Raw genomic sequence first — 915,724 nt, 5'->3', positions numbered from 1 at the left:
TTAGCTAACGCTTCCGAGGACTTCATGAACGAATCCACTCCACCGCCGGTCATCATGCCGGGCGGGAATGCGATTCAACCCCGCATTGTGCTGTGGTGTATCACCATTGTTGCCGTGGGGCTTTCGTTATTCCAACTCTATTCTGCGGGTATTCAACCCCTGGGTCTCTTCTATCAGCGCAGTATCCACCTTGCGCTGATCATGCTGTTGGCGTTTCTGATGTTTCCGGCTTTTGGCCCTCACCGTAAACGCGGTGTGCTGGGCTGGGGGATCGATTTTATCTTCTTCGCCGGGGCGCTGATCACCGGGGGGTACCTGGTGCTCAACCTGGACGCCATTTTCAGCCGCGCCGGATTCTGGAACGAGACGGACATTCTGGTGGCCTGTATTGCCACGGTGACCGTACTGGAAGCCAGCCGCCGTGCGGTGGGCCTGGGCATGACGATTATTGGCCTGCTGGCGATCATCTATGCCTTTGCCGGGCCGCGGGGCGAGCTGCCCTGGCTGGGCGAGTGGATGCCCGGCATCATGGCTCACCGTGGCTACAGCCTCGACCGCGTGGCGGGTCAGCTCTACCTGGGGCAAGAGGGCATCTTCGGCCTGCCGCTGGGCGTGGCCGCCACATATATCTTCATTTTCGTCCTGTTTGGCGCGTTTCTGGAAAGCACGGGCGCAGGCAAGTTCTTCATCGACATGGCTTACGCTGCCACGGGCAGGCAGCGTGGTGGCCCGGCAAAGGCGGCGGTGCTGGCATCGGCGGGCATGGGGTCGATTTCTGGCAGTGCCATCGCCAACGTGGTGACCACCGGAGCGTTCACCATTCCGCTGATGAAGAAGCTGGGCTACAAGCCGAAGCAGGCGGGAGGCATCGAGGCGGCGGCTTCTACCGGTGGGCAGATCATGCCGCCGCTGATGGGGGCCGGGGCGTTCCTGATTGCCGAGTACACCAATACGCCGTACCTGGAAATCGTCAAGATCAGTATTCTGCCGGCCATCATGTACTTTGCCACGGTGTATCTCTTCGTCCACATCATCGCCTTGAAGCAAGGCATGCAGGGCATGCCCAAGAGCGAGCTGCCGCAGATGCGCCAGGTAATGAAGGATGGCTGGCATTTCCTGCTGCCGCTGGCGGTGCTGGTATGGCTGCTGGCCATGAGCATGTCGCCCATGCGGGTGGGCTACTACGCGGTGGTGACCATGGTCGCCGTGGCGGTGATCCGCTATGCGCTGTGGTACTTCTTCGTGGCTCCCAAGCAGGGCCAACCCGTGACCTTCGAGCGCACCAAGGGGGTGCTGTGGGCCGGGCTGGTGAAGCTGGTTCAGGGGCTGGAGCTGGGTGCGCGCAACGCCGTGGCGGTCTCGATGGCCTGTGCCGTGGCAGGGATCATCGTGGGCGTCGTGGGGCTGACCGGCCTGGGGCTCAAGTTCTCCTCCATGATGCTGGCCTTCTCTGGCGGTAACCTGGTGCTGGCACTGTTGATGGTTCTGTTGGCGAGTCTGATTCTGGGCATGGGTCTGCCCGTGACGGCCAGCTATATCGTATTGATCGTGCTGGTCGGCCCAGCCTTGACTGCCGAGTTCGGCGTGCCGCTGCTGATCGCTCACCTGGTGGTGTTCTGGTACTCCCAGGACTCCAACGTGACGCCTCCCATCGCCTTGGCAGGCTTTGCCGGGGCAGCGATTGCGGGCAGTAAACCCATGGAAACCGGCGTGCAGGCGTGGAAGTTTGCCAAGGGGCTCTACCTGATCCCGCTGTTCATGGTGTTCAACCCGGAGATCATCGTGGGTGGGCCGGTACCGGTGGTGATCTGGAACGGCGTCATCGCCATTCTGGCGCTGGGGGCGTTTGCCGCGTCGCTGGAGGGCTACCTGTTCACGCGCATGTCTTGGGTGCCGCGTCTGGCCATTGGCGGCGCGATCTTCGCAGTGTTCTACCCCAGCCTGTGGACAGAAATCGCAGGCGTGGTGGTCATGGCGGTGGTCATTGCGGCCAACTGGCAAGCCAGCCGACGTGAGGCGCTGAGCGTAGCGAGTTAACGGCCATCCCTAACAGAAAGCCCGGAAACCTTGAGAGGTTCCCGGGCTTTTTCATGCCTGCGGTTCAGGTTGGACTGTCGACCACAGGGCGGGCTGGCGGGCAGTTAGAAGATCGATTCTGCTGCGCCTGAGCCCTGTGAGCCGCTGGCTTCTTCCAGCTCCTGGCTGATCCGGCGTGCCTGGTAGTCGGGCAAGTGGTCACGGTGGAACAGCTCGGAAATACCGCCCGGCTGGTCATCGTGCAGGCGACGTCCCGTTTCCGAGTCTACGCGTGCCGAGACCACCGTGTCGGGGCGATCCGGAATCGCCGACGGTGAGCCTGCCAACGCATCCCCCATGAACTCGATCCAGATGGGCAGGGCGGCATTGGCACCATACTCGGCGATGGTTTCATTGCTGTCCTTGCCGACCCAAACGGTGGTCACCAGCGCGCTGTTGAAGCCCGCGAACCAGGCATCTCGCTGGCTGTTGGTGGTGCCCGTCTTGCCCACGATATCATCGCGGTTCAAGCTGAGCGCCGCACGGCCAGTGCCCGAGGTGATGACGTCGCGCAGCATGTCACGCAGGATATACACCGCCGCTGCATCAGCCACGCGGGGGGCAATCGGGTAGGTCTTGCCGTTGATCTCCACGGTTTCCTGGCCTTCGGCACAGCTGGCACAGGCCACCTGCGGGGTGGCTTCGTCGATCAGCTCGTTGTCGTCATCGCGGGTAATCCGGTCGATGAACCAGGGGGAGACCTGGAAGCCGCCGTTGGCAATCACGGCGTAGGCATTGGTCATTTCCAGCGGCGTCAGGTCGGCACTGCCCAGCGCCAGCGACAGGCCACGTGGCAGGCGCTGGGGCGCAAACCCGAACCCTTCCAGGTACTGGATGGTGTGATCCAGCCCCATGGTCTGCAGCACACGAATGGTGACCAGGTTGCGAGAGCGAGCCAGCGCAGGGCGCAGGCGCATGGGGCCCTGGAAGTCACGGCTGGAGTTCACCGGGCGCCACAGGGCGTTGCTGCCGTCGTCCAGCACTACGGGGGCATCATTGACCACGCTGGCGGCGTTCATTTCGCCATCTTCCAGTGCCGCCAGATAGATGAACGGCTTGAAGATGGAGCCCGACTGGCGCTGAGCCTGTACGGCGCGGTTGAACTTGCTGGCGTTGAAGTCGAAGCCACCTTGCAGGGCCAGAATCGCACCGGTACGCGGGTCCTGGGCCACCAGGGAGCCTTCGGCATCCGGGCGTTGAGAGAGACGCAGGGAGCCGTCGTCATTCTCGATGACACGAATCAGGTCGCCACGCTCGGCAATCTGGCTGGCGCTGCTGGGTTCGGCACCTCGGCTGCGCGGGCTGAGGTAGGGGCGCGCCCAGCTCAAGCCGCTCCAGGCGATGGTGTGCAGTTCACCGCCACGGGTGAGTACCTGCATTTCGCGGCCACTGCTTTCGACCACGATGGCGGGACGCAGCAGGCCATAGTTGGGCGTGCGTTCGAGTACCTGCAGCCAGTTGCTCACGTCGCCATCGACACCTTCCACTTCCGTCTGGCTGCGCTGGGCGGCCTGACGAGCGGTCTGGCGAATTTCAGGTGACTCCGAGAGCTCCTCTTCGAGGCCCTGGGTATTGGTCTGCTCCTGGGCTTCGACCAGGCTAGGGGCGATTTCGCGCTGTTCGGCACCGCGCCAGCCGTGACGCAGGTCATAGGCAATCAAACCGTTGGCCAATGCCTGGCGGGCGAAAGGCTGCATGGTGCTGTCGATGGTGGTGTAAATGCGGTAGCCGCCGGTATAGGCCGCATCGCCAAAGCGCTCGATGGCGTACTGACGGGCCATTTCAGAGACATAGGCCGCATCCACCTCGGTTTGGGTGAAGTGGCGACGAGCGGTGACCGGGTCCTGCACCGAGGCTTGGTAAGCCTCGTTGTCGATGTAGCCCAGTTCGCGCATGCGGAACAGGATCCAGTTACGACGAATCAGCGAGCGCTCGGAGTTGGCCAGCGGGTTGAAGGCAGATGGCGCCTTGGGCAGGCCTGCAATCATGGCAGTTTCGGCCAGGCTCAGCTCGGCCAGCGGCTTGTTGTAGTAGGTCTCCGCCGCTGCGGCGATACCGTAGGCGCGGTTGCCAAGGAAGATCTTGTTGACGTAGAGCTCGAAGATTTCCTCTTTGCTGAGCACTTTTTCCATCTGCAGGGCCAGCAGGATCTCGCGTATTTTACGCGTGAACGTCTGGTCCAGTGTCAGCATGTAGTTACGCGCCACCTGCATGGTGATGGTGGAGCCACCGGACTGGATGGAACCCCCGCTCTGAACGAGCTCGACCGCTGCTCGGGCCAGGCCGCGCGGGTCGACACCGGCATGGTTGAAGAAGCTGGCATCCTCGGCGGCAATCAGCGCGTTGACCATGTTGTCCGGGATGTCATCGAAGTCGATCGCCATGCGGCGCTCTTCGCCAAATTCGCCAATCAGCTTGCCGTCATTGGTGTAGATACGGAGCGGCGTGTGCAGCTCGAAATTCTGCAGTTGCCGAACGTCGGGCAAACCCGGAGAGAAGTAGATCGCCGCGCCGATGACCGCCAGTACCGTGGCGCCCATCAGCGCAACGACCAGCGAAAATAGCGACAGCACTAGAGTTCGTAAAAACGTCATGAACAGTGGGCACCCATGAAAAGAGAGTAGGTATGGTGGTGTAACCGCCATAGCGCGCAATGGCTGCCATTATAGGAAGGGGAAGCAGCGGCCACCAGTGTTGATATGGCGTAGAGGCATTGGCGTGTGCCTTAAGCAAAAATCATGTAACCTCGAAACTTGCACGATAGGCAGGCGGAGCCGGACTCAACATGCGCTTACTAGCACCCAGTAAAGGGTTGATTGGTGTCGATATTACCTCGGCGACCGTCAAGCTGCTCGAACTCAAGCAGTGCAATGACAATTTTCAGGTAGAAAGCTACGCCGTGCGCCCCCTGCGTGAAGGCGCAGTGGTCGAGCGACGCATCCGAGATATCAACGATGTGGCCAACGTGTTGAGCCGGGCAGTGGAGCATGCCAAGCCTTCGACCCGCAAGGCCGCCGTCGCCGTTCCTGCCAGCGCTGCGATTACCAAAACGCTGCAATTTCCCGTCTCGCTCAGCGAAGACGAGATAGAAGAACGGATCATCGCCGAGTCTGACCGCCATATCCCCTTTCCGTTCAGTGAAGTGGCGTTCGATTTTCACTGCCTGGGCCCTGCGCCTTTCGATGAAGAGCAGCAGCAGGTCATTCTGGTGGCTTGCCGTCAGCAGGATGTCTCCCAATTGACCGAAACTCTGGAGCGTGCAGGGCTCGAACCCGCTGCCGTCGACGTGGAAACCTTCGCCATGGAGCGCTCGTTGGCCGAGCTGCGCCGCCAGCTGAAGGTGGATAGCGACCCCAACGCCTGCGTAGGCCTGGTGGATGTCGGGGCCAACATGAATGCCTTCCATGTAGTGCGCGGTGGCCATATCGTCTACAGCCGCGACACGGTGTTTGGTGGCCGACAGCTGACCGATGCCATCCGTGACTACTATTCGCTCAGTATCGAAGAAGCCGGGTTTGCCAAGAAACGCGGTGGCTTGCCCGATGACTATCAGGAGAAAGTGCTCAATCCCTTTCTCGACACGGTCGTCCAGCAGGTAGGGCGCTCCTTGCAGCTTTATTACACCGCTGGCCGCCAGCATGAAGTGCAGCATATCGTTCTGGCCGGCGGGTCGAGCGTGATACCCGGCCTGGCAGAGCGCATCTCCGAAGATAGCGGCATGACGGTGACCATTGCCAATCCGTTTCAACGCATGCGGATCAACAAGCGTCTCAATATCGAAGGGCTCACCAACGATGCACCGGCCATGCTGACCGCGGGTGGGCTGGCCATGAGGGCCGGGCTATGAGCATCACCATCAACCTGCTGCCCTGGCGTGAGGCGCGACGGCAGCGACGCACGCGACGCTTCGCGCAACTGGTCATCCTGATGTTGCTGCTGGGCGTGGGGCTTGGACTGGGCGCTTCGCAACTTTATCAGCAGAAGCTGGCGGCGCAGCAGCAGCGCAATGCGTACATCACGCAACAGCTCGAGCGTTTGAACAGTGAAATTGCCGATGTGCAGCGCTATCAGGCCTCGGTAGCTCGCCTGGGTGAGCAATTGACGCTGTTTCAAACGCTGCAGGGCGAGCGGGCCAGCACGGTCAAGTTGTTCAATGACATCGCCGCCAGCGTGGTCGATGGCGTGGTGTATCAGCGTCTGGCGCGCAGTGGTGACCGTGTCAGTATTTCGGCCATGGCCGGTAACGAGCGGCAGGTATCCGAGCAGCTTCGTCAAATCGCCGACATGCCAGGCTTGGGAGTGCCGCTGTTGTCGGAAGTCGCCAGCGGCCAGGATGGCACCAGTCGGGTTTTTCAGTTCGAGGTGGTGCAAGTGCTGCCCGGTAGCGAGGAGTCAGCACCATGATCTGGAGCCGACAGCGGTGGCGTGACGAGTGGCAGCGTCTGCAGAGCGTCGATTGGCAAGCGCTGGATGTAAAAGAGGCGGGCGAGTGGCCCACCTTGTTGAAAGGCCTGTGCTGCTTGCTGGCATTCGTCATCGTGTTCGGCGGTCTGAGCTGGTGGCTGGTCGGCGAGAAGCGTATTGCGCTGGAAGCGGCGCAGCGTCAGGAAGTGCGTTTGCTGGGTGAGTATCGTGGCAAGGTGGGTGAAGCGGCTTTCTTGCCGGAGGTACGCGACCAGCTGACGCTGTTGGAAGAGCAGATTTCCTCGATGCGTGCCATGCTCCCCACCAGCGCCGAGATCCCCACGCTGCTGGACGGTATCAGCGATGCTGCGGTGAGCAACAATCTGACCATCGAGACCATTCGCCTTCGCCCCACGGTACTCAATACCCACTATGTCGAGCACCCCTTCGATATCCAGGTGAGGGGCGGCTTTCATGAGCTGGCACGCTTCGTGGCGGATATCAGCCAGCAGGCGCGGATCATCACCCAGCAGGATGTCACTCTAGTGCCTATCGAGCAGGGCAGTGATACGCTGCGCATGTCGCTGCTGGCGCGCACCTATAGCTATATAGATGATGCAGAGCAGGGGGGCACACCATGAAGCGTTGGCCCGTCCTGGTAGGGTGCCTGTTACTGCTGGCTGGCTGCGGGGATGCCAACCTGGCTCAGTTGGACGAACAGCTCAATGACATTCGGCGTAGCCCAGCGGGGCAGCCGCCGATAGAAATACCGACGATTCCCGATTACCGAGTGGTCGATTATCGTTATAGTGATGCACGTAGCCCCTTTTTAGCACCCGAGAGCATTCGTACGCAGGCCTCGTCGGCCTTGCTGGAAAGTGCCCTTGCCCCGGACCAGCAGCGCCCTCCCGAGCCGTTGGAGCAGTTTCCGTTGCCATCGCTGCGCCTGGTGGGCACGCTGCGCATGGGCGGTCAGCAGGTGGGCATGATTGCCGCTCCGGATGGCAGTGTGACCAGCGTCAGGGTGGGCAACTACCTGGGTACCGACCATGGACGCATCACGGCCATTGAACCGCAGCAGGTGCGGCTGACCGAGCGCATTTTCAATCAGCAGCAAGGCTGGCAGGAGCGCCCGGCGGCGCTGACGTTGGAGTAAGCCGCAAGCGCCCTGCCACATAACGTGTTTCGACCTTTTTCAGTTACTGGATGACTTTTTATGGCCATCACGCTCCGCCAAATAACGCTTTCCCTGTTTGCCATGATGCCTGCGCTGGCCTGGGGCTCCGTGCTCACTGCGCTGGACGTTCGAGAAACCTCGCGTGGCGACGTGGAGCTGCTGCTGCAGTTCAGCGGTGGCGTGGCGGAGCTGAGCGGCTATCGCCTGGATGCGCCGCCGCGTCTGGCGCTGGACTTGGCCGATACGCAAAGCGGCTTGGCACAGCGTCGCATTAATGTCGGCAGTGCAGGCGTCGAACGCATCACGGCGCTGGAAGGCAATGGCCGAACGCGGTTGGTGGTCGACCTGAGCCAGCCGTTGGAATACACCTCACGGGTCGACGGCGACCGGTTGAGGATTACGCTCTCGCCTGATGCCTCGCCTCAGGGAGGCCTGGAAACGTCGCAAGGCCCCCAGGTCAGTGATATCGACTTCCGCCGCGGTACGGATGGCTCGGGGCGCCTGTTGGTGACCTTCGACCGTGACGGTGTCGTCACTCAGGTGCGTGAAGGCAGTGGGGGGCGCGTGATTGCCGAATTGCGAGACGTGGACATCCCCGATGCCTTGAACCAGATTTACGATGTCACCGATTTTGCTACGCCGATTACCCGCATCACGCCCCGTTCCGGGCAGCGTGACACGCTGCTGGAGCTGCAAACGGAAGGCCCTTACGCCATGTTGTCCTCGCAGAGTGGCCGCACGTTGACCATTGAGGTCCAGCCGGTGAGCCAGGCACCGCAGCAGCAGCGCGAGCGCGAAGGGCAGTCGTTCACGGGTGATCGCCTGAGTCTCAACTTTCAGGATATCGAAGTGCGTGCCGTGCTGGCGACGCTGGCCGAGTTTACTGGCCTGAACCTGGTGGCCAGCGACAGCGTGACGGGGCGCGTCACCTTGAACCTGAACGAAGTCCCTTGGGACCAGGCGCTGGCATTGATTCTGCAAAGCCAGGGGCTCTCCAGTCGCGAGCAGGGCAATGTCATCGTGGTGGCCCCCGCCAGCGAGCTGGCTGACCTGGAGCGGCAGGAGATCGAGGCGCGCAACCAGCAGCAGACCCTTGCCCCGCTGATCACCGAGTTCGTCGAGGTCAAGTACGCGCGGGCAGAAGACCTGGCGCAGCTGCTGCGCGGTGGTGACGGGTTTGGCTTGTTGACCGACCGTGGCCGCGTCAGCGTCGATCAGCGTACCAATACGCTGCTCATTCAAGACACGGCGGAACAGGTGCGCGACATCATGCGTACCCTGGACAGGCTGGATGTGGCGGTGCGTCAGGTGCAGATCGAGGCACGTATCGTGATTGCCCGAGATACCGCTTCCCGGGAGTTGGGGGTGAACTGGGGCGTCTCCAGCACCCGAGGCTTCCTGGAAAACGATGCCGGGCAGTTCGTGCCGCGCAACATCAATCCTGGCGGCCTCAACCGTGCCCAGGGTGGGCTGGCCGTTGACCTGGGCTCTACCGCCGCGGCCAGCACGGGCTTCAGCTTTGGTTATCTCTCGGGGGATATTCTGCTCGACCTGGAGCTGCGCGCCCTGGAAAGCGAAGGCAAGAGCCAGACCATTTCGCAGCCACGCGTGATTACCGCCAACCAGCGCACGGCCACCATCCGCCAAGGCGAAGAGCGTGCCTTCCAGAGCGTCGATGCCCAAGGCAACCCCGATACCGAGTTCAAGGAGGCGGAGCTGTCGCTGGAGGTCACGCCGCAAATTACCCCGGACAACCGTATCATCATGGATCTGGTGATCAAGAACGACAGTTTCCGGGAAAGCGAGTTTGGCGGCGAGCCGCCCATCGACACCAATCAGATCGAAACTCAGGTGTTGGTGGACAACGGTCAGACGGTGGTACTGGGCGGTATCCTGACCACCGAGCAGCTGAGCCAGATGGCCAAGACACCGCTGCTGGGTGATCTGCCCTTTATCGGTCGGCTGTTCCGCTATACCGAAGAGAGCAATGAAAAGGTAGAGTTACTGGTCTTTATCACTCCCCGATTACTTGATGATGGTTTGGCGGTTCGCTGATGCAGGATTTACCCAATATTTTTTTGATCGGCCCCATGGGGGCTGGCAAGAGCACGATAGGTCGCCTGTTGGCGGCGGAGCTGTCGCGCTCCTTTCATGATAGCGACCATGCCATACAGGATCGTTGCGGTGCCGATATCCCGTGGATTTTCGACGTGGAAGGGGAGCCCGGTTTTCGTCAGCGCGAAATCCAGATGATCGATGAGCTGACACGGCTTGCTGGCGTGGTGGTGGCCACCGGAGGTGGGGCGGTGCTGCGCGAAGAGAATCGCCGTGCACTGCGTGAACGCGGTACCGTGGTATACCTGATGACCACCGTAGAGCAACAGCTCAAGCGCACGGCCAAGGACCGTAATCGTCCGCTGCTCCAGTGTGCCGATCGGGAGCAGGTGCTCAACGACATGTTCGCCACCCGTGACCCCCTCTATCGCGCCACATCCGATATTACCGTACGTACGGATCGACGCAGTCCGCGTGCCGTGGTCAATGAAATTCTGCGCCGGGTCCACCGGCTGGTCGACCCGCTGGAAGCAACAGGCACAACGCAAACAAAGGTATCGTCATGACACAGCCCTCAGGCATAGAACGCACTCTGAACGTGGATCTGGGTGAGCGAAGCTACCCCATTCATATCGGCGTGGGGTTGTTGAATCGCCCTGAGCGGTTCGTGCCTTACCTGGCGGGTGAGCAGGTCATGGTGATCACCAACGAGACCGTTGCGCCGCACTATCTCGACGCGCTGTGCCAAAGCTTGCCCGAGCACCTTGACGTACGCACGCTGGTGCTGCCCGATGGCGAGCAGTACAAGAGCATCGAACAGGTCAGCCGTATCTGGGATGCCTTGCTGGAGGCGGGGTTCAACCGCCGCTGTACGCTCATTGCGCTGGGCGGTGGAGTGATTGGCGACATGGTGGGCTATGCGGCGGCCTCCTATCAGCGCGGCGTCGCGTTCATTCAAGTGCCCACCACCCTGCTCTCGCAGGTGGACTCCTCGGTGGGCGGGAAGACCGGGGTGAACCATCCGCTGGGCAAGAACATGATTGGCGCTTTCTGGCAGCCCAAAGCCGTCATCGTCGATATCGATACCCTGGTCACGCTGCCGCCCCGGGAGCTGTCGGCGGGCCTGGCAGAAGTCGTGAAGTATGGCTTCATTCGTGACGAAGACTTTTTGGGCTGGTTGGAAGCGCACATGGATGCCCTGCGTCAGGTGGAGCCAGGCATCGTGGCCGAGGCGATTGCCAGAAGCTGCCAGATCAAGGCCGACATCGTGGCCGAAGACGAAACCGAGCAGGGGGTTCGCGCACTGTTGAACCTGGGGCATACCTTTGGCCATGCCATCGAAGCGCATCAGGGGTATGGCAACTGGCTGCACGGTGAGGCGGTGGGGGCGGGCATGGCCATGGCGGCCACGCTGTCATGCCAGCTGGGCTGGATCACGGAGGATGCGCTGGCGCGCACTCGGTCGGTGATCGAAAGTGCCGGGCTACCGCTGGCCGCGCCGCATGATATGAGCGCCGATGATTTTCTGGTGCGCATGCGCCTGGACAAGAAAAACGTCGATGCGCGCCTGCGGCTGGTGCTGCTCAAGGCGCTGGGGGATGCCTGCGTCAGCGATGCCACGCCCCCGGAACTGCTGACCGAGCTGCTGACCGACTACCCTCGCGCCTAGGCTTTGTACGAAAACTGCCTACGCTCGCCCATACGGCGTTAAAAATCGGCTCAAAGTACTCATTTACACCTTGTAAACTCCGTCTTTTCGCCGATTTTTGCCTTGTCTGGCCATCGCTCGCCGACTTTTCGTACAAAGCCTAGCGAGGTAGCGTCGGATGCTGACCATGCGTCAGTCATGACATTGGCAAAGCCCGCCCAGCCACGGCGGGCTTTTTATTGGCTGTCAGTATCCAATCAGCATGGCTTATGCGCTATCGGCATGGGTTTTTTGCTTTATTTTAGACCAAAGTCTAATGCTTTGTAGGCATCGTTTAAAAATCGTGCAATGACTGTGCAAGTGCTTGAAGTGTATGTATTTTTTTGTAGTTTGAGCATGCAACTACAGGATTTGACAAGGTTTTTTTGCAGTTGGCGAGTTCTGGGTGATTGCGCTACGCGGCTGCAAATCGCTATGCTGAGCAACCATTTTCTTGCAGCAGCGGATGCGGGAAAGCCCTTATTTCAGGCGGGTAATAAGAGCCATAAAAAAAGAAAAACCCGAAATAATACCATAAAAACGCTGCTGGTAAAATACGCTGACTAGAGGCACGCCCAATGAATAGAGGTCTTCACCAGCCTGGCGAGTTTCGCGATAACTGTGGTTTTGGCCTGATTGCCCATATGGAAGGGCAGGCCAGTCACGACTTGCTGAAAACGGCCATTGAATCACTTACCTGCATGACGCATCGCGGTGGTATCGCGGCAGACGGCAAAACCGGCGACGGTTGTGGTCTGCTGCTCAAGATGCCAGCGCAGTTCATGCGTGCGGCAGCTCAAGAGGCGCTCGGTGTGGCGCTGGGCGAGCGCTTTGCCGTGGGCGTGGTATTCCTGCCTGACGACGATGCGCGTGCCAGCAAGGCCAGGGAAACCCTGGTCGGCGAGCTGAGCGCCCGCGGCCTGGACGTGCTGGGCTGGCGAGTCGTGCCCACCGACTCCAGTGTCTGTGGGCCCATGGCACTGGACTGCCTGCCGCGTATCGAGCAGCTGTTCGTGGCGCCCGGCAGCAGCGACAACTTCGATGTCGACCTGTTCATGGCGCGCCGCTATGCCGAGCAGGCCCTGCGCAGTGATGAAGACTTCTACGTGGCGTCGCTTTCCAGCGAAGTGGTCTCCTATAAAGGCCTGGTGATGCCGGAAGACCTGCCAGCTTTTTACAAGGACCTGAACGACCCGCGCCTGGAAACCGCCATTTGTGTTTTCCACCAGCGCTTCTCGACCAACACGGCGCCGCGCTGGCCCCTGGCGCAGCCGTTCCGCCTGCTGGCACATAACGGTGAAATCAACACCATCGAAGCCAACCGCGGCTGGGCGAACTCGCGCAAGGCGAACTTCGTCAACGAGCGTCTGCCCGATATCGCCAAGCTGGATGAAATCGTCAACACCACCGGCTCCGACTCCTCCAGCATGGACAACATGCTGGAAGTGCTGCTGACCGGGGGGATGGAGCTGCACCGCGCCGTGCGCATGATGGTGCCACCTGCCTGGCAGAACGTGGAAACCATGGATGCCGAGCTGCGGGCGTTCTACGAATACAACTCCATGCACATGGAGCCCTGGGATGGCCCCGCTGGCGTGGTCATGACCGACGGCCGTCAGGCTGTGTGTATGCTCGACCGTAACGGGCTGCGCCCGGCGCGCTGGGTGATCACCAAGAATGGCTACATCACGCTGGCGTCGGAAATCGGCACCTACGGCTATCAGCCGGAAGACGTGGTGGCCAAAGGTCGAGTCGGCCCTGGTCAGATGCTGGCCGTGGATACCCACACCGGCGAAGTGCTGCACACCCAGGACATCGATGACCGCCTGAAATCTGCCTACCCCTACAAGCGTTGGCTGAAGCAGGAAGCCAGCTACCTGGAGTCGGCGCTGACCGAGCTGGCGCGGTTCCAGACCATGGATACCGACGCCCTGAACGTCCAGCAGAAGATGTTCCAGGTGACCTTCGAAGAGCGCGACCAGGTGCTGCGTCCGCTGGCAGAAAGCGGCCAGGAAGCCGTCGGGTCCATGGGCGACGATACGCCCATGGCGGTCCTGTCGAGCCGTCCGCGCCTGCTGACCGACTTCTTCCGTCAGAAGTTTGCTCAGGTCACCAACCCGCCCATCGACCCGCTGCGCGAAGCGATCGTCATGTCGCTGGAAACCTGCTGCGGTGCCGAGCTGAACGTCTTCAAGGCCACGCCGGAGCACGCGCACCGTTTGATCCTGACCACGCCGGTGCTGTCGCCACGCAAGTTCACTGCGCTGGTGAGTCAGGATGACCCGGCATTTGCCAGCCATCTGCTGCCGCTGGGTTACGACCCGGAAAGCACCAGCCTCCAGCAAGCCATCGTGGCGCTGTGCCAGGAAGCCGAAGCGCAGGTCAAGGCGGGCAAGGTAATTCTGGTGCTGAGCGATGCCGAACTGCCCAAGGGCCAACTGCCCATCCAGGCAGCCCTGGCCGTAGGTGCCGTGCACTCGCACCTGGGGCGTCTGGCGCTGCGCCCGAATGCCAACATCGTGGTCGAAACCGGCTATGCCCGCGACGCCCACCAGATGGCCGTACTGTTCGGCGTGGGCGCCACGGCGGTCTACCCGTGGCTGGCCTATCAGGTGATGGCCGACATGCACCGCACTGGCGAACTCACCGGTAACCCGGCAGATGCCCGCGAGAACTACCGCAAGGGCCTGCAGAAGGGGCTGTTCAAGATTCTTTCGAAGATGGGTATCTCGACGCTGGCGTCCTACCGTGGCTCCATGCTGTTCGAAGCCGTGGGCCTGGCCGATGAAGTGATGGATACCTGTTTCGTCGGCATGGCGTCGCGCATTCAGGGCACCGGCTTTGCCGAGCTGCAGCTGCAGCAGGAGCTGCTGGCCAAGGATGCCTGGATTCCGCGCAAGGGCATCTCCCAGGGCGGTATGCTCAAGTACGTGCACGGCCACGAGTACCACGCCTATAACCCGGATGTGGTCAAGGCGCTGCAAGCGGCGGTGCAAGAGGGCAGCTACACCAAGTGGAAGAAGTTCGCGCAGCTGGTGAACGAGCGCCCCGTGGCCACCATTCGTGACCTGCTGAAACTCAAGCCTGCGGCCACGCCGATTCCGCTGGAAGAGGTCGAGCCCATCGAAGCGCTGATTCCACGCTTCGACAGCGCAGGCATGTCGCTGGGCGCACTCTCCCCCGAGGCCCATGAGGCGCTGGCCCAGGCCATGAACGAGGCCGGAGGTCGCTCCAACTCCGGGGAAGGCGGTGAAGACCCAGCCCGCTACGGCACCATCCGCAGCTCGAAGATCAAGCAGATCGCCTCTGGCCGTTTCGGCGTGACGCCGGCCTACCTGGTCAATGCAGACGTATTGCAGATCAAGGTTGCCCAAGGGGCCAAGCCCGGCGAAGGCGGCCAGCTGCCAGGCGGCAAGGTCAATCAACTGATTGCCCGCCTGCGCTACTCTGTGCCCGGCGTGACGCTCATTTCGCCGCCGCCGCACCACGACATCTACTCCATCGAAGACCTGGCGCAGCTGATCTTCGACCTGAAGCAGGTCAACCCTGATGCCCAGGTGTCGGTGAAGCTGGTCTCCGAGCCCGGCATCGGTACCATTGCCACCGGCGTTGCCAAGGCCTACGCGGACCTGATCACCGTATCGGGCTACGATGGCGGCACGGCGGCGAGCCCGCTCACCTCCATCAAGCACGCCGGTTCCCCCTGGGAGCTGGGCCTGCCGGAAGTGCATCAGGCACTGCGGATCAATGGCCTGCGCGACAAGATTCGTCTACAGACCGACGGCGGCCTGAAAACCGGACTGGACGTCGTCAAGGCGGCCATTCTTGGGGCCGAAAGCTTCGGCTTTGGCACGGCGCCCATGGTGGCGCTGGGCTGCAAGTTCCTGCGCATTTGCCATCTCAACAACTGTGCTACCGGTGTCGCTACTCAGGATGACTTCCTGCGCGGCGAGCATTTCCGTGGCACCGTGGACATGGTGAAGAACTACTTCCGCTTCATTGCCGAGGAAGTGCGCGAGCTGATGGCCATGCTGGGCGTGAGCAAACTCACCGACCTGATTGGCCGTACCGACCTGCTGGAAGTGCTGGAAGGCAACACCGCGTCGCAGCGCAAGCTGGACCTGACGCCGCTGCTGGCCAACGATTTCGTGCCTGCCGACGCGCCGCAGTTCTGCGTGGTCAGCCGCAACGTGCCCCACGACCCCGGTGCCAAGAACCAGGAAGTGCTGGCGGCGCTGAAAGAGGCCATCGACACCCAGTCCGGCGGCACCTTCGATTTCACCATCACCAACTGCGACCGCAGCGTGGGCGCGCTCACTTCGGGGGCGATTGCCAAGCGCTACGGCGAGGATGGCCTGGAAGCGGCGCCGGTCACCGCGCGCTTCAAAGGGGTGGCGGGCCAGAGCTTTGGTGTCTGGAACGCGCGTGGTTTGAATCTCTACCTGGAAGGCGACGCCAACGACTACGTGGGCAAGGGGATGAACGGTGGCAGCATCGTGATCGTGCCGCCCAAGGTCAGCCAGTTCGAAAGCCACAAGACTGCCATCATCGGCAACACCTGCCTCTATGGTGCCACCGGCGGCACGCTGTTTGCGGCGGGTACGGCAGGCGAGCGCTTTGGCGTGCGTAACTCTGGCGCCACGGCGGTGATCGAAGGCGCCGGGGACCACTGCTGCGAATACATGACCGGCGGCCTGGTCTGTGTGCTGGGTGAGACGGGCGTCAACTTTGGGGCAGGCATGACCGGTGGTTTTGCCTACGTACTGGATGAAGATCGTACCTTCGTGGACAAGTACAACCACGAGCTGGTCGAAATCCACCGGGTGAATACCGAAGCGATGGAAGCCTATCGTCGTCACCTGCGCGAAATGATCGAAGCCTACGTGGCGGCGACCGGCTCTGCGCGTGGTGCGGCGATTCTGGAAGACTTCAGCGACTACGCACGCCACTTCTGGCTGGTGAAGCCCAAGGCCGCCAGCCTGGGTAGTCTGCTGGATCAATCCCGGCGTCAGCCGCAATAACCGTCCGCGCCTACGCTTCGAGGAGAGAGATCATGGCCAACCGTTTGAATAACGATTTTCAGTTCGTCGACGTGGGTCGTAAAGACCCCGAGAAAAAACCGGCACATACCCGTGCCAAAGAGTTCGCGGAAATCTACGAGCCCTTCAAGCCCACCGATGCGGCCAGTCAGGCGCATCGCTGCTTGCACTGTGGCAACCCGTACTGCGAATGGAAGTGCCCGGTACATAACTACATTCCCAACTGGCTGCAGCTGGTGGTGGAAGGCAACATCATCGAAGCCGCCGAGCTGTCCCACAAGACCAACTCGCTGCCGGAAGTGTGTGGCCGCGTGTGCCCGCAGGATCGCCTGTGCGAGGGCGACTGCACCCTGAACGATGGCTTTGGTGCCGTCACCATCGGCTCCGTAGAGAAGTACATTACCGATACCGCCTTTGCCATGGGCTGGCGCCCGGACATGTCCAAGGTGGTCTGGACCGACAAGAAGGTCGCCATTGTAGGGGCGGGGCCTGCGGGCCTCGGCTGTGCCGACATTCTGGCGCGTAACGGCGTCAAGCCCGTGGTGTTCGACAAGTACCCGGAAATTGGCGGCCTGCTGACCTTCGGTATCCCGGAGTTCAAGCTGGAAAAGAACGTCATGGAGCGCCGCCGCGCGGTCTTCGAAGAGATGGGCGTCGAGTTCCGCCTGAATACCGAAATCGGCACTGACATCGAGTTCGAGACGCTGCTGCAGGAGTACGATGCGGTGTTCCTGGGCATGGGCACCTACAAGTACATGCAGGGTGGCTTCCCCGGCGAAGACCTGCCCGGTGTCTACAAGGCGCTGGACTTCCTGATTGCCAACGTCAACCGCCGCCTGGGCTTCGAAAAAGACCCCAGCGACTTCATCTCCATGGAAGGCAAGCGGGTCGTGGTGCTGGGTGGTGGCGATACCGCCATGGACTGTAACCGCACCTCGATTCGTCAGCGTGCTGCCAGCGTGACCTGTGCCTATCGCCGCGACGAAGAGAACATGCCGGGTTCGCGCCGTGAAGTGGCCAACGCCCGGGAAGAGGGCGTCGAGTTTTTGTTCAACCGTCAGCCGGTGGCGGTGGTCGGGGACGACAAGGTCGAGGGCGTGAAGGTCGTGCGGACGCGCTTGGGCGAGCCGGATGAAAACGGTCGCCGTCGCCCGGAAGTGGTGCCCGGCTCCGAAGAGATCATTGCCGCCGATGCGGTGGTGGTGGCCTTTGGCTTCCAGGCAAGTCCGGCCCCATGGTTCAAAAGCGCCAATATCGAGGTCAACGACTGGGATCTGGTCAAGGCACCCGAGCATGGCCAGTATGCGTTCCAGACCAGCAACGAGAAAATCTTTGCTGGTGGCGATATGGTGCGCGGTTCGGACCTCGTGGTCACGGCCATTTATGAAGGCCGCCAGGCCGCCGAAGGCATTCTGGACTACCTGAACGTTTAAGCGTGTAACGAGGTGGCTGATAAGGGGTGCCTGAGGCACCCCTTTGCCCAATAAATCGGCCTCCCACTGCTTATGGGTAGCCAGTGGTTGGTGTGGGAGGCAGCTTTAGCTCGCGACCCGGCACGGTGGCCATTTCAGTTCAAATTGAGCCGAAGGGTGTAATCTGCTATTCTGTCGTCCCATCCTGGTGTGGCTTTCTGTTACGCCTTTTGATCACGTTTCGACAGGTTTTCCATGACACGATATATCTTCGTGACCGGCGGCGTTGTGTCCTCTCTTGGCAAGGGCATCGCGTCGGCCTCGCTGGCGGCGATTCTCGAGGCTCGCGGCCTTAAGGTCACCATGCTCAAGCTCGACCCGTACATCAACGTGGACCCGGGCACCATGAGTCCTTTCCAGCACGGCGAGGTGTTCGTCACCGAGGATGGCGCCGAGACGGATCTGGACCTGGGGCACTATGAACGCTTCATCCGTACCAAGATGACCCAGCGCAACAACTTCACCACCGGCCGAGTGTACGAGCACGTACTGCGCAAGGAGCGTCGTGGTGACTACCTGGGCGGCACGGTACAGGTCATTCCCCATATCACCGATGAGATCAAGCAGCGTGTCTACGCCGGCGGCGAAGGCTTCGACGTGGCGCTGGTGGAGATCGGTGGCACGGTCGGCGATATCGAGTCGCTGCCCTTCCTGGAGTCCATTCGTCAGATTCGCAGCGAGTTGGGCGCCAGCCGCGCCATCTACATGCACCTGACCCTGGTGCCCTATATCAAGACCGCTGGCGAAACCAAGACCAAGCCGACCCAGCACAGCGTCAAGGAGCTGCGCTCCATCGGTATCCAGCCGGACATTCTGATTTGCCGCAGCGAAGTCGAGCTGGAAGAGAGCGAGCGTCGCAAGATCGCGCTGTTCACCAACGTGGAAGAGCGTGCGGTCGTGCCGCTGCAAGACGCCGACACCATCTACCGCATTCCGCTGATGCTCCACGAGCACGGTCTGGACGATATCGTCTGCGACAAGCTGCGCCTGGAAGCGGCACCGGCCGATCTTTCCGAGTGGATCAAGGTACTCGATGCCAAGCTCAACCCGCTGAAATCCATCAGCATCGCCATGGTCGGTAAGTACATGGAGCTGCTGGATGCTTACAAGTCATTGAACGAAGCGCTGATCCACGCCGGTATCCAGGGGCGTATCAAGGTCAACGTGGACTACATCGACTCCGAAGATATCGAGCGTCACGGTACCGAGCGCCTGGCTGGCAAAGACGCCATTCTGGTGCCGGGCGGCTTTGGTGAGCGTGGCGTCGAAGGCAAGATTCTGACCGCCCAGTTCGCCCGTGAAAACAACATCCCCTACCTGGGTATCTGCCTGGGCATGCAGGTGGCGGTGATCGAGTTCGCACGTAACGTGGCAGGCTGGAAAGACGCCAACTCCACCGAGTTCACCCACGACACCAAGCACCCGGTAGTGGGGCTGATTACCGAGTGGATCAACGCCGAAGGCAAGATCGAGCTGCGCGATGCGGCCTCTGATCTGGGCGGCACCATGCGTCTGGGTGGCCAGGTGTGTCACTTGACGTCAGGCAGCAAGGCGCGCGAGGCGTACGGCGCTGACGAGATCGTCGAGCGCCATCGCCATCGCTTCGAAGTCAACAACCAGTTCATCGACGAGCTGGAGCGTGCAGGCCTGGTGATTTCAGGCAAGAGCGTGGACCAGTCGCTGGTGGAGATGGTCGAGCTTGCCGATCATCCCTGGTACGTGGCGTGTCAGTTCCATCCGGAATTCACCTCCACGCCGCGTGATGGCCATCCGTTGTTCTCCGGGTTCGTCAACGCCGCGCTCGAGTACAAGACGGCACGTACCCGTTCCCACGCCACACCTCAGGAATAAAGGGGGAAGCATGTCTTCTCAATCCCAATTCCCAGAGCATCACATCCACGTTGCCGGCTTAACCGCCGGCAATTCTTTGCCACTCATGCTGCTGGGCGGCATGAACGTGCTGGAGTCGGCGGAACTGGCCGATGAAGTCGCGCAGGCTTACGTGGCCGTGACGCAAAAGCTGGGCATGCCGTATGTTTTCAAGGCCAGTTTCGACAAGGCCAACCGCAGCTCGATTCACTCATATCGTGGCCCTGGGATGGAGAAAGGGCTGCAGATACTGGCCGATATCAAGGCGCGCTATAACGTGCCCATCATTACCGATGTGCACGAGCCCTGGCAGGCTGCGCCTGCGGCCGAGGTAGCCGATATCATCCAGCTTCCGGCTTTCCTGGCGCGCCAGACCGATCTGGTGGTGGCCATGGCCAAGACGGGCGCTGCCATCAACATCAAGAAGCCTCAGTTTCTGGCACCCCATGAAATGCGCCATATCCTCAGCAAGTTTCAGGAAGCGGGCAATGACCGACTGATGCTCTGCGAGCGCGGCACCAGCTTTGGCTACAACAACCTGGTGGTGGACATGCTGGGCTTTGGCGATATGAAGCACACCGGCTATCCGGTGTTTTTCGACGTGACCCACGCCCTGCAGCGCCCCGGTGGCCGTGCCGACAGCGCCGACGGCCGCCGTGCCCAGGTGGCCGAGCTGGCCCGAGCGGGCGTGGCGGTAGGCCTGGCGGGGCTGTTTCTGGAAGCCCACCCGGACCCGGACAACGCCAAATGCGACGGCCCGTGTGCGCTGCCGCTGGAGCAGTTGGAGCCCTTCCTGACGCAGCTGGCGCAGTTGGATGCCTTGGTGAAAGGCTTCGACCCTTTGACCATCCGTTAATCGCTGCGATAAACCGTGGTATACATTGGACCTAACCTCCATCAGACCGACAACCAAAGGACACTGTCATGACCAAAATTGTTGAAATCAGTGCGCTGGAAGTGCTCGATTCGCGCGGCAACCCGACCGTTCAGGCAACCGTGCGTCTGGAAAGCGGCGCCGTAGGCAGCGCCTGCGCGCCCAGCGGTGCCTCTACCGGCTCCCGCGAAGCACTCGAGCTGCGTGATGGCGACAAGGCGCGTTACCTCGGCAAAGGCGTGTTGAAAGCCGTGGACGCCGTGAATGGCAAGATCCGTGATGCGTTGTTGGGGATGGATGCACGGGACCAGCGCGGTCTGGATGACGCCATGCTGGCGCTGGACGGCACCGACAACAAGGCCACCTTGGGCGCCAACGCCATTCTGGCCGTGTCGCTGGCCGCTGCCAAAGCCGCTGCCAACGCCAAGGGCGTACCGCTTTATGCGCACATTGCCGAGCTTTACGGTCAGCCAGGCCAGTACAGCATGCCGGTACCGATGATGAACATCCTCAACGGTGGTGAGCACGCCGACAATAATGTGGATATTCAGGAGTTCATGGTGCAGCCGGTCGGCGCTGCCAACTTCCGTGAAGGCCTGCGCATGGGCGCGGAAATTTTCCACGCGCTGAAGAAAGTGCTGTCTGCCAAGGGGCTGTCTACCTCGGTAGGGGATGAGGGTGGCTTCGCGCCCAACCTGACATCCAACGCCGAGGCACTGGCCGTCATCAAGCAGGCGGTGGCCGATGCCGGTTATACCCTGGGCAGCGATGTCACCCTGGCGCTGGACTGTGCTGCCTCCGAATTCTACAAGGAAGGTCAGTACGACCTGGCCGGAGAAGGCAAGCGTTACGACTCCGAAGGGTTTGCCGACTACCTGGCGGGCCTGTGTGCGGACTACCCCATCGTCTCTATCGAAGACGGCATGGACGAATCCGACTGGGCGGGCTGGAAAGCCTTGACCGACAAGCTGGGCGACAAGGTGCAGCTGGTGGGCGATGACCTGTTCGTGACCAACACCAAGATCCTCAAGCGTGGCATCGACGAGCAGACCGGTAACTCGATCCTGATCAAGTTCAACCAGATTGGCTCGCTCTCCGAAACCCTCGATGCGATCAAGATGGCCCAGGACGCTGGCTTCACGGCGGTCATCTCTCACCGCAGTGGTGAGACCGAAGACACCACCATTGCCGACCTGGCCGTGGGCACGTGTGCAGGACAGATCAAGACCGGCTCGCTGTGTCGTTCTGACCGTGTGGCCAAATACAACCGTCTGCTGGTCATCGAAGCAGAGCTGGGGGAAGTGACCTACCCCGGTTTGAAGGCCATCAAGGGCCAATAAGCGAAAAACCAGAGGCGGCGTGTAAGAGATCTCTCAAAAATTTGTAAGAGATCTCTTACAAATGCCGACGACATTCGCTCGAAACCTTGTAAGAAAAAGCGAAATTTTTCACTAATCCAACTTTAAGTGATTGTCTTGGTTGGGTTTTATGAAAGAAAGGCGAGCCCCTTGGGCTCGCCTTTTGCGTATTGGGTCCGCTTGAGAAGTTGCGCTGTTCTGCCACAATGCATTCAGGACAAGGGGAGGCAAGGATGCTTCAGGCAGGATGCAACGGGATGTATGCAGGTGCGCCGGGTGACACAGTGATGTGAGCCCTGGCAAGGAAGTCACCTGAGGAGGTTGACCCAGGGAGTGGTCAGAGGAAGTGCTTGGAGCGGGCGGCCTACGGGCCGCCTTTTTTTTGCGTGCGCATTAGTCAGGCCAAAAAAAACCAGCGCGAACGCTGGTTCTCAGGAAATGCCGTGTCGCTGCGATCAGCGCTCCAGCTTTTCGAGCTTGCCGGGCTTGCCGTCCCACTCTTCGGCATCGGGCAGCGGGTCTTTCTTCTCGGCAATATTGGGCCACACGTCGGCCAGCTCGGCGTTGATCTCGATGAACTGCTCTTGCCCATCCGGTATCTCGTCTTCCGAGAAAATGGCCTCGGCGGGGCACTCCGGCTCGCAGAGGGCGCAATCGATGCACTCATCCGGGTGGATGACCAGGAAGTTGGGGCCTTCATAGAAACAGTCGACCGGGCAAACTTCCACGCAGTCGGTGTACTTGCATTGGATGCAGTTCTCGGTAACGACAAACGTCATCTCACTATCCCTCTTGCGGGACCGGAGCGTTCTCCGGTCGTGTTTAATCGCGAATGGTTATAGATTAGCCGTTTTTTATAAGCTAAATGTGGCGCCATTTTAGTAGTGCTGCCCCATGGCGGCAAGCGCCAGGCATCAATCTCACCCGTGTTTACAGCATCGAGCGCCACTGGTAGAGCAGATCCAGCGCCTCGCGTGGTGATAAATCGTCGATGTCAGTGCTGGTCAGTGCGTCCACTACCGGATGTGGCGCGCTGGCAAACAGGTCGTTCTGCTGAGGCGCCTGGGAGCCTGACAAGGGCCGCTGCTGAGTGTCCACGTCGCGCTGTTCCAGCGTCATCAGCTTCTCCCGTGCGCGACGAATCACCGGCCCCGGCACCCCGGCCAGTTGAGCGACCTGTAGCCCGTAGCTCTGGCTGGCGGGGCCGGCTTCGATGCGGTGCATGAAGACGATGCCATCCCCGTGCTCGGTGGCCGTCAGGTGAATGTTGGCCACCCCCTCGGCCTGCTCGGGCAGCGCGGTCATTTCGAAGTAGTGCGTCGCGAACAGCGTCAGCGCGCGGGCCCGGGCCAAATGTTCGGCGCTGGCCCAGGCCAGCGACAAGCCGTCGAAGGTGCTGGTGCCGCGCCCGATCTCGTCCATCAGTACCAAGCTGTGCTCGGTGGCATTGTGCAGGATATTGGCGGTTTCGGTCATTTCCACCATGAAGGTGGAGCGCCCGCCTGCCAGGTCATCGGAGGAGCCGATACGGGTAAAGATGCGATCGACGGGGCCAACCTCGGCGGCATCGGCAGGCACGAAACTGCCGCTGTGTGCCAGGAGGGCAATGAGTGCCGTCTGGCGCATGTAGGTCGATTTACCCCCCATGTTGGGGCCGGTAATGATCAGCATGTGCTGTTCAGGCGTCAGCATGACGTCGTTGGGCACGAACGGTTTGTCGCTGACCTGCTCCACGACCGGGTGGCGGCCCGCGGTAATGGTAATGCCCGTGGTCGCGACCAACTGTGGGCGCACCCAGTTGAGCGCCTCGGCGCGTTCGGCAAAGGCGCACAGCACGTCCAGCTCGGCCAAGGCCCGCGAGGTGGCTTGCAGGGCATGCAGCTGCTCATTCAGGGTGGCCAACAGCTGTTCGTAGAGCCATTTCTCTCGGGTCAGTGCGCGTGACTTGGCGGACAGTGCCTTGTCTTCGAACTCTTTCAACTCGGGAATGATGAAGCGTTCGGCGTTTTTCAGCGTCTGGCGACGAATGTAGTCTGCAGGCGCCTGCTGGGCCTGGGAGCGGGGCAGCTCGATGAAGTAGCCATGGACGCGGTTGTAACCCACTTTGAGGTTGGCCAGGCCGGTGCGCTCGCGTTCGCGCAGTTCGAGCTGGACCAGGTAATCGCCCGCGTTCTCGGCCATGCCCCGGTGTTCATCCAGCTCGGCATCGAAGCCATCGGCAATCACGCCGCCGTCACGAATCACCACCGGTGGGTTGTCGACCAGGGCTCGGTTCAGCGTCTCGGCCAGCGTCGGGTAGGGGCGGATGTTCGGTGTCAGGCCGTCCAGAGCGCTACCGGTATCGATATCGGCCAGCAGCGCTTCCAGGGTAGGCAGCGTGGTGAGGGCGTCACGCAGTCTTGCCAGGTCACGTGGGCGAGCGCTGTACAGGGCAACCCGGGCGAGAATCCGCTCCACGTCGCCTACATCGCTCAGCGTCTCGCGCAGGCTCATGTAAGCGGCATCGATGGAGAGCAGGGCAACGCCCGCCTGGCGTCCTTCGACGATGTCTCGTTGGCGCAGGGGGCGGTTCAACCAGCGTTTGAGCAACCGTGAGCCCATGGCGGTGGCGCAGGTGTCCAGTACGCTGGCCAGGGTGTTGTCGCCGTTGCCGCCGAGGTTGATGTCGATTTCCAGATTGCGGCGGCTGGCCGCATCGATCACCACCGCGTCGTCGCGATTCTCCACGCTGATGGACGTGACATGGGGCAGCCGCGAGCGCTGGGTGTCCCGGGCATAGTCGATCAAGACGCCTGCGGCCACCAAAGCGGTGGAGAGATGCGCGCAGCCAAACCCGCGCAAGTCGCTCACTTCGAACTGGTCGCACAGGCTGCGCGTGGCGCTTTCCAGGTCGAATAGCCATTCACCCTGGCGGCGCAGGCTGCGCTTGTGCGACCAGGCGTCGGGCAGCGAAAGGCTTTCAGGCACCAGCAGTTCGGCAGGTGACAGGCGGGTCAGCTCGGCCAGCATTTCGGCCTCGCTCTCTACCTCCAGCACGTTGAAGCGCCCGCTGGAAAGCTCCAGCCAGGCAAGCCCCCAGCCTTCCTTGCCCGGGGCCACGGCCACCAGCACGTTGTCGCGTCGGGCATCCAGCAGCGCCTCGTCGTGCAGCGTACCAGGGGTCACGATGCGCACCACCTGGCGCTCGACAGGGCCTTTGCTGGTGGCGGGGTCGCCAATTTGCTCGCAAATGGCCACCGATTCGCCACCCGCTACCAGCCTGGCAAGGTAGCCCTCGGCGCTGTGATAAGGCACGCCTGCCATGGGGATCGGCTTGCCGCCCGACTGACCGCGCTGGGTCAAGGTGATATCCAGCAGCGCTGCTGCCCGTTTGGCGTCGTCAAAAAACAGTTCGTAGAAGTCCCCCATGCGGTAGAACAGCAATACCTCGGGGTGCTCGCGTTTGATTTTCAAATACTGCGCCATCATCGGCGTATGGGCGGGGCTGGCCTGTGACATGAGCGTCCTGATTGAGCGTGGCGCAGACCTGAACGGCATGCGGCATGTTCGTTGGGCAATTTCGTTGAGAAAGCTAAACGCAGTATTCTACGCTACCCTAAGGTCTTACATGAAGGAGTCACCATGGCCCCCAGTGTTTCCAGTCTCAAGAATCTCGATTTATCACTGTTGGCTCAACGACTTGGGCGGCTTTGCCAGCAGCTGCACGTCGAAGTGACCACCGCCGAGTCGTGCACGGGAGGTGGCATTGCCAGCGCCATTACCTCCACGGCCGGTAGCTCGGCTTACTTCACCGCAGGCTATGTGACCTACTCCAACGCTGCCAAGACTCGCCTGCTGGGGGTCGAGCCTGCGCTGCTGGAAGCCCATGGCGCGGTCAGTGAATCGGTCGTGCGGGCCATGGTAGCGGGCGCCTGTCGTGACAGCGGTGCCGACCTGGCCGTAGCGGTCAGCGGGGTTGCCGGGCCGGAAGGCGGTAGCGAGGAGAAACCGGTGGGCACCGTGTGGCTGGCCTGGGGCGATGCCGAGAGCCAGCAGGCAGAGCGTTTTCATTTTCCAGGTGACCGCCAGGCGGTGCGCGAGCAGGCGGTCCGTGAAGCTCTGGCAGGGTTGGTCGCTCGGCTTTCTGCCCTGGCCGCCAAGAAATAATCGTTAAAGTTGCCGCCGAGGATTTGTTTCATCGCTGATCTTTGGCATACTACTGGCTAATTATACAGCTTGTTATGAGGAATCTCTGCATGGCTCAGGAAGACAACCGCACAAAAGCGCTGAACGCGGCACTCAGCCAGATCGATCGTCAGTTCGGCAAGGGCACCGTCATGCGTCTGGGCGATGCGCCTCGCGTCGTCATGCCGTCTGTCTCCACCGGTTCGCTGGGGCTGGACATTGCGCTCGGCATCGGCGGGCTGCCGTTTGGTCGTGTCGTCGAAATCTTTGGCCCAGAGTCATCCGGTAAAACCACGCTGACCCTGTCAGTCATTGCCCAGGCGCAAAAGCAGGGCAAAGTGTGTGCCTTCGTGGACGCCGAGCACGCGCTGGACCCCAGCTACGCCGAAAAACTCGGCGTCAACCTGGACGACCTGCTGGTCTCCCAGCCCGATACGGGTGAGCAGGCGCTGGAAATCACCGACATGCTGGTCCGCTCGGGCGGCGTGGACGTGATCATCATCGACTCCGTGGCGGCGCTGACGCCCCGTGCCGAGATCGAAGGCGAAATGGGTGATTCCCACGTGGGCCTGCAGGCGCGTTTGATGTCCCAGGCGCTGCGTAAAATCACCGGTAACATCAAGAACGCCAACTGTCTGGTGATTTTCATCAACCAGATCCGCATGAAGATCGGCGTGATGTTCGGCAGCCCCGAAACGACCACCGGGGGTAATGCCCTGAAGTTCTACGCCAGCGTGCGCCTGGATATCCGCCGTACGGGCTCCGTGAAGTCTGGCGACGAAGTCACGGGTAACGAAACCCGCGTCAAGGTCGTGAAGAACAAGGTCGCACCGCCGTTCCGCCAGGCAGAGTTCCAGATTCTCTACGGCAAGGGCATTTATCACGCAGGCGAAGTCATCGACCTGGGCGTGCAGTGCAGCCTGGTAGACAAGGCGGGCGCCTGGTACAGCTACAAGGGCAGCAAGATCGGCCAGGGCAAGGCCAATGCGGCCCAGTACTTGGAAGAGCATCCCGAGATCATGGAAGAGATCGAATCTCAAATCCGTGAGCAACTGCTGGCCAAGGTAGAGCCGAAGAAAGAAGAAGCCCCAGCAGCAGATGTGGCAGCCGAGGGTGATGACGATCTGCTTTGAACCAGGCTGTTGGCGTTGTCGGGCAGGAGACGTGAATGTTTTCTGCTAAAGCCGATGCTTCGCCAAGAGAGTGGGCGATTCAGTGGCTGGCTCGGCGCGAGTACTCCCGCGCCGAGCTGGCCCGCAAGCTCGAGCAAAAGGCCTTCGAGGCTGACGAGATCAGCGCCTGCCTCGATGCGCTGGCCGAGCAGGCGCTGCAGTCGGACGAGCGTTTTGCCGAAAGCTTCATCCGCTCACGCATCGCTCGCGGACAGGGAGTGATTCGCATCAAGGGAGAGCTGCGCCAGCGCGGTGTCGATGCGCAAACCTTTGCCGCTGCGCTGGTGGCGGTGGAAGCGCGCGAAGCCGTGGACTGGTTCGAGCTGGCCCGCCAAACGTTGGAGCGCCGCTTCAGCTCGCCGGGCGAGACGCCCAAGGAGCGCGCCAAGCGAGAACGTTTTCTGGCCGGGCGTGGCTTCGATTTCGAGCAAATTCGCTATGCAATCTCCTGTTTGTCGCCCTCTTCTTAACCCGTTCAGGGGTTTCATCTGCCTGCTCAGGGCTGTCTAGTACCTCGCTCAGGGTTGTTTATAAGCCCGCTCAGGGCTGTCTATAACCCCGCTCAGGGCTGTCTATAACCCCGCTCAAGGCTGTTTATAAGCCCGCTCAAGGCTGTTCACCACGCGGTTCCCACCCTCTATATTATCGTGCCACCCGCCCTCTATTTATTGTGTCATTAGGGGCTCTGCCACTATCTGCGGCTTTAGTCGTTTGACAACTGCGTTATAATGGGCGTTTTGCGACCCCAGCGGGTAGCGGCGACAGCGCCCTGGGGCATCACGCTTTCTTGTCACGGATACCCTATGAAAAGCGCAGAACTCAGACAGGCCTTTCTCGATTATTTCGAACAGCAGGGGCACACCGTTGTGCCCACCGGCTCCCTGGTGCCGGGCAACGACGCGACGCTGCTCTTCACCAATGCGGGCATGGTGCCCTTCAAGGATGTGTTCCTAGGCCGAGATCCGCGACCCTATGTTCGTGCGGCATCTGCGCAGCGCTGCGTGCGTGCTGGCGGCAAGCACAACGATCTGGATAACGTCGGCTACACCGCCCGCCACCACACTTTCTTCGAAATGCTGGGCAATTTCAGCTTTGGCGACTATTTCAAGCGTGATGCCATTCGCTTTGCCTGGACGTTCCTGACCGAGCGTCTGGGGCTGCCTGCCGAAAAATTGTGGGTCACGGTGTTCACCGAAGATGACGAGGCCTACGCCATCTGGGCCGATGAGATTGGTGTGCCACGCGAACGCATTGCGCGCATTGGTGCCAAGGACAACTTCTGGCAGATGGGCGACACCGGCCCCTGTGGCCCATGCTCCGAGATCTTCTTCGATCACGGCCCGGAAGTCTGGGGTGGCCCGCCCGGAACGCCTGAGGAAGACGGTGACCGTTTCATCGAAATCTGGAACCTGGTCTTCATGCAGTACGACCGTTCAGCCGATGGCACGCTGCACCCGCTGCCCAAGCCGTCGATCGATACCGGCATGGGGCTGGAGCGCGTGGCGGCCGTGATGCAGGGCGTGCACTCCAACTACGAGATCGACCTGTTCCAGAACCTGCTGCAAGCCGCGGCCAAGGCGACCGGGCATCATGACACGACGGCGCCATCGCTGCGCGTGATTGCCGACCATATTCGCTCGTGCGCCTTCCTGATTGCCGACGGCGTGCTGCCTTCCAACGAAGGGCGCGGCTACGTACTGCGTCGTATCATCCGTCGCGCCATTCGCCATGGCCACAAGCTGGGCGCGGCCGAGCCGTTCTTCCACAAGCTGGTGAGCGCGCTGGATGCCGAAATGGGCGATGCCTACCCCGAGCTGCGTAAGGCCAGCGAGCAGATTGCTCGCGTGCTGCTGAAAGAGGAAGAGCAGTTCGCCCGTACGCTGGATCATGGCATGGGGCTGCTGAATGCTGCGCTGGAAGAGTTGCAAGGCGACGTGCTGCCCGGTGAGACCGTGTTCAAGCTGTACGATACCTACGGTTTCCCCTTCGATTTGACCGCCGACGTGTGCCGCGAGCGGGAAGTCACCCTGGATGAAGAAGGCTTCCAGCGTGAACTGGAAGCGCAGCGTGAACGCGCGCGTGCCGCCAGCCAGTTTGGGGCCGACTACACCGCCTCCATCGAACTGGAAGGCGAGACGCAGTTTACCGGCTACGAGCAGTTGGAAGATCGGGCCACCGTGACGGCGCTCGTGGACAGCGAAGGCAATGCTCTGGCGGCCCTGGAAGCGGGCCAGAAGGGCACCGTGGTGCTGGACCGCACGCCATTCTACGGCGAGTCCGGCGGCCAGGTGGGCGACACGGGCTACCTGCACGTCGATGGTGGCCGCTTCCAGGTCACCGATACTCAGAAGCAGCGCGGCCATCACCTGCATCAGGGGGTGATGGTGGAAGGCTCGCTGAGCGTGGGTGCCCACGTACGCGGTGAAGTGGACGCCAGCCTGCGCAGCGCGACCATTCGTAACCATTCGGCGACCCACCTGCTGCACAAAGCGCTGCGTATGGTGCTGGGCGATCACGTTCAGCAGAAAGGCTCGCTGGTCAACGCCGAGCGCCTGCGCTTCGACTTCAGCCATTTCGAGCCGATGACCGCTGATCAGCTCGCTGAAGTGGAGCGTATCGTCAACGCTCAGATCCTGGCCAATGCCCCGACGAAGATCGAGCAGATGAGCCTGGCCGATGCCAAGGCCAAAGGCGCGGCGGCACTGTTCGAGGCGAAATACGCCGACAACGTGCGCGTACTGACCATTGGTGCCGACGATTTCTCCATCGAGCTGTGTGGCGGTACTCACGTCAGCCGCAGCGGCGACATCGGCTGCTGCCATGTGGTCAGCGAAGTGGGTATTGCCTCCGGCGTACGCCGCATCGAGGCGATCACCGGAGAAAACGCGCTGGCGTACTTCCGCGAACAGGAGGCCCGAGTACAGCGCCTGGGCGAGCGTTTGAAAACCAAGCCCGAGCAGGTAGAAGCGCGCGTGGAATCGCTGGTCGAGCGCAACCGCAGCCTGGAGAAAGAGCTGGAGCAACTGAAGGCCAAGCTGGCCAGCGCGGCAGGCAGCGACATGCTCAGCCAGGTTCAGGAAGTGGCTGGCGTGAAGCTGCTGGTCACTCAGCTCGAAGGCGTCTCTGGCAAGGACTTGCGCGGCGTGCTGGATCAGCTCAAGAACAAGCTGGGCTCGGGCGTCATCATGTTGGGCGTGGCCGATGCCGATGCTGGCAAGGTCAGCCTGATTGCGGGCGTCACGGACGATCTGACTGGCCGTGTGAAGGCTGGCGAGCTGGTCAACCATGTGGCCTCCCAGGTCGGCGGTAAAGGGGGCGGTCGTGCCGATATGGCTCAAGCGGGCGGTAGCCAGCCCGATGCGCTGCCAGGAGCGTTGAATAGCGTTCCGGCCTGGTTGGAAAACACGCTTAGCTAAAAAGGAAGGCCGGTGGCATTATTTGCTGCCGGCCTTTTTGTTCGTCAGGAAAATTGGCAATAACAACATTCACCCTCCATTCCCGAACGTAAAGGAAAAACGGCATATGGCACTATACGTACAGAAGTTCGGCGGCACTTCGGTGGGCTCTGTCGACCGTATCAAAGCCGTGGCGGAAAAGGTCAAAGGCTTTCGTGACCAGGGGCACCAGGTCGTCGTCGTCGTCTCTGCGATGAGTGGCGAAACCAACCGCCTGACCGATATGGCGCATGCCCTGAACGAAGACCCCGCCCCGCGTGAAATGGATATGCTGCTCTCGACAGGCGAGCAGGTCACCATCTCTCTGTTGGCCATGGCGCTGCAGCACATTGGCGTCTCGGCAACGTCCCATACCGGTGCACAGGTAGGCATTCATACCGATAGCGCGTATACCAAAGCGCGTATCCAGCGTATCGAAACCGATGACCTGAAAGCCGATCTGGATGCTGGCAAGGTCGTGGTGGTCGCCGGTTTCCAGGGGGTGGACGAAAACGGCAACATCACCACGCTGGGACGTGGCGGCTCGGACACCACTGGCGTGGCGCTGGCAGCGGCCCTGGGGGCCGATGAGTGCCAGATCTATACCGACGTGGACGGTGTCTACACCACGGACCCACGCGTCTGCTCCAAGGCTCAGCGCCTGGAGAGCATCACGGTAGAGGAAATGCTTGAACTGGCCAGTCTGGGCTCCAAAGTGCTGCAGATTCGCGCGGTGGAATTCGCTGGCAAGTACAACGTACCGCTACGGGTACTGTCGAGCTTTGAAGATGGCCCTGGCACCCTGATTGTTGCAGACTCTGACCAAGACGAGGACTCTATGGAAGAACCGCTAATCTCCGGTATCGCGTTTACCAAGAACGAAGCCAAGCTGACCCTGCTGCACACGCCCGATGTGCCCGGCGTTGCCTCTCGAATCCTGGGCCCCATTGCCGACGCCAATATCGAAGTGGACATGATCGTCCAAAATGTAGCACCGGCCGGTGACTACACCGATTTCACTTTCACGGTAGCAAAAGGTGACTACAAGGCCACCAAGAAGCTGCTGGAAGAGACCGTCATTCCCGATCTCGGCGGCGGCGAACTGCGCGGCGACGACAACATTGCCAAGGTGTCGCTGGTGGGCGTAGGTATGCGCTCGCATGCTGGCGTGGCATCGAAAATGTTCCGCGTGCTGGCCGAAGAGAACGTGAATATTCGCATGGTATCGACGTCTGAGATCAAGATTTCCGTGGTGATCGACGAAAAACACATGGAACTTGCGGTCAATGCCTTGCACAAGGCATTCGGCTTGGACAAGGCCGATATCGAATCTGAATAACAATTGTCCCTCAAACCTTCTACGCTGAAGGTACTCGCTACCGAGTGGTGGTGGGCTTCCATTCAACGGGAGGTTAAGGTGTCATAGGGTTAAAGCCATTGGTGGCAGGGGTCACCATGCCGCATAATGGCGTGGTGACGCCACCGGCGGACACATCCCGTTGTATAAAAACGTCTGAGAAGGAGATCAGCCATGCTCATCCTAACCCGCCGCGTTGGCGAAACGCTGATGATCGGTGATGAAATCACCGTCACAGTGTTAGGTGTGAAAGGTAATCAAGTGCGCATTGGTGTGAACGCACCAAAAGATGTCGCGGTACACCGTGAAGAGATCTATCAGCGCATTCAGCGTGAACGTAATAGCGAAAGCGAAGCAGAATAAATGGCCGCCAGTGTCGCGCTCACAAAGGGCGCTTTAGCGGTAACTATCAGGTCGGCGCGAAAAAAAATCGGCACAGGGGTGGACACCAGCCCTCATAATCGGTAACATTCGCGCCGTGCTGTTGAGGAGAGGTGGCCGAGTGGCTGAAGGCGCTCCCCTGCTAAGGGAGTATAGGGTTTATAGCCCTATCGAGGGTTCGAATCCCTCCCTCTCCGCCAGCCGCACCATGTAACATTGTTTGATACGTAGCATCGTTCGATACGCGCCCGTAGCTCAGCTGGATAGAGTACCTGACTACGAATCAGGTGGTCGGAGGTTCGAATCCTCCCGGGCGCGCCAAGTTGCAAACGTAAGGTTTTGATGTTACAGTAGTTTCATTGCTTTTCGAGAAAAGCATGACTGTCAAGCGCCCGTAGCTCAGCTGGATAGAGTACCTGACTACGAATCAGGTGGTCGGAGGTTCGAATCCTCCCGGGCGCGCCAGATTCCAAAACCCGCTCTCTTATCAGAGGGCGGGTTTTCTGCTTCTAGCCTGATCGACGTGGCTCGCGCGTTGATCTTGCGATCGTGTAAAGCGCCCCCGCATCTTGCGGAAGGGCGCTTTTTTTTGCTCGTTAGTTTATGGTTCGGTGGGTTCAGGTTCGATAGGTTCTGGTTCGATAGCTTCTTGTTCGATAGCTTCTTGTTCGTAGCGTTGGGTTCTGTGCCAGAGGGCGAAGCGTTACGGCACCAGGCTGTCGAGCAGTATGTCCAGGTCCGTGACCCGCTTCAGGCGCTGAAAGTGCTGCTCGGCTTCGGCATTGCCTTGGCGCATTTGTGCCAGCCACTGTTTCACTAGAGAAACCACGACGCGATCCGGTAGCTGCTGACGCTGATGCTCGGCGTACTCTTGTAGCACGCTGGCACGCATTGCCCAGGTGGTTTCTGGCAGCCGCTCGCCGGTTTCCTGCCAGTGGCGAATACGTGGGGCCAGCCAGGGGTCTGCCAGGGCGCTGCGGCCCAGCATGACGTCACGGCAGCCCGACAGCGTGCGCGCCTTCCAGTAGTCCTCCAGCGTCCATATATCGCCATTGGCCACCACGGGGATGTCCACGTGATGACGAACCTTGCCGATCCACTCCCAGTGCGCGGGCGGGCGGTAGCCCTCATCGCGGGTTCGGCCATGTACCACCAGCCGCGCGGCGCCGCCTGCCTGGGTTGCCTGGGCGCAGGTCACGGCCAGGCGTCGATTGGCGAAGCCCAGGCGTATCTTGGCGGTTACCGGGATCTCGCCTGCCAAGGCATCGGCCACCGCCCTGACGGCCTGATAGACCCGTTCAGGCTGGCGCAGCAGAGAGGCCCCACCGTCGTGACGATTGACCAGCTTGGCTGGGCAGCCAAAGTTGAGGTCGACGCTGATGGCGCCCAGCGCCAGCGCCTGGCGAGCATTTTCGGCCAGTGCGCTGGGGACGGAGCCGAGCAGCTGCAGGTGCACCGGAATACCGCTTGGGGTGGCCACAGGGCGTTGCTGGAGCTCGGGGCAGTGCTTGTAGAACACTCTAGGCGGAAGGCGTGTATCCACCACCCGTACGAACTCTGTCACCGTCCAGTCGAAACCAGGCTGACGGGTGAGCAGGTCGCGGGTGAGCGCGTCGATGACCCCTTCCATTGGCGCAAGGCCGATCTTGCCTTTATGTAGTAAATTAACAACCATGACTTCCACTATGGCGCGATTGCATTCTATTCTGGATGTGGCAGGTTAGTGTATTACCCTTACTCCGCCAAGCGCCTCTGAGGGCGTTTGGTGTGCCAACCACCTTAAACAACACGGAGAGCACGCTATGCAAGGGTCGGAGTTGCTCCAGGAGGGGCTCGCCCTGATGGGGCTCGGCATGGGGTTTGTTTTTGTTTTTCTTACGGTTTTGGTGGTCAGCGTAACGCTGATGTCGAAACTGGTAGGGCGTTTTCAACCGGCGGTGGCGGCTCCCGCTGCTGGCCGAAAAAAACGTCCGGCCACTGCTCAGGCCGGGCCTGACGACGAGGTCGTGGCCGTGATCAGTGCTGCAGTGCATCGTTATCGAGCCGCCCAGCGCCGCTGAGTACGAATACAGAAAGCGCCATGGCGGCGTTTCAAGAATAAATTTTGCTAAATTTACTACAAATCAATAATGCTAAACGGTGAGTCACGACCATGAACGACGTAAAACGCCCGTTAGGAATCACTGATGTTGTGCTGCGCGATGCCCACCAGTCGCTATTCGCGACTCGGCTGCGGCTCGATGACATGCTGCCTATCGCCGAAAAGCTCGACAAGGTCGGGTACTGGTCGCTGGAGACCTGGGGCGGCGCCACCTTCGATGCCTGTATTCGTTATCTGGGTGAAGACCCTTGGGAGCGCATTCGTGCCCTGAAAGAGGCAATGCCCAACACGCCGCAGGCAATGTTGCTGCGCGGGCAGAACCTGCTGGGCTACCGTCACTATGCCGACGATGTAGTCGACAAGTTCGTCGAGCGTGCCAAAACCAACGGCGTGGATGTATTCCGCGTGTTCGACGCCATGAATGACCCGCGCAATCTGGAGCGTGCCATCAAGGCGGTGCGCGCCGTGGGTGGTCATGCCCAGGGGACCATTTCCTATACCGTCAGTCCGGTACATACCCTGGATAGCTGGGTAGATCTTGCGAAGACCATTGCCAACATGGGCGCAGATTCTCTGGCTATCAAGGATATGGCGGGACTGTTGACGCCTTACACGGCGTTCGACCTGGTGACGCGCCTGAAGAAAGAACTCTCCATTCCCGTCCACCTGCACTGCCACGCGACCACCGGGCTCTCGACGTCCACCATTTTGAAGGCCGTAGAAGCCGGCATCGATAACGTGGATACGGCCATCTCATCGATGTCGATGACCTATGGACACAGCCCCACCGAATCCGTGGTGGCGATGCTCAAGGACACGGACCGTGACACGGGGCTGGACCTGGAGCTGCTGGAAGACATTGCCGGTTACTTCCGTGAGGTACGCAAGAAGTATGCGGCATTCGAGGGCTCGCTGCGGGGTATCGACTCACGCATTCTGGTGGCGCAAGTACCGGGCGGCATGCTGACCAACATGGAGAGCCAGCTGAAAGAGCAGGGCGCTGGCGACAAGCTGGACGACGTGCTGGGTGAAATTCCGCGCGTACGTGAAGACCTGGGCTTCATCCCGCTGGTAACGCCGACCTCGCAGATCGTGGGCACCCAGGCTGTGATGAACGTCATGATGGGCGAGCGCTACAAGTCGATTTCCAAAGAGGTCCAGGCGCTGTTGAAAGGCGAATACGGCTCGGCACCTGCCCCCTTCAATGCGGAACTGCAAAAGCGCGTGCTGGAAGGCGGCGAGCCGATCACCTGCCGTCCTGCGGACAACCTGTCACCAGAGATGGAGCGCCTTGCCACGGAGCTGAAAGAGAAAGCCAGTGCCGACAAGCTGCGCCTGGCAGAAGGCGAGCGGCAGGTGGATGACGTGCTGACCTACGCACTCTTCCCGCAAATTGGCCTCAAGTTCCTCAAGAACCGTGACGACAAGCAAGCCTTCGAGCCCGCGCCACAAGTAGAAACAAAGGCAGCCGTGCCTGCCAAGGCAGAACCGGCTGCACCTGCTGCTGTGGTCAACAGCGGTCCGGAAACCTATACCGTCAAGCTCAACGGCAAAGCCTATGTGGTCGAGGTATCTCCGGGCGGCGATATTGGCGAGATCAAGGAGCAAGCTGCCGCCAGTGGAGGCGCTAGTGCTGGAGCGGGTGCGGCAGAAAGCGCTGGAGGTAGCGGCGAAAGTATCGATGCGCCGCTGGCAGGCAATATCTTCAAGGTCAACGTACGCCCCGGCGACCAAGTGGCCGAAGGCGACGTGGTCATCATCCTCGAAGCCATGAAAATGGAGACCGAAGTGCGTGCCAGCAGCGCAGGAACGGTATCCAAGGTCAATGTCAGCGAGGGCGATAGCGTCGCCGTTGGCGATGCGCTGATCGAGCTTTAAGGGCACCCGCATGGACAAACTAATCACCTTATGGGAAGGCTCCGGGCTCTATAACCTGGAGCTTGGCCAGGCGGTCATGATTCTGGTAGGGCTGGGGCTTTTGTACCTGGCGATCTATAAGAAATTCGAGCCGCTGCTGCTGGTGCCGATTGGTTTCGGTGGCATCCTGGCCAATATTCCGGAAGCCGGGCTGGCCATTTCGGCGCTCGATCAGGCCATCGAGGTGGCCAAGCCTGCCGTGCTGCAACAGATGGCGGCTGCGCTGGGCGTTACCCTGGACCCCTTGGCGGGGGTCGAGGGGTGGCGTGAGGTGCTGAAAGCCGTCGCTCACGATACGGCGGCCTACGATCAGCTACGTGTGGCCAAGGATATTGCCCTGGGCGCAGGCTACAACGATGGCATGCTCTACAGCTTCTATCGTGTTGCCATTGCCTCGGGCATTGCACCACTGCTGATCTTCATGGGCGTAGGTGCGATGACCGACTTTGGTCCTCTGCTGGCCAACCCGCGTACGCTGTTTCTGGGGGCGGCCGCCCAGTTCGGGATTTTTGCCACGCTGTTTGGTGCAGTGCTGCTTACCTCTCTGGGCGTCATGGACTTTTCGCTCAATCAGGCGGCCGCCATCGGCATCATCGGTGGGGCGGACGGGCCTACGTCGATCTATGTGTCCAGCGTCCTGGCGCCAGAGTTGCTGGGGGCCATTGCCGTCGCGGCCTATGCCTACATGGCGTTGGTGCCACTCATTCAGCCGCCGATCATGCGGCTGTTGACCACCGAGAAAGAGCGCAAGATCACCATGACGCAGCTGCGTCCGGTCTCCAAGCTTGAGAAGGTGATCTTCCCGCTGATGCTGCTGATTGCCGTCGCGCTGTTCTTGCCGGATGCAGCGCCGCTGCTGGGCATGTTCTGCTTTGGCAACCTGATGCGTGAGTGTGGCGTGGTGGAGCGGCTGTCGGACACCGCGCAGAATGCGCTGATCAATATCGTGACCATCATTCTGGGCTTGTCCGTGGGCTCCAAGCTGATGGCCGACAGTTTCCTGACGTTCGAGACGTTAGGGATTCTGGGCCTGGGCATCGTTGCCTTTGGTATCGGGACGGCGGCGGGTGTATTGATGGCGAAGCTCATGAACATGGTCAGCAAGATGCCCATCAACCCGTTGATTGGCGCGGCTGGCGTTTCGGCAGTGCCGATGGCGGCGCGGGTTGCCAACAAGGTGGGGCTGGAGGCAAACCCGCATAACTTCCTGCTGATGCATGCCATGGGGCCGAACGTGGCCGGGGTGATCGGCTCGGCGGTGGCCGCCGGGGTCATGATCAAGTACCTGGGATAGAACGGGTGACTGGGATAGAGTCGAGTTGAACCTGAGTCCTTTCACGGCTTGCCGAGCTTTCATCGGCAGGCCGTGTACTTACTTACAGCGCTTCGAACGCCACGGTCGTTTTCAGTCGATTCTCCAGGCTGCCGATATCCAGCGCTACATCGCTGGGCCAGCCGATGGTCAGGCACACGCCATGCCCATCGTACTCAGCCTGTTCCACAGGCAGTGCCTGCTCTTCACACCAGGCTCGGGCCTGCGCCTCATGGGCGAAGCCAACACGTAACCGATAGCTGTCGCGCTCGATCACCTCCCGGGTAGGCAGTGTTTCCAGCCCCGCGTTGACGGCCTGGGCGTAGGCTCTGGCCAACCCACCGGTGCCCAGCTTGGTACCGCCAAAGTAGCGAATGACCACGCAACCCACTTCCCCTAGCTGGCTACCTTGCAGCGCCTGAAACATGGGGCGACCCGCCGTGCCGCCGGGCTCGCCGTCATCCGAAAAGCCAATGCGGGTCTGCTCCCCCGGTGGGCCGGCGATAAAGGCGGTGCAGTGGTGGCTGGCATTGGGGTGGGCGGTTTTGGCGGCCTGGAGCAGGGCATCGAAGGCGCTGGTGCTGGGGGCATGGCATAGCCAGGTCAGAAACTGACTTTTCTCTACTTCGATCTCGGTAGAGTGCCACGCCTCGGGAGCGATGTCAGGAATGTGGTAACGCAAACAGAACTCCTCGCCAACATAAGGACGAATCAGTGATGCTGAGTCTGCCGAGTGTGGTGTGCCACGCCCATGACCATGCCCAGCACCTGGATATCACCATTATGCAGGAATAGCACGGGCATCGCTGCATCTTCCGGGCACAAGTGGACCCCCAGGCGGGTAATGGATAAATGCTTCAAGGGAAACTGGTGGTCGTTGATGGTCAGGGTGGCCGTTTCCTGCTGGGTGTCGTGCTGATGGCGATGAATGATGAGCAGATCACCGTCGAAGAGCTGGCTGGCCTGCAAGCGGTCGCCACGAATGCGTAGGGCATAGGTGTTGTGCCGGGTCACTTGACCGTCCTGGTTTACCTGGCGAGGGGGAGAGGCAAGGCGCTGACGCAGGTTAGACGGTGGCAGCGGTTGAGAAGGTACGTGAGACGTTATCTGGGGGGCGAAGCAGATCGTCATTGTGTGTTCTCCCATGTAGCGCCTGTGCCAAGGCGGTCGAGTGAGCGAATGGATAGGCGTGGTTGAAGAGGTGTCTATCCATACAGTAGTTACAGTATAAGCCTGTTTTTGCATACAGTACTAGTGCTGTTTGAAGCGTGGCTTTTGTGGCGAGGGCTTGAGCTGTGTCATGCTGCGACCCCAGGCCGCAGAGCGTGACTGGCGAAAAAGCGCCTTTCCGTGTAGAGTTCGACCCAAAATTAATGCGTCTGGAGAGTCTCTTGAGCCTGTGCCTGCAAGCCCGACAACTGGCCTGTGAACGCGATGATCGTTGGCTATTTGAAGGACTTGACCTCGACATCAAGGGCGGCGAGATCGTCCGCATCGAAGGCCCCAACGGCAGTGGTAAAACCACGTTGTTGAAGATCCTCTCCGGCCAACTGACCGACTACCGTGGCGAGCTATTCTGGAACGGTGCCCCCATGCACCAGACCCGTGAACATTTTCTCGCAAACCTACTCTATCTAGGGCACGCCCCCGGCGTTAAAGCGGGCCTCACGCCGTTGGAAAATCTGGCGTGGTATCAAGCGCTCAATGGTGAAAAAGGCAGCGATCAACAGCGTGAGCAAGCGCTGTTCGAGGTTGGTCTGGTGGGCTTTGAAGATGTCCCGGCAGGACAACTTTCCGCTGGTCAGCAGCGGCGTATTGCCTTGGCAAGGTTGACGCTGACGCCGCGCGCGCTATGGGTCCTGGATGAGCCTTTCACGGCGATTGACCGCCACGGTGTCATGGCGTTGGAAGCGCAGCTGGTCGCACATGCTCAGTCTGGCGGCTGTGTTCTGGTGACGACCCACCATGCACTGACCGAATCATCGGTGCTGAGACGTATTCAGCTGGGCTAAAAAGGAGTCAGCGTTGCAACGTTCACACGCCCTATCTTCACACGCCCTATCTTCACACGCCCTGTCGAGTGCCCCTGAGGTGGTCCTGCATACCCCGCAGGGGGGGGTTGGAGTGGCCATTCATGCCACGCTCAAGCGCGACCTGACGCTGATGTTGCGGCGCAAGGGTGAGGTGCTGAACCCGCTGGTGTTCTTTGCACTGGTCATCACGCTGTTTCCCATTGGCATCTCGCCTGACCCTGTCTTGCTGGCCAGCATTGCGCCGGGACTGCTGTGGGTAGCGGCGTTGCTGGCGGCCCTGCTGTCGCTGGATAGCCTGTTTCGCAGCGATTACGAAGACGGCAGCCTGGAGCAGCTGCTGTTGGCCCCTCAGCCGCTGGCGGCGCTGGGGCTTGCCAAGGTGGCCGTGCATTGGCTGTTGACCGGGCTGCCACTAGCGCTGATGGCGCCGGTGCTGGGTATCATGTTGTCGCTACCAGCAGGCAGCTACGGGGTGCTGGCGCTGTCGTTGGCGCTGGGCACCGCGAGCCTGAGCCTGATAGGGGCCATTGGCGCGGCGCTGACCGTGGGGCTGGCCAAGGGCGGGGTACTGCTGTCCCTGCTGGTGCTGCCGCTGTATATCCCGGTTCTGATTTTTGGGGCGGGCGCGGTACAGGCCGCCATTCTGGGTGATGGGATGGCCGCTCACCTGGCCATACTGGGGGCGCTGCTGGCGGTGTCGCTCATGCTGGCACCCTGGGCGATTGCCGCGTCGCTACGCATCAGTATTAACGGTTAAAGGATGGGAAGACCATGTGGGGCTTTATAAATAAACTGCGATCTCCCAAGTGGTTTTATGCGATCAGTGCCAAGCTACAGCCCTGGTTCTGGGTGGCAGCCGCGCTGTTGCTGGCCGTGGGCAGCGTATGGGGGCTGGTGTTCGCACCCGCCGACTACCAGCAGGGCAACAGTTTTCGCATTATCTACGTGCATGTGCCTGCTGCGTTTCTGGCCCAGTCCATCTTTGTCTCCATGGCCATTTCCGGGCTGGTGTTCATGGTCTGGAAAATCAAGGTCGCCGACATGCTGGCCACCGTGATTGCCCCGCTGGGCGCTGCCATGACCTTCATCGCGCTGTTTTCCGGCGCCGTCTGGGGCGTGCCCACCTGGGGCACCTGGTGGATGTGGGATGCTCGGCTCACCTCGATGCTGATCCTGCTGTTCCTTTATCTTGGGGTCATCGCTCTGCGTGGCGCCTTCACCAGCCGTAACAGCGGGTCGCGGGCGGCTTCCATGCTGGCCATGGTGGGCGTGATCAATATTCCGATCATCAAATACTCCGTCGATTGGTGGTACACCCTGCACCAGCCCGCTACGTTCACCATCACCGGGCGCGCGGCCATGCCCATGGAAATGTGGGCGCCGCTGCTGATCATGGTGCTGGGCTTCTACAGCTTTTTTATCGCGCTTGCCTTGATGCGTACCCGCAGTGAAATTCTGCGCAGGGAAGCCAACAAGCGCTGGGTGCGTGAACTCGCCGAGGAGGTGAGCCAGTGACCTTTGCCTCGCTGAACGAATTCTTTGCCATGGGCGGCCACGGTCTCTATGTGTGGGCCGCCTGGGGCGTAACTGCGCTTCTGATGTTAGGGATCCTGCTGCACGCTCGCCTGGAGCGGCGCCAGTTGATCAAGGGAGTCAAACGCCGCATGCGTCGTGAAAAAGCGCAGCGCACGGCTTCCCCCTACGGTACTACGGCTGCGCAGAACCCGGTTAACTCTGCTCAAGGGGATGTGTGCAATGACGCCTAAACGCAAGCAAAAGCTGTTTATCTTTCTGGGTCTGGTCTCGCTGACCGCCATCGCCGTGGGGCTCACGCTGTATGCGCTGCGCGCTAACATCAACCTGTTCTTCAGCCCGGTACAAATCGCCCAGGGGGACGCCCCTCTGGACCGCCAGATTCGTGCCGGTGGCATGGTCCGAGAAGGCTCGGTACTGCGTGACCCCGACAGCCTCGACGTAGCGTTCACGGTGACCGACTACGTGGACGATGTCGAGGTCTACTACAGCGGCATCCTGCCCGACCTGTTCCGTGAAGGGCAGGGCGTGGTGGTGGTGGGCCAGCTGCAGGCCGATGGCCGACTCTACGCCGATAAAGTGCTGGCGCGTCACGACGAAAACTACATGCCGCCGGAAGTCGCCCAGGCACTGAAAGAAGCGGGCTATTCGCCCGCTGATTTCCAGGCCAAGGCCGCCGAAGTGGGTAAGCGCCTGGAGCAGCAGGGCGTTCCACAAGCAAGCGATTACTAACGGCTTATCCCTGCAATATTCGGTAATGCTTACTGCCAATGCGGAGCGCTCATGCTGATTAAAATGATTCCTGAAATTGGCCACTTTGCGCTGGTCATCGCGCTATTGATGGCGATCGTGCAGGCCGTGATGCCGCTGCTGGGAGCCGCCACCCGCCGCCCCCTCTGGATGGCCTATGGCTACCCCATGGCAACCGGCCAGTTCCTGTTCGTGGCCATTGCCTACCTGTGCTTGACCACCAGCTACATGCTGGATGATTTCAGCGTGGCCAACGTGGCCAACAACTCCAACTCCCTGCTGCCCTGGTACTACAAGTTCAGCGCCGTCTGGGGCAACCATGAAGGTTCGGTCCTGCTCTGGAGCCTGATGCTGGCAGGCTGGGGCTATGCGGCTTCGGTGTTCTCCAAGGAGTTGCCTCGGGACATGGTGGCTCGGGTGCAGAGCGTCATGGGCATGGTGTGTGTCGGCTTCCTGCTGTTCATCCTGATGACCTCCAACCCCTTCGAGCGGCTGCTGCCCAACATGCCCGCCGACGGCGCTGACCTGAATCCGCTGCTGCAGGACTTCGGCCTGATCGTCCACCCGCCGATGCTTTACATGGGCTACGTGGGCTTTTCGGTGGTGTTTGCGTTTGCCATTGCGGCGCTGCTGGGGGGGCGTCTGGATGCCGCCTGGACCCGCTGGGCGCGCCCCTGGACCAACATTGCCTGGGCGTTTCTGACCGTGGGCATCGCGCTGGGTAGCTGGTGGGCCTATTACGAGCTTGGCTGGGGCGGCTGGTGGTTCTGGGACCCGGTGGAGAACGCTTCGCTGCTGCCCTGGCTGACGGGCACGGCGCTGGTGCACTCGCTGGCGGTGACCGAGAAGCGCGGCTCGTTCAAGAGCTGGACCGTGCTGCTGGCCATCTCGACCTTCTCGCTCTCCTTGCTGGGTACGTTCCTGGTGCGTTCGGGCGTGCTCACCTCGGTCCACGCATTTGCCAACGACCCATCCCGTGGCTTCTTCATCCTGATGTTGCTGGCCATCACGGTCACCCTGTCGCTGCTGGTATTTGCCCTGCGTGCTCCGCGGGTCAGCCACAAGGTGGGCTTCAACTGGCTTTCTCGGGACTCCTTGCTGCTGATCAACAATATCCTGCTGGTCATCATGACCGTGACGGTACTGCTGGGCACCGTGTATCCGCTGATTCTGGATTCGCTGGGGCTGGGCAAGATCAGCGTCGGGCCTCCCTACTTCAATGCCCTGTTCGTTCCGCTGACCGTGGTGATGTGTATCTTCATGGGCCTTGGCCCGCTGGCCCGCTGGAAGAGCATGAGCGGCAAGGAGCTGTGGCGCAAACTGTGGCTGGCGGGTGCTGCTTCGCTGGCACTGGGCATCGCTATGCCGCTGGTGTATGGCCGTGAATGGAACCTGTGGGTAGCGCTTGGCATCATTTCGGCGCTGTGGATCGTGCTGTCCATGGTGCGCGACCTGTTCGACAAGACACGTCACGCCAGTTCGTTCGTGGCGGGCCTGCGCAAGCTGTCGCTCTCCTATTGGGGCATGGTGCTGGGCCACCTGGGCGTGGCGGTCACCATCGTGGGCGTGGCCGTGGTGTCGAACTACAACATCGAGCGTAACGTGCGCATGTCGCCGGGTACGACGGTGGAAGTTGCCGGGTACCAGTTCACCATGACCGAACTGACCAATCGGCGTGGCCCCAACTTCCTGGCCGATACCTCGATCATTCAGGTTCAGCGCGGTGAAGAAGGACGCAGCTTCGTCATGCGGCCGGAAAAACGCCTCTACCTGGCCACCGGCATGCCCATGACCCAGGTAGCGCTGCGCCCCGGTTTCTTCCGTGATCTCTACGTGGCCATGGGCGAAGACCTGGGCGATGGCAGCTACGCCATGCGCGTGCAATACAAGCCCTTCGTGCGCTGGCTATGGCTGGGTGGCTTGCTGATGGCCTTCGGTGGCCTGCTGGCCGTCATCGACAAGCGCTACCGCCGAGTCAGCGTACGCCAACCTGAGACTGCCCGAGCCCAGCCCGCTCAGGAGGCGCCGGTATGACGCGACGTTTGCTACTGTTACTGCTGCCCATCGGTTTCCTGGGCATTGCGCTGTTTCTCTATCAAGGGTTGGGGCAGGACCCTTCCCAGCGGGATTCGGCCCTCATGGCGCGGGAGTTTCCTGAGTTTCAGGCCACTACCTTGCGTGACGCCGAACGCCAGGTCGACCAGTCGCTGTTCATCGGCGAATTGACGCTGGTCAACGTCTGGGGTGAGTGGTGCCCGGCCTGCAAGCAAGAGATGCCGCAGCTGCTGTCACTGGCGGATCACGGTATCCGCATGGTGGGCATCAACTATCGGGATACCCGCGAGAAAGGCCTGGAGTTTTTGACCGAATTCGGCGACCCCTTCGAGATCAACATCTTTGACCCGGATGGCAGCCTCGGTTTCGACCTGGGCGTGTACGGCGCGCCGGAAACCTTTCTGGTGGATGCCGAGGGCGTGATCCGCTATCACCACAAGGGCTATGTCTCCCCGGAAGATGTCCGTGACCGTATCCTGCCGGAGGTAGAAAAATGGCGATAATTCGTTGGATAGTGACGGCCATGCTGCTGGCCACCGCCGGTAGCGTCATGGCCGGCGGAATCGAAGTGCGCGAGTTCGATGATCCGGTACTGGAAAAGCGCTACCGCGACCTGACCGCCTCCATGCGCTGCCCGCTGTGTGAAAACCAGGCCATCGACGACTCCGATGCGCCCATCTCGGCGGACATGCGCGAGCGCGTCTACGTGCTGCTGAACGAAGGCCAGGCCGATATCGAAATCATCAACCACATGGTGCAGCGTTTCGGCGATTACATTCTCTACAACCCGCGTCTGGAGAACCGCACCTATTTGCTGTGGGGGTTGCCCATCGTTCTGGTGGTGATTGGCCTGGTGGTCGTCATCATGGTGGTGCGTGCCCGCCGCAACGCCTCTGCCAAGGCCCTGAGCGCAGAAGAACGCGCCCGCCTGAATGCCCTGATTAACCGCGAGAGGTCGTCATGACACCGGTCTGGATTGCGATTGCTTTACTGCTGATACCTGCGCTGTGGCTGCTGGTGGCACCCATGCGCGGCGCTCGCACGCTGCGTGACCAGTTGGAAACCTTCGAGGCCAACGACACCACGGCCGAGCAGAACGTGGCGATTTTTCAGCGCCGTCTGGCCTCGCTGGAGGCCGCCCGGGATCGGGGAGACATCGACGACGCGCGCTATCAGGAAGATCGCCTGGAGCTGGAGCGTAGCCTGCTGGAAGACACCGTCGTCGAGACCCGTCGGCCGCTGAAGTCTGCCAGTGCTGGCCGCTTGATGGTGCCGCTGGTGATGGTGGCCGTGGTCGGTGCCAGCACGTTCTGGTACCAGCAGTATGGTGCCGAAGGCGACCTGACGCTGTACGCCATCCAGCAGGAAGTGCGTCAGCACCCTGAAGGCTCGCTGAGCATGTTCACCGAGCGGATGGAAGCCGAAGCCGAGCGCCAGCCCAACAACCCCAACGTGTGGAGCGCGCTGTTTCCCATTTACCGCGACACCGGCCAGCCCGAAAAGGCCGAGGAAGCGCTGGAGCGTCTGTTGGCTATCGAAGGGCGTATCCCGCCCCTGCTGGCGCAAATGGCACAGCTGCAGTTCTTCATGGCCGAGCGTCAGTTGACGCCGGAAGTGCAGGCGCTGGTAGACGAGACGCTGGAGCTCGACCCGCGTCAGCCCACGGTGCTCGGCCTGCTGGGTATTCACGCCTTCGATAGTGGCGATTACGAAACGGCCATCGACCGCTGGCGCCGGGCCGTGGCCAACATCGAAAATCCGGAAACGGCGGCCTCCCTGCGCGACGGTATCCGTGTGGCTCAGGAGCGGATGGGTGTCGTACCGGAAAATGCCGATGCTGCGGCCGCACAAAGTCAGGGAATTCGGGTGAATGTCTCGCTGGACGCCGAGCTGGAAGGCAGCGTCAGTGACGACGCCACGGTGTTCATCACCGCTCGCGACATGGACGGTGAGCTACCGCCTCTGGCGGTGATTCGTGCCCAGGTCTCAGAGCTGCCGATGACGGTAGTGCTGGACGATGCGGCGGCGATGTCGGCGGATGCCCAGATCTCACAGGTGCGTGAAGCGCGCCTGATGGTGCGCGTGTCGCCTTCGGGCCAGGCCACGCCGCAACCCGGGGACCTGTTCGGTGACCTGGAGAGTGTCACGGTAGGCCCGATCACGGACGATGAAGCGGCCGAGGTGGTCATCAACCGCGTTTTTGAGTAACCTCCGCGACTTTCGCTGCAGGAAAGGATCACAATGCGCTTAACCTCCATTCGTCTTGTCGGGTTCAAGTCCTTTGTCGATCCGGTCACCGTCCCCTTCGATGGCAATATGACCGCCATCGTGGGGCCCAACGGGTGCGGCAAGTCCAATATCATCGACGCCGTGCGCTGGGTCATGGGCGAGTCGTCTGCCAAAACCCTGCGCGGCGAATCCATGGCCGACGTCATCTTCAACGGCTCGACGGGGCGCAAGCCCGTCGGGCAGGCCTCTATCGAACTCAAGTTCGACAACCGCGACGGCGGCATGGGCGGTGTCTATGCCCAGTACGCTGAAATTGCCGTCAAGCGCCTGGTCACCCGAGACGGGCAGTCCAACTACTTCTTCAACGGCCAGAAGTGCCGCCGCCGGGACATCGCCGACCTGTTCATGGGGACCGGCCTCGGCCCGCGTTCGTACGCCATCATCGGCCAGGGCATGATTTCGCGGCTCATCGAAGCGCGCCCCGACGACCTGCGTGCCACCCTCGAAGAGGCTGCCGGTATCTCCAAGTACAAGGAGCGTCGCCGGGAAACCGAAAACCGCATGCGCCGGACCCAGGAGAACCTGGAGCGACTGGACGACATCCGCGACGAGCTGGACAAGCAGCTGGAGCGCCTCAAACGCCAGGCCGAAGCCGCCAAACGCTATCAGGAACTCAAACAGCAGGAGTATCGCCTCAAAGGCGAGCTGGCGCTGCTGCGTGGGCGCACCCTGCGTGCCGAGCAGTCGCACCAGGAAAGCCGGGTGCGCGAGCTGGAAATTGCCGTCGAGAAAGACGTGTTCGGCGTGCGCCAGTGCGAGACCCGGCTGGAGCAGGCCCGCGAACAGCATGACGAGCTGGCCGACGTGCTGGATCGTCACCAGCAGCAGTTTTTCGAGACCACCACCCGCATCGCCCGGCTGGAACAGGACCAGGCCCACCGTCGCAGCCGTAAAGCGCAGCTGGCCAGCGACATCGCCACAGCCCGCCGCGACCTGGATGAGCAGCGGCTGGTCAGCGAAGGCGACCGCGAGCGACTGTTCGCCATCGACGAACGCCTGGAAGACGTACTGCCCGAATACGAAGCCCTCGAAGAGCAGCTGGCGGAGCTGGAAGAGACCCTGGCGTCGGCCAGCCCCGCCCTGGAGGCCGCCGAGCAGCAGTGGAGCGATGCCGAAAATCGCTGGCGCGAAGCCAGCCGCGATGCCGACCGCCGCCAGGATCAGCTGCGTGATCTGGAGCAGCGAATTGCCCGCCTTCAGGCCGAAGGCCAGCGCCGCCGCCAACAGCGTGGCGAGCTGGCCGACATGGCCGCCCTGCGCCAGGAGCACGCCGAGCATCACGCTCGGTTGACCGAGGCCGACCAGCGCGCCGCCACGTTCCAGAGCCAGCGCGAGCAGTGGCAGCAGCGCTTCAGCGATGCCAAGGCGGCTTACCAGCAGGCCCAGCAAGCGCGAGACCAGCAGCGTCAGGCGCTCAGCCAGCAGCAGGGCGAGTTGGCATCGCTGCAAGCATTGATCGATGCCGCCCTGGCGGACCACGACCCTCAATCTGGTGAGGCGCTGGCAGCATACGGTTTGGCCGAGGCACCGCGGTTGGGCGAGGCCATCGACGTGTCGGCGGGCTGGGAGCGAGTGATTTCCTGGCTGTTGGCCCCTTGGCTCAACGCGCGGCTGGTGGCTACCCAACAGCTGCAGGCGCTACCCGAAGCACTGGCCACCGACTGGTGCCTGATCGACCAGGCGCTGCCCGCCGGGCTGCCCAATACGGGCCAGCGGCTGCACGCACTGGTCACCGGGGCGGGGGCCTTGAGCGAGTGGTTGGCGAGCATTCACTTCGTCGACAGCGCGGATGACATTGAGGCGCTGCTGCCCAGCCTGGCCAAGGGTGAAAGCGTGGTCAGCCGCGATGGTGTCTGGCGTGGGCGGGGGTGGCTGCATCAGCAGGCCAACGGCGAAGGCGTGGATGCCCTGCTGGTGACCCGCCGCCGCTTCACCGAGCTTGCAGAGCAGCGCGCCCAGGCCGAAGAGGCGCTGGCGCTGCTCGATGCGCAGTGCGACACGGCCAGCGAGGCGCTGGACGCGCTGGAGGAGCAGCGTGAGCAGCAGGCCGAGCAGGAGCGTGATCACGCCAGCGCCCGCCAACAGCTGGCCATCCAGGAGCAGCGCCTGGCCCAGCGGCTGGAGCATCTGCAAGGCCGTGCCGCCGAGCTGGACGATGAGCTGGCCCAGCTGCAAGAGGATGAGGCGGAGTTAACGCTTACTTTGGAAGAGCAGCGCGCCCGCTGGCATACCGCCATGGAGCAGCTGGAAGCCGCCTCCGAAGCCCGAGAAACCAGCGCCGAGCAGCGCCATCAACAGCGTGAGCAGCGCGAGCGGCTCAATCAGCAGCACGCCCCGCTCAAGGCACGGCAACAGGCGCTGGCGCTAGAGCGGGAAAGGTTGAAGGCCGAGCGTGACAGCCTTCAAGCCCAGCAAGCCCGCTCCAGCGATAGCGAGGCGCGGCTGACCCTGCGCATTGCCGAGCTGGAAGAGTCGCGGGAAATGCTGGTAGAGCCGGATGAACTCGCCAGCGAAGAGCTGGAAGAGCTGCTGCATCAGCGCGAGCAGCAGGAGCGCCGCCTGAACGAGACGCGCCAGCAGGCCCAGGCCCTGGCCGAGCAGCTGCGCAATGACGAGCTGGCCCGCCAACAGCACGAGCGCAATCTGGAGCAGAGCCGCGAACAGCTACAGCAGCGGCGCATGGATGTGCAAGCGCTGGCGCTCAAGGCGGCCACCCAGGACGAGCAGCTGGCGGAACTGGGGCATAATGCCGATGAACTGGCCGAGACGCTGCCCCAGGACGCCAGCGAACCCACCTGGCAGGAGCGGCTGGAGAATACCTCCGAGAAGATTCGTCGCCTGGGCGCCATCAACCTGGCGGCCATCGAAGAGTATGACCAGCAGGCGGAGCGGCGTAACTACCTGGAAGCCCAGCATGCAGAGCTCAGCGAAGCGCTGGAGACCCTGGAGCGCGCCATCAAGCGCATCGACCAGGAAACCCGGGTGCGCTTCAAGGAAACCTTCGAACAGGTCAATAGCGGGCTGCAAACCCTGTTCCCCCGAGTGTTCGGCGGTGGGGCTGCCTGGCTGACCCTGACAGGAGACGACCTGCTGGAAACCGGTGTGGCGATCATGGCACGCCCACCGGGCAAGAAGAACAGCACCATTCACCTGCTATCCGGTGGCGAAAAAGCGCTCACGGCGCTGTCGCTGGTGTTTGCCATCTTCCAGCTCAACCCCGCGCCGTTCTGTATGCTCGACGAGGTAGACGCGCCGCTGGACGATGCCAACGTGGGGCGCTATGCCAAGCTGGTCAAGGAGATGTCGGAGAACGTCCAGTTCATCTACATCACCCACAACAAGATTGCCATGGAAGCCGCCGAGCGCCTGATGGGGGTGACCATGCAGGAGCCCGGCGTCTCGCGGCTGGTGTCGGTGGGCATCGACGAAGCCGCCGCGCTGGTGGATTAGCCTTCGCCCAGCTCCCGCATCACCGCGTACAGCGCCGATTTCGCTTCGAAGCCCACGCCGGGAATGTCCGGTAACCCCACGTAGCCATTCTCGACGCGAATGCCGTCGGCAAAGCCACCGAAGGGCTGGAAAACATCCGGGTAGGACTCGTTGCCTCCCAGGTGCAGCCCCGCCGCGATATTCAGCGACATTTGGTGGCCACCGTGAGGCACCACGCGGCGTGAGGACCAGCCAAGCTCATCCATGACTTGCAGCGTGCGCATGTACTCCACCAGGCCATAAGAAAGTGCGCAGTCGAACTGCACGAAATCTCGGTCTGGGCGCATGCCGCCATGACGGAGCAGGTTGCGCGCATCCTGATGGGAGAACAGGTTTTCGCCGGTGGCCATGGGCAGGCTGTAATGGTTGGCCAGTTCCGCCTGCAGCGCGTAATCCAGCGGGTCTCCGGCCTCTTCGTACCAGAACAGGCGGTAAGGCTTCATTGCCTCGGCGTAGGCAATGGCCGTTGGCTGGTCGAACCGCCCGTTGGCATCGACCGCCAAGCGGCTGCCATCGCCCACCACCTCCAGCACGGCCTCGATACGGCGCAGGTCTTCATCCAGAGAGGCCGCGCCAATTTTCATCTTCACTACCTCGTAACCGCGGTCCAGGTAGCTACGCATCTCATCTTGCAACTTGGAATGGTCTTTGCCGGGGTAGTAATAGCCTCCTGCCGCATAGACCCACACCTTGTCGTCGGCCTGCCCGCCGCGATACCGGTCGGCCAGCAGGCGATACAGCGGCTTGCCCTCGATTTTCGCGACGGCATCCCAGATGGCCATGTCGATCGTGCCTACCGCCACGGAACGCTCGCCGTGGCCGCCTGGCTTCTCGTTGGTCATCAGGGTTTTCCAGATCGCGAACGGGTCCAGGTTGTCGTTCGCATGGTCGATCAGGCTGTCCGGGTCGGCCTCCTTGATGCGATCCAGGAAACGGTCGCGCATCAGAGCGCCCTGGCCATAGCGTCCGTTGGAGTTGAATCCGTAGCCAATCACAGGCTTACCGTCACGGATGACGTCGGTGACGACCGCCACCACCGAACAGGTCATCTTGGAAAAGTCGATGTACGCATTGGCGATGGGGGAGGCGATAGAGACGGTTTTCTCACGAATTTCCAGAATACGCATGGCAGGCTCCTCAAACAGTGGTCGCATCACCATAGGGGGTGACAGTGGCGGCTGACTAATGCTATTAGTCAGTTACCCCATGCTGAAATGGCATTGCCCGCGATGGAACTGAACTGGTTGGAAGACTTCAATGCCCTGGCCGAACACGGCAGTTTCATCCGTGCCGCCCAGGCGCGCCATGTGACGCAACCCGCGTTCAGCCGCCGAATCAGAGCGCTGGAGCAGTGGATGGGGGTGGCCCTTTTCGTGCGCACGCCCCAAGGCACCACGTTGACCGAGGCGGGCCAGCATATTCAGGCCAGTGTCATCGATGCCGCAGGGCGACTCTATCGTTTACGCAGTGAAGCTCAGGAAGTTGCCCAGCGCGCGACGGCGGCGCTCCAGTTTGCGGCCACTCATTCACTCTCGTTTACTTTCTTTCCGCGCTGGATACGCCAACAAGAGCAAAGTGCCGCGCTGCATGCCGTACAACTTCACTCCGATACCATGGCCAACTGCGAGCAGCTCTTACTGCGCGGAACGGCACAGTTTTTATTGAGCCATCGAGACCCCGCCGTCGACTCGCCTCTGGAAGCGGAACACTTCGAGAGTCTCACCGTCGGTCAGGATCGATTGATTCCTCTGGTGGGTCGCGAGCTGGGGCTTGGCGCGGCTTCCTCTTTTTTTCCTTATTTAGCGTACACTGACGCCTCGGGGCTAGGGCGCATCTTGCGCCATCGTCTGGGTCAGCGGCAGCCAGCCACACTCTCCTCCCAGGCCCATTTCAGCAGCCATCTGGCCGCCGTGCTGATGTCCATGGCCATCGAGAACAAGGGGTTGGCCTGGCTGCCTGAAAGTCTTTCCGAACAAGAAGTTGCGGAAGGGCGCCTGGTGCGCGCGCTGCCCCCGGAGTGGGACGTGCCGGTGGCCATACAGCTGACACGGCCGCGCCAGTTGGCCAGCCCTTTCGCCAGCGCGTTTTGGCAAACGCTGGTGGCTACTCAGAGAGGTCAGAAAGTGACCACTCGATAGCGGCACTTTATGGGCTTGATAAGGTCTTTAGATTGGCCTAAAAAGCGTATATGCAAGTTTAAAAGTGCAAATGCCTGCAAAAAGTGGCCCTTTTTGTAATAATCGCGCTATGCTTGGCACTAAACGTATCTTGATAAGAAGGTCCCCCATATTTGGGTGCCGCGCACGCGCTGCATCTGGTAACCGGTTAGTTGACCCATGGAATGCTCGACATGGAATTAAGAGAGTGGTTAATCATTCTAGGACTGGCTCTGGTGTCGCTCATCGTCGTTGATGGTGCGCGAAGGCTTCAGCGTCAACGGCGTGTCCCGCAGCTGGACCAGGCTGGCAAGGATCTGCCCGCCGTCAAGCCGGAAGAGTTGAGTGACGAGGCCAAGGAAGCGGAAATCAACTGGGAACTGCCCAATGGCGGTGCTCGGGTCGTCAAACCCGCCGATTACAGTGGCCTGGGCCAAAAGCCCAAGTTGAAGCGTCAGGACCACCCCGGGCCTTCCAAAGTCCTTTCTGACTTCCGCCGCTCGTTTGCTCAATCCGTGACCGCAAACGCAAAGTCGTTTACTTCGAAGTCTTCCAAACCTGCCGTGGCCCAAGCGGCAGCAGCGAACGGTGAGACCGCCAAGCGCAGCGAGCCCCCAAAGGCGGCTCCATCGCGTGCCGAACCGTCGATGTCCCCGTCGCCCGTCTCAACACCAGTTGCACACAGTGTCATGCCCGAGGCAGCGTCCGCTGCTTCCCGAGAAGCCGCCCATAGCGAGCCCCGCCGTGAGCCCAGCCTGTTCGCGGGTGAGCCGACGTCTCAGCATGAAGCTGTAGCTCCAGAAGCCACTGTTTCAACTGTTTCAGAAGCCACTGCTCCAGAAGCCATCGCTTCAAAAGCCATTGCTTCAGAAAGCACCGTCTCAGAAGCCAAGACTCCAGAATCTCTGGTGTCAGAAGAAACTGCAGCCCCAGAAGCTGTGGCTCCTGAAGCTATCGCCGTGGCGTCTGCTGCTCCGGTTCCCGTCGAGTCAGCCATCCAGCAGCAGCCTTCTCCAGAAACGGCTGCTCCTACGGTGTCCGAGCCTGCGGTTGAGCCCGTATCCACTACACCGGCTGCCGAAGACGACCACAAAGCCACGGCGGCCGCTGTCGCTGAGAGCGTCGAGCCTGTTCTGTCCGCCACGGACACGCCGGAAAGCACGCCGCTGAGTGCCGTAGAGCCGGAACCCGATGCCGAGCCGGTGCTGCGCGCCGAGCCGGAAGATGCCGTCTTTGCCAAGTCCTCCGAGACGCCTAGGCGTCGGCAGCTGCGTTCGGATATCGCAGGCGACGTGGACGAGCTGGATGACGACGAGGTAGACCGCTACCGTCTGGTCGACTTCGAAGGTATTGGCCGCTCCTTCAAGCGCCGTATCATCGAACGCCGCAAACAGAAAGCGATCAAGAAAGCCGAAAAAGCCAAGCGTGCCGAAGCGCTGGCCAAGCAGAAAGCCGAGCGCAAAGCCCTGGAGGCCGAGCAGCGCCGCGTGGCCAAGGAAGCGGCAGAAGCAGAGAAAGCGCGCATTGCTCAGGAAAAAGCCCAGGCTCGCGAGCTGGCGGCGACGGACGCTGCTGCCAAACGCACCTCGCGTGGCAAGGCCCCGGCGCTGGACAGCTACGATGACGCCGACCGCTACGCAGCCCCCGCCGCTGTCCGCGGTGCCTATGACGATGGTGCTTCCCATCATGATGACCGCTATGCGGCTTATGATGCAGGTCGCACCGATGCTGCCGACTACGATGATGCCTACGCAGAATTCGATGGTGCCTATGAAGAGCCTGCCTATGAGGCACGCGAAAGCGTGGTACGCGCTCATCCGACGCTGGAGAAAGCGCTGCGCCACGACGTCAACGGCGAACACGCACGAGAAACCCTGGCCGATGCCGAAGAGATGATCGTCATCAGCGTGCTGTCTCGCGACCCGGAAGGGTTTGACGGCAGCAAGCTTCTTGAACTGATGATGGCGTGTGGCCTGCGTTACAGCCGTACCATGGGTGTCTTCCACCGGTTCGAAACCGAAAGCGCCGAGAGCGAGCTGCAGTTCTCCATGGTGAACGTGCTGAAGCCCGGCACTTTCCCCATCGAAGAGATGGACGAGTTCGTCACCCCAGGCATCACCTTCCTGATGCCGCTGCCTGGCGCGCTGGATAGTTCGGCTGCCTTCGAGGCCATGGTGGAAACCGCCATGGTGGTGGTACGTCACATGGGCGGTGAATTGAAAGACGAGAACCGCAGCGTCATGACGGCGCAAACCATCGAGTTTGCCCGCCAGCGGGTGCGCGAGTTCGAGCGTCGCCATCGACTGCATCGCCAGTTGCAGGCACGCTAAACGTTTCTGTCATGCCCACACCCGCCTTCTACCCGAAGGCGGGTGTTTTTGTTATTGCCGTTTCGATTGCTACGCGTTTTTAATACTGTCCATTTTTATGTCGCACTGACCCCTTTTTTCATCTGTTTCGGAATGCCCGCATGAGTTCGCTAGACCCCGCCCTGCTAGAAGAGATTGGCCAACTGCGCGCTGATCTGGATGACGCCAATTATCGCTACTACGTGCTGGACGAGCCCACGCTGACCGATGCCGACTACGACCGCAAGCTGCAACGTTTGCAGCAGATCGAGGCAGAACACCCTGACCTGATATCGCCAGACTCGCCCACCCAACGAGTGGGTGCGGCCCCGGCGGAAGGCTTTCCGGAAGTGGCCCACGCCATTCCCATGCTGTCGCTGGACAACGCCTTCAGCCGTGAAGACATCATCGCCTTCGCCCAGCGGGTGGCCGAACGCCTGGAGTGCCAGCCCGAGGAGATCGAATTCAGCTGCGAACCCAAGCTGGATGGCGCAGCGGTCTCGCTGGTGTACGAACAGGGTGTGCTGGTCAGCGGTGCAACGCGCGGCGATGGGCGTACGGGCGAGGGCATTACCTCCAACCTGCGTACCTTGCGCTCGGTGCCGCTCAAGCTGATGGGAGGCACGTTGCCCGAGCTGGTGGAGGTGCGTGGCGAGGTCATCATGTGCCACGCCGGGTTCGAAGTGCTGAACCAGCGTGCCCGAGACGAGGGCAGCAAGGTGTTTGCCAACCCGCGTAACGCGGCAGCAGGCAGCCTGCGCCAACTCGACCCGCGCATTACTGCAACGCGACCGCTGGAGTTCCACGCCTATCAGGCGGCGCGGTTGGAGCCCGAGATGGGCGATACCACTCATAGCGCCTTGATGGCCAGGCTCTCCCAGCTGGGGTTCAAAACCAGCACCGAGCTGAGCGTGCTGCAAGGGCCAGTTGCCGTGGCCGACTACTGTGAACGGCTGGGCGAAAAGCGTGACCAGCTGGGCTACGACATCGACGGCGTGGTGATCAAGGTCAACGACCTGCGCCACCAGCGGGAGCTGGGCTTCGTGGCCCGCGCGCCACGCTGGGCGGTGGCCTTCAAGTTTCCTGCCCAGGAAGAGGTCACGCTGCTCAACGACGTGGAGTTTCAGGTCGGCCGTACCGGCGCGATTACCCCGGTGGCGCGGCTGGAGCCGGTCACGGTGGCCGGGGTGACCGTGTCCAACGCCACGCTGCACAATGCCGACGAGATCGAGCGGCTGGGAGTCATGATTGGCGACACCGTGGCCATTCGGCGGGCGGGGGACGTGATTCCTCAGGTGGTACGTGTCGATGTCGAGAAGCGCCAAGCCGAAGCCCGCGCCATTGTATTCCCTGACCAGTGCCCGGTGTGTGGCTCCGAGGTCGAGCGCCTGGAAGGCGAGGCGGTGGCCCGCTGTTCCGGCGGCCTCTACTGCGCGGCGCAGCGCAAGGAAGCGCTCAAGCACTTTGCCAGCCGCAAGGCCATGGACATCGACGGCCTGGGGGAGAAACTGATCGAGCAACTGGTCGAGCAGGACTGGGTCAAGACCCCCGCCGAGCTGTTCCACCTGACCGTCGAGCAGCTCAAAAGCCTGCCGCGCATGGGTGAAAAGTCTGCCACCAACCTGGTCAATGCGCTGGAAAAAGCCAAGCAGACCACGCTGCCACGGTTCATTTACGCACTGGGCATTCGTGAGGTGGGCGAAGCTACCGCTGCCAACGTGGCCAACCATTTTGGCACGCTGCAAGCCCTTCAGGAGGCCGACACGCCCGCGCTGGAAGCGGTCAACGACGTAGGGCCCATCGTGGCGAAACACATCCATACCTTTTTCCGGCAGCCGCACAACCTCGACACCCTGGATGCGCTGATTGCGGCGGGGGTCGTCTGGCAGGAAACCGAGGTGGCCCAGGGGCCCACGCCGCTGGAAGGCCAGTCCTGGGTGCTGACCGGCGCCATGGAGAGCATGACCCGTGACGAAGGCAAGGCGCGTTTGCAGGCGCTGGGGGCCAAAGTGGCGGGCAGCGTGTCCAAAAAGACCACCTGCCTGGTGGCCGGTGAGGCCGCGGGCAGCAAGCTTACCAAAGCCGAGGAACTAGGCGTCGAAGTGATCGACGAAGCCACCTTTATCGAGCGTTTGAGCGCGTGGGAGCAGAGCGAATGAGCCGTTTCATAGAAGTACCCGCCCGCATGCTGCCGCCCGAGACGCTGGATGCGCTGCTGGAAGCGTTCGTGACCCGCCAGGGCTACGACACCACCGATACCGGCGAAGGCATGCGCGGCTGGGTCGCCGAGGTCAAGCGGCAGCTGGAGCGTCACGAGCTGATCATCGCCCATGACCTGGAGCTGGAAATGACCGAAGTGATGACGCTCGCCCAATGGCGTGCCTTTGGGCGAGAGCTGGCCGATGACGAGGAAGAAGGCGATTACTGAGCGCGGATCAGCGCACTGATCAGGCGCCTTCCCGGGTGCAGGTGGTCCACCAGCGGCTGCTCCAGGGGGAGCGGCTCATCGCACAGGCTGGAAGCCAGCACTTCGGCGCACAGCGGCGCGCTGGCCAGCCCACGAGAGCCATGGGCAGTGGAGATCCACAGCCCGCCATGGTGTTGGCCTGGGGTCTCCGGCACCTTCGAGGCATCCTTGGCCAGCGCCGCGTAGGCCGTGCGCCACGCCGCCGCGTCGGGCACTGGCCCGGCATAGGGTGTCTTGTCGGGGCTGGCGGCGCGCACGGCGGCTCGGCCCGCCAGGGCGCTGGGCGTCAGCGGCCCTGTGGCGGCCTCCAGCGCCGCGACCCAGTCGGGCAAGGCCTGGCGCAGCTCGTCAATATTGCGCTGATGGTCTGCGTCGGCGGTGTGGGTGGTGGCATCGTTGGGCACGAAGCTGGCGCCGAAGGTGAGCACGCCTTCCAGCGGCGGCGAGACATAGCCCCCCGCACACACCACGCGCTGCGGAGCCGCCGTGCCCTCCGGCAGCGGCAGCTCGCTCACCTGGCCACGCACCTGCTGCAGCGGCAGCTCCGCCGTCTGGGCGAAACGGTTGGCCAATGACGCCGTGGCAATCACCACCTGGTCGGCGGCCAGGGTGTCGCCGTTGGCCAGGGTGTCGCCGTTGGCCAGGGTGATCTGCCAGCCCGCTGGCGTGGCGTGCAGCGCCGTGGCTTCCCCGTGGCGCAGGGTGATGCCGGGGTGTTGCAGCAGTTGCTCGCACAGCCGTTTGGGCTGTACCCATCCCGCCTGTGGGTAAAAAAGGCCCTGTGCTGCTGCCGTGGGCACTCCGGCCAGCGCGTCGGGGGCCTCGCTGGCCGCGACCAGCGTTTCCGGCAGCGGGTGGTGGGCCATGAAGCGCTGCTGGCGGCTCGCCTCTTTCTCGCTCAAGGCCAGCTGCACCACGCCGCAGGGCTGCCAGAGCGGCGGCTGCTGTGGCCCCGCGGCCGCGAGTTGGCCCAGCCAGCGCTGGCTGTAGAGCAGCCCCGCCAGGTAGAAGCGGCTCTGCAGGTTGGTTTCCACCGCAAGCTTCACGTACAGCGCCCCCTGTCGATTACCCGACCCGCCCGCGCCGGGCTGCTCACGCTCCAGCACCGTTACCTGGCGGCCGCGCCGTGCCAGGGCGGCCGCCACGCTGCTCCCGGCCATGCCTGCGCCAATCACCACGATGTGCTGTGAGCGAAGGGTGGGCGGTGGCGTAAACCACGGCGTCCGCTGGCGGCGGTTGTCCACAGGCGGTGTGGCAATACTGCCGGCCAGCATTTCCCGCTTGCGACCGAAGCCAGGCACCTTCTGCCAGGCGAAGCCTGCGGCTTTCAGGCCGCGCTTGACGATCCCCGCGCAGGTAAAGGTGGCAAAGGTGGCCCCGGGCCGCGAACGGGCCGCCATGGCAGCAAACAGCTCGGGCTGCCACATCTCCGGGTTTTTGGAAGGGGCAAAGCCATCCAGGAACCAGGCATCCACCTGGCCTTGCAAGGCTTCAAGCCGTTCGGTGGTGTCGCCAAAGTGCAGGTCCAGGGTGACGCGTTCGCTCAGGTGCAAACGGTGAACGCCGCTGACGGGATCGGGCCAAAGGGCGCAGAGCGCCTGTGAATAACTGGCCAACGATGGCCAGGCGCTCAGGGCACGCGCCAGGGCAGTGTGGCCCAACGGGAATTTTTCGGTAGAGAGCAGGTGCAGCCGTGCCCCTGGCGGGGCGTGGCGTTCGAAGCAGGCCCAGGCACACAGCATGTTCAGCCCGGTGCCAAAGCCGGTTTCCCCAATCACGAATGCTCGGGGTGCCTGCCACTCGGCAAACCGCTGGGGCAGGTGGTTGGCCGCCAGAAAGACGTGTTCGGTTTCCGCGCGACCGTCCTCCCGGGAAAAGTAGACGTCACCGAAGGCATCAGAGTGCGGGGCATCGTCGTTCCAGGAGAGCGTCGGGGCGGTCATGGCCGCCAGCGGGGGCAGGTCAGTGGGGCGCTGGGTCACGCGAATATCCGTGGTGGTCGAAGGGTGAACGAAGGTGGTCAAAAAATGATCAATTTGTTCAGCAGGGCGCTATCTCTGGCTTATAGAAAAGCGTCCGCCGTGTTTTCACAGAGTTTTCCACAGGCTCTGTGAAAAAGCAGGCGGACCCTCCACAGTCGCCCTTGTGGGTCAAGGCAAAACTTTCTTGAACGGCTTAACAATTACCTTGGCATAGACCCCGGCAATGATGTAAGGGTCGGCATCCGCCCAAGCCTTGGCCGCTTCCAGGCTGTCGAATTCGGCCACTACAAGGCTGCCGCTAAAGCCCGCTTCGCCGGGGTTGTCGGTGTCGATGGCCGGGTGGGGGCCAGCCAATACCAGACGGCCTTCGTCACGCAGCGCTTCCAGCCGTGCCAGATGGTCCGGGCGGGCGGCCAGTCGGCGCTCCAGGCTATTGGCCACATCTTCACTGATAATTGCATACAGCATGGGGATAACTCCTTGAAGGCAGTGCGGTTGGGGAAGCCTTGCAATCGCTCCCGGCATTGACCGCGTGCTGGTTAACGCGCACCATGGCGAGCTGTTGTTGTACCACACGCCTATTCTGACAAACTCGCCACACGGCGTCATGCTAATGCCACGACTTCCTGAAGCTTTTCCCCCTGCACTGCCCCGTGTGTTCGATGCCGATCAGCGCTACCCGGTCGATTTGCACATGCACTCTACCGCCTCGGATGGGTCGCTGCCGCCTGACGAGCTGGTGGCGCTGTGTGCCGCCCGAGGCATGACGCACATTGCCCTCACCGACCACGACACCATGGACGGCACGGCAGAAGCCAGCTTGGCCGCCGAGCAGGCGGGCCTGTGCCTGGTGCCCGGCTGCGAGTTATCCACGCGCTGGCAGGGCATCAATATTCACGTGGTGGCGTTGATGCCGGGCGGCCTGCAGGGAGCGCTGGTGGAGGGCCTGGAGCAGCAGCGCCAGGCGCGTATCCAGCGGGCTGAAGTGATTGCCGAGCGGCTGGAGAAAATGGGCCTGCCCGATGCGTTGGCCAAGGCCCGCGCCCAGGCAGGCAGCGACCGCCCGCTGGGGCGCCCGGATTTTGCCCGTGCCTTGGTGGCGGAAGGCGTGGTGGCCGACTGGGCCGGAGCCTTCAAGCGCTACCTGGGCAGCGGCAAGAAGGGCGATGTGAAAGCCCACTGGCCCGAGATTGCCGATGCCGTGGGCTGGGTGGTGGCGTCCGGCGGCGTCGCGGTGCTGGCCCACCCGCTGCGCTACGGGCTGACCCGGCGCAAGCGCGGCCTGTTGCTGGATGCTTTCACCGCCGCAGGGGGCGAGGCGGTCGAGCTGGTCAGCGGCCAGCAAAACCCGGACAGCACTCGCGACCTGGCGCGTCAGCTGGTGGAGCGCTCGCTGTACGCCTCGCTGGGCAGCGATTTTCATTTTCCCGGCAGCCACGCCGCCCCCGGCAGCATGAGCGTGGTGCCACGTACCGCCGCGCCGCCCATCTGGGAACACCCTCGGCTGGCGCACATGCGCGATGCCGCGCCGGGCATGCTGGCGGCTGGGTGATCACGCGCCGTATCGGCTAAGCTGTAGGTATCGCGCCAACGAATGTGCAACGAACGGACCGCCGAACGGCAGGAGCAAGCGATGAGCCAATATTTCCAGATTCACCCCGAGAACCCGCAGAAACGGCTGATCGATCAGGCCACCGAGATCATTCGCAAAGGGGGCGTGGTGGCGTACCCCACGGATTCCGGCTATGCGCTGGGCTGCCACCTGGGCGAAAAGAAGGCCATCGAGAAAATCAAATGGCTGCGCTCGCTGGACGACAAGCACAACTTTACCCTGATGTGTTCGGACCTTTCCGAGATCGGTACCTACGCCAAGGTAGACAACGCCGTGTTCCGGCTGCTGAAAGCCCACACGCCGGGGCCTTACACCTACATTCTGGATGCCACCACGGAAGTGCCGCGCCTGCTGCTGCACCCCAAGCGCCGTTCGATAGGCGTACGCGTGCCGGACCATCGGATTACCCACGCCTTGCTGGAAGCGCTGGGTGAACCGCTGATGAGCGTGACGCTGATTCCGGTGGGGGAAACGCTGCCCATGAGCGACCCGGAAGAGATCCGTGAGCGCTTTGGGGCGCATCTGGATCTGATCATCGACGGCGGCGCTTGCCACCTGGACCCGACCAGCGTCATCGACCTGCGCGAACTGCCGCCGACCATCGTGCGGGAAGGGCGCGGCGACACCACGCCTTTCCAGTAGCGTTTCACTCGTTCTCTTTCACTCGTTCTCTTTCACAAGCCCTTTTTCCAGCTGCCATGACGCCAGCGCCTCCCGGCGCTGGCGTCATTGTTGGGGGGCTTCCTCGGGCGGTTCTTCCTTGGGCTTGCGCGGGTCTTCGCTCTCTTCGTCCAGCCAGGTGCCACAGCGCAGGCAGTAGCGGGCGCGCTTTTCGTGGCGGTCGTGGCCGCAGCCGGGGCAGGCTTCTTCCGAGTAGCGGTCTTCGCGGATGGAGCGGATCACCTGGGCCGAGAATACCCCGGTAGGCACGGCAATGATCGAGTAACCAATCAGCATCAGGATGACGGTGATGGCCTTGCCCAGCGGGGTGGCGGGCACGATGTCGCCGTAGCCCACCGTGGTCATGCTGACGATGGCCCAGTAGATGGAGATCGGGATGCTGGTGAAACCTGCCTCGTCGGACTCGATGGTGTACATCAGTGCGGCAAACAGCGTCACCAGCATCAGAATGCTGAAAAAGAACAGCAAAATCTGGCGCAGGCTGCGCTTCAGGGCATCCAGCAGCAGCCGTGCTTCGCCGACGAACTCCATCAGGCGCAGGATGCGGAAAATGCGCAGCACGCGCAGAATCCGCACGATCACCAGCGCATGGGCGCCGGGCAACAGCAGCACCAGCCAGGTGGGGATGATCGCAATCACATCGACCACCCCGTAAAAGCTCTTGAGGTAGACGGTGGGCCGCTCCAAGCAGTAAAGGCGCACCAGCAGCTCAAGGCTGAACAGCAGCGTGAACATCCACTCCATGTAGAAAAACAGCGTGTCGTAGCGCTGGGCGTACTGCTCTACGCTGCCCAGCAGAATCACCGCCACGCTCAGCAGGATGGCGATGATCAAGGCGATATCGAACGCTTTGGCCCCCGGGGTATCCGACTCGAAAATCACGTGGAATAACCGCGTGCGCAATCCTTCGGCACCGGGGCTGAGGTCAAAGCTCATGGTTTCGTCCTGAAATAAGCGGCCAAGGGGGATGCGTTTCAGCGTAGCGCGGTTTGCTGACCAAGGCGACGGGCCAGCGTCAACGCTGCAACGCCGTACGCCGCCGTGGGCTGGCCGGTGGTGCCCAGCTCGGCCGTCAGCGTGATGGCCTCGCGCCGTGCGGCGTCATCCAGCGTTGGGTGCTGGGCCAGTTCACTCAGCGCCTGTCGGGCCGCCGCCAGGTGCTCGGGGTGGCCACTGTCATGGAAGGCGTCCAGCGCCACGGTGGCACGGTGCAGCCATGCGCTGGGGGTGCTGGCCTCGGGCAGCGTCCACTGCTGCTGGCCCAGGGCATTGCCTCGGGCGGCCTTGCTGCTGTCGGAAGGGCGCAGTGCTACCTGCTCTGCCAGTGCCAGGGCCAACCCCCATAGCGCATCGGCGCTGCCCTCTTTCAGCTCCAGTTCGACCTCGCCAATAGGGGCTCGGGCGCTACCCGCCACGATCTCCCCTTCGTCCACCACCAGCTCGATGGCGCTGCCTTGCCATGCCAACTGCCAAGTACGGCGGTGGAAATCGGTGCTCAGCGTGGGTTGCAGCGCCGCTATCTGTTCGGCCAACGGCCCTTGAAACGGCGGCAGCTCGGCCAGCCCGGCCTGGTCGAGAGCGTGCTCGTCCAGCGGCCACTCCCACTCTTCACGACGCGATAACCCGCCGCCGCCCTGGCCTGCGGTCTTGACCGTTTGCAGCACGCGCTGGCCCAGTCGGCGCAGCCGAACGGCGACCCGGCCAGCGGCCAGATGGCCCTGGGGAGTATCGAAATAGGTGTTGGTCAAGGCCTGCTGCTGGGGCGGCTCTGCCAAGAGCGGATGGGCCAGCAGCGCGTCGAGCGCGCCGGGCCCCAGGGCCAGCTTCAGTTCGACTTCCTGAGGGGCTGCCGGATGAGGGTGTTGGGTCATGACGCTTCCTGCCAAGTGGTCTATGTTGCTTATTGATGACGGTTGAATGAACTTTTTATGACGAAGCCGAGCGCACTCTTTATACTGTCGCCCGCCATTTCCAGGCTCCCCGAAAACAGGCTAAAGGCTCTATGGTAACCTCCAACCCTTTTTCCGCGATGTTTGGCCGCTCGCCATTCCAGCCGCTGCTGGCCCACATCGTCAAGGCCAATGAATGCGCCGACCTCCTCCTGCCGTTCTTCGAAGCGACCCTTGCCGGTGACTGGGACGCCGCCGCCGAGCTGCGCGAGCAGGTGACCTCGCTGGAGCACGAAGCCGACACCCTCAAGACCGAGCTGCGGCTCAACCTGCCCAACAGCATGTTCCTGCCGGTATCGCGCTCGGACCTGCTCGACTTGATCAGCGTACAGGACAAGATCGCCAACAAGGTGCGTGACATTACCGGCATCATGCTGGGCCGTAAAATGCGCGTGCCCGACGAGCTGGCCGATTTGATGCGCGAGTACATGGCCACCAGTGTGGCCTGCGTGGCCCAGGCGCGCCAGGCGCTGGAAGAGTTGAAGGACCTGCTGGAGTCCGGCTTTGGGCGCAACGTCTCGGACGTGATGCAGAACATGATCCGCGAGCTGCACGTGCTGGAGCACCAGGCGGATGATCAGCAGGTGGCGATTCGCCGCCGTCTTTTCGAGCTGGAAAGCCAGCTTCCCCCCGTGGACGTGATCTTCCTCTACAAGATCATCGACTGGGTCGGCGAAGTTTCCGACCGCGCCGAACGCGTGGGCAGCCGCCTGCAGATTCTGACCGCACGCTAAGGGGCTCCCATGCAGATTATTGCTCAGCACGGTGACATCTTTATCATTCTGGCCTGCCTGTTTGGCTTCTTCATGGCCTGGGGCGTGGGTGCCAACGACGTGGCGAACGCCATGGGCACCTCGGTGGGATCGAAAGCGATCACCATCAAGCAAGCCATCATCATTGCGGTCATCTTCGAGTTTCTGGGGGCCTGGCTGGCCGGGGGCGAAGTCACCGCCACCATTCGTGGCGGCATGCTGGACCCGGCACTGCTGGAAGCCAACCCGCAGCTGCTGGTATACGGCATGTTGTCGGCCCTGCTGGCGGCGGGTATCTGGCTGATGATTGCCTCGGCCCGAGGCTGGCCGGTGTCGACCACCCACTCGATCGTGGGTGCCATCGTGGGCTTTGGTGCCGTGGGCCTGGGCGTGGAAGCCGTGGCCTGGAGCCGCGTGGGCACCATTGCTTCCAGCTGGGTCATTTCGCCGCTGCTGGCGGGCACCATCGGCTTCGTGCTGTTCAAATCGGTGCAGTACCTGATTTTCGAGAACAAGGACCCGTTTGCCGCCGCCAAGCGCTACGTGCCGGGCTATGTGTTCCTGGTAGGCTTCATCGTCTCCATGGTCACCCTCACCAAGGGGCTGACCCACGTGGGGCTCGACCTGAGCTTTGGCCAGAGCTTCCTGCTCTCGATTCTGATCGGCATCGTGATCATGGGCGTCGGGGTGGTCATGCAGCGGCGTATCAAGTACGTGCAGAGCGCCAGCGACCACTTCGGCTATGCCAACGTGGAGCGGGTGTTCGGCGTGCTGATGATCTTCACTGCCTGTGCCATGGCGTTTGCCCACGGCTCCAACGACGTGGCCAACGCCGTTGGCCCGCTGGCGGCGGTGATCAGCGTTGTGCGCAGCGACGGCGTGATCGACAGTGCCGCGCTGGTGCCCTGGTGGGTGCTGGTGCTGGGCGGTGGCGGCATCGTGGTGGGCCTGGTGACCTACGGCCATAAGGTGATTGCCACCGTGGGCACCGGCATTACCGAACTGACCCCCAGCCGTGGCTTTGCCGCCACGCTGGCGGCAGCCACCACCGTGGTGCTGGCTTCGGGCACCGGGTTGCCCATCTCGACCACCCACACGCTGGTCGGGGCGATCCTCGGCGTGGGCCTGGCCCGCGGCATGGCGGCGCTGAACCTGCGGGTGATCGGCACCATCGTCATGTCCTGGCTGATTACCCTGCCCGCCGGGGCTGGGTTGGCCATCGTGTTCTTCTTCATGTTCAAGGGCATGTTCGGCTGATACACCTCTCCCCAGGCTAACGCTTGGCGGGTATACGGCGGCACCTTCGGCAGCCGGTCTCGACAGGAGATCGCTGCAATAGAAAGTGCCGCTGTTTTTTATGCTCTGTTAAAGTAAGCGTGATCACTTTCATTCACCTGCTGCCGGAGAGCGGCCCTTGGACACACGTTTCCCCTTTGTCGACTGGTTTCGTAATGCCTCCCCGTACATCAATGCCCACCGGGGGCGAACCTTTGTCATCCTGATTGAAGGCGAAGCCATGGCGTCGGGCCGAGGAGAGCAGCTGATTCAGGACCTGGCCTTGCTGCACACCCTGGGCGTGCGCCTGGTGGTGGTGTTCGGCATTCGCCCCCAGGTGCATGAAGCGTTGACGGCCGCCGGGGTGGAGCCCACTCGGGTGGATGGCCGCTGGGTCGCCGACCGCGCCGTGATGGCCCATGTGGAGCAGGTAGCGGCGCACCAGCGGCTCTGGCTGGAAGCGCGGCTCTCGTTGGGGCTGCCCAGCACGCCGCTGCACGGCGTGGAGCTGAGCGTGATTTCCGGCAATCTGGTCACCGCCAAGCCGCTGGGCGTGCGCGAAGGCGTGGACTTCGATCACAGCGGTGAGGTGCGCCGGGTGCGCGCCAGCGCCATCGAAGGGTTGCTGGAGAAGGGCTCGCTGGTGCTGCTGCCGCCGCTGGGGTTCTCCAGCACCGGGGAAGTGTTCGACCTGGATGCCTCGGAAGTGGCCCAGCACGCCGCCGTGGCGCTCAAGGCAGACAAGCTGATTCTGCTGGGCGAATCCGAAGGCCTGGAAGACGAGCAGGGCGCGCTGCTGCGCCAGCTTTCACCTTTCGAAGCCGAACCGCGCTTGCAGCAGGCCGTGCCCGGCAGCGAGCTTGCGCGCCATCTCAACGCCGCCTGCACCGCCGCCCGGGAAGGCGTGGCCCGCACGCACCTGCTCTCCTGGCGCAACCATGATGCGCTGCTGGGGGAGCTGTTCACCCGCGACGGCGTGGGCACCATGATCACCCAGCACCGCTACGAGCAGCTTCGCCCGGCCACGCTCAATGACGTGGCGGGCCTGCTGGAGCTGCTGGAACCCCTGGAGCGGCGCGGCATGCTGGTGGCCCGCTCCCGGGAGCGTCTGGAGCATGAAATCGACGACTACATGGTCATCGAGCGCGACGGCATGGTGATCGGCTGTGCGGCGCTGCACGTCTTCCCCGAGACCACCGTGGGTGAGCTGGCCTGCGTGGCCGTGCATGGCAACTACCGGGGCGGCGAGCGCGGCGAGCGACTGGTCGAAGCCCTGGAGCGACGCGCCCGCCAGCGGGGGCTTTCCGATATGTTCGTGCTCACCACCCATACCGCCCACTGGTTCGTGGAGCGCGGCTTCCGCGCCGCCAGCCTGGAAGACCTGCCCCCCCTCAAACGCGAGGCCTACAACCACGCCCGTAAATCCAAGGTGCTGGTGAAGAATCTGGCGGGTTAGTATTAGCGTGAGGAGTGAGGAGTGAAGAGCCAGTAGCAGTATCGTAGCGCGTGGTAACGAGCGCAGCGAGGCACCCGCGAAGGGGCGGCGAAGAGCCGCCCCGGAAGGCTGCTCAGGTATTCAGAATCACGCCACCGTTCAGGTGCAGTGTTTGGCCGCTCATGTAGGATGACTCTTCACAGGCCAGGTACACGTAGGCCGGGCCGATTTCACTGGGCTGTCCGGCGCGTTTCATCGGCACCTGATTGCCGAACTCCGCGACTTTCTCTTCATCGAAGCTGGCCGGAATCAGCGGTGTCCAGATGGGGCCGGGAGCCACGGCGTTGACACGGATGCCTCGGTCCATCAGCGACATCGCCAGCGAGCGTATCAGCCCCTGAATGGCGCCCTTGGTGGCGGTGTAGTCGATCAGCGTGTCATTGCCCTTGAAGGCATTGATGGAGGAGGTGGCGATGATGGTGTCGCCTTCGCTCAGATGGGGCAGTGCCGCTTTGGTCAGATAGAAGTGGCTGAACACGTTGGTCTGGAAGGTGCGTTGTAGCTGGTCGTCCGGGATATCGGTGATGTCGTCCCAGTCGTACTGCTCGGCTGCGTTGTGAATCACGATATTGATCTTGCCGAACTCCTGCCGGGTGCGGTTGACGATTTCTCGGCAGAAGCTGGGCGCAGCCACATCGCCTTTCAGCACCAGGCAGCGGCGGCCTTCGGCCTCTACCAGCCGCTTGGTCTCTTCGGCGTCGCGGCTCTCCTTGAGGTGCACGATCACACTGTCGGCCCCTTCACGGGCGTAATGCACCGCAATGGCTCGGCCGATGCCGCTGTCGCCACCGGTGATGATCGCCACTTTATCCAGCAACTTCTCGGCACCGCGATAGCTGTCGCGAATGTACTCGGGCTCGGGGCGCATGGCATACTCATCGCCCGGCTGTTTTTGCTGATGCTGTGGGGGTTGCTGTTGGTCGCTCATGTGCGGTCACTCCTTTTTAGGCACAGACACGTAACTCCTAAGGACACACGACGCTGCGATGAGCGCTACCACCCGCATCCTGGGGTGCAGAGCGCTCCAGCGCCGTGTTTACAACGTAGACCAAAGGCGCAGGCCGGGGCAAATGCCGAAGAAGGCCATTCACTGCCGATAGCGACAATTAATAAATGCTATTTAAACACTGCATGCGTGGGTGCCAAACGGGCCTGGAAGGGGGTAACTCGCTGCTTTGGAAAGAGAAGCCTGAAAACCAGGCAGGGCATTACACGGCCCTGCGGTGCGGCCTTCATGGCAAGCGGACGGGGAGCGGCTATAGTGAGGGAGGCAACACACACCACCAAGGATCAGGAGGTAGCATGTCCCCGGATAAATACGACCAGAAGCAAGAGCAGAAAAAAGATCAGCGCGACGATCATCACGACGACGCCAACCCGATGCCGGATACCCATCACGTCAATCCTTCCCCGGACGAGTCATCGGACAAAAAGTAATCACCCGTGCGGCGCTATTTCTGATAGCGCCGTTTTACTTCCACGTTCAATCGCCCCTCACCCAGCTTCAATTTGAGCAGCTGGCCCGGCTGAGTATCCTGGGCGCGGCGCACGATCTGGCCTTGTTCGTCCTGGGCGATGGCATAGCCACGGCCTAGTACCGCCAGCGGGCTGACCGCGTTGAGTGCCCGGGCGGCGCTGTGCAGGCGTGCCTGGCGCGCTTCCAGCTGGCGCTGCATGGCGCTGGCCAGGCGGCGTTGCAGGCGTTCGATGCGCTCACTTTCTGCCCAGTGCAGCCGGGCCATGTCCTGGCTGGCCAGCCGACGGCCGAGCTGGCCAAGCTGGCGCTGCTGCTGGCTCAGCGTGAACTGCATGGCGCGCGCTAGCCGCTGGGCGAGGGCTTGCAGGTGCTGGCGCTGGTGAGCCAGCCGCTCTCCCGGGTGGCGGAGCCGAGCGCGCAGGGCGTCCAGCCGCTGGCTATCGCGCTCCAGGCGGGTTTGCAGGGCACGCTGCAGGCGCTGTTCGGCCTGTTGGAGCTGGCGCTTGAGGGCGTGCTGGTCGGGCACCAGCCGCTCGGCGGCGGCGGAAGGGGTGGGGGCGCGCATGTCGGCGGCGAAATCCGCCAGGGTGACATCCACCTCATGGCCCACGGCAGACATCACCGGCAAACGGGAGTGGAAGATGGCCCGGGCCAAGTGCTCGTTGTTGAACGCCCACAGGTCTTCCAGGCTGCCGCCGCCTCGGGTGATCAGCACCGCATCCTGGGCGGGGTCGAGTCGCGTCTGGCGGTTGAGCAGCGCCAGGGCAGAGATCATCGCCGGGGCTGCCTCTGCGCCCTGAACCGGCACGGGAATCAACGTCACGTCGGCCAATGGCCAACGCGCTGCCAGCACCGCCAGCACATCGCGGATGGCGGCGCCGCTGGCGGAGCTCAGAATCAGCAGCTTGCGGGGCGGAAAGGGCAGCGGGCGGGCGTTGGCAAATACCCCTTCGCCTTCCAGCTGCGCCTTCAGGCGCTCGTAGGCCGCCAGCAGCTCGCCCAGCCCCGCCGCCTGCACGGCGTCGGCGATCAGCTGGTAATCGCCGCGGGGCTCGAACAGCGAGACCCGGCCGCGCAGCTTGACCTGGTCGCCATCGCGCATGGGGGCCGATACGAACCGCGCCCGCTGGCGAAACAGCGCGCAGCGCACCTGGGCGCGGTCATCTTTCAGCGTGAAGTAGATATGCCCGGACGCCGGGCGCGACACATTGGAAAGCTCGCCTTCCACCCACACATCGCCCAGGTCGCTCTCCAGCGCCTTGCGCGCCTTGAGGTTGAGTTGACTGACCGATAGCAGGGGGGCGTTGGGAGCGCTCATGGGAGTTTCCAGTCGCGGGTGAAAGCGGGGATGCGGCCGCTTATTAGACAATACGTGCAGGGCGCACAGCAATGGCCCTGGCGGGTTCTCTGGCGTACCATGCGCGCGGAAGGCGGCGCTGCAAGATAAACGTCATCAAAATGTCACAAAACCATGCTAGGGTGCCCGCCGACACAAAAGTGTCACGAAAGCGTCACAATAGATGTTCACCAACAGGGCAGATTGCTCATGTCGAATCTCGGACCTTCACAAGATCGTCCTGCGCTGGCTCGCCAAGCGCCTCACGAAGTGCCCGCCTGGCTAAGAGGTATCTACGCTGGCTTGTGCTTGTATCTGTTCCTGGCTGCTCTGAACGTTCTGGGTGCGGGGTTAGGCACCTTCGGCAGCGACAGCGATGTTCTGACCCGCGCCTTCGCCTATGGCCAGAACCCCTTCATCGCCTTGATGGCGGGCGTGCTGGTCACCATGGTCGTGCAAAGCTCCTCGTTCACCTCGGCGCTGATCGTGACCCTGGTGGCCAGTGGCGAAATGACCCTGGGCACGGCGGTGTTCGCCATCATGGGGGCCAACATCGGTACGGCCGTCACGGGCGTCATCGTGGCGCTGGCCAACGTGCGTATCAAGCGTAACTTCCGCCGCTCGTTCACCGCGGCGCTGATGCACGACCTGTTCAACATCCTCACGGTGCTGCTGATCTTCCCGGTGGAGTGGCTGACCGGCATGTTCCACGAGCGCGGCTACGGCATCTTCACCCGTTTGGCGGCCTGGCTGGCGGACCTGATTGGCCTGGAAGAAGTCGCCCGCCCCAACAGCCCCATCAAGACCATTACCGCCCCGGTGGTGGATGCCGCCAACTGGCTGGGCGCGGCGCTGATGCCTACCACCGCTGCCGCCGGGCTGATGGTGGCTGGCATCGGCCTGCTGCTGATGTTCACCGCCCTGGTGTTCATGGTGCAGAACCTGCGCGGTGCGCTGCTGCGCCATATGGATGGCCTGTTCCGTACCTACTTCTTCCGTACCGATGCGCGGGCCTACGGCGTGGGCGTGATCTCGACCGTGCTGGTGCAGTCCAGCTCGATCACCAGTAGCCTGATGGTGCCGCTGGCGGGGGCCGGGGTGGTGCGCCTGCGCCGCGTGCTGCCGTTCATGATGGGGGCCAACCTGGGCACCACCGTGACCAGCGTACTGGCGGCGACCGCCAACCCGATTGCGGCGGCAATGACGGTGGCGCTGTTTCACGTTATCTTCAACCTTACCGGCACCGCGATCTGGTGGCCGCTGCGGGTCATTCCGCTGCGTATTGCCACCTGGTATGGACGCCTGGCAGGGCAGCACATTCGCTATGCGTTCCTGTTCCTGATCGGTGTGTTCCTGATCGTGCCGCTGGTGGGCATCACGCTGACCGAATTCTTTATCCGCCTGCGCTAAGCGCGGCCAGTTGAGAGGTTTCCCCATGTTCAAACAGCTTTTTAGTGCGCTTACCTCGGAAACCAGCATCGACCAGGCCTACGCGGACCTGACCCAAATGCTGGAGCATGGCGCCTGGATGTTCTCACGGGCCAACGAGGTGCTGTACAGCACCGTGGCCGCCGAGGACGTACGCACGCCCCTGTACGAGCGCGACGTGGCGGTCAACGAGCTGGAACGCTCGATTCGCCGCAAGGTGCTGCGCCACCTGACCGTCAACCCCGGCCACGATGTGGCCATTTGCCTGGCGTTGATGAGCGTGGCCAAGGACGCCGAGCGTATCGGCGACTACTGCAAGAACGTCTTCGAGGTAGGCGCGTTCTACACCGAAGGCTTCCATGTAGACCGTTACCAGAAGCCCCTGGACAGCATCTCCGAGCGCTTGCGGGGGCTGTTCAGCGAGCTGATTGCGGCCACGCGCAACTCCGACGAGAAAAAGGCCCACGGCATCATCACTGCCACCCGGGAGATTCGTCACATCAGCGACGAGCTGATCGAATCCCTGCTGCGGGAAGAGGACAGCATCGAGTTCCACGAAGCCGTGGCCTACTCGCTGCTGGCGCGCCACTACAAGCGCGTGGCCTCGCACTTGGCCAACATCGCCACGGCGGTGACGGGCCGCCTGGAAGACCTCGACTTCCCCAGCGAAGCCGACGACCGCGCGCTGGACTAAACCGCCCGCGCCACACCGCAGTGGGCTTCGCCAAGGCCAACGCAGAGGGCCACCTTCAGCAGATCATCGCAGGATGGTTTGCTGGGGTGGCCCTCGAAACGTTATAATGGGCGATTAACCTTTCACGCCCCATCTTCCCACTTTACATTGGGTGTTGCCGCTATGCTACGTATGGCCCAAGAAGCGCTTACGTTCGATGACGTACTTCTCGTTCCTGGCTTCTCCGACATTCTGCCCAAGGATGTCAGCCTCAAAACCCGCCTGACTCGTAACCTCTCGCTGAATATTCCCCTGCTGTCTGCCGCCATGGACACCGTGACCGAAGCGCGTCTGGCAATTGCAATGGCCCAGGAAGGCGGCATCGGCATCATCCACAAGAACATGACCATGGCCCAGCAGGCCGCGGAAGTGCGCAAGGTGAAGAAGCACGAAAGCGTGATCGTCAAAGACCCGGTCACCGTGAGCCCCAAGGCCAAGCTGGAAGACCTGCTGGCCATGGCCCGCGAATACGGCTTCTCCGGCTTCCCGGTGGTGGAAGGCGAAACCCTGGTGGGCATCGTCACCGAGCGTGACATGCGCTTCCAGCCCAACGTGGGCGACAGCGTGGCCGACATCATGACGCCCCGCGAGCGCCTGGTCACCGTACCGGAAGGTACCGAGCTTGAAGTCAGCAAAGCCAAGATGCGCGAACACCGCATCGAAAAAATGCTCATCGTCGATGACGCTTTCCACCTGCGCGGCCTGGTGACCTTCCAGGATATCGAAAAAGCCCGCACCTACCCCATGGCCGCCAAAGACAGCGATGGCCGCCTGCTGGTAGGTGCTGCGGTGGGCACCGGCCCGGAAACCCCTGACCGCGTGGCGGCCCTGGCCGAAGCAGGCGTCGATGTGATCATCGTCGATACCGCCCACGGCCACTCCAAGGGCGTCATCGACCGCGTCCGCTGGATCAAGGAACACTTCCCGCAGATTCAAGTGATCGGCGGCAACATCGCCACCGCCGCCGCCGCCACTGCGCTGGCCGAAGCGGGTGCCGATGCGGTGAAAGTGGGCATTGGCCCCGGCTCCATCTGCACCACGCGTATCGTGGCTGGCGTGGGCGTGCCGCAGATCAGTGCCGTGGCCAACGTGGCCGAAGCGCTGAAGCCCTTCGACATTCCGCTGATTGCCGACGGCGGCGTGCGCTTCTCCGGCGATTTGGCCAAGGCCATTGCCGCTGGCGCAAGCGCCGTGATGGTAGGTGGCCTGCTGGCCGGTACCGAAGAAGCACCGGGCGAAGTGGAGCTGTACCAGGGCCGTACCTACAAGGCCTACCGTGGCATGGGCTCCATGGGTGCCATGTCGCAGAGCCAGGGCAGCGCCGACCGCTACTTCCAGGACAAGGACGCCGGAGCCGAGAAGCTGGTGCCGGAAGGCATCGAAGGCCGCGTACCCTACAAGGGCATGATGAGCGCCATCGTTCACCAGCTGATGGGCGGCCTGCGCGCCTCCATGGGTTACACCGGCTGCCGCGACATTCAGGAAATGCGCACCAAGCCCGAGTTCGTACAGATTACCGGCGCTGGCTTCAACGAGTCTCACGTTCACGACGTGCAGATCACCAAGGAAGCACCCAACTACCGGGTGAGCTAACCAGCGCAGTTAGTGACACGGCGGCGGGCATTGCCCCGCCGTCTGCTTTTTAGGCAATGCGGGCATTCCGCGTTATAGAGGCTTCGCCATGAGTGACATTCACGCCCACAAGATTCTGATTCTCGACTTCGGCTCCCAGTACACCCAACTGATTGCCCGCCGCGTGCGCGAGATCGGCGTATTCTCTGAAATCCGCGCCTTCGACATCACCGAAGAAGAGATCCGCGAATACAACCCCAACGGCATCATCCTGGCCGGTGGCCCGGAATCCGTCACCGAGCTGGACTCCCCCCGCGCTCCCGAGTGCGTGTTCGAAATGGGCCTGCCGGTGTTTGGTATCTGCTACGGCATGCAAACCATGGCCGAGCAGCTGGGCGGCAAGGTGGAAGGCTCCAACCAGCGCGAGTTCGGCTACGCCCAGATTCGTCTGGATGCCGAAACTGCCCTGTTCAAGGACATCAAGGACCACGTAGACCCAGCCACCGGCAACGCCCTGCTGGACGTGTGGATGAGCCACGGTGACAAGGTCGCCAAGGCCCCGGACACCTTCACCGTGACCGCCTCTACCCCGAGCTGCCCGATTGCGGCCATGGCCTGGGAAGAGAAGCAGTTCTACGGCGTACAGTTCCACCCGGAAGTGACCCACACCCTGCAAGGCCAGCGGATTCTCGAGCACTTCGTGCTGGATATCTGTAAAGCCGAAAAGCTGTGGACGCCCGCCCAAATCATCGAAGACCAGGTACAGCGCGTACGCGAGCAAGTCGGCGACCGCCACGTACTGCTGGGCCTTTCCGGCGGCGTAGACTCCTCCGTGGTAGCCGCGCTGCTGCACAAGGCCATTGGCGAGCAGCTCACCTGCGTATTCGTCGACAACGGCCTGCTGCGCAAGAACGAAGGCGACCAGGTCATGGAAACCTTCGCCAAGCACATGGGCGTGAAAGTGATCCGCGTGGACGCCGAAGAGCTGTTCCTGGAGAAGCTGCACGGCGAAAAAGACCCGGAAGCCAAGCGCAAGATCATCGGCAACACCTTCATCGACGTGTTCGATGACGAAGCCAGCAAGATCGAAGGCGTGGAATTCCTGGCCCAGGGCACCATCTACCCGGACGTGATCGAATCCGCCGCCTCCAAAACCGGCAAGGCGCACGTGATCAAATCCCACCACAACGTGGGTGGCCTGCCGGAAACCATGAAGCTCAAGCTGGTGGAGCCGCTGCGCGAACTGTTCAAAGACGAAGTGCGCAAACTCGGCCTCGAACTCGGCCTGCCTTACGATATGGTCTACCGCCACCCGTTCCCTGGCCCCGGCCTGGGCGTGCGCATTCTGGGTGAAGTGAAGAAAGAGTACGCCGACATCCTGCGCGATGCCGACGCCATCTACATCGAAGAACTGCGCGCCGCCGGTTGGTACGAAAAAACCAGCCAGGCCTTCGCCGTGTTCCTGCCGGTGAAATCCGTTGGCGTGGTCGGCGACGGCCGCCGCTACGAATGGGTCATCGCGCTCCGCGCCGTCGAAACCATCGACTTCATGACCGCCCGCTGGGCCCACCTGCCCTACGAGCTGCTGGAGAAGGTTTCCAACCGGATTATCAATGAGCTGGAAGGCGTGTCGCGGGTGACCTATGATGTGAGTAGTAAGCCGCCTGCTACGATTGAGTGGGAGTGAGATGTAATCATTCCACCTAAGAGGTATGAGGTACAATGATTGCTAAGGGCCTGATAGAAAAGGGCCCTTTTTAGTTGATATATATGATTTGCTTTGAAAATTTTATTTGGAAATAAAATTGAATGATTTAACTTTAAAAAACGAATCTAATTTAAAAGATACTTATGTAAAGTATATAGATGATACTTTGTTAAATCTTTTTAAACGTTATGAAGAAAATGGCCAAGCTATAGAGGTGAGTTTTAGAGATTTAGTGTATTGGGTGCCATATTCTGATTCGTTGACTCACTATATACACTCATATCCCGCAAAACTCCTTAAGCATATCCCTATTTTTTTTATAAATTCAAATGTTATTCTACCGGCACAAAATAGTTTAGTTTTAGATCCCTTTTGTGGTACTGGGACAGTTTTGTTAGAATCAATAATTGGTGGGCATGATGCTATAGGATGCGATGCAAATCCTTTGGCGAGGTTAATAGCCGAAGTGAAAACAAAGTCAGTCTGCCCTGAGTTGCTAAAATCAGAGTGCATATCTGTTTTAAAAAAAGCTCGTAGATTTAGGAAGGGAGAACATGTACATGTAGTTAATCAGGACTTATGGTTTCCAAAGAAAACTCAGCATGACATATCAAAAATAGTTAGAGCAATAAATGAAATCGAAGATGAGCCAGCTCAGAGCTTCATGAGAGTTACTCTATCAAATATTATCAAAAAAATAAGTTATTCAGACCCTCGACTAAGTGTCCCTGTTCGGTTAAAGATTGATAAATATAATGATCATGAAAAGCAGAAGGCAATATCTAGGATTAGTCAGATAGAAGATGCAGATGTTTTTAATATTTTCTCAAATCAGTTTCAGGAAAATTTACATAGGCTTGGAAATTTAATTAGTCTAAAAGTCGAGAATAAAGCTAGAGTTGTGGGGAATGATGCGCGAAAAATCACGGTAAATCTGGAATCACGAGATTTAATTTCAAATAATAGTGTGGACTTAGTGCTTACTTCTCCGCCTTATGTAGGAGCACAAAAATATATAAGGTCTTCATCGTTAAGTTTAGGATGGTTAGGTTTTTGTCAAAATCAAAGTTTGAGGGACATTGAAAAACAAAATATTGGAAGAGAACATTATTCGAAAAAAGAATATGAAGCTCTTGAAGTTATAGGAAACGAAGAAATAGATGCTGTATTAACAAAAATACGAAATATAAATCCATTGCGAGCACATATATGCGCTAATTATCTTCAAGAAATGAGAGAAGCATTAAAAGAATGCTATCGCGTCTTGAAAGAAAACCGTTATTGTGTTTTAGTGGTAGGGGATAATGAAGTTTGTAAAATGCCATTCGAAACAAGGAAGTATCTCCAGTTTCTAGCTGAAGAAATTGGCTTTTCTACCAAATTGTTATTAATAGATGGCATTCGCTCCCGAGGACTAATGACCAAGAGAAATAAAACTGCTAGTATTATAAACTCTGAGTGGATCTTGGTGCTTCAAAAATGAACGAACTAACGACAGTAGAGAAGCTTGAAACAAAAATAATGAAACTTTCTCAAACAGTATGGGAAAATAAAGTTAATGAATCTAATCTCCAAAATTGGTTAGATAATTTTACAGCTCATACTAATATTAGAAAATGCGAAAAAACTCAAGCGCTTTTCCTCTTGAGTAACTTTATGTATTTTGGAGTAAGGGAGATTAGGGAGCTTCTTAGGTCAGTTTATAGGGATAAATTTTATAATCCATTAGTGCAGACAATACGGAAAGATAATAACAATACAATTGATTTCCAGAGTATTAAACAAGTTATTGATATTGAATTATCAAAGACTCGTTTTTTGGGAGTAGGTAATCCATCAGAGAGTGGAACGCATCTTCTATACTTTTTCCGACAAGAAAACGAACTAGATAAAAATAAATTTATGCATGTGCATGAGATTTTTTCGTTTAATAGAAGTCGGCATGGGGCTTTAGATATGAGTCTTGCTGACCAAAATATAAAGAGATATATATTTATCGATGATGTTTGTGGTAGTGGCGATCAAGCTGTAAATTACTCTAAAAAAATAGTAGATGAAATTAAAAATATTGATTCCAATATTGAGGTTTATTACTATACTTTATTTGCTACAAGTAAAGGAATTGAGAAAGTAAAAAATGAAACTAGCTTTGATAGAGCAGATAGTGTTTTCATATTAGACGAAACTTTTAAATGTTTCTCGGATAAATCTAGATATTTCAGTAATGCTGGGGACGATTTTTGTAAAAATGAGATAAAAAAAACTTGTGAAAAATATGCAAGATTAATCTCTATGCATCCGGCTGAGCTATTAGGTTATGGTAACGGGCAGCTACTTTTAGGCTTTTATCATAATACTCCGGATAATACATTACCTGTTTTTTGGCAAACTAAGAATTGGAATCCTATTTTCAAGCGCTACACGAAACTATATGGCAATATGTTTTGAGGGAATGATATGGATCTGCTTCAAAAAAACCCATTTACAACATTGAAAGCTAATGATTTAGATGATGGTGATATTAATGAGCAGTGGGTCGATCTTGAAGGAGATGGGCTGGTTGATTTGTTTTCCCCATCTCATTATTTATCTCAGTACTTAGTTGGTGGTAAAGGCAGCGGTAAAACTCATTTAATGAGATATTTTTCTTATAAATCTCAGGCCTTAAGAAATAATAAAAATGCATTAAAAGGAATATCTCAAGATGGTTACTTTGGCGTTTATTTTCAAGCTAGTGGCTTAAATGGATCACGATTCGATAATTTGCCATATGACATTAATCTAAAATCTGCTTTGTTTGAATACTCTTTCGAACTTTGGTGTGCAGCACTAGTAATGGAGTCAATTTCCTATCTTTATAGTAAAGATGATCAGTTGCTAAACTGTCCAAATGATTTTTGCAATGATGTGCTTTCATTAATAGGTGGTGAAAGAAAACATAGTTTGAATAAAAATTTAACTGAGGTGAAAAATTGGCTTATTAACACTTCTAAAGCAGTGGATTCTGAAATTAATAATGCTTTTTTTAAGGAAAAATTAGATATAGAAATCCTTGTTTCTAGAGGAGATCTGGTTTTTGGAATACCTAAGTTATTGCAAAAACACTCCCCTTATTTTAAAAATGTTTCTTTTTTATATTTAATTGATGAAATGGAAAATATTAGTGAAATACAACAAAGATATATTAACTCTTTACTCAGAGAGAAAAAACTCCCAGTATCTTTTCGTCTAGGTTTTCGTACACATGGTATAAAAACTTTTGAAACGTTAGGCTCTGGTGAAGAAAATAGAGAGGGGCATGAGTTCGAGACCATCAGGCTGGACAATATTTATAATGAATCTAGAAAGTATGAAGATTTTGCCTTTAATCTTATATTTAATAGACTTCTGAGGGCAGGGTTTATCGTAAATAATGATTTTGATAGTTTGGATAAAAAGAAATTTTTCTTAAGAGAGATGTTTGAAAATCCAAATATTGAAAAGAATATTAATTTATCGAAAAGTAAAAAAGCTGGCATAAGCGCAGTTCTTAAAGCATTTAACTCAAGAATTGCTACCAAAGTTCCGAAAAACATTGCAGTGTCTATTTCGAGAAATTTATCTTATCCCAGTAATCGACTAGTAGAATTGGCTGCAGTTCATATTTTTTCTCAAGAATGGTCAAAGAAAAAAAGATCTATTAATGAACTAATAGAGATATCCGAGAAGATTAAATATGAAATTAGTATGCTTTCAAATCTCGAAGGTGAATCAATAATAGCTAAGAAAATAAAATATTATAAAAATAATTATGTGGCATCTTCTTTACGTGCATCTGTTGGAAATAATCTGGATGAGTATTTAGGGATCGATAACTTACTAGCAATGACTAAAGGGTTTCCGCGCCATATACTTACACTATTAAGAAATGTATACAAGATAGAGGTTTTTCAAGGCAAGATGCCGTTCTCTCCGGATGATAAAATCTCATTGAGAGCTCAGAAAATTGCATTAAAGGAATCTTCTGACTGGCTCCATGATGATTGCGTTACGGAAGGAGCACTTGGCAGCAGTGTTGCAGTAGCCTTATCTAGGCTATGTGAGATTTTACGTATTGAAATGTATTCTGATAAACCAGTCGAATGCTCTGCTTCAGGATTCATCATCGATAGAAATTCCATTAGCGAAAAAGCAAAAGAAATTTTAGATTGGGCTACGCTTGTTAGAGTGTTAATTAAGTCAGATTCACCTAGACAAGAAAAAAATTCGCAAAAAATTGTTTCTAATTATTATGTTAATGGCTTACTTTGCCCTAAATGGGGGTTATCAGTGCGTAGACGTGGCTCTCTTGCAATAACGGCTGAAAATTTTAATAAAATCTTCGATCCAGATTTAGAAGAAGAATTTAGTGAATATAGAAGAGAATTTTATAATTCTAGATACTTGCCATTTGAGATTGTCTCTGATGTCTGCGCTGTTGATGAAAAAAATAGTAAGCAACTAGGTCTGGAGTTTTAATGCACTATTCAATGTATTACAGAGAAGAGATGTATGTGGACGGGTTATGGCCAACATACGATGTTTTTATTTCTGCATATAACGCTAGTGAAAGGGTGCGGAAAATTTTTGAAAAATCCAACTCATTGAAAAAGTTCTGGCTTATTTTCCCTGAATATGAATTTTCGGAATTTGAGTATCCATCACATGCGAACGTAGTAATAGTTAAAGAAGGCAATGAAGCTTTACAGGTGAGCGACTTCATCGGTAAGATTAAATTAAGAGATTTTAAAAATAAAAATATATGCATTGATTCAACTGGTTTTTTGAGGGCACAGCTTCTTTTTTTGATGGCTTTTTTAAAAAAATAATGGTTTTAAAAAAGTGGATTTTATTTACAGTGAACCAAGCTATTATACTAAAAAAGAGTATACTGTTTTTTCAAGCGGCTCCGTATCAGAGACGCGACAAGTTATAGGGTTTCAAGGGGGGAACGATATTTCAACCAAGAAGGACTTAATGATTGTCGCAGCTGGTTATGATGTAAGTTTAATATCAAAGGCCGCCCAGTATAATGAAAATGCTGAAGTAGTACCTTTATTAGGCTTTCCTTCTTTAAGTGCGGATATGTTCCAAGAGAATATGTTACGTACAGAAAGTGCTGATGAATCGTTCTCACTAGATGCTCTACGAGCCCCAATGTTTGCTCCCGCATATGATCCTTTTGAAACGGCAGCTATTTTGTCTTCGTATATTTTTAAGAATAAATGCTTAGAAGAATATGGGCATATTTATCTTTGCCCTTTATCAGCCAAACCACAAGTTTTAGGTATTGGGCTTGCGTACTTAAATAGTTTTTCAGACCAGCCGGTAAGCGTTCTTTATCCATTTACAAGTAATTATTCAAAAGAGACAAGTGTAGGGTTGTCTAGAATATGGAAATATACAATAGAGTTTTTCTAATTAGCTTTTATTTATTATGGCTTAAGGTTGGTAGTTTAGCCAGCCTTGGCTAGATGGCCCAGTAATATAAGTGACGAGCTACTGTTTGATCCGTTTGATAGTTTTTCTACTGTTATTTTTAAGGGTGTTTTTGAATAAATACCACTTCTGGTGAAATTTAATTGTTATCAGGTGATGAGTAGCTAGAAGAGAAAAGAGCTGACTTTGGGAAATAGGATATTTTTTCAATTGAATCTAAAATTTATTTTATGTGGCATTTTGTAGTTCCCTCTTGAATTTCTGCACACCCTATGCAGCTAATGCTGGGCGTGCTCTGGTTACCAAATACCCCAATGACTGATGTGGCCGTCTTCGTTGTAGTACCTGATTCAGCGTCTAATGATCGCTCTGGCTGACCTAGCGCTTCAAATCGGTGTAGCTAAGCATACTCCTCCTTTAAGGAGCGCAAGAAGCGTTTCACCTAGCCGTTTTGCTCCGGCGTGTAGGGCGTTGTAAACTCCTGATTCAGTCCATAGGCCCTGACGGTGCTCGTGTAGTGCCTAATCAAGCAAGCAATAGGCGAGCATACCCATCGCTTTGTGCGGAGTAGCATCATTTCGATGCACTCTTAGCCCATCAGAGAAAAGATGACGTTGGGCGTAGCTGACATAACCCGCACGGATATCTCCAAGATGCTTACCCAGTGGGTGATGTCGCCGAGGCAAGCCCATCCACTAGCCCATGAGCCGAATATCAACCATAATCGGCTCATCATCTGAGCCGAATAGGCGGGGCAATCGGCTCATGTGCTTGGGGCAGCCAGGTTGGCTGCAAACTGAAGCAGCTGCCTTCCATAAGCCTCATTCACCTCTGCATCATCCTGAATCGTGATAGAGATTGCGTTGACGTGGCACCCACCTGGCGGGGTTACTTGATGGATGAATGCACATGACGCTTGATTATTTCGTGGCGAACTATGGCAGCCTCGGCTTGTTCGTGGGGGCGAGCCTGGAGGGTGAAGCCGTCGCGATGCTGGGCGGCATCATGATGCATCGGCACCTGATCGGGTTTGGTGAAGCGGTGGTCTCGCTTGCCTTGGGCGCTTTCCTGGCGGATCAGGTGTTCTTCCTGCTCGGGCATGGGTGGCGCAATAGCGCTATCGTGCGTTCGGTTCAGCGTAGCGCGGCGGGTGGGCGGGTACTGACGACGTTCAACGCCCACCCGAATACGTTCGCGTTCTCCTTGCGGTTCCTTTACGGGCTGCGCATGGCCGGTGCGGTGACCATCGGTACGACCAACTTTCCCTGGCCCCGTTTCATCGTGCTCAATGCGCTGTCGGCGCTGATCTGGTCGGCCGCCTGGGTCACGCTCGGTTATCTGTTTGGTCAGGCGCTCGCGCCACTGTTTGAGCGCCTGAGCAGCCTTTCCCATGTGGTGTTGGCAGGGGTGGCCGCTGTGCTGTGCGTCGCGGTCGTGGCCGTGGTGGCCACCCGGCGGAGAAGGGCCCAGCGCTTGAAGATGCGCGATTGAGCGCAGCCACCCCTGCACACGCATTACCCTATCGTTACCGCCTCCGCCGGGCTAAGCCGGTGAGCAGCCCCAGCGTGAGCGCTGCCATGCCGCCGGTGTAGGCGATCAGCGGCCACGCCGTGCTGCCATCCAGCATGACCACCACCGCAGTGCCCACGCCACCCACGATCAGGCTCTGCACACAGAAGTGCAGCGCCACGGCGGTGCCTGCCATGTCGCTGAAGGCGTGCAGCGCGCCGTTGGCGGTCACGGAAGTGATCAACACGATGCCCACGGCAGCGAGCCACATCGGTAAGACAAACGACCACAGGCTTGGCGTGAAGAACACTTCCCCCAGCCCCAGCAGGCCTGCGCTGGCCAGCAGAATCAGCGCGCCACGCAGGGCGCAGCCGGGAATGCCCCAGCGCGTCACGAAACGTTTGGCAAAGCGCGCCGTCACGATCATGGCCAAGGCCACCGTCGCAAAGGCCACGCTGAACCCCAACTCGCTAAAGCCCGCCCCTTCGATGAGCACTCGGGGGGCCGTCGAGAAGAACACGAAAAACGCCCCCATGGCGGTCCCGAACGCGACCGTATAGACCCAGAAGTGAGCGCTGTTGAGCACGCGCCCCATATCCGCCAGGCGGGTGGGGGCGTATGCCTTGCGTGTTTCATGCCATCTCGGGAAGGCGTAGCCGAGGGTCAGCAGGGCCAGAATGCCCAGGGTGATGAACAGGGCGCTCCAGCCCAGGTAACGGGCTATCAGCGCGCCCGCGATAGGCCCCAGCGCAGGCACCACCGCCAGCATGGCATTCATCAGGCTATAGATGACTGCGCTTTCCGGCGTGTTGGCGTACACATCGCGCACCGTGGCGAACATCGCGACCAGCATGGTGGCGGCCCCCATGGCCTGCACCAGCCTGAGTACCACGAATAGCCAGGCTTCCGTGGTGAACGCCAGGAATATGGAGACCGCCGCGAAAACGAGGGTGCCGCCGATCAGGATGGGGCGACGGCCCAGGCGGTCTGAAAGCGGGCCAAAGAGGATCTGGCCCACGCCCAGCATGATCATGTAGAGCGTCAACGTAAGCTGAACGACCTCGGGCGTGGTATCGAGAATGCCCGGCATGGCGGGCACCACCGGCAGGTAGATATCCATGCCGAGTGAGGCAAGCAGATTGAAAGGGGCCAGCAACGCCAGCGCCAGGGGTAGGCGATAAGCCCAAGGGCTTGGGTTTTGAATAGGCACAGGAAAAGCTCCGTACGAATCAGCGTATTCGACAGCGGCCTGCAGGGCATCGATGTGATGGTCAGGCTGCCGCAACAACGAGTGAAGCAGGGTTGTTGCGGCCTAGCGGTCTGCTTTTTTGGAACCCATGGGCGTGCTTTTCCTGTGATAAGTCGTGGCTGTCCTTGACGTCGTGAGCGTATCAGATCGTCACAGCGCTGTCTGTTGGCGTGAAACAGGCAATGCCCTCCCGCTACGGTGTGCTTTACGATCAACAACGCTTATTCACGGAGGAAATACCCATGGCCATTGGCGGCTGGATTGGGTTGCTGGATGACATTGCCGCGCTGGCGAAGCTGTCCGCCGCCTCGCTGGACGATGTAAGCGTGGCCGCAGGGCGAGCGACGGAGGCCGGACGCCGAGAAGAAAATTGGTGGTGGTGGGGGTGTTGCACCTTATTTCTGCCAATACGGCGCATGCCACGATGCCATCGCCCTGTACACATGCTAGGGGGCGCCTGGTACTTGAAGGTCGTCAATCAGTCAGAAAATAGGAAACGATATCCATCTCTTTATGAGGAATGCCAATGATTTCAATGCATTCATGGCCAATCAGATAAAAAATAACGTGCTGGCCTTGAGGGTAGCTAAAATAACCCTCTTTGATATCTGGGCGATGCCTTCCTGGCAGGGGATTTTCTGCGAGCCAGTGAAACCGTTTTTCAAAATCCCTTAGATAGGTATCCCGTTGGTTCTTGCCCCACTGCCATTCCGTATAGCGGCCGATATCTTTTAAATCGTCCCTTGCTCTCGGTGTGATACGGAATGTGAGCATTACGATTCGTTATCCAAATCGCTGATTAATGCATCCATTGAGAAATCGTCCACGAATTCACCAGCGCTCGCTTGCTCGGCACCTTGGGCTAGGTGCGTACGTAGCGCCTCAAGTTTGCTTTTGCGTTCTTCCATGGCACGTAATGCATCCCGCACCACCTCACTTGCGGAGCCGTAGCGACCGCTAGAGACTTCGTTTTTGATGAAGGCTTCCCAGTGTTCTCCTAGGCTAAGGCTAGTCGTTGCCATGATGTGCTTCCTATATTCAAAAATAACAAATATGAATATATGCGTGGCTGACTAGAATGACAAGTGGGCAGACCAGTGACGCTCTTTCTAATGTTGCTGCTGAAGATGGCGGACATTCTCCACGCCATGAAACCTATATACCGATGATTACTGAACGTCTTGAAACGGTAGCGCTAACACCTGTAGCAGCTGCTTTTTACGCTTCCTCTAACGATTCGCCGCCCGAACAAAAGTACTAGGAGATTGGCCGAGTACCTTGCGAAACATGTTGGAGAAAGCGGCAGGGCTGTCGTAGCCGAGTTCCAGTGCGGTTCGGGTAACGGAATTGCCGGAGAGCAGCTTGGGAATCGCCGCCATCAGGCAGGCTTGCTGGCGCCATACCCCAAAGGAGAGTCCGGTCTGCTGACGGAACAGACGATTAAAGGTGCGTTGACTGCAGTGCAACTGCCGAGCCCACTCTTCAGGAAGGGTGTGAATGCTCGGCTGGCCGAGAAAATCTCTGCACAGGCTGGCGAGTGGCAGGTCGTGGGGCAGGGGCGCAAATAGTGGCAGGGCCTCAGCCTGTTCCAGTTCGCATAGGAGTAGTCGAGCCAGAGCTCCGTCGCGGCCATTTTCATCATAGAGTGCGGGGATGTGGGCGGAAGCCAGCAGCAGGTGATGCAGGAGAGGCGTCACGACCAGCACCTCACAGCTGCTCGCAGCGCGTGGCGCGGCATGGGGCTCGATATAGAGGCTTCGAGTGCTCACCCCGTTCATGCGTACTTGGTGCCGCTTGCCCGCAGGTAGCCAGACACCGCTAAAGGGCGGCACCATCCAGGTGCCGTCATCCGTATTCACCTCCATAACGCCGGTCATGCCATAGAGAAACTGGGCACGGCGATGGGTATGAAAATCAAGGAGGGTACCGGGGCGGTAGTCCGTGCCGATGGCCACCATGGGCCGTGCCACATGATCTACCTCTGGAAGAGGTGTATTGAGCATTAGCGTTAACCTGGCTGAAACGCGTTGATGGTTGTCCTAACGACGAATGTCGGCCAATCCTCGCCAGCATATAGTGCCTGCTGTTTCGTTTCATCAGGAGAGTGCCGGTGTATAGCGTATTGCTACTTTGTGGCGGGGTGGCGGGAGTGACCACCGTATTGTTCGGTTTTGGTGGTGGGTTCGTGGTGGTTCCCTTGCTGTATACCCTGCTGATTTTCGTCCATGGGCCGGATAGTGGTGTCGGTCAGGCGGCTATGCATATCGCGGTGGCCACCTCGACGGCATTGATGGTGTTTGCGGCTTCCCTGTCCACATGGCGCCACCACCAACGGCAGACCGTGCAGTGGCACTTGGTGCGTCCGCTGGTGGGCTATATCGCCTTGGGCGCTGTGCTGGGCGCAGCGGCGGCCGTGTCGTTAAGTGGCGAGTGGGTGCGCTGGGCGTTCATTGGTTATTTAGCCCTCACGATTGCGGATGCCAGTTTGCGGCCCGGTTTTCTGCATCAGTCAGGGAGTGATGTGCGTCCTATGGGGCGAGGGGTGACGGCGATGACGGGGACATTGATTGGTGCAGTGGCCGCCTTACTGGGCGTTGGCGGCAGCGTGATGACCGTACCGCTCATGCGCCGGAGAGGCGCGAGTATGACGGCAGCCACTGCCATGGCCAATCCGTTGTCGTTGCCCATGGCGGTGAGTGGCACCGCGACGTATGTGTTGCTGTCGGCGAACCACCCTGCGTTGGGGGGCTGGTATGCCGGTTATGTGGATCTACGCGCCTTGCTGGTACTCGCAGTGGGCTCATGGCTCGGTATTCGCCTGGCGTCGACCTGGATTGGGCGCATTCCTGACCATCTTCATGCCAGAGTGTACCTGCTATTGCTGGCTATGGTGCTGGTAGTGATGGTGTTTATAGGTTGAAGCGGCCACACTTTTACTAGGCAGATTTATTTGGCAAAGATGTAAGAACCGTGTATGGCCATATTTGGTAATGTGTATTCCGAAGCTGAACTGGAGAAAGATATAAAGCGCCGAGTGCTGCGCTCTGGCGCTTGGTTTGGTGGGCAGGTTCTCACTGCCGATCATTCAGCAATCACGCCCCATGTGATCACGTCGATGGTGATGGTGTAGGCCAGCGCACCTCGAAACAGGAGCCGCCTTCGTCAGAAGGGTAGCATCTGGCCTCGCCATGGTGAGCTTTGGCAATCGCCGCCACGACTGCCAATCCGAGCCCGCTTCCTCGTTTGGCTGCCTGTGTACCGGTGTCGGTCTCCCGAGCATGTCGGAACGCGGTAAAAATATGGGTGGCATCGTCCGGCGGGATGCCTGGGCCAGCGTCGATCACACGCAATACACACGCACCCTCGTCTTGGCGCGTTTGGATGAGGACGGGGCCTGGCGATGCGTGCTGGCGAACGTTTTCCAGCAGTGCAAGCAGCGCTTGGCGAATACGAAACGGGTCGCAATGGACGCTTCCCGCTTGTAAATCGAGCGTTGGCTCATGCTGTGATGCATTCAGTGCATGCTGACAAAATTCGACGACCGACTCGATGTCAGCGGAAAGCTCGCACTGCTTGATCTCGATGTTCAAATGCCCACTTTCGGCCAGACTGACGGCACGAAGGTCTTCGATCAGCTGTGCCATGCCGTCGATCTGGGCCAGCAGGCTCAGAAACTGCGGTGTTTCAGGAGGGAACACCCCTTCTGCCAAGCCTTGCAGGCGGCCACGCAAGATAGTGACGGGCGTGCGCAGCTCATGGGCAATGGCTGCGTTCCAGAAGGTCATCTCTTGAGACATGCGCTGGAGCTGGTCTGCCAGTGCATTGAAGTCGTTGGCCAGCACGGCGGCTTCGCCCAGCGAGCGGTCTCCTGTGGTGGCTCGGGCGCTCAGGTCGCCCTGTGCCACCTTGCGAATGCCCAGCGTGACGGAGTTCAGTGGCACCAGGATACGCCGCGCCAGCTGTACGCCGACGATCATCGCGAAGGTGAGCCCGGTGAGCGTGGTCAGGGCGAGCCAGATCCATTCCGGACCGGTGGGGAACAGGCCGAAGTCGTCGAGCGAGTCCTGCCAGTAGCGAGACGCCAGAAAATAAAACAGATATGAGGTGACCACCACCAACAGGGTGATGCCGAAAGCCATCGCGGCCATGGTCAAGGCAATGGTGCGGCTCAACCCGACGAGCTTCATTCCGTGCCCCACAGGCGGTAGCCAACGCCGCGAATACTTGCTGGCATGCCGTTGATGCCCAGGTCTTCGAGCTTCTTGCGCAGCTTGCTGATATGGCTGTCCACCGTGCGCTCCATTGCTTCGCCTTCGGGTAGGCAGGCCGCCAGCAGCTCTGCGCGGGTGCAGACTCTTTTGGGTGCCCGTGCCAAGTGGGTCAATAGCCTGAACTCGGTGAGCGTCAGGGCCAACGTGTGCGAGGAGCCGTTCACCTGCACGGATGCTTCATGCTGCTCCAGGTCGATCTCGAAGGGCGGGATGCGAAGCACCTGGGGCGGGTGGTGGGCATCGTTCAGGGTTCGTCTCAGCACGGCCTGAGTCCGCGCAACCACTTCGGCGGGATTGAAGGGCTTTACGACATAGTCGTCGGCGCCGAAGCGCAGACCCATCAGTTTGTCGATGTCTTGATCCATGGCCGTCAACATGATGACCGGGGTGGGGCCTCGGTGGCGAATTTCCGACAGCACCTGCCATCCGTCCAGCTTCGGCATTTTCACATCGAGCAATACCAGGTCGGGTTTCATCGTGGCGTGCATATCCAGCGCCCTGCGTCCGTCCGCTGCGTGCAGGGTGCGCAGCCCCGCGCGTGCCAGATACGCCTGCAGGATATCGGCGATGTCAGGCTCGTCTTCGACGATGAGCACCAGGGCTTGCACGCCTGAGGTGGCAGGGGAGGGCTGATGAGTCGTATGCATGAGGGCTCGAAGACGATGAAATTCGTTCTCCATCATATCTCCACATACCGTCGACGTGAATCCCATGCTGGGCCGCTATAGTCCCTTCCATTCTATTGGCAGGCCTCTGCCTGTACTGAAGGAACTCGTCATGAAGCTTGGAATGGTATGCCGTCGTGGTGGTGTGGTCGCCTTGTTGATGACCTTGCTGGCAGGGTGTGAGCCTCAGGTGGAGGAGGTCGATGTGCCGTCTGCGCCTCGGGTTTCCGTCGAAACCCTGGCCGTAGGCGAGTGGGAGATTGCCGAGGACCTGCTCGGGCGGGTCGCGCCGTTTCAAGTGGCCGACATTCGCGCTCAGGTCGGCGGCATCGTTCAACGGCGTCTGTTCGAGCAAGGCCACGAAGTAGCCGCAGGGCAGGCCTTGTTCGAAATCAACCCGGCGCCCTTTCAGGCAGAGGTGGATATCGCCCAAGCCGCGCTGCAAAAAGCCGAAGCGGAGCTTGCCAATGCCCGTGCCCAGTCGGCGCGGCTGGAAACCTTGGTGCGGGGGGCATCGGTGAGCCGTCAGGCCTATGACGATGCTGTGTCCACTGCCCGCCAGGCCGAGGCGAACGTGTCGGAGGCCCGCGCAACGCTGTCACGTCGCCGCCTCGACCTGGCGTTTGCCACGGTGACGACGCCGATTTCCGGGCGCGTCGATCAGGCGATGGTGACCGAGGGGGCGTTGGTCGGCAGCGGCGAGAGTACTCCTTTGGCGCGGGTGCAAAACATCGACAAGGTCTATGTGGATGTTCGCCGCCCATCGTCCTCTCTCGATGGGCTCCAGGATGCCATGGCTTCTTACCCCGCTCTCGAGGGCGGCATGCCGATTACCCTGTTGGGCCGCGATGGTGCGCCTTATGACGTCGCCGCCCATCTGCTTTTTTCGGGTATCGAAGTCGATGCCAGCACTGGCAACCTGCTGCTGCGTGTGCTGGTGGAGAACCCGGAACGGAGGCTACTGCCTGGCATGTTCGTGCGTGCACGCGTGCCGTATGCCCGGTATGACGCGGTGCTGAGCGTCGCGCAGCAGTCCGTGGTGCGCATTGGGGGCAAGCCCTATGTGTGGGTGATGGACGACAGCGAACGGGTCGAGATGATGGCCGTCGAGCTTGCTGACGTGAAAGAGGGGCGCTACCGGGTTCAGGCCGGCCTGACCGAAGGCCAGAAAGTCGTCGTGGAAGGCGTCGAGCGCTTGGCGGACGGTGCACAGGTCGATCCAGTGAGCTGGGTGGCCCCTACACCCGACGGCGCCATTGCTGCCTCCATTCGCTGATATTCAGAACTCGCTCCAGGACTCTCTGCCATGCCCCAGTTCTTCATCCAGCGCCCAGTCTTTGCATGGGTGATCGCCCTGTTCATCATCTTGTTGGGTGTGATCTCCATTCCCTCGCTGCCGGTGGCGCATTATCCCTCCGTGGCGCCGCCGTCGGTGACCATCACCGCCACTTACCCTGGCGCAACCCCACAAACCATGAGCGACACCGTCGTCAGCCTGATCGAGCGTGAGCTTTCCAGCGTCAAGAACGTGCTGTATTACCAATCTACCGCCGATGCCTCGGGCTCGGCGTCGGTCACCGTGACCTTCAAGCCGGGTACCGACCCGGAGATGGCCCAGGTGGACATTCAGAACAAGCTCAAGGCGGTGGAGCCCCGTTTGCCTCAGGCGGTGCGTCAGGATGGGCTGAGCGTCGAATCCGCGTCGTCGAGCTTTTTGATGATCGTGGGGTTGACGTCAGAGGATGGGCGCTTCGATGAATTGGCCTTGAACGACTACATGGCGCGCAACATGGTCGAGGAGCTTCGGCGTGTCGATGGGGTAGGCAAGGTGCAGCTGTTCGGTGCCGAGCAGGCGATGCGTATCTGGATCGACCCGCAAAAACTCGCGGACTATGAGCTTTCGATCAACGACGTTTCCGCCGCGATTCAGGCACAGAACGCGCCCATCGTACCCGGTAGTATCGGGGCTTCTCCGGCTGTCCCTGGCCAGAGGGTCACCACGCTGCTGGTGGCCGACGGGCAACTGCGTACCCCCGAGGAGTTCGCTACGATTGTGCTGCGCGCAGACGAGAGCGGCGCTCAGGTGGTGGTGGGCGATGTGGCCAGGGTGGCGCTAGGGGCTCAATCCTATGGCTTCTCGAATCGTGAGAATGGGCAGCCCGCCACCGCTGCGGCTATCCAGCTCGCGCCTGGGGCCAACGCCGTACGCACGGCCGATGGCGTACGCGCGCGCCTTGCCGAGCTTGGCGCAAGCCTGCCTGCAGGGATGAACTATTCGGTGCCTTTCGACACGGCTCCCTTCGTCAAGGTCTCCATACAGAAGGTCATCCACACCTTGATCGAGGCGATGGTGCTGGTGTTTCTGGTCATGCTGCTGTTTCTGCAGAAGGTGCGCTACACCCTGATTCCTGCGTTGGTGGCACCGATTGCGCTATTGGGCACGTTCACGGTCATGCTGTTGGCGGGGTTCTCGATCAACGTGTTGACCATGTTCGGCATGGTCCTGGCTATCGGCATTATCGTCGACGATGCCATCGTGGTGGTGGAAAACGTCGAGCGCATCATGGCTTCGGAAGGGCTGCCTCCGAAAGAGGCCACTCAAAAGGCGATGAAAGAGATCACCGGCGCGGTCATCGGCATCACTCTGGTGCTGACCGTGGTCTTCGTGCCCATGGCTTTTTCGAGTGGTTCGGTGGGAGTGATCTATCAACAGTTCGCGCTGTCGATGGTGGTCTCGATTCTGTTCTCGGCGTTTCTGGCGCTCACGCTGACGCCAGCGCTATGCGCGAGCCTGCTCAGGCCCGTGGCTGCCGGTCATCATGACAAACGTGGCTTTTTCGGCTGGTTCAATCGTCGTTTCGATGTTCTGACCGGGCGCTATCAGCGCCAGGTGACCGGGCTGGTCGCTCGCAGCGGTCGGCTCATGGTGCTGTTCTTGGCGCTGTCGGGCGTGTTGCTGTTTGCCATGAGCAGGCTACCGTCATCGTTTTTGCCAGAAGAGGATCAGGGGTACTTCATGACCAGTATTCAGCTACCTGCCAACGCGACCACCGAGCGGACCTTGGAGGTGGTCAAGGCCTACGAGAATCATGTGATGTCACGTGCGGCGGTGAGCGGCAACATGTCCATCCTGGGCTTCGGGTTTTCCGGCTCGGGGGCGAATACGGCGCTGGCGTTCACCATGCTCGAGGATTGGGGGAAACGCGATGGCGCGACCACGGCGGAAGAAGCCGAGCTAGCCCAGCAGGCCATGGAGCGGCTCAACGAAGGCACGGTGATGAGCCTGTTGCCCCCGGCAATCGATGAGCTGGGCACCAAGTCGGGGTTTACTTTTTACCTTCAGGATCTCCGCAACCAAGGCCCTGCCGCCTTGAAGGAAGCGGAAACTGCACTGATCGCGCTAGCCGCGCAAAGCCAGGTCTTGAGCGACGTTTACGCCGATGGCCTGCCCGAGGGTGCGAGCCTTCGCCTGGATATCGACCGCCGCAAGGCCGAGGCTCTGGGCGTGCCCTTCGCCAATATTGGTGACATCCTCTCTGCTGCCATGGGGTCGTCGTACCTCAACGATTTCCCCAACCAGGGCCGTATGCAGCAGGTCATCCTGCAAGCGGATGCGCCGGCGCGTATGCAGATCGACGATGTATTGAGACTTCAGGTGCGCAATGTGCGAGGAGGCATGGTGGCGCTTTCCGAGGTGGTCACGCCGGTGTGGGACGAAACGCCGCTACAGTTGGAGCGGTATCTTGGCTATCCCGCCACGAGCATTTCCGGGAGTGCGGCGGCGGGCGCTTCCACCGGTCAGGCCATGGCCGAGGTGGAGCGCTTGGTCCAGCAGCTTCCCCCCGGTTTCGCCGTGGCCTGGACAGGCCAGTCCTTGCAGGAAAGGCAGTCTTCTTCCCAGGCACCCATGCTGATGGCCCTGTCGATTCTGGCGGTATTTCTGGTATTGGCGGCGCTGTATGAAAGCTGGTCTATTCCGGTCTCGGTCATGCTGGTGGTGCCGCTGGGGCTGCTGGGGGCAGTGGGTGCCGTGATGCTGAGGGGGCTGCCCAACGATGTGTTCTTCAAGGTTGGCATGATCACCGTGATTGGGCTGTCGGCAAAGAACGCAATCCTGATCGTGGAATTTGCCAAACAGCTTCGCGAGCAAGGCTGGGGATTACGGGAAGCGGCAGTGGAGGCCGCCAGACTGCGCCTGCGCCCGATCCTGATGACATCACTCGCCTTCGGTCTCGGCGTGGTGCCGTTGATGCTTGCCTACGGCGCCAGCGCCAATACCCAACACGCCATCGGCACCGGCGTGTTTGGCGGCATGGTCAGCGGTACCTTGCTGGTGGTGCTGTTCGTTCCGGTGTTTTTCGTGTTCGTGATGGGGCTTCAGGAGCGTGTGTTGGAGTGGCGCGCGCGCCGTCATGGCTAGAAAGCGGCTTGACGCCATGCTCATGGCCTCTTTTATTCAGGAGTGAAGGTCTGATGTGAGGAGCCCAATATACTGAGTTCGAGGGCATGGGTTATCGCGTACCATGGGGGCACACTCACTGCCGAGGCCCCCATGCCATGACCCGCGTTGCCATCTTCGTAGACACTCAGAACGTTTACTACACCGTACGCGACGCCTACGGAAGGCACTTCGATTATCGGCGTTTCTGGGCCAAGGCAACGGCGAACCGGGAGGTGCTGGCCGCCCGCTGCTATGCCATCGACAAGAGCGATGCCAAGCAGCGTGAGTTCCAGAATATCCTCCGTTCGATTGGCTTCGAGGTCAGGTTAAAGCCGTTCATTCAGCGCGCGGATGGTTCGGCCAAGGGCGATTGGGACGTGGGCATCACCCTCGATGCCATCGAATATGCCGAAAAGGCGGATGTGGTGGTGCTGGTCTCCGGCGATGGCGACTTCGACCTGTTGGCGCAGAAGATCCGTGAGGCCCACGGCAAACGGGTGGAAGTCTACGGCGTGCCCCAGCTCACCGCCGCCTCCCTGATCAACGCCGCCAGCCAGTTCATCCCCATCGAGGGTGACTTGTTGCTGGGGTGATACAGAATGCTGAGCTGATGGGCTGGTTTGCATAGGCTTGGTGTTCGCTCGCAGCGGAACGTGTACTCTTGGTTGTGTATCGGTTGCTAACGTGTGCTCAATTGGGGCTGCATGCGCAGTGAAGCAAGGCTATTCCTATGAGTCGTTATGAAGTTTCTGGTAGTGAAAGTGAGTATCAGCCGGGATCAGAAGATAAGGTGCTGAAGAATCTTGCCGGTATTGATGATCCGGCAGATATGAATACTGCAGAGACGGAGCTGCTTGCAGCGCTCTACATACAGGTGTTTGATACTTTCCCAGAAACGGTTGATTTAAAAAGAATTCGCCATTGGCATAGAGCTTGGCTAGGTAATGTTTACGATTGGGCGGGCCAATACCGAACCGTTGATATGTCTAAGCCCGATATTCGGTTTGCATCGCCTCTGCAAATTCATAGGTTGGCTCAAGTGTTCGAGAACCAGTATCTCGCTCGTTTTGCTACGTTACCTGAGATGGGAGACGAGCAACTGGTCAGCTTTCTTGCTGAAATGCATGTCGAGTTCATACTGATTCATCCATTCCGTGAGGGAAATGGCCGGATCTCACGTTTGCTGTTGGATGTGATGGCTGTCAAGGCGGGGGCTCAACCACTGGACTATAGCTTATGGAATGAGCACAAGGATTACTATTTCAAAGCGATTCAGGCTGGTCTGGAGGGCGACTACCAATTTGTCGAACGTTTAGTTCGTGATGTTTTGTCGGCGCAGTAACGTCGAAGGCATCGCCTCAGGAAGATAAGGTCAACTTGTTGAAAAGCCTTGGGCGAGACATCAGGCGTTTTTCAATCACCTCTGTACGCTCGCCTGTCTCGATTGCACTCGAGCTGGCGACGGCTCGCACAATACGCTCACGAGAAACGATTACTTTATCTGTGGGGGGCCTGCGAACCATTATCGCGCTCCTTGAGTCGTTCTGTTGAGCTCATTATAGCAGCTATCCCTTGATGATACTCCCCCGCTGATGACAGCAGGAGAGTGTTTGCTTATCACACCTCTTCCATACCCTCTACCAAAAAGACGCGGTAATCGGCGCCCAGGAAGCGGTGTTGGCGGGCTTCCTGGTAGGCGGGGCTTTGGTACCAGGCGCGGGCGGCGGCCATGTCGGGGAAGCGCAGGATCACGGCGCCTTCCATGGCGCTGCCTTCCAGCACTTCGAAGTCTCCGTAGAAGGCCAGCGGCTGCGGGTCGTGGCCTTCCCGAGCGGCTTTGGCCTTTTCGCTGTAGCGCTGCATTTCTTCGCTGTTGTGGGTGTGTTCACGGGTCAAAATGACATAAGCAGGCATTGTGTTTCCTTGTTGGTCGACGCTACGGCGTCTCGGTCGGGGGGGAGTCATCGGCTGGCGCCTCGGGGTCGGCGTCGGCCATCGGTTCGATTTGACGGTTTTCCAGGGCGGCCAACGCGACCTTGTAGCAGTCTTCGATGTGGCTGTTGCCCATGTATTTCATGGCGGTAAAACTGATGCCGCCCGCCACGGCGCTGCCAATCAGCGGGACGAATTTGCTGGTGCCTTTGGCGGCGACTTTGATGCCCATCTTGCCAAGCAGGGTCACGATCAGGTTTTTGGTGATGTACCTGCCCGCCATCTTGCTGCCGGTATTGGAGATGGCGGTCATGACGAACAGCTTGCTTTCGGTATCCAGACGGTCGATCTGCTCCGGCGTTAGCCCAAACTGGCTGTTGATCTTGGGGATGATGCGCATCAGGATCGCCACGTCCGAGCCAATGTCCAACCCCGGCACAGGAATCATCGCCGTACCTGCGGAGAGGCTGGCGCTGCGTGTAACCATGGCATGGCAGGACTTCTTGATGGCGTCGAGTTCTTCCCTTGTTTCGATCATTGCGCAATCCCTTTTGGCGATGGAGTGTCATCACCTTAGTCGATGTTGGCTTTCGCGACACGTTGTCTGCTGGGCGTTGTCTCGTCGCCAGTCGGCTCGACCAGTGAAGATGCTAATCGCTTTGCAGCCACTGGTGGGTAAACAGCTTGGTAGATTTTAGCGCTATAGTGGCGCCTCTTTCCTCTCACTGGCTGAACGCTTTTATCATATGACCTCATTCAGAGCCGCGCTACATCGGCAGTTAGCTCCTGAAGCTCGCCTTCAGCAGGGCTTGTCGGTCACTAATCGTATTATCTGTCTGTTGATTCTATTGGCATCGATCACGGCGATTCTGGAAACCGAGCCCACGCTGCGAGCGCTGTCACCGAGGCTGTTTTCGACGCTGGAAGCGATCTTCGTAGCCATCTTCATGGTCGAGTACCTGTTGAGACTTTATGCCGTTGGGGAGGACCTGCGCTATCGGGGAGTGACGGGGCGGGTGCGCTATGTGTTCTCGTTCTGGGCGTTGGTCGATTTACTGGCCATCGTGCCGTACTTTCTGGGCTTCATGGCCCACAACAACGCTTTCCTGCTGCGCCTTCTGCGCTTGGTGCGAATGCTGCGGCTTGCCCGTCTGGGCCGCTTCAGCCAGGCGTGGGCAGCCTTGGCGGCAGCGCTGAAGTCGCGCTCCCATGAGTTATGGCTCAGTGCAGGCGTGGCCGGTTTGCTGCTGCTGTTTTCGTCTTGCTGCTTGTATCTGGTAGAGGCCGCCGCGCAGCCTGAAGCGTTTGGCAGCGTGCCTCGGGCGCTGTAGTGGAGTATCGCCACGCTCACTACGGTGGGCTATGGGGACGTCACACCGGTCACGGCGCTGGGCAAATTTTTTGCGGGCTTAACGGCCGTGGCGGGCATTGGGATCATCGCCATGCCAACAGGGATATTGGCGGCCGCATTCAGCGATGCTTTTCAGCAGAAACGTGATCACCTATCGGAAAGATAACGCATGCCTAGCGCGGGTCTTTATAAATCTGCCTGCCTTGGATGCCTACTCAGGCAGCCTTGCAATGACCTTGATTTCAAAGTCGAATCCCGCCAGCCATGTGACGCCGACCGCCGTCCAGTTGGGGTAGGGCTTTGCTGGAAACGCGCGGGCCTTGGCTGCCATCACGGTAACGAATTGGGCCTCGGGGTCGGTATGGAAGCTGGTCACGTCGACGATATCCTCGAAGCTGGCACCGGCCGCTTTCAGGACATTGGCCAGATTGTCGAAGGCCAGCTGCACCTGGGCGGCGAAGTCTGGCTCCGGTGAGCCATCTTCACGGCTGCCTACCTGGCCCGAGACAAACAGAAAATCACCCGAGCGTACCGCCGCAGAGTAGCGGTTGTGATCGTACAAATCCTGGCGTCCGTTCGGGAAAACGACATCACGCTTAGCCATCAGTCTCTCCAATAGTGCTGTTCGTAGGTCGTGATCGACCCTTGATTCATGGTGGGAGCACTGTAAATCTGGCGTGCGTGTGGATAAACGCGGGATCATGATCAACATTGTTTGCTGTGGCCAAACAATCATGGAGGGAAGACAACTGTGGATCGCTTTGATGCCATGCAGGCGTTTGCCCGCGTGGTGGAAACCGGCAGCTTTACCAAGGCTGCTGACACACTGCAGATCAGCCGAACCAGTGTGACGCAGCAGGTTCAGTATCTCGAAGCGCGCCTGCGGGTCACGCTGCTCAACAGAACGACGCGAAAAGTGAACGTCACGGCTGACGGGGCGGCCTATTACGAGCGCGTCATCAAGCTGTTGGCCGAGCTGGATGATGCCGAGACCAGCCTTTCCAATGCCGCCGTTCTCCCTCGTGGTCGGCTTCGGGTCGATGTGCCTAGCCCATTTGCACGCATGATGCTGATACCCGCGTTGCCTGCCTTTCACGCGAAATACCCCGATATTCAACTGGAGATGGGGGTAAGTGACCGCATGGTGGATATCATCGGTGAGCGGGTGGATTGCGTGGTGCGGGGCGGCGAGCTGACCGATCTGTCCTTGATGGCGCGTCGTGTGGGCGAGTTGACGATGGGGGTTTATGCAGCTCCCAGTTACCTGGAAAAAGCGGGCTTTCCGTCGCACCCTGAAGCGTTGTCGGCGCCTCCGCATTATCTTGTGGGGTTTCGGTCGGTGCGTGCGGGAATCGCTTCTTCGTGCGTGCTGCACCGTGACGGTCAGCGTGTTCAGGCACAAGGCCGCTACATCGTTTCGGTCGATGATGGCAATGCCTGCTTGGCTGCGGGCGTGGCGGGGCTGGGGGTCGTCTGCCTCCCTGATTACATTGCCCAGGGGCATCTGGCGCGCGGCGAGCTGGTGCGCCTGTTCGAGGATTGGGACATCGCGCCCATGCCGATGTACATCGCCTTTCCCCCCAACCGACACGTCAGCGCCAAACTGCGCGTATTCATCGATTGGGTGGTCGAGGTCATGACGTTCTAGCGCTTGTGTTGGCGCTGGGGCTATCGGGTGTCTTTATAAATACGCCCGCCTTTCATGATCAGGCGCAGGTTCTGCTCGGGGTCGTTCAGGAAGTCCAGGTTGCGGCTGGGGTCGCCGTCGACCAACAGCAGGTCGGCCCAGGCGCCGGGCTCGATTTTGCCGAGCGTGCCGGGGTAGGGGTTGCGTGGGCCGGAAAGAGCCAGCAGTTCGCCGTTACGCCCGGTGGCCATGGCCAGTACGGTAAGCGGGTCGTAGAAGCGCGTGAGCTTGGCGAGCTGGCGCAATTGGTTGGACGTATTCTGAGGGCTGAACAGGATGTCGGTGCCCCAGGCGGTGTGGATGTTGAAACGCTGGGCCAGCTCGTAGGCACGGACGGTGCCTTCGGCGACTTGCCGCTGGGCTTCTCGGCGGGCGGCGTCTGGGTAGACGTTGGCATCTTCGTCTTGCAGAAAGGGCTGCAGGCTCCACCAGGCACCTTCACCTGCCATCATGCGGGCGGCTTCTTCATCGGCCAGCTGGCCGTGTTCGATGGATTTCACCCCGGCTCGCAGCGCTCGCTGTATGCCTCTGGAGGTGTAGACGTGCACCATCACGTAGGTGCCCCAGTCGTCGGCGGCTTCCACGGCGGCGCGCAATTCGCGTTCGGTAAACTGGGTGCTGTCGAGTGGGTCGTAGATGGAAGCCACGCCGCCGCCCGCCATCAGCTTGATTTGCGACGCGCCCAGCATGAGCTGCTCCCGGGTGCGTCGCAGGACTTCGTCTTCACCATCGGCAATGGCCGCGACGCCTTGGCGTTCCTGTTCGCTGAGCGGCGTGTTGCTGCCTCTGGGCACCTCGTGACGCAGGCGAAAGTCGCCGTGGCCGGAGGTCTGGGAAATCATGGCGCCTGCCGGAAAGATGCGGGGGCCATCGACGATGCCTTCATCGATGGCGCGCTGGAGGGCAAAGGCGGGGCCGCCCACGTCGCGCACCGATGTCACGCCACGCATCAGCGTGCGCCGGGCCTCCTGAGCTGCCACCAGGTGAAGGTAGCCCACATCGGCGGTCATGGCGGTGGTTTGGGTGATGGCGGCCAGCGTGGTGTGCCAATGGGCGTCGATGAGCCCAGGCATCAGCGTGCGTCCTCCACAATCGATGACTTCGGCCCCTTCAGCGGCGGCATCTGCGGGCAGAATCGCGCGAATGCGGCCCTCTTCGACTCGTACGGCCACGTCCCGTTGCAGCGCGCTGCCGCTACCATCGAACAGCTGTAGATGGGTCAACAGCAGCGGGCCATTCGCGGTGCGCGGCTGGGCGCTGGCCAGCGACGGCAGTTGCAGACCGGCGAACATGGCCATGACGGCTGCGGTGCCCCCCAATACCTGGCGACGGCTCACGTCGGCCATTACCCGTTCGTGAAACTGTTGCAGTAGCGGTGAACCGCAGCAGCAGGCGCCGTGGGCATGGGGGGCAAAGAGCGGGGCGTTCAGCGCAGCAACCGTCATGGGTAGCCTCGTGTGGGTGGGGTGCTATCTCTGCATCTTAGGGCAGCGGTGTGGATTAAGCGATGTTGGCCCTTAACGCGCTGCTAAACGTAATGCGGTGGCAGCCGCTCGGCCAGAAACTCCATGAACAGCCGCGTGCGATGGGAAAGCGTGGCCTGCCGGTAGTAGACGGCATGGATGGGCTGTGTGATCAGCGTGGTGTGGTCGGGCAACACTTCCACCAGTGCGCCACGCTGGCGTGGGGCCTGGGTCATGAAATCGGCCAGGCAAACGATACCGACGCCTGAGATTGCCAGCTCCAGCAGAGTGGTGCCGCTGGATGCCGCCAGGGTGGGCGTGATATGCAGCGGCTGGCCATTGGCGCCGTTCAACGGCCAGCGGTTGAGGTGGTCCAGCTGGCTGAAGCCGAGCAGGGTGTGCTGGGCCAGTTCCGCTACCTGAGAGGGGGTGCCATGGCGCGCCAGGTAGGCGGGGCTGGCCAGCACGCGCAGGGCGCTGTGGCCCAGGGGGCGCGCATGGAGCGACGAATCTTCCAGCGCGCCAATGCGAATGGCCAGGTCGACCCGCTGTTCCAGCAGGTCTACAAAGCGGTCATGGGTATCCAGCTCCAGGGTGATCTGCGGGTAGCGGGCGCGAAACTCCTCGATCAGCGGCACCACCACGAACTGCATGAAGCTGGGCGCGGCATTGATGCGCAGCCGCCCGCTGGGCTGCTGATGGCGATCTTGCACGGCCTCTTCGGCCGCTTCCACGGCGGCCAGGATGCTGCGGCAGTGGGCCAGAAAGGTGTCGCCTTCCTCCGTCAGCTCCAGCCGCCGGGTGGTGCGGCGCAGGAGCGTGGTGCCCAGTTTCTGCTCCAGCCGATGCAGGGCGCGGCTGACGCCGGAGACCGTCATATCCAACTGCTCGGCAGCGGCGGTGATCGAGCCACAGTCCACGACGGTAATGAAGGCTTGCTGCTCTTCCAGAGTACTTTTCATGGCTACCAGGCCTGGTCGTGGCAAGTGATTGTTGATTTTTGTGCAAGAGTCTCTTGCGGGGTGAGCGCTGTTTCCAAGGCATTGTTCACTGCACAATAGCGCCCACTCAATGGCTCGCAGTGAAACATCAAGCGAGCCAATCGACAACACAGTGAGGTGTCAGCCATGAAGATACTGTTGATCAATGGCGGTAAAGCGTTTGCCCACTCTGGTGGTGAACTCAACAATACGCTGCATGCCGTCGCAAAGGAAACCCTGCTGGAACTGGGGCATGACGTGCGCGAGACGGTCATCGAGCAAGGCTACGAGACTGCTGCCGAAGTACAGCACTACCTGTGGGCCGACACCATCGTGTACCAGATGCCCGGCTGGTGGATGGGCGCGCCCTGGACGGTCAAGCGCTATATCGATGAAGTCTTTACCGAGGGGCATGGCGCGCTGTACGCAAGCGATGGCCGTTCGCGTCAGGACCCTTCCAAACAGTACGGCAGCGGCGGGCTGCTGCAGGGCCGCCACTACATGCTGTCGTTGACCTGGAATGCCCCCGCCGAAGCCTTCGATGAGCCGGGCAACTTCTTTGAAGGGCGTGGGGTCGATGGCGTCTACTTTGCGTTCCACAAATCCCAGGAGTTCGTCGGGCTGGCCGCCCAGCCCACGTTCATCGCCAACGATGTCATCAAGGCACCGGACGTCGAGCGCGACAAGGCAGAGTATCGCCGCCACCTGCGTCGCGTGTTCGGTTAGGCACCATCGCACACGGGCGGTGAGCGCTTATCTACCGCCCGCATCTGGAGCGCGGCATGGCCGAGGGGGCCTTCAGCGCTCCCGTGCCAGGCTCTGTACCGTCAGGTCCAGAGCTTTGTACATATCCAGCCTGGCCGAAAGCCCCACGTCGGGATGATTGAGTTCATTGGCGCGCTCGGACGGCAAGATGGGGGCGGTCAGGTCGTCGGCATCCACCGGCTCGAAATCGTACTCCTCACCGATGGTCATGGCGCTGCGCCGTATCAGCATACGCAGCTGTGCAGGCGTCAGCGCAGGGTCGATGGACATCATGGCGGCGACCAGGCCTGCCACCAGCGGGGTGGCGTAAGAGGTGCCGCAGTGGGCGGGGCCTTGCTCGTCTTCTTGCAGGCTTGAACCGCGCACGCAGGCCGCCGCCGTGATATCCACACGCATGTCGATATTCGAGGCATCGCGTTTTTGGGCGTAGCGAGGGTCTTCTACGCTGACGTCCTGGTCGCTGCGCTCATGTCCTCCGACCACGAACAGTTGCTCCGTCACGAACGAAGAGGGCAGGCGATATTCGTCGCGGCTGGAAAACGACGATGCATTGCCCGCAGAGTTCACGACCACCACCTCCGGGTGTTCCCGGCGTAGCCAGAGAAAGAACTCTTCGAGCAGCTCTTCGTAGCCGCTCATGGCGATGCCCGAGCGCACCAGCGAATCGACCTCGTCGCCGTTGATATCGATGGCACCTACCCGATGAATGCCCCAGCTCCAGTTGAGTACGCGCGCCCCGTCCTCCACCAGATTGACCGAAGCGGCGATGTTGGCCGTGATGCCCGCATCGGAGTTGCGTTCCACGATCACGTCGAAACCTGGGCCAACGTCGTCGAGCCCGCGCAGAAAGCCACTGTTACCGCCTTCGTTCCATGCTGCGGCTAGAACGCCTGCCACTGTCGTGCCATGGCCGTCGGGTGTCGCGGCATCGCGGCCGTAGACGCAGGTTCGGCGGGTGTCGGCGCGACAGTCGCCCAGGTAGTCGGCGAAGTCGGGGGCATCGAAGTCCACGTTGCGCTCGATGACGCCAATGCGGATGGGCTGTGTGTCGATATCACTGTCTTGGCCAAGGCGTCGCTGGTAGAAGTTCACCGCATCCAGAAAGCGGTTCGATGCCCACTCCTGGTCGTCCGCCCTGGGCGGCGCGTCGGCTTCACGCTCAACGCTCTCTTCCGCGCCAGACTCTTCGATGACCACGGTATCCACGCTCACTTCGTTACCGAGCCGCAGTACCAGGGCATCGCGCTCTTCCAGGTCGTCGGCGGGTAACCGGAGCTGGTAGGTGTTGAGAGGCGGGATCATCCCGACCACTTCGGCCCCATACTTTTCCGCTAACCGCTGGGCTTCTTCGGCACCCTCGTGGCTCTCTTCGATGATCAGACTGACCAGATCGACGTAGGTGGTGATGCCATCCATGTTCTCGGCCACCTCCTGCGCGGTGGCCGCCACGACGTGGCTGGCCTTGAGGCTGACCCAGACAGGGTTGCTGGATTGGTCGTCTTGTTCCAGCCAGAGCGGGCCGCTTTGCACCTCATCCGCCTCCAGGCGGATACGCACCTCTCCCTCGTTCTCGTTCGCGTCATAGCGAAGCTGGCTCTGGGGAATGGACTCCCCGTTCAGCTTGGCTTGGAAATCCGAATGGTCGAGCCCTTTTACGATCAGGCAAAACTCCTGATGCGACGTGGCCAGAAGGTCGCCACAGCGCTGTAGCTGCTCCACACGAAGAGGCTGTTCTGCGGCAGCGCCGTGTGCCATGCAGAGAAGGAGCAGCGCAGGAATCCGCCGCGCCATGCTTCGATAGTCGACTGCCATGTCGTTGACTCCATGCTGGATACGGTGGGTAGCACGCAGCATAACCGTATGCGATGAACAGAACATGAACCTGTTTCTACGTGGGGGGGGATTACCTCATCAGCGGCTGAACCGAACACGCAGCTTGGGCAGCGTGCGTGCCACTGGCGGCAGGCGGGTCGCCATGATCAGAGCGGAAACGGCGGCATACACGGCCCATTCGCGCAGGTCGGCGCGTACCACCCAGAAGAAGTGCAGCAGTACCAGGGCGAGGATGACGTAGGCAAACTTGTGCAGGGGCTTCCAGCGTTTACCCAGCCGCTGCATCGACCAGCGGTTGGAGGTTGCTCCCAGCACGGCCAGCCCCAGCAGGGCGATCATGCCCACCACGATGTAGGGCCGCTTGACCAGCTCACTGCCCAGCAGGGCCCAGTTCAGCCCCAGAATGAACAGGGCATAGCTCAGCAGGTGAAGGGTCGCGTAAGCGAGGGTCCACAGCCCCAACTGCCGCCGGATCAGGTTGAAGCCTTTCCAGCGGGTGAGCTTGGTCAGCGGGGTCAGGCTCAGGGTCATCAGCAATAGCCAAAGCGCGCCAATGCCCAGGTTCAGTAGCAGGTAGCGCCCGGGTTCCGGGCCAGCGGCGTTGCTGGCCACCTGACCGCTCCAGTACAGCAGGGGGGCCAGCGCGGCCAGGAACACGCCGCCGCGCCATAGCCACCAGGTGCGTGGTGTGGCCATCAGTAGTTGGCTCTCAAGTCCAGGCCGGCATACAGCTCGGCCACTTCGTCGGCGTAGCCGTTGAACATCAGGGTGTCCATGGTATTGGGGCTGAACAGGCTGTTGGGCAGGCGGCGTTCGGTTGCCTGGCTCCAGCGGGGGTGATCCACTTCCGGGTTGACGTTGGCATAGAAGCCGTACTCGTTGGGGGCAATCAGCTGCCAGGAGTTCATCGGCTGCTCTTCGACCAGCGAAATGCGCACGATCGACTTGATGCTCTTGAACCCGTACTTCCAGGGCACCACCAGGCGCAGCGGTGCGCCGTTCTGGTTGGGCAGTTCGCGGCCATACATGCCCAGCGCCATCAGGGTCAGCGGGTGCATGGCTTCATCCATGCGCAGGCCCTCTACGTAAGGCCAGTCGATCAGCGAAAACGACGAGCGCTGGCCAGGCATCTGCTCTGGGTCCACCAGGGTTTCGAAGCGCACGTACTTGGCTTTGCTGGTGGGCTCGGCGCGGGTGATGATGTCGGCCAGCGGAATGCCCAGCCAGGGAATGACCATCGACCACGCCTCCACGCAGCGCAAGCGGTAGATGCGCTCTTCGAACCGGGTAGGGCTGACGAGGTCTTCCAGCGCAAAGCGACCGCCGTTGTTCACCTCGCCATCGACCACCACGCTCCAGGGTTCGGTTTTTAAACTGCCAGCCCGGCGGGCGGGGTCGGTTTTTCCGGTGCCGAACTCATAAAAGTTGTTATAGCCGCTGGCATCGTCGAAGGGGGTGAGAGTGTCTGTGTCGGGGTCGCTGGGGGTCACGGCTCCCCACTGGGTATCGCCGATCTTTTGCTGTAGCCACTCTGGGCCGCTGCCTGCTGGCACATCCGAATAGTCTGCATTGGCGCGGGCGTGCCCCGACAGCGCAAGCCCAGCTCCCAGCCCCGCCATGCCGCCCATGAATTGTCGGCGCGACAGATAGATGGATTCCGGGGTGACATCCGATTCTTTCAAATCACTGGGCTTGGCAATTTTTATCAGCATGGGGGAGCCTCTGCGTAGAAGAACATGTCCAAGGTGCAGGAAGAGCGTCACCTTTGACGATGGAGGAGAGGAGAAGTTCTCCACTTCTTTGTCAGTGTATAACCTTTATATCGCTATGGCGCTGTCAGGCGTCATGTCTTACTGGCCAAGGCCTTGGCCCCTGTGGACTCCATGCGTATGCCTTCAAGAGTTGATGAGCAGAACCCACTGAGCTACCCAACGAGCGCGGACTGGCACCAGCTGTTCATGCGGCTGCTGCCTTGGCTGGCTTGCCTGGCCCTTGCCGGTGCGCTGCTGTTTTTCGTGGCCTACCACTGGGCCGGCATGGGACGCTGGGCGCGGCTGGGCTTGCTGCAAGCCGTGCTGTTGCTGGCCGTGGGCATGGCGCTGTGGCAGGCCCGGCGGCCCAGGGGCAGGCAGTTGGCGCTATGCATGGCGGTGTGCGTGGTGGGTGTGCTGCTGGCGCTGATCGGGCAGGTGTATCAGACCGGGGCAGACCCGTGGCAACTGTTTGCGGGTTGGGCGGTATTGGCCCTGCCCTGGGTCGTCATGGCCCGCCTGAGCGGGCTGTGGCTGCTGTGGTGGGGGCTGGTGAACATGGCCGTCTGGCTCTATGCCAGCGTTTGGGGGTTATGGGGGGCGTTGGAATGGCCTCAGGTGGCGGGCCTGTGGGGACTGGCGGTGGTCAATAGCGTGGCGCTGGCCGGTTGGGAGTGGGGCGTGCAGCGGCGGGGCTGGCCAGCGGGCTGGGCGCTGCGCGTGCTGGCGTTGGGCAGCGGGGTGCCGGTGACCCTGCTGATGATGCACTGGCTGTCGGGCGCGTTGACCCACGCTTATCTGCCTGTGGCCGTATATGGCACCTGGCTGGCGCTGCTGTACGGGGTATATCGCTACCTTCGCCTGGAGTTGTTCATGCTGGCGGGAGGGTGCCTGTCGGTGATGGTGCTGGTCCTGTGGCTGATGGCACGTTATTGGCTGTCGAGTGACGGCTACGCGATTGGCCTGCTGATGATGGCCGTTGCCGTCACCGCGATAGGCATGTTGAGCGTGGCCTGGTTGAAGCGCATGGCGGGAGAAGGCCCGCTGCCATGGCTGCTGAGAGGTGTACAGGCCGTGGCCGGGTGGCTGGCCGCGCTGTGTTTGCTGGGGTTCGTGGCAACGCTGTTGGTGGCCGTCATCGACAGCGGCCCCCTGACGCTGATGATGGGGCTGGGCTGCCTTGGGCTTGGCTTTATCGTGCTACGGAAAATGCGCTCGCACGACGTGATGACGCATCTGGCGCTGGTCTTCAGCCTGACAGGGCAGTTTCTGGTGGCGTGGGCGTTGCTGGCGAGTAGTTGGGGAGCTGGCTCGGAGGGTGGTTGGAACAGTGCCTGGAAGAGCGTCTGGCTACTGTGGATGCTGCAGGTCGGCCTGGCCGTGGTGATGCCCAGCGCGTTGCACCGTTTCGTGGCGACGTTGCTGGCCTGTATAGCGCTGTATATGGCTCTGGCACTCCACGGTATGGGAGCTGCCGCCAGCGGCCTGATCCTGTTGGCGGTGGTCAGCGTTTGGCATGGGTATTCGTGGGGGCGTGGCCACCCGGAGGCGATGCACGCCTGGGGGCTGGGCTTGCTGATGGGCCTGATGGCCGTGCAAGGCGTGCTATACGCCCTGGCGCCCAGCGGGCTGGATAGCCTGCTGGGTACGGCGCCCCGTTGGCCAGGGCTGGTGCGCGGTGTCACGACCCTGCTGGCAGGGGGCGCCCTGCTGTGGGTGGTACATCGTGCGCTCACCGCGTGTGCCGTGCCCCCCGCTTCACGCAGGCTTGCCTATGCCGCTGCGTTGTTCACGGCTGGGGTGGCCTTCTACGTGCCGGGGCTGAGCGCCGGGCTGGCGCTGTTGTTGCTCGGATACGCCCTGGGTCAGCGGCTGGTGTTGGGCGCAGGCGTGGTGCTCTGGCTGGTGGCACTGGGGCACTATTACTACTGGCTGGACCTGTCGCTACTGGCCAAATCCGGGCTACTGCTGTTACTGGGAATAGCGGTGTTGGGGGCGCGTGGACTGCTGGCGAGGCGCGCACACGAGGCTGCCTTCAGACCACAGGAGCACCGTGCCCGTGCCAGTCGCTTCCGCTGGGCGCTGGTGCTCTCCACGCTGCTGGTGCTGGCGGCCGTCAATGTTGCGATCTGGCAGAAGGAGCGCCACCTGGCCGAAGGCGAAATCGTCTACCTGGCGCTGGCACCGGTGGACCCGCGTTCCTTGATGCAGGGCGATTACATGGCGCTCGACTTTGCGCTGGCCCAGCGGTTGCGGCAGGTGCTTTACGAGGATCACTCCCAGGCACTTCCTGACGCCCTGAATGGCGAGGTCGTGGTGCGTCTGGACGATGCGCAGGTCGCTCGTTTTCAGCGCCTGGACGATGGCTCACCCTTGGCCAGTGACGAGCGCCGTCTGGCGTTTCGCCTGCGTCATGGGCAGGTGCGCTTTGCCACCGACGCCTTCTTCTTTCAGGAGGGTCATGCCGAGCGCTACGAAGCGGCGCACTATGGCCAGTTCCGGGTAAATGCCCAAGGGGCGCTACTGCTGACGGGGCTTTATGATGAGGCGTTGCAGCGCCTGGGAGGGTTGGCACAGTGATCGCCCGCCGGGGCGTGACTTGCCTCACAGGCTAACGTGGTCTGTACTTGGTCCAACCATAAGCACGGATAGAGGCGAGAATGACGAAAGCACACGGATGGCGATACTGGCTAGTACTGCTGGTAGGGCTATGTTTCTCGCACATGGGCCTGGCGCAGAGCCAAGGCGACGAAAGCGAAGATGAGCGCTGGTTCACCGCAGACACGCTGAATGCCGGACTGGGCGAAGCGCCGGAAGAGGTCAAGCGGCTATCGCCCAGGGAGGCGATTCGCAGCTTCCTGACGCTCACCGAGGAGGGGGACTACGCGGCCGCCGCGCATCTGCTCAACCTGGCGGATATCGACTCGGGTGAGCAGCCCGGCCGGGGGGCCGAACTGGCCGAGCAGCTGGCCGAAGTATTGCGGCGCGGCGAGTGGCTCAACGCCTCCAACTTGTCCGGGCGTCAGGATGCGGCCATTGAAGACCCGTCCGGCCAGAACCCGATGACAGGCCAACCCCGACGTAATATCGAGCTGGCCTCGTTGCAGATCAATGGCGATGCGTACGATGTGCGCCTGGGCCGTTACCGCATCCCCGATGAAGACCCCGTGTGGCTGGTGATGCCGGAGAGTGTGTCAGCGATTCCCGAGCTGTATGAAGAGTACGGGCCTTCGGTGATCGAGCAGTATATCCCCGAACGGTTCAAGACCTCGTTCGGCATGCTGAAGGTATGGGAGTGGCTGGCCATTCCGCTGTTTTTGCTGACGGTGAGCGGAGTGGGCGTCGTGGCCTACTATGCCGTGAGGCTCGTGGCGCGCCTGTTGCCCTCCGGCGTGTCGACCATCTTCGCCGACCAGATCGGGGTGCCCGTTGCGCTGATCGTGATGGCGCTGTTCACTCAGGCACTGCTGGATTACGTGGTGTCGTTTTCCGCCGTGGCCACTACCACCTTCCGGGTATTGCTGATTGCCGTGATGGCCTGGGGCGCGGGCACCATCGCGCTACGCCTGGTGGATACCATCATGCTGCGCATGACGCGTCGCCTGGTGGGGGAAATCGACGATACCAAGCCCCGCGACAAGCGCCGTCTGCTGACCAGCCTGTACGCCTTGCGGCGTGGCATCATTCTGGTCACGGTGGTGTCGGTATCGGTGTACGTGCTGGGGCAGATCAAGCTGTTCGAATCCCTGGGCCTTTCGCTGCTGGCCTCGGCCAGCGTACTGGCCGTGCTGGTGGGCATTGCGGGCCAGGCGGTGCTGGGCAACATTCTCTCCTCTTTTCAGCTTTCGCTGGCCAAGCCGGTGCGCATCGGTGACCTGGTGATCTTCGAGGGCCAGTGGTGCTACGTAGAGGGTATCTTCTATACCTTCATCCGCCTGCGCTCCTGGGATGAGCGTCGCTTGATCGTGCCGGTGACCTACTTCATCTCGAAGCCTTTCGAGAACCTGTCGGTCAAAAGTGCCAAGATGTATCGCTTTCTGGAGCTGACGCTGCACTTGAGTGCCGACATCTCCAAAATTCGTGAAAAGTTTATCGAGTTTGCCGAGGCCGAAGAGTCCGTGGTCGAGCACCACAAGCTGCTGTGCTACGTCACAGGCCAAACGGCACATGCGCAGAGCGTCACCTGCTACCTGATGACCTCCGACCCGCTATCGGGCTGGACCGCCGAAATGAACATCCGCGAGCAGCTCATGGCCTACATCCGCGATGAGCACCCCGAATGGTGGCCCCGCGAGGTCATGGTCATCAGCCACCACGACGTGGCCAAGGGCCACGGCCAGCGCTCGGGAACCACGTCGAGCGCCCGCCAGGAAACCCATGAACGCACCCCCCGCGGGCCCGGCGAAGGCAGCAGCGACAACCGCGTAGACGCCAGCAGCGAAAGCAGCGCAGAAACCGGAGGCAACAGCGCACCCGACTAGGGGCGCATTTGCCTGTGCCTGTGTCTGTGAAAGTCCTTGCCGTTTGCCCCTCTAGTCGGCCGCGCTATTGAGTATCAAGGCTCACTGAGCTGCTGCTCTGCCAACCGTTTGGCGCCTGCGAAGTCGGCTTTGCCGGAGCCGAGGCGGGGCAGGGCAGCCGTCGTGAGCCAGTGGTCTGGAATCATCAGGTTGGGGGTGCCTTGGCTGCGCATGGCCGAGGCGGTTGCCTGGCGGTCCAGGGGTGTTTCCGATAGCAGTACCAGCCGCTCGCCTTTGCGTGCGTCGGGTAGGCTGACTGCCATCAAGGGGGTGTCGGCCTCTTCGAGGGCTGCGCGGACGGCGTTTTCCACGGCGGTCAGGCTGACCATCTCTCCGGCGATCTTGGCAAAGCGCGTGTAGCGGTCGATGAGGGTCAAGAAGCCGTCTTCGTCCATGTATCCTTTATCACCCGTGACGTACCACCGTTGCCCATCCAGCGTCTTGAGCGCCGAGGCAGTGCGTTCGGGGTCATGGAGGTAGCCCTGCATGACCTGAGGGCCACTGACGATCACCATACCGGCTTGCCCGGTGGGCAGTTCATCCAGGCTTTCTGGGTCGACCACTTTCACGCTGGTGCCCGGCAGCGGCATGCCCACCGTGCCCGGCTGATGCCCTTTTTGCAGCGGCTGCGAACGGGAGCCCAGCGTGTCGGGCAAGTTGACCGAGACCACCGGAGCGGTTTCGGTGGCCCCGTAACCTTCATAAATGGGCTTGCCGAACTTGGCCATGAAGCCTTCTCGCACGCGCTCATCCAGCTTCTCGGCACCGGCGACCACGATGCGCAGGCTGTGCAACTGCTCGGCTTGCACTTTGGGGTGACGGCTGAACAGCCGCAGCAGGCTGGAGGTGCCGAACATGATGGTGGCCTGGTGCTGGCTGACGGCCTTGGCAACCCCGGATACGTCGGTCGGGTCGGCGTGGCAGACCAGGGGCAGCCCTTCCACCAGTGGCAGCAGCTGAGTCACCGTGAACCCAAACGCATGAAATGTCGGCAGCGAGGCCATCACCACATCGTCGTGCTGGGTGTTCAGTACGTCGGAGGTTTGCTTGATATTGGCCATCAGGTTGCGGTGGCTGAGCATGACGCCCTTGGGCATCCCTTCGCTGCCGCTGGAGAACAGGATGGCCGCCGTGGCGCGGGCATCCTGTGCGCGGCAGAAGAGCGTTTGCAGCAGCCAACCGGGGAGGCAGTGAACGGCTAGCCAGGTCATCAGCCGCTCCCGGCGCGTCATGCTGGCCTGCAGGTCTTCCAGGTAAAGAACGCGAAGGCTGGCCAACAGCGGTGTGACGTCGAGGCCGCGCTGCTCCAGCCTGGTGACAAACCGCCGGGAGGTGAGCAGCGTGCGTACCTCTGCCTGCTGAAGTGCAAAGGCCAGTGCTTCCTGGCTGGCCGTATAGTTCAGGTTGACCAGCGTTTTTCCCGCCAACAGCGTCGCCATATTGGCCAATACCCCCGCCGAGCTGGTGGGCAGCAACACCCCGACGACGGGCTCCTGGGCACTGTGGCGCATCAGACGCTTGGCGATCAACAGGCTGCCCGTGAGCGCCTGGCCGGCACTCAATGCGCTACCCAACGTATCTGCCACGGCAGGCGCGCCGGGGCGGCGTTTGACGCTTTTGATCCAGGCGCAGGGCAGGCTGGGCAAGGTATCCATGGCGTGCAGCCAGGAGTGGGTGGCCTGTTCGAAAATGCGCCGCTTGAGCACATCGGCGGAGGTGTCTTTCGGCAGCGGCTTGCCAAAGGCGACCACCACGGAGCGGTGCAGCGGCGCGTTGCGCAGCTCCTTCAGCTTGCTGGAGGAGCGGGAGAACTGACTGCCCCACAGCCCGCGCAGATAGAAGGGCACGATGCACACACTCGGGTCGGCCTGCTGGCAGGCGCGCTGGTAGCCTCGGCGCAGCTCGCCCAGTTGGCCGTTATAGCTGATGGCACCCTCTGGAAACAGGCACACGACCTCGCCTGCATTGAGCATGTTGGCCACTTTGGCCAGCGCAATGTCGGCCTGCTCGCCGCGTTCGATGGGGATGCAGCCCAGGGCCTTGAAAAACCAGCGCAGGTACCAGCGTTGATAAATGGAGCGCAGCATCACGAAGCGCACGGGGCGTGGGCTGGCAATCTGCACCATGGCCCAGTCGATCCAGCTGATATGGTTGCCCAGCAGCAGCACGCCCCCCTGGGCAGGCAGGTTCTCCAGGCCATGCACTTCAACCCGGTAGCGGCGGGTGAGCAGAAACCCCAATACGAAGCGCACCAGGCTCTGCGGCAGTTTCAAGATAGTGTAAGCGCCGCCCGCCATGGCAACGCTGGCAATCAACAGCAGCAGATAGTGGCTATCGACCCCTGCCAGAGCGAACAGCGCGGTAAGCGCCAGAAAGCCCAGCATGGCCAGGTTCTGGATCCAGTTATTAGCGGCCATCACGGTGCCCAACTGGTGGTCGGCTGCATGGAACTGAATCAGCGCGTTCAGCGGTACGATGAACAGTCCGCCCATGATGCCGATGAACACGAAGTTCAACGCCTGGCTGGTGGGCGTCGTGAACAGGGGCAGGCACCACAGGCCGATGGCGACCCCAACGGCTCCCACCGGAATCAGCCCGGTTTCGATGCGGTTGCGGGACAGCGAGCTGGCCAGCAGCGACCCCAGCGCAATCCCGATCCCGCTGGCGGCCAGGATGGCTTGCAGCACCAGCGTGTTATCGATGGAAAGCGCATCCTTGGCATAGGACGGAAAGGCGGCCAGCAGCACCTGGCCCACCGACCAGAACGTGGCCAGGCCGATGATCGACAACCGCAGTACGGGCTGCTGGGCAATCAGTCGCAGGTTTTCCCTGAGGGCGGTGCCGCTGCGGTAGCGCGCCCAGGTCAAGGGGGTGGGCGCGGGGCGCGGTGGGTCCAGCGGCAAGCGGTACAGAGCGACCACCTGCAGGACGCTGTTGAGGACCAGCAGCCAACCCAACGGGGCAATGTGGCGCAGCAGCTCGTCAGGGGAGCCGCCGCCCGCAGGCACCCAGTATTCGAACAGCGCGGTAAAGGCCACGGTGCCTGCCAGTATCGCGGCGATGGTGACGGCTTGCACCAGCCCATTGGCCTCGGCCAAACGTGGCTTGCCAAACAGCCCTTTCACCAACCCGTACTTGGCAGGGGAGTAGAAGGCCGACTGAATGGCCAGCAGCAGCGTCATGGCAAACGCCAGCCAGAACCAGCCCTGGTAGTAAGCCGCCGTGATACCGAGCGACACCGCCACGGCCGCCCAGGCCGAGACGCGCAGCACGCTGACGCGGGGGATCCGGTCGGAAAGATGGCCCGCAGGGCTGAACAGCAGAATGAACGGCAGCAGAATCAGGCCATTCACCAGCGCCGTCAGCACCACCTGTTGCGTACCGTCGTAGCTTTTGAAAATCGTGTTCTGGATAACGATCTTGTGCCCTAGATCCACAAACGCATTGAGGAAAATGGCCATCAGGTAGGGCCAAGCGCCCGCGCTGCGCAGCAATGCTTGCATGGTGTCTCGCCTTGTTTGCCGGATGCTTGATACACCTGCGTGCATTGTGTTGTGCGGGCTTTCCGGTATCGTGGTCGGTTTTGAAACTGATCGTCTTGCAGGGTGATGCAGTATAGCGTGCTTGCGCATACGCTCGACAAGGCTGCCAAGAGAATCCCCATTGATGAATAGCACCCCCTTTCAGGCGTTGGCCTGCCCGCTCGATGGCGAACCGCTCTATCTGGAAGGCAATACGTGGCGATGTGCCGCCCGCCACGCTTTCGATGTGGCCAGACAGGGGTATGTGAACCTGCTGCCGGTGCAGCAGAAGCGCTCGACGGACCCTGGCGATAGCAAGCCCATGGTGGCTGCCCGCCAGCGTTTTCTGGCGGCGGGGCATTATCGGCCGATTGCCGAGTCGGTGAGCGAGATCCTCCAGCGCCATGCGCATGGGCAGGAGGCGTATCACTGCCTGGATGCGGGGTGTGGCGAGGGGTACTACCTGCGTGAACTGGCGGGGCGATGGCCTGCCGAACAGTCGCTGGCGCTGATGGGGTTGGATATTTCCAAGTGGGCGGTGCTGGCGGCTGCCAGGCAGGGGGCCGAGACGTGCCGTTGGGTGGTGGGAAGCAATGCGCAGCTGCCGGTACAGTCTGCCACGCTGGACAGCGTGCTGTGCCTGTTCGGCTTTCCGGTGCATGCGGAGTTTGCGCGGGTGCTCAAGCCGGGTGGGCAGCTGCTGCAGGTGGAAGCGGGGCCTGAGCATTTGCGAGAGCTGCGTGAAGTCATCTACCTGACCCTGAAGCCCGCCCGTGAAAAGTCTCCCGAGATGCCCGCAGGCTTTGTGGCGCATTCAGCGCATGAGCTGCGCTATGTGGTCACTTTGAAGGGGGCCGAGTCGATTGGCGATTTGCTGGCCATGACGCCTCACCTTTACCGCGCCAGTGCCGAAGGCCGTGAGCGAGCGGCGAATCTGGAGGCGCTGTCGTTGACCGTGGATGCACGACTCATCGTCTGGGAGCGAGTGTAGTTTGCAGATGACGCTCAAACGCAAAAAGGCCCGCCGAAGCGGGCCTTTCTGGTGGAACCCATCACACGAGGCGTGGGTTCCAGCAAATGCTCAAGTCCGAAGACTTAGGAGATTTGCTTGATGTTAGAAGCCTGCAGGCCTTTTTTACCCTGGGTAACGTCGAAAGAGACGTTAGCGCCTTCTTGCAGGGTTTTGAAGCCGTCAGACTGGATTTCGGAGAAGTGTGCAAACAGATCGTCGCCACCGTCAGAAGGAGCGATGAAACCGAAGCCTTTGGTGTCGTTAAACCATTTAACTGTGCCAGTTGCCATTGTGTAGATCCTTTGCGCTGATGCGCCTTAATAAAATTCCTGGTATGACCCAGATGAAGTAGCGGGTGAAACAAGGAATACAATATTCAGGCTAACGAAAAAGATCGTACGCAACTGAAACCATGCTGCTTGCTTACTAACCAACTGACGCTACAGTGTCATGCTTGCGCTGCCGGGTCAAAGCCTTTCGTGATTATTTTTTGAGTCTTGCCATGGGAAGCGCTATTTCCAGCCCATTTTCCACGTCTGGTCATCCTTGAGCGCCTGCCAGGGCAGCGTGGTTTCACGGTGGGAATGCACGGCTTCCAGCACGACATCGACGACCTGCTCTGCCTCGTCGCGCAGCAGTTGGGTCACGATGAAATGTTTTTCCTTGTTGCAAGGCGTGACCGCGGTCCATTTGCTGTGGTGTAGCTTGTTGGGGTTGATGCTGTTCATGGGAGCTCCGGCAATCGAAGAGAAAACCTGTGGCGTGGCTAGGGTGGTGGAGAACGGGGCCTTCATGCGCGTTGTAAAATGAGGCCCATGCGCCATGCTAAGCTAGGCCACGTCATGATGTTGCGACGCACGATGTAGACCGCTGATTTCTATCGCTGATTCCTACCAACGATTCACACCCACTATTTACATCAACCATTTACACCAACAGGGCACTCAATGAAATATCTATGGAAGCGCTATCTTCAGGCGTCGCTTATTTTACGCGTGACCATTGCGCTGGTTCTGGGCGTGCTGGTCGGCCTGGTGGGCGGCGAGTGGGTCGCCACATGGCTAGGCCCGGTCGGGGATTTGCTGCTGCGTCTGTTGACCTTTCTCATTGTGCCCATCGTGCTGTTCACGCTCATGGTGGGGGTGAATCAATCGCGTGAGGGGAGCGCCGGTCGGGTAGGGGGCAAGGTGTTCTTCTACTATTTGGGGTCCTCCGCCTTGGCGATCATGGTGGGCTTGAGCGTGGCGACGCTGTTCAGTCCTGGCAGCGGCATGACGCTGAATGATAGTGCGAGCTTTTCGGTTCCCGAGAGCCCTGGCGTGGTCGATGCTTTGCTGAACATCGTGCCCAGAAATATCGTGACGGCTTTTGCCGAGCTGAACATGCTGGGCATCATTTTTACCGCCTTGGTCTTTGGCATTGCCCTGCTGAAGTTGCGCCAATCCGAGCAACAGCATGCGCTGGGAGAACAGCTTTATCAGGTGATCGAAGGGCTGAACGAAGTCACCCTCAAGGTCATGGCTGGCGTGCTGCATTTCGTACCGATAGGGGTCTTTGCCATTGTCGCCAAGACGGTCAGCCAGCAGGGAATGGCAACCCTGGTATCGCTGGGGGATATGGTGATGGTGCTCTATATCGCCCTGGGGGTACAGCTGCTGATTTATTGCCTGATCATGATGCTTTTCGGAGTGAAGTTACGCACCTTCTTTCGTGAGGCGCGCACGCCCATGGCGACTGCTTTTGCGACGCAAAGCAGTGCAGGCACGCTACCCTTGACCATCAATGCAGCCCAACGCATGGGCATCCCGAAAAGCATCTATGGCTTCAGCTTGCCGCTTGGGGCAACGCTGAACATGGATGGCGCGGCAATTCGTATTGCCATTTCGGCGGTGTTTGCCGCCAACGTCATTGGTGCCCCGCTCGATTTCATGAGCATGGCCCAGATCGTGCTGATCGGCACGTTAGTGACCGTCGGGACGGCGGGTGTGCCCGGGGCGGGTATCATCATGATCGCGACGGTATTTGCTCAAGTGGGCCTGCCCATTGAAACCGTGGCGCTATTGACGGCAATCGATGCGTTGGTCGGCATGGGGGCCACGGCACTGAACGTGACGGGAGACCTGGTCGGCTCGTCCGTGATCAGCCGCAGTGAAGGGAACGACCTGAGCGAAGCGCCACCCGAAACGGATAGCCCCGCTGTTAACAAGCAGGCATGACCTTCGGAAAGAACCTCTGGAAAGAACTGCTGGAAAGATAAAGGGCGGGTGCAAAAACGCCGCCTTGCACGAGGCAAGGCGGCGTTTGTCAGACGGGGTGATACGAGCGGGCTAGTGCTTCAAGATGACATAGAACGCATGAAGGATGCCCGGTATGAAACCAAACAGGGTCAGCAGGATATTGAGCCAGAAATGTCCTTTTAGCCCGACTTCGAGAAACACCCCGAGAGGGGGGAAGATCACCGCAAAAATCATCTTGATCGGGTCTGTCGCTGTCAACGCCATAAAGCCTCCTTTGCTTTTTTAGCTAACCTATAAGACCAACCACTTACACTATCGTTCAGCTTAGGCTGAGCGCCAATCATTGGGAAGGGAATCCATGCATCGTTTTCAACTACCGTTTTCACGTACACCGCTGGCTCTGTTGTTGGGGTCGGTGGTGATGACCCCGGCGGCGGCGGAAACTGCGCCCGAGGCCAGTACCGTGCTGCCTGCCGTGGAGGTCAGCGCTCCCCGTTTGGCCCGTGAACTCTATGCGACCCCAGCGGCTGTTTCGACCCTCGACGCCCAGGAGATCCAGCAGGGGCAGCAGCGGGTGCGGCTGGATGAGTCGCTGAACAGGGTGCCCGGGGTATCGCTGCAGAACCGCGATAATTTTGCCCAGGGCCAGCGTATCGCCATTCGTGGTTTTGGTGCCCGGGCGCCGTTTGGCGTACGGGGGATTACGGTGATGGTGGATGGCATTCCGTATACCCTGCCGGATGGTCAAGCGCAGCTGGATGCCATCGACCTGGACAGCGCCGAACGGATCGAGGTGATTCGCGGCCCCTCATCGGTGCTCTACGGTAATGCTGCCGGGGGCGTGATCGACGTGACCACGGCCGATGGGCGCGACAACCCTGGCACTCGCATCCGCCTGGGGGCGGGCAGCCATGGCTATCAGAAAGTGGCGCTGCAGCACGGTGGCGCGCAGGGGGATTGGTCGCATCATGTCAGCTTGACGGCCCTCAACGTGGATGGTTATCGCGAGCAGAGCGCCACGGAAAAGTACCTGCTGAATGCCAAGCTGCGCCGTGAGTTGGGCAGTGAACGGGCACTGACGGCCATCATCAACGTGCTGGATAACCCGCGCTCGGAAGATCCCGGTGCCCTGACGGCCACCGAGGTTGCGCAGGGGCGCGATCAGGCTGCGCCCAACGCCCTGGCGCTGGATGCCCGGCAGCAGGCCGAACAGCAGGTGCTGGGGCTGCAATACGAAGACTTGGCGCTGGGGGACGGCGCCTTGTACCTGCGCGGTTTTGTGGCTCGTCGTGATTTCGAACAGCAGCTGCCGTTTGTCGGTGACAGCCGTTTGGGCTATCGCCGTGATTACATGGGGGCCAGCGCCGAGTATCACCAGGCAGCCATGCTGGGCGAGCTGCCCCTCGATTACGTGGTCGGCGTCGACCTTGCTCGCCAGGAGGATGACCGCTACCGCAATCGGGTCAATGCCGTGGGCGCGGTGGGGGATGCCTCGGCTGACGAAACCCAGCGTGCCACCTCCAGCGGCGTCTTTGCTCAGGGGGATCTGGCGCTTTCCGAGCAGGTGACGTTTTCGCTGGGCGCGCGCTTCGATCGTGTGGCGCTCAGGGTAGACGATGACTTTCTGGCAGATGGCGACCAGAGTGGCCGACGCTCCTTCAACGAATGGAGCGGCTCGGCCGGGGTGAGCTACCGTTACCTGCCGCAGCATCAACTCTATTTGAACACCGGCACCGCGTTCGAAACCCCCACCTTTGCCGAATTCGCCAACCCTGCGGGCGGGGGCTTCAACCCAGCCATCGAGCCGCAAAAAGCCTGGAATCGAGAAATCGGGATGCGCGGGTATGTCGAACCGCTGGCCCTGGATTACGATCTGGCGCTGTTTTCCGTGCGGGTGCGCGATGAGCTGGTGCCTTTCGATGAAGGAGGGCGCACCTTCTACGAGAACGCCAGCGATACCCAGCGTGACGGGATCGAGTTGGCACTGGGCTGGCAGCTGGCCGATGCATGGCGGGTGAACAGTGCCTTGACGCTGGCGCGCTACGAGTTCGATAACTTTGACGATTCAGGGGCGAATTTTGATGGCAATCGGCTCCCCGGCTTGCCCGAGCAGACCTGGATCAACCAGTTGACCTGGCAGCAACAGGAACGTTTTGCCACGCTGGAAACCGAATATATCGGTAGCCTGATGGCCGACAACGCCAATGCCACCCAAGTCGACAGCTATTGGCTGGTCAACCTGCGTGTAGGCGATGAGTGGCAGCTCAGTGGTGATACGCGGCTGAGCGCTTATCTGGGGCTACGTAACCTGTTCGACGAAGAGTACAACGACAACGTGCGCATCAACGGCACCTTTGGGCGTTTTTACGAGCCTGCGCCGGGGCGCAGTGTTCATGGCGGCGTCGAGCTGAGCTTTTAAGCCAAACCGATCGCTAAGCCAACACGATAGCGCTGTAGATAGCAGGGGGCAGCCTGGGCTGCCCCCTGAGCATAAGAGGGGGTGGTAGCGAAGCTTGGTGAGTTACAGCTTCACCAGCATCTTGCCCGTGTTGGCGCCTGAGAAGAGTGCCAGAAACGCCTCCGGGGTACTTTCCAGGCCTTCCTTGATGGTCTCCTGGTAGACGATGCGACCATCGGCCACCTGAGGCGTCACTTCATTCAGGAAGTAGCGATAGCTGGCCCAGTGATCCGCCACGATGAAGCCTTGCATCCTGGCCTTGCGGACCACCAGTTGTGACAGGTTGCGGGGGCCAGGCGCAGGTGCCTCGGCATTGTAGCCTTCGATCATGCCGCAGACGGCGATACGCGCCCCTTCGTTGAGCTGAGCCAACGCGGCTTCCAGGCAGATGCCCCCCACGTTTTCGAAATAGACATCGATGCCGTTCGGGCTGGCAAGCTTGATGGCGTCGCTGAGCTCCTGCGCAGTGCGGTCCTGATAGGTGACTGGCTCGACGCCGATGGACTCCAGCCAGGCCAGCTTGTGGGCCGCCCCGGCAATGCCCACCACATGGCACCCCTTGGCCTTGGCCAGCTGTACCGCCAGTGACCCCACGGCACCGCTGGCGGCACTGACCAGCACGTTATCGCTGGGTTTGCATTCGGCAATCAGGTTCAGGCCTGTCCAGGCGGTCATGCCCGGCATGCCCAGCACGCCCAGATAGGCTTGCTCGGGGGCGTCGCCTTCCGGCAGCGGGGTGACGCTTTCGCCCGGCAGTTGGGCAATGTCTCGCCAGCCGCCCATGTGGCTGACGCGCTGGCCTTCCTTGATATCGGGATGCCTCGACGCGATGACCTCACCAATGGCGCCGCCTTCCATGGGCTTGCCCAGCTCGAAAGGGGCAATGTAAGTGCGCATGCCCGTCATTCTGCCGCGCATGTAAGGGTCGACCGATAGCCAGCGATTCTGGATGCGAACCTCGCCCTCTTCCAGTTCCGGCAGCTCGGCACTTTCCAGCGCGAACGTAGAGAGGTCGGGTAGACCTGCGGGGTAGGTCGTGAGCGTGTAGAAACGAGAAATCATCATAGCCTCCTGCTGTCAGGGAATGCGGTAATCCTTGCCTCATAAAGACCATTAGCCTGCTTTCAGGTTCATTAGGCCATAAAAAAGCGGCCCCGCTGGGGGCCGCTTTTAGTCAGCAGGTTGCATGGCAACGCTGATCGTTTAAGGGGTAGCACACGCTCGCGGGTGTGTTATCCGTTAATCTACCAGAGTGATCATCACTGGGGCGGTGCCTCGGCGTACCATGCCTAGTGCGCGCGCCGCTCGCTTTGAAAGATCGATGACTCGTCCCTGAACGAAGGGACCACGATCATTGATCATCACTTCTACTTCCTGCCCTGTATCGGGGCGAGTGACCAGCACTTTGGTACCGAACGGGAGGCTTGGGTGAGCCGCCGTGAGGGCTTGCTGATCAAAGGTTTCACCGCTAGCGGTAAGGGCTCCCTGGAAGCGGTCACTGTAGAAAGACGCAACGCCTTCTTCTAGCTCCAGGTTTACTGCTGATTGACTGGCAACTGCTTGGTGAGCGGTAGAAAATACCAGCAGTGTGGCCAGGCAACTCGTTCGTACCAGGTGTTTTAGGGCTCCCATTGGAGTACCTCAGAGGTTCGTGTCGCGGACTCCGCTTTCATCGATGAGGCGCCAAATTGGCCAGGTGATAGTAGCCCGCGTATGGCGAGTCGGCAAGCTTTAAGAAGATCGGTGCAAATAGCTCCATAATTGCGTTTTTTGTAACGAATCATTATGCCTTTGTGTTTCAGTAAGTTAACGGAGGCGGTGCAAGGTGGAAACGAGCGTCAAAAGCGTGGGTTATTTTTATTGAAACGCTCACTTTAATGGATCGAAGCGCCTTATAATCCGATGACGCTATATCGGCGTTTTTGCCTACGATCAAGGATGCACCTATGGCCAAATCCTCTCCTGTTACTCTGCTGCTGGTCGCCGTGGGCGGCGTTGCGGTGGGTTACTTCGCAGCACAGTCTCTCTCTCAAACCCCCTCCACACCGGACACGGTGGAAGTTTTGGATGAGGTTGCCAGTGATTCAGGCTCCAGGTTCGAAGGGTTGGAGACCCTGGCGCTTGGCGAGCGTGGCCGAGGCGAAATCACCTCTGCCAATGAGCTGAACGGTAACGACGGTAGCCGCTTTACCCGCTACGTCATCCAGCTGGATGAAGATGCGCTGGTGGAGGTGTCGCTGCGCGGTGCCTTGCAAGGCATCGTGGCGCTGTACGATGATCAGCTGGAGCTGCTCTCCAGTGCCGATACCGTGCGTTATCGGGTGAAAGAGAGCGGCGACTACATGGTCGTGGTCAGCGGAGCCAATGCCCAGAGCTATGGCCCCTTCAGTGTCGAAGCTCGCACCATCGAACTGAGCGACTCCGACACATTGGCGGTGGGCACGCCCATGGATAGCTGGCTGGAGAGCACCCCCCGCGAAGTCACGTTGACCGTCGAAGAGGCGGGCATGTACCAGATCGAGATGCGTGCCGATGAATTCGACGCCTATCTGGAGCTACGTGGCCCCAACGGCTATTACCGGGAAGACGATGACAGCGCCGGTAACCTGAATGCCCGCATTGCCGATTTTCTGGAGCCGGGCGATTACACGGTGACCGCAAGAAGCGCTTTTGGTGATGGCAGCGGCCTGTTCACCTTGGCGGCAGAACCGCGTGAGCTTCCGGGCGATGGCGACCTGCGCAATGACGGTGCCATTCAGTCGGGTGAGTCGTTGAATGGCTGGTTCAGCGGGCAGCCCTTGAGCTACGAGCTCGAGATCGAAGAAGCCGGCATGTACCAGATCGAGATGAATTCCAGCGATGTGGATGCTTATCTCGTGCTGGAAGGTGCCAACGGCTATTACCGTGAAGACGACGACAGTGCCGGTAATCTGGACGCCCGTATTGCCGATTTCCTGGCACCGGGCAGCTATCAGATCACGGCCCGCACGGCGTACGGTACCGACAGCGGCCTGTTTACCCTGTCAGTGGCAACACGTGAGTTGCCAGAAGACGTAGAGCTGCGCAACGAGGGCGAATTGACCCCCGATGAAACCATCAATGGCTGGTACAGCGGCGAACCGTTGACCTATCAGCTAACCTTGACGGAGAGTTCGCGGGTAACGCTGGCGATGAACTCCACTGACTTCGATACCTATCTCGAACTGTATGGCGAAGGTGTCTCCTACAGTGACGACGACGGCGGTCAGGGAACCAACGCCCTGCTGGAGCAGGCGCTGCTACCGGGTACTTACACTGTGAGTGCCCGTGGTTTCAGCGCCAGCGGAAGCGGCATGTTCGAGCTGGAGGTAAGCGCAGAGCCTACGGAAATGCAGCCTGACACCTGAGTGGGCCAGTAGGTAACGCGGTGATCATGCCCCTGCTCTGTGCAGGGGCATTTTTTTATGCTGGTATGGGCAGCATCGCATTTACAAGGAGGTTGATATGGTACGTCTGACATCGGTCATGAGCGTGGGCACGTTGATGGCCAGCAGTGTATGGCTAACCGGTTGCCACACCTCGCAGCAACCTCAGGAGGAGCCGCTGGCATTGGCCACACTGGCCGTAGAGCAGCAGTTCGTGGCGCCCGGCTGTGAGGGGGAGCGCTGCTCGACGGTGCGTATTTCAGCACTGGAGTTCCCCCAGGATGAAGCACTGACGCAGCAGTTGCAGGAGCGTCTGCTGACCCTGGGCATGGGGATCACCGAAGAGCAGGCCGAGCCTGCCGCTTCCTGGGAGGCGTATGCCCAGCACTTTTTCGAACTGGCCGAAGAGGGCAACCGCTTGACGCCCCCGGAAATGACCAGTGAGGCCATGCTCGAAGCCACGGTTCATGCCCATCACGACGACCTGCTGGTGTTGGAGCTGAACAGCTACGTCTACCATGCCGGGCAGGCCCATGGGCTGCCCATGACGGCGTTCATGGTGATCGATGAGCGCCGCCGAGCAGTGGTCGAAGCCGAGGATATGCTGCTGGATGGGCAGGAGGCGGCCTTCGATGCGTTACTGACGGAGGCTCACCAGCGCTGGGCAAGCGACATGGGGCAGGATGAACAGTTCCTGGAGAACTGGCCGTTATCCCCCAGCCGCAACATTGCTCCGCTGGAGGAGGCATGGGAGGTCAAGTACAACGTATACGACATCGCGCCTTACGCCGTGGGTCAGCCCACCTTGACGATCCCCGTTGAAGCCCTCGACGGCGTGGCCAAGCCGCGTTTTATCGGCGCAGAGTAAAGGCTGCTAGCGGCCTGCTTTCAAACAGCCGACCACCACCAGCAGGGCGGCGCTGGGCAGCCGCCAGTCCAACACGCTGACGCCTGCCATGACCAGTAACAGGGCCGCCAGAATGGGCACCCCATAGGCCAGGCTGCCTACCAGGCTGGCATGGCCGAAGCGCACCGCTCTATCCCAGGCCACCATGGCGATGCCGTAAGGCCCGAGGCCCAGGGCAATGCCTGCAAGCAGGGCTTCTTGCTGGGGCAGCGCCGTGGGCCCTTCCAGCAGCATGCTGGCGGCAAAGGTCATGGCGCAGGCAATCAACAGCAGGCGGGGCAGTAGCGGCGTCAGCGAGACCGGCGCTGCCTGGCCTGTCCAGGAGTAGAGTGCCCAGCAGCAGGCGGCGAGCAGTGCCAAGGCGTAACCTGGTGCTGCCCCGCCAACACCGCTACCCAGTGCTTGTGGCACCAGCAGTAGCGCGGCCCCCATGAAGGCGATCAACGCTCCCGACACGCTGGCCAACGTCAAGCGGCCCGTGCGGTACCACTGGCTCAACAGGACGAACAGCACCGGCCAGGTATAGGTAATCAAGGCGGCTTCTGCCGCTGGGGCCCAACGCATGCCGATGAAGTAACTGCTTACCGCCCCGACGATCAGTAGTGGAACGCCCAGCCAGATACCGGCCTGCCAGCGCCACGTGCAGTGGCTCAGCGGCACCTTACGGCTCAAGGGCAGGGTGGCTAGCGCGCCTGCCAGCAGGGTCAGAGCAGTGAGTTGCAGCGGAGCGACCGTGCGCGCCAGCTCCGCCAGTAACGGGGCAATGCTCCATAGCGCGACAGCCACCAGCGCGGCGGCAACACTGTATTTGGGGGAAACCACGACCGGGGAGTGAAGGGGCTGCATCACGCGTCTCCTTGAACCTTGAAATTGACCTCTTGTGCGCAGCATACTCACGGCTCATTCATCAAGGTAACGATCTTTTATGATGGTTTTCATCAAGGATGGTGATGTATGCGTGCGCCCACGTTTGACCTGACGCTACTGCGAACATTGGTGGCCATTGCCGACACCGGAAGCGTCACCGCGGCGGCGACGCGGCTCGCGTACACCCAATCGACGGTCAGCATGCAGTTGCAGCGTCTTGAGGCCCAGCTGGAGATGCGACTGCATGAGCGTGATGGGCGGCGGCTGCGCTTTACGGCGGAAGGAGAGCGTCTGCTGGCCCATGCACGGCACTTGTTGGCCCTCAATGACGAGGCGTGGAGCGACATGCAGGCCCGTCAGGTGACGGGCGATTTGACGCTGGGGATTCCCGAGGATTATGCGTCGTTGCTGCCGTCGGTCTTCGCCTATTTCCACCAGCTCTATCCCGCCGTAGGGCTGACCGTGCAGTGTGGCACCAGCGCCCATCTGGTCGAGCAGGTGAAAACGGCGGAGCTGGACCTGGCGCTGGTAACGCGCCAGCGCCATTCACCGGGTGGGGAAGTCATTCGTCGAGAACCGCTGGTGTGGGCCGTGGGGGTGAATCAACAACCGCTGCTCAGCGACCCGGTACCCTTGGCGCTTTATACCCCAGGGGCCGATGTGTTCAGGGAAGTAGCGGAACAGGCGCTTCAGGCCGCAGGGCGCCACTGGCGCGTGGCGTATACCAGCCAGTCCATGGCCGGGCTGGCGCCCATCGTCACCGCCGGGCTTGCCGTGGTGGTGGTCACCCGCAGCATGCTGACCCCCTCGCTGCGCCCGCTGGACGAAAGCAGCGGGCTGCCTGCCTTGCCGATGATCGAACTGGCACTGCACCGAGCGCCGCATCGGCCCACCGAACCTGCCCGGCGGTTGGCAGAGCTGATTCGAGAACAGCTGGCCGTGCCCAGTGAGGGTTGATGTGCCGTGAGAAACAAGCGGTACGCAATTCCATGACTTACGCTATTCCAGGACTATAGTAATCTAACGCCGTGCCGCAAAGGCGGCGGGCTGATGATAACGATGTGACGGGGCAGGGAGTTTTGAATGCACGAGCTTGATCACTATATCTACCCTCACCGAGTGCTGCATTGGCTGGTGGCGGGGGCCGTACTGCTGGGGTTGGCCACTGGTCTGACGCTGGGCTTTCTGGGCTACGAGCGGACGTTGGCGTTGCTGGGCAACACGCTGACCAACTTGCTGTACACCAGCCACAAGACGTTGGGCATTGCTGTCTTGCTGCTGATGACGCTGCGTATCGTGACGCGACTGGCATTCGTCGTGCCCGACCATGATCCGCCGCTGTCGACCTTCGAGCGTCTGGTGAGCACCAGCGTGCATCATCTGCTGTATGCAGCGCTGGTCGTCATGCCGCTGTTGGGCTGGGCCGCCACGGCAACGGGCGGCTTTCCGGTGGAGTTCTTCCAGTGGCATTTGCCCGGGCTGTTGGGGCGTCACGAAGCGCTCTCGCAAACGCTGTTCATGTGGCACGAGCGGGTGGGCTGGGCGCTGGTAGTGCTGATCACGCTGCATGTGGCCGGGGCGCTGTTCCACTGGCGCATCAAGCGCGACAACGTGATGAAGCGCATGAGTCTGTTCGACTAAGCATATTCCCACCGTATCACAAGGAGCGTGATGACCATGGCCCAGCAGCTTGCTTTCGCTTTGGGACTGGCGGCCATTCATCTGTTCGCTGGTCGGCTTCAGCGGCTTAATGCGCTGCCGCGCAGCGCTTGGCTCTCGTTCGCGGGCGGTGTATCGGTAGGCTATGTCTTTATCCATATCTTCCCTGCCTTGAGCGACGCTCAAGACACCATCACCGAGCATGGGCCGCTGTTCATTCTCGAGCATAACGCCTACCTGACGGCCTTGGTGGGATTGGGCGTCTTTTATGGCCTGGAGCAGTTGGCCAAGCTCTACTCCCATCGTGATACGCCGCAGAAGCGGGTGTCATTGGGCAGGCTGCGGGGCGTGTTCTGGATCCATATTGGCTCCTTTGCGCTTTATAACCTGCTGATTGGTTATCTGCTGGTGTACCGCGACAATCAGATTCCGGAAGCCCTGTTCTTCTTCCTGGCCATGGGGTTTCACTTTCTGGTCAACGACCACGGGCTGGTGCAGCACCATCGTCAGCGTTATCTGATGAAAGGCCGTTGGGTATTGGCGGCAGCGGTGTTCGTGGGTTGGCTGATTGGCCATGCCATTCAGCTCACGGATGCCTTGATCAGCCTGCTGTACGCCTTCGTGGCGGGTGGGCTGGTGTTGAACGTGCTGAAAGAAGAGCTGCCGGAAGACCGTCACAGCCGCTTTTTACCTTTCGCGGGTGGCGCTGCGGTATGTGCGGGGCTCTTGATGTTTGCCTGAGCGTGGCTAACCTCTGGCAGAGTAGCGATAAGCGGCAGCGTCAGTGCGTGCCTTGGCGGCGTACATGTGCTGGTCGGCCTCGTGGATCATGCGCTCCAGCAGCGCGTCGTGGCCCTGCTCGTCACTGCGTTGATAGTGGTGCAGCCCGCTGACGCCGAGGCTGATACCGACGCAGACACTGACCCCGCAGGGCAGCTTGATGGGCGAGCGGATGGACTGCTCGATGCGTTGGCACACGCTGTCCAGGGTGTTGGGCTGCTGGCCACCCTCCAGCAGGACGATGAATTCATCGCCACCGAACCGAGCGCAGTGGTCCCCCAGTCGCGCTGCATGGACGAGCCGCTTGGCTACCTGTTGCAGCACGAAATCCCCGGCATCGTGGCCGTACTGGTCATTGATGGGCTTGAAACGGTCGAGATCGCACATGATCAGTGCCACCGGTTCATGGGTGCGATAGCTCTGGTCAAAGGCAGCCGCTGCGCAGCGTGTCAGCCCGTTGCGGTTCAACAGGCCCGTCAGCATGTCATGGTTGGCAAGCTGTTCCAGTGCCTGAGTTCGCAAGGCTACTTTGGCTTCCAGAATGGCCTCCTGCTTTTTGAGCATGGCCACCGTATCGGCCTGTGCCTGCGCCTTCTGGCGTTTGAGCTTGTTGAAGCGGGCGGCCAGGGCAAACGACAGTAGCAGCATTTCCAGCGCCGAGCCGATTTGAATGCCGTGCAAAGTAATGAAGTTGGCGGGCAGAACCCCCATGTTGCGTAGCGCAAATACCGCCGCACCCAGCAGGAAGATACTCCACGCCAATACGAAGAGGCGGGCACTGGGGACGCGCCGCCAACTGCCGTAGATGCCGCATACCAGCAGCAAAAGCGATGCGCTCAGCCCCGTGACATCCGTCAGCTGCAGTGCCCACGGAATGGGTAACACCAGTGACGCTGCCAGTGCCGTCCAGCAGTAAAGCCGAAACAGTGAAATGACGCGATGCCAGCGAGGGGTATAGTGCGCCATGTTCAAAAAGCTCTGGGCAAACAGCGTCGCTATGGCGGAGGCAAAGATAAAACCAATGGCCACCAGTCGCGGTGTCTGTTCGGCCAGAAAGCTCCAGAACATCAGTGTCCCAAGGCCGTTGAAGGTCAGAATGGCCAGGATGAAGCCGAATGCAAACAGGGCGTAGTGCAAAAAGACCCGTTCTTTCAGGCCAAAGAACAGCAAAAAGTTGTAAAGCCCCAAGGCGAGCAGCATGCCAAAGTAGGTGGCCAGCCAGAAGTTGTAACGATCGTTCTGCGCATGGAACGCATCAGGGGTCATCAGGCTGTAGCTCAAGAACTTGCTGCCGGAGGTATTGGCTTGCAGGTACAGCGTGACGCTTTCTCCTCCTTCCAGATGAATGGGAAAGACGATCTGGCGATAGGCCAGGGCACGCTCATTCACGGGCAGAGTGCTGCCCCCGAGCTGTACTTCGCTGAACTGGTCGCGCAGCGTATAGAGCGCAATCCTGTCGATGAACGGATACTCGAACTTGAGCATCCATTGTACTGGTCGTGGCGAGGCGTTGTGCAGACGAGTGGTCAGCCAGGTCTCTTCGGCGGTATAGCCAAAATGCAGGTCGGAGGTCTGTGATACGGGCGTGAAAGATGGGTCGAGTGCCAGCAGTTCGCGCAGCGTCAACGACTCAGGCGTGTGCCAGAAGCGGGTGGTGCCATTCAGGGAGTAAGACGCCTGATCCGGTGAAACAGACAGCGTCGGCACAGCCCCCGCAAGAGAGCTGATACCCGACAGGTACAGCAGCAGGATGACCAGCAGGCGCTTTCCCCAACCGTGATGACCCATAAGCATCGCTTTTTTGATTTTTTTTTTCTCCTCTCGGCAGGCCGCTGCAGGGTTCCCTTGGCCTGGGAGAGCGCTATACGTTGTCACTGGGTTTTCCCGATGACAGTAGTAGCAAATTAATCACGCCGCGACCAGTGCTCTGCCTTGGCATTAGCGGCGGGTGCTCCAACGATACAAACGTGAGTGTAGCCAGCTTTGAAGATGCAAGCATGAAGGTAAAGCAAGATTGGTGCTAAAACGTGAAGCGGCTCAGTCTTTCGGTCAGCCGATGCAGCAGGTCGCCACTGTGCCGCCAGAAGTGCCAGTACAGCGGTACCGTCAGTGAGCTGCCTGGCGCAATGCTGACTAACTGGCCGCTCTTTAACAGCGTGGCGGCCTGTAACTGAGGGACCATGCCATACCCCATGCCTGCTGCGGCAAGCCGCACGAAGCCTTCGGAAGAGGGGCACAAGTGATAGGGAAAATGCCCGTGGTAGCCACACTGCGCCAGAAAGCGATGCTGCAGCTGGTCATGTGGGCCAAACACGATGGCGGGTGCGTGTTGAAAGGCCGTGGCCGTTGGGCCATTCGGGAAGAAATGCGCCACGTAGCCGGGCGAGGCCAGCGGCAGGTACACCATTTCGCCGACCTTGATGCAGCGCGCGCCTGCCATGGGCGTGGGCGTTGCACACAGGCAGGCCGCCACATCGCCATCCTTCAGACGCTTCAAGCCGATTTCCTGATCTTCGATCACCAGATCCAGCAGGATGCCCTCGGCAAGACAGATTGGGGCAACGGCATCGGCCCACCAGGTACCGACGCTGTCAGCATTGACGGCGACTCTCAATCGGGAGGCTTGTTGATCCAGGGTGGGGAGGGTTTGCCGAAGGTCGCGTTCGAGCAGCCGTACCTGCTGGTAGTGAGTCAGCAGCCGCTGCCCAGCGGGAGTAGGAGTCAACTCGGGGTGACGTATCAGTACTGGCTGGCCCAGGCGCGTCTCCAGCGCTTTGATCCGCTGTGAAACGGCAGATTGGGATAGGCCGAGCAGCTCACCCGCGCGTTCGAATCCGCCGCCTTCCATGACCGCTGCCAGTGCTTGAAGAGATTTGTAGTCCACCATGGCCGTTCTATTCAGGGAGAAAGTGATGATCTTCCCTCAATACGCCACTGCGATGCCAGAACTCAATGGCGCTTGCGCGCCGCGCGGTCGCAGCCCTCCAGCGGGCAGTTGCTGCAGACGTCGAACTCCTCCAGCAAGTATCGCAGGCAACAAAGTTTGCGCACACGTTTGACGTCGTCGCTGCCGCTGGGCTGGTAGGTGCGTACTGGCTCGAAGAGTGGATTGCGTTGGCCGTTGAGCGTGCGCGACTCCAGCAGTGCCCGGGTCGCGGCCAAGGCGGAAGGCTTGACCAAGGGGTGAGTAGCGAGGGCATTGACGTAGTAATCCACATAGCCACCGGCGTTGCTCCAGAAGACGCGGGGAGCCGCTCCTGACAAGGCTGACAAGCGCTCGATGAGCGGCGCCCAGTGTTGCTCTATCAGCGTCGCGAAGCGTTGGCGGGTGTCCAAGGTGGTAAACCGTTCGCCTTCATGCGGAAGCCAGAGTCCTTGTGTGCCCCCCTGATTATTTTGCATCACATGGAGGTCGTCCAGCCCTACGGGTAAATCGCGGTCAAGCAGTAGATGTGCCGTCAATGTGGGGACGGTGACCGTACTGAAGTGCCACTTCGACCAGAGCGATGCAATGGCACGCAGGTCGCCACCTGGGTAACGGCTGGCGAAGTGTGCCATGTCCTCTTCCAGCAGCGCGGCATTACGCCATCGCGCAGCCTTGATGGCCCCTTGGGGGGGCACACCGCCGATCATGGGCACGGTAAAGTGCTCAAGTGGGCCCTGGTAGCAGTCGGCCAGGGTAGGCGGCGTGACGGTGTCGGGCTGGCGCAAGGCAAGTGGCATGACCAAACTCCAAGGCGTAAACGGGGCGCGAGGAAAGAGAGTCAGCATAAGCGATAATGCTTATCAGTTGAAGTACTGATTGAGAACGACTCTTTTTCCTGTGGGGGTGGAGTGGCGCCTACTGGGCGACGGCAATCCGGTGTTCTCCATTGGGGTGTGGCATCACCTGCATGGGTAGCCCGTAGATGGCTTCGAGGGTGGCGCCGTGCATCAGGACGTCGGGGGCGCCGTGTGCCAGCAGCTGTCCACTATGCAGAGCCATGAGCTCATCGCAGTAGCGCGAAGCCATGTTGATGTCATGGAGCACGATGATGACGCACAGGTTCAGTTCGTCGCATAGCGTGCGTACCAGTGCCAGCACTTCCATCTGGTGGGCAATGTCCAGGGCTGCCAATGGCTCGTCCAGCAATAGAAATCGGCTGCCTTGGGCAATCAGCATGGCTAGCCATACCCGCTGGCGCTCGCCCCCGGAAAGGGTATCTACCAGGCGGTCGGCAAAGGCCTCCGTATGCGTCAGGGTAATGGCGCGCTCGATGGCCGCTTTATCCCGCTGGTCGTGACGCCCCAGCAGCCCGTGCCAAGGGTAGCGGCCAAAGGCGACCAGTTCACGGCCAGTGAGATTTTCAGCGCTGGGCAAATGCTGCGGCAGGTAGGCCACCTGACGCGCAAACTCGCGCGTGCCCCAGGCACGCAACGGGCGATGGTCGAACAGGATATCGCCTTCGGTAACGGGCTGCTGCTGCGCCAACAGTTTGATCAGCGTCGACTTGCCCGAGCCATTATGGCCAATCAGACCGTATACCTTGCCCTCATGAAAGGTGTGCTCAATGGGTGCAAGGATCTGCTTGCCATTGATTTCAAAGGTGGCACCTTTGACCTCGAACATGAATGACTCCTGAAGATGGGTAGGACCTTAGCGTTCTATTCTAGTGCTAATGGTTCTCATTTTTAAAATAAAGATGCACTGATTCTACAACGGCAGGCACACGGCCAGGGCTATCTCGCCAGCCCTGGGGCGTTTGCCGGGCGGCTCCTGTGCATGATAATACAATTGTAGTGCTAATCGTTATCATTTAGAATCATCGCCGATGATTAAATCGGCAATGTTCCGTCCACTCGTTTTCCTCCAAGGTAAGGGTAAGACCATGATGGTGTTGGCTATCACGTCCAGTCTGGTGAGCGGTATGGCCATCACGAACGGGGGCTTGCCATGCTAGGTACCGCACGAGTTGCTCAACGTCTGGGAGGAGTATCACCCGCGAAAGCCTGCCTGCTGCTTAGCCTGCCGATGGTGGTGCTGTTTTGGGCCGGACTGGAAAGCCAAGGCGGAGTCACCTTGGGCCTGCGTGCCTTGGTGGCGCCTTCTTTCGAGAGTGTCGACGAGCTGCTGCTTTACTACGCTTGGTGGCCGCGCCTGTCGGTCGCGCTGCTGGCGGGGGCTGGCTTGGGATTGGCGGGTGTGCTGATGCAGCAAGTGCTGCGCAACCCGTTAGCTTCGCCGACGACGCTGGGGGTGGCATCGGGCGCTAACCTGGCGCTGATGACCGCCACTTTGCTGGCGCCGGGGTTGTTGGTGGCTGGGCGTGAGTGGGTCGCCTTGCTGGGCGGCGCGCTGGCCGTGGGGCTGGTTTTTCTGCTTTCCTGGCGTCGGGGGCTGGCGCCTATCGTGGTGGTGTTGGCGGGCCTGGTCGTCAATTTGTACCTGGGCGCGCTCTCGACAGCGCTGCTGCTGTTCAACCACGAGGCGCTGTCGGGGCTGCTGATCTGGGGGGCGGGGTCGCTGGCGCAAAACGGTTGGGACGGCGTGGCCGTGCTCTGGCCTCGGTTGGCGATTAGCTGCATTGCTGCCTGGTTCTTGCTGCGCCCGCTAGCAGTGCTGGAGCTGGACGACGCCAGCGCCAAGAGCCTGGGTGTCTCGTTGGCCTATCTGCGCTTTGCGGGGATGGGGCTGGCCGTCTTCATTACCGGCAGCATCGTCAGCGTGGTGGGCATCATTGGTTTCATTGGCCTGGCGGCGCCCAATATCGTGCGCATGGCCGGGGCGCGCCGATTGGGGTCGCGGGTGTTGTGGTCGACGCTGCTGGGGGGCGTGCTGCTGGCGACCACGGACCTGCTGCTGCAGCAGTTCGGTGGTATGGGGGCAGCCTTCATTCCCACCGGGGCGGTTACCGGTGCCCTGGGGGCACCGCTACTGATGTGGCTGATTCCGCGCCTGAAACTTCAGGGCGATCAGCCGCCCAGAGGGGCGAGCGTCGTTGCCCGCCGCCATGCTGCGCCGTCACGCTTGGTCACCGGATTGATCTTTGCACTCTTGGCGGCCACGCTGCTGGGGCTGCTCGTAGGCCAGGGTGTCGATGGCTGGTACCTGCTCTCGCCAGAGAGCTGGAATGTGATGCAGTGGCGCTTGCCACGGGTGATGGCGGCCGCTGCCAGCGGGTTGATGCTGGCCATTGCCGGGACGATACTCCAGCGCCTTTCCGCCAATCCCATGGCCAGCCCGGAAGTGCTGGGTATCAGCGGTGGCTGTGCCATCGCGCTGATTCTGGGCATTTTTCTGTTACCCACGCCCACCAACATGATGCTGATGGGGGTCGGCACGCTGGGGGCTTTCGCCACGTTGCTGGTGCTCGTGGGCATCAACCGCAAGAGCGGTTATCTCCCCGAGCGTTTGCTGCTCACTGGGGTGGCCGTCAGTGCCCTTTTCGATGCGGTACGCAGCGTGATGCTGGCGGGGGGCGATCCGCGTGGCCAGCAGGTCATTGCCTGGCTGGCGGGCTCCACCTACTACGTAGATGTCACCCATGCGGTGACGGTCGGGGGAGTGGCTGCGGTGCTGGCGTTGATTACGCTGCCCTTCACCCGCTGGCTGGATATCTTGCCCTTGGGCGCGCCGACTGCCAGAGCACTGGGAGTGACCCTCAACCGTGCCCGTTTGGCGCTGCTGCTGTTGGTGGCGCTGTTAACCGCCTGCGCCACCCTGGTGGTCGGGCCGCTGTCGTTCATTGGCCTGCTGGCGCCGCACATGGCACGCCTGGTCGGTTTCTCTCGGGCGGGGCAGCACCTGCTGGGGGCTGCGTTGATCGGCATGCTGCTGATGGTGCTGGCGGATTGGATCGGCCGACAGATCATTTTTCCCTATGAGATACCGGCGGGCTTGGTGGCGTCCTTGATCGGCGGCGCCTATTTCATGTGGGGGCTGCGGCGGTTGTGATTGCCCTCTCTATTGGTGGTGATATGAAAAAAGCCCAGGAGTCATGGTGATGGAGCTGTTGAAGATCGTATGGCGTGATTACCGCTGGCCCTTCGTCGCCGTGTTGCTACTGAGTCTGGCCAGTGCGGGCCTGGGCATTGGCGTCATCGCGTTTATCAATCAGCGGCTGCTGGGTTCCTTCGTTGATCCCTGGCGTATCCTGCCCGAGTTTCTGGGGTTGATCGCGCTACTGCTGCTCATAACCCTGGCATCGCAATTGGCGCTGACCACGCTGGGCCACCAGTTCGTTTATCGGCTGCGGGGGCAGTTGATCAAGCGCATTCTGGATACCCATCTCGAGCGTGCCGAGCAGATCGGCAGTGCGCGCCTGCTGGCGAGCCTCTCCACCGATGTGAACTCGGTCACCGTTGCCTTCATACGTTTGCCGGAACTGGTGCAAGGCGGGGTGCTGACGGTGGGTGCCACGCTTTACCTGTGGTGGCTTTCGCCTGCCATGCTGGGGATCTCCGCATTGTGGGTGATCGTGACGGTGGTCATCGGTATGCGTCTGGTGGCGCGAGTCTATGGGCACATGGCCAAGCTGCGCGAGATACAGGATCGTCTCTACGCGGATTACCAGGCCGTGATCGAGGGGCGCAAAGAGCTGGCGCTCAACCGCGACCGCGCCGAATGGCTGTACCGCGATGTCTATACGCCCAACGCCAAGGATTGTCGCCGTCATTACATTCTGGGCGATACCTATCATCTCAGCGCCGTGAACTGGTTCAACATCATGATGCTAGGGGCGATTGGCATCACCTTCTTTTTGGCCAATGGCCTTGGCTGGGCATCGGTGCAGGTGGCCACCACCTTTTCGCTGACTCTGCTGTTTCTGCGCGCGCCGCTGATACAGGCGATAGGCGCTTTCCCGACGCTGATCAACGCCCGAGTCGCGTTTGAAAAGATTCGTAGTCTGGAGCTGGCCGAGCACAGTGAAACCTTCGACCACACGGCCCTGCGCCACGATTGGCAGGAACTGACCCTGGAGCAGGTCTGCTACCGCTATCCGGATGAGGAGTCGCGCTCGGGCTTTGCCATTGGCCCTATCGATCTGACCTTGAAGCGTGGCGAGGTGGTCTTTCTGATTGGCGGAAACGGCAGCGGAAAATCGACCCTGGCGAGGCTACTGACCGGGCTTTACCACCCTCAGCGTGGCTGTGTCCGCGTCGATGGCAAGCCGCTGCGCGACCAAGACTGGACACGCTATCGACAGCACTTTTCGGCCATTTACACAGACTTGCACTTGTTTGACCGGTTGATGGGGCCAGGGGGCGAGGCACCCGACCCGGCCCTGGTGGAACAGTGGTTGGCCGCCTTGGCTATGCAGAACAAGCTCGATTTCGACGGCGACCGCGTCACCAACGTCAACCTCTCCCAGGGCCAGCGCAAGCGCCTCGCCATGCTGCTGGCGGTAGCCGAACAGCGCGATGTGTTGCTGCTGGACGAGTGGGCTGCCGACCAGGACCCTCAGTTTCGGCGCGTCTTCTACCGCGAGCTACTGCCGCAGCTCAGGGCGCTGGGCAAAACGCTGGTCGTGATCAGCCACGATGACCACTATTTCGACCAGGCCGACCGACTGCTGGAAATGCGCGGCGGGCAGCTCGTCGAGCTCTCCGGTGAGCAGCGCGCAGCCGCCAGCCGCGACGCGGTGGCCCGAGTGAGCGGATGAAAGCACCATGACGATCCCTCCCGCCGTCGGGCACTCGGCTTATCATACGGGTTGTCGAGAGTCACTGGGCCAGCTCTATCATCACCACCAGCCTTGGTTGCAGCAGTTGCTCAGGCAACGGCTGGGATGCGGCGAATCGGCGGCCGATTTGGCGCAGGATGCGTTTGTGCGGTTGCTGAAGACGCCGCGCCATTTCGATAGTTTCGATGGCACCCGAGCCTATCTCAGCCGCATGGCCAAGGGACTGTGCGTGGATCATTGGCGCCGTCAGGACATCGAGCGAGCCTGGCGAGAGACATTGGCCGTCCGCGCGGAAGTGGACATGCCCTCCGTCGAACACCATCAGATCGTCATCGAAACCCTGTGTGAAATCGACCGTATGCTGGCGCAACTGCCGGAGAAAGTCGTCAGTGCCTTTCTGGCCTCGCAGCTACACGGTAAACCCTATCGGCAGATTGCCGAGGAGCTGGGGGTTTCCGAACGGATGGTCAAAAAATATATGGCGCAGGCCATGCTGCAATGCGCGTTGATCGAAGCAGGCTTCGAGGCGAGCCTCTAGATGGAGACGGTTGCCCGCGACGATGAAGCCGCCAAACGTCGTGCGTTGGCGGAGGCTGCCGAGTGGTTTGCCGAGTGGTTTGCCGAGAGGCAAGCAGCGGAGCCGTCGGCCATGGCACATCGTCGTTGGCAGGAGTGGCATGAGGCCAACGACACCCACCGCTGGGCTTGGCAGCAAGTGGAAGGCGTCAGCCAGCGTTTCACCGCCCACCTTGATGATGCAGAGCGGCAGGCCGCCGACCGAGTCATCAGCTCGGCGCGACATCGGCGCCGAGGTCGGTGGCATCTGCTGAACGGGCTTTCCAGCCTGGTGGTCGTGGTCGTGCTGGCAGGGCTCTCCTGGCAGTGGACGCCGTTGCCTCAATGGGTAGCCTATTGGAGAGCCGATTACCGCTCTGCCACCGGCGACATTTACCGTATCGAACTGGAGGACGGCACTCAGGTATGGCTCAGTAGCGCGTCGGCGCTGAATGTCGACTACGCCGCTGGGTATCGTCGGCTACAGCTGGTGGCAGGCGAGGTGCTGATCGACACAGGGGATGCCCCCGAGCGCCCTTTATACATGGATACCCGTCATGCGCGACTGACTCCCCTGGGGACCCGTTTCAGCGTTCGCCAGCGCCAAGACGATGAGCTTTTGGCGGTGTTCGAGGGCGCGGTGGCTATTCAGACCCTTGGCGATGGCGGGCAGGCTGGCCAACGTCAGGTGGTCGATGCCGGGCATCAGGCCAGCTATTCCGCTCATGAGGTTAGCGGGCTCACGCCTGCCGAGGGGAGTCAGGCAGCTTGGGCCCAGGGTGTCTTGCTGGCGGAAGACATGTCATTGAAAGCCTTCGCCATGGAGCTGAGTCGGCTTCATCATGGCCGCCTGGAGGTCGATCCAGCGGTGGCAGAGCTGACCCTGTTCGGTGCCTTCCCCATTGACGACCTGGAGCGCACCCTGAGCATGGTCGAAACGACGCTACCCGTGAAGGTACACCGAGTCATGCCCTTTTGGGTCAAGATCGAGGCGGTGTCGGCTGACAAATAACAGTACGCCCAATATAAAAACACGTTCAGGGTTCCCCTTTTCGGCGTTGGTTCGATTCCTCTCCATAAGCCGTCAAACATCATCTGCAAGGGGAATCGATATGCCGCATCAGCGCTCTGTATTGCCTTCATCGTCGACTGTCACCCGTCTGTTGCCAAGGCGCCACCGCGCCCTCGCGCTGGCAGTGCACCTCACGGCTGTGGGCTGGTTGGTGACACCACTGCTGGCGATGCCGGCCATGGCGCAAACCAGCCAGCAGCAAGCTCGCGACTATGAGATCCCCGCTGGTCCGCTCAGCACGGTGATCAATCGGTTTGCCACGGAAGCGGGGGTATTCATCAGCGGTGCCAGCCAACTGGGCGAAGGGCGCCAGAGCCCTGGGCTGTCTGGGCAGTACAGCGTCGAGGCGGGGCTTGAGCGGCTGCTGTACGGAACCCACCTTGGAGCCGCGCGGCAGAGCGATGGCAGTTATCGGCTGGTAGAGCAGGCCGGTAATGAAGCGTTGCCGGTGCTTCATGTAGAAGCCGAGTGGTTGAGCCCCTCTGCCGTGGGGCCTGACCATGGCTATCGAGCACAGCGCAGTTTGACGGCCACCAAGACCGATACCGCGCTCGAGGACACGCCGCGTACGGTGTCCGTGGTGACTCGTCAACGCATCGAGGATCAGAACCCTCGAACACTCAGCAACATCTTGAGTTACGTGCCCGGTATTTCGTCGAGTGACTTCCCGGTGGGGGATGGCTTGGCAGGCGATATCTTCTTTATTCGCGGTATGAACCAGCGTGATTATGGCTACGGTACTTTCCGCGATGGCCTGCGTGTGCAACCCAACGCCTACTCCACGTCGGCAGAGCCCTATGGCCTGGAGCGGGTTGAAGTCTTCAAAGGGCCCACCACGGCGCTTTACGGTGAAAACGTGCCTGGCGGATTGGTCAACTTGGTCAGCAAACGACCTACCGCTGATCATCAAGGCGAGGTGAACCTGAGTTATGGTAGCCATGACCGCCGCCAGGTCTCGGCTGACGTGTCTGGCCCGCTGAATGCTGACGGGTCGGTACAGGGCCGAGTCGTCTTTTTGCATCGCGACTCGGATACCCAGATCGATAGCGTACAAGACGATCGCACCTACATCGCCCCCTCGTTGACCTTCGAGCTGAGTGATCAAGACCGGCTGACCGTGTTGGGCATGTACCAACAAGATGACACCGAGCTGCAGCTAGGGTTGCCAGCGGCGGAGACCCTGCTCGATCACCCTTCAGGAACGCTGAGCTCCCGCACGAACCTGGGCCATCCCGAGTGGGACACCTTCGAGCGGGAAGTCTGGTCGTTAGGCTATGAGTACGAGCACGCCTTCAACGAGGATTGGCGTTTTCAACAAAATGCCCGTTACTTGCGTTCTCACGTGAATCGTCGGGAAGTGTGGTGGAGTTACCCAGGCGATGGCTATGACGATGTCATTGGTGCTTACGGCAGAGACCGCGATAACGATAGCAGGACCTTGGCGATTGATAACCGCGTGGTAGGCAAATTTGGTAACGATACCGTTGAGCACACCTGGCTCGCCGGGTTTGGCTATGATCGAACCTCTTTTTCTCAGACCCAGGATGTGGGGTTCAGTACGCCTCAACTGATCAATATCTTTAACCCCCAGTGGAGTTCATCACCGCAAACGCTGCAGCGCTCTGAAGATGGTGAGGACGTCCAGGCGTTGACCGGTATCTACTCCCAGTTGCATAGCCAAATGGGGGGCTTGATTGCCCAGGTGGGTGGGCGCTTTGACTCGGCCAGGACGGAGTACAACAACCATCTGGCACCCGGAAGTGGCTTTTCTGTCACCGATGAGGAGTTTAGCTGGCAAGCAGGCTTGATGTATCAGTTCGACTCCGGTTTATCACCCTATGTGAATTATGCGACTACGTTTGTGCCCGCGCGCCAGATCTCTGTCGCCACCAACGAGCCGCTAGATCCCATTACAGGCCGCCAGTACGAGTTGGGCCTGCGCTACGACCTGCCTGACTCGGATACCGCCATTACGCTCTCGACCTACGATATCGTGATGAAGAATGACATCAACTACGACAGCGCCATCGGTGGCTACCGCAACGTGGGGCGTACCGATTCCAATGGTATCGAACTGGAGTTGGTCAGTGATGTCAGCGATGCGCTTAGCGTTGCCGCCGCATACACCTACACCGATGCGCGTATTGTCGAGGACGTGGCGTTTCCCCGTTATGAGGATAATCAGGTGGCTGGCGTACCTCGCCACAAAGCCTCCCTATGGGCCCACTATGAGGTTCTCCAAGGGCCCATGCAAGGCGCTGAAGTAGGGCTGGGCGTGCGCTACCTGGGAAGCTCCAACGCCTATCCTGACGCGAGCCTGGCATACGGCGATACGCTCGCCACGCGCGCCGTGACGCTCGTTGACCTTTCCCTCGGCTATGCCTTGGATGCGAACTGGCGGGTAGGGCTCAATGTGGAGAATCTCTTCGATAAACAGTATGTGGGCGAGTGCAACAATGCCGCCCGTTGCTACTGGGGCACTGACCGTACGGTCCTGGGCACGCTGTCATTCCGGTATTGATCCATGCTGCAGATCATGCGCAGGGCCATGTGCGGGCTGTTGCCCGCCATGTTGTTGGCGACTCCGGCGTGGGGTCAACACGACACGCTCGGTAACGTCATAACGCTGGACTATGCGATAGCCGAAACCTTGCACGCGCTGGGGGAACCGCCTGAAGCCTTGGGCGGTCTCTCGGGTTATCGCGTATGGTGGCGAGACCCTCAAGCGCTGCCCGCCGTAATGGAGCTGGGTAGCCGCCACCTGCCCAACCTCGAGTTGATACAAGACATTGCGCCTTCGCATATTCTGATCTCGCCACCCGCCCACGCCAATCTGGTGCCCCAACTGAGCCGCCTGGCCGCACTGAAAGAGTGGACAATCTATCAGCAGGGCACACCGTTAAGTGAGCGGTTGGATGGATTGACGGAGCAACTGGGAGAATTAGCAGGCGTACGCAGCCATGCAGATGAATATTTGCAGGGCGTCAGGGCCCAGTTTGAGATCTTGGCTACTCACTTTCAGGACCATGACCAGGCGACTCAACCGTTGGTGCTGGTCAGTTTGATGGATGAACGTCATGCCAGAGTGTTTGGCCAAGGAAGCCTGGAAAACCTGGTGCTGGAGCAGTTGGGCCTGCGCAATGGGTGGGATGGGGAGGTCAATCGCTGGGGGTTTGCGACCGTCACCGCCGGGCAGCTGTTCGAACTCGAAGGCCGAGTGATGCTGTTGGAAAGCCCTTATTCTGCGGCGGGGACACAGCAAACGCTGCTTGAACGGGGAATTTGGCAATATTGGCCGGCCGTGACCCGTCAGGAAGCCACGACGTTGTCCGTAGCCTATTGGCATTGGGGTGGCTGGCCCTCGGCATTACGCTTTGCTACCTCGCTGGTGGAAGCGCTGGGTCCGCACGAGATGCCGTGACCTGCAGGCTCATGTTGCTCGTGTTTGCCAATCGACAACTCATGGCTATAAGAAAAGCTAATGGCCTATTCGTAATATGATTTTTATTTATTGACGTTGCCGCCTATCGTAGCGCTTCACTTCTTGCAGCGGCGATAGGGATAGGTCATGTGGCAAAGCTATATAACGGGGCTCGTGGTATGCGGCGGGATCATCATGGCCATTGGTGCACAGAACGCCTATGTGCTGGGGTTGGCCATTCGTAGGGAGTACCACTGGTGGTCGGCGGGCGTGTGCATGAGTGCGGACATACTGCTGTTGACCGCTGGCATGTTTGGCGTCAGTGCGTTCCTGCTGACCATGCCCAATGCCATGGAAGCCCTGCGCTGGGTAGGGGTGCTGTTTCTGGGCTGGCTGGCCGCCCAGGCCTTGTGGCGTGCAGGCAGTGGCCGAGAGGGGCTGACCGCCAACCACGCACGCACACGCAGTTTACGCGGCGTGCTGTTGGCGACCCTGGCTGTCACGGTGCTCAATCCACAAGTGTATCTGGATACGCTGCTGCTGATTCCTGCCGTCGGGGCCCAGCAGGAGAGCGCCGGTGTGTTCGTGGCGGGCGCCGCGACGGCCTCGGTTCTCTGGTTCAGCTTGCTGGCCTGGGGTGGCTCGGCGCTTTCCCCCTGGCTCTCCCGCCCCGGCGCCTGGCGCGTCATCGATGGCGCCATTGGCGTGATGATGCTGGTGATTGCCGTGCACCTGGCCTTGGGGTCGACACTGCTATCGTGATGCCGCCGCGTCGAAGTAGCGTCCCATGACCTCCAGCACACGCTCGACAGCGGCGTCATCGATATCGCGATGGATCACCAGTCGCGTGGCGTAAAGCAGCTGGATCAGAATGTCGTGCTCTTTCAGCCAGGCAGCCAGCGAGGCCACGTGGGCCTGATCGACGCGCAAGAACACCATGTTGGTGGCGTGAGAGGTGACCTCGAGCCCGGGCAGCGCTGCCAACCCTTCTGCCAAACGCGCCGCGCGGCGATGATCATGGGCCAGGTCGGCCACGTGATGGTCGAGGGCATGCTGGCAGGCCGCGGCGATGATGCCCGCCTGGCGCATGCCGCCCCCTACCATCTTGCGCCAGCGCCGTGCGCGCTCGATCAATGCGTGCGACCCTACCAGCGCCGAACCCATGGGCGTGCCCAGCCCTTTCGAAAAGCAGAGTGACACGCTGTCGAACGGCTGGCACAGCTGCTTCAACGAGGTATCCGTGGCGACGGCGGCATTGAAGAGCCGAGCACCGTCCAGGTGCGTTGCCAGCCCGTGAGCGCGCGCCAGCTCGGTGGCCTGCTGAACGTACTCGGCGGGCAGCACTTTTCCACCGATGGTGTTTTCCAGCGCCAGGAGCCGCGTACGGGCAAAGTGAACGTCGTCGGCTTTGACGGCGGCAGCGATTTTGTCGAGTGGCAGGCTGCCGTCTGCGGCGTGTTCTATCGGCTGTGGCTGGATGCTGCCCAACACGGCGGCGCCGCCGCCTTCGTAGCGGTAAGTATGGGCATTCTGGCCCACGATGTACTCATCGCCGCGTTCGCAGTGCGCCATGAGCGCCACCAGATTGCTTTGAGTGCCACTGGGGAACAGCAGGGCAGCCTCCTTGCCCGTGCGCTCGGCAAGGGTCGCTTGAAAGGCATTGACCGTCGGGTCGTCGCCCCAGACATCGTCGCCCAGAGGCGCTGCCAGCATGGCTGCCCGCATCGCGGAGGTGGGGCGAGTGACCGTATCGCTACGTAAGTCGATCATCATGACTCCTTGTTCATAGCGTGGCCGTCGGGCAGATTACCGATAAACCACTATGGTTAATGGGTGACAGGATCACCCAGCATAGGCGAAAAAATGGATCTTAAAAGTGGCTACCCCTTCTGGACGGTCAGCAATGGCTTGTTGACCCGTTATCCTCAGCTTACCCATGATCTTCAGGTAAACATAGCCATCATCGGCGGCGGTATCACCGGGGCGTTGATCGCCGACGAGCTGACACGCCATGGCCATGACGTGGCCGTCCTCGAGCGTCGTGACGTGGGGTGGGGCAGCACGGCGGCCAGTACGGCGCTGTTGCAGTACGAAATCGATACACACTTGTATCACCTGGCGCAGCAATACGGTGAAGCGAGTGCCGTCATGGCCTATCAGGGGTGTGCCGAGGCGGTTCATGCATTGGCCGCCCGTGCGGCAGAGCTGGGCGATATAGCCTTTCGTCGCCAACAGAGCCTTTATTTTGCCAGTGACGCAGACCATCTCTCTTCTCTTCGGGACGAGTTTGCCATTCGCAAGCGGTGGGGGTTCGATGTGCAGTGGTGTTCGCCCGAGCAGTTGCAGGAGGCGTATGGCTTTAGCGCACCCGGCGGTATCCTCTCGCATCTGGCGGCTACCGTGGACCCTTACCGCATGGCTTACCAACTGCTCGATGAGGTCGTTGCCAGAGGTGGGCACGTATACGATCGAACGGCGGTGGAGTCGTTGGAGGCAGACGGGGCGACCATGGGGGTTCGTTTGCGCAACGGCGCCCTGGTACGCTGCCAGCAGGTGATCATTGCGGCCGGTTATGAAAGCCAGACATGGCTGCCAGAGCCAGTCGCCAGCAACCGCAGCAGTTACGTGTTCGTCACTGACCCTTTGCCAGGCGGCATGCTGGGCAAGCTTCGCGATACCATGGTCTGGGAATCGGCGCGCCCCTACCTCTATTTGCGCTCCACCCATGATGGGCGCTTGCTGGTGGGTGGTGAAGATGACGAGGAGGATATTCCTGAGCGCAGGGACGCGCGGGTGCTTGAAAAAGCGGCATCGCTGGCTGAAAGGGTATCTTCGCTATGGCCTTCTCTGCGCATGACGCCTGCCTTCAGTTGGGGGGGTACCTTTGCTGAAACCGAGGATGGGCTGCCTTATTTCGGGACCCATGAGGCGCTGGGGCCGAACGTGCATTTTGCCATGGCCTATGGCGGAAATGGTATTACTTACAGCATGATAGGTGCGCATCTCTTGAGAGCCCATCTTGAAGGCAGGCGGCATCCGCTGAGCGACTTGTTCTCCTTCGAACGGCGTCACCTGGCGCGCTGAACTTATCGTTCAACCACCAGACAAAGCCGGTAACCCACTGAGTCAACGCTATTGAATGAGACACCTATCATGAGCCCAGTACTGTATCTGAGGGCGCTGGAGCGCAACGACCTGCGTTTCGTGCACGAGTTGAATAATAACCAGAGCATCATGTCGTACTGGTTCGAAGAGCCCTACGAGTCCTTCGATGAGCTGGAAGAGCTCTATAACAAGCACATTCACGATAACGCAGAGCGCCGCTTCGTTGCCGAAGACAGTAGTGGTAGTGCGATTGGCCTGGTGGAGTTGATCGAAATCGATTACATCCACCGTAGCGCCGAGTTTCAGATCATCATTACGCCAGAGCATCAAGGCAAAGGGTTCGCACGTTCGCTGATACGGCAAGCGCTACACTACTCTTTCACCATATTGAACTTGCACAAGGTCTATCTGATCGTCGCGGTAGAGAACGTCAAGGCCATTCACTTATACGAGGAAAGCGGTTTTATAGAAGAGGGACATTTGGTGCAGGAGTTTTTCATCAATGGCAAATATCGTGATGTAAAGCGTATGTACATCTTGCAAGAGCGCTATCTGGCCGAACTCGAAGCGCAACAACCGAAAGATTGAGCCAGAACTCGGCCTCCATGATCGTTACCAGGCATAGGCTGCCCAGTAACGATCAAACCAGTAACGATCAAATTTGCCGCGTCTCTTGGCCGAGCTACATTAGAGCTGGGCTTCCAGACGGTCGGCGCGATCACCGGCAGCGGGGTGGCTGGAGAAGACGCTACGGCTGTAGCCATATTTGGCTTCGAGCTTGCGCAGTGCCGAGACGGAGGCTTCTGCACTCAGGTCGTGGCGGCGCATGAGTTCCAGGGCGAAGTCATCTGCTTCGTTTTCCTGGCGCTGTGAGAACTGAGCATTGACGAGTTTCTCACCCAGCGCACCCAGCTCGGAACTGGAGAGTGCCGCTGCGGTGGTGCTGCCGCTGGCAGCGGCTGCCTCACGCGCTGCTGAGGCGGCATAGGCGACTTGAAAAGCGCGCTTGGAGTGGCCGAGTACCACATGGCCAATTTCATGAGCAATGAACCTGATGATCGGAGGTTCAAAATGAATAAAGAGATGTCACGGGCAACGTGCTGATAATGAGAGAAAGGGAAGTGCGGTAAAAGAAAACGCTCCTGCGTGACGTATCTATATATACGCACTGGCGGAGCGTTTTGGGAAACCGTATGGCAAGGGTTATTGCTGGCGCATGTAGTCGACCAATGCGTCGAAGGCCGCACGCTGTTGCAGTGCACGTTTTGCCCATACTTCCATGACATCAGGGTTGGATTGGCTAAGGGTGGTCGGCATGGTACTCACTCCTGGAGCAGAGGTTGATGAATCGTTTTTGTTATACACAGCCTGCGTTGTGCGTTGCAGCAAATTAGCTGTGATATGAATATTATGCGCTTTTGAACAAGCTGGCTAGTCCAAAGGGTGTAGGTGTTTTGCCATAATCTGTAAGCGATTGCTTACATCTGAATCGAAAACGCACCTATTTTATTGAATGGAAAAGGTTTTCATAAAGAAAAGCAGCCGGCAGAGGATGCCGGCTTGAGGTGTTATCTTTTCGTCTAAGGCAGGGGAGAAATACAGAAACAGCCAATATGGCCGGTATGCCCGGTGCTATTGATCAGACGGATGCTGATCGACGTAGGCGCTGATGGCGTCATTGGCGGCCTGCTGCCACTGTGCGTGCTGGCACCAGAAGTTGACTACTTCCGTATCCTCGTTCGTGCGATCCACAGATAGTGTCATTGCGTACTCCTTTTGGGATATCGCTTGATCAGTATAGACGGTTTTTGCTGCTATGCAGCATTGCTTTCCAGACCACCCGTTCTGCAAAGCCACGTCACAGCAGCTAGGCTGAAGGTGTTGTTTGAACGTAATCGTCGCGAAAGGAGTCGCAAATGAGCGCAAATGTAGCTGAAATCATTGTCGAAACACTGCAAGACGCCGGTGCCAAACGGTGTTATGGCGTGGTAGGGGATACGCTGAATCACTTTACCGATGCCCTCCGGCAGAGCGATATCGAGTGGATAGGCGTTCGCCATGAGGAAGCAGGCGGCTTTGCAGCAGGAGGAGAGGCTTATATCACTCAGGAGCTGGCGCTATGTGCCGGTTCCTGTGGGCCTGGCAGCCTGCACTTTGTCAACGGTCTGTTCGATGCCCACCGTAATGGCTCCCCCGTGGTACTGATTGCCTCGCAAATAGCGCTGGGTGAAACCGGCAGCCAGTTCCCTCAGGAAGTCGATCAGAGCGCCATTTTTCAGCAGTACAGCGTGTTTTGTGAAACCGTCGTGTCGCCGGAACAGGCGCGCCGCATGGCCGCCATGGCTGCCCAGGTCGCCCTTGCCAAGCGTGGGGTGGCCGTGTTGATCGTGCCCGGCGATATCATGACGCAAACGCCCGATAGCACCCTGGGCTACCGTACCCACCGTTTCAGCTACTCCGTGCGCCCCAGTGCCGAGGCGCTGGTGCCTGCCGTCGAGCAGCTCAACAAGGGGGGCAATATCACCATCTTTGCAGGCGCAGGCTGTGAAGACGCCCGCGAGCAGGTCATGGCGCTGGCAGAAAAGCTCCAGGCGCCGATTGCCTGGACTTCCCGTGCCAAGGACTTCATGGAGTACGACAATCCTTACCAGGTAGGTATGACCGGGGTGTATGGCCTGGAAGGGGGCTACTATGCCGTCGCGGAGTGCGACACGCTGTTGCTGTTGGGGTGCAACTTTGCCTTCAGCCAGTTCTACCCGGAGCGCGCCTGTATTCTTCAGGTAGATAGGGACCCCGTTCAGATAGGCAAGCGTTACCCGGTGGATGTGGGCATCGTCGGCAGTACTCGGGACACCTGTGAAGCGCTGTGCCAGGTGGTGCAACCCAATACGCACACCCGGTGGCTGGAAAAATGCCGCAAGCGTTATGCCAAGTCGCTGGAAAAGTCGGCTCATCAAACCAGGGATAACGATACGATCCACCCACAAGAGCTGACCCTGGCCATCGACCGGCACGCGGCCGACAACGCCGTGCTGACCGCAGACACCGGCAGTGTCAACGTGTGGATGCTGCGCCATATTCGTGCCCTGGCGGGCCGCCGTACCCACTCCAGCCTTCAGCATGGCACCATGGCGAACGCTTACCCGCAGGCCTTGGGGATTCAGTTGGCCTACCCCCATCGCCAGGTGATTGCCATGTGTGGCGATGGTGGCCTGACGATGCTCATGGGTGATTTACTGACCCTGGTCCAGCAACGAATCCCGCTCAAGATCGTGGTGTACAACAACAGCTCCCTGAGCTTCGTGGAGCTGGAGCAAAAAGTGGAGGGGCTGTTGGATAGCTACACAGAGCTGCAGAACCCCGACTTTGGAGAAGTAGCCAAGGCCATGGGGCTGTGGGGGCGCCGGGTAGAGCAGCAGTCGGAGCTGGACATGGCCATCAGCCAGTGGCTTGCTCAACCTGGCCCCGCGCTGCTGGACGTAGTGGTCAACCCCATGGAGCTGGTCATGCCGCCCAAGGTAGAAGCAGGGCAGGTCGCCTCGACTGCGCTGTACTCGGCCAAGGCGGTGTTGAGCGGACGGATGGATGACGTGGTGCATCTGGTCAAAAGCAATTTCCTGAAGCGCTAGCGCGGCAGTGGCATGCTATGTTGTCAGCAGCTCACACAACACTGACAACACAAAGAGCCATGCCATGACCTCACACTCGGATGCAGTGACCGTTCATGACCGCTGGGTAGATACCCCCAGCGGTCGTCTGTTTACCCGCACCTGGCAGCCGTGCCATGCACGCTCGGCGGTGCCGATTCTGCTGTTTCACGACTCGCTGGGCTGTGTGGAGCTATGGCGCAGCTTTCCCGCAGCCCTTTGCCAGGCCACGCAGCACCCAGTCGTTGCCTACGACCGTGCGGGCTTCGGGCGTTCTGACGCTCGATTGGCGAAACCGCCGCATACCTTCATCGAGGACGAATACCGGCAAGCGGTTGCAGCACTGCTGGAGGCGCTGGCAATCACCCACTTCATCGCCCTGGGGCACAGCGTAGGAGGCTGCATGGCCGTTCACTGTGCAGGCCAACAGCCGGAGCGTTGCCGAGGCTTGATCACGATCGCCGCGCAGGCGTTCAACGAACCGCGCACTCGTCAGGGTGTCGAAGCGGCCAAGGAAGCGTTTCAACAGCCCGACCAGTTTGCCAAGCTAGCCAGGTACCATGGCGACAAAGCCCGCTGGGTACTCAACGCCTGGGTGGACACATGGCTAAGCCCCGCGTTTGCAGAGTGGTCACTCATCCCAGCGCTTGAACAAGTACAGTGCCCGACACTCGTGCTGCATGGCGAAAAAGATGAGTACGGGTCTCATCGTCAGCCAGAGCGTATTGCCCGCTATACCCAAGGCCCCGCTCACTGCGAAATGCTGCCCGGCATCGGTCATATTCCTCACCGGGAAGCCGAAGCTGTGGTGGTCGAGTTTGCCCGCCAATTTATCGCTCGCCTTGCCTATTAACGGCTTAAGCCCAAGTCCAAGTAAGCACCATGAGAGACGTTCTATGCGTTTAAGAGTTTTATCCGATCTTCATTTAGAGCATTTTGACGGACACCGTGAACTGCCGCCTGCCGAGGCGGATGTGGTGGTGTTGGCAGGGGATATTCATCGCAGAGCAGAAGGGTTGGCATGGGCACGGAAGCAGTTTCCCGACCTGCCGATTCTCTACGTGCCGGGCAACCATGAGTTCTACGGCACCTGCATGCCGCTGCTGCGCCAAGAGCTAGCGCTAGAAGCTGCTCGGTATGATATTGAGCTGCTAGATAATCGCAGCGTGACCATTGGCGAAGTACGCTTTTACGGCACGACGCTCTGGACAGATTTTGCGCTCTATGCCGACGACCCCACCCGCAATCCATTAGAGACCGAAGCGAAAGCACTGCGCTACATGCCCGATTTTCGCATCATTACCACGGCTCCCGGCCAAGTGTTCACTCCCCAAGCCAGCCAAGACATGCACCGTGAGGCGCTGGAGTGGTTGAGTCGCGAGCTTCAACAACCTTTCGATGGCCCCCGCGTCGTGGTGAGCCATCATGCCCCACTGCACGGTTGCATTCCCGAACAGTATATAGGCGACGCGCTCTCGCCCGCCTTTGCCTCCCACCTACCGCAACTGATGGGCAAGATGGACTTGTGGATTCACGGCCACGTTCACGAACCGGTGGATACACGACACAGCGGCACCCGCATTATCGCCAACCCGGGCGGTTATCCAGAGGAGTTTTCGCCGCCGCTGTTTCGACCTGATTGGGTGGTCACGGTAGGTGAATAAGGGCTGAAATGACGCGCTGCTCTATAACCTAGCTACACTCCTACCTGTGACGATAACAGTTGCTCATACAACTACAGGGAGTGATAGGCGATGGAATTTTTAGTTAGAGTACTTTTTCACTAACAGCCCACAAGAGGGCGCTGCCCAGCGGTTGTCAGCGGTGAACACCACGTCGCACACCACTGGCGAGTAGTAGCGGCGTACTTCTTCATCGATGCGCTGACGCAGCGCGTCTTGGTTTGCCAGTGTCGCCTCTGGGAGGTCTTTGGGGAGTACCACGTGGACGATGACGTAAAGCAGGCGGCCGGGGCGCACCATACGCACGCGCACCTCCAGGGTGTCGATATCGGCAAGGCCACGGGCTACGGCTTGGCGCACCGGTTCGGCGACGGCTTCTTCCGGAGTTTTGTTGAGCAGCTCTCTGAGCGCTTGCGATGCCATGCGCACGGGGACCCCCAGGCAGAGAACGACGACCGCAATGACCAAGACCGAATCGATGTAGGGAAGAACAGCCCGCCAGCCGAGACGATCAAATAGCATCACTAGGCAAAAAGCCACCAGTACGGCCCCTGAAATCACGCTATTGACCAGCCAGTTGAGTTTGTCGGCGGCCACCAAGGGGCTATTCACATGACGTTGACTACGCTGCATGACCCAGGCAGTGAGCGAGCAAGCGGCGGTCGCGAACAGCGCATAAATCACCGCAAGCCCTGCGGAAATTTCTCGCCCACCGGTAAGCAGTGCGGCCACGGCATCCACCAGTGCGAATATCGATACCCCCAAAATCAGCAAACCTTTGCATAAATTAACCAACGACTCGAAGTAGCTGTAGCCAAAGGGGTACGACTCGCTATCTGGGCGGCTGGCAAGCTTGCTGACCTTGATGGTCACCAGCGCTACGCTAAAGTAGATAAGATTGAACAAGCCATCCAATAGGATGGCCTGGGAGTTCGAGGCCAAGGTGGCCACAATACCGGCACAGCCAATGAGCAGCGCCATGAAGGCGGAAAAGGCTAACGTACTGGATTCTGTCTTCACGAACGTATGGCTCCCATGCCTACCGAATCAAGAGGCTGGCAAGCATAGCAACTTTGCCCTGATGATACCGCTGAATGAACGCCTCGCAGAGCTATTTGGCAACCGGGAAAGCGTTACTAGCCTTGAATAACGTTTTCCGTAAACGCCAAAACAGGAGGTTGATGCGATGCCATTTCTGAATGCAGGGACGGAGCAGGGCACACCGGTTGAGATTTATTACGAGGTGCACGGGGCAGGTAAACCGGTCGTCCTAATCCACGGCTGGCCTTTAAGTGGCCGCTCTTGGGAGAAGCAGGTGCCTGCGCTGGTGGATGTGGGCTACAAGGTGGTGACCTATGACCGCCGTGGTTTTGGCCGTTCGACCCAAGCGGATGGCGGTTACGACTACGATACCCTCGCCTCTGACCTAAAAAAGCTGCTCGATATCGCGCCGCTGAGCTGCTGCCCAACGCTTCGCTAGAGGTGATCGAGGGTGGCCCGCATGGGCTTAACGCCACCCATCCCGAGGCGTTCAACCAGGCGCTGATCCGGTTTCTGGATCAATACGTCGCATTCACTTTCAAACAGCCGCGCCGCCTGGAGAGGCGGCGCGGCTGTTTGCATTGCAGGGTAGCGTTATAGAAGCAAGCGTTTGGCTAGCCTTCCACCCACACCTCATCGCCCTTGAAAGCGACGTGCCAAGTGCGCAGCTTTACCTCATCCTCTTCCAGGCATTGGCCATCCTCTAGGCGGAAGTGCTGTTTGTAGAGTGGCGAGGCCACGACGGGGCTGCCTTTGATATCGCCGACGATGCCACGGGCAATCACATAGGCCTTCGAGAAAGGATCGAAGTGATCCAGGGCGTAGAGCTCTTGCGCGTGGCCGGGCAAATAGAACAGCGCCACTTGGGCGGGGCCTTCCGGTGTGCTCAGCCATGCGGCAACGCCGGAAAAGGCCACGAGGTCTGCTCTGGTGCAGAGCGGCTGCCAAGTGTCGTTGTGGTTCAATGGTTTGAGTGCGGTGGCGGTCATGGTCGTCCTCGATTCGGTGGTCACTGGGTTAAGCAGGGCGTAGCTGGCCGCGCTCGGAGGTCATGATGATGGAGGGGTCGGGCCGTGCATCGTTCACGAAGTTTCTAAAACGCTTGAGCTTTTCCGGGTCGCTGATGGCGTTGGCCCACTCGCACTGGTAGCTATCCACCACGTGCTGCATTTGGCGCTCTAGCTCATCGTTGATACCCAGGCTGTCTTCCAGAATCACCTCCTTCAGGTAGTCCAGGCCGCCTTCCAGGTTTTCCCGCCATACCGAGGTGCGCTGCAAACGGTCGGCGGTGCGCACGTAGAACATCAGAAAACGGTCAATGGTGCGGTAGAGCTGCTCGTCATCTAAATCGGTGGCGAAGAGTTCTGCATGGCGGGGGCGCATGCCGCCGTTGCCGCACACGTAGAGGTTCCAGCCGTTTTCGGTGGCGATAATGCCAATGTCTTTGCTCTGCGCTTCGGCGCACTCGCGGGTACAGCCGGAAACTCCGAACTTGATCTTGTGCGGTGCGCGCAGGCCCTTGTAACGGTTCTCTAACTGAATCGCCATGCCCACGCTGTCCTGTACGCCGTAGCGGCACCAGGTACTGCCGACGCAAGATTTCACGGTGCGCAGCGACTTGCCGTAGGCGTGGCCCGTCTCGAAGCCCGCCTCGATCAGTTCGCCCCAAATGGCCGGCAGGTCTTCCAGCCGTGCGCCGAACAGGTCGATGCGCTGGCCGCCGGTAATCTTGGTGTAGAGCTGGTATTTCTGGGCCACTTGCCCCAGCACCACCAGCTTATCCGGGGTGATTTCACCGCCCGCAATGCGCGGTACCACCGAATAGGTACCGTTTTTCTGCATATTGGCCATGAAGGTGTCGTTGGTATCTTGCAGCGGCACGTGGGCAGCGTCGGTAATCGGTTCGTTAAAGCAGGAGGCAAGAATCGACGCCACCGCTGGTTTGCAGATATCGCAGCCGAGGCGATGCGTCTCTTGATTGCCGTGTTTCTGCATCAGCTCGCTAAACGTCTTGATGCCTTCGACTCTTACAATGTCGTAAAGCCCTTGGCGGGTATGGGCGAAGTGCTCGCAGATCGATGTATCCACCTCGACGCCGCGGGCCACCAGTTCGTGGTCCACCACGCTTTTGAGCAGCGCCGCACAGCCGCCGCAGCCGGTGCTGGCTTTGGTGGCACCTTTAACGCTGCCAAGGTCAGCCGCGCCCGCGTCGATGGCACTGCAGATGCTACCTTTGGTCACGTTGTGGCAGGAGCAGATCATCGCCGTTTCCGGCAAGGCATCCGGCCCCAGCGCCGGGGCAGCACCGCTTTGTTGCGGCAGAATGAGCGATGCGGGTTCCTTAGGCAGCTCGATGCCGTTGGCGTAGTACTGCAACAGCGTGTCATACGCGCTGTTATCTCCCACCAGCATGGCCCCCAGCAGCTTCTTACCGTCGCTGGTGACGACCAGTTTGCGGTAGACCTGAGTGAGCGGGTCAAGGTATCGGAACATGCGGGCGCCAGGATTTTGGTTGCCGTGGGCATCGCCAATGGAGCCGACATCCACACCCAGCAGTTTTAGTTTGGTGCTCATATCGGCGCCGCTAAAACAAATATCGCCCCCCGTCAGCGTGGCGACGGCCGTTTTGGCCATTTGGTAGCCAGGCGCCACGAGGCCAAAGATACTCTGATTCCACAGCGCTACCTCGCCGATGGCGAGGATGTTCGGGTCGCTGGTGCGACACTGGTCGTCGATCACCACGCCGCCGCGCTCGCCGATGCTCAAGCCGCACTCTCGGGCGAGCGTATCCTGGGGGCGAATACCGGCGGAAAAGACGATCAGGTCGGTTTCCAGCACTTTGTCGTCTTGGAAGACCATACGCAGACGGCTGGTGTCGCCGGGTTCGATACGTTGAGTCGCACGCTCGGTGAGTACCTGAACCCCCAGGGCCTCGATTTTTTCTTTCAGCAGCTCGCCGCCTTCGCTATCCACCTGCATGGGCATCAGTCGTGGGGCGAACTCCACCACGGCGGTGTCCAGGTTCAGCCCGCGCAGCGCGTTGGCGGCTTCCAAACCGAGCAAGCCGCCACCCACGACCACGCCGTTGGTGGCGTTTTTGGCCGCTGCCTGAATGGCATCCAAGTCATCCAGGGTGCGGTAAACCAAGCAGCCTTCGCTGTCGTTGCCGGGAATGGGCGGCACAAAGGGAAAGGAGCCGGTGGCCAGCACGAGCTGGTCATACGCGTAGTGGCCCTGTTCGGTCACCACCAGCTGCTGTTCGCGGTCAATCGCGGTGACCGCTTCGCCGCTGCGTAATTGAATGCCGTGGGTGTGGTAGTAATCGGCGTCGCACAGCGCAAGCGACTCCGCATCGCGGCCGCTAAAGTACTCGGATAAGTGCACGCGGTCGTAGGCGCGGTGGCGCTCTTCGCCAAATATCGTCACCTCAAACCCCGCCAGCGCGCCGCTTTCCACGAGCTGCTCGGCAAAATGGTGGCCGACCATGCCGTTGCCTACAATGATCAGCTTTTGCTTGTTGGAAGACGTGGTTGGAGTAGACATTGTGTGATTCACCATAGCTAAGCCGCCTCACGGGTGAGAGATAAAGGGGATGACAGGGTGTCGAGAGGGTTATCGAAATGGTTATCGAGCGCTGTTTGGGCATCGGTTGCGCCAAACAGCAACAGGTGGCGGCACGCGGTTAGGTCGGTCGCGGCCAGCGCCTGCTCGAAATACCAGGGGCCGTGGCGGGTATCGCCATACAGCACCGCGCCGATAAGGCGGCCTTGATGGAGCAGCAGGCGGCAGTAGTCGCCGGTTTCCGGGTCTTGGTAACGAAGCTCTTCGTGCTTAGCGGCGGCCTCGGTGGGGCCAAAGGCAAACAGGCTGACACCGCTGACCTTGAGTTTGGTGGCCACGGGGGCTTCTTGATACGCCGCTGGCGTTTCACCACACAGCACGGCAGCAAGCACCTCCACCTGCCGCCAAATGGGTTCCACCAGCCCGTAAGTGTGCTGCTCGAACTGGCAGCATTCGCCCAGCGCATAAATGTGGTCGTCTGAGGTGGTGAGGTGCCCATCCACCACAATGGCGCGGTCGAATATAAGCCCGCTTTGCTGGCCTAGCTCCGCATTGGGGGTAATACCCGCCGCGACAATCACGCTGTCGGCAGCTAGCTTCCGGCCATCGCTCAGTGTGACCGACTGCACCTGCCCGTGGCCGTTACCCTCCAAGGCAGCAAGCGATGCGCCGGTTTCAATGATGATGCCACGCTCGCGCAGCGTGGCTTCCAGCAATTGGGCGGCGGTGGTGTCTAGCTGGCGGTTCATCAACCGCTCGCTGCGCTGTAAAACGCTGACGGTGAGCGCGCTACCGCCCCGTTTGCGCAGCCCTTCAGCAGCTTCCAATCCAAGTAAGCCGCCGCCAATCACCACGGCGTTGCCGCCTTGCTGAGCAATAGCTTCTAAGGCGTCGGCATCGCGTAGGTCACGAAACGTATGAACACCGTCAAGCGTGATGCCAGGCACCGCTGGCAGCGTGGGGCGCGAGCCAGTGGCCATCACTAATCGGTCATAGCTTAAGATGTCGCCGCGATGCGTGAGGAGCAGGCGGCGTTCGCGGTCGATGGAGGTCACGCGGTCGCCAAGCGTCAGTGTGATGTTGTTATCGGCGTACCAGGAGGCGTCTTGCAGAGTGAGCGCCTCAGGCGCCAGCTCGCCCGCCAGTAAAGGAGAGAGCAAAATGCGGTTATAGGCAGGTACCGGCTCCTCACCCACCACTGTGATACGGCGGGGGCGCTGCGGATGGTTAGCCAGCGCTTCAAGTAGTCGGTGGCAAGCCATGCCGTTACCGATAATGACGAGGTGTTCGTTCTGTGAGCACCGGGAAGCGGTTTCCATAGGTAGCTCCTGTGGTTGAAGCATATGTGGTTGAAACATAATGCTCAGCAAATAAAAAACGCCCCTGACACAGCCCTTTCAAGAAGGGGGTATCAGGGGCGTCGTTGCCCGTTGGCGTCGTTGATAACGCGCAGCAACCGCCGTTGGCTGCCGAACTGTCTTGTCTTATGGTGAGCAAAAAGCCCGCCAGCTTTTGCCGTCGGTGGATTTAATTCAGCCTAATCAGGGTATTAAGCGTTTTTGAGGAGGTGGCAGGCCGCTCATGGTTAGCTAGGCTTGCCCCACTTTGGTGCTTAAGCGGCGGTTAATGCACTCTCTTCAACCGCTTATTCGACAAAGAGCATTCCTTTGGCGAGGAGTAGAAATGCAGAGTGTGTTTTTAAGTTATTGTTTCTTAAATGCTTTAATGGTTATGGCGCAGCGTGGGCGCAGGGTTTGCAGTTATTCTAGTAACAAGTAACAACGGCTCAGTGCAGGGTCTTTGCCCATAACGATCACAACGACTAATTGCGTCGAATAATACCAACTGCAGCAAATCACTGATGAGTACGGCACCCGGTAAGCGGTGCCCCTGAGACAACGGCGTCCAGGCAGGCTTCTTTCGAGGCTGGCTTGGGCGTTTTTTGCTTTTTAACGCCGGAGGAAACTGCCATGCCACAGGCCAATCGGCTCGCCCGAACCACCTGCCCCTACTGCGGCGTCGGCTGCGGCGTGACTGCAACGCTTAAAAGCGGCCAGCTCATCGCCGTCAAAGGAGACCGCGAGCACCCAGCCAACTATGGCCGTCTGTGCGTGAAAGGCACCGCGCTGCACGAAACGCTGGGAGAGCAGGGGCGCTTGCTGAAGCCGCGCGTGGACGGCCAGGAGGTCTCTTGGGAGCAGGCGCTCACCACCACCGCCGAACGCTTGCAGGCGCAGCGCACTGCCCATGGCCCGCAGACGGTGGCAGCGTACTTATCCGGCCAGCTGCTGACCGAAGATTATTACGTCGCCAACAAGCTGTTCAAAGGTTTCTTGGGCACCCCGCATCTGGATACCAACTCACGGCTATGCATGGCGTCGGCCGTGGCGGGCTACAAGCGTGCCTTCGGAGCGGATGCCGTGCCCTGCCAGTATGAGGACCTGGAAGAGGCCGAGCTGGTGGTGCTGGTGGGCTCCAATCTGGCCTGGAATCACCCTGTGCTGTATCAGCGCCTGAAAGTCGCCAAGGAGCGTAATCCACTGATGCGCGTGGTGGTGGTGGACCCGCGAGTCACGGACACCTGTGATATCGCCGATCTGTACCTGGGCATCGCGCCAGGCAGCGACGCCTTTCTGTTCAACGGGCTGCTGGCCTGGATGGCGGCCCAGCAGAAGCTGGACGATGTCTATTTGCAGCGGCACACCGAAGGTATCGAGCAGGCGCTGGCCGCCGCCCAGCAGAGCGCCGGTAGCCTGCAAGCGGTTGCGAAGGCCTGCGACGTCGATGAAGAGCGGCTGGAGACCTTCTACTACTGGTTTGCCAGCCAGCTGCATGTGGTCACTCTGTACTCTCAGGGCGTCAATCAATCCTCCAGTGGTACCGACAAGTGCAATGCGATCATCAATTGCCACCTGGCGGGCGGCAAGATTGGCCTGCCAGGGGCCGGGCCCTTTTCGATCACGGGCCAGCCCAATGCCATGGGCGGGCGCGAAGTGGGCGGGTTGGCGAACCAGCTGGCGGCGCATATGGATTACCACACGCCCGGGGCACGCCAGCGTGTCAGCCGCTTCTGGTCCACGGAGCACCTGTCAGCCTCGTTGCCTGACGGGCCGGGCCACAAGGCGGTGGAGCTGTTCGAGGCCATCGAGCGAGGCGACGTCACGGCGCTGTGGGTCATGGCCACCAACCCGGCAGTGAGTCTGCCGAACGGTGAACAGGTGCGTCGAGCCCTGGCCAAGTGCCCGCTGGTCATCGTTTCGGAGTGTGTGGCCCATACCGACCTGCTGCCCTTTGCCGATATCGTGCTGCCCGCGTCGGGTTGGTCGGAAAAGGATGGCACGGTCACCAACTCCGAGCGGCGCATTTCCCGCCAGCGGGGAATGCTGCCTCCGCCGGGCGAGGCTCAACACGACTGGTGGATCATCTGCGAGGTGGCCAAGCGGTTGGGGTTCGCAGAAGCGTTCGATTATGCCCACCCCTGGGAAATCTTCGATGAGCATGCGCGGCTTTCCGGCTATGAAAATAGCGGTGCCTCTGCGCGGTTGTTCGACATCTCAGGCCTGAGCGGCCTGGGCCAGGCGGCGTATGATGCGCTGGCCCCCATTCAGTGGCCGGTCACTCGGCAAGCGCCCCACGGCACCCCGCGGCTGTTCGTGGATGGCCAGTTTGCCACGCCCAGCGGTCGTGCACGGCTGCTGCCGATCGATCCGCGTTTGCCCCAGCAGGCGCTTTGCGAGCGCTACCCGCTGCGCCTCAACACTGGCCGCGTGCGCGACCAGTGGCACACCATGACCCGCACGGCCCGTGCGCCTCGCTTGATGAACCATCGCGCCGAACCCTTCATCGAGCTGCATCCCGAGGACGCCGCCGAGCATGGGCTCGAAGCGCAGTCGCTGGCTCAGTTGAGCGCGGCCACGGGGGAGTATCGGGGGCGTGTGCGCCTTGCCCACGGGCAGCGCCGTGGGGAAGTGTTCGTGCCCATGCACTGGACAGACTGCTTTACGGGCCAGGGGCGCAGTAGCGCCTTGCTGCAAGGCATCACCGACCCGGTCTCGGGCCAGCCAGAATCCAAACAGGGCGCCGTGGCCCTGCGTCGGTTACCCATCGCCTGGCAGGCCACCTTGCTGGTGGCCCAGGCAGACGAGTCGCCCGCGTGGTGCGACAGCGATTATTGGGCGCGTATTCCCTTGTCAGGCTGTACGCGCTGGCAACTGGCGGGCTGCCAGCCGAGGGAGGATTGGCTGGCCACGCTCGCCCACTGGTGTGGAACCCCGGCCTCGCTATGGTGTGAAGACGCCGCCACGGGGCGCTTGCGAGCAGCCAGCGTGATCGATGGGCAGCTGCGCTGGTGGCTGATGGTCGGGCCGCCTGACGAGCTGCCAGGGCTTGCCTGGTTGGCTGAAAGATTTACCGATACCGCGCTCTCCAACGCTCAGCGGCGACGCCTGCTGGCCGGTTGTGACGATGGCGCAGCGGATGCTGGCCCGGTGGTGTGCAGCTGCCATCAGGTGGGGCAGGCCAGCATCGTCAAGGCTATTCATCAAGGGGATACCAGCCTCGAGGCGCTGGGCGCACGGCTGGCCTGCGGTACCCAGTGCGGGAGCTGTATCCCTGAATTAAACGCGTTACTCGAACAGGAGCGGCCACATGCGCACACTCGCCAAGCAACTGACCCAGAAATGGCCTGAGGCCCTCATGCGTTTTGGCCTGCGGGCCCTGGCGCCGCTGCAAGACGATGCTACAGCGAGCGTTCGCTTGCCGCTCAGCGGCGAGTGCCGGGCAGGTACGGTTTACCTGGTGGGCGCTGGCAGCGGAGACGTCGAGCTGTTGACGCTGAAGGCGGCGCGGTTATTGATGCAGGCCGATGCCGTGGTCTACGACCGTCTGGTCGGGGATGACGTGCTGGCGCTGATTCCCCCAGGCACCGAGCGCTACTACGTCGGGAAAGCCCGAGGTCACCACAGCGTGCCACAGGCCGACATCGGCCATTTGCTGGTGTCACTGGCTCAGGCGGGCAAGTCGGTGGTGCGCCTGAAAGGCGGTGACCCGAGCGTGTTCGGGCGCATGGGCGAAGAGCTGGCAGCGCTGGCGCAAGCCGCGTTACCGGCACACATCGTCCCGGGTATTACCGCCGCGTCGGCGGCCGCGGCGGGGATGGGAATTCCTTTGACCGACCGCAGCCATGCCCAGCAACTGCGCTTCATTACCGCGCAGCTGTGCCGAGAAGGCGGTACCCCTGACTGGGCAGCGCTGGCCCGACAGGATGAAACGCTGGTGTTCTATATGGGGTTATCCAAGGTGGAGGCCATTTGCCACAGCTTGCGCCAGGCAGGACTGCCAGACACCTGGCCCATCATGCTGGTCGCCAATGCCAGCCAGCCCGACCAGCAATCGCTGACCGGCACCCTGGCGAGCATGCCTGGCCAATTGAGGGACCGGCCGCTGCCATCGCCTTGCCTGATCATGGTCGGCAGCGTGGTCAGCATGGTGGCCCACAGCCCTGCGGCCCGGGGGGCGACGTTGGCGCGCTGACGCTTTCTCTTCAGCGCTTTCTCGTTGACGCTTTGGCTGGCGTTCACTGGGGGGAGCTGCAATCATGAGCCACGCTTATGAGGCAGGGGGCCACTCTTGCAACGCCGCACTCGACTCGTTTTCTATACCAGCTGCGTAGTAGCCGCTCTCTTCATGGTGGGCAGCGTGCTGTATCACAATGCTCAGCCGTCACCCAAGCGGCTGCTGGAGCCCGTATCGATAGACATGAGCACGCAGGACGAGGCGTTCATGCGCCACGCCTCGGTGAATCGCTGGCGGCCCATGTTGGAAGCAGGCGTGGCGTTCTACGAGTATCAGCCAGCCATGTATCACGCCAAGCTGATCAGTGTCGACGATCGCTTTGCCAGCATCGGGTCGACCAACCTCGACAATCGCTCGTTCAGGATCAACCAGGAAGGCAATCTCAACGTCTACGATGAGGAATTTGCCCGGTATGTGCGCCTGTTGGTGGAAGAGGATCTGCAGCAGGCGGAGCGCTACGACCTCGAGCGCTGGGAGAATCGCCCCTGGCGTAAACGGGTGGCCGGGTGGCTCAGCATGTTGGTGGGGGCGCATCTTTAGCAGCCATTTCCAGCAGACATTTCCAGTAGCGATTGCCGCTCCAGGGAACCAACCTGCCGCTTATCTGTCCAGAAGCGGACCAATGCTCGTTTGCAAGTCCGAAGGAATTTACATAGGTAAACGTATGAAAAAGCGACACGGTATCAAGGACAATGCCTTGAAAGCACAGCTGCGAACACCCATGTTCAAACTGCAGCAGCAAACGCCCAAGAAGGGCAAGGGCAGCTACTCGCGCAAAGGACGGGGAAGGTTGACTCGATCAACCGACAGAGGGCATCGCCAAGCCGCTTGACGCAGGCAGTTTGGCGATGCTTTCCCCAAGCATCACTGCACACGCTGACGCGTGATTGCAGACTCTCATCAGCTTCGCCGACCCAGGCACCTCGGGGTGTCGGTCGGCTTTTTTAATTGGCCACCTTCTCTACGGGTGTCATATGACAGGTCTCCAGGCGATAGCCTGACTGGTAGATACTGCGCAACCGAAGGCCGTGCGCCCATCCAGTTCCAGCTTGCGACGCAAACGGCTGACATGGGTATCCACCGTGCGGGTCGAGACATCCCCTTTGATCCCCCACACTAGTTCGAGCAGATGTGCACGGCTCAGCAACTCGCCGACTTTTGAGAAGAACAGCGTCGCCAGACGGTACTCTCGCTCGATGAGCTCCACCATATGCCCATCGACACTGATCGTATGTTCGACGGTATTGATATCGAACGCGCTAGGACAGTTGGCCGATGGGCGGGGCGTTTCATACCCTGCACGTCGGCCCAGCGCGCTGACCCGAGCAAGAAATTCCTTGGGGCGTAGCGGCTTGGCCAGAAAGTCGTCGGCTCCCTGTTCCAGCGCCTTCACCACGTCGTCCAGGATAGGCAAACGAGACTTGCTCGAAGCGCAGGCCGTCACCTGGCTGAATCCCCTGCGTGAGCCGGCGGTCTTCGGCAAAGAGCTGCTGAAAGATCGCCCGATAGCGCTGCAGGAACAGCGGAAGCGCCCCGGCCACCAGAATCAGCAGCGCCCAGGGCGAAAACTGCACCAGCAAGACGCCAAAGCTGACCAGTGAGATCGCATTCTGCAGCAGCCCGAAGGTTTTAGTGACCAGTGCCAACGGGCGTGTCGAGGCCTCTCGGCGAGCGCGATGAGGGCAATGATCGCGCCTTCCAGCGCCACCAGGCCCAGCACGGGGGTAATGGCTTCCCAAAGGCTCGGCGCCTCGGAGGCTTGGTAAGCTTCCATGGCCGCCAGCACGCCATCCCCGATCAGTTGGCCAACGTAGGCCGCCACGGCCGGCAGTACACCCGCCACCAGCGTACACAGCGCAAGCCCCAGCATCATCCAGCGTGACGTCTCCTATACCAGGCGCAGGGCATGCTGGCTGTAACGAAAGACGTTGAAAAACCCGCTTGATAGCGCGGGAGAGGAGGAGGGGGCAGGTTTCATGGAGACATCGCTGGGTGGCCAGAAGAAGAAACATCGGTGCCCATGATGCGCGGATTTGCCTGCAAGAGCCAGCCCGCCCTGGGAAGGGCGGGTGGGCAAGAAGCGCCAACGCGGAAATGCGTTAGAGCGGCAGCACGGCGCCGTCGGTACGAGGCTCTGTGCCCCCCTGAAGCACCCCGGTGTCCGAGTTGCGCAGGATGATCTGGCCACGGCCGAAGCTGAGTGAGTCAGCGACCTTGACGATGTGGTGCCCTCGTCGTGCCAGCGCCAGGGCCAGGTGGTTGGGGAAGTCGGCTTCGACTTCGACGGTTTTGCCGGCGGTCCATTTCCAGCGCGGCATATCCAGCGCTGCCTGCGGGTTCAAGTGGTCTTCCAGCATGGCCGTGACGACCTGAACATGGCCCTGAGGCTGCATGTAGCCACCCATCACGCCAAACGGTCCTACCGCCTGATCACCCTTGGTGATGAACCCGGGAATGATGGTGTGATAGGTGCGCTTGCCCGGCGCCAGTGCATTGGCATGCTCGGGGTCCAGCGAGAAGGACCAGCCGCGGTTCTGCAGGCTGATCCCCGTACTCGGCACGACGATGCCAGACCCGAAGCCTTTGAAGTTGCTCTGGATGAACGACACCATGTTGCCTTCGCCATCGGCTGTTGCCAGGTAGACGGTGCCGCCTTGCAACGGGTTGCCATGCTGAGGGTCCAGAGCTTGCTCGTTGATGAGAGCTGCACGAGCCTTCAAGTAGCCATCGTCGAGCATCTGTGCGACCGATGGCTGCATGGCTTCACCTTCGGTGATGTGCTTGAAGCCATCCACATAAGCCAGTTTGGTGGCCTCGATGCGACGGTGCAGGGTTTCCACAGGATCATGGGCAGCCGCGTCCAGGTGCTCCAGCATGCCGAGGGCCTGGAGCACGATCAAGCCGCTGCCATTGGGTGGAATCTCCCAGATATCATGCCCTTGGTAACGGACGCTGATCGGGTCTACCCACTCGGGCTGGTAAGCCGCCAGGTCCTCCTTGCGCAGCAGGCCCCCGTGCTCCTGCGAGAAGGCATCGATGGCATCGGCCAATTCGCCTTCGTAAAATGCTTTGGCATGGGTGTTGGCAATGGCGGTAAGGCTTCTGGCGTGGTCTGGCGACGCCCATAGCTCGCCAGGACGAGGTGCCCGCCCTTTGGGAGCAAAGGTGTCAAACCACGGTTTGAAGGCGGCATCGGGGTAAACGGCGTAGGTGTTGAAGGCCTCTTGCCACATCTGATGAATGATGGGGGTGACCGCAAAGCCCTCTTCTGCCAAGGCGATGGCAGGGGCGATCAGGTCGGCAAAAGGCAGTTTGCCAAAGCGTTCCGAGAGCGCCGCCCAGGCGGCCGGCGTACCGGGCACCGTGACCGGTAGCAAGCCATGGTTGGGCATGACATCGTGGCCTAGCGCTTTCAGGGCATCGATGGTGGACGCCTGAGGGGCAGGACCACTGGCATTCAGGCCGTGCAACTTGCCATCGACCCACACGATGGCAAAGGCATCACCACCGATGCCGTTAGAGGTCGGCTCCACCACGGTGAGCGCTGCTGCCGTTGCAATGGCAGCATCGATGGCATTGCCACCCTGCTGTAGGATGGTGGCCCCGACCTGGGCAGCCAGGGGCTGAGACGTGGCGACCATGCCACGTTTGCCATAAGTGGTCATGCGGCGCGAGGCGCTCGGGTAGAAAAGAGCATCGTTATGCATTATTCGTTTCCTGTGCAGTGAACAAGGGTTATCGAGATCAGAGTCAATGAGATGCAGGTGCCTGTTTCAGGCGCTTGGCCTTACGGTCCTGGTAGAGCGAAAACGCCACCGATGCGACGGCCAGCGCAAGAAACAGTGCCGACAGTGGGCGTGTCAAAAACGTCAGCCAGTTAGGGTCGAGTTCCAGCGCTCTGAACAGCTGTCGTTCCAAGTTGTTGCCCAGCACGACACCGAGGATCAAGGGCGTCAGCGGCACCTCGGCCTTCCATAGCAGATAGCCAATCATGCCAAAGATGAACAGCACCCAGATATCGAACAGATTGTTATTGAGGGCATAAGCGCCAATGGCGCATAGCATCAGTACGACGGGCACCAAAATTTGCTGGGGAATCAGTGAAATCTTGGCGAACCAACGCACCAGCAGCAGGTTGCACAGCACCATGACGACGGCGCTGATCAACAGCCCCGCGTAAATGGCACCGACCAATACCGGGTTCTGTTCGAACATCATGGGGCCGGGCGTTATGCCATGCAAAATGAGCACGCCCATCATGATGGCCATGGGCAGGTCGCCTGGAATGCCTAACGCCAGGGTAGGCACGAAAGCGCCTCCGGCGACGGCGCTGTTGGAGGCTTCGGACGCGACAATCCCGTTAGGCGTGCCGGTGCCGAAGGTTTCGGGTTGGCGGGAAAACTTCTTGGCCTGATCATAGCTGACGAAGTTTGCCACGGTGCCACCGGTTCCCGGCAGCGCGCCAATCAGGCTGCCGATCAGTGACGAGCGCAGGGTGTTCAGTTTTTGACCTGCCATGTCTCGCATAATCTGACCATAGGGGATGGCGACGTTGGTATCGACGCTTTTCCCGCTGCTGCCAGAGTCACGCATTTTTTCGATATTGCCGAGCAGCTGAGAAAAAGCAAAGATGCCAATCATCACCGGCAGCATTTCAAAGCCAGCCCCCAGGGCGGGTATGCCGAAGTCAAAACGCAGATTGCTGTTGCGGTCATAGCCCACGGTCGTGATCAAGAGCCCGATGGCCGCGGCCAGCAAGCCTTTCAATAGTGCGCCGTTGGAAAGCCCTGCCACCAGCGTCAGGGCGAACACGATAAGTGCTGTGATCTCCCAGGGGCGGAAATTCATGCTGAAGCTGGCAATCAAGGGGCCAAAGAACACCAGCACGGCAACACTGATCAAGGTACCCAGAAACGAAGCCATGACCCCGATGCCCAGCGCTCGCCCAGGCTCCCCCTTCTGAGCCATGGGGTAGCCATCGTAAACCGTGGTAATGGAGGAGGGAGTACCGGGAATGCCCAGCATGACGCCCGAGACGATGCCGCCTGAGTAACCACCCACGAAGACGCCCACCATCAATGACACCCCGCTGACCGGGTCCATGGCGAACGTGAAGGGAAAGACCACCAGGATGGCCATGGTAACTGTAAAGCCGGGAATGCTTCCCCCGACGATACCAAACAGAACACCAAGTACGATGAGCCCCAATACGGAAGGGCTACCGACCTCGGCGAGTGCCTGAAGAAAAAAGTGACTCATGTGAACGCCTCGCCGTTAGGGGAGCCAGACCTTGAGGCCATAGCGGAAAATGATATAGACCAACGGTACCAGCGTGCCGCTGATACCCAGATTGATCAGCCACTTGCGTCGCGAGTCCATACCTAGCAGCAGCGCCAGCGAGGCCACCATGAACCCCATCGTGGCAACGATGTACCCGAGTACGGGAAGCAGGGCGGCGTACAGCCCGAAGATCCCAAAAAGTGCCAGTACCGATTTCCGCCGGTTGAACCAGTGAGAAACCGCTGCCGACCACGAAGGGGGCGGCGTGGCAGGGGAAAAGAAGGTGCGCACAAGAAGCACCAGTGACAGCAGGGCAATGGTGACCAGCAATATGCGCGGAAAGAGCGCTGAGCCATAGGGCTGCCAACTGGTGGGGGGCCTGATGGAACTCGACTCCACCCACATGACAGCCACGATCAAGAGCAGCGCCAGCGCCAGTGCGCGGTCTTTGGTAAGCGTTTGCATTAGCGATGCCTCCACAGGCCCCTGGGGTGCTTGCCGCAGGGGCCAATGACAGAGTGAGACCTATAAAGCGTCAGTACGTGATGAAGCAGCTCTCTGCGAGTCGATCAGTTCTGAAAATCGATGTTTTCAGCTGCCGCAGATAGCGCTGCCTCGTTCTCCGTCAAAAACGCTTGATAGTCGTCGCCTGCCAGGAAGCGAACCACAGACCCGAATTCATTCTCGATACGGCTCTGCACTTGTTCGTTTTCCAGCGCTTGGCCGTACGCGGCAGCCACCGTGTCGAGGATTTCCTGAGGAGTGCCTTTGGGCGCAAAAATGCCGCGGCTGGTGGAGTGGTCCATCTCGATGCCCTGTTCTCGCAGGGTGGCTACGTCAGGCAAGCTGTCCAGCCGCTCGGGGTGAGCGATGCCTAGCGGCACAAAGGTGCCGTCCTGGTAGAAGGCGCCCCCGGACGGAAGATTGAACATGGCGAAGTCGATCTCCTGGGCCATCAGCGCAGAAACCTGCTCGCCGGTATCCGGGTAACCCACCAGGCGGATATCGGCCATATCGATTCCGGCCTCCTGGAAAAATTGTGCCCAGAAGAAGTGGTCCGTCGAACTGGGGATCATGCTGAAGCGCACCTGGCCTGGATTCTCACGCACGTATTCGGCGATGTCGGCAGCGCTTTCCACCGGGTGCCCGGCATAGGTCGTGGGAATGTTGATGGTTTGCGTCAGCAGAGCGATCGGCTCGAAGGCATCAAAAGAGTAGTCGACCGTTCCAGCCAGCTTGGAAAGGGCAATGGTGTCATGGCTACCCAGCAGGGTATAGCCGTTAGGCGTGGCATCCTTGACGTTACGCGAACCCAGTGTCGCGCCTGCGCCAGCCATGTTCATGGGTACGATAGATGTGCCAAGGTGCTGTTCGGCCTCTTGGGAAATCAACCGGAAGATGATGTCCGTGGCGCCGCCAGGACCATAGGGAATGACCAGCCGGATGTCCTGCTCCGGATAGTCGGCGAAGGCATTGGAAGTGAACGCCATGCTGGCGCTGAGGCCAATGGCTACCAGGGTAGTGCTGAGAGCAAGTGTCGAACGCGTCATGTGATACACCTTTTTTTGATTGAGTTGGTGTGGTGGGCCACTGCCTTTCAGCAGTGACAGGGTGAGCGCGTGGTCCCATTTCGGGTTCTTGTTGTATGCAGTGAAACGTCAAGATCAGCCCAGAAAGAGCCCTCCATAAACCAGTGCGCCGATGACAACGAAAGCGGGGTGGGTGTTGAATCGCACAAGCGCGATGGCCGCGACGATACCGATGATCAGGGTGTGGACGATGCCGCTGCTGGCGGTGCTTTCCAGCAGGAAACTGAGCGTGAGCCACGCCATCATGATGGCAATGACCGGGCGTACCCACTGGCTCATGCGCTTGACCCTGGGCGATTCACGGTGGCGGTAGAGCAGCCCCAGTGCTCCGATCATCAGCAGCAGGGAAGGAACCACCGTCGCGGCAACGGCAACGGCGGCACCTCCCAGGCCAGCGACTTCATAGCCGATATAGCCCGCCATCTTGGTGGCGATAGGGCTGGGAAGCGCGTTACCCAGGGCCAGGGTTTCGGCAAACCCCTGCGAACTCATCCAGCCGTAGCGGCCAACCACTTCTGCCTCGATGAGCGGGATGATGGCCGGCCCGCCACCGTAACCCACGATGTTGGGAATAAAGAATGCCAGAAACAGCTCCCAGTAGATCATGCGGCCTCCTTCGAGCGCGCTTGGCGGTTTGGCCGCAACAGCGCTGCCAGCAGAATGGCGCCGATGACGAAGCCTGGGTGAACGCCAAGCCAGTAGATGACGCCGCCCGCGACGACGGCCATGACAATACTGACCAGCCAGCCCAGCGCGGCGCGTGATTTATCGAAGAAATCCCAGGTGAGCTGGCCCATCATGACCATCACCACCGGGATCACGGCCTGCCCCATGCCCTGTATCCAGCCAATGTCGCGATAGCGACTGAAAGCACCCAGCATCACGACCATGGCGATCAGCATGGGCAACACCACTGCCAGCACGGAGAGCACGCACCCACTGATGCCCGCCACGCGGTAGCCAATGTAGCCTGGCATCTTGGTGGCAATGGGCCCCGGCAGGGTATTGCCAATCGCCAGTACATCAGCAAACTCCTCGTCGGTGAGCCACTGATGGCGTGTCACGACTTCTGCATGCACCAGCGGTATCATGGAGGGGCCACCGCCAAAGCCAAAAATGCCCACCCTGAAAAAAGCCCAGAAGAGCGCGGTTTGTTTCATGTGTCGAACGCCTGTGTAAACGTCTTCGAGGACGGCGTGGCAACGGCCGAAGCGGGGTCGAATGGCATGCGGATGACTCTTTGATCGTTTGTAGGTTAAAAAATCGATTATCTTGTCTAAAATAGAATATAGGTGAGCCTGTCGAGGGGCGTCAACACTTGGTCTCATCATCTCCGCCAACCGATGCAGAGAAAAACCTGCCTGAGGACTCGGTAATGAACAAACATATTCAGCTCTCCGCAGAGAAAGTGCCTGGCTCCATTTACGACGTTTTGCGCCGTGATTTGGTCGCGGGGCGTTTTGCGGCAGGGGAGAAGCTGGCCATCAATGCGCTCAAGGAGCAGTATCAGGTGGGGCTGAGCCCACTACGTGAAGCCTTGAACAAGCTGGCAGCTTATGGCCTGCTGATTCAGGAGAATCAGCGTGGTTTCAGAGTACCCAAGCTATCCCGAGAAGAGCTGGACGACATTGCTCGGATGCGCACCGAGCTCGAAGGCATGGCGCTGGAGCGTGCCATTGCCCACGGAGATGCGGTATGGGAAGCCGATCTACTGGCGGCGGCACACCGCCTCAAACGCGCCGATCTCACGCTGGAAAACGTCGAAGAGTGGGAGCGGCTGCACACCCAGTTTCATCGTACGCTGGTGGCGCCCTGCGGTTCGGTGTGGCTGCTGCGCTTCATCGAGCAGTTGCACGACCAGTTCGATCGCTACCGTCGGCTAGGCCCGAAAATGCCCACCATCCGTCAGGAACTGGACGATCAGCATCATCAGCTGGTAGAGCTTGCCCTGAAACGTGATGCGGTTGCTGCGCGGGCATTAATGGACGACCATATCCACAAATCCTACGAAGTCGCGCTGGCGCGATACCACCAGCATGCTTGATGGTAGGGTTCCAAAAGAGTGTTAGGGATCGTTTTTAAGAATCATTTTTTAGAGATGGTTTTTAGTAATCGTTTTTAGGAATAGCTTTATGGATACCGCTTCCTCTGCTTCGCATCACGCTGACGATGCCTTGGTCGTTGCCCAGACGCTCACTTGGGTGGCCAACTTCATCGTCGGGCACAATATCTGCCCCTTTGCCAAGCGTGAATTGGAGCGCGAGGCGGTGCGTGTGGAAGTCGTGCGCTCCAAAAAGGTGGATATTGCGCTGGAGGAGCTGGTCGCCGAGTTCGAGTGGCTGGATGCCCACCCAGAGGCAGAAACCAGCCTGCTGGTGTTTCCCACGCTGTTCAAAAGCTTCGACCACTACCTGGACTTCGTGGAACTGGCGGCACAGCTATTGGAACAGCTGGGGTATGAGGGCGTGTATCAACTGGCGACGTTCCACCCCGATTACTGCTTCGCCGATGCCGACCCCGACGAGGCCGCCAACTACTCCAACCGTTCGCCGCACCCGATGATCCACGTATTACGCGAAGCCAGCGTGGAAAAAGCCATCGAGTTCTACGGCGATACGGCGGCCATTCCGGAACGCAACATCACTTACCTCTCCGAGATGGGCCAAGATGCGCTGGAGCAGCAGTGGCAGCGCTGTTTTACTGGTCAGGTCGATAAATGACCAGGCGATGTTTGCCCTGGTGCTTGGCCTGATACAGCGCGTTGTCGGCATGGCGTATGACCTGTTGAATGTCCATGCCATGTTCGGGCCACACCGCAGCGCCCAGGCTGCAACCGACTTGGGCGGTCATGTTGCCGGGCAATTCGATAGGCAGTGCGATTTGAGTGAGTAAGCGCTGGCTGACTTCCTCGGCCAGAGAGTGACTGTTTTCTGGCGTGCTCTTGATGACCATGAGGAACTCATCGCCGCCCAGCCTGGCGACCACATCACCACTGCGCAGGGCGGTCTTCAAGCGCTGAGTGATTTCGATCAGCAATAGATCACCCGCATGATGCCCCAGTGTATCGTTGACGTTCTTGAAGCCATCCAGATCGAACATCAGCATGATCAGGTTCTGCTGTTGGCGCTGGGCCTCCGGCTGGGCATGCTGCAAGTACTGATTCAGAAAGGTGCGATTGGGCAGTCCGGTCAGTGGGTCGGTATTCACCAGGTCCGCCAGTTGATTGATGGTCTGGCGCTGGTCCTGCAGGCGCTCGACCATTTTGCGGATCGAGGTGGAGAGGCGCTCCAGCTCAGGTGATCCCGTTTCGATCTCGATGGCACAGCGGCTTTGGGCGGTTTGAATATGATCGGCTGAACGGGCCAAGCGCGTTAACGGGGCCACCAGGCGTGCTGCAAAAATCCAGCCGATAATCGAGAACATCAGCGCCATCAGTAAACCGGTGCCTAAAATGAGCTCCTGTACCCGCGCCACAGGGGCAAAGGCCGTGTCCACCGGCTGACGGCTAATGGCGATCCAACCCAAGCCAGGAAAGGCACCAAAGGCTTGGCTTGGTGCCAAGCCGGTCATGTAATCTTCACCATCGGGCCAGGTTTCAATGTCCCAAGTAGCACTGGACATCGTGCCACTGGCCGGGGCAAACGTGAGCGTTTCGCCCAGCAGGTCAGGGGGCCCCAGAATCACAGAACCCTCTTCAGAAAGCAGTAGTAGCTCCGTTTGCTGCTCACGCAGGGCGGGGGTGAACATCGAGGCTTTTACCTGTGCCGCCCAATCCCAACTGAGGTGCACGGCCAAGACCCCAAGTAGCTGGTCTTGCCCATTGAGCAGCGGTGCCGCGATATCCACGAACTTGATCGGCTCGCCGCTGGGATTGGGCAGCAGTTGGGCCAGCAGGACAGCCTCATGTACGTCGCCAATCCAGAGGGCTTGTCGGCCTTCCATGAACACCGGCCGAGCCGCGATGGACTGGCCTTCGAGTATGCCCCCTGTGGCGGCGACAACGACTCCTTCCGCGTCGGTCACGCCAATCCATGAGGTCACCTCGTAGTTGCGCTGTAGCTGTTCGAGTTGGAGGCGTGTCAACGGGGCATCGGAATTCCCCATGGCGTCACGAATGCCCAGGAGCAACTGCACCTCCTTGATGCGAGCATCCATGCTGCGGCTCAACTTATCTGCCATTTGATACGCCGTGTTGGCACTGGCGTCACCAATCTGACGTTCCAGATGAAACGCGGCTTCGCGAGAGGCGACCCAACTCAGCAACAGCGTGATGGTAAAGACGAGCGCCGTAATCAAGCCGATGATGCGTGTGCGAAGCGGCAGGCGGCGTAACGAAGTATAGGGTGTCGGCATGGGGAGGCCAGGGAGGCAGTCAGCAGCGGAAAAGGGCTACCCTATCGCAATTTTAATTTTTGTACGATAGAGCAGGGCAATGACGCAGGCCAGCTTGGCCTGCGTCATGGGGTTATCGATAGCGTGATGCCGCTAGAACGCCCTGGACGAGGCGGCGATCAAAACTCTTCCCATTCCGGCTCGGCGTGGGAAGGGGGGCGCTTGGATGATTGGGCGCTCGTGGCGGCTTGGCGTAGCCGCGGAGCCGGGCGAGACGTCGGGAGCGTGTGGCTGGCGCGTTGCGTTGAATGATGCAGCCGGAAAGCTGCCACCAGTTCTGCCAGTCGAGAGGCTTCATCTTGCAGCGACGCCGAGGCCGTGCTGGTTTCTTCCACCAGCGAGACGTTCTCTTGGGTGGCGGAGTCCATCTCGGCGATGGCGGTGCTGATCTGGCTGATGCCTGACTCTTGCTCTTTGGCCGCCAACGCCAGCTCTTGCATCATATCGTTGACCCGCACGATGGCCTGGTTGATCTCCTCCATGCTTTCGCCATTTTTCAGCGTTTGATCGGCGCCATCGGCAATGCGCGAAGAGATATCCTCGATCATGGTGCGAATTTCTTTCGAGGAGTTCGACGTCTTGGTGGCCAGCGAGCGTACTTCGCTGGCCACGACCGCAAAGCCGCGCCCGTGCTCGCCGGCTCGGGCGGCTTCTACCGAGGCATTCAATGCCAGGATGTTGGTCTGGAAAGCAATGGAGTCGATGACCTGAATGATTTCATTGACCTTTTGCGAGCTGCTTTCCAGGTCACGCATGAGCAGGCTGGTCTGCTCGGACTCCTGCTTGCCATTCGCGGCTTTTTTCGAGGCGTCTTGGGTCAAGCGTTCTGCCTGCGAAGCGGTATCGGCGTTCTGGCGCACGATGGACGAAATTTCATCCATGCTGGCGGCGGTCTGCTGAAGGGCAGCGGCCTGCTGTTCGGTGCGTGAGGCAAGATCCTGGCTGCCTCCGGCGATTTGGCGCGAACTGGCCGCAACGGCGCTGCTGCTTTGGGCCAGGGTGCCCACCATGGTTTGCAGCTTGGCCTGCATGTCATGCATGGCGCTGTACAGGCGACCAATCTCGTTATTGCCCCGCAATTCGATATCGCTGGTCAAATCGCCCTGGGCGATGTTTTCACACAGCTGAACGGCCCGCTGCAAGGGGCGTACGATCATTCGATTGATCCCGATCTGTACGCCAATGAACAGGGCAATGGCCAGGAAAATCAAGGCGCCGCTGAAGATCAAGGTTAAATGATGCAAGCGCTCAGCCTGGGCAATTTCTTCGGCAGCCAGCGCCTGCGCACGGCTATTGAACGCACGGATCGAGTCGGTCAAGGTATCGAATTCGGCATTGAAGCGCTCGCGATGTTGCGCCAAGCCGGTAAAGTTGGCCGCAGCCATATCATTGCGAAAGGCATCATTGATCATGCGCGGGTAATAATCGACGATGGCAGCAATCAGCGGTGCCCGAATGGCCGTGGGAGGCACTTCAATGGCAGTAAATTCGCTGAACCGCGTATCCGCGCGCTCCAATGCGGCACGGGCAAGTTCAAGGGCTTCTTGCGCTTGGCCAGTGGCACCCTCATCCATATAAGCGGTGTAGCGAGCCAGGCGCAGGCGCATCTCCATCAGGTTGACTTCTGTTCGGTTAATCGCGGCAACTTGTTGTGCTGCCACCTCGTCCAGTTCGCGCAGGCTTTCCATCACACTGAGTTTGGAAAGAATGCCCGTCGTGGCAATGGCCAGTAGAGCGATCAGCAACAGGGCAAGCACCGCTGCCAGGGAGTGTTTGACAGAGATATTTCGCATGGTGGTCTTCTCAGGTGCGATAGGGGGATCGAGTCAGGGCAGGCAGGGGAGGCCCGCTTTCTCATTATCGGCACATTTGGACGCTTTATGAGAGTGGGTGTGACATTTTTTTACTTTTATAAGATGTTGATTTTTAATATAAAAATTATTTTGTAATAATTTTGTTGAACAGTTTGAGAGAGTTGTATCGTTTTTGAATAAAAAAGGGCCCGTCATGTACGGGCCCTTGGTTTTCTAAGCTCGACAATAGGTTAAAACGCTTCCCATTCCGGGGTGGCCGAGCGGTGGGCGGGAGAGGCCAACGCAGGTGTCGGGGCTGCTTGAAACGCTCGCTTTATCGCTGGCGGGAGCCTGGTGCTGGCCTGATGATGACTGGCGCGTTCGAGTTTGAACTCGCCTACCAGTTCGGCCAAGCGTGAGGCTTCATCCTGCAAGGATACTGAAGCCGTGCTGGTCTCTTCTACCAGTGAGACGTTTTCCTGAGTCGTTGAATCCATCTGCGAGACGGCAGTGCTGATTTGGCTGATGCCTGCTTCCTGCTCCTTTGCCGAGAGCGCCAGCTCTTGCATCATGTCGGTGACGCGCAGAATCGCCTGATTGATCTCCTCCATGCTCTCGCCGTTTTGCTGAGCCTGGTTGGCCCCTTCCGCGATACGTTGGGAGATATCCTCGATCATGGTGCGAATTTCTTTCGAGGAGCTGGAGGTTTTGGTGGCCAGCGAGCGCACCTCGCTGGCCACGACGGCAAAGCCTCGCCCATGCTCGCCTGCACGGGCCGCTTCCACGGAGGCATTCAGGGCCAGAATATTGGTCTGGAAGGCAATGGAGTCGATCACCTGAATGATCTCGTTGACCCGCTTGGAGCTCTCTTCCAGGCCGTGCATCAACTGGCTGGTCTGCTGCGACTTTTGCTGACCCGTTTCGGCTTTCTTGGAGGCATCCTGCGTCAGCAGCTCCGCCTGGCTGGCGGTATCGGCATTCTGGCGCACGATGGAGGAGATCTCGTCCATGCTGGCGGCGGTTTGCTGGAGTGCCGCCGCCTGCTGCTCTGTGCGCGACGCCAGGTCCTGACTGCCGCTGGCGATTTGCTGAGAGCTGCTGGCCACGGCTGCGCTGCTTTGGGAAAGGGTGCCTACCATGGCTTGCAGCTGGCTCTGCATGTTTTGCAATGCTCGATAGAGCTGGCCAATTTCGTTATTACCGCGAGACTCGATGGTATTGGTCAGGTCGCCTTTGGCGATACTTTCACAGACAGTACCCGCCCGCTTTAGGGGGCCAACGACCAGTTTATTGATGCCTATCTGTACCGAAATATAAATCCCGATAGCCAGTGCGATAAGAATACAGCTCAGCACGGTAATGAACAGGCTGAAGCGCTCCGTATCGGCAATCAAGTCGTTCGATACTCCCTGAGCCAAGTCGTTAAAAAGGCGAACGGTTTCAGTGATGGCATCGAACTGTTGATTGATGCGCTCTCTGTGCTCCATGAGCGCATTGACGTTGGCACTGCTCAAGTCGCTTCTGAAGTCACTATTGAGAACCTGATGAAACAAGCTCTCGAACGAATTCAACAGGGTGCTGCGTGGGTCGTCTTGAGGAATGTCGGTGCTCAGTAGTTGATTGAGACGACTATCTGCCAATGCCAACGCATTTTGCGCCAGACGCAATGATTCTTGAGCTGCCTGGTGTTCCCCAGTACGTGAGTACTCACCAAAGCGCGCCAGACGGATACGTATTTCCATCAGGTTGACTTCGGTACGATTGATATAGGTGATTTGGTGAGCCGCTATTTCATTGACGTAGTTTAAATTTCGTACTGCACTTCTCTCACCAATAATGCCTGCGACAGCAATGATTAACAGCGCAATGAGTAACGCAGCCAAGGCCCCCGCCACTGCGAATTTGACGGACATGTTCTTGATCATTTCTTTTTCCTAGGGTAATTGCTTGGTCAGATTTGTATAGATTTATTTTAGTTATAGGGGCGTGACTTTAGATTTTGTCGTATTGATAGTAAAGCGTTTTAGGATGGAATGATTAAAATAAAAAAGGAGAGCCATGTTAGGCTCTCCTTAATTATTTAAGTCGATGTTATAACGTGGTCGTTAAAACGCTTCCCATTCCGGGGTGGTGGAGCGGTGGGTAGGAGATGCTAGTTTAGGCGCTGAGGCGACCTGGAACGCTCGCTGTACCGACAGTGGGAGTCCGGTGTTGGCGTGGTGCTCGCTGGCGCGTTTGAGTTTGAACTCGCTGACCAGCTCGGCCAGTCGTGAGGCTTCGTCCTGCAATGAGGCGGAGGCAGTGCTGGTCTCTTCTACCAGTGAGACGTTCTCCTGAGTGGCGGAATCCATCTGCGAGACGGCGGTGCTGATCTGGCTGATGCCGGCTTCCTGCTCCTTGGCCGAGAGGGCCAGCTCCTGCATCATGTCGGTGACGCGCAGAATCGCCTGGTTGATCTCCTCCATGCTTTCGCCACTTTCCTGGGCCTGGTTGGCCCCTTCCACGATACGCTGGGAGATGTCCTCGATCATGGTGCGAATTTCTTTCGAGGAGTTGGAGGTTTTGGTGGCCAGCGAGCGCACTTCGCTGGCCACGACGGCAAAGCCACGACCATGTTCGCCTGCACGGGCTGCTTCCACGGAGGCATTCAACGCCAGGATATTGGTCTGGAAGGCGATGGAGTCGATCACTTGAATGATTTCATTGACCCGTTTGGAGCTTTCTTCCAGCCCATGCATCAACTGGCTGGTTTGCTGCGATTTATGCTGGCCCGTTTCGGCTTTGCGTGATGCGTCCTGGGTCAACAGCTCCGCCTGGCTTGCGGTATCGGCATTCTGGCGCACGATGGAAGAGATCTCGTCCATGCTGGCGGCGGTTTGCTGGAGTGCCGCCGCCTGCTGCTCGGTGCGTGACGCCAGGTCCTGACTGCCACTGGCAATTTGCTGTGAACTGCTGGCCACGGCGGAACTGCTCTGGTTCAGCGTGCCAATCATCTCTTCCAGACGCTCCTGCATGTCGTCCATGGCGCTGTACAAGCGGCCCATCTCATTGCGCCCGCGGGCTTCGATATGGCTGGTCAGGTCGCCCTTGGCAATGTTTTCACAAATCTGCACGGCCCGCTGTAACGGCGATACCAAATGTCGATTGATGGTCACTTGCATCACGGCATAGATACCGAGTGCCGTGAGCACTAAAATACCGACAGTGATTCCCAATATTTGACTATCTCGTAATGTTTCACTGGTGACTTCCTCTCCTCGATCGAGCGCATAGTTATTGAAGTTGCTGACGGCATCTCCAAAGGCAACGAAGCCGTCGTTGATCGTTTCTTTGTAATTTATTAGCTCGCTATAGTTTCCATTGGCCAAATCGCTTCTGAACTCGGGGCGAGTTATATTGTTGTAGGCTTCATTAATGGCGGCTAAATACGTATGCCGCTGCGTGCCAGGCGTCGTGGGCACGCTATTGAGTCCTGCCATCCGTGTATCGGCAACCGACAGACTCGCCTGAGCATGGCCCAACGCAGTCGCTACGCGGCTCTCCAGGCCATTTGCGTAGTGTTGCGACAGACGCTCCAGGCGAACGCGCATCTCCATCAGATTGGCTTCTGCTCGCGCTGCCGCGCTAGACTGCTGAGCACTGATTTGATTGATTTCTTCGAGACTGAAAGCGGCTTCGCGCTCTCCCTTGTAGCCCAAGCCACCTACCACCACCAGCATGATCAGCAGCGCTACCAAGGCCCCTGAGATCAGCCGTTTGACCGATAGATTTTGCATGTCCCTTTCCTTTTGTGACCCAACGCCTGAAGTGACGTTAATGTGGGTGCTTCAAGATAGCAGTTGTTTGATTGGTTTTAACATAAATTAAAATTCTTGTTTTAAACTATAAGGTGCTATAGCTTGTCGGCGTCTTTTAGCGACTTTGTTTCTTTTGGTAATTATTTGATTTTTATTGTCATAATTTATGTAGTGTTGTCTTGTGTTGATATTTAATTAGCTAATTTATATTTGATTTAATGGTTTTGGGTAATGTGTGAGGTTTTTATAGGCACTATAGAGTTTGTCTTTTTTAGGTAAAGCTACTTTAACGATGCAGGCATGTGCTCAACCATGGATGCCGAAAAAGGGCTTATGGTGTCCACATTCATGCCCTTATTGCCTTGAATGATGCGTGTGGTTTTTCTCCGCTTGGCCTACGCTAGGGTAATCAGCCCATGTGAAAAATTGTGTCGTGTCAGCGGTGCTCAGCAGTATTTGGAAGCTGGTGATAATTCAATAAAAACAAATAGTTAATTTTTCGGGCTGTCTACATGGAAAAAACCTCCCTGATAATAGAGGTGTCCCATGCTACTCCAGAGCCGTTATGAGTTTCCTTCTGCCAAGGTCATTCGCGCCTTGCTCCAGCATACCCATGAGCTCTCCATTCACTCTGACGGCATGCCGAGCCCCCTGATCGCCGCCGTCTCGGAATTGGATCTCCTGACGGGAAGGTTGGTGCTGGAAGCCGAGTACGCAGGCCAGCATATCGAGCGCTATCTTGGGCAGGGCTGTGTCAATCTCGATATCGAAGCCGTGAAAGGGCAGTACCTGCTGGAACGCGAGGCCTACAGCCTCTCCAATGTGGCTGCCAAGTTGCTCAAGACCGATCGAGCTCATTACCGTTTCGAGTGCCAGCTACCTGAGTCGGTGTTCATTCATGATCACCGAGGTGCCATGCGCATACCGTTCATTCTGGGCATGCAGGCGCGCGTCAATCTCGAAGTTTATCCCCATCAGCTCAGTATCGATGGGCGTGTGCGCAACCTGTCGGTGGGCGGGTGTCTGGTCGATACGCGTCTGACGGATTGTCTGGCGTTGAGCGTCGATCAGGAGATTCCTGGTGTCACCCTCGAGTTTCCCAATGGCGAAAGTTTTTTTGCAGAAGGGTGTGTTCGTCACATTCGCCCTTTTGGGCATCATGGCCATGCGGCGATAGGGATTCAATTCGTGCGGCTTTCGGCAGCCCAGTCGGAGGCCTTGTTTCGATACGTGACCGAAGCCGAACACGAAGCTGGTTACCACACAGGGGCAAACGACAAGATGGATTACCATTCGACGCTGTTCATTGCCGGTGCCAAAGAGAAGAAAATTCAGCAGCGTGAGGCCCTGGAGCGAGACAAACGCTCACGCCAGACGCCCATGGAAAAAGGCGTGCTCGACGTATCGCATCATATGCAGGTGGGGCTGATGTATACCAAGACGCATGATGCATTCCCCGGTGAGGTGCTTTACGACTGCGTTGACACCCTGCGTTATCTGATCGAGTTGGACCGCAAGGCTCTGATGTTTGCGCTTGCCTGTTTGAGAGATGAACCCGAATGGGTGCGCCATGCGGTACAAGCGGCTTGCCAGTTGGCCGATATGCTGTTGACCAGAGACCCTTATGACCCCCAGATTCGCGAAGCGATGCTGGGCACTTTGATACATGACATGGGCAAACCGCTATTGGTGGGGCCTCAGTTGCCCTCGTTGAAAGTACACATGAACCCTGTACAGAAGGAGATTCTGCGCGGGCATGTGTCGGCACTGCGCCAGAGGCTCATGGAGCTCGACTGGAGCCCCAGTCCGGTGTGTCAGGAGATTATCGACAATGCCAACGAGCGTCTGGATGGTTCCGGCTACCCGAAGGGTAAACGCGGCGATCAGTTATCCGAGTTGATTCGCCTGCTCAGTGTCATCAAGGCCGTCAACAAACTGACCCACGGTCGCAATGGCATACCACCCAGAACGCCTCTGGACGCCTATCGCATGATTTATGAAGCGGACAGGGCGTACGATAAAACCATTCTGGTGGAGTATATTCAGGCCTACGGCCTGTATCCCATTGGCAGTCTGGCGAAGTTCTCGGGGGGCTTTCTGGCGTGGATCATGGACATCGATGGCAAAGGCATGCCCACCCAGGTTCAGGTCGTCAAGAACCTGCGTTTCCCCGATACCAATATGCATACCGTGATGGGGAAGGAGGACATGCCGCAAATAGGCAAGCTGGAAGGCGTGGTTCACCCCCGTGAATACGGGATAGAGCTCAAATCGTAAGCATCCGCGCGAAGTAAACTGGCTGGCCCACTGTACTAGGCATCTTTCACCAGCCGCTTGTGCATGACATAGGTGTCCACCAGCCCCTGCGACGGATGGCGAAACGCCTGGGGTACGGTGCCGACAATGGCAAACCCCAGCCGCTGCCACAGGGCGACCGCGACGTGATTGCTGGCCACGACGGCATTGAACTGCATCGCCTCGAAGCCAGCGTCACCGGCCAGCACCTGAGAGTGTTCGCACATGGCGCGGGCCACGCCTTGGCCGCGTGCATGGGGTGTCACCATATAGCCGCAGTTGCAGACATGCTTGCCGGGGCCTGCGGCATTGGCCTTGAGGTAATAAGCCCCCAGCAGCTGACCTTGCTTGTCCTTGACGGCCAGGCTGTGCAGCGGCAGCGTACACCATAGGTGGTAGGCATCATCAAAGGTGATGTCGGGGTCTATCGCGTACGTTTCCTGTGCCGCTACAATGGTCTGGAACGTTGGCCAGAACAGGGCGAAATCGTCGCGGGTCATCGGGGTAAATGCAAAACGCTGCATGAGTATTCCTGCATACAAGACATGGCATACGCTAGCATAAGCGGATGCCTGTAAGCGTCAACCGAAAGATGGGGAGCCGTCACATGACCCTCGAGAGTGCCCTGACCTATTTCGTGGCGATCTTCGTCTTCGCCATTACTCCTGGCCCCGGTATCTTTGCGCTGCTGGCCAAGGGGATGTCCCAAGGCGTGCGCGCCTGCTGGCCGCTGGCGTTGGGCATGACCGTGAGTGATGTCATCTATCTGATGCTGGCCTTCTATGGGCTGGCTGCCTTGGCAGAAAACTGGGGTGAAGCCTTCACCGTGTTGCGCTATGTGGGCGCGGCTTACCTGTTTTATCTGGGCTGGAAAATGTGGACGGCCAGCGTCACGCCCCCGAGCCTGGAAGGCGGTGCGCCCGTGGCGGCCACATCCGCTCGTGAGGCCCTCAAGGGGCTGACTCAAGGGTTCCTGATCTCGGCCTCCAACCCGAAGGTCATCCTGTTTTATATCGCGTTTCTACCCACCTTCATCGACCTGACCACGCTGAACCATGGCGACATGCTGCTGGTGGTTGGGCTTACCCTGGTGGGCTTGATGATGGGGCTGATGCTGGTGGCGTCGTTTGCCTCGTCGGCACGGCGCTTTTTCCAATCCGAACGCGCCCAGAAGGGCACCAACCGCACAGCAGGTTCCTTGATGCTGGCGGCAGGTGCTTTCTTGATTGCCAAAGGCTGAAAGTCACCAGGTGAACGTGTCAGGCGTCCTTGACGACTGACGCGACGATCTCATAACTGCGCAGGCGGTCCGCGTGCTGATAGAAGTCACTGTTGATCATCAGCTCGTTGGCCCCGGTACGTGCCTGGAAGTCGGCCAGCTGCTCCTTGACCGTTTCAGGGCCACCAATGATGGCCGCGCCAAGAAACTGGGCGACCTGGGCGCGCTCCATGGGGCTCCAGTCCAGATGATCGACCGGGGGTTGTGACTGCGTTGGACGGCCGCGAATCAAATTGAGAAACTTCTGCTGGGCAGTCGTGGCCAGATAGTGGGCCAGGTCGTCGCTGTCGGCCGCCATCACGGGTAATCCTACCATGGCGTAGGGTTCTGCCAGATGCTCGGAGGGCTGGAATTGGTCGCGGTACAGGCGCAGCGCTTCGAAGAGATAGCCCGGCGCAAACTGCGCAGCAAAGGCGAAGGGGAGCCCTAGCCTGGCGGCCAATTGGGCGCTGTAGCCACTGGACCCGAGCAGCCAGATGGGCACATGGGTGCCCTGGCCCGGCACGGCCTTGACGGTTTGCTGGGGCTGGGCTTCGCCCAGGTAGCGGCGCAGCTCTTCCAGCTGTTCTGGAAAGTCATCGACACCCGACTGGGCGTGCCGCCGCATGGCACGCATGGTCGCGCCATCCGAGCCGGGGGCACGGCCCAGCCCCAGGTCGATCCGGCCGGGGTAGAGCGTCTCCAGGGTGCCGAACTGCTCGGCCACCACTAGTGGGGGGTGGTTGGGCAGCATGATGCCGCCGCTGCCAACGCGAATGGTGGACGTTTGCCCTGCCACGTGGCCAATCAGCACGGCCGTGGCGGCGCTGGCGATACCCGCAATATTGTGATGCTCGGCCAGCCAGTAGCGCTGGTAGCCCAACCGCTCCGTGTGCTGGGCCAGGGCCACGCTGTCTTGAAAGGTCTCGGCGGCACTGCCGCCTTGACGAATGGGCGCCAAGTCCAGAACAGACAGCGCAGTGTTGGCAAGTTGGCTCATGGTGACACCTGCTTAAACGGTCATGGTCAAGCGGCTTGATTTATTAGCACGCTTTCGAATACACCGTTTATGCGGGTGCCCCTGGCAAATTGCAAGGTGCCAGACGGCCATCAATGGCGCTGGCGCTTGTCATCTTTACGCTGCAGCATCGCGGAAAGGTCGAGAATCGACTGGGCCATGTCGGCCATGCTACGGCTCTGGTCCATGGAGGTCTTACGGAGAAAGCGGTACGCCTCCTCTTCGCTCATGCCCTGGTGGGCCATGATCAGCCCCTTGGCACGCTCGATCAGCTTTCGTTCTCGCAGGGCCTTGCGGGTATTTTCCAGCTCGTCGCTCAAACCCTGCAGTCGGCTGGACTGAGCTTGAGCCAGCTCGATCAGCGACCGGCTGAGCGGCGAGTGGAGCGCGCTGGCCGTCAGGTCGCCCAAGGGTTGCGAGGGTGCCAGCATGAGCAGTTGCTCGCAGGGAGCGGGCAGCGGGTGGCCCGGGGTGCTGGTGGCGTGCTCCAGAGCCCTGCGGGCCTCGGCGATTTTGAGATGGCACAGGGCGGTCAGCTGCGTGTTGAGCGTATCTTCCACCGCCTTGATGGTATCCAGCCGCAGCGTGGTGAGTTCGTACCAGGTTTCGCCCAGCGAGTCGCTGACGCCCATGGGTGCGTTGGCGCGCTGGCAGGCGATATCGCGAAGCTCGCGGATGCCCGCCAACGTCTTGGGCGAAAGCGCCTGCTGCCAGGTAGCCAACGCCTCGGCGGTGGCAAATTCGGCAAAGGTGTCGAAACAGCGCTGCTGCGCGGCCATCAGCTGGTTGAGCAGCTCACGGTGCGCGTCATCGAAGTGCCCCAGGGTAAACCCGAAGGCGCCGCAGGCGCGCTCTTGCCCGGCCAGCTCCTTGCCCTGCATCAGGTGGAAGATGGCCACCAGTGCCCGCGTAATGTCGGGGTCTACGGCCGTGTCGGCGGCTTCGAAAACGATGGCCAGCAACCCGCTGATCAAGTGGTTGAACGCCTGCGTGGCCGCATCCGGCGAAATCGTGAACTGATCGATGGCGCGGCGCAGCGCCGGAAGTTCATCCAGGGCTTGCCACACACCCGCTATGCGGCGAAGCAGCCTGGCCTCTGCCTGTGCGCGAACTTCCTGGCCCAGCGCTTCCAGCCGCTGGCGCATGGCCGCCTCGGCACTTTGGCTGTGTTCGAGGTAGGTGGCGCGACGTGTCTTGAAGCGCTTCCCCTGGGAAGCCAGATAAATGGTCGAAGCGCCCCGTTCGCGCTGCAGAACGTGAATGAACTGACTGATATCGCTGACGATATCGGCGGTGGTGGCCAAATGATGAAGGTTGTCGATATCACAGCGCAGCGCGGTCAAGAGTAGCTGTTGGGCAGAAGACATAGTAGTTCCTTGTTACTCGCCGCCTGAAAAGACGGCGCCTCACTGGATGACCAGAGACGCGCCTGCTTAACTGCTAGCGTAAAGAGAGAGCGCCCTGTTCATGACGATCACCGGCGGCCTCACGGTAGGCCTTGGCTTCCTCGGCCTCGGTGGCATCGCTGAAGCGTACCACCAACACGCAAGAAGCCAGCAGCAGTACGGTAATGCCCAGATAAAAGAGCCCTTGCTGGTAGCTGAGGCTTTCATTACGAAACAAGAACGCGGCGGAGACGGCACCAATGTTGCCCCCGGCACCAACGATGCCCGCCACGGCTCCCAGTGCCTTCTTGTTGATGAAGGGGACGACCCCGTAAGTGGCACCTTCCGCCATCTGCACGAACAGGCTGAACACCAGCATGATGCCAATCGCCATGCTGAGCACGTGCATCTGCGAAAACGCAATCAGCGCGATGCCTTCGCAGATCAGAGCAATGAAGAGCCAGCGCACACGCCCCTTGAGGCCCGCCTGTTTGGCGAACAGATCGGAAAAGACGCCGCCCAGAGTGCGGGCAAAGATATTCATCAGCCCGAACAGGCCCGCAATGAGCCCCGCCGTGGCCAGAGTGAGATCAAAGGTATCGAAAAAATAGATGGCGGCGATGTTGTTGATGGTCAGCTCTACCCCGAAGCAGAGCCCGTACACTACAAACAGCGCCCAGACACGAATATCCTTGGCGGCAGCCATGAAGCTCTGCGCTGCGCCATACTCGCCGCTGGCTTCCGGTAGCTCTCCACGAGCGCGCAACTCGCTGAAATTGCCATCCGGGGCATCCTGGGTAAAGTACCAATAGGCGATACCCGTCAAAAACAGCACGACCCCTGGTACCAGCATGGCAAGCCGCCAGCCCAGCGCTTCGTTGACGCCCAGCATGAGTATTCCGGAGAAGATGAGTGGCATCAGGATTTGAGTCGTACCGCCCCCCAGGTTGCCCCATCCGGCGCTGGTGGCATTCGCGGTGCCCACCACATTGGGGGCGAACATCATGGTGGTGTGGTACTGGGTGATCACGAACGACGCGCCAATGGCACCAATGGCCAGACGAGCCAGCAGAAAGGTTTCAAAGCTGTTGGCCAGGCTGATCCCCATGACGGGAATGGAGCCCAACAGCAGCAGTCCCGTATAGGTCTTGCGCGGCCCGATGCGGTCGCAGAGCACCCCGATCAGCAGCCTGACCACCACGGTGATCGCCACGGAAGCAATGATGGTGTTGCCGATTTGGGTTTGCGTAAGAGACAGGTCTTCACGTACGACAGCCATCAGCGGGGCGATGCCGAACCAGCCAAAAAAACAGATATGAAAGGCAAACCAGGACATGTGGAATGCCCGCATCTGTGGCGTGGAGAAATCGAGCAGCCGAATACGGTTGGCTTTGTGGCGGATGTTCATGGGTGGCCTCGGGTAGCATGGAACGAGTTCGTCAACGCACAACGCCAAGGGCACTGCACAGAGACGGGAACATGCCTTCATCGTTGAAGGTCAGGTTCGACGCACTCGTACCCGGCTGGGCCTGGTCCACGCCTATAACACTGGAAATCACCAAGCAAATAATTCGCCACTAGCCATTTTTTAAATATAAAACATTGATTTAATGAATAACGATGGGTGCGCTGGGGGTGTGGTGCCAAGGGGAGTGAGCAGGGGCGCACTCGATTGGGGCAGTAGCGCCGAGTCGAGTGCGCCAAGTTGGCGCAATATCAGTGGGTGCCTGCTCTTGAAGGACTAGCCATGCAGGTACACGGCGTCGATATCCAGCGTCGAGCGCTCACCAATCGCCTCGAAGTGCTCGTTGAGCCACAGCTCTGCAGCCGCTTTGCCCTGGTCGAACAGGTGGCACAGGAACGGCCATTCGGCATTGAGCTTACTGGATACCGACAGGCTCTCCAGTGCCTTGTCGCCACTGATGCGATGAAACAGAGCCTGCTGGTAGCAGTTTTCGATGCCTTGCTCCTCCAGTGCATGCTTGAGCAGGGCAATCATGCGGACTTCCTTGATCAGCGCAGCGTTGAAGGTGATCTCGTTCAGCCGGTTCATGATGGCCGAGGCCGTGGTGGGCAGCTCATCGCGGCGGATGGGGTTGATTTGTACCAGCAGTATGTCGCGCGCGCTGCACTCTTCCATCAAGGGAAACAGTGCGGGGTTACCCATGTAGCCGCCATCCCAAAAGGCTTCGCCGTCAATTTCGACGGCCTGAAACATGAACGGCAGGCATGCCGACGCCATGACGGCATCGACGCTCATCTCTTCACGACGAAACACGCGTTGCTTGCCGGTACGGACGTTGGTCGCCGCGACGAAGAGTTTCAGCTGGTCGCACTGGCGCACGCGGTCGAAGTCGATATGCGATGCCACGATGTCTCGCAAGGGGTTCAGGTTCAGCGGATTGAGCTGATAAGGGGAAACCAGACGAGTCATCAGGTCCATGGCGACATAGCCCGGTGAATTATCCAGGCTCCAGTTGCCGGTCAGTACGTCCATGGGGGAGCGGCGGATGGGGCTCGCCATGCCGGCTCGGCTGACGGCTTTCCAGAAATCCCGCAACGCTTGCCGAGCCGTCTCCTTGCCGCCGCGGGTCAGCGCGTCGGCCATGACGACGCCGTTCATGGCCCCCGCGCTGGTGCCGCTGATGCCCTCGATGTCGATTCGGTCATCTTCGAGTAGTCGGTCCAGCACGCCCCATGTATAAGCGCCGTGAGCACCGCCGCCTTGAAGCGCCAGGTCGAGCTTTTTTGCTGATGCCATGTGATCCTTCCCATAGTGGCTAATAACCTGCCCCTAAGCATGGCATAAATGAGCACGTTCGGTAGCCTGGCTATCCACGCTGGTATCGGTTATGGCATTCCCGTCAATGGCGTAGGGGAGGGCAAGGGCGTGTCATAGACCGCTTCTTCCATGAGCCGATCCAGCTGTTCGGCCAACGTGATACTCGCTTCTTCCATGAGGGCCAGAGCGGCCAACTGTCCCGTGTGGTCTCCCTGCCTGGCCAGCCGCAGTGCTTCCAGGCCGCTTTCGTGGAAGCGCCGGTGCGGGACGGCCAAGGCGCGGTAGGCGTCCATCCGCTGATAGCGCTGGCCTTCGCCCGTAAAGTACCAGCAGCCCAGGGCGCAGTGCTGGTGGTCGCTCGGGTGTTCATCGACATTGGCTGACAGCAGTTGATGGTAGATATGACTTTTCCAGACGGCGTGTTCCAGCTTGGCGGCCTCCAGACAAGCCGTGGTGGTGCCGTGATGTATGACTTTATAGAGATGCCGAGCACGGTCACTGAGCTGTGTAATCACACGCTCGGCTGTGTCGGCCGTGCAGGCCAGGGCATTGGCCACTTCCCGCTGATGGGCAAGTACTCGGGCGTCCTCTTTCAGGCTGTGGCCTGCCTGTTCCAGCCATTGCTCCAACTGCTGGGCAAGCCGCTGAGTTTGCTCGGAGATATGCTGTATGTCCTGAGCAATCACCGGCCATACCGGCGTTGGCTGCGTTGAGGCAGGGTGATGGGCTGCTTCCAGTGAGGCGTTGACCGATAGAGCATGAGCATGACCAGCGCTGCGCGCCAGTTCCACCGCAATCTTGCGCAGGGACTGGAGTGCGGCTTCGCTGGCAAACGGCGCGGCATAATGCGCATCGGCCTGCGCCAGGCGTTGCCGCTGTTGGTGCAGTGTCTGGGTTGTCTGTTCGGCCACATGAAGCTGCTCGAACATATCGTTCAGCGTGGCTCGCTCACTGGCGAGCTGTTGAGCATGATCGGCAGCCCCTTTGCTGAGAGACTCCAGCATGCGAGCCCCTTTGGTTTGCAGCAGGCTGATGGCTTCGAAAGGCGTCATCAAGCTGAGGGTGCGGCAGCTTTGAGCACTGCGAGCAATGGCCAGCTCGGCCCGCAGGGCGGCGTTTTCCTGTTCCAGACGACGGATGGTTTGGTAAGGGTGCATGAAGGCAAACATGAGACACCTGCCGTGCAATGGTTTGTGATCTTTTGTATCAAATTATTGCAGGAGATGGCCTGTTTGCCTGGGAAAAAGCGTGTCTCGCGATGAAAATCACGCTTTAGGCGCCATAAAGGAGTAAGCGGGTCGTCTGGCCGTAACGGGTTATCTCATCTGTGCGAGCTGCAGGTGGTCATCTTGGCCGCAGCGCAGGAAGGAAGAGGTCGCCAGCCACTCTTCATCGGGATAGTAGGCAAATACGTACTGCTCTTCCTTGAGGCTGTCGATAAGCGGGTAGGTGATGTCTTCGCGAACGGCAGGGCAGCCATGGCTACGCCCGAGTCGTCCCGTCTGGGCTATGAACTCTTCGCTCACATACTCTGCCCCGTGAATCACGATCGCGCGTTGGAAAGCGAGGTCGTTCACCTCTGGCTCCAGGCCCTCCAGGCGCAGCGAGTAGCCATTGCGCCCGTAATAGCTGTTCATGGTGCGAAACAGCCCAATGCTGGATTGAAAGCTTTCCGGGACGTTCGAAAACACTTCTGCCACGGCATCACCCGACCCTCGGCCATGGGACACCAGCTCTTCGAACAGCAAGGCGTGCTGGTGCAGGTCGAAGACCCACAAGCGAGGCTCCGTGGAGGGCAGCGAGTAGTCGATGACGGCCAGGCGCTCGGCGTAGGGGTCGGCACAAGCGATGGCTTGTGCGGCCAGGCGGAGCGCCTCACCGGAGGCGCCAGGCGCCAGTTGTTGCAACTGATGATGAAGGGGCGACACGCCGATGGGGGGCTGGGAAGAGACCTGGGTATAAAAGCTGGCAGCCTGGAGTGGAGAAGCGCCAAGTAACAGGCTCGTGGCGGTCATCAGGGTCAACAAACGGGGGGTATCAGAGCGAAAACGGGTATACAAGCGTGAGAGCATCGAGTGTCATCCTGCCAAAAGTGCGATAAGCCCCCACCAGAAACGACCACGAACAGGCGCAAGCAGCTATGCTGAAAGAGAGCGTCAGGCTATTCGGTCGGTAATGGGAACTGCCGATATCATTGGGCATCAGCGCCGTACAGCGCTGCATCATAACGCAAGGAGAGGCGATGAACGATCATCCGCGACTAAGACAATGGGCGATAGGCGCTCTGCTTGGCCTTGTCCTGCCCGGCCCCTTGCTGGCGGTGGCAGCGGAGCCTGCTCCCCCTGGGATGCAACAAGCCTTGTCACAGCAGGTCGAGCGGGCAGGGGAGTCGCTGCCGGTGGCAGCGTTTTATCAGCTCAATGGCGGGCAGCCGGTATGGCAGGATGAAGCCCGCGTGGTGGCCCTGGTGCAGGGCCTGAATAGCTTGCTGGATGATGGCCTGACACCCGAGGATTACCGTGCGACGACGCTGCTGGAGGAGTTCCGTGCCAGCCGCGAATGGGACGCTGCCGCCCAGGCACGCTTCGATGTCGATGCCACCCGAGCCCTGTTGCTGGCGCTGGAGCATCTATCGTCGGGCAAGGTCAATCCTCGTCAGGTCGAACCTGGCTGGGATGCCTCGCGCCCAGAGCGCAGTTATGCGCTGCCTCGGGTACTGAGCGCCGTGGAGCGCCACGATGTCGAGTCGGCGCTGGCCATGGCCCGGCCCAGCTCACCCGAGTACGCCCAGCTTCGTCAGGCATTGAGCACCTACCGTCACTTGGCTGAGCAAGGCAGCGTGCCTTACCTGCCCGGCAGAGAGGTCTCGCTGCGCCCTGGCGACCGAGACCCGGATGTGGTCACGCTGCGCCAACGACTGACCCTGTGGGGTGCCTCGGGGCTGTTGGGAGCTGACAGCAGCGCCTACCCGATGATTGGCGTGCAGGGGGCGCAGCGTGATCAGCAGCTGTTCGATGACACCCTGGTGCAAGCAGTGAAGCATTTTCAGCGCCGCCACCAGTTGCAGGAAGATGGTGTCGTGGGGGAGCGTACCCGGCTGGCGCTGAACATGCCGGTGGCTTCACGGGTCGATCAGTTGCGGGTCAACCTGGAACGTGCGCGCTGGATACGCCCCTCCTTGCAGCGCGAGCCTCGGGTGTGGGTCGATATTGCGGGCTACCGGCTGCATTACTTGCGGCCTGACGGTCAGCAGTGGGATGCGCGAGTGGTCGTGGGCACACCGCGTCGTGAAACGCCGGTCATTCACTCCACGATCAGTCATCTGACCATCAACCCCAGCTGGACCATACCGCCTACCATCATGCGGGAAGACGTGTTGCCACGGGTACGTGAGGATATCGGTTATCTGGCCCAGCAGAACATCCAGGTGTTGAGCCCCTCAGGAGAAGCGCTGGATGCCCAGAGCATCGATTGGCAGCGCCCTGGAGGCGTCATGCTGCGTCAGGTGGCGGGTAGCCGTAACCCTCTCGGGAGGGTCGTGGTACGCTTTCCCAATAACGACATGATTTATCTGCACGACACGCCGGCACGCGGCTTGTTTCAGCGGGATCAACGGGCGTTGAGTTCTGGCTGCGTCAGGGTGGAAGGCGTGGCGGAGTTCGCCCAGATGCTGCTACAGGACAGCGGCAGTCGTCATCAGCTCAATGCGCTGATGAACAGTGGGCGCAGCGATCAGAACGTCAACCTGCCTCAGCGCATTCCCGTGGCGCTGCATTACCTCACCGCCTGGCCCAACCCCCAGGGGGAGGTAGAGTTTCGAGATGATATCTACCGCCGAGACCCGGCCCTGCTATCGGCGCTCTCCGCTCGCGACGCCTGATCCCCCTTCCACGTATGCTACATAAGCGACAGGCCGCCCCTTGGGGCGGCCTGTCGAACGGCTTAACACGGTGAGTCAAAGAGCTACGAAAGAAAGAACTACTGAACGGTGTCGCTATCGTCGTCACTGCTCTGGTTGCTAGCCACGCTGATGGTGCCGGTCTCGCCACTCTCCAGTGCTGCCAATACCGGTTCTGCCTGGCGCTGGAAGGCGATCAGGGTATCGCCACTCAGGCTGGTGTTCTCAGGCAGCTCGACGGTCATGGCGTTGACCGGCGTATTGTTGACGATGACCTCATAATGCAGGTGAGGGCCGGTACTGCGGCCCGTATTGCCGGACAGGGCAATGCGCTCACCCATGTCGACACGCTGGCCCTGGCTCACCATCGGCTGCGAAAGGTGCAGGTAGCGCGTGCGGTAGCCGTTATCATGGCGAATCACGATATAGCGTCCTGCCGCATGGTGATTGCCCACGCGCTCCACGCGGCCGTTGGCAGGCGCGATGATCGGCGTGCCGATCGGCATCGCAAAGTCGGTGCCGTTATGCGGGCTGACCCGCCCTGTCACCGGGTGAAGGCGGCGCGGGTTGAAGTGAGAGCTCAGGCGATAGTTGCCTTCGAACGGGCGACGGGCAAAGGCCGGGTCCAGGCTGTTGCCTTCCGGGGTGTAGAAGTTGTCGTCGGAAGGGTTGCGCACCACGGTCAGATCCATGCGCTCGCCGTCATATTTGACCGCCAGCACCCGTGAATCCAGCGTTTCGCCATCGATCATGTCAGACTCGACCAATACCTGAAACTGATCCCCCCGGCGGCTGTCGCGACGGAAATCGAGTTTCTTCTCCAACAGGCGGGTCAGCTCGGTGACCGAGCTGCTGCTCAGGCCGGTAGCCTGGGCAGAGCGTGCAAAGCTGCCGCTCACGCTACCCGCGTAAAGCCGCTGTACCGGCTCGCCCTGGCGTTCGATGGTGGTGATAGCAAAGTGTTCGCTGTCTCGTTCCAGCAAAATGCCGTCGCGGGTGTTGCGCATCATGCGCAGCGACAACAGTCGGCCTTCTTCATCCAGCTGGTAATCGAAGCTGTTGCCGGCGCGCCAGTTGGTCAGCAGGCGCTGGTCGGGCATGTCTTCCAGCAGCGCCAGTACTTCGCTGTAGCCTAGCCCCAGCTCGTTCTGAGCAACCACGGCAAAGGTTTCACCAGACTCGACGATATGCGTCTGCCACTCGGGCACGAAGGGCTCTTCAGCGGCCAGCTCGCGCTCGAGAAAGGAAATATCGTCGAACAGCTCGATATCGTAATCTTCGTAGGAAGTAGCATCAGCAATGTCGACGGTCGGGTCGGTATTGAGCATGCCGCTTGCAAGAGTGCCCACGATCACGGCCATGTGCAGCGCGCCGTCATCGAGCGCAACGGCCAGGGGAGGCACGCTGGCCATGGAGGCTTCGGCGCTGGTGATCACGTCGAGGTCGACGATCTCGGTTGCTGCCAATTCGCTGAGGGGAATATGGTCACGGGTGGCGTCGAGGGCGCGGGAGGCGCGATCGATCGCTTCTGCAACAGGCGTTCGCTCTTGCCGCAGCGAGGGGACACCAGGAGCAGAGTCGCTGGGGAGAGGAACAAGTACGCTCTCCAGCGGTGTGTGAGGTTGATTCAGGTCGTTATACGTCGTCACCAGCTTTTGTGCGCCCAGCACAGTGACCATGGTGGCCACTGGTAATAGTAACAATTTATGCGTGCGGGGCAGCGAATGGAGGATTCGCAACATGGGTAAATGGACCGCCGAATTTGTGAAGTAAACGTAACAAGAAAGTGAGCAAACTCGGGAACCATACCCCAAGGAGGCAGGGGTGAATAGACTGTATATCCATACACAAAACATACTTCTGTCGAAATATGCAAATATTCGACAATGAGAACCGCTCTCGAACGCCGTTCGCTAACAAAAGTAACGGCGTAAACTGCCTTCGATGACCGCCGCATGGCGTGATCATCTTCTTAACCATAGACGCAAATGAAGGGTTATTAAAGATGTGCGTAAGTTGTGTCTAATTAAAACGGCATTTTAAGCACTTACCGACCAAAATGAGCGCTTGAAACGGACGTTTTTCACGGGCCAGGAAAGCGCATCGCCCAAAACGCCCTCCGACCTCGCAAACGTGGCTTTTTGAGGGTAATTGCTAATATTTAGAATGTGTTTTTTTGTTTCTGTATGTTTGTTTTTTGAAACACGGCGATGTTCCTGTGAGCCCGCGTATTAGCCCTTGGTGCAAAATTTGCTGTCAGGCCACGTACTCTCGACGTTTTACTGGCATCCTATGTGTTGTTTTTTCGAAGGTGAAGCGGTTTGTTTCGCTGTTTAGCGTCGAGGAAATCGAAATGTCTCGGGTAACACTTGCACAGTGGCAGATGCTCGCCGCCGTGGTCGACCACGGTGGCTTTGCAAGGGCGGCAGAGGCGATCCACAAAAGCCCCTCTACGCTCAACCATGCGGTACACAAATTGGAAGAGCAGCTGGGTATCCAGGTGCTGGAGCCCGTGGGGCGGCAAGTGCGGCTGACGGAAGCAGGCGAACTGTTGCTGCGCCGTGCGCGACAATTGATCGAGAGTGCGGCGTCGCTGGAGGACGTGGCCTCGCGTTTGGCCGCAGGCCTGGAAGCGGAAATCGTCGTCGCCATCGATCAGATCTTTCCCGCAGCGGCCCAGGCCAGGGCGCTGGAGCGCTTTTCGGAAACGTATCCTCAAGTGCGCGTACAGCTGCATGAGAGCGTGCTCAATGGCGGCACCGAAATGCTCTATGACGGACGTGCCGACCTGGTGGTCACCGCCATCGAAGCCCAGGGGTTTCTCGGCGAGCCGCTGGTCAATGTGCGCTTTGTGGCGGTCGCTCATCCGCGCCACCCGCTGCATCAGTTGGGGCGCGCGCTGGATCTGCGTGACCTGGCCCAGCATCGCCAGCTGGTAGTGCGTGACTCGGCGCTGCGCCAGTCCACCAATGCCGGCTGGCTAAAGGCCGAGCAGCGCTGGACGGTCAGCCATGTGGGCACGTCATTGGACATGCTCAAGCGAGGGCTGGGGTTCGCCTGGATACCCGAAACCCGTATCCTCGAAGAGCTGACCAGTGGTGCGCTGAAGCCGCTGCCGCTGAGTGCAGGAGGCGTGCGGGAAGTCCCGGTGCAGCTTATCTTCCGTGACCGTGACCGGGCAGGGCCTGCGGCTCATGCCATGGCCGCTGCGTTAAGGCAGTCCGTCAAGGAGACGTGCAGCCAACATTCGATTCCCTCGAATGAAAGGCGGTAAAACATCCGCTTGAGCCCGCTCTCGTCGAGCGTATGCTGTAAACATGCCATTTCATACGTTCGCAACGGGAGAAACACCATGGGGTTATTGGTCAACGGCGAGTGGGTCGATCAGTGGTACGACACCAAAAAGCACGGCGGGGAATTCGTCCGTGAGTCGGCACAGCTGCGTCACTGGGTAGGAAATCCTGCCGACAGTGGCAGCGTGCTGGAGGGCGAGGCCCAGCGCTATCCTGCCGAGGCGGATCGTTACCACCTTTATATCTCCCTGGCATGCCCCTGGGCACACCGTGTGTTGATCATGCGTCAACTGAAAGGCCTGGAGCCCTTGATCGGCGTCTCCCATGTCAGCCCGCTCATGCTGGACAAGGGCTGGACCTATCAACAGGACGAGGGCTCCAGCGGCGACCCGATCAATCACGTCGAGTTTCATCACCAGCTCTATACCATGACCGACGCGCAGTACACGGGGCGAGTGACCGTGCCGGTGCTGTGGGACAAGCAGCGCAGCGCCATCGTCAATAATGAGTCGGCTGAACTCCTGCGCATCTTCAACCATGCCTTTGACGAGCTGACCGGCAATACGCTGGATTTCTATCCCTCCGACCTGCGTGCTGTCATCGATGAGGTCAACGCCGATGTGTACGACCACATCAACAACGGGGTTTACAAGTCAGGCTTTGCCACTGAGCAGAAGGTGTACGAGAAGCATGTCACTGCGCTGTTCGACGCGCTGGACCGCATGGAAAAGCGCCTGGGAGAGCAGCGTTACCTGGCGGGAGAATGGCTGACCGAAGCCGATATTCGTCTGTTTACCACGCTGGTGCGTTTCGACGCGGTCTACTACGGCCACTTCAAGTGCAATTTCAAACGCATCGAGGATTATCCGAACCTGTCCAACTACGTGCGTGAGCTCTATCAGTGGCCGGGCATTGCCGACACCGTCAACCTGGACCACATCAAGCGCCACTACTATTACAGTCACGACACCATCAACCCGACTCGTATCGTCCCCGCCGGGCCAGCGTTGGACTTTCAGCGCCCCCATGACCGTGAGCGCCTGCCAGGGCAGGGAGTACGCCGTCGCTGAATCCGTGCGACCACTCACGAAAATGGCCACCCGATGGGGTGGCCATTGCGTACGTATCGCTAGACGGGAAACATATCAGTTGGAGTTAACGGCGTCACGGGCGGACTGCCAGGCACTTTGCGCGCCATCACGCGTGGTTTCCCATGCATCGCGTGCGCCTGCCTTGGTTTGTTCCCACCAGTCGTGGTTGTAAGTAGGAAAGGCTTCCACTTCTTCGGACGTGGCTTGGAGCATGATCCGGTGCTCGGTATCGCCATCCGCTTCGGTGTGGGTTTCCAGCGTGAAGTGGTCGGTACCGACGACGATTTCACGTCCGCCCAGGCCCAGTACGGCACCACTTTCGACGACGAGTGCAGTGATGCGCATTTCCTCATCGAAAAGAATGTTTTCTACCTCACCGATCTCTTCGCCGGAACCGCCCGCGAAGTAGACGTCAGCATCCAGAATGTCTTCGGCTGAATACATGCCCTGTGGCTCGGTCTGTGCGTGGGCGCCCATTGCCATGCTGCCCAGAAGTACCGTGCCGATAGCCGTTGTCAGTAGTGATTTACGCATAGCTTCTCTCCATGTTGCTATTGAATCAGCCAAATAGTCATCTATTGGAAAATGGATACGCATTGGCCTGCCTGTACAGCGCCAATGCCGAAACGATCAGAGGCCGTCGGCCCACTCGTCTGCACGGCGCTCGGCTTCTTCACGGGCCAGCCCGTATTTCTGCTGAAGCTTGCCCACGAGCTGGTCTTTCTTGCCGCCGATTTGCGTCAGCTCATCATCGGTCAATTCGCCCCAGCTGGAACGCGCCTTGCCTTTTACTTCGGTCCATTTGCCTTCGATCTGATCCCAGTTCATATGCATCACTCCTTGAAGTTCGTGAACAACGTGAGGCACCTTTCAGGTTAGACCAATAGTGAACAAGTGCAAGTTTCAGGATGATATTGGTTAAAGTAAAAAAGCTGGTCAGCTCACCAGTGGGGTGGTAGGATGCGCGCTCCTCGCATGTGTTGACCCCTCCATCACGACGGCAAGCGTTGATTCGGTGGCCTTGTGGCACCAAGCCGAAACGTTTGCAGGAACATCCCCTCGACTGGATGTTCATTGCTGTGAAGATGGCGCGCCTCCAGCATTTCACCAGACGGGTGAAATCGGCGCAGTAAGGTCGCCACAGCGGTTGGCCCGCAGCGTGCGGTACTGCCAGCCGAATGCCAGGTGCGACCGGCGTCTCCGACTCCACTGATGACGATATCCGCTATGCGGAGCCTTGTTCTTTTGCTGCGCACCGTGACGTGCGGCATATGACAGAGTCAGAGACGCTTACGATGTTTTTTGCCGGTGATACCGGCCTACCAAGGTGTGATTAATGACCTCGATTTCTGTCACCTCGCCGAGCTTCGGTGATCTGGCTCTTTTGCCTGCCGTTCTGTCTGCTGTAGAAGCGCAGGGCTACGAAACTCCTTCGCCCATCCAGGCGCAGACCATTCCAGCATTGCTGGAAGGCCGCGATATGCTGGGTCAGGCACAAACGGGTACCGGTAAAACGGCTGCCTTTGCACTGCCGCTGCTGTCGCGTCTCGACATGCAGCGTCGCGAGCCCCAGGTACTGGTGCTGGCGCCTACCCGCGAACTTGCTCAGCAGGTTGCGGTTTCCTTTAGCAAGTATGGTCAAAACCTGCAGGGGCTCGAAGTGGCGACCCTGTGTGGTGGTCAAGAGTACCGTGAGCAGCTGGGCGCCTTGAAGCGCGGCGCTCAGGTCGTGGTCGGTACGCCCGGTCGTATCATCGACCACCTGGATCGCGGCAGCCTGAAGCTGGACGGTTTGTCTGCTCTGGTGCTGGACGAAGCCGACGAAATGCTGCGCATGGGCTTTATCGACGACGTAAAACGCGTGGTTGCCGATACCCCGAAAGATGCCCAGCGTGTGTTCTTCTCGGCCACGCTGCCGTCTGAAATCGAGCGCATCGTCAATCGCTATCTGGTCAACCCGGTCAAGGTGGCGATCGAATCGCGCACCACGACGGGAGAAAACATCGAACAGCGCCTGGTGCGTGTGGACGGTGGGGCCAAGCTGGAAGCGCTGGCGCGTATTCTGGAAGTGGAGCCGGTGGATGCGGCCATCGTGTTCGTACGGACACGTGCTGCCTGTACCACGCTGGTAGAGCAGCTGACGGCGCGCGGTGTCAACGCGGCTGGCCTGTCGGGTGACCTGGACCAGAGCCTGCGTGAGCGCACCATCACTCGCCTGAAGCGTGGCAAGGTCGATGTCCTGATCGCGACCGACGTCGCCGCTCGTGGTCTGGACGTTCCGCGTATCACCCACGTGGTGAACTACGATCTTCCCCAGGACGCCGAAGCCTATACGCACCGTATCGGTCGTACTGGCCGTGCGGGCCGCAGCGGTATCGCGATCACCTTCGCGGGCTTCCGTGAAGGCCGCAAGGTAGGCTGGATGGAGCAGGCAACGGGTCAGAAAATGACCGAAATGCCGCTGCCTGACGAAGCCGCTATCCGTGCGCACCGTGATGAAGTATTCCACCATCGCGTCGTGGCAGCCCTGACCAAGGGTGCCGAAGAGCAGCGCGCGCTGGTCGAGCGTCTGGTGGAAGAAGGTCACGACGCCGTCGAGCTGGCATGTGCCTTTGCTGCCATGGCTCGTGCTGACGAAGCGCCGATTGGCCGTCTGCAAGCACCGCGCAAAGAGCGTGCTCCGCGTGAGGGTGCCCCCGGCAAACCTGCTGGTGCTCGTCGCGAGCGCTCCAGTGCGCCCAGCGAAGGCATGACCCGCTACCGTGTATCGGTAGGCCATAAAGATGGCGTCAAGCCTGGCCAGTTGGTTGGCGCGTTGGCCAATGAAGGCGGTATCGAAGGTGCCCGTATCGGCCGTATCGATATTCGCAACGCCTTCTCGGTGGTCGAGCTGCCCAGCGGCCTGCCGTCTACCATTCTGGCCAAGATGGCACGTGCCCGTGTGGCCGGTCGCCCGCTGGAAATCAGCGAAGACCGTGCGCCCGAGCGTGCACCGCGCCGTCGTCGTGACGATGGCGATGCGCCGGTTCGCCGTCGCGAACGTGCGTAAACGCCTGCCGGGCGACTGATGTCGCCTTGGCTACCATCCCCCCATGCCTTTGGCATGGGGGGATTTTTTTTGGCTATCCTGAACGTCATCCTGGTGGCTCAGCGTCTGCTGGGCGCCAACCTCGAATCACCCGCAAGGAGGCCGCATGGACGCCGCATTACACGATTGGAACCTGACTCCCAAGCAGGCCATCGCACTCCAGTCCCAGCTTGCCAAGCAATTGGAAGCCGACGACCGTATCGACCCCGTGACGCACATCGCGGGGGTCGACATCGGTTTCGAAGAAGAAGGAAGCATTACCCGGGCGGCGGTGGTCGTGCTGGCGTGGTCGCCGGAGCAGGCGCCGCAACTGACTGTGGTGGAGCAGGTGGTTCACCGGGAACCCACGCGCATGCCCTACATCCCGGGCCTGCTGTCGTTTCGGGAAATTCCGGCGGCGCTGGGAGCCTTTGCCCAATTGAAAACACGCCCGCAGCTGGTCATGGTGGATGGGCAGGGCATCGCCCACCCTCGGCGGCTGGGCGTGGCAGCGCACTTGGGGCTGTGGCTGGACCTGCCGACCATCGGGATTGCCAAGTCGCGACTCACTGGGCGCCATGCCGACGTGGGAGAGGCCCGAGGCGATTGGGTGCCGCTCATGGCCGGGCAGGAAGTGATCGGTGCCGTGCTGCGCTCCCGTGCTCAGGTCAAGCCAGTGTTCGTGTCGCCGGGGCATCGACTGTCGCTGGCGACTTCGCTGGACTGGGTCATGCGCTGCCTGGGCAAGACCAAGCTGCCAGAGCCAACCCGCCTGGCCGACCGACTGGCATCGCGGCGCGACCAAAAGCGCACGACAGCATCGCAAACGCGCACTACAGCATCGCGATGAACCGGGTCAGCAGGCGCGTGGCGTCGGGGGTCTCCGCGACGTCTTGCAGCAGTTGATCCGTGTCTTCGCCCTGGTCGCGCAAGGCAGCGCGCTGGCGTTCGATATAAGCGCGCATCACCGGCGGTGAAAACTCGGGATGGAACTGAACGCTCCACTGGCGTGGCCCATAGCGCAGCGCCTGGTGGGCATCGTGGCAATTGTGCGCCAGGATGCTGGTGCCGGGGGGAAGCTGCATGACCGCCTGGGCATGGGTCAAGTGGGCCACGAAACACTCCGGGAGTTGCCCGAACAGCGGGTCCTGGCGGCCTGCCTGGGTCAGGCGTACGCTGCGTGTGCCGGATTCACGCCCCGCCGGGTGGTAATCACTCACACCGCCAAATGCAGCGGCCATCAGCTGGTGGCCATAGCATACGCCCAGCAGCGGCAGGTCGTCCGCCAGTGCCTGCTGTAACCAGGGCTTCAGCGCCTCGCTCCAGGGGAGCTGCTCACTGACCATGCTGTGGGAGCCGGTAATGATGGCTGCCACGATATCCTCCGGCGGCTGGCTGGTGAGGCGTGCATCCCATACATCGAGGGTCAGGTGGTCGGGCAGGGCGTCCTGCACCTGGTCGATGAACAGCTGTTCGAAGTCTCCGTGCTGATCCACCACTTCGGGGAAGGCGTCGCCGGTTTTGATAATGACTACAGAGGCCATGGTGTTCTCGCTAGCGTGTCGCGATGGATGAGGGATAGCCGAATCAGGGAGTTCCACGGTAAGCTGGGCCACTGATCGTCATTCCCCTTTTACCATACATTAGGAGCTTGATATGCAACAGATTACGCGGGCAGGTCAACCCATGGATGTGGCGGGCACCTTACCGGCGGTGGGGCAGGATGCACCGGCCATGACGCTCACCAACAGCAGCCTGGAAGACGTTACCCTGGCGACCTATGCAGGCAAGCGCAAGGTGCTGAACATCATCCCCAGCGTCGATACGCCTACCTGTGCAACGTCGACGCGACGCTTCAATGAACTGGCCTCGTCGCTGGACAACACCGTGGTGCTGGTGGTGTCTGCCGACTTGCCGTTTGCGGCCAAGCGTTTTTGCGGTGCCGAAGGGCTGGACAACGTGGAGACGCTCTCGACGTTCCGCCACCGCGAATTTCAGCAGGACTGGGGCGTGGCGCTATGCAACAGCAACATGGAAGGGCTCTGCGCGCGTGCCGTGGTGGTGCTGGATGCCGAGGATCGGGTGCTGCACAGCGAGCTGGTCAGCGAGTTGAAGAACGAGCCTGATTACGACGCGGCATTGGCTGCACTGAAAGGCTAGCGGGGCGCCTTGGCCGCCTTCACCAGCGCACGTATCAAACGCTGCTGGGGGCGGTTGAAGATCAGCCACTCCGGGTGCCACTGAACGCCTATCAGGAACGCATGCTCCGTGGACTCGATGCCCTGCACCAGCCCATCGCGGTCACGCGCCACGATCCGAATGCCCTTGCCTGCCCGATTGACCGCCTGATGATGAAGGCTGTTCACGCGACACCAGGTCACTCCCAGCAAGCGATAGAGCTGGCTGTCGCCCACGATGTCGACGGTTTTGCGGGGCAGTACCGTGCGGCGGCGCTTCAAGCCTTCGTGGGTGGTGTAAATGTCGGGGTCCAGGCTGCCGCCCAGATGCACGTTGATCAGCTGCGCACCTCGGCAGATGCCGAGTACTGGCGTATGGCGAGGTATGAAACGCTTCAGCAGGTCGAGTTCCAGCTCGTCACGAGCCGGGTCCAGGCGCACGTCCAGCTGCACTTCGCCGCCGTACAGGTGGGCTTGAATGTCGTCCCCGCCGCCAATGATCAGGCCGTCCAGATGCTCCGGCAAGGGGCGGGAAGGGGAAAGCCGCAGTGGCCTGCCGCCGTGACGCCAGACGGCAAACCAGTCGAAGCACCAGGCAAGCTGGCTTTTGTAGTCCGAGGTCGTGATGCCGATCAGAGGTCTAGGCATGGCCAAACAGTCTGCGCTTGAGGCGCTGCCACCAGGGCTGGCGCTGTTCGGCCATGTACTCCTGGCAGCGGGCGTGAAGGTTGTCCTGATCGTGGGCCAGCTTCTCTACCTCCACCCAGCGGTTCCACTCCATCACGCTGCCCCAGCCCGGCTGCGACAGCTGCGCATTGGGCAACCGATAATGGAAGGTGGGCCGTGGCTTGGTCAACTGGCCGTGCAGTAGCGGATGAGGGTGTTCCGGGCGCAGGTGGGCAAACAGCGGCAGCAGGTCCAGCTCGCGGTTACGGGTAGGGTTATCGGCCAGGTAGTCGTCGATGAAGGTGTCGAGGTCTGGCTGGTAACACAGATCCAGCACCTTGCGGGCGTACTCCTTGGGAAACGGGTTGGCGTGCGGCAGCATCTCTCGGGTGATATCCACCTTGATTTCCTGGCGTAGCCAACTGGCCAGCAGCAGGTAGGCGCGTAGCATGTCGAGCAGGTAATCGACCTCGCCGCGCTCGATCTCAGGGTTCAGGTGCAGGCCGAAGCCGTACAGCAGGCTGGCATCGGTGCCTTTGGCGCCTTTTTCCCGCAAGGTGTCGAACAGAGTGTCCAGCGCTTCGAGCTCTTCCCAGGGGATGGGAGGGCAGACGATTTCGGTGGGCACCAGGCCGGTCACCATGTCACCGATCAGTTCACGGGTCTTTTGGTGAAATTCCAGCCGTCGCTGATGCTGTTGGCGAGCCCACTCGCTGTCACTGTCCTGCTGTGCGTCCAACAACGTCTGGTCTGGATGGGCGTATTGAGTATCCAGTTCGATCTCGAACGCTCCCCAGCGTGTGTCGGCCACCTGTAGCCGATGGGGGCTGACCACGTTAAGCTCACCACCAAACAGTGCCTGCACCACCTCGGCCGTCTCGCGAGGGGGGAGCCCGGCAAACTCGATTTCGACGCCTACGCGTCGGGTCTGGCCGTCCGGGTTCAAGCGTTGGGGAGGAGCCTGCAGCGTCATCTCGATGTCCTGGAGGTGAACGTTTGTACGTTTAGCCTATCATAATCACACGCTTAGGCTGAGCAAGAGAAGGACACGATTCAACAGTCACTTTCCACGGGAGTCACGCGTGCGACAGCACTGGATAACCAGCATCGTTCTAGGGGCGCTACTCAGCCTGATGATCAGCGTCACCGCACACGCCCAGAGCGTCTCGCTTCCCACGCTGGGGGGCAGTAGTGACAGCGAAGCGCAGCCGGACGTCACCAGCGAAAATTTCCAGCGCTCCCTGAGCGACGTCATTGGCATGCTCGAAAGCGAGGATCAGCGCCGTGCGCTGCTGGACTCGCTGCGCGAGCTGCAGCTGAGTACCGAGGCCGTGGAAGACGAAGGCGTGGTGCGCCAAGGGTTGCTGGGCGCCCTGGCCGATACGCTTTCCGACATCGGTGAGCATGCCCAAGCCGGAGATTCGCCCATCGACGAGTGGTCACGGCAGCTGGTCCAGGGCGTCGAGGACCTGCGCGCCCTGAATGCCGGGGCTGACCAGGGCGACGCCATCCGGGCCGTGGCGGAAGGGGCCTTGCTGGCCGTGATCTGGAGCGGCCTGCTGGTCACGATGATTGCCTTTGGGCGGGTGGTGGCCACCCGCCGCGATTGGCCGCTGGACCTGCCTCGGGACCCCAAGGCCTGGCTGCTGGCGGTTCACTTCTTGCGGCGCATGCTTCCCTGGATACTGGCCTTCGTCATTACCTTGGGCGTCGGTCAACTGCTGCCCTACAGTCCTGGCCGTGCCCTGGTGCTGGTGGTGGCCTATATCTGCCTGTGTGGCCGAGCGCTATCGGTGGTGTTCGAAACGGTGGTGGCGTTCTTCAGTCGCGGGCACCGTTTTACCGCCGTGCAAGTATTACAGCACAAGGCGTTGCGAGGGCTGTTCGTCATCGGCGCGCTGATTGCCTTGGGAGATGCCGTCAACTCTACCCGCCTGATGGAGCTGCTGGGGACCGAGCTGTCGGGGCTGGTGTCGGTGCTGGCCAACATGCTGGCGGCGCTGCTGTCGGCGCGTTTCATCTTCAAATTCCAGCGCCCTATTCGTCATCTCATCTGTAACCGGCCTTACAAGCAGCGCCGCGATGCCAGTACGGCCGTGGAAATGATCCGTGCGCTGGGTGGGCTATGGCACATTCCTGCCCTGCTGATGGTGGGCGGCTCGCTGCTGGCCATTTTCATTACCGTCGGGGATGTGGGCACGGCGCTGGCACGCTCGATCATTTCCGCCAGTCTGCTGGTGCTGACCCTGGTGATTACCGGGCTGCTGCGTCGCCAGGAAGAGCGCTTGGGTAAGCGGCGCCATCGCCGTCGCTTTAGCCAATATCGCAAGCGACTCGAGCGGTTTGGCTTCGTACTGGCGCACCTGAGCGCCTGGATGATTTTTGCCGAGCTTTCCATGCAGGTATGGGGAGGCTCGCTGTTTGGGCTTGGCCAGCAGGCCGTGGCCAGTGCGCGTATTGGCCAGGCGCTGGTCAGTCTGGGGGCCACCGTGCTGTTGGCATGGCTGGTGTGGATTTTTGCCGATACCGCCATTCAACGGGCGCTGACTTCCTCCGCGCGTTCACGGGGGCGGCGTGTCAACCAGGCTCGCGCACAAACCATCACGCCGATGATCCGTAACGTGATTTTCGTCACCATCCTGATCATTGCGGTGATTGCTGGCTTGGCCAACCTTGGGGTCAACGTCACGCCGCTGCTGGCCGGTGCCGGTGTGATCGGTCTGGCGGTGGGGTTTGGCGCGCAAACCCTGGTGCAGGATTTGATCACCGGCATCTTCATCCTCATCGAGGACTCCTTGGCGGTGGATGACTTCGTCACCATCAATACGCACATGGGCACCGTCGAAGGGCTGACGTTGCGGACGGTCAGGCTGCGTGACCTGGACGGCGTGCTGCACATCATCACCTTCAGTCGTATCGAATCGATCCACAACATGTCGCGCCAGTTCGGTATTGCCTTGATGCGGATTCGCATTCCTTATGACATGAAAATCGATGACGCCATCACGCTGATGCAGGAAACGGCTCAGGAATTGCGCAAGGACCCGATGATGCGTCACTACATCTGGTCGCCGCTGGAGATGCAGGGGGTACAGGCCTTCGAAGATGGCTGCCCGATATTACGGATGCGCTTCCGCACCGCTCCTGAAATGCAGTGGGACGTGTCACGCGCCTTCAATCTGCTGCTGAAGCAGCGCATGGAAGCCCAGGAAATCGACTTGGGTGTACCGCGGCTCAGCGTGCGCATGGAGGCTCGCTCCGAGGCCCGTGGCGACGAGCCCCATGGTACCGACATGACGCTGCAGCACCGCCAGCAGGGCGACCTGGATGCGCCGCAGCATACCCCTGAGCCCCCTAAACCAGCGCCCAGGCCCACCGAGGCCGAAATCCGCCGTGACGAGCGGCAGCGCCCTGAAGGCTCAACGACTGCGCCGCCGCTATCTCGATCCCAGCCCAAGCCCCAGACTTAGCGCAATGCCAATGGCCAGCCCCAGGCCTGTGCCCAGCGCAAATAGCGTGACCAGCAGCCAGGGGCCACGCAGCCCTCGCCAACGGTTATATAGCGAGACGGCGTGGCTGACTCGGTCGACCAGTTCGTCATGGCGTGAAATGGCGTGGTCAGGGGGCAGCGAGAAATCATTGGCCACGTCGCCTTGCCAGTGCGCCCCGTGGGTCAATCCAAGGCGCGCGCGCAGGCGGCCGATGTCGCTCAAGGTGCCGTGCAGCGCATCGTAGGTTTCACGGTGCGGGGTCACCGTCAGTACCGAGGTGGCGTCCTGGCGCAGGGCGCTGTTGGGGCAGCGCGCCACGGCGGTGTCGATCTGCTGCTCATTGGCATTGGGGGGCAGGCTCAGGCGTTGATAAAGGTCGCGCATAATCCGGCGTCGGTCTCGTCACAATGGACACAGTGGAAGGTCGTGGTTTCAGCATGGCGGGCAGCATACGTCGCTGCCCCGTGACGCTTAGTAAGTTTGCATCAGATAATCATACGCGTTTTTGATGCGCTGAAAACGTGCCGAGGCCAGCGCCACCTGATGTTCGCTTTCCGAATAGAACCGGTCGGGGTGATGCAGTTGCGCCATGCGCCGGTAGGCCTTGCGCACTTCTGTCTTGCTGGCGCCTGGCATCAGCCCCAGCACGGCCAGCGCTCGGGTGGTGCGGTCGGGCGGTGGCGGAGGATTGGTCGCGCGCTGGTAACGCTCGCGGCGTGCCTGTTCTGCCCGGGCCTGCTCCTGCTGTCGGCGGGCGTGCTCACGACGAGCCTGTTCGGCGCGAGCCTGCTCTTGGCGCTGCTGCTCTGCACGTGCGTGCTCCTGGGCTTGCTCGGCGCGCTGCTTGGCCTGACGCGCTTCCTCCTTGCGCTGCTGTTTTTGCTGTTGGCGCTGCGCGCGTGCGTGCTGCTTGTCGGCCTTGGCGCGCTGCTGCTGTTCGGCCTGCGCCTGGGCGGCCTGTTCTCGCTCGGCGGCCTGGGCTTCCTGCTCGGCCTTGTGGGCGTAATACGCCGGGTCGTGCACCTGCCAGTAGGCATCGCGGCTGGGGTCTTCCGGGGCTCGCAGCGGCTTGCCGGTCAGTTCCTGAAACAGGGTGTTCAAGGTGGCGGGCACCACGTTCAGCAGGTCGGCCAGAAAGCGCAGGATATAGTGATTGGCCAGCGACAGCTCGCCATCGTCGGTGGCCACCGTGATGGCTTGATGCATCACGCTGAGGCTGCGCTCCCTGGAGCACTCCTTGCGCACGACTTCGGCGGCCAGTTGAATGGCGTGAAGGTCCTGGCTATGGGCAATGCTCATGACCGGGCCCAGCTCGTGCCCATGGCGAAACTGCGCGCTGACCTGGGCCAGCCGACGTCGGCGTTGCCCCTCGGAAACGTGCTGGCGATGCACGAGCACCCAGCCAAGCAGCAATAGCGTGGCCGTATCCACTTGGCTACGACTTTTTAGCAGCAGCAGCTCAAAGGGTGAAAAACGGGCGATGGGCATCCCTGGGCTCCAAGGCGAAGAAGTAAAGCGCTGATCCATGCCATGCGCTTCATGGCGCGGTCTTCACGGCACAGTCCTCATGGTACAGTCCTCATGGCGCAGTCTTGATGGTATGGCTCTGTGGTATCAAGGTGCGCTGGCAGACGACGCTCTGCCAGCCGTACTAGCGAGCTCACCATGGTATATCATCGAGTCTGGCATGAAAGCAGGAGATAAGTGAGGGTGATCAACGTTGAACGTAAAAATAGCTTCCAACTGCGCCTGTCTCGACGGCTGAAGGAAGAGACCTCACATACGCTGGATGTGTACTTGTTCGTGCCTCAGGAGCTGGGGCTGAGTACGCACATCATCTCCGAAGAAGCATTTTATCACGCTGCCATCAACGTCTCGCGCACTTACTACAGCGACGAGTACCATCTGCCGCTGGTGCATAGCCGCCTGGCCAGCCGTAACCAGCTGGGCAGCGACTCCTACCGCTTGAGCCTCAGTCTCTACGCCTACCAGTACGTGGTGGCCCTGGAGCGAACCACCCAGGGCATGCTCTCCACGGCCCGTAAACTGCGTCGCCTGCAGGGTGAGGAGAAGAGCAGCACCCACGACAAGGCGAGCGAGCTTTACGATCAGCTGGTCGAGATGAGCGACCTGAGCGACGGCATTCTCAAGCGCTTGCGGCGTAACCCGCCCACCGATGAACGGCTCTATAAATACTTTGCCAACATCGACAACTATCTTTCCTGGTTCACCGAGCAGCAGCTGTTGGCGCTGGTGGCCCACATGCCCAAGGGCGGGGAGTTCAGCGAGGTCAAACGACGCCTGGTGACCATCTGCCACCGCGAAGGCGAGTACCGCGAGCAGCAGGAGTACAACGCCGAGCGCGTACGCGATGACCCCACCCGCATGTCCAACAAGATGCGCCTGCTGCGTCGGCTGATCGAATACCCGATCACGCTGAAGCAGCGTGCGCTGGAGCTGGGTAGCGGCGAACAGAAAGCCGTCAAGGCCCTGGCCACCGCGGTGGTCATGGCCTTCGTGTCGCTGGGGGTACTGCACCTGCGCGACGTGATTGGCGACATCACCGCACTGTTCGTGCTGGCCATGGCGCTGCTCTACGCCATGCGCGAAGTGTTCAAGGACGACCTGCGCAATACCCTATGGCGATGGCTGAGAAGAGGCCGACCCAAGTGGCGGCGACAATACATCGACCCTACCCGCAATGCGCTGGTCGGACGGCAGCTCGAATGGTTCGACTACAAGCGCTATACCGCCCTCGACCAGGACATACAGCAGATGCGGCGGCGCACGGTGGCCCAGCGTGAAGAGGTGGTCATGCACTATCGCTCCAGCTCGCGCATGTCCCCCACACGCTTCTTGAGTGGTTATGAGCATACCCGCGAAACCCTGAGCATAGACCTCTCCATGCTGACCCGCCTGATGAGCAAGGATAAGCACCATATCTATCGCCTGAAAGAGGGGCAGGCGGTGCGGGAAAGCGTCGAGCGCCGCCACCTGTTCAACCTGGTGGTGCGCGAAACGGGCAGCGAAGATGCCCCTTACCTGGCGCGCTGGAAAGTCGTGGTCAGCCGCTCGGGCATCGTGGATGTCGAGCGCGTCGCCGAGAATCGCCCCGACGAAGCCCCTGTCTGAACAGCAATAGAACCTGACGCCAGCGCGTCGGTGGTGTTCGACTAAAATCCAATAAGTAAACGTTTACTCTTTTTGAGTAAACGTTTACTTTTCTCCTCAGCGCTCACTCTCGTGAGCAAGTACCTATCAACGCTGAGGAGAACGACATGACACTCCGAGTCACCGTATGGGGCGAAAACGTCCACGAACAAACCAACGACGTAGTGGCGCGTATTTACCCCACCGGCATGCACCAGTGCATCGCCGATGGGTTGAATGAAGCGGAAGCGCTAACGGCCACGGCGGTCACGCTGCAAGACCCGGCGCAGGGGCTTGACGAAGAGACGCTGGAGAATACCGACGTGCTGCTGTGGTGGGGCCACGCCGCCCACGGCGACGTGCTGGAAGAGACCGTCGACCGCGTGCAAACGCGCGTGCTGCAGGGAATGGGCTTGATCGTGCTGCACTCCGGCCACTACTCGAAAATCTTCAAACGTTTGATGGGCACTACCTGCTCACTGAAATGGCGGGAAGCCGGTGAGCGTGAGCGGCTCTGGGTAGTGAATCCTGGCCACCCCATCGTGCAAGGGCTCGGGGATTACATTGAACTGCCCCATACCGAAATGTACGGCGAACCCTTTGCGGTGCCCAACCCGGACGAGGTGATTTTCATCAGTGCCTTCGAAGGCGGCGAAGTGTTCCGCTCCGGCCTGACCTACAAGCGCGGTAACGGCAAGATTTTCTACTTCCGTCCCGGCCACGAAACCTACCCGATCTACTACGACGAGCAGGTAAAGCGGGTGCTCAAGAACGCCGTGGTCTGGGCGCAGCCGGAAGGCTCCCGGTGGATCGACAGCTGCCCCAACGTCCCCGCCGACCAGGCGCCCAACCCGGTCGAGATCAAGGGCGAAAGCTTGCACAAACCTGGTGAGGAGGGCTTCAAATGATCCGTATCGCGATTATTGGCGCGGGCAGCATGGCGGGGGAGCACGCCAAGCACTATGGCCGACTCGAAGGTGTCGAAGTGGTTGCCGTATGCGACCGTGATTTCCCCAAGGCGCAGGCCTTCGCCGAGCGCCATGGCATTGCCGATGTTTACCAGTCGCTGGACGACATGCTGGCCCGCGACGATATCCACGCGGTGAGCAATGTCACTCCGGATGGCGTGCATAAGGCCACGTCGCTGGCAGCCATTGCGGCGGGTAAACACATCCTGTGTGAAAAGCCCCTGGCCACCAATGCGGAGGATGCCCACGAGATGGTCGCTGCCGCCCAGGCCGCCAAGGTCATCAACATGGTCAACCTGAGCTACCGTGACGCCCCCGCCATTCAGCACGCCCGAGCGCTGATTACCGGCGGCGCCATCGGCACCGTTCGCCACGTGGATGCCAGCTATCGCCAGAGCTGGCTGGTCAGCAACGCCTGGGGGCGCTGGGATGAGGATAGCCAGTGGCTCTGGCGGCTCTCGGAAGCCCACGGCAGCAAAGGCGTGCTGGGCGATGTGGGCGTGCATATCGTCGATTTTGCCAGCTTCCCGGTGGGCGATATCACCCGCGTCAACTGCGAACTCACCTGCTTCGACAAAGCCCCGGACAACCGCATCGGCGACTACCTGCTGGATGCCAACGACACGGCGCTGATGCGCGTGCGCTTTGCCAACGGCGCCATGGGCACGATTCAGGCAACCCGCTGGGCAACCGGGCACCACAACTCGCTGACGCTGAGCGTTCACGGCGACAAGGGTGCGATCCGCGTGGATCTCGACGCCTCCAAGGATGACGTTCAGGTGTGCCTGAACGATGACGTGCATCCCGCTCGCTGGAGCACCGTCAAGGCGCCGCCCACGCCCAGCATCTACCAGCGCTTTATCGAGAGCATTCGCACTGGGGAAAACGACCAGCCCGACTTTGCCCGGGGCGCGGCCATTCAAACCGTGCTGGATGCCTGTTTCGTTTCCAGCCTGGAGGACCGCAGCCTGGCAATTGCCAGTTGATCAGCAGATTTCATCGAGCATATCTGACCGCAAGACACCCAATAACAAGATGAGGATTCCACGATGCGCTCAACATTGAAAACACCGTTGCTGCTGATGACGTTACTGCCTGTGGCACTGCCTGCTCTGGCCGCCGAGATCACCGTGGCCTGTGGCGATGGCGGGGCGGCGGATTTCTGCCCGGCGCTTGCCCAGCGCTGGGCAGAAGCCAACGGCCATCAGGTCAATATCGTCACCACGCCAGCCTCGCCCACGGAAAAGCTTTCGCTGTATCAACAGCTGCTGGGCAGCCAGTCTCGGGATGTCGATGTGCTGATGGTGGATATCGTCTGGCCGGGGCTGCTGGCAGAGCACCTGGTGGATTTGAACGAGTACCTGCCGGAAGGCGCCACCGAGGGGTTCATTCCCTCGCTGATGGACAACAATACCGTGCAAGGCAAGCTGGTGGCCCTGCCGTGGTTTACCGATGCCGGGCTGCTCTACTACCGCCATGACCTGCTGGAGCAGTACGGTGAAGAGGTGCCGCACTCCTGGCAAGCGCTCACCGACACCGCTCGGCGTATTCAAAACGCCGAGCGGGAGGCTGGTAATGAGCGCATGCATGGCTTCGTCTTCCAGGGGCGGGCCTACGAAGGGCTAACCACCAACGCCTTGGAGTGGGTGGCCAGCTACGGCGGTGGCACCTTTGTGGATGCCGACGGACAGGTCACCGTCAATAACCCTCAGGCCGTGGAAGCGCTGGCGCTGGCGGCTTCCTGGATAGGTGATATCAGCCCGGAAGGTGTACGCAACTACATGGAAGAGGAAGCGCGAGGCGTATTCCAGGCGGGCAACGCGGTGTTCATGCGCAACTGGCCCTACGCGTGGTCGCTGGGCCAGGCGGACGGAACGCCGATCCAGCACAAATTCAGCGTGGCGCCGCTGCCCAGTGGGCCTGAAGGCCAGTCGGTGGCCACCCTGGGCGGTTGGAACTGGGCGGTGTCTCGCTACTCGGCGCACCCTGACGTGGCCGCTGAGCTGGTGGCCTATCTGACCGCCGAAGCCCAGCAGAAAGCCCACGCCATCGAGTTTGGCCGTAACCCCACGCGCCCGGCACTGTATGAGGATGACGAGGTGCTGGCCGCGCAGCCGTTCATTGGCGAGCTCTACGAGACGGTCATGAAGGGCGTGCCGCGCCCCGCCAGCGTGACCGGCAGCGCTTACCCACGGGTGTCGAATGCCGTGTTCAACCGGATGCACGATGCGCTATCGGGCAACATGACGGCGGAGCAGGCCGTGCAGCAGCTGGAGGGAGAACTCTCGCGCCTGGGAAGACGCGGCTGGTAACGCAAGGGCTTGGCTGGCACGGGGTTGCTTGCTCAGGGGGCGGCGATTTTCCGCCCCGCTTTTTGTACAATCAAGCCCCCCAACGGCGGCTGAGGCCAGGCATGAAACAGCACACATCGAGCGCACCGGCGGCGACCATCCGCGAAATTGCCCGGCGTGCCGAGGTATCCATCGCGTCGGTCAGCCGAGCCTTGAACGGCAAGCCCGGGCTGAGCGACGCGCTGCGCGAGCGGATTCTGACCATCAGCCGTGAGCTGGCCTATCAACCCAGCGCCGCCGCCCGCCAACTGATCAGCGGTAAGGCGGCGGTGGTGGGGATCTCCCTTGGGCGACAGGATATCGAGCTGCGGCCTTACTACATTCTGCTCTACCAGCACCTGACCGTGGCCCTGCACCAGCAAGGCATGGTACCGGTGTTTTTTCACCACGATCAGACCCATGAGCTGCCCGAGCGGGCAGGAGCCGCGATCTTGCTGGGCGAAACGGCAGAAGATGCCAGGCCAGGCCTTCTGAAGGCAGCGGGCGTTCCCTTCGTACGGATTGGCAACGCAGGAGACGGCTTTTCGGTGGCCCCGGACGATGTCTCGGGCATTTACCAGATGACGCAGCACCTGATCGAACAGGGGCGAACGCGGATTGCGTTTGTGGGGGGAGAGCTGGACGTGCCGCGGCCTCTCAGCCGCCTTTCCGGGTATCAGCGTGCCGTCACCGAAGCGGGGCTCAGCGAACAGTTGATCAGCCTGCCGCATCGGCTGACCTCGGACTCCCTGACCAGCTATCGCCAGCTCAACCGCCTGCTCAAGGAGCGCGCAGACGCATCCTTGCCCTTCGACGCGCTGGTCTGTGCCACCGACGAGCTGGCGCTGGGCTGCGTGGCCGCTCTGGAAGACAGCGGTATTCGTGTGCCCAGCGAGGTAGCCGTCACCGGCTTTGACGACCTGCCCACCCTGGCCACGGGGTTGACCACGGTACGCCAGGACATTGCCGCCATTGCGGCAATGAGCGTGGAACTGCTGGGCGATGCGTTGGCAGGAAAAGCGCCCCGGCACGTGTCGCTGCCGGTGGCGCTAGTGCTGCGGGAAACTGCTTAACGCCCCGGCAGCTGCTCCGGCCCAAAAGCGTCGGGCAGCAGGCTGTCCATGGTGTAGGTTTTCAACACCTCGCCCTGTTTGGAGAGCACCATGATCTGCGTGCTGGGGGTGGCGAATTCGCGGATGCGCTGGCGGCAGTCGCCGCAGGGCGTGCAGAGGTGCTCGCCGGGGCCCATCACGTAGACCCTGGCCAGCTCGCGCTGGCCAGCGGTAACCATGGCAGAAATCGCCGAGGCTTCGGCACACAGCCCTTTGTAGTGGGCGACTTCCACGTTGCTACCGGCAAACTGCTGGCCGTCGGGGCACTCCATCACCGCCGCCACGGGGTGGTTGGAGTAGGGCGCGTAGGCGTTGCCCAGGGTGCTCAGCAGCGTGTCGACCAATGCCTGATCCGCGTGGCTCATGGCGCTATTCTCTCTTTGTGTTCAGGATGTCTATGGGCTCAAGACGCCGGGCATTACGCCTTGGCGGCGTCATCGCGCAGAACGGTGTCGAGGGCAATCACCATCATGTCGTTGAAAGTGGTTTGGCGGTCGGCACTGGAGAGCGAGTCACCTTTCAGAATGTGGTCGGAGACGGTGCAGATGGTCAGTGCACGGGCACCGAACTCGGCGGCCACGCCGTACAGGCCTGCGGCTTCCATCTCGACGCCGACGATGCCGTAACGCTTCATCAGCTCGGCCATGTCGGTCTGAGGGTTGTAGAACAGGTCCGCCGAGAAAATGTTGCCGACTTTCACGGCGACGTTCTGCGCTTTGGCGGCCGCCACGGCGTGGCTGGCCAGCTCGAAGTCGGCAATGGCGGCCAGGTCGTGGTCATTGAAGCGCATGCGGTTCACTTTGGAGTCGGTGCTGGCACCCAGCCCGATCACCACGTCGCGCACGTTGACATCGTCACGTACCGCGCCGCAGGAGCCCACGCGGATGATCGACTTCACGCCGTAATCGGTAATCAGCTCTTTGGCATAGATCGACACGGAGGGGATGCCCATTCCGTGGCCCATGACGGAAATCTCGCGGCCTTTGTAGGTGCCGGTGTAGCCGAACATGCTGCGCACGTCGTTGACCTGGCGCACGTTCTCCAGGTAGGTGTCGGCGATGTACTTGGCGCGCAGCGGGTCGCCAGGCATCAGGACGGTATCGGCGAAATCGCCCATTTCGGCGTTGATATGCGGGGTAGCCATGAAACTCTCCTATCTGAACAGGGAGCCTGAACCCCGCCGTGCGGGTTTCAGGCCGTGCACGTTGACGTGCCAGTGATGCGTTATCGGCGCTTAGGCCGCGTCAGGTAAAAAGCTCTCGCCGTCGGCCATGGCGTCTACGGCGAAGAACGCCGCGAGGGTTTGGCCAATGTCGGCAAAGGTGCCGCGCTCGCCCAACGGGCCGGGGGCGAAGCCTGCGCCGCGTACCATGATCGGCACGTATTCGCGGGTGTGCTCGGTGCCTTCCCAACTGGGGTCGCAGCCGTGGTCGGCGGTGAGCAGCAGCAGGTCGTCGTCATCGAGGGCTGCCAGCAGCTCCGGCAGGCGGGCGTCGAAGTGCTCCAGCGCGGCGGCGTAGCCCGGTACGTCCCGGCGATGGCCGTAGACCGAATCGAAATCCACGAAGTTGGTCATGATCATGGTCGGGCGGTCGCTGGTCTCGTTGGCGGTGCGCGCGACTTCCGCCAGGGTGGCATCCATCAGGGCATCGTGGCCGCTGGCCTTGACCTTGTGGGTAATGCCGCAGTGGGCGTAGATGTCGGCGATCTTGCCAATCGACACCACTTCGCCCCCGGCATCGGCGAGCTTTTGCAGCACGGTGGGGCTGGGCGGCTCGACGCTGTAGTCGCGGCGGTTGCCGGTGCGCGCAAAGCTTTCGCGGTCTTCGCCAATGAACGGCCGAGCGATGACGCGGCCAATGTTGTAAGGCTCCAGCAGCTCGCGGACGGTTTCGCACAGCGCATAGAGGCGCTCCAGGCCGAAGTGCTCCTCATGGGCGGCAATCTGGAACACGGAGTCGGCCGAGGTGTACACGATCGGCTTGCCGGTGGCGATATGCTCTTCGCCCAGGCGAGCGATGATCTCGGTGCCTGAGGCGTGGCAGTTGCCGATCACGCCGGTCAGCTCCGCTTCCCGAATGATGGCGTCCAGCAGTTCCAGGGGAAAGCTGTCGGTTTTATCGAGGAAGTAGCCCCAGTCGAAACGCACCGGCACACCGGCAATTTCCCAGTGGCCGGAAGGGGTGTCCTTGCCGCTGGAGATCTCTTTGGCGTGGGCGTAAGCGCCCGTCAGTTGGTCGGGCAAACTGACGCCTTCCGCCACGCTGCCAGTGGCGTCGCGGTGGGCGTGGAACAGACCTAGCGCGGCCATGTTGGGCAGCGACAATGGGCCGGAACGCTCGGCGGTGTCGGCTTCGCCACGGGCACAAGCGGCGGCGATGTGGCCCAGAGTATCTGACCCCTGGTCGCCAAAGGAGGCGGCATCGGGGGCGCTACCGATCCCGAAAGAGTCGAGTACCAGGACGATGGCGCGGCGCATCAGGCTTCTCCTCGGAAGGTCTCTTGCAACAGGGTGTCGGCGGTGGCGTCGGCATCGCCAATGGTGACCGCCCCACGGAGCTGAGCAGCGGCACGGGCCGCGGCCTCTTCCGTGCGGGCGTGGACGATGGCCAGCGGGCGCTGGCTATCCACACGGTCGCCGATTTCGACGATGTCGCTAAAGCCCACGCTGTGGTCGACGCTGGCGTCGTTACGCAGACGGCCGCCGCCCAGCTCCACCACGCTCATGCCCACGGCGCGGGTATCGAAACGCTGTACGATACCGCTCTGCTCGGGGTAGACCGCTTGAACGACCGGGGCGGTGGCCAGGTAGCTGTCCGAACGCTCCATGAAGTCGGCGGGGCCGCCCAGTTCGCGCACCATACGGGCAAACACTTCTGCCGCCGCGCCAGAGGTCAGCGCTTTGTCCAGCTTGGCGAGGGCTTCTTCGCGGTTGGCCACCAGCTTGCCCGCAATCAGCATTTCAACGGCCAGTTCGCGGGTGACCTGCATCACGCGGCTGTTGGCTCGCTCGCCGCGCAGCAGCGCCAGGGTTTCGACGATTTCTACCGCGTTACCGGCACACGGGGCCAGCGGCTGGCTCATGTCGGTGAGCAGGGCGGTGGTGGGTGTGCCTGCCTGGGTGGCCACGTTGGCGATGCTTTTGGCCAGTTCGCGTGACTTTTCCGGGGTGGGCATGAACGCGCCGCTGCCCACTTTGACGTCCATTACCAGGGCGTCCAGGCCAGAGGCCAGCTTTTTGCCCAGAATCGAGGCCGTGATCAGCGGGATGGATTCCACGGTGGCGGTGACATCTCGCACGCCGTAGATGCGCTTGTCGGCCGGGGCGAGGTTGCCGGTTTGGCCGATGATCGCCACGCCGGTGGATTTCACCACCTCACTGAAACGCTCGGGGGCGGGGTAGGGGTCGTAGCCGGGGATCGATTCCAGCTTGTCCAGGGTTCCGCCGGTGTGACCCAGGCCACGGCCGGAAATCATCGGCACGAAGGCGCCGCAGGCCGCGACCCACGGGCCCAGCACCAGCGATACCAGATCACCCACGCCGCCGGTGGAGTGCTTGTCCACGATGGGGCCGGGCAGGTTGAGGGAATCCCACTGCATGACGTGGCCAGAATCGCGCGTCGCGGTGGTCAATGCCACGACTTCTTCGCGGCTCATGCCATTCAGAAAGACCGACATGGTGAAGGCGCCGATCTGCGCATCGCTGATACGGTCATCGGCGATGCCCTGCACGAACGCCTTGATCTCTTCAGCGGGCAGCGGCTGGCCGTCGCGCTTCAGGCGAATCAGTTCTTGAGGGAGCAGCGCGTGGTGAGAAGCGTTGGACGACATTTAGTAGCCTCCGTTGGTGGTGGAGAGCAGCGCCGCGTCAGCGCCACCGTCGAGTGTGTTCAACAAGTTGCCCAGCAGGCTGGAGGCACCAAACCGGAAGTGTGCCGGGGTGACCCACTGCGGCCCCATGATGTCGGCTGCCAGCGCAAGGTACTCAGCGGCTTCTTCTGCGCTGCGTACGCCGCCGGCGGCTTTGAAGCCAACGTCTTTGCCGCTGGCCTTGATGGCCTTGAGCATGATCTCGGCGGCTTCCAGCGTGGCATTGACCGGCACTTTTCCGGTCGAGGTCTTGATGAAATCCGCGCCGCCTTCGATGGCCAGCTCACTGGCACGTTGGATCAGCGCAGGGTCCTTGAGTTCGCCGGATTCGATGATGACTTTCAGCAATGCCTGGCCACCACAGGCGGCCTTGCACATTTCCACCAGCTCGCGGCCAGTCTCTTCATCGCCTGCCATCAAGGCGCGGTAGGGAAACACCACGTCGACTTCATGAGCACCCGATGCCACGGCTTCTCGGGTTTCACGGGCCGCGCCCATGATGTCATCGCCCCCATGGGGGAAGTTGGTGACCGTGGCGATCTTGACCTGATCATCCAGCTTGTGGGCGCCCAGCGCGCGGGCTGCCGTGACGATGAACGAGGGGTAAACGCACACCGCTGCCGGGTGGCCGTAGGGGGTCTTGACCTGCTGGCACAGCGCTTCGATCACGCTGTCGGTGTCGCTGTCGTTCAGGCTGGTGAGGTCCATTAACGTCAGGGCGTGACGGGCGGCCTGGATAAGCTGGGGGGAAGCGGTGGCAGTCATGAAGTTCTCATCAATCGGTAAAAGACAAAACGGGCACTGCGTACTAAAGCAGCGCCCGTTGCGTTATCGCGTACTCGCTGCGTCAGGCGGTGAGGCTGCTCAACGCCAGGAAGAAACCGGCAATCGAGGCAGACATCAGGTTGGAGAGCGTGCCTGCCAGCACGGCTTTCACACCAAACCGGGCAATCTCCTTGCGGCGGGTCGGGGCAATGCTGCCCAGGCCACCGAGCAGAATGGCAATCGACGACAGGTTGGCAAAACCACACAAGGCAAATGACAGGATGGCCATGGTGTGGGGCGTCATCAATTGACCCGTGGCAGCCACCACCTGTTCCCCTTCAATGTAGGGAGCCAGGTTGATAAAGGCCACGAACTCGTTGACCACCAGTTTCTGGCCGATGAACGAGCCCGCCAGGGTGGCTTCTTCCCAGGGCACGCCCAGCAGGAAGGCCAGCGGGGCAAATAGCCAACCCAGAATCAGCTCCAGGCTCAATGCCTCGAAACCGAACCAGCCGCCCACGCCGCCCAGAATACCGTTGACCAGCGCGATCAAGCCGATGAAGGCCAGCAGCATGGCACCCACGTTGGCTGCCAGCATCAGGCCGGAAGTCGCGCCAGAAGCCGCTGCATCCAGCACGTTGGCGGGCTTGTCGTCCTGCTCTTTCAGCTCTTCATCGACCTTGGAAACGCTGTCGCTATCTTCCACGTTCTGGGTTTCCGGCATGATCAGCTTGGCGAACAGCAGGCCGCCAGGCGCCGCCATGAACGAGGCCGCCACCAGATACTCCATCGGAATGCCCAGCGCGGCATAGCCCGCCAGCACCGAACCCGCCACGGAAGCCAGGCCACCACACATCACCGCAAACAGCTGCGAAGGGGTCATGCGGGCAATGAACGGACGTACCACCAGCGGTGCCTCGGTCTGGCCCACGAAGATGTTGGCCGTGGCCGAAAGCGACTCGGTGCGCGAGGTGCCCAGTGCTTTCTGCAATGCGCCACCCAGAATCCGGATGACCCACTGCATGATGCCGACATAGTAGAGCACGGCAATCAGCGAGGAGAAAAAGATGATGACCGGCAGGACTTTGATGGCGAAGACGAAGCCGACATTGTCCACGTCAGCCAGCCCGCCAAACAAAAAGCCGATACCGTCATTGGCGTAAACCAGCACCTGGCTGACGCCTGCCGAAATGGCCTGCAGAACGGCCTGGCCAAACGGTACGTAGAGCACGAACGCACCGATACCCGCCTGGATCGCGAAGGCACCCAGCACGGTACGCAGGCGAATCGCCTTGCGGTCATAGGAGAAAACAAGCGCAATGGCCACCAGAGTGACCATGCCAACCAGGCTCATGATGAGGGTCATGGGAGTACCTTCGGAGCGTGAGAAGTGGGAGCGATTACAGCAAGTTTAGCTTGACTGAGTAAATCATCGCGTTCTGATAGGCGTCGGGTGTACCCAGCTTGTTCTCTGAGTAGCGATACTGCACGCCGGTAGTGATCAAGTCAGACGGGTGCCACCAAAGGCTCAATGCGCCGTTGGTCCCCACGCTCCCTGCGGTACCGTTGACGTAGTTCTGGGAAAGGTAGTCGCTGTCGCGACCGAAGGTCTGCTCGTGCCAGTTGGTCACACTGAAGTTCTGGTCCAGCGCGGTGAAGTCATAGCCCGCGACCCAGCCAGCCATGTAGCCGTTCATGCCCGTGTAGCCATCACTTTGAACCCTGGCAGCACCGATGAAGGGCTTGAACCACAGGCCGTTGGCGAACGTCGTGCGGTAGCCCAGGCCGAGAATCTGGTCCTGCTCGCGGCCATTGAAGCCGTAGTCGCGGAAGTCATAAACGTGGGCGTAAAGCGACAGCGGGCTGTCGCCCAGGTAAATGTGCGAGGTCACTTTGCCTGCGGTACGGAAGTTGTCCTTGCCGCCACTGGCTTCGTCGAACTGGTCGTTGGTCGGGTTCTCGAAATCGAAGAAGCCGTAGAACTCGCCCCAGCTAAAGCCGACGCCGCCTTCGATTTCAACGAACGTGAAGTCGCTCTTGGCGGCATTGCTCGCCGTGCGCGCTTCGGTGCCGTTGGACCAGTCCAGGTAGTTCAGGGAAACGTTGGCAAACGACCAGTGCGGGGTCATTGGGCCACTCGCTGCGTCATTGGCAACGGCCGGGGCTGCGGCCAGCGCACCAGCCAGGAAAACGCCAGCGCCAAGCGTGACGAGCGAAGAAACGTAAGAGGGGGATAAAGCGGTCATGAAAGCCTCAACAAAGGTTGTTACGGTGCCACGAGAGGTGGCATACCGACGTTGTGGGTCGTGCGGGCTGGCGTTGATGTTAAAATTATAACATCGAGTGTTATTTTTTTAACGTTGATTTGCAAGTATTGTCACATCAACGCTGCCAGGGTGTTTCATGCGCCTCATGGCGGCAAACAGAGTGGCGGGGGAGTGGAAATTCGCGGGGCGCTGGCTCAGCATAAGCGTTACCTGAGCGCTGAAACCCGATAACAAGATGAATCACAAGGAGATGCCTGTGAATGACCGGAGTGCCCAGCGCCTGGCCATGCTACAAGAAGCCCTGGCAAGCGGGGGAACCCTGCACCTGCGCGATGCCGCCGAGCTGTGCGGAGTATCGGAAATGACCATTCGCCGAGACCTCGCCACGCAGCCATCTCCCTTGAGCCTGCTGGGGGGACGGCTGGTGATGGCCAGCTACCCCGGCGTGACGCCGGTCTACGACCTCACCGAGCAGCAGGCCAGCCACTACCATGTCAAACATCGCCTGTGCCAGCGTGCCGCCAGTTTCATCGACGAAGGCGACACGCTGTTCATCGACTGTGGCTCCACGCTGATTCCCTTGCTGAGCCAGCTCAGCCATTTCCGCGAGCTGACCGTGGTGACCTACGCGCTGAACGTGGCCAACACGGTCGCCGCGTTGCCCAACGTGCGGCTGGTGCTGCTGGGGGGGCTGTTTCACGCCTCGTCGCAATCCTTCGGCAGCGACGGCATGCGGGACGCCATCGAACGCCTGGGCATCAACAAGGCGATGATTTCAGCGGCAGGGGTAGACTGCGAACGTGGAGTGAGCTGTTTTCACTTCCATGAAGTAGCCCCGAAGCAAGCGGCGATTGCTACCGCCATGCAGCGGTTGCTGGTGGTCGATGCCAGCAAGTTCGGCATCGTGCGGCCCGCCTATTTTGCCTCGCTGGCCGATTTCGACGTGGTGATCACCGACGACGAACGCGCCCCTGGCCTGCTGGAAAACCATCCCGCCAGCTCCCTCAGCATCAGCGTTGCCTAACACATTTGGCCGCACCTGGGGTGCGGCAAAGCGCCTCTTTCTGATTGACGGAGATCAATAGAAAATACTTTAGTCTTAATTTATACACGCAACGTGTGGTTAAGACTCGCTACCTACCCCTCCCGGTAGCGCATACCTTTCCCGGAGCATGTCAACCCTCGACGGTTTTGGGAAATGTATGGGGTAATAGTTAGCTTGCTACTTAGCTGGCTAGTTAGCCAGCCAGCAGCAGGCTGTATCAGCCACTCTCTCACGAGACTACACCCATGCAATTACCTACCCTTTGGCGCAGACGAGGCATTCTTGTGCTCGTTGTGCTGTGCCTGCTGTTGGCGGGCTGCAGTTCTGCATTGCTGGACCCAAAGGGGCAGATTGGCGTCGAGCAGCGCTCGCTGATTCTGACCTCCTTTGGGCTGATGCTGATTGTGGTGATCCCGGTGATCGTCATGACGCTGCTGTTTGGCTGGCGTTACCGGCGCAGCAACAGCGTTGCCAAGTACCTGCCTGACTGGGCCCACTCCAATGCCATCGAGGCTGCGGTGTGGAGCGTGCCTTGCGTGATCATCGCCGTTCTCGCCTTTCTTACCTGGAAAACCTCGCACTCCCTTGACCCCCACAAGCCCATCGAAAGCAGCGTAGCGCCCATGGAAATACAGGCGGTGGCGCTGGACTGGAAATGGCTGTTCATCTACCCCGAGCAGGGCATTGCCAGTGTCAATGAAGTGGCTTTCCCGGTGGATACGCCGGTGCGCTTCAGGGTCAGCTCTGGTTCGGTGATGAATGCGTTCTTCATTCCCCACCTGGGTAGCCAGATTTACGCCATGGCGGGCATGGACAACGACGTGCACCTGATCGCCGATGAAGAGGGCGTCTACCCAGGCCGCTCCACCAACTACAGCGGAGCCGGTTTCTCCGGCATGACCTTCGACGCCCACGTGACCTCGCCAGCCGACTTCGATGCCTGGGTGGCCAACGTGCGTGAAGCAGGTCAGACCCTGAGCTACCCCGAGGGCTACAACGCCCTGGCGGCCCCCAGTGAATACCACCCGGTCGAACACTACTCGGCAGTGGCACCCGCCCTGTACGAAACGATTCTGACCAGCTTCCACGGGGGTGGCGAAGGCCACGTCGGCCATGGTGGCCACAGTGACCATGCGGCACATAGCGACGCCCTAGGTGAAGCCCACGACAGCCATGGCGAAAGCGGTGAACTCGAGAGTGCCCAGGTGGCCTCCCATCACGCTGCCTATGGCCACGTTACCAATCAGCACGCTAGCGATGAGCACGCCATGGGCGGCCATCCTGACAGCGTAGAAGCCGGGGGTTGAACATGTTTGGAAAATTGACGCTCGACGCCATTCCGTATCACGAACCGATCATCATGGTCGTGGCGGCGTTCATGGCGATTGGCGGTGCGGCGCTGCTTGGCGCGCTCACCTATTACCGCAAGTGGGGCTGGCTGTGGAACGAGTGGTTCACCTCCGTCGACCACAAGAAGCTCGGTATCATGTATTTTGTGGTGGCCCTGGTCATGCTGCTGCGTGGCTTTGCCGATGCCATCATGATGCGTACCCAACTGGCCATGGCGGCCGGGGGTGCCGCAGGTTATCTCCCTCCTGAACATTACGATCAGATCTTTACCGCCCACGGTGTGATCATGATCTTCTTCGTTGCGATGCCCATGGTCATCGGCCTGATGAACCTGGTGGTGCCACTCCAGATAGGCGCCCGCGACGTGGCTTTTCCGTTTCTCAACAACTTGAGCTTCTGGCTGTTTGCGGTCTCTGCAGTGCTGGTGAACATCTCACTGGTGGTGGGGGAGTTCGCCAAGACCGGCTGGCTCGCGTATGCGCCTTTATCGGGGATAGAGTTCAGCCCTGGGGTGGGGGTCGATTACTGGATATGGGCCTTGCAGATATCCGGGATAGGCACGACGCTCACCGGCATCAACTTCTTCGTCACGATCCTGAAAATGCGCACCAAAGGCATGACCCTGTTCCGCATGCCGATCTTCACCTGGACATCGCTGTGCGCCAATATCCTGATCATTGCCTCGTTCCCCATTCTGACCGCGACCATTGCCCTGCTGACGCTGGATCGCTACTTCGGCATGCACTTCTTCACCAATGACTTTGGCGGCAACATGATGATGTACGTCAACCTCATCTGGGCCTGGGGCCACCCGGAAGTGTACATTCTGATCCTGCCCGCCTTTGGCGTGTTCTCGGAAGTCATCGCGACCTTCGCCCGTAAGCGCCTGTTCGGTTACAAGACCATGGTGTGGGCCACCGTGGCCATCACGCTGCTGTCGTTCATCGTCTGGTTGCACCACTTCTTCACCATGGGCGCCGGGGCCAACGTCAATGCCTTCTTCGGCATCATGACCATGGTCATCGCCATCCCCACCGGGGTGAAAGTGTTCAACTGGCTGTTCACCATCTTCCGTGGCAGCCTGGAGCTGACCTCGCCGGTGCTATGGACCCTGGGGTTCATCATCACCTTTACCCTGGGCGGCATGACCGGCGTGATGCTGGCGCTGCCAGCAGCCAACTTCGTCCTGCACAACAGCCTGTTCGTGATTGCCCACTTCCACAACGTCATCATCGGCGGCGTGGTGTTCGGCATGATGGCGGGCCTGACCTACTGGTTCCCCAAAGCGTTCGGCTTCACGCTGAGCGAAAAGTGGGGCAAGCGCTCGTTCTGGTGCTGGTTCATCGGTTTCTACGTCGCCTTCATGCCGCTTTACGTGCTGAGCTTCTTCGGTGCCGTGCGTCGCATGCAGTCCTACGCCAACCCCGAATGGCAGCCCTGGATGATTCTGGCCTGGGTGGGTGCCGTGATCATCATGATGGGCATTGCCTGTACCGTGATTCAGTTCTGGGTCAGCGTGCGCGACCGCAAGCTCAATGCCGACCTGACCGGCGACCCCTGGGATGGCCGTACGCTGGAGTGGTCCACGTCTTCCCCCGCGCCGTTCTACAACTTTGCCCGTTTGCCGGCAGTGGGCGACATCGACAGCTTCTGGTCGCAAAAACAGCGCAGTAACGAACAGCTCGAAGACGCGCCCTACACCGATATCCACATGCCCCGTAATACGGTGGCAGGCCCAGTGATCAGCCTCTTCGCACTGGTGCTGGGTTTTGCGCTGGTGTGGCACATCTGGTGGCTGGCGGGCGTCGGTGCGCTGGGCGTGGTGGTGAGTTTCCTCGCCCGTGTGTTCAACGATGACATCGACTACTACGTGCCCGCTGCCGAAGTGGAGCGTATCGAGCGTGAACATCAGCGCCGCAAAACCTCGGCACCCAGCAGTGCTGTCGATAGCGAACAAACCAACTATGTGGAGGCGCGAGCGTAATGGCCACGGATACCTTGCATCACGGGGCCACTGCAGAGCCCCACGAACACCACGATGCCGCAGGCACCAAGGTCTTCGGCTTCTGGGTCTACCTGATGAGCGATCTGGTGATCTTCGGGTCACTGTTTGCCACTTATGCCGTGCTCATGAAGGGCACGGCGGCGGGGCCTACGGCTGCCGATATTTTCGAGCTGCCGTTCGTGCTGGTCGAAACCTTTCTGCTGCTGTTCAGCAGTTTCACTTTTGGCATGGGCGTTTTGGCCATGAATGCCGAGCGGGTGGGGCAGGTCAAGGCGTGGCTGGCGGTCACCTTTGCCCTGGGGGCTGCCTTCGTCGGCATGGAAGTGTATGAGTTTCATCACCTGATTCATCAAGGGTATGGGCCAGACCAGAGCGCGTTTCTGTCGTCTTTCTTTACCCTGGTGGGCACCCATGGCCTGCACGTCACGGTGGGGCTGGTATGGATTCTGGTGATGCTGGTGCAGCTTTCCACCAAAGGCCTGACGCCCATGACGCGCCCGCGTATCCTGTGTCTCAGCCTGTTCTGGCACTTCCTGGATATCGTGTGGATCTGTGTGTTCTCGTTCGTCTACCTGATGGGGGTGCTTTGACATGAGCCAATCGTCATCACATTCAGCAGCGCATTCAACGACTTCCCATGGAAGCGTTAAATCGTATGTTGTCGGGCTTCTGCTATCTTTAGTGCTAACCGTGATTCCGTTTGCGGTTGTCATGAGCGGTGCGCTAAGCACCGCCGCGACGGTGGTGGTCATCGCTGTAACAGCCGTGCTGCAGATTCTGGTCCAGCTGGTCATGTTTATGCATATGAATACCAAAGCCGACGAGGGGTGGAATCTGATGTCCTTCGTTTTCACACTGACGATACTCGTCCTGGTGGTAGGGGGCTCTTTATGGATCATGCAGCATCTGCATCTCAACATGATGATCGGCTGAACGTGGCACCGAGCCGCTGGCGAGACCTGCTGGCGCTCACCAAGCCGGGCATCATTGGCGGTAACTTGATCGCCACGCTGGGGGGCTATTTTCTGGCCGCCCACGGCACCTTCGATATCGTCACGTTTGCCTCGGTGATGCTGGGCATTGCGCTGGTCATTGCCTCGGGCTGTGCCTGCAACAACGTCATCGACCGGGATATCGATGCACTGATGGCGCGTACGCGCCATCGCCCGCTGGCCAAGGGGCGTATCTCGATTACCCAGGCACTGGGTATTTCGGCGCTGCTGGGCGTGGCGGGGGTCGTGTGCCTGGCATTGGGCACCAATGGCTTGACGGTGGCGTTGGCGGTGATTGGCTGGGGCGTGTATGTCGGGGTCTACAGCCTCTACATGAAGCGCCACTCCGAGTACGGCACGCTGGTGGGCAGCCTTTCCGGGGCCATGCCCCCGGTGGTGGGCTACTGTGCCGTCACGGGGCAGTTCGATAGTGGTGCGCTGATGCTACTGGTGATTTTCTGCCTGTGGCAGATGCCGCACTCCTATGCCATTGCGATTTTCCGCTATGCGGATTATCAGCGGGCATCAATCCCGGTACTGCCGGTGGTACACGGGATCAAAATGGCCAAGCATCACATCCTGGGTTACATCGTGGCGTTCATTCCCGCCTCGCTGGCGCTGGTCTTGGCCAGTCAGGCGGGGATGGGGTATCTGTGTGTGGCGCTGGTCATGGGCGGCTACTGGCTCTACCTGGCACTACGCGGCTATCGGTTAGATGACGATGTTCGCTGGGCCAGGAAAGTGTTTGGGGTCTCCATTCTGACGATCACCGCGATGAGTTTGGTGATGGTGCTGGAAGCCATGGTGCCCATGTGGGTGTAATGCCTCCCAACGATTGAACCTGACGCAAAACCTGAAACGCCCCGAACAGTGAACTGTTCGGGGCGCTCTTTTTAGCGTGGCTTTCAGCGGATACGTGTACAGGGCTCGGCGAAAGCCTAGCCTTTCCGCTGGCTGGCCTGGATTGCGGTGAGGGCGATGGTGTAGACGATGTCGTCCACCAGGGCGCCGCGGGACAAGTCGTTCACCGGCTTGTTCAAACCTTGCAGCATGGGGCCCACGCTGACCACTCGGGCGCTACGCTGAACGGCTTTGTAGGTCGTGTTGCCGGTATTGAGGTCGGGGAACACGAACACGGTGGCCTTGCCCGCCACGGGGGAATCGGGAGCTTTCTGCTTGCCCACGCTTTCGATGGCGGCGGCGTCGTACTGCAGCGGGCCGTCGATGGCCAGGTGCGGCGCGCGCTCCTTGGCGATGCGGGTCGCTTCGCGGACTTTATCCACGTCGGCGCCGGTGCCGGAGTCGCCGGTGGAGTAGCTGATCATCGCCACCCGGGGCTCGATACCGAAGGCCTCGGCAGAGCGCGCGCTCTGCAGGGCGATTTCCGCCAGGGTTTCGGCATCCGGGTCCGGGTTCACCGCGCAGTCGCCGTACACCACCACCTGCTCGGGCAGCAGCATGAAGAAGATCGACGAGACCTGATTGTACTCCGGAGCCGTCTTGATCAGCTGAAACGCCGGGCGAACGGTGTTGGCCGTGGTGTGTACTGCGCCCGACACCAGGCCGTCCACCTCATCCAGCTGCAGCATCATGGTGCCCAGCACCACGTTGTCCTGAAGCTGCGCTTCGGCGGTCAGCTCGTTGAGCTTGCCTCGGCGGCGTTCGACCATGGGGTCGATGTAGCTGGCGCGGGTGCTTTCCGGGTCGATGATGGTCAGCGTATCCGGCAGCGTCAGGCCACGGTGATGGGCCACGCTTTCGATGTCTTCCCGCTTGCCCAGCAGGACGCAGTCGGCAATGCCACGGCGCTGGCAGATGATGGCGGCTTCGATGGTACGCGGCTCGTCGCCTTCCGGCAGCACGATGCGCTTTTTGGCCTGTTGGGCCAGCTTCACCAACTGATGGCGGAACGCCGACGGCGAGAGGCGTCGGGTGTAGCCACGGCTCAGCTTGGCTTTCAGCCACTCCAGGTCCATGTGTGCCGCCACGTAGCGTGCCACCTGCTCAGCGCGCTCGAAGTCGTCCATGGGAATTTCGCTGCTGAGCTGGCTGAGGTTCTGAGCCGTGGTCAGGCTGTCGGTTTCCACCGCCAGCACCGGCAGGCCGGTCTTCAGCGCCGGGCGGCACATCTCGATCATGCCGTCGTTGGGAAGGAACCCGTTGGTGAGCAGCACGCCCGCCAGCTGGGTGCCGTTCATGGTGGCCAGCGCCGAGGCCAGCACCACGTCGTCACGGTCGCCGGAAGCCACCACCAGGCTGCCGGGCGTGAAAATATGCAGCGCGTTGGCGGCGCTGCGGGCACACAGGCTGGTCGACAACACGCGGCGCTGTGCGGCGTCCCCTTCGTTGAGTACCTTGGCATTCAGTGCCCGCGCTACGTCCAGCGTGCGCGGGGCGCTCAGGGTCTTGCTGTAGGGCACCACGCCAATCAGGTGGAAGCTGTCGGTGGCCAGGGCCGGGGAGTAGCGGCGCAGCTCGTTGAGTACCGGCTCTTCCAACTGCGGCTTGATGGTGCCGGGGGCGGCGGAAAGGTCGTCCTCCTGCCCATAAGGCAGGTTCTTCATGCGCATCAGAATGCCGCCCAGGGTGCGGCTGGAGCTGACGCCGCCAAAGCTGCGGGCGTGCATGTCCAGCTCTTCCGCCAGGTGTTGGGGCTCGTTCAAGTCGCCGGTGCCCACCAGGATGATGCGGGCGTTCAGGGCATGCGCCAACTGCGCGTTGGTCTGGGTCGCGTAGGTAGTGTGCTGAGTCGGCACGACGCCTTCCACCACCACCAGGTCCAGAGCGCTGCCGTCACGGTACGCCTGCTGGGTGACCTGCTCGTAAAGCTCGACGACGTTTTCCATCAGCTCGTCGGTCTGGTCGTCGCGTAGCAGCCGCTCCAGGCGTGCCTGGGAAATAGGCGAGGGCGGGCGCTGGTTCAGCGTCCGCGAGACCAGCGCCGTCGAGCGGTCAAGGCCAGGGCCGTTCAGCTCGTTCTGCATGAACGGCTTCAGAAAGCCGGCTTTCAGGCCAATGGTGTCCAGCGCCTGAATCAGGCCCAGACAGGCCGAGGTCAAGCCTGCCCCCATGCTGGTGGGGACAAGCAGAATGGCTTGGGGTTGCTCGGAAGAGCTGTTCATTCAAGGGGTCTCCACGCAGTAGCGGGTTTCCATGGCAATGCGGCCCTCTTCATCGGTGGGGATCACCCACACTTCAGGGCCGTTATGGCTCGCGGTGTCCAATTTGCCTTCCTTGCCGCGAATGGTCGCTTCGTTGGCGGCTTCGTCCATGCTGAAACCGAAGTGGGGCAGCAGCGCCAGCACTTCACGACGTACGATAGGCGAGTTTTCGCCAATACCGCCAGTGAAGATCACGCCGTCTAACTTAGGTAATGCACAGGACAGCGCCGCCAGCGACTTGGCGATGCGGTAGCAGAACACGTCCAGCGCCAGCTTGGCACCGGGGTGGCCAGCCACGGCCTGGTCTTCCACTTCACGCATGTCGTTGGTCAGGCCGGAAAGGCCCAGCAGGCCGCTTTGCTTGTTCAGGACGTTATCGATCTCTTCCACCGACCAGCCCAGTTGGCGATGCAGGTGGGCATGCAGGCCGGGGTCGACGTCACCGCTGCGGGTGCCCATCACCAGGCCTTCCAGCGGGGTAAGGCCCATGCTGGTATCCAGGCTCTGGTTGTTCCACACGGCGCTGGTGGAGCAGCCGTTGCCCAGGTGGGCGGTCAGCCAGCCGCCTGCACCACGGCTGCTCAGTTCCCCGGTGCGCTGGCTGACGAACGCATGGCTGGTGCCGTGAAAGCCGTAGCGGCGAATGCCATGTTCGGTGTACAGCGCTTCCGGCAGCGCGTAGCGGTAAGCACGGGGCGGCAGTGTCTGATGGAAGGCGGTGTCGAAGACGGCCACCTGGGGCAGCTCGGGAAACACCTTGCGCGTGGCGGCAATACCCGCCAGATTGGCAGGGTTGTGCAACGGGGCCAGGGCTGCGGTGGTTTCGATGGCGGCAATCACGCTGTCGTCGATCAGCGCCGCCTGGGTGAAGTGCTCTCCTCCATGCACGATACGGTGGCCCACGGCACCGGGAACGCGGCCTTCCAGGCGCTCCAGAATGGCGTTTAGCGCTTCGGCGTGGTCGGCGCCGGGCAACGGCTGGGTGAAGCTCTCACCGGCGCTGTTCTTGCCTTTCAGGCGAGCGTCGCTGCTGCCCAGGCGTTCTGCCAAACCGGCTAGACGCGGTGCCTGAGGGTCTGAATCAATCAAAGCGTATTTAATGGAAGAAGAGCCACAGTTGATAACCAGCACCGGTGCGTTCATAACAACCTTTGTAAAGTAGTCAGGAGGAAAGGGGGATAGACTTTAGTTTAACATGCGGAGACTGAGAAAATCAGCGAAGAATTTAGTTAGCCTTCTATGTAAAATGTCGTCATCCTGTTCCTTATATAACCTAACGTGAGCCGTTTTGTTCCTATGTCGTCGATTTCCAGCCCCGCGCTTTTGCCCCGTCATCTCGCCATTCTGCTGATGATGTGTGTGGCCACCATGTTCGCCGCCAACCACGTGTCGGCGCGGCTGGCCTTCGATAACGGTACGGGGCTGCTGCTGGCGGTATTGATGCGTTCAGGGGTGGCCTGCGTCATCCTGCTGAGCCTGTTCGTGCTGCAGAAAAAGCGCTTCTGGCTGCCGCCCGGTGCCTGGCGCTGGCAGCTGGTGGTGGGGTTGTTGATCACCCTGCAAAGCGTCAGCCTGTATTCCGCCGTGGCTCGCCTGCCGGTGGTCATTGCCCTGCTGCTGGTCAACACCTTTCCCATTCAACTGGCGCTGCTTAGCTGGGCGCTGGGTGGCCCCAGGCCTTCGCTGCGCAGCTGCCTGATCATGGGCACCATACTGATTGGCCTGCTGGTGGTGCTGGATATTCCCAGCTGGTTGGCCAACGCCGATGCCATGGGCCCCGAGTGGTTGGCAGGCATTGGCTTTGGGCTGCTGGCGGCCTTTGCGTTTGCCTGTGCGCTGTGGATCACAGAACATCGCCTGGCAGGCGTAGGCAGTACCCTGCGTAGCCTGCTCACCATGCAGACCGTATTCGTAGCCATGATTCTTGGCGGGCTACTGGGGGCAGTGCCTGGCGGCATGAGCCTGCCCGACAACAGTAGCGGCTGGGTAGGGCTCATCATGCTGGCACTGCTTTACGGCAGCGCGTTTTCGGTGCTGTTCATCTTCGTGCCCCGCCTGGACATGGCGCGCAACGCCCCCGTGATGAACTTCGAGCCGGTGGCTTCGCTGCTGATCGGTTACCTGGTGCTGGGACAAATGCTCAGCCCCAGCCAGCTGCTGGGCGGCGCGGTGGTGGTGGGGGGCATCGTGGTGCTCAGCCTGTCGAAAGGCCGCTAGCACCCGCCACCGAACGCCGAAAAAAGGAAATTATATGCAAAGCATGGGGCGACATTTGCGTTCTCTCGGGGGTTGAGCCACACTTGCTTAGCGTAAGGAAACACTGTTTCTTAACTGAGGTGAACCCCATGAAAACGTCCGTTCTTTCCCTTGCCTCTGCGGCACTGCTGGTAGGCGCCGGTACTTTTGCGGCATCAGCTCAGGCCCAACAATCTTTCCAATACCCACAAGGATACGTGGGTGGCGATGCCATGTTCTGGAGCCTGGACCCCGACCGCGGCTCATCCCGCGACGACGTGGGCCTGCGCCTGCGCGGTGGTGCTCAGTTCAACGAGTTTTTCGCCCTGGAAGGCCACCTGGGCACAGGCGGCTCTGATGGCAACGTAGAGCTCGATTACCTGGCCGGTGTTTACGCCAAGGGTATTCTGCCCGTCTCGCCGGATGTACGCCTCTACGGCCTGGCCGGTGTCACTGAGGTCGATTTCGACCGTGACCGTGAAAGCGGCTTCTCCTATGGCGCTGGCGCGGAAGTGGACATTGCCGACAACCTGGCACTGGGCGCCGACTACATGCGCTACCTGGACAAATCCGCGTATGACTTCGATGCCGCCAGCATCGGCCTACGCTATCGTTTCTGACGCGACTACTTCTGGCATCATCATGTACAGGTAACGACCTGACAAACTCGTATCAAGGGAACCCCGCCCCGCTGATCTGCCGACACAGGCAGACGGCGGGGCTTTTTATTGGTGGGTAGGCACTTTGCTGAGTATGGGCACAGTTTTTCAGAGTTTCGGCCAAATGCTGCACCTGCGTAAATGATAAGGTCAAAATAAAGACAACAACGAAAATGGCCAGCGAACAAACCCATAACGCTCCATTGCAGAGGAAAAATCATGAATAAAATCAGTAAATTGGCTTTGGTCGTAGGCCTCAACGCAGGGTTGGTGATGACGGCCGGAGCGGCCGAGATGAACTGGCGAATGGCGACCCCATGGAGTGGTGGCCCTTGGCTCGAACGCGACGCCCAGATGTTTGCAGATCGCGTCAGTGAGCTTTCCAACGGCGAGATCGCCATCGAAGTGTATCCTGGCGGTACCCTGGGAAGCGCCTTGCGCGTCACCAATACGGTCAAGTCCGGCGTGGCTCAAATTAGCCATAACTACATCAACTATGACTACGGCACTGACCCCACGACGGCGCTGTTGGCCGGACACTCCAGTGGCCTGACGCCGGAAGAGTTCATGCTGTGGATGTATGAAGGGGGCGGGGTAGAGCTTTACGAAGAGTACCGTAGAGACGTGTTCGATGTAGTGGCCTTCCCCTGCGCCATCCTGGGTACCGAAATTTTCCTTCACTCGAACAAGCCTGTGCGTACCCTCGAAGATTTCCAGGGCCTACGCCTGAGAACCTCTGGCGCCTGGGCCGAGATCGCCTCCAGGCTGGGGGCTTCCACGGTGGTCATGGCCGGTAGCGATATCTACAGCTCCCTGGAGCGTGGCGTGATCGATGCTGCCGAGTGGGGGAGCCCGGAGATGAACCGGCCGACGGGTTTCCAGGAAGTTGCCCAGTACGTGGTCATTCCTGGCGTTCATCAGTCGGGAGGCTTCCTGGAGTGCCAGGTAAACAGCAATACCTGGGAAAGCTTGAGCGAGCAGCAGCAACAGATGCTGCGGCTGGCGGGCAAGATGTCCGTGTTCGAAACATGGTTGGCCAGCTCTTTTGCTGACCTGGATGCCTACCAGGAACTGGTCGATGGGCCGAACGAAATCATCGAGCTGGATCAATCGTTCATCGATGCCATCTATGCCGAAACAGAGCTTTGGGAAGATGAATACGCCGCCGAAAACGAATGGTTTGCCCGCGTTCTCGAATCCCAGCGCGACTTCAAGAACGACATGAACAACTGGTCCCAGTATCGCCTGCCAATTGGTGTGATGGGCCGCTGATCCCTTGGCACATGCATGAAACAAGGAGGCCTGACCAGGCCTCCCTTTTCGTTTGGCTGCCTATACGCTGAGAGTTGGTCATGAAACTGATTAAAGCAATCGAAGCGCTGACCCGCCTGTCGGGATGGTTGGGCGCATTACTGGTGTTTCCTCTTATCGGTGCCCTGATCGTGGAAGTGTTCAGCCGCTATGTGGCCGGCAGGCCCACGCTCTGGGCATTCGAGGTTAGTTACATGGTCATGGGGGCCATGTTCATGCTGGGCATGGCCAATGCCCTGAGAATTGGCCAACACGTCAGTGTCGATATCATGGCGCTGAAGCTTAGCCCCAAGGCCAATGCGGCAATACGTGCGGTTGGCTATGTCATGTTCTTGCCCGTGCTGGCGTGGCTGGTGTGGGAGCTATCGAAATACGCGCTGGGTGCGTTTGAAAGTAACGAGCGCTCAGGCCGTTCGGCCTGGAACCCGGTGGTATGGCCAATCTTCACCGTCTGGTTCATTGGCTTTGCCATCCTGGCCCTGCAAGTGGTTGCCGAGTTTCTGAAATCCGTCTGCTTGATCCGTGGCAAGGCACCCGTGGAGGGCGGCAACCATGAGTAGTTATCTCGCGCTGCTAATGTTTCCGGCGCTGATGGCGCTGATTATCTCGGGCTTTCCCATCGCCTTTTCCATGATCCTGGTAGCCACCGGGTTCGGGATCGTTCAGTTTGGTGATGTGGCTGCCTACCAGCTGTTGACCAAAATCGAAGATACCGCTTCGAACTCCATTCTGGCGGCGGTGCCTCTGTTCATCTTCATGGGCGCCATGCTGGAAAGGTCGGGAATCGCCGAGCGGCTGTTCGAAGCCATTCACATGTGGACCCGGCGGCTGCCCGGCGGGCTGGGCGTCGGTGCCATCATCATGGGCACCCTGTTTGCCGCATCAAGCGGTGTGGTCGGCGCCACGGAAGCCGTCATCGGCATGCTGGCCATTCCCGTCATGCTCAAGCATCACTACAGTAAAAGCCTCATATCGGGCACCATTTGTGCCAGTGGCTCTTTGGGAACGGCGATTCCGCCATCCATCACCGTGGTCGTGCTGGGCCCCGTGGCAGGCGTATCGGTGGGGTCGCTGTTCAGTGGCCTGTTGATTCCCGGCTTCTTGATGGCGGTGATGTTCCTGGTCTACATCGTCGGGGTGGCCTATCTGAAGCCTGACATGGCCCCCAGGGTGCAAGAGCAGGAGCCTGACGTGGCTTGGGGGGAAAAGATCAAGGTCACCCTGGTGGCGTTGGTGCCGACCATGCTGCTGATCTTCATCGTGCTGGGCACCATCCTGATGGGGCTGGCAACGCCCACGGAAGCCGCTGCATGCGGGGCGCTGGGGTCCATCGTGCTGGCGGCGGCGTATCGCAACCTGACGCTGGAAGTGCTGTGGAACTCCGCAATCAAGACGGTCAATATCTCGGCCATGATTCTCCTGATCGTTCTGGGGGGAAGCATGTTCGCAGGCGTGTTCTTCGCTTCTGGGGGGATGGCGACCGTACAAGCCTTGCTGATGGACACGGGACTCAGCCCATGGATGATTTTGGGTCTGATTCTGCTCATCGCGTTCATCGCCGGTTTCGTTCTCGACCTGATTTCCGTGGTGCTCATCATCATTCCCGTGGCCATGCCGATCGTGCGGATGCTTGGGTTCGATGAAATATGGTTCTGCGTTGCGTTCCTGGTCGTGTTGCAGACCAGCTACCTGACGCCACCGCTGGCGCCTGCCATTTTTTACTTGAGAGCCATTACGCCGCCGGAGGTCACCCTCAGGCACATGTACATAGGGGTCGTGCCATTCATTCTGGCGCAATTGGTCGTGTTGGCGCTGGTGTTGGCCTTCCCGCAGCTGGCGCTATGGCTGCCGGATGTCATGGGTGGTCCCTCCTGGCGCTGAACGTTTGGCGCTGACCAAGCCACCTGCCATTGACTGCCGCCGCAAGGCGGCAGTGTCGTTGTGGGGCGCCTGTATCCTGCCCGCATAGCTATGTTGTTAGCCTGCTAATTATTTTGTTAGACTAAAGTATTCCTTCTGATGCTTTCCTTGGGGCTTCCCGAGGGGCAGTGTGTGAGTACGCCAATGACTCCTGATCAACGTTTCAGCCGCTGGGTACGTATTGCGCTGGCGGTGTTTGCGGTGCTGTTCGTCTATTTTCTGGTAGCTGACAGCTTCATGCCGATGACCCCAGAGGCACGGGTAATGCGGCCGGTGACCCAGATAGCCCCGGAGCTGGGGGCGCCCGTGCAGGCGGTACTGGTGAACGACCACCAGCGGGTAGCCGCAGGGGACGTGTTGTTCCGGCTGGAGCCAGCACCGTTCGAGCTGGCCCGGCAGCAGGCCTTGCTGAACCGTGAGCAGGCCGAGCAGGAGAACGCGCGACTGCGGGCAGAGCTGGCGGCGGCCAGGGCATCGCTGGTGTCTGCTCAGGCAACTCTGGAGGAGCGCAGCGGTGAACGTCGCCGGGCCGAGGCGCTGCTGGGGCGGCAGGGCATCTCCCGCCAGCAGTACGACCAGCAGGTGGCCGCCGAGCATACCGCCCAGGCGGCCGTGACTTCCGCCCGCGCACAAATCGATAGCCTGGAGGTGCAGCTGGGGGAGGAGGGCGAGGCCAATCTTCGCCTGCGCCAGGCCAACAATGCGCTGGCCCGCGCCGAGCTGGACCTGGAAAGAACCCAGGTACGCGCCCGCGAGGCGGGCGTGGTGGCCAATCTGCAGCTTCAGCCGGGGGATTATGTGCCAGCGGGGCAGCCGGTGATTGCGCTGGTGGCCGACCGAGCAGAGATCGTCGCGGACTTTCGTGAAAAGAGCCTGCGCCATGTGAACGTGGGCGACGAGGCTCAGGTCGTGTTCGATGCCTTGCCAGGGCACATTGCCAAGGGCCGCGTTACCGCCCTGGAGGCGGGCGTACGCGAAGGGCAGCTGGCAGCCGACGGTCAGTTGACCAGCATTCCTACCTCCGACCGCTGGGTAAGAGATGCCCAGCGCATGCGCCTGCACATTGCGCTGGACGATCCTTTGAGCACCCACCTGGCCTCACTACCCCCCAGCGGAGCACGGGCAACGGTGCAGCTATGGCCGGGCCAGCATGCCCTGGCGGCGCCCTTCGCTTGGCTGCAGGCGCACCTGGTGAGCTGGCTGCACTATGTCTACTGACATATTTACTAACACGGTTTACTGACATGCCTACGTCTATGGTTCGGTTTAGCAGGCGGCTCACTCACCGATTCAAACAGGGTTTCCGTCATCCGCCCAAGGCGCGGCCCGCGAGCCGCCTGGACCAGAACGGCCTGCGCCAGTGCGTGCGCGTGGCGGGGGGCGGGCTGCTGGGGTTCGTGGTCAGCCAGCTGATGGGCTGGAACTACGGGGTGTTTTTCACCGTATTCCCGATGTTCCTGCTGGGCATGGTGCCTGTATTGAATGCTGGCATCATCCGTCAGTTTCTGGCCAATGGCAGTCTCAACGCGCTGGAAGTCAGTGTGGTGGTGGGGCTGTTGAAGCACATGCCGGTGGTGATGACGCTGGTAGTGCTGGGGCTGTTTCTGCTGCGCTTCTCCTTGATGGCCAGAGGGCCGCTGTTTCTGTTCGGTGCCAACGGCGTCTTGACGCTGAGCATACTACTGCACTTTGCCAGCTACCCCAGCGTAGACCTGGGCGATTTGCTGGCCAGCAACCTGATGGCCAGCGTGCTGGCCGTGTTCATCGCCATGCTGATGCATACCCTGTTCCCCGATACCGAGCCCCGCCAGCCGCCGCCCAGGGCAGCCAAGCCGCTTGCCCAGGTGCGCCATGAAACCCTGCTGGGCGGGATCACGGCCACGCTCTCGTTCGTGGTGTTCCAGGTGTTCGACCTGCAGGGTTCATTATCGGCGCAAATGGCCACCATCCTGATTCTGTTCACGCTGGGGTATCAGGGCGCTCGGGTGTCGGCGGCCAAGCGCGCCGTGGGCACCTTGCTGGGATGCAACCTGGCGCTGGCCATGCAGCTCGTTCTCTATACCCAAAGCCACCACTTCCTGCTGGTGATACTGCTCTATTGGCTGGGGCTGATGCTGTTCGCCCGCGAGCATATTCTGGAAGGCGGCGGCTCTGGCATCGGGTTTGGCGGCTTGACCACGCTGGGCATTCTGTTCGGGCAGTCGCTGGGGCCTCAGCAGGACCTGGTGTATAGCGCGCTGTACCGCTTCTCTTCCATGAGCGTGGCGCTGGTGGCAACGCTGGTAGTGATGGCGTGCGTGCAACGAGTGCTGAACCGCTTTGAGGCCACTCGGCTTGCTTGAAGGCCGCTTGAACAGGCACCAGGCCTTTGCAAAAAAGAAAATGGGCAACTTTGGCAATACCCGCTACGCTGATAACAGGCCGCACGGTCAGGTAGACCCGCAGTACAGCGGCCGCTTCCCTACTAACGGATTAGAGGTGTTCGTCATGGCAGGTACTTCAGATAAAGCAAAAGGCACGGCCAACAAGGCAGCAGGCAAAGTGAAAGAGGCGGCTGGCAAGGCGACGGGTAGCACCAAAACCGAAGCCAAAGGCAAAGCGCAGCAGGCCAAGGGCGAACTGCAAAAAGGCAAGGGAGAAGCCAAGGACAAGCTCAAGAAGTAATACGACAGCCACCGAGTATGTATTCGTTGCCGGATGGCTAGCCCCAAGGCCAACCGTTCAGGTTATCGATCCGGCGGCCAATACTCTTTCAAAAACAACACCGGAGCCCTTGGGCTCCGGTGTTGTTTTGTGCGAGCCGTCAAAGGGGCCAGCAGGCTTAGGCTTTGTACGAAAACTGCCTACGCTCGCCCATACGGCGTTAAAAATCGGCTCAAAGTACTCATTTACACCTTGTAAACTCCGTCTTTTCGCCGATTTTTGCCTTGTCTGGCCATCGCTCGCCGACCTTTCGTACAAAGCCTAGTGCCCGTGAGAGACGCCGGTGCCGCCCACCGCCACGATATTGAACGGTTTGCCTTCAAGGGCCATCTCATCGACCTTTTCGAAGGTTTCCGCACTGACGAAGTGCAGCGTTTCGGTAGCGGGGTCGGTGACCACGATATGCTCACCCGCCACGGCAATGCGTGGGCGCGGGTCGTTCCAGTGGCCATCCATGGAGTAGGGCTCGGTCAGGCGCAGCGACTGGGTCAGCTCGCCGTTCAGCACATCCAGTTGATGCAGCTGGCCATCTTCGGTGAACACATAGGCGTAGCGGGCGCGAATCGGGTCCACCGCAAAGTGCACGCGACGGGTAGGCAGTTGCACCAGCTGGAAGCCTACTTCACCTTCGGTGGGGTCGACCAGCAGCACGCGGTCTGGCCCGTAGTTACCCAGGAAGTACTGTAGCCCGGTGCCGCCCAGCAGAGTGGAAGCACTGCCTTCCGGCAGGGAGCTAGGGTAGGGCAGGTGGGTGATCTGGGGCGTGCCGTCTTCCGTGGCGATCAGCAGCAGGCCGGTGTGGCAAGCCAACGCATAGAGGCTGCCAGAGCCCGCCGAACCGTGCAGCCCAGGGCAGGCCACTTCGTCGCCGACCAGGTTGCCGTCGCTATCCAGCACCTTGGCACCGACCGGGCGTTGAGACGCATCTTCCGGGTTGACCACCGTCACTACCGCATGCTGGTGGAAAGGCACGGCCACCCCGTGGTGCGCCGCCTCCACCGGCACCGTACGGACCTCGGGGGACTCTGCCAACAGGCTGCTTTCGGTGAACAGGCGGGCTTCGTCTTCACCATCGAACCACTGGGCAATGTAGCCCTGGCGCTCGACGAAGTGGGCGGGGCGCTCTCCTTCCAGAACCGTGCTCAGCAGCGCCGGGGCGGCCACCTCGATATCGGCGTGGTCGCCGTGGTCATGGAAAGCGATGCCGGTATTGATCACCGACACCGTGTTTGCTGCCCCTTGCACGGCAAATACCGCCTCGCCGCTACGGGTGCGATGCAGCGCCGCCGGGCCTTCCAGCTCGAAGGTGTCCAGCAGCGACTTCTCCGTGGCGTCGATGACGTGGACCACGGCATCCTGCTGGTCGGCGACCACCAGCCGCCAGGCCGTGACGTTTTCATCGTCGCCATGGCTGTGGCTATGGCTATGGGAGTGGTCGTGGGCCTGCACGGCGGCACTGCCTACCGCGAAAGCGAGCGCGGTCAACGCTTTGCCTACAAACATCGGGGTCATCGTTTCTCTCTCCTTGAGCCCAGAAGGGGCGTGGTTAATCACCTGGGTGGCTACTGCAGCGCCGTCACCAGGGTGTAGACGTTATGGCGCATCATGTCGAGGTAGCTGGCCGCCGGGCCATCGTCCCGCGACAGCGCGTCCGAGTAGAGGGTGCCGCTGAGCGACAGGCCGGCCTCCTGAGCGATTTGCTCGACCAGCCGAGGGTTGGAAATGTTTTCGGCAAATACCGCCACGGCGCTCTGCTGCTCGATGGCATCGATCAGCTGCGCCACATGGGCGGCCGTGGCTTCGGACTCGGTGGAGACCCCGTGTGGGGCCAGAAAGCGCACACCGTAGGCCTCTTCGAAGTAGCGAAAGGCATGGTGTGCCACCACCACGGTACGCCGGGATTCGGGAATCCTGGCGATGCGCTCATGGATTTCCTGCTCCAGCGCTTCCAGGTCCTGTTCGTAGCGCTGCTGGTTGGTGCGGTAGGCGTCACAGCCTTCCGGATCCGCCTCGCAGAAGGCGTCGGCAATGCGCACGACATACGCTCTGGCATTGGGCACCGACTGCCACGCGTGTGGGTCGTAGGGCGCTTCATGGAACACCGCCCGGTCGCCATAAAAGTGGTAGTGCCCGCCCATGGGGTCTTCGAGATGCACCGCGTGCTCCGAGACGGTGACCACGCTGGCTTCGGTACCGCTGGCCTCGATCAGGCGGGTAAGAAAGCCCTCGAACATCAGGCCATTGATGAGCACCACGTCTGCCTGCGCCACCTGGCGAACGTCGGCGGGGGTGGGCTCGTAAACGTGGGCGTCGTCGTTGGCGCCCACGATGCTGGTCAGCGCGATGCGTTCACCACCGACCTGGCGGGCCAGGTCTTCGATGATCGAGAACGAGGCCACCACGTTCAGGGCGGGCTCATCGGCCATGGCGTTCAGGCTACCCAGCGCCATCATGCCCGCCGCCAGCAGAGAAGGTACGCGTTTCAACAGACCCACGGTGAGGCTCCTTGATTGAGTATATATGTTATAACATAACAATAAAGGGGCCGAACATCAAAGAAGCCGAACATCAAAGGGGCCGAACATCCAGTGGGTTGCTCCCCCCGCCCGCAGGCGGGGGGAGAGCGGTCACACCTCCTGGTACAGCTCGCTGCCTTCCCGGCGGAATTTCTCCGCCTGCTCCTGCATGCCGCGCTTCACCGCCTCGGCGTCGCTTTCGCTGGCATTTTCCGGGGTGCGGTCGCGGTAGGTGTCGCGCACTTCCTGGCTGATCTTCATCGAGCAGAACTTCGGCCCGCACATGGAGCAGAAGTGGGCCACCTTGGCGGAATCCTTCGGCAGGGTTTCATCGTGGAATTCTCGAGCGGTATCCGGGTCCAGGCCCAGGTTGAACTGGTCTTCCCAGCGGAACTCGAAGCGCGCCTTGGAAAGGGCGTTATCGCGCCGCTGCGACGCCGGGTGGCCCTTGGCCAAATCCGCCGCGTGGGCAGCAATCTTGTAGGTGATGATGCCGGTTTTCACGTCATCCTTGTTGGGCAGGCCCAGGTGCTCTTTCGGCGTCACGTAGCAGAGCATGGCGCAACCAAACCATCCAATCATCGCCGCCCCAATGCCAGAGGTAATGTGGTCGTAGCCGGGGGCGATATCCGTCACCAGCGGGCCGAGGGTATAGAAGGGCGCTTCGTCGCAGTACTCCAGCTGCTTGTCCATGTTCTCTTTCACCAGGTGCATGGGCACGTGGCCGGGGCCTTCGATCATCACCTGTACGTCGTGCTTCCAGGCAATTTTGGTCAGTTCACCCAGTGTTTCAAGTTCAGCGAACTGCGCTTCATCGTTGGCATCGGCAATGGAGCCGGGGCGCAGGCCGTCGCCCAGCGAAAACGCCACATCGTACTGCTTGCAGATCTCGCAGATCTCCTCGAAGTGGGTGTACAAGAAGCTCTCCTGATGGTGATACAGGCACCACTTCGCCATGATGGAACCGCCACGGCTGACGATGCCGGTGACGCGGTTGGCGGTGAGCGGCACGTAGCGCAGCAGCACCCCCGCGTGAATGGTGAAGTAATCCACCCCCTGTTCCGCCTGCTCGATCAGCGTATCGCGGAAGATCTCCCAGGTGAGGTTTTCGGCAATGCCGTTGACCTTCTCCAGCGCCTGATAGATGGGCACCGTGCCAATCGGCACCGGCGAGTTGCGGATGATCCACTCGCGGGTTTCATGGATGTTCTGGCCGGTGGAGAGGTCCATGATGGTATCCGCACCCCAGCGGATGCCCCAGGTCATCTTGTCCACTTCCTCTTCGATGGAAGAGGTAACCGCCGAGTTGCCCAGGTTACCGTTGATCTTCACCAGGAAGTTGCGGCCAATGATCATCGGCTCGCTTTCCGGGTGGTTGATGTTGTTGGGAATGATCGCCCGGCCACGGGCCACCTCATCGCGCACGAACTCCGGCGTGATCTCCTTGGGCAAGCTGGCGCCGAAGCTCTGGCCCGCATGCTGATGGCCCAGAATGCGCTCTACCTCTGCCGTACCCAACGCCTGGCGGCGCTGGTTTTCCCGCAGGGCGATAAACTCCATTTCCGGCGTGATGATGCCTTGGCGGGCGTAGTGCAGCTGGGTCACGTTCTTGCCCGCTTTCGCCCGGCGCGGGGTGCGGGTCAAATCAAAGCGCAGCTGGGCAAGGGTGGGGTCGTTGGCGCGGCGATTACCGTATTCCGAAGTCGGGCCATCCAGAAACTCGGTGTCGTTGCGCTCTTCGATCCAGGCCCGGCGCAGCTCCGGCAGGCCCTGGCGCAAATCGATGCGGGCGTTGGGGTCGGTGTAGGGGCCGGAGGTGTCGTACACCAGCAGCGGCGGGTTCTGTTCATCCACGCCGCTGGTTTTGGTGGGCGAGAGGGTGATTTCCCGAAACGGCACGCGAATATCCGGCCGTGAGCCTTCCACGTACACCTTGCGAGAGCCGGGCAGTGGGGCCACTGCGGCGGCATCGACCTGGGCGGTTTCGGCTAAAAAGTGCGCGGTTTTGCTTTTGACGGTCTTAGTCATGACGGTTGCTCTGTGTTGTAGGAGGTTATTCAGAAAGGTCTAAGCCCATCTGCCAGAAGTCGATTTCCAGGCGGGTGGCATCGCGGAAGATCTTGCTCAGCTCAGCAAAACGGGCAGGGGTGACATCCGCCAGGCGGGTATCGAGCCACGCAAGCTCTGCCTGCATGGCGGCCTGGAACTCCTCGCCTTCGTACATGGCGATCCAGGCATCGAAGGGGTTTTGCGCGCCGCGCAGCGTAGAGGGTTGCGCGTTTAGCCAGTTGGCGATTTCGCCGTAGCCGACGAGGCACGGGGCCAGCGCCACGTGCAGATCGAGCAGGTCGCCGCGATTGCCGGTATCCAACACATAGCGGGTGTAGGCCAGCGTGGCGCGGGCTTCGGGGAGTTCGGCAAGCTCCTGCTCGCTGATGCCCCACTCTTGGCAAAAGCCCACGTGCAGGCCCAGCTCCACATCCACGATGGCTTTCAGGCCCTCGTGGGCCTGGCGCAAATCCGCCAGGGTGGGGCTTTTGTAAGCGGCCAGCGCGTAGGCGCGGGCGAAGTGGATCAAGAACAGGTAATCCTGCTTCAGGTAGTGGCGAAACGACGACTCAGGCAGCGTGGCGTTGCCCAATTGGCGCACGAAATCGTGCTCGATGTAAGCGCGCCAATCGGCTTGGCAAGCGGTAGTGAGATCGGTAAAGCGGTAGCCCATATTAGATGCCTCCGGTGGTACAGCGAACCGGCGCACGGGCGAAGGGAGAGTGAGTTGGGGCAAGGAATCAGGTGAACACGGCGCACCCCAACCACCGCTTGATTCCTACGCCGGTACTAGCCGGATCAGGTTCAACGGGCCCCGCCGTGACGACTTGCTGTAGCAGCCAGCCGTATAGCGATCTCAGCCGGTTCCACCGGCACCCCGTCAAGCAGTATTCAGCGCAGTGTAGGAGGCGAGTGGGGGAGATGCAAGGGGGCGTTAACTTGATCGACCACAGGCTTCATGGAAGCATAATTGCCCTTCACTAACCCAATAGGCTTCTGACACCTGCAAATCCATTGCCTAGCAGCCTGTCGGTCTTTCCGTTGCACCGTGAGATACTGACCACCGTCATCGCCGAGCTGAGAAGATCGCCATGAGCCGCTTCATCCCTGTGGATCGCCAGACCGATTACCTGCTGCCGCCTTCGGTAGACGAGTGGTTGCCCGATGGTCACCTGGCGCGGTTCGTTGTCGATGTTGTCGAACAACTGGACCTCTCGACGTTGACCCGGCGTTACATGGGGCGGGGTTCCAAGGCACATCACCCGGCGGTGCTACTGAGCCTGCTGATCTACGGCTACGCCACCGGGGTGGTCTCCAGCCGCAAGATCGAGCGTGCCACCTATGACTCGGTGGCGTTCCGCTACCTGGCCGCCAATACCCATCCCGACCATGACACGCTGGCCACCTTTCGCCGCCGCTTTCTGCCGGAACTGGAACAGTTGTTCGTACAGGTGCTGCTGCTGGCCCGCGAGATGAAGCTGCTCAAGCTTGGCACCATCGCCCTGGACGGCACCAAGCTCAAGGCCAACGCCAGCAAGCACAAGGCGTTGTCGTATGGCCATGCCAAGAAGCTGGAGGCACAGTTCAGGGCAGAGGTGAAAGCGCTGACCGAGCGGGCCGAGTCGGCGGACAAGGAGGACGCGGCCGACGGCATGGATATCCCCGCCGAGATTGCCCGCCGTGAAGCCCGCCTGGCGGCCATCGCTGAGGCGAAGGCCAAGATCGAGGCGCGCGCCGAGGAGCGGGACGCCACCGAGCAAGCCGCCTATCAGGAAAAGGTGGCGCGGCGGGAGGCGCAGCGCAAGGCCGGCAAGAAGCCCCGTGGGCGTGACCCCGAACCGCCCACTGGTGGCCCGCGTGACAAGGATCAGATCAATTTCACCGACCCGCAGTCGCGCATCATGCCGGTCACCGGCAAGGGGTTTGATCAGTGCTACAACGCCCAAGCCGCGGTTGATACCGAGAGTCTGCTGGTGACCCATGTCCACGTCACGCAGGCGACCAATGACAAGCAGCAAGTCATGCCGCTACTGACGGCCTGGCAAGGTTACCCGGAAACGCTGGGAAAACCTGACCACCTGCTGGGTGATACCGGCTACTTCAGTGCCAGCAATATCCAGGCCTGCCATGACCATGGTATCGAACCGCTGTTGGCGATGAAGCGAGACGTCCATCACCTTCCGGTCTTTGAACGTTTCGCCGCGGATCCGCCTGCCCCGGAGAGCGAGGACCCCGTCGAACAGATGGCACACCGCTTGAAGACGCAGGCGGGCCGAGCGCTCTACGCATTGCGCAAACATACCGTGGAGCCGGTCTTCGGGATCATCAAACACGTGATGGGGTTCCGGCAGTTCTCGCTACGCGGACTGGATAAGGTCAGCGGCGAGTGGCGATTGGCCACCATGGCGTGGAATATCAAGCGGATGCACCGGTTGACGGCGGGCTGAGGGCTCGCCGCGCCCAACCGGCCAGCAGGCAAGGCGTCAGAACCGCCTTGCAGAAGCTGAGGGGCAGGTTAAGAGCCACACAACAGCACCAACACCAACACCAACACAGGGGGGGGTGAAGAACCCACGCCTCAGCTCATCCATTAACCTCAAGTCCGACAGACTGCTAGCACATGGGTGTATATTTGGGTGGTTTCGATACTTTTATGGCCCAGCAGCTCTTGAACAGTGCGAATGTCAGTACCTTGGCTTAGTAGCTGAGTGGCGAAACTGTGCCGCAAAGAGTGGCATGAGCCAGGGCGTGTTAAAGAAGATGAGCGCATGGCATATTTGACGGCTTTTTGGACGGCAGAGGCATGAATGTGATGTAGAACGACGCGCCCCTCTCATCGAAGCAAGGCCTGGAGGAAGGGAAAAGCCACTGCCATGCAAGTGAAATACCCGCGTTCGGATATTTACGGTCCAGAGCATATGGCAGTGACACAGGAATAGCGTTAGCTTCAAGGCGAGCATTCAGTTGTTGTTCTGCCATTTGTATATGCGTATGTAATGGCTGGACGCAAGAAGGCGGCAGTAGCGTGGTGCGGTCTTTGTTGCCTTTGCCTGCATACACCGTGATGATTTGCCTTGAGAAATCAATATTTTTGACGCGAAGCCGACAGGCTTCGGAGACACGTAAACCTGAGCCGTACATCAGTGAGGCCATGAGAAGCATAGAGCCAGACAAGTGCTGAAATACCTCCATTACTTCCTGATGGGAAAGCACCACTGGTAAGCGCTGAGGGCGCTTAGCTCGGCTAAATTGACCAATCTCGCCAAGCGGCTGGTCCAGCACATGGCGATAAAGGAAGACGATGGCATTGAGTGCTTGATTCTGTGTAGCCGCTGCCACGTGCCTTTCGATTGCCAGATACTCCAAAAATTGCCGTACTTCATGACCTGTTAGCGTGGCAGGGTGACGTAAATTATTGAACCGAATGTAAAATCGAATCCAGTAACAATAGGTTTTTTCGGTGCGTAAGCTATAGCGCTTGACCCTCATGGTTGCCTTGACGCGTTCCATCAGTTTCATGGGAGAATGCCTCAATAATTCTGTATATAAAAACAGTATTATTGAGACGAGCAAAACGCGCAAGCCCGCGAATTTTGGCTACATCGACAAAATTCTCTTTGCACGCTGTAGAATCAATGAGGTAGATTCGATTTGGTAGCTATGAAACCTCAGTCATTGTGATGTCACGTTCATTGAGGTTTCATGGCAGGGCGTATAATCACTGTTAGCAGCTTTCGGGTTGTTGTGGCTATATAGGTTTTCTGTTCTGGCTCTGCTCGCGTTCGGTTTTCATAGGGGCAAAGCCAAAAGGTAAAGTCCGCCAGTTTGTGGGTTAGCCGCTGGCGGCGAGGGCGGTAGCGTTGTTCCTTTGGTTCATTGGCTTCGCTTACAACAGATTTTTAAGTTCCGGTCATTTCGTTGTATCGTACTTTGCTGGTTAGGTTTTTTATTAACGGGTGCAGTGGCTTCGTTCAACATCGCGTGGCGTCAAGCCGCGAAAGTGTGGTGTTTGCTGCTAACAAGTTACTGCACCGGAAAAATAACTCGCTGGCGCTCGTCATTTTCCGGTGAGCAAAGCGTTAGGTTTTCATCATGTCTATTGAAACTCTGAGGAATCGCATAGCTCAGCTCGAACGAGAAAAGGCCAACCTCGAGAAATCGCTGAGCCGAGAGCGGGAGAGCGCACGAAAGAAGCAGGCTGAGATTGCGCAGATATCACGCTCGATCAACAAAAACACATCGTTGAGCATGTTGTCTTCAAAACAGCGTCAGATCGAGTCCAAGCAGAAGCAGTTGAGTGGCTATGAGAAAAAGGCCGCCGATTTGCAGAGTAAAGTTGCTGCGAAGGGCTCTGAAATTCTGAGGAAACTCAGTGAAGTGGATAGGGCCGAAAACCAGGCGCAGCGACGTAAGGATCAGGATGAAAAAAAACGACAAGACCAACAGCTTCGTCATTCGAAGCAGGTCACGAGGGAGCTTGAGCGCCAGTCACATATTCATAATCAGTTGTCATCAACTCCAATTATTGTGAAGTTCGCCGACTTGCCGAAGAAAATTACTGTACTGTTTATTGCGTCAAACCCAGAGGATCAAACACAGCTAAAGCTCGATGAGGAAATTCGAGCTATCACCAAGAAGATCCGGGAGTCGGAGTTTCGAGATGCAGTTGAACTTAAGTCTATTTGGGCCACGCGTCCGGATGACTTGCTTCAGGCACTCAACGAGCACAAGCCAACAGTCGTGCATTTCAGTGGCCATGGTTCCGACCAAGGAGATCTCGTGCTTCAGGACGATTCTGGGGGCACCAAACTGGTCTCACTTGAAGCCATAGTTCAACTTTTCAAGGTAATGGCTTCGGGGATCGAGCTCGTGGTGTTCAACGCATGCTATTCCCACGCTCAGGCTGAGGAAGTGACCAACCATGTTAAAGCTGCAATTGGCATGAATGATTCCGTCGGGGATGATGCAGCTCGCGTATTTGCGGCGCAGCTCTATTCAGCAATTGGATTTGGAAGAAGCGTTCGTGAGGCCTTTGAGCAAGCGAAGGTCGCGCTTCAACTTGAAGGCATCCCGGAAGAAGATATTCCTGAGCTGTTCCTAGCTGATGGAGTCGATAATGAGAGCTTGGTCCTTGTCCAACCTCAAACCTAACAAATCGTTGCAGCTGACATTTGACCCGCCACCGATTTTTGCTATCGCAAAAATCCGGCGTCGCCTCAAATGCAGCTGAACTCAGGCGTTATACCTCATAGGAGTGAAATTTGAACAGAGGAATATTTTCTTCAATATCTGACAACGAAGCCTATGTTGAAGCAGATAAGAAATGGACGGTAGAGCTTCAGAGGTTCCACAAATACTGGTATGACTTGGTAGTAAATCCTAATGAGGTCGCGGAATACTTTGATACAAGAAAGCTAATTGTCGATTATCTAAAAGGTGTAAAGAAATCTGTAGAGCAAAGCTTGGAAAAGCGATTTGTGTATTTTATTTGTTCCAGAACAAAGGTTAGATTTAACACCAAGAAGAAGCCTTTTTTCAACCCCTTCACGAAAAAGGTAAAAATTCATATCTTAGTAGGAAAGAAAGAAAAGAAAAGAAGTGTTTGTTGCAAGTTCTTCGACAGAGGGCTAGGGAAATTTTCCAACCCTAGGATAGATTTAACCGATAAATACATAACTATAACGGATTCAAACGGTGACCTTACCACTGCATCCATTCATGATTTTCTTGATGGTTCGAATATAAATTTAGGAATAAGCAGCAATGTTGAATATGTTGGGTACACTGAAAACCCCCACACCCGGCCTACAAATGGCTCTCACACAGGGCTGAGTGACACTCTCTACAAAGTATCAAACGAGGATTGTGACACCCTAATTTACTTTAACATTTTTAAAGTTGTTACAGAGACGGCCAGCAAGAACTTTATGCTTAACTTTGTCATTCCTAATTCAATGACGGATGAGATTGGGTCAGAACTTGAAGGGAAAGTAATAGAGAAATGTTTTATTTTTTACTTTGACGCCATTAATCAGAGTAGAAATAAGGAAAAAGAATTGTCTGAGCTAAAAAATAGCCTTATGAAAATGGCCCAAGAAAACAAAATAGGCTCAGTCACCTTTTACTACGAGTTCGAAAATGTAAACGACTATGCAATTTTTTCGTCGTCATTAGTTAAGCCTGATTGTTGCCATAGGTTCTCGGTGTGTTTAGAAAACGATAATGTTGAAGTAAAAAGATTCTGAGGCGGGCTTTGGGGATAGGTATAACAAGTTGCTGCACACGGATAAATTACTCGCTACGCTCGTAATTTACCGGTGAGCAAAGCGTTAAGGGTAAGAACAGGGTAATCATACGGAGACTGTGCTTTGACATCGGACAGCATAATCACAATAACTGGAACGCTAATAACTATAGCTAGCATGTGCGTGGCTATTTGGCAGGCGTCTCAGGCAAAAGATTACAAAGAACAAATTAAGTTTGATATTCGGAAAATAAATTTATCTGGCTCTTCTGAGAGGCTCAAGCGAGCTCAAGACGACATTCGCCGATTACCGACAAGCAGTCAAAATATACCTCGCGGAACAAAGGTCTCTGATTTAATTCAAAATATTAAAACTCAATTTGATTTCTCTTTAAGCGTGCTAGCTTCGGATGGAGAGGATAAAGACATTAGAGAAATGTTGAGTGAGGCCCAAAAAAAACTAAATAGTTATGAGGTTTCATGGAATGCAGGGAGTCCAATCCATCAGGATATGAATGATCTTCAAAGCTTGGTTCAAGATGCGATTTCACAGGCAAACTCAAGAATCTACGTATTAGAGGGTAAAGCATGAATATCGAAGAGCTAGCTGAAAGCATTAAGAAGTTACAATATCACGTAAAGATTCTTGGGGAGTGTATAGATTACGATAGGCATCCCGTCGAAGCCTTAATTTTATCTATGGACTGGGATGAATCTCAAATAGATAAAGCCCACGATATCTTTGAAAGATACGATGAGAAACTCAACAACAAAGAAGAAGTTAATTGGATGGAGTTTGAGATGGCATTAAGAGACGAGTTTTCAATTGGCTACCAGACTGTAAAATCCATCATACTGGCTTTTTATAGAAATCATCAGTGGGTGGAAGTTTGTCACGGCTATGCCATGAGCTTTGAGCCTACAACACCAGTAGAATTTCATAGTATTACAAGGAATGCTGACTAACCCCTTAACAATCGCATGTTGCCGGACTGGTTTTCCGCTTCGCTCCAAACCAGCCGCAAATCCGGGCGTTAGCTCTGAAGGAGGTTTCAACGCGTGACTAAGCTTTTTTTGAGCCTAGCCATCTTATTTTTCAGTGGAATTGCTATGGCCGACATAAATTCTGGAATTGAGGCATACAATGAAGGTAACTATTCAGTAGCTTTATCTGAGTTTGAAAATGCCTCTCAAGCTGGAGATGCCTTTGGGCATCACCTATTAGCAAGTCTCTACTATCAAGGTCACGGTGTAGAAAAAAACATTTCAAAAGCTGTAGCGCTATTCGAGCGCGCTGCAAGCGAAGGGTACGCGCCATCCCATGCAAATCTCGGCCTCATGTACCATTCAGGCGATGGGGTAGAGTTAAATTCCGAAAAGGCGCTGTTCCACTATAGCGAAGCCGCAAAAACTGGAGATTTCCAGTCGTCATTTAACCTCGGTCAAATATTCCGAAAAGGATGGCATGACGTTGCGCCATCATATGAGAAAGCAGCTTCGTATTATCGTTTTGGTGCTGGATATGGTCACGTCCCCAGTGTCAACGAATACGGATTGATGTTTGCACAAGGCCAAGGGGTCCCAAACGATTTCGTCGAATCATACGCCTGGATGCAATACGCATCTGAGCGAGGAGATCCATCAGCTGTAAAGAATCTGGACCAGTTAGTAGAGATTCTTGAAAGTCAGGGAAAACTGCAGCAAGCAATCTCCAGGGCTGCAGCTGTGAACGCGCAAATAGCCTCAAACTCTGCAGAGTAAGAGCTAACAAACGGCTGTTGTCGCCCCTTCGGGGCTGGGACGGCCTCTCCGCCGCTTTGCGGCTACAAGCCCGCCCCAAAGCCGGGCGTTAGCGCACTATGTGAATAAGCCCCCAATCCCTAATCTGCAGAGCTACCTATGACGGCCAAATCGAAAGACCTTCGTGTACAGCAGGTGAACTGTTTCTACAATTACGCAATTGGCCTTGATGTCACCCAGGTCGACCTCCTTAAAACGGCCAAGGCACTTTTAAAGTCGGGGACAGTGAGAACCGTTTGTTTCTCGGATCTGAAAGCCGTGTACCTTGACGAACATGGTGACCTCCAAGTTGAATGGCTTCGCCCGCAGGGGCGTCGCTGGGATAATAGTTGGACAGTCCAGTTTAGCGACACTTTGCCGCAGCATACCGCCGAGGATCTTATTTTCTGCTTGGAGTTGGCGTTCCACGAGCGGCGCATCGAAGGCGACGAAGCACGGCAAGTGCCTCCGCATATGCGAGCCGCACTACCTCCAGTAGTACTAGAGAATGACGACTTGACTCTGCCAGTCTACCCATGGCTAAAGCTTCATGCCGACGGGCTCATGTGCATTTGTTTTCAACTCGATACGACATGGGATGATCTGAGTGAGGAAGATTTCATCGGCGACGTCGTCAACTTGTTCCAGCGCTACTTTAAATCTGTTTGGGTAGATGCTGCACTTCAAAGAATAGATGGTGAACTGCATTTGCCTGATGCATTCGAGGGTGAAATTTCCATCGGTGGGCAGCGTGTATTTGATCGACAGACACGTAAGCTCGTCAAGAAGATGAGACAAACCGCAAGAACAACACTCTACGACTCCCTCAGTATGGACGGGCGACGGTTTGATTTGCATGGGGAGCCGTGGCTCCTGCATCAAATTGCGGGATCAGAGGATCAAGCGGAGTGGGAGGGAACGATCGACCTTTGCAGATCGATCTACGCAAATGCCGTAGCTTCACAAGTAGTCTCAACAGATTACAGAAAGAATGATGGAGTGGCAGGTGTACAGTTGTGGCAAGGTCGACCCTCGATTTCCTTAATGCGATTCGCCGGCCAGCCTGGAACCAAAGATCAGTTATTTGACATGTACGGCCAGTCGATGTCCCGTATCCTGATGCGCAGCGCTGGAATGAATGAACCTCCACAGCTCCCTCCTGACCTCCGGCCATTTAATGACTATTGCTTACACGGCAATCGAGCAGTTTTGCTCTGGACGTGGCTGCGGCCATGCAGTGAACCTGACAATGCTTGGGACAATCCCAATACCAGAGCCCATTTGTTAGAGAACCAGGCTAGAGCGGAACACTTCGAGTACCACAACATTCGTATTGCGCGTGCATGTGCCATAGCAGAAGGTCCCCCATCAGATGAACAACTCGTTTACGCGTACGAAACATTGGGCAATGCGGATTCTGTGCTTCACAAATCGAGCCAAGCTGGAGAAATAACTGATGCGCTTGAGCATTTGATGACTGCTGCCGGAACAAGAGGACTCATCGCGTCAGGCAAAGAACAGGCTAGATGGTACTTGGACGAGCGACGCTATAAGGCGGAAATGCGACGGTCCCGAATGGACCGATGGCTGACTGCGGTGTTTGGAATGGTGGGAGCGGCCGGACTGGCCGATCTAATCTTTAGACCCTTACTACAAACAACGTATCCTGGCTGGGTTGCTTGGTTCACTGGACTTTCTGCATTCGCGATTGCGTCATTTTTGATTGTGCTCTTGGTGATGTCTATATCGGCCTTTAACAAGAAGTGGTCAGAGTAACTTGTAGCCTTGGAAAACACGCGCTAACAATCGGCTGCACTGCGACCGATTTTCCGCCGCTTCGCGGCTCCAAACCGGCGCGTGAGCCGGGCGTTAGAAACAAGCAGGAAAATGATGGAATACGATACTTCTGACTGGTCGGAAGCCTCAATTAGGTTTCAATCGCAAGGTAAGGCGCCTAAGAGGTATGGAGAGGGGGCCTTTCGTTTTGGGGCAGCAATGACTTTGTCCGTCCTGTTGCCAAGAAGAGGATGGGAGCTAATAAAGTCGACGAAAAACTACGCATATCTGCGACCTCCGGAAATTTCTCGGGGAAATATATATACCCTACAAGCTAAAGTTCCTACTAAAGAACAAGCTCTTGAAATAGCTCGGCAGTGTTATGAAAAGGAAGAGTCGTGGATGGGGCAGATCGGAGAATGGCCCGCTTGGTATACACATAAACGAAGAAGAGTTATGAATGAGCTGGTTCCATCCGAGGACCGACGAAATATAACGGAAAAGTTTGCTTACGAATTGCCGCCTGAATCGTCTCTCCACATCGGTGAATGGGGTGTATGGGAGTTAAGGGTCGTGAAATCAGACGGCGGTTTTGAGGTTCACGAATCGGGTGAAATAAGTCGGGGCGAAATTCCGGAAATTGATGACATCCAGATCATTGAAGGGCAAGAGTTGTCCTATGAGTTGACCAGGTATGAGCGAAGTTCACAGGCAAGGCAACAATGTATCGAGTATCATGGGGTAAAATGTAAAGTCTGTGATTTAAATTTTGAGGATTTGTATGGAGATATAGGGCGCGGATTTATTCATGTTCATCACATTGTCCCTGTGTCGCATCAAAAAGGTGAGTACCAAATAGATCCGATTAATGATTTGGTCCCTGTATGCCCGAACTGCCACTCAATGATTCACAGGCGTGATCCTCCTTACAGAATAGAAGAACTTAGAGCGATACTTCGTAACCGTTTCTAACAATCGGCTGCACAGCGACCGATTTCCGCCGCTTCGCGGCTCCAAGCCGGCGCGTGAGCCGGGCGTTGAGGCTGTAGAAAAACCCCTTTAACAGCCAGGTTTTGGTAGGATCGGGAAAACAGACGGGGAGTGGTCAGCATGCCGCGCTTCAAGGTTTACAACTACGATCAGAACGCTATGGTGGTCATCAACTACCAGGATCAGCTTCAGCCTGGCACCTTCGAACACGCCGTGCACTACCTGATCGAGTACAAGCTCGACTTATCCGTTTTCCATCCCAAGTATCGCAACGACGCGACCGGTCGGTTGGCCTACGATCCGGCCATCCTGTTGAAGATCATCCTGTTTGCCTACTCAAAAGGCATCACCTCCAGTCGCGAGATGCAGTGGTGCTGCGATACCGTTTCCCACTTTACCACTCTGGCAAGCTTCGTTAGTTGGCATGCCGACGAGGTTGAAGCGCTCTTTAAACAAGTGCTGCTGGTGTGCCACGAACTCTTTGCCATTGACGGCTGCATTCGGCAATATTGGTACTACGAAAAGGCTGATCTAGTTCAGTCTACGGGGTAAGAAAAATGGGCAGGGGCAGTTATACTGCCTGGTTCACAACATTGAGAAGTTAGCGAGCTATGGTCATTTGACCGCTTCATGAAGGGCTTGGAGCGGGATAAATTGCTTTGTAAGAGCAAAATACTGCCTTCATCCAGCTTTTAATGGACGCTCAAGTGGTGGAATATCGATATTAATATTATCCAGCCAGATGGCTTGCTGGATCAGTAAATGATGACGAGAGGCGGTGGAGACGGCTCGAAATCGGGTTTTCCTACATCCCCGTTATGTTTTCGGAAGGTGATCGATGTTTAGGAATAAACTAGTGAATGATGATAAGCCTCTTGTCAGTCTGAGAATGGAACTTGTCGGAAATGCTGTCATCGCAATTCTCTGTGCCGTTGGAGCAGCGCTTATTGGCGAGCAAACCGATACAAAAATAGCCGCGAGAGCCGGGCTAGCACTTTGTTATGTTTCTGCTTTACTCGCTACCTACAAAATTATCTTGGCGCCGAGGTACAGGGGCCGGCTTAATCGAGTTCTTGATGCCATCGAAATGACTGAAAAAGAGAGAGACTTAAGAAGGTTTGATATTTACAGCGAGGAACAGAAAAAGGAAGTTGAATCTAGTTTTAGTCAAAAGTTAGAAAAAGAGTATCAAGAATTTCAATATTTTTACTCTTTTGATGAAAGAGCCAGAGCCAACCTGATTGTAAGCTTAATATTGATTGCTATCGGCAGTGTTCTTCAGATTTACGGAGCAACATAACCATGCCAGCCACGGCGACGGCTTTTGCATTGTGGCTTCGCCTCCATTCCAAAAACGCGCGTGCTGAGCGGCGTTATGCGGAGCGTTCGTCGTGGCGTTCGCGTACACTCGGTGAAAAGTTGAACACGCAAGAGGTGCGTCATGACTGGAATCACAGCCACTGCGGCGCGCAGCAACTTATATCGGTTGATCGACGAGACTGCCAAATCCCGCCAATCCATCGTTATCATGGGTAAGCGCCACAAGGCTGCCCTGATTTCCGAGGAAGATGGGGCTGCCCTTCAGGAAACACTTTACCTGCTCTCCTTACTCGGTGTTTGGCCCCCAGCGGTTTCGAATCAAATGCCCAGGCATTATTGGCGCGGGTGGCGGAAGACGATAAGAACCGGTGGTAAGGTACCGTCCGAAGTGCCCACCACTCTTGAGTAAGACCATGAGACATCCCGATACCGCTCTGCACATACGCACTTACGATGATGAAGTGACGCGGCATGCCCACGATCATCATCAGCTGGTGCTTCCCTTGGCCGGTACGCTGTTTCTTACTATCGATGCCAAGGCAGGAGAGGTGTCGCAACAGAGAGCGGCGATCATTCCGTCAGGTAGCAGCCATGGGTTTGCGGCCACGGCGGGCAATCGGTTTTTGGTGGTCGATGTGCCCGAGCGGTTGGCTCCCTCTCTAGATAGGCTGCCGAATTTCGTGGGGCTGGATGCGGCGCTGCGCCATTACGTTCATTTTCTGCATGCCCAGGCCGTTGGCGGGGCGGGCGTGCAGGCGACTCAGCATCACATGCTGCTATTGCTGATACAGCTGTTGCAGGAGCGCCATGGTAGCCGATTGCAGTTGGACCGAAGGGTGTATGCCGCGCAACAGTTTCTGCAAGACCACTTCCATCGTTCGGTTTCCATGGCCGAGGTGGCCAGCGCCGCGCATCTGAGCATTCGCCAGTTGAACGACCTTTTTCGCCAGCAGGTAGGCGCGACGCCTCATCAGTACCTTCTAGAGCTGCGCATGAACGAGGCATGGCGGCTGCTGGAGCAGTCCGATCTCAGCATTCAGCGGGTGGCGGAAGCGGTGGGCTACGCGTCGTTGTCGGCGTTCAGCGACCGCTTCCGGCGTCACTTTGGTCAACCGCCCAGCCATTTCCGCCGTCTCTCGACATAATACCGCCAGAACGCAAAAGCTCCCGTTAGCACTCTCCATTACGCTCTTTCGACACGGCGATCAAGAGAATGTAAGGGGAGATAGCCACATGCCAAACGTAAACGCGGCTACCTGGATCGGGGCCATTTCCGTGCTGCTTTGGGGCACGCTGGCGTTGTTGACCAAACTATCCGGCGGCGAGATTCCTGAGTTCCAGCTCATGGCCATGACCTTCGGCATCGCGTTTTTGCTGATGATGGGGCGCTGGGGGTTGGCTGGGCATACGGGCATTCGTTATACCCGACAGCCGTTGGCGGCCTGGTGTATCGGGGTTGGCGGGTTGTTCGGTTACCACTTTGCTTATTTCAAGGCGATGACGCTGGCGCCAGCGGTGGATGTCAGCCTGTTGGCTTACCTCTGGCCGCTGCTGATCGTGCTGCTCTCTGCGCTGTTGCCGGATGAGCGGTTGCGGGTTCAGTCCATCGTGGGGGCGTTGCTGGCTCTGCTGGGGTGCTGGCTGTTGATCAGCCGCCAGGCCGGGGGATTCGCGTGGGAGTACCTGCCGGGCTATCTGGTTGCCTTGGCGTGTGCGTTGATCTGGTCGTCTTACTCCGTGCTCAGCCGGTGGGTGCGCAGCGTGCCTACCGATGCCGTGGGCTGGTTCTGCGGCGTAACGGCGCTGCTGGCATTCAGCTGCCATGTGCTGTGGGAAGAGACGGTATGGCCGCAAGGGTGGAGGCAATGGGTGGGCGTCGCGGGATTAGGGCTCGGCCCCGTGGGAATTGCCTTCTTCACTTGGGACTATGGCGTCAAGCACGGCAACATCCAGCTTCTGGGCACCCTGGCGTATAGCGCGCCGCTGATCTCTGTGGTGCTGCTGATTCTGGCGGGCTACGGCGAGGCGACGACCACCGTGGTGAGCGCCAGCGTGCTAATCGTGCTGGGGTCGTTGGTGGCCGGTTGGGTGCGGCCTCGAAAGGTATCGCAGCGTAATGAATAGTAGGCTGTGCAGCAGTCGAGTTTGAGCACTGGAGCGTTGGTACCCGCAACTGGGAGCCGGTGACATTAGTGTCGTTGAATCCAGAGCGAAAAGTGGTCGCTGAGGCAGCGCGAATGGCGGCATAAAAAATCAGGCAGGCCGACAGATACCTTGACAGTTACCGATAGGCGAGATCCATGCTGCGACGAATCGGCGGTTTGGCGTTGCCTCGTAACACCTCAATTAACAAGGCGCAGCAGCTCGCGGCCTTTGGCCGCTGGACGCTCCTGACGTCGCGCAGATGTGCTCAGCGTTAAATCAGTAGTGATACCGCAGTTGGGCAACAAGCAAAGCATCGTCCGTGACCTTGTAAACGATGCGGTGTTCTTCGTTGATTCGCCGAGACCAGTAACCCGCGAGGCTGTGTTTAAGGGGTTCTGGCTTGCCGACTCCTTCAAATGGCTCTCGCTTGATTTCTTTGATTAGCTTGTTGATTCGGTTGAGAATCTTTTTGTCAGTTTTCTGCCAGTACAAATAGTCTTCCCAGGCGTTCTCGGAAAAGATGAGCTTCATTCAAGAAGCTCCTTTTCCTGACCGCCCCCTTGCTCCAACTCGGCAACGGATTCCAGTAAACGGCGGGCGTTTTTGGGCGCGCGCAGGAGGTAGGCTGTCTCTTGCAGCGCTTCATAGTCTTCGAGAGAGATCATGACCACGGATTGCGCCTTATTGCGGGTGATGATCACAGGAGAGTGGTCTTCACAGACCCGCTCCATGGTTTTTGCTAGGTTGGTTCTAGCGGCGGTGTAGCTGATGGCATCCATAAAGGGTACTCCTGTACGCGATATTGTTAATGTACAGAATAGCGTACAGGGTTGGGTTTGCCAATTGGCTTAGCCGCGTTCGGCTTTCTCCGCTTTAAAACAGCGGTTGAGCCGGTGATGCCCACGAATCGTATCCCACGCTAAGCCGCTGATAGGCGATTGCTCACACCATCATTAAGCCCTGCTTGCGTGTTGGCGGCGGATAGGCGGCATCCATCTGTGCCAGGTCCTCGTCATCGAGCCTGACCTTATCCGCATCAGCGTTCTGTTTGAGGTGGTCCAGGCTCACGGCTTTAGGAATCGCGATCACGCCGGGGTGGCGCAGTGCCCAAGCAAGCGCGATTTGCGCGGGGGTGGCGCTGTGTTTTTCAGCGATGCGTTGCAGGGTCGCGTCACGCAGGAGCGCGCCGCCTTGCCCGATAGGGCAGTAGGCCATCAGCGGCATGTTTTGCTGGGCTTGCCAGGGCAGCAGGTCGTATTCGATGCCCCGTGCTTCGGGGTTGTAGAGGACTTGGTTGGTGGCGCACGCGGGCGCGTTTAGCTCTTCCAGGTCGTCAACGTCGAAGTTCGATACGCCCCAACGCAGGATCTTGCCCTGCTCGCGTAGCCGCTCAAACGCTTCCACGGTGTCGCTCAGCGGGTACTGGCCGCGCCAGTGCAGCAGGTAAAGGTCAATCGTATCGGTCCCCAGTCGGCGCAGGCTGCGTTCGCAGGCGGCTTGAACACCTTGGGTGCTGGCATTGTGGGGGTAAACCTTGCTGACCAGATACGCCTGCTCGCGCCGCCCACGAATGGCTTCACCCACGATTTCTTCAGCACCGCCCTCGGCATACATCTCGGCGGTATCGATCAGCGTCATCCTCAAATCCAGGCCTTCACGCAGCGCCCTGACCTCAGCCTGCCGCTGCCTGGCATCCTCGCCCATGTGCCAGGTGCCCTGACCAATACGGGGTACGCTGGTGCCGCCTAGCTCAATCGTCTGCATATCTTGCTCTCCTGGTGGCATTCCTGTTGCAATGTGGTTCTGACTGCCCGAGGCCATCGCCGTTCATGCACCCAGCGTAGACGATCCGTGCCTCGAAAATTTTCTATTTTGTCTCTTCAAGGATACGTTGCTATAGTCTATTGAAGTAACAGGCGTTAGAGATACCATGCCGGAAATTGATGCGTTGCTAGGCCTTTCTTTTTGCTTGTATTTTTTTGATAACAAGCAACATAAGCTACCCCACCTTCATGTGAAGTATGGTAGCTACGAACTGATCATTGCGATTGAAACGGGTGAGTGCCTGGAGGGCTATCTACCTAACAAGCAGCGTAAGAGAGCGGAGAGCCATATTTTCGATCACCGTGAACAGTTGATGGTGATGTGGCACAAAGCAGTGAATGGCGAAAACCCGGGTAAGCTAGGTGACGTATGCTAAAAATCGTGGATGTTGATGTCATTTCAGGTCATGCCTTGGCGCTAACGTTCAGCGATGGCTACTTCGGCCGCGCTGATCTGACAGCTTACTTCAGTAAGCCTCCCTTTTCTGAGATCAAGGATTTCAAGCGTTTTTCCTTAACACCTGAAGGATCCCTCAATTGGAGCGGCAACGAGCTTTCTGCGGCAACACTGCGTGCTATTACCAAAGGTGAGCAAAAATCCACAGACGTTTTTGTTAACGTTCAAGAAATGGAAACCGTCATTAAGCAGGCTTCCTGGGAGTCGATGAAAGAGGGACGCGCCGATATTTTGCAAGCCGCCATTCGCTCTTATGTGGAACAATTTGGTCATAGTCAAGTGATTGCGAAAGCAGGTATCAAAAGTCGCACCAGTGCTTATCGTTCCTTAAAACCTGAAACCAGGCCCAATTTTGATACGCTGGTTCAACTGGGGCACGCAGTGATTGAGCTCGCGCAAGAGCGTGCTGTCAGTATCAACGAGTCTTCCATTTAAGCTGTATTCTGCGTTTACGCATTGAAGGTATTCGCACCCAGCGATTGAGCCAAAGGAACCCTCATGGCCGAATACACCGCTTCCATCCAGTGGGCCCGTGGGGCCGATGAAGCCTTTATAGATCAGCGCTATAGTCGTGGGCACGAGTGGGTGTTCGATGGTGGCGTCCGCGTGGCGGCGTCGTCATCGCCCCATGTGGTGCCGTTGCCCTACTCGGTGGAAGCCAACGTCGACCCGGAAGAGGCATTCGTGGCTTCGCTCTCCAGCTGCCATATGCTGTTCTTCCTCGCCCTTGCCGCGCAGCAGGGCTTGGTAGTGGAAAGCTACGTGGATGACGCGGTAGGTGTGATGGAGAAGGGCAGCGACGGGAAAATCGCCATGACCAGGGTGACCCTACGGCCCAAAGCGCTGTTTGCAGCGCAAGCACCTTCTGTCGAGACGCTCGAACAGCTCCATCACGCCGCCCATGAAAAGTGCTTTATCGCCAACTCCGTCAAGACCGAGGTCGTGACCGAGATTCAGCGTTGAAGCGGGGCTGTAGGGGCTGCGCAGGATGGCAAAACGTCCTGGCAGCGGTTAGCCTAAGCGGTTGATGGATACTCTCGTTAAGCGGATGGGCACTGCCATGGAACACTCCTCTAACGTCACGTTGGCGCTGGCCGACGCTTCGACATTCGATGCATTCAAGCAAGAACTCAAGGCCTCGTTCAGCGTGGCCGTGGAAGAGGCCTTTGGTGCGGTAGAGCCGGGACTGATTCCATCGGATGACGATATCGACCAATCCCTGACCGCCCCCGATGCCGTGGTGCATCACATCCTTCTGGATGGTGAGAAAGTGGGCGGTGCGATTGTCACCCTGGAGGCATCGACCCAGCGCAATACTCTGGATCTGTTCTACCTCTTGCCCAACTCCCTCGGGCGTGGGGTGGGCTACCGTGCCTGGCAGGCTATCGAGCAGGCGTACCCCGCCACGCGGGTATGGGTGACCCACACGCCGTACTTCGAAAAGCGCAACATCCACTTTTATGTCAACAAGTGTGGTTTCAAGATCGTCTCTTTTTACCACCGCGACTACCCCGCCCCAGGCGACGAGGCGCGGGGCAGCAAGGCACACAGGCTAGAGTTTTTTGGTTTTGAAAAAGTCATGATGTAAGCCCGCAAGAAAAGGATTTTAAAGTGACCGTAAGAGCAGCAGAAAGAAGCGATATTGCCGCCATGGCTGATGTGTATCAGGCCTGTTTCCCCCGCGAGAAGAACCATGTCCAGTGGATCGAGGCATCGTTTAACGCCTACCCGCGGGGCGTGTACTACGTGGTAGAAGTAGCGGGCGTGGTGCGTGGCTATATCCTGTGGTGCGTAAAGAACGGCTTTCGGGAAAAAAGCATCATCGAGCTGGAGCAGATCGGCATTCATCCCGACGCGGCGGGCCAGGGGCTGGGTAAGCGGCTCATCGTGGAGTCATTGGCTCCGTTCAAGGCCCACGTGCGTGGCCTGGGCTGCGGTGTCGGGGCGGTGATGGTAACCACCTCGGAAGGCAACTTCGCGGAAAAACTGTATCAATCGACCCTGGGGGTTTCCCGCGCGGCGGTGGTCAGCGGTTATGGCGCCGGGGATGAGGTGATTCTGTATAACCCCAGCATGGCGTAGCCAGCGATGGCGTGCGGAGAATTTTCAAGGAGCAGAACATGAAGGGCGAGTGCCTGTGTGGGGAAGTGGCGTTCACGATCGAGGGTGAGCTGCCTCACCTGTACCAGTGCCACTGTTCGTTATGTCGCAAGGCCACCGGCGCGGCGGCCAATGCGGCCACCTTCGTGCCGGGGGAGCAGTTTCAGTGGCGCTCGGGGCAGGGGAATATTCGCTCGTATCAGCGGGAAAGCGGCTATCGCAGCGACTTTTGCGCCACTTGCGGTAGTCCGGTGCCGAATCAACTGCGCAGCAGCGACTGGATGTGGGTGCCTGCCGGGCTGTTGGAAGGCGAGACCGATGCCAGGGTGGCGGTGCATTTGCACGTGGCCTCGGCGGCTACCTGGGAGCAAGAAACCACCCACTGCCAGCGTATCCAGGGCTCGCCCGAGAGTCTTCAGGCACTTCACGCTCTGCTTCAATAGGCATGTCATGCACGCACACTCACATCACTATCGTATTCGTGCCTTTCAGGCGGACGACATGGAGGCCGTGCTGGCTATTTGGCTGGCGGCGTCTATCCAAGCGCATGATTTTATCGAGCCTGACTTTTGGCACGCCCAGCGCGATGCCATGCGGGAGCGATACCTTCCCGCCTCAGAAACCTACGTAGCCGAAACCTCAGGCCAGGTGATGGGCTTCTATAGCCTTTACGAGAATACCCTGGCCGCGATTTTCGTGCAGCCAGAGGGGCAAGGCCGTGGCCTGGGCAGTGCGCTACTGGAAGATGCCAAACGCCGCAGAGCATGGCTGGAACTGACCGTCTATGCCCAGAATACGCCCAGCATTCGTTTTTACGAAGCGCGCGGCTTTGTGCACATGGGCGAACAGCAGGATGAACACACAGGAGCGCCGGAGCTGCTGATGCGTTTTAGTCCCTCGTAAGAATAGCGCTACACTCATGTTGTCTATTTTCCCTTACTGCCCAGGAAGGTTACCCATGAATCACCGCCAACCACGCTGGATGCGTGCTGCGCTGTCGGCGTGCGTGCTGTTTGCTTCGTCTGTTGCGATGGCGCAAGACGACCCCATTACCGCCGAGCTGGCGCGTATCGAACAGGCGCTGGACGCGCGCATTGGCTTTGCGGCGCATGATCTGGCCACGGGCCAGCGCTGGGAAGTGAACGCGGATGAGCGCTTTGCCATGTCCAGCACGTTCAAAACGCTGGCGTGTGGCGCGCTGCTGGAGCAGGTGGATGAAGGGCAGCTAGCGCCGGATACCGAGGTCAGTTTCGATGAGTCGGCGCTGGTGACTTACTCGCCGGTGACCGAGCAGTATGCAGGCCACCAGCCAATGACGCTGTTCGAGCTGTGCGATGCCACCATGACCACCAGCGATAACACGGCGGCCAACCTGATACTGGAAGCCCTGGGCGGGCCGGAAGCCATCACGGCTTTTGCGCGCCGCCTGGACGATTCCGTTACGCGGCTCGACCGTTTCGAGACCGAGCTGAACGAAGCTACGCCTGGGGACGAGCGCGACACCACCACGCCCAATGCGATGTTGGCCACGCTGGAAACGCTGGTGCTGGGCGATGTGCTCACCCCGGAATCTCGGCAGCAGTTGCAAGACTGGATGAAGGGCAACGCCGTGGCCGATGGGCTGTTTCGTACCGCCATGCCTTTCGATTGGGTGATCGCCGATAGAACCGGTGCAGGTGGCTATGGCTCTCGTTCCATCACGGCCATCATCTGGCCTCCTGAGCAGGCGCCCACCGTGGTCGTGTTCTACCTCACGGAAACAGACGCATCGTTCGAAGCGCGCAACGAAGCCATTGCGGCGTTGGGGGATGTGTTGCAAGCGTATCTGGATGAGCGCTGAACATCGCTCCTGATCACCCGCAGGGTGGCTCATGGCTACCCTGCGGGTGATGTACATGAGGCTACGCAGGTTACAGTGCCTGTAGCATATCAGTAACGCCACCGCCGGTATGCTCTATCAGCACCATCACTCCAATCCCGATCAATACCACCCCGCCCATCAGCTCTGCCCAGTGGCCCACGTAGCGCCCCAGTTTGTGGCCGAGCAAGGTGCCCATCGAGGCCATGACGGTGGTCGCCAGGCCGATGGCCAAGCTGGTGGTAATGATATCTACGTCGATAAACGCCAGGCTGGCGCCGACGGCCATGGCATCCAGGCTGGTGGCAATGGCGGTCAGTACCAGCAGCCAGAGCGTTTGCTTGCGGTGGGCTACCTGCTCTTCTTTTTTGAGCCCTTCGTACATCATGTGCAGGCCAATGGCGGTCAGCAGTACAAATGCGACCCAGTGGTCCCAGGCTTCCACGTACTGTTGAGAAGCCTTGCCTGCTACCCAGCCCAGCACTGGGGTGATCGCTTCGATGGTGCCGAAAATCAGGCCAATGCCCAGGGCATGTCGCCAGCGGGGTTTGGTCAGTTCGGCCCCTTTGCTGAGTGACGCAGCAAAGGCATCCGCCGACATGGAAACCGCTAAAAAGAGCAGGGCTACAGGTGTCATCGCAAACGGCTCACGTTATCTGAAGAACCAGTGAATACCTATACCCGAGTATGTGGGTCGGGTATTTGAATGGACGGAATCCTATCAGGTTTTAGAGTGATAACAAGCGCGTGATTAAAAAATAAAGTTTGCGTTAAGTAATAAATATAGCCTTGGCTAAGAATATGAATGTCAGCTTATTTTGTTGGTGTTTATTAATCTTGCAGGCAGGTTGAAACGAAGAAAAGGCCAAGCACGATGAACAGTCCGCTCTCATCGTGCTTGGTTCAGGGCTGAGCGTGTCAGATTAGCCCGCTAACCCCCACTCAATGGTGGGAAGTGCAGAGGCAAAGAAGGGGCGATCACCTTTTATCGTCACTCGCTCACCGCGACGTGCTTGCCCAGCGTAGTCGAAAATAGCGCGGTGCTGAGTGCAACGATTATCCCAGATGGCCAGGCTGTTGGGTGTCCAGTTCAAACGCACGGTCCATTCGGGGGCCTCTTGATGCTGGTAGAGAAACGCCAGCAAGGCTTGGCTTTCGGCATGGCCAAGCTCCACGATTTCCCGGGTGAAGCCACGGTTGACGAACAGGCTTTTGCGGCCTGTTTCCGGGTGTGTGCGTACCACGGGGTGAATGGCCTCCGGGTAGGTGGCCCCATTGTTGAAGCCAAACTGGCTGCGGTCTTTGGCCGCTTGATTGCCATAGTGCAGGCGGTAGGTTGCCTCTCCTGAGTGAACAGCGGTGAGGCCCTCCAAAAAACGCTGCAGGGCGGGAGAAAGCGCTTCGTAAGCAGCATAGCCACTGCTGAACAGAGTGTCTCCACCTCGTGCGGGAACTTCGCGCAGGTATAACAAACTGCCCAGCGGTGGCTCTTCATCGCAGGAAACATCCGAGTGCCAGTGCCCGCCGTTGACAGCACGCTTGCCGCTTCGAATGGCTTTGGGGTCATTCGAGGAGTTGGCATCGGCTTCGATGGGGAATATCTCTGGGTATCCCTCGGGAGCCTTGGCCATGGGGTGAATATGCAACTCGCCAAAGCGCTTGCCCAAGGCAATATGCTGGTCTCGGGTAAGCACTTGATTGCGCAGTATCAAGACCTGGTACTCCAGAAACAGCGCTTTGAGTGTGGAAAATCCCTCTTGGTCGAGGTGTGCTGCGTCGAGCCCTTCGACTTCTGCGCCAATATGACCACTGAGTGGGCGTACCGACAGGCCAGTGTTTTTATTTCGATTAGTCAGCATGTGGTTAGTCTCCTGGCCCCGTCTTATTCATGAGAGCTCTCAAAGTGACTCATTTTCGGCAGCTTGATGACCCTCTAACCGTTTTCGGGCTGGGGGGTACGATTTTCGGTAGTGTATTTACTTTGTCAGCGTAAAAACAGAAAGGTTTTGTGCCTGCTTTCAACTCTTTCACAGCTTTTCTTATCATTTAGGCAAGATAAAACCTCAGCCGTTCAGCCGATAACCTGTTTGTTGCGTGCCTCGGTTTAAGTTTGAGCCTGATGCAGTCGAGGCAAGTTTTTAAGCAGACTGGGCCACCATTTGCCGCCAGACTGTCCGATATGAACTGCTATTTTTCGCGCATGCACGGCCACGGTCGCTGCTGTTTTCAGGATCTGCTCGCGGACTTTGCGTATGCTCCAGCCCTTTTGTGTGACGCGCTCCATCAGCGCTCGCAGACTGTGCAGCATCTGATAAGCGTAGAGACTCAGCAGCAGGCTGACCTGATTGCGGCCCATCACCTGTTGCACGGTAGACGCACCACGGCAGGTAGAAGATAGGTGAACGTTGAGCGTGTCTTTCAGTTCGCCCATGTGCCCCTCAGCTTTCCCGCGTTTGCGGTACAGCTGCAGAATTTTATGCGGTGTCCAGTCTTTCCAGTCCAGGCTGGTGACTAGGAAAAAATGTTTTAAAAACAGATCATCCGGTTGCTCGCAGACCACTAAAATAATGCGGCGCGGCTTCTCCCAAGACTGTGCCTGATAGTAAAACTCATGGCACCACTCGCGTAGTTGATGGGTTGGCCGACCCACTGGGCGCTTGAGGTAGTGTGCCGCTTCGCGCTCAAGTACGGTATTGCTGGACAATCGACCAACATATTCAATATTGGCGTCATCCAGTGCCGAAAGTGTTGGGTTGCCAGTAAAACCCGCATCAAAACGAACTCTGACCTTGGTGCCGGTTGTCTTGCCAATCCGTTCAACCAGCTTGGGAATCCAGTGCTCAGCTTGTACTGCACAACCGCTGTTTCCCTCTCGTAACAGGCCGCCAACCATGTCGCCCGTTTCAGCGATAGAAGCCACCAGCGGTGAGTAGTGTGAATAACCAACATAGCTGTTGTAGCCCGTTCTGACTTGTTGGCCAAAAGTTTCAATGGGCAGGCCATCGACATCCAACGTGATCGATGACAATGGCTTGCCGCTGCGCATCGAAGACAGTCGCCACATGGCCATGTCGAGCAAACCGTCATGAAATGCAGACTGGTTGATATCTGTGGCCAACAGATTCAGAAGACGCGACAGGGTTGGCTGCGAAGGACGGGGCTGCTCTAGTGGCGTGGTGCTGCGCTGATCGCTGCAGGCCAGCTGCAAAACCGGGTCGTTTGCTAGTGTTTGCGTATCACTCAGATCGTCCCAGCCCAGCGCACGCTGAATCAGCAGAGTACGAAGCTGACTGGACAAACTATGTTGCACACGTGCGGGGTCACGATCATCAAGCAACTGCCGATCCAAGCTCTCAATCACACCGCTGCGATCGAGCACCTCGCGCAGCAAGAATGCACCGGCATCACTACTGGTTTTTTGTTCACTGAGCTGCACTGAAACAGATAAGTTGCAGGCTGGTTTCCAGCTTGGTAGTGTTTCACCCATGGCGAGCGGCCCTCTCTAATCAAGTTCTTGCCGAACATATTGATTATAAAGAATAAACCACTCGCCTTCTTTATTTTAGGTCAAGGCTCGTGAATAAGACGGGCTGGCGTAGGTGGCCGAGCCTTTTTTTGAAAAGCATCGTTTTGAAAAGCGTCGTTTTGAAAAGAGTTGCGTTGCTGTCGTGACACTATTGAAGACCCTTGAAGAGATTTCCAAATAACAAAATCGGCTAACGTTTTTATACGAAGCACATGGCGTTTTTTTGAATAACGTTTTCAGCCAGGGAGTGATAAGCGTGCTTAAAAGAGTCATTTCTGATAATGCCAGCCGCTCGTTAAGGTGGTGCCATCCATCACTTGGCTTGGAGCACTTTCATGAAACAACGACTGTTTTCTGCCGTTGGCGTATCAGGCACCCTATTGGCCGCCTCCTTGGCAACGGCGTCTCCGGTGTTTGCCGCCGAACCGCTGCGTATTGCCGAGCAGTTCGGCATTACCTATCTCTTGCTGCATGTTGCCCGTGACCAGTCGCTGATCGAAAAATACGCTGCCGAGCGAGGGGTAGACGTAGACGTTGAGTGGCTGCAGCTGTCAGGGGGTGCAGCGGTCAACGATGCGCTGTTGTCGGGCAGTATCGATATTGCCGGGGCGGGCGTTGGGCCGCTGTTGACCGTGTGGGACCGAACCCATGGCAATCAGAATGTCAAAGGCGTGGCGTCGCTGGGCGAGTTTCCCAATTTCCTGATCACCAATAACCCTGAGATACGCACGCTGGCCGACATTAGCGAGCGAGACCGCATTGCCGTGCCTGCCGTCGGCGTATCGGTGCAGTCACGTTTTTTGCAAAAGGCGGTGGCGGATGCCTTCGGCAATGATCAGTTCGATCGGTTGGAAGGCAACACCGTGGCGTTACCCAATCCCGATGCCACGGCTGCCTTGATTAGCGGTGGCACTGAAATCAACACCCACTTCTCAGCGATCCCTTTCCAGTATCAAGCGCTCGAACATGAAGGCGTGCACAAGATCACCGATTCGTACGAGATCATGGGCGGGCCGATTTCACCTACCGTTCTGTATGCCACAGAGGCATTTCGCGCTGACAACCCTGAGGTCTACGCAGCGTTTCTGGAGGCCCTGGAAGAGGCCAGAACCTTCATAGAAGAAGACCCTCGCGAAGCGGCTCACATCTATCAGCGCTTGAGCGGCACGCAGCTGGATATCGACTTTCTGGAATCGATCATTACCGATGAGCAAGTGAGTTTCTCGCTGGTGCCCCACAACACCTTCCCTCTGGCAGAGTTTCTGTTTGAGGTCGGCGCGATACGTAATGAGCCCACCTCATGGCAGGACTACTTCTTCGATGATATCCACGCTTGGGAGGGGAGCTGATGTCGATTGCACTGCGTAAACGCCATGTGCTGGGTGAGGCCTCGCTGGATCGTGAGGCTTACTCCCCAACGAAAACACCCATTGCCGCTGCAGCCCCCAGGCTGGAAGTCGACAACGTCACTTTGGAATACCGCACGCGTCAGCATGTCGTGAAAGCCACGCAGCAGGTGAGCTTCAACGTGCAGGAAGGTGACCGGTTCGTACTGCTGGGGCCTTCGGGCTGTGGCAAGTCTACGCTGCTCAAGGCCATCGCGGGCTTTCTTACCCCTGTGGAGGGCAGTATTCGCCTGGATGGTCATACCTTGCATGGCCCTGGCCCCGACCGCATCGTGGTGTTTCAGGAGTTTGATCAGCTACCGCCCTGGAAGACCGTCAAACAGAACGTCATGTTCCCACTGCTGGCCTCTCGCACGTTGGGCCGCAAGGCGGCGGAGTCACGTGCGCTGGAAACACTGGATAAAGTCGGACTGAGGCAGTTTGCCGATGCCTACCCGCACACGCTTTCCGGTGGCATGAAACAGCGCGTGGCCATTGCCCGAGCGCTGGCCATGCGGCCACGGATATTGCTGATGGATGAACCCTTTGCAGCGCTCGATGCGCTCACTCGGCGCAAGATGCAGGAGGAGTTGCTGGCCCTGTGGGAGCAAGAGGGCTTTACGCTGCTGTTCGTGACCCACTCCATCGAAGAGGCACAGGTCATTGGCAACCGAGTGTTGCTGTTGTCGCCCCATCCCGGACGAGTGCGCGCCGAGCTGGGCTGCGCTGACGATAGCTTGCACAGCCTGGGCAGCGAAGCCACGAAAGCGCGCACGCAAACCATTCATCGGCTGCTATTCGAACATGAGGTGGCGCCATGAGTGTGTTAGCCAATCCTGTGGAAGAGACCCAGGTCACGTCTTCCACGACCACGCGTTACAGCTATGTGGAAGGGCTTTACTGCCCGCGCTGCGCGGCCGAGTACGCCCATCAGCACGTTCAACAGCTTTGCCAGTGTGGCTCGCCGCTACTGGTGCGCTATGACCTCGAGGCGCTTGGGCGTTCATGGTCGAAGGAGGCGCTTGCCCTGCGCCCCTGGAACCTGTGGCGTTATCACGAGCTGCTGCCCGTGACGACACCAAGTGCCATCGTCAGTTTGGGGGAAGTGGTCACACCGCTGATCGAGTTGCCTTCACTGGGTGCCGACATGCGCCTGAATAATCTGGTCATGAAAGACGAAGGCCTGTTACCCACGGGGTCGTTCAAGGCGCGAGGGGCGGCGGTGGGCATTTCCCGCGCCAAAGAATTGGGGGTGACGCACCTGGCCATGCCAACCAATGGCAATGCGGGTGCCGCGTGGTCGTTATATGCCGCTCGGGCAGGCATCAAGGCCACCATCAGCATGCCACTGGATGCCCCCTTTATTACGCGCCAGGAGTGCGCTGCAGCAGGCGCCCGTCTAACGCTGGTCGATGGCGTGATCAGTGATTCGGGCAAACAAATTGCGGAGTGGGTAAACGCCACCGGTCATTACGATGCTTCCACGCTCAAAGAGCCGTATCGCATCGAGGGCAAGAAAACCATGGGCCTGGAGTTGGCCGAGCAGCTCGGTTGGCAACTGCCCGATGTGATTCTGTACCCCACGGGCGGTGGCGTTGGGCTCATCGGTATTTATAAAGCCTTGCAGGAGCTTCAAGCACTGGGTTGGGTGACCGGCAAGCTGCCGCGCTTGATTGCCGTGCAAGCCAGTGGCTGTGCGCCCATCGTCAAGGCGTGGCAAGAAGGCGCTCGGGTATCCGAGTTCTGGGAGCGCAGCCACACCCATGCGTTTGGTATCAACGTACCGAAGGCGTTGGGGGATTTTCTGGTGTTGGATGCGCTGTATGCCACTGGTGGGCGTGCCATTGCGGTGAGTGAAACGGCCATTCGCTGGGAGCAAACCCGAGCAGCCCAGTTAGAGGGCACCTTCGTATGTCCCGAGGGCGCCGCTGTGCTTGCCGCTGCCAGGGAGTTGAGCACGCTCGGCGAGATCGGCACTCATGAACGCGTGGTGGCGCTGAATACGGGCGCGGGCATCAAATACCCCGATAGCCAATCGTTTCAAGTCGACGTACTGGGTAAAGAAAGTGCTATTCCCGTTCTGGGAGAGACGACGGCCTCAGGAGATTCATATGAGCGTACATGACCTGCGTGGCTCCATCGACCCACGTGCTGATCGCTTCTTTGATTTGCCGCCTGTCGATGAACGCGATTTGAAAGTCACGCGCAGCGCTGGTCAACGACTATGGGATCAGAGCGTGGTGCGTAAAACCGTCATTCTGCTGTTATTGGTGGCCGCTTGGGAGGTGGTGGCCAGGGTGCAGAACAATCCGCTGATGCTTCCCAGTGCCATGGAAACCGCGAGTGCCCTTTGGCATGGATTGGCATCAGGCGTGTTGCTGGCAAGGGTGGGGGCATCGCTGAGCGTACTGCTGAAAGGCTTTGCGCTAGGCGCATTTCTGGCCTTGGCGTTGACGACATTGGCGGTGTCCACCCGTATTGGTCGCGACTTGCTGACCACCTTGACGTCCATGTTTAGCCCGCTGCCCGCCATTGCCCTGTTGCCGCTGGCGCTGCTCTGGTTCGGCCTGGGCGAGGCCAGCTTGATTTTCGTGTTGGTGCACTCGGTGCTGTGGGCCATGGCGATCAATATTCACGCAGGCTTTCAAGGTGTGTCAGAAACGCTACGCATGGCCGGGCGCAATTATGGTCTCAAGGGATTGCGCTATGTGGCGTTCATTCTGATTCCCGCGGCGCTGCCTGCCTTGCTGGCGGGGTTGAAAATTGGCTGGGCGTTTGCCTGGCGTACCCTGATCGCCGCCGAGATGGTGTTTGGTGCGTCGTCAGGCAAAGGTGGCCTTGGCTGGTACATTTTCCAGAACCGTAACGAGCTTTACACCGATAACGTCTTCGCAGGTTTGGTCGTCGTCATTGTGATTGGCCTGCTGGTGGAAAACATCTTCTTCGATAACGTCGAGCGCCTGACGGTGAAGCGCTGGGGCATGGTGCGCTGACATGTCTACCTAGCGAGCTGTTGGCTTTCCATATCCCTTCAACGGCTGCCTTGAGCTATTGTATGTTTGGCCATTTCCATCAGGCGACATATATGAAAGACAGCAGCAACAGCATGACATCGCGCGGTGAGAACGTCGTATTGACGCTTCGCGAGTTCAGTGGCGCCCTGGGGGACATGGGAACGCTGCTGCCGCTGATGTTGGGTGCGATTGCGATTGCGGGCATGGCCCCTGGGCCAGTGCTGCTGGGCTTTGCTCTCTTTTACCTGTTCACTGCCGGTTATTATCGGCTTCCCATCCCTGTTCAGCCCATGAAAGCAGTGGCGGCGGCCCTGTTGACGGCAGGCTTGGCGCCGTCCAGCCTGGCGGCTGCCGGTGTCATCATGGGCATCACGCTATTGGTGTTAGGGTTGACGGGCTGGATCAGCAAAGTGGCTCGCCTGGTGCCTCAATCTGTGTTGGCGGGTTTGCAGCTGGGCCTTGGGATCATGTTGGGCACGATGAGTCTGGGCTTGATGGCGTCAGCACCCTGGGTGGCTGGGGCCACGCTAGTGTTACTCGTCGGGCTGATGACGTTCACCCGTTGGCCAGCCGTGTTCATCGCGCTTTTGGCCGCTACGGGGTTGGCATACCTGCTGGGGGAATCGGGAGTCATGATCGAGCCTGATGGCATGGGCTGGGTGGCTGTACCTTCACTGCCTTCCATGTCGGAGTTGCACGAAGCGCTCTTTAGCCTCGTACTGCCGCAGCTATCCCTGACGTTTACAAATGCCATTCTGTTGACGGCCTTGTTGGCTAGCGATCATTTTGGTGATCGTGCTGCTCATGTGACTCCTGCACGTTTGTCGGTGACCAGTGGGTTGGCCAATACACTGTTGACGCCACTGGGTGCTTTTCCCATGTGCCACGGTGCCGGCGGCGTAACTGCGCATTACCGTTTTGGGGCGCGCAGTGGGGGAGCGCCATTGATGCTTGGTTTGCTGCTGTTGGGGTTGGTGGTGCTGCCGGGCAATGTGGGCCTGACATTACTGTCCTCCATACCGATGGCAGGTTTGGGGGCATTGCTGCTGGTGACTGCCTGGCAGTTGGCCATCACAAAGCGTTTGTTTGACTGTAGAGCGTCGTGTGTGCCGGTCATCGTGGTGACGGCTGCACTGACGGTGTGGGTCAATCCTTTCTGGGGGCTGCTTGCGGGGGGAGTGACGGAGTGGGGGCGCAAAATGGTGCTTCGTCGCTTGAGCGAACGCACTGCCTGACGCCGTTATGGCCCATCGATCCAGTCCATGATGTCCCGTGGGCCGAACCATGATGCACGCGGTGGCTTGGGAGGCCGCGAGTGGGCTGACACGCGAAGTGTCGTTCGCGGGGGCTTGAGCCACCCGCGAACGCACTGATGTGCCAGGCGCTTAACCGTTTGAAACACGTTCATCAGGCAGGAACACGCGGCTGTAAGTAGGACGGATCCAGGCATCGCCCCCCTGCTGAAGGCCCAGCGAGCGGTAGCGGTGTTTGCTGAGTTCGGCATGTACGAGGGTTTCGCTGTTATCCGTGCGTAGTTCAAGCCGCACGGTGGGCCCCACGACCGATACCAGTTCTATCTTGGCATGCAGGGCGTCTGCATGTTCCGATCCCGCGAACACCTCGATTTCGTGTGGCCGAACGTAGGCTTGCCCCTGCTCGTTTTTGTACCCTTCGAACTCTGGAGCGGGCAGGTGTACCTCCCCGATCTTGGCGATGCCATCATGCACACGTGCATGGAACAAGTTGACGTTGCCCAGGAACTGATAGACGAACGGATTGGCCGGGTGGTCGTACACGTCTTCTGGTGAACCATCCTGCTCTACGCGGCCTTTGTTCATTACAACAACCCGGTCTGAGACTTCCAGCGCCTCTTCCTGGTCATGGGTCACGAACACGCTGGTCACGTGGATATCGTCGTGTAATCGACGCAGCCAGCGGCGCAGCTCGGCACGCACTTTGGCATCCAGGGCGCCAAACGGTTCATCGAGTAGCAGTACTTTAGGCTCTACCGCCAGAGCACGCGCCAGTGCAATCCGCTGGCGCTGGCCACCCGAGAGCTGATGAGGATAGCGGTGTGCCGTCCAATCGAGCTGTACCAGCTCAAGCAACCGCATGACTTTCTGTTTGATCTCGGCTTTGTTGGGTCGCGTTTTCCGAGGGCGTACCGTCAAGCCATAGGCAACGTTTTGAAACACGGTCATGTGCTTGAACAGGGCGTAGTGCTGGAAAACAAAGCCTACGCCTCGTTCACTGACGTGCAGGTCTGTGGTGTCTTCGCCGTGAAAGCGGATTCTGCCGGTGTCTGGCTGCTCCAGTCCTGCAATGATCCGCAGCAGGGTGGTCTTGCCCGAACCCGAAGGGCCCAGCAGGGCGGTCAGCTCACCATCGCGAAAGGTCAGGCTGACATTGTCTACGGCCACGAAGTCGCGAAAGTGCTTGTTGACGTGATCGATCTCTATGCTCATGTGTCGTCTCTTGTAACGTAAGCGTTCGTGGTTCAGGCGGCGGCAAGCCGCTGCCGACGTTCTTCTTGCCACTCCACCACGCTCTTGATCGCAATGGTGACCAGGGCCAGGCCCGTGAGCAGAGAAGAGACGGCAAAGGCCGCGGTGAACATGTATTCGTTGTAAAGCACTTCGATATGCAGCGGCATGGTGTTGGTTTCACCACGGATGCGTCCCGACACCACCGCGACAGCGCCAAATTCGCCCATGGCGCGTGCATTACACAGAATCACGCCATAAATAAGGCCCCATTTGATATTGGGCAGTGTCACGTGCCAGAAGGTTTGCCAACCGTTGGCTCCCAGCGTCAGGGAGGCTTCTTCTTCCTCTTTTCCCTGCTGTTGCATGAGCGGAATCAGCTCGCGTGCGATGAAGGGCAGGGTGCCAAAGGCAATCACGATCACGATGCCGGGGACGGCAAAGATGATGCGCAGGTCATGGGCTGACAGCCACGGCCCCAGCCAGCCCTGTGAACCAAACAGGATGACGAAGATCAACCCGACCACCACGGGTGAAATGGCAAAAGGCATATCGATCAGCGAGATCAGGATGGGCTTGCCTCTGAACTCGAATTTGGCAATGGCCCAAGCGGCCGCCACGCCAAACAGCGTATTGAGGGGCACCACGATCGCGACGATCAACAGGGTCAGGCGGATGGCTGACATGGCATCGGGATCGCGAATGGCGTCGTACCACACGCTGATGCCTCGCTCGAAGGCGCCATAAAGCACGACCGAGAGAGGCAGCAACAGAAATAGCGCCACGAAGATCAGCGAGATCGTGATCAAGGTGACACGTATCCAGGCAGGCTCTTCGGTGGCTCTGCGCCAGCGTTTGGCTATGGTGTCATTGGTATCTATTACAGTGCTTGATGTGGCCACGTCGTAGGCTCCTTTATCCATGGCGTCGGCTTGTCCACCACTGCAGGCCGTTGATGACCAGCAGCATCAGAAAAGCGGCCAGCAGCATTACCGTGCCGATGGCAGCAGCGCCGTGGTAGTCGTACTGTTCGGTTTTCGCGACGATGAGAAGCGGTGTGATTTCAGTGCGAAAGGGGATGTTCCCCGAAATGAACACGACGGAACCGTACTCTCCCAAGGCGCGTGCAAACGCCAGCGCGTAGCCGGTCAACAGGGCTGGAAACAGCGCGGGGAAGATCACGCGACGAATCGTGGTGAGCCGGTCAGCCCCCAGGCTCGCTGATGCTTCTTCCAACTCGGCTTCCAGGTCCTCCAGCACGGGCTGCACCGTGCGCACCACGAAGGGCAAGCCGATATAGGTCAATGCAATGATGACCCCCAACTGCGTGTAGGCAACGCGAATACCGAACACGTCCAGGTATTGGCCCACCCAGCCGGTACTGGCATAGAGGGTAACAAGTGCGATGCCTGCAACCGCCGTCGGCAGAGCGAAAGGCAGGTCGACCAGGGCATCGATGAGCCGTTTGCCTGGAAAGCGGTAGCGTACCAATACCCAGGCAAGAAGCGCCCCGAAGACCAGATTGATGGTCGCGGCAATGAGTGATCCACCAAACGAAAGTTTGTAGGAGGCCACGACCTGGCGCTGGGTAATGGCGCTCCAGAAGGTGTCCCAGCTCATGGTCGTGGTGTATAACAAAAAGGCACCTACGGGGATCAGAAACACCAGGCCCATATAGAGCAGGGTGAACCCCATGGTAATACCGAACCCGGGAATGACTCGGCGTTTAACTACGGTGATCGACATATAGGCTTCCCACTAAAATGCCAGGAGGCATAACCCCCCTGGCAGATTGGTCAAACGCGATTATTGGGTGTTGATCGCTTCAAGAATGTCGTCGAAGACACCGCCATCGTTAAAGAAGCGTGGTTGGGCTTCTTGCCAGCCACCAAAGACGTCATCAATCGTGAAAAGCTCCAACCCTGGGAATTCTTCGCTGTACTCGGCCAAAATTTCCTGATTGCTAGGGCGATAATAATGTTTAGCCGCTAGGTGCTGCGCTTCATCAGAATAGAGATGTTCCAAATAGGCCTCAGCGACTTCTCGTGTGCCCTTTCGGTCCACATTGGTGTCAATGATGGTGACAGGTGGTTCTGCCAAAATACTTAAGGATGGCACGATAATTTCGTAATCACCTGCGCCCAACTGCTCTACAGATAGGATGGCCTCGTTTTCCCAGGCGATGAAAACGTCCCCCAAACGACGTTGTACGAAGGTGTTAGTTGCGCCACGGGCACCAGGATCTAGCACGGGAACGTTTTCGTAAACTTGACGAACGAACTCGTAAGTCTGTTCTTCATCACCATCGAACTGCGCTAATCCATAACCCCATAGCGCCAGGAAGTTCCACCGTGCACCACCTGATGTTTTCGGATTAGGGGTAATGACCTCTACGTCTTCACGTGCTAGGTCATCCCAATCTTGGATGTTCTTTGGGTTGCCATCACGAACCAGCAACACAATGGTGGAGGTGTAGGGCGAGCTGTTATTGGGTAGGCGCGACTGCCAATCCTGCGGTATCAGATTTCCGCGCTCATGAAGTGCATCGATATCGTAGGCAAGGGCAAGTGTTGCAACATCTGCATCAATACCATCAATAATGGCACGGCCTTGTGAGCCTGAGCCGCCGTGGGATTGGCGAACCGTGACAGTCTGGTCGTGCTCGGTTTGCCAATACGTATTGAATAAATCGTTGTACTCGCGATAGAACTCGCGGGTAGGGTCATAAGAGACGTTGAGCAGCTCGACGCGGTCGCTTTGCGCATGGCTGGGGCTGCTGACCATCACGCCGGCGACCAATGCGCTGCTGAACAGTACAGCGGCGGCCAGTTTGGTCAGCGGGTGGGCGTTGGAAAGCGTTTGACGGAATGACAAGGTTGGCATGTTTGCGGCTCCCAGGATGATCATGATGATCGTTTGTTGTGTCGATCAATGGTGTTGATGAACACAGCGTAAGGGAGAGTCGTTATGCAAATTAACCAATAAAAAAAGGATTGCTTATATTCTTTTGTGATTAAAGGGGCCGCCCTGCCAACACGCGCTGAACCGTCTCTTCGTCCAGGTTTTCGCGGCAGAGTTTCAAGAACTGATAGGCATATCCACGCAGGAAGTGGCCACGGCGCAGGGCAAGGTAGGTCGTGTTGCGAGGGAAGAGGGCGCTTGCATCCAGGAGTTTCAATCCTTGATCGCGCTGCTCGTGGTACGCCATGGAGGCAATGAGCCCAACGCCCATTCCCAGCTCTACGTAAGTTTTGATGACGTCTGCATCCAGCGCGGTAAGCACGATGTCCGGGTACACATCCGCTGCAGAAAAGGCGGTATCAATGCGTGCTCGGCCAGTAAAGCCTTCATGGTAGGTCACGATCGGGTGCTCGGTAATGCGTGCCAGGGTGAGCGGCAGGCCATCGTTGAGGGGGTGTTCCTCAGGCACCACGACTCCATGGTACCAATGGTAGAACGGGAAACAGGCAAACAGCTGCCCTTCCTCGTGCAGTGCCTCTGTGGCGATACCGATATCCACCTTGCCCGCTTTGAGCAGCGAGACGATCTCTTCCGGACTGCACTGATGAAGCTCGAGATGCACTTTGGGAAAGGCCTGTTTGAAACGGGCAATGATCGGTGGCAACGCATAGCGTGCCTGGGTGTGGGTCGTGGCAATGGCCAGGCTGCCCTGGTCTTCGTGGGTGAGCTGATGGGCCGAGCGCTTGAGGTTTTCGACATCGAGCAGGATACGCTCGATGAAGTCCATCAGCGTACTGCCCGCAATGGTAAGCCCAAGAATGCGTTTGCCACGGCGCTCGAAAAGCTCGACGCCGAGCTCTTCTTCCAGATCCCGAATATGTTTACTGGCACCAGATTGCGAGGTGAAAAGGGCGTTGGAAGCCTCGGTCAGGTTGAAATGCTGGCGTACCGTCTCACGCACGATGCGCAGTTGCTGTAAGTTCATAGCGAGCGTTACCCAGTCCATATGTGATTTGATATTCGTGAAAAGAATATTAAATCAATGCTCTTATTCCATAATTATATTTTGCGATATCTTTATCGCTCGCAGCGGAATGGCGCCGCATGGCAATCAGCCCGTGGTCGTGCGGCGCCGTCGATACAGCCACCATACGTCTACCCCAAAGGAGTAAGCCAGGCTGAGCAGGGCTCCCAGGGCCAGCAGGCTGGCGTAAAGGGGGGAGGTGAAGGGAGTCAGTGCCAACAGGAGTGCCGTGACCTGCCAGACACAGATCAGTTTACGGCGGAAGCTGTCGTACAACGGCGCCTCTAGCCAAGGCAGCAGCCATCCTGCTGCCACGAAGCCATAGCGCATTGCGCCAATCAGCAATACCCAGGGCCCCAGGGCTTCTGCGCGCATCAGGGCCAGGCATAACAGCAGGATCAGCAGGGCATCCAGCTCCATGTCAAAGCGTGCGCCAAAGGGCGAGTGGCTGTGGGTGCGGCGGGCAATCCAGCCGTCCACGCCGTCCAGCAGCAGGGCAATCACGGCGACACCCAGCCATAGCCCAATGGCCTGTTGAAAGGCGCCGCCCACCAGGGCGCCAGCCACCAGTGCCACCAGTACACCACGCCCGAGGGTGACTCTATTCGCCCAGCCCAGCGCACCGTAGGGCCAAAACAACAGCACTAGCGCGCTCATCACGGCATATAAGCCGACGGCTAACCACCAGTTGGCGGCACTCGCCATGAGCGGACCCATGAGCCATCCCATACCGCCCAGTAACAGGCCCCCCAGCAGCAGCTCCAGGCCGCTATGAAGCCGATTGAAGCGTGGCGATTCCGAAGTGTGTGAGGCTGGGGGCATGAAGGCTCTCGAAGCGGCATCGTCATCCGCAGTTGAAATTAGTGGTGCAATAATTTATCAATGTATCATTATTGTATAGATATGGCGCGCTGCTTGTGCTTTGCTGGTCAGCTGTCGAGCCGCGTCACGAAGGTTAATAAACGTTAATAGACCGTTTTCTTTTCTAAGCTAAGCTATAGGTTAGCCCTTGAAAAGTCGCCAACTCTTGCAAAGGCTTGGGTCAACGCAGGGAACTTGCGCTTCAACGATAAGGAAATGTCATGTCAGTGCCTGATACCGCTCAGGCCTTTTGGGTCACCCGCCCAGGCCACGGTGCAATCCAGTCCGAATCTCTCCCTGCCATGGGCCAAGACGATGTGCGTGTGCGTGCGCTTTACAGCGGCGTCAGTCGAGGCACCGAGTCGCTGGTGTTTCATGGCCGTGTGCCGAGCAGCGAGACCCAGCGTATGCGCGCGCCCTTTCAGGTGGGGGAGTTCCCTGGCCCTGTCAAATATGGTTATTGCAGTGTAGGCCGCGTGACCCATGGCCCTCAGGCGCTGGTCGACCAGACCGTATTTTGTCTTCACCCCCACCAGGACCGCTATATCGTCCCGGCCACCATGGTGGTGCCGGTGCCCGCTGACGTACCGGCTTACCGGGCGGTGCTGGCCGCCAACATGGAAACCGCCATCAACGGCGTGTGGGATGCCAACCCCATGCTGGGTGAGCGGGTATGTGTCGTGGGCGGCGGCGTCGTGGGTGCGCTGGTGGCTTACCTGTGCGCGCGTATTGCTGGGGTGCAGGTGCAGCTCATCGATATCAATGGCGAGCGTGAGGCGTTGGCCGATGCGCTGGGGGTGCCGTTTGCCCTGCCGGAGCAGGCCCCTGCGGATCAGGATTGCGTGATTCATGCCAGCGGTCATCCTGAGGGCCTTCGCCTGGCCATGTCATTGGTGGGCCAGGAAGGGCGCGTGATCGAAATGAGCTGGTTCGGGGAGGGTGACGTGGCGCTGCCCCTGGGCGGCGCGTTCCATTCCCAACGTTTGACCCTGCGCGCCAGCCAGGTGGGCCAACTGCCTGCCAAGCTGCAACCTCGCTGGAACTACCAGCGTCGCCTGGCCCTGGCGTTGCGCCTGCTGGCCGATCCGACGCTGGATGTCTTGATCAGCGGTGAGAGCAATTTCATGGACTTGCCTGCCTTGGCGCCGGCGTTGTTTGGCCCGGGCAGCAAGGCATTGTGCCATCGCATTCGTTACCCCGTTCAGGATGAACCTGAATAACCCAAGGAGTTGCCATGTACCGTTTATGTGTTCGCGACCATTTCATGATTGCCCATAGCTTCAAAGGGGAGATCTTCGGCCCTGCGCAGCGTACCCATGGGGCAACGTATGTGGTGGATGTCATCTTTCAGCGCCCCGCGTTGGATGAAGATGGCCTAGTCATCGATATCGGGCTGGCCAGTGAAACCGTCAAGGAAGTGTTGGCGGGATACAACTACCGCAATCTGGACGAGGTGAGCGAGTTTACCGGCCAGAACACCACCACCGAATTCATGGCCAAGGTGATTTTCGACCAGCTGGCCGAAGCGATTCGTGGCGGCAGGATGGGAGAGACTGCCAAGGGGCTGACCCGCATGGAAATCAAGCTGCATGAATCCCATGTGGCCTGGGCAAGCTACGAAGGCGAGCTATGAGCCAACGATTTACCCTGATCGTGGCCGGCGACCCTGGCCAGCGTACCGGCGGCTATCTTTATGATGCCCGCATCGTGGAGGCGCTGCGCGAGCAGGGCCACCAGGTGACGGTGGTGGGCCTGGAAGGGCGCTTCCCGCTGGCCGATGAGGTCGCGGCGAGCGCCCTGGCCCACGCGCTGGAGCAGCAGGCGTCAGGCGCCCGAGTGATACTCGATGGCCTGGCCGTAGGCGCGCTGCCCGACGTGGTCGCACGACATGCCGACAGGCTGGACCTGACCGCGCTGCTGCATCACCCGCTGGGGGATGAGCAGGGGCTGTCCAGCGATGAGCAGCAGCATCTGCACCGCAGTGAGCTGACGGGGCTTGGCTGCGTGGCGCGTATCATCGTGACCAGCCGTTTCACCGCGCGGCGCTTGAAGGCGCTGGCCGAGCAGTACGCCGTGCCGCTCACTGCGCCGATCAGCGTGGTGGAGCCTGGCGTGGCGCATGCCCCTATCAGCCCGGCGCCGCGTGAGGGTGAACCCCTGCGCTTGCTATGCGTTGCCACCCTGACGCCGCGCAAAGGGCAGGACGTGCTGGTGAAGGCGCTGGCAGAGCTGACCCATCTGCCCTGGCAGTGTGACTGCTATGGTGCCGAGCGAGACGCCGAGTTCAGCGCCAGCGTTCGCCAGCGCGTGGAAGAGCACCACCTGGGCGAGCGCATCGCGCTGCACGGTGAGTGTGATGCCGCCACCCTGGAAGCTGCCTATCACCGGGCTCACGCGCTGGTACTGCCTTCCTGGTACGAAGGTTACGGCATGGTGGTGACCGAAGCTTTGGCCCATGGCCTTCCCGTGATCACCACCACCGGTGGCGCCCTGAGCGATACGCTACCCGAAGGCGCTGGCTTGAGCGTTGCGCCTGGCGACGTGCCCGCATTGCAGGCGGCGCTGGAGCAGTTCTGCAGTGACCAGGCCCTACGCACGGCGCTGCGGGCAGGCGCTGCGGTCGCACGCGGAGAACTCAATGACTGGCAGGCGGCGGGTGCCCAGTTTGCCAGCGCGCTGAACATGGGGGCCGCGCCGAACATGCCCGCAGGCAGCCAGTTTGCATCCAGTTGGCTCAGCCAGCGCGAGCGTGTGGATAGCCAGTCGCGCAGCAGCGCGCTGGTGGCAGGTTTGAATGCCTGGCTGGCCAACCGTGACAGCGTCACCCTGGCAGATTTGGGCTGTGGGCGGGGCAGCAACGTACAGTTTTTGGTGCCCCGGCTGAGCGTTCCTCAGCGCTGGGCATTGTTCGACCACGACCCTGAATTGCTCAAGGAAGCCCGTGGCCGTGCCATGCAGCTCCACGATGCCCGTGGCCAGCCCGTCCAGGTGGCAACCCACTGCACCTCGCTGGCGACGCTGGCGCACCCTGCCTTGCTGGAAGCCGATGTGGTCAGTGCCTCGGCGCTCATCGATCTGGTCTCCCAGCCGTGGATCGATGCGCTGGCCGCCCAGTGCGCCGAGCAGCGGCAGGCGCTGCTGGTCAGTCTCAGCGTGACGGGGGAGTGGTGCTTCATCGATGCGGAGCACCAGCCACTCGATCACCCTGAAGATCGCTTCGTACTGGGCCTGTTCAATGCCCACCAGCAGCGTGACAAGGGGCTGGGCGAGGCGCTGGGAGGCCACGCCCATGCGGCGCTCGCGGAGGCGCTCAAGCGCCAGGGGTATAGCCTTGAAGAGGCTGCCACGCCCTGGCAACTGGCCGCAGGAGACACCACCCATGAGCCGCTGATTCGCTCGCTGATAGAGGGCTGGGCCGCCGCCGCCACGGAGCAGGCGCCGGAAGCGGCCACGCGTATTGCCGAATGGCGCACGGCCAGGCTGGACGCCGTGGAGCGTGGCCAATGGGGTGTGTGGGTAGGCCATCACGATCTGCTGGCGCTGCCAGCGGTGGCGGGGTAGTAGAGTGCTCGCGCGCGGCTGGCGTGCGCCCTGGGTACGACGTTGCCTGGTCAGCGGCATGCTGCTGCTGGCGGTCGCCTTGTGGGTCGAACCTGCCGATATCATGGCTGAAGTGCAGCGCTTCTCGCTGGGCTGGATGGCTCTGGCGCTGGCCATCAGCGTGCTGCAAGTCATGCTCAGTGCGTGGCGCTGGCAGCTCACGGCGGGGCTGATCGGTGTGCCGCTGCGTTTTGGCTACGCCCTGCGTGAATACTACCTGGCGCTGTTGGTCAATCAGCTGCTGCCAGGCGGGGTGCTGGGAGATGCTGGGCGCGCGCATCGCCATGCGGGCCAGGCCACTTCCCGTGGCAGCGCCTGGCGGGCGGTGGTGATCGAGCGCGCGTCTGGCCAGGTGGCCGTGGCGCTGCTCACGCTGGCAGCGCTGCTGGCATCGCCGCTGTGGCACGCTGCGCTGGGCCCTACGGTGTTGATGTCATTGGCGGCTGGCGCCCTATTTGGCCTGGCAGGACTGGCGCTGCTGATACATTGGGCGCGTCGCCAACGGCTGGCGCTACCGCGCTGGTGCCAAACTCTGGGGCGCGACCTGCGCCGGGGGCTGTTCCAGCGTCGCGTATGGCCCCTGCAACTGGGCTCGTCGCTGACCATCGTGATCAGCTATGGCGTGGTCATGCTGTGCGCGGCCAGGGCCATCGGTAGTCCGATACCTGCCTTTGAACTGCTGGCGTTGGCACCGGTACTGCTGCTTTCCATGCTGGTGCCGCTCTCGGTAGCCGGGTGGGGCGTACGCGAAGGCGCCGCAGCAGGTTTATGGATGCTGGTGGGCATGCCGCCTGCGCAAGGCGTGGCCATTTCGCTGGCGTATGGCGTACTGGTGCTGCTGTCCAGCCTGCCGGGGATCCCCGTGGCACTGGCTCGGCGCGGTCAAGCGAGCCCGGCAGGCCCTCCGGCCTCTTCGGCTTCGGGTGGTGGGGCCATGGGGGCTGCCGCGTCAGGTGTGGCGCAGCTCGACGTCGAACAGCGTGTCGGCGCCGCATCGGAACGAGCGCATCGTGGGGCGCAGCGCCTGCGCCAGGGTGTCGATAGGGGTCATCACCAGCCCGGGCCGCCCCGAACCAATCAACAGCGGGGCCACCAGCAGGTGCAGGCGATCCACGGCCTGGGCTTCGATGAACTGGGAAATGGTGATGCCGCCACCTTCCACCAGAACGCGGTGCAACCCGCGCTCTGCCAGCAGCGCAATGACATCGTGGGGCTGAAATTGACCATGGGCATTCAGCGGCAGGCAGCACTGCTCGGCAGCGCTGTTCAGCGGGGCTACCTGAGGCCCGGTGATGTGCAGCGTCGCCACGTCGCCTGGTTGAAACAGCGCCAGGGTGGTGGGCACGCGACCGCGCGGGTCCAGCACCACGCGAACCGGGTTGGGCCCATCGACATGGCGCACGGTGAGCTGGGGGTTGTCGGCCGCAGCGGTGCCGGCGCCCACCACCACGGCATCGGCCAAGGCGCGCAGCCGGTGCAGGTGCACCAGGCTTTCAGGGCCGTTGATGTAATGGGAATGGCCGCTTTCCGTGGCGATACGCCCATCCAGGCTCTGGCCCAGCTGCGCGACCACCCATTGTGGGCTGGCGGCCAGCGGGGTCAGGCAATCGAGCCACTGCTGAACGTCCGGCCCAGCGGCCTGTGGCGTCTGGGCCTCAGGGGGAAGAGTAGACGCCTCGGTCATGCGCCGTGCCGTGGCACTCAACGCGATCAACCATTCCCAGGCCGCCTCATCATTGAGGGCCGGGGAGTATCGAGCAGAAGAACTGGAGTCGGGCATAACGCTTCCCTATTGGATACACCCATTGATCATGCGGGGCCAGGTAGCGCAACGCAAGTGACCTTTGTTCAGACGACTAGGCAATCCGGAGGCCTACATGTATCACATTGAACGCGCCATTTTTGATATTCGCCGTGGTTTACCTGTCGTGATTCGCAGTGGTGAGCAGCGCTTGCTGGTGCAGGCGCTGGAGGGTAGCCGCTCGGTGGCGGCGCTGGCGGCGCTATCGGGCTCACGCCCGGCCATGGTGTTGACCCGCCATCGGCTGGAAGCCATGGGGTTGTCGCTCAAGGCCGACGCTGCCTGCCTGCCACTGGCCGAACAGGTCGGCGAGCATGAGCTGCACCAGCTGGCCCTGGCGCCTGGCCAGGCGCGTTCGAGCGCGCTGCTGAGCGGCTTGAAACCCGCAGGCGCGGCCGAGCGCGGTGCCGTCACCCTGATGCGCCGGGCGCTGCTGGTGCCTGCAGCCCTCACCGCTGACGTGAGCGAGCAGGCCAGCCATGCCGTGGCCGAGCAGGTGCGCCAGGGGCAGCTGCTGGAAGTCAGTGCCGAAGAAGCCCTGCAGTGCCTGGCCGGTGCGCCCGGCATGCTCAAGCGGGTCAGTGAAGCCAGCATACCGCTGGAAGACGCGCCGCATAGCCGCTTCGTGCTGTTTCGCGAGCCCGATGGCCTGCGCGAGCACGTGGCAGTGGTGATCGGCCAGCCCGAAGCCCAGCAAGGCCCCGTGCCGCTACGCATGCACTCTGCCTGTTTGACCGGTGACCTGTTCGGTAGCTTGCGCTGTGACTGCGGTGAGCAGTTGCGTAATGCCGTGGCCGATATCCAGGGGATGGGCGGTGGCGTGCTGCTGTATCTGGCGCAGGAAGGGCGGGGTATCGGCCTGGCCAACAAGCTGCGCGCCTATACCCTGCAAGACAGTGGCCTGGATACCGTGGACGCCGACCAGGTGTTGGGATTTGGCGATGATGAGCGGCAATACGCGGTGGCGGTGGATATGCTCAATGCGTTGTCGATTCATCAGGTACAGCTATTGACCAACAACCCGCTGAAAATGGCGGCCCTGCGGGAAGGGGGGATCGAGGTCGTCTCGCGTCAGGCCCTGTATGGCAGCGTGACCGATCACAACCATCGCTACCTGAGTGCCAAGGCCAACCGGGCCGGACATTTTCTGGACGACGTGCTGGAGAGCCGTGGCCACTGAAGCATCAGGCGTCAACCGCTGAACACTTAATCGTTGCCGCTGAGCCAGCACCCGGCCAGCGGCATTTTATGGTCAAGAGAGTCAGTTCAGGGCGGGCAGTCGAGCGGTTTCTTCCACCACGCGGGCCAGCAGGCCCGCATAGTGGCGCACCAATCGTTCGCCCAGGTCGGCGCTGGCGCCACGGGCATCGCCCGCCACTCCGTGGGGGCTCAGGTCTTCTGCCAACCAGGCATAGGCCGCGCTGCCTTCGGCGCCCAGCAGGCCACCTTCGGGAGGCGTGGCGGGAGGCGTGGGCGTATACCCTTCGGTGTCTACCCATTGGGGGGCCAGGTGCAGCATCATCGAGGTCTCCAGCAGCCCTCCGTGCAGCCCATGGCGCAGCTCATCGGCGGCCAGGGCACCTTCCAGCGGCGGCAGCCGAGTATAGGTCGCCTTGACCACGCGCATGGCGTGGCGCTGGCGCAGAGTCAGGGCCGCCAAGTCCATCACGGCCTTGTTGCCGCCATGGCTGTTGATCATCACCAGCTTATGGATGCCCGCCCGGGCAATGCTGTCGCCGTAGGCTTCCAACGTCTCGATGGCCAGCCTGGCGGGCAGGCTCAGGGTGCCTGAAAAGCTGGCGTGCTCATCGCTGGCTCCGATGGCCATGGGGGGCAGACAAAGCACCTCGATGTCGTCGGGGAGCTGCGCCAGCATGGCCGCCTGCAGGCCCTCGCCGATCATCAGGTCGGTGCCCAGGGGCAGGTGGGTGCCGTGCTGCTCGATGGCGCCCAGCGTGATGAGGGCGATGGGCTGGCGCTGGGCCAGGGCCTGAAGTTTGGGTGCGGTCAGGTGTTGCCATTCATGAACCATAACAGTCTCTTCAAGGTGATCGGTACGGCTGAGTGCTAGGCGTCGGTGAGTATCGGATGGTCGTGGCGGCAGGCGTAGATATCCCCCGACGCCAACTGTCCCGCTCCCTGGGCGAGCCATTGTTGCATGGCCTCTGGGGTTAACCACTGCTCGAAGAGGAATCGGCGGCGCTCGCCTGCAATGGCGTTGAAGCGATACTCCCCCAGCCGCTGTATCTCTTCCAGGCAGGCGTGGCTGACCTCCAGCATGCCTGCCACGAACTCAACGGAGAGGGCCGCAACGGGGTGATGGAGCCCCTGCAGTACCTCGGCCTCGAAGCCTTCCACGTCGATCTTGATAAAGCGCGGGGTGCCATAACGTTCGATCAGTGCGTCCAGAGTGGTCATGTCGACCTGGAGAGTCTGCTCCCAGCGCACGTGATGAAAGCCGGGGTTGCGCTCGCCTACCTGATGGCGCCAGTCGTTGGCCAGCGTGGACAGGGTGGGGTTGCCTTCGCTGATGGCGATCTCGGCGACGCCGAGCTGAGGCCCCACGGCCAGCGGCAGCAGGGTGATGTCAGGGCGTTTCAGCAAGCGCTGAAACCACTTGGCTAGCGCTGGCTGGGGTTCCAGAGCAATGACCCTGGCCCCCAGGGCTTGAAATGCCGCGCTGCGATCTCCCAGGTGTGCACCCACATCGAAGGCAATGTCGCCAGGCGCGATGAAGGGGCGATAAAGGCGTTGCAGGCTGCGCTGCCGCCCCGGCCGCCAGTAAATGAACAGCGAGCGAGCCATGCCGCCTGCGCGGCGCAGCGGTGCCAGGGTCAATGAAGGCATTTAATGAGGCTCCTTGGCACGGGAAGCGGCGTTTCGGCGCGAGGACAAGGCCTTCAACGGTTGGCTGGGCATGTCACCGAACTGCTCCCGTGGCGGCTGGTTGGGGGTGGCCGAGCCACTGACGATCAGACTTTGGGAGTGACGTGCGCACAGGTCGGCGAAGTCTTGCAGCAGGGGTGGGGTCGGGCAGCCGGTGGGGATATGCAGCAACCCCAGCCGTTGGCTGGCCACCCCGCCCCAGGTGCCGCTGCTGGAGTACTTCACCAGCGGAGCTGCCGCGACCAGGCCAAGCCAGGCAGGTGTCAGCCAGCCAAAGGCCGAGGGTGAAAAAAGGATCATCAAGCCTGCCCAGAGGCTGCCGCACAGCGTCATCCAGCCAGTGTGCCGCCAGCTTTCCCGCCAGCTCAGCGAGCGCTCGCCCCGATGCTGGGTCTGCCAATCGATGGCGCGCCCGATCAACACATTGATGATGAACAGGCTATGCCACGCCATCATCAACGGTGCGATCAGGGCGGCGAAGAGCATTTCCAGCAGCGTGCTGGTGATGAGAGCCAGGCGGCCATTGAAGGCGCGGGGGGCTTGCCACAGCGCCAGCACAAGGCCGAGTATCTTGGGCGCCAGCAGCATGCCGAGCGTCACGCTGAGCAGGCCAAGGGAGAGACTGTGCGGCAAGAGCGGAGGCGCGCCGTTGTCGATGGCCTGATAACCCACCATGAAGCTGGTGCACAGCAAGAGCCCAAGCCATACCAGCGATGAGAGATAAGCGAAGGCACCAAACAGAAAGTGCAATCGGCTAATCGGGTGAAACCCGGCACCGGTCAGCAGCCGAAGGTGCTGGAGGTTGCCCTGCAGCCAGCGTCGATCACGCTTGGCAAAATCCAGCAGGTTGCTGGGCATCGCTTCGAGGCTGTGATTGCCTGCCAAGGGCAGGGGCGAGGCGGCGGAGGCCGTGGCCGAGGTATCCAGCAGCACTTGCCAGCCGCCCCGCTTGAGGAGGGCGGCCTCGACAAAGTCGTGGCTCAATAATTCACCGCCCAACGGGGGTTTGCCAGGCAGGGTCGGCAACCCGGCATGGGCCATGAAGGCATGGGTGCGGATAATGGCGTTGTGCCCCCAGTAGTTGGCGGCGTCGCCCTGCCAGAAACTTTGACCTGCCGCCAGCATGGGGCTGTACAGCGCCGACGCAAACTGAATGAAGCGGCCGAACAGGGTGCGCTGACCTACCGGCAAGGGGACGGTCTGGATCAGCCCTACGCCCGCGTAGCGCTGCATCTGATGCACTAGATGCAGCAAGGTGGTGCCGCTCATCAGGCTGTCGGCATCCAGCACGATCATGTAGTCGTAGCGCCGCCCCCAGCGACGGCAAAACTCGGCAATATTGCCCGCCTTGCGGCCGCGATTGTCCGGCCGCCGCCGATAGTGCACGGCCACCTGGCCAGCCAGCCGCTGCTGCAAGGCGGCCACATGGGCGGCCTCTTCGGCGGCCTGGTCAGCCTGCTGCGTGTCGCTGAGGATGAACACCTCGAAATGCGCTTGTAACGGGGTGGCTGCATAGTGAGGGTTGCTGCTCATTTCCTGGAGCAACGAGCGACAGGTGGCTTCGAGACCGGCCAGAGTGGGGATGGGGGGCTCGGCATAAATCGGCATGATCAAGGCCGTTTTGCTGGATAGCGCATTGAGGGCTGGCCTATGAGACTGACGTTTCAAGGTCAGAGGGTCCAGCCGCAGGCTGCACAAGATGAAGCCGCATACCGCTCCCCAGAAGGCCAGGGCGATCCAGCTGAAGGTCAGCCCAAACAGCACCAGCATGACGATGCGCCAGCCGAGCGCCAGGTTGGCGACCACGTTGGCCATGACCAGGCAGCCAACCACGCTGGTGCCGATGACCAGCGTGGCCAGCAGCGTACGGCGGGCATTCAGCCAGGGAATGAGGGGGCCAAGAGACGTCGAACTAGGCATCGGGATACCATACGTAGTTCCAGCTCTCGGTCAGTGGCTCCCCGTCGTGGGTCAGGCGCAGGCGTATATCGCTGGGGCGATCGGAGGGCAAACGGAAGGTGGCCCGCCAGCCATGGTCGGGTAGCCGCTTCACCTGGGGAAGCTGGGCTTCGCCGTCCAGTACGCTGATGTCCAGCTCCGGTACGACCTCCTCGGCCAGCGTTTCCAGGGGGCCGCCCATGAAGTCGACCACCAGCTGGCGCTGGTCGGCAGATGCAGAATCGGCTTCTCCAGGGACGGCAGCACTGCCTTGGCGCGTGCGAATCACGCGGCCCAGAGCGTGCTGCTCGGGCTGAGTGTTCAGCGTATAGGTGCGGTAGTGAAGCCTGCGTGAATCACCCGCCTTCAGTGGCGCATCGGCTACCCAGTAGGCAACGATATTGTCGTGGGTTTCATCCGGCGTGGGGATCTCGACCAGCTCGACATGGCCCTCCCCCCAGTCGCCAATCGGTTCGACCCATTGGCTGGGGCGACGATGATAGTGAGCTTCCAGATCCAGATAACGATCGAAGTGGCGCTCTCGCTGCATCAGGCCAAACCCTTGTGGATCATGGTCCATGAACGCGGAGATACGCAGGGCCGAGGGGTTTTGCAGCGGGCGCCATATCCACTCATCCTGGCCGGTGTGAACCAGCAGCCCATCCGAGTCGTGTACCTGAGGGCGAAAGTCGTCGGGTCGTTGAGCCGTTGACTCCCCAAAGGTGAACATGCTGGTCAATGGGGCAACCCCCAGCTTGGCCACGTCGCTGCGAGCAAACAGCTCGGCTTCCACCTCGGCTTCGGTCTGTTCACCGGGTGTCAGCGTGATGCGATAGGCGCCGCTCAGCGATGGGCTATCCAGTAGCGCCATGAGCGTAACGCTCTCGTCATCCTGCTCGGGCTTGACCAGCCAGAATTCACGAAACGCCGGAAACTCCTCCCCCCGCTCGGAGGCGGTATCGATGGCCAGGCCCCGTGTGGAGAGCCCATACGCTTGCCCCTGGCCTACCAGCCTGAAGTAGCTGGCGCCCAGAAACACCGCAAATTCGTCCGCGTAGTCCGGGTCGTTGATAGGGTAGTGGAGCCTGAAGCCGGCATGACCGCTGCCGCTCAGGTCATGCTCCAGCAGTTCGCTGGCCGCACCGTCGTAGGTGAAGTCCTGTTTGGTGAACGCCAAGGGAGACAACGTCTCGCCATCCAGCACATTCAGCGTGATCGGCGTTTGAAACAGAAAGCCGCTGTGAAAAAGCTGCAGGCTGAACGGGCTTTCGTCTTTCCAGTAGGCGCGCTCCGGATCGAAGCGAATCTGCCGATAACCGTCATAGTCCAGCGATTGCAGCGCCTCCGGCAGGGTGGCTTCGGGTGCCTGATAGGGCGCTTCGGCCAACTGCTGGGCCTGCGCTATGATAGAGTCGAAAAGTACTTGTTCCTGGCTGGCCATGGCAGAGACAGAACACAACCAGCCCAGCGACATCATCCAGCTTGCAGCGGTACGACAGCCCATTATCGAGTTCCTTTCGTGGTCAACTCAAAGACGACAACAATGTGGTATGAAATAATTAAACAAAAGCTATACGCTTAACAAGTCATGTTTAGCAATGGGGGTGTGACGGAGTGCGAGAATCCGTTGAGTGGGCCAAGTCCTACTGCCTCCATCCATTGATCGACCTTTCTTTAAACTGGCCATGAGGTATCAATGCTGCGTCTCCTGTTAGCTATCTGCGTGGTCAATACATTACTGGTCATGCCACTGTGGTGGCGCTTTGGCACTTGGGGGGCGCCACTGCTGGCCTGGGAAGCCTGGGTGCTGGTACCCGCCCTGTGGTTGCTTCCTGTTCGACGCTGGCGACGTGCCGCTGGCGTGACGGTCGTCAGCGCCTTGGCCCTGTTCACGCTCATCAATCTTGGGGATGCTGCTACCCACACCGCTTTTGGTCGTTCGTTGAACCTGTATCTCGACGTGCCGCTGGTGCGTTCCGTTTACCACCTGCTTGTAGGTAATGTAGGCCAACTTGCGGCTATTTGCTTGATGCTACTGGCATTGGTGGTGCTATTGGTGGGCGTGTGGGGGTTGCTGCGCTTGTTGCTGCCCAGAGTGCCGCTTTCGCTGGCGCGCGGTCAGGGCAAGCTTGCCCTGGGCGTTCTGGTGGTGGCTGCGGGCTTGTTGCTGCTGGAGGCAAACCGCTACCGCTGGGTGCCCCATTCTACGCTGCCAGTAGTGCATACGGCACGTTTTCAGTGGCAGCAGGTGGTCTCGACCCATCAGGCAAGGTTGGCCTTCAGCGAACAGCTGCAGGCTTCGCCCATGGCCACCCAGGCGTTGCCTGGGCTGGAAGGGCGCGATGTGCTGCTGACCTTCATCGAGTCCTACGGCGTCACGGCGCTGGATGACCCGCGCTACAACCGTCAGATTCTGGCCACCCTGGCCGAGATCGAGACGCGCCTGGAACAACGCGGGCTATCGGTGGTGTCCGGATTGATGGATGCGCCGATTCGTGGCGGGCAGTCGTGGCTGGCCCACGCCACCACGCTCAGCGGCCGCTGGATCGACAACCAGCTGTGGTATCGGCTGATGCTCAATAGCGGCCACCCTACGTTGATCGATGATTTTCGCGCCACGGGCCAGCACACGCTGACCGTGATGCCTGCCATCACCCTGGCCTGGCCCGAAGGCGAAGCCTACGGTTTCGACCAGATCGTCGCTGCCAGGGACATACCTTACGCCGGGCCTCCACTCAACTGGGTCACCATGCCCGACCAGTTCACGCTGGACTATACCCAGCGCCACTTGCTGGGGGGCTCCCCGGTGTTTGCCCAGATTGCGTTGATCTCCAGCCATGCCCCCTGGACGCCCATCCTGCCCGTGCTGGAGAACTGGTCGATGGTGGGGGATGGCTCTATTTTCGCCCCGTGGGAGAACGCGGCCGACCCGCCCGAGGTGATCTGGCGCGATATCGAGCGTATTCGTGACCACTATGCCTGGTCTGTGGACTACGCTGTGAAAGTCACCGGGCGCTGGGCAGAGCGGGTGGCCGATGAGCAAACCCTGCTGATTGCCTTGGGCGACCACCAGGCGGCGCCTTTGATTACCGGAGAAAACGCCAGCGCGGCGGTGCCGGTGCATATCGTCAGCGGCGACCCTGAACTGTTGGCCCCTTTCGTGGCGCGTGGCTTCGTGAACGGCATGCTGCCTGACCTGTCAGCCACCTTCGATGCCCCACCCATGAGCCAGTTACGCCACTGGCTGCAAGAAGATTTTGGCGCAGCGGAACCGTTACCAGGTACGACACCGGGGACGACACCAAGGACGACACCATGATTCAACCCGTCATTCTCAGCGGCGGTAGCGGTACACGGCTGTGGCCGCTTTCCCGGGAACAGATGCCCAAGCAGTTTTTGCGCCTGACCGGCGAGCAGAGCCTGTTACAGCAAACACTGGCTCGGCTTGCGGACATCACCGCACAGCCCGCCATGTTGATGGGCCATCATGCGCATCGCTTTTTGATGGCCGAGCAGCTTCGCGAAGCTGGTCAGCAGGGGCAGGTAGTGCTGGAACCGGAAGGGCGCAATACGGCCCCGGCCATCGCCTGTGCCGCGCTGCTGGCACGCCAGACGGGGGACGACCCGCTTTTGCTGGTGCTGCCCGCCGACCATGTGATTGGCGATGTGGCCGCGTTCACCGACAGCGTGCGGCGGGCAACGCCGTTGGCCGAGCAAGGTTATCTGGTGACCTTTGGCGTCGTGCCGACTCATCCGGAAACCGGTTACGGTTACATTGCCTGCGGCGCGGCGTTGGGAGATGGCCACCATCTGGATGCCTTCATCGAAAAGCCCCCTCTTGAGAAAGCCAAGGCCCTGCTGGCCGAAGGCAATACGCTGTGGAACAGCGGCATGTTCCTGCTGCGGGCCTCGGATTATCTCGCCGAGCTGGCACGGCTACAGCCCGACATGCTGGCGGCCTGTCAGGCAGCGGTAGACGAAGCGCACCACGATCTCGATTTCCTGCGCTTGCACGAGGCCTCCTTCAAGCGCTGCCCCAGCGAGTCCATCGACTATGCGGTGATGGAGCACTGTGCCAGGGCCGCCGTCGTGCCGCTGGACGCGCGATGGAGCGACATCGGTAGCTTCGATGCGCTGATGGCCACGCACACCCCTGATGCGGCGGGCAACGTGGTGACCGGTGACGGCGTATTGCGGGATACCCAGCGCTCGCTGGTGGTGGCCAATCATCGCCTGGTGGCGACCCTGGGCGTCGAAGACCTGGTAGTAGTGGAAACGTCGGACAGTGTGCTGGTGGCTCGCCGCGATCATGCGCAGGGGGTCAAGCAACTGGTGGCGGCCTTGAGCGAGGCAGGGCGGCGCGAGCCCTGCTCGTCACCGCTGGTGCACCGCCCCTGGGGCAGTTTTCAGGCCATGGACAGCGGCCAGCGCTATCAGGTCAAGCACATTACCGTGCGCCCCGGTGCACGGCTGTCGTTGCAGCGCCATCATCACCGCGCCGAGCACTGGGTGGTGGTGAGCGGCACTGCCAAGGTCACCGTGGAGGAGCGCACCTTTCTGGTCAGCGAGAATCAATCGACCTACATCCCGATAGGGGCGCTGCATCGCCTGGAGAACCCCGGCAAGATTCCGCTGGAGCTGATCGAGGTGCAGTCTGGCAGCTACCTGGGCGAAGATGACATCGAACGGCTGGACGATGTTTACGCGCGCCACAGCGACGACTGAGCCCGCCGCTACTTCTTCAACACAGCCAGATGCTTCTTCACCACAGCCAGCTGCCAGGCCTTGCCGGGGGCTGGCCCTTGCGTACCGCCAGCCAGCCAAGCGTGCAGCGCACGCCCAGCCAAAGGGCCAGCAGCGGCCACAGCAGCGCGCCGAGAAACAGCAGGGTCAAGGTGAACGTGACCAGGAAATAGAGGCTGCCGATCCAGAACGTACGGATCAGGTAGCGGTAGTGGGCCTGCAGCCAGGGCGCTGCCTCGCGACGGTACACATACGCTACGATCACACCTATCAGCAGAGTGATGTTGGCGGTGACCAGCCCGGCCAGATACAGCGCATAGACGATCTGCGGCGGGCGCGTATCCTGTGGCGGGTTAGGCGGGTGGGGGGAAGATTCGGTCATGCCACTCTCGTTCAATAAAGGCGGAAATCGTTGGCGTTGGCGAGCCCTTGCTGCTCCTCCACGACCTTGCGGTAGCGCTTGTATTCCCATTGGTACTGGGGTGGGTCCAGGGCAATCGAGGCTTCCACGCTGGCGTTGACACCGGTGGCTGACAGCGTGTCGTCCTCGCTGTAGACCCGTTCGTCGGCATCCAGAAAGTGAATCTCGAACCCCTTGCCGGGAATACGTCGTGCCACTCCCGTGACCACGCGAGCCTGGGTCCGAGCGACCAGCTTGGGTAGCAAGGTGGCCGTGTAGGCCTCGTGCCCGTAGAACGGCGCGAATACGCCACTGCCCCAGGCGGGTTCCTGGTCGGGCAGGATGCCGATGGCTTCGCTGCGCTTCAAGGCTTTCAGCAGGGCGGCGACGCCACGTGGGTTGGTCGGCACCAGCTGTGCGCCCATGCGCTCCCGGCCGTGGCGCGTAATGGCTTCCAGGTCAGCGATCTTGGGCGGTTCGTACATGGCCGTGAACGGGAAGTGGCTGGAGAGCCAGAAGTTGAGCACTTCCCAGTTGCCAAAGTGGGGCGCCAGTACGATGACGCCGCGCCCTTCGGCCCGTGCGCTGTCCAGTTTGTCGCGCCCGTGCACGGCCAGAATGCTGGCTTCCACCTTCTCGGGAGGCGCCATCCAGGCGTGGCCAAGCTCCAGCATGGTGGCCGTGGAGTGCTGCAGGCTCTGAATCGCAAACGCCTTGCGCTGCTGAGCGGACTGGTCTGGAAAAACCCGAGCCAGGTTCAGCTCGGTCACGCGTCGCTCACGCCTGCTGAAGCGATAGATCTGAGGCCCCATGAAGGCTGCAATGCGCCATAGCCGAGTGACGGGCCAGCGGGAGAGCATGCGCCAAAGCCCGGCGATGGCACGGGCCTGATACTGCGCCCGGCGGGTGTGTAACGGTTCACTCATGGATCACAGCAGCCAACTGTCGACGTTGGAGGGCGCGCGCTTCTCTTGCAGCCCTTTGAAGCCTTTGACGCAGCGCACGATAAACCACACGGCAAAGGCCAGCAGCAGCGGGAAGCCGATGAGGATGAGCGTCAGCAGCGTGGCGATGCTGCCGTACAGTAGCCCGATCCAGAACGTACGAATTTGATAACGGTAGTGTTCGTCCAGCCAGACAGGGCCCTTGCCACGATACACGTAGGCAATGATCACTCCGATGACCGAGGTGAAGCCCACCACGAAGCTGGCCAGATAAAGGGCATAGATCACCATGGCCATGGTGGTGTCGGGGGCCGGTGAGGGCGTTTCAGGCGTGTCGGTGCGGTTGACCACTTCACCTTCGATGGGGGTGTCGTCACGCATGGGCGTTCCTTCTTTTCGATTCGACGATAGCATCCAGCGGATACCCTGTTGGCCCGCCATGATAGCGTGGGCAGGGCGACTTATCACCCGTCGACCCGCCCAGCATGGCGGTCTGGCTCAGGGCTGGCGTGCTGCTGGTCGACAGATTTCGAGCAGGTTGCCGTCGGGGTCTCGCAGATAGAGGGATTCGATGGGGCCGTTGGCTCCCTGGCGGGCGACCGGACCCAGCTCCACATCGACTTCGAGCGCGTCCAGGTGCTGCTTGAACTCATCCAGCGGCAGCTGGCAGCGCAGGCACAAGTCCAGGCTGCCAGGCGTTGGGGTGGCCGACACCGGGGCAATGTCAGTGTCGGTTTGATGCAGGCGCAGGGCCGTATCACCCAGCAACAGGTCGACCCGTTGGGCATCCCGATAACGCACATCCAGACCCAGCACACGGGAATAAAAGTCCACAGCGCGACCCATATCGGTCACGGTTACAACAAGATGGTCCAGACCTGAAAGCATGCCTCTTTCCTTAAATACGAACGTAAAACCAGAGAATACGATGATGCGACGCTGCCCGCCATGTCAGCGGCAGTCGCACGACCATCGCGCCGTCGCAAGGCCATGACTGGGTCATCGACAATGTCATCAGTTTGCCACGGTTGCATGGCTATGTGGTGTTTAAGGGGCACATGGGTCGCGCGATGGGCGCCGGGCAGCTATTTTGGGAAGGGCACCAAACGTCATTCAATGGCTTGGAGTAGATGAATTTCCTGCCAAGGAAGCATTCAGTTATCAAAAACACCAGACTGCTGGGCATGGGGCTGAAAAAGCATTGACTTTATGCCACTGGCAGCAATAATTGCGCGCCCGTTTTCTGCCTGCCGGTGCGATAGGCGTACAAACGGCCATCGATTCATACTCAATGCAATGTGAGGTACGCATGTCGCGGCAACTGCTGGCCATGGCGCTGGCGCCCCTACTCGGGCTGTTCATTCTGGGCATTGGCAACGGTTTTCTCGCCACCTTGATCACCATTCGACTGGACGCTGCGGGCGAGTCGGCCACGGTGATCGGTATCGTGTCGTCTGCCTATTTCATTGGCCTGGCCTTGGGGGCCATGTTCAATGATCGCCTGTTGCTGCGCATTGGCCATATTCGTGCTTACGGCAGTTTTGCATCGCTGGTGGCCGTCACCGTGCTGTTGCAAGGGTTGTTCTTCGACCCTTGGGCGTGGTTTGCCCTGCGTCTGGTGGGCGGTTGGGCCACGGTAGGCGTCTATCTGGTCATCGAGAGCTGGCTGTTGACCGCGGGCGACCAGAAAGTGCGTGGCCGCCTGCTGGCACTGTACATGATCGCGCTCTATGCCGCGGGCGTACTGGGCCAGCTGATGCTGGGCGTGACCAGCGCCATGGGTGACACTGCGCCCTTCATGGTGATCGGCCTGCTGGCGTCGCTGTCGGTACTGCCGATGGCCATGATTCCCCGCGTATCGCCGCTCATCGAACACGCCGAGCCGCTACCCCCGCACCGGCTGATCACCATGACCCCCACCGGTGTGATGGGCAGCCTGGGGTCGGGCATGGTGGTGGCGGCGGCTTATACGCTGCTGCCGCTCTATCTCCAGCGTATCGGCATGAGTGTCAATCAGGTGGGGCAACTGATGGCGGTGGTGATTCTTGGCGCCATGCTGCTGCAATACCCCATTGGCCGCTGGTCGGACCGCCACGACCGCCAGATGGTGCTGATCGGCATCAGCGCGTTCTGCGTGGTGATCTCGGCAGCCATGCTCTGGCTACCGCTCTCTACTCCTTTGTTGGTCGCGCTGCTGTTCCTGCTGGGTGGGGGCGTATTTGCGCTTTACCCGGTGGCCGTGAGCCACGCCGCCGACCGTGCACCCGCAGGGGCGCTGGTGCGCATGAGCCAGGGCCTATTGCTGATCAACTCCATCGGGGCCACCATCAGCCCGCTGATGATTTCGCCGGTGATGACCGCCATGGGCGATGCCGGACTGTTCTGGGCCTTTGGCTCGCTCAGCCTGTTCTTCGTGCTGTTCTTCACGTGGCGCCGCAGCGTGCGCCCGGCCCCGGTCCCCGTGGCGCCGTTTACCGCCACGACGCCCATGACCGCTGCCGGTGCTGAACTGGTGGTGACCGAAGAGCTGGTGCAGGGGGCGCTTGAGCATGAGCATCTGGAAGACCTTTCCGATGTGGTGCCGGAAGTAGAGGTCGCCGAGCCGGTAGTGGGGCCGCCCCAAGAAGACGAAAGCCACATCACTTATTACGACGACGTAGAAACCGAGGTGCGCAAATAAGCCGCTGAAGCGGCTATCAGGTGAGACCTTGGGCTAATGGTGCGCTGAAAGTAGTGAAACTACTATCGATGATAGTGTTTTTACTATTTCGCCGTATTTGCCCGAGGTTTTGCCATGAATTACTACGCCGCGCCGGTCCGCGATCTGCGCTTTGTGCTGGAAGAAATGCTGGCGCACCGCTCCCTGGCGCTGCCTGGGTTTGAAGAAGCCACGCCGGATCTCGTTGAAGCCGTGCTGGAAGAAGCTGCGAAGCTGGCAGGTGACGTCTGGGGGCCGCTCAATAGTACGGGAGACCGTCAGGGAGCTCAACGACACACCGATGGCAGCGTCACCACCCCCGAAGGCTTCGCGGCGGCTTACCTGGCGTATGTGGAGGGTGGCTGGAACGGCATTGGCGTGTCTGAAGCACTGGGCGGTCAGAACCTGCCCGAAGTAGTGGCCAGCGCGGTACAGGAGATGCTCCACGGCGCGAACATGGCGTTAGGGCTGTGCCCGATGCTCACCGCCGGTGCCATCGAGGCGCTGGCCCATCACGGCAGCGATGCCTTAAAAGCGACCTACCTGCCCAAACTGGTCGAGGGCTCCTGGACCGGCACCATGAACCTCACCGAACCCCAGGCGGGGTCGGACCTTTCCAAGGTGCGTACCAAAGCCGTTCCAGAAGGCGATCACTACCGCATCAGCGGTCAAAAGATCTACATCACCTGGGGCGAGCACGACGCTGCCGAAAACATCATTCACCTCGTTCTTGCCCGTAAGCCCGATGCCCCGGAAGGCAATAAGGGTATCTCTCTCTTTTTGGTGCCTAAATTCCTGGTCAACGACGATGGCTCGCTGGGCGAGCGTAACGATGTCACCTGCGCCTCCATCGAGCACAAGCTCGGCATTCACGGGTCGCCCACTTGTACTCTCAGCTTTGGTGAAAACGGCGGTGCCGTGGGCTATCTGGTGGGCGAGGAGGGGCGCGGGCTCAACCACATGTTCACCATGATGAACGAGGCGCGTCATAAGGTCGGTATTCAGGGCATCGGCGTGGCCGAGCGTGCTTGCCAACACGCGTTTGCCTACGCCAATGACCGCACCCAGGGGCGTTCACCCAAGCAGCGTGGCGGCAGCGACTGCACCATCAGCGACCACTTCGATGTGCGCCGTATGCTGCTGTCCATGCGTGCCCGTACCGATGCGCTGCGTGCGCTGGCCCTCTACTGCGCTGGCCAGCTGGATGTTGCCCGTCACGCGTCCGATGACGCCGAGCGCCAGTCGGCCCAGGCCTGTGTGGATGTACTGATTCCTATCGTCAAGAGTTTCTCTACCGACCAGGCCGTGGACATTGCTTCCATGGGGGTTCAGGTGCACGGCGGCATGGGCTATGTGGAAGAGACCGGCGCTGCCCAGCTGCTCCGAGATGCCCGCATCGCGCCCATCTATGAAGGCACCAACGGCATTCAGGCGCTGGACCTGGCAGGCCGCAAACTGCAGCGCGATGGTGGTGCCGCCTTGCTGGCCCTGTTGGCCGAGGTACGCAACACCGCTGACGAGCTGGGCAAGAGTACGCGGCTGAATGCCATGGGGCCGCTGCTGAGCGATGCCGCTGACGACCTGCAGGCCGCCATGGAGATCGTGCTGGAGCAGGGTAGCCACCCTGAACAGGGGCCGGATGCCGTGCAAGCCTACGCCACGCCGCTCTTGAACCTGGCGGGCCATGTGCTGTGCGCCTGGCAGATGGGCCAGGCGGCGCTGCATGCCCAGCAAGCCATTACCCAAGGCAGCGACGACCCGTTTTACCGCACCAAGCTGTGCAGCGCCGAATTCGTCATCCACCAGTGGCTGCCGGTCGGGCGTGCCCAGCGCGCGGTGATCGAGGCCGGCATGCAGTGTTTTAGCCAGTTTGACAGCCGCGTCGCCTACTGATCCCACTGCCGCCGCCTTCCAGGCGGCGGTGTTCATCAGGCATCGCCCATGGCGAGCGTCGCGCCCAATAAAACCCTCAGTAATAAAACCTTCAATAATAAAACCAAGAGTGCAAAACCGATCATGACCTCCATCTTTGAACAAGATCTACCACCGACAGCCGCCAATCACGTGGCGCTTTCCCCTCTAACGTTCATCGAGCGTTCGGCGGCGGTGTATCCCGATTACCCGGCCGTGGTGCATGGCCAGACGCGCCGCACCTGGGCAGAGACCTGGGCACGCTGCCGCCAGTTAGCCTCGGCGCTGGAAAAGCGTGGCCTTCAGCCAGGGCAAACGGTGGCCGCCATGCTGCCCAATGTGCCCGCAATGTTCGAGGCCCACTTCGGTGTGCCGCTGGCGGGCTGCGTGCTGAATACGCTGAATATCCGCCTCGATGCCGATGCCATCCGCTATATGCTGGCCCATGGCGAAGCCAAGGCGATTCTGGTGGATCCTGAGTTTGCCGAGGTGATTCAAGCGGCGGTGGCCACGTTGGAGAGCAAGCCGCTGATCATCGACGTGGCCGACCCGGAGTTTTTGGGTGAGACCCAAGGCATTGGCGAGCTGGAGTACGAGGCGCTGCTGGCCGAGGGCGACCCGGAGTACGCTTATCAACTGCCCAGCGACGAGTGGCAGGCGATTTCATTGAATTACACGTCTGGCACCACGGGCAAACCCAAAGGGGTGGTGTATCACCATCGCGGTGCCTACCTGAACGCGGTGAGCAATATTCTCGAGTGGGCCATGCCGCACCATCCTGTCTACCTGTGGACGCTACCGATGTTCCACTGCAACGGCTGGTGCTTCCCCTGGACCATTGCGGCCAATGCAGGCGTCAGCGTTTGCTTACGCAAGGTAGACCCCAAACGCATTACCGATTTGATCGCTGAAGAGGGCGTCACTCACTTTAGCGGTGCGCCAATCGTGCTCAATGGGTTGGTGAACCTGCCCGCCGAACAGAAGCGAGTGTTCGATCATCCGGTGAAGGTGACCACCGCCGGTGCCGCGCCACCCGCCTCGGTGATAGCCGGGGTAGAAAAGCTGGGCATTGAAGTGACCCACGTTTATGGCCTGACGGAAGTGTATGGCCCGGTCACGGTATGTGCCTGGCACGCGGCCTGGGACGAACTGCCGCTGGAGTCGCGGGCCAAACTCAAGTCACGCCAAGGCGTGCGCTACCACATGCTGGAAGCGCTCTGCGTCGCCGATCCAGTCACGCTGGAGCCCGTTGCCAAGGATGGCCAAACCATCGGCGAAATCCTGATGCGCGGCAACAACGTGATGAAGGGATATCTCAAAAACGCCGAGGCGACGGAAAAAGCGCTGGAGGGCGGCTGGTACCACACGGGCGACTTGGCGGTATGGCACGCCGACGGCTATATCGAGATTAAAGACCGCTCGAAAGATATCATCATCTCGGGCGGTGAAAACATCTCCACCATTGAAGTCGAAGATGCCATTTACAGCCATCCCGCGGTGGAAGAGGCCGCCGTGGTCGCGAAGCCGGATGAAAAGTGGGGCGAAACGCCCTGCGCGTTCGTCAAACTGAAAATAGGCTACGGCGAAGTCACCGAGGCGGATATCATTGCCCACTGCCGTAAGCATCTTGCGAGCTTTAAAGTGCCGAAAACGGTGGTTTTTAGCGAACTGCCCAAAACGTCCACGGGCAAAATTCAAAAATTCGTGCTGCGTGAAGAAGCCAGACAGCACCAGTCAGGGGAACAGCAATGAGCGAACAGCGGATTGGCGTGGTAGGCGCAGGCACCATGGGGCAGGGGATTGCTCAAGTGGTGGCCGCGAGTGGCTTTAACGTGCGGCTCTACGATGTCGCCGATGAGCAGCTCACCCGCGCCAAAAATGCAATCGATAAAGGGCTCGAGAAGCTCGTTGCCAAAGAGAAGATGACGGCAGAGGGCAAGCAGGAAGCGCTGGCTCGGCTTTCGACCACCACGGCGCTGGATGCGCTCAGCGACTGCAGCGTGATCATCGAAGCTGCCCCCGAGCAGCCCGCATTGAAAGAGAAGCTGTTTCGGGATCTCAGCCATTTGAGCAGCGACGCTATTCTGGCATCGAACACGTCGTCTCTATCACTGACACGGCTGGCGGCGGTCTGCGAGCGCCCTGAGCGGGTGGTAGGCATGCACTTCTTCAACCCGGTGCCGGTACTCAAGTTGGTCGAGGTGATCCGTGCCGAGCAGACCTCGGATGCCACCGTAGAGCGCATCGAAGCGCTGACCAAGGCGCTGGGCAAAACCGCAGTGCCGGTGGGCGATGCGCCAGGCTTTGCCGTGAACCGTTTGCTGGTGCCGATGATCAACGAGGCCGCGTTTATCGTGCAGGAAGGCACCGCCACGCCGGAAGCCATCGATGACGCCATGAAGCTGGGTGCCGCCCATCCCATGGGGCCGCTGGCGCTGGCGGATTTGATTGGCCTGGATGTGTGCTTGGCGATCATGGAAGTGCTGCAGGAAGGTTTTGGCGATCCCAAGTACCGCCCCTGCCCGCTGCTCAAGCGCATGGTGGCCGCAGGCTATCTGGGCCGCAAGAGTGGGCGTGGGTTCTATATCTACGAATAGCAGGCTGCGAGCTTAGGGGGCGACAAAAGAAGTGATTGCCACCCAACCAAGCGTTCGCTAGGGTTGAGTGGTAACCACTTCTACGCGCAATAACAATTAAGGAGCCGCCATGAGCGACGCAGTGATCGAGAAGGTTGATAACGATGGCGTGGTACGCCTGACCATTAATCGTCCCAAAGCCTTGAACGCGCTGAACAGCGAAGTGCTCAGCGCTTTGGAAGCGCATCTGGTCGAGTTGGAAGCTCACCCCAGCCTGCGGGCGGTATTGATTACGGGGGCCGGAGAAAAATCTTTCGTGGCCGGGGCAGACATCACCGAGATGCGTGATAAAACCCCGGAAGAAGCGCGCGCCTTTGCCAGCCAGGCACTGCGCACCATCAAACGCCTGGAAACCTTGCCCGTGCCGGTGGTCGCGCTGGTCAACGGGTTTTGCCTTGGCGGCGGCTGCGAACTGGCGCTGGCCTGCGACTGGGCCGTCGCCAGCGACAACGCCATCTTCGGCCAGCCGGAAGTCCTGCTAGGCGTCATTCCCGGCTTTGGCGGCACCCAGCGTTTGCCGCGCCGAGTCGGTCCCGCCATGGCCATCGACCTGGTGACGACCGGGCGCAAGATCGATGCCCAGGAAGCGCTGCGCATCGGCCTCGTCAACCGGGTAATGCCCCAGGCCGAGCTTGAGAGCTATGTTGAAGAGCTTACCAAGCAGCTGAAGGGTAACGGGCCGCAGTCGGTACGCGGCGCCAAGCAGGCCGTGCATGACGGCATGGATCAGGACCTCGATAGCGCCCTGGCCTTGGAAACCAGCCTGTTTGCCTTCTGCTTTGCAGGCCAGGAGCAGAAAGAGGGCATGAGCGCGTTTGTCGAGAAGCGTAAACCCAACTTCTAGGGTTTATTTTTCGAGTTTTACTTATTCAAGGGGGTGGCGCATGCGTCGCCCCTTATTTTATTCTCAGGCTTACTATTTTTCAGAGAAAGGAGTCACCGCGATGCAGTGGGCCGCTTTTGTGGTTGCCGCGCTGGGGTTTGCCTACTTGCCTGGGCCTGCGATGCTGTATACCGCTGCGCAAACCCTGGGGCGTGGCCGACGCGCAGGCTGGCTGGCGGTGGCGGGAGTGCATCTAGGCTGCTACGTGCATGTAATAGCGGCCGCGCTTGGCCTGGCCCTGCTGTTTGCCGCCATTCCGCCTGCGTATCTCGCCATGAAGATCATCGGTGGGCTCTATCTGCTCTGGATGGGGGTGCGCTTGTGGCGGCAGGGCATTCGCACGAGTGGCGATGAGCTGCCGTTGGCCACCACCCGGCGGGTGCTGCGCGATAGTTTCCTGGTAGAAGTGCTCAACCCCAAAACGGCGCTGTTCTTCGTGGCGTTCCTGCCCCAGTTCGTGCAGCCCGACAGCGCTTTGCCGGTGGCATGGCAACTGCTGTGGCTGGGGGTAGCCACCAACGTACTGTTTTCGTCGGCGGACGTGGTCGTGGTGTTGCTGGCCAGCCCGCTGCGCGCTTGGCTGCAAACGTCCAATAGCTCCACCCGTTGGGTACAGCGGATGGGCGGCGGCGTACTGATGGGGCTGGGCGGGAATACGCTGGTTCAGGCGGCACGCTAAAACGATCACTCGCAAGGCTATCAATCGCTAAAGCGATCAATGACGTGTTCACCACAAGGAGCGCACCATGTTTGATCTGTATATCGCCAACAAGAACTACTCTTCCTGGTCGCTGCGCCCTTGGGTGCTGCTGAAAACGCTGGAGATCCCCTTCAACGAGCATCTGATGCCGTTCGAAGGGGGCTTTGGCGAGAGCCTCGCGACCTTCAAGCGTTTTTCTCCTTCGGGGCTGGTGCCGTGCCTGGTCGATCGCGAACACGAGGTGGCCGTGTGGGACTCGCTGGCGATTGTCGAGTACGTGGCCGAAGCGCATCCTGACGTATGGCCACAGCAGCTTGCCGCACGGGCCTGGGCACGCTCCGCCAGTGCCGAGATGCATAGCGGCTTTGCAGCGCTGCGCGATGAGTGTTCGATGAACTGTGGTGTACGGGTAGCGATGAACGCGATGTCCCCTGGGCTGAAAAGCAACCTGGCCCGGCTGGATGCGCTATGGCAGGAGGGGCTTGAGCGTTTTGGTGGCCCTTTTCTGGCGGGTGAGCACTTTACCGCCGTGGACGCGTTTTATGCCCCGGTGGCGTTTCGCGTGCAAACCTTTGGCCTTCCGCTGGGCGATGCCTCGCTGGCCTACGTGCAGCGCCTGTTGGCTCTGCCTGCCATGCAGGCGTGGTATGCGGCGGCGCTGAAAGAGACCTGGCGGGAGCCCATGCATGAAGAAGAGACCCTGAAGCAGGCAACGCTGCTGAGCGACGAGCGGGCGACCGCCTAGTACTTTAAAGAAAGTACTGTACAGAAAGTGCTGTACTGAAAGTACCGTGCAGGAAGTACTGTTCAGGAAGTACTGTGCAGGAAGTGCCGGGCTGGAGGGAGGACGGCGCGGAGAGGGCGTAAATCCGCTACACTGACGCCTCTAATATTTCGCAACACGATTGAGAGTCATCAGATGGCGCTAAGTGCTACCCCCTACAAAGTGGATGTGAACCTGACCGACCTGGACCGCAACGTCTACGAAACGCTGCGGTTCACGGTGGCGCGCCACCCTTCCGAAACCGAAGAGCGCCTGTGCACACGGCTGATCGCTTACCTGCTGTGGTACAGCGAAGCGCTGGCCTTTGGACGCGGGCTCTCGGACGTGGACGAGCCAGCCTTGTGGGAGAAGAGCCTGGACGGGCGAGTGCTACACTGGATTGAAGTAGGGCTTCCCGATGCCGAACGCATGACCTGGTGTTCTCGGCGTGCCGAGCGGGTTTCCCTGCTGGCCTATGGCCGTGTCGACCTGTGGGAGAGCAAAGTGCTGCCTGCGGTCGCATCGCTGAAGAACGTTCACGTGGCCGGGTTACCCGCCGATGCGCTGTCTACGGTGGCGACGAACTTGCCCAGGGCCATCAACTGGGCCGTGATGATCAGTGATGGTGCGCTGTTCATTACCGATGAGAACGGCCAGCACGAAATCACCCCTGAATGGCTGCTGCGCGAACGCTGATCGAGGGTACTGGCGGTGAGGGATGACCGCCAGGCTCCGCGCAAGTGGAAACAGCGTTGAGCGAGCCATAGGCGACTATAAAAGTAGCTTGCTATCTTTTTGCAAGATTACATACAATCAGCAATGTTTGTTACTCAAGGAACGAGCCATGAAACCCTTTGCTGTATTACGTGCCCTGGTATTGCCGTTTAGCCTGCTGCCTGTGCTAGCCATGGCCAGCGACAGCGCCTTGACCCTCAAGCTCGAAAACGATGGCCTGGCCAGCAGTGATGACGGCCACTTCACCAGTGGCTTCGAGCTGAACTGGATGACGACGCCCTCCGAACAGAACTGGCTGCAGCGGCTTGCCGTGGCGTTGCCAACGGGGTTGATGGGGCAGGCTGACCGGGTGGCGTATCGCTTCGTGCACCAGATTTATACGCCCGATAACATCGAACGGCGCTCCCTGATCGAAGATGACCGCCCCTATGCAGGGCTGGTATACGGTGGTGTGTCGCTATATGAAGATGTGCCGGTGGGGCAGTGGCAGCGGGCCACCGATCTGCACCTGGATGTGGGCTTGGTGGGGCCCTCTTCCTTGGCTGACAGTATCCAGCGTGAGGTACACCGCGTCACCAATAGCGACCGCCCGCGGGGCTGGCGTAATCAGCTGGGTGACGAAGCGCTGATCAATCTGACGCTGCGCCGCCAGTGGTGGCATGACACTCCGCTGGCGGGCAAACAGTTTGCTCACGGCCCCAGTGTCGGCGCGGCGTTGGGCAACCTGTACACCTACGCCAGCGCTGGCTACAGCGTGCGCTGGGGAGACGACGCTCAAGGCATTCCTACCCTGACCCCCAACCCCGGTACGCGCCATCTGATGAGCGAGAGCCGTGGCTGGCAGTGGTATCTGTTTGCCAGCGTCGAAGGCTATTACATGGCCCATAATCTGACCCTGGACGGTAATACCGTGCGCGATAGCCATTCGGTAGACCGCAAGGAGTGGGTAGCCGATGCCTCCACGGGCTTGGCGCTGGCCTGGGAAGACTGGCAGGTGACCTACGCCGTCGTACAGCGCACCCGCGAGTTCGAAGGGCAGGATGAGCAGGATGTGTTTGGCGCCATGACGCTGACCAAGCGTTTCTAGTGCAGTGGGCCGACGCGCAAACGACCGAGAGGGGCAGCATGAGCAGCAAGTACCCACAGACACCGGATGGACGCTACTTCGTTGCCAAGAACCGGCTGTGGCGCTGCACCGATCCGCGTCTCTCGGAAGACACCCGGCGTCTTCATGTCAAAGCGTTGATGAAGGCGCGGCGTGCGGTGCGCAGTGCCCAACAGCATGACGATGAGCACGCGCTTCGCCAGGCACGCCAGGCCGTGCAGGAAGCCAAGGAAGCACTGGGTGAGCGGGGGCCTGTCTGGTGGCAGGATGGAGCACCGGACGAAGGTGGTCTCGCTCCCCACAACAGCTCTTATGCCGACTGGTGGGCTTCGCGCTCCTGAATCCCGGCGTGTGGTAATCTGCACGCCACTCTTACTGCATCGATAGGCACCCTGTGACCATCAAAGCCAATCTGTCCATTCTGGATATCGTGGGCCACCTGCTGGTGTGGCTGTTACTGACGATTTTTACGCTGGGGATCGCGCTGTTTTTCTTTCCGTACTCCTTTGCTCGCTTTGTCATCAATCGTACTAGCGTGGTCGACCATGCCAGTGGAGTAGAGCGAAAAATGGTCTGCGATATCAATATCTTCAGCAATATCGGCCATATCATCCTGTGGATGGTGATTTCGTTTATCACCTTGGGGATTGGCTATATCTTCTACTTTTACCGCGTCTGGAACTACGCGTTGAACAACTCACGCGTGCTGTAGTTCTGCCGGTTCCTCCGCCCGCTGCCTGTCAGCGGGCACCCCCTTTCACAGGTTCACGTTGGCAGCCATAGGTTCACGTTGACAACCCAACGTTCGGATTCTATATTTTGCGCGAATAAAAATTACTCTCATTAATATTACTATTCGCTCTGGGATCCAAGATGAACCATCTACCTACCTTTCGGCTGCGCACTTTAGGCGTGGCCGTTGCGCTGGCGGCGGTCACCACGTCGCTGCAGGCGCAAGAGAACCCCGTTGGCAATGTGAATCTGGAAACGGTGGAAGTCACCGCAGAGACGGCGGGCCGCTTCGGTTATATCGAAGCCGAACGCCAGCCTGGCGTCGGCAAGCTGGACGTGCCGATGGCCGAGCAGCCCTTTTCGATGTCGGTGATCGACCAGGAATTCATTCAGGACAGCGGTGCGAAGAATATTCAGGACACGCTGCTCTACACCCCGGGCGTCTATGCGGGGAATTTCGGCTTCGATACCCGTGGTGACAGTGCCAAGGTGCGAGGGTTGGACGCAGGCCGCTATCTGGACGGGTTACGCCAGATCTATGGTTCATACAACACCGTGCGCACCAATGTCTATGCACTGGAGAGCGTCGAGGTTCTGCGCGGGCCCTCGTCGATGCTGTACGGGCAGGCAGACCTGGGTGGCATCATCAACGGCGTTTCCAAGCTTCCCCAGGAAGAGCGCAGCGGTGAGATATGGGCACAATACGGCACCTTCGATCGCAAGCAGCTGGCCTTTGATTTTACCGGGGCCGCCGACGAGGAGGGCGTATTTCTCTACCGGATCGTGGCGCTCGTGCGTGACAGTGACACCCAAGTCGACCACGTCAGGGATGACGGGTATGTCCTGGCGCCTTCGTTTACCTGGCGCCCCAGTGACGATACCCGCGTGACGCTGCTGCTGAATCGCCAGGAGGACAGAAGCCAGGTATCTGCGCAGTTCCTGCCGCAGGTGGGCACTTTGCAGCCGGGCTCCTTGGGATTCATTGGCTCAGAGCGTTTCGTGGGTGAGCCCGGCTGGGACCGTTACGATAGCGAGAAAACCGAGACCACGCTGTTCGTTGATCAGCAGCTCAACGATGAATGGGCCTTCTCGGCCACGGCGCGCTACACCAACTCCAGCACCGAGACACGCGAGCACTGGGTCGATATCCCCAGCGTTCCGGATGCCAACGGTGAGGTCAACCGGACGATCTTCACGGCCGATGCCGACACCCGCATTTTGAACCTGGACGCTCGGCTTGCCGGTGAATTTGCCCTGGGGGCGACAGAACACACCCTGGTGGCCGGGATCGATCGTCAGGATGCCCGTTGGGCACAAGACAACTACAGCTCCGTGACGGGGGGTGGCGGTCGCTTCAACGTCTACCAGCCACGTTACGGTAATCTGCAATTGGATTCGCTGACGCCAACCGGTCGGCCCGATAACCGGATCGAGCAGGTGGGAGTCTATCTGGCCGATCACATCGAAGTGGGGCCGGTGGTGATCTCTGCGGGCCTGCGTCGTGACTGGGCCGAGAACCGCACGCTGGCGCTGTCGGGGCCCGATACGGTCAGCGACGAAGCGCAGACGACAGGGCGTATCGGGCTGATGTATCGCTTTGATAACGGCTTTTCACCTTACGTCAGCTACTCCGAAGCGTTCTCGATGAACCTGGGCAGTGACGGGACGGCAAATCCGAGCCCGCTCAAGCCTACCACGGGTGACCAGGAAGAGATTGGCTTCAAGTATGTGTCGCCTGATCAGTCGTTGGCGGTCAGTGCAGCGTATTTCGACATTACCCAGCAGAACCGGATCAGCGATGGCGCCACGCCCGGTGGCGTCGAGCAGGTGGGTGCCGTGGTGGATGGTTGGGAGCTGCAGCTCAACAAGCGTTGGCAGCAGTTCGAGACGCAGCTGGCTTATACCAATCTCAATGCCACCAATGATGCTACCGGCGCGAGGCTGCCCTACGTGGCTGAAGAGCAGGTCTCCTGGTGGAATCGTTTGTACGTGGGCAACCACTGGCGCGTGGGCGCAGGCGTGCGCTATGTGGGTGATAACGGAGGCGCTGCCGAAGCACCGCTGGTGCCTTCCAGCACGTTGTACGATGCGATGGTGGGTTACACCCTGGGCGAGTGGGATTTCTCGGTCGACCTGAAAAACGCCACCGACGAAGAGTACATCTCCTGGTGCCGCTATGACGGAGGCGACTGTGGCTACGGTGATCGCCGCAGCGTCACGGCCAACGTACGCTATCAGTTTTGATATACATGCCGCGTGAGATACGGCGGCATACCGCCACATGAACTCGCTACATGAACTCGCTACATCAACAACGGGGCCTGCGATGAGCAGGCCCCGTTGCCTTTTTGGGTCTCTTCGTGAGTCGACGCTTAGCGTGGCTGTTTGATCAGCAGCTTCACCAGCCGTCGCACGATAGGGGAGACCAGATTGATCACCGGCAGCGCGACGGCAAAGGCAAACAGCCACGCTTTGAGCCAAATCATCACGATCCCATCCACGAGTCCCACGTTATACAGCGTAATCACCAGCGACATGATGCATGACATGAACAGCGCCATGAGGCATGAAAATATCAGCTGGGCGTATTTCGGATCGAACATCGTACGTTTTCCTGATACGCGAATTAACGCTTGTCTTCGGTTTTTTCAGTGAAGTCGCTGGCATCGTGGCGTTCATGAAGCTGCTCATGGGGTTCTCCCCAGGTGCGGTTGACCATGCGGCCTCGTTGCACGGCGGGACGGGCATCGATCTCTTCGGTCCAGCGCAGCACGTGGGTGTAGGTGTGGGCCTCCAGAAATTCGGCTGCCTCATACACACGGTTCTTGACCAGTGCGCCATACCAGGGGTGGATCGCCATGTCGGCAATCGTGTATTCGTCGCCCGCCATATAACGGTTGTCTGCCAGGTGACGGTCGAGTACGTCCAGTTGGCGCTTCACTTCCATGGTGTAGCGGTCGATGGGGTACTGATACTTTTCCGGCGCATAGGCATAAAAATGCCCAAAGCCGCCGCCCAGCATCGGTGCGCTGCCCATCTGCCAGAACAGCCAGGAAAGGCATTCGGTACGCTTGGCGGGGTCGCTGGGCAGAAAGGCACCAAATTTTTCGGCCAGATAGAGCAGGATGGCCCCTGACTCGAAGACCCGCTGGGGTGGCTGAACGCTATGGTCCATCAGTGCCGGGATCTTCGAATTGGGGTTCACCTCCACGAACCCGCTGCCAAACTGGTCGCCTTCACCGATCTGAATCAGGTGGGCATCGTATTCGGCGTCGGTGATGCCTTTTTCCAGCAGCTCTTCGAGCATCACGGTGACCTTGACGCCGTTAGGCGTGGCCAGCGAGTAAAGCTGCAGCGGATGCTTGCCGACGGGTAGAGGTTTATCGTGGGTGGCACCTGCGACGGGGCGGTTGATGTTGGCAAATTTGCCACCGTTGCCGGGTTCCCATTGCCATACCTTGGGCGGCGTATAGGTTGGATCGCTCATGAGGTCCTCGCGTTTAGCGGTCATGCGTTGTCGTAGTGAATCTATTGGGGCGCTTGAGCCTGGCTACAAGGGTATGTCGTTAGCGAGTTAATTAAATGGCAAGGGCAGAACAAAGGCAACGCTGGGAGAAGGGGGGCAGGCTGCCTCTGACCTGCGAGAGACAGGCCAGAGGCGTTTCAAGCATTTACACCAATGTCAGAGTGACGTCGATGTTGCCACGGGTGGCATTGGAGTATGGGCACACGATGTGGGCTTTATCGACCAGCGACTGCGCAACATCTTTTTCCAGGCCCGGCAGGCTGATCTTGAGCTCCACTTCGATGCCAAACCCGGTAGGAATGGCACCAATACCCACGCTGCCATCGATCTGTGTGTCTGCAGGCAGCTTTACCTTCTCCTGGCTGGCAACGTGCTTTAAGGCACCCAGGAAGCAGGCGGAGTAGCCTGCGGCAAACAGCTGTTCCGGGTTGGTGCCAGCACCGCCAGCGCCCCCCAGTTCCTTCGGCGTGCTCAGCTTGACATCCAGAGCGCCGTCAGAAGATTTGGCGTGGCCTTCGCGGCCGCCAGTAGCGTGGGCATGGGCGCGATAAGCAATGGTTTCGATAGACATGGGCGTCTCCAAGGGTATGAGCGAGTTTGGAAAAAGAGATTTTAATTTAGCGCCATTTTAATTTGCACACAAGATAAATATGGAGTCACTCAAAAGACAGTGTCATTCGCGTTTACTGGTCCGACTGCAGGCGCTGACGAAGCGCAATCAAGTCGTCTTTCAGCTCACGCAAGGCGTCGGCAGAGTGTTCGCTGGCCTTGATGATGCAGCCCGGAATATGCTGCGCCTGGGCGCGTAGCGCGCGGCCCTTGTCGGTCAGCAACAGCTCGACCACACGCTCATCCTGGGTGCTGCGCTGGCGTTTGATCAACGCCTCGTTTTCCAGCCGTTTGAGCAGCGGAGTGAGCGAACCCGGATCGGTAAGCAAGCGCTTGCTCAATGTACCTACGGTAATCCCATCGTTTTCCCAGAGCACCAGCATGGCCAGGTATTGCGGGTAAGTGAGCCCTAGCTCCTTGAGCAGTGGCTTGTAGGTTTTGGTCATCATCAGCGACGTTGAGTACAGCGCGAAGCAGAGCTGCTGGTCCAGCTCCAGTTCGTTGCAGGGCTCAAGTTCTGTCATGTCTTCTCCGAGGTGTTGACGTGAAAGGTAATGTATCGTGCCCAGCGTCTACTTACTATCTGACTTTTTAGACAAACCCTAGACGTTGGTCGCAAATCACCATATTTGTTTTGACACGCTCAGAGGCCGCCGCTAGCCTTCATACACTCGATGTTACCGGTAACAATCAGCCTCTGGCCCGACACACCTTATCGGCAAGCCATCGAGCTACCGCATCGCTCGGCAGCCTGGCCATTCAAGCACTGGTCCTTCAAAAACTGGCCATGCACAACCCGGCCACTAACAACAATTCTGCGTGGAGAAACAACGATGACAACGATTTGGCGTAGCACATTGACCCTTTTGGGCGCCACCACTCTGACCTTTGGCATGGCGCATGCACAAGGCCCGGAGCTTTCCGCGCCGCCCGCCATCGAGGGCGAGGTTCTGGCAGACCATGGTAGCCATACGCTGCGCATGGGTATCGGGTTGTCCGAAACCTCCCCGCAGTTCTTGTCAAGCCAATATTTCGGCGAAATTCTGGCGCAGCGTACCGATGGTCGGATTACCGTCAATGTCTTCCCCAATAGCCAATTGGGGGATGACGTGCAGATGATGGAGATGCTGCAGACCGGAACGCTGGACATGACTTACCCTTCCAGCTCGGCCACGACCGGCTACGTGCAGGCGCTGTCGGTGTTCGATTTGCCGTTCCTGTTGCCCAGCCGTGAAGCCGCCATTGCCGTCATGCAGAGCGATGCGGCCCAGAACATGCTGGATGCTTTTGAAGGCACTGGCTTGAAAGCGCTGACGTTTTCCGAGAATGGCTACCGCCAGCTGTCGAACAGCGCCCGCCCGGTCGCGACCCCTGACGACGTGGCGGGCCTCAACGTGCGCGGCTTGAGCGTGCGCACCATGCAGAACCCGGTGCATCTGGCCATCTGGGAAGCGCTGGGCGCCAACCCGACGCCCATGGCCTTTGGTGAACTGTTCTCGGCGCTGGAGCAGGGCGTCGTGGATGGCCAGGAGAACCCCTGGAGCACCATCCTGACCTCGAACTTCAACGAAGTGCAGGATTACGGCACGGAAACGCGCCACGTCTATACGCCATTCATCATGATGCTCTCCGAGCGCACCTGGAACCGCATGGCGCCGGAGTATCAAACACTGGTGCTGGAAGCTGCCCGCCAGTCTGCCGAGTATGAAATTCAGCTCTCTGCCGAATACGACGACTGGTCTCGTGAGCAGTTGGAAGCGCGTGGCATGCAGATCACTCGGTTGGACGATGAGCAGCTGGCCGCTTTCCAGGAAGCCGTTCAGCCCGTCTACACCCAGTGGGCACCGCGTATCGGGGAAGACCTGATTGCTGAAATTCAGCAGATCGTGGCAGACCATACGTCTCAGTAAGCCATTGCCGTGGGTTTTCGGGCAGGCCAGTGGCCTGCCCGATTCGATAGTGCCCCAGGAGCTTTTATGACATCCCCCTCGCATACTCCCCAAGCCGAGCCTGTGCTGGCAACGCCTGACCCGACAGACCCCTCGACCTATCTGGACGACCCTAACCGACGGTGCCTGGAAATCGACACCGATGCGGCTCAGGGGCCCGCCCTGTTTCGCTGGATCACGCTGGGCATGGAGTATCTGATCGGCGCCATTCTGGTCGCGCTGATCGTCTCGGTATCCAGCAACGTGGTGGGGCGCTCGCTGTTCAATCACTCGCTTCCCTGGGTCGATGAGCTGGCGCGCATGCTGTTCATCTGGCTGGTCTTCATTGGTGCGGCGGCGGCCTTTGCGCGCTATGAGCATATTGCGGTGGATGCATTGGTACGCCGCCTGCCGCTGCGCCTGGCGCATCTGCTGTATGCGCTTCAGCACCTGATCATCACGGGGCTCATGCTGGTGATGGTGTGGGGCGGGTATCAGGTGCTGTCTCGCTCCAGTGGTCGTTCTGCCATTCTGGGCGTGCCGCTCAGTTGGGTCAGCCTGTCTCTGGTGCTGTGCGTGATCTTCATTGCCGCGGTGTCGCTGTGGCGGCTATGGGTCAGTTTGCGCCTGGTGCTCGCGCCGCGCGACCCATCCACCAATTCTGTGGGGGAGTAACCACTATGTTATGGATTTTTCTGGCGATCCTGTTCGCATCCATCGTGATGGGCCTGCCTATTGCCTTTGGGCTGGGAGTGGCGGCACTGGTCATGGCCATACTGTCGGACATTCCGCTGTCGATCATGATCGAGCAGTCCATCCGGGGCGTGAACAGCTTTCCCCTGCTGGCCATTCCGTTCTTCATTCTGGTGGGCGAAGTGATGAGCCAGGGAGGCATCGCGCGGCGCCTGATGGAGCTGGCAGGGGCGCTCGTCGGCTTCATGCGTGGTGGGCTGGGCCAGGTGGCCATCACCGGCTCGATGTTCTTCGGCGGAATCAGTGGCTCGGCGGTGGCGGACACGGCGGCGACCGGCTCCATGATGATTCCTTCCATGAAGCAGCAGGGCTACAGCGCAGCGGATGCCACGGCGATCAATACGGTCTCGTCGGTGATCGGGATCATCATCCCGCCCTCCATCCCTTTGATTCTCTACGGTATCGTCACGGAAACCTCGATCAGTCGCCTGTTCATTTCCGGTATCGTCCCGGGGCTGCTGATTGGCGGTGCGCTGATGGTGACGACGTTCCTGCTGGCCTCTCGGCAGGGCGGTGGCGTGCGGCAGTTCCGCTGGGACGTGCTGTGGCAGGCGTTCAAGGCGGCCTGGCTGGCACTGGTGCTGCCGGTGATCGTGATTGGCGGCATCATTGGCGGCGTCTTTACGGCCACGGAAGCGGCCGTGGCGGCGCTGCTCTATTCGCTGGCCATCTCCCTGCTGGTCTATCGGGAGTTCAAGCTGGCAGCGCTTGGCGGCATGCTGATTCGCACTGCCCGATTGACCGGCATGGTCATGATGTTGCTGGCGTTTGCCACCGTGATTGCGTGGTTCCTGACCATTAACATGGTGCCTCAGACGCTGGTGCGTCAGGTTCAGGCGATTACCCAGGAGCCTTTCCTGCTGCTGCTGATCGTGGCGGCGCTGCTGTTGCTGGTCGGGTTCGTCATGGATCTCACGCCCGCCATGGTGATCATGGCACCGATGCTGGCGCCCATCGTGACCTCGGTGGGGGTGGACGCGGCTTACTTTGGCGTTCTGATGGCCTTCGTTCTGGGTATCGGGTTGCTGACACCGCCGGTAGGCACCTGCCTGTACGTGGGGTGTGGCGTTGGCAAGGTGTCGATGGAATCGCTGGTCAAGGCCATGTTGCCGTATTACGCGGCGCTGCTGGTGGTGCTGGTGTTGTTGATTGCCTTCCCCGGGATCGTGACATGGTTACCCAACTTGACCGCCGTGCGCGGCAACTGACAGGAGAGCAGTGTGACGAGCACTTCACAGCGTATTCTTGTCATGGGGGTTTCGGGCTCGGGCAAGACTCATATTGGCCAGCAGTTGGCGTCTTCGCTGGGGGCCACGTTCATCGATGGAGATGACCATCACAGTGCCGCGAACGTGGCCAAGATGGCCAGCGGTACGCCGCTCAACGACGACGACCGTCAGGCGTGGCTGGCAACGCTATCGGCCCTGCTGCAAAGCTATCGCACCCGGGATGCCTCGGTAGTGGTTGCCTGTTCCGGGCTCAAACGGCGTTATCGCGACCGCTTGCGGCAGGGCGATGGTGACCTGCGTATCCTCTACCTGAAGGGTACGCCCGATGTGCTGCGCGAGCGGCTGGCCACTCGTGCCGGCCACTTCTTCAAGGGGGATGACATGCTGGCCAGCCAGCTGGCGGACCTGGAGCCGCCGCTGGCCGATGAGGCCGTCACGATGTCGATTGAGCTGCCGCCTCGCGTGATTGTCGAGCGCTTTTGTGCCACGCTATCCTCGCAGCCGCAGCGCTCGTCAAGCTAAAGGAAGGGATAGGCGACGGGTCGCAGGATTCGTTATGGTAAGACCCGTGCCCATCCACGATATCAGGCAGTGACGCCATTGAAGAAAAAACGCCCCACCTTGCAAGACATCGCCGACCGCGTTGGCGCCACCAAAATGACCGTGAGCCGCTGCCTGCGCGACCCGGAAGCGGTCTCGGAAGGGCTGCGCGAGCGTATCTTCAGTGCCGCGGAACAGATTGGCTACATTCCCAACCGGGCGCCGGATCTGCTGTCGCGGGCCACGAGCCACTCCATTGGCGTGCTGGTTCCTTCCTTGACCAATCAGGTATTTGCCGATGTGATCGTGGGCATCGAAGCGTATACCGAGCCTGCGGGCTATCATCTGATGCTTTCCCACTACGGCTACAGCCCCGAGCTCGAAGAGCGTAGCCTGGCCTCGCTGCTCTCTTATAATGTCGATGGCGTGATTCTCTCGGATCGAGACCATACGCCGCGCAGCTTGCGCATGCTGGAAACCGCGGGTATTCCTATCGTGGAGATCATGGATACCCATCGCCCCCCGCTTCAGCAGGCCGTCGGGTACGACAACGTGAGTGCCGCCTACGAAATGGTCAGCGAGATGATCAGGCGTGGCCGCCGCCACATTCTCTATCTGGCCGTGCGTCTCGATGAGCGGACGCGCCAGCGTGAGCAAGGCTATCGACAGGCCATGCAGGCGCATGGGCTATCACCCGTCACCTTGCAGCGTAGCCAGCGCTCCTCTTACACCGTGGGCGCTGCATTGATGCAGCAGATTCAGCAGGATTACCCTCAGGCGGATGGGGTGTTCTGCACCAATGATGACGTGGCGGTGGGGGCGTACTTCGAGTGCCTGCGCCAAGGAGTTGCCGTCCCCCAACAGATGGCCATTGCCGGTTTTCACGGTCATGATGTGGGGCAGGCCATGACGCCGCGTCTGGCCAGCGTCGTGACTCCCCGCGAAGCCATCGGCGAAAGGGCGGCTCAGGCCTTGCTGGCACGTATCCGTGGCGAAGGAGTGGACCAGCCCGTCATTGACCTGGGCTACCGTATCGAAGCAGGCGATACGCTATAGCTAGTCTGTGTGAGCTAATCTGTGTGAGGTAGTCTGTATGAGGTGGTCTGTGTCTAGTCACCGCTGTTTTTTTATTCTTCAAATGAGGCTGCCGTGAACATCACTCAACTGACGGTCTATCCGGTCAAGTCGCTCAAGGGGATCGACCTGCAACAGAGCGAGCTCTACACCCACGGGTTGGCCTGGGATCGGCGCTGGATGCTGGTCGATGCGCAGCAGCGTTTCGTCACCCAGCGTCAGCTGCCCGCCCTGGCCACCATAGGCGTGGCTCTCGATGAGCGCTCGCTGGTGCTATCGCACCCCTCGATGGCGCCTATCGCCATTTCACTGGATGAGCCGCAAGGTGATCTGCGTCAAGTGACCGTCTGGAACGATCACTGCAAGGCGCACCCGGAAGGCGAGGAAGTCTCTCGATGGCTGGAGGCTGCCTTGGGGGATGCGGCCCGGGGCTTGAGTCTGGTGCGCTTTGCCAGCGACTTTCCACGGCCCGTGGAAGCGGACTTCCTGGCGGGCGACAGCGCGGATACTTTCTTCTCGGACGGCTACCCTTTCCTGGTTACCACCACCGGCTCGCTGGATGCGCTCAATCAGGCGCTGGTGGCTGCTGGGCAGTCTCCCATCCCCATGAACCGGTTTCGGCCCAACATCGTGGTGGAGTGTGCCACCGCTTGGGCGGAAGACCGCTGGGCCGGGTTGCGAGTACCCACTGGTGGTATCGAACTCACCCTGCGCAAGCCTTGCCAGCGCTGCAAGATCACCACTGTGGATCAGCAGACCGGTGCGGTCCCTGCCCAAGGCGAGCCACTCAAGACGCTGCTGTCACTCAATACCCAGCCGCATCTGAAAGGCGCTTTTTTTGGCCAGAATGCCACGCTGACCAAGGGGCAGGGCGCCACTATTCGTGTGGGGGACGCCGTAGAGGCATTACCACGCGAGGTTTGAAGCGCAGCAGCCCCGTGGCCACGGCGGTGCCCATCAACGTAATTACCATGCCGAGCACTACCTGCAGCGAGAGCGTTTCTTCCAGCAGCAGATAGCCCCACAGCAGCGCGCTCACCGGCACCAGAAAGGTGACCGTGGACGTGGCGGTGGCCCCGGCGCTGGCTAGCAGTCCGAAATAAAGTAGAAAGGCCACGGCGGTGCTCAGCACCGCCAGGGCCAAGGCGTTACCCCAGGCCAGCGTGCTGATGGGCTCGCTGGGCCATAGCAGCAGTCCGGGGATCAGCAGCACGAGCGCCGACATGGCGCTGCTGCCCGCGGCCAGTACCCGCGTGGGCAAATGGCCCAGCCGGGTTTTCGAATAATTGCCCGCGACCCCATAGCAGAAGGTGGCACCCAGCACGGCCACGATGAACCAGCCATCTCCCCCCAAACTGAAGTCCAGACGATGTGCCGACAGCACATAAACTCCCACCAGCGCCAACGTCAGCCCCAGGTATTGCTGGCGCTTCACGGGCGTGGCAAAAAAAGCCGCCCCCAGCAGCGCGGTAAAAATAGGCGTGGTGGCGTTGAGCAGCGAGGTGAACCCTGCTTCCAGGCGCGTGGTTGCCAGTGCCAGCAGGGAAAAGGGCAGCACATGGCTGACCACGCCCAGCAGAAGTAGCGGCCCTTTATGCTGCCAGATCAGCCGGGCGTAGTGCAGGCTCAGCAGCAGCGGCACGAGCAGCAGGGCACCAATGGTCATGCGTATCCACACCAAGGGGACGGAGCCGAACTCCGGTGCCGCCACGCGCATGAAAATAAATGAAAGCCCCCATAACGAAGAGAGCATTATTAAGCGCAGCGCGTCGGCTGTTGACATGGCAGTTCCTTGAAATGAGCACCAGCGTGGAGAGCAACCGCTCAGCATAACCATAACATGAGTAAATGCGAATACGCCTTAGGGGTTAGCAATCTGGTTTGTCAATACCAGCGGCGTCATGGTTTTGGCGTTGACGCTTGGAAGTTTGGACTCTACTGTCTCAGCCAATACTGGTGGCTAATATTGACACACTGAGGATACACCGTGGATCTCGCGACGCTGATTGGTCTTGTGGGTGCTGCTGTACTGGTAGGGGCTTCTGTGATGCTGGGTACCTCGCCCGAGGTATTCATGAACCCTACTGGGCTACTGCTGGTCGTGGGGGGAAGTCTGTTCGTGGTGCTGGCCAAGTTCAGCATTACCCAGTTCAAGTTCGCGCTCAAGGCGGCGGCTCGGGCGTTCAAGTTTCAGCTCCCCAACATTCAGGACAGCATCGACGAACTCGTGGAGTTGGCCAAAGTGTCACGCCGCGAGGGCATGATTGCGCTGGAAAGCCGTGAAGTCAGCTCGCCTTTTCTCAAACAGGGTTTGCAGATGCTGGCGGATGGCTTCAGCGCCGATATGATCAAGGAGATGATGGAAAAAGAGCGCCTGCTGACACTGGAGCGCAACGAGGCCGGAGGCCAGGTGTTTTCAGCGCTGGGGGAGGTGTCTCCGGCCATGGGCATGATTGGTACCCTGGTAGGGCTGGTGCAGATGCTTTCCAACATGGGCGACCCGTCACTGATCGGGCCTGCCATGGCCGTGGCGCTACTGACCACCATGTATGGCGCGATGATCGCCACCATGTTTGCCAACCCTATCGCTGACAAGCTGTGGGTACGCATGAATCAGGAAGCCAAGATGCAGGAGCTATGGATCGACGCGCTGCTGGCCATCAAGGGCGACAAGAACCCTCGCGTGCTGGAGCAGATGCTGGCCCTCTATTTGCCGCCCGAGCATCGTGTAGAGTCCGACGAACGCAAGACAGCCGGCGAGCGGGGATAGGCCGGTGGCTAAAAAAAAGAGCAACATACCCGCCTGGATGGTGACCTATGCGGACTTGATGTCGCTACTGTTGTGCTTTTTCGTGCTGCTGCTCTCCTTTGCTGAAATCGATGCGCAAAAGTTTCGGCGCGTGGCCGAGTCGCTGTCACAGGCGTTTGGGGTGCAGCGGGATATCGAGGCGATGCAGGTGCCCATGGGCACCAGTGCGGTCATGCAGCACTTCTCCCCGGCAACACCTGACCGCACCTTGATAGAAGAGGTGCGCCAGCGCACCCAACAGCAGCAGCCCCAGTTGGAAACCATGCGCACCGTGCTGGAAAATCAGCAGCGACAGCGTAGCCTGCAAGTCGCCAACAGCATCGAGGCGCTGCTGGCGACTGCGCTACCCGAAGGGGTCGTGGAGATTGAAGTGGAGGAGGCGCGAGTCATCGTCAGAATCGCCGAAAATGGCACCTTTGGCTCGGGGACGGCCAACGTGACGCCCGCATTTGCTTCCCTCCTGGTGGAGCTCGCCAGCCTCATCAGCGGGTTGACCGGTACGCTATCGGTTCATGGGCACACCGATAACGTGCCTATCCGCACGGCGCAGTTTCGCAGCAACTGGGATATTTCCGCCATGCGTGCTGCCTCCGTGGCCAATGTATTGATCGAAGACGGCAATATGGCGCCTGAGCGTCTGATCATCCAGGGGTTTGCCGAAACACGACCGGTAGCCAGTAATACGACGGTAGATGGTCGGGCTGCCAACCGGCGTGTGGAACTGCTCATCGATGCCAGTGCGCCTGTCGAGTTGGCGGCGATGACCAGCGAGTCCTCGGGTGATATCACGCCGTGACATTCGGCAAGCCCCGGAGAAATCAGCTACCCTGAAAAGGCTGAGCGCTATCTTGCGCTCAGTTCGCCATTAGCGAACTACCCTGGGAAAGGAGAACAGAATGGATAGTAAAGCAAGCGCACGTTGGGAAGGTGGCCTGAAAGACGGCCAAGGCCATGTATCCACCGAGAGTGGAGCGCTGGACGCCAACTACTCGTTCAAACAGCGCTTTGAAGGTGCGCCGGGCACCAATCCAGAAGAGCTGATCGGTGCTGCCCATGCCGGATGCTTCTCCATGGCGCTCTCCATGATTCTTGGCGAAAAGGGCTACACGGCCGAGTCCATCGATACACAAGCACGCGTAACGCTGTCACAGGGCTCAAGCGGTTTCGATATTTCGAAAATACATCTCGAAGTAGAAGCCCAGGTAAGCGGAGCGGACGAAGCGGCTTTTAAAGAAGCAGCAGAAACAGCGAAAGCTAACTGCCCTGTTTCAAAGGTATTGAATGCTGATATTACCATGACGGCCAAGTTGAAAGGCTGATTTGATAACTTACGTTATGTAGTGGGCGCCAAGTACTTCTTTTTTGCTTTTGATGATGTGGTTTTTATATAAAGCGGTAATGGAAAGTCGTGGGTTGGCGCCCTGCTGGAAAGTGTTGTTCGTTGCCTTGAAAGTTGCGTGATGTCGATAAAGTGTCGTGATATTGATATTGATGCTTTCATACTAAAAAGGCCTTGGCAGTAGCCAAGGCCTTTTCTATTGCTTGCGAAGATCAGCGTTTAGTTACGCTCATACTCTTCGGCAGCTTCCAGTGCATCTTGTGATGCATTGACGCGAATGACGTAGTCGTCGCCATCATCGTCTTTGGTGAGCTCAAGAGAGTCCCACTCGATGGCAACATCTTTCTCACCCATGCCCAGGAATCCGCCTACACCAACGACAACGGCCTGGATTTGACCATCTTCATCGATGATCAGGTCAGAGATGGTGCCGATATCCTCATCATCTTCCACGGTGCTTTTCACGTTGTTGCCGGTCAGCGAATCAGCGTGAAACGTGTTTTCAGGTGCCGTGGTCAGGTAGGTGGCTTCGGCTCCCATGGTTTCCTGAGCGCTGACCGAGCCAGCGGCAAACATGAAAGCAGGCACCATCAACGTACCGAGGAAAGCAGGTTTGATCATTTTCATGGCTATTGCTCCTTGCGCTTGCATTAGGACACTGTGTGGTTGCACCGGTGTCTAAACAAATTAACGCTCATGGTCCATCAAGCAACATGGCTTGATAAAAGCAGCCTGTGACTGCTTTGCGCTATTCCGATAACGCACACCATCAACGTTACTCCTGATGCGATTTCCCATGTGGTTAACGTTAGATCAAAACGAATGTAGACGATGTTTTAATAAACGTTGATGTTAAGGAAAAAGCGATGTTTCATCTTGCGCGTCACTGCGTCAAGACACTTATCAAGGTAGACGCTCTATAATGTTTTGCAAGATGAATGGCCATCTTTTTGTCATGAGTCGACTTTAAAAAAGAGGCATGGGCGGGTCGAGAGCCCCTGCCCATGCGACAGTCTGTCGGATTGACCCATCGGTAGCCAGTCGGCATATTAACCGTAAAAAAGGAGAACCCATGACGACGACGACGCATCACCCTGCCGACCGGCGACTCAAACGCTCTTGTCTAGGCAGCCTGGCGGTCAGTGCCTGGCTGTTGATGACCAGTGCGTTGGCCAGTGCCAGCGAACTTCCCAAGGGGCACTTTCTGTTGCCCGAAACAGGTAACATGGTCGGCGAGAACTACACGGTCACGGCCAGTAATGAAGATACGCTGCTGGATATCGCCCGGGCTCACAACGTGGGCTACGAGGAGATCCGCATGGCCAACCCGGATGTCAGCATCTGGGTGCCCGGCGAAGGTACCGAGGTGACCATCCCCGGCCAGTTCATCCTGCCTGACGCGCCGCGTACCGGTATCGTGATCAACGTCGCCGAACTACGCCTCTACTACTACCCCGAGGTGGCGTCCGGCGAGCCAGCCGTGGTCGAGACCTACCCCATCGGCATTGGGCGTGATGCCTACAACACGCCTCTGGGCATCACCAAGACCACCATGCGACTCGAAAACCCGGCCTGGTACCCGCCTGCATCCATCCGTCGCGAGGCGGCCGAACGGGGCGACCCACCTCCTGCCGTCGTGCCCCCCGGCCCGGATAACCCGTTGGGGCAGTTTGCCATCCTGCTCGATATACCGGGCTATCTGATTCACGGAACCAACCAGCCGGACGGCATCGGCATGCGGGCCAGCCGAGGTTGCATCAGGATGCACGGGGACGACATCGAGTCGATCTTCTGGCGTGTGCCCGTCGGTACCCAGGTCAATATCATCGATGCCCCTATCAAGCTGGGCTGGGGCGAGCAGGGCAATGCTTATATTCAGGCGTTTGCTTCCACCGACGAGCAGGCGTTCGGCATGGACACTCTGCTGAACGTGATTGGCCTGATCGAAGAGCATAACGGCCAAGGCAGTGCCAACTACGAGCAGGTCAGCCGCGTGCTCGAAGAAGCCAACGGTCAAATCGTACCTCTCAGCTAATGCTCAGGGCGGTAGCGCAGCCACCAGGCCCAGCGCTACCGCCTGACGCACCCAGTCTGCCACATTGCCCGCCTGCATCGTTTTCATGGCCCTCAGCCGATAGACTTCCACGGTTTTAGGGCTCACCTCCATTTGCTCGGCAATTTCCCGGTTGGTCAACCCATGTGCCACGTGGGCCATGATCTGCTGCTCTTTCGGCTTGAGCGACCTGTAGCGCGCCTTCAGGCTAGCCACTTGCGCCTGGGCCTGATGCCGTTGGCGAGCGTGTTCCAGGGCTCGCTGCACGATTTCGATGATCTGCTGGTGGTTGAAGGGCTTCTCGATGAACTCGAACGCCCCGGCTTTCAGGGCGGCCACCGCCATGGGAACATCGCCGTGGCCGGTCATCATGATGATCGGCAGGGTGTCCTGTTGATCCAACAGCGCCTGCTGTACCTGGAGGCCGCTGAGGCCGGGCATACGCACATCCAGTAGCAGGACGGCTATGTGATCGCGCTGGGCCGCCAGAAACGCGTCTCCACTGGCAAAGGGCTGGGCAGTCAGGCCGACCGACGACAGCAGCCACACCAGGGATTCGCGCAGGGCGGTGTCGTCATCGACCACGGCAATGGTGGAAAGGGGCGGTTCCATCAAGTGTCTGTCTCCGTACGTAGCAGTACCTCAAAACAGGCCCCTTGGGGGCAGTCGCGAAGCGTCAGGGCGCCGCCCATGCTTTCCAGCAGGGTTCGGCTGATGGCCAGGCCCATGCCTAGCCCATCGTCCCGAGTGGTGTAAAAGGCATCGAAGATATGCGGGCGCTGGGTGTCGGGCACGCCTGGCCCTTGGTCTTCAACGCTCAGGGTCAGCTGCCGATGCCCGCTGGGTCGCGCGGTGATCACCACGCCAGGGCGGTCGGGCATGTCGCGGCTGGCGGTCAGTGCATTCAGCAGCAGGTTGACCAGCACCTGCTCCAGCGCGATGGGGTCGCCGTAGACCCTGGGGAGTTCGTCGGGTAGCTGGTGCTGCAAAGGAATGGCAGCCTGCTGATACTGCCACTCGCAGAGCTGGCAGGCCGCCTCGATCACCGGAGCCAGCGCGACCGGATACACACGATGGCTGCGTTTGCGTACGAAGCTGCGCAGATGTCGCAAACGTTGCGCCAGGCGTTCGACCTGCTGGTTGATACGTTCCAGCGGCAGGCGCAGCGCTTCGGCAGAGGGGGCAGGTTGCTGTTGGCACTGCATCAGCGCGCCGCTGGCGTAGTTGGCGATGGCGCCCAGCGGCTGGTTCAACTCGTGGGCAATGTTGGACGCCAGCTCACCCGCGGCCGCCAGCCGGTTGGCATGGGCAATTTGCTCCTGATGGCGGCGCGCCTGGGCTTCGGCCTGCTTGCGCGCGCTGATATCGCGGTTGATGAGCGCGAAGTGGCCGGGTTCGGCGCCCTGAGCCCGGTGGGCCAACACGACGCTGAGCACGGGCAGCAGGGCATCTGGCGCACGTATCTCCAGCTCGCCACTCCAGGAACCGTAACGCTCGACGGCAGGAAAAACCACCTGCCGGAGCAGCCGCAGCGACTCGCAGGAGTACACGGTGTCCAAGGGGACTTGCAGGGCCTCGGTGGGTAGCGCCAGGCAGCGCCGAGCGGCTTCGTTGGCGCTGAATACCCGCTGGTCAGGCCCCAGAAACAGCACGTAGTCGGTGGTGGACTCGACCACCTTTGCCAGGCGCTCCCGGGTGGCTTCGGCTTCGATGCGACGCCCCACATCCCGGGAGACGCAGAGAATGTCCAGCAGCTCGCCCGTGTTGGCGTCTCGACGGGTCCGGCTGGTGGTTTCAAACCACACGTAATGGCCCGCCTTGGCGCGAAAGCGATAGGTCTGCTGGTAGAACCCATCATGGTAATAAACCCGTGGCGACTTGTTGAGCAGCGCGCTCAGGTCGGCGGGATGAAAGAGCTGATAAGCCGAGACGCCAATCAACTCCTCGGGCGCGTACCCCAGCAGGTCGCGGGCGGCTTGAGAGGCATACAGAAACGTACCGTCTCGGGCATGCCGAGAGATCAGGTCGGTGGTGCTTTCTGCCAGCCACTGGTAGTGGCGCTTCTCCTCTTCCAGGGCGGCATTGCGCGCCTGCAACGAGGCGATTTCTGCTTGCAGGCGGGCTTCCAGCGGCGTGGTCATGGCGTTATCGCGCGGGGTCCAGCACGCCACCCAGCGAGGCATTGCGGCGGAACCAGCCAGCAATGCTGGTGCGCGGCAGGCGCGTGGGCAGCACTTCGTGGGGAATGGTTTCCGATAAAAAGCAGGCGAACGTTCCCGCTTCGGGCACGACCCGGGCCACTTCCCGGCTGGGGTCATCGGGGTCGTAGATGACCATTTCGCCTCCGCCATCGGCGGGCCAGTCGGGGGTGAGGTAGCCGACGGTCGAGATGACACGATTGGCCCGCCCGCGAAAGCTGTCCAGATGGCGTTGGTAAAAAGCCCCGGCAGGGTAGTGGGCAAAATGCGCCTCGTACTCGAACAGGCCAAGAAACAGCGCCTGATTCAACGAGCGCTGCAGCTCGGCCATGGCATCGAGATAGTGCCGCTGGGCTTCGCTTTCACGGTCCAGCCAGTGGATGGCGTCGCCGCGAATATCCTTGCGCAGCAGGTGCTGCTGACCGCGCCCAATGCCTGCTTCATCGAGCGCATCGTGGGCCGCCAGATGCAGCAGCTCGCCTTGCAGCGCCTGGCACAGGGCCGGGTCGATGACCCCCTGGCCCACGTACCAGCCCTGTTCTACCAGGGCGTCGACCAGGGCCACGTGGGCCTCTGGGGCAAGGGCATGGGGGCGGGTGTCCATGGAAGCGATCATTTGGTGTGTCTCGTGACTGGCTTGTCGTTGCGATTGATGGCGGCTGGGCGCTGAGGAGAGCGCCTTTCGGGGTAGTGGCGCAAGGCGCCGGCCGGGCGGCGGTAAAGGTCGATGTCCATGCCGAACCCCTCGGCCAGCAGCTCCACCAGCATCATGGCCGAGAGCCCCCAGATCACGTGGCTGTCTACTCGGTAGCTGGGCACGTAGTGAGCGACGCCATCCACGGTGATGACATCGGTATGGGTGCGCTGGTCCTCCAGAAAATGGCTGAGCGGCACTTCGAAAATGGCATCCAGCTCCGCCGGGTCTGCTACCAATGGCAGGTCGGGGGGGATCAGGCCTACCCAGGGGGTGACCCGTATCCCGTGCAGCGAAATCACATCGGACAGGCGCCCCAGCGGTTGCACTGCCTGCGGTGCTAGCGCAATCTCTTCCTGAGCCTCCCGCAGTGCGGTGGCGTAGAGGTCTGCATCGGTGGCTTCGCGCTTGCCGCCGGGGAAAGCGACCTGGCCGCTGTGGGTATTCAAGTGGCCCGCGCGGCGGGTAAACAGCAGCGTCGGCGACGGCCGCTCGACGATGGGCATCAAGACGGCGGCCTCTGGCAGAGTAACGTGGTCCAGCCGTTGAGGCGTATGCAGTTGCAGCTGTTTGCGCAGTTTCTCTAACATAGGGGATTCCCGTGACTTTGTTCTCTTTTACCCAGCCATGACGATCAGCGTCAAGCGCGTTGATAGCTCGCCCTTCCAGCCATAGAGAAAACGCGATGAACTTTTGTAGTCAGTGTGGTGAAAAAGTCCGCTTTGCGGTGCCTGAAGGAGATGACCGCCCCCGCTACCTGTGCGATGCCTGCGGTACCATTCACTACCAGAATCCGCGCATTGTGGCGGGTACGCTGCCGGTGAGCGGCTCGAAGGTCTTGCTGTGCAAACGCGCCATTGCGCCGCGCAAAGGGTACTGGACGCTGCCGGCAGGCTATATGGAAAACGCCGAAACCACGCAGCAGGCCGCATCCCGGGAGACCTGGGAAGAGGCCTTCGCCGAAGTCGCGCTGGGAGACCTGTACACCTTGATCGACCTGCCCCACATCAATCAAGTCTACATGATTTTTCGTGCCGACCTGGTGGGTGGCTTCAGTGCCGGATCAGAAAGCCTGGAGGTGGCGCTTTTCGAAGAGCACGAAATCCCCTGGGACGCGCTGGCCTTCCCCACCATCGAGCGGACCCTGCGGCACTACTTCGAAGATCGCCAGCAGGCGGAATTTCCGCTGCACATCAGCAAGATCACACCCGAAGACCGCGAACGCTACTTCGGCAGTGCCTGATGGGGCAGCGGAGGCGGCGCCTACAGGTTGGCCAGCTGCCACACGTCGTAGGCCACTTCCTCGTAGGGGTGGGCCAGCTTGAGGGCGGCAATGGCCGCCTGGATGTGCGCGTCGTCACAGACCAGCTCCACCTTGAACTCTTCCACCCGCTCCAGGGTGCCTACCTGACCGATATGCGGTTCGGCGCCCTCCATCGGCCGAAACTGGCCGGTGCCGCGGGTCTGGAAACAGACGTGCTCATAATCACCGATACGCCCCGCGCCCGCGTCGAACACGGCGCGCTTGACGCTCTCGACATGGTCGACAGGAACAAAAAAAGCGAGTTTATACATGACAATAAGCCTCTATTCGGGGAGCCTGACAAGGTGCCCATGTTAGCGGATAGGACACTACTGGTCTTGTCTTGAGCTTTGTATGATGGCGTTTTTGAGCATGAGGTGGCGAGCATTCCATGGATAAATTCGAGGTGAAGCTCGACCAGGCCGCCAGGGCGGCCTGGATGTCTTACGTCGGCGGCATGACCCAGGACGACATTGCCATCCAGTTGGGAGTCTCCAGGCCAGGCGTGCAGCGCTTGTTGGCGTTGGCTCGCCAGGAAGGGCTGGTGAAAGTGCATATCGATCACCCCATTTCGACCTGTATGGCCTTGGGCAGTGCGTTGCGATCACGGTTTGGCCTGACCTACTGTGATGTCGTGCCGGCCGATGCGCAGGCGCCGGAAGGGGCTGCCTATTACCTGGCCGTGGCAGGCGCTGAGCGCATCGCGCGGTTGGTCGAGCGCAGCGAACCGCTGACACTCTCGTTGGGCACGGGCCGTTCGGTGCGGGCGGCGGTGGAGGCGCTGAGTCGTGTGGAGCGTCCTCAGCACCGTTTCGTCTCGCTGGTGGGCAACGTCGCGCGTGATGGCTCGGCAAACCGCTATGATGCGGTCATGGTGCTGGCGGACAAAACCGGCGGCGAGCGTTTTCTACTGCCCGCCCCGGTCGTGGCGGAGTCGTTGGCCGAGAAAGAGGCCATGCTGTCCCAGCGGCTGTTCAGGGCCATTGCCGACGTGGCCCGGGAGTCGGAAGCGGCCTTCATCGGAATCGGGCGCATCGACCGGCAAGCTACCCTGTTCCAGGACCACTTCATCAGCGAGAGCGAGCTGGACGAGCTGCTGGGACGTGAAGCCGTGGGTGAGCTGCTGGGCTGGCCCCTGGACCGCGACGGGCAGGTGATCGACTGCTCCATCACACGGCGGGTGACCAGCCTGCCTCTGGAACGGTTCGGCAAGCACCTGATGGTGGGCATTGCCGGTGGACAGGACAAGGCGCCTGCCATTCTGGCGGCGCTGCGGGGCGGCTGGCTGAAGGGGCTGATCACGGATGAGCGTGCCGCCAGGCACATCCTTGCGGCATCCGATGCTGGCTGAGTGTGCAGGTGCAACATGCAAGCCATTGAATGAATTAGCGTAAAGTCTAAGAGGTCAGGCTTTGCTTTTTTTTGGCCTGCGTACGATCATTTGTTCGGTCGATGATCAATATGATCAAGGTAACAATAATGCCAATACCTGCCACAAGGAGAACCTCATGCGTCTTGCGCGACACTTGCCCATCACGACCCTAGCAGCCGCCATCGCGGTAGCAGGGCACGCCCATGCTCAGACAACGCTCACCGTGGCGACGGTGAACAATAACGACATGGTCATCATGCAGAGCCTGACCAGTGCCTTCGAGGAGGCGCATCCGGATATCTCTCTGGACTGGGTGGTGCTGGAGGAGAACGTGCTGCGCCAGCGCATGACGACGGATATTGCCACTGGTGGCGGGCAGTTCGACGTGATGACCATTGGCACCTATGAAGTGCCGATCTGGGCAGAGCGGGGCTGGCTCGAACCCCTGGTGGACCTGCCCGACGACTACCACGAAGACGATTTGCTGGCATCGGTGCGCGATGGCCTGAGCCTGGAGGGCACGCTGCATGCGCTGCCGTTCTATGCCGAAAGCTCGATGATGTACTACCGCACCGACCTGTTCGAACAGGCCGGTATCGAGATGTCCGAGCAGCCCACCTGGGAGCAGGTGCACGACTGGGCCGAGCAACTGCACGGCAGCGAGCCGGGGTTGGCGGGCATCTGCCTGCGTGGCAAGCCGGGCTGGGGTGAAAACATGGCCTTCGTCTCGACGCTGGTGAACACCTTCGGTGGCCGCTGGTTTGATGAGCAGTGGAACCCTGAAATCAATTCCGAAGCCTGGAACAATGCCATCGAGTTTTACGTCGATCTGCTGGGTAATTACGGGCCGCCTGGCGCCAGCTCCAACGGCTTCAACGAAAATCTGGCGCTCTTCTCCCGGGGCAACTGTGCCATGTGGGTCGATGCCACCTCGGCTGCTGGCAAGCTCTATGACGCGAATGAATCAGACGTCGCCGACGTGCTGGGTTTTGCCCCTGCGCCCATTGCCGAAACGCCCAAAGGCTCGCATTGGCTGTGGTCCTGGGCACTGGCTATTCCTGCCTCTTCCGAGCACAAGGAGGCGGCGCAGTCGTTCATCACCTGGGCCACGTCGCAAGAGTACATAGCGCTGGTGGGTGAAACCAACGGCTGGACCAACGTGCCCCCGGGTACCCGTGAGTCCACCTACGCCAATGCGCAGTACATCGAGGCGGCTCCCTTTGCCGACTTCGTGGTGAATGCCATCAAGGACGCCGACCCCACCGACTCCAGCCTGGAGCCCAACCCCTATATCGGCGTCCAGTTCGTCGGCATTCCCGAGTTCCAGTCGATTGGCACTCAAGTGGGCCAGACCATTGCGGCCGCTCTGACCGGCGACACCCCCGTGGCGCAAGCCCTCGATAACGCCCAGCGGGCCACCGAGCGCACCATGCAGCGCGCGGGCTATATCCAACGCTGAGCCCTGAAGGTGGCAGCGCTTTCCCCGCCAGGGGGAGGCGCTGCCCAGGCTCCTGGCGGGACCGTTTTTTGCAGGTATTGTCATGAATAGAACACGTGCTTCTGGCCGAACGGTCGGCGGGCTGAGGACGCTATCGCTTCAGGCGCCCGCAGTGACTCTTCTGCTGCTCTGGATGATCGTGCCCTTGGGCATGACAGTCTGGTTCTCTTTTCAGCGCTACAACCTGTTGATGCCGGAAATGACCGGCTTCGCGGGGCTGGAAAACTATGAGTATCTGCTCACCGACCCCGCGCTGTGGAAAGCCATGGCCAACACGCTGCTGCTGGTGGGCTGGGTACTGGTCATCACGGTGGTGGGCGGCACGCTGCTGGCGGTGCTGTTCCAGCAAGAGTTTGCCGGGCGGGGCATTGCCCGGGTGCTGGCGATTTCTCCTTTCTTCGTCATGCCCACGGTCAGTGCCCTGGTCTGGAAAAACATGATGATGCACCCCTCCAATGGGGTGTTGGCCTGGCTGTCGCAATCGCTGGGGCTTCCCGTCGTGGACTGGTTCTCGGCGCTACCGCTGACGTCCATCATCATCATCGTCTCATGGCAGTGGCTGCCGTTTGCGCTGCTGATTCTGCTGACCGCCATGCAGTCGCTGGACGAAGATCAGGTGGAAGCCGCACGCATGGACGGAGCGGGGCCGCTGGCGATTTTCTTCTTCATCACGCTGCCGCACCTCAAGCGTGCCATCAGCGTGGTGATCATGATCGAGATGATCTTCCTGCTGACGATTTTTGCCGAGATATTTGTCACTACCTCGGGTGGGCCGGGACTTGCTACCACCAACCTGGCGTATTTGATCTACATCCAGGCGCTGTTGGATTTCGATGTGGGCATGGCCTCGGCGGGTGGGGTGATCGCCATCATTCTCGCCAATATCGTCGCCATCTTCCTCGTCCGAATGGTTGCCAGAAACCTGGAAGATTAACGTCGGCTCTTTGGGCCTTGGGAGTCTCTGTATGACCCTGCATCGTAACGCCTCCGCCAACGCACGTTCGTTACCGCTGCGGCAGCTACTGCTGACCCTGCTGGGCTGGTCCGTGGCCTTGGTGATCTTTTTTCCCATCCTGTGGATGGTGCTGACCGGATTCAAAACCGAAACGGCGGCGATCGCCGACCCCAGCTTTATTTTTTCGCCTACGCTCGAAAGTTACCAGGCCGTTCAGGCCCGCTCGGGCTATGCCCGCTTTGCCTTGAACAGCGTGGCCGTCGCGTTTGGCTCCACGTTTTTAGCCTTGCTGATTGCCATTCCCTCGGCTTACGCCATGGCCTTCTTGCCCACCCAACGCACCAAAGGCACGCTGCTGTGGATGCTCTCCACCAAGATGCTGCCGCCGGTGGGAGTTCTGGTACCTATCTACCTGATTTTCCGCGATGTCGGACTGCTGGATACCCGTACCGGGCTGATCATCATCTACACCCTGATGAACCTGCCCATCGTGGTGTGGATGCTCTACACCTTCTTCAAGGACATGCCCAAGGACATCCTCGAAGCGGGCCGTATGGACGGCGCCTCTACCCTGCAAGAGGTATTTTTCCTGCTGCTGCCGCTGACCTTGCCGGGCATCGCTTCTACCGGGCTGCTGTCGGTGATCCTGAGCTGGAACGAGGCGTTCTGGAGTCTCAATCTCACCTCGTCGAAAGCGGCACCGTTGACCGCTTACATTGCCTCCTTCTCGAGCCCTGAAGGGTTGTTCTGGGCCAAACTGTCGGCGGCGTCCACCATGGCCATTGCGCCCATCCTGATTCTCGGCTGGATGACCCAAAAACAAATGGTGCGCGGCCTGACCTTTGGTGCCGTCAAGTAAAGGAATTTTCCATGGCAACCTTGCAACTGAAAAACATCACCAAGCAGTTTGGCGACACCCAGGTCATCAAGGGCATCGACCTCGACGTCAACGATCGTGAGTTCGTCGTGTTCGTGGGGCCTTCCGGCTGCGGCAAATCCACGCTGATGCGCATGATCGCCGGGCTGGAAAGCGCCAGTGACGGCGATATTCTCATCGATGGCCAGCGCATGAACGAGGTGGGCCCCGCCGACCGAGGGTTGGCCATGGTGTTTCAAAGCTATGCGCTTTACCCGCACATGACCGTCGAGGGCAACATGGGCTTCAGCATGCGCCTGGCCGGGGTGCCCAAAGAGGAGCGCCGCGCCAAGGTGCTGGAAGCCGCCCGGATCCTGCAGCTAGAACCGCTGCTGGACCGCAAGCCCAAAGCGCTCTCGGGCGGCCAGCGCCAGCGGGTCGCCATTGGTCGCGCCATCGTGCGCAATCCCAGCATCTTCCTGTTCGACGAGCCGCTCTCCAATCTGGATGCGGCGCTGCGGGTGCAGATGCGTATCGAGCTGGCGCGGCTGCACGAAGAGCTGGACGCGACGATGATTTACGTCACCCACGACCAGATAGAGGCCATGACCATGGCCGATAAAATCGTCGTGCTCCACGATGGCGTGGTAGAGCAGGTAGGCTCGCCCATGGAACTCTACCACCACCCGCGTAACCGGTTCGTGGCAGGTTTCATTGGTTCGCCCAAGATGAACTTCTTCAGCGTCGAGCAGCGCTCCCTTGGTGATGATGGTGTCACCGTGCGCCTGCCCGGTGGGCGACTCTGCACCCTTCCGGTAGCAGGTGAACGGCTCGCCAGCGACGAAGCGCTGGAGCTGGGCATTCGCCCGGAGCATCTGCAGTTGGATGAAAACGGCCCTTTGAGTGGCCAAATCAAGGTGCTGGAGCGGCTGGGTGGGCAAACCTCGCTGTACGTGCAAATGGGCGAGCTGCTGATAACGATCATGGCCGACGGTGACGTGGCCTACCGTGTGAACGATACCGTGACGTTCGGTTTCGATGCGCAGCGCGCGCATCTCTTCGACGCCCAAGGCCTGGCACTGGAGAGCCTTTCTCGCCATCCGTTGGCCAGCCTGACACGCCAGGACAACCGTGCCGCCAGCGAGCCAGAGCTACCCGGAGGGCACGCATGAAGACACTGATCTTTGATTGTGACGGTGTTCTGGTGGACAGCGAGTTTCTCGCCGAGCAGACCCTGGAAACCTACCTGACCCACTGGCTGCCAGACCTGGATATACCGACGCTGCTGGGGCAAGCCCTGGGCATGACGACGGCCGATATTCTGCACCATCTCGAGCAGCAGAGCCGCCATGCGCTGCCAGCGGATGCATCTGAGCAGGTGGATGAGGCCATCGAGTCGCGGCTGCTGCGTGAGCTGACCGCCATCGAGGGTGTGCACCGAGCGGTAAGTGGCATCAGTCTGCCCAAGGCCATCGTTTCCAACAGCCGTCGTCGCCGTGTGGAGGCCTCCCTGGCGACCACGCGATTGGCCGACGTATTGGGAGACGTGCCCATCTTCACCGCCGAGCAGGTCGACCACCCGAAACCAGACCCGGCCATTTATCACCTGGCCGCGAGCAGGCTTGGCTGCTCTCCTGAGCAGTGCCTGGTGGTGGAGGATAGCGTGGCCGGAGTGACGGCTGCCCGGGCGGCAGGCATGCAGGTGATTGGCTTTGTCGGTGCCAGCCATGTGGATGACCGCCAACATGCGCGACTGCTGGCCGCTGGCGCCTGGCGAATCCTGCTGCACATGCGTGGGCTGCACGCCTTGGTCGATGAGTGGCAACTCTACCTGCAAGGACACGATCACAATGAAACTACGCGATAAACGGGCCGTGATTACCGGCGGCGCTCGGGGGATCGGGCTGGCCATCGCTCGGCGCTATCTTCTGGAAGGAGCCAGCGTCGTGGTGGCCGACATCGATGCCCGGGCCGTCGACGAAGCGCTCATCACGCTCCAGCAGGATACCGACGCCGAACGGGTGATGGGCGTGGTGCTGAACGTATGCGATCAGGCGTCCATCGACGCCATGGTGAGCAAGGTCTCCGAGCGCTTTGGCGGTATCGACATTCTGGTCAACAACGCCGCGGTCTTCGACATGGCGCCCGTGCTGGAGGTCACCGAAGCCAGCTTCGACAAACAGTTCGCGGTGAACACCAAAGGCATGTTTTTCACCTTGCAGGCCGTGGCTCGCGCCATGGTGGCACAAGGGCAGGGCGGCAAGATCATCAACATGGCCTCGCAGGCAGGTAGACGAGGCGAGCCATTGGTGAGCGTTTACTGCGCCAGCAAAGCCGCCGTGATCAGCCTGACCCAATCCTGCGGGCTCGATTTGATCAAACATCGCATCAACGTCAACGGCATAGCCCCTGGCGTGGTGGATACACCGATGTGGGAAGAGGTCGATGCGCTGTTTGCCCGCTACGAGCACCGCCCGCTGGGTGAGAAAAAGCGCCTGGTGGGCGAGGCCGTGCCCTACGGGCGGATGGGGCTGCCGGAGGACCACACCGGTGCTGCCGTCTTTCTGGCCAGCCAGGACAGCGACTATGTCGTGGCCCAGACTCTCAATGTCGATGGTGGTAACTGGATGAGCTGAGATGCCAATGAGCCCTGATGTTGTTTCGTTGAGCCACCAACTGCTGGATGCCGCGCAAGGCCAAGCGCGCTATATGGTTGCCCTGGCCGGGCCGCCTGGTGCTGGCAAGTCTTACGGGAGTGCCCTGCTGTGCGATGCGCTCAATCAGCGCCAGCCAGGGGTGGCAGCGGTCGTGCCCATGGATGGCTATCACTTCGATAACGCTGTCCTGGGGGAAGAGCAGCTCCCGCTCAAGGGAGCGCCGCATACGTTCGACGTGGACGGCCTTCGCCACGACCTGGCGCGTATTCGTCGCGCTGACCGTCCGGTGGCCGTGCCCATTTTCGATCGCCCGCTGGACCTGGCGAGGGCCGGGGGGCGCTTGATCACGCCCGACCATCGCATCGTGATCGTGGAGGGCAATTATCTGCTGCTCGACCAAGAGCCCTGGCGAGCGCTGCGTTCTCTGTTCGACTGGACGCTGTTCATCGACGTGGAGGATGCCGTGCTGGCCGAGCGGCTGATACAGCGCTGGCTGTGCATGGGGCAGGACCTCGCGGGTGCCATGGAGCGAACCCACCAGAAAGACATGCTCAACGCGGCTCTGGTGAAAACGCGCAGCGTGTCACCTGACCAGCGCTGGCGACCATCCCTGTCCACCTTCTCGGAGAGTGACCATGACCTCGTTGAATAACCATACGTTGGCGGCCTTCGGCCAGGCCGTACAGAGACCTGCTTACGACCGACAGGCACTGACCCCCGGCATCGTGCATATCGGGGTCGGGGGCTTTCATCGTGCTCATCAGGCGATGTACGTGGATGCACTGATGAACCAGGGCGAAGCGCTGGAGTGGGGGATCGTGGGGGTCGGGGTCATGCCCGGCGACAAGCGCATGCAGCAGGTGCTGGCAGCTCAGGATTTCCTCTACACCCTGGTGGTGAAATACCCCGATGGCGAGTATCGGCCCCGGGTGATTGGCAGCATGGTGGATTACCTGTTTGCCCCGGAGGACCCCGACGCGGTGATCGAAACAATGGCGGACCCCGCCATCAGAATCGTGTCGCTCACGGTCACGGAGGGTGGCTACAACTTTCATCCGGTCAGCGGAGAGTTCAACCTGGACGCCCCCCAGGTGCGCGACGATCTCGCCCATCCAGAGCGCCCCTCCACCAGCTTTGGCCTTGTGGTGGAAGCCTTGGTGCGCCGCCGGGCACGGGGCATTGCGCCGTTTACGGTGATGTCCTGCGACAACATTCAGGGCAACGGCGACGTGGCCAAACGCATGTTCAGCGCCTACGCCCGCGCCCGCAGTGCAGAGCTGGGTGACTGGCTGGCTGCCGAGGTGGCGTTTCCCAACGCCATGGTGGACCGTATCACGCCGGTGACCGCGCCTACGGATATCGAAGAGCTCGCCCAGCGCTTTGGCGTTGAAGACGCCTGGCCCGTGGTGTGCGAGCCCTTTACCCAATGGGTGCTGGAAGACCACTTTCCCTTGGGTCGCCCGGCGTTCGAGAACGTTGGTGTTCAGGTCGTCGATGATGTCGAGCCCTACGAACTGATGAAACTGCGCCTGCTCAACGCCAGCCATCAGGCGCTCACTTATTTTGGTTATTTGGCGGGCTATCGCTACGCCCATGAGGTGTGCCAGGACCCGCTGTTCGTGGAGTTCTTGCTGGGGTACATGCGCGAAGAGGGTACGCCGACGCTGGCCCCCGTGCCGGGGGTAGACCTTGCAAGCTATCAGTTGACGCTGATCGAGCGCTTTGCCAATCCTCAAATCAGAGACACCCTGGCGCGGCTGTGCGCGGAAAGCTCGGATCGTATTCCTAAATGGTTGGTGCCGGTGATTCGCCAGCAGCTTGCCCAGGGCGGCGAGATCCAGCGCAGCGCTGCCGTGGTGGCCAGCTGGGCACGCTATGCCGAAGGGGTCGACGAGCAGGGCAACCCCATCGAGATCGTGGACCGCTTGCGAGAGCCGTTGATGGCCATTGCCGCCAATAACCGCACCCACCCGGCGGCCTTCGTGGAAAACCGCGAGCTGTTTGGCGACCTGGCAGAGCAGCCCCGCTTCCTTGATGCCTACCTGGAGGCGCTGAAGTCGCTGCATGAGCGGGGCGCACGGGCTACCCTTGAAGCTCTGGTCGCGTCGAAAGGAACCGTGTGATGTATATCGGGGTGGATTGCGGTACGCAGAGTACCAAGGTCGTGGTGGTGGATGTGGAGCGTGGCGTCATCCTGGGGGAAGGCAGCCGCCCGCACCGCCTGGACGAAGGCGAACACGGCCGCCGCGAGCAGTCGCCCGCCGAGTGGTTGGCGGCGCTCAAGGGGGCGTTTTCCGAGGCCATTCAGCGGTCGGGCATCGATGCCCGACAGGTACGCGGCATTGGCGTTTCCGGCCAACAGCATGGCATGGTGGCTCTCGATGCCGACGGCGTGCCGGTGTATCCCGCCAAGCTGTGGTGTGATACCGAAACCAGCGCGCAAAACAGTGCGCTGGTCGAGGCGTTGGGCGGTGAAGCGGGCTGCCTGGCGAAGCTTGGCCTGGTGCTGCAAACCGGTTATACCGCCTCGAAAGTGGCTTGGCTTCGCGAGCACCACCCGGACGCCTATCAGCGTATCGCCACGCTGCTGCTGCCCCATGACTACCTGAATTTCTGGCTGACCGGTGAGCGGGTCACCGAGGCAGGCGATGCCTCGGGCACTGGTTATTTCGACACCCGTACCCAGCGCTGGCAAAAAGAGGTGTTCGCCGCCATTGCGCCAGAACTCGACCCTGAGCGCGTGCTGCCACGCCTCATCGAGCCCCGAGAGCCGGTTGGTCGAGTCCGCCCATTGGTAGCGCAAGAGCTGGGGCTGAGCGATAGCGTGATCGTCTCTTCCGGCGGTGGCGATAACATGATGGGGGCGATTGGCACCGGCAATATTACCCGTGGCTTGATTACCTTGAGCCTGGGAACCTCCGGCACGGTATGTGCCTACTCGCCCGAGCCCGTGGTCTGCGACAGCGCCATGGTGGCCAACTTCTGCGCCAGCCACGGTGGCTGGCTGCCGCTGATCTGTACCATGAACGTCACGTCGGCAACGACCCGCGTGCGAGAGTTGTTCGGGCTGGATCTGGCGGCCTTTGGCGAGCGGGTGGCCAGCGCCCCGATTGGCGCCGAAGGCGTGACGGTACTGCCGTTCTTCAACGGGGAACGGGTACCCATGTTGCCGGATGCCGCTGGCGACTTTCTGGGCTTGACCAGCGTGAACATGACCCAGGCCAACCTGTGTCGTGGGGTGATGGAAGGCGCTACCTTTGGCCTGCGCTACGGGCTGGAACTGTTGGGAGAACTGGCCGCGGGTACCCGCCAGATTCGGCTGATCGGCGGCGGTGCGAACAGCCCCGTGTGGCGGCAAATGGTGGCCGACATGACCAATACCCAAGTGATCTGCCCTGAGATCACCGATGCCGCCGCTCTGGGCGCCGCCATTCAGGCAGCCTGGTGCGACCTGGGCCCCGAGGGCGTGAGCCTGGCCTCGCTCTGCGAGCGGTTGGTGCACCTGGACGCTGCCTCACTGGCAGAGCCGGAACCCCAGCGTGTGGCCGCGTACCATGAGGCGTATCAGCGCTACCTGGCGCTGTTGGCGCAGCGTCACTCGCTTTAATACCCATTGCTGCAAATGCCGCTCACTCCATGCACCATAACGCCAGCGCCTGTCTCATCGACAGGCGCTGGCGTGGCTGCAGGGCGGGGTGGCCCCAGGCGGCTTACCAGGATTTATAAGGCAGGAACTTGCCGTTCAAGGTGAGCAGCACGCGGTCGCCCTTGGGGTCTTCGATCTTTTCCATCTCCATGGTGAAGTCGATGGCGCTCATGATGCCGTCGCCAAACTTCTCCTGCACGACATCCTTGAGGGTTTCACCGTAAACGCCGACCACTTCGTACAGGCGGTAGATGAAGGGGTCCTGAGGAATGGCCTCATCCCACGCCTTGGTGGGGAAGGCGGTCAGCGCGGTGGCCACGTCGCCATCGACTTCCAGCACGTCGCACAGTTTATGGGCGACATCGGCACTGGCACTGTTCATGCCGTAGCAGGCTGACGCCACCCAGACCGGCGACATGCCGACCGCGCTGGCAATCTCGTCCCAGCTCATTTGCTTGCGTGCCTTGGCGGCGAGAAGGGTGTGACGCATTTCAAGCTTATCCATGACGGATCTCCTTGGGAGTAAATGTGACCAGCTTTTCTTGGGGCGGCACCGTCGTCGGTGCCGGAGTAGAGACGGGCGTGGCGCTGCCTTCTGCCAAGGTCACGGGGTTGACCGGTGTGGGGTAGCGCAGGCCCTTGCCGTCGAATTCCTGGGTGCGTAGCTCACTGGAGCGGTTTACCAGGAAGTCGACGAGGTAGTTGCGAATCGTATAAAAGTGGGGATGCTTGACGATCTCCGCCCGCTGGCGCGGCCGTGGCAGGTCGATTTCGACCGCTTCGGCAATCCGCGCCTGGGGGCCGTTGGTCATCAGGAAGATACGGTCGGCCAGCAGAATGGCTTCGTCCACGTCGTGGGTGATCATGAACACGGTCTGCTGGTCCTGGCTCCAGATCTTGACCAGTTCGTCCTGGATGACGCCACGGGTGAGGGCATCCAGGGCCCCAAAGGGCTCATCCAGCAGCAGCAACTTGGGCTTGGTGGCAAACGCACGCGCGATGCTGACCCGCTGGCGCATGCCGCCAGAAAGCTGGGCGGGCTTGCGGCCGACCACTTCTTTCAAGCCCACTAGGGTCAGGTATTTCATGCTGTGTTCGGTGATCTCGTGCTCGCTCCAGGCGGGCCAGCGGGCACGTACGCCAAAGCGCACGTTGTCCAGCGCGGTGAGCCAGGGCAACAGGCTGTAGTTTTGAAACACCACGCCACGTTCGAGACTCGGCCCATGGATCTCCTTGCCATCCATGACCATGGAGCCTTCGGAGAACTGATCCAGCCCGGCCAAGGCGTTCATGATGGTGGATTTGCCACAGCCGGAGTGGCCGATGATGCAGACGAACTCGCCCTTCTTGAGCTGAAAGCTGATGTCTTCGAAGACCGTGAGCGGTGCAGCGTCCTTGCCAGCGCCGGGGAAGCGTTTGGCGGCCTTCTGCACCTCTACAAAGGCATGACTCATGACAGGCTCCTTATTCGGCGTAGGTGACGAAACGGGCGACATAGCCCAGCGACATATCCAGCAGCATGCCGACGACGCCAATCATCAGGATGGAAAAGATCACGCTGGTCAGGTCCAGGTTGTTCCACTCGTTCCAGACGTAGTAGCCGATGCCGGTACCACCCACAAGCATTTCTGCGGCGACGATGACCAGCCAGGCAATACCGATGGAGATGCGCATGCCGGTCAGAATGGTCGGGGCCGCGGCGGGCAGAATGACCTTGAAGGCCGTTTGCAGCGGCGACAGTTCATGGGTGCGTGCCACGTTCACCCAGTCGCTGCGCACACCGGCCACGCCAAAGGCGGTATTGAGCAGCATCGGCCAAATGGAACAGATAAAGATCACGAAGATGGCCGAGGCTTCGGCATCCCGAATGATGAACAGCGCCAGAGGCATCCAGGCCAAGGGAGAAATCGGCCGCAAGACCTGAATGAACGGGTTGAGCGCTTTATACGCCAGCGGTGACATGCCAATCAGAAAGCCGATGGGGATCGCCACCACGGCGGCCATGAGATAGCCGCTGAGCACGCGGTAAAGGGAGTAACCCAGTTGGATGCCGATCCCCTTGTCGTTGGGGCCTGCATCATAGAAAGGGTTGGAAAGCTGCTCCCAGGCCCGCTCGAAAATCGCCGACGGCGGGGGAACGCGGGCCGTTTCATCGGCCCCGCCCAGCAGCAGTTCGTACTCGCTCAGCTCTTCCGTGCCGCCCAGCAGCGGCGAGCGGTCGAGTCCTTCCCATAGTCCCAGCAGCACGGCAAGCAGGACGAAGGCCAACAAGGCAGCCCGTGCATTCAGGCTGATGTTCCAGTCGGTGGTGGTGCGGTCCATTATTAGCTCCTGCGGATATCAAAGCTGGCCAGATACCCTTCGGGGTCGGTGTAGTCGAAGGTCTTGCCCATGATCTGGTAGTTGCGCGAGGTCTCTTCGGGGGCGTCGTAGCCCAGCTCGTTCATCACCGTGCGTGCTTCGCTGGCCAAAAAGACATCCCGGGCAATCTGCTGATAATCGACGCTGCCCTCGATGTAGCCCCAGCGCTTCATCTGGGTCAGGATCCAGACGGCCATGGATTGCCAGGGGAAGGGGTCGAAGTCGATCCGGTCCGGCACGTTCTGAACATTGCCCAGGCCATCGGCAAAGCGTCCTGTCAGCACCTGCTCGATCACCGTGACCGGCTGGTTCAGGTAGTTGGTCGGGGCAATGGCCTCGGCGATTTCCGAACGGTTGGCTGGGTCGGAGGAGTATTGGGTGGCATCGATGATCGCCCGCAGCAGCGCGCCGTAGGTGTTGGGGTTTTGCTGGGCAAAGCGAGCGCTGGTGGCAAAGGCGCAGCACGGGTGGCCGTCCCAGATCTCCTTGGTGAGCAGATGAATGAAGCCGATGCGCTCGAACACGGCGCGCTGATTGAACGGGTCGGGGGAGAGAAACCCATCGATGTTGCCCGCGCGCAGGTTGGCGACCATTTCGGGGGGCGGAATGACGCGAATCTGAATGTCCTGATCCGGGTCCAGGCCATGCTCGGCCACGTAGTAGCGCAGCAGGAAGTTGTGCATGGAGTATTCGAAGGGCACGCCGAAGGTGAAGCCTTTCCACTGCTGCGGGTCACGCTTGTCCTGGTGGTCGTTGTGCAGCACGATGGCTTGCCCATTGACGTTCTCGATGGCAGGCGTCACGAAGGCCCGCTGGGTCGAGCCTGCCCCCAGGCTCATGGCCAGCGGCATGGGGGAGAGCATGTGAGCGGCATCGTACCGGTCGTTCAGCGAGTTATCGCGAATCAGCGCCCAGCCCGCGGTCTTGATCACATTGACGTTCAGGCCGTAACGCTCATAGAACCCCATGGGGTGGGCCATGATGATGGGCGTGGCGCAGGTGATCGGAATGAAGCCGATGTCCAGCTCGGTTTTCTCCAGCGGGCCGAGGTTCTCCTTGACCGCCGCCTTGATCGACTCCATGGGCAGCAGCGTGGCCAGGGCCGCCGCCGCGGTGCCGCCACCCACCAGCTTCATGAATTGCCGGCGGTGCATGTCGCTATGGCCAAAGATGCCACGAACCAGCGCGCTCTCCACGACTCGATCCATGATCTGTTCGGCATTGCTGGGCGGCGCTTCGCCACCGGCCAGGGTGGCCTGATGGGAAGGTACGCTGGGGCGGGCAGGGTGGCACTGGTGGCAATCACACTGGCGGCCATGGATCAGCGATTGACGGTGATCGAAAGGGTTGCCGAGACTGCTGTGGTCATTGTTCTCTTTCATGGGCGTTCACCTCTCAGGAGCAAATGGGCTTCTAGCTGCGCCGTCTTGGTGCGAAACAGAGCGTTGCGGCACTGTTTCGTTAGTGCGACTTGTGTGCCACAACCGTCCGTTGTGTTTAAAGATTCATAAATTCAATGAGTTATGGTATTTGGTGGAATCTTGGAGGCCATGCTTGAAAACAACGATTTTTCGTTAATAACGATATTTCGTTGTTTAAATGACGAAATATCGTTATTGGCCCGTTGTTTGTATGGGTAGTGGGTATGTCGACGCCATCGCCAGGAGATGCAGATGCCCCCCATGCCCATGACGACCGAGCCGTTGATGAGCGAGCCGTCGCTCAAGCTCATGGCCAGCCATGCCCCGCTGGCCATGCTGGTGATCGACCCGCTGGCCGATGAGCTGGTGGCTGCCAATGCGGCGGCCTGCCAACTGTTGATGCTGGAAGAGGGCGATTGGCGGGCGTCTCCATTCAGCCATCGGTTGAGTGCCTCCTTGCCGCTTTGGGTCAGCTTTACCGATGAGGTATTGACTACCGGGCAGGCGTGGTCGGATGACCTGGTGGTGCTGGACAGCGTGCGTCAGCCACGCCGGGTAGAAGTCTTCGGTGAGCGTTTGCCGGACACCCCGCGGCTGTTGTTGACCCTGATCGATCGGCAGAAGGCCGAGCAGCGGCGCGCCCGCGCCGAGCTGGGGCGTCAGCATCGCCAGGGGGATGTAGGGTGGCAGCGCGTCGAGCAGGTGTTCGAGCGAATCGAAAGGCAGAACCAGCTGATTCTCAGCGCCGCCGGAGAGGGCATCTACGGGCTGGATGCGCAGGGCAGAACCACTTTCGTCAATCCAGCGGCCGAGCGTATTCTGGGCTGGAGCACCGAGGATATGGTGGGCCACGATGCGCATTTGATGTTTCACCATACCCATGCCGATGGCTCGCATTTCCCGGTGCAGCAGTGCCCCATTCATGCCTCGTTCAGCGATGGCCAGGTGCACCACGTCGACGATGAAGTGTTCTGGCACAAGAACGGTGAGGCGATTCCCGTCGAGTATACGAGCACCCCCATTTTCGAGATGGGGCGGCTGGTGGGGGCCGTGGTGCTGTTTCGCGATATCCGCGAACGCAAACGGGCAGAGCAGCAGCTGCGCGATGCCCTGGAGGAGGTCGAGTCGCTGAAGCGGCGGCTGGAGCTGGAGAACGAATACCTTCAGGAGGAGATCAAGGCAGAGGTCAATCACCGCAATATCGTGGGCAACAGCCCGGCGGTGGCCAAATTGATCCAGCAGATTGCCATGGTGGCGCCGACCGGGGCCAACGTCTTGATCAGCGGTGAGTCCGGCACGGGCAAGGAGCTGATCGCCAGGGCCATTCATGCCGGAAGTGGGCGCAGCGACCGGCCGCTGATTCGGGTCAACTGTGCCGCCATACCGCGAGATCTGTTCGAAAGCGAGTTCTTTGGCCATGTCAAAGGGGCCTTTACCGGGGCGATGCAGGATCGTCCGGGGCGTTTCGAGCTGGCCCACGGCGGCACGCTGTTTCTTGACGAGGTAGGAGAAATTCCGCTGGAGCTGCAGAGCAAGCTGCTGCGCGTATTGCAGGATCAGCAGTTCGAGCGAGTGGGGGACAACCGCACCCGCGAGGTGGACGTGCGCGTGATTGCGGCCACCAACCGTGATTTGAAAGAGATGATCGACGCCGGGCATTTCCGAGAGGATCTCTATTTCCGGCTCAACGTGTTTCCCATCGATTCAGTGCCGCTGCGCAAGCGCATCGAGGACGTGCCCTTGCTGGCGCGACATTTTCTGCACCGCGCCTGCTTGAAGTTCAACAAGCCGGGCGTGCGTATTCCTCCGGCTCAATTGGAGCTGCTGACCCTCTACCCATGGCCTGGCAATATCCGCGAGCTCGAAAACGTCATCGAACGACAGGTGATCGTGACCCAGGACCGCCGACTCTGCTTCGACGACCTGTTGCCGCCTGAGCCCAGTGTGCCGGGGCAGGTCATGGCGGAGCGTGACAAGGGCGCCGAGCCTCTTGCCGAGACACCGATGACCGAACAGGCGCTACAGCAGCACCAGCGGGACAACGTGTTGAAGGCGCTGGCAGCGACACAGGGCAAGATCTCTGGCGCGGGCGGGGCGGCTGAGCTATTGGGCGTCAAACCGACGACGCTGGCCTCCCGGCTGCAAAAGTGGGGCATCGACCCGCGTCGATTCAGGCGTCGTGAATGTAAAAAGCCCCCTGCCAACGGTGCATTGGACTAAGGTAAAAGGTGCTGGACTGGGCAGGCACTTTGTACACACAAATTCGCCAAGTTCAAGGCTAGCATACATACATGAATGTAACTATAATGCCCACTCTTTCAGACTGGCGCTGCGCGTCTTCCAACGTTGACACCTAGAGGCAATCCCATGCGACTAGCACACTGGGCAGTCAATGCCCCTTTACGCCCCTTGCTACTGGCCGTGCTGACCTCCTCCTTCATTCTGCCTGCCCAAGCGGCCGACCTGGTCACCATCACCCGCGATGCGTTGAACAACAACGCTGCCCTTGCCTCGGCACGCGCCGAATTTTCTGGCGTGGAAGCGGGCCGGGACGTGGCGCGCGGCGGCTTGCTGCCTCAGGTGAATGCCTCCGGTAGTGTCGTGCACAACCAGCAGTACGAAAGCCAGGGTTCTGCGCGGGGGGCGGGCGTCGGCGTGGGTGCCGACCAGGCCGCGGTGGGGGTCAGCGATGACCGTTACAACACCGCATCGCTGTCGTTGGAAGCGACTCAGGCGCTGTTCAATGCCGTGACGCGCCAGGAGCTCAACCAGGCCGAGCGCCAGATCGATCAGCAGGTCTACCTTTTGGCCGCGACGGAACAGCAGCTGCTCATCGACGTGGTCAGCGCCTACTTCGATATTCTGCGTGCCCATGAGGTTCTGGAAGCGCGTCAGGCGCAAGAGCGCGCCATTGGCCGCCAACTGGAACAGGCCCGCGAGCAGTTCGAGGTCGGGCTGATTGCGATTACCGAAGTGGAAGAGGCGCGGGCCAGCTTCGACCAGTCTCGGGCCGACCGCATTGCCGCCGAGAGCAGCCTGCAAGTGGCGTTCGAAGCGCTGGAACAGTTGACCGGGCAGCGTTACGCCAACATCGATGCCTTGGGCGACGCCATGCCGATTGCGCTCCCTGCGCCCACCGACCGTGACTATTGGGTCGACCAGGCACTGGAGCGCAACCCGCAGGTACTGGCCCAGCGGGCAGGTATCGAGCTGTCTCGGGCCGGTGTGGAAATCGCCCGGGCAGGGCGTCTACCCACCGTGCAGGCGTTCGCCAACTATCAATACTCGGACAGCGACAGCGATGTGGTCAGTGGCTACAACTCTTCTAGCCAGGTAGGCGTTTCCGCCAACCTGCCGATTTACACCGGTGGCAGCACCAGTGCGCGTATTCGCCAGGGCACCTTCCAGCTCGAAAGTAGCCAGTACGACTTCGAGTCCCAGCGCCGCACCACGATTCAACAAGTGCGCTCGCTGTACACCCAGGTCAGCAATAACGTGGAAACCGTGGATGCTCGCCGCCAGGCCATCGTGTCTACCCGCAGTGCTCTGGAAGCGACGCGCGCAGGCTACGAAGTGGGTACCCGCAATATCGTCGATGTGCTGAATGCCGAGCAGAACCTCTATAACGCCATCGCCAGCTACGCCGAAGCGCGCTACGACTACGTGGTGAATCTGATGTCGCTGCGCCAGCAGTCGGGCATGCTGGACGTGGCGGCCATCGAGGAAGTCAATGCCTGGCTGACCGGTGACAGCGTCAACTTCACCCTGCCTGAAAGCAACGCGCCTGATACTTACCAGCGCGCGATGGACATTGGTGCTCCTCCTACCCCAGGCGCCTGAGAGCGGCCAACGGGGGCACGCCTGCGATCCGTCAACGTACAGAAAAAATGAATGGGAATTCGACGCATGAAAAGAGTGATGCACTCCACCCGGGCGAGCCTGGTGACGCTGATCGCCGTGCTGGCGCTGACCGCTTGTGGCCAGGAACAGCCGTCCCAGGAGCAGCAGGGCCAGCAGCAGGAAGCGCCACCCCACGCGGTGGAAGTCGCTGAAGTAAGCCGTCAGGACATTCCGCTCAACAAGTCCTATCCTTCGCTGCTGCGTAGCGACAGTGAAGTCACGCTGGTGGCGCGGGTCAACGGCTTTCTGGAAGAGCGGCATTTCGAACCCGGGCAAATGGTCGAGGAGGGAGATCGCCTCTACACCATCGAGCCGGACTTGTACCAGGCCACGGTGAACCAGCGTGAAGCAGACCTGCAGAGCGCCCGGGCAGAGCTGGCACGCGCCCAGCGGGATGCGCAGCGTTTCGAGCAGCTGCTGAGCCAGAACTCGGTCAGCCGCCAGCAGTACGACCAGGCGCTGGCAGAGCAGCGGGTTGCGCAGGCCAGCGTGGCACAGGCGGAAGCCGCACTCACCAGTGCCAATCTGGACCTGGGCTACTCCAACGTCACCGCGCCCGTTTCGGGCATGATCAGCTTGAGCCAGATCAACGTGGGCAACCTGGTCACGTCAGGCACTGAGCTGGCCACCATCACGCCTCTGGACCCGCTGGAAGTGCGCTTTCAGCTACCCCAGCGCGATGCCTTCGAGCTGCGTCGTCAGTTGGCCGACAGCGCCGGTGACATGTCCTCCATTACCGCCCATCTCAGCGTGCCCGGGTTGGCGGGTAGCGCCGGTGGTGAGCTGGCGGGCCGCCTGAATTTCCTCGGTTCCCGCGTGGATACCGGCACCAGTACGGTGCAAGCATCGGCCACGTTCGACAATCCTGACGGGGAAGTACTGCCGGGCCAGTTCGTGCGCGTACGCCTTGAAGGCCTGAAGCGCTTCGACGTCATGGCGGTGCCTGAAATTGCCGTTACCCAAGGGTTGATGGGCCCTCGTGTCTTCGTGCTGGACGACGAAAGCAAGGCGCGTGAGCGGACGGTTCAACTGGGCGATGTGGCTGGCCCCTGGCAGATCATCCTGGATGGCCTGGAACCTGGCGAGCGCGTCGTGGTGGGCGACCCGGCGGGTCTCGAGCCGGGCATGGTGATCGACCCGGTGCGTTTCGATGGCGATGCAGAACAGCTGGTCGATGACGTGGAAGAAGCCGAAGCGCAGGAGCAGCAGGAGCAGGCCGAAGCGGCTGCCGAGATGTCCGAAGGCGCCGGTGATGCGCCCGCGGAAGGGGAAGAGGGTGCTCAATAATGAATTTCTCTAACTTCTTTATCAGTCGTCCGATATTCGCCACGGTGCTGGCGATTATCCTGACGCTGGTAGGCGCGATGGCGATGCGGATATTGCCCATCGAGCAGTATCCCAGCGTGGTGCCGCCCACGGTCTCGGTACAGGCGCAGTTCCCCGGTGCCGATGCGGAGACCGTGGCACAGACCGTGGCCGCGCCCCTGGCGGAAGCCATCAACGGCGTGGAGGACATGCTGTACATGACCTCCAACAGCGCCGACAACGGCCTGATGAGCCTGAGCGTGGCGTTCAACATCGGCACCGATGGTGATATCAACACCATCAACGTCAACAACCGCGTGCAGGGGGCCTTGTCCCAGTTGCCAGAGGCCGTTCAGTCTCAGGGTGTCACCGTGGAGCTGCGTTCCGACTCCATTCTGATGCTGGTCGCGCTGACCTCGCCCAGCGGTGACTACAACAACGTCTACATGCAGAACTATGCCACCCTCAACATTCTCGATGAGCTGCGCCAGGTGCCTGGGGTGGGCAACGCCGAGGTGCTGGGGGGCGGCGAGTTTGCCATGCGGATCTGGATGGATCCCGACAAGCTGGCCCAGTACGACCTGACCCCGAGCGAAGTGGCCAGTGCCATTCGCGCTCAGAACACCGAAATTCCGGCCGGTAATCTTGCCGCGACGCCCCAGAGCGAGCCGCGTGCCTATACCTACACCATTACCGCTGGTGGGCGTCTTTCCAGCCCGGATGATTTCCGCAACATCTTCCTGCGCACCAATGCCGATGGCTCTTCACTGCGCCTGGAAGACGTGGCACGGATCGAGCTGGGTGCCTCTTTCTACGGCGTGGATGCGCGGTTGAACGGCGCGACCATGACGCCCATCATCATCAACCAGCAGCCGGGCGCCAACGCGCTGGAAACGGCCAACTCGGTTCGGGCGACCATGGAAGATCTGGCTGAACGCTTCCCGCCGGGGCTCGAGTACGTGACGCCTTACGATACGACGCTGTTCATCGATGCGTCCGTCGAGACGGTGCTCAAGACGTTCATCGAAGCGTTCCTTATCGTTATCGTGATTCTGTTCATCTTCCTGCAGAACTGGCGCTTTACGGTCATCGCCATGTCGGTGGTGCCGGTCTCGGTGATTGGTACCTTTGCCGGCTTCTACCTGTTCGACTTCTCGATCAACCTGTTGACGCTGTTCGCGCTGGTGCTGTCGATCGGTATCGTGGTGGATGACGCGATTCTGGTGGTGGAGAACGTCGAGCGGGTGCTCAGCGAAGAGGACGATATCAGCGTTCGCGATGCCACCATTCGCGCCATGAAAGAGGTCGGCGGCCCGGTCATCGCCACGTCGCTGATCATGGCGGCGGTGTTCGTGCCGGTGGCCTTCATGGGCGGCTTCACGGGCCAGATCTACCAGCAGTTCGCGATTACCGTGGCGATCTCGGTGGCGTTGTCGGCGCTGATGGCACTGACCTTCACCCCGGCGCTGTCCGCGATCTTCATCAAGCACAACCTGCACAAGACCCGTCAGTCCGCTTTCAAGCGTGCGATTACCACGCCGCTGCGCCTGTTCGATCGTTTCTTTGCAGGCTTCACGGCGCTCTACATGTGGTTCGTGAAGAAGCTGGTGCGCTTCTGGGTGCTGGCGCTGGCGCTGACCGTGGCTGTCGGGGCGGGCTCTTACTGGCTGTATGCCAATACGCCCTCCACGCTGGTGCCCGAAACGGACCAGGGGATCGTGCTGGTCAGCGTGTCGCTGCCGGACGCTGCCTCGCTGGATCGTACCCAGAACTACATGGCCGAGCTAAGTGCTGCCATTGAAGATATCCCTGGCGTGCAGTACTCCTCGGCGGTGGCGGGGTATGACATTCTGTCCAGCGCGGTGAACACCGCACGCGGGATCATGTTCGTCAACATGCAGCCCTGGTCGGAGCGCGACCTGACCGCCAATGAGCTGGTGGGCCGTATCATGCAGCTGGGTGCCAGCATCGACGGTGGTTCGGCCATGGCCTTCAACGTGCCGCCCATCATGGGGCTGTCGACCACTGGGGGCTTCACCGGCTACCTGCAATCCTTCGACGGCGCATCGCCCCGTGAGCTGTATGAAGCTTCGCTGCAGATCATGGGGGCGGCGAACCAGCACCCTGCGCTGAATCAAGTATTCTCCACGTTCAACGTGAACGTTCCCTCGTTCCGGGCGGAGATCGACCAGCAGAAGGCGTTGAGCTACGGCGTGGCCCTGGAGAATATCTCTTCGGCACTTTCCAATACCTTTGGTAATGGCTTCGTCAACTTCTTCAGCTACCAGAACCGTAACTTCCAGGTGTATCTGCAGAACGAGGACGAGTTCCGCAAGACCCCCGAAGACATCAACAATGTCTACGTGCGGGGCGGCAACGGTGAGCGCATTCCGTTATCCGAGTTCGTGACGCTGGAGCGCCAGGTAGGGCCTTCGGTAGTGTCACGCTTCGGGGTGTACACCGGGGCGCAGTTCCAGGGCGGGGCGGCTCCGGGCTACAGCTCGGCACAAGCCATCGCGGCCATGGAAGAAGTCGTGCTGGAAACGCTGGGGCCGAACTGGGGCATGGGCTGGACCGGTACCGCGTATCAGGAGGCCAACCTGGGCAATACCGCCATGCTGGCCATCGTGTTCGGTATCCTGATGGTGTTCCTGATCCTGGCGGCCCAGTACGAGAGCTGGTCCTTGCCGCTGGCGGTCTTGACGGCCACCCCGTTTGCCTTCCTCGGGGGGATTGGCGGTATCGTGCTGCGCGGGCTGGATACCAGTGTCTACGTGCAAATCGGTATGCTGGTGGTCGTGGGGCTGGCGGCCAAGAACGCGATCCTGATCGTCGAGTTTGCCGAGCTGCAGCGTAAAGAGCAGGGCAAGACGATTCGTGAAGCCGCGATCACGGCGGCCGAGCTGCGCTTCCGGCCCATCGTCATGACCTCGCTGGCGTTCATCTTTGGTACGCTGCCGCTGGCCTTGGCCACCGGGGCCAGTGATGTCAGTAGCCACCATATCGGCACCACGGTGGCCGTGGGCATGGCGTCCGTCGCTATTCTGGGCAGCCTGTTCATTCCCAGCTTCTACGCCATGATTGCCACTGTTTCTGACTGGCTCTACCGCAAGCGTCATCCTGAACGCAAGGAGGATGAGCAGGCGGCGCTGGGTCACGATCAGACCTGACCTGATCGCCAGCGATCCACCAGACGGGCACCCCACGGGGTGCCCGTTTTTTGTGGGCGTCGGGCCAAAGGCTGACACGGGTCAATGCCCGAGCTACTGACATGGCTAAGATGAGCTAAGCTGAAAGTGACCATCGTTTTAGCCTGAGTAGCACAATAATGGTCGAAAATAGGCTCAGGCGAGAACAAGACCGGGCAACTTGCCCGGAGGAGAACACGCCATGCAAACCTTCATGTCTGCTGCTCTGCAGTTTCCGTCCATCGTCTTTGCCCTGCTGCTGATACTGGGCATTCTCTATTGGCTGCTGGTGTTGTTGCGACTGGCGCCGTTGGAGCTGTTCGAACGCGATAGCCTGCGCGATGACCACATGGCGAGCACGCTCGTCTCGCTAGGCTTTGCGGGTGTGCCCGCCTCACTGGCGCTGAGCCTGCTCGTTCTATTGGCAGGCGCCATCTCGCTGGCCGTCGAGCTGCTGGTGCTGCGCTGGCTACCGCTGGGCATGTTGAGAGTGCCTGTGGGTGTGCTGGTGCTGTGGGCTTCCTTTGCCGTTGCTTCGCCGCTGGCGGCTGCCGTGTGTCACGCCCTGCAGCGTGGGCTGCATCGCTACCCGCCGTTCCAGCGCCGTTGCCTGCTAGGCGCCACGGCGGTAGTGGCCGAGCGCGACCAGCAGGGCGTTGCCACTGCTCGGCTGCTCAATGAGCCAAACAGCGTGGTGCGCCTGCATTGCAAGGCGGGGGATTGCCCCCAGCCGGGTGAGCATCGGGTATTGGTCAAATATCTGGCCAGTGAAGGGGCCTACCGCAGCGTCATGGAGCAGGACTACCTGGATACACGGGTACGCCTCAACAAGCTGCGCTTGCAGCACAAGCATCACCCCAATGGCTACCCGACGTAACCAGCCCTATCTACTGCCTCTCAGGTAGCGCCACACATCTGCCAGCCACTGGCTGAACGTGCCAGTTGGCTGGGCAGGTGTTGCCGTGGAAGAGGCGGCTAACGGAGTCGTCAGAAAGTGCTGTATGGGCTTGACCTGCTGAGCGTCGTTGAGCATCGGCGCATGCCCGCAGCCCGGCACGGTCATGGTCACCAACGACGGCTGTGACTCGGCCATTTTGGGCAGCGTTTCGGCGGCCAACAGGGTAGAGGTTTCACCGCGAATGACCATGAGCGGGCAGCGTATCTTGGACCAGTCGGCCCAGGTATCCCGTGGTGTATCGTGAATAAACTGCTCGCCTATGCGTGGGTCGAAGTGGTAGGTCCAACTGCCATCGGGCAGGCGTCGTGCGCTATTGAGCGCCAGCTCGCGCCACTCCGCTTCGCTGGTGATGCCGAAGCTGGCATAGTGCTTGACCAGCTCTGCCTGCAGGTTGGCAAAGTTGTTGAAACGGTGGGTGACGCCAAAGTAGCTCGACAACGCAATCAGCCCTTCCTTGTCGAGCTCAGGCCCAACGTCATTGAGGACCAGCCGCGCAATGCGCGCTGCGTGTTGCTCGTCGGCGGCGATCAGCATACCAAGCAGCCCTCCCATGGAGGTGCCCAGCCAGTCCACCTGCTCCAACTGGTAGTGGTCCAGCAGCGCGATGGCGACGGTGACATAGTGGCTGTAAAGGTAGTCATGGGCGGGAAACAGCGACCAGCTCGATAGGCCGCGCCCTGGGGTGTCCGGGGCCAGTACGCGCCATTCGCTGCCGAGCTCGCGGGCCAGGGCGGCAAAATCACCGCCGTGACGAGCCAGCCCGTGCCAGGCAATCAGGGTTCGTTTGGCGTCAGGGTTCCAGATGCGAACCGCAATCTCCAGCTCACGTACGCGTACAAACTCCAAGGCATCCATACATGGCTCCTGTCATGTGGTGCCTGTAGTATAGATGCAATGCTGCGGTGCAGTAGAGCGTTTACTTGCGCATCATGCGGATCAGCGTATCGATGATTTCTGCGCCGCGCTCGGAGACAGAAAAAGCATCGGGTGTGCGCAGCCAATCATGAAACAGGCCGCCGAGCGCGCACTGCATCAGGCGGGTGGCCGTTTCCGGGCTGATATCTTCGCGCATATCCTGCTGTTGCTGGGCCAGTTGGAACACCGGCAGCATTTCGTCGAAGCACTCTTCGCCGATTTCATCCTGCATGGCAATGGGGTTGATATCGCTGAAGAATTCACAACGATGGAGCAGGATCGACAGAATACGCTGATGGGAAGGTTGTTCGATACGCTGCAAGCCCGCGTGGCAGGCCAGGCGAATGGCTTCCAGCGGTGAAACGTGTGGATCGGCGTTATTGACTTCATCGATCAATGACTGGAAGGGCATGCGCACCCGCTCCACCAGCGCCATGAACAGATCGCCCTTGTTCTTGAAGTGCCAATAGACGGCACCGCGGGTCAGCCCCGCATGGCGGGCAATCTGCTCAAGCGAGGTGCGAGCAACGCCTTTTTCGAAAAACACCTCTTCAGCCGCATCCAGCAGCGCTTCGCGCGTTGCCGCAGCCTCCGCTTTGGTTTTTCTTGCCATGGAACCTCACCTCACTCTCGACACGTATGCGGCGTATTTTATATGAACTCGCCGGTTTTTTACATTCAAAAGTGTATGGTTAATCAGAGAACTTCATAGCGTGCGTTAACAAAGATGTCGGATAATGCTCAATAGAGTTTTCAGACATCAGGTTTTCCAACCTTTTAGCTACTGCACGATGCTTGATCGAGGAGTTGTCATGGCGCGAGCGCCTTTTACGCTAGCCGGGCATACCGTACTGCCCGGCCAACGGTTACAGATCGATGTGCCGGTGGCACGCCTCTACACCCACACACCGCTGCATATTCCCGTCGAGGTGGTGCATGGCCGCAAAGAGGGGCCGGTCATGCTGGTCTGTGGCGGTATCCATGGGGATGAAATCAACGGCGTGGAAATCGTGCGGCGCGTGCTGCGCTCGAAGTCCATCAACAGCCTGCGCGGAACGCTGATTGCCGTGCCGGTGGTCAATGTGTTCGGTTTCTTGCAGCAGACCCGCTACCTGCCCGACCGCCGCGACTTGAACCGCTGCTTTCCAGGCAGCGAAAAGGGCTCGCTGGGGGGGCGTATTGCCGCGCTGTTCAGAGATGAGATCGTCGATCATGCGACGCATATCATCGACCTGCACACGGGGGCGATTCATCGCACCAACCTGCCGCAAATTCGTGCGCAGTTGACCCCTGGCAGCGAAACCGAGCGCATGGCCGATGCCTTTGGGGCCCCGGTCATTCTGAATGCCGAACTGCGGGAAGGCAGCCTGCGCCACTATGCCCAGAACCTGGGCATTCCCGTGCTGACTTATGAAGCCGGTGAGGCACTGCGTTTCGATGAGTGGGCGATTGCGCCAGGTGTCAAAGGCATTCTCAGAGTCATGCGCCGCCTGGGGATGCTGAGTGGCGAGCAGCGCCGCCGTACCCCCGCCCCCGCCGAGTTGGCCAATGGCTCCAGTTGGGCGCGTGCGCCTATCGATGGCATTTTACGGCCCCAGGTGCGCCTGGGGGCGCGCGTGGCCAAGGGCGAAGTGCTGGGCAAGGTAGCGGACCCCTTCGGCAATGATGAGGGCGAGGTGCTGGCCATGGCCGATGGCATCGTGATTGGCATGAGCCGCCTGCCGCTGGCCAATGAAGGCGAAGCGCTTTATCACATCGCTCGCTTCGATGAGATAGAAGAAGCCGAGACGGCCATCGAAAGCTTTCAATCCAGCCTGGAACCGCCTCCCGACTCCCTGTATTGAGCTTTTTTGATAGCAAATATTGATCGCTTCAATAGCCAACGTTAAGGCGCCATGGATGGCGATATGCCTGCTTGTTGACTATACCTGTGGGGGAGCCAGCCAGCGCAAAGGCGAAATGCCTCGTGCGCTGTGGGCCATTTCCAACGACGCAACGGCGTCTGGTCGAATGTGACAAGGAGGAAGCGCCATGAGTAGCCACCAGCACCCCACCACCAATGAAGCCGGTATTCCGGTTGCCAGCGACGAGCACTCGCTTTCGGTCGGGGCCGATGGTCCCATCGTCATGCATGACCACTATCTGATGGAGCAGATGGCGGCCTTCAACCGTGAAATGATTCCTGACCGTCAGCCCCATGCCAAAGGCAGCGGGGCGTTTGGTCATTTTGAAGTGACTCAGGATGTCAGCCAGTACACCAAGGCTGGCTTTCTACAGCCTGGCAAGAAGACCGATGTGCTGATCCGCTTCTCGACCGTGGCAGGCGAGAGCGGAAGCCCGGACACTTGGCGGGACCCCCGCGGGTTTTCCATCAAGTTCTACACCGAGGAAGGCAACTTCGACATGGTGGGTAACAACACCCCCGTGTTTTTCGTTCGCGACCCGATGAAGTTTCAGCACTTCATTCACTCCCAGAAACGCCGGGCTGACAACGGCCTGCGAGACCACGACATGCAGTGGGATTTCTGGACGCTGGTGCCCGAGTCGGCCCACCAGGTGGCATGGCTGATGGGGGACCGTGGCGTGCCTGCCACGTGGCGGCACATGAACGGCTATTCCAGCCATACCTATATGTGGGTCAATGAGGCAGGCGAGCGGTTTTGGGTGAAGTATCACTTCAAGACCGACCAGGGCATCAAGTGCATGACCCAGGAGCAGGCCGACCAGATGGCCGGTAGCGATGCCGACTACCACCGTCGCGACCTCTTCGAAGCCATCCAGCGGGGGGATCACCCTACCTGGACTCTGAAGATGCAAATCATGCCCTTCGAAGATGCCAAAACCTACCGCATCAACCCTTTCGACCTGACCAAGATCTGGCCCCATGACGACTACCCGCTGATCGAGGTGGGCAAGCTGACGCTGGACAGGAACCCCACTGATTTCCACAGTGAAATCGAGCAGGCCGCTTTCGAGCCCAACAGCATGGTGCCGGGGACGGGGCTGTCGCCGGACAAGATGCTGCTGGCAAGGGCGATCTCCTATGCCGACGCACACCGTGCTCGGCTGGGGGTGAACTACAAGCACATTCCGGTCAATACGCCCAAATGCCCGGTGCACAGCTATGGCCAAGGGGGCGCAATGCGTATTCGTCACGCCACCGACCCTACCTATGCACCCAACAGCAAGGGTGGCCCCAAGGCAGATGGGCAGCGCTTCCCGGAAGACGCCGTGTGGTCGACCGACGGCCAGTTCATGCGGACGGCCTATACACTCAGAAAAGATGACGATGACTGGCGCCAGGCCCACGCGCTGGTGCGCGACGTGATGGACGATGCCCAGCGCGAGCGGCTGGTGTCCAATGTGGTCGGGCATCTCTCGGGAGGCGTCTCTGAGCCGGTATTGGCCCGGGCGTTCGAGTATTGGCGCAATATCGACCAGGAGGTGGGAGAGCGTATCGAGCAAGGCGTTCGCGAGCAGTAGCCTCTTGAACGAAAACGCCCAGCGATCAGCTCGCTGGGCGTTTGCTTTGAGCAGCCCGTTGGCCGTCAGGCCACGGGCTGTTTTGTTGCTTGCTCTTCCACTGGCGGTGTATCGGTGTCCGGCTCGCGCACCAGGCCGAGTGCGTCATCGAACAAGCGTAACCCCGCACCCTCTTTATGGGCGTGTTCCGACAGGTGACGGCGGAACCGGCGCCCGCCCGGGCAGCCCTGGAACAGCCCCAGCAAATGCCGCGTAATATGATTCAGCTTGGCGCCCTCATCCAGGCGCTGCTGGATATAGGGGCGGAAGGCCGTGGCCGCTTCCAGGCGCGTGCGGGCCGGGCCGGGCTCACCAAACAGCTGCTCATCGACACCGGCCAGTAACCACGGGTTCTGGTACGCCTCACGGCCTACCATCACGCTGTCCACGTGCTTCAGCTGCGCCTGGCACTCGGCCAGGGTTTTAATCCCGCCGTTGATGCCAATGTGCAGCTCGGGGTGGCTCTGCTTCAAGCGATGCACCCGAGGGTAGTTCAGCGGTGGAATGTCACGGTTCTCTTTAGGGGATAACCCCTGTAGCCAGGCTTTGCGGGCGTGAACGGTAAACACGCTGCAGCCTGCCGAAGCCACGATATCAATGAACCGCGCCAAATCGGCGTCTTCATCCTGGTCATCGATACCAATACGGCATTTCACCGTCACCGGAATCGACACCGCCGCCTGCATGGCCTTGACTGCGGCGGCCACTTTTTCGGGGTGGCCCATCAGGCAGGCGCCAATCATGTTGTTCTGCACCCGGTCACTGGGGCAGCCCACGTTCAGGTTGACCTCGTCATACCCCCACGCCTCAGCAATCGCAGCACACTCCGCCAACTCTCCCGCATCGCTGCCCCCCAACTGCAGGGCAATCGGATGCTCCACCTCGCTGTACCCCAAAAAGCGCTCACGCGGGGAGCCGTGCAGCACCGCACCGGTGGTCACCATCTCGGTATACAGTAGCGCACGCTTGGTCAAGGTGCGAGCGAACGCACGGTAGTCTCTTGTGGTCCAGTCCATCATGGGGGCCACAGAAAACAATCTACCCCTGTCGGCACTGTTGTTGCTAATGAAATCAGTCATTTAAGAAATTCTGTAACTGTATGAATACACACATATGTTGCCACCTGATACCGTTAAAAACCGCCCTCAGTGTACCGCCAGTGTAGCCAGTGGCAGAGAACGCCCACTTTCCAAAAATCCTGGTACACCAATAGCGAGTTTTCAGAAGCGGCAAGGGGAGTGGCGGACTATTGTACGGAAGAAAGGCCATCCCTCACAGAGTAAACGCGCAGCACCAACGCTCGGGCTCAGAAGTGGGCAGGCCAGGTCTAGGATTTCATCACCGTGCTATCCGGTGGAGAGGATGTCTTGTTTGCCCTGTGCAATACCGTGCAACATCAGCTGGCGAGCAGAGGCCGTCCTGGAAAGCACTTCAAGCTGTTGAATCCGTTTCATCTCGGCACATGCGAGCTTGTTGAGCTGGGCCATCATGGGCTGCTGGCAGCCTCGCGTGGCATAATTCAGCTTAGGGTTAATGGTGTTGTGAGGGTTCATGGGTTAGGCTCTAAATATCAAAAACGATGTAATTTAACCCGCAGTGCTCGTGCACACGTGCCAGCTTGCGCTGAAGGAAGGGCTCGTCAACGTGCAGCGCGCTGGCCGAGCAGGGGCTAGACCCTGCCCAGGTGGTGGGCATCAAAGTGCGTGGCGATTCGATGGACGGCACCCTGGCTGATGGCTATTGGGTGCTGGTGGATCGCAGCAACCGCGACCCTAAGCAGGAAGGTGTGTTCTTGCTGCTGGTGAGTGGTGAGCGCCGGATTAAGCGGGTGCAGCGGTTAGCGGGCGGGGCACTGTACTTGATTAGCGATAACGACCATTACCAGCCGGAAATGATCAAGCCGCAGGATATGCACGATGTGGAAATCTTGGGGCGGTGTGTGGTTCGGATTGGGCGGGTGGTTTGATTTAAAGAAAGAAAGTACGGCGGACATTTTATTTGGATTGCCTTCCGAAGCAAATACTGCGATACTTTCTAATGCTTTAGCTGAGGCCCGAAAGCAGCAATTAATAAATATTGTCGGTGGGTAGTGAAATATCTATTAAATAGGCCAAATTTATATCTTTCGTTAAGAGTATATAGTCGCTAAAACTTTAAAAACCGAACTTATCTAATAAGCCCGGTTTGCTTTTTTATTCAACCCAAGTTTGCAATTTCATAACTCTGTTACATTGGGGTATGTTTTCAGCCATTTTATTTACTTCAGCTTCAAGTGTGTCAATACCTTTGGCTATGTCTGAAATTAAACTAAAATTTGCTCTAAATAACATTAAAAATATAGTCACACCAAAATGGCATGCATCATCGTTGGGGTCGGCATTAGTATAAATGCTTTTATCGAACTCAGTTAGCCAGCTAATATCTGCTGCGTCAGAGGCATGGAGGTCTTTATATATCCATTCGCGACTGTTATATTGAAGGCTATTTCTTAATCTTGCAAAGTCTTCTGCTGCCAGTCCACCACAAAAAGATAGAAACTCTCCATCAACAGGGCTAGCAGTCAATCCATCTAAGCTTTTCTTGCATAAGTCCCATATATGGACATGGCCTACTGTAGGGCAAGAAAATTTGTAGGCGCTAGCCTTGGTACTTCCATTTCCAGCCATATCAAAGAGCCAATAATCTCCATTTATTTTTCTTGAGTCCATCCATAAACCTAGTAATAGGCTAATCGATTTTGAAAGAAAGTATGCTGCTGTATAGGCTGTAATCTCAGGATAAGTTGTTTCTCTATTTTCCAGATCTCTATTGAAGCTGCGTAGCAATGCGCCAGCCTTATGGCTGAGAAAGATTGCTTCTCGCAAAGCTGTTGCTCTAAGGCTAGCAGCTCTGAACTGTACTGGGATCGATGGTGAGGTCGATGTCAGTACAGACTTATTCATTTGCGCAATATCTTTTATTGTGCTCTCTGGAGAAGCTCCGATGTTTTCATAGTCAACGAAGGCCGCGCGCCACTCCTTCTTAAGCTTACTCCAATCTCTACTTGAGATTCTTTGTTTTAAATTCCTGGGAAGCATATTAAAATAACCTCAAGCTACCTTCTTGTGATTTTTCATCACTCCAAGCTGCTTTAAGGGTTGTTTCAAAATCTCTACCTGCTTGCTTTTCTGCCTGTGTTCCGCTGCCTATTCTATCCCAATCAGAAAAGCTGAAGTCAGATATTTTACTTAAAACTTTTTCAATATCAGGTATCCGAAACGCTTGCTCTTGTTTTAAAACCAAGGAGAATGTGGGATACAAGGAGTTTAACATTGCTCCGAAACCTAAGGTTTGAAAAAAACGTTGCTTGTTATGACTGAATTCATTTGGGTAAACACTCTTGAGTGCACGGAAAAAATTGTCAATTATTATCGTCACTTCTTTTTGAGAGTAAGAGCTAAATAGTCCCTTTTCGTCAGCGACTAATGGATATACCTTGCGCACAAAGTTATTTAACGATATCTCCCCTTTTTTAGGCGAGGTAACAATTACAATACGCTCATAAAATGGTGATTCCGGATCTTTTCTAAGTACATCGGCAATCGCAGCAGCTTTTTCTTTGGCTACGTCAGTGCTGGATTTTACAGGTAATTGCTTAAGAAGATCGTAATATAAAGATGTCGGAACTCCTTTTGCCTCCCGATTTATGGTTACGAACTGCTGTATTTGCTCTTCAATTTTCAAATCCAAAAAAGCTACTACAGCAAGTTCAATGTTTATATCTTCTGCACTAGCTAAATCTGCACCTCGAAGGCGGTGTTGACCATCTATGACCCAGCCAGCATCTGAAGTGTCGTCGATGATCAGCTCTTTGCTTTCAGGATCAAACGTAGCCTTTTTATCATTAAAAGAAATAATGATTGCAGGTGCAATAGCATTACCTTTAAGAATGTATCGTTTAATATCAGTTGCTCGTGAATTTGATAGCGCTCGCTGATAACCATCATCTTTGTTTTCTGTTTTCTCGTTAATTTCGCATATATCCCAAAGCTTTTTCGCTGGCATTGAGAAAACATAAAGATTAGTGCCACTCTGCTTTAATTGAATCGCTGGTATGCGGAGTTTACTTTTACTCATAGTGACAGTTCCTGTGTAGGTTTGAGTATAATTGGGTCTTTAGCAACTGCTCCTGCTTTCGCTGGGTCCATGACTGGTGTTTCGATATCGCGATATCTTAGTAGCCCTTTTTTTGCCAAAGTCAATCTTTCCTTTGAGATTTCAAAGTATTTTTTATCAAGCTCAATACCAGTGAAATTTCTATCTTCGAGTATTGCAGCAGCACCAGTGCTACCAGAACCCATGAAAGGGTCAAAAACCATGCCGCCTTTGGGGCTTAGGGCTCTTATAATGCGCTGAGCTAACCCAATTGGAAATTGGCAAGGGTGTGCAGTTTTTTCCACGTGATTTGACTTTACGTTTGGTATAGACCAAAGATCTCCAGGGTTTTTGCCTAAGGGGTTGCAGCTATACTCTCCTTTTTTAGCACCTTTATAATATTTCTTGCCAGGATATTTTTGCTTTACTCTGACTGAATCTAAATCAAAATAATAATTTTCGCCTTTAGTAAACCAAAGAATTGTCTCATGACGTCCACTAAATCTGTTTCTACAGTTGGCACCGTGTTCAAAATGCCAAACTATTCTGTTTCTCAATTTTACATTTGGACAGACTCGTTTGAAAATTTCATATACTACAAAATCAAGGGGGATAATTTCACCTTTTGTTACATGATGGCCAACTTGCCAACAAATTGCTCCGCCAGGCTTTGTTTTGTTATATATGGCCTCTATAACAGGTTCGTTAATTTCTTTGAATCCCTCGATCGTTGTATGCACATCATAAGCTTTACCTATGCAATATGGCGGAGAAGTTAGTGTCAGATCGAGAGAATCATCTTCGATGTTGCTAATGATTTTAGTGCAATCATCGTTAGTGATGAAAAAATCCATTCTATCTCTCCAGCGTATACTCAACGTGCATTATCATACCATTGTGGTCGCCCTAGATCCATGTGTTTAGGGATTTTGTTGCAGTGGTTGAAATATCCCATTAGAATCAAACAGTTGTTTTTTTTTGAAATTTTTTGTTAGTGAGTGCTAACCTGGAGCAGCCAGGAAGTCGTTTGGAACAACGAATCTTCTGCTTGCGAATGAGTATCACTAACATAGTTTTTGATTGCGAACTACAGCGTCATTTTTAATGAGCTTCGTTAGCTTTGACAACTCACATGAAATCTATTTTTACCCTGCTCGTGAAGCAAGGTATGCCTTTGTGACTGTATAAGCCTCACTGAGCATCCATCCTTATACTATACACGCGCTTGCAGCCCACGTAGAAGTTGTTGCAGTCCATTGGCCCGATCATGTTGCCTTCATAATTCTTGTTGAGTGCTGTTTTTTTGTACAGAGTTGGGCGTTCGGGAGGCGACAGGCAAACGCTAATATTCGTCGCCAAATATGGAGCTAGCACAGGGCAATAGCATGCGAGTGACCTACTTGGGGCCTGCCGTGGTGGGTGTGGAGCACCCGGCGGTAGCGGAGATGGACCGGCGAAAATTTCCGCCGACCTGCTTTCTGGTGGAGATCAGCGAAGAGGTGCCCCCAGGTGGGCCATGGATGGAAGGCGACGTGCTGGTGGTGGACGAAGCGCGCTCTTATGGCCACGCCGATTTGGTGGTGGCGGAGGTAGAGGGCGAGTATCGGCTCTTCAAAACCCACCACGTGGGCAGCCGCTGCCGCTTGTTGCCGCCTTTGGGTGGGGAAGGGTGCTTTATCACGGCGACGCAGTTTCGTGGGGTGGTGGTGAGGCAGACGCGGTGTTGGGTGTTGTAGGCAATATCTTACGCACGAGTCAGCAATCGCTTACAGCCGTGCGCATGATTTTTTGAGAAGATAAATCAGTCGCTTGGAAGCACGCGGGACGGACTCCGCCTCGCCAGAAGGATGCGGCACCGATACCCCCGGCCATAGAATGGCTGGGGGTTTTTATTTGGGGCTTAGCTGGCTTGTTTGTACCTTGCCAGTTCGGCCATGGCGACGCGGGAGAGAAAGCCGGAGCGCGTTTTGTCGCCGGGGTGGCGGGCGACGAAGTCGTCGATCTGTTTGACCAGAAGGTCGGGCAGGGTGACGTTGATCTTGTGGCTTTTGCCCAGGTACGGGGTGATGTCGATATCGACGACGGCCCAGATCCAGCCGGTGAAGTCGGGGTTGTCCATGTGGTGTTCGATGGACGTGGCTTCGGGGAGGGGGTCGCCGTACTCGACCGCGACTTCCAGCCAACCACCGATGGCTTCTTTGGCGTTGGCCAGGGCCTCTTCGAAGGTGTCGCCTGCGGAGTGGCAGCCGGGCAGGTCGGGCACGACGACGCCATAGGCGTGTTGTTCGTCGCCGCGTTCAATGGCAATGGGAAATAACATGGCTCACCTCTATCAGCGGGGGCAGCCGTGGTTAGCCTCATTCGAAGCCAGCGCTCTGCCCGATTACGTTGGCCAATATGGAATATAGGGTCGTCTTAACCGTACACAAGAGACGTTTCACTATCCATAACCCCAACAATCCCGCGTGCCCTTCAGAGCACTTCTCAAGCCTGGTCTGATAGTGGGTAAATGCTTGCATCACTTTGCGTTTTTTGTGGTCAAAGGCGGTATGGTAGGTATCCGCCAACAACAAGGGGAAGACGTGGTGATGGGGAAAGCGCTAGGTTACGCAGGAGCCGCTCTGCTGGGTGCGTTGATGTTGCAGGGCTGCAGTGGTCCCGAAGAGGAGGCGCCGGCAGAGACGGTTCAGGTGGAAGAGACCGCCGCGGCCGAGCCAGTAGCGGAAGCCGAGCCTATCGAGCCGCTGGAGGTGGAAGTGTCGACCTCTGCTCAACTACTCTCTGACCGCCGATTGATGATTGCGGGCCAGACCAACTTGCCGGACGGAGCCCAGGTACAGGTCGTGGTCGAGCGTGAGCTGAGCCGCGTGCGCTGGCAGGCGCGTACTCAGGTCAGGGAAGGGCAGTTCGAAGTCGGGCCGCTGGGTACGGGAAGTGGGTTGCCGGATGGCGGTTACGTGGTGCGAGTACAGCTTTCCGAAGCCGCTGTTCAGCCAGCCAGCGTGCGGGCACGCATTGGTGATCTGGGTGAGCATTTGGCGGGAGAGCTGGTCAGCCAGTCCCGCCATGGGTTGGGTCAGGTGGCCACCTACTCGCGGCGTCTCTTGATAGGCAGTGAACCAAGACGAACGCGCGACCAGGTGGACGTGTTTGAGGACAATTAGGGACGGGGAGGTAAAGATGCTTTAGGCAGCACACCAGTGGGCAAGCAGAACGGCATGGATCGACGTGCTATTGGGCGCTTTTGTATAGTGCTCAATGACGTATTGATCATCCCGTTGTACCAGGTAATGCCCAGCCTTGTGAAACACGTGTGTCGGGCCGAGGAGCAGCAGGTCTCCCGCCGACGCTGGTGAAAAATCTGCTTCCTTGGCAGGGGTCACCATCACGCAAGGTGCTTTCCAGTCGATCTTCAACGGCAGGTGATGCGGCACGGTGATAGCAGTGGCCTGAACCTGTTCCCAGGGGAGGGGACCAGTATGGTTCAGGGTGAGCAGTTGCGGCGCGCTGTCTCCTTCCAATAGGGTAGCAAGCGAGCAATCCAGTGCGTCCGCGAGCGCCACCAGGCGTTCATGGCCGATCTGTTTGATTGCCCCAGATTCCCAATAAGAAATGGTGACATCCGACACGCCAACTTTACGTGCTAGGGCAGCTTTGTTGAGCTTGGCCCTAAGCCTCAGTTGCTTGATACGTGAGCCTAGCGATTCCATTTCATCTTCCTATCGATGAGCTAAATCAGCTCGTTAAATGTACTTCCACCTATTCGGTGGCGCTCAGAACACGCTGTAAACGATGAGAATCGTTCGCATGCATGAACACGAATCATGGGTACTTCACCATACTAAGCGATTGTGCTTTAACGCGCATCTTCCACACCGTGAACATTGAGCTTGGGTTATGACGCTTTTGAGGCAAACTCGTTCCCCTGCGGGTGCTGTTGGATATAGCTGGGGCGCGTATAATGTGGCGATGCATTTACCGCCACAAGGATAGATTGATGACCGTACGTACTCGTATTGCGCCTTCCCCCACTGGGGACCCGCACGTAGGCACGGCCTACATTGCGCTGTTCAACCTCTGCTTTGCCCGTCAGCACGGTGGTCAGTTCATCTTGCGCATTGAAGATACCGATCGGGTGCGTTCTACCCCTGAATCAGAACAGATGATTCTCGACTCGTTACGGTGGCTGGGGCTCGAATGGGACGAAGGCCCTGATGTAGGCGGCCCGCATGGCCCTTACCGTCAAAGCGAGCGCGGCGAGATCTACGCCCAGTATGCGCAGCAGCTTTTGGATGCAGGCCATGCCTTCAAGTGCTACCGCACCAGTGAAGAGCTGGACGAGCTGCGTGAATCCCGCAAGGAAGCAGGCCTGCATCTGGCCCTGAAGCCTGCAGACCTGGCGCTGGATGCCGCCGAGCAGGCGCGTCGTGAGCAGGAAGGCTGGCCGTATGTCATCCGCATGAACGTGCCCAGTAAAGGCGTCTGCGTGGTCAGTGACATGCTGCGTGGCACAATAGAAGTGGACTGGACGCAGGTGGATGCACAAATCCTGATGAAGTCCGATGGTATGCCCACCTATCACCTGGCCAACGTGGTCGATGACCACTTGATGGGCATCACCCACGTGCTGCGTGGTGAAGAGTGGATCAACTCGGCACCCAAGCACCAGCTGCTCTACGACTACTTCGGTTGGGAAATGCCCCAGCTCTGCCACATGCCGCTGCTGCGCAACCCGGACAAGTCGAAGCTTTCCAAGCGCAAGAACCCGACCTCGATCAACTATTATCGTCGCATGGGTTTCCTGCCCCAGGCCGTCACCAACTATCTGGGTCGGATGGGGTGGTCGATGCCGGATGAGCGCGAAAAGTTCAGCCTGAGCGAAATGATGGCTGAGTTCGACATTCAGCGGGTATCGCTGGGTGGGCCGGTATTCGATCTGGAGAAGCTGACCTGGCTGAACGGCGTTTATATTCGTGAAGACCTGGATGACGATGCGTTGCTGCTGGCGCTGCGCGAGTGGGCGTTCAACGATGCCTATGTCAAACAGATCCTGCCCCAGGTTCGCCCGCGGGTAGAGACGCTCTCGCAGGTGGTTCCGCTGGCGGGCCATTTCTTCTCTGGGCTGCCCTCGTTGGAAAAGCAGGATTTCGATGCTATCAAGCTGGAAGACGAAGAGTTGGTGAAGCTGCTGCAATTCCTGGTATGGCGCTTCGAAGCCGTCAATGCCTGGCACAAGGAAGCGCTGCTGACGGAAGTCAAACACCTGGCGGAACACTTCGAGCTCAAGATGAAGGCGTTTCTGGCGCCGGTGTTCATTGCCATTACGGGCAGTGCTTCCAGCACGTCCGTCATGGACGCCATGGCGATTCTCGGGTCGGACGTGACGCGGGCTCGCTTGCGCCACGCTATCGAGGTATTGGGTGGCGTATCGAAAAAGCAGGCGAAACGCTTCGAAAAAGAGTTCCGCGACCTGTAAACACTCGACCTGTACAGAGGGGCAGGGAGCGTCAGATGAGCGGCAAGCGAGATATTTGACGCTTCTTGCGAAAACAGGGTTGACGAAGGCGAGCGTAATCAGTAATATACGCTCCGTCTTCACGACATGTGGGGCCTTAGCTCAGCTGGGAGAGCGCAACACTGGCAGTGTTGAGGTCAGCGGTTCGATCCCGCTAGGCTCCACCATCATTAGCCCATGCTAACGATGTACCATGATGTAAAAAGGTAGATACGTCCCATTCGTCTAGTGGTCTAGGACACCGCCCTTTCACGGCGGGAACAGGGGTTCGAACCCCCTATGGGACGCCACCTTCTTCTGGTTTTTTGTATTTCCCCCTTTTTTAAAGTCTCGATAGCAACCCAATGTCGCGTTGCCTTTTCGGCTGCTTCCTGTTTGGCGTTTTAGCCAATTTATCGCTTTTTTTGTCAATATTGTGCTTGACTTGTCCACTTTTGCTCGTCTGGGTAAAGGGTTGTGCACAGCCTCGTGAATATGACATAAAAAATCAGCGTCTTAGCTTAATCTCTTTTAAATCAATGGCTTATGAGAGGTTAAAAAATGACCAATTTAAGGCTGGGTCACTGTTCATGGCGATTACGGGACGTTTTGTAGTGGTTGTGAACAGGGTTATCCACAGATAGTGTGGAAAACCCTGATCCGGCTGTCAGTGTCAAAATGTCAAGCGCTATTCGCCTTTGCGGAGACGCTTCAACAGCGAAGAGGTGTCCCACCGGCCACCCTGCATACGCTGGACGTCGGCATAGAACTGATCCACCAGTGCGGTGACGGGTAGCGTGGCGTCCAGTCTGCGCGCTTGCTCCAGGCAGATGCCCAGATCCTTGCGCATCCAGTCGACGGCAAAGCCGTGCTGGTACTCATCGGCGATCATGGTCTTGTGGCGGTTCTCCATCTGCCAGGACCCTGCGGCACCTTTCGAAATCACCTCGATCACTTGATGCTGATCCAGTCCTGCCTGTTCGGCAAAGTGCAGCCCCTCTGCCAACCCTTGTACCAGGCCGGCGATGCAGATCTGGTTGACCATTTTGGTGAGCTGGCCGCTGCTGGCGGGGCCCATGAGCGTGACAGCGCGAGCATAGTGGTCAAGCACGGGGGCGACGGCATCGAAAGGGGTCTGTTCACCGCCGCACATGATGGTCAGCGCGCCGTTTTCTGCGCCTTGCTGGCCGCCAGATACCGGGGCATCGATAAAGTGAAGGCTCTTCTGGCGACAGGCGGCATCCAGCTCCAGTGCCAGGTCGGCTGAGGCCGTGGTGTGGTCCACCAGATAGCTGCCTGGGGCCATGGACTGCAGCACGCCGTGTTCGCCGGTGGTGACCTGACGCACGTCGTCGTCATTGCCCACGCACACCAGCACCAGATCGGCGCCCTGGGCCGCCTCGGCGGGCGTGGCGTGGGCCGTGCCGCCGAACTGATCGGCCCATGCCTGGGCTTTGGCGGCCGTGCGGTTATAGACGCGGGTGGTCAGGCCCTGCTTGGCCAGGTGTCCTGCCATGGGGTAGCCCATGACGCCCAGGCCGATAAAGGCAACGGTAGTGATAGAAGACATAAAGCACCTTTGTTGTTGATGGGGGGAGTGGTGTCATGAAGGGGTAGGCTGCACGCAAAAGGCCACCCGTGGGTGGCCTTTGTGTCGTTCAGTCATCGCCGTACAAGCCGCCGATTACTTCTTGGGGTAGTCACGCTGGTCATGACCAATGTAAAGCTGGCGCGGACGACCGATCTTGTAGCTTTCGCTGAGCATTTCGTGCCAATGGGAGATCCAGCCAATGGTACGGGATACCGCGAAAATCACGGTAAACATGTTGGTCGGAATGCCCATGGCCTTGAGGATGATGCCGGAGTAGAAGTCGACGTTCGGGTACAGCTTGCGCTCGATGAAGTATTCGTCTTCGAGAGCGATCTGCTCCAGGCGCTTGGCGATCTTCAGCTGCGGGTCATCTGCCAGGCCCAGCTCGGCCAGTACTTCGTCGCAGGTCTCTTTCATGACCTTGGCGCGCGGGTCGAAGTTGCGGTAAACGCGGTGGCCGAAGCCCATCAGCTTGAACGGGTCGTTCTTGTCTTTTGCCTTGTCCACGAAGCGCTGAATGTTCTCTTCGGAATCGTCGCCGATTTCGTCGAGCATGTTCAGCACGGCTTCGTTGGCGCCGCCGTGTGCCGGGCCCCAGAGTGCCGCGATGCCCGCACTGATACAGGCAAACGGGTTGGCGCCGGTAGAGCCTGCCAGGCGTACGGTGGAGGTGGAGGCGTTCTGCTCATGGTCCGCATGCAGCATGAAGATGCGATCCATGGCTTTGGCGTACACCGGGTTGATCTTGTACTCCTCGCAAGGGTTGCTGAACATCATGTAGAGGAAGTTCTCTGCATAGCTCAGGTCGTTGCGCGGGTAGTTGAAGGGTTGGCCAACGTTGTACTTGTGCGACATGGCGGCCAGGGTAGGCATTTTGGCAATCAGGCGAATCGCGCTGATGACGCGGTCTTCTTCCTGAGTGATGTCCATGTGGTCATGGTAGAACGCTGCCAGACCACCGACCACGCCACACAGGATCGACATCGGGTGTGCGTCGCGACGGAAGCCCTTGAAGAAGTTGTTGATCTGGTCATGCACCATGGTGTGATTGCGAATGCGCGATTCGAAATCGGTGTACTGCTCTTTTGTGGGCAGTTCACCAAACAGCAGGGTGTAGCACACTTCGACGAAGTTGGATTCTTTTGCCAGCTGGTCGATGGGGTAGCCGCGGTGCAGCAGTACGCCCTTGCCGCCATCGATGTAGGTGATTGCGGACTGGCAGGAAGAGGTGGCCATGAAGCCGGGGTCGTAGGTAAACAGGCCTTCGGCGCCCAGGCCGCGTACGTCGATGACGTCGGGGCCAAGTGTGCCGGAATACATGGGTAGTTCGATCGTCTTGTCGAGACCGTCTACCGTCAATGTCGCTTTCCTGTCAGCCATGATGGCCTCCTTTCGAGTTCGGTTTGGGACGTAAAGTCGTTGTTTCGCATGCCGCGCCGGCGAAAAGGCTTGCCCACTATAGAAGTGTGCGACATTTTGTCAATTAGCCTAAATGCTAGACATGCTTATACAGGATGTGTTGTTTTGGATAATAATTGTATATGATTGGTCGGGATCTATAGTACCGAAGTGACAGAGGATTGACGATACGTTAACAGGCTTATCAAACCGTCCATCTAATGTCACTATAACCATGCTGCATCGCAAAATCGACTCAGACCATTGGCTATTTTCTTGCACCATGGTCGAGTTAAGTCTGAGATCGGTTTGTCAGCAGGGGCTAAGGTTCTTATAATCCACGGCGCGCGACCGGCAGGTAGGTGGTCGTGCCCGACTTGGCAACGGCCGAGCCCCTTCCAGCAACCACCGCCCGCTCGGGTTATGCCCGACCGTCGCTGAGCGGGCCAAGAGAGTGTGTATAACGCCGTGAATAGCAAACGACCCGTAAACCTAGACCTGACTACGATACATTTCCCACTGCCAGCGCTGACGTCGATTACGCACCGTATCACCGGCGTGATCCTGTTCGTCGGCCTGATTTTCGCTTTCTGGGCGCTGGGCAAATCCCTGTCATCTCCGGCTGGCTTTGACGCTGTCAGCAACGCCCTGGCGAACAACGTCTTCGCCAAGTTCGTTGCTTGGGGCCTGCTGTCTGCCCTGGCATTCCACTTCGTGGCAGGCATCAAGCACCTGCTCATGGATGCCAACATTGGCGTTACCCTGGAGGGTGGCGTGAAAAAAGCACAGGCTACGGTCGTAGTCAGTGCGGTTCTGATTATTCTGGCAGGAGTTTGGGTATGGTAACCAACATCACGAGTTTTGGCCGTAGCGGTTTGTCCGATTGGTTGATGCAGCGAGTATCTGCGGTCATCCTGGCCCTTTACACGGTCTTCATCGTCGCCTACCTGCTGTTTAACCCGAACCTGGATTACTACACCTGGAGCGGGCTGTTCGAGCAAACCTGGATGCGTATTTTCTCGCTGCTGGCCTTCATTTCCATTGCAGCGCACGCCTGGATCGGTTTGTGGACAGTCACTACCGATTACCTCAAGTCCACTCGCCTGCGCGTGGGTGCCCAGACGCTGATCATTCTGGCCATCTTCGTATACCTGGTGTGGGGCATCCAAATCCTGTGGGGAGCTTGATCTATGTCTAACCTTCGTAGCCTGACGTTTGACGCCATCATTGTGGGTGGCGGTGGCTCTGGCCTGCGTGCCGCTCTTGAACTGGCCAAGTCCGGTAAAAAGACAGCGGTACTGTCCAAAGTGTTCCCGACACGCTCCCACACGGTTTCTGCTCAGGGCGGTATCACCTGTGCGATTGCCTCTGCCGACCCGAACGACGACTGGCGCTGGCACATGTATGACACCGTCAAGGGCGGCGACTATATCGCTGACCAGGACGCTGCCGAGTACATGTGTTCAGAAGGCCCCAAGGCCGTCTTCGAACTCGAGCACATGGGCCTGCCGTTCTCGCGTTTCGACAATGGCCGCATCTATCAGCGTCCGTTCGGTGGTCAGTCCAAGAACTTTGGTGAAGGTGGTCAGGCCGCACGTACCTGCGCCGCCGCCGACCGTACCGGTCACGCGCTGCTGCACACCCTGTACCAGAACAACCTGAAGAATAACACCACGTTCCTGAACGAGTGGTACGCGGTGGATCTGGTCAAGAACGCCAACGGTGACGTGGTGGGCTGTATCGCCATGTGTATCGAAACCGGCGAAGTGGTGCACGTCAAGTCGAAAGCCACCGTGCTGGCGACCGGCGGTGCCGGACGCATCTACGCGTCGACCACCAACGCCCTGATCAACACGGGTGACGGCATCGGCATGGCGCTGCGCGCTGGTTTCCCGATGCAGGACATGGAAATGTGGCAGTTCCACCCGACCGGTATCTACGGTGCGGGCACGCTGGTCACCGAAGGTTGCCGTGGTGAAGGTGGTTACCTGGTCAACAAGGATGGCGAGCGTTTCATGGAGCGCTATGCGCCCAACGCCAAAGACCTGGCGGGCCGTGACGTTGTGGCGCGTTCCATGGTCATGGAAATCCTCGAAGGCCGCGGCTGTGGCGAGAAGGGCGACCACGTGTTCCTGAAGCTGGATCACCTGGGCGAAGAAGTACTTGGCAAGCGTCTGCCCGGCATCGTCGAGCTCTCCAAGACCTTTGCTCACGTCGACCCGGCCAAGGACCCGATTCCGGTCGTACCGACCTGCCACTACATGATGGGCGGTATCCCGACCAACATTCATGGTCAGGCGATCACCCAGGACGAGAGCGGCAACGACAAGATCGTCAACGGTCTGTTCGCGTGTGGCGAAGCTGCCTGTGTATCGGTACACGGTGCCAACCGTCTGGGCGGCAACTCGCTGCTGGATCTGGTGGTCTTCGGTCGCGCTGCGGGCATGTTCATCGAAGGCGCGCTGAACGAAGGTATCGAATATCTGGATGCCTCCGAGTCGGACATCGAAACCGCCATGAAGCGCATCACTCGCTGGAACGAATCTGAAGGCGGTGAAAGCATTCCTGAGCTCAAGGCCGAGCTGCAAAGCATCATGCAGAACTCTTTCGGTGTATTCCGTGAAGAGAAAAACATGCAGGAAGGTGTCAAACAGCTGGCGGAACTGCGTGGCCGCATCGACAATGCGCACCTGCCGGACAAGTCCAACGCCTTCAACACTGCCCGTGTCGAAGCGCTGGAGCTGGACAACCTGATGGAAGTGGCAGAAGCAACGGCGATTGCTGCCCTTGAGCGTAAAGAGAGCCGTGGTGCCCACTCGCGCTACGACTACCCCGACCGTGATGATGTCAACTGGCTGAAACACTCGCTCTACTTCCCGGCTAGCAAAGAGCTGAAGAAGCGCGACGTCAACTTCAAGCCGAAAACAGTCGATACGTTCGAGCCGAAGGTTCGCACCTACTAATCTCCGCACCGACGAGAGGGAGACACCATGTCAAATCTTCAGGTATCCGTGTATCGCTACAACCCGGAAACCGACTCCGCGCCCTACATGCAGGAGTTCCAGGTCGATACCAAAGGTCGCGATCTGATGGTGCTGGATGTACTGCACCTGATGAAAGAGCAGGACAGTGGCCTGGCCTATCGCCGCAGCTGCCGTGAAGGCGTGTGCGGCTCCGATGGCATGAACATGAACGGCAAGAACGGCCTGGCGTGCATCACGCCGCTGTCGGACGTCGTGAAAAACAACAAGCTGACTCTGCGTCCGTTGCCTGGCCTGCCGGTCATCCGTGATATGGTCGTGGACATGGGCTTGTTCTACAAGCAGTACGAGCGCATCCAGCCGTATCTGCAAAACGACACGCCAGCGCCCGCCATCGAGCGTCTGCAGTCGCCAGAAGAGCGCGACAAGCTGGACGGCCTGTACGAGTGTATCCTGTGTGCCTGCTGCTCCACGTCCTGCCCGTCGTTCTGGTGGAACCCGGACAAGTTCGTGGGCCCGGCGGGTCTGCTGCAGTCATACCGCTTCCTGGCCGACAGTCGCGATACCGCCACGCGTGAGCGTCTGACCAGCCTGGAAGACCCGTTCTCGGTATTCCGTTGCCGCGGCATCATGAACTGCGTGGCGGTATGCCCGAAAGGTCTGAATCCGACTCGTGCAATTGGTAAAATTCGTGAAATGTTGCTCGCAGATGCGACGTAACTCATTAATCCTGTGAAAAAAAAGCGACTACCACGTAAGTTGCATCACAAAGCTACTTAAATCGTGGCGCTTCGCTTGTTATCATAGGGGCTGTCATGGTGCGGCGACGCGCCGCACCATGGATCAGCCAAGTTTAAAAGCCGGTGCGACGAGTACCGGCTTTTGAGCATGAACTGGTAATGAAACGCGTCATCATACGTGTATGAACAAGGGCTACCGGCCTCAGGTCGGCGCCGCCGGCAAACGTCCCGCCCCGCCGGCAGGGCAATAGCGATGTCGTTGCACGCATGCAGCGATGCCGATACCACCCCATCAGTGCAGGGTGACCGAGAGATGCAACAAGGCATAATGGAGTTGATGTGGCGTTCCTCTCACGTTAGTGGTGGCAATGTCCACTACGTGGAAGCGCTTTACGAGCAGTACCTCGCCGATCCTGATTCTGTCTCAGACGAGTGGCGCAGCTATTTCGATCAGTTGCCGCGTGCTGAAGGCAGTGCCTCCCACGATGTTCCACTAAGCCCCATTCGTGATCAGTTCTACCAGCTTGGCCGTGAAAGTCGCCCAGGCCGGGTAGTCGCCGCGTCCGACAGCGGTGAAAACAAAAAGCAGGTCAAAGTCCTGCAGCTGATCAACGCGTATCGCTTCCGTGGCCATCAAAAGGCCAATATCGACCCGCTTGGTCTGCGTAATCCCACCCCCGTCCCCGACCTCGACCTGTCATTCCATCAGCTGTCCAAAGCTGATCTTGATACCGAGTTCCAGACAGGTTCTTTCTTCCTGGGTATTGATAAAGCACCGCTGCGCGAGATCGTCGACGCGCTGGAGCAGACCTACTGCCGCTCCATCGGCTGCGAAATCATGCACATCGTGGATACCGAAGAGAAGCGCTGGCTGCAGCGTCGTTTCGAATCGGTACGCAGCGCGCCCAAGTTCAGCGATGACGTGCGCAAGCACGTATTGGAGCGCCTGACGGCTGCGGAAGGTCTGGAAAACTACCTGGCCTCCAAGTACCCGGGTACCAAGCGCTTCGGCCTGGAAGGTGGCGAGTCGTTCGTACCGATGATGGACGAACTGATTCAGCGCGCCGGTGGCTACGGCACCAAGGAAGTCGTGATCGGCATGGCCCACCGTGGCCGCTTGAATCTGCTGGTCAACATCCTGGGCAAGAACCCTGCGGATCTGATCGACGAATTCGATGGCAAGAAAGTCATCGAGCGTGGTTCTGGTGACGTGAAATACCACCAGGGCTTCAGCTCCAACGTCATGTCGCCTGGTGGCGAAGTCCACCTGGCCATGTCGTTCAACCCGTCGCATCTCGAAATCGTCGCGCCGGTGGTGGAAGGCTCGGTTCGTGCCCGCCAGGATCGCCGCAACGACGCTGACGGAAGCAAAGTGCTGCCGATCAACGTTCATGGCGATGCTGCCTTCGCGGGGCAGGGTGTGGTCATGGAAACATTCCAGATGTCCCAGACCCGCGCCTACAAGACCGGTGGTACGGTACACATCGTCATCAACAACCAGGTGGGGTTCACGACCTCCAACCCGGCCGATGCACGCTCCACCGAATACTGTACTGACATTGCCAAGATGGTTCAGGCGCCGATTTTCCACGTCAACGGCGATGATCCGGACGCGGTCATTCACGCCACCCAAGTGGCCCTGGATTACCGTCAGCAGTTCAAGAAAGACGTCGTCATCGACCTGGTATGCTACCGCCGTCGCGGCCATAACGAGGCCGACGAGCCATCGGGCACCCAGCCGCTGATGTACGCCAAGATCAAGGACCACCCCTCCTCACGCACGCTGTATGCGCAGCGCCTGATCGAGCAGGGCGTACTGTCCGAAGACGACGCCAAAGCCATGGTGGAAACCTACCGCGATGATCTCGTGGCAGGCAATCACGTGGCCAACGCGCTGGTTCAGGAACCCAACAAGTCGCTGTTCGTCGACTGGGCTCCCTACCTGGGCCATGAGTGGACCGGCAATGCCGACACCACCTTCGACATGAAACGCCTGCAACAGCTGGCGGCGAAGATGTGTGAGATCCCCGACGGTGTCGAAGTACAGCGTCAGGTCGCCAAGATCTATGAAGACCGCCGCAAGATGCAGGCGGGCGGCATGGGGCTCAACTGGGGCTTCGCCGAAACGCTGGCCTATGCCACGCTGCTGGATCAAGGCCACCCGATCCGGATTACCGGTCAGGACGTTGGCCGTGGCACGTTCTCGCATCGTCATGCGGTGGTGCACAACCAGAAAGACGCGACGACCTACGTGCCGCTGCAGAACATGGCCGATGGTCAGCCCCGCTTCACCATCCACGACTCCTTCCTGTCGGAAGAAGCCGTGCTGGCGTTCGAGTATGGCTACTCCACCACGGCTCCCAACGATCTGGTGATCTGGGAAGCGCAGTTCGGTGACTTCTTCAACGGTGCCCAGGTCGTGGTCGACCAGTTCATATCCTCTGGTGAGACCAAGTGGGGCCGCCTGTGCGGCTTGACCATGCTGCTGCCCCATGGCTACGAAGGCCAGGGCCCCGAGCACTCTTCGGCACGCCTTGAGCGCTTCTTGCAGCTGTGCGCCGAGCACAACATGCAAGTGTGCGTACCGACGACGCCTGCCCAGATTTTCCATCTGCTGCGCCGTCAGGTGATTCGCCCGCTGCGCAAGCCGCTGGTGGTCATGTCGCCCAAGTCGCTGCTGCGCCACAAGGAAGCCGTGTCCAGTCTCGAAGATCTGGCCCATGGCAAGTTCCACATGGTGCTGCCCGACCAGGGCAACCTGGATGCCGAGAAAGTCACTCGTGTGATCATGTGCGCTGGCAAGGTCTACTATGATCTGGCCAACTGGCGTGCTGAGAACGAGCGTGACGATACGATCATCCTTCGTCTTGAGCAGCTTTACCCCTTCCCGAAAGAAGAGCTTCTGGAAGTGCTCCAGGCATATGCCAATGTGGAAGACATCGTCTGGTGTCAGGAAGAGCCGCTGAATCAGGGCGCCTGGTACTCCAGTCAGCACCACATGCGTGCCGTGGCCGACCTGTTGAAAGACGGCCTGGGTCGTGAGTTGAAATTCGCAGGGCGTCCTGCCTCGGCTGCTCCGGCAGCGGGCTACATGTCCGTCCACACTGAACAGCAGCGCCAGCTGGTGGAAGACGCTTTTAATATTTAAGCGTCCGCCAGGCTTAGAGAACATATAAGGGAAACGACATGGCTACTGATATCAAAGCGCCAACCTTTCCGGAATCCGTTGCCGAAGGCACCGTGGCCGCGTGGCACAAGAAGCCGGGTGACAGCGTCGAACGCGACGAGCTGATCGTTGAAATCGAGACCGATAAAGTGGTGCTTGAAGTCGTCGCACCGGAAGCGGGAACCCTGACCGACGTGATGGCCGAAGAAGGCGATACCGTCGAGTCCGAGCAGGTATTGGGCAAGATCGGCGAAGCGAGCGGTGCTGGCAGCAAGAAAGAGAGTGCCGCCAGCGATGACAGCGCCGAGAAGGCCGAGTCCAAAGAAGCCGCCAAGCCAGCCGGTGGCAAGCAGCACGACGTGAAGGCGCCCAGCTTCCCTGAGTCCATTCAGGAAGGCATCGTGGCGACCTGGCACAAGAAAGTAGGCGAAGCGGTCAAGCGTGATGAAGTGCTGGCCGACATCGAAACCGACAAGGTCGTGTTGGAAGTCGTGGCGCCTGCAGATGGTGCCCTGGCGGAAATCAAGGCAGAAGAGGGCAGCCAGGTTGAGTCCGAAGCGATTCTGGCAACCTTCGTAGAAGGCGGTGGCAGTGACCAGGCCAGCGCTTCTTCTTCTAGCAGCGCTTCCAACGACGCTGACGATGAAGGCGCCGATGAGAAGGTAGGTGACAAAGTGCTGGCACCGGCTGCTCGCAAGATGGTTGCCGAGCACGATCTGGACGTTTCCAAGATCGAAGGTACCGGCAAAGGCGGTCGCATTCTGAAAGAAGACGTTCAGAAAGCCGTCAAGGATGGTTCGGCCAAGAAAGCTGCCAAGTCCTCTGCGCCGGCCAAGGCTGCGGCGGCTCCGGCGGTGGCGGGTGAGCGCGAAGAGAAGCGCGTACCGATGACCCGTCTGCGCCAGACCATCGCCAAGCGCCTGGTTCAGGCACAGCAGACCGCGGCGATGCTGACCACGTACAACGAAGTGGACATGACGGAAATCATGGCCCTGCGTGCCCAGTACAAGGACACTTTCCAGAAGACCCACGATGTCAAACTGGGCTTCATGGGCTTCTTTGTAAAAGCCGCTTCCGAAGCGCTCAAGCGCTTCCCGGACGTCAATGCCTCCATCGACGGCACCGACATCGTCTACCACGGTTATCAGGATATCGGTGTCGCCGTCTCCACCGACCGTGGCCTGGTGGTACCGGTACTGCGTGATACCGACAGCATGAAGATCGCTGACGTCGAGCGCAGCATCGTCGATTTCGGCAAGCGTGGCCGTGACGGCAAGCTGGGCATGGACGACATGATCGGTGGTACCTTCACCATCACCAACGGTGGCACCTTCGGTTCACTGATGTCGACGCCGATCATCAACCCGCCGCAGACCGCTATCCTGGGCATGCACAAGATTCAGGATCGCCCCATGGCGGTGAATGGCAAGGTCGAGATTCGCCCGATGATGTATCTGGCGCTCTCCTACGACCACCGCATGATCGACGGTAAAGATGCGGTAAGATTCCTGGTGACTATCAAAGAGCTGCTGGAAGACCCGGCTCGCTTGCTGCTGGACGTATAACGAAGCGCGTTGATCCGCCTTCGCTGTTGATGAAACGTTCTCTGCAATCGCACTTTGCCTCCTGCCCGGTTTAGATCAACTCGGGAGGGGGCAACCAAGCTAAAGGAGCCAACATGGCTGACAAGTTTGATGTGATCGTTATCGGTGCTGGCCCTGGTGGCTACGTAGCGGCTATCCGCGCTGCGCAGCTGGGCCTGAAAACCGCCTGTGTTGAAAAATGGATTGGCAAGGAAGGCAAGGTCGTCCACGGCGGCACCTGCTTGAACGTAGGCTGTATCCCGTCCAAAGCGTTGCTTGAAGCGTCGCACAAGTTCGTTGAAGCCAAGCACGATTTCGACGACATGGGTATCGAAGCCGGTGACGTCACCATGGACGTCAAGAAAATGATGGCCCGCAAGGACAAGATCGTTAAGAACTTGACCGGCGGCATCTCTGGCCTGTTCAAGGCCAACGGCGTGACCGCCATCGAAGGTACCGGCAAGGTCGTATCTGGCAAGCAGGTCGAAGTCACCGATCTGGACGGCAACACCACCGCCTACGACGCCGACAGCATCGTCATCGCGGCAGGCTCCGTGCCGGTGGAAATTCCGCCCACGCCGCTGACCGAAGGCCTGATCGTCGACTCTACCGGCGCACTGGAATTCCAGGAAACGCCCAAGCGCCTTGGCGTGATCGGCGCTGGTGTCATCGGCCTGGAGCTGGGCAGCGTCTGGAACCGTCTGGGTTCTGAAGTCACCGTTCTGGAAGCGATGGACTCCTTCCTGCCGATGGTCGACACCACGATTGCCAAAGAGACTCAGAAACTGCTCAAGAAGCAGGGCCTGGATATCAAACTGGGCGCCCGTGTGACCGGCTCCGAGACCAACGGTGAAGAAGTCATCGTCAAGTACACCGATGCTGACGGCGAGCAGGAAATCACCTTCGACAAGCTGATCGTATGTGTCGGCCGTCGTCCTTATACCAAAGGCGTTGTGGCCGATGGCGTGGGCGTCGAGCTGGACGAGCGTGGCTTCATCTTCGTGGACGACCAGTGCCGTACCAACGTGCCGGGCGTTTACGCGATTGGCGACTGTGTTCGTGGCCCGATGCTGGCCCACAAGGCCTCTGAAGAGGGCATCATGGTGGCGGACATCATCGCCGGTCACAAGGCCGAGATGAACTACGACACCATCCCCAGCGTCATTTATACCTTCCCGGAAGTAGCCTGGGTCGGCATGACCGAGCAGGACGCCAAGGCCAAGGGTATCGAAGTCAAGACCGGTAGCTTCCCCTTCGCAGCCAGCGGCCGTGCCATGGCCAACAACGCCACCGAAGGCAGCGCCAAGATCATTGCCGATGCGGAAACCGACCGTATTCTCGGTATGCACATCGTGGGTCAGCACGCCGGTGAGATGATCGCCCAGGGCGTGATCGCCATGGAATTCGGCTCCAGCGCCGAAGACCTGGCATTGACCTGCTACGCGCACCCGACCATGTCGGAAGCCGTGCACGAAGCTGCTCTTGCGGTAGAAGGCCATGCGATTCATATGGCGAACCGTAAGAAGCGCAAGTAATTCGCTAAGCAACAACCAAGCGCCACCGTCAGGTGGCGCAACACTTTCAGCCCCGCGCGGTAATGTGCTGGCCACTGAAAGTACGGGGATGGTCAGGGCGGTACAGATACACTGTCACGCCAGCTGATCATCGTTCGAGTCACATGCAACCAATGGCATGAATCGATGAACCTTCACGAGTATCAAGGTAAACAGCTGTTTGCCGATTATGGTCTGCCAGTGTCCAAAGGCTTTGCCGTGGACACTCCCGAAGAAGCAGTAGAAGCGTGCAAAAAGATCGGCGGCGACATGTGGGTCGTCAAAGCCCAGGTTCACGCTGGCGGCCGCGGTAAAGCGGGCGGCGTCAAGCTGATCAAGGACCCGGCAGAAGCCAAAACCTTCGCCGAGCAGTGGCTGGGCAAGAACCTGGTCACTTACCAGACTGACGAAAAAGGTCAGCCGGTTGCCAAGATTCTGGTAGAGACCTGCACCAACATCGCCGACGAGCTGTACCTGGGCGCGGTCGTTGACCGTACCACTCGTCGCGTCGTGTTCATGGCCTCCACCGAAGGCGGTGTCGAGATCGAAACCGTCGCCGAAGAGACGCCGGAAAAGATCCTCAAGGCCGAAATCGATCCGCTGGTCGGCGCACAGCCCTACCAGGCGCGTGAGCTGGCGTTCGCGCTGGGTTTGGAAGGCGATCAGGTGAAGCAGTTCACCAAGATCTTCCTGGGTCTCTCCAAGCTGTTCCACGACAAGGATCTGGCGCTGCTCGAGATCAACCCGCTGGTGATCACCGACGAAGGCAACCTGCACTGCCTGGACGCCAAACTGGGCCTCGACAGCAACGCCCTGTACCGTCACCCGGACCTGCAGGCGATGCGCGATCCTTCCCAGGAAGATCAGCGTGAAGCCGACGCCGCGAAGTGGGAACTGAACTACGTGGCCCTCGACGGTAACATCGGTTGCATGGTCAACGGCGCTGGCCTGGCCATGGGCACCATGGACATCGTCAACCTGAGCGGCGGCAAGCCGGCCAACTTCCTGGACGTTGGCGGCGGCGCGACCAAAGAGCGCGTAGCCGAAGCGTTCAAGATCATCCTGTCTGACGACAACGTCAAGGCCGTTCTGGTGAACATCTTCGGCGGTATCGTTCGTTGCGACATGATTGCCGAAGGCATCATCGGTGCCGTTGAGCAAGTCGGCGTCAACGTGCCGGTCGTCGTTCGCCTGGAAGGTAACAACGCTGAATTGGGCGCTGAGAAGCTGGCGTCCAGCGGTCTGAACATCATCGCTGCTACCAGTCTGACCGACGCGGCTCAGCAGGTTGTCAAAGCAGCGGAGGGCAAGTAATGAGTATCCTGATCGATAAGAACACCAAGGTCATCTGCCAAGGGTTCACCGGTGGCCAGGGCACGTTCCACTCCGAACAGGCGATTGCCTATGGCACGCAAATGGTCGGCGGTGTTACGCCGGGCAAAGGCGGCCAGACGCACCTGGGCCTGCCCGTGTTCAACACCGTGAAAGAAGCGGTCGAGAAAACCGGCGCAGAAGCCAGCGTGATCTACGTACCGGCAGCGTTCTGCAAAGACTCGATCCTTGAAGCGGCCAACGCTGGCATCAAGCTGATCGTGTGCATCACCGAAGGTATCGCGACCCTCGACATGCTCGAAGCGAAAGTAAAATGCGACGAGCTGGGCGTACGTCTGATCGGCCCGAACTGCCCCGGCGTGATCACCCCGGGCGAATGTAAAATCGGCATCATGCCGGGTCACATTCACCAGCCGGGTAAAGTGGGCATCGTATCGCGTTCCGGTACTCTGACCTACGAAGCGGTCAAGCAGACCACTGACCACGGTTTCGGCCAGTCTACCTGTGTCGGCATCGGTGGTGACCCGATTCCGGGCTCCAACTTCATCGACATCCTGGAGATGTTCGAGAAGGACCCGAAAACCGAAGCGATCGTGATGATCGGTGAAATCGGCGGCACCGCTGAAGAAGAAGCCGCGGCCTACATCAAGGCCAACGTTTCCAAGCCGGTGGTTTCCTACATTGCCGGTGTGACAGCACCTCCTGGCAAGCGTATGGGCCATGCAGGCGCCATCATCTCTGGCGGTAAAGGTACTGCCGACGAGAAATTTGCTGCCCTGGAAGACGCCGGTGTCAAAACCGTACGCTCCTTGGCGCAAATTGGCGATGCACTGAAAGAAGTGACCGGCTGGTAAGCCGCGTACTTTTTCAGAGCGCTAAAAAAGGGCACCTTCGGGTGCCCTTTTTGCGTTTTATGAAGGCTGTCGGAGTATTGGAGTGGGTCAACCCTGGCGCAATAGGCGAGTGCTGTAGAGCAGTAGCAGCGGTGCTCCGGCAGCAAGATAAAGGTGGTAGCTGATGAGCCGCCACACCAATACGGCGGCCGCGGCCTGCTCACGTTCCATCAAGGGTAGCAGCAGGCTTCCCACCCCCACTTCAGCAGCCCCGGCACCGCCAGGAAGAAAGCTGAACTGGCTGGCAGCCATGGCCAGCATCTGGGTTAGAAAGGTCCAAAGCCAATCGGCATGCCCGCCGATGCCAATCACCGCCAGATAGAGCAAGCTGTAGCGCAGCAGCCAGTGCATGGCCGTCAGCACCAGCATGGCTGCCAGCGTGGCGTTAGGTAGTGCCAGTGTGATACGCAGCGCGTAGCGGCAGCGCAACAGTCGCCGGACCAGCCAGCGCCTGCGGCCAGGGCGGAGCCATGCCAACACTCCGATCAGCCATTGACGACGAGTCCGCAGCAACTTGGGTAGGTAGCTCATCATCAGCGAGACACCTACCGCTAACAGCACGAGTCCTAGTAGCGAAAGCTGAATCAACCCTTGGTGCGGCCATTGGGCGTTACCGAAAACTGATATTGCCACCAAGCCACTGAGCATCACCAGAAAGAACAACAGGTCGCACCCCTGGTCGATGAGGAACACCGCTGCGCCTTTTGAGGGAGAAAATCCCCGCTGGGCAAGTAGCAGCAGCAAGGTGGCCGGGCCGCCGCTGCCGCCGGGCGTTGCGCATAGTGCGCACTTGGCAGCCAGTTCAATGCCCAGCGCACCACGCTGACCAAGCTGACCAGCACGGCCGTTGAGCATCAGGCGCAGACGGGTGGCGTTCAAATTCCAGCATAGCGCCGCCATGGCGAACATGAGCAGCAGCAGGCCCAGAGGGAACTGCGCTACGTGTTCGAATGCCTGTCTGCCTCCTGCAAGCGACGTCAGTACCAGCGGTGCCACCAGAGCCGCTAGCAGTAGCACACCGTGAAGCGAGCGAAAGCGCAGCAGTCGTTGAGGTTTAGCGACGGAGGGCGAGGGCATGGGGCTGTTCGAGTCCACAGAGGTCGACATAGTGTGTGAGCAGCGAGCCAATCACGCTATCCCAGCTGAACTGACGCTCCACATAGTGGCGTGCGAAGCGTCCGCTGGCGACAATGTCATTGCGAAACAGCGCGGAACAGGCGTCCGCCATCGCGGCTGGGTCAAGTGGCTGGCAGAGCACCCCGGCTCCAAGCGGTACGTTTTCCATCAGTGCGCCCGCCCGGGCGCCAATCACTGGTATGCCACTGGCCATTGCTTCCTGTGCCACCAGTCCAAAGGTTTCCCGAGTCCCCGCATGCAGCATCGCATCGCTGCTGGCAAGCGCCCTGGCGACCTCATGGCTTCCGCAGCAACGGTTCACCACCGTGACATTCCTTGGCACTTGGGTGGGCATTCCAGGGCCCATCAACAGCAGATGGTAGTCGCTGCCAAGTGCTCGCATGGTGGCTAGCAGCACATCGATATTTTTTTCCCGAGAGAAGCGGCCAACAAAAATCAGCAGCTTCTTATTCTCAGGAATGCTCATGGCTGCTCGAAAGTCGGGGTCGCGTCGAGAGGGATGGAACTGCTCCAGATCGACCCCTAGTGACTGCACGCGTACGTTGGGAACACCCCATTCAGTCAGGCGTTCAGCCATGGCGTGGCACGGCGCCAGCACGCTATCAAAACGCTGGTAAAGGTCCACCACATAGCGAACCAGCCGCTGACGAACATGGCGGCCAAATCGGTCACCCATCAAGTGAGGTAAGTCAGAGTGGTAGAACCCCACGACTGGCACGCCCAAGTGTTGGCCAGCTTCCAGCGCTGCCCAGGCGGTGACGTAAGGGTCGCCTGCTTCGATCAACGTGGGGGAGAGATTGATCAGCGCATCTTGCCAAGGGCGACGGCGGACTGGAAATCGATAGCCTTGGCCAAGAGGTAGATGCAGCGCTGGCAACGTATGGTGATCCCCTAAGCTATCACGCTCAGCTCCAGGCACCAGCAGGCTTGTGCGCAGGCCTGCTGTTCGGGAGAGCACGCGATGCTTGGCCTGCAAGTAGGTGCGAACCCCGCCACTTGCTGGGGCGTGGAACATGGTCACATCGGTGATATGCAAGGTAACCTCCGAGCCACATAAGGGTCAAAGAATCACCTTAGGGAAGAAATACGTCAATTCTGCGACAATATCCTGGCGCGGTAGAAATAAAAACGCCACGGACGAACCGTGGCGTTAGCAGACGCTGGGCTGCAAATGAGTGATTAAACAGCGGGTTTCGCCACCAGCGAGCGGGTCTCTTCACGGGCTTCCGTGAGCGAGACACGCAGGCTGTCGCCCAGTTTGAAGCGCTCTTCGCCTTCGATCTGAATGCGGCCCTCTTTATCGTCGATCACCACCTTGTCGCGGTCGCTATGCATCAAGGGGGCTGGCACGAAGGCCGTGGCGCCGTTTTCGATCAGACGCACCCGCATGCCGCCACGATTGATGGCCATGATTTCGGCCTCGAAGGTATCCTGGTTCTGTGCTGCCGGGGTCAGGTAGCGAACGTAGAGCCAATCTTTCACGTCACGCTCGGCCATACGGTTCAGGCGGCGGCGTTCGGTGAGCTGCTCGGTGAGCTGCTGGCTGGCCTCTGCCGGGGCCTGTTCACCCTTGAGCACGCGCTTGATCAAGCGGTGGTTGACCATATCGCCATACTTGCGGATCGGCGAGGTCCACGTGGCGTAGGCGGGCAGCCCCAGGCCGAAATGTGGGCCAGGCTGGGCCGACATGCTGGTGAAGCCCTGGAAACGGCGCAGGCGGGCATCCAGCCAGGCGTCGTCACGGCTTTCCAGTGCGCGCTTGAGCTCTTTGTAGTGCGCCAGCTCGGTCAGTGCTTCCTGGGCCACGTCGATCTCCTGACTGGCGAGGAACTCCTGGGCCGCTTCGGCTTTTTCGGGCTCGAAGGCGCGGTGCACGTTGAAGATGCCGTGGCCGATATGGCTGGCCAGGAAGTCTGCACAGCAGGCGTTGGCCGCAATCATCGACTCTTCGATCATGCGGTTGGCGATGCGCCGGTCTTCGGTACGCACGCCCAGCACGTTGCCTGCTTCGTCCAGATCGAACACGTAATCCGGACGGTCCTTGAACACCAGCGCGTGCTCGTTGCGCCAGGCGGTGCGGGCTTCCGTCATGGCCTGCAGCGCTTTGAGCTGCTCGGCAATCTCTTCGGCCGGTGCCCAGTCGCCCTGGCCTTCGATCCAGTCAGAGACGCGCTCGTACACCAGCTTGGCGTGGGAGGTCACGTTGGCGGCAAAGAAGCGGTAGTCGCCCAGGCTGCCGTCGGCGTTGATGTCCAGCGTACACGCCAGGGCCGGGCGCTCCTGGCCTTCCCACAGCGAGCACAGGTCATCGGCCAGCTGCTCCGGCAGCATGGTGACGTTCTGGCCTGGCAGGTAAACCGTGAAGGCACGCACACGCGCTTCCAGGTCGGCCGCGTGCTCCTCATCCACATACGCCGTGGGGTCGGCAATGGCCACGCTCAGCTGCCAGCCGCCTTCCGGACGCGCCACCACGTGCAGGGCATCGTCCATATCGCGGGTCTTCTCACCATCGATGGTGAAGAAGGGGCGTTGCGTCAGGTCTTCCCGAGTCAGGCCCTCATCGCGCAGCGGCCAGTCGCTACCGGCATCCGGGCACTCCTGCTCCAGCGCGTGGCGCGCCAGGGTGACACGCCACGGCACGGCGGGGTTGTTGACCTTGGCGACCAGCTCGTCGATTTGGGCAAAGAAGCCGCGATCGTTCTCCTTGAGCGGGTGACGCACCAGACGCGCCACGACCCAGTCGCCGTCGCCAATGCTGTCTTCGTCCAGGCTGTTCTTGATGCGGGCTTTCAGCACATTGCGAATCGAGGGGTGATCGGGCACCACTGCCAGGCGGCCTTCGCGCTTTTGCACGCGGGCGATGAAGCGGTCCAGGCCCGCTTCGATCAGCTTCTCCGGCTCGACGGATTTTTTGTCGCCGTTCTCATGAATCACGGCTTCGACGCGGTCGCCGTGGAGCACCTGCTTCATGGCAGGCGGCGGCACGAAATAGGATTCGCCGCTGTCGGTTTCAAGAAACCCGAAGCCTTTTTCGGTGGCTTTGATCACCCCTTCGGCGCGGGGAGTGGTTTCACGGATCTGTTGCTTGAGCTGGGCAAGCAGGGAGTTATTTTGAAGCATGTGTTCGATCAGTTGGCGAGAGTAGGGTGCCACTATACGGATTCCCGTTGGCCGCGCCAATCGTTGCCCTTGGGTAAGTCACGCCCGCTCAGGCGGGTCAATGACTTACCCGCTTGCGGATGAATCGGTTAAGCTGAGGCTCACTTCATGCGCCACGCCCAAGGAGCCTGTATGACCCCACGCCTGATTGTTTCCGACCTGGACGGTACGCTGCTGGGTAGCGACCACCGGTTACACGACAGCACGGTAGACGTACTGCGCGCCCTGGTGCAACAGGGGCACCATGTGGCGCTGGCCTCGGGCCGTCACTACCACGACATGCGGGTGTTTCGTGAGGAACTGGCCATTCCGGCCCATTTGATCAGCACCAACGGTGCTTACACCCACGCCCCGGATGACCGCTTGATCAGCGCGTCTCACCTGGCACCTGAACATGCACACACTTTGATTCATCTGCCCAGGCCCCCGCAGGTGCGCCTGAGCCTGTATCGAGATGATGGCTGGCATGTCGATGCCGAAGCGCCGCACCTGCTGTCGCTGCACGCCTCCACCGGGTTCACCTATGACGTGGTGCCACCCGAACAGATGGACCGCCACGGGGTGGGCAAGGTGCTCTATCTGGGTGACCCCCAGGCGCTGGCCGAGCTGGAGGCCCAGGCCCACGCGGCACACGGTGAGGGGCTGCACATCACCTACTCCACGGTGGACTCACTGGAGATCATGGCGGGCGGGGTGAACAAGGGCGTTGCGCTGGCGGCGCTGCTGGAGTCATTGGGCCTCACCGCCGCCGACTGTCTCGCCTTTGGCGACAACCTCAACGACACCGAGATGCTGACCCTGGCCGGGGAGGCGCAGGTCATGGCCAACGCCCACCCGGCGCTGTTCGATCGTGTGCCCGATGCCCGGCGCATTGGCCATCACGGGGAAGCGGCGGTGGCCCAGTGGTTGGCTGAGCGTTTCGGGCTGTCGGGTTAGCTCTGCCACCTTAGTCGAGAGCCGCTTGCGGTAGCGACAGCGCTCCACCATCATCTAGCCCCTAAAACGATAACAACCCAGGGGCGCTTTCCACGATGACAACCACGCCTGCGACCTTGATGGTGGTCGATGATGACCCGGAAATCCGTGAGCTGCTGGCGGATTATCTGGGGCGCCACGGTTATCGGGTGTTCACGGCCGAAGGAGCGCAGGCGCTCTATCAGCAGCTTGCCGAGCAGACGCCGGATTTACTGATCGTCGATGTCATGATGCCAGGGGATGATGGCTTTACCATCTGTCGCGAGTTGCGCAAGCACAGCGACCTGCCGATCATCATGCTCACCGCCAGTGCGGACGATACCGACCGTATTCTGGGGCTGGAGCTAGGCGCCGACGACTATCTTGGCAAGCCCTTCAACCCCCGTGAGCTGCTGGCGCGTATCAAGGCCGTGCTGCGTCGAAGCCGCACGGCAGTGAGCCCTCAGGAGGCTCGCTGGGTGCGCTTTGGCGAGTGGCAGCTGGACCGGATGACCCGTGAGCTGGTGGACCAGGCGGGCGAGCGTACGGCTCTGTCAGGGGCCGATTTCCAGCTGCTTCAGGTATTTCTGGAACGTCCCGCCCAAGTCATTACCCGTGACGACCTGTACGCCTTGACTCGGGGCCGAGACGCCCCGCCTCTGGACCGTTCCATCGACGTGCACGTGTGTCGGCTACGCCAGCGGCTGGGTGAAGATGCCCAGCATTCGCAGCTGATTCGTACGGTGCGCGGGGCGGGCTACGTGTTGACCGCTCAGGTAGACACCGCCCTGTGAAGCGCTGGCGACGCTGGCTGCCTGCCAGCCTGCGCGGTCGTTTCGTGATCATCATGATTGCAGGAGTACTGGCCGCCCAGGTGGCCAGCTACGCGATCTGGACCTCGCAAATGCGCGCTAGCCAGCTGGAGCAGCTCGATGAGCTCTCCAGTAACATGGCCTTCAGCATTGCGTCCACCATGCGCTTTTTTCGTTCGCTGCCGGTGGACTATCGCCATATCGTGCTCGACCAGCTGCGCAACATGGGAGGCACGCGCTTTTTTGTCAGCGTCAACCAGCGGCGCATCCCCGTGGAGGACATTGGCAGCGGCCCCGAAAAAGCGGTGGTGGTGAACAATGTCCACACGATCCTCACCCAGCAACTGTCGATCGACGATGTCGTGGTGGAGTTCTCCCGCCCCGAGACCCTGCGGGTATTCAATAATGAAGTGCTGCTCTACGACTTGCCGCCGCGCTGGGGCCAGCACAGCCTGCTGATGGAGCCGCTGTCGCCGCCCATTCTGGTGGTGCAACTGGAGCTGGCCCCGGATACCTGGCTCTACGTGGCGACCCTGCTGGGCGTACCGGACATTTTCAGCGGTTACCGCTGGCTCTCTGAAGAGCGTCTGCTGGCGGGGCTGGTGGTACTACTGACCGTGCTGGCGCTGTCGCTGTTGGGCATCACCAGCGTGACCCGGCCATTGGCAAGGCTGTCGCGTGCAGCCCGTCGGCTGGGCGATGATCTGGACAGCCCGCCGCTGAGAGAGAGCGGCCCCAGAGAGGTGGCGGCCACCGCTGTTGCCTTCAACCGCATGCAGCGGCGTATTCGTGAGCAGGTAGAAGAGCGCGAACGGCTCTTTTCGGCGATTTCCCACGACCTGAAAACGCCCATCACCCGGCTGCGCTTGCGGGCCGAGATGCTCGATGACCCGCAGCAGCGAGAGCGCTTCTGCGCCTCACTGGATGAACTGGCGGAGCTGGTCAAGGGCGCGCTGGCCTCTGTGAAAGGGCTGGACCTCCACGAAGAGCCCGAACCCACTGACATGACGGCGCTTCTCGAGGCGTTGGCAGACGAGCTGCGTGTGCAGGGGAGCGACGTGCGGATCAGTGGTCAGGTGCCGCCGCTGACCGTCAAGCCGCTGGCCATGAAGCGGTGCCTGGCGAACCTGCTGGAGAATGCCGTGTTCTACGGCCAGCACGCCAACGTGGTATTGGAGGAGCAGGCGGGTGAGGTCAAGGTTCAGATTCATGATCGTGGCCCCGGTATCCCGGCGGAACAGAGGGAGCGGGTGTTCTCCCCCTTCGTACGCCTGGAAGCTTCGCGCAGCCGCCATACCGGGGGCAGTGGGCTGGGCCTGGGCATTGCGCGGCACATTGCTCGTGCCCATGGCGGCGACATTCGCTTGGCCAACCACCCCGCAGGGGGCCTCGTGGCCACCTTGACCCTGCCGCGCCAACCCACCGTGACAACCCTGTAAGCCTGACTATTACAAGGTTGTAATACTATGCAGGATTCGGTAACTCCCGTTGTGACGTAGGGTGACGTACTCTGCCATGAGCCGCTGCCTGCCAGTTGGGTTGTGCAGGTGGCGCGGCACTCTGTGTTCTTCATGACACCTCATAACAACAACAGCAGGAGCTATCTCATGCGTATTCCCTCACCCGTCTTCAAAAAATCTGCCCTCGCGCTGGCCCTGGCGGCTGGAACGGCCATGGCAAGTACTGCCCAGGCCAGCGAGGTGGAAGTGCTGCACTGGTGGACCTCCGGCGGTGAAGCCCGCGCCGCCAACGTGCTCAAGGAGCTGCTCGAAGCCGAAGGCTATGGCTGGCAGGATTTCGCCGTGGCCGGGGGCGGCGGTGAAACCGCCATGACGGTGCTGAAGTCTCGGGCCATGTCGGGCAATCCGCCGTCGGCTGCACAAATCAAAGGGCCGGAAATTCAAGAGTGGGGCGAGCTTGGCCTGCTGGGTGACTTGAACGACGTTGCTGAGGCCGAAGGCTGGAACGACCTGCTGCCGGGCATCGTGGCCGATATCATGCGTTACGACGGCCAGTACGTGGCCGTCCCCGCCAACGTGCATCGGGTCAACTGGCTGTGGGCCAACCCGGACGTGCTGGAGGCCGCAGGTGTCGAGATGCCCACCACGCTGGAAGAACTGTTTGCTGCCGGAGAAGCAATCCGTGAAGCGGGCTTCGTGCCGCTGGCCCATGGCGGCCAGGCGTGGCAGGACGCCACCGTGTTCGAAAGCGTAGTGCTGGGCAGCCAGGGCACCGAGTTTTATCAGCAGGCGCTGGTGGAGCTGGACCCGGAAGCCCTGGGGGGCGAGCAGATGGTTGCCGCGCTGGAAGATTTCAAACGCCTGCGTAGCCTGATGGATGAAGGCATGCCGGGGCGCGACTGGAACATTGCCACGGCCATGGTGATCGAGGGAGCCGCCGGTTTTCAACTGATGGGCGATTGGGCGAAAGGCGAGTTCACCGCAGCGGGCCTGACGGCGGGAGAAGATTACCTGTGTGCTGCCGCCCCGGGTAGCGAAGACGCCTTTACCTTCAATATCGACAGCCTGGCCATGTTCCGTGTCACCGATGACGAGGAGCGGGATGCCCAGCACACGCTGGCACGGCTGGTACTGGAACCTACCTTCCAGGAAGCCTTCAACCTGGCCAAGGGGTCCATCCCCGCGCGGCCTGACCTGGACATGAGCGATTTCGACAGCTGCGCACAGCAGTCGCTGGCAGATTTCCAGCGTACTGCCGAGCAGGGCGGGCTGGTGCCCAGCATAGCCCATGGCATGGCCGTGCGTGCGGATGTGCAGGGCGCCATCTTCGATGTGGTGACCAACTACTTCAATGACGCCAACATGCCCGCCGAACAAGCCGCCCAGCGGATGGTCAGCGCCGCCCAGGCAGCGGCCTTTTGATCACGTCACCCTGACGCGAAGCGCCAAACGCGCTTGACCTTGGTGATCGGCGCCGCCGCAATGGCGGCGCCGACGGATGACGGGTGAGGAATTCCCATGACGAAACCTACTACGCGTGCCGCGTTGCCGCCTACGGCGTCCGGTCGGCTGCAGGCGTGGCTGCCGAAGCTGGTGCTGGCGCCCTCTGTCGCGGTGTCGCTGTTCTTTGTCTATGGCTTCATGCTATGGACGTTCGTGCTGTCGCTGACCAACTCACGCATGCTGCCCAGCTACCAGTTCGTCGGTTTTGGCCAGTATGCCCGGTTGATGGCCAACGAGCGCTGGTGGGTCGCTTCCACCAACCTGATGGTATTTGGCGCGCTGTTCATACTGATCTGCCTGGTGCTGGGAGCGCTGCTGGCCATTCTGCTGGACCAGAAGATTCGCCAGGAAGGCGCGCTGCGCACGGTCTATCTCTACCCCATGGCGCTGTCGTTCATCGTCACGGGGGTGGTGTGGAAGTGGCTGCTCAACCCGCAGCTGGGCATTCAAGCCATGGTGCGCAGTTGGGGCTTCGAGTCGTTTCGCTTTGACTGGATCGTGGACCCCAATATGGCCATTTACACCCTGGTGATTGCCGCCGTCTGGCAGGCCTCCGGGTTCGTGATGGCGCTGTTTCTGGCGGGGCTGCGTGGTATCGACGACAGCATCGTCAAGGCCGCCCAGCTCGATGGGGCCAGCCTGCCGCGCATCTACTGGCGGGTGGTGATGCCCTGCCTGCGTCCGGTGGTGTTCAGCGCGGTGATGATTCTGGCGCATATCGCCATCAAGAGTTTTGATCTGGTGGTGGCGCTCACCGGCGGTGGCCCGGGCTATGCAACGGACCTGCCGGCCACGTTCATGTATACCCATGCGTTCAATCGGGCGCAGATCGGGCTGGGGTCGGCCAGCGCCATGCTGATGCTGGGGGGCGTGCTGGCCATCCTGATTCCGTACCTCTACTCCGAATTGAGGAGCCGCAAACATGGCTAACGTGATTCGTCGCCAAACGCTGGGCGCGCGGCTGCTGCGCGGGGTGCTTTATGGCGTGTTGGCATTGGCGGCCCTGTTTTACATTCTGCCGCTGGTGGTCATGCTGATGACCTCCATCAAGCCACTCAGCGAAATCAGCGCAGGCACCTTGCTGTCGCTGCCGCAAAACCCGACGCTCGAACCCTGGGCCAAAGCCTGGGGCGAGGCGTGTACCGGCATGCGCTGCGAGGGCGTGGGTGGCTACTTCTGGAACTCCTTTGCCATAGTCATCCCCGCCGTGCTGATCTCCACCGCCGTGGGCGCGCTGAACGGCTATGCGTTGACCAAATGGCGCTTCAAGGGCTCTGAACTTGTCTTCGCGCTGATGCTGTTTGGCTGCTTCATTCCGTTTCAGGTGGTGCTGCTGCCCATGGCGCAAACCCTGGGCTGGCTGGGGCTTTCCAGCTCGCGGGCGGGCTTGATTCTGGTGCATGTGGTATTCGGTATCGCCTTTACCACGCTGTTTTTCCGCAACTTCTACGTGGGCATTCCCAACGAGCTGGTGTCGGCGGCCAAGCTGGACGGGGCTGGGTTCTTTCGTATTTTCTGGCGCATTCTGCTGCCGGTGTCGGCGCCGATCATCGTGGTGTCGGTGATCTGGCAGTTCACCCAGATCTGGAACGACTTCCTGTTCGGTGTGGCGTTCTCTTCCCATAACACCCAGCCGGTCACCGTGGCCTTGAACAATCTGGTCAACACCTCCACAGGCGTACGTGAATACAACGTCGACATGGCCGCCGCCATGATTGCCGCGCTACCGACGCTGGTGGTCTACGTGCTGGCGGGCAAATACTTCGTGCGTGGGCTCACGGCAGGCTCCGTAAAGGGCTAATAACAATAGGATTTTGATCATGGCAGCGTTAGAAATTCACAACGTACGCAAAGAGTTTGGCAGCGAACGGGTGCTGAAGGATGTCAGCATCTCCATCGACTCCGGCGAGTTTTTGATTCTGGTGGGGCCGTCCGGGTGTGGTAAATCCACCCTGATGAACGCCATTGCCGGGCTCGAACCCGTCACCAGCGGCAATATCTATATCGACGGCGAGGATGTCACCTGGCGGACCCCCGCCGAGCGCGATATTGCCATGGTGTTTCAATCCTACGCCCTCTACCCCAGCATGACCGTGCGCCAGAACATCAGCTTTGGCCTGGAGATGCGCAAGGTGCCCAGGGCCGAACGGGAAGCGGCCGTGGAGCGGGTGGCCGACCTGCTGCAGATTTCCCACCTGCTGGATCGCAAGCCCGCCCAGCTGTCCGGTGGCCAACGCCAGCGGGTGGCCATGGGGCGCGCGCTGGCGCGGGAGCCCAAGGTCTATCTGTTCGACGAGCCGCTCTCGAACCTGGACGCCAAGCTGCGGGTAGACATGCGGACCGAGATCAAGAAGCTGCACCAGCGCTTGGGCACCACCATCGTGTACGTCACCCACGACCAGGTAGAGGCCATGACCCTGGCCGACTGCATCGCGGTGATGCGCGATGGGCATATCTTGCAGTTGGGTAGCCCCGACGAGGTCTATAACAACCCCGTGGACATGTTCGTGGCGGGCTTCATGGGCTCGCCGTCGATGAACTTCATCCGTGCCACGCTGGTGGCGGCCGGGGAGGGTTACGCCCTGCGCATTGCCACGCCAGGGGAGGCTGATCTGCTGCTGCCGTGGCCTGCCTCTCGCCATTCGCCAGGGCTGGTTGAGCGGCTGGAGAAATCGGTCATTCTGGGCCTGCGCCCGGAGCATTTCAGCGAAGAGGACCTGCGGCTCGCCGAGCAGGCGGAAGGCACCCTGCTGGAGGCCACGGTGAGCGTGGTAGAACCTACCGGGGCAGACATTCTGCTGCGTCTGCCGTTGGGCGAGCAGGAGATCACCGTGCGGGTCGGCCCCAAGTGCCCGGTCGCACCCGGCGAGCGTTTGGCACTGCGGGTGGATATGTCCCGGGCGGTACTGTTCGATGCCGACACCGAGCAGCGGCTGGCCTGAATCGCTGCCTGACGCGCTGTGACAGGCTTACTCCTTGTGCCGCGTGGCGGCAGGGGCGGGCTCTTTGTCCAGCCGTTTGAGCTGTCGCCAGAGATCCTGGCGCAGGTCGGCCAGCCGCGGCTGCTCTTCCGGGCTGAAAGCCACCGGCCGACACAGGCGCTGGGCGCGCAGCCCCAGGCGGGCGCTCAGCAGCCCCGTGGCCAGCCCCTGGCCTGCGCGTGCCGACAAGCGCCCTGCCAAATCCAGCGAGAGCATGTTGACGCTGGCATCGGTGGCCAGTTCGCTGGCTCCGGCAAAGGCCATGTTGTGCAACACATGGCGAAACAGCCGTAAGCGGCTGGCGTAGCCGAGCTCCAGCCCGTACAGGCGGCTGAGCCTGTCTACCATGGCCAGGCTGCGCCAGGCCACTAGGGCCATATCCACCAGCGTCAGCGGGCTGACCGCCACCATGATGGCGGTTTCACCCGACATGCGGGTAATCAAACGCTGGGCTTCCCGGTCTCGAGGGGCCAACAGGTGGTAGCGCAGCAGCGTATGGATCTCTTCCCCGCTATGGTGGGGCTGGCAGGCGCGCTGAAAGGCTAGCCAGTGAGGGTCGTCGTTGCCGAGCTTCAACTGCTGGCGGAGCTGTTCGGCCATGGCCAGCGCCTGCTTGCCGGAGCGCTGGGGCAGTTCGGCCAGATTGGCCCGCAGCCGGTCATGGCGCTTGAGCCGCCCCAGACGGCCAATTTCCTTCAACAGCGAGACACCGCCCAGGCCAATCAGGCTGATACCGAAGAGCTGCCAGGCCATGGTCAGCCACTGGGACTGGGCGAGCGCATCGGGGATACCGGTGACCAGTTCCACGGTGCCCAGCGTGGCACCGCCTGCCAGCGCAAACATCAGCCCCCAGCGGCGCTTGCGGGGAGCGCCCAGGGTTTCTTCCGGCAGGGCTTTCAGCTCGGCCTGGGTGGCCAGCGGCTGGTGGGTGTCCGTGGCGGCAAAGCGCTCGTGCTGACGCAGGGTCTCTGCGGCGGGCTCGGGGGGCGCTTCGCTATGAAAGTCGCGGCGGGGCTGAGGGTTGCTCATGACAGTTTATCTCCAATCAGCCAGTCGATCGCGGCGTCCATACGGATGTGGGGCAGCGCCTCGCCGTTGGCGGGCATCGGGCGGAAACTCGGGAAATCGAACCCCTGCTGCTGCCAGAAATCGGCCCTGGGCAAGCGGCTGGGCACGTCGCCTGGGTAGACCAGCACCTCTTCGTCTTCCAGGGTGGTGCCTTTGAGGGCCGGGCTGCGCTGACCGTCGTGGAGCACTTCCCGGGCCTCGGTGGCGCGGATGGCGGCCAGCGACAGCGCTTTGACGGGAATGTCCGCGTAGCGCAGGTCCTTGAGCGGCTCCGCCAGCAGCGCTTCCAGCAGGGTCACCACATGGGGGTGCTGGTCGGGGGTGACATGGTCGGCTTTGGTGGCGGCAATCGCCAGCCGGTCGATTTTGGGCGCGAACAGCCGGGTCAACAGGCTGCGCTTGCCGTAATCGAAGCTCTGCATCAGCTGATGCAGCGCTTTGGAAAGGTCCTCGAAACGCTCCGGCCCCGCGTTGAGCGCGCCGAGCACATCCACCAGCACGATCTGTCGGTCAAAGCGCCGGAAGTGGTCGCGATAGAAGGGCCGTACCACTTGCTGCTGATAGTAACGAAAGCGCGATGCCAGCGTGGCGTAGAGGCTCGTGGCCGGAAGCGCGTCGAGACGCTCCTGGGGAGTCTCCAGTCCAGGCAAGGGAAAGAACTGCAGCACCGGCGCGCCGTCCAGCTCGCCCGGCAGCAGGAAGCGGCCCGGCTGCAGGTCGGAAAAGCCCGCCTGCTTCGCGCGACGCAGCCCCAGCGCATAGGCCTCCGCCAGGCGTGCCAGGTGCGCTTCATCCGCCTCGGCGCTGGGGTCCAACTGCGCGGTCTCGGCCAGCCACTCACTGAACAGCGCCCGGCGGTGCGGCCCCAGATGCTGGGTCTGCTGCTGGCTCCAGCTGTAAAAGTCATGCTGCAGCAGGGGAAGATCGAGCAGCCACTCGCCGGGATAATCGAACAGGTCCAGGGTCAGGTGGGCGATCTCGGGGGTGAGCCAGCCCGGCCTTGCTGGGCGATAACGCAGCTGCAGGCGCAGCTCGCTGATGCCTCGGGTCGGCTCCGGCCAGCGCGGCGGGGTGTCGTTCAGCGCGCTCATGCCCGGGTCGTAGGGGAAGCGCGGCACGCCCATGTCAGGCTGGCTCAGCCGCTGGGCGCCCAGCAGCCTGCCTTCCCGGGCCACGGGCAGCAAGTCAAGCTGTGCTTCCACGCCGGCGTGGCGTAGCTGATTGACCAGCGAGGTCAGAAAGGCCGTCTTGCCCGCCTGGGAAAGGCCGGTGACGGCCAGACGCAGCTGGCGATCCCGGCTGCGTTCCAACAGGTTGCCTAGTTCACGACTCAACGGCTGGCGCATAACGACTCTCTCGCAGGCAGGGCATGGGAAGCAGGGCAGGGCGGCATCAGTAGCGTAGCATCAGCGTCAGCTGATAGAACATCGGCATCGTGGCAATCTGAAAGCCGATGACGGCAATCACATAGCCTGGCCACTTGCGCGACATTTTTTGTGCCAGCGTCAGCCCCACGATACACACCACCATACCCACAAGATTGAACGCGATGGTCGCGGCCTCAAGCATATCTTGAGGGTTCATAGTAGCTCCTTACTCGATGGCAGACAGGCCTACCTTACCAAGGGCTGGATGAATCCAGCATTAACCGCGACTTAATGTCGTACCCAGCAGGTGCTGGGCGCCGGGCACCAGCCATACGGGGTCCAGGCGCGTATTGGCCGCCTCTACGCAGACGAAATGGCGGCCCGCCTCGGCGGGGGTGTCGCTGGGCAGGTCGCTGTCGGGATGCCATACCACCGTCGAGTCGCTGGACTGCTTGGCGATGCGCAGAGCGCGTACACCGTCGTTGAGCAGGACGGCTTCGTTGGTATGGTAGATGCGGTCGACGGCGCCCCGGATGGCCAGCGTGCCTTGCTGCTGTGCTTCGCTGAAGTCGCGCAGCTTGTCCAGATAGCGGGCGCCGGAAAGCCCTTCCAGGCGGCACTGATGCACGTCATCGACAGCCAGGTAGGTATGCAGTGCGCCGCTGGTCTTGACCGGTGCCTCGCCGATGTTTTCGGTAATCAGCTCGACATTGAGGCGCTGGGCGTTGGCTTGAACCACCAGCCGAGCGGTCAGTTGGCTGTGCAGGGGCTGGGTGGGTGACAGGTGCACCTCGATGCCTTCCGCATGATCGTCCACGGCGTCCAGGCGCCACGGGGCGTGGCGAGCCAGGCCGTGGAAGGGGCCGTTGCGCTCGGGGCTCTCGTCGGCATAACGCTCGTCGGCAAACCAGGGCCAGCACAGTGGGATGCCGCCACGAATCGCTCCCGGCATCGCCTGGGGCGTGGGCGTCACCCATAGCCAAGCCTGCTCGTTGCGCGGTTGAAAGTGCAGCACCTGGGCACCCTGCAGGCTGATCACCATGCTGCCCCAGTCCATGTTGAACAGCGCGACGTCGCGCCCTTGCCAGGTAGCCGGTTGGTGGCCATCGACATCGGCAAGCAGCTGTGTGAGGGAGTCGGGAATCATGGGAAGTCCTTGTAAGAAGGCCTTGTGAGTAAAGGCAACAAATGGGCAGCACCCTGGCGCTGTGTGCTATGGTAGAACAACCATAGGCGAAAGTTAAAACCCCAGGCTAGGTAAAACCAAGGAGGATGTATGGGCTTTATTGCGTGGTTGATCATTGGTGGTTTGGCTGGCTGGATTGCTGGCAACATCATGCGCGGCGGCGGTTTTGGCGTGCTGGGCAATATCGGGGTAGGTATCATTGGCGCCTTGGTCGGGGGCTTCTTGTTCAGTCTTCTGGGCCTTCAGGCGGGCGGTTTCATTGGTTCGCTGGTGACGGCGACCGTGGGGGCCGTGGTGTTGTTGTGGGTCATCAGTAAAGTCAAAAGCGCTTAGCGCTTCTCTCGGTTGTTCCCTACGCTGCCCGGCCCTTGTGCTGGGCAGCGTTGTTTTGTGCGCGGGCTATCGGTCTTGGCGTTAGTTTCCGTTACACTATGGCGCTTTTGGCAGCCCTGCCTCCGCGCGGTATTGCTTTCATGGATCGCTTTCTGTTTCTTCGAGGTGTCTTTTGGCCGATGCACTAAATGCCTGGTGGGCTCAACAGCTGGTGCTGTGTGATTGGGCTTTCACACCGCACCCCTTGGCGGTAGATGCAGTGGCGGCCGAACAGCGCCTGCTGCAGCTGGGCATCACGGACCGCGGGACGTTGGCGGATCAGCTGTTTTTTGCACTGGGCGCGCCTGCCGGTCACGCAGACCGACTGCTGAGCGCCCTCGAGTGGGCCGCATTGGGTGGCGCCGCTGGCTGGCTGGCACCGGATCAGGCTCAGCGCTGGGCGCATCACGTGGCGCGGCGTATCACCACGGATTACAGCGACCTGCGCGGCTGGCTGGCCGACCTGCGCCGGGCCATGGGTGCCAAGGGCTGGGAAACCGGCGCCGATGACCGATTCATCGACGCCTGCCAGGCGCTGGCCGACCTTGAAAGCGACGGTGAGGGCATCACCTGGCCTGCGCTGGAGGCGGCTTTGGCTAAGTTGCCGCCGCCCGCCTCGCTGTGGCCCGATGCGCCTGAGGCGCGGCCCTGGCGGCTGGGCGCCCTGTTCCGGCCGGTGATGTGCTATCCCGCCAGCGCCGCCGACTGGCCCGAGGCCCGCGCCTGGATGGAGCGTGTCTGGCAGGTCTACGACCGCGAGCAACTGCTCGAAGTGATGCTATGGCTGAGCGCTCAGGGCGAGCGTCAGCGCTGGGACATCGAGGCCCGAGAGCTGTTGAGCATGGATCATGCCCAGCGTCAGGAGTGGCAGCGCGGTGTCGAGCAGGAGTCTGCCCATGCGCCCGTATTGACCACCTTCGTACATCAGGGGGAGCCCCTGGAGTGGGCGGCCTGGGACTGGCTGCGGCTGGTCGAACTGGCCTGGGCGGGCGTTTGCAGCGGCTGGCTGAGCCAAGCCGAAGCAGACGATCTGGCGGCCCACGCGGCTGACCTGGTTGGCCGTCGTTACCATGACTGGCATGCCATGCTGAAGGCTTACCTGCGTGGTCAGAGCCTGTTCGAGGGTGTCGATCGCCGGGGCATGACGCCTTCGCCACGCCACAAGCTGTTGATGCACGCCCCGTTCAGCCCATGGAAACAGGCGCCCAGCGCCCTGCTGGACGATGCCACCCGCGACGCTTCACGTCAGCGCATCCGCAGCTGGCGCAATACCCCTCATCATTGGCTGCTGGCGCTGGCAGGGGTGCGTGAACCCGATGTAATGCTGCGCCAACTGAACCCTGCGGCACCGATCAGCGAGCAGCGCCGCACCGATGCAGCGGTGTATCTGCAAGAGTCGTTGGGGCTGCATGCCGACGAAGGGCATCAAGTGCTGGCGCGCTACTGGTTGCCAGCTCAGGCACACCACCTGAATCAGCTGGCGGCAGATGCCGTCCATGGGGTGATGCCGCCTTCGCAGACCCATTTCGGCCAGCCTACCCCCGACGAGCTGAAGCAGCGCAATGCGGTGAAAGGCGTCAGCCGACACGCCGCCACCATTCACATGGCCGAGAAGTTCGCGTTCTATCTCCACATGGCGCTGGACAGTGGGCTGTTCGAGCGCGAACCGCTCATGGAGCATGCCAGCGCGTTGCGCAGCTGCCTGTGCCGTTTCTATGCCTCGCCCAAACGCTTGCTGGAAGCATGGTTTGCCTGGGAAAGCTGCCTGCCGGAGCCCGAGCACGACTCCTTGATCAGTGAAATTGCCTGGCACCTCGAGGATCCCGGCAGCCTGTTTCACTGGCTGAACTGGCAGCCAGACGCCTGGTGCGAGCCGGGTGAGCGGCCTACGCTGAGCCACTTTACGGCGATGTCTCTGGTGGGGCCATTGAATAGCGCCGTATGGAGCGAGCCACAGCTGGAGAGCCCGCGCGAATGTGCAGATATTCGCGAGTGGGTCGAAAGCCACTACCACCTGACCAGCGCCGACGACATGCAAGAGTTCCTCAGCTTCATGCTGGAGGCCGGGGACCGTCAGGAGTACCAGATCAATTACGCGCCCTACACGTTGAACCCTGAGCGGCTGGCGGCAGAAATCGCCATTCTCGAATCGGGCGACTGCGGCGAAGAGGAGCGCCACCATCTGCTACGGTTGCGCCGAGTGAGCGCCAACGAGGACGGCTGTAACGACGTCGACATGGCCGCGTGGGATATTGCTCAGCTCGTGGATCTGGCCATCGCTGCCCGGCAGTTGGGCTGGCTGGACAAGCAGGCCTTTGCCGACGTGCTGGATCGCGCCTATCAGCTGGCCGCAGACCATTATGCCGGTTGGCAAGAGTATGCGGCGGGGATGTACGCCGGGTTCTCGTTCTTCATGGGGGAAACTCCCGAGCGTGAGAGCTTTCTGGCGGGCTTTCGGCAAGCGCTGGTGGCCTGGCTATGCGGCGCCCCCATTCTGGCGGGGCCCTGGGCCAGCCTGGATTTTCCGGGCAATAAACCGCGCCATTTTGCGCCGCTGCATATCGATACGTTGCCGGGAGATCAACGTATTTTGCATTGAGACTCGCCAAGCATAGGAGAACTGGCTTATAGTCCAGGCTTTGTGTAAATGAGTTTTCTCATGCTCTGCCCACTTTTTCTTATACATTTGTCAAGAGGTTAATCGCATGGTTGCGTTGCCACACCCCGCTGTGACCGCTGTCCGTGTTGTAAGTGTTTGTGTTTTCGTAGCGTTGTTGGCTGGTTGTGCAGGCTCCGGCACACGCCAGAACATGGAGCCCCCCGAGGATTACTTCTCGATGGTGCTGCCAGGCATGGGTGGCGCCACGCCGCAGATGTCGCCAGCCGATCCGATCATGGCGCAATTGCGCAGCATGCAGACCCCACCACCTACGGTGATTCGCCAAGCCCTCCTCGAACAGCACCAGCGTTGGGCAGGCACTCCCTACCGAGTCGGGGGAACCACCGAAAGGGGTATCGACTGCTCTGCACTGGTCAGACATGTTTTCCGCGATACGTTCAATATGGAGCTTCCGCGCTCCACCCAGGATCAGGTGCATGAGGGACGCTCGATCGACCGCCAAGAGCTGCAGGCGGGCGATCTGGTCTTCTTCCGCCCCCCAGGACGCTACAATCATGTCGGGATCTACGTCGGTGACGGCCACTTCCTGCATGCTTCCACCTCGCAAGGGGTGATCATCTCGAGCCTGGATAACAGCTATTGGCAGCGCTACTACTGGCAGTCACGCCGAACGCTGGAACCGACCAATCTTGCTCAGCTGAATGGTCGGTTCGAACAATCCTATCTTCCGTAGCCTTGGGCCCCTTGTGTATCGGGGGCCATCGCGCCAATTGACCATGGACATGGCATGATTGAAGCGAAAACGCGCGCCTGGTGGCGCGCGACGGCAGCACTCTGCCTCGGCTCTTTTCTGGTATTCATCAACCTGTATGCCCCGCAGCCCTTGCTGCCCGAGTTGAAAGAGGCATACGGCGTTTCTACCCTGGGCATCAGCCTGCTGATGTCGGCTTCCACCTTGTCGTTGGCACTGGCCCTGCTGGTCTTTGGGCCGCTTTCCGATGCCATTGGCCGTGAAGCGATCATGCGTTTCACGCTGCTGTTGGCGGGTGGCCTGTCCCTGGCGCTGGCTTTCGCGCCCACCTTTGAAAGTCTGCTGCTGCTGCGCTTGCTGCAGGGCTTCGTGCTGGGTGGACTGCCCGCCGTGGCCATTGCTTGGATGGGCGATGAGTTCGACAAGCCCGCCCTGCTGAGCGCCGTGGGGCTCTATATCGGGGCCAATTCGCTGGGGGGCATCAGCGGCCGCATCGTTGGCGGGGGAGCGTCGGCAGTGGGTGGCCCAGGCGCTGCGTTTCTGGCCGTGGGCGCCATGACGATCATCGGCTGCGTGCTGTTCTGGCGGCTGCTGCCCAACAGCCGGGCCTTCCAGCCCAAGCGGTTCGAACTACGCCAGGCGCTGAGTGATCTGGCAGGCCACCTGCGTACGCCCGTATTGCTGGCAGCTTACTGTCTGGGCGGCATCAATTTTCTCATTTTCATCAATCAGTACAGCTACATCACTTTTCGCTTGGCAGAGGCGCCTTATCATTTGGCGGCCAGCGGGTTGGGGCTGATCTTCCTCACTTACCTGGGCGGTACTCTAGGCTCGACGGTCTCCGGTAAACTGGCCGGGCGTTTCTCTCCCGCCAGCTGTATTGGCATGGGCATCGTCATCCTGATGCTGGGGACGGCCATTACTCTGGCGGAGTCGCTGGTGGGGATTCTGGTGGGATTGACCATCAATGCGTTTGGCTTCTTTCTGGCCCACTCGCTGGCTTCCAGCTGGGTGGGGCGCTACGCCCAGGGCGCCAGGGGCAGTGCATCGGCGCTGTATCTGGTGTTTTACTACCTTGGGGCGAGTATCGGGGGCTTCTGGCTGGAGCCGTTCTGGCGTTGGGCGCAGTGGCAGGGGGTGGCCGTAGGGTCCTGGCTACTGCTGGCCGTGACCCTGATGATTGCGCTGGGGATGCGGCGCGTCGAGCGTCGTCTGGCCAGCGCTTAGTCGCTCCTTAGCTGTCCGTCGGCCAGGTGCAGGTGCCGGGTACAAAGCCGGTTCAATAGCGCCGTGTCGTGGCTGATGACCAGCACGCCCAGCCCCTGGCGTTCGGCGTGGGCCTTCACGGCTTGCCACAGGCTGAGTTGGGTCAGTGGATCCAGCATCGTCGAAATCTCATCGGCGATCAGATAGCGCACACCCGGGGCCAGGGCGCGTAGCACACACACCCGCTGCAGCTCGCCCCCGGACAGCTCCCCCGGAAAACGCTTCAGCCACGCGGGCCGAATACCGAACGCTTCCCTCAGCGTCTGTGGCGGTGTCCAGGCCTCTTCCAATAATCGTGCCACCCGCCAGCGCGGATTGACCGCCCGTTCCGGCGATTGAGGCAGCCACTGCACGGGGCGCAGGCCTCGTGAGGGCAAGGGCTTTCCATCGATGTGCAAAAAGCCGTGACGTGGTGCCCAGTGGCCCGCCAGTACTCTGCCCAGCGTCGACTTGCCTGCCCCGGAAGCACCGCTCAAACCGACCCACTCGCCCCGTGCCAGCGCCATCGACAGCGCCTGGAACAGCGGTGGCTCGCGGCCAAACCCGAAGGTGAGCTGGTGGGCTTCAAGCAAGGCTGGGCTCCTGAACATGAGGCTGGATGGGTAAGGTGCCGAAGGCGTTGTCGGGCAGCGCTTGCCAAAGTGCTTTGGCATAGGCGCTGTGCAGCTGCTCCCCTTGGCCATGAAAGGCCCGGGCCGAGGTCGTTTCCACGGCGCGTCCCTGGCGCATGATGGTCACCCGGTGGGCAATGGGCAAGGCATGGCGCAGGTCATGGGTGATCAGCAGGACAGCTTTGCCCTCTTTGGCCAGTGCCTGCAGGGTAGCCAGCACGCGGTCTCGCTGGGCCGGGTCCAGCCCGACGCTGGGTTCGTCGGCAATCACCACGCGGGCATGGCCGGCCTGGGCCATGGCCACCAGCACCCGCCTGGCCATGCCGCCGGAAAGCTCATGGGGGTAGCGCCGCGCCGCATGGGCAAGCTGGTAGTGCTGCAGCAGGTCGTGGCTGCGTGCTTGAGCGCTGACGCGGGAAAGGCCTGCGCGGCGAGCAGCCCAGCGTATCTGGTGCTGGCTGCGGGCCAATGGGTCCAGGGCGTTCAGGGTCTGTGGAATCAGCGTCAGTTCACGGCCACGCAGCTGGCGCTGGCGCTCGGGCGTCAAGAGGTCGCCCTGGAAGGTCAGAGTGCCGTGCTGCCGTGCTGCGGGCGGCAGCAGGCCCAGCAGGGCGTGGGCCAGCAGGCTTTTGCCGGATCCGGACGCGCCGACCAGGGCGTGTACTTCCCCCGCCTGAATGTCCAGCGAAAGCGATTCGATCACGGGTGACCACTCGCGCTTCCACCAGCGGGGGTAGTGGGGCAGGCTCAGGCTCCAGTCGGTGATCTCCAGCATGTTTGGCTCCCTTGATGGTTGAAAACGCTGGCCTTACAGGGCCTGGCGCAGCTGTGTGGCCAGCCGTTGAATGGCCAGCACCATCAGCAGCAGTCCTAGCCCCGGAAACACGCCCAGCCACCAATAGCCGCCGCTGAGATAGCGCATGGCGTCGGCCAGCAGCACGCCGATGGCGGGCTGGTTGGGGTCCAGGCCGACGCCGAGAAAGGTCAGAGCCGCTTCGTGCAGAATGGCGTGGGGAAACAGCAGTAACGCACCCACTACGCAGTGGGGCCAAAGGTGGGGCACGAAGTGCTGGGCGACGATGTACCCCGGCCCTTTGCCAAAGCCTTTCGAGAGCGCCACGTACTCGGCCTCGCGCAGGCTGAACAGCTCGGCGCGAAACACCCGCGCCAGGCCAGGCCAGTGGGTAATGGCCACGGCGATGATCACGGCCTGGGTGCCCCCGCCCAGCGCAAAGGCGATGAGCAGCAGTAAAATGAGGTGGGGCACGCTGAGCAGCGTATCGATCAGCAGCGACACCAGTGCATCCAGGGTGTTCGATAGCGCGGCCAGGCTGGCCAGCAGCAGGGCGATGGCCGTGCCCAGCAGGGCCGCGCTCAAACCGACCCAAAAACTCAGCGCCAGCCCCGCCAGGGTACGCGCCCATAGCTCCCGGCCCAAGGCATCGGTACCGAACCAGTGGAGCAGGCTGGGTGACTGTAAACGTGCCTCGAACTGCATCTGCTGGGGGCTGTCACCCAGCCACAAACGGCTGCTCAACAGCAGCATCAGCAGGGCACTGAAGAGCACCAGGTAAACGGCGGCGGCCAGGCGTGGCTGTGTGTTCATGGGCTGTGTGCCAGACGGATGCGCGGGTCGGTCACCCGTGCCAGGGCATCGGCGGTCAGGTTGCCGATACTCACGAACAGCGCGGTGAACAGGGCAATGGCCAGCAGCAGGGGAACATCGCTGCGCAGCCCCGCCGCCACGGTGGCCTGGCCCAGCCCCGGGTAGGCGAAGACCTGCTCCACGAGAATGGAGCCGCCAAACAGCTCGCCCAGCGAGGCAAAGGCCAGGGTGATGGCCGGGAGGCTGGCGTGGCGCAGCCCGTGCCGCCAGGCGATATCGGTGCGGCTAGCGCCCTGGGCAAAGGCGTGTAGCGCCGTGTCCGAGCGCATGAAGGCCACCATTCTGGCGCGGGTGTGCAGGGTGATGGTGGCCATGCTCAATAGCGCCAGGGTCGTCACCGGCAGCACCAGATGGTGCAGACGAGTGGCGAACGTGACGTCGCGGCTGACCACCCCCGTGGGGCCTGCGCAGCAGGTGGGGGTCCAGCCCAGGGTCACCGAAAACAGCAGCAGTGCCAGAATGGCCAGCCAGAAAGTGGGCGTCGAGGCGGTCACGAAGGCGTAACCGCTGATCAAGCGGTCGAGCAGCGAGCCTTCCCGGCTGCCTGCCACGATACCCAATGCCACGCCCAGCACCAGTGACAGCAGCCAGGCACTGAACAGCAGCCAGAACGAGCGCTGAAAGCGCAGGCTGATGACGTCACCTACCGGCTGTTGGTACACATGGCTCCAGCCCAGCTCGCCGCTGGCCAGTTGACGCAGCCACTGGCCGAACTGCACGGCTGCCGGTTCATCGAAGCCCCATTGTGCGGCGATCAGGGCGCGCTGCTCGGGGCTTACCTGGGCCATCTGCGGGCCCAGGTAGGCGTCGATGGGGTCGATGGGCGAGAGCATCATCAGGCCGAAGGCGAGACCGGCCACGCACAGCATGACCAGCCCCAGCCGCAGGCTTCTCAATAGCAGCCAGCGGGCTAGTGGCACGTCCAGCGCCACTCGAGCAGGTTGGCGGTAATCGGCCAGCCGTGTCCATGGGGGGCCACGCCCAGCTCGCCAACGTCCAGACACGGGTCAGTGGCATAGACATGGGTCAGGTTGACCATCCAGGCCCAGCTGGCGTCGCCCTGCAGGCCATAGCCGGTGCTGCCATCCCATTGGGCTGCTTGCCAGTGTGGGTTGGCTTCTTCGGCGCTGGCGGCGGCCTGGGCGGCCTCCAAGTGCTGGTCGACGCGCTCATTGGTGTAAAAGCCGCTGTTGTAGAAGCCAAACCCGGCGTGTTCGCTGTGGAAGAGATAGTAGATCTCTTGCGGGCTATGGCTGCCAAAGCCAAATACGATGGCATCCTGGTGCAGGGCTTCCCGCTGAATTTCATCCCAATGGCGGCCGGTGGGCTGCATCTCGATGCCCAGCGGGCGTACCATCTCCGCGCTGATTTGCGCGAGCTGCTGGCGAGTCGTATCACTGGCCGGGTAGGTGAGCCGGAAGCGAGCAGGCTGCCCTTCCTTGTAGCGCAGGCCATCGTCTGCGCGCAGCCAGCCTGCTTCCTCCAGCAGCGCATTGGCCTGCTCCAGGTCGAAATCGATGGTTTCATCGGGGTGCCCCCAGGGCAGGCCATCGGCAGGGCCATACGCCGGGCGGCCAAACCCGTTCAGGGCCACGTCCACCAGCGTGTCGCGGGATAGCGCCAGGTTGATGGCCTGGCGAATGGCCGGATCGGACGTGACATCGTTGCCAATCGGGGCACCGTTGGCCGCGCGCTCCCCGCTGTCGGGCTGCATGGGAAACAGAATCCCGCGATTATCGACGCTCTCCATCAGGACCCGCTGCATCTGGCCCGGCATGGTGCTGGCCAGCGCCTGGGGAATGACGGCCAGGTCGAGCTGACCTGCCTGAGCAGCGCTTAGCGTGCCTGCCTCATCGGTAAACAGAAATACCAGGCGCTCGAAGGCCGGAGCAGGGCCGTAAAAATAGGGGTTACGCTCGACGATCAGCTGCTCACCTTCCTGCCACTCCACCATGCGGTAGGGGCCAGAGCCCAGCGGCTGGCGGCCGTAACCCGCATGATGGCCATTTTCCCGCTCGGCATCAGGTACAATGCCCAGGGTCATCAGCTGGTCGATGAAGGTGATGCGAGGGGATTTCAGGGTAAGCGTGACGGTGTGGTCATTCACGGCGTCGGCATGTGCCAGCGCGCTGAGGTCGGCTCGGCCTCCCGCCGTGGCGGCGGCATTGAAGGTATATGCCACATCCCGAGCGGTGAGCGGCGTGTCATCGGCAAACCGAACGTCCTCGCGCAGATGCAGTGTCCAGGTCAACTGGTCGTCCGACAGGGACCATTCGGTGGCCAACCCCGCTTGAGGGGTAAAATCCTGGCCACGGGTGAGCAGCGTGGACTGAAACAGCGGGCTACCGTATTGCCCCCAGCCCAGCAGCGGGTCGAAGCCCTGGTCTGGCTCGCCGCCGATGGCAAGCACCAACTGCTCTTTGGCCAGCGCGGGAGCGCCGAGCGCCAGACATGTGCTGGCAATGGTCAGTAGTATCGAACGACGCATGGAGCACCCTGTGATGAATAAGTATGATGTTTTTACAATAACATCATACTCGTGCGGCGGGTAGTCAACAGGTCCATTCTACGCTCGGGTGAGCAAAGGAGAACGTATGCAACGTATTACCGTGACGCTGGATGAAGAGCTGCTGCGCGAGGTGGATGCCTTGATGCAGCAACGTGGCTATCAGAACCGTTCCGAGGCCATTCGAGACCTGACCCGCAGCGGGCTGACTCAGGCCAAGGAAGAGGTCGCGCCGGATGCCCCGTGCATGGGGGCTTTGGTGTATGTCTACGACCATGCGGCACGGGAGCTTTCCAAACGGCTGACCCGGCACTCCCACGACCACCACGACCTCACGCTGTCGACGCTGCATGTGCATATCAATCATGACAGCTGCCTGGAAGTGGCGCTGCTCAAAGGGCAGGGGAGTGCCCTGAAGCAGTTTGCCGACGAAGTGACCTCGTCACGCAGCGTACGCCATGGGCAGCTGGTACTGATTCCTGGCGAATAAGGGGCAGGGAAACGGCCACAAAAAAGGCGGCCTGCAGGCCGCCTGGATGACGATGGCTTACGCTCAGTGGTGAACGCCGCCTTCGCCGTGCACGTGTCCGTGCTGAACTTCTTCTTCGCTTGCTTCACGAACGGTAGCAATCTCAACGTCGAAGTTCAGGTGCTGACCTGCCAGCGGATGGTTGCCATCCACGACGACGGTGTCACCTTCCACTTTCGTGACGGTGACCATCAGCGGGCCGCCCTGGGTCTGGGCCTGGAACTGCATGCCCGGCTCGATGCTCTCGACGCCCTGGAAGGCATCGCGAGGAACTTCCTGCATCAGCTGCTCCTGAACTTCACCGTAACCCTCGGCAGGGGCTACCTTGACGTTCAGTTTGTCGCCTGCGGCGCGGCCTTCCAGCTCTTTTTCCAGGCCCGGGATGATGTTACCGGCACCGTGGAGGTAGGTAAGCGGCTCACGGCCTTCGGAACTGTCCAGCACTTCACCTGCATCGTTGGTCAGAGTGTAGTGAAACGCGACAACCGAGTTTTGCGCAATTTGCATTGAATAACCTTTCGGTGAGTGCATGTCCCAACATGGTAACGCGTGTGGGCTGGCTTGTCAGGGGGTAAGCCGGGTTTTTAACCCCCACGCCTTTGGCACTATTGCGCCCGGCAGTGACCAGCGATACCCTACCTTTACCCTTTTTCCATAAGCTAACGAAGTGTGATCGGAGCTTGATATGACTGTTTTCCTGATTTGGGTGGTAGCCTTCGTGCTGATTGCCTACTTTGCCAACAAGCGTTGGGACAATGGCTTTAGCCAAGGGCTGGACAAGCTGTTGCCCGGTGTCTTGAAGACCCATGGCGAGAATCGCCACTTGTGGGTAGCGGCCATTGCGATCCTGGGGGCCACCACACTGGTGCGTCCGGTCGATATTCTGCTGGTGGCTCTGCTGCTGGCGTTGATCGGATTCATCGTGTTCAAGCTGGCCAACTGGGCCAGCAACAAGGTGACTCACTAACCCTGCCCAATGGGTGGCATGTGCTGTACCTCGCCACCCGTTGTTCACGAATGGCCTGAAATGGCTTGAAGCAGACATGAAAAAGCCCGTCCACTCTGGTGGACGGGCTTTTTTTTCGAGACCGCACTTTTGCAGGCGCTGGTCAGCCATGACCCGCGCGGGTGCGAGGGGCGATCAGTAGGGGGCAACGCTCAGATTGGCGCCGCTGCCAATCAGGCGCACACGCTGGCCAGCCTGGAACTGACGGTCGGCACGTTGAACGACGACCACATCGGTACCGTCGTCACGACGCACTTCCATTTCCAGTGCATTGACGCGGTTGACGCGGTCTTCTGCCGCCGTGCCTGCTACGGCACCGCCCAGCGCGCCTGCCACGGTGGCCAGTTGGCGACCTGTGCCACCGCCCACCTGGTTGCCCAGAATGCCGCCAATCACGGCGCCACCGCCACCGCCCAGCAGGTTGCCGGTACGGCTATCGGCTTGAATCTGTACCGGACGAACGGCCACGATGGTGCCATAGCTGACGCTCTGGCCCGTCTGCGCCTGGTTGCCGCGGTACACATCGCCCGAGTAGGTGGATGTGTTGGCACAGCCAGCCAGTGTCAGGATGCTCAACGCTGCAACGGGTAGTAAACGTTTCATTCAAACCTCCAGTAAGAATCAGCCCATATGGCTGTGAACGTCCGCAGATCAATGCGTGCGTATCATTATAGAACGGCGTTCGCTAAAAGATAACCAAAGCGTACGCTTTTGACCAGCCGTTTGGAAAAAAGGTCACAAAGTAGAGTGTAGACAGGCATTAAGAAAGCAGTGTGCAAAAAATCGACAGGCCATGAAGCACGCCGCAAAAAACACCACGGGGAGCCGTGGCTCCCCGTGGTGCGTTGCAGTGGCTGTGTGTTTAGCCAAACTGGTTCATGGTGTTGTCCTTGCCGCCGGCTTTCAGCGCAGCCTCACCATGGAAGAACTCCTTGTGATCGTCACCGATGTTGGAGCCTGCCATGTCCTGGTGCTTGACCGTGGCGATCCCCTGGCGAATTTCCTGACGCTGGACGCCTGCCACGTAGGCCAGCATGCCTTCGTCGCCGAAGTAGCCCTTGGCCAGGTTGTCGGTAGACAGCGCCGCCGTGTGGTAGGTGGGCAGGGTGATCAAGTGGTGGAAGATACCCGCTTCGCGCGCCCCGTCACGCTGGAAGTTGCGCGTCCACTCATCGGCCAGCTGCCCCAGCTCGGTGTTGTCGTATTCGACGCTCATCAGCTTGTCACGCTGGTAGGCCGATACGTCCTTGCCCTCTTTCTCCCAGGCGTCGAAGACCTGTTGACGGAAGTTCAGCGTCCAGTTGAAGGAGGGCGAGTTGTTGTACACCAGCTTGGCGTCCGGCACGACTTCGCGGATGCGGTTCACCATGCTGGCGATCTGGCCCACATGGGGCTTCTCGGTTTCGATCCACAGCAGGTCGGCACCGTTTTGCAGGCTGGTGATGCAGTCCAGGATCACGCGGTCTTCGCCGGTGCCTGGCTTGAACTGGTAGAGGCCAGAAGCCAACCGTTTGGGCTTGACCAGCTTGCCGTTCTGCTTGATGACCACATCGCCGTTGTTGATGTCCGAGGCGTTCTCGATGACATCGCCATCCAGGAAGCTGTTGTACTGGTCGCCCAGGTCGCCTGGCTCATTGGTGACGGCGATCTTCTGGGTCAAACCAGCGCCCAGCGAGTCGGTACGAGCGACGATGACGCCATCTTCGACGCCCAGCTCCAGAAAGGCGTAACGCACGGCGTTGATCTTGGCCAGGAAGTCTTCATGGGGCACGGTGACCTTGCCATCCTGGTGACCGCACTGCTTCTCGTCGGATACCTGGTTTTCGAGCTGAATGCAGCAGGCGCCCGCCTGGATGAATTTCTTGGCCAGCAGGTACGTGGCTTCGGCGTTACCAAACCCGGCATCGATGTCGGCAATGATCGGCACGATATGGGTTTCGTAGTTGTCGATCTTGCTGATCAGCTCTTTTTCTTTGGCGTTGTCGCCTGCGGCCTTGGCGTCGTCCAGCGCACGGAACAGGTGGTTGAGTTCCCAGGCATCGGCCTGCTTGAGGAAGGTGTAGAGTTCCTCGATCAGGTTGGCCACCGAGGTTTTCTCATGCATGGACTGGTCGGGCAGTGGGCCAAACTCGGAGCGCAGGGCTGCCACCATCCAGCCTGAAAGGTACAGGTAGCGACGCTTGGTGGTGCCAAAATGCTTCTTGATGGAAATCAGCTTCTGCTGGCCGATGAAGCCGTGCCAGCAACCCAGCGATTGGGTGTACTGGGAGGTGTCGGCATCGTAGGCGGCCATGTCGTCACGCATGATCTTGGCGGTGTAACGAGCAATGTCCAGGCCGGTATGGAAGCGGTTCTGGGCACGCATGCGAGCGGCGTATTCAGGTTTGATCGCTGACCACTTGCCGCCTTGGGCTTCGCGCAGTTGGGCCATGGCTTTGATATCGTCGAGCAGTCCTGACATGAGCTGATTCCTCCAGGGTTATCGTCGTTCGCAGGCTAGCTTGTTGTTATGCTGCACCTGCGAGATAGCGTTCAGCATTGTGCAATTTTGCGGCGCTGTCTCTAGGCCAATCGTCTCTCAGTAAAACGTCGTGCCTCGGCGCTTGGCGTCACACAGCGACATGGCGTAAGAGCTGAGAGCCAACGTCGCTGCAGTGCAATAACTATCGGTCAGGCAGCTGCATTCAACAATTGTCACTTCGGGGCAGGGGGCGTTGTAGTCCGACGACATCGACTACGTCGAACGCCCTGTTTGTGTAGTCGTTTTTCGCCTGTTGGACGCAAAAAAAAGCGCCGCTTTCTCAGCGGCGCTATAACGCGTGTTCGATGGCCTGGTGGCGGGTTACAGCACCAGGGTCATTTCGCGGTGGGGGATGCCGGCATCCATGAAGACCTCGCCATGGGCTACGAAGCCTAAACGCTCATAGAAGGCGAGGGCGTGTAGCTGGGCGCTGAGGGCCGCGTGGCGATGGCCTGCCTCGCGGGCAGCGGCGATGGCAGCCTCCATGAGTCGATAGCCAATGCCCGCGCCCCGTGCGCTGCTCAACACCGCTACGCGACCAATATGGCCGTCGGGCAGCAGGCGCGCGGTACCCACCGGCTCGTCATTCAGCGTGGCGAGGAAGTGCAGGCATTCGCCATCCCGGCCATCCCACTCCTCTTCCTGAGGAACCTGCTGCTCATCGATGAAGACCACGCGGCGAATCAACGACGCCGCGTCGCCCAGTTCACGCCAGTCGCCTTGTTGCACGGTGGTGGCTGTGTTCACGCCTTACTCCTCGTCGTCTTCACCCATGAAGCCCAGGCTGCCGCTATTGATCAGCTGCGTGAGCAGCGCTGCCGCACCGTCCAGTTCCAGCACCTCGTCGTACATGGGCTCCGGGTCGGCGACCCGCTTGGCCAGCGCTTCCGAGCAGGCGTGCCCGTCGCCATCCACGAACAGCGTGGTGCCGGCGGCATCGCTGCGCCAGGCAAAGCGCGAACCGGGCATATGGAACAGCGGCTCGCCCTGTTGTAGCTGAGCAACAAGCGCGGCCTCGTCCAGCGGCTCGTCCAGTGGCATCAGCTGGTCGACGTACTTGGGCTGAGTCATGACGCGGCCAAACCACTGGGCCATCTGCTCCGGTTTGTCCAGCGTCGAGAGGATGAATTGACGCATACGCTCGATGGCGGCGTCGTCCAGTTCGCCCTGATGCTGGGCCGGTGCCATGCCCGCGTCGCTGTAACGCTGGGATTCCGACATCTGCTCGCCCACGTAGTCGGCGTAGGAGGTGATGGCTTCGTCGGCCGAGGGAGCACGAAAACCCACTGAAATGGTCATGCAGTCGTCGGTCTGGCTGACCCCGTGATGCGCCCAGCCCGGCGGCAGGTAGAGCATGTCGCCCGGTGCCAGGGTCCAATCGGAGTCGGGTTCGATCTCGAAGGTTTCCAGAATACGCAGGTCGATGCCCTGCACGATCGGCGCGTTGTCCGGCTGCTTGCCGCCCAGCTGCCAGCGGCGATGGCCGCGGGCCTGCAGCAGGAACACATCGTACTGGTCGATGTGCGGGCCGACGCTGCCGCCGGGGGGCGCGTAGCTCACCATGATATCGTCCAGACGCCAGCGGGGCAGGAAGTCGAACTCGTCCATCAGCGCAGCAATGGAGGGCACGTAGTGGTCGACGGCTTGCACCAGCAGGCTCCAGTGGCCTTCGGGGAGGCGCTCGAAGGTAGCGTCATCGAAGGGACCGTGGGATACCTGCCAGGGGCCGTCAGGGCCGTTCTCTTCCACCAGCCGCGCTTCCACGCCCGGTTCGCAGGCCAGGCCTGCCAGCTCATCGGGGTCGATGGGGCTGACGAAGTCCGGGATAGCGCCACGAATCAGCAGGGGCTTCTGCTGCCAGTAGTGGGCCAAGAAGTCGGCGGGTGTTAAATCACCCAGCAGGGTGAGTGGCTTATCGTGATGACTCATGGCGTTATCCTGAAGTGAGTGAGCGGCACGGAACGAAACGGCGTGCGTTTATAGGGCCGCCAGCCGTTGCGGAAGGGCTTCGGCCTGCGCCTTCGCATTACCAATATAGCTGGCGGGCGAAAGAGATTTCAGCTCCTGTTTCACGTCGTCGGGCAGTGCCAGGGTGTCGATGAAGGCTGCAAAGCCTGCCTGGTCGATCTGCTTGCCGCGGGTCAGCTCCTTGAGCTTCTCGTAGGGCTTCTCGATGCCGTAACGACGCATGACGGTCTGAATGGGTTCGGCCAGCACTTCCCAGCTGTTGTCCAGGTCTTCGGCGAGTCTGGCCGGGTTGGCTTCCAGCTTGCTGATGCCTTTCAGACTGGCATGGTAGCCAATCAAACCGTAGGCCAGGCCGACGCCGAGGTTGCGCAGCACCGTGGAGTCGGTCAGGTCGCGCTGCCAGCGGGAGATCGGCAGTTTCTGGGCCAGATGGCTGAGGATGGCGTTGGCCAAACCCAGGTTGCCTTCGGAGTTTTCGAAGTCGATGGGGTTGACCTTGTGCGGCATGGTGGAGGAGCCGATTTCGCCTTCAACGGTGCGCTGCTTGAAGTAGCCCAACGAAATGTAGCCCCACACGTCACGATCGAAATCGATCAGGATGGTGTTGTAGCGGCACAGGGAGTCGAACAGCTCGGCAATGTAGTCGTGGGGTTCGATTTGCGTGGTGTAGGGGTTGAAGCTCAGTCCCAGCCCTTCCACGAACGTGCGCGCATTGGCTTCCCAGTCGATATCCGGGTAGGTGGTCAGGTGAGCGTTGTAGTTGCCCACGGCGCCGTTGATCTTGCCCAGAATCTCGACGCTTTCGATCTGTTTGAGCTGGCGCTTGAGGCGGTAGGCCACGTTGGCCATTTCCTTACCCAGGGTGGTGGGGCTCGCCGTCTGACCGTGGGTGCGCGACAGCATGGGCTGGCCAGCGTGGGCGATGGCCAGCTTACCGATTTCATCGGCCACTTCATGCAGGGTAGGCAGCATGGCTTTCAAGCCATCGGCCAGCATGACCCCGTAGGAGAGGTTGTTGATGTCCTCGGAGGTGCAGGCAAAGTGGATGAATTCGGTGACCGCATGCAGCTCGGCCTGATCGGCAATCTTCTCCTTGAGGAAGTATTCGACTGCCTTGACATCGTGATTGGTGGTGCGCTCGATCTCTTTAATGCGTTCGGCATCGGCCACTGAAAACTCACGAATCAACTGCTCCAGGAAGGCCGTGGCGGCTGCCGAAAGCGGCGGCACTTCGACGATCTGGCTGTGCTCTGCAAGGCGCTGCAGCCAGCGCACTTCCACGATCACGCGGGCACGGATCAAACCAAATTCGCTGAAGTGTTCACGCAGCGCTGCGGCTTTGGCACCGTAGCGGCCGTCAACAGGGGAAAGAGCGGTCAAGGCTGAGAGTTGCATGGCTTGGTTTCCAGGTTGGTCGAGAGTCAGTGATCGAGAGTCGGTGGTCGAACATCAGTGGTCGGGGGCGTCAGGCTGGCGAGGCAGCGTGCGTCTACCCCAGCTCATCCAGAGCGCGGCGCAAGGCCTTGCGCTGAAACACCAGTTTCCAGCGTCGGCCACCCTGTTGGTGCCACAGCAGCGCAAAGCGGATACCGGCCATGAGACAGGCGCGTACGCGTTCGGGCATCATGCGGGTCTGCAAAAGCGAGGGGTCACCCTGTACCACGATGCGGGTCTTTAGCGTGGAGAGGGTTTCCTGATAGGTTTCCCCCAGGCTTGCAATCACGTTTTCGTGGGTCGTGCCGAAGTGCTCTGCCTGCCCCTGCACGTGGGAGAGTTTCTGGCCCAGCAGGTCCATCATGGCCGTGTCGTTACGCAGCTTGTTCATCAACAGCAGCAGCGAAAAGCCGTAGCGCAGCACCACCGGATTGGCCTGCTTGCGGCCTACCAGAGCTTCCAGCGTTTCGAGCCCCCGGCGCAGGTTGTTGGGGTGGCCGCCGTAAATGGCCTCGAAGCTTTCGGGGTTGGTATCCACCGTGGCATGGATCAGCGTGTCCCAAGCGCGGGTGTCTACCTGCCCGGTGCGGGCCAGTTCGTCCACCAGGCTGGCGGCCTGAAAGACCCCGGCCAGAGCCAAGGCCTGGCGCGCTGCCGGAGAGTCGGGAGCACGATGAATGGGGGTGGCGCTCATGCCGCGGCCTCCGTAGTGTTCCAGGTGGCGCGAATTACGCCGCCGCCCAGACAGATGTCGTTGTCGTAGAGCACCAGCGATTGGCCGGGCGTCACGGCCCACTGCGGGTCATCGAAGATGACTTCGACGCTGCCGTCGGCCTGGGCGCGGATCTCGCAGGGGCAGTCGCTCTGGCGGTAGCGCGTCTTGGCGGTAAACCGGCCCTGCTGGGCAGGTGGCTCGCCTGCTACCCAGTCCATCGCTTCGGTGGCCAGAGCATTGGTATACAGCAGGGCGTGCTGCTTACCTTGCACGGCGATCAGCACGTTGCGCGTCAGGTCCTTGCCTGCCACGTACCAAGGGTCTTCGGGGTAGTTGGCTAGTCCACCAATTCCCAGGCCCTGGCGCTGGCCGAGGGTGTAGTACATCAACCCCATATGTTGGCCAATCACATCGCCTTCCGGTGTTTCGATGGTGCCTGGCTGAGCGGGCAGGTACTGCTGCAGGAAATCACGAAAGCGACGCTCACCGATGAAGCAGATACCGGTGGAGTCCTTTTTCCTGGCCGTCACCAGGTCGTGTTGTTCGGCCAGGGCGCGCACGGCGGGTTTCTCCAGCTCGCCGACGGGAAACAGCGTACGCGCAATGGCCGCTTCAGGTACGGCATGCAGGAAATAGCTCTGATCCTTGTTGGCATCCAACCCCTTGAGCAGCCGTGGTCGACCTGCGCGCTCGCCCTGGCGCACGTAGTGGCCGGTCGCGATCTTGTCGGCGCCGAGCATTTCGGCGTACTCCAGGAACACCTTGAACTTGATTTCCCGGTTACACAGGATGTCCGGATTGGGAGTGCGCCCCGCCTTGTATTCGGCCAGGAAATGCTCGAACACGTTGTCCCAATATTCGGCGGCGAAGTTGGCCGTATGCAGTTTGATGCCCAGCTTGGCACAGACCGCTTCTGCGTCGGCCAGGTCTTCCTTGGCAGTGCAGTATTCGGTGCCGTCGTCTTCATCCCAGTTCTTCATGAACAGGCCTTCGACTTCGTACCCCTGCTGAAGCAGCAGCAGAGCCGAGACGGATGAATCGACGCCTCCTGACATGCCCACGATGACCTTGCCAGTGGCGTGAGCGGCGGTGTCGGGGGTGGCCTGGGTAGCGGTGCCATGGGTGGATGTCATGGGCATCCTCTGTTGAAGTGGTATGCAAGTGGGCGGCGATTATACACGATGGGAGCCGGATGCTTCGAGTGCTTCACTCGCGGATCACGTCCAGCGGGTAGTGGCGACCTGCCAGGGCATCGTCGATACGCTGCAGCACCAGCGGGCTGCGCAGCCGACGCTCGCTGGCCAGCGCGGCGATCTCGGCGCGGGTCAACCAGTGGGTGGCCAGGATGTCGTTATCCAGCGGTGTGCCGAGCGAGTAGCGCGGCGTGGCCACGAAGCCGTGGCTGTGAAAGGTATCGCCCTGTTCGGTATGCAGCACGTAGAGGCCCAGGTAGCCGGTGAGTGAAACGTGCCAGGCGGTCTCTTCCCGAACTTCGCGAAGCATGGCGGCCATCGGGCCTTCACCCAGTTCGATATGGCCCGCGGGCTGGTTGAACAGCGTCAGCGGGCCACCCTTGTCCTCTTCGACCATCAGGAAGCGCTCCCCTTCGCGAATCACGCAGGCCACCGTGCTTCGAATGATCGGGCGGCTCATCGCGGCTTTCTCCGAGTTTGGCGGGTGCGCGCCGTTTTGGCCGGTGCCTGACGCGGCGCGTGGAGGGTTTCCTTGCGCCACTCGCCGGGCGCCAGCCCCTCCAGCCGCCAAGGCCCAATGGCCGCGCGTATCAGGCGCAGGGTAGGGAAGCCTACCTCCGCCGTCATGCGGCGTACCTGGCGGTTGCGGCCTTCACTGATGGTCAGCTCCAGCCAGCTGGTCACCGGGTGGCGCTTGGGGTCGACGGCGGGGGTTCGATCAGGCAGGTCGGGAGGCGCTATGCGCCGCGCCTTGGCGGGTAGCGTCGGGCCATCCTTGAGCATCAGCCCGGAGCGCAACCCGTGAAGGGCGTCGTCGGTGAGCTGGCCTTCCAGCTGTACCCAGTAGGTCTTGGGCTGCTTGTGGCGAGGGTGGGCAATGCGGTGAATCAAGGCACCATCATCGCTGAGCAGCAGCAGGCCTTCGGAGTCGTAATCCAGCCGACCTGCGGCGTAGACCCCGGGCACGCTGATCACGTCGGCCAGGGTGGCGCGGCCCTCCCGGTCAGTAAACTGGGAAAGCATTCGGTAGGGCTTGTGCAGTAAATATAGCGTGCTCATGGTCTCGAATAGCGGGTCAGTTGATTTGTCGACAATCGCTCATGCGATTACCGTGCAGCGCTGGTATACTCCGGCGCAGCCGTTTGAGATGTACCGGCGTCGTTTTACCACCGAGTGACCATAAGGGGCAGCGCATACAGGATGCTCCACCCGCTTCGCGGCAAGGCTATTCGTTGTATGAGCCGCGTAGCTCAGGGTTTTTTATAATCACAGCGACTGAAAAGAAGAGGTTAACGCAAAATGTCTAAAACGCCGAAGATCATTTATACGCTCACCGATGAAGCTCCTGCGCTCGCTACCTACTCCTTGTTACCGATTATTGATGCCTTCACCGACTCGGCCGGTGTCGAAGTAGAAACCCGTGATATCTCTCTGGCGGCGCGTGTGCTGGCGCAGTTCCCGGACGTGTTGAGCGACGAACAGCGGGTCAGCGATGACCTGGCAGAGCTGGGCCAACTGGCCACCACGCCGGAAGCCAACATCATCAAGCTGCCCAACATCAGTGCGTCTGGCCCGCAGCTGAAAGCGACTATCAAAGAGCTGCAGAGCCAGGGCTACCCGCTGCCCGAGTATCCTGAAGAGCCCAAAAACGACGAAGAAGCCTCCATCAAGGCGCGTTACGACAAGGCCAAGGGCAGCGCCGTCAACCCGGTGCTGCGTGAAGGCAACTCTGACCGCCGTGCGCCGAAGTCGGTCAAGAACTACGCCCGCAAGTACCCGCATCGCATGGGTGCCTGGAGCGCCGACTCCAAATCCCACGTCGCTCACATGAGCGAAGGCGATTTCTACGGCAGCGAGCAGTCGGCGGTCATGGAAAAAGCGGGCACGCTGAAGATCGAGCTGCAGCAGAAGGATGGCGGCAGCGTCGTGCTGAAAGAGGGCCTGGCGGTAAAAGCAGGCGAAGTCATCGACGCTGCCAGCATGAGCAGCCGTCGTCTGCGCAGCTTCATCGCCAGCCAGATCAGCGATGCCCAGCAGAGCGGTGTGCTGTTCTCGCTGCACCTGAAGGCCACCATGATGAAGGTGTCCGACCCGATCATGTTCGGCATCGTGGTCGAAGAGTTCTACAAGGACGTGCTGGAGAAGCATGCCGAAGCGCTGAAGAGCGCAGGTTTCAACCCGAACAGCGGTATCGGTGACCTGTACAGCGCCATCGAGAAGCTGCCCAGCGACCAGCAGGAGGCCATCAAGGCCGACGTGGATGCGCTCTACCAGCAGCGTCCGGCCATGGCCATGGTCAACTCCCATAAAGGCATCACTAACCTGCACGTGCCCAGCGACGTCATCATCGATGCTTCCATGCCAGCGATGATCCGCGATTCCGGCAAGATGTGGAATGCCAACGACGAGCTGCAGGATGCCAAGGCAGTCATCCCGGACCGCTGCTACGCCACTATCTACCAGGCGGTGATCGAGGACTGCAAGCAGCACGGCGCCTTCGACCCCACCACCATGGGTAGCGTGCCCAATGTAGGCCTGATGGCCCAGAAAGCCGAAGAGTACGGCTCCCACGACAAGACCTTCCAGATGCCTGCTGATGGCACCGTGGTAGTGACCGACGACGCAGGCCAGACGCTGTTCAGCCACAGCGTGGAAGCCGGCGATATCTGGCGCATGTGCCAGACCAAGGACGCGCCGATTCAGGACTGGGTCAAGCTGGCCGTTACCCGTGCCCGCGCCAGCGGTGCTCCGGCACTGTTCTGGCTGGACGCCAACCGCGCTCACGATGCGCAGCTGATCAAGAAGGTCGAGGCCTACCTGAAAGAGCACGACACGGCGGGTCTGGATATCCGTATCCTGGCGCCGGTCGATGCCATGAAGGTTTCCCTGGAGCGTATCCGCAAGGGCGAAGACACCATCTCCGTCACCGGTAACGTGCTGCGCGACTACCTCACCGACCTGTTCCCGATCATGGAGCTGGGTACCAGCGCCAAGATGCTCTCTATCGTGCCGCTGATGAACGGCGGCGGTCTGTTCGAGACCGGCGCGGGCGGCTCTGCACCGAAGCACGTACAGCAGTTCCTGGAAGAGAACCACCTGCGTTGGGACTCGCTGGGTGAGTTCCTGGCGCTGGCTGCCTCGCTGGAGCACCTGGGCAGCACCTTCGGCAACGCCCGTGCGTCTCTGCTGGCCAAGGCGCTGGACGAGGCCAACGGCAAGTTCCTCGACAGCAACAAGTCGCCATCGCGTAAAGTGGGCGAGCTGGATAACCGTGGCAGCCACTTCTACCTGGCGATGTACTGGGCAGAAGCGCTGGCCGCTCAGGACCAGGACGCCGAACTGAAATCCCTGTTTGGCCGTCTGGCCGAGACGCTGCAAGCCAACGAGAGCGCCATCGTCGATGAGCTGAACAGCGTGCAGGGGCAGCCGGTGGATATCCAGGGATACTTCCACCCCAACGGTGAGCTGGCCAGCCAGGCCATGCGCCCGAGCAAGACCCTCAACGACGCGCTGGCTATGGTGGCCAAGGGCTGATCATGCGCTGAGCCGTCGCGCTTAAACGGCTGATCGACCCCTCGCCCGCCTTGCGGGCGAGGGTTTTTTATTCTCTGCTGTGTGATAATTTTTTACCTTTCATGAACCCTTGTTGATGGCAGGCGTCTTATACATGGGTGTACAGTCTGTAGAAGCCTGGACTGTAAATGCCTCGTCCTTGAGGTGACCCAAGGCCCTGACTGTCAGCAGCAAGAAGATGATGCATGTGACTTATGCCTAATACACAACGTCTGGACGTGACAGCGACTCTGCATGCAGGCATGACGCGTCCCGGTATGCCCGAGTACGAAGATGATCTGGCCGTACAGCCCGCCGAGCCTGCGCTGGCCCAGCCGCCTCTGTACAAGGTGGTGCTGCATAACGACGACTACACGCCGATGGAATTCGTCGTCGAAATACTGCAGGGCTTTTTCAATATGGATAACGAGAAAGCCGTACAGGTAATGTTGGCGGTGCATACCCAGGGGAAGGCGACCTGCGGCATTTTTACCCGCGACATTGCAGAAACGAAGAGTTATCAGGTGAATGAGTATGCCCGTGAGTGCGAGCACCCGCTGATGAGCGACATCGAGGCTGCGGATTGATCATGCTGCACCGCATGCAGCGTTGAAAAAAAGTAGCCTTGGGGCTTGCAACCACGCCATTTGTACCCGATGTTGAAAGTGCCGGTCGATTAAACTGATCCGACGCAAGCCCTAGGTGGCGACATGCCCTAGGTAGTAGCGAAAAGGGGACTGCCATGCTGAGCAAAGAACTTGAACTGACCCTGAACACGGCCTTCACCGTGGCTCGCTCGAAGCGCCACGAATTCATGACCGTCGAACATCTGCTCCTGGCACTGCTGGACAATGCCTCCGCGGTCGATGTGCTGAAGGCGTGCGGGGCAAACCTCGACAAGCTGCGGTCCGATCTGCAGGATTTTATCAACTCGACCACGCCGCTGATCCCGGAAGGGCAGGGCGACCGCGAAACGCAGCCTACGCTAGGCTTCCAGCGTGTGCTGCAGCGTGCCGTATTCCACGTCCAATCCTCGGGCAAGAGCGAAGTGACCGGCGCCAACGTGCTGGTGGCGATCTTCTCCGAGCAGGAGAGCCAGGCGGTCTACTTCCTCAAGCAGCAGAGCGTTGCTCGAGTGGATGCCGTCAACTACATCGCCCACGGCATTTCCAAAGTGTCGGGCCACGGCCCTGCGCCTTCGCCCTCCTCTCAGGAGAACGAAGACGCCGAGGAGGGCGGCACCGAAGGGGCTGCGCATCCGCTGACCGGGTATGCCACGAATCTCAACGAGCACGCGCGTCAGGGCAAGATCGACCCGCTGATCGGTCGTGACCACGAGCTCGAGCGCGTCGTGCAGATTCTGGCCCGGCGCCGCAAGAACAACCCGCTGCTGGTGGGTGAGGCGGGCGTGGGCAAGACGGCCATTGCCGAAGGGCTGGCCAAGCGTATCGTCGAAGAAGACGTACCGGACGTGATCGCCGATGCCGTCGTCTACTCCCTCGACATGGGCGCGCTGCTGGCCGGCACCAAATACCGCGGCGACTTCGAAAAACGCTTGAAGAGCCTGCTGGGCGAGCTGCGCAAGCAGCCCAATGCCATTCTGTTCATCGATGAGATTCACACGGTCATTGGTGCAGGGGCAGCGTCCGGTGGCGTCATGGATGCCTCCAACCTGTTGAAGCCGCTGCTCTCGTCGGGCGAACTGCGCTGCATCGGTTCGACCACCTTCCAGGAGTTCCGCGGCATCTTCGAAAAAGACCGTGCCCTGGCGCGTCGCTTCCAGAAGGTCGATGTGCTGGCGCCCTCGGTGGAAGATACCATCAAGATTCTCAAGGGGCTGCGTTCGCGCTTCGAAGAGCATCATGAGCTGAAGTACACCGACGGTGCGCTGGAGAGTGCCGCTCGTCTGGCGGATCGCTACATCAATGATCGTCATCTGCCCGACAAGGCCATTGATGTCATCGACGAGGCCGGTGCGCACCAGCGCATGCTGCCGCCGGAAGTGCGCGCCAAAACCATCGATGTGGAGCAGGTCGAAGCCGTGGTGGCGTCGATTGCCCGCATACCGCCCAAGAGCGTGTCGAGTTCGGATCGCAAGCTGCTCGAGAAGCTGGATCGCGACCTGAAAATGCTGGTATTCGGCCAGGACGAAGCCATCGATACGCTGTCGGCCGCCATCAAGCTGTCGCGGGCCGGGCTGAAATCCCCCGACAAACCGGTGGGCAGCTTCCTGTTCGCTGGCCCGACCGGGGTGGGCAAGACAGAAGTGGCCAAGCAGCTGGCGCACATCATGGGGATCGAGCTGGTACGCTTTGACATGTCCGAGTACATGGAGCGTCATACGGTGTCGCGGCTGATTGGCGCACCTCCCGGCTACGTGGGGTATGACCAGGGTGGCTTGTTGACAGAGGCCGTCACCAAACAGCCGCACTGCGTGCTGCTGCTCGATGAGATCGAAAAGGCGCACCCTGAAGTCTTCAACCTGCTGCTGCAGGTCATGGATCACGGCCGCCTCACCGATAATAACGGGCGCGAAGCCGATTTCCGCCATGTCATCCTGATCATGACGTCCAACGCAGGGGCCGAGCAGGCGTCACGGCGCTCCATTGGCTTCCAGAGTCAGGATCACTCCACCGATGCCATGGAGGTCATCCGCCGTACTTTCTCACCCGAGTTCCGCAACCGCCTGGACGGCATCATTCAGTTCCACGCCTTGCCGACCTCGGTGGTACGCAACGTCGTCGACAAGTTCCTGATCGAGCTACAGGCGCAGCTGGACGAGAAGCGTGTGCAGCTGGACGTGGACGATATCGCCCGCGACTGGCTGGCAGAGAAGGGCTATGATCCGGACATGGGTGCCCGTCCGATGGCTCGCTTGATTCAGGAGAAGCTCAAGAAGCCGTTGGCCGAGATGATCCTGTTTGGCGAGTTGGCCGAGCAAGGAGGCATCGTGCATGTCAGTCTGGAGGAGGGGGAGCTGCATCTCTCCACCGAGACGGAAATGGCGGACGCGCCCTAACGGGCGCGGTTCCTACGATACGCAGCGCCCTGTCTTTGACGGGGCGTTGTCGTTTTTAGCGAGCGGCGCAATACGCTAAAGCGCGATGCAGTACGGCACTATACGGCGCTACCGTGGCAGTACGGCAAGTGCGGTACAGCCTGCAGCGAAAGGCAGGGGAGAAGGTGCAGGCAAAAAACTGCGTTGCCTGCAGGAAATTAGCGCGAGCGATAAACGATGCGGCCTTTGGAGAGGTCGTAGGGCGTCAGTTCGACCTTGACCTTGTCGCCGGTCAGGATGCGGATGTAGTTTTTACGCATCTTGCCAGAGATGTGGGCAGTGACCACATGGCCGTTTTCCAGCTCAACACGGAACATGGTGTTGGGAAGGGTATCGACAATAACGCCTTCCATTTCAATATGATCTTCGCGTGCCATATTAGGCAGATCCTCACTTTTTTTACGTCGTGGTTGGTCAAATATTCACTTGTCGCGCATCGGCAAAGGTCCGATGCGCTCAGCAACAGCGCTATATTGTGCCGTAAGCCTGGCGTCAAGGCAAAAAAGCTGGCCTGTTTAACGAATTAAAGGCCGCCAATGGCGCCCGTCCAGCACCTCGATGGGTGAAAACGCCTGCTTATAGCGCATCTTGCGGCACTCCTCTATCCAGTAGCCCAGGTAAAGGTGCGGCAACTGTCTGCTTTCGCAAAGCGCGATGAGCTGCAGGATGGCGTAGGTACCCAGCGAACGTTTTTCCAGCGCGTCGTCCACTTTGAAAAACGTGTAAATGGCCGACAGCCCGTGCTCCAGTTGGTCGAAGGCGGCCACGGCCACCAGCTCATCTTCCAGCCGCAGCTCCATCAGATGGGCGTAGGGCTCCTGCAGCGTCAAGAAAGTACGGTACTGGTCACGACTGGGCGGGTACATGTCGCCGTCGGCATGGCGTAGCCGAATATAATCGGCGTACAGCGCGTAGTGGCCGGGGTCGAAGTGGGCGGGCATGACGCGCACCGTGATATCCATATTACGTTGCCAAACCTTGCGCTGGGTGCGGTTGGGCTTGAAGCCGTTGACGGGAATGCGCACCGAACGACATGCGTTGCAGCCTTCGCAGTGTGGGCGGTACAAGTGTCGCCCGCTGCGACGAAACCCGAGCAGGGATAGCGAGTCGTATACCCCGGGGACAGGCGACTCCTGTGGGTCGAGAAACAGCGTGGTCGCTTCCTTGTCGGGAAGGTAGCTGCAGGCATGAGGGACGGTCAGGAAGAAGCGCAGATCCCGCACGGGGCGGCGAGGAGCGTTACTACTCACGGCTTGCCTCCTTGGTTGGACAGTGACGCCGTCATCTCGCCCCGATGGCATTCGGCAGCGCATCGAGCCAGGGTGAAGCGGGTACGACAGGCGTCTGATCAGGGGTAGTGGGTAAGCAGAATGTTTTTTCCGGTAACCACTGTTCAAGATAGTTGATGAACGTGCGGCGAGCGACTGTTGTTGCGCCTAGGCTGGCTAAGTGGGGGGTGTGCATCTGGCAGTCGATCAGCTGGCCGCCGTGGGACTGCATGGCATATGCCAGATGGGCGAGAGCGATCTTGGAACCATCGGGCACGCGCGAGAACATGGATTCGCCGAAGAACACCGGCCCCATGGCCAGGCCATACAGGCCACCCACCAAATTCCCCGCCTGATGCACTTCGATGCTATGGGCGATGCCCTGGGTGTGCAGGGCGTGATACGCGTGGCGCATCTCGGCGGTGATCCAGGTGCCGGGCTCGCCCTTGCGCGGCGCGGCGCAGGCATCCAGCACGGCTAAAAAGTGTTGATCCAGGGTCACACTGAAGCCACCATGGCGCAGGCGTTTAGCTAAGCTGCGACGTAGCTTAAACTGTGCAGGCAATAACACCATGCGTGGGTCCGGGCTCCACCACAAAATGGGGTCGTCATCGCTGTACCAGGGGAAAATACCCTTTCGGTAAGCCTCGACCAGCCACGCTGGGGTAAGCTCTCCACCGGCAGCCAGCAGGCCGTTGGGCGACGCCAATGCCTGCTCGGTCGACGGGAAAAAGGGGGTTGGCGAAGAGAGCCAGGGTAGCATCGCTTGCTCCTGTGACATGTAGCTTGATTAGAAGCGCTGTGACGGCGGAAGGATGCTCGGTATGATGCAAACTCGCAAGTGGATTAAAGACACCAGTGTGGTGTAAAGGGAGAATCGCTTGAAAGTAAATAAGACGGTAGACAAGCGAACGCAGCGTAACGCGCGCCAGTCACCATCTCGTTCATCGACGCGTGTCACGGCGGCAAAGGACAAGGCGCGCCGGTTCGGCCTGCGCCTGCAGGGCTCGGCCCGTGAAGGCGTCGTGGTGGTGATGTTGGCCATCTGCGTCTTCTTGCTGTTATCACTGTTTAGCTATCACCCGGCAGATCCAGGCTGGTCTTACCAGGGGCCTGAGACGCAGGTACGTAACTGGATGGGCCCGGTCGGCGCCTGGCTGGCCGACGTGCTCTATTCACTGTTGGGGGCCAGCGCTCTATGGTGGCCTGCCATGTTTGGCTATTCGGCCTGGTGGTTGATGCGCTCACGCCAGGTGCGTTTCGAGCTGGACCCGGTGGCCATTGCCGTGCGGGCGGGTGGCCTCGTGCTGCTGATGTTTGGCACCACCACGCTGGGCGCACTGCATTTTTATCATCCCAACAGTATTTTGCCTTACGCTTCTGGAGGAATTCTGGGAGAAGGATTGGTGGGGACGCTGAAGCCGCTGGTGGGCAGCGGTGGGGTGGGCTTGATTGCTGCGGCGTTGATTCTGATTGGTTTTCCGCTGTTCAGCGGTACTTCCTGGCTGCAAGTGGCCGATGAGGTAGGGCGCAGGCTCTGCCGAGTGGGTGGCTGGTTCGGTGCGCGTCGTGCCAAAAGCCGCGAAAAGCGTGCCGAGCGTGCTGCCGTTCGCGCGGCAGGAAAAGCCGCGGCCAGCAAAGTGAAACAGCGCTCCTGGGTCGAGCCTAGCGATACCAGTACCGACCCAGAACCCGACCCGGACGATGCCTTCTATGCCACGCCTGAACCACAGGGCAGCAGTGCACCCATTTCAGCCCGCCGTGGCGATGACGAAGTAAGCGAGCGCTCACCTGCTCCGCGTCGTGAGCGTCGTGAACCTGGCCTGACGGCAACGGCCTCTGATAGCGATACCTCTATCCCCTGGGAGGCAGCGGCCGTGCTGAGCGAGCGCCATGCTGCACCGTCGAGCGCCTCATCGGCCCCTAGCCCCGAGCCAGCTGCACAGGCGCCTACTGCGCCCGTGCAGGAAGAGAGCGCTCCCGAGGTTGCAGTACCTGCCCGGGCGTTCGTCGAGGAGTCGGTCGAGCCGTCGCGTGTACCAATGATGTCGTTTTCCGCCACGGAGACGCCGTCTGCCGCGTCGCAGCCGACAGCGCCCGCTCAGCAGCCATCCGCTTCCCCCGAGCCCGTCAAGGTGCCGCGAGAGCCGAGTTTGCGCTTTGCAGAGCCGGAAGAGGCTGACACCTCAGCGCCCTGCTCAGAGGTTGACGAGCCGACAGTCGATGAGCCAGCTCTCGATGAATCAGTGGCCGATGAACCAGTGTCTGAGGAGGCGCCGCTGAGGGCCTCCCGAGAAGACGATGCCGCGCTGGCCGCGCCCACGTCGCTGAGCGCCCGCGACCCGGCCGATGAGACACGCCAGGAGGCGCCGCTGGCCGTCGTTCCCGAACATCTGGCTGCATCGACACCGGCTGAACCGACCCCGGTGCGCTTGGCGGCAGAGCCACGCCGCGAGCGGGTGCCCGAGGTCGTGCCCGAGCCGGTATGGGACGAGGATGACGAAGAGCTGCCTGTCAGCCCAGCACCGGTGGCGGCAGGGCCACGCCATGAGCCAACCCTGGCGGCAGATACGCCGCCGGAGGCAGAGCCCGATAACGGCCCTACGCTGTGGACCGTCGAGCATCTGCAGAGTCAGCGCCCCAGTTTCGAGACCCACGCCGAGCCCGAGGGGGAGGTGCCCAGCCTGCAACTGCTGACCCCACCGGAGCCCCATCAGCCCAACTATACCGACGAGCAGCTGGCAGATATGGCCGAACTGCTGGAAGTCCGGCTGCGTGAATACGGGGTCAAGGCAGAGGTCGTGGACACCTGGCCTGGGCCGGTCATCACGCGCTTCGAAATCAAGCCAGCCGCCGGGGTGAAGGTCTCCAAGATCAGTAACCTGGCCAAGGATCTAGCGCGTTCGCTGATGGTGAAAAGCGTGCGCGTGGTCGAGGTCATTCCGGGCCGTCCTACGGTCGGTATCGAAATACCCAACCCTCATCGGGCCATGATTCGGCTGCGTGAAGTGATCGACTCCGATCGCTACCAGCAGGAGAGCTCACCGCTGACCATGGCCCTTGGCCAGGATATCGGTGGCGGACCCGTGGTCGCCAATCTGGGTAAGATGCCGCATCTGCTGGTGGCCGGTACCACCGGATCGGGTAAGTCGGTCGGGGTCAATGCAATGCTGATCTCGATGCTGCTGAAGGCCAAGCCTGACGAGCTGAAGCTGATCATGGTCGACCCCAAGATGCTGGAGCTTTCGGTATACGATGGCATTCCGCATCTGCTGGCCCCCGTGGTGACGGACATGAAAGAGGCCGCCAACAGCCTGCGCTGGTGCGTGGCGGAAATGGAGCGTCGTTACAAGCTGATGGCTGCCATGGGGGTGCGCAACATTGCGGGCTTCAATGGTCGGTTGGAGGAGGCCGCCCGCGCCGGTGCCCAGGTGGCTGACCCTCTGTGGGAGCCGGAGCCCTGGGAGATGCACCAGACACCGCCGATACTGGAAAAACTGCCCTATATCGTGGTGGTCATCGATGAATTCGCCGACATGTTCATGATCGTGGGCAAGAAGGTGGAAGAGCTGATTGCCCGACTGGCCCAGAAAGCACGGGCGGCCGGTATCCACCTGATTCTGGCCACCCAGCGCCCCTCGGTGGATGTGGTGACGGGCTTGATCAAGGCCAATATTCCCTCGCGGATGGCGTTCCAGGTATCGTCACGAATCGACTCTCGTACCATTCTCGACCAGGGCGGTGCAGAGAGCCTGCTGGGGCATGGCGACATGCTCTACCTGCCTGCCGGATCGGGCCCGCCCAACCGGGTCCATGGCGCGTTCGTGGATGACGATGAAGTGCACCGGGTCGTCGATGACTGGAAGCGTCGCGGTGAGCCGGAGTACATCGACGAGATTCTGTCGGGCGGTGTTTCAGCCGATGCGCTGACGGGCCTCGAAGCCGAAGGCGTAGAGGGTGACGATGCCGAGCAGGATGCGCTGTACGATGAGGCGGTCCAGTTCGTCACGGAAACTCGCAAGGCGTCCATCTCGGCGGTTCAGCGCCGTTTCAAGATTGGCTACAACCGCGCGGCACGCCTGGTGGAAGCCATGGAAGGGGCAGGCGTGGTTTCCTCCATGGGGGGCAACGGCTCCCGCGAGGTGCTGGCACCGCCGCCGGTGGGCCATTGAGCCATCGATATTCGTCAATCATGCAACAAGCGTGAAAGTCGCGCCGCAGGTGCAACCCTGCGGCGTTTTTCGCGTCTGAATGGCATCAGGAGCAGCGCTTGCTCCGTGCCTCATCCGCTTTTGGCAATGATTGCCTAGGGAGAATCACTATGCGCGAACCTACTCAACGTCGCTCGCCTGCATTGGCATTGGCTGCTAGCGCACTGGGGCTTACCTTTGCCGCGCCCATGGCTTGGGCCGACGATGCTGCTGAACGGCTCACCGAACGCCTCGACCCTCTCGAGAACTACCACGCCAGCTTTGAACAGCAGATTCTCGACGGTAGCGGTCAGCGCCTGCAAAGCGCTCATGGCGAAATGTGGCTGTCACGTCCTGGCTTGCTGCGTTGGGAAGTCGATGCCCCTTATTCACAGATCGTCGTGTCCGATGGGCAAGATGTCTACCTGTATGACCCGGATCTTGAGCAGGTCACCGTTCAGGCCATGGATGACCGTGTTACGCACACACCGGCGTTACTGCTTTCCGGAAGTGCCACCGAGCTGACGGCCAGCTACGACGTGTTCTACGAGCAGCAGGATGGTGATGATGTCTTTACCCTGATTCCCACCTCTGCCGATACGCTGTTCGAAGAGCTCAGCATGGTGTTTGACCAACAAACCCTGACCGAACTGTGGATGATGGACAGCACCGGGCAGCGTACCTCGATTACCTTCAGCGGTATCACCCGCAATGGCAACATCGACCGCAGCCTGTTCGACTTCGACATTCCAGAAGGCACCGACGTCATTCGCGAAGAGTGGTAGGCAGCGTGCTTTCTGTTTAAAACGCTCTTTCCGCTTGGCATCTCTGTATTAGCATCTCTTGATCAGGCACCTTCGGGTGCCTGATCTGCTTGTTGGTCCTGCTGTTTTCTCCATGCCATGATCTCGGCAAAGCGTTTCTCCTGACCCAGCTCACTGGGTTCGTAAAAACGGGCTGCTGGTACTTTGTCTGGCCAGCAATCGTGTGCGCTGCCCGCCGGGTAGCCGTGGGGCTCGTGATGGGCGTAACGGTAGCCTTGCCCATGGCCCAATTGCTCCATGAGCTTGGTCGGGGCGTTACGCAGGTAGCTGGGGACTTCCAGCTGAGGCTGCTGTGCCACGAACTGTCGAGCACTTTTCCAGGCCTGGTCGATCCGGTTGCTCTTGGGGGCCACTGCCAGGTGAATGGCGGCATGGGCAATGGCGCGCTGGCCTTCGTAATCACCCAGCCGCAGGTAGGCATCCCAGGCGGCGATCACCAGTGGCAGTGCTCGTGGATCGGCATTGCCCACATCTTCCGAGGCAATGGCCGTCAAACGGCGCACGATATCCAGCGGATCGCCGCCTCCCTGAAGAAAGCGCGCCATGTACAGCAGGGCGGCGTCCGGGCGCGATGAGCGAACCGACTTGTGAATGGCCGACAGCAGGTCGTAGTAGGCATCCCCCTGTTTGTCGAAGGCGCTAGCCTGGTGGCCCACCACGTCGGCCAGCACCGCCTTACGCAGCACTTCACGGCCTTCGACGGCGTCGGTGAAGTCGCAGGCCGTCTCCAGCAGCCCCAGAGCCCGTCGGGCATCGCCAGCGCTGGCGTGGGCCAACGCTTCCAGCACCCCCGATTCCACCTGAATGCGCCGTTTGCCGAGCCCTCGGCTATCGCTGTCGAGGGCCTGCTGCATCACCTGTATCAGCTCTTGCTGAGAGAGCGCCTTGAGCACGTAGACCCGAGCGCGGGAAAGCAGCGCCGAATTCACCTCGAAGGAGGGGTTTTCCGTGGTCGCGCCGATCAGGGTCAGCAGCCCTGACTCCACGTGGGGCAACAGCGCGTCCTGCTGGCTCTTGTTGAGCCGATGAATCTCATCCAGAAACAGCAACGTGGGTGTCTGACGCTGGCGGGCGCCCTCGACCACCAGCCGAATTTCCTTGACCCCGGCCATCACGGCACTCAAATGCTCCAGGTGCGTGTCGGAGGCGCGGGCCAGCAGTTCGGCCAGGGTGGTCTTGCCCACGCCGGGGGGGCCCCAGAGAATCATCGAGCGAACGACACCCGATTCGGCCATGCGGCGCAGCGGCTTGTCTGGCCCCACCAGCGCCTGCTGGCCAACGTATTCGTTGAGGGTTAGAGGGCGCATGCGATAGGCAAGCGGCGCCTCCTCGGCGGGTTGGGCGTCAAAAAGGTCCATGGCAACTTCCGTTGTAAATCGTTACGTTGAACATTCAACGCTTAACAAGTGTCTGTGGTAAATAGCGCTGCGTCAGGCTACCTTTTGGCGTGACTGGGACGTTCGGCGTTGGTTGGTCAAATCCCCAGGCGCAAGACAAGGATTAACGCTAGTGTAGTAGAACCCTGCTCATGGTCGCGTACCTTGGCTTCTGTAGGGGAGGCATGAGGTATGACACTTATCAAAGGAGACGGCACGATGTTAAACCAACTGCGTCTGGATCATGCCAATATGGCGCGCATGCTGCATGTGCTTCAGCTCAGGCATAAAACGCTGGCTGACGGAGAGCGCCCGGATTTTCAACTGATGCGTGAAGTAGTCGACTACATCTTGTCTTACATGGATGGTTTTGCCGCACCTCTGGAGCGGATCTGTGTCGAGCGGCTACAGGTTCAAGCGCCGGAGCATCAGCCGCTGATGACCCAAATGGCCGATGACTACCGTGAGCTCAAGCCTCGGTTGATGCGCCTGTCCCATGATATCGACATGATCCTCATGGACAACATTCTACCCATGGACCGTTTCGCAGACGACCTGAAGGCGTATCTGGAAGCGCACCGCGCCTATCTGCGCCACGAGCGGGAAGGGCTGTTCCCGCTGATCGACCAGCACTTCACCTCCGACGAGCTGGAAGAGCTGCGCCAGGCACTGCCGGATGGCGCGGAGCAGGAGCTGGAACGTCTCCAATTGGCCTACCCTGACCTTTACGCCGAGTTGCGCGGTGCCGAGGTGCCCTCGCTGTAATTCCTGCGTTGCCCCCTTCAGCGCTGGACGGGGCGTGTTAAACTAGCGCCCCGTTTTGATTATCTATGCAAACGTTCATGCAAAGAGGGTAGCGCAGGGTGGGCAACGTATCCCCAATATCGATTGATCGGCCGGATAACCGCTGATGCCAGGCCCCGTACTGGTATTCGACTCTGGTGTGGGCGGGCTGTCCGTGGCTCAGTCGCTGCGTCAGCACTATCCCCATGCCTCGCTGTGTTACGCCTGCGATAATGCCTGGCTTCCTTACGGTCTGCGCGATGACGTCGTGCTGGCCAAACGCATCGTGACCGTTTGCCAGGCCGCCGTGGCCGCCTGCCAGGCCAGCGTGCTGGTGGTGGCGTGTAACACGGCCAGCACGCTGGCGCTGGAAGCGCTGCGTCAGGCGCTGGCGGTGCCGGTCATTGGTACGGTGCCTGCCATCAAACCCGCCGCGCAGGTCAGCACGACGCGCCATATTGGCCTGCTGGCCACCTCGGCCACGGTCAACCGCCCCTACACCCAAGGATTGATCGAAAGCTTCGCCAGCGATTGCCGCGTCACGCGGCTGGCGGCAGACCCGTTGGTGGTGGAAGCCGAAGCCTGGTTGGCAGGCAAGCCGCTGAACGCCGCCCGCATACAGCAGGCGTTGGCCCCGCTTTGGGAGGCGACCCAGGCGACCCCTGCCCTGGATACCGTGGTATTGGGGTGCACGCACTTTCCGTTGCTGCAGCCGCTGCTGGTGTCACTCTCCCCCGTACCGCTGGCCTGGGTGGACTCCGGGGACGCCATCGCGCGGCGCGTTGGACAGGTGGCCGCCACGCTGATCAGCAGCGTGCCGGATGGCCGCTGCTTTACCACGGCGCCTGCCGCTGCCCTGGCCGATGGCATGGCGCGGTACGGTTTCAGTGCCCCCCAACTGCTCGCGCTGCCCAACGCCGATTAGCGGCGCACTGCCGCCGCTAAGTTCAATTTTCCAGTCAATAGGAGCCACCTTGGCCATCCCCACCGTCGATCCGGCACGCTACGCCGAACAGCTGGCTGACAAACAAGCCTACGTGGAACAGATGTTCGCGGACTTTGCGCCGCCTGGGCTCGAAGTGTATCCCTCGCCCGCCAGTCATTATCGGCAGCGCTGCGAGTTTCGTATCTGGCATGAAGACGATGATCTGTTCTATGCCATGTTCGAGGTCGATCCTGACAATCCCAAACAGAAGCGGGTCATTCGTCTGGACCAGTTTGCCGTGGCCAGCGAACGCATCAACGAGCTGATGCCGCAGTTGCGGGATGCCTTTCTGGCCAGCGATGTGCTGCGCCGTCGGCTGTTTCAGGTGGAGTTTCTGACCACGCTGTCGGGAGAAGCGCTGGTCACACTGATTTACCATCGTCCGCTGGACGACGCCTGGGAAGAGCAGGCGCGCGCCCTGGAAACCGAGCTGGGCATCATGATCATTGGCCGTTCGCGAAAACAGCGCCTGGTGCTCAGCCGTGACCACGTCTGGGAGCGCCTGGAGGTGGATGGTCGTACGCTGCACTATCAGCAGGTCGAAAACAGTTTTACCCAGCCCAATGCGCATATCTGCCAAACGATGTTGAGCTGGGCCCGTGAAGTGACAGCCGGGCATCAGCAGGAAGACCTGGTCGAGCTTTATTGCGGAAACGGCAACTTCACCATTGCGCTGGCGGAGAATTTCCGACGCGTGCTGGCCACGGAAATCTCGCGCACCTCGGTGGCCAGCGCCAATGTCAACCTGGAAGCCAACGGGATCAACAACGCGCACGTGGCGCGCATGTCGGCAGAGGAGTTTGCGCTGGCGCTGAAAGGCGAAAAAGCCGGACGGCGAGTGGCGGAGATGGGGCTGGACGATTACCGTTTCACCACCGTGCTAGTCGACCCGCCCAGAGCCGGGTTGGACGAGCAGAGCTGCGAACAGCTCAGCGAGTACGCGCAAATCGTCTATATTTCATGCAACCCGGTCACGCTTGCCGACAATTTGGCGCAGCTCACCAAAACCCATCAGATCGAGCGTTTTGCCTTGTTCGACCAGTTTCCGTTTACCCATCACTGTGAGTGCGGGGTGCTATTGACACGGCGTAGCGCTTGAACGCAAGTGTCATGGGCCGCTTGTCAATAGTGCTCATGATGCACAAGCGGCATACACCATGAATAACATGCCAGATGGTTAGGGTGCTGGACGAGGGTAGCGTAAGCTATCTGGTAGCGTGGCCTAAAGGCCTATTGTCCTTCGTTTTTTTGGCCCAGGTTGTGGCCCCAGGCAGTCGAGGTGATGGATGCATTACGTTGCGATTGAAGAGAGTCGGCGGGATCTTTTGAAGCAGCTACAAGAGCGCCTGGAAGCGCGACTGGAGCCTGCGCGAGCGGCGGATGTCGAAGCCTTCGCGCGCCATTTCTACGCGACGGTGCCGGTCGAGGACCTGATCGACCGTCGTCTTGACGACCTCTATGGGGCCACGCTCTCGATCTGGCAGTTTCTCCAGCATCATGACCGTCAACACCCTAAAGTGCGTATCTTCAACCCCGATTTCGAAGAGCACGGCTGGCAGTCCAACCACACCTTCGTGGCCGTGCTGCATGAAGACATGCCGTTTCTGGTCGACTCGGTACGTATCGAGCTCAATCGGCGCGGATTGACCGTACATGCCATTCAGAACGCAGTGTTTGCGGTTGCCCGCGATGGCCAGCACCAGCTCAAGGTACTGACCTCGCCCAAGGATGAGCATGCCCCCGAGGCCCGCGAATCCTTGATCGTCATCGAGGTGGATCGTCATACCGATCCTGAATCTTTGGCCAACATCGAGCGCAACTTGCACGAAGTGCTGCGCGACGTGCGCACGGCAGTGGGTGATTACGACGCCATGTGCGGGCAGATCACCTCTGCCATCCAGGAGCTGGAAAAGAACTGTCCGCCGCAGATCGACCCCGACGACCACGAAGAAGCGATTGCGTTTCTCGAGTGGTTGCTGAAGGACAACTTCACATTCCTGGGGTATGACGAGTACCTGCTGGAAGGCAGCGAGCTGCAGCGTGATCCCAACAGCGTGTTGGGCGTGTTCCGCCTGGACCAGCCCCGCTACCGGGAGCGCATCCGCACCGAAGAGGGGGTGGATGAGCACAATGACTACGTGCTGGTGCCGCAGCTGCTCTCGTTTGCCAAGAGCGCCCATCATTCCCGGGTGCATCGCCCTACGTACCCCGACTACATCACCGTGGACCGCTACGATGATGATGGCAACGTAATCGGCGAGCGTCGCTTCTTTGGCCTGTTCACCGCGACCGTCTATAACGAGTCGCCGCGCAACATTCCGCTGCTGCGTCGCAAGCTTAAAGCCGTGACCGACATCGCTGGGTTCAACCCTCAGGGCCACAATGGCAAGCAGCTGCTGCAGGTGCTGGAAGTGTACCCGCGGGATGATCTGTTCCAGATCGGCACCGATGAGCTGGCCACTACCTCTCTGGGCATCTTGAACATCCGTGAGCGCCGGCAGGTACGCCTGTTCATTCGCGCCGACGTCAGCGGTAAGTTCTACTCCTGCCTGGTCTTCGTTCCCCGCGACGTGTTCTCGACCGACCTGCGCCAGCGTATTCAGAACATGCTGTGCGATGAGCTGGATGCGCACTTTGGCGATTTCAACACCTACCTCTCCGAGTCGGTGCTGGCGCGTATTCAGCTGATCCTGCGCTTCAATGGCGACACGCCCAGCCAGTACGACCTGAAGCGTCTGGAGGGTAAAGTGGCACGGCTGTCGCGCAGCTGGCGTGACGACCTGCACGCGGCCATGATCGAAGGGTTTGGAGAAGAGCGCGCCAACCACCTGCTGGACAATTTCCACGATGCCTTCTCGGCCAGCTACCGCGAAGACTTCAACGCCCGCACGGCGGTGTTCGACATTCAGCACCTGCTGAATCTGGACAATGGCGACACGCTTTCGCTCTCCCTGTATCGTCCGCTGGAAGAGCAGGCAGGCGGCATGAACCTGAAGCTGTTCCATCGCGAATCGCAGATCCCGCTCTCGGACGTGCTGCCGATGATGGAGAATCTCGGCCTGCGCGTGATCGGCGAGCGCCCCTACGATATCAATGCGCCTCAGCAGCGCTACTGGATACACGACTTCGAGCTGGAGCACAGCCAGGGCGCCAATCTGGGCGATATGCGCGACACGTTCAGCGAAGCGTTCAAGCGTATCTGGGCCGGCGAAGCCGATAACGATGCCTTCAATCGCCTGATCGTCGGGGCCGGTCTGGACTGGCGGGAAGTGGCCATGCTGCGCGGCTACGCGCGTTACCTGAAGCAGATTCGCTTTGGCATGTCCCAGGATTACATTGCCGCCACGCTGGCCAACTACCCGGTGATTACCCAGACGCTGGTGGAGCTGTTCCGCCTGCGCTTCGACCCGGCCCAACAGCAGCCCGGCCAGACCGACGACTGTCTGGCGCGTCTGAACGAGCACCTGGAAGGCGTTGCCAGCCTCAATGACGACCAGCTGCTGCGCCGTTTCATGGAGCTGATCCAGGCCACGCTGCGCACCAACTATTACCAGAAGACCGACGCGGGCCGCTTCAAGGATTACATTGCCTACAAACTGGAACCGTCGAAAGTGACCGGTATGCCCAAGCCGCGTCCGGCCTACGAAATTTTCGTCTGCTCGCCCCGTGTCGAAGGCGTGCACCTGCGGGGTGGCAAGGTGGCGCGCGGTGGCCTGCGCTGGTCGGATCGCCTGGAAGATTTCCGCACCGAAGTGCTGGGGCTGGTCAAGGCGCAGCAGGTGAAGAACGCGGTCATCGTGCCGGTAGGCGCCAAGGGCGGCTTCGTGTGCAAACGCATGCCTGAAAATGCCGACCGTGAAACTCAGCAGAAAGAGGGCATTGCCTGCTACCAGATCTTCATTCGGGCGCTGCTGGACGTCACCGATAATCTGGTCGGGGGAGAGGTCGTGCCGCCGAAGAACGTGGTGCGCCACGATGACGACGACACCTATCTGGTGGTGGCTGCCGACAAGGGCACCGCAACGTTCTCGGATATCGCCAACGCCATTTCCGTCGAGTATGGCCACTGGCTGGGGGATGCGTTCGCCTCTGGTGGCGCCAATGGCTACGACCACAAGAAAATGGCGATCACCGCACGGGGCGCCTGGGAGTCGGTCAAGCGCCACTTCCGCAACCTGGGCGTGAACACCCAGCAGGACCTGTTTACCGTGGTAGGCATCGGTGACATGGCCGGGGACGTGTTCGGCAACGGCATGCTGCTGTCGGACAAGATCCAGCTGGTGGGGGCGTTCAACCACCTGCATATCTTCGTCGACCCCAACCCTGATGCGGTAGCGGCGTTTGCCGAGCGTCAAAGGCTGTTCGACCTGCCGCGCTCCAGTTGGGAAGATTACAGCGCCGAGCTGATCTCTCAAGGAGGCGGGGTGTTCAGTCGCAGCGCCAAATCCATCGCCATCAGCCCGGAAATGCAGCAGGTGTTCGGAATCACCGAGGCGCGTCTGTCGCCCAATGATCTGATTCGCGCCATGCTCAAGGCCCAGGTCGACCTGATCTGGAACGGCGGTATCGGCACCTACGTGAAAAGCGCCGATGAAACCGATGCCGACGTGGGCGACAAGGCCAACGATGCGCTGCGTATCAACGGCAAGGAGCTGAACTGCCGAGTCGTGGGAGAAGGCGGTAACCTGGGTCTCACCCAGCGTGGCCGGATGGAAGCAGCCGCCAACGGCGTGCGGGTGTACACCGACTTCATCGACAATGCCGGGGGCGTCAACTGCTCCGACCATGAGGTCAATATCAAGATATTGATCGACGAAGTGGTCAAGCATGGCGACATGACCGACAAGCAGCGCAACCAGCTGCTGGCCGACATGACCGACGAAGTGGCCAACCTGGTCATTCTGGACAACTATCGCCAGACCCAGGCGCTGGACCTGTCGGAAATTCTTTCCCATCAGGGCATGGGGCCGTATCGCCGCTTCATCAGCGAACTGGAAGCCGCTGGTCAGATCGACCGCGAGCTGGAGTTCCTGCCCACCGACGAGGTGCTCAAGGAGCGTGCCAGCAGCGACCAGGGCATGCGTTTGCCGGAACTCTCGGTGCTGATCTCCTACGCCAAGAGCACCTTGAAGGGGGATTTGATCAATTCCGAGGTGCCCGACGACCCCTACATCCATCGCCATCTCGAGCGGCTCTTCCCGGCGGTGCTCACCGAGCGCTACCAGGGCGAGATGTACGAGCACCGCCTGAAGCGTGAAATCGTGGCCACTCAGGTCGCCAACGATCTGGTCGACCACATGGGCATCGTCTTCGTGCGCCGCTTGATGGACTCCACCGGCGCCGGCCGGGCCGATATTGCCCGGGCCTACGTGGTCGCCCGCGATGCCTTCAACCTGGCGGACCTGTGGGCGCAAATCGAAGCGCTGGACAACCAGGTCTCCAGCCGGGTGCAGTACTCCATGATGCTGGACCTGATGCGTCTGGTGCGTCGTGCCACCCGCTGGTTCCTGCGTCAGCACCTGGGGCTGTCGACTCAGGACACCATCGAGTACTTCGGGCCGCGTCTGGCCCAGCTGCAGGAGAGCATCGGTGAGCTGCTCAGCGGTGAAGAGCAGCAGGAGTGGCAGGCACGCTGCGACGAACTTCAGCAAGCCGGCGTGCCGGAGTCCCTGGCCGCTACGGTGGCTGCGGCACCGCGCCTGTACGCCAGCCTGGGGATCATTCAGGCGGCTCGCTTGACCAACGAGAAGCCCCAGCGGGTGGCGGAAGTCTTCCACGAGATTGGCAGCCGTCTGGAGCTACCGTGGATGATCCAGCAGGTCACCCAGCTGGAAGTGCGCGATGCCTGGCAGGCACAGGCCCGTGAAACCTTCCGTGACGATATCGATCGCCAGCAGCTGGCGCTGACCACCAGCGTATTGAAGCTGGAAGCGGGCAGCCGCGACACCCAGGAGCGCGTGGCCCAGTGGCTGGAGCAGCACGCCGAGCTGCACCGTCGCTGGTGCCGCTTGATCGAAGAGGTCCGTAGCGGCAGCGAAGGCGGTTTTGCCCTGTTTGCGGTCGCCGTCCGTGAGCTGGTGGACCTGGCCGAGAGCGACAGCGAAGCCTGACGCCTGACGAAAGGCCCACTCAAGGCCGCGCCCTGGTTCACCAGGGCGCGGCCTTTTCATTCTGCCTCGCTGGGCCAAGTGCGTTATACTGCGGCCGCCTCGCCAACAGCCCATCGCCCAGGAGTGTCTCGCTGATGTATACCCTTGCCCGCTCGCTCATGTTCCGCCTGGATGCGGAAACGTCCCACGGTCTGGCGCTTGGCGCGCTGGATACGCTGCACCGAGTCGGTGGCGTGAAGCGGCTGTATGGCGAGCCGATCAGCGACCCGGTCGAGCTGATGGGGCTGCGCTTTGCCAATCGCGTCGGCCTGGCAGCCGGGCTGGACAAGAATGCCGATCACCTGGATGCCCTGGGTGAGCTGGGCTTTGGGTTCGTGGAAGTGGGCACCGTCACGCCGAAAGCGCAGCCGGGAAACCCCAGGCCGCGTCTGTTTCGCCTGGCCGAACACGGGGCCATCATCAACCGCTTCGGCTTCAACAACAAAGGCGTCGAGCACCTGGTGGCACAGGTCAAGAAGCGCCACTATGGCGGTATCGTAGGCATCAACATCGGCAAGAATTTGACCACCTCGGTGGAGCAGGCGCTGGATGACTACCTGCTGTGTCTCGACGCCGTGCATGGGGTGGCCGATTATATCGCGGTCAATATCTCGTCGCCCAACACGCCGGGGCTGCGCACGCTGCAGTTCGGCGAGCAGTTGGATGCACTGCTGGGGCCGATTCGTGCCCGCAGCCAATCGCTGGACGACGCGCTGGGTCGCAAGGTGCCGCTGCTGGTGAAGATTGCCCCCGACATGAACGCAGAGGAAGTGGCGCTGGTGGCGGGCAGTATTTCTCTCAATAGGTTGGATGGGGTGATCGCCACCAATACCACGGTGTCTCGTGAGGCCGTTCAGCAGGACCCCCAGGCGCAGGAAGCCGGTGGGTTATCGGGCCGACCGGTGTTCGAGGCTTCCAATACGGTCATCCGGCTGCTGCGTGCCGAACTGCCTGACCTGCCGATCATCGGCGTGGGCGGCATCGACAGCGCGGCGGCAGCGCAAGCGAAAATCGAGGCAGGTGCCGACCTAGTGCAGCTCTATTCAGGCTTGATTTATCAGGGGCCGACGCTGGTGAAACAGTGTGCCGAGGCGCTCAAGGAGCAGGCTTCTGCCCACTGACAGGACAAGCGCGGGGGAGAGGTGGGCAATAAAGGGGTAGGCAATAAAAAGCCCGCTGGCTAGCGGGCTCCGTACTCCAAATGTCCGTGTAAAAGGTAAATAAATCAGGTCATGACCATGGGGTTTTTATGGATGCCGGAAACGCCGACCATGCCATCCCACTGGTCTCCGCGACCTTCACGCCAACCGCTCATCCAGTACTCGCGTAAATTGACATCTTGACTGGGGCAATCATCACGGGAGCGACCCGTAATACCCGCTTTATAGCCGTGAACATAAGCCCGCTGGAAGCGATCACGTTTTTGTCGTTTCATTGGCTAACCTCTTTTCACGAAAACCTTTGATAAGAAGCAAATGGCCAGCAAACGGGCAGCTCATTGTCTACCGAGCTCCTTTCAAGCGTCATCACGACGCCGACCATTGCTGCCAACTCTGCTTCGAGAGGTGACTTCAAGTCCAAGAGTGAGTCTTCGCCAGTACCTTGGTGTCTAGCACTCACGTGCTGAACAGGTAAAGCCGCCGACTCGACAAGCCGTGGGTCGTTACAGGAGTCTCCTTGCGGAAGTGCACAGTAATGACCCAGACAAGCAACGCATGCGTTTTTAGTAGCTACCCTTTTATTGATAGACCATCATGGGGTCACTTGTCGACCATCAAATTGTCATAAGACGTAAACTCATTTGACATATACAGGAATATCGCGCGGTGACGCGCGGCGAAGAACATGACCGAGCTGAGCCAAACACCCTCTTTGAATCTGCTGGCCACCTGCCCCAAAGGCATCGAAGGCCTGCTGGCAGACGAGCTGCAAGCGCTGGGCGCCGAGCCTGGTAAAACCACCGTGGCCGGTGTCTATTTCACTGCCGACCAGGCCACCGCCTATCGGGTCTGCCTGTGGTCGCGACTAGCCAACCGCGTCATTCTGCTGCTGGCCCGGGAAAGCATGATCGAGACCGCCGAGCAGGTGCGCGATGTGGTAGCACGCATTGCCTGGCGTCAGCATCTTGCACCAGGACGCACCCTGGCGGTGGATTTTCATGGCCGTAGCGAGCACATTCGCCACACCCGGTTTGGCGCGCAAACCGTCAAGGACGGGGTGGTGGACTCGCTGCAGCTCTCGGGGCAGGAGCGCCCCAATGTGGATACCAAAACGCCAGACCTGCGCCTTTATGCGCACCTGCATCGTGCCAACCTGAGCCTGGGTATCGACCTCTCAGGCGAGAGCCTTCACCGGCGCGGCTACCGGCGTGACGTCGGGCATGCGCCGCTCAAGGAGAACCTGGCCGCTGCCTTGCTGGTGCGTGCAGGCTGGCCCGAGCGCGCCAAGGCTGGCGAGCCTTTGCTGGACCCTTTGTGCGGGGCTGGCACCCTGCTGATCGAGGCCGCGTTGATGGCCGCCGACCAGGCCCCCAACCTCAACCGTGAGCGTTTCGGCTTTCATGGCTGGGCGGGGCATGAGCCTGCGCTCTGGAGTGAGCTCAAGCGCGAAGCCGAAGCGCGGGCGTCGATTGGCCGCAAGCGCTGCAGGAACCCACTGATCGGCTTCGACCAAAGCCCTGCAGCGCTGAGTGCCGCCAAGTCGAACGCCATGCGCGCGGGCATTCCTGCGCTGATCAGCCTGCATGGCCAAAGCCTGGCCCAGCTCACTCGCCCCGCCGACCTCACCGCAGAGCAGGGCCTGTTGATCACCAACCCGCCCTACGGCGAGCGTTTGGGCGAATTGCCGGAATTGGTCAGGCTCTATGCCCAACTGGGGGAAAAGGCCAAGGCGCTGTTCCCCGGCTGGATGCTGGCGCTGTTCACCGGCAATCCGGACCTGGGGCATCGCTTGGGGCTGCGCGCCCATAAGCAGTATGCGCTAAAGAATGGTGCGCTGGATGCCAAGCTGCTGATGATGCAGATCGGCGCAGCCAGGGAGTCTGCCGTGCCCACCGATTCCGCCACGGCAGAGGCCCCGGCGCCGGAACGGCCTGCCAAGCCAGCGGCGTCGGAAAATGCCCAGATGTTTGCCAACCGCTTGGCAAAGAATCAGAAACGCCTGAAAAAGTGGCTCAAGCAGAGCGGTGAAACCTGCTATCGCCTCTACGATGCCGATATGCCGGAGTATGCGCTGGCCATCGACCGCTATGGTGATCGCGTTCACGTGCAGGAGTATGCCGCGCCGGGCTCCGTGAACCCTGCTCAGGCACAAAAGCGGCTGTTCGACGCGCTGGAAGTGCTGCCTGAGGCGCTGGACGTGGACCCCAGCAAGATTTATGTGAAGCGTCGTGAGCGGCAAACCGGCGCCGCCCAGTACCAGAAGCGCGATGCCAGCGGCGAGCGTTTCGAAGTGCGTGAGGGGAGTGCGCGGCTGTGGGTCAACCTGCGCGACTACCTGGACACCGGGCTGTTTCTCGACCACCGCCCCGTGCGGCGTATGCTGGGCGACATGGCCAGCGGCAAGCGCTTCCTGAACCTGTTCTGCTACACGGCCACGGCTACCGTACAGGCCGCGCTAGGCGGGGCCAGCGACAGCGTCAGCGTCGACATGTCCAACACCTACCTGGAGTGGGCCAGAGACAACTTCAGCCTGAACCAGCTGGATCACCGGCGGCACCGGGTGGTCAGGGACGACTGCTTCCGCTGGCTGGAAACGGCCAATGCCGATTTCGACCTGATCTTCATGGACCCGCCGACGTTCTCGAACTCCAAGAAGATGCGCGATACGCTGGATATCCAGCGGGATCACCCAAGGCTGGTCGAGCTGGCCATGGCGCGTCTGGCGCCGGGTGGCGTGCTGGTGTTCTCGAACAACCAGCGGCGTTTCAAGCTGGACGACGCGCTGGTGCAGCGTTACGCAGTGGAGGAGATCACCGCGCGCACCTTCGACCCGGATTTCCAGCGTCGTACCAACCTGCATCACGTCTTTTTGATCAAGAGCCGAGCCGATGATTAAACTCTCCATCTACACCACTCTGGGCTGCCATCTGTGCGCTCAACTCGAAGCGCTGGTGACCACCCTGGCCAACCAGCCAGTGGACTTGCGGCGCATCGAAATCAGCGAAGACGACGCGCTGGTCGAGCGCTACGGCGTGCGTATACCGGTGTTGCTGGATGAGCAGGGCGAAGAGCTGGACCGGGGCTTCGACCTGGCGCGGCTGAGCCAATGGCTGGAGCAGCGAGGCTGGCTGGACGAAGCGGCGCTGGCGGCCCTGACCAACCCGCCAGCCCCGACGCCCCCAGTGGGGGCGCACCAGCGTAATGGGCGTCGGTTTCTGGGGTAGGCGTGCCTACAGCACGTCCAGCAGCGACAGCTGGCGCATGGCCTCCTGGCCTTCGGGGGTGTGGTCGGCGGCTTCCAGTACCTTGCGAAAGCCTCGCGAGGTCTGGATGGTGGACTCGTCCTCCAGCCACATCTGTGCCTGCGCCAAGGTGTCGGCCAACTGATGTTTCAGCCCGCCAAACTGGGTGCCGATCTGCCCCCAGGCGCGGCTGAAAATCCAGTCGCCGAACATATCCTGGTGAATGTGCACCAACACATAGTCATGGTCGGTTTCCCAGCGTACGATCACACCCATCTCCTTAACGCCATCATGTTCACGCCTGCACAGCAAGCCGTTGCGGGCGTATTGTAAAGCCCGGAAATCAAAACGCCTATGAAACTTGTCATCGATGCCAACATCCCCGCCGCCGACGCGTGCTTTGGCGGGCTGGGCACCTTGCACCGCCTGCCCGGGCGCGAGATTCGCGCGGCCGACGTGGCCGATGCCGACGCGCTCATCGTGCGCTCCATCACCCGGGTCGATGAGGCCTTGCTGGCCAACAGCCGTGTTGCCTTCGTCGGCACCTGCACCATCGGCACCGATCATATCGACTTGAACTACCTCTCAGCCCAGGGCATCGGGTTTGCCAGTGCGCCTGGCTGCAATGCCGACGCCGTGGTGGACTATGTGCTCAGCAGCCTGTTGACCGTGAGCGAGCGGGAAGGGTGGCCGCTGCTGTCGCGCCGTGTGGGAGTCGTCGGGGCCGGTAACGTCGGCAGCCGCTTGCTGACGCGGCTGAGCGCGCTGGGCATGGAAGTGCTGGTATGTGACCCGCCCCGCGCCGAGCAGGAAGGCCCTGAGGGCTTCGTGGACCTGGATACCCTGATCGAGCAATGCGATGTCATTTGCCTGCATACGCCGCTGGTCAAGCACGGCCCCCACGCGACGTACCATTTGTTGAACGCCGAGCGGCTCCAGGAACTGGCCCCGCAAACGGTGCTGGTCAACGCCGGGCGCGGGGACTGCATCGATGGGCTGGCACTGCGCAGCCGCCTGGCAGGCAAGGGCGACATCACCGCCATCCTCGATGTGTGGGAAGACGAGCCGGGCATCGATGCCGGCCTGAGGGATCTGGTGGCCCTGGCAACCCCGCACATTGCTGGCCATAGCCTGGACGGCAAGCTGCGCGGCACCTGGATGATTCAGCAGGCGCTGGCCAAACATTTCAATATGGCTGCTGGGCCTGCATTCGCCGATATCTGCCCACCACCAGCGCTTGCCTCGCTGACGTTACAAGCCCCTTTGGCACCTGAAGAGGCCCTTGAACTGTGTATTCGCGCGGTGTACGACGTTCGTTGTGACCACGACACGCTCGTTCGCAAGACGCATCTTTTCGGCACGGCCAAAGGCTTCGACGATTGTCGGGCGAACTACCCGTTACGACGTGAGTTCGCCTCGCTGACGGTTCGGCTGTCGGGGCAGGCGCAACCCCTAGAGAGCCTGCTGAGAGGGGCGGGATTTAGCGTAATGTTAGAATAAAAACCTACTGGTGGGGCTATGCATGTCTCTTTACACTGGCTAAAGCGAACTATATTTACCGAGAAGGCACATAAACGCAGTGACGCTAGGGGGCAGCAATGATACTACCTACAGAATCCATTGGCAGTATTCCCCGTTCAGAGAAGCTGATGGAAGCGCAGCGGCGGTTTGACGCTGGCGACATCGACAAGCCCACCATGGAGGCGTTTTATTACGAAGCCATCCAGCAAACGATCAGAGAACTCGAGGCGACGGGCTCTCCTATCATCACCGATGGCGAACAACGTAAATCCCATAGTTTCGCAACCTATTCGGTAGAGGGCGGGAAGAACTTCGCGCCGGATGGCCTCGAAATCCCCTTCAGCGACGGTCATGTACGGCGTTTGCCCCGTTTGATGGCTGGGCCATTTCGCTATGCCTTGTCTGCTGCTGACACGCTTTCGCTGAGCATGCCGCTCACGAGCTTGCCCATGAAGCAGGCCATCATTTCAGCCTCGGCGCTGAGTCTCATGTATCCCGTCAACGAACTCGAAGGCTACGACCGCGAAACGTTTCTGAACGATCTGATCGATGAGCAGGAAAAGGAGATTCGAGGCTGTTTCGATGTGGGTGCACAAAAGGTGCAGATCGACTTCACCGAAGGGCGATTGGCACTCAAGCTCGATCCCAGCGGGAGCGTACTGAGCAGCTTCATCGAGCTCAATAACCGCGTACTGGAGAGGTTCTCCAAGGACGAACGCCAGCGCATCGGTGTTCATACCTGCCCCGGGGCCGATCAGGACTGCACACATAGCGCCGATGTGGATTATGCCGAGCTTTTGCCAAGCCTTTTCGAACTCAAGGCCGGCAACTTTTATATCGCGATGGCCGGAGAGTCCAACCCGGAACGTGCGCTCAAGATTGTCGCGCGCTATTTGAAGCCTTGGCAACGCGCCTTCATTGGTGTCATCGACGTCAATCATCCGCGTATCGAAACGCCGGAAGAGGTGTGCGAACGGGTCCTTCAGGCCGCACGTTTCATTCCCCTCGAGCAGCTTGGCACCACTGACGACTGCGGTTTCTCACCATTTTGCGACGATGTGTCCACCTCCCGCGAAACGGCTTACGCCAAGATTCGTGCACGCGTGGAGGGAACGGCCATGGCACGAGAGCAACTGACGTCCCCACGGATGGCTTGAATGGGTGGCTCGTTATCCCAAAGCGTCGCCGTTTTCGATGCCAATGGTCGCTTGATCGACTGGAACTCAGGGTTTATCGAAGAGTTTGGCGATGCCGTCAAGGTGCTAGGCAAGGGCGCCAGCGCGCGCGATATTTACAATGCTTGCCTGCTGCCTGAGCGAGCCCTGGATCTCACCTGGGCGTTAGACGGTGCGCCACCGCCGCCGTTCGAGTATATCAATCACCGTCGTCGGCTTTTGGTCACTCAAAGCCTGGGGGGCAGTGGCCATGTCTTTCGCGTGGCTCACGATATGCAAGACTCGCCCCCTCTTCATCCGGCGATGCTCGATGAAAGCGCCGAGCTTTTACGCTCTACGGCGCTCAGGATCTCTGCAGCGATCATCAAGCGCCGTGAGCAGGAAACCCTGCGCCTTCATGAGCTGGCGCTCAAAGATGAGCTGACTGGAGTGGCCAATCGGCGTTACTTCAATACATTGCTGGATATCGAATGGCAGCGCTGCCGACAGGGAAGCTTGCCGATGTCGATGATCTTCATCGATATAGACTTCTTCAAGCACTACAACGATTTCTATGGACATCCCAGTGGAGACGAATGTCTCAAAGTCATCGCAGCAACATTGGCGGCGAACTTGACTCGGCCGGATGGCCTGGTCGCCCGCTACGGGGGGAAGAGTTTACCTGTTTGCTGCCGGGCACTGATCTGGCCGAGGCGACGCGCAAGGCCGTCGAGCTCGAGTTGGCCGTCAGGGCGCTGGCCATGGAGCATAAAAAATCGCTGGTTGCTCCAGTGGTCACCATCAGCCTGGGGGTCGCTACGGCGCTTTCTTTGAAGGATCATCCTTCATCGATGCTGGTACGTGCCGCAGATCAGCAGCTTTACGCAGCCAAGGCGGCGGGCAGGGGATGTGTGCGTGCGTCGCTTTCTGACAACGCAGTATTTCCGAATCAGAGATGGGTCTGAAACGTTACGGCGACCTTGAGACTTGCGTATCAAAGTCGCCGTGGTGCTAAGAAACCGGCGTGGCTAGCAACATCACTGACGGTAGGCGGCTTCTTTCAGGGCGCGAATGCGGTCGTCCAGCGGTGGGTGGCTGGCGAACATGCGCTCCATCAGCGAGCGGGTCTGGCCTTTGGTGATGGCCATGGCGCGCATCTGGTCGGGCATCTGGTCGGGCATTTCGGTTTCGGCCTTCAGGCGTGCCAGGGCGTTGACCATGGCGCCGGTGCCCGCCAGGCGTGCACCCGCTTCGTCGGCGCGGTATTCGCGGTAGCGCGAGAACCACGCCACGATGGCCGACGCAATGATGCCAAACACGATCTCGGCAATCATGACCACTGCAAAATAACCCATGAAGCCCAGACCGCCTTCACCGTCGCTGCGGCTTTTCAGGAAGGTGTCGATCAGGTGGGCGACGGCGCGGGCAAAGAACATCACGAAGGTGTTCACCACGCCCTGGATCAGCGCCAGGGTGACCATGTCACCGTTGGCCACGTGGCCAATCTCGTGGGCCAGTACCGCGCGGACCTCTTCGGGGCGCATGCGGTTGAGCAGGCCCGCCGAGACGGCTACCAGCGAGTCGTTCTTGTTCCAGCCGGTAGCAAACGCATTGGACTGCTGGGCCGGGAAAATGCCCACTTCGGGGGTCTTGATCCCGGCTTCACGGGAAAGCTCGGCCACGGTGTCCACCAGCCACTTTTCGGTGGCATTGGAGGGCGTTTCGATGATCACCGTGCCCGTGGAGCGCTTGGCCAGCCATTTGGACATGAACAGCGAGATGATCGAGCCCGCCATGCCGACGATGAAGCAGAACAGCAGCAGGCCAGTGAAGTTGATTCCCTGGCTGCGCAGATAGCCCTCGACGCCGAACAGGCGCAGCGTAAAGCTGGCCACCAGTACGACGGCGAGGTTGGTCGCCAGAAACAGCATAATTCGCATCATGGGTGGGTTTCTCCCTTCAGGTTTATAACGGGGTCTTGCTGGAATATGGCTTAGATGCGTGCCCGTCGCTACAGTTTCAAGTAGCTGTTTTTAATGCTGTAGCGACGGACATGAAGACTGAAATAACTATTGCCGATAGCGTGACAGGAAATTGGCAAAGCGATCCAGCGCGTCGCCCAGCTGGTCGGCCCAGGGCAGCGTCACGATGCGCACGTGGTCCGGGTCTGGCCAGTTGAAGGCCGTGCCTTGCACCAGCAGGATCTTTTCTTGCAATAACAGGTCCAGCACCAGCTGCTGGTCATTCTTGATATTGAAGACCTTGGGGTCCAAGCGCGGAAACGCGTAGAGCGCCCCTTTGGGTGTTACGCAGGAGACACCGGGAATGGCGTTGAGCTTCTCGATGGTGATGTCCCGCTGCGCCAGCAGGCGCCCGCCAGGCAGGATCAGGTCATTGATGGACTGGTAGCCGCCCAGCGCCGTTTGAATGGCGTGCTGGGCAGGTACGTTGGCGCACAGCCGCATGGAGGCCAGCATGGTCAGGCCCTGAATGAAATCCTTGGCCCGCTGTTTGGCCAGCGTGCCGGAAATGGTCATCCAGCCGGAGCGAAAGCCAGCGCAGCGGTAGCTCTTGGAAAGCCCGTTCATGGTGATGACCAGTTGATCGTCGTCGGCCAGCGCCCCCGTGGCGGTGTGCTCGACCCCGTCGTAGAGAATCTTGTCGTAGATCTCGTCGGAGAATACCACCAGATTGTGCTGTTTGGCGATCTCGAGGACTTCCCGCACCACTTCCGGAGAGTACACTGCCCCGGTGGGGTTGTTGGGGTTGATGATGACGATGGCCCGGGTACGGCTGGTGACCTTGGCACGAATGTCGGCCATGTCCGGCGCCCAGTCGGCCTGCTCGTCGCACAGATAGTGAACGCCGTGGCCGCCCGACAGGTGGGCAGCAGCGGTCCAGAGCGGGTAGTCCGGTGCCGGGATCAGTACTTCATCGCCATCGTTGAGCAGCGCCTGCATGGCCATGACGATCAGCTCGGACACGCCGTTGCCGATATAGATATCTTCGATACCGACGCCGGGGATCTGCTTGCGCTGGCACTCCTGCATGATGGCCTTGCGCGCAGAGTAGAGCCCTTTCGAATCACAGTAGCCCTGGGCGGTGGGCAGGTTGCGCATGACGTCCTGGAGAATCTCTTCCGGTGCCTCGAAACCAAAGGGGGCCGGATTGCCAATGTTGAGCTTGAGAATCCGCTGGCCTTCCTCTTCCAGGCGCTTGGCATGGTCGAGAACCGGGCCGCGAATGTCATAGCAGACATTGTGCAGTTTATGGGACTTCTTGAGCGTGTGTGATTCGTTAGGCTGCGCGGTGTCCATGGGGTGCGTTATCCAAAAGTGTCCATTGCCGTGGGAGTGACTGATTATTCGCCCATTATGCGTTGCTTGATGGCGAGCTGTCTTGGTCGATTTGCTCCACGGGCGGTGGAATGTCCTCGGGGGTTTCCAGCGTCAGCCTGCCCACCTTGCCGTCGCGCAGTTCATGCAGCAGCACTTCGGCGCCTCGGTGCAGGTCCACGGCGCCGCCAGGGCGCAAACCACCGCGCTTGCTGGCAATTTCGGTGAGGATGGCGTGGCCATCGAACCCGGCAATGGCCATAAAGTCGGGCTTCTGGGGGCCATCGGCATCGACCTCTGCCTGAGGGGTGGCAGGGGCTTCATAGCGGGGCAGCGCCTTGAGCTTGTAGCGGGCCGTCAGCGCGTCGGGGTAGCGTTTGGCGAGTTCGGCACAGGCCACCATGGCCACATCGGTATACTCGATGGCCGTGTCGCGAATGGCACCGCTGGCCGCCAGCCGGTAGGCACTGGCCTGATCCTCGATTTTGGGCCACAGCACACCAGGCGTATCGATCAGTGCCACGCGGCCATCGATGCGTACCTTTTGCTGGCGCTTGGTCACGGCGGGCTCGTTACCGGTCTTGGCGATCTTGCGTCCTGCCAGGCCGTTGATCAGCGTCGACTTGCCGACGTTGGGAATCCCCATGACCATCACACGAACATCACGGTCGGCACGCACCGCACCGGCCAGCTCATGGCAAAGCCGGGGAATGCGCTTCAGTTCCCGGGTGTTGGTGGTGGTGATGGCCAGCGCCCGTGTGTCGGCTTGGGCATCGAAAAACGCGACCCACTCGTCGGTACGCGCAGGGTCGGCCAGGTCGGCACGCGACAGAATCTTGAGGACCGGCTTGTGGCGGGTCAGCTCGGCCAGCATCGGGTTGGCGCTGGAGTAGGGGAGCCGCGCATCGAGCACTTCGATCACGACGTCGATTTCCGGCAGCGCGTCCTTGATCTGGCGGCGGGCCTTGTTCATGTGTCCTGGGAACCAGCCGAGCATGGGGATCTCCTGCAAGCACTAACATTCGGCATAAAAAAGCGGGCCGCCATTCTAACAGATGGTGCCCGCCTTGCTGCGCTTCGTTTGGGATCAATTATTCGTCGGGGTGAAACTCCAAAGAGACCGAGTTGATGCAGTAGCGCAGGCCCGTCGTTTGCGGGGGGCCGTCGGGAAACACGTGTCCCAGGTGGGCATCGCAGTGGGAACACACTACTTCGGTGCGAATCATGCCGTGGGAAGTATCGAGATGCTCTTCCACGCAGCGGATGCCCAGTGGCCTGTCGAAGCTTGGCCAGCCACAGCCTGCATCGAACTTGTGTTCGTTCTCGAACAGCGGCGCATGACAGCAGACGCAGTGGTAGATGCCTTGGGCATCGCTCACTTGATAGTCACCGGTAAACGGACGCTCGGTTCCCTTCTCCCGAGCGACGCGGTACTGCTCCGGGGTCAACTGCTGGCGCCACTCTTCAGGGGATTTCGCTATTTTCGCCATGGGGCTCTCCTCTCCCTCCGGTTGCTGATAAGCAGAGGCTTATGGGGCAGGCAGGATACCACCGTTATGCCTGACGCTATACCAGTGACAATGGCAGCCCTGCTCAGGTTCAGCATGTGCGAAAGTGGGCGATAGCGCCAGTACCGGGCCTAAACGCTGGCGGCGCCGCCGTTGCTGCGGGGGTCATGGGCGCTTTCGATCAGGCCATCCGGGTGGCGCACAATGCCGCCTGCGTGGCCCATGGTGTCGCTGAAGGCCTCTGGCAGTACTTCTACATCGTGGCCCGCCGTGGCGAGGGCGGTCACCAGGGCATCGTCGAAACGCGCTTCCAGCTTCAAGTTGGTGCTGGTCTCGCCCCAGGTGCGCCCCAATAGCCAGCGTGGTGCGGTAACCGCCTGCTGCAGTGGCATGCCATGTAGCGCGTAGCGGGAGAACACTGCGGCCTGGGTTTGTGGCTGGCCTTCGCCGCCCATGGTGCCGTACACCATGGTGCGCCCGTCTTCGAACAGGGCCAGTGCCGGATTGAGGGTGTGAAACGGCTTGCGCCCCGGGGCCAGGCCGCGCAGATGATTGGGGTCGAGTGAAAAACTGATGCCTCGGTTTTGCCAGAGCACGCCGCTTTCCGGCAGCACGACGCCACTGCCGAACTCCCAGTAGATGCTCTGAATGAAGCTCACCGAGCGGCCCTGGCTATCCACGGTGCCCATCCAGATGGTGTCGCCCGGCGCGGGCTCATGGGGCCAGGGTAGGGCGCTGGCCGGGTCAATGGTGGCGGCTTCTTCGGCCAGGCGTTCGGCGCTTAGCAGCGACTGCAGGGGGGCAGGCACCCGCTGGGGGTCGGTGACGTGGCTATCGCGCAGCATGAAGGCGCGTTTGGTGGCCTCGATCAAGCCGTGCAGATGCTCGAAGCCGTTGGGCTCGGCAGCCTTGAGGCGTTCGTAGATGCCCAGAATCATCAGCGAGGCCATGCCCTGGGTCGGGGCGGGCAGGTTGTAGAGTGTCGCGTCCTGCAGCTGTACCTGCAGCGGCGTGACCTGCTGGGCGCGATAGGCGTGGAAATCCTCCAACCGCAGCGGGCTGCCCAGCGCGGCCAGGTCCTGGGCCATGCTGGCGGCCAGTTCGCCACGGTAGAAGTCATCCAGCCCTACACTGGCCAGACGTTCGAGGGTTCGGGCCAGGCGCGGCTGGCGCAGCCGCTCGCCTTCCCGGGGGACCTTGCCATCGAGCAGGAAGGCTTCGTTGAAGCCGGGGCTTTGGCCAAGCCGCGCAAGGTGCTTGGCGGTCAGCGCCTCCTGGCTTTGGGAAACCGCCACGCCGTCGTCGGCATGGCGAATGGCATCGGCCAGCAGGGTCGTCAGCGGTAGCGCCGTGCCCCACTGGGCGGCCACGTTTAGCGCTTCCTGCCAACCGCCAATGGTGCCCGCCATGGTCAGGGCTGCCTGGGGGCCGCGTTCCGGGATGTGTGATTCGCCAGCGTAAAAATCGGCGCTGGCCAGCGCGGCGGCTGGCCCGCAGGCATCGATGGCAATGGGCGGCTTGCCTGGTTCGTGAATCAGCCAGAAACCGTCGCCACCCAGCGCGTTCATGTGCGGGTAGACCACGGCGATAGCCGCTGCGGCGGCCACCATGGCCTCTACCGCATTGCCGCCTTGTTTGAGCACATCGCGACCGGCACTGGCGGCCAGGTGGTGGGGGGCAACACAGCTGCCGCCGTAACTACGTTGTGTATGAAGCATGACGTTATCCTTTGTTATTAAGGACTACTGTTATTAGGGACTACTGTTATCAAGGGCTACTGTTATCAAGGGCTACCAGCCAATGGCGTCGGGTAGCCAGGTGGCAATGGCCGGGAAGGCGAAGACCAGCGCCACGGCCAGGAATTGCAGGCCAATGAAGGGCAGCGCGCCTTTGTAGATATCGAGGGTCGAAACCTCCTTGGGGGCCACGCCCTTGAGGAAAAACAGCGACCAGCCAAACGGTGGCGTGAGAAACGAGGTTTGCAACACCAGGCCCACCAGAATGCCCAGCCATACCATATCGATGCCCATTTGTACGAAGAAAGGCAAAAACAGCGGCAGGGCAATATAGGTAATTTCTATCCATTCCAGGAAGAAACCAAGCACGAACATCAGCAGCAGCATGAACAGCAGCGCGCCGAGCTCGCCCCCGGGGACCCAGTCGAACATGCGGCCCACGAGATGCTCGCCACCCAGCCCACGGAAGGCCAGGCCAAAGACCTGAGCGCTGATCAGAATGAAGAAGACCATGGCAGAAATGACCAGCGTGGCCTTGGCGACCTCGCTCAGCAGAGCCACCGTGAGCCGCCCAGAGCACGCGACGAAGACCAGCGCCCCGAGTGCCCCCATGGCAGCGGCTTCGGTGGGAGCGGCAATCCCGCCGATGATCGAACCCAGCACGGCAAACACCAGCCCCACCGGCGGCCCCACCACGGTAGCCACCTTGAACAATAGCTGCTTTTTGCTGAGCAGCGCGCGCTCTTCGGCGGGAATGGGGGGCATCATGTTGGGGTAGAGCCTGGCCAGCACCAGAATCGCCAGAATATAGATCCCGGCCAGGGCCAGCCCCGGCACCATGGCCGCCGCAAACATGGTGCCTACGGATTCACCGAGGATCTCCGCCAGCAGAATCAGCACCAGGCTCGGGGGGATGATTTGACCCAGCGTGCCCGACGCACAAATCATGCCGGTGGCCAGGGTTTTAGGGTAGCCACGGCGCAGCAGGGTGGGGAGTGTCAACAGGCCCAGCGTGACGATGGTCGCCCCGACGATACCCGTGGCAGCGCCCAGCAGTACGCCCACGAAGATGATGGCCACCCCCATGCCGCCGGAGAGTCCCCCGAACAGGTGACCGACCACGTCGATCAGCTCTTCGGCCAGCTTCGACTTCTCCAGCATGACCCCCATGAATACGAAGAGGGGGATGGCCATGAAGGTGTAGTTGGTGACCACGCCGTAGATGCGCGAGGGCAGCAGGTTGAACAGCATGGGGCCAAACCCCAGGTAGCCAAACACGAAGGCCGTGACGGCGATGCTGATGGCCACCGGAATACCGATCAGCAGCAGTACGAAAAAGGCGACGATCATGCCGATCGCTAGCCACTCATTAGGAGACATGCGTTATTCACCTCGGCTTGGAAGGGCCAACCCCTGGCGCAGTGCGTGGGCCAGGCCTTGCAGTGCCAACAGAAGAAACCCCAGAGGGATGAGCGATTTGAGCAGCCAGCGGAAGGGCAGGCCGCCTGGGTTGGGTGAGGTTTCGTTACGCAGATATGATTGCTCTACCCAAGGCAGGGTCAGCCAGGCGATGTAGAGCCCCATGACCAATAGCAGCAGGCCGCCGATCACTTCGATGGTGCGCTGTACCGCGACCGGGAAGCGCTCGTAAAACACATCCACCCGCACCTGTTCGCCCACGAACAGCAGGTACGACATGCCGAACAGGGCGATGGGGGAAATCAAGTGCCACTGCAGCTCCTGGAGCCAGACGGCGCCAATGCTGAACAGGTAGCGCATGACCACATCGCCCGCGACCAGGGCAACCAGCACCACGCAAATCCAGGCAGCGATCAAGCCAAACAGCCGGACCACCGCCTCGATTCCGTGGACAAGACGTTCCACGGCTTGCATATCACACCCCGATGATGTCGTTTAACCAGGCGCGTTCGCTGGGGCCTGCCCAGCGGTCATGGTTGGCCTTGAAGGCCATGTAGCTGTCGTGGACCTTGCGTACCAGCGGGTCGGAGTTGGCTTCGGTGGCTAGGGTATCCATCGTGGCTTCACGCAGCGCTTCGACCACCGGGGCTGGCAGGGGGCTTGCGGTAACGCCGTGGTTGTCCACCAGGTCGGCCATGGCCTCGCCGTTGACGGCTTCCGACCAGGTGACGCTTTCCAGACACGCCGCCATGCAGGCACTTTTCACGATCATCTTGAGGTCGTCGGGCAGGGCATCCCAATGCTGTTTGGAAATCAGCAGCTCACCGGTGGTGGCAGGCTCGTGCCAGCCGGTGGTGTGATAAAACTTCGCGGCATTCTGCAGCCCCATGCGGCGATCCTGGTAAGGACCCACGAACTCTGCTGCATCGATGACGCCACGCTCCAGCGCCGGGAAGATTTCACCGCCGGGCAGTACACGGGCATCGACCCCCAGCGCGGCATAGACTTTCCCGGCCAGGCCCGGAATACGCATGCGCAGCCCGTTCAACTGGCCGATGTCCTCGATGGGCTCACGGAACCAGCCGGTCATCTGCACGCCTGTATTGTTCAACGGCAGGGCGATCATGCCGTAAGGCTCATACACTTCTTCCCATAGCTCCAGGCCACCGCCGTGATACAGCCAGGCCATATGGCCCATGAAGCTCATGCCGAAGGGCACGGTGGTGAAGTATTGTGCGGCGAACGTGGTGCCCGACCAGAAGTAGCTGTTGGCGGCGTTCATTTCGATGGTGCCGCTCTGCACGGCCTCGAAGCCTTCGAAGGCCGGGATCAGTTCTCCTGCTGCAAAGTGCTGAATATTGAGCCGTCCGCCCGACATGGCGTTGATCTTGGCAATCACGTCCCGCGGGCTGCCGGGCCCTTCTACATAGAACGGAGAGCCTGGGCTGTAGGCATTGGTCATTCGCCAGTTGAACTGTTCGCTCGACTGCGCCTTGGCCAAGGAAGGGGCGCCCAACACCAGCCCCGCAGTGGATGTCAGAGCAGCGCTGGTAAGAAACTTGCGACGGGTAAAGGACATACAGCACCTCATGCAGTAAGGAAAGACGGCAGTGGTAGGGGAGCACCAATCGCCGAGGGACGCTGTGTACAAAGCAAGGGATATGCCAAAAAATCGATTTTATTTTAAATAAAAGATTTTTAGGGCTTTGTAGGATGCGCTGAACGGGTGGCGTGGTGTGCATGGGCAAGTTTCGTGCACCGTTATCGCGCAGGTTATTGCCGTCAGGCACCTTCGTTGCGCAGGCATAAAACGTTTCGATATCAGAGGGCTTGACAGTAAGAGGTGCGCTGATTAATATACGCGCCACCTCGACGAGGCAATGAAACGTCCCATTCGTCTAGTGGTCCAGGACACCGCCCTTTCACGGCGGGAACAGGGGTTCGAACCCCCTATGGGACGCCATCGTATCGTTTAGGTCATCGGAGTTGCGGGAATAGCTCAGTGGTAGAGCATCGCCTTGCCAAGGCGAGGGTCGGGAGTTCGAATCTCCTTTCCCGCTCCATAACGCGTATGTAATGAATCATACGTGTTTATACGTCCCATTCGTCTAGTGGTCTAGGACACCGCCCTTTCACGGCGGGAACAGGGGTTCGAACCCCCTATGGGACGCCAATCCGATTTTTAGCGACATCAAGCGGGAATAGCTCAGTGGTAGAGCATCGCCTTGCCAAGGCGAGGGTCGGGAGTTCGAATCTCCTTTCCCGCTCCAGTCGTCTGCGTGTACATGTGTCCCATTCGTCTAGTGGTCCAGGACACCGCCCTTTCACGGCGGGAACAGGGGTTCGAACCCCCTATGGGACGCCACTCGCATGACGCTGACACTTGGTTGTCGTCATCGGTTGCTGTAACCGGTTTCCATAAGTAATGCCGTTCATGTTGCGGGAATAGCTCAGTGGTAGAGCATCGCCTTGCCAAGGCGAGGGTCGGGAGTTCGAATCTCCTTTCCCGCTCCAATTTATGATCTACAGACTTCCACTGACGTCTGTAAGTCGTTGAAAAGAGGGCCGAAAGGCCCTTTTTTCGTTCCAGCAAAAGCCACTGAAATCCACCTACAGCCAGCGTTTTTAAGGCCAAAATTGAGGCCAAAGAATGCGGAGGGTGCCGGTTCCGGGTTGTTGCTGGGGTTGGATGGGAACAGGGACGAGCATTGAGCCTAAGTCGCGACTTAGGAGCTCAAAATGGCACTCTCTGATCTGACTGTGCGGCAAGCCAAGGCCGCCGACAAAACCTACAGCCTCCCCGACACCGATGGCCTCGGCCTGGTGGTTGCCCCCACCGGCGGCAAGTCGTGGCACCTTCGCTACTATTGGCTCGGCAAGCAAAAACGCATATCCCTGGGCAACTATCCAGAGGTCGGCCTGCGTGAGGCGCGCTCCTTGCGCGATGAGGCCCGGGCACTGCTGGCCAAGGGCATCAACCCCCACACCGATCGCAAGCAGAAGCGGCATGCGGTCAAGCTGGCTTCCGATTACACCTTCAAGGCGGTGTTCGACACCTGGGTCGAGCACCGCCGCAAGGAACTCAAGGAAGGCCGGCAAAGCACGCTCTCACAGATCCTCCGTATCTTCGACAAGGACGTGTTGCCCAGCCTTGGGAAGATGTCGATCTACGACATTCGCCGGCCCCAGCTTCTGGGCGTCCTGGCGAGGATTGAGCAGCGCAAGGCCTTCACTACCGCTGAAAAGGTTCGTACCTGGCTGGGACAGTTGTTCCGCTATGCCCTGGTCATTGTCGAGGGTATGGAAACCAATCCAGCCACGGACCTGGATGTGGTGGCCGAGCCCAAACCTCCGGTGAACCATAACCCTTACCTGCATCTGCCTGAGCTTCCCGCATTTCTTCAGAAACTTAGGCTATACAACCCTCGCGGCTGGCAAACTCAGCTCGGCATCCGGCTATTGCTTCTGACCGGGGTGCGCACCGGCGAACTGCGGCTGGCGACCCCGGATCAGTTCGATCTCGATCGCGGGCTATGGATCATCCCGCCGCAGATCGTCAAGCAGCTTCAGGACGAGATGCGCAAAGCCGGCAAGCGCCCGCAGGATGTGCCGCCCTACATCGTCCCGCTGTCCCTGCAGGCCACCGAGATCGTTCGCTACCTCCTGGGCGTGATGCGACCGGCCCAGCAATACCTGCTGACGCACCGCAGCGAGCTCAAGAAGCGCATCAGCGAAAACACCCTCAACGCCGCCTTGAAGCGAATGGGCTATGAGGATCGACTGACCGGCCACGGTATTCGTGGAACCATCTCGACGGCGCTCAACGAGATCGGTTACCCCAAGATTTGGGTGGACGCGCAGCTTTCACACTCCGATCCGAACAAGGTGAGTTCGGCCTACAACCACGCCAAATACGTGGAGCCGCGCCGCCGGATGATGCAGGACTGGGCCGACCGCCTGGATCTGCTCGAACAGGACCAGGTGGAAGCTGCAAGCGCGCATCTCACCATCCGTATCGATGGGGTGCCGGCGATGGCAGAAGCGGAAGATGCTGCCACCATTACGGGGGCTTCCTCCGCCGTTCCCGTTCCGCCCGTAGCGGCTACGCCCATCGTGGTGACGCCGAACACTGCCGGGGCCACGTTCCAGAGGCTGTCGCAAGTGCCTCCGCCCCCCAGTCGGGCGCCGGAGCCGGAAGTGTCTGCGATCCAGCGTGAGCGCGAAGAAATGCTCGCCATCTACGAATCGCCGAACAATCTGCCGGTTCCGCTGTTCGGCAAGCTGGCCGGGAAGTCCAAGGATCAGATCAACCGCGAACTGAAGGCCGGCAAGCTGCTGTCCATTAGCCTGGGCAACCGGGGGCAGCGCGTTCCCGATTGGCAACTGGTGCCGCTCAAGCACAAGCTGGCCTTGGCGCTCATGAAGCAGTGTCCGGAAGCAAACTCGTGGGAGCTTTTCCGTATGCTGACCCGGCCGCACCCGGAGTTGGGTGATCGTGCAGCCATCGATGTGGTGACGCCGGCCAATCTGGCCGCAGTTGTCCATACCATTGCGGACGATGAGCAGCAACCTGCCGATATTCCCGAGGCTGTCTTGCCAGGGTCTATCCCCGAGCAGGTGTGGCAGAGCGTTCGCCGGCTGGTAGATAGCACGTTGGTGCTTGAAGACGCTTGAAGGCCAATGGGATGACCTGGCGACCGGCGCGAGCCTGCCTCGGTCGCCAGGTTCGCGGTCAGGCGGTGCCTGCCTTGGCAATCTGCAGGGCCCTGTCCTCAAACCGTTTAGAAACGGCATTGGGTGATCCGTGGGGGCGGTGCAAATGCGTCACGATCTCGTAGGGGCCATCGGAGAGTGGTCGCATGGTGAGTCCTGTCCCTTGAGCACGCTCAATGCGTGATTGTGCTGATAGACCGACGCCATAGCCCGCCGTGACCCATAGAGCCAGCAGCTCGAAAGAAGTCATGTGTTGAATGCTCTGTTGGCCTTCTTGTGGAAAGGAGGACAGCCTCTGATCCAGCAAGGGGCAAGCCTCTGCCTGCCAGCGAAACACCGGGTAGTCCCGCAACTCGGCGGTTGTGAGCGTTGCCTGATTCAATAGAGGGAATCGCAACGGCATGGCAACGGCCATGTTTTCGCTCCACAGAGGCCGACTGCTCAGGACCGGATCGCTCAAGCCCTCAAGTGACATCCCCGCGTCGTAACGGCCTTCCCGAAGTCCAGCTACCAGATCATCGCCCTTGACCTCGAAAAACGCCATGATGACTTCCGGCTCCTCCGCTTGCTGCAGGGCAAGTAGCTTAGAGAGACGTGACGACGGCACACCAGGTGCTATCGCGAGCTTGAAATGGGAAACCGGGTTAGTGGCGTCGTGCATGAGAGCCCCATGTAAGCCATCGGATCAAAAAAATAACCCGATATCATAGCAATGAGTTAAATTTAACGTGGTTAAATTCTCTTGTCTGATCGACGCTTCTGTCAATGCAGAAGCGTCCAATTCAACGAGGCCGTCCCCCAGGCACAACCACATTTGAAGCCGAGCCAGCACTGGCCTTCGGGAAAGCGGTGCGCGCCGCGCGCGTGGAAAAAGGAATCGCTCAGGAAGAGCTGGCAACCCTAGCTGGAGTCGAGCGCTCGCACATGGGCAAGATCGAGCGTGGAGGACATATGCCTACGCTGGCTCTGATACTGAAAATCGCCGCCGCGCTCGGGCTAAGTGCTGCCGAACTGATGACTGTAACGGAGCGCAATCTTGGCTCTGGCACAGATTCTTGAGTCTGATCGTCTGCGGAGGGCTCCGTCAGTCGCTCAAACGGTCGCGTAGGCGAGCGATGAATCGCTCCAGCGAAACCGATAAACGGCTGTTTTCGGACCAAAGCAAGTAGGTAGTGATGACTGCAGATTCCATCGCCAAGGGACGGATTACAACATCCGGACGCTGGTAGCCTGCGATCCTAGTCGTCGTTGTGAAGCCCACGCCGTAGCCCGCGCCAACCAGGGTAAGCATCATGTCCAGCGAGGACGCGTGCTCGACAACATTCGGCTTGTGCTCCAGAGGCTGCAGGAGCTGCGACAGTTGCAGGCAGTAACCCTCGCACACCTGTGGATCGCACAAGATGAGTGGATGGCTCCCAAGCTCATGAAGTGGAACCTCTCTGTGGGCGAGTAGCTCGTGCCGAGCTGGCACGGCGACCACCAGCGGGTCTCGCCAGATCGGTTCTGCAACGATACCGTCACCAACGTCAGCGGTGTGCGCGAATCCGATCGTGAAGTCGCCGGATCGCAAGCCACGCAATTGCTCGGCTAAAGGTACTTCCGCCAGACGTATCTCAACCTCTGGCTCCTCAGCGCGACAACGGGCCAGAAACTCCGAAAGCCGAGGGTCGGTCGCACCATCGGAGACAGCGATGCGCAGGCTCCCTCGCATGCCTGCCGCGACCGCCCGGACGTTCTCCCGTGCATGCTCCAGGACAGTGAACAGCCTGCGGACATCCTGCAAGAACGCGGCGCCAGCGGGGGTCAGCGCAGTGCCTCGACGGTTTCGGTCAAAAAGTATTACCCCTAGCTCATCCTCAAGCTCTTTGATCGTTCGAGACAGGGGGGATTGTTCGATATGCAAGCGCTCCGCAGCACGTGTGAAATGCAGTTCTTCGGCGACCGCCACAAAGCAGCGCAGGTGACGAAGTTCCATGGTTGCGTCCTTCAGCAATCTTGGTCAATTCGGTTGGCCACGGCGCATGAATGCCGAAGTGTGCTCAGTGGATGAAGTAGCAGGTGCTCCCCTTCAGGGCAGGGTAAAAGGCCATTGATTTGATTAAACAATAATACATATGTTCATGTATTTTATCAAAAGAAAAGGCCTCCTGTCTCTGATCTGGAGCTTGATAAGGGATCGGGGCCGGCTTGATGACGGCGTGCTGCTTGGCTTCGTTGTAAATGCCATTGGCGCGAATCAGCAAGATTGCGCGTCAGTGACAGCGTGAGGGAACTTGGCAGCCGCTGCGTCCCGTCGATGCAACTACCACTTGACCTTCCAACCGTGGCAAGGACCAAACTGCCAAGCATCCCAACCCGAAAGGAGTTTTCCATGCAATTCCATCTCGATGACATGACCTGCGGTGGATGCGCCCGCACCGTGACGAAGACGATTCAGATGATCGACCCCAACGCCAGTGTCGTCACTGATCCGCCGTCCCGCCGGGTCGAGGTGCAAACCTCGGCATCCGAAGAGCAGATCGTCGCAGCCCTGCGCGAGGCTGGTTTCCCGCCGCGCGCGCAGTAACATCCGATCGCGGTCGACCTGAACGCAGGTTGGCCGCGATGCTGGCGCACGCGCCATGCTGTTGCTCAGTGCATCCCGAAATAGGCGACCTTGACCCACATCCACAGGGCCATCGCCACCATCATTAGGTTCTCTGTCAGGGACACGAAGCCCAGCGGTACATTGCTGTCCCCGCCCACGCAGGCGCACTTGAGTTCCCGGCGATCGACATAAACCGCCTTGAAGACCGACACGGCCCCGACAGTGCCGATGAACAGTGCCAGCGGAATCGACAGCCACATACCCACTCCCGCGACCATCAACACGCCAGCGATACCCTCTGCGAACGGGTAGAGATAGCCATACCGCACCCAGCGCTTGGCCAGCAGGTCATAGTTGAGGAACATCGTCGCGAAACTGTCCACGTCCTTGAGCTTCTGCAACGCCAGCAAGCACATGGCAAAGGCCACGAACCACTCTGCGGTCTGAATGCCCGGTAGCTGGCCGAAGGCGGCCCAACTCGCCCCGAGCGCCAGCGCGGCGGCCATGAGGAACAGCGCAACCACGGGGGTATAGGTCACAGCGTTCTTGTCCTTCACGGACATGCCGAAGAATTTGCGCAATTCGTCGTAGCCCCCTATGCGCCGCCCATTGATGAACGTCTGCGGCGTGGTTTCGACTCCATGCTCCTGCTTGAACGCATCCGTCTGCTCGCGGCTCGCAAGGTGCTTGTCCTCGACCTTGTAGCCCTTGCGTTTGAGCAGATCGAGCGATTTCAGCCCATAGGGGCAGGTATGGTCGGGCATGACCATGCGGTAGAGCGTGGCGTGCTTGAGCGCAGACATGCTGGACTTCTCCTGTGGGTTTTCCTTAAGGGAGGTCGGCGGAGCCGGCCGTCAGCAAAAGACTTCAGACTACCTCTCTACCTTAACCAGCCCTGGCGCAAGGATGTGCAGGCGCCTGGCTCACGGGCAGCTCGTCAGGCTGTTCTCCACCTGCCAGGACAACCCGACCACAGGCCGGCGTGCCTACGGCGGCACGCCAGGCCTTAGTGGTTCTCCTTGGCGTGGTTGATCGTGTACTTGGGGATTTCGACGGTCAGATCTTCTGTCGAAACGATGGCCTGGCAGCTCAGACGCGACTGCGCCTCCAGCCCCCAGGCCCGGTCGAGCAGGTCGTCCTCGCACTCCTCGACCTCGTTGAGGGAAGCGAAGCCCTTACGCACGATGCAGTGGCAGGTCGTGCATGCACAACTCAGCTCGCAGGCGTGCTCGATTTCGATGCCATTCTCCAGCAGCGCCTCGCAGATGGAGGTGCCAACCGGCACGTTCAACACAGCGCCCTCGGGCGCTAGGTCGGCATGGGGAAGAACAGTGATCTTGGGCATGACTCTCCTTGTCACTCAACGCGATCATGAGCGTTTCGCTAACGCCGCCCCCCGCGGGCGGCGCGGCACGGCACCCGTGCGTTTCTTGGGTTCCTCGTTGCTGTCGTCGGGCTGCTCAAGGGTATGCAGGATCGGGCAGTCGGGCCGTTCATCACCCGCGCAACAATGAATCAGCGCCTTGAGCGTTTCTGCCATCTGCAGCATGCTCTCGATGCGCCGATCCAGTTCGGCGATGTGCTGTTGGGCCAGGCGCTTGACGTCGGCACTCTGGCGCGACTTGTCGTTCCACAGGCCCAGCAGATTCGTGATCTCGGCCACCGAGAAGCCGAGATCGCGCGCGCGGCGGATGAAATGCAGCCGGTGGACATCGGCCTGGGTGTAGGCGCGATAGCCAGACTCGGTGCGATCCGCTGGAGGAATCAGGCCGATCTGCTCGTAGTAGCGGATCATCTTGGCCGAGACCTTGGATGCTTTGGATGCTTCACCGATGTTCATGGTCTTCCTCCTTTCTCAATGAGAGGTATCCGCCGCCAGCGGCGGCTGAAAGCCGCGCAGGCGTAGCGCGTTGCCCAGCACAAATACGCTGGAGAGCGCCATCGCGCCGGCGGCGAAGATCGGCGAGAGCAACACCCCATACGCTGGGTACAGCGCCCCGGCGGCCACCGGAATCAGCGCGGTGTTGTAGCCAAACGCCCAGAATAGGTTTTGGCGGATATTGCCCAGCGTGGCCTTCGACAGCGCGATGGCATTGGGTACGCCCCGCAGGTCGCCGGACATCAACACCACGTCGGCTGACTCGACCGCCACGTCGGTGCCGGTGCCGATTGCCAGGCCCACGTCGGCCTCGGCCAGCGCCGGTGCGTCGTTGATGCCATCACCCACGTAAGCAATCTGGCCGTGGCTGGCTTTCAGTCGGCGCACCGCATCCACCTTACCTTCAGGCAGGACTTCGGCCACTACCTCGTCGATGCCCAGTTGCTTGGCAATCGCCTGTGCAGTACGCGCGTTGTCGCCGGTGATCATTGCCACTTTCAGGCCAAGCTGATGCAGCGCGGCGATGGCGGCGGGCGTGCTGGCCTTGATCGGATCGGCCACGGCGATGATGGCGGCCAGGCGGCCATCGATCGCAGCGTACAACGGCGATTTGCCCTCGTTGCCCAGACGCTCGGCAGTGCCTGCGAATACACCGACGTCCAGGCCCAGCGAACGCATGTAGCGGTCGGCGCCGACCTCGACGCGGGAACCGTCCACCGTGGCCCGCACTCCCATGCCCGTAATCGACTCGAAATCGGTCATGGTCGGCAGCGCGATGCCACCTTCTGTCGCAGATTCGACGATGGCGCGCGCAATCGGGTGCTCCGAGCGAGATTCCACGGCAGCGACCTTCGCCAGCACTGGGTCGCGGCTGAAGCCTTCAGCGATTTCCAGGTCGGTCAGCACCGGGCGACCCTCTGTCAGGGTGCCGGTCTTGTCCACGGCCACCACCTTGGCATCCTTGAGCAGTTGCAAGGCCTCGCCCTTGCGGAACAGCACGCCCATCTCGGCGCCGCGGCCGGTGCCGACCATGATCGAGGTGGGCGTCGCCAAGCCCATGGCGCACGGGCAGGCGATGATGAGCACGGCTACGGCGTTGACCAAGGCGAAAGTCAGGGCGGGCGACGGGCCAAACACGAGCCAGATCAGAAAGGTCAGCAAGGCGACCAGCATCACTGCCGGTACAAACCACAACGTCACCTTGTCCACCACGGCTTGGATAGGCAGCTTCGAGCCCTGGGCCTGCTCGACCATGCGGATGATCTGCGCCAGCATGGTCTGCCCGCCCACGGCGGTGGCGCGCAGCGTCAGCGCGCCTTTCTGGTTGACGGTGCCACCGACCACCGTGCTGCCTGCAGCTTTTTCGACCGGGATCGGCTCGCCGGTGATCATCGACTCATCGACGAAGCTGCGGCCCTCGGTGATTTCGCCATCGACCGGCACGCGCTCGCCGGGACGCACTTCCACGATGTCGCCAAGGGCTACGTCGTTGATGGGAATATCCACCATACGGCCGTCACGCAACACATGGGCCTCCTTGGCCTGCAGCTTGACCAGCCGCTGGATGGCCTCGGAGGTACGACCCTTGGCGCGCGCCTCCAGGAAGCGACCGAGCAGGATCAGCGTCACGATGACGGCAGCCGCCTCGTAATAGACGTTCACCGTGCCTGCTGGCAGCAGGCCGGGCGCGAAGGTGGCGACCATCGAAAAGCCGAACGCGGCCATCGTGCCGACCGCGACGAGCGAGTTCATGTCCGGGCCCAGGCGCACGAGGGCCGGAAAGCCCTTCTCATAGAAGCGCCGGCCCGGAATGGCCAGCACCAGCAGGGTCAGTACGAACTGGATATACCAATTCTGCTGCATGCCGATGGTGCTCATGACCCACTCGTGCATGCCGGGAATCATGTGCGACCCCATTTCGAGCACGAATACCGGCAATGTCAGCAGACCGGCCAGGGTCAGGTCACGCTTGAGTTCGGCCCGCTCGGCGTCCTTCTTTTCCGCTGCTTCATCTTCGGCCTGTGCGCCGGTATCGACCAGGCGGGCTTCGTAGCCAACCTTGTCTACGGCCGCGATCAGATCTTCCACGGCAGCCAAGCCGCGCACGGTGGCGCGCTCGGTCGCCAGATTCACCGTGGCCTCCGTGACGCCTGGTACGGCTTTGAGCGCCTTCTCGACGCGGCCTACGCAGGATGCGCAGGTCATGCCGTCGATCGCTAGTTCGGTGACGCCGGTCGGCACCTCGTAGCCCACTTTCTCCACCGCCTGAATCAGCGCCATGCGATCAACAGGACCAGCCAGGCGGATGTCCGCCCGCTCGGTAGCCAGATTGACGGACACAGTGTCCACGCCCTCGACCTTGGCCAGGGCGGCCTCGACTCGGCCGACGCAGCTCGCGCAGGTCATGCCCTCGATGGGCAGGCTGATCGCAGCTGCTGTGGCGCGAGCATCACTCGTTATTGGCATGCTCATGGTTTATTTCCCGTAGTTGAGATTCGACATGAGGGAAGCTTAGGGTTTACCATCGTGGGAAGGTCAAGCGTATTTTTATGTGTACTGTCTGGTTTGGGAAAGCGCTGGCGAACAGAGGAGCGGCGGGTTCTGGTTGCCAAGCTTTCCCAGATCCCTGGCTGCGCATGATCGCTCTGCCGCAGCCTCGTTGATCCTGAAGGGCATGAACAGCCGTTCGAGAGCAGGAATTTTTGACAAATGACTTCACGCAAACCAGCAAGCACACCCCACGGCGCAAGCGCCGATCTGACATCCCTGTCGCACAATGATGTAACCATCCTGGCCGAAACCTTCCGCCTCCTGGGCGACCCTTCGCGGCTGAAAATCATGCTGTGCTGCATGAAGGGGTATACTTCGGTGGGTGACATCGCGGAAACCCTCGACCTCTCGCAATCACTGGTGAGCCACCACCTGCGGCTGCTGCGTGGAGCTCGGCTGGTCAAGGGCGTACGCCAGGCCAAGCAGATCTTCTATGAGGTGGCCGACCAGCACGTGAACCAAGTGCTGTTGGACATGGCCATCCACATCGCTGAAGACCATAACGACGAGTAGCCGAGCGCAACGTAAGGCCTACCATTACGCGCAGCAGTGGGTGTCGCTGCTGCAGGCATTCTCGCTAGGGCAGTGAATATCAAGGCAGCACACTGCAGGTTCACGACGTTGCCCTGTGACTACACTTAGCCTGAGCTTCAGTGGCATTATCCCCCCCAGGGGGATAGAATTTCCACATGGAAAAGACGCTCAAACACTCCACCCATCCCGATCTTGTGAAGCGGCTGAAACGCGCTGAGGGCCATCTTCGGCATGTCATAGGGATGATCGAAGGTGGGGAATCCTGCCTCGACATCGCCCGCCAGCTCGCGGCGGTGGAAAGCGCGGTGACGGCGGCAAAGCGCGTCCTGATCCACGACCACATCGACCACTGCCTGGTTCATGACGACGACTCCGTTCTGGCTGAAATGAAAGCGCTGACCAAGCTGCTCTGAGGTCATACGATGCTCAACGTCCTGAAAAACCGCACCTACCGCCACCTGTTCACCGCCCAGGTGATCGCGCTCGTCGGCACGGGCCTGATGACGGTGGCGCTCGGCCTGCTTGCCTATGAGCTGGCCGGGGCGGATGCCGGCGCGGTGCTCGGGACGGCGCTGGCCATCAAGATGCTCGCCTACGTCGGGGTCGCGCCGATCGCGCAGGCCTTCGCCGACCGGCTCCCGCGGCGGTCGTTGCTCGTAGCGCTAGACCTCGTGCGAGCGGCTGTCGCGCTGTGCCTGCCCTTCGTCACCGAGGTCTGGCAGATCTATCTGCTGATCTTCGTCCTGCAGGCGGCGTCCGCCGGCTTCACGCCGACCTTCCAGGCCACCATCCCGGACATCCTTCCCGACGAAGAGGACTACACGAAGGCGCTGTCGCTGTCCCGGCTGGCCTACGACCTGGAAAGCCTGGTTTCCCCGATGCTGGCCGCCGCGCTGCTGACTGTCATCAGCTTCCACAACCTGTTTGCGGGAACGGTGCTCGGCTTCCTCGTTTCGGCCGCGCTCGTGGTCAGCGTGCGGTTGCCCACGACCGTACCGGGTCCGCGCCGAGGCATCTGGGAGCGCACGACGCGCGGCACGCGCATCTATCTCGCCACACCACGCCTGCGGGGCCTGCTTGCGATCAGCCTGGCCGTCTCGGCGGCGGGCGCCATGGTGATCGTGAACACGGTGGTCCTCGTGAAGGCGCGCTTCGGCCTGGGAGAGGTCGAAGTGGCGTGGGCGCTGGCGGCGTTCGGAGGCGGCTCGATGGTGGCCGCCTTCGTCCTGCCGTCCCTGCTGGAGAAGGTGGCCGACCGGCCTGCGATGCTCACCGGTGCTGCGGTGCTGGTCATGGGGACGGCGATCGGCGCACTAGTGCCGAGCTACGCCCTGTTGCTGCCGCTGTGGCTGGTGATCGGCTTTGGCTACAGCGTGGCGCAAACACCATCCGGTCGTCTTCTGCGCCGCTCGGCCCACGCCGAGGACCGTCCTGCGATCTTCGCGGCGCACTTCGCGCTGTCGCACGCCTGCTGGCTCATCTGCTATCCGCTGGCTGGCCGCTTCGGTGCGGCCATGGGACTGCAATCGACCTTCGTCCTCATGTCCCTGATCGGCCTGGCCGGCGTGGGGCTGGCGCTGAAGTTGTGGCCCACCAGCGACCCGTCCGACCTGACCCATGACCATCCAAACCTGCCGGCGGATCACCCTCATTTGCGCACGCACGCGGATCAGGGCAGACATCATCATCCGCTGATCGTGGACGATCTGCACCGGGTCTGGCCGAGAGGATAGGCCTCTTCTCGGCAATGGCAGCACACCGGGCTATCTTGTCGCGGCGCTGCAACGCATCCGCCACGAACACTGGTATGGCTAAATAAAACACTTCACATGAGCATGTGTTCATGTGTTATATTTCCTCGCGTAGTCAAAATTTAACTTGCCCGAGGCTCCCATGTCCCACTCCCACTCTCACTCACATGACCATGGTCACGATCACGACCATGATCACAGCCATGTCCCAACTGTGACCAGCGCCAACCAGCGCAAGATTCTCATTTCCTTCGTGCTGATCTTCACCTTCATGATCGTGGAGGCGGTGGGCGGCGTGATTTCCGGCTCGCTGGCGCTGCTGGCCGATGCGGGCCACATGCTGACCGATGCGATGGCGCTGGCCTTGGCCTATGCGGCGTTCCGGTTCGGCAGCCGCGCCGCAGACAGCAAGCGCACCTTTGGCTATCTGCGCTTCGAGGTGCTTGCCGGCTTCATCAACGCCGTCACGCTCTTCGCCATCGTTGCCTGGATCGTCTATGAAGCATGGGAGCGGCTGCAAGCGCCCCCCGTCATCCTGGCCGGCCCCATGATGATCGTCGCCGTGCTGGGATTGCTGATAAACCTGCTCGTGCTGTGGATCATGACACGCGGCGATACCGAGCACGTCAACGTGAAAGGTGCCATCCTGCATGTGATGGGAGACCTGTTGGGCTCGGTGGGAGCAATCCTCGCTGCGGTCATCATCTATGTCACAGGTTGGACGCCCATCGACCCCATCCTGTCCGTTCTAGTGGCGGCGCTGATCCTGCGCAGCGCCTGGAAGCTGCTGGCCAAGTCGATCCACATCCTGCTGGAAGGGGCTCCCGAGGACGCTACACCGGAGAAAGTGGAGCAAGGCCTGGTGGGTGCTGTGCCGGGTCTGGCGGCTGTCAGCCACATCCATGTATGGCAGCTCACCTCCGGCCGGACGATGGCGACGTTGCAAATTCGTCCAACCCTGGATGAGGAAGCCAGGGTGGTGGCCAGGCTCGTCAAACAAAGGCTGCAAGAGCAGTTCAGCATAGAACATGCCACTGTAGAGATCGACTGGAATGCGGATGCCGACCAAGAGGTCTGCAGTCTGCGGCCAAGCGTCGAGCGCCACGGCGATGGCCACAGCCATCACGACGGCCATGGTCACGATCACGGTCACAACCACAGCCATGACCACGGCGACGACCATGACCACCATCACGCCGCGACAAGCCACAAGCATTGAGGCCATGCCAAGCGGATCACCATCTACTGGAGGGTTTGAATCTATGACAGCCCAAAAAACTACCAGCCCCGACACTTCACAAAGCTGTGCAACCACAGGCCACGGCGCTGCCATTGACCCTTTGGCACTTTCGCAAAGTGACGTTGCGGTTCTGGCCGAGACCTTTCGCCTGTTGGGTGACCAATCGCGGTTGAAGATTTTGCTCCATTGCATGCGCGGATCGGTCGCTGTGGGAGATATCGCCGACTCGCTCGATCTGTCGCAATCCTTGGTCAGCCACCATCTCAGGTTGTTGCGTGGCGCGCGTCTCGTGCGCGGCGAACGCCAGTCAAAGCACATCTTTTACGGCATCGCGGATCAGCACGTCAGCCAGGTGCTTCAGGACATGGCTTCCCACATTTCCGAGGATAGATCCGACGATTGACTGAGTGTGCAAATGTGTGCGGCACGCTCTGGCAAGGGGCGTGCCGTTTTTTTTGGTGGTCAATATCAGGGTTGAGGTCAGAGCCCTTCGTCGCTTTGCCTGAAACTGAGGTCTTGCCCCAGAACAGAAAAGACCTATCCGTATCTTCAAATAAACAATTGAACATATCTTCATGTGTGTTATCATTCGGCTATGGATCAACCGAAGGAGGCGTGAGCACCACGCCATTGTTTGTAACGTCAAGGAGTATTGATGATGTCCAAGAAATTTCACGTCGCAGTTCTGCTTTCCGCCTTCGTTGCGGCTGGTGCAGGCGCCCAACCCTTCGACGCGGGTGTTTCGCGCGCGGAAGTCAACGCTGACCTGGCGGCGTGGAAGCAGGCTGGACTGGATAAGCTTTCTGGGGGAGACGCCGGGCCTGACACTTTCAGCCCGGAATACCGCCAAGCTTACAAAAACTACCTGCAACTTCGTCTGGGAGCCGACTACCGTGAGCCCACCGCTTTGACGAGAGATCAGGTGCGTGCCGACCTGGCGCTGTGGAAGCGTGCCGGCCTGGACAAACTCGAACGCGGCGACGGCGGCGCCGACACGTTCGGCTCGCAATACCGCGCGGCATACAACACCTATCGCCACTTGCGCGACGGCGAGCAGTATCAGCAGGAGGTGGGGCTGACGCGAGCCGAGGTTCAAGCCGATCTGGCTGCATGGAAACGCGCCGGGCTGGATCGGTTCTGGGCTGGGGATCAAACCCCCGACACATCCAGCCCTGCATACCGTGTCGCCTTCCAGAACTACCTGCAACAGCGCCAGAACTGAGAGGACGTGCGCCGTACACCATAACTATCGGGGATCGCAGCCAAAAGGACGAACACGTCTTTTTTTCTTACCTAACACATGAACGTATGTCGATATGTTTGTTATTGGTAAAGCGGCCAGATCGGTCTGCGGCGCATTCCACCGTGTGAGGTATTCGGAGAAATTGGAGATCGATATGTCTTTGGAAAAAATAGACCGTAGCGAAGAAGCTGGGGAACACCTCGGCTTTCGCGTTGAAGGGATGGACTGCGCGAGCTGCGTCGGCAAGATCGAGACGGCCCTTGGCCGCCTCGACGGCCTGTCGGACGTGCAGGTCAATTTTGCGAGCGAGACGCTCACCTTGAGGCGCGAACCGCACAGCCGCGCGACTAAGCGGGATATCGCCAAGAAAATCCGGTCCCTGGGCTTCGACGTGCAGGAACTGCCCGCGTCCGAAGTGTCCCCGTCGCCCGTACCGCGCCAGGCGGCCCACGCGCATGACCATGGGCATGCTCACGACCACGGGCACAATCATGGGCACGGAAAGGCATGCGGTGATGACCACGGACACGACCACAAGCATAACCACAGCCACGAGCACGGAGCCTGCAGCGGGCATGACCACGCGGCGGCTGCTCCTGCCACCCGTACTGCACCCAGCACGCCACCCAACGTCTCCATGCGCGTCGAAGGCATGGACTGCGCCAGTTGCGTCGGCAAGATCGAAACGGCCCTCGCGCGCATGGCCGGCGTGTCCGACGCACGCATCAACTTCACCGCCGAGACGCTGGAGCTGACGCTCGTGTCCGGCGCCTCCACGCAGCTCGGCGACATCGAGAAGACTATCAAGAGCCTCGGTTTCGGGGTCTCCGATGTACGCCGTCATGACGGCTCTGATGCCGGCGCAGCGTCTGTCCCAGCCACTAGCGTTCAGGACCGCCGCTGGTGGCAGACGAAAAAAGGCAAGCATGTGATCGGATTGGGTGCGCTGATGGCTTCGGCCTATGCCATGACCCTGTTGCTGCCACTCTACGGCGAATGGATATTCGCTGCCGCCGTGATTGCGGGTGTCATGCCGTTTGCGCGCAAAGCGTTAGCGCTGGCGAAATCTGGTTCGCCTTTCTCCATTGAAACTCTGATGTCCGTCGCAGCGGTTGGTGCGCTGTTCATCGGTGAGGCTGAAGAGGCAGCGGCAGTGGTCTTCCTGTTCTCGGTTGGTGAGCTGTTGGAAAGCGTTGCCGCCGGTCGTGCCAGAGCCGGTATCAAGGCACTGGCATCACTGGTCCCCAAGACAGCGGTGCTGCTCGACCCTAATGGAGGCCAGCGTACCGTCCCGGCCGCCTCGCTGAAGGTCAATGACACTGTATTGGTCAGGCCCGGCGACCGAGTACCTGCCGATGGAGAAATCCTGCGTGGCGAATCCAGCCTCGATGAGTCGCCGATCACGGGAGAATCCGTGCCGCGTCAGAAGGCTGCTGGCAACACTGTTTTCGCCGGCTCGATCAACGTCGACGGTGTGCTGGAAGTCCGGGTGGAAAAGGCCGCGTCGGACAACACCATCTCGCGCATTATCCAACTGGTTGAACAGGCGCAATCCTCCAAGGCCCCCACGGCACGCTTCATCGAGAAGTTCAGCCGCTACTACACCCCAGCGGTGATGGCGATTGCCGCGCTGATCGTGGTGGTGCCTCCGTTGGCCATGGGAGGTGACTGGAGCACCTGGCTGTACCGTGGCCTGGCTCTTCTGTTGATTGCCTGCCCCTGCGCGCTGGTGCTCTCCACTCCGGCGGCGATTGCCTCGGGTCTTGCGGTTGCGACACGTCGAGGGCTGCTGATCAAAGGTGGCAACGCGTTGGAAACCATTGGCCGAGTCCGTTCCATCGCCTTCGACAAAACCGGCACGCTGACCGAGGGCAAGCCGCGCGTGACCGAGGTAGTTCCTTTTGGTCAGCTCAGGCAAAAGCAGGTGCTGGCGCTGGCCGCAGCCGTCGAGTCCGGGTCGAATCACCCACTGGCCAAGGCTATCGTCGTCCATGCCGAAAGCACGGATACGGTCATTCCCAAAGCATCGGAGGCATCAGCGATTGCCGGCAAAGCGGTGCGAGCTACTGTGGACGGCAAGATGCTGGCAGTGGGCTCCCCATCCCATGCGGGTCAGGTAGCTACGCTGTCGGCCCAGCAGCGTAAGGAAATCGAAGCGCTGGAGAACAGCGGCAAGACCGTTGCGGTTCTGTTCGACGAGCGTAGCAAGGAGACTCTGGGACTGCTTGCGTTGCGCGATGAGCCGCGCCGCGATGCACGCGAAGGTGTCGCTCAGCTCAAGGCCATGGGCGTTCGCTCCGTGATGCTCACGGGCGACAACCAGCGTACCGCACAAGCCATTGCCGACAGCCTGGGAATCGACTGGAAGGCCGAGCTGCTGCCGCAGGACAAGCTGGATCTGGTCAACAACATGAAGCGCGATGCCAAGGTGGCCATGGTCGGCGACGGTATCAATGACGCGCCGGCTCTGGCGACTGCCGACGTGGGTATCGCCATGGGTGGCGGTACGGACGTGGCCTTGGAAACCGCAGATGCGGCGCTGCTCAAGAGCCGCGTGACGGACGTGGCGCACTTGGTAGCGCTGTCACGCGCCACCATGGCGAACATCCATCAAAACGTGGTGTTTGCACTTGGCCTCAAGGGCTTGTTTCTGGTCACCACCGTGTTCGGCATGACGGGCCTGTGGGTCGCGGTTCTGGCCGATACCGGCGCTACAGCGCTGGTCACGCTCAATGCGCTGCGCCTGCTGAGGTTCAAGGGCGCCCAAAGTGTGGACGACGACCGCGACACCGGCCATCCGACACGCTCGCCTCAGCCACAGGCTGCGCACTGACGGCAGCGGCTGGACATAGGTCTGCATTGCTAAGCCAGTGTGCCGCATGTGCGCCGGAGGTGCCGATTCTCGTGACGTTGAGATTCGATGCCTCCGGCTTTCGCCATCACAAGGTCAACGGCGGAGGTCAGGGAAGCCGGGAAGTTTTTTCCTCGCAGGGGCTTGACCTTCCAATTATTGAAACCTCTAGAGTCCTCACCAACGCCGCACAGTGGTCTTGAGGCGGAGCACACAGCAAGGGTCATTATCATCATGCAAAAGAAAATTGGAGTAATTCTGCTGGCGGTGGCAATCGTCGCTGGCGTGGGCATTGCCGTTGTCAGCCGCAACGCATCCAACAATGAAGGGCCGGCTGCAGGCGGGCCTCCCGGCGCAATGGCGCCTCGGGTGCCGGTGGCCGAGGTGATCGTGCGCACCATGACACCGACGGTTGAGTTCACGGGCTACCTCGCCGCACCTGAAACGGTGGAGCTACGTTCGCGCGTCGGGGGCGCCATCGACGCGGTCAGCGTCCCTGAAGGCAGTTTGGTCAACAAGGGCCAGTTGCTGTTCCAGATTGATCCGCGCCCCTTCCAGGTCGCTCTCGACACCGCTCAGGCACAACTGCACCAGGCCGAAGTGCTGACAGCCCAGGCGCAAAGCGATTTCGAGCGTGCCGAGCGGCTGGTATCCACCGGTGCGGTATCGCGCAAGACATACGACGATGCTGTCTCCGCACGGAATGCACGACAGGCGCAGGTCCAGGCGGCAAAAGCCGCCGTGGCTGCCGCCCGGCTCGATCTGTCCTATGCGCGGGTGACCGCACCGATCGCAGGCCGGGTGGATCGCATGCTGGTGACCGAGGGCAATCTGGTCAGCGGTGGTGGCGCGGGCGCGGCAACGCTGCTCACGACCATTGTTTCGGTAGACCCGATGTACGTTTATTTCGACATTGACGAAGGCACCTATCTCAACCATATCGGCAATGCACGCCCTGACGCTGCCAAGCCAGAAAGCAGCGCCTTGGCCGTCCAGGTCGGCCTGGGCAAGGACAATAATTTTTCGTTCCAGGGCACGCTGGATTTTGTCGGTAACCAGGTCGATCGGGGCACAGGCACTGTCCGCGCCAGGGCAATCGTACCCAATCCAGACGGTTATCTGACGCCCGGCATGTTTGCGCGGGCCAGACTTGCTACAGGCACTGCGCGCCAGACCATTCTGATTGACGATCAGGCCGTCGGCAGTGACCAGGATCGCAACTATGTACTGGTGGTCGATGCTGAAAGCACGGCGCAATACCGGCCTATCCAACTTGGGCCGATGCGCGACGGGCTGCGTGTCGTCGAGAGCGGACTGAATGAAGGTGAACAGATCGTCCTCAAGGGGCTGGTGCGCCCCGGTATGCCCATCACGCCGAATGTCGTGCCAATGCAGCAGTCCACTGGCGCTGGCGACTCAAGCGACGCAGCGGTTGATGCGGAGCACTCTGACAGTCCGGCGGCTGATACCCGTCCTGGTGAGGAGGAGTCCCGCTCATGAGATTCCCTCATTTCTTCATCAACCGACCGATCTTCGCCGTCGTGCTCTCAGTGCTGATGCTGATTGCCGGCGCGATGACCGTGTTCCAGCTCCCCCTGAGCGAGTATCCCTCGGTTACCCCGCCCACAGTGCAAGTGACCGCCAGCTATCCGGGCGCCAATCCGCAGGTGATCGCTGATACGGTGGCCGCGCCGTTGGAGCAGGCAGTCAACGGCGTCGAAGGCATGATTTACATGGCCTCTCAGACGGCGACTGACGGCCAGATGGTGCTGACCATTTCGTTCGAGCAAGGTGTCGACCCCGACCTTGCCCAGATTCAGGTACAGAACCGCGTATCGCGGGCACTGCCGCGCCTTCCCGAGGAAGTGCAACGCATCGGGGTCGTTACCGAAAAAACCTCGCCCGACATTCTGATGGTTGTGCATATGCTCTCGCCGGGCAACCAGTACGACCCGCTCTATGTCTCCAACTACTCGATGTTGCATGTGCGAGACGAACTCGCACGACTGCCAGGCATTGCCAACGTGATCATCGGCGGTGAAGGCGAGTACGCCATGCGCGTCTGGCTCGATCCGACCAAAGTCGCTGCACGCGGTTTGACGGCAGGCGATGTGGTCGCGGCCATTCGCGAGCAGAACGTGGAAGTGGTTGCCGGCTCCGTGGGCCAGCAGCCCGATGCGTCGTCTGCCTTTCAGGTCAGCGTCAGTGCAATGGGACGATTGACCACCGAAGAGCAGTTTGGCGACATCGTTGTGAATGTCAGCGAGCAAGGCGCAGTGACAAGGCTGCGCGACGTGGCGCGCTTGCAGATGGGTGCCGACAACTATGCAATGCGTGGCTTGCTCGACGGCGAAAACGCGGTGGGCCTGAAAATCCTGACGAGTCCCGGCGCCAACGCATTGGACACCTCCGATGCGGTGCGAGCCACCATGGAGCGGTTGCAAGCGGATTTCCCCCAGGGACTGGAGTACCGCATTGCCTACGATCCCACGGTCTTCGTGCGTGCCTCGCTCAAGTCCGTGACGATGACGCTGCTTGAGGCCACGCTGCTGGTGGTACTCGTGGTGGTGCTGTTCCTGCAAACCTGGCGTGCCTCGATTGTGCCGCTGGTGGCAGTGCCGGTCTCCATCGTGGGCACATTCGCGCTCATGCACATGTTCGGTTTCTCGCTGAACACCCTCTCGCTGTTCGGCCTGGTGTTGTCGATAGGCATCGTCGTGGATGATGCGATCGTTGTCGTGGAAAACGTCGAGCGGCATATCCGCATGGGCAAGTCACCCAGGGAAGCGGCACGCGCCGCAATGGATGAAGTGACCAGTCCGATCCTGGCCACCACCGCGGTATTGGCTGCAGTCTTCATTCCCTCGGTCTTCCTGTCGGGACTCCAGGGCGAGTTTTACCGTCAGTTCGCGCTGACGATTGCCATCTCGTCCATCCTGTCGACGATCAACGCTCTGACGCTGTCCCCGGCGCTGTCCGCCGTCCTCCTCAAACCGCATGACGACAAGGCTCCCCGCGACTGGCTGACCCGGCTCATCGACGGCCTGTTCGGCTGGCTGTTCCGTGGCTTCAACCGCTTCTTCGACAAGGCCTCGAATGCCTATACCGGCATGGTGCGTCGCACCGTGCGTCTCAGCAGCATCGTACTGGTGCTCTACGCCGGTTTTCTCGGCCTGACCTGGGTGGGCTTCGACCAGGTTCCCAACGGCTTCGTCCCTGCGCAGGACAAGTACTACCTTGTCGGCATCGCCCAGTTGCCCACTGGTGCCTCGCTGGATCGCACCGAGGCCGTGGTCAAGGAAATGTCGCGGATCGCCATGGACGACCCCGGCGTGGAGACCGTGGTGGCCTTTCCTGGCTTGTCAGTGAACGGCCCTGTCAGCGTGCCGAACTCGGCACTGATGTTCGTCATGCTCAAGCCTTTCGAGGAGCGCCAGGACCCGTCCATGTCGGTGTACGCCGTTCAGGGCCGGCTGATGGGTCAATTCAGCCAGATTCCGGACGGTTTCGTGGGCGTTTTCCCGCCGCCACCCGTACCGGGCCTGGGGGCAATGGGCGGCTTCAAGCTGCAAATTCAGGATCGTGCCAACCTGGGCTCCGACATGCTGGCACAGGTTCAGGGCGAGATCATGGGCAAAGCGATGCAGACGCCGGAATTGGCCAACATGTTGGCCAGCTTCCAGACCAATGCACCTCAGTTGCAGGTAGACATCGACCGTGTGAAGGCCAAGACACAGGGCGTAGCGCTCACCGACATCTTCGAGACGCTACAGGTGAACCTCGGCTCCCTTTACGTAAACGATTTCAACCGCTTTGGGCGCTCTTATCGCGTCATGGCGCAGGCTGATGCACCGTTCCGTATGCAAGCAGAGGATATCGGTCAGCTCCAGGTGCGCAATGCAGCTGGGGAGATGATTCCGTTGAGCACCCTGATCCAGATCAAGCGAAACTCCGGCCCCGATCGAGTGATGCACTACAACAGCTTTCCATCGGCTGACATCAGCGGCGGTCCGGCGCCCGGCTACTCATCGGGTCAGGCTACCGACGCCATCGAGCAGATCGTGCGCGACACACTGCCGCCAGGAATGACCTACGAATGGACCGACCTGACTTATCAGGAAAAGTCGGCGGGCAACGCGGCAATGTACGTCTTCCCGCTAGCCGTACTGCTGGCCTTCCTGGCTCTGGCTGCACAGTACAACAGTTGGTCGCTGCCCTTCGCGGTGCTGCTGATCGCACCGATGGCATTGCTGTCGGCCATCGTGGGCGTGTGGCTCGCAGGCGGCGATAACAACATCTTCACGCAGATCGGCTTCGTGGTGCTGGTAGGACTGGCCGCCAAGAACGCCATCCTGATCGTGGAGTTCGCCCGCACCAAAGAGGATGACGGCGTCGATCCGCTGGCGGCTGTGCTCGAAGCTGCACGCCTGCGTCTGCGTCCGATCCTGATGACATCGCTTGCCTTTATTGCTGGCGTGGTTCCCCTGGTGCTGGCCTCCGGTGCCGGTGCGGAAATGCGTCACGCCATGGGCGTCGCCGTGTTCGCCGGCATGCTGGGGGTAACGCTATTTGGCCTGGTGCTGACGCCAGTGTTCTATGTCGTCGTGCGCAAGCTCGTTTTGCGCAAAGAGAAGCGCAAGGGGCAACAAGCAGCGATCGAGACGCATGCGTGAAAGTCTGGAGAACACTATGAAAACATCTATTGAAGTCCCAGGCGCATTGAAGAAACTGTCGCTCATTGCACTGGCCGCAGCACTCGCGGGCTGCTCCCTGTCGCCCAGGTACGAACGTCCCCAGGCGCCGATCGCTGTCAGCTATCCCACGGGATCAGCCTACGAACAGGCGACGCCGGCCGACGCCGATCAGGTGCTCACGGCAGACATCGGCTGGCGCGACTTCTTTCGCGACCCGCTGTTGCAGCAGTTGATAGAGCTCTCGCTGGAGAGCAACCGGGATCTGCAAATGGCCGCCCTGAACGTGGAGGCGGCGCGTGCAATGTATCGCATACAGCGCGCCGATCTACTGCCAAGCCTGGACGTCGCCGGCGGCAGTGTGGCCGAACGACTGCCCGCTGATATCAGTCCCACAGAAGCCACCCAAATCAACCGCCGCTACGACGTGGCCGGGGTGGCGACAGCGTGGGAACTGGATCTCTGGGGCCGCATCCGCAACCTCAGCGACCGAGCCTTGGCATCCTATCTGGCTCTCGATGAAACCCGCGTCGCCGCACAGATGAGCCTGGTATCCGAGGTAGCCATCGCCTATCTCACGCTGCGCGCGGATCAGGCGCTACTGAGTCTGACCAGCGATACCCTGGCCACACAGAAGCGCTCATACGAACTGACGGCTCAATTGGTGGAAGCAGGCAGCGCCACGCAACTCGACCTGCGCCTCGCGGAGATTTCACTGCGTACCGCCGAGGCCAACCATGCGGTTTATACCCGACAGGCAGCCAGCGACCGCAACGCCCTGGTACTGCTGTTGGGCCAACCGCTGACGACGGAACTGTCGCAGCAACTGGATGCGGCCACAACGCTGCCTGATGGCATCGTGCCAACCAGCCTGCCGAGCGGACTGCCTTCGGAGTTGCTCGTGCGCCGACCGGATATCCGCGCCGCCGAGCAGATGCTGCTTGGTGCCAACGCCAATATCGGCGCGGCACGGGCCGCTTTCTTTCCGACAATTAGCCTCACGGGTTCGGCAGGCACGGCCAGCGCATCGCTCGATGGCCTCTTCTATTCGGGCTCGCGGGCCTGGAGCTTCCTGCCACAGATCACGCTGCCCATATTCCGGGGAGGTGCGCTGCAAGCCAACCTTGACATGGCGCAGGTGCAAAAGCGCATCGATATCACCAACTACGAAAAGGCCATCCAGGTGGCCTTCAGCGAGGTCGCCGATGGGCTGGCGGGCCAGCGTACGCTCGATGATCAGATCCGCTCGGAGCAGCTATTGGTGGCAGCCAGCCAGAGCGCCTACGAATTGGCCGAACAGCGCTTCAAGGAAGGCATGGATGACAATCTCACCTTGCTCGACGCGCAGCGCACGCTGTACGGCACGCAGCAGACCTTGGTGCGCACGCGCCTGGCGCGGCTGAATAACCTCATCAACCTGTACAAGGCGCTGGGGGGTGGCTGGATCGAGCACACGATGCAATCGGGCAGCAGCGTGCAGCAGCCCACCCAGTCACCGGGATGAGGGCCGACGCGCAACGGTGGGCGAACCCACCGTTGCGCGTGGAGAGCGGAATGAGGATTGGCGAACTTGCGCGCTTGACCGGCTCGTCCCCGGAGAACATCAGGTTCTACGAAAGGGAGGGTTTGTTGCCCGCTCCCGAACGATCCAGCAACAACTACCGACAGTACGGGCAGGCTCATGTCGAGCGACTTCACCAGATTTGCAGTTATCGCGCACTGGGCATCGGGTTGGATGAAATGCGCAGCCTCCTGGATTGGGCACATAACGACACCGCCGAGTCTGATCTGTTTGAGCAAGCTCTCCAGGAACACCTCGCTAGGATCGAAGAGCGCATCGAGCAACTGACGCAGTTAAAGGAGCACCTGCTTGCACTGCGTGAGCGGCGTACCCCACGTCCTCATAAGTACCTTCGCCGTTGGTGTTAATACGTACTCCGAGAGGGAGAGAATAAGCATGAAAACCTGGATGTGCCTGATCTGCGGCTGGGTCTATGATGAAGAAGCAGGCTTGCCCGAAGAAGGCATCGCGCCTGGTACACGCTGGGAAGATGTTCCGCCAAACTGGGTCTGTCCCGAATGTGGCGCACGCAAGGAAGATTTCGAGCTGATTGAGATCTGATGGCTCTACGATGATTGCCGAATCCTGGCCTCGCGTCCTCCCACCTGACTAAGGCAATGTATTCCCCTTTCCCTGCAAGGGCGGAACCGGTGACTTGTGCATGATGTAGCGGGCAATGACGCTGATTTCTTCCTTGGTCAGCATGCCCGAGGTTCCCCAATTGTGTATATCCCCCATGCCGTAGGTGATGAAGGTATTGAGAGCGGCCTCGCCGCGAGCCTGGGTAATATCCGGCGTCAGCGGCTTGCCGGTTGCACCCTCGCGCAGTGCGCCGTGACAGACGACACAATGTTGGAAGTAGATATCGGTACCGAGTTGGAACTCCGCTTCGGTCATATCCGGCGCCCCGGGCGTCGCCACCATGCGCACTGGGCCTGAATCCGTCTCTGTGACCGCATTGCGCTCGGCGCTGCCCTCAGGGCTCGAGGGCTGCCGTTTCTCATCGGCCAGGGCGAGCCCGCTACTCAGGGCCGCAACAGCTACCACAACCGCCAATGGTTTGCAGAGCCAGGTTTTCTCATTCATATCGCATCCTCAAAATCCGCTGTTGCTCGAATGTCATTAGAGATGGCTAGTAGCTATGCCTAGTCCACCGGTGCAAGCCTATGGTTTGTCATCGTTGCAATGTCAAGCCGCGTCAACAGCGATGGAGTGCTAGGGGATTTGTCGCGGGCTGTTCCAGAGCAATCTGCCTTCCCCGGCACTACGAAGGGCTTGACCTTCCAACCATGGGAAGCAATACAGTGGCCCCATCAACCCAACTCAAGGAGTTTTTCATGAGGGTCAACAAGTTCAGCCTCTTGTTTATTGCGGCAGCGGTAGTGGCCGCAGGTGGCCTGATGGCCGTCCAGAAGAACCTGGAGCCGTCCAGCGCATCGGCACAACACAGTGCAAGCGGCGGGCATCAGGGGCACGCGATGCCTTCGGCTTCCGCCAACGACAGCCCCTCCACGACCGCGTACCGCGCCGTGAACGATCAGATGCACGCCGGGATGGGGGCAGAGCTCACCGGCAACGCCGACGTCGATTTCATGCAAGGCATGATTCCGCATCACCAAGGCGCGATCGACATGGCCAAGGTCGCCTTGCAATACGGAAAGGATCAAGAAGTCCGCACGCTGGCCCAGGAAGTCATCTCCGCGCAAGAAGGCGAGATCGCGATGATGAATGCGTGGCTGGCCGAACACGGCGATCAGGCAACCGCCAGCAGCTCGGGCGATGCTTCCATGGCCGCCTATCGTGCCGGCAACGACCGCATGCACGCAGACATGATGATCGACTTCACGGGCGACGCCGATGTGGACTTCATGCGCGGCATGATTCCGCATCACCAGGGCGCGATCGACATGGCCAAGGTGGTGCTGCAATACGGTCAGGATGCGCAGGTTCGCCAGCTTGCCGAAGAGGTGATCCGCGCCCAGGAGGGTGAGATCGTCATGATGAAGGAGTGGCTTGCCGCTCGGGACAAGTAAAGGAATGAACATGACTCAAGCCAATACCCCGCATGTCCTCATCTACAGCACTCCGACCTGCCCGGATTGTCGGGCGCTGAAGGAATGGCTGACCCAACAGGGCATCGCATTTGAAGAGCGCGACCTGACCGATCCGAAGATTGCCGAAGAGGCCAAATCACGGACTGGCGTTCGCGTAGCTCCTATCACGATCGTCGGCAATGAAGTCTTCTATGGCACCTTCGCGAGCCAGAAGCCGGGGCTGATGAAGGCACTCGGCCTTTCAGGGAGCCGCTGAAGGAGGATCAGGGTCACGGGCGAAGCCGCCGGCGTGGACTTCGGCTAGACCCTGTAAGCGCAGTTGCAGACACGCCTGAACGACCGTGAACCATTCTTCAGCCGAGGACGCTCCGCGCTTTCGCCCCCCCCCCCGGTCGTTGACATCACGAGAAGAAACCTCATGCGATCAGCATCTTCAGCTTCCTCCCTGCGCGTCGCCATTTCCGAGGACATCACGGTCGCCAACGACCTGCCGTTCGTCCTGTTCGGCGGCATCAACGTCATCGAGGATCTCGATACGACCCTGGCTGCGGCCGAGCACTTTGCGGAAGTGACACGCAAGCTGGGGATACCCTTCGTTTTCAAGGCCTCGTTCGACAAGGCCAATCGCTCGTCGATCCATTCTTTCCGAGGCGTCGGCCTGGATAAAGGTCTGCGGATTCTCGATGCGGTCAAGTCGCGGTTCGGATGTCCGGTATTGACCGACGTGCATGAGGTTGATCAGGCCACGCAGGTCGCTGCCGTTGCCGATGTGCTGCAGGTTCCGGCGTTCCTGGCCCGGCAGACCGATCTGGTGGTAGCCATCGCACGCACCGGGCGCGTGGTGAACATCAAGAAACCGCAGTTCCTCAGCCCTAGCCAGATCAGGCATGTCGTCCACAAACTGCACGAGGCCGGCAACCAGCGCGTTCTGTTGTGCGAGCGCGGCGCGCAGTTCGGCTACGACAATCTCGTCGTGGACATGCTGGGTTTCCGCGAAATGAGCGTAGCCAGCGGTGGCCTGCCGCTGGTGTTCGACGTTACCCATAGCCTGCAACGCCGGGAAGCCGGTGCAGTGGCTTCGGGCGGACGTCGCCATCAGTTGCCCGAACTCGCGCGGGCCGGCATGGCGGTCGGCATTGGCGGTTTGTTCCTCGAAGCGCACGCCGACCCGGCGCATGCACGCTGCGATGGCCCCAGCGCACTGCCGCTGGATGCGCTCGAACCGCTTTTGCGGCAGGTCAAGGCGGTGGACAAACTCGTCAAGTCGTTCGAGCCTCTTTGGATCGACTGAAAGGAACTGCGCGGCGCTAGGTGCTGCGCTTTGCGGTCTGGATCAGCACCACGCCGCCGAGGATCAGGGCCAATGCAAGCACCTCGATGCCAGTGACGCGCTCGCCCACCATGGCACCGATGATGACGGCGACGACCGGGGCGATGTAGGTCGCACCAGAGGCACGCACTGGCCCGAGCTTCTGGATGATGTAGTAGTAGATCAGGAATGCCCCACCGGTACCCAGCATGCCCAGCCCGATGATCGCGCCCAGCATGGCATGAACATCCGCCGAGATCGCCATGATGCCGTGAAGGTCGGTGATTACCAGCAAAGTCAGCACCGCCAGCCCTGTCTGCCACGTGGCCAGTGCCAACGGCGACAGGCCCAAGGGGGAGAGGTAGCGCCGCGCATAGACGAAGGACGCGCCAAGACTGAACGTCCCGGCCATCATCCAAAACACCCCGAGCAGCGAAACACCATGCGATCCCTCCCACGGGCGCGCGCTCAGGACGATTCCGACAAAGCCCAAGGCGATGCCTGCGGCCATGCGCCGGGTCGGACGCTCTTCGCGTAGGAACAGGAAGGCACACAAGAACGTGAAGATGGGGATGGAACCGCTCAGCAAGCCAGCGATGCTCGTGGGCAGCAAGGCAGTTCCAGCAACGAAGCCGTAGTAGTAGAAGCTCGTCGCCAGTACCGACATGACTGCGAAATGCGGCAGCACACGCCACTGATCGCGGGTAATGACCTTGGCCCGCCAAGCCATGACTGCCAGCGGCAAGAAGCCAAAGAAAGCACGCATGAACACCGTCTGCATAGGGGAAATCAGCTCGGTCGCCCATTTCATGTAGATGAAGTTCGTCCCCCAAATGAGGCCGAGCGCGGCAAGGGCCGCATAAGCGCGAAGCATGGTGTTCCCCCCTGTGGAATAAAGCCTGGAGCGCGCCTCCTTCAAAAAAGACCGCTCGGATGCGCTACGGCAAATGCCGAGCGAATCAGTTGAAAAATAGAAAGGTCAAGGATTGACCCACTGGCTGCTGGCCAGCCTGCCGTTCGCGCCATAGGCAAAGCATGCACGTCGGTTGTTCTGCCGCCGCAACTGAAACCAGTCCAGCACCTCGGTACGGAACGTCACCACGCCGAAATGCGCCTTGCCATCTGCTTCATGCGTGGCTGCGGGCGGAGCAGTGGCCTGCGGGTTGGCGGACAGCTCGTGCCACTTGGCACTGCGCACGTCGGTGTGGATCTCCAGCAGCCGCTGCGCAACGTCGGCACGGCGAAGCACCACCATGCGTGCCTGCGGCCTGGAAGCGGCATCCACCGAGCACAGGCTGACGTAGCGAAAACTGGCCTCCGGGTAATCCGCTGCCGCTGCAAGCTGTTCCCATGCTGAGTCGTTGATGTGCGCCAGCTCAGACGGCACGGGTAATGCCACCATCGACCCGGATGTTCTGGCCCGTGATGTAGCCCGCGCCGTCCGACACCAGGAAGGCGATCGTGGCGGCAATTTCCTCGACCTTGCCGTAGCGGCCCATTGGCACGCTGTCTCGTCGTACGTCGGTGGCGGGCAGGCTGTCGATCCAGCCAGGCAGGACGTTGTTTATACGAATGTTCTTCGCCGCATAGGCGTCGGCAAAGATCTTGGTGAAGCTCGCCAGCCCCGCGCGGAACACGGCCGAAGTCGGGAACATGTCGGCAGGCTCGAAGGCCCAGGCCGTGGAGATGTTGACGATGGCGCCGCCGCCCTGGGCCGCCATGATCGGCGCCACCAGGCGGGTCGGCCGTACGGCGTTGAGGAAATAGACTTCCATGCCCTTGCGCCAGTCCTCGTCGGTGATGTCGAGGATCGGCGCGCGCGGGCCGTGGCCGGCGGAATTGACCAGCGCGTCGATGCGGCCCCAGCGCTCCATGGCCAGATCGACGACCCGCTGCAGGTCGTCGTTCGACTGGTTCGAGCCAGTGACGCCCACGCCGCCGAGCTCCTGGGCCAGTGCTTCACCTTTGCCCGACGAGGACAGCACGGCGACGCGATAGCCGTCCTGGGCCAGCTTGCGTGCTGCGGCGGCGCCCATGCCGGACCCACCCGCAGTAATGAGCGCGATTTTTTCTACAGACATGAATAGCTCCTATATCTCGATCTATAGTCTAATTATCCCAAGGAAGAGGTAAAACTTCACGCGATGAATAAAAGCGGTAGCATGTAGAAAAACTACTGAGTCTGTATCCCATGATCCTGTCTCGCCGCAAGCTCCCCCCATTGAATGCGCTACGGGCCTTCGAGGCGTCCGGCCGCAGGCTGAACTTCCGCGCTGCGGCCGAAGAGCTGGGTGTGACGCAGGGTGCCGTCGCGCAGCAGGTGCGTGCGCTGGAAGAACATTTGGGCATTGCGCTGTTTCAACGTCTCGCACGCGGCTTGGCGCTCACCCCGCGCGGCGCGGCTTACCTTGTAGATATGACGCGCGCTTTCGACACCTTGGCCGAATCGACCGGGCGGCTGCTGGTGCGTCCCGACATGGTGACGATCAGCGTGACGCCTACCGTCGCCACCAAGCTCCTGATTCCGCGCCTGGCCGAACTGCAGACAGCTTTGCCCGAGGTGGAGCTGCGCACGGTGGCGACGGAAGCGTTGTCGGACTTCGACCGCGACCAGGTGGACATCGCTGTGCGGATGACTCGCGGAGCGTTTCCCGCAGATTTGGAAGCCCGGTTGCTGTTCCGCCAGGAGCTCGTGGCCGTGGCAAGTCCGCACCTGGCGAGCGGCCTGGCGCTTCCCCTTAGCTTGGAGCAGTTGCGAGCGCTACCGCTCCTGCATGATTCCCACGACCACTGGCCAGAGTTTCTGAAAACCGGCGGCAAGCTGCCAGGTCCGGTGTTCAATCAGACAACGCTGGCGCTGGATGCCGCTCTGGCCGGCCAAGGCGTGGCCTTGGCGTGCCGGGCATTCGTGGCTGCTGACCTTGATGCTGGCCGGCTGGTTCAGGTGACGGATGCGAGCGCGGTCATGGAACCCGACTATTTTCTCGTCCGCAAGCGGTCGCCGTCTCAGAGAAAGGCAGTGGATGCGGTGTGGGACTGGTGCGCGACACGGTTGGCTCTTCCTCAGAAGGCAGCTATTTGAGCGACAGGTATGGATTATTCGGGGGAACGGTGTCGAATATGTGCGCCGGCTCTTCGAGCAAGTAGCCATGCAGGCGTCGCGATTTGCGCGGCCCGGTGACTTCGCAGGTCCAGATGTTCAGACCGCTGGCCTGCTTGCGATGCAGTTGCAGCTTCTCGAAGCGCTTCTGTATCCACTGCCAGTCCTGCACCTTGTCCTGCTTGGCGAGCGCCGAGATACCGGGGTATTCCTGGGCGTAGCGCTGGAACAAACCAGGGCTGACCAGATAAACCGTGTCCGCCACGGTATGCACGAGCGCCTTGGCATCGTTGATGATGAGGCGACGGGACTGGATGCCGTGGCGAAGCCAGGCGATGAAATGCTCGCCGGACGGTTCCGCGCAGTCAGGGATTTCAGATACGTTCTTCAGCGAATTGACGACGGCATTCGTGGGTGGCTCAGCGGAAGACATCGCTCCTCCGCTGCCGTCCTGAACGGGCTGCTCTCGCTCCCCACTGCTTTCCTGCGCAGTCTCCTCGAACAGGGACAGCAGCTCATCCATCGCATCTGCGGTGGTTTCTTCTGTAGGCTGGTGCAAGGCACTGTCGGTTGATGCAGGCTTGAGCGGTGGCTGGCCGGCAACATCGGAAGTGCTACCGGCGTCAGTCGTGATGTTGCCTGCGACTTCATCCATGCCGATTGCAGGCTGTTCGGTGGCGTCGGCCTCGGAGGTCGTCTCCACCATCACCGTCCCGGCGAAGGGTTCAGGCCGCTCGTCCGGCTGCCAGATCAGCGCCGGCGACATCCGCAGCAGCGTAAAGCTGTGTGACCAGCCGCCCTCACTGCTGACCGTTGCGCGCCAGATGGCCTTGCCGTCCGGCGTCGACTGCAGCATGCCGTGATCCTGCAACACGTTGAAGACAGCCGTGTTGTTCGAGGGGATGCCGTCGATACCCTGCGACAGAAGGTGTGCGCGCAGCTTGTCCGAGACGGTCTTGCTCACCAGCCACAAGGCATCCTGTGTCAGCCAGCCATCCGATGCCTGGGGCTGGTTCAGCTTCAACTCTTCCTTCAGAAGATAGCGAAGGCCATCGATGAGCTTGCGCTGCAGGGCATGCTTGGGCGCAGCCATGGCGCGGCTAGGATCGCCCCCCAGCTCCTGGGCCACCGATGCACGGTCGGCCTGGACGACGAGTTCGCCCAGCACACCGGCGTGCTCGTACTGGCCAGCCAGCACATAGAGCAGTGGTGCCCAAAGCGCGGGGTAGCCACTGAGCCAGTCGAGGATGCCGGCATCGAGCAACTGATGGTAGAGCAAGCCGGTGGCGGCGCCATGCAGGCGATACTCGCGATCGTCCCGGTAGCGGAAGCGATAGGGATGCCTCAGCGGGCCGTGCCAGGGGTGCCAGACGCTGCCATCCTCATACTCGACATGCAGGTCGACGGCGATCTTGCCAATGTCGTGCAGCAATGCGGCATAGGCCGTCGCGGCCGTCCAGGCTTCTGCCTGCGCGGCTTGATCTTCCGGTGTTGCGCCGGCCGGCAGCAGATGCGACTGCCGCAATTTGAGAGCGAAGGCGACGATCTCCAGCCCATGGTCGAGCATGCCGCCGAGGTAAGCGTGGTGGTGGCTTTCCGATGCCGGAAACTGCTGTACCAGCTCGGCATAACGCTCCAGCGGCGCGCGGTACAACGCCGCGAACTGCTTGCGCGAGAGTGAGGTGCGCTGCCAGATGTGTTCCAGTAGTTTCTGCCGACGGGGCGTGGCAAGCAAGGACGCGGCCGGTTCCGGCCGCGTCAGCCCTTTTGATGGTGTGGCCGGCACCACTTCGGGCGATGGCGGCCGTTTTCGTTGGAACAGAGCGAGCATCACCGTGACCTGAAATGCGGGCGGAGCCGGGCCTTTTCCTTTTCCAGGTAGGGCCTTTCCCCTTGCGCCCCATTCCCTTGCCCTTTCCGCCCTTGACCCTTGTTCAAAGCCTTTACGTATAGGCGCGAACGGGTCATCGGACGACAAAGAAACGGATGCCGGTGCAGCCGCTTTTTCTTGCGGTGCCGGGTAACGCGGTTCTAGTCCCCGGTGGGTGCGGCGGCGAGGCCTGCGTCAAGGGCGTCGGCCTGCGCGATGAAGTCTTTCGGACGGCGTTTCTGGAAGGTGTTCAGGTTGGCGAGTTTCCAGCGCAGGGCTGGCAACTGGTCGGCATGCGGACATTGCAGCAGTGACCAGTCGGGTTGCGCCCGGCTCAGCCCACTCAGGAACTGCCGATGGGCATCGGTCAGTCGCCGCGGCAGCTCATGGCGCAGCCGGACACGGGTATCGAGCAGGGTTTCCAGCGAACAAGCCACTTCGGTCATGCCGACAAAGGCCCGTTCGTACTCGCTGGCGATGTCCTTGTCGTTGCCGAACAGCACTTCGTGGGTGGGCCGGTTGTGCCCCGCGAGATAGACCACGAAGCACTCAACCATCGCATCGGTCAGGCCGCCGGCCTCGAACAACTGCCAGACGTCGAACAGATCCCGAGGGTGCTGGCGATCCAGCGCGGCGACCAGCTTGCTGGCATAGAGTTCGTCCGGAGCCAGGGTTGGCACCTCGAACTCGACGCCAAACAGATCGCTGGTTCGGCTGCTCAACGAACTGCGTGCGATGGGCAACACAGTGCCGCGGAATACGACATTGACCTCGACTTTCACCTGACTGGTCTCGTTCTCCGCGATCAGCTTGGTGTCCCCGAGATCCTTGCTGCGAACCAGGCGTGTCTGCACGCCAAGACGTTCGACGCGCTGCGCGATGGCCGCCAACTCCTGGTTGATGGCCTGCAATGCCTGGTCTCGCGGCGTCTGCCAAGGCAGGTAGACCACATCGATATCCACCGACAGGCGGGGCATGTCCTGCAGGAACAGATTGATGGCAGTACCACCCTTCATGGCGAAGATGTCGTTGTCGAACACATCGGGAGCGATGTTCAGCAACAGACGGACGGTGTCGGCGTAGTGTTTATCCATGAGGGTTCAGACTCAGCAAGGTGCCGTCATCGAGCCGGCTCATCCAGCGCTTGTTGCTGCCGGTGCGCGCGGGGTACTGCTCCAGCAGCGCATCGACATCGACGACACCTGTCTCCCGTGCCCAGGTCAGGAACAGACGCACGGTCTTGACGTTGGTACAGCAGGCCAGCAGGCGCCCGAGTACATCCTTGCGCGGTGATCGCAGGCCGTCGAACAGGTTGCGGGCCTCTTCGAGGCTTTCCCGGGTGCCGGTCTCGTAGAGCAGTTCCAGAACGGCACGCTCCGGCACGGCTACCCGTAGTCCTTCCGCCTGGCCCGGTGGCGTATGCAGGGTCTTGCCGGCGAGCGTGTCGTCCGGCCAGTCGAACAGCCTGGCGTTGACGTACCGCGCCGGGAACCGCGTGGTGAACCAGGCCGGCAGCGCAAAGCGGGCATCGCCCCACAGCACCAGGGTTTCCCGGGAAGCCAGGTTGTGCCGTACTCCCTGCATAGCCAGGGCGCTCTTGCCCCCCACATGCAGGCCGGCGACCTTCTCCTGCAGGAACCGCAGGGCGCCGCTGACGTCGAAGTCGTCATTCGGGAAGGCATAGACGCCATAGGCCAGGCGCACCAGCCAGCCGCTCTCCGCGTAGCGGGCAGCCAGCTGGGGCGACACGCCGAAGGATTCGAGCATGGCGAGGTCGAACGGCGCTCCACGGGGGAGCTCCGCCAGCAGTCGCTTGATTACCTGATGTCTTGTATTTCCACTCATGGGATAAATATACTGCATCATCTAATCAAACGCCACGCCGAAACAGGGCAGTGCTTCAAAATTAGCCTCATGATTGAATTTGGTGTATAAATCTAATCAAAGCCATCTCCCTGGCTCGAAATCGCGCAGCAGACATGCCGCATTGCTGGCCGCATGGTGGTGGCCACCGGCGCACACTGGAGCAACGATGTAACGCAGACAACAGGTGACGATCATGAACACACGACCCCGTAGCAGTACCGCAGAACGCTTCGGCCGCTGGCTCGGCCGCGGCTGGCGGGGCTACATGCGCCGCGAGCGCCGGGTAGTCGCGTGGCTGGCTTCGGCTGGCGTGCCGACCGGTGCAGCGACCGTGCTGGTGTGGATCGTCAAGCTCGCTGTGCTGGGCGTGCTGCTCTATACCGCCTTCTGGCTGGCGCTGCTGCTGGTGTTCGCCACCGTGGCTGCCTGGGCCTCGGCAGCGAACACCTCGGACGAAGACGTCTGGCCTTTCACCGACATGGACGATCTTCGCAACACGCCGGGATACGACCCCAACCTCTACAACGACCACACCCACGTCGACTACAAGGACGACTGAGGTTCAGGGTCTACTTGAGCTTCCCGCCCGTCATGGCGCTGGCACCTTTACCGCCAGCCTGTGCGCCTCCCTTGGTGCCTTCGGCCATGCCTTGAATGGCCTGTCCGGCGCGAAAGCCGACCCATCCCAGCGCCGCGATCCAGAACCCGGGCAGTACCAGGAACATGGCGCCCATCACGAAGTTCAGCAGCATGTCGCCAAACGTGTTGTTCAGACCGATCAGCGGATCGAAGTTGGTATGCGGGCGGTTCCATCCGAACCCCCAGCCGTAAAGCGCATCAAGGATCGTGCTGTCGATCCAGCGCGCCAATTGCAGCCAGAAGTCGGTGAAGAACAACGCAAACTGGACGACGGTGAGCGTGACAACGGTCTTCAGGTCGTAGGTGCCGATCAGCAATACCATCGGGATGCAGATCACCAACGCCATCTTCAGGAACGCCAGCACCATGGGTAAGGCTTGGCGCACGACGTCCATTGCCGGGAAATAGGCAAGCCCGCCAACTGCCATCCCGACGTCACTGGCGGCGCGGTTGATGACGTTCGGCAGCGTCTTGTCGATCTGTCCGCCATAGTCGGTATAGACGCTGCCCTGATTGAGCTTCTGCTGGCGCGGCGAGGCAATGGTGCGGATTACCGAGTCATCCACTTCGGTGCGGCTCAGGAAGCCGGCCCAGCCGGCCAGGCGGTTGAGCAGGCTGGGATCGACTTGATCCAGCAGACGTGCGCGCAGGCCGTTGCCGCTGTCGTTCCACCACTGGCGGCAGGTCGGATAGCCGGCGCCGCTCGGCACCTGTGCCAGGCCGGCATCCCGGTTGCTGTCGTAGGCCCAGCCATCACGCGGTGTTCTGGCGCGGTAGGTGTCGTAGTAGCCGGGGTTGTTGAGGAAGAACTGCGAGCCGATCCAGGTGACGTCGTGCATCTGGGCTTCGTCGAGATTCGGGCGGTTCATGAACAGCTTGGCGCGCGAGGGGCCGTAGCAGTCGTGGGTGAAGTCGGCGACTTCCTGTGCCAGAACCGGGTCGTCGATGCGTGTGGCATTGACCTCCATGCGGATCTGCCGCAGGTCGGTTCCGCACGGAATGGCGGCGACCGACGCGCCGGTGATCGCGCGAGACAGCGCGTGCATGAACGCCCACCATACCGGTACGCGCGCGCTCTGGTTGTTGAGCGTGCTGAACGATTGCGACCAGCCGGTTTCGCCGGGCTCGGGCACGCTCACCTGGCATTGTGCCGAGCGTGCCTGGTCGTACTTGATGGTGTTGAGATCGACGTCGATGAAGGGGATGCCGGCGAACATCACCACGACGATCGCCACCCAGACGCGGTTCTCGATGCGCACCGAGGACAGTGCGCCCTTGTTGCCTTCGTCCGCGCCTTCGGATCGCGCCCGGAGCCATTCCTGAATGATGATCGCCACGAAGGGAATGGCGAACACACCGCTGGAAACGAGCACGGCCCAGATGCCGTTGTGGATGACCCACCCCAGCAGGGTCAGGTAGTACTCAAGGTAGTCCGTGGTGAACAGCGTCATGTGCCGGCCTCCTGCTACGCCGCCTGCATCAGCAGGCTGGCTTCAAGCGCGACGATCCCCGCCACGCCGGCGACTTCCGCGCGCAGGAGGCGACGCCTGGCTTCCGTGCCGGGCTCGCGCGCCAGCAGGCGCCGGCGCATCCAGATCCAGCCGTAGCCTGTCGTCCCATAGAGGCACAGTCGCCACAGAAAAAAATAGCCGGAGGCCTCGGCGAGCCAGCGCTCCCATCCGATAACGCTGCCGAGGTAGTGGATACCCGCGATATTGGCGGCCACGGCCGCCACGAGCAGCAGCGCCGTCCACAGCAGCAGCTTTCCCACCCTGCGGTTGAACAGCCAGCGCGGCCAAAGCCAAGTCGGGCTCATGGCGTGCCTCCCGGATTGGCCCGCTGCAGCTGGTCGAGGCGATCCGGCACGGGGTCGCCCTCATAGATACCCCGAGAACCGGCGGCCCTGGTTCCATGGCGCTGGATGATCGTCATGGGCGAGTTGTTGGCGAGCGTGCGGCGCAGTTCGAGCTCGGTCTTGAGGTTGGAGATCTCCCGGTCGAGCGCGTCGCTTTCCTGATCGACGGCGGCCGTCGCCAACTGGTTGGCAGCGACGTTCGGTTCCTTGCGCCCGGTCAGCAAGGTGCGCTGCAGCAGCAAGGCTTTCTCCAGCACCGATGCGAGCGCTACTTCCGAGGCCAGGCGTTGTGCCAGGACGTGCTGATCCGGCTCGTCGCGCAGGGCTTCGATGACGCCGCGGGTGATCGGCAGCGAGACGCTGCCGGCCTCGCGCAGGTTCTCGAAGGTGGTGTTGCGCGCGCCGCTGACCAGCTCTTGCAGCGTCTGCAGCTTGGTGTCGTACTCTTCCTGGATCAGGGGCGTCAGGCCCACGCCCGGCACGGTTTCGGTCTTGGTGCAGGCATCGCAGGTGCGCTGCTCCTGTTCGCCCAGCACCCGCGTGGCCCACTCGACGGCCTCTTGCGGCGAGGTCCAGGTCTGGCAGGCCAGACTGTTGCAGCTGGTCGGATCAATGGCGGACGTATCGGTCGCGCTGCGCCCGTTCACAAGGTTGTAGCCCGCGCGCGTCACGTCGCCCACCACCTTGATCGACGGTTGGCCAGCACCGCCGGCGTTGCTGCCGCCGACCCACGGTACGCCGTCGTTGCCCCGGCGCGTCTCAGCCTGCTCGATCGCCGATACCGCATCCGTGCTCGAAACGGCATCGCGCAACGCCATGCCTTCCGCCATCTGGCTCCAGCCAAGCTGACCACCCGCCATGTCGGCCATGCGTTCGGCCATCGACCTGCAGGTCAGCTTGGAGCGATCAAAATCCAACCTCGCCTGGAGGACGCCATTGGTCAACAAGTTATACAAGCCCGGGTCGGCCCTCTGGATGATCAATGCCGGAAGCGAGGCAACGGCGCTGGTCGCGCTCTGGATCACGTTGCTCATGATGTTTTGAAATCCATTCGTCAGCCCGTTGAGCTGGTTCTGGATGGTGGTGCTGATGCTCATGTCGCCGCAGACCAGATTGCTGTTCCACCCGACTCCGACCCCGAGGGAGCGCATGCCGGCCGCACCGCTCATTGAGACGGCATTGCCGCCGCCGATCGAGTACATGACCTCGTCGCCAATCACGCTGCCGCTGGTCTGGAAGCCGCCGCTCTGGGCAAGCGCCAGTCCGCTGGCAACGGCCAGTGCGCAGGCCAGCGCACCAGGACGCCAGAGGTGTGCGAGGCGGTGTGGAGTCGTCAGCTTGGGATGTTTCATGGCGAGATCCTCAGAAATCCACGCTGCCGAGGAACACCTGTCCGCGGCGCTGGCAGCAGCTGTACGGGCGCCACAGCGCCCAGGCGTAGTCGCCCTGTTGTGCCTGGGGCAGCGACCCGGCATGGGGAAACACGGTGCAGGTATTGGAAAGACGTGGTGTCAGCCGCTGCCACTTGCCGGTGCTGGCGTCGCTTTCGATCAACGCGCCGGCCGGCCAGTAGCCGTCGCGCGCGTTGGCCAGCAGTGGCTGGTACACATGCAGCTGGCCGCGGCGGGTCACGATGTCGCCGGCGCGCTGTGCAACGACCGCGCCGGCCTTGTAGTCGTCGGCCTGGTGCAGGAAGCCGCCCCTGGGATAGACGTTGCCCCACAGATTCAGCCCGAAGCGTGTGCCGATCTCGCGCATACCGGGGATCAGTGCCTCGGGATACACAGCTTCGGGCACGTTGTAGCGCCAAGCCAGGGTATCGAGCGTGCTGAGCAGATACGGCATGAAGGCGGTGCCGGCGCCCTGGCAGATGTAGCCGGAGGCGGAGGCGAACTGGCTGAACACCTGGCCGCCCGGATGGCCGATGACGTCGGCGTTCTTGAACTTCGCCAGATTATTTTCGTGATCCTCGTTGGTCGTGCCATCACCGCCTGCCTGGGCTGTGGGATTGGGCTGGCTCATCGCGCGCACCTCGACCCACGGGTTCTCACCGGTATTCGAGTAGCTCGACACCACGGCGTCGGGAACGTAATGCCTAACCTTGATGGAAGTGCGCACCGAGCAGCCCGACAGGGAGCAGTACAGCCAGTAGCAGATCCCGGTGACCCGGTATTCGAGGCAGTCCGGCGACAGGGTCGAGGAGATGATGGTGGCGGTGTTGAGAGCGAAGCTCGAAGTGGCGCTGCACAGCAGCGCGGCGGCGGCACCGAGCCGCAGGCGACGGGAAATCATGGTTGCTCCTCGCGGTAACGCTCGATGCGGGCCAGCGCTTGGTCGAGGTCGTCTTCCCCGTACACGACGTAACGCTGATCGACGATCACCGCCGGAATGCTGGTGATGCCCAGGCTCCAGGCATCGGTCACGCCCTGGTAAGCCTCTCGCATGCGCTGTTGCAATGCGTGGCCACCGTCGTTCAGGCGTCGCTGGACGAGCGCCGCGGCCTGTTGCGGATCGTTCGGCAACCGGGCCGACAGTTCCGCCTCGATGGCCTGCGCCGCGTCGAGCTGGATGACGCGATCCGCCGCCTGGGCGCCGGCCACCGGGTGGCGGGTATCCGTCACGATCCAGATCTCCGCTGCGGCCACGTTGCTGGTGACCAGCAGCAGCGCCGAAAGGGCCAGTGTCTGGCCGAGGTGTGCAAGAAAGGCGTGCATGGGTTTCGCGTCTCGAAGTGCATCGACCCCGGTAGTCGAACCCATGGTGCAGATGCGCACCACGAACAATGCGCACTGTGGCAAGCCCTGTTTTCTGGTGAGGCAAAGGAAGTAAAAAGGCGCATGGACCTGGGGACAGGCCCATGCGTGGGATGGGGCTTGGCAGACCCGCTCAGGTGTGGCTACAGCAAGCCGTTCTCGGCAAAGGAGTACGGTCGGCCCTCGCCGATGATGAAATGATCCAGCACCCGGATGTCGATCAGATCCAGAGCATCCTTGAGTCGGCGGGTAATCGCGCGATCGGCAGCACTGGGCTCTGAGTTCCCCGAGGGGTGCTGGTGCGCGAAGATGACGGCGGCGGCATTGGCTGCCAGCGCACGCTGGACGACCACCCGGGGATAGACTGATGCGCCATCGATCGTGCCGCGGAACAGCGGCTCGTAGGCCAGCACCTGGTGGCGTGTGTCGAGGAGCAGGACGGCGAAGATTTCATTGGGTTCGCCGACGAGCATCAAACGCAGGTAGTCGCACACGTCGCTCGGGTTTCGCAAGGCGGCACCCGCCTTGAACATGCGTCGCTCCAGCAGCGCAATTGCCTGTTGAACGATCCTGTCTTCGTGCGTATCGACAGCGACGGGATCGTGGTCCAACTCGGTACAGGAGTCTTCGAGAGTCAGTACGTCGGTCATGGGAACCTCCAATAGATGAGCGGAGGCACCCCCACGGAGGCGGAACCTCCATGGGCATGACGAAATGAAAAAACCACACATCCACCAGCGCGGACGCTGGCCGTTCGCCTCGGGATGCGTTGCGAACGAAGGTCAGCGCAGCAGTGCTGCGCCGTAGCCTCGAAGACCTCGGCTACCTGGGCATGTCGCCATCGTCGATGGCGGACAAACCTGCGGCGCGCGCCGGAGCCGCGTCCGGTGCGTCGCCCATCAGAAGATCCATCGCGGACAGCAGTGCATCGCCTTCGACCGGCCCTTGCAGAAGCAGCGACCGTCCGCTCTGGCGATCCTCCAGGCGCAGGCTGGGGGTGGCTGTGATGCCGCCGTGCGCACCTTGTTCGGCCTGGGCGCGCACGATGGCCTGCGGACGCCCGCTGTCCAGACAGTGTTGCAACGCCGGCGTCAGTCCTGGGTAGCGACTCCCCTCGGGGAGTCCCTGGCCGCCGCTGCGCGTGTGCTGGTACAGCCAACCGACGGCATCGAAGAACGCTTCATGCCCGCCGGTTTCACCCGCACATTCGGCCAGGCCCGCCAGCCCCGAGGCAGCCGGCTCGTGCGCTGCCAGCGGTAGGTGATGCCACTGCAGGCTGACGTCGGTCTGCTGGTCGATCCAGGTCTTCAGGCCTGGGTAGTAGTCCTTGCAGAACGGGCATTCCAGGTCGGCGTAGAACGTCAGCATGAAACGGGCGTCTGTCTGGCCACGGCGCCACGGCGGGCCGTCCGGGTGGTGCTGGACGACCGGGGAAGGCGCGGCGCCGGAGTTCTCGCGCAGCACCACGGCGAGCAGCGCGAACAGCAGCACCACAAGCACGCCGATGGCGCACAGCAACAGGCGCAGGCAGCGCCGGCGGCGTGCGGACGGTGATGGGTTCATTGAGCGATGGGGAGGCATGGCGTGCTCCGGGAGTCAGGAGAGCAGATCGGCGTATGGCAACGGCTCGATGCCGCGTGCCCGGTCGATGTTCTCGGACACCTTGAGCGCCGCTTCCAGCTCGCTGATGCCGAACTGCTGCATGAGCCGGTATCGCTCGGCTTTTTCTTCGGGTTCGGTCTGGGCCAACGCCAGGTAGAGGCTTGGCGGTACGGCCCTGAACAGCACCTCCATGTTCTTGGAGAGAATGACGCCCTCGGTGAATTTCCCGGCTTCCTTCCTGGCCGAGAGCATCAGGGCCTTCTGGGCCGGGTTCAACTCACGAAAACGTGCGATCTTCTCCACTTCGTCCGGGGGCATGCTCAAACACAGCCACCACTCAATCATATTGAGCATCGGCTCCGCCGCCCTGGGCAGATCGTCGATATTTTGCGTCGCCAGCCAGTACCAAGCGCCTAGCTTCCGCCACATTTTGGTGATCTTGACTACGTAGGGCGCGAGCAAAGGATTTTTCGTGACGACGTGGCCTTCGTCTGTCACGTTGAGGATCGGCCTACCGAGAAACTGATCGCGTTCCGCGATGTTGTTGACGGTGTTGATGAGCGAGATGTAGGCAATCGAGAGCTGGGCGTTGTAGCCCTCCCTGGCATAGGTGGCGAGATCGACGACCGTGATGTCGGCTTCCGGCCAGGGCGTGCCTGGGCGGTCGAACATTTCGCCGTCCGAGCCTTGCGTGAAGATGTCCATGGCATCTGCCATCTCCAGCAAACGTGTGCGCCGGCTGTCGGGCAGGCTCGAATCGTTTCCGCGATCACGCAGCGCATCACGCACGTCGCGCGTGAGTACATCACGGTCTTGTGCGACACAGTGGCGGGCGGCGTCCAGAATGCACTGGCGGATCAAGGAGCGATCGGCACGCGTCAGCCTGGCTTCCTCTTTGTCTTCACCACCCGTGATCATCAGTCGCGCGGTGATCTCAAGCTCACCAAGGACATCGCGCTGCTCGTCCGCATCGACGGCGGACTGATCGGCGGATTTTTCTTCGTCCAGCGCATCGGCATCCAGCGTCTGCACGTCGCCTGGTGCCTCAATCAACCGGCGCGCATCGGCGAACGGCGCGAGGCTCACGCCCGAGCCGGGCGCGAGCTTGACCCGATTCACCGACAGGCCCAACCGAGCGGCGAAGTCAGCCAGCAATCCAAAGGAGTTGCCGGCTTCCACAATGAACATGCGTGGGCGATAGATCGCGGCCACCTGGTTGAGGATGTTGTTGAGCGTGGCCGACTTGCCCGAGCCCGTGGGGCCGAACAGGAACAAGTGGGCGTTCATTTGCCGGTCCAACCTGCTGAACGGATCGAACGTGATCACGCCACCGCCGCGATTGAACAAGGTGATGCCGGGCCTGCCCGTACCCTGACTGCGTCCCCATGCCGGCGACAGGTTGGCCGCGTGCTGGGCGAACATCAGTTGCGTGTACCACTGCTTGCGGTCGGCGCCGGGGTTGTAGACGCAAGGCAGCCAGCGCAGATAGCTGTTGAGCGGGGCAACCTCGTCCTCTTCACGGACAGGCTGCAATCCGGCGTTGAGCATCACGTTGGCGAGCTGCAGGCCGCGCCGATCCAACTCGTCTTCGTCCTCGCCGCAGAGGTAGAACACCAGCGAACCGCGGTACAGCTTGTGGGCGCTGCCGATCAGCGAACGCGCCTCCTGCACGTCCTGGAGTGCCTGTTCGGATGCCAGGGTCTCGCCGACGGCTTTCTTCGCCAGGTGATTGAGGTGCGCTTCGAGTACGTCCTGCGGTGTTGCGACCAGCGTCAGGCACATGACGGCGCCTTCAGGCAGCTGGTCGAACAGCGTGTTGATCGCGTCGCCCTTGCGCGTTTCGCCGGTCAGATGGCCGACGGCTGGTGGCGTGCGCAGGCGGTCGGTGACCATGACCCGGTGCGGCAGGCCATCGAAGTACCACAGTCCCTGCTCGGCGTCGGAGCGTGGCTGACCGAAGAACACCCTCTGCGAGAAATCCTTGCCGCTGGCGAGTTCGATTTCGTCGGGTTCCGAGGCATCCGGATAGGTCGCCAGCCGATAGAAGCGTTCGCGGTCCTGTGCCGTCGGGCCGAGCATGGTGGGCCGGGGGTTGAACCAGCGCAGCAACCAGTCATGGATCTGCGGCGCTCCCAGCCGGCGCGTCTGGATGCCGGCATTGGACAAGCCGCCAATCAGGCGGTCGCACACGACGTTCAGCGCCTGCTCGGGCGTCTGGCCGCGGCGACCGGTCTGGCCCTCGGCCCGGCGATAGACCACCATGCGCACACGCCGGCTCTGGCCGCGCCACGGCAGGCGCGTGACCACGCTGTCCTCGAACAGTCCACCGGCCTTGGAGACGGCGCGCAGGTGATGGGCGAACGAAGTCAGGTAGAACTCGGTGAAGCGACTGCCCTCGGCACGCGGCTGGACGTAGCCGCGCAACGTGTCCAGGTACTGGTCGAAGTTGGCCTCGTCCTGGGCGTAGAGCTGGAGCACCCACGGATTCGCATCGAGTTCGTCGAAGCTGTCCTGCAGGGCGTTTTCCAGCGCGTCGCGCGCCTGCGCCAACCAGGCGGCCTCGCGGCCCTCGGTACCCAGCGGCGTCAACTCGAAGAAAGCGGCGACCGAGACACCATCCTCAAGCAGCATGCACTGCGAGTCCGGCAGGTACTCGACCCACGGCAGCAGCGCGACGAACGACGGTGCCACGTCGTACAGTGCCTGCTCGTCAGCCGCTGTGGCCGGACGGTCTTGCGCGACCGCCGCACCGGGTTCGGGAATACCGGCCTCGCACAGTGCGCGCACATGGCGCGTCCAGCCGTCCTGCCGGTCTTTGGTCGGTGCGGCATCGTCGGGAGCACGCCGGCGCCAGGGCAACGACCAGGCCATCAGTACGCCTCCGTGCGTTCGCCCGGCATCGCGTACTGGACACGCTGATACAAGGGAAAGACGGTCGAATAGCCCGGCACCGGCACGGGGTCGGTGCCAGCCAGGTGCGGGAATACATACATGACCAGATCCGGATTCGGCAGCCGCGGGAACTGGTGATGAATCTCGTTCGCCGCCGTGCGCGTGTAGCGCATCTGCTCGGCCGGAGCGGCCTGCACATCCGCCTCCGTCAATGGCCGGCGCAGGCTCTGGCGCGCATCGAGCAACTGGCGGCGGGCGACCTGGCCGCTGCCGCCGTCGCCGGCCTGCTGGTGCCAGATGTCCTGCATGGTGCGGCCACCGTGCGGCATCAGCTCTTCCTTGCTGGTGGCGCAGCCGGCCAGCGACGTCACTACCGCCACCAGCAGCAGCGGTTTAATCCAGATCGAGTGCATGAGCGTCTCCTACACGATGGTCGACGCGGCGGCCTTCGGGGTCGTAGTCGATGTGAAGGGGTTTTTCGAGATGGACGGCGACCTGGGCGCCCGGCTGGACATAGACCGCCGCGAAGGCTTGCCCATAGAGGCGGTTCACCCACTGCGACATGTCCTGCACGCCGCCGGCGAGGATGCGTCCGACCGCCTCGTTGGTGCTGATGCCGACCGTGCCGATCGAGCCGTCGGCACCGACATAGGACATCTGGCCACTGTCGGACTCGATCAGCGAGGCGGCACCCGCGCCCGCGGCGGTAATCAAGGCCTGAGTGCCGAGATACTGCTGCGCATTGCTGCGGCGTTCACCACTGACGCAAGGAATCCCATACGGGTCGCTGATCCAGCCCAGGCCATCCTGCTGGTTGTTCTGCTGGCTGCTGCGTTCGTTGTCTTCTGGAATGGTGCGAACGGTGCCGTCATGAAAGACGAATGTGATCGAACGCACCTGTCCCCTGACACATGACAAGGTCCAGTCGCCACTGGCCGTACCGCTGAACACCGCGCCAGCGACATCCGGGATATCAATCCCGTTCGCGGTCAGGTTGTCCGGGCCGACGAGGACTTTGAACGGAAATGGGTCGTTGACGGTGCCATCGATAGGAACCCGACCGATCAGCGCGGTCATCGCCACCGAGCCCATCAGGGTGGAGTTCGTCGGTACGGTGTAGACCGGCTGAGCCGTCTTGACGCCGGCCGCCCTGGCACCGGCATCGGCCACATGTTCGACGGTGGTCTCCAGTGTCTTCTGCGCCGGCCCGAAGCTGGTCGGGAAGCTCAGGCTTGTACCCGTGCGCCCGTCGGTCTGCCTGGCGTCATCCGGTTCCACCCAGCGAATGCCCTCGCCAGCGAAACTGTCGCCATCGCCTTCGCGCAGCCCCAGCCCGACCGGCAGATCGGCATGGCCGCCACCACCGATGTTCTCCAGACGGCGCTGCAGATCCTGCAACAGGCCTTCGGTCTGCCGGCGCTCGCCGGCCAGCTGCTCCTGGTCACGGCGCAATGCGGTGCGTTCGGCTTCCAGGGCCGTGTCGATACGCTGGTCGATCGCGCTTTCGCGCTGGCGCAGGCGCTGGTTCTCCTCGCGCTGGGTGCGGTTGTCCGCCGTCGCTGTCTGCAACTCAGTGCGCAGTTGCCGCACCTGCGCCACCAACGTGGCGACGGTATCGCGGGGCGTGTCGCCTTCGATGCCGAGTGCCTGCATCTCCTCGGCGGTGAGCTGCGGGTCAGCATCGACGATGGGGCGAGGCTGATCGCCGCCGCCGGAGAACAACCGGATGCCGAAGAACAGCACCAGCAAGGCGACCGGCAGCACCAGCCATTTGAGTAAGCCATTACTGCGCATCGCCGGACTCCTTGACGTCGTGACCGGGGACGGCCTGCGGCAGCAGCGCAGCCGGGTCGAAGCGATGGATCGCCGGCAGCAGCGATTGCGGCAGGCCGCGACCGCGCGTGACCAGATAGATGACCGTGGTGTCCTCCGGCGTGCCGCGCGGGCCGAGGGTCGGATGCTGGAAGGTGGCGGTGAGGAAATCCCCCTGCAGGACACGCGGATCGAGATCGATCCAGCCGCTACCGGCATGGGTCAGCCGCACGGCGGTCACCCACTGATCTTCCAGTCGCCATGCCGCCAGCGCCTCCGCATGCACCGGCAGGGTCGGCAGCAAGGTGTCCAGCGGCAGATCGCGGCGCAGGTTCACGCGCATGACGCCCGGCACGGGCTCCACGGTGCGCAGTGGTGCGTACAGGCTCTGGGCCGCATAGCGGGTCAGCACCACCGGCACCGGGGTTTCGCGCCGGGGCGAGCGTGCCTGCTCCGGAGACGATGCAGTCGCACCGGCCGCCTGCGCCTGGCCGTAGCGTTGCGGCGTGGCGTTGCCCTCGACGATGCGTACCGGCTCCAGCGGCGGCTCGCCGTCCTGGGCCGGTTCGGCGGCGATATCCAGCAGGATCAGTGCGCCGCTGTCCGCATCCTGAAGTTGCAGCCGCATCGGCTCGATCGGTTCGCTGGCGCGCAGATAGATCGCACCGCCGGCACTCTGCACGCGCAGCCGGTTGCCCACGCTCGCCGGCACGCCGACGCGCACATTGCGATCCACGAACACAATGCGTTCCTCGCCGACCTGCAAAGGCACGGCCAGCGGCAGCCGCTCCCAGTGCAGGATCTCCACGGCATGGGCCATGGGCACCAGCGCGCAGGCCAGCATGCCCAGCCAGACGAGAAGGCGGGTCTTCATGGGGAGTCTCCTTGCTGGCCCAGACCGCCGCGGGCCGGGGGTTCGGGTGTGGGCGCAGCGATGCGCTGTGGCGCTCCGTCGTAACAGTCGAGGGCGAGGCCGAAGGGATTACGCGCCGGATCGACGTCCGAGCGCTCGACCTTGATCGGGTAGCGCACCAGTGCGCGCTTGACCTGTTCCGGCCCGTGGTACTCGTCCGCACTGAGATCGAGTGTCACCACCCAGTTGCGATCGGACACTGTGCGCACGCGCGCAGTCGGGTTGTCGCCGTAGCCGCGTCCGGGGATTTCATACACGCCGCGCACCCGCTGGCGTAGTTCGCCGGTACTGCGGCGATAGTCGTAGTCGGCCTGCAGGAAGGCGCGGCAGGCGGGCGTGAAGTATGGCGAGAGCGCATGCAGGTTGCGCGCGTAGTCCTCTTCACCGTTGGTGGGCCAGCGATGCAACTGCTGCCACACGTAGAACGTGAAGGCATAGACGCTTTCCGGCGGCACGTCCCACCAGGGCCGGGTGCTGCCGGAACGCAGGTCGGGCGGTACATGAATGGTCAGGTCGCGCGGCGCGCTCCACCAGCCGCCGCCCATCACCAGCGCGATCAGCAGCAACGCGCCGGCACCCAGGCGCAGGGTCTTGATGTGTGCCTGCAGGTGCGCGACTTCGTTCCGGAAGCGGCTCATCGCGCAGCCCTCCGGTTCGACCAGTGGCCCGAGCGCGTGATCAGCGCGTGGCCGCCGATCCAGCCGGCCATCAGCGGATAGCGGGTCGCGATGCGCCATTGCAGTTGCCGATACAACCAGGTATCGGGCCTGCCGCGTTTCTGTCGGCGCAGGATGCCGCCGCCGACGAACACGCCGAAGGCGACACCCAGCACGACGAAGGTGGGCGCGATCGCGATGGTCGAGAACAGCCAGGCCAGCGGCACGCCGGCCAGGAATCCCCCTGCGCCGGACAGGCCACAGCAGACCCATAGTTCGTCCGCCGTCAGGCCGCGCACCACCACGGGGTGGCGATTGAGCCGGTGCGGCAGGAACGCCACCGTGCCGTCCGCCCGGATGTGCTGAAGCTCGGACATGGGCACGCCCTCAGAGAATCCCGGTGGCCTCGGTCAACAGCCAGATGCCGATAACCAGCAGTACGGCGCCGATGGCGACCGTGAGCCCGAACTGGCCCCATGTTTTCCTGCCGGTGTGGATCTCCGCGTAGGTGCCGTAGGCGTGATAGCAGACGCCGATGAACATCGAGGCCACGACCAGCAGTGCGACCAGCAGCACGATGTCATAGCCATAGTTGCGGATGGTCTCCATGATTCCGCCGCCGGTGCCGCGCGAGGGGTTCTCCAGTTGCGGCAAACCCTGGGCAAAGGACAGCGTAGGCAGCGTAATGAGGCTCAGTGCCAGCGCGGCGTGCTGGGCGAAGCGGATGCGGGGGAAACGAGCGGTTTTCATGGTCTGACCCTTGTGGTTACGAGAGGAGGAAAAAAGTCAGCACCAGGTACATCGCGAGAAAACGCACGACGACGCCGAGGAACTGACGCTGGTTGAGCTGGTTTTCCGCCCAACCGACGTAGGCGGTGCGAATGGCCCAGGCGCCCCACAGCAGCAGCACCGCGAACACGAGGCCGACGATCACCGTCGCCATCGCGCCGGGCGCGATGCTGCTGTTGGCCTGGAAGGCGCTGATCTGCGCGGGGGTCATGGCTGCGCCTCCGGCGTAGAGGGAGCGTCGGGCGCGGACTCGTTGCGGTAATCGCCGCTCAGTACGGCGGGGTCGCGCGGCTGGGCGCGGGATGGCGCGAGATGGAATTGGATGCCGGCGCGTACGCGCGCGAGGTCATCGAGTAGCCTCGGGTAGTCAAAGTGGTAGCGTTCGCCCGTTGCAATTGGGGTGTTCGCCGCGCTCTGTGCGACGAAGCGTTCCAGCGCGTCAAGCTGGCGCAATGCCGCAGCCAGCTCCTGGCGTTGGGCCGGCGTGCCGGCATGGGCCGCCAGCGGCAGGCTCGCCGCCAGGGCCGCCATCAGCAGGACGGCTACGCCGCGATGCGCGGCGCAGCGTGGAAACGTAAACACCATCGCGCCATTCCTCGGTTCGATCAGCAATGGCTCGATCGTGGCGAGGCAGGCGCTTCAAGACCGCAAACAATGAGAACTGCGCGGCTACCGTATTGGTGAATAGTGCTGGGGAAACGGCGGGAGGGGAGAGGCGAAGAAGCCCCGGATTGACCGGAATGCTGTTCACTTGAGTGGAGCAGCCCTACGATCCACCGGATACCGGGTTTTGAAAATCTTCACCGTCCTTGGTCTTCCCGGCTTTGGACGGTGATCCAGTCCCGCAGCGGGAAGCACCTCAGCGTGTTGCGGAGGTCATCCTGCGGTTCTGCCAGAGATAGTCGATCAACAGCAGCTACAGTTCTTGCCAGAGCACTGGCACCGCCCCGCCTGCTGGCAAGCCCAGTACCGCCAGCAAGAGCTGTTTGGAAGGCCATTCATCCATATCTCGCACTGCGATGACCCAGCGTGCCTGGGCTACGCGGGGTTGTGCGAGCAGCGCCTGAAAGTACACAGCATCGACATCCGACAGCGAGTGGCCGAGCACGACCACCTGTTCGACGGTGGCTAGGGAGCTGAAGAAGGAGGCGTTCTGGGCGATAAGGTCTGCCGAGTGTTTGAAGGTCGCCGAAAAATAGTCGTCGATGATGCCGTTGGCTTCCATCAGGCGCGTGTCGATTTCTTCGATATCGGGGCGATCATTCAGCGAGCGTCGGGTCGACGGACTCCAGGCATGGCCGAGGATCAGCGCATCGTCCGGTTGTGTTGCACAGCCGTGGATGAACAGCACCTGCTGAGGGTCGACGTCATAGACGGCGTTCAGTGTGCTGGTGTAGTTGAAGCTCAGGAACAGCGCCTGTCGATCCAGCCTGGACAGCCGTTGTGGGGTGGTATCGCTCGTAGGAATGGGCAGCGCACGAACCCAGTCGGCGAAATGCGCCTGCAGTTCCTTCGAGAGCCGATCAACGACATTTTCCACCTCATACTGGAAGTCATGATGCCCCGAGTCGCTCCAGTCTTCGTCGCTGTAGGACGCCATGAAATGGCCGAGGTTGTCGATCAGCATGTCCGCATCCAGCTCGGCCAGCGCCAGTTCCAGTCCGTTCCAGTTCTCTCCGGCCGGAAGGTACTCCTCCACTTCACGGTAAACGTCGCCGTCCGTACCCTGCACGTAGTCCTTGAAGTCTCCGAGGCCGGATGGGATGCCGTGCCAGAGGTCAAAGCCGTTTCCGATGATGTAGAGCGTGGTGGGTGCCATTTTGTTTTCCGTCGGGTTTCTTGTGCTGATGGTATGTGAGCCAGAAAGGAATTCAATCTATATTAGGGCAACGCTGAACAAGTCCCGCGCGCCGAGGTTGGGTCATTATGAATCAACGGCTTGCGAGGCCCGCAGTCAAAATTCGACCACTTGTTCCGCATTGCCTTAGCAGTGCGATGCGGGATATCGGTCATGGCAGGTGGTGGGCTCTCATGATTGAGGCGGCTGCATTATTTGATGTGTTCAAATTTCGAATTGGGAAAAGCAATGAATTGTCTGATTAAGCACAGTCATAGTTTTGTTGTTGAAAGTGTGGTCAAGCGATTGATCGAGGATGTCAGTGAGTACTCTCATTTACTGACAACGGACGATTGGCGGCTGCTGAGAAACTTGGAAAAGGCTGTTGGTGATAGGCAGATTTGCCAGAATGAATGCTTGGGGTGTTTGGAGTTCGCCAGAATGGTGAGCATGCTCTCCAACTTCATCAATGGGATTTTTAGCGCAAACAAGGAAAGCGAAGCAGTTGTCGCAGAGTTGCGCCGAATCTTTGCCGTTCCGAATGAGTCAGATCCTATTGTTCTTGCGCTGGATCTGGTTGTTTCTCCTGACTATGTGAAATCAAAAATACCCACAGAATCCATCCCGCTCTATGAAAAATACGTTGATGCGGTAAAGAGCGAGATTTCTCGCTTGGCGTTGGATCATTTCCACCATAAGCAGGCGAAGTGTCATGACACAATTTTGGCGTACGGAAATTTGGAGCAAGAGCAAGTGATTGCTTATAAGACGGAGGAAGCATCTGCTGGCGAGGAATTGTTTTACGTTGATCAGAATTTTGTTAGCAAATATGGAAGCGATCAAGGTTTCAGTCAGCAGATCGAGAATTTTAAAAACAAGGTTGGTTGCAAGTTTGTTTACAGCCCCTATGTTATTGAAGATGGCGTCAAAATGAGCCGCGTTCGACTTGCTGAATACTTTGAGACGATTGAAGTACTCACAGAAAACACCATGCTGGTGCGATCCGACGACGGCGTGATGCTTGCTAGGGAAGATATTCAGGTTACCTTCGATCGCGTTTTGCTCTGGAGAAATGCAACAAGGGCCGCTGAGGATTTGAAGGTGCAGAAGATGCACTGCAATCACTGGGGATATCCTCATTATTCAAGAGGGTCAAAATTGTCGAATCGGGTTAATAAAAATATTCATGTGTTCTTAGAATCCCTGCGCCCCTATCTGGATGACAGAAGTTGTGACTTTGATTTCAATGACGATGAGAGTGATCGGGCGCTGTGTCGCAGGCTATGTGCGGCAACGATCGGGAAATCTTTCTCATTGCAGGCGCTTGTTGACAGGTCGATCAGATATGAAGGCAATGCTGAATGCATGGCGTGCATTGGGGATCTGTGCGACTTCCTAGACTTGATAAACTATCAGACAGAGCCTCTTTCTGAACTGACCAAGATTCGGAGCAGTGTTCAGGATACAGAGCACTTGAAACATGCTTGGAAAGCCGACTATTTCGTGACTGATGACAAGAGGCTGCGTACACGTGGCGATTTTATTTATTCAGCCCTTGGATTAGGCACAAAGTTCATAAGCATCAAAGAGCTTAAAGAAAGGGTCGTCAGTGAGTTCAAGGAGTGATTGAACAGTCATTAGGCGCAGCCAAAGCTCTGTATCGGTATGGTGTCGATCACAAGTACTTCTTGAAACTGCTCGCGGTCAGGGCCACCGCAAATCCCAGCAACGCTGCGCTGGGTAGCAGAATCAGTAACGGATGCACCGAGATCGGCATCGCCAGGTAGATCACCCAGGGCAGCACCGCCAGCGGCAGCAGCGCGGCTTTCGCGCGGTGGTACACGAAACCCGATTCCCTGCCGGCGCCGAACTTGCGCACGTCGCGGCGCACCAGACCATCGACCAGCCCGACGAACACTGCCGTCAGCACCAGCGGCAGGGTCAGTACCAGCACCAGCAGACGCACCAGGAAGGTCAATGTGATGAAGGCGGCTGCGACCAGATAGCGCTCGGCCCAGACATAAGCCTGGCTGATGAAGTAGCGGAAATTGCGTGTTGGCGTCTGGCTTGGCGCACGGGCACGCTCGGCGGTCTCGCTCATCTTGTCGAGCAACCCGGTCTTGACGAATACCCACTCGTAGCCGGTGTCCACCAGGCGGTGGGCGGTTCGCCCCGGCTCCTGCACGATGACGCTGCGCGTGAAGTGGTTCGAGATATGCCCCAGTTCGTACTGCAGCATCGACTGCGCATGACGCCACCCTTGGTCTTTCCAGAACAGGTGCATGCCCACGCACTCGATCAGAATCGACAGCAGCAGCGAGGCGATCAGCACGCCAAACAGGCGCAGCGGCAAGGTGATCGCACTGGCGATCAGACCCTGCCGGCGCTGTTGCTGCCGCTGTGCGGTCGAGGCCGGATCGCTCATGATGCACTGCCCTGGTCGGCGGGATCGGCCGCGTCATCGTCCAGCAGCTCATCAGGCAGCGGTCGCTCCTGCAACGACGGGGAACCGAGGTTCTCCCACCAGCGACCGGCCTCGGTGTAGCTCTGGCGCATATAGGTCGCCAGTTGCTGCAGATCCTCGGGCATGGTCTCGTCCGGGTCGGGGGCCGGCAGCGGCATGCGGACTTTCCAGAGGTTGCCCCCTTGCATCAACGCAAAACATTGGCCCTTCGGCAGCTGCACCACATGCGAGGGCTCGATCATCGGCACGCTCGACATGCTGATGCGATCCTGCGTGTTGCTGGTGAAGTCGGTGGAACCGTGGATGTCGGAGCTATCGGTCGCGCCGCTGACGATGGTGGTGGTGTAGACCTCCACCTTGGGAAGCTGACGCGTCAGCAACTCGGCGGTGGCGGTTTCCCTGACCCTCAACATGAACAAATTATTGAAATTTCCGACCACCTGACCGGCCTTCGCCCGGTTGCCGATGCGCGCCTCGATGTCGCTCAGCGTCTGGGTATAGGCGGTGATTTGCAGTCCCGCACCACCTCCCTTGTTGATCATGGGTACAAATTCGGCGCCCATGAGTTCATTGAACTCGTCAGCATGGACGTTGATCGGCACCTTGACGTTCGAGCTACCTCCTGGAAGGCCATCGTCGATGCCGAACTTGTAGATATGACCGGCAACCGACACCATGTCGCTGAACATCGAATTGCCGACGGCGGCGGCCACCTCGGCGTCGGATAGCGCATCCAGGCCGACATAGACCACGGCCCGCTTCCTGACCACCTGCATCCAGTCGAAAATGGGCCTGGGGTCTTCCAGGTCGGAATAGTTTGGCGCCAGTAACTGGGAAATCTTGCCGCTGGTGAGCTTTTCCAACAACGGCAACAGGCTCGCGACGATCTTGTCGAAATACGTCTTGTCGTACCGGACCGCGCTGCGAAGACCGTCCAGTACCGGATCGTAGTTGCGCACCTGGCTCAGATATTGTTCGAGTGCCACCACGCGCTTCTCGCGCCCGATCATGTTCCTCGGAATGTTCCGCTCGTTGAGCTTGGCCTCGATCTGGACGATGACTTCCCAGGCCTTCGGTTCGGTGCGGGCGAAGAAATGGGCGGCGTACTCGATGAACAGCGCATCGATGTTGATGACATGGCGTTGGATCAGCAGGTAGTCCGGACGCTGCCCCAGCTCGATCAGCGCCCTGGCAACGATGTTCACGAACCGCCAAGCAAATTCGCGAAACGCCGCTGAATTGCCTTCGCCGGAAAGCTGGCCGGCGATGCGCGTGGCCACCTCGCTGATGCGGCCGAACCGCCCCACGGCGTTGTAGCGTGCGCTGATTTCCGGCCAGCCGAGGTGAAACACATAAAATTCGTTCTCGCGCCCGGCGCGCCGCGCTTCGACGAACATTCTTTTCAGAAGATCTGCGTCGCCCTTGGGATCGAAAACGATCACGACTTCATGCTCGCCCTGAGCATTCCTGCGGCGGATGTCCTGTGTGATGAACAGTTCCGCGAGCCGGGTCTTGCCCACTCGGGTAGTGCCCAGTACCAGTGAATGGCCGACGCGCTCCTCCAATGGCAGGCCGACGTCGACCTCATCCGGCTCGATCCCGTGCAGACGCGGCAGACCGCCAACCGGCGGCAAGGGCCTGACCGGATTGAACGGCACGTCCCAGCGCGTCAGCCGAGGCAACCGCGACAGTGGGAAAGGCGCGAACTCCAGACGCGCCTCAAGGTGCCGGGCCAACTGGTAAGCGGGAGGCGGCTCGACATAGCGGCGAAACTCAGGCCGGTACGTTTGCATGAGCCGGTGGGTGTGCTTCTGTTCCCAGCGGAATCCCTTGCCGACGAAGAGACGCTGCTGACTTACCGGCACGTTCCGGCTTGTCATGACGTAGTGCGGCAACCTGCGGATGTTGCGGCGGTAGCGCAGGATCACCTGCGCGTCATGCCAGCGCAGTGCGCCATAGGCGGCGAACGCCAGCGCGCTGCCGATGCCCATGGCCGGCGTCAGCGCGAACGACCACGGTGCCACCAGGCACAGAAACGCGGCGCCGGCGCAAACCGCCACGGTGTACAGCTCCACCGCTGGGCGCAGCAGGACTTCCACGGGCTGCGTCTGCGCCATGGCGTCACTGCTCGATACCGGTGGCGGTCACCAGCACCGGGTAATGCCGCAGACCCAGGCGCTCGGCCAGGTCGTCGGCGGATACCGGCGACAGGTTCAGGCCGGGCGCGAGCGCGCGCATTTGGGCCAGTGCCTGGGCCGTCTCGACATTGACCACCAGCCCCCAGGCGTTGCGTTCGCTCAGCGTATCGGCGTGCTGGCGCAACCAGGACTGCGAGGCCGCGTCGTCACCGACCAGGAAGAATGGTTGCAGTCCGGGCGCCTCGATGACGCGGCGTGCAACCGTTCCCGGCGTGAGCCTGGCGCTGCGCACCGGCAGCATGGCCGTCTCATCGACGGTGGCGGTCGGTGCCTCGGGAATGACGATGGAGGGGAGCGGCTGGTTCGTGGCGCGCGGTTGCAGGTCGAGCGCTTCGTAGTACGGTAGCGCGGACGCGCCGCCGCGATCCTCGACCACGATCAGGGGCGGTGTGGCGCGCACCGCGCTCATCGGCACGGTGGCGAGCATCACGACAAGAAGGCCGTGCGCGGCCCGGATGGAGGGGATCATCGGCTGTTCTCCTGGCGAGGTGCGTGTGCGGCAGCCTGTTGCGGGCCGAGCACGCGCTGAAGGTGTTGTGAAACGCTGCGCCGGTAGCGTGCCGCCGGTGCGCCGCCAGCCGGTCGGTGGTAGCGCCCGACGGCCAGCAGCCAGTCCTCTCCGGGCGTGTGTTGCTCCTTCAGGATGTCGGCGGCGATGCGCAGGTTGTCGTAGGGATCGAGCAGATCGCAGGGCTGGCGGTAGCGGTGCGGGTGGTAGCCGAGATTGATCTGGCCCAGCCCCACGTCGATGCGCGTAGGCGGCACCTCGCGCAGTGCCTGGCGCACACCCGCACACGCCTGTGCGCGCGAGGCGTAGCGGCGCGACTGCCCGGCGACGTTGAGCGACCAGGGCCACGGCACGATGCGACCACCCCGGCGCACGCCGCTCTCCTGTAGCGCCACGGCATAGAGCACCGTCGAAGGAATGTCGGCGCGCTGGGCCGCCAACTGGTAGGCCGGAGGTGGAATCTCCTGGGCCTGAACCGGCCCGGTCGCCAACACGGCGGCCAGCAGCACGCAGCACGGCCACCCCGGCATCAGGGCTGGCGCTGCCATTGGCCATCCACCTGACGCACCACCGCAGGCAGCTCACCGGACAGACCCAGCGCCAGCCAGCGGCCACCGTCATGATTGAGCGTGATCGATCCGCTACGCACGCGTGCCGGGTCGATCCGTGACTGCCTGGCCCACGCGCGAATGCGGGCGTCGTCCTGGCGGCTGCCCACCATGTATACGTCGAACTCGGCACCTGCCGTTTGCAGGCGCTGCACGATCTGGGCACACGGCACGCAGCCGTCCCGAACGAACACGGCGGTGCGGCCACTGCCGGTCAGTACGCCGTCTCCCGGCAGCGCATCTGGCAGATTCACCCGCTGGGCATCAGGGTGCAGGCGTTGCCAGGCTTCGTCGTATGCACGCTGGTACGCCAATAACTTCTCCACCCGGCGCGCTTCGACCTGCACTTGCAACTCGGCGTAGCGCCGCCGCTCTTCGTCCGACCGCGCTTCGATGCCCAGCGCGGTGAGCGGGTCGAGGTTGGGCGAATGGATGCCCAACGGCCCCTCCATCAGCTCGCGGTAGCGTCCCCATTCGTCGCCGCTCAGGCCCCAGTCCTGCGCCAGGCGTTCATTGTCTGCCTGGTCAACCTGGCTCTGCGCGACACGGGAAGGCTGTGCGGGCGTCACCTGGGTGGCGGACTGCTGCGCAAAGGCCGGCGCGCTTAACGCGGCCAGCAGGAACAGCATGGACAGTGTGCGACGTTGCATAGCGCCTCCCGATCAAGGAATCGCCAGCCGGCGCGTCTGGTCGCCGGCCTGGAACACGGCGGTGTTGCCGTCGAGGGTCTGCAACTGCCAGCGGCCGGCATGCTCGCCGGGCAGCAGCACCTGGATCTGTCCGGCCGAGAACGGCTCGGTAGTGGGGGCAATGGCGACGGCACGCTGTCCGGCGCGCAGCTCCGCACCGATCACGCGAAAGGGAAACGGCTCCGGTGCCGGTGTCGCCGTCGCCCTGGCGGGACGAGGCGCTACGGGTGCGCGCGCGGACGCCTGACGCTGCGCCTTGAGCTGCTCGATGTCGGCATGCAACGCCTGCAGATCGGCCTCGGTGGTGAAACCAGTCAGCGACTGTTCGAGCCGGATGATCTCGGCTTCTAGGTGCTGGCGGGTGTCCTGCAACGCTGCCGTGGTCGCCGCTTCCGGGCGGGCTTGCTGCGCCTGCAGGTCGTCGGCGAGCTCGCCGATGCGACCTTCGAGCACTTGCAGTTGGCGCAAGGCCGAATCGAGTTGATTCTGGTCGGCCAGATCGCCAGCGGCACGGAAGTTGACGAGCACCAGTGCGCTCAAGCCCACCATCCAGGCCCACAGCAGCAGGTACAGCACGAATGCCGCGCGTGAGCGCGACACATGGGTCGTTGCGCTCATGGCTGGCCTCCGTCGGCGATGGGAAAGGCCTGCGCTGGCGAAGTCACCGGCAGCATGTCGATCTCGGGATCTGCGCAAGGCTTGCCGGCAGGTACGAAGCAAACCTGGCGCGCCCGGTCATCGACCTGCACGTCCCAGGCCGGCCCGGCGAGCGTGAGCAGCGCATCGCGCAGTGTCATCGGTCCCAGATGCAGGTGCGCTGCCGGCAGCGGCAGCGAATACAGTTCGATCACCGCATCGGCGCTCTCGCAAAGCTGATAGCCGCTGCGCCGGAGCGCGTGGCGCAGGCCATCGCCCACCGTTGCCCGCGCATCCGCTGGTATCGCCACGTCGATGACCTGCAGCAGCAGGTCACGCTGGGCGGCAGTGGGGGCAAGCTCTACGAGCGTGTAGCGACCGTAGCGCACCACCGGAATCAGTTCGGGCGCCTGTGGCGCGACATCGGCCTCCTCGACAGGAGGATCGGCGGTCGGTACGGCGGTAGTGGCGCAGCCGCCGCTCAACATGGCGGCGATCAGCAGACTGCTGCCGGCCAGGCGCCGTGGAAGTTGGGTTGCTGGCATGGTTCGGCTCTCGATGTCGATGAGCCGATACCTTCGCCGTGGACGACATTCCGATCAGCAAACAATGCGCATCATGATTTGCCCCGTTTTGAAGGAAAAAAAGCCGGCGCCCCGAAGGACGCCGGCATGGGGAGGAACATCAGGCCGCGACGAGTTGCCGAGCCAGGGCGACCTCGATCGAGTCGCCGTCCTGGTTGAGCACGTCCAGCCCGGATTCCGGGACGTCGCCGGATGTGCTCTGCGAGACGAGGATTTTCTTCGCCATCAGGGCAAGGCACGTCATCTGCGACGTGGCCGCGTACCCCAGGTAGATCACCTTCACATACTGCTTCTGGCCGATACGCCATGACCGGCGCGCGGCTTGTTGCAGCGTGTAGATGTTCCACCCTGACTGCATAAAGACAATCGTGGGGAACTCCAGCAAATCCAGGCCGGTTTTCACCAGTTCCGGATTCGTGATGAGGATATCGATCCCGCGGTCCAACTGCTCGGCGATCCAGTCTTCTCGGCGGCTGGCATCGACGCTTGCGCGCAATACCGCCACTTTGAAACCTTCCTGCTCCAGCAGCATCTTCAACCGGCTCGTGGTGTCCCGCGTACCGGTATAGACCGAGTAGACCAACGTCTTGCGACCCGCCTCTTTCTCTTCGCGGCAGATATCGATCAGCTCACGTTCCTTGGGCATCAGCGCCAACTCATTGAACTGGGCCGGCGTGAAGGCCAACACCTCGCGTGTGCGCGGATGACGCACGGTTTCCGCTCGGAAGCAGCAGTCACTCCACGCCAACAGCACATTGAGCACCACACCCAGCAAGGTGGTATCCCGCTTGCGCAGGGCCTCCTTGAGTGCCTGGGTCAGGTTAGCGGCCAGGTTGCGATAGGTATCGGCCTGCTCAGTATCCATGGCCACTTCCCTGAACTCTTCGTCATACGGTGGCAGGACGCCGCCGATATCCTTGAGCTTGAGGAAAATCGTGTATGGCAACACGCATCTGAGCACGCCCTTCGGCCCGAACCCTGGGGCTTTGACGGTTCTGACGGTGACCTTCGAGCCTTTGGCGGTCTTGTGGGCCGGCCCGTCGCTCTCCGAGTAGATGTCCCGCAAGACACCGTGATCTCTCATGAACGCCATCGCGGCGGCATTCATGCTGCCGCTGGCGCTCGGACGGTAGCCGTCTTCGATCATCCTCCCGGGCAAGGCCCGGAACAGCAGATGGAACAAATCATCGGCGTAACCGCCCATGAGAGTGCCGGTCAGCAGCAAGGTCTTGCGAACCTTGGCCGCGATGACTCCCATCGCCTGGCCCTGCGCCGATCCGCCCGTTTTGTATTCGTGGGCTTCATCGGCGATGAGCAGGTCGAAGGTGCTTTGCGGCAGATACCGCTTCACGTATTCCGAGGGTTGATAACCGCCTTCTCCGAAGCCGAACTCCATCGAAGACATGGCGCGTTCCATGCGCTGCGCCTGCCGGTCGGAAAACACCAACTCCCCGCGGTCGTCCATCAGGTTGATGAAGTTGTGCAGGTTGTCGCCGAGCATCGACGCGAGAAACGAATCGCCGAAGGTCTTCATCAGCTTGTTGGCCGTAGCCTCGCCGATGGTCGGGATTCTTTTCAGGGCGCGCAGCACCGCCGAGGACTGATCGCTGCCGGACAGGGTTCGCGGGCGAACCAGCGTCCAGAGTGCGCCATTGCAAGCGTTGCACTTGCGGCGGATTTCTTCCGCCTCCAGCTCCAGAGGATTGACCGGCTCGCCGTCGAGGTCGGTGACCACCGTTCCGCAATGCGGGCAGGCGCCGACCAGACCGTGACGGGTGCGTTTGCGGGCGAAAGCGGGTTTCCAGTGGAATCCCATCCGCATCCGAACCCGGCCGATGATGAAGAACTCCTGCCCCTCTGCCGGCACGTTCAACTGCTCGCGCAGCTTGATGAGCTTGAGCAAAGTGTCCGGGCCATTGAGCACCCAGACTTTCGCACCGGCGACGGTTTCGAGGATTTCGCGCCGCCATTTGTAGACCAGATGAGGCGGGCTGAGAACGAGCGTGCGGCGATAGCCTTCCGCGTTGAGCACCGCCGCCAGCGCGATGCCGACGGTGGTTTTGCCCGTACCCATTTCGCCATTGACGATCGCCGCGCGCTCGCCCTGATTGACGAGCAGTTCGGCAGCCGCATGGACGACCTCGGCCTGGGCGGGAAACAACTGCCGCTTGAGGCTGGCGAGGACGAGCTGGCGGTTGGCACGGGGCACTCCGCTGTAGACCGGCGGGTTGGCCCGGTTCAACGAGTCCAGCAGTTCGTCGCCGAACTCCGTGACGAAGTCCTGCAGGCTGAACGACAGTTCGGTATCCGCAGGGTCGAGCAGATCGCCCATGATGGACGGGGTTGGTGCGGCGGGAGCCGCTTCGAGGGTTTGCGTGTGCATGGTGATGCTCCATAGAAAAATGGGGCACGCACCGCCCCCAGGGGCGGTGAAATGCCCCTGGGGGTTGAAGGTGGAAGGACGGCGTGCAGCCGCCCTGGATGGATCAGTACTCGCTGGGCAACAGCAGCGTGGTGACGCTGCGATCCCACTCGGTGATGATCCAGAGCTTCAGATCGGGTGCGATCTGATAGGAGGAAAACAGCCGGGCCTCGCCCGACTTCAACGCGGCATCGTTTTGTTGCCGGTCGTGTTCGTCGAGATCACCCCAGTCGGCACTGAGGTGACGGCACAGGTACGGACTCGGGTTGAGGCGTCCCTGTTCGACCAGACTGGCGACGCCGACGGTCATGACCGTCGCGCCGGGCGAGAAGCGCAGATTGGGGGCCGCGCTGATGGACATTACTGCTGCCATGGTGATAGCTCCTTCGATGAAAAAAGGGACCATGGCGTCCCCATCGGGGCGACATGGACCCCGGTGGGTGGATGAAACGAACTGGCGTTCGGTTGGATCAGTGGATGGTGAGAATCCGGCCGAGGGTGGCCGAGTCCGGGGACAAGTCCCAGGCACGGATCACGGGGACAAACTTGTCGGTGAGGATGCGTGTCTCCGCGATCGAACCGTCATCGCGTTCGCGATATTCGGTGGTCGTCGCCTTCTGCTTGTAGGTGTCGCCCTTCACGGCCAGAGTGCGACCGTTCTGTGATTGCACGACACCGGAGATCGCCCCGGCCGCAAGGGCCAGTGCCAGGTGCCATTGGGACAATGCGCGCGCCGGACGGCGCAAAGACTGCTGGGCCGCGCCCAGATGGGTCTCGAACGACGGCCACAGGCCATGCAGGCGCTGCACTTCGTCGGCGAACTGCGCCGGCTCCATGCTCAGACGGTAGAAGTGCTCCGGCTCGTGCTGGGCGGCGGGAGCCACATACGGAAGCGACGGCCACGTGGGCGGCAGTTCCTCCGCTTCCAGATCGCCTTGCCCGATCTGCAACAGGCGGGCACGAACATTCTTGACCTCATCGCCCACCAGTTCACGCTGGCGAACCCGGCGACCGAACACGACCACCTGCTTGAACTGCGTGTCCACCGCTCGGTAGATGCGCAGATCGGCAAAGTGCCGTGTGAGCCAGCCGACCAGCTCCTGGTCGAGCGTGTAGCTTGGGACGATGAACACCAGAATGCCGTCGTACTGCAGCAGTTGCAGCGTCCTCTGGTAGAACAGTTTTTCCAGCCGCGCGCGACCCTTGCCGTCGTAGCCGATATTGCCGTTCACATCCTTGGACAGATCCCCGTATGGCGGGTTGAGCCACAGCAAACCGAAGCTCTGGCGTGCGATCAGGGTGTCCATCAGGTCGCCCTGGATGCAGTGATCGACGAGCAGACGCGCATGGTTGGCGCGCTCCTGATCGAACTCCACCGCATAGGCGGTGACCTCATCACGCCCGAGGGCGTGCGCGGCCTCCGCGATGGCGACACCTTCGCCTGCACAAGGATCGAGAATGCACATCGGCCCGTCGCCGGGCGCCAATGCGCTGAGTGCTCGTTCGAGCGTGGGTTCGTCGGTCGGAAAGTAGCCGGCCTTGACGAAATTGCGGGCAAGCCGCGGGAACATGAGTGCCATGAGAATTCTCCTGTGGCGGGGATGAAGGACAGCGGGTGCGTGCGGGTTACACGCACCCGCCGAGGGTCAGGCCACCGCTTCCAGCGACCGTTGAGCGATCGCCGGCTGCGAAGCCGGATGGGCGGTCAGCACGCCTTGGCGGATCAGGCTGCCCAGCGCTTCGGTGAGCGCCGGCGCGTCCAGCCCCAGACGGAATCCCTGCAGCGGCCCGAGGGTCACTGGCAGGTCGCGGAGCATGTCGCGGTCTCGCAGCAGTGCCATCACCGTCTCCTGCCAGTGATCCAGCAGAGGTAGCGGGCACGTCTCCTTGACGAGCAGCCAGAGGCGCGAAGTGGGATCAGCCGCCGTGCGCGGCAGCAGGGCCAGCGCACTGGTGGTGGACTTGTCCGGCCGGACGCAGCGTCGGTCGAACAGCCAGAGATTGACGAGCGACCCGAACAGGGTGCGGCGATAACTGCGGGTCAGGCGCTTTTCCAGGCGCTCGACCGAGGGAACGAACACGGGCATGGAGCCGCCCTGATCGGTGATGAGATGGAACTGATCCAGTCCGTCCTCGGCTCGGCCCAACGTGAGCCTGGCGAGGAACTGCTGGATCGCAGTGTCCCGCGCCCAGACCGACAGAAAGACCAGGTCGCCGTCCTCACCGCAGACGCAGGCATCGGCCATGACATCTCCGCATTCGTCGATGCGGTACAGCGAAGGTGTGACATTGGATGAAGGGTGCATGGTGGTGTCCTCATGAAAGTTGAGGCAGCACCACCCGCAGGGGCAGTGACTGCCCCGGTGGGGATGAACGAACGCGGACGACTCAGAGCTCCCGTTCGGTGAACGAACCGTCGGTCTGATGCTTGGCTACACGGTTACCGGTATAGCTTTCGCGGTCACGCTGAACCTCGATGAACATGCTTTCCGGCACGGCAATCCGAAAATGGCGCAAGACCTCATGGTAGTAATCCAGGTCATGGTTGAACGGATCGCGCTCATGCAGATTGCTGTACAAGAAGTCGTCGCTCTCGACCTTCATGGTGTTGTCGATCAATTCGGCTGGCTTCTCGATGACCAGGAAGAAGTAATCCATCGGTCGGTCCCAGCCGAGCATGACAGTGATGGGAAATCCCTTGTGGAGTGTGTCGAAGTAGTGCCGACTCATGGTGAAGCTCCTCGATTGAGAGCCGGGAGCCTCCCCATCGGGACGGGCCCGGCGGGTGAGTGAAATGGCTCGCAGATGCGGTGAGAAAAACTGGTGCGAACTACGAACCGCAACCAGCCGGGCAGCAACCTAACGTGATTCCATGCGTGCAGTAGCCGTTCTCGGCGTTCCAGTCCCGGGTTTCCTGCCTTTCGGCAGGTGTTGCGTAATCCCATTCCTGCGCCGCGATTTGCAGAGCTTGTGCGCGCTGATCCTCGGGCAACCGACAGAGCTGCCGGTCAACCTCGAAACTGAAGAGTTCGACGTAGTGGTCGTAAGACAGTCCGCAACCCTTTTGGGCCTGTGCGGCTGCCGTCTCGCAGACGGCCTGCCATGCGGGTTCATCCAGCGCAGAGCGGGTATCCGCAGTGGACTGTGAGGGGGTATCGCAAGCGATGGTGGACATGATGGAGATCTCCAGAATGAAGCCGGAGTCCTCCCCCGGACGGGGAAGGAACCCCGGCGGGTGGTGAAGAACACCGCGGATGCGGCGGGACGATCAGGCTGCCTGCGGTTCGAGCTTCAGGTTCCATTGCTGGGCTGTCGCGTCGAAGGCGTAGCCCAACTGGTTGAGCCGCGCGATCTGCAGGCGCAGCGTGCGGCGATCGATGGTCGAGTCGAGCTTCACCGACTCTTCCAACGGCCAGAGGATGCCGAACAGCGCCGCGTCGTCGCTCTCGGGACCGCCAGAGGCGGCTGCGGTAGCGGACGGCGTATCGACGCCAAATGGCGTGGTGTCGATCAGTGGGTCTTTCGATGCCTGCACGGGCGCGGACGCCGGCTTGGGCTTCTTGGACTTCTCGGCTGCTGCCGGCGTTGCTGCCGGTGGCGTACCCGTCTCTTCATCGAGCGGATCGACGTCCTGCGCGGCGAAGGCGCGAGCCTCGGCCTTGCTCAGCTTGTCGATGCCCGACAGGGTCATGCCGTCCAGGTTGGCGCGGATCTCGAAACGCATGCCGTCGCCGACCGGATAGGCCTTCGGATAGATGTAGCGGATGACGAACTCGCCCTCGTACTTTCCTTCCGGATACTGCTCCAGCTCCGGGTCTTTGACATGGAACAGTCCAAGGCGGGTCGTGAGGCGACCGACCGTGAACCGTCCGTTGCGGCCCGGGATGGTGCGAATGGCGAGCTGTCCGCGGACGATAAGGGGTGGATCGGAATGAACGGCTGCTGTAGCCATGGCGAATCTCCTATGATCAGTCATGCAGCCGTCGTCACCAATGCGGGTGACGGACTGCGGGGGTGAAGGAACAAGGCCCCGGAAAGGGGCCTTGCGGGACGGATCAGAAGGAAGCCGCGAGTGCGGGTTCCTCGGCCTCGGGTGCCGTCACCGGCTCGTTCTGGACGGGCTCGGTGGCCGGCGCCTCGACGGTGCCTTCGGCGGCGTCCGCATCCTCGGTCGCGGAAACGTCCTCGGAGACGGGTGCCGGTGCGGCGGCCGGATAGACCTGCTGGCCATCGATCTTGACCAGGCCGATGTGGATCAGCTTGGATTCCAGACTCGCTGCCGGCTCACCGGCGCGCTCGCCCTTGGTGCGGAGATACGGATCGGCCTTCATATCGTTGAGGCGGAAGGCGATCAATATCTTGCGTTCGGCCTCGATGGCCTGCACGCAGCGGCGTACCAGATGCTGGGCGTCCGCCGTGGTGACGATGGTGTTGATGTACCGGTAGTCCGGCTCATCGACCGGGCCGGCCAGCGCCCCGATGGAGCACGACAGGAACGGATCGCCATCTTTCGGCGTGACCTCGCGCGGACGGTTGAGATAACCGATGCCGCGGGTGACCAGCTCGAACTGTTCGAGCTGCGCCAGTTCGGCACGATCGATCAGCTCGGCCTTCAGCAGTCGGCCCTTGAGGCTGGCCGCCGGATCGCCCTTGTGGTCGCCACTGGTGCGAATGTAGGCATCGCCCCACAGGTCGCCGATCCGGAACTTGACCAGCGGACGCTGCTTCGGGTCATCGACGCCGATGTAGCCCTCGACCAGTTTCTTGGCCTCGGCACCGGAGACTTTTACGTCGAAATAGCGGGTGATGGGGTCTTTGGCGGACCCGACGAGTGCTGCCACGGTGCAAGCCAGGAACGGCTGCGCACGGCGACCGCCACGAACGGGAACCTCTCGGACACGCTGCAGGCGGCCGTAGCCCTCGGTATGAAGATCGAAATAGCTCTTGGCGTTGGAAGTTGTATTGGTCATGGTGAATCTCCAATGAGAATGGAGCGGAGACACACCTGACCCGACTGCGCGGGGGTGTGTAACCCCGCGATGGGTTGATAAGGCGAAAGGACTAGCAAGGTGCATCCACCACCGGCAGGCCGGTGGTCGTTCGCACGAAGGGATGCGATGCGAACTGGCTCGGTCACGCGACGGGTGCCGCGCCGCAACCTCGAAGACCGATGGTTGCCTGGCATGCGCTGACGACGTCAGCAAGCATGGGGGAAGCCTCACACCGCGCGGTGTCGCGCACCATCGGGAATGGGTAATGTCGCCTGACCGTATTCAATCGCCGTAATCGCGGCGGGCCTCCCCGGCGAGGTCGGGCGGTCGTTCTGATGTGTGGCAAGTTCGGGGGGTGTGACAGGGGCCGGGGTGCCGTAAATGGCAAGCCCCCGCAAGCGGGGGCTGTGGAGGGTTCAGTGTCCTGCCGGTGTGGCAGGTACGGCCTGAAACGACAGATGCGTGGTCGTGGCAGATACTTCCAGGTCGTCCTGGCTGTTGAGTACGTGCATGAACACGCCATCCCCAACGTCCAGAAATTCCCCGAAATCGTCACCGCCGAACTCGGCGCGTGCCCGATCCCACCAGGTGTCGAACGGATCGACATCCGGGTTGCAGCCGATCGCATAGGCGATCAGCTTCTGGCGGCCATCGGGCCGGCGTTCGCCATGCTCGGCAAGGAAGTAAACGCCCTGATCCTTGACCAGGATGATCCGGCACCGGTTGGCGACGGCTTCGGCAAGAACGGCACGCAGATCTGCGCCTTTGAAACGTACGGTCATGAGAGGTCTCCCAGCGGATAGGCGCAGCCCCGGACACTGGCGCGAGGCCAGTTTCCGGGGCTGTTCCGTGGTGGATGAATGCACCGACGAAGCGGTACGGAAAAGACGAAATGCCGCCAACGGGATCAGCCGTGGTGGCGGCTCGCCTCGCACAAGGTGACGAAGCGGGCGTCATGGCCGGTCGCCAGCGGCAAGGCCACCGAACATGCCTGCTCGGTGCTGAAGCGCGTGGCCCGGCCGAGCTCGACCCAGCCCAGCGTGTTGCTCCAGTAACCAGCGCCGTCGTGGAGGGCCGACTCGTTGGGCGAATAGATCACCCAGATGCCGTCCACATCCCGCGTGCTCATGCAGCCACCGACCGCGGCGTGCGCCGTGCCGGTTTCTGCACGGTGCTGACGCGGATCTGACGCCAACTGCCGTCGTCGATCAGGCGTTCCAGCGTGTTGCCGAGGTAATCGAAGAACACCTCGTCCACGCGCTCGATCAGCTCACCGCCGCGGTGCAGTTCCACCGCGTAAAGGTCGTTGCCCCGTTCGTACAGCACGGTGACGCGCCCCTCGAATTTCGCCGTGGCCACGTTGAAGCTGATGGCCGGCGGCGTGGCGATGATGTCCTTGGGCAGTGGATCGACCCAGGTGAAGTCGCATGCACCGGCATCGACCAGCAGGTGCGTGATGCGCCGGTAGCCATCGGGTGCCGGCAGCGTCTCCAACTGTTCGATGAGCTGTTGCAGTTCCAGGCAGCGCGGCTCCGGGATCGGCAGTTTCGCCGGGGCTGAGCCGAGCACGAAGGTCTGCATCGTGTAGGGCTGGCCGTCGGAGGTGTACTCGGTACGCTCCTCGGGGTCGGGGGTATCTGCCCGCAGGCCGTCGAAGCGGCGTCTGGCATAAGGCTCGACCTGCACCTTGGCACCTTCTTCCGGTTCCTCGGTGACGAGCGTCCGGTCGAGCACCATGAACTGGGTGCGCCCGGTCTTGACGACGATGGCATCATCCGTTCTGGCAACGACCTTGCCCTCGAACGGTTTGGGATCGATGTGGAAGCCCAGGGACGATACCTTGGGCTCGCCGTCGAAGATGGCGAACTTGAAGCCGCGGGCATTGGACGGCACATGGCCGGAGACCAGCGTCGGGAGTTGCTGACGAACGAGTTGATGATCCATGGGGAAATCTCCAGAAAAACGGGACTTCCCGGCCACAAGGGACGGGTTGTCCCAAGTGGGTGGAATGGAAGGACGCCGTGCGTCCGGGGATGGATGAAAGCCTGCACGCCATCGGCATGCCGCGGTCTCGATGGCCTTGACCGCCTGGGATGTTGCCGGCTACGCCAGCGAACATGGCGGCAGGATGGCAGAGTCCATCCGACCCGGCCTTCGATAAACCGAACCGGCTTGCACCGCATTTCCGAGGCAGAAAAAAGCCCCTCAAATCGGAGGGGCTTGGATGGACAGGAAACGCCCGGTCAGCTGGGTGTATCGTCCTCTTCTTCAAAAACGGTCAGGCCGTCCAGCGCGCCGGCGTCGGCATCGAACACCAGCATCCTGACATCAGCCCGTCCGGCCAGTGCCAGTACGTCGGCCAGATCCTCGGGCATGCCCTTGGACAGGTGTTCCTGACGCAGTTGCTCAGCGGTGATGCCTTCGACGTACATCAGGTTCTCATCCGTCCAGGGCGTGGCGATCAGCTTGATGCCGACGGCTGGGCTGTACGGAATGCGGAAGGCAACGAACAGAAACCCGCTCGGGGTGGCGATATCCGCCAGTTCACACAGATAGCGGCCTGATGCTTCGGTGATGTGGGCTGTGCTGATCTCCCAGGCACGGCTGTAGACACCCGTCTCGAACTGCAGATTGCGGATCACACCCTGGGCCGACTCCAGCGTCGTGCAGTCGCCGATATGAACGAATGAGCCCTGGACGGTTCGACCCCAGATACCGTGGAATACGGCCTGGACGGTGCCGCTGCCGAAGCACAGCGTATCGATCTCGGGTGGTACTGCCTGGCCGTCGGTCATCATCGCGAAATCATCGTTGAAGATGCACGCGTGGTAGGCGACCTTGTCGTCCGGCAGATGGGCCTGCGATGAATGCAGCGGCAAAAAGGTTTGCGGGTGGCGATCGTCGTAACTGATGACGGCGACACGCCGAATCTCGAAACCATAATAGCCGCGGGCAAAGGGATTGGCTGGATTTTCCATGACTTGATTCTCCGATGAGAATAGGCATAGGGCCAACCCCCATCGGGGATCGACCCCAATGGGAAAGGAAGTGGTGCCGGCAGGCGGCACCGGTACGAATCAAAAGTCGTGTTGCGATCTATCCGCGCAGCAGTTCAGACAGACGGTGTTGCAACTGCTGTCGCCGCGTCTCGTCGGCGATGCCGACGAGCAGGCGTTGCGTTTCCCGGGCGAACAGATTGGCCGCAGCCTCCAGATCCTGAATCAGAAGGGCTTGCCGGATACGGTTGCCGAGATCGAGCACCTGACCGGAGGCACCGAAGGCCGAGAACTCGCGGCTGATGAAAGAACCGTCACCGCCGAAGTTGAAGAGGCGTGGTTTGCTGCAATACCAGCAACCCTCGAAGCGAATCTCCTTGAGGCCGTGACCATCGTCGAGTCGCGTGGCGATCAGGAACAGCGCGTCGAGATCCGAGTTGTCCTCGAAACGATGGTGTTCGATCAGGTGCTGCAGATCTTCGTCCTGGTCGGTGCCGAAATGCCTGGAAAGCACGGCCAGAACGTCGTCCATCGTGGGAACATCCTCGCTGGGCACGGACAGCCCCAGCGATTCGGCCAGTGCAACGAGGTCTTCGCAGATATCGTCCCAATGCGCGCCGCTGTCTTCGGCGATCTGGGCGATGTAGACCTCGCCGTTACCGGCGTATGAGGCATCCAGCTTCATACCGCCGAACAGTGCGGTAATCACCGGGGTGACCTGGTCGAGCACGAGGACGCCGGTGGCGTCGTAGTAGTTGTTTGCCATGGGATGGCTCCTGTGGTTGGTGAAGCGGAGCCAGTCCCAGCGGACATGGCATCCGCGGGGATGAACCCGAAACCGTGGCTTCGGGCAAAGGTGGAAAATCGCTATTCGCCGAAGTCGGTGGGGTCACCCAGGGACTTCAGCAGTTCGATCAGGCCGCAGTTGGCCAGGACATAGAACGCGTTGTAGTCGTCGCCCGTGGGAGCCTGTTCGCTGGCGTTGATCCGGGCATCCAGATCGAGGATGCTTTGCCGCACGCTGCGGGCCAGAGCCAGCGGTTCGGGCATGTCGTCCTGGACAGGCCCGTCCAGCGCGGCAAGCACGATCCGTGGTGACAGCGCATCCGGCAGGGACTCGAACACCGTGGGCGTGTCGCTGCGGCACAGGGCTTCGGCTTCGGTATTACCGATGTCGAAACGGACGATCTCGTCGTCGGCCGCGCCTTCGGTGTTGTAATCCACCACCGCGAATGGTGGCAGCGGAAGATGACCGGGCCAGTCCTGCACGACGATGGCCTGGACCAGGCCACCTTCGAGGACAACGGCAAAGGATGGGTTTCGGGACATGGGTCGCTCCATTGAGATGAATGGAGGGACACCATCCCGAAGGGACGGATGTCCCTCGCTGGGGGTTGAGAAAATGGCGGTGACCGGTCGTTTCGACCTACCAGCCGCTGTAGTTGAGTACCAGGTCGGCGATGACCTGACGGCGTTCCAGATCCAGGCCGCCGAGATCGGCAAGCCCCTCGAAGCCGCAGCGCTTGAGCATCGCAGCGCCCTCGCGGGCGTTGTAAAAGCTCACCATCGCGGACAGGAACATGCGCTGCCCGCCGCTCAGAACGCCGAGGGCGTCGTTGAGCATCAACAGGTTCGGGCGCAAGTCCCACTTGCTGGCGGCGCTGCGTAGGCCTTCGCGAGTGCCATCGCCAAACCACTCGGGGCCGGCGATTTCCGCACCACGCTTCCAGGCCTGGAAAAAGGCGTCGGGCGCACTCGCAAAGTGGCGCTCTTCACGCATGATCTGATCGACGACATCGGCTGGCAGAAGCTGATTCATGACGGTTTCCTCACGGGTGGGATCAGGGATTGGGCAACTGGGTCCAGCCGCCTCGGTCGAGGGCTCGCTGGGCTGCTGCCGAACTGCGGAAGTACTCGGTCGACTCGCGGGACACCGGGCCTTCGATGTCGCGCGTGCCGATGTAGTGGCCTGCCGCGCTGTGAAGCACTTCGAGGGGCAGGCGTTTGCCTGCGTAGATCAGGGCCAAATGGCCGAATGGGCTTTGCTGGAACATGGACGGACTCCTTTAAGAAGCGAGGCGGCCCGGCCCCTGACGGGATGGCAGCTCCCGCTGGCGGTGGATGAATCGGCATCGGCGCCTGGAGGGCGCGCGTCCGCGGACTGACTCGATGCGATGGCGGACTGGTGCGGGTTGCACGGGAGAGAAATCCCGCGGCAGCCTGAAACCCTGGCTGCTGGCATGGTGCTGACGAGGTCAGCGACACATGCGGGCAGATTCCGCCAGCGCCGGGCTGGCGTCATGCGCAAATGGAAATCCGGGGTGCCCCGATTGATAGGCGAAAAAAAGCCTCGCGAATTGCGAGGCGGTGGAGGCTCGAAAAGCCGGCGTCAGGACGATTCGCCGCCCAGGACGTGCTGCTTCCACAAGGCGAAAGCCTCGTCCGGCGGCAGCTCGGCCAGGATGACGATGGGGGTTTCCTGCCGTGCGCGCAGCGCCGCGAAGTACCCGGCGCGGTCGGCGATGGTTTTGAGCTTGATGCCTTTCAGGAACAAGAGCTTCCCGTTCTTGATGAACAGCACCTTGTTGGCAATGTCGCGGGCGTAGGCGGTACGCAGCTTGCGCTCGGCATGCTGTGCCTCGGCCAGATGATCGACCAGGTAGTCGAGTGTGATGTCGATGACCAGCGGATCGTCGTCCTCGCCGGAGATGCCGCCCTCCAGCGTATCGGGGGGCAGGCTCCTGGCGAAGGCCTCGGCTTCGGCCAACTTTGCAACCTGGCCGTCAAGTGACCGGATGAAGGTGGAACCGCCATGCCCGTCGTTGCGAGCCTCGGCGATGGCGACACCATCGAACAGCACGGTGGCGTTGAAGCAAAACGTCTCTTCGCTGGCGAAATCCGCGACCTTGAGGTGTTTCAGGGTGATGCGGTCTTGGGTGGTGATGGTTTCCATGGACATTCCTTGGGATCAATCGGGAAGCGCCACGCCCCAGCGGGACGAAGCGCTCATCCCGTGAGTTGGAGAAAGAGGCATCGATGCCCGCATGGGCAGCGTTCGCCCGAGCGATGCGACGGCGAACTGGCGGGTGGCATGGAGCGGGCTTCACGGCAGCCTTGAAACCCTGGCTGCTGGCGAATCGCCGACAACGCCGGCAACAGCGGATGCCAGCATCGGCTCCGGTACCGCCTGCGTCATTCGGAAACGGGAAATCAGCGCAGCCGGATTCGTCTGCACCCGTAGTGCGAGCGGGTCTTGCATCGGTTCGCAGGAAGAAGAAACGCCCCCGGGATCGGGGGCGCAGAGGTAGAAATGGCACCGGTCTCAGGCGGTGACCGCCTGCAATTTTCCGGTGTCGTCGAAGACCAACTGCACGGTGGCGCCAGCCAGCTTGGGTTGCACGCCGTGGCGCAGCGTATACGGCAGCAGCGCCTGGACTACGCGATCGGCCGATGGCGAGCAGCCTACGGCGATGAAGGTTTCGATCCGTCGTGCGTCCTCGTCCTCACGGTCCTCATCGTAGCGATCGTCGAACACATAGTCGGACACCAGCCCGGTTCTGGCCCCCGCCGAGGGGGTCAGGTAGAGCGTGTGCTCCTTGCGCACGGCCTCCACTGCATACTCCACCGCCCCGGGATGGCCCTCCAGCCCGACACGCAGGGTGTCGACCAATTCCAGTTCCACCTCGTAGTCGGCAAGTCCGGGATCGGCTTCCCGATGCAAGGTGGCGCCAGTGCTGACGCGAACCTGCTCAGGGCTGACAACTCTGACCAGATGCTTGAGCCAGTGGCCATCATCCAGACCGGGCTCGTCGAGCACAAACGCCTTGGCCGCTTCCAGATAGATCTCGGCGGTCGGTGCGGTTTCGTCGTCGGTCTCGATCTGCCAGACCCCCAGCACTTCCAGGGCCTGTCGGGCGATCACGCCGTTTCCGTCCAGATAACGCCGCCAGTACTGCCGATAGCCAGCCGGCTCTTCGTCCCAGTCCCGGAACCAGGCCAGAGGAACAAAGGGCACGTCGTTGAGCAGGTCAGCGTTTGACGAGTTGAGGCAGACATGCGCGTAGTGCGTAATGAAGTCGCTGGCGGTGAGCGCCTGCTTCTTCTCGATCAGTGCCTCGCGATAGGCCTGGTCGACCGCAGCCTGGATGCGCGGGTGATCTTCCGTCTCGTTCAGCAGGTGCTGCCGATCCGGGAGCTTCGCCAGCGTGTGGTCAGGTAGCAGGATGATCTGGCGTTGCTGGCTTGTGGGCAGCCTGTCGATAGGTCGTCCGCCGATGGGCAGTCCCTGAAGGAAGCAGTGCCACTGCGTGCGCGTACCGGACAGATTGATCAAGACCTTGCCCATGGGCGTCTCGCGCCAGTGCAGATCGGGCTTCGCCAGCGGGCGCGGCACTTCGACGCCGTTGAGCCAGACCGGCACCGGAAAGGCTTCGCACAGGCGCTGAAGCTCGTGCTCCACCCAGGTCGGCAGATCCTGTCCGGCCTGCACCGGCTTGACACCTTCGAGGTGGATGGCGGTGCCTTCCAGGTGGAAATCTGCGATGACCTCCTTGATCGGCTTGCCGGCAATGATCTCGTCGGTTCGCGCGCTGAACAGCTTGTCGCGCGAATGCACCGTCAGCGTCTCGGCAAAGTACAAGGTTGAGAGCACACCGAGTCCAAAGGCGTTCTCGCGTGCCTTGAGTTGCTGATCCCAGCCGGATTCGGCGATGAAGATCAGGGTCTGGAGGTCGGTGATACCGATGCCGTCGTCGGTGATGTTCAGGCTGTCCTGGTTCACCGTGATGTGGATCGCGCTGGCCTGGGCGCGGCGGGCGTTCTGCAGCAGTTCGCCCAGCATCGAGCTCTGGTTGAACGCATGGCGCAGATTGGCGATGAGGCTGTGCTGATTGGTCTTGAGACGAAGGGTTCTCATGAGATGACTCCTTGGATGATGGTTTGCACCGGCCAGGCGCAACGCGGCCCAGTGCGACGGGGCACGGGGCTGGCGGATGCCGGTAGGAACAGGAATGGGCCGGTCGGCCCGAGGGAGAAGCGGCATCGACGCCCGGGGTGGGCGCGTGTCCGCGGCACGATGCGATGCGGACAAGGTAGGTCGGTGCGGAGGGTCCGCGACGCAGCCTGTACGACCCTGGCTGCTGGCAACGGCTGACGAATCAGCGATGCAGGCCCGACGATGCGCCTGCCGTTGCGGGGTGTCGCCCATCAATACGCAGTCGTGCGCCCCGCGTTGTCCAGGGTCTGCAGCAGGCGCTGGCCCAGCCAGGCCATGCACGGCACCGCCATAGAGTTTCCGATGGCCTTGTAGCGCGGTGCATCGGCTGCGGGCTTGCCGCGGTACGGCACCTGCGTCCAGCCGTCGGGCATGCCTTGCAGGCGCTCACACTCGACCGGCATGAGCCGGCGCACCTGCCAGCGTGGCCAGCCTCCGGCATCGGGATCACTCAGGTCGTAGCGGAAATGGGCCTCACATCCGGACACCAGGACATGTCCCTTGTCGGCGCCGCCACAGCTTGCCCGCAAGGCCGGTGATACGCCGTTGCCCAGCTCTGCGGCCAGTCCTTCGGCGCGACCGCGCAGTGCGACGCTCAGCACCATCGGATGACCCTGACCGGGTTTGCCGCCACCGGTGGAGAGCGCACCGGCGATCTGGCCGTGGCCGGACGCAAAGCGTAGCTCGCCGCGCGAGTTCTCCGCGAAGGCGATCGCTGGCACCACCCCGGCATTCGCATGGCTGGTGCAATATCCGCCTGCGCGCAGGGTCGGTGCCAGTTCCACCGTCGCATCCGCGCCGTAACCCTGGGCGGTGAAGGCGATGATCGGCACGCCCTTGCCGGTGCCGTCCTCGCTGCTGCCCTTGCCGCCGTTTGCAGTGCTCAGCGTGTGGCTGATGCCGCCGGCGACCGATTGCGTCAGGAAGGTTTCGACCTCGAAGTCATTCTTCGGACCGGGTGCGGCGGTCAGGCAGGCTGCAACGTCGATGGGGCCGGCGGTGTTGCCTCCGCCGAACCCGAACGTCACCGTGACCTTGCCGTAAGGCGAGTTCAATCCGCCGTAATCGCCTGCTGGCGCAGGGCCATATCCAGCAGCGAGGGCAGCGTCTTGCCACGGCGCGAAGCCCGGCGAAGAATCCCCGCGCAGGCCTTCGCGCTCAAAAAGTACTTCGGCGGGATCGAAGTTGTCTCCACCACTTGCCACAAGAAACACACGACGGCGGCGCTGGGCGACACCGAAATATTGAGCATCGAGCACACGCCAGGCAACGCGGCGTTGGGGGCCAGACACACAACCTGCGTGCGTCCATTTTTCCCCTGGCGGCTGGAGCGGACGGCTTTCTCCGGCCAGTGCGCCCAGCAGGCAGCCGAAGGCATTGGAACGGTCGCTGAGGATGCCCGGGACGTTTTCAAAGACGAGCGTGGCGTGCGGCTGGCGGGATTCGAGGCGGCTTTGGTCGATGGCATTGGCAAGCTCCACATAGTTGAGGGTGAGTGCGCCGCGCGGGTCAGTGAGTCCCTGGCGGTTGCCGGCGACGCTGAACGCCTGGCACGGGGGGCCGCCGACCAGGATGTCGGGAGCCTCGACACGGCCGGCGCGGATCTCGCTGGCGATCCGCGTCATGTCGCCCAGGTTTGGCACTGCCGGATAGCGGTGCGCGAGCACGGCACAGGCAAAGGGGTCGATTTCAGAGAACCAGGCGGCTTCCAGGCCGAGCGGTTCCCAGGCGAGGCTCGCAGCTTCGATGCCGCTGCAGACACTGCCGTAGCGCAGTGCAGCGGGTTGTGGTTGAGGGTTCATGCGGGTGTCTCCTGTTCGTGCGACCGGGGCGGAATTGCCGGGTCGTCATGGCGGATAGGCAGGAGAAAAAACGCCGAAGGCTTGCCGCCTTCGGCTCGGAGGAGGAAACCACCCGTGTACTGATGCAGGATGCGGTCGTCGGTGGAACCGTTCGCTGTCTCAGCATTCACCCGACCCTTGTCGTGGCTGGGGTCGGCATCATCTGGCGCACATCCGCGCACAAAGGGAGCCCGTTCTTTTCACCGGTGGGCGCCGGTGTCGAATACTGCCAACCCCGAAGGGTCTCCTGATGCCTCGACCTGCCTGGACAGGCAAGGCATCAGGAGACCCTTCGCAGCGGGCGGAACTGTGGCTGACTGAGGGAATCCGCGAGTGCGTGATTCGAGGAACAATGCCTTCTCGCCCCAGGGGAAGGGGCGCGCACACCGCAAGAGAAGGTATCGCGTGCTGGGAGCCTCGCAGGGCTGCGGGGCGATGGTCACGCGACCGAGGTCGGCCAACGTGACGACAGGGTTTGTTGCCTCTCAGGAGGCTTTGGAGCCGCCGCGGCGCTTGCGCGGCGCCGCACGCTTGCCTGATTCGATGGGCAGCGTTCCCTTGCAATCGGGGTATTTGGCGCAGGACCAGAATGAACCGTTCTTGCCGCTACGCTGGCGCGTCGCGCCGCCGCACTGCGGGCAAGGTGGCCCCTGGGGAGTCTTGATGGACAGAGAAGCACCCCGGTACTGGGCAACCAACTGTGTGATCCAGGCCGCCTGTTTGGCGACGAAGGTATCGAGCGTGAGCTGTCCGCTCTCGATCATGTCGAGAGCCTGCTCCCACACCGCAGTTGTGCCGGGGTCGGCAATCGCGGCGGGTACGGTATCGACCAGCGTGAAGGCGGCGTCGGAAGCGCGAATGGCCCGGTTCTTCTTGAGCAGGTAGCCACGGCCCAGCAGGCCACTGATGATGTTGGCGCGGGTCGCTTCGGTGCCGATGCCCACGGTGTCTTTCAGTTTCTGCTTCAGGCGCGGGTCGGACACCAGCTTGGCGACGCCTTTCATGGCTTTCACCAGCTCGCCCTGGGTGAACGGGCGCGGCGGCAGGGTCTTGAGTGCCTTGAGATCGACCCCGGCCACCTGGCACGCCAACCCTTGTTGCAGGGTGGGTAGAACCTGGCTGCGAGGGGCTGCGCCATCACCGGCTTCGTCGGTCTGTGGCTCGGCCAGCACCAGGCGCCAGCCCGGCACGACCACCTGCTTGCCCACGGCCTGTAGTGTCTGGTCGTCGCAAGAGAGTCTTGCCGTCGTACGGTCGAATTCATGCGGCGGAAGAAACTGTGCGAGGTAGTGGGAGCGAACCAGGCGATAGACGAGCGATTCTTTCTCGCTCATCGCGGACAGGTTGGCGGGTTCGAGCGTGGGAATGATGCCGTGGTGGGCGCTGACCTTCGCATCGTTCCAGGCGCGCGAGTGCTGGGCGCAATCGAGCTGGTCGATGATCGGGCGCAGGCTCGGGTCGGTCTTGAGCAGGCTGTCGAGCACCGTCGGTGCTTCGGCGTGCATGCTTTCGGGAAGATAGCCCGAGTCGCTGCGTGGATAGGTGGTCGCTTTGTGCGTCTCGTATAGGGATTGCGCGATCTCCAGCGTTTCCTGGACATCGAGGCCGAATTGCTTGGAACAGACCTCTTGCAGTGTCCCGAGGTCGAACGGCAGCGGCGCGCCCTCGCGCATGCGTTCGGTCTCGACCGAGATCACCTGGGCGGCACCGGCGGCGCGAATGCGCTGCGCCGCCTGCTGAGCGACCGGCTCCTGCAAGCAGCGGTCTGCATCGTCGGTACTGGTCGATGGCGGCAGCCACTGCGCGGTAAATGTCTGGCCCGTGCAGAACAGCGCCACCTCGATGGACCAGAACGGCACAGAGACGAATGCCGCAATCTCGCGGTCGCGATCGACCACCAGCTTGAGTGTGGGCGTCTGCACACGTCCGACAGACAGCACGCCGTCATAGCCGGCCTGACGCCCCAGAAGAGTGAACAGGCGGCTCAGGTTCATCCCCACCAGCCAATCCGCCCTGGAGCGGGCCAGCGCCGAGTGGTACATGGGCAGCGTGTCGTCCGAGGGCTTCAGCTTGTCGAGTGCGGCGCGGATCGAGGCGTCGTTCAGTGCAGACAGCCACAGCCGTTGAATGGGGCCACGATAGCCACAGAGGTCGATGATCTCTCGTGCGATCAGCTCGCCTTCGCGATCCGCGTCCGTAGCGATGACCAGTTCGGTCGCCTTGGCCAATAGCCCCTTGACGACTTTGAATTGCGAGGCGGTTTTCGGTTTGACCTCCACCCGCCAGTGCGTAGGGATGATGGGAAGCTGCTCGATCGTCCAGCGTTTGAGCTGTGCGTCATAGGCTTCCGGTGGTGCGGCTTCGATCAGGTGACCAATGCACCACGTCACGGTGACGCCAGGGCCGTTGAGGCAGCCGTCACCGCGCTGCTTCGCACCCAAAATGCGCCCGATGTCCTTGCCTTGCGAAGGCTTCTCGCAGAGAAATAGCCGCATACCCGTCCATCCGAATCACTTTTTCGATGTATCTGGGCAGCAGCATGTGCGGACCACGCAGGATTGGCCGCAAACAAGGTGAATATGTCGTCACCCGCTTTGATCGCGGAAATGGTGGTATTTCCGGCGGGGTACGCTGAACGTGCGGAGCGTCGATGTGCGGGAGCTTCTTGCGCGAGGCGCGCGAAAATCGCTGGACGTTAGTGGAACCTCGCTGGCCGGAGGTCGGAAAAAACGGGGCGGGCCTGAGCAGGACCGCCCCTGGTGGAAGCGTTCATTCGGACGGAGGCGACGGTTCCGCGGCGGCCTGCTTCGGGCTGAGCGTGACCGCCTCAATGCGGTACGGCAAGATGCCGACACCGCGCGCATTGATGCGATAGGTGGTGCGCGGATTGTTCTGCTCGTCGGTCCAGTCGTCGCGCTCCTCGCGACCCAGCACCACCACGCGCATACCCTTCTGGAACAGGGTGGCGAAGTGCTCCGCGTCGCGGTGCCACCAATCAACCGGACGCCAGAAGCCGCCACGATCCTCGTAGCCGTCCTTGCCCGGAATCGGGTTGTCGAAGTACACGTTCAAGCGCAGCACGCGCCTGGGCTCTTCGTTGCCGTTCGGGTACTCGTGGAACTCCGGCGCGGAGCCGATGTTGCCTTCGTTGATGAAATTGGTGCTCATGACGGGGTCTCCGTGTGGTTGAAGCCAGCCTGGTGCTGGTCTGGGCAGTCGTGTGTCGGTGCTGTGGTCATGCCGATGGCCCTCGCTGGGAACCGCCGGCGCGGGCGAGTGCTTCGACCCGGCGCAGGTATGCGTCTTCGGCCTGGGCCATCTTGCTGGCGCACTCCAGGGCTTGCCGACCGAGGGTGTGCAGCAGACTGATTTGCATATTCAGCGTGATGCGCTGCTGTTCCAGGTCGAGCAGATCCTCCAGCAGGTTCACAGGCGTGGCCGTGGAAGCCATGGTCTCCTGCCACAGGGCGACACCCATGGCCGAGCGGTCGTGCCTGCGCCAGCGCAGAAAGGTCGTGCCTGCGCCAGTACGTTGCTGGGCCAGTTCCACGGACAGCAGACGGAAGGGATAGCCTCGCGCCTGCGCCAACACGCGCTGTTGCGCCAAGTCGATCAACTGATCCCTGAGCGCGTGACACTGGCTGGCCCAGATTTCGAGATCCCCTTTACTCTTAAAAGGTTTTAAAAAGCCTTTTAGATAGCCTGAGTGTTCCAACGGGATGAAGTCCGCCTGTTCCAGTGGCTGGAAGTACCGGCGTTGGTTCGGTTCGCGTACTGTCATGCTGATTCGCCCTCGTCGGATGAGGCCGCTTCGGCGGGGTCTGCCGCAGCATCCGGTTCGCCGGCTGGTTCGGCTTCGGGGGTGCTGCGCTGCTGCAGACCACGGCGGGCGATCGGCGGCGCGAAGCGGCTGAGCCGGGTGCCTTCGAGCACGTCCTGGGGCAATTCACCGTACTTCTCCAGCGCCGCCCGCGCTGCGGCATTCTTCGCGGCGAAGTCGTCGCGCGTGGTGCCGGAGTACCGGTACTGCTGCGCCAGCGAGAACAGGCTGCGCAACGAGTGCGCACCATCGTTGAGCCAGCGTTCGAGCGTCGAGCGATCGATCAGTGCGGTGTGGTGGGCGAGGATCAGACGCCGGGCCAGGTCGTCGTAGTCGGCCAGCAGATACACCGCCATGAAGCCCAACTGCGAGGACACGAACAGCGGCAGCTTGACCGGCTGAACGTTGAGGTTCTCGCCCAGGCTCAACGCCGGCGGCACGCCAGCCAGTGCCTGATCCACCTGCTGGCGCAGGGTTTGGAGCTGCTCTTTGGTGGTGGACAGCTTGTCTTCGACACGCAGCATCCACCAGTCCGAATAGGGGTCGTCCTGCTCGGCCCCCCGCTTGAGCTTGTTCATGATGGAGACGAAGCCGTTGAGGCCGATGATGCCGGGCCTGCCTTCGGCGGGTGCGCGGCCATGCCAGATCCGCGACGCATGGTGGGTGTGCAGGGTCAGCGACATCGCGCTGCGCAGCGACCCCAGGTTCAACTGGAGGGATTCGGTGGGACTGTTCTCTTGGGCCATGGTGACGACTCTCTGTGATGAAACGAGTCGCCAGCATCCGGGCTGACCGGAAGGCCGTCAGTCATCAAACCGAACCTGCCGCTTGCCTGTTTTTGCCGGCATGGTTCGACCGCCCGCGCCGCTGCGATGCTCTACGGGAAGGCTGTGTGTTGCGCTATACCCATGGTATAGGCAGCCATGGAACTCACTGGACGCTATTGAGGGCATGTACAGCCCAACCATGGTCACTGCGGCAGGAAGTCTGCGTGTTGCGCTATACCCGGGGTATAGACGACGGTGGAACATCTTGGATTGCAGAGCGATTGGCCGGTGTTTCTCGACACCTGCCTGGGATCGTCTCAGGACGAGCGCAGCAGTTCCTGCAGGCGTGCCAGGTGCGCCTTCGCGACCGCCGCATCAGCAGGTGTGGCTGGCGTTGGACTTGGCCTCGGCTCTGGTGTCCTGTCAACTGGCACCGCAGGTGCCTTCTGTCCCGCCCAGACACGAAACTCTCCCCGCAGGGCTTTCTGGATGATGCCGAACAGGTAACCAGTGGGATTGCGAATGGTCGTGGAAGCGCAGCGTGCATCCCATTCGTCCAGCAGGGCCTGCCGCAGATCGAGATCCACCGACTGCATCGCGGTCAACGCGCCGTTCTGCTGCTCCGCCTTGAGGGTCAGAAAACGCGTGGGCAACTGCAGTTTCTGCGATGCTTCTTGCGCGCGCGGTACTGTACGTATTTCTTTAATACTTTCTTTTATACGTACTGTACGGTCCAGCTTCGGATTCCGAAGTGCGCCGTTTTCCGGGCTTTTCGGCCCCGCTTCGGAATCCGAAGAGAGGCTCGCCAGATTCCGAAGACGGTCCTCGGCCTCGTCTTCGGAATCGTGGTCGCCATCGGTCTGTGGATAACTCGCTGTGCTGCTCCAGCCCTGCGCCGCCAAACGCTGCGACAGGATTTCCAGCCGGCTCGGCAGCACCTGGCCGCTGAGCATGGGGTCTTGCGTCAGCTCCTGCAGGGTGGTCGCGCCGACACGCTGAATGGACTTGCTGGCATGCGTCAGCGCCTGGCTGACCAGTTCCAGGTAATCGGCATCGAGCTGGATCGCTTCGTAGGGGCTGAGCGGTTCGTCGTGCAGAACGTAGAGATTGCCTTGGATGCGTCCGCTTCTGGGATCGCGCCGGCGTCGCACCAGGCTGATCCAGCGGGTCAGCCGCAGCACGGTCAGTGCACGGGCTACCGTCTCGTGCGAGGCCCGTTCGGCACAGGGCATCGAGGCCAGCCAGGGAGCGAGCTGGTCGTAGGTAGGCATGGCGGTGATGCCATCGTCCGCCAGCATCAGGCGGAACACCTGCCAGCCGTTGCGTTCGAGCGGTGTCAGGCGTCTGTCCAGGAGCAGTGCGCGCGGCACGCTGTCGTGTCGGTTGCCGCTATAGAGAAAGCCGTCGGCTGGCAGTGGCGAGGCGGTGGGACGGGATGGTGGCGACTGTTGAGATTGCAGTTGACCGAGCGCCTGCTCGAACAAGTCGCCCAGCCGGACGGGGCCGCGCGTGCTGTTCTGGCCGCCCATCATCAGGTCAGCCCTTCATCGATCCATCCGCGTATTGCGTTCCAGATCACGGACAAAGGCAGTCCGGTGGCCTCGGCGAGATCCGCCGCAATACCCAGCATGCCCATATCGTCGCTGCAGTCGGCTTCCTGCTCCTTCACGGTCGAGGACCAGCGCTTCCACAGATTGATGTCTTGTTCCTCGGTCAATACCGGGTGCCGCCCCTTGCGTTTCGGCAGGCCGATGACGCTGCGGCGCAAGGCGATCTCCTGATGGGTCAGGCCGAAGAATTTGCTGATCAATTCCGTGCTGGCGCCCAGGCGCAACAGCCGGTCGATCTTCACCACTTCCTCGGTGACGTCCTCGACCTGGTGCAGCAGGCGGCGCAGCACGTCGCGGTTGACCACCACCGAGCACCAGGACACGTTGGCGTTGGCCAGCACGCTCGCCATCGCGGGATGCTTGAGAGCGTCCAGATCCACATCGTCAAATCCCATCGACTTGGCCCGGCGCAGTTGGCCGTTGCGCAAATCATGGAGCGCCTGGGCGATCACGGCCTGGTTGAGCGGGTGCGGGCCGGTCATGGCGACGCCCCTGATGACCTGGCCGTGGCGTGATGGCCATCGGTACTGCCGGTCTCAATGTCCCTCAAGCGGCGGACAAGCCGCAGCATGCGGAATAGCTTCACCAGGGCATTGTCGCTGAGACGGTTTGGCGGCTCGTCCTGCGATGCGGTGTCGGTCGGTGAGCCCTGCAGCAACATCCCCAGCATCCCGGCGAGAACCGATAGATCGATACCCGCGGGCGAATGGTCGATCGCCAGATAGGGGGCGCTCAGGGCATGCAGCAATGCCAGCGTCGCCTGGGCATGCCGGGTCAACTCTGGCCCGGCTTCGGACTTGTGGCAGCGAAAACCGATACCCTCTTGGCAGGCTTCGACGAGGCCTTGCAGACCGGCTTCGCCGGCGATCTCGCGGGCGAACTGCTCAATGTGCGTGCGCAGACGATCGGGTTCGTCCAGCGCGGGTTCGATGTACCAGACATCGCTGATCGGATACAGACTGCCGGCCTGGATTGGAATCGACTGCAGGACGTTGCGCTCGAAATCCGGCAGCGTTTCGCCAGTGTGATCCGCGACCAGGCGCTGGATGGATTGCAGCCGTTCGGTCGTGCCAGCAGGCGATACGATGTGCTCCTGCAGCAGGGTGGCACGTTGCGCATCGTCGGAATGGGATTCATCCGTACCCGATGGGGCGGTTGTGTGGGTGTCGGTCGCGGTCGGTGGCGTGTCATTCCTGTGCGGCGTACCTGCCGGTGCTGCTGACGACCGAATGTTCTCCGGTTGCGACGTGGGCGGCACCCCGGTGGCCGCCGAAGATGGTGGCGGGGCTGGCGCTGGCGTCGCCCCGGCTTCGGACGGCTCGCTGCTGAGGACTTGCCAACGCCGATCCGAGTCGGTGATCTCGAACAGGAGCGTGTCGTAGTCCATGCCGAGCAGATCGGCCATCTGGCCAATCAATTCGTCCTGAACACGCTGCACGTTGAAGCTGCTCGCCGCGCTGTCGAAAAGGGCCAGTACGTCCTGGAACAGCGTGGGGAAATCAAGGTGGGATTGGGACTGGCGGCTGCGGGCCGACCAGACTCTGTCGGCAGCGCGCCGCAGGCCGGTCAGTTGCTCGACCTGGCGACGTCCCAGGCCGGCGTAAAGCACGGTCGGGATGGCTGGCAGCAGATACTGGATGGCCTCTTGCATCCGGCTGATGTGGGGCTGCGGCACGGGATAGCCGTCCGTCTTGAGGCGGCGTGCCAGTTCGGACTGAGACAACTCCTTGCCGGTCTCCTGTTCGTACAATTCCCGCACTTTCTGCACGCCCAAGGCGCGTTCGATGAAAGACAAGCCACCGTGCAGTTCGTTTTCCGCGAGGTGGCCCGTCAGCGCGATGATTTCCCCGCGCTCCGGCCAGGGCCGAAACTGGCAGGCGATGCGGAAGAACCGCTCGTCCCGCGTCTCGCTCCACAGCTCGCGCAGAATGGCAAGGCGGGTGTTTCCACCGTTCCGGATGATGTAATGATCTGCGCCTGGACGCCGGGTGATGGGCGGAGGTGCGTCGAGCCCGCGTTCCCGGATCGAGGCTTTGATGTCGTCGTAGAGCGGATTGCGCGTCAATCGCGGGTCGAGCTCGTAAGGCCGCAGTTCATCGAGCGTTACGACCATCGGGGTATCCGCGATCGGGTCGCTCAGGCTGCTCGCGACGGGGCCATCGCGGGTGAATCCATCGCTCAGGAGCTTGTTCGCAACGTCCTGGGGGGAGATGTCAGGCATGACCATCTCCTTCCGTAGGCAGCCCCGAAGCATCGCGCTGGGCTCGCCGCAGCATGGCACGGGCGTTGAGTCCCGCACGATGGTCGCTGGCGGTGGCACTGGTGAAGATCGGCGGCAATCCCGGCCGGGTGAACTTGAGATGTCCGCCGGGGGTGCGCACAACCTCCCAGCCTTCACTCAGGGCATATTCGATCAGCGGCAGCAGCCGCTTGTGGCCTCGGGCCAGATCACGAGCGTTCGGCATCGGTGATCCTCCCACCGGCCTTGCCGGTGACCGCTGCGAACCGTTCTTGCCACTGGGGACACAGTTCAATCGCCAGGCTGCGCACGATTTCCAGTGCGGCCAAGGTCTGGCGTCCGGAAGGCCTTCGATGCTCGACGCGGTGAACAGGAAGGCCTCGGGTGGCCGCACGCGGGAACGCTTCGATTGCGGGAATTTCGGTATCCAGCACCTGGACGCTGGGTTGCTCCTGGAATATCAGGCGCAGCGTCTGCTGGATCAGGCGCGCGTTCGACGAAACCGCCGGGACGCGGTTCATCAGCAACTGCAACGCAGGCGGCTCAATGCCCAGCTTGCGGTACGGTGCGATGTCCTCGACCAACTGCAGGGTTCCGCGCCGCAGCTCACGGGCGGCGAGGATCTCCGGCGTGACCGGGGACACGGCTTGATGGGACGCCAGCAGCGCCATTTCCAGGAGTACGCTGCGTGCGCCCTGGGTGTCTATGACCACCAGATCGTAATGCGGCTGGAAGGTCGGCATCAGGTTGCGCAGCCGCAAGCGTCCATCCGGAGCGTGCAACAGCAAGGTGTTGAGCTGGCGGTGCTGGTCGTTGGATAGCACCAGATCCAGATTGTCGATAAGGGTGTGCGATACCAGATGTGCCAGGTCGCGCTCATTGGAGGCCAGCAGTTCGTAGATGCCCTCCGGCGCGCGATGTGTCAGCTCGTAGTAGGACGACAGGGTCGGCTGCATGTCCAGATCAAGCAGCAAAACGCGCAGGCCGGCGTCGGCTATGAACGCACCGAGGTTGGCCGCGACGGTGGTCTTGCCGACGCCGCCCTTCGTCGAAATGATCGATACGACCTGCATGGGACTCTCCTCAGACGTCGCGCTGGAGAGCCGGCTGCTGCGCACGGCTCTGGAGACGCTCGGTGATCCACTGGTCGATCTCAACGGAATCCCAGCCGACTGCGCGAACGCCGAGGCGCAACGCTTGGGGAAATTCGCCCTTTTTCATGAGCGCATAGATATGTGCGCGTTTGAACCCGGATTTGGCCTCGACTTCATCCAGCCGCAAAATGCGGCGCTCGCCGGGCGGCAGTGCTGTTGGTTGGAACATGTTGGTCACTCCTTAACGCTTGGCGGCGTTTGTTGGCGTGACCTCTATTCAATAGACATAGGTGGGGAAAGACATTGCAAATGCAGTTTCCGGGACTGCAGATACAAGCTGGAAAACTTCAAACAACTACGTTAGCGCTGCCCAGCTTCCTCCGTGCGCTGGCGAACTTGCCGTTCAAGGTGCGCTCGGTGATGCCCATGGTGCCACCGCGATGTGCGATCAATGCACTGACGATGGCCTCCTGGGTGCTGAAACAGGAGTACGGCTTGCCCGAAGGAGACCGGTTCAGCATCAGCTCCAACATGCTGCCAATGATGTGCAGGTAGGTAGCTTCCGCACGATTACTGAGAGAACCCTGACTGCAGGCTGCGATCACCCCAGACTGCTTGAGCAATTCTTCGTGAAGTTCCTTGAGGTTCCGTAGTTCACGACGACAAAGCTCAAGCTCTGCTTTCATGGCTTGGCGTTCCACCAACATGGCTTGTCCGGTTTCCAGCGTGATGACGGGGTGCGCGATGCGCTCGATCCGACTGAAAAGGAAAGCAGGTCGATGGCCCGGATAGTGAGTTTGCATCCAGCGCTTGAGGTCGAGGTGCCGCACGGTCAATTCATGGGAATCAAGCAAGGATTCATCGTTCAACGTGATGCCGTTTCGACCGTAGGGAAGCTCGCCGTTGACGATGGCATCGTAAATGCGCTCCGCGCAGAGCCGCAGTTCACCCCATCGCGGACAGTTGAGTATTCTTGGAAGATTTCTAGGCGATGAGATGGAGGACAGAACCTCTTGCGTGTGCCGCAACAAACCTGCCCAGCGTATTGCGGCCTCGATCGGGCGATAGAACACCTTTGAAGCTGGCAGCTCTTCATTCATGTCTCCATCTCCTTACGGGAGTACTACATCACCGACTCCTCTGCTGCCGATCGACGTATGGTCACGGCATAGGCTTGTTGTTTTGGGTCTGATACCCACGTTGGCGGAGCGCGCTGGAGCATGTTGAATTCACATGCTCAAGGCCAGTGGCTATTACCTGCTCGATATGTGAAAATCACTTTGTCTTGCACATTGAGCAGTGGCGCTTGCGCTCGTACATGCTTGTCAGCGTCATAGACCTTGATTTTTTCATCAAGCCCCATTTCGCATCGTGTGTTTTCTCGACGGTCTAACCGACCGATATCAGCGCGGCATCTATGTCGTTTGATCGGTTAGTCAAGGGAAGTGTGAGGATGGTGAGACTTCCCCGGCATCCTGATAGATCAACATAACAACTGGCTGCCTTGCGCTGCCTCTTGCATGATCAGGTGTGCAAGCGCGGGAGGGGGGCGAACTCGGTCGCATACATCCGCTGTGCGGACCACCCCAGCGAAGGGTAGCCACGAGTGGATGAGAAGTGGACGATGTTGGCGGTATGTGGAGGTCGGTGGACGAATCTCGTTGACGACCTTCAAGAATGAGGCTAAAATTGAGGCCTTCGTTGAGACCCTCGACGAAGAAAAGAGTTGGAAAACATAGGCTTAGCGCTTTAGTGCTTGTCTCGTTTCCCGCTCCAGTTCAACGGTCCTCCCTCCTGTGTCTTCGTCTTTGCTTTTCCATCGTTTTTTCTGATTCTGCTTTGCCAGATCCTCTTCGTTTCTGTTGTCCGTTCGATAACTGCCTTGAGCAGCGCTTTGTCGTGGGCGCCGTTCGGAAGAGAGTAAGCGGAATGCCCGGGCGCATGCGCCCGGGCCAAGTGGTTCAATCCACCAGAGTGAAGTGGCCGACCACGCTGTTGAGCGACTGTGAGCGCTGTTTGAGGTCCTGGGCAGAGGTGGCGGTCTGCTGCACCATCGAGGCATTGTCCTGGGTGGCCTGGTCTAGCTGGGCGATGGCCACGTTGATCTGTTCGATACCGCGGGTCTGCTCGTAGGTGGCGGCGGTGATCTCCTCGAACAGGTCGTTGACCTTCTGAATTTGCAGGTCGATGTCCTGCATCCGTTGTTTGGCCGTATCGACCAGCCCGGCGCCGTTGCTGACCTGGGCGTTGGAAGCGTTGATCAGCCCTTTGATCTCGTGGGCGGCCGTGGCGGAGCGGTTGGCCAGTTGGCGAACTTCACCGGCCACGACGGCAAAACCGCGGCCATGTTCGCCGGCGCGGGCCGCTTCCACCGAGGCGTTGAGCGCCAGAATATTGGTCTGGAAGGCAATGCTGTCGATCAGTGTGACGATATCGGTGATCTTGTCAGCCTCGGCGCTGATCTCCTGCATCGAGTTGACGGCATTGCCGATGGCCTGCTGGCCTGCCTGCGAGGTTTCGCCTGCGCTGCGTACCAGCTCTTTGGCCTGTGCCACGCTGTCGGCGGTTTGGCGAACGGTCGCCGTGACTTCTTCCATGCTGGATGAGGTCTGCTGAAGGGCGGCGGCCTGCTGCTCGGTGCGTGATGACAGCTCCTGGTTGCCCGCAGCAATATCACCGGCATTGCCATCCACCGCTTCGCTGGTGGTGTAGATGTCGATCATGGCTTCACGCAGCTTGTCGCGCATCGAGCGGATGTCGTAGAGCAGGCTACTGGTGTCGTTGGCATGCAGGACCACGGGGGCGGTCAGATCGCCCTGGGCAATGCATGACACCACGCCAGCGGCGTAGTTGGGCTCCCCGCCCAGGCGGCGCAGGATCAGCGTTATCATGCCCCAGAAAGCCAGGGTCACCAGCGCACCGGCCACAATGCCCACCACGATGGTTTCAATGAGTTGGCTGACGATGGTGCTGTTGACGTCACCTACAAAGACGCCACTGGCCACGTACACATCCCAAGGTGCAAAAGCTTCGGAGTAAGTGCGTACTAGCGGGCTGCCATCGTTGCCGCGCGCGAAGTTGGAGTAATATTCGGTGAAGCCGCTGCCATTGGCCCGTGTGTTATCCAGCATGCTCTGGAAAATCAGCGTGCCTTCGGGGTCGCTCACCTGAGAGATGTCTTCGCCTACTTCTCTGCGCGGATGAGCAAGCATACGCAGGCTGCCGTTGAAGGCGAAGAGGTAGTTGTCATCTTCGCCAAAGCGTATGTCGCGCAGCATGTTGAAGGCGAGGCGCTGGGCATCGGGAACGGACAGCTGACCTTGCTCGGCCAGGTGGTGGTAGTGTTGCAGCGTGGAAATGCCGATGTCGACTGCCGTCACCATGCGCTGTTCGCGTTCGCTATAGAGCAAGTTACGGCTTTGCCAGGCATTGATGGCGATCATGACGGCCAGGATCAGCCACAGTACGCCGACGCCGATCAGGCGCTGACGACGCAGGGGCAGCGTGGAGAGTCGATGGCGCGCAGGTGAGGTCGTCGCGTGCTCCGTCGATGGCGGCGCAACGCTGGAAGAGGTAATGGCAGTGCTCATTATCAGGCAAGCTCTCTGTTATGTTCGATTGTTCCCTTGGCACCGGTACTGACGCAGCGCCCGGTGCGCGCGTCATACTAAAGTATTAATTGCCTGGGTTCTGCTGCAATAGCGTGGCAAAGTGTCGCCTAATGTAGCCTTAACCTTTATAAAACAGTCATCTGGCTCGCCGTGAGGGCATCGAGTTCGTTAGCTTGAAAAAATATGCGTTCGCCCCGATATCTTCCCATCTAGCTTCATAAGCTCTCATTTTGCTGACAGGACATGTTCATGGCCGAACCGGCATTGTCGATCCGTGGCCTTACCAAGGTGTACGGCAACGGCTTTCAAGCGTTAAAAGGGATTGATCTGGACGTTCAGCAGGGCGACTTCTTTGCGCTGCTGGGCCCCAATGGGGCAGGTAAATCCACCACTCTGGGCGTGGTATGTTCCCTGGTGCAGAAAACCGCGGGCAAGGTGTCGATTTTTGGTATCGACATCGACAAGGATTTTGCCAAAGCCAAGTACCAGTTGGGCGTGGTGCCGCAGGAGTTCAACTTCAACCAGTTCGAGAAAGTGCTGGATATCGTATTGGCCCAGGCGGGCTATTACGGCATGCGGCGTAGTGAAGCGCTGCCCCGTGCCCAGCAGCTGCTGACCGACCTGGGGTTGTGGGAAAAACGCAACGGCAGCGCGCGGATGCTCTCCGGCGGCATGAAGCGCCGCCTGATGATTGCGCGTGCGCTGATGCATCGCCCCAAGCTGCTGATTCTCGATGAGCCCACGGCGGGGGTGGATATCGAGCTGCGTCGCAGCATGTGGGAGTACATGCGGCGCATCAACCGCGACGAAGGCACGACGATCATTCTGACGACCCACTACCTGGAAGAAGCCGAAAGCCTGTGCCGCAATATCGCCATCATCAATCACGGCGAGATCGTGCGGAATACCAGCGTGCGCGAGCTGCTGGCCGAGCTGGACACGGAAACCTTCCTGCTGGACCTGGCGGCTCCCGTCGCGCAAGCGCCGCAGGTGCCGGGTTTCGAGGTCCACCGAGTGGAGCCCTCCCAGCTTTCGGTGGCCATTCACCGAGGCCAGCAGCTGAACGACGTGTTCTCATCGCTCAGTGAGCAGGGTATTCAAGTGGTTTCCATGCGCAACCGCGCCAATCGTCTGGAAGAGATGTTCGTTTCCATGGTAGAGAGCAGCCAGGCGGCTCTGGATCAACGTGAGCAGCAGGAGGCCAACGCATGAATGCCACACAAACCCTGGTCGCGCTGTGGACACTGGTGCTCAAGGAGATCAAGCGGTTTACCCGTATCTGGCCGCAAACCCTGCTGCCACCGTCGATCACCATGGCCATGTACTTCATCATTTTCGGCAGCCTGATCGGCTCGCGCATTGGTGAGATGGATGGCTTCAGCTATATGGATTTCATCGTGCCCGGGTTGATCATGATGTCGGTGATCACCAACAGCTACTCCAACGTGGCCTCCAGCTTCTTTTCCAACAAGTTTCAGCGCTCGGTGGAAGAGATGATGGTCTCGCCCATGCCCAATAGCGTGATTCTTTCCGGCTTCATTCTGGGCGGCATGGCCCGGGGGCTGGGCGTCGGGCTCATCGTGACGCTGGTATCGCTGTTCTTTACCCGCTTGACGGTGGAGCATCCGCTGCTCACGATACTGGTCGTGGTGCTGACCTCGGCGCTGTTCTCCATAGGTGGCTTCATCAATGCCCTGCTGGCGAACAAGTTCGATGACATTTCCATCGTGCCGACGTTCATCCTGACCCCGCTGACCTACCTGGGCGGCGTGTTCTACTCGATTTCGATGCTGCCGGACTTCTGGCAGGGCGTCTCGATGCTCAACCCGATTCTGTACATGGTCAACGTCTTCCGCTACGGCTTTCTGGGGGTGTCTGACATTCCCGTCGGCTGGGCGCTGACGGCGATCATGGCGTTCATCGTGGTGCTGTTCATGGTGGCGCTGACCATGCTGGAGCGTGGCAAAGGTATTCGCAGTTAAGTGCCCCAAGGGCCCCTGGTTTGATGGAGACGTTTTGCATGGCACACCGCCCTGATACTCTGGAACACGCGCCGCTGGGGCGCGATTCTGCCTACCCCGAGCAGTACGATGCGGCACTGCTGTACCCCATTCCTCGGGCGGCCAATCGCGCGCCGCTGGGGATCGAAGAAAGCGCGTTGCCCTTCGTGGGTGAAGACGAGTGGCACGCCTTCGAAGTCTCCTGGCTGAATGGACGCGGCAAGCCGGTGGTGGCGGTGGCGCGCTTTCGGCTGCCGGCAAGCTCGCCGCAGTTGATCGAGTCCAAATCCTGGAAGCTCTACCTCAACAGCCTCAACCAGACGCGCTTTGCCAGCCAGGCTGAGGTGGAAGCCATTCTGGTGCGCGACCTGAGCGGTGCGGCGGGTGCCCCGGTCAGCGTCGAGCTGTTGCCGGTGGATGACGAAGCGCTGGCCCCGCGACGCTTGCCAGGGGAGTGCCTGGACGACCTGGATATCGAGGTCAGCCACTACACCCCCAGCGCCGAGCACCTGACCACCCACGATGATATCGTGGAAGAGACGCTGCATTCGCATCTGCTCAAATCGAACTGCCCTGTGACCGGGCAGCCCGACTGGGGGAGCGTGCTGATTCGCTATAAAGGCCCGCGCCTCGACCGCGAAGGGCTGCTGCGCTACCTGATTGGCTACCGCCAGCATCAGGATTTTCACGAGCACTGCGTCGAGCATATTTTCACGGATCTCATGCAGTACGCCCAGCCAGAATCACTGCTGGTGCTGGCGCGTTACGTGCGCCGTGGTGGGCTGGACATCAGCCCCTGGCGTGCCACGCCGGGCATGGCGCCGCCCAGCCCGCTACGCCTGGCGCGCCAGTGATACCGACCCAGGACAAGGAGGCACCAATGGACGCTCTTACGCTGCTGCACGAACGTAGCTCTATGGGCAAGCTCACCGAGCCTGCCCCCAGCCCGGAACAGCTCAGCGCCATCTACCGCGCCGCCCTGCGTGCCCCCGACCACAAGGAGCTACGCCCGTGGCGGTTTATCGAGTTCGTCGGAGAAGGGCGCGAGCGCCTGGGAGAACTGTTCGCCGAAGCGGAGTTCCAGGAAGACCCGCACGCCAGCGATGACACCCTGAACGCTGCCCGCAAAAAGCCCCTGCGCGCGCCCATGGTGATCGCCGTGATTGCCAAGGTGACGCCAGATATTGCCAAGGTGCCCAAGGTCGAACAGGTCATTTCAGCGGGCTGTGCTGCCCACGGGATTCTGTTGGCCGCACACGCCCTGGGCTTGGGCGCCATGTGGCGCAGCGGCAAGTATGCCTTCGACCCGGTGGTGCGCAAGGGAATGGGGCTGGACAAGGAGGATGAAGTAGTCGCGTTCATCTACCTGGGCAGCCTGGCCGGTCGTCACAAGCCGGTACCCGAGCATAACGCCGCCGATTTCGTCGAACGCTGGGATTGAGCGCTTAACCGCCGAGGAGCCCACCATGAGCCCGTCACGCCAGCCAGGCCTACCGCACCCGCGTCTACCGCTGCCAGAGGGCAAGGAAGACCTGCACGCCTTCCACCGCTGGCTGGGCGAGGCGATTCCCATGGTGGGAGCCTTGGGCATCAGTGACGTGAGCCACGCCAACGACGCGTTGACCTGGCACCTGGCGCTGGCGCCTAACCTCAATGATAAAGGCACCGGCTTTGGCGGTGCCCTGGCAGCACAAGCCACCCTGCAAGGATGGTGTTGGGTGACCCTGTGGCTGCGCCAGCAGGGAAGGGCACAAGACGTGGTCGTGGCGGAGGCCAGCCAGCGCTTCGTTGCCCCGGTGACCGGCGACTACCGTCTTATCTGCACGCCCAGCAGCAGCGACGGCCCCGCAACGCTGGTAGAACGGCTGCGCGAACGCGGCAAAGGCAGCATCGCGCTCAGCCAGCAGCTCTACTGCGGCGACACGCTATGTCTGGAAGCCAGCAGCCGCTATGCCGTGCTGCCCAGCCCTTGATGTGAAAAAGCCCTGACGTGAAAAAGGCTTGCTATTTCACAGCTTAACGCATAGTATATGCGCCGTTCTGTTGAGAAAGGCAACGCCCTGCAGCAGAGCACACAATGTGGAGAGGTGTCCGAGTGGTCGAAGGAGCACGCCTGGAAAGTGTGTAAGTCGAAAGGCTTCGAGGGTTCGAATCCCTCCCTCTCCGCCAAGAATATAGATTAAGCCGCTGATTTCAGCGGCTTTTTTGTGTTTGTAATTTACTTAGCCCATACTACAGCCCATACTTTGGTTTTGGCTCTTACTGAACGGTATCAAGCTTCTCTGGACGCTAAATCTCTTCGGGTATACGGATTTAATGGTTGATGGGGCACCTTCACCCCATCAATCTGATACCACCCTCAGATGGTTGATAGATCGACTCCGTAGTTGAGTTCCTCTGCGACGTCCGGCAGTCCGTAACCGATGGTTTTCTTGTAGAAAGGAGAGACCTTCGCAGTCGGTGCCTTCTTCTTGTGCTCGTGGTGTAGAGCATTCGTGCCCGCATCACCTCGAAGGAGTAACCGCGCCCTTCACGGTTCTTGTCCTTGGCCAGTCGGTTGATGGACTCCGTGTAAGCGTTGGTGACGGGCATGTCCGTCTCGAAGTAGGTCATGGTCTCTTCGCGCCAGTTTCCCACTGCCCTGACCAGATCGCTCCAGACTTCCTTTTGGCCCTTCGGGATGGTGGCTATCCACTCGTCCAGGGCGGCTTCTGCCTGGAGCCGTGTGGTGGCGTCCCAGATGCCGTAGAAGCGCTCCTTGTGCTCGTAGGCGGCCAGCAGTTGCGGGAACGCGCCTGTCCAGGTCTCCATGATGAGGCGCTCCCGGTCTGAGACTTCGTGAGCGCGTTTCAGCAGGATTTTCCGGTCTCCCTTGAGAGTCCGGCTCTGGGACGGTTTCAGCTCCTTTCTGAGGCCCTTGCGCACTCTCTCTAGGGCATCGTTGGCCATGCGCACCACATGGAACTTATCGACCACGATACGGGCCTGGGGCAGCACAGCCTTGACCGCTGCCCGGTAGGGGTTCCACATGTCCATGCTGACGATCTCGACCTTCTGCCGGTCTTTCAGCTTCATCAGGTAGTTGGTCACCACGTCCTGGCGGCGGGTGGCCAGCAGGTCGAGCAGGGTTCGCTCCTCAATGTTGGTCAGAATGCAGCGGTAGCGCTGGTTCAGGTATAGCTCGTCAATGCCCAGGATGCGGGGCGTCTCGAAGCGGTGCCAGCGCCCCAGGAACTCGGCGCGGGCGTTGAAGATGTCGCGCACCGTCTTCTCGTCCAGGCCGGTCTGTGCCGCCACAAAGGTGTAGGGGTGGTTGAAGGATTCCTTCTCCACGTACTCATGCAGCCGCAGTGTCATACGGAATCCGTCCACCATCTCCGGTAGCTGGGGCCTGAATGTTGTCTTGCAGGCCCGGCAGGTGTATCGGCGGCGGACCACCCAGAGAGTGACCCGCTTGCCGTGGATGGGCAGATCACGATAGGGAACGTCACGCTTGCCGAACCGTACGAACTCACCCTGCACGCCGCATTCCTCGCAGGCGATGGGATCGGGCACGTCCACCTGGAAGTGCATTTCGTCGTCGGTTGATTTGCAGCCCAGTACTTGGTATTGCGGCAGGTGAAGGATGTTGTCGGGAAGTTCGGTCATGGTGTTGTATAGGCGTAGGTGTCAGTCAGATCCATCCGGCTCGGCATTGGTGTTTGCTTTTTTACCCAACAAGCTGCTGGAAACGAAAAGTAAGGCACCGAGGACAATTGCAATATCAGCCAGGTTGAAGGCCGGCCAATGCCAGTCTCGCCAATAGAAATCAAAGGAATCCACAACATAGCCGCGAAAGACCCGGTCAATCAGGTTGCCCATGGCGCCACCGAGGATAAGACTGTAAGCGATGGCTTCTCCTTTATGACGATTTTCAAGGATCAGCTTGATCAGAAAAATCGAGACCACTACCGCGATTCCGATAAAAAAGTAGCGCTGCCAGCCTCCACCATTCGCAAAAAGACTGAATGCGGCACCGGTGTTCCATAGGTGCACCCAGTTAAAGAATGAGGTCACTGAAATAGACTCGCCATATGCCATTGATTGTTGCACCAGCCATTTTATGGCCTGATCAGACGCTGCCAGCAGGCCCGATATGGACAACAGAGCGTACGGTGACAGATGTTTGCCAAAAATGGACATTGCTTAATCCTTGAGCGCCAGAATGCGTCTAGCACCGTTAAGTACAATTACCCCCGCGATGGTGCCGATAATCAGATCCGGATAATTGGACCCGGTCCACGCGACCAGAGCGCCGGCGGTGATGACCCCCAGGTTGATCACCACGTCGTTGGCCGAGAATATCCAGCTTGCCTTCATGTGCGCCCCGCCCTCCCGATGTTTGGATATGAGCAGCAGACAACTGGTATTGGCAATCAATGCGACGAATGCGATAGCCATCATCACCAGCGATTCAGGCTCACTACCGAATACAAAGCGTCTCACCACCTCTATGAGTACGCCCACAGCCAAGATCAGTTGCAGTACACCAGCAAGATGCGCGGCACGTACCTGCATTTTCACGCTATGTCCAACCGCATAAAGGGCAAGCCCGTACACCGCCGCATCGGCAAAATTGTCCAGGGATTCTCCAATCAGGCCGGTGGACTGGGCGATCAGACCGGCAGTCATTTCCACCACGAACAGAAGTGCATTGATGCCGAGCAACCAGCGCAGGGTCCCGGATTCTTGCTTAGCAGAAGCTGCCGAAAACTCGGCGGCCTTGATGGTCTCCGGATTTGCAGCGACGGTTTCCTGAAGCGAGGCGCCTAGCCCCAAGGTCTTCAGTTTCGAGGTGACGGGCTCGACCTCGCCGTCATGCACGACCTTCAGCCGGCGGTTCGACAAGTCGAAGGACAGCGCCCGAATCTCCTCAAAGCCGTTCAGGGCTAGGCGAATCATTCGTTCTTCTGATGGACAGTCCATCTTCGGCACGGCATAAACACTGACCCATCTCCCTGGCGCCTCGGAGGAGGCCTGTATATCGGTATCCGCTGCGGACGTTGCATCACCGCCACAGGCGCCACCACAGGATTTGCTCATGATACGACTCCACTTGAACAATGTTGTGGTACCATTTAAAACTATAAAGCTACTATAAGGTCAATAGAGTAAAGAATCCGTTGGGGAGGAGGCTGATGCGCATTGGTCAGTTGGCGCAGTTGGTAGGGGTCGAAACACAGACGATCCGCTTCTATGAACAGCAGGGCTTGTTGCCGCCGCCTGATCGGCAGGACAACGGTTACCGTGTCTATACCGAGAAGCATGGTGAGGGGCTGGCCTTCATCCGTCGCTGCAGAATCCTGGGCCTGTCACTGGCTGAGATTCACGAACTACAGAGCTATCAGGACGACCCTCATCAGCCTTGTACCGCCGTCAACGCCTTGCTCGATGATCACATCTCTCATGTGCGGTCGCAGATAACCGCTCTGCAAGCGCTTGAGAAACAACTCGTTTCACTGAGAGCGAGTTGCAACGATGACCGGGAAGTTGAGGCGTGTGGGGTTCTTGCTGGAATTAGCGAAGGAAACATGCACCAGCAGTAGGTGAAGCATCAACCAGATAATCCGATGAGATGCCGGTCTGTCTCACTCTCATGCAAAGGTAAGATCAACCATTTAATCCGCTTACCCGCGCCTGCAATGCGGAAACCAAGAATTATCAATACGTTATCTTTTCCAGGGATTACATTACTCACATGTCTTTCATCCTGTTAGCAGCCAGATGACAACCAGGCGGCGACCATATATCTGTGATATTGGCCTACCCTAAGAACATGAAGGACAACATAACACTTGCTGAAAAGGCCGCATTGAAAACACTGACCCACCAATTAAAGGAGGAAGTTTCTGGATGAGCATTTTTGACGAACTCCAAACATCGCTGCAGGAAGCCGTTGAGATTAATCAGGGCAACACTGAGGCTAGCCGCACAGCACGCCATGAAGTAGCCGATGTAAAAGCCATTCGTACCAAGCTCAATGTTTCTCAGGCGGAATTTGCCAGCGCAATGGGAACCAGCGTGGATACGATCAAAAGCTGGGAAGGCAAACGTAATAATCCTACGGGGCTAGCCGCTAAGGTACTGGCGACGATTCGGAATAACCCAGACTTTTTCAATGAAATTGCTTCACACTAACACCTACTTTCCTGACATAAGAATAATGGTAATTTGACGTGAGTGTGAAAAGCGCATTCTTAGACGCGCACTCCCGGAAAAATTGCGCCATCACCTGAAGCCCTTGAATCCGCATGCGAATGCAATGGCCTTGTTCAGCCAGCTACATACTACTGTCAACCACCGTAAGGTTGTCTTGGTCTGCGCAACAATATCTTCTTCATTAACTAAGACCCTCTCCTAGGGAATCTGCGCAGTCAACGAATCGGAGGCGTCCAATAGCCTGCTCGTCACAGAGTCAACAGCCGTTGCACAGATCTCGTTACGGTTGTACCAGACCCTAACGAGTTTAATGGCGTACAGTTACCACACCAGCCCGAGCCAACTCGGTGAATCGCATTACCTTTTCTTCAACTGTTCATTTTATTTCAGCTTAAAACCGAGAGGTTGCCTGAAGTTTACTATCTGGATTGAGTATTGCACGAGGGGCTTTCATCATGGCCTGAAACTCCAAAGCGAAGACTTGAATGCAAAATCACAGGCCAGCGGGCAATAGAGTGATCAAGCACACTCATAAGACCGGCGCAAACAAATAGGCCGCTCGAGCCGCCACCCGATGCCAAAGCGGCTTATCGCTGATCTCTTCTGGCTGCATCTGCCGTGCCCGCGCGAAATCCGCCTTGAACATCGCATCAACCTCGGCGGCAAAGTCGGCGTCCATCACCATCGCCGTCACCTCGAAGTTGAGTCGAAAGGAGCGGTTGTCGAGGTTAACGGTACCCACTGCCGCACCGATTTCGTCAACCAAAAAGGCTTTGCCATGTAAGAAGCCCCCCTCGTAGCGATAGACCTCGACCCCCGCCTCGAGAAGCGAATCGAGAAAGGCATAGGCCGCAAAGTAGGTTAGAAGGTTATCTGGACGTTCGGGAATCAGGATTTTCACCTCTACTCCGCTTAACGAGGCTAGTTTAAGCATCGCCAGCACCCCCTCATCTGGCACAAAGTAGGGACTGGATATCCAGATACGCTCTTGCGCGGCGTGAATTGCCTGTTGAATCATCAGACTAGCCGTCTCAAATCGGTCTGCGGGCCCACTCGGAAGAATGAGCACCGGTGTACCATGGCCGCTTGGAATTAGCGGTGACCAGGGAAGCTCGGGGATTTCCTCAGTCGCCCAGTGCCAATCTTCAAGAAACACCAGCTGCAGCGCCAAGGCCGCAGGCCCCTCAATCATTAGGTGGGTATCACGCCACGGGCCAATTCGTGGGTGGCCTTCCAAGTATTCATCGCCAACATTGAATCCACCGACCCAGGCTCTTTCCCCATCGGCCACCATTATCTTGCGATGGTTGCGAAAGTTGAGCTGGAAGCGATTACCTGTCCCCCGCGTAGAATGAAAGCGATGTACTCGAACACCCGCCTCTTCCAGCGTCTGGAGATAGTGGCTCGGCAACGCATAACTTCCAATTTCATCGTATAGAAAGAAGACCTCCACGCCCTGCCTAGCCTTCTCAATCAGCCGTGCCTGCAGCGCCAATCCCACTGCATCAGCCCGAACGATATAAAACTGCACAAGCAGATAGCGCTCAGCAGCATCAATACCGGCAAACAAGCTCTCGAAGGTCTGCTCACCGTCGATCAGCAGTTCCACCCGGTTGCCACCTAGAAACGGCAGCTTGGCCAGCTGTTCGACACCCACCAGATGCTTGTCAGCGTGTTCATCCGAAACCCCATGAGCCCGCAGCTCGGCCAGTTTTTCAGCAAGCGCCTGCCCCAACACCGAGTTCTCGTCGCGTCGTGCAGAGACATAGCCCTGGAATTTCGTGCGGCCGAACACCCAGTAGGCTGGCACCGCCACATAGGGCAATGTGTTTAGTGAAACGATCCAGGCCACAGCTCCCTGAGAGGTACGGCTCGACATCATCGCATCCAGTGACGACACAAACCCAACCAGATGAGCAACTCCCACCACGAGCAGTAAACGACGCCAGAATCGACGTCGCCTGGAGGGCAGCGTTACTGCCCCCGGCTTTTCCCTTTCATCGCTCATGCTCCCCCTAAACCACCTTTTCTTCGCTGTAAAATCAGTTTTATCATTGCCGCAACCTGAACGGTAAAGACAATACTCACGAGCCCTACAAACCAGAACCGAAACCAATTGGGCCCAGACACCCCACTCTGGAAAACTAGATTCCTGAGACTCAGCTCATAATGTAGGAAGAGAAAGTAGATTCCATGAAGAGCAACTAGATAGAAAACCACATAGGCATAATTTTGAAGATGCTTCCATGTTGAGCTTCCCAGGAAGCGCATGGCCTTGTCGGATGATATGGCAAACAGGACGAGCCCAAAAAAGAGGGCGACTAACCCGACCATATTCGCAAGCCCGAACCCCGGATCCACAAGAACCGGGCCTGAAAGCCCCGCCAAAGGCAGCTCCTGATAGCCTAAAAATCCACGAATCGACCACCGTGCCCAGCCATCCCACACTAGAAAAGCATGCACAGAGGCAAAGATCGCAAACCAGATCCCGAAGGCTCGCCGCCAATTGACAAGAAAGCTCAATTGCCTAGGCCATATTTTCACCACAGGGCCTATCACCATGGTGACAAATAACAGGATAAAAGCAGCATCGCCTAAAGCACGCCAAGTGCGCATCTCAGCGTCCCACTCCATTCGGCTCAACCAAAAAAGATAAGCTGTCATGGCACCAATCAGTACAACAACGAAATGTCTTCCAATTCTATGACGCCTAGTCGACATACTGACTTTTTTAGCTATAACGTGATGGTTCATATTTTTTCATACCTAGACACCACTTCATCGCAAGGCTAACCCTATTTCACATATGATTAATATCGACTTTATTCGGGTGCCTGGGAAGCTTGGCTGACTTTTCTCAGCATCCCAAACACCCTTATGAAAGCGTTAAAGACCCACCTCATAAAGCAATATCAAGGGTTGTGCTTGTTCTTCTAGAAGCTCATCCTGAGTTGGCGTATCGATGGGCACTACTTGACCGTCGGATCTCTCCAGCAGTTCTTGGAGTTGTGCATAATTTACCGATTGATCCAAGATGTACTGATTGAGCTTCGGCTGCATCTCAAGCAGTGCTTGTCTGCCGTGGTTCTGATTTTCAAGAAACTGATATACCTGCACGAACGCAGTGCCATCGTCCCAGCCGATCTTGACGGGCTGATCGACGATATTAACCTGAGTGCCTAAAGGCACAGCACCGAATATTGCTTTAACATCTTCCGGAAACATGCGTATGCAGCCACGGCTGGCGCGCATGCCAATGCCGTCCGGATCATTGGTACCGTGAATTAGATAACCAGGAATATCGAGCAGGATGGCATGCTTGCCGAGCGGGTTATCGGGACCCGGCGGCACCACTGAGGGTGCCGGTTCGCCTCGCGCCGCCGCTTCTTCACGCATGGAACGTGGCGGATACCAGGCAGGATCCTCAAGCCGCATGGTAGTGGTGGTAATTCCCAGTGGGGTGTTATAGCCATCTCGACCGATACCGATCGGATAGGTCTCGACTCGCGGCACCTCACCTTCGCCTATCTCCGGAAAATAGTAGAGACGTAACTCGGCGATGTTAATTACAATGCCAGTCCTCTCGGCATCGGGCAGGATATACTGGGCTGGCACGAGCACTTCTGTTCCGACGCCCGGCACCCAAAGACTGACGTTCGGATTAGCCCGACGGATTTCCTCGTAGCCCAGGTTATGGGTACGGGCGATATCGAGGAGCGTATCCGCCTCGTTGTCTACCACTACCTTATAGGCCTCACCAATCAGGTCACCGTACTCAGGCAACCTGTAGTGGCCCTGCGGCCACTCCCCCACGTCTTCAGCAAGCACAGGCGAAGTGCTCAGCAGCGTAGCGATAAGCAACGCCCCTAGCCCCGTTTTAATAATAATGGCAGTAATGGTGTTGGAGTGCCCAAGCGATAGTATCATTGTGTCCTCCTCTCTCGGCGGCGCAGATATAAACCGGGTTGGCTATGATTATCCACCGGTTGTTGGCGCGACCAGGTGATCAGCGCCATGCCGACCAGTATCATAGGGGCAGTCAGCAGCATTCCCATGGTGACCCAGCCAAACGCGAGGAAGCCGATGTGTTCATCCGGCAACCTCACGAATTCAACTGTGAAGCGAAACACGCCGTACAGCAGCAAAAAAAGACCAGAGATCAGACCTCGCCGCCTCGGTTCAGCGGAAAGCCACCACAGCAGCACGAACAGCACCACCCCTTCCAGGGCGAATTCATAAAGCGCAGAGGGGTGTCGTGGCTCTGGGCCCATGTGGGGAAACGGCATCGCCCAGGGCAGGTTGCTGACGCGCCCCGGCAGCTCGTGATTGATGAAATTGCCGATTCGCCCTGCACCAAGACCGATCGGCACCAGTGGTGCGATGAAGTCGGTTAGGGCAAAGAAGCCGAGCCGATGCTTTCGCGCAAACCATAGCGTCGCCGCCAGCACCCCGAGCAGTCCACCATGAAAGCTCATACCGCCTTCCCAAACTTTGAACAGCCATAAGGGGTTGGCCATAAACTGTTCTATTCCATAGAACAGGACATAGCCCAACCGGCCACCAACCACTACGCCTACCGCGGAGTAAAAGATCAGGTCGCTAATGTCATCGTGGGTTAGCTTAAGCCGATTAGCTCTAAGGCGCCCAAGCCACCAGGCGGCGCCGAAGCCCACCACATACATCAGGCCATACCAGTGAATCGCGAACGGGCCGAGGCTGATGGCCACTGGATCAATCTGGGGATATTGCAACATGTGGTATCTCCCAATTCATTAGAGGTGCGACCAATCGCGCCCACCGTTATTACTGATCAGCAGTTGATTGAGGTCATCAACCGCCACCAAACGCTGGGAGTCGTGCGGATCCAGCGCCAGATGCATCAGATAGCGCTCTTCCCAGCCACGCTTGACTACCTCCCAATCCCGGCTGCCCTCCCCAACTCTCAGCAAGCCTACCCCTATCATGAAGGCGTAAAGCTCTCCTTGGCTGGCCACCACCAGGCTCGTAGGGCGACGCTCAGGGTATACTTGTCGCCATCGTTCGCCTCCGTCAGGACTCATCAATAGCCCGGTTTGGGTGGCGGCATAGAGTTGTTCGGGATCACGGCTCGAGGCAGCCAGTGAAATCAGCCCGGCCGGCGCCTGGGCGCGAATCTGCCAATTGGCTCCACCATCCTGGCTGACTTGGAGCTGGCCACCATTAGCCCCATAGAGCACGTCGGGACTGGCCTCACTGATGGTCATCTGATGAAAGTCCACCGGGCCATCAACGCCGATAGCTAATTGTGACCAGCTGCGGCCTGAATCCCGGGACTTAACCACGCCGAGGTTGCCTCCCCTGGCCGGGTGGCCGCTGGCAAAGAAGGTCTCGGCTTCTTCCGGGTGAGGAGCAAAACCCATGAAGTCATGGGTCTCCTCCGAGACCCGGCGGGCCATTCCATCACTACCAACGGCATAGAAGCCATGATGGGTGGCCAACCATAGTCGTTCGCTATCCGCTCGATCGACGGCCAGGCCGTGAATATGGGTCTGCTCTCGCAGTTGCTCAAGACTGATACTACTCGGTTCTCGGGAGCAACCTGAAAGCAAGGTAAGCAGGAAGGCCACGGCGAGTGGCCAGCGATAATAGGTCATGACATCACGTCCTTATCAGTCGTCAGGTGGACAAGCACCACGCAAAGCCAACGCACAACGCCAAAGCAAAACAAGGCAAGGCAAGGCAAGCTCAACTCACACGGATCGTTGCCATCATGCCTAGCTCTTCGTGTTCGATGATGTGGCAGTGGAACAGCCAATCGCCGGGCTTGAGGAACACCATGCGCAGCCTGAGACGCTGATAAGGAGCCAGGTTGACGGTGTCCTTCCAGGCCAGCCAGGGCGCGTCTCGCCATTCCCTGTCAGCATCGCGGGTAGCGATCACCTGAAAGTGGGTGCCATGCACATGGAAGGGGTGATCCATATGGGAGTTATTGAAGACTTCCCACTCCTCTACCTCGCCAACCTGCCCCTCAAACAGGACGTCGTTCATGGCAAAGGCACGGCCGTTGATCAGAAAATCCACCTTGGGCCGAACCGCTCTATCATCGTCGCTAGCGTGACTCGCCCCATGCCCCGGCCCATGGGTTCCGTGATGGCTGTCACTGCCGCCGTGGCCGGCATGCGGATCGCCATTCACCGCACCGTGATTGTCATGGTCTGGCATCACCTCGGTCAGTTCCACTTGACGTCTCACCACTGGTTCGCCCAGGGGTTCGATATGGGACAAGGGGTCAGGTAACGCGACGGCGGGGTATACGCCAGTATTTAGGGTATGAATCGATAATAGCGAAGCAATCTCGTCCAGATGTGCCGGCTTAGCCCCCATCCAACCACGTGTATAGGGATGACTCGCCAGCTCAAAACTCCTTTCAGATTTCTCGCTGATGCGTACTAGCAGATCGACCCGCTCACCCGGGGTGAGCAGCAACTCTTCGAGTGGTTGTGGTCGCTCGATCAGCCCGCCATCGGTACCGATCAGGGTCAACTCGTGATCTTCCAAGCGTAAACGCAAGTACCGGCCAGCACAGGCGTTGACCAGCCGCAGCCGCAGAGTAGTGCCCGGCGCCACATCAAGACGTGGCTCGCGTTGGCCGTTGACCAACAGAAGCTCCCCCTCGCGTCCATTCATCCAATCTTCGCTGGTATGGGGCGCCACTTCGCCATTCATATTCAGGCGCAGGTCGCTGACCACTAGCAAATGCTCTTCCACCTCCGCGGGCAACACGCCTAATCGGGGCCTGACCAACAATGCACCCGCTAAACCATGAGCTACCTGACGCGCAGTACCTTCATGTGGGTGGGGGTGAAACCAGTGTAACCCTGCACTCCCCCTATGAAAAACATAACGATAATGTCGTGACTCTCCTGGTAATACGGCTTCCCAGGGTGCCCCATCTTGCGACTGGGGCACCGGTACCCCATGCCAGTGCAGCGTCGTTTCCTGCTCAAGCTCATTTATCAGCGTAATGTCTAACTCATCCCCCTCGCGCACCTCAATCAATGGCAACACTTTACCGTTGTAGAGCCACAACTTTGCCTCCAGCCCATCGCTCACTGGCAGCGCATGGGCAGCGGGGGTTAACACACTTTGAAAGCGCCCAACCTGATCACTCAAGTTTGCAATCCGAGGCAATGGTTGAAGGGGTTGTCCTGCAGGGATGCTAGCGTTATCTAGCAGAGCTGTTGGTGACGCCTGTGTATGCCGTCCGGCCAAAGCGTGAACCAATAGGCCAGACCCAGATAGGGCAATACCACCCAGGGTGGTGTAGCGAAGAAATTCGCGACGTTTCATGGCTATTCCTCGTGATTAAAATCATCATCTTGGCCCGCCATAGGCGAGCTGAACGTTCAGCGATGAAGGTTTAAACGCGAGGAGGGCGATCAAAGAGCGCGCGCGGAGCTGGCGACCAGTTGACCAGATAACGAGGCAAGGTCGACGTGGCGGAGGTTGCGTCTTCGATAAGCAACGCGAGATTTACCGCACACTGAGCACAGGGCATACAGCACTCTGCCATATGGGAGGCATCGTGGTCGCCAATGCTGACCGACCCAACAACTTCGATCGCTCCACTGGCTAGATCAATGTCAGTGAACAGACAAGGTTCATCTTCATGATGATCCATCGCCACGACTATCAATGGCTGCGCCAAGGCAAGGCTTATCAGCAAACAAAGCAGCCATTTAAAAGTGGAGCAATTCATGACAAAGAAGTAATCACTATCGAGTGGAGGATATTAAGAGTATTTCATGGCTTCACAGACACACGCAACCCAAGTGCAGCAGGCAGGTTGCCGAATTACCAAAATTGATACAGGTCAACAAACTGCCTACTTTCACGCCCTGAGATGCCTTAGGCATGCCTGAATGCCATATTGAGAATTGACCTAGGTGCTACACATAGCCTCAATACTTCAGGCATCGGCCTTTGATATAGGCCTGTCGCTAAGGAGAACGACCATGGATATTCGCAAGCACACTCTCGCCTTCGGACTCACCCTGGCCCTCGCAGCCAGTGGTACCGGCATTGCTTTCGCCCAGGGAATGATGGGTGACCAAGCGGGCCAGGGACGCTCCATGATGGAGGGCGGCATGGGTTCCGGCATGATGGGCGGCGGCCAAGGCGGAATGGGGCCCGGCATGATGGGGGAAATGATGGGCGGCGGCATGATGCCCTGCCCGATGATGGGCGGCGCCGGCATGGACATGATGTTGATGCTCGATGATGATCAACGCAGCGAGATGCGTGAGCTGATGCAGGAGCACCGACCTGCCCAGTTCGAACGCATGGGGCGGATGATGAACCTACGCGACGACCTGATGGCGGAGATGCACGGCGATCGCCCAGACCCTGATGAGGTTCAGGCGCTACACGGACAGATGGCCGAGTTGCACGGTGAGATGATGGCCGAGATGGTGCGCATGCGAAATGCCATGCATGACCTGATGAGCGACGAGCAGCGCCAACAGCTTGAGCAGGCCACACCCGAGGGCGGCGTCGATCCTGACGACCATGACGCCCACCACTGACCGAGATGTCACTGCGTAGGCATTAGGACGGACGGCCAACCCTGGCCGTTCTCTCATCAACGCCAGCAGGAGGTACACGATGTCCGATTCGACCCCGAACACAATCACCCTGACGGTGCCCGGCATGGGCAGCGACCACTGCGCCGGCATTGTGCGCAAAACGCTCGAACGCCTTGATGGCGTGGGCGTGATTCAGACCAATATTGCCAATCACCATGTCAGTGTGACCATCAAGGCAAGCGGGCCCGACGGCGACACCTTGAAGAAAGCCGTCGAAGGAGCAGGCTATGACGTGGCTGCCGTGCAGAGTGATCAGGAGGACGCCGAGAGCGACTCCGAGATCGAGGAGGCCTATCTAAGTCAGGCTCGCAGGCGACTGATCATCGCCGCGATACCCACCACCCTGATCATGCTGCTAATGATTCCGCACATGTTCTGGCAGCCAATTCCCGGCTATCTGGCCATCGTGGCACTGCTAGCCTTCCCGGTGGTATTCCTCTATGGCGGGGCAGCCACCCACAAGTCGACCTGGCGCTCGTTGAAAAACGGAACCTTTAATATGGATGTGCTGATCTCCATGGGCAGCCTGCCGCCCTACCTGATTGGCCTGGTCGGCTTTTTCTACACCATGACCTCGTTCATTGAGATGGCTGCCACCATCATGACCTTCCACTTGCTGGGCCGTTATTTGGAGGCACTAGCCAAAGGGCGCGCCTCCCAGGCTATTCGTCGCCTGATGACGCTGGGCGCCAAGACAGCGCGGGTGGAGCGCGACGGCGAGGAAATTGAAGTGCCGGTGAAAGAGCTCACGCCCGGTGACATCATGATCGTGCGCCCCGGCGATAAAATCCCCACCGACGGCGAAGTGGTCGAGGGTGAGAGCCATCTCGACGAGTCCCTCGCTACCGGCGAGTCGATACCGGTCTACAAGAGCACCGGCGACAGCGTGATCGGCGCCACCATCAACAAGGAGGGCCGATTGCGGGTCAAGGCGACCCGCGTCGGCGCCGATACTTTTCTCTCCCAAGTGGTGCGTCTGATCGACCAGGCTCAGGGCTCACGGGTGCCAATCCAAGAATTCGCCGACCGTATGACCGGCCGCTTCGTGCCAGCGGTACTGGCTATTTCACTGGCTAGCCTGATTGCATGGGCGCTGTTTCCAGACGTCCTGCGGCCGATTCTGGACTGGGGCGCGACCTTCCTGCCTTGGGTGAATCCAGATGCCAGCACACCAACGCTAGCCCTGATTGCCGCCGTCGCCGTGCTTGTCATCGCCTGTCCCTGCGCCCTCGGCCTAGCCACCCCCACCGCGCTGATGGTGGGCTCCGGTATCGGTGCCGAGCGCGGCATCCTGATCCGCTCCGGCGAAGCGATCCAGACCTTCAAGGACGTCAAAGTGATGGTGCTCGACAAGACCGGCACCATTACCCGCGGCGAGCCGAAACTCACCGATGCCGTCACCGCCGAAGGAGTCGAGGAAACGCGCCTGCTGACCCTCGCCGCGAGCGTGGAGAACGCCTCGGAGCATCCCATCGCCCGGGCCATCGTGGATGGTGCCAAGGAACGCGATGTGAAGCCCGGTGAAGTCAGCGATTTTCGCTCCACCGGAGCGCGGGGCGTCTCGGGCAAGGTGGGCGATGAAACCGTGCTGATCGGCAATCGTCGACTGCTGGAAGAGGAAGGCGTGACAGGCCTTGAGGCTCTTGATGACGCCATGGCAGAGCTCGAGGGCAAGGGGCGCACCGTTGTGATCGTCGCCGCCGACGGTCAGGCCCTGGGCCTGGTGGCAGTGGCCGATACCCTCAAGGAAAAATCCGTAGAGGCCATCCGCGGCATGCATGACCTGGGCCTGCACGTGGTGATGATCACCGGCGACAACGAGCGCGCCGCCCGTGCCGTAGCAGACGAGGTGGGCATCGACGAGGTTCAGGCCGGGGTGTTGCCGGAAGGTAAGGTCGATGCCATCCGTAAACTTCAGGAGAAACATGGCAACCACGTGGCCATGGTCGGCGATGGCATCAATGATGCCGCGGCGTTGAAGCAAGCCAACGTTGGCATAGCCATCGGCGCGGGGGCAGATGTGGCCATTGAGGCCGCCGATGTGACCCTGGTGCGCGGCGAACTGACCGCCGTGGTGGATGCCATGCACCTATCTCGCGCCACCTTCGGCAAAATCGTCCAAAACCTGATCTGGGCCAGCGCTTATAACGTGGCAGCCATTCCCATCGCCGCGATTGGTCTGCTGCACCCGATGATCGGCGTCATCGCCATGACCGCAAGCTCTCTCTCCGTCATTGGCAACTCGCTGCTACTCAAGCGGCGCTTCGCCACAAACAACCCACAAGGAGACGCCAAATGAACCGCATTCACCACTGGATGATGACTGCTTGCTTAGTAATTATGGGCGTGGCCATGTTCTTTCTAATGTGGCGCGGCCAGTCACTGGGCACTGGGGCCTGGCTGTTGCTTCCCCTGACACTCTGTCTTGGCATGCATTTCCTCATGCATCGCCATTTCGGTCATCATCAAAGAAATAAGGATGAGAAGTGAGCCAGCGTCATTGCGTTCATGAAATCGATGTCTTCGGCATCAAATATAGCCAGTACTAGCTTCAGTCTTCCTTAAAGAGACAGGTGGCCAAGTAGTGACCACCTGCTATTTAAATATATAGATTTTGCTGGACTAGCATAGGTACTACTCAATATCCTGGATTTGAATATAGATAGAAAAAATAAAAACAAATAAAAACAAATACTTAATTTAACAAGAAGGAAATAACCATTGCCCTACTACCCAAACTGCATGGGCATAAGCTAGCAAGCAACCGGCCAGTTACTAAATCATGATCGCCAAAATATTCAGGTTTCTCGCTCTGTTCCTCCTGGCAATCATGGCTGGTTCTTCCGTAACCGCAATGACAACGATGTGACCATTGTCTTGCGCGTGGACGGAGATTATGGCGAGTTAGTGAAGGCCCTTTAACGGACTAGCCCCTAGTGCTCTCTAGAGTGCTAGGTATGAGCTGATTATTTTGTTGGCGGGCGGTGATAAATCCAGCCAGGCAAAAGATATTGATATCGCGAAGCAATTGGCACGCGATTTGAAGGAGGCACCATGAGCACACTGCGTAAATGGGATGTCGTTGACCACTTGAATACCGAAGAGGAAATGGTGTTGTACTTTGAAGCCTGCCTTGAAGAGGGCGACGCTGCCCTGGTGGCGGCAGCGCTTGGCGATATTGCCCGCGCCCGTGGTATGGCACAGCTTGCTCGTGATACGGGGTTGACTCGCGAAGGGTTGTACAAAGCGCTTTCTGCTGATGGAAACCCAAGTTTTGCAACGATTATGAAGGTGACAAAAGCCTTGGGCTTTACGTTACATGCTGAAGCATCGTAAGACGATCAACGATTCCATGATACGCCCCGCCTTTCAAGCGGGGCGTTTTCGTTGGTGAGGCGTAGACCGGGCAGGGCCATCACACACCACTGTTGAGACGTGCCGCTATCCTAGAAACGCAGGCCGCCGCTGAATCCGAAAATCGCTACGATGACGACGACAATGACGACGATGGTAGTAGTAGAGGGCATGATCTCTTCCTTTGAGAATGGTTGAAAGGTAAGCCTAGTCGGTGATGGGCGGTTTCGCACGCTTTGATAGGCTGATGCCCTGTGTTTGGCCGGGCATCGCAGTGGGGTGGGCGGTTATCGGGTGGGTTCAACCGCACTTGCAGTCATGGCCACAATCGGTAGAGCCATCGGCATGGCCCGTCGCGCAGGCCGTCGAGCAGAAGAGTTGCCCCTCTTTTTCGATGGAGTGGCTGTCCACCTTGCAATGACACTTCGGGCATGCGCACTGTTGCTGAGACATGGTAGAACCTCCTGTGGGTTGTCTCTTCAAGCGTAGTGCGCACCCTGGGTGTTATGTAATTGCGTTGTGAGGTTTTTTGCTGGTAATGGCTGCTGTCATGGCGTCGAGCGCGCCAGGGCGCTGCCTAGCGCAAGGAAGTAGTCATGAAAGCGCTGGTTGATGCGTTCGCGCTGTTCGCCTTGCGGGTACAGGCCGCGTGCGGCTTCCGGAGAGCGGCGTGTGCCTTTGACCAGAAAGTGGTTCTTGATGGGGGCATCTTGTACAAAGGCTTCGAAGGCTCGTGCGCATAGCTCTTCTGGCTTGCTGTAGTAGAGCTGGCCCATGGCGCGGTCGACCTCGGCCGAGTGGCGGAACAGCTCGCTGGGCTGCTGGCCATTCGGTTGCAGCAGGATGGCCTGAAAACAGGCCAGCAGGCGCTGGTTGAGCGGGTGCGCGATGGGCACGGCGTTTTGCAGCCAGGCGCTGGAGGCAAAGGCACTGGCAGGTAACTGCTGAAAACATTTGCGGGCGATGTAGTGGTCGAAGGCGTGAAACCATTCATGGGCAATGCTGCCAGGCCCAGCGTTCTTGGCCAGGGCAAAGCTTCGCTCAGTGGGGCTGTAATGCGCCGATACGCCGGGTCTTCCGCCGGTACCGTATTGCAGAGCAAGCGTGCCACGCAGGGAAATGAGCGCTTCATTGCCGTGCAGGATCAACATGAGATCGCAGAGCGCATCATGAAACAGCGTAGCGGCGTGGTCGCGCTCGGCGGGGGTGACCCAGCGGCCAATTTCGATGGCGCGAAAGTCGAATTGGCGGCGGATCGCGACAAAGTCGCTGCTACCTTCGGGCCGGTGCACGGGCCCTTGGCGAAAAAACTGCCTGGTATCGAGCATCACCCGGGTACCTGCTGAAAGGGGTATGGGGAGGATACATAAAAAAAGCGCCCTCACGAATGAGGACGCTTTTTTCATCGCGGTACAGAGCGTCCTGAAGGATCAGTCCGTGTACTGCGGTACTTCTTCTTCCCTGATTGACGAAAGCTCGTCCTGAGCTTGCTCGGTCCTTGAATCGTCTTCGCTCATCCTAAGCGCACATTCCCTTGTCACGCGGTATCCCTGCCGCGAACGCTTTGAACTATAGGTGAGTGACAATTAATGTACAAGATAAAATTGTATTTTTATTGTACTTGAATAGTACAGAAATGCTGCTACTCGATCATAAAGTGTATATTTAACAAGTGTTTATAATTTTACAGTTGGCACAAAAAATAGCAGGCTAAATAGCCTGCTGGTGAAATGGGTTATCGTCAGCGCGTCAGATGATCGCGCAGGCGCTGCAATTGCTCAGCATCCCAGCCGTCGGGTTCGGTGAGGGCTGCCCAGGCATTGATGTAGTGCTCGGCGGCGATTTCATGCCCATAGCCGTCGGGGGCGCTACCCACGGTCAGGTCGACCAGCAGCTGTAGCATGGTCACCACGGGGTACCAGCGTAGCGCTGGAGAAACATCTGGCCCACGAGGTGCGCGCATCCACTCGGGTTCTCGCCAGAACGCCGCAGGTTCGAAAAAGGTGATGGGGTCGCTGGCATATTGCAGAAACGCAATGCGGAAATCTCCCCATGGGGCAGCGGCTTCTTCCAGCCCTTGGGTCTGGTTCATGAACCTTACAACCGCGCCCTCGCGAAACGTGGGTAGCCATGCAGGGGAACCCGGATCGCGGTCGGCGGTCACGGCGCGCCAGGTGTCGCTGCGAAAGGGAGGGCCGCTCCACAGCACGCCTTGAAAGGGGTCGTCGATGATATCGTAAAGATCGAAGGATAGATCCGAGTTGAGCGCGCCCAGGCTCAGGCCAAAGAGGTAAAGCTGCGGTCGCTCATCGCTGGGCAGCTGGCTCCAATAGCGGTAAATGACCGAAAACAGGGCGCGGGCACTCTCGACGCCGTACTCTGCTTCGGAGATCAGCGACAGGTGGCTGGGTAGATACGAGTACTGGGCGGCCACCGTGGCAATATCGCCGCGATGAAGATACTCCACGCTGTGCTGGGAGCGAGGGTCGATCCAGCCGCGGCCAGTAGGGGTCGCGATGACCATGACCGAGCGTTCGAACCCGCCGGTTCTGATCAGCTCTTCGAGGGCCAGCTCGGCGCGCTGAGTGGCGGTTTCGGCGGCGTTGAGCCCGACATAGACGCGAATGGGGTCGAGCGCGGGCTCACCCAAAAACGCCTCCATGTCCTCGGCCGTAGGGCCTTGGGTGACGAAGCGCCTGCCCCGGCTGCCCAGCGCTTCCCAACTGATCAGCGACTCGGCGCTGCCGGGCACGTTGGCCGCTTGCGGGGGGCTCAGGTCATCCTGCATCAGCTCGTCCACCTGCTGGTAGGAGCGGTCAGCCACCTGTAGTGCGTAAGAAAAGATGACGCCCTCGATGATCAGCCAGAACAGCGCCACAGCGGAGACGATGCCCAGTACCTGGGCCGTGCGATGGGGCAGCACATGGGCAAGCTTGTACGAGAGCAGCTTGAAGGTGCGCTTGAACAGCCGCGCGACCAGCAGCAGACTCAGAAAGACCCCCATGGTGATCAGTGCCACGGCCAGCGGGCGTGTGCCGCTGGTGGGGTCCATCTCCATCAGTTCGCGAATGCTGTTTTGCCACTCGGCCGCGCGCCATAGAAAAATCACCGACACCACCAGCGCGACCAGGGTGGCCAGCTGCTTGAGCGTGCGCTCCAGGGCGGCTTTGGGCTCTGGCAGGTGCAGGTAGTGCCACAGCGTGCGCGCAATGACGCCCAGGGCATACCCCGCCGTGACGCTGAGCCCGGAGACGATGCCCTGAGCCAGCAAGGGGCGGGGCACCAGGCTTGGGGTGAGTGAAAAGGCAAAAAAGAGCGTGGCAAGCAGTAGGCCCGTGCCCGACAAGCGGTTCAGCAAGGGCCTCATGCGAAAGTGCTCGAGACGGTTTTCCATAACGTTTTTCATGGCCTGGTTCGAGGGCAATCCATTTGGCGAGTGGGTTCCAGACGCTACCGTATTAGAAACGGTAGGTCAGTGATACCCCACTCAGCGCCTGCCAGGGGCTTCCCAGTTCATCGACGATCGGGCTGTCGGCGGCGTTGCCGGTCAGTCGGGTAGCGCCGACGAAGCCGGTGGCTGTCCACTCAGGGGTCAAGGCGTAACTCAGGCTGGCGTTTGCGCCCAGCCGCCAATAGCCGCCATCCGGTGCGTAGGTGGTCACTCCGCTGCGGGCGCTATCCAGGTCGGAAACGCCATACAGAGATTGAGTCCAGCGCTCGTTGGAGTAGTTGACGCTGGGGGATAGCACCAGCAGCAAACGCTCGCTGAGCGGGGTGCGCAGGGTGGCGCTCGCCGAGAACGTGGCGCCTTCCATGTCGCCGGTCACTGCGCGGCTGCCAGCCACGCTGTAGCGCCAGGGCCCATCCTGGTAACTGACCCGCAAGCCCAGCGTGGCGCCACCATCGATTTTTTCGAAGGCGCCAAGGTCACCCTTGTTATCGCGGCCGAAGGTGTAGCCGATAAAGGGCGAGGCGCTCCAGTTGCCCTGGCGCAAGGCGTGCCACTCGATGCCGTCGCGCAGATTGATGGAAAGCTGGTCGCCATAGGCCAGGTTCAGTACGGGCAGTGCGCGGGCTTCGTAGTCGTCGCTACCGGCATAATCAGGGGCGTAAGCAACCCCCGCGCCCACGCTGCCGCTCCATTGGTCGGCCAGCGCCATGGGGGCCAGGGCCATGCAGGCGAGCGTTACCAGGCAGCCCAGGGGGCGTAAGTGGGAGCGAGAGTAACGGCTTGAAATCAGGGAGCGAGTCGGCATGGGAGCATCCAGAATGTGAGAGAAACGTGCATGATTGTATGTTTGGTTTAAAACCAATCGCAAGCCAGCGCTTGATATTTATCACGGCCCGCCCATAAAAACTTTTTGACCTTTCATATCCCAGGTTAGATAACTCGACGTCTATAAGGCGCACTGTGTGCCCATGACGCAGGGACAGCGTTACAAGGAAGTGCAAGCAGGGAGTGCTTGCGGCGCACAAGGATGCATGGACAGGACGTTCGTGAAGTGGGATCAGGGAGGACCTGATAAAGCCTAGGCCAGCGATGGTCGGGGTTTTTTTATCTCAGGTTAATGCAGTTGTCACATAGAAGCTGCAGAGTAGGCAGTGGCATAAGGAAAGGTGCCTTCAGGGAGTACTATCAGGCAAGGAGCGCTTGAGCACCAGGGATGCATGAACAGGACGTTCATGAAGAAGGATCAGGGAGGAGTCAGTACAACCCCGGCCAGTCATGGCCGGGGTTTTTTTTGCCTATTCGCCCATCGTGGCTCAAGGCGTGGGCAGCAACAGCGGCATGATGAAATAGACGAACAGGGTAATCACGAGGGCGCTGACCAGGTTCATGGCAATCCCCGCCTTGGCCATCTGCTTGATCGTGATACGCCCACTGGAGAACACGGCCGCGTTGGGCGGCGTCGAAATGGGCAGCATGAAGGCACACGTGGTGGCGAGTGCCACGGCCACCATGAGGCCCAGCGGGTTGCCCGTGGTGATGGCGGCTGCCAGGCCTGCGGTAATCGGCAGGGCCATGTTGGCCGTGGCCGTATTGGAGATGATTTCGGTCAGGAACAGCATCAGCAGGACCATGAACAGCAGCAGCAAGAAGTAATTGACGCCATCCAGCAGCTGCAATTGCTGGCTGATCCAGCCCGTCAGGTCACTGGCGCTGAACGCTGCGGCCAGCGACATGCCGCCGCCCCACAGGATGAATAGCCCCCAGGGCAGGTTTTTCATGTCGTCCCAGATCAGCAGGCTGCGTTTTTCACTGTGGGCCGGGATGATGAACAGCGATACCGCCGCGATCACGGCAATCAGCGTGTCGTTGATCGGCAGGTCGAAAAAGGGGGCCAGCCAGCCCCGCAGCGCCCAGGCCAGAGCGGTCAAGACGAAGACGGTGAGGACGCGCTTCTCGTCCTTGGTGATGGGGCCGAGCTTCTCCAGCTCCTGGGCCACGAAGTTGACTTCCAGGCGTGTATTGGGCACCCGGGAATAGATACGGGTGAGATAGACATACAGCACGACCAGCAGCAGCAGGGTCAGCGGTAGGGCAAAGATCATCCACTGCAAAAAGCTGATTTCGATGTCGAAGAACTGCGGAATCATGGCGACCACGATGGCGTTGGGCACCGAGCCGATAATCGTCGCCAGACCGCCGATGGACGCGGCATAAGCCACGGTGAGCAGCAGCGTACGGGCAAAGGCCTTGCGCTCCTGGGGGCCAAACTGATCGCGCTCATCCAGCTCGCCCAGCAGGGCAACGGCGATGGGCAGCATCATCAGCGCGGTGGCCGCGTTGGAAATCCACATCGAGAGAAAGGCGGAAGCAATCAGAACCCCCAGCACGATGCTGCGCAGGCTGTTGCCGATCCGGTTGACGATGGAGAGCGCGATACGGCGGTGCAGGTTCCAGCGCTCGATGGCGATGGCCAGAATGAAGCCCCCCATGTACATATAGATGACCGGGTTGGCATACCCCACCACTGCATCGTTCATGGGCATCACCCCCGTCAGCGGGAGAACGATCATGGGCAGGAACGAGGTCACGGGAATGGGCACCGGCTCGGTCACCCACCATACCGCCATCCAGGCCGTCAGCCCCAGAACGATGCGCGGCATGGGGTCGATCAGCGTCGCGGGCATGGCCAATTGAATGAGCACGAACAGTAGCGGTCCGGCGAACAGCGTCGTCCAGCGTCGCCACTCTTGCGTTAGTGCAACCATCATTATCTCCTGGTTTCAAAATTTACTTAATTAGAAAGGAAAAATTTAGGGCTGCATCCTACCACTTAGGTTTATTAATCGTTGGTTGTAAGAGTAAGACTTTGGTCGTGAATAAAGAAACATTAGCCACGGGGGAGGTTTGAAAACCGAGTGCCAGTAGAAGGCTGGAGAGAGGAGAGAGAACCCCCGGCCAGCGCAGGCCGGGGGAAGTGCTGGGGTCAGTCGGTGCTGTCAGCATCGCTTTCCGGTTTGCTGCTGCCCTGGTGGGCAAGCGGGCTGGCTTCGTCCAGGCGCGGGTGGTTGTCCTTGAAAGCCTGATGCAGGTCGGGCATGGCATCCATGGCCTGGATGGTGTGCGTCAGGGCATGCACGGCTGCCAATACGTCCTGGGTATTGCCAGTTTCCGAAATGGTGTGCATGTTGCGGATGGGGAAGCCCATGGAGGTGGCCGCGCTGTCGATGGAGGCCAGTACGCCTGCCATGCCGTCGGTGCCGGTATCTACCCCGACGATATCCCGCTGCATGGGAATGTCGTGCTCCTTGGCGGCGGTGGCAATGATGCGATTCAACTGCTCACTGGCAATCGAGCCCACCGACAGCGTGAACCCCTTGCCCATTTCCAGCGGCTGCATGCGCTTGTCGCCAATGCCGGGTGCGCCCACGTAATCGTGGTTGACGTCCACGCCGATGATGGCATCGGGCTTCAGCTCGCCCGCCATCACGCGGCTGCCGAAGCGGCCGATCTCTTCGTAGCTGGCAATCGCAAACATGACGCGAACCTTGTCGGTGCCACCGGCTTCGGCAACGAGCCGAGCGGCTTCGGCGGCGACAAAGCAGCCCAGTCCGTTATCCAGGTAGGCGCCGTAAAAGGTATTCGGGCTGAACCCCGGGCGGATGGGACGATTGAAGATGATCGAGTCGCCGGGGCGCACGCCCAGGTTGAGGACCTGCTGCTTCTTGTTCTCTCCGTGAATTTGCAGGTCCAGGTAAATCTGCTCTTTCTTGATGCCCTTGCTGCCATCACGCTGGGCCGGGTCGGAGAAGTGAATTGCGCCCAGAGCTTCCACCGTGCCGCCGTCGATGCGGCGGTAGCTGCCTGGGGCCTCTGGGTCTTCACTGAACAGGGTAACTTCATGTCCGATCAGCACGCCCGGCAGGAAAGAGTCGGTATTGATCCAGATCTTGCCGTCTTCCCCAATCGAGCGAACCTGCATGCGGATCTTGTCGGCATGGCCGATGATCATCAGCTTGAACATGTCGTCCTGGCCCGGATGCGTGTCCAGTACCACACCGGCGTTGCCCTTGAACTGATGCAGGTGCCAGCCCGCCGGGGCAAAGCTTTCGAAATAGGGCTTGAGAACGCCATAGGTCATGGCGCCCTCCAGGCCTACGGGGCTGGGTGCCGCCAGAATGTCACGCATCAGGGTGAACTGTGCGTCCGGCATGGGCTGGGTCCAGGGGGTTGCGGTATCGGTCATGGTGAAACCTCACTTACAGCGGTGGTTAGTGATGACTAGTCTGCCAGATTGTGGCGTGTTCTGTCGCCAGTGGGTGGGACTGGTGGTGTGGGCGGTGCATGAATCATGTCCCGCAGTGCTCGGGCGGCGGCAGAAGGCGGGTGACGTTTACTCAGTACGATGCCCAGCGCGCGCTGGAAGGTGGGTTTCACCAGAGGACGATGCGCCAATCCGTCGTTGGCAATCTGGCGAAAGCTCAGCGAGGGCAGCACGCTGATGCCGAGCCCGCTGGCCACCATGCGCCCGACGGTGGCGATCTGTCGGGCATCGCACAGGATATCCAGCGAGCGGCCTACGCTGGCCATGATGCGATCGATATCCTGACGCGAGCTGGATAGCCGGTTGATGCCGATGAAGGGGTAGTCGGCCAGTTGCCGCCATGCCACCTCGGGCTGTTCGAGAAGCGGATGCCCCTCCGGGCAAACAGCGACATAGCTGTCATCCAGCACTGGCTCGAACCCAAGGTCGTCGGCGTTCTGAGGCGGCACGGAAAGCCCCAGATCTGCCCGGCCTTCGCGCACCATCTGATTGATCTGGTCGGCCAGCACATCGTGCAGGCTGAGATTGATGCGCGGATACGCTTCGTGAAACCGTTTGATCACACTGGGAAAAAGGCCAGCCGCTAGGGTCGGCAGGGCAGCCACCGTGACTTTGCCACGCTGCTTCGAGAACTGGTCGTTCAGGTCTTCGAAGGCTTCATTCCAGTCATTGAGCAGCCGGATGGCGATGGGTAAAAACGTTTTGCCTTCCGGCGTCAGCAGCAGTTGCCGCGTGGTGCGCGCGAACAGGGCGCCGCCCACGCTCTCTTCCAGCTTGCGCAGTGCGATGGAAATGGCGGGTTGCGACAAATGTACCCGCTCGCTGGCCTCTGCCAGGCTGCGCGAATGGGCCACGGCCACGAAAACACGTAATTGCTGGATGCTTGGGTTCATTTAAAAAGTAAAACACAAAATAAAAACTATTCAATATACAAAAATAAGCAAGCGCACCATGCTCAATGGGCCGCGTGCTTCAGGCTCGTGGCCATCGTTCATAATAACAACGCTCGCCCAGCGAGCTTCGGAGACACCATGAAAACCCTCATCACTGCCGTGGTCGCCAGCGCCGCCTTGCTGTCGGCGACCACCAGCCAAGCCAACGAGCGCCTGTTGATTGGCTCGACGTCCAGCTCCTCCAGCCATTACAGCTACTTCGTGGCCGTCAACCAGATCATCAACAATCAGGTGGAAAGCGTCAGCTCGTCGGTGGCGGAAACCGGGGCCACGGTCGATAACCTGCGCCGCTTGGGCCGCAACCAGATCGATATGGGCCTGGTCACCACCAATACCGGTTACCACGCTTACGCTGGCCTTGACGATTTCGATGGCAGGCCGGTGGATAATCGCTTGCTCTGGGTCTACACCGTTGCGCCCCAGAATGCGGTGATGCGCCAGGATGCCAATGTCACCAGCTTCGCTGAGCTGGATGGCGTTCGCTTCAACCCAGGCATTACCGGTTCAGCGACCGAAAAAACCACGGAAGCCGTCATGCGTACGCTGGGTATCGAGCCCCACTACGTGCGGGGTTCCACGACCGATATGGTGGACGCCATGAAAGACGGTCGTGTCATGGGGTCGGTGAAGTCTGGTGTCGGAGAGCGGTTGGATGGCTCCTCGATGGACATTGCCACGTTCACGCCCATCAGCGTGCTCTCCCTGAGCGATGAGCAGGCAGATACGCTGCGTGAAGAGATGCCGGACGTGGCGATCATCACCATTCCCGAAGGGGCGGCGGAAGGTATTCCCGAGTACACCACCTGGGCGTTTGGCGTCGCCGTGCATGCTCACCCGGACATGGATGAAGAAACCGCCTACCAGATCGTCAAGGCGGTCATGGAGAACCCCGAGCCGCAAATCAATGCCTTTGCCGCCATGCGCGATGCCGATATCGCCCAGATGACTTTGGAAGTCGGCAGCGTGCCGCTGCATGCCGGTGCGGCGCGCTATTTCGAAGAGCAGGGCCATGAGATTCCCGACGCATTACGCCCAGTTCAGTAAGGCAGTGCGGAGACGATGATCATGCGCGAGTTCTTTGCCAAAAGCCTGGCCCTGCTGTTGGGTGGTCTTATCCTTTACACCTCGGCCACGGGGCCTTTCGAAAGCTTGATTCAGCGAAGCATTTTCCTCGCGCTGGTCATCCTGCTCGGCCTGGCGGTCTACCCCCTCGGGGCGGGCACCCGTTGGCGGCCCATGGGGGCGGCCATCGACATGGTGCTGGGCATCGGGGTGGTGCTTGCCTGTGGCTACGTGGCGTTGAACCACGAGTCGATACTGGTCGAACTGCCCTGGGCCACCCCGCGAGATATGCTGTTCACGGCACTGCTGCTGGTGGCGATTCTGGAGCTCTCTCGTAGAGCGATCGGGATCATCTTCCCGCTATTGATCGTGGCAGGGCTTGCTTATGCCTGGCTGGGTGCTGCGATTCCCGGGCCCCTTGGACATCGTGGTTTCGACCTCTTCTACATGACCGAAACCATCTACCTGGGGGACTTGGGCGTCTGGGGGATGCTGGTGGGGGTGGCGGCGACGACCATTGCTGCCTTTGTGCTGTTTGGTTGCCTGCTGCTGCATACCGGCGGCGGCAATACCTTCATGGACTTGGCACTGCGCATCAGCGGGCGCTCGCCCGGTGGGGCTGCCAAGGTGGCTACGGTCGCGTCGGGGCTGTTCGGCATGGTCAGCGGCAGTGCCGTCGCCAACGTGGCCACGACCGGCAACTTCACCATCCCGATGATGAAGCGCTTGAACTACCCCCGACCCTTTGCGGCAGGGGTGGAAGCCGTGGCCTCGACGGGCGGGCAGATCGCTCCGCCCATCCTGGGGGCAGCGGCCTTCATCATGGCGGAAATCCTCGGCGAAAGTTACCTGCGTATCGCGCTGGCGGCGCTGCTGCCTGCCATCCTGTTTTACCTGGGAGTCTTCATCACCATTCATCTGGTCGCGAAGCGTCGCCAGCTGCAAGTGGTGCCGGAAGACGAGCTGCCTGGCTGGTCCGAGGTGATGCGGCCAGAGCGTATCATTCCCATTCTGGCAGCGTTGGGCGGGCTGTTCTACGGCGTGCTGAGCGGTCGCTCCATTCAGATGTCGGCGTTCTACGGCATTCTGATGACCGTGCTCACCTTTGTGCCTTTTTCGCTGATCGCGCGGGTGCCGCTCAGGGAGATCGTCGGCAAGCTGCTGGCTGGACTGGTGGATGCCGGCAAGGGAATGGTCATCATTGGCGTACTGTTGGCGGGCGCCCAGATTCTGGTCGCCATGATTGGCATGACCGGCATTGGAGTAACGCTGGCCAGCCTGATCGTGACCGTGGGTGGCGAGTCTCTGTTCCTGGTGGCCTTCATCGTGGGCGGTGTCTGCCTGATTCTGGGCATGGGGATTCCCACGACGGCCGCTTACGTGCTGGTGGCTTCGGTACTGGCACCGGCCCTGACGGCCATCGGGGTCGAGCCGTTGATTGCGCACTTGTTCGTGTTCTATTTCGCCACGCTCTCCGTCATTACACCGCCTGTCTGTATCGCTGTCTTCGTGGCCTCGGGCATTGCGGGCACCAATTGGCTGCCCGCGGCGATGGAGTCGGTGCGCCTGGCGGCGGCTATCTACGTCATCCCGTTCCTGCTGCTGATTTACCCCGCGCTCGCCGGGTTCGGCAGTGCCTTGGACATCGCTCTGGCCAGTTGCCAAGGCGTGGTCTTCGTGGTGGCATTCGCGGCGCTCATGTCCCGGGTAGCCATGACGGGCTGGCGGATACTGGACGTTGCAGCGTTATTGGTCGTGATAGGCCTCGCCCTGACGCCGGGGTGGCTGACCACGCTGCTGGCGCTGGGCATGGTGGTGGGCCTGTTTTTGCGTCGTCGTCATTACCTGCTGTCAGCGCCCGACGAGCATTCTGACCGCGGCTTGCCAGCCAGGGAGACTCATTGATGAGCTTTTTACTAGGAAGTGGAGCCGGGTTCTCCGGCGACCGAACCGATGCCGCCGAGGCGGTCGTGGCCGAGTTGATCAAACGTCAGCAGCCCTGTGCGCTGGTATTCGAGACCCTGGGCGAACGTACCCTGGCGGCCGCCCACCGCGCCATGCGTGAAGAGCCCGCCAGCGGCTTCGAACCGCTGCTCGAAGAGCTGCTGGAGCCGATACTCAGTGACTGCCTGGCCCACGGTATCAAGGTATTGGGCAACTTTGGCGCAGCCAACCCGGCAGGGGCGTGCCAGCTCGTGGCCGAGCTGGCCGCCAGGCACGGCTGTGCGCATGCGCGTATCGCCCAGGTGCAGGGTGACGATATTCGTCAGCGTCTGTACCAGCTCGACCTTCAGCGCTGGGAAGCCGAGCGGCTGGAAGTGCCGGGCCACGAAGCGCTGATTTCGGCCAATGTCTATCTGGGGGCGGCGGCTCTGACGGAGGCGCTGGCGCTGGGGGCGGATGTGGTGGTCACCGGGCGCGTGGCCGACCCGGCACTTTTCCTGGCACCTTTGGTGCACCACTTCCAGTGGCGCTGGGACGACTGGGACCGGTTGGCTTGCGGCATGATGGCAGGGCACCTGGCGGAGTGCGGGGCACAAGTCAGCGGCGGGTACTTTGCCGACCCAGGCTTCAAGAACGTGCCGGGGCTCGCGACGGTGGGCTATCCGATCATCGAAGTCGAGCAGGATGGGCGGCTGGTGATCACCAAGCCCACCGGCACCGGCGGCTGTGTAACGGTTCAGACGGTCAAGGAGCAGCTGCTTTATGAAGTGCACGACCCTGCCAACTACCTGACGCCGGATGTCACGGTGGATTTGTCGGCGGTGGAGATCGAGGAGCTGGCACCCAACTGCATCGCGGTGACGGGCATACGCGGCAAGCCTGCCCCGGAACGACTGAAGACCACCGTGTGCTACGACGGCGGTTGGCAGGGCGAAGCGGAAATTTCCTATGCCGGACCCAACGCGCTGGCCCGGACACAGCTGGCCGCTCAGGTACTGCGCGAGCGGCTCTCTTTCAGAGCCCCCGCAGACCTTCGCTTTCGCCTGGACATCATTGGCCTGGCCAGCGTGTTCGACAGCGATAGTGGCGAGCTGCAGCGCACGATGTCGGAGTCGACGCAAGGAGACTACCGCCTGAGGCTGGCCGCCGAGCACGGCGAGCGCCGCTGGGTGGCAAGGGCGACCCAGGAGCTGCTGGCACTCTATTGCGCTGGCCCTGCAGGCGGGGGAGGCGTGCGACGCCAGTTTCAGCGGCGTGTGTTCACCGCGTCCTATCTGGTCAAGCGTAGTGACGTCGAACCACGGGCCACGATATTCGAGCCCGTTGCCCGCCCGGAACCTGCGTGTTCTCGAAAAGCCGGAGGTGATCAACATGCTGTACGCTGAGCAAGCCGCGACGAGCGCGGACACCCGTGTTACCCAGGCGCTGCATCGCGTCGCTCATGCGCGGGCGGGCGACAAGGGGGAGCGCTTGAACATCGCGCTGTTCGCCTATGATCCCCAGGACTATTCAGCCTTGCTGGAACAGGTCACGGAAGCGCGGGTATTGGCGCTTTTCGCACACCGTGGGGCAAGCCGGGTGAAGCGCTACCCGCTGCCTACCTTGTCGGGCATGAATTTTGTCATCGACGACGTGCTGCAAGGCGGTGTCAATGGTGCCCTCAACCTGGATGGGCACGGCAAAACGCTCTCCTTCCTGCTGTTGGGCATGGAGGTGACGCTTTCGCGCTCTGCTTAGTCATGGGCGGTGTCGTCGCGGGGTAGCAAGACGTGGCTTAGCGTCGTCATACCCCGCCGACAATCTTGAATGAATCTTACGGGACCCGACAACCGGCCAGTGTCCGGTGATGAAGTATCATCGCCCCCTGATGCAGGCTATTCTGTTTGGCAAGGTCAAGATCGCCGACGCGGTGAATGTGCAAATGATTAGCCTCGACCAGGCCCCTCAGGGTTACGCTGACTTCGATGGCGGGGCGGCCAAGAAATTCGTCATCGACCCCCATGGTAGCGTGGCTGCCTGAGCCGCAGCGCCCCGCGCGTTTCGAGGAGCGCCAGCAACTAGATAGAGAGTAAGTCACACCGAGTATGTCAACACAGAGCACGACCCTGGACGGCACCCTGCGGGGGCCGTCCTTGCTCATTTGGGTATAGCCGATCCAGACAATAACGAGTAAGCCATGACCGTCCAGACCGTGACCCCCAAGCGCCGTTTCCGCGCCAAACCCCGTGGCCGTGAACTCGAACCTCAGCTGCTCGACGAGTTGCGTGAGCTGTTGGGCGACGAACGCCAGGACGCGTCGCTACGCCGCCGCGACCTGCTGATCGAACACCTTCATGTGCTGCAGGATCGTCGGGGGCATCTGCTGCTGGCGGACTTGCGTACCCTGGCGGCCTACATGAACCTGCCCATGGCGGCCGTTTACGAGACCGCCACGTTCTACGCACACTTCGATGTCATCCATGATGACCAGTCGCCTCCGCCGGCGGTGACCATTCGTGTATGTGACTCCTTGACCTGCCAACTGGCGGGGGCCGAAGCGCTCAAGGCGCAGCTGGAGGCCAACACGCCGATCGACCAGGTGCGGGTGCTTCGCGCGCCCTGCATGGGGCGCTGCGACACGGCGCCGGTGGTGGAAGTCGGGCACCACCACGTGGCGTTTGCCACTCAAGCGCGTATCGAGTCCGTGATCGCAGCGGCACATTTCCATCCTGCGCCCGTGGAGTGGCAGCGGCTGGAGGCGTACCGTCGTGAGGGTGGCATGGCCCTGCTCCAGGAGTGTCGCGATGGCAACGTCGCGGTGGAAGCGCTGATGGAGGCCATGCAGCAGGCCAATTTGCGCGGCCTGGGCGGGGCGGGCTTTCCCACCTTCAAGAAGTGGACGTTCGTGCGCCAGGAGGCCGGCCCCCGGTACTGCGCTATCAACGCCGACGAGGGCGAGCCCGGCACCTTCAAGGACCGCTACTACCTGGAGCGCTCGCCCCATCAGTTTCTCGAAGGTGCCCTGGTCAGTGCCTGGGCGGTGGAGGCCGAGGCGCTGTATATCTATTTGCGCGATGAGTACCCGGCCCTGCACGGCGTCCTGCGCGAGGCGATTGGCGAGCTGGAAGCTGCGGGCCTGGTGGCGCCGGGCTACATCGTGCTACGGCGCGGCGCAGGGGCTTACATCTGCGGCGAAGAGTCGGCGATGATCGAGTCGCTGGAGGGCAAGCCGGGCAAACCCCGCCACCGGCCGCCTTTCGTTGCTCAGCAAGGGCTCTTTGGTCGCCCGACGCTGGTCAACAACGTCGAGACCGTTTACTGGATTCCCTCGATCTGGCAGCGCGGCGCCGAGGCGTTCGCCAGCCAGGGGCGCCATGGCCGCGTGGGGCTGCGCAGTTTCTCGGTCTCGGGCCGGGTCAAACGCCCGGGCGTATATCTGGCGCCTGCGGGCATCACGCTCAGCGAACTGGTTGACGAGTACTGCGGCGGCATGGCGGAAGGACATCGCCTGGCCGCCTATCTGCCCGGCGGCGCCTCGGGCGGCATTCTGCCCGCCGCCAAGTCCGACATTCCCCTCGATTTCGATACGCTTCAGGAGCACGGCTGCTTTATCGGCTCCGCTGCGGTGATCGTGCTTTCCGATCAGGACGACCTGCGTGGGGTGGCCACCAATCTGCTGGCTTTCTTTGCTGACGAGTCCTGCGGCCAATGTACCCCTTGCCGGGTAGGCACGGAAAAAATGCTGACACTGCTCGAGCGCAATGAATGGGACGCCGGGCTGATGACGCAGCTTTCCCAAGTGATGATAGATGCTTCCATTTGCGGGCTTGGCCAGGCGGCACCGAACCCGGTGCTGGGCTTGCTCAAGAATTTTCGCAGCGAACTGGCTGCCCAGCACATCATCGTCAAGGGATAAGGGAGACGACCATGAACGAACAAGACCCGACCCTCGGCTCGAACGAATCTTTCAGCCTGACGCTGGATGGCGTGGAGGTGAACGCTTACCCCGGTGAAACGCTGTGGCAGGTGGCCAAACGTGCCGGTGACACCATACCGCACCTGTGTTTCAAGGATGCCAGCGGTTATCGTGCCGATGGCAACTGCCGCGCCTGTATGGTGGAAGTCGAGGGCGAGCGTACCCTGGTGGCCAGCTGTTTACGTCAGGCAGCGCCTGGCATGGTGGTCAAGAGCGTAAGCTCCCCGCGGGCACAGTCGGCGCGCAAGATGGTCATGGAAATGCTGCTGGTGGATCAGCCTGAGCGCGACCAGAGTCCGGACCGCGCCAGCCACTTCTGGGCCATGGCCGACCAGCTGGCCATCGACGCCACCGAGGTACGCCGCACACTGCCCCGCCGCGACGAACGCCAGGCCACCACCGTGCACCATGTCACGCCACGGGCGCAAAGCCTGGCGCAGGACGCCAGCCACTCGGCCATGCGCGTCAATCTGGACGCCTGCATCGAGTGCAATTTGTGTGTGCGCGCCTGCCGCGAGGTGCAGGTCAACGATGTGATTGGATTGGCGCACCGGGGGGCAGCGTCCAAAATCGTGTTCGACTTCGACGATCCCATGGGCGAGAGCACCTGTGTGGCCTGCGGCGAGTGCGTGCAGGCCTGCCCCACGGGGGCGCTGATGCCTGCCACGGTGGTGGATGCCGAAGGGCGAGGTGACTCGTCTGCGGCTGACCGCAAGGTCGATTCGGTGTGCCCCTACTGCGGCGTAGGCTGCCAGCTCACCTACCACATCAAGGATGACGAGATTCTTTACGTGGAAGGCCGCGGCGGCCCCTCCAATGAAAACCGGCTGTGTGTCAAAGGTCGCTTCGGCTACGACTACCCGCGCCACCCCTCTCGGTTGACCACTCCGTTGATTCGTCGCCAGGGCGTGGTCAAAGGTATCGACCCGGACTTCGACCCGGCCCACCCCTTGACCCATTTCCGCGAGGCAAGCTGGGAAGAAGCGCTGGATGTGGCGGCCAATGGGCTCGTCCGCCTCAAGAAGGCCCATGGCCCCAATGCCCTGGCGGGCTTTGGCAGCGCCAAGTGCTCCAACGAAGAGGCGTGGCTATTCCAGAAACTGGTGCGCACCGGGTTTGGTTCCAACCATGTGGATCACTGTACACGCTTGTGCCACGCAAGCTCGGTGGCGGCGCTCATGGAGTGTATTGGCTCGGGGTCGGTCACCGCGTCCTTCATGCAGGCAAGCCAGGCCGACGTGGTGATTCTGACTGGCTGCAATCCGGCGGTGAATCACCCTGTCGCCGCGACCTTCTTCAAACAGGCCGCCAAGCGCGGCACCAAAATTCTGATCCTAGACCCCCGCGGGCAGGCGCTGGACGCCTATGCTCATTTGAGCGTGCGATTTGCGCCGGGGGCCGATGTGGCGCTGTTTAACGCCATGCTCAATGTGATCATCACCGAAGAGCTCTACGATACGGCTTACATCGCCGACCATACCGAAGGGTTCGAAGCGCTGAAGACCCACACCATAGACATGACGCCCGAAGCGATGAGCGGCCTGTGTGGGGTCGAGCCCGATACCATTCGCGAGGTGGCGAGGCTTTATGCCACCGCCGAGCGGGCGATGATCTTCTGGGGCATGGGTATCTCCCAGCATACCCACGGCACCGATAACGCCCGTTGCCTGATCTCGCTGGCACTGGCCTGCGGACAAACCGGGCGGCCGGGCACCGGCCTGCACCCGCTGCGTGGTCAGAACAACGTTCAGGGCGCGTCGGATGCGGGGCTGATACCCATGGTGATGCCGGACTATCAGCCGGTCAGCGATGCCCAGGTACGCAGTGCCTTCGAGGAGCTGTGGAATACTCCGCTGGATCCGACGCCAGGGCTCACCGTGGTGGAGATCATGGATGCCATCACCGCGGGCACCATTCGCGGCATGTACATCCAGGGCGAAAACCCGGCCATGTCCGACCCGGATCTGGCCCACGCCCGGGCAGCGCTGGCCACGCTGGAGCATCTGGTGGTGCAGGATCTGTTCGTCACCGAGACTGCCCAGTTCGCGGATGTCATTCTGCCAGCCTCCGCCTGGCCCGAGAAAAACGGTACCGTCACCAATACCAATCGCCAGGTGCAGCTGGGCCGTGCGGCCCTGCCGTTGCCGGGGCAGGCGAAACCGGATTGGTGGATCATCCAGGAGATTGCCAAGCGCTTCGGGCTGGGCTGGGATTACCTGCACCCACGGGATGTCTTCGCCGAAATGAAACAAGGCATGGCCTCGTTGAACCATATCTCCTGGGAACGCCTGGAGCGTGAGGAGTCGGTGACCTACCCCTGTGCAGCAGAGGATGCCCCCGGGCAAGACGTGGTGTTCAGCGAGGCTTTCCCGACGCCGAGCGGTAAAGCCAAATTCTCGCCCACGCGCCCCATCCCGCCCGATGAACCGGTCGACGCCGAGTATCCAACGGTACTGACCACCGGGCGTCAGTTGGAGCACTGGCATACCGGTTCCATGACCCGCCGGGCCAAAGTACTCGATGATCTGGAGCCGGAAGCCGTGGCGAGCCTGGCCCCCGCCGAACTCGTGCGCCTTGGGTTGGCACCTGGGGATGACCTGACGATCACCACGCGACGTGGCGCCATTACCCTCAAGGCGAGGGTGGACCCGGGCATGCCGGAAGGCATGGTTTTCGTGCCTTTCTGCTATGGAGAGGCGGCGGCCAACCTGCTGACCAATCCGGCGCTGGACCCCTACGGCAAGATTCCGGAGTTCAAGTATGCCGCATGCCGCTTGAGCCGCAGCGTTGGCGCTGAGGAGGTGGTGCCAGTCCTGTAAACGTTATCCTGCAACGCACCTGGCCCGCATAAGCGGGCCAGGTCGTTTGATAGCGTTACTGCGTTTTGGTGGCGGCGTCAGCCTTGGGCAAGCTGTAGCGAAGGCCTGTCGTAGCCTGAGTTTTCCAGCATGCGCGCAGCGTACCAGTTGATAAAGTCGATGACGCCGAACTCGTAGGTTTCGGAGTAGGGGCCTGGCTGGTAAGCCTTTGAGTTGATACCGCGCTGATTCTCTTCGGCGAGTTGGCGATCCTGATCATTGGTCGCGTCCCACACCCGGCGCAGCTGTTCGGGGTCGTAGTCCACGCCTTCGACCGCATCCTTGTGCACCAGCCATTTGGTGGTGACCACGGTTTGCTGTGGGCCAAGCGGCAGGACGCGGAAGACCACGGCATGATCGCCCATGAAGTGGTTCCACGAATTGGGCAGGTGCAGGATACGCAGCGAGCCCATGTCGGGGCTGGTCAAGCGGCCCATCAACTCCAAGGGCGAGCGCCAGAATGTCTAACGCGGCCACTTTCGATACCCGTACCGATTCCGCTGTCCCGGTAGAGTCGCCCTTGGCGTACAGCATCGGCGCAGTGGGGTGCCATCGTACTCGACGAAGCCGTACGTGAGGTGCTGGGGTTCAATTTTCCTGGCCAGCCGCAAACGCTGGTGCAGGTCCCTTGCATCGAGCGCAATGCCATCCCCCCGCAAGGCCATCAATGCCGCGCAGATGGCCTTGCGGGGGGATGGCACGCACTTCATCTCGCTGGACAAGGTGATTCGTACCATGCGCGACACCGGCAAGGACATGTTGGACAAGTACAAGGAAACGTCCAAGGGCGGGTTGGCGGTGAACGCCATCGAGTGTTGACGCTCTGCCCGGTAAAAAAGCACTGGCGTGGCCCAGAGATGCGTGGGCTTCGAGGGCAAAATCCTCTAGGATAGGCGCTTTTTTCTGACAGGGTAGAAGGGCATGGCGTCTTCTGGACAACCGCGTATTCAGTGGCTGGGCCGCTGGGGCTTTGTGTTGGCAGCTACCGGCTCGGCGGTAGGCTTGGGCAATATCTGGAAATTCCCCTATATCACCGGTGAGTACGGTGGTGGCGCTTTCGTGCTGGTCTATCTGGCCTGCATCCTGGCCGTCGGGGTGCCCGTGATGATGACCGAGATCGCTTTTGGTCGTCGTGGTCGCGGTAGCCCCATCGATGCCATTCGCCGGGTGGTCAACGAATCGGGGCGCTCCTCTGGCTGGTCGTTGATCGGCTGGATGGCCATGCTGTGCGGGTTCATGGTTCTGTCGTTCTATGTGGTGGTGGCCGGGTGGTCCTTCTCCTACTTGTGGAAGATGCTCTCCGGTGGCCTGGCGGGCAGCAGCGTCGATGACATGGCGGCGATCTTTGCGGCCAACAACGCCAACCCGTGGGTGCTGGGTGGCTGGAGCACGCTGGTGACGCTGTTGACCATGCTGATCGTGGGCAAGGGCGTACAGGAGGGGATCGAGAAGAGCGTCAGCTGGATGATGCCGGGCCTGGTGCTGATGCTGGTGCTGCTGATCGTGTTTGGCGTGTTTTCCGGTGGCTTTGGCGACGCCGTCCGCTTCCTGTTCTCGTTCAATGCGGGCAGCCTGTCCAGTGCCGGGATGCTGGCGGCGCTGGGGCACGCCTTCTTTACGCTGTCGCTGGCCTCGGGGGCCATTCTCACCTACGGCAGCTATCTCCCCAAAGAGGCCTCCATCGGACGCACCACGGTCAGCGTGGCGCTGGCCGATACCGTGGTGGCGCTGATGGCCGGGCTGGCGATCTTCCCGGTGATCTTTGCCAACGGCATGAATCCTGGCGAAGGGCCAGGACTGATTTTCATGAGTCTGCCGCTGGCTTTCCAGGCCATGCCCTTGGGCACCCTGTTCGGTATTCTGTTCTTTTTGATGCTCTCCATGGCGGCACTGACCTCGTCCATCTCGATGGTCGAAGCCACCGTCTCCTGGCTGTGCGACAACAAGGGCATCACGCGTCCAGTGGCCGCCTGGTCCACCGGGATCGTGCTGTGGCTGATCAGCACGCTGGCGATGCTGTCGTTCAATCTGGGCGCTGACTGGACGCTGGCGGGCAGGCACTTCTTCGACTGGCTGGACCACCTGACGTCCCGTTGGATGATGCCGCTGGGCGGGTTGGGCATGGTGCTGCTGGCCGGGTTCGTGCTCAAGAGCGAGACGTTCCGCGACGAGCTGGGGCTGGCTCCGCTGCCCTATACGCTGTGGCTGACCATGGTGCGCTACGTCAGCCCGCTGGGCATCCTGGTCATCTTCGTCGATGCCCTGGGCCTCTATCAGGTCTCGTTTGCCCAGCATTGGCCGTGGCTGCTGGCGATTCTGGTTGCCATGATGGCAGCGGGTGAAACCTTGAGCCCACGCTTGCGCAAGGCCCTGAAAGCTGCCTAGGAAGGCCAATCCTGCCCGGTGTTCAGGTGGCGCTGAAGGTCGTTGAGCTGGCGGTGGGGCAGCGGCGTCTGGCAGGTAGCGAATACGTCGCCAAGAAAGCGCTGGCGGGCGCCTCGCAAAGGGCCGCTCAACAGCGTGGCCTGGCTCAGAGCCGCCAGCACCGCCTGTTGCGGCTGGCCGGTCAACTGCGCATAAGCACGCAAGGTCGCCGGCCAATCGACCTGCAGCGTGCCGGGCGGTTCCGGCTGGCTGTCCAGCAGTCGAGCCAGCAGGAGCACCAGGTTGGGGTGCGGGTGCTGGTTGCGCATGATCAGTTCTCCCACACCCTGGGCGACCAGGGCGCGGATATCGGCATCGTGTCCGGATAACGCTTCCATCATCTGCTCGACCAGCGCAGGCCCGCGCGCTTGCAGGTAGGCATCCTGGGTGATGCGTGCCGCAATCCAGCCATTCCAGACGGCGTAGAGCGGCCCCGACAGCAGGGGGAGCATGCCACGCAGCGTCAGGCGGCCCAGCAGGCGGCGCATGACCAAACGCAGCACAAAGCTGCTCAGGCTCACCTTCAAGCGGTAAAGAATGGCTCGGCAGGTCAGCTTCCAGCCGTGCAGGTACGCGTGGGGGTCGACCCCGTAAATCCGGTGGCCTGCGCTGGGGTACTCCAGTGCGGTTCTGGATACGCCGTGGACGGTCAGCTGCACGGCGGGCGGCATCGGGGAGGCGCTGGGGTAGGGCAAGCCTGCCAGGCGGCTGACCTGCGCCACGCCGCGCAGAGAGTTCCAGTAGAGAAAACCGATTTCCAGCACGGTAACGATGCCAGCAAACAGCATGTAGCCTGCCCAGTAGGGCAGCTGTGCCTGCCACCCCAACGCTTCCCAGTTGTCGACGGCGTGTGCCCGCATCCACCACTCCGCTCCACCTATCAAGGTGCCCGAGACGATACCTGCCAGCGCGGCCCACACGATGATCCAGCGGCGCGCCTTCTGCACTGCTGCAGCGTCAGGGGCCGAATGGGCAGGGTGGCGCTGAAGGTAGCCCGTGATGTAGCGGCTCGCCCAGCGATGGGCCACGTCCGGGCTGGGCGCATACTCGTCATCAGGTCGTTGATAGGACATAAGGCAAACTTTTGGCGTACGGAATCACTAGCCTAGCGGCTATCGGTGAGAAGTAAACGCTGCGATGGCTCCCGGGTGGGTACCGGCTTCCAGCAACTCGTTCCAACGCGTGGTGTAGCGGCGCGAACGGTGCCCGCAGCGCAGCTGCCAGGCGGCGTCCGGGTCGCGCATGCCAAAGTGGATGGTGCCTTGCCCCATCCGCTGGTTGATGGCATCCACCGCCCGCATCACGTGGGGGTGCGCTTTGGCAGGCGGTGCCAGCAGCGAGAGCTGGTACTGCTGGGCGTCTACCAGGTCCACCAGCATGACGCCTGCTTTCATGAACACGTATCCGGGGCGGTACATCTGCTCCATCCCTTCCTTGACGGCCTGCAGAATGAGCCGCGTGTCGTCGGTGGGAGCATCGAGGGGAATCATGGCGCGGGGGGCCAGCTGGGGCAGGTCCTTGCGATGGCGGCTGGTGGTCAGAAACATCAGCACCGCACGGGCCAGACTACCCTGCTGGCGCAGTTTCTCGGCGCTGCGCTGGGCGTGCTGGCGCAATGCATCGTGCAGCTCCTCCTTGCGCCCCGTGGCTCGCCCGAAGGAGCGCGAGGTCATGATGCGTTGGCGGGGCTGTTCGACGGCGTTCATCTCCAGGCAGGGCGTGCCGCGCAGCTCGAGGGCGGTGCGCGCCAACACTACCGAAAAGCGCTTGCGCAACTGCTTGGGGTCGCTCTCGCGCAGCTGCCAGGCGGTACGAATACCGCTCACGGCGAGCTGCTCGGCAAGCCGTCGGCCGACTCCCCATACCTCGCTCACCGGAAGCTGTTTGAGCAGTGCCTGGGTGGTGGCGGTGTGGGCAGCCAGCAGGCATACCCCTTGATAGTGTGGCTGCTGCTTGGCCACGTGATTGGCCAGCTTGGCCAGCGTATGCGTGGCCGCCAGCCCAACGCAGACGGGCAACCCCAGGTAACGGCGAACACGGCGGCGTAGCGCCACGCCCATGGCCTGGCACTGGGCGTCATCGAAGCCATCCAGGTAAATGAACATCTCATCGATGGAGTAGGGGGCGACCTCTGGGCAGGCTTCACGCAGCAGCTGTGCCAACCGCGCCGACATGTCGCCGTACAGCTCGTAGTTGGAGGAGCACAAATGGATCTGGCCCCGACGCCGCAGCCCTTCCAGCTGGAACGCTGGCGTCCCCATGGCAATGCCCATGGCTTTCAGCTCGGCAGAGCGCGCAATCACGCAGCCGTCGTTGTTGGACATGACGCCCACGGCCTTGCCTTCCAGCGTGGGCTGGAATACCCGCTCGCAGGAAACGTAAAAGTTGTTGGCATCCACCAGACCGATCATGGCAAATACTCATGAATGACGGCGCGCACTACCCCCCATAGCTGGCACTCGGCCTCTTCCAGCGGCAGCGGAGGGTAGTGCGGGTGAGACGAGCACAAATGCGGCGCACCGCGATACAGCGCGTAGCGCTTGATCAACAGCTCCTCGTCGAACAGGGCGACCACGATGTGGCCCAGCCTAGGCGGCACGCTGCGGTCTACCACCAGCAGGTCGCCGTCGAAGATGCCCCACCCCTCCATGCTGTCGCCGCGGGCGGTCAGGTAGAACGTCTGTGTCGGGTGCTTGATCAGCCGCGTGTTGAGGTCCAGCGTGCGCGGCTCGTAATCCTGCGCGGGGGAAGGAAAGCCGCTAAAACCCGCGCGACCACTCAGCGAGGCAAACGGAAGAGGCAAGGGCGTTGACGGCAAGGCGGTCGCAACGGCAGTGGGTTGAGACGGCATCGTCGGGCTCCTCACGAATGAATGGTGTGTTTATATACAGTATTTATAGCCAGTATTCATTCATGCGGGAAAAAATGCAAGGTGCCGGGGCGAAGGTAAGGGGACGAGGAGGCTAACGGGCCAGCCAGAGGCCAACCACCAGCGCACTGATGACCGTGATCCAGAACACGAGATTGCGGGCGCGGGTGTCGCGACGAGGTTTCATCGGGTTGTCTCCAGCAGATAGCAAAGGGTGGCCCACCATGGGCCGCTCGAAATCAGCGCATAGGCTATGCCAGGCATGGTAACGTTTGGTGCTCGAAGCGTCATCCGGCGCAGGGTTTTTCGTGAAGAGAGAGGGCTGATGAAAGGTTCCGAGTTTAGCGGCAGTACGCCGCTGTCGTTGGCCAATGGGCGCCTGGCGGCCCTGAGCTGGGGGCGCCACGATGCCCCGGTATGGGTCGCCCTGCACGGCTGGCTGGATAACGCGGCGAGCTTCTCGCGGCTGGCTCCCTTGTTGGTCAAGCGACTGAACATTCGTATCGTTGCCCTCGATTTTCGCGGGCACGGCCACTCGGCCCATACGCCCTTCGGCAGCGACTATGCGCTGTGGGACTACCTTCACGATGTGCTGGATGCCATGGAGGCGCTGGAGATCGAGCAGGCCACGTTGCTGGCGCACTCGATGGGGGCGGCGGTCTCCTGCCTGCTGGCAGCGGCGCTGCCCGAGCGTGTCGCACGGCTGGTGCTGCTGGATGGCCTGGGGGCACTGAATACGCCCGCAGAGGAGACGGCCAGCCAGCTGCGCAAGGGCCTCACCGCCCACCGCCGCGTCGCTTCGCGCACGCCCCGGTATGCGGATATCGAACAGGCCGTTGCCGCCCGGGTGGCAGGCGGCGTGACGCCGCTGGATGCCATCACGGCTAGGCCGCTGGTCGAACGTAACACCCAGGCCACGGCGGATGGCAAGGTCGCCATGCGCACCGACAGCCGCCTGCTGAAGCCTTCCCTGGTCCGCCTGACGCCGCAGCAGGTGCTGGCCACACTGGCAGAGATTCAAGCCCCCGTGCTATTGATAGAAGGAGAGCGCGGTATTCTCGGCGAGCGCCAGTGGGCGGTGGCCGCTCGGCAGGCGGTTCCCCGCCTCACTCGTCATGTGCTGGCGGGGGGGCACCACCTTCATCTGGAGCCGCAGGCCGTGGCCCAGGTCGCCGAGGTGATTTGCCGTAGCCCCAGTGGTGAAGAGTAGAGTGGTGAAGAGTAGAGCGGTGAAGAATAACGCAATGAAAAATAACAAGGAGGGCGTGCCGTGGTGAGTCTGTTGGCAGGGAGAGCGCTGGGTGAGGGAAATAAGGTGGCCCTGGTGCTGGGCAGCGGCGGGGCCAGAGGCTACGCGCATATCGGCGTGATCGAGGCGCTGGAAGCGCGGGGCTTCGAGATCATCTCGATAGCGGGCTGTTCCATGGGCGCTCTGATTGGCGGTATCTACGCATCGGGCAAGCTGCCCCAGTACCGGGATTGGGTGTGCCATCTCGACTATCTGGACGTGCTGAAGCTGGTCGATGTGACCTGGAGCCCCATGGGGGCCATGCGGGCCAACAAGGTCATGAGCAAGCTGGAAGAACTGGTGGGTGACGTACTGATCGAGGATCTGCCGATCCCCGTGACCACGGTGGCCACCGATCTGGTACGCCAGCGCGAAGTGTGGTTTCAAAATGGCCCGCTGCTACGCGCCATACGCGCCTCCATTGCGGTGCCTGGCGTGATTACTCCGGTGAACCTGGGCGAGCAGGTGCTGGTGGATGGCGGGCTGCTCAACCCGCTGCCGATGATGCCCATTCTGGCCGCCCATGAAGCGGATTTTGTGGTGGCGGTGAACGTGACGGCCCATAGCCCGCAGCCGGTGACCCTGGAAGAGCTGCTGCCCCGTGACGAGCCTGCCCCGCCGCAGACCCCTTCGGAGCGCGAGCGAGAGGCCAACATTGGCGGTTGGATGAGCGAAGTGCGCGCCACCACGCGCCGACTGTGGGGCGGCCTGGGCGGCGGTGAAGAAGAGAGCGATGACGATGAAACCGTCGACCTGCGCGGCAAGCGGGAGTGGGGCAAGCTGGACATGATTCTGGAGTCGTTCGATATCACCCAGGCCGCGCTGGCCAAGTACAAGGTGGCCGGGTATCCGCCGGATGTGCTGATCGAAGTGCCCAAAACCGTTTGCAGCACCTATGAGTTCCACCGCGCCAACGAGTTGATTCGCCTGGGGCGCCATCTGGCGGATCAGGCGCTGGAGCGGCGCATGCCCAGTATTGCCTCGGACGCTACCGAGTGAGCTACTGGCCGCGTTTGCGCAGCAAAATATAGACCGCCCCTGTGCCGCCATCCACGTCGGTGGCGGAGCAAAACGCCAGCACGCCAGGCCACTCTCGCAACCAGGCGTTGGTGTGGCTCTTCAGAACAGGGAAGTCCGCGCTGCTGCCCCACGCCTTGCCGTGTACCACCAGCACGCAGCGCAGCCCCTGGGCTGCGACATCGCCCAGAAAACTCTCCAGCTCCAGGCGGGCCTCTTCCAGCGTGTAGCCGTGCAGGTCGAGCCCTGCTTGCCAGGCGGTTTGCCCCCGTTTGAGCTGGCTGAAGGTGCGCCAGGGCAGGTCCGGCACGCTGAACTCCAGGTACTCGGAGGGGCGCACGGCTTCGACACGCCCGTCGGAGGTGCGGCCGCTGGCCTGTAGCGTGTTGCTTTCCACGGCGGCGCGGCGGCGGGCCTCGCGATTGTCGGGTTGCCGTTTGGGTTTGCCGGGGTCCGCCTGGTTGGTGGCAATACGGCGTACGCCTGCTTCCTGCAGTGCCTGGCGAAAGGCACTGATATCGTCGTCGTTGGGCAGGTGTCGCGTCATGGTCGGCTCGGCATCGGTGAAAGTACACGGTGATAGAGACGCACAGTATAGCGAGCCAGGCGTCGCTGTGAACCTCGTGGCTGTGAACCGAGCGGCGTCAAAGGTACAATCCTCCCATGATGTCATGTTGCCAGGAGCCCCTGTGACCACGCACTCCCCTGAAGAGCTGTCCACTTCTACGCTTTCACTGCCTGATTCGACGCTGGCACACGAGCTGATAACGCTGCGCGATTACCTGCGCTGGGTCTCCAGCGAGTTCTACCTGGCGGGCCTGCATTATGGCCACGGCACGCAGTCCCCCTGGGACGAAGCGGTCGCCCTGAGCCTGGGCGCACTGCATTTGCCCTGGAACGTCGACCCCGCCGTGCTCGATGCGCGGCTGCTCCCCATGGAGCGTTCGCGCATCATCAAGCTCGCCCGCGAGCGCATCACCACTCGTCGTCCGTTGCCCTACCTGCTGGGTGAGGCCTTCTTCGCGGGTTACCCCTTCTCGGTAGACGAGCGCGTGCTGATTCCGCGCTCGCCCATTGCCGAGCTGATCGAAGATGGCTTTGCCGCCTGGTTCCCCGAAGAGCCCCCCGCTCGGGTGCTGGACCTGTGTACCGGCTCCGGCTGTATCGGCATCGCCACGGCGCTGGTGCTGCCCACCTGTGATGTCGCGCTGGCGGATATCAGCCAGGACGCCCTGGCCGTGGCGCGCCAGAACATCACCCGTCACGATGTCGGTGATCGGGTGCGCGCCTGGGAGTCGGACGTGTTCAGCGGCCTTCAGGGGCAGACATTTGACCTGATCGTCTCGAACCCGCCCTACGTGGACGCCCGCGACCTGGCGACCATGCCCGCCGAGTTCCGCCACGAGCCGGACCTTGCGCTGGGCGCTGGCAGCGATGGGCTGGATATCGTCCGGCGTATTCTGCGTGACGCGCGCCGCCATTTGAGCGACGACGGCTGGCTGATCGTCGAGGTGGGCAACTCCGACCGTCATGTAGAGGCCGCTTTCCCCGACGTGCCCTTTATGTGGCTTGACTTCGAGCGTGGCGGCCAGGGCGTGTTTGCCCTGAGCGCCGCTGAACTCGACGCCCATGCGGCGTCTTTTGCGTGAGGAAATAACGCCCATGTCTGGCAACACCTTTGGCAAACTGTTTACCGTCACCACCTTTGGCGAAAGCCACGGCCCTGCGCTGGGGGCCATCGTCGATGGCTGCCCGCCCGGTATCGAGATTAGCGAAGCCGACCTGCAGGGCGACCTGGACCGCCGCCGCCCCGGCAGCTCCCGGCATACCACCCAGCGCAAGGAGCCGGATCAGGTCCGCATTCTCTCTGGCGTGTTCGAAGGCAAGACCACGGGGACCTCCATTGGCCTGCTGATCGAGAATACCGACCAGCGCTCCAAGGATTACTCGAAGATCAAGGATCAGTTCCGGCCCGCCCATGCCGACTACACCTACCATCACAAGTACGGGCATCGTGACTATCGGGGCGGCGGGCGCTCCAGCGCCCGTGAAACCGCCATGCGCGTGGCGGCCGGAGCCATAGCCAAAAAAGTACTGGCGGCGCAGGGCATTCAGATTCGTGGCTACATGAGCCAGCTGGGGCCGATCAAGATCGACTTCAAAGGCTGGGACAGCGTCGAGCAGAATGCCTTCTTCTGCCCCGATCCGGACAAAGTGCCTGAGCTGGAAAACTACATGGATCAGCTGCGCCGTGACCAGGACTCGGTGGGGGCAGAGATCACCGTGATTGCGGAAGGCGTGCCGGTGGGGCTTGGCGAGCCGGTGTTCGATCGTCTGGATGCTGATCTGGCGCATGGTCTGATGAGCATCAATGCGGTAAAAGGCATCGAGATTGGCGCCGGTTTTGGCTGCGTGGCACAGCGGGGCAGCGAGCACCGCGATGAGCTGACCCCTGAGGGGTTCCTCTCCAACCATGCCGGGGGCGTGCTGGGCGGTATTTCCAGTGGCCAGCCCATCGTGGCACGGCTGGCGCTGAAACCGACCTCCAGCATCACCACGCCGGGCCGCTCGATCGACGTGCACGGCGAGCCGGTGGAGGTGATTACCAAGGGGCGCCATGACCCCTGTGTGGGCATTCGTGCCACGCCGATTGCCGAAGCCATGATGGCCATGACGCTGCTGGACCACTGGCTGCGCCACCGTGGGCAGAATGCCGATGTCAGCGTTGATACACCGGCCATCGGCCAGCGATAACGCCACGGTACGCCTCGGGGTTCGCTGCTACACTCAAGCATGACGGTCAAGGAGTCGCCTATGAAGATCAACGTTGAGTTTGACCTGACGCCGGACGAGTTTCGGCGTTCGCTGGGGCTACCGGATGTCGAGGCGTTTCAGCAAAGCCTGCTGGACAACATCCAGCGCCAGATGGAGTCAGGGGTGGAGGGTTACGACCCCATGAGCCTGATGCGCCCGTTCCTGCAGCAGCCGATGATGCAGCAAGGGCTATCGCAGGGGCTGGCCAACTTCGGTACCTACCAGCAGATGATGCTGGATATGCTGCGGCAGGCGGGTTCCAGTGCCACCAGCAGCAGCCAGTCCCGCGAAGAGCAGGAGGCACCCAGCACGGCCAGCAGTCGAGGCACCAAGGCGAAAGCCGCCTCGTCACGAACCCGCGCTAAAGGGTAGGGCTGCCGCCAAAGCAGAGTTGTCAAGCGGCAAGCCAGCGATTACTCTTTGTGCGATGCACAATAATTGCGATGTGAATGAGCCACTCCAGGCTCATGCCAGGGAATGAGAGACAGGAGCTACCACAATGCAAGACAAGATGATGGAGGCGTTCAGCGCCCAGACCCGCCAGATGTTCGAGCCGATGCGCAAGATGAACTCGCTGATGCTCAACAACATGGAAAAGATGACCCAGTACCAGCTGGAAGCCATGAAGCGCTACAGCCAGATGGGGACCGAGCGTATTCGCAGTGCCACCGAAATCAACGATGCCGAAAGCCTGCGTGACTTCGGCACCCGGCAAGCGGAAATGATGAACGAGCTTTCCCAGCAGATGCAGGAAGATGCCCGCGCCATGGGCGAGATGACCCTGCAGTTCAAGACAGAAATGGAGAAGCTGTTCAGCGAAGCCGGGCAAAAAATGAGCGAACAGGCTACGGCAACCGCGAAAGGCGAGTCCTCGGCCAAGGCCACCAGCCAGTCGTCACGCAAGAGCTGATATCACGTACTGTTCGCGGCGCCGATGAGGCGCCGCGTTCTTTTGGATGAGCTGTCAGAGCGAACAATGCTCGGCACGCGAGGGGGAACTCGTATGCAGTCAGGGTGGAAAATACCGTCTCAACCGCTAACCCAGCCGGAAATGGAGGCCTGGAAAGCTCAATTGGACGACGTCGCCGAGCAGTACAAGGGGCTGCTCGAAGACCTGCTACAGCGCATCGTGCCCAGTGAAGCCGCAGACTCGGTCTACCGTGACATGCGTGAAAGCTTCGAGGCGGCAGCCCAGTCGCTGATGAGCAACCCCAACCTGCTGTGGCAAACCCAATCGCGGCTGATCCAGGACCAGTGGCTGCTGTGGCAGCAGGGCGTTCGCGCCATGGCGGGCGAGCAGGTCACGCCGCTGATCACGCCTCCCAAGCATGACCGCCGCTTCAGCGACGAGGCCTGGCGCCAGGACCCCTATTACATGGCGATCATGCAGCAGTACCTGCTGTTTTCGCAGATGGTCGAGGAGCTGGTCGGCGACCTGAACGGGCTGGACCCCACCCACAAGCGCAACCTGGCGTTCTATGCGCGTCAGGTGGTCAGCGCCATGTCGCCCACCAACTTCGTATCCACCAACCCGGAAGTCATGCGGCGTACGCTGGAGACCAAGGGACAGAACCTGGTGGACGGACTGACCCGCCTGCGCGAAGATCTGGCCAACTCGGCCGAAGGGGTCAACGTGCGCATGACCGACCGCAGCGCCTTCGGGGTCGGCGACAACATCGCCGTGACGCCGGGCTCTGTGGTATACGAAAACGAGCTGATTCAGCTGATTCAGTATGCCCCGACCACCGAGAAAACCTTCAAGACGCCGCTGTTGATCGTGCCGCCATGGATCAACAAGTATTACATTCTCGACCTGCGCGACGACAACTCGCTGGTCAAGTGGCTGGTAGAGCAGGGGCACACGGTGTTTCTGATCTCCTGGCGCAACCCTGGCCCTGCTCAACGCGACATCACCTGGGCCGACTACATGCAGCTGGGGCCGATCAGCGCCATGGAGGCCATCGAGCAGGCCTGCGGCGAAAAGTCGGTCAACCTGGTCAGCTACTGTGTGGGAGGGACGCTCACGGCGTCCACGGTGGCCTACCTGACCAGCACGCGTCGTGGCCGCAAGGTCAAGTCGGTGACCTACATGGCAACGCTGCAGGATTTCCGCGACCCGGGCGACATTGGCGTCTTTCTCAACGAGCGCGTCATTCAAGGATTGGAGCAGAGCATGCAGCTCAAGGGCTACCTGGACGGTCGCTCCATGGCCTACACCTTCAACCTGCTGCGGGAAAACGATCTGTTCTGGTCGTTCTACATCAACAACTACCTGAAAGGTGACGTGCCTGCGGCGTTCGACCTGCTCTACTGGAACACCGATGGCACCAACCTGACCGCAGGCACCCACGCCTGGTACCTGCGCCACATGTATCTGGAAAATCGCCTGGTAGAGCCCGGTGGCATCGAGCTGGACGACGTCAAGATCGACCTGCGCAAGATCTCGGCGCCCAGCTATTTCGTCTCGACCAAGGAAGACCACATTGCCAAGTGGAACAGCACTTACTACGGTGCGCTGCTGCCCAAGGGGCCAGTGACCTTCGTGTTAGGGGGCTCCGGACATATCGCCGGGATCGTCAACCCGCCGCACAAGAACAAGTACGGCTACTGGACGAACGACGAGCTGCCGGACTCCCACGATGCATGGCAGCAGGGGGCGACCTTCAACGAAGGCTCCTGGTGGCCGCACTGGCAGGCCTGGGTGACGGAGAACGGCTACGCGGATGCCGACCCGAAGAAAATGGTGCCGGCCCGTCAGCCCGGAGAGGGGGAGCTGAAAGTGATCGAGCCTGCCCCAGGCCGCTATGTGAAAATGACTATTCCAGAAGTGCTGGGGGAAATTCCCTCGGCCCGCTAAAAGCAAGGCCCCCGCTCGCCGGTCAACGGCGTCAATGCGGGGGCCAGGCAGCAGGCAGGGCTGGTAAGGTGCGTTATCCTGCGCGGCGACGTACAACCCCAGGCAGCAACAGCAGGCCTGCCAGCAGCCAGGTGGGCCAGCTACCCATGCGGGTGAAGGGCGTGAGCCCCTGCATGGCGTGGAACTCGCCGGTCAGGTAGGTGGTTTCGAACTGCGGTGCACGGTCGACGAGCCTGCCGCGGGGGTCGATGATAGCGGTAATGCCATTGCTGGTGGCACGCACCACGTAGCGGCCATTTTCCAACGCACGCAGGCGCGCCATTTGCAGGTGCTGGTGTGGGCCGATGGAGGCGCCGAACCAGGTGTCGTTGGAGACCGTGACGATGACATCGCTATCCATGGCGCGGCGTGCCACCAGCTGCGGATAGATGATCTCGTAACAGATCGCGTTACCGATGGTGACCCCGGCGGCCTGCATGGGCACCTGATGAGAGGCCCCCTTGCTAAAGCTGGACATGGGCAGGTCGAAGAAGTTGATCGCCCCGCGCAGCACGCTTTCCAGCGGCAAGTACTCACCGAACGGCACCAGATGCTCTTTCTGGTAGCTGCCTTCCACGTTGCCGACACCAATCACACTGTTGAAGTAGCGATTGGCCTCGTCCAGTTGCACGATGCCAGTGAGCAGCGCCGTTTCAGGCGGCAGGTTGCTTTGCACGCGCTCCAGTACTGGGCGCGCCTGGCTGTCGATCATGGGCAGGGCGGTCTCTGGCCACAGGATCAGGTCGACATCGTCTGCGACCTGACGGGTCAGGTCGCTGTAGATATTGGCAGCGCTGCGCTGGCCTTCCGGTGTCCATTTCAGGAGCTGCGGAAGGTTGCCCTGCAGCAGGGCCACGCGAGTGGGTTCGTCCACCGGCGTGGTCCAGTGCTGGGGCAGTGCCAGAGGCGTGAGCCAGATGGCCGCCAGCGGCAGCGCTGCCCACCACTGGCGGTGCAGGAAGGCCACACCCAGGGTGCCGCTCAAAACGACCAGCAACGAGAGCCAATAGACGCCGCCAACGGGGGCCCAGCTGGCCAGGGGCGAGTCGACGTAGCTCGACCCGACCAGCAGCCAGGGAAACCCGGTAAACAGATAGGTGCGCAGTACTTCACCCAGCACCCAGGCACCGGCGAAGGTCACTACTGCCCAACGGGGGCCGACGAAGCGTCGATAGAGCCAGAACGTACCCGCGAAAAACAGCGCCAGTACGGTCACGAACAGCGCGGTGAGAAAGACCGCCAAGGGCATGCCGGTATAGCCGTAATCATGGATCGCGACGTATACCCAGGAGGTGCCGCTGGCAAACAGTGCCACCCCGTACAGCCACCCCTTCAGCGCGGCCTGAGCCGGGCTCAGCTGATGCAGGCCCAGAAAGAGCAGGCCAATGGCGACAGGCCCCAGCCACCAGAGTTCGAAAGGGGAGGCGGTGAGCGTGGTAAAACCACCGGCCACCAGGGCGGCCAGCAGTTGAAGTGGTAACGTGGGAGTCAACCCCATAGCAATATCCTGTCAGCAGGGTGCAACGGTAACGCAGCGCCAGTGGCGGCTAGTCAGCGTCGGTCTCGTCGTCGGCATCGCGTTCACGATAGGCCTCAAGCAGGCGGATGCGCCGGTTGTCGGCATTCAGAATGACAAAGCGCCAACCGCCTAGCGTAGTGTGCTCGCCACGGCCGGGCAGGTGGCCGAATTGCTGCATGACCAGCCCCCCCACGGTGTCGAACTCGTCATCGGAAAAGGCCGTGCCAAAGCGTTCATTGAAGTCTTCGATGGGCGTCAGGGCACGGATGGCGAAGTGGCCGTTTTCCAGCGTGCGGATATCGTCCTCTTCGTCGGTATCGTGCTCGTCCTCGATATCCCCGACGATCTGTTCGAGGATATCTTCGATGGTGATGATGCCCGCCGTGCCGCCATACTCGTCCACGACGATGGCCATGTGGTTATGGGTGTCCCGGAACTCCTTGAGCAGGCTGTTGAGGCGCTTGGATTCGGGAATGAACATGGCCGGACGCAGCACGTCTTCCAGCTTGAAGGCATCGCGCTGTTCCTGAGTCTGGGAGAGCAGCGGCAGCAGGTCCTTGACCAGCAGAATGCCTTTGACGTCGTCGAGATTTTCACCCATCACCGGGTAGCGGGAGTGGCCGGTCTCCTGGATCAGCGGCAGGTAGTCGTCACTGGTCTGGTCCAGGGCGATGGCGGTGACCTGAGAGCGCGGGATGAGGATTTCGCGAACCTGCTGGGCACTGATGTCGAGGGCGCCTTCAATGATCATGATGGCGTCCTGATCCAGTTTCAGCTTGCCGGCCGTGTGGCGTAGAAACGTCATCAGCTCATCCCGTGAGCTGGGTTCGTCGCTGTCTCCGGAAAGGGCGCCAAAGAGTTTCTCGAGCCATGATTTTTGATTGGGGTTGCTCGATCGATCTTCGCTCATTGCGTCAGTTCTCTCAGTTACGGGCAAGGTAGTTCGATAAAGGGGGGTGATGACAGCTCATCGTTGTATCACTGAGTGGCGGCAGACACCACCGCTAGCAGCAGCTTTCTGCAACAAAGCCACTCACGCCTGATAAGGGTCATCGATCTTCAGGGTCGCCAGCAGCTCTCGCTCGAGCTGCTCCATCTCTTCGGCTTCCTGCTCTTCGATATGGTCATAGCCCATCAGGTGCAGGGTGCCGTGAACCACCATGTGCGCATAGTGGTGCTCCAGCGGCTTTTGCTGCTCGTGGGCTTCTTGGGCCACCACCGCATGGCAGATGACCAGATCGCCCAGCAGAGGCAGCGTGATGCCAGGCGGGTTCTCGAAAGGGAACGACAGCACGTTGGTGGGCTTGTCCTTGCCTCGGTAGTCGCGGTTCAGCGCCTGACTCTCGGCTTCATCCACGAACCGGATGGTCAGCTCCTGGCGGTCATCGTCAGGATGGCGAGCAAACACGCAGCTCACCCATTGGGTGAGCTGGTCGAGAGAAGGCAGCAGCGGTTCGTCGATGGCCGCTTGCCGATCGATCATCGGCTCGTTCATTGGTCGCCGCCTCCAGTGCGATTGCCTTGGCGTTCGAGGGCCAGCATGCGTGCTTCGCGCTCTTGCTGACGCGCCTCGCGGCGGGCGCGCTCGGTCACTTCCTGCTGCGACTCGAACTCGTCGTAGGCTTCGATGATGCGCTGCACCAGCGGGTGACGCACCACGTCCTTGGCGGCAAAGTGGGTCACACCGATGCCGGGGGTCTCCTTGAGCACGTCCAGCACCTGGGAAAGCCCCGAACGCTGGCCGCGCGGCAAGTCCACCTGGGTAATGTCACCCGTGATCACCGCCGTCGAGCCAAAGCCGATCCGCGTCAGGAACATTTTCATCTGCTCCGGCGTGGTGTTCTGGCTCTCATCGAGAATGATGTAGGAGTTGTTCAGCGTACGGCCACGCATGTACGCCAGCGGCGCGATTTCGATCACCTGGCGCTCGATCAGCTTGGCCACCTGCTCGAAGCCGATCATCTCATAGAGCGCGTCGTACAGCGGGCGCAGGTATGGGTCGATTTTCTGGGCCAGGTCGCCGGGCAAGAAGCCCAGCTTCTCGCCTGCTTCGACGGCCGGGCGCACCAGCAGGATGCGGCGCACTTCCTGCTGGTTCAGTGCCTCGACCGCCGCGGCCACCGCCAGGTAGGTCTTGCCGGTACCCGCAGGCCCGATGCCGAAGTTGATGTCGTGTTCGCGGATGCTCTGCACGTAGCGCTGCTGGTTCAGGCCGCGGGGTTTGATCATGGCACGGGGGGTGCGCATGATCACCTCGTCGCTGCCGCCTTCGCCGTCCTCTTCTTCCTCCAGGGCCTCTAGCCCTGACTCCTGCAAGAACAGGTGGACGGTATCCGCCGATAGCTCGGCGGCTGCCGTTTCACGGTACAGGTGCTCGAGGACATTGGCGGCTGCCTTGATGCGGTTGGCCGCACCGGCCAGCTGAAAAACGTTGCCACGGTTGCGCAACGTCACGTCCAGGCGGCTCTCGATCAGCTTTAGGTGCTCGTCCTGCTGGCCGCAGAGGCTGGCAAGGCGCTGCGGGTCATTGGGTTCAAGGCTTAGGGTAATGATGCGATTGGCCTGAGGTGATGGCTGGCTCAAGAGTAGGAAACCCTTTCGTTGGTGTGTGTGCGTTTCAGCTTAATGCCCCGACGGGGTCGGGGCAATTACCCAGGATAAGAGAAGGCTCAATAACGCTCGGCGGAGGCCAGCTCACCACGCAGCGAGTTGGGCAGCGCTTCGGTGATCTCGACATCCACGAAGTAGCCGATCAGCTCGGTGGGGTTGGCGGCACGGAAATTGACGACTCGGTTGTTCTCGGTGCGCCCGGAGAGCTGGCCGGGGTCCTTGGGCGAGAACCCGGTTACCAGAATGCGCTGGGTCGAGCCCACCATGCGGCGGCTGATTTGCGCCGCCTGCTGCAGGATGCGCTCCTGCAGAATGGCCAGGCGCTGCTTCTTGACGCTTTCCGGGGTGTCGTCAGGCAGGCCCGAGGCGGGGGTGCCAGGGCGTGCCGAGTAGACGAAGCTGAAGGAGTGGTCGAAGCCAATGCGATGGATCAAGTCCATGGTGGCTTCGAAATCCTCTTCGGTCTCGCCGGGGAAGCCGATGATGAAGTCGGAGGAGAAGCTGATGTCCGGGCGGTTGGCGCGGATGCGCTCCATCTTCTCGATGTACTCTTCCGCCGTATGGCCGCGCTTCATGGCGCTCAGAATGCGGTCGGAACCAGACTGTACCGGCAGGTGCAGGTGGCTCACCAGCTCCGGGATGTCGGCAAAGGCATCGACCAGACTATCGGTGAACTCCACCGGGTGCGAGGTGGTGAAGCGGATACGGTCGATACCGTCCACGGCGGCAATGCAGGCGATCAGCTCGGCCAGGTCGATCTCGTCGCCATCCTCATTGTCGCCGCGATAGGCGTTGACGTTCTGGCCCAGCAGGTTGATTTCCCGTACGCCCTGGTCGGCCAGGTGGATGACTTCATCCATGACGTCTTCGAAGGGGCGCGAGACCTCTTCGCCGCGGGTGTAGGGCACCACGCAGAAAGTGCAGTACTTGGAGCAGCCTTCCATCACCGATACGAACGCCGTGGCGCCATCCGACTTGGGCTGGGGCAGGTGGTCGAACTTCTCGATTTCGGGGAAGGTGACATCCACTGCCGCAATCTGGTTGTTCTTGCGGGCGTCGAGCATCTGGGGAACGCGATGCAGGGTTTGCGGCCCGAAGATCATGTCCACGTAAGGTGCGCGTTTGCGCAGCGCTTCGCCTTCCTGGCTGGCCACGCAGCCACCTACGCCAATGACCAGTTCCGGGTTGGCGTCCTTGAGCTTCTTCCAACGGCCCAGTTGGTGGTAGACCTTGTCCTGTGCCTTTTCACGAATCGAGCAGGTGTTCAGCAGAATGACGTCCGCTTCCTTCTCGTTGTCGGTGAGCTCCAGCTGATGGGATTCGCCGAGTAGGTCTGCCATCCGAGAGGAGTCGTACTCGTTCATTTGGCAGCCGTGCGTTTTGATGAAGAGCTTCTTCGCCATCGGTACCTGTCGTCTATGGGTCGTCTTTCTGAAGAGACGAGGGATGAATGAAAAATCGTTGGGCAGTCGCCTGCCGCTGAATGGCTGCATTATACGGACACACCGAACCAGCGGCTAGCACTCCACTTGTAATCGAGACTTGACCCGCGCGTTTCTATCAGTATACTACGCACCGTGTTTGAGCAGTTCCTCGATAGCTCAGTTGGTAGAGCAAATGACTGTTAATCATTGGGTCGCAGGTTCGAGTCCTGCTCGAGGAGCCAAACACCAACCCGAACTCTCGGCAAATGGCTGAAAAGTTAACAGGTTGGCAACGGTTCTCGCTCAAGCGCAATAGCGATACAGATGTTCCTCGATAGCTCAGTTGGTAGAGCAAATGACTGTTAATCATTGGGTCGCAGGTTCGAGTCCTGCTCGAGGAGCCAATTCGCTATTCTGCTTTTATTGCCGAAGCATGTTTCGTTGCTGACGCACAGATGTTCCTCGATAGCTCAGTTGGTAGAGCAAATGACTGTTAATCATTGGGTCGCAGGTTCGAGTCCTGCTCGAGGAGCCATTTCACTGCTTTACGTATTATCGATCTAGCCGATCAATTCTCCTCCCTTTCGTAGTTCGCCGTATTTCCTTTTCCTTTTTCTCTATTTCTAGTGCTTATCAAGCTCTGGTGCATGGCAAGGCTTTGTTGCGTCCGTTGCGTTTGCTCAAGGCGTTTAATGATGCCCTGTCGCCAGCTTTTTCGGTAGCATGAGCATCAGAACGGTAACGAACGTTGGAGAAGCGCGTGAAGGATGCAACTGGCTTGCCGGCGCTGCAGGTCTTTAAATGTTTGAGCGACGAGACGCGCTTGATGCTGGTACTGCTGATCGCCCAGGAGCGGTCGCTGTGCGTATGTGAAATGACGTATGCGCTCGAGGAGTCGCAGCCCAAGGTGTCGCGTCACTTGGCGCAGTTACGCCAGTGTGGTCTGCTGATCGACCAGCGTGAAGGGCAGTGGGTGTACTATCATCTTGCGCCGCAGCTGCCTGCATGGGCCATGGCCATCATCGAGGCGGGGGCAAAAGGCAGCGAAGTGCAGCTGGCTGGCTTGACGAAGCGCCTGTTGAAGATGGGCGATCGTCCAGCTCGGCGTGCGGCCTTGTGTTGACGGGGTAAGTGGTTCCATCAGTCGATTCGTTCATATGGCAAAACGCCAGCCCAAGGACTGGCGTTTTGCATGGAGCGTTCTGCGCGGGTCGTTTTGCTTGGACAGGCTGCTCCGTCGCCGTCAGGCGTCGGGGCAGGGGCTGCTCAGCGGCGGGCCATGCGCTGGGCTTTTTCCAGGTGCGCATAATCGAGCAGTACTTCTGCCGCTTCCAGCACATGAGCGCGGTCGACGGGAGCGGATTCGTCGCTCTCGGTGTCGGCCTCGTCATCCTGTGTGCCGTCGCTGCGGGCATCCATCCACTCTTCCAGCTCCGGGAGACCCAGTGCGCGGCGGCGCTGGTTTTCCAGTGACAGCTGCTCGGCTTCCTGAGCTTCCAGTTCGCGCTGGCGCTGTTCGCGGTTCAGGCTGACGCTGGTGTGCTGCTCGCGCAATTGGCGGGCCAGGGTGGACTGGCGCTCCAGGTAGCGGAAATTGGGGTTACCCTTGGCGCGCTCCTCATGTAACGAGAGGAGGGTAGGCAGGACCGTTTCCGGCGAGCCGTAGCGACGATACTGAACGTTCTGCACGGTGTCCCAGGGAAGGGCGTTGTCCAGGCTGCTCTCGCCAATGCGCTCGGGGTCGATCAGGCTGGGGAAGGCGATGTCCGGCTCTACGCCGCGATTCTGGGTGCTGTCGCCAGAGATGCGGTAGAACTTGGCGCGTGTCAGCTTGATCTGGCCGTGGCTCAGGTCGTTGAGGGTCTGTACCGTGCCTTTGCCAAAGGTAGAGGCGCCCACCACGATGCCTCGGCCATAGTCCTGAATGGCGCCCGCGAAGATCTCGGAGGCCGATGCCGACAGGCGGTTGACCAGAACGGTCAGGGGGCCGTCGTAGACCGTGCCTGCTTCGGTGTCGCCGTAGAGCTGGATGCGGCCTTGGGCGTCACGCACTTGTACCGTGGGGCCGCGATCGATGAACAGGCCGATCAGCGAGTTGGCTTCCTGGAGGGCGCCGCCGCCGTTATTGCGCAGGTCGAGCACGATGCCTTCCACACCCTCTTTCTTGAGGTTGTCGATCTCTCGGGCTACGTCACGGGTGGTGCTGCGGTACTCTTCTTCTCCTGCCTGCCAGGCATCGAAGTCGACGTAGAAGGTCGGTACGGTGATGACGCCGATGCGATGGGGTTCGCCTTCGCGCATGACTTCAATGACTTCGCCTTTGGCGGCCTGGTCTTCCAGGCTGACGGTGTCACGGGTGATTTCCACGATTTGCGAGCGGGTCATGTCGACCGCCTGGGCAGGCACGACGTCCAGGCGTACCACCGAGCCTTTGGGGCCGCGAATCAGATCGACCACGTTGTCCAGGCGCATGCCCACGACGTTGACCATCTCGCCATCTTCCTGGCCTACCGCAATGATGCGGTCAGCGGGCTCCAGCACTCCGGCGCGGTCGGCGGGGCCGCCGGCCACTAGGCTGGAGACCTTAACGTATTCACCGTCGGCTTGCAGCAGGGCGCCAATGCCTTCCAGCGAAAGGCTCATCTGAATGTCGAAGGATTCGCCCTGGCGGGGCGACAGGTAGCCTGTGTGCGGGTCGATGGTGCTGGACACTGCGGCCATCAGCAGGCCGAAAACGTCTTCCGATTCGGTCTGGCGCAGGCGGGTCAACTGGCCTTCGTAGCGCTGGCGCAGGTTATTCTCGATCTGCTCGTCGTCTTGACCGGTGAGTGCCAGGGTCAAGGCGTCGTTCTTGAGGCGCTTGCGCCACAGTTCATCGAGTTCACTTTCACGACTGGCCCAGGGAGCGCTCTCACGATCCACCTCCAGGCGCTCGTCGCTTTCGAATTCCAGCGAGAGGCCTTCGTCCAGGCGTGCCAGCAGCCACTCCAGGCGAGTGGTGTGGCGCTCGCTCAGGCGGTTGTAGAGTGCAAAGGCATCGTCCAATTCTCCTTCGAAAAGGGCCTCTGCCATATCGTTTTCCAGATGACGATAGGGTTCAATATCACGGTTGAGCAAATAGGCACGCTGACCATCGAGAATGTCCAGGTAGCGCTGGAAAGCCTCCTCGGACCACTGCTGGTCAAAATTAATGTTCGCGTAGTGGCCATAGCGGAGCGAATCCGCAATTTCTACGGCCGCTTGGCGTTGTTCGTCTGTCGGCGCCAGTTGCGCCATCGCTGCCGGGCTGGTCATCACCAGCATGACAGCAAGGGCGACCGAGCGCGAAAGCGTTGCAAACAAGCTCATCAGTCAAGCTCTCCCGGATTTGTGTACACTCATTCTTCCCTAGACACGCAGTTAGCCCATGAGTTGCGTAGGCCGAGGGAGCATTGTAGCAGGTCATTTACCCTGTGAGACTCAATCATTACTGTAAAGAGGATTTCCATGTCCGAGGCTTTCAACGCAGAACGTTTAACGCGACTGTGCGATTTCCTGGAGCAGTCGCCCACGCCATGGCACGCTACCCATAACATGGCGCAGCGTTTGGAGCAGGCGGGCTTTACACGCTTGGAAGAAACCGCCAACTGGCAGCTGTCGCCGGGCAAGCGTTACTACGTGACGCGCAATGACTCGTCGCTGATCGCCTTCCAGCTGCCTGCCGGAAAGTTGTCCAGCCTGCGTATGCTGGGAGCGCATACCGACAGCCCTGGGTTGCGCTTGAAGCCTAATGCCACGCAGTACTCGGCGGGCTGGATGCAGCTGGGTGTGCAGGTGTACGGCGGCGTGCTGTTGGCGCCCTGGTTCGACCGTGAGCTGGGGCTGGCAGGGCGGGTGCATGTACGCCATGCCGATGGGCGCCTGGAGAGCGTGCTGCTGAACGTGGCGCAGCCGGTGGCGATGATTCCGAGCCTGGCCATTCACATGGATCGCGACGTCAACGGCGGTCGTTCGATCAATCCGCAAACCCAGATGGCACCGGTACTGCTGCAGAGCAACGATCTCAAGCTCAACGATCTGTTGGCGCAGTGGCTGGAAGCCCAGCACGGGCTGCGTGCCGTGGATATCGTCGATTTCGAGCTGGGCTTTTACGACGTGCAGCCGCCTGCGCTGGTGGGGCTGCGCCAGGAGCTGCTGGCCAGTGCGCGGCTGGATAATCTGCTGTCGTGCTTCGTCGGGCTGGAGGCGCTGCTGGCGTGCGATGGCGAGCAGGGGGCGTTGCTGGTGGCCAACGACCATGAAGAGGTCGGTAGCGCCAGCGCCTGCGGTGCACAGGGTCCGTTCCTTGGGGACGTGCTCAAGCGCTTGAACGTGCAGGTGGGTGGCGGTAGTGAAGAGTCACTGATTCAACTGATTCAGTCGTCACTGATGATCTCCTGCGATAACGCTCACGCGTTGCACCCCAATTTCCGTGACAAGCACGATGAGCGGCATGGCCCGGCCATCAACGGCGGGCCGGTCATCAAGGTGAACGCGAGCCAGCGTTATGCCACCAACAGCGTGACCGGCGCACTGTTTCGCGATGTGTGTCGAGAAGCCGATGTGCCCGTGCAGTCATTCGTCACCCGGGCGGACATGGGCTGCGGCAGCACCATCGGTCCGATCACGGCGACCGAAGTGGGCGTGCCGACCATCGATGTGGGCTTGCCGCAGTGGGCCATGCACTCCATTCGTGAAACGTCCGGCACTCGCGACGTCGAGTATCTGACTCGCGCGTTGGTTCAGTTCCTGAATCGCGTGACGCTGCACTGATCACCCATCTGCGAATCCAGAACGGACCAGAACGAAAAAGGCCCGCTGATGAAATCAGCGGGCCTTCGCTATTGCTAGCTCGATTCGGTGTTGGTGGCTACGCCCTGATTTGAACAGGGGACCCCATCATTATGAGTGATGTGCTCTAACCAGCTGAGCTACGTAGCCGTGCAACGGGGGCGAATATTACCCACCCCTTTGTCATTCGTCAAGCATTGATTGTTTGCTTCGTTACACATTGAAGCGGAAGTGGATCACGTCGCCATCCTTGACGATGTAGTCCTTGCCTTCCAGGCGCCATTTTCCGGCATCCTTGGCACCCTGTTCGCCGCCCAGCGAGACGTAGTCGTCATAGGCGATGACTTCGGCGCGAATGAAGCCTTTCTGGAAGTCGGTGTGAATGACCCCGGCAGCTTCCGGAGCGCTGGCCCCCTGCTTGACGGTCCAGGCACGTACTTCCTTGACGCCTGCGGTGAAGTACGTCTGCAGGCCCAGCAGGGCATAGCCTGCGCGGATGACGCGATCCAGCCCCGGCTCTTCCATGCCCATTTCGGCCAGGAACATGCTGCGCTCATCGTCGTCGAGCTCGGCGATTTCGGCCTCCAGCTGGTTGCACACCGGCACGACCACAGCGGCTTCTTCGGCGGCGATCTCCTTGACGATGTCCAGGTAGGGGTTGTTCTCGAAACCATCTTCATTGACGTTGGCAATGTACATGGTGGGCTTGAGCGTCAGGAAACCAAAGCTTTTGACCTGGCGTTTCTCGTCTTCATCCAGGCCAAAGCTGCGCAGTGGCTGGCCTTCTGCCAGGTGGGGCTGAATCTTGTCCAGCACCGCCTTGGTGGCCATGGCGTCCTTGTCGCCACCCTTGACCACGCGCACCAGGCGCTGGCTGGCTTTTTCCACCGTATCCAGATCGGCCAGAGCGAGTTCCAGGTTGATGGTCTCGATGTCGGCGCGGGGGTCTACCTGGTTGGCCACGTGGATCACGTTGTCGTTGTCGAAGCAGCGCACCACGTGGGCAATGGCCTGGGTTTCACGAATGTTGGCGAGAAACTTGTTGCCGAGCCCTTCGCCCTTGGAGGCACCCGCTACCAGGCCGGCGATATCCACGAATTCCATGGTGGTCGGCAGGACTTTTTCGGGCTTGACGATGGCTGCCAGCTTATCCAGGCGTGGGTCTGGCATGGGAACGATGCCGACGTTGGGTTCGATGGTGCAGAACGGGAAGTTCTCGGCATCGATACCTGACTTCGTCAGTGCATTGAACAGGGTGGATTTGCCTACGTTGGGTAGGCCGACAATACCGCAGTTAAAGCCCATACATTACTTCCTGGCCGCTAGGCCAGCGCTATCTCGTGAGGCGCTGGCCAACAGTGAATAAACGTGTGCGATCACACGACTGATCAAACGTGCTGCTATTTTACGCTATGAAGGCGGTTCATGGCTTTAGCCCAATCGCCGGAAAGTGCCAGCGGCAGGGTGGCCAGACTCTCCTCCAGGGCGTGCGCGATGGCTTCCTGTTCGGCTTTGCCAGGGCGGCCCAGCACGTAATTGACCACTTGGCGTGCTTCCCCGGGGTGGCCGATGCCGATACGCAGGCGGTGGAACTGCTTCTGGTTGCCCAGTGCACTGATGATGTCGCGCAGGCCGTTGTGGCCGCCGTGCCCGCCACCGGTCTTGTAGCGTGCCTGGCCGGGGGGCAGGTCCAGCTCGTCATGGGCGACCAGCAGATTCTCTGGAGTGAGCTTGAAGAACTGGGTCAGCGCAGCCACCGCAGCGCCGCTGCGGTTCATGAAGGTCGAGGGGTTCAGCAGGTGCAGTTCGTGCTCGCCCAGGCGTACCTTGGCATAAAGACCCAGAAACTTCTTTTCTGGGCGCAGTTCACTGTGGGCGCTGCGGGCAAGGGCCTCGACCAGCCAAAAACCGGCGTTGTGGCGGGTTGCATCATAGTCAGCGCCGGGGTTGCCCAGCCCGATAATGGCCGTTACCTGGCTCATGTGCTCAGCTCCAGTAGGATGAAAGTGGCAGCGTGTCTCGAGTCGCAAAAAAAAATCAAGCGCCGAGGCGCTTGATTTTATCATTTCCGAGCCATGCGGGCATGGCTCGGGGCGCAATACCGCTGCGCCCTGGCTTACTCGGCGGCTTACTCGGCGCTTTCTTCTGCGTCGCCTTCGCCTTCTTCTTCAACACGTACTTTGACAGCTGTGATGCTCAGTACGGCGTTGTCGTGCTCTTCACCGTGGGACAGGTCAACGGAAGTGACGCCCGCCGGGAAGGTCAGGTCAGACAGGTGCAGGGTAGTGCCCAGCTCGACCTTGCTGATGTCCACTTCCAGAAAGTCAGGAAGATCTTTCGGCAAGCAGCTGATGGCGATTTCGTTGGCCAGTACGTGCAGTTCACCGCCCTGGTCCTTGATGCCCACACACTTCTCTTCGTTCACCACGTGCAGCGGCACGTTCATGGTGATGGCGTGAGTCGCGTCGACGCGCATGAAGTCGGCGTGGGTCAGCAGCGGCTTGAAGGGGTGGCGCTGCAGATCACGAACAACGACCTGCTCTTCGGTGCCGTCGACGACCAGCTTGATGACGGAAGAGAAGAACGACTCGTCTTCGATCGCCTTGTAGAAAGCGGTCTTTTCGACAGAGATGGATTGCGCGCCTTTCTCACCGCCGTACACAACGGCCGGTACGAATTGGTTCGCACGACGCAGGCGGCGGCTCGCACCTTTCCCCAGGTCGTTACGAACGCTGGCTTTCAGGATAAAATCAGACATGTTAATTGCCTCTTGGTTTAAGTAAGGAAACGCCGCCGCCCGCGACCAGACGACGACGTTCCCATGGCCCCAGAAGGGGGCTTGTCACATCAGGCGATCAGTGGAACATCGCGCTGACGGATTCTTCGTTGCTGACGCGGCGAATGGCTTCCGCAATCAGGCCAGCAACGCTCAACTGGCGAATCTTTCCGCTGCGACGCGCATGGTCGGCCAGCGGAATGGTGTCGGTCACCACGACTTCATCCAGTACGGAGTTGGTAATGTTGTCTACCGCCGGGCCCGACAGGATCGGGTGGGTGGCATAGGCGACGACCCGCGCCGCGCCATGATCTTTCAAGGCTTCACCCGCTTTGCACAAGGTGCCTGCGGTATCGATCATGTCATCGACGACCACGCAGGTGCGGCCTTCGATTTCACCGATGATGTGCATGACCTGCGCCTGGTTGGCCTGGGGGCGGCGCTTGTCGATGATGGCCAGGTCGGCATTCAACTGCTTGGCGATGGCGCGAGCACGTACTACGCCGCCGACATCGGGGGATACCACCACCAGATCGTCGTAGTTCTGACGTTCGATGTCGTCGAGCAGGATCGGAGAGCCATAGACGTTGTCCACCGGCACATCGAAGAAGCCCTGAATCTGGTCGGCATGCAGGTCCATGGTCATGACGCGGTCGACGCCTGCTTTTACCATCATGTCGGCCACTACTTTTGCCGAGATGGGGACGCGGGCGGAGCGTACACGACGATCCTGGCGGGCATAGCCGAAGTAGGGAACCACTGCCGTGATACGAGCAGCCGATGCACGACGCAGGGCGTCGACCATCAGAATGAGTTCCATCAGATTGTCATTCGTCGGCGCGCAGGTGGATTGCAGGATAAAGACATCCTTGCCACGCACGTTCTCATTGATCTCGACCGCGATTTCGCCGTCGCTAAATTGACCCACCGTGGCATTACCCATGCGGCTGTCCAAGCTCTCGGCAATCTTTTGAGCGAGTTCGGGATTGGCATTCCCGGTGAAGACCATCAATTTTGACACGCGCAGCCACCTTTGCAGTGTTGGGGATCAGGGGAGAAAACGCAGATCAACATCAGGATTGGCTGGGGTACCAGGATTCGAACCTGGGAATGCCGATACCAAAAACCGGTGCCTTACCACTTGGCGATACCCCAGCAAACAGCCTGATGCGACGACCGGGCGCTTTCAGCAGCCCAGAGCATCTTGTAGGGGAGAGGTGTTGAGCCCTTTGGCCACCCAGGCGTTCCAGCGCTGGTTGGCTTGCTTGGCCACTGCCTGTGCTGCCTCTTGTGTGTCGAAGGCGGCAAACAGACAAGCGCCCGTACCGGTCAATCGGCACGGTGCATACTGTGCGAGCCAGTCAAGTGCATCCGCAATGAGCGGGTAGCCTTTCCTGACCGTTGCCTCGCAGTCGTTGCGCCATTCGGCCGCTCCCCCCTGCAGTGCGCGCGCCATAGTAATGGGGAGGCTGTCGCGTGTCAATTCCGCATCCTGGAAGATGGCGGGCGTCGAGACGCTCACGCCGGGGTGAATCACCACAAACCAGGGGGTGTCCAACGTGACCGGAGTGAGCCGTTCGCCAACGCCTTCTGCCCAGGCGCTGTGGCCATGCACGAACACCGGAACGTCGGCGCCCAGGCTCAGCCCCAGCGTGGCCAGGGTCTGGCGATCCAGACCCAGCTGCCACAGCTGATTGAGACCTACCAGCACGGTGGCGGCATTGGAGCTGCCGCCACCGAGGCCGCCGCCCATGGGAAGGCACTTGTCGATGGAGATCGATACGCCGTTGTGATGGCCGCTTTTCTGCTGTAGCAGGCGTGCGGCACGGACGATCAGATTGTCATCGTCGGCAACGCCTGCCAGCGGCGTGGTCAGCTCGATACGGCTGTCCTGGCGTTGCGTGAGCGTCAGCGTGTCGCACAGGTCGATCAGCTGAAACAGCGTTTGCAGCTCGTGGTAGCCGTCTGGTCGACGGCCCACGATATGCAGCATGCGATTCAGTTTGGCCGGAGCCGGTAGAATCAGCGAATGGGGTGTTGCGGACATGCCGGTTCTCTAAAATGAAAGTGCAGGGCGATGAAGCGGCGCTTATTCGGCCGTGCGGCTGGCAGCCTGCCACTGGTTGACTACCAGGGTGATGCGTACCTCGCCGTAGTTCATGACCAGACGGCGGGGCAGCCACATCTCTTCTACCCGCTCCCAGTCACGGTAGTCGATTTCCCAGCCATCCTGCTGCAGGAAGCGGGGGAAGCCCAGCTCGTCGGTTTCCAGCTGATAGCTGGCGTGGTCGCCGGGCAAGCCGCGCACCCAGTCGGGCATGGCGCGTACCGGGAGTGACCAGCCAAGCTGCTCTTCCATCAGGGCTTCCGGAGTTTCGGCTTCGAAGCGGCCGTCGCTGGTGCTCAGCGAAAAGCGTCCTTCACGTCCTTCCAGTACGCTGCGTCCGCCGCCAAAGGGACCGCTGATCAGCATGCGGAAGTAGAACGGTGTCTGGTTCCAGTCGAGGTTGGCGCTGATGTTTTCCTGGGGGGTGCGCAAGCCTGCTTTGCCCACCAGTGTCCAGCTGTCGAAATCTTCGACCTGCGCCTGCTGGCGCTCCCACTGGCCTGCCTGACGACCGCTTTCGTCGACTGGTGCCTGGCTGGCGCAGCCGGCCAGGGTCAAGAGGGCAAGGGCGGCTACCCATAGACGCGCAGTAGGCAGGCAACCAGACAGTCGGGGGCTTGCCGAACGAGCGAAGGGAAATGACGTAGTCAACATTAGAAGCTCCATGTCAGTAGGGTCTGGATCCAGAAGAGTGCACTATTAGGGCGTGCTGGCGGGCGTTAGTTCAGGATGCCGTTCCAGCAGTTCGTCTATTTGGGGGTGATGGTCGGCACGCCGCATGGCTCGGGCGATGGCTTGACGCGCTTCGTCGCTGCGCCCCAAGGCATGCAGCACTTCGGCCAAGTGGGCGGATACTTCCTGATCGGGGAGTCGCGAATAGGCGCTTTCCAGCCATGCCAGGGCGTCATCCAGTTTGCCCAGTCGGAAGTATACCCAGCCCAGGCTATCCATGATGGCCGGGTTGTCGGGATCGACTTCATAGGCGCGCTCGATCAGGTCCCGGGCTTCTTCCAGGCGCTCGGTGATGTTCAGGTCGGCCAGGGTATAGCCCAGCGCATTCAGGGCATCGGGGTTGTTGGGCTCGGTGCGCAGGATCTGCTGCAGGTCGCGCTCCATGGCCGCCAGGTCGCCCATCTCCCAGCCACGCATGGCACGCAGGTACAGCAGTCGCGTGTCGTCGGGCGTGCGGGTGATTTCTCGGTCCAGCAGGGCGCTTGCCTCTTGCTCCATGGCGAGATCGTCCAGCAGCTGCACTTCGAGCAGTACCAGATCGCCAAAGTAGGTGTCGTGGCGCATGCGCTCGATGCGCAGGAAGGCGCGCGCGTCCAGCAGGCGGTCGTCGTCGATCAGCATGCGAGCGGCGGCTGCTCGCGCAGGCAGGAACTCGTTGCCATCGCGCACCTGGCGGTAATAGAGCAGGGCGTTGTCGATATCGCCTTGGGATTGTGCAATGGCGCCCAGCAGAAAGTAGGCAATATTGGGAATTCTGTCCTGGCCGATCAGAGGCTGCAGCAGCCGATAGGCGGGCTCACTGTGGCCCTCTTCGAGATAGAGCTGAGCCAGGGCGATGCGCAGTTCCTGATTGCCGCCGTGGGTTTCCAGCAGGGCGTTGGTCTGGGTTTCGGCGGCGGTAATGTTGTTGAGGCGGATTTCGGCCTGGGCCAGCATGAGAATGAAGCGCACGTCATCGGGTGACAGGCTCAGCCCTTGCTGGGCCGCCCGCTGAGCTGCGCGGTGGTCGCCGCTTTCCAGCGCCAGGCGTGCCTTGGCCAGCCACAGTGCTGCGGACTCGGGCTCGCGCTGCTCGACCAGGTCGAGGTGCTGCCGAGCGGTTTGTGTCTCGCCCAGGGCGGCTTCGATGAGCGCTGTGCCCAGCAGCACATCGCTGTAGGAGTCGCGCTCGGCAGCAGCCGGTTGCGCCAGATAGGTGCGTAACGGCTGTACCAGGACATTGAGTGGCGCTTCTTCTGCCACCGCAAGCTCGGCGAAACTCGATATGTCGCCGTAGCCGCCCGATTCGGCAATCACCAGCCGCTGTTCCAGGCTGTCCAGCCAGTCACCGCGCTGCAGTGACAGGGCGGCCAGCAGCCGGTTGGGCGTTTCCGCGGTGGGCGACAGCTCGCGCCAGCGTAGCGCAGATGCTTCCATCAACGCGGCGTCGTTGCCAAAGCGTGCCGCAAAGGTGGCGCGCTCGGCCAGCCCGGGCGCGCTGTAGCGCTGGGCGGCTTCCAGGTAGCCACGGCTTGCATAACGATAGTCGCCGCGCTGGCCAGCCAGCTCGGCGGCCAGCAGCGTGCTGAGCCCTGCCGCATCCAGGCCGCGTGTGACTGGCGGGGCCGTCAGCATGGGGTCGCGGCTAGCGCTCATGAACCCGCGATCTGGAAGCGTGGAGGACAGCTGACAGCCGCTCAACAGCAGCGTCGCGGCCAGCGGTAACAGAGGGAGACCCGATAGTGCTCGGGACAAACCCGGAAGTGTTGCGCGGTGGGGCATGCGTATCTCGATCAAGTGGCCGAGTGTTCAGCATAGCGGCTTGGCTGCCTGCGGCAAAGTGGTGTGCGCCAGAACATGCAGTGTTGTGATAGAATGTTCCACCTTGAAAGCGGGCCGAGTCAGCACAATTCACCCGTAAAGCTGCCTTGTTCGGCTCCTCTCCAAGCGATAACGACGAACAGTGACGTGACGACCGATCCACTAGCGAAGACGCAGACCGCATGACGCTTCTTGCCCTGGGAATTAATCATCGTACTGCCAGCGTGGCCGTGCGTGAGCAGGTGGCCTTTACGCCAACGCAGCTGGAAAGCGCGTTGGCCGAGCTGCGTGGCCTGCCACATATCCACGAAGCCGCGGTGCTCTCGACCTGCAACCGTACCGAGCTCTACTGCGTGACCGATGCCGCAGGCGAGCAAACCGTGCTGGACTGGCTGGGACGCTTTCACAATCTGCGGGTCGATGATTTGGCACGCTGTGCGTACCACTATCATGACAACGAAGCAGCTCGCCACCTGATGCGCGTAGCGGTGGGGCTCGACTCCATGGTGCTGGGTGAGCCGCAGATTCTGGGGCAGTTGAAAGATGCGTATCAGCAGGCGCGCCAGGCAAAGGGCTTGGGGGGAGAGCTGGAACGGCTGTTTCAACACACCTTTGCCGTGGCCAAGCAGGTGCGCACCGAAACGGGTATCGGCAAGAACCCCGTGTCGGTGGCTTACGCGGCGGTCAGCATGGCCAGCCGTATCTTCGATGATTTCAGTCGTGCACGGGCGCTTTTGATCGGTGCCGGAGAAACCATCGAGCTGGTGGCGCGCCATCTGCATGAGGCGGGCGTGCGTCAGCTCACCGTGGCCAACCGTACCCGGGAGCGTGCCGAACAGGTGTCTGCGGCGCTGGGCGGGACGGCCATCACCCTGCCCGAGATTCCGGATGCGCTGGAGCATGCCGATATCGTGATCTCGTCCACGGCTTCCCCGCTGCCGATTCTGGGCAAGGGGATGGTCGAGCGTGCCCTGAAGAAGCGCCGTCATCGGCCTGTCTTCATGGTCGATATTGCAGTGCCACGGGATATCGAGCCACAGGTGGGTGAGCTGGCCGATGTGTTTCTCTATACCGTGGATGACCTGGAAGAGGTCATCGAAGAGAATCGCCGCCATCGCCAAGTGGCCGCCGACCAGGCCGAGTCGCTGATTGAACACGGCGTCGGCAGCTGGCAGCATGAGCGCCGCATTCGCAATGGCGGCGAAGTGATTCGAGATTATCGTCGTCATGGCGAAGCGCTGCGCGATCAAGCGCGGGAGCAGGCGCTGGAACGCCTGGCCAAGGGGGAAGACCCGGCCAAAGTCATCGAGCGGATGGCTCACCAGCTGGCCAACCGCTTCATGCATCAACCCACGCTTGCCATTCGTGACGCTGCTTCGCAGGAAAACCATGAATTGCTCAACGCCGCGCCGCGCCTGTTACTGCCGCCCAAACCTGCCTTCGAGCAGCCTGCGCCTCCGGTAAAACGCCAGAAGGATGATACACCCGCATGAAAGAGACTTTGCGCCAACGCCTGGATAGCTTCTCCGACCGTTTCGAGGAGCTGGCCATGCTGCTGTCCGATCCCGAGGTGATCAACAATCAGCAGCGCTTCCGTGACTATTCGCGGGAATATGCTGAATTGGAAGAGCTGGTGGCCGCCTGGCAACGTTACCGTGGGGTCGAAGACAGCATCGCCGAGGCCGAACAGCTGAGCCGTGACAGTGATCCGGAGATGCGTGAACTGGCGGAAATGGAAATCAGCGATGGCCGCGAACAGCTGGCAGCGCTGGACGTCGAGCTGAAACGTCTGCTGATCCCCAAGGACCCTGACGATGGCCGTGGCGTGTTTCTGGAAGTGCGGGCGGGCACCGGTGGCGATGAAGCGGCGATTTTTGCCGGTGATCTGTTCCGCATGTACTCCCGTTACGCCGAGAAGCGCGGCTGGCGGGTAGAAATCGTCAGTGCCAGCCATGGCGAGCAGGGCGGTTATAAAGAGGTGATCTCCCGGGTCAAGGGCGACGGCGTCTACGCACGGCTGAAGTTCGAGTCGGGCGCCCATCGGGTACAGCGCGTGCCCGCGACGGAGTCTCAGGGGCGAATCCATACCTCTGCCTGTACCGTGGCGGTCATGCCCGAGGTGGATGAAGTGGGTGATGTGGACATCAACCCCGCCGACCTGCGGGTGGACACCTATCGCTCCAGCGGCGCCGGTGGCCAGCACGTCAACACCACCGACTCGGCGATTCGCATCACCCACTTGCCCACCGGCGTGGTGGTGGAGTGCCAGGAAGAGCGCAGCCAGCACAAGAACCGTGCCAAGGCCATGTCCTTGCTGGCGGCCAAGCTCAAGCGCAATGCCGTGGATTCACAGCGCCAGGAGCAGGCCGATGCACGCCGTTCGCTGGTCGGCTCGGGAGACCGCAGTGAGCGGATTCGGACCTATAACTTTCCTCAAGGTCGCATCACCGACCACCGCATCAACCTGACGCTCTACAAGCTGACCGAAGTGGTCAGCGGCGAGCAGCTCGATGACGTGATCGAGCCCCTGATCCATGAGTATCAGGCAGAGCAGCTCTCGGCCCTGCAGGAAGGCTGATGACCTTCGACGCCTTGCTGTCACAGGCGGCCCAGCGGTTGGCGCAGGCAGGCTCGCCCACGCCGCGCCTGGATGCCGAGGTATTGCTGGGCTGCGCTGCCCAGTGCAGCCGTACGTGGCTCTATACCTGGGGCGATCGCGAATGCCCCACCTGGGAGCGAGCCCGTTTCGAGGCGCTGGTAGCCGCGCGTGCCCAGGGGCAGCCGGTGGCGTATCTTACCGGTGAGCGAGAGTTCTGGGGGCTGCGGCTGGCGACTTCTCCCGACACGCTGATTCCCAGGCCCGACACGGAAACCCTGGTGGAGGTGGCGCTTTCTCGCGCCGCTGCCCCGGTGGGCAGGCTACTGGATCTGGGGACGGGCACGGGCGCCATTGCGCTGGCGCTGGCCAGTGAAAAGCCGGGCTGGCAGGTCATCGGTGCCGACATTCGCCCCGGAGCCGTGACGCTGGCCGAGCGCAATGCCGACGCACTGGGGATCACCAATGCCCGGTTTGTGTTGAGTGATTGGCTCAGCGCGTTCGTGCCTCCGGCAGAGGAGCCGCCTTTCGATATCATCGTCAGTAACCCCCCTTACATTGCGGCCGATGATCCGCATTTGAGCCAGGGCGACGTGCGTTTCGAGCCGCACTCGGCGCTGGTTGCCGATGCCAACGGCATGGCAGACCTGCTTCATGTGATCGAGGCGGCCAAGGCCCACCTGGCCCCTGGTGGCTGCCTGGCAATGGAGCATGGCTACCAGCAGGCGGCCAGTGTGCGTGAGGCACTGTTGGCGGCGGGCTATCAGAACGTTGAAAGTGTGCAAGACATGGGGGGCCATGAACGGGTTACTCTGGGGCACCTTTATTGACCGCCTGATTCATTTGTATTGGATCCTGCCATGAAACCAAAAAATAGAACGCTGGACCGTATCGACCTCAAGATCCTTCGTTGTTTGCAGGAAAATGCGCGTATTTCCTACGTGGATCTCGCCGCAGAAGTTGGGTTATCCACAACCCCTTGTCTGGAGCGGGTCAAGCGCCTGGAGCGTGCCGGTATCATTCGTGGCTACCAGGCCATTCTGGACCCTCGCGCCCTGAAGGCGAACCTGCTGGTGTTTGTCGAGATCAGCCTGGAGACCCAGTCGCCTGCGGTCTTCGATGAGTTTCGGCGCGCGGTGGAAAAGCTGCCGCAAATTCAGGAGTGCCACCTGGTGTCCGGGCAGTTCGACTACATTCTGAAATGCCGCATCCCGGAAATGGCCGCTTATCGCCAACTATTGGGAGATGTGGTCTTGACCCTGCCAGGGGTGAAAGAGTCCAAGAGCTATGTGGTGATGGAAGAAGTGAAAGAGAGCTTCAATCTCCACATTCCTGATTTCGAGGAATTCGAGGATAAGTAAGCTAATGATGGACGATCAGGCGCTGCTGCGTTACAGCCGCCAAATCATGCTGCCCGAAGTGGATATCGAGGGTCAGGAGCGACTGCGCGGCGCCCACGCCGTGATTATCGGGGCTGGCGGGTTGGGTTCGCCAGCCGCGCTGTATCTCGCGGCGGCGGGAGTGGGGCGGATTACCCTGGTAGATGCCGACCATGTGGAGCTTTCCAACCTGCAGCGCCAGATAGCCCACCAGCAGGCCAGCCTGGGCCTCAACAAAGCGCGTTCGGCGCAGCAGCGCCTTGAAGCACTGAACCCTGAATGCCAGGTGGTGGCTATCGAGCGTCACGCCGAAGGTGAGCTGTTGGCAGAGCTGGTGGCCTCGGCTCAGGTGGTGCTGGACTGTACCGACCGTTTTTCCAGCCGTTATGCCATCAATGCCGCGACGCAGCGAGCCGGTGTGCCGCTGGTCTCGGGAGCGGCTATTCGCTTTTCCGGCCAGCTGGCGGTATTCGACCCGCGTCAGCCAGATAGCCCCTGCTACGCCTGCCTCTATCCCCCTGAGGAGGGCGAAGACGAAGCCCTCAGCTGTGCCGAGAGTGGCGTCATGGCCCCTTTGGTAGGCTTGATTGGCTGCTTTCAAGCCGTCGAGGCCTTCAAACTGCTGAGCGGTGCGGGTGAGGCACATCAGGGGCTGTCGGCCTTCGACGGGCTCAGCGGGCAGTGGCGTCATTTTCAGGTGCCGCGTGACCCGGCGTGCCCGGTGTGCGGTGGGCGTGACTGACGTCGCCCACCGCCTGCATTACGCGCTGGCGGTGGAGTCCTCCGCCTTGGTCGCCTCCGATGTCTTCTTCTGACGAGGCGCGGAGCTAGGCGCAGGCTTGTCAGCAAAGACACTCTTGAACACCTCGTTGTCGGGGTTCATGTCGATGGTGCCGTGGAACGTGCTGCCATCTTCCAGCACCAGGCAGGGCGTCGTGATCGTGCCGGTGACCTTGGCGCCGCCGTGGATCGTGGCCTTGTGCAGCGCAACGAGATTGCCCTCTACGGTACCGGAAATTCTCAGCGTGTGTGCGTAGGCATCGCCCTGCAAGTGCCCCGTGGCGCCGAGCTTGACGGTATGCTGTTTGCAGAGGATGGTGCCGGTGACCTGGCCTTCGATGGTCAGGTCCTCGTCACTCTGAATGTCCCCACGAAGCTGTGTCTTGCCGCCGATCACCGACGTGCTCTGGCGGGCACCAGGCAGGCTCTTGAGCTAGCTTGGCGCAGGCTGAAGGTCAGTGGTGGGAAGGGCGGGGTGTTCAGCGTGAGGTTTGGTTTTTTTGAACATGAGCTATGCCTGCGGAGTAGGGCAAGGTCGCCGTGCAGCGAAACGCCACCCTTTGGGCAGGCTTCACCAAAATAGACCGAATGACGTTAATGTACGCTTCGGGATGGGCTTGCAAAGCGTGAAGATACGTCTGTGGTTGTGCGATATTCCGGCTACCGCTGGCGCCTCCCTACGGCTATAAACAACGCTGGTTCGAGCAGGGGAAAGTGCCATGCAGATGGAAACATGGCTGATCATCGTGGGCGTTGTGGTCATGACGATCATCGTGATGGATGGTCGGCGCAAGAAGCGTCGTCTCGGCGTGGCGGTGATCACCCATCCCGAGCCTGAAGCGCTGATGGTTGAGGTCGCCGTCGAATGTGCCAATGATGCGGTGGTAGGGAGTCATGTGGGCGCTGCCACGCGAATTCATGGCATCGTGACGGCACAAGAGAGTATCTCGATCAGCGGCAGTGTTCAGGGGGAGGTCCATACCACTCACGGCATCACCCTCACGTCACTGGCATCTGTCCAGGGGCTGCTGTCGGCCGGTGAGCTGGCGTGCCATGCCGGTGCCACGGTGAATGGGTCTATCGTGCCCAGTCCGCCTGTTCCGGCAAGCATGAAAAAGCCCGCCTGAATAGGCGGGCCTGGTCACGGTCTTTTGCTTTTTTATGCGGATGAATCAGTTGCGGATCAGGTAGTCGAAGGCGCCCAGCGACGCTTTGGCGCCTTCGCCCATGGCAATGATGATCTGCTTGTAGGGCACGGTGGTGACATCGCCTGCGGCAAAGACACCGGGTACCGAGGTCATGCCGTGGGCGTCGACGATGATTTCGCCACGCGGTGACATCTCGATGGGAGAGCCCTTCAGCCACTCGGTATTGGGCACCAGGCCGATCTGTACGAAGATACCTTCCAGAGCGATGTTCTTGACTTCGTCGGTCTGGCGGTCCTTGTAGGTCAGGCCGTTGACCCGGCTGCCATCACCGGTCACTTCGGTGGTTTGTGCGTTCAGCACGATATCCACGTTGGGCAGGCTCTTGAGCTTCTTCTGCAGTACGGCGTCAGCGCGCATTTCACCCATGAACTCCACCAGGGTCACGTGGCCGACGATACCCGCCAGGTCGATGGCCGCTTCGACGCCTGAATTACCGCCACCAATGACCGCGACACGCTTGCCCTTGAACAGCGGGCCATCGCAGTGGGGGCAGTAGGCCACACCTTTGTTGCGATACTGCTGCTCGCCGGGCACGTTCATTTCCCGCCAGCGGGCGCCTGTGGCCAGTACCAGGGTCTTGCTCTTCAGTTTGGCACCGGATTCGAAGGTCACTTCGTGCAGGCCACCTTCGGTTTCTGCTGCTTTGAAGGCGGTGGCACGCTGCAGGTTCATCACGTCCACTTCGTACTGCTTGACGTGCTCTTCCAGGGCGCTGACCAGCTTGGGACCTTCGGTATGGGTCACCGAGATGAAGTTCTCGATCCCCATGGTGTCGGCCACCTGACCACCGAAGCGTTCGGCGGCAACGCCGGTATTGATGCCCTTGCGCGCAGAGTAGATGGCCGCTGACGCGCCCGCCGGGCCGCCGCCGATGACCAGCGTGTCGAAGGCTGCCTTGTCGCTCAGCTTTTTGGCTTCACGCTCGGCTGCGCCGGTATCCACCTTGGCCAGAATCTGCTCCAGCGTCATGCGACCCTGGTCGAAGGGCTTGCCGTTGAGGTAGATGCTGGGCACCGACATGATTTCGCGGGCCTCGACTTCCTCTTGGAACAGGGCACCGTCGATGGCGACGTGGCGCACCTTGGGGTTGAAGATGGCCATCAGGTTGAGTGCCTGGACGACGTCCGGGCAGTTCTGGCAGGAGAGCGAGTAGTAGGTCTCGAACAGCATCTCGCCGTCCAGCGCCTTGATTTGATCGAGCTGCTCTTGCGACGTTTTGGGCGGGTGTCCACCGACCTGCAGCAACGCCAGTACCAGCGACGTGAATTCGTGGCCCATGGGAATGCCCGCAAACACGACGCCTGTCTCTTCTCCGGCACGGTTTAGGGCAAAGGAGGGCTTGCGCGCATCCTGGCCGTCGGTTTTGAGGGTGATCTGAGTGCTCAGGCTGCTGATGTCTTCCAGCAGGCCCAGCAGCTCACGCGACTTGGCACCGTCATCGAGGGACGCAACGATCTCGAAGGGCTGAGTCACTTTTTCCAGATACGCTTTCAACTGATTCTTTAAATTGGCGTCCAGCATGACAGTGGTTCCTCGTAGTCAGCAGTAGAACGTTCTCGACCAGGCACGCCAGCCTTGGTGTAGTAAGGGACAAGCGTGTGGGAAAACAGGGATGCGTTAACAGGGTGCTGAAAAAAAGACACCCGGGGCATGCCCGGGTGTGGTGCTGCCGACCGACACGAGTCGAGTCGGCAACGGTAGGCGTCAGATCTTGCCTACGAGGTCCAGAGACGGGGCCAGAGTCTCTTCGCCTTCTTTCCATTTGGCCGGGCATACTTCGTTCGGGTTGGCGCGAACGTACTGGGCAGCCTTGACCTTGCGCAGCAGCTCTTCGGCGTTACGGCCGATGTTGCCAGCGTTGATTTCGACGATCTGGATCTTGCCGTCGGGGTCGACAACGAAAGTGCCGCGCTCTGCCAGACCGGCTTCTTCGATCAGCACTTCGAAGTTGCGAGAAATCTGCAGGGTCGGGTCGGCAATCATCGGGTACTGGAGCTTGCCAATGGTCTCGGAGCTGTCGTGCCAAGCCTTGTGAGTGAAGTGGGTGTCGGTAGAGACGCTGTAGATCTCGACGCCCAGCTTCTTGAAGGCTTCGTAGTTGTCGGCCAGATCGCCAAGCTCCGTGGGGCATACGAAGGTGAAGTCGGCGGGGTAGAAGAAGAAGACAGACCACTGACCTTTCAGGTCCGCTTCAGTCACGTCTACGAACTCGCCGTTCAGGTAAGCAGTCGCTTTAAACGGTTTTACTTCGGTATTGATCAAAGACATTGAAAACATCTCCGCAGTGAGTGAATGGTAGTTGGAAAAGTTGTTGCTGATATTAGCGAACTACGACTAATAGCTAAAATTGGAAAAAATGATGCTGCCAATAGCCAGTCTCTATGTTTTGCTCGCGCCCATGGATGTGGGGTCGCCAGTGGTGTAATGCAAGAATTTTTCACTTGTACTTGCGATAGAGAGCGCTGCACCGCAAAATTCGCACGGTCAGGATAATGGCCTAAGCTGTTTCTCAGCAGCGGCAAATGAGACAAAGAGGTATCGGCGTCAGCGCTAACCGTTGCCAGGCCCGGTGCGCCTGTTCGACGGGCACTTTCAAGACAAGTGGACTTTCGAGATAAGGAGTAGCTAGATGGGGAACATCCCAAAACGTTCAGTGGCCGTTACGGCAATCGCTTTTGCCGTAGCGGCCACCGCTGCCCACGCCAATGAAGTGCGGGTATATAACTGGTCCGACTACATTGCGCCGGAAACGCTGGCGAAATTCACCGAGCGTACCGGTATCTCCGTGACCTACGATGTCTACGACAGTAACGAGATCCTCGATGCGGCGCTGTTGTCTGGCCGCTCGGGCTACGATGTCGTCGTACCCTCCAACTACTACTTTACTCGTCAGGCCAGGGCAGGTGTGTTCCAGCCGCTCGACCACGAGCAGCTGCCCAATTTCGAAAACCTCAATCCGGAGTTGATGGCCAACCTGGAAGCCATCGACGAGGGCAGCCAGTACTCCATCCCCTACATGTGGGGCACCAATGGCATTGGCTACAATGTCGAGCGAGTGAAGGAGATTCTCGGCGACGATGCCCCGGTAGATAGCTGGGCACTGCTCTTCGATCCGGAAATTACCGCGGCTCTGCATGCGGCCGGTTGCGGTATCTCCATGATGGACTCGGCGGACGAAATGCTCTCGCCTGCCATTGCTTACTCGGGCGGCGACCCGCTGAGCGAGAACCTGGATGACATCGAAGCCGCTGGCCAAGTGATCGCGGCCGTGCGCAACCATGTCACTTACTTCCACTCCTCGCGCTATATCTCTGACCTGGCCAATGGTGAGATCTGTGTCGCCGCAGGCTACTCGGGAGACGTGTTCCAGGCAGCAGACCGAGCTGAAGAAGCGGGTCGCGACTTCACCATCGCTTACAGCATCCCGAAGGAAGGCGCTGCGCTGTGGTTCGACATGATGGCCGTGCCTGCCGATGCGCCTAACCCCGAGAACGCTCATGCGTTCATCAACTTTATTCTCGACCCGGAAATTGCCGCCGAGATCAGCGAGTACGTCAGCTACGCCAACCCCAACCTGGCCGCTAACGAGTTCCTGTCCGAGGAGCTGCTGAATGACCCTGCGGTTTACCCGAATGCAGACGTCATGCAGAACCTGTACGTTCAGGCGGAAAAGCCGCAGGACGTACTGCGTGCGCGTACTCGTATCTGGAACCGCGTCAAGTCTGGTCGCTAAACCGACCCTTGTCTGACAGCGAGCCGGGCAGTTGCCTGGCTCGCTGTTCGTCTTTTATCGCCCGGCTTCTCGGGCCTTTTGATGGGAGTGGCGAATGGTCACTACGCCCCTGTCGAACGACACTTCATCTTCATCGCCTGCTATTCCTCCGCCTCTGAGGCCCCAGGGAAAAGCTCCGCGCTTTGCTGAAGATATCGTGTTGGAAGTCAAACGCCTGAGCAAGCGCTTCGATGACGCGCTGGCGGTGGATGACGTGAATTTGCAGGTCAAACGCGGCGAAATCTTCGCCCTGTTAGGGGGCTCTGGGTCTGGCAAGTCGACCTTGCTGCGAATGCTGGCGGGTTTCGAGACGCCGAGCGAGGGCCGCATCCTGCTGAGTGGCGAAAACATTACCGACATGCCGCCGCACAAGCGCCCAATCAACATGATGTTTCAATCCTATGCGCTCTTTCCGCATATGACGGTGGCGCAGAACATCGCCTTCGGGTTGAAACAGGACAAGCTGCCCAAGGCGGAAATCGAGGCGCGGGTAGCCCAGATGCTGAAACTGGTGCATATGGAACGCTTTGCCAAGCGCAAGCCGCATCAGCTTTCTGGCGGCCAGCGCCAGCGGGTGGCCTTGGCGCGCTCACTGGCCAAACGGCCCAAGCTCTTGCTGCTGGACGAGCCCATGGGCGCCCTCGACAAGAAGCTGCGCACGGAAATGCAGCTGGAAGTGGTCGAGATCATCGAGCAGGTAGGCGTTACCTGCATCATGGTGACTCACGATCAGGAAGAGGCCATGACCATGGCGGATCGCGTGGCGATCATGGCCGATGGCTGGATCGAGCAGGTAGGCTCTCCGGTCGATATCTACGAAAGCCCCGCTAGCCGCATGGTGGCGGAATTCGTCGGTACCGTGAACGTGTTCGAAGGGGAGATCATCGAGGACGCGGCCGACCATTGCCGCATCGCCAGCCCCTCGCTTTCAAGGCCTATCTATCTCGATCACGGGATCACCACCCAGGCGGTGGATCGTCGAGTATGGGCGGCCCTGCGCCCCGAGAAAATCTGGTTGACCCGTGAACAGCCAACCGGCGAATACAACTGGGAAGCTGGCAAGGTGGACGACATTGCCTACCTTGGGGGCTATTCGCTGTATTACGTGCGCACGGCCTCGGGCAAGCTGATCAAGGTGAGCATGGCCAACACGGAGCGTCGCGGTGATCGTCCCACTTGGGAGGATAGCGTTTACGTTTACTGGGAAGATCACAGCGCTATCGTGCTGAATCGCTGATGATTCGGTCTCTTGAAGGAGATTGTCTACCATGATGCCATCTGGCTTTACCGGCATGATCAAGCGTATGAAGCTGGGACGGCGCGCGGTGATTGCGTTCCCGCTGGCCTGGCTGACGCTGTTCTTTTTGCTGCCGTTTGCGTTGGTGCTCAAGATCAGCCTTTCCGAAGGGGCGATTGCCATTCCTCCCTACGGGCCGCTGGTCGAGTATGCCGATCAAACCCTGAGTATCTTCCTGAATGTCGGCAACTATCTGTTCTTGCTGACCGACTCTCTGTATGTCGCGGCTTACTGGGGCTCCATCAAAACGGCATTTACCGCCACGGTGGTGTGTTTGCTGCTCGGTTATCCCATGGCCTATGCCATGGCCCGTGCCCCGGGGCGCTGGCAGTTGATTCTGCTGCTGCTGGTGATGCTGCCTTCCTGGACGTCGTTTCTGATCCGCGTGTATGCGTGGATGGGCATACTCAGCAACAATGGCCTGATCAACAATCTGCTGCTGAGCATCGGCCTCATCGACTCGCCGCTACGCATGATGAATACCCAGTTTGCGGTCGTCGTGGGCATCGTGTATGCCTACCTGCCGTTCATGGTGCTGCCGCTGTATGCCCACCTGACGCGTCTGGATACGTCGCTATTGGAAGCGGCTTCAGACCTGGGGTCGCGTAAATTGAATACCTTCCTGAAAGTCACTTTGCCGCTTTCCATGGGGGGCATCGTGGCGGGTTCCATGCTGGTATTCATTCCTGCGGTGGGTGAGTTCGTGATCCCCGAGCTGTTGGGAGGGCCTGACACCCTGATGATCGGCAAGGTGCTTTGGGAAGAGTTCTTCCTGAATCGTGATTGGCCGGTGGCTGCGGCGCTGGCGATGGTCATGCTGTTGCTGTTGTTGATCCCGATCGTATGGTTCCACCGTTACCAGTCACGGGAGCTCGAACAATGATGACGTCTTCTCGGCGCCCCAGCTTTACCACGGTGATGCTGGTGCTTGGCCTGCTGTTTCTTTATCTGCCGATGTTCGTGCTGGTGTTCTACTCGTTCAACTCATCGCGCCTGGTGACGGTGTGGGCGGGTTTCTCGACTCATTGGTACGGCGAGCTGTTCCGTGACCGGCAGATTCTTTCGGCGGTATGGACCAGTCTCAAGATTGCCTTTTTCGCTGCCAGCATGGCGGTGTGCCTGGGCACGGTGGCCGCCTTCGTGATGACCCGCTATGGCCATTTTCGAGGCAAGACGGCGCTTTCCAGCATGGTGACGGCACCACTGGTCATGCCCGAAGTGATCACCGGGCTTTCCCTGCTGCTGCTGTTCGTGCAGATGGCGCAACTGATCGGCTGGCCCGCTGACCGAGGGATGGCGACGATATGGATTGCCCATACCACGTTTTGCAGTGCCTATGTGGCCGTGGTGGTGTCGGCGCGGCTCCGGGAACTGGATCGCTCCATCGAAGAGGCGGCCATGGACCTTGGCTCGCCGCCGGTCAAGACATTCTTCTGCGTGACGCTGCCGGTCATTGCACCAGCACTGGCGGCAGGCTGGCTGCTGGCGTTCACGCTGTCGCTGGATGATCTGGTGATCGCCAGCTTCGTATCAGGCCCGGGAGCCAACACGCTGCCCATGGTGGTTTTTTCCTCCGTGCGCATGGGCGTCTCGCCCAAGATCAATGCGTTGGCCACGCTGATCATTCTGACCGTTTCGTTGGCGACGCTGCTGGCGTGGTACTTCATGCGCCGCAGCGAGGCCAAGCGGGTTGCTCAGATACAGCAGGCTGACGCGGCCTGATCATGGCTCACAAGACGTCGTCGTCTCGACCTGTGATGACGGCGTCGAGTTCGCCTGTGAAAGGCGATACCACCACCTGCAGTCGTATCGGCGCGCAACACTGATGGCAGTCTTCCCAGGTATCATGGCTACCCTGAGAGGTGTCGATCACGAAGGTCAGTGGCGTGTCGCAGTAAGGGCAATAAAAGTCGTGAGGAACCAGCGCGTCGTCATGCATGGCGGTTGCCCTGCCAGGTGAAAAAAGGATATCCAGTGTAACAGCCCTGCCTGGGGCGGGCACAAGCGGAACGAATCAGGTAGGATATGAGCGGGTTTGCCCAATTAACCTAGTGAGAAAAAACGATGATGAAACGTCACATGGCAGTAGCGGCCTTATTGGCCTTCCCGATGGTCGCTCTGGCGGAAACACCGAACGTGACGCCTGGCGAATGGGAGTTCGTCAGCGTAACCAGTATCAGCGGTGACATGCAGATTCCCGATCAGACCGAAACCGAACGTCAGTGCATCACTCAAGAAGAGCTGGATGGCGCCGACTTTGGCTTCATCGAAGAAGAAGAGGGCTGTGAGCTGCAGCATCAAGACATGAACGCCGATGGCCTCTCGTACAGCATGGTATGTCGTGCTGAAGGCGGCGAAGCCAATATCGACGGTGAAATGCGCTTCATGGGTGAGCGTATCGAAGGCAGCGTGGACATCTTCACCCAGTCACCCATGGGCGAATTGACCATGAACACCGTGATCGAAGGCGAGCGCATCGGCGACTGCGAGTAATCGCGTACATTGCGTTAGCGATCTGCTTCAACAACAAGGGCGCCTTTTGGCGCCCTTGTTGTCTGTCTGCTGGGTAGAAGAGGTTGCTTAGCGCTCGGGCGTAGCCAGCGGTTCGTGGTCGGCCTCCGGCGCATTGGCAATTTCTTCTTCCAGCTGTCGCTTCACGGCGCCAGGCGAGCCTGAGTAGCGTGCCAGCAAATCGTAGGCCACGGGTACCACGAACAGCGTAAACACCGTGGCCGCGCCTACCCCCGCCATGATCACCGTGCCAATCACCAGGCGAGACTCTGCGCCAGGGCCGCTGGAGATGATCAGCGGGATCGCTCCGGCCATGGTGGTGACTGCCGTCATCAGAATGGGCCGCAGGCGGGTGACCGATGCTTCGATCAGGGCCGAACGAAAGGCTTGGCCCTCATCGCGTAGCTGGTTGGCGAACTCGACGATCAGGATGCCGTTCTTGGCCGCCAATCCTATCAGCAGCACCAGCCCCACCTGACTGTAGATATTCAATGACTGGCCGGTCAGCAGCAGGGCCAGCAGGGCACCGCTCATGGCCAGCGGCACCGTCAGCATGATCACGAAGGGGTGAATCAGGCTTTCGAACTGGGCGGCAAGCACCAGGAATACCACCACGGCGCCAAGCACCAGCAGAAAGGTCGTCGCCCCACTGGCCTGCTGGAAGTCTCGAGAAGGGCCTGCCAGATTGGTCTGCACTTCTTCTGGCAGAATGGTATTCGCGGTGTCTTGCAGGTAGGCCAGCGCTTCACCCAGGGGGTAGCCATCGGCCAAGTTGGCCTCGATGGTAATGGCGCGCACGCGGTCGAAGCGGTTGAGCGTGCTGGCACCAGCGAAGTCAGAGAGCGTCACCAGGCTGGCCAGCGGAATCAGTTCACCGGACCGCGCGGAGCGTACCTGGATGTTGTCCAGCGCTCGCGGGCTATTCTGGCGGCCACGGTCGCCTTCCAGAATCACATCGTACTCTTCGCCGTCATCTACGTAACGGGTCACGTTGCGCCCACCGAGCAGCACCTCCAGCGTCCGGCCTATTTCCGTGACGGTGACCCCCAGCGCGGCGGCCCGTTCGTAGTTGATGTCGACCCTGAGCTGCGGCTGGGTTTCGTTGTAGTTGCTCTCAACGGCGGTCAGGCGCGGGTTGTGCTCGCGAATATGGTTGACCAGCGTATCCCGCCAGCTGGCCAGCTCCTCGTAAGTGCCACCCCCCAACACGAACTGGACCGGTTTCTGGGTGCGTTGACCAAACCCCTGGCGCATGACCGGGAAGGCCTGGACTCCAGGCAGGGACCCCAGAGTTTGACGCACGTCTGCCATGATCTCCCAGGCGCTGCGGCGGCTGCCCCAGTCGGCCATGTTGACGATGATGAAGCCGCTGTTGAAGTTTTCGATATTGCCGAACCCCCGCGGTGCCCTTACTACCACGCGCTCCAGCTCACCGCTATCGACGAAGGGTGTCAGGCGTGCTTCGATCTCATCCATGTAATCCATCATGTAATCGAAGGTGGCGCCTTCGGGCCCGTTGACCAGCACGATGAAGTTGCCCCGGTCTTCTTGAGGGGTGTACTCGCTGGGCAGTGCCGAGGCCAGCCAGGCAGTGCCCGCCACCAGAAGCGCAAACAAGGCCACCACTACCCATTTGAATGCCAGCACGACTTCCAGCGCACGCTGGTAACGTTTCCGAGCACCGTCCAGCAGCCACTGCACCCCTTGACCTATGCGGCTATCGTGCATCCCCGGCTTGAGGATTTTGGAAGCCATCATGGGGGTCAGGGTCAGGGCCAGCAGCGTGGAGACGACCACCGCGGCGGCCATGGTCAGTGCAAATTCGGAAAACAGTCGGCCGATATCGCCCTGCAGCATACTCAGGGGTACGAATACGGCTACCAGCACGAGGGTCGTGGCAATGACCGCAAAAGCGATCTGTCGAGTGCCGCGGAAGGCCGCCACCAGCGGCGTTTCACCGTAATCGTGCATGCGTCGGTTGATGTTTTCCAACACCACGATGGCGTCATCGACGATCAGGCCAATGGCCAGTACCAGCGCCAGCAGCGTCAACAGGTTGATCGAGAAATTCATGGCAGCCAGCGCGGTGAAGGCGCCAATCACGGCGATGGGGACGGTCACGGCAGGCACGATGGTAGTTCGCAGGTTGCCCAGGAACAGGAAAATCACGATGACTACCAGGCCCATGGCGATGAACAGCGTCATGACCACCTGGTCGATGGCACCCGACACGAACACCGAGGCGTCGTAGTTGAGCGTCAATGACATGCCCTCGGGCAGGGTGCCTTGCAAGCGCTCCAGCTCCTGCTGCACCGCTTCGGAAAGCTCCACCACGTTGGCGGTGGACTGCATGATCATGCCTAGCCCCACCATGGGCACGCCGTTGGCACGAAACACCGAACGGTCTTCCACCGAGCCCACTTCCACTCGGGCCACATCGGCCAGACGAATCAGGTGCCCGTTGCTGCCCTGGGTAACCGCCAGCCGCTGAAAGTCATCGGCGGTGGCGAAGTTGCGCGGTAGCCGTACGATGAACTGGCGATCATCGGACTCGATGGAGCCGGCGGGCAGCTCGACGTTTTCGGCGCGCAGGGCATCCTCGATATCACCCACGGTGAGGCCTCGTGCTGCCAGCGCGTTGCGGTCCAGCCAGACACGCATGGCATAGTCGCGGCCACCGCCCACGCGCACCCTGGCTACCCCCGGCTGCACCGACAGGCTGTCTACCAGAAAACGGTTGGCGTAGTCGGTGAGCTCGGTGATCGAGTAGTCCGCCCCTGAGAGACTCAGCCAGATGACGATTTCATCGCTGCTGTCGGCCTTGGTGACTTCAGGATTGTCGGCATCATCGGGAAGGTTGCGCAAGGCACCCGATATGCGGTCGCGCACATCGTTGGCCGCCGCGTCGATATCCATGCTGATGGCAAACTCGATCTGGATGCGCGATCGTCCATCTTCGCTCTGGGAGGTAATCAGCTCGATACCTTCTACCCCGGCGATACGATCTTCCAGCACCTGGGTAATGCGGGTTTCGACCACGCTGGCCGAAGCACCGGGGTAACGTGTATCGATGCTGACGACCGGTGGGTCGACTGTGGGATACTCCTGCAGCGGCAGGCGATTCAGCGCCAGCAGGCCGAAGGCCACGATCAGCGCGGCGATGACCATGGCCAGCACCGGACGCTGTACGGAGATGTCGGATAAGCGCATCAGCGGTCAGCCTCCAGCAGGGTACGGATGCTGGTCTCTTCATCGGTGATGCCCAGTAAACGTACCTGCTGGCCATCTCGTGCCAGCTGCAGACCGTGTACTGCCACCAGCTCGCCATCTGCCACGCCTTCGAGCACTTCCACTTCGCCACTGCGACGCTCACCCAAGGCGACCTCTCGGCGCTCCAGGCGATGCTCTCCTTCCTCCTCGTGAATGACCATCACGAAATGGCGATTGCCGCTCGGCTCGATAGCGGCTTCCGGCAGTACCAACGTATTGCGCACGCGTTGCTGCACGACGACCTCCATCAACATGCCGGGGCGCAGGCGCAGCTCTGGGTTGGCCAGCTCGGCCCGCACACTGATACTGCGAGACACCGGGTCGATACGGGTACCAATACTGGCGATTTCACCGCGGAAGACCTCATCCGGGTAGGCGGCGGTGGTCGCGCTCAGCGCCAGCCCTGCCGACAGGCGGCCCAGAAACACTTCCGGTACGGTAAAATCCAGTTTCATGATATCCAGCTTGTCGAGGGTCACCAGCTCCATGCCCGGGGTCACCAGTGCGCCAGCGCTGACATTACGAAAGCCGACGCGACCACTGAACGGTGCCACTACCCGGTAGTTGGCCAGGCGTGCCTCTAACGCCTGGACATCGGCTTCTGCCTGCCTCAGCCGCGCTTGGGTATCTTCCAGTTCGGCGCGGGGGGCCAAGTTGCGTTCCTGGAGTTGAGACGTTCTGCCCACCGCGTTACGGCGCTCATCGGTGATCGCCCGTGCTGCCCTCAGCAGTGCCTGTTCCTCGGCATCTTCAAGGCGTATCAGCAGCTCGCCCTGTTCGACCTGGGCACCATCTTCGAAGGTGATTTCGGCAATGGTATCGGTCACGGTGGCTGACAGCGTGACGCTCTCGTCGGCACGCAGGGTGCCCAGGGCTTCTAATGGGTCGGACCAGGCGGTGGCCGTGGCGTAGTGACCGATCACGGGTGGCGGGGTTTGTGCTATGGCGTATGGCGGCAAGGCGGCCAGCAGCAGACAGCAGAAGAGGCGTTTGTAAACAAGCATTGGCGTCTCAACGTAAACAGAGGTGACCTGCATTATCCTGAAATCGACTGCCGTGATAAGGGCAAACGGCAAGATAACGGAATGAAAAGACATTTGTTGTACATTATATGTACATCTATTTTGGGTTTGTAAAGTGCTGAGCAGCCTCTCTGCTGCTAAGATAGTCAGCTTTTCATGTAGGGCTTCCAAGATGGTTTACGACGTCGTCGTCATTGGCGCAGGTGCCGCCGGGTTGATGTGTGCGGCTCAAGCAGGTTATGCAGGGCGGCGCGTGCTGGTGGTTGACCATGCCAATAGACCGGGCAAGAAAATCCTCATGTCGGGAGGAGGCCGCTGTAACTTTACCAACCTTGATGCCTCACCAAGCCATTTTTATTCGGAAAATCCTTATTTTTGCATTTCTGCGTTGAAACGTTACCGTCCAGAACATTTTGTATCTCTGGTGGAGCGCCATGGCGTGGAGTATGTGGAAAAAGCGCCGGGGCAACTCTTTTGTGCCGACTCCGCCAAGGAGATCGTGAGAGTCCTGCTGACCGAATGTGAATGGGCCGGTGTCGAACTGGCATTGAAGACGTCCATTTCCAAGGTGGAGCGCCTGGGCGAGGGAATGCAGTTGACTACTTCGATGGGCACCATCAGCTGTGGCGTGTTGGTAGTGGCCACGGGGGGGCTCTCCATTCCCACCATGGGGGCTTCGGGCTTCGGTTACGAACTCGCCCGTCAATTTGGACTTGAGGTGTTGCCTACTCGGCCTGGGCTGGTGCCCTTCACGCTCAGTGATGTCTGGAAAGCGCGTGCCGAAACGCTGTCAGGGCTCAGCGTGCCGGTATCGGTCAGCTGTGGTCAAGGGCGCTTCAATGAGCCCATGCTGTTTACCCATCGGGGGCTGTCGGGGCCGGCGATGCTCCAGATTTCGAGCGTCTGGCAGCCCGGTAGCGCCATTACGATTGATTTATTGCCGGGTGAGGAGGTGGCGGCTTCGCTGCGTCATGCGCGTGAGCAAACTCCCAAGCGCATGCTGTCTACCTGGCTGGGCGAGCGGTTTCCCAAACGTCTGGCACAGGCGATAGTGGAGTGGTACCCCGAGCACGCCACCGCCATGCCATTGGCACAGTACAGCAACGAGGCGATCGACTGCTGGGCACAGTACCTCAATGAGTGGCAGGTGAAACCGGCGGGCACAGAGGGTTGGCGTACGGCTGAGGTGACCATGGGCGGGATCAGTACCGAGGCCATTTCGTCGAAGAATTTTGAAGTGCGAGGCTTACCCCAGCTGCGTTTCATTGGCGAAGTGCTGGATGTCACGGGCCAGTTGGGTGGTTACAACTTTCAGTGGGCCTGGGCGAGTGGCGTCGCCTGTGGCCAGGCGTGTTGATCACCATTGAAAAAGCCGCCTGATGCAAGGCATCCGGCGGCTTTGAACAGGCAAACGCCTCGTCAGCTGGCGACTTTGGCCAGCAGTTTCAGCTTGCGAAGCAGCATATAGCCTGCCAATGCGCGTTTGCCGACGGCCATGGCGCCACCAGGATGGCGAACCAGCCGCACGGCAGCGAGCCCGCCCACGACGTACAGCGGTAAGCGCAGGCTTCGCCAGTGCCGGTCGAGCGGCGCGGAAGTGCGTTGCAACGTATCACTGCTCACCAGTATATCGATACGCTGCTGTTCCAGCTCGGCCAGCAGTGCTGCCTTGCGCTGCTGGCGACTCAACGGCTTGTCTGTGGTCTTAACGTCGACGGTCGGTGAGTTCTTCATCATTGGCCTCCAGCAGGGCGCGATCGGCTGCCAGCTGTTTCAAGGTTTCCTTGAGCAGCGAGTGCCGCTTTGCCTGACGTATGGCAATCACTGCCAGCAGCAGGCTGAGTGCCATCAGTACGCCAGCACTCACGCCAATGGCCGTCAGCCGATAGGTGTCCCAGAACAGAACGACTACCAGCGCCGTCAGCGTGGCCACACCCAGCAGCAGTAGCAGCAGGCTAGCGCCAGCCAACAACAGTAGTACCAATAAACGAGCGCGCTCTTCCTCCAATTCCAACACCGCCAAACGCAGGCGGGTTTCACCGTTGGCTAACAGTGACCTCAACAAGCGTTTGGCGGCAGAAAAGACGCGTTGGGTTGGCCCCAATGCCATTAGCGACGACCGAGCAGCATACCTACCACCAAGCCAGCTGCGGCACCGATACCGATGCTGGTCCAGGGGTTCTCATGTACATAGCGGTCGCAGCAATCGGCTTGCTGAGCCAGTGACTCGCGGGTGTCTTCATAGATGCGCTCGCCGCGGGCTTCCAGGCGGGCACGAGTATCCTTCAAACGACGTTCGGCACGCTCACGCAGGTCGCGCATTTCACCGCTGGCATCTTTCGATGTGGCGTTCATCAGCTCTTCGACCGTCTCGCTGAGATAGCGCAGGTCTTCTTTCAGCTGGTCGGCACGTGCGGAGGCGTCTGTGTTACGTTTAGCCATGATGTCTTCCTTTGACGAATGAATGAGTGACAGCTTCAGCATAGCAGCCGTCACTCCATAGACAACCCCAAAGTTTAGTGGTTCCGCATCAGCGGTTCAGGCCCGTGGCGCTGAACAGCGGGTTGAGGCTGAAGCCAAGACTCAGGCGATGCACGCGGTTGTCGTAATCGATCATGCTTTCGCCGTACCCGTAATAATACTGTACGTGTGCTCGCACCCCATTGAAGGCTGGCCAGCTGTAATCGATCTGAGTACCCAGGTTGCCGGGGCTAGGATTGCCACGCAGCTGTCCGGCGACTTCGTGATTGTTGTCCAGGCGCTTGGCCAGACGAATATCCCCATACCCCATGTAACGCTCTATATCTGGGTTGTCGTCGTCACCGTCGGACTCCGGCACGCGCCAGTGGGGTGCCAGGGTCAGTGCCCAGTCGCCGCGCTGCAGCGTGCTTTCCAGATAGACGCGGTTCCAGCTCCGTGACAGCGGGTCCGAGCGGCCATTGGATTGATGGTTGAAGGCGATACGATTGCGCGTATTCACCCAGCCCAAGGCGCTCCAGGCGTTATCGAAATCGATGAACACCTCGGGCTCGTAGTTGGTTTCCCGGAAAGGGGAAGAGGCATCAGTGTTATAGGCCTGCCACCAGCTTCGCTGGGTATAGGCGAAATAGACGTCGCCAATGTCGCCAAACACGTCTTCGGCCAGGTTGAACTTGGCACTGAACTGAAACTTCACTTCGTTGTTGTTGGGGCCTGAAGCATCGGTCACTTCACGAAAGTTGTTGGAGTCCTGATTGGTGTTGTAGCTCACCGGAAACAGGTAATTGGTGCGATGCGTCGTGATGGAGAACGGGTTCCGCGACGACTGCTGTTCCAGCTGGCGGCGTTCGGACAGGTCCTCCAGGGCCACTTCTTCCGGCAGCGGCGTCGGTGGAATACCCTGGGCGGCAGCCTCGGGTGCGTCAATTTGCTGCAGCTGCTGGCGGAGCTGATAGAGCTCGGTATTCAAGGCGCGAATACGCGCTTCGATATCGTCACGCGTCTCGGCCATGGCCGACTGCGTGGCCAAGGCAATCAGCAGGCCTGTGAACATCAGGGGTCGGATAACCATTGATATGGCTCGCAATGAAAAGTAGATAAATGTTAGCGACGTTCTATACAGGCGGATGAGGTAAGTCAACTGCCAATATTCTCGTGCCGGGCTGGATTGCGCCGCCGGGCCTTACGATTGACAATGATGCCTTGCCCGATGATGCGGGTCGACCAGTCAATGAGGCTTCTATACGTGGTGAAGAATGCCATGAAGGCGGTGAGCGGCGCGCTAGGAATATTGCTGTGTGTCGTGTTGTTGTGCGTGTCGCCCATGGGGTGGGCAGAAGATGGTGAGCGGGCGCCTTCTGAAAGCGCCCTGAACGAGCGATTGGCTGCGCTCGAGTCCCAGGAAGGGGAGCTTACCGCCGCACAGCAGCGTGAGCAGGCGGCCCTGAGTGCCGCGTTGCAAGCCTATGAGCGGCTTACGGCGCTGGAAGAGCGCCAACGGGCGCTGGAGCAGCGTGTCAGCCAGGCCCCTGAGCAGCTGCTGCAACTCGAACGAGAGCTGCGAGAAGCCGAGGAAGAGAGCCAACAGCTCTCCGTGGATAGCCTCAGCGACATGCCGCTGGAAGCCTTGGAGGCGCAGCAGGGCAGCGCGGTGATCGAGCTCCAGCAGTTGCAGAGCCAGTTGGCCGAGGTCAACTCACAGCTGTTGGCTGCGCAAACCTTGCCCGAACGTGCCCAGCAGGCCATCTCCGAAGCCCTGCAGCGGGCCGAGACCTTGCGCCGCGAGCACGATACCCGCGAAGCGCTGTTGGCCGACCGCCAGCTCTCGGCTCGCGAGGATGCGCAGCTGATTCAGTGGCGTCTGGAACGCTCCCTGGCCGAGCAGGAAGTCTCCCTCAATCAACGTGAGCTCAGTGCCAACAGCCGACTGCGGGAGCTGGCTCAGCAGCGGCGTGAGCTATTGGCTTTGCAGATCGATCATCAGGAGCAGCGGCTTAACCTGCTGCAAGGGGTCATCGATCGCCAGCGGCGCTTGCAGTCCGAACAGGCGATTGCCGATGCCGCGCGGGATGACCCGCTGATCGCCGAAGGGCATCCGGTAGTGCTGCGCGCCCAGCAGATGAACCAGACCTTGAGTCTCGAGCTGCTGCGGGCCACTGACCGCGCCAACAGCATCGTGCGCGAGAATATCGAAGCCCAGCGTCAATTGGAGCTGGTGCGTCAGTTGCAGCGTAGTCTCAATGAGCAGTTGGAAGCCATTCGCGGCAGCCAGCTGCTATCGCGGATACTCCGTGAGCAGCGTCAATCGCTGCCGGTAATCGTGCCGCGCCGAGACCTGCAGGATGAAATTGCCGACTTGCGCCTCAAGCAGTTCGATCTGATACGTCAACGTGATCAGCTGCGCCAGGGGGAGCGATTGGCCACCCAGCGGCTGCAGGAAGCGGGTGTCGAGGTGACGCCTGGGCTGGTGGACTCCCTGACGCGGCTTTATCAATCTCGCCGTGAGCTGGTGGAGCAGCTCGAGCAGTCCTATGGCAGCCTGTTGAGCGCCGCCATCGAGCTTCAGCTGAACCAGCAACAGCTCTTGACCACCACCCACGACCTGCGCGCCACCATCGATGAACAGCTCTTCTGGGTAGCCAACAGTCGTCCGCTGGACCTCAACTGGGTGCGCCAGTTACCCAATTACCTGCAGCAGGAGTGGCAGCAGGGCGAATGGCGAGCCGTGCTGCCCAACCGCTGGCAGGGCCTTGGCTGGGACATGCTGGTCGGTGCGCCGCTACTGCTGCTGAGCCTGACCTTGCTGGGGCTGCGCTCTCGTATCAAGGCCGCCCTGGCGCGGCTGCACTCGCAAATAGGTCGTTTGAAGAGTGATACGCAGCTGCATACGCCCAAAGCGGTTCTGATGAATGCGCTGCTGGCGCTGCCAGGCCCGCTGGCGCTGGCGGGCGCGGGTGTTGCCCTGCGGACGGCAGAAGGTGCCCTGGCGATGGGGCTGGCACCGGCCTTGCTGCAATTGAGCCTGAGCTGGGGTGTGGTCGCGCTGGGGCGCCGCCTGCTGGTGCCCGATGGCGTTGCTGAGCGTCATTTTACCTGGGCGCCTGCCTACAATGCGCGGCTACGTCAACTGCTGGGGGGCCTGGGCATAGCGCTGGTGCCTGTGGTGGGGATCGCGGCCATGTCAGAGCAGATGGAAACCCCGCTGGCCATGCGTCCGGTAGCCATGGGGCTATTCATGCTGGGGCTGTTGGCCATGGCGTGGTGGTTGATGCAGTTGATTCTGGCACACGTGCCGATTTTTGGGGTTCGGCTGTTCCGGTTGGTCCTGGGGCTGGCCATGGCCAGCGTGCCGCTGGTCATGCTGGGGCTGGTGGCCTGGGGGTATGAATACACGGCGCTGCGGCTGGTAGCACGTTTTGCGATGACGCTTTACCTGTTGGGGCTGTGGGTCGTGGTGGAAGCCACGGTGGTTCGCAGCCTGGCAGTGGCCGCTCGCCGCTTGGCGTATCGCCGAGCCCTGGCGCGGCGGCGGGCCCAGGTACAGGAGGGGGCCGAGGGCGGGCTGGAAGTGGTCGAAGAGCCACCCCTGGACATGGAGAAGATCAACACCCAGTCGCTGCGGCTCTCCAAGCTCATCCTGCTGATCGGGTTCAGCCTGCTGCTTTATCTGGTCTGGTCGGACCTGCTGGCGGTGTTGGGGTATCTGGATCAGGTGGCGCTGTGGGATGCCGATGAAGGCGACCTGGTGGACAATTCGCTTTCGCTCTCTGATTTTTTCACGGCCTTGCTGGTGGTCGCCATCACCTTCATCATGGCGCGGAACCTGCCAGGGTTGCTCGAAGTCATGGTGCTGTCGCGGCTGGCCCTGAAACAGGGCAGCGCCTACGCCATCAGCTCGCTGCTCTCTTATACCATCGTGGGGACGGGAGTCGTCATGTCGCTGGCCACCCTGGGGGTCTCCTGGGACAAGCTGCAGTGGCTGGTGGCCGCGTTGAGCGTGGGGCTGGGTTTTGGTTTGCAGGAGATCTTTGCCAACTTCATCTCTGGCCTGATCATTCTGTTCGAGCGCCCGATTCGGATTGGCGACACCATCACGCTGGGCAACCTGCATGGCACCGTCAGCCGTATCCGCATCCGTGCCACCACGGTGACCGACTTCGATCGCAAGGAGATCATCATACCCAACAAGACGTTCGTCACCGACCAGTTGATCAACTGGTCGCTGTCGGACAATGTCACCCGAGTGGTGCTGACCTATGGCGTGGCGCACGGCTCTGATTTGCCGTTGGTGCATCAGCTGTTGCGCCAGGCCGCCGATGAGAATCCGCGTGTACTGGCGGACCCGGAACCCCAGGTGTTCTACCTCAACTATGGCCCGCACAGCCTGAATTTCGAGCTGCGCATCTTCGTCAACGACTTGCTGGACCGGCTGTTTGCGGCCGACGAAGTGAACTGCCGGGTGGATGAGCTGTTCCGCGAAGCGGGTGTACGGGTGGCCTTCGAGCAGATGGACGTTTGGCTGCATCGAGATCAGGGGGAGTCGGTGAAATTACAGACCCGCAAGCCGCTGCCTCCTGAAAACCTGGGCTAAGGCGTCTATTTGCAGGCCAGCATGAGAAATTCCCGATTGCCGTCCCCGCCGGTGATCGGGCTCTCCTGCCAGTGGGCGATGCGCAAACCGCAGGCCTGGCAGGCCATGCGTATCTTGTGCTCCACCTCGCTGTAGCGGGCTGGATCGCGCACCACGCCGCGCTTGTCCAGCGCGCTGGGCTCCAGCTCGAACTGCGGTTTGACCAGAGAGATAAGATGGCCCTGGGCCGGTAGCAGGGCGGCGATTTCCGGCAGGATCAGCGTTTGGGAGATAAACGACACGTCCATGATGGCCATCTCGATGGGAAATGCTTGCAGTACCTCCCGCAAGGCGGCCGAGGTGCTCATGTGGCGTGCGTTCAAGCCTTCCAGGCACACTACCCGCGGGTCCTGGCGCAGCGCTTCGGCCAACTGGTCATGGCCTACCTCGACACCCACCACATGGCGGGCACCGTAGCGTAGGGCACAGTCGGTAAAACCACCGGTGGACTGACCCACATCCAGCACCCCCTTGCCCTCCAGCCGCATACCCAGCGTGGAGAGCGCCCCCTCCAGTTTGAGCCCGGCCCGGGAGGCGTAGCGCTCCTCGGGGTCCTCCTCGACGCGCAGTGATGTGTCGGCGGGCCACTTTTCGGAAGGCTTGGTGAGCGGGGTGCCGTCGGCCAAGAAGACACGCCCGTTCTTGATGAGGCGCTGGGCGCGGGTGCGTGAGCTGGCCAGCGCCTGGCTGACCAGCAGTTGATCGAGTCGTATCATGGCGGGGTATCAGGATATTTGAAAGACCGCGCATTATGTCATGTTGCGCCTGGCTCTGCCTGCAGCTCGGTGGGTGGGATTCGCGTGGCCCCCCAACTACGATGCAGATAGCCCTTGACGCGCTCCAGCTCCTCCTCGCTGACGGTGGCCAGTTTGCCGCTCTCCAGAGGGTCGTAGTGGTAGATGTATAGCCGTGAGAGAAACTGCTCGAAGGGCAGTGACGCCTCACCGAAGCGCTCGCCGTTGCCAGCCGTGCTGACCTTCAGCCCGTCTCCCCAGTCCTGGCCGCTATCGTTGTTGGGGTTGTAGAAGTAGACGCGCATGACATCGCTGGGGTCGAGCGAGGCGCGCAAAATGGTGATGGCGTGCCAACCGATGAAGCGCGCAGCGCTGTCCGTGACCGCAATGCCGGCAGGCTGGGGGTGGATCAGCGGCTGATTACCGTTGTAGAAAGGGTGATAGCTGGCGTAGAAGTGGCGAATGAAGGTGTCGACGTCGTCCAACTGCCCGGTGGCCACGTCCACATTGATGCTGAACCCTCGGCCAGACCACCAGCCGTGAAACTCAGGATTGACCCAGCGGTGCGGGTCGCCTTCCCGGCCGATGCAGCGTCGGCCCATTTCCGCATAAATGCGATCCAGGTGCGGGACGACGACCAATGACACAGGGTCGAGGTCGAGGGGCAGCTCGCTGGCCAGGCCTGCCACGCTCTCCTGGGAAGAGATGGGCTGGCCTTCGAAATGCATGATGATTTCATCGTCTCGGGCGGCCCAGGTCACCATCTGGAGCAGGTAGTCCGGGTCGTTGTAGGCCCACATCGACAGCGCTCGCGCCGATTGGCAGGTAGGGTTGTTGCCTTGGCCCACACCCAGCGGTAGCCCCAGCATGCACAGCACACCCTCGATCAAGCGTGCTCTGGGCGATGCCGTATCGCCATACGCCAGCGTCAAGCGCGAGATGGCCCAGTCGGAGAGCGGCAGGCTAAGCTGCCGCCACATGGCGGGAGCCACCGGCGGTTGATAGAGAATCCCGCGCTCCAGCAGTAACGCCAGACCATAGACGGCTTGGGCGGTGGCAGGGTAGACGCCGCTGCGAATCAAGGTGTGCGCCAATTCGCGATAGCACAGCAGGCAGTCGCGCCCCGTGGACGAAAGCCCCAGCGCTTCGGAAAGCAGCTGGTCGGCTTCTTCCAGCAGGAAGCGCAGCAGCACGGCATGGTAGGGCGATACGAGGCCGGTATCGTGCATGGCGCGTGCAAAACCGGTGGACTCCGCTTGAAGCGTCGCGTGGTCCATGCGCTCCAGGCGTGCCTGGTATATCTCGATGCCAGGGTCTTCTCGGCAGGCTTGGGTGGGCCCATAGAGCGAGCTGACCAACCGGTCGGCGCCTTGGCCGCTGGCGCCCAGGTCGATCTCCGGGTTGGCCTGGCACAGCGCGATCTGGGTGATCATCTGCTTGATCGAGTCGACCTGGATGGGCCGCTGCTTGAGAATCCGCCAGATTTCATCGATCAGTTGATCGATGACGTGCTCGTGCCCGACCCGCTCGGCCAGGTGCTGAAACAGCTGGCGTGGAATGGTCGCCAGCCGCCCTTGGGTTTCGCGCTCGGCCTCGCTGGGGGCATTGAACAGCAGGCCCAAGTTGATGGCCATGACCTGGGTAAGGTAGTGATGGGCGTGTTCTGGCGATACCTGTGGATGCTCGTAGCCTCCCTTGGCTACCGCCAGCAGCCGCAGTTCACTCAGCGTCTCGATCACCACCACATTGGCATCGGCGCTTTTCAATGCAAAGGGCGTCAGGGTCGGGATCAGGTACTGCGGTGTGTCCCAGTCCGAGCCGGCAAACACGCCTGCGGCTTCGAAGCAGGCAGCGCGTGCTTCCAGCGCTGCGCAGCCTCCGCTGAGCATCAGGATGCGCCTGGCGGTGTCCATCACACGGGGTAGCTTGGCCAGCTTGGAGACGGCGGGAGCCTGGGCAAGCAGCGCCACGGCTTCATCGAACTTGCTCAGCAGCCCATCGAGTTTGCCTTCTTCCCCCTCAGGGGTGGAACGCTGATTGGTCACGCTGACTCCTTATCCCGGCAAGGGGGAGAGTTAAACATAGAAGTCGAGTGCTTCCTGGCGTTTGAGCAGGTCGCGAAGCGTATGAGCATCGTCACCTTTGAAATAGACCAGCCCCCAGTGGGTGCCAAACGCGGTGCGCTTGGTGACGGTCTCTTCGACGGGTGGGGTCAGCTCATGGGACTCGAAGTAGTCATGATCTTCGGTCTCTTCGGGTATCTCCAGGCGGCTGACCACGCGGCGGCGTGGATAGACGCCAAAGCAGCCCGCAAACCCGTTGGCATCGACGATCTCCTTGGGAAAGAACTCGGCCACTTCTTCTGCCGTGGCTTTGGGGTCGAAGACCAGCATCGACGCTTGATAGGCGTTGAAACCATAGACGCGCTCAAGGAGTTCGAACACCTTGAATCCTGGCGGACGATAGGCGACTTCACCAAAGTACATCTCGCCATCGCTGGTGACGAAATACTCCGGATGGATCAGGCCAAACTCGATATCGAAGGCCTTGATCAGTTTTTCGATCTGGGCGGTGATCTGCTGGCGATACTGCTCGAGCTCCGGCGAGGCGGGAACGAACACCGAATAGCCCAGCGTGACGTATTCCGAAATGTTCAGGAAGGCGATCTTGCCGTCGTGAATCCACGCTTCCACGGCAAATTCCCAGCCATCGAGGTGCGACTCCATCAGCACGGGAAACTCTTCGTCCGGAATGGTATCCACCTCGTCCGGGGTGCGGATGACGCGGTGCCCCAGGCAGCCCGCCTTGTCGAACGCCTTCAGGTGGATTGGATCGTTGGGGTCGCCGTCCAGCTTGAGCAGGGTCTGGTTGACCCGCTTCAGAAAACGGATGACATCGTCTCTGTCGTGGGCCTCTTCGAAAATGCCCACGCGGATTCCGCCCAGTTGGGCTCGCCGCTTCATCAGCGCCTTGTCACGCAGGAGCAGGGACTGGCCGTAAAGACGGGGGTTGTCGAGCAGCACGGAGTTGATGGCACCGGCCCATTCGACGGTCTCCTCGAACAGCGGGATGGCGACATCCACGCCTTTTTCCTTGAGGGTCTCGGCAATCTCCATGGAGCGATCGTTGAGGCGCTCGAAGTTCCAGGGAACGTAGGGGATGTCGTGTTTCTGGCAGTGCTCTTCTGCCCAGTCGGGGGCAACCACGATGTAGCGCCGGTCGAATTGCTCGGCCGCTTCGATTGCATTGAGGCTCCAGCCGAGGAGGGCGATATAGCCCTTGTTGGGATCCTTCTGCATGGTGGTGACTCCTGTTGGGTAGATGAATGATCGTGCCAACCACTCACCTCACCATACACGACCCAAGCGACCCGGGGCTAATTAGCACCCACTGAAGGGCGGGAGGGAATTAGTGGGCATTGATGATGTCTGCTAAGGGGCTGCCCTGTGAGTGTGGTAGGCTACCCCGTTGTTGGATACGTTCAAGCGTCAAGAGGAACAGGCCAAGATGGCGGCCAAGCCGATCTACCGTGTGGTGGTTCACCAGCAGGGTGAAATTTGGGATTTATACGTAAGAGAGATCTTTCAGAGCGAACTCTGGGGCTTTATTGAAGTCGAGGAGTTTGTCTTTGACGATGCGTCGCGAGTCGTGGTGGATCCAGGAGCGGAAAAACTGCAGCGTACCTTCGAAGGCGTCAAGCGCAGCTACCTGCCGCTCAATGCCATTGTGCGCATTGACGAAGTAGAGCGTGAAGGCCCCTTGAAGGCAGTGAAAAGTGATGCTCGCGTCGCAGAGTTTCCTCGTCCCTTCCCGTTACCGCCCAGGGGGGAAGGGTAAGCGCCCAAGAACGCGCAACGCTATAGCGATACGCAGGCTGGCTTCGTCGGTCAGCTGCGTTTTTATGATCAGGACATGACGTCATGCAAGTAGAGAAATTTCGCAGGAATTGTTACGCCGCCGCCATGGGCGTGCTGTTGAGTGCCAGTGGTCATTCAGCGTTTGCTCAATCCGATAGCCAAGCCTGGGTCAGTGACGAGCTGAGCACCTATGTGCGCAGTGGGCCCACGGATGGCTATCGCATTGTGGGAACGCTGAATGCGGGTGAGCAGGTAGACGTACTGGAAACCAGCGGGAACTACACCCGAGTGCGCAGCAACAGCGGCGATACCGTGTGGGTGCTGAGCAGCGAACTGCAGCAAACGCCCAGTGCTCGTCAGCAGTTGCCTGAGCTTCAGGCGCAGGTGGAAGAGCTGACCCAGGAGCTTGACGGCATCAACGATACCTGGGAGCAGCGGGTCTCTTCGATGACGGAAACCCTGGATGTCCGTGAGCAGCGCATTGCCGAGCTGGAAGCGCGTAATCACGAACTGGACGCCCAGTCCGAGCAGGCTCGCCGTCAGGTGCGTGCGCTGCAGGCCCGCCTGGATACCCAGGAAGAGGATCTGTTGATGCGCTACTTCATGTACGGCGGGGGTGTGGCCGGTGCAGGCCTGCTGGTGGGGCTGGTCGTGCCGCACCTGCCGCGTCGCCGCAAGAAACGTGACCGCTGGTTCTAAGCGTCTTGCTGGTCATCATCCATCACGGCCTGACGAGGTAAGTACCATGGACAACCCCTGGCGGTTGCGCTGGCAGGAAGGGCGCATTGGCTTTCATTTGGCGGCAACGCACGCCGCGCTGCCGCAGTACTGGCCCGAGCTGGGGGTGGAGGAGGGCGCCAAGGTCTTGGTGCCGCTGTGCGGCAAGAGCCTGGATATGCGCTGGCTGGCCGAGCAGGGGCATCCGGTGCTGGGCGTCGAGCTGGCCCCGGAAGCCATCGAGCAGTTTCTGGCCCAGCGGGAAGAGGGCGTTTCACGCTACCGCCAGTCAGGTTTCGAGGTGTTTCGTCAGGGGAGTGTCGAGCTTTGGTGCGGGGACTTCTTTCATCTGCATATCAAACAGGCTGCCGAAGTCGGGGCCTTCTATGACCGGGCGGCGTTGATTGCCCTGCCACCCGCCACTCGTGAGCGCTATGCGTTCCACCTGGCACAGCTGATACCGCCTGGTGCCAAGGGATTGCTCGTCGCGCTGACCCATCAGGAAGGCGAAGCAGGGCCGCCCTTCAACGTGCCCGACCACGAAATAGAGCGCCTGCTGGCGCCCAACTTTCGCGTTGATCGGCTCTCTACGGAGCCTGCCGATGAGCGTGGCCGTCGCGAGAGCCTTTGGGCACTGGAGCGGCGCGGCCCTCGCGTGTGAATTGACCCAGGTCAGCGCGCCAGCAGGCGGCCCAGTTCCGGGTCGCTGAAGGCGCGGTTCAAACCATCGCTCAACAGGTCGTTCAGCATGCGGGTATTGCTGTCTTCACCAGGTTTGATGGCGTAGCCCTGCGTACGGCGTGAGGTATAGGTGCCGGTGTAGGTCGTGCCCTGATGCTGCGCAATGGCGCGGAAGACACCCTCGATACGGGCCTCGTCGATGAGCGGCTGGCCGCTATCGCCCCGCAGGTAGGCCAGGCTGGCGAGTTCCAGCGTCAGAGTGGGGCGGCCTTGGGCGGTTTCCCGGGTGGGGTTGAAGCCCATGTCGCGCACCGCACGCTCTGCTTCGGCCTGAAGTTTCGGAATCAATTCATGTCGGTTGACGGTGATTTGCGCCGTCGACATGCTGCCGCCTGCCCGTGTGCCAATGACTTCACTGGGCCGGGCATCCACGGCCACCACGGTCACCTGCTGCCCGGAGCCTACCTGCGGCACGTTGGCCGTGCGGGAAGGGTTCAGCTGCAGGAACTGGGGGCTGGCGCAGCCGGCCAGCAGGGCGGTGGCCAACAGCGCACCGGAAATACGTAAAAAATGACGCCGACGCATACAACTCTCCACACTCTACTTGTTTGGGGCGTAACTTGCTTGGATAGTAACCTGATTGGGTAGTCACTTGCCTGGATAGTAAAAGCCTGTCGTAACAAGGCATTGCTGTCCAGGGTCGGTACAGTATAGCCCTGCTGCGACAGGCGAGGCCAGCGGCTTACGTGACCCGGCTAGGCTGCGGCTGGGGTGCGGTGTCTTCCTTGAAGCGATGCCACTGGCGCGGATGCGCAAACAGCCGCTGGCCGCGCTGCAGGTTCAGCCGTTCGAAGTCGGCATGACGCACGGTGGCCAGCCAGGGCTTGGCAAGCCAGTCCGCCTCCAGCTCGACCCGTACTTCGGCCCCCACAGGGGAAAGCGCGGTGACCGTGACAGGCAGGTGGCTTTCCGGGCTGGGTGCTTCAGCCAGGCGCACTTCGTGGGGGCGCAACAGCAGCTCTTCGTCACCGTCTGGCAGGTCTACCTGCAGGCGCGCATCTCCGCAGGTCAGCACACCTTGCTGCACGCTGCCCTCCAGGTGGTTCACGTCACCGAGGAATTCGAACACAAAGCGGTTCTTCGGCGAGCGGTAGAGGGTTTCCGGCGTGTCGATCTGTTCGATACGGCCATTGCTCATCACCACGACGCGATCCGAAAGCTCCAGCGCCTCTTCCTGGTCGTGGGTCACGAATACGCTGGTGAAGTTCAGCTCATCATGAAGGCGACGCAGCCAGCGGCGAAGGTCCTGACGTACCTTGGCGTCCAGCGCGCCGAAGGGCTCGTCCAGCAGCAGCACGTCGGGTTCTACGGCCAGTGCCCTGGCCAGCGACACACGCTGCTGCTGGCCGCCCGAGAGCTGCGCAGGCAGGCGGTTGGCCAAATGCTGGAGCTGAACCATTTCCAGCAGCCGAAATACTCGTGCACGAATCTCGCCGCTGGAGGGGCGACGCTTGCGCGGCATTACGGTCAGGCCAAAGGCCACGTTGTCGTAGACGCTCATATGGCGAAACAGCGCATAGTGCTGAAATACAAAACCGATGCGCCGGTCACGCACGTGCACATGGGTGACATCGCGATCGCCAAACAGAATTTTACCGGGCGTTGGCGTGCGGTCAGCGCTCTCCAGCCCTGCAATGATACGCAGCAGGGTCGTCTTGCCCGACCCGGAGGGGCCCAGCAGGCCGACCAGCTCGCCCTCATGAATGTCCAGGTCGATGGGTTCGAGGGCCTGGGTATTGGCAAAATGCTTGGCAATATTCTCTAAGCGAATACTCATACGAGTGCCTCCCGGCGCGATGCGCGCCATTCCAGGCCTGCCTTGGCCGCAAGGGTTAACAGGGCAATCAGCGCCAGCAAGGCCGCGCTGGCAAATGCCCCCACGGCGTTGTAATCCTGATAGAGCTGTTCGAGGTGCAAGGGCAGCGTATTGGTCTGCCCGCGAATAGCCCCTGAGACCACGGAGACCGCGCCGAATTCACCTACCGCGCGAGCATTGGTGAGGATGATGCCGTACAGCAGTGCCCAACGGATGTTGGGTAGTGTCACGCGCCAGAACGTGGTCCAGCCTGAGGCGCCCAGGGTCACGGCGGCTTCCTCTTCGCGGGAGCCCTGGGCCTGCATCAATGGAATCAGTTCACGAGCGACGAAGGGGCAGGTGACGAAGATGGTGACCATCAGAATGCCGGGCCAGGCAAACATGAGCTGAATGTCATGGGTGTCCAGCCAGCTGCCGATCCAGCCATTGCGGCCGTAGAGCAGCAGGTAGATCAAACCGGCCACGACTGGCGAAACGGCAAAGGGTATGTCGATCAGGGTTTGCAGAATGCGGCGGCCGGGGAAGCTGAAGCGGGTCACCAGCCAGGCCAGCGCGACGCCAAAGACCAGGCAGACCGGAATGGTCATCAGCGCGATGACCAGCGTCAGGCCGATGGCGTGGAGGGTGAAGGTATTGGTCACGTTGGCCCAGAACACCGCCACGCCCTGAGAAAAGGCCTGAGCAAAAATGGCGACCAGCGGCAGCAGCAGAAACAGCGCCGACAGCAGCAGGGCGCTGACAATAAGTACGCGCCGCACCAGCGGCGCATCCCCTACGCGATGCATTAGCCTTTTCCTCCATGCAAGCGGCGCACGAAGCGCCCCTGCCAGATGTTGATGACCAGCAGCAGTGCCAGCGACACGAACAGCACCACCGAGGCGATGGCCGAAGCGCCTGCGTAGTCGTACTCCTGAAGCCGAACGAAGATCATCAATGCCGTGATCTCCGTTTCGTAGGGCATGTTGCCCGCGATGAAGATGATCGCCCCGAACTCGCCTAACGAGCGCACGAACGCCAGCCCCGTACCGGTGACCAGCGCTGGCCACAGGTGGGGCATGATCACCCGGCGAAATGCCACGCTGTCGGTAGCACCCAGCGACATGGCGGCTTCATCGATCTCGGCGGGCAGGTCTTCGAGTACCGGCTGCACGGTGCGCACCACGAAAGGAATACTGGTGAAAGCCATGGCCAGGGCAATGCCGACCCAGGTATAGGCGACCTGAAAGCCCAGCGGTTCGAGCAGGCGGCCCATCCAGCCATTGCCGGCATACAAGGTGGCCAGGGTAATGCCCGCCACCGCCGTGGGCAGGGCGAAGGGCAGGTCCATCAGCGCATCCAGCAGACGCTTGCCGGGGAACTCGTAGCGCACCAGCACCCAGGCCAGCAGCAGCCCGAAAACGGCGTTGACCAGCGCGGCCACGGCGGCAGCGCCAATGGTCACGGTGTAGCTGGCCACCACGCGGCCATCGGTGATGATGGCCCAGTACTCGCTGAGGCTGAGCCCCGCCAGTTGGCCAAACAGCCCGGTGATGGGCAGCAGCAGTACCAGCGAGATAAACAGCACGCTGATACCCATGGAAAGGCCAAAACCCGGCAGCACGCGTGTGCTGCCGGATCGCCAGAATGCAAGTTGGCTCATGGGGCTCCGTTAACGACGTTGCAGTTGATCGAGCAGTGCGCCGCCTTCGAAATGGGCTTCCATGGCTTCTTCCCAGCTACCAAACACGTCTTCGACCTGAAGCAGCTCGGTCTCGGGGAACTGGTCGGCAAACTCGGCCACGACGGTCTCGTTATGCACACGGTAGTTGAAGCCCGCCAGCAGGCGCTGAGCCTCTTCGCTGTAGAGGTACTCGAGGTAGCTCTGGGCCAGATCGCTGTTGCCGTTGCGCTCGGCGTTGGGGCCGACCACGGCGACCGGGAATTCGGCCAGGATGCTGACCGGCGGCACGATCACTTCATAATCGTCGCTGCCGTATTCGGTACGGATATTGTTGACTTCGGACTCGAAGCTGATCAGCACATCGCCAATGCCGCGTTCGATGAAGCTGGTGGTGGCACCACGACCGCCGGTGTCAAATACCGCGACGTTGCGCAGGAAGGTGCGCATGAAGTCCTGAATCTGCTCGTCGTCACCGTCGAAAGCCTGATCGGCGAAGCCCCAGGCGGCCAAATAGGTGTAGCGGCCATTGCCGGAGGTTTTCGGATTCGGGAAGACCATGCGGACGTCTTCCTGTACCAGGTCGTCCCAGCTCTCGATGCCCTTGGGGTTGCCCTTGCGCACCAGGAACGCGGTGGTGGAGTAGTAGGGTGACGCATTATTGTCGAACGCCTGCTGCCAATCTTCCGCGACCAGGCCTGCATCCGCCAGCGCTTGAACGTCGGTGACCTGGTTATAGGTCACTACATCGGCGCGCAGACCCTGCAGAATGGCCCGTGCCTGAGCCGAGGAGCCGCCGTGAGACTGGCTGATGCCGATCTCTTCGCCGTGCTCTTCCTGCCACCAGGCTTGGAACTCAGGGTTGATGGCCGAAAAAAGCTCACGGGCGATATCGTAGGAAGAGTTGAGCAGCTCACGCTCCTGGGCCACGGCGCTGGTGGAGAGCGTCATGCCGGCAACGGCGGTGCCGACGGCAGCGGCGAGCAGGCTGCGGCGCAGTCCATTACGAAGCAGGCTGGTGCGAAGTTGAGTATGGCGTGTCATGGCAGGCTCCTGATAGCAGGGGGCGACATAGTCGCGATGGTGCTAAGGTTAAACCTGTCATTGTGGAATTACAATTGTGTTTTATATTCTATTTGTGAATATATGAGGAAGGTTAGGCAATGATGCATGCCTTTCATACCGCTCAAGGGCACCATCCTTGCGTGGGGCTGGGCGCAGCGCTCTGGTAAGATAGCGCGATACCGTTAATCCGCGCTAAGGACCCCATGATGAGCACTGCCCAGGATTTCTTGATTGCCCCTTCCATTTTGTCGGCCAACTTCGCCCGTTTGGGGGAAGAGGTAGACAACGTTCTGGCCGCCGGTGCAGACGTGGTGCACTTCGATGTCATGGACAACCACTACGTGCCCAACCTGACCATTGGCCCAATGGTCTGCAAGGCGCTGCGCCAGCATGGCGTGACCGCGCCCATCGATGTGCACCTGATGGTCAAGCCGGTGGATCGCATGATCGGTGATTTCATCGACGTGGGCGCGAGCTACATCACCTTTCATCCCGAAGCCTCCGAGCATATCGATCGCTCTTTGCAGCTGATCCGCGATGGCGGCTGCAAGGCCGGGCTGGTTTTCAACCCGGCAACGCCGCTTTCCTATCTCGATTACGTGATGGACAAAGTGGATATGGTGCTGTTGATGAGCGTCAACCCGGGCTTTGGTGGGCAGTCGTTCATCCCGACGACCCTCGACAAGCTGCGCGAGGCGCGGGCGCGGATCGATGCTTCGGGCTTGCCGATCCGCCTCGAGATCGATGGGGGCGTCAAGGTGGATAACATCGCCGAGATTGCCGCTGCCGGTGCCGATACGTTCGTGGCTGGCTCGGCCATTTTCAATGCGCACCAAGCCAGCGACCCCCACGGATACGATAGCGTCATTCAGCAGATGCGAGCTGCGTTGGCCAGCGTCCGCTGATCGAGGCAGGCGCTCAATGTAACTTCATGCGTGGCTTGAGGTAGCGGTTCAGTTTATCTACCAGCCAGGCAAGACCCGTCTTTGGCGCGCCATGTATCGACAGCTGATGCATACGATACAAGGAAGCATACGCCTGGCGCGCCAGCCAGCCCTCCAGAAACAGCCCGCGAGAAGCGGAGCTGCGCATCAGGTTGCCCACCGCATCGTAGCGTGCCAGCGATACCAGTGAGCCGTGGTCACGGTAGTGAAACGCGGCCAGGGGTTTCTGTTCCAGGCAATTGATCAGGTTCTTCGCCAGTACCTTGGCCTGCTGATGGGCGGCCTGGGCGCGGGGCGGCACGGTGGCATCCTCGCCTTGTGGGCAGCTGGCGCAGTCGCCCAGGGCAAAAATGGCAGGGTCATCGACGCTTTGCAGGGTTTGGTGCACGGCGACCTGATGGCGCTTGTTGGTAGTGAGCCCCTGCTCGCTGAGGAACTCGGGCGCCTTGATGCCCGCGGCCCAGACGTTCAGGTCGGTATCGATGACTTCGCCATCATTGGTGACCAGATGATACTCCTTCGCTTCCTGAATGGCCGTGTTGACGTGCACGGTGACGCCAAGGCTTTCCAGCTCCTGCTGTACAGTGCCGCTGATGCGTTCGGACAAGCCCGGCAGCAGGCGCGGCGCGGCCTCGATCAAGTGTACGCTGATGGATTGGTGGTCCACCGCCGTCACCCCGTAGGCGTTCAACAGACGTGAGGCATCCAGCAGCTCCGCCGACAGCTCTACCCCTGTGGCGCCACCGCCGACGATACCGATGGTGAGCTGGGTATGTTGGCGCAGCGATGGGTCGGTGTAACGCAGGAAGGTGTTGATCATGTCCCGTTGGAACGCCTTGGCCTGTTGGGGCGAATCGATGAAGTGGCAATGCTCGGCCACGCCCTGAGTGCCAAAGTCGTTGGAAACGCTGCCCAGTGCCAGCACCAGGTAGTCATAGGTGATCTGCCGAGCGGGCAGCACTTCTTCGCCCTCTTCATCGACGATGGCCGCCAGGTGAATCACCTTCTGTTCACGATCCAGCCCGCTCAGCGAGCCCCGCTGGTAGCGATAGTGATGGGCGGTGGAGTGGCCACGATAGTCCACTTCGTCCATGCTCGAGTTCAACACGCCGGTAGCCAGCTCATGGAGCAGCGGTTTCCAGACATGGGTAGCGTTACGGTCCAGCAGCACGATCTCGGCGCGTTTTTTCTTGCCCAGCGTGTGCCCCAGCTTGGTGGCGAGGGCCAGGCCTCCGGCGCCGCCGCCCACAATCACGATTCGGGGAGTGGCCATTACTCTCTCCTTGGCTAATATAGCCTCAGCATAGAAGCTTCCACGCGGTATGGGTAATCGCAGGCCGATAAGATGATAAAATTGATCGAGATTATCGCGTCCAGTGCCATGACCAAGGAGCCCGTGTGCATACCATTCTGCAGCAGAAGCAACTGATCGCCTTCGACCTCGATGGCACCTTGATCGATTCCGTGCCCGACCTGGCCGTGGCCGTACAGCAATCCATGCGGGAGATGGCGCTGCCGCTGCCCGATGAGCAGCAGGTGCGCCACTGGGTAGGCAACGGTGCACAGGTGTTGGTGGAGCGCGCACTCAGTTGGGCGACTTCGTCAGCGCCGGAGCCGGGGCTTGTCGAGGCTGCGCTGGCGGCGTTCATGCGCCATTATGCGGCGGCGCCCAACGCACGCACCGTGCTGTACCCGCACGTGGCGCAAGCGCTGCAGCAGTTGCATGACGCAGGCTTCACGCTGGCACTCATTACCAACAAGCCCGAGCGCTTCATTGCGCCCATTCTGGAGCATTTCGAACTGCTGGCGCTGTTTGCCCACTGCGTGGGTGGCGACTCGCTGCCAGAGAAAAAGCCCAGCCCCGCACCGCTGCTACATATCGCACGTTTGTTGGACGTTGCGCCGAGTGCCTGCGTGATGGTCGGAGACTCACGCCACGATATCGAGGCCGGCAAAGCGGCGGGTTTTGCCACGGTGGCGCTGCCTTACGGCTACAATCATGGCGACCCCATCGAACAGAGCCAGCCAGATGTGCTGATCGAGTCCTTGGCTGAGCTGATCGGCTCTGACGCTTAGGCGTCAGTGATCGGCGCGGGCGCCCCCCAGCGCCTCATGAAGCAGCTCGGCGTTGTGCAGCAGCAGGGCAGGGTAATTGTAGGCAGGGCCATCGGCCTCGCTGAGCGTATCGATGTAGAGCGGGCCTGCCAGGGCCAGGCCTGACTCTCTCGCCAAGGCGTCCATGTGAATGTCGGGCACCGTGCTTTCATAAAAGAGCGCAGGCGGACGCTGCTCGGTGAGGTGCTTGCTCATGGTCTCCATGGCCGATGCGCTGCCCTGGGTTTCGCTATTGAGGCCCCAGATGGCGCTGTACTCGAACTCGTAGGCGCGGGCAAAGTAGCCCATCGAGGCTTCGCTGGTGATGAGGGTGCGGTTGGTCTGCGGGATGCCCTGCAGACGCTCTCGCACCTGCTGGTCCAGCGCCAGCAGGGCTTCCCTGGCTTCAACGGCGCGTTGCTGGAAGGCGTCGGCCTTGCTCGGGTAGCGTTCGCTCAGCGTCTCGGCAATCACATCGAGGTAGGCGGCAGCGCCCTTGGGGTCCATCCACATATGCGGGTCGGGGTTGCCCTTGTACTGGCCCATGGGAATGGTCAGCGGTGACATGGCCGCGTTTTCCGCCAGAGCAGTCAGTGTCAGTGTGTCATCCGCCATGGCCTGTACATGGCGCAGCCAGGGCTCCAGGCCATAGCCGTTGTAAAACACGATATCGGCCTCTTCCAGGGCCAGCACGTTGGGGGGCGTCAGTTCCCAGCGGTGAACATCCTCACCGGGCGGTACGATGGTCACGATGCGCACGTCACTGCCTGCCACGCGTTTCACCAGGTCCTCGATGATCGAGAACGATGCAATCACGTTGATGGTGGCGGTCGCGAAGGCGGGAGGGGCAGCAAGCAGTGCCAAGAGCAACAGCGTGATCGTCCCAGGGAATCGCCTATCCATGTCACGCTCCTAACCCGTTAAAAAAACAGCAGATCATAAAGAGTGTTGGGCAGTGTTGCCAGTGTCGGCCACTTCCTATGCAGGGTAGTCGATGAACGCTGCCCCGCCTATTCAGCGAGTGGCAGGGGTGTCCTGTCGCCCTGGCATTAGTCACCGGTAGCCACTGCAAGTAGGCCTTTGGTTGGGGTATCATGCCAGGCACGTAGTTCTATGGGTGTCATGGAGTAAGTGGGACGATGGCGAAGGCAATGCAACGGGTATTGATGGTCGATAATTACGATAGCTTCACCTTCAACATCGTCCAGTACCTGGGGGAGCTGAATGCCGATGTGATGACCTACCGCAACGATGAGATCACGTTGGCGCAAATGGAAGCGCTGGCGCCTACCCATCTGGTGATTTCGCCGGGGCCATGTACCCCGAATGAGGCGGGCGTCTCGCTGGCTGCCATCGAACACTTCGCGGGCCGACTGCCCATTCTGGGGGTTTGTCTGGGTCATCAGGCCATCGGGCAGGTATACGGTGGTAAGGTGGTGCGCGCTCCTCAGGTGATGCACGGCAAGACGTCTGCGGTGGTACATGGTGGAGCCGGGGTGTTTGACGGTCTGGAAAATCCGCTGGAAGTCACGCGCTACCACTCGCTGGTGGTCGACCAGCACAGCTTGCCCGACTGCCTGGAAGTCACCGCCTGGACCGCAGAGAGTGACGTGACGCCGGGGCTCATCATGGGGTTTCGTCACCGTACCCTGGACGTCGAGGGCGTGCAGTTTCATCCGGAGTCGATACTCACGCGCCAGGGCCATGCGTTATTGGCCAATTTCTTGCGACGCGGCTGATCGCCAAATTCATACGCTTTAGGGGCTTATCTGTTCATGCAAATGCGAGACGCAATTAACGCGGTGATGCGCCGCGAAGACCTCTCTTTCGATGCCATGCACGCGTTGATGCGCCAGATCATGACCGGCGAGGCCTCCGATGCACAAATTGGCGGCCTGTTGGTGGGGCTGGCCATGAAGGGTGAGAGCGCCGAGGAGATCAGCGCCGCCGCCCAGGTGATGCGCGACCTGATGAAGCGCGTCACGCTGCAAGCCGATAACGTGGTGGATATCGTCGGCACCGGTGGTGACGGCGCCAATCTGTTCAATGTCTCCACGGCGGCCAGTTTTGTGGCGGCTGCAGCCGGTGCCCATGTGGCCAAGCACGGTAATCGCAGCGTTTCCTCGTCATCTGGCAGTGCGGACCTGTTCGATATCGCGGGCATCTACCTTGATTTGAAGCCGGAGCAAGTGGCGCGCTGTATCGAGCAGGTGGGGGTCGGCTTCATGTTTGCCCCCAACCACCATCCGGCCATGCGCTATGCGATTGGGCCGCGTCGTGAAATGGGCGTGCGCACGCTGTTCAATATTCTTGGCCCGTTGACCAACCCGGCCGGTGCGCCCAATCAGGTGCTGGGCGTGTATTCCGCCGAACTGGTGCCGCTGATGGCCGAAGTGCTGCGCAAACTGGGCAGTCGCCACGTGATGGTCGTCCACTCCGATGATGGCCTGGACGAAATCTCCCTGGCAGCCCCCACCCAGGTGGCCGAGCTGAAAGAGGGCGAGATCACCCGCTACACCATTACCCCCGAAGCGCTGGGCATCGAGCGCCAGAGCCTGGCGGCGCTGAAAGCCACCAGTGCCGAAGATAGCCTGCGGCTAGTAAAGGCTGCCCTGAGTGGCGAAGGCGCAGCGGCAGATATCGTGGCCCTGAACGCCGGTGCCGCGCTCTACTGTGCCGGCATAGCCGACAGCTTGAAAGAGGGCGTGATGGTGGCCCAGGATGCGCAGGCCTCCAAATTGCCCCTCGAAAAGCTCAGAGAGCTTTCGCACTTCACCAGTGTTTTCAAAGGATGATCAATGCCATGACAGAGCAGGCTACTCCCACCATTCTCACGCGCATTCTGGCTCGCAAGGACCAGGAGGTCGCCGAGCGCCAGCAGGCGGTTTCCGAACAGGACCTGTTGGCACTGGCGGGTCAGCAGAGCGCGCCGCGCGGCTTCATCGAGGCGTTGAATCAGCGCATCCAGGCGGGTGACCCTGCGGTGATTGCCGAAGTGAAGAAGGCGTCCCCCTCCAAGGGAGTCATGCGCGAGAAGTTCCATCCTGCCGACATCGCCCGCAGCTATGCCCAGGGCGGCGCCGCTTGTCTGTCGGTGCTCACGGATGCCGACTTTTTTCAGGGCCACGAAGATTATCTGATCGCCGCGCGGGATGCCTGCGAACTGCCGGTCATTCGCAAGGACTTCATTACCCACGGCTATCAGGTGACGGAAGCGCGAGCCATTGGCGCAGACTGTATCCTGCTGATCGTGGCGGCGCTGGACGATGCGAAGCTTCGGGACCTGCATCAGCAGGCCAACGCCATGGGCATGGACGTGCTGGTCGAAGTGCACGATGCCGATGAACTCGAGCGTGCTCTGGCGCTGAATCTCAAGCTGGTCGGCATCAATAACCGCAATCTGCATACCTTCGATACCAGCCTGGATACCACACTGGACCTGCTGACGCGCATTCCGGACAGCGTCACCGTGATCACCGAATCGGGGATCCATACCCGTGACGATGTGGAGCGCATGCGTGATCACGACGTCAACGGTTTTCTGGTAGGGGAAGCCTTCATGCGTGAAGAGGACCCGGGCCTTGCATTGAAGCGTCTGTTCTTCTGATCCTGCGGGTCGAACAAGCGCGGCGGAAAGCGGTTTTCAGGAGAGCTGCCGATGTTTCAGCGTCGCCTGCTGGTGGCACTGCTGGTGTTGATCATGCTGACCCTCGCTCAGGGCGGCGTGGCCGTGTGGGCCATCGACGGCGCCCGGCAGAAGGTAGAGCTGGGCAGGCTTTCCAGTGACCTTCACGCGGGTTTTCTGGCGTTTTCCGACAGCAAGAACCAGCTGCGTACCTGGCTGGCCAACGCTCAACAGGGCGGCCAGCCTGCCGACGTGCAAGAGCGCGATTTCATTCTTCACGAGATGCACTCCCATCTTGAGCGCTTGCATGTCAACAGCGACCGCCTGGCGGCCAGAATGCAGCCCTCCAGTGAGCTGACGGCTGCGCTGGTCGAGGAGCGCCAGGCGGCGCTGGCGACCTTCGATAAACTGTTTCACGCCCTTGAGCGGGCAGTACTGGCGACCTCCATGATCCCGGCTGCGGAGCAGTTCGAACTGGTCGATAGCCAGGGCCTGCGCATGGTGCTCTACGATGCGCTGGCCCGGGAGCGCACGCTGCTGGCACAACAGCGCAGCGACGCCGACCACTCTCTGCAGCAGCTGATCACCCTGGCGATTGGCGCCACGCTCACCTTGATGCTGACCATCATGGCCGTGTTCGGCTATTTTGCCCGCGCCCTGCAGCGGCCCATCCTCGAGCTGGTAAACGGCGCCCAGGCGTTTCAGCGCGGTGATCTTGCCCATCGGCTGGATGAGCGCATGAGCGATGAGTTCGGCCATGTCGCTACCCGCATGAACCTCATGGCCGACGAGCTGCGACAACATCGCCAGACAGAGCAGGACCGCCAGCAGCATTTGGAAGATCTGGTGGCGGTGCGTACTCGGGAGCTGGCCACGGCGCTGGATAGCTTGCGCCAGCTGGGTCAGCAGCGCCAGCAGCTGCTGGAGGATATCAGCCACGAGCTGCGCACCCCCACCACGTCGATTCGTGGTGAAGCCGAGATCACCCTGCGCGGCGGCATGCGCAGCGAAGCCGAGTACCGCCAGGCCCTGGAGCGAATCGCCAGCGATGCCAAGCGGCTTTCGGACGTGATCAGCGACCTGCTGACCATGGCGCGCAGCGATATCGTCGAGTGGCAGGTGAAACGCCAGCTGCTGGACCCCCGCGTGCCGCTGGCCGATGCCATGGAGCAGGCTTCGACGTTAGGCAGATTGCGTGGTATTGCCCTCCATGGAGACGTCACAGCCCAGGCCACGGTGCTGGGAGACCCTCAGCGGTTACAGCAGATATTCGGTATTTTGCTGGATAACGCCGTGCACTATTCCCATGCGGGGGGCATGGTGGAAGTGAGCGCTACCACTGAGGTGCTGCAAGGCAAGCAAGTGTGGGCATTGCGGGTGCGTGATGATGGTATCGGGGTGGCGGAAGATGAACTGCCGCGGCTGTTCGAGCGCGGCTACCGCGGCGTGAAGGCGCGTTCGCACCGCCCCGATGGGCAAGGCGTCGGGCTGGCCATTGCCATGCTGTTGACGCGTTTACATGGAGGTACGCTCAGCCTGGGGGCAGCCCCTGCAGGCGGCTGTGAGGCGCTGCTGCAACTGCCGGTGCACGCCCAGGCTGGCCCCGCGCTGAGCGTCATGAGGTAATCAGGATGCATATAGTCGTCATCGAAGATGACCCCAGGATTCGCGACTTCTTGAGCAGAGGCTTGGCGGCCGAAGGTTATCAGGTAGAAGCGTTCAGTGAAGGGCAGGTGGCGCTGCTGCACCTCGTGCAGTGTGCCCGGGAGCCCGATCGGCAGCCGGTGGTCATTCTGGATCGGCTGTTGCCGGACATTACCGGCACCGATATCTGTCGCAGTTTGCGCACGGCGGGGGTGGCGTTTCCCATCCTGATGCTGACCGCGCTGGACAGCATCGAGGACCGTGTCTCGGGCCTGGAGTCCGGGGCCGACGACTATCTGGTCAAGCCGTTTGCCTTCGAGGAGCTGCTGGCGCGCATTGCCGCCCTGCAGCGCCGTTCGTGGGGCCATCCGGCTAGCCAGGAAGTGAACGAGCTGCGGGTGGGCGACCTGTGCCTGAACCGTGAGCAACGCAGCGTGACCCGGGGTGGCCAGCGGATCGAGCTGACCCCCAAGGAACTGGCAATCCTCGAACTGCTGATGAGCACGCCCGGCAAGCTGTACAGCCGAGAGCGGATCCTGGCCAGCGTATGGGGAGCCCACGAAGATCCGCTGACCAATATTGTCAATGTCTACATCCGTCGGCTGCGAAGCAAGCTGGACGTGCACGGCGCCGGGGAGTCGTTGATCACGACCCAGCGTGGTTTTGGGTACCGTCTGGACCCCGCGCCCTCCCCGTGACAACGTGGTTATTCACCTTGTATTAATCTAAAACTCGCGCTCTGTTAATACTCTGGTGACCTGAATGTAAGTGTTGGCCCCGTATAGTGAACGGCATCCCTGTTGCATGTCACGTCGCAACAGCTGTAACCGTCGAACACACCACGGAGACGACACCATGTTGAAAAAAATCCTACTCGGTACTGCACTAGGGCTTGGCGCCGCTTCTTTGGCCCAGGCCACCGAAGTGACCCACCTGGGGGGAGACATTACCCCCGAGCAGGTGAAGCAAGCTCAGCAGGCGTGGGGTGAGGCGCTGGTGGCGATTGCCACCACCTATGAAAACGACGGCATCGATGCGGCCCGCGAACTGGCCAGCACGATCATCGATGAAGCCTATGGCTATGAGATGGGCCCGGTACTCTTCAAACCCACGCTGGCCAGCGAGCCACAAACCTTCCGTACCACGGCTGACGGTGCGTTGGCCTACTTCGTGGGCCATAGCGATGAGTTTGCAGAAGACAGCGGCTTCGCGCTGAAAGGCTGGCAAGCGGTTGAGATCGACAATGCGGCCATTTTCATCAGTGGTGATACGGCCCTCACCATGGGCCATGTGGCCATGACCGACAGCGATGGTAACGTCACCACGGTCGACAAGACCTGGGGCTATCAGTTGGATGACGAGGGCAGTCTGCGCATCGTGCTGCACCACTCTTCGCTGCCTTATCAGCAGGAAGAGAGCTAACGGATTAGCGGCGAACGCCGGAAAACCAAAGGGCCTGCTGGAGACAGCAGGCCCTTCGCGTTGCGGTTCGAGGCGGTTATTGGCTACGCAGGCAGTGGAGCAGCGCCTGAAGCGGATGAGCCAGCGTTTGCGCTGAGTAACGCTTCACCTGGCTACGGCACGAGTACCCGGTGGCGAGCAACTTGCCTGCGTTCTCTTCGGCCTCTACCTGAGGCTGCCAAGACTGGGCGTAGATGGTTTTGGAGGTGGCGACGTTACGGCTTTCATGGCCGTAAGTACCCGACATGCCGCAGCAGCCCGTGGTGGCCAGCTCCAGCTGCAAGCCAAAGGCAGCAAACACCTGCTGCCACGCTTTGGGGCTGCCCGGCGCGTTGGTTTTTTCGGTGCAGTGGGAAAGCAGCTTGTAGCCCGGGTCATTCAGCTTCACCGGGCTGGGATTGAGCGTGTTGACACGGGTAGCCAGCCACTCCTGCAGCATCAGCACCGTGGGCACCTGTTCGCTGCCCAGCGCTTTGACGTACTCCTGGCGATAGGTCAGCGTCATGGCTGGGTCGATGCCTACCATGGGCACGTCGAACTCGCTCAGCGCCCTCAGGCGTTTGGCCTGCTTGGCCGCTGTGCGCTCGAAGGCACCTAAAAAGCCTTGTACGTGGAGCGGCTTGCCGTTGGCGGAAAACGGCATCACGAACACGCGCAGGTTCAGCCGCGACAGCAGCTCTACGACATCCATCACCAGCCTGGCTTCGAAGTGAGTCGTGAACGCGTCCTGCACGATGATCACGCTCTGCGCGCGCTGCTGCTCGGTGAGCAGGGCCAGTGACGTAGGCGTGGCTTCCGCCACCCCCCAGGCGCGCAGCTGCTTTTTCACGCTGGCGCGGGAGAGCGTGGGGGAGTCGCTGATACCGAGCCCTTTGTGCATCAGTTGGTTGACCCAGCGCTGCCCCAGGACGGCGTTGTATAGAGGGGCGATCCTGGTCAGCGCGGGCAGCATGAACTCGGTGCCCCCGATCACGTAATCGCGCAGCGGGCGCAAATAGCGGCCGTGATAGACCTCCAGGAACTGCGCGCGGAACTGAGGCACGTTCACCTTGATCGGGCACTGGCCTGCGCAGGATTTGCACGCCAGGCAGCCTGCCATGGCATCGTACACTTCGTGGGAGTAGTCGTGGTGCTGCTGACGGCTGAGGGTGTTCATCACTCGCTTGGGAAAGCTCTTGATAAAGCCCCAGCTGCGTTCTGCCTTCTTCTTGCGCGACTCTTCGACCACGTCGATGCCTGCCTGAGACTGCAAGCGCAGCCATTCACGGATCAGGCTGGCACGGCCTTTGGGAGAGTGTCGGCGGTCGCGGGTGGCCTTCCACGACGGGCACATGGGGTCGTCCACATCGTAGTTGTAGCAGGCGCCGTTGCCGTTGCAGTAAACCGCTGCGTCGTAGGCCTGCCAGGCGCGTTCGTCGATGGTGCGGTCCAGCTGGCCGCGCATCGTTACGCCATCCACGCGCAGCAGTTCCGGGTCGCTCTGCTTGGCGATCAGCGGGGCATTTTCAGCGGGCGAGGCGATCTTGCCAGGGTTGAGCTGGTTATGCGGGTCGAAGGCCGCCTTGATCTGCTGCAGGCAAGGGTACAGCTCACCAAAGAAGGTGGGGCCATACTCCGAACGCACGCCCTTGCCATGTTCACCCCACAGCAGCCCGCCATATTTCTGGGTCAGGGCGACCACTTCATCGGAAATCTCCCGAATCAGCGCTTGCTGCTCGGGGTCTTTCATGTCCAGTGCCGGGCGCACGTGCAGCACCCCCGCATCCACATGGCCGAACATGCCGTAGGAGAGCTGGCGAGCATCCAGCGCCGCGCGGAACTCGGCGATGAACTCGGCCAGGTGTTCCGGCGGCACGGCGGTATCTTCCACGAAGGGTAGCGGGCGCTTTTCCCCCTGCACATTGCCCAGCAGGCCCACCGAGCGCTTGCGCATGGCGTAGACTTTCTGAATTTGCGGGCGGCCTTCCGCCAGGGTGTAGCCCAGCCGCTCGACGCGGGTGTCCTGGCCAAGGTGCCGGGTGAACGCCGCCACTCGCTCGGCCAGCGTATCGGCGTCATCGTCGTTGAACTCGATCAGGTTGATGCCCTGTATGGGCGTGCTGCCCGCCGGGAAGAACTCGGCCACGCTGTCCCAGACGAAATCTTCCATGGCCAGCTGCAGCACGGTGTCGTCCACGGTCTCGATGGAGGTAGGGCGGGCGCTACTGGCCATCAGCGCCTTGGCATCGCGCAGCGCATCCATGAAGCTGGCATAGCGAACGTTCACCAGCGTTGCGTGCCTGGGAATCGGCAGTACGTTCAGCACCGCCTCGTTCAGGAAGCCCAGCGAGCCTTCGGAGCCACACAGCAGGCTGTTCAGGTTGAGTTGGCCGTCCTCACGCAGATGGGCCAGGTCATAGCCGGTCAGGCAGCGGTTGAGCGGGGGGAACTTGGCGTCGATCAACGCCTTCTGCTGGTCGATGATGGTGGCAGCGGTACGGTGTACTTTCCCCAGTACGCCTTCCTCGGCCAGTGCTTGCTGCTCCTCTTCCTCGCTCAGCGGGCGGCTGTGCAGGTGCTGCCCACCGAGCAGGATGGTATCCAGCGCCAGTACATGATGGCGGGTCTTGCCGTATTCGCAGCTGCCCTGGCCGCTGGCATCGGTGGAAATCATGCCGCCGATGGTGGCCCGATTGGAGGTGGACAGTTCGGGGGCGAAAAACAACCCGTGGGGTTTCAGAGCGGCGTTCAACTGGTCCTTGACCACCCCGGCCTGCACCCGCACCCGCCTGGCCGCCACGTCGATCTCGAGGATCTGGTTCATGTGGCGGGAAACGTCCACCACGATGCCGTCGGTCAGCGATTGGCCATTGGTGCCGGTGCCGCCACCTCTGGGGGTCAGCACCACTTCCCGGTGGGGCAGCTCGGCAGCCAGCTTGGCCAGGCGCTCCAGGTCTTCGGCGTGCCTGGGGAAGACCGCTGCCTGGGGCAAGCGCTGATAAATCGAGTTGTCGGTGGCCAGCACGGTGCGGTTGGCGTAGTCCGGGGCGATTTCGCCCTCGAAACCGCGGGCGCGCAGGGCGTCGAGGAAGCGGACGTAGTGGCCCTTCAAACGTTCAGCGGGGGCCGTGCGGGTATCCAGGGATGCAATCATGGTGAATCGAGCCGTCACTGCTGGGAGCGAATAGGGGAATAGCGTACTTTACCCCAGCTACTCCAGGCGTGCATCTTGCCTGGCCGCTGGCGCTGGCGAGACCGTGAGAGAGCGCCGGCGAGCGGCCATGAAAAAGCGCCCGCCGCCATGGGCGGTGGGCGCTTGAAGGGCATGTCTTGACGCGCATGCCCTGACGTTCATGTCGCTATCAGGTGCGGCTGTTGTTGTAGGTCTCTTCGTTGAGCTCGCCTTCGCTTTTCCCCACCAGGGTGGTGACCATCAGGTCGCCCGCCACGTTCACGCTGGTGCGGGCCATGTCCAGGATGCGGTCGATACCGGCAACGACGGCGATGGCTTCCAGCGGCAGGCCAATCTGCGCCATCACGATCGACAGCATGATCAAGCCTGCGCCAGGCACCCCAGCGGTGCCAATCGAGGCCAGGGTGCCGGTAGCGACGATCATGGCGTAATCCACCATGGTGAGGTCCGTGCCGGTCATCTGGGCAATGAACAGTACCACCACCCCTTGGTAAAGCGCCGTGCCATCCATGTTGATGGTGGCCCCTACCGGCAGCACGAAGCCCGAGACGCCTTCCGAAACCCCCAGATTTTTCTGGGCACAGCGAATGGACACCGGCAGCGTGCCCGCCGACGACGCCGAGGAAAACGCCACGACGATGGCGTCCAGGCTGCCTTTCAGATAGCGCACCGGGTTCAGGCGGCCAATCAGCGAAATGAACCCGGAGTAGACCACCAGCACGTGCAGGATGCTGGCCAGATAGACCACGCCAATCAGCTTGGCCAGCGGCAGCAGGATCTCCAGCCCGTATTGCCCGGAGACGTGGGCGATCAAGCCGAACACGCCAAACGGGGCAAACGCCATGACCAGCCCGGTCAGCTTGTACATGGCTTCGGCGAAGCTGTCGAAGACCTTCATGACCGGCTCGCCTTTCTCACCGATCAGCGTCAGCGAGATGCCCAGGCCAATGGCAAACACGATGATTTGCATGATGTTGCCGTTGGCCAGCGCATCGATGGGGTTGCGCGGCACCAGATTGATCAGAATGGACATCAGCGATGGCGCCTCGTTGGGCGACACCTCTGCGTCGAAGCTCAATCCCACACCGGTGCCCGGCTGCAGCAGCGTCGACAGAATCAGGCCGATACTGATGGCAAAGGCCGTGGTCACCAGATACAGCGCGATGGTTCGCGCGCCGATACGGCCCATTTTCTGCGGATCGCGCATGGAGGTGATGCCCACCACCAGCGTCGAAAAGACCAGCGGCACGATCAGCATCATGATCGCGTTAATGAAAATATCACCCAGCGGCTTGAAGATGCTGGCCGTCTCGCCCAGCAACGCCCCGGCCAAGATACCCAGCGCCAGGCCCGCCAGAATTTTCTTCCACAGCGCGATACCGCGCCACCACGCAAACTTTCCCTGCTGTGCTGTTTCCTGCACTGCGATTCTCCTGTTAGGTCACCATTATTAGCGATTCGTGAAGCGAATCGTCGCGCACTCTACCACTTTTGGCTAATGGGGTGACCTATCAAGGCGCTGTTGCCATGGCTCCCGTCCGCGCTTTTGCCTACAATGGTCGCCTTTGTCGCGCCCTGGGCGGCGCGTGTCATTGAATTCTGGCCAAGGGATACCTCATGCTCGATCCGAAACTGCTGCGCGGTGATCTGGAGACGACGGCGCAACAACTGGCCCGGCGGGGCTTCGAACTCGATACAGCGGCACTGCAGGCGCTGGAGTCGCGCCGTCGTGAGTTGCAGACTCAGACCGAGCAGCTGCAAAACGAGCGCAACATGCGTTCCAAGGCAATTGGCAAGGCCAAGGCCAACGGCGAAGACATCCAGCCGCTGTTGGATGAAGTAAGTGACCTGGGCGACCGCCTGGACAAGGCCAAGAAAGAGTTGGCTGAGGTCCAGGAGGAGTGGGACGATGCCATCAGCGGTATTCCGAACCTGCCCCATGACAGCGTGCCGGAAGGCAAGAACGAAGACGACAACGTCGAGTTGCACCGCTGGGGCACGCCCCGTGAGTTCGACTTCGAGGTGCTGGACCACGTGGACCTGGGCAAGCGTTCGGGCTATCTGGATTTTGAACTGGCGGCCAAGCTGACCGGGGCGCGGTTTGCTGTCATGCGTGGGCCGATTGCGCGCCTGCATCGTGCACTGGCACAGTTCATGCTGGATACGCAAACCCAGCAGCATGGTTACGAAGAGTGCTATGTGCCCTACATGGTGAATCGCGATTCGCTGATGGGAACGGGGCAACTGCCGAAATTTGGTGAAGACCTGTTCAAGCTCGACGATGAGCGAGAGTACCATCTGATTCCCACCTCCGAGGTGCCGCTGACCAACTTTGTGCGCGACGAGATCGTCGAGCTGTCGGCGCTACCCATGAAGCTGACCGCGCACACGCCCTGTTTTCGCAGCGAGGCTGGTTCTCATGGGCGCGATACCCGGGGCATGATCCGTCAGCACCAGTTCGACAAGGTCGAAATGGTGCAAATCGTCGAGCCCGACAAGAGCTACGCGGCGCTGGAGGAGATGCGCGAGCATGCCGAGGCGATTCTGCAGGCTCTGGAACTGCCTTACCGGGTCGTGACGCTCTGCACAGGGGATATGGGCTTTGGGGCAGCGAAAACCTACGACCTGGAAGTGTGGCTGCCCAGCCAGAACACCTACCGGGAAATTTCATCGGTCTCCAACTGCGAAGACTTCCAGGCGCGTCGCATGCAGGCCCGCTACCGCCACCCGGATTCGAAAAAGCCGCTGTTGCTGCATACGTTGAACGGTTCGGGGCTGGCGGTAGGGCGGTGCCTGCTGGCGGTATTGGAGAACCACCAGCAGGCGGATGGCTCGATTAGCGTGCCGGCGCCTCTTCAGCGCTATCTGGGCGGTCAGGAGCGTCTTGCCCTGTAATGGCCCACTCGACGTTCACGCCAGCATCGATGCGAATGGTGCCGGGGCGATAGTCGCTGGCTGAGCCGCTACCCACGGCGTCACTCTCGGCGCGCATGGCCATCATGCGTGGCTGGAAGATGGGCGCCTGGGTCTCTTCGATACGCTGGACATGGCCCAGCTCCACGCCAAGGGTGGTGGCCATCAGGTCAGCCTTGTGACGGGCCTTCTCCAGTGCCTTGGTCAATGCCTCATCGGTGGCGGCGTCGCGGTCGTGCAGGTCAAACTGCACGCCATCCAGGGCATTGACCCCCGCGCCGATCAGCGCGTCCAGCACATCCCCCAGCTGTTCTACGTCAGCCAGTTCGACGCTGAACGGGCGTTCGAGACGCGTACGCATCAGGTTCTCCTGCTCGCCGTCGTCACTACGCGGGCCTGCCACGTACTCGGGGTAGACGTTGAGCGAGCCCGCCGTGATGGCGCGCTGCTCGATGCCCGCTTCCTCGATGGCCGCAATCAGCTCACTGGCGCGCTGCTCCAGGCGCTGTCGGGCGTCGCTCAGCTCATCGCTTCGGGTATCTTCCAGGGCAGACACGGCAGAGGTGTTTTCCCACAGGCGTGCGCTGAGCGTCGCCTTGTCGGGCTCGACTTCGACCCACGACTGCGCTTGCACGAAGACGCCAGGGGGAGGGGGGGCCGCCTGGGTGATGGGGGCGACCAACAGCGCGAGCAGGGCGCCTCCCAACACGCCATGACGAAGGCGTTTGACAGGGTGGCGCAGCCGATTGACGGAGTTGAGCTGGGTGTTCATGGAGTCACTTCCTTGCTGAGAGAGCCAATGTGTTGTGAGAGCGAATGTGGGTCATTACCCGCAGCTTTGAAGCAGAGATACACGGAAAGTTCACAGGCTAATGAGTCGTGATGATGTCTTTCTCAATAGGTGCACGGTTTGTGCATTGTCACGCCAGCAGCCATTATGTACGGATAACATGCTAAGGATCAGGCTATGTCGAAGTTGTCAGATGAGGATTATCGCAGTATTCCACTTAACGCTACCCTGGCGCTGGCCGCGCTGGTGGTCATCGTTGCCGGAATGAAAGTAGGTGCCGATCTGCTGGTGCCTTTGCTATTGGCGGTGTTCATTGCGGTGGTGTGCACGTCGCCAGTGCAGTGGCTGCATGGCTGGGGGCTGAGCCGGCGTACGGCAGCCATGCTGACGCTGCTGGTGCTACTGGCCTTCATTTCCCTGATTGGCCTGCTGGTGGTCAACAGCTTCGGCACTTTCGTGGAAGCGCTGCCGGACATCGAGGCGCGCTTGTACGAGCATTACTGGAATTTGCTCAATACGCTGGCGTCCCATGGCTTGGCGATCAACCCGGAACAGCTGAGTTCGGCGTTTGCCATGGAAGACGATGGCTCATGGGTTGCCCTGCTGCTGGGAGAGCTGGGCTCGCTGTTCATGCAGGGCACCATCGTGGCGCTGTTGGTGATCTTCATGCTGTTCGAGACGCTGCACTTTCGTGACAAGGTCTCGCGCGCGTTGGAAAACCCTGCGCCTAGCCTGAAACGTTTCAGCGAGTTCAGCTTGACCCTGAAGCGCTATCTGGCCGTGAAGACGGTCATCAGCCTGGCCACCGGTGTTCTGGTGTGGCTTTCCTGCCTGATGGTAGGGGTCGATTTCCCGCTGCTCTGGGGGGTGCTGGCCTTTGCCCTCAACTTCATTCCCAACATTGGCTCTGCTCTGGCGGCCATTCCTCCTGTCTTGCTGCTGCTGGTGTCTCAGGATGGCGGTGTGCTGCAGGCATTCATGCTGGCGTCGGCCTATTTGGTCATCAACTTCATTCTGGGCAATCTGGTCGAGCCGCGGGTCATGGGGCAGGCGCTGGGGCTATCCACCTTCGTGGCGTTTCTTTCCCTGGTGGTATGGGGCTGGATTTTCGGCGCGGCGGGTATGTTGCTGTCGGTAGTGCTGACCATGACGCTCAAGATTGCCTTGGACAGTCATCCACAAACGCGCTGGATGGCGCACCTGTTAGGGCCTGGCAAGCAGCGCCGTTCGACTCTTCAGCCGGGCGATGCGCGGCGGCCACCGCTGAAGCGGGACAAGCAGGAGCAGTAGGGCAGGCAAGGGCGGGAGGGGCAATCACCGCTGGCGAGGCCAGCGGTGATTGGAAGTGCTCAGGCGTTCTGGTCGATGAACTGAGTCAGTTGCGACTTGGACTGCGCGCCGACCAGCGAAGCGACCTTGGTGCCCGACTTGAACAGCATGACCGTGGGCACGCCACGTACACCCTGCTCAGCGGCAATTTCCGGTGCATCGTCTACGTTGACGCTGACGACTTTCAGATTGTCGCCGCGCTCGGCAGCGACTTCATCGACCACAGGTGCCATGACTTTACATGGGCCGCACCAGGGGGCCCAGAATTTGAGCAGGACAGGCTGTTCGGCGTTGAGGACTTCTTGCTCAAAATTGGCGTTGGTGACATCAACATTGTTAGCCATTTGCTTCTCCCGTTTGCGTTGCTCTTGCAGTTACGTTGCCTCAAATGGAGCAACGGTCTATACGCGATTTACCAGCGCTCTTTCACCGCGCCAAGTTGCCAGATGTTAGCGGTCACGGCGGATGCTGGCAAATTCCAGATGCGTTTTGCGCTGAAATAGAAAAAATTAATGGATGTTGATAGCGATGATTTTTTATACTATATGGGAATTATAGATCGTTTTTTTATTCACAATTATGCTCGTTGAGCGTCATGCTCCGAGCATCGGGCAGGTACGCAGTGGCAGCAGCGCGGGGCGTTTTGGGACGTTTCCCGGCATCGAACATTAGGTGAGGATATGAAGCTACAGCAACTTCGCTATATCTGGGAAGTCAATCGACATAACCTGAATGTGTCAGCAACTGCCCAGAGTCTGTTTACCTCTCAGCCAGGTATTTCCAAGCAGATTCGCCTGCTGGAAGACGAATTGGGCGTGGAGATCTTTGCTCGCAGTGGCAAGCATCTCACGCGTGTCACCCCCGCTGGCCAGTCGATCATCGAGCTGGCCGGGCAAGTGCTCAAGCTTGCCGAAAACATCAAGCAGGTAGCCCAGGAGCACAGCGACGAGCGCCGTGGCAGCCTGGCCATTGCGACCACCCATACCCAGGCCCGCTATGCGCTGCCGCCGATCATCAGCGAATTCACGCTCAAGTATCCAGACGTGGCGCTGCACATGCAGCAGGGTACGCCCAAGCAAATTGCCCAGATGGTGAGTGAAGGGCAGGCGGACTTTGCCATTGCCACCGAGTCGCTGGAGCTGTTTACCGACCTGGTGTTGCTGCCCTGCTACCGCTGGAATCGCTGCATACTGGTACCCAAGGAGCACCCGCTCGCTTCGCTGGAGGGGCCGCTCACACTTGATGCTCTGGCCGAGTATCCCTTGGTGACCTACGTCTTTGGCTTCACCGGGCGCTCGCAGCTGGACGATGCCTTCAAGGCCAAGGGGTTGACCCCCAACGTCGTGCTGACGGCTGCCGATGCCGACGTCATCAAGACCTATGTGCGCCTGGGCATGGGAGTGGGCATCGTGGCCCATATGGCGGTGGACCCTACGCAGGATGACGACCTGGTGGCGCTGGACGCCAGCCACTTGTTTGCCAGCTCCACCACCAAGATCGGCATTCGTCGTGGCACGTTCATGCGCGGGTACATGTATGACTTCCTGGCGCGCTTTGCCCCCCACCTGACCCGCGACCGAGTGGATGAAGCGCTCACGGCAGGGCCCCGCCATGAGCACGCGCTGTTCGAAGGTGTCGAGCTACCCGAATATTGAGCGCGGCCAGCGATTCAGGGTTGATAAACCTACTCACCGTCCTGCTCACCGACTAACTCACCGCCCTGTTCACCGCCCCCATGGTGTGGTGAACAGGGCGGTGAGTTCGTCAAGTGGCTATATCAATGCTGCAGGTGCAGCCCACATTCGCGTTTCTCTTCCACCTTGGTGGGGTCGAAGTAGTCGAAGTTGTTGGGCAGGTCATGGGCCTGCAGGTATTCGTACATGTCCTTGGCGGTCCACTTCAGTAGCGGCGCCACTTTCAGCAGGCCGTCGCTGTTGCGGCTAACGGACTGCATCTTGGCTCGCTCCGGCGTGTCTTCGGCGCGCAGGGCGGTGAACCAGATGTCGGGCCGCATGGTGGCCAGGGCGCGCTCGAACGGCTCGATCTTCACTTCCTGAGTGAACGCCGCATGGCGCGGGTCGTCGATGCCCGGCATGGGGCCGTCCAGGGCCTCCCGGTGCGCGCGGGTGCGCTGGGGTAAAAAGCTCACCAGGTTGAGGTCGAGCCGTCGAATCACGTCATCGGCAAACCGGTAGGTAGCCTCGGTGTTGTAACCGCTGTCCATCCAGACAATGGGGATATCAGGGCGAACCTGCGTCACCATGTGCAGAATCACGGCTTCGAACGGGCGGAAATTGGTGGTGCAAATAGGGCGCTCGCCCTGACGAAACGCCCACTCGATCAACCCTTGCGGGTCGTTGGCGTACTCTTGATGAATGGCTTCGAGAGCTGAGGACATGCTGTTTCCTGTTGAAAAGCGTGCGATGCCCTTAGGCTACCAAAGCCCTGTGTGGTGCCCCAATACCGTTTGGTTTGGGTTTTATATTCCTTTCTGATGTAACAATGCTTCTTTGTTATTCCAAAGCGCTGATCTATTCCAGAGCACCGATCAGGTGACGGATCTTGTCGAGGGTTTCCGTGTACTCCTCGTCTGCCTGAGAGTCGGCGACCAGTCCGCCGCCGCCCCATACATGCAGGCTGCCATGATCGGCCAGCATGGTGCGAATGGCAATCGAGGTGTCCATGCTGCCGCGGGTGTCGATATAGCCCAGGCTTCCGCAATAGACACTACGCTGGCAGGGTTCCAGCTCATCGATGATCTGCATGGCGCGTATCTTGGGTGCGCCGGTGATCGAGCCGCCGGGGAAGGCCGCCGTGAGCAGCGAAAGCGGTGAGTGTGAGGGCGCCAACTCCCCCTGAACGACGCTGACCAGATGGTGCACGTTGGGGTAGCTTTCCAGTTGGCAAAGCTGCGGCACACGTATCGAACCGGGGGTGCAGACCCGCCCGAGATCGTTACGCAGCAGGTCGACGATCATCACGTTCTCAGCTCGATCCTTGGAGCTGTCGAGCAGCTCCTCGGCTAGCGCCTGGTCTTTTGCGGGCGTATCGCCGCGGGGTCTGGTGCCCTTGATGGGGCGAGTTTCGACACGGCCATCACGGCACTGAATGAAGCGCTCGGGCGACAGCGACAGCACCGCCTGGCCCTGCCAGGCCATATACCCCGAGAAAGGCGTCGGTGTGGCGCGTCGCAGCTGCAGATAGGCTTGCCACTCATCCCCTTCGTAGCGGGCAGAGAAGCGCTGTGCAAGATTGATCTGGTAGCAGTCACCGGCGCGGATATAGCGCTGTACGGCCTCGAAGCGCTCGGTATATTCGGCCTGGTTGAGCTGGGCCTTGAACGGCTGCGTCAGCGTGAAAGGCTCGCCTGCTGGCGGGGCTTCTTCCAGCCAGGCCAGCACCTCTCGACGGCGCGCATCGCTGGCCACCAGCCAGGCTTGTCGGGTGACGTGGTCAAAGGTGATGCACCAGTCATACAGGCCCAGGCGGGCCAGCGGCAGTTGGGTGGCGGGCGGGTGCTGGCTGGACACCGAACAGTCTTGGCGGCCCAGGTCGTAGCTCCAGTAGCCGATCAAGCCGCCCAGAAAGGGCAGGTCGCTGTCGAGGGTGGGCACGGGCAGCTGTTCCAGCAGCCACTGCTGTTGCGCTGTACTGTCACTGCCAATATGCGCCGCTAGTGTTAGCGTAGAAGAGCTGAGATGTGCTTGATGATCTGCGCAGATTTCCAGCGTGGCCAGCGGGTCGCTGCTGAGGATGTCATACCGGCCGCTGGTGGCCACGGGTCGGCCGCTGTCCAGCAGCACCGCCCCGGGCCGTTGCCGTAAGCGGGCAAAGGTGTCCAGGGGGTCGGAGAAGTAGGGCAGAGCGGAGATCGTCAACGCCGTTGTCATGAAGCAAACGCCAATCCGGAAAGGGCGGCACATTTTAGGGTGCTCGCGCCAAGGACACCAGCCGCGTTTATCGACGGCGTTCTCACGTAAGCAGGCGGTGAGAGGATGCCGCACAAGAGATTGTAGACATTTATGCAGGAGGTCTCGTCAGGCGTGCAACGAAAGGTGAATAAAAACGCTTATTTTCCGAGGTTGACGTCAGAAAAGGGGAGGGCTAAAGTTTCATCATTCCTTAATTGTCGACAATTAACCATGACCTTACTTGCTTCCACTTCACCACTACCGGACGGCGACGCCAGCGACGTCGTCTCGCCAGAAGTACGCACACTGGCCGAGCGTGTGTTTCACCAGTTGCAAAGCGCCATTGTCCGTGGGGAACTGGCGCCTGGCAGCAAAATCACTGAGCCTGGGCTTTCGAAGACCTACGGGATCTCTAGGGGGCCGCTGCGCGAGGCCATGCGGCGCCTCGAGGCCCACCGATTGATCGAGCGCGTGCCCCATGTGGGCGCCCGGGTCGTCAAGCTTTCCATGAAAGAGCTGCTGGAGCTTTTCGACGTGCGCGAAGCGCTGGAAAGCATGGCGGCGCGGCTGGCGGCCGAGCACATGTCTGCCGAGGAAATCCAGGGGCTGCGAGACGTTTTGGCGCTGCACGAAAGCCAGAGCGATCTCAAACGTGGGGAAGCCTATTACCAGCGCGAAGGCGATCTCGATTTCCATTATCGCATCGTTCAGGGCAGTCACAACAAAATGTTGATGAACCTGCTGTGTGACGACCTCTACTACTTGGTGCGCCTCTATCGCACGCAGTTCAGCGCCAGCGGTACCCGCCCTCAGCGGGCGTTCGTGGAGCACCACCGGATTGTCGATGCCATCGAGGCCGGCGATGCCGAGCTGGCCGAGCTGTTGATGCGTCGCCATGTCAGCGCGTCACGGGCGAACGTGGCAGACCGCTACGCCGCCATTCTTGAACAACAAACAACAACCGAAGACAGGAGCTGATGTCATGACCGCTTCATCCACTTCTCGCCTGAGCCCTGGTGGGCGCTTTCGTGCCGCGCTGGAAGCCCAGCGCCCGCTGCCCATCCTGGGCACCATCAATGCCTATACGGCCATGATGGCCCAGCGCGTGGGGCACCAGGCCATTTACCTCTCCGGCGGCGGCGTGGCCAATGCCTCCTTCGGCCTGCCGGATCTGGGCATGACGACCATGAACGACGTGGTCGAGGATGCACATCGCATCTGTGCTGCCACGGAGCTTCCACTGCTGGTGGATATCGATACCGGCTGGGGCGGCGCGTTCAACATTGCGCGCACCGTGAAAGAGATGCAGCGTGCCGGAGTCGCCGCAGTGCATCTGGAAGATCAGGTCGCTCAGAAGCGCTGCGGTCATCGCCCCAACAAGGCGATCGTTTCCCAGCAGGAGATGGTGGACCGCATCAAGGCTGCGGCCGATGCGAAGCTGGATCCGGATTTCTATCTCATCGCACGTACCGATGCGTTCCAGAAAGAGGGGCTCGATGCCGCCATCGAGCGCGCCAACGCCTGCGTGGAAGCGGGAGCCGATGCCATCTTCGCCGAGGCCGTGCATACCCTCGACGACTATCGCGCCTTCTGCCAGCGCGTCAATGCGCCGATTCTGGCCAATATCACCGAGTTTGGCGCCACGCCGCTGTTCAGCCAGCAGGAGTTAGGGGACGTCGGCTGCCGGATGGTGCTCTATCCGCTGTCGGCTTTCCGTGCCATGAACGCAGCGGCCCTGAAGGTTTACCAGAGCATTCTGGAGCATGGCCATCAGCGCGAGGTGGTCGACACCATGCAGACACGCGATGAGCTGTACGACTTCTTGAATTACCACGATTTCGAACAGAAGCTCGATGCGCTGTTCGCCGAACAAAAAGACGCTTGAGTGCGCAGGCAACACATCTAATAACAGTGACAATACTGAGTACGTCAGGAGACTACCATGGCTGATAAACCGCTAGCAGGTGCAGGATTACGTGGGCAGAGTGCGGGCTCGACGGCGCTGTGTACCGTGGGTAAAACCGGTTCCGGCTTGACCTATCGCGGCTTCGACATCAAGGAGCTGGCTGAGAAGGCCAAGTTCGAAGAAGTAGCGTACCTGCTGCTCAAGGGCAAGCTGCCCAATCAGGCGGAGCTCGATCATTACATTACCAAGCTGAAAGGTCTGCGTGGGCTGCCCGAGGCCCTGAAAACGGTGCTCGAGCAGATTCCCAAAGACGCCCATCCCATGGATGTGATGCGTACCGGTGCCTCCATGCTGGGCAATCTGGAAACCGAAGAGAGCTTCGATCAGCAGCAGGACGTGGCGGATCGGCTGCTGGCGGTGCTGCCGTCGATCATCTGCTACTGGTACCGCTTCAGCCACGACGGCGTGCGCATCGACACCCAGACCGACGACGACTCGGTGGGTGGCCACTTCCTGCATATGCTGCGTGGTGAGCCCGCTTCCGAGCTGCATGCTCGGGTCATGAACGTCTCGCTGATTCTCTATGCCGAGCACGAATTCAATGCCTCCACGTTCACCGCGCGGGTGTGTGCCTCGACGCTGTCGGATATGCACTCCTGTGTCACGGGGGCGATTGGCTCCCTGCGCGGCCCGCTGCACGGTGGCGCCAACGAGGCGGCCATGGCGATGATCGAGCACTGGCGCTCGCCCGAAGAAGCCGAGCGGGAGATGCTCGGAATGCTGGAGCGCAAAGAGAAGATCATGGGCTTTGGTCATGCCATCTACCGTGAGTCCGACCCGCGCAATGCGATCATCAAGGAGTGGTCGAAGAAGCTGGCTGACGACGTCGGCGACACCGTGCTCTACCCGGTATCGGTACGTTGCGAAGAGGTCATGTGGCGGGAGAAGAAGCTGTTCTGCAATGCCGATTTCTTCCACGCCAGCGCATACCACTTCATGGATATTCCGACCAAGCTGTTCACGCCCATCTTCGTCATGTCGCGGCTGACCGGCTGGGCCGCCCACGTATTCGAGCAGCGTGCCAATAACCGCATTATTCGCCCCAGCGCCGACTACATCGGCCCGGAGAAGAGCGAATGGGTGCCCATTGAAGCCCGTGACTAGGCGTTTGGCTCTGTGACCAAGTGAGAGGCATCATGAACACGAATTATCGCAAACCGCTGCCGAATGTGTCGGTGGCGGGCGCACCAGTGGACTTTTTCGATACGCGCCAGGCCGTCGAGGAGATCCAGCCCGGTGCCTATGCCCAGTTGCCCTATACGTCTCGGGTGCTGGCCGAGCAACTGGTTCGGCGCTGTGATCCGGCGCTGCTGACCGACGCCCTCAAGCAACTGATCGAGCGCAAGCAGGAGCTGGACTTTCCCTGGTACCCGGCCCGGGTGGTGTGCCACGATATCCTGGGCCAGACCGCGCTGGTCGACCTGGCCGGGCTGCGCGACGCCATCGCGGAGAAGGGCGGTGACCCTGCCAAGGTGAACCCGGTGGTACCGACGCAACTGATCGTCGACCACTCGCTGGCCGTGGAGCACGCCGGTTTCGAGAAGGACGCCTTCGAGAAGAATCGCCAGGTGGAAGATCGGCGTAACGACGACCGCTTTCACTTCATCAACTGGACCAAGCTGGCGTTCGAGAACGTCGACGTGATTCCTCCCGGCAACGGCATCATGCACCAGATCAACCTGGAAAAGATGTCTCCGGTGGTGCAATGCCGCCCGGATGAGCAGGGCGTGCAGGTGGCCTACCCGGACACCTGCGTGGGCACCGACAGCCACACGCCCATGGTGGACGCGCTGGGCGTGATTTCCGTGGGGGTCGGGGGGCTGGAAGCCGAGAGCGTGATGCTGGGCCGCGCCTCCATGATGCGCTTGCCCGATATCGTGGGTGTCGAGCTGACGGGTAAGCTGCAGCCCGGTATCACTGGCACCGACATGGTGCTGGCGATTACCGAGTTTCTGCGCCGCGAGCGCGTGGTCGGCGCCTATCTGGAGTTCTTCGGGGAAGGTGCCGACGCACTGTCGGTGGGGGATCGGGCGACCATCTCCAACATGACCCCGGAGTACGGCGCCACGGCGGCGATGTTCTATATCGACAACCAGACCATCGACTACCTCAAGCTGACCGGCCGTGACGATGAGCAAGTAGCCCTGGTGAAGGCCTACGCCCAGCATACCGGGCTCTGGGCCGATGACCTGACGCAGGTAGTCTACGAGCGCATCCTGCGCTTTGACCTGTCCAGCGTGACGCGTACCCTGGCGGGGCCTTCCAACCCTCATGCCCACCTGCCTACCACGGAGCTTGCCAAGCGCGGCATTGCCGTCGGGCTGGACAAGGCACGGGAAGAGGAGGCTGCAGGCAGGATGCCCGATGGGGCGGTGATCATTGCAGCCATCACCAGCTGCACCAATACGTCCAATCCACGCAACATGGTGGCGGCAGGCCTGATTGCCCGAAACGCCAACCGCCTTGGCCTGACCCGCAAGCCGTGGGTCAAGACCTCGCTGGCTCCGGGGTCGAAGACGGTCAAGATGTACCTGGAAGAAGCCGATCTGATGGGCGAGCTGGAAGCGCTGGGCTTCGGCGTCGTGGCATACGCCTGCACTACCTGCAACGGCATGTCCGGTGCATTGGAGCCGAGTATCCAGGAGGAGATCATTCGTCGCGATCTCTATGCCACGGCGGTGCTGTCGGGTAACCGCAACTTCGATGGGCGTATCCACCCTTACGCCAAACAGGCGTTTCTGGCCTCGCCGCCACTGGTGGTGGCCTATGCCATTGCGGGCACCATCCGTTTCGATATCGAACAGGACGTGCTGGGTCACGACGCCCAGGGCAATCCGGTCACCCTCAAGGACATCTGGCCGGAAGACAGCGAAATCGATGCCATCGTCAAGGCGTCGGTGAAGCCGGAGCAGTTCCGTGAAACCTACATTCCCATGTTCGACCTGGACAAGCGTGCCGGACCTCAGGTGAGCCCCCTCTACGAGTGGCGCCCGCACAGCACCTACATCCGGCGGCCTCCCTATTGGGAGGGCAACATGGCCCGGGAGCGAGGGCTGAAAGGCATGCGCCCGCTGGCCATCCTGCCGGACAACATCACCACGGACCACCTGTCGCCGTCCAATGCCATTCTCATGGACAGCGCCGCTGGCGAGTATCTGCATGCCATGGGTTTGCCGGAGGAGGACTTCAACTCCTACGCCACCCACCGCGGAGACCACCTGACCGCCCAGCGGGCCACCCTGGCCAATCCCAAGCTCTTCAATGAGATGGTGCACGACGAGCAGGGCAAGGTCATGCAAGGCTCGCTGGCGCGTATCGAGCCGGAAGGCACCGTGACCCGCATGTGGGAAGCCATCGAAACCTATATGGCGCGCAAACAGCCGCTGATCATCATCGCGGGTGCCGACTATGGCCAGGGGTCGTCTCGAGACTGGGCGGCCAAGGGCGTGGCTCTGGCCGGGGTCGAAGCGATCGTGGCAGAAGGCTTTGAACGTATCCACCGCACCAATCTGGTGGGTATGGGCGTGATGCCGCTGCAATTCGAGGAGGGCACGACTCGGAAAACGCTGGCGCTGGATGGCACCGAAATCTACGACGTGGAAGGAACGCCTGCACCCAGAGCCCAACTGACGCTGGTGATCCATCGCCAGCAGGGAGCTGTGGAGCGTGTGCCGGTGGTGTGCCGTCTGGACACCGCCGAGGAGGTCACCATCTACTCCGCCGGTGGTGTGCTGCAGCGCTTTGCGCAGGATTTTCTGGAATCCAGCGCCGCTGTCTAGCCGCGTTGTCCCAGCGTAGCACCGGAAGGGAAAGCCCAACGAGTGAACATCGACGGCCTGACGCGTGTCAGGCCGTTGTCAGGAGAGTGACCATGGCGCACGCAGCGCAGATGAGTATTCCCGCCACCTACATGCGAGGTGGCACCAGCAAAGGGGTGTTTTTCACCCTCAGTGACCTGCCTCCCGCTGCGCAGCAGCCGGGTGAGGCGCGAGACAGGCTGCTGTTGCGGGTGATGGGTAGCCCCGACCCCTATGAAAAACAGATCGATGGGATGGGCGGTGCCACGTCCAGCACCAGCAAGGCGGTGATTCTCTCGAAAAGTACTTCCCCGGAGCATGATGTGGATTACCTGTTTGGGCAGGTGTCCATCGACAAGCCTTTCGTGGACTGGAGCGGCAACTGCGGCAACTTGTCTGCGGCGGTGGGCCCCTATGCCGTGGCCAATGGGCTGGTCGACCCCGCGCGGGTGCCTGAAAACGGCGTCGTGGAAGTGCGCATCTGGCAGGTCAACATACAGAAAACCATCGTTTCTCAGGTGCCGATCAGCCACGGCGCCGTTCAGGAAACCGGAGACTTCGAGCTGGATGGCGTCACCTTTCCTGCTGCCGAGATTCCGGTGGCGTTTCTGGATCCTGCCGACGGTGAGGGGGCGATCTTCCCCACCGGGCAGCCGGTGGATGAGCTGGAGGTGCCCGGCATCGGAGTGCTCAAGGCGACGCTGATCAATGCGGGTATTCCTACCGTGTTCATCGATGCGCAAGCACTGGGTTACAGCGGCTGTGAGCTGCAAGAGGCGATCAACGGCGACCCGGATGCACTGGCCAGGTTCGAAAGAATACGTGCCTATGGGGCCGTCAAGATGGGGTTGATTGCCCATGTGGACGAGGCCGCCAGCCGTCAGCACACGCCCAAGGTGGCGTTCGTGGCACCACCGGCTGGCTATACGTCTTCCAGTGGGCAGCGGGTCGAGGCCGAGTCGATCGATCTGTTGGTCAGGGCGCTCTCCATGGGCAAGTTGCATCACGCCATGATGGGCACTGCGGCCGTGGCCATTGCCGCGGCAGCGGCCATTCAGGGGACACTGGTGAACCTGGCGGCAGGCGGCAGCGAACGGGAGTCGGTCACTTTTGGCCACCCCTCCGGCACGCTCAGGGTAGGCGCCAAGGCCAGCCTGGTGGAGGGACGCTGGCAAATCGATCAGGCGATCATGAGCCGCAGTGCTCGGGTATTGATGGAAGGGCGAGTGCGCGTGCCGGGTGATGTGCTGTAATCGACGGCAGGCACTGCTTTGACCACCCTGGTGGCCACTTGCTGAGTGGTGCCCGTCACGGTATAGGCGCAAGGCTTGCCGTGACGGGCGGGGTGGTCATGGTGTCGCGTGTGATGTGATTAATCCTCTACCACGACCTGGTCGCGCATCCGGTCAACGGTGGCCGGACCAATGCCGCTGACCCGTGTCAGGTCGTCAGCGCTCTCGAAAGCGCCGTTGGTTTCACGCTCCTCGATGATGGCGGCCGCCCGGCTGGGGCCAATGCCCGGCAGTTCCGCCAGCAGCTCGGCGTCGGCACTATTGACATTGATGGGGGCGATTGCCTGGGCCAGCGCGGCGCTGGACAAGCCCAGGCACAGTGACATCACGAGTGCGGCTACAAATCCCTTGAACGTTTTCTGCATGTGAAGTACCTCATCGGTGTTGGTTCGTCGCTCGGCTCGCCAAGAGCCAAGCCTCCTTGATCGCCAGCATGACCGAATTGCTTGCGTCCTTAGTCAACTTAATCTTTTGGCGCGCCTCGCGCTGTAAGCCATTGCCGACAGTTTTTGTAATCCGTTTGCCATGAGGGATGTCGGTAATCGCTTACACAGCCGCGTGACGAGGGCTGTTACACTAGCAGGGTGGCAGACCGTCGCCCATTGAACGGGTTCGTGACAGACATGAACCTTTCCATTGTTGATCTAACGAGCACGGAGTAAGCGCGTGTCCACCGACTCACCTATCATCATTGCCCTTGATTACCCTTCGCTTGACGCGGCCCTGTGCATGGCTGACCAGCTCGACCCGGCGCGTTGCCGTGTGAAGGTCGGCAAGGAGCTGTTCACGCGCAGCGGCCCAGCAGTACTGGAGGCATTGCATGGTCGGGGCTTCGAGGTATTCCTGGACCTCAAGTTTCACGACATTCCCAACACCACCGCCAGTGCGGTGCAGGCGGCGGCAGAGCAGGGCGTGTGGATGGTCAATGTTCATGCCTCCGGTGGGCGCAAGATGATGGAGGCCGCGGCCCAGCGGCTGGCGGAGCATCGTTTGAGCACGCACTTGATCGCCGTCACCGTACTGACCAGCATGCAGGAAGACGACCTGGCCAGTGTTGGCGTGAACGGTGGGGTCGACGCCCAAGTGGCCCGCCTCGCGGCGTTAACACATGCCAGTGGCCTGGCGGGAGTGGTGTGCTCTGCCCACGAGGCGGCGTCTCTCAAGGCCGAGTATGGCGATGCTTTCCTCAAGGTGACGCCGGGAATTCGTCCCCATTTCGCCGTGGCCAATGACCAGCAGCGCATCATGACGCCTGCAGAAGCCATGCAGGCCGGTAGCACTCATCTGGTCATCGGCAGGCCGGTCACTCAGGCAGAAGACCCAATGGCAGCATTGGTCGCTATCGAAAGCGAGCTGGCGAGCGTCTGAGGCAGGAGGCGAGCGGCTATTCGCCCTGAACGCCCGTGACGGGTTTGATGGTGCCCCAGCGTCGGCAGCTGGGGCACTGCCAGCTCAGGCTGTCGCTGTTGAAGCCGCAGCGGCGGCAGCGGTGACGATGTCGGTCGGACAGCAGCTGGTCAGTGTGGTGCTTGAGCAGCAGCAAGCGTGTGTCGGGAGAAGCTTTGCCTGACAGTTTCTCGCTTTCGAGATAAAGATCCACCAGGTAGTCGAGGCCACCCAGGCTCGGCGCTTCTCGTAACCACGTGCCGATCCGCTCGATGGCGTTGTCGACTCCTTCTCGCTGGTGGATCAGGGCCCCCAGGGTAATCATGACGCTGGTGTAGGGGGCTTGCCCCAGCAGCCGATACAGGTGGTTTTCCAGGCCGTCCAGGTCATCGTTGCGGGTATAGGCCCGTTGCAGGACCGGCAGCATGGTGGGGACGTGGGCGATATCCTGTTGAAGTATATGGTCGAGCCGCTCGATGGCCTTGTCATGATGGCCGTTTTCCATATCGAGTTCGGCCAACAGCAGGGTAGCTCTGACGCAGCGCTCATCGAACTGCAGCGCTTTTTTCAGATGTTTGCGGGCCAGCGGGCGGCTTGCCTGGGCGATCTCCTGTTCTGCCAGTTCGCACAGCCAGTGGGCGGCGGGTCGGCGCATGGCAGGTTGCAGCTTCATCAGGGGCTGGGCGGTCTCCAGCGCTTCATGCCAGTCGTTTTCTCTTTCCAGCAGGTCGATCAGCAGTCGGCGCGCTTCCAGGCACATAGGCTCGCTGCTCGAGTGTTCGAGCACGCTGCGCAGCAGCCGCTGGGCGCGATCATGCACGCCCAGAGCGATGAAATCTCGCGCCAGCTCCAGTTGAACGTGTTCGTTGGTCTCTGCCGACAGGGCGGGGCGGGCCAGCAGGTTTTGATGGATGCTGACGGCCTTGTCCGCTTCACCGCGGGCGCGAAACAGCTTGCCCAGGGCGATGTGCGTCTCTACCGTCTCACTATTGATGTCGAGGGCATGGATGAAGGTGTTGATGGCTTCGTCGGGCTGCTCGTTGAGCAGATAGTTCAACCCGACGAAGTACTCTCGAGATAGATCGGGTGGGCGTGACAAAGGGACCTGCCGCTGGCGCCTGGTCGCATGTCTGACCCCAAGCGCAAAGCCCAGCACAATGGCGGTCAGCAGCACGCCCAGCAGCACGGCATCTTGCATTTATGCCAGTTCCTTGAACTCCTGGGTGCGGAGGCGGTCGAGCTCCTTGCGCTGTTGCTTGTTGTGGCGTTCGCTGCGCACCAGCTTGGCTCTCAGGCGTACGTACACGCCCAGCATGGCGATCATGCCGACCACCACGCCCAGCGTCAGCGTTGCCAGCAGCCAGACCGACAGCGAGACGGCAGGCAGCTCTGTCCAGATCAGGTTCAAGGCAATGGTCTGCTGGTTGTTGACGGCAAAAAGAATGCCGACCAGCAGCACTATCAGTAGAATGATGGCCAGAATCAGCCCTTTGATCCAACGCATGTGTGTTTCCTGGTTAGTGGCGTTCGCGGTAGTGCTATTGTGTCTGAGTCTAAGCGTGACGTCATCCCGAAGAACGTCGAAGGGGGCGTTTACTCAGGCTCAATAGCCCAGCGCTCGACTGGCGTCTACCTGTTCCCGCAGCTCTTTGCCGGGCTTGAAGTGGGGGACATATTTGCCGTCCAGTTCCACCGGGTCGCCCGTCTTGGGGTTTCTGCCGGTGCGTGGCTCGCGGTAGTGAAGTGAAAAGCTGCCAAAGCCCCGTATTTCTACTCGCCCGCCGCTGGACAAGGCATCGGTCATATCATCCAGGATGATACGCACTGCCGTTTCGACTTCCTTGGCGGATAGCTCCGGTTGACGCATCGCGATTTGTTCGATTAGTTCAGACTTGGTCATCGGTTGGCTCCCTGCAAACGTTAAAGGCCGTTCTTGCGCATGCGACCTCGATACCATCGAAATCAGCATACTTCGCCAAACGGCATAAAACAATTCAGATAAAACAAGGTACTAGCTTGGTGAGCTCAAGGCTGAGTAACAGCATAGGCGAAGCCGGGCGCTGGCGCGACCCTGTCGCTCCGGTATACTGCCTTTTCATTCCCTTTACGTGGAGAAGTGGCGTTGAACGACGATACATCCCCAGCAGCTGTGCTGCGCAAGCGGCTCTATTGGCACTCCCGTCGTGGCATGTGGGAGTTGGACTTGCTGTTGATTCCGTTTCTGGAGGCACGCTTCGAGTCGCTCAGCCATGAGCAGCAACTGACCTATCAAAGGTTGATCGAAGAGGAAGATCAGGATCTGTTCGTCTGGCTGATGCACCGCGAGTGGCCGGAAGACCCGGAGTTGCGTCAATTGGTCCAGATGATCGTCGAGCATGCAGAAACCACCGATAACGCTGCCTATCGTACGCTCTAACGTGGCCAGCGGCGTTCATGCAGCATTGTTGATGGGCTGCATGACGTTGCTGATGCTCCTCGTCAGCGCTGCTTGGATCGGGGTGGCCTTGGTGGTGGGGTTGGCGGTGTGGTGGGGCAGCCGCTGCCGTCAGCCGGCAGGAACATTGCAGCTCGTGCATACAGGGCAACACTGGGCGGCAAGCTGGTTGTTGCCTACTGGTGAACTGGGCCCCGAGCAGCCTGTGCGCTGTGACTATTTGGGGCCCTGGTTGGTGGGGCTGCGTGTCGGCAGCCAGCGTATCTGGATATGGCCTGACAGCCTGCCTGCCTCAGAGCAGCGCCAGCTGCGCCGCTGCCTGCACCGTCCCGGTCGTTAGCGCCTGGCGTTGGGCAGGTCGTCCAGCGTCAGTCGGGAAGGTTGGCTGTCTGGCTGGGCCGAGGGCCAATCGGTGGAGTAATGCAGGCCGCGTGACTCATGGCGTCGCAGGGCTGCCAGGGTGGTCAACTGTGCCAGGGCCAGTGCCTGGCCAAGCTGAAGGCTGTCGGGGTGCTGCCGCTCAGGATCCAGCGCTTTCAGGTTCTGCGCCATGTTCTCCAGCGCCGCATAAGCGCTGTTCAAGCCCTGCTCGCTGCGCACGATGGAAACATGCTGGCTCATCACGCTGCGCATGGCGTGGCGCAGCTCGTCGAGGGCGTTCCGGTCCACCTTGATGTGTGCATCAAAGGGCCTGTCAGCCAGCGCTTCAGAGAGTTGGCAAGGTGCCGTCTGCGGCTGGCTGAGCAGATGCAGGGCGCAGCTGCGGGCGTAGACCAGGCACTCCAGCAGGGAGTTGCTGGCCATGCGATTGGCGCCATGCAAGCCGGTATAGGCGGTCTCGCCGATGGCGTAAAGGTTGGGCACGTCGGTTGCGCCTGCGCTGTTGGTGGCAATGCCGCCGCAGCTGTAGTGGGCGGCGGGTACGACGGGAATGGGTTCCCGGGTGATGTCGATGCCCCGTGAGGCGCAGTGGGCCAGAATAGTCGGGAAGTGGTGGCGTAGGTTGGTGTCGCCCAGGTGGCGCACGTCGAGCCAGACATGCCCCAGCGTACCTTGCTGAATGTTGGCATCGATGGCGCGGGCCACGATGTCACGGGGCGCCAGTTCGGCACGCGCATCCAGCGCCAGCATGAAGCGCTCTCCCGCCTCGTTGAGCAGGTGGCCACCTTCTCCTCGCACGGCTTCGCTGATCAGAAACGCAGGGCCGTTGGGGTCGAACAGGCAGGTGGGGTGAAACTGCTGAAACTCCAGGTTGCACAGGGTGGCGCCCAGCTCGGCGGCCATCATCATGCCTTCTCCGCTGCTGGGGGCGGGGGTCGTCGTATGGCGATACAGGCCGCTGGCGCCGCCCGTTGCCAGTACGGTATGCGTAGCCAGCAGGTGGTGAAGATTGCCGCCGCTGTCGATGCCCAGTGCACCCAGGCAGTGGCCAGAGGCGTTCTGGAGCAGGTGCAGAATGGTCAGGTCGCTGCGCTGGGTGATGTTGGGGTGGACAGCGACTTTATCCAGCAGCGTATCGACCACGGCGCGGCCTGTGGCATCGTCGGCATGAATGATGCGTCTTGCGTTATGGCCGCCCTCTCGGGTGAGGTGAAAGGGGTAGCGGGCGCCGGGGTCCGGGTCTGGGGTAAACGGCACGCCATTGTCGATGAGCCACTGAATGGCCTGGGGGCCGTGGTCGACCGTAAAGCGTACGGCCGCTTCATCGCACAGGCCGTCCCCGGCAATCAGCGTGTCCTGGACATGGTCTTCGAGCTGGTCGTCGGGTGACAGGACGGCAGCAATCCCGCCCTGGGCCCAGCGGCTGGCCCCTTTGTCGTCCTGGGCAGGGCGCACCAGCAGCACCGAGCGTTGGTCGGCCACTTCCAGTGCCAGCGTCAAGCCGGCGACGCCCCCACCAATAATGACGATGTCGGATGTTGGCGTGCTCATTGGGCCCGCTCCTCCATGACTTACAAGTACAAGTGGGTGGCTAGCATCAAAAAGAACAGATGATAGGCGATGGCCAGACACAAAAAAAGCCGCGTCGATCAGATGATCTCGCAGCGTCGTCGTCTTTCATATTGGTGCCCGGAGCCGGACTTGAACCGGCACGGAGTTACCTCCGAGAGATTTTAAGTCTCTTGCGTCTACCAATTTCGCCATCCGGGCAGTGTGTCGAAGAGATCGATACACTGGGAAATGGAGGCTGGAGTCGGAATCGAACCGGCGTACACGGAGTTGCAGTCCGCTGCATAACCACTCTGCCATCCAGCCTGACAAGTCATTGGATTGAACCAAATTGGAGCGGGAAAGGAGATTCGAACTCCCGACCCTCGCCTTGGCAAGGCGATGCTCTACCACTGAGCTATTCCCGCTTGACTCGAGGGCGAATTATACGCATCGCCCAGCGATTGTCAATCAATTCGTTAAGTGCTTAAAAAAGCGAGCTTACCCTGCCTACATCGAACGACTGAGGTGCGGCCAGGCGGCGCGCAGGTACTGTATCATGGACCACAGGGTCAGGGTCGCTGCTGCATACAGTATGACCACGCCCAGCAGCGCAACGTCGTGTCCGGGCGGGAAGGCGAGCAAGACGAGAATGGCGACCATCTGCAGCGTGGTCTTGAGCTTGCCGATCCACGACACGGCCACCATGCCGCGTTTGCCCATTTCGGCCATCCACTCCCGAAGGGCGGAAATGACGATTTCTCGACCGATGATGACCAGAGCGGGGAGCGTCAATACCAGCGTGTCGAAGCGCTCGATGAGCAGCGCCAGTGCCACTGCGACCATCAGCTTGTCGGCCACCGGGTCCAGAAATGCGCCAAACGGTGTCGATTGGTTCCAGCGGCGGGCAAGATAGCCGTCCAGCCAGTCCGTCACCGATGCCAGGGCAAACAGCCCGGCCGCCATTGGCATGCTCCAGCCAAAGGGCAGGTAAAAGAGCACTACCAGAAGTGGGATGAACGCGATTCGTGCCAGTGTCAGTATGTTGGGTATATTCATCGCAGGGCGCGATCCTTGCCGGAGAATCATGAAAGTCGGAATGTAATGTGCCCGGTCATTCTATCCCCCTTGGCGCATTGCATCCATGTTAACCACCGCTTTATCCGTTCAGAGTGACATAAATCGTCTCCGCCAGGGCGGCGCTGATGCCCGGCACCCGAGTGAGTTCGTCACGGCTGGCCTTTTGCACGCCCTGCAGGCCGCCAAAAAACTTCAGCAATTCGCGGCGCCGCTTGGGGCCGATGCCGGGAATGTCCTGCAGGGTAGAGGTGCGTCGCGCCTTGTCGCGTGCTGCTCGGTGCCCCGCGATGGCGAAGCGGTGCGATTCATCGCGAATATGCTGAACGAGGTGCAGGGCGGGAGAGGCTGGTGCCAGTACCAGCGGGTTGTCGCTACTTTCCAGAAACAGGGTTTCGAGCCCGGCCTTGCGCGTGGTGCCTTTGGCCACGCCCAGCAGGACGATGCCTGGCACCTGCAGGTCGGTCAGCACTTGCCGTGCCATGTTCAATTGGCCCTTGCCGCCATCCACGATCAGCACGTCAGGCGCAATGGCTTCGCCACTTTTGACGCGTTTGAGGCGTCGCGTGAGCGCCTGTTGCATGGCGGCGTAGTCGTCGCCTGCGGCCACGCCTTCGATGCGAAAGTGGCGGTAGTCGCTCTTGCGTGGCCCTTGGTGGTCGAACACCACGCAGGAAGCCACGGTGGCTTCGCCCTGGCTGTGGCTGATGTCGAAGCACTCCAGGCGCTCCGGCAGTGAGGGTAGCCCCAGCGCTTGCTGCAGTGACGTGAAGCGTTCGGTGAGCTGCGTGGTGTTGGCCAACTGCGAGGCGAGCTGCTGTTCGGCATTGGTCATGGCCAGATGCTGCCACTGGGCGCGGTGCCCGCGCACCTGATGGGTCACGCGGACTTTTTTGCCCGCCTGCTGGGCAAGCGCGTCGGCAATCAGTGTGCCGTCTTCAAGCGGGAGATTGGTGATCACTTCACTGGGCACGCTGTGGGGTTGACCAAAATAGTATTGGCTGACCACTTCGGTGAGCAGTGCCTCGGGGGAAAGATCCAGGTCGTTCTTGGGCATGTGATGTCTTGCACCCAGCAGGCGCCCATCGCGTACGCTGAGGATGGAGATGCCCAGCGCGCCAGGGCGTTGAGCCAGCGCGAAAATATCCGCATCGCCGCTCTCGTTGTCGACGAACTGGCGTTGCTGCATCTGGCGCAACTGCTGGATCTGGTCACGCAGGCGGGCGGCTTCTTCAAAGTTGAGCGTCCGGCTCGCTGCCTCCATCTCTTCGGTAAGCAGTTGCGTCACATGTTCGCTCTTGCCTTCCAGGCACATGACCGCATGGTCGACATCCCGCTGGTACTCTGGCTGTGAAATGTAGTCCACGCAAGGGGCGCTGCAGCGCTCGATCTGGTATTGCAGGCACGGGCGAGAGCGATGGGCGAAGACGCTATCCTCGCAGTTGCGGATACGAAAGATTTTCTGCATCAGGGTCAGGCTTTCCCTGACTGCGCCGCTGCTGGGGTAGGGGCCAAGATACTTGCCGTCACCGCGCCGCTGTCGGGCTCGCTTGTACTCGAGGGCAGGGTATGGGTGGCGGTCGGTCACGAATACGAAAGGGTAGGATTTGTCGTCGCGCAGGAGAATGTTGTAGGGCGGACGTAGCTCCTTGATCAGGGTCTGTTCCAGCAGCAGCGCTTCGGTCTCGCTGCGCGTGACCGTGATCTGGATGTCGGCAATGCGCGAGACCATGGCCTGGGTCTTGGCATTGAGCTGGCCGCGAAAGTAGCTGGCCAGACGCGACTTGAGGCGCTTGGCCTTGCCGACGTAGAGCGCATTCTGCTGCTCATCCAGCATTTTATAGACGCCAGGAGAGGCGCTGACGGAGCTGAGGAACTGCTTGGCATCAAAGGACATGGCGTATCAACGGCGCTTCTTGTCGGCTGAAGCAGCGATGGTAGGTCTATCCCAGGATGGCGTCAAAGCCCTCGACCAGTCCATGGCGTAACGCCAGGTGGGTCAGCTCTACGTCAGTGGCTACCTGGAGCTTGTCAAACAGGCGGTAGCGGTAGGTGTTGACGGTTTTGGGACTTAGGTGCAATCGGTCCGAAATATCCTGTACGCGCTGGCAATTGACGATCATCAGGGCGATTTGCAATTCACGATGCGAGAGGTGGCTGAAAGGGTTGTCTTCATCGTCGAAATGGGAGAGTGCCAGCCGCTGGGCGATTTCCTGGCTGACATAGCGGCGCCCGTGAAAGACCTGGCGAATGGCATCGGTCATTTCCGTTGCATCGGCACCCTTGCTGAGAAAGCCTGACGCCCCTGCTTCGAGCATGTGCCGCAAGACGCTGTCTTCCAGATGTGCCGTGAGGATGATGACTTTGACGTCCGAAAGCGTGCGGTAGATACGGCGGGTCGCTTCCAGACCGCCAATGCCTGGCATGCGAATGTCCATCAATACGATGTCAGGCTTCAGTTGTCGGCTCTGTGTGACTGCGTTCTCACCATCATCCACTTCACCCACGATCTTGATATCGCTCTCTTCGTTCAGGAGGTGGGCGATGCTGGTTCTCACCAGGTGGTGATCATCGGCAATTAAAACGTTGATCAAGGGGCTGGCTCCTGCAGGTAATCATCGTGGACTGGGGCGATACGCACGCTGCGTTGACATAGAGTGCCACAGCTCTTGGCAAAGGAGAATTAGTTAATGCTTGTTCACTTTAACTCTTGACCTCGCGCAAACCATGGAGTAATATTTGCACCGCTGCCGCAATGGCAGCATGTGGGGCCTTAGCTCAGCTGGGAGAGCGCAACACTGGCAGTGTTGAGGTCAGCGGTTCGATCCCGCTAGGCTCCACCAAGATTTCGAAGCGCCGCGTATCTTACGCGGTGCTTTTCGTTTTGCCTGTCATTTTGACTGTCATGTAGCCTCTCATTTGAACTCTTTCTATCGCTGCGCTGCTATCGGCGCCCGTTCATGGGTGAGCGGGCGCCGCTGTGGGCTAGTCGTCGACCTTGCCCAGCAGCAGGAACTCGATCAAGGCTTTTTGTGCGTGCAGGCGGTTGCCTGCCTCTTGCCAGACCACCGAGCGCGGGTCATCGAGCAGCGTTTGGCTGATCTCTTCGCCGCGATGTGCCGGCAGGCAGTGCAAGAACAGGACGTCCGCGTTAGCGCTGTCGAGCATCGCTTCCGTTACCTGGAAGCCCGTAAAATCGGCCTCTCGCTTCGCCTGTTCCTGCTCCTGGCCCATAGAGGCCCAGACGTCGGTGGTGATCAGGTCAGCGCCTTGAGCGGCTTGCTGTGGGTCGCGCAACAGAGTGATGCAGTCGCCGGCGGCTTGCATGATGTCGTCGCGGGGCTCGTAGCCTTCCGGGCAGCAAATTCTCAAGTGGAAACCGAACTGGCGGGCAGCATTGATCCACGAGTGGCACATGTTGTTGCCATCACCGATCCATGCGGCGGTCTTGCCCTTGACGCTGCCGCGCAGCTCGGTCCAGGTCATGACGTCTGCCAGCAATTGGCAAGGGTGGTAGTCGTCGCTGAGCGCATTGATGACGGGCACGCTGCTGGCGCTGGCGTACGCTTCCAGCCCTGCATGGGAGAAAGTGCGGATCATCACCGCGTCGACCATTTCGGCCAGCACGCGGGCGGTGTCTTCGATGGGCTCGCCGCGGCCCAGTTGGGTGTCGCGCGGAGACAAAAACAGGGCGTGGCCACCAAACTGGGCCATGCCGGTCTCGAAGGAAACACGGGTTCGCGTGGAGGACTTCTCGAAAATCATCGCCAGAGTGCGGTTGGGCAGCGGCGTGTAAACCGGTCCGTTGGCCTTGAGGTCCGTCTTGATCTTGATGGCGCGCTGAATCAGATAGTCCAGCTCTTCAGGGGTCAAATCCAGCAGGGTAAGGAAATGGCGTGTCGCCATGATGACGTCTCTCCGCGCAAAAACACCATCCTAGCGAGGCCGCAGGGGATGCGCAACGCAAGCGGCATGCGTAGAATATCCGCCACGCAATATGACCGAGTCGTTTGCTCAGGTATTGACGCGCATGGTCAAGACTGACGATTACCCGGTCGCAGGGTTAAAGCCAGTGGCCGAATTGCGTACACTGGAAGAGACCACATCTTTTATCGAGGAGCATCCTATGAGCACCACGGCTGACAATATCCAGCGTCAAATCACTGAAAACCCGATTCTCATCTACATGAAAGGCACGCCTCAGCTGCCGCAGTGTGGCTTTTCTGCACAGACCGTTCAGGCGCTGATGAGCTGCGGCGAGCGTTTCGCTTTCGTCAACGTGCTGGATAACCCTGATATTCGCGCCGAACTGCCCAAGATTGCCAACTGGCCCACCTTCCCGCAGCTGTGGGTAGAAGGCGAGCTGGTCGGTGGATGCGATATCGTGATGGAAATGCACCAGAGTGGCGATCTCGAGAAGTTGATCAAAGAAGCTGCCCAGCGTGCAGGCGCTGCTGAGAACGGCACTGACGCCTAACCCAAGAACAGCGCCCAAGGAAGTTTTGCTCCATGAGCTATCAAGTTCTGGCCCGCAAGTGGCGGCCACGCACATTTCACGAGCTTGTGGGGCAGGCCCATGTCCAACGCGCCCTGGTCAATGCTCTTGACCAGGGGCGTTTGCACCACGCTTACCTGTTTACGGGGACGCGGGGCGTCGGCAAGACCACCCTGGCACGGATATTGGCCAAGTGCCTCAACTGCACGGCCAAAGGCCGTGGTGACGAGGGCGTCACGTCGACACCTTGTGGCCAGTGCCCCAGCTGTGAGGCGATTGACCAGGGGCGCTTCGTCGACCTGATCGAAGTCGATGCCGCGTCGCGAACCAAGGTCGAAGATACCCGCGAGCTGCTGGACAACGTTCAGTACGCGCCTACCCAAGGGCGTTACAAGGTGTACCTGATCGACGAGGTGCACATGTTGTCGACCAGTAGCTTCAATGCGCTGCTGAAGACACTGGAAGAACCCCCGCCCCACGTCAAGTTTCTGCTGGCGACCACTGACCCGCAAAAATTGCCTGCCACCGTGCTCTCCCGGTGCTTGCAGTTCACTCTGAAGCACATGCCGCCTGAGAGGGTAGTCGAACACCTCAGCTTCGTGCTGGGTGAAGAAGGCGTCGAATACGACGAGAGTGCGCTTTGGCTGCTGGGCAAAGCCGCTGCGGGCTCGATGCGTGATGCCATGAGCCTGACCGATCAAGCCATTGCTTTTGGTCAGGGGGCGGTACGCCATGGCGATGTTGCGGCCATGCTGGGTACGCTGGATCATCGCCACGTACTGGCGCTGGTAGAAGCGCTGGCGAACGTGGACGTTCAACAGCTGCTGCAGGAGGTTGCTCAGCTCGCCGAGCAGGGGCCGGACTTTGCCGCAGTGCTGGATGAGCTGACCGCCATTTTGCACCGGCTGGCCGTTGCCCAGATGGTGCCTGACGCGGTGGATAACAGTCACGGTGACCGCGCCCAGATTCAGCAGCTTGCCGGGCGCTTTACCGCCGAAGATCTGCAGCTTTACTACCAGATCGGTATCCAGGGAAGAGGCGACATGGTGCATGCGCCCGACTTGCGCAGCGCGCTGGAAATGACGCTGTTGAGGATGCTGGCGTTTCGCCCGCAGGGGGTTCCAAAACCACCCACGGTGCCGCTGCCGCTGCGTCGTGAACCGGTCATTGAGCCCGCGGCCGAGGCTGCGGCCGTTGAGAGCGAGCCAAAAAAGCCTGAGCCTGCGCCGCCCGCTGCGCAGGCTGCACCGCCGCAAACACCTGTTGCGCGGGTATCTGCTGAGCCGCCCCAAAACGCATCAGAGAGTCGCCCACCAGAAAGTAACGTGGCTGTGGCACAGCCAGCAGAGGAGCCGCCCCCCTGGTCGCTTGACGAAGTGAATCAGGCCGCCATGCTCTCGCCAGAGCCAGAGCCAGAGCCAGAGCCAGAGCCAGAGCCAGAGCCAGAGCCAGAGCCAGAGCCAGAGCCAGAGCCAGAGCCAGAGCCAGAGCCAGTTCACCAAGAGCCGATGGTTTCCTCGCCATCTTCACCCTCGTTGGAAGGCCCGTTGGATCAGGCCGGGTGGCTGGGCTGCTTTGATGCGTTGGGCCTGGGGGGGCTGACGCGTAACCTTGCGGCACACTGTCAGGTGGAAAGCGATGATGGCGCCACGCTGGTGCTGCGCCTGGATCCATCGCAGTCGGCCATGCAGGCTGAGGTGCACAACCAGCGCATCGAGCGCGCGTTGAACGGGATTGGGTTGCCCAGAACAGTGCACTTCAAGGTAGCGGCGCTGGACACGGGAATCGAGACCCCGCGGCAGCAGGAAGAGCGTCTCCAGCAGGAGCGACATGCCGAAGCGGTTGATCTACTTTATCGTGACCCCAATATTGAGAAGTTACGTCACGCTTTTGGGGCTACGCTGATTGAGTCGACGGTAAAACCCGCATCGCACTCTTGACCCTATCACTTCAGTCATATCACTCAGGAGATCACCGCATGTTCAAAGGCGGAATGGGCAACATCATGAAGCAAGCCCAGGAAATGCAGGAAAAAATGCAGCGCGCTCAGGAAGAGGTCGCCAAGGCAGAAGTGCATGGTGAGGCTGGCGCTGGCATGGTGAAGGTCGTCATGAACGGCCGCCACGATGTGATCAGCGTGGCCATCGACCAAAGCGTCATGGAGGAAGACAAGGAGTTGCTGGAAGACCTGCTGGCCGCGGCCGTCAACGACGCTGTGCGCAAGGTAGAAGCCAACTCGAAAGCCAGAATGGAAGAGGCAACGGCGGGCCTTAACCTTCCGCCTGGCTTCAAGATGCCGTTCTGATCCATGCGCTTTTCCCCCCTCGTAGAGCAGTTGATGGATGCGTTTCGTGTGCTGCCCGGCGTTGGGCCCAAGACGGCCCAGCGCATGGCGATGCACCTTCTGGAGCGTGAGCGCCCCGGCGGGCAGCGGCTTGCCGAGGTGATCTTGCGTGCCATCGAAGACGTGGGTTATTGCCAGCACTGCCGCACGCTGACCGAGGCCGACATATGCGCCTTGTGCGAGAGCCCGCGCCGCGACGACAGCTTGCTGTGCGTGGTCGAGTCGCCAGCGGATCAGCTCGCCATCGAAGAGGCGGGCGGTTTTCAGGGTCGCTACTTCGTCCTGCATGGTCACCTTTCACCGCTGGATGGTGTAGGCCCTGATGCCTTGGGCTTGGCGCTGTTGGAAAGCCAAGTGGCCGAAGGGCACATTCGCGAGATCGTGCTGGCCACCAACCCTACGGTAGAAGGCGAGGCGACGGCGCATTACATCGCAGCCCAGCTTGCTCAGTACGGTGTGGCGTTTTCTCGCCTCGCCTACGGTGTCCCGATGGGGGGAGAGCTCGAGTATGTGGATGGTGGCACCTTGAGTCGTGCCTTTAACGGTCGTCAGCCTTTTGCTAGCGATTAAGTCGGATAAAACGCAAGCGCCAAGGCGGTTGTGACAACCTGGAAACCCGAATTGTCCTCTTCAACCTCCTCCTTGTACCAATGGATCGACAGCGCCGAGGCGCTGGATGCCGCCTGCCAGCAGGTGGCCAGCGCAGAGGTCATTGCACTGGATACCGAGTTCTTTCGTGAGAACACCTTCTTTCCCGTGCCTGCACTGATCCAGTTTGCCGCAGGGGAAAAAGCGTACCTGGTGGACCCGCTGGTGACCCCTTGTACGCCCGCTTTCAAGGCTCTTCTGCAAAGCCAGGTGCCTAAGCTGCTGCATGCTTGCAGTGAAGACTTAGAAGTATTTCAGCACTGGGCAGGAACGCTTCCGACGCCGCTGATCGATACCCAAGTGGCGCAAGCGTTTCTGGGTGAGAACCCGGGAATGGGGTATCAGAAGCTGGTGGAGCACTGGATAGGTGACACGCTGCCCAAGGAAGAGACTCGCTCCAACTGGTTGGAGCGGCCTTTGACGGCTTCTCAATGCGAGTATGCGGCGCTGGACGTGACCTACCTGCTTCAGGTCTGGAAGCGCCAGGCCATCCAGTTGGCTGAGTCAGGGCGGCTTGGCTGGGTCGAGGAAGAGTGTGCATCACTCATCGAACAAGCGGGTCGTGACGAAGAGAGCGACGGCCAGTGGTACACCCGCCAGCGTCAGCTGTGGCGCCTGACGCCACGCCAGCTGGAAGCCTATCGTCTGATGACCATCTGGCGAGAAGGTGAAACCCGGCGGCGTGACCTGCCACGCAACTGGCTGGTCAGTGACAAGCTGCTGTTTGCCGTGGCCGAAAAAATGCCTGCAAATCGCTATGAACTGGCAGAGGTAGAGGGCGTCAAGCCACCACTGGTCAAGAAAGAGGGCGATGCCTTGCTGGGGTGGGTGAAGCAGGCGCAACACTGTGCTGAAAGTGCCCTGCCTGCCCGTTGGCCTGACCCCATGCAGCCGCCCTTCAAGCGACGCTTCAAGGCCATCAAACAGGTCGTGGCGGACAAAGCGGCGGCCTTGGGGATTGCGCCGGAAATGCTGCTTCGTCGTCGTGATATCGAAGCGCTGGTCATGCAGGCCATGGCCGGGGAGCCGCTCGATGAACTGCACGGTTGGCGCGGAGTTTGCCTGGGTCAGGACCTTCAACGAGCCTTAGAGGAAGCGTCGGAATGAGCGAGAAGCTACTTTGCGAAATTTTCAGAAGCTCACGAAAAGAAGAGATGTACCTTTACGTGGACAAGCGCAAGGGCATGGTAGACGTGCCCGAGGCCTTGATGGCGACTTTCGGCAAGCCCGTCCCGGTGCTGACCATGATCCTGACCGAGGAGAAGTCATTGGCACGTGTGGCCGCCCGCGATGTCATGGCGGCCATTGAAGAGCAGGGGTTCTACCTGCAGATGCCCCCCGCCAAGGAGCCGTACCTGCTGGACCTGCACCGCGCTGAATCTGCCAGCCGCTCGTGATGATGCCAGAATGAATTTTTTGGCCCATGCCTGGCTGGCACGCCCCGGCAACGATGGTTTTCTCTATGGCAACCTGATTGCCGATGGGGTCAAGGGCAGTGATCTCTCCGGCTGGCCGGCCAGCGTGGCGGACGGCATTCGCCATCACCGCCGTGTGGATGCCTGGGTGGATCAGCACCCTCGGGTACTGGCTGCGCGTCAACGCGCGCCTAGGCAGCAGCGCCGCTATGCCGGTATTGCCCTCGACCTGGTGTGGGATCACTTCATTGCCCAGCAGCAAGCGGGTGAGCGGCAGCATCAGCTCATCGAGCGCTGTTATCAGCTGCTGTCGGCCAGGCCTGCTCCCCAACGGTTGGCCACCATGATGCCCGTACTGGTCGAGCAGGACTGGCTGCGCCGCTATGCGGATTTCGACTTCACCTGTCAGGCCGTGGCAGGCATCGGCAAGCGGTTGACAGGCCCGAACCGTTTGGCCGAGCTGGTCCCTTGGCTATACGATGATTACGCCCTTCTTGAGGCTGACTTCAGCGTGCTGTGGCGCGAATGTCAGGCGCACTTGACCAGCAGCGGCAACGATACCAGCGCCCATTGATCGGCGTCGGCGATCATGCACCTACCCGAGAGAGAACCGAACATGGAAACCACGTTGCGTGAGCGCTTCTGGGAGCGCTACTCGTTGGAGGAGTTGACCGCGCCAGAGTGGGAAGCGCTCTGCGATGGCTGTGGCCAGTGCTGCCTATTGAAGCTGCATGACGATGACACTCAGGAATTGGCCATTCTGAACGTTGCTTGCCGCCTGCTGGATCTACACAGCTGCCAATGCAGTAATTACGAGAATCGCTTTGCCAGCGTGCCGGACTGCACACAGCTGACGCCAGCGCTGGTAAAAGAGTTTACCTGGCTGCCGCACACCTGTGGCTACCGCAGGGTGGCCGAAGGGCGCAAGTTGGCGGGATGGCATCCCTTGTTGAGCAACGACGCTGAGCGCGTGCATCGCAAGGGTGTAAGCGTCAGAGGCTTTGCGGTATCGCAGGATGAGGTGCCGGAACGGCATCTCGAAGAGCATATCATTGCGGTCATTCCCATGACCTGACTGCCGACCAAGACGCAATGCGCTGCCATCCATGGCAGGGCTGACTCCGCTGGCTCACCTTATTGTGGGCTGGCGGTTTTGTTTTTGGCGCTATCCCAGATGGTGAAGAACATCTCTTTCAGCGGGGTGCGCGATGCCTCGGGAGCGGCTTTGGGCTGAGGTGCGGAGGCCTTGGTCGGGGTGTCCCAGATAGTGAGAAATTGTTCCTGATATTTCATGACAGACTCCTGATGGAGAGGTGGTTTTAGACGTTGGTCTATAAGACGTAGGGCGAGTATGCCCAAAGAAAGGCGTTTTGAAAAGTTTTTTTGGAAAATGTTTTCATAAAAAATTATCGGCATAAAAAAGCAGCGCTGAGCGCTGCCTTCAGGAAAAAGTCGTCAGGAGGCTATCTTCTTGTCAGCCTTGGCGTTCTGCCAGCCATGACTTCAGCGTGTCGAACGGCATGGGCCTGGCCAGGAGATAGCCTTGCAACACATCGCAGCCCAGCAGCAACAGCTGCTGTTGCTGGGCGTCTGTTTCGATGCCTTCGGCGACCACGGTCAGATCCAGGTGGTGTGCCAGCGCGATGATGCCTTGGACCACGGCGGCATCCTTGCGGTGGTGGTCGATGTTCATGATGAAACTGCGGTCGATCTTGATCTTGTCGATGGGCAAGTGGCGAAGGTAGCTCAGGCTGGAGAAGCCGGTGCCAAAGTCATCGATGGCGATGCTGACGCCCAGCTCGCGCAGCGCATTCAGCGTCTCGATGGCGGCTTCCGTGTCGTTCATCAGGATTCCCTCGGTCAGCTCCAGTTCCAGCGCGCCAGGGGGGAGGCCGGTTTCTGTGAGGGTCTGGCGGAGGGTGTTCAAGAAGCTTGGCCGATGAAACTGCAGCGGCGAGAGATTGATGGCCACGCGCGGCTGCCCGTCGAGCAGGGGGCGCAGCAGGCAGAAGTCTCGCGCAGCGCGCTCCATGACCCAGGCGCTCAAACCAATGATTTGCCCCGTCTCCTCGGCGATAGGGATGAATAACCCAGGGGAAATGGCGCCCTTGACAGGGTGATTCCAACGTACCAGGGCCTCGAAACCGTGTACCTTCCCATCACGCGTCAACAGCGGCTGATAATGCAGTTCGAACTGCTCTTGGGCCATGGCCTCTTGCAACTCGTTGCGCAAGGTCACCCGCTGGGTCAGCTTGTGATTGATATCATGGGTAAAGGTCTGTTGGGTATTGCGGCCCTGCTGTTTGGCCTTATACATGGCCATGTCGGCTTGCTGCAGCAGCGCGGCAGGCTGTTCCAGCGTTTCGTCGCTCAGGGCGACCCCGATACTGGCTGAAAGATACAGCTCGTGGCGCTCGATGCGATAGGGTTTGGCCAACTCCACCAGCAGCCTTTCCGCGACCTCTTCCGCGTCCCTGGCGTTGACCAGATCGGGTAACAGCAGGACAAATTCGTCCCCGCCCAGTCTACATAGCGTATCGGAGGGGCGAATCATGGCTTCCAGCCGCTTGGCGACGTGAATCAGCACTTTATCTCCCACGGCATGACCCAGGGTATCGTTGATGGGCTTGAAGTCGTCCAGGTCGATGAAGAGTACCGCAAGCTGCTGCTGGTGGCGCTGGGCCAAGGCAACGTCGTGACGTAAGCGATCCTCGAACAGGGCTCGGTTGCCCAGCCCCGTCAGGGCATCGTGGGTCGCGTGAAAGAGCAGCGTTTGCTGGTGGTTATGGCGCTCGATGGCCAGGCGCATCAGGCGCAGAGCACTGGCCAGCAGTGAAGGGGAGCTTTGGGCGCCGGGATCGGGTGAGGTCACGTTGGCATGCTTCGATAGCAGCACCACCGCTCCCAGGGCATGGCTATAGCTGCCATCCAGCAGGTGCAATGAAGCGCGTCGATAGCCATATTCCGATAACAGCCTGGAAAACTCTTCTGCAGACGGCTCGTCGAGGCTCCATGCCACGGTGGAGCGTTGCTGCAATTGCAGCTCGCTAGCCAGGCGCATCAGGCTTTCGTTGAGGCTGGGGTCGCTCTGCAACGCGGCGGGGAGGCTGGCCGAAAGCAGTTCTATTCGGCGTGCTGACGATGGTTCCAGGCGCCAGATGGCGACCTCCCACTGAGGATTCTGGTGCTCCAGCAGGCGGCATATTTGCAGTAGCGTTGCGCTGTACGGCTCGTCGCGTGCAATCATGGCCTGGATCCGATGCTGGTCCTCCAATGCCTCCTTTGCTTGGGTAAGCTCGACAGAGCGCTGAGCCCGAGCGGCCATCAGGGCTAAACTGAGCACCAGCTGATAGGTCAGCAAAAGCCCGGAAATTCCCACGCCTGCGGCAATGAAATTGCCCAGTTCGAAGCTGGCAGAACCTCTTGGCCACAGGCTCAGGTGGAGAGCCGTGTCCTCTGGCAGGAGCAGTATTTCTTCACTGAGCGGAGTGCCTTCATGGTGATCAGGGTTCGAGTCCAGGCCCCGCAAATTGACCATTTCCCCGTTGTCATGCGAAATGCTCAGGGCAAACGCCTGTTCTGCGATGGTGGTTTCTTTACCGATCAAAAAGTCGATATCTATCATGACGACGAGCTGGAATCGTGGCTCGCTGGAAGGCATCAGTGCCAGGAGCGCGATATCGGGTCTGGCTGCGTCGGGAAGCAGCCATTGTTCGGTAGCACGCTGCTGATTCAGCCAGCGCAGCACTGTTGGCTTTGTCAGTTGCTCATCCAGCCAGAGTAGGTCATTTCCCTGTTGGGCTCTTCGCCACGTTTCTCGTGAGGAAGGGTCGAGGTAGGCCATGGCCAAGAAACTGGGGTAATCATTCCAGTAACGAACCACTTCGCGTTGACGAGAAGACGCATCGATAAAGACCCCTTGCCATCGTTCAGCCAAGCGTTTCAGTACCAGTGCGCGCGATGTCAGCGCTCTCTCCACGCTCGTCGTGACACTCTCCAGGATATGGTGCGCCTCGGTGCGCACGCTCTGATGCTGGTTCCAGCTGATCAGAAACCAGCTGGCCATGCTGATGCTGACACCCAGAAGCCCGGCCAGGACGGCGGTCTTGCTGAGCGAGGTGGTCAAGTGAGGAATGTGGCGGCTGACCATGATCATGGCCAGGCCAAAGGAGAAGCAGAGCAGACCTGGCAAGAGGGCGCTGGCTCTAGGTAGCCAGTGGGGCAGTGCGGCACCCGCCTGGTCTGCCAAGGTGATGATGCCGATGACCCAGAGCAGGATGCCGCCGGTTTGCCACATGCGCCGTTGCCAGCCGCCAACAGGGCCAACCCATAAACAAAAGGCGGCCAGGGTCAGCGTCGGCAATGCCTGGGAAGGTAAACGGGGCTGTCCCGTCAAGAGCGACAGGCCTGACGTCCCCGCCAGGAGATTATGCGCCAGTGTATACAGGCACAGCAGTAGCAGTGATACCGACGTCACCCGCCGCCAGTAGGCAAGATTGGCCATCACCGCACTCAGGCCCAGCCCGGACAGCAGGATCACCAGTGCGCTATCCGGAAGGATGGCGAGTGCCTGGGGTTGCGGCAAATGAGGGATGACACCGAACAGCAGGCTGGCCCCGCCGATGATGACAGTGGTCGCCAGTAGCATCAGCAGCCCTGTTTGCAGGGCCAGCTCACGATTGTGTACATCCATTGGGTGTGTGTCTTCTGAAGCAGGAGGTGGAAGTATTGTGAGTCTTATTATGCTGCGGGAGAGCCGGAGAGGTGAAGCAACGGCTTGGCCAATTCAGTGTAATCTAATAGCGGTAAAGTGTGACAAATCTGTAAAGCAGAGTATTGAAAAAGTGTTACAAGGTTTCTATAGTCCGATTATCAGGCCGTCCCCCTCGGTCTGCTCCCCTCATCCTCGCCTGACCCTTGTTCCCACAGAAGGAGACTCATGTCTCGACAGCTTTTCGCACGTCATATTGCCCATGCCGACCGTCTCATGTGGCTGCCTATTGGTTTGATAGGCGCTCTGTGCCTTATCGTTGGGTCGTTTACCCAAACGCTGTGGATCGCCATCGCCTACGCGTTGGCCACGCTACCCTTGGCCGCCTGGTTACAATGGAAGTGGCCTGGGCTCATTTTCAACGGTTTCATCAAAGCGGCGGTCATGATGGGCTGGGCGGCCGTGCTCATCGAGCAGAGTGGCGGTCTGATCGAGGCGCATTTCAGCATCTTCATCCTGCTGGCCGCACTGATTCTCTACAGCGACTGGCGGGTGATTGCCTTCGGTGGTCTCGTGGTAGCACTGCATCATGCGGCGTTCAGCTGGTTGCAACACCTGGGGTACGTGCATCTCTACAGCGGTATGGTGGGGAGTGGTCACGATCATGATCATTCGGGCGCTGAGCTGGTCGCCTGCCTGTTGATGCACGGTGGTGCGGTGGTAGTGCAGGTCGGCATTCTGGGCTACTTGGCGAAAGTGCTGTCGCGCACGGTGGCTGAGGGCCTGCATGTCACCCGCTTTGCCCACAAGGCAGGCAAAGGGCATCTGGATACTACCTTTACTCCCCAGCAGCAGCGCTTGCCCGCCGTGGCCGCTGTGTTGACCATGCGTGATCAGGTCGCAGGCAGCTTGCACAAGACCCAGGCGGCCGCTCAGGCGGCTTCCCAACTCAGTGAGCAGCTGTTTTGTGCTCAAGATACGCTGAGTGAACAGATTGCCCGCAATGTCAGCCAAACGGAAAAAATCTCCACCAATGCCACCCAGCTTGCGGGCCTCACCCGCGATACGGCCATGGAGTCTCAACATGTCCGCCGACTTGCGCAGGACGCGCAGGCCGCCATGGAGGAGAACGACCGTCAGGTAAATGCCCTGCAGGATATGATGCATCAGTTGGCCCAACAGGCAGATTCCATAAGCAGCATGCTGGCTGAAATTGACCACATTACCTTTCAAACCAACCTGCTGGCTTTGAATGCGTCAGTGGAAGCCGCCCGTGCTGGTGAGCAAGGCCGGGGCTTTGCGGTGGTCGCCAGTGAGGTACGTAAACTGGCAGGCAATACGCAACAAACCGCTGAGCGTATTCGAGGCAATGTGGAAGACATTACCCGACAGACTGCCAGTGGCGTTACCCAGAGCCAGGCGGCCAGTGCGACCACGCATCGGCTGGAGGCCTCGTTTGCGGAAGTCGCTCGACGGCTGGGTAGTATAGACGGTGCGCTACAGCAGCAGCACCAAGGTATTGATGCCCTGGAGCACAGTGTTACCGAAATCCATGATGCACTGGAACGCTCCAATCGTTCGGTCAGTGATGCCCATGAGATGGCCGAGAAGCTCTCTAACACCGCAGACACCCTGTTGGAAGCCGTGAGTGGCTTCCACCTCCCGCCACTGAGGGTGGCAGGAAGCGTGGCTTCACTTTCTGTAACGCCTCGAACGGCACTTGCCGAAAAGGACTTCATCGCCGATAAACAGTAATAGCGTTAATGGTTTAATGGCGGGTGACGTATTGCTTTGTTGCCAAGCTGTGTAGACTGTCGAAACGCCTCACCATGATTCAAAGGAACGCCATGACTGCTGCAACGCCAGCGCCAGTATCACCGCTTGTCGTGGGTATTGGCGCCTCTGCGGGTGGGCTCGAAGCCATTGCCAGGCTGATACGCCCCCTGGATCCTGCGCTACCGCTGGCGTATGTGGTGCTGCAGCATGTCTCTCCTGCCCACAAAAGCATGCTGGTGGATATTCTTGCGCGTGAGACCCGGTTGCGGGTGACGCGTCTGGAGCATGAGCAGCGCCCGGAAGCCGGCGTCATCTATGTGGTGCCCGCCAACATGAATGCGACGATAAGAGAGGGCGTGTTTTACACCACACCCGCGTTGCCTCATGTCGTGCCCAAGCCCTCAATCAACGATTTCTTTACCTCTTTAGCCAGCGATGCCCACGAATCTGCCGTGGGCATCGTGCTTTCTGGCACCGGCTCCGATGGTACGGCTGGGCTGCGTGCCATTCTGGCCGCAGGGGGCGTCACCATGGTGCAGACGCCGCACACAGCAAAATACGACGGCATGCCGCAGTCGGCTATCGATGCGGGTGTCATCGACTACATTCTGGATGTGGAGGAGATGGGAGGGCGTTTGGCAGAGCTTGCCCGCCTGGAATGTGCCAGCCTGGAAGGAAATCAGGTCTCGGTGCCCCAGCGTCTGTTGACGCTGCTCAAGGAGCGTCGACAGCTTGATTTTTCGGGCTACAAGCAAGGAACCTTGAGTCGGCGCATTCGTCGTCGACTGGTGGCGAGCAACGTGTCCGACATGCAGCAGTACATCGAGCTGGTAGAGAGCAACCCGGCCGAGCTCGAACAGCTGGGTCGTGACATCCTGATCTCGGTGACGGCATTTTTTCGGGATACCAGCGCTTTCGAGGCCGTGGAAAAAGCCGTCAGAGGCATCGTCGAGTCAGTCAATAGCGGCCCCCTGCGTATCTGGGTAGCGGGGTGTGCCACAGGCGAGGAAGCCTACTCCATTGCTTTGCTGGTCGCAGAGGCCAAACGGCAGCTGGAAAGTCAGGCGGTCGTGCAGCTGTTTGCCACGGATATCGATGACGATGCGCTGGAAATTGCGCGCCGAGGTCGCTACATCGGTGCGGCGCTGGCCGCACTGCCCGACGAGTGGCGGTCACGCTACTTTACCGCCCACGACCATGTCTATGAGGTCAGCAAGACCTTGCGTGACATGATCGTGTTTGCCAAGCACAACCTGGTCGATGATCCTCCCTTCCTGCGTCTTGATCTGATTACTTGTCGTAATGTTCTGATCTATTTCGATAATGATTTGCAGACAAGAGTGCTGCAACGGTTTCATTTCGGTTTGCGAGAGCGAGGTGTGCTGTTTTTGGGGCGCTCGGAGAGCATTGCCCATTCCGAAGCGCTGTTCAAACCTCTCGATCGGCGGGAGCGCCTGTTCGTCAAGCAGGGCAACAGCGCGGAAGTGGTAGAGCACTCCTCGGCGATGCTGCGACATGTATCGCCTTTGAAGCGACGTGATCGAGACATGCAGCAACTGCTGGATGCCTTGGTGGCGCATGTCGGCGTCACGGTGGTGTTATGCGATGCACAGGGCAACGTCCAGCATACGGCTGGTGACGTCAAACGCTTTTTGCGCTTCCCTTCTGGTCGTACTCAGGTCGGTATTCAGGATGTGGTCAGTGATCTGTTTCGCGGCGAGCTGATGTCGCTGTTGCATCAGTTTCACAAGACCCACGCGACGCAAATGGGTAGGCGTCGGCGTTTCGAAGGCGAGTGGTGGCAGTTGAGTGTTCGCGGTCTGACCGAACAGGCTGACGATCATCGTCTTCTCGTGGTACTGGCACCCTCGTTGGAGAGCGAGCGCACACCGGACGCGTCGCTGGACAAACTCATGCTGCCAGAGTTGGATGGCCTTGACAGCCTGGAAGACGAGCTTGAAGCCACGCGAGAGCACTTGCAGTCGTTGATCGAAGAGCTGGCCACGGCAAATGAGGAAATGCAGTCGCTGAACGAAGAGGCGCAAGCCTCCAATGAAGAACTGCAGGCCACCAACGAGGAACTGGAAGCTGCCAATGAGGAGTTGCAGGCCACCAACGAAGAGCTGATCAGCCTCAACGAAGAACTCAACGTGAAAACGGGCGAGCTGACCAAGCTCAACGATGAGTATGCCTACCTCTATGACGCGCTCGATTTTCCGCTGTTGGTGTTCGATGGCGAGCTGTGTCTCAAACGCTACAATGCCCCGGCCTCGCGTTATTTCAGCCTGCGCCCCACGGCCTTGCAGCGCCATGTGGCCGGGCTGCGGCTGCCTGCCGTGCTTAACGATCTGGAGGATGTTCTTCTGGAGGTCGGTGAGCAGGCATCGCCGGTCGAAAGTATCCTGGAGCTCGAGGGCAGGCTGTTGCAGCGCCTGGTGACCCCTGGCATCAACCAGGAGGGGAGCGTCGAGCTGTTGGTGGTGACGCTGATGGACGTGACAGACCTTAGCCATGTCCAGGCCAAGCTGCGTCAGTCCCAGGCCCAGCTCCATGCGTTGATGGAAAACAGCACGGTCATGATTGCCCTCAAGGATTTGAATGGGCGCTATACCTTTGCCAACCCACGCTTTCTGGAATCGTTCGGGCTGACCCAGGAGCAGCTGATCGGGCGTAATGTTTTCGAACTTTTTCCGGATACCTATGCGGGCTCGGTATGGGCGAAGGATCTCGAAGCACTGCGTTATCAGAACAAGGTGAGCGCCGAGCATGTGTTGCCCACGGAAGAGGGCCACCCTCGTGTGCTCACGTGCGTTCACCAGTTGCTCCGCGACGAGCATGGCCACCCCTATTTGATCCTCACCGAGTCGGAAGACATCACGGCTCGCAAGTACGCCGAGCGGGACATGCAGGTGGCGGCCAAGGTTTACGAACAGGCAGGGGAGGCCATTGTCGTCATCACTGCGCAGGGTGAGGTGCAGTCTGTCAATGCAGCCTTCAGCCGCATTACCGGCTACCGTTCAGACGAGGTCGTCGGTCACCCCGCACTGCCACTGCTCTATTGTGAGGACAACACACCGTCTGACCATTCCTGCTCGGGTGGCTGTCAGGTGGTGTGGGAAATCGTGCAGCAGACGGGCTATTGGCAGGGTGAGGTCTATAACAAACGCCATGACGGCGTGGTGTTTTCCCAATGGTTGACGCTTAACCGGATCGTGGCCGAGACGCCCGAAGAAACCCTTTATGTGGCGGTGTTTTCCGATATCAGCCACATCAAGGATACCCAGCGGCAGGCGGAGTACTTGGCCACCCATGATGCGCTCACCGGCTTGCCCAACCGGACGCTGTTTCAGGATCGGTTACAGATCGCCATTGCTGCAGCCAAGCGTAGTGACCAGCTCAGTGCCTTGATGTTCCTGGATCTGGACAATTTCAAGAGTATCAATGACACCCTGGGGCACGACGTGGGCGACGAGCTGCTGATCCAGGTAGCCAGTCGTCTGAAAGAGCTGGTACGCGATATGGACACCGTGGCGCGCCTGGGAGGGGACGAGTTCACCATCATCCTCATGGAAACCTCCATCGAAGGGGCGGAACAAGTGGCCAAACGCATCGTGGAGGCCATCGCCAAGCCCTTCGATGTGCGACGCCACACGCTGTTCGTGACGTCCAGCATCGGGTTGGCCTTCTGCCCTGACGATGGCGATGACGTGGCAGGGTTGACCAAAGCTGCCGACACCGCCATGTACCGTGCCAAGGAGAATGGCCGTGACCGCTTCGAACTGTTCAAGCCCGAGCTGCAGGCTCGCTTGATGCGCGATGTGGCGATTGGGCAGGCCCTGCGTGAAGGTATGGAGCACGGGCGCCTTCATCTGGTCTATCAGCCCAAATATACCTGCAAAGATGGCCACCAATTAGCGGGGGCCGAGGCGCTGCTGCGCTGGCAGGACCCTGTACTGGGCGCTGTCAGCCCCGTGGACTTCATTCCCGTGGCGGAAGCCACCGGGCTGATTCTGGACCTGGATCGCCATGTTGCTCTGATGCTGATCAGGCAGATCGCCCAATGGCGCGAGCAAGGGCTGCAGCCGCTGCCCGTGGCCATGAACGTCTCGGCACGCAGCTTTCAAGAAGAGCGCTTCATTACCCACCTGTTTGGTTGTCTGAAACAGTACCGCGTCCCTCACGCGCTCATTCAGGTAGAGATCACCGAAAGCACGCTGGTCGATCGCTCCAGCTCGGCGCTGGGCAATATCGAAAAGCTGCGCGAGGCAGGCATCAAGCTGGCGGTGGATGATTTTGGAACGGGCTATTCATCGCTGGCTTACCTGAAGCGTCTGCCACTGGCAGAGCTGAAAATCGACAAGAGCTTCGTCGATGGCCTGGGCGGCAGAGACGAGAGCGATCAAGCCATTGCGCTAGCCATCCTGGGCATGGCCAGCGCGCTGGGGATCCGTACCGTGGGAGAAGGCGTCGAGACGGCCGCGCAGTTGGCCTGGCTGGTAGAAAATGGCTGTGACTTCGTTCAGGGGTATTACCTTTCACGGCCTCTTGCCTTGGACGCCTATGCTGAGCTGATACGTGTGAATGGCAAGGCCGAACTTCTTTCATCGGATTTACACCAATGACTGACGAGCGTGGTTTCATCCACCAGTGTGAACAAGAGGCGTTGCACCTGACGGGGGCGATACAGCCCCATGGAGTGCTGGTCATCGTCGATGCCGAAGGCCGCATCACACATCTGTCCGCCAACAGCGAGCGACTGGACGATGCCCAGGGCACGTGCCGCCTGGGGCAGCGCTTGCCTGCCCATTTTCGGGACTACTTGCTGAGCTTGCCTGCCTTGGCGGAGGGTGAGCGGCACTACGGCCAGTGTCATAGCGAACGTCAGGAGTTCGATCTCGTGGCCACTGCGCACGGCGAGGGGGTGGCGCTTGAGTTCTATCCAGTGGATGCCCACGGAGACACCATGACGATGACCGGTGCCTCTGTCGCCGTGCCTGATAGCAGCGATGAGCTCAATGCCCAGTGTCAGCAACTGATGGACGAACTGTTGACCATGAGCGGCTTTGACCGTGTTCTTTACTACCGTTTCATCCCCGCAGGCGATGGCGAAGTGCTTTGCGAAGCGCGGCGCCCAGGCATCAAGGGCAGCTATCAAGGGCTTCGCTTCCCGGCCAGCGATATCCCTTATATCGCGCGGCAGCTCTATCTCAAGAACCCCTGGCGTACCATACCGGATGCCACTGCCTCCCCTGTGCCCGTGCATGCCCTGGCGGCCGGGGCGGTGCCTGATCTTGGCTACGTCGATCTGCGCAGCGCTTCGCCCGTGCATCTTGAATACATGGCCAACATGGGAGTGGAAGGCGCCATTTCGCTACCCATCATTCAGTCAGGCGAGCTGGAGGCGTTGATTTCCTGCCACTGTGCCACGCCGCGCCAACTCACCGTCAGTCAGCTTCGGCAGATGGCCGCCGTGAGCGAAGCGTTCAACTTGCGTTTGCGAGACTTCAAGGCGCGTCGGCGCCTGCAGATACTCGATGGCATGGAGCGGCACTTCGACAAGGCCAAGGCAGTCCTGATGCGCCATGGTGGTCTGGAGAGCGCCTGGGATGAACTCAGCGCCTGGCTGATGACGACGTTTGCCGTGGATGGTGTGCTGTTGCAGATGGATGACGAATACTACCTGAGCGGCGTTGGACTGACCCCCGCCGCCATTCAGGCGATTAGCCAACAGGTCGTCAGCGAGCCTTCGAATGTCTGGTTAAGCGACAGCCTGCAGCGGGACTGTGCATCCATGCCGCTTAGTGAGGTCGCGGGGGTGGCAGTGATCGGAGATCTGCCGCTGGACTCCCATCATCGCGTCAATCTGTATCTGTGCCGTGTCGAGCATTTGTACGAAGTTACCTGGGGTGGGAATCCGGACAAGCCCGTCGACTACCGTGATGGTCAAAGCACGGTGTCGCCCCGCCGCTCCTTCGAAGCGTGGGTGGAGCAGCGGGTAGGCCACAGCCGCCCCTGGTCTTCCAGCACCCGGCTCTACCTGTTGAAACTGCGTGCCTTGCTTCAGCAGGCCAAGAGCTTGCCGTGGGGTAAAGATGACGCGTGAGCCCTTCGCTGCCACGACGTTGGCCCAGTGGCTCAAGAACACGACGCGTACGGCTCACCAGCGCGTTGATCATCACCCTGTGCTCAGCCCTCTCCTTCGACCAGGGCTGAGCCTGGAGGTCTATGGGCAGGCACTGACCCGCCTTTACCCGGCGATATCAGGACTGGAGCAAACGCTGGCGGCGGCGCTTGGCGAATGGTCTTGGCGCTATCCTTTGGTGACGCGTGCGGCCCTGCTAGAGCAGGACCTGCAAGCACTTGGTCAGCCACTGACTGCCCGCTGGCGATTCCCTGAACCGCATAACGAGGCGGAAATGGTGGGTATGCTGTACGTGCTGGAAGGGTCTCGGTTGGGAGGGGAGGTGATCGCGCGTTGCGTGATCCAACAGTTGGGCTCCTCGGTGCCGTGTCGCTTTTTTGGTGCCACGCCGCTGGCGGCTGACACCTGGGCCGCGTTATGGCGCCAGGCAGAAGCGGCCTGCCCGGAACCCGATTGGCCTTGTGTGCGCCAAGGGGCCGAGCAGGCCTTCGAAGGCTTTATTCAGGCCTTGTCACGAGACCCAACGCCCATAGAATGAAGGCATCCTGGCGTGCCGCATCGCGCCAGGCCTTGAATCTGCCGGAGGCGCCGCCGTGACCGCTGGTCATGTCGGTGTGCAGCAGAATCGGGGCGCTTCCCTGCTGAGCCTGGGTCACGCGAGCATAGAACTTGGCGGGCTCCCAATAGCTGACCCGGGTATCGAACCAGCTGCCCTCGACCCATAACGCCGGGTAGCGCTGAGGGCGAATATTATCCACGGGAGAGTAGCCAGCGATCCGCTCGCGGACGTCGTTGCTCTCAGGGTTGCCCCATTCGGTGTACTCGGCGGTGGTCAACGGCAGCTCGGGATTCTGCATGGTGCGCAGTACATCCAGAAAGGGCACGTCGAGCACGGCAGCACAGAACGCCTCTGGTGCCCGGTTCAGGCAGGTACCCACCAGCAGCCCGCCCGCGCTGGCACCGCAGGCGACGATCCGTTCAGGCTGGCTGACCTGCTCGGACACCAGTGCCTCGCGGGCAGCCAGGAAGTCATGAAAGCTGTTTTCCTTGTTGGCCATCTTGCCTGCCAGGTACCACGGTTCGCCGCGCTCGCCGCCGCCGCGTACGTGGGCCACGGCAAAGGCCACGCCACGCTCAAGGAGCTCTAGCCTGGCAATCGAAAACCAGGGGTCGAGCGCTTCGCCATAGGCGCCGTAGCCATATAGCAGCGTCGGCAGAGGCTGCCCGACCAGATCGGCACGCATGACCACGGAAACGGGCACCTGTTCACCGTCGTGGCTGGTGGCCCAGATCCGTCGGCTGACCAGTTGCTCAGGGGAGAGGCTGCCGTGTACCGGTACTTGCTTGAGTAGCGTGCGCTCACCGCTGTCCAGGTTCAGCGCAAACCAGCGGGGAGGGTGGGTAAAAGACTCTTCCCGCAGGTGGAGCGTGCGTGCATCGAAGTGGGGCATGTCCTCCAGAAGCTGCGAGACAGGCGTGTCGGGTAGCGCCAGGTAGTGATCTTCGATGAGCGTATGGCCATCTTCGGCCAGGCTCAGTTGCCTCAACCGCACCTGAGCTTCCTGATGACTGCGTTCGGCCACGACCAGCCCCCAGGCGAATGCATCGACTCCTTCCAGCGTGGCGTCCTCCCGCTGGGGCAGCAGGCTTTGCCAGCCCGTATCTTCCAGTGTGTCGGCACGCGTATCCAGGGCAAAGTGTGGCCCTGCCTGATTGTGTAGCCGGTAGAAAGCCCCCGGCCGATGGTCGATGCTGACCTCCACGCCATTCGTGCGCCTATGCAGGCATACTGGGCTCGCGGCGGGTTGGTGGGCGGGCAGGGCGTGGACCTCCGTGGTATCTTTCGAGCCGCTCTCGATGATCAGCCATTGACGCGAGCGGGTCTTGCCAACGCCCAGCCAGAACTCCGGGTCGTCTTCACGCAGGATCAGTGTCGGTGCGCTAGCCTGAGCGTCGGTGTCTACCTGGGCGTCGCTATTGAGCCCTACCCACAGTCGCCACAAGCTATCGGGGCGCTGGGTGTCGTCGAAGCGGGTAAACAGCAGCGTCGCGCCATGGGTTGTCTGGTCCTCTGCCCAGCACACCGACGGCCCGATGTCTTCGAGCAACTGGCGGGGAGTGCCGCTGGGCAACGCTTTCAGCCAGAGGGTGTAGCGTTCGTCCCCTTGGGTGTCTTCGGTCCAGGCCAGCCACTGCTCGTCGGGGGAGAGGGCCATGTCCCCCATGTCGTAGAACGGCTGCCCTGCCGCACGCTCGCGCACATCCAGAAAGCACTCGGCACGCTGGGGCTGGCCGTTGGGATGTCGCCACCAGCAGGGGTAGTCGTCGTCGGCTCCCGTTTCGCTCCAGCAGGTGAAGTGATCCAATACCGTGGCCAGGCTTTTGACCGCCAGCTCGCGCCGTGCCAAGTGTGAATGGTAGAGGGCGTCGGCCAGCGGCGCCAAGGGGCGAAACCAGTCGGCATGCTGTTGGTTGGCGTCGGCTAAAAAAGGTTGAACGTCTGGTGCGTCACGAGTTTCCAACCAGTGCCATTCAGGGTCATCGGCGCGATAATAGCGTGCTACGGGCGAGCCTTCGTGCATACCAGGCTGTGCTTTCATAAATTGACAGGTACCATAACGGGAAATCAACGTCGGGTGCTTCCACCCACATGAGGGGTATTATGCTGTTTGCTGACTCAATGTCACTGCTGTGGCTAAGTTATTACGGACTTTCGCTGCTGGTCGTGCTGGCCATCTATTTTGCGTTGGCCTGGTTGCCGCGCCTGCCTCGTCTTGTCATTACCTGGGGCGTGGCGGGCGTCATGTGGATGCCGGCCAATTACCGCTTGCCGCTGGTGGAAGAGGGTGAGTTCTATACCGGCTGGGCGCCATCGGCCATGGTCGCGGCGGTGGCGTTTTTCGAACATAGCGCCAGTGGTCTGCGCAATGGCCTGCTGTGGGCGATTCTGGGCATTGCGCTGGGCGCCTGCGTGGGGATTGCGCTATGGTGGTGGCGGCGTCCGATGCCGGTCGAAGAAGCCCCTGCACGCCGTCAGAGTGTCGAAGAGCCTCAGCCTGTCCGCCGTCGTGAGCCGGTGATCCGTTGATCTCCAAACTGGCCGGGGAGGCGTCTTCATGTGTGAGTTGATGGGTATGAGCGCCAATGTACCCACGGATATCTGCTTCAGCTTTTCGGGTTTTCTGCATCGGGGCGGCGGTACGGGGCCCCACCGCGATGGCTGGGGCATTGCGTTCTATGAAGAGGGCGGTTATCGCGAGTTTCGCGACCCTCACCCTTCCGTGGATTCGCCTATCGCGCGGTTGATATGCGACTACCCGATCAAGTCGCACGTGGTCATCAGCCATATCCGTCAGGCCAACGTGGGGGGCGTGCGGCTGGCCAATACGCACCCTTTTACTCGTGAAATGTGGGGGCGGCCCTGGTGCTACGCCCATAACGGTCAACTGAGTGACTGGCAACAACTGCCGCTGGGGCTCTACACCCCCGTGGGCAGTACCGACAGCGAGCACGCCTTCTGTTGGCTGATGGGCGAGCTGCGGCGCCATTTTCCTTCGCCTCCTGAATCGCCAGAGCTACTTTGGGAGCGGCTGCATGCGCTCTGCGAACAGCTGCGCGGGCTGGGGGTGTTCAACCTGCTGCTCTCGGACGGTGTCTATCTCTATTGCTACTGTTCTACCAAACTGGCGCACATCACTCGACGGGCACCGTTTGGGCAGGCGGAGCTCTCGGATGCCGAGATGACGGTCAATTTCGTCGAGCACACCACGCCCAACGATATCGTTTCGGTGGTGGCCACCGAGCCTCTGACCCACAACGAAGCCTGGCAGCGTATGGCGCCAGGTGAACTGTTGGTATGGCGTGGGGGAGAAATCCGTGCCCGTTATGGTCCAAAATCCTGACTATGCTAAAGAAATGGCATGACCAGAACGGTGGTGAGGGTCGACGGGCTTTAAGCTAAAGTTGAAACGCAAGTTTCAATCGTTCGTTTTACAGTCTGCTGGACGTCGTATATCGTTGGCGTTCATGAACCACTTGATAGCCTCGCCACAATAACAAGGTCGGTACAGCATCGACACGGATAGCGGAGATTCCCCATGAGCGAACACGCCAGCACCCCCATTTTACGCGGCCCAGCGCTTGAAGGGTTGGAGCAGTACGACTCGGTCACCGATGTATTCCATTCGGCAGTGAAGCGCTTCGCCCAGAAGCCAGCCTTTACCTGCATGGGCAAGACGCTCAGCTTTGCCGACCTGGACCGCTTGTCAGCGGATTTCGCCGCCTGGCTGCAGCATGAAACCGATCTGGAGCCGGGGGATCGGATCGCCATCCAGCTCCCCAACGTACTGCAGTTCCCGGTGGCCGTCTTCGGCGCACTGCGTGCTGGTCTGGTGGTGGTGAATACCAACCCGCTCTACACCGAGCGTGAAATGGCTCATCAGTTCAAGGACTCAAACGCCAAGGCCATCCTGATTCTGGCCAACATGGCCGACAAGCTCGAGAAGGTGCTGGACAAGACCGACATCAAGCACGTGCTGGTCACTCAATTGGGGGACTTGCATGACGTGCCCAAGCGCTGGCTGATCAATGCCGTGGTCAAGCACGTCAAGAAAATGGTGCCCGCCTACTCGCTGCCCAGCGCAGTTGGTTTTCGCGATGCGCTGAAGAAGGGCGCTTCGCTCACCCATCGCCCGGTAGATCGCACCCAGGAAGATCTGGCCTCGCTGCAGTACACCGGTGGCACCACCGGCATGCCCAAAGGGGCAATGCTGACGCACCGCAACCTGGTGGCCAACATGTTGCAAGCTCGCTCGGCCATTGGCGAGCATCTGACCGACGGTGAAGAGCTGGTCATTGCGCCGCTGCCGGTGTACCACATCTACACGTTTACCGTTAACTGCCTGTTCCTGATGGAAACCGGCAACCACTCGCTGCTGATTACCAATCCGCGTGACTTGCCAGCCTTCGTCAAGGAGTTGAAAGGGCTGCCGTTCACCGGTTTCATTGGTTTGAACACGCTGTTCAATGCCCTGTGCAACCGTGATGATTTCCGCCAGCTCGACTTCTCGAAACTCAAGCTGACCATTTCCGGCGGCATGGCCTTGACCAAGGCAGCCGCCCAGCGCTGGGAAGAGACCACCGGCTGCCCGATTGCCGAGGGCTACGGGCTGACAGAAACCTCTCCCATTGTCAGCTTCAACCCCAACGACGCCATTCAACTGGGCACCATCGGCAAACCCGTGGCAGGTACGGCGGTGAAGGTGGTGGACAGCGAGGGCAACGACGTGCCGTTCGGTGAGCCAGGGGAGCTGTGCGTGCAGGGGCCTCAGGTCATGAAAGGCTACTGGCAGCGTGAAGACGAAACGCGTAATTCCATCGATGAGCAGGGCTGGTTCCACACCGGTGACATCGCCATCCTTCAAGACGATGGCTATATCAAGATCGTCGATCGCAAGAAGGACATGATTCTGGTGTCCGGTTTCAACGTCTATCCCAACGAAGTGGAAGACGTCGTGGCCGCGCATCCCGACGTGCTGGAAGTGGCTGCCGTCGGGGTGGCCGATGAAAACGCCGGCGAAGCCATCAAGCTCTTCGTCGTGTCGAAAAACAGTCAGCTGGATGCCGAGACGCTGCGCGCTTGGTGCAAAAAGGAGCTGACCGCCTACAAAGTACCCAAGTACGTTGAATTCCGCGATGAGCTGCCCAAGACCAATGTGGGTAAAGTGTTGCGTCGCCAGCTGCGCGACCAGGAAGCCAACAAGGCCTGATACATTGCCATATTGGCTGGCGTTAGGCGTCACGTGATTGAAAGCGGTACAATGGTCGGCCCACTCCATGAGTGGGCCGACGTTTTATTCTGAGATGGAAACCGAGCCTAACGTGACCACCGACACGCACTCTTCTCGCACTGAATCCCCGCAAGATCCTGCTGCTTTGCTGGCAGTACTCGACGCATCGCTGGGTGATGTCATGCTTCGCGACCGTGAGCGCCTGGCCCGGCGTGTGTCGGGCTTGAAGCGACGGCAGCGTGACAACAAGCCGGTCGACCGTGGTGTCAACGAGCTGCGCCGCGACATGGCAAAGGCCACGCAGCTGCTGGCCCAGCGGGAAGCCTTGCGTGTTGCCTTGAACTACCCCGATGAGCTGCCCGTCGTCGAGCGTCGCGAGGACATTCTGGCGGCCATTCGGGAGCACCAGGTGGTGGTCGTGGCCGGTGAAACCGGCTCGGGTAAAACCACCCAGTTGCCCAAGATGTGTCTGGAGCTGGGGCGTGGACGCCAGGGCCTGATTGGCCACACTCAGCCGCGCAGGCTGGCAGCACGCAGCGTGGCATCCAGGCTTGCCGATGAGCTGGAGGTGGCACTGGGTGAGCAGGTGGGCTATCAGGTACGGTTCAATGACCAGAGCACGCCCACGACGCTGGTCAAACTGATGACCGACGGGATTCTGCTGGCCGAAACCCAGCACGACCCGCTGCTGTTGCGCTATGACACTCTGATCATCGATGAAGCCCACGAGCGCAGCCTCAATATCGATTTTCTGCTGGGCTACCTGAAGCGTTTGCTGCCTAAACGCCCGGACCTGAAGGTGGTCATCACCTCCGCCACCATCGACGTCGAGCGCTTTGCGGCCCACTTCGGCACGCCTGACGCACCGGCCCCGGTGGTCGAAGTCTCGGGCCGTACCTACCCGGTGGATGTCCTTTATCGCCCGCTGGTACGTAGCGAAGAGGACGAGGAAGACCGCACGCTGCAAGAGGGTATTCTTCATGCCGTGCAGGAAATCGAGACCATCGAGCGCCAGAAAGGCTGGCTCCACGGCCCCCGGGACGTGCTGGTGTTTCTGCCCGGTGAGCGTGACATTCGGGAAACCGCCGATACGCTGCGCCGTGCCGACCTGAAAGGCACCGACATTTTGCCGCTCTATGCGCGGCTGTCCAACGAAGAGCAAAATCGCGTGTTCGCCCCCCATCGCGGGCGACGTATCGTGCTGGCCACCAACGTGGCGGAAACCTCGCTGACCGTACCGGGAATTCGCTATGTCATCGACCCGGGCCTGGTGCGTATCAGTCGCTACAGCTACCGTGCCAAGATCCAGCGGCTGCCCATCGAGCCCATCAGCCAGGCCAGCGCCAACCAGCGCAAGGGGCGCTGTGGCCGTGTGGCCGAAGGGGTATGCATTCGGCTATATGATGAAGACGACTTTCTGGCTCGCCCGGCGTTTACCGACCCCGAAATTCAGCGCACCAACCTGGCGTCGGTGATTCTGTCCATGCTGGCGCTGAAGCTGGGGCACATCGAAGACTTTCCGTTTGTCGACCCGCCTGACGGCCGCTTCATCAAGGATGGTTTCCGGCTGCTGTTCGAGCTGGGTGCGGTGGACGACAAGCATCAGTTGAGCCCGCTGGGCCGTAAGCTGGCCAAACTGCCCATCGACCCAAGGCTGGCGCGCATGGTGCTGGCAGGGGCCGAACGGGGCAGCCTGCGCGACGTGCTGGTGGTGGTCTCGGCGCTGGCCATTCAGGACCCGCGAGAGCGGCCTGCCGACAAGCGTCAGGCTGCCGACCAGGCGCATCAGCGCTGGCACGACCCGGATTCCGACTTCGTCGCTTTGCTCAACCTATGGCACGGCATCGAGAATGCTCGCGAGGCGCTCTCGGGCAATCAGCTGCGCCGCTGGTGTCGCGAGCACTACATCAACTATCTGCGCATGCGCGAGTGGCACGATACGTTCCGCCAACTGCGTCAGCTACTGCGTGACATGGATATCGAGGTGCCGCCACCGCTGCCTCGCGATGAAGACGAAAGCGAAGAGCAGGCCAAGCAGGCGCGGCGTAAAACTTCTGGCAAGCTGCACCAGGCGCTGCTGTCGGGTCTGTTGTCCAATTTGGGAACGCTGCTGGAGAACCGCGAATACCTGGGCGCTCGCAACCGCAAATTCATGATCCATCCCGGCTCCGGGTTGGCCAAGAAGAGCCCCAAATGGGTCATGGCGTTCGAGCTGATCGAAACCACCAAGCTGTTTGCACGCACCGTGGCCAAAATCGACCCCCAGTGGATCGAGCCGCAGGCGCAGCATCTGGTCAAAAGCAGCTACAGCGAGCCCCACTGGGAAATGAAGCGCGCCCAGGTGGTGGCGTTCGAGCAGGTGACCCTGTTTGGCCTGCCTATCGTTGCTCGGCGCCGGGTGCACTATGGCCCCATTGCGCCCCAGGAGTCGCGGGAGCTGTTTATTCGTCGTGCGCTGGTCGAAGGCGAATTCCAGACGCGAGGCGCGTTCTTTGCCCATAATCGGGCGTTGATCGAAGAGGTCGAAGCGCTGGAGGATCGTGCCCGACGGCGCGATATACTGGTGGACGAAGAGAGTCTGTTCGCCTTCTACGACGAGCGCATCCCGGCGGACATCGTCAATGGCAAGGGCTTCGAACACTGGCGCAAGCAGGCCGAGCAGCAACAGCCCGAGCTATTGAAGTTCGATCTCGAGGCACTCAAGGCTCGTGATGCCCATGACGTGACCCAGGCGCAGTACCCGGATCACCTCACCCTGGCGGGCGTGGCCTATCCGGTGAGCTATCACTTCGACCCGGATGCCGAGGACGATGGCGTCACCCTTACCGTGCCCGCGGCGATGCTGCCGCAGCTGCCTGCCACTTCCCTCGACTGGCTGGTGCCCGGCCTGTTGCGCGAGAAGTGTATTGCGCTACTCAAGTCTCTGCCCAAAAGCCTGCGCCGCCAGGTGGTGCCTATCCCCGATTGGGTCGATGCCGCCCTGGAAACACTGGTGCCGGACGAGCGCCCCCTGACCGAAGCGCTTGGCGAGTTCATCCGGCGGCGTACCGGCACGCGGGTTCACCCCGACGACTGGCGCCTCGACCTGCTGCCGCCCCACCTGCGCATGAATGTGCGGGTGGTCGATCATGGTGGCAAGACCCTGGGGCAAGGGCGTGATGTACGTGCCCTGGAGCGGCGCTTCGAGGAAGCCGCCAGTGCCGGCGCCCAGGCGCTGGCCGAGCAGGCCAGCCAGGCACCCACGCTGGAAGAGCTGCCCGCATCGCCGCTGCCTGAATCTCGTGTCACCACCCAGGCCGGCATTCGCGTGGAAGCCTACCCGGCCTTGGTCGCTGAGGGCGGGCACTTCAAGGTCAGCCTGTTCGATCATCCCGCCAAGGCGCAGTTTGCGCATCAGGAAGGGGTGGCGCGGCTGGCCATTGCCAAGCTGCCCGAGCAGGTCAAAGCCATCAAACGGCTGCCTGGGGTCGAAAAGTGCGCGCTGCTGTTCGCCAAGGTAGGCAGCAAGCAGGCCCTGGTCGAGGATTTGCTGCTGGCGGTATTTACACAGGTCGTGGCACAGCATCCGCTACCGCGTTCTGCCGGTGAGCTGGCCGAGCGACTGGCAACGACCCAGCCTCAACTGGTGGCCCATGCCGAGACCGTGCTGGGGCGTGTCGAAGAGGCACTGAAAGGCCATCTTGCCGTCAGCAAGATTCTGAAAGGGAAACTTAATTTTGCACTGGCCCTGGTCTACAGCGATGTCAGTGCGCAGATGCAGCGGCTGGTTTACCCAGGCTTCATTCGTGATGCGGACGAGTGGCTCACGGAGTATCCACGCTACATGGAAGCCGCCTTGATTCGATTGGAAAAGGCCGCCCGAGAGCGGGGCAGGGACCAAATGCTGATGCAGGATGTCCAAGCCCTCGAAGCGCGCTTTGACGCACGGCGCAAGAGCGAGCGCCGTGGCGCGGCCGAAGACCCGACGCTGGTAGCGTTCGGTTGGTGGATACAGGAATTGAGAGTGTCGCTGTTTGCGCAGCAGTTGGGCACGCACATGCCGGTATCGGCAAAACGCCTGGAGAAGCGTTGGGAAGAGATCACCCGCGGGCAAGGCATTCAATGAAGGAGGTTGGCATGACACAGGCAGTGATTACCGGAACAGGACTCTATACGCCGGAACACGCGGTCGATAATGCAGCGCTGGTCGCTGCCTTCAATGCATGGGTAGATCGCGAGAACGCGCGCCATGCCGAGGCCATTGCCCAGGGTGAGCGGGCAGCGCTGGCCTATTCGAGTACCGAGTTCATCGAGAAGGCCTCGGGTATCAAGAGCCGTTACGTACTCGATGCCGCCGGGATTCTTGACCCTGAGCGAATGCGGCCTAAACTGCCACAACGTGCCAACGACGAGCCGTCGATTCAGTGTGAGATGGCGACCGAAGCTGCGCGTCAGGCATTGGCGTCAGCCAAGGTGTCGGCGGCGGATATCGAGCTGGTCATCGTGGCCTGCTCGAACCTGGAGCGCGCCTACCCGGCCGTGGCCGTGGAAGTGCAGCAAGCGCTGGGCACGTCGGGCTACGGCTTTGACATGAACGTGGCGTGCAGCTCCGCCACGTTTGCGCTGGAGACCGCGGCCAATGCGATTGCAGCGGGGCGGGTGAAGCGTGCGTTGATCGTCAATCCGGAGATCTGCTCGGCACATCTGAATTTTACAGACCGTGACAGCCACTTTATTTTCGGCGATGCTTGTACTGCTATGGTACTGGAAAGCAGTGAGGTGGCGGTGGCCAAGGAGCGTTATGCGATTCTGGGGACACGCCTGGTCACTCAATTTTCCAACGCGATTCGTAACAATGCCGGTTTTCTCAATCGAGTCACCGACAGCGACCCGCTGGCCCTGGACAAACTGTTCGTGCAAGAGGGAAGGCGAGTGTTCAAGGAAGTCTGCCCGCTGGTCGCCAAGCTGATCACCGAGCACCTGGCCTCCCTGGAGTTGAGCGGTGAGGACCTTTCGCGTATGTGGTTGCATCAGGCCAATCGCCACATGAACGATCTGATTGCCCGCAAGGTGCTGGGCCAGGAGCCCGATGTGTCGCAGGCACCGATCATCCTGGACCGCTATGCCAATACCAGCTCGGCGGGGTCCATCATCGCCTTCCATCTGCATCGCGAAGACTTGTCGGATGGCGATATCGGGGTGATCTGTTCGTTTGGCGCAGGGTACAGCGCGGGAAGTGTGATCCTTCGCCGGGAAGGCTAAGTACTTGAGATAAGTACGTCAGCGGCGAATCGTTGGCGTTGTACACCCTGAAGTTGCGTTGATGAAGTGAAAAGAGGAAACCCCATGCTGAGGTTGTTTGCCAAGCAAGACACGGCGCCTGGGACGTGGCGCCCCTGGCTCCCCGCTCTGTTGTTGGCCACGTTGACCATGGGTGGATGTGCCAGCACGTCTACCCAGGAGCGCGGCGACGCGAGCGGAGAGGGTGTCGTTGAGCAGTCAGCGCATCCGGAAGACCCTTGGGAAGGCTTCAATCGGCGCGTATTTGCTTTCAATGACGTGCTCGACCGCTATGCGCTGAAGCCTGTGGCCACGGGATACAAGACCATCACCCCTCAACCGGTGCAGACTGGCGTGGGTAATTTTTTCTCGAACCTGGGGGAAATTCGCACGGCCATCAACAGCTTGCTGCAAGGCAAGCCCGCCAATGCGGGGCTGGCCACGTCACGCTTCCTGATCAACTCCACGGTAGGGGTCGGTGGGCTGCTGGATTACGCGACGCATATGGAGATCACCGCCGAGCGTGAAGATTTCGGCCAGACCCTGGCCGTATGGGGTTGGGAAGATTCACGTTATCTGGTGTTGCCGCTGCTGGGGCCGCGTACCCTGCGCGATGCGTCGGGTTTCCCGCTGGATATCGCGGCGCACCCCATCACCTACATGGACGATCACCAGCTGCGTGCTGGCCTGACTGCACTCGATATCGTGCACTTGCGGGCGGGCCTGCTGGATCAGGAGTCACTGATTCGTGGGGATCGCTACCGATTCATTCGCGATGCTTACTTGCAGCGTCGACAGTTCGAGATCAATGATGGTGAGCTGGGCGACGATCCCTTTGCCATGGACGATTTCGAGTTCGACGATAGCGACTTTGGTGACGACGACTTCGCCGACTGAGGCTAGACATGGATCACGCAAAGCAGTTGATCGCGGTAATCGATGAGCCCGGTAGCGAGCGTGATGCGCTGGCCGAGGCGATTACCTGTGATGGTATGTGGGTGTTTGCCGCAGACAATATCGATCATCTGCCGGTGGGCACCGCGCTGATCGTTGCCCATGCCAGAGCAGTGCCCAGGCAGCAGTGGTCGCAGCTGGCCCATCGCCTGCCCGCACTGGTCGTGAGTGATACCCGTCAGGATGCGGATTTGATCAAGGCGATCGACGCCGGGTTGGTGGATTACATCGTCCACCCGCTCGGGCATACCGAATTGCTGCGCAGGATGATCCGCAAGGCCATCGAGCTGCATCAACTGGCCCAGGAGCGTGATCGTGACCGGCAACGGCTGGCGGAGCTGAACGAAAGCCTGGAAACGCATCTGGCCCTGCTGAGAATGGATCAGCAGAGTGGTGGACATATCCAGCGCCGTCTGCTGCCGCCAAGGCCCAAGGTGATCAGCGGCGTCTATTACGATTACTGGTTTGCGCCGTCGCTCTATCTGTCGGGCGATTTTCTTGACTACCAGCGCTACGACGACCGCTTCAGCGTGTTCTATTTTGCCGATGTATCCGGCCACGGGGCCTCCTCGGCCTTCGTGACCGTGCTGCTGAAATATCTCTGCAACCGCTGGTTGAACGAGTGGGACGGTCAGGACCCTCAGGCGCTGCCGCCCCGCTGGTTATCGGCCCTGAACCGTGAACTTCAGGATACCGACATCGGCAAACACGCCACTTTATTTGTCGGTGTTATTGACCATGAGGAAAAGACTCTGCACTATTCGCTCGGCGCCCAGCTTCCCATGCCGCTATTGATGGCGGATGGCAACCTGACGCGTTTGGCGGGGGAAGGAATGCCTGTAGGCCTTTTCCCTGATGTGGAGTATCCTTCGCTTAGCTGTCCGCTGCCAGCCGACTTCAGGTTGTGGCTGTGTTCAGATGGTGTATTGGAATGCTTGCCGGGTAAGACGCTCGACACGCGGCTCACGGAACTTGAGCAACTAGTAAGCGAAAGTGTCACGCTTGAGCAGCTGCGAGACCGGCTAGCCAACACCAACTCGCTCCTGAGTGGGGGCGACGAGGAAGATGAGGCGAACCAGGACCGCGATGCTTTACCCGATGACCTGACAATCATGATGGTGAGCGGATTTGGTCATGCTGATTGAAGAGGGCCGCATCAAGGCGGCGTTCGACTCCGGTGTTTTTGTTTTAAAGCTGTGTGGTGATGTAAGACTCACGCTCTGCGCCACACTCGATACCCAAGCACAGCGTCTAGCGGAAACGCCAGGCCTGCGTGCCGTGATGATCGACCTGCGTGAGGCCACGAACGTCGACTCGACGGCGCTGGGTTTTCTCGCCAAGGTGGCCATGGCCGTCAAAGGTCGTCTGGAACAGCCCCCAACCATCATCGCGGATAATCCGGATGTCCGGCAGATGCTGGATGTGATGGGTTTTGCGCGTTTCTTTACGCTGATGTCGGCACCGATTCAGCCGTCGGCACCGCTGGAGACGGTACTGGAAGATCTGCCCGAGGAGCCCGCTGACGAAGAGGGGCTGCGCGGCCGTATTCTGGAAGCGCACCGTATCCTGATGCACATGAACGAGCATAACCGCGAGCAGTTTCAGCCGCTGGTGGAGATGCTGGAAGCCCAGGGGGCTCCTGCAAAATAAAGCCCTCTGGCCAGTGATGCGCCAGAGGGCTGTTCACAGACGCCTGGTGAGCAGGCGTGCAAAAGTCGCAGCCTAGCCCTTTCTCAGCGTGCTCAGCAGTTCTTCCAGCTTGCGCTGGTCAGCCATGAACTTACGAATCCCTTCGGCCAGCTTGTCGGTGGCCATCTCGTCTTCGTTCATTGCCCAGCGAAAATCGGCTTGTGCCAAGGCTTCTTCCGGTGAGCTGCTGGCGCCAAGGGGGCTGAGTTGGCGGGGCAGGTCGGCTTCGATCTCGTCCAGCTCCTTGAGCAGGGCAGGGGAGATGGTCAGGCGGTCGCAGCCTGCCAGCGCCTGGATCTCACCGATGTTACGAAAGCTGGCACCCATCACGATGGTGGGGTAGCCGTGGCCTTTGTAGTACTCGTAAATTCCTTTGACCGACTGTACGCCCGGGTCCTGTGCGCCGCTGAAGTCGGCATCAGGCTGGCGCGCCTTGTGCCAATCCAGAATCCGCCCCACGAAAGGCGAGATCAGCGTGACGCCAGCATCGGCGCAGGCTTGGGCTTGGGCAAAGCCGAACAGCAGGGTCAGGTTGGTACGAATCCCGTCGCGCTCCAGCTGATGAGCGGCCTGAATACCTTCCCAGGTCGAGGCCATCTTGATCAGAATACGCTCGGGGCCCACGCCGTACTCGGCATAACGCTCGATCAGCGAGTGGGCCTTGGCGATGGTCGCTTCCTTGTCGAAAGAGAGACGCGCGCTGACCTCGGTGGATACATAACCGGGAACCAGCTTGCTGATTTCGCTACCGATATCCACTGCCACCCGATCGACCGCGTCATCCAGGTCGGTGCTCTCCTTGGCGATACTGGCCAGGCGAGCGCGGCGCTCCTCCTGCTGGGCCGCCTGAAGAATCAGCGAAGGGTTGGTGGTGGCGTCCTCGGGCTGGAAGCGACGAATGGCTTCCAGATCCCCGGTATCGGCCACCACGGTGGTCATCTCTTTCAATTGGCTTAATAGGCTAGTGGCCATGCAGTGCTCCTTGTATGAGTCATGGTTACTCTAACAAGGCTGGCTCGCGTTGAGTATGCTTGATCGGTGACGATGATGAAGAATCCGCTGCTCGCCACTGATAGCCGACGGCCTGGGGCCGCTGGCTGATCTTGAATCGGGCCGCTTGCTCTCGCATGCCTTCGGCGGCCGACTCCAGCGACATGGCATCCTGCGCGGTGGCATCCACCTGAAGCGCATTGGCCTGGGTTACCTGGGTCTGCTCCTGCAGGGTCTCGTTGATCTCTTCGATGTTCTGGTGCTGCAGGTGGGCGGCTTCGGCAATATCGGTAATCAATCGGTGAGTCGTGGAGATCGAGCCGACCATCTCCTCGAACTGCTGGTTGGCATCTCGGGAAAGCTGGTTGCCGCGCTCGATACTGGTATTGGAAGAGGCCAGCAGGCTGCGAATCTGAGTGGCAGCTTCTGCGCTGCGGGTGGCCAGTGAACGCACCTCAGCGGCCACCACGGCAAAGCCACGACCCTGTTCGCCCGCACGGGCCGCTTCCACCGACGCGTTGAGGGCCAGCAGGTTCGTCTGGAACGAAATACCATTGATGACGTTGACGATGTCGTTGACCTGCTTGGCGTGGGCATCGATCTCTTCCATGGTCGACAGAAAGGCTTCCATGGTGTGGTGGCTCTGCTGAGCTTGTGTCGTGGCGTGTTCGGTCAGTTCCTTGGCCTTCAGGGCATGCTCGGCGGTGTGGGCCACGCTATTGGTCAGGGTATGTACGTTGGTGGCCGTGTTGTCCAGTGAGGTGGTTTGCTGATGGGTGCGCGTGGCCAGGTCCTCGTTACCCAGAGCCAGCCGCTGAGCACTCTGGAACACGTGCTGGCTGTTGTCATGCAGTTGCTTGACGGTCTCGATCAGGGAGTTTTGCATGACCCCTAGGGCTGCATAGAGCTGGCCGATTTCGTTGTTGCCACGGGCCGGAACCTCGGCACTCAGGTCTCCTTCGGCCATATGACGAAAGTGGCCGATCAAGTGGCGGATGGGCTGTAGCAACTGGAAGTGGCCCAGCCAGATCAAGGCGCCCATCAGGGCCAGGGAGGCCGCCATGCCCAGTGCCAGCCCAGCGGCCACCATACCTGCGCGCTGCTCGGCGTCCTGCATCAGACTGACACCCTGCTGGTCGGCTACCTGGTAAAACGCCCGAGCATGGCCTGCCAGGGCCTCGCTATGATCCATGGCTTCCAGGGTGATTTGCCGATAGCCGCTGCGGTCACCGGTGGTAATGGCGTTGCGCTGGGCATCCATACTGGCCAGCAATTGGTTGGCGCGCTCACCAATGGCGTCGCGCAACGCTGAATAGGTGCTGTCCTGAGTGGCCTGCAGGAAGCTTTCAAGCGCCTGGGACATCTCGTTCAATTCATACTCGACGGCTTCCAGCGCTGCGATGGGGTCCCCGAGCGACGGACGCAATTGGCGCTCCAGGGCACGGTCCATGCGATTGAGACCTTCCAGGCTGGCAATGTGCAGCCGATTCAGCGAGGAGGCTTGCTGAACATTGACCTGCTCAAGAGAAGCCAGGTCACGCTGGCTCTGCTGCATGATATGCCAGGCCAGTGCGGCGAACATCAGCAGGCAGCCTGCCATCAATAGCAGCGCGGCAAGGCTCAGATTGCGTAGCGAAATGTTTTCCAGCTTTTTGAGTATCATCGTGGCCCCCAGGACAGCGTCATTTGAATCATGACGGGCAGCTTAGTGGGCAAATGTTTCAGTTCTGAGTGGGCGATGCGCGATTCTGGGGTTGTGTGTATGATTAGCGTCCTATCTAAGTGGCCAGCGAGCGGCCAACCAGCGTAGCTTTCAAGGAGATGTATGGAACTCAATCCGCGTCGCGTAGCGCTATTGGTGGCGGCCAATACGGCGTTGGCCCCTTTTGCAATAGATGCCTACCTGCCTGCCATGGGAGTGCTGGCGGAAAGTATCGGTGCCAGCATTCACCATACTGAGCTTTCCATCAGCATGTTTCTGTTCGGCTTTGCGCTGGGGCAGCTCTGTTTTGGCCCGCTGTCGGACCGCATGGGGCGCAAACCTGTGCTGCTCAGCGGGCTGGTGGTCTTCATGCTGGCCAGCTTGATGATCACCACCGCCGATAGCCTGACATCCTTGCTGGCATGGCGGTTCGTGCAGGCGCTGGGCGGGGGAGCCTGCGTGGTCAATTCGGCGGCCATCGTACGGGATTGTTTCAGCGGGCGTGAGGCTGCCAGGGTGATGTCCACCATGGCCATGATCATGATGCTGGCACCGCTGGTGGCGCCGGCGGTCGGGAGCCTGCTACTGCATATTGCAGGCTGGTGGCTGATCTTTGTGTTTCTGGCTGTCTATGCAGGCTTTTTGCTCTGGCTGTTGGGGACGCGCCTGCCTGAAACCCGCGACCCCGGTTTGCCCGCCGCAACCCCTCGTCAGGTGCTGGGTAACTACGCCAGCGTGCTGCGTCACCGAGAGGGCATGGGTTACATTTGCGCCGTGGCAGCCTCGTTTGCGGGTCTGTTTGCTTTCGTGACGGCGTCGCCCTTTCTTTATCTCGATTACTTCTCCCTCTCTCCAGGCGTTTACCCGCTGGTATTTGGGGTCAACGTGATCATGCTTGCGCTCTCCAACCGGCTGAATATCCACCTGCTGCGCAAGCGCACGCCCCAGCAGAACCTGCGCTTTGGCTTGACGGTGCAGCTATGTGCCGCGCTGGCACTGGTGGCCGCAACGGCCTTCGATCTGGCCACGCTGCCGGTCGTGGTGGCGCTGGTGATGCTGTTTACCGGCATGATCGGGCTGATCACACCCAACGCCATCTCGTCGCTGCTGGATCATTTCGGCCATATCAGCGCCACGGCCACGGCGCTGCTGGGGGGCATTCAGTTCAGCTGTGGCGCGCTGGCGGGTGTGCTGGTGGGGCTCTTCCAGGTAGAGCATCTTTGGCCGATGGTGCTGACCATGCTGGGTGCGGCGCTGCTGGGTAACATCGGGGTGAGAAAGCTCACCCAGGCGGTCTAGGCGTGGCGGAGCTCGAATGGCTGGCGCTCACCATGGAGCTCTCCTTGGGAATTTCTCTAGCGACATGGCTGGCCTGTGCCGGCGTGCTGCTGCTGGGGGCCTTCGTACAGCGTGCTACGGGGTTTGGCCTGGCGGTCGTCGGGGCACCGCTGTTGCTGATGCTGGAGCCACGGCTGGTGCCGGTAGTGCTGGTGCTGTTCGGTTTTACGGTTTCACTGATGATGGTGCGGCGCTATTGGCACGAAGTGCATCTGCGCGAGATCAGCGTGGCACTGGTGGGGCGGCTGCCGGGTAACGGGCTGGGAATCTGGCTGCTGCTGGCGGCGCCCATGGCCGTGCTGGAAACGCTGATTGCCGCTATCGTGCTGTTTGCGGTAGGCGTGACGCTGTGCCGTTTTCATTTGCCGGTGAATCGCGTCACGCTGTTCGTGGCCGGTGTACTGTCGGGCATCTTCGGCACCGTGGCGGCCATTGGTGGGCCGCCCATCGTGCTGTTGATGCACGGCTTCTCGCCGGATCGCATGCGCGGCAATCTGGCGGCCTTCTTCGTCATCACCTCGCTGCTGACCCTGGCGACGCTAGCCCTGGCGGGGCAGCTCAGCATCTGGCATTTCAAGCTGGCGCTGACGTTTCTGCCTGCCGTATTGATCGGCAATGCGCTGGCCGATGCGGTGGCCCATCGGTTGGATAAAGTGCTGCTACAACGCTGTTCATTGGCCCTGTGTACGCTGGCGGCGCTGGGCTTGCTGCTGTGATAGGGCCCCAGGCCAACGCTTCGTTAACATTCCTCGCTAAAAAAATTACCGCTGTCATATTTCTGCAATCGTCGCTGTGCAAACTCCTCGGTGTGAAAGGCCAATCGCCAACATTGCCGAACGGCTCAAATCGAATAGCCCAGGCATGAAACCAAAGGGGACACGACGATGAAAGTAACGAAAAAGACACTTGGTGTTGTAGTGGCTGCCGCACTGGCTACCGGCGTATCGACGGCTGCCGTTGCTCGTGACACCGTGCAGATTGCAGGTTCTTCAACTGTACTGCCGTTTGCCAGCATCGTGGCGGAAGAGTTTGGTAACACCTACTCTCAGTTCAACACCCCAGTGGTAGGCTCTGGTGGCTCCGGTGGCGGTCTGCGCCAGTTCTGTCAGGGCGTTGGTGAAAACACCATCGACATCGCCAACTCTTCTCGTGCCATCCGCAGTGGCGAAGTGGCCAACTGTAACGAAAATGGCGTCAACGACATCCTCGAAGTGATGTTCGGCTACGACGGTATCGTGTTTGCATCGCGTATCGACCGTGAAGAGTTCGCTCTGACGCCTGAGCACGTATTCAAAGCCGCTGCCGCTCAAGTCACACAAGATGGTCAGCTGGTCGACAATCCCTACACCCGCTGGAACGAAATCGACAGCAGCCTGCCCGACCAGGAAATCGTGCTGGTGATTCCGGCTTCCAACCACGGCACCCGTGAAGTATTCGAAGAGAAAGTCATCCACGCTGGCTGTGAAAGCGACGCCAACGTAGAAGGCGATGCCTGTAACTCACTGCGTGGCGATGGCCGTATCGTCGAGATCGCCGGTGACTACACCGAAACGCTGGCTCGTCTGGATGCCCAGGCCGATGCCGTTGGCGTCTTCGGTCTGAGCTTCTATGACCAGAACCGTGACCGCCTGCAAGTGGCCACTGTGGATGGCGTGACGCCCAGCCTGGAAACCATCGGTTCTGGCGAATACCCCGTTTCTCGTCCGCTGTTCTTCTACGTGAAGGGCGAGCACCTGGACGTGATTCCTGGTCTGGCCGAGTACACCGAGTTCTTCCTGAACGACATGATCTCTGGTTTCGGCAGCCCGCTGGAAGACGCTGGTCTGATCCCGATGAGCGAAGAAGAGCGTGCTGAAGCACTGGCTCAGTTCCAGGCCCGTACCGTGGTAAGCGTTGAAGAGTAAGACTGCCGCCATCGCTTCACAGCGGTGATCAGGTAGGTATTGCGCCGGCATCATGGAAATGGTGCTGGCGCTTGAACGTAGGAAATCATGGGCGGAGAGAGAATGAGTAACATTGCCTTGATAGCCACGCTACTCGTGATAATGGCCTTGGCTTACCACTTGGGTTTGACACGCAGTCGCGCGGTTGCGGCAGAGCACGATGTCAGAATGCATTCGCGCCCCGGTTATTATGGAGCGTTGGTGGCCCTGTGGTGTGGGCTGCCAGCGCTTGCCCTGTTTGTATTGTGGTCGCTGTTGGCACCACAGTTGATTGACATGCTGGTCGTTCAGCAACTGCCTCCCGAGCTGGTGGCAGGCATGAGCGAACGTGAAATGAATACCTTGTTACGGCGTATCACCGCGCTGGCCAATGAACGTAACGTGGCTGGGGGGGGAAGCGCCGAGGAGTTGGCCGCGGCCGCACACATGGCGCGCCTGCAGACCTTCCAGAACACCACGCTGATCGCGCTGATGGCCGTGGTGGCCGTGGTCGGGCTGGTGTTTGCCCGGCGGCGTATTTCCCCTCAGTGGCGGGCGCGTAATCATGTCGAGCGCGTCATCTCCATTGCGCTGGCCTCCTGCTCCGCCATCGCGATTTTCACCACGGTGGGCATCGTGTTGTCGATGCTGGGCGAAGCGCTGAAGTTCTTCAGCTTCATCAGCCCGGCAGAGTTCTTCCTGGGTACGACCTGGAATCCGCGTTTCAGCACGTCGGGAACCGATGCACAGGGTGAGTTTGGCCTGCTGCCGCTGCTGTGGGGCACCATGATGGTGAGCATCATTGCCTTGCTGGTAGCGATTCCCGTGGGGCTGATGACGGCGATTTACATGGCCGAATACGCGCCCCCCTGGTTGCGTAACGTGGCCAAGCCGATCATCGAAATTCTGGCGGGTATCCCGACCATCGTGTACGGCTTTTTTGCCTTGATCGTCATCGGGCCTTTCCTTTCCAGCCTGGGCGATATGGTCGGCATCAATATTCGTACCACCAGCGCGCTCACCGCGGGCCTGGTGATGGGCATCATGATCATTCCGTTCGTATCGTCACTCTCTGACGACATCATTACCCAGGTGCCCAAGTCACTGCGAGATGGTGCGCTGGGGCTGGGGGCAACCAAGTCCGAGACCATTCGCCAGGTGGTATTGCCTGCGGCGCTGCCGGGTATCGTCGGTGCCTTTCTGCTGGCGGCCAGCCGCGCCATCGGCGAAACCATGATCGTGGTGTTGGCGGCCGGTAATAACCCGGTACTTCACGGTAACCCGTTCGAGGCGGTATCGACCATCACCGTGACCATTGTCAACCAGTTGACCGGGGACATGGATTTTGCCAGCCCGCAGTCGCTGGTGGCCTTTGCTCTGGGCTTGACGCTGTTCGTCATTACCCTGGGCCTGAACGTCATCGCACTGGTTGTGGTGCGTAAATACCGCCAGCAATACGAGTAAGCGACCATGTCTATTACGATTGAGCAGCGCCGTCAGCATCGCCTGACAACGATCGAAAACTCGCTGGCAAGACGTCATCGTCAGGAAAAGCGTTTTCGCTTTGCCGGGTTGGCCGCCGTCGTGACCGGCCTGACCCTGGTCGCCATTCTGTTCATCAGTATTCTGATGCGCGGTGTGCCGGCGTTTTGGCAAGCGACGCTCTACCCGGAGGTGTACTTCGACCCCGAAGTGATCCAGCTGGAAGAGAAGCCGGTGCGCGCCAGCGGTGAAAGCCAGTCGGCGTTCAACGAGCGTTATTCCGCGTGGCTGACCCAGGCAGGACTGGTCAACTGGCAGTCATTGATCGACCGCGCCATGGAAGAGGCGCTGGGGGTCGAGGTCGAGCCTCGACAGCTACGTGATCTGCGTGCCCTGGTGGCATCGGGTGAGCGTTTCTCGCTGCGTGAGCAGTTCATCAAGGACCCTTCCCTGTTGGGCCAGACCGTGGAAGTGAAAATGCTGGCGGCGGCCAACGTCGACGTCTGGATCAAGGGCAATATCGACCGCTCGCTGCCGGATGCGCGTCAGCAGTTGAGCGCTCAGACCCGTGAATGGGCCGACCGTCTTTACGACGAGAACGTCATCCGCAACTCCTTCAGCACGTCGCTGTTCCTGAACACCGACTCGCGCAGCTCGCCTGCATCGGCGGGTTTGGCAGGGGCCTTCATGGGGTCGCTGTTCATGATGCTGATCGTGATCACGCTTTCGGTCCCCATCGGTGTAGCCAGCGCCATCTACCTGGAAGAGTTCGCGCCCAAGAACCGTTTGACCGATCTCATCGAGATCAATATCAACAATCTGGCAGCCGTGCCCTCCATCGTGTTCGGCTTGCTGGGGGCTTCCATCTTCATCGGCTATCTGGGCATGCCGCTGTCGGCCCCGCTGGTGGGCGGGCTGGTGCTGACGCTGATGACCTTGCCGACCATCATCATCGCTACCAGGGCATCGCTGCGCTCGATTCCGCCCTCCATTCGCCAGGCGGCATTGGGGATCGGCGCATCGAAAGTGCAGACGGTCTTCCACCATGTATTGCCCTTGGCACTGCCGGGTATCCTGACGGGCTCCATTCTGGGCGTTGCCCAGGCGCTGGGCGAAACGGCGCCGCTGCTGCTGATCGGCATGAATGCGTTCGTGTCCAACGTGCCCAGCACGCCATTGGAGCAGTCGGCTGCGCTACCGGTACAGATCTATCTATGGCAGGGTAACGAGCTGCGTAATTTCTTCGAGGCGCGTACGTCAGCGGCCATCATTGTACTGCTGGGGTTGATGCTGAGCCTGAACGCACTGGCAATCTGGCTGCGTAAAAAATTCGAGACGAGGTGGTAAGTGAATACTTCAACAGAGCCCAAGACATCCCCATTGGTGAGCGTAGGCGCTGGCGAGAGCCGCACCAGTAAAGCCACCGACAAGGTCAAGATGAGCGCCCAGGACGTCAAGGTCTTTTACGGTGCCAGCCAAGCGATCAACGGTATCAGTCTGGACGTGTACGAAAACGAAGTGCTGGCATTCATCGGGCCTTCTGGCTGCGGTAAGTCCACCTTTCTGCGCTGCTTGAACCGCATGAACGACACCATCGACATCTGTCGGGTCGAGGGCAAGATCACCCTGGATGACAAGGATATCTATGCCCCGGATCGCGATGTGGTACTGCTGCGTGCCCAGGTAGGCATCGTGTTTCAGAAGCCCAATCCGTTCCCCAAGTCGATCTATGAAAACATCGCTTATGGCCCGCGTCTGCACGGTCTGGCAAAGCGCAAGGCCGAGCTGGACGACATCGTCGAGAGCAGCCTGCGCCGTGCCGGGCTCTGGGAAGAGGTCAAGGATCGACTGGATCAGCCGGGCACCGGGTTGTCGGGTGGTCAGCAGCAGCGCCTGTGCATTGCTCGCACTGTGGCCGTCAGCCCGGACATCATCCTGATGGATGAGCCGTGCTCGGCCCTCGATCCCATCGCGACGGCCAAGGTGGAGCAGCTGATCGATGAGCTCAGCGAGAGCTATACCATCGTCATGGTGACCCACAACATGCAGCAGGCCGCACGGGTGGCCGACCGTACGGCGTTCTTCCACATGGGGGACCTGGTGGAGGTGGACACCACCGACCAGATCTTCACCAACCCGCAAGACCAGCGTACCCACGATTACATCACGGGGCGCTTCGGGTGATCACGACGTACTGATCACGGGGTACCCGCAGGGGGCGTGGCCGCCTGCGGGTTCGATGGCTGGTTTTTTTTGATTTTTAATATATGATTTTTCATATATTGACGATTCACTTGGCTCTGGAGGTTCAGCATGTCACTACGCATTGGTATCAACGGGTTTGGCCGTATTGGTCGTCTGGCACTGCGCAGCCTGTGGGCGCGAGCCGCTGCCGACGAGGTAACCCTGGTGCGCATCAACGACCCGGGCGGCGATGCGGCGACGTTTGCTCACCTGCTGGAGTTCGACTCGGTACATGGCCAGTGGGCGCCGGGGCAGGGCATTGACGCTACCCCGGAGGCGATCACCATCGATGGCCGTACCATCGCCTTCAGTGCCCACAAGACGATTGCCGAAGGTGACTGGTCCGGGTGCGATGTGGTGATCGAATGCTCCGGCAAGATGAAAACCACGGAGAAGCTGCAGGCCTATCTGGATCAGGGGGTCGAGCGTGTAGTGGTCAGTGCGCCGGTCAAGGAGGAGGGCGTGCTCAACGTGGTGGTGGGCGTCAACGATCATCTGTTCGACCCCGCTACGCACCGCATCGTCACTGCGGCCAGCTGCACCACCAACTGTCTGGCCCCCGTGGTCAAGGTCATTCTGGAAACGTTTGGCATCCGTCATGGTTCCATGACCACGGTGCACGACATTACCAATACCCAGACGATTCTGGACGCACCGCACAAGGACCTGCGCCGGGCGCGCGCCTGCGGCATGAGCCTGATTCCCACCACCACCGGTTCGGCCAAGGCGATCACCGCCATCTTTCCCGAACTGACCGGCAAGCTGAACGGCCATGCGATTCGCGTGCCGCTGGCCAATGCCTCGCTGACCGATATGGTGTTCGAGCTCGAGCGCGAAGTGACCGTCGAGGAGGTCAATCAGGCGCTCAAGATGGCCGCAGAGGGGCCCTTGAAGGGGATTCTGGGTTACGAGGAGCGGCCGCTGGTGTCCATCGACTACCGCACCGACCCGCGCAGCTCGGTCATCGATGCGCTCTCGACCATGGTCGTGAATGGTACGCAGCTGAAGCTCTACGCCTGGTACGACAACGAGTGGGGGTATGCCAACCGTACCGCAGAGCTGGCCTGGAAGGTGGGCAAGGAGCAGGCGCGCCGTGGCTGAGTCGCTCAGGGCACGCATCGGCGCACTGCCTTTCGAAGTGCGCCAGTACATGCTGATCACGGGCAACTACTGGGCGTTTACCATCACCGATGGGGCCCTGCGGATGCTGGTGGTGATGTACTTCCACCAGTTGGGTTACTCGCCTCTGCAAATCGCCATGCTGTTTCTGTTCTACGAAGCGTTTGGCGTGGTGACCAATCTGGTAGGCGGCTGGTTGGGCGCGCGGTTGGGGCTCAACCGCACCATGAACGTGGGGCTGGGGCTGCAGATCGTGGCGCTTGCCATGCTCATGGTGCCTGCCGGGATGCTCACCGTCGTTTGGGTCATGGCGGCTCAGGCGCTGTCGGGTATTGCTAAAGACCTGAACAAGATGAGCGCCAAAAGCGCGGTGAAAGTGCTGGTGCCGGCTGATAGCGCCAATGCCAACAGTGCCTTGTACCGTTGGGTAGCGATGTTGACCGGCTCCAAAAATGCCCTGAAAGGGCTGGGCTTTTTTGTAGGCGGCGTGCTGTTGACGCTGATCGGCTTTCGCGGCGCGGTGGTGGCCATGGCGCTGATGCTGGGTGCCGTGCTGGGGCTGTCGCTGTGGCGGTTGAAGGCAGACCTCGGCAAACAGAAGGTCAAGCCAAAGTTTTCCGAGATTTTCTCCAAGTCCCGCGCCATCAATGTGCTTTCGGCGGCGCGCTTCTGCCTGTTCGCATCCCGGGACGTGTGGTTTGTCGTGGCCTTGCCGGTCTTCCTCTATGATCAACATGGCTGGAGCCACTGGACCGTGGGAGGGCTGTTGGCCGCCTGGATCATTGGCTACGGCGGGGTGCAGACCCAGGCGCCCAGGCTCACCGCACTGTTCCGTGGAGACGCTCGGATGCTCACGGCTGGCTGGGCCGCCGCGCTTGCCGTGCTCGCCATTCTGCTGGCTCTGCTGCCCCTGGCACAGGTGGGGTGGCTGGTAGTGGGGCTGCTGGCCTTCGGCGTGCTGTTTGCCGTCAACTCCAGCTGGCACAGTTATCTGATCGTCCACTATGCCCGTGCCGATGGCGTGTCCATGGACGTAGGCTTCTACTACATGGCCAACGCCATGGGCCGCCTGGTCGGCACGTTGCTCTCGGGGTGGCTCTACATGGCCTATGGTTTGAGCGCGTGCCTGTGGGTGGCGGCGGCGCTGGTGGCTGCCAGCGCGCTCATGGCACTGGCGTTGCCCAGGCAGGTGGCGTGATTCGCTCGCCTGGCGCTGGCCTGACGCTCACCCTGGGGAGTTCCCAGACCCTTGCCTGGGCATCCAGCTACTATCTGCCCGCCATTCTGGCGGTGCCCATGGCGCTGGAATTGGAGCTGTCCACTCGCTGGGTATTTGGCGCCTTCTCGGCTGCGTTGCTGCTGGTCGCCATGTTGGGACCCAGCGTCGGGCGTCTGATCGATCGCCAGGGCGGGCGCGGTGTGCTGATGGCTTCGAACGCCATCATGGCGGTGGGCTTGCTGGCACTGGCGCTGGCACAAGGGGCGGTGACATTGGTGCTGGCATGGTTGCTGATGGGCGTGGGCATGGCGCTGGGTCTTTACGATGCGGCCTTTGCCACGCTGGGGCGGCTGCTGGGGAGTCACGCCAGGGCCTCGATTACCGGCGTGACCCTGGTGGCAGGATTTGCCAGTACTCTTGGCTGGCCCATCACTGCCTTCATCGAGAGCGAGTGGGGCTGGCGTGCTGCCTGCGCCAGCTGGGCGCTGGCCCATGTCGTGTTGGGAATGCCCTTGAACGCTCGCTTGCCCAAGGCCGAGCGAGCGCTCTCCAGCGTGTCGAGCCCTGCGTCTGAGGCGCCTGAACGCCCGCGTTTTACCCTGCTGCTGCTGGCGTACGTGTTCGCGGCGGGGTGGTTCGTTTCCACGGCCATGGCCGCCCACCTTCCCAGGCTGCTGCAGGAGAGTGGCGTTTCTCTGTCGGTGGCGATTGCAGCGGCTACTCTGGTGGGGCCTGCGCAAGTAGCGGCGCGCATGGGGGAGTTCGTTTTGCTGCGCCGTTTTCACCCCTTGTTCGCAGGCAGGATCGCTACCACGCTGCATCCCGTGGGCGCCGGGTTGCTGACGTTTTTCGGCATGCCGGCCGCCGGGTTTGCGTTGCTGCATGGCGCGGGTAACGGCATGATGACGATTGCCTCGGGGACGCTGCCCCTGGCACTGTTTGGCCCGCAGGGGTTTGGCCGCAGGCAGGGGCTCATCATGATGCCCGCTCGGGCCTTGCAGGCCCTGGCGCCGCTGCTGTTTGGGCTGCTGATCGACCAGTGGGGCGCATCCGCGCTATGGCTGACGTCGCTGCTCATGCTGGCAGCCACGCTAGCGCTGCTGAGTATCCCGGCTCCCCGGCGTTAACGGGGCGCCATCCAGGAACAGCCGCCTGAATTTCCACCATCCTTCCACTCGTAATCGCAGGCCTTGCCAGGCAAGGGACGGCTCTATCCAGAGGCCGGCCTCTGGCAACTGATGATATTCGAAGGCCGATGTGTCGCTTGGCGCGCCCAGCTCTGCCACGGCGATATGTGCCGTCCCGCCACAGCAGCCATGACGTGGTGAACGGCGTACCGTCACCACGCCTCCGTGCTGCTGGATGAATGCCACGGCAGGGTGCTCCATCTCGATGACCTGACGCATGACGCTCCTGGCTGCCCATGCCGGGCCGTTAGGTGGGGGGATAGTAGACGGTCTCTCCGTCTTCCTTGGTAAATTGTGCAACAGGGTGGTCCAGGAGTGCCAATACCTGCTCGGATGGGCGGCATAATCGCGTGCCCTTGGGCGTACTGACGATGGGCCGGTTGATGAGCAGCGGGTGAGCCATCATGGCGTCGATGAGCTGGTCATCGCTCAACGTCGGGTCGTCGAGCTGCAGTTCATCATAAGGCGTCCCTTTCTGGCGCAAGAGCGCCCTGGGGGGCAGCTGCATCATGGCCAGCAGTGCCAACAGCCGCTCTCGGCTGGGCGGTGTTTCCAGGTAGTGGATCACCTGCGGTATTTCTCCCGATGCTTCGATCATGGCCAGCGTATTACGCGACGTGCCACACGCAGGGTTGTGATAGATCACGATCATGGTGGGGTCCTCATCAGGAGGGTTGGGCTGCAGGAAAATGCGCGCGCGTCTTATTGGCGATACGCACCAGGGCCAGCATGAGCGGCACTTCTACCAGCACGCCGACCACAGTGACCAGGGCTGCTCCAGACTGCAGGCCAAACAGCGCGATGGCGGCGGCCACGGCGAGTTCAAAAAAATTGCTGGCACCAATCATCGCCCCCGGTGCGGCGATATTATGTGGTACGCGCCACGCCTTGGCCCAACCATAGGCGATGAAGAATATAAGAAAGGTCTGAATGATCAACGGAATGGCAATCAGCACGATATGCAGCGGATTGCTCAGGATGACATCGCCTTGAAAAGCAAACAGTAAGACCAGCGTGACGATCAGGCCCATGGGGGTGACCGGGGCCAGGCGTTTCATGAACACCTTGTCGTACCATTCGGCGCCTTTTCTGGCCATCAGCGCTTTGCGAGTGACATAGCCAGCGGCCAGGGGAATGACGATGTAGAGAACGACCGAGAGCAGCACCGTGTTCCACGGGACTTGGATGTTCGAGATGCCCAACAGCAGAACCACGATGGGGGCAAAGGCAAACAGCATGATCAGATCATTCAGCGCTACCTGTACCAGGGTGTAAGCCGCGTCGCCCCGTGTCAGGTAGCTCCATACGAACACCATGGCCGTGCAGGGGGCGGCCCCCAGCAGAATCGCTCCGGCCAGATACTGGTTGGCCAACGCTTCAGGGATGAACGGGCGGAAAATCACCATGAAGAAGAGCCAGGCCAGCGCGAACATGGTGAATGGCTTGATCAGCCAGTTGACCGTGGTGGTGATGGTCAGCCCCTTGGGCTGACGGCGCACACCGGCGACCGCGCTGAAATCGATTTGGGCCATCATCGGGAAAATCATCGCCCAGATCAGCACGGCGATGGGCAGCGACACCTGAGCATATTCAAAGCGCGCCAGGGTTTCCGGTATCTGGGGCGCCCATTGACCCACGGCGATACCGACCATGATGGCAATGGCCACCCAGAGCGACAAATAGCGCTCGAAAAGTCCCATGTCGGCGCTGCTGGGGGTGGCTGGCTGTGGCTGTGTCATGTTCACTCCTCGTTCAAATGGCGCGCTGGTTGACCCGTCGGGAGAGCTCTTCGGCACTCTCCTTGCGCTCGGAATAGCGGTCGGTCAGCAGGTCGCTGCGCTCTCGGGTCAACAGCGTGAATTTCATCAGCTCTTCCATGACGTCCACGATGCGGTCATAGAAAGGGGAGGGTTTCATGCGGTCGTCGTCATCGAACTCCATGAAGGCCTTGGGCACCGAGGATTGGTTGGGAATGGTCAGCATCCGCATCCAGCGACCCAGAATACGCAGCTGATTCACCGTATTGAACGACTGGGAACCGCCACACACCTGCATGACCGCCAGTGTCTTGCCTTGGGTGGGCCTGACACCCCCCAGTGCCAGAGGAATCCAGTCGATCTGTGCCTTCATGATGCCGGTCATGGCGCCATGTCGTTCGGGGGAGCACCAGACCATGCCTTCCGCCCACTGGGCCAGCGTGCGCAGCTCTTCCACTTTGGGATGGCTGGCATCCTCGGCATCGGGGAGAGGCAGTCCGCTGGGGTCATAGATGCGTGTTTGAGCCCCCATGGCTTCGAGCAGGCGCGCAGCTTCTTCGACGACCAGGCGGCTGAAGGAGCGTTTGCGTAGCGAGCCATACAGCAGCAGGATTTGGGGGGAAGGGAGGTCGTTACTCGTCAACCCCAGGGATTCCGGGCTGGGAATCTTGAACAGGGCAGGGTCGAGGTTGGGTAAGGTGTCGAAGTGTGCCATGTGAAGGTCCGTTAAAACGATGTCTTTCATTTTGGCATTGATATATGAATTTTCATATATATTTTGTGGCAACACCCATCATGTTGCCAGCCATGGGCCACAGGCTGGACGCGCTTCATTGCTGCCGCCATGAAGCGCGCTGTGAATCAGTCGATCAGCTCGACCGCCACGGCGGTTGCTTCACCGCCACCAATGCACAAGCTGGCGATGCCGCGTTTGCCGCCTTTCTGGCGCAAGGCATGAATCAGCGTGGCGATGATGCGTGAGCCGGTAGAGCCGATGGGATGCCCCTGGGCACAGGCGCCGCCAAACACGTTGACCTTTTCATGAGGCAGGCCCAGATCATCCATGGCCATCAGCGTGACGACCGCAAAGGCTTCGTTGATTTCGAACAGGTCCACATCTTTGACGCCCCAGCCAAGCTTTTTCATCAGTTTCTCGATGGCTCCTACCGGTGCGATGGTAAATTCGCTGGGATGACGCGAGTGGGTGGCATGCCCCAGTATTCTGGCCAACGGTTTGACACCGTGACGCTGTGCTGCTTCATGGCTCGATAAAATCAGCGCCGAGGCGCCGTCGGAGATCGAGCTCGCATTTGCGGCGGTAATGGTGCCATCTTTTGCAAACGCTGGGCGCAGCTGACGAATCTTGTCCAGTTTGGCCTGAAAGGGCTGCTCATCGTGGGACACCACGGTTTCACCCTGGCGGGTCGTCACGGTGACGGGCGCCATCTCGGCATCCAGGTTGCCATGGTTGGTGGCGGCCATGGCCCGTTCCAGCGAGGCAATCGCGAAATCGTCCAGCCGTTCACGGGTGTAGCCACGCTCGGTGGCCACCTCTTGCGCAAAGACCCCCATCAGCTTGCCGGTTTCGGCATCTTCCAGGCCATCGAGAAACATGTGGTCTTTCAGCTCACCGTGGCCCAGACGATAGCCGCCGCGTGCTTTGGTCAGCACATGGGGGGCATTCGACATGGACTCCATGCCGCCCGCCAGCACTATTTCTCCACTGCCTGCCTTGATCAGGTCATGGGCCAACATGGCCGCTTTCATGCCAGAGCCGCAGAGTTTGTTGATGGTCGTGGCACCATTGGCATCGGGAATGCCTGCCTGCCGCATGGCCTGGCGTGCCGGACCTTGCTTGACTCCGCCAGGCAGAACGCAGCCCATGATGCCCTCTTCGACGAGCGCAGCGTCGATGCCTGCTCGCTCGATGGCGGCGCGTATGGCCACAGCGGCCAGTTCCGGTGCGCTCAAGGTGGAAAGGCTGCCCATCATGCCTCCCATAGGGGTGCGGGTGGCGGATAAAAAGACGATGTCGGTAGCGTTACTCATGGCCTATCTCCTGATAGATTTTTTGTGATTATCGTGCTGAGCGGCTAGCGATGCGTTGACCCGCTGGCGGGGCTGTGGTCTTCTCCTAAGTAACCAAGCAAGCGCTAGTGTAAATGACATGAATGTAATGAATGCCTCTCCTCGCCGCAAGGAATTGACACGCTTAGCCGCTCAGCTATTCGTTCAAGAGGGCTTTGACCGCACCACGGTGCGCATGCTGGCCCAGGAAATGGGCATCAAGTCTGGCAGTCTGTTTCACCACTTCAAGGACAAGCAGGAAATCCTGGCAGCGGTGATCGAGGAGGGCACGCAGAACGCACTGACCATCGCCAGAGCAGCGCTACAGGCGTGCCCCGATCAGCCAGAGGCGCGATTGCATGCCATGGCGCGCGCGCACCTCGACACGCTGTTTGCCGACCGTAATGCCCATGTGGTAGCGCTGTTCGAATGGCGTCGCCTGGACCCTGCGGCCAGCGCTCACTTGAGCCATTTGCGCGATGCCTACGAGGCCATGTGGGTCGAGGTGATCGACGATGCTCTGGCAGCAGGGCTCATTCATGGAGACCGCTTTCTGGTTTCACGTTTTATTCTTGGCGCCTTGAACTGGACCGTTCGCTGGTATGATCCCAATGGCCCGCGCACCCCGGACGACCTGGCCGATGAGCTGGTCGCGATGATCCTGTCTCGGTAATTCTGTCTTGATGCTCCTTTCTCGCTGATCTTTTCTCGACAGTTCTAGGCCCCTCTGGCTTCTCCAACCGCTGTCTGATCGACCAACGTCTAACCCTGTCGAGCAGCTTGCGGCTTGCGCTCTTGAGTAAATGCTTTTAGCGTTGGTTTATTCGGTAGGCTTCCGTTAACGTAAACGGACAATAACACCAATACTACGTGGAATCCTGCCTGTCCGAGTGCTCACGACCAACAACACAAGAGAGCCGTCATGACAGCGACATCAGCAGCAACCTCACTTCCCGCGTATTCGACATTTCTCGAGGATTTTTCAATAGATAGCGTCGTCGCCAGGCTGGATGACCACCACGATGGGTGCCTGAATGCCTACGAGGCTTGCTGTGGAAGGCACTTACGCCAGGGCCGTGGTGATGTGCTGGCGCTGGTGCATGAGGATACCCAAGGCCAAACCCACACGCTGACCTATGCCGAACTGGAGCAGCTGAGTGGGCATCTGGCAGGGTGGCTGAAAAGCCAGGGGCTGGGGGAGGGTGACCGCATTGCCTGCATGCTGCCGCGCTCGGCAGCGCTGCTGGTGGCCGTGCTCGCCACCTGGCGGATTGGGGCGGTCTACCAGCCGCTCTTTACCGCGTTTGGGCCCGATGCGGTTGATTATCGGTTGGGGCGGGCAGATACCAGGCTGGTGATAACCGATCACGCCAACCGCTATAAATTCGATGGCCTGAGCCAGTGCCCGCCGGTGCTGGCCGTGGGTGGCGCTACCCGCGAGCATGCCCAGGATCATGATTGGCAGGCGGCATTGACGTATACGTCAATCAGCGATACCCCGCCCCGGCTGTCGCCGGATCAGCCGTTCCTGCAGATGTTTACCTCGGGGACGGTCGGCAAGCCCAAAGGCGTTGCCGTGCCCCTGTCGGGTATGACGGCCTTTGCGCTCTACATGGAGCTGGCGGTCGACCTGCGCGAGGAGGATCGTTTCTGGAACATGGCCGACCCTGGCTGGGCCTACGGCCTGTATTACGCCATTGCCGGGCCGCTGCTGTTGGGGGTAACGACACACTTTTGCGAAGCGGGCTTCAGTGCCGAAGGCGCGCTGGCGTTCATGAAGCGTCATCAGATCACCAATTTCGCTGCCGCGCCGACGGCCTACCGCCTCATGAAGGCGTCTGGCCTGTTCGATGACGCTCACCAGACCCTGACGCTACGGGCGGCCAGCTCCGCCGGAGAGCCGCTCAATACCGAGGTGGTCACCTGGGTAGAAAAATCATTGGGCTGTCCGGTGATGGATCACTATGGCCAGACAGAAACGGGCATGACCTGTAACAACCACCACTCCCTGGGCCACCCCAAGCACGTGGGGGCCATGGGCGTCCCGATGCCGGGCTATCGTCTGGCCATTCTCGACGCCGAATACAACGAGCTGCCGCCCGGCGAGCCTGGCGTACTGGCAGTGGATATCAAACGCTCGCCAGCCCACTTTTTCCAAGGCTATACCTGGCAGGAGAAAGACCCCTTCGTCAACGGCTACTACCTGACCGGCGATGTGGTCATTCGTAATGAAGATGGGTCGTTCCAGTTTGCTGGCCGTGATGATGACATCATTACCACGGCGGGCTACCGAGTGGGACCAACGGATGTCGAGAATAGCGTCATGACGCACCCGGCGGTGGCCGAGTCCGCCGCCGTGGGGCAGCCGGATGAGATTCGTGGCGAAGTCATCAAGTCGTACATCGTGTTGCGCGATGGCTTCGAGCCCAGCGATGCGCTGGCGGAGGAGATTCGCCAGCAGGTACGCGAGCGGCTCTCTACCCACGCTTTTCCTCGGGTCATCGAGTTCGTCGATGAGCTGCCCAAAACGCCCAGCGGCAAGATTCAGCGCTTCAAACTGCGTGCTCAAGCCGCCGAGCAAGTGCGCCACAGCTCATGATTCACAGGACATCATTCAGAGGAAGAGTGCCATGCAGGTAAAGGATCGTACGTTTTTGATTACCGGGGCGGCCTCGGGGCTAGGCGCGGCGACGGCAGCACGACTGGTAAAGGCGGGTGGGAAGGTGGTGCTGTGCGACATGAGTGATCGTGTTGCGGACCTTGCCGAGCAGCTGGGGTCTCAGGCGCACGCCTGCATCGCCGACATTACCTCCGCCGACGACATGCAGGTGGCGGTGAACAAGGCCGTTGCGCTGGGGGGCGAAAGCGGCCTTTCGGGAGTGGTTCATTGTGCGGGCGTGGTCAGCGTGGCCAAGCTGGTGGATCGGCAAGGCAACCCGGCAGACCTTGAGAGTTATGCGCGCACCATTCAGATCAATCTGGTAGGTACCTTCAATGTCATGCGTCTGGCGGCCGCCGCCATGGCCAGCAATCCGCCAGACGAAGGGGGTGAGCGGGGCATCATTATCAATACCGCATCGATTGCCGCGTTCGATGGGCAAGTCGGGCAGTGCGCCTACAGTGCCTCCAAGGCAGGGGTTGTGGGCATGAGTTTGCCTGCCGCCAGAGAGCTGTCGCGTCACGCCATTCGTGTCATGGCCATTGCGCCAGGGGTATTCGAAACCCCCATGATGAGCGAGATACCGGACGAAGCTGCCCAGGCATTGGCCGCTGCGGTGCCTTTTCCCAAGCGTTTGGGCAAGCCTGACGAGTTCGCGCTGCTGGCCGAGCAGATCATTACCAATCCGATGCTCAATGGTGAAGTGATTCGCTTGGACGGTGGTATCAGAATGCAGTGATCCGCGCTCAGTAAGCTCTGATGGAAAGCCTGCCCGTAGTTTTTGGGCAGGTTTTTTCATTTTAAAAAACATGGTGTTAATAAGGTAAAGACCAAAGTTGTAGCCGGTTTGGCGGTTTAATTCAAACGACTGCTTGACGGCGTCGGGCGTGCGCGCTAATTTTCAAACATGTGTTTGAAAGCGCCTGTTGAGTACCCGCTCTTTCAGCCCCCCGTTTAGGAGAAGTGACATGCCCAGCTACCAAGCCCCTCTGCGTGACCTGCGTTTCGTGATGAACGAAATGTTTGATTACCCTAGCCACTACGCGGCACTTCCCAACGGTGAAGAAGCGTCTCCCGATGTCGTCGGAGCGATTCTGGAGGAGGGCGCCCGTTTTGCTCGTGACGTGCTATTGCCACTGAACCAGAGCGGTGATGAAGAGGGCTGCCTGCTGGAAGGTGGTGAGGTCAAGGCTCCTCATGGTTTCAAGGAAGCCTATCAACAGTATGTCGAAGGGGGTTGGCCAAGCCTGGCAGCGGACCCTGAGCAGGGCGGGCAAGGCTTGCCGCATTCGCTGGCCATGATGCTTTCCGAAATGATTTGCGCCACCAACCTGGCGTGGGGCATGTATCCGGGGCTTTCCCACGGCGCCGCAGACGCGCTGCGTCATCATGGAACCGAGGCGCAAAAGGCCACTTACCTCACCAAGCTGGTCGAAGGCGTATGGACCGGCACCATGTGTTTGACCGAACCCCATTGTGGTACCGATCTCGGGCTGATCAAGACTCGTGCGGTTCCTGCAGAGGGTGACGCGTATCAGATCACCGGCACCAAGATCTTCATTTCTGCCGGTGAGCACAATCTGGCCGAGAACATCGTTCATCTGGTGCTGGCCAAGCTGCCGGATGCGCCCGAAGGCTCCAAAGGCATTTCACTGTTCGTCGTACCCAAGTTCCTGCCCGATGCCGAGGGTAATCCTGGGCAGCGCAATGGTGTCAGCTGTGGCTCTCTCGAGCACAAGATGGGGATTCACGGCAACGCAACGTGCGTCATGAACTTCGATGGTGCCACGGGCTACCTGGTAGGCGCGCCGAACAAGGGTTTGGCTTGCATGTTCACCATGATGAATGCGGCCCGTCTGGGCGTGGGGATCCAGGGGCTTGGTCTGATGGAAGCCAGCTTCCAGAACTCGCTCGGCTATGCCCGTGATCGTTTGCAGATGCGTGGCCTTTCAGGTGTTCAGGCCCCTGATAAAGCCGCCGACCCGATCATCGTCCATCCCGACGTGCGTCGCATGCTGCTGACCCAAAAAGCTTTTGCCGAAGGCGGGCGCATGCTGGTGCTGTATACCGCCCAGATGCTGGACGTGGTCGAGCATGGCGCACCAGGCGAAGAAAAGGAGCGTGCCGAGACCCTGCTTGGCCTGCTGACGCCGATCGTGAAGGCCTTCCTGACGGAAGTGGGTTTCGAGTGTACCAATGAAGGCGTGCAGATTTTTGGCGGTCACGGCTTCATCAAAGAGTGGGGCATGGAGCAGTTGGTACGTGATGCGCGTATCACGCGCCTCTATGAAGGCACGACCGGTATCCAGGCGCTGGACCTGCTGGGTCGCAAGGTGCTGATGAGCCAGGGTGAATCCCTCAAAGTCTTCACCAAGGAGATTCACAAGTTCTGCCAGTCCGAAGCCGACAACCCTGCGCTCAAGGAATTCATCGAGCCGCTGGCCAAGCTCAACGCCCAGTGGGGTGAGCTCACCATGGGTATCGGTATGAAGGCCATGCAGGATCGTGAAGAAGTAGGGGCCGCCAGCGTCGATTATCTGATGTACTCCGGCTATGTCGCTGTCGCCTATCTGTTTGCTCGCGCTGCCAAGCAGGCCGCTAGTGCACAGGGGGGTGAAGATGCTGCTTTCTACACGGCCAAACTGAATATGGCGCGTTTCTACTACCAGCGTCTGCTGCCACGCACCAAGGCGCACGCCGCCATGATTCAGGCAGGTGCCGGTAGCTTGATGGCGATTTCCAGCGAAGATTTTGGCCTGGGCTTCGAGATCTGAGCCCATGCCTTTGCCAGGCACTCTCTGGTCAGGGTACTGATCGGTGGTTTGCGGCAGGTTTGCCCTCGGGCATTGCCTGCCGCTTTTTTATCTCGGCTACACGAAAACTTTTTCAAAATAGCCCTTGCCAACCCGGCAGCGAATCCGTAAAGTACGCATCCGCTGCCGGGGACGCCAAGCGTTACCAGCGGTAAAGAAGGTTGAAAAACCTTCGGTTTGTCAGGAAGTTAGCGTCATCTGCTGGTTGGATTGATCGCTCGCTTCACTCGCTGAAAACAGCCCTTGACAAACACCACGGAATGCGTAGAATACGCCTTCCTCGCTGAGGCAACACGGTTCAGGTCACCGAGCCAGTCACAGCGAAATGATGACAGTAGTATCGCTCTTTAACAATTTGATCAGGTAATTCATGTGGGCGCTTGCCGATGAGGGTGAATCATCACCTAATATCAAGGCAAGCGAACACCAAGATACTCTTCGGAGTATCGCAATGAATTCGTTTGAACCTTGAGCCAAGTTTGATCCGCTTTTGTTGCCTTCGGGCAGCGAGTAAGGATCGCATTGATCTTAAACTGAAGAGTTTGATCATGGCTCAGATTGAACGCTGGCGGCAGGCCTAACACATGCAAGTCGAGCGGTAACAGGGGGTGCTTGCACCCCGCTGACGAGCGGCGGACGGGTGAGTAATGCATAGGAATCTGCCCGATAGTGGGGGATAACCTGGGGAAACCCAGGCTAATACCGCATACGTCCTACGGGAGAAAGGGGGCTTCGGCTCCCGCTATCGGATGAGCCTATGTCGGATTAGCTAGTTGGTGAGGTAAAGGCTCACCAAGGCGACGATCCGTAGCTGGTCTGAGAGGATGATCAGCCACATCGGGACTGAGACACGGCCCGAACTCCTACGGGAGGCAGCAGTGGGGAATATTGGACAATGGGGGGAACCCTGATCCAGCCATGCCGCGTGTGTGAAGAAGGCCCTCGGGTTGTAAAGCACTTTCAGTGAGGAAGAACGCCTGGTGGTTAATACCCATCAGGAAAGACATCACTCACAGAAGAAGCACCGGCTAACTCCGTGCCAGCAGCCGCGGTAATACGGAGGGTGCGAGCGTTAATCGGAATTACTGGGCGTAAAGCGCGCGTAGGTGGCTTGATAAGCCGGTTGTGAAAGCCCCGGGCTCAACCTGGGAACGGCATCCGGAACTGTCAAGCTAGAGTGCAGGAGAGGAAGGTAGAATTCCCGGTGTAGCGGTGAAATGCGTAGAGATCGGGAGGAATACCAGTGGCGAAGGCGGCCTTCTGGACTGACACTGACACTGAGGTGCGAAAGCGTGGGTAGCAAACAGGATTAGATACCCTGGTAGTCCACGCCGTAAACGATGTCGACCAGCCGTTGGGTGCCTAGCGCACTTTGTGGCGAAGTTAACGCGATAAGTCGACCGCCTGGGGAGTACGGCCGCAAGGTTAAAACTCAAATGAATTGACGGGGGCCCGCACAAGCGGTGGAGCATGTGGTTTAATTCGATGCAACGCGAAGAACCTTACCTACTCTTGACATCCTGCGAATTCGGTAGAGATACCTTAGTGCCTTCGGGAACGCAGAGACAGGTGCTGCATGGCTGTCGTCAGCTCGTGTTGTGAAATGTTGGGTTAAGTCCCGTAACGAGCGCAACCCTTGTCCTTATTTGCCAGCGCGTAATGGCGGGAACTCTAAGGAGACTGCCGGTGACAAACCGGAGGAAGGTGGGGACGACGTCAAGTCATCATGGCCCTTACGAGTAGGGCTACACACGTGCTACAATGGTCGGTACAAAGGGTTGCCAACTCGCGAGAGTGAGCCAATCCCGAAAAGCCGATCTCAGTCCGGATCGGAGTCTGCAACTCGACTCCGTGAAGTCGGAATCGCTAGTAATCGTGGATCAGAATGCCACGGTGAATACGTTCCCGGGCCTTGTACACACCGCCCGTCACACCATGGGAGTGGACTGCACCAGAAGTGGTTAGCCTAACGCAAGAGGGCGATCACCACGGTGTGGTTCATGACTGGGGTGAAGTCGTAACAAGGTAGCCGTAGGGGAACCTGCGGCTGGATCACCTCCTTAAACGATGTCTTCCCCTCGCGGCAAGCGCTCACAATGAATTACCTGATCAGAATGCTGTTGATGAGCAGTGATAAGCGCTCTTTCACGTTAAAAAAGAAGAAAAGACCTTTCTTTTTCTTTTAAAGTTGAAAACACGGTCCGTTTATCACTGCTTATAGCAGTCGCTCTTTAACAATGTATATCATGCTGACAGAAACGCGTTGAACGCGTTTCTACGTAAATTGTATTGTGATACGTCTCAAGCGTATCCGGCAATCGTTATCATTGCGAACCCCAGACTCCTTCGGGTTATAGGGTCAAGCAATGAAGCGCACACGGTGGATGCCTAGGCAGCCAGAGGCGATGAAAGACGTGGTAGCCTGCGATAAGGTTCGGTGAGGTGGCAAACGACCTGCGACCCGGACATCTCTGAATGGGGAAACCCACTCATCACAAGATGAGTATCTTGCGCTGAATACATAGGCGTAAGAGGCGAACCAGGGGAACTGAAACATCTAAGTACCCTGAGGAAAAGAAATCAACCGAGATTCCCCTAGTAGCGGCGAGCGAACGGGGACCAGCCCTTAAGCGTGTGACGGATTAGACGAACAGATTGGGAAGTCTGGCCATAGCGGGTGATAGCCCCGTAGTCGAAAATCTGATCACGTGAAATCGAGTAGGTCGGGGCACGAGAAACCTTGACTGAAGACGGGGGGACCATCCTCCAAGGCTAAATACTCCTGGCTGACCGATAGTGAACCAGTACCGTGAGGGAAAGGCGAAAAGAACCCCGGAGAGGGGAGTGAAATAGATCCTGAAACCGTGTGCGTACAAGCAGTAGGAGCAGACTTGTTCTGTGACTGCGTACCTTTTGTATAATGGGTCAGCGACTTATATTCAGTGGCGAGGTTAACCGTATAGGGGAGCCGTAGGGAAACCGAGTCTTAACTGGGCGACACAGTCGCTGGATATAGACCCGAAACCGAGCGATCTATCCATGAGCAGGGTGAAGGTTGAGTAACATCAACTGGAGGCCCGAACCAGGATCTGTTGAAAAAGATTTGGATGACTTGTGGATCGGAGTGAAAGGCTAATCAAGCTCGGAGATAGCTGGTTCTCCTCGAAAGCTATTTAGGTAGCGCCTCACGTATCACCGCCGGGGGTAGAGCACTGTTTCGGCTAGGGGGTCATCCCGACTTACCAACCCGAGGCAAACTCCGAATACCGGTGAGTGCAAGCGTGGGAGACACACGGCGGGTGCTAACGTCCGTCGTGAAAAGGGAAACAACCCAGACCGTCAGCTAAGGTCCCCAAATCCTGGTTAAGTGGGAAACGATGTGGGAAGGCTCAGACAGCTAGGAGGTTGGCTTAGAAGCAGCCATCCTTTAAAGAAAGCGTAATAGCTCACTAGTCGAGTCGGCCTGCGCGGAAGATGTAACGGGGCTAAACCAGGTACCGAAGCTACGGGTTCATCCTTACGGATGAGCGGTAGAGGAGCGTCGTGTAAGCCGATGAAGGTGTGTTGAGAAGCATGCTGGAGGTATCACGAGTGCGAATGCTGACATGAGTAACGATAAAGGGAGTGAAAAACTCCCTCGCCGGAAGACCAAGGGTTTCTGTTCGACGCTAATCGGAGCAGAGTGAGTCGGCCCCTAAGGCGAGGCCGAAAGGCGTAGTCGATGGGAAACGGGTCAATATTCCCGTACCGGACATGATTGCGATGGGGGGACGGAGAAGGCTAGGTGAGCCAGGCGTTGGTTGTCCTGGTGAAAGTGAGTAGGCTTGGGTCTCAGGTAAATCCGGGACCCTCCAAGGCCGAGACACGAAACGAAGACACTACGGTGTCGAAGTCATTGATGCCACGCTTCCAGGAAAAGCCTCTAAGCTTCAGATCATGTGCGACCGTACCCCAAACCGACACAGGTGGTCAGGGTGAGAATCCCAAGGCGCTTGAGAGAACTCGGGTGAAGGAACTAGGCAAAATGGTGCCGTAACTTCGGGAGAAGGCACGCCGGCGTAGGGTGACGAGACTTGCTCTCCAAGCCCGAACCGGTCGAAGATACCAGGTGGCTGCAACTGTTTAGTAAAAACACAGCACTCTGCCAACTCGCAAGAGGACGTATAGGGTGTGACGCCTGCCCGGTGCCGGAAGGTTAAGTGATGGTGTTAGGATTCGTCCGAAGCTCTTGATCGAAGCCCCGGTAAACGGCGGCCGTAACTATAACGGTCCTAAGGTAGCGAAATTCCTTGTCGGGTAAGTTCCGACCTGCACGAATGGCGTAATGATGGCCACGCTGTCTCCACCCGAGACTCAGTGAAATTGAAATCGCCGTGAAGATGCGGTGTACCCGCGGCTAGACGGAAAGACCCCGTGAACCTTTACTATAGCTTCACACTGGACGCTGATGTTGCCTGTGTAGGATAGCTGGGAGGCTTTGAACCTCGGACGCCAGTTCGAGGGGAGCCAACCTTGAAATACCAGCCTGGCATCATTGGCGTTCTCACTCAGGTCCGTTATCCGGATCGAGGACAGTGTGTGGTGGGTAGTTTGACTGGGGCGGTCTCCTCCCAAAGCGTAACGGAGGAGCACGAAGGTACCCTCAGCACGGTCGGACATCGTGCAATGAGTGCAAGAGCATAAGGGTGCTTGACTGCGAGACAGACACGTCGAGCAGGTGCGAAAGCAGGTTCTAGTGATCCGGTGGTTCTGTATGGAAGGGCCATCGCTCAACGGATAAAAGGTACTCCGGGGATAACAGGCTGATACCGCCCAAGAGTTCACATCGACGGCGGTGTTTGGCACCTCGATGTCGGCTCATCACATCCTGGGGCTGAAGTCGGTCCCAAGGGTATGGCTGTTCGCCATTTAAAGTGGTACGCGAGCTGGGTTTAGAACGTCGTGAGACAGTTCGGTCCCTATCTGCCGTGGGCGTTGGATGTTTGAGAAGAGCTGCTCCTAGTACGAGAGGACCGGAGTGGACGACCCTCTGGTGTTCCGGTTGTCACGCCAGTGGCATTGCCGGGTAGCTATGGTCGGACGGGATAACCGCTGAAAGCATCTAAGCGGGAAGCCCCCTTCAAGATGAGACATCCCTGAGGCCTAGAGCCTCCTGAAGGGCCCAGCGAGACCAGCTGGTTGATAGGCACGGTGTGGAAGCGCTGCAAGGCGTTGAGCTAACGTGTACTAATGGCCCGTGAGGCTTGACCCTATAACACCCAAGGGGTCTGGTCGTGATGATAACGAAGAGTGTGAACGCACTCGCAACACCGGATACGCCGCAGTGAGCCCAAGTGCTTGCTGACAAGAGACGCACACAATACACGTCAAAACACCTCAGCATGATATGCATTACCTGTTACGCCTGACGACCATAGCACGCGTGAACCACCTGATCCCATGCCGAACTCAGAAGTGAAACCGCTTAGCGCCGATGGTAGTGTGGGGTCTCCCCATGTGAGAGTAGGTCATCGTCAGGCACTTATTAAGTAGAAAGCCCCGAGCACATTGTGTTCGGGGCTTTTTGCGTTTGGCACTTGCGCAAAACCCTCATGGCTCGGGCTGTGGGGGTGATATGCGTTGATAGGCTGCCTTGGGGAGCCGTTGTTGCTTCGCTGCGATGTTATCATGTGTTTTCGAGAGGGCAGTGACGGCTCCATGTTTACAGAGAGGTGAAAGGTGAGTGACACGATACCCACGGCGTGGCTGGTCTATTGTCGACCCGGTTTCGAGGGCGATACGTTGGCGGAAATGCAGCATCATGCCAAACAGCAGGGGGTGAACTGCGAACCAGCCCATGGGGCCGGATGGGTCAGCTTGACGCGACAGGATGGTGAGGCGATCAATGACCTGCACCGCCAGGCAGCTTTCCAGCATCTCATCTTTGCCAGGCAGAGTCTGGCAGCCCTGCCGCCCTTGGTGCTGTCCCGTGAGGATCGTCTGACCGCCATTCTCGATCAGGTCAAAGCCAGCCGTTGGAGCTTTGAAGAGATTTGGCACGAAACACCGGATACCAACGATGGCAAAGCACTGTCGGGGTTGATCAAGGCGCTCACTCGCCCGCTGCAAAACACGCTGAAAAAGCGTGGGGCGCTGCGAGGCAAGGCTGGCGGAAGACGGCTGCATATTTTCTGGACGGACGGAGACCGTGTGCAGCTTGGCATGAGCTTCCCTGACAATCGTAGCGAGCTGTTGAACGGAATCCGGCGGCTACGCTTTCCTTCCCGTGCGCCAAGCCGCTCGACGCTGAAACTGGAAGAGGCCTGGCACGAATTCATTCCACGCGATCAGTGGGATACTCGCCTGGCGGAGCACATGCAGGCAGCGGACCTGGGGGCGGCGCCAGGAGGCTGGACATGGCAGCTGGTGCAGCGCGGCATGTACGTCTATGCCATCGATAATGGGCCGATGGACAAAGCCCTGATGGCGACGGGTCAGATCGACCACCTGCGTGAAGATGGCTTTACCTGGGAGCCCCCTCAGCGGCTGGATTGGCTGGTGTGCGACATCGTGGACAAGCCTGTACGGGTATTGGCCATGGTAGAGCGTTGGTTGACGCGTAAATGGTGTCGTGAAGCTATCTTCAACTTGAAGCTGCCCATGAAGAAACGCTGGGACGAAGTGACGCGCTGCCTGACGACGCTGGAAGCCTCGTTGGCGTCAGCCGGGGTAAGCGCTAAAATAAGCTGCCGTCATCTCTACCATGATCGGGAAGAGGTGACGGTGCATGTCAGGTTGCTACACTGAGAAGGTGTGCTTGACTGGCTGAACGCTCGCCTAGTACCCCGGCTCATAGATACGAATGGCTTCATCTTCGGTGAGAAGAGGCAGAATGCGCTGCATGGCCATGGCGCGCGCCTCGCTGGCGTGCCACTCTTTCCAAGCGCGCAGGTCACGCCATTTGGTGATCATTAGTCGACGGTCGGTGTGGCCGCGCTCTACCAGCGTTTCACCACCAACGAAGCCACGAATGCCCAATGATACGCGCATGGCTTCGCGTGCGGCCTGCTCATATTCATCTTCCAGGCCGGGCATGATGCGTCGTTCAATGATGACTTTTATCATAGTGTCTGTTTCCTAACCGAGAGAGTCGATGACTGATCCTACACAAGCCCCCAGTGCTTTCGATGCCGAATTGGACACCACCGGGCTGTACTGCCCAGAGCCCATCATGCTGATGCACAACAAGGTGCGTGACATGGCGTCGGGCCAGGTGCTGAAGGTCGTGGCGACGGACCCTGCGACGACGCGCGATGTCCCCAAGTTTTGTCAATTCCTGGGGCACGAGCTTATCGAGCAGCAGGGCTCTGACGGCCACTACGTCTACTTTATCCGTTTGGCGTGATACTGGGGAGTCCTGGCAAGGCATGCATCGACCATGGTGCAATGCCTTGCCGGGATGGCTTCAAGAGCGCTCGTTGCTGCCGGAGACCACCATCATGGCCAGGGCCTCAAGCGTAGCCGGGTCCTCTTCGAGGATGCGATTAGCGATGTGGCGTTGGAAAAAATAGACGGTGTGATGGCGCGAGTGGGCGTCATACAGGCAGTTATCACCCAGCAGGATCGGCATCAGAGTGGCTTTTTGCTCGTCAGCCAGCAGTGCGTCCACGCTGCCGTCGCTGTACAGGCGCCACCCGTAGACCGGCTTCATATGCCAGGGGGCATTGGGCCGGTTCATGCACAAGGCATGGGTTCCCAGGGTATCGGGAAGCTGCTGGATCAGCGTCACTTCACCGGATGCCTCATACTCGAAATAGCCTGCAGCCGCGACCAGTTCGTCGTACTTGTGGTCGGGGGGAACATCGAAGATTTCATCGGTTTCGGGGTCACGGTAACCGACGAAGCAACCGCTTTCCTCGCTGTCCAGCTCATGGCAGGCCGCCAGAGACTCCATCCAGGGTACCAGCCCGGTAATGCTGCCATCTTCTCTCAAGCCCCAGGCCAGAATGGGGAGACCATAGTAGGTGTCGGGACTCGCAGCGAGCTGGTAAACCATTTCCAGTCCGTCCAGCTCCGGAGCCAGACGAACGAGACATTTTCGCGCCTGCTGACGCTGACGCACGGTATCCAGGTCGATGACCTGGGCAGAGCGAGTTGACAGGGGTGAGCCCATGGTGTCCCTCCTTGTACTGCGTGGTCACGACATTGGCAGACAGTGATTTTCATCTGCCGCTACCTTCACCAATAGCACACCTTTTCTGGAAGGTTAAGCATGGCGAGCATATTTAATGCTGTGTGCAGGGCGCCAGGGTAAGCGCCAACTGACGATGATGCGCCAGAGCCCGTTGAAACTGCTGCCAGGGGGCCTCCGGGTTCTGCATGTCGAGCCAGGCCTGCTGGTAGTCAGACACCGCTGGCGGCGGGCTGACGGCATGGGTATCGAAAAGGCTATTCACCGACACCAGCCACTGCTCTGCGCGTTGCTCCAGTTGGTCTACCCAGTCAGGCAGGGCTTCTGACCAGCAGGTGCTCCCTGCGTCTGGTTCGGCCTGCGCGATAGCCGCGTTTAGCTCGTTCAGGCGCTGCTCAGCCAGCAGCAAGGCGCGCAGCACTTCGGCAGTCAGCGGACGCTGCTGGAGCGTTTTGAGATGGTTTTCCAGGGTCGAGGAGTCGTGTTGCCAAGCTTGGTTGAACTGCTGGGTAATCATCTGCTCAAGATAATCCAGTGCTGCCCGCTGTGCTGCCCAGTCTTGATCGGGGAGTGTGTACAGAGGGTGACTGGCGCGGGCGAAACTCTTCTCCCACTCTTCCGAGGCAAAGATGGCGTTCCAGGTCGCAAAGGGCAGCTGCTCGGTTTTGAGCTGGGTCAGCTGTGCCAGGCGATGGGCGTCATCGTCACCCAGCCGTTCAGGAATATCGCTGTTCCAGCAGTGATCCAGGCGTTGCCACAGCGTGCGCTCGTAGATCCATTGCTGGCTGGGCGGTGCTACACGGCCTAGCTGATTGTTTCTGGCAGCAATCAGGGAAGTGATCTGACACTCGCGTAACGCATAGATATTGAGCATGCCTTCGCGTATCTCCGGCAGCTCGATCACGCGCTGGCGTCGGTCGGGAAAGGCGCCTATGTTACGGGGCTGCTGGCGATCAGGAGCGGAAATGCCGAGCTCCTCGGCAGTCGAACGCTGGTAGGCCACCCAGGCCTCGTCCGCGCTGTTGTCGCCGCAGCCAGCCAGCACCAGGCTGGCCGACATGACGACGGGCATCACGAGGCATGAGCGGTAAAAACTTGAAGGCCGCATGGGGTCACTCCCGTTGACTGATTCGATGTAATCGCCAAGCCAGCAAGATGGCCGCTGTCGTGAGCCCTGCAATCAGGCCGATCCAGTAGCCGTGTACCCCCAGCGGCTGTGACTCGCCGCCCATGCCATAGGTTCCCAGCCAATGACCGCCCCCCAGCCCGACGATCCAGTAGGAAAGAACGGTGATCACCATGACGATGCGGGTATCCTTGTAGCCTCGCAGCGCGCCGGCCAGATTCACTTGCAGCGAGTCCGACAGCTGAAAGATGACCGCCAGAGCGATGATCGTGAGCGCCAGGGCCTGAATGTCGCTATTGGAGGTATACAGGCTGATGACCGGTGCGGCAGTGAACCAGAGCAGCGTGCTGTTGAACGCGGCGACGATCACGCTGATCACGACACCGTTCCAGGCAACCTTACGGGCCAGGGAAAGGCGCTGCTGCCCCAGCGTATTACCGACACGCACCGTCAGTGCCATGCTCAGTGACATGGGCAGCATGAACAGGATCGAGGTATAGCTCAGCGCGATCTGGTGAGCCCCCACGGTCACTTCACCAAGGCTGGCAATGAACAGGGCGATCAGCGTGAACAGCGTCACTTCGACAAAAATCGCGACGCCGATGGGCACCCCGACCACGAGCAGCTCACGCACGCCTGACCACTGTGGCCAGGTGGCGCCATGCCACAAGGAAACGCTGCGGTATACCGTGCCACGGCGTGTGTAGAGTGCCATGGCAATGGTCATGGTCCACATGGAGAAGGCCGTGGCAATACCACAGCCAAAGGCGCCCAGCGCGGGTAGCTGCTGCAGCGTATCCGGCAGCGCGGCGCCGAACAGGCTGACCAGCCCATCACCCCCGTAGATCAGTACATAGTTGCTGGGAATATTGACGGCCAGGCCAATCAGGCTGATCCACAAGGCTGGCCGGGTATGGTTCATGCCATCCGAAAACGCTCTCAATGCCTGAAATAGCGCGATGCCTGGCATGCCGAAGGCCACCGCGCTCAGGTAAGCAGCCGACTCGCTGGCCACTGCCGGTGGCACGTTCATCAGCTCGAAGATCGGCATGACGGCCGTACGCAGCAGCAGGGCGGCCAACAAGCCCAGCGCCAGGGCCACCCAGAGCGCCTGATGTACGGCGGGACGAATGGCGCCGTTGCGTTGCCCTCCCAGCAGTTGAGCCACGATGGGCGTCAGCCCCATCAGCGTGCCGGTCATGAACAGCATCAGAGGCATCCACAGGCTGGAGCCTACCGACACCGCCGCCAGCGACGTGGCGTCATGTCGTCCGGTCATCATCACATCGACGACGCTCATGCCTGCCTGAGCAAGCTGTGCACCACAGATAGGCAGCGCCAGGGCCATGAGTGTGCGTGTTTCAGGCCAGTAAATTTTCTTGATATCGCTAGTGAAGCCGCCCAAGGTATGGTTCCTATTTAGCAAAGAGACCCAGGAAAAGGCGATAGAGTAGCAGGAGTCGCTATACCTTGCGCTCTCCTCTTTAGCCAAGGATGGGTCCCTCGTTATACTAGTGCAACGTTCATGAATGAGATAACGGTGTGACTGACCCGCAAGAGCGCTGGACGCTCGACGATATTACTGCGCTGTTTGATGGGGTGTTTGCAGACCACTATCAGACTCGGCTGATTCGCGGTGGCGATGAGCCGCTTTACCGCCCGATGAGTGAGCAAACGCCTTACCATCAGGTGATCTTTGCACGAGGCTATTTTGCCAGTGCGTTACATGAGATCAGCCACTGGTGCATCGCAGGCGCAAAACGCCGCCAGTGGGAAGATTATGGCTACTGGTATTACCCGGACGGGCGCACGGCGGAACAGCAACAGGCATTCGAACAGGCCGAAGTGGCCCCTCAGGCGTTGGAGCAACTGTTTACCCAGGCGTGTGGCCGTACGTTCCATGTCAGTGTGGACAATCTGGGCGGCGCGGGCGAGGTGGACCGGGAGGCTTTCGCAAGACGCGTGGCAGCGAGGGCCGAGCGCTATCGGCAAGAGGGACTGCCCCTGCGCGCCAATGCGTTTCGGACGGCATTGGCGCGCTACTATCAGCACCAGGACACGCTGGAGCAGGCGATTCGGCAGGGGCACCGCCTGTTGGACGATGCTCTGATGAAAGTGGGTTAGTCAGCCTCGGACAACTGCTGATGCAGGGTCAGCATGACCTCGATTTCGTGCTCGGGGCGCATGGGTTCTAGGCCCAGATCGTTGAAGGTATCACTGCGCAGGCGGTGCCATTCGCTTGAGCTGAGGGTTTCATACAGCACTTGTGCGGGTGCCAGTTCCACAAAAGGATCCAGCCCGTAGGTGTCGAACAAGCGGGCCAGGGCGGCCTCATCTTCGCCGTTGTCGCTGGTGTACAGCGTGGCCGAGAAATGGTCGTTCTCCAGCTCGCGGATCACATCCAGCGGGCTGACCCCCAGGCTCTCCAGCTCTTCGATGCTGTAAGCCCCCATGACATTGCTGTCTTCGGTAATCCAGCTGTCATCCGGCTGGATCAAGGTCTGCTTGATGCGGCCATCGGGCAGTGACCATGCAATCGACAGCGGCAAGCCATTGTCTTCACCTATCTCTATGGCAATAAAACCGGGGTAGTCGGCCATGGTTGTCGTTCCTTCTAGGTATCCGTGTCGATACGGAAAAATTGCAGGGCGGTCCGGGTGGTCGCCGCCGCGAGTTCAGTGTCACTCACCTGATGCCAACGAGCAATCTCCTGCACGATCCAGGGCAGCAGGGCAGGCTCATGGCGTCTGCCTTTCAGCTTGGCGGGCAAATTACGGGGCAGCAAGTAAGGGCAGTCGGTTTCGACCATCAATCGATCCAGCGGGATCTCGCGCACCAGGTCACGCAGGTGATGCCCGCGCCGCTCGTCACAGATCCATCCCGTCAAGCCGATGTGCAGGTCCAGCTCCAGATAGCCCCGCAGCGTTTCACGGTCTGCGGTAAAGCAGTGGATCACCGCGTGGCTGATATCGTCGCGCCAGTGGTGCAGGATCTCACGCATGCGCTGGCCTGCATCACGCTCATGAAGAAACAGCGGTAGCCCGGATGCCGCCGCCAGGGCCAACTGCGCTTCAAAGGCGCGCTCCTGCTCCTGCGGTGTGGAAAAGTTGCGGTTGAAGTCGAGCCCGCACTCACCGACCGCGACCACTTCGGGCAGTGTATAGAGGTCGCCCAGCGCCTGCGCCACGTCTTCGCTCCAGCCGCTCGCATCATGGGGATGTACCCCCGCAGTGGCATACAGCCCCGCAAACTGCCGAGCCATCTCGACGGCCTGCCTGGCGTGGGCGACATCCGTTCCCGTGACGATCATTGTGGTCACGTTGGCGGCTCGGGCCCTGGCAATCACGTCGCTCAAGTCGCGCTGAAAGCTCTCATGGGTCAGGTTGGCGCCAATATCGACCAGCGGTGTGCTGGGGCGAAACTGTAGCGCTTCAGGTAACGCGTCGTGTGCTTGCTGAGTCGCCAATGTGGTCATCTCTCCTGTGGGCCAGTGGCCCCATTGTAACGCTGGAGCCGCTTGGCTCGCCAACGCAAGCCGCCATGAACGTGGCAAGTAGTCACACTGCAAATGGCACGAATTGCAAAAAAACTGGCTCAATAGGTAAACAGTGCAGGCCTGTTTGCTCTTACCATGAAAATGAGTCACCGCCATGCCCGTGATTCAATGAGTGAAGGCGCAACGCCAGCGTTGTGATTTTCACCTCAATAACAACAATAGCGAGGTACCCTCATGCCGTTATCACGCCGTTTCAAGCTGTCTGCGTTAGCCTCTGCGGTGGTTGCTGCAGGCTTCGTTCCGTTCGTTGCCGCCCATGAAGGGATTTCTGATAACGAAATCCGCATTGGTTATCTGGCCGATATGTCAGGTGTTTACCGCGATCCTATCGGTCCTCTGGGGCTCGATGCCATTCAGATGGCGATCGAGGATATTGGCGGCAGTGTCAACGGTGCGGATATCGTGGTGTTCAGTGCCGATGATCGTAACAGCCCTGACGTGGGCTCCAGCGTGGTGCGTGAATGGATCGATGAGCGCAACGTCGATATGGTCACGGGCCTGGTGGCATCATCGGTCACGTTGGCGGCTGTCAGTCTGCTGCAGGATGCCGACAAGCTGGGGCTGGTAAATGGTGCCGTCTCCTCTGGCGTGACCAACGAACACTGCTCTACGAATCATATTCACTGGGTGTATGACACCTGGGCGATGTCGAACGGCACCGCCAAAGCCATTACCGAAGAAGGCTACAAAAACTGGTACTTGTTGAGTGCCGATTACTCTTTTGGTCATGCGTTGGAAGCAGATGTCGAGCGTGTGGTCACTGAAAACGGTGGCACCATCGTAGGGCGTGCGCGTCATCCATTCCCCAATAACGACTTTTCATCGTTCATGTTACAGGCGCAGGCCTCCGGTGCTGACGTCATTGCGTTGAATAACGCGGGCGGGGACACCATCAATGCGGTTCAGACGGCGGGGGAGTTTGGTATTACCCAGGCCGGGCAAATCCTGGCGGGAATGGTGCTGTTCAGTACCGATGTGCGCAGTATCGGGCTGGAAAATGCCCAAGGGCTGCAGTTCACCAAAGCCTGGTATTACGACTTGAACGAGGAAACCCGCGCCTGGGCAGAACGCTTCCGGGAGCGTACGGGCAGCATGCCTACCATGGTTCACGCTGGCCTCTACTCCAGCACTCGCCACTACCTGGACGCCATCGCTGCCACCGGGACAGACGATACCCAGACGGTGCGTCAGCAGATGGCCGACACGCCTATCAACGATATCTTTGCCCAGAACGGCTACATCCGCGAAGACGGCCGTATGGTCCACGACATGTACCTGGTGGAAGTCAAAACCCCAGCAGAGTCAGCAGATGAAGACGACTTGTTCCGGGTGGTCCGCACCATTCCTGCCGAGGAAGCGTTCCGGCCACTGTCTGAAAGCGTCTGCCCACTCGTAAAGGGTTAAACAGCCATGACGTCTGTAGATAACATTCATCGCAATACGATTGGCGCTGCGCTTGACCGCAGCGCGCGCAAGCATGCCCAGAAGCGGGCTTTGACGTTCGGCGAGCGTACGTGGAGTTATCAAGCGCTCAATAACGCGGCCAACCAGGCGGCAAATGCGCTGCTGGAAGCAGGGCTGGCGCCGGGCGACCGCCTGGCGGTATACGGTAAAAACTCGGATGCCTATGTGATCGCGTGGCTGGCCTGTAGCAAGGCGGGCCTGATTCACGTCCCTGTCAATTTTGCGCTGAGCAGTGACGAGCTTCGCTACATTCTGGAGCAGTCGGGCGCAAAAGGGGTACTGAGCGACGCGGTGCTAGGTGACAAGGTTCGCGCTGCCGTCGCGGGACTGTCGCTGGTCGTCAACGGTACCCTGCAGGCGGAGGGGGCATCGCTTCAAGAAGACGCCTTCGACGTACTGGCGTGTACCCACGGGGTTCATGCTTCTCTGGCTCATGCTGCCCATGAGCCAGACGTCGCGCTGGAGGGGGCCAGCATCGCCCAGTTGTTATATACCTCTGGTACCACGGCAGCGCCCAAGGCTGCCATCATGAGCCATCAAGCGCTCATGGCCGAGTACATGGCGTGCATGGTGGCGTTGGATATCCAGGCAGATGACGCCGTGCTGGCAGCGCTGCCCTTGTACCACTCGGCGCAAATGCACGTGTTTCTGATGCCTGCGCTACTGCTGGGAGCGCCCGTCATTCTGCTGGAGGCCCCCCTGCCGGAAAGCTGCCTGGCTGCCATTTCACAGCACCAGATCAGCTCTTTTTTTGCCCCTCCTACCGTGTGGATCAGTCTGTTACGGCACCCTCACTTCGATCAGTACGATCTCTCGAGCCTCAGAAAAGCCTATTACGGGGCCTCCATCATGCCGGTGCCGGTACTCGAAGAGATGCAGCAGCGCTTTCATGGTGTCGGCCTGTACAACTGCTACGGACAGAGCGAAATAGCGCCCTTGGCGACTGTTTTGCGACCAGAAGAGCATGCCGAACGGCCGGCCTCTGCTGGACGACCGATTCTCACGGTCGAAACGCGCATCGTCGATCTGGAGGGCAACGATGTTCCGCCGGGAGAGCATGGGGAAATCGTCCATCGTTCTCCGCAGCTCATGCTGGGCTACTGGGACAAACCCGAGATGACCGCAGAGGCATTTCAGGGAGGCTGGTTCCACTCTGGAGACGTGGGGTATGTCGATGAAGCGGGCTATTTGTACATCGTCGACCGTATCAAGGACGTGATCAATACCGGCGGTGTGCTGGTCGCCAGTCGAGAAGTGGAAGAGGTGCTGTTCAAGCACACGGCGGTTTCAGAGGTGGCGGTCGTGGGGCTCCCCGATGACAAATGGATCGAGGCGATTACCGCGGTGGTGGTGCTCAAGGAGGGGCAAAACGCCAGTGAAGCGGAGCTGATTCGACACGCCAAGGACCTGATCGCCCCTTACAAGGTACCCAAGCGGGTGATGTTTGCCGACGCACTGCCCAAGAGCACGGCAGGTAAAATTCTCAAGCGCCATCTGCGCCAGGCGCTGGGAGAGTCATGATGGACGACCAGGAGCTGGGGCTCTTTCAGCCCATGATTACCCGCTGTTTAGCACAGGAAGTAGCGCCTTTTTACCAGCAGTGGGAGGAGGCAGGAGAAATACCACGCTCCCTGTGGCTGGCGCTGGGGGCGGCAGGGCTGTTGGGTATTGACCTGGCAGAAGCGTACGGTGGCTCAGAGGCCGATATCGCCATCCCGCAAAGGGTGCTCGAAGAGATGTCTCGTCAGGGCTTTGGTGGCCTCGCCAGTGCTTACAACATCCACGCCAATATCGTCATGCCGTATGTCCAGAAGCTGGGGACACCTGAGCAGAAGGAAAAGTGGCTGCCGCGCATGGCCTTGGGGGAGTGCCTGGGGGCCATTGCCATGAGTGAACCCCACGCCGGGAGTGATTTGGCCGCGATGAAAACCCGCGCCACGCGGGTAGAGGATGGCTGGTTGCTCAACGGCGGCAAGCTGTTCGTCACCAATGGTCAGGTGGCCGATCTGGTGATCGTGTGCGCGAAAACCGATCCCAGTGCCGGCGCCAAAGGGGTCTCGCTATTTTTAGTGGAAACGTCGCTGCCCGGCTTTTCCCGAGGTAAACCGATCAAGAAAATAGGCCAGCATGCCAGCGACACTGCGGAGCTGGCCTTTGATCAGTTGAAGTTGCCCGCAGACGCGCTATTGGGCAACGAGGGCGAAGGGTTTCTTTACCTCATGCAAGAGCTGCCTCGTGAGCGTTTGGGGGTGGGCGCCCAGGCCCTGGGGGCGATAGAAGGGGCGCTAGCGCTAACCCTCGAATACGTCACCCAGCGGGAAGCCTTCGGCCAGCGGATTGCCGATTTTCAAAACACTCGCTTTACGCTGGCGCAGCTCAAAGCCCAGCTTGACATGGCCCGGGCTTACTTCGAGCAGTGCATGGAGCGGTATCGGCAAGGCAGCATGAGCAGCACCGAGGCGGCGATTCTTAAATTACAGCTGAGCGAACTGCAGTGTCATGCGGTGGATCGCTGTCTGCAGCTGTTTGGTGGCTATGGCTACACTCATGAGTACCCCATTTCGCGCTTTTATCTCGATGCTCGGGTACAAACCATTTATGCCGGCAGCTCCGAGATCATGAAAGAAGTGATTGCGCGCTCGCTGCTGGGCAAAGCCTCTTGAGCAAGAGGTCCAAAAAACGGTCGACAAGGAGTCTATATGCAGTTGGATAGCGTGGTGATTGTAGGGGGCGCGCGCACCGCCATCGGAGGGTTCGGCGGTTCGCTATCCGCCTTCGCCCCCCATGAGTTGGGCACCATCACCGCCGTGGAAGCCCTGCGCCGGGCCGGGGTGGAGGGCGCCGACATCGATCATTCGGTTTACGGCCATATCATCACTACTGGCCCGCAGGATGCCTATCTGGCCCGCCACATCGCACTCAGTGCAGGCGTTCCCAAAGAGGCCGGTGCCTTCAACGTTAATCGCCTGTGCGGCTCTGGCGTCCAGGCGGTGGTGTCTGCGGCTCAGCAGATTGTGCTGGGCGACAGTCGCCTCGCTTTGGCGGGCGGTGCCGAAAGCATGTCTCGCGGAGCCTACGTGTTGGCCCCGCAGGCGCGCCACGGTATTCGCATGGGGGACACCCGCATCGAGGATTTGACGCTTGGCGTGTTGAGTGACCCGTTCGGCAGTGGTCATATGGGAATCACCGCTGAAAATATCGCGCAGCAGTACGGTTTCAGCCGCGAGCAGTTGGATCAATTCGCCCTCGAGAGCCATCAAAAAGCAGCGCGGGCACTATCGGAAGGCCGCTTCGATGAGCAGATCGTGCCGGTAGAGGTGACCCGGGGCAAGCAGACGCTGACCTTTGCCCGTGATGAGCATGTCCGGGAAGAAGTGGTGCTCAGTGACCTGGCTCGGCTGAAACCGGCTTTCAAGCGTGAAGGGGTCGTGACCGCAGGCAATGCCTCAGGGATCAACGATGGCGCCGCCACCCTCGTACTGGCCCATGCTGAAGAGGCCCGGAAACGAGGGCTCACCGTGCGTGCGCGGCTGCGGGTGGCCACCACGGCGGGCGTGGAACCATCGCTGATGGGGTTGGGCCCCATTCCTGCCGTCAAGCGTTGCTTGCAGCAGGCTGGATTGACCATCCACGATATCGATGTGATCGAATCCAATGAAGCCTTTGCGGCCCAGGCCATGGCGGTGGCCAGCGCGCTCGATTTTCCGCTGGAAAAGCTCAACCCCAATGGCGGTGCGGTCGCTCTTGGGCATCCGGTGGGGGCCACCGGCGCCATTTTGATCCTTAAAGCGCTGCATGAGCTGGAGCGCATTCAGGGGCGCTTTGGACTGATTACGCTGTGCATTGGTGGCGGGCAAGGTATCGCGCTACTAATCGAGCGTTAAGTTGCCCCAGACATCCAACAACAATCAAAGGTACGTTTTATGCCGACGATAACGCCAAAACTGCTTCCTTCGACGTCCTCCGCCACCAACCCTCCCATGCTGATCAAGGATCTGTTGGAGTCTGGCGTTCGCATGGCGGGCAATAATCAGATCGTGTACCGCGATCAAGGCCGTCACGACTACCGCCGTTTTCAAGAGCGTGTCCATCAACTGGCTCATCTGTTGACGGCGCAGGGAGTGCAGGCAGGAGATGTGGTGGCAGTGATGGATTGGGACAGCCACCGCTATCTGGAATGCTTTTTCGCCATTCCCATGATAGGCGCGGTGCTGCACACGGTGAACGTCCGCCTGGCACCCGAACAGATTCTCTACACCATGCAGCATGCGGAAGACGTCTTCGTGCTGGTGCATGAGGACTTCGTGCCTCTGCTGGAGCCGCTGGCGCAGCAACTTCCCGATATTCGTGGCTACGTGCTTTGTCAGGAAGAGCGCCGTGACGTCTCGACGTCGCTGCCACTGGTAGGGGAGTTCGAGGCCCTGCTGGCTGACCAGCCCAGCCATTATGATTTCCCCACGTTCGATGAAAACGGCGTGGCCACGCTGTTCTACACGACCGGCACGACCGGCAACCCGAAAGGGGTGTTTTTTACTCACCGTCAGCTGGTGTTGCACACGCTGGGCGAGGCCAGCACGTTCCAGGCGCCTGGCTTCGAGCTGTTGAACCGAGACAAGGTGTATATGCCCATCACGCCGATGTTTCACGTGCATGCCTGGGGCGTCCCTTACACCGCCACGCTGCTGGGCGCGACGCAAGTGTACCCGGGCAAATACGAGCCGGAGATGCTGGTGAAGCTGCTGGTCAGTGAAAAGGTCGATTTTTCTCACTGCGTACCGACACTGCTCAACATGGTGGTGAGCGCGGAGGCCATCGCGACGAAAAAGGTCGATTTGAACGGCTGGAAAGTGCTGGTCGGAGGCAGCGCCTTGACCCAGGCGTTGGCAAGCCGTGCCTGGGCGCTGGGGATCGACACCCGCAGCGCTTACGGCATGTCGGAAACGTGTCCTCTGCTCACTGCCGATATCTTGCCGAAGGAGGTCGCGGAGGCTGACTTCGAAAGCCAGCTCCCCTGGCGCTGCAAGGCCGGTCTTCCGGTGCCGTTCGTGCGGCTGCAGGTGGTCGATGTGGACGGTCAGCCGCTTCCTCATGATGGCCAGAGTGTGGGGGAAGTCCGCGTACAAGCGCCCTGGCTCGCTCAGGCTTACTACAAGGAAGAGACGCGTAGCGAAGAGCTATGGCGAGAGGGGTGGTTACACACCGGGGACGTGGGGTCGCTGGATGCGCATGGCTTTTTGGCCATTAGTGATCGCATCAAGGACGTCATCAAGACCGGCGGCGAATGGCTGTCCTCCCTGGAGCTGGAAAGCTATATCAGTCAATGCCCCGGCGTCGCTGAAGTGGCGGTCATCGGCGTGGCGGATGACAAGTGGGGGGAGCGCCCCGCAGCGCTCGTCGTGCCCAGCGACCTCAATCGGCCGCCTACCGTCGAGGCGATTCAGGGGTTCATGGAGCAGTTCGTGGCGCAGGGCAAGCTCAACCGTTGGGGAGTGCCTTCATTGATACGTTTCGTCGATGAAATACCCAAGACCAGCGTAGGCAAGCTGGATAAAAAACGTATCCGCACGGAGATCTAGCGGCTCAGAGCGTGGTGCCTGCTGTCTGCGCTTTGCGGTAGGCGGCAGGCGAATTGCCGGTCCACTGCTTGAAGGCTCGGCTGAAGCAGGCCTGGTCCTCGAAGCCGAGGGTTTCGGCCAGCGCGGAGAGCGGCTCCCTGCTGCGGGTCAATACCTGAATGGCCACGTCCCGCCGATACTCGTCCTTTACCGCCTGAAAGTGGGTGCCCTCTGCCTGCAAGTGGCGCGACAGAGTACGGACGGACACGTGCAGCGCATTGGCCACGTCGTGAATGGTGCTGGAAGAGAGCCGGTGGCGGTGCAGGTACTCCCGCACGCGATGGGTGGCGATACGGTCTTCGAAAGAGACATAAAACCAGTCTGCTGGCGCACGCTGCAAAAAAGCCCCCAGGTGCTGCTTGCGTTGTCGGACGGGATGTTCCAGAAAAGCCGTATCGAAATAGACCGCCGTTTTCGGCTGGTTGAAGGTCACCTTGCCTGGATAAAAATAGAGATAGTCAGCTCGATGGGCGGGCTGTGGATAGCTGCACTCCATCAATATGGGCGGGATTTTTCTCGCGATCAGCCAGGAAGCAATGCCGTGAAAGAGCTTCAACATCAGCTCATGCACCAGAATGTGGCTACCCTGAAGCGGTTTGTGCTCCTCGAGGGCCATACGAGCCAGGTCGCCCTCCACGGAAAAACAATAGCCAAAGTCATCCAGCACAATACGAAAAAACTGGGTGTAGCGATGTAGTGCGATACGCAGCGTGGGGGCATCCAGCATGCTGAGGCACAGCAGTTTGAGAGTGCCGCAGCGCAGTGGCCGAGAGAAAAAGCCGGGCGTCTCATCGTCGAGCTCTACCGCCAGAAGCCGGTAAAGCTGGGCAAACTGTTCCACCGTTACACGGCCATTGGGAGCCTCGAGCAAGAACGGGGAGATGCCAGACAGCATCAAATAGCGCGTGGCCGCTTGCCCGGTGGGAGCCAAGCCACGAAACAGCTCGTTGACAAAGTGCATGGAGACGGTAACGGTCACACTTTTCCACCCTGTAAGTGCCACAAGACAGCCGTAGGCGTTGCCCCTTTCACGCTGGACGTTAGCACGTTGTACCGTCGGGCTCTATATGAGTGCACCGTTACAGGGATCCATGCGTTACACTGTGCGCCTCACGACGAAGGAGGACACTGCGTGACCCTGTTACGACTCGAACAGCTGCAACTCGCTTACGGCACCCAGGTACTATTGAATCGCGCCGACCTCACGGTTGAAAAGGGCGAGCGGTTGGCGCTGGTCGGGCGCAACGGCACCGGTAAATCCACCCTGTTGAAACTCGTGGCAGGCGACATCCAGGCGGACGACGGCACCATCTGGCGCGCGCCGGGGCTGAAAATCGGCGTGCTGGCTCAGGAGCTGCCCGAATCATCGGGCATGACGATTTTTGACATGGTGGCCCAGGGGCTGCCCGAAGCGGGCGAGCTGCTGTCGGAATACCAGCATCTGATCAACGACCCCGACCCGGACATGAACCGCATGGCCACGCTGCAAACGCGGCTGGAAGCGATTGATGGCTGGTCGTTCCACCAGCGTATCGACGTGGTGCTGACGCGCCTGGGCCTGCCGCCCGAAGCAGAGATGAGCGCGCTCTCCGGTGGCTGGCGTCGTCGCGTGGCGCTGGCCAGGGCGCTGGTGTCGGAACCGGACTTGCTGCTGCTGGATGAGCCCACCAACCACCTGGATCTGGATACGATTGCGTGGCTGGAAGAGCAACTGCTGGCGTTCAATGGCGCCGTGCTGCTGATCACCCACGACCGTGCCTTTCTGTCGAAGTTGGCCACCCATATTCTGGAACTGGACCGTGGCAAGCTGGGCCGCTACCCCGGCGTGTACGCGGAGTATCAAGAGCGCAAGCAGCACGAGCTAGAAATCGAATCGCGTGAAAATGCGCTGTTCGACAAGAAGCTGGCCCAGGAGGAGACCTGGATCCGTCAAGGAATCAAGGCGCGCCGAACCCGTAACGAAGGGCGCGTGCGGGCCCTGGAAGCGATGCGCAATGAGCGCAGCCAGCGCCGTGAGCGCCAGGGCACGGCCAACCTGACCGTGGACAGCGGCGAGCGCACGGGCAAGCGGGTGGTCGAGCTCAAGGGCGTTAGCCAGTATTTTGGCGACGACACCATCTTGCGCAACGTCAATCTGGAAGTCATGCGCGGCGACCGTATCGGTTTCCTGGGTCGCAATGGCGCGGGCAAGACCACGCTGTTGAAAATCCTGCTGGGAGAGCTTGCTCCAAGCGAAGGCAGCGTGCAGCTGGGCACCAACCTGAAGGTGGCCTACTTTGACCAGCTTCGGGCGGGGCTGGAGCTGGAGAAAACCGTTTACGACAACGTGGCGCAGGGCAGTGATCGGGTCACTGTCGGCGGCAAGGACCGCCATGTGATGAGCTACTTGCAGGATTTCCTGTTCACGCCGGATCGTGTGCGTCAGCCGGTCAAGGCGCTGTCGGGGGGCGAGTCCAACCGCCTGCTGCTGGCCAAGCTGTTTACGCAGCCTGCCAACGTGCTGGTGCTCGATGAGCCCACCAACGACCTGGACATGGAAACCCTGGAGCTGCTCGAAGAGCTGCTGCTCGACTTCGATGGCACGCTGCTGCTTGTCTCCCACGACCGTACCTTCATGGACAACGTGGTGACCAGCATGCTGGCCTTCGAAGGGGAAGGGCGCGTGCGCGAGTACGTGGGTGGCTACACCGACTGGATTCGACAAGGTGGCAAGCTGCCCCCAGCCCCCTGGGAGGGTGCTGCCCGCCAGCAGACGGAGCCGACATCGGTACCTGCACCAGAAGTGGTCGAAAAACCCGTCAACGAGCCTGCCAGGAAGTCCGTGAAGCTCTCCTACAAGCTGCAGCGAGAGCTGGATGCGCTGCCTGCCGAAATAGAGCGGTTGGAGCAGGAAGTCGAGACGCTGGAGCAGGAAGTGGGCGATCCGGGGTTTTACCAGCAGGAAGCCACCGCCGTGACTGCCAGGCTGCAAGCCCTGGAAAAAGTGCAGCAGTCGCTGGAAACGGCAATGGAGCGCTGGATGGAGCTGGAGGCGATGGCGAACGGCGAATAGCCTGCAAGGCGCTACAAAAAAGGCCCCGTAAGGGGCCTTTGGCGTTAGGGTCGGTCATGGCCGATCACTCGTCGCTTTTTTCGCCTTTCTTGCCGACGCGCACGGCCAGTACGTCGCACTGGGCGCCATGTAGCACGCCGGTGGACGTAGAGCCCAGTAGCAGGGCAAAGCCGTGGCGGCCGTGGGAACCCACCACGATGAGATCCACATTGTGCTCATCGGCAAAGCGATGGATCTCGGTATCGGGCATGCCCACCACCACGTGCTGGTCGGCGGGCTCGACGTGCGGAGTGGCAATGTCGGCCAGACGCTTTTTCGCGTGATCGTCCAGCTGGTCCTGAATGCTGGTCAGGTCCATGGGTATGTCGCCACCGTAGGCGAAGCCCAGCGGCTCCAGCGTGTGCATGATCGAGAGCTTGGCGCCGTTATTGCGTTCGGCAATCGCCACGGCGCGCTCAAGGATCTTGTGAGAGTCCTTGGTGAGGTCGACGGCGACCAGAATGTGGTGATAGCTCATGGCGTATCTCCTTGGTGGTATTTAACAAAGAGAAGCTTCGTTAGATAACCTTACTTTAGGCCGGGTAGTGGCGCTGCACAACGACCTGGATCATGGTTTTTTGCAATCGTTGCCCTGCACGGCAATGCAAGAGGTGGCTAAATGGAATGGTTGGTGATTGTTCTGATTCTGCTGTTCGTGATGGCGCCGGTGATGTGGCTCAAGCCCAGCCCCCGCCAGAAGCGCCAGATGGCGCTACGCGACAGTGCGCGGCAGCAGGGGGTGACCATCAAGATGGCCGTGCCGCCGCTGCATCATTTCAAAGGCACCATGCCAGCCTATCGGTGGCGGTTTGGCCAGGAGACGCCGGGGCCGGATTTCGTTCTGGTGCGCGATAGCCATGCCAGCGCGGCGCTGGAAGCCTTTCATGCCGGCTGGCGGTGGCGTATTGCGCCGCTGCGACCACTACCGGAGAGCGCCGACGCCACGCTGCGCACCTTGCTGGAGCGTTTGCCCCAGGATGCGCTGGTGCTGGAGTGCAACTCGTACGCCTTGACGCTATGGTGGTGGGAATCACAAACCGCCGAACGCTTTACCAGCTACCTGGGCGATATCATGACCTTGAAAGAGGCGCTGGGCGGCCTGTCAGACCGCCCCCCAGGCAAGGCGCTGTCGTCAGGCGGTCGACCCTCCTGACGAGATAGCTGTCCTGACGAGATAGCTGTCCTGACGAGATAGCTGTTCGCGGCCGCCGGTGGATCATACCGCTGGCTTGTCCTGGTCTCTGGCCTGCATGGCCAGACCATTGGATTCGATTTGCGCCAGCCACTGGTCCAACTGGATCAGGTCGCTGTCGCTCAACCCGGCGAAGATCTCCTTGCGGGCGGCGAGCACTACGCTGTCGATCTGTTCCAGCAGTGGCATCGCCGCCGGGGTGAGATAAATGCGCTTGCTGCGACGGTCATTGTCACAGGCTCGCCGCTCAACCAGCCCCTGCTCTTCCAACTGCCCCAGTGTGCGCACCAGCGAAGGTGCCTCGACGCCAATGGCCCGCGCCAGATCGCACTGCGGGTTGCCTTCGCCGAGCTTCCACAAGTGATAAAGCGTGACCCAGCGCGTTTGGGTCAGCCCCAGCGGTGCCAGCCTGCGGTCGATGATGGAGCGCCATAAATGGGGCAATCGGGCAATACGAAAACCAATAGTTGAAGCCATAGTCGCTAGCTACCAGAAAATGTGAGTGGGCGAATTGTCATAAGCTGCGCCGCTGAATGCAAGGCGTTATGCTAATCGGTGGTGTCGGGGGCCTGCTGGTCAGAGCGGCTGCCTGCCACGAATCGCCGCAAATTTAGCGCGCTTAATCCGCTGCGCTGAATGGTGCTGTCGGCCATGGAGGCCTGCTGCTCGTCATCCGAGACCGTGAATCGGATCAGCCCCAATCGTTGTCCTCCTTCGGTCATGATGTCGACTCGCCAATCCCCTGCGGGGTTTTCAGGGAAGTTGCGTTTATGGCTCCAGGCGCGATACCCCTGTTCACGGCCGCCGTTGATGGTCAGGGCAACGCGGTCCATGGGCGTACCATTATGATGCCAGGCATGATAAATGGTTTCGCTCAAGCCGCGTGGTGCGCGAATGGCGGTATATACATAAAGCCCATGGGTGCGCAGGGCCTCGGGAGTCAGCGGAGTGGCACCCTGGGGCACGCGCTGCTGGGTATCGAAAGCAGGCGACAGCGCGCTGCCCGTCATCCACAAACTGGCGGGGGGCACCCAGACGCGGCCAAGCCAAGCGCCGTAGGCCAGCACCATGGTCAAGGCAAGAAAACCACACCAGCGCGCCAGGCTGCGTTGCTTCAGCAGATGCCAGAAGCTGGGCAGGGCCACCAGGACGGTGAGCACCAGCGCCAGCAGCAGGCTTTGCCGGGTGGTCAGATGCAGCATGATCGGCAAGATCACCAGCAGAACCAGAAAGACGCATTGCGCATGAAACATGAAGTACAGGCTGCGCCATCGTCCGGCCAGCTTGTAATACAGTGGGTCGATGATCGATAGCACGGCCATGGCCATGACCAGCAGGGCAAACAGCGTCTGCCCGCTATTCCACACCGTGGTGATCAGGATGAAAGGCAGGGTGAAAAACAACGTCTCCTGGTGAATCATCTGGGCAATGAAAGAGGCAATGCCCTTGGGCAGGGTAGGGTGGCCGCGCCTGGCCAGCAGCCGCCCGATCAGGCTTTCCGACAGCAGCAGAATCCAAGCCACCAGCAGCCCCACCGCCAGGGCCACTCCCAGCCACTGCTGACGATCCACCAGAAAAAAACTGCCCAGGCCTGCTGCAAATGCCATGGGCGGCCACAGCCAACTCCATGGTTTCAGGCGCTCTACAAGACGCTCGACCCAGGCCTGTACGGCCCGTGTCCGAGCGGGATTCAATAAAGTGCCCATCGTCTGATCGCTCGATTCAATCGTGAAGTGTGATGATTCCTTAGCATACGCACTAATTTCCGCATACGTCGCAGTCTGCAAGACAAAAACGCAAAAATGATGGCAGCCGCTGATGGCTGCCAAGATTCATGAAAGGTCCCCACAAGGACTATGCTGAGGGCTGGATTAGCCAAAAGTCAGGGGTTGACGTACTCGAGCAACTCCACCAAGCTAAGGCAATCAAACGACCGTATGAATGCGCGGCGGGTTCGCCGAAGCTAACCTGCCCGACACTATGTGGAGAGAGCGCGAATGATCTATCAAGGCAATGCCATCACGGTGGAGCGTCGTGACACCCAGGGTGGCAATGATGTCGCAGTGCTCACTTTCGACCTGAAAGATGAGTCCGTCAACAAGCTTTCCAGTGCCGTGGTGGCGGAGCTGGGAGACGCGGTCAAGGCGCTGCAGGCCGCAAGTGGTGTGCAAGGTCTGATGATCCGCAGTGCCAAGGACGTGTTTATCGTCGGTGCCGACATTACCGAATTCCACAGCCTGTTCGACAAGGGCGAAGAGTATCTGGTGGAGATGAACCTCAAGGTTCACGATATCTTCAACGCCATCGAAGACCTGCCGTATCCCACCGTGACGGCGATCAATGGACTGGCGCTGGGCGGCGGCTGTGAAGTGCTGTTGACCACCGACTATCGCGTGATGAGCGAGAAAGCCAAGATTGGCCTGCCGGAAACCAAGCTGGGCATTCTGCCAGGCTGGGGTGGCTGCGTGCGCCTGCCGCGTCTGATCGGGGCAGACAACGCCGTGGAGTGGATTGCCGGTGGCACCGAAAACCGTGCCGATGCCGCCTTGAAAGTAGGCGCCGTTGACGCTGCCGTTGCCCATGAGCTGCTGGAAGAGGCAGCGCTGGACATCCTCGATCGCGCCAATGCCGGTGAGCTGGATTATCAGGCCCGCCGCGAAGAGAAAACCTCTCCGCTGAAGCTCAACGCCATCGAGCAGATGATGGCCTTCGAAACCGCCAAAGGCTATGTGGCCGGTAAAGCAGGCCCGCACTACCCGGCGCCCGTGGAAGCCATCAAGGTCATTCAGAAAGGGGCCGGAGAAACCCGTGCGCGTGCCCAGGCCATCGAAGCCAAGTCCTTCGCCAGGCTGGCGCTGAGCAGCGTTGCCTTCAACCTGGTGGGGCTGTTCCTCAACGATCAGGTGGTCAAGAAGAAAGGCAGCAAATACGAGAAGCAGTCTCAGCCGGTCAAGCAGACTGCCGTGCTGGGTGCTGGCATCATGGGTGGCGGTATCGCCTACCAGAGTGCCAGCAAAGGCACTCCGATCCTGATGAAAGACATCAAGGACGATGCCATCGAGCTTGGCCTGAAAGAGGCTCGCAAACTGTTTTCCAAGCAGGTAGAGCGCAAGAAGCTCACCACTGAGCAAATGGCCGAGAAACTCTCCAACATCCGCCCGACGCTCTCTTATGGCGATTTCGGCAATGTCGATCTGGTGGTCGAAGCGGTGGTGGAAAACCCCAACGTCAAGGATGCGGTGCTGACCGAAGTAGAGGGCATGGTGGGTGAGAACACGATTCTTACCTCCAACACGTCCACCATTTCGATCAACCGTCTGGCGAAGAATCTGAAGCGCCCGGAAAACTTCTGCGGTATGCACTTCTTCAACCCCGTGCACCGCATGCCGCTGGTGGAAGTCATTCGTGGCGAGAAAACCTCCGACGCCGCCGTGGCCGCCACCGTGGCTTACGCCCGCGCCATGGGTAAAACGCCCATCGTGGTCAACGACTGCCCTGGCTTTCTGGTCAACCGCGTACTGTTCCCTTACTTCGGCGGCTTCAGCTTCCTGGTAGAGCAAGGGGCCGACTTCCAGCGTGTCGATAAGGTCATGGAGAAGTTTGGCTGGCCCATGGGCCCGGCCTACCTGCTGGACGTGGTCGGCATGGATACCGCCGTGCACGCCAACGAGGTAATGGCCGAAGGCTTCCCTGACCGCATGGCGCGTGAAGGCAAAACCGCCATCCAGGTGATGTATGACAACCAGCGCCTGGGCCAGAAGAACGACAAGGGCTTCTACGCCTACGAAGAGGACAAGAAGGGCAAGCCGAAGAAGGTCAGCGATGAGCAGGCCCATGCCCTCGTGAAAGACGTCGTGAAAGAGCAGAAAGAGTTTTCCGACGAAGACATCGTGGCGCGCATGATGGTGCCGCTGTGCCTGGAGACCGTACGTTGCCTGGAAGACGGCATCGTCGAGACGCCCGCAGAAGCCGATATGGCACTGATTTACGGCATTGGCTTCCCGCCCTTCCGCGGTGGCGCGCTGCGCTACATCGATGCGCTGGGCGTGGCCGAATTCGTCGCTCTGGCCGACCGTTTGGCCGAAGAGTTGGGACCGCTCTACGCACCTACCGAGAAACTGCGCGCCATGGCTCAGAACAACGAGCAGTTCTATGCCGGTTCTACTGCTAGCGCTCAGGCCTAAGTCACCACCCACAGGAGAAATATGATGAGTTTGAATCCGAGAGATATCGTGGTGGTGGACGGTGTTCGTACCGCCATGGCAAAAGCAAAGAACGGCGCTTTCCGTAACGTACGTGCCGAGAACCTGTCCGCTGCCGTGATGCAGGCGCTGTTCAGCCGGAATCCCAATCTGGACCCGTCGGAAGTGGACGATGTGATCTGGGGCTGCGTCAACCAGACCCTGGAGCAGTCCATGAACATCGCCCGCAACGCGGCGATCATGACCGGCATTCCCCGTAGCGTGCCTGCGCAAACGGTGAACCGTCTGTGTGGCTCCTCGATGACCGCGCTGCACATTGCGGCGGCCAACATCAAGGCGGGCATGGGCGACTTCTATGTGATTGGTGGCGTGGAGCACATGGAGCACGTGCCCATGGCCCACGGTGTGGACGTGAACCCGGCAGCCAGCAAGTACGCTGCCAAGGCGGCCATGATGATGGGCCTGACCGCCGAACTGCTGGGCAAGATGCACGGCATCTCCCGCGAAGACCAGGACAAGTTCGGCGTACGCTCGCATCAGCGCGCCCAGGCAGCCATGGAGAAGGGCTACTTCGATAACGAGATCATCGGTGTCGAAGGCCACGACCAGCGCGGCTTCAAGGTACTGGTGAAGAACGACGAAGTGATCCGTGCCGATGCCAGCCTGGAGTCCATGGCCAACCTGAAGCCGGTGTTCGACCCCCGTAGTGGCACCGTCACGGCCGGTACTTCATCGGCGCTGTCGGTGGGGGCCTCCGCCATGGCAGTGATGAGCTACGAGCGTGCCCAGGCGCTGGGGCTGGAGCCGATTGCCCGCGTGCTGTCGACCGGTGTGGCAGGCTGTGATGCCTCCATCATGGGCTACGGCCCGGTACCCGCGTCCAAAAAGGCCTTGAAGGCCGCTGGCCTGTCGGCAGCGGATATTCAAACCGTCGAGCTCAACGAGGCGTTTGCTGCCCAGGGTCTGCCGGTGCTCAAGGACCTGGGCTTCCTCGATGCCATGGACGAAAAGGTCAACCTGAACGGCGGTGCCATCGCCCTGGGCCACCCGTTGGGCTGCTCCGGTTCGCGCATCTGTACCACGCTGCTCAATGTGATGCAGCAGCGCGATACCACCCTGGGCCTGGCGACCATGTGTATCGGTATGGGCCAAGGCGTTGCCACGGTGTTCGAGCGCTTGAAATGACGCGCCCGCCAGCCATGTGATTGCAAAACGGCACCTTCGGGTGCCGTTTTGCCGTTTGCAGGGGGGGCGTGGCATCAAAACATGCCGCCATCCAGCCCGGCCGCCAACGCCATGGCCAGCTCCTCGACCTGTGTGGCAAATGTCTCCTGCCACTCGCCTTGCAAGACCACCGGTTGCTGAACCCAGCGCCAGCGCAGCCCGGTCACGATGCTTTCCACGGCTCGCTGGGTGCCCGTGCCGTCGTGGCCAGCGCGAATGTAGAGCGCGCAGGGCAAGCCCTGCTTCTCATCCAATACTGGGTAGTAGCTACGGTCGAAAAAATCCTTCAGGGCACCGCTCATGTAGCCGAGGTTTTCGGTGGTGCCGAGCAGAACGGCGTCGCAGGCCAGCAGGTCGGCGGGCCCTGCTTCGAAGGGAGTTTTCACCGTACAGACGACATGCTCGAGATCGGGATGCTCTGCCCCTCGCCTGGCAGCTTCCCTCAAGGCCTGGGTATTGACGGAAGGGGCGTGAGCGACGATTAATAGCTGTTTCATGGCAAGGACCTGCGCAGTGGCGATTGGCGATGTACAGGGATGACAGAATGGCAGGCCGGGAAGCCAGAGCTTCAAGATTCCGCCCTGCACTCCTTATCCCAGCAGCACTTTCAGCTCATGACGCTGTTCGGCATGTTTGGCCGCGTTTTCGTTTTTCAGCTTTTCCAGATTAACGAGCTTCCAGCGCACAGCTGGCAGGCCCGCCGCCTGAGGGCGATCAATGGCATCAAAATCGGGCGCACCGTCATGTAGGCTTAGCAAGAATCGCTTGGTGCTCTCATCGAAACGTGACTGAATGTCTGTAATCAAACGTTTACGCGTGTGCAAGAGTTCATCGAGGCTGATGTGAGCCCTGGTCATGCCCTCAAATTCTTGGGCATAAGGCTTGTCAAGGTCGAGCAAATTAGGGCTCAGCAGTTCGTGTGCGGGGCGTGACGAACTCGCGATATAGATCAGAAAGGTTCGGAATAGATCTTCCGTTAGGCCCTCGTTATCGTAGAGCAGCTTCACATCAAAAAGATCGCGCGGATGCTGGCGATCTAATGCTGCGTGCAGTTTGCCGCCGAACAGATCTTCGAAAGAGACGATCTGCATGTCTGCATAACCGAACTCGTCTGCAACAACTTCGGAGACGGAGAGAGTTTCAGGATCGTGCACGACGCCACGTGTGACCGGCGAGGTTTCGATCTTGATCTCAGCGCCACCCATGCGAGTGAGAAGACGAGTGGCGCCACCGCCGCCGCCCTTTATACGCTGTGTTTTGGCACCAGCGATACTGCCTTCAATGGCAGCAGCAATGCGATCCATCGCGTCATTGATTTCGGAAAGACTGTCATTTCTATCTTTCACTGGAAGGTAGGTCAGGTCGATATCGACCGACAAGCGCGGAAGGTCACGATAGAACAGATTTATCGCGGTGCCTCCCTTCAGCGCGAATACATCTTCCTTCGCCACATGCGGGAGAATGCGCACGAGGAGTGCAACCTGCGCTTCATAGGTTTCACGCGCCATCATCTACCTCCGCCTTTACAAACGCTTCCGGCACCATGATGCGATAGCGCGGATGTATCTTGCCCCCTGTCACCAGTGCACGGTCGCCACTGCCAAGGTTGAACTCTGCAGGATCGAGACGCTTGCGCCAAGGGTGGTCATGGCGATCCGCAAAGACAAAGAACAACCGCTTGACCTTGATCTTCTTGCAACTGTGCAGCAACGCTGACACTGTTTTTGGCCGCAGTGTCGTCAAGCTCTCGAATAGCATATCAAGGTTATGAAAACTCTCATGGTAGGGCAATTCGTCCATGGCTTCCATAATCGCCCGTTCGGGTGCCGACATGTTGAGCATCCAGTCCCATGGCAGCGTGTCTTCGGCGTTGATGTTGTTTCTGGCAAGCCCGACGGACGGGGCAGCGAATAGTGAAGTGTTGCGAGTCACGATGGGGGCGTTTAGTGGCAGTTTGCTTAGCCAGTTGGGTGTGGCGTTGCCATATACCCAGACAGGCGCACTGCTACCTAGACGCAGGTAGTGATCGTAGCCCTGTTGGGCAAGTGCCGTTGTGCCACCCACATGGATGTTATGGCGCATAATATGCTGCATGGAAAGCAGGCAAGTTTTCCAATCGATTGCGCCAGAGGTTGTTGCGTTCGGCGCAGGGCGCCGGAAAACGCCGCGGTTAACGCGCTCAAGCCAGCCGTTAACAACGTACTTCCGCGCAAGGAAACGGCTGATACCGTGGCGTTCGAGCCATGCGGTATCGACCATGAACCCTGACGGGATGGCTTCAAGCACTTTCTTTAGCTTTTTTTCTTTAGGTGTGCTCATGGTTTACAAATTAGCATTTTGCTAAATTTTTTGCGATATGTCGATTTTGAATTTTTAAAAAAAAGTGTACTATAAGGTCACAAAAAACATGTTTTTTAAATAGTTGCGGCGGCAAGGTGAATTGCCAGCTGGACCGCCGTTAAAGTCAGCGCCCGTCTGTACCCTGGATCCCACCGAGCGCTGGGAACGCAGGGCACCCCGCCTTTTGGCATTGCTTCATCGCCGTGATCGGCGATTGATGATGCAGCGCTTCTACCGTGTGATTTAAAGTGCTACGTTTATTTTATGAATCCAAGCTTCTCGCATGCCGTGAGCGGCCGTGGCGTATGGGTAAAGTATCTGAGCCATGGATTCTCCTCGGGCAAGAGCTCATGCCTGGATTTACTTCACTCCGGGTCCAGGCATAAGACGAGTATCACGATAAAGGGACAATCTGTTGAAAGCTCAACAAGGGAAGCGAGTCATGTATCTGCAGGCCAGGAGCGTGGGGAAGAGAGTAGGGCAGATAGCGGTGAAGCGCGTAGGGAAAGCGGCAGCATGCGCAGCCGTGCTGCTGTTGGTGGGGTGTGCAGGCCAGCCCTCGCCCTCCAGTAGCGCAGTGGAGTCTCCTTCGGCGGTGGAGCCTGCAGTATCACCTGTTATGCCGTCGGCCACGCGCGCCTCCGCCTCACCGGTCACGGATTGGGTGCCGCCGCTGCTGGCCAGCCCCGAAGAAGAAGCGGCTTACTATGTCAGTCGCTTGGCAGACCGCAGTTTCGTTTCGCAATATGGTGGCCCGGATAATCCGCGCCCCTGGTACATTGCCGCTGAGCGGCTGGGTGAGATCGGGGCGCCCGCAGTGCCACTTCTGCTGGCCAGGCTCAATACGCAGGACGCCTACGAGCTGATGCTGGTGCTGTATGCCCTGCACTTGGCCACGCAAGACCCGCTGATCACCTTCCAGACCCGTGGGGAATCCGTGCAGCTGCCGGGGGTGCTGGACGAGCGCATGAATGCCGATAATCGGCGCCTCGTCGAAGAGTGGCAGCAGCGCCATGCGGCGGCGTTGGATTTAGGCTAACGGTTTGGCTACATTGATGAATTGAACCTACGATCGACGATTTGGAGATGACGATGGGATTTGCACTATCTTCCATGCAGGTCAGCAGTACGGCCTTTGGTCAGCATCAGGCCATCCCTGCCAAGCATACCGGCGAAGGCGAGGACATCTCACCCGATCTGGCCTGGCAGGGTGCACCTGAAGGTACCCAAGGCTATGCGGTGATCTGCCACGATCCCGATGCCCCGCTGGTCAAAGAGGGCAGCTACGGTTTTGTGCATTGGGTGCTATACAACTTGCCGGGCGATATGACGTCGCTGGAAGAGAATACTACTCAAGGCACCTTGGGGATGTCGGATTTCGGCAAGCCGGGCTATGGCGGCCCAATGCCGCCGGAAGGCCATGGTAGCCACCTCTACTATTTCTGGGTACTGGCACTGGACAAGGCGACCACGCTTCCCGAAGGACTGACGCTGCCCGAACTGCTGCGTGCCGTCGAGCCGCACCTGCTGGGCATGAATCGGCTGGTCGGTACCTACCAGCGCGACTGACCTATCTCTTCAGGCTGGAGCATTTTGCCCAAGCCGTGTAGGCTCCACCGCTTTCTACGTCCAGTAGATGACCCGATAGCGATGGAGCCTTTTCATGAGTGACCTTCCCAACTGCCCCGCCTGCGCCTCTGAATTCACCTATGACGACGGCCTTCAATTCGTGTGCCCGGAATGCGGCCATGAGTGGTCGAAAGGTGGTGAAGAGGAAACCGAATCCGCCAGCACCGGCATTCGTGATGCCAACGGTAACCCGCTGGTCGATGGCGACACGGTGACCGTGATCAAGGATCTCAAGGTGAAGGGCAGCTCGCTGGTGGTCAAAGTGGGAACGCGGGTCAAAAACATCCGTCTGGTCTCCGGTGATCACGACATCGACTGCAAGATAGATGGCATTGGCCCGATGAAATTGAAGTCGATTTTCGTCAAGAAAGCCTGATGTTGCCACCTGCCAGGGGTCGATGCTCATTTCTGGGTCGCCGGTCATAGCTTTTATGAATGAGAATGATTGGCTTTTTTGAAGTTATCAGCGGCGAACGTGCCAGGAAGTAGCGACTTTTGCGAAGGATTTTGCAGAAGGGCTTCACATCATTTTTATACAGGACTAAAATGGTCCCCAATTAATGGGTAAGCCTCTTCCTCGCACACGGGGCCTTACATACGGGAGTCACCATGCTCAAGCTTTCTCGGCTGACCGACTATGCGGCGGTGGTGATGGCGCAAATCGCGCGCCATCCGAACACTTCCCATGCCGCCGCCGATCTGGCCGAAGCCGTTCAGCTGCCGCACCCGACTGTGAGCAAGACGCTTAAAATGCTGGTCAAGGCCGGGTTGCTGGAGTCCCAGCGCGGCGCCCAGGGTGGGTATCGGCTGGCACGCCCCGCCTCGCGGATTACCGCCGCCGATATCATCAGCGCCATCGAAGGTCCCGTGGCCATGACCGAGTGCAGTCAGGCGGAAGGCGAGTGCGACCTGGTGGCTACCTGTGGTGTGGCCGACAACTGGCAGCGCGTTTCCCTGGCCATTCGCACGCTGCTGGAGAGCGTCACCCTGGCGCACCTCGCCGACACCGCGCCCATCAAGCTGCCCGTTCAGCTACCCATTCAAAGCATTACGCTATCGGCGGCTTCGGCGTAAGTCGCAACCACATTCACTCTTATTGACGGCGAGCTCAACTCGCCACCCAACTGCCCGGAGGGTATCACCATGGCAAGCGAAGAAATGGAACAGTTGGTTCGTCGCGAGTACAAAGATGGCTTTGTCACCGATATCGAAAGCGACACACTGCCACCTGGCCTGGATGAAAACACCATTGCCTTCATTTCCAAGAAGAAGGGCGAGCCGGAATGGATGCTGGAGTGGCGTCTGGATGCCTATCGTCAGTGGCTGAAAATGGAAGAGCCCTCCTGGGCACACCTCGATTATCCGCCCATCGATTATCAGGCGATCTCCTACTACAGCGCGCCAAAGCGTCCGGAAGACCGTCCTCAAAGCCTCGATGAGGTAGATCCCAAGCTGCTGGAAACCTACGAGAAGCTGGGTATCCCGCTGCACGAGCGTGCTGCCCTGGCGGGTGTGGCGGTCGATGCGGTATTCGATTCGGTATCGGTAGCCACCACGTTCAAGAAAGAGCTGGCGGAAGCCGGGGTCATCTTCTGCTCCATCTCGGAAGCCATCCGCGACTACCCGGAGCTGATCAAGCAGTACCTGGGCACCGTCGTGCCGGTCGCCGACAACTACTTTGCTGCGCTGAACTCTGCGGTGTTCACCGACGGCTCGTTCGTTTTCGTGCCGGAAGGCGTCACCTGTCCGATGGAGCTATCCACCTACTTCCGTATCAACGCGGCCAATACCGGACAGTTCGAGCGCACGCTGGTGATCTGCGAAAGTCGTGCCCAGGTCTCCTACCTGGAAGGCTGTACGGCGCCCATGCGCGATGAAAACCAGCTGCACGCAGCGGTGGTCGAGCTGGTGGCGTTGGATGATGCCTACATCAAGTACTCCACCGTTCAGAACTGGTACCCCGGTGATGAAGAGGGCAAAGGCGGTATCTACAACTTCGTGACCAAGCGCGGCGACTGCCGTGGTGAGCGCTCGCGTATCAGTTGGACGCAGGTGGAAACCGGCTCGGCCATTACCTGGAAATACCCCTCTTGCGTACTGCGCGGCAAGGACAGCATCGGTGAGTTCTACTCGGTGGCCGTGACCAACGGGCGCCAGCAGGCGGATACCGGCACCAAGATGATCCATATCGGTGAAGGTACACGCTCCTACATCGTGGCCAAGGGCATCTCGGCGGGCAAGAGTGATCAGTCCTATCGCGGTATGGTCAAGATCGGTCCGCGCGCCAAAGGCGCACGTAACTTTACCCAGTGCGATTCGCTGCTGATCGGCGACAAGTGCGGTGCCCACACTTTCCCGTACCAGGAAATCGGCAACAGCACGGCGACCATCGAGCACGAAGCCACCACGTCGAAAATCGGTGAAGACCAGCTCTTCTACTGCCAGAGCCGCGGCATCTCGGAAGAAGATGCGGTGAGCATGATCGTGAACGGCTTCTGCAAGGATGTCTTCCAGGAGCTGCCGATGGAGTTTGCGGTAGAAGCGGAAGCACTGTTGAACGTCACTCTTGAAGGTGCGGTGGGCTAACCGCGCAGGCATCCCCCTATTTTTTAAAAGGCGATTACTATGTTGCAAGTGAATGATTTACACGTCACCGTCGACGGCAAAGAGATTCTGAAAGGCCTGACGCTCACCATCAATGCCGGTGAAGTGCACGCCATCATGGGCCCCAACGGCGCGGGTAAATCCACCTTGTCAGCGGTCATTGCGGGCAAGGATGGCTACGAAGTCACCCAAGGCAGCATCACCTTCGAAGGCCAGGACGTGCTGGAAATGGAAATCGAAGAGCGCGCCCAGGCAGGCCTGCTGCTGGGTTTCCAGTACCCCGTCGAGATTCCGGGGGTGAAGAACATTTACCTGCTGAAGTCGGCGCTGAACGCTCAGCGCGCTGCCCGTGGTGAGGGCGAGATGCCCGCCCCAGAGTTCATGAAGCTGGTCAAAGAGAAGCTGAACTTCATGAAAATGGATGCCAGCTTCCTGCAGCGCGCGGTGAACGAAGGCTTCTCCGGCGGTGAAAAGAAGCGTAACGAAATCTTGCAGATGCTGGTGCTGCAGCCCAAGCTGGCCATGCTGGACGAAATCGACTCCGGCCTGGACATCGATGCCATGAAGGTCGTGGCCGATGGTGTCAACAGCCTGCGCGCCGAAGAGCGTGCCATTCTGCTGGTCACACACTACCAGCGCCTGCTGGACTACATCGTGCCCGACAAGGTCCACGTCCTGATGGATGGTCGTATCGTCAAGACCGGTGACGCGGCGTTGGCCAAAGAGCTGGAGGCCAACGGTTACGAAGGCATCGAGGAGTCCGTGGCATGAGCGAGACACAAACCTTTCTGGATACGCTGGCGGCGCGCAGCCAACAGCGTGGCACAGAGCCCAGCTGGATGGCCGCACGCCGCCAGGCGGGGGCTGCACGCTTCGAGGCGATGGGCTTTCCTACTCGTCGCGATGAAGAGTGGAAATACACCGACGTACGCGCCATTGCTCAGGGAAATTTCGCCCTGGCCGATAACGCCGAGTTCTCCCAGGCGCAGGCGGCTGCGCTGACGCTGCCACTGGAAGCCTATCGCCTGACCTTCGTCGATGGCGTATTTTCGGCGGCGCTGTCTGACCTGGAAGGTCTGCCTTCCAGCGTGCAGGTCATGCCGCTCTCCAAGGCGCTCAGCGATAACCATGAAGCGGTGGGTGGCCCGCTGGGTCGTTTGACCGGCGTGGAATTCTCGCCCTTCTCGGCGCTCAACACCGCGTTCGTGGAAGAAGGGGCCGTGGTGCGTATTGCGCCCGGCACGGTAGTGGAAAAGCCGATTCTGCTGCAGTTTCTCTCACGGGCCGGGGCGCCGGTCATGAGCCACCCTCGGGTGCTGGTCGAAGCGGCCGGGCGCAGCGAGGCCACGCTGATCGAGCACTACGTGGGGGAAGCCGATGCTGCCAACTTCACCAACGTGGTCGGTGAGCTGATGCTGGACCGTGGTGCGATCCTCAACCACTACAAGCTTCAGGAAGCTCCGCTGGGCGATCTGCACATTGCCAGTATCCACGTGGAGCAGAGTCGCGACAGCCGCTACACCTCCTACAACCTGAATCTGGGCGGTGCGCTGGTGCGCAACGACCTGATTTGCGAGCTGGACGGGCAGGGCGCCGAAAGCAACCTGTACGGGCTGTTCTTCGGTCAGGGTCGCCAGCACGTGGATAACCACACCAAGGTCAACCACAACGCGCCGCTGACGTTCTCCAACGAGAACTACAAGGGCATTCTGGATGACCGTGCGCAGGGCGTCTTCAACGGCCGGGTATACGTCAAGCGCGACAGCCAGAAAATCGAAGGCTTCCAGAGCAACCAGAACCTGCTGCTTTCCGACCGCGCGCAAATCAACGCCAAGCCGGAGTTGGAAATCTACGCCGATGACGTCAAGTGCTCCCACGGCACCACCACGGGCCAGCTGGATGAAGAAGCCGTCTATGCGCTGCGTACCCGGGGTATCGACGAAGCCACGGCGCGCGGCCTGCTGACACTGGCCTTTGCCGGTGAAGTGCTGGAACAGGTCACGCTGGATGCCATTGCCGAGCGAGTCGAGCTGGCGGTGGCAGGCAAACTGCCCGAGCGCTTCAACCTGGCAGGGCTGGTGGAAGCAGCGGCTGCGCTGAACGATTAATCAAGGAGTCCCCCATGCCCCAGAGCGTGATTGAGAAAGCGACCACGGCCAGCACTGCCGCCTACGATATCGAGGCCCTGCGCCGCGAATTCCCCGTGCTCCAGCGGGAAGTGCACGGCAAGCCGCTGGTCTATCTGGACAATGCTGCTACCAGCCAGACTCCCCAGGCGGTCATCGACGTGTTTGGCGACTACTACGCTCGCTACAACGCCAACATCCACCGTGGGCTGCACACCCTGGCGGATGAGGCGACGGCCGCGTTCGAAGCGACACGTCATCGCGCCAGGGACTTTCTCAATGCCGAGGATGCTCGCCAGATCATCTTCACCCGGGGCACCACTGAGGCGATCAATCTGGTCGCCCAGAGCTGGGGGCGAAGCCAGCTGCAGGCGGGCGACGAAGTGCTCATCTCGATGCTGGAGCACCACTCCAACATCGTGCCTTGGCAGCTGTTGGCCGCCGAGCGTGGTTTTACCATCAAGGTGATCCCGGTAGACGCTCATGGTGCGCTGGACATGGACGCCTATCGCACACTGCTCACCGAGCGGACCCGGCTGGTGGCGGTGAATCATGTGTCCAATGCGCTGGGGACCATCAACCCGGTCAAGGAAATGGCCGCGTTGGCCCATCAGCAGGGCGCACTGATTCTGGTCGACGGTGCCCAGGCGACGCCGCACCAAAAAGTGGATGTTCAGGACATCGACGCCGACTTCTACGCTTTCTCCGGCCACAAGGTGTATGGCCCCACGGGCGTGGGCGTGCTGTATGGCAAGGCGGCGCTGCTGGAGGCCATGCCGCCCTGGCAGGGGGGCGGTGAGATGATCAAGACCGTCTCGTTCGACGTGGGCACGACCTTCGCGGACATTCCCCACAAGTTCGAAGCCGGCACGCCTGCCATTGCGGAAGTGATTGCGCTGGGGCGTGCGCTGCAGTGGATAGAGGACGTGGGGGTCGAGGCCATTGGCGACTGGGAAGCCGTGCTGTTGACCCATGCCACTCAGGCCGTCAGCCACATCGACGGACTGCGCATTCTAGGCACGGCGCCGCACAAGGCGGGAGTGCTGTCGTTCGTGGTGGACGGTGCCCACTCTCAGGATATCGGGCTATTGATCGACCAGCTGGGCGTGGCGATTCGCACGGGGCATCACTGTGCGCAGCCGCTGCTCCACCATTTTGGCGTCGAGGCTACCTGTCGTGCCTCGTTTGCAGCGTATAATACCCTGCAAGAGGTCGATGCGTTCGTTGCGGCGCTGAACCGTGTGATCCAAATGGTACGCTAAGGACATCTATGGATATCGAGCAAGTGGCCAGCCTCGAACGAGGTCAGAAACTGCCGCTACAGCGTGATGTAGAAGCCATTGCCATTCCGTTCGGCAAGACGGATACGCTGGCAGAAGATAGCATCGTCAGTGTCATGCAGGCGAAAGGCAGCTCTGTCAGCGTTGGATACGAAGGGCGGCTGTATCTGATCGAGGGTCGCAATCTCGATGCCTTGGGGCTTGAAGCATTGCCACGGCCTACGCTGCCCGAGTCAGCCAGCGATGACGAGATCGAGCAGTTCGTCTGGGATCAGCTGCGCACCTGTTTCGATCCGGAAATTCCGGTCAACATCGTCGATCTGGGGCTGGTGTACGGGTGTCGTATCGAGCGCTTGATCAGCGGTGAGCGCATCGTCACCATTCGCATGACGCTGACCGCGCCTGGCTGCGGCATGGGCGATGTCATCGCTGCCGATGCGCGCAACAAGATCCTGGGAGCGCCGCAGATCAGCAAGGTGCATACCGAAATCGTCTTCAGCCCCGCCTGGAGTCGTGACATGATGAGCGATGAAGCCAAGCTTGAGCTCGGCATGTTCTAACCCCTGCTGGGGAGCTGGATGCACAGCCTGTTATTTCGTTGGGTAAAACGTTGTCTGCTGTCGCTGGTAGCCATGGTGCTGCTGGCGGCTTTGCTATTGGCGGCAGGCAACGCCTGGGTACTGCTGAGCACCTCACGCTATATCCATACGCAGCTGCAAGAGTGCCGTCCAACGGATGTCGCTATCGTTTTTGGCACCTCTCACTGGACACGTAGCGGGCTGCGTAACCCTCATTTTCATGCGCGTATGCGCACCTCGGCGCGCCTGATAGCCGATGAGCGCGTGCAGCATCTGCTGCTCTCCGGTGATAACCGCACCCAGGCCTACAACGAGCCCCGAGCCATGTGGCGCGACCTTTATCGACGAGGCGTGCCGGCCGACAGGTTGACCATGGATTTTGCGGGCTTCAGTACCTACGACACCATGGTGCGAGCGCGGCATGTGTTTCAGTTGGAGCAGGCGCTGTTGGTGACCCAGAGCTGGCACTTGCCACGAGCGATTTTTATCGGCCGTTCGCTGGGCATGGACGTGACGGGTTGTGTGGCCGAAGAGCAGCCCTCGGCGGGCGAGTGGCGGCTCAAGGTGCGTGAGTGGCTGGCGCGTATGGCGACGCTGGGGGATCTGTACCTGTGGGGCAGGGAGCCTCACTTTCTGGGGCCGGCCGAGCCTATCGTGCTGAGCCGTGATCGATTGCCTCTGGAGCCGCCACCCGTGACCACTGATGTGCTGATCGACCTGGAAGGCGTGCGCCTGCTCTATCCGGAACTGCCTCTGCTCGGAGAGCCAGCGCGGCAGCTAGAGCCGTCGGCTCCTTGAAGGTGCGCGAAAGGAGCGCTTAGCGGCGAGCTTTGCGCTTTTGCAGGCTATACAGCTCGCGGATCAATTTACGGCAGCCCTGCATGCACTCTTCCACAACGGGTTCGATGGGGTCGGGCAGCGGATGGGTAAACAGGGTCGAGAGGGCTTGCATCAAGACACGCTCTTGTTCCAACAGTTCATTGATCAGAACCTGACTATCGTTGCCCACGAAGCTTTTCAGGCGGCTCCACAGCCACAGAAAGTCATCGCGCTCCACGTCGGCATCCCTGGGAAGCATTTTCAGATGGGCACGGGCCAGCTCCTGCAGCTTGCGCATCTGTTTCAGTCGAGCCGTGTAGTGAGGCTTCAGCGCGTCGCGCAGCGAGGGGCGCAGGCGTTCGATATTGTCCTGGAAATAATCAATGCTATCGGCCAGCGCTTCCAGCACGCTGTCCATCGCCACTTGGCGATTGTCGAGAAACATGAGCGTCTACCTCCTTCGGTGACGCAGATTGTGGGGGTGGCAGCGTTGATTTGCCACCCCTAATGCGGATTATTTTTACCTTTGGACGTTAGCCTTTAGGCTTGGGGGGCGCTTTTCGCACAGGCGTTGCGTTTTTTTCGATATGTTCGATGATCATGCCCGCGATGTCCTTGCCCGTGGCACTCTCGATTCCCTGCAGTCCAGGAGAAGAGTTGACCTCCATGATTACCGGCCCATGGTTGGAGCGCAGCAGATCGACACCGGCAACGCGCAGGCCCATGGCCTTGGCTGCCCGGATGGCGGTGGAGCGCTCTTCAGGGGTAATGCGAATTACGCTGGCCGTGCCGCCACGGTGGAGGTTGGAGCGAAATTCGCCTTCGGCCGCTTGACGCTTCATGGACGCCACGACTTTGTCGCCAATCACGAAGCAGCGAATGTCGGCGCCTTTGGCTTCCTTGATGTACTCCTGCACCATGATGTTGGCCTTCATGCCCATGAACGCCTGCACCACCGACTCGGCAGCCTGGTTGGTCTCGGCCAGTACCACGCCAATGCCTTGGGTGCCTTCCAGCAGCTTGATGACCAGCGGGGCCCCTTTGACCATGGTGATCAGGTCGGGAATGTCGTCTGGCGAGTGGGCAAACCCCGTGATGGGCAGCCCCAGCCCCTTGCGAGAAAGTAGCTGCAGCGAGCGCAGCTTGTCGCGTGAGCGCGTGATGGCGACCGAGTCGTTGATCACGTAGGTGCCCATCATTTCGAACTGGCGCAGCACGGCGCAGCCGTAGAAAGTCACCGAGGCGCCAATGCGGGGAATGACCGCATCGAAGGGCTCGATCTCGGCCCCCTTGTAATGAATCGAGGGGTGATGAGAGGCGATGCTCATGTAACAGCGCAGCGTATCCACGACACGAGCCGTATGGCCGCGCTGCTCGGCGGCTTCGACCAGGCGGCGGGTCGAGTATAAATTGCGGTTACGCGAAAGTAGGGCAATATGCATGCAGGGCTCCGGGCCAAAACAGGAAAGGCGTGTTAAGTATATTCAAGGCTCGCCGTGCAAAAAGGCAGCGCCGGGTGCGACTAACAGACGACGCATGGCGCGCCTGCCCAATAGCATGGGGTGGCGCATATTGCTGCGGTCGGTCAAGGTAAGTTCGACGGGAAAGCTGAGCTGGCCCAGTTCCATCTGTGTGCGAATGACGTAGCGCCATTCGCTGTGCCCATTCGAGCTGGTCACCCGTCTTCTGTCATGTAAATGTAGACGATAACGATGCCCAGGGGTGTCGGGACCCCCGCTATGTGTCACGAAACTGACCCACAGCTGCCCATGGGCATCTTCTTCCGTCTCGATCTCTTCGGCATGCAGGGCAGAGGTGCGCGCGCCGGTATCGGCCTTGCAGCACAGGTGAAGGCCAAGGTCGGTCAGCGTGACCATTTCACGGCGGCCAATCACGGCCTTGGCCTGATAGGGTAATTCCTTCACGGTTGACTCCTGACATCTAGTTGGAAGAACTGCATGATGACCGTCACCTGTTACGAATTTATGCGCGGCGCGGCATCAGGCCTGCCAGGCGTGCGTGCATGGGTGAACCGACAGGTGCGTCACGCAGGGTCAACATGACAGGCAAGCGTAGCCTGGGAACGAGGGCGATATCACGCACGACGGCTGAGAAATCGGCACGCTCGTCTTCGGCCAGTTGGTTCAGGAACAGCGGCAGGCGTGTCTCGTCTTCCAGCAGTTGCCAGCCGCGCCCGGCCATGGCAGCCATCAGGTCAGGGCCGCAGGCAGCGCTATCCTCAAGCAAGCTCGTGTACCAATCGCCTACCGTGGGTTCTGGTGAGCTGCCGACAGCCCTTACGCAGGCGCACACGGTTTCCACGTCTCCTTCGCTGGCCGCCTGCTCGCCACGCGCCTGAAGCGCTTCCAGCAGGCAGCCTGGCAAAGGCTGGTGCTCGAGGCAGTAGCATAGCGCACGCGTAACGCTGGCGGGCAGGTCAGACAGCCGTTCGGCCAGCGCTCTGGCTGCATCGTCGTCCATGCGCACCGCAAAGTCAGCCAGCCCCTGCACGCCGAGCGCTTGCCAATCGATCGACTGCTGGCCACTCAGATACGCTTCTACCGGTTCCAGGTGCTGGCTGGCAGGGAGCCCCAGGTGCAGTGTGGCACGGGCATTGAGCATGGCCTGAAAGGTGACGTCGGGCGTGAAGGCCAGCGGGTTGTCCTTCATCAGGTCGTCTACGCCAGCGCTGGCGTCAGCTGTCAATGTCTGCTCTGATGCCAGGGCATTACGCCCCAGGGTTTCCAGCAAGCGATTGATGAAGCCATCCCGCTGTGCAGGCGAGAGCATGCCCTGCTCGTCCAAGGGCAGGGCGAGGAACCAGATGGCCGGTTCAGGCATCGCACCCAGCCGAAACACGATGCCCAGACGCGCCTGACCCAGCCAGGGCTCGGGCCAGGCGTGTTCGGCCTGCTCGAAGCCGCGCAGGGTATCCCGCGAGCAGGGCACCACACGACGCCCCATATGGTAGAGCGTCACGTCGGCACCGCTGCGGGTAAAGAACTCGTCGAGGGTAGTAATTGGTTGCATGACATCCTTCCGCATTTCAAGCGTGCACTCTACCTTGATGCTCGGTCACTGTCAGCCGTAACCGTTGATAAAACCATACCTTATCGTCGAAGTGGTCAAAAAGTGAACAACATTCCCCAGGCCCCGTGGGAGTAGCCGTTGCGACACCTTTCCATAGTTTATCCACAGTCTCTTGCAGGTTTTCTGTGAATCTGTGCATAAACGCGTTGGCCATGCCTCTCGGTGGCAAGTTACCCACAGAGTTGGGATAATCACGCCGACCATTCCTTATGAGTAGACTGTTTATGAGCGTCCATCAACAGCTTCAAACCGCGCTTCTCGAGCTTGAAGCCGCGATGAAAGCCGCCAACCTATGGCGAACCCCCTTTCCAGAGGCGAGTGCGTTTGCCAGTCAGGAGCCCTTTTGTGTGGATACCATGTCGCTGCCCCAGTGGGTGCGCTATGTGTTCGTAGCCCGGTTGACCGCGCTGGTAGAAGCCCAGGCGACCCTGCCCGCCAAATGTGAGGTAGCGCCCGCCATGGCCGCTTATCTGATGCAGGAAAAAGTGCGCGCCAGCGATCAGGTGCTGGTGATTCGCGCCATGGAAAGAGTCGACCAACTGGTGACGGACAACTGAACAGGTAGCCGTCAGCGCGGCGCTGTCGTGCTTCTCAACCGAACAGGCCCGGAGCAGATGCCCCGGGCCTGTTCGGTTTGATGGGTAGCCCCGTATCTTCTAGAAGCGGTAGCTGAGACCCGCCATGATCACGATGGGGTCGATTTCGACGGTGCCCGCTGCGGCGCCGTTCACCGTGGCGTCCGTATCGATGTCCAGGTACCAGGCGGCGGCGTTGAGCGCCCAGTTGTCGTCGATCAGCAGGTCGATACCCAATTGGCCTGCCAGACCCCAGGAGTCGTCCAGATCCAACTCACCAATCGCCAGCTGTTCGTCCGAGAAGCGCGTGTAGTTGATACCGGCGCCAATGTAGGGCTGAACCCGTGCCTGGGTGCCGCCCAGCGGGTAATACTGCAGCGTCAGGGTGGGTGGCAGGTGCTTGGTCGAGGCAAGGTTCTCGCCGTTCAGGGCAATGTCGTGCTTGAAGGGCAGGGCGGCCAGCAGTTCGACGCCCACCTTGTCGTGAAAGCGATAGCCCAGCGTAAAGGCGAAGTCGGTCTTGTCCTGAACGTCCACCGCCAGTGCACCATTGGCCAAGGCGCCGTTGTCGCTTTTGGGTGACACTTGTGCCACGCCCACGCGGGTAAAGAAGTCACCTGCGCCGTAGGCAAAGGCCTGGCTGCTGGTGGCCAGCGTTGCAACGGCCATGCTGGCAGCGATGAGAAGAGAGGGTTTGAACGGGCGCATAATGTTGCTCCTGACCATGATGAGGGTGAGTGGTTCGCGATCCATGGCGCCACTATAACCAGCCAGAAGCGGTGCGTTATTGACCTGAGGCAAAGAGCGGTGCGCAAGCGGCCAATAATGCAAGAGACCTCCTGCAAGGCGGCGGGGCCTTGACGAGGAGGTCTCGGATGACTGCTTGCCGATGCTCACCGCCTGCCGAAGTAGGCGGTGAGGGTGGCATGCTGGCCAAGAGCCGTGGCTAAAAATCGTCGCCAGGCGTAATGGTCAGGATCAGCGTTCGATGTGCTGGTACTCACCGGCATCGGCGGTCATGTTGCTGACGACCAGGATGGCGATGAAGGAGGCGATGAATCCGGGGATGATTTCGTAGACACCTGGGCCGCCCATGAAGGAGCCGCTCCAGCCCAGCGAAATCCAGATCATCACGGTGGCGGCACCGACGATCATGCCGGCCAATGCGCCTGCACCGTTGGTGCGCGGCCACATCAGCGCGAGGATGATCAGCGGACCAAAGGCAGCGCCAAAGCCTGCCCAGGCGTTACTGACCAGCCCCAGCACCTGCGAGTCTTCATTGGAAGCAATGATGGCGGCCACAATACCCACCAGCACGACGCACACACGGCCCACCGCCACGCACTGCTGCTCGGTGGCATTCTTGTGCAGGAACAGGCGGTAGAAGTCTTCCGTCAGCGAAGAGGAGGACACCAGCAGCTGGCTGGAGATGGTACTCATGATCGCTGCCAGCAGCGCCGCGTACAGGAAGCCGGTGATCAGCGGGTGGAAGAGCAGGTTGGCCAGCACGATGAAGATGGTTTCAGGATCCTGGATGTCCATGCCGTTACGCACTGCGAAGGCGCGACCCGCCAAGCCCAGCGACACGGCACCGATCAGCGAGACCAGCATCCAGCCCATACCGATGTTACGCGCTACAGGCACGTCTTCTTGTGAGCGAATGGCCATGAAGCGAACGATGATATGCGGCTGACCAAAATAGCCCAGGCCCCAGGTCACCGCCGACAGCCAGCCTACGAACGTCAGCCCCGTGGTCCAGGAGAGCAGCGTGGGATCGACACTGTTGAGCGTCTCCGACGCCTGTGAGAAACCACCGCCGCCGTCACCGAACAGCACCACCGCAGGCATGATGATCAAGGCCAGCATCATGATGCAGCCCTGCACGAAGTCGGTCATGCTCACGGCCAGGAAGCCGCCTACCACGGTATAGATCAGCACCACGCCGAGGGTAATGATGACGCCCATGGCGTAATTGCTCATGTCGCCAAAGTTGTACACTCCGGTGAAGGCCGTTTCGAACAGCTTGCCACCGGCTACCAGGCCCGAGGCGGTATACACGGCAAAGAAGATCACGATCACGATGGCCGACACGGTGCGCAGTGCCAGCGCACGGGTCGGGAATCGGTTGGCCAGAAACGCCGGAATGGTAATCGCGTTGCCGTAATGAATGGTCTGCTCGCGCAGGCGAGGCGCGACCAGTATCCAGTTGAGCAGTGCGCCCACCAGCAGGCCAATGCCGATCCAGGCAGAGCCCAGTCCAGACACGAACATGGCTCCGGGCAAGCCCAGCAGCAGCCAGCCGCTCATGTCGGAGGCCCCTGCCGAGAGTGCCGCGACTTGTGGGCTGAGGGTACGGCCCCCCAGCATGTAATCTTCCGAGGAAGAGGTCGCTTTGCGCATGGCATAGATGCCGATGGCGATCATGAGCGCAAAATATCCAAACAAGCTAATCCAAACACCAGTAGCCATAACACTTCTCCAGTTCGTCAGAACGGAGTCAGGTCACCTACGAAAGCCCGCGCGTGCTGGCCGCTCTTTCGTACATTCCTGACTCCGACAGCGTCAGCGCCTTGGCGGTGCGTGGCCAAAGCGCGTTGATCTTGTTGTTAATTTCCCTGCCGGTTCGGCGTGGCCAGTGGCTGGCCACGGCTCGAGCCATCAAGCAGGGCGCCGGAAAGGGTATGGCGGAGTATCGATGTCGAGTTCCCTGTGCCTGGTGCACGGCCTGGGAGGGCCGTGGCAGCGCAGGCAGTCACGCTATTATTGTCAACCATGAGACGGATCCTTTTCAGGAGTTCAGGTTAGTTTATGTCGATGAGCGTTCTACTCATCCCCTAGCGCCAATAGCGACGCGTTGCCACCCAGGGCGGCGGTGTTGTTGGTGATCGTCTTCTCAGTCACGAAGCGCTGCAGGTAATGCGGGCCACCCGCTTTGGGGCCGGTGCCCGAAAGGCCCTGACCGCCGAATGGCTGCACGCCGACCACTGCGCCGATGATATTACGGTTGATGTACACATTGCCTACTCGAATTTTCTGCGCTATTTCAGCGGCAAAGGATTCGTTACGGCTATGCACGCCAAACGTCAGGCCATATCCCCGACCGTTGATGTCGTTGATCACCTTGTCGATCTCGCGGGCCTTGTAACGCACGATGTGCAGCACGGGGCCAAACTGCTCGCGGGTCAGCGCATCGATGCTGTCGATGGTAAAGGCGACCGGGGCCACGAAAGTGCCGTGCTGTGTGTGCTCGGCGGTCATCGGGGTTTCGGCGACCAGCCGGTTCTCGCCCTTGAGCTTGTCGATATGTGCCAGCAGCCCTTTGCGCGCGTCCTCATCGATGACCGGGCCCACGTCGGTGCCCAAATCGCGCGGATCACCGATCCGCAGTTCGCTCATGGCTCCCTTGAGGATCTCGATGACGCGGTCGGCCACGTCATCCTGCAGGTAAAGCACACGCAGGGCAGAACAGCGCTGCCCGGCGCTCTGGAACGCTGACTGGATCGTGTCCATGACCACCTGCTCGGGCAGGGCGGTGGAGTCCACGATCATGGCGTTCATGCCGCCGGTTTCCGCGATCAGGGTTGGCAGCGGCGCGTTTTCGCGGGCGGCCAGGGCGCGGTTGATGATCTGAGCCGTATCGGTGCCGCCGGTGAACACCACGCCGGTGATGCGCGGGTCGGAGGTCAGCACGCTGCCTACGGTGGGGCCGTCGCCCGGCAGCAGCTGCACTACATCGCGGGGCATGCCCGCTTCGTAAAGCAGCTCGATGACGCGATGCGCGACGATGGAGGTCTGCTCGGCGGGCTTGGCCAGCACGGTGTTGCCTGCCACGGCGGCTGCGACGATCTGACCGCAGAAAATGGCTACCGGGAAGTTCCAGGGGCTGATGGCGGCAAACACGCCCTTGCCGCCCATGGATAGCCGGTTCGATTCACCGGTGGGGCCAGGCAGCTCGATGGGCTCGCCGAACGACTCTTCGGCGCGCATGGCGTAATAGCGGCAGAAATCCACGGCTTCCTTGATCTCGTCCACGCCGTCGGTGAGCAGTTTGCCACCCTCCCGGGAGCAGAGCGTCATCAGCTCGGCCATGTGCTCTTCCATCAGATCGCCCAGGCGGCGAACGATGGCCGCGCGCTCGGCAACCGGCGTGGCATCCCAGCGCGGGAACGCTTCCCAGGCAGCGTCCAGTGCCTTGGCCGCCTGCTCCTTGCTGGTCCACTGCACGCTGCCCACGGTCTGGCGACGGTCAAAGGGCGATGTCACGCGATGGGTATTGCCCGCATCTTCGGCCACGTCGAACGCCAGCAGCGGCCGGGTGGGGTACTGCTTGTCCATGAACGTGGCCATTTTCTCCATCAGCGGATAGTACTGGCTGCGGATATTGAGGTTGACGCCACGAGAGTTGCGGCGTTTCGCACCGTAGATGTCCTTGGGCAGCGGAATCCGCTTGTTGTAGAAGCTCTTCTGCTGGCGCAGGGTTTCGATGGGGTGCTTGCAGAGCGACTCCACCGGCACTTCGGGGTCGACGATCTGGTGCACGAACGAGGAGTTGGCGCCGTTTTCCAGCAGGCGACGCACCAGGTAGGGCAGCAAGTCCTTGTGAGCGCCCACCGGGGCATAAATGCGGCAGTAGGTGCCTTTGGGGGCGCGCGCCAGGGCGGCGTCATACAGCGCTTCGCCCATGCCGTGCAGGCGCTGGAATTCGAACGGGCGGCTGTCCTGGTTGGCCAGCTCCAGAATCGTGGTCACGGTATGCGCGTTGTGGGTGGCGAACTGCGGGAAGATGCGCCCGCGAGTGTCGTCGGAGAGCAGGAACTGGGCGCAAGCCAGGTAGGCCACATCGGTACACGCTTTGCGCGTGTAGACCGGGTAGCCATCGACCCCCAACTGCTGCGACTCCTTGATCTCGCTGTCCCAGTAGGCGCCCTTCACCAGGCGCAGCGGAATTTCGTCGCCTTGCTGGTCGGCCAGTCGGTTCAGGTAGTGCAGCACGGGCAGCGCACGCTTCGAGTAGGCTTGCACCACCAGGCCGAAGTGGCCCCATCCCTTGGCAGCACTGCTTTGGTAAATGGCGCGGAAGACCTCCAGCGAGAGCTCCAGGCGGTCTACCTCTTCGGCGTCGATGGTGACGGCCACGTCCAGCTCGCGCGCCTTGGTGACCAGCTTGATCACGGTGTCCACCAGCTCGGCCAGCACCTGCTCGCGACGGCCAAACTCATAGCGCGGATGCAGGGCCGACAGCTTGATGGACACTGAAGGTGCAGGGGTCTTGTCGCCCAGGGTCTTGCAGGCTTTGCCCACCTGCTCGATGGCACGGGCGTAGTCGTCGAAGTAGCGCTTGGCATCGGCGCGGGTGCGGGCGGCTTCCCCCAGCATGTCGTAGGAGTAGGTGTAGCCCTTGTTGAACAGCGGCTTCGAGCGCTTGAGCGCTTCGTTGATATCGCGGCCCAGCACGAATTGCTTGCCCATGATTTTCATGGCTTCCATCATCGCCCGGCGAATCACCGGCTCACCCATACGGTTGACCATGCGATTGATGAAGTGAGCAGGCTGGCCCTCTTTGGGGTGGTCCAGCTTCAGTACCTTGCCGGTCATCAGCAGGCCCCAGGTCGAGGCGTTGACCATCCAGGACTCGCTCTTGCCCACGTGGGACTGCCAGTCGGCCGGGCCCAGCTTGTCTTCGATCAAGGCGTCGGCGGTGGCGGTGTCCGGGATGCGCAGCATGGCTTCGGCCAGGCACATCAGCATCAGGCCTTCATGGGTGTCCAGGCTGTACTGCTGAAGCAGCTCGTCGATGGTATCGACGGCGGTATCCATATTGCGTACTTCTCGCACCAGCGCGGCCGTGTTGGCTTCGATGCGGGAGAAGTCGTCCGAGTCGGCGTTCAGTAACTTGATCAGCTCGCTGACGTAGGCATCCTCATCCACGATGTAGTGGTCGCTAATACGCGCCATCAGCGTATCAAGGTCGGTTTGCCAGATGGCTGGGTCACGCATTTTCTTGGCATTAAGCATTGAGGCCCCCGTAAGACAGGTCTGAAACAGGCTGCTGAAGCGAATGGCTGGATTCACCAGCGTTTAAAAACAGTGATAGCAGGGCAGGCGCCCAGTATGTTGTCGAATGTAGAGCGCGCGCCCGTCAGTTGTATGTCGTTTTCATGGCAAAACGTGTCAAATTCTCGGCAAGAAGCGCCTGGTTACGACTTTAGTAGAGCGGTTGACGACTTGCCAGCACCGCTCTCAACGCTGCCGGGCCATCATAGGGGAATGCCGGCCTGTGCCAGCCGAACCGAGCCTAGCGTGAGGGAGCAGCAGCAGAGGCAGTGCTCGGCGTTCCATTGGTCGTGGGGAGGGTGGCGCTGGCAGTGCCCTGGCGCAACTGGCGAGGCGACGCGCCGTAACTGCTCCGAAAGGCATGAGAGAGCGCGCTCTGGTTGGCAAAGCCGGTCTGGATGGCAATATCGGTCAAAGGCAGGCGGCTTTGCAGAATCAGCTGCCGAGCGGCGTGCAGGCGCTGTCGACGCACGTATTGCCAAGGCGACAAGCCTGTCTGGGCACGGAAGCGTTCCGAGAAGTGGGCCTCGCTCAGGCAGGCCAGCTTGGCCAGGTCGGCAACGCGCAGCTCGTCGGCCAGATGGCGGCGAATGAAACGGTCGATCTGGTGCAGGTCGATGCGCCGTTGGGCAGCGGATGGCTCTGCCCCCAGGCGGGCTTTCAACGACCCCAGCAGCGTCGCGGCCAGACGGTCCTGTTGAAAGGAGGTGGCCGAATTGTCGAATCCTCGGGCCAGCTCGCTTTCGACGAAGGTCAGGTAGTGGCGTAATGCGCTGTCCAGCGCAAAAAAACGCGGCGCATCGAACAGCGCCACCAGCTCGCGATGCTCTCCCGTCAGTGCGGGGGCGTCTTCCGGCAGGTCCAGAATCAGCTGGCGGTTATGGCCGCTGCCGGAGTAGTAATGCTCGTGATTGGCGGGCACGATACAGCCTGAAAACGCATTGACGCGTCCGCCCAGTCCCTCGATCTCGAACTCGGACGAGCCGCACAGAGTAATGACGATCTGATGAAAGTCATGGGCGTGGTGGCGGGTAGCGCTCTCCAGCGGGATTTGGCGAATGGTGCTGGGCATGAAGGTCTCCTCGACGATGCAAGGCTAACGCTGGCGTAGCGCGGTATGGGCCGCCAGATGATCGCGCAGGGCCTGAAGCTCTTCCTGCCCGGTGGCGTTGAGCAGCGGTTTGCCTTGGGCGATCTGCCAGCGTCTGCCGTGGCTATCCATCAAGTGCGAGGCGCGACGGCGTATGTTATCCAGATATTCGTCATGACGAATGGGGTAACCAATGATGGTGTTCCACTCGGTTTCGCTCACCTGACTGGCCAGGGCTTTGTCGAAAAGGGCGATCAGATCCTGAGGCTCGGTGCGGTAGCGCGGTGTGCTGGCGGTCATCAGCGCCAACAGCACGCCGCCAATCACCACGACGCAAACGCCAAAGACCAGTAAATAAAGTGCCATGTCACGCTCCCTGTGTCGCGGTGAGAGAGGAGTGGCTAGTATACGCGTCCCTTGGGGAAGACGAAAATTTTGACCTTTGTGCGAACTTTTCCTCTGGGCAGTGTCTGATAGTGTACAGGCAACATCGCGATGGCAGTCGCTAATAGTGTTGTTCTGGCTATTGTTTTCGATCCCTTGCTTCCGCTGCTTTTTAAAGCAGCGGTTTTTTTTGCGATGAAGAAAATGTCGGTTCAATGACGTCGAATGGTCAACAGGGCGATCAGGATGTCGCGACGGGTAACGATGCCGATCAACCGCTGTTGTTCGACCACCGGATAGATCTTGGGCTTCTTGCCCAGCATCTCCTGAGCCAGGTCGGTGATGCTCTGGTTGGGCGACGCGGTCAGCACATCCTGGCGCATCAGCTCTTTGACCAGTGGGGCTTCGTCGTCATGGTATATGCTGTCCAGTACGCGGCCAAGCACGTCCTGTTCGGAAATGAAGCCGATCAGCCGGTCGGCTGCATCGACGACCGGTGCGCCGGGCAGGCGATGCAGCGCCAGGCCTTGCGCCAGATTGGTGATGGACGTCTCCCCCGAGACGCGGTAGCAATCGCGGGACATGATATCGCGTACGGTATCCGGAATCTTGTTGTTCATGGGCAGTCTCCTCGAGCGTGACGCAGTGGCCGCCAGGCACGGCCAACTCTTTTACTGTAGGAGATTTAACTTGCCCTGCCTTGCCCCCATACTTCAGACATTCAACGGTTGACCATGGTCGAATCGTCAGCGACGTAGTCAGGAGCTTTTATGGACGCACGTGAATACCTCAACCGCAAGGGAGTCGGTCTGGAGCGAGAGCCGGAGCGCCCCAATACCCTGGAAGAGAAAGCCTGGGAGCGGGCGCGCGGCTCCGGTAACCAGCGCCCCAAGGCGGGTACGCCCCATGACTGGGAAGACTGGGAGCGTTTTCACGATGACCTGACCGAAGGCGTCGAGACCCTGGAGCAGAAAATCAACAAGGAAGCGCACCGCAAAGCGCTGGCCCGCGCTCAGGAGAAGGCCGAAGCGTCAGGGGCGAAGGCCCCGGCTACGCAGGCCACAAACACGCCAGCCCATGCCCCGGACCCGGTAGGGCACTACACGCCGCCAGCGGTGGCGCAGCCTGCGTCATTGAACGCATCGCAGGCATCACCGGGGCAGCCCGCCATGCAGGAACCGGCCGCCTTGCGCCTGGCCTATCGCGCGCTGGCCATATTGCTGCCGCCTTTGGCGGTGGGGCTGACCGATGGCGGCGGGCAGCGGGTGGCCACGGCGACGCTCCTGACCCTGCTGGGTTGGATACCTGGGGTGATCTACGCCTGGCGCTGGCTTGGCCAGCATCGCACTGAGCGCTGATTTCCTCGCCGTGGCCATTGGCAGCCAACGATAACTGCGTATAATCTCCGTCAACTTTTATGTTTTTCGGGGTTTACTGATGAGCTATCTGGTCGGTGTCACGGCGCTTTGGGCTTTCTCTTTCTCCTTGATCGGCGTCTACCTGGCGGGGCAGGTGGACAGCTACTTTGCCGTTTTGATCAGGGTGGCACTCGCCATGCTGGTGTTCCTGCCGTTTCTACGGCCGGGCCTGCTGCAGGGTAAGCAGCGGCTGGCACTGATGGCGCTGGGCGCCATTCAGCTGGGCGTCATGTACACCTTCTTCTACCAATCCTTCCTGCTGCTGTCGGTGCCGGAAGTTCTGCTGTTCACCATTTTCACCCCCGTGTATATCGCCCTGCTGGATGACCTGATGTTCAAGCGATTCACGCCCATTTATCTGGTCACTGCGCTGCTGGCGGTGCTGGGTGCCGGGGTGATCCGCTACGACGGCATCGACAGCGGCTTCTGGCTGGGCTTTCTGGTCGTTCAAGGGGCCAACCTGTGCTTTGCGATTGGTCAGGTGGGCTATCGGCGTCTAGCGGCAGACCTGCCGCCCACCCTGGCCTGGCACAACGTGTTTGGCTGGTTCTTCATCGGCGCCATGCTGGTGGCGCTGCCGGCCTTCCTGCTGTTCGGCAACGTGTCAGCGCTACCCAGCACTCCGGTGCAGTGGGGCGTACTGGCGTGGTTGGGCCTGGTGGCTTCCGGGGTGGGCTACTTCGCCTGGAACCAGGGCGCCACCCGGGTGGATGCGGGCACCCTGGCCATCATGAACAACGCGCTGGTGCCTGCCGGGCTGGTGGTCAACCTGGTCATCTGGAACCGCGATGCAGACTTGGGCAAGCTGTTGCTGGGCGCGGCCATCATGGGGGCGTCTCTGTGGCTCAACCACTGGTGGCTGCAGCGCCGCAAGGTTGCCCTGGCCTGACCCAAGCTGCTGATTTTACGGCGTGGCAGGGGGTATCGCCACGCCGTCGGATTTGCCCGATACCCCGTGACTCCCCATAATGTGGGCTGATGCCAGCGAGAGTCGCCCATGTCTCATACCTCAACCTCACAAACCGCCGTCGGGCGCCAGCGTCCAGCCACGCCGCCGTTCAAGACCATTGGCCTGATTGGCCGCCTGGGCAGCGACAAGGTGCTGGACTCGCTCCAGCGCTTGGTGGATTACCTGGTTGGCCATGGTTACAAGGTGCTGATCGAGGACCGTACCGCCACCGCGCTGCCGCATCATGGCCAGCCGGAAGCCAGTCGTCGCATGCTGGGCGAGCTGTGCGATCTGGTCATCGTGGTGGGCGGCGACGGTAGCTTGCTGGGCGCGGCCCGTACCCTGTGCCGCAGTGGCACGCTGATTCTGGGCGTCAACCGCGGGCGGCTCGGCTTCCTGACCGATATCTCCCCCGACGAGCTGGAGCAGCGCGTGGGGGAGGTGCTGGCAGGCGAGTTCGAAATAGAAGAGCGCTTTCTGCTGGATGCCGTGCTGTACCGCAATGGCGTGGCGGTGGGTAACGGCGAAGCGCTCAACGAAGTCGTCGTGCACCCTGGCAAAGCGGTTCGCATGATCGAATTCGAGCTGTTCATCGATGGCCAGTTCGTCTACAGCCAGCGCAGCGATGGGTTGATCGTCGCTACCCCGACTGGCTCGACGGCCTATGCGCTTTCCGGTGGGGGCCCCATCATGCACCCCAAGCTGGATGTGGTCACGCTGGTGCCCATGTTCCCGCATACCCTCTCCAGCCGTCCGATCGTGATCGATGCCGCCAGCGAGATTCGTATACACATCGGCGAAACCAACCAGACCTACCCGCATATCAGTTGCGACGGGCAAACCCGCGCGGTGGCCAAGCCCGACGATGTGCTGGTGATTACCCGCAAACCGGAGCGCGTTCAACTGGTACACCCCTTGGGGCATAACTTCTATGAAGTGCTGCGCAGCAAACTCGGTTGGAGCCATCGGCTAGGAGATTGACATGGAGGGGTACGATCTCATTGGTGATGTCCACGGCTGCGGTGCCACCCTGGCCTCGCTGCTGGAGAAGCTTGGCTACCATCAGCGCAAGGGCGTGTATCGCCACCCGCGCCGCAAGGTGATCTTCCTGGGGGATCTGATCGATCGCGGCCCACGCATTCGGCTGGCGGTGTCCATCGCGCGGCGCATGGTCGAGGAGGGCGAGGCGCATATCGTCATGGGCAATCATGAATACAACGCCCTGGCCTATATGCACCCGGCCCCGCCGGGCAGCGCCAAGCGCTGGCTGCGCGAGCATACGCCGCGCCATAATCGCATCATTCAGGATACCCTCGACCAGTATCGTGACCATACCAACGAGTGGGAAGATACCCTGGCCTGGTTCAAGACCATTCCGCTGTGCCTGGAACTGGACGGTATCCGGGTGGTGCACGCCTGTTGGGACGACGAGCTGATTCGCCAGCTTCGCCAGCGCTCCCTGTCTGCCCAACTGGACGACCGCTTTCTGGTGGAGTCCACCGACCCCTCGACCCAAGCGTTCCGAATTCTCGACCGCCTGACCCGTGGCCCGCACATTCGGCTACCGGAGGGCGTGGCCATCCACTCGGGCGACGGCTTTACCCGGCAGACCTTTCGCGCGCACTTCTGGTCGGCCAACCCGCAGCAGTGGGGTGATGTGGTATTCCAGCCGGATAACCTGCCGGGCGACCTGGAGACGCGGCCATTGACGCTGCAGGAGCGCGAGCGGCTCAGCTATTACGGCCCGGAGCAGCCGCCGCTGTTCATCGGCCACTACTGGTGCGAGGGCATTCCCGCCTTGCCCGCCGCCAATATCGCTTGCCTGGACTACAGTGCGGTAAAATTTGGTCGGCTGGTGGCCTATCGCTGGAGCGGTGAACGCCAGTTGAATGCCGATCATTTCGTCTGGATTCAAGTGCCTAGAGAAGAGCGGGCATTGCCCAAGCCCTGGGAGATCGATTTTGATTGACCCTTTTGAGCAATTATTACAGTTGGTTACATAATTTTTGCAAAACTGCTGAACTAACCCTGCTGCCGGCTATCAGAGTAAGTGTTCCCTTGAATGATCCCTTGCTTTTATCCGGCGGCCCCCTCCGCCGGATTTTTTTGCGTATCCGATGGCAAACGTGCGCGTAAGCGTCATGACCACTGGTTAAAAGGAAGATGTCATGCACCCCGTCATGCTCTTGCCCCCCGATGCAGACACTCAAGCGCTGCGCAAGGCCCTATGGCATTACCGGATAGGCCATCGCATCACCGATGAAGAAGACGGCCAGCTCCTCTGGGTGGCTGACCCGCGCCAATACGATGAGCTCCGTGCCCTGGTGGCTCGCTGGGAGCGAGGCGACGAGCTGATCAGCGACGCTGCGCCACCCAAGCGCTCGCTGCCCACCCAAGGGCTGGTCGCGACTCTGCGACAAGTACCGGTGACGGCGCTGATGATTCTGATCAGTCTGGCCGTATTTGCATTGACCGGGATCTGGGGCGACCTGTTGATCGTCTCTTTGACCATCGTGCCGGTGGGTGTCTCTGGGGGGCAACTGGTCTACGGTTCGCTGCCCGATACCTTGCTCAGTGGTCAGGTGTGGCGCCTGCTGTCACCGGCTTTTCTCCACTTTGGCTGGATGCACCTGATCTTCAACCTGATGTGGGTGTGGTATTTCGGCCAGCAGATCGAACGGCGCCAGGGCAGCAAAACAATGCTGCTATTGCTGTTGCTGGCGGGCATTGGTGCCAACCTTGCCCAGTACATGACCGGCACGGTGCTGTTTGGCGGCATGTCCGGGGTCGTCTATGCGCTGCTGGCGCATGTGTGGCTGATGTCCCGGCGTGCCCCAGGCAGCGGTTTTTTCGTGCCGCAAATGCTGGTGGTCTTCATGCTGGGCTGGATGGTCTTTACCATGACCGGCATTGCAGGCACCGTGGGCTTTGGCAACGTTGCCAACGAGGCGCATTTGGGTGGCCTGCTCGTGGGGCTGGCAACCGGCTGGTATTATTCTTCCCGCTTCAAAAAGCTTTGAGCAACCCGCAAAAGAGGTGCTGACCGTGAGTGACATGACGTTCGACAAGATGATTCATCAAATGACGCCCACCATCTATGAAAGCCTCAAGCAGGCGGTTGCCCTGCGCAAGTGGCCGGATGGACGTCGCCTGACCGCCGAGCAGACCGAGCTCTGCCTGGAGGCGGTGATGCGCTATGAAATGGAAAACAACGTGCCCGAAGCCAATCGGGTGGGTTACCTGGAGCGCCGCACCTGTGGGGCGGGTGCCACGGGGGCGGGCGTCAGCCCGGAAATGGCAGGCCTGGCTCGGGATGCCACCCGTGACTGATGATTTGTTTGCCACCGATGCTACGCCGGTGCAGGGGTGTCTGCAGAAAATGGCGGCCAGTGTGCCAGGCCGCAAGGATGCCGAGGTGGTGTACCACCTGCGTGCCGGGGAGCATCGGGTTGGCCTGAACGAGCGGGTAGGGTCGTTCATACGCCTGCACTGGAGCGGGGCCATTGCCTGCACTCACTGCGGGCGCGCCACCAACAAGAGCTTTGCTCAGGGGTATTGCTACCCGTGTTTCAAGCGCTTGGCCCAGTGCGATACCTGCATCATGAAGCCGGAAACCTGCCACTACTACCAGGGCACCTGCCGCGAGCCCGAGTGGGGCGAGGCCCACTGTTTCCAGCCCCATATCGTTTATCTTGCCAACTCCTCGGGGCTGAAGGTGGGCATCACCCGCAAAACCCAGATGCCCACCCGCTGGCTGGATCAAGGGGCCATTCAGGCGCTGCCCATTCTGGAGGTCGATACGCGGCAGCAGTCCGGCATGATCGAAATGCTGTTCAAGGAGCAGGTCGCCGACCGCACCAACTGGCGGGCCATGTTGAAAGGCGAGGTAGCCACGCTGGACCTGTGTGCAGAGCGAGACCGTCTGTTGAGCGTATTGGCCGATGGGCTGGCGCAACTGCGCCAGGTGCACGGTGAGGATGCCATTCGTGAACTGGATGAAACGCCTTACCACTTCCACTACCCGGTGGAGGCTTTTCCACGCAAGGTGGTGTCGCACAATTTCGATAAGCAGCCACAGGTAGAGGGTGTCTTGCAGGGCGTGAAAGGGCAGTACCTGATACTCGATACCGGCGTGATAAATCTTCGTAAATTCACGGGTTACGAGATTATCGTTAGCTAAACGCCTAGCCAGAGTGGCCAGTGTTGTCTAAGGTTAACGGAGTTATTTCTCCCCCTGCCCAATGCAACGCAAGGAAGCCGCAATGCCCTGGCTAAAATTGCTTCACATTGCCGCACTGGTTATCTGGTGCGGTTCGCTGCTTTACTTACCTGCGCTGCTGAGTCACGCCCTTCAGCTGCGCAAGGACGCTGGATTTGCGCAGGGCTCACCGCCCATGCCGCGCTACTTCTACAACTCCGTTGCCACCCCTGCCGCGCTGCTGGCCATTGCGTCGGGCACGCTGCTGTTCCTGCTTCACGGGCTAATGGGTGGGTGGCTGATCTTCAAGCTGGCTGCGGTGGTCGCCATGGTGGCTGCCCATGGCTGTTTTGGCTGGCTGATTCTACGTCTGGAAATGGGCATCTATCGCGGTGTGAAACCCGCCAACCTGCTGGCGCTGTTGCTGGCAGTGGCGGGTATTCTGGCCGTACTGGGCTTCGTGCTGGCCAAACCACTTGATTGGAGTTAGCCGATGCCCATGAGCAGGTGGTCAGTCGACATCCACGCCCACGGCGTGTTCATAAACCAGTTGGCCGCCCAGCCAGCCGGCCAGCGCAATCAGTCCTCCGGTCAGCAGCGATACCGCCAGCCCCCAGGGCAGGATCGCGTCGGGCTCGTTGAAGCGCAGCAGCCAGTTGAACGACGCCAGCGAGAGCATCACCACCGCCACGATGGCGTGGCTCCAGCCGGTAATCAGACGCCGAATGCGCGACACCGTGACCAGATCGATGATGCCGGCTATCGAGGCGACCCAGCCGCCAAAGGCACCGACGCCCGCCAGCCACAGGCCGCTGCGCATCCAGAAGGGGTCTTCGGTATACCAGTAGGCCAGGTCGCTTGCCACCAGGGCCATCAGGGCAGCAACGGGGAAGTGAATCATTACGGGGTGCAGCGGGTGGCCAGCCAAAGAGGCTCGGCTTTTGATCGAACGTTGGGGAGTTGGCGCCATGGTCACTTCCTGTGGGCAGACTAAAGGGAAACAGCATATGAGGGAACGCAACAGCAATATAGCCTCGCCCAACATTCAACGCGTTACGGGTCGGCGGGTCAACCGGATAGCCATTTTGGCGGTTCTCGGACTGGCCCTGTTGACCGCTGGCTGTGCGGGCGATAAGTCCATTCTAGACCCCGCTGGGCAGGCTGCACGAGATGTTGCCCTGATTTGGTGGATCATGTTGACCTTCAGCACCGTGGTGCTGGCGGTCATCACGGCGTTATGGCTGTTTGCCTTCAAGCCCAGGGACGTCACCCGCACGCCTTCCCAGGAGCGCAAGGTGGCTCGCCACTGGATTCTGGGCGGCGGTATCCTGCTGCCCGTGGCCAGCATCGTGGCGCTGCTCGCCTTTGGCGTGCCCGCCGGTCAGCGCATGCTGGCCATTGGCGAACCCGGCGAGGTGATCGAAGTCATCGGCCACCAGTGGTGGTTCGAAGTGCGCTACCCCAATGCCGAAGGCGGCGAGGTGGTCACCGCTAACCATCTGGTGATGCCGGTCGGCGAGCCGGTGGACTTCCACGTGACCGGCGCCGACGTCATCCATGGCTTCTGGATTCCGCGCCTGGGCGGCAAGGTCGACATGATTCCCGGCCGGGAAAACCGTATTCGCCTGCAGGCAGACATTCCTGCCGTCTTCGGTGCCCAGTGCGCCGAGCTGTGTGGCATCGGGCATGCCCATATGCACCTGTTCGTCGAAGCCCTGCCCCGGGAAGAGTACGACGCCTGGCTGGCCGAGCGCCAGCAGGACGCGCTGGCAGCAGCGGCTACGGCCAATGCCGCCGATGACGAGGCGCGCAGCGCGTTCATGACCCACTGTGCCAGCTGCCATACGGTGGCCGGGGTCAGTGGTGGCACGCTGGGGCCCGACCTTTCCGACGTGGGCAGCCGAGCGACGCTGGGCGCTGGCGTGATGGCCATGGACGATGGCGCCATCAGCCAATGGCTGCAGCATCATCAGACGCTGAAGCCCGGTAATCTGATGCCGTCCCACGATGATATCGACACGGACACCCTGGACAGCCTGGGTGCTTGGTTGGAGACCTTGAACCCATGAGTAGCGTTAGTCAAAAAGCCGTTGAGCAGGACCCGAAGCAGCTCCACGAAGACCTGCACGATATCTGGGGCAACCCCAAGGGATTGAAGGCACTGACCATCGTCAACCATACGACGCTGGGCCTGCGCTTCATGATCACCGGGATGGTGTTTTTCCTGATCGGCGGCATCCTGGCCATGCTGGTGCGTACCCAGCTGGCCATGCCCGATCAGGATTTCATGTCGCCGGATATCTACAATCAGGTCACGACCATGCACGGCACGGTCATGATGTTCCTGTTCGCCATCCCCATGCTGGAGGGCTTGGCGATCTACATGATCCCCAAGATGATCGGCGCGCGGGACCTGGTGTGCCCCCGGCTGACCTCGCTGGGCTACTGGTGCTACCTGTTTGGCGGCATCATTCTGACCTCCAGCCTGATTATGGAAATCGCTCCTTCCAGCGGCTGGTTCATGTATACCCCGCTCAGCAGCAGCGAGTTTTCCCCTGACCTCGGTCCTGATTTCTGGCTGTTGGGGATTACTTTCGTGGAAATCTCGGCGCTTTCTGCCGGGGTGGAAATCGTCGTCTCCATCTTGCGCACCCGTACCCAGGGCATGGCGCTGCATAAAATGCCGCTGTTTGCCTGGTACATCCTCGCCATGGCGCTGATGATCGTGGTGGGCTTTCCGCCGCTGATTCTGGCCAGTGTCATGCTGGAACTGGAGCGCGCCGTCGGCATGCCGTTTTTCGAAGTGGCCAGTGGTGGCGATCCGATTCTGTGGCAACACCTGTTCTGGCTGTTCGGGCACCCTGAGGTCTACATTATCTTCCTGCCGGCGGCGGGGATCATTTCGACGCTGATTCCAGTCTTTGCCGGAAGGCCCATCGTGGGCTATGGCTGGGTAGTCTTTGCCATTATCGTCACGGGGTTCATCAGCTTCGGCCTGTGGGTTCACCACATGTTCACCGTGGGCATTCCCCAGCTGGCGCAAGCCTTCTTCTCGGCGGCCAGTATGCTGGTGGCAGTGCCCACGGCCATTCAGGTGTTCGTGTGGCTGGCCACGCTATGGCTGGGCAAGCCCAAAATGAAGCTGCCCATGCTGTGGGTGCTGGGCTTTCTGATCATCTTTGTCTGCGGTGGCTTGACCGGGGTCATGCTGGCGCTGGTGCCGTTCAACTGGCAGGTGCACGATACCCACTTCGTGGTGGCGCACATGCACTACGTGCTGGTGGGGGGCATGTTCTTCCCGCTGATTGCCGGGCTCTACTACTGGCTGCCGCTGTTTTCCGGGCGCATGCCCTCTGAGAACCTGGGCCGCTGGGGGTTCTGGCTGACGTTCCTGGGCTTCAACGGCACCTTCCTGATCATGCACTGGACCGGGCTTCTGGGGATGCCGCGCCGGGTCTACACCTACGATACCGGCATGGGCTGGGATATCTACAACCTGCTTTCGTCGGTCAGCAGCTTCGTCATGTCTGCCGGTATTGCCATGGTGCTGCTGGATATTGCGCTGCACTTCCGCTTTGGCAAACCCGCCAAGCAGAACCCCTGGAACGCCGATACGCTGGAGTGGGCCAACACCATGCCGCCCAGTGCCTACAACTTCGTCAGCCTGCCCAAGATCGAAACCCGTCACCCCCTGTGGGATGACCCCAACCTGCCTGTCACCATGGCAGAAGGGAAGCACTCGCTGGCGGTGGCCACCCACGGGCGGCGTGAGATGTGGGGCACTGACCCTATCTCCGGCAAGGTGCGTGAAATCATTCACCTGCCGGGTAACTCCTGGTGGCCGCTGTTTGCTGCCATGGCGCTGGCGGTGGTGTGTATCAGCCTGCTGGTGCGGGTCTATGCACTGGCCGGTGTCTTCGTGCTGATTGCCGGGGTGTTCCTGCTGCGCTGGTCCTGGGAGAACGGCGCGCATCCCAAGGCCTCGCCGGATGCCGATGTGTCACCCGGTGACCCGCCGCTGCACTCTCGCACCATGGATGGCCCGGGTGTGTGGGCCATGGGCACCTTCCTGATTGCCAACGGCTCGTTCTTCCTCTCGTACCTGTTTGGCTGGTTCTATCTGTGGACCGTCTCCCCGGAGTGGAGCATGCCCGACACATCGCCACTGTCGTTGGTGGGGCTGGTGGTAGCGGCTCTGGCCATGACGGCGGGCTACATCGTGATGGTCAAAATGATTCGCGGACTGCGCCGCCAGCAGGATGCCGGGCTTGCCAGCGGCTTCTATCTGGCCGGTACGCTGGGGGCTGTGCAGGTGGCCGTGACCACCTGGGTGATGCTGGCCGCCGATTTGGCTCCCACCGAGACCACCCACGATGCCGTGCTGCTGTTGGGCCTGATTTATGCCCTGTTCCACGGCGGGCTGGCGGTCGTGCTGACGGTCATGCAGGCGCTGCGGGTGCGCTACGGCTACGTGGGGGCCCACGCGCCGTTCGAACCTGCCGTGGTGGTACAGCTGTGGCGCTACAACGCCGTGGTGTTCTGGATCCTGGTGGGCTCGCTCGCTGTGTTGCCCCGCGTCATTGGAGGTTGAGGCCATGTCACCTTTACTCGAGCGCTTGAGGTTGACGCATCCCATCCACTTCGTGGTGGGCCTGACAGTATGGTGCATCTGGTTCATCGCCGTCTATGGAGGCCACGCCGTGGCCTGCGAGGTGGCGGCTCCCGCCACGGAGCGTGGCGTGTTCACGCTGCTCAATGGCTGGATGCTGCTGCTGAGTCTCGTCACGACCGCGCTGCTGGCGGCGCTTACCTGGTGGTGCTGGCAAGCAGGTCAGCACCACCAGGGGCGCGCCCGGTTCAATGCCGTGGTCTCGGCGGGGTTGTATCTGTTCTCCGCGCTCAGCGTGGTGTTCGTGGCGCTGCCGATCATAGGCATTCCGCCTTGCGTGTAACGTGACCTTGAGCGACGCATCGGCCACGCACGCGGCCCAACCCGACGGCCTGGAAGCACCGCTGTATACGCTGCACGGCATGTGGTGCACCAGCTGTGCGCTGGCGGTGGAAGGAGCGCTCAAACAGCAGCCGGGCGTGCTCGATGCCAGCGTTCACTACCCGACCGCCACCGTGTGGGTGAAGGGTGAGCCCGATGCCACGGCGCTGGACGCACTGGCGCCTAACGTGGCGCGGCTGGGCTATCGGCTGGCGCCGTTGGAAGACCTGCAGGACGCCCATGCCCGGCTGGAGCAGGAAAGCCGTTACTTGACCCTGCGCTTGATCGTCGGCTCGGTGTTTGGCATGTGGACCATGCTGGCCTCGCTGCTGATCTACGCTGGGGCCATGCCCACGGCCGCGCTGGAGAGCGTGCTGGCCTGGGTGTCGGGTGCCTTTGCGATTCCCGTGGTGAGCTATGCCGGGCTGCCTTTCTACCGGGCGGGCTGGCGCACACTGCGGGCAAGGCGGCCCGGCATGGACGTGCTGGTGAGCCTGGGCGTGCTGGGCGCCGTAGTGGTATCGCTGGGCCTTTTGTGGCGTGGCTCGGTAGAGGTCTATTTCGATACGGCGGTGATGCTGATCGTCCTGCTATTGGTGGGGCGGCTGGTCGAAACGCTGTGTCGTCAGCGGGGCTTGAAAGCCTTCGATGCGCTGGCGCTGCCCGATACGTCGGTGCAGGTGCTGCATCAGGGGCAGGTTCAGGAAACCGCCATCGAGGAGGTCACGCTGGGCCAGCAAATTGCCGTTGCCCCAGGCGACACGGTGCCGCTGGATGGCACCCTGGAGACCGACGGCTGGCTGGACACCGCCACGCTGTCCGGTGAAAGCCAGCCGCGCTTCGTGGGTGCCGGGCAGCCAGTGTATGCAGGCTGTCGTTTTATGGGCCGCGGTGGGCAGGGCGGCTCGCTGGAACTGACCGTGACCGCCACGGCGGGCCAGCGGCGAATGGACAAACTGTGTGACCAGATGCGTCGCTTTCAAACGCAAAAAGGCGAGCTGCACACCCTGGCCGAACGGTTTGCCGCCTGGCTGAGCCCCGCCGCGCTGGTGTTGGCGGCAGTGACTCTGCCCATTGCCTGGCTGATGGGCGTGGGGTGGGACGAGGCGAGCGTGCGCGCGCTCTCGGTGCTGGTGGTGGCCTGCCCCTGCGCCGTGGGTCTGGCCGTGCCGCTGGCAAGCCTGGCGGGCAGCAGCCAGGCCACCCAGCAGGGTATTGCGCTGCGCGACCCTGCCGCGCTGGAAGTGTTGGCCAAGGTGCGCTCGGTGGCGTTCGACAAGACCGGTACTTTGACCCAGGGGCAGCATCGCGTGCTGCACGCGATGCTGCGCGAGGGGGCTGACGACGCAGGGTTTCGCCTACAGTTGGCCGTGGCAGTCAGGCAGAGTGAACACCCGCTGGCGAACGGACTGCGCCACTGGGCAAGCGGCACCTCGCGGGATCAGGTGGAGGTTCATGAAACGCCGGGGGCCGGGCAAACCATCACATTCGCCGATGGCCACACCTGGTGGCTGGGCAGTAACGCGTGGCTGGCCCAGCAGGGCAAGGAGATCCCCGCCGATGCAAAGCACCCGGCATATGGCTTTGCATCCGAGGTGCTGGTGGCGGATGAGCAAGGATGGCTGGCCACCCTGTACCTGGCCGACCAGCCCGTGCCGGATGCCCAGGCCACGCTTGCCCAGCTGCAGAGCGCCGGTTACGTGCTGGCGCTGATCAGCGGAGATCGCCAGGGCCCGGTGCAGTGGCTGGGCCAGCGTGTTGGTCTATCGCGGGAAGCGTGCTATGCCCAGCGCTCCCCGGAGGCCAAGGCACGTTTGCTGGAGGCGCTGCCATCGCCCACGCTGTACGTGGGCGATGGGGTCAACGACACGCTGAGCCTGGCAGCAGCAGCGGTGGGCGTGGCCCCGCTGCACGCCAGCGACGCTGCCCGGGAAGGGGCCGCTGCTCAGCTGCTGTCTCCCGGTATTGCGGGGGTCGCCAGGCTGTTGAGGGTTGCGCAGCGAACGCGTCGCATCATGGTCCAGAACCTGCTGTTATCGGCGCTCTATAACACTCTGGCGCTGGGGTTGGTGGTCACCATGGCCATTCCCCCGCTGATTGCTGTGCTGGCCATGGCCGCCAGTTCCCTCAGCGTCACACTCAACGCCGCGAGGCTGACCTGGGCCGAGCCCGATGCGCCTTGGCCTACTCACGGTAGCCCAACGCCTCACCCAGCCGCTGAGCATGTTGCGCCACCCAGCGCGGATCGATCGCGCCCCACTGCTTGATGACGTAGTGGCCGATGTTATGGCGCTCGCCGTCGCCTTTTTCGAACACGCACTCGATGTCCAGTTCGCTCAGCGAGGCGATGGTATCCTGAGCCGTGCGCCTGGGCATGCCGGTGGCTTCCATCAGCGCAGGCACGCTGGAAATGCCTTGTTCGATCAAGTGGGCCACGTATAGGCGGCGGTAAAAGCTGGATTTTGTTTTACTGAGCGACATAGCGAGGGCGTCTTCTTGGTGATGTGTACTCCAGCAGTCTAATCAAATAAATCCCCCTGTGCCCGCGGTGGCCGAAAGTCACGGGTGTTCAAGCCCTGCTCGGTGCGCGATTGCATGTTCCATTGACGGCTGGCGCGTTGGAAACGCTGGGCGATCAGGTCGGCAAAAACCCCTTCCCCACGAAAGCGCTTACCAAACCGTGCATCGTAGTTCTGGCCGCCTCGACACTGGCGCATCAAGCTCATGACCTTGGCGGCACGTTCCGGGTAATGGGCGTTCAGCCAGGCTTCGAACAGAGGGGCGACTTCATGGGGCAGTCGCAGCAGCATCCAGGTCGCGGTACGCGCCCCCGCCCGGCTGGCCGCTTCGAGGATGCGCTCGATTTCATGGTCGGTGAGTCCCGGGATGATCGGTGACACCAGCGTGCCTACCGGTATGCCTGCCGTGTTCAGCTCGCGAATGGCTTTCAAGCGTGCCTGGGGCGATGCCGCCCGAGGCTCCAGCGTGCGCTTGAGGTTGGCGTCCAGGCTGGTCAGGCTGACGAACACCCGTACCAAACGATGCTCCGCCATTTCCGCCAGCAGGTCCAGGTCGCGAAGGACCAGCGTGCTCTTGGTCACTAGGGTGACCGGGTGGCGACAGGCCAGCAGCAGCTCCAGCAGGCGCCGGGTCGTCTGGTAAGTGGCTTCCAGCGGCTGGTAGCAGTCGGTGTTGCCAGACAGGTTGATAGGGCGGCAGACATACTGCGGATGGCAAAGCTCCTGTTTTAGGTGCTCGACCAGGCCGCTGCGGGCGATCAGTCGGGTTTCAAAATCGAGCCCCGGCGACAGGTCCCAATAGGCGTGGGAAGGGCGGGCATAGCAATACACGCAGCCATGTTCGCAGCCACGATAAGGGTTCAGGGAGCGGTCAAAGGGCAGATCGGGTGAGCGGTTCCAGGAGAGCGCGCTTTTGCTGGGCTCTTCGCGCACTTCGGTAGCCAGCGATGGGCGAGCTTCCTCTTGCCACCAGCCATCGTCCTCCATGACGCTGTGGGTCGGTGAAAAACGGTTATGGGGGGCGTAAGTGGCACCGCGACCTTTATGCACGGCGGATCGGGGAAGGTTATGGGCCGTCATCAGGAGCCTCGCGCTGAGCTACCTAAGGTATGTGTATCCATACAGTATAGGGTGTTTGTCATGCTCTGCAAGTAGGGGGCACCGGTAGGCCATCAACTGCTCGATGCCGTTGGGAAATACCACTGGGCAACGTAAACTGACTGCTATTGCCCATATGAGAAAGTCACCATGAAACACCATGAAGCCAGCCCAGCAGTGGCGTTGATCATTATCGACATGCAGCAGGGCATGGCGACGCCTGACGCGGGAGCACGCAATAACCCGGAGGCAGAGGCCAATATTCAGCGCCTATTGATGGCCTGGCGGCAAGCTGCCGGGGTGGTCGTACATGTGCGACATATCTCGCGCTCACCTGGCTCACCGTTTTGGCCCGGGCAGAGCGGCGTCCTGTTTCAGCCAGCGCTAGCGCCCTTGCCCTCCGAGCATGTGGTCGAGAAGAACGTGCCGGACGCGTTCGTTCACTCAGGCCTGGAGCGCTGGTTGCACGTTCGGGGCATCCGTGATCTTGTGGTGGTTGGGGTGAGCACCAGCAACTCGGTGGAAGCCACGGCGCGCACCGCAGGCAATCTCGGTTTCGATACCTGGGTCGTGAGCGACGCGACGTTTACGTTTGCCAAGTGCGATTATGCGGGCACGAAGCGTACTGCCAATGAGGTGCACGCCATGTCGCTGGCCAATCTGGCGGGGGAGTATGCGCAGATCGTGGATACGCAAGGAGCGCTGGCGCGGTTTACCACTCGCCGCGGCGAATGAGCGATGCTTCCTCGACGGCGGGGTTGTAGAGGTAGCACCAGGCATCGCCATGAGAGGTCGCCAGCACCGTCCGGTCGTACATCCCCTCTGTCGGAGAGTGGTGCAGGTAATCTTCCAGCTCATCGAGCCGGGCTAGCCGCTCGGCATCAATGGCATACACTTCCACCAAAACGCCTGTGGAGGGCATGAGCTTGGCGCCGGGGTAGGGGCCCAGGTCGTAAAGCGTAATCGACGTTAAGCAGTCCTGGCCCAGCATGTCTGCGCCGCCCAGCCAATGATGATTGCGATGACCGTGCTTTAACGTGCCGTATACCGCCACGCGGGAGCAGCGTTGGATTGCCTGTTGTAGATGCTGCATGACGTTCACACCTTGTAAAACATGAGACGAGCCATTGCGAAAGCGCCTGGGCAGGTTGCCGAGGCGCTTTGCTTACTGAGCCATAAGCCTACCGCTTCTTGCGAGCGGGCTTTTTGTCTCCGGCTTCGGGGTCTGTGCGGTGTGCGGTGCCCGGGAAGTGGGCGCGGACGAGTTCCAGCAGGCCCTGGGTGGAGGCGTCGAAGTCGGCGGCGTTGGCGTCGATGCGCTCGCTGATCTCACCGGCAATGCGTTTGCCGAGCTGCACGCCCCACTGGTCGAAGGAGTTGATGTTCCAGATCACCCCTTGAACGAACACCTTGTGCTCATACAGCGCAATCAGCGCGCCGAGGTTTTTCGGCGTCAGCTCGTCCAGCAGCAGCGTGCTGGAAGGGCGGTTGCCGGGGCAGCTGTAGGGGTCCAGTTGGCTCAGTTCTTTGCTGTCGCCCTGGCTGCCTTCCATGAAGGCGTTGGCCTGGGCCAGCATGTTGGTGAGCAGGGCAAAGTGGTGGTCTTCCACGCCCGGCTCCGGCTTGAGCGAAGCGATGAAGTCGATGGGCACGTAGCGGGTGCCCTGGTGCAGCAGCTGGAAGAACGCGTGCTGGCCGTTGGAGCCGGTTTGCCCCCACACGATGGGGCCGGTTTTGTAATTCACCGGGTGGCCGAAAATATCCACCGACTTGCCGTTGGACTCCATGTCCAGCTGCTGCAGGAAAGAGGGCAGCTGGTTCAGCGCCTGGTCGTAGGGCACGATGGCCTGGGTTTCGGCGCCAATGAAGTTGATGTACCAAATGCCGATCAGCGCCATCAATACGGGCATATTCTGGGCGAACGGCGCTTCGATGAAGTGGCGGTCCATCTCGTGGGCGCCTTCCAGCAGCTCGATAAAGCCTTCGAAGCCAATCGAGAGCGCAATGGGCAGGCCAATGGAAGACCACATGGAGTAGCGGCCGCCCACCCAGGCCCAGAATTCGAATACGTTCTCTTCACGAATGCCGAACTCCATGGCCGCTTTGCGGTTGGTGGAGGCGGCAATGAAGTGCGCCCCCACGTCGGCGTCTTCCCCGGCGTTCTCCAGGAACCAGCGCCGCGCAGTCTTGGCGTTGAGCAGGGTTTCCTGAGTGGAGAAGGTCTTGGTAGAAACGATGAACAGCGTGGTCGCGGGGTCGAGCCGTGAGAGCACTTTCTGAATGTGAGTGCCGTCCACGTTGGACACGAAGTGAAAGTGTAGCTCCGGATGCCGGTATTTCAGCAGCGCCCGCACCGCCATGTTGGGGCCCAGGTCCGAGCCGCCAATGCCGATATTGACCACGTCTTTGATACGCTGGCCGTTGTAGCCTTTCCACTCGCCGTTACGCACCGCCTCGGAGAACACCTTGATCTGCTCGCGGGTGCGGGTGATTTCGGGCATCACGTCTTCGCCGTCCACGTAGACCGGCTCGTCGCCCAGATGGCGTAGCGCGGTGTGCAGCACCGGGCGGTTTTCGGTGACGTTGATGATGTCGCCGGAGAACATCTGAGCGCGGCGCTGTACCAGGGCCGAGTGGTCGGCCAGTTCGATCAGCTTGGCCAGTACCGCATCAGACACCTGATGCTTGGAGTAGTCCAGAAAAAGGCCTCCGACGCGCAGGCTCATTTTTTCGAAGCGCTTCGGGTCGTGGGAAAAATAGTCGCGAATACGGTCGTTGGCGGTTTGATCGCGCAGGCGCTCTAGGGCCTGCCAGGTAACGCTGCGGGTGAGTTGAAACATAACGGGCGGTCCTATTTGTTTTTACATCGTTGTTTCAGATCAGAGGGGGCTCCAATCGTGATTCTTGTTTATGTAAAAATACTACATATCGGGCGCCATGAAAGCGCTTTGTAGCTTAAGTCGTTAGAAAAAGAGTAATAAAACTAGATTTGGTGCGAGCTGGGGGGCGTGACTACAAAAAGGGCGGGCCTGGGCCCGCCCCTGGTAAGGCCAATGTGCAACCGTTAGCTGGCCACCGCTACCTGTGCAGCACCGCGCTTGATGAACGCATAGCCCAGGCCAGTAATCAAGGAGCCCGCAATGATCGCCCCCAGGTAGAGGAACGCCGGGGTGATGGCGTTGGGGATCAGGAGCACGAAGATACCGCCGTGGGGCGCCATCAGCTGAGCGCCGATCAGCATGGAGAGCGCGCCGGTCACCGCACCACCCGCGATACAGGCCGGAATCACCCGCAGCGGATCTTTCGCGGCAAAGGGAATCGCGCCTTCGCTGATGAAGCACAGGCCCAGCACGAACGATGCCTTGCCCGCTTCCCGCTCAGGGGCAGAGAACTTGTTGCGCGCCACAAAGCTGGCGATGCCCATGCCAATGGCAGGCACCATGCCTGCTGCCATGATGGCCGCCATGGGCGCGTAGGTTTGCGATGCCAGCAGGCCCACGCCGAAGGTGTAGGCGGCTTTGTTGACGGGCCCACCCAGGTCGAAGCACATCATGGCGCCCAACAGAATGCCCAGCAGTACGGCGTTGGTAGAGCCCATGGAGGAGAGGAAACCGGTCAGGGCGGCCATGATGGCGGCCACGGGTTCGCCGATTACGTAGATCATGGTCAGGCCGGTGACCAGGCTGGCCACGAACGGGATGATCAGAATCGGCTTGAGGGATTCCACGCTGGCAGGCAGCTTGACGTACCGCGTCACGGCCAGCGCCACATAGCCGGCCAGGAAACCGGCCAGAATGCCGCCGATGAAACCGGCATCGATATTGGCGGCCAGCATGCCGCCGATCATGCCGGGGGCGATGCCGGGGCGGTCGGCAATCGAGTAGGCAATGTAGCCTGCCAGCACGGGAATCATCAGTGCAAAGGCGGTGCCGCCACCGATCTGCATCAATGCTGCCGCCAGGGTGCCCTCTTCCTGAAACGCTTCGATACCAAACACGAACGACAGGGCAATCAACAGACCGCCCGCCACGACCATGGGCAGCATGAAGGAAACGCCGGTCAGCAGGTGCTTGTATACGCCTTTTTCCTTGATACCCTTTTTGGCCGAGGCACCGCCAGCGGCGCTGGTGCCATCTTCCACCGCTGCGTCAGTCAGCGCGGCTTCCAGCGTCGGGCGGGGCTTTTTCAACGCGTTGCTGGTGGAGGTGCGATAAATGCGCTTGCCCGCAAAGCGAGAGGGGTCCACTTCGATGTCGCAGGCCAGCACGACCACGTCGGCAGCGGCGATCTCTTCATCGGTGAGTTTGTTTTGTGCGCCCACCGAGCCCTGGGTTTCCACGCGAATCTGGTGGCCCATGGCTTTGCCCGCTTCGGCCAGCGCTTCGGCGGCCATGAAGGTGTGAGCAACGCCGGTGGGGCAGGCGGTGACGGCAACGATACGTTGGCCGCCTGGGCTGCCAGCGGGGGCCGCTGCGGTGGTGGCTGGGGCGCTGTACAGGGGGGCGTCGCGTTTTGCCTGGGTCAAAAACGCCGTAGGATCGGGAAGGGCGCTGGCAATCGGCGCCTTGAACAGCCGCTTACCTTCGAAACGCTCCGGGGCCGGTACCTGGTCGGCGGCGACCACGATCAGGTCGGCGTTGGCGATCTGTGCGGCGGTGGCCGCCTGCAGAGGGGCAATTTCACCATGCATTTCCACATGGACGTGCCAGCCCAGCCGGGTGGCGGCTTGTTCCAGGCGCTTGGCGGCCAGGAAGGTGGTCGCCATGCCGCTGGGGCAGGCGGTAATCAGGATCAGGTTCATCGCGTGGCTCCCTCGGTGTGGGTGTCGTCAAGACGCCGTACCCGGGTCTGTTGTTGGAGTGAGTCGAAATCGTCGGCGTGGGGGTTGCCCACGCCAACATGGCGAACGGCTTCGGCAGACAGCGCCGTGGCGAAGCGCAGCGTGGCGTCGGGGTCGTGCTGGCTCAGCAGCCCATGCAGCATGCCTGCCACGAAGGTGTCGCCCGCGCACACGGTGTTGACTGCGTGAACGCTGGGCGGCGTCGAGTGCCAGGTGCCGTACTGGCTGGCCCACAAGACGCCTTCGGCACCGGCGGAAATCAGCGCGTGTTCGATACCGCTGGCATGCAGGCGCTGGGCAGCAGCTTGGCGCTGGGCATCGGAATCGAGGGCGTGCCCCGCCCACTCGGCCAGCTCGGTTTCATTGGGCTTCACCGCCGCAGGCTGGGCGGCGATGGCCGTCAGCAGTGCCGGACCGCTGGTATCCACCCACAGCGGCACGCCAAAGCCTTTCAGGAAATCGAGTAGCTCATTGAAGATGGCCGAGTCGATGCCCGGCGGCAGGCTGCCTGCCACGATGATGGCCTGCGGTGCAGTGTCCTCGAACAGGCCGTTGAGCGTCGTACGCAGAGCGCTGAGATGAGCTGCTTCAATGGGCATGCCGGGGCCGTTGATATCGGTCACCCGGCCGCTCTGCTCGGCAAGCTTGGCATTGATACGGGTGTTGCCCGGCACCCGCACGAAGGCGTCTTGAACGCCGTAATGCGGAAAGGCCAGACGAAAAGGGGCGTCGTTGTCCTGGCCCAGAAAGCCGCTGACGACCACCTCATGGCCAAGGCTGGCCAGCACCCTGGCGACGTTGACCCCCTTGCCCGCCACCTCCAGCTGGGCGTGAGTGGGGCGATTGACCTGCCCCAGCGTCAGCGTCTCCAGGTCGAAGGCGAGGTCCAGGGCTGGGTTCAGCGTGATGCAGACCACTCGTGCCATCAGCGAGCCTCCAGCGCATCGCGCACGTCATCGCTGGTTGCCTTGCTCAGGGCCAGCTGCGCCGTGGCCTGCGCTTCTGCCAGGTCGAACTCCCGCAGGCGGGCCTTGACCAGCGGGATCTGCCGCGCGCTGACCGACAGCTCGTCGACGCCGAGGCCCACTAGCACCGGAACCGCCATGGCATCGGATGCCAGCTCGCCACAGACGCCTACCCACTTGCCGTGGGCGTGGGCTGCGTCGACGGTCATCTGGATCAGCCGCAGTACGGCTGGGTGCAGGCCGTCGGCCTGGGCAGACAGCTCCGGGTGGCCGCGGTCGATGGCCAGGGTGTACTGGGTCAAGTCGTTGGTGCCCACCGAGAAGAAGTCCACTTCGGCGGCCAGCGTCGGTGCCAGCAACGCGCTGGAGGGCACCTCGATCATCACGCCAAGCTGCACGTCGGTGGCGCGCTGCTGCTCCGTGATCTCCTTGAGCAGTCGGTCGTAGATGGCTTTGGCGGCGCGGAATTCGGCCACGTCCTTTACCATCGGCAGCATGATGCGCAGCGGTTTGCCTACGGCGGCCATCAGCAGGGCGCGAAGCTGCGTTTCCAGCACGTCCGGCTGGGTCAGCGCCAGGCGAATGCCGCGCAGGCCGAGGAAGGGATTGTCTTCCTGGGGGACTGGCCAGTAGGGCAGGGGCTTGTCGCCGCCCACGTCCAACGTTCGGGCGACCAGCGGTCGGCCAGCGAGTGCATCGGTGGCTTCACGGTACTCGGCGATCTGCGTCGCCAAATCCGGAGCACTGGCGTAAGCCATGAACAGAAACTCGGTGCGCAGCAGACCAACGCCCTCGGCGCCACGCTCGACGGCATCGGCGGCGTGGGCCGTATTGCCCAGGTTGGCAGCGACCTCTACCCGGTGGCCGTCGCGGGTCTGGGCCTGCTCGAAGCGCAGCTCCCAGGCGTCGGCTTCACGCTGCTGCTGGTCGAGCAGCTGCTGTTCGGCGCGCCGCAGGCGCTCTTCGGAAGGTTGCGAGATCACGCGGCCGCGCTCGCCATCCAGAATCATCATGCCGCCGTTGGCCAGCGCCATGACCGACTCGCCTGCGCCCACCACCGCGGGAATGCCCAGCGCACGGGCCAGAATGGCGCTGTGCGCGGTGGCGCCGCCGCGAACGGTGAGCAGGCCTCGCACCCGAGAGGTATCCAGGCGCGCCACATCGGAAGGGCCAATGTCGTCCATCACCAGAATGTAAGGGTGGTCGGGTGGCTCGGGCAGAGTCACGTCGCACAGCACACCCAGCACTCGGCGGCCGACGTCGCGCAGGTCGGCGGCCCGCTCTGCCAGCAGCCGGTCGGCCAGCATCTCCTGAGCACGGGCGGCGGTGTCGATGGCTTCCCACCAGCCAGCCTCCGCCGAGCGCCCTTCGCCGATGGCGTCCAGCGCCGCCTGACGCAGCTCGGGGTCGTCCAGCATCTCTTCATGCATGGAGAGGATGTCGGCCACTTCACCGCCGGGCGCGTTATGCACCAGCGCCTGCAGCTGGGCGGCGCCTTCCTGCAGCGCTGCACTCAGGCGGCGCGCTTCGGCCTCAGGGTCGTTGGCGTGCTCGGGATAGTCGAACGCCAGCGGACGAATGACGAACACCGGTGCAATGGCCAGCCCCGGAGACGCCGCCACGCCGGTATGCGGGGTATCGGCCGCCAGTGGCGTGATATCGGGCTGGCGAGTATCGGTGGCGGGGCGGGTCTCGCGGCCGCCATCGAAGGGCGTGACTTTCTCGCCCAGGCCCTCTTCCACGGCGGCGGCGAGGGCATCCAGGGCATGGCTGGCCTGCTCGCCTTCCGCAGAGAAGATCAGCCACTGGCCACGACGTGCGCCAAGGCCGATGACCTTGGTCAAACTGGCCGCCGAGACGGTGGTGGCGCTGCCCTCTTCCAGACGAACGTTGATGGGCATGGTCTGGGCGCGGGCGATTTGCACCAGCTGTTTGGCCGGGCGGGCGTGCAGGCCGTGGGGGTTGAGAACGCGCACACGGCGTGTTTGCGTTTGGGCGGTTTCTCCCGCCAGCAGCGCCAACAGCTGGGCACTGCTCTTGCCCATCAGGCTTTCACTCTGGCCACTCTCCACCAGTGCCAGCAGCTGTTCGAGCAGCGGGCGGTGGCTGTCGCCGCTGGCCGCCAGGCAGAAGAGGGCGTGGACGGCGCGCCCGTCGTGTTCGATGGCATCAGCGGGCGTGGCCACGCCCAGCGCGGGCTGGCGTACCCCCGTTGCCTGGCTGGCGAGCCAGAGGCCTTTGCCCAACCACTGTGGCGCAGAGCTGGCCACGGCGCTGATGAAAGCATTGTCGACGCAGCCGCTTTGGCGCAGCCGGGCCGCGGCGGCCAAGGCCAGCTCCTGCGGGTCTCGGGCAGGGAAGTTGACACACAGGGTGTCGGCGTCCAGCTTGGGAGCCACGGCGGGGCGGGAAAGCAGCCGGGCCACGTCGGCGGCTGAACTGGCGTTGGCCAATTCGCTGGCCACGCCGTCTCGGTCCAGCACGTGGGTCAGTTGGCGCAGAATGTCCAGGTGCTCGTCATTTTGTGCAGCAATGGCGACCAGTACATGCACGGTGTTGCCGTCATGCCACTGAACCCCTTGGGGGAACTGCAGCACGCGTACGCCGGTACGCTTCACCAGATGGCGGCTTTCCGGGGTGCCGTGGGGGATGGCAATGGCGTTGCCCAGATAAGTAGAGGACTGCGCCTCACGGGCATGCAGGCCATTGCGGTACTCGGCCTCCACCAGGCCAGCCTCGGCCAATGCCTTGGCGGCGCTATCGAGTGCAGCTTGCCAATCCTGCGCATGGCGGTCGAGCAAGATGTCATCAGGGCCGAGGGTCAGCATAGGGTTCTCCTGTAAACGCGGTCAGGTAACGGCAACGTCTGCGATTGGCGGCGAATGTGCGCGCATAAAACGTTAGTCGTAGAGCGTTGAGGTTAGCTGGATGAATCGTGTCACCTGTGTATAGTGGCTATGCTGAATCGATTCACTTTTAGACACAAGGGTTGTCTTTTTAGACTTTGGTCTGAAGAGGGTGAAACGGCTGCTAAACTGCCGTCTTTATTAGGGGGGAAACCAGCATGACACTTGCCGATATTGCCCGGCTGGCCGGGGTCTCGCGCACCACGGCAAGCTATGTAATCAACGGCCAGGCCGAACAGCGGCGAATCAGTGCCGCCACCATCGAAAAAGTCATGGCGGTGGTGCGCCAGTATCGCTACCACATCGACCCACAGGCCGCTGCCCTGCGCCGTGGCGCAAGCCGTTTGATTGGCTTGATCGTTCCAGATCTTGAAAACATCAGCTATGCCCGGCTGGCCAAGCGGCTGGAGCGGGGCGCTCGTGAGCGGGGCTATCAGCTTTTGCTGGTCAGCTCCGATGATTGTGCCGAGAGCGAGCGAGCGCTGGCGCTGGCGCTACGGGCCCAGCGTTGTGAAGTGCTGATCACCGCCAGTTGCCTGCCGGAAAACGACCCCTTTTATGCCGACCTGGCGGAAGAGGGTTGGAGCGTGGTGGGCATGGACCGTGGGCTTGCACCGCACCGCTTTGCCAGCGTGGTCAGCAATGACCAGCAAGCGGCGTATGCGTTGACCCGTTCGGTCATCCGCCCCACCACGCGCACGGTGGCATGGCTGGATGCGATGCCCGAGCTGTCGGTGAGCCGGGAACGGCGGGCCGGATTTCAGCAGGCGCTGGCCGGTCGGAATATCCAGGCGCTGACGTTCAGCGGCGAGCGCTACGAACGCGATGTCGGGGTCGCGTTGGCACGTCAGGCGTTCGAGAACGGCTCGGTGGATGCGCTGGTCACCGCGTCCTATGCCTTGATGGAGGGTGTCTTCGACGAGCTGCTGGCCAGGGGCGGATTGTCCGCGTCGCTGCGGCTGGCCACGTTTGGCGATCATCGGCTGCTGGATTTCCTGCCTCAGCCGGTCAATTCGGCACTGCAGGATTACGACCGCATTGCCGAGCTGACGCTGCAATGTGCACTGGATGCCATGAACGGGCGTTACCAGCCTGGCCAGCAGGTGGTCGAGCGCCACCTGCGTTCCCGCTGAATACTCAGATGTGAGGCGAATGCCCGGGCGGCGCTCACACCGAGCGCGCCTGGGCCCAGGCGTTGGCATCGGGAATGGCCATGTCGTAGTGCTCCCCCAGGTAAGGGGAGGAGAGCAGGAAATCGGCGCTGGCGGCGTTGCAGGCCACCGGTACGTTCCACAGGGCGGCCAGGCGCAGCAGGGCCTTGACGTCCGGGTCGTGGGGTTGGGGGGCGAAGGGGTCCCAGAAGAAGATCAGAATATCGAGCTGCTGCTCGGCAATCCGAGCGCCAATTTGCTGGTCGCCGCCCAATGGCCCGCTCATCAGCCCTTCCACCTGCAGGCCCAGCGAGGTGGTCAGCCGCCCCGAGGTCGTGCCGGTGCCCACCAGGGTGTGCTGGCTGAGCGTATCCTTCCAGCGCTCCGCCCACGCCAGCATCTCCGTTTTCTTGCCGTCGTGGGCAATCAGCGCGATGCGCTTGCGCGCGGGCAGCGTACGTACGGCTTGGCGGGGTGGGCGGGCATCGGTCATGTCGGGCTCTCCAGAGCAAGGATTAGTCGGCGTCAACGGCCAGCACTTTCATCGTGTTGGTGCCGCCATGGGCGTTCATGTGGTCGCCTCGGGTAAGAATGACATGCTCGCCCGGGCGTGCCAATCCGTGGGTCTTGAGCAGTTTGATGGCTTCTGCATTGACCTGGTCTGCCGCCATCTGGCTGGTATCGAACGGCAGCGAGACCACGCCGCGATAGAGCGCCATGCGGCGCTGGGCAATCGGGCTATGGGCCAGGCCGACGATCGGCAAGCCAGAGCGGATGCGTGACGCAATCAACGGGGTGTAGCCGGTGGAGGTCATGCAGGCGATGGCGCGCACGCCCGTCAGGTGGTTGGCGGCGTACATGGCCGACAGGGCGATGGTTTCATCGATGCGCTCGAAGCCCTCGTGAATTCGGTGCCCGGACGCCTGGGCCAGTCGCTCCCGTTCGGCGCCCAGGCAGACGCGGTTCATGGCTTCAATGGTTTCGACCGGGTAGTCGCCTGCGGCGGTCTCCGCCGACAGCATCACCGCATCGGTGGCATCCAGCACGGCATTGGCCACGTCGAATACTTCGGCACGCGTAGGCAGCGGCGACTCGATCATCGACTCCATCATCTGGGTGGCGGTGATCACGGCGCGGTTCAGCGTGCGGGCGTGCTTGATGATGCGTTTTTGGGTGCCGATCAGCGCTTCGTCGCCAATTTCCACGCCCAGGTCCCCCCGGGCAACCATGACCGCCTCGGAGGCCACGATGATGGCGTCCAGGGTTGCGTCGTCCGCCACGGCTTCGGCCCGCTCCAGCTTGGCCACTAGGCCGATCTCCTTGCCTGCTTCCCCCAGCAGGGCGCGGGCTTCCTGCATGTCCGCCGCGCTGCGGGGAAACGACACGGCCAGGTAATCGACGCCAATCTCGATGGCGGTCTGCAGGTCCTGCTTGTCCTTGTCGGTCAGCGCTGGGGCGGAAAGGCCGCCACCCTGCTTGTTGATGCCCTTGTTGTTGGAAAGCTTGCCACCCACGTGTACCCGGGTGTGCACTTCCTGCCCGCTAATCGAGGTGACGTCCAGCACCACGCGGCCGTCGTCGAGCAGCAGCCTATCGCCCGGGCGCACGTCCTCGATCAGCGCCTTGTAGTCGCAGCCAACTCGCTCGGTGGTGCCTTGCTGGGCATCCAGCGCCATATCGAGCACAAAGGGCTGGCCGACTTCCAGCTGCACGGACCCTTCGATAAAGCGCGAGATACGAATCTTGGGCCCTTGCAGGTCGCCCAGCGCTGCCACGCTGCGGCCCAGGCGTTGGGCAATCTCGCGCACGTCATTGAGCCGACGACGATGGTCGTCTGCCGAGCCGTGGGAGAAGTTGAGGCGCACCACGTCCACGCCCGCCTTGAGCATGGCCTCCAGCACGCCGGGGCGGTCACTGGCCGGGCCTAGCGTGGCCACGATTTTGGTACGACGAAGCGGCGAAGAGGGCGCTGGGGTGGTCATGGGGCAGACTCCTGAATAGGTAGGGGCAACGCTCGAAACAGGCAGCTGCGGTGCGTTGCCGCGCAGGCCGATGAATCGGTCATTAAGTATTGGACTACGATAGCCTTTATATAGTAATTTTACTACATATTGGATAGTTATTAGCCTTTTGGGGCGGTTATGGCAGGTTTTAATCGGCCTTCAGGTGATTAAAGACGTATTTTTAGTAATTTTTTTACTGAATACGCCATCGACGACCACTGCTTGATAGAGGTGCTACCATGACAATAAGAGTTGCCATTAACGGTTTTGGGCGGATCGGCCGCAACGTGCTGCGCGCACTGTATGAAAACGGCTACCGTGACCGCGTTCAGGTGGTTGCCATCAACGACCTGGGTGACCCTTCATTGAATTCCCACCTGCTGCGCCACGACACGGTGCACGGCCACTTTCCCTTCACGGTCGAGCACGACGCCGAGAGCATCACGGTGGACGGTGACCGAATCGCCATTTCCTCCGAGCGCGACCCGGCCAATCTGCCCTGGTCAGCCCTGAACGTGGACCTGGTGATGGAGTGTACTGGCCTGTTCACCAAGCGTGACGCGGCGGCCAAACACCTTGCCGCCGGTGCCCAGCGAGTGCTGATCTCGGCGCCCAGCCCGGATGCCGATGCCACCGTGGTCTACGGCGTCAACGACGACGTGCTCACTGCCGAGCACAAGGTCGTTTCCAACGCTTCGTGCACCACCAACTGCCTGGCCCCCGTGGCGAAAGCGTTGAACGATGCCGTGGGCATCGAGAACGGTCTGATGACCACCGTGCACGCGTACACCAACGACCAGAACCTGTCGGACGTCTATCACTCGGACCCGTACCGGGCACGCAGTGCCACGCACTCGATGATTCCCACCAAGACCGGTGCGGCTCAGGCGGTTGGTCTGGTGCTGCCGGAGCTGGCGGGCAAATTCGATGGCCTGGCCGTGCGAGTGCCCGTGATCAACGTGTCACTGGTCGACCTGACATTCACCGCCGGGCGTGACACGACCAAGGAAGAGATCAACGCCATCGTCGAGAAAGCCGCTGCAGGCTCTGCGGTGCTGGATGTCAATGCTCAGCCGCTGGTGTCGATTGACTTCAACCACAACGCCCACTCGTCGATTTTCGATGCCAATCACACCCGTGTGAATGGTCGGCTGGTGAAGATCATGGCCTGGTACGACAACGAGTGGGGCTTCTCCAACCGTATGTTGGATACCGCCATCGCCATGCAGAAAACCGCCTGATCAGGCGTTTCAAGGGCAGGTGTCGCCCAGCAGCAGCTCGGTCTTGAGCAGCTGCTGGGCCTTGGGGATGCGACCCAGAATCATCTTGGCCGCCGTACGCCCTTTGCCAGCACTGTCCTGGCGCACCGTGGTCAGTCGCGGTGCCCGGTACTGCCCTTCGGCAATCCCGTCGAACCCGGTAATGCGCAGCGTGTCGGGCACGCCGATACCGCGTTGCTCGGCCATTGTCAGCGCTGTCAGCGCGATGCGATCAGACATGCACAGCAGCAGGTCGGGGCGTTGGCTGGCGGGCTGATCGAGTATCTCGGTGAGTACCGGGGCGCACACATCGAAGACATTTTCCTCGATATTCCATAATGGAATCTTTTCGGTATCGAAGCCATGTTCGGCAAGCGCTGCGTGAAAGCCTGCCAGCCGCGCGCGACTGATGGTGCTGCTGTCGGGCAGCAGCGTATGCGCAGCGGTCACCCGTCCATTGCAGTGCTCTTTGGTCAGCCGCAAATTGATGATGGCAGGGCGTTCGGGCCGTTGCTGCAGGGCGTGCATGGCCATGGCGTAGCTGGCGTCACGGTCGTCGATATGCACCGTCGGGCAGCCGTCGATGTCGAAATCCACTGAAACCAGCGGCCGCTGGGTGGGCAACTCATCGATCATCTTGCCATTGGGCATCAGCCCGTAGACGATGAAGCCATCGGCAATGTTGGCGGAATTGGGTAGCTGTGACGCGTGTCCGCGCCCAGGCAGCAGCAGCAGGGTATGCCCGTGGGCATCGAGCACCTCTGCCACGCCGGAGAGAAACTCGCTGGCCACGGCATCGTTGAGGCTGTAGGTCAGGCTCTCGGCCAGGATGACCGCCACGATGCTGGAGCGTCCGGTGCGCAGGCTGCGTGCCTTGGCATCGGGGCCGTTGTAACCCAGCCGCTTGGCTTCGCGCAGGATGCGTTCGCGCAGCAAGGGGGAGAGCTGGTCCGGGCGATTGAAGGCATTGGAAATCGTCGCGGTGGAAACGCCAAGTTCCAGCGCCAGGTCTTTTAGGGTCATTCGACGGGAAACGGTCACGGTGCTTCCTGAGCAGGTTAAGTAGGACGCAGGCTAATTATTCGAGTGTTGCACAGGATAGCGGCCCTGAGGGGGCCAAGACTACCCTTCATTGAAGGGCGCTTGGGTCAGGGCCGAAGAGGGCGATCTGGGGTTCAGGCCGCCGAACGTCTGGCCGACAGCGTCAGTGCGTTGCCGCTTTCGTCGAACAGGTGTACATGCGCCAGGTCGGGCACCAGCGACACTTGCTGACCCTCCTGCCATTGGCTGGGGGCCTCGCTGCGATGGATCAGCAGCGTACTGCCTTCCTTGGGCTCCAGGTAGACATACACCTCGTTACCCAGATACTCGACATTGACGATGTCGAAGCAGTTGTCGCCTTGCGGGGCTTCCAGGCGCAGGTGCTCGGGGCGTACTCCCAGGGTCAGGCCCGTGCCGGGCGAGTAGCTTTCTGCCGATTGTGGCAGCGCCAGTTCGCCAATGCCCGTGGCCTTGACTCGGCAGCCGTCGGTGGAGCCGCTGGTCAACTGGGCCGGCAGGAAGTTCATGGTGGGCGAGCCAATGAAGCCTGCCACGAATTTGGTGGCCGGGCGCTGGTAGAGCTCGTGGGGGCTGCCTACTTGCTCCACATGGCCGCGGTTGAGGACCACGATCTTGTCGGCCAGGGTCATGGCTTCCACCTGATCGTGGGTGACGTAGATCATGGTGGAGCCCAGCCGGTTGTGCAGGCGAGCGATTTCGTTGCGCATCTGCACCCGCAGCGAGGCATCCAGGTTGGAGAGCGGCTCGTCGAACAGCAGTATGCGCGGTTCACGGGCCATGGCGCGGCCCATGGCCACCCGCTGGCGCTGGCCTCCCGAAAGCGCCTTGGGCTTGCGGTGCAGCAGCTCTTCGAGCTGAAGGATTTTGGCGGTGGTCATGACCCGCTCGTGTACCGTCTCCTTGGCAGTCTTGGCCAGCTTCAGGCCAAACGCCATGTTGTCGTAGACGGTCATGTGGGGGTAAAGGGCGTAGGACTGAAACACCATGCCCACCCCGCGCTCCCGTGGGGGCAGGTCGTTGACCACCGTGCCGCCAATGTTCAGGTCGCCGTCGGTGATCGACTCGAGCCCGGCGATCAGGCGCAGCAGGGTGGACTTGCCACAGCCGGAGGGGCCAACGAACACGACGAATTCACCGTCACCAATCGCCAGATCCACATCCTTGATGATGTGGTCACGTCCAAAGACCTTGTTGACCTTTTCAAGCGTAACACTTGCCATGGTAACTCCTTGCCGACCTCGACCCGCGATCGGGTCGGCTATCATTATTAAAGGTAACGGTGGCGGTCAGGCAACCTGCATGAAGGCAGCCTGGTACGCCGGTAGCGTCAGCGCGCTGCCGTCCCGGGTGGCAGTGAAGTTGGCCACGGCCAGGTCACTGGTCACGTCGACGGGCAGTGAAGCTCGCTGGGTCTGGCCGGTCAGGTTGAAGACACACAGCAGCGTTTCGTCGCCTTTTTGCCGGGTAAAGCCCAGCAGGTCGTCGCCTACATCCACGAGGTTCAGGTCACCATCGAACAGCGCGGGGTGCTGGCGCCGGAAGGCCAGCAGGGCGCGCACGGTATTGAGCGTGGCGTTGGGGTCATCCTGCTGGCGGCTCACCGATAAGGCCAGGTGGCGGGGCTCCATGGGCAGCCACGGCTCGACTGCCGAGAAGCCGCCCTGTTCGCCATCGTTCCAGGGCATCGGCGTGCGGCAGCCGTCGCGGCCCTTGAACTCGGGCCACAGCACTTTGCCATAGGGGTCTTGAATGCGCTCGAAGGGCACGTCGGCTTCCGGCAGGCCAAGCTCTTCGCCCTGGTAAAGGCACACGCTGCCGCGTAGCGAAAACAGCATGGCCAGCATGACTTTGGGGTAGGCATTCTGATCTTCTTCGGAGCCCCAGCGAGTAGCGCTGCGCACCACGTCGTGGTTGGAAGTGGCCCAGCAGGGCCAGGCGTCTCCCGCCAAACGCTGGAAGCGCTCGATGACTTCGCGCAGGTAGCGCGCCGAATGCGGCATGTTGAGCAGGTCGAAGGTGTAAGCCATGTGCAGCTTGTCACCCCCGGCGGTGTACTCGGCCATGCGTTCCAGCGGGTTGTCGTCGCCGATTTCGCCCACCGTCGTGGTGCCGGGGTACTCATCCATCAGCGCGCGCAGGTCCTGCAGGAAGCCAAGGTTCTCCGGGCGGCTGAGGTCGTAGACATGGCGCTGCCAGGTGTAGGGGTTGGCTTCCGGGGCGCCCAGGGTTTTGGCTTCTCCTTTGGGCACCGGCGGGTTGTCCCGCAGCTCGGCATCGTGGAAGTAGAAGTTGACCGTGTCCAGACGGAACCCATCGACGCCCAGATCGAGCCAGAAGCGCATGTTGTCCAGCTGCGCCTGACGCGCTTCCGGATTGTGGAAGTTGACGTCCGGCTGACTGGTCAGGAAGTTGTGCAGGTAGTACTGCTGGCGGCGGGAGTCGAAGGTCCAGGCCGGGCCGCCAAAAATCGACAGCCAGTTGTTGGGTGGCGTGCCATCGGGCTTGGGGTCCGCCCAGACGAACCAGTCCGCCTTGGGATTGGTGCGATCCTGGCGGCTCTCTTTGAACCAGGGGTGCTGGTCCGAGGTGTGGCTGATCACCTGATCGATCATCACCTTCAAGCCCAGCGAGTGGGCCTTGGCCAGCAGCGCCTTGAAGTCGTCCAGGGTGCCGAACATCGGGTCCACGTCGCGGTAGTCGCTGACATCGTAGCCAAAGTCGAGCATCGGCGAGGTAAAGAAGGGCGAGAGCCAGATGCCGTCCACGTTGAGCGATGCCACGTAGTCCAGCTTCTCGGTGATGCCGTTCAGGTCACCAACGCCGTCGCCACGGCTATCCAGAAAGCTGCGCGGGTAGATTTGATAAATAACGCCGCCGCGCCACCACATCGTATTGTCTTGCATACCATCGTTCCTTAAAAACGGTTGCTGAGAGTCATCAGCGAATTCATCGAGAGCGTCTATCGGGTCAGCCCTTCACCGCGCCAGCCGTCAGGCCAGACACGATGCGGCGCTGGAAGATGATCACCAGGATCACCAGCGGCACGGTCACCACGACGGACGCGGCCATGATCGGCCCCCAGGGCAATTCATAAGCACTGCCGCCCGAGAGCAGGGCGATGGCCACCGGCACCGTGCGCTGGGCATCGGTGAGCGTGAAGGTCAGCGCGAACAGGAACTCGTTCCAGGCGGCAATGAAGGCCAGCAGTCCGGTGGTGGCCATGGCGGGCCACATCAACGGTAAAAACACTTTGGTGATGGTGACCCAGGGGGTGGCGCCATCCATGATCGCGGCCTCTTCCAGCTCCATGGGCAGCTGCTTCATGAACGTGGTCAGTACCCAGACGGTGAACGGCAGGGTGAAGATGGTGTAGCTGAGAATCAGGCCCGCCGGGTTGTTGTAAAGGTTCAGCGCGCGAATGACCTCGAATAGCCCCGACAACACCGCCACCTGGGGGAACATGGATACCCCGAGGATCACCAGCAGCACCGTGGAGCGACCGCGAAAACGTACCCGCCCAAGCGCATAGGACGCGGTAATGCCCAGCAGCAGCGCAATGAACACCACGCTGAACGCGACGATGATCGAGTTGAAGATGGCGCGCAGGAAGCTGGTCTGGCTGAAGATTTGAACGTAGTTGTTCAGGTTCCAGTTGGAGGGCCACAGTTCCACGCGAAACAGGTCGCTGGAGGGTTTGAGCGAGGTGATCACCGCGTAGTAGAACGGGAAGACCGCGTACACCATGATAAGCGCAATCAGCGCCCAGAAGCCGACGCGTTTGGCTATTTTGGCTAGCTGACGAGTGGTCATCAGTCACCTCCCAGTTGGATCTTGTTGCGGCCCAGATAGAGGTAGGCAATGGTGGCCAGCGCAATGATCAGGAACAGCAGCGTGGAGGCCGCGCTGCCGTAACCGACATCCTGAAACTCGACCAGCTGCTGGCGGGCGTAGACCGACATCGACATCGTGCTGGTGGAGTTGGAGGTCAGTACGTAAATCACGTCGAATACGCGCAGCGCATCCAGCAGGCGGAAGATCACCGCCACCATCAGCGCGGGTGTGATCAGTGGCAGCGTGACCTTGAAGAACACGCGTACCGGATGAATGCCGTCCACTTCGGCGGCTTCGTAGCAATCCTTGGGCAGCATCTGCAGCGCGGCCAGTACCAGCAGCGCAACAAAGGGAATGGTTTTCCATACGTCCACCATGATGACCGCCCACATGGAGTAGGTGGCGCTGGCGGTCCAGGCGATGGGGTTGTCGATGATGCCGACGGCCATCAGCATATGATTGATGATGCCGAACTGGTCGTTGAGCATCCATGCCCACATCTGGGCAGAGACGATGGTCGGGATGGCCCAGGGGATCAGCACCGCGGCTCGGACGATCACCCGGCCCTTGAATTCGGCATTCAGGATCAGCGCCACGATGACACCGAAGATGACTTCCAGTGAGACGGACACCACCGAGAAGTAGACCGTGTTCCAGACCGAGCGCCACCAGATGGGGTCGGCGAGTACACCAAACCAGCGACCATCGTCATACACCAGATAGTTTTCGAAACCGATCAGGTTGGCCGCGCCCAGGTCCGATAGCGATGCGTCGGTAAAGCTCAGAAAGAACGTCCGCAGCAGCGGCCAGCCAGCCACCAGAGTCAGGGCGATCAGCATGGGGGCCAGGAACAGCCAGGCCGCCTTGACCCGTTGGCGGCGCACCTTGGTGCCGCGCTGGCGCCTTGGGGGCGCTATGGAACGCGCCCCGGAGGGCGCGTCGTGGTGAGAAGTGCTCGGCATGGGAGTCTCCGCAATTACCAGTTACGACGCTTCAGGCGCAGCAGTTCGCCTTCCAGGTCGGCAACTCCCTGGGCGCCATCCTTGTTGCCGGAAAGTACGTCATGGGTGGTGCTGAAAAAGGCGTTGCTGACCCGGCCATAGGCATCGCCGGTAGGTGCAGACGGACGCGCGACGGCATTGGTGAACGTGTCGTAGAGCGTGCCGAAGAAGGGCACCGCTTCCAGTACTTCTTGGTCCTGGTAGAGCGCATCGATGGTGGGGTTGTAGGACGCCTGAATGGCGCGACGTTTCTGCTCTTCCTCGCCCGTCAGGTAAGCCACCAGGTCGGCCGCCAGTTCGGGATTGTCGCTATAGCGAGAAACCGCCAGGTTCCAGCCGCCCAGGCCCGCAGCGCTTTGCCCGTCATCACCACCGGCCGGCAGCTGGACCACGCCCACCTTGCCGCGTACGTCGCTGTCATCGCTTTGGGCCAGCGCCCAGGCGTAAGGCCAGTTGCGCATGAACACCGCGTTGCCGCCCTGGAAGACCCCGCGGGCTTCCTCTTCGGTGTAGTTCAACACGCCTTCCGGGGCGATATCGCCTACCCAGGAAGCCGCCAGGTCAAGGGCCTGTGCGGCGCGCTCGTTGTTGATGGTCACTTCGCCGTCGTTATCGACCACGGTACCGCCGCCAAAGCTGGCGACCCATTCCAAGGCGTTGACGGTCAGCCCTTCATAGGCGCGCCCTTGGAACACGAAGCCCTGCATGCGGCTGTTGCCTTCGTCACGTTCGGCCGCTTGAATCTCGCGGGCCGTCTCGGTGAGTGCCTGCCAGGTGGTCGGAACGTCATGACCGTGCTTTTCCAGCAGGTCTTCCCGGTAGTACAGCACGCCCGCATCGGTAAACCAGGGCATGGCAACCAGACGATCATCGATGGTGTTGTTGACGACGATTGTCTCGAAATGGCCCGCGGCTGCGTCGTCACCCAATACCTCGCGAAGATCGAGCAGGTGATTGGCCAACAGGCCGGGCCACACCACGTCGATTTGCATGACGTCGATATCGCTGGAGTTGGCCGAGAGAATCTGCTGGTAAAGCGACAAACGCTCGGTAGAGGAGTTGGGTGTGGAGACCACGTCGACTTGGTGGCCAGTTTTTTCTTCCCAGGCCCGAACGCCCTCCTGGCAGAGGGTCAGCTCTGCACCCACGGCTCCACAGGAGATGGTCAGGTCGGCGGCCTGAGCGGCACCGCTGATGCTGGCAAGGCTGGCTAAGGTAATCGCAGACGAAAGAAGAGTCTTTTTCATAACGGCGTTCCTCGACGTTTATTGTTATGGGAGTGAAGTGACAAAGCGCTGACGGCGCCAACTTAAACGATTAAGTTGAGTGCCAGTTAGCCGTCTGTCGGCATGAAGTTCAATAGCGACTTTTGTCTAACGTGGCGGATAGTGTTTTTGCCAAGTGAAATAGGCAGTTAGACATTGGTCGATAATTAGTAAAAGCTTGTTGGTTTACTAACACTTAATCGATTAAGTTTTAGTGGCTGTCGCTCTTCGGCTCAAAACAGAAGTTGCTTTGCAACATTCAAGGGAAGGCGGTGCCTGGAGCCAGCGTCACGATCAGAACAATAGCGGTTTAAAAACAATAGGATTTAAAACAATGCACAAGACAGCATTCAAGACGCCGCTGGCCATTGCGGTGGCAGCCGCAAGCCTGGGCATGAGCGGTTTGGCCAGCGCCAACCTGTCCCTCGAAGAGCGTTTTGCCGAGCTTGAGGCACGCATCGCGGCGGCCGAGCAGCGTGCAGACGCTGCCGAGCGTCGTGCCGAGCTGGCGGAGCAGGGTGCAACGCCACCCCCATCCAGCGCCCCGGCGGCCGCCACTACCGATGCCGACATCGAAGAGCGCTTGGCGCGAGTAGAGCGACAGGCCAGCGGTGATGAAGGCTTTTCGTTCAACGTCTACGCCCGCTCTGGCCTGCTGCTGGGTGAAGATCGCAAGAGCATCGATGGCGGCCCCTATGTGACTCCAGCCGGTAACCTGGGCGGTGCCGTGGGTCGTCTGGGCAACGAGCCCGATACCTACACCGAAGCCATTCTCAACTACCGCATGCAGTTCGATAACGGCGCCCGCGCCCGTTACACCACCATGCTGGCCGCTGGCACCAACTCCAGCAACGATTGGGTTGGCGACGATACCAACCTCAACGTCCGTCAGGCCTATGCCGAGTTCAGCGACCTGCCCAGCTTCACCGGGGCCTTCGAAAATGCCTCCATCTGGGCGGGTAAGCGCTTCGACCGGGATAACTTCGATATCCACTGGCTGGACAGCGACGTCGTGTTCCTGGCTGGTACCGGTGGCGGTATCTACGATATTCAACTGGCCGATAACTGGAAGTCCAACTTCTCGCTGTATGGCCGTAGCTTCAGTGACTTTGACGTCATCAACCGCGAAAACCCCGGCCTGGACGGTGAAGGCAGCAACACCGACAACCTGATTCTGACCTCCAACAACTACTTCGGTAACTGGCAGGTCATGGCGAACGTGATGTCGGCCGCCGATAACGACGAGCGCGACATCGGCGTAGGCCAGACCGCCGCCGACAGCGGCTGGCATACCATGGTGGCGTACCACGGCGACAGCTTCTTTGGCCTGGGCGAGGGTAACTTCAAGGCGGCGTTGCTGCACGGCCAAGGGCTGGGTGCGGAAGTGAAAGGGCTGGGGAGCAATGGCGACCTGACCGACGACGCCACGGCGACCCGCCTGGCGGTCTACGGAACCACTTACATTGCCCCGCAGTGGCGCATTGCACCCTCGATTCTGGCAGAGGTCAGCGACGACCGGTTTGCCGATGGCGACAGCTACTCCTGGGCCACGCTGAACGTGCGCCTGGCCAACGAAATTACCCAGAACTTCGAGATGCAGTACGAGGGTAGCTACCAGTACATGGACCTGGACCCCAACGGTTTCAGCGATCGCAATGCCGTCAGCGGCAATTTCGGCAAACTGACCATTGCGCCCACTTTCAAGCCCGATGTCGGTGGCTTCTGGAAGCGTCCTGAAATTCGCCTGTTCGCCTCCTATACTGATTGGGATGCCGAGCTGAACGGCTATACCCTGGAAGACTCGTTCGGCAACGATGGCTTTACCGGTGGCCAGTGGAGCTTTGGCGTGCAGAGCGAAATCTGGTTCTGACCCATCGCACCATGCCTGGCAGGTTTCCTTGCCTGTTTCACCAATGCCGATTGCCCGCGCTCCGTCGCGGGCTTTTTGCTCGTTAGTCTCGACCCAGGGAGGCACCGATGCTGCTGCTCAAGGAAAAACTGAAGGCGCCGCCGCTACCTCCCTGTACGGTGGCGCGCCCGCGTTTGAACGACCACTTCGCGTTGAACGAGCAGGTGCGCCTGCTGGTGGTTCAAGCGCCACCGGGCTATGGCAAGACCACGCTGCTGGCCGAGCGGCTGCCCGCCCTGGAGCAGCAGGCAAGCTGGCTGCGGCTGGACGATCAGGACAATCAGACACACCGCTTTCTGGCCTACTGGCAGGCGGCCATGGACACCCTGTTGGCCCCTCAGGTCACGCTGACGCCGGGGGATGACAGCGAATGCATTGCCCACATGGAGCGCTGGTTGACGGAGCTACCCGAACAGCACGCGCCTTGCCGACTGGTCGTGGATGGCTTCGAGCATCTTGCCAACCCCGAGATTCTCACCGCGCTGGCCCACTGGCTGCGCCATCAGCCGCCCTGGCTGACCTTGACGCTGGCCAGCCGGTCACGCCCGGCACTGGGGCTGGCCAGCCTGCGGCTGCGCGGTGAGCTGGAAGAGATCGACCTGCATAGCCTGGCATTCGACAGTGAAGAGGCGCATACCCTGTGCGCCGAACAGCTGAGTTTTCCGCCTACCCGGGTGAGCCTGGAGCGCGCGCTACGCTTGAGCGGAGGGTGGGCCATGGCGCTCAACTGGCTGGTCGAGCGCACCACCACCCGAGCGGGTTTCGATGCCTTGCTGGAACGGCTAAGCGGCGCGCATCCCGATTTCGTCGCCTGGTTCGACGAACTGCTGACCACTACCTTGCCGAGTGAGGAGCGCGAACTGCTGCTTCAGCTGGGAGTGCTGGAGCGGTTCTCTCCCGAGCTGATGGCGCGGCTATTGGAAGGGGAGCGGTTGACGCAGCGGCTGGAGGCCTTCGAGCAGGCCGGGCTGTTCATCGAACGTCCCGACCCGCATGCCCAGTGGTATCGCTTTCATCGCTTGTTTGGCGACTACCTGCACCACCGCCGCCATGAGCTGAGCCTGGCCACCCAGCGCACGCTGCATCAGCGGGCCAGTCAGGCCTGGCTGGCGCTCGATGACCCGGTCATGGCGCTGCGCCAGGCGATTCTGGCCGACGCGCCGGACCTGATCAGCTCGTTACTCATCGCGCAAGGGCCGGCACTGCTCTCCCAAGGCGCCTACGCACTGCTGGCCAGAGGGTTGGAGCGGCTGGGCGAGCCGCAGCTCGGCCAGTGCCCCGAGCTGGCGCTGCTTTATGGCTGGGTGTCTCATGCCCAGTTCCAGTTCGATATCACAGCCCGCGTGATCGGCTGGATCGAGGCTCAACTGCACCTGCCGGAGTGGCAAGCGCTGGGCGCCGAATTTGCCACCTTGCGTGCCCAGCTGGCGATCAATCAGGGGAACGCCGAGCGCGCTGCGCCGCTGGCCGAGCAGGCGCTGGGGGTTCCGGCGCGTTACCTGGCATCGACGCCCCTGACGGCCACCGCGATCCTCAGCGAAGCGCGTTTCGTTCAGGGGCACCTGGAGGAGTCGCTGCTGAACGTGCGTGAAGTAGCGCGCCAGGCCCATCACCACGATGATCACCAGCGCCTGATATGGGCCTTTTGCCACCAGTCGGAAACGCTGGTGGCCCAAGGGCGTTTGCAGGCTGCCTACGATATTCAGGAGCGCGCCTTCGTGCATCTCGAGCGCGCAGAGCTCGAGCATCTGCCGGTGGCCGAGTTTCTCTATCGTATCCGCAGTCAGCTGCTCTGGGAGTGGCATCGGCTGGACGAAGCCGAGCAGGCGGCGCTCAAGGGCATTGCCGTGCTGGACAGCCAGGGCGAGCGCTGGACCCTGCAGTGCCATATTCAGCTGGCCAAGATCGCCCAGAGTCGCGGCGATCAGGCCCAGTGTGCCGACCATATTCGGCGGCTGCGCAAAATTCTTGCAGAAGGCGATTACCATATCGACTGGGTCGCCAACGCCCACGCGACGCTGCTTAGCTGGTGGCAGTCGAGCCAGGACCTGGAGGCAGTGGAGCGCTGGCGCCAGGAAGCGCCGCCGCCCATCACCGATAGGGCCACCAACCATTTCGCCCAGTGCAACGTGCGCAACCACGCCCGGGCGCTCACGCTGCTGGGCCAGTGCGAGGAAGCCCGCACGCTGCTGGAGGCCCTCGAAGAGCACGCTCGGCAGTCAGGGTTGGTGACCGACGCCAACCGTAACCAGCTTTGCCTGGCCGCAGCCGCCTGGCATGCAGGAAGAAAAGAGCACGCTCGCGAGCATATGCAGCAGGCCCTGAGCCTGGCGTCGCGCACCGGCCTGGTGGGCAGCTTTTTGCGGTTGGGCAAGCCGTTGGGTGAGCTGCTGGCTGGCCTGCTCGAAAGCGACTCGTTGGGGGCCCTGGAAAAAGCGAGGGCCGAGCGGTTGATGGCGCTGGCAGGGCGTCAAAAGGATTTTGGCAGCGCCCGGCGTTTGATCCTCGACGAGACGGTGATTGCCGATATCGTGGCTCGCCTGGATGTGCCGGAACTGATCCGCACCTCACCGCTGACTCGCCGTGAGTGGCAAATCCTAGGGTTGATTCATGCGGGGCTATCCAACGAGCAGATTGCCGAGCAGCTCTCGGTGGCCCAGACCACCATCAAGACCCATATCCGCAGCCTTTACCAGAAGCAGAACATTCGTCGCCGTGAGGAGGCCATTCACCTGGCGGGGCAGCTGCTGGCCCACATTCACGGGGATTGACCCCGTCGGAAGGCTGCCCAGCGCCTGTGGGGCGCCTCCTCCTCTCGACTACGCCCGGTACTCCCTGCGTGGGAGGATTCGATCCCGCCGCGCAGCCTGCATCATGCCCTTATCGCTGATAACAACCATAAGGATTCGCCATGATGCAGACACCTTCCACTTCACACTACGTTGGCAGCCAGGGGGCCGACTGGTGGCGCGGCGCGGTGATTTATCAAATCTACCCGCGCAGCTTCATGGATAGTCGCGGCGACGGCATTGGCGACCTGCGGGGGGTGATCGAGAAGCTCGACTACATTGCCTCACTGAACGTCGACGCCATTTGGCTTTCGCCCTTTTTTACGTCGCCCATGAAGGATTTTGGTTACGACATCAGCAACTACCGCGATGTCGATCCAATGTTCGGCAGTCTGGAAGACCTCGACCGGCTGGTCGAGGCGGCCCATGCCCGCGGGCTGAAAGTCACCATCGATCAGGTCATGTCGCACACCTCCGACCAGCACGCCTGGTTCGAGGAGAGTCGCCAAAGCCGCGATAACCCGAAAGCCGACTGGTACGTATGGGCCGACCCCAAACCCGATGGCGCGCCGCCGACCAACTGGCAATCCGTGTTTGGCGGCAGCGCCTGGCAGTGGGATACCCGACGCTGTCAGTATTACCTGCACAACTTTCTGGCCAGCCAGCCAGACCTCAATTTCCGCACCCCTGCCGTGGTCGAGGCCATTCTCGAAGAAGCGCGGTTCTGGCTGGAGCGTGGGGTCGATGGTTTTCGCCTCGATGCGGTCAATTTCTGTACCCACGGCGAGTTGAAGGATAATCCGCCGCGTCAGGAGATCACCGAAAGCTTTCTGGGCGTGCGCCCCGACAACCCCTATGGCTATCAGCTCCACCAGTACGACAAGACCCAGCCGGAAAACCTGGTATTCCTGGAGCGGCTTCGGGCGCTGCTCGATGAGTACCCCGGCGCCACCAGCGTCGGTGAAGTGGGGGATGACGACGCCCTCGGCGTCATGGCGGCCTACTCCCAGGGGGGGCAGCGGCTGCACATGTGCTACTCGTTCAACCTGCTGACCGACAAGGCCGACCCGACGTACCTGCACGAAACGCTGACCGAGATGGAAGCGCGGATTGGCGATGGCTGGCCCTGCTGGGCGCTGGGCAACCATGACGTCACGCGGCTGGCGACTCGCTGGCAGGCCCAGGGGCAGCTCGATAAGCTGCGTCTGTACATGGTGTTCTTGCTCAGCCAGCGCGGCAGCGTGTGCCTCTACCAAGGGGAGGAGTTGGGGCTGCCCGAAGCACAGCTGACCTTTGAGCAGCTGGTGGACCCGGCAGGCATTACCTTCTGGCCTGCCTATAAAGGCCGTGATGGCTGCCGTACGCCGCATCCCTGGCAGGCAGATAGCCGCCATGCTGGCTTCAGTCGTGCCACGCCCTGGCTGCCGGTGCCCGAAGCCCACGCAGCGCTGGCAGTCGATCAGCAAGAGCAGGATGCCGATTCACTGCTCAACGCTTACCGGGAGTTCCTGGCGTTTCGCCGCACCCAGCTCGCGCTGGTCAAGGGGGAAGTCCGCTACCACCCGGTGCGTGACGAGGTGCTCTGCCTGGAGCGCACCTATCAGCAAACCCGCCTGTTGGTGGCGCTGAACTTCAGCGATCAGACCATTACCCGCTCGGCGCCCAAGCATGCTGAAGCACTGGAAGGCGCTCCCCATTGGCTCAAGGGCGAGTGGCAGGCCGGTACGCTGACGCTGCCGCCGTTTGGCGTGGCAATTGCCCGCTGCCCACAGGCTCAGGAGGACGCATCATGGGACGTTTGACCCTTAGCGGCATCGGCAAGTCGTTTGACGGCGTCGAAATCTCCCGGGATATCGACCTCACCATCGAAGACGGCGAGTTCGTGGTGTTCGTGGGCCCCTCCGGCTGTGGTAAATCCACGCTGCTGCGCATGATTGCGGGTCTGGAGGACATTACCACCGGGGACATGCAGCTGGATGGCCAGCGGATCAACGAGATCCCGCCCCAGGAGCGGGACATCGGCATGGTGTTCCAATCCTACGCCCTCTACCCGCACATGAGCGTGGCCGAGAACATGGCGTTCGGGCTCAAGCTGGCGCGTACCGACAAGGCCGAGATTCGCTGTCGGGTGCAGCACGCCGCAGAAATGCTGCACCTCACCGAGCTTCTGGAGCGCAAGCCCAAGGATCTCTCTGGCGGCCAGCGCCAGCGGGTGGCCATTGGTCGTACGCTGGTGAAAGAGCCGGCGGTGTTTCTGTTCGACGAGCCGCTGTCGAACCTCGATGCTGCGCTGCGCGTGGACATGCGTATCCAGATTGCGGGGCTGCACAAGCGCTTGAACGCCACCATGATTTACGTCACCCACGATCAGGTCGAGGCGATGACCCTGGCCGACCGTATCGTGCTGCTTTCAAAAGGGCGTATCGCCCAGGTAGGCGCACCGCTGTCGCTGTACCACTTTCCCAACACGCTGGAAGTGGCGGAGTTCATCGGCTCCCCGCGCATCAATACCCTGCCGGTGACGGTGGTCGACCCCGGCCAGCACCGCACGCTGGTACGCCTGCACACCGGCGACAGCCTGGCGGTGGCCGTGAACGGGCAGCAGCTCAAGGCGGGTGATCAGGCCACATTAGGGCTGCGCGCCGAAGATTTCGTCGCCCCAGAACAGGCGGATGCAACCCTGGACGCCACGCTCATGGTGGCCGAAAAGCTGGGCTACGAGACCCTGGCCCATTGGCAAGTGGCGGGGCTGGAAACCCCCTTGACCCAACGCCTGGACGGACTGGCACGGCTGGCAGAAGGGCAGGCGTCTCGGCTGGGCATCAACGGCAAGCGCTGCCATTTGTTCGATGCCCAAGGGGATGCCTGCCCTCGCCAAGTGACGGTGGACGGGGTGAGCCAATAACGTTTTTTAGATTTTTTTCAAAAAGAGTGCATCCAATCGGTCTCCTCGTGTGTATCCCCTATACAGCCACGGCAAAAGTGGCTGATACACAACCCAAGGAGACTGACATGACCATTCAACATCTAACGCGTGCCACCCTCGCTGCGACCCTGATTGCATCCTTCAGTCAAGCGGCGCTGGCCGATGTGCCTGCCGACATCCAAGTGCCGGATGGCCATAGCGTCGCTCTGGAAACGGTGGGCGTAGGCGCGATTACTTACATGTGTGAAGCCAAGGACGACGGTAGCCTGGGTTGGGTTTTCAAGGGCCCCCATGCGGCGCTGAATGACCGCGAAGGCAATCAGGTCGGCAGCTACTACGGCCCGCCCGCTACTTGGGAATCACTGGACGGCTCCAAGCTGACGGCGACGCAGCTGGCCGTATCTCCCAACGGTGACGGCAACATTCCGCTGCAGCTGGTAGAAGCCAACCCGGCTGAAGGTGAAGGTGCCATGAACGGTGTCACTTACATTCAGCGCCTGGACACCCAAGGTGGCGTGGCGCCCGACGTGGCTTGTGGTAGCGATAACGAAGGCGCCACCGCCGTGGTTACCTACCAGGCCGATTACATCTTCTGGACCGCTAACTGATCTCGGCAACGCTTCTATCGTGCGTTGACTGTGGGGGCTCGCATCGAGAGCCCCCAACTATTATCCTCACTGAACTGCGGCGACAGCGACCGGCGCGTTACCAGGGAGTGATGATGTGTCTGATGAAGTTGGGTCAACGGAAGTAACTGAATTCGATCATGTCGATGCGCTCGCTCGCATTGCCCGTGGCGATCAGGCGGCGCTTCACCTGCTGTATCAGCAGGAAGGCGCCAAGTTGCTCGGGGTGGTGTACCGCATCGTCAAGGACCGAGGCATGGCCGAAGACATCGTTCACGATGCCTGCTTGAACATATGGCAGCGTGCCGCCAGCTTCGATCCGCAAAAGGGGGCTGCCCGCACCTGGGTATTCAGTATCGCTCGCCACCTCGCACTCAATGCCATTCGTGGGCGTGAGCGCCATGTCTATACCGACCTGAACGACCCCCATGAGTTTGCCGACGACGATACCTTTCAGCACGCTTTCCAGGTCGAGGAAGCGTTCGATTGGCAAACCGGCGAGCGCATGGACGAGTGCTTGCAGCAGTTGGAAGCCGAGCGTCGCAACTGCGTTCTGCACGCCTATGTAGATGGGCTCAGCCACGCCGAGATTGCGGCACACACCAGCACCCCGCTGGGGACGGTAAAAGCCTGGATCAAGCGTAGCCTGCTGCGTTTACGGGAGTGTATGGCATGACACGTGCTCATGAATCCGATGATCTGCATGCCCTGGCAGGGGAATACGTGCTGGGCACGCTGCCGATAGCCGAGCGTGAAGCGTTCGAGGCGCGTCTCGCCAACGAGCCTGCGCTGCAAAAGGCGGTCGCCGCCTGGGAAGAGCGATTTTTCCCCTATACCGCCATCGTCGACCCCGTTACGCCCTCCGATTACCTATGGCCGCGCATCGAGCGGAGCATGAAAGCATCTGCGGTACGGCCTACTGCACCAGTAGTGATACCCGCGCGCGCGCCGGTTGCACCGCGCCGCCGATTGATGCACAGCTTGCCGTTCTGGCGGGCCGCTACCGGGGCGGGCCTGGCGGCAGCGTTGGCGATGGGCGTCATGCTGAGCAACGTCACCACACAGCCCGCCGTACCCGAGTACATGGTGGTGCTACTGGCACCACAGACGCAGTCGGCAGGCTGGGTCGTGCAAGCGGCCAACCGCCAGGAGATTCAGCTGATCCCGCTGGGCACCTTCGAAGTGCCGGAGGGCAAAGCGCTGGAGTTCTGGACCAAGGCCGATGACTGGCAGGCACCCGTTTCGCTGGGTCTGGTAGAGCCGGGCCAGCCGCTGCGCCTGCGCCTGGACCAGCTCCCACCGCTGGAAGACAACCAGCTCTTCGAGCTGACCCTGGAAGAAGAGACCGGCTCGCCCACTGGCTTGCCCACCGGCCCCATCGAGTTCATTGGCCGCGCGGTGGAGATCTGAGTCTGCCTTCAGCCTATGCGCGGCGTTAGCCGAGCGCGTCTGTCAAAAGAAGGTCAAGCCGACCTGAAACAGCCGCTCGACGTCGCGGATACGCCGTTTGTCGATCACGAACAGAATCAGGTGATCACCGCTCTCCACGCGCACGTCGCCGTGGGCAATCATCACCTCTTTGCCGCGCACCACGGCGCCGATGGTGGTGCCTTCGGGAAGCTCGATCTCATCGATGGTGCGGCCCACCACCTTGGAAGACTGCTTGTCGCCGTGGGCAATGGCCTCGATGGCTTCCGCCGCGCCCCGGCGCAGGGAGTGCACGTTGACGATATCGCCCCGGCGCACGTGGGTCAGCAGGCTGCCGATGGTGGCCTGCTGCGGTGAAATGGCGATGTCGATATCGCCACCCTGGACCAGGTCCACGTAGGCGGCGTTGTTGATCAGCGTAAGCACCTTCTTGGCCCCCAGCCGCTTGGCCAGCAGCGACGACATGATGTTCACCTCGTCGTCGTTGGTCAGCGCGCAGAAGATGTCGCAATCCTCGATGTTCTCTTCTTCCAGCAGGCGCTTGCTGGTGGCGCTGCCGTGCAGCACCACAGTGCGGTCCAGCCGCTCCGAGAGCGTGGTGCAGCGCTCCAGGCTGTGTTCGATGATCTTGACCTGATGGCTATGCTCCAGATGCTCCGCCAGGCGTTCGCCGATGTTGCCACCCCCGGCAATCACCACGCGGCGGAAGTCGCGCTCCACCTTGCGCAGCTCGCTCATCACCGCGCGGATATCCCGCCGTGCCGCCAGGAAGAACACTTCGTCGTCGGCTTCGATGACCGTGTCGCCCTGGGGGATGATCGGCCGATTGCGCCGGTAGATGGCGGCGACGCGGGTTTCCACGTTGGGCATGTGCTTGCCCAGGAAGGCGAGGTTCTGGCCCACCAGCGGGCCGCCGTAGAAGGCTTTCACCGCCACCAGCTGCACCAGCCCCCCGGCAAACTCCAGCACCTGCAGGGCGCCGGGGTGCTCGATCAAACGGCGCACGTGGTCGGTCACCACCTGTTCCGGGCTGATCAAGACGTCGATGGGAATGGCTTCGTGGGCAAACAGGCCCTTGCGGGTGAGGTAAGCCGTGGAGCGAACCCGCGCGATCTTGGTGGGGGTGCGAAACAGCGTGTGGGCCACCTGACAGGCGATCATGTTGATCTCGTCGGTGTTGGTCACCGCGATCAGCATGTCGGCGTCTTCACAGCCCGCCTGGCGCAGCACGATGGGGTAGGAGCCCGCGCCGGTGACCGTGCGGATATCCAGCTTGGTGTGCAGCTCGCGTAGCTTGGCGCCGTCGGTGTCGACGACGGTAATGTCGTTTTCCTCGCGGGCAAGGTGCTCCGCCAGGGTGCCGCCGACCTGGCCAGCGCCAAGAATGATGATCTTCATTCGCTAATGTCCTCGCGGTCAAACTCGACGCAAAGCCGATACCCAATCCCCTGCTCGGTTTGCAGCAGGCTGGGAGTGTGTGGGTCATCGCCCAGTTTCTGGCGCAGCTTGCTAATCACAATACGTAAATAGTGGGTGTCTTGCTGATGGCTTGGCCCCCAGATGGTGCGCAGCAGGTGGGTTTGCGTCACGATACGGCCAGCCTGGCTGATGAGCTGTTGCAGCACCGCAAACTCTTTAGGGGTCAAATGGATCGTTTCTCCGTGAAATGTCACTCGATGCGCAGCAATATCGACGCTTAATGCGCCACATTGATAACGTGATGGGGCAATGGCCGGAGGATGCTGCCGCAACAGGGCGCGGATGCGGGCGAGCAGTTCCTGAATGCCAAAAGGCTTGGTGACATAATCATTTGCGCCGCTGTCCAGAGCGCGCACCTTCTCTGCTTCCTGACCGCGTACCGAGACAATGATGATTGGGATGCCGACCTGCTGGCGCAGCGTTCTGAGGACCTGCTGGCCGTCGATATCGGGCAGCCCCAAATCCAGCAAAATCAGATCGATGGGTTCAGTCGTCAAGCGCTCTCGCACGGAATGCAGAGCGGCAGCCCCTGTACTGGCTTCGCAGATGCAAAAGCCTTGTGACCCCAGGCTGATGCGTAAGAACTGACGAATTGCGGGCTCGTCGTCGACGATCAGTATGCGGGCGGGCTCAGGTGTCATCGCTCGGCTCCTGAATAGAGGGCGAGAGAGGCAGCGTCATGATGATTTGCGTGCCGTGCCCATTGGGGCCATCCGCCGCTGCCACCGTGCCGCCATGGGCACCCAGCATGCCACGGCAAATGGCGAGACCCAGCCCGGTGCCGTGCAGGCTACGGTCACCGTCGTTGCCGGTAAAAAACATCTCGAATACTCGTTCACGCATGGCGGCGGGAATGCCGGGCCCTTCATCGGTGATCGTGAGTGTGAGCGTGGTATGGCTAGGATCGGTAGATGCAGCGATGGTGATCACTCCGTCAGGCGGCGAAAATCGTGCCGCGTTTTCCAGCACATTGACCAGCGCCTGCTCGATCAAGGCAGGGTGAACGTTCAGGAGTGGCAGCTCGCTATCCCATGCCTGATGCACGTTGATATGCGTCAGTACACCCGCTAAGCGCCGGCGAGCGGAGGCCACCAGATCATCGACGCTGACCCAGTCGCGCTCGATCGCCAATTCGCCGTGGCCCAGTCGTGTCATGTCCAGCAAGTTCTGAATGTAACGGTTCAGGCGCTCGCTTTCATTGAGTACGCCGTCCAGCAATGCAAAGCGGTCCTGCTGGCTGAGCTGCGCATCCAGCGTGCGCAGCGAGCTTGCGGCACCAATGATCGAGGCGAGCGGCGTGCGTAAATCGTGAGACACCGAGGCGAGCAGGGCCGAGCGTAAGCGCTCTTGCTCCTCTGCCAACCGAGAGGCATTCAGCGCCAGCATACGCTCGCGGCTAACGCCCGCGATACGACCCACCACCAGTGCGATTAACAAAAAGAACAGCAGTGTGACTAGCTGCTCTCGCTCAGACACTGCCAATGAAAAGTACGGCTCGGTAAAGCCAACGTTAAACGCTACAAAGTTCACCAGCGCACTCATGAAAGCAGCATAGCTACTGGCCAGAACGGCGCAGGCAAGCACGGCCGTTAAAAAAATCAGCGATAAATTGGCCAGCGCGAGCCAGCTGTGCAACCACCAAGCGGCCAGCAGCGCAGCACCGCTAGTACCGAGCACCAAGGCTGACTCGCGCTGATCAGGAAGGCGAAACGCTGGCATCTTGTTCATCGTCAGCGCCGCCAGAACATGGGGGTCATCAGCACCACGACCGTCAATATCTCCAGGCGGCCCATCAGCATGCCCACACATAAAAGCCACTTGGCCGCATCGGGCAGGGTGGCGAAGTTGCCTGCCGGGCCAATGGTATCGCCCAGGCCAGGGCCGACGTTGGCCACCGCCGTGGCGGCGCCCGAAAGCGCCGTCACCAGGTCCAGCCCCAGCGCGGCAAGCCCTAATGCCAATACGGCAATAGTGATAAAGAAAAAGAACGAGAAGGCCACGACGCTGCGCGAAATATCGCTGGTGACCGGCTGCTGGTTGTAGCGGGTGGTAAAGATGCCGTTGGCATGAATCAGGTAGCGTAGCTGATTGCGCAGCATCAGCATGGCGATCTGGAAGCGGAAGATCTTCATGCCGCCGCTGGTGGAGCCGCTACAGCCGCCAATGAACGTCAGGTAAAAGAAAGCTGCAATCGGCAGTGTGCCCCACAGCGTATAGTCATCCGACGCATAGCCGGTAGTGGTGACCACGGACATGACGTTGAAGGTGACGTGAGTCAGGGAGACAAACCAGTCGTCGCCTTGCAAGACGCGCCAGGCGGTCAGGATGACGATGGCTGCCAACAGCAGTTTGAGCAGCCCACGCACCTGTTGGTCTTGCCATAAGGCGCTGCGCGAAGAGCGGATGAAACGGATGTACAGTACGAACGGTAGCGCACCGCAGAGCATGAAGAAGCTGCCCATCCACAGCAGCCAGGGCTGTTCTGCATAGGCGCCAAACGAGGCATCAGAGTTGGCAAAGCCGCCGGTGGAGAGCGAAGACATGCCATGCACGATGGCATCCAGTGGCTGCATACCGCCTAGCCAGTAACTGACCATGGCCGTTAGCGACAACATCACATAGATCGACAGCGTGGCTTTGGCAATGCCGCCGGTGCGGGGCATGACTTTATCCGACCAGTCCGAAGATTCGGTATGAAACAGACGCATACCGCCCACTTTCAAAAACGGCAGAATCGCGATGCCCATGACGATAATGCCGATCCCCCCCAGCCACTGCATCAAGCCGCGCCAAAGTTTCAAGCCGTCTGAGAGATTCTCGATGCCCACCAGCACAGTAGAGCCCGTGGTGGTGATGGCCGACACGGATTCAAAGACGGCATTGGTAAACGTTAGCTGCGGTGCGCCAAGAATCAGCGGCAGGCTGGCAAAGCCGCTAATGCTTACCCAACTGCCCGCCGTAAGGATAAACATCTGCCACGGTTTGAGTTCTAACGACGCACGATAAGTGAGCAGCAGTGTGGTAGCCACACAGGCGAGCACGAGCATGATAGAGAGGCCGAACGCCCGGGCGTCCGGGTCGCGCTCAATGAGCAGCACCGCCCAAGGCACCATCATGAACAGTGCGAGGATAAGCCATAGTACCGATAAAATCTTGAACACCGGTGCCCAGTGTCGGTAAAGCTCATTGCTGCGATAGAACCTTGCGTTTGTCGTATGCATTGCCTTGCTCATCGTTCATTTTGCTTAAGCATGGCCTATAACATCATGCACCTGCATAAAAAGTCCGTAAAAAATAAAATCCCGGCGCAGATTTCTCAGACGCCGGGGATGAGCAAGCCGCTCAAGCGAGGAAACAGCGCGTCAAGTACGCATCAACCTTTCACACCCCCAGCGGTCAGGCCGCCGATGATCCAGCGCTGGCAGATCAGGAAGGCCACGGTAATCGGCAGGCCAGATAGCACCGCCGCGGCGGCAAAGTTACCCCAGCGCTGGTTGTGATCGGCCAGGTACTGCTGGGCGCCCACGGCCAGGGTCAGCTTGTGCTCGTCCACCAGCAGTACCGACGCCATGGGGTACTCCATGATGCTCATCACGAACGCCAGAATGAACACCACCATCAGGATCGGCAGCGAGAGCGGCAGCAGGATGTAGCGAAACGCCTGCCAGGTGCTGGCGCCATCCACCATGGCGGCCTCTTCCAGCGAGCCGTCGATGGATTCGAAGTAGCCCTTGATCGTCCAGATATGCAGCGCCACCGCTCCAAGCGACGCCACGATCAGTGCGCCGTGGGTGTTGATGCCCAGCCAGCCCACGAACTGCCCCAGCCGGTCGAACAGCGCATACAGCGCCACCAGCGAGAGCACCGCCGGGAACATCTGAAAAATCAGCATGCCTTTGAGCAGCGGCTCCTTGCCCTTGAAGCGCATGCGCGCAAAGGCGTAGGCGCTGGTGGTGGCCAGCATCAGGATCAGCACCGACGACACCACCGCCACCTTGATGGAGTTCCACAGCCACAGCAGCACCGGGAAGGGCGGCTGCACGACGGTGCCATCGGCGCGCTCCCAGGGGATACCCAGCGCCAGTGACCAGTGCTCCAACGAGACGTTCTCGGGGATCAGGCTGCCGCTGGCAAAGTTGCCCTCTCGAAACGAGATCGAGATCACCAGCAGCAGCGGAAACACGATCAGCGAGACGAAACAGATCAGTGCCAGATGTGCTCCCAGGCGGCGTACGCCCACGGAGCGTGGTTGAACCATTGCCATCAGTAACCTCCTAGACCTTCACTTTGGAAAGGCGCAAATTGAGCAACGACATACCGGCCACCAGCAGGAAAATCAGCGTGGCAATGGCGGCCGCCAGGCCGAAGTTCTGTCCGGCATCCTGGAAGGCAATGCGGTAGGTGTAGCTCACCAGCAGGTCCGTGGTGCCCGCCGGGGTGCTGGCCCCCAGAATGTCCGGGTTGCCACCCGTGAGCAGCGCAATCAGCACGAAATTGTTGAAGTTGAACGCAAAGGCAGCAATCAACAGCGGCGTCAGGGGCTTGATGATCAGCGGCAGGGTGATGTGGAACAGGTTGCTGATCGGGCCGCCGCCATCCACCGCCGAGGCTTCGTACAAATCCCGAGGGAGCGCCTGAATCAGCCCCATGCAGAGCAGCAGCATGTAGGGGTAGCCTAGCCACGTATTGACGATGAGCAGCATGCTGCGGGCCAGCCACGGGTCGGTGAACCACTCCGGCCGCACGCCGAACAGGGTATCCAGAATCATGTTCACTTCACCGAAGTGCTGGTTGAACATGCCCTTGAAAATCAGAATCGAAATGAACGCCGGGACGGCGTAGGGCAGAATCAGCAGCGTGCGGTATATCGCTTTGCCGCGTAGCTGATCCCACTGCAACAGGGAGGCAAGCACGAAGCCCACGGCCAGGGTAAACACCACGGTGAGACTGGCAAACACGAAGGTCCATACGAAAATTTGCATGAACGGGCCGCGAATGTCCGGGTCGGTGAAGATTTGCGTGTAGTTCGAGAAACCCACGTTGACTGGCCAGCCCGGAGTGATGCGCTGGCCATCGTCGGCGACGAAAAAGCCGAGGGTGTGGTCCGGTGTCAGCACGCGGTCTTCTCGGCGATCGTATAGCGTGCCATCCTCCCGGGCCTCGTAGCGGTCGAGCATGGGCGCAAACTGGCGAATACCGGCCATGCGCAGCTCGGTGCCTTCGGGAGTGATCAGGCGTAGCCCCTGCAGGGCACTGCGCGCTTGAATGATGTCGCGCATGGGCAGCGGGTCTGCGATGGGAGCGTCACTGGCCGCCTGCAGGCCTAGCTGGCGAGACTCCACATTGGCCAGGTTCAGCGGTGACGACATCCAGCGCTGGCGCTCGTTTTCCAGCCGCAAACGCACCAGATCGCCTTCGGCATAAAGCGTGAGATCGAAAGCGTCATCGTCTTCCTGATAGGTCTGGCTCATCAACTGGCTGCGCACCCGCTCTTCCGAGAGCAGGTTGGTGGAGCTGTAGTTGCTGAAGCTGATCCCGAAGGTGTAGATCAGTGGAAAAATGACGAACACCCCCAGCCCTGCCACGGCTGGGAAAATATACCGGTGGCTCATCAGCGAACGCTTGGTGAAGACCACGCCCAGCGAGCCGCCGAGAAGCAGAAACAGCAGTGCGAACATCCACTGCCCGTTCAAATGAAAGGCCAGCACCAGCCAGAGTAGAGCGATGACCAGGGCCGCTATCACGCCGCGCAGAGCCCAGCGGGTGTAGCGTTCGGCAAGATGGCGAGAGCGGTGGCGGGGCAGGCCACGAGACGCATTGGTGGTATACATGATGGCTTCCTGAAGGCTGCCCGGCGCTTACACCGCCGGGCAGCAAGGGCAAAAGAGTGGCTACTGACGCATCCGGCGAGCAGCGGCATCCAGCGCTTCCTGGGGCGATTGGCGCCCGCTGCCGATGTTCTGCAGCGCGGGCTCCATGGCCGCCCAGAAGGCTCCCATTTCAGGAATGTTGGGCATCGGCATGCCCACTTCGGCGTTGTCGAGCGTGGCGGCAATGTTGGGGTTGTCCGCCAGCGCTGCCTGGTAATCGATATGCGCCACTGCGCCCAGCGAACCGTCGCTGTTGAAGGTGCGCATGCCCGCTTCACTCAGCAGGTAGTTCTCCAAAAATTCCACCGCCAGGAAGTCGTTGGGCGTGGCGGAATTGATCATCGCGGTCATCACGCCAAACATCGGTCGGGCGCGCTCGTCGCCTACCCGGGGCAGCAGCGCCACGCCATAATCGATGCCGCTGCGCTCCAGGTTGGGCCATGCCCAGGGGCCGCTGATCATGGTGGCGACTTCGCCCCGGTTGAAGCGAGTATCCATCAGGTTGTAGTCGGTGCCCCGGGGCACCACGCCGCTATCGATCAGCTCCACCAGCAGCTCGGCCCCCTGCAGGGCACCGGCATTGTTGACCCCGATGTCGCTGACATCATAGCCGCTATCGGTTTGCTTGAACGGGTAACCGCCGTTGGCGGCCAGCAGGGTCCAGCCATAATAGGGCTCGCTGTAGTCGAACAGGATGGCCTTTTTACCCTCAGGGGCCAGGGTGGCGTCCAGTTCGATCAGTTCCGCGAAGCTGTCGGGCGGGGTATCCACCAACGCCTTGTTATAAATCAGGCCAAGGGACTCCACGGAAATCGGGTAGCCATAGGTATCACCGTTCCACAGCGCGGCTTCCCAGGTGAAATCGAAAAACCCTTCACGGAACGCGCTGCTGGGGGATACCTGCCGGAGCAGGCCGCTTTGCGCCCATTCCCCCATGCGGTCGTGGGCCCAGATGACGATGTCCGGCCCCTGACCGCTCCCCGCCGCCTGCTGAAAGCGGTCGGTGAGGTTGTCCGGAAACACCACCTCTACCCGGATGCCGGTCTCTTCCAGAAACTGCGCGGCCACCGCGCGAATGCCTTCCTGCCCCTTGTTGTCGCCCATCCAGATCGTCAGGCGGTCCTCCTCGAAGGCCAGCGCGGGGGTAGCGAGGCCTGTTGCCAATGCCGTGGCGAATAGCGGCGTGAAAAAGCTGCGTTTCATTGTCATGATGTGCATACCTCGTGTAAGGCCATTGTTATTGTCGTGCACGATGCCGTCAGCGCGTGCCTTGTCGTGCCAGCCTCGCCAATCTGGTGTTGCGCCGCCTCCTCCCTGCGGGGGAGGAGGATGGCGTATGCCGGGGGCGTAGGGCCGAGCACTACAGGTACCGCCTGACAGGAAAAGCAGCCATGGCGATTTTTTTGTAGTAAAATTACACGAAATATTGCGTATAATGCCCGTTATCAGATAGATTTTAGGTAATCTAACTACATAAGTTGGATCACCTAATTATAAACAGGAGCTGAGATGAGCCAGTCACATGCACCGCTAGGCGACCCCAATCATGCGATTGATCTCGCGCTGTTCGGGGCGCTTGGTGACCTTGCCATGCGCAAGCTGTTCCCTGCGCTGTATCATCTTGATCGCGAAGGGCTGATGCCTGAAAGCACGCGGATCATGGGGCTGGCGCGTCAGGAGCATGACACGGCCGAGTTTCGTCAGCTGGTCAGCGCCGCGTTGCAAAAGCGCCTGAAAAAGGACGAGCAGGACAAGGCCAGCATGGAGCGCTTCCTGCAACGGCTGGAGTACCTGAAGCTCGACTTCACCACGGTGGACGGCTACGACGCGCTTCGCCAATGGCGTGAAGGCGCACGGCGCCCCATGGTGGTCTACCTTTCCGTGGCGGCGCGGATCTATGGCGATATCTGCCACAATCTCCAGGCCAGCAATAGCCTGGATGACGATACCCGAGTGATCGTCGAGAAGCCGATTGGCTATGACCTGGCGTCGTCGGAAGAGATCAACGACGCCATCGGTGCCGTGTTCCCCGAGTCCCGCATCTATCGTATCGACCACTATCTAGGTAAAGAGACGGTTCAGAACCTGATTGCCCTGCGCTTTGCCAACCCGCTCTTCGGCACCCAGTGGAACCAGAACCACATCTCTCACGTCGAGATCACCGTGGCCGAAAAGGTCGGCATCGAAGGGCGCTGGGGCTACTTCGACGACGCGGGCCAGCTGCGCGATATGGTGCAGAATCACCTGCTGCAACTGCTCTGCCTGATTGCCATGGACCCGCCTTCCAATCTGGATGCCGATGCCATCCGTGATGAGAAGGTAAAAGTGCTCAAGGCGCTGAAGCCGTTTACCGGCGAAGCGCTGGGCCGCGACGTGGTGCGTGGCCAGTACATTGCCGGTACCAGCGATGGCCAGGCCGTGCCGGGCTACCTGGAAGAAGAGGGCGCCAACACCCAGAGCCAGACCGAAACCTTCGTGGCCATGAAGACCGAAGTGTCCAACTGGCGCTGGGCGGGCGTGCCGTTCTACCTGCGTACCGGCAAGCGTATGCCGGAAAAGCTGTCGCAGATCGTCATTCACTTCCGTCAGCAGCCGCATTACATCTTCGACCCGGACCAGCGTGGCATCGCTTCCAACAAGCTGATCATTCGCCTGCAGCCGGAAGAGGGCATCGCCCTTCAGGTGCTCACCAAGGATAGCGGCCTGGACAAGGGCATGCGCTTGCGTCCCGGCCCGCTGCACCTGGATTTCAATAGCGCCTTCCCGAAATCGCGTATTCCGGATGCCTACGAGCGTCTGCTGCTGGAAGTCATGAAAGGCCAGCAGTACCTGTTCGTGCGGCGTGACGAAGTGGAGCACGCCTGGCGCTGGTGCGACCAGCTGATCAATGGCTGGAAATCACGCGAAACTCCGCCGCGCCGCTACCCCGCAGGCTCCTGGGGGCCGGTGGCCTCGATTGCCATGATTACCCAGGATGGCCGCAGCTGGTACGAGGATTATTGAAATGAGCACTACACGACAAGCGCTGGCCGAGCAGCTGGCTGAAGCCGTTTATCAAGCCCTGGCGGCAGACCTTGCGCACCAGGAGCGTGCCCTGCTGGTGGTATCGGGCGGTTCGACGCCGGTGCCGTTTTTTAAAGCGCTGGCGCAAAAGCCGCTGGCCTGGGCGCGGGTGGACATCACCCTGGCCGATGAACGCTGGGTGGATGAGCAGAGCAGCGACAGCAATGCCAAACTGGTGCGCGACAACCTGCTGCAAGGCCCGGCAGCAGCGGCTACGTTCGTACCGTTGACCTCGGCGCACGGCACGCCGGAAGAGGGCGTGGCTGCCGTGGCTGAGGCCACGGCAGGCCTTGCCTGGCCCGCCAGCGTGGTGATTCTGGGCATGGGCGGAGACGGCCACACGGCCTCGCTGTTCCCGGATAGCCAGGAGCTGGGGCTGGCGCTCTCCACCGACGAGCCGCTGGTTGCCGTGCGCACCCCCAGCCAGCCGCAGCCGCGTATTACTTTCTCGGCGGACCGTCTGCATCAGGCAAAACGCCACATTCTGCATATTACCGGCGATGACAAACGTGCCGTATTGGCCAACGCCATGAGTGGTGACGACGTTCGGACACTGCCGATTCGCGCCTTTTTATCTTGCCCGCTGGCGATCTACTGGGCGCCCTGACGGCAGGCCTTCGCCAATAACAATTTGCTTGGAGATTCACTGATGACCATCGATAAACAGTTACCCTCAACGCGCACCGCCGAGCTGGACAGTATTTGCCTGAAGGCCGAAGTCATTCCGGTCATTACCATCGAACGCATCGAGGATGCCGTGCCGCTGGGCCGTGCGCTGGTAGAGGGCGGCCTGAGCGTTCTGGAAGTGACGCTGCGTACCGACTGCGCGCTGGAAGCCATCAAGCGCATGAAAGAAGCCCTGCCGGGGGCCAGCATTGGTGTCGGCACGGTGCTCACGCCTGCACAGTACCGCCAGGCCGAACAGGTCGGCGCCGATTTCGTGGTGACGCCGGGGGCCACCGAGGCGCTGTACCGCTACGGCGTCGAGAGCCCGGTACCCATGCTGCCGGGCGTTTCTACCATTTCCGAGCTGATGACCGGCTGGCAGTACGGCTACCGCCGCTTCAAATTCTTCCCCGCGGAGTCCAGTGGCGGTGCCAAGGCAATCAAGGCGTTCGGCGCGCCGATCCCGGAAGCACGTTTCTGCCCCACGGGCGGCATCACCGTGGACAATGCCGAATCCTACCTCTCGCTGCCCAACGTGATGTGCGTCGGCGGCTCCTGGCTGACCCCGAAAGCCATGGTCGACGCCGAAGATTGGGACGGCATCCGCGAGCTGGCCCGCCAGGCCGCCGAGCGCTTCCATCACTGATGGATAGCCAGCTAACACCGTAATACCGTACCGAGCACTCTCGTCACTTGCTTCACTGATGTCGGGTCATGTGAGCAGGACGTTTGCCCGAGCATGTTGCCATGCTCGGGCTTTTTTATGCTTACGCCTAAAGGGGAGGAGTACGCATGGAGGGGAGTCGTGATACGCTAACTTAAACGATTAAGTTGACCGATTAAGTTAAGGTTTTAAGCATGACGTTAGCGGATTTTGAGCCCCAGCGGCCTGTGGTGCATTTCACCCCGCCGATGGGCTGGATGAACGATCCCAATGGGCTGGTGTTTTTCGAAGGCGAGTACCATCTGTTTTATCAGTTTCACCCCCTGGGGACCGAGTGGGGGCCGATGCACTGGGGGCATGCGGTCAGCCGTGACCTGTGCCGGTGGCAGCATTTGCCCATTGCGCTGGCGCCCGATGAAGAAGGGGCCTGCTTTTCCGGCAGCGCCGTGGTGGATGAGCACGATGTCACGGGGCTGTTCGATGGCAAGCCTGGGCTGTTGGCGTTCTATACCTGCCACAAGGTGCTCTCCGATGACCCGCAGGATTACCAGCAGTCCCAGTGCTTGGCGTACAGCCGCGACAAGGGGCGGACCTGGCAGCGTTACGCGGGGAATCCCGTTCTGCCGCCGCCCGGTTTCAAGGATTTCCGCGACCCCAAGGTGGTGTGGCATGCCCCCAGCCAGCGCTGGGTGATGGCGCTGGCCTGCGGGCAGGAGATTCACTTTTATACCTCGACCAACCTGCTGGCGTGGCAGTTTGCCAGCGCTTTTGGGGCGGGCGAGGGCGCGCACACCCAGCACCCTTGGGAGTGCCCGGACCTGTTCGAGCTACCGGTGGAAGGCGCCGAGCCCCATGAGCCCGCATCGCGCTGGGTGCTGGTGGTAGGCATTGGTGCTACGCCGGATAACCCGTTTGGCTCGTTTACCCAGTACTTCGTGGGTGATTTCGACGGCCAGCGTTTCACCAATGACAACGCTGCCGACACCGTGCTGATGATGGATGAAGGGCGGGACTTCTACGCGGTGCAGAGCTGGTCGAATACCCCTGGGCGGCGGCTGGCGCTGGCGTGGCTGAACAATTGGCAGTACGCCAACCATGCCCCTGAAGCGGGCTGGCGGGGCACCATGAGTCTGCCCAGGGAGCTTGCGCTGCGCGCAACGCATCGCGGCGTGCGCTTATACCAGCGCTTCACCCGTGAGGCGGCTCGAGCGGTCGGCGCCCCCCGCCATCTCTCGCCTCGCTCGCTGCAAACGGTGGGGGAGCACTGTATCGCCCTGCCGGAAGGCACGGCCGTGCGGGGGCAGATGACCCTGACGCTGCAGCCGGGGACGCGGCTGGCGCTTTCGCTGCAGCAGGGCTACCAGCAGCAGTTATGGCTATCGGCGGGTGAAACGCAGACGGCGCTGCACTATGCGCGCCAGGGCAGTAATGGCCAGGCCGCCTTCGATGAACACTTCGTCTGCGACCATGCGGCAGGCAGCGTCGATGGATTGACCGTCGAGATCATCTGGTGGTGCGATCACGGAACGCTGGAAATGCTGATCGAGGGCGCCACCGAGCAGCGCAGCATCAGCCAGGTGAGTCTGGTGGATCATCGCCGTCAGCCGACCACGCTGAACCTGGTCAGCGGTCGGGTGGCGATCATGGAAGGCCTCACTCAGAGCGTCGCCGAGTAGACTGCTCGGCGACGCTGAGGGCTAGCCTGCGGAGCCGCGCAGGGCTTCGATATCGGCGTGGGTGGGCAGGGCGGCATAAGCGCCGGGGCGGGTCACGGCATGGGCGCCACAGCGGCAGGCAATATCCACCGCGCGGCTGAGAAACGCGCTGTCCTGATGCCAGTTGGAGCGGATGCCGAACCGGGAAAGCTCCGCCAGCAGGCCGCCAATGAAGGCATCGCCACCAGCGGTGGTGTCCACGGCCGTCACGCTGGGCGGGGTGATGGTCTGCTCGATACCAACGCCTTTCAGCACCACGTCATGGGGGCCGTCAGTGATCACGATGACTTTCACACCGGCGGCCATGCGCTCGGCGAGCCACGCCTGCCTGGGATGGTCGCCGCGCAGGTAGTCCAGCTCTTCCAGCGAGACCTTCACCAGCTCGGCGCTATCGATCAGCTCGGTGACCCGCCACACATCCGCCGAGCCGTCCGCCCACAGGTTATGGCGCAGGTTGGCATCCACGCTTACCAGGCAGCCCGCTCGCTTGGCCATGGCGGCAATGGCCAGGGTGGTGTCGGCGATTTCCGGGTCGGTCAGGCTGTTGCTGCACAGGTGCACGATGGCAGGCTGCTCGAACACGCCGTGGGGCAGGTGCTCCAGGCGGTAGAGCAGGTCGGCGGCGGGCGGGCGGTAGAAGTCGAAGGTGCGCTCGCCATGGCTGTCTCGGGAAACGAAGGCCAGCGCCGTGCGGGCCTCTCGGGTCAGCACCACGCCTCGGGTGTCCACGCCGTGGCTTTGCAGCTCACGGATCAGAAAGTGCCCAAAGGTATCATCACCCACCATGCCCAGAAATTGGCTGGGTACGCTCAACCGGGCGCAGGCCACCGCCACGTTGGCTGGCGCACCGCCTGCGTAGGGGGTGAAGGTCTCTGGCCCCGTGTCGTCGCCCAGGCGGCTGGAGAGCATGTCAATCAAGGCTTCACCGAAAGCAATCACCGGCGTCATAGGTCGTTCCTTATCATTATTGGCATTGGATGTGAAACAAGCGCGTCAAGCGACGCAGTGGCCGCGGGCCGCCTCAAGCAGTTCGTACCAGGCTTCTCGGGGCAGGGCTTCCGGGCCAGTGAGCATATCGGCAATGCGCTCCGCTTTCACGCTGCCCACCACCGGCGCCGGGCGGCCGGGCAGGGTGCGCAGCCACGCCAGCGCCAGCGCGGCGGGGGTGCTGCCGAGCTGGCCTGCCAAACGGTTCAGCACGCGGCTGATCTCGCCTTGCATCAACTGGCCGCCCGCCAGTGGCGACCAGGCCATGGGCGCATGGCCATCGGCGTTCAGGTCGTCGAAGCTGCCGTCGAACAGCGGCGTGCTATGGGCAATGGAAAGCTCAATCTGGTTGGCCCGCAGTGGCTGGTGCATATGGCGTTGCAGCCTGCGCCACTGGCTGGGCAGGTGGTTGGAAATGCCCGCTGCGCCTATCTTGCCCGCGTCGATGGCATCGTCCAGCGCACGGCCGGTGGCCTCGGCCTCCATCAGCAGGTCCGGGCGATGAATCAGAAAATGATCGAGGCGCTCGACGCCCAGGCGGCTCAAGGCATCGTCGATGGCCCGGCCGAGATATGCCGGGCTGGCATTGTAGTGCTTTACCTTGCCGGAGCCCGCGGCCGGGTTGTCGTTGGCAATGCTGGCTTTGGTGACCACGTGGAGCCGCTTGGCCAGGGCCGGGCGGGCACGTAGCGCCTGGCCGAATAGCGTTTCGCAAGCTCCGTTGCCGTAGATGTCGGCATGGTCGAACCAGTGCAGGCCTTGTTCCAGGCGGGCTTCGATCCAGTCGGCCAAATGGCTCGCCTGGTGCATCTCTTGCGCTTCATGCAGGCGCATCATGCCGAGTACGAACGGCACGTCAAAGGTCACAGCAGCCATGGCGTATTTCCGTCAGTTTAAAAGACTTCTTCGTTATGCAGCGCTTCGGCGGCACCCAGCAGGCCGGTCCACGGGTGGGTCACGATCCACACCGGAATATCGGCGTTGTACGCTCCCATGCGCCCCTTGTTGACGAAGCTGGCGCGCAGCTCGCATTTAGGCAGCCACGCCAGCAGCCGGGGCAGAATGCCGCCGCACAGATACACGCCGCCGCGTGCGCCCATGGTCAGGGTGGCGTCACCGCAGACGTCGCCGAGGATTTTCAAAAAGCGCAGCAGGGTGGCCGTGGCCAGGGCGTCGCCCTGATTGGCCGCCTGGGTCACCTCGGCGGGGGTTTCGCAACGTGGCGCTTGGCCTTCCAGCGCGCAGTGGGCCTGGTAGAGTTCCAGCAGCCCCTGGCCGCACAGGATGCGCTCGACGCTGACCCGCTGGTGGCGCTGCAGGAAAACATCCAGCAGTGCGCGCTCGGTGGTGTCGGTGGGCGCAAAGGTGACGTGCCCGCCTTCGGTGGGCAGCGGAATCCAGGCATGCTGGCCGGGAAACACCCCGGCCACGCCCAGCCCGGTGCCCGGGCCGATGACCAAACGGGTCGAGTGCGACTGGGCGACGCCGGGCTGCACTTCGACGAGGTTGTCTTCGCCCACGTGGGGCACGCCCAACGCCTGGGCGGTGAAGTCATTGATGACCTTGAACAGCGACAGGTTCAGCGCTTGCTGAACGTCGCTTTTCATGAAGTCCCAGTGGTTGTTGGTCATTTTCACCCGCTCGGCGTGCACCGGGCAGGCGAAGGCCAGGCAGGCCTCCTCGGGGGCGTTATCCCCGGTCGCGCCCACGCGGGCGAGGTAATCCTGAATCGCCTCGATCACGCCGGGGTAGTCCGCGCAGGGCAGGTTGAGGATATCGTGGGGCGTTACCTCGCCAGGCGCTACCAGCGCCAGGCGAGCGTTGGTGCCGCCAATATCACCGATCAGTGCCGGTCGCATCAGGCGTCCTCTTGAAAGATCTGACCTTCTTGACGAGCGAGATCGTCGGCTTCAAAGCCGCCCAACGAGCCCGCGCCCTCTTCGCCGCGCATTGCCAAGTGGCGGAAGCCCGAGAACAGCTCGCGGCCCAGGCCGACGTGGTAGTGGCCGAGGTTCGCCACTACGCGCTCGCGGTCGGCCCAGGTGGCCGCATCCACTTTGGCTTCCAGCGTGCCGGCGTTGGCATCCAGGCGCACCACGTCACCATCGCGCAGCTTGGCCAGCGGGCCGCCGTCCAGCGCTTCCGGGCTCATGTGAATGGAGGCAGGCACTTTGCCCGACGCACCGGACATGCGGCCATCGGTGACCAGCGCGACCTTGAAGCCACGGTCCTGTAACACCCCCAAAAACGGAGTGAGCTTGTGCAGCTCGGGCATGCCGTTGGCTTTGGGCCCCTGGAAGCGCACCACCACAATCACGTCACGGTCCAGCTCGCCGGATTCGAAGGCGGCTTTCATTTCGTTCTGGTCTTCGAAGATCTTGACCGGCGCTTCGACCACCCGGTGCTCTTCGGCCACCGCCGAGACCTTGATCACGCCACGGCCCAGGTTGCCTTTCATGACGGTCAGGCCGCCGGTAGCGGCAAAGGGCGTAGCGACCGGGCGCAGCACTTCTTCGTCCAGGCTCTTCTCCGGGCCTTCGCGCCAGACCACTTTGCCCTCTTCCAGGAAGGGCTCCTGGGTGTAGGCGGTCAGGTCGGTGCCGAAGACGGTGGGAATGTCACCGTGGAGCAGGCCCGCGCCCAGCAGTTCACGGAACAGGTAGCTCATGCCGCCTGCGGCCTGGAAGTGGTTGATGTCCGCCTGGCCGTTGGGGTACACCTTCATCAGGCTGGGGGTCACCGCCGAGAGGTCGGTGAAGTCGTCCCAGTTCAGGGTGATGCCCGCCGCCGCGGCCATGGCAATCAGGTGCATGGTGTGGTTGGTCGAGCCGCCGGAGGCCAGCAGGCCGACCACGGCATTGACGATGGCGCGCTCGTCGATCTGCTTGTAGAACGGACGGTACTCGCCGCCTGCTTCAGTATTGCGAATGGTCTGTTCGGTGGCGTAGCGGGTCAGCGCTTCGCGCATCTCGGTGCCGGGGTTCACGAACGACGTGCCCGGCAGGTGCAGGCCCATCACTTCCATCATCAGCTGGTTGGAGTTGGCGGTGCCGTAGAAGGTGCAGGTGCCGGGGCTGTGGTAAGAGTCGGACTCTGCCTGCAGCAGCTCTTCGCGGCCCACCTTGCCTTCGGCATATAGCTGGCGAATGCGCGCTTTTTCCTTGTTCGGCAGGCCGCTGGGCATGGGGCCTGCGGGCACGAACATGGCGGGCAGATGGCCAAAGCGTGCGGCACCGATGAACAGGCCCGGGACGATCTTGTCGCACACGCCCAGGTAAATGGCGGCGTCGAACATGTTGTGTGACAGCCCCACCGCCGTGGCCATGGCAATCAAGTCTCGGGAGAACAGCGACAGCTCCATGCCCGGCTGGCCCTGGGTTACGCCGTCACACATGGCCGGTACGCCGCCCGCAAATTGCGCGGTGGAACCCATGGCCCGCGCCGCCGCCTTGATGGTTTCCGGGAAGGTTTCAAACGGCTGGTGGGCCGACAGCATGTCGTTGTAGGACGAGATGATGCCCAGGTTGGCGCTGTTCATCAGCTTCAGGGCATCTTTTTCCTGGGGGCTACAGGCAGCAAAGCCGTGGGCCAGGTTGCCGCAGGAGAGCTCGGCACGATGCACGCCACGCTTGTGCTGGTCGGCCATGCGGCGCTCGTAGAGGGCGCGGCGCTCGGCAGAGCGTTCACGAATGCGTTGGGTGACTTCCGCGACCTTGGGGTGAAGGGCTGCGGGGGTAGAACCAGACGTTGAACCAGGCATAGAAACCTCTGCATGAGTAGAGACGGTGAAAGTATCTTGTAGTTATTTTACATTTTATGGCGCCAATAATAGAGACCTTACGGCAATAAAAAGCCGATTTATAGCTTAAGTTGTAGTTTTATTACCCGAAAGGATGAGCCGGATGATCCCGGCGTCCAGCCCATGATAGCCAAAAAGCGCTCATGGGCCGAACGCGCCTGCTCAGGACTCGACCTCATCGCTGCTGATATGGAACAGCATGGCATACAGGGTGGGCACGGCAATCAGCGTCAGCAGCGAGGCAAACGCCAGGCCGCCCATGATGGTCACGGCCATGCTGTTGAAGAAGGCGTCGGCCAGCAGCGGCAGCATGCCAAGGATGGTGGTGCCAGCGGCCAGGAAGACCGGCCGCAAGCGGCTGACGCTGGCGTCCACCAGTGCAGAAAAGCGCGCCTTGCCCTCCTTGATCTGCCCGTCGATCTCATCCACCAGCACGATGGCGTTTTTCATCAGCATGCCCGACAGGCTGAGCATGCCCAGCAGCGCGGTAAACGAGAAGGGCAGGCCGGTTACCAGTAGGCCAATCACCACGCCACACACCGACATGGGCACCACCAGCCAGATGATCAGCGGCTGCTTGAGCTTGCCAAACAGCAAAATCGAGGTCAGCAGCATCACCAGCAGGCTGATGGGCAGCTGCTGGGCCAGCGCCTCCTGGGCATCGCCGGAATCCTCGTGTTCACCTCCCCAGCTCAGCTGGTAGCCCGGTGGCAGCGTCATGCCCTCGATCTCTTGGCGAATGCCGTCGAACGCCTGGGCGGCGGTATAGCCCTCGGCGGGGTCGGCCCCGACGGTTAGCGTGCGCACCCGGTTGCGGCGTTGAATCAGCGCTTCCTCGCTATCGGTATCGAAGGAGGAGACCACCTGGCTGATGGGCACGAAGCGCTGCTGCGCGGCGCTCCACACGTTGCGGTTTTCCAGCAGCGCCACATCGTCCCGCTCGGCCGCCGGGGGGCGGGCGACGATGGGCAGCAGGTGCTCGCCCTCACGGTAGGTGCCTGCCCGAATGCCCGACGAGGCAAACTGCAGGGTCTGGGTGATGTCTTCACGGCTGACCCCGGCAATGCGGGCGCGCTCCTCGTTGATGCGCGGCCGCACCACCAACTCCTGCTGACGCCAGTCGGTGCGCTGGTCGATCAGGTAGGGGCTGTCGGCCATGATGCGCTGGGCCTGGTCGGCCAGCGAGCGCAGCACTTCCGGGGAGGGCCCCTGAAAGCGCGCCTCGATGTCCGCGCCATCGCCTGGGCCAAATTGCAGCCGCTGGGTGCGTACCTGCGCGCTGGGAAACGCTTCGTTCAGCTCTCGGTAGAAGCGCTGGTCCAGCGCGGGAATGGCGTCCAGGTCTTCGGTGCGCACGATGAACTGGGCATAGGCGGTGTTGGGTTGCTCCGGAGCGTAGGTGAGCATGAAGCGGGTAGCGCCCTGGCCGATGAAGCTGGCCACCGATACCACGTCCTCCTGCTCCAGGATATACGCCTCGATATCGGCGGCGTAGTCGGCGGTCGAGCGAATGTCGGTGCCCTGGGGCAGCTCCACATTGACGAAGAACAGCGGCGTGTTGGAGTCCGGAAAGAACGACTGGGGTATCAGGCTGAAGGCCCACAGGCACACGGCGGTGATCAGCACCAGCGCGCTGACGGTGACGATGCGTATGCGCAGTGCCAACAGCAGCACCCGGCGATAGGCGCGATAGAGCAGGCCGCCGTACAGCTCGCGCTTGCTGGGCTCGTCGTCGTTCTCCTCGTTCTCGTGCTGGCGCTCGCCTGCTTGCTGCTCGTCAGCGGACTGATCCTCGTCGTCGCCTTTTTGGCGCAGCAGGTAGTAGCCAAACAGCGGGGTGACGGTGATCGCCAGCAGCCAGCTCAGCATCAGGGACACCAGAATGACCATGAACAGCGAGTAGAGAAATTCGCCGGTGACATCGTCCGACAGGCCAATACCGGCAAAGGCCATGATGCCGATCACCGTGGCGCCCAGCAGCGGCAGCTGGGCACGCTTGGCGGCGCTGCCGGCTGCCTCCTTGGCGCGCTGGCCGCGCTTGATGTTGGTGACCATGCCTTCGGCGACCACGATGGCGTTATCCACCAGCATGCCCATGGCGATGATCAGCGCCCCCAGCGAGATACGCTCCATCTCGATGTTTAACAGCCCCATGAACAGCAGGGTGCCCAGCACGGTGAGCAGCAGGGTACTGCCGACCACCACGCCGATGCGCCAGCCCATGGCCAGGCACAGCACCCCGATCACGATGGCCACCGACATGGCCAGGTTGAGCAGGAAGTCGTTGATGGCATCGTTGACCACATGGTGCTGTTCGTAGAGAGGATGTAGCTCTACGCCCAGCGGCAGGCGGCTTTTCAGCTCTTCCATGCGGGCTTCGACGGCTTCGCCCACTTCGATGATGTTGTCGTTGGCGGCGCCCGCAATGCCGAGCGTGAAGGCATCCTCGCCGTTATAGCGAATCAGCTGGTTGGGCTGGTCGCTGGGCTCGCGGTAGACGGTGGCGATATCCATCAGCGACACCTGTTCGGTGGTGCCGGGGCGGCCGATGCGGATGGCTTCGATCAGCGCGGTGCTGTCGATGTCGCTACGCGCCACCAGCCGCACCTGGCGTTCCCCTACCCGCAGGCTGCCCGCGTTTTCCACGGCGTTTTCGGTCTGGATGGTGTTGATGACCTGATTGATAGGAATGCCCAGGGTGGTCAGGCGCTCGTTGGAGATGTCGATGTAGATGGTCTCTTCCCGCTCGCCTGCGGTGGTCACCCTGGCCACGCCGGGTACTGCCAGCAGCTCGCGCTGAAGAAACGTCGAAATGTCGCGGATCTCCCGCGTGGTGAGCCCATCGGCCGTGACCGCATAGAAAAGGCCGTACACTTCACCGAAATCGTCGTTGACCTGGGAGCCCAGCACCCCCTCGGGCAGGTCGCCCTGGGCATCGTTGATCTTGTTGCGCAGCTCATCCCAGATTTGCGGCAGTTCGTGGCTGCTGTAGCTGGAGTGGACTTCCACCTGGATTTCCGAGCGCCCAGGTAGCGACTTCGACTTGATGACGTCGATCTGCTCCATCTCCTGGATGGCGCGCTCCAGACGTTCGGTGACCTCCTCTTCCACTTCCACGGCGGTGGCGCCGGGGTAGGGCGTATTGATGATGGCGTTGGGGATGGTGAAGGCGGGGTCTTCGAGTTTGCCCACCGTATTGAATCCCCAGATACCGCCCAACAGGCAGATCACCACGATCAGCCAGGTATTGAGAGGCCGTTCGATGGACAGCTTGGCGATGTTCATGGCGGCTCCTAGAGGGCGTTATCCAGCGGTTTGACGCGCATGCCGTCGCGCAGCAGGTGTACCCCGGCCGCCGCAATCGACTCGCCAGGCTGAACGCCTGCCACCAGCATCACGGCGTCGTCGCTCAGCTCACCCACGGTGACCTCCCGGGGCGATACCGTGCCCTCGTCGGGGTCGTAGACCCACACGCGAAAATCACCGCTCTCGGTGGTGTCCAGGGCGCTGGCTGGAATCATCATCACCCCGGACACCAGCCGCTCGGCGGGTTCGATGAACACGGTGGCCGTGGTGCCGGGCAGCGCCACCAGGTGCTCGCCTTGGGCGGGCGCGAACTCCACCTGATAGGTCTGGGCGACCTCGTCGGGCTCGGTGATGTGTTCGCGGTACTCCAGCGCAATGCGCTCGCCGGGCAGCGTGGCGATCTCGGCTTCGGCGTTGAAACCGTGTTCGCCATCGAGATGCTGCATCAGCGCTTCGGGCACGTTGATGCGAATGCGCAGCTCCGAGATGTCCTGAATACGGACGACTTCGGCATTGGGCGGCAGCGTGGTGTGGTTTTCCACCAGGCGGCGGGCAATCAGCGCATCAAAGGGCGCGTACAATGAGGTGTAGGCCAGCTCCTGGCGGGCGCTCTCCAGCTGGGTAGCGGCCAGCTCGGCATCAGTGCGGGCCGCTTCCAGCACCGAGGCGGAGACGGCGTTATGGCGATACAGATTTTCCTGCCGCTGCAGATGCTGACGGGCCTGGGTCAATTCCGCTTCCGCGGCGCGCACCTGCAAGGCGTAATCGGTTTGATCGAGCTGGGCGATCAGCTCGCCTTTGGCCAACGTGGTGCCCTGTACGGCTGGAAAGGTGGTCAGGCGCCCGCCCACCTGAAAGGCCAGATTGACGGTGCTCACGGCATCGACGCGACCCACGAAACGACGGCCCGAAAAGGCCTGCTGCTGGCCGGTCTCAAACAGTTTGACCACCTGAGCCGGAGGCTCGGGGGGCTCTTCGGCGTCTCTGCAACCTGCCAATAACGTCACGCATGCCAGCAACCCGGCCAGAGTGGGTAGCCACTTCCCCTTGCGGATGAACCTCATTCAATGCCTCCCTGCAAGTCAATGGGGGATCACGGTGGTGTGATGTATCCCCTGTTTCGTTAGTCTCCTATAATAGGTACTCTTAGCCACTTCGAACAGGTGTTTGGTTAAACGCCGCCCTAAATCGGTATTCACCCGAACTGCAAGGATGATCAGCGTGCACAGGAATCGCCCGTGGAGCCCCCGCCTCAAACCGTTCACCACTGCCTCGGCGCTGGCCTTGCTGCTGGCAGGCTGTGCGGTCGGCCCGGAGTATCAAGCGCCCGACATCGAGCTGCCGGAGAGCTGGCCTGCCCATATCACCCTGGAGCAGCAGGCCCGTGACGACTGGCACCGCTGGTGGCAGCGCTTCGAAGACCCGGCGTTGAACCGGCTGGTCGAGCGCGCCAGCGAAGACAATCTCGAACTGGCGATTCAGTTGGGGCGCATCCGCGAGGCCCGTGCTCAGCTGGGGTTTGCCGATGCGGAGCGCTTTCCCACCGTGGGTTATCAGGCCGAAGCCAACCGTGAGCGCACCCCGGGGGCGGCGCTGCCCATCGATGTTCAGCCCGTGCAGGAGCTGCTGACCTCCACCAATAATCAGTACTCCCTGGCCGCCAGCCTGGAGTATGAAATCGACCTGTGGGGGCGGCTGGCCAACCAACGTGCTGCGGCCATGGCCGCCCTGCAGGAGAGCCTGTTTGCCAGAGACGCCGCCGAGCTGGGCGTGATCGGTGACGTGGTCACCACCTACGTCAGCCTGAAAAGTGCCGAAGCCCAGCAAGCGCTGATGGAAGAGACCCTGGCCGCGTACCAGGAGACCTATCGCCTTCAGGCGCTGCGCTTCGAGCATGGCGACATCAGCGAACTGGAGCTGCGCCAGGCCGAAGCCGAGTGGCGCAACCTGCAGGCAGAGCTGCCGTCGCTCAAGCAGCAGGTGGAAACCCTGCGCGGGGCATTGGGCACGCTGGTGGGCATGTCCCCCGATGAGCTGCTGACTACCTTGGACACCGGCACGTCGCGGCTGGACGACCTGGCCCAGCCGGTGGGCATACCTGCCGTGATGCCGTCGGCGATGCTCCAGCGCAGGCCCGACATTCGCTCGGCAGAAGCGGCCCTGATCGCGGCCACCGCCCAGATCGGCGTGGCCGAGGCCAACCGCCTGCCGTCGCTCAATCTCAGCTCCTTTTTGGGCACTACGGCCGCCAGCACCAGTGATCTGTTCAGCGATGTGGCCCGCACCTGGGGCGTCGGGGCCTCGGTGATGGGGCCGCTGTTCGACTTCGGCCGTAGTCAGTCCGGGGTGGAAAGCGCCGAAGCGCTGGCTGAACAGGCCGAAGCGCAGTATCGCCTGACCGTGCTGACCGCCTTCAACGAAGTGCGCGATGCGCTCTACAGCTACGACTTCAGCGAGCGGCGGCTGGCCGCCATCGACGAACAGTTGGAGGCCGTTGCCCGTACCCGGGAGCTGGCCGTGCTGATGTACGACCAGGGGCAGGTGAGCCAGCTGGAGCGCCTGGACGCCGAACGCAACCTGCTCTCGGCCCGTTTGGCCCAGGCCGATGCGCGCCGTGAACAGCTGGCGGCCACGGCGACGCTGTTCAAGGCGCTGGGCGGTGGCTGGCAGGAAACCCCCGTTTACTGATTGCCGGTAAGGTAACCACAGCCCGGGCGGCTCCGCTGGCCGCCCGCATCTGTTACCATGCTGCGCTTGCGATCACTTCATCTCTGGTTTTGCTGCCACTGGAGCTGCCATGCCTCCCTGCGCGTCCTCTGCTGCCGCTTCTGACTCCCTTGCCGCTTACCCCTGGCTGCCCGACATCGGCCCCGTCGATTCCGCCGCCGCTGAGCGCACCCGTGCCTACCTCGACAATTTGACCAAGCCGCCCGGCAGCCTGGGCAGGCTCGAAGCGCTGGCGATTCAGCTCAGCGCCATCACGGGCAGCGCCCGCCCTCGGGTGGATAGCCCCGCCGTGGTGGTGTTTGCCGCCGACCACGGCGTGGCCGCTGAAGGCGTGTCGGCGTTTCCCCAGGAGGTGACCGCGCAGATGGTCGCCAACTTCGTTCAGCAGGGCGCGGCGATCAACGTGTTTGCCCGCCAGCTGGGCGCGCGGGTGGACGTGGTGGATGTCGGGGTGGCGTCGCCGCGACCGCTGCCGGGAGCCACCGATGCCCGCGTGCGTTCGGGCACGGCCAACATGCTGCACCACGACGCCATGCCGCTGGACGACGCGCGTCAGGCCATGCAGGCCGGCATGGCAGCGGTCGAGCGGGCCGTAAAGGCGGGGGCCAATGGGCTCATCGTGGGCGAAATGGGCATAGCCAACACCACCGCCAGCAGCGCCATGCTGGCGGCCTTGCTAGGGGTGCCTGCCGCCCAGGTGGTGGGGGCGGGCACCGGTATCGACAGCACCCAGCAGGCCCACAAGGCGGCGGTCATCGAACGGGCGCTGGCCAATCGCCAGGCGAATCCTGACGACCCGCTGGAGGTGTTGTGCAAGCTGGGCGGCCTGGAAATCGCCGCCATGGCGGGCGCGTACCTGGCGGCGGCGGCCCACCGCCTGCCCGCGGTGGTGGATGGCTTCATTGCCACGGTGGCGGCCCTGACCGCCTGCCGCATGGCCCCAGCACTGCGCGACTACCTGGTGTTTGGCCACCGTTCGGCGGAGCCGGGCCACGCCCTGGCGCTGGAAGCCCTGGCGGCGCAGCCGCTGCTGGCCCTGGAAATGCGCCTGGGCGAGGGCAGTGGGGCGGCGCTGGCTTACCCGCTGCTACAGGCTGCCGCCGCCATGCTCAGTGACATGGCCACGTTCTCCCAGGCGGGGGTGAGTGGCAAGGCACCATGAGCCTAGACTTGCTGAGCCTGCCCGCTCTGGCCGGATGGGTCGCGCTGGCCATCGTCATCGATTTGATCGTGGGGGACCCGCGCGCGCTGCCCCACCCGGTGGTGATCATCGGCAAGGCGATTAGCGCCCTGGAGCACCGCTGGAACCACGGCAGCCCCCAGCGGCGGCGGCTGCTGGGCGGGTGCCTTACCCTGGTGGTGGTGCTGGGCACCTTTTCGGTTGCCTGGCTGGGGCTTGCGCTGTTGTCGTGGGTGCACCCCTGGCTGGGGCTGGCCGCCGAGCTGTGGCTACTGGCCACCACGCTGGCCATCAAGGGGCTGGCGGATGCCGGGCGGGCCATTGCCGCCCCGTTGCGGCAGGGCGACTTGCCCAGCGCGCGGCAGGCGCTTTCCAGAGTGGTGGGGCGTGATACCCAGGCCCTGGATGAAGCCGAGATTACCCGAGGCGCGGTGGAAACCGTGGCGGAAAACACCGTCGATGGCATTACCTCGCCGCTGCTGTTTGCGCTGCTGGGGGGCGCGCCGCTGGCGCTGGCCTACAAGGCCGTCAATACGCTGGACTCCATGGTGGGCTACCGGAACGAGCGCTACGGCGACTTCGGCTACGCCTCGGCCAGGCTGGACGACCTGGCCAACTGGCTGCCTGCCCGGCTGACCGCCCTGTGCCTGTGGCTGGCGGGCGTGCTGTATGGGGTGTTTCACCGCTCACCTCTGCGCTGGCGGGGCGCCCTGGCGGCCACCTGGCGCGAAGCACCCCGTCACCCAAGCCCCAACGCGGGCTGGCCCGAGGCAATGGTGGCGAATTTGCTGGGCGTCCAGTTGGGCGGCACCAACGTCTACCAGGGGCAAGTATCACACCGGGCCACGCTGGGCACCGCCCATGATTTACTGAAAGCCAGCCACATCACTACCACGATTTGGCTGATGCACGGGGCTTGGTTGATGTTCTTCCTGCTGCTGTTCTTCCTGCAGCTGTGCCTCGTGATGGCTACGGTGGCCGGGTGATGCGCGACCAGCCCGGCAACCTTCCCCTCGACCATTGGCCAAGCCACGGTGGCCAGGCCGCCGCGCTGCTGCAGCGCTTTGGCCTGCCTGCCGACCACCCGCTGGAAGATATCAGCGCCAACCTGAACCCGCTGGGCCCGCCCGACTGGGTAACCGGCTACCTGGCCCAACGCCTGGCTGGGCTGGGCCGCTACCCCGAACCGGACTACCGCGCCGCCAGACAGGCGATTGCCGAACACGCAGGCGTGGAGCCGGGGCAGGTACTGCTCACCAATGGCGGCGCGGAAGCCATCTTTCTGGCGGCGGCGCACCACGCTGGCCAGCAGGCGCTGATCGTCACCCCCACCTTTGGCGAGTACGCCCGGGCCTGCAACGCCCACGGTGTGCGCATCAGCGAGCTTGGCCTGTTGCCGGGCACCTTCGACCCGCCCGCGGCCGCGTTGCTGCAGGCGGCGGCCAGCGCTGATGTTGTGTTCATCTGTCGCCCCAACAACCCCACCGGCACGCTGCTGCCCGTGGCGCTTATCGAGGCGCTGCTGGGCACCTTGAAACCGGAGGCCTCGCTGGTGGTGGATGAAGCCTTCATCGACCTGGCATTGAAGGCTACACCGCTGACCCCGCTGCTCCAACGCTACCCGGCGTTGATCCTGCTGCGCTCCATGACCAAATTCTTTACCCTGCCGGGCCTGCGGCTGGGCTACGTGCTGGCCGATGAGGGGCGTATCGCTCAGCTTCAGGCGCATCAACCGCCCTGGAGCGTCAATCATCTGGCCGACGAACTGGTGCCGCCGCTGCTGGCGGATGAGGACTTTGCTCGGCGTACCCACCAGTGGTTGGCCCGTGAGCAGCCGCGCATGGGCGCTGCCCTGGCCGCGCTGGGGCTGGAGGTGGTGCCTAGCCACAGCTGCTTTCATCTGGTGCGGCCTGGGGCCGCCCAGCGGCAGCGGGGCATTTCCAGTATCGTGCTGCTTGAACGCCTGCTTCACCAAGGTATGCTGGCGCGACATACCCATGGTTTTGCTGGCCTGAAGGGTGGTTGGCTAAGGCTGGCACTGCGCGATGGTGTGACCAATGATCGGTTGTCAAAGGTGCTGAATGATTGTCTTTGTTAGTGGAGGGGCTCGGTCGGGCAAGAGCCTGGTGGCGGAGCAGTGTGTTCAGCAGTACGCCGACGGTAAGACGTGTTACTACGTGGCCACGGCCGATATCTACGATAGCGAAATGGCCGAACGGGTAGGCCATCATCAGGCCCGCCGCGCCAACCACTGGGTCACCCTGGAAGCTCCGCTCAACATCGAACAGGCCGTCGCCCAGGTGCCCAACGGCCATGCCGCCCTGTTGGACTGCCTGACCCTCTGGGCCAGCCAAGTGATGTTCAATACTCAGGAGGACGCCGCCCCGGTCAGTGAAACGGAAGCCTTTGCGCTGTTGGTGCGTGCACTTCACGATGCCCGCCGCCGGGGGGTGACGCTGGTGGTGGTCTCCAACGATCTCAACGAAGCGCCCTTGCCTGCCTCGGCAGAGGTGTGGCGCTACGTGGAATTCCTGCAAGGGTTGCACCGCTGGCTGGCGGCCCAGGCCGACCGGGTGGTGGAGGTAGTGGCCGGGCAGTCCATCGAATGGAAGGCGGCTGGCGCACCATGAAAAATGCCCTGTACGGCATGCTGCTGGCGCTGCAGTTTCTGACGCGCCTGCCGATCCCCGTTGCCTGCCCCTGGACACCGGCTACCCGGCGCTGGGCCATTCGCGCCTACCCGCTGGTGGGCCTGATGGTGGGAGCGCTGCTGGCCTGTGTCGCCTTGCTGTTGGGCCAGTGGCAAACCCCATCGCCCATTACGGCGCTGGTACTGCTTAGCCTGTGGGTGGCCATTTCCGGTGGCCTGCACCTGGATGGCGTGATGGACTTGGCCGATGCGCTGGGCAGCAACCAGCCCGTGGCCCGCCGATGGGAGATCATGAAAGACCCGGTGGTGGGCAGTTTTGGCATGCTGGCGCTGGTGTTTCTGCTGGCCTGGAAAGGGGTGCTGCTATGGGCGCTGGTGCACTATCAGGCGCCGCTTGGCTGGCTGGTGGTGGCCCCCGCGCTGGGTCGGCTGGCGGGGGTGGCCCTGCTGGTGCTGACGCCCTGTGCCCAGCCCAGCGGCCTGGCCTTTAGCTGGCAGCAGTCGCTGGGCCGAAGGGACGCGGTGCTGGCCCTGCTGCCGCTGCTGCTGGGGGCACTGTTCATGCCGGAGCTGTGGGTCTGGCTGGTGGCCACGGCCTTGTGGGTCGTGCTGGTGCGTCAGGCGCTGCTGCGCTTATTTCACGGCATCAACGGTGACATGGTGGGTGCCACTATCGAAGGAGGAGAGCTTTGGCTACTGGTCTTGATGTGGAGCTGGTGGCAGTTCGCCACGGTATAACGTCCTGGAATCTGGAGCGTCGGTACCAGGGGCAGCGTGATATCCCGCTGCTGTTCCCGGACGCGGAAGCGGGCCTGCTGGCCCTGCGTGACGCCTTGGCAAGCGAGCGTTTCGATGCCATTCATGCCAGTGACCTGGGCCGCTGCCAGGAAACCCTGGCGTGGTCACAGGCGGCCAGGCCCGGCATGCCGGTGTACCGTGAGCCGCGCTTGCGAGAGCTGGATTTTGGCGAGTACGAAGGAAAGGTTTACGATGAACTCAAGGAGCTGCCGCACTACCGCGCCTGGATAGACAGTGCGGGCGAGCTGCAGATACCCGGCGGTGAGTCGTCTGGCCAGCTGCGCGAGCGCCTCGATGCCTGGCTGGAAGAGGTGGCGCAACAGGCGCGCGAACGGGGCCACCGCAAGGTGCTGGTGGTGACCCACGGCGGGGTGATTCGTGAGCTGCGCCGCCGGTTCGAAACGCTGGATTTCTGGGCGGGCATCGTCCATCAGGCTCAGGGCCGTCGCTGGCAGCTGACCTATCAGCCCAACGATGCAGGCAAAGGAGAGTGGCAATGCAACTGTTCATCGGCGGTGCCAGCGCAGGCAAGCGAGACGCAGTAAAACAGCGCTTTCCCGGCGCGGTGTGGTGGCGCCTGGCGCCGGGCCAGCGCTTGCAGGAAGTGTCCCACGTCATGCACCCCGGCACCCCGCTGGTGCTGCATGGCCTGTTCGAATGGCTCTCGGCGGCCATTCACTCCGACTTCAGCAGCGACGAATGGCGCGCCCACTGGCGCGAAGATCTGCAGCGCCTGGACGAGGCAGCGGCAGGCCAGCACGCCACCCTGGTGGTGATTGCCAACGAGCTGGGCCGAGGCCTGGTGCCCATGGCACGGGACCAGCGCCGCCTGAGGGACCTCAGCGGTTGGTTCACCCAGGACGCCGCCGCCCAGGCAAGCCAAGTGTGGTACGTGCGCCATGGGCTCGTGCAAGCGCTGAAAAGCACGGCATAAAGCACGGCATAAAGTCCGACATAAAGTCCGACATAGTGCAGCATGCCCCGTCTGGCCAAAATTGACCTGATTAGCGCAAGTTGCTAGTTTACGCGCACTCTTAGGTGCTGATGGCGACCCTTCGCCCTCAGTTAAACGGGAAGTTGGTGAACGCAACTGCGTCAATCCAACGCTGCCCCCGCAACGGTGATCGAGACAAGAACGGCCAAGACGCCACTGTGCTCAGGCATGGGAAGGTGGTCGTTCGGAAAGGGTCGGCGCTTGAAAAAAGCGTCTCCTTTCGCTCGTCAGCCCGGAGACCGGCCCAGGAGTGACGGCTGAAAAGCCACGGATTACCGGCATGCGGTGGGCATGTGCAGGGTGTAGGGTGGGCTGCCAACGCAGCTTGCCTGCCTTGCGTGTGCGCCTGCACCGGCCACTAAAAAACACATTGTGCGGGTGAGCACAGTGCGCAAGGGATCCATCATGCAACGTTTATCTCCTACCGCCACGCTGGCGGCATTTGCCATGGCCGCCGTGCCCATGGCCGTTCATGCGCAGGCGCAGCAGCAGGCCTCGGCCAGTCACGATACGCTCAATCCTGTCGTCGTGACGGCGGCGCTGGCACCGCGTACCGCCAACGAAAGCCTCTCTTCGGTCACCGTTCTGGATGAAGCGACGCTTCGCCGCCAGGACCCGGTGAGCATCACGGACCTGCTGCGCGGCCAGCCGGGCGTGGACGTTTCCAGCAACGGCAGCTTCGGCAAGAACAGCAGCGTCTTTCTGCGCGGCACCGGCAGCGCCCAGAACGTGCTGCTGATCGACGGCATTCGCTTACGTTCGGCCACCAGCGGCGGCGCGGCCTGGCAGTACCTGGAACCACGCATGTTCGACCGCGTCGAAGTCGTGCGCGGCCCCCGTGGCAGCCTCTACGGTGCCGATGCCATGGGTGGCGTCATTCAACTGTTTACCCCCGAAGGGCGTGAGGAAGGCCCGCAGCCGCGCATTTCCGCAGGCGGTGGCTCGTTCAACACCCAGCGGCTCAGCGCGGGTATCAGCGGCCGAGAAGGCGGCACCCGCTACAGCTTTGCCGGTAGCCACTTCACCACCGATGGCCAGCCCGTGCGCCGCGATGGCGACGACAAGGGGTACGACAACACCTCGGCGCTGGCGCGGGTATCGCACACCTTCGATAACGGTGCCGAAGCGGGCGTGCTGGCCCTACGTGCCCGTGGCCACAACGAATACGACGGCGGCGAGAACGACTTCGTGCAGCAGGTGGCCGGGGTGTATGGCGAGCTGCCGCTGACAGACAGCTGGCGTAGCCGCCTGACGTTCAGCGAATCCCGCGATGAGAGCGACAGTTTCGATGGCTTCAGTGACGCCACTTTCAACACCAAGATTCGTGCAGCCCGCTGGGAAAACACCTTCACCGCTGGGGCCCATGAGCTGGTGGCCGGAGCCGAGTACAGCGAAGACCGGGTAGACAGTACCACCGCCTACGATGAAACCAGCCGCAGCAATGCCGCCGTGTTCTCCCAGGCCCTGCTGGACTTCTCCCCGCTGCTGATACAGGCGAGCCTGCGCTTCGACGATAACGAATCCTACGGCGAGGAAGTGACCGGCAGCCTGGGGCTGGGCTACCAGTTGGATGACCACCACACCCTACGCGCCAGCTACGGCACGGCGTTCAATGCGCCCACCTACAACCAGCTCTACTTCCCTGGCTTCGGCAATCCTGACCTGGAAGCGGAAACGTCACATACCGTCGAGGCTGGGCTACGCGGCCAGTATGCCCAGTGGTTCTGGGATGCGGCCCTGTACCAAACCGACATTGACAACCTGATTGCGGGGCAGGGGCTGCAGTTCAACGTGCCGGAAAGCCGTATTCGGGGAGCTGAGCTGAGCGCCGGGCTCGAACTCGATGCCTGGACGCTGGCGGCGGCGCTCACCTACACCGACCCGGAGAATCGCCTGACCGGCATACGCCTGCAAAACCGCGCTTCCCAAAGCCTGCGTCTGGACGTCGACCGTGAGCTGGGCGAGTGGTCGGTGGGCGGCTCCTGGCTGGCCCAGAACCACCGCTTCCGGGATGCCGCCAATCAGGACCGCCTGAGTGGCTACGGCCTGGTAAACCTGCGCGCCGGTTGGCAGTTTGCGCCGCTGTGGAGCGCCCGGGTGACGTTGGAGAACGTGCTGGACCAGGAGTACACCACCACGCGCTCCTTCGACGGTGCCGACTACATCAACGCTGGCCGGGCAGGGTTCCTGAGTGTTCACTTTGGCCAATGACACACTGACACGCGGGGCCCTGGGCCTCGCGTTTTCGTTCATGGCGGCCGCCGCCCAGGGGCATGACCATTCGCGCTGCGCGGTGGATGATCGCGACCGGGAGGTGTGCCTGCACGCCTCCGCCAACCGTATCGCTACGCTCTCGCCGGGGGCCACCGAGCTGACCTGGGCCGCCGGGGCGGGGGATCAGGTGGTGGCGGTGGTCAGCTACAGCGACTACCCCCCGGAAGCCAAACAGGTGGCCTCGGTAGGCAGCCACACGCGCATCGACCTGGAAGCGCTGGTGGGGCTGGCGCCGGACCTGGTCATCGGCTGGGTGACCGGCAACCCCGCCGAGCAGATGGAGACCCTGGAAGCGCTGGGCATGCCGGTGTTCTACATCGAGCCGCGCAGCGTGGAAGCGGTCGCCCACACCATCGAACGACTCGCCCGGCTGGCCGGTACCGAGCCAATAGGGCGGCAGGCGGCCAGCGAGTTCCGAGACGGCATGGCCGCGCTCACCGCGCGCTACCGCGAACGCGACCCGGTACCCACCTTTTACCAGGTGTGGGACGAACCGCTGATGAGCGTCAGTGACGAACATCTGATTGGCCAGGTGGTAACCCTGTGCGGCGGCGAGAACGTGTTTGGCGAGCTGGAACGGCTGGTGCCCAGACTGGATGACGAAGCCGTGCTGGCCGCCAACCCGGAAGCCATCATCGCGGGCGGCATGGGCGAAGAGAACCGCCACTGGCTGACCCACTGGGAGCAGTACCCCCACCTCGATGCGGTGGCCAAGGAGAACCTCTACTTCGTGCCGCCTTCACTGATCCAGCGGCCCACTCCGCGACTGCTGGAAGGCGCACAGCTACTGTGCGAAAAACTCGACCAGGCGCGCCAGAAGCGCGAGGACGCCTGATGCCGCTGCGCCGCTGGACACCCCTTGGCCTGCTGGCCCTGATGGCCGTGGCGGCGCTACTGTTTTCGCTGACGGTGGGCAGCGCCTCGCTTTCCGTGGCACAGCTCTGGGGCGTGGTTCAGGGGCAGGGCGATGCACTGGCGCGCACCCTGGTGGTGGAGCTACGCCTGCCTCGGGCGCTCTCGGCCTTTGCGGTGGGCGGGCTGCTGGCCGTGGCCGGGGCGCTGATGCAGGTGCTGCTGCGTAACCCGCTGGCCGACCCCTACGTGCTGGGGCTTTCCGGCGGCGCCTCGATTGGTGCCCTGGCGGCCATGTTGGCGGGCCTGGGCGGCCTGCTGGTCTCCGGTTCTGCATTCGTGGGGGCGCTGGTATCGACGCTGCTGGTGTTTGGCCTGGCCCATGGCCGGGGCGGTTGGACTCCTTCCCGGCTGCTGTTGACCGGCGTGGTGGTGGCCGCCGGATGGGGCGCGGTGATTACCCTGATGCTGGCGCTGAGCCCCGCCGAGCGGCTGCCCGGCATGCTCTACTGGCTGATGGGCGATCTTTCCTACTCGCGCACCCCCTGGCCGCCGCTGCTCCTGCTGCTGATGACCTGCCTGGTGCTGGTGCCGCTGGGGCGCAGCCTGAACGTACTGGCCCGAGGCCCCCAGCAGGCGGCTGCGCTGGGGGTCGATGTGCGCCCGCTGGAGTGGAGCATCTACATCGCCGCCAGCCTGCTCACGGCCGCCGCCGTGACCAGCGCAGGGAGCATCGGCTTCGTGGGGTTGATCGTGCCGCACATGCTGCGCCTGGTGCTGGGCAACGACCAGCGGCTGATTCTGCCCGCCTGTGCCCTCGCCGGGGGCACGCTGCTGGTGCTGGCCGACACCTTGGCCCGCACCTTGATTGCCCCGGAACAGCTGCCCGTGGGGGTAATCACCGCGCTGCTGGGCGTACCCACGTTCCTCTTTCTGCTCTACCGGAGCCGCTGATGACCCGCTTGGCCACCCAGGAGTTGATCATCGACGTGCCGGGGCGCCGTTCAGGCACCGCACTGAACCTCACCATCGAGCCGGGGCAGGTATGGGGCGTGCTTGGCCCCAACGGCGCGGGCAAGACCACGCTGCTGCACACTCTGGCCGGGCTTCACGCCCCCCGCTCGGGGCAGGTGCTGCTGGGCGACACGCCGCTTGGCCAGTTGCGCAGGCGGCAAGTGGCTCAGCGGCTGGGGCTGGTGTTTCAGGAGCGGCTGGACGGCTTTCCCGCCACGGTACTGGAGACCGCGCTGATAGGCCGCCACCCCTACCTTTCCCTGTGGCAGCGGGAAGGTGCCGACGACTACGCCCGCGCCGAAGCCGCGCTGGCAGCACTAGACGTGGCCCACCTGCGCGACCGCCTGGTGAATACGCTCTCCGGCGGCGAACGCCAGCGGGTAGCCGTGGCCACGGTACTGACCCAGGCCCCCAGCCTCTGGCTGGCCGATGAGCCCACCAACCATCTGGATTTACACCATCAAAGTGCGGTGATGGCGCTGATGGCCGAACAGGCCGCCCAGGGCAGCGCGGTGATGATGTGCCTGCACGACCTCAACCTGGCCGCCCGCTGGTGCGACCACATTCTGCTGCTTTACCCCAGCGGCGAAGCCTGCTGGGGCCCCCGGGACACCATGCTGGTGCCCAGCGCCCTGGAACGGCTCTACCGCCAGCGGCTGGCCACGGTAGAGGTGGATGGCGCGCCGGTGTTCGTGCCCATTCACGCGCCATTGACCGATCATGAATGATTCAAGGAAGCCACATGTTGCAAGGTGAAGCACACGCCGCGTTGATCAGCGCCCCCGGCTCCGGCCAGGGCAAATCCATGGTGACGGCGGCACTGGCTCGACTGCACCGCAATGCCGGGCGCACCGTGCGGGTGTTCAAGCACGGCCCCGACTACCTGGACCCCATGGTGCAAGAGGTCGCCTCTGGCCAGCCGGTGTACCAGCTTCACCCCTGGATGACCGGCGAGCACGAGTGCCGCTGGCGGCTGGCCAAAGCCGCCCAGGAAGCCGATGTGATTCTGGTGGAAGGCTCCATGGGGCTGTTCGATGGCTCGCCCTCCAGCGCGGACCTGGCCATACTGGCGGGTATTCCCGCGCTGCCGGTCATCGATGCATGGGGCATGGCGCAAACCTTCGGCGCGGTGGCCCAGGGCCTGGCCAACTACCACCCGGATCTCGCCATTCACGAAGTGATCGCCAACCGCGTGGGCAGCCCCGGCCACGGCAAACTGCTGGCCGAAAGCATGCCGGAAGGCATTGCCCTGCTGGGGGCCATTCCCCGCCACGAGGCCATGCAGATCCCCGACCGCCACCTGGGCCTGGTGCAAGCCAGCGAACTGGGCGGCCTGGATGCCCAGCTGGATGCCGCCGCGAACGTGCTGGAAGAGGCCGGGCTGGGCCGCCTGCCCAAGCGGGTCACGCTCCGCGCTGAAGCCCCCACGCCTGCCCCGGCACATCTGCGCGGCGTGCGTATCTCCATCGCCAAGGACGACGCCTTCGCGTTTCTCTACCGCGCCAATCTCGATGTGCTCGAAGAGATGGGTGCCATGCTGCGCTTCTTCTCGCCGCTCAATGACACTGCGCTGCCAGAGTGCGATGCCCTGTGGCTGCCCGGCGGCTACCCGGAACTCCACGCCGCCCGCTTCAGCGCCAACCAGCCCATGCACGATGCCATTCGCGCCCACCACTGGTCAGGCAAGCCCATACTGGCCGAGTGCGGCGGGCTGATGAGCTGCGTAGAGCAGCTGGTAGATGGCGGCGGCAACGGCCACGCCATGCTGGGGCTACTGCCGGGCACCGCCAGAATGGCCGGAAAGCTCACTGCGCTTGGGCTGCAAAGCCTGCACACCCAACGCGGCGAACTGCGCGGCCACACCTACCACCACTCGCTGCTGGACACCTCCCTGAAGCCGCTGGCCCGCACTCGCAAGCTGGCAGGCAGCGAAGCCGAACCGATCTACATCGAGGGCGCGCTGGTGGCCAGCTACTTCCACGGCTACTTTCCCTCCGCGCCCAGGCTGGTAGCGGATATTTTCACCGGTCAGGCACTGCAGCCCGCCGCGTAACGGGCAGGGGAGGCGGGTCGCCGGGAAACAAATATGGAAGGTTTTTCCATAAAGCCCAGTGGGCTATGATAGGGCGACACACACTCCCCAACCCCAAGGAGCCACCATGAGCTTTTACGTCTACCTTTCCGGCGAGATCCACACCGACTGGCGCGAAGAGATCCAGCGCGGCGCAGAAGCCGCAGGCCTGGACGTGGTCTTCACCGCCCCGGTGACCGACCACGACGCCTCCGATGCCGCTGGCGACCACCTGGGCAAGCCGGACAACGGCTTCTGGCGCGACCACCAGTCCTCCAAAGTGAACGCCATCCGCACCCGCACGCTGATCGAGCTAGCCGATCTAGTGGTGGTGCGCTTCGGCGACAAGTACAAGCAGTGGAACGCCGCCTTCGATGCAGGCTACTGCGCAGCCCTGGCCAAGCCCTACATCACGCTGCACAGCGAAGAGATCGTTCACCCGCTGAAAGAAGTCGACGCCCAGGCCCAAGCCTGGTGCACCACCACCGATCAGGTCGTGGAAACCCTGCGCTATGTACTGAAAGCGTAAAACACCCCAAGGAGCCCCCATGCGCGAAAATGCCAAAACCCCGGAACGCCATGCCCAGCGCATGGCGGCCAAGCAAAAAATCATGAACGAGCGCATTGCCCGCGCCGACAAAGAGCAGGGCATCTTGCTGGTGCTCACCGGCCCCGGCAAAGGCAAAAGCAGCTCCGGTTTTGGCATGCTCGCCCGCGCCCTGGGCCACGGCATGAAGGTAGGCGTGGTGCAGTTCATCAAGGGCGCGTTCAGCACCGGCGAAGAAGCCTTCTTCCGCAACCTGCCCAACGTGGACTACCACGTCATGGGCGAAGGCTACACCTGGGACACCCAGGACCGCGAACGCGACGTCGCCGCCGCCAACGCCGCCTGGGCACAAGCCAAGCGCATGCTGCAAGACGACAGCTACCACATGGTACTGCTCGACGAACTCAACATCGCCCTGCGCTACGAGTACCTCGACCTGGACCAGATCCTCGACGACCTGCAAGCCCGCCCCCCCATGCAACACGCCATCGTCACCGGCCGCTACGCCCCCCAACCCCTCATCGACCTCGCCGACACCGTCACCGAAATGAAAGTCGTCAAACACGCCTTCAAAGACCAAGGCATCAAAGCCCAAAAAGGCATCGAGCTTTGAAGTGAGGAGAGAAGTGCAAGGGGAGGGGGACTCGTGAGTGTTAGGCGTTCGGCCCCCGTAGCGCGGCGTAACGCCTGAGCGAGAGCAACGAGCGAAGAAGGCACCCGCGAAGGCGGCGCCAGCCGCCCTTGTGGGAGGTAGCTTCAGCTCGCGACGATCAAGCCACCAAACCTCACCCCACCCGCCCTTGTGGGAGGCAGCTTCAGCTCGCGACGATCAAGCCACCAAACCTCACCCCACCCGCCCTTGTGGGAGGGAGCTTTAGCTCGCGACGATCAAGTCACCAAACCTCAGCCCACCCGCCCTTGTGGGAGCCAGCTTCAGCTCGCGACGATCAAACCACCAAACCTCACCCCACCCGCCCTTGTGGGAGGCAGCTTCAGCTCGCGACGATCAAGCCACCAAACCTCACCCCACCCGTAGCGCGGCGTAACGCCCGAGCGAGAGCAACGAGCGAGGAAGGCACCCGCGAAGGCGGCCCCCAGCCGCCCCGGCCCCGCCACATCCCCTCACTCACACTCCTCAAACCACTCCATCCCTTGACCCAACGCAATTTTTCAAAAAATCTGCGTGACCAAAGCCAAATTTATCAATAGAGTATGATTAAATCGTAAAAAGCAGCGGCCACGCGAATTTTGGTTATGCTGCCATGTGTCAGGCATAGTATATTAGAAACAGTGGTTTATGCCTGTTTGAGTGCCGGTATAACATTAATGACCATCAATAGTGTTATGTGGAAGGGCGTATAATCACTGTTAGGCTAAAAGGAGAGTTGATTTATGAGGTTGATGGTCGTTGGAGCGAGTAGAGGTCTCGGTCGGGCATTTATCGAAGGGCTTTGTGCGTCCGGAGACAGCGTTGTTGGAGTTTCCCGTGCTCGGCCAAATGATCTCAGCGTGCCCGACTCAGTTCGTCTCGACTGGATCGAGTCTGATCTAGCGGCTCCGCTCGAAGCGGCCGTGCAGATTGAGCAGCAGGCGCCTCCTGAGTTGGATGTGCTCATATACAATCTGGGCATATGGGAAGAGGCGGCTTTTACGGATGAGTACAAATTTCTTGACGATTCGGATGAAAGTATTGTTGCAATGGTGAATATTAACATCACTGCTACCATTCTGCTTCTGAAAAGGCTAATCCCTAAGCTCCTCGGTTCGACTAATCCTAAGTTGATTCTGACTGGGTCAACGTCAGGGCTTCGCCAGAGTGGACGACCAGAAGTCACATTTGGGGCTTCGAAGTCCTCGCTGACGGGAATTGGTGACGCGTTGAGGGAGAGCTTTAGAGACGATGGCCTAGCGGTTACATGTCTGCAATTGGGTTACTTGAACACTGAAGATGGGCTTTCCGTTCCTCTAGACGAGGCTGCTCTCCGAGGGGAGGGGCAACTTGTTCCGGTTCATGATGTAGTAAATGTTGTTAAAACACTCCTTAATTTGTCTGGCGCATCTTACGTTCGAGAACTCGTACTACCAGCGATACGTGATGAACGGTTTTAAAGTTCCTTGGACGCAAGCCTAACCAGGCCAATCACGGCGACAGCTTTTCCGTTGCGGCTGCGCCTTCACTACAAAGCTGCGCGTGTTGGCGGCGTTAACTATTCCCGCTGAGCTGTGGGTGGAAACGGATAAATGGAAGAAGTCGCTATTGAAATTGCCAGGCTTGAAGTTTTAAGCGACATGATAAAAATTGGGATACCAGCATTTGCTGGCTTACTTTCTGGCCTAGTGGCCGGCTTGTTACCTTACTTTATCGAAAAGCAGCGCCTTAGAGATTCTAGACAGAATGAGGCAGTAAAATTCCGAAGAGAAAAAGTTGCCGAGCTAGTCGATGCCTTGTCAATTTTCTCCGGCCACCTATATCGTTACGTTTCGGCACAGGAATCACTTTTTCAAAATTACAATGAAGCGACCGAAGAGTTTGTGAGTCAAGTTGGTCAGGAGATGCTTGCTAATGAATACCACTTAAAAAAAGCGAGAGCGATCGCCGGTTTGATAAGTGAAAAAGGTCTCTTGAGTTTGTTGGAGGAGTATGATGGACAAGCCTCTGAGACCATTAGAGCAGTGCTCAATAGAGTTCCCGATCCCGAAAAATCGATTGAGGACTTAAAGCTAATAGAACGGAAGGTTATGAATAGCCTAGACGTCCTATTGCGTGACTAGAATGGTTAACAAGGCAATGCACGAGACAAGCGCGTGATTGCGGCGTTATGAATGAAGGAATACATATGGATATCTCAGAAGAATTGGATGAAATTGCAATGCGTAATCTAGAGCACAATAAGTCCAATCTTATTGGCTTAAAGGTTAAGCTGGAAAATTACTTGAAAAATAAAAACACGGATCAATATCTTTCTCATCTTTATAGTGGCGACATAAATGAAGTTTGGTTTGAGGCGCAATGCAAGTCAGCATGCAATCAAATTGAAAAAATTGTTAATGGTGATTCCAAGTTCAACGAATATTACAAGAATATTTTAACTGAAAACGATCTTGTACTGCTCACGCGAGAGTTAATTTCTGATATCTCATTGCTTGATCAAATATCAGGCAGCCGTTTGGGCTTGGATTATCAAGTTGGTCGCGACAACTATTTATCAAGTCATCAATTCTTTCTACATGCCAAGTTCTCATACTTCACCAAAAAATACATAGCTGAAACAACTTGTAGAAATTTCAATTTCTCCACGATGCCAACTCTAATACGCCAATCTATCGAAATTAAGTTAAAAAACATGATTGGATTAGAAAAGGTCGAGAAAGCTGGCGGTGGTTTTAAGTTTGTCTCGATAAGCTCGCTACTAGATTTTTTTGCCAACAATACTGACTTTATAGAGTTTCCTGTGTGTTTGAATTTATTGAAAGCAATCAATACATGGACTAACACATTTGTTCATACAGGAGTTGTTCCTTTTTGTTGGCAAAGCTTAGAAGCTGTTGACTTGATTGAGGATTTATTTTCAATAAAGGATGACTCCTCAGGCTCATTGAGCTTGCATGGATTTACATACTTTAAACCAAATGTAACTATTGACGATCTTCAGCTGGCTTTAAATGCACACTTCAATGCCGAGTTTACATTGACTGAGAGGCGTATAGAAGGTTGTGTAATACGCTCATAACAAGTGGTTCCAGGTGACGCCTACGGCGCACCTGAACCAAGCGTTAGAGCCTATGGAATGAAGAAACCCGACAAAGACCTTGCCCTAAGAGCATTGCGAAAGTTTGATGAATCGCCAACGATGAAGGCGATTCGAGCAATAGAGGATTCCCCAGTGTCCCGGATGGTCTGTCAACTAAATAACTCGCCTGCTTTGCGAGCAATGCGTGAATTACAGAATTCGCCAGCCATGCAGGCTATTCGCCAGCTTGAAGACTCTCCAGTCATGCGCATAATTCGTGATTTGGAGGATTCGCCTGCTTTGAGGGCAGTTCGAGACTTTGAAGGGTCCCCTGCATTTGAAGCGATTCAGAAGACCCAGGAATCACCGGCAATAAGAGCTATTCAAGCCCTTGAACGTCATCCTATTTTGGAGGCTTTTTCAACTGTCGCTGACCGCATTACAACCGGTTACGGCGCGTTGACGTTCACCGAAGCTTATAATTTGCTCGCGGATGAATACGAGCGTCAACAAAGTGAAGGTGTCGGTGAGCCGCTAGACGGACTGACAGAGTCCGTTAAGCAAAGAGCGGAAAGCGGCCCTTCAGGCGCTTTGAGTGCCGAATTCTATCTGAATCTACTCTTTGCTCTATTTCTCTTCTACCTCGCCCAGATGTCTGCTGAGCAATCAGAAGAGAGAATTATGACGCGGATGGATGAGATGGAGCAAACCATATCGAGCCAGTTAGAAGCGCTGTGCCTTCAGCCTGACGAGTTAACATATCTCGTCGCTGATCGCTCGATCAACCTCCGGGCAGGGCCTGGTACAAATTATGATGTCCTAGATGTTCTCCGACGGAACCAGAAGGTTCGTCAATTAGAAAAGGCCAATGAATGGACGAAGGTTGAGTATTTTGACTATGTTGCAAATGAGGCAAAGCAAGGATGGGTGAACAGCCGCTACTTTATCATTGTCCACGATGGCAGTAGGTAGACATTCTCTAACAACCGCATGCACCGGACTGTTGAAAGCGACGTTTCGCTCTGCTTTCACAGCCGGTGATGCGGGACGTTAAAGATGCTGCTCCACATCCATACTGTTGTGGAGAATTCGGATGACAACGATTCTGGATTCCGTACCGGCTCTGTAAAAGATAACATGACTGCCCTGACTGAATTTTTTGTACCCTGGTTTTATGTCACCCGCATCGCGGCCAATATCAGGTTGGCGAGCGAGCCGCTTGAAAGCATCGTCAAGCTGCCTGAGGTACGTATCGCGTTGGCGCTTTCCCCACTTTTCGGTGGTGAAGCGGCCTATCTCGACAACGTCTTTTCGGGCAGAGGCAGTGAGCAGGTATGGACGCATCAGTGAGCTTCGTTGTCCAGTTCGGTAATAACGCTTTCAAGGGAATACTCTGCGATTCCACTCTGCTCGCCTTCATCCAGGAGGCGTTGGAGCCGTTCAAGCTTACTTTCTGTTTCTTCAAGCAGACGCAGTCCGGCACGTACCACCTCGCTCACCGAGCCATAGCGGCCCTTTTCAACCTGAGTGGCTATAAACTCGTCAAAGTGGGGGCCGAGTGTAATGCTGGTATTTCTAGCCATGGGGAGACTCCTGTACCAAATATTGGTATATCATGGCAAAGCACCCATAACAAGGCAAGGCAGGCCGACGCGATAAAGTCCCGCCACTGCGAAGCTGGCCTCCCGCGGCCTCAAACCAAAAGCGCAGGAACGGCTAGCGCTGATAGCGGAAGACCCATACCGCAAGCCGCCCCCGTTTGAGAAGCTTGTGGGTGATCTTGCGGGGGCCTATTCACGCCGCATCAATATTCAGCATCGCCTGGTCTCTCAAGTGCTCGATGACGAGCGAGTGGTGAAAGTTCTCAAGCTTTGGAGCCACTACGAATAATGCATAACCGACGGTTGGGGCGGATGTATTAGCCTTGATTAACGACTGGCTGGGCCTTTTGTAAGAGGTCTGACATCACCCCTGATACAATCCCAGTAGCATACCAGAACCGCTTCCAAAGCTACTTTTTTTACCACTTGTCTCATGGTTTAATTAGCCCCCTTAATTTGAGCATGCTTATACGTTTGGCTAAGGATAAAGATGAACGATTGGACGCGGCGCGTATTGGGGGCTATGACGATTGCGGGGGGAGGTATTGGTATATCTTCCACAATGCCTTACATGATGGTGTCATCGCATGTTCTGGACTGGCTATTTTGTATTGGTTTTATTGTGTTGTTTTCGTGGGGTATCTGGTGCGGCATTCAATTGTTAGAGAAACAGCCGAACGCAGCGCGTGCCAATTTCAAATTTTGGCTAATACAGGTGCCTGTTTTTAATACGCCTGTGCTGGGCTACTTTTTTGGCTCGGGTGCTTACCTGTCCGTGTGGGTGGGTTTGGGCAATATCAGTTATGGCTATAACGCCATGCTGGGCAGTGGTTTTCAGTATTCGTTCATGAATGACTCGTTTCCCACCCTGGTGGGGGTGAACATTCTGGCGCTTTTAATGAGCTTTTGGTTTTATCGAAAAGCCTATGGTGCCGATGTGTCGTCGTAACGCACGGTGCCGTGAGGTATTCACGTGATCATGCATCCTTGGCATATGGAGGGGCAGAATGAACCACGGCACTTATTATGAGCGCTCGAAGCAGATGGATATTTATCCGCACCTACGTGAATCCGTCGAGCGGCTACCCGGCGAGCTGCCCAGGACCGCCATTGATATGGGCTGTGGGGCAGGGCGGAATGCCCTGTTTTTGGTGGAGCGCGGTTATCGGGTGCATGCGTTTGACCATCACCCACTGGCCATCGAGCGCTTACAAGAAGCGGGCAAGGCGCATCTGGGGTTGTCGCTGTTTACCTCTCAGGCCCGTTTTGATGAGTTCGAGTACCCGCCTGCTTCCTTGATTACCGCGTGTATGAGTCTGTTCTTTTGTCACCCTGACGTATTTCCAGCGGTGTGGCACAGGTTGACTCAATCGTTGAGCTCAGGGGGCATGTTTTGTGGCCATTTCATGGGGCCTGAAGATACCTGGGCGCAAGATGAAAGCCGCCATCTGACCATCCACACGCCCGCTACGCTTGCCACGCTATTTGCTGATGACTATCACGTCATTACCCTTCAAGAACAAAGCAGGGCAGGGATGACGCTCATGGGCAAAAACAAGCACTGGCACACTTATTCAGCGATCCTTCAGAAGCGGTGATCTGTGCCAGTAGCGTAGCCTTTTCCTTGGCATGCCTATCACACCACGCCATTATTCACTCATATGAGTCGCCATCCGTGGCGAAGACCCTGCCGCTGGAAGGTATGGGCCAATATTGCGTACCATGCGCTCGATGTATTCTGTTTTCTCCCCCACTGGGGCCACATAATGCATGGCTTCTTCGGCTGCCTCCATGCCCACCAGGCGGGCTATCATCCAACAGGCCAGGTATTGTGAGCCCAGGCAGCCACCTGCAGTGGCGATATTTCCGCTGGCAAAGAACGGCTGATTCAATACCTCGATGCCTGCGTCCATCACCCAGGGCCGGGTGGTGAGATCGGTACAGGCAGGAACGTTCCCGAGAAGGCCGCGTTTGGCGAGCAGCAAGGTGCCCGAGCACTGTGCGCCCAAAAGTTGTTGGTCGGGGTTCAACGTGAGCTGGGCCATCAAGTGCTCGTTTTCAGCAATCTCACGGGTATGGATGCCGCTACCGATCAGGACGGCATCGGCGCTTGCCAGCTCTGCGAAAGAGGCTTGGGCGTGGAGGGTAACGCCATTCATCGATGTCACCTTGGCTTCCGGGCACATGAGCGATACGCGCCAGCCGGGCTGTTTGATGCGATTCAAAATGCCCAAGGCAATCAATGAGTCAAGTTCGTTGAAGCCTTCGAAGGTAAGGATGGCGATATGCATGAGGTGAAGCTCCAGGTGGGGTCACGTATCGCATGCTAGGCATGGTATATATCACAATCAAATTATTGTCATGGATACAATGCCCATGCCACGTGCCCGATACAAACAGGTAGTCGATGCCTTCGCGCTGGAGATTCGTGCTGGAAAGTACCGCCCTGGCATGCGCTTACCTACGCACCGGCAACTTGCCCAGCGGCACGGGTTGGCGCTGGCCACGGCAACTCGGGTATACGCCGAGCTTGAAGCCATGGGGCTTGTGGTGGGAGAAACGGGGCGAGGAACGTTTGTGAGAGATACTGCGCTGCCGCCGGGGCTGGGGGTAGACCAGCAGCAAGTCGTCGATGGCCTGCTAGACCTCAGCTTCAATTACCCCACTGTGGCGGGGCAGGCGGATCTGCTGCGCACAGCGCTAAGCCAGCTCGCTTCATCAGGTGATGTGAGTGCATTGCTCCACTACCAGCCCCACGGTGGTCGTCTGCATGAGAGAGAGATCGTTGCCGAGCACGTGATGCGCAGTGGTCTAAACGTCGCTGCGGAACGGTTATTGCTGGTCGATGGTGCTCAGCATGGCTTGGCGACCACGGCCATGGCGCTATTCAAGCCGGGTGATGTGATCGCCGTCGATGCCATCACGTACCCAGGCTTTAGTGTCCTGGCGCATCGCTTAGGGTTGGAACTGGCAGCAGTGCCCGCCAATGTGGAAGGAACCGACTTGTGTGCACTCGCGAGACTTTGCCAGCGCCGCCGCGTTCGTGCAGTCTATGTTCAGCCCACCGTTCATAACCCCATGGGGTGGGTAATGGGGCTGGCATGGCGGCATCAGCTCATTGCCTTGGCCGAGCAACACGATTTTCTGATCATCGAGGATGCTCCCTATGCGTTTCTTGAGACCCAGGCGCCTCCGCCGCTGGCCAAGCTTGCCCCCGAACGTACGATATACGTGTCAAGTTTCTCCAAAAGCGTGGCCACCGGCTTGCGGGTTGGCTACGTGGTGGCACCTGCACAATGGGTTGCCGATATAGAGCGCACGATTCGTGCGACGACCTGGAATACGCCAGCGGTGATGACGGCGATGGTATGCCAATGGGTGCAAGAGGGAACGGTGGCGCGTTTGGAGCAGCAAAAGCGTGAGGATGCCGCACAGCGGCAAGTGGTGGTGGCTCGGATATTCAAGGGCATGCGCTATCAGGCACACCCTGCGTCTTACTGCGTTTGGCTGCCCTTGCTGGAAGAGGGGCGCGCCGACCGGGTGGCAAGTGCGCTTTTACAACAAGGCATCAGTGTATCGACCGCTGCGCCCTTTTCAACGGCAGCCCAGGTGCCCCATGCCATCCGTCTTGCGCTAGCATCGGTAGATATTCAGCAGCTTGAAAAAGCGCTGTGTACCGTCAGGGAGGTCGTTGAATACCATGCCTACGTTTAACATCCGCCGTCGAGTCACCACGAACACGGCCAACCACGAACCCTCACTTTGACAAGACGGCTCCAACCATGACCCGCAAAACCCTAAGCCTCAAAACGAAACGGCCTCCAGAGGCCAAGCCCGCCGACACAGTGGCCGATTCCTCACCCGAAGAGCAATCACACACCGACCCCGAAAAGCGCTTTCTCAACGGCACCGCCATTCATCCTTTCCCGCGCCTTTATCTGGCCAATGGCGTTCGTGAGTACAGCGTGCGGGCGATGGATTTGATCACGCCCATTGGCATGGGGCAGCGCGGGCTGATCGTGGCGCCGCCGGGGGCGGGGAAAACCACGCTGTTGAAGCATATTTGCCAGGCCGTGGCGGCGGCGTATACCGAGATCAAGCTGTATGCCCTGTTGATCGATGAGCGCCCGGAGGAAGTGACCGATTTCAAGCGCAGCGTGACCGCCGAGGTGCACGCTTCGTCGTCTGACGAAAGCTACGCCCACCATGTGCGCGTGGCCGATAACCTGCTGCAAACGGCGCGCAGGCAAGCCGGGGAAGGGCACGATGTGATGATCGTGATCGATTCATTGACGCGGCTTTCCCGGGTGCACAACGCGGGGCAGCGGGGCAGTGGGCGTACCATGTCGGGCGGGTTGGATACCCGGGCGCTGGAAATCCCCCGCAAACTGTTCGGGGCGGCACGGAACCTCGAAAACGGCGGCTCGCTGACCATTCTGGCCACCGTGCTGGTGGAGACAGGAAGCCGCATGGATCAGGTGATCTTCGAGGAGTTCAAGGGCACCGGCAACATGGAGCTGGTGCTGTCGCGGGAGGTGGCCAGCCAGCGCATCTTCCCGGCGCTCGATATTGCCAAAAGCAGTACCCGCCGAGAAGAGCTATTGATCGAGGCCCACGAGATCGAAAAGGTACGCAGCCTGCGCAGAGCCTTGGCGCCGCTCAAGCCAACCGACGGCGCGCAGAAGCTGCTGGCGCTGATGGAGAAGTACCCCACCAACGCCGAGCTGCTGGCGGCGTTTTCACCCGCTCAGGGGTAAGGCCTGCCACCTGCCTGCGGGCCATCGCTCGCCGACGCTGCGTGCAACGTCTAGCGGCTGCCTTTCTTCACATGCTTCAAATTGGAGGCCGGGACGGCCTTCTTGACTGGAAACTCTGCCACTTCCCGGCGCTCGATGAGCTGGTTCATGCGCCGTTCGATGGCACATAGGTTCTTGAAGTCGCTGATATCCACCAGCGAGATGGCTTCCCCGGAGGCCCCGGCGCGGCCGGTGCGGCCAATGCGGTGGATGTACTCTTCCGGCTGGAAGGGTAAGTCGTAGTTCACCACTCGGCTCAGCTCGCCGATATCCAGCCCCCGCGCCGCGACGCCGGTGGCCACCAGGTACTTGAGCTCACCGGTTTTGAACTGGGCCAGAATCTTTTCGCGCATGGCCTGGCTTCTGCCGCCATGGATGGAGTCCGCGACGATGCCGCGCTTCTCCAACTGGGCCACCAGCTTGGCCGCGCTGTGCTTCTTCTCGACGAAGATCAGCGCCTGGTCCCAGGACTGTTCGTTGATCAGGTGGCTGAGCAGGGCGGATTTGGTGTCCTTGTCGACCGTGATCAGCCACTGTTCGATGGTGTCGGCGGCGCGAACGTTGGGGGTGATGGCGATGTTGGCGGCCAGGTCGGTCATCTTGCTGTCTGAAAAGCTGCGGGCGAGGGCGCGAACGTCCTGGGTCATTGTGGCCGTGAACAGCAGGTTCTGGCGCTGTTCCGGCAGGCGCACGATGATCTTGTGAATATCATCCACAAAGCCCATGTCGACCATTCTGTCCGCTTCGTCCAGCACCATGACCTGAAGCTCGTCGAAGTGCAGGGCGCGCTGATGGGCCAGGTCCAGCAGCCTGCCCGGTGTGGCCACCAGAATGTCCACGCCTTCGATCAAACGCTCCTTCTGGGGCGCGGTATCCACACCGCCATACGCGGCCATCGAGGTGAGCTGGGTATGCTTGGCGTATTGCGCCACGCTGGCGTTGACCTGTACCGCCAGCTCGCGAGTGGGCACCAGAATCAGCGCGCGGATGCGCTTGGCCCGCAGTGCTTCTGCCTTGCTGAAGCGCTCCAGCAGTGGCAGCACGAAGGCGGCGGTTTTGCCGGTGCCGGTTTGGGCGGTGGCGATGAGGTCCTTGCCCGAGAGAATGGCGGGAATGGCCTGTTCCTGGATGGGCGTGGGCGTCTGGTAACCGAGTTCGGTAATCGCCTGAACGAGGGGAGTGGATAAACCGAGTGTAGAAAAAGGCATAAGGGGCCCTGACAGCGAGTCGTAGGTGGGTCGAACGTAAAAAGTGGTGCAGCATAGCGTAAAATCGGCCCGCCGTTGCTCGAATATTGCCCGCCGCGTCACCGTACCCCGCCTCACACAAGGTATAATGCCCCCTTCCCGGCGAAGCCTGTGTGCTTTAGCCTGCTGTTTTACGTCGATAAGGTCGTGGTTTGATGATCAACACCAAAATTTACAAGGCGGTGTACGAGCTGGCCGAAAAGCTGATGAAGGCCGCGTCCAAGGATGACCGCGCCACCTTTGAAGCGCTTTACGCCGAGCTGCAGGCGATCTGCACCGAGCATGAGAACACCGAGAAAGACCACCCCGAGCAGTGGGAAACCCTGGCCGACTTCACCGAAGAGCTGGAAGACGCGCTGCCGATCTACCAAAAGGCGCTGGACAAGGCGGTGGCCAAGCAGTCGAACGACCATCTGGCCTCGATTGGCTTTTCCATGGCCACCCTGCAGGTGGAGCTGGGCGAGCCCCAGGCCGCCATCGAAAGCTTGCAGCGCGCCCAGGCCAGCGCCCAAACGATTGAAGACAACGAGCTGAAAGCAGAGATCGACGAGCTGCTGGCCACGCTCACCAACGGTTAGGAGTCCCCTTGACCAATAACGATATTTTTCGCCGTATTCGCTATGCCTTCGATTTGAAGGAAGCCACCATCGTCAATATCTTCGCCCTGGCAGAGGTGGACGTGACGCCTGCCCAGGTAACGGCCTGGCTGAAGAAGGACGAGGACGAAGCGCTGGTACCCATGAAGAACCGTGAGCTGGCGGCGTTTTTGAATGGCTTCATCAGCTTCAAGCGGGGCAAGCGCGAAGGCCCGGTGCCTGCGCCGGAAACCCAGCTGAACAACAACATGGTGTTCCAGAAGCTGCGTATTGCGCTGAACATGAAGGCCGAAGACGTGCTGGAGGTGTTCGAGCAGGTGGAGCTGCCGCTCAGCCCCCACGAGCTGAGCGCGTTCTTCCGCAAGCCAAGCCACAAGAATTACCGCGAGTGCAAGGACCAGATGCTGCGCAACTTCCTGATGGGCGTGCAACAGCAGCAGCGCCCCAGCCAGGAGAGCTGACGCCTGAGGTAAATACCTTAGCCGTCGCGCTTCACGCACACGAAGATGGCATTGCCAGATGCGTTGTCCCACGGGGTGATGGTCTGGTAGTCGTGTTCGAACACGTGCACCTCGAAGTAGGGCGTCAGCAGGGCGATGAGTTCGCCAAAGCTGACCGCCACCATGGGGTGCTCGTCATTCCATACCTGAGTGACCGCAGGCGTGCTTTTTTCGATACTGAGCCGCAGCGTTTGCCGTTCCCCTTGCCCCGCATAGTGCCAACCCGAACGGAACGTGAAGCGATCCTCGCCCTGCTGGGCGGTGTGCTTGACGAACAGCGCGTTGTCGATGCGCTCCTTGTCCACGCTGTTGAAGCACAGTACGCCGCCGGTGCGCAGGGCGCGGTGGGCGCTGGCGATGCAGGCGCTCAGCTTTTCCAGGTTGGCGTTGTAGTGGATGGAGTATAAAAAGCAGGTGATCAAATCCACCGGCTCATCCACCTCGAATTGGCCCATGTCTTGCAGCGAAAAGTGAGCTTCCGGGCAGCGGGTGGCCGCCAGGTCCAGCATCGGCTGGTGAATGTCCAGCCCGCTGCTGGTGTAACCCACATCCAGAAAATGGCGCACGTGGGGGCCGGTGCCGCAGGCCAGGTCCAGGTGCTGGCTGCCCGCGTTGCCAAACAGCTGATGCAGGCGATGAATGGCGTTACTTTGCGCGCGGTAGTCGATGTCGACGCACATCAGATCGTAATAGCCGGAAAGGTCGGTGTAGAGCGCGTTGACGGACATGGTGGCCTAACGGTGAACGCTAAAGGAAAGAGGTGGCGCATGGTATACGAGCGCTTCGTATTTGAGAAGCCGGGTTTGGCTAGCCAACGGAGAGGGCGATGATACATATTCGAACCCGCCCGCCGTTTATATGCTTGGTTCGGGTTCGAGTATTGCGGGCCGTTCGGCAGCTACCGGCTTGATCCCAATAGCTGTTTCATGCGGCTATGCCTGACGGAGGGCTAAAGAATCCTGGCGATTTTCCGATAATAGAAAGGTACGTCTTTTCTTAGCCACTAACGAGTCTGCCATGCCCAAATTACGTGCTCTGTTGTTGTCCGCTGCCCTGTTGATGCTTACCGCAACGGCTCAGGCATCTGTGCAGGCGGCAGAGGAGGCGGCGCTGGCGTGGTTGGCGAAGATCGACAACAGCGAGTATGAACAGGCATGGGAAGCCGCTTCGCCACTGCTGAGCACACCGCTTTCTGCCACTATGCTTGAACGCACCGTTGCGCTGTCGCGCAAGGACTTTGGCTCGGTGCAATCGCGCCGCCGAGTGCGCGTTTCGCAGTACACCTCCATGCCCGGCGCTGAACGGGGCGACTTCAAGGTCGTTACCTTCCAGACCCAGTTTGCCAACCGCCCCCGAGTGGTCGAGGTAGTAACCCCACATCTGGAAAACGGCACCTGGCGGGTCAGTGGTTACTATATCGAGTGACGGCTGGGCCAATCAGCTGCTAGCCCATCATACGATCATCCCCGCCAATGCCTGCATGACCAACACGATGACCAGCACCGCGCTGCCCAGTGCGAGGCTGGTCATCAGTGCATGGCGCTTCCACAGGGTTTCAACCCGTTTGCCATAGCGTTTCACTAGCCAGGCCAGCCCGTAGTAGCGCAGCCCGCGTGAGAGCAGCGCCGCCAGCACGAATAGCAGGATGGGGTAACCGGAGAGCCCGGCGGTAATCATGGCCACCTGGAAGGGGATGGGAAGAATGCCGATGGCCAGAATCGCGGCAAACCCGTAGCGGTTGAAGAAGCCCTGAAACGCCTGATAGCTCTCTTCCATGCCCATGAACTCGATAAACCAGGTTCCCACCGATTGGTAGAGCACCATGCCCACGCTATAGCCCACCAACGACGCCACCAGGCAGCCCAGCGTGGTGGCCGTGGCAATCGCCCAGATCCGCTGTTTGTTCACCGCCATCAACGGGATCAGTACCAGCTCGATGGGCACGGGCAGTATGATGGTTTCCAGAAACGAGAGGGTGGCGATCAGCCAGAGCATGTGTTTGGAGCCGTTCAAACGCTCCAGCCAGTGCTGGGTACGGGTAGAGATCAGCGCCATCGTGTCCTCCTGACGTAAATGGCATGGCCGACTGGCGGCGGCGCACATGATGAATGTGCGGGGTTGTCGTGTAGAGTAGACTGTTGCGTATTCATTGACCGACGCACTTGGACCGACTCACACGGAGTGACTCACATGAGTGATCATCATATCGTCATCATTCCGGCAGAGCCTCACTATCTGCCCTCTGCGCAGCAGGTAGCCCAGGCCAAGGCTGCGTTGTGGCAGTGGATGCCCGAGGCAGAGAGTATAGACGAGCAGGTATCAGAGCATGTGATGTTTCATGACTGTGGCAGCAACTTCGAGTACGTGCGCTGCCACCTGTGCGCACAAGAGCTGACCCTTCCTGAGTGGCATCTCCTGATGGATCAGGATTACGACGCGCAGCGTGGCTTTGCGCTCCTTCCCCAGACGCTACCGTGCTGCGGCAGCGTTGCCAGCGTGCACCAGCTCGACTACTCCTTCCCCCAAGGGTTCGCTCGGTTTTCGCTCACGGCCATCAACCCCAGAACAGGGGCCATGAGCCCCCAACAGACCGAGTCGCTGCAACGCCACCTGGGGCAACCCTTGCGGGTGATTTACCGGCATGTGTAGTGCGCAAGATTCGGGTAGGTGTCGGGCCTTTCACTGGGTAAGCTCTAGCGAGCATCAGCCTCTTTTTGCCCCTTTGCCCGTGAGATGGACGCGATGAACGACTACGCCCGTATCGAAAAAGCCATGGCCTTCATGGTGGCCCACGCCGCCCAGCAGCCGAGCCTGGAGGCGGTGGCCGAGCAGGTACACTTGAGTGCGTTCCATTTTCAGCGGCTGTTCAGCCGCTATGTGGGGGTGAGCCCGAAGCGCTTTTTACAAGCGTTGACGCTGGCGCGGGGCAAGCAGTTGATTGCTTCTTCCCAGAGCCTTGCCGACACCGCCGAAGCGCTGGGGCTGAGCGGCGGCTCGCGGCTTTACGATCATTTCGTGACGCTGGAGGCGGTCACGCCGGGGGAGTTCAAGCGCCAGGGGGAGGGCGTGGAAATTGCTTATGGGGTTCACCCCACGCCGTTTGGCCAGGTGCTGGTCGCCACCACCCCGAGAGGCATTTGCCGCATGGGCTTTCTGGCAGCGACACCCGAAGCGGAGATTCTGGCGCAGCTGGCCGCCGAGTGGCCGCGCTGTACCTTGCGCCACCAGCCGGACGCCACGCGTTACGCCGTCGAGGCGCTGTTCGAACCGCCGCGCAGCGCAGCGCCTGGTGCACTTTCGCTGCATGTGCGGGGCACCAACTTTCAGCTCAACGTGTGGCGGGCACTGCTGATGATTCCGGATGGGCAGCTTGCCAGCTACTCCCACATCGCCCAGTGGCTGGGGGCGCCGAAATCGTCTCGGGCGGTGGGTAACGCGGTGGGCGCCAACCCCGTGGCGCTATGGATTCCCTGCCACCGGGTGATTCAGCAAAGCGGCGCCCTGGGTGGCTACCGCTGGGGGCTGGAGGTGAAACGCCAGGTGCAGGCCTGGGAAGCGGCCCAGCATCTGGAATCCTCGGAAAGCGCTTGAAGCGAGTGACCGGCTAGTGCCCAGCTAGCGCACGCTAATGTCCAAATATGGACCAGCCCGTGCGCTGCACGAACATCTCCAGGGCGCGCACTCCCAGAAGGCTGTTGCCGTAGCTATCCAGCCCCGGTGACCAGACGGCCAGCGAGCCGCGCCCCGGCGCAATGGCCAGAATGCCGCCGCCCACGCCGCTCTTGCCCGGCAAGCCCACGCGGAAAGCAAACTCTCCGGAGGCATCGTAGTGGCCACACATCATCATCAATGAGTTGATTCGGCGTGCCCGCTGGGGCGACACCACCCGCAGGTTGCTGGGGCGGTTGACGCCGTCGGAAGCCAGAAACAGCCCGGCGTGGGCCAGTTGCTCGCAGCTCATGGCGATGGCGCACTGGTGAAAGTAGGTGCCAAGCACTTTGTCCACGTCGTGGCGCAGCCGCCCAAAGGCTTTCATGAAGTGCGCCAGCGAGGCGTTGCGGTCCTTGTGCTGCATTTCCGAGGCGGCGACCTGATGGTCGAAGCAGATGCTGTTGTCGTCGGCGATATAGCGCACGAAGCTCAATATTTCGGCCAGGGTTTCCTTGGGGGCGTGGCCCATCATGATGGCGTCTACCACCGCAATGGCCCCGGCATTGATGAACGGGTTACGCGGTTTACCGCTCTCGTGTTCCAGCTGCACGATGGAGTTGAAGGGGTCGCCGGAGGGTTCGCGGCCGACGTTGGACCACAGCGCATCGCCGAGCTTTCCCAGGGCAATGGTCAGGGTGAAGACCTTGGAAATACTCTGAATCGAGAACGGCGTGGCGGCGCAGCCCGCCGAGAAGCGCTCGCCCTCGACGGTGGCCAGGCTGATGGCAAACTGGTTGGGGTCGACCTGGGCCAGTTGGGGAATGTAGTCGGCCACCTTGCCGCGCTCGGTGGCGTGGGATAGCTCGTCGGCAATCTCGTTCAGTAGCGTTTGCATCTCGGGGTCATCGCTCGCTTCAAGAGCCGCTACCCTAGCGGAAAAAAGCCCGGCTGTCTGCTGGCGGCAGCCCGCTGAGGCGCTGCGGAATAACCTTGATAACCCTTTGAGTTGATAAACATGCTGTTTGCCGTGGGAGCCCTTGCAGCGGGGCCGGTGGCATCTACACTGCAGCCTGAACCCTGCCCGGTCAAAGGAGCTTTCATGGATAGGATATCCAACGCGGGGCCTCTGCCCACGGCGTCACTGCGCGATACGCTGGCCATTCTGTGCCAGGTGCTGGCGCCCAACATTGCCAAAGGGGTGATCATTCGTCGCCCCCATGTGGTCGGCGTTGCCGAGCGGTTGTCGCTGGACGCCCGTGCCGTACAGCGCATGCAGTCGCTGAGCGAGAAGTATGGCCGCGGGCCGCTGATGCTCAAGGTGCCGATGAAGTCCATGGCGGTGGTGCTGGACCCCGCCGATGCCAACGATGTGCTGGAGCATACGCCCACCCCCTTTTCACCCAATGAGCAGGCCAAGCACAGTGCCCTCAGCCACTTCGAGCCGGGGTTCTCGCTGATTTCCGAAGGAGAGGCCCGCGAGCAGCGCAGGGCGCTGAACGAGCGGGTTCTGCAAAGCGATTGCCCTCACCATGATGCTTCCGAGGCGTTCGTGCAGGTAGTGCAGGAAGAGGTCACGGCACTGCTGGAGCGGGTCGCCACCCGCTATGACGAGCTGGATTGGCCGACCTTTCTGCTGACCTGGGACCGCATCGTTCGTCGCGTGGTGCTGGGCGACGCCGCCGCCGATGACCGCGTACTGACCGAGGAGCTGACTGCTCTCCGCAAAGCGGCCAACTGGGGCTTTTTGCGCCCCAAGCGCCAGCGCCTGCGCAAGCGCTTCGAGCAGCGCCTGGCGTATTACCTGCGTGAAGCGGCACCCGGCAGCCTGATGTCTGCGCTGGCTCAGCAGTGCCCTGGCCGGGAGCAGGCACCGTTGCAGCAGGTGCCCCAATGGCTGTTTGCCTTCGAGCCAGCGGGCATGGCGACCTTCCGCGCCCTGGCGCTGCTCAGCGCGCACCCGGATTTCGCGTCGCAGGCGCTGGCCAAAGCGCAACAGGGCCACCCGCTGGATGATTTCAAGGCCACCCTGCTGGAAGCGCTACGGCTGTGGCCCACCACGCCGCTGCTGCTGCGCCAGACCACCCAGCCAACCCAGTGGCAGGCAGGCACCATGCCCGCCAACACTTCGGTACTGATTCACGCACCCTACTTTCATCGCGACGAGCGCTACCTGCACGCCGCCCATCGCTTCACCCCCGAGCTCTGGCTGACGCCGGAAGGCCATAGCCACACCCAAACGCCCTGGCCGCTGGTTCCGTTCAGCGGTGGGCCGGGTATCTGCCCCGGCAGGCATGTGGTGCTGCTGGTCACCAGCCACTGCCTGGCTGCCCTGTTGGGGCAGGCCCGCATCGTACTTCATCCCCCGGAAAAGCTCTCCGCAGAGGCCCCCATGCCGGGCCTGCTGAGCCCGTTCCATTTGCGTTTTCGGGTGCATCGCTAAGGCCCGTGACGCATCGGGATTCTTGCACGGGGTGGCAGGGCGCTATTTAATGCAAGCCGTCCTTTGGCCCACTGCAATGAGTTCCCATGACCACACTGATGATTCAAGGCACCACCTCGGATGCAGGCAAAAGTACCGTGGTGGCGGGGCTGTGCCGTGTTTTGCAGCGCCGGGGGGGCTCGGTGGCTCCGTTCAAGCCCCAGAACATGGCGCTCAACAGCGCCGTGACCATCGATGGCGGAGAGATTGGCCGCTCCACTGCGCTTCAGGCCCAGGCGGCGGGGGTGATGCCGCACAGCGACATGAACCCAGTGCTGCTCAAGCCGGAAACGGACCGGGGGGCCCAGGTGATCCTGCGGGGCAAGGTGCATGGCCATATGGATGCACTGGATTATCACGCCTTCAAACGTACCGCCCAGGAGAGCGTGATGGCCGCCTGGCAGGCGTTGTCCCAGCGCCATGAGGTGATCATTGCCGAAGGGGCGGGGAGCCCGGCAGAGATCAATCTGCGCAAGGGCGATATCGCCAACATGGGCTTTGCCGAAGCCGTGGATTGCCCGGTACTGCTGGTGGGCGATATCGACCGTGGCGGGGTGTTTGCCCAGCTGGTGGGTACCCTGGCGCTGCTGAGCGACAGCGAGCAGGCGCGGACCAAGGGGTTCATCATCAACCGTTTTCGGGGGGATATCGGGCTACTGGAGCCGGGGCTCGAGTGGCTGACGGCGCGCACCCGCAAACCGGTACTGGGTACGTTGCCCTATCTGCCCGGATTGCTGTTGGATGCCGAAGACAGCATTGGCACGGTGCAGGCAGAAAAACAGCGCGACACCCTGAACGTCATCGTGCCTGCCTTGCCACGCATCAGTAATCACACCGACTTCGATGCCTTGCGCCTGCACCCGCAGGTGTCGTTGAGCTTTATCGGACCGGACCAGCCGATACCGGCAGCCGACGTGATCATCCTGCCGGGCAGTAAAAGCACCGCCAGCGACCTGGCCTGGCTGAAGCGCCAAGGGTGGGAGGCTGCCATCGCCAGGCACTTGCGTTACGGGGGCAAGGTGCTGGGCATTTGCGGCGGTTTTCAGATGCTGGGGGAGTGGGTGGACGACCCCGAAGGGCTGGAGGGAACCGCCGGGCGGGTGGCGGGCCTGGGCTGGCTGGCGCTTTCGACGCGCATGGCCCCGGCCAAGCAACTGCGCAACGTGCACGGAGTGCTGGCCGGTAGCCAGGTGGCGGTGAGCGGCTACGAAATCCATCACGGCGTGAGTGAGGGCAAGGCGCTGGAGCGCCCGCTCTTCGACCTGGGCGGCCATTTTGATGGGGCCATCAGCGAGGATGGGCAAGTGTTGGGGACCTACCTGCATGGGTTGTTCGACCACCCCGATGCCTGTCAGGCCTTGCTGGAACGGTTGGGGCTGGCCAGCGCCAGTCGCATCGATTACACCGCCCATCGTGAACAGGCGCTGGACCGCCTGGCCGATACGCTGGAGGCGCACCTGGATATCGAGGCAATACTGGCCTTGCTGACGCCCGTAGGCGGCGCTAGGTAGAGCCGTTACCCCAGTGCTCCAGCAGCAGGTCGATAAACAGCTGCGCCGTGCTGGATAGGCTGTGGGAATTGCTGCGCACCAGGCCGATCGAGCGCTGAATGCGCGGCTCCGGTAGCGCCCGAGAGCAGAGCGTATCGTGGTCGGGGCCGGGCATGGTCATGCGCGGCAGGATGGCCACGCCGAGCCCCGATTCCACCAGCCCCAGCGAGGTGGAAAGGTGCTGCACTTCGTAGAAGCTGTTGAGGTGCACGCCTTCCGCCGACAGGGCATTGTCCAGCAGAGTGCGGTTGCCGCTGTCCCGGCTGACGGTGATCAGGCGGACATCTGCCAGGTCGCTCCATTCGATTTGCTGCTTGCTGGCCAGCGGGTGATCAGAGCGCAGCGCCAGCACGAAAGGGTCACGCAGCAGCGGGGTGAAGCGTACTTCCGAGCTTTGCGCGCTGATCATGTTGATCCCGAAGTCGGCCTCTCCATTGATGACCTTTTCCAGACCTTCGTTGGCGCTGACGTCCAGAATGCGGATCCGAATGCCTGGCCAGGCCTCGCTGAACACGCGAATCACACTAGGCAAAAAGTAGAAGGCCGCCGTGGGCAGGCAGGCAATGGTCACCGTGCCTTTCTGGTGGGTCACCAGCTCGCGGATACCCAGAATCGACGACTCGTACTCTTCCAGCATGCGCCGTGCTCGGGGCAGGAAATCGGCCCCGATGGGGGTTAGTCGTGTACGCCGTGTGGTGCGTTCAAGTAGTTCAACTTCAAGGAGTTCTTCCAGTTTCTGGATGCGCCGAGTGAGGGCGGGCTGGGACAGGTGAAGACGCTGGGCAGCCTCATGAAACGTGCCCAGTTCCGCCACCAGAATGAACGCCTGAAGGTCGAGAAATTCGAGTCTATGGAGCATCGGATTGTTGCGCAAAAAAGCTGGTTTGATAAGCAAAACACATTAATGCAAGAAATGGATTTATAGCAATGGATATTTGCATTTGAGGCATTAAAAATTGCCTGACATTCTCCGCCTATCAGTCAACACGACCAGTCGACACGACGGGTCAAGATCATCACGGTGGAGCCCATGAACAGTATTCCATGTGTCGTTATGCGGGGAGGCACCTCACGAGGCCCTTTCCTGCGAATGAAGGACCTGCCCGCAGATCAAGGGCAGCAGGCCGACATTCTGCTGAGCTTGATGGGGTCTGGCCATGCGCTGCAAATCGATGGCATCGGCGGGGGAGACCCGCTGACCAGCAAGGTCGCCATCGTCGAACGCTCTTCCCACCCGGAAGCCGACGTCGATTACCTGTTCGCACAGGTGGACGTGCTCAACAAACGAGTCGACTTCAACCCCAACTGCGGCAACATGCTCTCGGCCGTTGGCCCCTACGCGCTGGAGACCGGCCTGGTAGAGCCGCAAGATGGCGTCACGGTCGTCAAGGTGTACAACCTGAACACGCGCCGGTTGATCGAATGCCATGTGCCTACCCCGGCCAGGCAGGTGCAGTACGAGGGCGATGTGTGTATCAGCGGAGTGCCCGGCAGTGCGGCGGGCATCCAGTTGAGCTTTCTGGATATCATGGGCAGCAAGACGGGCCAGCTCCTGCCCACTGGCCACGCCAGCGAGATGATCGAGGGCGTCGAGGTGAGCTGCATCGACGCGGCGACGCCGATCATGCTGCTGCGCGCGGAGTCGCTGGGCGTGACGGGTCATGAAGCGCCCGCCGAGCTGGATGCCAATCAACCCCTGCTCGACCGTCTGGAAGCGCTGCGCCGTGAAGCGGGCAAGCGCATGGGGCTGGGGGACGTGCGTGAAAGCGTGCTGCCCAAGGTGGTGCTGGTGTCGGCGCCAGCGGCGGGAGCAAGCACCTTGAATGTGCGTTATTTTGTGCCCCATCGTTGCCATAAGGCCATTGCCGTCACCGGGGCGATGGCCGTGGTGGCCGCCCTCAACGTGCCCGGCTCGGTGGCCAACCTGCTGGCCCGCGACGTTGGGCGAGTAACGCCTGATGAACTGCTTTGCCATCTGGTACTGGAGCACCCCTCTGGCACCATTGCGCTGACCGCCGAGTACCGCAATGACGACCCCTTCGACATTGCCCGTGTCTCGCTCATGCGGACCGCACGCAAGATCATGAGCGGGCAGATTTTTTATGCGGCCCCCGCGGCTCCGTCGCTGGAAGCCGCTACGTAAACCACCGCGATAAATGCATTGACCGACAATAATCAATAACAGGAGTAGCGCCATGAACGTTCTTACTCACTCACCACGCGCTAGCGTGATCTCTGCCTCTCGCCATGTCTATCGCAAAGCGCTGCTGGTGCTGGCGTGCTCGGCACTGGGAGCCGTCAGCCTGAATGCCCAGGCCGACGAGGTGGCCGTGCCCGATACCATCCGCTGGACGATTCCCTTTGGCGTGGGGGGCGGGACGGATGTATGGGCCCGCTTTTTGACCACCTGGATGACCGATCACATTCAAGGGGCTCCGACGCTGGTCATCGACAACGTGCCGGGCGGAGGCTCCATCAACGGCAGCAACCTGTATGCCATGCGTGCGCCTTCCGATGGCAGCCAGTGGCTGGGCACGTCGGCGTCTACCCAGTATCCCGCCATGCTTCAGGACCGTCGCGTACGCTATGACTACAACGACTGGACGCCGATACTGGCTTCGCCCACCGGCGGCGTGGTGTACGCCCAGCCCAGCCTGGGCAGCAGCCCGGAAGAAGTGCTCGATGCCTTGAGCGAGCAGCGGGTGAAGTTTGCGGTGCAGAGCCACACGGGCCTGGAGTTACCGGTCTTGATCGCGCTGGATATGCTGGGAGCGGACGTACAAGCCGTGTCGGGCATGCGCAGCCGAGGAGAGGGGCGGTTGGCCTTCGAGCGCGGCGAGGCGGATATCGATTTCCAGACCACATCGGCCTATTTCAGCAGCGTAGCGCCGCTGGTGGAGAGTGGCCGTGCCGTGCCGCTGTTCTCACTGGGCGTGCTGGACGATCAGGGCGACATCGTGCGTGATCCTGCTTTCCCTGAACTGCCGACGTTCAATGAGGTGTATGAAGCCGCTCATGGAGAGCAGCCCGGTGGACTGGCCGGTGACGCCTTCCACAAGTTCTTCGCATCGGGCTTCACGCTGCAAAAGATGATCGTGGTGCCCAAGGATACCCCCGAAGCGCTGGTGGCTGAGTATCGTGAAGCGGTGCGCCGCTTCATCGATACCGACGAGTTCAAACAGGCTGCCGACGCACAGCTTGGCCCCTATACCCAAGTGGTGGGCGAGGTCGTGGAGCAGCATTTGCAGGATGCCATGGCGTTGGAAGATGCCACGCGCGAGTGGCTGGTGGAATGGCTGTTGGAGCAGCACGGGGCGCGCATCTGAGCCCCTTTCAATACACCCTTGAAAGCGCTGCCTGAGCAGCGCTTTCAGGCTCCTTTACTTTCCACTTTCAAAGAGCCAACGCTATGTTAGACGTTCTGTTTTCCAGCGTGGGGCAGTTATTTACTGTCCCGCATATGCTGTACATGGTCATCGGGGTGCTGATTGGGCTCGTGGTCGGCATCATCCCGGGGTTGGGCGGTATTGCCGGCATGTCGCTGCTGCTGCCTTTTCTCTATGGCATGGAACCCTCCGTTGCGTTGGGGATGCTGATGGGGCTGGTGGCCGTGATTCCTACCGGGGATACCTTCGCGTCGGTGCTGCTGGGTATTCCGGGCTCCAGCGCTTCCCAGGCCACCGTGGTGGATGGCTTTGCTCTGGCCAAGAAAGGTCAGGCGGCGAGAGCGCTGTCCAGCGCGTTTTTGTCTTCCATGATTGGCGGTTTGATCGGTGCCATGGTGCTGACGGCCTTCATTCTGGTGGCAAGGCCCGTGGTGCTGTCGTTTTCATCGTCCGAACTCTTCATGTTGACCCTGCTGGGGCTCTCCATGGTGGCCGTACTGTCCGGGCGTGACGTGTTCAAGGGGCTGGCGGCCTGCGGGGTGGGGTTGCTGGTAGGCACCATCGGCATGGCCCCGGCCACGGGCGAATTCCGCCTGCCGCTGGACATCGACTATCTGTATGACGGCCTGCCGCTGGTCGTGGTGGGTCTGGGGATCTTTGCACTGCCTGAAATCATCGACCTGCTGGTCAAGCGCGGGGCCATTGCCGAGCAGCCTTGCCAGCTTGGCAAAGGGTGGAAAGAGGGCGTCATGGATGTGGCCAAACGGCCGGGGCTGGTGGCCCGCTGTGCGGGTATCGGCAGCCTTATGGGCACCATTCCGGGGTTGGCAGGTTCGGTGGTGGACTGGCTGACCTATGGCCATGCGGTACAGAGCGCCAAGGGCAAGTCGCAGTTTGGCAAGGGCGACATTCGCGGTGTCATTGCGCCGGAATCGGCCAACAACGCGACCGCGTGCGGGGCCATGGTGCCCACGCTGCTGTTCGGGATCCCGGGGTCGGGGACGGCGGCGGTATTTTTGGGCGGGCTGCTGCTGCTCGGTCTGCAGCCGGGCGTCAGCATGCTGGAGACCAATCTGGACCTGACCTATACCATCATCTGGTCCTTGGCCTTGGCCAACATTCTGGGGGCCGCGTTCTGTCTGGGTCTGGCACGTCCCGTGGCGAGTTTGACTCGCGTGCCCTTCGTGATTCTGGCGCCGCTGATCACCATTCTGATTCTTTTTGCGGCATACCAGGCCACCCGCTCTCTGGGCGACCTGTTTGCCCTGGGCATGATTGGTGCACTTGGCGTGCTGTTCAAACAGGCCAACTGGTCGCGCCCTGCGTTTCTGATCGGGTTCGTGCTGGCGCCGGGGGCCGAGGCCTATTTTTATCAGGCCGCGCAGTTCCAGGGCGTCGATGCCTTCATGCGCCCGGGAGTGATCATCATTGGTGCGCTGATTGCCGCCTCGTTACTGCTGCCCCCGCTACGCCGCTACTTGCAAAAGCGCCGTGAGGCAAGCGTGCCGGAAGCCTATGCCCATCAGGAAGAGGAGGCCCCGTTGGCACTGGGCGTCATCGATATCGTGCTGTTGGCTGGCCTGTTGGCCACGGCCGGGTATGTCTGGTTCGCATTTGCCGACCTTTCCCTGCTGGGGGGGATCATGCCTCGGCTGGCCATCGCGGTCATCGTGGCCGCGTGCCTGCTGGAAATCGTCAGAACGGTTATCAAGCCCATGCGCTGGCAGCACCAGCCGTTACGCCAGCAGGTGGTGTGGATTCTCGGCTTCTTTGGCCTGATCGGTGGCGTGATGCTATTCGGCTTTCTGGTCATGGCCAGCCTGTTCTGCCTTGGGTTTTTGCTGTCGGTGGCAAGAATGAAGCCCGTGGCGGCGGTGGGGCTGGCAGCCGGGGTCACGCTGTTCCTGGTCGGCATGGCCAATCTGCTGACCTTGAACTATCCCACCGGGATGTTGGCATTCCTGTAGCCTGCTCGGCCTTCGTTGCACCAAAAGCCACGCGGTGGCTTTTGGTGTTTCTCTTTTACGCGGCCTGCCTTTGGGCTCTGCCTTTCTGGCGCCTTTCTGTAGAATGTGGCCAGAACGATAGAGTCAACGAACGCAACGAGAGGGCGTCATGAAGGTAGTCCATGTAAGTGAACGTGCCCAGCGGGATGCGTGTTTGGCCAGATTGTGTGCCGATGTCTATGGCCAGGCGGCAGGGTTGACGCCGCTGGTGGTCTTCACCGGTACTCGGAACGTGCTGTTTGCCCAGGAAGGCGCGCGCTTGCTGGCGGGGGTGGATGGCAGCGGCAAGCCGCTGGCCCTGGCGCTGCTGGTGCTGGACGAGAAAGGCCAGGGCATGACCGTCACCCATGCCTGCGAGCTGGTGGAAGGGGCCAAGGCCCGCCTGCTGAGCGAACTGAGCCTGAAGGCGCCGCTACGTGTCGAGGTGAGCAGTGAGCAGGAAGAGGCGTTCTACCAGCAGTGCGGGTTCAAGCGCTGGTGGACCACGGCGCAGGGCCAGCGCGTTGGGCTCGTGGCGCGCCATCCTGCCAGCCATGTGGATGAGCTGGCGCCCACCCTGGAGCTGGACGAGGCGTTGATTCTGCGTCGTTTCAAGCACGACGCGGCCGCTTTCGGGCAGGCCAAGGAAGCCTTCCTGGCGGGCTTGAATCAGTTCCCGGCGTCTTTGTAGCCTTCAGGTGGAACGGCGTGTTCCACGTTTGAGAACCTGTTTGCACGTTGTTGTCACGAAGCGTCGTCAAGTTCAGGGTAAAATGGCTTCCTCAATAGTGATGGTTATGAGGAATTTGCATCATGGCGCTTGCGATCATGGATTCGACGTCTCGTTACGGTCTGGTGAGTCGTGCGTTGCACTGGGGTATGGCACTGCTGTTCGTTTGGCAATTCAGTGGCGCTGGGGCTCGGGTGCTGCTGGAAGATACGGCCATTGAAAGCTTCTTGTGGGGCACTCATCGAGACGTTGGCGTGCTGCTGATGACGCTGGTGGTACTGCGGGCGCTTTGGGCGCTGGCCAATGCCTCGCGCCGCCCGCCTGCCGTGAGCGTCATGGCCAAGCTGGGCCATCTGGCGCTCTATGGCGTGATGATCGCAGTACCCACCATTGCGCTGATTCGTCAGTACGGCTCTGGGCGGCCGCTGGAGGTATTCGGCGTGCCGCTGATGTCGGGAGGCGGTGAGCGCGTGGAGTGGATGATCAACCTGGGCGGCTTGCTGCACGGTGAGCTTGGCTGGGCGCTGCTGGTACTGGTGCTGGGCCATATCGGCATGGCGGTGCTGCACCGCCGCTTGACGGGCCACAGCCTGATGACCCGCATGGCATAGCCTGCGCGCCCGTTCAGCATAGCGTCCATAAAAACGGCGTGCCTCCTGGGCATGCCGTTTTTTGTGCGCTGCAGTTGTGGTGAATAGTTGTGGCGGATAGTTGTGGTGAATGGTTGTGGCGGAGAATTTTGGTGAACAGTCGTGGCGAAGAGACGCCCGCTACTTGGCCAGGTCACGCATGGCGTTTTCCAGCCCCTCCAGGGTCATGGGGTACATGCGGTCGTCGATCAGCTCGCGGATCAGGGTGGTCGAGTAGGTGTACTCCCAGGCGCGGGGTGGCATGGGGTTCAGCCACGCCAACCGGGGGAATTTATCGGCCAGCCGTTTGAGCCACACTCCGCCCGCTTCGTCGTTGAAGTGCTCCACGCTACCGCCACGGTGGGTGACCTCGTAAGGCGACATGGCGGCGTCGCCGACGATGACCACCTGATAGTCTGCGCCGTAGGTGTGCAGTACGTCCATGGTAGGGATACGCTCGTTGCCACGGCGCAGGTTGTTTTTCCAGACGCCTTCGTAGAGGCAGTTATGGAAGTAGTAGTGCTCCAGGTGCTTGAACTCGGAACGTGCCGCAGAAAATAGCTCTTCGCATACCCGGATGTGGTCGTCCATGGAGCCGCCCACGTCCAGAAACAGCAGCACTTTGACCGCATTGTGGCGCTCCGGGCGCATCTGGATATTGAGCAGCCCGGCATCGCGGGCGGTTTCGCGAATGGTGCCGTCCACATCGAACTCGTCCCTGGCGCCCTGGCGGGCGAATTTGCGCAGCCGTCGCAGGGCCATTTTGATGTTGCGGGTGCCCAGCTCCAGAGAGTCGTCGTAATCGCGAAAGCGTCGCTCGTCCCACACTTTGGTGGCGCGGCGGTGGCGGGAGCCATCTTGCCCAATTCGAATGCCTTCCGGGTTGTAGCCGTAGGCCCCAAAGGGGCTGGTGCCGCCGGTGCCAATCCACTTGTTGCCCCCCGCGTGGCGCTCTTTCTGCTCTTCCAGGCGCTTCTTGAAGGTCTCGATGAGCTCTTCCAACCCGCCCAGCGACTCGATCCTGGCTTTCTCTTCATCAGTGAGCTGTTTCTCGAACTCGCGGCGCAGCCACTCGTCGGGAATCAGCGCTTCGATGGCGGCGTCCATGTCCTCGATGCCCTTGAACCAGGCGGCAAAAGCGCGATCGAAGCGGTCGAAGTGGCGCTCATCCTTCACCATGACCGTGCGCGCGACCTGATAGAACGCCTCCATATCGGCAAACACCACGCCGCGCTCCACCACCGCGTGAAGGTCTAAAAGCTCCCGCAGTGAAACGGGTACGCCTGCGCGCTTCAGGGTCTCGAACAAGCCGATGAACATGGCTTAGCGCCCGCTGTTCTTCTGGCGACGCATCATGAACGCCAGGCGTTCCAGCAGGTGGGTATCCTGCTCGTTCTTGACCAGCGCGCCGGCCATGGGCGGTAGCGCCTTGGCGGGGTCGCGATGATACAGCGCTTCCTGAGCCAGCTCGTCGGCCATCAACAGCTTGAGCCAATCGACCAGCTCGGAAGTGGAAGGCTTCTTTTTCAGCCCTGGAGCACTGCGCAGGTCGAAAAAGACCTCCAGCGCCTCGCTGGCGAGCCTGGGAGCAATGTCGGGAAAGTGAACGTCGACGATGGCCTGCATGGTCTCGCGGTCGGGGAACTCGATGTAATGGAAGAAGCAGCGGCGCAGGAAGGCGTCCGGCAGCTCTTTTTCATTGTTGGACGTGATGACGATGATCGGACGCTGCTCGGCACGGATGGTCTCGCCGGTTTCATAAACGTGAAACTCCATGCGATCCAGCTCCTGGAGCAGGTCATTGGGGAATTCGATGTCTGCCTTGTCGATTTCGTCGATCAACAGTACGACACGCTCACCGGCGGTGAAGGCTTCCCAGAGCTTGCCGGGCTTGATGTAGTTGCCGACGTTCTCGACGCCTTCCACGCCGAGCTGCGAATCGCGCAGGCGGCTCACCGCATCGTACTCGTAGAGCCCCTGGGCTGCCTTGGTGCTGGACTTGATATGCCAAGTGATCAGCCGAGTGCCCAGCGAAGCCGCCAGCTCTTCGGCCAGCAGCGTCTTGCCGGTGCCCGGCTCGCCCTTGATGAGCAGCGGGCGCTGGAGTACCACGGCGGCATTCACCGCCTGCTTGAGTGCATCGGTTGCGATATACGAAGAGGTAGAGTCAAACGCCATGCTGGGCCTCGGCTTGTCGAAAGCGTGATCAGATTCAAACAAGTGTACGTGAGGCTGACCCTCCCGGCCAAGCGCCCACGGCTCAGGTCTTGTTGGGCGGTACCAGCCCAAGACGATGCATCTGGCGGTACACGGTAGGGCGTGACACGTCCAGATGGCGAGCCACGGCACTGACATTCCACTGGTGCTGGTGGAGCAGTTCGGCCAGCGGGTGGTGCTGTGGGCTGGCCTGCTGGGTCTGGTCGAGACGACGGCGGGTGATGCGTGCGCCCAGGCACTGCTCCGGCAGGTCATGCACGGTAATCTCGTCGCTTTCGGCAGTGGCCAGGGCAAATGCCAGTGCATTTTTTAGTTGGCGGATATTACCAGGCCAGGTGTAGGCCAGCAGGGCGCTGATGGCATCGGCTCTCAGGCGGGGCGTGTGCGCGCCTTGGCGCTCGTTGACGACCTCATCGAACACCTGACGAATCACGAAGAGCCGGTCGGCTCGCTCACGCAGCGCTGGCAGGCTGAGCTGGGCGCCGTTCAGGCGGTAATACAGGTCTTCGCGGAACTCGCCCTGGGCAATCATGGCGTCGATATGGCGGTGGGTGGCGGAAATGACCCGAATATCGACTTTTTCGGGTTTGTTCGCCCCCAGCGGCATCACTTCGCGCTCGGCCAGTACGCGCAGCAGGCGGGTTTGCAGCGCCAGCGGCATGTCGCCGATCTCATCCAGAAACAGAGTGCCGCCATGGGCCTGGGGGATCAGCCCGCGCATGCCTTTGGCCCGGCCACCGGTAAAGGCGCCGGGTTCGTAGCCAAACAGCTCGCTTTCGATCAGAGCTTCGGGAATGGCCGCACAGTTCACCGCCACGAAGGGGCCGTTGGCCCGGTGGCCGCTGTCGTGCAGGGCTCTCGCCACGACTTCCTTGCCGGTGCCTGTTTCGCCGGTGATCAACACGTTGACGCTGACCTCATTACGCAACCTATCGGCGAGCTTCTGGACTTTGCGCATGGCGGGGTCGTCGCCACCCAGCCGTGCCAACGGCGCGGCCAAGGGAGTCTGGGAACGCTCTGCTGCCTCTCGGCGGGGCCGTTTTGGCTCCAGCAGGCTGAGAAAATAGATGGTATTGCTGGCACGGGCACGAAACGCTCGCAGTTGGTCGTCGCTGGCGCCATTGATGCTCAGTACGTCGGCCATGTCGCACTCGAACAGCTCACCCAGCATGGGGGCGTGATGGCTTGACCAGGGCGGCCAGCGGCGCTGGTGCGCACTGATCAGCTCGCGGCCCACGGCGTTGGCGGCAATCACTTGCCCGTTCTCTTCCATGGCGATGAGACCGCGCCCGTTGACATGCACGAATTCTCGCGAGGTATCCAGGCGCACCATCAGGCAGTCGCGGTAGCGCTGCAAGAAGTAGGCATCTTCGATCATGCGGGCGTAAAGGGTGACCAGCGAGAGGCTGAAGTTCTGGCTTTCGTGCTGGGCCGGGGAGTGGAGCGCTGAAATGTCCAGCACGGCCATGACGTTGCCCTGCGGGTCGGCGATGGGGGCAGCGGTGCAGGTGAGTGAAATATGCGTGGCGTCGAAGTGCTCCTGGCGGTGGCAAATGATCGCCTGGCGGTCGTGCAGGCAGGTGCCCACCGCACAGGTGCCCGCGAAGCGCTCGTCCCAGTCGGCACCCAAATAGAGGCCCGCCTTGCGTAGCTGCTGGTCTTGGCTTGGGTTGCCGCGAAACTCGACGGTGATGCCCCGGTGGTCGGTGAGCAGCAGCACGTAGCCGAGCTGGGCGATTTGTCCGTAGAGCTGGTCGACCCCGGCTCGGGCAACGTGCAGCAGTTCATCGACGGATTCGCGATGCTCGAGCAGTGTTTGCTGGGGCACCACTCGGGCAGGGCGGGGCTGCGTGGGGTCGAGCCGATACTCGTTCAAGCAGCGCAGCCAGGAGCGGCGGATAGTGGCCTGCGCCGGTAGCTGGGGCACATCCAGCCCTTCGCCGAGCTGAAAGATGTGTTCGATGTGCTGGCGCTGCATCGGGGCCAGGCGGGTCGGTGGCAGTGATGGCGTTGGCATGGCGTATCCACACAAAATTCTTGTTGTGTCTCCAGCCTATGCGCTTTGTGGTGGGTGTCAACGAGGGCGTATTACGCCGTTAGTCGCGCGTTACACCTGTAACGTGGCGCGTACACAAGGCGTGACAGCTGTACGCGGTTGGCGCGGTTTTATAGCGCTTCGAAGATGCTTGATTGATGATGTTTTTCAGTCATTTATGACCGGTTTTGAGCGTTTGGCACGGCGGGTGCTTAGGGGTGGGTGTCTTATCGACAGATCAACAATAACAACGACCCTGGAGTACCCACGATGACTCACACCGAGGCAAGTACACCCTCTAACGCCACCACCTCCGTTCAGGTATGGCTGCAGGCCCTGGATGACGCGCTGCAGGCGCAGGATATTCAGCGCGTATTAACGCTGTTCAACGACGAGTGCTATTGGCGCGACTTTTTATCCTTTACCTGGAATCTCAAAACCTGCGAAGGCAAACAGGAGATTCAGGCGATGCTGGAGGCCACCCTGGCGAATACCCGGCCTGGCCAGTGGCAGATAGACGGCGACGCCAGTGAGAACGGCGATACCGTGGAGGCGTGGTTCACGTTTAAAACGGCCATTGCCAGCGGCAAAGGCTACCTGCGGTTGAAGAACGGCAAGTGTTGGACGCTGCTCACCACCCTGCAGGCGCTGGATGATTTTCCCGAACCGCGTAACCACCACCGCCCCAAAGGTGCCGAGCATGGCGCCAACAAACAGCGCGAAACCTGGCTGGAAGCCCGCGAGCGTGAAGAGGCCGAGCTGGGTTACACGCGCCAGCCCTACTGCGTGATCATCGGAGGAGGACAAGGCGGCATTGGCCTGGGGGCGCGGCTAAAGCAGATGGGCGTGCCTACCCTCATCATCGAGCGTAACGAACGCGCGGGGGACTCCTGGCGCAAGCGCTATAAATCCCTCTGCCTGCATGACCCGGTGTGGTACGACCACCTGCCCTATATTCCGTTTCCCGACAACTGGCCGGTGTTTGCCCCGAAAGACAAAGTGGGCGACTGGCTGGAAATGTACACAAAAGTGATGGAGCTCAACTATTGGAGTTCCACCACCTGCGACAATGCACGCTTCGATGAAGCCGCAGGCGAGTGGGTGGTGAACGTCAAGCGTAACGGTGAGCAGATAACGCTACGTCCGAAACAGCTGGTGATGGCCACCGGCATGTCGGGCATGCCCAACATCCCCAAATTTCCGGGCGCGGAGTGTTTCGAAGGCGAGCAACAGCACTCCAGCCAGCATCCGGGGCCAGACGCCTACGCCGGTAAAAAGTGCGTGATCGTGGGGTCGAACAACTCGGCCCACGACATTGCGGCGGCTCTCTGGGAGCACGATGCCGATGTCACCATGCTTCAGCGCTCTTCGACGCATATCGTCAAGTCGGACTCGTTGATGGAAGAGGTGCTGGGGCCGCTCTATTCGGAAAATGCGGTGGCGGGTGGCCTGACCCATGACAAGGCCGACCTGCTGTTTGCATCGATTCCCTACAAGGTGCTGCCCGATTTCCAGCGGCCAGCCTTCGCCGCCATCAAGCAGCGTGATGCGGCGTTTTATCAGAAGCTGGAAGACGCAGGCTTTCTGCTCGATTTCGGTGACGACGACTCAGGCCTGTTCCTGAAGTACCTGCGTCGTGGCTCGGGCTACTACATCGATGTGGGGGCCTGTGATCTGGTCGCCAACGGCGATATCAAACTACGCAGCGGCGTCGGTATCGAGCGCATCAATCCTCGCTCCATTACCTTGACCGATGGCAGCGAACTGCCGGCGGACCTCATCGTATACGCCACGGGCTATGGCTCGATGAATGGATGGGCGGCACGGCTCATCTCCCAGGAGGTGGCAGACAAGGTGGGCAAGTGCTGGGGGCTGGGCTCCGACACCACCAAGGACCCCGGCCCCTGGGAAGGCGAGCTGCGCAACATGTGGAAGCCCACTCAGCAAGAGGCGTTGTGGTTCCACGGTGGCAACCTGCATCAGTCCCGGCACTACTCGCACTACCTGGCGCTGCAGTTGAAAGCGCGTATGGAAGGCCTGGAAACCCCCGTGTACGGGCTTCAGCCGGTACATCATGTGTCTTGATAGGAAGGGCTAGTCATGAGTCAAACCAATATGCAAGCAGCGATATGGTATGCGGCCAGGGATCTTCGCGTGGAGCAGGTGCCTGTGCCAGCCATTAACGACCCTCACTCGGTGAAGGTGAAAGTGGCCGCCTGTGGGATTTGCGGCAGCGATTTGCATGAATACGCCGCCGGGCCGATTTTCATCCCGGTGGGCAAGCCGCACCCCATCAGCGGCGAACAGGCGCCGATCATCATGGGCCATGAGTTTGCGGGGGAAGTGGTGGAGGTCGGTGAAAAAGTCACCCGCGTGAAAGTGGGGGATCGCGTCGCCATCGAGCCTATTCTTTCGCCCAACAAGGATGGCGCTTACCAGATGGAGCGCTACAACCTGACGCCGCTGCTCGGCTTCCACGGCCTTTCCGGTGGCGGCGGTGGCTTTTCCGAGTTCACCGTCATGGGCGAGCACATGGTACACAAACTGCCGGATGATCTGAGCTTCGAGCAGGGGGCCCTGGTAGAACCCGCCGCCGTGGCGCTGCATGCGGTGCGCCAGAGTTGCCTGAAGGCTGGGGATAGTGCTGCGGTGTTCGGCGCCGGGCCGATTGGCCTGATGACCATTGAGGCCCTCAAGGCCGCTGGGGCTGCGCAGATCTACGCGATAGAAGTCGCGCCATCCCGCAAAGCCAAAGCCGAAACGTTGGGAGCCATCGTGGTCGACCCACAGCAAGAAGACGCCGTGGAGAAGCTGCACGCATTGAGCGAGGGTGGGGTCGATGTGGCGTTCGAAGTCACCGGCATTCCCGCCGTGCTCAACCAGGCGCTGCACAGTACCCACGAAGGCGGCGAAGTGGTGGTGGTGAGCATTTGGGAGGGGGACGCCAGCTTCCAGCCCAATGACCTGGTCATCAAGGAGCGCACCATGAAAGGCATCATTGCCTATCGGCATGTCTATCCGGCGGTGATGGCGTTGATGCAGCGAGGCTACTTCCGGGCCGAAGACATGGTCACCCAGCGTATTCCTCTGGCCAACATCGTCGAAGAGGGCTTCGAGGCGCTGTTGAGCGACAAGGCGCAGGTGAAAATCATCGTCACGCCCTAGGGCCGCCTTTCGTCACCCGCAAAGGCCATCTTCGGATGGCCTTTTTTGGTATGAGGGTTTGACTACTCGGCGTAGATCATTTTGCGGGTCATGCCGCCGTCGGCCACGATGTTCTGACCGGTGATGAACCCGGCCTCGTCGGACAGCAGAAAGCGCGTCAGGGCAGCGATGTCTTGGGGCGTGCCCACGCGTCCCACCGGATGCTGGTCACGATCGATGGCGCGGTGCTCCACCGGCTGCTGGCGGCTGGGCTTTTGCCAGTCGCCCACTTCTATCCAGCCTGGGCTGATGGCGTTGACGCGAATGTCCGGGCCAAGGCTCACGGCAAGCGCATGGGTGAGGGCCACGATGCCGCCTTTGCTGGCCGCATACGCTTCGGTGTCGGGCTCGGATTGCAGGGCCCGGGACGAGGCCATCAGCACGATACTGCCTCCATGGGGCCGCAAATGCGCCGCCCCATGCTTGGCGCACAGGAACGCGCCGGTGAGGTTGGTATTCAAGTAGGCTTGCCAGGTTTCCAGTGGCAGCTGTTCGATCGTGCCATGAAACGGGTCGGCGATGCCCGCGTTATGGACGATGCCATCCAGCCTGCCAAAGTGTTGCACGGTACGTTCTAGCGTGCGGGCAATGTGTCCCTCTTGGCTGACGTCAGCTTCCAGAACCAGTAGCTGGTCGTACTGTTTCAGTCGCTGCGCCGCAGCGCGCAGCGCTTCTGCATCGATGTCGACGATGGCCACCTGGTGGCCGTTGGAGAGGAGTTCATTCGCAATGCCCAGACCAATCCCCTGGGCACCGCCCGTCACATACACTGCTTTACGCTGCACCATGACAATTTTACCGCCTGAAGGCCAAGTGAATAGGGGAAACGTGCGTTCGCGGAGCCAAATGTAAAATATCTACACAGCTAAAGACAGCACCTACTTTAATGCATAGAGTTAAACATGTTGAAGGATATCAAACGCTCCGTAAGCGTCGGGTCAAGGGTGTGTGAAAGCCAATTGAGAGGTTGACCATGGTGGAGAGTGAACAGGCGCGGCTTCAGGCACTGCATGATCTGGCGCTATTGGATACGCCACCCGAAGAGCGCTTCGATCGCTTTACACGGCTCGCCGTTCAGCTATTTGGGGTCGATATCGCGCTGGTTTCTCTGGTGGATGAGGAGCGGCAGTGGTTCAAGTCCCGTCAGGGGTTCGTTTTGACGCAGACTTGTCGAGAAGAGTCTTTCTGCGCTCATGCCATTCAAACCGATGGCATCTTCGAAGTCGAAGACGCCAGCCTGGATCCACGTTTTCGCCAGAACGTGCTGGTGACCACGCGAGGTGGAATACGTTTCTATGCTGGTATGCCACTGACGACGTCAGACGGCTTTCGCGTGGGTACGTTGTGCATCATTCACCCTGAACCTCGCCATTTGTCCCTCTCCGAACGTCAGGCACTGCTCGATTTGGCGGCGTGTGTCGAAGAAGAAATCAATCGCACTGCCTTGGAGCAGGAACTGGCCGCCATTCGGCGCGCCCGTGAGCGGCTTCAACAGGCCGAACAGCAGCAGCGCCGCTTGGTCAGCGCCCTGACCGCCTTGAACGAAATCAGCACATCGTCTGCCCTGAGCATTTCAGAACAGCTCAATGCCAGCCTAACGTTGGGGTGCGATTATCTGGGGATGCAGATCGGTATCGTCAGCCGCGTCGAGCAGGGCGTGTTCGAGGTCGTGGCGGTGCAGGCGCCTCTTGACGTACCGCTGAACGCTGGCCAATGCCTGCCGCTGGCCAATACCTACTGTGACATGACGCTACAGCAGCCGGGCGTGCTGGCCTTCGAACACGCCAGTGAAGGTAACGCTCGGCACCACCCTTGTTACAGCGCGTTTGGCTTGGAAGCCTACATTGGTAGTGCCATTCGCCTGGGGGATCAGCCTTTCGGCACCATCAGTTTTTCATCGGCAGCGCCGCGGGCACAGGCATTTGCCAAGAGTGACGAGCTGTTCCTGAAATTGCTCAGCCGCTGGGTCGGGGCCACCCTGGACCGCCAGCGTGTCGATGCCATGAAAAGCGAATTCGTCTCTACCGTGAGCCATGAGCTGCGTACGCCGCTGACGGCCATGACTGGCAGCATCAAGCTGGTCATGGCGGGTGCCACGGGTGCGGTGCCCCAGCACACACAGCAGATGCTGACCTTGGCGTTGAAAAACGGCGAGCGCCTGGCACGTTTGGTCAATGATCTGCTGGATATCGAGAAACTGCTGGCAGGTAAACTGCACTTCGTTTGTCACCCGCAACCCTTGGGGGCACTGCTGAACGCGGCCGTTCAGGAGAACCAGCCCTATGCCACCGAACATGATGTGACCTTTGTATTGAAGCCCCTGGAGCAGGAGCGCTGGATCCATGTGGACACTCTACGGTTTCAGCAGGTCATGGCGAATTTACTCTCCAATGCTGCTAAATTTTCTTTATCTGGGGGGCGCGTCACTATATTTTGTGAGGAGCATGATAAAAACGTGCGAATCAATGTCCGGGATACAGGATGTGGCATTCCGGACGAGTTCAAGCCTCGGGTATTTCAAAAATTCTCCCAGGCAGATTCTAGTGACCGACGCGTGAAGGGAGGAACGGGATTGGGACTTTCAATTTGCAAGGCGATCACCGAGCACATGGGAGGCAGTATTGGCTTCACCTCTCAACAGGGGCAGGGCAGTACGTTTCATGTCACGTTTCCTTGGGTAGAGGAACAAGATCGTGCACTTCACTAATCAGTTAAGCTGGTCGAGCGGTGTTTCTCGTAATGCAGGTTTGGGACTGTTAGCGGCACTTCTGATGGCGGGCATCATTGGCAACATGCTGCAACTGTCGGTGCTGTTCAACGTATATTTCGTGTTCGGGTCGGTGGCCGTCATGTTGGCCATTGCCTGGTTGGGCGCTTGGCCTGCTATCCTGATTGGCACACTGGCGGGGGCTTATACCTACGTCTTCTGGGAAAATCCGGTCACGGTGGTCATTTTCATCCTCGAAGCCGTCGTGGTGTCACTGCTTTATCGTTACGTCGTCAAAAACCTGATCATCGCGAGCCTCATCTTCTGGACTGTGGTGGCCGCCCCCATCGACTTCATCTTTTTCCCCTTCCTGTTGGGCTGGTCTGAAGAGCTAACGCAGCTGGTCTATTTGAAACAGGCCATCAATGGCGTGCTGAATACCGTCATCGCCAGCGTGATCCTGGTGCTGTGTGGCTTGTCCCGGCGGCCTTGGCTGCCTACGGCCGCGCCACTGCTGTCGCTGCGCCATCTGCTGTTCTGTGCGCTGCTATCGGTCACCCTGTTGACGGGCATTCCGCTGGTGCTCTACGAAGGGTATGCCATGCGTCAAGGCCAAGAGGGATTTGTGGAGCGAACCCTGACCTCTTATGCCATCGAACTCGAAGATAGACTGGCCGAACCCGATGCCGAGCTGCGCATCGTGTATCACATTGGCCGGGTGCGTGGCTCCAATGACGTGAATATTGGCGCGCTGGATGCAGACGGCCGTGTGTTGGGGCAGGTCGGTACGTTAAATTCGCTGAACCTTCAGCCGGGCGATGAGCTGCGCCCGGTCAACGAGCGTATTTCCATGTGGCTGCCAGGCAGGATGGCAACCCCCGCGCTGCGGTTTTCACAAGGTAGCTACACGCTGAGTACGTCTGTGCAGGGCATTGCGGGCGTAGACCGGCTGGTACTCGAAACCCCGGCACTGCCGACGGTGCGTGCCATGGAGGCTTACCGTATCGTGCTGTTCATGATGCTGGGAGCGGTCATTGCGATAGGGGTCGTATTGGCCGAGCTGCTCAGCCGACTGATCAGTCAGCCCTTGCTGCACTTGGCCAGGGCTGGCAAGACGCTCAGCACCTCCATTGCCAGCGGCAACTTGCCGACGCTGCCTCAAAGCCGTATCGACGAGTTCGATACCCTCTCGAAGCTGTTGGGTGAAATGAGCCAGGAGTTGAGTGCTGCCTTCAAACGCCTGCGCCATACGCAAAGTCATCTGGAAGTCGAAGTTGAACAGCGCACTAAGGCGCTGGCAAGCAGCAATGGCATGCTGAGTTCGGTGCTGGACTCCGCTGCCGATTTTGCGATCATCGCCACGGATACCCAGGGCACGATCAAGTTGTTCAATCGTGGTGCCGAGGACATGCTGGGCTATACCGCCAGTGAGGTGGTCGGGCTGCACACGCCGCTGCTGTTTCATGATGCCGACGAGATAGAGCAGCGCCTGCAAGAACTCAGTCACAGCCTGGGTATTTCACTGGCACCCTTTGATGTGTTTACGCACCGCGCTTCCATGGACAAGCGCGACGGCAAGGAGTGGCTGTACATCACCCGCTCGGGTGACCGCCTGCCGGTGAAGCTGGTGGTCACTGCCATACGTGACCAGCAGGGGGGGATTACGGGGTTCCTCGGCATTGCCGAAGACATTTCCGAATCCAAGCGCATCGAACAGATGAAGAACGAATTCATTTCCACGGTGAGCCATGAACTGCGTACACCGCTGACCTCGATTTCAGGCGCCTTGGGCATGGTGACGGCCGGGGCTCTGGGTAGCGTGCCGGAAACGATCATGAAAATGGTCACCATTGCCCACAAGAATAGCCAGCGTCTGACCCACCTGATCAATGACCTGCTGGACATCGAAAAAATTGCCGCAGGCAAGCTGGCCTTCGATATGCAATGGCAGCCGCTGCACCGACTGCTGGAAAGCGCCATCGAAGAGAATCGCCATTATCGCCACGAGCGCAATGTCTCGCTGACCCTGGAAAACCCCTACCCTGAGGGCCAGGTGCGCGTGGATGGCCAGCGGTTGCAGCAGGTGTTGGCCAACCTGATGTCGAACGCCGTGAAGTTTTCCCCCGAGGGCGGAGAGGTCCGTATCGTGGTGGAAAAGCAGGCGGACAGAGTCCGTGTCAGCGTGATGGATCAGGGGCCGGGCATTCCAGAGAATTTCAAGGCGCAGATTTTCAGCAAGTTTGCTCAAGTAGACGCCTCCGACTCCCGAGCCAAAGGCGGGACGGGCCTCGGGCTTGCCATTACCCGCGAGCTGGTAGAGCACATGGAGGGTGAGATCGGTTTCTCATCCCGGGAGGGGCAGGGCAGCTGCTTCTGGTTCACGCTCCCGCTGCACCCCTCTGAAGGCGTGGGCCAGGGCGGCGAGCCCGATACCAGTGCCAATCTGCTGGTGATCGAGGACGACCCTTCCGTTGCCCGCGTGCTCAAGGAGACGTTGACCGAGGCAGGCTATCGGGTCGATCTGGCCTATGACGGCGCTTCTGCGCTGGCAAAATTGGCGCGGCATCGGTATGACGCAGTGACGGTGGATATTGGCCTGCCGGACATGAGCGGTTTTGAGGTCATTCATGCGCTACGCGATCAGCGTGCTACACAGCATACGCCGGTACTGGTGGTGACGGGTACGGTAGAGCGCGGCCAGGTGGCACTGGAGGGCTATCTTGACGATATCGCTTGGCTGGCCAAGCCCATTCAAGCACAGCACCTCTTGGCCTTGCTGAGTGAAAAGATGAATGCTCAGCCAGCGCGTCTTTCTCTGTTGCATATCGAAGACGACTCGGACCTCCATGCGGTCATCAATACGATGTTGAGCCCTCATGCGGATTGTGAGCATGCGATCGATGTGGCCATGGCCCGCCGGGCGCTGAGCCAGCGTCGCTACGATGCCGTGATTCTGGATATCGGGTTGCCCGATGGCGATGGGTGGGAACTGCTGGTGCAGATTCGTGAGGAGCAGCCGGAGGCGAGCATCATTATTTTATCCGGACAGTCGATCAGTGAGGCAGATCAACACCGGGTCGAGGCGGTATTTCTAAAATCGCGTATCAGCCCCGAGCAACTGCTCGAGGCCGTTAGACAACGTACGCAGCTGGCTCTGATGGAAGGTTAGGAATGAGTGTTCTAGAACGGGTTTTATATGTCGAGGATGACCCCGATATTCAGACGGTGGCACAGCTGGCGCTGGAAGTCGTGGGGGGGCTGACGGTAAAGGTGTGCTCGTCGGGCGAGCAGGCGCTGGCCGAGGCCGAAGCGTTCGCGCCCGATATGATCCTGCTGGATGTGATGATGCCTGGCATGGATGGGCCATCCACCCTGGCCGCGCTGCGGCAACGTCCGGCACTGGCGAACGTGCCGGTCGCTTTCATGACGGCCAAAGTGCAACCGCACGAAGTTGAGCAGCTCATTGCCTTGGGGGCAGAAAGCGTGATCGCCAAGCCCTTCGACCCGATGACGTTGGCACCCCAGGTGCGTTCTCTCTGGGAGCAAGCGCGTGGTAAAAAGTGATCCCCAATCGCTGGAGCAGAAGCTGGCCCTGTTACGGCAAAATTATCAGCACAGCTTGAAAGCCGAACTGACGTCGCTGTGTAACGCCATGGGCGCGCTGCATCAGGAGGTTCGCCAGCAACTGCTCACCCCTGGCATGGTGACCAACGACGCCGACCTGCGGGCCGTGCACGAAGAGGTGCTGGAAAACGTCTATCGCCGTTTGCACAAGCTGGCAGGCTCGGCGGGTACCTTTGGGTTTGACGGGATCGGCCAGCAGGCGCGAACCTTGGAAGCCGGCCTCAAACGCTGGTTGGAAGAGAGCGATCAGCCGCTGGATTTGCCGCTGATCGATGTGGTCAACAACCAGCTCCACTCCATGAAAATGGAGCTGATGCCCAGCTCTCAGCCCGCGATGGCGGTCGATGTCAGCGCTGAAAAAGTCAGTGCCACGGCCACCATCTGGCTGATCGAAGAGGATCGCGAGCTGGGGCGGCGGATTCAGGAGCAGTTGACCAACTTCAGCTACTCGGTACGCCTGTTTACGCAAGTAATGGACGCCTATAAAGAAATGGCGACGGGCACGCCTGATATGGTCATCGTCGATGCCATGACCAACGATGGGCAATTGGGACCATTACAGGCGTTATCATGTCCCGTTCTGTTCATCAGCGACAGTGATACCTTCGATGCGCGCATGCGCGCTGCCCAGCTCAATGCCCGTGGCTACTTCCTGAAGCCGGTCAACATTCCTCAATTGGTGAATCGGCTGGAGCAACTGCTGCAAGAACGCCAGGCGCCACCTGCCCGCATTCTGGTGGTGGATGATGACCAGCAGCTGGCGGCGTACTACCAGCTGGTGCTGGAAGCTGCGGGCATGGAGGTGCGAATTCTCGACAACCCTCGCCATATCCTCGACCAACTGCATTCATTCCGTCCCGAACTGCTGCTGATGGACGTGCACATGCCCGACTACGATGGCCCGGACCTGGCATCGGTGGTACGACAGTACGATGAGTGGAGCAGCCTGCCCATCGTTTTCCTATCGGCGGAAACCGACCTGGGCAAGCAGGTGGATGCCCTGAGCCATGGCGCCGACGACTTCCTGACCAAGCCCATCCAGGCCGCGCAGCTGGTGGCCTCGATTCGGGTGCGCGTGGCGCGTTCGCGTACGCTGTCGGCCTTGCTGAACAAGGACAGCCTGACGGGGCTGCTGAAGCACGCCAGCATCAAGAGTGCCGCAATCAATGAGGTCTCGCGAAGTTATCGCCAGGCCTACTCTGTGGTGGTGGCCATGGTCGATATCGATCACTTCAAATCGGTCAATGACACTCATGGGCATGCCATTGGCGATGTGGTGATTGCCTCGGTAGCCACCCTGCTGCGTCAGCGCCTGCGGCAAACCGACATGATTGGCCGCTACGGGGGGGAGGAGTTCCTGCTGGTATTGCCCCATTGCAGTGCCGAAGATGGTCGAAAACGTCTGGAGGATGTCCGCGAATACTTTTCGCGCTTGCGTTTCAGCCAAGGCGGGCAGGAGTTTGCATGTACGCTTTCGGCGGGCATGGTATGCAGTCTGGACGTGGCAGAGAGTGACAGGGAGCGGTTACTGGTGCTGGCCGACGAAGCGCTCTATCGCGCCAAACGCGGTGGGCGCAACCAGGTGTGCAGCTGATACCGTTTGGGGCCAAGCGTCGTTATGAAGCATAAACCTGAGTTCCTGCGCACCATTGGTGCGATCCGCGCTTCCTGGCGCTGAGGATGATACGAGAAATAGGTGGGAATTTTTATAAGATGTTGTTTTTAATGTTTTTATAAAATATTGGCACGTTGCTCGCTATATATTAGGCAAGCGGCAAATGAATAGAGTCTTCACCGTTAGCCTGACCCGCGGATTATCGAAGCTCTCCCTTCTTTGCCATGCCGATGCGACCTGTCGCACGGTACAACGAGTGAGCTGGCGTGCTCCACCTGGGTCCCCTTCGGGGGACTTTTTTTATGCCTGTGGTTTAGCCACCCTGTCGTTTTGCCACGCTGTCGTTTTGCCACTGGGAGGTATCGGGGCAACTTGCCCAGATACCCATCGTGGGGTCACCTGCGTGCCTGATGGTACGCCTCTTTAAAAAAAGCTATCAGAGACCAAAAACCTATAATAAAATTTCACAGGAAATTTGGAAACAGTGTTCGTATAGTATATGTTGTATAGGATAGCTGGTGTGTTCCGGCACTTACCCCCAAGGAAGACGCAAGAGGATACCCTGATGAGCAAGCTAAAACTGATGACTGCCGCCGTTGTTTCTGCCAGCGCGTTCATGGCCAGCCAAGCTGCCATGGCCTACGAAGCGGGTGATGTGTTCGTCCGTGGCGGTGTTGCCCAAACAGATACTGGTTCCGGCAACGGCAACGTGGGTGATGCAGACCTGAACGTGCAAAGTGCCCGTGGTTTCACCTTCGGTGCGGGTTACCTGTTCACCGACAAAATCGGTATGGAGCTGAACAGCTCTGAAAAATTCGAGCATGATCTGAACACGCGCCCGGGTGGCGATGCAGGCAGCGTCGATCGCCTGCCGGTCAACCTGCTGGTCAACTACTACCCGATGGGTGGTCTGGACTCTCGTGTACAGCCCTACGTGGGCGTGGGCCTGAACTACACCCGCTTCTCGGGTGAGCCGGAAGGTCTGAGCGTGGAAAGCAGCTATGGTGTCATCGGTCAGGCAGGTCTTGATTTGGCCGTCACCGAAAACATCATGCTGAACGGCTATGTGAGCTACGCCGACGTCAACTCCGACATCAACCTGGATGGCGCTGGCCGTGTAGGTGAAGTGGACATCGAGCCTGTCACTGTAGGCGGTGGTATTACCTACCGTTTCTAAGCCTATCGTTTTAAGTCTGGCGGTTAATCGCCAAGGTACGCCCGGTTCCTTCATTGGAACCGGGCGTTTTTTTACCTGGCACTAATGTGTTTGTGTCAGGTTGTCGCAGCCGCTTTCCGTGATCACGATGTTGTCTTCGATGCGGATACCGCCGCAGGCGGCCAAAGCGTCCACCGTGGCCCAGTTGACGGCAATTCCCTGCTGGCGCAGCGGTGCCAGCAGCATGGGAATGAAGTAAAGCCCGGGTTCGATGGTGACTACCATGCCGGGGCGCAGCGTGCGCGTCAGGCGTAGCGCCGGATGTTGCGGTGGCGGCGGCGCTGGCGTGCCATCGGGGTGCATCAGCCCCGCCACGTCATGCACCTGGATGCCCAGCGAGTGGCCCAGACCATGCGGGCAGAAGGCTCGGGTCACGCCCAGCTCGATGGCGCTTTCCGCGCTGCCTTCGTACAGCCCGTGCTGCACCAGAATTTCGGCCAGATAGCGGTGCATCTGCTCGTGGAGCGACACGAACTCCACGCCGGGCGCGGCGTGCTGAATCAATTGATCTTTCAGGTGGTGCAGGGCAGTGATCAGCTCGCCAAAGGCGGCCGGAGCGTCGGGGCCTGCGTGGGTGCGGGTGATGTCTGCCGCGTAGCCGCGAAAGCGCCGCCCTGCATCCACCAACAAGCTGTGGCGCTGGCTGGGGGCGTTCAGGTCATAGCGCTGGTAATGCAGCACGCCAGCGTGCTGATTGAGCCCGATGATGTTCTGGTACGGCACGTCCGACTCGCGCTGTCGGCTGGCTTGCAAATATGCCAACTGGATATCCAGTTCGCTGGCGGCGCCCACAAACGAAGCCTTGGCGGCCTGATGCCCGGCAACGGCCAGACGATTGGCTTCCCTCAGGCAGGCAATTTCATAGGCGGTCTTGTACATGCGCAGTTCGTCCAGCGCACGGACGAGGGCGGTGGGGTGCAGCTTGGCGGTGTTGGCGAGCACTGAAGCGCTCTCCAGAGTCTCGATATCGCCAATCACAGCTGCGTTGCCCGCTAGCGGCGGGGTGATCTTGTCGCTGCACAAATGCACGTCGAATTCGGCTACCCACGGCTCTTCCGGCAGTTGGGTGGGCAAGTGCCAGAAATCGGCTGGCGCGTAGATATAGAGCTGAGGCCGCTGACCGGGCTGCACCAAGATCCAGCTGTGCTGAACATCGGCCAACCCTACCCAGTGGGTGAAATGCCCGTAGGCCTGAAAGGTCGTGGTGTGATCATCGGCGAAATGGTAGCGGGCGTGGCCGCTGTAAATGGCCAGGCAATCCAGCCGATGGTGCTCAAGCAACTGGCTATAAGCCTGGCAAAGATGCGCGATATGCTCACGCTGTAGTGCGTTCAGTGATGCAGACATGGGGTTTCCTTCAGGGTCGTAGGGGAGGGAGCTCGCTCCATAAGCTGTCCAGCTCTGCGTGGTGGTGTTGGTGGTGACGGTAGAGCCTCAACTCCATGGGCACGTCCCAGCGGCTGTCGCCTGCGCGCACCAGTTGGCCGCTGGCCAGTTCGCTGGCCACGTTGCGTTCGGGTAGCCAACTCATGCCGTAGCCCAACAGTACCAGTTCCTTGATGCCTGCGGCGTAGAGGTTCTCGCTCTGCGCGGTCAGGTAGGTCGTATGGGGAAGGCGGGCAAGGTGTGCCTTGACCGCCGACCCCAACAGCCCGCGTTTGGGGTAGGCAAGCCAGGGCACCGGCTGCTGGCGCGTGCCGGGTAGCTGCGTGCAGGGGGATCCATCGCTGGCCAGGCCCGTCACGGGTATCAGCCGCTCCTGGCCAATGACGCGATAGGTGCTGCTGCTGGTGTCGATGTCCAGATCGCAGCGGCCCACGGGCCAGTAGCAGATGGCTAGGTCGCACTCGGCCCTGGCCAGCGCCTGAAAATAGTCGCTGGCTACCCAGCCCGTGGCGCGCAAGTAGGGCTGCACACGGTCTTGCCAACCCAGTTGGGTCAGCCATTCGGGCAAAAAGTGCGCCAGCAGGCTTTGCGGGGCAGCCACCATGATGCGGCGCTGCTGGCCAGCGCTGATCGCCCGTACGCGCTCTCTGGTGAGGCGCACGCGCTCGGTGACCTGTTCGCAGAGTGTCAGGAACTCTTCCCCCGCTGGGGTCAACGACAGCGGCAGGGTCTGTCGGTTGATCAACGTCACGCCCATTTCCTCTTCCAGCAGCTTGATGCGCCGTGAAAAAGTAGGCTGTGTCACGTGCTGCTCGTCGGCAGCGCGGGAGAAGTGTCGCGTTCTGGCCAAGGCAATGAAGTCTTCTAGCCAGCGAATTTCCATGCCTTACCTCGCAAGACGGCCTCGCGTGAGGCCTGAATGAAGCGGGCCATTACAAGCGCCCCTCCTCGACAGCGTGGCACGCCACGCGAGT

818 protein-coding genes, 21 tRNA genes, 3 rRNA genes, 9 pseudogenes and 2 riboswitches (1 of these 853 cut by a window edge) are annotated in these 915,724 nt (G+C 60.6%); of the genes and pseudogenes, 462 read left to right on the top strand and 389 right to left on the bottom strand.

Translation table 11 applies throughout. The annotated features are described in order from the left end of the window. The first annotated feature begins 24 nt into the window (after positions 1-24). Positions 25-2,037 carry a TRAP transporter permease gene (locus LG409_RS14560; protein ID WP_039180114.1) on the top strand — a complete coding sequence of 671 codons (2,013 nt, stop codon included), beginning with the start codon at positions 25-27 and terminating at the stop codon, positions 2,035-2,037. Positions 2,038-2,141: 104 nt separating this feature from the next. On the opposite strand, the gene LG409_RS14555 is transcribed toward LG409_RS14560, so the two are convergent. Next, positions 2,142-4,670 (bottom strand): penicillin-binding protein 1A, encoded by a 2,529-nt coding sequence (locus LG409_RS14555; RefSeq protein ID WP_039180111.1) that lies wholly within the window; start codon positions 4,668-4,670, stop codon positions 2,142-2,144. Between the two features lie 191 nt (positions 4,671-4,861). On the opposite strand from LG409_RS14555, the gene pilM reads away from it, so the two are divergent. The 12 genes from pilM (at position 4,862) to eno (ending at position 21,993) form a co-directional block, all read left to right on the top strand. After that, positions 4,862-5,923: a type IV pilus assembly protein PilM gene (pilM, locus tag LG409_RS14550; RefSeq protein ID WP_039180108.1), complete on the top strand. Its 1,062-nt coding sequence runs from the start codon at positions 4,862-4,864 to the stop codon at positions 5,921-5,923. Next, entirely contained in the window at positions 5,920-6,480 is a 561-nt protein-coding gene (locus tag LG409_RS14545; protein ID WP_039180105.1) for a PilN domain-containing protein, read from the top strand. Before pilM ends, LG409_RS14545 begins: the two co-directional genes overlap by 4 nt. Beyond that, positions 6,477-7,121, top strand: a complete 645-nt coding sequence (locus tag LG409_RS14540; RefSeq protein WP_039180103.1) for a type 4a pilus biogenesis protein PilO — start codon at positions 6,477-6,479, stop codon at positions 7,119-7,121. Before LG409_RS14545 ends, LG409_RS14540 begins: the two co-directional genes overlap by 4 nt. Further along, complete coding sequence (locus LG409_RS14535) at positions 7,118-7,636, top strand: pilus assembly protein PilP (RefSeq protein WP_167385710.1); 519 nt, start codon at positions 7,118-7,120, stop codon at positions 7,634-7,636. The genes LG409_RS14540 and LG409_RS14535 overlap by 4 nt, the downstream gene beginning before the upstream one ends. 60 nt (positions 7,637-7,696) lie before the next feature. Next, positions 7,697-9,712: a type IV pilus secretin family protein gene (gene pilQ / locus LG409_RS14530; protein WP_144982211.1), complete on the top strand. Its 2,016-nt coding sequence runs from the start codon at positions 7,697-7,699 to the stop codon at positions 9,710-9,712. Beyond that, entirely contained in the window at positions 9,712-10,278 is a 567-nt protein-coding gene (gene aroK / locus LG409_RS14525) for a shikimate kinase AroK (protein ID WP_096922335.1), read from the top strand. Before pilQ ends, aroK begins: the two co-directional genes overlap by 1 nt. After that, complete coding sequence (aroB, locus tag LG409_RS14520; protein WP_227406987.1) at positions 10,275-11,381, top strand: 3-dehydroquinate synthase; 1,107 nt, start codon at positions 10,275-10,277, stop codon at positions 11,379-11,381. Before aroK ends, aroB begins: the two co-directional genes overlap by 4 nt. Before the next feature lie 596 nt (positions 11,382-11,977). Continuing rightward, positions 11,978-16,420, top strand: coding sequence for a glutamate synthase large subunit (gene gltB / locus LG409_RS14515; protein ID WP_039180091.1), 4,443 nt, complete (start codon positions 11,978-11,980; stop codon positions 16,418-16,420). A gap of 32 nt (positions 16,421-16,452) precedes the next feature. Then, complete coding sequence (locus tag LG409_RS14510; RefSeq protein ID WP_016914848.1) at positions 16,453-17,871, top strand: FAD-dependent oxidoreductase; 1,419 nt, start codon at positions 16,453-16,455, stop codon at positions 17,869-17,871. 234 nt (positions 17,872-18,105) lie between these two features. Beyond that, positions 18,106-19,761 carry a CTP synthase gene (locus LG409_RS14505; protein WP_227406986.1) on the top strand — a complete coding sequence of 552 codons (1,656 nt, stop codon included), beginning with the start codon at positions 18,106-18,108 and terminating at the stop codon, positions 19,759-19,761. Positions 19,762-19,771: 10 nt separating this feature from the next. Then, on the top strand, positions 19,772-20,635 hold the full coding sequence (gene kdsA, locus LG409_RS14500; protein WP_227406985.1) for a 3-deoxy-8-phosphooctulonate synthase: 864 nt from the start codon (positions 19,772-19,774) through the stop codon (positions 20,633-20,635). Between the two features lie 68 nt (positions 20,636-20,703). Next, complete coding sequence (gene eno / locus LG409_RS14495; protein ID WP_227406984.1) at positions 20,704-21,993, top strand: phosphopyruvate hydratase; 1,290 nt, start codon at positions 20,704-20,706, stop codon at positions 21,991-21,993. Positions 21,994-22,466: 473 nt separating this feature from the next. Here the strand turns inward: eno and fdxA are convergent, their stop codons facing one another. Further along, a complete protein-coding gene (gene fdxA / locus LG409_RS14490; RefSeq protein WP_039180081.1) occupies positions 22,467-22,790 on the bottom strand; it encodes a ferredoxin FdxA in 324 nt (107 codons plus the stop codon). Positions 22,791-22,941: 151 nt separating this feature from the next. Next, the gene (gene mutS, locus LG409_RS14485) at positions 22,942-25,509 is read right to left on the bottom strand and encodes a DNA mismatch repair protein MutS (RefSeq protein ID WP_189462777.1); all 2,568 of its coding nucleotides are present in this window, start codon (positions 25,507-25,509) and stop codon (positions 22,942-22,944) included. A 123-nt stretch (positions 25,510-25,632) separates the two neighbouring features. Here mutS and LG409_RS14480 point away from each other — a divergent pair, with 123 nt between their 5' ends. The 9 genes from LG409_RS14480 (at position 25,633) to LG409_RS14440 (ending at position 32,984) form a co-directional block, all read left to right on the top strand. Then, the gene (locus tag LG409_RS14480; RefSeq protein WP_144982198.1) at positions 25,633-26,157 is read left to right on the top strand and encodes a CinA family protein; all 525 of its coding nucleotides are present in this window, start codon (positions 25,633-25,635) and stop codon (positions 26,155-26,157) included. Between the two features lie 89 nt (positions 26,158-26,246). Then, positions 26,247-27,308 carry a recombinase RecA gene (gene recA / locus LG409_RS14475; RefSeq protein WP_039180074.1) on the top strand — a complete coding sequence of 354 codons (1,062 nt, stop codon included), beginning with the start codon at positions 26,247-26,249 and terminating at the stop codon, positions 27,306-27,308. Between the two features lie 35 nt (positions 27,309-27,343). Beyond that, positions 27,344-27,817, top strand: coding sequence for a regulatory protein RecX (locus LG409_RS14470; protein ID WP_144982195.1), 474 nt, complete (start codon positions 27,344-27,346; stop codon positions 27,815-27,817). A 333-nt stretch (positions 27,818-28,150) separates the two neighbouring features. Then, the gene (gene alaS / locus LG409_RS14465) at positions 28,151-30,763 is read left to right on the top strand and encodes an alanine--tRNA ligase (protein ID WP_227406983.1); all 2,613 of its coding nucleotides are present in this window, start codon (positions 28,151-28,153) and stop codon (positions 30,761-30,763) included. A 106-nt stretch (positions 30,764-30,869) separates the two neighbouring features. After that, positions 30,870-32,120: an aspartate kinase gene (locus tag LG409_RS14460; RefSeq protein ID WP_039180069.1), complete on the top strand. Its 1,251-nt coding sequence runs from the start codon at positions 30,870-30,872 to the stop codon at positions 32,118-32,120. Between the two features lie 192 nt (positions 32,121-32,312). After that, entirely contained in the window at positions 32,313-32,501 is a 189-nt protein-coding gene (csrA, locus tag LG409_RS14455) for a carbon storage regulator CsrA (RefSeq protein WP_039180068.1), read from the top strand. Positions 32,502-32,626: 125 nt separating this feature from the next. Continuing rightward, a tRNA-Ser gene (locus LG409_RS14450) sits at positions 32,627-32,719 on the top strand. Positions 32,720-32,763: 44 nt separating this feature from the next. Beyond that, positions 32,764-32,840, top strand: a tRNA-Arg gene (locus LG409_RS14445). Between the two features lie 67 nt (positions 32,841-32,907). After that, positions 32,908-32,984 (top strand) — tRNA-Arg (locus tag LG409_RS14440). 238 nt (positions 32,985-33,222) lie between these two features. On the opposite strand, the gene LG409_RS14435 is transcribed toward LG409_RS14440, so the two are convergent. Then, positions 33,223-34,194 (bottom strand): tRNA dihydrouridine synthase, encoded by a 972-nt coding sequence (locus tag LG409_RS14435; RefSeq protein ID WP_227406982.1) that lies wholly within the window; start codon positions 34,192-34,194, stop codon positions 33,223-33,225. 127 nt (positions 34,195-34,321) lie between these two features. Here LG409_RS14435 and LG409_RS14430 point away from each other — a divergent pair, with 127 nt between their 5' ends. The 3 genes from LG409_RS14430 (at position 34,322) to LG409_RS14420 (ending at position 37,831) form a co-directional block, all read left to right on the top strand. Beyond that, positions 34,322-34,579 (top strand): OadG family protein, encoded by a 258-nt coding sequence (locus tag LG409_RS14430; RefSeq protein ID WP_039180064.1) that lies wholly within the window; start codon positions 34,322-34,324, stop codon positions 34,577-34,579. Positions 34,580-34,671: 92 nt separating this feature from the next. After that, positions 34,672-36,498: a sodium-extruding oxaloacetate decarboxylase subunit alpha gene (oadA, locus tag LG409_RS14425; protein WP_227406981.1), complete on the top strand. Its 1,827-nt coding sequence runs from the start codon at positions 34,672-34,674 to the stop codon at positions 36,496-36,498. A gap of 10 nt (positions 36,499-36,508) precedes the next feature. Continuing rightward, complete coding sequence (locus tag LG409_RS14420) at positions 36,509-37,831, top strand: sodium ion-translocating decarboxylase subunit beta (RefSeq protein WP_227406980.1); 1,323 nt, start codon at positions 36,509-36,511, stop codon at positions 37,829-37,831. Between the two features lie 82 nt (positions 37,832-37,913). Here the strand turns inward: LG409_RS14420 and LG409_RS14415 are convergent, their stop codons facing one another. After that, a complete protein-coding gene (locus LG409_RS14415; RefSeq protein WP_227406979.1) occupies positions 37,914-38,531 on the bottom strand; it encodes an IMPACT family protein in 618 nt (205 codons plus the stop codon). A gap of 29 nt (positions 38,532-38,560) precedes the next feature. Further along, positions 38,561-38,980, bottom strand: coding sequence for a LexA family protein (locus LG409_RS14410; protein ID WP_227406978.1), 420 nt, complete (start codon positions 38,978-38,980; stop codon positions 38,561-38,563). 260 nt (positions 38,981-39,240) lie between these two features. On the opposite strand from LG409_RS14410, the gene ccmA reads away from it, so the two are divergent. The 10 genes from ccmA (at position 39,241) to smc (ending at position 49,959) form a co-directional block, all read left to right on the top strand. Then, a complete protein-coding gene (gene ccmA, locus LG409_RS14405) occupies positions 39,241-39,861 on the top strand; it encodes a cytochrome c biogenesis heme-transporting ATPase CcmA (protein ID WP_227408130.1) in 621 nt (206 codons plus the stop codon). 61 nt (positions 39,862-39,922) lie between these two features. Continuing rightward, positions 39,923-40,639 (top strand): heme exporter protein CcmB, encoded by a 717-nt coding sequence (ccmB, locus tag LG409_RS14400; RefSeq protein WP_227408129.1) that lies wholly within the window; start codon positions 39,923-39,925, stop codon positions 40,637-40,639. 14 nt (positions 40,640-40,653) lie between these two features. Continuing rightward, positions 40,654-41,397, top strand: coding sequence for a heme ABC transporter permease (locus LG409_RS14395; protein ID WP_227406977.1), 744 nt, complete (start codon positions 40,654-40,656; stop codon positions 41,395-41,397). Next, on the top strand, positions 41,394-41,648 hold the full coding sequence (gene ccmD / locus LG409_RS14390; RefSeq protein ID WP_227406976.1) for a heme exporter protein CcmD: 255 nt from the start codon (positions 41,394-41,396) through the stop codon (positions 41,646-41,648). The genes LG409_RS14395 and ccmD overlap by 4 nt, the downstream gene beginning before the upstream one ends. Continuing rightward, a complete protein-coding gene (gene ccmE / locus LG409_RS14385) occupies positions 41,638-42,147 on the top strand; it encodes a cytochrome c maturation protein CcmE (RefSeq protein WP_016914826.1) in 510 nt (169 codons plus the stop codon). The genes ccmD and ccmE overlap by 11 nt, the downstream gene beginning before the upstream one ends. Positions 42,148-42,198: 51 nt before the next feature. After that, the gene (locus tag LG409_RS14380; protein WP_319799328.1) at positions 42,199-44,199 is read left to right on the top strand and encodes a heme lyase CcmF/NrfE family subunit; all 2,001 of its coding nucleotides are present in this window, start codon (positions 42,199-42,201) and stop codon (positions 44,197-44,199) included. After that, positions 44,196-44,723: a DsbE family thiol:disulfide interchange protein gene (locus tag LG409_RS14375; RefSeq protein WP_227406975.1), complete on the top strand. Its 528-nt coding sequence runs from the start codon at positions 44,196-44,198 to the stop codon at positions 44,721-44,723. The genes LG409_RS14380 and LG409_RS14375 overlap by 4 nt, the downstream gene beginning before the upstream one ends. Then, on the top strand, positions 44,714-45,184 hold the full coding sequence (locus LG409_RS14370) for a cytochrome c-type biogenesis protein (RefSeq protein ID WP_026001813.1): 471 nt from the start codon (positions 44,714-44,716) through the stop codon (positions 45,182-45,184). Before LG409_RS14375 ends, LG409_RS14370 begins: the two co-directional genes overlap by 10 nt. After that, positions 45,181-46,428 carry a c-type cytochrome biogenesis protein CcmI gene (ccmI, locus tag LG409_RS14365; RefSeq protein ID WP_227406974.1) on the top strand — a complete coding sequence of 416 codons (1,248 nt, stop codon included), beginning with the start codon at positions 45,181-45,183 and terminating at the stop codon, positions 46,426-46,428. Before LG409_RS14370 ends, ccmI begins: the two co-directional genes overlap by 4 nt. Before the next feature lie 33 nt (positions 46,429-46,461). Beyond that, positions 46,462-49,959 (top strand): chromosome segregation protein SMC, encoded by a 3,498-nt coding sequence (gene smc / locus LG409_RS14360; protein ID WP_227406973.1) that lies wholly within the window; start codon positions 46,462-46,464, stop codon positions 49,957-49,959. Here the strand turns inward: smc and LG409_RS14355 are convergent. Next, on the bottom strand, positions 49,956-51,125 hold the full coding sequence (locus LG409_RS14355) for a mandelate racemase/muconate lactonizing enzyme family protein (protein WP_096922377.1): 1,170 nt from the start codon (positions 51,123-51,125) through the stop codon (positions 49,956-49,958). The genes smc and LG409_RS14355 overlap by 4 nt on opposite strands. Positions 51,126-51,227: 102 nt before the next feature. Between LG409_RS14355 and LG409_RS14350 the strand changes: the two genes are divergently transcribed. The 4 genes from LG409_RS14350 (at position 51,228) to LG409_RS14335 (ending at position 56,930) form a co-directional block, all read left to right on the top strand. Then, the gene (locus LG409_RS14350) at positions 51,228-52,136 is read left to right on the top strand and encodes a LysR family transcriptional regulator (RefSeq protein WP_144982162.1); all 909 of its coding nucleotides are present in this window, start codon (positions 51,228-51,230) and stop codon (positions 52,134-52,136) included. Positions 52,137-52,348: 212 nt separating this feature from the next. Further along, positions 52,349-54,484 (top strand): cell division protein ZipA C-terminal FtsZ-binding domain-containing protein, encoded by a 2,136-nt coding sequence (locus LG409_RS14345; protein ID WP_227406972.1) that lies wholly within the window; start codon positions 52,349-52,351, stop codon positions 54,482-54,484. A gap of 140 nt (positions 54,485-54,624) precedes the next feature. Then, positions 54,625-56,661: an NAD-dependent DNA ligase LigA gene (gene ligA, locus LG409_RS14340; RefSeq protein WP_227406971.1), complete on the top strand. Its 2,037-nt coding sequence runs from the start codon at positions 54,625-54,627 to the stop codon at positions 56,659-56,661. After that, on the top strand, positions 56,658-56,930 hold the full coding sequence (locus LG409_RS14335; RefSeq protein WP_016914817.1) for a YheU family protein: 273 nt from the start codon (positions 56,658-56,660) through the stop codon (positions 56,928-56,930). The genes ligA and LG409_RS14335 overlap by 4 nt, the downstream gene beginning before the upstream one ends. On the opposite strand, the gene mnmC is transcribed toward LG409_RS14335, so the two are convergent. Next, positions 56,924-58,912: a bifunctional tRNA (5-methylaminomethyl-2-thiouridine)(34)-methyltransferase MnmD/FAD-dependent 5-carboxymethylaminomethyl-2-thiouridine(34) oxidoreductase MnmC gene (gene mnmC, locus LG409_RS14330; protein ID WP_227408127.1), complete on the bottom strand. Its 1,989-nt coding sequence runs from the start codon at positions 58,910-58,912 to the stop codon at positions 56,924-56,926. The genes LG409_RS14335 and mnmC overlap by 7 nt on opposite strands. 207 nt (positions 58,913-59,119) lie before the next feature. Further along, positions 59,120-59,419, bottom strand: coding sequence for a YciI family protein (locus LG409_RS14325; RefSeq protein WP_016914815.1), 300 nt, complete (start codon positions 59,417-59,419; stop codon positions 59,120-59,122). A gap of 145 nt (positions 59,420-59,564) precedes the next feature. Between LG409_RS14325 and LG409_RS14320 the strand changes: the two genes are divergently transcribed. Beyond that, positions 59,565-60,503: a PHP domain-containing protein gene (locus LG409_RS14320; RefSeq protein ID WP_189462798.1), complete on the top strand. Its 939-nt coding sequence runs from the start codon at positions 59,565-59,567 to the stop codon at positions 60,501-60,503. An 81-nt stretch (positions 60,504-60,584) separates the two neighbouring features. Beyond that, positions 60,585-61,205, top strand: a complete 621-nt coding sequence (locus tag LG409_RS14315; RefSeq protein ID WP_016914813.1) for an L-threonylcarbamoyladenylate synthase — start codon at positions 60,585-60,587, stop codon at positions 61,203-61,205. A gap of 84 nt (positions 61,206-61,289) precedes the next feature. Here the strand turns inward: LG409_RS14315 and LG409_RS14310 are convergent, their stop codons facing one another. Both LG409_RS14310 and LG409_RS14305 read right to left on the bottom strand, forming a co-directional pair. After that, on the bottom strand, positions 61,290-62,180 hold the full coding sequence (locus LG409_RS14310; protein ID WP_016914812.1) for an ion transporter: 891 nt from the start codon (positions 62,178-62,180) through the stop codon (positions 61,290-61,292). A gap of 38 nt (positions 62,181-62,218) precedes the next feature. Beyond that, positions 62,219-63,115: a CYTH domain-containing protein gene (locus tag LG409_RS14305; protein ID WP_227406970.1), complete on the bottom strand. Its 897-nt coding sequence runs from the start codon at positions 63,113-63,115 to the stop codon at positions 62,219-62,221. Positions 63,116-63,246: 131 nt separating this feature from the next. Here LG409_RS14305 and LG409_RS14300 point away from each other — a divergent pair, with 131 nt between their 5' ends. From LG409_RS14300 to argA, 3 genes are all read left to right on the top strand, one after another. Then, positions 63,247-63,927: a TIGR00153 family protein gene (locus tag LG409_RS14300; protein WP_039183511.1), complete on the top strand. Its 681-nt coding sequence runs from the start codon at positions 63,247-63,249 to the stop codon at positions 63,925-63,927. A 9-nt stretch (positions 63,928-63,936) separates the two neighbouring features. Continuing rightward, positions 63,937-65,202: an inorganic phosphate transporter gene (locus LG409_RS14295; protein ID WP_039183509.1), complete on the top strand. Its 1,266-nt coding sequence runs from the start codon at positions 63,937-63,939 to the stop codon at positions 65,200-65,202. A 157-nt stretch (positions 65,203-65,359) separates the two neighbouring features. Continuing rightward, positions 65,360-66,676 carry an amino-acid N-acetyltransferase gene (gene argA, locus LG409_RS14290; RefSeq protein WP_039183507.1) on the top strand — a complete coding sequence of 439 codons (1,317 nt, stop codon included), beginning with the start codon at positions 65,360-65,362 and terminating at the stop codon, positions 66,674-66,676. Between the two features lie 112 nt (positions 66,677-66,788). Here argA and LG409_RS14285 read toward each other — a convergent pair whose 3' ends face one another. Continuing rightward, positions 66,789-67,643 (bottom strand): SDR family oxidoreductase, encoded by an 855-nt coding sequence (locus tag LG409_RS14285; RefSeq protein WP_227406969.1) that lies wholly within the window; start codon positions 67,641-67,643, stop codon positions 66,789-66,791. A gap of 374 nt (positions 67,644-68,017) precedes the next feature. Here LG409_RS14285 and LG409_RS18655 point away from each other — a divergent pair, with 374 nt between their 5' ends. Then, positions 68,018-68,152, top strand: a complete 135-nt coding sequence (locus LG409_RS18655) for a hypothetical protein (protein ID WP_264477592.1) — start codon at positions 68,018-68,020, stop codon at positions 68,150-68,152. 14 nt (positions 68,153-68,166) lie between these two features. Here LG409_RS18655 and xseA read toward each other — a convergent pair whose 3' ends face one another. Continuing rightward, positions 68,167-69,510, bottom strand: coding sequence for an exodeoxyribonuclease VII large subunit (xseA, locus tag LG409_RS14280; RefSeq protein WP_227406968.1), 1,344 nt, complete (start codon positions 69,508-69,510; stop codon positions 68,167-68,169). A gap of 228 nt (positions 69,511-69,738) precedes the next feature. Between xseA and LG409_RS14275 the strand changes: the two genes are divergently transcribed. From LG409_RS14275 to LG409_RS14230, 10 genes are all read left to right on the top strand, one after another. Then, entirely contained in the window at positions 69,739-70,938 is a 1,200-nt protein-coding gene (locus tag LG409_RS14275) for a Na/Pi cotransporter family protein (protein WP_227406967.1), read from the top strand. A gap of 25 nt (positions 70,939-70,963) precedes the next feature. Beyond that, a complete protein-coding gene (locus LG409_RS14270; protein ID WP_039183500.1) occupies positions 70,964-71,650 on the top strand; it encodes a phosphate signaling complex PhoU family protein in 687 nt (228 codons plus the stop codon). 162 nt (positions 71,651-71,812) lie between these two features. After that, on the top strand, positions 71,813-73,282 hold the full coding sequence (gene guaB, locus LG409_RS14265; RefSeq protein ID WP_039183498.1) for an IMP dehydrogenase: 1,470 nt from the start codon (positions 71,813-71,815) through the stop codon (positions 73,280-73,282). An 88-nt stretch (positions 73,283-73,370) separates the two neighbouring features. Then, positions 73,371-74,948 carry a glutamine-hydrolyzing GMP synthase gene (guaA, locus tag LG409_RS14260; RefSeq protein ID WP_039183496.1) on the top strand — a complete coding sequence of 526 codons (1,578 nt, stop codon included), beginning with the start codon at positions 73,371-73,373 and terminating at the stop codon, positions 74,946-74,948. A 118-nt stretch (positions 74,949-75,066) separates the two neighbouring features. Next, a complete protein-coding gene (locus LG409_RS14255; protein ID WP_227406966.1) occupies positions 75,067-76,452 on the top strand; it encodes a site-specific DNA-methyltransferase in 1,386 nt (461 codons plus the stop codon). Further along, positions 76,449-77,417 (top strand): phosphoribosyltransferase-like protein, encoded by a 969-nt coding sequence (locus LG409_RS14250; protein ID WP_227406965.1) that lies wholly within the window; start codon positions 76,449-76,451, stop codon positions 77,415-77,417. Before LG409_RS14255 ends, LG409_RS14250 begins: the two co-directional genes overlap by 4 nt. 9 nt (positions 77,418-77,426) lie before the next feature. After that, on the top strand, positions 77,427-79,466 hold the full coding sequence (locus tag LG409_RS14245; protein ID WP_227406964.1) for an ORC-CDC6 family AAA ATPase: 2,040 nt from the start codon (positions 77,427-77,429) through the stop codon (positions 79,464-79,466). After that, complete coding sequence (locus LG409_RS14240) at positions 79,466-79,816, top strand: hypothetical protein (RefSeq protein WP_227406963.1); 351 nt, start codon at positions 79,466-79,468, stop codon at positions 79,814-79,816. The genes LG409_RS14245 and LG409_RS14240 overlap by 1 nt, the downstream gene beginning before the upstream one ends. Before the next feature lie 13 nt (positions 79,817-79,829). Continuing rightward, complete coding sequence (locus LG409_RS14235) at positions 79,830-80,408, top strand: hypothetical protein (RefSeq protein ID WP_227406962.1); 579 nt, start codon at positions 79,830-79,832, stop codon at positions 80,406-80,408. A gap of 927 nt (positions 80,409-81,335) precedes the next feature. Continuing rightward, positions 81,336-81,917 carry a DedA family protein gene (locus tag LG409_RS14230; protein ID WP_227406961.1) on the top strand — a complete coding sequence of 194 codons (582 nt, stop codon included), beginning with the start codon at positions 81,336-81,338 and terminating at the stop codon, positions 81,915-81,917. Between the two features lie 34 nt (positions 81,918-81,951). Here LG409_RS14230 and cml read toward each other — a convergent pair whose 3' ends face one another. Then, the gene (cml, locus tag LG409_RS14225; RefSeq protein WP_446719101.1) at positions 81,952-83,139 is read right to left on the bottom strand and encodes a CmlA/FloR family chloramphenicol efflux MFS transporter; all 1,188 of its coding nucleotides are present in this window, start codon (positions 83,137-83,139) and stop codon (positions 81,952-81,954) included. A 227-nt stretch (positions 83,140-83,366) separates the two neighbouring features. On the opposite strand from cml, the gene LG409_RS14220 reads away from it, so the two are divergent. Then, entirely contained in the window at positions 83,367-83,714 is a 348-nt protein-coding gene (locus tag LG409_RS14220; protein WP_319799327.1) for a DUF808 family protein, read from the top strand. On the opposite strand, the gene LG409_RS14215 is transcribed toward LG409_RS14220, so the two are convergent. The 3 genes from LG409_RS14215 to LG409_RS14205 form a co-directional block, all read right to left on the bottom strand. Then, complete coding sequence (locus LG409_RS14215; RefSeq protein ID WP_227406958.1) at positions 83,659-83,958, bottom strand: type II toxin-antitoxin system RelE/ParE family toxin; 300 nt, start codon at positions 83,956-83,958, stop codon at positions 83,659-83,661. The genes LG409_RS14220 and LG409_RS14215 overlap by 56 nt on opposite strands. Beyond that, positions 83,958-84,206, bottom strand: a complete 249-nt coding sequence (locus LG409_RS14210; protein ID WP_144982072.1) for a type II toxin-antitoxin system ParD family antitoxin — start codon at positions 84,204-84,206, stop codon at positions 83,958-83,960. Before LG409_RS14210 ends, LG409_RS14215 begins: the two co-directional genes overlap by 1 nt. A 207-nt stretch (positions 84,207-84,413) precedes the next feature. Then, positions 84,414-85,187: an AraC family transcriptional regulator gene (locus tag LG409_RS14205; RefSeq protein WP_227406957.1), complete on the bottom strand. Its 774-nt coding sequence runs from the start codon at positions 85,185-85,187 to the stop codon at positions 84,414-84,416. 107 nt (positions 85,188-85,294) lie between these two features. Here LG409_RS14205 and LG409_RS14200 point away from each other — a divergent pair, with 107 nt between their 5' ends. After that, positions 85,295-86,104, top strand: coding sequence for a sulfite exporter TauE/SafE family protein (locus tag LG409_RS14200; RefSeq protein WP_227406956.1), 810 nt, complete (start codon positions 85,295-85,297; stop codon positions 86,102-86,104). A 187-nt stretch (positions 86,105-86,291) separates the two neighbouring features. Here the strand turns inward: LG409_RS14200 and LG409_RS14195 are convergent, their stop codons facing one another. After that, positions 86,292-87,371: an ATP-binding protein gene (locus LG409_RS14195; RefSeq protein WP_227406955.1), complete on the bottom strand. Its 1,080-nt coding sequence runs from the start codon at positions 87,369-87,371 to the stop codon at positions 86,292-86,294. Then, complete coding sequence (locus tag LG409_RS14190) at positions 87,368-88,102, bottom strand: response regulator (protein WP_050980301.1); 735 nt, start codon at positions 88,100-88,102, stop codon at positions 87,368-87,370. The genes LG409_RS14195 and LG409_RS14190 overlap by 4 nt, the downstream gene beginning before the upstream one ends. A gap of 130 nt (positions 88,103-88,232) precedes the next feature. On the opposite strand from LG409_RS14190, the gene LG409_RS14185 reads away from it, so the two are divergent. The 4 genes from LG409_RS14185 to LG409_RS14170 all read left to right on the top strand — a co-directional run bounded on the left by LG409_RS14185 (position 88,233) and on the right by LG409_RS14170 (position 93,903). Then, a complete protein-coding gene (locus tag LG409_RS14185) occupies positions 88,233-89,396 on the top strand; it encodes an efflux RND transporter periplasmic adaptor subunit (RefSeq protein ID WP_227406954.1) in 1,164 nt (387 codons plus the stop codon). 30 nt (positions 89,397-89,426) lie between these two features. After that, positions 89,427-92,540 carry a multidrug efflux RND transporter permease subunit gene (locus LG409_RS14180; RefSeq protein ID WP_227406953.1) on the top strand — a complete coding sequence of 1,038 codons (3,114 nt, stop codon included), beginning with the start codon at positions 89,427-89,429 and terminating at the stop codon, positions 92,538-92,540. Between the two features lie 137 nt (positions 92,541-92,677). Beyond that, positions 92,678-93,154: a LabA-like NYN domain-containing protein gene (locus LG409_RS14175; protein WP_227406952.1), complete on the top strand. Its 477-nt coding sequence runs from the start codon at positions 92,678-92,680 to the stop codon at positions 93,152-93,154. 137 nt (positions 93,155-93,291) lie between these two features. Beyond that, positions 93,292-93,903, top strand: coding sequence for a Fic/DOC family protein (locus LG409_RS14170; RefSeq protein ID WP_227406951.1), 612 nt, complete (start codon positions 93,292-93,294; stop codon positions 93,901-93,903). 275 nt (positions 93,904-94,178) lie between these two features. Here LG409_RS14170 and LG409_RS14165 read toward each other — a convergent pair whose 3' ends face one another. Together LG409_RS14165 and LG409_RS14160 are read right to left on the bottom strand one after the other, a co-directional pair. Further along, positions 94,179-94,475, bottom strand: coding sequence for a DUF1330 domain-containing protein (locus LG409_RS14165; RefSeq protein ID WP_227406950.1), 297 nt, complete (start codon positions 94,473-94,475; stop codon positions 94,179-94,181). A gap of 22 nt (positions 94,476-94,497) precedes the next feature. Continuing rightward, positions 94,498-95,031 carry a hypothetical protein gene (locus tag LG409_RS14160; RefSeq protein WP_227406949.1) on the bottom strand — a complete coding sequence of 178 codons (534 nt, stop codon included), beginning with the start codon at positions 95,029-95,031 and terminating at the stop codon, positions 94,498-94,500. A gap of 208 nt (positions 95,032-95,239) precedes the next feature. On the opposite strand from LG409_RS14160, the pseudogene LG409_RS14155 reads away from it, so the two are divergent. After that, positions 95,240-96,010 (top strand): annotated as a pseudogene (locus LG409_RS14155) (potassium channel family protein). Positions 96,011-96,055: 45 nt separating this feature from the next. On the opposite strand, the gene LG409_RS14150 reads toward LG409_RS14155, so the two are convergent. Next, the gene (locus tag LG409_RS14150) at positions 96,056-96,448 is read right to left on the bottom strand and encodes a RidA family protein (RefSeq protein ID WP_227406948.1); all 393 of its coding nucleotides are present in this window, start codon (positions 96,446-96,448) and stop codon (positions 96,056-96,058) included. Positions 96,449-96,595: 147 nt separating this feature from the next. Between LG409_RS14150 and LG409_RS14145 the strand changes: the two genes are divergently transcribed. Continuing rightward, entirely contained in the window at positions 96,596-97,492 is an 897-nt protein-coding gene (locus LG409_RS14145) for a LysR substrate-binding domain-containing protein (RefSeq protein ID WP_227406947.1), read from the top strand. 20 nt (positions 97,493-97,512) lie between these two features. On the opposite strand, the gene LG409_RS14140 is transcribed toward LG409_RS14145, so the two are convergent. Both LG409_RS14140 and LG409_RS14135 read right to left on the bottom strand, forming a co-directional pair. Continuing rightward, positions 97,513-98,976: a metal-dependent hydrolase family protein gene (locus tag LG409_RS14140; protein WP_227406946.1), complete on the bottom strand. Its 1,464-nt coding sequence runs from the start codon at positions 98,974-98,976 to the stop codon at positions 97,513-97,515. Positions 98,977-99,059: 83 nt separating this feature from the next. Further along, entirely contained in the window at positions 99,060-99,956 is an 897-nt protein-coding gene (locus tag LG409_RS14135) for a LysR family transcriptional regulator (RefSeq protein WP_039183472.1), read from the bottom strand. Positions 99,957-100,121: 165 nt separating this feature from the next. Here LG409_RS14135 and LG409_RS14130 point away from each other — a divergent pair, with 165 nt between their 5' ends. Further along, positions 100,122-100,700 carry an NAD(P)H-dependent oxidoreductase gene (locus LG409_RS14130; protein WP_039183470.1) on the top strand — a complete coding sequence of 193 codons (579 nt, stop codon included), beginning with the start codon at positions 100,122-100,124 and terminating at the stop codon, positions 100,698-100,700. 72 nt (positions 100,701-100,772) lie between these two features. On the opposite strand, the gene LG409_RS14125 is transcribed toward LG409_RS14130, so the two are convergent. The 3 genes from LG409_RS14125 to msrP all read right to left on the bottom strand — a co-directional run bounded on the left by LG409_RS14125 (position 100,773) and on the right by msrP (position 104,284). Then, complete coding sequence (locus tag LG409_RS14125; RefSeq protein WP_227406945.1) at positions 100,773-102,551, bottom strand: S8/S53 family peptidase; 1,779 nt, start codon at positions 102,549-102,551, stop codon at positions 100,773-100,775. Positions 102,552-102,650: 99 nt separating this feature from the next. Next, complete coding sequence (gene msrQ / locus LG409_RS14120; protein WP_189463813.1) at positions 102,651-103,268, bottom strand: protein-methionine-sulfoxide reductase heme-binding subunit MsrQ; 618 nt, start codon at positions 103,266-103,268, stop codon at positions 102,651-102,653. Further along, a complete protein-coding gene (gene msrP, locus LG409_RS14115) occupies positions 103,268-104,284 on the bottom strand; it encodes a protein-methionine-sulfoxide reductase catalytic subunit MsrP (RefSeq protein WP_039183466.1) in 1,017 nt (338 codons plus the stop codon). The genes msrQ and msrP overlap by 1 nt, the downstream gene beginning before the upstream one ends. Positions 104,285-104,461: 177 nt before the next feature. On the opposite strand from msrP, the gene LG409_RS14110 reads away from it, so the two are divergent. Further along, entirely contained in the window at positions 104,462-106,903 is a 2,442-nt protein-coding gene (locus LG409_RS14110; RefSeq protein ID WP_227406944.1) for a GDYXXLXY domain-containing protein, read from the top strand. 80 nt (positions 106,904-106,983) lie between these two features. Further along, positions 106,984-108,804: a mechanosensitive ion channel family protein gene (locus tag LG409_RS14105; protein ID WP_227406943.1), complete on the top strand. Its 1,821-nt coding sequence runs from the start codon at positions 106,984-106,986 to the stop codon at positions 108,802-108,804. 74 nt (positions 108,805-108,878) lie between these two features. On the opposite strand, the gene LG409_RS14100 is transcribed toward LG409_RS14105, so the two are convergent. Continuing rightward, positions 108,879-112,346, bottom strand: a complete 3,468-nt coding sequence (locus tag LG409_RS14100; RefSeq protein ID WP_227406942.1) for an acyl-[ACP]--phospholipid O-acyltransferase — start codon at positions 112,344-112,346, stop codon at positions 108,879-108,881. Between the two features lie 163 nt (positions 112,347-112,509). Here LG409_RS14100 and LG409_RS14095 point away from each other — a divergent pair, with 163 nt between their 5' ends. After that, positions 112,510-113,355: a putative RNA methyltransferase gene (locus LG409_RS14095; protein ID WP_193460856.1), complete on the top strand. Its 846-nt coding sequence runs from the start codon at positions 112,510-112,512 to the stop codon at positions 113,353-113,355. Between the two features lie 104 nt (positions 113,356-113,459). Here LG409_RS14095 and LG409_RS14090 read toward each other — a convergent pair whose 3' ends face one another. Then, the gene (locus LG409_RS14090) at positions 113,460-113,666 is read right to left on the bottom strand and encodes a cold-shock protein (RefSeq protein WP_009095703.1); all 207 of its coding nucleotides are present in this window, start codon (positions 113,664-113,666) and stop codon (positions 113,460-113,462) included. 222 nt (positions 113,667-113,888) lie between these two features. Then, positions 113,889-114,104, bottom strand: a complete 216-nt coding sequence (locus LG409_RS14085; protein ID WP_193460855.1) for a TIGR02450 family Trp-rich protein — start codon at positions 114,102-114,104, stop codon at positions 113,889-113,891. A 219-nt stretch (positions 114,105-114,323) separates the two neighbouring features. Here LG409_RS14085 and LG409_RS14080 point away from each other — a divergent pair, with 219 nt between their 5' ends. Beyond that, positions 114,324-115,592: a dicarboxylate/amino acid:cation symporter gene (locus LG409_RS14080; protein WP_193460854.1), complete on the top strand. Its 1,269-nt coding sequence runs from the start codon at positions 114,324-114,326 to the stop codon at positions 115,590-115,592. 111 nt (positions 115,593-115,703) lie between these two features. Here the strand turns inward: LG409_RS14080 and LG409_RS14075 are convergent, their stop codons facing one another. After that, complete coding sequence (locus LG409_RS14075; protein ID WP_016914759.1) at positions 115,704-115,877, bottom strand: YqaE/Pmp3 family membrane protein; 174 nt, start codon at positions 115,875-115,877, stop codon at positions 115,704-115,706. A gap of 157 nt (positions 115,878-116,034) precedes the next feature. Here LG409_RS14075 and LG409_RS14070 point away from each other — a divergent pair, with 157 nt between their 5' ends. Then, on the top strand, positions 116,035-118,032 hold the full coding sequence (locus LG409_RS14070; protein ID WP_189463820.1) for a TonB-dependent receptor family protein: 1,998 nt from the start codon (positions 116,035-116,037) through the stop codon (positions 118,030-118,032). Between the two features lie 102 nt (positions 118,033-118,134). Here the strand turns inward: LG409_RS14070 and LG409_RS14065 are convergent, their stop codons facing one another. Further along, positions 118,135-119,133 carry an NADP-dependent oxidoreductase gene (locus LG409_RS14065; protein WP_193460985.1) on the bottom strand — a complete coding sequence of 333 codons (999 nt, stop codon included), beginning with the start codon at positions 119,131-119,133 and terminating at the stop codon, positions 118,135-118,137. Between the two features lie 177 nt (positions 119,134-119,310). Next, positions 119,311-119,703, bottom strand: coding sequence for a septal ring lytic transglycosylase RlpA family protein (locus tag LG409_RS14060; protein WP_039176927.1), 393 nt, complete (start codon positions 119,701-119,703; stop codon positions 119,311-119,313). A 314-nt stretch (positions 119,704-120,017) separates the two neighbouring features. Here LG409_RS14060 and LG409_RS14055 point away from each other — a divergent pair, with 314 nt between their 5' ends. Continuing rightward, positions 120,018-121,457, top strand: coding sequence for a hypothetical protein (locus LG409_RS14055; RefSeq protein ID WP_189463805.1), 1,440 nt, complete (start codon positions 120,018-120,020; stop codon positions 121,455-121,457). A gap of 97 nt (positions 121,458-121,554) precedes the next feature. Further along, positions 121,555-122,343 carry an RsiV family protein gene (locus tag LG409_RS14050; protein WP_227406941.1) on the top strand — a complete coding sequence of 263 codons (789 nt, stop codon included), beginning with the start codon at positions 121,555-121,557 and terminating at the stop codon, positions 122,341-122,343. 6 nt (positions 122,344-122,349) lie between these two features. On the opposite strand, the gene LG409_RS14045 is transcribed toward LG409_RS14050, so the two are convergent. Next, a complete protein-coding gene (locus tag LG409_RS14045) occupies positions 122,350-123,228 on the bottom strand; it encodes a DMT family transporter (protein ID WP_227406940.1) in 879 nt (292 codons plus the stop codon). A 108-nt stretch (positions 123,229-123,336) separates the two neighbouring features. Here LG409_RS14045 and LG409_RS14040 point away from each other — a divergent pair, with 108 nt between their 5' ends. The 3 genes from LG409_RS14040 (at position 123,337) to LG409_RS14030 (ending at position 125,649) form a co-directional block, all read left to right on the top strand. Beyond that, complete coding sequence (locus LG409_RS14040; RefSeq protein ID WP_039176919.1) at positions 123,337-124,206, top strand: LysR substrate-binding domain-containing protein; 870 nt, start codon at positions 123,337-123,339, stop codon at positions 124,204-124,206. Between the two features lie 126 nt (positions 124,207-124,332). Beyond that, on the top strand, positions 124,333-124,890 hold the full coding sequence (locus LG409_RS14035) for a cytochrome b (RefSeq protein ID WP_039176917.1): 558 nt from the start codon (positions 124,333-124,335) through the stop codon (positions 124,888-124,890). A gap of 36 nt (positions 124,891-124,926) precedes the next feature. Next, a complete protein-coding gene (locus tag LG409_RS14030) occupies positions 124,927-125,649 on the top strand; it encodes a hypothetical protein (protein WP_227406939.1) in 723 nt (240 codons plus the stop codon). Between the two features lie 6 nt (positions 125,650-125,655). Here the strand turns inward: LG409_RS14030 and LG409_RS14025 are convergent, their stop codons facing one another. The 4 genes from LG409_RS14025 to LG409_RS14010 all read right to left on the bottom strand — a co-directional run bounded on the left by LG409_RS14025 (position 125,656) and on the right by LG409_RS14010 (position 130,297). Then, a complete protein-coding gene (locus LG409_RS14025) occupies positions 125,656-127,476 on the bottom strand; it encodes a diguanylate cyclase (RefSeq protein ID WP_227406938.1) in 1,821 nt (606 codons plus the stop codon). 232 nt (positions 127,477-127,708) lie between these two features. Next, positions 127,709-128,575: a LysR family transcriptional regulator ArgP gene (locus LG409_RS14020; RefSeq protein WP_227406937.1), complete on the bottom strand. Its 867-nt coding sequence runs from the start codon at positions 128,573-128,575 to the stop codon at positions 127,709-127,711. 62 nt (positions 128,576-128,637) lie between these two features. Then, a complete protein-coding gene (fhuF, locus tag LG409_RS14015; protein WP_227406936.1) occupies positions 128,638-129,411 on the bottom strand; it encodes a siderophore-iron reductase FhuF in 774 nt (257 codons plus the stop codon). A gap of 118 nt (positions 129,412-129,529) precedes the next feature. Next, positions 129,530-130,297 (bottom strand): ATP-binding cassette domain-containing protein, encoded by a 768-nt coding sequence (locus LG409_RS14010; RefSeq protein ID WP_144982002.1) that lies wholly within the window; start codon positions 130,295-130,297, stop codon positions 129,530-129,532. Between the two features lie 324 nt (positions 130,298-130,621). On the opposite strand from LG409_RS14010, the gene fhuB reads away from it, so the two are divergent. From fhuB to LG409_RS13975, 7 genes are all read left to right on the top strand, one after another. Next, the gene (fhuB, locus tag LG409_RS14005) at positions 130,622-132,622 is read left to right on the top strand and encodes a Fe(3+)-hydroxamate ABC transporter permease FhuB (protein ID WP_227406935.1); all 2,001 of its coding nucleotides are present in this window, start codon (positions 130,622-130,624) and stop codon (positions 132,620-132,622) included. 49 nt (positions 132,623-132,671) lie between these two features. Next, the gene (locus tag LG409_RS14000; RefSeq protein ID WP_227406934.1) at positions 132,672-134,330 is read left to right on the top strand and encodes a multidrug ABC transporter permease/ATP-binding protein; all 1,659 of its coding nucleotides are present in this window, start codon (positions 132,672-132,674) and stop codon (positions 134,328-134,330) included. 7 nt (positions 134,331-134,337) lie between these two features. Next, positions 134,338-134,889 carry a sigma-70 family RNA polymerase sigma factor gene (locus LG409_RS13995; RefSeq protein WP_096922417.1) on the top strand — a complete coding sequence of 184 codons (552 nt, stop codon included), beginning with the start codon at positions 134,338-134,340 and terminating at the stop codon, positions 134,887-134,889. After that, complete coding sequence (locus LG409_RS13990) at positions 134,890-135,918, top strand: FecR domain-containing protein (RefSeq protein WP_227406933.1); 1,029 nt, start codon at positions 134,890-134,892, stop codon at positions 135,916-135,918. A gap of 100 nt (positions 135,919-136,018) precedes the next feature. Continuing rightward, positions 136,019-138,499, top strand: coding sequence for a TonB-dependent siderophore receptor (locus LG409_RS13985; protein WP_227406932.1), 2,481 nt, complete (start codon positions 136,019-136,021; stop codon positions 138,497-138,499). 3 nt (positions 138,500-138,502) lie between these two features. Then, positions 138,503-139,399, top strand: coding sequence for an ABC transporter substrate-binding protein (locus LG409_RS13980; RefSeq protein WP_144981987.1), 897 nt, complete (start codon positions 138,503-138,505; stop codon positions 139,397-139,399). Positions 139,400-139,546: 147 nt separating this feature from the next. Next, positions 139,547-140,161, top strand: a complete 615-nt coding sequence (locus tag LG409_RS13975) for a LysE/ArgO family amino acid transporter (protein WP_096922420.1) — start codon at positions 139,547-139,549, stop codon at positions 140,159-140,161. Here the strand turns inward: LG409_RS13975 and ltaE are convergent. Beyond that, positions 140,153-141,169: a low-specificity L-threonine aldolase gene (gene ltaE, locus LG409_RS13970; protein WP_227406931.1), complete on the bottom strand. Its 1,017-nt coding sequence runs from the start codon at positions 141,167-141,169 to the stop codon at positions 140,153-140,155. The genes LG409_RS13975 and ltaE overlap by 9 nt on opposite strands. Positions 141,170-141,262: 93 nt before the next feature. Between ltaE and LG409_RS13965 the strand changes: the two genes are divergently transcribed. Next, a complete protein-coding gene (locus tag LG409_RS13965; protein WP_227406930.1) occupies positions 141,263-142,483 on the top strand; it encodes an NAD(P)/FAD-dependent oxidoreductase in 1,221 nt (406 codons plus the stop codon). Between the two features lie 69 nt (positions 142,484-142,552). Continuing rightward, complete coding sequence (speG, locus tag LG409_RS13960) at positions 142,553-143,092, top strand: spermidine N1-acetyltransferase (protein WP_016914738.1); 540 nt, start codon at positions 142,553-142,555, stop codon at positions 143,090-143,092. 99 nt (positions 143,093-143,191) lie between these two features. On the opposite strand, the gene LG409_RS13955 is transcribed toward speG, so the two are convergent. Together LG409_RS13955 and LG409_RS18650 are read right to left on the bottom strand one after the other, a co-directional pair. Then, positions 143,192-143,539 (bottom strand): M48 family metalloprotease, encoded by a 348-nt coding sequence (locus LG409_RS13955; RefSeq protein ID WP_227408126.1) that lies wholly within the window; start codon positions 143,537-143,539, stop codon positions 143,192-143,194. 597 nt (positions 143,540-144,136) lie between these two features. Then, positions 144,137-144,268 (bottom strand): hypothetical protein, encoded by a 132-nt coding sequence (locus LG409_RS18650; RefSeq protein WP_260851376.1) that lies wholly within the window; start codon positions 144,266-144,268, stop codon positions 144,137-144,139. A 152-nt stretch (positions 144,269-144,420) separates the two neighbouring features. Between LG409_RS18650 and LG409_RS13950 the strand changes: the two genes are divergently transcribed. The 3 genes from LG409_RS13950 (at position 144,421) to LG409_RS13940 (ending at position 147,815) form a co-directional block, all read left to right on the top strand. Next, the gene (locus LG409_RS13950) at positions 144,421-146,133 is read left to right on the top strand and encodes a thiamine pyrophosphate-dependent enzyme (RefSeq protein WP_227406929.1); all 1,713 of its coding nucleotides are present in this window, start codon (positions 144,421-144,423) and stop codon (positions 146,131-146,133) included. A gap of 64 nt (positions 146,134-146,197) precedes the next feature. Further along, a complete protein-coding gene (locus tag LG409_RS13945; protein WP_227406928.1) occupies positions 146,198-147,004 on the top strand; it encodes an alpha/beta fold hydrolase in 807 nt (268 codons plus the stop codon). A gap of 43 nt (positions 147,005-147,047) precedes the next feature. Continuing rightward, positions 147,048-147,815, top strand: a complete 768-nt coding sequence (locus LG409_RS13940; protein ID WP_193460851.1) for a metallophosphoesterase — start codon at positions 147,048-147,050, stop codon at positions 147,813-147,815. A 99-nt stretch (positions 147,816-147,914) separates the two neighbouring features. Here LG409_RS13940 and LG409_RS13935 read toward each other — a convergent pair whose 3' ends face one another. After that, positions 147,915-148,853 carry a cation diffusion facilitator family transporter gene (locus LG409_RS13935; protein WP_227406927.1) on the bottom strand — a complete coding sequence of 313 codons (939 nt, stop codon included), beginning with the start codon at positions 148,851-148,853 and terminating at the stop codon, positions 147,915-147,917. Positions 148,854-149,019: 166 nt separating this feature from the next. On the opposite strand from LG409_RS13935, the gene LG409_RS13930 reads away from it, so the two are divergent. After that, positions 149,020-149,313: an alpha/beta fold hydrolase gene (locus LG409_RS13930; protein WP_319799326.1), complete on the top strand. Its 294-nt coding sequence runs from the start codon at positions 149,020-149,022 to the stop codon at positions 149,311-149,313. A 175-nt stretch (positions 149,314-149,488) separates the two neighbouring features. On the opposite strand, the gene nirD is transcribed toward LG409_RS13930, so the two are convergent. The 3 genes from nirD to LG409_RS13915 are packed head-to-tail and all read right to left on the bottom strand — an operon-like array spanning position 149,489 to position 153,754. Beyond that, the gene (gene nirD, locus LG409_RS13925; RefSeq protein WP_227406926.1) at positions 149,489-149,863 is read right to left on the bottom strand and encodes a nitrite reductase small subunit NirD; all 375 of its coding nucleotides are present in this window, start codon (positions 149,861-149,863) and stop codon (positions 149,489-149,491) included. Between the two features lie 28 nt (positions 149,864-149,891). Continuing rightward, positions 149,892-152,417, bottom strand: coding sequence for a nitrite reductase large subunit NirB (gene nirB / locus LG409_RS13920; RefSeq protein ID WP_227406925.1), 2,526 nt, complete (start codon positions 152,415-152,417; stop codon positions 149,892-149,894). Between the two features lie 17 nt (positions 152,418-152,434). Beyond that, positions 152,435-153,754, bottom strand: coding sequence for an NAD(P)/FAD-dependent oxidoreductase (locus LG409_RS13915; RefSeq protein WP_227406924.1), 1,320 nt, complete (start codon positions 153,752-153,754; stop codon positions 152,435-152,437). A gap of 651 nt (positions 153,755-154,405) precedes the next feature. Between LG409_RS13915 and LG409_RS13910 the strand changes: the two genes are divergently transcribed. The 4 genes from LG409_RS13910 to arfA all read left to right on the top strand — a co-directional run bounded on the left by LG409_RS13910 (position 154,406) and on the right by arfA (position 158,841). Then, the gene (locus tag LG409_RS13910; protein WP_227406923.1) at positions 154,406-157,123 is read left to right on the top strand and encodes a nitrate reductase; all 2,718 of its coding nucleotides are present in this window, start codon (positions 154,406-154,408) and stop codon (positions 157,121-157,123) included. Then, a complete protein-coding gene (cobA, locus tag LG409_RS13905) occupies positions 157,083-157,967 on the top strand; it encodes a uroporphyrinogen-III C-methyltransferase (RefSeq protein WP_193460846.1) in 885 nt (294 codons plus the stop codon). The genes LG409_RS13910 and cobA overlap by 41 nt, the downstream gene beginning before the upstream one ends. A gap of 96 nt (positions 157,968-158,063) precedes the next feature. Then, entirely contained in the window at positions 158,064-158,549 is a 486-nt protein-coding gene (locus tag LG409_RS13900) for a phospholipase D-like domain-containing protein (protein WP_227406922.1), read from the top strand. Between the two features lie 82 nt (positions 158,550-158,631). Further along, a complete protein-coding gene (gene arfA / locus LG409_RS13895) occupies positions 158,632-158,841 on the top strand; it encodes an alternative ribosome rescue factor ArfA (RefSeq protein WP_308428131.1) in 210 nt (69 codons plus the stop codon). A gap of 138 nt (positions 158,842-158,979) precedes the next feature. On the opposite strand, the gene LG409_RS18735 is transcribed toward arfA, so the two are convergent. The 8 genes and pseudogenes from LG409_RS18735 to LG409_RS13855 all read right to left on the bottom strand — a co-directional run bounded on the left by LG409_RS18735 (position 158,980) and on the right by LG409_RS13855 (position 166,038). Next, positions 158,980-159,453 carry a response regulator transcription factor gene (locus LG409_RS18735; RefSeq protein WP_446719081.1) on the bottom strand — a complete coding sequence of 158 codons (474 nt, stop codon included), beginning with the start codon at positions 159,451-159,453 and terminating at the stop codon, positions 158,980-158,982. A 16-nt stretch (positions 159,454-159,469) separates the two neighbouring features. Continuing rightward, positions 159,470-159,987: pseudogene (locus LG409_RS13885) on the bottom strand (ABC transporter ATP-binding protein); the annotation flags it as partial. 121 nt (positions 159,988-160,108) lie between these two features. Then, positions 160,109-161,716 carry a gamma-glutamyltransferase family protein gene (locus LG409_RS13880; RefSeq protein WP_227406920.1) on the bottom strand — a complete coding sequence of 536 codons (1,608 nt, stop codon included), beginning with the start codon at positions 161,714-161,716 and terminating at the stop codon, positions 160,109-160,111. 43 nt (positions 161,717-161,759) lie between these two features. Beyond that, positions 161,760-163,268, bottom strand: coding sequence for a tripartite tricarboxylate transporter permease (locus LG409_RS13875; RefSeq protein ID WP_227406919.1), 1,509 nt, complete (start codon positions 163,266-163,268; stop codon positions 161,760-161,762). Between the two features lie 15 nt (positions 163,269-163,283). Continuing rightward, complete coding sequence (locus LG409_RS13870; RefSeq protein ID WP_227406918.1) at positions 163,284-163,754, bottom strand: tripartite tricarboxylate transporter TctB family protein; 471 nt, start codon at positions 163,752-163,754, stop codon at positions 163,284-163,286. A 104-nt stretch (positions 163,755-163,858) separates the two neighbouring features. Beyond that, complete coding sequence (locus LG409_RS13865) at positions 163,859-164,839, bottom strand: Bug family tripartite tricarboxylate transporter substrate binding protein (protein ID WP_227406917.1); 981 nt, start codon at positions 164,837-164,839, stop codon at positions 163,859-163,861. A 114-nt stretch (positions 164,840-164,953) separates the two neighbouring features. Beyond that, complete coding sequence (locus tag LG409_RS13860) at positions 164,954-165,484, bottom strand: chromate transporter (RefSeq protein ID WP_039176834.1); 531 nt, start codon at positions 165,482-165,484, stop codon at positions 164,954-164,956. Next, positions 165,481-166,038: a chromate transporter gene (locus LG409_RS13855; protein ID WP_016914715.1), complete on the bottom strand. Its 558-nt coding sequence runs from the start codon at positions 166,036-166,038 to the stop codon at positions 165,481-165,483. The genes LG409_RS13860 and LG409_RS13855 overlap by 4 nt, the downstream gene beginning before the upstream one ends. A gap of 215 nt (positions 166,039-166,253) precedes the next feature. Here LG409_RS13855 and LG409_RS13850 point away from each other — a divergent pair, with 215 nt between their 5' ends. Together LG409_RS13850 and LG409_RS13845 are read left to right on the top strand one after the other, a co-directional pair. Then, positions 166,254-166,922, top strand: coding sequence for a GntR family transcriptional regulator (locus LG409_RS13850; RefSeq protein WP_039176828.1), 669 nt, complete (start codon positions 166,254-166,256; stop codon positions 166,920-166,922). Between the two features lie 88 nt (positions 166,923-167,010). Continuing rightward, positions 167,011-167,598, top strand: coding sequence for a DUF1415 domain-containing protein (locus LG409_RS13845; RefSeq protein ID WP_227406916.1), 588 nt, complete (start codon positions 167,011-167,013; stop codon positions 167,596-167,598). Here the strand turns inward: LG409_RS13845 and LG409_RS13840 are convergent. The 4 genes from LG409_RS13840 to LG409_RS13825 form a co-directional block, all read right to left on the bottom strand. Next, positions 167,576-169,231, bottom strand: coding sequence for a sensor domain-containing diguanylate cyclase (locus LG409_RS13840; protein ID WP_227406915.1), 1,656 nt, complete (start codon positions 169,229-169,231; stop codon positions 167,576-167,578). The genes LG409_RS13845 and LG409_RS13840 overlap by 23 nt on opposite strands. Before the next feature lie 158 nt (positions 169,232-169,389). Further along, positions 169,390-171,063: a methyl-accepting chemotaxis protein gene (locus LG409_RS13835; protein WP_096922441.1), complete on the bottom strand. Its 1,674-nt coding sequence runs from the start codon at positions 171,061-171,063 to the stop codon at positions 169,390-169,392. A 251-nt stretch (positions 171,064-171,314) separates the two neighbouring features. Continuing rightward, entirely contained in the window at positions 171,315-172,976 is a 1,662-nt protein-coding gene (locus tag LG409_RS13830; RefSeq protein WP_227406914.1) for a methyl-accepting chemotaxis protein, read from the bottom strand. Between the two features lie 192 nt (positions 172,977-173,168). Next, entirely contained in the window at positions 173,169-174,839 is a 1,671-nt protein-coding gene (locus tag LG409_RS13825; protein WP_189464155.1) for a methyl-accepting chemotaxis protein, read from the bottom strand. A gap of 567 nt (positions 174,840-175,406) precedes the next feature. Here LG409_RS13825 and LG409_RS13820 point away from each other — a divergent pair. After that, positions 175,407-177,137, top strand: a complete 1,731-nt coding sequence (locus LG409_RS13820) for an HD domain-containing phosphohydrolase (RefSeq protein WP_227406913.1) — start codon at positions 175,407-175,409, stop codon at positions 177,135-177,137. A gap of 35 nt (positions 177,138-177,172) precedes the next feature. On the opposite strand, the gene LG409_RS13815 is transcribed toward LG409_RS13820, so the two are convergent. Next, positions 177,173-177,679 (bottom strand): GNAT family N-acetyltransferase, encoded by a 507-nt coding sequence (locus tag LG409_RS13815; protein WP_227406912.1) that lies wholly within the window; start codon positions 177,677-177,679, stop codon positions 177,173-177,175. Between the two features lie 83 nt (positions 177,680-177,762). On the opposite strand from LG409_RS13815, the gene LG409_RS13810 reads away from it, so the two are divergent. Next, entirely contained in the window at positions 177,763-178,395 is a 633-nt protein-coding gene (locus tag LG409_RS13810) for a LysE family translocator (protein ID WP_096922446.1), read from the top strand. A 19-nt stretch (positions 178,396-178,414) separates the two neighbouring features. Here the strand turns inward: LG409_RS13810 and LG409_RS13805 are convergent, their stop codons facing one another. The 6 genes from LG409_RS13805 to LG409_RS13780 form a co-directional block, all read right to left on the bottom strand. Then, positions 178,415-179,413, bottom strand: coding sequence for an LLM class flavin-dependent oxidoreductase (locus LG409_RS13805; protein ID WP_039176811.1), 999 nt, complete (start codon positions 179,411-179,413; stop codon positions 178,415-178,417). A 110-nt stretch (positions 179,414-179,523) separates the two neighbouring features. Then, complete coding sequence (locus LG409_RS13800) at positions 179,524-180,798, bottom strand: nitrate regulatory protein (protein ID WP_227406911.1); 1,275 nt, start codon at positions 180,796-180,798, stop codon at positions 179,524-179,526. Between the two features lie 73 nt (positions 180,799-180,871). Continuing rightward, positions 180,872-182,224 (bottom strand): NarK family nitrate/nitrite MFS transporter, encoded by a 1,353-nt coding sequence (locus LG409_RS13795; RefSeq protein WP_016914702.1) that lies wholly within the window; start codon positions 182,222-182,224, stop codon positions 180,872-180,874. A 333-nt stretch (positions 182,225-182,557) separates the two neighbouring features. After that, positions 182,558-183,577 (bottom strand): patatin-like phospholipase family protein, encoded by a 1,020-nt coding sequence (locus LG409_RS13790; RefSeq protein WP_096922450.1) that lies wholly within the window; start codon positions 183,575-183,577, stop codon positions 182,558-182,560. Between the two features lie 89 nt (positions 183,578-183,666). Further along, positions 183,667-184,767, bottom strand: coding sequence for a CZB domain-containing protein (locus LG409_RS13785; RefSeq protein ID WP_039176802.1), 1,101 nt, complete (start codon positions 184,765-184,767; stop codon positions 183,667-183,669). 147 nt (positions 184,768-184,914) lie between these two features. Next, complete coding sequence (locus LG409_RS13780) at positions 184,915-185,670, bottom strand: murein L,D-transpeptidase catalytic domain family protein (RefSeq protein WP_446719080.1); 756 nt, start codon at positions 185,668-185,670, stop codon at positions 184,915-184,917. A gap of 170 nt (positions 185,671-185,840) precedes the next feature. Between LG409_RS13780 and LG409_RS13775 the strand changes: the two genes are divergently transcribed. Beyond that, complete coding sequence (locus LG409_RS13775; RefSeq protein WP_039176797.1) at positions 185,841-187,478, top strand: L,D-transpeptidase family protein; 1,638 nt, start codon at positions 185,841-185,843, stop codon at positions 187,476-187,478. Between the two features lie 98 nt (positions 187,479-187,576). On the opposite strand, the gene LG409_RS13770 is transcribed toward LG409_RS13775, so the two are convergent. Continuing rightward, entirely contained in the window at positions 187,577-189,238 is a 1,662-nt protein-coding gene (locus LG409_RS13770) for a peptidoglycan DD-metalloendopeptidase family protein (protein ID WP_039176794.1), read from the bottom strand. A 611-nt stretch (positions 189,239-189,849) separates the two neighbouring features. Between LG409_RS13770 and LG409_RS13765 the strand changes: the two genes are divergently transcribed. Beyond that, positions 189,850-190,770 carry a LysR family transcriptional regulator gene (locus LG409_RS13765; RefSeq protein WP_039176791.1) on the top strand — a complete coding sequence of 307 codons (921 nt, stop codon included), beginning with the start codon at positions 189,850-189,852 and terminating at the stop codon, positions 190,768-190,770. Positions 190,771-190,848: 78 nt separating this feature from the next. Next, positions 190,849-191,859 (top strand): glutathione S-transferase family protein, encoded by a 1,011-nt coding sequence (locus LG409_RS13760; protein WP_227406910.1) that lies wholly within the window; start codon positions 190,849-190,851, stop codon positions 191,857-191,859. 75 nt (positions 191,860-191,934) lie between these two features. On the opposite strand, the gene LG409_RS13755 is transcribed toward LG409_RS13760, so the two are convergent. Further along, positions 191,935-192,414: a PRC-barrel domain-containing protein gene (locus tag LG409_RS13755; RefSeq protein ID WP_039176785.1), complete on the bottom strand. Its 480-nt coding sequence runs from the start codon at positions 192,412-192,414 to the stop codon at positions 191,935-191,937. Positions 192,415-192,510: 96 nt separating this feature from the next. After that, the gene (locus LG409_RS13750) at positions 192,511-192,708 is read right to left on the bottom strand and encodes a CsbD family protein (protein ID WP_096922455.1); all 198 of its coding nucleotides are present in this window, start codon (positions 192,706-192,708) and stop codon (positions 192,511-192,513) included. A 508-nt stretch (positions 192,709-193,216) separates the two neighbouring features. Between LG409_RS13750 and LG409_RS13745 the strand changes: the two genes are divergently transcribed. Both LG409_RS13745 and nfi read left to right on the top strand, forming a co-directional pair. Next, on the top strand, positions 193,217-194,929 hold the full coding sequence (locus tag LG409_RS13745) for a DEAD/DEAH box helicase (protein WP_016914693.1): 1,713 nt from the start codon (positions 193,217-193,219) through the stop codon (positions 194,927-194,929). Positions 194,930-195,074: 145 nt separating this feature from the next. Then, positions 195,075-195,797 carry a deoxyribonuclease V gene (gene nfi, locus LG409_RS13740; RefSeq protein WP_227406909.1) on the top strand — a complete coding sequence of 241 codons (723 nt, stop codon included), beginning with the start codon at positions 195,075-195,077 and terminating at the stop codon, positions 195,795-195,797. On the opposite strand, the gene LG409_RS13735 is transcribed toward nfi, so the two are convergent. Then, a complete protein-coding gene (locus LG409_RS13735) occupies positions 195,781-196,491 on the bottom strand; it encodes a glutamine amidotransferase (protein WP_227406908.1) in 711 nt (236 codons plus the stop codon). The two genes, nfi and LG409_RS13735, sit on opposite strands and share 17 nt — an antisense overlap. 112 nt (positions 196,492-196,603) lie before the next feature. Between LG409_RS13735 and tpx the strand changes: the two genes are divergently transcribed. After that, positions 196,604-197,107, top strand: a complete 504-nt coding sequence (gene tpx, locus LG409_RS13730; protein WP_227406907.1) for a thiol peroxidase — start codon at positions 196,604-196,606, stop codon at positions 197,105-197,107. On the opposite strand, the gene LG409_RS13725 is transcribed toward tpx, so the two are convergent. Beyond that, entirely contained in the window at positions 197,104-197,772 is a 669-nt protein-coding gene (locus tag LG409_RS13725; protein WP_039177020.1) for a gamma-glutamyl-gamma-aminobutyrate hydrolase family protein, read from the bottom strand. The genes tpx and LG409_RS13725 overlap by 4 nt on opposite strands. Continuing rightward, complete coding sequence (locus tag LG409_RS13720) at positions 197,765-198,763, bottom strand: amidoligase family protein (RefSeq protein WP_189464146.1); 999 nt, start codon at positions 198,761-198,763, stop codon at positions 197,765-197,767. Before LG409_RS13720 ends, LG409_RS13725 begins: the two co-directional genes overlap by 8 nt. A 109-nt stretch (positions 198,764-198,872) precedes the next feature. Here LG409_RS13720 and LG409_RS13715 point away from each other — a divergent pair, with 109 nt between their 5' ends. Further along, complete coding sequence (locus LG409_RS13715) at positions 198,873-201,260, top strand: mechanosensitive ion channel family protein (RefSeq protein ID WP_227406906.1); 2,388 nt, start codon at positions 198,873-198,875, stop codon at positions 201,258-201,260. Here the strand turns inward: LG409_RS13715 and LG409_RS13710 are convergent. Continuing rightward, complete coding sequence (locus tag LG409_RS13710; protein ID WP_039176761.1) at positions 201,228-201,665, bottom strand: hypothetical protein; 438 nt, start codon at positions 201,663-201,665, stop codon at positions 201,228-201,230. The two genes, LG409_RS13715 and LG409_RS13710, sit on opposite strands and share 33 nt — an antisense overlap. A gap of 87 nt (positions 201,666-201,752) precedes the next feature. Next, positions 201,753-202,769: a J domain-containing protein gene (locus tag LG409_RS13705; protein ID WP_096922461.1), complete on the bottom strand. Its 1,017-nt coding sequence runs from the start codon at positions 202,767-202,769 to the stop codon at positions 201,753-201,755. Between the two features lie 222 nt (positions 202,770-202,991). On the opposite strand from LG409_RS13705, the gene LG409_RS13700 reads away from it, so the two are divergent. From LG409_RS13700 to LG409_RS13680, 5 genes are all read left to right on the top strand, one after another. After that, entirely contained in the window at positions 202,992-204,413 is a 1,422-nt protein-coding gene (locus LG409_RS13700) for a hypothetical protein (protein ID WP_039176754.1), read from the top strand. A gap of 146 nt (positions 204,414-204,559) precedes the next feature. Next, entirely contained in the window at positions 204,560-205,339 is a 780-nt protein-coding gene (locus LG409_RS13695; RefSeq protein WP_016914684.1) for a ThuA domain-containing protein, read from the top strand. After that, positions 205,336-206,385: a Gfo/Idh/MocA family protein gene (locus tag LG409_RS13690; RefSeq protein ID WP_039176747.1), complete on the top strand. Its 1,050-nt coding sequence runs from the start codon at positions 205,336-205,338 to the stop codon at positions 206,383-206,385. The genes LG409_RS13695 and LG409_RS13690 overlap by 4 nt, the downstream gene beginning before the upstream one ends. Positions 206,386-206,448: 63 nt before the next feature. Then, positions 206,449-207,711 (top strand): ABC transporter substrate-binding protein, encoded by a 1,263-nt coding sequence (locus LG409_RS13685; RefSeq protein WP_039176744.1) that lies wholly within the window; start codon positions 206,449-206,451, stop codon positions 207,709-207,711. 101 nt (positions 207,712-207,812) lie between these two features. After that, the gene (locus LG409_RS13680; protein ID WP_227406905.1) at positions 207,813-208,802 is read left to right on the top strand and encodes a LacI family DNA-binding transcriptional regulator; all 990 of its coding nucleotides are present in this window, start codon (positions 207,813-207,815) and stop codon (positions 208,800-208,802) included. Here LG409_RS13680 and cdd read toward each other — a convergent pair. The 7 genes from cdd to LG409_RS13645 all read right to left on the bottom strand — a co-directional run bounded on the left by cdd (position 208,799) and on the right by LG409_RS13645 (position 215,722). Next, positions 208,799-209,206: a cytidine deaminase gene (gene cdd, locus LG409_RS13675; RefSeq protein WP_227406904.1), complete on the bottom strand. Its 408-nt coding sequence runs from the start codon at positions 209,204-209,206 to the stop codon at positions 208,799-208,801. The two genes, LG409_RS13680 and cdd, sit on opposite strands and share 4 nt — an antisense overlap. Positions 209,207-209,259: 53 nt before the next feature. Beyond that, complete coding sequence (gene deoD / locus LG409_RS13670) at positions 209,260-209,985, bottom strand: purine-nucleoside phosphorylase (protein ID WP_016914679.1); 726 nt, start codon at positions 209,983-209,985, stop codon at positions 209,260-209,262. 90 nt (positions 209,986-210,075) lie between these two features. Further along, entirely contained in the window at positions 210,076-211,320 is a 1,245-nt protein-coding gene (locus tag LG409_RS13665; RefSeq protein WP_227406903.1) for a phosphopentomutase, read from the bottom strand. Then, on the bottom strand, positions 211,320-212,672 hold the full coding sequence (deoA, locus tag LG409_RS13660; RefSeq protein ID WP_227406902.1) for a thymidine phosphorylase: 1,353 nt from the start codon (positions 212,670-212,672) through the stop codon (positions 211,320-211,322). Before deoA ends, LG409_RS13665 begins: the two co-directional genes overlap by 1 nt. After that, positions 212,673-213,476, bottom strand: coding sequence for a deoxyribose-phosphate aldolase (gene deoC / locus LG409_RS13655; protein WP_227406901.1), 804 nt, complete (start codon positions 213,474-213,476; stop codon positions 212,673-212,675). Between the two features lie 82 nt (positions 213,477-213,558). Beyond that, positions 213,559-214,842, bottom strand: coding sequence for a NupC/NupG family nucleoside CNT transporter (locus LG409_RS13650; protein ID WP_039176713.1), 1,284 nt, complete (start codon positions 214,840-214,842; stop codon positions 213,559-213,561). A gap of 34 nt (positions 214,843-214,876) precedes the next feature. Further along, complete coding sequence (locus LG409_RS13645) at positions 214,877-215,722, bottom strand: outer membrane protein OmpK (protein WP_052196347.1); 846 nt, start codon at positions 215,720-215,722, stop codon at positions 214,877-214,879. Between the two features lie 277 nt (positions 215,723-215,999). Here LG409_RS13645 and LG409_RS13640 point away from each other — a divergent pair, with 277 nt between their 5' ends. The 6 genes from LG409_RS13640 to cyoE all read left to right on the top strand — a co-directional run bounded on the left by LG409_RS13640 (position 216,000) and on the right by cyoE (position 221,957). Then, positions 216,000-216,767 (top strand): DeoR/GlpR family DNA-binding transcription regulator, encoded by a 768-nt coding sequence (locus tag LG409_RS13640; RefSeq protein ID WP_227406900.1) that lies wholly within the window; start codon positions 216,000-216,002, stop codon positions 216,765-216,767. Positions 216,768-217,033: 266 nt separating this feature from the next. After that, positions 217,034-218,095: a ubiquinol oxidase subunit II gene (cyoA, locus tag LG409_RS13635; protein ID WP_227406899.1), complete on the top strand. Its 1,062-nt coding sequence runs from the start codon at positions 217,034-217,036 to the stop codon at positions 218,093-218,095. A 2-nt stretch (positions 218,096-218,097) separates the two neighbouring features. After that, positions 218,098-220,122, top strand: coding sequence for a cytochrome o ubiquinol oxidase subunit I (gene cyoB / locus LG409_RS13630; RefSeq protein ID WP_144981865.1), 2,025 nt, complete (start codon positions 218,098-218,100; stop codon positions 220,120-220,122). After that, positions 220,122-220,733, top strand: a complete 612-nt coding sequence (cyoC, locus tag LG409_RS13625; protein ID WP_039176704.1) for a cytochrome o ubiquinol oxidase subunit III — start codon at positions 220,122-220,124, stop codon at positions 220,731-220,733. Before cyoB ends, cyoC begins: the two co-directional genes overlap by 1 nt. A gap of 1 nt (position 220,734) precedes the next feature. Next, positions 220,735-221,076: a cytochrome o ubiquinol oxidase subunit IV gene (cyoD, locus tag LG409_RS13620; RefSeq protein ID WP_026001799.1), complete on the top strand. Its 342-nt coding sequence runs from the start codon at positions 220,735-220,737 to the stop codon at positions 221,074-221,076. Beyond that, on the top strand, positions 221,034-221,957 hold the full coding sequence (gene cyoE, locus LG409_RS13615) for a heme o synthase (RefSeq protein ID WP_039176702.1): 924 nt from the start codon (positions 221,034-221,036) through the stop codon (positions 221,955-221,957). The genes cyoD and cyoE overlap by 43 nt, the downstream gene beginning before the upstream one ends. A gap of 116 nt (positions 221,958-222,073) precedes the next feature. Here the strand turns inward: cyoE and pta are convergent, their stop codons facing one another. Continuing rightward, entirely contained in the window at positions 222,074-224,257 is a 2,184-nt protein-coding gene (pta, locus tag LG409_RS13610) for a phosphate acetyltransferase (RefSeq protein WP_227406898.1), read from the bottom strand. Beyond that, positions 224,258-225,439 (bottom strand): acetate/propionate family kinase, encoded by a 1,182-nt coding sequence (locus LG409_RS13605; protein ID WP_227406897.1) that lies wholly within the window; start codon positions 225,437-225,439, stop codon positions 224,258-224,260. It abuts the gene before it with no gap. 153 nt (positions 225,440-225,592) lie between these two features. Between LG409_RS13605 and LG409_RS13600 the strand changes: the two genes are divergently transcribed. The 8 genes from LG409_RS13600 to LG409_RS18730 all read left to right on the top strand — a co-directional run bounded on the left by LG409_RS13600 (position 225,593) and on the right by LG409_RS18730 (position 233,085). After that, complete coding sequence (locus LG409_RS13600) at positions 225,593-226,513, top strand: EamA family transporter (protein ID WP_039176695.1); 921 nt, start codon at positions 225,593-225,595, stop codon at positions 226,511-226,513. 128 nt (positions 226,514-226,641) lie between these two features. Further along, on the top strand, positions 226,642-227,151 hold the full coding sequence (locus tag LG409_RS13595; RefSeq protein WP_039176693.1) for a porin family protein: 510 nt from the start codon (positions 226,642-226,644) through the stop codon (positions 227,149-227,151). A 258-nt stretch (positions 227,152-227,409) separates the two neighbouring features. Next, on the top strand, positions 227,410-228,462 hold the full coding sequence (gene dctP, locus LG409_RS13590; RefSeq protein WP_016914663.1) for a TRAP transporter substrate-binding protein DctP: 1,053 nt from the start codon (positions 227,410-227,412) through the stop codon (positions 228,460-228,462). An 80-nt stretch (positions 228,463-228,542) separates the two neighbouring features. Next, positions 228,543-229,061 carry a TRAP transporter small permease subunit gene (locus LG409_RS13585; protein ID WP_227406896.1) on the top strand — a complete coding sequence of 173 codons (519 nt, stop codon included), beginning with the start codon at positions 228,543-228,545 and terminating at the stop codon, positions 229,059-229,061. Continuing rightward, the gene (locus LG409_RS13580) at positions 229,054-230,382 is read left to right on the top strand and encodes a TRAP transporter large permease (RefSeq protein WP_144981853.1); all 1,329 of its coding nucleotides are present in this window, start codon (positions 229,054-229,056) and stop codon (positions 230,380-230,382) included. The genes LG409_RS13585 and LG409_RS13580 overlap by 8 nt, the downstream gene beginning before the upstream one ends. Positions 230,383-230,565: 183 nt before the next feature. Further along, positions 230,566-231,639, top strand: a complete 1,074-nt coding sequence (locus LG409_RS13575; RefSeq protein WP_227406895.1) for an HlyD family secretion protein — start codon at positions 230,566-230,568, stop codon at positions 231,637-231,639. 26 nt (positions 231,640-231,665) lie between these two features. Continuing rightward, a complete protein-coding gene (locus tag LG409_RS13570) occupies positions 231,666-232,763 on the top strand; it encodes a DUF2955 domain-containing protein (RefSeq protein WP_227406894.1) in 1,098 nt (365 codons plus the stop codon). Then, complete coding sequence (locus LG409_RS18730) at positions 232,756-233,085, top strand: CsbD family protein (RefSeq protein ID WP_446719079.1); 330 nt, start codon at positions 232,756-232,758, stop codon at positions 233,083-233,085. The genes LG409_RS13570 and LG409_RS18730 overlap by 8 nt, the downstream gene beginning before the upstream one ends. A 300-nt stretch (positions 233,086-233,385) precedes the next feature. On the opposite strand, the gene aztD is transcribed toward LG409_RS18730, so the two are convergent. The 4 genes from aztD to tenA all read right to left on the bottom strand — a co-directional run bounded on the left by aztD (position 233,386) and on the right by tenA (position 238,362). Further along, the gene (aztD, locus tag LG409_RS13560; RefSeq protein ID WP_227406893.1) at positions 233,386-234,636 is read right to left on the bottom strand and encodes a zinc metallochaperone AztD; all 1,251 of its coding nucleotides are present in this window, start codon (positions 234,634-234,636) and stop codon (positions 233,386-233,388) included. A gap of 50 nt (positions 234,637-234,686) precedes the next feature. Next, a complete protein-coding gene (gene aztC, locus LG409_RS13555) occupies positions 234,687-235,619 on the bottom strand; it encodes a zinc ABC transporter substrate-binding protein AztC (RefSeq protein ID WP_227406892.1) in 933 nt (310 codons plus the stop codon). A gap of 132 nt (positions 235,620-235,751) precedes the next feature. Further along, positions 235,752-237,668 (bottom strand): phosphomethylpyrimidine synthase ThiC, encoded by a 1,917-nt coding sequence (gene thiC / locus LG409_RS13550; RefSeq protein WP_227406891.1) that lies wholly within the window; start codon positions 237,666-237,668, stop codon positions 235,752-235,754. 25 nt (positions 237,669-237,693) lie between these two features. Continuing rightward, positions 237,694-238,362 carry a thiaminase II gene (gene tenA, locus LG409_RS13545; RefSeq protein WP_227406890.1) on the bottom strand — a complete coding sequence of 223 codons (669 nt, stop codon included), beginning with the start codon at positions 238,360-238,362 and terminating at the stop codon, positions 237,694-237,696. A gap of 85 nt (positions 238,363-238,447) precedes the next feature. After that, positions 238,448-238,579: riboswitch (TPP riboswitch) on the bottom strand. Between the two features lie 201 nt (positions 238,580-238,780). Here tenA and LG409_RS13540 point away from each other — a divergent pair. Next, complete coding sequence (locus tag LG409_RS13540) at positions 238,781-240,136, top strand: IS1182 family transposase (RefSeq protein WP_016913619.1); 1,356 nt, start codon at positions 238,781-238,783, stop codon at positions 240,134-240,136. A gap of 149 nt (positions 240,137-240,285) precedes the next feature. Here the strand turns inward: LG409_RS13540 and LG409_RS18680 are convergent, their stop codons facing one another. Together LG409_RS18680 and LG409_RS13535 are read right to left on the bottom strand one after the other, a co-directional pair. After that, a complete protein-coding gene (locus tag LG409_RS18680) occupies positions 240,286-240,459 on the bottom strand; it encodes a tyrosine-type recombinase/integrase (RefSeq protein ID WP_319799325.1) in 174 nt (57 codons plus the stop codon). Further along, positions 240,441-241,208, bottom strand: a complete 768-nt coding sequence (locus LG409_RS13535; protein WP_319799324.1) for an integron integrase — start codon at positions 241,206-241,208, stop codon at positions 240,441-240,443. The genes LG409_RS18680 and LG409_RS13535 overlap by 19 nt, the downstream gene beginning before the upstream one ends. Before the next feature lie 573 nt (positions 241,209-241,781). On the opposite strand from LG409_RS13535, the gene LG409_RS13530 reads away from it, so the two are divergent. The 12 genes and pseudogenes from LG409_RS13530 to yddG all read left to right on the top strand — a co-directional run bounded on the left by LG409_RS13530 (position 241,782) and on the right by yddG (position 251,922). Beyond that, positions 241,782-242,840, top strand: coding sequence for a CHAT domain-containing protein (locus LG409_RS13530; RefSeq protein WP_227406889.1), 1,059 nt, complete (start codon positions 241,782-241,784; stop codon positions 242,838-242,840). 110 nt (positions 242,841-242,950) lie between these two features. After that, the gene (locus tag LG409_RS13525; protein WP_227406888.1) at positions 242,951-243,934 is read left to right on the top strand and encodes a hypothetical protein; all 984 of its coding nucleotides are present in this window, start codon (positions 242,951-242,953) and stop codon (positions 243,932-243,934) included. Positions 243,935-244,057: 123 nt separating this feature from the next. Then, positions 244,058-244,525, top strand: a complete 468-nt coding sequence (locus LG409_RS13520; RefSeq protein WP_227406887.1) for a hypothetical protein — start codon at positions 244,058-244,060, stop codon at positions 244,523-244,525. Then, the gene (locus LG409_RS13515) at positions 244,522-244,899 is read left to right on the top strand and encodes a DUF1878 family protein (protein WP_227406886.1); all 378 of its coding nucleotides are present in this window, start codon (positions 244,522-244,524) and stop codon (positions 244,897-244,899) included. The genes LG409_RS13520 and LG409_RS13515 overlap by 4 nt, the downstream gene beginning before the upstream one ends. A gap of 93 nt (positions 244,900-244,992) precedes the next feature. Further along, positions 244,993-245,694 carry a tetratricopeptide repeat protein gene (locus tag LG409_RS13510; protein ID WP_227406885.1) on the top strand — a complete coding sequence of 234 codons (702 nt, stop codon included), beginning with the start codon at positions 244,993-244,995 and terminating at the stop codon, positions 245,692-245,694. Between the two features lie 138 nt (positions 245,695-245,832). Next, positions 245,833-247,488, top strand: a complete 1,656-nt coding sequence (locus LG409_RS13505) for a hypothetical protein (protein WP_227406884.1) — start codon at positions 245,833-245,835, stop codon at positions 247,486-247,488. A gap of 114 nt (positions 247,489-247,602) precedes the next feature. Then, complete coding sequence (locus tag LG409_RS13500) at positions 247,603-248,460, top strand: HNH endonuclease (protein ID WP_227406883.1); 858 nt, start codon at positions 247,603-247,605, stop codon at positions 248,458-248,460. Between the two features lie 138 nt (positions 248,461-248,598). Continuing rightward, positions 248,599-248,976: pseudogene (locus tag LG409_RS13495) on the top strand (transposase); the annotation flags it as partial. A gap of 358 nt (positions 248,977-249,334) precedes the next feature. Beyond that, entirely contained in the window at positions 249,335-249,778 is a 444-nt protein-coding gene (locus tag LG409_RS13490; RefSeq protein ID WP_227406881.1) for a hypothetical protein, read from the top strand. 141 nt (positions 249,779-249,919) lie between these two features. Continuing rightward, positions 249,920-250,207, top strand: a complete 288-nt coding sequence (locus LG409_RS18725) for a type II toxin-antitoxin system Phd/YefM family antitoxin (protein ID WP_446719078.1) — start codon at positions 249,920-249,922, stop codon at positions 250,205-250,207. Between the two features lie 4 nt (positions 250,208-250,211). Next, the gene (locus LG409_RS13480; protein ID WP_227406880.1) at positions 250,212-250,943 is read left to right on the top strand and encodes an AraC family transcriptional regulator; all 732 of its coding nucleotides are present in this window, start codon (positions 250,212-250,214) and stop codon (positions 250,941-250,943) included. An 88-nt stretch (positions 250,944-251,031) separates the two neighbouring features. After that, on the top strand, positions 251,032-251,922 hold the full coding sequence (yddG, locus tag LG409_RS13475; RefSeq protein WP_189463938.1) for an aromatic amino acid exporter YddG: 891 nt from the start codon (positions 251,032-251,034) through the stop codon (positions 251,920-251,922). Between the two features lie 297 nt (positions 251,923-252,219). On the opposite strand, the gene LG409_RS13470 is transcribed toward yddG, so the two are convergent. The 3 genes from LG409_RS13470 to LG409_RS13460 form a co-directional block, all read right to left on the bottom strand. Then, positions 252,220-252,474 (bottom strand): Txe/YoeB family addiction module toxin, encoded by a 255-nt coding sequence (locus tag LG409_RS13470; protein WP_016914643.1) that lies wholly within the window; start codon positions 252,472-252,474, stop codon positions 252,220-252,222. Further along, positions 252,471-252,722 (bottom strand): type II toxin-antitoxin system Phd/YefM family antitoxin, encoded by a 252-nt coding sequence (locus LG409_RS13465; RefSeq protein WP_227406879.1) that lies wholly within the window; start codon positions 252,720-252,722, stop codon positions 252,471-252,473. The genes LG409_RS13470 and LG409_RS13465 overlap by 4 nt, the downstream gene beginning before the upstream one ends. A 163-nt stretch (positions 252,723-252,885) precedes the next feature. Continuing rightward, the gene (locus tag LG409_RS13460) at positions 252,886-253,707 is read right to left on the bottom strand and encodes an aldo/keto reductase (protein WP_227406878.1); all 822 of its coding nucleotides are present in this window, start codon (positions 253,705-253,707) and stop codon (positions 252,886-252,888) included. 166 nt (positions 253,708-253,873) lie between these two features. Here LG409_RS13460 and dhiT point away from each other — a divergent pair, with 166 nt between their 5' ends. From dhiT to bla, 8 genes are all read left to right on the top strand, one after another. Beyond that, entirely contained in the window at positions 253,874-254,143 is a 270-nt protein-coding gene (gene dhiT / locus LG409_RS13455; RefSeq protein WP_081139058.1) for a type II toxin-antitoxin system toxin DhiT, read from the top strand. Continuing rightward, positions 254,137-254,658 carry a type II toxin-antitoxin system antitoxin DhiA gene (gene dhiA / locus LG409_RS13450; protein WP_227406877.1) on the top strand — a complete coding sequence of 174 codons (522 nt, stop codon included), beginning with the start codon at positions 254,137-254,139 and terminating at the stop codon, positions 254,656-254,658. Before dhiT ends, dhiA begins: the two co-directional genes overlap by 7 nt. A 63-nt stretch (positions 254,659-254,721) precedes the next feature. After that, positions 254,722-255,186, top strand: coding sequence for an OsmC family protein (locus LG409_RS13445; protein WP_227406876.1), 465 nt, complete (start codon positions 254,722-254,724; stop codon positions 255,184-255,186). 97 nt (positions 255,187-255,283) lie between these two features. Then, positions 255,284-255,811 carry a GNAT family N-acetyltransferase gene (locus LG409_RS13440; RefSeq protein ID WP_096922491.1) on the top strand — a complete coding sequence of 176 codons (528 nt, stop codon included), beginning with the start codon at positions 255,284-255,286 and terminating at the stop codon, positions 255,809-255,811. Between the two features lie 23 nt (positions 255,812-255,834). After that, positions 255,835-256,305 carry a GNAT family N-acetyltransferase gene (locus LG409_RS13435; RefSeq protein ID WP_193460799.1) on the top strand — a complete coding sequence of 157 codons (471 nt, stop codon included), beginning with the start codon at positions 255,835-255,837 and terminating at the stop codon, positions 256,303-256,305. A gap of 38 nt (positions 256,306-256,343) precedes the next feature. Continuing rightward, positions 256,344-256,766, top strand: coding sequence for a GFA family protein (locus LG409_RS13430; protein WP_227406875.1), 423 nt, complete (start codon positions 256,344-256,346; stop codon positions 256,764-256,766). A 7-nt stretch (positions 256,767-256,773) separates the two neighbouring features. Continuing rightward, positions 256,774-257,226: an N-acetyltransferase gene (locus LG409_RS13425; protein WP_227406874.1), complete on the top strand. Its 453-nt coding sequence runs from the start codon at positions 256,774-256,776 to the stop codon at positions 257,224-257,226. Between the two features lie 55 nt (positions 257,227-257,281). Further along, entirely contained in the window at positions 257,282-258,163 is an 882-nt protein-coding gene (gene bla, locus LG409_RS13420) for a class A beta-lactamase (RefSeq protein WP_264477580.1), read from the top strand. A 70-nt stretch (positions 258,164-258,233) separates the two neighbouring features. Here the strand turns inward: bla and LG409_RS13415 are convergent, their stop codons facing one another. From LG409_RS13415 to LG409_RS13405, 3 genes are all read right to left on the bottom strand, one after another. Then, on the bottom strand, positions 258,234-258,818 hold the full coding sequence (locus LG409_RS13415) for a manganese efflux pump MntP (protein ID WP_096922495.1): 585 nt from the start codon (positions 258,816-258,818) through the stop codon (positions 258,234-258,236). A gap of 286 nt (positions 258,819-259,104) precedes the next feature. Then, entirely contained in the window at positions 259,105-260,040 is a 936-nt protein-coding gene (locus tag LG409_RS13410; protein WP_144981809.1) for a TauD/TfdA dioxygenase family protein, read from the bottom strand. 245 nt (positions 260,041-260,285) lie between these two features. Beyond that, positions 260,286-261,668, bottom strand: a complete 1,383-nt coding sequence (locus LG409_RS13405; protein WP_045632137.1) for an IS1380 family transposase — start codon at positions 261,666-261,668, stop codon at positions 260,286-260,288. Between the two features lie 374 nt (positions 261,669-262,042). On the opposite strand from LG409_RS13405, the gene LG409_RS13400 reads away from it, so the two are divergent. The 5 genes from LG409_RS13400 to LG409_RS13380 all read left to right on the top strand — a co-directional run bounded on the left by LG409_RS13400 (position 262,043) and on the right by LG409_RS13380 (position 267,341). Continuing rightward, complete coding sequence (locus LG409_RS13400; protein ID WP_039176618.1) at positions 262,043-263,056, top strand: ABC transporter substrate-binding protein; 1,014 nt, start codon at positions 262,043-262,045, stop codon at positions 263,054-263,056. Then, positions 263,056-263,913 carry an ABC transporter ATP-binding protein gene (locus tag LG409_RS13395; protein ID WP_096922499.1) on the top strand — a complete coding sequence of 286 codons (858 nt, stop codon included), beginning with the start codon at positions 263,056-263,058 and terminating at the stop codon, positions 263,911-263,913. The genes LG409_RS13400 and LG409_RS13395 overlap by 1 nt, the downstream gene beginning before the upstream one ends. Next, positions 263,910-265,217 carry a threonine synthase gene (locus tag LG409_RS13390; RefSeq protein WP_227406873.1) on the top strand — a complete coding sequence of 436 codons (1,308 nt, stop codon included), beginning with the start codon at positions 263,910-263,912 and terminating at the stop codon, positions 265,215-265,217. The genes LG409_RS13395 and LG409_RS13390 overlap by 4 nt, the downstream gene beginning before the upstream one ends. Beyond that, positions 265,204-266,085 carry an ABC transporter permease gene (locus tag LG409_RS13385; RefSeq protein ID WP_227406872.1) on the top strand — a complete coding sequence of 294 codons (882 nt, stop codon included), beginning with the start codon at positions 265,204-265,206 and terminating at the stop codon, positions 266,083-266,085. Before LG409_RS13390 ends, LG409_RS13385 begins: the two co-directional genes overlap by 14 nt. 92 nt (positions 266,086-266,177) lie before the next feature. Then, positions 266,178-267,341, top strand: a complete 1,164-nt coding sequence (locus LG409_RS13380; protein ID WP_227406871.1) for a putative sulfate/molybdate transporter — start codon at positions 266,178-266,180, stop codon at positions 267,339-267,341. A gap of 150 nt (positions 267,342-267,491) precedes the next feature. Here LG409_RS13380 and LG409_RS13375 read toward each other — a convergent pair whose 3' ends face one another. The 6 genes from LG409_RS13375 to LG409_RS13350 all read right to left on the bottom strand — a co-directional run bounded on the left by LG409_RS13375 (position 267,492) and on the right by LG409_RS13350 (position 273,396). Continuing rightward, positions 267,492-268,571 (bottom strand): sulfate/molybdate ABC transporter ATP-binding protein, encoded by a 1,080-nt coding sequence (locus LG409_RS13375; protein WP_039176615.1) that lies wholly within the window; start codon positions 268,569-268,571, stop codon positions 267,492-267,494. A 32-nt stretch (positions 268,572-268,603) separates the two neighbouring features. Beyond that, entirely contained in the window at positions 268,604-269,491 is an 888-nt protein-coding gene (cysW, locus tag LG409_RS13370) for a sulfate ABC transporter permease subunit CysW (protein WP_016914621.1), read from the bottom strand. A 13-nt stretch (positions 269,492-269,504) separates the two neighbouring features. After that, positions 269,505-270,335: a sulfate ABC transporter permease subunit CysT gene (gene cysT, locus LG409_RS13365; protein WP_227406870.1), complete on the bottom strand. Its 831-nt coding sequence runs from the start codon at positions 270,333-270,335 to the stop codon at positions 269,505-269,507. 60 nt (positions 270,336-270,395) lie between these two features. Next, on the bottom strand, positions 270,396-271,496 hold the full coding sequence (locus tag LG409_RS13360; protein WP_189463927.1) for a sulfate ABC transporter substrate-binding protein: 1,101 nt from the start codon (positions 271,494-271,496) through the stop codon (positions 270,396-270,398). Between the two features lie 106 nt (positions 271,497-271,602). Then, on the bottom strand, positions 271,603-272,535 hold the full coding sequence (locus LG409_RS13355) for a CysB family HTH-type transcriptional regulator (protein WP_016914618.1): 933 nt from the start codon (positions 272,533-272,535) through the stop codon (positions 271,603-271,605). A 126-nt stretch (positions 272,536-272,661) separates the two neighbouring features. Further along, a complete protein-coding gene (locus tag LG409_RS13350; RefSeq protein WP_227406869.1) occupies positions 272,662-273,396 on the bottom strand; it encodes a CDP-alcohol phosphatidyltransferase family protein in 735 nt (244 codons plus the stop codon). A gap of 260 nt (positions 273,397-273,656) precedes the next feature. Between LG409_RS13350 and LG409_RS13345 the strand changes: the two genes are divergently transcribed. From LG409_RS13345 to LG409_RS13330, 4 genes and pseudogenes are all read left to right on the top strand, one after another. Then, the gene (locus LG409_RS13345) at positions 273,657-274,655 is read left to right on the top strand and encodes a zinc-dependent alcohol dehydrogenase (RefSeq protein ID WP_193460791.1); all 999 of its coding nucleotides are present in this window, start codon (positions 273,657-273,659) and stop codon (positions 274,653-274,655) included. Positions 274,656-274,669: 14 nt separating this feature from the next. Then, positions 274,670-275,068, top strand: coding sequence for a 6-pyruvoyl trahydropterin synthase family protein (locus LG409_RS13340; RefSeq protein ID WP_016914615.1), 399 nt, complete (start codon positions 274,670-274,672; stop codon positions 275,066-275,068). Next, positions 275,065-276,996: a glycosyltransferase gene (locus tag LG409_RS13335; RefSeq protein ID WP_227406868.1), complete on the top strand. Its 1,932-nt coding sequence runs from the start codon at positions 275,065-275,067 to the stop codon at positions 276,994-276,996. The genes LG409_RS13340 and LG409_RS13335 overlap by 4 nt, the downstream gene beginning before the upstream one ends. A 58-nt stretch (positions 276,997-277,054) precedes the next feature. Then, positions 277,055-277,867, top strand: a pseudogene (locus tag LG409_RS13330) (lysylphosphatidylglycerol synthase transmembrane domain-containing protein); the annotation flags it as partial. 117 nt (positions 277,868-277,984) lie between these two features. On the opposite strand, the gene LG409_RS13325 reads toward LG409_RS13330, so the two are convergent. After that, entirely contained in the window at positions 277,985-278,719 is a 735-nt protein-coding gene (locus tag LG409_RS13325; RefSeq protein WP_227408124.1) for a RibD family protein, read from the bottom strand. Positions 278,720-278,912: 193 nt separating this feature from the next. On the opposite strand from LG409_RS13325, the gene ribA reads away from it, so the two are divergent. After that, positions 278,913-280,016 carry a GTP cyclohydrolase II RibA gene (ribA, locus tag LG409_RS13320; RefSeq protein WP_227406867.1) on the top strand — a complete coding sequence of 368 codons (1,104 nt, stop codon included), beginning with the start codon at positions 278,913-278,915 and terminating at the stop codon, positions 280,014-280,016. An 81-nt stretch (positions 280,017-280,097) separates the two neighbouring features. Here ribA and LG409_RS13315 read toward each other — a convergent pair whose 3' ends face one another. The 4 genes from LG409_RS13315 to LG409_RS13300 are packed head-to-tail and all read right to left on the bottom strand — an operon-like array spanning position 280,098 to position 285,164. Next, positions 280,098-280,868, bottom strand: coding sequence for a creatininase family protein (locus LG409_RS13315; protein WP_039176586.1), 771 nt, complete (start codon positions 280,866-280,868; stop codon positions 280,098-280,100). Between the two features lie 35 nt (positions 280,869-280,903). Further along, positions 280,904-281,683, bottom strand: a complete 780-nt coding sequence (locus LG409_RS13310) for an FkbM family methyltransferase (RefSeq protein ID WP_039176583.1) — start codon at positions 281,681-281,683, stop codon at positions 280,904-280,906. After that, positions 281,684-283,642 carry a glucans biosynthesis glucosyltransferase MdoH gene (mdoH, locus tag LG409_RS13305; RefSeq protein WP_193460788.1) on the bottom strand — a complete coding sequence of 653 codons (1,959 nt, stop codon included), beginning with the start codon at positions 283,640-283,642 and terminating at the stop codon, positions 281,684-281,686. It lies immediately after the preceding gene. After that, complete coding sequence (locus tag LG409_RS13300; RefSeq protein ID WP_189463922.1) at positions 283,635-285,164, bottom strand: glucan biosynthesis protein; 1,530 nt, start codon at positions 285,162-285,164, stop codon at positions 283,635-283,637. The genes mdoH and LG409_RS13300 overlap by 8 nt, the downstream gene beginning before the upstream one ends. 192 nt (positions 285,165-285,356) lie before the next feature. Here LG409_RS13300 and LG409_RS13295 point away from each other — a divergent pair, with 192 nt between their 5' ends. Together LG409_RS13295 and LG409_RS13290 are read left to right on the top strand one after the other, a co-directional pair. Further along, positions 285,357-286,979, top strand: coding sequence for an alkaline phosphatase (locus LG409_RS13295; RefSeq protein WP_227406866.1), 1,623 nt, complete (start codon positions 285,357-285,359; stop codon positions 286,977-286,979). Then, positions 286,976-288,385, top strand: coding sequence for a mannose-1-phosphate guanylyltransferase/mannose-6-phosphate isomerase (locus LG409_RS13290; RefSeq protein ID WP_227406865.1), 1,410 nt, complete (start codon positions 286,976-286,978; stop codon positions 288,383-288,385). The genes LG409_RS13295 and LG409_RS13290 overlap by 4 nt, the downstream gene beginning before the upstream one ends. A 37-nt stretch (positions 288,386-288,422) precedes the next feature. On the opposite strand, the gene LG409_RS13285 is transcribed toward LG409_RS13290, so the two are convergent. The 4 genes from LG409_RS13285 to LG409_RS13270 all read right to left on the bottom strand — a co-directional run bounded on the left by LG409_RS13285 (position 288,423) and on the right by LG409_RS13270 (position 290,635). Continuing rightward, positions 288,423-288,785: a DUF4870 family protein gene (locus tag LG409_RS13285; RefSeq protein WP_039176564.1), complete on the bottom strand. Its 363-nt coding sequence runs from the start codon at positions 288,783-288,785 to the stop codon at positions 288,423-288,425. 11 nt (positions 288,786-288,796) lie between these two features. Beyond that, positions 288,797-289,729: a lysophospholipid acyltransferase family protein gene (locus LG409_RS13280; RefSeq protein WP_227406864.1), complete on the bottom strand. Its 933-nt coding sequence runs from the start codon at positions 289,727-289,729 to the stop codon at positions 288,797-288,799. Positions 289,730-289,732: 3 nt separating this feature from the next. Further along, complete coding sequence (locus tag LG409_RS13275; RefSeq protein WP_081139079.1) at positions 289,733-290,128, bottom strand: DUF4870 family protein; 396 nt, start codon at positions 290,126-290,128, stop codon at positions 289,733-289,735. Positions 290,129-290,245: 117 nt separating this feature from the next. After that, positions 290,246-290,635 (bottom strand): VOC family protein, encoded by a 390-nt coding sequence (locus LG409_RS13270; protein WP_016914602.1) that lies wholly within the window; start codon positions 290,633-290,635, stop codon positions 290,246-290,248. A 421-nt stretch (positions 290,636-291,056) separates the two neighbouring features. On the opposite strand from LG409_RS13270, the gene LG409_RS13265 reads away from it, so the two are divergent. The 12 genes from LG409_RS13265 (at position 291,057) to LG409_RS13210 (ending at position 304,154) form a co-directional block, all read left to right on the top strand. Next, the gene (locus LG409_RS13265; protein WP_100731634.1) at positions 291,057-292,427 is read left to right on the top strand and encodes an MFS transporter; all 1,371 of its coding nucleotides are present in this window, start codon (positions 291,057-291,059) and stop codon (positions 292,425-292,427) included. Positions 292,428-292,541: 114 nt separating this feature from the next. Next, positions 292,542-294,338 carry an acyl-CoA dehydrogenase gene (locus LG409_RS13260; protein ID WP_227406863.1) on the top strand — a complete coding sequence of 599 codons (1,797 nt, stop codon included), beginning with the start codon at positions 292,542-292,544 and terminating at the stop codon, positions 294,336-294,338. A 123-nt stretch (positions 294,339-294,461) separates the two neighbouring features. Then, the gene (locus LG409_RS13255; RefSeq protein ID WP_227406862.1) at positions 294,462-296,108 is read left to right on the top strand and encodes an acyl-CoA synthetase; all 1,647 of its coding nucleotides are present in this window, start codon (positions 294,462-294,464) and stop codon (positions 296,106-296,108) included. After that, positions 296,105-296,953: a 3-hydroxybutyryl-CoA dehydrogenase gene (locus tag LG409_RS13250; protein ID WP_039176547.1), complete on the top strand. Its 849-nt coding sequence runs from the start codon at positions 296,105-296,107 to the stop codon at positions 296,951-296,953. The genes LG409_RS13255 and LG409_RS13250 overlap by 4 nt, the downstream gene beginning before the upstream one ends. Before the next feature lie 109 nt (positions 296,954-297,062). After that, positions 297,063-297,836: an enoyl-CoA hydratase/isomerase family protein gene (locus tag LG409_RS13245; protein WP_081139088.1), complete on the top strand. Its 774-nt coding sequence runs from the start codon at positions 297,063-297,065 to the stop codon at positions 297,834-297,836. A 100-nt stretch (positions 297,837-297,936) separates the two neighbouring features. Further along, complete coding sequence (locus LG409_RS13240; protein WP_081139090.1) at positions 297,937-298,554, top strand: LysE family translocator; 618 nt, start codon at positions 297,937-297,939, stop codon at positions 298,552-298,554. Positions 298,555-298,621: 67 nt separating this feature from the next. Next, the gene (locus LG409_RS13235; protein ID WP_144981751.1) at positions 298,622-299,320 is read left to right on the top strand and encodes a glutathione S-transferase family protein; all 699 of its coding nucleotides are present in this window, start codon (positions 298,622-298,624) and stop codon (positions 299,318-299,320) included. A gap of 174 nt (positions 299,321-299,494) precedes the next feature. Beyond that, entirely contained in the window at positions 299,495-300,034 is a 540-nt protein-coding gene (locus LG409_RS13230) for a YaeQ family protein (RefSeq protein ID WP_039176533.1), read from the top strand. A gap of 148 nt (positions 300,035-300,182) precedes the next feature. After that, a complete protein-coding gene (locus tag LG409_RS13225; RefSeq protein WP_227406861.1) occupies positions 300,183-301,160 on the top strand; it encodes a lipid A deacylase LpxR family protein in 978 nt (325 codons plus the stop codon). Between the two features lie 38 nt (positions 301,161-301,198). After that, the gene (locus LG409_RS13220) at positions 301,199-301,519 is read left to right on the top strand and encodes a hypothetical protein (protein WP_039176530.1); all 321 of its coding nucleotides are present in this window, start codon (positions 301,199-301,201) and stop codon (positions 301,517-301,519) included. 53 nt (positions 301,520-301,572) lie between these two features. After that, positions 301,573-301,890 (top strand): DUF6693 family protein, encoded by a 318-nt coding sequence (locus LG409_RS13215; RefSeq protein WP_039176527.1) that lies wholly within the window; start codon positions 301,573-301,575, stop codon positions 301,888-301,890. A gap of 161 nt (positions 301,891-302,051) precedes the next feature. After that, positions 302,052-304,154, top strand: a complete 2,103-nt coding sequence (locus LG409_RS13210) for a TonB-dependent siderophore receptor (RefSeq protein WP_227406860.1) — start codon at positions 302,052-302,054, stop codon at positions 304,152-304,154. 128 nt (positions 304,155-304,282) lie between these two features. On the opposite strand, the gene LG409_RS13205 is transcribed toward LG409_RS13210, so the two are convergent. From LG409_RS13205 to LG409_RS13190, 4 genes are all read right to left on the bottom strand, one after another. Further along, positions 304,283-304,513: a DUF2798 domain-containing protein gene (locus LG409_RS13205; RefSeq protein ID WP_016914587.1), complete on the bottom strand. Its 231-nt coding sequence runs from the start codon at positions 304,511-304,513 to the stop codon at positions 304,283-304,285. 23 nt (positions 304,514-304,536) lie between these two features. Then, positions 304,537-305,397, bottom strand: a complete 861-nt coding sequence (gene yghU, locus LG409_RS13200; RefSeq protein WP_144981739.1) for a glutathione-dependent disulfide-bond oxidoreductase — start codon at positions 305,395-305,397, stop codon at positions 304,537-304,539. A 184-nt stretch (positions 305,398-305,581) separates the two neighbouring features. Beyond that, a complete protein-coding gene (locus LG409_RS13195; protein WP_039176517.1) occupies positions 305,582-306,007 on the bottom strand; it encodes an organic hydroperoxide resistance protein in 426 nt (141 codons plus the stop codon). 112 nt (positions 306,008-306,119) lie between these two features. Continuing rightward, positions 306,120-306,569, bottom strand: a complete 450-nt coding sequence (locus LG409_RS13190) for a MarR family winged helix-turn-helix transcriptional regulator (protein WP_039176513.1) — start codon at positions 306,567-306,569, stop codon at positions 306,120-306,122. A 309-nt stretch (positions 306,570-306,878) separates the two neighbouring features. On the opposite strand from LG409_RS13190, the gene LG409_RS13185 reads away from it, so the two are divergent. From LG409_RS13185 to LG409_RS13160, 6 genes are all read left to right on the top strand, one after another. Continuing rightward, positions 306,879-307,955: a TRAP transporter substrate-binding protein gene (locus LG409_RS13185; protein ID WP_227406859.1), complete on the top strand. Its 1,077-nt coding sequence runs from the start codon at positions 306,879-306,881 to the stop codon at positions 307,953-307,955. Between the two features lie 66 nt (positions 307,956-308,021). Further along, a complete protein-coding gene (locus LG409_RS13180; RefSeq protein ID WP_039176506.1) occupies positions 308,022-308,648 on the top strand; it encodes a TRAP transporter small permease in 627 nt (208 codons plus the stop codon). Positions 308,649-308,653: 5 nt separating this feature from the next. Continuing rightward, positions 308,654-309,934 carry a TRAP transporter large permease gene (locus tag LG409_RS13175; RefSeq protein WP_039176503.1) on the top strand — a complete coding sequence of 427 codons (1,281 nt, stop codon included), beginning with the start codon at positions 308,654-308,656 and terminating at the stop codon, positions 309,932-309,934. Positions 309,935-309,946: 12 nt separating this feature from the next. Beyond that, positions 309,947-310,477 carry a gluconokinase gene (locus tag LG409_RS13170; RefSeq protein WP_227406858.1) on the top strand — a complete coding sequence of 177 codons (531 nt, stop codon included), beginning with the start codon at positions 309,947-309,949 and terminating at the stop codon, positions 310,475-310,477. Positions 310,478-310,555: 78 nt separating this feature from the next. Continuing rightward, the gene (gntR, locus tag LG409_RS13165; RefSeq protein ID WP_016914579.1) at positions 310,556-311,551 is read left to right on the top strand and encodes a gluconate operon transcriptional repressor GntR; all 996 of its coding nucleotides are present in this window, start codon (positions 310,556-310,558) and stop codon (positions 311,549-311,551) included. 93 nt (positions 311,552-311,644) lie between these two features. Further along, positions 311,645-312,493 (top strand): MOSC domain-containing protein, encoded by an 849-nt coding sequence (locus LG409_RS13160; protein ID WP_039176494.1) that lies wholly within the window; start codon positions 311,645-311,647, stop codon positions 312,491-312,493. Here LG409_RS13160 and LG409_RS13155 read toward each other — a convergent pair. Continuing rightward, positions 312,447-313,352, bottom strand: coding sequence for a DMT family transporter (locus LG409_RS13155; RefSeq protein ID WP_227406857.1), 906 nt, complete (start codon positions 313,350-313,352; stop codon positions 312,447-312,449). The genes LG409_RS13160 and LG409_RS13155 overlap by 47 nt on opposite strands. A 204-nt stretch (positions 313,353-313,556) precedes the next feature. On the opposite strand from LG409_RS13155, the gene LG409_RS13150 reads away from it, so the two are divergent. The 3 genes from LG409_RS13150 to LG409_RS13140 all read left to right on the top strand — a co-directional run bounded on the left by LG409_RS13150 (position 313,557) and on the right by LG409_RS13140 (position 315,697). After that, positions 313,557-314,339 (top strand): MotA/TolQ/ExbB proton channel family protein, encoded by a 783-nt coding sequence (locus LG409_RS13150; RefSeq protein WP_039176490.1) that lies wholly within the window; start codon positions 313,557-313,559, stop codon positions 314,337-314,339. Between the two features lie 4 nt (positions 314,340-314,343). Beyond that, positions 314,344-315,174, top strand: a complete 831-nt coding sequence (locus LG409_RS13145) for a flagellar motor protein MotB (protein ID WP_227406856.1) — start codon at positions 314,344-314,346, stop codon at positions 315,172-315,174. Between the two features lie 100 nt (positions 315,175-315,274). Further along, on the top strand, positions 315,275-315,697 hold the full coding sequence (locus LG409_RS13140; protein ID WP_039176488.1) for an OsmC family protein: 423 nt from the start codon (positions 315,275-315,277) through the stop codon (positions 315,695-315,697). A gap of 239 nt (positions 315,698-315,936) precedes the next feature. On the opposite strand, the gene LG409_RS13135 is transcribed toward LG409_RS13140, so the two are convergent. Beyond that, complete coding sequence (locus tag LG409_RS13135; protein WP_096922549.1) at positions 315,937-316,344, bottom strand: PRC-barrel domain-containing protein; 408 nt, start codon at positions 316,342-316,344, stop codon at positions 315,937-315,939. 445 nt (positions 316,345-316,789) lie between these two features. Here LG409_RS13135 and LG409_RS13130 point away from each other — a divergent pair, with 445 nt between their 5' ends. Beyond that, positions 316,790-317,752, top strand: coding sequence for a L,D-transpeptidase family protein (locus LG409_RS13130; protein ID WP_039176480.1), 963 nt, complete (start codon positions 316,790-316,792; stop codon positions 317,750-317,752). 3 nt (positions 317,753-317,755) lie between these two features. Here LG409_RS13130 and LG409_RS13125 read toward each other — a convergent pair whose 3' ends face one another. From LG409_RS13125 to LG409_RS13110, 4 genes are read right to left on the bottom strand one after another with little or no spacing between them, the layout of a single operon-like run. Then, positions 317,756-318,382, bottom strand: a complete 627-nt coding sequence (locus LG409_RS13125) for a response regulator transcription factor (RefSeq protein ID WP_144981724.1) — start codon at positions 318,380-318,382, stop codon at positions 317,756-317,758. Continuing rightward, on the bottom strand, positions 318,382-319,911 hold the full coding sequence (locus LG409_RS13120) for a PAS domain-containing sensor histidine kinase (protein ID WP_227406855.1): 1,530 nt from the start codon (positions 319,909-319,911) through the stop codon (positions 318,382-318,384). The genes LG409_RS13125 and LG409_RS13120 overlap by 1 nt, the downstream gene beginning before the upstream one ends. 4 nt (positions 319,912-319,915) lie before the next feature. Then, positions 319,916-320,584 (bottom strand): 2OG-Fe(II) oxygenase, encoded by a 669-nt coding sequence (locus LG409_RS13115; RefSeq protein ID WP_227406854.1) that lies wholly within the window; start codon positions 320,582-320,584, stop codon positions 319,916-319,918. After that, entirely contained in the window at positions 320,581-321,252 is a 672-nt protein-coding gene (locus LG409_RS13110; RefSeq protein WP_039176471.1) for a CoA pyrophosphatase, read from the bottom strand. The genes LG409_RS13115 and LG409_RS13110 overlap by 4 nt, the downstream gene beginning before the upstream one ends. A gap of 95 nt (positions 321,253-321,347) precedes the next feature. On the opposite strand from LG409_RS13110, the gene LG409_RS13105 reads away from it, so the two are divergent. Next, positions 321,348-321,905, top strand: coding sequence for an NUDIX hydrolase (locus LG409_RS13105; protein ID WP_227406853.1), 558 nt, complete (start codon positions 321,348-321,350; stop codon positions 321,903-321,905). A 20-nt stretch (positions 321,906-321,925) separates the two neighbouring features. On the opposite strand, the gene LG409_RS13100 is transcribed toward LG409_RS13105, so the two are convergent. Then, positions 321,926-322,237 carry a Nif3-like dinuclear metal center hexameric protein gene (locus LG409_RS13100; RefSeq protein WP_016914566.1) on the bottom strand — a complete coding sequence of 104 codons (312 nt, stop codon included), beginning with the start codon at positions 322,235-322,237 and terminating at the stop codon, positions 321,926-321,928. Positions 322,238-322,356: 119 nt separating this feature from the next. Between LG409_RS13100 and LG409_RS13095 the strand changes: the two genes are divergently transcribed. The 10 genes from LG409_RS13095 (at position 322,357) to xylB (ending at position 332,910) form a co-directional block, all read left to right on the top strand. Then, the gene (locus LG409_RS13095; protein WP_144981712.1) at positions 322,357-323,316 is read left to right on the top strand and encodes a sugar-binding transcriptional regulator; all 960 of its coding nucleotides are present in this window, start codon (positions 322,357-322,359) and stop codon (positions 323,314-323,316) included. A gap of 157 nt (positions 323,317-323,473) precedes the next feature. Then, entirely contained in the window at positions 323,474-324,796 is a 1,323-nt protein-coding gene (locus LG409_RS13090) for an ABC transporter substrate-binding protein (protein ID WP_227406852.1), read from the top strand. Positions 324,797-324,878: 82 nt separating this feature from the next. Continuing rightward, positions 324,879-325,769, top strand: a complete 891-nt coding sequence (locus tag LG409_RS13085; RefSeq protein ID WP_039176453.1) for a carbohydrate ABC transporter permease — start codon at positions 324,879-324,881, stop codon at positions 325,767-325,769. Positions 325,770-325,800: 31 nt separating this feature from the next. Next, complete coding sequence (locus LG409_RS13080; protein WP_039176449.1) at positions 325,801-326,649, top strand: carbohydrate ABC transporter permease; 849 nt, start codon at positions 325,801-325,803, stop codon at positions 326,647-326,649. An 11-nt stretch (positions 326,650-326,660) separates the two neighbouring features. Continuing rightward, entirely contained in the window at positions 326,661-327,818 is a 1,158-nt protein-coding gene (locus LG409_RS13075) for an ABC transporter ATP-binding protein (protein ID WP_227406851.1), read from the top strand. After that, positions 327,815-328,513: an HAD family hydrolase gene (locus LG409_RS13070; protein WP_227406850.1), complete on the top strand. Its 699-nt coding sequence runs from the start codon at positions 327,815-327,817 to the stop codon at positions 328,511-328,513. Before LG409_RS13075 ends, LG409_RS13070 begins: the two co-directional genes overlap by 4 nt. After that, complete coding sequence (locus LG409_RS13065; protein WP_227406849.1) at positions 328,497-329,282, top strand: L-iditol 2-dehydrogenase; 786 nt, start codon at positions 328,497-328,499, stop codon at positions 329,280-329,282. Before LG409_RS13070 ends, LG409_RS13065 begins: the two co-directional genes overlap by 17 nt. Positions 329,283-329,289: 7 nt before the next feature. Continuing rightward, entirely contained in the window at positions 329,290-329,955 is a 666-nt protein-coding gene (locus tag LG409_RS13060; RefSeq protein ID WP_144981696.1) for a nucleoside/nucleotide kinase family protein, read from the top strand. Further along, on the top strand, positions 329,939-331,426 hold the full coding sequence (locus tag LG409_RS13055; protein ID WP_227406848.1) for a mannitol dehydrogenase family protein: 1,488 nt from the start codon (positions 329,939-329,941) through the stop codon (positions 331,424-331,426). The genes LG409_RS13060 and LG409_RS13055 overlap by 17 nt, the downstream gene beginning before the upstream one ends. Continuing rightward, positions 331,426-332,910 carry a xylulokinase gene (gene xylB / locus LG409_RS13050; RefSeq protein ID WP_227406847.1) on the top strand — a complete coding sequence of 495 codons (1,485 nt, stop codon included), beginning with the start codon at positions 331,426-331,428 and terminating at the stop codon, positions 332,908-332,910. Before LG409_RS13055 ends, xylB begins: the two co-directional genes overlap by 1 nt. 103 nt (positions 332,911-333,013) lie before the next feature. On the opposite strand, the gene cynS is transcribed toward xylB, so the two are convergent. Genes cynS through LG409_RS13030 form a run of 4 tightly spaced genes read right to left on the bottom strand, consistent with a single transcriptional unit; the run spans position 333,014 to position 336,692 of the window. Then, entirely contained in the window at positions 333,014-333,454 is a 441-nt protein-coding gene (gene cynS, locus LG409_RS13045; protein WP_039176430.1) for a cyanase, read from the bottom strand. Further along, positions 333,447-334,403 carry an ABC transporter ATP-binding protein gene (locus LG409_RS13040; RefSeq protein ID WP_096922562.1) on the bottom strand — a complete coding sequence of 319 codons (957 nt, stop codon included), beginning with the start codon at positions 334,401-334,403 and terminating at the stop codon, positions 333,447-333,449. The genes cynS and LG409_RS13040 overlap by 8 nt, the downstream gene beginning before the upstream one ends. Positions 334,404-334,413: 10 nt before the next feature. Continuing rightward, the gene (gene ntrB / locus LG409_RS13035; RefSeq protein WP_039176425.1) at positions 334,414-335,271 is read right to left on the bottom strand and encodes a nitrate ABC transporter permease; all 858 of its coding nucleotides are present in this window, start codon (positions 335,269-335,271) and stop codon (positions 334,414-334,416) included. Between the two features lie 2 nt (positions 335,272-335,273). Then, positions 335,274-336,692 carry a CmpA/NrtA family ABC transporter substrate-binding protein gene (locus LG409_RS13030; RefSeq protein ID WP_039176422.1) on the bottom strand — a complete coding sequence of 473 codons (1,419 nt, stop codon included), beginning with the start codon at positions 336,690-336,692 and terminating at the stop codon, positions 335,274-335,276. 300 nt (positions 336,693-336,992) lie between these two features. On the opposite strand from LG409_RS13030, the gene LG409_RS13025 reads away from it, so the two are divergent. From LG409_RS13025 to LG409_RS13005, 5 genes are all read left to right on the top strand, one after another. Then, positions 336,993-338,951 carry a sigma 54-interacting transcriptional regulator gene (locus LG409_RS13025; protein ID WP_422822544.1) on the top strand — a complete coding sequence of 653 codons (1,959 nt, stop codon included), beginning with the start codon at positions 336,993-336,995 and terminating at the stop codon, positions 338,949-338,951. 147 nt (positions 338,952-339,098) lie between these two features. Next, on the top strand, positions 339,099-340,571 hold the full coding sequence (locus LG409_RS13020; protein WP_144981681.1) for a TolC family outer membrane protein: 1,473 nt from the start codon (positions 339,099-339,101) through the stop codon (positions 340,569-340,571). Positions 340,572-340,637: 66 nt separating this feature from the next. Further along, entirely contained in the window at positions 340,638-341,918 is a 1,281-nt protein-coding gene (locus LG409_RS13015) for an efflux RND transporter periplasmic adaptor subunit (RefSeq protein WP_227406845.1), read from the top strand. Beyond that, positions 341,918-345,106 (top strand): efflux RND transporter permease subunit, encoded by a 3,189-nt coding sequence (locus LG409_RS13010; protein ID WP_193460767.1) that lies wholly within the window; start codon positions 341,918-341,920, stop codon positions 345,104-345,106. Before LG409_RS13015 ends, LG409_RS13010 begins: the two co-directional genes overlap by 1 nt. 220 nt (positions 345,107-345,326) lie before the next feature. Then, positions 345,327-346,001 carry a hypothetical protein gene (locus LG409_RS13005; RefSeq protein WP_096922566.1) on the top strand — a complete coding sequence of 225 codons (675 nt, stop codon included), beginning with the start codon at positions 345,327-345,329 and terminating at the stop codon, positions 345,999-346,001. A gap of 6 nt (positions 346,002-346,007) precedes the next feature. Here the strand turns inward: LG409_RS13005 and LG409_RS13000 are convergent, their stop codons facing one another. Beyond that, a complete protein-coding gene (locus LG409_RS13000) occupies positions 346,008-346,937 on the bottom strand; it encodes an alpha/beta fold hydrolase (protein WP_227406844.1) in 930 nt (309 codons plus the stop codon). Positions 346,938-346,998: 61 nt separating this feature from the next. Further along, positions 346,999-347,610, bottom strand: a complete 612-nt coding sequence (locus LG409_RS12995) for a TetR family transcriptional regulator (RefSeq protein WP_039176404.1) — start codon at positions 347,608-347,610, stop codon at positions 346,999-347,001. A 199-nt stretch (positions 347,611-347,809) separates the two neighbouring features. On the opposite strand from LG409_RS12995, the gene LG409_RS12990 reads away from it, so the two are divergent. Continuing rightward, on the top strand, positions 347,810-348,841 hold the full coding sequence (locus LG409_RS12990; RefSeq protein WP_039176399.1) for a succinylglutamate desuccinylase/aspartoacylase family protein: 1,032 nt from the start codon (positions 347,810-347,812) through the stop codon (positions 348,839-348,841). 187 nt (positions 348,842-349,028) lie between these two features. Next, a complete protein-coding gene (locus LG409_RS12985; protein WP_227406843.1) occupies positions 349,029-350,480 on the top strand; it encodes a catalase in 1,452 nt (483 codons plus the stop codon). Between the two features lie 65 nt (positions 350,481-350,545). Here the strand turns inward: LG409_RS12985 and dusA are convergent, their stop codons facing one another. Together dusA and LG409_RS12975 are read right to left on the bottom strand one after the other, a co-directional pair. Further along, entirely contained in the window at positions 350,546-351,598 is a 1,053-nt protein-coding gene (gene dusA, locus LG409_RS12980) for a tRNA dihydrouridine(20/20a) synthase DusA (RefSeq protein ID WP_227406842.1), read from the bottom strand. Positions 351,599-351,865: 267 nt separating this feature from the next. Further along, positions 351,866-352,072, bottom strand: coding sequence for a hypothetical protein (locus LG409_RS12975; RefSeq protein WP_227406841.1), 207 nt, complete (start codon positions 352,070-352,072; stop codon positions 351,866-351,868). A 131-nt stretch (positions 352,073-352,203) separates the two neighbouring features. Between LG409_RS12975 and LG409_RS12970 the strand changes: the two genes are divergently transcribed. Next, complete coding sequence (locus LG409_RS12970; protein ID WP_227406840.1) at positions 352,204-352,485, top strand: S24 family peptidase; 282 nt, start codon at positions 352,204-352,206, stop codon at positions 352,483-352,485. A gap of 226 nt (positions 352,486-352,711) precedes the next feature. Here LG409_RS12970 and LG409_RS12965 read toward each other — a convergent pair whose 3' ends face one another. Genes LG409_RS12965 through LG409_RS12955 form a run of 3 tightly spaced genes read right to left on the bottom strand, consistent with a single transcriptional unit; the run spans position 352,712 to position 355,507 of the window. Continuing rightward, on the bottom strand, positions 352,712-353,596 hold the full coding sequence (locus LG409_RS12965) for a hypothetical protein (protein ID WP_227406839.1): 885 nt from the start codon (positions 353,594-353,596) through the stop codon (positions 352,712-352,714). 1 nt (position 353,597) lies between these two features. Continuing rightward, positions 353,598-354,635, bottom strand: coding sequence for a DGQHR domain-containing protein (locus tag LG409_RS12960; RefSeq protein WP_227406838.1), 1,038 nt, complete (start codon positions 354,633-354,635; stop codon positions 353,598-353,600). After that, a complete protein-coding gene (locus tag LG409_RS12955) occupies positions 354,632-355,507 on the bottom strand; it encodes a DNA-methyltransferase (protein WP_227406837.1) in 876 nt (291 codons plus the stop codon). Before LG409_RS12955 ends, LG409_RS12960 begins: the two co-directional genes overlap by 4 nt. 531 nt (positions 355,508-356,038) lie before the next feature. On the opposite strand from LG409_RS12955, the gene LG409_RS12950 reads away from it, so the two are divergent. Beyond that, positions 356,039-356,389, top strand: a complete 351-nt coding sequence (locus tag LG409_RS12950; protein ID WP_227406836.1) for a hypothetical protein — start codon at positions 356,039-356,041, stop codon at positions 356,387-356,389. A 164-nt stretch (positions 356,390-356,553) separates the two neighbouring features. Here the strand turns inward: LG409_RS12950 and LG409_RS12945 are convergent, their stop codons facing one another. Continuing rightward, positions 356,554-356,973 (bottom strand): type II toxin-antitoxin system HicB family antitoxin, encoded by a 420-nt coding sequence (locus LG409_RS12945; protein ID WP_227406835.1) that lies wholly within the window; start codon positions 356,971-356,973, stop codon positions 356,554-356,556. A gap of 268 nt (positions 356,974-357,241) precedes the next feature. On the opposite strand from LG409_RS12945, the gene LG409_RS12940 reads away from it, so the two are divergent. Beyond that, on the top strand, positions 357,242-357,817 hold the full coding sequence (locus LG409_RS12940) for a hypothetical protein (protein ID WP_026001787.1): 576 nt from the start codon (positions 357,242-357,244) through the stop codon (positions 357,815-357,817). 21 nt (positions 357,818-357,838) lie between these two features. Here LG409_RS12940 and LG409_RS12935 read toward each other — a convergent pair whose 3' ends face one another. Next, the gene (locus LG409_RS12935; RefSeq protein ID WP_016914537.1) at positions 357,839-358,363 is read right to left on the bottom strand and encodes a helix-turn-helix domain-containing protein; all 525 of its coding nucleotides are present in this window, start codon (positions 358,361-358,363) and stop codon (positions 357,839-357,841) included. Positions 358,364-358,650: 287 nt separating this feature from the next. Between LG409_RS12935 and gltX the strand changes: the two genes are divergently transcribed. The 3 genes from gltX to LG409_RS12920 all read left to right on the top strand — a co-directional run bounded on the left by gltX (position 358,651) and on the right by LG409_RS12920 (position 360,458). After that, on the top strand, positions 358,651-360,129 hold the full coding sequence (gene gltX / locus LG409_RS12930; protein WP_227406834.1) for a glutamate--tRNA ligase: 1,479 nt from the start codon (positions 358,651-358,653) through the stop codon (positions 360,127-360,129). A 130-nt stretch (positions 360,130-360,259) separates the two neighbouring features. After that, positions 360,260-360,335: transfer RNA gene (locus LG409_RS12925), tRNA-Ala, on the top strand. A 47-nt stretch (positions 360,336-360,382) separates the two neighbouring features. Continuing rightward, a tRNA-Glu gene (locus LG409_RS12920) sits at positions 360,383-360,458 on the top strand. Between the two features lie 377 nt (positions 360,459-360,835). Here the strand turns inward: LG409_RS12920 and LG409_RS12915 are convergent. Both LG409_RS12915 and gltA read right to left on the bottom strand, forming a co-directional pair. Beyond that, complete coding sequence (locus LG409_RS12915; protein WP_189463744.1) at positions 360,836-361,717, bottom strand: NAD(P)-dependent oxidoreductase; 882 nt, start codon at positions 361,715-361,717, stop codon at positions 360,836-360,838. A 114-nt stretch (positions 361,718-361,831) separates the two neighbouring features. Further along, a complete protein-coding gene (gene gltA / locus LG409_RS12910; protein WP_039176356.1) occupies positions 361,832-363,118 on the bottom strand; it encodes a citrate synthase in 1,287 nt (428 codons plus the stop codon). A gap of 486 nt (positions 363,119-363,604) precedes the next feature. Between gltA and sdhC the strand changes: the two genes are divergently transcribed. The 9 genes from sdhC (at position 363,605) to sucD (ending at position 375,345) form a co-directional block, all read left to right on the top strand. After that, on the top strand, positions 363,605-363,982 hold the full coding sequence (gene sdhC / locus LG409_RS12905; protein WP_186299111.1) for a succinate dehydrogenase, cytochrome b556 subunit: 378 nt from the start codon (positions 363,605-363,607) through the stop codon (positions 363,980-363,982). Beyond that, complete coding sequence (sdhD, locus tag LG409_RS12900) at positions 363,976-364,323, top strand: succinate dehydrogenase, hydrophobic membrane anchor protein (protein ID WP_016914532.1); 348 nt, start codon at positions 363,976-363,978, stop codon at positions 364,321-364,323. Before sdhC ends, sdhD begins: the two co-directional genes overlap by 7 nt. A gap of 3 nt (positions 364,324-364,326) precedes the next feature. Continuing rightward, entirely contained in the window at positions 364,327-366,099 is a 1,773-nt protein-coding gene (gene sdhA, locus LG409_RS12895; protein WP_016914531.1) for a succinate dehydrogenase flavoprotein subunit, read from the top strand. A gap of 27 nt (positions 366,100-366,126) precedes the next feature. Beyond that, positions 366,127-366,837, top strand: a complete 711-nt coding sequence (locus LG409_RS12890) for a succinate dehydrogenase iron-sulfur subunit (protein WP_016914530.1) — start codon at positions 366,127-366,129, stop codon at positions 366,835-366,837. A 333-nt stretch (positions 366,838-367,170) separates the two neighbouring features. Beyond that, entirely contained in the window at positions 367,171-370,005 is a 2,835-nt protein-coding gene (locus LG409_RS12885; RefSeq protein ID WP_039176946.1) for a 2-oxoglutarate dehydrogenase E1 component, read from the top strand. A 38-nt stretch (positions 370,006-370,043) separates the two neighbouring features. After that, positions 370,044-371,588 (top strand): 2-oxoglutarate dehydrogenase complex dihydrolipoyllysine-residue succinyltransferase, encoded by a 1,545-nt coding sequence (gene odhB, locus LG409_RS12880; RefSeq protein ID WP_227406833.1) that lies wholly within the window; start codon positions 370,044-370,046, stop codon positions 371,586-371,588. Positions 371,589-371,701: 113 nt separating this feature from the next. Further along, positions 371,702-373,141, top strand: coding sequence for a dihydrolipoyl dehydrogenase (gene lpdA, locus LG409_RS12875; RefSeq protein WP_039176345.1), 1,440 nt, complete (start codon positions 371,702-371,704; stop codon positions 373,139-373,141). 165 nt (positions 373,142-373,306) lie between these two features. Next, positions 373,307-374,473: an ADP-forming succinate--CoA ligase subunit beta gene (gene sucC, locus LG409_RS12870; protein ID WP_016914526.1), complete on the top strand. Its 1,167-nt coding sequence runs from the start codon at positions 373,307-373,309 to the stop codon at positions 374,471-374,473. Further along, the gene (gene sucD, locus LG409_RS12865) at positions 374,473-375,345 is read left to right on the top strand and encodes a succinate--CoA ligase subunit alpha (protein ID WP_016914525.1); all 873 of its coding nucleotides are present in this window, start codon (positions 374,473-374,475) and stop codon (positions 375,343-375,345) included. Before sucC ends, sucD begins: the two co-directional genes overlap by 1 nt. Positions 375,346-375,432: 87 nt before the next feature. Here sucD and LG409_RS12860 read toward each other — a convergent pair whose 3' ends face one another. The 3 genes from LG409_RS12860 to LG409_RS12850 form a co-directional block, all read right to left on the bottom strand. Next, a complete protein-coding gene (locus tag LG409_RS12860; RefSeq protein ID WP_227406832.1) occupies positions 375,433-376,461 on the bottom strand; it encodes a lysylphosphatidylglycerol synthase transmembrane domain-containing protein in 1,029 nt (342 codons plus the stop codon). Continuing rightward, the gene (locus tag LG409_RS12855; protein WP_039176340.1) at positions 376,439-377,557 is read right to left on the bottom strand and encodes a glycosyltransferase family 4 protein; all 1,119 of its coding nucleotides are present in this window, start codon (positions 377,555-377,557) and stop codon (positions 376,439-376,441) included. The genes LG409_RS12860 and LG409_RS12855 overlap by 23 nt, the downstream gene beginning before the upstream one ends. Positions 377,558-377,700: 143 nt before the next feature. Next, positions 377,701-379,641, bottom strand: coding sequence for an exoribonuclease II (locus LG409_RS12850; protein WP_227408123.1), 1,941 nt, complete (start codon positions 379,639-379,641; stop codon positions 377,701-377,703). A gap of 171 nt (positions 379,642-379,812) precedes the next feature. On the opposite strand from LG409_RS12850, the gene LG409_RS12845 reads away from it, so the two are divergent. From LG409_RS12845 to LG409_RS12815, 7 genes are all read left to right on the top strand, one after another. Further along, positions 379,813-380,616, top strand: coding sequence for a Cof-type HAD-IIB family hydrolase (locus LG409_RS12845; RefSeq protein ID WP_039176336.1), 804 nt, complete (start codon positions 379,813-379,815; stop codon positions 380,614-380,616). A gap of 95 nt (positions 380,617-380,711) precedes the next feature. Then, positions 380,712-381,428 carry a response regulator gene (locus LG409_RS12840; protein WP_227406831.1) on the top strand — a complete coding sequence of 239 codons (717 nt, stop codon included), beginning with the start codon at positions 380,712-380,714 and terminating at the stop codon, positions 381,426-381,428. A 53-nt stretch (positions 381,429-381,481) separates the two neighbouring features. Further along, positions 381,482-382,885 carry a sensor histidine kinase gene (locus LG409_RS12835; RefSeq protein ID WP_227408122.1) on the top strand — a complete coding sequence of 468 codons (1,404 nt, stop codon included), beginning with the start codon at positions 381,482-381,484 and terminating at the stop codon, positions 382,883-382,885. A 168-nt stretch (positions 382,886-383,053) separates the two neighbouring features. Continuing rightward, positions 383,054-384,328, top strand: a complete 1,275-nt coding sequence (locus tag LG409_RS12830) for an ABC transporter substrate-binding protein (protein ID WP_227406830.1) — start codon at positions 383,054-383,056, stop codon at positions 384,326-384,328. 96 nt (positions 384,329-384,424) lie between these two features. Further along, complete coding sequence (locus LG409_RS12825; protein ID WP_016914519.1) at positions 384,425-385,339, top strand: carbohydrate ABC transporter permease; 915 nt, start codon at positions 384,425-384,427, stop codon at positions 385,337-385,339. Beyond that, positions 385,332-386,210 (top strand): carbohydrate ABC transporter permease, encoded by an 879-nt coding sequence (locus LG409_RS12820; protein ID WP_039176323.1) that lies wholly within the window; start codon positions 385,332-385,334, stop codon positions 386,208-386,210. The genes LG409_RS12825 and LG409_RS12820 overlap by 8 nt, the downstream gene beginning before the upstream one ends. Positions 386,211-386,229: 19 nt before the next feature. After that, positions 386,230-387,351, top strand: a complete 1,122-nt coding sequence (locus LG409_RS12815) for an ABC transporter ATP-binding protein (RefSeq protein ID WP_227406829.1) — start codon at positions 386,230-386,232, stop codon at positions 387,349-387,351. 27 nt (positions 387,352-387,378) lie between these two features. Here the strand turns inward: LG409_RS12815 and LG409_RS12810 are convergent, their stop codons facing one another. Genes LG409_RS12810 through LG409_RS12795 form a run of 4 tightly spaced genes read right to left on the bottom strand, consistent with a single transcriptional unit; the run spans position 387,379 to position 390,972 of the window. Further along, positions 387,379-388,419 carry a YcjF family protein gene (locus LG409_RS12810; protein WP_193460706.1) on the bottom strand — a complete coding sequence of 347 codons (1,041 nt, stop codon included), beginning with the start codon at positions 388,417-388,419 and terminating at the stop codon, positions 387,379-387,381. Further along, positions 388,416-389,804, bottom strand: coding sequence for a YcjX family protein (locus LG409_RS12805; protein WP_227406828.1), 1,389 nt, complete (start codon positions 389,802-389,804; stop codon positions 388,416-388,418). The genes LG409_RS12810 and LG409_RS12805 overlap by 4 nt, the downstream gene beginning before the upstream one ends. A 46-nt stretch (positions 389,805-389,850) precedes the next feature. After that, the gene (locus tag LG409_RS12800; RefSeq protein WP_016914514.1) at positions 389,851-390,042 is read right to left on the bottom strand and encodes a hypothetical protein; all 192 of its coding nucleotides are present in this window, start codon (positions 390,040-390,042) and stop codon (positions 389,851-389,853) included. A gap of 60 nt (positions 390,043-390,102) precedes the next feature. Next, positions 390,103-390,972: a D-hexose-6-phosphate mutarotase gene (locus tag LG409_RS12795; protein WP_227406827.1), complete on the bottom strand. Its 870-nt coding sequence runs from the start codon at positions 390,970-390,972 to the stop codon at positions 390,103-390,105. 129 nt (positions 390,973-391,101) lie between these two features. Here LG409_RS12795 and LG409_RS12790 point away from each other — a divergent pair, with 129 nt between their 5' ends. The 4 genes from LG409_RS12790 (at position 391,102) to LG409_RS12775 (ending at position 395,981) form a co-directional block, all read left to right on the top strand. Next, the gene (locus tag LG409_RS12790) at positions 391,102-391,344 is read left to right on the top strand and encodes a GlsB/YeaQ/YmgE family stress response membrane protein (RefSeq protein WP_009098790.1); all 243 of its coding nucleotides are present in this window, start codon (positions 391,102-391,104) and stop codon (positions 391,342-391,344) included. Between the two features lie 172 nt (positions 391,345-391,516). Continuing rightward, positions 391,517-393,982, top strand: coding sequence for a DUF1266 domain-containing protein (locus tag LG409_RS12785; protein ID WP_227406826.1), 2,466 nt, complete (start codon positions 391,517-391,519; stop codon positions 393,980-393,982). 211 nt (positions 393,983-394,193) lie between these two features. After that, on the top strand, positions 394,194-394,736 hold the full coding sequence (locus LG409_RS12780) for a C40 family peptidase (protein ID WP_144981639.1): 543 nt from the start codon (positions 394,194-394,196) through the stop codon (positions 394,734-394,736). Positions 394,737-394,790: 54 nt separating this feature from the next. After that, the gene (locus LG409_RS12775; protein ID WP_039176294.1) at positions 394,791-395,981 is read left to right on the top strand and encodes an MFS transporter; all 1,191 of its coding nucleotides are present in this window, start codon (positions 394,791-394,793) and stop codon (positions 395,979-395,981) included. Here LG409_RS12775 and LG409_RS12770 read toward each other — a convergent pair. The 5 genes from LG409_RS12770 to LG409_RS12750 are packed head-to-tail and all read right to left on the bottom strand — an operon-like array spanning position 395,978 to position 400,785. After that, a complete protein-coding gene (locus tag LG409_RS12770; protein WP_144981636.1) occupies positions 395,978-396,592 on the bottom strand; it encodes an ABC transporter ATP-binding protein in 615 nt (204 codons plus the stop codon). The two genes, LG409_RS12775 and LG409_RS12770, sit on opposite strands and share 4 nt — an antisense overlap. Beyond that, entirely contained in the window at positions 396,585-397,406 is an 822-nt protein-coding gene (locus LG409_RS12765) for an ATP-binding cassette domain-containing protein (protein WP_144981633.1), read from the bottom strand. Before LG409_RS12765 ends, LG409_RS12770 begins: the two co-directional genes overlap by 8 nt. 33 nt (positions 397,407-397,439) lie before the next feature. Beyond that, positions 397,440-398,237 carry an ABC transporter permease gene (locus tag LG409_RS12760; protein ID WP_144981630.1) on the bottom strand — a complete coding sequence of 266 codons (798 nt, stop codon included), beginning with the start codon at positions 398,235-398,237 and terminating at the stop codon, positions 397,440-397,442. Further along, on the bottom strand, positions 398,234-399,229 hold the full coding sequence (locus tag LG409_RS12755) for an ABC transporter permease (protein ID WP_096922587.1): 996 nt from the start codon (positions 399,227-399,229) through the stop codon (positions 398,234-398,236). Before LG409_RS12755 ends, LG409_RS12760 begins: the two co-directional genes overlap by 4 nt. Continuing rightward, positions 399,208-400,785 carry an ABC transporter substrate-binding protein gene (locus tag LG409_RS12750; protein ID WP_227406825.1) on the bottom strand — a complete coding sequence of 526 codons (1,578 nt, stop codon included), beginning with the start codon at positions 400,783-400,785 and terminating at the stop codon, positions 399,208-399,210. The genes LG409_RS12755 and LG409_RS12750 overlap by 22 nt, the downstream gene beginning before the upstream one ends. 106 nt (positions 400,786-400,891) lie before the next feature. Here LG409_RS12750 and nikR point away from each other — a divergent pair, with 106 nt between their 5' ends. Further along, a complete protein-coding gene (gene nikR / locus LG409_RS12745; protein WP_016914504.1) occupies positions 400,892-401,293 on the top strand; it encodes a nickel-responsive transcriptional regulator NikR in 402 nt (133 codons plus the stop codon). 63 nt (positions 401,294-401,356) lie between these two features. On the opposite strand, the gene LG409_RS12740 is transcribed toward nikR, so the two are convergent. Next, entirely contained in the window at positions 401,357-401,839 is a 483-nt protein-coding gene (locus LG409_RS12740) for an FKBP-type peptidyl-prolyl cis-trans isomerase (RefSeq protein WP_081195595.1), read from the bottom strand. Positions 401,840-402,017: 178 nt separating this feature from the next. Here LG409_RS12740 and LG409_RS12735 point away from each other — a divergent pair, with 178 nt between their 5' ends. Continuing rightward, the gene (locus LG409_RS12735; protein WP_039176271.1) at positions 402,018-402,299 is read left to right on the top strand and encodes a hypothetical protein; all 282 of its coding nucleotides are present in this window, start codon (positions 402,018-402,020) and stop codon (positions 402,297-402,299) included. Positions 402,300-402,473: 174 nt separating this feature from the next. Here LG409_RS12735 and LG409_RS12730 read toward each other — a convergent pair whose 3' ends face one another. The 9 genes from LG409_RS12730 to LG409_RS12690 form a co-directional block, all read right to left on the bottom strand. Beyond that, positions 402,474-402,941: a glycine zipper 2TM domain-containing protein gene (locus LG409_RS12730; protein ID WP_039176269.1), complete on the bottom strand. Its 468-nt coding sequence runs from the start codon at positions 402,939-402,941 to the stop codon at positions 402,474-402,476. Positions 402,942-403,200: 259 nt separating this feature from the next. Then, entirely contained in the window at positions 403,201-404,799 is a 1,599-nt protein-coding gene (locus tag LG409_RS12725; RefSeq protein ID WP_039176266.1) for an isocitrate lyase, read from the bottom strand. Between the two features lie 381 nt (positions 404,800-405,180). Continuing rightward, complete coding sequence (locus LG409_RS12720; RefSeq protein ID WP_081137491.1) at positions 405,181-405,606, bottom strand: GNAT family N-acetyltransferase; 426 nt, start codon at positions 405,604-405,606, stop codon at positions 405,181-405,183. A 3-nt stretch (positions 405,607-405,609) separates the two neighbouring features. Further along, positions 405,610-406,788 carry a cupin domain-containing protein gene (locus LG409_RS12715; RefSeq protein WP_227406824.1) on the bottom strand — a complete coding sequence of 393 codons (1,179 nt, stop codon included), beginning with the start codon at positions 406,786-406,788 and terminating at the stop codon, positions 405,610-405,612. 48 nt (positions 406,789-406,836) lie between these two features. Further along, positions 406,837-408,222, bottom strand: coding sequence for an adenylosuccinate lyase (gene purB / locus LG409_RS12710; RefSeq protein ID WP_016914497.1), 1,386 nt, complete (start codon positions 408,220-408,222; stop codon positions 406,837-406,839). Between the two features lie 94 nt (positions 408,223-408,316). Continuing rightward, complete coding sequence (gene hflD, locus LG409_RS12705) at positions 408,317-408,955, bottom strand: high frequency lysogenization protein HflD (RefSeq protein WP_218313610.1); 639 nt, start codon at positions 408,953-408,955, stop codon at positions 408,317-408,319. Continuing rightward, on the bottom strand, positions 408,952-410,109 hold the full coding sequence (gene mnmA / locus LG409_RS12700; protein WP_144981616.1) for a tRNA 2-thiouridine(34) synthase MnmA: 1,158 nt from the start codon (positions 410,107-410,109) through the stop codon (positions 408,952-408,954). Before mnmA ends, hflD begins: the two co-directional genes overlap by 4 nt. A gap of 73 nt (positions 410,110-410,182) precedes the next feature. Beyond that, the gene (locus tag LG409_RS12695) at positions 410,183-410,629 is read right to left on the bottom strand and encodes an NUDIX domain-containing protein (RefSeq protein ID WP_227406823.1); all 447 of its coding nucleotides are present in this window, start codon (positions 410,627-410,629) and stop codon (positions 410,183-410,185) included. Then, positions 410,626-411,228 carry a pseudouridine synthase gene (locus LG409_RS12690; protein WP_227406822.1) on the bottom strand — a complete coding sequence of 201 codons (603 nt, stop codon included), beginning with the start codon at positions 411,226-411,228 and terminating at the stop codon, positions 410,626-410,628. The genes LG409_RS12695 and LG409_RS12690 overlap by 4 nt, the downstream gene beginning before the upstream one ends. A 240-nt stretch (positions 411,229-411,468) precedes the next feature. On the opposite strand from LG409_RS12690, the gene LG409_RS12685 reads away from it, so the two are divergent. The 3 genes from LG409_RS12685 to clpA all read left to right on the top strand — a co-directional run bounded on the left by LG409_RS12685 (position 411,469) and on the right by clpA (position 416,740). Beyond that, positions 411,469-413,703: an NADP-dependent isocitrate dehydrogenase gene (locus LG409_RS12685; RefSeq protein WP_100731189.1), complete on the top strand. Its 2,235-nt coding sequence runs from the start codon at positions 411,469-411,471 to the stop codon at positions 413,701-413,703. Positions 413,704-413,984: 281 nt separating this feature from the next. Next, on the top strand, positions 413,985-414,308 hold the full coding sequence (gene clpS, locus LG409_RS12680) for an ATP-dependent Clp protease adapter ClpS (RefSeq protein ID WP_371317426.1): 324 nt from the start codon (positions 413,985-413,987) through the stop codon (positions 414,306-414,308). Between the two features lie 155 nt (positions 414,309-414,463). Beyond that, positions 414,464-416,740, top strand: a complete 2,277-nt coding sequence (gene clpA / locus LG409_RS12675) for an ATP-dependent Clp protease ATP-binding subunit ClpA (protein ID WP_227406821.1) — start codon at positions 414,464-414,466, stop codon at positions 416,738-416,740. Between the two features lie 197 nt (positions 416,741-416,937). Here clpA and infA read toward each other — a convergent pair whose 3' ends face one another. The 3 genes from infA to aat all read right to left on the bottom strand — a co-directional run bounded on the left by infA (position 416,938) and on the right by aat (position 418,810). Next, the gene (infA, locus tag LG409_RS12670; protein WP_007111068.1) at positions 416,938-417,156 is read right to left on the bottom strand and encodes a translation initiation factor IF-1; all 219 of its coding nucleotides are present in this window, start codon (positions 417,154-417,156) and stop codon (positions 416,938-416,940) included. Positions 417,157-417,294: 138 nt separating this feature from the next. Next, positions 417,295-418,029 (bottom strand): arginyltransferase, encoded by a 735-nt coding sequence (locus tag LG409_RS12665; RefSeq protein ID WP_026001782.1) that lies wholly within the window; start codon positions 418,027-418,029, stop codon positions 417,295-417,297. A 31-nt stretch (positions 418,030-418,060) separates the two neighbouring features. Beyond that, on the bottom strand, positions 418,061-418,810 hold the full coding sequence (gene aat / locus LG409_RS12660) for a leucyl/phenylalanyl-tRNA--protein transferase (protein WP_016914488.1): 750 nt from the start codon (positions 418,808-418,810) through the stop codon (positions 418,061-418,063). 118 nt (positions 418,811-418,928) lie between these two features. Between aat and LG409_RS12655 the strand changes: the two genes are divergently transcribed. Together LG409_RS12655 and lolA are read left to right on the top strand one after the other, a co-directional pair. Further along, a complete protein-coding gene (locus LG409_RS12655) occupies positions 418,929-422,219 on the top strand; it encodes a DNA translocase FtsK 4TM domain-containing protein (RefSeq protein WP_319799323.1) in 3,291 nt (1,096 codons plus the stop codon). A 149-nt stretch (positions 422,220-422,368) separates the two neighbouring features. Then, a complete protein-coding gene (gene lolA, locus LG409_RS12650) occupies positions 422,369-423,022 on the top strand; it encodes an outer membrane lipoprotein chaperone LolA (RefSeq protein WP_227406820.1) in 654 nt (217 codons plus the stop codon). 62 nt (positions 423,023-423,084) lie between these two features. Here lolA and LG409_RS12645 read toward each other — a convergent pair whose 3' ends face one another. Next, positions 423,085-424,419 carry a replication-associated recombination protein A gene (locus LG409_RS12645; protein ID WP_227406819.1) on the bottom strand — a complete coding sequence of 445 codons (1,335 nt, stop codon included), beginning with the start codon at positions 424,417-424,419 and terminating at the stop codon, positions 423,085-423,087. A gap of 237 nt (positions 424,420-424,656) precedes the next feature. On the opposite strand from LG409_RS12645, the gene LG409_RS12640 reads away from it, so the two are divergent. The 5 genes from LG409_RS12640 to LG409_RS12620 all read left to right on the top strand — a co-directional run bounded on the left by LG409_RS12640 (position 424,657) and on the right by LG409_RS12620 (position 433,475). Next, positions 424,657-425,202 carry a hemerythrin domain-containing protein gene (locus tag LG409_RS12640; protein WP_039176212.1) on the top strand — a complete coding sequence of 182 codons (546 nt, stop codon included), beginning with the start codon at positions 424,657-424,659 and terminating at the stop codon, positions 425,200-425,202. 145 nt (positions 425,203-425,347) lie between these two features. Further along, complete coding sequence (murI, locus tag LG409_RS12635; protein WP_227406818.1) at positions 425,348-426,145, top strand: glutamate racemase; 798 nt, start codon at positions 425,348-425,350, stop codon at positions 426,143-426,145. Positions 426,146-426,194: 49 nt separating this feature from the next. Then, on the top strand, positions 426,195-427,304 hold the full coding sequence (gene trmA / locus LG409_RS12630; RefSeq protein ID WP_227406817.1) for a tRNA (uridine(54)-C5)-methyltransferase TrmA: 1,110 nt from the start codon (positions 426,195-426,197) through the stop codon (positions 427,302-427,304). A 187-nt stretch (positions 427,305-427,491) separates the two neighbouring features. Then, positions 427,492-432,315, top strand: a complete 4,824-nt coding sequence (locus LG409_RS12625; RefSeq protein WP_144981592.1) for an NAD-glutamate dehydrogenase — start codon at positions 427,492-427,494, stop codon at positions 432,313-432,315. Between the two features lie 134 nt (positions 432,316-432,449). Then, on the top strand, positions 432,450-433,475 hold the full coding sequence (locus LG409_RS12620; protein WP_096922604.1) for a quinone-dependent dihydroorotate dehydrogenase: 1,026 nt from the start codon (positions 432,450-432,452) through the stop codon (positions 433,473-433,475). A gap of 104 nt (positions 433,476-433,579) precedes the next feature. Here the strand turns inward: LG409_RS12620 and rmf are convergent, their stop codons facing one another. Continuing rightward, positions 433,580-433,789, bottom strand: coding sequence for a ribosome modulation factor (rmf, locus tag LG409_RS12615; protein WP_039176196.1), 210 nt, complete (start codon positions 433,787-433,789; stop codon positions 433,580-433,582). Between the two features lie 410 nt (positions 433,790-434,199). On the opposite strand from rmf, the gene rlmKL reads away from it, so the two are divergent. Beyond that, complete coding sequence (gene rlmKL, locus LG409_RS12610; RefSeq protein WP_227406816.1) at positions 434,200-436,410, top strand: bifunctional 23S rRNA (guanine(2069)-N(7))-methyltransferase RlmK/23S rRNA (guanine(2445)-N(2))-methyltransferase RlmL; 2,211 nt, start codon at positions 434,200-434,202, stop codon at positions 436,408-436,410. Further along, on the top strand, positions 436,403-436,738 hold the full coding sequence (locus LG409_RS12605; protein ID WP_081195615.1) for a glutaredoxin family protein: 336 nt from the start codon (positions 436,403-436,405) through the stop codon (positions 436,736-436,738). Before rlmKL ends, LG409_RS12605 begins: the two co-directional genes overlap by 8 nt. Positions 436,739-436,744: 6 nt before the next feature. Here the strand turns inward: LG409_RS12605 and LG409_RS12600 are convergent, their stop codons facing one another. After that, a complete protein-coding gene (locus LG409_RS12600; RefSeq protein ID WP_039176935.1) occupies positions 436,745-437,026 on the bottom strand; it encodes a hypothetical protein in 282 nt (93 codons plus the stop codon). Between the two features lie 84 nt (positions 437,027-437,110). Here LG409_RS12600 and pdxB point away from each other — a divergent pair, with 84 nt between their 5' ends. The 3 genes and pseudogenes from pdxB (at position 437,111) to LG409_RS18645 (ending at position 440,396) form a co-directional block, all read left to right on the top strand. Then, on the top strand, positions 437,111-438,256 hold the full coding sequence (pdxB, locus tag LG409_RS12595; protein WP_227406815.1) for a 4-phosphoerythronate dehydrogenase PdxB: 1,146 nt from the start codon (positions 437,111-437,113) through the stop codon (positions 438,254-438,256). A gap of 98 nt (positions 438,257-438,354) precedes the next feature. Then, on the top strand, positions 438,355-439,434 hold the full coding sequence (locus LG409_RS12590) for a cobalamin-independent methionine synthase II family protein (protein ID WP_096922607.1): 1,080 nt from the start codon (positions 438,355-438,357) through the stop codon (positions 439,432-439,434). Then, positions 439,435-440,396 (top strand): annotated as a pseudogene (locus LG409_RS18645) (diguanylate cyclase). 72 nt (positions 440,397-440,468) lie between these two features. Here LG409_RS18645 and htpX read toward each other — a convergent pair. From htpX to LG409_RS12545, 8 genes are all read right to left on the bottom strand, one after another. Beyond that, entirely contained in the window at positions 440,469-441,374 is a 906-nt protein-coding gene (gene htpX, locus LG409_RS12580; protein ID WP_039176182.1) for a protease HtpX, read from the bottom strand. 126 nt (positions 441,375-441,500) lie between these two features. Then, positions 441,501-442,748: a pyridoxal phosphate-dependent aminotransferase gene (locus LG409_RS12575; protein ID WP_081137517.1), complete on the bottom strand. Its 1,248-nt coding sequence runs from the start codon at positions 442,746-442,748 to the stop codon at positions 441,501-441,503. 55 nt (positions 442,749-442,803) lie between these two features. Beyond that, a complete protein-coding gene (gene ylqF / locus LG409_RS12570) occupies positions 442,804-443,763 on the bottom strand; it encodes a ribosome biogenesis GTPase YlqF (protein ID WP_081137518.1) in 960 nt (319 codons plus the stop codon). Positions 443,764-443,857: 94 nt separating this feature from the next. Next, positions 443,858-444,256, bottom strand: coding sequence for a peptide-methionine (R)-S-oxide reductase MsrB (gene msrB / locus LG409_RS12565; RefSeq protein ID WP_081137520.1), 399 nt, complete (start codon positions 444,254-444,256; stop codon positions 443,858-443,860). Positions 444,257-444,405: 149 nt separating this feature from the next. Continuing rightward, positions 444,406-445,992, bottom strand: coding sequence for a gamma-glutamyltransferase family protein (locus LG409_RS12560; RefSeq protein ID WP_227406814.1), 1,587 nt, complete (start codon positions 445,990-445,992; stop codon positions 444,406-444,408). Positions 445,993-446,064: 72 nt separating this feature from the next. After that, a complete protein-coding gene (locus tag LG409_RS12555; protein ID WP_039176169.1) occupies positions 446,065-447,390 on the bottom strand; it encodes a TRAP transporter large permease in 1,326 nt (441 codons plus the stop codon). A 3-nt stretch (positions 447,391-447,393) separates the two neighbouring features. Next, entirely contained in the window at positions 447,394-447,903 is a 510-nt protein-coding gene (locus LG409_RS12550) for a TRAP transporter small permease subunit (protein ID WP_026001778.1), read from the bottom strand. A 1-nt stretch (position 447,904) separates the two neighbouring features. Continuing rightward, the gene (locus LG409_RS12545; RefSeq protein WP_227406813.1) at positions 447,905-449,008 is read right to left on the bottom strand and encodes a TRAP transporter substrate-binding protein; all 1,104 of its coding nucleotides are present in this window, start codon (positions 449,006-449,008) and stop codon (positions 447,905-447,907) included. A gap of 308 nt (positions 449,009-449,316) precedes the next feature. Between LG409_RS12545 and LG409_RS12540 the strand changes: the two genes are divergently transcribed. From LG409_RS12540 to LG409_RS12510, 7 genes are all read left to right on the top strand, one after another. Then, positions 449,317-449,392 (top strand) — tRNA-Glu (locus tag LG409_RS12540). A 25-nt stretch (positions 449,393-449,417) separates the two neighbouring features. Continuing rightward, a tRNA-Gly gene (locus LG409_RS12535) sits at positions 449,418-449,492 on the top strand. A 34-nt stretch (positions 449,493-449,526) separates the two neighbouring features. Beyond that, positions 449,527-449,602 (top strand) — tRNA-Glu (locus tag LG409_RS12530). Positions 449,603-449,624: 22 nt separating this feature from the next. Further along, positions 449,625-449,699, top strand: a tRNA-Gly gene (locus tag LG409_RS12525). A 19-nt stretch (positions 449,700-449,718) separates the two neighbouring features. Beyond that, positions 449,719-449,794, top strand: a tRNA-Glu gene (locus LG409_RS12520). A gap of 74 nt (positions 449,795-449,868) precedes the next feature. Continuing rightward, positions 449,869-449,943, top strand: a tRNA-Gly gene (locus tag LG409_RS12515). Between the two features lie 225 nt (positions 449,944-450,168). Then, complete coding sequence (locus LG409_RS12510; RefSeq protein ID WP_227406812.1) at positions 450,169-452,103, top strand: tyrosine-type recombinase/integrase; 1,935 nt, start codon at positions 450,169-450,171, stop codon at positions 452,101-452,103. Between the two features lie 58 nt (positions 452,104-452,161). Here the strand turns inward: LG409_RS12510 and LG409_RS12505 are convergent, their stop codons facing one another. Further along, on the bottom strand, positions 452,162-452,803 hold the full coding sequence (locus LG409_RS12505; protein ID WP_227406811.1) for a LysR substrate-binding domain-containing protein: 642 nt from the start codon (positions 452,801-452,803) through the stop codon (positions 452,162-452,164). A gap of 104 nt (positions 452,804-452,907) precedes the next feature. Here LG409_RS12505 and LG409_RS12500 point away from each other — a divergent pair, with 104 nt between their 5' ends. Continuing rightward, positions 452,908-453,201, top strand: a complete 294-nt coding sequence (locus tag LG409_RS12500; RefSeq protein ID WP_227406810.1) for a helix-turn-helix domain-containing protein — start codon at positions 452,908-452,910, stop codon at positions 453,199-453,201. A gap of 25 nt (positions 453,202-453,226) precedes the next feature. Here the strand turns inward: LG409_RS12500 and LG409_RS12495 are convergent, their stop codons facing one another. Then, entirely contained in the window at positions 453,227-454,117 is an 891-nt protein-coding gene (locus tag LG409_RS12495; RefSeq protein WP_227406809.1) for a LysR family transcriptional regulator, read from the bottom strand. A gap of 396 nt (positions 454,118-454,513) precedes the next feature. Here LG409_RS12495 and LG409_RS12490 point away from each other — a divergent pair, with 396 nt between their 5' ends. Further along, on the top strand, positions 454,514-454,708 hold the full coding sequence (locus LG409_RS12490) for a heavy-metal-associated domain-containing protein (protein WP_227406808.1): 195 nt from the start codon (positions 454,514-454,516) through the stop codon (positions 454,706-454,708). 65 nt (positions 454,709-454,773) lie between these two features. Here the strand turns inward: LG409_RS12490 and LG409_RS12485 are convergent, their stop codons facing one another. The 4 genes from LG409_RS12485 to LG409_RS12470 form a co-directional block, all read right to left on the bottom strand. Beyond that, on the bottom strand, positions 454,774-455,532 hold the full coding sequence (locus LG409_RS12485) for a glutaredoxin (RefSeq protein ID WP_227406807.1): 759 nt from the start codon (positions 455,530-455,532) through the stop codon (positions 454,774-454,776). A 203-nt stretch (positions 455,533-455,735) separates the two neighbouring features. Then, positions 455,736-456,074 carry an ISC system 2Fe-2S type ferredoxin gene (gene fdx, locus LG409_RS12480; protein WP_227406806.1) on the bottom strand — a complete coding sequence of 113 codons (339 nt, stop codon included), beginning with the start codon at positions 456,072-456,074 and terminating at the stop codon, positions 455,736-455,738. Between the two features lie 24 nt (positions 456,075-456,098). Beyond that, on the bottom strand, positions 456,099-456,569 hold the full coding sequence (cueR, locus tag LG409_RS12475; protein ID WP_227406805.1) for a Cu(I)-responsive transcriptional regulator: 471 nt from the start codon (positions 456,567-456,569) through the stop codon (positions 456,099-456,101). A 15-nt stretch (positions 456,570-456,584) separates the two neighbouring features. Beyond that, positions 456,585-459,080 (bottom strand): heavy metal translocating P-type ATPase, encoded by a 2,496-nt coding sequence (locus LG409_RS12470; RefSeq protein ID WP_227406804.1) that lies wholly within the window; start codon positions 459,078-459,080, stop codon positions 456,585-456,587. Between the two features lie 237 nt (positions 459,081-459,317). Between LG409_RS12470 and LG409_RS12465 the strand changes: the two genes are divergently transcribed. The 12 genes from LG409_RS12465 (at position 459,318) to LG409_RS12410 (ending at position 473,590) form a co-directional block, all read left to right on the top strand. Beyond that, positions 459,318-459,671, top strand: a complete 354-nt coding sequence (locus tag LG409_RS12465) for an ArsR/SmtB family transcription factor (protein ID WP_227406803.1) — start codon at positions 459,318-459,320, stop codon at positions 459,669-459,671. A gap of 176 nt (positions 459,672-459,847) precedes the next feature. After that, positions 459,848-460,105 (top strand): metal-sensing transcriptional repressor, encoded by a 258-nt coding sequence (locus tag LG409_RS12460; protein WP_227406802.1) that lies wholly within the window; start codon positions 459,848-459,850, stop codon positions 460,103-460,105. A 9-nt stretch (positions 460,106-460,114) separates the two neighbouring features. Then, complete coding sequence (locus LG409_RS12455) at positions 460,115-461,425, top strand: MFS transporter (protein ID WP_227406801.1); 1,311 nt, start codon at positions 460,115-460,117, stop codon at positions 461,423-461,425. Between the two features lie 232 nt (positions 461,426-461,657). Further along, positions 461,658-462,662 (top strand): cation diffusion facilitator family transporter, encoded by a 1,005-nt coding sequence (locus LG409_RS12450; protein ID WP_446719076.1) that lies wholly within the window; start codon positions 461,658-461,660, stop codon positions 462,660-462,662. After that, on the top strand, positions 462,625-463,086 hold the full coding sequence (locus tag LG409_RS12445) for an ArsR/SmtB family transcription factor (protein ID WP_446719075.1): 462 nt from the start codon (positions 462,625-462,627) through the stop codon (positions 463,084-463,086). The genes LG409_RS12450 and LG409_RS12445 overlap by 38 nt, the downstream gene beginning before the upstream one ends. A 252-nt stretch (positions 463,087-463,338) precedes the next feature. Beyond that, a complete protein-coding gene (locus LG409_RS12440; RefSeq protein WP_227406799.1) occupies positions 463,339-463,905 on the top strand; it encodes a DUF4148 domain-containing protein in 567 nt (188 codons plus the stop codon). Positions 463,906-464,080: 175 nt separating this feature from the next. After that, positions 464,081-466,759: a heavy metal translocating P-type ATPase gene (locus LG409_RS12435; protein ID WP_227406798.1), complete on the top strand. Its 2,679-nt coding sequence runs from the start codon at positions 464,081-464,083 to the stop codon at positions 466,757-466,759. 252 nt (positions 466,760-467,011) lie between these two features. Beyond that, positions 467,012-468,277 carry an efflux RND transporter periplasmic adaptor subunit gene (locus LG409_RS12430; RefSeq protein WP_319799322.1) on the top strand — a complete coding sequence of 422 codons (1,266 nt, stop codon included), beginning with the start codon at positions 467,012-467,014 and terminating at the stop codon, positions 468,275-468,277. Then, complete coding sequence (locus LG409_RS12425) at positions 468,274-471,450, top strand: efflux RND transporter permease subunit (RefSeq protein WP_227406797.1); 3,177 nt, start codon at positions 468,274-468,276, stop codon at positions 471,448-471,450. The genes LG409_RS12430 and LG409_RS12425 overlap by 4 nt, the downstream gene beginning before the upstream one ends. Positions 471,451-471,466: 16 nt before the next feature. Beyond that, on the top strand, positions 471,467-472,972 hold the full coding sequence (locus LG409_RS12420) for an efflux transporter outer membrane subunit (RefSeq protein ID WP_227406796.1): 1,506 nt from the start codon (positions 471,467-471,469) through the stop codon (positions 472,970-472,972). 50 nt (positions 472,973-473,022) lie between these two features. Continuing rightward, entirely contained in the window at positions 473,023-473,397 is a 375-nt protein-coding gene (locus tag LG409_RS12415) for a MerR family transcriptional regulator (protein ID WP_227406795.1), read from the top strand. Positions 473,398-473,425: 28 nt separating this feature from the next. Then, complete coding sequence (locus LG409_RS12410; RefSeq protein ID WP_264477574.1) at positions 473,426-473,590, top strand: rubredoxin; 165 nt, start codon at positions 473,426-473,428, stop codon at positions 473,588-473,590. Positions 473,591-473,638: 48 nt separating this feature from the next. Here LG409_RS12410 and LG409_RS12405 read toward each other — a convergent pair whose 3' ends face one another. After that, positions 473,639-474,115, bottom strand: coding sequence for a c-type cytochrome (locus tag LG409_RS12405; protein ID WP_227406794.1), 477 nt, complete (start codon positions 474,113-474,115; stop codon positions 473,639-473,641). A gap of 251 nt (positions 474,116-474,366) precedes the next feature. On the opposite strand from LG409_RS12405, the gene copM reads away from it, so the two are divergent. From copM to kdsA (LG409_RS12390), 3 genes are all read left to right on the top strand, one after another. After that, positions 474,367-475,062: a CopM family metallochaperone gene (copM, locus tag LG409_RS12400; protein ID WP_227406793.1), complete on the top strand. Its 696-nt coding sequence runs from the start codon at positions 474,367-474,369 to the stop codon at positions 475,060-475,062. Positions 475,063-475,072: 10 nt separating this feature from the next. After that, positions 475,073-475,339 carry a glutaredoxin family protein gene (locus LG409_RS12395; RefSeq protein WP_227406792.1) on the top strand — a complete coding sequence of 89 codons (267 nt, stop codon included), beginning with the start codon at positions 475,073-475,075 and terminating at the stop codon, positions 475,337-475,339. 162 nt (positions 475,340-475,501) lie between these two features. Continuing rightward, entirely contained in the window at positions 475,502-476,374 is an 873-nt protein-coding gene (kdsA, locus tag LG409_RS12390) for a 3-deoxy-8-phosphooctulonate synthase (RefSeq protein ID WP_227406791.1), read from the top strand. A 16-nt stretch (positions 476,375-476,390) separates the two neighbouring features. On the opposite strand, the gene LG409_RS12385 is transcribed toward kdsA (LG409_RS12390), so the two are convergent. From LG409_RS12385 to LG409_RS12375, 3 genes are all read right to left on the bottom strand, one after another. Continuing rightward, positions 476,391-477,266 (bottom strand): DMT family transporter, encoded by an 876-nt coding sequence (locus LG409_RS12385; protein ID WP_227406790.1) that lies wholly within the window; start codon positions 477,264-477,266, stop codon positions 476,391-476,393. A 105-nt stretch (positions 477,267-477,371) separates the two neighbouring features. Beyond that, on the bottom strand, positions 477,372-477,779 hold the full coding sequence (locus LG409_RS12380; protein WP_227406789.1) for a pyridoxamine 5'-phosphate oxidase family protein: 408 nt from the start codon (positions 477,777-477,779) through the stop codon (positions 477,372-477,374). Next, a complete protein-coding gene (locus LG409_RS12375; protein ID WP_227406788.1) occupies positions 477,769-478,473 on the bottom strand; it encodes an SDR family oxidoreductase in 705 nt (234 codons plus the stop codon). The genes LG409_RS12380 and LG409_RS12375 overlap by 11 nt, the downstream gene beginning before the upstream one ends. A 110-nt stretch (positions 478,474-478,583) precedes the next feature. Here LG409_RS12375 and LG409_RS12370 point away from each other — a divergent pair, with 110 nt between their 5' ends. Further along, entirely contained in the window at positions 478,584-479,474 is an 891-nt protein-coding gene (locus LG409_RS12370) for a LysR substrate-binding domain-containing protein (protein WP_227406787.1), read from the top strand. Here the strand turns inward: LG409_RS12370 and mobH are convergent. The 3 genes from mobH to LG409_RS12355 form a co-directional block, all read right to left on the bottom strand. Next, on the bottom strand, positions 479,467-481,323 hold the full coding sequence (mobH, locus tag LG409_RS12365) for a MobH family relaxase (RefSeq protein WP_227406786.1): 1,857 nt from the start codon (positions 481,321-481,323) through the stop codon (positions 479,467-479,469). The genes LG409_RS12370 and mobH overlap by 8 nt on opposite strands. Positions 481,324-481,523: 200 nt before the next feature. Beyond that, positions 481,524-482,456 (bottom strand): nucleotidyl transferase AbiEii/AbiGii toxin family protein, encoded by a 933-nt coding sequence (locus LG409_RS12360; protein ID WP_227406785.1) that lies wholly within the window; start codon positions 482,454-482,456, stop codon positions 481,524-481,526. After that, entirely contained in the window at positions 482,449-483,207 is a 759-nt protein-coding gene (locus LG409_RS12355) for a type IV toxin-antitoxin system AbiEi family antitoxin domain-containing protein (RefSeq protein ID WP_227406784.1), read from the bottom strand. The genes LG409_RS12360 and LG409_RS12355 overlap by 8 nt, the downstream gene beginning before the upstream one ends. A 214-nt stretch (positions 483,208-483,421) precedes the next feature. On the opposite strand from LG409_RS12355, the gene LG409_RS12350 reads away from it, so the two are divergent. Next, on the top strand, positions 483,422-483,787 hold the full coding sequence (locus LG409_RS12350; protein WP_227406783.1) for a DUF3742 family protein: 366 nt from the start codon (positions 483,422-483,424) through the stop codon (positions 483,785-483,787). A 10-nt stretch (positions 483,788-483,797) separates the two neighbouring features. Here LG409_RS12350 and LG409_RS12345 read toward each other — a convergent pair whose 3' ends face one another. The 17 genes from LG409_RS12345 to LG409_RS12265 all read right to left on the bottom strand — a co-directional run bounded on the left by LG409_RS12345 (position 483,798) and on the right by LG409_RS12265 (position 498,958). After that, positions 483,798-485,318 carry a conjugal transfer protein TraG N-terminal domain-containing protein gene (locus tag LG409_RS12345; protein ID WP_227406782.1) on the bottom strand — a complete coding sequence of 507 codons (1,521 nt, stop codon included), beginning with the start codon at positions 485,316-485,318 and terminating at the stop codon, positions 483,798-483,800. Positions 485,319-485,332: 14 nt separating this feature from the next. After that, positions 485,333-485,683 (bottom strand): hypothetical protein, encoded by a 351-nt coding sequence (locus LG409_RS12340; protein ID WP_227406781.1) that lies wholly within the window; start codon positions 485,681-485,683, stop codon positions 485,333-485,335. Beyond that, a complete protein-coding gene (locus tag LG409_RS12335) occupies positions 485,680-487,074 on the bottom strand; it encodes an integrating conjugative element protein (protein WP_227406780.1) in 1,395 nt (464 codons plus the stop codon). The genes LG409_RS12340 and LG409_RS12335 overlap by 4 nt, the downstream gene beginning before the upstream one ends. A 10-nt stretch (positions 487,075-487,084) precedes the next feature. Further along, positions 487,085-488,014, bottom strand: coding sequence for a TIGR03756 family integrating conjugative element protein (locus LG409_RS12330; protein WP_227406779.1), 930 nt, complete (start codon positions 488,012-488,014; stop codon positions 487,085-487,087). After that, entirely contained in the window at positions 488,011-488,436 is a 426-nt protein-coding gene (locus tag LG409_RS12325) for a TIGR03757 family integrating conjugative element protein (protein WP_227406778.1), read from the bottom strand. Before LG409_RS12325 ends, LG409_RS12330 begins: the two co-directional genes overlap by 4 nt. Positions 488,437-488,618: 182 nt before the next feature. Continuing rightward, a complete protein-coding gene (gene radC / locus LG409_RS12320; protein WP_079384585.1) occupies positions 488,619-489,125 on the bottom strand; it encodes a RadC family protein in 507 nt (168 codons plus the stop codon). 172 nt (positions 489,126-489,297) lie between these two features. Further along, complete coding sequence (locus LG409_RS12315; protein WP_446719074.1) at positions 489,298-490,056, bottom strand: DsbA family protein; 759 nt, start codon at positions 490,054-490,056, stop codon at positions 489,298-489,300. Between the two features lie 15 nt (positions 490,057-490,071). Beyond that, positions 490,072-492,948 carry a conjugative transfer ATPase gene (locus LG409_RS12310; RefSeq protein ID WP_227406777.1) on the bottom strand — a complete coding sequence of 959 codons (2,877 nt, stop codon included), beginning with the start codon at positions 492,946-492,948 and terminating at the stop codon, positions 490,072-490,074. After that, on the bottom strand, positions 492,948-493,382 hold the full coding sequence (locus LG409_RS12305; RefSeq protein WP_227406776.1) for a TIGR03751 family conjugal transfer lipoprotein: 435 nt from the start codon (positions 493,380-493,382) through the stop codon (positions 492,948-492,950). The genes LG409_RS12310 and LG409_RS12305 overlap by 1 nt, the downstream gene beginning before the upstream one ends. Continuing rightward, the gene (locus tag LG409_RS12300) at positions 493,363-494,763 is read right to left on the bottom strand and encodes a TIGR03752 family integrating conjugative element protein (protein ID WP_227406775.1); all 1,401 of its coding nucleotides are present in this window, start codon (positions 494,761-494,763) and stop codon (positions 493,363-493,365) included. The genes LG409_RS12305 and LG409_RS12300 overlap by 20 nt, the downstream gene beginning before the upstream one ends. Then, positions 494,753-495,655, bottom strand: a complete 903-nt coding sequence (locus tag LG409_RS12295) for a TIGR03749 family integrating conjugative element protein (protein ID WP_227406774.1) — start codon at positions 495,653-495,655, stop codon at positions 494,753-494,755. Before LG409_RS12295 ends, LG409_RS12300 begins: the two co-directional genes overlap by 11 nt. Then, positions 495,652-496,332: a PFL_4703 family integrating conjugative element protein gene (locus tag LG409_RS12290; RefSeq protein WP_227406773.1), complete on the bottom strand. Its 681-nt coding sequence runs from the start codon at positions 496,330-496,332 to the stop codon at positions 495,652-495,654. Before LG409_RS12290 ends, LG409_RS12295 begins: the two co-directional genes overlap by 4 nt. Next, positions 496,329-496,727 (bottom strand): TIGR03750 family conjugal transfer protein, encoded by a 399-nt coding sequence (locus LG409_RS12285; RefSeq protein ID WP_227406772.1) that lies wholly within the window; start codon positions 496,725-496,727, stop codon positions 496,329-496,331. The genes LG409_RS12290 and LG409_RS12285 overlap by 4 nt, the downstream gene beginning before the upstream one ends. A gap of 10 nt (positions 496,728-496,737) precedes the next feature. Continuing rightward, positions 496,738-497,100 carry a TIGR03745 family integrating conjugative element membrane protein gene (locus LG409_RS12280; RefSeq protein WP_227406771.1) on the bottom strand — a complete coding sequence of 121 codons (363 nt, stop codon included), beginning with the start codon at positions 497,098-497,100 and terminating at the stop codon, positions 496,738-496,740. A gap of 16 nt (positions 497,101-497,116) precedes the next feature. After that, positions 497,117-497,350 carry a TIGR03758 family integrating conjugative element protein gene (locus tag LG409_RS12275; protein ID WP_033947748.1) on the bottom strand — a complete coding sequence of 78 codons (234 nt, stop codon included), beginning with the start codon at positions 497,348-497,350 and terminating at the stop codon, positions 497,117-497,119. Beyond that, entirely contained in the window at positions 497,347-497,724 is a 378-nt protein-coding gene (locus LG409_RS12270; protein WP_227406770.1) for an integrative conjugative element protein, RAQPRD family, read from the bottom strand. The genes LG409_RS12275 and LG409_RS12270 overlap by 4 nt, the downstream gene beginning before the upstream one ends. 331 nt (positions 497,725-498,055) lie before the next feature. Then, the gene (locus LG409_RS12265) at positions 498,056-498,958 is read right to left on the bottom strand and encodes a bacteriophage abortive infection AbiH family protein (RefSeq protein ID WP_227406769.1); all 903 of its coding nucleotides are present in this window, start codon (positions 498,956-498,958) and stop codon (positions 498,056-498,058) included. A gap of 267 nt (positions 498,959-499,225) precedes the next feature. On the opposite strand from LG409_RS12265, the gene LG409_RS12260 reads away from it, so the two are divergent. Continuing rightward, on the top strand, positions 499,226-500,602 hold the full coding sequence (locus LG409_RS12260) for a hypothetical protein (protein WP_227406768.1): 1,377 nt from the start codon (positions 499,226-499,228) through the stop codon (positions 500,600-500,602). A 49-nt stretch (positions 500,603-500,651) separates the two neighbouring features. On the opposite strand, the gene LG409_RS12255 is transcribed toward LG409_RS12260, so the two are convergent. The 38 genes from LG409_RS12255 to LG409_RS12070 all read right to left on the bottom strand — a co-directional run bounded on the left by LG409_RS12255 (position 500,652) and on the right by LG409_RS12070 (position 537,026). Next, positions 500,652-501,401: a TIGR03747 family integrating conjugative element membrane protein gene (locus tag LG409_RS12255; RefSeq protein WP_033947752.1), complete on the bottom strand. Its 750-nt coding sequence runs from the start codon at positions 501,399-501,401 to the stop codon at positions 500,652-500,654. After that, on the bottom strand, positions 501,398-503,557 hold the full coding sequence (traD, locus tag LG409_RS12250) for a type IV conjugative transfer system coupling protein TraD (protein WP_227406767.1): 2,160 nt from the start codon (positions 503,555-503,557) through the stop codon (positions 501,398-501,400). The genes LG409_RS12255 and traD overlap by 4 nt, the downstream gene beginning before the upstream one ends. Before the next feature lie 4 nt (positions 503,558-503,561). Next, a complete protein-coding gene (locus LG409_RS12245) occupies positions 503,562-504,107 on the bottom strand; it encodes an integrating conjugative element protein (RefSeq protein WP_227406766.1) in 546 nt (181 codons plus the stop codon). Further along, complete coding sequence (locus tag LG409_RS12240) at positions 504,104-504,676, bottom strand: lytic transglycosylase domain-containing protein (RefSeq protein ID WP_446719073.1); 573 nt, start codon at positions 504,674-504,676, stop codon at positions 504,104-504,106. Before LG409_RS12240 ends, LG409_RS12245 begins: the two co-directional genes overlap by 4 nt. After that, entirely contained in the window at positions 504,676-505,404 is a 729-nt protein-coding gene (locus tag LG409_RS12235) for a TIGR03759 family integrating conjugative element protein (RefSeq protein WP_227406764.1), read from the bottom strand. Before LG409_RS12235 ends, LG409_RS12240 begins: the two co-directional genes overlap by 1 nt. A 12-nt stretch (positions 505,405-505,416) precedes the next feature. Then, on the bottom strand, positions 505,417-506,061 hold the full coding sequence (locus LG409_RS12230; RefSeq protein ID WP_227406763.1) for a hypothetical protein: 645 nt from the start codon (positions 506,059-506,061) through the stop codon (positions 505,417-505,419). After that, positions 506,058-506,624 (bottom strand): PFGI-1 class ICE element type IV pilus protein PilL2, encoded by a 567-nt coding sequence (gene pilL2 / locus LG409_RS12225; protein ID WP_227406762.1) that lies wholly within the window; start codon positions 506,622-506,624, stop codon positions 506,058-506,060. Before pilL2 ends, LG409_RS12230 begins: the two co-directional genes overlap by 4 nt. Positions 506,625-506,763: 139 nt before the next feature. Then, positions 506,764-509,046 (bottom strand): helicase-related protein, encoded by a 2,283-nt coding sequence (locus LG409_RS12220; RefSeq protein ID WP_446719072.1) that lies wholly within the window; start codon positions 509,044-509,046, stop codon positions 506,764-506,766. Between the two features lie 103 nt (positions 509,047-509,149). Then, positions 509,150-509,458 carry a hypothetical protein gene (locus LG409_RS12215; protein WP_033947767.1) on the bottom strand — a complete coding sequence of 103 codons (309 nt, stop codon included), beginning with the start codon at positions 509,456-509,458 and terminating at the stop codon, positions 509,150-509,152. Positions 509,459-509,555: 97 nt separating this feature from the next. Further along, positions 509,556-510,665, bottom strand: coding sequence for a DUF6094 domain-containing protein (locus tag LG409_RS12210; RefSeq protein WP_227406761.1), 1,110 nt, complete (start codon positions 510,663-510,665; stop codon positions 509,556-509,558). Between the two features lie 66 nt (positions 510,666-510,731). Further along, positions 510,732-511,391: a hypothetical protein gene (locus tag LG409_RS12205; protein WP_227406760.1), complete on the bottom strand. Its 660-nt coding sequence runs from the start codon at positions 511,389-511,391 to the stop codon at positions 510,732-510,734. A gap of 82 nt (positions 511,392-511,473) precedes the next feature. Further along, positions 511,474-511,815 carry a hypothetical protein gene (locus LG409_RS12200; protein ID WP_227406759.1) on the bottom strand — a complete coding sequence of 114 codons (342 nt, stop codon included), beginning with the start codon at positions 511,813-511,815 and terminating at the stop codon, positions 511,474-511,476. 100 nt (positions 511,816-511,915) lie between these two features. Then, positions 511,916-512,260 carry a hypothetical protein gene (locus LG409_RS12195; RefSeq protein WP_227406758.1) on the bottom strand — a complete coding sequence of 115 codons (345 nt, stop codon included), beginning with the start codon at positions 512,258-512,260 and terminating at the stop codon, positions 511,916-511,918. A gap of 93 nt (positions 512,261-512,353) precedes the next feature. Continuing rightward, positions 512,354-513,037 carry a DUF3275 family protein gene (locus LG409_RS12190; RefSeq protein WP_227406757.1) on the bottom strand — a complete coding sequence of 228 codons (684 nt, stop codon included), beginning with the start codon at positions 513,035-513,037 and terminating at the stop codon, positions 512,354-512,356. A gap of 103 nt (positions 513,038-513,140) precedes the next feature. Continuing rightward, positions 513,141-514,055, bottom strand: coding sequence for a DUF3577 domain-containing protein (locus LG409_RS12185; RefSeq protein ID WP_227406756.1), 915 nt, complete (start codon positions 514,053-514,055; stop codon positions 513,141-513,143). Between the two features lie 437 nt (positions 514,056-514,492). After that, on the bottom strand, positions 514,493-514,858 hold the full coding sequence (locus tag LG409_RS12180; RefSeq protein WP_227406755.1) for a DUF3085 domain-containing protein: 366 nt from the start codon (positions 514,856-514,858) through the stop codon (positions 514,493-514,495). Positions 514,859-514,983: 125 nt separating this feature from the next. Beyond that, positions 514,984-515,205 carry a hypothetical protein gene (locus LG409_RS12175; RefSeq protein WP_227406754.1) on the bottom strand — a complete coding sequence of 74 codons (222 nt, stop codon included), beginning with the start codon at positions 515,203-515,205 and terminating at the stop codon, positions 514,984-514,986. Further along, a complete protein-coding gene (locus tag LG409_RS12170; protein ID WP_227406753.1) occupies positions 515,202-516,020 on the bottom strand; it encodes a GTPase in 819 nt (272 codons plus the stop codon). Before LG409_RS12170 ends, LG409_RS12175 begins: the two co-directional genes overlap by 4 nt. 299 nt (positions 516,021-516,319) lie before the next feature. After that, positions 516,320-517,054, bottom strand: a complete 735-nt coding sequence (locus LG409_RS12165; protein ID WP_227406752.1) for a DUF5983 family protein — start codon at positions 517,052-517,054, stop codon at positions 516,320-516,322. Positions 517,055-517,172: 118 nt separating this feature from the next. Then, positions 517,173-517,838: a hypothetical protein gene (locus LG409_RS12160; RefSeq protein WP_227406751.1), complete on the bottom strand. Its 666-nt coding sequence runs from the start codon at positions 517,836-517,838 to the stop codon at positions 517,173-517,175. Between the two features lie 101 nt (positions 517,839-517,939). Then, a complete protein-coding gene (locus LG409_RS12155) occupies positions 517,940-518,401 on the bottom strand; it encodes a hypothetical protein (RefSeq protein ID WP_227406750.1) in 462 nt (153 codons plus the stop codon). Positions 518,402-518,498: 97 nt separating this feature from the next. Then, positions 518,499-518,891, bottom strand: coding sequence for a hypothetical protein (locus LG409_RS12150; RefSeq protein ID WP_227406749.1), 393 nt, complete (start codon positions 518,889-518,891; stop codon positions 518,499-518,501). A gap of 22 nt (positions 518,892-518,913) precedes the next feature. Beyond that, positions 518,914-519,126, bottom strand: coding sequence for a hypothetical protein (locus tag LG409_RS12145; protein WP_227406748.1), 213 nt, complete (start codon positions 519,124-519,126; stop codon positions 518,914-518,916). Positions 519,127-519,461: 335 nt separating this feature from the next. After that, complete coding sequence (locus LG409_RS12140; protein WP_227406747.1) at positions 519,462-520,025, bottom strand: hypothetical protein; 564 nt, start codon at positions 520,023-520,025, stop codon at positions 519,462-519,464. A 369-nt stretch (positions 520,026-520,394) separates the two neighbouring features. Next, entirely contained in the window at positions 520,395-521,987 is a 1,593-nt protein-coding gene (locus tag LG409_RS12135; protein WP_227406746.1) for an ATP-binding protein, read from the bottom strand. A gap of 290 nt (positions 521,988-522,277) precedes the next feature. After that, entirely contained in the window at positions 522,278-523,867 is a 1,590-nt protein-coding gene (locus LG409_RS12130) for a DNA cytosine methyltransferase (protein ID WP_227406745.1), read from the bottom strand. 524 nt (positions 523,868-524,391) lie between these two features. Further along, positions 524,392-526,401, bottom strand: a complete 2,010-nt coding sequence (locus LG409_RS12125; RefSeq protein ID WP_227406744.1) for a DNA topoisomerase III — start codon at positions 526,399-526,401, stop codon at positions 524,392-524,394. Between the two features lie 274 nt (positions 526,402-526,675). Continuing rightward, entirely contained in the window at positions 526,676-527,074 is a 399-nt protein-coding gene (locus LG409_RS12120; protein WP_227406743.1) for a single-stranded DNA-binding protein, read from the bottom strand. Between the two features lie 67 nt (positions 527,075-527,141). Beyond that, positions 527,142-527,687 carry a DUF3158 family protein gene (locus LG409_RS12115; RefSeq protein ID WP_227406742.1) on the bottom strand — a complete coding sequence of 182 codons (546 nt, stop codon included), beginning with the start codon at positions 527,685-527,687 and terminating at the stop codon, positions 527,142-527,144. Then, positions 527,684-528,472, bottom strand: coding sequence for a PFL_4669 family integrating conjugative element protein (locus LG409_RS12110; RefSeq protein WP_227406741.1), 789 nt, complete (start codon positions 528,470-528,472; stop codon positions 527,684-527,686). The genes LG409_RS12115 and LG409_RS12110 overlap by 4 nt, the downstream gene beginning before the upstream one ends. Before the next feature lie 338 nt (positions 528,473-528,810). Beyond that, on the bottom strand, positions 528,811-530,025 hold the full coding sequence (locus LG409_RS12105) for an STY4528 family pathogenicity island replication protein (protein ID WP_227406740.1): 1,215 nt from the start codon (positions 530,023-530,025) through the stop codon (positions 528,811-528,813). Further along, the gene (locus LG409_RS12100) at positions 530,025-530,585 is read right to left on the bottom strand and encodes a DUF2857 domain-containing protein (RefSeq protein WP_033947844.1); all 561 of its coding nucleotides are present in this window, start codon (positions 530,583-530,585) and stop codon (positions 530,025-530,027) included. Before LG409_RS12100 ends, LG409_RS12105 begins: the two co-directional genes overlap by 1 nt. After that, positions 530,582-532,324, bottom strand: coding sequence for a ParB family protein (locus LG409_RS12095; protein ID WP_227406739.1), 1,743 nt, complete (start codon positions 532,322-532,324; stop codon positions 530,582-530,584). Before LG409_RS12095 ends, LG409_RS12100 begins: the two co-directional genes overlap by 4 nt. Then, on the bottom strand, positions 532,317-532,568 hold the full coding sequence (locus LG409_RS12090; protein ID WP_227406738.1) for a type II toxin-antitoxin system HicA family toxin: 252 nt from the start codon (positions 532,566-532,568) through the stop codon (positions 532,317-532,319). Before LG409_RS12090 ends, LG409_RS12095 begins: the two co-directional genes overlap by 8 nt. After that, complete coding sequence (locus tag LG409_RS12085; RefSeq protein WP_227406737.1) at positions 532,552-533,415, bottom strand: ParA family protein; 864 nt, start codon at positions 533,413-533,415, stop codon at positions 532,552-532,554. The genes LG409_RS12090 and LG409_RS12085 overlap by 17 nt, the downstream gene beginning before the upstream one ends. 10 nt (positions 533,416-533,425) lie before the next feature. Beyond that, on the bottom strand, positions 533,426-533,665 hold the full coding sequence (locus LG409_RS12080) for an AlpA family transcriptional regulator (RefSeq protein ID WP_227406736.1): 240 nt from the start codon (positions 533,663-533,665) through the stop codon (positions 533,426-533,428). 118 nt (positions 533,666-533,783) lie between these two features. Continuing rightward, positions 533,784-534,536 (bottom strand): hypothetical protein, encoded by a 753-nt coding sequence (locus LG409_RS12075; RefSeq protein WP_227406735.1) that lies wholly within the window; start codon positions 534,534-534,536, stop codon positions 533,784-533,786. Positions 534,537-535,397: 861 nt separating this feature from the next. Further along, positions 535,398-537,026, bottom strand: coding sequence for a methyl-accepting chemotaxis protein (locus tag LG409_RS12070; protein WP_052196457.1), 1,629 nt, complete (start codon positions 537,024-537,026; stop codon positions 535,398-535,400). Positions 537,027-537,296: 270 nt separating this feature from the next. Between LG409_RS12070 and LG409_RS12065 the strand changes: the two genes are divergently transcribed. From LG409_RS12065 to LG409_RS12040, 6 genes are all read left to right on the top strand, one after another. Next, a complete protein-coding gene (locus LG409_RS12065; protein WP_039181229.1) occupies positions 537,297-538,259 on the top strand; it encodes an ABC transporter ATP-binding protein in 963 nt (320 codons plus the stop codon). Next, positions 538,256-539,029, top strand: a complete 774-nt coding sequence (locus tag LG409_RS12060) for an ABC transporter permease (protein WP_016914465.1) — start codon at positions 538,256-538,258, stop codon at positions 539,027-539,029. Before LG409_RS12065 ends, LG409_RS12060 begins: the two co-directional genes overlap by 4 nt. A 38-nt stretch (positions 539,030-539,067) precedes the next feature. Next, positions 539,068-539,901, top strand: a complete 834-nt coding sequence (gene queF, locus LG409_RS12055; RefSeq protein WP_039181225.1) for an NADPH-dependent 7-cyano-7-deazaguanine reductase QueF — start codon at positions 539,068-539,070, stop codon at positions 539,899-539,901. A 26-nt stretch (positions 539,902-539,927) separates the two neighbouring features. Beyond that, the gene (locus tag LG409_RS12050) at positions 539,928-540,488 is read left to right on the top strand and encodes a nitroreductase family protein (RefSeq protein WP_039181222.1); all 561 of its coding nucleotides are present in this window, start codon (positions 539,928-539,930) and stop codon (positions 540,486-540,488) included. A 25-nt stretch (positions 540,489-540,513) separates the two neighbouring features. Continuing rightward, positions 540,514-541,020: a YiiD C-terminal domain-containing protein gene (locus LG409_RS12045; protein WP_227406734.1), complete on the top strand. Its 507-nt coding sequence runs from the start codon at positions 540,514-540,516 to the stop codon at positions 541,018-541,020. A gap of 108 nt (positions 541,021-541,128) precedes the next feature. Then, a tRNA-Ser gene (locus LG409_RS12040) sits at positions 541,129-541,216 on the top strand. 190 nt (positions 541,217-541,406) lie between these two features. On the opposite strand, the pseudogene LG409_RS12035 reads toward LG409_RS12040, so the two are convergent. From LG409_RS12035 to LG409_RS12025, 3 genes and pseudogenes are all read right to left on the bottom strand, one after another. Further along, positions 541,407-542,695 (bottom strand): annotated as a pseudogene (locus LG409_RS12035) (ISL3-like element ISPpu12 family transposase). 21 nt (positions 542,696-542,716) lie between these two features. Further along, positions 542,717-543,229, bottom strand: a complete 513-nt coding sequence (gene lspA / locus LG409_RS12030) for a signal peptidase II (protein ID WP_227406733.1) — start codon at positions 543,227-543,229, stop codon at positions 542,717-542,719. Positions 543,230-543,232: 3 nt separating this feature from the next. Further along, positions 543,233-544,129 carry a cation transporter gene (locus LG409_RS12025; RefSeq protein ID WP_016807180.1) on the bottom strand — a complete coding sequence of 299 codons (897 nt, stop codon included), beginning with the start codon at positions 544,127-544,129 and terminating at the stop codon, positions 543,233-543,235. A 95-nt stretch (positions 544,130-544,224) separates the two neighbouring features. Here LG409_RS12025 and cadR point away from each other — a divergent pair, with 95 nt between their 5' ends. Both cadR and nadS read left to right on the top strand, forming a co-directional pair. Next, on the top strand, positions 544,225-544,632 hold the full coding sequence (gene cadR, locus LG409_RS12020; protein ID WP_004364961.1) for a Cd(II)/Pb(II)-responsive transcriptional regulator: 408 nt from the start codon (positions 544,225-544,227) through the stop codon (positions 544,630-544,632). A gap of 307 nt (positions 544,633-544,939) precedes the next feature. Continuing rightward, the gene (gene nadS, locus LG409_RS12015; RefSeq protein WP_039181156.1) at positions 544,940-545,224 is read left to right on the top strand and encodes a NadS family protein; all 285 of its coding nucleotides are present in this window, start codon (positions 544,940-544,942) and stop codon (positions 545,222-545,224) included. A gap of 550 nt (positions 545,225-545,774) precedes the next feature. On the opposite strand, the gene cls is transcribed toward nadS, so the two are convergent. From cls to LG409_RS11985, 6 genes are all read right to left on the bottom strand, one after another. Continuing rightward, positions 545,775-547,253, bottom strand: a complete 1,479-nt coding sequence (cls, locus tag LG409_RS12010) for a cardiolipin synthase (protein ID WP_050980320.1) — start codon at positions 547,251-547,253, stop codon at positions 545,775-545,777. Continuing rightward, complete coding sequence (locus LG409_RS12005; RefSeq protein ID WP_081137392.1) at positions 547,250-547,999, bottom strand: ferric reductase-like transmembrane domain-containing protein; 750 nt, start codon at positions 547,997-547,999, stop codon at positions 547,250-547,252. The genes cls and LG409_RS12005 overlap by 4 nt, the downstream gene beginning before the upstream one ends. A 132-nt stretch (positions 548,000-548,131) precedes the next feature. Further along, on the bottom strand, positions 548,132-549,172 hold the full coding sequence (locus LG409_RS12000) for a L,D-transpeptidase family protein (RefSeq protein ID WP_081195058.1): 1,041 nt from the start codon (positions 549,170-549,172) through the stop codon (positions 548,132-548,134). Continuing rightward, complete coding sequence (gene lgt, locus LG409_RS11995) at positions 549,169-549,999, bottom strand: prolipoprotein diacylglyceryl transferase (protein WP_081195060.1); 831 nt, start codon at positions 549,997-549,999, stop codon at positions 549,169-549,171. The genes LG409_RS12000 and lgt overlap by 4 nt, the downstream gene beginning before the upstream one ends. Positions 550,000-550,017: 18 nt before the next feature. Then, a complete protein-coding gene (locus LG409_RS11990; RefSeq protein ID WP_039181150.1) occupies positions 550,018-550,878 on the bottom strand; it encodes a F510_1955 family glycosylhydrolase in 861 nt (286 codons plus the stop codon). 91 nt (positions 550,879-550,969) lie between these two features. Further along, a complete protein-coding gene (locus tag LG409_RS11985) occupies positions 550,970-552,574 on the bottom strand; it encodes a multicopper oxidase family protein (protein WP_026001907.1) in 1,605 nt (534 codons plus the stop codon). Between the two features lie 319 nt (positions 552,575-552,893). Here LG409_RS11985 and LG409_RS11980 point away from each other — a divergent pair, with 319 nt between their 5' ends. From LG409_RS11980 to LG409_RS11960, 5 genes are all read left to right on the top strand, one after another. Continuing rightward, the gene (locus LG409_RS11980; RefSeq protein WP_144983648.1) at positions 552,894-553,091 is read left to right on the top strand and encodes a hypothetical protein; all 198 of its coding nucleotides are present in this window, start codon (positions 552,894-552,896) and stop codon (positions 553,089-553,091) included. A 148-nt stretch (positions 553,092-553,239) separates the two neighbouring features. After that, complete coding sequence (locus tag LG409_RS11975; protein WP_096921764.1) at positions 553,240-553,809, top strand: Spy/CpxP family protein refolding chaperone; 570 nt, start codon at positions 553,240-553,242, stop codon at positions 553,807-553,809. Between the two features lie 79 nt (positions 553,810-553,888). Further along, positions 553,889-556,168, top strand: coding sequence for a heavy metal translocating P-type ATPase (locus LG409_RS11970; RefSeq protein WP_096921765.1), 2,280 nt, complete (start codon positions 553,889-553,891; stop codon positions 556,166-556,168). Continuing rightward, positions 556,165-556,359: a DUF2933 domain-containing protein gene (locus LG409_RS11965; RefSeq protein WP_016915536.1), complete on the top strand. Its 195-nt coding sequence runs from the start codon at positions 556,165-556,167 to the stop codon at positions 556,357-556,359. Before LG409_RS11970 ends, LG409_RS11965 begins: the two co-directional genes overlap by 4 nt. A 564-nt stretch (positions 556,360-556,923) precedes the next feature. Continuing rightward, positions 556,924-557,205 carry an addiction module antidote protein gene (locus tag LG409_RS11960; RefSeq protein WP_081195623.1) on the top strand — a complete coding sequence of 94 codons (282 nt, stop codon included), beginning with the start codon at positions 556,924-556,926 and terminating at the stop codon, positions 557,203-557,205. A gap of 318 nt (positions 557,206-557,523) precedes the next feature. Here the strand turns inward: LG409_RS11960 and LG409_RS11955 are convergent, their stop codons facing one another. The 7 genes from LG409_RS11955 to LG409_RS11925 form a co-directional block, all read right to left on the bottom strand. After that, positions 557,524-557,676, bottom strand: coding sequence for a metallothionein (locus LG409_RS11955; RefSeq protein WP_081195643.1), 153 nt, complete (start codon positions 557,674-557,676; stop codon positions 557,524-557,526). Positions 557,677-557,771: 95 nt separating this feature from the next. After that, complete coding sequence (locus LG409_RS11950) at positions 557,772-558,551, bottom strand: CLCA_X family protein (protein WP_446719070.1); 780 nt, start codon at positions 558,549-558,551, stop codon at positions 557,772-557,774. A 413-nt stretch (positions 558,552-558,964) separates the two neighbouring features. Then, on the bottom strand, positions 558,965-560,617 hold the full coding sequence (locus tag LG409_RS11945) for an alpha/beta hydrolase (protein ID WP_227406732.1): 1,653 nt from the start codon (positions 560,615-560,617) through the stop codon (positions 558,965-558,967). 64 nt (positions 560,618-560,681) lie between these two features. Further along, entirely contained in the window at positions 560,682-561,479 is a 798-nt protein-coding gene (locus tag LG409_RS11940) for a MipA/OmpV family protein (protein ID WP_227406731.1), read from the bottom strand. A 508-nt stretch (positions 561,480-561,987) separates the two neighbouring features. Beyond that, complete coding sequence (locus LG409_RS11935) at positions 561,988-563,442, bottom strand: SLC13 family permease (protein WP_227406730.1); 1,455 nt, start codon at positions 563,440-563,442, stop codon at positions 561,988-561,990. A gap of 215 nt (positions 563,443-563,657) precedes the next feature. Then, a complete protein-coding gene (locus LG409_RS11930) occupies positions 563,658-564,917 on the bottom strand; it encodes a M20/M25/M40 family metallo-hydrolase (RefSeq protein ID WP_144983661.1) in 1,260 nt (419 codons plus the stop codon). Between the two features lie 35 nt (positions 564,918-564,952). Beyond that, positions 564,953-565,888 (bottom strand): LysR family transcriptional regulator, encoded by a 936-nt coding sequence (locus LG409_RS11925; protein ID WP_144983665.1) that lies wholly within the window; start codon positions 565,886-565,888, stop codon positions 564,953-564,955. Positions 565,889-566,026: 138 nt separating this feature from the next. On the opposite strand from LG409_RS11925, the gene LG409_RS11920 reads away from it, so the two are divergent. The 7 genes and pseudogenes from LG409_RS11920 (at position 566,027) to fdhF (ending at position 575,728) form a co-directional block, all read left to right on the top strand. Further along, entirely contained in the window at positions 566,027-566,992 is a 966-nt protein-coding gene (locus LG409_RS11920) for a TAXI family TRAP transporter solute-binding subunit (protein WP_144983669.1), read from the top strand. Between the two features lie 21 nt (positions 566,993-567,013). Continuing rightward, entirely contained in the window at positions 567,014-568,915 is a 1,902-nt protein-coding gene (locus tag LG409_RS11915) for a TRAP transporter permease (RefSeq protein ID WP_144983672.1), read from the top strand. Then, positions 568,915-570,339: an acyclic terpene utilization AtuA family protein gene (locus LG409_RS11910; protein ID WP_144983675.1), complete on the top strand. Its 1,425-nt coding sequence runs from the start codon at positions 568,915-568,917 to the stop codon at positions 570,337-570,339. Before LG409_RS11915 ends, LG409_RS11910 begins: the two co-directional genes overlap by 1 nt. Continuing rightward, a complete protein-coding gene (locus tag LG409_RS11905; protein WP_052196451.1) occupies positions 570,326-570,691 on the top strand; it encodes an AtuA-related protein in 366 nt (121 codons plus the stop codon). The genes LG409_RS11910 and LG409_RS11905 overlap by 14 nt, the downstream gene beginning before the upstream one ends. A 91-nt stretch (positions 570,692-570,782) precedes the next feature. After that, a pseudogene (locus LG409_RS11900) lies at positions 570,783-570,974 on the top strand (formaldehyde dehydrogenase, glutathione-independent); the annotation flags it as partial. A gap of 156 nt (positions 570,975-571,130) precedes the next feature. Next, a complete protein-coding gene (locus LG409_RS11895) occupies positions 571,131-572,849 on the top strand; it encodes an NADH-ubiquinone oxidoreductase-F iron-sulfur binding region domain-containing protein (RefSeq protein ID WP_039181130.1) in 1,719 nt (572 codons plus the stop codon). A gap of 11 nt (positions 572,850-572,860) precedes the next feature. Further along, on the top strand, positions 572,861-575,728 hold the full coding sequence (gene fdhF / locus LG409_RS11890) for a formate dehydrogenase subunit alpha (RefSeq protein ID WP_227406729.1): 2,868 nt from the start codon (positions 572,861-572,863) through the stop codon (positions 575,726-575,728). Positions 575,729-575,805: 77 nt separating this feature from the next. Here fdhF and LG409_RS11885 read toward each other — a convergent pair. Next, positions 575,806-576,210: pseudogene (locus LG409_RS11885) on the bottom strand (SRPBCC family protein); the annotation flags it as partial. Positions 576,211-576,381: 171 nt separating this feature from the next. On the opposite strand from LG409_RS11885, the pseudogene LG409_RS11880 reads away from it, so the two are divergent. Then, positions 576,382-576,586 (top strand): annotated as a pseudogene (locus LG409_RS11880) (L-serine ammonia-lyase, iron-sulfur-dependent, subunit alpha); the annotation flags it as partial. A 102-nt stretch (positions 576,587-576,688) separates the two neighbouring features. After that, a complete protein-coding gene (locus tag LG409_RS11875; RefSeq protein ID WP_039181121.1) occupies positions 576,689-578,152 on the top strand; it encodes a sodium-dependent transporter in 1,464 nt (487 codons plus the stop codon). On the opposite strand, the gene LG409_RS11870 is transcribed toward LG409_RS11875, so the two are convergent. Genes LG409_RS11870 through LG409_RS11860 form a run of 3 tightly spaced genes read right to left on the bottom strand, consistent with a single transcriptional unit; the run spans position 578,149 to position 581,042 of the window. Then, entirely contained in the window at positions 578,149-579,264 is a 1,116-nt protein-coding gene (locus tag LG409_RS11870) for an LBF_2804 family protein (RefSeq protein WP_039181118.1), read from the bottom strand. The genes LG409_RS11875 and LG409_RS11870 overlap by 4 nt on opposite strands. Positions 579,265-579,303: 39 nt before the next feature. Next, positions 579,304-580,602, bottom strand: a complete 1,299-nt coding sequence (locus LG409_RS11865) for a Y-family DNA polymerase (RefSeq protein WP_039181115.1) — start codon at positions 580,600-580,602, stop codon at positions 579,304-579,306. Continuing rightward, entirely contained in the window at positions 580,599-581,042 is a 444-nt protein-coding gene (locus LG409_RS11860; protein WP_039181112.1) for a LexA family protein, read from the bottom strand. The genes LG409_RS11865 and LG409_RS11860 overlap by 4 nt, the downstream gene beginning before the upstream one ends. Positions 581,043-581,385: 343 nt before the next feature. Here LG409_RS11860 and LG409_RS11855 point away from each other — a divergent pair, with 343 nt between their 5' ends. Both LG409_RS11855 and LG409_RS11850 read left to right on the top strand, forming a co-directional pair. Beyond that, entirely contained in the window at positions 581,386-582,270 is an 885-nt protein-coding gene (locus LG409_RS11855) for an alpha/beta fold hydrolase (protein WP_039181109.1), read from the top strand. Positions 582,271-582,330: 60 nt separating this feature from the next. Further along, positions 582,331-583,347, top strand: coding sequence for a patatin-like phospholipase family protein (locus LG409_RS11850; protein ID WP_170919474.1), 1,017 nt, complete (start codon positions 582,331-582,333; stop codon positions 583,345-583,347). Position 583,348: 1 nt separating this feature from the next. Here the strand turns inward: LG409_RS11850 and LG409_RS11845 are convergent, their stop codons facing one another. Continuing rightward, entirely contained in the window at positions 583,349-583,912 is a 564-nt protein-coding gene (locus tag LG409_RS11845) for a Smr/MutS family protein (protein ID WP_227406728.1), read from the bottom strand. Between the two features lie 124 nt (positions 583,913-584,036). Between LG409_RS11845 and prmB the strand changes: the two genes are divergently transcribed. The 5 genes from prmB to phaC all read left to right on the top strand — a co-directional run bounded on the left by prmB (position 584,037) and on the right by phaC (position 589,036). Continuing rightward, positions 584,037-585,014 carry a 50S ribosomal protein L3 N(5)-glutamine methyltransferase gene (prmB, locus tag LG409_RS11840; RefSeq protein WP_170919475.1) on the top strand — a complete coding sequence of 326 codons (978 nt, stop codon included), beginning with the start codon at positions 584,037-584,039 and terminating at the stop codon, positions 585,012-585,014. Between the two features lie 13 nt (positions 585,015-585,027). After that, entirely contained in the window at positions 585,028-586,119 is a 1,092-nt protein-coding gene (gene aroC, locus LG409_RS11835; RefSeq protein WP_096922644.1) for a chorismate synthase, read from the top strand. A gap of 60 nt (positions 586,120-586,179) precedes the next feature. After that, the gene (locus LG409_RS11830) at positions 586,180-586,551 is read left to right on the top strand and encodes a DUF6489 family protein (protein ID WP_081137535.1); all 372 of its coding nucleotides are present in this window, start codon (positions 586,180-586,182) and stop codon (positions 586,549-586,551) included. Positions 586,552-586,678: 127 nt separating this feature from the next. Continuing rightward, entirely contained in the window at positions 586,679-587,089 is a 411-nt protein-coding gene (locus tag LG409_RS11825; RefSeq protein WP_081137536.1) for a phasin family protein, read from the top strand. A gap of 93 nt (positions 587,090-587,182) precedes the next feature. Beyond that, positions 587,183-589,036, top strand: a complete 1,854-nt coding sequence (gene phaC / locus LG409_RS11820; protein ID WP_227406727.1) for a class I poly(R)-hydroxyalkanoic acid synthase — start codon at positions 587,183-587,185, stop codon at positions 589,034-589,036. 73 nt (positions 589,037-589,109) lie between these two features. Here the strand turns inward: phaC and lnt are convergent, their stop codons facing one another. From lnt to miaB, 5 genes are all read right to left on the bottom strand, one after another. Beyond that, positions 589,110-590,573, bottom strand: a complete 1,464-nt coding sequence (gene lnt, locus LG409_RS11815; protein ID WP_227406726.1) for an apolipoprotein N-acyltransferase — start codon at positions 590,571-590,573, stop codon at positions 589,110-589,112. Positions 590,574-590,622: 49 nt separating this feature from the next. Then, a complete protein-coding gene (locus LG409_RS11810) occupies positions 590,623-591,504 on the bottom strand; it encodes an HlyC/CorC family transporter (protein WP_227406725.1) in 882 nt (293 codons plus the stop codon). A gap of 123 nt (positions 591,505-591,627) precedes the next feature. Further along, complete coding sequence (gene ybeY / locus LG409_RS11805) at positions 591,628-592,089, bottom strand: rRNA maturation RNase YbeY (protein WP_227406724.1); 462 nt, start codon at positions 592,087-592,089, stop codon at positions 591,628-591,630. Beyond that, positions 592,086-593,177 (bottom strand): PhoH family protein, encoded by a 1,092-nt coding sequence (locus LG409_RS11800; protein ID WP_227406723.1) that lies wholly within the window; start codon positions 593,175-593,177, stop codon positions 592,086-592,088. Before LG409_RS11800 ends, ybeY begins: the two co-directional genes overlap by 4 nt. Before the next feature lie 86 nt (positions 593,178-593,263). Continuing rightward, positions 593,264-594,607 carry a tRNA (N6-isopentenyl adenosine(37)-C2)-methylthiotransferase MiaB gene (gene miaB, locus LG409_RS11795; RefSeq protein ID WP_039181090.1) on the bottom strand — a complete coding sequence of 448 codons (1,344 nt, stop codon included), beginning with the start codon at positions 594,605-594,607 and terminating at the stop codon, positions 593,264-593,266. A 187-nt stretch (positions 594,608-594,794) separates the two neighbouring features. Here miaB and LG409_RS11790 point away from each other — a divergent pair. From LG409_RS11790 to LG409_RS11775, 4 genes are all read left to right on the top strand, one after another. Then, a tRNA-Asn gene (locus LG409_RS11790) sits at positions 594,795-594,870 on the top strand. Between the two features lie 86 nt (positions 594,871-594,956). Next, positions 594,957-595,032, top strand: a tRNA-Asn gene (locus LG409_RS11785). Positions 595,033-595,087: 55 nt separating this feature from the next. Next, a tRNA-Asn gene (locus LG409_RS11780) sits at positions 595,088-595,163 on the top strand. Between the two features lie 291 nt (positions 595,164-595,454). Next, positions 595,455-595,751, top strand: a complete 297-nt coding sequence (locus LG409_RS11775) for a metalloregulator ArsR/SmtB family transcription factor (protein WP_229800785.1) — start codon at positions 595,455-595,457, stop codon at positions 595,749-595,751. Between the two features lie 143 nt (positions 595,752-595,894). Here LG409_RS11775 and LG409_RS11770 read toward each other — a convergent pair whose 3' ends face one another. Beyond that, complete coding sequence (locus LG409_RS11770) at positions 595,895-597,976, bottom strand: carboxy terminal-processing peptidase (protein ID WP_227406722.1); 2,082 nt, start codon at positions 597,974-597,976, stop codon at positions 595,895-595,897. Between the two features lie 138 nt (positions 597,977-598,114). On the opposite strand from LG409_RS11770, the gene LG409_RS11765 reads away from it, so the two are divergent. Further along, the gene (locus LG409_RS11765) at positions 598,115-599,419 is read left to right on the top strand and encodes a M18 family aminopeptidase (RefSeq protein WP_039181083.1); all 1,305 of its coding nucleotides are present in this window, start codon (positions 598,115-598,117) and stop codon (positions 599,417-599,419) included. A gap of 91 nt (positions 599,420-599,510) precedes the next feature. Here LG409_RS11765 and LG409_RS11760 read toward each other — a convergent pair. From LG409_RS11760 to LG409_RS11720, 9 genes are all read right to left on the bottom strand, one after another. Further along, positions 599,511-599,587 (bottom strand) — tRNA-Met (locus LG409_RS11760). A 63-nt stretch (positions 599,588-599,650) separates the two neighbouring features. Then, positions 599,651-600,742 (bottom strand): redox-regulated ATPase YchF, encoded by a 1,092-nt coding sequence (ychF, locus tag LG409_RS11755; RefSeq protein WP_227406721.1) that lies wholly within the window; start codon positions 600,740-600,742, stop codon positions 599,651-599,653. A 95-nt stretch (positions 600,743-600,837) separates the two neighbouring features. Next, complete coding sequence (gene pth / locus LG409_RS11750; protein ID WP_016914434.1) at positions 600,838-601,419, bottom strand: aminoacyl-tRNA hydrolase; 582 nt, start codon at positions 601,417-601,419, stop codon at positions 600,838-600,840. Positions 601,420-601,565: 146 nt separating this feature from the next. Beyond that, entirely contained in the window at positions 601,566-602,195 is a 630-nt protein-coding gene (locus tag LG409_RS11745; RefSeq protein WP_227406720.1) for a 50S ribosomal protein L25/general stress protein Ctc, read from the bottom strand. Between the two features lie 97 nt (positions 602,196-602,292). After that, positions 602,293-603,234 (bottom strand): ribose-phosphate pyrophosphokinase, encoded by a 942-nt coding sequence (locus tag LG409_RS11740; protein WP_172416021.1) that lies wholly within the window; start codon positions 603,232-603,234, stop codon positions 602,293-602,295. A gap of 59 nt (positions 603,235-603,293) precedes the next feature. Further along, positions 603,294-603,368 (bottom strand) — tRNA-Gln (locus LG409_RS11735). A gap of 31 nt (positions 603,369-603,399) precedes the next feature. Continuing rightward, positions 603,400-604,260 (bottom strand): 4-(cytidine 5'-diphospho)-2-C-methyl-D-erythritol kinase, encoded by an 861-nt coding sequence (ispE, locus tag LG409_RS11730; RefSeq protein ID WP_227406719.1) that lies wholly within the window; start codon positions 604,258-604,260, stop codon positions 603,400-603,402. Positions 604,261-604,302: 42 nt separating this feature from the next. Further along, positions 604,303-604,974 (bottom strand): lipoprotein insertase outer membrane protein LolB, encoded by a 672-nt coding sequence (gene lolB, locus LG409_RS11725; protein WP_227406718.1) that lies wholly within the window; start codon positions 604,972-604,974, stop codon positions 604,303-604,305. 45 nt (positions 604,975-605,019) lie between these two features. Beyond that, positions 605,020-606,687 (bottom strand): tetratricopeptide repeat protein, encoded by a 1,668-nt coding sequence (locus LG409_RS11720; RefSeq protein ID WP_446719069.1) that lies wholly within the window; start codon positions 606,685-606,687, stop codon positions 605,020-605,022. 347 nt (positions 606,688-607,034) lie between these two features. On the opposite strand from LG409_RS11720, the gene hemA reads away from it, so the two are divergent. The 5 genes from hemA to LG409_RS11695 are packed head-to-tail and all read left to right on the top strand — an operon-like array spanning position 607,035 to position 611,569. Continuing rightward, positions 607,035-608,345 carry a glutamyl-tRNA reductase gene (gene hemA, locus LG409_RS11715; protein WP_039181071.1) on the top strand — a complete coding sequence of 437 codons (1,311 nt, stop codon included), beginning with the start codon at positions 607,035-607,037 and terminating at the stop codon, positions 608,343-608,345. Next, on the top strand, positions 608,342-609,430 hold the full coding sequence (gene prfA, locus LG409_RS11710) for a peptide chain release factor 1 (protein WP_039181068.1): 1,089 nt from the start codon (positions 608,342-608,344) through the stop codon (positions 609,428-609,430). Before hemA ends, prfA begins: the two co-directional genes overlap by 4 nt. Continuing rightward, a complete protein-coding gene (gene prmC, locus LG409_RS11705; RefSeq protein WP_081195661.1) occupies positions 609,430-610,278 on the top strand; it encodes a peptide chain release factor N(5)-glutamine methyltransferase in 849 nt (282 codons plus the stop codon). The genes prfA and prmC overlap by 1 nt, the downstream gene beginning before the upstream one ends. 30 nt (positions 610,279-610,308) lie before the next feature. Next, positions 610,309-610,809, top strand: coding sequence for an Lrp/AsnC ligand binding domain-containing protein (locus tag LG409_RS11700; RefSeq protein ID WP_016914425.1), 501 nt, complete (start codon positions 610,309-610,311; stop codon positions 610,807-610,809). 4 nt (positions 610,810-610,813) lie between these two features. Next, complete coding sequence (locus tag LG409_RS11695; protein ID WP_189463327.1) at positions 610,814-611,569, top strand: HesA/MoeB/ThiF family protein; 756 nt, start codon at positions 610,814-610,816, stop codon at positions 611,567-611,569. Positions 611,570-611,587: 18 nt separating this feature from the next. Here the strand turns inward: LG409_RS11695 and LG409_RS11690 are convergent, their stop codons facing one another. Then, a complete protein-coding gene (locus tag LG409_RS11690) occupies positions 611,588-612,004 on the bottom strand; it encodes a bactofilin family protein (RefSeq protein ID WP_227406717.1) in 417 nt (138 codons plus the stop codon). A gap of 322 nt (positions 612,005-612,326) precedes the next feature. On the opposite strand from LG409_RS11690, the gene LG409_RS11685 reads away from it, so the two are divergent. Beyond that, the gene (locus tag LG409_RS11685; RefSeq protein WP_227406716.1) at positions 612,327-612,734 is read left to right on the top strand and encodes a polymer-forming cytoskeletal protein; all 408 of its coding nucleotides are present in this window, start codon (positions 612,327-612,329) and stop codon (positions 612,732-612,734) included. A gap of 45 nt (positions 612,735-612,779) precedes the next feature. Here LG409_RS11685 and ahpF read toward each other — a convergent pair whose 3' ends face one another. After that, positions 612,780-614,336: an alkyl hydroperoxide reductase subunit F gene (gene ahpF, locus LG409_RS11680; protein ID WP_100731922.1), complete on the bottom strand. Its 1,557-nt coding sequence runs from the start codon at positions 614,334-614,336 to the stop codon at positions 612,780-612,782. A 183-nt stretch (positions 614,337-614,519) separates the two neighbouring features. Next, entirely contained in the window at positions 614,520-615,083 is a 564-nt protein-coding gene (gene ahpC, locus LG409_RS11675) for an alkyl hydroperoxide reductase subunit C (RefSeq protein WP_026001768.1), read from the bottom strand. 361 nt (positions 615,084-615,444) lie between these two features. Between ahpC and LG409_RS11670 the strand changes: the two genes are divergently transcribed. The 4 genes from LG409_RS11670 to LG409_RS11655 all read left to right on the top strand — a co-directional run bounded on the left by LG409_RS11670 (position 615,445) and on the right by LG409_RS11655 (position 619,606). Next, positions 615,445-616,548, top strand: a complete 1,104-nt coding sequence (locus LG409_RS11670; protein WP_039181048.1) for a polyamine ABC transporter substrate-binding protein — start codon at positions 615,445-615,447, stop codon at positions 616,546-616,548. A gap of 94 nt (positions 616,549-616,642) precedes the next feature. Then, a complete protein-coding gene (locus LG409_RS11665) occupies positions 616,643-617,824 on the top strand; it encodes an ABC transporter ATP-binding protein (RefSeq protein WP_039181047.1) in 1,182 nt (393 codons plus the stop codon). Positions 617,825-617,855: 31 nt separating this feature from the next. After that, positions 617,856-618,767 carry an ABC transporter permease subunit gene (locus LG409_RS11660; protein WP_227406715.1) on the top strand — a complete coding sequence of 304 codons (912 nt, stop codon included), beginning with the start codon at positions 617,856-617,858 and terminating at the stop codon, positions 618,765-618,767. After that, positions 618,764-619,606 carry an ABC transporter permease subunit gene (locus LG409_RS11655; protein ID WP_189463329.1) on the top strand — a complete coding sequence of 281 codons (843 nt, stop codon included), beginning with the start codon at positions 618,764-618,766 and terminating at the stop codon, positions 619,604-619,606. The genes LG409_RS11660 and LG409_RS11655 overlap by 4 nt, the downstream gene beginning before the upstream one ends. A 7-nt stretch (positions 619,607-619,613) precedes the next feature. Here the strand turns inward: LG409_RS11655 and LG409_RS11650 are convergent, their stop codons facing one another. After that, positions 619,614-619,823, bottom strand: coding sequence for a CPXCG motif-containing cysteine-rich protein (locus LG409_RS11650; RefSeq protein ID WP_039181041.1), 210 nt, complete (start codon positions 619,821-619,823; stop codon positions 619,614-619,616). 125 nt (positions 619,824-619,948) lie between these two features. Between LG409_RS11650 and LG409_RS11645 the strand changes: the two genes are divergently transcribed. Continuing rightward, on the top strand, positions 619,949-620,377 hold the full coding sequence (locus tag LG409_RS11645; RefSeq protein WP_227406714.1) for a DUF3617 domain-containing protein: 429 nt from the start codon (positions 619,949-619,951) through the stop codon (positions 620,375-620,377). A gap of 87 nt (positions 620,378-620,464) precedes the next feature. Here the strand turns inward: LG409_RS11645 and LG409_RS11640 are convergent, their stop codons facing one another. After that, entirely contained in the window at positions 620,465-623,605 is a 3,141-nt protein-coding gene (locus LG409_RS11640) for an efflux RND transporter permease subunit (protein ID WP_039181038.1), read from the bottom strand. Beyond that, on the bottom strand, positions 623,605-624,669 hold the full coding sequence (locus tag LG409_RS11635; protein ID WP_227406713.1) for an efflux RND transporter periplasmic adaptor subunit: 1,065 nt from the start codon (positions 624,667-624,669) through the stop codon (positions 623,605-623,607). Before LG409_RS11635 ends, LG409_RS11640 begins: the two co-directional genes overlap by 1 nt. A 190-nt stretch (positions 624,670-624,859) precedes the next feature. Here LG409_RS11635 and LG409_RS11630 point away from each other — a divergent pair, with 190 nt between their 5' ends. Continuing rightward, complete coding sequence (locus tag LG409_RS11630) at positions 624,860-626,044, top strand: NAD(P)/FAD-dependent oxidoreductase (protein WP_096922655.1); 1,185 nt, start codon at positions 624,860-624,862, stop codon at positions 626,042-626,044. 62 nt (positions 626,045-626,106) lie between these two features. Here the strand turns inward: LG409_RS11630 and LG409_RS11625 are convergent, their stop codons facing one another. The 4 genes from LG409_RS11625 to LG409_RS11610 all read right to left on the bottom strand — a co-directional run bounded on the left by LG409_RS11625 (position 626,107) and on the right by LG409_RS11610 (position 628,237). Continuing rightward, complete coding sequence (locus tag LG409_RS11625) at positions 626,107-626,421, bottom strand: YqjK-like family protein (protein WP_096922656.1); 315 nt, start codon at positions 626,419-626,421, stop codon at positions 626,107-626,109. Then, positions 626,393-626,797, bottom strand: a complete 405-nt coding sequence (locus LG409_RS11620) for a phage holin family protein (protein ID WP_016914411.1) — start codon at positions 626,795-626,797, stop codon at positions 626,393-626,395. Before LG409_RS11620 ends, LG409_RS11625 begins: the two co-directional genes overlap by 29 nt. Continuing rightward, complete coding sequence (locus LG409_RS11615) at positions 626,797-627,129, bottom strand: DUF883 family protein (protein WP_227406712.1); 333 nt, start codon at positions 627,127-627,129, stop codon at positions 626,797-626,799. The genes LG409_RS11620 and LG409_RS11615 overlap by 1 nt, the downstream gene beginning before the upstream one ends. 88 nt (positions 627,130-627,217) lie before the next feature. Beyond that, the gene (locus LG409_RS11610) at positions 627,218-628,237 is read right to left on the bottom strand and encodes a phospholipase A (protein WP_227406711.1); all 1,020 of its coding nucleotides are present in this window, start codon (positions 628,235-628,237) and stop codon (positions 627,218-627,220) included. 174 nt (positions 628,238-628,411) lie between these two features. Here LG409_RS11610 and mscK point away from each other — a divergent pair, with 174 nt between their 5' ends. Continuing rightward, a complete protein-coding gene (mscK, locus tag LG409_RS11605) occupies positions 628,412-631,756 on the top strand; it encodes a mechanosensitive channel MscK (protein WP_227406710.1) in 3,345 nt (1,114 codons plus the stop codon). Between the two features lie 5 nt (positions 631,757-631,761). Here the strand turns inward: mscK and LG409_RS11600 are convergent, their stop codons facing one another. The 3 genes from LG409_RS11600 to LG409_RS11590 are packed head-to-tail and all read right to left on the bottom strand — an operon-like array spanning position 631,762 to position 635,828. Further along, positions 631,762-632,511, bottom strand: coding sequence for a TlyA family RNA methyltransferase (locus LG409_RS11600; RefSeq protein WP_227406709.1), 750 nt, complete (start codon positions 632,509-632,511; stop codon positions 631,762-631,764). A gap of 38 nt (positions 632,512-632,549) precedes the next feature. Then, the gene (locus LG409_RS11595; protein WP_039181018.1) at positions 632,550-634,574 is read right to left on the bottom strand and encodes a hypothetical protein; all 2,025 of its coding nucleotides are present in this window, start codon (positions 634,572-634,574) and stop codon (positions 632,550-632,552) included. Positions 634,575-634,604: 30 nt separating this feature from the next. After that, positions 634,605-635,828 (bottom strand): ATP-grasp domain-containing protein, encoded by a 1,224-nt coding sequence (locus tag LG409_RS11590; protein WP_144983771.1) that lies wholly within the window; start codon positions 635,826-635,828, stop codon positions 634,605-634,607. 208 nt (positions 635,829-636,036) lie between these two features. Between LG409_RS11590 and LG409_RS11585 the strand changes: the two genes are divergently transcribed. The 3 genes from LG409_RS11585 (at position 636,037) to LG409_RS11575 (ending at position 637,764) form a co-directional block, all read left to right on the top strand. Then, the gene (locus tag LG409_RS11585) at positions 636,037-636,366 is read left to right on the top strand and encodes a DUF1820 family protein (RefSeq protein WP_009100748.1); all 330 of its coding nucleotides are present in this window, start codon (positions 636,037-636,039) and stop codon (positions 636,364-636,366) included. A gap of 83 nt (positions 636,367-636,449) precedes the next feature. Next, the gene (locus LG409_RS11580) at positions 636,450-637,085 is read left to right on the top strand and encodes a TIGR04211 family SH3 domain-containing protein (RefSeq protein WP_039181012.1); all 636 of its coding nucleotides are present in this window, start codon (positions 636,450-636,452) and stop codon (positions 637,083-637,085) included. A 46-nt stretch (positions 637,086-637,131) separates the two neighbouring features. After that, positions 637,132-637,764: a thiopurine S-methyltransferase gene (locus LG409_RS11575; protein WP_039181010.1), complete on the top strand. Its 633-nt coding sequence runs from the start codon at positions 637,132-637,134 to the stop codon at positions 637,762-637,764. 11 nt (positions 637,765-637,775) lie between these two features. On the opposite strand, the gene LG409_RS11570 is transcribed toward LG409_RS11575, so the two are convergent. From LG409_RS11570 to cysP, 5 genes are all read right to left on the bottom strand, one after another. Beyond that, complete coding sequence (locus tag LG409_RS11570) at positions 637,776-638,369, bottom strand: YajG family lipoprotein (protein ID WP_016914402.1); 594 nt, start codon at positions 638,367-638,369, stop codon at positions 637,776-637,778. Positions 638,370-638,526: 157 nt separating this feature from the next. Beyond that, positions 638,527-639,621, bottom strand: a complete 1,095-nt coding sequence (locus LG409_RS11565; RefSeq protein WP_039181007.1) for a sulfate/molybdate ABC transporter ATP-binding protein — start codon at positions 639,619-639,621, stop codon at positions 638,527-638,529. Then, complete coding sequence (gene cysW / locus LG409_RS11560) at positions 639,618-640,445, bottom strand: sulfate ABC transporter permease subunit CysW (RefSeq protein WP_016914400.1); 828 nt, start codon at positions 640,443-640,445, stop codon at positions 639,618-639,620. Before cysW (LG409_RS11560) ends, LG409_RS11565 begins: the two co-directional genes overlap by 4 nt. Further along, positions 640,445-641,299, bottom strand: a complete 855-nt coding sequence (cysT, locus tag LG409_RS11555) for a sulfate ABC transporter permease subunit CysT (protein ID WP_016914399.1) — start codon at positions 641,297-641,299, stop codon at positions 640,445-640,447. The genes cysW (LG409_RS11560) and cysT (LG409_RS11555) overlap by 1 nt, the downstream gene beginning before the upstream one ends. Before the next feature lie 9 nt (positions 641,300-641,308). Continuing rightward, positions 641,309-642,361, bottom strand: a complete 1,053-nt coding sequence (cysP, locus tag LG409_RS11550; protein ID WP_319799321.1) for a thiosulfate ABC transporter substrate-binding protein CysP — start codon at positions 642,359-642,361, stop codon at positions 641,309-641,311. 227 nt (positions 642,362-642,588) lie between these two features. Here cysP and rpe point away from each other — a divergent pair, with 227 nt between their 5' ends. Further along, entirely contained in the window at positions 642,589-643,287 is a 699-nt protein-coding gene (gene rpe, locus LG409_RS11545) for a ribulose-phosphate 3-epimerase (protein WP_227406708.1), read from the top strand. Positions 643,288-643,300: 13 nt separating this feature from the next. Here the strand turns inward: rpe and LG409_RS11540 are convergent, their stop codons facing one another. After that, positions 643,301-644,599, bottom strand: coding sequence for an NAD(P)/FAD-dependent oxidoreductase (locus tag LG409_RS11540; protein ID WP_227406707.1), 1,299 nt, complete (start codon positions 644,597-644,599; stop codon positions 643,301-643,303). 125 nt (positions 644,600-644,724) lie between these two features. Between LG409_RS11540 and LG409_RS11535 the strand changes: the two genes are divergently transcribed. Beyond that, the gene (locus tag LG409_RS11535; protein WP_039180995.1) at positions 644,725-645,402 is read left to right on the top strand and encodes a phosphoglycolate phosphatase; all 678 of its coding nucleotides are present in this window, start codon (positions 644,725-644,727) and stop codon (positions 645,400-645,402) included. A 3-nt stretch (positions 645,403-645,405) separates the two neighbouring features. On the opposite strand, the gene LG409_RS11530 is transcribed toward LG409_RS11535, so the two are convergent. After that, on the bottom strand, positions 645,406-646,323 hold the full coding sequence (locus LG409_RS11530; protein ID WP_227406706.1) for a metal ABC transporter solute-binding protein, Zn/Mn family: 918 nt from the start codon (positions 646,321-646,323) through the stop codon (positions 645,406-645,408). Positions 646,324-646,559: 236 nt separating this feature from the next. Here LG409_RS11530 and LG409_RS11525 point away from each other — a divergent pair, with 236 nt between their 5' ends. The 6 genes from LG409_RS11525 to LG409_RS11500 all read left to right on the top strand — a co-directional run bounded on the left by LG409_RS11525 (position 646,560) and on the right by LG409_RS11500 (position 652,111). Next, a complete protein-coding gene (locus LG409_RS11525; protein WP_186299151.1) occupies positions 646,560-647,159 on the top strand; it encodes an anthranilate synthase component II in 600 nt (199 codons plus the stop codon). 36 nt (positions 647,160-647,195) lie between these two features. Beyond that, a complete protein-coding gene (gene trpD, locus LG409_RS11520) occupies positions 647,196-648,215 on the top strand; it encodes an anthranilate phosphoribosyltransferase (protein ID WP_227406705.1) in 1,020 nt (339 codons plus the stop codon). A gap of 8 nt (positions 648,216-648,223) precedes the next feature. Continuing rightward, positions 648,224-649,027 (top strand): indole-3-glycerol phosphate synthase TrpC, encoded by an 804-nt coding sequence (gene trpC, locus LG409_RS11515; RefSeq protein ID WP_096923433.1) that lies wholly within the window; start codon positions 648,224-648,226, stop codon positions 649,025-649,027. A 51-nt stretch (positions 649,028-649,078) separates the two neighbouring features. Then, on the top strand, positions 649,079-650,671 hold the full coding sequence (locus tag LG409_RS11510; RefSeq protein ID WP_227406704.1) for a sensor histidine kinase: 1,593 nt from the start codon (positions 649,079-649,081) through the stop codon (positions 650,669-650,671). Positions 650,672-650,676: 5 nt separating this feature from the next. Further along, complete coding sequence (locus tag LG409_RS11505) at positions 650,677-651,387, top strand: response regulator transcription factor (protein ID WP_039180981.1); 711 nt, start codon at positions 650,677-650,679, stop codon at positions 651,385-651,387. Positions 651,388-651,544: 157 nt separating this feature from the next. Next, positions 651,545-652,111: a phosphoribosyl-AMP cyclohydrolase gene (locus LG409_RS11500; RefSeq protein WP_039180979.1), complete on the top strand. Its 567-nt coding sequence runs from the start codon at positions 651,545-651,547 to the stop codon at positions 652,109-652,111. Positions 652,112-652,187: 76 nt separating this feature from the next. On the opposite strand, the gene ydiJ is transcribed toward LG409_RS11500, so the two are convergent. Together ydiJ and LG409_RS11490 are read right to left on the bottom strand one after the other, a co-directional pair. Then, positions 652,188-655,283, bottom strand: a complete 3,096-nt coding sequence (gene ydiJ / locus LG409_RS11495; protein WP_227406703.1) for a D-2-hydroxyglutarate dehydrogenase YdiJ — start codon at positions 655,281-655,283, stop codon at positions 652,188-652,190. Between the two features lie 208 nt (positions 655,284-655,491). Then, positions 655,492-656,745 (bottom strand): dicarboxylate/amino acid:cation symporter, encoded by a 1,254-nt coding sequence (locus LG409_RS11490; RefSeq protein WP_039180974.1) that lies wholly within the window; start codon positions 656,743-656,745, stop codon positions 655,492-655,494. 194 nt (positions 656,746-656,939) lie between these two features. Here LG409_RS11490 and serS point away from each other — a divergent pair, with 194 nt between their 5' ends. Next, on the top strand, positions 656,940-658,217 hold the full coding sequence (gene serS / locus LG409_RS11485) for a serine--tRNA ligase (protein ID WP_016914373.1): 1,278 nt from the start codon (positions 656,940-656,942) through the stop codon (positions 658,215-658,217). Here the strand turns inward: serS and LG409_RS11480 are convergent. Further along, a complete protein-coding gene (locus LG409_RS11480; RefSeq protein WP_081195683.1) occupies positions 658,159-659,007 on the bottom strand; it encodes an SIMPL domain-containing protein in 849 nt (282 codons plus the stop codon). The two genes, serS and LG409_RS11480, sit on opposite strands and share 59 nt — an antisense overlap. A 195-nt stretch (positions 659,008-659,202) precedes the next feature. Here LG409_RS11480 and LG409_RS11475 point away from each other — a divergent pair, with 195 nt between their 5' ends. After that, positions 659,203-660,315: an AI-2E family transporter gene (locus tag LG409_RS11475; RefSeq protein WP_039180972.1), complete on the top strand. Its 1,113-nt coding sequence runs from the start codon at positions 659,203-659,205 to the stop codon at positions 660,313-660,315. 59 nt (positions 660,316-660,374) lie between these two features. Here the strand turns inward: LG409_RS11475 and trxA are convergent, their stop codons facing one another. Continuing rightward, positions 660,375-660,698: a thioredoxin gene (gene trxA / locus LG409_RS11470; RefSeq protein WP_016914369.1), complete on the bottom strand. Its 324-nt coding sequence runs from the start codon at positions 660,696-660,698 to the stop codon at positions 660,375-660,377. A 336-nt stretch (positions 660,699-661,034) separates the two neighbouring features. Here trxA and cysB point away from each other — a divergent pair, with 336 nt between their 5' ends. Then, positions 661,035-662,009, top strand: coding sequence for an HTH-type transcriptional regulator CysB (cysB, locus tag LG409_RS11465; protein ID WP_096922681.1), 975 nt, complete (start codon positions 661,035-661,037; stop codon positions 662,007-662,009). A 122-nt stretch (positions 662,010-662,131) separates the two neighbouring features. Here cysB and LG409_RS11460 read toward each other — a convergent pair whose 3' ends face one another. Then, positions 662,132-662,752, bottom strand: coding sequence for a phosphoadenosine phosphosulfate reductase domain-containing protein (locus LG409_RS11460; RefSeq protein WP_039182500.1), 621 nt, complete (start codon positions 662,750-662,752; stop codon positions 662,132-662,134). Positions 662,753-662,885: 133 nt separating this feature from the next. Beyond that, a complete protein-coding gene (pabB, locus tag LG409_RS11455; protein WP_227406702.1) occupies positions 662,886-664,244 on the bottom strand; it encodes an aminodeoxychorismate synthase component I in 1,359 nt (452 codons plus the stop codon). Between the two features lie 252 nt (positions 664,245-664,496). Here pabB and LG409_RS11450 point away from each other — a divergent pair, with 252 nt between their 5' ends. From LG409_RS11450 to prpF, 5 genes are all read left to right on the top strand, one after another. After that, positions 664,497-665,243 carry a GntR family transcriptional regulator gene (locus LG409_RS11450; RefSeq protein WP_227406701.1) on the top strand — a complete coding sequence of 249 codons (747 nt, stop codon included), beginning with the start codon at positions 664,497-664,499 and terminating at the stop codon, positions 665,241-665,243. Positions 665,244-665,247: 4 nt separating this feature from the next. Further along, positions 665,248-666,150 carry a methylisocitrate lyase gene (gene prpB, locus LG409_RS11445; protein ID WP_227406700.1) on the top strand — a complete coding sequence of 301 codons (903 nt, stop codon included), beginning with the start codon at positions 665,248-665,250 and terminating at the stop codon, positions 666,148-666,150. A gap of 57 nt (positions 666,151-666,207) precedes the next feature. Continuing rightward, complete coding sequence (gene prpC, locus LG409_RS11440) at positions 666,208-667,335, top strand: bifunctional 2-methylcitrate synthase/citrate synthase (protein WP_062359127.1); 1,128 nt, start codon at positions 666,208-666,210, stop codon at positions 667,333-667,335. Between the two features lie 32 nt (positions 667,336-667,367). Next, entirely contained in the window at positions 667,368-670,010 is a 2,643-nt protein-coding gene (gene acnD, locus LG409_RS11435; protein ID WP_227406699.1) for a Fe/S-dependent 2-methylisocitrate dehydratase AcnD, read from the top strand. 92 nt (positions 670,011-670,102) lie between these two features. Continuing rightward, entirely contained in the window at positions 670,103-671,281 is a 1,179-nt protein-coding gene (prpF, locus tag LG409_RS11430; protein ID WP_227406698.1) for a 2-methylaconitate cis-trans isomerase PrpF, read from the top strand. Positions 671,282-671,400: 119 nt separating this feature from the next. Here prpF and LG409_RS11425 read toward each other — a convergent pair whose 3' ends face one another. Next, positions 671,401-671,685, bottom strand: a complete 285-nt coding sequence (locus LG409_RS11425) for a ComEA family DNA-binding protein (protein ID WP_016914360.1) — start codon at positions 671,683-671,685, stop codon at positions 671,401-671,403. A 301-nt stretch (positions 671,686-671,986) separates the two neighbouring features. Between LG409_RS11425 and pyrF the strand changes: the two genes are divergently transcribed. After that, positions 671,987-672,688: an orotidine-5'-phosphate decarboxylase gene (gene pyrF / locus LG409_RS11420; RefSeq protein WP_227406697.1), complete on the top strand. Its 702-nt coding sequence runs from the start codon at positions 671,987-671,989 to the stop codon at positions 672,686-672,688. A 16-nt stretch (positions 672,689-672,704) separates the two neighbouring features. Here the strand turns inward: pyrF and lapB are convergent, their stop codons facing one another. The 3 genes from lapB to LG409_RS11405 form a co-directional block, all read right to left on the bottom strand. After that, entirely contained in the window at positions 672,705-673,904 is a 1,200-nt protein-coding gene (lapB, locus tag LG409_RS11415; RefSeq protein ID WP_227406696.1) for a lipopolysaccharide assembly protein LapB, read from the bottom strand. Then, positions 673,905-674,210, bottom strand: coding sequence for a lipopolysaccharide assembly protein LapA domain-containing protein (locus LG409_RS11410; protein ID WP_039182525.1), 306 nt, complete (start codon positions 674,208-674,210; stop codon positions 673,905-673,907). A 99-nt stretch (positions 674,211-674,309) separates the two neighbouring features. Continuing rightward, positions 674,310-674,663, bottom strand: a complete 354-nt coding sequence (locus LG409_RS11405; RefSeq protein WP_254893852.1) for an integration host factor subunit beta — start codon at positions 674,661-674,663, stop codon at positions 674,310-674,312. Positions 674,664-674,828: 165 nt separating this feature from the next. On the opposite strand from LG409_RS11405, the gene LG409_RS11400 reads away from it, so the two are divergent. Continuing rightward, entirely contained in the window at positions 674,829-675,122 is a 294-nt protein-coding gene (locus LG409_RS11400) for an FAD assembly factor SdhE (RefSeq protein WP_193462094.1), read from the top strand. After that, the gene (locus LG409_RS11395; RefSeq protein WP_227406695.1) at positions 675,082-675,480 is read left to right on the top strand and encodes a hypothetical protein; all 399 of its coding nucleotides are present in this window, start codon (positions 675,082-675,084) and stop codon (positions 675,478-675,480) included. The genes LG409_RS11400 and LG409_RS11395 overlap by 41 nt, the downstream gene beginning before the upstream one ends. Here the strand turns inward: LG409_RS11395 and nadB are convergent. The 7 genes from nadB to uvrY all read right to left on the bottom strand — a co-directional run bounded on the left by nadB (position 675,477) and on the right by uvrY (position 680,740). Further along, positions 675,477-677,072 (bottom strand): L-aspartate oxidase, encoded by a 1,596-nt coding sequence (gene nadB / locus LG409_RS11390; RefSeq protein ID WP_227406694.1) that lies wholly within the window; start codon positions 677,070-677,072, stop codon positions 675,477-675,479. The genes LG409_RS11395 and nadB overlap by 4 nt on opposite strands. Before the next feature lie 132 nt (positions 677,073-677,204). Next, positions 677,205-677,291: transfer RNA gene (locus tag LG409_RS11385), tRNA-Leu, on the bottom strand. A 31-nt stretch (positions 677,292-677,322) separates the two neighbouring features. Then, a tRNA-Cys gene (locus tag LG409_RS11380) sits at positions 677,323-677,396 on the bottom strand. Between the two features lie 26 nt (positions 677,397-677,422). Next, positions 677,423-677,497 (bottom strand) — tRNA-Gly (locus LG409_RS11375). 82 nt (positions 677,498-677,579) lie between these two features. Then, on the bottom strand, positions 677,580-678,128 hold the full coding sequence (gene pgsA / locus LG409_RS11370; protein WP_039182535.1) for a CDP-diacylglycerol--glycerol-3-phosphate 3-phosphatidyltransferase: 549 nt from the start codon (positions 678,126-678,128) through the stop codon (positions 677,580-677,582). A 100-nt stretch (positions 678,129-678,228) separates the two neighbouring features. Further along, positions 678,229-680,043 (bottom strand): excinuclease ABC subunit UvrC, encoded by a 1,815-nt coding sequence (gene uvrC, locus LG409_RS11365; RefSeq protein WP_039182538.1) that lies wholly within the window; start codon positions 680,041-680,043, stop codon positions 678,229-678,231. A 46-nt stretch (positions 680,044-680,089) separates the two neighbouring features. Then, on the bottom strand, positions 680,090-680,740 hold the full coding sequence (uvrY, locus tag LG409_RS11360) for a UvrY/SirA/GacA family response regulator transcription factor (protein ID WP_227406693.1): 651 nt from the start codon (positions 680,738-680,740) through the stop codon (positions 680,090-680,092). Between the two features lie 173 nt (positions 680,741-680,913). Between uvrY and LG409_RS11355 the strand changes: the two genes are divergently transcribed. Continuing rightward, positions 680,914-680,989: transfer RNA gene (locus LG409_RS11355), tRNA-Ala, on the top strand. Positions 680,990-681,131: 142 nt separating this feature from the next. Here LG409_RS11355 and argF read toward each other — a convergent pair. Then, positions 681,132-682,052 carry an ornithine carbamoyltransferase gene (gene argF / locus LG409_RS11350; protein ID WP_227406692.1) on the bottom strand — a complete coding sequence of 307 codons (921 nt, stop codon included), beginning with the start codon at positions 682,050-682,052 and terminating at the stop codon, positions 681,132-681,134. A 220-nt stretch (positions 682,053-682,272) separates the two neighbouring features. Between argF and grxD the strand changes: the two genes are divergently transcribed. From grxD to LG409_RS11310, 8 genes are read left to right on the top strand one after another with little or no spacing between them, the layout of a single operon-like run. Further along, entirely contained in the window at positions 682,273-682,623 is a 351-nt protein-coding gene (gene grxD, locus LG409_RS11345; RefSeq protein ID WP_039182647.1) for a Grx4 family monothiol glutaredoxin, read from the top strand. Positions 682,624-682,655: 32 nt separating this feature from the next. Continuing rightward, on the top strand, positions 682,656-684,581 hold the full coding sequence (gene dnaX, locus LG409_RS11340) for a DNA polymerase III subunit gamma/tau (RefSeq protein ID WP_227406691.1): 1,926 nt from the start codon (positions 682,656-682,658) through the stop codon (positions 684,579-684,581). A gap of 38 nt (positions 684,582-684,619) precedes the next feature. Beyond that, positions 684,620-684,946, top strand: coding sequence for a YbaB/EbfC family nucleoid-associated protein (locus LG409_RS11335; RefSeq protein ID WP_016914346.1), 327 nt, complete (start codon positions 684,620-684,622; stop codon positions 684,944-684,946). A 3-nt stretch (positions 684,947-684,949) separates the two neighbouring features. Continuing rightward, a complete protein-coding gene (gene recR, locus LG409_RS11330; protein WP_227406690.1) occupies positions 684,950-685,555 on the top strand; it encodes a recombination mediator RecR in 606 nt (201 codons plus the stop codon). A 51-nt stretch (positions 685,556-685,606) separates the two neighbouring features. Continuing rightward, positions 685,607-686,740, top strand: a complete 1,134-nt coding sequence (gene rnd, locus LG409_RS11325) for a ribonuclease D (protein ID WP_167385714.1) — start codon at positions 685,607-685,609, stop codon at positions 686,738-686,740. Continuing rightward, positions 686,737-687,030 carry a YcgL domain-containing protein gene (locus tag LG409_RS11320; protein WP_096922690.1) on the top strand — a complete coding sequence of 98 codons (294 nt, stop codon included), beginning with the start codon at positions 686,737-686,739 and terminating at the stop codon, positions 687,028-687,030. Before rnd ends, LG409_RS11320 begins: the two co-directional genes overlap by 4 nt. Before the next feature lie 10 nt (positions 687,031-687,040). Continuing rightward, positions 687,041-687,622, top strand: a complete 582-nt coding sequence (locus tag LG409_RS11315; RefSeq protein ID WP_039182559.1) for an acyl carrier protein phosphodiesterase — start codon at positions 687,041-687,043, stop codon at positions 687,620-687,622. 42 nt (positions 687,623-687,664) lie between these two features. Beyond that, positions 687,665-688,123: a YcgN family cysteine cluster protein gene (locus LG409_RS11310; RefSeq protein WP_227406689.1), complete on the top strand. Its 459-nt coding sequence runs from the start codon at positions 687,665-687,667 to the stop codon at positions 688,121-688,123. 59 nt (positions 688,124-688,182) lie between these two features. On the opposite strand, the gene LG409_RS11305 is transcribed toward LG409_RS11310, so the two are convergent. Then, positions 688,183-688,341: a hypothetical protein gene (locus LG409_RS11305; protein WP_227406688.1), complete on the bottom strand. Its 159-nt coding sequence runs from the start codon at positions 688,339-688,341 to the stop codon at positions 688,183-688,185. A gap of 181 nt (positions 688,342-688,522) precedes the next feature. Further along, positions 688,523-691,741, bottom strand: a complete 3,219-nt coding sequence (locus LG409_RS11300) for a putative bifunctional diguanylate cyclase/phosphodiesterase (RefSeq protein WP_227406687.1) — start codon at positions 691,739-691,741, stop codon at positions 688,523-688,525. A 246-nt stretch (positions 691,742-691,987) separates the two neighbouring features. Here LG409_RS11300 and LG409_RS11295 point away from each other — a divergent pair, with 246 nt between their 5' ends. From LG409_RS11295 to LG409_RS11280, 4 genes are all read left to right on the top strand, one after another. Then, on the top strand, positions 691,988-693,514 hold the full coding sequence (locus LG409_RS11295) for a methyl-accepting chemotaxis protein (RefSeq protein ID WP_186299153.1): 1,527 nt from the start codon (positions 691,988-691,990) through the stop codon (positions 693,512-693,514). A 92-nt stretch (positions 693,515-693,606) separates the two neighbouring features. Then, positions 693,607-698,157, top strand: coding sequence for an EAL domain-containing protein (locus LG409_RS11290; protein WP_227406686.1), 4,551 nt, complete (start codon positions 693,607-693,609; stop codon positions 698,155-698,157). After that, a complete protein-coding gene (locus LG409_RS11285) occupies positions 698,154-699,638 on the top strand; it encodes a GAF domain-containing protein (RefSeq protein ID WP_144983838.1) in 1,485 nt (494 codons plus the stop codon). The genes LG409_RS11290 and LG409_RS11285 overlap by 4 nt, the downstream gene beginning before the upstream one ends. Next, positions 699,628-700,215 (top strand): biliverdin-producing heme oxygenase, encoded by a 588-nt coding sequence (locus LG409_RS11280; RefSeq protein ID WP_189464167.1) that lies wholly within the window; start codon positions 699,628-699,630, stop codon positions 700,213-700,215. The genes LG409_RS11285 and LG409_RS11280 overlap by 11 nt, the downstream gene beginning before the upstream one ends. Here the strand turns inward: LG409_RS11280 and LG409_RS11275 are convergent. After that, the gene (locus LG409_RS11275) at positions 700,175-702,277 is read right to left on the bottom strand and encodes a S9 family peptidase (protein WP_227406685.1); all 2,103 of its coding nucleotides are present in this window, start codon (positions 702,275-702,277) and stop codon (positions 700,175-700,177) included. The two genes, LG409_RS11280 and LG409_RS11275, sit on opposite strands and share 41 nt — an antisense overlap. A 62-nt stretch (positions 702,278-702,339) precedes the next feature. On the opposite strand from LG409_RS11275, the gene LG409_RS11270 reads away from it, so the two are divergent. From LG409_RS11270 to LG409_RS11235, 8 genes are all read left to right on the top strand, one after another. Then, on the top strand, positions 702,340-702,765 hold the full coding sequence (locus tag LG409_RS11270; RefSeq protein ID WP_039182577.1) for a hypothetical protein: 426 nt from the start codon (positions 702,340-702,342) through the stop codon (positions 702,763-702,765). Positions 702,766-702,793: 28 nt separating this feature from the next. Next, positions 702,794-703,579, top strand: coding sequence for a class II glutamine amidotransferase (locus tag LG409_RS11265; RefSeq protein ID WP_227406684.1), 786 nt, complete (start codon positions 702,794-702,796; stop codon positions 703,577-703,579). Between the two features lie 195 nt (positions 703,580-703,774). Then, a complete protein-coding gene (locus tag LG409_RS11260; protein ID WP_227406683.1) occupies positions 703,775-705,445 on the top strand; it encodes an AMP-binding protein in 1,671 nt (556 codons plus the stop codon). Positions 705,446-705,539: 94 nt separating this feature from the next. Continuing rightward, entirely contained in the window at positions 705,540-709,571 is a 4,032-nt protein-coding gene (gene hrpA / locus LG409_RS11255) for an ATP-dependent RNA helicase HrpA (RefSeq protein ID WP_227408114.1), read from the top strand. 11 nt (positions 709,572-709,582) lie between these two features. Continuing rightward, on the top strand, positions 709,583-710,707 hold the full coding sequence (locus LG409_RS11250; RefSeq protein ID WP_039182588.1) for a beta-ketoacyl-ACP synthase III: 1,125 nt from the start codon (positions 709,583-709,585) through the stop codon (positions 710,705-710,707). Positions 710,708-710,791: 84 nt separating this feature from the next. Further along, positions 710,792-711,622, top strand: coding sequence for an MlaA family lipoprotein (locus tag LG409_RS11245; protein ID WP_039182591.1), 831 nt, complete (start codon positions 710,792-710,794; stop codon positions 711,620-711,622). 8 nt (positions 711,623-711,630) lie between these two features. Next, the gene (locus LG409_RS11240; protein ID WP_227406682.1) at positions 711,631-712,824 is read left to right on the top strand and encodes a PP2C family protein-serine/threonine phosphatase; all 1,194 of its coding nucleotides are present in this window, start codon (positions 711,631-711,633) and stop codon (positions 712,822-712,824) included. After that, a complete protein-coding gene (locus tag LG409_RS11235; protein WP_039182597.1) occupies positions 712,814-713,329 on the top strand; it encodes an STAS domain-containing protein in 516 nt (171 codons plus the stop codon). The genes LG409_RS11240 and LG409_RS11235 overlap by 11 nt, the downstream gene beginning before the upstream one ends. Before the next feature lie 72 nt (positions 713,330-713,401). Here the strand turns inward: LG409_RS11235 and tal are convergent, their stop codons facing one another. Then, positions 713,402-714,340: a transaldolase gene (gene tal / locus LG409_RS11230; protein WP_039182601.1), complete on the bottom strand. Its 939-nt coding sequence runs from the start codon at positions 714,338-714,340 to the stop codon at positions 713,402-713,404. A gap of 25 nt (positions 714,341-714,365) precedes the next feature. After that, positions 714,366-716,021, bottom strand: coding sequence for a methyl-accepting chemotaxis protein (locus tag LG409_RS11225; protein WP_227406681.1), 1,656 nt, complete (start codon positions 716,019-716,021; stop codon positions 714,366-714,368). A 162-nt stretch (positions 716,022-716,183) separates the two neighbouring features. Here LG409_RS11225 and LG409_RS11220 point away from each other — a divergent pair, with 162 nt between their 5' ends. From LG409_RS11220 to LG409_RS11180, 9 genes are all read left to right on the top strand, one after another. Further along, entirely contained in the window at positions 716,184-717,359 is a 1,176-nt protein-coding gene (locus tag LG409_RS11220) for a multidrug effflux MFS transporter (protein WP_227406680.1), read from the top strand. 32 nt (positions 717,360-717,391) lie between these two features. Continuing rightward, positions 717,392-718,114 carry a sulfite exporter TauE/SafE family protein gene (locus LG409_RS11215; RefSeq protein WP_039182659.1) on the top strand — a complete coding sequence of 241 codons (723 nt, stop codon included), beginning with the start codon at positions 717,392-717,394 and terminating at the stop codon, positions 718,112-718,114. Between the two features lie 168 nt (positions 718,115-718,282). Further along, positions 718,283-719,302: a substrate-binding domain-containing protein gene (locus LG409_RS11210; protein ID WP_227406679.1), complete on the top strand. Its 1,020-nt coding sequence runs from the start codon at positions 718,283-718,285 to the stop codon at positions 719,300-719,302. A gap of 87 nt (positions 719,303-719,389) precedes the next feature. Next, positions 719,390-720,784, top strand: coding sequence for a phosphate ABC transporter permease subunit PstC (pstC, locus tag LG409_RS11205; RefSeq protein WP_308428151.1), 1,395 nt, complete (start codon positions 719,390-719,392; stop codon positions 720,782-720,784). Between the two features lie 6 nt (positions 720,785-720,790). Next, positions 720,791-722,149 (top strand): phosphate ABC transporter permease PstA, encoded by a 1,359-nt coding sequence (gene pstA / locus LG409_RS11200; RefSeq protein ID WP_039182616.1) that lies wholly within the window; start codon positions 720,791-720,793, stop codon positions 722,147-722,149. Positions 722,150-722,239: 90 nt separating this feature from the next. Further along, complete coding sequence (gene pstB, locus LG409_RS11195) at positions 722,240-722,986, top strand: phosphate ABC transporter ATP-binding protein PstB (RefSeq protein WP_227408113.1); 747 nt, start codon at positions 722,240-722,242, stop codon at positions 722,984-722,986. Between the two features lie 129 nt (positions 722,987-723,115). Beyond that, the gene (locus LG409_RS11190; RefSeq protein WP_016914323.1) at positions 723,116-724,147 is read left to right on the top strand and encodes an ArsJ-associated glyceraldehyde-3-phosphate dehydrogenase; all 1,032 of its coding nucleotides are present in this window, start codon (positions 723,116-723,118) and stop codon (positions 724,145-724,147) included. Continuing rightward, positions 724,140-725,363 carry an organoarsenical effux MFS transporter ArsJ gene (gene arsJ / locus LG409_RS11185; RefSeq protein WP_016914322.1) on the top strand — a complete coding sequence of 408 codons (1,224 nt, stop codon included), beginning with the start codon at positions 724,140-724,142 and terminating at the stop codon, positions 725,361-725,363. The genes LG409_RS11190 and arsJ overlap by 8 nt, the downstream gene beginning before the upstream one ends. Continuing rightward, positions 725,360-726,511, top strand: a complete 1,152-nt coding sequence (locus LG409_RS11180) for an MFS transporter (RefSeq protein WP_227406678.1) — start codon at positions 725,360-725,362, stop codon at positions 726,509-726,511. The genes arsJ and LG409_RS11180 overlap by 4 nt, the downstream gene beginning before the upstream one ends. Here the strand turns inward: LG409_RS11180 and LG409_RS11175 are convergent. The 5 genes from LG409_RS11175 to LG409_RS11155 form a co-directional block, all read right to left on the bottom strand. Beyond that, positions 726,476-726,790, bottom strand: a complete 315-nt coding sequence (locus tag LG409_RS11175; RefSeq protein ID WP_026001749.1) for a CC/Se motif family (seleno)protein — start codon at positions 726,788-726,790, stop codon at positions 726,476-726,478. The genes LG409_RS11180 and LG409_RS11175 overlap by 36 nt on opposite strands. Positions 726,791-726,818: 28 nt before the next feature. After that, the gene (gene arsC / locus LG409_RS11170) at positions 726,819-727,223 is read right to left on the bottom strand and encodes an arsenate reductase (glutaredoxin) (RefSeq protein ID WP_016914320.1); all 405 of its coding nucleotides are present in this window, start codon (positions 727,221-727,223) and stop codon (positions 726,819-726,821) included. Between the two features lie 13 nt (positions 727,224-727,236). Beyond that, entirely contained in the window at positions 727,237-728,310 is a 1,074-nt protein-coding gene (arsB, locus tag LG409_RS11165; protein ID WP_227406677.1) for an ACR3 family arsenite efflux transporter, read from the bottom strand. A 13-nt stretch (positions 728,311-728,323) separates the two neighbouring features. Beyond that, a complete protein-coding gene (gene arsH / locus LG409_RS11160) occupies positions 728,324-729,043 on the bottom strand; it encodes an arsenical resistance protein ArsH (protein WP_227406676.1) in 720 nt (239 codons plus the stop codon). Between the two features lie 146 nt (positions 729,044-729,189). Then, positions 729,190-730,377, bottom strand: a complete 1,188-nt coding sequence (locus tag LG409_RS11155) for an acetyl-CoA C-acyltransferase (RefSeq protein ID WP_227406675.1) — start codon at positions 730,375-730,377, stop codon at positions 729,190-729,192. 127 nt (positions 730,378-730,504) lie between these two features. On the opposite strand from LG409_RS11155, the gene LG409_RS11150 reads away from it, so the two are divergent. The 8 genes from LG409_RS11150 (at position 730,505) to rlmM (ending at position 742,653) form a co-directional block, all read left to right on the top strand. After that, on the top strand, positions 730,505-731,068 hold the full coding sequence (locus LG409_RS11150; RefSeq protein WP_016914316.1) for a TetR/AcrR family transcriptional regulator: 564 nt from the start codon (positions 730,505-730,507) through the stop codon (positions 731,066-731,068). 249 nt (positions 731,069-731,317) lie between these two features. Then, complete coding sequence (locus LG409_RS11145; RefSeq protein WP_227406674.1) at positions 731,318-732,994, top strand: AMP-binding protein; 1,677 nt, start codon at positions 731,318-731,320, stop codon at positions 732,992-732,994. Positions 732,995-733,025: 31 nt separating this feature from the next. Continuing rightward, the gene (locus tag LG409_RS11140; protein WP_189464157.1) at positions 733,026-733,793 is read left to right on the top strand and encodes an SDR family NAD(P)-dependent oxidoreductase; all 768 of its coding nucleotides are present in this window, start codon (positions 733,026-733,028) and stop codon (positions 733,791-733,793) included. A 229-nt stretch (positions 733,794-734,022) separates the two neighbouring features. After that, positions 734,023-735,828: an acyl-CoA dehydrogenase C-terminal domain-containing protein gene (locus LG409_RS11135; protein ID WP_227406673.1), complete on the top strand. Its 1,806-nt coding sequence runs from the start codon at positions 734,023-734,025 to the stop codon at positions 735,826-735,828. Positions 735,829-736,397: 569 nt separating this feature from the next. After that, positions 736,398-737,930 (top strand): 16S ribosomal RNA (locus LG409_RS11130). A 294-nt stretch (positions 737,931-738,224) separates the two neighbouring features. Next, positions 738,225-741,118 (top strand): 23S ribosomal RNA (locus tag LG409_RS11125). A 152-nt stretch (positions 741,119-741,270) separates the two neighbouring features. After that, a 5S ribosomal RNA gene (gene rrf / locus LG409_RS11120) occupies positions 741,271-741,386 on the top strand. The 16S, 23S and 5S rRNA genes sit together here, the layout of an rRNA operon. A 199-nt stretch (positions 741,387-741,585) precedes the next feature. Next, the gene (rlmM, locus tag LG409_RS11115; RefSeq protein WP_039179339.1) at positions 741,586-742,653 is read left to right on the top strand and encodes a 23S rRNA (cytidine(2498)-2'-O)-methyltransferase RlmM; all 1,068 of its coding nucleotides are present in this window, start codon (positions 741,586-741,588) and stop codon (positions 742,651-742,653) included. Positions 742,654-742,683: 30 nt separating this feature from the next. Here the strand turns inward: rlmM and LG409_RS11110 are convergent, their stop codons facing one another. Then, positions 742,684-742,971 (bottom strand): antibiotic biosynthesis monooxygenase family protein, encoded by a 288-nt coding sequence (locus tag LG409_RS11110; RefSeq protein WP_016914310.1) that lies wholly within the window; start codon positions 742,969-742,971, stop codon positions 742,684-742,686. 28 nt (positions 742,972-742,999) lie between these two features. On the opposite strand from LG409_RS11110, the gene tusA reads away from it, so the two are divergent. Beyond that, positions 743,000-743,251 carry a sulfurtransferase TusA gene (gene tusA / locus LG409_RS11105; protein ID WP_227406672.1) on the top strand — a complete coding sequence of 84 codons (252 nt, stop codon included), beginning with the start codon at positions 743,000-743,002 and terminating at the stop codon, positions 743,249-743,251. 60 nt (positions 743,252-743,311) lie between these two features. Here the strand turns inward: tusA and LG409_RS11100 are convergent, their stop codons facing one another. The 3 genes from LG409_RS11100 to LG409_RS11090 form a co-directional block, all read right to left on the bottom strand. Beyond that, the gene (locus LG409_RS11100) at positions 743,312-744,019 is read right to left on the bottom strand and encodes a hypothetical protein (protein ID WP_227406671.1); all 708 of its coding nucleotides are present in this window, start codon (positions 744,017-744,019) and stop codon (positions 743,312-743,314) included. A gap of 112 nt (positions 744,020-744,131) precedes the next feature. Further along, positions 744,132-745,145 (bottom strand): DUF3080 family protein, encoded by a 1,014-nt coding sequence (locus tag LG409_RS11095; protein ID WP_189463367.1) that lies wholly within the window; start codon positions 745,143-745,145, stop codon positions 744,132-744,134. A 4-nt stretch (positions 745,146-745,149) separates the two neighbouring features. After that, entirely contained in the window at positions 745,150-746,568 is a 1,419-nt protein-coding gene (locus tag LG409_RS11090) for an MATE family efflux transporter (protein WP_039179355.1), read from the bottom strand. 137 nt (positions 746,569-746,705) lie between these two features. Between LG409_RS11090 and LG409_RS11085 the strand changes: the two genes are divergently transcribed. Further along, a complete protein-coding gene (locus tag LG409_RS11085) occupies positions 746,706-747,287 on the top strand; it encodes an elongation factor P hydroxylase (RefSeq protein ID WP_227406670.1) in 582 nt (193 codons plus the stop codon). Here the strand turns inward: LG409_RS11085 and LG409_RS11080 are convergent. Both LG409_RS11080 and LG409_RS11075 read right to left on the bottom strand, forming a co-directional pair. Then, a complete protein-coding gene (locus LG409_RS11080) occupies positions 747,284-747,763 on the bottom strand; it encodes a hypothetical protein (protein ID WP_016914304.1) in 480 nt (159 codons plus the stop codon). The genes LG409_RS11085 and LG409_RS11080 overlap by 4 nt on opposite strands. 14 nt (positions 747,764-747,777) lie before the next feature. Next, complete coding sequence (locus LG409_RS11075; protein ID WP_227406669.1) at positions 747,778-748,638, bottom strand: TatD family hydrolase; 861 nt, start codon at positions 748,636-748,638, stop codon at positions 747,778-747,780. A 255-nt stretch (positions 748,639-748,893) separates the two neighbouring features. On the opposite strand from LG409_RS11075, the gene LG409_RS11070 reads away from it, so the two are divergent. Genes LG409_RS11070 through LG409_RS11050 form a run of 5 tightly spaced genes read left to right on the top strand, consistent with a single transcriptional unit; the run spans position 748,894 to position 755,759 of the window. Next, on the top strand, positions 748,894-750,123 hold the full coding sequence (locus LG409_RS11070) for an ABC transporter substrate-binding protein (protein ID WP_227406668.1): 1,230 nt from the start codon (positions 748,894-748,896) through the stop codon (positions 750,121-750,123). Between the two features lie 6 nt (positions 750,124-750,129). Then, positions 750,130-751,704 (top strand): fatty acyl-CoA synthetase, encoded by a 1,575-nt coding sequence (locus LG409_RS11065; protein ID WP_227406667.1) that lies wholly within the window; start codon positions 750,130-750,132, stop codon positions 751,702-751,704. Continuing rightward, complete coding sequence (locus LG409_RS11060) at positions 751,704-752,846, top strand: acyl-CoA dehydrogenase family protein (protein WP_227408112.1); 1,143 nt, start codon at positions 751,704-751,706, stop codon at positions 752,844-752,846. Before LG409_RS11065 ends, LG409_RS11060 begins: the two co-directional genes overlap by 1 nt. A 36-nt stretch (positions 752,847-752,882) precedes the next feature. Beyond that, positions 752,883-754,067: a beta-ketothiolase BktB gene (gene bktB, locus LG409_RS11055; RefSeq protein WP_227406666.1), complete on the top strand. Its 1,185-nt coding sequence runs from the start codon at positions 752,883-752,885 to the stop codon at positions 754,065-754,067. 39 nt (positions 754,068-754,106) lie between these two features. Beyond that, positions 754,107-755,759 carry a fatty acid--CoA ligase gene (locus tag LG409_RS11050; protein WP_227406665.1) on the top strand — a complete coding sequence of 551 codons (1,653 nt, stop codon included), beginning with the start codon at positions 754,107-754,109 and terminating at the stop codon, positions 755,757-755,759. A 4-nt stretch (positions 755,760-755,763) separates the two neighbouring features. Here the strand turns inward: LG409_RS11050 and LG409_RS11045 are convergent, their stop codons facing one another. Continuing rightward, positions 755,764-756,777 (bottom strand): AraC family transcriptional regulator, encoded by a 1,014-nt coding sequence (locus LG409_RS11045; RefSeq protein WP_227406664.1) that lies wholly within the window; start codon positions 756,775-756,777, stop codon positions 755,764-755,766. A 153-nt stretch (positions 756,778-756,930) separates the two neighbouring features. On the opposite strand from LG409_RS11045, the gene LG409_RS11040 reads away from it, so the two are divergent. After that, positions 756,931-758,850, top strand: a complete 1,920-nt coding sequence (locus LG409_RS11040; protein ID WP_144984458.1) for an ATP-binding cassette domain-containing protein — start codon at positions 756,931-756,933, stop codon at positions 758,848-758,850. 64 nt (positions 758,851-758,914) lie between these two features. Here LG409_RS11040 and LG409_RS11035 read toward each other — a convergent pair whose 3' ends face one another. Next, positions 758,915-759,367, bottom strand: coding sequence for a universal stress protein (locus LG409_RS11035; protein ID WP_227406663.1), 453 nt, complete (start codon positions 759,365-759,367; stop codon positions 758,915-758,917). A 141-nt stretch (positions 759,368-759,508) separates the two neighbouring features. On the opposite strand from LG409_RS11035, the gene LG409_RS11030 reads away from it, so the two are divergent. Beyond that, complete coding sequence (locus LG409_RS11030; RefSeq protein WP_039179390.1) at positions 759,509-760,042, top strand: hypothetical protein; 534 nt, start codon at positions 759,509-759,511, stop codon at positions 760,040-760,042. Between the two features lie 63 nt (positions 760,043-760,105). Here the strand turns inward: LG409_RS11030 and slyA are convergent, their stop codons facing one another. Together slyA and LG409_RS11020 are read right to left on the bottom strand one after the other, a co-directional pair. Further along, a complete protein-coding gene (gene slyA, locus LG409_RS11025) occupies positions 760,106-760,558 on the bottom strand; it encodes a transcriptional regulator SlyA (RefSeq protein ID WP_016914279.1) in 453 nt (150 codons plus the stop codon). 71 nt (positions 760,559-760,629) lie between these two features. Continuing rightward, positions 760,630-761,787 carry a DUF5924 family protein gene (locus LG409_RS11020; protein WP_227406662.1) on the bottom strand — a complete coding sequence of 386 codons (1,158 nt, stop codon included), beginning with the start codon at positions 761,785-761,787 and terminating at the stop codon, positions 760,630-760,632. Positions 761,788-762,078: 291 nt separating this feature from the next. Here LG409_RS11020 and fadB point away from each other — a divergent pair, with 291 nt between their 5' ends. Next, a complete protein-coding gene (fadB, locus tag LG409_RS11015; protein WP_227406661.1) occupies positions 762,079-764,265 on the top strand; it encodes a fatty acid oxidation complex subunit alpha FadB in 2,187 nt (728 codons plus the stop codon). Between the two features lie 24 nt (positions 764,266-764,289). Beyond that, the gene (fadA, locus tag LG409_RS11010) at positions 764,290-765,468 is read left to right on the top strand and encodes an acetyl-CoA C-acyltransferase FadA (RefSeq protein ID WP_052196417.1); all 1,179 of its coding nucleotides are present in this window, start codon (positions 764,290-764,292) and stop codon (positions 765,466-765,468) included. Between the two features lie 74 nt (positions 765,469-765,542). Here fadA and LG409_RS11005 read toward each other — a convergent pair whose 3' ends face one another. The 3 genes from LG409_RS11005 to LG409_RS10995 all read right to left on the bottom strand — a co-directional run bounded on the left by LG409_RS11005 (position 765,543) and on the right by LG409_RS10995 (position 767,826). Then, positions 765,543-766,004, bottom strand: a complete 462-nt coding sequence (locus tag LG409_RS11005) for a flavodoxin family protein (RefSeq protein ID WP_227406660.1) — start codon at positions 766,002-766,004, stop codon at positions 765,543-765,545. 93 nt (positions 766,005-766,097) lie between these two features. Continuing rightward, complete coding sequence (locus LG409_RS11000; protein WP_227406659.1) at positions 766,098-767,018, bottom strand: nucleotidyl transferase AbiEii/AbiGii toxin family protein; 921 nt, start codon at positions 767,016-767,018, stop codon at positions 766,098-766,100. Then, positions 767,005-767,826, bottom strand: coding sequence for a type IV toxin-antitoxin system AbiEi family antitoxin (locus LG409_RS10995; protein ID WP_227406658.1), 822 nt, complete (start codon positions 767,824-767,826; stop codon positions 767,005-767,007). Before LG409_RS10995 ends, LG409_RS11000 begins: the two co-directional genes overlap by 14 nt. 463 nt (positions 767,827-768,289) lie before the next feature. Here LG409_RS10995 and LG409_RS10990 point away from each other — a divergent pair, with 463 nt between their 5' ends. The 10 genes from LG409_RS10990 to LG409_RS10945 all read left to right on the top strand — a co-directional run bounded on the left by LG409_RS10990 (position 768,290) and on the right by LG409_RS10945 (position 776,862). Continuing rightward, entirely contained in the window at positions 768,290-768,886 is a 597-nt protein-coding gene (locus LG409_RS10990; protein WP_227406657.1) for a hypothetical protein, read from the top strand. 53 nt (positions 768,887-768,939) lie between these two features. After that, a complete protein-coding gene (locus tag LG409_RS10985) occupies positions 768,940-769,416 on the top strand; it encodes a YbhB/YbcL family Raf kinase inhibitor-like protein (protein ID WP_227406656.1) in 477 nt (158 codons plus the stop codon). 94 nt (positions 769,417-769,510) lie between these two features. Then, entirely contained in the window at positions 769,511-769,852 is a 342-nt protein-coding gene (locus LG409_RS10980; protein WP_227406655.1) for a zinc ribbon domain-containing protein YjdM, read from the top strand. A 233-nt stretch (positions 769,853-770,085) separates the two neighbouring features. Continuing rightward, positions 770,086-770,550, top strand: a complete 465-nt coding sequence (locus tag LG409_RS10975; RefSeq protein WP_016914269.1) for an SUF system Fe-S cluster assembly regulator — start codon at positions 770,086-770,088, stop codon at positions 770,548-770,550. Between the two features lie 69 nt (positions 770,551-770,619). Continuing rightward, positions 770,620-772,062, top strand: coding sequence for a Fe-S cluster assembly protein SufB (sufB, locus tag LG409_RS10970; RefSeq protein WP_227406654.1), 1,443 nt, complete (start codon positions 770,620-770,622; stop codon positions 772,060-772,062). A 39-nt stretch (positions 772,063-772,101) separates the two neighbouring features. Continuing rightward, positions 772,102-772,851 (top strand): Fe-S cluster assembly ATPase SufC, encoded by a 750-nt coding sequence (sufC, locus tag LG409_RS10965; protein ID WP_039179419.1) that lies wholly within the window; start codon positions 772,102-772,104, stop codon positions 772,849-772,851. After that, positions 772,848-774,188, top strand: a complete 1,341-nt coding sequence (gene sufD / locus LG409_RS10960) for a Fe-S cluster assembly protein SufD (RefSeq protein ID WP_227406653.1) — start codon at positions 772,848-772,850, stop codon at positions 774,186-774,188. The genes sufC and sufD overlap by 4 nt, the downstream gene beginning before the upstream one ends. 14 nt (positions 774,189-774,202) lie before the next feature. Continuing rightward, a complete protein-coding gene (locus LG409_RS10955) occupies positions 774,203-775,468 on the top strand; it encodes an aminotransferase class V-fold PLP-dependent enzyme (protein ID WP_227406652.1) in 1,266 nt (421 codons plus the stop codon). A gap of 8 nt (positions 775,469-775,476) precedes the next feature. Then, positions 775,477-776,046 (top strand): putative Fe-S cluster assembly protein SufT, encoded by a 570-nt coding sequence (gene sufT / locus LG409_RS10950; protein ID WP_039179426.1) that lies wholly within the window; start codon positions 775,477-775,479, stop codon positions 776,044-776,046. A gap of 18 nt (positions 776,047-776,064) precedes the next feature. Then, positions 776,065-776,862, top strand: a complete 798-nt coding sequence (locus tag LG409_RS10945) for a SanA/YdcF family protein (RefSeq protein WP_227406651.1) — start codon at positions 776,065-776,067, stop codon at positions 776,860-776,862. Between the two features lie 19 nt (positions 776,863-776,881). On the opposite strand, the gene LG409_RS10940 is transcribed toward LG409_RS10945, so the two are convergent. The 4 genes from LG409_RS10940 to LG409_RS10925 all read right to left on the bottom strand — a co-directional run bounded on the left by LG409_RS10940 (position 776,882) and on the right by LG409_RS10925 (position 779,913). Beyond that, the gene (locus LG409_RS10940) at positions 776,882-777,328 is read right to left on the bottom strand and encodes a hypothetical protein (RefSeq protein WP_039179432.1); all 447 of its coding nucleotides are present in this window, start codon (positions 777,326-777,328) and stop codon (positions 776,882-776,884) included. Between the two features lie 88 nt (positions 777,329-777,416). Then, positions 777,417-778,325: a 30S ribosomal protein S6--L-glutamate ligase gene (rimK, locus tag LG409_RS10935; RefSeq protein ID WP_039179435.1), complete on the bottom strand. Its 909-nt coding sequence runs from the start codon at positions 778,323-778,325 to the stop codon at positions 777,417-777,419. Positions 778,326-778,367: 42 nt separating this feature from the next. Continuing rightward, positions 778,368-778,808, bottom strand: coding sequence for an ATP-dependent zinc protease family protein (locus LG409_RS10930; protein WP_039179438.1), 441 nt, complete (start codon positions 778,806-778,808; stop codon positions 778,368-778,370). Positions 778,809-778,866: 58 nt separating this feature from the next. Further along, on the bottom strand, positions 778,867-779,913 hold the full coding sequence (locus LG409_RS10925; protein ID WP_227406650.1) for a DUF3549 family protein: 1,047 nt from the start codon (positions 779,911-779,913) through the stop codon (positions 778,867-778,869). A 284-nt stretch (positions 779,914-780,197) separates the two neighbouring features. Between LG409_RS10925 and LG409_RS10920 the strand changes: the two genes are divergently transcribed. Next, the gene (locus tag LG409_RS10920; RefSeq protein WP_227406649.1) at positions 780,198-780,530 is read left to right on the top strand and encodes a YqcC family protein; all 333 of its coding nucleotides are present in this window, start codon (positions 780,198-780,200) and stop codon (positions 780,528-780,530) included. Positions 780,531-780,629: 99 nt separating this feature from the next. On the opposite strand, the gene LG409_RS10915 is transcribed toward LG409_RS10920, so the two are convergent. From LG409_RS10915 to LG409_RS10890, 6 genes are all read right to left on the bottom strand, one after another. Then, positions 780,630-781,256: an OmpW/AlkL family protein gene (locus LG409_RS10915; protein WP_227406648.1), complete on the bottom strand. Its 627-nt coding sequence runs from the start codon at positions 781,254-781,256 to the stop codon at positions 780,630-780,632. A gap of 270 nt (positions 781,257-781,526) precedes the next feature. Next, a complete protein-coding gene (putP, locus tag LG409_RS10910; protein ID WP_039179446.1) occupies positions 781,527-783,017 on the bottom strand; it encodes a sodium/proline symporter PutP in 1,491 nt (496 codons plus the stop codon). Between the two features lie 354 nt (positions 783,018-783,371). Beyond that, positions 783,372-786,563 carry a bifunctional proline dehydrogenase/L-glutamate gamma-semialdehyde dehydrogenase PutA gene (gene putA / locus LG409_RS10905; RefSeq protein WP_227406647.1) on the bottom strand — a complete coding sequence of 1,064 codons (3,192 nt, stop codon included), beginning with the start codon at positions 786,561-786,563 and terminating at the stop codon, positions 783,372-783,374. A 280-nt stretch (positions 786,564-786,843) separates the two neighbouring features. After that, entirely contained in the window at positions 786,844-787,674 is an 831-nt protein-coding gene (locus LG409_RS10900; protein WP_039179452.1) for an AraC family transcriptional regulator, read from the bottom strand. A 24-nt stretch (positions 787,675-787,698) separates the two neighbouring features. Next, positions 787,699-788,058, bottom strand: coding sequence for a hypothetical protein (locus LG409_RS10895; RefSeq protein WP_039179455.1), 360 nt, complete (start codon positions 788,056-788,058; stop codon positions 787,699-787,701). A 230-nt stretch (positions 788,059-788,288) separates the two neighbouring features. After that, a complete protein-coding gene (locus LG409_RS10890) occupies positions 788,289-788,696 on the bottom strand; it encodes a CBS domain-containing protein (RefSeq protein ID WP_096922730.1) in 408 nt (135 codons plus the stop codon). Positions 788,697-788,846: 150 nt separating this feature from the next. Here LG409_RS10890 and LG409_RS10885 point away from each other — a divergent pair, with 150 nt between their 5' ends. The 8 genes from LG409_RS10885 to LG409_RS10850 all read left to right on the top strand — a co-directional run bounded on the left by LG409_RS10885 (position 788,847) and on the right by LG409_RS10850 (position 795,131). After that, a complete protein-coding gene (locus LG409_RS10885) occupies positions 788,847-789,434 on the top strand; it encodes a YqaE/Pmp3 family membrane protein (RefSeq protein ID WP_227406646.1) in 588 nt (195 codons plus the stop codon). A 79-nt stretch (positions 789,435-789,513) separates the two neighbouring features. Then, the gene (locus tag LG409_RS10880) at positions 789,514-790,383 is read left to right on the top strand and encodes a carboxylate/amino acid/amine transporter (protein ID WP_096922732.1); all 870 of its coding nucleotides are present in this window, start codon (positions 789,514-789,516) and stop codon (positions 790,381-790,383) included. Positions 790,384-790,491: 108 nt separating this feature from the next. After that, the gene (locus tag LG409_RS10875; protein WP_227406645.1) at positions 790,492-791,424 is read left to right on the top strand and encodes an NAD(+) kinase; all 933 of its coding nucleotides are present in this window, start codon (positions 790,492-790,494) and stop codon (positions 791,422-791,424) included. A gap of 1 nt (position 791,425) precedes the next feature. Further along, positions 791,426-792,412 (top strand): metallophosphoesterase, encoded by a 987-nt coding sequence (locus tag LG409_RS10870; RefSeq protein WP_227406644.1) that lies wholly within the window; start codon positions 791,426-791,428, stop codon positions 792,410-792,412. Between the two features lie 199 nt (positions 792,413-792,611). Next, positions 792,612-793,463, top strand: coding sequence for a rhomboid family intramembrane serine protease (locus LG409_RS10865; protein ID WP_189463388.1), 852 nt, complete (start codon positions 792,612-792,614; stop codon positions 793,461-793,463). A 25-nt stretch (positions 793,464-793,488) separates the two neighbouring features. Further along, the gene (locus LG409_RS10860) at positions 793,489-793,773 is read left to right on the top strand and encodes a YeaC family protein (RefSeq protein ID WP_026001740.1); all 285 of its coding nucleotides are present in this window, start codon (positions 793,489-793,491) and stop codon (positions 793,771-793,773) included. Continuing rightward, on the top strand, positions 793,757-794,623 hold the full coding sequence (locus LG409_RS10855; protein ID WP_227406643.1) for a DUF2797 domain-containing protein: 867 nt from the start codon (positions 793,757-793,759) through the stop codon (positions 794,621-794,623). The genes LG409_RS10860 and LG409_RS10855 overlap by 17 nt, the downstream gene beginning before the upstream one ends. A gap of 82 nt (positions 794,624-794,705) precedes the next feature. Beyond that, on the top strand, positions 794,706-795,131 hold the full coding sequence (locus LG409_RS10850; RefSeq protein WP_039179477.1) for a CopD family protein: 426 nt from the start codon (positions 794,706-794,708) through the stop codon (positions 795,129-795,131). Between the two features lie 21 nt (positions 795,132-795,152). On the opposite strand, the gene LG409_RS10845 is transcribed toward LG409_RS10850, so the two are convergent. Further along, positions 795,153-795,611 carry a DUF2231 domain-containing protein gene (locus LG409_RS10845; RefSeq protein ID WP_016914243.1) on the bottom strand — a complete coding sequence of 153 codons (459 nt, stop codon included), beginning with the start codon at positions 795,609-795,611 and terminating at the stop codon, positions 795,153-795,155. 37 nt (positions 795,612-795,648) lie between these two features. Here LG409_RS10845 and coxB point away from each other — a divergent pair, with 37 nt between their 5' ends. From coxB to LG409_RS10825, 4 genes are read left to right on the top strand one after another with little or no spacing between them, the layout of a single operon-like run. Further along, positions 795,649-796,710 (top strand): cytochrome c oxidase subunit II, encoded by a 1,062-nt coding sequence (gene coxB, locus LG409_RS10840; RefSeq protein ID WP_039179480.1) that lies wholly within the window; start codon positions 795,649-795,651, stop codon positions 796,708-796,710. Beyond that, the gene (gene ctaD / locus LG409_RS10835) at positions 796,707-799,232 is read left to right on the top strand and encodes a cytochrome c oxidase subunit I (RefSeq protein ID WP_227406641.1); all 2,526 of its coding nucleotides are present in this window, start codon (positions 796,707-796,709) and stop codon (positions 799,230-799,232) included. The genes coxB and ctaD overlap by 4 nt, the downstream gene beginning before the upstream one ends. Positions 799,233-799,236: 4 nt before the next feature. Then, positions 799,237-799,593: a hypothetical protein gene (locus LG409_RS10830; protein ID WP_039179486.1), complete on the top strand. Its 357-nt coding sequence runs from the start codon at positions 799,237-799,239 to the stop codon at positions 799,591-799,593. A 1-nt stretch (position 799,594) separates the two neighbouring features. Further along, the gene (locus LG409_RS10825; protein WP_446719068.1) at positions 799,595-801,898 is read left to right on the top strand and encodes a heavy metal translocating P-type ATPase; all 2,304 of its coding nucleotides are present in this window, start codon (positions 799,595-799,597) and stop codon (positions 801,896-801,898) included. On the opposite strand, the gene LG409_RS10820 is transcribed toward LG409_RS10825, so the two are convergent. Together LG409_RS10820 and LG409_RS10815 are read right to left on the bottom strand one after the other, a co-directional pair. Next, positions 801,816-802,112, bottom strand: a complete 297-nt coding sequence (locus LG409_RS10820; protein ID WP_081135084.1) for a winged helix-turn-helix domain-containing protein — start codon at positions 802,110-802,112, stop codon at positions 801,816-801,818. The two genes, LG409_RS10825 and LG409_RS10820, sit on opposite strands and share 83 nt — an antisense overlap. 38 nt (positions 802,113-802,150) lie before the next feature. Continuing rightward, positions 802,151-803,230 carry a PA0069 family radical SAM protein gene (locus tag LG409_RS10815; protein WP_227406640.1) on the bottom strand — a complete coding sequence of 360 codons (1,080 nt, stop codon included), beginning with the start codon at positions 803,228-803,230 and terminating at the stop codon, positions 802,151-802,153. 168 nt (positions 803,231-803,398) lie between these two features. On the opposite strand from LG409_RS10815, the gene LG409_RS10810 reads away from it, so the two are divergent. Next, on the top strand, positions 803,399-803,983 hold the full coding sequence (locus LG409_RS10810; protein ID WP_227406639.1) for a cysteine hydrolase family protein: 585 nt from the start codon (positions 803,399-803,401) through the stop codon (positions 803,981-803,983). Here LG409_RS10810 and LG409_RS10805 read toward each other — a convergent pair. From LG409_RS10805 to ptsP, 5 genes are all read right to left on the bottom strand, one after another. Further along, on the bottom strand, positions 803,961-804,341 hold the full coding sequence (locus LG409_RS10805) for a gamma-glutamylcyclotransferase family protein (protein WP_227406638.1): 381 nt from the start codon (positions 804,339-804,341) through the stop codon (positions 803,961-803,963). The two genes, LG409_RS10810 and LG409_RS10805, sit on opposite strands and share 23 nt — an antisense overlap. A gap of 88 nt (positions 804,342-804,429) precedes the next feature. Next, a complete protein-coding gene (gene pgi, locus LG409_RS10800) occupies positions 804,430-806,088 on the bottom strand; it encodes a glucose-6-phosphate isomerase (protein ID WP_081135071.1) in 1,659 nt (552 codons plus the stop codon). A gap of 224 nt (positions 806,089-806,312) precedes the next feature. Further along, a complete protein-coding gene (locus LG409_RS10795) occupies positions 806,313-808,049 on the bottom strand; it encodes a PTS fructose-like transporter subunit IIB (protein ID WP_039179502.1) in 1,737 nt (578 codons plus the stop codon). Continuing rightward, positions 808,046-809,014 (bottom strand): 1-phosphofructokinase, encoded by a 969-nt coding sequence (pfkB, locus tag LG409_RS10790; protein WP_144984422.1) that lies wholly within the window; start codon positions 809,012-809,014, stop codon positions 808,046-808,048. The genes LG409_RS10795 and pfkB overlap by 4 nt, the downstream gene beginning before the upstream one ends. Next, positions 809,014-811,881 carry a phosphoenolpyruvate--protein phosphotransferase gene (gene ptsP, locus LG409_RS10785; protein WP_227406637.1) on the bottom strand — a complete coding sequence of 956 codons (2,868 nt, stop codon included), beginning with the start codon at positions 811,879-811,881 and terminating at the stop codon, positions 809,014-809,016. The genes pfkB and ptsP overlap by 1 nt, the downstream gene beginning before the upstream one ends. 236 nt (positions 811,882-812,117) lie before the next feature. Here ptsP and cra point away from each other — a divergent pair, with 236 nt between their 5' ends. Then, positions 812,118-813,092: a catabolite repressor/activator gene (cra, locus tag LG409_RS10780; protein ID WP_039179511.1), complete on the top strand. Its 975-nt coding sequence runs from the start codon at positions 812,118-812,120 to the stop codon at positions 813,090-813,092. A 34-nt stretch (positions 813,093-813,126) separates the two neighbouring features. On the opposite strand, the gene LG409_RS10775 is transcribed toward cra, so the two are convergent. Together LG409_RS10775 and pyk are read right to left on the bottom strand one after the other, a co-directional pair. Further along, positions 813,127-813,603, bottom strand: coding sequence for a methylglyoxal synthase (locus LG409_RS10775; protein ID WP_039179513.1), 477 nt, complete (start codon positions 813,601-813,603; stop codon positions 813,127-813,129). Positions 813,604-813,625: 22 nt separating this feature from the next. Beyond that, a complete protein-coding gene (pyk, locus tag LG409_RS10770) occupies positions 813,626-815,092 on the bottom strand; it encodes a pyruvate kinase (RefSeq protein ID WP_039179516.1) in 1,467 nt (488 codons plus the stop codon). Positions 815,093-815,352: 260 nt separating this feature from the next. Between pyk and gap the strand changes: the two genes are divergently transcribed. After that, positions 815,353-816,354, top strand: coding sequence for a type I glyceraldehyde-3-phosphate dehydrogenase (gene gap / locus LG409_RS10765; protein WP_026001738.1), 1,002 nt, complete (start codon positions 815,353-815,355; stop codon positions 816,352-816,354). A 9-nt stretch (positions 816,355-816,363) separates the two neighbouring features. On the opposite strand, the gene LG409_RS10760 is transcribed toward gap, so the two are convergent. The 6 genes from LG409_RS10760 to LG409_RS10735 form a co-directional block, all read right to left on the bottom strand. Further along, on the bottom strand, positions 816,364-817,395 hold the full coding sequence (locus LG409_RS10760; protein WP_039179520.1) for a LacI family DNA-binding transcriptional regulator: 1,032 nt from the start codon (positions 817,393-817,395) through the stop codon (positions 816,364-816,366). A gap of 152 nt (positions 817,396-817,547) precedes the next feature. Beyond that, the gene (locus tag LG409_RS10755) at positions 817,548-818,654 is read right to left on the bottom strand and encodes an ABC transporter ATP-binding protein (RefSeq protein ID WP_227406635.1); all 1,107 of its coding nucleotides are present in this window, start codon (positions 818,652-818,654) and stop codon (positions 817,548-817,550) included. Between the two features lie 66 nt (positions 818,655-818,720). Continuing rightward, complete coding sequence (locus tag LG409_RS10750) at positions 818,721-820,337, bottom strand: alpha-glucosidase family protein (RefSeq protein ID WP_227406634.1); 1,617 nt, start codon at positions 820,335-820,337, stop codon at positions 818,721-818,723. A 64-nt stretch (positions 820,338-820,401) separates the two neighbouring features. Then, positions 820,402-821,244, bottom strand: a complete 843-nt coding sequence (locus LG409_RS10745) for a carbohydrate ABC transporter permease (protein WP_016914219.1) — start codon at positions 821,242-821,244, stop codon at positions 820,402-820,404. Further along, complete coding sequence (locus LG409_RS10740) at positions 821,244-822,227, bottom strand: carbohydrate ABC transporter permease (RefSeq protein ID WP_096922752.1); 984 nt, start codon at positions 822,225-822,227, stop codon at positions 821,244-821,246. Before LG409_RS10740 ends, LG409_RS10745 begins: the two co-directional genes overlap by 1 nt. A gap of 14 nt (positions 822,228-822,241) precedes the next feature. Further along, positions 822,242-823,513, bottom strand: a complete 1,272-nt coding sequence (locus tag LG409_RS10735; protein WP_144984408.1) for an ABC transporter substrate-binding protein — start codon at positions 823,511-823,513, stop codon at positions 822,242-822,244. A gap of 352 nt (positions 823,514-823,865) precedes the next feature. Here LG409_RS10735 and LG409_RS10730 point away from each other — a divergent pair, with 352 nt between their 5' ends. The 7 genes from LG409_RS10730 to LG409_RS10700 all read left to right on the top strand — a co-directional run bounded on the left by LG409_RS10730 (position 823,866) and on the right by LG409_RS10700 (position 833,191). Continuing rightward, positions 823,866-825,401, top strand: a complete 1,536-nt coding sequence (locus LG409_RS10730) for a carbohydrate porin (RefSeq protein WP_144984405.1) — start codon at positions 823,866-823,868, stop codon at positions 825,399-825,401. Positions 825,402-825,508: 107 nt separating this feature from the next. Further along, positions 825,509-828,211: an HTH-type transcriptional regulator MalT gene (gene malT, locus LG409_RS10725; RefSeq protein ID WP_227406633.1), complete on the top strand. Its 2,703-nt coding sequence runs from the start codon at positions 825,509-825,511 to the stop codon at positions 828,209-828,211. A 140-nt stretch (positions 828,212-828,351) separates the two neighbouring features. Then, complete coding sequence (locus LG409_RS10720) at positions 828,352-830,031, top strand: alpha-glucosidase (protein ID WP_227406632.1); 1,680 nt, start codon at positions 828,352-828,354, stop codon at positions 830,029-830,031. Next, a complete protein-coding gene (gene ugpC / locus LG409_RS10715) occupies positions 830,019-831,134 on the top strand; it encodes a sn-glycerol-3-phosphate ABC transporter ATP-binding protein UgpC (RefSeq protein ID WP_227406631.1) in 1,116 nt (371 codons plus the stop codon). The genes LG409_RS10720 and ugpC overlap by 13 nt, the downstream gene beginning before the upstream one ends. Before the next feature lie 107 nt (positions 831,135-831,241). After that, entirely contained in the window at positions 831,242-831,763 is a 522-nt protein-coding gene (locus LG409_RS10710; RefSeq protein ID WP_039179550.1) for a DUF3455 domain-containing protein, read from the top strand. A gap of 115 nt (positions 831,764-831,878) precedes the next feature. Further along, a complete protein-coding gene (locus tag LG409_RS10705) occupies positions 831,879-832,457 on the top strand; it encodes a sigma-70 family RNA polymerase sigma factor (RefSeq protein ID WP_096922757.1) in 579 nt (192 codons plus the stop codon). Continuing rightward, a complete protein-coding gene (locus LG409_RS10700; RefSeq protein WP_096922758.1) occupies positions 832,454-833,191 on the top strand; it encodes an anti-sigma factor in 738 nt (245 codons plus the stop codon). Before LG409_RS10705 ends, LG409_RS10700 begins: the two co-directional genes overlap by 4 nt. A 42-nt stretch (positions 833,192-833,233) precedes the next feature. Here the strand turns inward: LG409_RS10700 and trkA are convergent, their stop codons facing one another. The 7 genes from trkA to malE form a co-directional block, all read right to left on the bottom strand. Then, the gene (gene trkA / locus LG409_RS10695) at positions 833,234-834,607 is read right to left on the bottom strand and encodes a Trk system potassium transporter TrkA (RefSeq protein WP_039179559.1); all 1,374 of its coding nucleotides are present in this window, start codon (positions 834,605-834,607) and stop codon (positions 833,234-833,236) included. After that, entirely contained in the window at positions 834,604-835,329 is a 726-nt protein-coding gene (locus LG409_RS10690) for a response regulator (RefSeq protein ID WP_096922759.1), read from the bottom strand. Before LG409_RS10690 ends, trkA begins: the two co-directional genes overlap by 4 nt. After that, a complete protein-coding gene (locus LG409_RS10685; protein WP_227406630.1) occupies positions 835,319-836,416 on the bottom strand; it encodes a sensor histidine kinase in 1,098 nt (365 codons plus the stop codon). The genes LG409_RS10690 and LG409_RS10685 overlap by 11 nt, the downstream gene beginning before the upstream one ends. Positions 836,417-836,418: 2 nt before the next feature. After that, a complete protein-coding gene (locus tag LG409_RS10680) occupies positions 836,419-837,909 on the bottom strand; it encodes a TrkH family potassium uptake protein (protein WP_096922760.1) in 1,491 nt (496 codons plus the stop codon). A 152-nt stretch (positions 837,910-838,061) separates the two neighbouring features. Continuing rightward, a complete protein-coding gene (malG, locus tag LG409_RS10675) occupies positions 838,062-838,952 on the bottom strand; it encodes a maltose ABC transporter permease MalG (protein WP_096922761.1) in 891 nt (296 codons plus the stop codon). Between the two features lie 10 nt (positions 838,953-838,962). After that, positions 838,963-840,519: a maltose ABC transporter permease MalF gene (malF, locus tag LG409_RS10670; RefSeq protein WP_096922762.1), complete on the bottom strand. Its 1,557-nt coding sequence runs from the start codon at positions 840,517-840,519 to the stop codon at positions 838,963-838,965. Positions 840,520-840,579: 60 nt separating this feature from the next. Further along, complete coding sequence (gene malE, locus LG409_RS10665) at positions 840,580-841,767, bottom strand: maltose/maltodextrin ABC transporter substrate-binding protein MalE (protein ID WP_227406629.1); 1,188 nt, start codon at positions 841,765-841,767, stop codon at positions 840,580-840,582. Between the two features lie 300 nt (positions 841,768-842,067). Here malE and zwf point away from each other — a divergent pair, with 300 nt between their 5' ends. From zwf to LG409_RS10645, 4 genes are all read left to right on the top strand, one after another. Beyond that, entirely contained in the window at positions 842,068-843,561 is a 1,494-nt protein-coding gene (gene zwf / locus LG409_RS10660; protein ID WP_096922764.1) for a glucose-6-phosphate dehydrogenase, read from the top strand. A 1-nt stretch (position 843,562) separates the two neighbouring features. Next, on the top strand, positions 843,563-844,228 hold the full coding sequence (gene pgl / locus LG409_RS10655) for a 6-phosphogluconolactonase (protein ID WP_096922765.1): 666 nt from the start codon (positions 843,563-843,565) through the stop codon (positions 844,226-844,228). Positions 844,229-844,270: 42 nt separating this feature from the next. Then, the gene (locus tag LG409_RS10650) at positions 844,271-844,933 is read left to right on the top strand and encodes a bifunctional 4-hydroxy-2-oxoglutarate aldolase/2-dehydro-3-deoxy-phosphogluconate aldolase (RefSeq protein ID WP_039179577.1); all 663 of its coding nucleotides are present in this window, start codon (positions 844,271-844,273) and stop codon (positions 844,931-844,933) included. A 212-nt stretch (positions 844,934-845,145) separates the two neighbouring features. Continuing rightward, positions 845,146-846,627, top strand: a complete 1,482-nt coding sequence (locus LG409_RS10645; RefSeq protein WP_227406628.1) for a glycoside hydrolase family 32 protein — start codon at positions 845,146-845,148, stop codon at positions 846,625-846,627. A gap of 21 nt (positions 846,628-846,648) precedes the next feature. Here LG409_RS10645 and LG409_RS10640 read toward each other — a convergent pair whose 3' ends face one another. From LG409_RS10640 to LG409_RS10615, 6 genes are all read right to left on the bottom strand, one after another. Then, the gene (locus LG409_RS10640) at positions 846,649-847,614 is read right to left on the bottom strand and encodes a carbohydrate kinase family protein (RefSeq protein WP_227406627.1); all 966 of its coding nucleotides are present in this window, start codon (positions 847,612-847,614) and stop codon (positions 846,649-846,651) included. Positions 847,615-847,659: 45 nt separating this feature from the next. Next, positions 847,660-848,529, bottom strand: coding sequence for an aldo/keto reductase (locus LG409_RS10635; protein WP_227406626.1), 870 nt, complete (start codon positions 848,527-848,529; stop codon positions 847,660-847,662). A 17-nt stretch (positions 848,530-848,546) separates the two neighbouring features. After that, the gene (gene glk / locus LG409_RS10630) at positions 848,547-849,512 is read right to left on the bottom strand and encodes a glucokinase (RefSeq protein WP_096922774.1); all 966 of its coding nucleotides are present in this window, start codon (positions 849,510-849,512) and stop codon (positions 848,547-848,549) included. Beyond that, on the bottom strand, positions 849,512-851,413 hold the full coding sequence (gene edd / locus LG409_RS10625) for a phosphogluconate dehydratase (protein ID WP_096922775.1): 1,902 nt from the start codon (positions 851,411-851,413) through the stop codon (positions 849,512-849,514). Before edd ends, glk begins: the two co-directional genes overlap by 1 nt. 201 nt (positions 851,414-851,614) lie before the next feature. After that, positions 851,615-854,737, bottom strand: coding sequence for an efflux RND transporter permease subunit (locus tag LG409_RS10620; RefSeq protein ID WP_096922776.1), 3,123 nt, complete (start codon positions 854,735-854,737; stop codon positions 851,615-851,617). 8 nt (positions 854,738-854,745) lie between these two features. Beyond that, positions 854,746-855,822, bottom strand: a complete 1,077-nt coding sequence (locus tag LG409_RS10615) for an efflux RND transporter periplasmic adaptor subunit (RefSeq protein ID WP_016914193.1) — start codon at positions 855,820-855,822, stop codon at positions 854,746-854,748. Between the two features lie 157 nt (positions 855,823-855,979). Between LG409_RS10615 and LG409_RS10610 the strand changes: the two genes are divergently transcribed. From LG409_RS10610 to LG409_RS10520, 19 genes are all read left to right on the top strand, one after another. Continuing rightward, on the top strand, positions 855,980-857,446 hold the full coding sequence (locus tag LG409_RS10610; protein WP_193461787.1) for an efflux transporter outer membrane subunit: 1,467 nt from the start codon (positions 855,980-855,982) through the stop codon (positions 857,444-857,446). Positions 857,447-857,555: 109 nt separating this feature from the next. Further along, positions 857,556-858,647, top strand: a complete 1,092-nt coding sequence (cobT, locus tag LG409_RS10605) for a nicotinate-nucleotide--dimethylbenzimidazole phosphoribosyltransferase (RefSeq protein WP_096922778.1) — start codon at positions 857,556-857,558, stop codon at positions 858,645-858,647. Beyond that, the gene (gene cbiB, locus LG409_RS10600) at positions 858,644-859,651 is read left to right on the top strand and encodes an adenosylcobinamide-phosphate synthase CbiB (protein ID WP_159341847.1); all 1,008 of its coding nucleotides are present in this window, start codon (positions 858,644-858,646) and stop codon (positions 859,649-859,651) included. Before cobT ends, cbiB begins: the two co-directional genes overlap by 4 nt. Further along, the gene (gene cobD / locus LG409_RS10595) at positions 859,651-860,763 is read left to right on the top strand and encodes a threonine-phosphate decarboxylase CobD (protein WP_096922780.1); all 1,113 of its coding nucleotides are present in this window, start codon (positions 859,651-859,653) and stop codon (positions 860,761-860,763) included. Before cbiB ends, cobD begins: the two co-directional genes overlap by 1 nt. After that, the gene (locus tag LG409_RS10590; protein WP_054641776.1) at positions 860,747-861,295 is read left to right on the top strand and encodes a bifunctional adenosylcobinamide kinase/adenosylcobinamide-phosphate guanylyltransferase; all 549 of its coding nucleotides are present in this window, start codon (positions 860,747-860,749) and stop codon (positions 861,293-861,295) included. The genes cobD and LG409_RS10590 overlap by 17 nt, the downstream gene beginning before the upstream one ends. Beyond that, positions 861,292-862,053: an adenosylcobinamide-GDP ribazoletransferase gene (locus tag LG409_RS10585; RefSeq protein WP_096923441.1), complete on the top strand. Its 762-nt coding sequence runs from the start codon at positions 861,292-861,294 to the stop codon at positions 862,051-862,053. Before LG409_RS10590 ends, LG409_RS10585 begins: the two co-directional genes overlap by 4 nt. Next, positions 862,005-862,658, top strand: coding sequence for a histidine phosphatase family protein (locus LG409_RS10580; RefSeq protein WP_039179962.1), 654 nt, complete (start codon positions 862,005-862,007; stop codon positions 862,656-862,658). Before LG409_RS10585 ends, LG409_RS10580 begins: the two co-directional genes overlap by 49 nt. Next, positions 862,610-863,047 (top strand): bifunctional adenosylcobinamide kinase/adenosylcobinamide-phosphate guanylyltransferase, encoded by a 438-nt coding sequence (locus LG409_RS10575; protein ID WP_039179601.1) that lies wholly within the window; start codon positions 862,610-862,612, stop codon positions 863,045-863,047. Before LG409_RS10580 ends, LG409_RS10575 begins: the two co-directional genes overlap by 49 nt. Before the next feature lie 85 nt (positions 863,048-863,132). Further along, a riboswitch (cobalamin riboswitch) is annotated at positions 863,133-863,369 on the top strand. Positions 863,370-863,512: 143 nt separating this feature from the next. Beyond that, the gene (locus tag LG409_RS10570; RefSeq protein ID WP_227406625.1) at positions 863,513-865,318 is read left to right on the top strand and encodes a TonB-dependent receptor domain-containing protein; all 1,806 of its coding nucleotides are present in this window, start codon (positions 863,513-863,515) and stop codon (positions 865,316-865,318) included. Between the two features lie 40 nt (positions 865,319-865,358). Then, positions 865,359-866,216: a cobalamin-binding protein gene (locus LG409_RS10565; protein WP_227408110.1), complete on the top strand. Its 858-nt coding sequence runs from the start codon at positions 865,359-865,361 to the stop codon at positions 866,214-866,216. Next, complete coding sequence (locus LG409_RS10560) at positions 866,216-867,187, top strand: FecCD family ABC transporter permease (RefSeq protein ID WP_227406624.1); 972 nt, start codon at positions 866,216-866,218, stop codon at positions 867,185-867,187. Before LG409_RS10565 ends, LG409_RS10560 begins: the two co-directional genes overlap by 1 nt. After that, a complete protein-coding gene (locus tag LG409_RS10555) occupies positions 867,187-867,975 on the top strand; it encodes an ABC transporter ATP-binding protein (protein ID WP_227406623.1) in 789 nt (262 codons plus the stop codon). Before LG409_RS10560 ends, LG409_RS10555 begins: the two co-directional genes overlap by 1 nt. 14 nt (positions 867,976-867,989) lie before the next feature. Then, a complete protein-coding gene (locus tag LG409_RS10550; protein WP_227406622.1) occupies positions 867,990-869,300 on the top strand; it encodes a cobyrinate a,c-diamide synthase in 1,311 nt (436 codons plus the stop codon). Between the two features lie 106 nt (positions 869,301-869,406). Next, on the top strand, positions 869,407-869,847 hold the full coding sequence (locus LG409_RS10545; RefSeq protein ID WP_227406621.1) for a YtoQ family protein: 441 nt from the start codon (positions 869,407-869,409) through the stop codon (positions 869,845-869,847). A gap of 19 nt (positions 869,848-869,866) precedes the next feature. Further along, the gene (cobO, locus tag LG409_RS10540; RefSeq protein WP_227406620.1) at positions 869,867-870,478 is read left to right on the top strand and encodes a cob(I)yrinic acid a,c-diamide adenosyltransferase; all 612 of its coding nucleotides are present in this window, start codon (positions 869,867-869,869) and stop codon (positions 870,476-870,478) included. A gap of 779 nt (positions 870,479-871,257) precedes the next feature. Continuing rightward, on the top strand, positions 871,258-871,974 hold the full coding sequence (locus tag LG409_RS10535) for an SDR family NAD(P)-dependent oxidoreductase (protein ID WP_227406619.1): 717 nt from the start codon (positions 871,258-871,260) through the stop codon (positions 871,972-871,974). Between the two features lie 132 nt (positions 871,975-872,106). Continuing rightward, positions 872,107-872,637, top strand: coding sequence for a hypothetical protein (locus tag LG409_RS10530; RefSeq protein ID WP_227406618.1), 531 nt, complete (start codon positions 872,107-872,109; stop codon positions 872,635-872,637). Positions 872,638-872,702: 65 nt separating this feature from the next. Continuing rightward, on the top strand, positions 872,703-873,596 hold the full coding sequence (locus LG409_RS10525) for a hypothetical protein (RefSeq protein WP_227406617.1): 894 nt from the start codon (positions 872,703-872,705) through the stop codon (positions 873,594-873,596). Between the two features lie 57 nt (positions 873,597-873,653). Continuing rightward, positions 873,654-874,568 carry an SH3 domain-containing protein gene (locus LG409_RS10520; RefSeq protein WP_227406616.1) on the top strand — a complete coding sequence of 305 codons (915 nt, stop codon included), beginning with the start codon at positions 873,654-873,656 and terminating at the stop codon, positions 874,566-874,568. Positions 874,569-874,646: 78 nt separating this feature from the next. Here the strand turns inward: LG409_RS10520 and LG409_RS10515 are convergent, their stop codons facing one another. Together LG409_RS10515 and LG409_RS10510 are read right to left on the bottom strand one after the other, a co-directional pair. Beyond that, on the bottom strand, positions 874,647-874,940 hold the full coding sequence (locus LG409_RS10515; RefSeq protein WP_213262573.1) for a type II toxin-antitoxin system RelE/ParE family toxin: 294 nt from the start codon (positions 874,938-874,940) through the stop codon (positions 874,647-874,649). Continuing rightward, positions 874,940-875,179, bottom strand: a complete 240-nt coding sequence (locus tag LG409_RS10510; RefSeq protein WP_016914150.1) for a type II toxin-antitoxin system ParD family antitoxin — start codon at positions 875,177-875,179, stop codon at positions 874,940-874,942. The genes LG409_RS10515 and LG409_RS10510 overlap by 1 nt, the downstream gene beginning before the upstream one ends. A gap of 94 nt (positions 875,180-875,273) precedes the next feature. On the opposite strand from LG409_RS10510, the gene LG409_RS10505 reads away from it, so the two are divergent. The 3 genes from LG409_RS10505 to LG409_RS10495 all read left to right on the top strand — a co-directional run bounded on the left by LG409_RS10505 (position 875,274) and on the right by LG409_RS10495 (position 876,795). Further along, entirely contained in the window at positions 875,274-875,486 is a 213-nt protein-coding gene (locus LG409_RS10505; RefSeq protein ID WP_227408109.1) for a Txe/YoeB family addiction module toxin, read from the top strand. A 201-nt stretch (positions 875,487-875,687) separates the two neighbouring features. Next, positions 875,688-876,146 (top strand): hypothetical protein, encoded by a 459-nt coding sequence (locus LG409_RS10500; RefSeq protein ID WP_227406615.1) that lies wholly within the window; start codon positions 875,688-875,690, stop codon positions 876,144-876,146. 58 nt (positions 876,147-876,204) lie between these two features. Beyond that, positions 876,205-876,795: a class I SAM-dependent methyltransferase gene (locus LG409_RS10495; RefSeq protein WP_227406614.1), complete on the top strand. Its 591-nt coding sequence runs from the start codon at positions 876,205-876,207 to the stop codon at positions 876,793-876,795. 51 nt (positions 876,796-876,846) lie between these two features. On the opposite strand, the gene LG409_RS10490 is transcribed toward LG409_RS10495, so the two are convergent. Further along, complete coding sequence (locus LG409_RS10490) at positions 876,847-877,488, bottom strand: DJ-1/PfpI family protein (protein WP_227406613.1); 642 nt, start codon at positions 877,486-877,488, stop codon at positions 876,847-876,849. An 85-nt stretch (positions 877,489-877,573) separates the two neighbouring features. On the opposite strand from LG409_RS10490, the gene LG409_RS10485 reads away from it, so the two are divergent. Both LG409_RS10485 and rho read left to right on the top strand, forming a co-directional pair. Further along, a complete protein-coding gene (locus LG409_RS10485; RefSeq protein ID WP_227406612.1) occupies positions 877,574-878,911 on the top strand; it encodes an aminotransferase-like domain-containing protein in 1,338 nt (445 codons plus the stop codon). Between the two features lie 68 nt (positions 878,912-878,979). Then, positions 878,980-879,954 (top strand): transcription termination factor Rho, encoded by a 975-nt coding sequence (gene rho, locus LG409_RS10480; RefSeq protein WP_227406611.1) that lies wholly within the window; start codon positions 878,980-878,982, stop codon positions 879,952-879,954. Positions 879,955-880,004: 50 nt separating this feature from the next. Here rho and LG409_RS10475 read toward each other — a convergent pair whose 3' ends face one another. Beyond that, positions 880,005-881,201, bottom strand: coding sequence for a DEAD/DEAH box helicase (locus tag LG409_RS10475; RefSeq protein ID WP_227406610.1), 1,197 nt, complete (start codon positions 881,199-881,201; stop codon positions 880,005-880,007). A gap of 194 nt (positions 881,202-881,395) precedes the next feature. Between LG409_RS10475 and LG409_RS10470 the strand changes: the two genes are divergently transcribed. After that, positions 881,396-881,818, top strand: a complete 423-nt coding sequence (locus tag LG409_RS10470; protein WP_081138882.1) for a Replicative DNA helicase — start codon at positions 881,396-881,398, stop codon at positions 881,816-881,818. 8 nt (positions 881,819-881,826) lie between these two features. Continuing rightward, a complete protein-coding gene (locus LG409_RS10465; protein WP_227406609.1) occupies positions 881,827-882,297 on the top strand; it encodes a DUF1456 family protein in 471 nt (156 codons plus the stop codon). Between the two features lie 17 nt (positions 882,298-882,314). Here LG409_RS10465 and LG409_RS10460 read toward each other — a convergent pair whose 3' ends face one another. Next, positions 882,315-883,064, bottom strand: coding sequence for a class I SAM-dependent DNA methyltransferase (locus LG409_RS10460; RefSeq protein WP_227406608.1), 750 nt, complete (start codon positions 883,062-883,064; stop codon positions 882,315-882,317). A gap of 289 nt (positions 883,065-883,353) precedes the next feature. On the opposite strand from LG409_RS10460, the gene LG409_RS10455 reads away from it, so the two are divergent. Beyond that, on the top strand, positions 883,354-883,761 hold the full coding sequence (locus tag LG409_RS10455) for a DUF4019 domain-containing protein (RefSeq protein ID WP_039179653.1): 408 nt from the start codon (positions 883,354-883,356) through the stop codon (positions 883,759-883,761). 27 nt (positions 883,762-883,788) lie between these two features. Here the strand turns inward: LG409_RS10455 and LG409_RS10450 are convergent, their stop codons facing one another. Then, positions 883,789-884,391, bottom strand: coding sequence for a YqaA family protein (locus LG409_RS10450; protein ID WP_096922798.1), 603 nt, complete (start codon positions 884,389-884,391; stop codon positions 883,789-883,791). A gap of 135 nt (positions 884,392-884,526) precedes the next feature. Between LG409_RS10450 and LG409_RS10445 the strand changes: the two genes are divergently transcribed. Together LG409_RS10445 and LG409_RS10440 are read left to right on the top strand one after the other, a co-directional pair. Then, a complete protein-coding gene (locus LG409_RS10445) occupies positions 884,527-884,985 on the top strand; it encodes a hypothetical protein (RefSeq protein ID WP_227406607.1) in 459 nt (152 codons plus the stop codon). A gap of 93 nt (positions 884,986-885,078) precedes the next feature. After that, on the top strand, positions 885,079-885,927 hold the full coding sequence (locus LG409_RS10440) for a bifunctional transcriptional activator/DNA repair enzyme AdaA (RefSeq protein WP_227406606.1): 849 nt from the start codon (positions 885,079-885,081) through the stop codon (positions 885,925-885,927). Between the two features lie 34 nt (positions 885,928-885,961). On the opposite strand, the gene LG409_RS10435 is transcribed toward LG409_RS10440, so the two are convergent. Continuing rightward, entirely contained in the window at positions 885,962-886,882 is a 921-nt protein-coding gene (locus LG409_RS10435; RefSeq protein ID WP_081138889.1) for a glutaminase, read from the bottom strand. Positions 886,883-887,086: 204 nt separating this feature from the next. Between LG409_RS10435 and LG409_RS10430 the strand changes: the two genes are divergently transcribed. Then, positions 887,087-888,427 (top strand): cytochrome P450, encoded by a 1,341-nt coding sequence (locus LG409_RS10430; RefSeq protein ID WP_227406605.1) that lies wholly within the window; start codon positions 887,087-887,089, stop codon positions 888,425-888,427. Between the two features lie 86 nt (positions 888,428-888,513). Then, entirely contained in the window at positions 888,514-889,977 is a 1,464-nt protein-coding gene (locus LG409_RS10425) for a cobyric acid synthase (RefSeq protein ID WP_227406604.1), read from the top strand. Here LG409_RS10425 and LG409_RS10420 read toward each other — a convergent pair. Further along, on the bottom strand, positions 889,970-890,875 hold the full coding sequence (locus tag LG409_RS10420; protein WP_039179974.1) for a LysR family transcriptional regulator: 906 nt from the start codon (positions 890,873-890,875) through the stop codon (positions 889,970-889,972). The two genes, LG409_RS10425 and LG409_RS10420, sit on opposite strands and share 8 nt — an antisense overlap. Before the next feature lie 171 nt (positions 890,876-891,046). Between LG409_RS10420 and LG409_RS10415 the strand changes: the two genes are divergently transcribed. The 5 genes from LG409_RS10415 (at position 891,047) to LG409_RS10395 (ending at position 896,728) form a co-directional block, all read left to right on the top strand. Beyond that, entirely contained in the window at positions 891,047-892,159 is a 1,113-nt protein-coding gene (locus tag LG409_RS10415; protein ID WP_227406603.1) for a 4-oxalomesaconate tautomerase, read from the top strand. A gap of 52 nt (positions 892,160-892,211) precedes the next feature. Continuing rightward, positions 892,212-893,342: a Bug family tripartite tricarboxylate transporter substrate binding protein gene (locus LG409_RS10410; RefSeq protein WP_193461810.1), complete on the top strand. Its 1,131-nt coding sequence runs from the start codon at positions 892,212-892,214 to the stop codon at positions 893,340-893,342. 83 nt (positions 893,343-893,425) lie between these two features. Then, positions 893,426-895,369: a tripartite tricarboxylate transporter permease gene (locus LG409_RS10405; RefSeq protein WP_193461811.1), complete on the top strand. Its 1,944-nt coding sequence runs from the start codon at positions 893,426-893,428 to the stop codon at positions 895,367-895,369. 148 nt (positions 895,370-895,517) lie between these two features. Beyond that, positions 895,518-896,078 carry a hypothetical protein gene (locus tag LG409_RS10400; RefSeq protein ID WP_227406602.1) on the top strand — a complete coding sequence of 187 codons (561 nt, stop codon included), beginning with the start codon at positions 895,518-895,520 and terminating at the stop codon, positions 896,076-896,078. Positions 896,079-896,200: 122 nt separating this feature from the next. Next, a complete protein-coding gene (locus tag LG409_RS10395; RefSeq protein WP_039179682.1) occupies positions 896,201-896,728 on the top strand; it encodes a cytochrome b in 528 nt (175 codons plus the stop codon). Positions 896,729-896,887: 159 nt separating this feature from the next. On the opposite strand, the gene LG409_RS10390 is transcribed toward LG409_RS10395, so the two are convergent. The 3 genes from LG409_RS10390 to LG409_RS10380 form a co-directional block, all read right to left on the bottom strand. Further along, positions 896,888-898,066 (bottom strand): vWA domain-containing protein, encoded by a 1,179-nt coding sequence (locus LG409_RS10390; protein ID WP_081138895.1) that lies wholly within the window; start codon positions 898,064-898,066, stop codon positions 896,888-896,890. A gap of 3 nt (positions 898,067-898,069) precedes the next feature. Further along, positions 898,070-898,924 (bottom strand): AAA family ATPase, encoded by an 855-nt coding sequence (locus LG409_RS10385; RefSeq protein ID WP_039179688.1) that lies wholly within the window; start codon positions 898,922-898,924, stop codon positions 898,070-898,072. Between the two features lie 82 nt (positions 898,925-899,006). After that, positions 899,007-900,980, bottom strand: coding sequence for a sigma-54-dependent Fis family transcriptional regulator (locus LG409_RS10380; protein ID WP_193461813.1), 1,974 nt, complete (start codon positions 900,978-900,980; stop codon positions 899,007-899,009). Positions 900,981-901,268: 288 nt separating this feature from the next. Between LG409_RS10380 and LG409_RS10375 the strand changes: the two genes are divergently transcribed. Together LG409_RS10375 and LG409_RS10370 are read left to right on the top strand one after the other, a co-directional pair. After that, positions 901,269-903,083, top strand: coding sequence for an NAD(P)/FAD-dependent oxidoreductase (locus LG409_RS10375; RefSeq protein ID WP_227406601.1), 1,815 nt, complete (start codon positions 901,269-901,271; stop codon positions 903,081-903,083). Between the two features lie 15 nt (positions 903,084-903,098). Continuing rightward, positions 903,099-904,163 (top strand): 2,3-butanediol dehydrogenase, encoded by a 1,065-nt coding sequence (locus tag LG409_RS10370; RefSeq protein ID WP_319799320.1) that lies wholly within the window; start codon positions 903,099-903,101, stop codon positions 904,161-904,163. A gap of 62 nt (positions 904,164-904,225) precedes the next feature. On the opposite strand, the gene LG409_RS10365 is transcribed toward LG409_RS10370, so the two are convergent. Further along, positions 904,226-904,990: an SDR family oxidoreductase gene (locus LG409_RS10365; protein ID WP_039179695.1), complete on the bottom strand. Its 765-nt coding sequence runs from the start codon at positions 904,988-904,990 to the stop codon at positions 904,226-904,228. 185 nt (positions 904,991-905,175) lie between these two features. On the opposite strand from LG409_RS10365, the gene LG409_RS10360 reads away from it, so the two are divergent. The 5 genes from LG409_RS10360 (at position 905,176) to LG409_RS10340 (ending at position 913,325) form a co-directional block, all read left to right on the top strand. Then, complete coding sequence (locus LG409_RS10360) at positions 905,176-906,909, top strand: sensor histidine kinase (protein WP_227406600.1); 1,734 nt, start codon at positions 905,176-905,178, stop codon at positions 906,907-906,909. Then, complete coding sequence (locus LG409_RS10355; RefSeq protein WP_227406599.1) at positions 906,896-910,078, top strand: response regulator; 3,183 nt, start codon at positions 906,896-906,898, stop codon at positions 910,076-910,078. Before LG409_RS10360 ends, LG409_RS10355 begins: the two co-directional genes overlap by 14 nt. A 2-nt stretch (positions 910,079-910,080) precedes the next feature. Continuing rightward, the gene (locus tag LG409_RS10350) at positions 910,081-910,473 is read left to right on the top strand and encodes a response regulator (RefSeq protein WP_039179979.1); all 393 of its coding nucleotides are present in this window, start codon (positions 910,081-910,083) and stop codon (positions 910,471-910,473) included. Further along, positions 910,460-912,127 (top strand): diguanylate cyclase, encoded by a 1,668-nt coding sequence (locus LG409_RS10345; protein ID WP_227406598.1) that lies wholly within the window; start codon positions 910,460-910,462, stop codon positions 912,125-912,127. Before LG409_RS10350 ends, LG409_RS10345 begins: the two co-directional genes overlap by 14 nt. A 586-nt stretch (positions 912,128-912,713) precedes the next feature. Next, positions 912,714-913,325: an OmpW/AlkL family protein gene (locus LG409_RS10340; RefSeq protein WP_096922812.1), complete on the top strand. Its 612-nt coding sequence runs from the start codon at positions 912,714-912,716 to the stop codon at positions 913,323-913,325. Positions 913,326-913,406: 81 nt separating this feature from the next. Here the strand turns inward: LG409_RS10340 and pepQ are convergent, their stop codons facing one another. The 3 genes in view from pepQ to LG409_RS10325 are tightly spaced (at most 49 nt apart) and all read right to left on the bottom strand, a layout consistent with a single transcriptional unit that may run on beyond the window. Continuing rightward, entirely contained in the window at positions 913,407-914,711 is a 1,305-nt protein-coding gene (pepQ, locus tag LG409_RS10335) for a Xaa-Pro dipeptidase (RefSeq protein WP_227406597.1), read from the bottom strand. Between the two features lie 10 nt (positions 914,712-914,721). Then, positions 914,722-915,633: a LysR family transcriptional regulator gene (locus tag LG409_RS10330; protein WP_096922814.1), complete on the bottom strand. Its 912-nt coding sequence runs from the start codon at positions 915,631-915,633 to the stop codon at positions 914,722-914,724. A gap of 49 nt (positions 915,634-915,682) precedes the next feature. Further along, on the bottom strand, positions 915,683-915,724 hold the 3' end of the coding sequence (locus LG409_RS10325) for an ABC transporter ATP-binding protein (protein ID WP_039179715.1). The gene runs 1,014 nt beyond the window's last position; 42 of the gene's 1,056 nt are visible here — the last part of the coding sequence; its start codon lies off the right edge, out of view — the gene reads right to left on this strand; its stop codon occupies positions 915,683-915,685.

It is taken from the genome of Halomonas sp. NyZ770, from assembly GCF_020616575.1.
Classification (GTDB): Bacteria; Pseudomonadota; Gammaproteobacteria; order Pseudomonadales; family Halomonadaceae; genus Vreelandella; species Vreelandella hamiltonii.
Note: the sequence above shows the minus strand (reverse complement) of the source record. Positions and strands in the feature narration are given on the sequence as shown.

What these genes read in the sequence shown, in the direction of transcription:
- LG409_RS14560 (WP_039180114.1), top strand. Translation starts at nt 25, where the DNA reads ATGAACGAATCCACTCCACCGCCGGTCATCATGCCGGGCGGGAATGCG.
- LG409_RS14555 (WP_039180111.1), bottom strand. Translation starts at nt 4,670, where the DNA reads ATGACGTTTTTACGAACTCTAGTGCTGTCGCTATTTTCGCTGGTCGTT.
- pilM (WP_039180108.1), top strand. Translation starts at nt 4,862, where the DNA reads ATGCGCTTACTAGCACCCAGTAAAGGGTTGATTGGTGTCGATATTACC.
- LG409_RS14545 (WP_039180105.1), top strand. Translation starts at nt 5,920, where the DNA reads ATGAGCATCACCATCAACCTGCTGCCCTGGCGTGAGGCGCGACGGCAG.
- LG409_RS14540 (WP_039180103.1), top strand. Translation starts at nt 6,477, where the DNA reads ATGATCTGGAGCCGACAGCGGTGGCGTGACGAGTGGCAGCGTCTGCAG.
- LG409_RS14535 (WP_167385710.1), top strand. Translation starts at nt 7,118, where the DNA reads ATGAAGCGTTGGCCCGTCCTGGTAGGGTGCCTGTTACTGCTGGCTGGC.
- pilQ (WP_144982211.1), top strand. Translation starts at nt 7,697, where the DNA reads ATGGCCATCACGCTCCGCCAAATAACGCTTTCCCTGTTTGCCATGATG.
- aroK (WP_096922335.1), top strand. Translation starts at nt 9,712, where the DNA reads ATGCAGGATTTACCCAATATTTTTTTGATCGGCCCCATGGGGGCTGGC.
- aroB (WP_227406987.1), top strand. Translation starts at nt 10,275, where the DNA reads ATGACACAGCCCTCAGGCATAGAACGCACTCTGAACGTGGATCTGGGT.
- gltB (WP_039180091.1), top strand. Translation starts at nt 11,978, where the DNA reads ATGAATAGAGGTCTTCACCAGCCTGGCGAGTTTCGCGATAACTGTGGT.
- LG409_RS14510 (WP_016914848.1), top strand. Translation starts at nt 16,453, where the DNA reads ATGGCCAACCGTTTGAATAACGATTTTCAGTTCGTCGACGTGGGTCGT.
- LG409_RS14505 (WP_227406986.1), top strand. Translation starts at nt 18,106, where the DNA reads ATGACACGATATATCTTCGTGACCGGCGGCGTTGTGTCCTCTCTTGGC.
- kdsA (WP_227406985.1), top strand. Translation starts at nt 19,772, where the DNA reads ATGTCTTCTCAATCCCAATTCCCAGAGCATCACATCCACGTTGCCGGC.
- eno (WP_227406984.1), top strand. Translation starts at nt 20,704, where the DNA reads ATGACCAAAATTGTTGAAATCAGTGCGCTGGAAGTGCTCGATTCGCGC.
- fdxA (WP_039180081.1), bottom strand. Translation starts at nt 22,790, where the DNA reads ATGACGTTTGTCGTTACCGAGAACTGCATCCAATGCAAGTACACCGAC.
- mutS (WP_189462777.1), bottom strand. Translation starts at nt 25,509, where the DNA reads ATGTCACAGGCCAGCCCCGCCCATACGCCGATGATGGCGCAGTATTTG.
- LG409_RS14480 (WP_144982198.1), top strand. Translation starts at nt 25,633, where the DNA reads ATGGCCCCCAGTGTTTCCAGTCTCAAGAATCTCGATTTATCACTGTTG.
- recA (WP_039180074.1), top strand. Translation starts at nt 26,247, where the DNA reads ATGGCTCAGGAAGACAACCGCACAAAAGCGCTGAACGCGGCACTCAGC.
- LG409_RS14470 (WP_144982195.1), top strand. Translation starts at nt 27,344, where the DNA reads ATGTTTTCTGCTAAAGCCGATGCTTCGCCAAGAGAGTGGGCGATTCAG.
- alaS (WP_227406983.1), top strand. Translation starts at nt 28,151, where the DNA reads ATGAAAAGCGCAGAACTCAGACAGGCCTTTCTCGATTATTTCGAACAG.
- LG409_RS14460 (WP_039180069.1), top strand. Translation starts at nt 30,870, where the DNA reads ATGGCACTATACGTACAGAAGTTCGGCGGCACTTCGGTGGGCTCTGTC.
- csrA (WP_039180068.1), top strand. Translation starts at nt 32,313, where the DNA reads ATGCTCATCCTAACCCGCCGCGTTGGCGAAACGCTGATGATCGGTGAT.
- LG409_RS14435 (WP_227406982.1), bottom strand. Translation starts at nt 34,194, where the DNA reads ATGGTTGTTAATTTACTACATAAAGGCAAGATCGGCCTTGCGCCAATG.
- LG409_RS14430 (WP_039180064.1), top strand. Translation starts at nt 34,322, where the DNA reads ATGCAAGGGTCGGAGTTGCTCCAGGAGGGGCTCGCCCTGATGGGGCTC.
- oadA (WP_227406981.1), top strand. Translation starts at nt 34,672, where the DNA reads ATGAACGACGTAAAACGCCCGTTAGGAATCACTGATGTTGTGCTGCGC.
- LG409_RS14420 (WP_227406980.1), top strand. Translation starts at nt 36,509, where the DNA reads ATGGACAAACTAATCACCTTATGGGAAGGCTCCGGGCTCTATAACCTG.
- LG409_RS14410 (WP_227406978.1), bottom strand. Translation starts at nt 38,980, where the DNA reads ATGACGATCTGCTTCGCCCCCCAGATAACGTCTCACGTACCTTCTCAA.
- LG409_RS14395 (WP_227406977.1), top strand. Translation starts at nt 40,654, where the DNA reads ATGTGGGGCTTTATAAATAAACTGCGATCTCCCAAGTGGTTTTATGCG.
- ccmE (WP_016914826.1), top strand. Translation starts at nt 41,638, where the DNA reads ATGACGCCTAAACGCAAGCAAAAGCTGTTTATCTTTCTGGGTCTGGTC.
- LG409_RS14380 (WP_319799328.1), top strand. Translation starts at nt 42,199, where the DNA reads ATGCTGATTAAAATGATTCCTGAAATTGGCCACTTTGCGCTGGTCATC.
- LG409_RS14375 (WP_227406975.1), top strand. Translation starts at nt 44,196, where the DNA reads ATGACGCGACGTTTGCTACTGTTACTGCTGCCCATCGGTTTCCTGGGC.
- LG409_RS14370 (WP_026001813.1), top strand. Translation starts at nt 44,714, where the DNA reads ATGGCGATAATTCGTTGGATAGTGACGGCCATGCTGCTGGCCACCGCC.
- ccmI (WP_227406974.1), top strand. Translation starts at nt 45,181, where the DNA reads ATGACACCGGTCTGGATTGCGATTGCTTTACTGCTGATACCTGCGCTG.
- smc (WP_227406973.1), top strand. Translation starts at nt 46,462, where the DNA reads ATGCGCTTAACCTCCATTCGTCTTGTCGGGTTCAAGTCCTTTGTCGAT.
- LG409_RS14355 (WP_096922377.1), bottom strand. Translation starts at nt 51,125, where the DNA reads ATGCGTATTCTGGAAATTCGTGAGAAAACCGTCTCTATCGCCTCCCCC.
- LG409_RS14350 (WP_144982162.1), top strand. Translation starts at nt 51,228, where the DNA reads ATGGAACTGAACTGGTTGGAAGACTTCAATGCCCTGGCCGAACACGGC.
- LG409_RS14345 (WP_227406972.1), top strand. Translation starts at nt 52,349, where the DNA reads ATGGAATTAAGAGAGTGGTTAATCATTCTAGGACTGGCTCTGGTGTCG.
- ligA (WP_227406971.1), top strand. Translation starts at nt 54,625, where the DNA reads ATGAGTTCGCTAGACCCCGCCCTGCTAGAAGAGATTGGCCAACTGCGC.
- LG409_RS14335 (WP_016914817.1), top strand. Translation starts at nt 56,658, where the DNA reads ATGAGCCGTTTCATAGAAGTACCCGCCCGCATGCTGCCGCCCGAGACG.
- mnmC (WP_227408127.1), bottom strand. Translation starts at nt 58,912, where the DNA reads ATGACCGCCCCGACGCTCTCCTGGAACGACGATGCCCCGCACTCTGAT.
- LG409_RS14325 (WP_016914815.1), bottom strand. Translation starts at nt 59,419, where the DNA reads ATGCTGTATGCAATTATCAGTGAAGATGTGGCCAATAGCCTGGAGCGC.
- LG409_RS14320 (WP_189462798.1), top strand. Translation starts at nt 59,565, where the DNA reads ATGCCACGACTTCCTGAAGCTTTTCCCCCTGCACTGCCCCGTGTGTTC.
- LG409_RS14315 (WP_016914813.1), top strand. Translation starts at nt 60,585, where the DNA reads ATGAGCCAATATTTCCAGATTCACCCCGAGAACCCGCAGAAACGGCTG.
- LG409_RS14310 (WP_016914812.1), bottom strand. Translation starts at nt 62,180, where the DNA reads ATGAGCTTTGACCTCAGCCCCGGTGCCGAAGGATTGCGCACGCGGTTA.
- LG409_RS14305 (WP_227406970.1), bottom strand. Translation starts at nt 63,115, where the DNA reads ATGACCCAACACCCTCATCCGGCAGCCCCTCAGGAAGTCGAACTGAAG.
- LG409_RS14300 (WP_039183511.1), top strand. Translation starts at nt 63,247, where the DNA reads ATGGTAACCTCCAACCCTTTTTCCGCGATGTTTGGCCGCTCGCCATTC.
- LG409_RS14295 (WP_039183509.1), top strand. Translation starts at nt 63,937, where the DNA reads ATGCAGATTATTGCTCAGCACGGTGACATCTTTATCATTCTGGCCTGC.
- LG409_RS14285 (WP_227406969.1), bottom strand. Translation starts at nt 67,643, where the DNA reads ATGAGCGACCAACAGCAACCCCCACAGCATCAGCAAAAACAGCCGGGC.
- LG409_RS18655 (WP_264477592.1), top strand. Translation starts at nt 68,018, where the DNA reads ATGTCCCCGGATAAATACGACCAGAAGCAAGAGCAGAAAAAAGATCAG.
- xseA (WP_227406968.1), bottom strand. Translation starts at nt 69,510, where the DNA reads ATGAGCGCTCCCAACGCCCCCCTGCTATCGGTCAGTCAACTCAACCTC.
- LG409_RS14275 (WP_227406967.1), top strand. Translation starts at nt 69,739, where the DNA reads ATGTCGAATCTCGGACCTTCACAAGATCGTCCTGCGCTGGCTCGCCAA.
- LG409_RS14270 (WP_039183500.1), top strand. Translation starts at nt 70,964, where the DNA reads ATGTTCAAACAGCTTTTTAGTGCGCTTACCTCGGAAACCAGCATCGAC.
- guaB (WP_039183498.1), top strand. Translation starts at nt 71,813, where the DNA reads ATGCTACGTATGGCCCAAGAAGCGCTTACGTTCGATGACGTACTTCTC.
- guaA (WP_039183496.1), top strand. Translation starts at nt 73,371, where the DNA reads ATGAGTGACATTCACGCCCACAAGATTCTGATTCTCGACTTCGGCTCC.
- LG409_RS14250 (WP_227406965.1), top strand. Translation starts at nt 76,449, where the DNA reads ATGAACGAACTAACGACAGTAGAGAAGCTTGAAACAAAAATAATGAAA.
- LG409_RS14245 (WP_227406964.1), top strand. Translation starts at nt 77,427, where the DNA reads ATGGATCTGCTTCAAAAAAACCCATTTACAACATTGAAAGCTAATGAT.
- LG409_RS14240 (WP_227406963.1), top strand. Translation starts at nt 79,466, where the DNA reads ATGCACTATTCAATGTATTACAGAGAAGAGATGTATGTGGACGGGTTA.
- LG409_RS14230 (WP_227406961.1), top strand. Translation starts at nt 81,336, where the DNA reads ATGACGCTTGATTATTTCGTGGCGAACTATGGCAGCCTCGGCTTGTTC.
- LG409_RS14220 (WP_319799327.1), top strand. Translation starts at nt 83,367, where the DNA reads ATGCCCTCCCGCTACGGTGTGCTTTACGATCAACAACGCTTATTCACG.
- LG409_RS14215 (WP_227406958.1), bottom strand. Translation starts at nt 83,958, where the DNA reads ATGCTCACATTCCGTATCACACCGAGAGCAAGGGACGATTTAAAAGAT.
- LG409_RS14210 (WP_144982072.1), bottom strand. Translation starts at nt 84,206, where the DNA reads ATGGCAACGACTAGCCTTAGCCTAGGAGAACACTGGGAAGCCTTCATC.
- LG409_RS14205 (WP_227406957.1), bottom strand. Translation starts at nt 85,187, where the DNA reads ATGCTCAATACACCTCTTCCAGAGGTAGATCATGTGGCACGGCCCATG.
- LG409_RS14195 (WP_227406955.1), bottom strand. Translation starts at nt 87,371, where the DNA reads ATGAAGCTCGTCGGGTTGAGCCGCACCATTGCCTTGACCATGGCCGCG.
- LG409_RS14190 (WP_050980301.1), bottom strand. Translation starts at nt 88,102, where the DNA reads ATGCATACGACTCATCAGCCCTCCCCTGCCACCTCAGGCGTGCAAGCC.
- LG409_RS14185 (WP_227406954.1), top strand. Translation starts at nt 88,233, where the DNA reads ATGAAGCTTGGAATGGTATGCCGTCGTGGTGGTGTGGTCGCCTTGTTG.
- LG409_RS14180 (WP_227406953.1), top strand. Translation starts at nt 89,427, where the DNA reads ATGCCCCAGTTCTTCATCCAGCGCCCAGTCTTTGCATGGGTGATCGCC.
- LG409_RS14175 (WP_227406952.1), top strand. Translation starts at nt 92,678, where the DNA reads ATGACCCGCGTTGCCATCTTCGTAGACACTCAGAACGTTTACTACACC.
- LG409_RS14170 (WP_227406951.1), top strand. Translation starts at nt 93,292, where the DNA reads ATGAGTCGTTATGAAGTTTCTGGTAGTGAAAGTGAGTATCAGCCGGGA.
- LG409_RS14165 (WP_227406950.1), bottom strand. Translation starts at nt 94,475, where the DNA reads ATGCCTGCTTATGTCATTTTGACCCGTGAACACACCCACAACAGCGAA.
- LG409_RS14160 (WP_227406949.1), bottom strand. Translation starts at nt 95,031, where the DNA reads ATGATCGAAACAAGGGAAGAACTCGACGCCATCAAGAAGTCCTGCCAT.
- LG409_RS14150 (WP_227406948.1), bottom strand. Translation starts at nt 96,448, where the DNA reads ATGGCTAAGCGTGATGTCGTTTTCCCGAACGGACGCCAGGATTTGTAC.
- LG409_RS14140 (WP_227406946.1), bottom strand. Translation starts at nt 98,976, where the DNA reads ATGACGGTTGCTGCGCTGAACGCCCCGCTCTTTGCCCCCCATGCCCAC.
- LG409_RS14135 (WP_039183472.1), bottom strand. Translation starts at nt 99,956, where the DNA reads ATGAAAAGTACTCTGGAAGAGCAGCAAGCCTTCATTACCGTCGTGGAC.
- LG409_RS14130 (WP_039183470.1), top strand. Translation starts at nt 100,122, where the DNA reads ATGAAGATACTGTTGATCAATGGCGGTAAAGCGTTTGCCCACTCTGGT.
- LG409_RS14125 (WP_227406945.1), bottom strand. Translation starts at nt 102,551, where the DNA reads ATGGCAGTCGACTATCGAAGCATGGCGCGGCGGATTCCTGCGCTGCTC.
- msrQ (WP_189463813.1), bottom strand. Translation starts at nt 103,268, where the DNA reads ATGGCCACACCACGCACCTGGTGGCTATGGCGCGGCGGCGTGTTCCTG.
- msrP (WP_039183466.1), bottom strand. Translation starts at nt 104,284, where the DNA reads ATGCTGATAAAAATTGCCAAGCCCAGTGATTTGAAAGAATCGGATGTC.
- LG409_RS14110 (WP_227406944.1), top strand. Translation starts at nt 104,462, where the DNA reads ATGCCTTCAAGAGTTGATGAGCAGAACCCACTGAGCTACCCAACGAGC.
- LG409_RS14105 (WP_227406943.1), top strand. Translation starts at nt 106,984, where the DNA reads ATGACGAAAGCACACGGATGGCGATACTGGCTAGTACTGCTGGTAGGG.
- LG409_RS14100 (WP_227406942.1), bottom strand. Translation starts at nt 112,346, where the DNA reads ATGCAAGCATTGCTGCGCAGCGCGGGCGCTTGGCCCTACCTGATGGCC.
- LG409_RS14095 (WP_193460856.1), top strand. Translation starts at nt 112,510, where the DNA reads ATGAATAGCACCCCCTTTCAGGCGTTGGCCTGCCCGCTCGATGGCGAA.
- LG409_RS14090 (WP_009095703.1), bottom strand. Translation starts at nt 113,666, where the DNA reads ATGGCAACTGGCACAGTTAAATGGTTTAACGACACCAAAGGCTTCGGT.
- LG409_RS14085 (WP_193460855.1), bottom strand. Translation starts at nt 114,104, where the DNA reads ATGAACAGCATCAACCCCAACAAGCTACACCACAGCAAATGGACCGCG.
- LG409_RS14080 (WP_193460854.1), top strand. Translation starts at nt 114,324, where the DNA reads ATGAAATATCTATGGAAGCGCTATCTTCAGGCGTCGCTTATTTTACGC.
- LG409_RS14075 (WP_016914759.1), bottom strand. Translation starts at nt 115,877, where the DNA reads ATGGCGTTGACAGCGACAGACCCGATCAAGATGATTTTTGCGGTGATC.
- LG409_RS14070 (WP_189463820.1), top strand. Translation starts at nt 116,035, where the DNA reads ATGACCCCGGCGGCGGCGGAAACTGCGCCCGAGGCCAGTACCGTGCTG.
- LG409_RS14065 (WP_193460985.1), bottom strand. Translation starts at nt 119,133, where the DNA reads ATGATTTCTCGTTTCTACACGCTCACGACCTACCCCGCAGGTCTACCC.
- LG409_RS14060 (WP_039176927.1), bottom strand. Translation starts at nt 119,703, where the DNA reads ATGGGAGCCCTAAAACACCTGGTACGAACGAGTTGCCTGGCCACACTG.
- LG409_RS14055 (WP_189463805.1), top strand. Translation starts at nt 120,018, where the DNA reads ATGGCCAAATCCTCTCCTGTTACTCTGCTGCTGGTCGCCGTGGGCGGC.
- LG409_RS14050 (WP_227406941.1), top strand. Translation starts at nt 121,555, where the DNA reads ATGGTACGTCTGACATCGGTCATGAGCGTGGGCACGTTGATGGCCAGC.
- LG409_RS14045 (WP_227406940.1), bottom strand. Translation starts at nt 123,228, where the DNA reads ATGCAGCCCCTTCACTCCCCGGTCGTGGTTTCCCCCAAATACAGTGTT.
- LG409_RS14040 (WP_039176919.1), top strand. Translation starts at nt 123,337, where the DNA reads ATGCGTGCGCCCACGTTTGACCTGACGCTACTGCGAACATTGGTGGCC.
- LG409_RS14035 (WP_039176917.1), top strand. Translation starts at nt 124,333, where the DNA reads ATGCACGAGCTTGATCACTATATCTACCCTCACCGAGTGCTGCATTGG.
- LG409_RS14030 (WP_227406939.1), top strand. Translation starts at nt 124,927, where the DNA reads ATGGCCCAGCAGCTTGCTTTCGCTTTGGGACTGGCGGCCATTCATCTG.
- LG409_RS14025 (WP_227406938.1), bottom strand. Translation starts at nt 127,476, where the DNA reads ATGGGTCATCACGGTTGGGGAAAGCGCCTGCTGGTCATCCTGCTGCTG.
- LG409_RS14020 (WP_227406937.1), bottom strand. Translation starts at nt 128,575, where the DNA reads ATGGTGGACTACAAATCTCTTCAAGCACTGGCAGCGGTCATGGAAGGC.
- fhuF (WP_227406936.1), bottom strand. Translation starts at nt 129,411, where the DNA reads ATGCCACTTGCCTTGCGCCAGCCCGACACCGTCACGCCGCCTACCCTG.
- LG409_RS14010 (WP_144982002.1), bottom strand. Translation starts at nt 130,297, where the DNA reads ATGTTCGAGGTCAAAGGTGCCACCTTTGAAATCAATGGCAAGCAGATC.
- fhuB (WP_227406935.1), top strand. Translation starts at nt 130,622, where the DNA reads ATGCTAGGTACCGCACGAGTTGCTCAACGTCTGGGAGGAGTATCACCC.
- LG409_RS14000 (WP_227406934.1), top strand. Translation starts at nt 132,672, where the DNA reads ATGGAGCTGTTGAAGATCGTATGGCGTGATTACCGCTGGCCCTTCGTC.
- LG409_RS13995 (WP_096922417.1), top strand. Translation starts at nt 134,338, where the DNA reads ATGACGATCCCTCCCGCCGTCGGGCACTCGGCTTATCATACGGGTTGT.
- LG409_RS13990 (WP_227406933.1), top strand. Translation starts at nt 134,890, where the DNA reads ATGGAGACGGTTGCCCGCGACGATGAAGCCGCCAAACGTCGTGCGTTG.
- LG409_RS13985 (WP_227406932.1), top strand. Translation starts at nt 136,019, where the DNA reads ATGCCGCATCAGCGCTCTGTATTGCCTTCATCGTCGACTGTCACCCGT.
- LG409_RS13980 (WP_144981987.1), top strand. Translation starts at nt 138,503, where the DNA reads ATGCTGCAGATCATGCGCAGGGCCATGTGCGGGCTGTTGCCCGCCATG.
- LG409_RS13975 (WP_096922420.1), top strand. Translation starts at nt 139,547, where the DNA reads ATGTGGCAAAGCTATATAACGGGGCTCGTGGTATGCGGCGGGATCATC.
- ltaE (WP_227406931.1), bottom strand. Translation starts at nt 141,169, where the DNA reads ATGATCGACTTACGTAGCGATACGGTCACTCGCCCCACCTCCGCGATG.
- LG409_RS13965 (WP_227406930.1), top strand. Translation starts at nt 141,263, where the DNA reads ATGGATCTTAAAAGTGGCTACCCCTTCTGGACGGTCAGCAATGGCTTG.
- speG (WP_016914738.1), top strand. Translation starts at nt 142,553, where the DNA reads ATGAGCCCAGTACTGTATCTGAGGGCGCTGGAGCGCAACGACCTGCGT.
- LG409_RS18650 (WP_260851376.1), bottom strand. Translation starts at nt 144,268, where the DNA reads ATGACACTATCTGTGGATCGCACGAACGAGGATACGGAAGTAGTCAAC.
- LG409_RS13950 (WP_227406929.1), top strand. Translation starts at nt 144,421, where the DNA reads ATGAGCGCAAATGTAGCTGAAATCATTGTCGAAACACTGCAAGACGCC.
- LG409_RS13945 (WP_227406928.1), top strand. Translation starts at nt 146,198, where the DNA reads ATGACCTCACACTCGGATGCAGTGACCGTTCATGACCGCTGGGTAGAT.
- LG409_RS13940 (WP_193460851.1), top strand. Translation starts at nt 147,048, where the DNA reads ATGCGTTTAAGAGTTTTATCCGATCTTCATTTAGAGCATTTTGACGGA.
- LG409_RS13930 (WP_319799326.1), top strand. Translation starts at nt 149,020, where the DNA reads ATGCCATTTCTGAATGCAGGGACGGAGCAGGGCACACCGGTTGAGATT.
- nirD (WP_227406926.1), bottom strand. Translation starts at nt 149,863, where the DNA reads ATGACCGCCACCGCACTCAAACCATTGAACCACAACGACACTTGGCAG.
- nirB (WP_227406925.1), bottom strand. Translation starts at nt 152,417, where the DNA reads ATGTCTACTCCAACCACGTCTTCCAACAAGCAAAAGCTGATCATTGTA.
- LG409_RS13915 (WP_227406924.1), bottom strand. Translation starts at nt 153,754, where the DNA reads ATGGAAACCGCTTCCCGGTGCTCACAGAACGAACACCTCGTCATTATC.
- LG409_RS13910 (WP_227406923.1), top strand. Translation starts at nt 154,406, where the DNA reads ATGCCACAGGCCAATCGGCTCGCCCGAACCACCTGCCCCTACTGCGGC.
- cobA (WP_193460846.1), top strand. Translation starts at nt 157,083, where the DNA reads ATGCGCACACTCGCCAAGCAACTGACCCAGAAATGGCCTGAGGCCCTC.
- arfA (WP_308428131.1), top strand. Translation starts at nt 158,632, where the DNA reads ATGCTCGTTTGCAAGTCCGAAGGAATTTACATAGGTAAACGTATGAAA.
- LG409_RS13880 (WP_227406920.1), bottom strand. Translation starts at nt 161,716, where the DNA reads ATGCATAACGATGCTCTTTTCTACCCGAGCGCCTCGCGCCGCATGACC.
- LG409_RS13875 (WP_227406919.1), bottom strand. Translation starts at nt 163,268, where the DNA reads ATGAGTCACTTTTTTCTTCAGGCACTCGCCGAGGTCGGTAGCCCTTCC.
- LG409_RS13870 (WP_227406918.1), bottom strand. Translation starts at nt 163,754, where the DNA reads ATGCAAACGCTTACCAAAGACCGCGCACTGGCGCTGGCGCTGCTCTTG.
- LG409_RS13865 (WP_227406917.1), bottom strand. Translation starts at nt 164,839, where the DNA reads ATGACGCGTTCGACACTTGCTCTCAGCACTACCCTGGTAGCCATTGGC.
- LG409_RS13860 (WP_039176834.1), bottom strand. Translation starts at nt 165,484, where the DNA reads ATGATCTACTGGGAGCTGTTTCTGGCATTCTTTATTCCCAACATCGTG.
- LG409_RS13855 (WP_016914715.1), bottom strand. Translation starts at nt 166,038, where the DNA reads ATGAAACAAACCGCGCTCTTCTGGGCTTTTTTCAGGGTGGGCATTTTT.
- LG409_RS13850 (WP_039176828.1), top strand. Translation starts at nt 166,254, where the DNA reads ATGAACAAACATATTCAGCTCTCCGCAGAGAAAGTGCCTGGCTCCATT.
- LG409_RS13845 (WP_227406916.1), top strand. Translation starts at nt 167,011, where the DNA reads ATGGATACCGCTTCCTCTGCTTCGCATCACGCTGACGATGCCTTGGTC.
- LG409_RS13840 (WP_227406915.1), bottom strand. Translation starts at nt 169,231, where the DNA reads ATGCCGACACCCTATACTTCGTTACGCCGCCTGCCGCTTCGCACACGC.
- LG409_RS13835 (WP_096922441.1), bottom strand. Translation starts at nt 171,063, where the DNA reads ATGCGAAATATCTCTGTCAAACACTCCCTGGCAGCGGTGCTTGCCCTG.
- LG409_RS13830 (WP_227406914.1), bottom strand. Translation starts at nt 172,976, where the DNA reads ATGTCCGTCAAATTCGCAGTGGCGGGGGCCTTGGCTGCGTTACTCATT.
- LG409_RS13825 (WP_189464155.1), bottom strand. Translation starts at nt 174,839, where the DNA reads ATGCAAAATCTATCGGTCAAACGGCTGATCTCAGGGGCCTTGGTAGCG.
- LG409_RS13820 (WP_227406913.1), top strand. Translation starts at nt 175,407, where the DNA reads ATGCTACTCCAGAGCCGTTATGAGTTTCCTTCTGCCAAGGTCATTCGC.
- LG409_RS13815 (WP_227406912.1), bottom strand. Translation starts at nt 177,679, where the DNA reads ATGCAGCGTTTTGCATTTACCCCGATGACCCGCGACGATTTCGCCCTG.
- LG409_RS13810 (WP_096922446.1), top strand. Translation starts at nt 177,763, where the DNA reads ATGACCCTCGAGAGTGCCCTGACCTATTTCGTGGCGATCTTCGTCTTC.
- LG409_RS13805 (WP_039176811.1), bottom strand. Translation starts at nt 179,413, where the DNA reads ATGAGCCAACTTGCCAACACTGCGCTGTCTGTTCTGGACTTGGCGCCC.
- LG409_RS13800 (WP_227406911.1), bottom strand. Translation starts at nt 180,798, where the DNA reads ATGTCTTCTGCCCAACAGCTACTCTTGACCGCGCTGCGCTGTGATATC.
- LG409_RS13795 (WP_016914702.1), bottom strand. Translation starts at nt 182,224, where the DNA reads ATGAACATCCGCCACAAAGCCAACCGTATTCGGCTGCTCGATTTCTCC.
- LG409_RS13790 (WP_096922450.1), bottom strand. Translation starts at nt 183,577, where the DNA reads ATGGCATCAGCAAAAAAGCTCGACCTGGCGCTTCAAGGCGGCGGTGCT.
- LG409_RS13785 (WP_039176802.1), bottom strand. Translation starts at nt 184,767, where the DNA reads ATGTTTGCCTTCATGCACCCTTACCAAACCATCCGTCGTCTGGAACAG.
- LG409_RS13780 (WP_446719080.1), bottom strand. Translation starts at nt 185,670, where the DNA reads ATGCTCTCACGCTTGTATACCCGTTTTCGCTCTGATACCCCCCGTTTG.
- LG409_RS13775 (WP_039176797.1), top strand. Translation starts at nt 185,841, where the DNA reads ATGAACGATCATCCGCGACTAAGACAATGGGCGATAGGCGCTCTGCTT.
- LG409_RS13770 (WP_039176794.1), bottom strand. Translation starts at nt 189,238, where the DNA reads ATGTTGCGAATCCTCCATTCGCTGCCCCGCACGCATAAATTGTTACTA.
- LG409_RS13765 (WP_039176791.1), top strand. Translation starts at nt 189,850, where the DNA reads ATGTCTCGGGTAACACTTGCACAGTGGCAGATGCTCGCCGCCGTGGTC.
- LG409_RS13760 (WP_227406910.1), top strand. Translation starts at nt 190,849, where the DNA reads ATGGGGTTATTGGTCAACGGCGAGTGGGTCGATCAGTGGTACGACACC.
- LG409_RS13755 (WP_039176785.1), bottom strand. Translation starts at nt 192,414, where the DNA reads ATGCGTAAATCACTACTGACAACGGCTATCGGCACGGTACTTCTGGGC.
- LG409_RS13750 (WP_096922455.1), bottom strand. Translation starts at nt 192,708, where the DNA reads ATGAACTGGGATCAGATCGAAGGCAAATGGACCGAAGTAAAAGGCAAG.
- LG409_RS13745 (WP_016914693.1), top strand. Translation starts at nt 193,217, where the DNA reads ATGACCTCGATTTCTGTCACCTCGCCGAGCTTCGGTGATCTGGCTCTT.
- nfi (WP_227406909.1), top strand. Translation starts at nt 195,075, where the DNA reads ATGGACGCCGCATTACACGATTGGAACCTGACTCCCAAGCAGGCCATC.
- LG409_RS13735 (WP_227406908.1), bottom strand. Translation starts at nt 196,491, where the DNA reads ATGGCCTCTGTAGTCATTATCAAAACCGGCGACGCCTTCCCCGAAGTG.
- tpx (WP_227406907.1), top strand. Translation starts at nt 196,604, where the DNA reads ATGCAACAGATTACGCGGGCAGGTCAACCCATGGATGTGGCGGGCACC.
- LG409_RS13725 (WP_039177020.1), bottom strand. Translation starts at nt 197,772, where the DNA reads ATGCCTAGACCTCTGATCGGCATCACGACCTCGGACTACAAAAGCCAG.
- LG409_RS13720 (WP_189464146.1), bottom strand. Translation starts at nt 198,763, where the DNA reads ATGACGCTGCAGGCTCCTCCCCAACGCTTGAACCCGGACGGCCAGACC.
- LG409_RS13710 (WP_039176761.1), bottom strand. Translation starts at nt 201,665, where the DNA reads ATGCGCGACCTTTATCAACGCCTGAGCCTGCCCCCCAATGCCAATGAG.
- LG409_RS13705 (WP_096922461.1), bottom strand. Translation starts at nt 202,769, where the DNA reads ATGCCCATCGCCCGTTTTTCACCCTTTGAGCTGCTGCTGCTAAAAAGT.
- LG409_RS13695 (WP_016914684.1), top strand. Translation starts at nt 204,560, where the DNA reads ATGACACTCCGAGTCACCGTATGGGGCGAAAACGTCCACGAACAAACC.
- LG409_RS13690 (WP_039176747.1), top strand. Translation starts at nt 205,336, where the DNA reads ATGATCCGTATCGCGATTATTGGCGCGGGCAGCATGGCGGGGGAGCAC.
- LG409_RS13685 (WP_039176744.1), top strand. Translation starts at nt 206,449, where the DNA reads ATGCGCTCAACATTGAAAACACCGTTGCTGCTGATGACGTTACTGCCT.
- LG409_RS13680 (WP_227406905.1), top strand. Translation starts at nt 207,813, where the DNA reads ATGAAACAGCACACATCGAGCGCACCGGCGGCGACCATCCGCGAAATT.
- cdd (WP_227406904.1), bottom strand. Translation starts at nt 209,206, where the DNA reads ATGAGCCACGCGGATCAGGCATTGGTCGACACGCTGCTGAGCACCCTG.
- deoD (WP_016914679.1), bottom strand. Translation starts at nt 209,985, where the DNA reads ATGGCTACCCCGCATATCAACGCCGAAATGGGCGATTTCGCCGATACC.
- LG409_RS13665 (WP_227406903.1), bottom strand. Translation starts at nt 211,320, where the DNA reads ATGCGCCGCGCCATCGTCCTGGTACTCGACTCTTTCGGGATCGGTAGC.
- deoA (WP_227406902.1), bottom strand. Translation starts at nt 212,672, where the DNA reads ATGTCGTCCAACGCTTCTCACCACGCGCTGCTCCCTCAAGAACTGATT.
- deoC (WP_227406901.1), bottom strand. Translation starts at nt 213,476, where the DNA reads ATGACTGCCACCGCTTCCCCCCAGCTTATCCAGGCCGCCCGTCACGCC.
- LG409_RS13650 (WP_039176713.1), bottom strand. Translation starts at nt 214,842, where the DNA reads ATGACCCTCATCATGAGCCTGGTTGGCATGGTCACTCTGGTGGCCATT.
- LG409_RS13645 (WP_052196347.1), bottom strand. Translation starts at nt 215,722, where the DNA reads ATGACCGCTTTATCCCCCTCTTACGTTTCTTCGCTCGTCACGCTTGGC.
- cyoA (WP_227406899.1), top strand. Translation starts at nt 217,034, where the DNA reads ATGCAATTACCTACCCTTTGGCGCAGACGAGGCATTCTTGTGCTCGTT.
- cyoB (WP_144981865.1), top strand. Translation starts at nt 218,098, where the DNA reads ATGTTTGGAAAATTGACGCTCGACGCCATTCCGTATCACGAACCGATC.
- cyoC (WP_039176704.1), top strand. Translation starts at nt 220,122, where the DNA reads ATGGCCACGGATACCTTGCATCACGGGGCCACTGCAGAGCCCCACGAA.
- cyoD (WP_026001799.1), top strand. Translation starts at nt 220,735, where the DNA reads ATGAGCCAATCGTCATCACATTCAGCAGCGCATTCAACGACTTCCCAT.
- cyoE (WP_039176702.1), top strand. Translation starts at nt 221,034, where the DNA reads ATGGATCATGCAGCATCTGCATCTCAACATGATGATCGGCTGAACGTG.
- pta (WP_227406898.1), bottom strand. Translation starts at nt 224,257, where the DNA reads ATGAACAGCTCTTCCGAGCAACCCCAAGCCATTCTGCTTGTCCCCACC.
- LG409_RS13605 (WP_227406897.1), bottom strand. Translation starts at nt 225,439, where the DNA reads ATGAACGCACCGGTGCTGGTTATCAACTGTGGCTCTTCTTCCATTAAA.
- LG409_RS13600 (WP_039176695.1), top strand. Translation starts at nt 225,593, where the DNA reads ATGTCGTCGATTTCCAGCCCCGCGCTTTTGCCCCGTCATCTCGCCATT.
- LG409_RS13595 (WP_039176693.1), top strand. Translation starts at nt 226,642, where the DNA reads ATGAAAACGTCCGTTCTTTCCCTTGCCTCTGCGGCACTGCTGGTAGGC.
- dctP (WP_016914663.1), top strand. Translation starts at nt 227,410, where the DNA reads ATGAATAAAATCAGTAAATTGGCTTTGGTCGTAGGCCTCAACGCAGGG.
- LG409_RS13585 (WP_227406896.1), top strand. Translation starts at nt 228,543, where the DNA reads ATGAAACTGATTAAAGCAATCGAAGCGCTGACCCGCCTGTCGGGATGG.
- LG409_RS13580 (WP_144981853.1), top strand. Translation starts at nt 229,054, where the DNA reads ATGAGTAGTTATCTCGCGCTGCTAATGTTTCCGGCGCTGATGGCGCTG.
- LG409_RS13575 (WP_227406895.1), top strand. Translation starts at nt 230,566, where the DNA reads ATGACTCCTGATCAACGTTTCAGCCGCTGGGTACGTATTGCGCTGGCG.
- LG409_RS13570 (WP_227406894.1), top strand. Translation starts at nt 231,666, where the DNA reads ATGCCTACGTCTATGGTTCGGTTTAGCAGGCGGCTCACTCACCGATTC.
- aztD (WP_227406893.1), bottom strand. Translation starts at nt 234,636, where the DNA reads ATGACCCCGATGTTTGTAGGCAAAGCGTTGACCGCGCTCGCTTTCGCG.
- thiC (WP_227406891.1), bottom strand. Translation starts at nt 237,668, where the DNA reads ATGACTAAGACCGTCAAAAGCAAAACCGCGCACTTTTTAGCCGAAACC.
- tenA (WP_227406890.1), bottom strand. Translation starts at nt 238,362, where the DNA reads ATGGGCTACCGCTTTACCGATCTCACTACCGCTTGCCAAGCCGATTGG.
- LG409_RS13540 (WP_016913619.1), top strand. Translation starts at nt 238,781, where the DNA reads ATGAGCCGCTTCATCCCTGTGGATCGCCAGACCGATTACCTGCTGCCG.
- LG409_RS18680 (WP_319799325.1), bottom strand. Translation starts at nt 240,459, where the DNA reads ATGCGCTCATCTTCTTTAACACGCCCTGGCTCATGCCACTCTTTGCGG.
- LG409_RS13535 (WP_319799324.1), bottom strand. Translation starts at nt 241,208, where the DNA reads ATGAAACTGATGGAACGCGTCAAGGCAACCATGAGGGTCAAGCGCTAT.
- LG409_RS13530 (WP_227406889.1), top strand. Translation starts at nt 241,782, where the DNA reads ATGTCTATTGAAACTCTGAGGAATCGCATAGCTCAGCTCGAACGAGAA.
- LG409_RS13515 (WP_227406886.1), top strand. Translation starts at nt 244,522, where the DNA reads ATGAATATCGAAGAGCTAGCTGAAAGCATTAAGAAGTTACAATATCAC.
- LG409_RS13505 (WP_227406884.1), top strand. Translation starts at nt 245,833, where the DNA reads ATGACGGCCAAATCGAAAGACCTTCGTGTACAGCAGGTGAACTGTTTC.
- LG409_RS13500 (WP_227406883.1), top strand. Translation starts at nt 247,603, where the DNA reads ATGGAATACGATACTTCTGACTGGTCGGAAGCCTCAATTAGGTTTCAA.
- LG409_RS18725 (WP_446719078.1), top strand. Translation starts at nt 249,920, where the DNA reads ATGACTGGAATCACAGCCACTGCGGCGCGCAGCAACTTATATCGGTTG.
- LG409_RS13480 (WP_227406880.1), top strand. Translation starts at nt 250,212, where the DNA reads ATGAGACATCCCGATACCGCTCTGCACATACGCACTTACGATGATGAA.
- yddG (WP_189463938.1), top strand. Translation starts at nt 251,032, where the DNA reads ATGCCAAACGTAAACGCGGCTACCTGGATCGGGGCCATTTCCGTGCTG.
- LG409_RS13470 (WP_016914643.1), bottom strand. Translation starts at nt 252,474, where the DNA reads ATGAAGCTCATCTTTTCCGAGAACGCCTGGGAAGACTATTTGTACTGG.
- LG409_RS13465 (WP_227406879.1), bottom strand. Translation starts at nt 252,722, where the DNA reads ATGGATGCCATCAGCTACACCGCCGCTAGAACCAACCTAGCAAAAACC.
- LG409_RS13460 (WP_227406878.1), bottom strand. Translation starts at nt 253,707, where the DNA reads ATGCAGACGATTGAGCTAGGCGGCACCAGCGTACCCCGTATTGGTCAG.
- dhiT (WP_081139058.1), top strand. Translation starts at nt 253,874, where the DNA reads ATGCCGGAAATTGATGCGTTGCTAGGCCTTTCTTTTTGCTTGTATTTT.
- dhiA (WP_227406877.1), top strand. Translation starts at nt 254,137, where the DNA reads ATGCTAAAAATCGTGGATGTTGATGTCATTTCAGGTCATGCCTTGGCG.
- LG409_RS13445 (WP_227406876.1), top strand. Translation starts at nt 254,722, where the DNA reads ATGGCCGAATACACCGCTTCCATCCAGTGGGCCCGTGGGGCCGATGAA.
- LG409_RS13440 (WP_096922491.1), top strand. Translation starts at nt 255,284, where the DNA reads ATGGAACACTCCTCTAACGTCACGTTGGCGCTGGCCGACGCTTCGACA.
- LG409_RS13430 (WP_227406875.1), top strand. Translation starts at nt 256,344, where the DNA reads ATGAAGGGCGAGTGCCTGTGTGGGGAAGTGGCGTTCACGATCGAGGGT.
- LG409_RS13425 (WP_227406874.1), top strand. Translation starts at nt 256,774, where the DNA reads ATGCACGCACACTCACATCACTATCGTATTCGTGCCTTTCAGGCGGAC.
- bla (WP_264477580.1), top strand. Translation starts at nt 257,282, where the DNA reads ATGAATCACCGCCAACCACGCTGGATGCGTGCTGCGCTGTCGGCGTGC.
- LG409_RS13415 (WP_096922495.1), bottom strand. Translation starts at nt 258,818, where the DNA reads ATGACACCTGTAGCCCTGCTCTTTTTAGCGGTTTCCATGTCGGCGGAT.
- LG409_RS13410 (WP_144981809.1), bottom strand. Translation starts at nt 260,040, where the DNA reads ATGCTGACTAATCGAAATAAAAACACTGGCCTGTCGGTACGCCCACTC.
- LG409_RS13405 (WP_045632137.1), bottom strand. Translation starts at nt 261,668, where the DNA reads ATGGGTGAAACACTACCAAGCTGGAAACCAGCCTGCAACTTATCTGTT.
- LG409_RS13400 (WP_039176618.1), top strand. Translation starts at nt 262,043, where the DNA reads ATGAAACAACGACTGTTTTCTGCCGTTGGCGTATCAGGCACCCTATTG.
- LG409_RS13395 (WP_096922499.1), top strand. Translation starts at nt 263,056, where the DNA reads ATGTCGATTGCACTGCGTAAACGCCATGTGCTGGGTGAGGCCTCGCTG.
- LG409_RS13390 (WP_227406873.1), top strand. Translation starts at nt 263,910, where the DNA reads ATGAGTGTGTTAGCCAATCCTGTGGAAGAGACCCAGGTCACGTCTTCC.
- LG409_RS13385 (WP_227406872.1), top strand. Translation starts at nt 265,204, where the DNA reads ATGAGCGTACATGACCTGCGTGGCTCCATCGACCCACGTGCTGATCGC.
- LG409_RS13380 (WP_227406871.1), top strand. Translation starts at nt 266,178, where the DNA reads ATGAAAGACAGCAGCAACAGCATGACATCGCGCGGTGAGAACGTCGTA.
- LG409_RS13375 (WP_039176615.1), bottom strand. Translation starts at nt 268,571, where the DNA reads ATGAGCATAGAGATCGATCACGTCAACAAGCACTTTCGCGACTTCGTG.
- cysT (WP_227406870.1), bottom strand. Translation starts at nt 270,335, where the DNA reads ATGTCGATCACCGTAGTTAAACGCCGAGTCATTCCCGGGTTCGGTATT.
- LG409_RS13360 (WP_189463927.1), bottom strand. Translation starts at nt 271,496, where the DNA reads ATGATCATCCTGGGAGCCGCAAACATGCCAACCTTGTCATTCCGTCAA.
- LG409_RS13355 (WP_016914618.1), bottom strand. Translation starts at nt 272,535, where the DNA reads ATGAACTTACAGCAACTGCGCATCGTGCGTGAGACGGTACGCCAGCAT.
- LG409_RS13350 (WP_227406869.1), bottom strand. Translation starts at nt 273,396, where the DNA reads ATGCCCCCAGCCTCACACACTTCGGAATCGCCACGCTTCAATCGGCTT.
- LG409_RS13345 (WP_193460791.1), top strand. Translation starts at nt 273,657, where the DNA reads ATGTCAGTGCCTGATACCGCTCAGGCCTTTTGGGTCACCCGCCCAGGC.
- LG409_RS13340 (WP_016914615.1), top strand. Translation starts at nt 274,670, where the DNA reads ATGTACCGTTTATGTGTTCGCGACCATTTCATGATTGCCCATAGCTTC.
- LG409_RS13335 (WP_227406868.1), top strand. Translation starts at nt 275,065, where the DNA reads ATGAGCCAACGATTTACCCTGATCGTGGCCGGCGACCCTGGCCAGCGT.
- LG409_RS13325 (WP_227408124.1), bottom strand. Translation starts at nt 278,719, where the DNA reads ATGACCGAGGCGTCTACTCTTCCCCCTGAGGCCCAGACGCCACAGGCC.
- ribA (WP_227406867.1), top strand. Translation starts at nt 278,913, where the DNA reads ATGTATCACATTGAACGCGCCATTTTTGATATTCGCCGTGGTTTACCT.
- LG409_RS13315 (WP_039176586.1), bottom strand. Translation starts at nt 280,868, where the DNA reads ATGGTTCATGAATGGCAACACCTGACCGCACCCAAACTTCAGGCCCTG.
- LG409_RS13310 (WP_039176583.1), bottom strand. Translation starts at nt 281,683, where the DNA reads ATGCCTTCATTGACCCTGGCACCGCTGCGCCGCGCAGGCGGCATGGCT.
- mdoH (WP_193460788.1), bottom strand. Translation starts at nt 283,642, where the DNA reads ATGCCTAGTTCGACGTCTCTTGGCCCCCTCATTCCCTGGCTGAATGCC.
- LG409_RS13300 (WP_189463922.1), bottom strand. Translation starts at nt 285,164, where the DNA reads ATGGGCTGTCGTACCGCTGCAAGCTGGATGATGTCGCTGGGCTGGTTG.
- LG409_RS13295 (WP_227406866.1), top strand. Translation starts at nt 285,357, where the DNA reads ATGCTGCGTCTCCTGTTAGCTATCTGCGTGGTCAATACATTACTGGTC.
- LG409_RS13290 (WP_227406865.1), top strand. Translation starts at nt 286,976, where the DNA reads ATGATTCAACCCGTCATTCTCAGCGGCGGTAGCGGTACACGGCTGTGG.
- LG409_RS13285 (WP_039176564.1), bottom strand. Translation starts at nt 288,785, where the DNA reads ATGACCGAATCTTCCCCCCACCCGCCTAACCCGCCACAGGATACGCGC.
- LG409_RS13280 (WP_227406864.1), bottom strand. Translation starts at nt 289,729, where the DNA reads ATGAGTGAACCGTTACACACCCGCCGGGCGCAGTATCAGGCCCGTGCC.
- LG409_RS13275 (WP_081139079.1), bottom strand. Translation starts at nt 290,128, where the DNA reads ATGCGTGACGACACCCCCATCGAAGGTGAAGTGGTCAACCGCACCGAC.
- LG409_RS13270 (WP_016914602.1), bottom strand. Translation starts at nt 290,635, where the DNA reads ATGCTTTCAGGTCTGGACCATCTTGTTGTAACCGTGACCGATATGGGT.
- LG409_RS13265 (WP_100731634.1), top strand. Translation starts at nt 291,057, where the DNA reads ATGTCGCGGCAACTGCTGGCCATGGCGCTGGCGCCCCTACTCGGGCTG.
- LG409_RS13260 (WP_227406863.1), top strand. Translation starts at nt 292,542, where the DNA reads ATGAATTACTACGCCGCGCCGGTCCGCGATCTGCGCTTTGTGCTGGAA.
- LG409_RS13255 (WP_227406862.1), top strand. Translation starts at nt 294,462, where the DNA reads ATGACCTCCATCTTTGAACAAGATCTACCACCGACAGCCGCCAATCAC.
- LG409_RS13250 (WP_039176547.1), top strand. Translation starts at nt 296,105, where the DNA reads ATGAGCGAACAGCGGATTGGCGTGGTAGGCGCAGGCACCATGGGGCAG.
- LG409_RS13245 (WP_081139088.1), top strand. Translation starts at nt 297,063, where the DNA reads ATGAGCGACGCAGTGATCGAGAAGGTTGATAACGATGGCGTGGTACGC.
- LG409_RS13240 (WP_081139090.1), top strand. Translation starts at nt 297,937, where the DNA reads ATGCAGTGGGCCGCTTTTGTGGTTGCCGCGCTGGGGTTTGCCTACTTG.
- LG409_RS13235 (WP_144981751.1), top strand. Translation starts at nt 298,622, where the DNA reads ATGTTTGATCTGTATATCGCCAACAAGAACTACTCTTCCTGGTCGCTG.
- LG409_RS13230 (WP_039176533.1), top strand. Translation starts at nt 299,495, where the DNA reads ATGGCGCTAAGTGCTACCCCCTACAAAGTGGATGTGAACCTGACCGAC.
- LG409_RS13225 (WP_227406861.1), top strand. Translation starts at nt 300,183, where the DNA reads ATGAAACCCTTTGCTGTATTACGTGCCCTGGTATTGCCGTTTAGCCTG.
- LG409_RS13220 (WP_039176530.1), top strand. Translation starts at nt 301,199, where the DNA reads ATGAGCAGCAAGTACCCACAGACACCGGATGGACGCTACTTCGTTGCC.
- LG409_RS13210 (WP_227406860.1), top strand. Translation starts at nt 302,052, where the DNA reads ATGAACCATCTACCTACCTTTCGGCTGCGCACTTTAGGCGTGGCCGTT.
- LG409_RS13205 (WP_016914587.1), bottom strand. Translation starts at nt 304,513, where the DNA reads ATGTTCGATCCGAAATACGCCCAGCTGATATTTTCATGCCTCATGGCG.
- yghU (WP_144981739.1), bottom strand. Translation starts at nt 305,397, where the DNA reads ATGAGCGATCCAACCTATACGCCGCCCAAGGTATGGCAATGGGAACCC.
- LG409_RS13195 (WP_039176517.1), bottom strand. Translation starts at nt 306,007, where the DNA reads ATGTCTATCGAAACCATTGCTTATCGCGCCCATGCCCACGCTACTGGC.
- LG409_RS13190 (WP_039176513.1), bottom strand. Translation starts at nt 306,569, where the DNA reads ATGACAGAACTTGAGCCCTGCAACGAACTGGAGCTGGACCAGCAGCTC.
- LG409_RS13185 (WP_227406859.1), top strand. Translation starts at nt 306,879, where the DNA reads ATGACAACGATTTGGCGTAGCACATTGACCCTTTTGGGCGCCACCACT.
- LG409_RS13180 (WP_039176506.1), top strand. Translation starts at nt 308,022, where the DNA reads ATGACATCCCCCTCGCATACTCCCCAAGCCGAGCCTGTGCTGGCAACG.
- LG409_RS13175 (WP_039176503.1), top strand. Translation starts at nt 308,654, where the DNA reads ATGTTATGGATTTTTCTGGCGATCCTGTTCGCATCCATCGTGATGGGC.
- LG409_RS13155 (WP_227406857.1), bottom strand. Translation starts at nt 313,352, where the DNA reads ATGTCAACAGCCGACGCGCTGCGCTTAATAATGCTCTCTTCGTTATGG.
- LG409_RS13140 (WP_039176488.1), top strand. Translation starts at nt 315,275, where the DNA reads ATGGATAGTAAAGCAAGCGCACGTTGGGAAGGTGGCCTGAAAGACGGC.
- LG409_RS13135 (WP_096922549.1), bottom strand. Translation starts at nt 316,344, where the DNA reads ATGAAAATGATCAAACCTGCTTTCCTCGGTACGTTGATGGTGCCTGCT.
- LG409_RS13130 (WP_039176480.1), top strand. Translation starts at nt 316,790, where the DNA reads ATGACGACGACGACGCATCACCCTGCCGACCGGCGACTCAAACGCTCT.
- LG409_RS13125 (WP_144981724.1), bottom strand. Translation starts at nt 318,382, where the DNA reads ATGGAACCGCCCCTTTCCACCATTGCCGTGGTCGATGACGACACCGCC.
- LG409_RS13120 (WP_227406855.1), bottom strand. Translation starts at nt 319,911, where the DNA reads ATGACCACGCCGCTGGAAGCCCGCCTGCAAGCAGAAATCGCCTCGTTG.
- LG409_RS13115 (WP_227406854.1), bottom strand. Translation starts at nt 320,584, where the DNA reads ATGATCGCTTCCATGGACACCCGCCCCCATGCCCTTGCCCCAGAGGCC.
- LG409_RS13110 (WP_039176471.1), bottom strand. Translation starts at nt 321,252, where the DNA reads ATGTTAGAGAAACTGCGCAAACAGCTGCAACTGCATACGCCTCAACGG.
- LG409_RS13105 (WP_227406853.1), top strand. Translation starts at nt 321,348, where the DNA reads ATGAACTTTTGTAGTCAGTGTGGTGAAAAAGTCCGCTTTGCGGTGCCT.
- LG409_RS13100 (WP_016914566.1), bottom strand. Translation starts at nt 322,237, where the DNA reads ATGTATAAACTCGCTTTTTTTGTTCCTGTCGACCATGTCGAGAGCGTC.
- LG409_RS13095 (WP_144981712.1), top strand. Translation starts at nt 322,357, where the DNA reads ATGGATAAATTCGAGGTGAAGCTCGACCAGGCCGCCAGGGCGGCCTGG.
- LG409_RS13090 (WP_227406852.1), top strand. Translation starts at nt 323,474, where the DNA reads ATGCGTCTTGCGCGACACTTGCCCATCACGACCCTAGCAGCCGCCATC.
- LG409_RS13085 (WP_039176453.1), top strand. Translation starts at nt 324,879, where the DNA reads ATGAATAGAACACGTGCTTCTGGCCGAACGGTCGGCGGGCTGAGGACG.
- LG409_RS13080 (WP_039176449.1), top strand. Translation starts at nt 325,801, where the DNA reads ATGACCCTGCATCGTAACGCCTCCGCCAACGCACGTTCGTTACCGCTG.
- LG409_RS13075 (WP_227406851.1), top strand. Translation starts at nt 326,661, where the DNA reads ATGGCAACCTTGCAACTGAAAAACATCACCAAGCAGTTTGGCGACACC.
- LG409_RS13070 (WP_227406850.1), top strand. Translation starts at nt 327,815, where the DNA reads ATGAAGACACTGATCTTTGATTGTGACGGTGTTCTGGTGGACAGCGAG.
- LG409_RS13065 (WP_227406849.1), top strand. Translation starts at nt 328,497, where the DNA reads ATGAAACTACGCGATAAACGGGCCGTGATTACCGGCGGCGCTCGGGGG.
- LG409_RS13060 (WP_144981696.1), top strand. Translation starts at nt 329,290, where the DNA reads ATGAGCCCTGATGTTGTTTCGTTGAGCCACCAACTGCTGGATGCCGCG.
- LG409_RS13055 (WP_227406848.1), top strand. Translation starts at nt 329,939, where the DNA reads ATGACCTCGTTGAATAACCATACGTTGGCGGCCTTCGGCCAGGCCGTA.
- xylB (WP_227406847.1), top strand. Translation starts at nt 331,426, where the DNA reads ATGTATATCGGGGTGGATTGCGGTACGCAGAGTACCAAGGTCGTGGTG.
- cynS (WP_039176430.1), bottom strand. Translation starts at nt 333,454, where the DNA reads ATGGATAAGCTTGAAATGCGTCACACCCTTCTCGCCGCCAAGGCACGC.
- LG409_RS13040 (WP_096922562.1), bottom strand. Translation starts at nt 334,403, where the DNA reads ATGAGTCATGCCTTTGTAGAGGTGCAGAAGGCCGCCAAACGCTTCCCC.
- ntrB (WP_039176425.1), bottom strand. Translation starts at nt 335,271, where the DNA reads ATGGACCGCACCACCACCGACTGGAACATCAGCCTGAATGCACGGGCT.
- LG409_RS13030 (WP_039176422.1), bottom strand. Translation starts at nt 336,692, where the DNA reads ATGAAAGAGAACAATGACCACAGCAGTCTCGGCAACCCTTTCGATCAC.
- LG409_RS13025 (WP_422822544.1), top strand. Translation starts at nt 336,993, where the DNA reads ATGCCCATGACGACCGAGCCGTTGATGAGCGAGCCGTCGCTCAAGCTC.
- LG409_RS13020 (WP_144981681.1), top strand. Translation starts at nt 339,099, where the DNA reads ATGCGACTAGCACACTGGGCAGTCAATGCCCCTTTACGCCCCTTGCTA.
- LG409_RS13015 (WP_227406845.1), top strand. Translation starts at nt 340,638, where the DNA reads ATGAAAAGAGTGATGCACTCCACCCGGGCGAGCCTGGTGACGCTGATC.
- LG409_RS13010 (WP_193460767.1), top strand. Translation starts at nt 341,918, where the DNA reads ATGAATTTCTCTAACTTCTTTATCAGTCGTCCGATATTCGCCACGGTG.
- LG409_RS13005 (WP_096922566.1), top strand. Translation starts at nt 345,327, where the DNA reads ATGCAAACCTTCATGTCTGCTGCTCTGCAGTTTCCGTCCATCGTCTTT.
- LG409_RS13000 (WP_227406844.1), bottom strand. Translation starts at nt 346,937, where the DNA reads ATGGATGCCTTGGAGTTTGTACGCGTACGTGAGCTGGAGATTGCGGTT.
- LG409_RS12995 (WP_039176404.1), bottom strand. Translation starts at nt 347,610, where the DNA reads ATGGCAAGAAAAACCAAAGCGGAGGCTGCGGCAACGCGCGAAGCGCTG.
- LG409_RS12990 (WP_039176399.1), top strand. Translation starts at nt 347,810, where the DNA reads ATGGCGCGAGCGCCTTTTACGCTAGCCGGGCATACCGTACTGCCCGGC.
- LG409_RS12985 (WP_227406843.1), top strand. Translation starts at nt 349,029, where the DNA reads ATGAGTAGCCACCAGCACCCCACCACCAATGAAGCCGGTATTCCGGTT.
- dusA (WP_227406842.1), bottom strand. Translation starts at nt 351,598, where the DNA reads ATGACTGATTTCATTAGCAACAACAGTGCCGACAGGGGTAGATTGTTT.
- LG409_RS12975 (WP_227406841.1), bottom strand. Translation starts at nt 352,072, where the DNA reads ATGAACCCTCACAACACCATTAACCCTAAGCTGAATTATGCCACGCGA.
- LG409_RS12965 (WP_227406839.1), bottom strand. Translation starts at nt 353,596, where the DNA reads ATGCTTCCCAGGAATTTAAAACAAAGAATCTCAAGTAGAGATTGGAGT.
- LG409_RS12960 (WP_227406838.1), bottom strand. Translation starts at nt 354,635, where the DNA reads ATGAGTAAAAGTAAACTCCGCATACCAGCGATTCAATTAAAGCAGAGT.
- LG409_RS12955 (WP_227406837.1), bottom strand. Translation starts at nt 355,507, where the DNA reads ATGGATTTTTTCATCACTAACGATGATTGCACTAAAATCATTAGCAAC.
- LG409_RS12950 (WP_227406836.1), top strand. Translation starts at nt 356,039, where the DNA reads ATGCGAGTGACCTACTTGGGGCCTGCCGTGGTGGGTGTGGAGCACCCG.
- LG409_RS12945 (WP_227406835.1), bottom strand. Translation starts at nt 356,973, where the DNA reads ATGTTATTTCCCATTGCCATTGAACGCGGCGACGAACAACACGCCTAT.
- LG409_RS12940 (WP_026001787.1), top strand. Translation starts at nt 357,242, where the DNA reads ATGGGGAAAGCGCTAGGTTACGCAGGAGCCGCTCTGCTGGGTGCGTTG.
- LG409_RS12935 (WP_016914537.1), bottom strand. Translation starts at nt 358,363, where the DNA reads ATGGAATCGCTAGGCTCACGTATCAAGCAACTGAGGCTTAGGGCCAAG.
- gltX (WP_227406834.1), top strand. Translation starts at nt 358,651, where the DNA reads ATGACCGTACGTACTCGTATTGCGCCTTCCCCCACTGGGGACCCGCAC.
- LG409_RS12915 (WP_189463744.1), bottom strand. Translation starts at nt 361,717, where the DNA reads ATGTCTTCTATCACTACCGTTGCCTTTATCGGCCTGGGCGTCATGGGC.
- gltA (WP_039176356.1), bottom strand. Translation starts at nt 363,118, where the DNA reads ATGGCTGACAGGAAAGCGACATTGACGGTAGACGGTCTCGACAAGACG.
- sdhD (WP_016914532.1), top strand. Translation starts at nt 363,976, where the DNA reads ATGGTAACCAACATCACGAGTTTTGGCCGTAGCGGTTTGTCCGATTGG.
- sdhA (WP_016914531.1), top strand. Translation starts at nt 364,327, where the DNA reads ATGTCTAACCTTCGTAGCCTGACGTTTGACGCCATCATTGTGGGTGGC.
- LG409_RS12890 (WP_016914530.1), top strand. Translation starts at nt 366,127, where the DNA reads ATGTCAAATCTTCAGGTATCCGTGTATCGCTACAACCCGGAAACCGAC.
- LG409_RS12885 (WP_039176946.1), top strand. Translation starts at nt 367,171, where the DNA reads ATGCAACAAGGCATAATGGAGTTGATGTGGCGTTCCTCTCACGTTAGT.
- odhB (WP_227406833.1), top strand. Translation starts at nt 370,044, where the DNA reads ATGGCTACTGATATCAAAGCGCCAACCTTTCCGGAATCCGTTGCCGAA.
- lpdA (WP_039176345.1), top strand. Translation starts at nt 371,702, where the DNA reads ATGGCTGACAAGTTTGATGTGATCGTTATCGGTGCTGGCCCTGGTGGC.
- sucC (WP_016914526.1), top strand. Translation starts at nt 373,307, where the DNA reads ATGAACCTTCACGAGTATCAAGGTAAACAGCTGTTTGCCGATTATGGT.
- sucD (WP_016914525.1), top strand. Translation starts at nt 374,473, where the DNA reads ATGAGTATCCTGATCGATAAGAACACCAAGGTCATCTGCCAAGGGTTC.
- LG409_RS12860 (WP_227406832.1), bottom strand. Translation starts at nt 376,461, where the DNA reads ATGCCCTCGCCCTCCGTCGCTAAACCTCAACGACTGCTGCGCTTTCGC.
- LG409_RS12850 (WP_227408123.1), bottom strand. Translation starts at nt 379,641, where the DNA reads ATGCTTCAAAATAACTCCCTGCTTGCCCAGCTCAAGCAACAGATCCGT.
- LG409_RS12845 (WP_039176336.1), top strand. Translation starts at nt 379,813, where the DNA reads ATGACCCCACGCCTGATTGTTTCCGACCTGGACGGTACGCTGCTGGGT.
- LG409_RS12840 (WP_227406831.1), top strand. Translation starts at nt 380,712, where the DNA reads ATGACAACCACGCCTGCGACCTTGATGGTGGTCGATGATGACCCGGAA.
- LG409_RS12835 (WP_227408122.1), top strand. Translation starts at nt 381,482, where the DNA reads ATGATTGCAGGAGTACTGGCCGCCCAGGTGGCCAGCTACGCGATCTGG.
- LG409_RS12830 (WP_227406830.1), top strand. Translation starts at nt 383,054, where the DNA reads ATGCGTATTCCCTCACCCGTCTTCAAAAAATCTGCCCTCGCGCTGGCC.
- LG409_RS12825 (WP_016914519.1), top strand. Translation starts at nt 384,425, where the DNA reads ATGACGAAACCTACTACGCGTGCCGCGTTGCCGCCTACGGCGTCCGGT.
- LG409_RS12820 (WP_039176323.1), top strand. Translation starts at nt 385,332, where the DNA reads ATGGCTAACGTGATTCGTCGCCAAACGCTGGGCGCGCGGCTGCTGCGC.
- LG409_RS12815 (WP_227406829.1), top strand. Translation starts at nt 386,230, where the DNA reads ATGGCAGCGTTAGAAATTCACAACGTACGCAAAGAGTTTGGCAGCGAA.
- LG409_RS12810 (WP_193460706.1), bottom strand. Translation starts at nt 388,419, where the DNA reads ATGAGCAACCCTCAGCCCCGCCGCGACTTTCATAGCGAAGCGCCCCCC.
- LG409_RS12805 (WP_227406828.1), bottom strand. Translation starts at nt 389,804, where the DNA reads ATGCGCCAGCCGTTGAGTCGTGAACTAGGCAACCTGTTGGAACGCAGC.
- LG409_RS12800 (WP_016914514.1), bottom strand. Translation starts at nt 390,042, where the DNA reads ATGAACCCTCAAGATATGCTTGAGGCCGCGACCATCGCGTTCAATCTT.
- LG409_RS12795 (WP_227406827.1), bottom strand. Translation starts at nt 390,972, where the DNA reads ATGATTCCCGACTCCCTCACACAGCTGCTTGCCGATGTCGATGGCCAC.
- LG409_RS12790 (WP_009098790.1), top strand. Translation starts at nt 391,102, where the DNA reads ATGGGCTTTATTGCGTGGTTGATCATTGGTGGTTTGGCTGGCTGGATT.
- LG409_RS12780 (WP_144981639.1), top strand. Translation starts at nt 394,194, where the DNA reads ATGGAGCCCCCCGAGGATTACTTCTCGATGGTGCTGCCAGGCATGGGT.
- LG409_RS12775 (WP_039176294.1), top strand. Translation starts at nt 394,791, where the DNA reads ATGATTGAAGCGAAAACGCGCGCCTGGTGGCGCGCGACGGCAGCACTC.
- LG409_RS12765 (WP_144981633.1), bottom strand. Translation starts at nt 397,406, where the DNA reads ATGCTGGAGATCACCGACTGGAGCCTGAGCCTGCCCCACTACCCCCGC.
- LG409_RS12760 (WP_144981630.1), bottom strand. Translation starts at nt 398,237, where the DNA reads ATGAACACACAGCCACGCCTGGCCGCCGCCGTTTACCTGGTGCTCTTC.
- LG409_RS12750 (WP_227406825.1), bottom strand. Translation starts at nt 400,785, where the DNA reads ATGCGTCGTTCGATACTACTGACCATTGCCAGCACATGTCTGGCGCTC.
- nikR (WP_016914504.1), top strand. Translation starts at nt 400,892, where the DNA reads ATGCAACGTATTACCGTGACGCTGGATGAAGAGCTGCTGCGCGAGGTG.
- LG409_RS12740 (WP_081195595.1), bottom strand. Translation starts at nt 401,839, where the DNA reads ATGCAAATTGCGCAAAACTCGGTTGTCGCGTTTCACTACACTCTGACC.
- LG409_RS12735 (WP_039176271.1), top strand. Translation starts at nt 402,018, where the DNA reads ATGACTGTTTTCCTGATTTGGGTGGTAGCCTTCGTGCTGATTGCCTAC.
- LG409_RS12730 (WP_039176269.1), bottom strand. Translation starts at nt 402,941, where the DNA reads ATGAAACGTTTACTACCCGTTGCAGCGTTGAGCATCCTGACACTGGCT.
- LG409_RS12725 (WP_039176266.1), bottom strand. Translation starts at nt 404,799, where the DNA reads ATGTCAGGACTGCTCGACGATATCAAAGCCATGGCCCAACTGCGCGAA.
- LG409_RS12715 (WP_227406824.1), bottom strand. Translation starts at nt 406,788, where the DNA reads ATGAGTCATCACGATAAGCCACTCACCCTGCTGGGTGATTTAACACCC.
- purB (WP_016914497.1), bottom strand. Translation starts at nt 408,222, where the DNA reads ATGCAACTCTCAGCCTTGACCGCTCTTTCCCCTGTTGACGGCCGCTAC.
- hflD (WP_218313610.1), bottom strand. Translation starts at nt 408,955, where the DNA reads ATGAGCGCCACCCCCATTCATCGTGCTCCCGACTCTCCGGCAGCGCGC.
- mnmA (WP_144981616.1), bottom strand. Translation starts at nt 410,109, where the DNA reads ATGACATCCACCCATGGCACCGCTACCCAGGCCACCCCCGACACCGCC.
- LG409_RS12695 (WP_227406823.1), bottom strand. Translation starts at nt 410,629, where the DNA reads ATGAGCCGCCCGATCATTCGAAGCACGGTGGCCTGCGTGATTCGCGAA.
- LG409_RS12690 (WP_227406822.1), bottom strand. Translation starts at nt 411,228, where the DNA reads ATGAGCACGCTATATTTACTGCACAAGCCCTACCGAATGCTTTCCCAG.
- LG409_RS12685 (WP_100731189.1), top strand. Translation starts at nt 411,469, where the DNA reads ATGTCTAAAACGCCGAAGATCATTTATACGCTCACCGATGAAGCTCCT.
- clpS (WP_371317426.1), top strand. Translation starts at nt 413,985, where the DNA reads ATGACGCGTCCCGGTATGCCCGAGTACGAAGATGATCTGGCCGTACAG.
- clpA (WP_227406821.1), top strand. Translation starts at nt 414,464, where the DNA reads ATGCTGAGCAAAGAACTTGAACTGACCCTGAACACGGCCTTCACCGTG.
- infA (WP_007111068.1), bottom strand. Translation starts at nt 417,156, where the DNA reads ATGGCACGCGAAGATCATATTGAAATGGAAGGCGTTATTGTCGATACC.
- aat (WP_016914488.1), bottom strand. Translation starts at nt 418,810, where the DNA reads ATGCTACCCTGGCTCTCTTCGCCAACCCCCTTTTTCCCGTCGACCGAG.
- lolA (WP_227406820.1), top strand. Translation starts at nt 422,369, where the DNA reads ATGCGCGAACCTACTCAACGTCGCTCGCCTGCATTGGCATTGGCTGCT.
- LG409_RS12645 (WP_227406819.1), bottom strand. Translation starts at nt 424,419, where the DNA reads ATGGACCTTTTTGACGCCCAACCCGCCGAGGAGGCGCCGCTTGCCTAT.
- LG409_RS12640 (WP_039176212.1), top strand. Translation starts at nt 424,657, where the DNA reads ATGTTAAACCAACTGCGTCTGGATCATGCCAATATGGCGCGCATGCTG.
- murI (WP_227406818.1), top strand. Translation starts at nt 425,348, where the DNA reads ATGCCAGGCCCCGTACTGGTATTCGACTCTGGTGTGGGCGGGCTGTCC.
- LG409_RS12625 (WP_144981592.1), top strand. Translation starts at nt 427,492, where the DNA reads ATGCATTACGTTGCGATTGAAGAGAGTCGGCGGGATCTTTTGAAGCAG.
- LG409_RS12620 (WP_096922604.1), top strand. Translation starts at nt 432,450, where the DNA reads ATGTATACCCTTGCCCGCTCGCTCATGTTCCGCCTGGATGCGGAAACG.
- rmf (WP_039176196.1), bottom strand. Translation starts at nt 433,789, where the DNA reads ATGAAACGACAAAAACGTGATCGCTTCCAGCGGGCTTATGTTCACGGC.
- rlmKL (WP_227406816.1), top strand. Translation starts at nt 434,200, where the DNA reads ATGACCGAGCTGAGCCAAACACCCTCTTTGAATCTGCTGGCCACCTGC.
- LG409_RS12605 (WP_081195615.1), top strand. Translation starts at nt 436,403, where the DNA reads ATGATTAAACTCTCCATCTACACCACTCTGGGCTGCCATCTGTGCGCT.
- pdxB (WP_227406815.1), top strand. Translation starts at nt 437,111, where the DNA reads ATGAAACTTGTCATCGATGCCAACATCCCCGCCGCCGACGCGTGCTTT.
- LG409_RS12590 (WP_096922607.1), top strand. Translation starts at nt 438,355, where the DNA reads ATGATACTACCTACAGAATCCATTGGCAGTATTCCCCGTTCAGAGAAG.
- htpX (WP_039176182.1), bottom strand. Translation starts at nt 441,374, where the DNA reads ATGATGCGAATTATGCTGTTTCTGGCGACCAACCTCGCCGTCGTACTG.
- LG409_RS12575 (WP_081137517.1), bottom strand. Translation starts at nt 442,748, where the DNA reads ATGGACACCGCGCAGCCTAACGAATCACACACGCTCAAGAAGTCCCAT.
- ylqF (WP_081137518.1), bottom strand. Translation starts at nt 443,763, where the DNA reads ATGCTCGGCTGGTTCCCAGGACACATGAACAAGGCCCGCCGCCAGATC.
- msrB (WP_081137520.1), bottom strand. Translation starts at nt 444,256, where the DNA reads ATGGCGAAAATAGCGAAATCCCCTGAAGAGTGGCGCCAGCAGTTGACC.
- LG409_RS12560 (WP_227406814.1), bottom strand. Translation starts at nt 445,992, where the DNA reads ATGCTTCATACACAACGTAGTTACGGCGGCAGCTGTGTTGCCCCCCAC.
- LG409_RS12555 (WP_039176169.1), bottom strand. Translation starts at nt 447,390, where the DNA reads ATGTCTCCTAATGAGTGGCTAGCGATCGGCATGATCGTCGCCTTTTTC.
- LG409_RS12550 (WP_026001778.1), bottom strand. Translation starts at nt 447,903, where the DNA reads ATGCAAGCCGTGGAACGTCTTGTCCACGGAATCGAGGCGGTGGTCCGG.
- LG409_RS12545 (WP_227406813.1), bottom strand. Translation starts at nt 449,008, where the DNA reads ATGTCCTTTACCCGTCGCAAGTTTCTTACCAGCGCTGCTCTGACATCC.
- LG409_RS12510 (WP_227406812.1), top strand. Translation starts at nt 450,169, where the DNA reads ATGGCACTCTCTGATCTGACTGTGCGGCAAGCCAAGGCCGCCGACAAA.
- LG409_RS12505 (WP_227406811.1), bottom strand. Translation starts at nt 452,803, where the DNA reads ATGCACGACGCCACTAACCCGGTTTCCCATTTCAAGCTCGCGATAGCA.
- LG409_RS12500 (WP_227406810.1), top strand. Translation starts at nt 452,908, where the DNA reads ATGCAGAAGCGTCCAATTCAACGAGGCCGTCCCCCAGGCACAACCACA.
- LG409_RS12495 (WP_227406809.1), bottom strand. Translation starts at nt 454,117, where the DNA reads ATGGAACTTCGTCACCTGCGCTGCTTTGTGGCGGTCGCCGAAGAACTG.
- LG409_RS12490 (WP_227406808.1), top strand. Translation starts at nt 454,514, where the DNA reads ATGCAATTCCATCTCGATGACATGACCTGCGGTGGATGCGCCCGCACC.
- LG409_RS12485 (WP_227406807.1), bottom strand. Translation starts at nt 455,532, where the DNA reads ATGTCTGCGCTCAAGCACGCCACGCTCTACCGCATGGTCATGCCCGAC.
- fdx (WP_227406806.1), bottom strand. Translation starts at nt 456,074, where the DNA reads ATGCCCAAGATCACTGTTCTTCCCCATGCCGACCTAGCGCCCGAGGGC.
- cueR (WP_227406805.1), bottom strand. Translation starts at nt 456,569, where the DNA reads ATGAACATCGGTGAAGCATCCAAAGCATCCAAGGTCTCGGCCAAGATG.
- LG409_RS12470 (WP_227406804.1), bottom strand. Translation starts at nt 459,080, where the DNA reads ATGAGCATGCCAATAACGAGTGATGCTCGCGCCACAGCAGCTGCGATC.
- LG409_RS12465 (WP_227406803.1), top strand. Translation starts at nt 459,318, where the DNA reads ATGACTTCACGCAAACCAGCAAGCACACCCCACGGCGCAAGCGCCGAT.
- LG409_RS12460 (WP_227406802.1), top strand. Translation starts at nt 459,848, where the DNA reads ATGGAAAAGACGCTCAAACACTCCACCCATCCCGATCTTGTGAAGCGG.
- LG409_RS12455 (WP_227406801.1), top strand. Translation starts at nt 460,115, where the DNA reads ATGCTCAACGTCCTGAAAAACCGCACCTACCGCCACCTGTTCACCGCC.
- LG409_RS12445 (WP_446719075.1), top strand. Translation starts at nt 462,625, where the DNA reads ATGACCACCATCACGCCGCGACAAGCCACAAGCATTGAGGCCATGCCA.
- LG409_RS12440 (WP_227406799.1), top strand. Translation starts at nt 463,339, where the DNA reads ATGATGTCCAAGAAATTTCACGTCGCAGTTCTGCTTTCCGCCTTCGTT.
- LG409_RS12435 (WP_227406798.1), top strand. Translation starts at nt 464,081, where the DNA reads ATGTCTTTGGAAAAAATAGACCGTAGCGAAGAAGCTGGGGAACACCTC.
- LG409_RS12430 (WP_319799322.1), top strand. Translation starts at nt 467,012, where the DNA reads ATGCAAAAGAAAATTGGAGTAATTCTGCTGGCGGTGGCAATCGTCGCT.
- LG409_RS12425 (WP_227406797.1), top strand. Translation starts at nt 468,274, where the DNA reads ATGAGATTCCCTCATTTCTTCATCAACCGACCGATCTTCGCCGTCGTG.
- LG409_RS12420 (WP_227406796.1), top strand. Translation starts at nt 471,467, where the DNA reads ATGAAAACATCTATTGAAGTCCCAGGCGCATTGAAGAAACTGTCGCTC.
- LG409_RS12415 (WP_227406795.1), top strand. Translation starts at nt 473,023, where the DNA reads ATGAGGATTGGCGAACTTGCGCGCTTGACCGGCTCGTCCCCGGAGAAC.
- LG409_RS12410 (WP_264477574.1), top strand. Translation starts at nt 473,426, where the DNA reads ATGAAAACCTGGATGTGCCTGATCTGCGGCTGGGTCTATGATGAAGAA.
- LG409_RS12405 (WP_227406794.1), bottom strand. Translation starts at nt 474,115, where the DNA reads ATGAATGAGAAAACCTGGCTCTGCAAACCATTGGCGGTTGTGGTAGCT.
- copM (WP_227406793.1), top strand. Translation starts at nt 474,367, where the DNA reads ATGAGGGTCAACAAGTTCAGCCTCTTGTTTATTGCGGCAGCGGTAGTG.
- LG409_RS12395 (WP_227406792.1), top strand. Translation starts at nt 475,073, where the DNA reads ATGACTCAAGCCAATACCCCGCATGTCCTCATCTACAGCACTCCGACC.
- kdsA (WP_227406791.1), top strand. Translation starts at nt 475,502, where the DNA reads ATGCGATCAGCATCTTCAGCTTCCTCCCTGCGCGTCGCCATTTCCGAG.
- LG409_RS12385 (WP_227406790.1), bottom strand. Translation starts at nt 477,266, where the DNA reads ATGCTTCGCGCTTATGCGGCCCTTGCCGCGCTCGGCCTCATTTGGGGG.
- LG409_RS12375 (WP_227406788.1), bottom strand. Translation starts at nt 478,473, where the DNA reads ATGTCTGTAGAAAAAATCGCGCTCATTACTGCGGGTGGGTCCGGCATG.
- LG409_RS12370 (WP_227406787.1), top strand. Translation starts at nt 478,584, where the DNA reads ATGATCCTGTCTCGCCGCAAGCTCCCCCCATTGAATGCGCTACGGGCC.
- mobH (WP_227406786.1), bottom strand. Translation starts at nt 481,323, where the DNA reads ATGCTCGCTCTGTTCCAACGAAAACGGCCGCCATCGCCCGAAGTGGTG.
- LG409_RS12360 (WP_227406785.1), bottom strand. Translation starts at nt 482,456, where the DNA reads ATGGATAAACACTACGCCGACACCGTCCGTCTGTTGCTGAACATCGCT.
- LG409_RS12355 (WP_227406784.1), bottom strand. Translation starts at nt 483,207, where the DNA reads ATGAGTGGAAATACAAGACATCAGGTAATCAAGCGACTGCTGGCGGAG.
- LG409_RS12350 (WP_227406783.1), top strand. Translation starts at nt 483,422, where the DNA reads ATGAACACACGACCCCGTAGCAGTACCGCAGAACGCTTCGGCCGCTGG.
- LG409_RS12345 (WP_227406782.1), bottom strand. Translation starts at nt 485,318, where the DNA reads ATGACGCTGTTCACCACGGACTACCTTGAGTACTACCTGACCCTGCTG.
- LG409_RS12340 (WP_227406781.1), bottom strand. Translation starts at nt 485,683, where the DNA reads ATGAGCCCGACTTGGCTTTGGCCGCGCTGGCTGTTCAACCGCAGGGTG.
- LG409_RS12335 (WP_227406780.1), bottom strand. Translation starts at nt 487,074, where the DNA reads ATGAAACATCCCAAGCTGACGACTCCACACCGCCTCGCACACCTCTGG.
- LG409_RS12330 (WP_227406779.1), bottom strand. Translation starts at nt 488,014, where the DNA reads ATGATTTCCCGTCGCCTGCGGCTCGGTGCCGCCGCCGCGCTGCTGTGC.
- LG409_RS12325 (WP_227406778.1), bottom strand. Translation starts at nt 488,436, where the DNA reads ATGCACGCCTTTCTTGCACACCTCGGCCAGACACTGGCCCTTTCGGCG.
- radC (WP_079384585.1), bottom strand. Translation starts at nt 489,125, where the DNA reads ATGACCGACGTACTGACTCTCGAAGACTCCTGTACCGAGTTGGACCAC.
- LG409_RS12315 (WP_446719074.1), bottom strand. Translation starts at nt 490,056, where the DNA reads ATGCCTCCCCATCGCTCAATGAACCCATCACCGTCCGCACGCCGCCGG.
- LG409_RS12310 (WP_227406777.1), bottom strand. Translation starts at nt 492,948, where the DNA reads ATGGCCTGGTCGTTGCCCTGGCGCCGGCGTGCTCCCGACGATGCCGCA.
- LG409_RS12305 (WP_227406776.1), bottom strand. Translation starts at nt 493,382, where the DNA reads ATGCACTCGATCTGGATTAAACCGCTGCTGCTGGTGGCGGTAGTGACG.
- LG409_RS12300 (WP_227406775.1), bottom strand. Translation starts at nt 494,763, where the DNA reads ATGCGCAGTAATGGCTTACTCAAATGGCTGGTGCTGCCGGTCGCCTTG.
- LG409_RS12295 (WP_227406774.1), bottom strand. Translation starts at nt 495,655, where the DNA reads ATGAAGACCCGCCTTCTCGTCTGGCTGGGCATGCTGGCCTGCGCGCTG.
- LG409_RS12290 (WP_227406773.1), bottom strand. Translation starts at nt 496,332, where the DNA reads ATGAGCCGCTTCCGGAACGAAGTCGCGCACCTGCAGGCACACATCAAG.
- LG409_RS12285 (WP_227406772.1), bottom strand. Translation starts at nt 496,727, where the DNA reads ATGTCCGAGCTTCAGCACATCCGGGCGGACGGCACGGTGGCGTTCCTG.
- LG409_RS12280 (WP_227406771.1), bottom strand. Translation starts at nt 497,100, where the DNA reads ATGAAAACCGCTCGTTTCCCCCGCATCCGCTTCGCCCAGCACGCCGCG.
- LG409_RS12275 (WP_033947748.1), bottom strand. Translation starts at nt 497,350, where the DNA reads ATGACCCCCGCGCAGATCAGCGCCTTCCAGGCCAACAGCAGCATCGCG.
- LG409_RS12270 (WP_227406770.1), bottom strand. Translation starts at nt 497,724, where the DNA reads ATGGTGTTTACGTTTCCACGCTGCGCCGCGCATCGCGGCGTAGCCGTC.
- LG409_RS12265 (WP_227406769.1), bottom strand. Translation starts at nt 498,958, where the DNA reads ATGGCACCCACCACGCTCTACATCATCGGAAACGGCTTTGACCTCTGG.
- LG409_RS12260 (WP_227406768.1), top strand. Translation starts at nt 499,226, where the DNA reads ATGAATTGTCTGATTAAGCACAGTCATAGTTTTGTTGTTGAAAGTGTG.
- LG409_RS12255 (WP_033947752.1), bottom strand. Translation starts at nt 501,401, where the DNA reads ATGAGCGATCCGGCCTCGACCGCACAGCGGCAGCAACAGCGCCGGCAG.
- traD (WP_227406767.1), bottom strand. Translation starts at nt 503,557, where the DNA reads ATGGCGCAGACGCAGCCCGTGGAAGTCCTGCTGCGCCCAGCGGTGGAG.
- LG409_RS12245 (WP_227406766.1), bottom strand. Translation starts at nt 504,107, where the DNA reads ATGATCCCCTCCATCCGGGCCGCGCACGGCCTTCTTGTCGTGATGCTC.
- LG409_RS12240 (WP_446719073.1), bottom strand. Translation starts at nt 504,676, where the DNA reads ATGCCGGGGTGGCCGTGCTGCGTGCTGCTGGCCGCCGTGTTGGCGACC.
- LG409_RS12235 (WP_227406764.1), bottom strand. Translation starts at nt 505,404, where the DNA reads ATGCAACGTCGCACACTGTCCATGCTGTTCCTGCTGGCCGCGTTAAGC.
- LG409_RS12230 (WP_227406763.1), bottom strand. Translation starts at nt 506,061, where the DNA reads ATGAGCGCAACGACCCATGTGTCGCGCTCACGCGCGGCATTCGTGCTG.
- pilL2 (WP_227406762.1), bottom strand. Translation starts at nt 506,624, where the DNA reads ATGCCAGCAACCCAACTTCCACGGCGCCTGGCCGGCAGCAGTCTGCTG.
- LG409_RS12220 (WP_446719072.1), bottom strand. Translation starts at nt 509,046, where the DNA reads ATGCACACGCAAACCCTCGAAGCGGCTCCCGCCGCACCAACCCCGTCC.
- LG409_RS12215 (WP_033947767.1), bottom strand. Translation starts at nt 509,458, where the DNA reads ATGGCAGCAGTAATGTCCATCAGCGCGGCCCCCAATCTGCGCTTCTCG.
- LG409_RS12210 (WP_227406761.1), bottom strand. Translation starts at nt 510,665, where the DNA reads ATGGCACTCATGTTCCCGCGGCTTGCCCGCAATTTCGTCAAGGCCGGC.
- LG409_RS12205 (WP_227406760.1), bottom strand. Translation starts at nt 511,391, where the DNA reads ATGCACCCTTCATCCAATGTCACACCTTCGCTGTACCGCATCGACGAA.
- LG409_RS12200 (WP_227406759.1), bottom strand. Translation starts at nt 511,815, where the DNA reads ATGAGTCGGCACTACTTCGACACACTCCACAAGGGATTTCCCATCACT.
- LG409_RS12195 (WP_227406758.1), bottom strand. Translation starts at nt 512,260, where the DNA reads ATGTCCACCATCGCTTGCGATACCCCCTCACAGTCCACTGCGGATACC.
- LG409_RS12190 (WP_227406757.1), bottom strand. Translation starts at nt 513,037, where the DNA reads ATGGCTACAGCAGCCGTTCATTCCGATCCACCCCTTATCGTCCGCGGA.
- LG409_RS12185 (WP_227406756.1), bottom strand. Translation starts at nt 514,055, where the DNA reads ATGACCAATACAACTTCCAACGCCAAGAGCTATTTCGATCTTCATACC.
- LG409_RS12180 (WP_227406755.1), bottom strand. Translation starts at nt 514,858, where the DNA reads ATGACCGTACGTTTCAAAGGCGCAGATCTGCGTGCCGTTCTTGCCGAA.
- LG409_RS12175 (WP_227406754.1), bottom strand. Translation starts at nt 515,205, where the DNA reads ATGAGCACGCGGGATGTGGACGGCATCTGGGTGATCTATTCGCCCAAC.
- LG409_RS12170 (WP_227406753.1), bottom strand. Translation starts at nt 516,020, where the DNA reads ATGGATCATCAACTCGTTCGTCAGCAACTCCCGACGCTGGTCTCCGGC.
- LG409_RS12165 (WP_227406752.1), bottom strand. Translation starts at nt 517,054, where the DNA reads ATGGAAAATCCAGCCAATCCCTTTGCCCGCGGCTATTATGGTTTCGAG.
- LG409_RS12160 (WP_227406751.1), bottom strand. Translation starts at nt 517,838, where the DNA reads ATGGCAAACAACTACTACGACGCCACCGGCGTCCTCGTGCTCGACCAG.
- LG409_RS12155 (WP_227406750.1), bottom strand. Translation starts at nt 518,401, where the DNA reads ATGTCCCGAAACCCATCCTTTGCCGTTGTCCTCGAAGGTGGCCTGGTC.
- LG409_RS12150 (WP_227406749.1), bottom strand. Translation starts at nt 518,891, where the DNA reads ATGAATCAGCTTCTGCCAGCCGATGTCGTCGATCAGATCATGCGTGAA.
- LG409_RS12145 (WP_227406748.1), bottom strand. Translation starts at nt 519,126, where the DNA reads ATGTTCCAGCAAAGCCCATTCGGCCATTTGGCCCTGATCTACGCAGGC.
- LG409_RS12140 (WP_227406747.1), bottom strand. Translation starts at nt 520,025, where the DNA reads ATGGAAACCATCACCACCCAAGACCGCATCACCCTGAAACACCTCAAG.
- LG409_RS12135 (WP_227406746.1), bottom strand. Translation starts at nt 521,987, where the DNA reads ATGAGAACCCTTCGTCTCAAGACCAATCAGCACAGCCTCATCGCCAAT.
- LG409_RS12130 (WP_227406745.1), bottom strand. Translation starts at nt 523,867, where the DNA reads ATGAACCCTCAACCACAACCCGCTGCACTGCGCTACGGCAGTGTCTGC.
- LG409_RS12125 (WP_227406744.1), bottom strand. Translation starts at nt 526,401, where the DNA reads ATGCGGCTATTTCTCTGCGAGAAGCCTTCGCAAGGCAAGGACATCGGG.
- LG409_RS12120 (WP_227406743.1), bottom strand. Translation starts at nt 527,074, where the DNA reads ATGAGCACCAATTTCATCAACGAAGGCAACATCGGCTCCGCGCCGGAG.
- LG409_RS12115 (WP_227406742.1), bottom strand. Translation starts at nt 527,687, where the DNA reads ATGACAGTACGCGAACCGAACCAACGCCGGTACTTCCAGCCACTGGAA.
- LG409_RS12110 (WP_227406741.1), bottom strand. Translation starts at nt 528,472, where the DNA reads ATGGCCCAAGAGAACAGTCCCACCGAATCCCTCCAGTTGAACCTGGGG.
- LG409_RS12105 (WP_227406740.1), bottom strand. Translation starts at nt 530,025, where the DNA reads ATGATGGGCGGCCAGAACAGCACGCGCGGCCCCGTCCGGCTGGGCGAC.
- LG409_RS12100 (WP_033947844.1), bottom strand. Translation starts at nt 530,585, where the DNA reads ATGACCGGCCCGCACCCGCTCAACCAGGCCGTGATCGCCCAGGCGCTC.
- LG409_RS12095 (WP_227406739.1), bottom strand. Translation starts at nt 532,324, where the DNA reads ATGCCTGACATCTCCCCCCAGGACGTTGCGAACAAGCTCCTGAGCGAT.
- LG409_RS12090 (WP_227406738.1), bottom strand. Translation starts at nt 532,568, where the DNA reads ATGCCGAACGCTCGTGATCTGGCCCGAGGCCACAAGCGGCTGCTGCCG.
- LG409_RS12085 (WP_227406737.1), bottom strand. Translation starts at nt 533,415, where the DNA reads ATGCAGGTCGTATCGATCATTTCGACGAAGGGCGGCGTCGGCAAGACC.
- LG409_RS12080 (WP_227406736.1), bottom strand. Translation starts at nt 533,665, where the DNA reads ATGTTCCAACCAACAGCACTGCCGCCCGGCGAGCGCCGCATTTTGCGG.
- LG409_RS12075 (WP_227406735.1), bottom strand. Translation starts at nt 534,536, where the DNA reads ATGAATGAAGAGCTGCCAGCTTCAAAGGTGTTCTATCGCCCGATCGAG.
- LG409_RS12070 (WP_052196457.1), bottom strand. Translation starts at nt 537,026, where the DNA reads ATGAGCACTGCCATTACCTCTTCCAGCGTTGCGCCGCCATCGACGGAG.
- LG409_RS12065 (WP_039181229.1), top strand. Translation starts at nt 537,297, where the DNA reads ATGGCCGAACCGGCATTGTCGATCCGTGGCCTTACCAAGGTGTACGGC.
- LG409_RS12060 (WP_016914465.1), top strand. Translation starts at nt 538,256, where the DNA reads ATGAATGCCACACAAACCCTGGTCGCGCTGTGGACACTGGTGCTCAAG.
- queF (WP_039181225.1), top strand. Translation starts at nt 539,068, where the DNA reads ATGGCACACCGCCCTGATACTCTGGAACACGCGCCGCTGGGGCGCGAT.
- LG409_RS12050 (WP_039181222.1), top strand. Translation starts at nt 539,928, where the DNA reads ATGGACGCTCTTACGCTGCTGCACGAACGTAGCTCTATGGGCAAGCTC.
- LG409_RS12045 (WP_227406734.1), top strand. Translation starts at nt 540,514, where the DNA reads ATGAGCCCGTCACGCCAGCCAGGCCTACCGCACCCGCGTCTACCGCTG.
- lspA (WP_227406733.1), bottom strand. Translation starts at nt 543,229, where the DNA reads ATGTCCATTTTTGGCAAACATCTGTCACCGTACGCTCTGTTGTCCATA.
- LG409_RS12025 (WP_016807180.1), bottom strand. Translation starts at nt 544,129, where the DNA reads ATGAGCAAATCCTGTGGTGGCGCCTGTGGCGGTGATGCAACGTCCGCA.
- cadR (WP_004364961.1), top strand. Translation starts at nt 544,225, where the DNA reads ATGCGCATTGGTCAGTTGGCGCAGTTGGTAGGGGTCGAAACACAGACG.
- nadS (WP_039181156.1), top strand. Translation starts at nt 544,940, where the DNA reads ATGAGCATTTTTGACGAACTCCAAACATCGCTGCAGGAAGCCGTTGAG.
- cls (WP_050980320.1), bottom strand. Translation starts at nt 547,253, where the DNA reads ATGAGCGATGAAAGGGAAAAGCCGGGGGCAGTAACGCTGCCCTCCAGG.
- LG409_RS12005 (WP_081137392.1), bottom strand. Translation starts at nt 547,999, where the DNA reads ATGAACCATCACGTTATAGCTAAAAAAGTCAGTATGTCGACTAGGCGT.
- LG409_RS12000 (WP_081195058.1), bottom strand. Translation starts at nt 549,172, where the DNA reads ATGATACTATCGCTTGGGCACTCCAACACCATTACTGCCATTATTATT.
- lgt (WP_081195060.1), bottom strand. Translation starts at nt 549,999, where the DNA reads ATGTTGCAATATCCCCAGATTGATCCAGTGGCCATCAGCCTCGGCCCG.
- LG409_RS11990 (WP_039181150.1), bottom strand. Translation starts at nt 550,878, where the DNA reads ATGACCTATTATCGCTGGCCACTCGCCGTGGCCTTCCTGCTTACCTTG.
- LG409_RS11985 (WP_026001907.1), bottom strand. Translation starts at nt 552,574, where the DNA reads ATGAAACGTCGCGAATTTCTTCGCTACACCACCCTGGGTGGTATTGCC.
- LG409_RS11980 (WP_144983648.1), top strand. Translation starts at nt 552,894, where the DNA reads ATGATGATCCATCGCCACGACTATCAATGGCTGCGCCAAGGCAAGGCT.
- LG409_RS11975 (WP_096921764.1), top strand. Translation starts at nt 553,240, where the DNA reads ATGGATATTCGCAAGCACACTCTCGCCTTCGGACTCACCCTGGCCCTC.
- LG409_RS11970 (WP_096921765.1), top strand. Translation starts at nt 553,889, where the DNA reads ATGTCCGATTCGACCCCGAACACAATCACCCTGACGGTGCCCGGCATG.
- LG409_RS11965 (WP_016915536.1), top strand. Translation starts at nt 556,165, where the DNA reads ATGAACCGCATTCACCACTGGATGATGACTGCTTGCTTAGTAATTATG.
- LG409_RS11960 (WP_081195623.1), top strand. Translation starts at nt 556,924, where the DNA reads ATGAGCACACTGCGTAAATGGGATGTCGTTGACCACTTGAATACCGAA.
- LG409_RS11955 (WP_081195643.1), bottom strand. Translation starts at nt 557,676, where the DNA reads ATGTCTCAGCAACAGTGCGCATGCCCGAAGTGTCATTGCAAGGTGGAC.
- LG409_RS11950 (WP_446719070.1), bottom strand. Translation starts at nt 558,551, where the DNA reads ATGCTCGATACCAGGCAGTTTTTTCGCCAAGGGCCCGTGCACCGGCCC.
- LG409_RS11945 (WP_227406732.1), bottom strand. Translation starts at nt 560,617, where the DNA reads ATGGAAAACCGTCTCGAGCACTTTCGCATGAGGCCCTTGCTGAACCGC.
- LG409_RS11940 (WP_227406731.1), bottom strand. Translation starts at nt 561,479, where the DNA reads ATGCCGACTCGCTCCCTGATTTCAAGCCGTTACTCTCGCTCCCACTTA.
- LG409_RS11935 (WP_227406730.1), bottom strand. Translation starts at nt 563,442, where the DNA reads ATGATGGTTGCACTAACGCAAGAGTGGCGACGCTGGACGACGCTGTTC.
- LG409_RS11930 (WP_144983661.1), bottom strand. Translation starts at nt 564,917, where the DNA reads ATGACCGATACCGCAACCCCCTGGACCCAGCCCATGCCGGACGCACAG.
- LG409_RS11925 (WP_144983665.1), bottom strand. Translation starts at nt 565,888, where the DNA reads ATGAACCCAAGCATCCAGCAATTACGTGTTTTCGTGGCCGTGGCCCAT.
- LG409_RS11920 (WP_144983669.1), top strand. Translation starts at nt 566,027, where the DNA reads ATGAAAACCCTCATCACTGCCGTGGTCGCCAGCGCCGCCTTGCTGTCG.
- LG409_RS11915 (WP_144983672.1), top strand. Translation starts at nt 567,014, where the DNA reads ATGCGCGAGTTCTTTGCCAAAAGCCTGGCCCTGCTGTTGGGTGGTCTT.
- LG409_RS11910 (WP_144983675.1), top strand. Translation starts at nt 568,915, where the DNA reads ATGAGCTTTTTACTAGGAAGTGGAGCCGGGTTCTCCGGCGACCGAACC.
- LG409_RS11905 (WP_052196451.1), top strand. Translation starts at nt 570,326, where the DNA reads ATGCTGTACGCTGAGCAAGCCGCGACGAGCGCGGACACCCGTGTTACC.
- LG409_RS11895 (WP_039181130.1), top strand. Translation starts at nt 571,131, where the DNA reads ATGACCGTCCAGACCGTGACCCCCAAGCGCCGTTTCCGCGCCAAACCC.
- fdhF (WP_227406729.1), top strand. Translation starts at nt 572,861, where the DNA reads ATGAACGAACAAGACCCGACCCTCGGCTCGAACGAATCTTTCAGCCTG.
- LG409_RS11875 (WP_039181121.1), top strand. Translation starts at nt 576,689, where the DNA reads ATGGCGTCTTCTGGACAACCGCGTATTCAGTGGCTGGGCCGCTGGGGC.
- LG409_RS11870 (WP_039181118.1), bottom strand. Translation starts at nt 579,264, where the DNA reads ATGTCCTATCAACGACCTGATGACGAGTATGCGCCCAGCCCGGACGTG.
- LG409_RS11865 (WP_039181115.1), bottom strand. Translation starts at nt 580,602, where the DNA reads ATGATCGGTCTGGTGGATGCCAACAACTTTTACGTTTCCTGCGAGCGG.
- LG409_RS11860 (WP_039181112.1), bottom strand. Translation starts at nt 581,042, where the DNA reads ATGCCGTCTCAACCCACTGCCGTTGCGACCGCCTTGCCGTCAACGCCC.
- LG409_RS11855 (WP_039181109.1), top strand. Translation starts at nt 581,386, where the DNA reads ATGAAAGGTTCCGAGTTTAGCGGCAGTACGCCGCTGTCGTTGGCCAAT.
- LG409_RS11845 (WP_227406728.1), bottom strand. Translation starts at nt 583,912, where the DNA reads ATGACGCGACACCTGCCCAACGACGACGATATCAGTGCCTTTCGCCAG.
- prmB (WP_170919475.1), top strand. Translation starts at nt 584,037, where the DNA reads ATGTTGCCAGGAGCCCCTGTGACCACGCACTCCCCTGAAGAGCTGTCC.
- aroC (WP_096922644.1), top strand. Translation starts at nt 585,028, where the DNA reads ATGTCTGGCAACACCTTTGGCAAACTGTTTACCGTCACCACCTTTGGC.
- LG409_RS11830 (WP_081137535.1), top strand. Translation starts at nt 586,180, where the DNA reads ATGAAGATCAACGTTGAGTTTGACCTGACGCCGGACGAGTTTCGGCGT.
- LG409_RS11825 (WP_081137536.1), top strand. Translation starts at nt 586,679, where the DNA reads ATGCAAGACAAGATGATGGAGGCGTTCAGCGCCCAGACCCGCCAGATG.
- phaC (WP_227406727.1), top strand. Translation starts at nt 587,183, where the DNA reads ATGCAGTCAGGGTGGAAAATACCGTCTCAACCGCTAACCCAGCCGGAA.
- lnt (WP_227406726.1), bottom strand. Translation starts at nt 590,573, where the DNA reads ATGGGGTTGACTCCCACGTTACCACTTCAACTGCTGGCCGCCCTGGTG.
- LG409_RS11810 (WP_227406725.1), bottom strand. Translation starts at nt 591,504, where the DNA reads ATGAGCGAAGATCGATCGAGCAACCCCAATCAAAAATCATGGCTCGAG.
- ybeY (WP_227406724.1), bottom strand. Translation starts at nt 592,089, where the DNA reads ATGAACGAGCCGATGATCGATCGGCAAGCGGCCATCGACGAACCGCTG.
- miaB (WP_039181090.1), bottom strand. Translation starts at nt 594,607, where the DNA reads ATGGCGAAGAAGCTCTTCATCAAAACGCACGGCTGCCAAATGAACGAG.
- LG409_RS11775 (WP_229800785.1), top strand. Translation starts at nt 595,455, where the DNA reads ATGCTGGTACTGCTGATCGCCCAGGAGCGGTCGCTGTGCGTATGTGAA.
- LG409_RS11770 (WP_227406722.1), bottom strand. Translation starts at nt 597,976, where the DNA reads ATGAGCTTGTTTGCAACGCTTTCGCGCTCGGTCGCCCTTGCTGTCATG.
- LG409_RS11765 (WP_039181083.1), top strand. Translation starts at nt 598,115, where the DNA reads ATGTCCGAGGCTTTCAACGCAGAACGTTTAACGCGACTGTGCGATTTC.
- ychF (WP_227406721.1), bottom strand. Translation starts at nt 600,742, where the DNA reads ATGGGCTTTAACTGCGGTATTGTCGGCCTACCCAACGTAGGCAAATCC.
- pth (WP_016914434.1), bottom strand. Translation starts at nt 601,419, where the DNA reads ATGAGCCAGGTAACGGCCATTATCGGGCTGGGCAACCCCGGCGCTGAC.
- LG409_RS11745 (WP_227406720.1), bottom strand. Translation starts at nt 602,195, where the DNA reads ATGTCTGATTTTATCCTGAAAGCCAGCGTTCGTAACGACCTGGGGAAA.
- ispE (WP_227406719.1), bottom strand. Translation starts at nt 604,260, where the DNA reads ATGTCCGCAACACCCCATTCGCTGATTCTACCGGCTCCGGCCAAACTG.
- lolB (WP_227406718.1), bottom strand. Translation starts at nt 604,974, where the DNA reads ATGTTGACTACGTCATTTCCCTTCGCTCGTTCGGCAAGCCCCCGACTG.
- LG409_RS11720 (WP_446719069.1), bottom strand. Translation starts at nt 606,687, where the DNA reads ATGAGCGCTAGCCGCGACCCCATGCTGACGGCCCCGCCAGTCACACGC.
- hemA (WP_039181071.1), top strand. Translation starts at nt 607,035, where the DNA reads ATGACGCTTCTTGCCCTGGGAATTAATCATCGTACTGCCAGCGTGGCC.
- prfA (WP_039181068.1), top strand. Translation starts at nt 608,342, where the DNA reads ATGAAAGAGACTTTGCGCCAACGCCTGGATAGCTTCTCCGACCGTTTC.
- prmC (WP_081195661.1), top strand. Translation starts at nt 609,430, where the DNA reads ATGACCTTCGACGCCTTGCTGTCACAGGCGGCCCAGCGGTTGGCGCAG.
- LG409_RS11700 (WP_016914425.1), top strand. Translation starts at nt 610,309, where the DNA reads ATGAAACCAAAAAATAGAACGCTGGACCGTATCGACCTCAAGATCCTT.
- LG409_RS11695 (WP_189463327.1), top strand. Translation starts at nt 610,814, where the DNA reads ATGATGGACGATCAGGCGCTGCTGCGTTACAGCCGCCAAATCATGCTG.
- LG409_RS11685 (WP_227406716.1), top strand. Translation starts at nt 612,327, where the DNA reads ATGCAGATGGAAACATGGCTGATCATCGTGGGCGTTGTGGTCATGACG.
- ahpF (WP_100731922.1), bottom strand. Translation starts at nt 614,336, where the DNA reads ATGCTGGACGCCAATTTAAAGAATCAGTTGAAAGCGTATCTGGAAAAA.
- ahpC (WP_026001768.1), bottom strand. Translation starts at nt 615,083, where the DNA reads ATGTCTTTGATCAATACCGAAGTAAAACCGTTTAAAGCGACTGCTTAC.
- LG409_RS11670 (WP_039181048.1), top strand. Translation starts at nt 615,445, where the DNA reads ATGGGGAACATCCCAAAACGTTCAGTGGCCGTTACGGCAATCGCTTTT.
- LG409_RS11665 (WP_039181047.1), top strand. Translation starts at nt 616,643, where the DNA reads ATGGTCACTACGCCCCTGTCGAACGACACTTCATCTTCATCGCCTGCT.
- LG409_RS11660 (WP_227406715.1), top strand. Translation starts at nt 617,856, where the DNA reads ATGATGCCATCTGGCTTTACCGGCATGATCAAGCGTATGAAGCTGGGA.
- LG409_RS11655 (WP_189463329.1), top strand. Translation starts at nt 618,764, where the DNA reads ATGATGACGTCTTCTCGGCGCCCCAGCTTTACCACGGTGATGCTGGTG.
- LG409_RS11650 (WP_039181041.1), bottom strand. Translation starts at nt 619,823, where the DNA reads ATGCATGACGACGCGCTGGTTCCTCACGACTTTTATTGCCCTTACTGC.
- LG409_RS11645 (WP_227406714.1), top strand. Translation starts at nt 619,949, where the DNA reads ATGATGAAACGTCACATGGCAGTAGCGGCCTTATTGGCCTTCCCGATG.
- LG409_RS11640 (WP_039181038.1), bottom strand. Translation starts at nt 623,605, where the DNA reads ATGCGCTTATCCGACATCTCCGTACAGCGTCCGGTGCTGGCCATGGTC.
- LG409_RS11635 (WP_227406713.1), bottom strand. Translation starts at nt 624,669, where the DNA reads ATGCTTGTTTACAAACGCCTCTTCTGCTGTCTGCTGCTGGCCGCCTTG.
- LG409_RS11630 (WP_096922655.1), top strand. Translation starts at nt 624,860, where the DNA reads ATGGTTTACGACGTCGTCGTCATTGGCGCAGGTGCCGCCGGGTTGATG.
- LG409_RS11625 (WP_096922656.1), bottom strand. Translation starts at nt 626,421, where the DNA reads ATGAAGAACTCACCGACCGTCGACGTTAAGACCACAGACAAGCCGTTG.
- LG409_RS11620 (WP_016914411.1), bottom strand. Translation starts at nt 626,797, where the DNA reads ATGGCATTGGGGCCAACCCAACGCGTCTTTTCTGCCGCCAAACGCTTG.
- LG409_RS11615 (WP_227406712.1), bottom strand. Translation starts at nt 627,129, where the DNA reads ATGGCTAAACGTAACACAGACGCCTCCGCACGTGCCGACCAGCTGAAA.
- LG409_RS11610 (WP_227406711.1), bottom strand. Translation starts at nt 628,237, where the DNA reads ATGGTTATCCGACCCCTGATGTTCACAGGCCTGCTGATTGCCTTGGCC.
- LG409_RS11600 (WP_227406709.1), bottom strand. Translation starts at nt 632,511, where the DNA reads ATGATACGACTCGATCAACTGCTGGTCAGCCAGGCGCTGGCCAGCTCA.
- LG409_RS11590 (WP_144983771.1), bottom strand. Translation starts at nt 635,828, where the DNA reads ATGCAGAAGGATCCCAACAAGGGCTATATCGCCCTCCTCGGCTGGAGC.
- LG409_RS11585 (WP_009100748.1), top strand. Translation starts at nt 636,037, where the DNA reads ATGGCGGCCAAGCCGATCTACCGTGTGGTGGTTCACCAGCAGGGTGAA.
- LG409_RS11580 (WP_039181012.1), top strand. Translation starts at nt 636,450, where the DNA reads ATGCAAGTAGAGAAATTTCGCAGGAATTGTTACGCCGCCGCCATGGGC.
- LG409_RS11575 (WP_039181010.1), top strand. Translation starts at nt 637,132, where the DNA reads ATGGACAACCCCTGGCGGTTGCGCTGGCAGGAAGGGCGCATTGGCTTT.
- LG409_RS11570 (WP_016914402.1), bottom strand. Translation starts at nt 638,369, where the DNA reads ATGCGTCGGCGTCATTTTTTACGTATTTCCGGTGCGCTGTTGGCCACC.
- LG409_RS11565 (WP_039181007.1), bottom strand. Translation starts at nt 639,621, where the DNA reads ATGAGTATTCGCTTAGAGAATATTGCCAAGCATTTTGCCAATACCCAG.
- cysW (WP_016914400.1), bottom strand. Translation starts at nt 640,445, where the DNA reads ATGCATCGCGTAGGGGATGCGCCGCTGGTGCGGCGCGTACTTATTGTC.
- cysT (WP_016914399.1), bottom strand. Translation starts at nt 641,299, where the DNA reads ATGAGCCAACTTGCATTCTGGCGATCCGGCAGCACACGCGTGCTGCCG.
- cysP (WP_319799321.1), bottom strand. Translation starts at nt 642,361, where the DNA reads ATGACACGCCATACTCAACTTCGCACCAGCCTGCTTCGTAATGGACTG.
- rpe (WP_227406708.1), top strand. Translation starts at nt 642,589, where the DNA reads ATGAGCACTGCCCAGGATTTCTTGATTGCCCCTTCCATTTTGTCGGCC.
- LG409_RS11540 (WP_227406707.1), bottom strand. Translation starts at nt 644,599, where the DNA reads ATGGCCACTCCCCGAATCGTGATTGTGGGCGGCGGCGCCGGAGGCCTG.
- LG409_RS11530 (WP_227406706.1), bottom strand. Translation starts at nt 646,323, where the DNA reads ATGGATAGGCGATTCCCTGGGACGATCACGCTGTTGCTCTTGGCACTG.
- LG409_RS11525 (WP_186299151.1), top strand. Translation starts at nt 646,560, where the DNA reads ATGGCGAAGGCAATGCAACGGGTATTGATGGTCGATAATTACGATAGC.
- trpD (WP_227406705.1), top strand. Translation starts at nt 647,196, where the DNA reads ATGCAAATGCGAGACGCAATTAACGCGGTGATGCGCCGCGAAGACCTC.
- trpC (WP_096923433.1), top strand. Translation starts at nt 648,224, where the DNA reads ATGACAGAGCAGGCTACTCCCACCATTCTCACGCGCATTCTGGCTCGC.
- LG409_RS11510 (WP_227406704.1), top strand. Translation starts at nt 649,079, where the DNA reads ATGTTTCAGCGTCGCCTGCTGGTGGCACTGCTGGTGTTGATCATGCTG.
- LG409_RS11505 (WP_039180981.1), top strand. Translation starts at nt 650,677, where the DNA reads ATGCATATAGTCGTCATCGAAGATGACCCCAGGATTCGCGACTTCTTG.
- LG409_RS11500 (WP_039180979.1), top strand. Translation starts at nt 651,545, where the DNA reads ATGTTGAAAAAAATCCTACTCGGTACTGCACTAGGGCTTGGCGCCGCT.
- ydiJ (WP_227406703.1), bottom strand. Translation starts at nt 655,283, where the DNA reads ATGATTGCATCCCTGGATACCCGCACGGCCCCCGCTGAACGTTTGAAG.
- serS (WP_016914373.1), top strand. Translation starts at nt 656,940, where the DNA reads ATGCTCGATCCGAAACTGCTGCGCGGTGATCTGGAGACGACGGCGCAA.
- LG409_RS11480 (WP_081195683.1), bottom strand. Translation starts at nt 659,007, where the DNA reads ATGAACACCCAGCTCAACTCCGTCAATCGGCTGCGCCACCCTGTCAAA.
- LG409_RS11475 (WP_039180972.1), top strand. Translation starts at nt 659,203, where the DNA reads ATGTCGAAGTTGTCAGATGAGGATTATCGCAGTATTCCACTTAACGCT.
- trxA (WP_016914369.1), bottom strand. Translation starts at nt 660,698, where the DNA reads ATGGCTAACAATGTTGATGTCACCAACGCCAATTTTGAGCAAGAAGTC.
- cysB (WP_096922681.1), top strand. Translation starts at nt 661,035, where the DNA reads ATGAAGCTACAGCAACTTCGCTATATCTGGGAAGTCAATCGACATAAC.
- LG409_RS11460 (WP_039182500.1), bottom strand. Translation starts at nt 662,752, where the DNA reads ATGTCCTCAGCTCTCGAAGCCATTCATCAAGAGTACGCCAACGACCCG.
- pabB (WP_227406702.1), bottom strand. Translation starts at nt 664,244, where the DNA reads ATGACAACGGCGTTGACGATCTCCGCTCTGCCCTACTTCTCCGACCCC.
- LG409_RS11450 (WP_227406701.1), top strand. Translation starts at nt 664,497, where the DNA reads ATGACCTTACTTGCTTCCACTTCACCACTACCGGACGGCGACGCCAGC.
- prpB (WP_227406700.1), top strand. Translation starts at nt 665,248, where the DNA reads ATGACCGCTTCATCCACTTCTCGCCTGAGCCCTGGTGGGCGCTTTCGT.
- prpC (WP_062359127.1), top strand. Translation starts at nt 666,208, where the DNA reads ATGGCTGATAAACCGCTAGCAGGTGCAGGATTACGTGGGCAGAGTGCG.
- acnD (WP_227406699.1), top strand. Translation starts at nt 667,368, where the DNA reads ATGAACACGAATTATCGCAAACCGCTGCCGAATGTGTCGGTGGCGGGC.
- prpF (WP_227406698.1), top strand. Translation starts at nt 670,103, where the DNA reads ATGGCGCACGCAGCGCAGATGAGTATTCCCGCCACCTACATGCGAGGT.
- LG409_RS11425 (WP_016914360.1), bottom strand. Translation starts at nt 671,685, where the DNA reads ATGCAGAAAACGTTCAAGGGATTTGTAGCCGCACTCGTGATGTCACTG.
- lapB (WP_227406696.1), bottom strand. Translation starts at nt 673,904, where the DNA reads ATGCAAGATGCCGTGCTGCTGGGCGTGCTGCTGACCGCCATTGTGCTG.
- LG409_RS11410 (WP_039182525.1), bottom strand. Translation starts at nt 674,210, where the DNA reads ATGCGTTGGATCAAAGGGCTGATTCTGGCCATCATTCTACTGATAGTG.
- LG409_RS11405 (WP_254893852.1), bottom strand. Translation starts at nt 674,663, where the DNA reads ATGGTATCGAGGTCGCATGCGCAAGAACGGCCTTTAACGTTTGCAGGG.
- LG409_RS11395 (WP_227406695.1), top strand. Translation starts at nt 675,082, where the DNA reads ATGCAGAAACCACCGATAACGCTGCCTATCGTACGCTCTAACGTGGCC.
- nadB (WP_227406694.1), bottom strand. Translation starts at nt 677,072, where the DNA reads ATGAGCACGCCAACATCCGACATCGTCATTATTGGTGGGGGCGTCGCC.
- pgsA (WP_039182535.1), bottom strand. Translation starts at nt 678,128, where the DNA reads ATGAATATACCCAACATACTGACACTGGCACGAATCGCGTTCATCCCA.
- uvrC (WP_039182538.1), bottom strand. Translation starts at nt 680,043, where the DNA reads ATGTCCTTTGATGCCAAGCAGTTCCTCAGCTCCGTCAGCGCCTCTCCT.
- argF (WP_227406692.1), bottom strand. Translation starts at nt 682,052, where the DNA reads ATGGCGACACGCCATTTCCTTACCCTGCTGGATTTGACCCCTGAAGAG.
- grxD (WP_039182647.1), top strand. Translation starts at nt 682,273, where the DNA reads ATGAGCACCACGGCTGACAATATCCAGCGTCAAATCACTGAAAACCCG.
- dnaX (WP_227406691.1), top strand. Translation starts at nt 682,656, where the DNA reads ATGAGCTATCAAGTTCTGGCCCGCAAGTGGCGGCCACGCACATTTCAC.
- LG409_RS11335 (WP_016914346.1), top strand. Translation starts at nt 684,620, where the DNA reads ATGTTCAAAGGCGGAATGGGCAACATCATGAAGCAAGCCCAGGAAATG.
- recR (WP_227406690.1), top strand. Translation starts at nt 684,950, where the DNA reads ATGCGCTTTTCCCCCCTCGTAGAGCAGTTGATGGATGCGTTTCGTGTG.
- LG409_RS11320 (WP_096922690.1), top strand. Translation starts at nt 686,737, where the DNA reads ATGAGCGAGAAGCTACTTTGCGAAATTTTCAGAAGCTCACGAAAAGAA.
- LG409_RS11315 (WP_039182559.1), top strand. Translation starts at nt 687,041, where the DNA reads ATGAATTTTTTGGCCCATGCCTGGCTGGCACGCCCCGGCAACGATGGT.
- LG409_RS11310 (WP_227406689.1), top strand. Translation starts at nt 687,665, where the DNA reads ATGGAAACCACGTTGCGTGAGCGCTTCTGGGAGCGCTACTCGTTGGAG.
- LG409_RS11305 (WP_227406688.1), bottom strand. Translation starts at nt 688,341, where the DNA reads ATGAAATATCAGGAACAATTTCTCACTATCTGGGACACCCCGACCAAG.
- LG409_RS11300 (WP_227406687.1), bottom strand. Translation starts at nt 691,741, where the DNA reads ATGGATGTACACAATCGTGAGCTGGCCCTGCAAACAGGGCTGCTGATG.
- LG409_RS11295 (WP_186299153.1), top strand. Translation starts at nt 691,988, where the DNA reads ATGTCTCGACAGCTTTTCGCACGTCATATTGCCCATGCCGACCGTCTC.
- LG409_RS11290 (WP_227406686.1), top strand. Translation starts at nt 693,607, where the DNA reads ATGACTGCTGCAACGCCAGCGCCAGTATCACCGCTTGTCGTGGGTATT.
- LG409_RS11285 (WP_144983838.1), top strand. Translation starts at nt 698,154, where the DNA reads ATGACTGACGAGCGTGGTTTCATCCACCAGTGTGAACAAGAGGCGTTG.
- LG409_RS11280 (WP_189464167.1), top strand. Translation starts at nt 699,628, where the DNA reads ATGACGCGTGAGCCCTTCGCTGCCACGACGTTGGCCCAGTGGCTCAAG.
- LG409_RS11275 (WP_227406685.1), bottom strand. Translation starts at nt 702,277, where the DNA reads ATGAAAGCACAGCCTGGTATGCACGAAGGCTCGCCCGTAGCACGCTAT.
- LG409_RS11270 (WP_039182577.1), top strand. Translation starts at nt 702,340, where the DNA reads ATGCTGTTTGCTGACTCAATGTCACTGCTGTGGCTAAGTTATTACGGA.
- LG409_RS11265 (WP_227406684.1), top strand. Translation starts at nt 702,794, where the DNA reads ATGTGTGAGTTGATGGGTATGAGCGCCAATGTACCCACGGATATCTGC.
- LG409_RS11260 (WP_227406683.1), top strand. Translation starts at nt 703,775, where the DNA reads ATGAGCGAACACGCCAGCACCCCCATTTTACGCGGCCCAGCGCTTGAA.
- hrpA (WP_227408114.1), top strand. Translation starts at nt 705,540, where the DNA reads ATGGAAACCGAGCCTAACGTGACCACCGACACGCACTCTTCTCGCACT.
- LG409_RS11250 (WP_039182588.1), top strand. Translation starts at nt 709,583, where the DNA reads ATGACACAGGCAGTGATTACCGGAACAGGACTCTATACGCCGGAACAC.
- LG409_RS11245 (WP_039182591.1), top strand. Translation starts at nt 710,792, where the DNA reads ATGCTGAGGTTGTTTGCCAAGCAAGACACGGCGCCTGGGACGTGGCGC.
- LG409_RS11240 (WP_227406682.1), top strand. Translation starts at nt 711,631, where the DNA reads ATGGATCACGCAAAGCAGTTGATCGCGGTAATCGATGAGCCCGGTAGC.
- LG409_RS11235 (WP_039182597.1), top strand. Translation starts at nt 712,814, where the DNA reads ATGCTGATTGAAGAGGGCCGCATCAAGGCGGCGTTCGACTCCGGTGTT.
- tal (WP_039182601.1), bottom strand. Translation starts at nt 714,340, where the DNA reads ATGGCCACTAGCCTATTAAGCCAATTGAAAGAGATGACCACCGTGGTG.
- LG409_RS11225 (WP_227406681.1), bottom strand. Translation starts at nt 716,021, where the DNA reads ATGATACTCAAAAAGCTGGAAAACATTTCGCTACGCAATCTGAGCCTT.
- LG409_RS11220 (WP_227406680.1), top strand. Translation starts at nt 716,184, where the DNA reads ATGGAACTCAATCCGCGTCGCGTAGCGCTATTGGTGGCGGCCAATACG.
- LG409_RS11215 (WP_039182659.1), top strand. Translation starts at nt 717,392, where the DNA reads ATGGAGCTCTCCTTGGGAATTTCTCTAGCGACATGGCTGGCCTGTGCC.
- LG409_RS11210 (WP_227406679.1), top strand. Translation starts at nt 718,283, where the DNA reads ATGAAAGTAACGAAAAAGACACTTGGTGTTGTAGTGGCTGCCGCACTG.
- pstC (WP_308428151.1), top strand. Translation starts at nt 719,390, where the DNA reads ATGGGCGGAGAGAGAATGAGTAACATTGCCTTGATAGCCACGCTACTC.
- pstA (WP_039182616.1), top strand. Translation starts at nt 720,791, where the DNA reads ATGTCTATTACGATTGAGCAGCGCCGTCAGCATCGCCTGACAACGATC.
- pstB (WP_227408113.1), top strand. Translation starts at nt 722,240, where the DNA reads ATGAGCGCCCAGGACGTCAAGGTCTTTTACGGTGCCAGCCAAGCGATC.
- LG409_RS11190 (WP_016914323.1), top strand. Translation starts at nt 723,116, where the DNA reads ATGTCACTACGCATTGGTATCAACGGGTTTGGCCGTATTGGTCGTCTG.
- LG409_RS11175 (WP_026001749.1), bottom strand. Translation starts at nt 726,790, where the DNA reads ATGCGTCAGGTCATCGAGATGGAGCACCCTGCCGTGGCATTCATCCAG.
- arsC (WP_016914320.1), bottom strand. Translation starts at nt 727,223, where the DNA reads ATGATCGTGATCTATCACAACCCTGCGTGTGGCACGTCGCGTAATACG.
- arsB (WP_227406677.1), bottom strand. Translation starts at nt 728,310, where the DNA reads ATGACACAGCCACAGCCAGCCACCCCCAGCAGCGCCGACATGGGACTT.
- arsH (WP_227406676.1), bottom strand. Translation starts at nt 729,043, where the DNA reads ATGGCACACTTCGACACCTTACCCAACCTCGACCCTGCCCTGTTCAAG.
- LG409_RS11155 (WP_227406675.1), bottom strand. Translation starts at nt 730,377, where the DNA reads ATGAGTAACGCTACCGACATCGTCTTTTTATCCGCCACCCGCACCCCT.
- LG409_RS11150 (WP_016914316.1), top strand. Translation starts at nt 730,505, where the DNA reads ATGAATGCCTCTCCTCGCCGCAAGGAATTGACACGCTTAGCCGCTCAG.
- LG409_RS11145 (WP_227406674.1), top strand. Translation starts at nt 731,318, where the DNA reads ATGACAGCGACATCAGCAGCAACCTCACTTCCCGCGTATTCGACATTT.
- LG409_RS11140 (WP_189464157.1), top strand. Translation starts at nt 733,026, where the DNA reads ATGCAGGTAAAGGATCGTACGTTTTTGATTACCGGGGCGGCCTCGGGG.
- LG409_RS11135 (WP_227406673.1), top strand. Translation starts at nt 734,023, where the DNA reads ATGCCCAGCTACCAAGCCCCTCTGCGTGACCTGCGTTTCGTGATGAAC.
- LG409_RS11110 (WP_016914310.1), bottom strand. Translation starts at nt 742,971, where the DNA reads ATGATAAAAGTCATCATTGAACGACGCATCATGCCCGGCCTGGAAGAT.
- tusA (WP_227406672.1), top strand. Translation starts at nt 743,000, where the DNA reads ATGACTGATCCTACACAAGCCCCCAGTGCTTTCGATGCCGAATTGGAC.
- LG409_RS11100 (WP_227406671.1), bottom strand. Translation starts at nt 744,019, where the DNA reads ATGGGCTCACCCCTGTCAACTCGCTCTGCCCAGGTCATCGACCTGGAT.
- LG409_RS11095 (WP_189463367.1), bottom strand. Translation starts at nt 745,145, where the DNA reads ATGCGGCCTTCAAGTTTTTACCGCTCATGCCTCGTGATGCCCGTCGTC.
- LG409_RS11080 (WP_016914304.1), bottom strand. Translation starts at nt 747,763, where the DNA reads ATGGCCGACTACCCCGGTTTTATTGCCATAGAGATAGGTGAAGACAAT.
- LG409_RS11075 (WP_227406669.1), bottom strand. Translation starts at nt 748,638, where the DNA reads ATGACCACATTGGCGACTCAGCAAGCACACGACGCGTTACCTGAAGCG.
- LG409_RS11070 (WP_227406668.1), top strand. Translation starts at nt 748,894, where the DNA reads ATGCCGTTATCACGCCGTTTCAAGCTGTCTGCGTTAGCCTCTGCGGTG.
- LG409_RS11065 (WP_227406667.1), top strand. Translation starts at nt 750,130, where the DNA reads ATGACGTCTGTAGATAACATTCATCGCAATACGATTGGCGCTGCGCTT.
- LG409_RS11060 (WP_227408112.1), top strand. Translation starts at nt 751,704, where the DNA reads ATGGACGACCAGGAGCTGGGGCTCTTTCAGCCCATGATTACCCGCTGT.
- bktB (WP_227406666.1), top strand. Translation starts at nt 752,883, where the DNA reads ATGCAGTTGGATAGCGTGGTGATTGTAGGGGGCGCGCGCACCGCCATC.
- LG409_RS11050 (WP_227406665.1), top strand. Translation starts at nt 754,107, where the DNA reads ATGCCGACGATAACGCCAAAACTGCTTCCTTCGACGTCCTCCGCCACC.
- LG409_RS11035 (WP_227406663.1), bottom strand. Translation starts at nt 759,367, where the DNA reads ATGAGCTATCACCACATTCTGGTCGCCGTCGACCTCACCAAGGACTCT.
- LG409_RS11030 (WP_039179390.1), top strand. Translation starts at nt 759,509, where the DNA reads ATGGAATGGTTGGTGATTGTTCTGATTCTGCTGTTCGTGATGGCGCCG.
- slyA (WP_016914279.1), bottom strand. Translation starts at nt 760,558, where the DNA reads ATGGCTTCAACTATTGGTTTTCGTATTGCCCGATTGCCCCATTTATGG.
- LG409_RS11020 (WP_227406662.1), bottom strand. Translation starts at nt 761,787, where the DNA reads ATGGGCACTTTATTGAATCCCGCTCGGACACGGGCCGTACAGGCCTGG.
- fadB (WP_227406661.1), top strand. Translation starts at nt 762,079, where the DNA reads ATGATCTATCAAGGCAATGCCATCACGGTGGAGCGTCGTGACACCCAG.
- fadA (WP_052196417.1), top strand. Translation starts at nt 764,290, where the DNA reads ATGAGTTTGAATCCGAGAGATATCGTGGTGGTGGACGGTGTTCGTACC.
- LG409_RS11005 (WP_227406660.1), bottom strand. Translation starts at nt 766,004, where the DNA reads ATGAAACAGCTATTAATCGTCGCTCACGCCCCTTCCGTCAATACCCAG.
- LG409_RS11000 (WP_227406659.1), bottom strand. Translation starts at nt 767,018, where the DNA reads ATGATGGCGCGTGAAACCTATGAAGCGCAGGTTGCACTCCTCGTGCGC.
- LG409_RS10995 (WP_227406658.1), bottom strand. Translation starts at nt 767,826, where the DNA reads ATGAGCACACCTAAAGAAAAAAAGCTAAAGAAAGTGCTTGAAGCCATC.
- LG409_RS10990 (WP_227406657.1), top strand. Translation starts at nt 768,290, where the DNA reads ATGTATCTGCAGGCCAGGAGCGTGGGGAAGAGAGTAGGGCAGATAGCG.
- LG409_RS10985 (WP_227406656.1), top strand. Translation starts at nt 768,940, where the DNA reads ATGGGATTTGCACTATCTTCCATGCAGGTCAGCAGTACGGCCTTTGGT.
- LG409_RS10980 (WP_227406655.1), top strand. Translation starts at nt 769,511, where the DNA reads ATGAGTGACCTTCCCAACTGCCCCGCCTGCGCCTCTGAATTCACCTAT.
- LG409_RS10975 (WP_016914269.1), top strand. Translation starts at nt 770,086, where the DNA reads ATGCTCAAGCTTTCTCGGCTGACCGACTATGCGGCGGTGGTGATGGCG.
- sufB (WP_227406654.1), top strand. Translation starts at nt 770,620, where the DNA reads ATGGCAAGCGAAGAAATGGAACAGTTGGTTCGTCGCGAGTACAAAGAT.
- sufC (WP_039179419.1), top strand. Translation starts at nt 772,102, where the DNA reads ATGTTGCAAGTGAATGATTTACACGTCACCGTCGACGGCAAAGAGATT.
- sufD (WP_227406653.1), top strand. Translation starts at nt 772,848, where the DNA reads ATGAGCGAGACACAAACCTTTCTGGATACGCTGGCGGCGCGCAGCCAA.
- LG409_RS10955 (WP_227406652.1), top strand. Translation starts at nt 774,203, where the DNA reads ATGCCCCAGAGCGTGATTGAGAAAGCGACCACGGCCAGCACTGCCGCC.
- sufT (WP_039179426.1), top strand. Translation starts at nt 775,477, where the DNA reads ATGGATATCGAGCAAGTGGCCAGCCTCGAACGAGGTCAGAAACTGCCG.
- LG409_RS10945 (WP_227406651.1), top strand. Translation starts at nt 776,065, where the DNA reads ATGCACAGCCTGTTATTTCGTTGGGTAAAACGTTGTCTGCTGTCGCTG.
- LG409_RS10940 (WP_039179432.1), bottom strand. Translation starts at nt 777,328, where the DNA reads ATGTTTCTCGACAATCGCCAAGTGGCGATGGACAGCGTGCTGGAAGCG.
- rimK (WP_039179435.1), bottom strand. Translation starts at nt 778,325, where the DNA reads ATGCATATTGCCCTACTTTCGCGTAACCGCAATTTATACTCGACCCGC.
- LG409_RS10925 (WP_227406650.1), bottom strand. Translation starts at nt 779,913, where the DNA reads ATGCAACCAATTACTACCCTCGACGAGTTCTTTACCCGCAGCGGTGCC.
- LG409_RS10920 (WP_227406649.1), top strand. Translation starts at nt 780,198, where the DNA reads ATGAGCGTCCATCAACAGCTTCAAACCGCGCTTCTCGAGCTTGAAGCC.
- LG409_RS10915 (WP_227406648.1), bottom strand. Translation starts at nt 781,256, where the DNA reads ATGCGCCCGTTCAAACCCTCTCTTCTCATCGCTGCCAGCATGGCCGTT.
- putP (WP_039179446.1), bottom strand. Translation starts at nt 783,017, where the DNA reads ATGGCTACTGGTGTTTGGATTAGCTTGTTTGGATATTTTGCGCTCATG.
- putA (WP_227406647.1), bottom strand. Translation starts at nt 786,563, where the DNA reads ATGCTTAATGCCAAGAAAATGCGTGACCCAGCCATCTGGCAAACCGAC.
- LG409_RS10900 (WP_039179452.1), bottom strand. Translation starts at nt 787,674, where the DNA reads ATGCCCAGCACCATTCGCCAAATCCCGCTGGAGAGCGCTACCCGCCAC.
- LG409_RS10895 (WP_039179455.1), bottom strand. Translation starts at nt 788,058, where the DNA reads ATGGCACTTTATTTACTGGTCTTTGGCGTTTGCGTCGTGGTGATTGGC.
- LG409_RS10890 (WP_096922730.1), bottom strand. Translation starts at nt 788,696, where the DNA reads ATGAACAACAAGATTCCGGATACCGTACGCGATATCATGTCCCGCGAT.
- LG409_RS10885 (WP_227406646.1), top strand. Translation starts at nt 788,847, where the DNA reads ATGGACGCACGTGAATACCTCAACCGCAAGGGAGTCGGTCTGGAGCGA.
- LG409_RS10880 (WP_096922732.1), top strand. Translation starts at nt 789,514, where the DNA reads ATGAGCTATCTGGTCGGTGTCACGGCGCTTTGGGCTTTCTCTTTCTCC.
- LG409_RS10875 (WP_227406645.1), top strand. Translation starts at nt 790,492, where the DNA reads ATGTCTCATACCTCAACCTCACAAACCGCCGTCGGGCGCCAGCGTCCA.
- LG409_RS10870 (WP_227406644.1), top strand. Translation starts at nt 791,426, where the DNA reads ATGGAGGGGTACGATCTCATTGGTGATGTCCACGGCTGCGGTGCCACC.
- LG409_RS10865 (WP_189463388.1), top strand. Translation starts at nt 792,612, where the DNA reads ATGCACCCCGTCATGCTCTTGCCCCCCGATGCAGACACTCAAGCGCTG.
- LG409_RS10855 (WP_227406643.1), top strand. Translation starts at nt 793,757, where the DNA reads ATGCCACCCGTGACTGATGATTTGTTTGCCACCGATGCTACGCCGGTG.
- LG409_RS10850 (WP_039179477.1), top strand. Translation starts at nt 794,706, where the DNA reads ATGCCCTGGCTAAAATTGCTTCACATTGCCGCACTGGTTATCTGGTGC.
- LG409_RS10845 (WP_016914243.1), bottom strand. Translation starts at nt 795,611, where the DNA reads ATGGCGCCAACTCCCCAACGTTCGATCAAAAGCCGAGCCTCTTTGGCT.
- coxB (WP_039179480.1), top strand. Translation starts at nt 795,649, where the DNA reads ATGAGGGAACGCAACAGCAATATAGCCTCGCCCAACATTCAACGCGTT.
- ctaD (WP_227406641.1), top strand. Translation starts at nt 796,707, where the DNA reads ATGAGTAGCGTTAGTCAAAAAGCCGTTGAGCAGGACCCGAAGCAGCTC.
- LG409_RS10830 (WP_039179486.1), top strand. Translation starts at nt 799,237, where the DNA reads ATGTCACCTTTACTCGAGCGCTTGAGGTTGACGCATCCCATCCACTTC.
- LG409_RS10820 (WP_081135084.1), bottom strand. Translation starts at nt 802,112, where the DNA reads ATGTCGCTCAGTAAAACAAAATCCAGCTTTTACCGCCGCCTATACGTG.
- LG409_RS10815 (WP_227406640.1), bottom strand. Translation starts at nt 803,230, where the DNA reads ATGACGGCCCATAACCTTCCCCGATCCGCCGTGCATAAAGGTCGCGGT.
- LG409_RS10810 (WP_227406639.1), top strand. Translation starts at nt 803,399, where the DNA reads ATGAAACACCATGAAGCCAGCCCAGCAGTGGCGTTGATCATTATCGAC.
- LG409_RS10805 (WP_227406638.1), bottom strand. Translation starts at nt 804,341, where the DNA reads ATGCAGCATCTACAACAGGCAATCCAACGCTGCTCCCGCGTGGCGGTA.
- pgi (WP_081135071.1), bottom strand. Translation starts at nt 806,088, where the DNA reads ATGTTTCAACTCACCCGCAGCGTTACCTGGCAGGCCCTAGAGCGCCTG.
- LG409_RS10795 (WP_039179502.1), bottom strand. Translation starts at nt 808,049, where the DNA reads ATGAACCTGATCCTGATTACCGCCTGCCCCAGCGGCATGGCGACCACC.
- pfkB (WP_144984422.1), bottom strand. Translation starts at nt 809,014, where the DNA reads ATGGCACGAGTGGTCTGCATCACGCTGAACCCAGCCCTGGACCTCGCC.
- ptsP (WP_227406637.1), bottom strand. Translation starts at nt 811,881, where the DNA reads ATGCTGACCCTCGGCCCTGATGACATCTTGCTCGACCGCCATGCGCAG.
- cra (WP_039179511.1), top strand. Translation starts at nt 812,118, where the DNA reads ATGACACTTGCCGATATTGCCCGGCTGGCCGGGGTCTCGCGCACCACG.
- LG409_RS10775 (WP_039179513.1), bottom strand. Translation starts at nt 813,603, where the DNA reads ATGACCGATGCCCGCCCACCCCGCCAAGCCGTACGTACGCTGCCCGCG.
- pyk (WP_039179516.1), bottom strand. Translation starts at nt 815,092, where the DNA reads ATGACCACCCCAGCGCCCTCTTCGCCGCTTCGTCGTACCAAAATCGTG.
- gap (WP_026001738.1), top strand. Translation starts at nt 815,353, where the DNA reads ATGACAATAAGAGTTGCCATTAACGGTTTTGGGCGGATCGGCCGCAAC.
- LG409_RS10760 (WP_039179520.1), bottom strand. Translation starts at nt 817,395, where the DNA reads ATGACCCTAAAAGACCTGGCGCTGGAACTTGGCGTTTCCACCGCGACG.
- LG409_RS10755 (WP_227406635.1), bottom strand. Translation starts at nt 818,654, where the DNA reads ATGGCAAGTGTTACGCTTGAAAAGGTCAACAAGGTCTTTGGACGTGAC.
- LG409_RS10750 (WP_227406634.1), bottom strand. Translation starts at nt 820,337, where the DNA reads ATGCAAGACAATACGATGTGGTGGCGCGGCGGCGTTATTTATCAAATC.
- LG409_RS10745 (WP_016914219.1), bottom strand. Translation starts at nt 821,244, where the DNA reads ATGACCACTCGTCAGCTAGCCAAAATAGCCAAACGCGTCGGCTTCTGG.
- LG409_RS10740 (WP_096922752.1), bottom strand. Translation starts at nt 822,227, where the DNA reads ATGCCGAGCACTTCTCACCACGACGCGCCCTCCGGGGCGCGTTCCATA.
- LG409_RS10735 (WP_144984408.1), bottom strand. Translation starts at nt 823,513, where the DNA reads ATGAAAAAGACTCTTCTTTCGTCTGCGATTACCTTAGCCAGCCTTGCC.
- LG409_RS10730 (WP_144984405.1), top strand. Translation starts at nt 823,866, where the DNA reads ATGCACAAGACAGCATTCAAGACGCCGCTGGCCATTGCGGTGGCAGCC.
- malT (WP_227406633.1), top strand. Translation starts at nt 825,509, where the DNA reads ATGCTGCTGCTCAAGGAAAAACTGAAGGCGCCGCCGCTACCTCCCTGT.
- LG409_RS10720 (WP_227406632.1), top strand. Translation starts at nt 828,352, where the DNA reads ATGATGCAGACACCTTCCACTTCACACTACGTTGGCAGCCAGGGGGCC.
- ugpC (WP_227406631.1), top strand. Translation starts at nt 830,019, where the DNA reads ATGGGACGTTTGACCCTTAGCGGCATCGGCAAGTCGTTTGACGGCGTC.
- LG409_RS10710 (WP_039179550.1), top strand. Translation starts at nt 831,242, where the DNA reads ATGACCATTCAACATCTAACGCGTGCCACCCTCGCTGCGACCCTGATT.
- LG409_RS10700 (WP_096922758.1), top strand. Translation starts at nt 832,454, where the DNA reads ATGACACGTGCTCATGAATCCGATGATCTGCATGCCCTGGCAGGGGAA.
- trkA (WP_039179559.1), bottom strand. Translation starts at nt 834,607, where the DNA reads ATGAAGATCATCATTCTTGGCGCTGGCCAGGTCGGCGGCACCCTGGCG.
- LG409_RS10690 (WP_096922759.1), bottom strand. Translation starts at nt 835,329, where the DNA reads ATGACACCTGAGCCCGCCCGCATACTGATCGTCGACGACGAGCCCGCA.
- LG409_RS10685 (WP_227406630.1), bottom strand. Translation starts at nt 836,416, where the DNA reads ATGAACAAGATGCCAGCGTTTCGCCTTCCTGATCAGCGCGAGTCAGCC.
- LG409_RS10680 (WP_096922760.1), bottom strand. Translation starts at nt 837,909, where the DNA reads ATGCATACGACAAACGCAAGGTTCTATCGCAGCAATGAGCTTTACCGA.
- malG (WP_096922761.1), bottom strand. Translation starts at nt 838,952, where the DNA reads ATGGCAATGGTTCAACCACGCTCCGTGGGCGTACGCCGCCTGGGAGCA.
- malF (WP_096922762.1), bottom strand. Translation starts at nt 840,519, where the DNA reads ATGTATACCACCAATGCGTCTCGTGGCCTGCCCCGCCACCGCTCTCGC.
- malE (WP_227406629.1), bottom strand. Translation starts at nt 841,767, where the DNA reads ATGACAATGAAACGCAGCTTTTTCACGCCGCTATTCGCCACGGCATTG.
- zwf (WP_096922764.1), top strand. Translation starts at nt 842,068, where the DNA reads ATGAGCCAGTCACATGCACCGCTAGGCGACCCCAATCATGCGATTGAT.
- pgl (WP_096922765.1), top strand. Translation starts at nt 843,563, where the DNA reads ATGAGCACTACACGACAAGCGCTGGCCGAGCAGCTGGCTGAAGCCGTT.
- LG409_RS10650 (WP_039179577.1), top strand. Translation starts at nt 844,271, where the DNA reads ATGACCATCGATAAACAGTTACCCTCAACGCGCACCGCCGAGCTGGAC.
- LG409_RS10645 (WP_227406628.1), top strand. Translation starts at nt 845,146, where the DNA reads ATGACGTTAGCGGATTTTGAGCCCCAGCGGCCTGTGGTGCATTTCACC.
- LG409_RS10640 (WP_227406627.1), bottom strand. Translation starts at nt 847,614, where the DNA reads ATGACGCCGGTGATTGCTTTCGGTGAAGCCTTGATTGACATGCTCTCC.
- LG409_RS10635 (WP_227406626.1), bottom strand. Translation starts at nt 848,529, where the DNA reads ATGGCTGCTGTGACCTTTGACGTGCCGTTCGTACTCGGCATGATGCGC.
- glk (WP_096922774.1), bottom strand. Translation starts at nt 849,512, where the DNA reads ATGCGACCGGCACTGATCGGTGATATTGGCGGCACCAACGCTCGCCTG.
- edd (WP_096922775.1), bottom strand. Translation starts at nt 851,413, where the DNA reads ATGCCTGGTTCAACGTCTGGTTCTACCCCCGCAGCCCTTCACCCCAAG.
- LG409_RS10620 (WP_096922776.1), bottom strand. Translation starts at nt 854,737, where the DNA reads ATGAACATCGCCAAGCTGTCCATCGAACGGCCTCTCAATACCTGGCTG.
- LG409_RS10615 (WP_016914193.1), bottom strand. Translation starts at nt 855,822, where the DNA reads ATGAGGTTCATCCGCAAGGGGAAGTGGCTACCCACTCTGGCCGGGTTG.
- cobT (WP_096922778.1), top strand. Translation starts at nt 857,556, where the DNA reads ATGCCTCCCTGCGCGTCCTCTGCTGCCGCTTCTGACTCCCTTGCCGCT.
- cbiB (WP_159341847.1), top strand. Translation starts at nt 858,644, where the DNA reads ATGAGCCTAGACTTGCTGAGCCTGCCCGCTCTGGCCGGATGGGTCGCG.
- cobD (WP_096922780.1), top strand. Translation starts at nt 859,651, where the DNA reads ATGCGCGACCAGCCCGGCAACCTTCCCCTCGACCATTGGCCAAGCCAC.
- LG409_RS10590 (WP_054641776.1), top strand. Translation starts at nt 860,747, where the DNA reads ATGATTGTCTTTGTTAGTGGAGGGGCTCGGTCGGGCAAGAGCCTGGTG.
- LG409_RS10585 (WP_096923441.1), top strand. Translation starts at nt 861,292, where the DNA reads ATGAAAAATGCCCTGTACGGCATGCTGCTGGCGCTGCAGTTTCTGACG.
- LG409_RS10575 (WP_039179601.1), top strand. Translation starts at nt 862,610, where the DNA reads ATGCAACTGTTCATCGGCGGTGCCAGCGCAGGCAAGCGAGACGCAGTA.
- LG409_RS10570 (WP_227406625.1), top strand. Translation starts at nt 863,513, where the DNA reads ATGCAACGTTTATCTCCTACCGCCACGCTGGCGGCATTTGCCATGGCC.
- LG409_RS10565 (WP_227408110.1), top strand. Translation starts at nt 865,359, where the DNA reads ATGGCGGCCGCCGCCCAGGGGCATGACCATTCGCGCTGCGCGGTGGAT.
- LG409_RS10560 (WP_227406624.1), top strand. Translation starts at nt 866,216, where the DNA reads ATGCCGCTGCGCCGCTGGACACCCCTTGGCCTGCTGGCCCTGATGGCC.
- LG409_RS10555 (WP_227406623.1), top strand. Translation starts at nt 867,187, where the DNA reads ATGACCCGCTTGGCCACCCAGGAGTTGATCATCGACGTGCCGGGGCGC.
- LG409_RS10550 (WP_227406622.1), top strand. Translation starts at nt 867,990, where the DNA reads ATGTTGCAAGGTGAAGCACACGCCGCGTTGATCAGCGCCCCCGGCTCC.
- LG409_RS10545 (WP_227406621.1), top strand. Translation starts at nt 869,407, where the DNA reads ATGAGCTTTTACGTCTACCTTTCCGGCGAGATCCACACCGACTGGCGC.
- cobO (WP_227406620.1), top strand. Translation starts at nt 869,867, where the DNA reads ATGCGCGAAAATGCCAAAACCCCGGAACGCCATGCCCAGCGCATGGCG.
- LG409_RS10535 (WP_227406619.1), top strand. Translation starts at nt 871,258, where the DNA reads ATGAGGTTGATGGTCGTTGGAGCGAGTAGAGGTCTCGGTCGGGCATTT.
- LG409_RS10530 (WP_227406618.1), top strand. Translation starts at nt 872,107, where the DNA reads ATGGAAGAAGTCGCTATTGAAATTGCCAGGCTTGAAGTTTTAAGCGAC.
- LG409_RS10525 (WP_227406617.1), top strand. Translation starts at nt 872,703, where the DNA reads ATGGATATCTCAGAAGAATTGGATGAAATTGCAATGCGTAATCTAGAG.
- LG409_RS10520 (WP_227406616.1), top strand. Translation starts at nt 873,654, where the DNA reads ATGAAGAAACCCGACAAAGACCTTGCCCTAAGAGCATTGCGAAAGTTT.
- LG409_RS10515 (WP_213262573.1), bottom strand. Translation starts at nt 874,940, where the DNA reads ATGCGTCCATACCTGCTCACTGCCTCTGCCCGAAAAGACGTTGTCGAG.
- LG409_RS10510 (WP_016914150.1), bottom strand. Translation starts at nt 875,179, where the DNA reads ATGGCTAGAAATACCAGCATTACACTCGGCCCCCACTTTGACGAGTTT.
- LG409_RS10500 (WP_227406615.1), top strand. Translation starts at nt 875,688, where the DNA reads ATGAACGATTGGACGCGGCGCGTATTGGGGGCTATGACGATTGCGGGG.
- LG409_RS10495 (WP_227406614.1), top strand. Translation starts at nt 876,205, where the DNA reads ATGAACCACGGCACTTATTATGAGCGCTCGAAGCAGATGGATATTTAT.
- LG409_RS10490 (WP_227406613.1), bottom strand. Translation starts at nt 877,488, where the DNA reads ATGCATATCGCCATCCTTACCTTCGAAGGCTTCAACGAACTTGACTCA.
- LG409_RS10485 (WP_227406612.1), top strand. Translation starts at nt 877,574, where the DNA reads ATGCCACGTGCCCGATACAAACAGGTAGTCGATGCCTTCGCGCTGGAG.
- rho (WP_227406611.1), top strand. Translation starts at nt 878,980, where the DNA reads ATGACCCGCAAAACCCTAAGCCTCAAAACGAAACGGCCTCCAGAGGCC.
- LG409_RS10475 (WP_227406610.1), bottom strand. Translation starts at nt 881,201, where the DNA reads ATGCCTTTTTCTACACTCGGTTTATCCACTCCCCTCGTTCAGGCGATT.
- LG409_RS10470 (WP_081138882.1), top strand. Translation starts at nt 881,396, where the DNA reads ATGATCAACACCAAAATTTACAAGGCGGTGTACGAGCTGGCCGAAAAG.
- LG409_RS10460 (WP_227406608.1), bottom strand. Translation starts at nt 883,064, where the DNA reads ATGTCCGTCAACGCGCTCTACACCGACCTTTCCGGCTATTACGATCTG.
- LG409_RS10455 (WP_039179653.1), top strand. Translation starts at nt 883,354, where the DNA reads ATGCCCAAATTACGTGCTCTGTTGTTGTCCGCTGCCCTGTTGATGCTT.
- LG409_RS10450 (WP_096922798.1), bottom strand. Translation starts at nt 884,391, where the DNA reads ATGGCGCTGATCTCTACCCGTACCCAGCACTGGCTGGAGCGTTTGAAC.
- LG409_RS10445 (WP_227406607.1), top strand. Translation starts at nt 884,527, where the DNA reads ATGAGTGATCATCATATCGTCATCATTCCGGCAGAGCCTCACTATCTG.
- LG409_RS10440 (WP_227406606.1), top strand. Translation starts at nt 885,079, where the DNA reads ATGAACGACTACGCCCGTATCGAAAAAGCCATGGCCTTCATGGTGGCC.
- LG409_RS10435 (WP_081138889.1), bottom strand. Translation starts at nt 886,882, where the DNA reads ATGCAAACGCTACTGAACGAGATTGCCGACGAGCTATCCCACGCCACC.
- LG409_RS10430 (WP_227406605.1), top strand. Translation starts at nt 887,087, where the DNA reads ATGGATAGGATATCCAACGCGGGGCCTCTGCCCACGGCGTCACTGCGC.
- LG409_RS10425 (WP_227406604.1), top strand. Translation starts at nt 888,514, where the DNA reads ATGACCACACTGATGATTCAAGGCACCACCTCGGATGCAGGCAAAAGT.
- LG409_RS10420 (WP_039179974.1), bottom strand. Translation starts at nt 890,875, where the DNA reads ATGCTCCATAGACTCGAATTTCTCGACCTTCAGGCGTTCATTCTGGTG.
- LG409_RS10415 (WP_227406603.1), top strand. Translation starts at nt 891,047, where the DNA reads ATGAACAGTATTCCATGTGTCGTTATGCGGGGAGGCACCTCACGAGGC.
- LG409_RS10410 (WP_193461810.1), top strand. Translation starts at nt 892,212, where the DNA reads ATGAACGTTCTTACTCACTCACCACGCGCTAGCGTGATCTCTGCCTCT.
- LG409_RS10405 (WP_193461811.1), top strand. Translation starts at nt 893,426, where the DNA reads ATGTTAGACGTTCTGTTTTCCAGCGTGGGGCAGTTATTTACTGTCCCG.
- LG409_RS10400 (WP_227406602.1), top strand. Translation starts at nt 895,518, where the DNA reads ATGAAGGTAGTCCATGTAAGTGAACGTGCCCAGCGGGATGCGTGTTTG.
- LG409_RS10395 (WP_039179682.1), top strand. Translation starts at nt 896,201, where the DNA reads ATGGCGCTTGCGATCATGGATTCGACGTCTCGTTACGGTCTGGTGAGT.
- LG409_RS10390 (WP_081138895.1), bottom strand. Translation starts at nt 898,066, where the DNA reads ATGTTCATCGGCTTGTTCGAGACCCTGAAGCGCGCAGGCGTACCCGTT.
- LG409_RS10385 (WP_039179688.1), bottom strand. Translation starts at nt 898,924, where the DNA reads ATGGCGTTTGACTCTACCTCTTCGTATATCGCAACCGATGCACTCAAG.
- LG409_RS10380 (WP_193461813.1), bottom strand. Translation starts at nt 900,980, where the DNA reads ATGCCAACGCCATCACTGCCACCGACCCGCCTGGCCCCGATGCAGCGC.
- LG409_RS10375 (WP_227406601.1), top strand. Translation starts at nt 901,269, where the DNA reads ATGACTCACACCGAGGCAAGTACACCCTCTAACGCCACCACCTCCGTT.
- LG409_RS10370 (WP_319799320.1), top strand. Translation starts at nt 903,099, where the DNA reads ATGAGTCAAACCAATATGCAAGCAGCGATATGGTATGCGGCCAGGGAT.
- LG409_RS10365 (WP_039179695.1), bottom strand. Translation starts at nt 904,990, where the DNA reads ATGGTGCAGCGTAAAGCAGTGTATGTGACGGGCGGTGCCCAGGGGATT.
- LG409_RS10360 (WP_227406600.1), top strand. Translation starts at nt 905,176, where the DNA reads ATGGTGGAGAGTGAACAGGCGCGGCTTCAGGCACTGCATGATCTGGCG.
- LG409_RS10350 (WP_039179979.1), top strand. Translation starts at nt 910,081, where the DNA reads ATGAGTGTTCTAGAACGGGTTTTATATGTCGAGGATGACCCCGATATT.
- LG409_RS10340 (WP_096922812.1), top strand. Translation starts at nt 912,714, where the DNA reads ATGAGCAAGCTAAAACTGATGACTGCCGCCGTTGTTTCTGCCAGCGCG.
- pepQ (WP_227406597.1), bottom strand. Translation starts at nt 914,711, where the DNA reads ATGTCTGCATCACTGAACGCACTACAGCGTGAGCATATCGCGCATCTT.
- LG409_RS10330 (WP_096922814.1), bottom strand. Translation starts at nt 915,633, where the DNA reads ATGGAAATTCGCTGGCTAGAAGACTTCATTGCCTTGGCCAGAACGCGA.